We start from the raw sequence: 681,377 nt of genomic DNA on the forward strand, positions 1-681,377 counted from the left end.
CGTTGGCGTTGGCCCCCGGAGAGCTCGCGGGGCCGGCGGTCGAGCAGCGCCTCGATGCCCAGCATGGCCGCCGCGGTCGCCACCCGTTCGGCAATCTGTGGCTTGGGGGTGCGGCGCATCTTCAGGCCAAACGCCATGTTCTGGCGGACCGTCATGTGCGGGTAGAGCGCATAATTTTGGAACACCATGGCGATGTCTCGATCGCCCGGCTCGACTTCGTTAACCAGACGATCGCCGATGCGGATTTCGCCGGCAGAGACCTCCTCAAGACCCGCGATCATTCGCAGCGTGGTGCTCTTGCCGCACCCGCTGGGGCCGACCAGCACAACGAGCTCGCCATCGGCGATCTCGAGATCGACACCCCGAACGGCGTGGAAACCGTCGGGGTACTTCTTGTGAACACCCGTGAGAGTAACGCTGGCCACGGCAACCGCTTTGCGATGGGGGCGAAGGGAAAAGGGAAGACGACTAGGTAATTATCGTAACAAGCGGCGGGGGCAGAAGGCGACCACCGTTTGCCACAAGGGCGGGGAAGAACGTGGTGTAGACGCGGCCCGCTTTTTTTGTTGTTTGGTTTGTTGAGGAGCCGCGGGGCGGCTCGTGGTGTTCCCCATCATCGAGTTTTTCTGCTACTTCCCCCAGTTTTTGCCTCCCTCGTATTTTCGTTTCCCCCATGACGAAACGCGCTGAAACCACGGCTCCGGAGCTGGACCTGACCGACGCCATGCCGTTGCCCCGGCTGATGCTGCGGGCCTGCCGACGTGCGTCGCGACGCCGCAAGCTGATCGACTCAACGGGTGACAAGCTCACCGGCGGAGAGCTCTTGACCAAGTCGCTAGTGCTGCGGCGGCTGTTGCTGCGTCACGTGATCGGGCCCGATGAGCAACGCGTTGGGGTGCTGCTGCCGCCCGCCAATGGAGCCGTGGTGGTCAACGCGGCACTTTCGCTCGCCAAGCGCGTGGCGGTCAACCTGAACTACTCTGCCTCGGCCGAGGTGATCAACGCCTGTGTCCGAGCGGCGGGCATCCGGCACGTTCTGACCACGCAGAAAGTACTAGACAAGTTGGGCATCACGATCGACGCCGGAGTGGTGTTGCTCGAGTCCCTGCGTGACAAGGTCACGACGATGGACAAGCTTGCATCGGCTGCCGCGGCCTACGTCGCGCCGATCGGTTTGCTGGAGCAGCAACTTGGCCTGACCACGCTCCAGCTTGACGACCTAGTCACCATTATCTTCACGAGCGGCTCGACCGGCATCCCCAAGGGGGTCATGCTCAGCCATCGCAATCTCGTGGCGAATATCCGTTCGTTCGACTCGGCCGTGAACCTGCGTGCCGACGACGTGATCCTCGGCATCCTGCCCTTCTTTCACGCCTTCGGATACACGGTAACGCTGTGGGCACCGTTAGTGCTGGATCTCGGCGGGGCCTATCACTTCAATCCGCTGGATGCGCGCCAGGTTGGCAAGCTGTGCCAGGCGTCGGGGGCGACGATCTTGCTCAGCACGCCCACGTTCTTGCGATCGTATATCAAGCGCGTGCCGCCCGAGGACTTCGCTTCGCTCGAGATGGCTATTGTCGGTGCCGAGAAGCTCCCGATCGCGCTGAGCGATGCGTTCGAAGCGCGGTTCGGTGTGCGGCCCTCAGAAGGTTACGGCGCCACCGAACTGGCCCCCGTGGCGGCGGTCAACATCCCCCCCAACCGTTCCTCAGGAAAGCGACCCGATGCGTGCGAAGGCAGTATCGGCCTTCCGCTGCCGGGGGTATCGGCCCGGGTGGTACACCCGGAGACCCGCGAACTGCTCGGCGTAGATGAAGACGGCATGCTCGAGGTCGCGGGTCCCAACCGCATGGTCGGCTACCTTGATCAGCCCGAGAAGACCGCCGAAGTTGTGCGCGACGGATGGTACGTCACGGGCGATATCGCCCGCATCGACGAGCAAGGCTTTATCCACATCACGGGCCGGCAGAGTCGGTTCTCGAAGATCGGCGGCGAGATGGTGCCCCACGTGCGAATCGAGGAGGCGATCCAAGACTTTGTCGCGGGAGACGACGCCGAGCATCAAGTGGCGGTGGTGACCGCAGTTCCTGATGAGAAGAAGGGCGAGCGGCTGATCGTGGTCCACCTGCCGATGACGAAAACCCCCGCAGAGATTGCCGATCACCTGCGCGCGATCGACCTTCCAAACTTATGGATCCCCTCACAAGACAGTTTCTTGGAGGTCGAAGCGTTGCCGCTGCTGGGTTCGGGCAAGCTCGACCTGAAGGGCCTGGCTCAGCTCGCCGCGGAGCGCTTCGCGTCGGGGTGAAGAGGGCGGAGTGCTACTGACCCGTTGACGCCAAACGGAGCCGCTCGTCGCGCCGTGCGAGCGAGCGCTGGGCGGTGCGGTGGCAGACCGCGATGAACCGCGCACGCGTGGCGTCGTCCACCTCCGTGAGCTGCTCGGCCAAGCGCTGCATTCCCTCGGGGTTCTGTTCCGCGGTGCGCGAGAACAGCGACACGAAGCGCATGGTTTCCACAAAGTTGTGATCCGCGGTGCGCGTCACGAGTGGTTTGAGCGTACGCATGACCAGCTCAGCCGCGGGGCGATCCAGGCGAATAAAGGCGTCCATCTCGGTGGTGATGTGGGTGCGGCCGTTGGCTTCGCGGTGAGGGTGTGAGCGCATGACCATGACGGTCGTGGCGGTCAAAGAGGCCGGCATCGGCGGGGCCCGATAGATTCCGCGGGCGTAGGCGAGCACGTGGGTCACGCCGTTGGCTTCCTGGCGTCGATCCAGAATCTGGATGCTGCCTTGCCCGCCCGCGGCGTCGGTCGCGGAGTAGTTGTTGGGGCCGGTGCGGCGGAGGCCCACTTGGCTCACGCCCATCAGATTCCAGGTCTCGACGACCAGTTCGGGATGCTCGGCCAGATGGTCAAAGAGCTCGGCATCGCAGTCGATGACACGCGTTGGCAACCGACGAAAGAGCGTCGAGTCGTTGACGACTTCGGCGACGGCTTGCTGCTGAGCCGCGGAGAGTGCTTGCCAGGGGATCGTTTGCTGAGCGGCTTGCAACGCCGACGAACTGCTATCGCCCGTGGGGCGATCGTCGGCAGCCGTCACGCTCGCGCAGAGCATGACACAGGCCATTGCGGCATAAGGAGCAGCGCACTCTCTGCGAGCGCGCAGCGCTTTAGCAATACGGAACGCCACGATCCCCCCCGGCCGGCGCCGCTGTCGTAGGCCTCGCTTTTCAGCGGCCCCCCTCCGACAACTCGAAAACGACTTCCGTGTTGCCATCGGCTCGCGCAAGAGAGCAGCGTGAGGCAATCGGCGAATCGTTCTTTCCGACGCTGGCGTTGCTGGTACCCTGCGCTTTGACCTTGCCGTGAACCCCGCTTCCGCTTGACACTCTCCTTCATGATCGCCCGCGCCCGCACGCTGTTCGCTCTCAGTTGGATGCCGGTGTTAGGGGGCGTGCTAGCGTTGGGGTTCTACCTGGGCGTAAGGTCCCTGATCGCGGATCGGGTTGGTGTTGCCGCTCGCGAAGCCGGCACGCCTGCTTACGATGCGTTGCTAGCGTTCGATAGCGAAAGCGTCGAACGCCTGTTGGAGAACGCGATCGACCGCGATCCTCGAATCGCTGAGCCGGCTCGCAGGGCGATCGAATCCTTAGTGGATCGCTGGCGCGTGCTGGGGCGAGCGGCGGACAATTCCCGCTTGAGCGGCCGATTGGTAGCGCTCTGCGGCGCGCTTGGCAATCGGGCACAGCGTCTTAGTCGGAGCGGGGTGGTTTGGGCCGAGAGGCTCGGAAAAGAGTTGCTCCGCCAGGCGGCAACGTTGCCGCAAGAAGATCGAATGATCGTGATGGGGGCCGCGAGTGAATTGCTCAGCCAGCTGGCTGAAGTGCCGCCGATGGCAGACTTGCCCCTCGCACCCCAGCAAGACGCTTCCGTGGTGGGGCCAACTCATGGGGGTGAGCCCGTCGAGTCGCTCGTTAGTGACACAGCCCGCCGCCAAGAGGCTAACTCCGATGCCCGCCCAGCGGCCCCCGAGCCGCTTGAGACGAGCACCTTAGCCCTGGTGCCGCGCGAGCCCTTGCCACTCAACGAAGAACCTCGCTCCGGGCCGCTCGAATCGCGGGATGACTTAGCGAAAGAACCCGCAGCGTGGCGTCCCGCATGGCGCGAAGCACAGACCTTGGACTCCGGGGGTCCCGAATCTGTAGCGAAAAACCCCTCGGACGACCCCGCAAGCTTGAAGACCGAGACGCTTGATCCGGTGGTGGAAGACCTCGCGCTGCTGCGTCCGCGGACGATGACCGATCAGCAACTGATCGCCGAGCTGCTACGAGTCAGCCCGATGACATCAGAAGCGGCGACCCCGCAAGCGCGTGGTCCTGCCCCTCGCCCGGTGGCAGAAAATCCGCGCCTCGCTGAGGTCGTATCAGAACTACAGCGACGCGGCTACGAAGCGCTCCAGCGTGAGCAAGCGGTGAAGATGGTGTCCGCGAGCGTTGCGGTGCGACGGTCGTTGGTGGACGAGCTGCTGAGCTTTGGCGGGGCCGACGCGACACGCCTGATGTTGCTGCTGGCCCGTGATGAGAATGCGGGAGTTCGGGCGGAGGCGCTGCAGGCGCTCGGTGCGTCGCCGCATGCGTCGCTGGTTCGCGAGGCGCTGACGATCGCCCTGCGGGATCCGGATCCGAAGGTGGCACGGCTGGCCGACGAGCTGCGCGAGCGACTGCGCTAGCGACGCAATTCGCCCACCGGCGTGACGCGCTGCGCGGTCAGGTGATCTTTGCCATACTGCGGCATGAAGCCTCGCGATCCGCTCACGCCGACGCGCTTGCCCAGAAGGGGTGCCAGATCGACGCCGCGCGAAGCGGTGACCAGCGTAACGATTTGTCCCTCTGCTCCAACCAGGGCATGCGTAGGAGCGCCGGGCGTTGAAGAGACGACTGGTCGGAGTTTGCCGATGGCGTCGTAACCCAGCCGAGCTGCTTCGTTCTCAGAATCATCGCTGGCGGGGTTTGAGGGACTGGTCTTGGTACGGCGGACGGGAGGGGCCAGCCGCGTGGTTCCGGCTACTGCTGAGCGATTCGCGATATCGGCAAACCGATCGATCCGCGTTGCCAGATCGCGTGCGAGCGCACGCTCACGCTCGTCGGCAGCGGCCAGCGAGAGCAGATCGGCTTCCGCCCGGAGCGGTCCTAGTCGCCACGACGAAGTCGCGTTTGCGACAACCGTCGAGAGCGCAAACTCGGCTGCCGACAAGCGAGCAGCGAAGGGGGCTTCGTCCGCTTTAGATGGCGTGACTTCCGCAAGGGGGGCTCGGGGCAACGCACGGGAAGGAGTCAGCGGGGTGGCAGAAGGCGCTAGCGACGAGACTTCGGCGCTAGCGTCCGGCGCAGCAGTTACAGAACGTGCGGTGCTCGGGTAGCGCGAGGGCGAACTGCTCGGCGGGGAAGTTGCTGCGGTGGCGTGGGGCAGAGCCGGGAGCTGAAACAGCGGCGGCGGTTCGTCGGCCTCGGCCTCATGGGCGACGGTTGCTACAGAAGCGCCGGAGCGGCCCGTCTCGGTGATGCTGGCTTCACGGACCGGTGTCTCTGCGAATCGTAGGTCGGTCGTGCGGACCCAGCGGTAGTCACCTTCTGGTGGTTCGATGCGCCACCAGACCTTGCCGCTGGCTTGCTTCACACGGCTGATGAGCCGAACTCTTTCTCCCGCAGCGAGCCGGAGGGTACGTTCAGCACGGAGCCCTGCGTTGTTGCAGGCCAGGGCGTCGGCGGGCCGGAGAAGGGTTCCCCAACCGTCGGGCTCGCGCTGGACAACCTGCGCATCGATTCCACTTGTGGCGTCGGCCGGCGGGCGGATCGCGGTGAAACCGTCACGCTCAAGGTAAACAACCACCCTGGAACCCGCTTTGAGCCGACAAGCCGGCGAACGCGTTTCGGCGGAGGTCCAGCAGGTGGTGTCGTTCAAAACAATCGCTTGCGCAAGGGGCTCCGTCGCGGCCACATCGCTACCGGCGAAGAGCCCCCCGCAAAGAACAACGGCAAGCAGAGTGCCCGTCGGACACCGTGCAGCGTGAGAATTGAAAGGAAGCATGGCAGGGGCCGGGGACCGAAGGGGGGGCCGGTTGTCTTGCAAGGACGGACACGTCAGGGACGGCTCGCACGAAGTGGGTGCGAGGCGCACTAGCGAGCGTCTGTTAACAGAACCGCCACGCCGCTCCCAGGCCGGTCGGGGCCGCCGCTGCTAGCTGCGCAAGCAGTCGTCAACTACGTTGCTGTTTAGAGGACCGTAGCGATACTTATTGGCCGATAGCGGTGCGGTCTGGCGCAGGACCCCGTTCCCCCCACCCCGACTACTTCTCCTGGTTAGTGCGTCCATGAACCCCGAGCGGCTCGGCCCCTACTTTATTGATAGCCAGATCGGCAAAGGGGGCATGGGGTGCGTCTATCGGGCGACTCACCGCGACACGGGGGAGATCGCGGCGATCAAATCTTTGGCTTCCAATTTGGCGGCGAGCGAGGGCTTTCGCGATCGCTTTCAGAGCGAGATCGATTCGCTCCGCAAGCTGCGTCACGCGAGCATCGTTCGCTTGCTGGGCCATGGCGAAGAGGCGGGCCAGCTGTTCTATGCCATGGAGTTGGTGGACGGTCCGAGCCTTGAACAAGAGCTACGGCGCGGCCGTCGGTTCACCTGGCGCGAAGTGACCCAGATCGCCATCCAGATCAGCCGTGCCCTGAAGCACGCCCACGATCACGGCGTCGTCCACCGCGATATCAAACCGGCCAACCTGCTGCTGACCCCGCGTGGCGATATCAAGATTGCCGATTTCGGGATCGCTCGGCTGTTTGGCTCCACGGGCTCGACGATCGCGGGGGGCGTCTTGGGGACCGCCGACTATATGTCGCCCGAACAGGCGGCGGGCAAACCCGTCACTGCCCGGTGCGATCAATACGCCTTGGGGTGTGTCATGTACACGCTCTTGACCGGTCGGACACCGTTCCGGGCTGACGACGTCGCGGCGATGCTGCAGATGCAACGCTGGGCGATGCCCGAGTCGGTCCGGCGCTACGCTCCCGAGACGCCGGTCCAGCTGGAGCAAGCGATGCAACAACTGCTGGAGAAAGACCCAGCAGATCGGTACCCCAATACGGACGTGCTGGCGCGTCATCTGGAGGCGATGCTCAAAGCGTTTGCGCGGCCCAAAGAGGATGGCTTTGAGCTCGCCGAGGCAGAGACCCCCGCCGCGGCATCGAGCGTTCTGGATGCGGCACTGGATGAAACACGCGACGCCCACGCTGGCGATTCGCTCCTAGAAGACCAGGAGGAAGAGGAAGACGCCCTGTCGCTCGTCGAGGTCCACGAAGACTCTGGCGTTATCGAGCCCTTCACGCGCGCACCGTCGCGCTACACCGTCGTGCCCGCGAACGAGCATCAGGAAGATTCGGGCCCGATGCGCGGCTCGCTGGTGGCGATGCTGCTCTGGTTAGGGACATTGGCGGCCGCGCTGACGCTCTTTGTTTGGTGGTGGAGCCGGCCTCCTGCGGCGGATGATCTTTACGAAAGCATCCAGGCCAGTCGCGAAAGTGTGCAGGCACCGGGAACGGCCGCACGCTCCATCGAGCGTTTCCTCGACCTCTACCCGAACGATCCCCGCGCGGACGAGGTCCGCGAGTTTGGCCGTACGGTCGAGCTGCAGCAGATGCGGAACCGACGGGCTCTGTCGCTGTGGATCGGCGAGCGGTTGGGTCGCGCGGCCCAGCCCGAAGACCTGCTGTATCGCAGCACGATGCTGCAACGTGAACGTGATCCGGACGGTGCCGCTGCGGCGCTGGAGTCTTTGGCTCTGCTGGCTGAAAGTCAGGCGGTGGATGAAGGCTTGGAGGGCCAAGAGGAAGAATCTCAGCGGTTGACCGCGCTGGCCGAACTCGTTCGTTCCGAGGCGGAAGCCCTCCGCAAGAATCGCCTCGCCGAATTGGCACAGATGTTCGAGTACACGCGTGATCGGCTCGCAGCGGCCCGCAAACGGCTCCACGCGGGTGATGCCGCCGGGGCCGCCGAACTGGCCGCTGCCGTTTCCCGGGTGCTCCCCGAGAGCGACGCCACGGCTCCGCTGATCGAGCAGGCTCAACAGTTAGTCCGCGAAGCAGAATCGCTTCGAGCGAAGCCTCCTGCGAGCAGTTCCGTGCCGAACGAGGTCCAGAAACCGGCGGCAATCCCGGGCCCAATCAAGCCCTAGCGCGTGAAACTGCGTGCCTCAACCGGCGGTATGCCACGGCTTGCGAATCGCCTGTGAGTGCGCCACGCTGCTAGAGAATTTCTTCTGCCCGGATTACTCCCGTTGTTTCTGAGAACGTTGCGTTATGCCTTCGACAGACCCTCGCTACGCCAACAGTCGCGTCGCTTTTGCAACAGCCAAGCGGCTGATGCCAGGGGGCGTCAACAGTCCTGCGCGGGCGTTTGGCGCGGTGGGAGGCGAGCCCCTGTTTATCGATCACGCTGAAGGGGCTTATCTCTACGACGTCGATGGAAACCGCTACATCGACTACATCGGCTCGTGGGGACCGATGATTCTCGGCCATGCCTATCCGGCGGTGGTTCAAGGTGTTCAGCAAGCGGTTGCTCGGGGAGCAAGCTTCGGGGCCCCGACCGAAGCAGAGAGCGAGCTCGCGCAGCTGATCATCGAGATGGTGCCGAGCATTGAGCGTGTGCGGCTGGTCAGTTCGGGCACCGAGGCCGCGATGAGCGCGATTCGCTTGGCGCGGGGCTACACCGGACGCGATCGGATCATCAAATTCGCGGGCAACTATCACGGCCACGTCGATAGCCTGCTGGTGGCCGCCGGCAGCAGCGCGGCGACGCTGGGCCAGCCTAACTCTCCCGGCGTGACCGCCGGCACAGCGGCCGACACCCTGGTGCTGCCCTACAACGATCCTGCAGCTCTCGCACAGGCGTTTGCCAAGTATGGCAACGAGATTGCCGCGGTGGCGTTTGAACCAGTGTGCGGCAACATGGGCGTGATTGTGCCGAGTGCCGAATTTCTCGCTGCTCTGCAAACCATCCCCAGGACCCACGGGGCTCTGTTGCTTTGCGACGAGGTGATGACCGGCTTCCGGCTCGCGCCCGGTGGTGCCCAAGAACGATTGGGGATCGAGCCCGATCTAACGACCTTGGGAAAGATCGTGGGCGGAGGCTTGCCGGTCGGGGCCTACGGCGGCAAGTCGGAAGTGATGGCGCACGTGCTGCCCGAGGGGCCCGTGTTTCAGGCCGGCACGCTCAGCGGCAACCCCTTGGCGACCGCCGCTGGCGCGGCAACGCTGCGGGCGCTGCGCGAGACGAATCCTTACCCGCGGCTCGAAGCGATCGGTCAGCGCTTTGCCGAAGGCCTTGCCGCTGCGGCCCAAGCCGCCGGCGTGCCGCATGTTGTGCAGAGCATCGGCAGCATGGTGACGCTGTTCTTCCATAAGGGACCGGTTCGCTCTTGGGATGACGCGGCGCAGTGCGACACGGCTCTTTTCGGGCGCTTCTTTTGGGCCATGCTGGATCGCGGCGTGTATCTGCCCTGCAGCCAGTACGAGGCCTGCTTCCTCTCCGCTGCGCACAGCGACGCGGATCTCGATCACACGATCAGCGCCGCCCACGAGGCCCTTGCCGAGGCGGTTGCCGCGGGCTGAGCCTTCGGGCCAACCGCCCGGGCCGTCAGGTTGAATCCGACTGTGCCGCTTTTTCCTCGGCAGCGCTGGGCCGGCAGTAGTCGATCGTGAGCTCAAACGGCGAGATCGACCGTCCGGCAGCGACTTCGACGGCCGCCAGATGGGCCACCGCGACAGCGCTCGGTTTGGCGAGAATCGCTCGACTGGTGGAGGGCCAGTCGTCCCGCTCCGCCAGATTCGCCGCCAGCGGGCTGACAACGAGGTCGCCTTTCACGAGCTTGGACACGAAGGAGGGCAGGGTGAGGCGTTGGGTCGCAACGCCGGCTGCAGGGGATTCTCCGGCAGCGAAGTGCACCGCGAAGACTTCGCCCCGCTGGGCGTCGAGCACCCCCCAAACCGCCCCCGTGGTTTCCGCTGAGTGGGCCAGAGCGGCCAGTGTGTTGACGCCGACCACGGTGGCTCCGGCGGCATAGGCGAGCGTTTTGGCCGTGGTGACCCCCACGCGGAGACCCGTGAACGAGCCCGGGCCCGAGGCAACGGCAACCACATCGAGCGAGTGGGGCGACCAACCGTGCTCGGCCAGCAAGGCCCCGATCGCCGGTGCTAAACTTTGGGCAGACCGCTGATCCGTGCGTAATTCCGCGGAGCCAATCAGCTGGAGGGCCCCCTGAGCGGTGATCTGCGCAAGGGCGACCGAGCCGTACCGATCGGCGGTTTCCACGGCCAGCAGCCGAGTGGGCGGCTCGATCTGGTGGGGGCGAGTTTTCAGGGACATCAAATCGCCTTGCGGGCAGGCAAGCCAACAAACCCCGGCCAGGGGGCTCTGGGAACGGGCCCTCGGCTTGACCGAAGTTTTTGCCGGTTCTAGTGTTATGAGTTCGGCGGAATCTGCGATGGGGGATCGCGGCGAGCATTATTATCGATTTAGCGGCGGTCAGCCGGAAGGGCGTGTGCGTTGAAACGGGCGATCATCAGCGACATCCACGGCAATCTCGAGGCGGTAAAGACCGTCCTGAAGCACATCGCCGAGCAACGGGTCGAAGAGGTTTTCTGCCTCGGCGACGTCATCGGCTACGGGCCCAACCCGTGCGAGTGCCTCGATGCGGTGATCGACAACTGCAAGGTCGCGCTGCTTGGCAACCATGACCAAGGCGCGCTCTTTGACCCGGAAGGGTTTAACAGTGGTGCCGAGCGGGCCATTTTCTGGACCCGCGACCAGCTCGAGAATCCGCGTGCCAGCCGCGAACGCACCGACGAGCGCTGGGATTTTCTCGGCGGCCTGCCACGGATCCATCGCGATGGCTCGTGGCTGTACGTGCACGGCTCGGCCCGCAATCCGGTGAACGAGTACGTTTTTCCGGAAGACATCTACAACCAGAAGAAGATGGAGAAGCTTTTTAGCCTTGTGACGCACGCCTGCTTCCAGGGACACACGCACGTTCCCGGCGTGTTCACCGAGAGCCGCAACTTCATCACCCCCGAAGAGACCGACTACGTTTATCCGGTTACCGACCAAAAATTCATGGTGAATGTCGGATCGGTTGGTCAGCCCCGAGATGGCGATCCCCGAGCGTGCTACATCGTTCAGGAAGATCACCAGATTACGTTTCACCGCGTGGAATACGACATCAACGCGACGGCCGACCAGATCTACGCCACTCCCGAACTCGACAATTTTCTGGGTGATCGTCTGAAGCAAGGACGCTAGCGCTTCGTCTGCAAGGCCTCCGCAGCCCTCTTGGCGGCGTTTGGCTTTTTGCGGCGGTGCTTTAGCCCCACACGACACCAACCCTTCGCCCCACCCCCGTTTTTGCTGCGGTGCGTTCCGACCGCTAAGCAGCGCGGCGTTTTACCGGGCGGGCACGGCTCGGCCCGCATCCCTTTCTGGTAGCCGCCTCTCTCCCCTTTCGACCTTCGGCCCAAGTCTATGACGCCACGCGGTCCACGCGGCGACCAATCGCAGCCCTTTGATCAGCGGTTCTTGCTGTTCATGTTGTTGTCGGTCTCGATCTTGATGATGTTCGGCGGACTAGGGGCTCCGCCGCCGGTTGAACCGGCCGCCCAAGGCGCTGCCGGAAATGTCGCTAACGAGAATTCCGACGAGTTCGCTGACGAACTCGCGGAAGATGCCGACATCGCCAAGCCCTCTGCCGGGAAGACCGAGCTAAGCGCCACCGCGAGCGACCCGGACAACGCCATCGCCGCGGAAGAGGGCCCTGCCGCTGAGCCACAGAAGGTGGGCCTCGGTTCGGTCGATCCGGAGGCCCCCTACCGGATGTTGATCACGCTGGACAACGTGGGTGCCGGGGTCGAGCGGGTCGAGCTCTCCAGCCCCGACTATCGCGATCTGGACGACCGCAGCGGATATCTGGGACGGCTCGGTGCGATCGACGCTCCCACCAAGGGGGCCCAGATAACGCTGGTCGGCCGCGGCACCCCCGCTGAGCAGGCCGGTCTGCAAGTGGGTGACATCATCACCTCGATTCAGGTGACCAAAAAAGCCGAAGAAGGGCAGGCGACCGAGAAAAATTCGCTCACCTCAGCCGCAGAACTCGAAGCCGCTCTCGCGACCACCAAGCCGGGCCAGACGGTTCGGTTGGGCGTCAGCCGAACCGGCGCTAAGCAGCGTTCTGTCGAGATCAAGCTGATCCGCCAAACGCTCGATCTGATCCGCCCCGAGGCGGAGAATGTGCGGCTGCACTCTCCCGCGCTCGCGGAAACCTATCGGTCGGTCGGATCGCTGTTGGTGGGGCTCACGCGCGTTGGTTCGCTCAACACGGACGACGAAGAGATCGTGGAAGCGAATCGTCGGCTCGCCACCGAAACCTGGAACGTGGTCGAGGCGGACGAGCAGAGCGTCACGTTCAGCAAGCAACTGGCCGATCTGGGAGTGACGATCGAGAAACGCTACGTGCTGGCGCAGCTGCCCGCCGAAGGAGTCCAGAAGGCGACCCCTGCGTATCACTTCGATCTGCAGGTCTCGGTGCGCAACACCGGCACACGGGCGCAAGCGATCGGCTATGAGCTAACCGGGCCGAATGGCTTACCGATCGAAGGCCATTGGTATGCGTATAAGGTCGGCCGCGGCTTCAGCAGCTACGGCTTGCGTGACGTGGTGGTGCGCTATGCCAACGATAAATTTACCCAGATTTCTTGTGCGTCGGTGGTGAAGGGCGATGTTGATCCGATGGGGCAGGGGGCCCCGTTGGCGTACGTTGGCGTTGATGCTCAGTACTTTGCTTCGATCATCATGCCGCAAAAGCCCACGCTGACGGATGTTCGGTTCTCTGAGGTGCGCGCGGTGCTGCCCACCGCGGACCCGGGCGGCGATGTCCGCGATAGCTGGAAGAACGCCTCGTTTGTGCTCAGCCGAAAGCCCGAGAAGCTTGAACCGGGCGCAGCGGCGCTTGTCGATGACTACCGCATCTTCGCCGGACCAAAACTCCCCGAACTGCTCGCCGAGTATCGCGTTAATGACGATCCGAATCACGCGATCGATGGCGTGCTGTACTACGGTTGGTTCGGCTGGGCGGCGCGTCCGATGCTGGGTCTGCTGCATATCTTTCACTCGATTTTCGGCAACTACGGGATCGCGATCATCTTGCTGACGGTGGTGGTCCGCGGCGCCATGTTCCCGCTGAGCAAGCACCAGCAACAGAGCATGCAGAAAATGCAGCTCCTCAAACCGGAGCTGGACCGTATCACGGAACGCTACAAGTCCGACGCTCAGAAGCGGGCCGCCGCGCAGCAAGAGCTCTTCCGCAAGAACAACTACAATCCGGCAGCGGGGTGCCTGCCGATGTTCATTCAGCTGCCCATCTTTATCGGTCTGTACCGGGCCTTGGCGGTTGATGTTGAGCTGCGGCAGGCACCGCTCTTTAGCGATGCGATTCGCTTCTGTAGCAACCTGGCGGCCCCCGACATGTTCTACGACTGGTCGGCGCTGACGCCACGGTGGTGGGATAACGGGGAGGGGATGATCGCCCTGGGGCCGTACCTGAATCTGCTCCCGATTCTGTCGGTCGTGTTGTTCTTGGTGCAGTCCAAGATGACCATGCCTGAACCCACTAACGATCAGATGCGGCTGCAGCAGCAGATGATGAAGTACATGATGGGTTTCATGGGGCTGCTGCTGTTCAAAGTGGCGAGCGGACTGGCGTTGTACTTCATCGCGTCCAGCTTGTGGGGACTGGCCGAGCGCAAGCTGCTGCCCCGTCCCGCGTTGCCGGCAGGAGCGCTCGCCGCACCCGCCTCCGCGCCACTCGATAAGCCGGTGCGAACCGGTGGCAATAAGTCGCCACGAGGCGGACGCCGGGGCAAGCCGGGCGACAAGAAACGCCGCTAAGTCGGGGGAGCCTTTTCGTTTGAGTTACGTCGCCGACGAGAACGATACGATCGTCGCCGCGGCAACGCCTAACGGGCCGGCGGAGCGGGCGATTGTCCGCCTCGCCGGACCGCAGGCGGTGCAGCTTGTCGCTGGACTCGCTGATCGTTCGCTTACCACACCGGTCGCGCGACGCTTTGGGACGGTGGCGATCCGCGTGCCGATCGGCGGCGCGGCACGCGCGATCCCGTGCGACGTGTTCATCTGGCCCGACGCCCGGAGCTACACGCGACAACCGGCCGCCGAACTGCACACGGTCGGATCACCGCCGGTGGTCGAGGCCTTGATCGCGGCGTGCCTCGCCGCCGGTGCCCGACTTGCTCAGCCGGGCGAGTTTACGCTGCGGGCGTGCCTTGCCGGTCGGCTCGATCTGTTGCAGGCCGAGGCCGTGCTGGCGGTTATCGATGCCCGCCACACGACGATGCTTAGCGTCGCGCTGGAGCAGATGGCCGGCGGCCTTTCTCGGCCACTCGCCGCGTTGCGTGGCAGCCTGCTCGACCTGTTGGCCGATCTCGAAGCGGGGCTCGACTTTGTGGATGAGGAAGACGTGCGGTTTGTCGAGGCAGACGACCTAGCGCGGCGTCTCACCGAGTCGGCTGAACTCATCGAGCGGATTGCTGCTCAAACCCAGCAGCGCGGTGCAACAGCGGCGACCCCTCGGGTGGCGCTAGTGGGCCGGCCCAACGTGGGAAAAAGCCGACTGTTTAACGCCTTGGTCGAGCGCTATGGCGTTGGCGAACGCTGCCGACCGGCCCTTGTCGCGGATCAGCCCGGTGTGACCCGTGACGAGATCGTCGCCGTTTTGAGCTGTGCCGGCATGCGTTTTAGTCTGATCGATACGCCCGGCGACGACGAGGATACAGGCGACGACAAGGGCACCGGTGACGACGAGGGCACCGGCGATAACAAGGGCAGCAATCGGGCAAAGCAGCCGATCGACGTGGTGGATGAGCAGGCCCGTCAGCAAAGCCGTGCGAAGCGGGGCTCGCTCGATCTTGAGGTGTTCTGCACGCCCGCTGCGACGAGAACGGTCATCCCCGGAGGCGCTGCCGAAGCGCTTACGGTGCTCACGATGGTCGATCGCGGAGGAGCACAAGCGGCCCAGGAGGGGACGATCAACACCTCGGCGGTTACGGGGGCAGGCTTGGCTGAACTCGCCGCGGCCATCGCACAGCGTTTGGCGGATCGGACGATCGAAACCGCTTCTGCCAGCGTTGTCAGCACAACCGCTGGCCGCTGTGCCGAGAGCCTCTCCGCTGCGCGTGAGGCGTTGAAGACGGCCGCCGAGGCGGCACGCTGCGGCTACGGAGATGAGCTCGTGGCCTTCGACCTGCGTCGTGCCCTGGACGCCATTGGCCTTGTGACGGGCGAGATCGTGACAGACGAGGTGCTCGATCAGATTTTCAGCAAGTTTTGCATCGGTAAGTGAATCGCTGCCGCGCTCGGATCGCTCTGCTAAAGAAGAGATGCCCCGCTAAGCAACCAAAGAGTCGGCGGGATCCGCTGCCTCTTGCAGGTAAGCAGACCCGCGGTAAGTGGCCGCCCAGACCAGATAGATCAAAGCGGTCACGCTCATGGCGTAAGCGAAGAAACGAAAGTAGTCGGCTCCTTCGAGAACGACGGATCCGGCTGCTTGTTGCTCCTTGATGTAGGAGTTTACCAGCACGATCATTTCGTTACCCAGCGCAACGCTGAGCCAGTAGATGCCGGTGACGAACGACTTCATCTTGGGCGGTGCCTGTGTGTAGGCGAATTCTAACGCCGTCACCGAGAGCAGCACTTCAGAAGCGGTGATGACCACGTAGGCGAGGGTTTGCCAGCTTAAGTGGGGTGTCGCGCCGGCGTCGATCTGCGACTGGATCCCGGCGATGATGAAGTACGAGAAGGGGGCGATGGCCAGCCCGACACCGATCCGGCGGAGCGGCGTTAGCGTGAGGCGGCGCTCCACTAGCGGGTACACAACTTGCGTAAAGAGCGGGATCAGCAGCATGACTAGAATCGGGTTCGCGGCCTGATGGGCAGACGCTTCGATCTCATAACCGAAAACGTTGCGATCCATGTTTTTGGCTTGCTCTACCCAGGTGGAAGTGGTTTGGTCGAAGAGACACCAGAATACGGCCAGCAGAAGGAACAAGGGGATCAGCTTCGCGACGGCCCCAATCCCCTCACGGCTCAAAGCCTCACGGAAGAAGCCGATCCCCGCGGGGGGCACGTGAACGTACTCGTTGCGGCCGAGCCAAAAGACGAGCGTCGCGATCGCCATCAGCACGCCCGGCACGCCGAAGGCCACGCCGGGCCCAAAGTTGCGTAGCAATTCGGGAGTCAACAGCGTGGAAGCGGTCGCCCCCAGGTTGATCGAGAAATAGAACCACAGGTACACCCGCGACATCAGTCGTTGGTTGCCGGCCCCAAACTGATCGCCCACATGGGCCGAAACGCACGGTTTGATGCCGCCAGTTGAGAACGCGATCAGCGCTAGCGCCCACCACAATGCCGCTTGGGGCGCAACGCCCGTCAGATGTGGCAGATCCACCAACGCCATGACCGCGTGCCCGACGCAGTAGAGAATCGAGAGCCACAGAATCGTGCGATACTTTCCCAGCAGCGTGTCGCACAAGAAGGCTCCCAGAAGCGGGAAGAAGTAAGCCGCCGTCATGAAGTTATGCTGCCAGATGGTCGCGTCCCGGATGTCCATCACCGCAGATTCTCCACCGATACTGGTTAAGTGCTCGGTCATGAACACATAGAGAATCGTTCGCATCCCGTAGAAGCTGAACCGTTCGGCGGCTTCGTTGCCAACGATATAGGGCACGCCGCGGGGCATGCGAGTTTCTTGGGGGTCGGGCGTTGTGCGGTAACGAGCGGACAACTTGGCGAACTCACGGCGGTCAGTGGGGGTAGACATCGCAACGCAAGCGGGCAGTCTAGCCGATCGGCGGGAGCCCGCCTGCCCGGGCCTGACGCTTCGCGCAAAGGGCTGATCGCATGACACTCAAGTGGAGTGTGCACGCTACCTCGAACCCCCTGCCGAAACCGTGACGGACGATTCGCCCGGCTTGCCGACCGAGTTTGTGGAGCGTTTGCGCGCAATTTTTGGCAACGAAGCCGACGCCGTGCTCGCCACGTTTGGCAGCGACCGCCGACCGGGCGTTTGGGCCAACCCGCTCCGCACGCAGCAGCCGATCGGCACCCTGCTCGCGGGACTCGGCGTCGTGTCCGAAGCGTGCCCGTGGCTGACCACCGCGGCAACCATTGCGCCCGAAGCAAAGCCCCTCGTTACGAACTCGGCAGAGGTCGCGGCGGGGGCGCTGTACGTGCAGAACCTTTCCAGCATGCTGGCTCCCTGGGTGCTCGCTCCGCAGCCCGGCGAGTCGGTGCTCGATCTGGCGGCAGCACCGGGAGGCAAGACGCTTCATCTGGCGGCCCGGATGCTTTGCGAGGGAGAACTCGCGGCGGTCGAGCCCGTAAGACCACGGCGTTTCAAGCTGAGTGCGAATCTCGAACGCTGTGGGGCGGACGGCTTTGTGCGTGTCTATCCGCACGATGGCCGCGAGGTGGGCCGTAAAACGCCGGCCCGCTTCGATGCGGTGCTGCTCGACGCGCCGTGCAGCAGCGAGGCGCGGTTCGATCCGCGCAACCCCGCGACGTTCGCGTACTGGGGACCGCGCAAGCTTGCCGAGAGTGCGCGTAAGCAGAAGTCGCTGCTACGCTCGGCACTCGACGCGACGAAGCCAGGGGGCCGGGTTCTGTATTGCACCTGCTCCTTTGCGCCCGAAGAAAACGAGCTGGTGGTAGCACACACGCTGCGCCGGATGGGGGCGGCGATCGAGCTGACCCCGCTTGAGCTGCCCGTTGCCACAGCGCGTCCGGGACTCCATAACTGGCGCGGTAAGTCCTTGCCCTCGGACCTAACAAGAACACTCCGGGTGCTGCCCGATCGGCAACTCGCCGGTTTCTATTTGGCTCTATTTGCGAAGCGCTGAACGGGTAGCCAATGCGCGACCTGCGTGCTATGCGGCTCGTAGGTGCGGCGATTGCGTTAGAGCCAGCCGAGCGCCAGATAAACCCACAGGCACACGATCACCGGGCCGAGCAGGCCCACCAGCAGCCCGCCACCAATCAGATCGCGTGTTGTAACATGACCGGATCCGTAGACGATTGCGTTGGGCGGCGTGCTGATTGGCAGGCACATGGCGGTTGAGGCGGAGAGCGCGACCGCCGCCGCCAGCCGCACATCGGAACCCGCGGTGGCCGTGAGCACGGCGATCGAGATCGGCACAACCAGGTTGGCGGTGGCGGTGTTGCTCATCAGATTCGACATGACGACCGCCACGTAGCCGAAGCCGATCGCCAGCGCTAGCGGCACTAGGCCTTCGAGCGGCAATTGACTAACGGCCCAGGTCGCGAGGCCCGTTTTTTCCATGGCCACGCCGAGTGATAGCCCTCCGGTGATGAGCAACAGGATGTCCCAGGGAAGCTTGCGAATATCGTTGCCCGACAAGATGCCACACCCGGTGAGTGAGGTGATCGGCACCAACGAGATCAGTGTGGTTGGCAATCCGTGGAGCGGGCTCGTGACCCACAATCCAACGGTAACGACAAACGTGCCCACCACGATCAACTGCCGAAGTGCCGGGATCGGCTTTCCGCCCGAGACCGACTCGAAAACGATCGGATGCTTTTCCGAAAAGGCCGAGTCGCCCAGGTAGAAGATCACCAAGTAACCCCAAGCGATGGCCAGCAGAGCAGCCGCGGGCGGCAACCCGATCATCATCCACTCTAAAAAATTGATCGGTGCGGCAGTACTGCTGAGCAGACCAGCGGCGATGGCGTTGGGAGGCGTTCCGATGACGGTCCCCATGCCGCCGATGTTGGCCGCAAACCCGACGCCCAGAGCGATCGCCTTGCTCACCCGGTCACTCGCCATGCGGGCGGCAAAGATGGGTGTCATCATCGCGAGCACTAGCGTGGCGGTCGCGGTGTTCGAGACAAACATCGACAGGACCGCTGTCACCAGCATCACCCCCAAGAGGACCCATGCGGGCTTCACACCGAAGAAGCTTAGGGCCCGCGTAGCCAACCAGCGATCGAGTCCGGTTTTTGCCGCCGACTCAGCCAGGCAGAAGCCGCCGAAGAACAGCCAGATGAGCGGGCTACCCCAGGGTGCCAGGAACATTTCCCAGTCTTTGGGGCCCGTTGCGAAGACGCCATCGGGCCGACCCAGTAGGGCGATCAGCAAGCCGATGCCGAGCAGGCTGGTGGCGAACGCGGGGATCGCCTCGGTGACCCACATGCCTGCGCAGAAAATAAGTACAAACAGCGCTCGATGTCCCGCTTCGCTAAGCCCTTCGTACACGGGCACCAGCGCGATCACGGCTGCCAGGGCAAGGCAGCCGGCGGTCGCTACAAGGGTCTTTGCCTGTGAGAACTCAAACAGACCGAGCAGACGGCGTGCTTCGTTGCGGCTGCCGTGGAACATCATGGATCGCTGGTGGGCCAGAGCGGTGGGGCAGGGCGGTGGGGCAGGGCGTGAATTCTCGGATAGCAGAGCGGGTGCGCTACCGAGGTGTCACGGGCGGGGGGCAATCCTTCGCCGTTACGGGAAGCAACGGAGGAGCAAACGATCGCCGCGAGCTCACCGTGGCTAACAAACGCAACAAAGTATGGCCGCAGTTAACTCATAGAGTTAATACATGACCGATCGGTGCGTCGAACGCAAGTTGTGTCGAATTGACGCATTCTGCGTGCTGCAATCTGCCCACTCAGATTCGTGGTCGAATCACTCGGCAGCACCGTTCAGCCGTAAAAAAACGGCCCCATCACGCAAGTTGACCAGGAGGCGTCCCCCCTCTTCCGACGGAACAATGAACACCCCGGTGCCGTCGTTTCCACTTAGCCAGCGCCGCGTTAGCAACTCGCCCGAAAGATCGCGTACCGACAACACGTGCAGATAGTCCTCGGCGCCGGTGAGGTTGAAAGCCCCATAGTGTTCTTCCTGCAAGGCAATCTCCGGTGTGCTGTCGCCGGTTAGATCGCCCACGGCAAGCGTGATCTTTGAGTAGTCGCCTTCCGCCGGGAGCTTCTCGACCCAGACCGACTCGCCATCGGCGTCAAAGAGTCCCACGAGGAAGCCGACGGTTTCCCACTCTTCGTCATAAACCTCTTGGGCGGCGACCCATTTAAGGCCCTCGGCGTCCACCAGCGGAGCGAATCCGCAGAGCGGCATCGGATCGCCATCGGGATCAAGCGAGTCAGCACCCCACTCGAGCGTTGTCTCAACGGTTGCGGAGCCGTCAAACGGGATGATCGCCAAGCGGTTCTGACCGATGGGCATCGCCAGCGCTTCATTGCCGCTCGGCAGCCGGAACCGCTGGGGACCCTCGATGCCATCGAAGTACGCATCGTCCGCGAAGGCGGCGAAACCGACCTCTTGAAGCCGGTGCTCATTAACGGGGCCAAAGCGTGCGCGGATCGCGTCGAGCCGGGCGACGCGCGCTGCGGTGACCGCCGCGATCGCCTCGGCATCGAACAGCGTTTCACCGCGACGAACCCGTTCAATCTGAGAGCGAAGTTTCGCGCCGACCTGCGATGAGTAGCCCGAGTGGACAGCTTGGATTGTTCCTTCGCGATCGATCAGCACCGTCAGAGGGATGCTGTTGGCTCCAAACGTATCGCCGACCTCTCCGCCGTTGTCCAACAACTGGGCGAAGGAGAGCTTCTTCTCCGCCACGAACGAGCGAACCGCATCAAGGTCTTCGCCCTGGTTGAGGCCGATCACTCGCACGTCGTCCCCAACGGATTCGTGGAGTTCCTGCAGCTGGGGCAAGGTCGCCACGCAGGGGCCACACCAGGTTGCCCAGAAGTCGAGCACCACGATCTTGCCGCGTAGCTCGGAGAGCCTCACGGAATCGCCCTGCAGGTTGACTAGGTCAAAGTCGGGCGCTTGCTGACCGAGCACGGGCGAGGGTTCTTCCTCTTCGGCCAGGTCTGCGTCACCCAAGAGGGTGCCCAGGAGCCGACCCACTGACTCGGCCCAGTCGTAACTTGGCGAGGCCGGATCAGCGCTGGCTTCCGCGGCGAGCTGCGATCCGGAATCCGCTTCGGCCCGCGCCGAAAGTGGCGTCATCCAAAAACCGAGGCCGGCGCAGGCCACAAATAACAGGCGGGCAAAGCAATCGAGGCTTGTCATCGGAGATCGATCGAATGAGGCTAGGAAGTCTGTCTCGTCAGCCACAGGCGTAAACCGGGGGCCCCACCACGTGCCAGACAGCTTAATCGCTTGGCACCGAGCAGAGGGGGGGACCCCTGCAAACTCCGCCCGCCGGCGTGTTGGATATTGCTTTCGCGACACCCTAATTGTGCGATTATTAACATGCGAATCCGCGTAGCGGTTGCTTGCCTGATGTTCGCTTTGGTTGGCGAATCGCGGGCGGACACCCCCCCGTTTGATCTCCCCGAAACGATTGGCTGGCGGGACGTCTTTGAGGGGATCGCCGTGGCTGAGCTCACGCTCACACAGCCGCGGCCGCTGCGGGTTCATCTGGCGAAGGTCGATCTGTTGGCCGACGGCGTATCGGTCGTTGCGAATTCAGACAACGGCGAACGACCCGACGAGGTCGATGGCTGCTACACCACGACCTTCCTCGAGCAGCAGGCTTGTCAGATCGCGATCAACGGCGCGCCTTTCGGACCGGGCCGCGCGAAGGAAGGCGAGACACAAGATGTTTCGGGACTTGTCGTTTCCCACGGCGTAGTCGTTTCGCCGATAGAAGTCCCGGGCGAGCCCGACCGAGCAGCGCTGGTCTTCCGCGGACCAACCGCCGCCATCGAGTCGCCGCCGATCGACCTCAGCGGGGTTAGCACCGCTGTGGGCGGTTTTGGAGTGGTGCTCGCACAGGGCAAAGTGGTGCGTGACGAGACGACGCCCGAAAAAGTTTTGGACGGTGTACACCCGCGTTCCGCTTTTGCCCTACGTCGCGGTGGTGCAGAACTCTTGCTGCTGGTCGTCGATGGCCGCCAACCCGGTTACAGCGAGGGCGTTACACTGGAGGAGCTGGGTAAAATGATTGGCTTGTTGGGTTACGAAGAGGGCCTGAATCTCGATGGCGGGGGAACCACCTCCCTGGCGATTGCCAACGAAACGGGCAAAGCCGTTCTCTTGAATCGTCCGATCAACGACAAGCAGCCGGGGCAGCAGCGTGTCGCGGCTAGCCATTTGGGGGTGTTCGCCAGATCACTTCCTGTGGAGAGTAAACCTACGAGCCCGTAGCCACCCGGCCGGCGTCTCGATACGCTTATTGTGCCGTAGACAGCCGCTTCTCTCGCCGAGTTCGGTACCGTCCCGCAAGCTTCGCCTCGGCTTTGTCGAGGTCGCCGAGCATCGCCCGCAAGGATTGTCCCTCAGCAACGCTTTATGTTGGTCGAGCGACTCGCAGACACCGTGAACAAGGGCTGGCGCTGGGTCCTGCTGGCCTGGTTGCTGCTTGCGGTGGGGCTCAAGATGGTGGCCCCCTCATGGCAAGCGATTGCGCTCGACGGCGATCTCGATTATCTGCCCGCCAAGGTGGATAGCTTGCAGGGAGAGGCGTTGCTCAAGGCCGCGTTCCCCGACGAGAAGTCGAAGAGCCAAGCCGTGGTGGTTCTCTCACGTGGCGGCGAGCCGATCGTGAGCGAAGATCGCCGTTTCGGTTTGCGTGTGGCAGAAGCCCTGCGCACCGCGGAGGGACTGCCGATCCTCGACGTCTGGGACGAACGCACCCAGGTTGTTGGCGACATGATGCTTGCGCGCAACGGTGCCGCAGCGATGGTGGTTGCCAACACCACCACCGGTTTAATGGATGTTGAGAACGCGCGGGTCCTTGAACGGATCGAGTCGTTGCTGGACGAGTTGCAGGTCGAGGCCCCCGAGGGGCTCGACGTCGGTCTGACCGGATCGGCGATGATCGGCGGCGACTTGCGACTCTCGATCGAAGAGAGTCTCGCCAGCACCGAGGTCGCGACGATCGTGCTCGTGCTGTTGTGCCTGATCATTATCTATCGAGCCCCGCTACTGGTGCTGATCCCACTCGCGACGATCGCGGTCTCGATGTCGGTTTCGTACGATCTGGTCGCGTTGCTCGCTGACAATTTCGGTCCGGGTGACTATCCCTGGTCCGACTTCAAGATCTTCACCACCTCCAAGATCTTCGTTGTTGTGATCCTCTTTGGGGCGGGGACCGACTACTGCTTGTTCTTGATTGCGCGCTATCGAGAAGAGCTTGCCGAAGGGGTCGATTGGTCCGTCGCACCGGGACGAGCGCTCGCGCGGGTGGGCGATGCCCTGGCGGGCAGCGCGTTCACCACCATCGTCGGCTTGGCGATGATGATCGTTGCCGAGTATGGCAAATTCTCGAACAGCGGCCCGACCATCGGTGTTTGTATTCTCGTCGCGCTCGCGGCGTGCGTGACGTTCGCTCCGGCTTTGTTGCGGGCCATGGGTCCGGTCGTCTTCTGGCCGGTGCGCCCTCCCGCGCCCGAGGAGCGTGGCAGCGGCCGTGACGCAACCGAGCCCAGCGACGCCCGGCTATGGGGAGCCGTGGCCGACATGGTGATGCGGCGTCCGGTGACGATCATGGCGCTGTCGGCATGGCTTGCTGCACCGCTGATCTACCTGGGTGCCGGTGTCGGGGTAACGCACGATTTTGTCGCGGACTTGGCGCCCGAACGGACCTCGGTGCGGGGGGCCGAGCAAGTGCGGACCTTCTTCGGCGAGGGGACGATCGCGCCGATGAAGGTGATCGCTCGTCTGGCCGACGGGACCAAGACCAAAGAGGGCGCTCCTCTGGATCTCTCCTCCAACGAGGGACGCTACGCCATTGCTCCGTTGCATTCCTTGCTGTTTGAGCAAGAAAGCGTTGCCGATGTACGCAGCTTGTATCTGCCGACGGGCGGAGACCCCAAGAAGCGGCGTTTCTTAGGCGGCGGCGCTCTGCATGACTTGGCGGTGGCCGGCAGCCCGCTCACGGCCGAGACCTTTGTCTCGCACGGGGGGGCGTACGCCGGCAAGGTGACCCAAGTGTCGCTGCTTTTATCGCAAGATCCGTTTTCGAGCGTAGCCCGCGAGCAGATGCCGAGCCTCTCAGAAGCGCTACACACCTTCGCGGAACAGGCCACCATCGAGGGGGAGCCCAACCCCTGGTTCGGGGCCGAGTTCCACTTAGTCGGGGTCACGCCGGGCATGCGCGACCTGGAGCAGGTCACCAACCGCGATCGCTGGCGGATCCAGATCGCGACCGTATCGGCCGTGTTTCTGGTGCTGCTTGTGATCCTCCGCCGACCGCTGGTCTGCGTGTACTTGATCGTAACGGTGCTACTCAGCTACTGGGTGACGCTCGGGGCGACGAGCCTCTTCTTTCAGGCGCTCTACGGCGAGGCTTTTCAGGGGCTTGATTGGAAGACGCCCATCTTCCTGTTCGTGATCCTGATCGCCGTTGGCCAAGACTACAACATCTATCTGGCAACGCGGGTCATCGAAGAACAGAACCGCTTGGGACTCAAAGCCGGTCTGCGACGCGCGATCGTCCAGACTGGTGGCATTATCACTAGCTGCGGCGTGATCATGGCCGGCACCTTTATTTCGATGGCCACGGGAACACTGCGGGGCATGGTGGAATTAGGGTTCGCCCTCGCACTCGGCGTGCTGCTGGATACGTTCTTTGTGCGGACGGTAGTCGTCCCCTGTTTCTTTGCGTTGTACGCCCGTCGCGAAGCGGATCCCGCCGAGAAGCTGACGTCTTACGACGCCTCGTCAACGCCCGCGCCGCGTTCCGCGAAGCTCTCTGCCCCCACAACCTCCTCGGTTGCCAGCTAAATTGGCGGGCTAGGCGATACGGCTCGATGCAACCCTTGGCCTGGGCAATCCGCTTCGAGGCATCGGGTAAGCGACTTTTCGATCTGCCGCTAGCCGCCTGAGGCTTAGCTGACCTCGAGGGCTGGCATCGTGCGGGGCTGTGTCAGCAGAGAAACCGCAACGAGGGTCGCAAAACCTAGCGGAATCGTGACCAAGCCGGGCTGGCTGAAGGGGGCCCAGGCGTCCGAAGCGGGCAGACCGTAGATCTTGGCGTAGGTGTCGGCCGAGAGCAGAATCCACGCCAGGGAACTAACCATGCCGATCGTGACGGCCGCGATAATGCCCTGCTTGGTGACCTTCGGCCAGAAGAGCAGCATGATCAGCGAGGGAAGATTGGCCGACGCCGCGACGCTGAACGCCCAGCCGACCAGATAGCTTACGTTCATTCCCTTGAACAAGATGCCCAACACAATCGCCAGCACCCCGACGACTACCGAGGCGCACTTGGCGACGAACACCTTGCGTTCATCCGGGAGCGGTTCGGTGAGAACGCTGTCGAGCAGGTCGTGGGTGACCGCACCGGCCGAGGCCAGGATCAGTCCGCTGACCGTTCCCAAGACGGTCGTAAAAGCGATCGCCGAGATCACCGCGAAGAGTGTGTTGCTCATGCTCTTGGCGAGCAGCGGAGCGGCCATGTTGGAATCGGTCGGGTCGAGGGCTCCGCTGGTCATGGCCCCCAGTCCCATATAGAGCGTCAAGACGTAAAAGAAGCCGATGCACGCGATACCGACGATTGTGCTCTTACGCGCTGCTGCCTCGTCCTTGACGGTGTAGTAGCGGATGAGGATGTGGGGCAAAGAGGCCGTGCCGCCGAACAGCGCGAGCATCAGCGAGATAAAGTTCAGCTTATCGAGCAGATTACCCGAGCGGATGCCGCTGAACGCCGGGTGTTCGCCCGGACGCAGCACACGTGAGCCTGCGGTCGGTTGCTGGTAGTAAACGGTGGTCACGCCGCCGTCCGGCTCCGCGATGACCGTGCTGCGCCACAAGACGATTTCGCTTTGCTGGAGCGTCGAAAAAAATCCGAGGGCCCCAAGTTTCCCCGAGGCCGTTTCGTTGTTGGGGAGCCGCTTAACACGCCCGACGGGGTGAAGGGTTGCTTCGCCCGGGCCGCGCCCCAGGGGCAAGCCGCCGATGAGGGTTCGCCCCTCAGCCGTCTTGGTGACCGATTGCCCTTCGTCGAGGACGCGGCTGCCATCCGCTTCTTCACGCAGGTTCCAGACCGTGATGGCACCGGTGGTTGCGTTGCGGGTGCGGACGAACGGGCTGCCCGACCAGCCCCCTGCGGGCGGCAAGACGGTTTCTCCCGGCAGGCCCGGGAATTCGATCAGGGCGGGACCAACGGTGTCTTCTCCGCCGCTTATCGCTGGCTGTAGAGGAAGTGTGCGGAAGGCGTACCCGTCGGCTCCGCCGTCCTCGACCGTGAAGCCTCGCCCCAGCACCATTAGGGTCAGCACCGCGCTAAAGACGACCAGCAACGCGCCCTTGAGGAACTGTACCCACGTGGTCGATACCATGCCGGCCGTCACCACGATCAGGATCACAACCGCGCCGACCATCACCACCCCGACCCAATGGGGCAGATTGAGCAGCGGCTGGACCAGCACCCCGGCACCAACCATCTGGGGGATCAGATAAAAGAGGCTCACGGCCAGCGTGCTAACGCCCGCAATGATCTTGATGCCACGTGATTGGAACCGGGCATTGAGGGCGTCGGCAAAGGTAAACTTCCCCAACCGCTTCATCGGTTCGGCAACCACCAACAGCGCGACGATCCAGCCCGCCAAGTAGCCAATCGAGTAGAGAAACCCGTCGTAGCCGTAGAAGGCAATCATGCCGCAGATGCCCAAGAACGATGCCGCCGAGAGGTAGTCGCCGGCGAAGGCGATGCCGTTCACAAACCAGGGGATCTGGCCGTGGGCCGCAAAGTATCCGGCAGCGGATTTAGCGCGCGAGCCGAAGTAAAAGCTGATCGCCAGCGTCAGCCCGACAAACGCCAAGAAGATGGCCAGGGCGGTTACAGAAACGTCGTAGATCACGGCTGGGCCTCGCTGTCTTTCGGATTCTTGGCCAGCACGCCGTAGATCGCGGCGAGTACCATCGCCAGGGCGATCAGCGCTGCGCCGGAGGTGATCGCTAGGCTCACACCGCCAAAGGGTGTGGCCTCCATCGTTTGCGGCGCGAAAGCGCTGACCATCACAAACACGGTGTAGAAAACGACATACACCGCGAACAGAACCAGCCCGAGTCGGGCGTTGGGAGAGACCATAGCGGGCCGTTTGCCGAGCGAAGCGAGAGAAGACGGACGAGGGGCCCTGGCGAAAGCCGCTGAGCCCTGGGCGACACCATAGCCAGCCGCTGGACGTCCTGGAACCCGCAAGGCTTTGCCGAGGTACCGTCAGTAGTGCGGCGGCCGTTCGTCGGTGGTTTCCTCGGCGCTGCGTTGCGTGTCGATGAGCTGCCGGGCTGCCTCTTCAAGCCGATAGAGACGCAGGGCCGTCTTGTCCGTTTCATTGCGGAGCGACGTGACCACCTCGTCCAGGTCCTGCCAAAGCTGCTGCTGATGGGTGAGCAGCTCTTCGAGCCGCACCAGATCAGCGCTGACCGGATCACCAGGCGGGGCCTGCTTACGGCAGCCAACCCACGCCAGGAGCGACCAGCCCCCAATCATTGCCAGCCCCCCCAGGGGCACGACGGCACCCAGCCAGCGAACCGAGACGGGACCCAAGGCCAGAGCATAGAGCAGCCCGCTGAACAGCACGCCGCCTGCGGTCAGCAGCCCCGCAGCGTTTTTCACTTGCTTGCCGAGCGGCGCTGCGGCGACGCTTAGCGCCAGCAGCGCCAGGGCGGTTGCCAGTTGATAACGGGCCCCGGTCTGAAAGTTGTCGACTCGGCGTGCGAGGGCCTCGCCCTCGAAGCCCCCCGCGACCAGGGTTCCTGCCAACCCGTGTTCGGCCCAGGCCCCCAGAGCTACGGCGGTGGCTCCGAGCACGCCGGCGGCGAGCAATCCTCGGTTCATCTCAGACTCGCGGGGGTGGGGGGGCGGAAACGATCGCGCGACTACTACCCCTTTAGAAACAAAAAGAGCCGCCGGCAGGCAACCCACCGGCGGCTCAAGAACGATTTTTGTCTGGCAGGGCTCGAACACCCCACAGACCCGCGCTACGGGGTCGCAAGACCCAGTCGCTGCTCCTCTTCTTCTTGGATGATGATCCGGGGCGTGACCATCATCATCAGGCTATCGGTCTCGCGGCCGATACCCACGTTGCGGAACAGTCGGTTGATGTAAGGCACCTTCGATAGCAGCGGGATGCCAAACTCTTCACGACCCTCATTGAGACGTTTGATTCCGCCGAGGAGCACCGTACCCCCGTCTGGCACGCTGACCGTGGTGACCACGGACACGAACTGGAAGGTCGGCAGCTGAACCGTTGTGCCGGCGATGATCGTGCCCTGGTCCGACGAATTGCCCTCGCTCTCGTTGGTGCCGTCGTCGTCGGTGTCGGTCGAGGAGCTCGTCGACGAGCGGTTGGTTGTGGTTTGACCATCGAACGTGAAGGTATCCACGTCGCCGATCTCGCTGAAGAACGGCACCACGGTCAACCGGACGTAGCGACGGTCGTCAGACACCACGGCCTGGATCGACATGAGCGTTCCCTCTGACAGGACGACGATCACCGGCTGCTGAGCAGCGGCAAACTCGCCGACCACCGGGATCACGCTGATGACGAAGGGCACCTGCGAGGTGTCCGAGACGAATGCCTGCTGGCCGTTGAACAAGGTCACCTTCGGAGCGTTCAGCACGTTGGTGCGTGAATCTCCCTGGGCGGCGTTGATCAAGAAGTAGGCCTCGATGTCGCTGAGAATCGCGAAACCGAACGTGGCCGCTTGCGTTGGATTGAACCCGCCGAACGTTGGCAACGCCACGTCGAAGCTGCCTTGCCGGAAGGGGACGTCCAGGTCTGCGGTAACGGTCGCCAGGTCGCCGGCGAGCGGGGCCTGGGCACCAACCACCGAGCCACGGCGCGGTGTCTCAAACGCAGCACCAACCGCCAGGTCGTCCGTGCCGACCGTGTTGTCGTTAATGTTCATATCGAAATCGATGCCGATCCGCTCGAAGAAGTCATCGCTCAAGCGGATAAAGCGAACCTCGATCGTCACCTGGAGATCTTGCAGACGACGGAGCTGCTCGAGCAGATCCGCGATCTGCTCGTGGACGGCTTGTGTCTGGCTGACAACAAGGCTGAGGTTGGTGGGGAACGGCCGGATTTCCGCCGTGCCGCCGCCGTTTTCGGCCCAAGTGTCGCTCGCAACCGTCGAGACGATCAAATCGATGAGCGAGTCAAAGTCAGCGGCCGCAGCACCGCCCAGGCCGCCAGGGCCCGTGCTGAGCGGGGTGCTGGCCGAGGGGCCGCCTGCGCCGGGGCTGAAGGCCTGCGCCATCACGTCCGGATTGTTCGAGCCGCCCGCCATGGGCATGCCCGCTTGTCGCTGGTTGGCAAGGGCAATCGGGCCGCCCCCCATCACGCCGCCCGACCCATAAGGTGCCGCGGCGAGGGCGTCGTTGATGAGCCCCTGCAGGCCAATGTTGTTGCTCGGCACGAAGTTGGGAATGGGGATCACCAAGTCGGCCACATAGTAAGTTTCCGTCTTTAGGTCGCCATCGCGGAGCGTTTGGCTGGTGACCTTGAGCACCTCATCACGGATCGTGAATCCGAGGTTGAGCGGCTCGAGGATCAGGTTCAGCGCGCTGCGAAGCGAGACCTCGCTCGACAGGTTCACGCTCACCGGCGTATCGCTCGAGACACCCTCTTGAGCCAGACCGCGCGGGTCCAGGTGGATGTTGACCCCGGCCAGCGTTGAAAGCCGATCCAGCACTTCTGCCAGCGGGCGGTCTTCATAGCGCAGCTGAACGTCGGTGTCGCGCAGCTTCTTGTAGATCTCTACCTCGCGTGGCGAGAGCGTCTTCGACTCGGAGAGGCTGCTTCGCTTCTGCATTTCTACCCAATTGTCGCCGTAGACCATTTCTTTGCCATCGAACACATTCGGGTTAGCCGAGCGCTCGATGTCGTGGCCCATGGCCCAGTTCCCCTCGTCACGTAGAGCGAGCATCTCCTCGTTCATCATCGTGCGACGCAAGAACTTGGCGTTGGTCATGATCTGCTTGGCGATCGCCCGCTCGGGGGCCAACTCAAACAGTCGTTTGGCGACCGCTTCGGCCTCGGCATAGCGATGCTCATCGACCAGCGTGTTGTAGTCTTCCACGTGTGTGGCGATGCGGTCTTCAAGCTCTTGCTCAAGCTTGTTGTCGCGCTCGATGTCGGCCATGACCGCGGCGTTCTGCTCGTCCAGCTCGATCTCGGCCCGATTCTCGTCGATGTACTTTTGGGTTTCGGCGATCGAGCGATCGATCCGCCGATTTAGTTGATCACGGGTCGTCTGCGGCAGACCGGACGAGCCGATCTGCTGCTTGGCCTGTTCGAGGATCTCGAGCGATCGGCGCGGCTCGGTCTCGCGAACACGGCGGGACTCGACCTGAGCCTGCCCCAGGGCGGTTGCCAGTTGGCTGGCAACAACCCGTTGATCGGCATTGGTGGCATCGAGCATTGATGACTCGGCGAGCGGCTCGGCTGCCGCAGGCGGCGTCCCCCCCTCGGCCGAGAGCATGCGTAGGTGAGCATCCAAACGCGAGGCAGCGCTGACCGGCAGCTCAGCGCGGCGCGTGTTGGCGGCACGGAACTTTTCAGCCGCGGCCGCCAGATCGCGGTCGCGGAGGGCCTGTTCGCCCTCGGCAAGCAGCTTCAGTGCCGAGGGGGCACCGATCGGCAGCACCTCAGAGGGAGCTGGTAATTGCGCCAAACGTGGCCCGCCGTATCCCGTGTCGGCGTAAGCAACCACCGGCTGGTTGGAGGTGTCGTCGTTCTCAGGAACGTGCAAAGCATTGGAGACCCCCGACGCGGCCCCGATCGCCGTTTGAGCCGCCGCCGTTGTCACGCCCGAGTTGGGGGTGGGCATCGGCTTGGGCATCGGCTTGCCGGCAGCCGCAGGCTGCGGCGTCGGCAGCGGGCCCTGTGCGGCCTTGAGTCGATCCAGGTCGCGGCGCGCTTTGGCGGGCGTGTCGCCCATGTGGATCATCGGATAGCGGATGCCCGCCTGCTCGCAGCGCGTCAGCAGACGCTCTGCGGCCGCCAAATCCCCGCCCGCCATGGCACGACGCGCTGCGTTAAGCGTCGCGTCTACCGCCTGGCGGTTGAGCTGGGATTGTTCGGTCGTAAGTTCTTGAGGTGGTGCGGCCTGTGACTGGGCCTCAGCGGTGACGAGCCCGATTTCGAGCGTCGCCGCGAGGGCCATAAGGACGAGCGCGTTCTTCCGTGTCGCGTTCAACTCAACTCTCCTTGTTGCGTTGGATCGCGGCAGCCGGTGGTTACCGGCTCCGTGGTCGTATTCGTTGCTATCGCTGGACGCACGGCGCGAGCCGTTGTCGGCGGTGTCCCGCCGAGCACGACAGACGCGTTGGCGCTGCCGGGATCGGTGTTCGGGCGGCGGGTAATTAACCGCGGACGAGAGAAGCGTCAACCCCGGTTTGGGGGCACCGAAAAAACAAAAGAGCTGCTAGCAGAACTTGCCCGCTAGGAGAGAGCGATCGATCACGCGGCGGAAGCAAGCGGGGAGACAATAAACGGCATGCTTCGAGCCAACGGGTGTATGGCTTAGAAATCGCCTCGTCCGCGGCCGCCCCCTTCGTTGTAGATGGCTCGGCCGCCCGCTCCAGCGCCCTGCTCATCGGCCTCGAAGACCGCTTTGTGATTGTTGATCGCTTCGGCATCGTCCAGCTGATGACGAACAAACAAGCGGCCCGAAGCGTCCATCAGCAGCGTGCGGATCGGCTTCTTGTAGTCGCGTGTGATGTCATCACCCCCGGTGAAGTCGCACAGCGTGATGCCCGTGTGAAACACGAAATCGTCCGCCTTGATGATGAACCGTTGATCGGGCGACACCACCTCGGCGTCTTGTGTCGAGTTCATCACGTTGCCGATCGGCACCGACTGTTCGATGCCCGATCGGGTCGCTCGGCCATCCTCGTCCACGTCGTAGGCTTGTACCAAGAAGGTGACGCGCCCTTCGCTGTTGGCCTGATTCTTGGCCGGCAGCTTGGCCTCGGTGATGTGGACATCGCCCGCCATGGGGATCGAGATTAGCCGACTCGGCTCGCTCCACTCCGTGAAGCGGTAGCTGCGGTACTTCTTGTCAGAAACACGAGCCGCGGCTTCGGCGTCGAGGTAGCTGCGTGAAACGAGCTGCGGGTTGTTCACGTCGGCGAGCACCAGGCGCACGCGGTAGCGATACTGGCGGCCGGGCTGAGCCGTGAAGTCAAAAAAGCGGACCATCAAAGAAGGTGTCGTGGGCTCGTCGCCGGTGCCCGGTTGTCCGGGGCTACGCGACATCGAGCGGGGCCCCATTTCTTCGCCGCGCATCGAGCGGCCACCACGCATCGAACTACCGCCACGCATCGAACTACCGCCACGCATCGAGCGGCCTCCCTCGCGGGGCATGCTTCGGCTGCCACCCAGGCGTGAAGTGCGGGGATTGAGCGACGTATTGCCGCCGAAGCCCAGCTCATCGACTCCGTCGGGCTGTTCCTCTTCCAGGGGCTCTCCCTCCAACGCTTCTAACGCGGCCTCGGTCTCAATGGCGAGCGGCACGTCGCGATGGACCACTCCCGACGGCCAGGACTCGCCCACGAGCGGTGGTAGGGGCATCGTCAAGGCGGGGTCTTCGTAAGCCGGATCCATCTGCTCTTCCGCCCCCGCCACCCATTCTTGCGTCAGCCGCTCAAGCGAGTTCTCGTTGAAGGCGGGGCCGATGGTGCGCCCCTGACCATCGGTGACCGGCACACGCGACCATTGACCGGTTTTGCCCTCACGGACCTCAGCTCGTTCGACGAAGTACCCTCGGTACATGGGGTAATCATTGGCCGGGTTGTATCCGCGCGCGTTCTCTAGCTGTTCGTTGTAGATCTTGTACTGATCAAGTAGCGGGGCCTTGGCGACCACCACGGCGCACGAGACGGTACGGATCAGCTCGTCGCCGTCCATCGAGATGCTCGAGTCTCCCCGCAGCGAGCCAGCGGGACGGAGCCCTTGGGACTCTTCCTCGGGTTGGTTGCCCGGGCGGCGACTGCCTGGCTCATCGGTGGCGTTTTCTTGTTCCTCGCGGCGGCGGCGTGCCTCTTCCGCTTCGCGCCGCTGCTCTTCCAGCTGTCTTTGGCGAATGATGTCTTCGTTGATAAACGCCATCAGTCCCGTCACCCCCACCCCCTCCACGTCTTGTGCAGCGAGCAACGGCGGATCGACGCGATCGATCGTGGGTGGCACCACCGGGCGGCTCCAGTCACGGGGCTTGGCCGGGACATAGGCGGTGCGATCGACCTCCGATGAGCTCGAGTTTGACGGATCGAACGACTTCTTGACGTTCTCTTCCGGGGCTTCCGACCAGCTGAACTGGTCCCACCGGCTGCTGGTCTGCGTTGCCTCGGTGGACAGATCGGCCGTCTTTTTCGAGTACCTCTCAATACCTGTTGAGGCGTAGAGCAGATACCCCGCTACGCCCAGCACGCCGAGCACGATGACCTTCTCGCAATGGGCGAGCAGCAGATGCTTCAAGCCGCCGGTTCGGTTGTTGTTCATCGAACGAGATTCCTGCAGTCGGTTGTTCGTAAAGGCGGAAGCGGAGAGGTGATTTGCCCCTCACACCAAGGCAACGGGGCAGGGGAAACGCCAATCAGAGCGATTCTTCGCCCCCGGCCGCTACTTCCATACGTCCCGTGTCGGGGGGATTGAAAATGTAGACCGATCCTTGCAGCACCACGTTGCTAATGTTGGGCGTGCGATCGAAGGTGATTACGTCAGCTCCGCTTCCCGTGTTGTTGCTGCCTGTGCGGAAGTTGTCAGTCCCTTCGGCGTTGATGCGCACCTGATCGACTTCAACTTGCAGCGGGGCGTTGGCCAGCTGAATGATCAGCTCGTTGAGCCAGCGGCGGTCCATTTCGAGCGACATGCGAATCGGCAGCCGCTTGTACTCAACACCAAAGCTGTAGCTGTCGGGTTCGACTGCCATCGGTAGACCCTGCGTATCGAGGTAGCGGTTGGTGAGCAGCTCAGCAGCACCTCCCCCTTCTCCCGGGAGCCCGCCACCGCCCTCACCGGGATAGCCGCGGCCGCCTTCCGAGAAACCGGCACCCCCATCGCTGAATCCGCCGCCCTCACTGAATCCGCCCCCCTCGCTGAATCCTCGGCCACCAGCTCCGTCACCAGCCTCAGGAACGTAGAGCCTTCCGGCGGTTGGCGTATCGCGGATCGCTGCGGCCCCCACCGAGAGCTCCTCAATCACTCTGACGGCCGCCTTCGACTGACGTTTCGAGCCGGTCGCCTCGTTGGTCTTGGCGATCGCAGTGAGCAGGGTTTCGTAAACCCAGAGGTCTTCTTGAGTCACCCAGATCTGAACCGACGAGGGGGTTTCTGCGAAATCCATCTGGGAACGCAGCGTGTCTTGATCGAGCCAGTCGACCATGTGCTGCGGCTCTTCGACGTCGACACCCGGGCTGCCTCCGCGCCCTCCTTCTCCCCCTTCGTCGAGGTTGCCGATACGCGAGCGTGATCGGCCCAAGCTGCTTCGACCGCCGCCAGAACCGCTGGATTCGAGCTCTTCGGCGTCGATGATTGCCAGCAGATCGGGGAACCGTTTCTTGATGTAATTCAAGTAGCGGTTGCGATAGTCCAGGCCGATCGGGTCGCCAAAGGACTTGCCCGAGAGGTGCCGAACGAAGGCGGCTCCGAGCTGATCGGGCCACTTCAAAACCGATTCCTTCTGCGAGTTGTAGAGCTCATCCCAGATGGCTTTGACCCGCGCCGCGAACTCACGATTCTCGTTGGCCTGCTTGGCGTTCACGTCTTCGTTGGGCATGAACGACTTGCCGGAAACGCTGCGCAGCTTGGAGAACTCTCCCTCGATCTTGCCCTTGGCGGCGGTGTACTGCTGTTGCAGCGCAGCGGCTGCGCTGAACCACGCCCCTACGGACAGGCCCACCACAAGCAGCGCGAGCACCCAGAAGTGGTACCGCTTGAGCCAGGTGAATGCGACGCGAAGTTGATCCATATCGAGCGACGGGCGTTAACTGTCGTGAGATTGATGAGGGCGGTTAGAGACGTTCTGCCAAAGAGCGATCCGCAGGGGGACGGCTACTCGAAGCTTTCTTCAGTGCTGGCGGTACTCTCTCCATCGCGGACGGCTTGGCGTTCGGTGCGGGGCGTTGGTTTCCAGACGAACTGGACAATGAAATCGTAGCGGCGAAGCTTCCAAAGCTCCGGCTCGTCGGGCAGACCCGCGGCACCGCGGAGCGCACCGCCTTCTTCCGAGCCCAGCCCGATCGAACGTCGGGAGCTTGATCGGCCTATCGAGGAGCGTCCGGCTCGCCCGCCCGCCGGTGAATCACTTTCTTCCGCGTCGGGGTCGGCTTCGACTTCCACGATTCGGCTGCGTGTAACCACAACCGGGAAGTCGATACCCAGCTCTTTGAAGCTGACCTCGATCATCTGGCCGCCGGGGCCGTCCGGCAGCTCGATCGTTCCGTTTTCGAGATTCTCGATGAGCGTCTCGCGGACGAAGCGCTCGCCTTCAAGAACGCCGTCGTTATGGAAATGATAGCCGGTCAGTTGGATGACCCAACCCGGGCCCGCCGGACCGCCGGCCCCTTCGCCTTCGGCCCCTGGTTCCACGCCAACATCGAACCCGCCCACGGACGGCTCGGCGTCGGCTTCTGGCGGGGCTTCTACTTCAGTCTCTTCGGCGGGTTCGGCTGGCTTGTCCGCTTCGTTCTCGCTGTCTTGCTCGGCGCGTGCGCGGAGCATGTCTTCGTACTGCGTCTGGACGCCCGTGAACCACAGAGAAAGGTCTTCAAACTGCTGGCAGTCCATCGAGCTGATGTGCAGCTCGGTCCTTTGGGTGACGTCTTCGGCCGTGCGCAGCCGTTCATCAACGGGGCGTTCGTCGCGCGGCATGGCGGCGTCGATTGCCTTGAGCAGCTCGATCCACAGCAGCTTTCCGTCGCGGTTGCTCTGAAGGTTGGTGGCGATCGTCCCCAGTTCTTCAAACTGCGTGACGAGCGTTGAGTTCTCGCTCTCGCCGCTCGACGCCTTCGAGGCAACCGCGTTCGACTGACCGAATGCCGGCTCCCAGCCATCCTTAGGATCGACCGTGCTCCAGGCACCGACGTAGCCGGCGTAGTTAGCGGCCATTGCCGCCAGCAGCACCGCTGCCGCTGCCGCGGCCCAGGGCTTCTTGGCCCGGATCAGGCGCTGAGTGACGATCTCGGCCGGCAGCAGGTTGGTCGAGATCTCGCTCTTGCCCAGACCTTGCAGGCACAGTCCGTAGGCCGGCGCAAAGCTCAGCCGATTTTCTTCAAACGCCGGCTTGGCGGTCACGCTGCCGCCCACCAGAGTCGAGAACTCGAAGTCCTCGATACCGGTGATCGAGAGGTCAAGGTTTTGTGCCAGATAACGCTGCAAACCGGGGAGTTTTGCGGCGTTGCCCAGCAGCACGACCTCGGTCGGATCGGGCGTTTTGTGATTGCTGGCGTAGAAGCCCAGCGAACGCTGGATCTCTCCCGACAGATCGCTAAAAACGGGCCGCATCGCTTGGAAGACGGCCTTGGGGTCTTCCGCCTTGGTGGCGTTGCGCTTGAGGTGTTCCGCCTTGCTGAACGTGAGCTTCAGCTCTTTGGTCAGCGCCTTGGTGAAGTGGCTTCCGCCCAGCGGGATGTTTCGCTGCCACACCCGATACCCGTTCGTGACGACCAGGTCGGTCGTGTCCACGCCGATCGAGAGCAACACGATCGGGGCCGGGGGAGCGTCGGGCCGATAGTCTTCGGCAACAAGCGGACCGATGCGGTCGAAACACGCGTAGTTGTAAACAGCCAGCGGGGTTAGCTGGATATAGTCGATCTCGATGCCGGCGTTCTGGAGCGGTTCGAGTGATCGGGCCAACTGATCGCGCTTCATCGCGAACAGCCCGATCTCGGTCTCGAGGGCAAAGCCCTCATCGACACTGCCACCGGCTAGGGTCTCGTAGTCCCAGACCACGTCTTCCAGCGCGAACGGAATCTGCTGACGGGCCTCGTACTTGACGATGTCCGGGATCTTCTTGGTTTCTACTGGCGGCAGCTTGATGAACCGCGCCAGGCCGCTCTGGCCAGGCACCGCCAGCGCTACCCGATCCCCTTTGACGTCATTGCGCGAGAGGAAGGTCGTGAGCGCCTCGCGGATCAGCTCCTCGCGATCCGAGTCGGGCTGGCTGAGAAGCTGCGGGTACTCGACATAGTCGAACGCCTCGACAACGACTTTGCGGTCGTCGGTTTCGTGCGGGCGGCAGCGCAACGCCTTGAGCGCGCAATTGCCGATGTCGATGCCCCAGATGGTGGCGGTCTTCGCCATAGATCGGTTCCGCTTTGTCGCAAGCCACGCGGTAATCAACGACCCAGTCTCGACGGGCGCAACACGCCCCCCGGCTCGGCCGATCGCCTCTACTAATAGGCATTCTAATCGCTTCCGGCAGATTGTGTAGCAAACCGGCCCCACCCGTTTGCCGGGGCGGAGGGGGGGCGGATTCGTCATAACCGGCCAATCCTCCTCCCAACAATCCGTGGGAGGGGCTATTTGAGCGTTTGGTAGCGGGCTGCCTGCGGCCGGCGGGCTCCGAGAAGCCGGACAGGTCCTGCGGGGCGGGTGGTCGGGAAGCGTCCCAGCGTGTTAGGCTGATCGCTTCCTGGCATTTGCCAAACCGCCGCCGTCCGAGTCGCTGCCCGTCGTTCTGGAATGATCGTGACCATCGACGGCCCCGCCGGGGCTGGAAAGAGCAGCGCTTCCCGTGCGCTCGCCGCACGGCTTGGCTTCCGCTTCCTAGACACCGGGGCGATGTATCGGGCGGTGACGCTCGCGGCGGTTCGTCGTGGGGTTGATCTGGAAGATGAAGAGGCTCTCGCCGCGGTCGCAGCGGACGTTGAAATCACGCTGGACGGTGCTCGGGTGCTCCTCAATGGCGAGGATGTGACCCGGGCGGTTCGCACGTTCGAAATCACCACCGCTACCCGCTACGCGGCCGATAACGCCGCGGTGCGAGCCCGCTTGGTCGAGTGGCAGCGCGAATGGGCCAACGAGACCGACGTGGTCGCTGAAGGCCGTGACCAATCGACCGTGGTCTTCCCCCATGCCGAGTGCAAGATTTTCTTGACGGCGAGCGAGGGGGTTCGAGCCGAACGCCGCTTCTTGGACCTCGTCGCTCGCGGCGAGCATGTGACCCGGCACGAAGTGCTCGAAAAGCAGCAGCAACGCGACTCACGCGATTGCACGCGGACACACGGTCCCCTGGTCAAAGCGCCCGACGCGATTGAGGTCTCGACCGACGGGCTTTCTCCAGCTGCGGTGGTGGATCGGCTGCTGGAGATCGTCGAGCGCTGCCGACCGCAGGATTCCGCCCACGCCAGCGGAATGCCTCAGCAGGGTGATCCGTCATGAGCCCTTCGGTAGACAAGCCCCTGGAGCCGCTACCTACCTACCGTCGCGGCTTGGCGAAGGCGGTTTGGTACGGCATGACGAGCACGGCCATCTGGTGCGTGGCGAAACTGGTTTATCGGCTCAGGATCGAGGGCCAGCGGCGCGTGCCGATGGAGGGCCCGGTGGTACTGGTGGCCAACCATCAGAGCCACCTCGACCCGCCGCTGGTCGGCGGGGCGACACGGCGCCAGCTGAGCTACCTGGCGCGTGATACGCTCTTCAAGGGCCCGCTAGGCTGGCTGATCCGCTCCTACGATGCCGTGCCTGTCGATCGCGACGGGAGCGGTTTGGCGGGCCTCCGCGCGACCCTCAAGCGTTTGAAACTGGGGGGGGCTGTCCTCGTTTTCCCCGAAGGAACCCGCACCCCCGACGGCGAACTGCAGCCGCTCAAGCCCGGTTTTCTGACCCTGGTACGCCGCAGCAAAGCGACCCTGGCACCGATCGGTTTCGATGGCCCGTACCATGTTTGGCCGCGCGGAGCGAAGGCCCCGCGTCTGACTGGCAGGATCGCCATGCACTATGGCGAGCCGATCGGCCCTGCCGAGGTCGCCGAGCTCGGCGACGACGATCTGCTAACGCTGGTTCGCGAACGGATAGCGACGGCGATGGTGGGTGCCCAAGCCCTTAACCGCCGCTAAGAAGGCCCCTTTTTGTTGCGCGGGTCCAAAGAATCGGGCCGGGGCCACTCTCCTTGCCGCACCAGCTGCCGCCGCCAAGAGCCCTGACAGCGATTTGCCCCACCCCTTCTGCCCCATCTCTTCTGCGGTGCCGCTGTTGTGCGCCATCGCGATAGCTGATATCGTTCGGAGCTTGGCGATCGCCGCCGATGGTGTCCATCGGACTCAGCGCGATCGCATCGATTCCTTTAGCCTTTGCGGATCGCCCCGCGCCGGCTGCCTCGGCAGCCCTGCCGCGGCACTCTCGGGCCGACTCTCGGTACGCGATCCCTACCCCCCCTGTAACACATAGCTTCATGGTCAATCGCAACCTGCTTCGCGAATTCGACGTCAACGAAGACGAACTACTCGCCGTCATGGGCGAAGAGGCCCCGGACGAGGCCTCATGGCTTGCCGGCGAAGATGTCTCGATCAACCAGATTGTTGAGGGCAAGATCGTCCGTGTGGACGGTGAGTTCGTTGTTGTCGATGTCGGCTACAAGTGCGAAGGCTTGGTTCCGCTGTCTGAGTGGCAGCCGGAGATCATCGAAGACGAATACGGATACGGATACGGCGACGACGACTACGACAGCAGCGATAGCGAAGACGACGACACACCGGTTGCCGAAGAGCCGCCGCCGGAAGTCGGACAGACCGTCCGCGTGCTGGTTGAAAACGTTGAGGACGTCGCGGGTCGTCACGATGACCGCGGGATGCTGGTCCTCAGCAAGCGCAAGGCGGAGAAGATCGAGCAGTGGATGTCCGTCATGGAGAAGGTCCATGAAGGAGACGTCGTCACCGGCACGGTCAAGCGGAAGATCAAGGGTGGTTTGCTGGTCGATATCGGCGTCAATGTCTTCCTGCCCGCGAGCCAGGTCGATATCCGTCGCCCGCACGACATCGGCGAGTACCTCGACAAAGAGATCGACTGCAAGGTTCTCAAGATCGACGAAGAGCGGCGTAACATCGTTGTGAGCCGTCGCGCGTTGATCGAAGAAGAACGCGCCGCCAAGAAATCGGACCTGCTCAAGGTTCTGCAGGTGGGAGACCTCCGCAAGGGCGTTGTCAAGAACATCGCCGACTTCGGTGCCTTCGTCGATCTGGGCGGCATCGATGGCCTGTTGCACATCACCGACATGAGCTGGGGCCGCATCAGCCACCCCAGCGAGATGGTCAAGATCGAAGACGAGCTGGAGGTCATGGTCCTCCACATCGACTACGAGCGTGAGAAGATCGCGCTGGGCCTGAAGCAGAAGAGCGCGAGCCCCTGGGAGAAGGTCCCCGCGACCTATCCCGTTGGCACCCGCATCAAGGGCCAGGTGGTCAACGTCATGTCCTACGGTGCCTTCGTCAAGCTGGAAGACGGCATCGAGGGCCTGGTGCACATCTCCGAGATGAGCTGGACCAAGCGCATCAGCCATCCGAGCGAGCTCGTGCAGGTCGACGACACCGTCGAAGTGGTGGTGCTCGGCATCAACCAAGAGAAGCAAGAAATCTCGCTCGGCATGAAGCAGACCCAGTCCAACCCGTGGGACAAGGTCGCCGAGCGTTACCCGCCCGGCCAAGAGGTCGAGGGCCGCGTGCGCAATCTCACTAACTACGGTGCCTTTATCGAGATCGAAGAGGGCATCGACGGCCTGCTGCACGTCTCAGACATGAGCTGGACCCGCAAGGTCAGCCACCCGAGCGAGGCGGTCGAGAAGGGCGACATGCTCAAGTGCAAGGTGCTTTCGGTTGATACCGAGCGTCGCCGGATCGCCCTGGGGCTCAAGCAGCTCGACGAGGACCCGTGGGTCAACGACATCCCCAACCGCTACCAACCCGGTGAGCTGGTTAAGGGCAAGGTCACCAAGATCACCAACTTCGGCGTCTTCGTCGGCTTGGAAGACGGTCTGGAAGGCCTGCTGCACATCTCCGAGCTTTCGGAAGACAAGATCGAGAACCCCGAAGAAATCTGCGCCGTTGGCGACGAGATGGAAGTCAAGGTTCTGCGGGTCGATATCAACGATCGCAAGATCGGTCTGAGCCGCAAGCGGGTCGATTGGGCCGAGGAAGCCGCTGAGGCCGAAGAGGTCGCTGTCGCGGCCGAGCCTTCCGCTGCCTCGATCGCCGCGGCCGGCAACCTCAAGGGAGGCGTCGGCTCGGGAGACGGCCCGCTGTTCAAGTCGGCCTCCACGGAAGACGATGCTGCCGACGATGCCGCAGAGTCAGCCGCAGCGGCAGCCGAAGACACGGAGAAAGAGTCCGCCGACTGATCGTCGACGGCTTTTTAGCCCGCCCAGGCGGGACCATCGCTACAACCTTCACGACGCCGCGGGACCTATCCCGCGGCGTCGTTTTCTTTGGTGCGGCCGGTGCAGCACGCACAAGCGTCGCACGGCGCCCGGTTTGCCTCGTCGTGCAGATTTCCCTCAGCAGGCGTCGATATGCCTTGCTAGCACCCCGCACCGCGGGACACCGGGAAGGCTCTGCACGAATCGTAGCGAGCTGCCTCGGTTGGAACCGCACCCGCCCCCGCGACTCCTCCACGACTATGCCCGTCGCCAAGAAACGTCCGTCCGCCAGCGCGAGTGTCCAGTCACCACTGGAGACCTACCTGCGCGAGATCAACGAGACCGCACTGCTCACCGCCGCCGACGAGCGCGAGCTGGCCGTCCGCATCGGCGCGGGCGACCTCGCCGCCCGCGACCGCATGGTCCGCGCCAACCTACGGCTGGTGGTCAACATCGCCCGCGGGTACACCGGCAAGGGCCTCGGGCTGCAGGACCTGATCGAAGAGGGCAATCTGGGGCTGCTGCGTGCCGTGGAGGGTTTCGACCCGGCGGTCGGCACCCGCTTCAGCACCTACGCCAGCTACTGGATCAAGCAATCGATCAAGCGGGCCCTGATCAACACGGGCAAAACGATCCGCATACCGGCCTACATGGTCGAACTGCTGAGCAAGTGGCGGCGTGCCTCGGCACGGCTGACCGAAGAGCTGGACCGCACGCCGACTCCGGAAGAGATCGCCCGGGTGCTGGGTCTGCCGAAGAAGAAGCTGCCGATCATCAAGAAGGCGATCAAGATCTACAACGCCACGCCCCAAACCGATCAGGCCGATGCCGGATGGACGCTGGGCGACATGGTCATGGACGAGGGGCAGCTTGCGCCGGACGAGCGCCTCCTGGAGAGCGATTCGCTCCGTCACGTGCTCGCGATGCTCAAGGAGATGGACGAGCGCGAGGCGACGATTCTCAAGCTCCGCTTCGGCCTGGGCGGCGGCGAGCCGAAGACGCTCAAGGAGATCGGCGAGCGGCTGGGCCTCACCCGCGAGCGCGTGCGTCAGATCGAGACCGAAGCCCTCGCCAAAATGGCCGCCAGCCTCGACGACCCTGCCGCGTTCGCCAGCATGATGCGGTAAAGCCTCGTCGGCAACTCCGCAGCCCATTTCAACTCTCGCGCTACCGGTAGGCTGATAACGAGCCGCCGGGGTGCTTAGCTTGGGGTCATACCGTAAGCGAAGCGCGTGAGACCGCGACGGCGGTAGTGATTCGCAAGATCACCTCCTTCCGGGGTGAGCCTGGCACCCTGCACGCCAGGAATGAGGCTTACGGCGAGCATGATCGCCCGCGGACATGTGTCGTTGCTACCCCGCTAAGCCAGCTCCAGCCCTGCGATCGTTATCGTGCGCGCCTCGCCCGCGCCCAATTCAATCCGCATAGTAATCCTTTGTGGGGGGAGCAGATGCGTGACGCGGTCGCCCCACTCGACGAGGCACAGGCCCGGCCCCGCGGCCCCGCCCACGGTAAAGTACTCGTCCGCACCCAGTTCCAAGAACTCATCGTCGTCTTTCAGACGGTAGGCGTCGAAGTGATACACCGGCACGCGGCCCGTGGTGTACTCGTTGACGAGCACAAACGTGGGGCTCGTGACTTCGTCGTGGGCACCCAGGGCGCGGACGATCGCCTGCACCAGCCGGGTTTTGCCCGCCCCCAGCGGCCCGACGAGCGAGACGACCCTGCCGACCGGCAACGTGGCCGCCAGGCGTTGGCCGAGTGCTTCGGTATCGGCTTCGCAGGCGATCGCGATAGTCTGCGTGTTCATTGGTGTTCGTACCCCATTGGCTGCAGGGGCTGTTTCACGCCGTCAGCATCCTCCAGCCACAGGCCCGGCTCTGCCGTTATCACGCCCACAGGGTAGGCCTGCGGAAAGACGCCGGGCTGCAAGCGCGCGGCCTCTTCCGGCGGCAGCGCAAAAAGCAGCTCGAAGTCCTCGCCATCGGCGAGGGCGTGGTCGAGCGCTGTTCGGCCGCTGGCTGCGGCGCTTTGATGCGCGGCGGGAGTGAGGGGGATCGCCGTGGCGTAAAGCAGAGCACCGACCCCGCTGGCAACCGCCATCCGATGCAGATCGAGCGCCAGCCCATCGCTGATGTCGAGCATCGCATGGAGCGAGAACGCCGCGTGCAGCGCGAGGGCTTCCGACACGCGGGGCGTAAAGTCGAGATGCTTGCCTGCGAGGCTGCCGCCCAGCGGGCCCGTCACGCAGAGCACATCGCCCGGCTGAGCGCCGCTGCGGAGCACCACTCCGCGGGAAGAGGGCTCGCCGAGGGCCGTGACCGCCACCACCAGCGGGCCGGGTCCCGTGTTGGTGTCGCCCCCCACGAGGGGGCAGTCCCAGCGTTCAGTGAGCGGCAGCATGCCCTCGATAATCTGCTGACCCAAGCGGGGATCGGCTCCGCGTGGCAGCGCGAGGCTCACCAGCGCGCCCCGCGGCTGCGCTGCCATCGCCGCTAGATCGCTCAGATTGACGGCTAAGGCTTTGTAGCCGATCTGAGAGGGCGTGTGCTTAGCGCTGAGGAAGTGGACCCCCTCGATCAGCAGGTCGGCCGTGGCGACAACCTGCGGGGTATCCAAAGCCACCAGCGCGGCGTCGTCACCGATGCCCGGCCGCAGCCGCCGCGAGCTGGGCAGGTGGCTCGATAGCCAGCGGACGAAGTCGTGTTCCATGCCCGGCAGCGTAAACCCACACCGCCGCTCCGCCCAGCCGCCACCGTCCTATCGAGCGGCCGGCGTCGTACTTGCGGTCAGCGTCTGCTTTAGCGACGGACCGCCGCTGAGCGGACGCTTGCCACGGGCATCTCGCCGAACAGCGTCTCACCGTCACGCAGCACGTAGAATTTCACGGCCGGCATGGTAGCCAGCGTGCGGTTGGTGACGATGTAGCGGATATCATCTTCAGAGGCGGTTTCCCAGCGGTGCATGCCCACCAGGATGTCGCCCGCGACGATCCCCTTTTGGGCGGCCGGGCTGCCGGCACGGACATCGAGCACCCGCATGCCGCCGCGATACTTCGTGTTCAGAGAAGCAAAGGTTGAACGCGGCTCGACGTCGAGCGCCAGGCCGAGAACTTCCCAGGCGGCATCGTCTTCGTCAGCAGCAACGGCAATGGGCTCGGTGTCGAGAACAGGGCTGTCGGCCCCCCGCTGGGCGAGTGCCATCCGCAGTTCCAGACGACGCTCTCCGCGACGAACAGCCACCGGCAGGGCCTCGCCCACGCGCTGGCCCAGCAGAGCACGCTCCACGTCGAGCGAACGCTGAACCTGTGCCCCGGCAACCTGTTCAATCCGGTCGCCCACACGGATGCCCGAGCGGGCCGCGGGGCTGCCCTTGGCAACGCCGCTGACCGTTACCGCGCCGTCGCGGGCGACACCGGTCGTTACACCGTGCCACTTGCTTTCAAGCCGCTCGACACTCATCAGATTGGCGGTCACTTTCAGCGCGTCGTCCACGGGGATCGCGAACCCGATCCCCTGAGCGCCGGCCCGCACCGCGACGTTGACCCCAACCATGCGGCCTTCAATATTCAGCAGCGGGCCACCTGAGTTGCCCGGATTGATGCTCGCGTCCGTCTGGATCAGGTCGTCGTACGACTGGGTGTCGCTCACCTGCACGTCGCGTCCCAGCGCGGAGATGATCCCGCGGGTGACGGTGTGCTCGTAGCCGTAAGCGTTGCCGACCGCGATGACGGTTTCGCCGGTCATCAGGTCGGCCGAGGAACCGATCTCGATCGTCGGCAGCGACCGACCCGCATCGATCTTGATGACCGCCAGGTCGGTTTTGCGATCGTTGGCAACCAGCCTGGCAATGCGCACCGAGCCGTCGTCGAGCGTGACACGAATCTGGCGAACGCCGTCCACAACGTGAAAATTGGTGAGGACATAGCCACGGCCATCAACCACCACGCCCGTACCCATGCCGTTCACCTGCCGCGTGGCCCCGGCAACGCCCTTGTCGGTGTCGGCAACGGTTTTGCGGCCCTGGATGTTCACGACCGAAGGACGGACGTTTTGGACCGCCCGAACGATGGGCGACATCCGCAGTTCCGACACCTCGGCCTGGGCCGGCGGCGAAACAAGCAGTGCCAGCATCGAGAGCAGGCAGGTTCCGGCGGCGCCGATCGGGTGCAGGCGTCGGGTTGTCGAATTTCGCATCGGCGGCGGCGGGGGTATCGGCGGGAGCGATCTGTTAGCCAGCCGCGCCACGGTGCGATGGCGCGGCTTGTTACGGCCGGACCGGTCGGGTCGGCACGTTGTCAGATCGGTCCCCCTCACATCCGGCTCCAGCGGCAGAACCCGAAGCCCTCACAGTCGGCCTAAGTTCACACTCAGTTCTCGCGCTGTTCAACAGAACGTCTCACGCCGTGATCAGTAGTTGGCCGGAACCATCCCGCGCGGCGCAGAAAAGGGCGGCTTTGTGGGAGCCGGAAAGAACCGGCCGGGGGGCCCCGGAAACTCGCTGACCGCTGCCGGGCGGCGCAGCAGCGGGGCCTGGTCCGGGGCACCAAGGGTTAGAGCCGGTGGTCCGTACCCTGTGGCGTCGCTGACTGCGTTGCCGGCCGTGTCGCCGTAGGGGTCGCTGTCGGGGCCACAAGCGGCCCCCTCGGCCAGCGGCCACTCACGCTGGAAATAGCCCAGCACGTCTTCCGTGACCGACCCGCCGCCACAAGTGCCGCTCGCCGCACCGCACGGAGCCAAGGCGCACCCAGAGGGGGCTCCCAGCAGGGCCGCTAGCAAGAGGGTTGCGGAGGACTTTTGCATTTCTGCCGTTGATCGCCTGAACCGAGGCGCGCACCCCGTGGCGCGTCTACAAATAGGCGAATCGGCTCCGCCGACCCCGCGTCTTCGGCAAAATCTGCGCAACCGGCAAGGCTTGCCTATTTCTGGCCGCTCCCCGCAAGCGGTAGCTCAGCTAGCGGACGCGTGTTCGCGACGTCAGCGGCCGTAAGTCCGGCCCGACGGGCCTGCTGAACCCCGTGCCGCAACACGCCGAATCCGCTTACGCTGTGGGCGTCGGAGCTGATCACAATCCCCACGCCGCGGGCCTTGGCCGCCGCACAGTGTTGGTCATCCAGATCCAAACGCAGGGGGTTGGCGTTCAGCTCGAGCAGCTTGCCGTGTTCCGCGGCAGCAGCGATCAGCTCATCGACATCCAGATCGTAGGGCGGGCGTTTGTTGATCAGCCGACCGGTGGGGTGGGCGATGATCGCAACGGCCGGGTGCGCGATCGCGCCGAGCAGACGCGCCATGATCTTCGCGCGGGTCTGGCTCTGGCCGTAGTGCAGGCTGGCGATGACCCAGTCCGCCTCGGCGAGCACATCGTCGGGCAGATCCATGCCCCCCGCTTCGAGAATATCGCATTCGATGCCGCGGAGCACGCGAAAGGCATTCCCCTCGTCAGCCAACCGCTGATTAACTCGATCGATCTCTCGCCACTGGGCTCGCAATCGCTCAGGATCTAAACCGTGCGCCATGGTAACGCGTTGCGAGTGGTCGGTGATCGCGATGTACTCGAGTCCCCGTTCTTGAGCGGCCGCGACCATCTCGTCCAAGGTGGCCGCGCCGTCGGTGGCGCTGGTGTGCATGTGCAAATCGCCACGCAGGTCGGACAACTCGACCAGCGGCGCGAGCTCGCCCGCTTCTGCTTCGGCAAACTCTCCGCGTGCTTCGCGCCGTTCGGGCGGAAACAGGGGCAGCTTGATCGCGGCGTAGACGCTCGCTTCATCGCGGCCTGCGACCGCGTGAGCCGGATCGTTGTCGGGGTGATCCGCCGGAAAGACGCCCCACTCGTTGAGGCGCAGTCCGAGCGCCTTGGCCCTGCCACGCACTTCGACATTGTGTTCCTTTGAACCGGTGAAATACTGCAGGGCCGCGCCGAAAGCATCGCTCGGAACGATCCGCAGATCAATCTGGAGCCCCGACTCCAGCCGGACCGACATTTTGGTTTCGCCGCGGGCGATGGTCTCGGTGACCCCCTCGAAATCACCGAAGCGATCCATCACGCGGGCAACCCGATCGGGCAGCATCGCCGGGCCGATATCGACAAGCAAATCAAGATCGCCAATCGTTTCTTTGCCGCGTCGGTAGCTGCCTGCCGGTTCGCGGCGCTGGATCGCTGGTTCTGCATCGAGATGCTCCAGCAAGCGCGCCACCACCAGATCGGCATCGGCCCATCGCAAACGCTCGCCGGCCGCGGCGGCGTGGGCGATGCCCGCCAGCAGGGCTTCTTCGGTCTTCTTGCCGAAGCCCTTCACGGCGCGGACCTGTTCGGCCTCGCACGCGGCTTTGAGTTGTTCCAACGAGGCGATGCCCAGTTCTTTGTGCAAGGCCGCCGCTTTCTTGGGTCCGAGCCCCGGCACCCGCAGCAGCTCCAGCACGCCCGGTGCCACTTGCTCGCGGAGTTCGTCCAGCAGTGACAGGCGTCCCGACTCGGCTAGTTCGAGAATCTTCTCGGCCAGGTCCTTGCCGATGCCGTCGAGCTCGGTGAGGGCCGATGCCCCTTGATCGGTCGCGATCGCAGCCAGGCTCTGTGTCGCGTCTTTGACTTTGCGGGCCCCGTTGCGATAGGCACGCACCCGGAAGGGGTTGGCCCCCTGAAATTCGAGCAGGTCCGCGATCGTGTCAAACGCGGCCGCAATCTCGCGATTGGTCATTTCTGTTTTGCCGAGCAACAGGAAATCGTGCGGGAGAACGGATGGAAGGCGGGGGGCTCGGTTGTGTCGAGCCGACTGCCTCGGTAGAGAAAGGCCCCCCCGAGAAAAACGTAGACGCGCGGGCCGCCCCTTCGCTAGGCTGTAATCACGGAGAGGATCGTCGCTGGTAGGGTAGGACGTTCGTTCGCGTCCGAGCCCGTTGCAGCAACCCCGTAAGGAACTTTTCGTGGCGACTCGCCAAATAAAGCTACGGATCGTTCTAACGCTTGGCGGACTGCTCGCCTTGGCTGAGGTACAAGCCACAGGGCCGACTACCCAACTGGCTCCCCAATCGGCTCCCCAACCCGTTCTTGGCGCGACCGTTCAGACTGTCTCGGCCACGATCGGCATTGATGACGGCAGCCCCGCTTCAGTAGCGCGCACGATCGATCAACTGGTGGAAGCGATCGCTCGTGAGCAGGGGGTTACTCCCGGCCCGCTCGCCAACGACGCCCGCTTCTTGCGACGGGCTTCGCTCGATCTGTGCGGCGTGATCCCGCGTGTCTCCGACACGCTCGACTATGCCGCGGATCAGGACTTGGAAAAACGCGCGCGGGCCGTGCGCAAGTTTGTTCGCTCGCCCCGCTACGCGACGCATCTGGCAACCACCTGGGCTGACCTGCTGATCCCGGCCGACCGAGGCGACTTCGCGCAGCGGCTCAACGCGGTCGGTCTAGAGAACTGGTTGCGCGATCGGTTTGCCCGCAACGTGCGTTACGACAACGTGGTCTACGATCTGCTGGTGGCGACCGATGCGGGGCAGCTTGGTCCCGCCTCTTACTTTAGCGCCCACGAACTGATGCCCGAGCGGCTCGCCGCGAATTCATCACGCCTGTTGTTGGGAGTCAGCCTCGACTGTGCCCAATGCCACGACCACCCGTTCACCGACTGGAAGCAGACCGACTTTTGGGGCTATGCGGCGTTCTTTGCCCGTGTCCGCGCCGACAACGCGATGATGCGGCCCGGTGGAGCAACGCGCATTATCGATTCCGATCGTGGCGAGGTGCGGCTACCAGGCGATGACGCGGGCGAACCCATCCCCCCGCGTCCGCTCGGGGGGGAGGTGGTCGAAGACTCAAGTTATGAGTCGCGTCGCGAGCAACTCGCACTGTGGATGGCCGAGCGAGACAACCCGTACCTTGCCCGCGCGGCGGTCAATGCGGTGTGGCGGAAGATGCTCGGTCGCGGGCTCGTCGAGGAGATCCGGGCCGACGGCGCGCACCATCCCGCCACGCACGCGAGACTGCTCGATGAAATCGCCGATGCGTTTGTTGCAGCGGGTTTTGATCTACGCTGGCTGCACGAAACGATCGCGCTCACCGACGCTTACGCGCGACAGAGCACGAGTGAGTCCGATTCGGCCCCGGCGAAAGCCTTCGTGGCCATGCCCCCCCGAAGACTCTCGGCCGAGCAGCTTTACGACTCGTTAAGCCGATTGGCACGCCCCGCAATCACCGAGGATCCGTTTAGCCCCAACCCCGCCCGCGAGGCCTTCGTTCAGCGGATGCGGTCGGGAGGCGAAGACCCCCTTGCCTACACCGGCAGCACGCTCCAAGCGCTGGTCATGCTCAACGGCAGCACCGTGCAAGCAACCGCTGAACCAGCCGAGAGCGGGCTGACTGCCGCGCTCGAGGCACCCTACCTGTCAGACCGCGAGCGTATCGAGCTGGTCTTCATGGCGACGCTGGGCAGGCCGCCGCTGGAAAAAGAGGACCACATCTTTAGCGAGCATCTCCGCGCGGTCGGTGACGATCCCGCACATCGTGCGGCAGCGCTAAGCGATTTTTTGTGGGCTTTGGCAAACTCGACCGAGATGGCGTTCAACCACTAAGTGGCAGAAGATCCTCCGTTAGCTCCCCCACTCTTTCAGGGGTTTCCCCATGCAGCGTCCTCACAGCATCAGCCGACGCGATTGGCTAAGGCACAGCGGCCTAGGGCTGGTTGGGGCGAGTCTCAGCGGCTGGTTCCCGCGACTTGCACAAGCTGCCGCCGCGACCGGACTCGCCCCGCGTCGGCAAGCGATCCTGCTGTGGATGGCCGGGGGACCCAGCCAGCTCGATACATTCGACATGAAGCCCGACCACGCCAACGGCGGCCTCCTCAAGGAAGCCGCGACGAACGTTCCCGGGCTGCGTTTTAGCGAACATCTGCCCAAGCTTGCTCAGCAGGCCGATCGTCTGGGCGTCATCCGTTCGATCGTTTCCAAAGAGGGAGACCACGCCCGCGCAACCCAGCTTGCGCGCACCGGGCACGCGCCCGGCGGGGAGATCGACTACCCCTCGATCGCTTGCTCACTTGCGGGGGAGCTGCCCGCACCGCGTGACGGGCTACCGCCGCATATCGCGATTGCTTCCCCCGCTTTTGCTGCTGGCGGTTTTGGACCGGGCTTCTTGGGCCCGCGCAGGACCCCCGCCGCAGTAGAAGCTCGGCAGGCAGCATCGGAGGGTTATGCGTCGCTCCAGGTCGAGAATCTCGATCTGCCCGGCGGCGTCGATGCCCAGCGCTTCGCGCACCGCGAACGGCTCTGGCAAACGCTCCAGTCCGAGTTCTTGCACGATCAGACTACCGGCGCTCTCGCCTCGCATGACGGCCTTCATCGCGAAGCCATCAAGCTGATGCAGGGCTCGGCGCGGGAGGCGTTTAACCTAGACGCCGAGTCGGCGGTGGTTCGCGACGCCTATGGCCGGGGGCGTTTCGGGCAAGGTTGTCTGTTAGCGCGCCGGCTCATTGAACGGGGCGTCCCTTTTGTCGAAGTAACGCTGGGCGGGCAAGACCTGGGGTGGGACACTCATGCCGACGGCTTCCGCCAGGTTCAGCGGCTCTCGGAAGAGCTCGACAACGGTTGGGGGACTTTGATGCAAGAACTTGCCAGCCGTGGGTTGCTAGAAACGACCACCATTTTGTGCATAGGTGAATTCGGTCGCACCCCGCGGATCAACGATGCGGGCGGTCGCGATCACTTCCCTGATGCTTGGAGTTGTGTGCTGGGCGGCGGCGGCGTGGCGGGGGGCCAGGCCTACGGCAGCACCAGCGAAGACGGCATGACGGTGGTGGACGGCAAGGTTAGTGTGGCCGAAGTGCTCGCCACGTTTGCCGCGGCTTTGGGAATTGATCCGGCAACCGAGAACGTTGCGGGCGGCGATCGGCCGATCAAGATCTCTGAGGCCGAGCCGATTGCGGAGCTGCTCGCGTGAGCGATCGCATGAGCGGCTCATCGGGCGTGTGGGTAGGCCGCCGCAGCGGCCTACTCGGCGTGCTTGCTAGTGGGGTGTTGTTCTCGCTGGTCGGTTGCGGCTCGTCGCCCCCGCCGGCTCCTGCGGTGACGCCCCAGCAGAGCGAACGGCCTCAGTCGTCTTCAAAATCCGCAGCGGTACCGGATGCCACGGCAGAGGCGAATTCGCAACTGCCTGCGAGATCGGTCGCTCAAGAAGACCCGCCTGCCAGCGCGCAGGCGACGACGATCAAGCCCGAGCGTATTGTTCTGTTTACGCCCGATGGTCCGCTCCTCGTCGATCTTGTGCTTGCGATCGACGGACTTCCACAGCAGCAGGCTGTTCGTGAATTTGCGGCAGCGCTAATCGAGGCGGTCGATGCCAACCACGATGGCAAAGCCGAGTGGGGTGAGCTGCAAAACACGGAAGTTCGCAGTCGTCTGGCCGTGCTTGGAGAACAAACTTTTGACGACACGGCGTTGAAAGATGCCCGCCGCAACTTCGACTCCGACGGCGATGGCATGCTCGATCCGGAGGAAGCGCTTGCTTGGCTCGAGCGCAGCGCAGATAGCGTAGCGCCACGCATGCTGCCTCGACTGACCGGCGACCGGGCCTTTGAGCCCGATCCACGTGGTGCCACGACTTGGGGGGTGCTGGATGCTGATGCCGACGGGCTGCTTTCGACGGATGAGATACAGAACGCCCCGCAGCGGCTGTTTGGTCGCGACGCCAATGATGACCTGATTGTCGCCCAGCAAGAGATGCTGGGACTCAACGACTTGCAGCGGCAAAGAGAGCAGCAGCTGGGTCAGGAACGCACTGCGCCCGTGGGGGCGGCTTATCGCGCGGGCCTGTTTCTGCGGACCGACAGCGATCCGCTTGATGTGCGTTCGGCTCTGACCTTACTTGTCCCGACCGGCATTGTGGCCCGGAGCACTTTTGCCGCTGCCGCACCCTTATTCGACCGTCTTGATCGCGATGCGGATCAGGCACTGCGCGATGAAGAGTGGCGTACACTAGCAACGCTTCCGCCAGCGATCCGCTGGGAGGTTTTCTATCGCCAATCGGTCTACGATCAGCCCGATCAAGCTTCGCGTTCCGAGGTAAATCGAGCCCCGAGACAAGCAGCGTCGCTCGAAAGCCGCTGCGAGCTTGTGACACCCCACGATGTTGATCCGGCGATCGAGCTGCAAGCGGTCACCGCGAACGGTTTTGGCGCGCAGTTGCCACGCGGCAAGGTGGCTTTTGTGGCGATCGATAACGCCCGCGATCTCGGGGCAGAGTATCAGCCGCTGTTGGCGGCTCTTGCCAACGACACCGATGGCAAACTAACCCGCGCCGAGTATCAGGCGCTGCAGAGCGGTCGGGGAGCGGCTGACTTCGAGCAATTCGGAGCCGGCGCCGACAACGCCCTCGACGCCGAAGAATTGGACGCTTACCTGCGGTTTGCCTCGGCGCGGTCGCGACTACCAATCGGGGTGACCGTTACCGCCGGAGATGATCCGCTCTTTGGGGTCCTCGATACCAATGGTGACAAGCGACTGGCCGAACCTGAGTTGGCGGTAGCCGTCGAAAAGTTATTCGGCCTTGCCGGGCAAGATGGCGTGCTTCAGCCTCGTGAGGTGCCTTGGCAGATGAATGTTACCGTGCTCCGCGGTGCCGCGGGTCTCAACCGCTACATGGAAGGGCCCGTTGCGGGCAGCGCACGCCCCACGTCAGCAGTAGCGCCACGCTGGTTTCGCGGTGCCGACTACAACGGCGACGGTGTCGTGAGCCGCCGTGAGCATGTCGGTCCAGCGAGCGCCTTTTTAGTGCTCGATCACGACAACGACGGTTTCGTGACCCTGGATGAGGCCCTCGCGAGCACCGCCGCCACGGCCCCAGAGATTTACAGCAAAGCCGCGGCGAGCGATAAGTAGGTCGCCAGCGTCGCTAGATCGGTCAGCGTTAAAGTGATCGGTCCAGCGGCGATGCGTGGGTCGGTTCGCAGCATGTGCAAAGTCAACGGCACGAGCACGCCTAAACCGGTTGCAAGCGTGACGGTCGTAGCAATCGTTGCCAGCAAGCAGACCGCCAAGGCGCTGTCCCCCTTCCAGAGCACCGCCACTCCGGCAATGGCGGCCGCACAGGCAACGCCCAGCAAAGCTCCGACCGGCAACTCGTGGGCGATCGCCCCGAGAAGCCGCCGGAAACGCATGCGCCCCCGGCTGTGGTGCGCTTGCAGCGTCAGCGTCAGTGATTGGATGCTGACACTTTCCGCGAGGGCGAGAACCACCGGGATAAAAGCGGCGACCGCAACAGCGCGGGCCAGCACTCCTTCAAAGGCGTCCGCCACCACTGCCGCGGCAAGTCCTCCGCCGACGTTGCACATCAGCCAGGGCAACCGGCGGCGGAAAGCCGCTGCCGGCGTCGCCCGGCGGACCTCCTCCAGACGAACACCGATGATCTGAAAAAAATCGTTCGCTTCTTCCTCTTCCGCGTCGTGCAGTGCGACTGTGCTCATCTCCTCGGCGTAAACATGCACGTCAACCACACCGACCATGCGTCCCGCTTGGTCAATCACCGGCAACGCTAGCAGGCGGTGCAAGAGGAAGAACTCACAGGCGTCGGCCAAAGTGGCAGAAGAGGGCAGGCTGACAACCCGCTGCACCATGATCTCACGCACCCGCTGATGCGGTTCGCTGAGCAGCAGGGTGCGAGTCGGTAGCACGCCTACAAGTCGCTCTTCATCATCGACCACGTAGAAGTAGAGCACGCGTTGGTCGATGTTCGATCGCCGCGCCTCGACAAGCGCATCGGCCACCGTCAGCCCTGCCCCGACCCGGATAAACTCGGATCGCGTGTGGAGCAGTACATTGTCTTCTAAGTGAGCGACGGCCACAGCGCCCTCCTCGGCGCACCCGGCGGAGGCGCGAATCGCTCACGCCGCCAATCCGAGCAAGGGTTATTCGTCTTCCGTCGGCGGCGGGCGGTAGCCCCGCTGGGTGGCGACAGTAATACGATTGCCTCGCTCGTTAAACGAAACCTCTTCCATGTAGGCGCGAATCAGAAGCATGCCGCGCCCGCCGAGCGCCTCAAGATTTTCATCAGCAGTGCAGTCCGCAACCTCGGTCGGGATGAACCCGTGTCCCTCATCTTCGACCGACATCCAAAAACGCTCAGCGCTGACTCGGCACAAGACCTGAACCTTTTTTTCAGGGTCGCTGCCGTTGCCGTGGCGGATGGCATTGGTGAGCGTTTCTTCCAGCGTCATCTGCACGCCGAAGTAGTCTCTCCCGTCCCACCCGAGCTGCGCTAGGTGAGCGAGTACCTCGTTCAGCAGGGGCAAGTGCGCGCCGAGTCGGCTCTCGAAACGGGCCTCGGTGGTCCACGCCCATTCCCCGGTCACGCTCAGTTACCTCGCACCCGGTTAATGGCGTTAGGGGGTTCGAATGGGGGGGCGTGAACGCCCCAGATGGCCTGGGAGGGTGGCTACAGCACCGCGAGAGCGTCCGCCTCGTCATCCTTAATCGTAAAGAGCTTCGTGAGCTTGGTGATCATGAAGACCTCGTAGATCTCGGGCCGAATGTTGGTCAGCACGAGCTTGGCCTTCTTGCCACGCGACTTCTTCTCAAAGCTGATCAGTTTGCCGAGCGCCGCGCTCGACAGGAACTCAACCTCGCCGAAGTTCAGAACGATCTTTGCGCGATTGTCACGCTCGACCAGGTCGTAGAGCTCTTGGCCCAACTCCTGGATCTCTTGTTCGTCGATGATCTTGGAGTCGTTGAACGTGACGACCGAGATGTCGCCCGATTCGTTGATGCTGATTCGACGCGGCGTGCTCATCGGCGGTACGGCTTTCGAGGCGGGGACCTGGGCGGCGGCCCAGCGGTCGCGGGGACCACAGGCCTGGAACCGACCGATCCTATCGCTCTGCTCACCGGTGTCAACGCGCCCCGCTGCCGGAGCGGGATTTGGCCCCGCCTAACCGGGTCGTCTCATCACTAGGCTGTGAAAAAAGAGAACCGCACCGATCGATACCAGCGACCAGCCCAGCCAGTCGGGCGGGCGGACAACCTTGGGCGGCAGGTTGGCCGGCAAGGCGGGAGTAGCACCGGCCATCGCCGCCAGGGGGTCGGCGCTGGCCATGGCGCGTTGCGCTAAAAAGCGCGTCGCCTCGGGAGTCAGCTCATAGGCCTGCACCATCCGCAGCTGCATTCCCAGCAGCACCAGGATGATGGCGAGAAATAGAAACTGGTTGCGATTCATTTCCATGAGAATGCCCTCCTGCCAGAACCGGCGGAGCCGCGATGCGGAGAACGCACGCGGTGGCTCTGGGGCTGCCTATAAGATCGGCTCCGCAGGCGGGTCGCGCCCCGCCCGAGCGGGGCGCGACAACCTGTGCGGATCATTCTCATCGTAGGGCCCCCATCAGGCCCCCCGCGGGGGCATCCGCAGGGGGGCGGGGTTAGCGACGCCCGGCGCGGGCGACTTGCAGCCTCGCCACCCGTCCCGCAAGCACTCCGTCGCTCCATAGCCCGGCGTCGGCCAGAGCCTCTTCGACGGCACCCTCTTCGTCGGGCTGGTCAGCGATAACGGTGAGAAGAGCGTCTTCTATCTCAGCCAGACCACTCGCAGAGAGCAGGAGCAGGGCCGAGTCGGTCGCGTCTTCCGGGGCGACGGTCTCCGTGATCGCGGAGCCGGTCGAAGTCGAGAGCGAGAAGCCCAACGGATCCACCCCGAGCAGTGCCGACGACAGCAGGGGCCCGCTCGACGAGCCCGCCAACGCCAGCGCGGAGGTCGTGGAACGGGGCAGGAGATAGTCTTCCACCTCGCCAGCGATCGCTTCGCCCGTGTAGCCGATGTTGAAGGGTCCCCAGCGGAACCGAGCCGCCAGCGTGGTGGCGGTCGTGTCCACCGCGGCCGTCACGATGGCCGCGATTCTGGTTGTCGTCCCGGAGCTGAGGCCGCGGTTGACGAAGAGGTGTTCGCCAGCGTCGTCCCAGTCGCCGTCGTCGTTGAAATCGACCCAGGCGTTGAGCGAGGCACCCTGTCCGAAGGCGAGAATATCGAATTCGATCAGCCCGCCGGAAACGATCTCGGTGGTCACTAGCGTGACGCCATCATCAAACGCGTCGGGGATCTGGGCGTCGATTTCCTTTGTGACGCCAGCTCCCAAACGGATCGGATTGGGGGCCCCGATGTTCGCGCGGTGGCGGGCACCATCCTGGGCAAAGAAGACCGGGAAACGCGGATCGTTCAGGCTGCCGTAGTCGAACACCACGTTGTCGATCAGCGCGAAGTTCAGGTTGTTGAGCACCTGTCCGCTACCCGCGACACCGTTGTACTCGCCCGAGAGAGGATTCTCAAAGTTAACAATCGCGGGCACGCCGGCATCGACACGCACGCTGTAGGAACCGTTGACGGTTTGGATGAGCGTGTAAGCCCCGGCGGCGTCGGTAATGGCCAGGGTCTCGGTACCGGAGTCGAACAGATTGTCGCCGTCGGCGTCGAGGAAGATCGGGATGCCGGCGAAGCGCGCCTCGCCCGCGTCGGGCACGCCGTTGTCGTTGACGTCGTCGTAGGCGACTCCGCTAAAGATGGCACCCGCCCCGGGGGCAGCACCGGCGATCTTCAAGCGGAAGTCGGCGTTGACCGTGCCATCGGCAATGAGCGTGACGGTCTGCATGCCGGTTGCCGGATCGAACGCCTCGAAGGCGGCGGGGATATCCCCCAGGTCGATCGAAACGATCTGCATCTCGCCCCCGCCCACTTCGGTCCGGCGGAGCGAGTAGACGCCGTTGGCGTCGGTCGTGGCGGTCGCGATCTGCACGCCCGTGCCGTTATCAAACTCGATCGCAACATCGACGCCGGCCACGGCGAAGTCCGAGCCATCGAACACGTTGTTGTTGTTCGCATCCACGTAGACGCGACCAACGATATCCGCGCTGGACGGTTCAGGCGTGAGCAGGAAGTTGACGTCCTTGATGATCGTGCGACCATCGCCCGCTCGGAACCCTTCGTCAATAATGTTGACGCGATAAGAAGCCGATGTCCCCGCCGGCGTGGCGGTAATCTCGCCATCGATTCCGTTCACCAATCCTGAGTAGTCGGAGCGGTAGAGCCGATCGTTAAGCGCCGACGTCTGCGAGGCACCGCGGTAATCGGTCAGCGAGATGTCGTAGCTGAAGACGGGCACGACCTCGACACCGTTGACGATCCGTTTGTTGGCGTCGAACCACAGGAAGTAATCCTCAAATTGTAGATCGACCGTTCCCCAGCCGCCGAGCAGATCTCCTAGTTCACCGTTGTTGACGCCACCGTCCGAGCCATCGTATCCGTTCACCCAACCCGAGGGGCGTGAGGTGGCTCCCCAGTTGTTCAACAGCAGATTCAGGTCACCGTTGTTAACGCGGCCATCGGCATTAAAATCACCGCGGAGCGGTCCGGCGGGCAGCGCGGGGGCTTCGGGCGTGGCCTCCACATCGAAGTAATAGTTGCCGTCGCTACCGGTGGTGAAGAACTGCTCTTTGCCGGTCTGGGCGTCGGCGGTGCCGACGATATTGCCGGCGAAGTCGTAATAGGTGGCGTACTGCTCCGCCACGACCGTCACGCCCGAGGCGAAGCTCTCTTGGCTGTAGTCGAAGTTGCGGTAGCGGACGTTCTCCTCAATCGCGGTGGTGGGGTTGTCCGTTACGAAGCTCGTATCGGCGGTGAAGAACGCGTTGGTAAAGAGCGGGTCCAGCAGCGCTTTGACGCGGGCGATGGCAGCGGTTTGCTCTGGAAGCAGCGGGTCGAGCGCGCTGAGCTCTCCCAGATCGATCAGCTCGTAGTCTTGCATCGAGATCACCAGATACTCGAAGCGGGTTCCCGTGTCGGGGTCCTCGGTCACATAACGATTATCGCTGTAGGTGACCGAGTCCGTTTCGTCATCCAAAACGAACGTGAGTCGCGCTGAGTAGTCGTTGTCCGTGGTGCCGTCCATGTCGGCGTCGTCATTGCGATCGAGATCGATATCGAGCGTCGCGAACTCAACGTAGCGGTTGAAGTTGAAGTTTGAGTCGAGATCCAGGCCGGCGATGTCCTGCTTGTTGTCATCGATGCCGATCTTGCCCTGGATCCGGTTGCCTGTCGCTTTGGTGCCGTGGATGCTGACCTCGATCTGACCGCCGAAGAGAACCTCGCCAAAGCCGTAGTTCTCGACAACGAGGCTCCAACCGCCACCGTCGGCGCTGAAGAGCTCGCCCCAGTGCCGGTTCGAGGTCCAGGTCCAAGCCTGTCCGCCAACAAATGCCGACTCGGAATCAACAGCGCCGACGTTCTGTATGTCTGAACCGGGGATGCTGTTGGGAATGAGGTGCGGTCCAACGAAATTGTCGATGACCTCAATCGAGGGGCTCAGGGCGCCCTGCACTCCCTGCGGGTTGCGATTGATTTGTAAACGATTGTCAACGGGCTTGCGCGCGGCGTTGAGTTCCGATTGCGTGCCGTCGGGGGCGACGAGCGTTAGACGCAGGTGATCAATATCGCCCGACTGGATCGTCGTCCGAACTTCGATCCACTCGATCGAAAGATCGCCGTTTTCGATGCTCGGATCGAACGGCAACGTAATCGTGTTACCACCGCGATTCGAGTTGAATTCTCCCGCCGCGGCACGCGACCCATCGGGATCGTAGAACGGAGCGTTGGTGATGACCTCGCCGATGGGGGCATCGTTTATATCATTGATGACCTCGACTTCAATGCCCTTGGTGTATTCGTTGTAATACCCCGTGTTGAGGTCTTCGAGGGAAAGACCGCCTGGGATGTAGAGGTCGGGCGTACGCGTATCGAGCGGCGCGAGAACCGACGGTTGCAATCGAAACGAAGCCGTGCCCCCGAAGATACCGGTCGTTACGGTGGTCTCCGAGCCGAGCCGTTCGGCGTTGCCGTTGGCCTTCCAGGCAGCCGCCATCGAGACGGCGAGGCCCGCGTCGAGCACGCCGTGGGCGTAGCCGGTTTCTTCCAGCGCGGCACCATACCCCCAGCTAACGGTTGAACCGGCCCCATTTTCGAACACAAGCGGCGTGCGGTCGGTGATGGCCGGCGTCAGTAGCCCGAAGGTTCCCTGTAAACCGCCCGCTTGGAGATTACGAATCGAGAAGGGTGCAAAAACGTACAGCGGGACAGGAGGGGCACCCATCATATTGGGATTGGGCACCAGATTGGGATTCAGCGGCACCATCATGTCGTCTTCCGCGACCGCTTCCATGCTGATATCAACCGGATCGATCTGATTCGCGCTCAGCAGACGGAAGTCGATGCTGTTGGGGTTACGGAAGAGCAGCGCCGGATCGTTCGTGCCGTTCTGGTCAGGCAGGATCGCGTTCTCGATCTCGGCGGTGTTCGGATCGTCGTCCGTGTTGATGTCGTAGTAGAAATACTGCGGAACGGTGCGGGTGTCTTGGAACACCTTCAGGCCGTTTACCACCCACGACTCGTCGAACTGGTCGTTCTGTCGCGAGGACAGCACGAGAATCTGCTGCACGTCGCGGTAGCTGAGGTTCGGGTTGACCTCCAGCATCTGCGCGATCACGCCCGCCACGAGCGCCGCCGAGGCCTCGGAACCGCCGAAGGTCGAGGTGTAGTTGGTGTCGGTGAAGAAGTCGCCGTCCGGGTCAAACGAACCGATCGCGGGGCCGTTATTGCCGTTGGCGCCGGTCAGGTCGGTCGTCAGCAGGCCCGAGTTCAGTTCTTGGCCCGAGGTGATATCGACCTGCCGTGTTCCCGAGGGGGCGACCAGCAGCACGTTCGTGCCCATCTCTTTGTAGTCGCGTAGCGCACCAGAGTTGGGGTCCTCGATGCGGCCGTCGAAGTCGATCGATCCGACCGCAATCGTGAAGCGCGAGTTGGCCAGTTCGTCGTACTGACTCGAAGCGAGACTGCCAACGGGATCGAACGCGAGGTTCGCGTTAGCCCGACCGCCATCGTTGCCCGCGGGGACAACGTGGATCGTGCCCAACGCGATAACTTCCTCGGGGTCGATCACGTTATCGCCATCAAGGTCGTTCCACACGGCGCGGCCGCCGGTGGCCGTCTCTTGCAGCGCTTGGCGAATCGCTGGATCGAGCGGCACGATCTGACGCGGATTGATGCCGTCGGGGCCGTTGGGAAGCTGCCACGCGCCGGTGTGGAGAATCACATCCGAAACATTCTGCGGATCGATGCCTTTGCCATCGATCACCCCGTCGCCGTCGATATCGATCGGTACCAGCCGCGGATCGTTCGGGTCGAGCAGGATGTTGCCCGTGTTGAAGCGGATCGACTGCACGATTGCCGCCACATCGGCCGGCAGATCGAAGTCGCCCGTTCCGGGCACGAGGCGTACCGGAACGATCTCTGCGCCATAGGCAACACCGACTACACCACCGCCATTGTTCTCGGCACCGATCAGACCGGCGAGCGCTGTGCCGTAATAGTCGGAAAGGTCAAAGCCGATCCCCGGGCTGGTGTCGGAAGGATCGAGAGAGACGAGGTCCAGGTCGCCGAAGCCCGCGGTGCGGAACTGGTTGATGAGGTCGGGGTGGTCGAGCTGGAAAGCCCCGCTAACGATCACCACTTGCGTGCCCGCCCCGGTGGCGAGCTGCCAGGCCGGCTGCACATTGATGTCTTCACCCGGGACGGCGAGCGTCTGTGCGGCGGTGGGGGAGTTCGGGTTGAACTCGGTCGGCTGGCCGTTAGCGAACAGCCACCACTGGTTATCGAAGTAGAGGTTGCCGATCGGGTCGGTCGCCATCATCTGGCGCGGTTCGAGCGTCTCGATCGACCGACGGCGCGGTGCCTTGCGCAGCGGCGTGGCCGGCTTGCTCGCGAAGTAACGGAAGGGGGACTTGCTGTGTGAGCGACGGGATTGACGCACGGCGAGGTCCTAAGCGATGGCTGCTGTGGGGGATGTTGTTCCGAAAGAAAAGGGACCCGAGCCGTCCGAACCGCCGGCTCCCCAAAGGGGCCAGACCGGCGCGGGTTCTCAAAGTCCACGTCGCAGGGGCTGCTTCTTCTCCCCTGCGGCTCCCGTCCACGCGGAAGGGCCCGAGGAAGGGCAGGCTCGGCGACGCGCCTCAATTCTCAGCGATTCAGTCTAATGGCTTCGTTTCAGGTTGGCGCGTTATTGCCATCTGGGATAGCGGCGCTAGTTCTAGGCCCGGAGCGAACCGGCTCTGTCACGCGGAATTTCGCCGCAAAATGCGCAGAAGCCCCAAACCTACAAGCACTTGCAGGCTAATCAGCCCGCCCGTTGCGGTCAATTTCTAGAAGCCTCGGCCCCCCAATCGGGGGCTAATCGGCGCAAAACTTTGACGGCTGTGACGAAACGACTGGCTGTAGCGGTCGCAACGCTCCGATAAACATTCCCGGACGACCGGTCTGGCGCGATTTTGGCGTGTCGATCGTTCGGAGCCCACAGAAGACCATGCCGGAAGCCTTGGCCGCGAATCTCGCGTAGGCCGGGCTCAGTTCGGGGGAAGCGATAACGATGCGTAGAGCAACGACCGGTGCCGCCCTAGCGGCCCTTGCCTGCCTAGGACTCGGCCAGGCCGACGCCCAACCGCAAGGGCTCCCGCCGCAAGGTGTGATGAGCCCCTATGTGACCGAAGGCCCGATGGTCGACGCGCACGGCGACCCGGCTGTGATGCCGGCATCGTACGGAGCGCCGTGCGGACCGGGCTGTTATGGCCACGGGGGCGGAATGGGCGGCGGCATGCCATCCGGAATGGGTGGCGGCATGGGCATGCCCTGCGGACCCATGGACGGCGGTATGGGTGGCGGAATGGGCGGCGGCCCGGCGAGCCTCGGTGCCTTCGGGCCCGGTGCGGCGATGAACACTGAACAGTGCGGGCCGCACTACTTCGACTTCGCCGCCGAGTACGTCCAGTACACGCTCAACGACGATGTGTTGGGCGGATCGACCGTCTTCTCCACGTTTGGTTTCGCCAACACACCGGGTGACGTCGCGAATCAGCGCGCCATCACCGGCGGCGATCTCGATGCCGGCACCTCCAACGGATATCGGCTGATCGGCCGCTTCGATGTGGGGGCTCTCTCGGTGTTTGAGGCTTCTTACACCGGTCTCTACGGAGCCAATGCGGAAGCCGTGGCGCTGGGTGGCTCGGCTAATCCGAATCCCGCGACGCAGACCTTGTTCTCCGTCTTCAGCGGTTTTGGAACCGCCATTACCGGGCCGGACGCTCCTAACCCTTCGCTGGGCGGTGACTTTGAAGAAACCGATAACGCTCTGGAGCACCGCCTGCGGTACGAGTCAGAGCTGCACACCGGCGAACTGAACTTCCGCCGCTACTGGGTGGGCTTCAATCCGCGGGTGAGCGGCACCTGGCTGGTTGGTTTCCGGTACACGAGCCTGGAGGAGTCGTTGGGCTTCTACTCGCGGGCCGCGGTGGGCGCCAATCCGCCGAACGTTGCGGGCACGCCCAAATCAATCAACGCCGTGTTCGAGGCCGACAACCGCTTGGCGGGTGTGCAGGCGGGTGGCGATGGCTGGATCACGGTGCTGCAAGGCTTCCGCGTTGGCGGCGAGTTCAAGCTGGGCCTAATGAGCAACGACTTTCAGGTCAGCGCCGCGACGGCCGCTTCAGACGGTACGCCATCGTCCGTGCTAGGCTTCGAGGGATCGGAAGTCGCGTTCCTGACCGAAGCCAAGCTCATGGGCGTGGTGAACCTCACCCCGAGCCTGTCGCTTAAGGGGGGGTACGAGCTGCTATACATCAGCGATGTCGTGCGGGCTGGTGAGGGCTTCTTGACCGGTGCCGGGCCCTACAGCACAGCCCCCCCGGTCCTGACGAATGACGATGAAGTCTTCTATCACGGCTGGCACGTGGGTGGCGAGTACATCTTTTAGATGAACCTTCTGCCGGCTGCGAACGTCACAACAACACCCGTCGGGAAGGTTTTTCCGACGGGTGTTTGCGTTGGCGGACCCCCCAGCAACCGCCGAGGGAAGGGGGGAGCGACGCTTCTGGATAGCCAGCCGTCAACGCCGACCTATACTGTTAACAGTGATACTAGAGGTTGCAGGCCGGGTGGTGTTCGCTGGTAGACCCGTTCTGCTGAGCAGGCGACGCCTCGCCTGCCACGTTATTGAGGAACCCCTTAGGAACCGAATCAGCGCCTATGGAGATTGATCGTAAGCAGGGTGTCGCGAGCGAGACGGCGGTCGTGGTGGGGGTTCACCTGCCCGAGCATCCGACCCTGGCCGAAGAGCCCCTGGATGAATTGGCCGGGCTCGTGGAGTCGGCCGGTGCGGAGGTGGTTGGCCGACTGTATCAGCGGCGCGAAACCCCGGACATGACCACCTACATCGGCAAGGGCAAGCTCGGCGAGCTGAAGCAGCTGGTCGAGGCCAGCGAAGCCGACATTGTGGTCTTCGACAACGATCTGTCCCCCGCCCAGATCCGCAATCTGGAGGAAGGGGTTGGCGTGAAGGTGCTGGATCGTACGGAGCTGATCCTCGACATCTTCAGCACCCGCGCTCAAACGCATGAGGCGCGTCTGGCGGTCGAACTCGCCCAGCTCGAGTACTCTCTGCCGCGGCTCAAGCGGATGTGGACGCACCTGTCGCGGCTCAAGATGGGCGTGGGCATGCGTGGCCCGGGTGAGAAGCAGCTGGAGACCGACCGCCGGCTCGTCGAGAAGCGCATCTCCGATCTCAAGCGAGAACTGGACAAGGTCCTCCACCGCAAAGAACGTGAGGTGGCAGCGCGCAGCGACCGGATGACCGTTTCGCTCGTGGGCTACACCAACGCCGGCAAGAGCACGCTGCTCAATCGGCTGACGGCCTCCGATGTGTACGCCAAGGACCAGCTCTTTGCGACGCTCGACACCCGCACGCGTCGCTGGCAGCTCCCCGACTGGGGGCCCGTGCTCATCAGCGACACCGTCGGCTTTATCCGCGACCTGCCGCACCGCTTGATCGCCAGCTTCAAAGCGACGCTCGAAGAGGCCCGGCAGGCCGACCTGCTGCTGCATGTTGCCGACGCCAGCAGCACGGCCGCGATCGATCAGATCCGGGCGGTCTACGATGTGCTTGCGGAAATCGGTATTGAACAGAAAGACACCCTACTGATTCTCAACAAGGCAGACACCGCGGACGACGCTCAGCTCACGGTGCTCGAACGCCGGTATCCGGGTTCGGTGCGTGTTAGCGCTCGTACCGGGGCGGGGCTGGATCGGCTCTGTTTGGCGGTCAGCGATGCCCTCTCCGCGGGCTTTATCGAAGCCGACGTCGAGACCTCGATCGGCAACGGGCGTTTGCTGGCCTACTTGGCCAAGCACGGGGAGATCCTCAGCCGGACGTTCACCGAGGATCGTGTGGTGGTGCACTGCCGCGCACCTCAGAAGTACCTGGGGCGGATCGCGCCGGAAGAGGCGGAGGTCCGGCCGCGTGTGCGCGACCACGGGCATCACCCCGCTCCCGCCCCCAGCCCCGCCCCGCTCAGCGAGGGGCCAATCGATCGTGATCCCTCGTTGGAGGATGTCGCGTGACGCGACGACTCCGCGGCGACTTGGCCGGCAAACGGGCGCTGGTCACGGGCGCTTCGAGCGGGATTGGTCGAGCTTTGGCGGTGGAGCTAGCACGTCGCGGCGCGAGTGTGGTCTGCCTGGCCCGCCGAGCCGAGGAACTCGCCCAAACCGCCGCCCTGGTTGAGAACGAGGGAGCCTTGGCGGTTCCCGTCGTTGGCGACGTGACCGACGCCACCTATCGAGCCGCGACGCTGGCCGCCGCCGTTTCTCGGTTGGGGGGCCTCGACCTGCTCATCAACAACGCTGGTGTGAGCGCTCACGGGCGCTTTCACGAGTCCTCGGTGGACCGGCTCCGCCAGATCGTGGAAGTTAATCTGTTTGCCGCCGCGGAGCTGATCCACGCCGCGACCCCGCTGCTCAAGCAAGGCCGCGATCCGGCCGTTGTGAATATCGGTTCGATCCTCGGCTGGCGGGGCGTGCCCCATAACGCCGAGTACTGCGCGAGCAAGTTCGCTCTGCGAGGTTTCAGCGAAGCGATCCGCCCCGAGCTCAGCCGGATTGGTGTTCATGTGCTGCATGTTTCACCAGGAACGGTTGCGACGCCGTTCTTCGACCATCTGATCGAAAAGCAAGCGGAACTCCCCTGGGCGGCCCGTCGTGGCGAGTCGCCCGGCCGCGTGGCGCGGCTGACGCTCGACGCGGTCGCCCGCCGCCGCAAGGAGCTAACAATCGGCGTCGGCGGATGGTGGCTGGTCCAAACCGCCCGGCATGCGCCTTGGCTGCTCGACCTGGTGATGCGACGCTATGGATAGTCTTGCACGGGTCCTCTCGCTCCGCTCCAACCCCCGCCCGCTCCGTTGCCGCTCGATATCCTTTACGAAGATGGCCCGGTGCTGGTCGTTAACAAGCCGTTTGGTCTTTTAACGCAGGCCCCCCGTGGTATCGACAGCCTTGAGCTGTGGGTGCGCGAGCACTTCCGCCAGCGCGATCAGTTAGAGGGCGAATTCTATTGTGGCATCATCCATCGGATTGATCGGCCGGTCACCGGAGCGATAGTCTTCGGACGCCATCTACGGGCTACGCAGCGCCTCGCTAAGCAATTCGAGGAACGCTCGGTCGGCAAGACGTACTGGGCGCTCGTTGAAGGGCGCGTGACGCCCGACGAGGGGACCTGGATCGATTGGCTACACAAGCGGCACGGCATGGCGCAGGCGATCGTGGTCCCCGAGGACGATCCACGCGGGAAAAAGGCGATCTTGCACTACCGCGTGCGGGCCGCAACTGACCAGCAGAGCTGGCTGGAGATCACGCTCGAAACCGGCCGCACGCACCAGATTCGCGTTCAATCGGCCAGCCGCGGCCACGCGATTCTTGGCGACACTCAGTACGGGGCGACCAGCGGTTTTGGCCCCGACTGTGCGGACGAGCGCGACAAGCAGATCGCTCTGCACGCGCGCTCCTTGTCGTTTCGTCACCCGATGCGTGACGAAGCGGTTGAGGTCCTCGCACCGCTGGGCCCGGCTTGGTCAGCAGCGGGGATGGATCTTTCTGCCGGCTGAAATCGTGAAGGGTCGGTCACCAGCTTGCGGGAGGGCTAAGCTGCGGACGTAAGGGCTAAGCGGCGGCCCGCAGCCTTGGCAGCGGCGGTGCCGCGGCCTCTTGCTGATCGCTCAACTCGCCCAGCAGGCAACGGATCTGGTCACGGTAGTCATCACGCTCCGCGGCCCAGTGGAGCTCGCTTCGCTCGAACTGACGCTGCTGGCGGTCGAGCTCTTGTTCGCGGTCCTGGAGCCGCTGCGCAACGCCGCCCAGTTCCTCGTAGCGGCGATTCGCCCATTCTTCCAGAGAGATGCGACGGCGGTCGAGCTCCGCAAACTCGCTTGCAAGCTTGTCGGCCGCGTCACGCAGGTCGCCGCGGCTTTGTGAAATCTCATCCAGCGTGCGGCCGTAATGGTCGGCAAGCTCGCCGCGCACTTTCGCGATCGAGCGGGTCAACGCCGCCGGGGCGAGCAGTCCGGTGAGCTGGGCCCAAGTTTCTTCGGTCGCGAGTCGCATCTCGAGCACGTCGCGCTGTGTCTGCTGCATCTCGGTCTGCATCTGACGGAGCGCTTCCTCGCGGCGGTCAAGTTCGGCGTCGCGCCGTTCCGCGGTTTCGTTGATCGTCCGTGCGTCGGCTTGCCAGCCGGTACGCTCCGTCTCGAAGGCCTTTCGGTCGGCTTCGAGGGCCGCCTGCGCTTCGTGTTGCCGGGCCTCTAGCTCCGTTCGTCGGCGCGCGAGCTCGTTGCGCTGTTCGAGCAGCACCCGCTCGGATTCGGCGAGCCGTCGCTGGCGATCCGCCACCGCGGCCGTGCGTTGTTCTAGCTCGTTGAGGCGGCTTTCGGTGACCCCCAAACGCTCGAAACGCTCGAGCGCCGTGGCGATCTCACGAGCGCGGACCGCGAGGCGCTGTTCGCGATCGTGTAGCGTCGCCTCTTGGTTCTTGCGTCGCTCTTCCAGTTGAACGAGTTCGGCGTGCCGCAGGTCTTGTTCCGTGCGCAGCCGCTTGATCTCGCGGACCTGCTCGGCTGCCGTTTCACGCTGCTTCTGCTCGGCTTCGTCGCGTTGGTTGAGCGCTGTCTGCCTGGCGTCGAGCTGGGCGACACGCTCGCCGAGCGTGGCCCGCTCGGTAGCAATCCGTTCGGCTTCTTGGTCGAGTGTCGCCTGACGAGCGTCGAGCGACTTATGTCGTTCGGCGATCTGCTGGAGGGCCTGCGAGCCATCGAAAGCAGGAGCACTCGCTTCGCGCTGCTCGATTGCTGCCTCGCGCCGCTCCAGGTCGGCTTGTTGCTCCGCGAGCCATTGCCGGGCAGAGTTAAGCTTGGCCGCCACTTCGGCCTCTTGGCTGGTGATCGCTTCGACGCGAGCCGAGAGCGAAGCCTCCTGCTGCTTGAGCCATTCGGCGAGTTGCTGGGCCTGGCCTGCGATCGGCTCCGCTTCGTACAGCGAAAGCGGCTCAACCTCGGCGGCTTGGCCGGATAAGACGGGGGCGGGTTTGAGAGCCGAAGCGCTAGTGGGACGCACCGTGTGCGGTGGGTCGATCCGTTGTTCGCGACCGGCGGGCTTGCCAGCGGTTTCTTCAGGCGGCGTCATCCGAAGCGACTCCAACGCGAGGAGGTTGCTAGCTTGCTCGGAAGCGCGCAACCCGACTAATCGATAGGTTCCCCCCTATCGGAACTCTTCGGCCGGGTTGGGCACCGAGCTTGAGGCCAATAAGCAAGCGGGCAGCGGCACCATGACGGCACCGCTGCCCGCGCGGGGTCAAATGCTGATCGAGATAGCTGTCGCGCTAGCTAGCAAGATGACTAGGCCGCTGGTCAGACCTTGGCGGCGTCGATCGCCTCTTGCAAGCGAGCCTTCGGCTGCGGGCCGACAAAGCGATCAACGACTTCGCCGTTTTTGAAGACCATCAGCGTCGGGATGCTGCTCACACCGTAGCTGGTGGCCGTTTCCAGCGCGTCGTCGGTGTTGATCTTGGCGATCTTGGCGGAGCCGACGTTGTCGCCGGCGAGTTCTTCGACAAGCGGCGCGATCTGGCGGCAGGGGCCGCACCAGGGAGCCCAAAAGTCGACCAGAACGGGCTGATCGCTTTGCAGCACTTCTTCGGCAAATGTGGCGTCGGTGACTTCGAGCACGCCCATGACGCACCTCCTAAACTGTATTGAACGGGGACGAATCGAGGCGGTTCCGGGCCCAGCGGCCCGAACGTCTCGTGGGGAGTAAGCAAAACCAGAGAGACACGCCACGGCTGTTGGGCCCTGCGAGGGGACCTAAAGCTTGACTGAGCGTGATTTTAGGGGGGCATTCGCAAACGTCAACGAGCCGACGGGGCGGCACTCGGGCGACGGATTGGCTGCGGGGGCGTCCCGTTGCGAGACCAGCCCCCGCCCGCCATATTCGAGATTTGACGCTTTCCGATGGCCGGCGAGCCGACGCCAGCACCCTTAAGACGCAAGCGAGGCCCTAATGGTTCGTACGCCCAGCACGATGTTACCCCTCGGCACGCCGGCCCCCGATTTCTCGCTCGTGAATGTCGATGGGACGACCGTCTCGCGCGACGATTTCGCCGGGGCACCCGGATTGTTGGTGGTCTTTATGTGCAACCACTGCCCCTTCGTGATCCATCTGGCCGACGCACTCTCCGCCTTTGCCGCCGAATACCAGCCCAAGGGCCTCGCGATTGTCGGCATCAGCTCGAACGATGTCGGCGGCTATCCGGCCGACTCGCCCGAGCAGATGGTGGCTGAGGCCGAAGCGCGGGGCTACGTCTTTCCGTACCTCTACGACGAGACGCAACAGGTGGCCAAGGCGTACCGGGCCGCGTGCACGCCCGACTTCTTTCTCTATGACGCAGATCAACGACTGGTCTATCGCGGGCAGTTCGATTCGACCCGCCCCGACAGCGGGCAGCAGCCGACCGGCGCTGATCTGCGCGCCGCGTGCGACGCCGTGCTGGCCGGCCAGCCCGCCCCGGAAAAGCAATTGCCCAGCATCGGCTGCAACATCAAATGGCGCCCCGGCAACGAGCCCGACTACTTCGGTTGAGAGTCCGACAAGGTTTTCTCTTTGTTCTGAGCCGTTGTCTGATTTGTCGTCCCTACCTACAGCAGGCTGAGGCTGTCATTAGTTCGGGCTGAAGTCTTGTCTCGCTGAGATCGACGCTCGAATCGTTTCGAGCTGATCGAATACGAGCGGAAAATTCTACAGACAGCAACCTCGCAAACCCTCTCGCTTCGCACTCCGCTCATCGCATCCCGCTTCGGGCATGCTAGCACTTCTCGCCAGCAGCCTTTGGGTTCGGTGTTGGTTGCCCGCCGGGGGGCTGCTACCGTTCGGAAGCTAACTCAGGACTTCCGCCATCGCACAAGGACGGCCGGCGACGCCATGCGCACCCTTTTTACGCTCCTCTTGATGCTTTCTGCGGCCGCGTTATCGAGCGCCGCCGACTTCCGGATCGAAACCCGCGTCTACGCCGCCGGCGAGAGCGAGCCGGTCAGCCAGAGCGTGACGCTCTTTGCCGACGGGATCGCCTACGACTTCCGCGACCGCGATCATCGCGTCACGATCTTCCGCCGGGGCATGGGCTCCAAGCCGGGCCGGTTTGTGTTGCTAGACACCAACGGCGAGCGGCGCACCGAGATCGGTGGCGAGCGTGTCGCGGTTGTGATGACCAAGCTTCAGCGGTGGGCTGCGCTGCAGGACGATTCTTTCCTGCGGTTCGTCGGCGATCCAAAGTTTGAGGAGTCGTTCGACGCCAGCACCGGCGAGCTTCGTCTAGTGAGCGATCAGCTCTCATACCGGCTTGTGACCATGCCCGTGGCCAACGAAGAAGCGATGAAGGAGTTGCGATCGTTCCTCGACGCCTTTTCGCAATTGCACACGCTGCTCGAAGCGGGCCTCCCGCCCGGCCCGCGGATGGAAGTCAACCGCGTGCTGGCACGCCGGAGCGTTGTACCGGTCGAGGTTGAACTCTATTCGGGAGAGATCGATGGCGAGCCCAGCCTGCGAGCCGATCACCTGGTGACGTGGATTCTTTCGCAACAGGACCGAGCAAAGATCGATCTGGCGAACGCCCAGCTGGCCGAGTTCGAGGAGGTCGATAACGCCCAGTTCCGCGGCAAGCCGGGGCACGTGCTGGCCTTGGACCACAAGTGATCGCCGGGGCCTGACGCCCACGGGGTTCTGGGAATTAAGCGCGGACAACCTCGGTGAAGCGGGCTTCGAGCCGCTTGGTGATGGGGCCCGGAACGCCCGTGCCGATCACGCGGCTATCGACCTTCACAACGGGGATCACCTCTGCGGCGCTGCCGGTCAGGAAGCATTCGTCCGCGATGTACACGTCGTGCTTGGTGAGCGCATCCTCGCGAGTCGGCACGCCGACTTCGGCGGCGATCTCGAGCACCACTTGGCGGGTCACACCCCCCAGGATGCCGGCGTCCAGCGGCGGGGTAAGCAGCACTCCCTCTTTGACCAGGAAGATGTTATCGCCCGTACACTCGGCGACCTCGCCCTTATGGTTGAGCATGAGCGCCTCGACACAGCCGGCGTGCAGCCCTTCGATCTTGGCCAGAATGTTGTTGAGATAATTCAGCGACTTGATCCGCGGGCTGAGCGCCGCCGGATGATTGCGAATGACACTCGAGGTGATAATCTCGAGGCCGTTCTCGTAGTACTCGGCCGGATAGAGCGCGATCGTGTCGGCGATGATAATCACCTGAGGATTCGAGCACCGGTTGGGATCGAGCCCCAGCGTGCCCGCACCGCGGGTGACGACCAACCGCACGTAGCCCTCAGTCAGCTTATTGGCGGCGACCGCGGCGTTGGTTTGTCGGGCCATTTCTGGCGGGTCGATCGGAATCGCAAGGCAGATGGCCCGCGCGGACTCATAAAGCCGCTTCAAGTGCTCTTCGAGTCGGAAGACCTTCCCGCTGTAGATCCGCATGCCCTCGAATACGCCGTCGCCGTAAAGCAGGCCGTGGTCAAAGACACTGACGGTTGCTTCAGCTTTGGGGACAAGCTTGCCGTTGATCGAGACGAGACTCATAGCAGACGAGCAGGGGCGTTGGCGGAGAGAGGGGGCGCGAGGGGGGCAAACGTTTAGAGGGCAGTTTACTTGCCGTCCGCGGGGCCGGGCAGGCCCTGTAAACCCCGTGTCTGTGCGGCAAGCTGCTAGGCCTGACGGCGTCGGTCCGGGGTGCCGGTCGTTTCGACACGTCCCTCGACGAGGGTTACTTGGCGATCGGCGGCTGCGGCGATCGCGGCATCGTGGGTGACCATCACGACCGTCAAGCCGTCATCCAGGTTCAGGCCCCGCAGCAGTTCGATGACCCCTTCGCCGGTTGAACGATCAAGGTTGCCGGTGGGTTCATCCGCGAGGAGCAGCCGGGGCTCGTTCATCAGGGCCCGGGCGATCGCCGTGCGCTGCATCTCCCCCCCCGACAGCTCACGCGGTTTGTGGAGCATCCGCGATCCCAGACCGACCCGCTCGAGCAGTTCCGTCGCGCGGGCACGCAGCGCTTGGCGGCGCGACCAGTAGGCGAACACCCCGTGGCGGACCATCGCCGGGGCCAGGACGTTTTCCAGCGCGGTCAGCTCGGGCAGCAGGTGGTAAGCCTGGAAGATCATGCCGAGTTCGGCGTTGCGGAGCCGATCGCGAGCAGACCGGGGCGCGTTATCGACCCGCTGGCCTCGGTAAAGAATCTGGCCTTCGTCGGGCGCATCGAGCGTGCCGAGCAGATGCAGCAGCGTGCTCTTTCCGCTTCCCGATTGCCCCACGATCGAGATCATCTCTCCCTCGTAGACGCACAGATCGACGCCACGGAGCACGTTCAGCGCAACGCTTGCTTTACGGTAGGTCTTGCGGACGTCACGCGCTTCGATCAGCGGAGCGGTGGCAAGTGAGCTCATCGGCAAGACTTCGGTAAGAGGCATCTCACTCGCTCCGTAGCGCAACGACCGGATGCAGCCGCCCGGCGCGAATCGCGGGGGCCACACTGGCCAATACGGCGATCATCAGGGCTCCTAGCGCCACCAGCGCCGGAGTCCAGGGATCGACGATCGTCGGGATCCGCTGGAAGAAATAAACGTCGGGCGGAAAGACCTCTTGCCCCTGCAACCAACTGATGAAATCGGCGATCTGATTGATGTTGCGGACAAAGAGCAGCCCGCCCGCGACGCCGGCACCGGCGCCAACGATTCCGAGCGTCAACCCATAACCGAGAAACACCCCCGCCACGCCCAAGCCGCTCGCTCCCAGGCTCTTCAAGATGCCGATGTCGCGGGTTTTTTCGACAACGATCATGTAGAAGATCGCGAGGATGCCGAAGCCCGCCACGGCGATGATCATGAACAGCAGCACGTTGAGCACGGCGGTTTCCATCTGGACGGCTGCCAGCAGCGGTCCTTGTTTGTCGCGCCAGGTGCTCACCGCATAGAGCCGCGGGTCGAACGCCGCCCGCAAGCGCTCACGTACCTCGTCGATGTCAACACCCGGCTTGCAACGGATCTGGATTGAGTTGAAGCGGCCCACGCCGGTCAGCGGGTCGTACATGCCCCGCAGCTTTTGCAGTTTGACGAGCGGTACAAAGGCGAACGACGAGTCGTAGTCGCTCATCTTGCTCTCGTAGAGATCCACGACGGTAAAGTACGACGAGCCCGGCTTGGGGGGCCGCGCGGCCGTCGGGTAGGTGATCTCGACATCGTCTCCCGGCATGACCCAAAAGTGGTCTTGTCCCTCGGCGTCGCGGAACGCGGCCAGAGACATGCCCAGCACCAGCCCATCGTGCTGCTCAACGGCGGCGTCGAAGGTTTGCCCTTCGGGCTCACCGGCCGCGGCGGCGAAGGGGTTCTTCGCAGTCTCGGTCGCCGGCTGGGGACCGATCGATTGCTCTCGTAAGATCGCCATCCGCTCGGCTTGTCGCCTGGCAACCTCGGCGACGCGGCGGCGATGCTCCCATCCCGCCAGCGCCATCCGCGTGCGGGGCTTCGCCTTACTTGGATCTTCTGCCTGGTGATCGATCGTATCGTAGCCGGATTCGCGCAACGCAAAATCCAGCGACTCGCGGTTGTTGGGGTGCTGCAGGTAGCGACCCACATCGCTGACCTCGCTATAGCTCTTGGCGTCGATGCCGATGAGCATGATCTGCCGCGTGATATGGTGCGAGCCGTTTTTGAAGCTCAGCATCGCGGGGACCTGAGCGGTGGGGCTCATGCTGGCGATCAGGCCGCCGGCGGCCTCGCTGATCTTGGCCATGTGCGCGTCCGGGTCTGCGGCCCCGTCCAGCGATTGGCTCTCAAAGACCAAGTCGCTGAGCACGCCGTGGATGCGGTCTTGCATCTCGTGACGGAAGCCCGCCATGACGGCATTGACGACCACCAGCGTCGCCACGCCCAGCGTGACGCTGATGATCGAAGCGAGTGCGATCCACCTGGTCCGCAGGTAGCGCAAGCACAAGACAAGTTGGTACATGCGGCGTCGGGCTGCGCGAGTAGTCGGGGGGGACGGTCGGTGAGGCGTTCGCCAGGGGGGCGATCGCGCGAGCGGGACCGTACCCCACAATGCCAGCGCGCAACCAGATCAGCCTTCGCTAGCAACGCTATCGCGGGGCTTGGCGAGGACGGCGTCGATCGACCAACGGCCAGGCCCCAGCAGCGCAATCGCCGCGGCACCAAAAAGGTACAGCGCTTGCAGTTCGAGCGCCCAACCGCCGTGCTCGGTGACGCTCAGCAAATCGCCACGGTGCGCGAGCAGCACCGCGACCAGCATGTTGAAGGCCATGATCGCCCCGGCCGAGCGGGTCAGAAAACCGACCACCAGCAGCGCGGGGGCGATCACTTCGCCAACGTAAACGCCGTAGGCCATTGCCGCGGGCAATCCCTGCGAGGCCAGCAGTCCCTCGATGCCGCCGGCCCCGTGGTGCAGTTTATCCGCGCCGTGGAAGAGCATCAGACCGCCCACGGTCAAACGGAGCAGCAGTTTTCCGGCGTCGGCCGAGCGGCAGCATTCGGTGATCATCGTGTTACTTAAGGAGAACGCGGCAGGGAATGCAGGAACAAAGCGTGAGTCCCCCTCGTACGCCGTGCCGCTCCCCAAGGTTCATTCCCGCCGTCGCGGGCCCGCCAAGAGCAGCCCGATCCCCACGGCGAGCCCCAGCCCGGTTGGCTCGGGAACGCTCCGCGGGGAAGCGGGGGCGTAGGCATCGCGCCAGACGGTGTAGTCCGCCAGATCGATGAGCCGATCGCCGTTGCCATCGAAACTCAAGCGGGTCGCGTTGAAGGTATAGGGCTGAGCGATGCCGGGCGCGGCCGACCAAGCGCCGTCGATCCAGCGATCGAGATCGTCGAGATCCACGTCGCCATCGCGATCATAGTCACCTGTCTTGGGTGGCGGCTCGACGCTGATCGAGTCGAGCATGAAGCCCGCTTCGCCACGGAATCGGCCGGCCGAGATCGTGACGCTCGTGACCGACTCCCAAGCGACATCCCCGCCGAAGGCGCTGTAAGGCAATTCCAGGATTTCGTCGACGGGGTTTAGGGCAGAACTTCGCTGCAACGATTGTGCGTAGCGCCGCTCGCCCGCTTCGGTCATGGTGTACACCAGCACGGAGAAGGCCGGCGCATTCTCGGCACCGAGGAAGCGGAAACGAAACCGATCGTTCGGTTCATCGAGACCGCTTTGCAGCAGATTGAAGACCTCGCCTTCGGCGGCACTCCACTCGAGGTTGAAATACCCCCAGCCCTGTGGTTCGACTTGGAAATCGAGCACTTTGGTATCGAAAGTGATCCCCAGGTGTGCGGCGGGACCTTCTTGGTTGTTGCTCAAGAAGCCCCGCACGCCCATGTCTCGGCGGAAACCGAGCGGGCTCGTATCGCCGCTTGAGTAGGCGTAGAGGTAATCCTGCGAAAGATTGAGCCAGCTCCCGTACGAGGTGGCGCTGAACGGGCCGATCGAAAAATCATCGATCACCAGCGCGGGGCAAGCGGTCGGTGCCAACGAAACCGCAATCGCGAACAAGCAGATAGCGCGAAGGTAGAGATTCCGCAAAGAAGATAAGGACATGTGCCTGTCCTCCGAGGTCAGAGTGCCCCTGACAGTCAACAGTCTAAGCCGCCAGCCAACCGCCTGCAACGCGAAGCCTCAAGCTAAAGCCCAGCCTTGCTTATCCCCCGGGGCCAGCATCCCCTCATCCCCTGAAGCATTTGAGTCGGATGTTGCTCTTCGCCCGCCTACTTCTCCGGCCGCAGCAGCGGGAAGAGGATCACGTCGCGGATCGTCTGCGAGTTGGTCAGCAGCATCACCAGCCGATCGATGCCGATACCCAGCCCCCCCGTTGGCGGCATGCCGTGCCGCAAAGCGCGGACGAAGTCCTCGTCCATCTTGGCCATCGACTCCTCGTCGCTCATGCCGGTGAGCTGGCTGCGGAAGAGTTCTTCTTGCAGGTCCGGATCGTTTAGCTCGGTGTAGGCGTTGGCCAGTTCCATGCCGTTGATGAACAGCTCAAACCGCTCGGCGACGGCGGGGTTGTCGCGTTTGCGCTTGGTGAGCGGGCACAGGCTCGCGGGATAGTCGATCACAAAGATCGGCCCCCGCAGCGCCTCCTCCACCGTCTCCTCAAAGACCTCGCTCTTGAGCACGTCGGGGTGCCGCGGCGCGCCGGTCTCGTCCACCAGGGGGAAGCCCATCGCCTTGGCCTTCTCGGCGATCGCGGCCGGATCGGTCGGGTCGACGCCCGCGTGCTCGCGGAACAGGTCGTCGTACGTGCGGCGTTGGAACGGCGGCGTAAAATCGATCGTGTCGTCGCCCCACGGCAGCACGTACGGCTTGTCGCCCCCGGGGGTGTATCCCGCCTCGCGCAGCCGATCGATCGCCTCGATAATGAGCGCCTCGGTCAGGTCCATCATGGAGCGATAATCGCCGTACGCTTGGTACAGCTCGATCATCGTGAACTCGGGATTGTGCCGGGGCGAGATCCCTTCGTTGCGATACACGCGGCCCATCTCGTACACGCGTTCGATGCCGCCGACCAGCAGCCGCTTGAGGTGTAGCTCTAGCGCGATCCGCAGGAACAGGTCGATGTCCAGCGCGTTGTGGTGTGTGGTGAACGGCCGCGCCGCGGCACCGCCGGCGATGCTGTGCAGCGTCGGTCCTTCGACCTCAACGAAACGCCGCTCGGCGAGCGATTGGCGGATGCTCCGCACGATCAGGCTCCGCGACAGAAAGCGGGGCATGACTCCCTCGTTGTACGCCAGGTCGACGTACCGCATGCGCTGCCGCATCTCAGGATCGACCAGGCCGTGGTGCTTTTCCGGCGGCGGTTCGAGGCTCTTTGCCAAGAAGTGAACCGTCTGGGCTGCCAGGGTCAGCTCGCCCGTGTTGGTGCGTACCAGCGTGCCGTCGCAGGCGATCAGGTCGCCCAGATCGATCTGCTCGACAATCGCCCACGCGTCGCCCACCTGCTGTTTGCCGATCATCAGCTGCAGGTCGCCCGTCATGTCGCGAAGGCTGATAAAGACCAGCTTGCCGGCCGACCGATTGAGCACCACCCGCCCGCATACGCGTAGGGAGGGCCCGGTCACTTCGCCCTTCTGATCGCCATTAGCCGCGTTCTGTTCGGCTTTCCAGGCGCGAAAGTCGAAGCCCTCCGGAGCGGGGCCTTTATCGGGAAAGCTGGGCAACGCCACTTCGGCACCGTCCGGAAAGCGATACACCACCGCGCCCGAATGGGCGCGGGCGGCGGCGATCGGCGTGTGGTCGTCGATCCGCTGGCCCCACGGGTCGATCCCCAGTGCGGCGATGGCCGCTAGCTTCTCGCGCCGCGCGACCAACGGATTAGTCAGATCGGGCGCGCCAGCGGCAGGCGTCTTGTTGGTGGATGGAGCGTTGTCGGCGGGCATGTCTTCGCGGCGGCGTAGAGAGAGGGCGGGCGATCCCGATCGGGCGGGAGCCGCGTATTCTCTGGCGAGCGCCCGCCGGTGGTCAACGGCAGGGGCCGTCGGTGTTGGACCCTGGGCCACCCCACGCCTATGATTCGCCCCCCCGGCGGACTCCCCGGCTTGCGCCTCGGGAGCCCTCGCCCGCCTCGCCTTTGTCCGCAATCTGGCCCGTGAAACGCTTTACCAAGATCCTCGCCGCCGCGGCCTTGGTCGTGCTCCTCGTCGCCGCGGTGACCGTGTACGTCATGCGTCAGACGGCCAAGGCCTGGCCGCCCGCCTACCGGCAGGCGCTCGCCGCGGCCGATAACGCTGCGCTCGAAGCGGGTAAACAGCTGTTTGAGAGCCGCGTGGCGGCGTTCTACAGCGAATCGCAGTCGGCCGAGACATGGGGCATCGAGCTGCCCCTCAGCGCGATCAACGCCTGGCTTGCTACGCGGCTGGACGAGGAGCTGCCCCGCTTAGAGAGCGAGGCCGCGGTCAAGCTGCGGGCCCCGCGGGTGTGGATCGAAGGGGATCGGTTCGTGATGGCGGCACAGACAACGGTCGGCCCGATCGATAGCGTCCTCTCGATTGGGCTGCGACCCACGGTAACGGACCGGGGTGAGTTGGCGCTCGAGTTTACGGACACGCGGGTCGGCAATCTGCCGGTGCCGGCATCTGGTGTCGCTGAGCACCTGCGGCGTTCGTTTGTCGAAGAGTCGATCCCGCTCCGCTGGGCGGGGAGCGAATCGCGGACGCTGGCGATGCTCGACCCGGGGCGAACGCCGCTAGGAGAAGACCGCCCGTGGCGCTTCACGCACCTGGAGCTGACCGAAGGTAAGCTCCGCGTGGCATGCGCGGCGGAGCAGGAAACAGATCCGAAGGAGAACGCGAGCACCGAGCCTAATGACGAGTGAAGCGTTACGAGGTTGAATCAGTTTGCGTCGGCAGGCTCGCTATAAAAGACGAGACCGCCGTTTCGGATCAATCTCGCCGACAGTTACGCCAGAAAGCGGAGAGCGCGACAAGCCATAAGATGCCAGCCGCCGGTTCGGGGATGGTGCCAGATGCCGGCCCGCTTGTGATGCCATAGTTATCTGCCCAAAGCGTATAGTCACTCGGTGTGAACTTCGTGCCGAGTCCATCACGCCATACCGTGTAGTCGGCTGCGTTGACGACCCCATCAAGGTTAAAGTCCCCCTGAAGGACATCGGTTGCGGAGGTCGGATTGACTGCCCCGAAGGTAGGCACAAGAGGATTGCCGAAGACGAAATCGTCGTCGCTCGCAACCGCGCCTTCAGCATTGATCAATTGACCAAAAGGTGGATCGTTGACGGCCCACACGATGGAAGGGTCGAGCGCGTCGCGAAAGACGAGTTTAGGCTCGTCGCCGGTGAAGACAAAGTCGGTTCCGCCCAGGGCGGCACCGACGAGGTTGGCTTCATCTAAAGCGCTGTCGGGTATGCCAATTGCGTCCAGGGTTGTGGGCAGATAGGTGGCGACGTCGAACATTTCCCCGAGCGTTGGCGGGACATCGTTCTCAAGCAGCACAAGCGTAAAGCTGGGATTCTCTAAATCAGAAATCGTGACGACCAGCAGGCCGTTCGTGTCAAAAATTCCAGAGATAGCGTTCGACCTGTTGACGGTTGGCGTTGCGAGGTTGGCTTCAACTGCAATGAGACTGCCGGTAAATGATCCACCCGGGGGACCACGCAGTTCGATGCTCACGCTAGCAGGGTCGGAACCAGACGGATTTGGCTCAAACTCATTGATTAAGATTGGATTAGCAGGAGCAGAAAGCGTTGTCGGGTTGACCGCACCGAAGGTGGACGCAAAGGGATTTCCAAAGACAAAATCTCCTGAGGTGGCAGTGGTACCCTCTGCGCTGTGAACGACTCCCAGCGGAGGGTCGTTTACGGCCCACAGCAGAGTGGGATCGAAGCGGTCACGGAAGACGAGTTTAGGCTCGTCGCCGGTGAAGACAAAGTCGGTTCCGCCCAGGGCGGCACCGACGAGGTTGGCTTCATCTAAAGCGCTGTCGGGTATGCCAATTGCGTCCAGTACCGTCCCGAGTGAGTTATCGTCGAATCTTGTGGACGGCGTAGGTTGAAGAGGGCGGCGGGTTCGTGGAGAAGGGAGGCATCTGACCTCCACCCCTTCACCGGAACCCACCGCCATGAGCGAAGCTACCGCGACGACGATCTCGTTTCCAGAGCCGCATGACTTGTTGACCGAAGTCCTCCGGTCGGGCGCCCGGGAGTTGCTTGCCCAGGCGGTCGAGGCGGAGGTCGCCGAGTGGATCGACTCGCACGCCGACGTGACCGACGTTGCGGGCCGCCGGCAGGTGGTCCGCAACGGCTACGCGCCCGAGCGGTCGATCACAACGCCGCCGAAGCCGTTCCCACCGAAAGAATTGTCGCCGGCGTCGCTGCAAGTACGACAAGAGTCAAACGGTCTAGCATGGACTCACTCTCGTTCAGAGCTGAAGCATTTGTGTGAACTTGTCAGGCTAAGTTAGGTAGCCCGTGCGGAACCAATAAAGATCGGCGCTAATCGCAAGCCGAAGACTTCGCAAAGGGGAAAACTGAAGTTCCCGCAAGTCGCGTATAGACGAGGATTGTAATCGCAACAAACTACTGATTTGCGAACAACCCAAGAATTAGCCGGTTAATCGACAATACCTCTCACAACTCCAAGTCAGTAGCTTGGATAGTAGTGTCACAAAGGGTGATGATCGAGGCGAGATGATCATTGGATCGCTGTAGGCTCGCTATTCGCAACCCGCTCACGCCTCGCACGCGGCTAAGAGGGCGTCTTTGCCCACGCGATCGCAGAAGTCGCCGAACGGTTCGTTCGGCTGACGCTCGGCCTTAAAGTGCGCGAACACCCGGCCGAGGGTAGCGGCCACTTCGTCGGCCAGCACCATGTCTTTGTAGATCCAGTTCAGGCGATGCCCTAACCGGCTACCGCCTAGGAACAGGGTGTATTTTTCTTTCGCACGGCCCACGAGTCCGATATCGGAGTTGTAGGGCCGAGCGCAGCCGTTGGGGCAGCCCGTCATGCGTGTAGTGAACGGTTCATCTTGCAGGCCGAGTTCGGCCAGCACGGTGTCGAGTTGGTCCAGGATGCCCGGCAGAGCGCGTTCGCTCTCGGTGATGGCCAGGCCGCAGGTCGGCATAGCGGGGCACGCCATCGACCAGCGGCGCGCGATCGAGACCTCTTCGGTCAGCGGCACGCCGTGCGCTTTGAGAATCGCTTCGAGCTTTGTGCGGTCCTGCGGCTCGATGTCGCAGAAGATCACGCCCTGGTGCGGCGTGATGCGCAGCTCGGGGGCGAGGGTCGTGCCGATCTCGCGCAACGCTGACTTCAGACGGAAGGTCCCCTCGTCTTTGACGCGGCCGTTCTCGACATTGAGGCCGTAGTACCAGCGGCCGTCCCCCTGCTCATGCCAGCCCATGCCGTCGTTGTGCTCGTTAACCAAGACGGGGAGCGGTGCGGCGAGATCGCGTCCGGCGTACTCCTCGACCTTGGCCTTGAATTTCTCAAGGCCCCAGTTGTGAACGAGGTACTTCAGGCGGGCGGTCTTGCGGTCGGTCCGATCGCCAAAGTCGCGCTGCACTTTCATGACCGCCTCGGCCGCGGCGATCTCTTCGCCGGCGGGGCAGTAGCACAGCGGCTGGGCGACCGCTGCGAAGGTCTTGGCGGCGCTGGGCGTGCGGCCAAACCCGCCGCCGACGAGCAGGTTGTAGCCCACCACGCGTTCTTCCTGCCCCGATCCCTCCGTGATCGCAAGGAAGCCGATGTCTTGCGAGTACAGGTCCGCGGCGTTGTCGCCCGGCAGGCCGACGCCCATCTTGAACTTGCGGGGCAGGTAGGTGGCACCGTAGATCGGCTCGATGGCGTCGCCGTCTTTGATGCCGCTGGTGCGGAGCGTGGGTCCGCCGCCGGCACGGGTCTTCTCGCCGGTTGCCGAGTCGGTGATCCACAGCTCGTGATAGGCACCGGTCTGTGGCTTGAAGTGTTCCTTGAGGTCGGCCGCCAGCTGCTGCATGGCGTCGTAGACGGCGTCCTTTTTGGGGATCGGCGAGCACATCATGTTGCGCGCCACGTCGCCACAGGCGGCCAGCGTCGTCAGTTGCACGGCGTTGACGGCGGCGATGTAGCGCTTCAGATCGCCTTTGAGGATGCCGTGGAGCTGGATTCCTTGGCGGGTGGTGAAGCGCAGCGTGGTGTTGCCCACGTCGTCGCACAGGTCCAGTTCCGCCAGGAGCTGGGCGCTAGTGAGTTTGCCGCCCGGGATGACGGTGCGGACCATCATCGAGTAGTACTTGCCGCCGGGAACGCCGGCCTCTTTGGCCTCTTTGCGGCGGTCGCGATCGTCTTGCTCGTAGGTGCCGTGATGCTTGAGCAGCTGGATGCTCTCGCCCGAGAAGTTCGGCTCGTCGTTGGCCAGTTCCGCGGGGATGGGGCCCCGCAGATACGTGCTAGCGGCCTTGAAGCCCTCGACGGGGGTCAGTTCGGGAGCGTCCGTATCGGTGCGGTCGTTCATGGACTCAGGGCGAGCGAGGAAGGGCTTAGCGAGACCGGAGATTGTAATGGGCACCGCTTAAGCGGACCATACAGCCCTGGCCCCGCGAGACAGCCCTGGCCCCGCGAGCAGGCCACCGGATCCGCCGACCCCCCTTTTTTTAACTCGTTGCGACACATCCTCAAGCGCAATCCCTCAGCGAGCCGTCATGAAAGGACTCAAACTTTTCCTGGGCGATACCTGGTGGGTCTTCGGATTGGCTTGCGTCATGGCCTGTGCTTTGGGCTACGCGAGCGATATGTGGATCATGTACCTATTCCCAGTGGTCTGCGTGCCGGTGGCGGTCTACATGGCGGCGGTCCGTTACAACAGTCAGGGTGACCCGCGCAGCGAGCGGGACCAGCGCCCCTCCGATCGCTAGCGGAGCGAAATCCAATGGTGCCAGCTTCTCCGCTCGATGCTCAGGGTTCTGCCCCGACCGGTCCTGAGCCGGTGCGCTGGACGCTGGCCATTTGGTTGGCGACCGGCTTGGGGGTGAGCCGTGACACGCCCGCTCCCGGCACGGTGGGGGCGCTGTGGGGGTTGCCTTTGTCGCTGGCGATCGCCGCCTTGCCGGGGCAGGCGTGGCAGCTAACGGCAATCGGAATACTGATCCTGATGGGCGGCCCGCTCTGCGGCCGAGCCGCGGCTGACCTGGCCCGCCTCGACAAGACAGTCGACGCCAAGGACCCGCAAGCGATCACTTGGGACGAGTTTACGACCGTTCCGCTGGTTTTTGCCTTGGCTCCCGACGCTTGCCGGTGCGCAATCTGGCTCGCCTTAGGATTTGGCTTGCATCGGCTCTTTGACATCACCAAGCCGTGGCCCTGTCGCCGTCTGGAGCGTTTACCCGGGGGATGGGGCATCATGGCCGACGATGTGATGGCCGCGTGCTACGCGGCGATGACACTGGCGGTGCTGTGGCGTGTGTGGCCCGGCTAGTTCTTCGGTCGCTGCGGGCGGTAAGGCGCGATACGATGCCCGCACACCCGACCGATACGGAGGCCACGAATGGCGAAGATTCTCGATGGAAAACAGCTCTCGCTAACCATTCGCGGCGAGATCGCCGACGCGGTTGCCCGCCTCGTCTCTGCGGGAGGTAAGCAACCCTGCCTGGCGGCGGTGCTGGTGGGAGAAAATCCGGCCAGCCAGGTTTATGTGCGTAACAAACAAAAAGCCTGCGAACAGGCTGGCATCGCGAGCCGGCTTGCTCGGCTTCCGGCCGATATCTCTCAAGCCAGATTGCTTGAGCTGATTACTAAGCTAAACGCCGACCCGGCGGTGCATGGCATCCTGGTCCAGCTCCCGCTGCCCGACCAAATCGCCGCCGACACCGTGTTGCGGGCGATCGATCCGGCTAAAGATGTGGACGCTTTTCATCCGGAAAACGTTGGTCTGATGGTGCAGGGGCAGCCGCGGTTCTTGCCCTGTACACCGCACGGCGTGTTGCAGATGCTCCGCCGCAACGCGATTGAAACGGCCGGCAAGCACGCCGTGGTGATCGGCCGCAGCGACATTGTCGGCAAGCCGATGGCATTGTTGCTCGCCCAACGGGGTTGGGACGCCACGGTAACGCTGGCCCACAGTCGTACGCCCGACCTACCAGCGGTTTGCCGCTCGGCGGATCTGTTGATCGCCGCGGTTGGTAAACCAGAGATGGTCCGGGGTGACTGGATCAAGCCGGGGGCGGCGGTGATCGATGTCGGCATCAATCGGACCGATTCCGGGCTAGTGGGAGACGTGGACTACGCGGCCGCGGAAGCGGTCGCCGGCTGGATCACGCCGGTCCCCGGGGGGGTGGGGCCGATGACGATCGCGATGCTGCTCGCCAACACCCTAAAGGCTGCGGGCGGCGAATCGCCTTAGCCGATTGCCCCGCAGGCCGAAGATTTCTCCGCGTGACTCGGGCCGGATAGCGTGCCGGTTGCCCGGCCGAACGTTGCAACCGCATTCCATGCTGGTATGTTACCAATCCCGCGCGAGGCACGGCTTTTACGTTTTTCCGTTCCGGAAGAAAGCGGTTGTGTCGCCCCCCTTCTAGCTCTGAGGACAGCTCCGCGATGAGCGATTCACCCGCCAGCGCCATCTCTCTTGGCCGACTTTTAAAGGTGCTGCTGCCCGTTGCCCTGGTGGCGTTGGTGGTCAACGCGATGCTGCCGTCTTACGAGAAAGCGGCTCAGCAACAGCTCGAAGCGGACATGCTTGACCGGTTGCTTGGGCCGCAGATCACGACGCTCACCGAGAAATTCGAGATGATCGACAAAGACGGCGACCTGGTTTGTGACCCGCCGGCGGACGATCAATGCCAGGATCCTGAGCGGCTCGTTTTCTCCTACATCGCGGGAGCGAATCCGGACGCCGAAGGGGGCCCCGGCGCGTGGGTCGATCTCATCGCTGCGCTCTCGGAAACTACCGGCAAGCCGGTCGAGTACAAGACCTTCGAGAAGCTGGGCGATCAACTGGATGCGGTCGTGCGGGGCGAGGTGCATATTGTTGGCTTGAGCACCGGAGCGGCATCGCTGGCCGTTGCCGAGGCGGGCGTCACACCGGTCTGCTGCCCCGGAAATAGCGATGGCTCATGGGGATATACCATGAAGCTCCTCACGCCTGCGAAGAGTCCCATCACCCAGTTTGCCCAGCTCACGGGCAAGAAACTGGGGTTTGTTGATCCCAACTCCAATTCCGGCTTCAAAGCGGCATTGGTTCTGCTCTTGAAAGAAGGTTTGCAGCCCGAGCGTGACTACCAGTGGGGATTCACGGGGGGGCACGATACCTCGATCAAGGACATCGTCGCGGGAGAGCACGACGCCGCCCCGGTCGCCAGCGACCTGTTGGCCCGCCTCGTTGCTGAGGGCCAGGTCAGCGAATCAGACTTCAATGTCCTCTACGAGTCAGAGCGATTTCCGCCGGCCCTGATCGGCTACGCCCACAATCTGACGCCGGCTCTTCGCGAAGCGATTCGGGAAACGCTGCTCGGTTTCGTCTGGGAGGGTACCACCGTCGGTGAGCAGTTCGCCGGAACCGGTGCGGTCAAGTTCGTGCCGATCACCTACAAAGACGATTGGGCCAACATCCGCCGTATCGACTATGCCGTGACCGAGGCCAAGACGACGGTCTCCGCTTCGCCTGCGGCCAAAACCCCCTAGATTGCTAGTCGGCGCATGCCCTTTTGATTCCTTGAGCGAGCATTCAGGAGATCAGGGCGTGTCTCGTTGCCGTCGCGCCTCGTAGGCTAGCACGGCGGCCGTGGTAGAAACGTTTAAGCTGTCGGCGATCCCGTGCATCGGCAGCGATACGGCTGTGGCACCCAGACGGTCCCAAGCCGCCGAGAGCCCGTCCGCCTCGTTGCCCAGCACGATCGCTGTCGGTTCGCGGTAGTCGATGGTGGTGTAGGCTGCCGACGCATCGGGCCGGGTGACTACCAATTGCACGCCAAGCTCTGCCAGCCACGCGAGCGTTTCGTCTAGCGGAGCCGCGGCGATTCCCTCGCGGAACGCGGCACCAACACTGGCTCGAATGACATTGGGATTGTCGAAGTCCGCCAGAGGATCAACCGCCACCACGGCATCGATGCCCGCGCCGTCGGCGGTCCGCAAGATCGCGCCCAGGTTGCCCGGCTTTTCGATCCGTTCGACAATCAGCAGCAGCGGATTGGGGGGCAGTCTGAGCCGCTGCAGCGGCCGCTCGCAACGTTGGGCAACCAGCACCACGCCATCGGCCCGATCCCCGAAAGCCAGCTTGCTGAAGGGGTCAGCGGCGACCTGCACCAGTGGCACCCCACGCACCTCGAGCGCCTGGCAGGCCTCGGTGATCCGCGGACCGGTAGCCCCCTCCAGCACAAACGCCTCGACGGGCGTGACGCCCGCTTGCAGGGCGCGGAGTGTTTCCCGTGCGCCATCCACCAACAACAGGCCCGTCTTACGACGCTGACGGCTGTCCCGCAGCCGCGCTGCCTGCTTCAATCGGGCATTATGACGACTGCTGATCGGGGGTGGTGGCGGAGCGTCCAAGCGATGGCGCGACCCAGTGGCCGCGGACTGTAAGGCAAACAAAAATGACAGTTTCTGCCAGCAACGATTCAGCTCAACCGATCTTAACCCCAACGGGCCTGCTGTTCACCTACGGCACGCTGATGTTCGAGCCGGTCTGGCTGCGTGTGGTCGGCCGAAATCGACCGAGTCTGCCGGCGGTTGCCGCGGGATGGTCGGTGCGGTGCGTGGCGGGGCGGCCCTATCCAGCCATCGTCTCAGACCCCGACGCGATCGCGACCGGCAGGCTCTACCAGGGCCTCAGCGAACGGGACTTTGCCCGCCTGGATCGCTACGAAGGAGCGGAGTACGAGCGGCGAGCGATCGACGTTCGTCTGGCCGACAATTCGATCCGCCAAGTCTTTGCCTACGTCGCGCGACCCGCGCCGTACTGCCGGGTGAGCACCGAGTTATGGGACCCCACAGCCTTCGCGGCTGAGCACCTTGTGGAGTGATCTTCAAATGAAAACAAGCGAACCCACCGCCGCAGAAGTGATCCGCCTACTGGATCTCGAACCGTTGCCCGAAGAAGGGGGCTTCTATCGCGAGACTTTCCGTTCAAGACGGAAGCTCGTGCCGGGGTGTTTCGGACCCGAGTACGAGGGCGAACGCGACGCGCTCACCGTGATTTACTTTCTCGTAACTCCCGAATCGCCATCCGCATGGCATGTGCTGCCGAGCGACGAGGTTTTTCTGTGGCACGCCGGTGCCCCGGTTGCGATGCTGCTTCTGCCGAACGGAGGACCCGCTCAAGAGTTGCGTTTGGGGGCTGATCTGCTGTCGGGGGAGCGGCCCCAGGCGGTGGTTCCTGGCGACGTCTGGCAGGGCTGTCGGCTAGCCGATCGCAACGCGGCCCCCGGCTGGGCGCTACTGAGTTGCTTAGTGGCCCCGGGCTTTGATTTCCGCGACTTCCACGTCGCAACGCCTGAGGAAGTCGCCGGGCTAGCCGAACGCTTCCCCTTACAGGTAGAAGAGATCGGGCGGCTCGCCCCACGATAAAATTGGCACTTCGGCGTGAGCGATCTACGGACTACCAACCTCCGCCTGGCCTTCGCCCCGTGCGAACGCGATCAGTGCGGGTCCGTAGTCTTGCCATAGTGCCTCGGCTCCGCGGTCTTGTTCGCTCGCGAAAAGTTCCAGCGTGATGATCGGCTTGCCCAGTGTTTCGCCCACATACGATCCGAGCGAACCGGGCCGTCCCCCGAGTTTTTCAACCGGCAGTCGTCCACCGATCGCCCGACTCATGGCGGTTGCGATCGCTTGCCCCGGACCGTCGTAGTCGATGCACTCCAGTGGTTGATGGATGCTGAGCACCCGCGTCGGCGGATAACGCCGCAGGGCACGCAATAGCGCTGCCGACTCGGGCTCCGACAGCGGACGCTCGCCGTGCCGGGTCGCTTCGGTGCGATTGCCGGCGGGGAAGTTACGGTTCAGATCCACACCGTTGCGATTGAAGCGTTCCCCTGCCGCATAACCGTCGGGATTCGCGATGGGGGTCATCACGATCTGACGCGGCAGCCGCGGATCGTCTTGCTCCACAAGCCACTCCTCGAAGCGCTGCATCAAGGGGGTTCCCGCGGGCTCGCTGCCGTGAATGCTTGCCAGCATGAAGATCGTTTCGGGCCGAGCGCCGGTCGGCTCGGGATGGCTCCAGACGCGGGCCAGGATCGGCTGGTCATCGAGGCTGCGCCCCAGCTCAACTTCTTCGATGCCCGTGGGAAGGGCAGGGAAACGCTTCTCGGGGGAGAGCCGAACGGTGATGCTTGCCCGGCCGTCCTCGCGGGCCGATGTTGTCCAGCGGAGCAGGGTCACCCCTTCGAATGGTGGTCCGTACTGCCCGGGCCGCGGGCGATGCGGCTCAGCAGTCCAGGACCCGGCTGCGAGACTTTCTGCCGTTATAGTCAGCGTTTCTTTGCCAGCCGTTAGCGTTGCCACGGTGCTGCCCTCGATCACTGCCGCGTGGGTACGGGTGACGAGTGTCCACACCACGGGAGCGCCCGGAAGAATCCCCGTCAGTTCATCGTGGATCGTGACAACGCTGGCGGAAGCATCGAAGTCGAAACGCCGCTCGGCTGACTCCGCGACAGCGGATAGCGGGCCGCTTAGGTCGATCGTTGCGCTGCCCCGATCGGGCGTTTGGTCAGTGTCCAGCGGATCGAAGGACGTGATGGCCGCATTCTCTTGAATCTCAAAAGGCTTGTCGGAAATGGTCAGCGTGTTGTGCGATTCGTTCCGATACGGAGAAATCTTCCAGCGATCTCCGTCCGGCTTGCGATCAAAGAGCTTGACCCCTTGCGCTTCGAGCCGATGGTACGCGATCATGCCTAGATCGCTTGCCCAGCGGACCCCGTTGGCTTCGAAGATAAACGAGCCCGCATCCATATGGCCGTGGTTGATCCCTGCCTTGCCGCCTTTTGCCGCAAGATACATGGCACGCGGGTTGTTCCAAGCGGTCCGGAACATCACCACCGGCTGTACGCCGCGCCCCCGCCAGCTACGCGGCAGGGTTTGGCGCGTTGAAGTCTTTGGCTGGGGCGAGGCAGAAACACACCAGAAAGGCGTGAAGGCGTCGAAGTCAGAATCGTGGCTGAGCGCTCGATCCAGTGGTGTGTCGAGCGATCCTTGTTGCCGACTCATCCACACGCGTAAGGCAGGTTGCCCGGTCTTTTCTAGGCAATCCGAGAAATTGAAAAGCAAGCCTGTTGGGCCTTGCGCTTGGTCAAAGAACCGGTCGCTCGCTAAGAACCCGGGCGATTCTGCCAACCCAAAGTCATCGCCCCAACCGGTTCTCAGCGCGTCGATCGCCAGCACTTGATACGAAGTTCCGTAGACCCAGTAAGAGGGCCCTTCGGGATACACCCCATCCGGTCCGTACTGAGCGAGGGCCCTCGGCATGTGATCGCGTGCGCGGGTCAGCACCTCCGCCGCCAGCGCTGGCTCGTCCTCGGCGATCGCGAGAGCGGCCATGGTGAGCCCTCCCAGGCAAACCTGGCACCAGTTGTGCTCCGTTGAGACCCACCAGGGATCGCTCAGCACGTGGCGGAGCGCTTTGTCTACCAGGGCCTGCTGTAGCTCGTTTCGAGTAGTTTCCGATAACTCTTCGTACAACCAGTCGTAACCAATCGCGACGGCCGCTGCCATCTCGGCCGTATCAAGGAAGTGGTTCGGATGCCAATCGGTGAACGCCGCGATCGCCAGCAACTCTTCTTCCGCGCGTTGTGCGAAGCGTTTGTCATCGGTCAGCTGAAAAGCGAGCGACCATAGCGACACCCGCCGCAGCGCTTCGCGTGAAACCGACAGCAAACGCTTCCCGGCCAGTTTGCGTTCGGACAGAGGGGCGGCAAGTTTTTCCTCGGCCCGTTCGATGAGCGTTTGCAACTCGGCTGCAAACGCTGGGTCGTTATTACGCCGCTGTCGCACTGCTGCCAGACGTTCGGGAGTTGCGATCACCCGCGGGTGCGCGGGACGTAACTTGGTGAGGATCTCGGACGCCGTCAGAGCTTTGTCGGGGGCCGCTTTGACTGCCGATGGGGGGGCCGACAGAGCCAGCTCTCCCCTCGCTGCGAAGGCTGCGGCAAAGACCGCAATCACCACCAAGCCGCTGAACCGCTTCGCAGCCAACGCGCTGTTAGATCGGGATAACGAGAGCCGTGCGGAGTGTGAACGCATTACAGAAGACCTCTCAATGAGTCGTAGCGGTCTGAGCCGCAACGCAGTCAGCCGGCAGGTGACAGCCACGCGGCGAAATCTTGCTTGGCTGACAAAACAAAAAAAGGGCGTCTACCCCGCGGGGAGACGCCCTTGATTCTACTTGCGAGCGGAGGGCACGGGAGTCGAACCCGCAACCGGTAAACCGGCGCCTGAATTCCAATCAGGGTGCTAGCCAATTCGCTTACCCTCCGGGGTCCGGGGCAACGGGCGTGGCTCCGCCTAGTTGTTGTCCCCGTCGCCTGGCAAGTTGCCTCGCCAGAGGTCGTTATTGAAACCGATCCGAGCGGTGCCGTCGAGCCGATGTGAGACGTGCAGTTTCAGCGCGGCCGGCCTCGGCAAAGAGGCCGTCAGTTCATGGCTCCAGCGCCTTGGATCAGGTTGATAAACTCGCTGTTGCTCTTGAACTTGCCCAGTTTGGTGGTGAGTTGCTCCATCGCGTCGATGTGGTGCATGCTTGCCAGGGTGCGGCGGAGCATGGTGGCGGCATGCAGAGTGTCGGGCGGCAAGAGCTTTTCTTCCCGCCGGGTGCCCGACTGCTCCAGGTCGATCGCCGGCCAGATCCGGCGGTCGGACAGCTTGCGATCCAGCACCAATTCCATGTTGCCCGTGCCTTTGAACTCCTGGAAGATCAGGTCGTCCATCCGGCTGCCCGTTTCGATCAGGGCCGTGCCGACAATCGTCAGCGAACCGCCCTCCTCGAAGGCCCGCGCGGTGGCGAAAAGCTTCTTGGGGATGTCCATCGCTTTGATGTCGACACCGCCCGACATGGTGCGGCCCGTGTTGCCAACCCACTTGTTGAACGCCCGCGCTAAACGCGTGATCGAGTCCATCAGCAGAAACACGTCTTTGCCCATCTCGGTCAGGCGCTTGCAGCGCTCGATCGTGAGCTGCGCGAGCCGCACGTGCGACTCGACGTCGCAGTCGAGGCTGCTGGCGAGCACCTCGCCCTTGACGCTGCGGCGCATGTCGGTGACCTCTTCGGGGCGCTCGTCGATGAGCAGCACCATGAGATTCACGTAGGGGTAGTTCTCGCTGATCGCGTGGCTGATCTGCTGCGTCAGCACCGTTTTGCCCGTCCGCGGCGGAGCGACCAGCAGCGCGCGCTGACCCTTGCCCAGCGGTGTCAGCAGGTCCATCACCCGGGTGCTCAGAGGCTCGGGGCCGGTCTCGAGCCGGTACCATTCCTCGGGAGTGATCGGCGTGAGATCGTCGAAGGACTTGGTGCCAAGGTAATCCTCTGGCTTGCGCCCTTCGACATCGAGCAGCTCGCGCAGACGAGGGCCCTGATCGCGGCGTTGTTGCTGCACCATACCGCTGATGAGCAGGCCTTCGCGCAACCCGTACTTCTCGATCATCGTGCCGGGGACGAACGGATCGGTTCGCTCGCGGACGAAGTTTGTGTTGGGGTCGCGGAGAAAGCCGTACCCATTGGGGTGCATCTCCAGCACCCCAGCCGCCGGGGAGAGTTCGCCCATCGGGGCGTTGTCCAGCTCGGCCTCGCGTCGCGGGTCATAGCCGCCGTAGCCACCCTGGCCACCGCCACCGCCGCCGCCGCCGCCGCTACGGCGACGTCCGCCGCGGTAACCACCGCCGCCGCCACCGCCGCCGCCACCGCCACCGCCGCCGCCTTGTCCGCCGCCGCCGCCGTTGTTGTTGTTATTACGTCCGCGGTAACGACCGCCGGACCGGTTCTTCTTCGCCATATCGATTTAGTTATCGGATGCTTGCGACGCCGGGCCCCGCTTCGGCGGAGGTTGCGTCGGCGAGCGATCTCTCGGCAGCTGCCGTTGAGCGCTCAGTTGTGGTAGTGAAAAATTAAATTGCAGGGGGGGAGGGGCGGCCGAACGGCGACGCGCACCAAGCGCTAGAATCGAGAATGACTCGCGTTAGAGAGGTGGGGCAGTAAACCGAACCGAACCTTGATAGGCGGGTTTCGGTTGGGCTGGCCTCGGGGGAAAGGGTTTCGACCTCATGTCGGGCCACCGCCGTGAGCGGCCGTTGCTTCCGCGGCGACGTTGCTTTCACCAACGAGCCACAGAGGGATTTAATCCACCGCTTGGCTGCCGTTTCATTGGCAGCGGTGCGGCGACGCGAAGGAATCGCAGTATCTTTTTATAACGGCTGGGCTGGAGGAGCGTCGAGCTGGCGGAGCGTCGAAGCCCTGCTTTGCGGTCGACGAGCCCAAAACTCGTCGCGCCAGTAGCCTTGTCGCGCCAGTAGCCTTGTCGAGCCAGTCGCCTTGTCGAGCTGATAGTCTCGGGGTTGTATTGCCGGCTTGCCGTAGGCTTCGATCAGCCTGTGGCAGACCTTTAACGACAGCCCTTTATCGAGAGCTAAAAGCTCTCAGCGGGTTTTGTCGAAGCGGAAGACAGCGTCCGCGGGTTTATCTAAATTTCGGCAATGGGTTAGCAGCCACCCGTGCGTCACCCGGGACGCACCCTGGTGAGAATCCGGTGTGGCTTCCGTCGAACACGCCAGCCGCTCATGCGGGGTGAGACGCGTAGCGAAGGAAAACAGCTTTCTCAGGATGCCGTCAGGCCCGGAACGTCTCGCAACAAGAGCGGCTCCGGTCCCCCCTCACTGCCAAATCACTTCGGCAAGCGGGACGTAGCTTTCAGACCGCAAAAATCTTGCTCAAGCACCAACTCGTTGGCTTGGGCTGATTGTCGCTGCTGATACCCGAGAGGCCCCAGCCTGGCACACGCTAGCAAGCGTGGTCCCCTGCTGAGGGTTTAACGCAGATGGCATAAGAACGAGCGGTAGCTCGCTTGCCGGCAGCAGGCCAGCACTCTCTGCCTCTGGCGCGAAGTATTGCTCCCCCCACCGGGCATGTCAAGTTAGACAAGGCGGATTCACACCGAATTTATCTGGCAAAGCCAGCTTCTTCCCGGGCGGAGAAACAGCCCCTGCTGCTCCTCTTACGATACGAATGCCCGCAAGGTTCGAGGGCTTGCCGCGACTCGCACCGACCCGACCCGGACCGGACAATCTGAAAAATCGAGCCAGGCGGCATATTTTACCCAAAGCGACCCCCGTCGGTTCTCCGATATCACGACTAACGGGCTGCTCATTGGCGTAGCGCCCGCCTGGCTTTCCGTAATTCTATCGCCTGCCGAGGTCTGTCGTGATGCGTTCTCCGATCCGATCGCTAGCTGTTGTGGTGCTGCTCACCGCGACAACCGCCACTCACGCAGAGAATGCCATCCCCTGGCGGACCGACCTGCGCGCCGCCATGGCCGAAGCGCAGCAATCGAACAAGTTGGTTCTGCTTCACTTCTGGACCGAAAGCTGCGGACCGTGCCGTCTGCTGGACCAGCGCGTCTTTACGCAGCCTGGCATGGCAGGTGCCATTACCGCCAATTATGTGCCTGTCAAAGTCAACGCCGGCGAGCACCCTGAACTGGCCCAATCGTACGGCGTCACGCGGGTGCCGACCGATGTGGTGGCCGACAGCCAGGGGCAGGTGATCCGCTCGTACGTTAGCCCGGCGACGCCGATGGCTTACTTGGGTGTCTTGACGGAGATGGCTGTCGCCCAGCGCGGCAAAAGCTCTCCCTACGACAACCTGATGGCGGCGGCACCCTATCGTACGAACCAAACGACATCGGACCTGCCCCCGGCAAACCGTCTCGGTAATCAGTCGAATCCTGCCGTCCCTTCGGCCCCGATGGCTTCCGCACAGCAGGTGATGCCCGCCGCGACGCCCGCCGGCTCGAATGCCAACCCGTACTACAGCGAACCTGCCGCTGCCGCCCCGCCTGCGGCTACGGTCGCAGCGCAGCGTTCTACGACGGTGCCGCCGACAGTGCCGCAGGATAAGCTCCCGTCGCTTGCCGCAACCAACGTTGCACCGACGACGGTTGCGAGCAGCACGCCCCGCCAGGCTACCCCGGCCTCACAAACAGCCGCACCACAGCTGCCGGCCGGCAGCCCGCCGCTGGCGTTTGATGGTTACTGCCCGGTTTCGATGAAGCGCGATTGGGCCTGGAAGCAGGGCGATGTCCGCTACGGTGCGATCCACCGGGGCCGCACATACCTGTTCACCTCTGCTGAGCACCGCGATACGTTCCTCGCGACGCCCGATGATTTTGCCCCGGCCTTGTCGGGAGCTGACCCGGTCCTGGCGGTCGATCAACGACAGAATGTCGCCGGCTCGCGGCAGTACGCCGTCGAGTACCGCGGCAAGTTCTTCTTCTTTGCCAGCGAAGAAACCCTTAGCCGGTTCTGGACGAACGCCGACGGTTACGCCAACGGTGCCGAACGCGTCGCCGCGGCCACGAGCGATACGGTTGTTCGCTAAGAGCGATTAGGCCGATGAAGAAAAGGCCCTCAAGAAACTTGCCGGCATGCGGGATCAATCGGATTCGGTACCGAACGCCCGAGGGCATTCGGAAGCCTTCCGCTCAGACGCGCGCAGTTCATTCGTCGCGGATGGTTCGCTGCAGCTGGATCACGTGAGCGCGAACCTCTTCTAGACCGGGGTTGAGTCGCAGCGCGCGGCGGAACGATTCGAGCGCGGCCATCGGATTGTCTTGCATGAGGTAGCACTGCCCCATGCCGACCGCCGCGGTGAAGTGGTACGGATTGATCTCGAGTGCTTGGTGGCAGTTGCGCACCGCCGCTTCGTACTGAGAGAGGTGGTAATGTGCCGTGCCGCGCTGGCACCACGCTTCGGCGATCCACGGAGAGTCGTGGATAAGTTCGGTTGATAGGCTGATGGCGTCCTCATAGCGCCGCGCCTGATTCAGCCGGACAACGTTGCGCAAGGTGAGGCGTTGCTCGCGGCTGCCAACGCGGGTCCACAGCTCGCGGATGCCGTTCTCTGCCAGGGTGCGAACCGCCCGGTCGCGGTCCGTCAGAGCCCGTCCTAGCGTGCTGTTGGCCGCATAGTCGCCCATGAATCCGATTGCCAGCACGGCACCTCGCCGCGCGGCCCGATCGCCCATCAGCGCCAGTCGTTCGAGCGTTGCGCAGGTGTAGCGCTTCGCAACAATCTGGACAAAGGCGGCTGAATCCTGATTGGTCAGATAGCCTTCATAGGCAGCGACGATCAACGGGCTGCGTAGCGAATGATCTTCCACGGCGGCGGTCTCGTTCCAGAGGACGCCGACGCTTTCCCTGGCGCCGTTGTCGCGGTTAACGGGCGGCGTCGCTTCGTGCGACGTTTCCCTCGGGTTGTTCTGGGCTTCTCGACAGACTCGCGTCACAATCAAGGCAAGCCACGCGGCCGCGTCGTCGTGTCGCAGCTTCGAGTTTAATCGCGGTTGAATCCCCGACAATCAAAAAAGACGATCCCCTCGTAACCGTGTGGAATAAGGTAATTCACGGCGTGATTGACTTGACAAAGCCTTGCCGCGAGGTCTCGCTTGCCGCTGTTATGACGGTGGGCGCGCTGGTCTTGGCGAGCAACGCCCCGGCGCTTGCAGGGTCTCAGCAGAGTGATGATCCCCTGGCGCGCCGTATCGATGTCGTGTGGCGTGATGTGCCCCTGTCACAGGCAGCGCACCGCTTAGCCCAGGTGGTGGAGGTCACGGCCTTTATCGATCGGCGGCTTGACCCGCACGCGCGCGTAACGCTCCGCGCCAACGGGGTCTCTGCACGCGATGCGTTTCTGCAGCTAGCGCAGCAAGTCGAGGCGGTGATCGTTGATCGGGCCGAGCTGGTTTATCTGGGCCCCTCCGAAGGGGCCGCGACGCTGGTCGCAGCACCGCCGCTCGGATCGGCACCGCGCGCTACCCAGCGATTGCTCAAGCGCAAGAAAAAGATCGTTTGGAATCGTCTTGCCATGCCCCGCGAGATCATCGAGCAAGCGCTCGCCGAAGAACGGATCACGATCGAAAATGCCAACCTTGTGCCACACGACTTGTGGGACGCCGGCACGTTGCCAACCGCTCCGGTCGCCGACCAGCTTTCGGTTCTGTTGACGGGTTTCGGCCTAACTTGGCACGCCGACCCCCAGCGCACGGGGGTGGTCGTTCTCGAGCTGAGTAACGCCACCGCGCAGCCGATCGCCCCGCGCTTGACACCGCGGGAAACGCCGCCGGCCGGCGTGCCGTCCGCTGTTGCCGTCGAGCAGCAGCGTTACACGCTCCGCGTGCAAGAACAGCCGCTCGAGGCGGTGCTCGGCCAGATCGCCGAGCGATCGGGCATGGAGCTGCGGATCACACCGGGAGCGGCACCGATTGCAGCCCAGCGGACCAGTTTCTCGGTGCGTGAAGCGTCGCTCGACGAGCTGCTCGAAGCAGCTGCCGCGTCGGCGGGACTCGTCGTGCGCCGCATCGAGAGCATCATCGAAGTAACGACGGTTCGGTGAGCGGGCTGAGCCCTAAAAATGAACAGCGTAGTAAAGAACACCATTAAAAAACGAACACCGTCGCGGCAGATGCCGGACGGTGTTCGGAAAGTTGATTGGTGAGTTTCTGGGTGGGGTCTGGTGTCCGCCCCAAGCTGAGGGGAATCAGCAGCCGTGCTTCTCGAGCTTCTCGCGAAGCGTATCAGCCGTGAAGGGCTTCACCAGGTAATCGGAGACGCCTGCCTGAATGGCTTCCAGCACGCGTGCCTTCTCCGCCTCGGTCGTCACCATGATGATCGTGACGTCTTTGTCCTTGGCACGGACCTCTTTGATGACGTCCAGGCCGGTCTTGCGCGGCATGTTCCAGTCGGTCAGAACCAGATCGAACTTGCCCGGCTCAAAGAGGTTGATCGCTTCCTCGCCGTCAGCAGCTTCGACCGCGCTAGGAACGCCAACGGCATTCAACGAGCGGAGGATGATCTTCCGCATGGTGCTGGAATCGTCGGCAACTAAAACTCGGGCGCTCATCGGGGGGGCTCCTGTCGCGTCGGTCGCGGACCGGTTTCGAATGAAAGGGCCGCGATCGCGTATTGATCGGGCGGACGCCGAAACTTAGGTCACGACAGGGGGCAGTCAAACGAGCAGCACGGTGTTTCGGTTCTCCACCTTTTAGGGGCCGCGCATGACCGGCCGGTTATTTCAGCAGCCGGTTGAGCTGCTCTTCGATGGCACCGGTGATCTTGCCTTTGAACATGGCGGCGGCGAACGGAAGGTCGCCCGAAACGCGGATTGCCGCATCCTCTACGGCGAGATTGCCCTGAATCTTGAAACCGAAGGTCGTAAACCCGAACGACAGAGTGTCCCCCTCCCAGGTTTGCTCGAGGCCGGAAAGCTGGTCTGAGTACTTTGCGCGGAGCATGTCGGAGAATCCGTGCAACCGATCACGCGCCTGCTCACGGCCCAGATTGTGGGGGATCGAGACTTCGAATTTGGGCATCGATTCGCTTGGATTGAGGGGGGTAGAAATCGCAGCGGCAACGGAGCGCGGCAGCGGGGGCCGGGCGACCACGAGATGTCGCCACAGGCCGCTAAGAGTCTGTCAGGACGCCCCTAAGAGGGAAGGGGGGCCGTGCTGCGTGGGAGCGGATGGTTTTGGCGAGTTGTCTGACGGCGGCCTCGTCGATCGTTCCTGTGCGACCGCCGTGGCAAGCCGCCCCGCGAACGCCGACCAGCCCGCCGCCACCAACTTTGACCAGCAGTTCGGCTACGCGGGCAACCGCCGACGCATCGAGCCGACCGGCCACTACCACATGCACGCCAGCGCATTGGGCGGTTCGGAGTAAGCGCTCCAGCTCGTCCCTTTCTAGGCATTCTAATAGGGCCTTGGCCCCAGGAGACTTGTCCCAGGTGTCTAACACCAGCCATGACGAACCGGCCTGGGCCGTAGCACTAAGCGCTTCGGCGGGCGGCGGCGCGTTGGCCGCCTGATGATCGGCATAGGCTGCCAGAACGGGCAGCGGCCGATGCGCAGACGCGACTGCCATGAGTCGAGCGTATTGGGACCGCCAATCGGTCTTGGCCGCCCGGGCAAGCCCGAACTTGACGATCGCCACGCCCCTGGCAGCAGCAAGATCGGGCTCGCGGAATTCTGGTGGGCTGACCGCATCGACCAACTCACCCCCGGCAGCGGTCAAGGGTAAGCGGTTGCCGATCCTCTTGGAGATGGCACAGACGGTCTGCGCCGAGGGCGCTCCTAGCGGTCCGGCGCTGGGCTCTTTGACATCAATCACGTCCGACCCCCCCGCGAGGGCCGCGGCGGCTTCGGCGGCCGAGCGGACGCTGACGAGCAGTCCGCATGAGCCCGGAGCGATGGCAGGCAGGAGTGTGTCTGACAAACCGATCAACGAGGGGCCAAACCGTTACGAAAGGGAAAATGAGTTCCTGCAACCCACCGATTTGCCGTAATTTACGAGCGCGATAGACGTGCCGCAGGTGCGGGGCTACCTTTTCAGCTCTCGGGCGGTTCGACAAGTCAGTTGTTCCCCAAGCCGCTTGGCCCACGATCCCCCCCCCGGGATGGTGGCGAGCTGCCCGTTGCCGACCTTCTTCGCCGCATTGGCGATTCTCACACCTTAGCTGTTCATGTCCGATACCGCCTCGCACGACGCTGACACCTCGCACCACCATGCTGTCCCGACCGCGCGCCCGGTAGTTACGGCAATTCTGGTCGTCGCGTTGATCTACGCCGGAGCGCTTGCGCTTGGCTTGCCCCAGAAGGGGACTCAGATCGTTGTGGCTGCCGCCGCTGCGCACCACAACGAGGATCACGGCCAGGATCACGGCGATGCGGATCACGCCCCGCAGGAGGGTGCCGAGAGCAGTGCCGCTGAATCGGCTGATACCGATGGGGGGAGCGAGTCCAGCCACGAAGACGCCGGCCACAGCCACGGCCACGCTCCGCTGGCGGCCCCGCCGATCGGGACCGTCACCCCGTTCGTACTGCTGCTGCTGTCGATCGCGGTGCTGCCGTTGATCCCCGCTACCGCGCACTGGTGGGAGTCCAACACCAGTCGCTTTATGGTTGCCGCAGGCCTGGGAGTGGTGACGCTGCTGTACTACGGGTTCTTGCACGAAACTCCGATCGATGGCCACTGGCCAGCCCATTACGTGTCGGCTCCCGACGCCTCGGGGTTCAATCTGGGGTTGGTCCGTACGATCTTCGAGAACGCGGTGCTCCAAGAGTTCATCCCGTTTATCGTGCTGCTGTTCAGCCTGTACACGATCTCGGGAGGCATCCGTATCGAGGGCGACCTCCAAGCCAATCCGATGACCAACGCCCTGTTTATGGCGGTGGGAGGAGTGCTGGCCAGTTTTATCGGGACGACCGGCGCGGCGATGCTGCTGATCAGGCCGCTCCTTGAGACCAACCAAGAGCGTAAGCACGTCGTTCACACGGTCGTGTTCTTTATTTTTATCGTTTGCAACTGCGGCGGTTGTCTGCTTCCTATTGGCGATCCGCCCCTGTTCTTGGGCTACTTGCGCGGGGTCGATTTTTTCTGGACGCTCAATCTGTGGCAGGATTGGTTGATGTGCAACGGCCTGCTGCTGCTGGTTTATTTGCTGCTGGATGAGCTCGCTTACTATCCACGCGAGACCGAGGCCGATATCACGCGCGACCTGCGTCAGATCCGCGCTCTCAAGTTCAGCGGCTTGGCGGTCAACGGCCCGCTTCTGCTGGGGGTTGTGGCGGCGGTGGCCCTGCTGGACCCCTCGAAGCCCTTGCCGGGCCTCGGTTGGCACCCCTGGATGTATCTCCGCGAACTCGTGCAACTGGGGCTCGTTGGGCTCTCGTTGAGCCTGGGCAGCTATGCGGTGCGGGTGGCAAACGGCTTCAATTATCACGCGATTGTCGAGGTGGCCGCGTTGTTCAGCGGCATCTTTATCTGCATGCAGCCCGCGCTGCAGATCCTTGGCGTACAGGGTGCGCAGCTGGGAATCGACACGCCGATGCAGTTTTTCTGGATCACCGGAGGCCTCTCGAGCGTGCTCGATAACGCGCCGACTTACGTGGTCTTCTTTGAGACCGCCAAGACTCTCGTCACGGGCGAGGGTGCCAGCCTGGTTGCCGGCGTTGAGGAAAAGCGGCTCATGGCGATCAGCTTAGGAGCGGTTTTCATGGGCGCGATGACCTATATCGGTAACGGCCCCAACTTCATGGTCAAAGCGATCGCCGAGAAGTCGGGCGTGCGGATGCCCAGTTTCTTTGGCTATATGCTGTACAGCTTCGCCTTCCTGCTGCCGGTTCTGGCGTTTGTGGCTTGGCAGATGTTTGGCTAAGAGGCGGAGAATCGCCGAGCAAGTCGGTCTGTCGGCAATCGGTCGGCGCGACTAAGCTATCGCTTTCTCGCTCAGATTCTTGCCTCTCGCCCCCCCGCCACCTTAAGTGTCTTACGAAGCCGTTCTGACCGATTCCGACCTAGCGAGCCTGTGTGCGCGGCTCGCCGGATCGAAGCGGATTGGTTTCGATACCGAATTTGTCTCGGAGGATACGTTTCGCCCCGAGCTGTGCTTGGTGCAGGTGATCGGCGATGACGGGTTGCCCGCGGTCATCGATCCGCAGGGCATTGATGACATGACCCCCTTCTGGCGTCTGCTAGCCGAGGGAGATCACATCACAATTGTCCACGCGGCCCGTGAAGAGCTCAATTTTTGCCACACCGCGATCGGTCGGGCCCCGGCCAACGTGTTCGACACGCAGCTGGCTGCGGGCCTGTGCAGCGCCGAGTATCCGGCCGCTTACAGCTCCGTGGTGCAACGCTTCCTTGGCAAACGTCCGTCGAAGGGCGAGCAACGCACCGACTGGCGCCGCCGCCCGCTGACCGATGCCCAGATCGACTATGCCTTGGAAGACGTGCGGTATCTGTTTGCGCTGCACGACAAGATCATCGCGCGGCTTGAGCAGCACGGCCGGATCGATTGGCTGGCCACCGAGATGGACGGTTTCTTGACCGAGGTTGATGACTCACGCACCCGCCAGCGGTGGCGTAAGGTGTCGGGTATCGGTGCCTTGCCGCTCCGCAGTCTGGCAGTGGTTCGCGAGGTTTGGCAGTGGCGTCAGCTCGAAGCGGAACGCCGCGACCTCCCACCACGCCGCGTCTTGCGTGATGATCTGATCGTGGAATTGGCGAAGAAAAAGTCGGATCGCGAAGACAAGATCCGATCGATCCGCGGGATGCTGCACGGACAGCTCAAGAAGTCGATCCCGGATATCGCTTTGGCGGTCCGTCGCGGGCTTGAGGCATCGACTGACGACCTGCAGGGCCCGCGCCGCAAGCCGCCGCCGCCGCAGCTCAATCTGCTCGGTCAGGTTATTGCTCCGGCTATCACGAGCCTGTGCAACCGTGCCGAGATTGCCGCCAGCCTAGCTTGCACCGCAACCGACATCCGCGAGTTGATCAGCTATCGCCTCGGTTTTTCTGGCGAGGGCGAAGATCCGCCGGCGCTCGCTTCGGGTTGGCGTGCCGAGCTGATCGGTAACCTGATCGACGATCTGCTGGCCGGCAAGCGCGCTATCCGGATCAGCGATCCCAACTGCGAGCAGCCGCTCGAATTCACTTCGCTGTGATCGGTCTTGGACCGGAGACGCTAGCGATAGCGAGCCAGCCGCTCAAGGGCGGCAGCGATCCAAGCCGGATTCTCCAATCGCCAGCGGACGACGCTCGCCAGTCCCTGCTCGAACCCAATCCGCGGAGACCAGTTCAGCTCGCGACAGATTTTGTCGGTATTGAGGGCGTAGCGGCGGTCGTGTCCCGGGCGATCCGCCACGCGGGTCACGAGTTGTCGCGTCGAGATCGCCTCCGCACCGTTGGCGGCTAGGGCCGCATCGATCTGTTCGCAAAGCAACTCGATTGTTTCGGCGTTGGTGTGCCGATCAGCGGCCCCGATGTGGTAGGTCTCACCTGCCACTCCGCGTTCGGTTACGGCTAGCAATGCCTCGCAGTGGTCGTCCACATGCAGCCAGTCACGCACCTGTTGGCCGTCTCCGTAGAGCGGGATCGGCTGCCGGGCCAGTGCCCGTTCGATTGCCAGCGGGATCAGCTTCTCGGGGCACTGCCGGGGCCCGTAGTTGTTGGTGGCGTGCGTAACGATCGCCTGGAGTCCGTAAGTCGTCTGGTAGGCACGCACCAGATGGTCGGCGGCCGCCTTGGTGGCGGAGTAGGGAGAACTGGGGGCGTAGGGGTCGCCCTCGTGCGATTCCTTGGGGGCCGCGATCGGCCCATACACCTCGTCGGTCGAGACATGCACCATCAACAGCCGGTCTGATTCGTCGGCTGCCAGGCGATCACGGTAGTCTCGCCAGGCGGCGAGCACCGCAGCGGTCCCCAGGACGTTGGTGTGCACAAACGCCTGCGGAGCCATGATCGAGCGATCGACGTGGGACTCTGCCGCTAAGTGGAGCAAGGTGTCGGGGCGGAAGCGGGCGATGGCGTTGCTAACCGCGACGAGATCGGCCACATCGGCACGGAGGAACTGGTAGCGTTCTTGCCCGTCGATCGGGGTGACCGACTCGATCAGGCCGGCGTAGGTCAGCAGGTCGAGGTTCAGCACCTGGCGCGCCGCCCCCTCGCCGGGCCTGAGGAGCCTACGGATCAGCGCACTGCCAATAAATCCGCAGCCTCCGGTAACCAGAATTCGCTCAGATTGGCGGCGACAGAGGGCGGTCACGGCAAGAAAACAGGGGCGGGGGGCACAGGGGCCAGGGAGCTTAGTCAGCGGAGCGGCCGTCGGGGCTCAAGCCAGAGGCCCTTGAATGCCGAACGAGCACAGATATACTCCACCATAGTCGCTTACCAGCGACGGCACGCGGCTGTAGCTCAGTTGGTAGAGCATCACGTTGCCAACGTGATTGTCGTCGGTTCGAATCCGATCAGCCGCTCTTATTCGAGCGTTTCAAAGATAGCGTCGAGTTTTTTGGGCGGGGTACCCGATTCTGGTGCTCCGTTTTTTCTTTGGTGCCTTTGTTTCTCCGCCTTTTCACGAACGGAAGGGTCGCCGGAGTAGAAGCAAGGCAGGCTGTCGGTCTTGTGCAATTTGGGCCTTGGTCGCAGCGAATTTGCTTGCCGGCCCGCCCGCGGGGCCGGCGGGGACGACGAAATCCGCTGGACCCCCTGCCGACGGATCGTCGATGAGCCTTCCAAGGCCCTCCTACATCGCGACCCGCCTCACAAGACGTTTGGTGGAAGTTTACAACTGCTCTGCGGCTTGCCGAGCGGTTTTTGGGCCGAGTTTGTCCCGGCATGCCCCTTCTCGGTGCGGGGTTAGTGAAGGTAAGCTCTGCGGTTTCCGGTCGAGTTAAGCTTCCCGGTCGATCTGATCCGCCGCCAGGGTGGCGCGACAGGAACCGCAAATCACGCGATAGAGACAGACGATGGCAGACGATGAAGACCTGGGCGCCGAAGTCGCCGTGGAAGAAGAGCCGCAACCGCTAAGCCTGCAGGTTGAGGTCGAAAAACCGAGCCCTTGCGAGCGTCGCATCGCCGTGACGGTTTCTCGCGAAGATATCGATCGGTATCTGGACAACGCCTACAGCGATCTGATGTCGAGTGCTTCGGTACCGGGATTCCGGATCGGTCGGGCCCCGCGAAAGATCGTCGAGCAGCGTTTTCGCGACGATATCATCGAGCGGGTCAAGGGCTCGCTCCTGATGGACAGCCTCTCGCAAGTGAGCGAAGAGCAAGACTTTGCCGCGATCAGCGAACCGGATCTCGATCTGGAAGCCGTCGAGATTCCCGACGAAGGTCCGTTGACCTTCGAGTTCAGCATCGAGGTCCGCCCCGAGTTTGCCCTACCCAAGTGGAAGGGTCTCAAGCTCAAGCGTCCGACCCACGAATTTACGGATGCCGAAGTCGATCAGCAGATCGAGCAGATGCTGGCGCGTTACGGTCAGCTAGCTCCGCACGAAGGCCCGACCGAGGCCGGCGGCTACATGGTCGTCAACCTTGTCGCGACGGCTGACGGGGCTGAGGTTGCTCGTGATGAGGACCGCCTGGTGCGGATCCGCGAAACGCTGAGCTTTGTGGATACGCGGCTCGAAGGGTTCGAGAAGTTGGCCGCTGGCAAGAAGGCGGGCGATCGCTTCCAGGCCAAGGTCAAGCTCACCCAGGATGCGCCCAACGAGGAACTTCGTGGCAAAGAAGTCGCGATCGATTTTGAAGTGCTTGAGGTCAAACGGCTCCAGCTGCCCGAGCTGACCGAGGAGTTCCTTGACGAGCTTGGCGAGTTCGAGTCCGCCGAGGCTTATCGGACGGCCGTCAAGCAGAATCTCGAGCGTCAGCTCGAGTACGCCCAGCAGCAGCAGACCCGCAAGCAGATCAGCGCCCTGTTGACCGAGGCGGCCAACTGGGACCTGCCGCCGAGCCTGCTGAAGCGCCAAAGCGTGCGCGAGCTGGAGCGAGCCGTGATGGAGCTGCGTCGCAGCGGTTTCAGCGAAGCCGAGATCCGCGCCCGCGAGAACGAGTTGCGTCAGAACAGCGCCGCTTCAACCGCCGGTTCGCTCAAGGAGCACTTCATCCTCGAGCGCATCGCGGAGGAGGAGAACCTGGACGTGGAAGACGGCGATTACGATCGCGAGATCTTCCTGATGTCGCTCCAGAGTGGCGAGTCGCCGCGCCGCGTTCGGGCCCAGATCGAGAAGCGGGGCCTGATGGACGTGTTGCGTAACCAAATCATCGAACGGAAGGTGATGGATCTGGTTCAGGGAGCAGCCGATTTCGACGACCAACCTTACGAACCGCCGAAGCAAACCGTCGAGGCAATCCCGTTTGCTGTGGGGGGAGCCGAGGGAGATATCCCCCAGGCGACCGAAGACGCCCCGGCCGACGATAAGAAGTAAGAGCCCGGTGCCGCAACGCGGCCCGATCCCCCCGGACTTGTAAGAGAACGGGAAGCCGACGGACGCGCCCGCTACCGGGTCGTTCGCGATCCCCCAGGCAGAAGGAGCTGACATGAGCGATCGCAGCGCTCGGGAAAACGGACCGTTCCTGGCTACGGCCTCCACCGTGTGGGACGCCCACAGCGGACCGATTGAGCCGCGTGCCGCACGCGAGTACCAGCGCCAGCGTCAGATGACGCTGGGCGACTTGCTGCTCGAGAACCGCGTGATCTTTCTCCAAGGAGAGATCTACGACGGCAACGCGAACGAATTGGTGATGAAGCTGCTCTACTTGCAGAGCGAAAACCGCCGCAAGGACATCCACTTCTACATCAATTCGCCGGGCGGAAGCGTCTCGGCAACGCTCGCTATTTACGACACCATGCAGATGATCACCTGCCCCGTGTCGACCTACTGCGTTGGCCTCGCGGCGAGCGGGGGGTCGGTGCTGCTGGCCGGCGGTGAAAAGGGCAAGCGGTTCGCTCTGAAGCACTCAAAGGTCATGATCCATCAGCCACACGGTGGCGTTGGTGGTCAGGTCTCGGACATCGAGATCCAGGCCCAAGAGATCATCAAGACGCGTGAGACCCTCAACGGGATCCTCGCCGGTGATACCGGCAAGACGACCGACGAGATTCTGAAGGCTTGTGACCGCGACTATTACTTGACGGCGGAAGAGGCCAAGGCATTCGGCTTAGTCGATGACATCCTCACCAAACCGCCTGGTTCCGAGGAAGACGGTGCCGACAAGGACTGAGCCTGACTCGCCCTCACCAACCCCTCGCGAGACCGCCGGCCCGCCCGGCCGTTTTCTCTCCCCCACGCCACCCGGCCTGAACGCCGACCACGGACGGAGCCCCTGCCATGCCACTCATCCCCTACGTTATCGAGAAGAGCGGCCGCGAAGAGCGGGCGATGGACATCTACAGCCGCTTGCTGGTAGATCGCATCGTGATGCTCGGATCGGGCATCAACGACGAGGTCGCCAACAATGTGGTGGCGCAGATGCTGTTCTTGCAATCCGACGATTCCAAGAGCGACATCCATCTGTACATCAATTCGCCCGGGGGCAGTGTCACGGCCGGCATGGCGATCTACGACACTATGCAATTTGTCACGTGCGACGTGGCCACGTACTGCATGGGCCAGTGTGCCAGCATGGGGGCCGTGCTGCTCGCTGCCGGTACCGCCGGCAAGCGGCACGCGCTGCCCAACAGCCGCGTCATGATCCACCAACCGCTGGCGGGCATGCAGGGCACCGCCGAAGACATCCTCATCCACGCCACCGAGTATCGGAAGACCAAGGACAAGCTCAACGCAATCCTGGGCAAGCATACAGGCAAGAGCCTTGAGCAGCTCCAGCAAGACACGGATCGCGATAACTTCATGTCCGCGGAAGAGGCCCTTGAGTACAAGCTCGTCGATAAGATCATCGAGAGCATGCACGGCTAAAGGCGCGTCGGGCATCAAGGGCTCGTGCCCTTGCGCTGCTAGCATCGGAGCGTGTTCTGGGCTGGCTCTGTCTTGACGCGGAGCGGGACGCTCTTGTATTTCCTGCCCGATGCGAATCTCGCGGGCGATCTCGGTACGCACCAGTGGCAGCACGTCCTGTTTCGGACGGCTCGTCATTCTCGCTTGCCTTGCGCCGCTGGGCTGCACGAGCAGCGGCAAGCAGATGCAGGCCGACCTGTATCAGCGAGAGCTGCGGCTCCAAGAAGACGAGATCTATCGGCTGGAAGACTGTCTGTGCGAGTACCAAGACTTGGTGCGCGGGTATCGGGCCGAAGTAGCCGAACTGAAGCGGGACCTTGAAACCGCTGGCGCAGGGTCATCAGCACCAACAAGAAAAAAATCTTCCTCTTCGAGCTTGCTGTCGCGTGATCCCGAGCCGCTCGAGTTTTCTCGGCCACAGCTGCCTGGCGACGAGCCACGCGGCGGGTCCGATCGCTCCGGCGCGAGCGAGCGCGTCGAGTCGTTTGAACTGCCGGAGGAGGCACCTCCTTTTCAACCAACGCTTCCCGACAGCGCGGCACCTGGTAGCGCGGCTGAGCCGCTCGATGCGGCCCCGCTTTTCCAGCCGGGACCGACCGACTCCAGCCAAATAGAACCCCAGCGGGCCGAACGGATCGATCGGCTTGCTGTGGCTCCCCTTGAGCTTACCGCGGTTGCTGTCCCCCAACCGAAACGGGACGCGGTGCCAGAGTTGATTGCTCCGGCAGGCGTTGCGATTGCGGGCCCGAAGGAGCCTGCTCCGTTTGCCGGCATGGCTCCGCCCCTGCCTTTCGCCCCGCCGGCGCGGACGATGCGGAGGCTTCCCGAGGCCGGAGCCGTTGAGCGCGTCGTGCTTTCGGCGCTGCCGAGCACCGACCCACAAGACGGATCGCCACTCTTGTTGGCAACGCTGAGGCCGCTAGTTGAGGATGAGCCGAGTCGCTTTGCCGGCACGGTCTCGCTGATGCTGATCGATCCCCACGCCGTAGAAGCCGAACGTTACTTAGCACGCTGGGACTTCAACCAAGAAGAAGTCGCTCTGGGAGTCGATTCGCAGGGGGTGATCAGGCTGTCGCTGGCACTGCCCGATTCGTATGCGACCGCCCCGCCAGAGTCGCTGCAACTCTGGACAAGAATGATCGACGATCAGGGGCGCAAGACGCTCGCGACCATTGACTGGCCGGCAAAGAGTACCGATGTAGGTTTCGCGAGCGCTGAACAATCGAGAGCGGAAGAGGTTGCTCAGAACCAACAACCCGAACTGATGCCGGAAGTTCAAAAGAGCACGCCGCAAGAGTGGCAACCTTCTCAGCAAGACACAACGATAAGGGTCGCCAGCTTTGACGAAGATCAAGAATAGTTGTGCGACGAACATAGACGCAACGGCCTAGTCCCACGAGAAAAAAACCGTTGAGAGCGCGCCCCAATGGCTAACGCCCTCAACGGTGTGCGAAGTGGTGTGGGAGGACTCGCGGGGCGCTTATGATCGGCGTCGGGCACCAGCGGCAGCCATGACGATCGTGCCGATCAAGCCGAGCGAAGCGGGCTCGGGGACCTGCGAGATCGTGATCCGTGCGATCAGATCGCCGGCACCCGGTGCGGCACCGACCGCCACGTTGAAGCCCGCGGGGGTGCCGGTCCCCTCAAAGTTGGCAAGCCCGGTGTGCAGGGCTACGACCCCGCCTTCGTCAGTCGCTGTGCCACCGACGGTCGAGAAAGCCGCGCCAAAGGTATCATTCACTTCCGTGCCGGAGTCCCAGATGTTCGACCCAAAGATCTCGATCACCCGCGTTCCGTTGAACTCGCCCGCCGCATTAAAGATCTCGTAGGCGGTCGGGTTGCCGTTGCCGATGAAGGCGTCGTTAGAGGGAATCACCATCGAGGCGTAGCTGAAGTAGCGATATCCGGCCGGGTTGATCGGTGTCACCTGGGTGGTCGCGGTCTCGCCGGCGTCGATGATCGGTGCCCCCGGGAAACCCGCCGGGTTGGCGATCACGCCCTGCAGACGACCGGGAGCGGCGAACTCACCTTGGAGCACGCTGACGATGCCGTCTTCCGCCAGCGCTTCAAGACCGGGTGAGGCCGGCGAACCCGGGCTGAACAGGTCGAACGAGCCATTGTGAAATCCGTACCAAACCGGGGTCAGAAAGAACCCATCAGTTCCGGAAAGATTCTCGACGGTGATCGTTAACGGTTGCGCCACCGCTGCTGAGGAGACGAGCAGGGCAGCCATTGTTAGTGCCAATCGTTGCATCTTCTTGTAGTCCTTGAGGGTTTGTGATCGCCGCCCACGCCGAGCAAGTGTCGGCTACGTTCGAGAGTTTGCGGGGCAAACCTTTCGAACAATCTGGCCCAACACAACACGGCTTGTTTGGCGATCGTGATGTCAAACTTAAGGACCCTTGCGACGCGTCAGCATTGGTCGCAGGGTTAGTCGGAAGAGATCGCGATCGATTACAAAGCGATCAGCAATTTTTCAAGAAAGCGATCTCGGTGGGTAACTCTCTTGCCCCGCCGGAGCGAGACGCACCGGTTCAATGCCTCGGTCAACATCGCTTGTTGGGCACGCCCAATTTTCGGCCCGCTATTGTGCGATGGACCACAGTCGGCGGACCGGCGGTGGAGCATGATATTGGGAAAGGCAGAGCCGTTGGCTTCAGCCGCGCTGGACGATCTCTCTGAATGTTGTACTACCCTTGGTCGTTCCTCCTCCTGCGCCGATCGCCTTGGACCCCGAGCGCTGGCTCGATGAGTACGGCGACAGCCTGATGGCCTACGCGGTGGTTCGTGTCCGCGACACCGCCACAGCGGAGGACTTGGTCCAAGAAACGCTGCTAGCAGCGTGGCGCGGCCGCGCAGCCTACGCCGGTCAGGCTGCCGAGCGGAGCTGGCTCGTGGGGATCTTGAAGCGCAAGATCGCCGACTATTGGCGTGCGACACGGGGCCGTCGGCACAATAAAGTGGCTGGCAACGTGCCGCACGAGAACGATCCGCCCCTCTTCAACAGCCGCTCAGAGTGGGCCGTACGGCCCCAGGCTTGGAGTCTAGAGAACGCAATCGACCGATCGCTAGCGGCCGCGGGCGCAGCCGCTGAGGCGGAGGAATTTTGGCAGGTGTTAGCCCGCTGCCAAGCCGACTTACCCCAGCATCTGGTGCGCGTCTTCCACGGCCGGACCATCACCGAGGCCTCCCCCGAGCAGCTTTGCGAGGAAGAGGGGATCTCGCGACAGAACCTGTCGGTCCGGCTACACCGAGCCCGGCTGTTGGTGCGTCGTTGCCTTGAACGCCGCTGGTTCTGTGAAGAAGACTAAACGGATGGGGGATTGGCTCCGCCAACCGTTGCGACGGCTGTGGAGGCTGCTCGCCATGCGGTGCGCGCACGCCACACAGGTGATGTCCGACGAACTGGACGGAGCCTCCACAGCAGAAGATCGGCTAGCAGCGCGGCTGCACGAGGCCGTGTGCCCTGGCTGCCGGCGCGTACGCGTGCAACTGCAAGGAATCGACCGCTGGCTACGCAACGCGACGGTTAAACCTCCCGAACCCGGCGGGCTTTCCGAAGATGCCCGCCGGCGGATTCGCAGGCTGCTACGCGACCAACAAGCGACCAGCGATAAGCCTGAGGGATAACAAGCCTGAGGGATAACCCTGTCGAGCCCGCAAGCCTTGCCGATCAAACCTGCGTGGTAGCAGGAGCGTCTGCGGCGTGAGCGGGCGAATCGTCGGATGCTTCTGCGTCGTCCGACTCGTCCGCATCGGACTTTCGGGTCGAGCCCTTACCGAACTCATAGGCCAGCAGAACGCTCGCCCCGAGCCAGACGGCATCGAGCGGATTGAAGTTCTTGCTGCGCGACAAGCCGATCGAACCGGTGTTGGCTGAGGGCAGGCTTTCCATCACCGTCGGCGTTTCTTCGGCCACGATGGCATCGCCGCCGGCAGCATCCTCGGAGGCCTCATCGCTTGCTTTCTCAGCGGGCTTGGCCGCGGTGATGGTGGGGCCCTTGTTCTGAACGATCTTCGCAGCAGCTTGTGGTCCGAGGAACGCCGCGGCACCGGTCAGCAGCGCTGCCAGAGCGCCGCGCAAGTAACTCTCGCGACCCGTCGAGGCAAGCACACGCATGCTGTAGCCAATGGCCAAGCCAACGGGGATGAACGTCCACCAAGCATCTTGCTTCAGTTGGACAATAAAGATCATCAGCAGTGCGATGCCGAGCGCAAGCCCGACAAGGGCGCCAATAAGGGTGCGAGTGGCTTGCATGGCGGAAGTACTCCAGAAGGGCGTGAGAAGCGGAGGTTCTCTTGTGACCACAAGCAGACGGCCACCCGGGGGTGCCGTGCTCAGTATCGCAGAAAACGGTGGGCTCGCTCGATGGTGGGAAGAGAAGATGCCGCTAAGCTTGATCCGCAGCCTACGGCGGCGGGACCCGACGGCTCATCGCGTGGCGAGGCAGGAAAGTATTTCCTCAGCGCGCCACCAACGATTCACGGCAGGGCCATCTTGCGACGGCCACGTGGTGGGGGATCGCCGCAGCTACCATCGTAAGCTTGCGGCAAGGCCTCCTGCAACTGCCAACAGCGGCAAGAACGAAGGTTCTGGCACAGCGTATCCTGGGGCAGTGGCCTGATAGGCTACCCGCCAGGCCTCATAATCGGCTTGATCCACAACATGGGGCGATGCGGTCTCGTTCGCTAGCGGGCCGCCGTCTCGCCAAACGGTATAATCGGCAGAATCGACTTGTCCGTCGTTGTTGTAATCGCCAGCAAGGGGGGCGATCGCCGGACCGTAGTGGCCGGGGCTGCCAACGTCCGCACCGCTATTGTCGATCACTCCCAGGGGATCGAAAACCGCTGCGGCTCGGTAGGCTTTGGCGTCGGGGTAGGGCGACCCGCTCGAGCGCGCCCAGGCGGCCCCCACGTTGGTCGGATAGGTAAGGTCGCGGAGATAGATCGAGTCGGCGTCGTTATCGTTCGGCCAGGGCGAGATGTTGTCATAGGTCACTGACATCAACGCCCCTGAAACAGTTCCTTGGATCTTGTCGATCGCATAGCCAATCGGATCGGTCCACAAGCCAATCGTGTCGCCACTGTTGGCGAGCGTTGGCCAAGCGATGACGGGGATCAGGTTCAGACCGACGCTCTGATTCCAGGCGCTCTGCATCTGTGCCAGTGTGGCAGCGTTGGCGTCGAACAGCACCGCTGTGCCGCCGGCAGGGATCGAACCGAAGAACACGTTCGCCCCGTTCAATGCTGAACCATCGTCATCGTCGAGCCACAGCGGGGTCGTTGCAAAATCGATGGCTTGCGTGCCGTAGTTAACGATCTCGACCCACTCCCACTCACGCGACCCGGTGATCGAGGCGGGGTTGGCCATGATTTCTGAGATCATCAACGACGGTCCACTCGGCCGCGGAGCCGGCCTGTTGCCGGCGGGCAAACGTCCGGGACTGCCACGATCGGCACCGTTGACGGGCGCTCCGGGCAGGTGGGTTTGCGTGCTCTGAAAAGCGTTATCGGCACCGATCGCCGCAGGACCCCAGTTGGCTCCGACCGTGGTGGAGCCGACACCGTTGTGCTGAATCGAAGAACCGTTGCCGCTGTTGAGGGGCCATCCCGCGCCGCTGGCGTACGCGAAAGAAAAGTTGGCGCTGCTTACCCTAACTACCCGCCGGTCGGGATCGATCGCGGTGCCGAGGTTGGCGGTGTCAGCCCGATAAGACGATTCATTAGGCCAGAAGCCGAAGGTCAGTCCGGGAAGGTCTGGTGCCACGTCAGGGGGCGACGGATTGTTGGTAAGGTTGTTCCCTCCCCAGCCCGACACGCCAATCAGCGGCACCCCGGCGGGGACGCTGGGCCAGGCCGATCGAAACCGCTGCGGCTCGTAGCCGAGAGCCTCGCCGTTGTAGAGCACCGCCACGCCGTGCGCGGGGACAACGGTGGCGTTCAGCACGGCCGTGCCGTTAACGCCCACCACGGGCCGGATGCTCGCCGCGGGGTTGGTGCCCAGCGCAGGGTCTCCCACGCGATCAACAAAGAAACCGGCGAGGTCAATCGGGGCCGCGCCCGGATTATAGACCTCGAGCCATTCCCAAGCGGGTTCATCCGAGGCCGGGTCGTACATGATCTCGGTGACGACAAGCTGCGCTGAGCCGGAGCTTGAGAGCAGCGGAAGTGCCTGCATTGTCAGGCAAACCATCACGATCGCGTATCGCATCGACTCGGCTCCTGGGGCCAGAACAGTTCGTTAAGTCGTGCCGCTCATGGCAGCAGTTGGCGTTAACGGATCCGTCCTGCCACAGCGGGTGCCGAGCGTAGTTCGCGCGTTTCGCGGATCAAGCAAGCGGGCTGCCGACCTGGTGACAAGGGGTTGTCACCGGTCATTGAACCGTGTTCGGTTCGGGCAGCTGACCGGAAGGCCGTATCGGTCAAAAAAGCGGCGGCACAAAAAAACGGACCGCGCTGAGCTAGCTCAGCGCGGTCCGTTGGGTAGGGGTCGTTGTTCGCTGGTCCCGGGACGGGGCTTAGCGATCAATGAGGAATGATTGTTACAGCGCGGCGATCTTGGCGATCAGGTCCACGGTGCGGCAGCTGTAGCCCCATTCGTTGTCGTACCAGCTCAGAATCTTCAGCATTCCGTCGCCGATGGCGCAGGTCCAGTCGGCGGCGAAGATCGAGCTGTGCGGATCGCCGATGATGTCGGTCGAGACGATCGGGTCTTCCGTGTAAGCAAGGATCCCCTTCAGCGGGCCTTCGGCAGCGGCCTTGATGGCCGCATTGACTTCGGCGGGGCTGGCCTTCTTGGCGAGGTTGACCGTCAGGTCGACGGCCGAGCCGGTAACGACTGGCACGCGGAGGGCGTAGCCGGTGAGCTTGCCTTGCAGCTCGGGGATCACGAGCCCAACCGCCTTCGCGGCACCCGTGCTCGTCGGGATGATGTTCATCGCCGCAGCCCGAGCCCTATACGGATCGGCGTGCGGCAGGTCCTGCACGTTCTGGTCGTTCGTGTAAGCGTGAACGGTCGTCATCAGGCCGTTGACGATCCCGAACTGCTCGTGCAGCACCTTGGCAACCGGGGCCAGGCAGTTGGTCGTGCAGCTCGCGTTGGAGATGCACTTGAGGCTGGCGTCGAGCTTATCGTCGTTGACACCGAGCACGCAGGTCAGATCGGCACCGTCTTTGGCGGGAGCCGAGAGCACAACACGCTTTGCGCCCGCGATCAGGTGGCTGTCGTAGCCCGGCTTGGCGTCGGTCGCGCGAGCCGAGAACACGCCGGTCGACTCAACAACCACATCGACGCCGAGCTCGCCCCAGGGGCACTCGGCGGGGTTGCGGATGGCGGTCGCCTTGATCTTCTTGCCGTTGACGATCAGATGCTCGTCGTCGTAGTCGACCGTGCCGGGAAAACGCCGGTGCGTGCTGTCGTACTTCAGCAGCGTCGCCAACATTTTATTGTCGGTCAGGTCGTTGATGGCGACCACTTCAAACTCATCCGAGCGCTCGACGAGGCCGCGGAAGGTGAGGCGGCCGATGCGGCCGAAACCGTTGATCGCAACTTTAATGGCCACGGCGTCTACTTCTCCTGAAAGAATCGCGGAAGGCGGGGATCGGGGCGCAGGATTGCCCAACCGGGCAAGGCTTGAAACCCTGGATAGCCTGTCAGTTATAGTGCCCGCCACGGGGCCTCACAACCGGTGCCCCGTAGGCCGTTAAAACGCTCATCGCCAGCTGCTTTACCAATCGAAACCGCTGCCTCTTCCTGCAGGACTTATCTCCCATGCAAAACGCTCCTCAGATTTCATGCTGGTTCTTGGTGGTGGGGCTTGCCGCGGCTGTCGCGGTGGCTCATGAGGGGCACGATCACGAGCCCACGACGAGTGTGCAAACCGCCTTCTCAGCGGATCCCAAGCCGGGGGCCGTCACGGGATCGGGCGATTTTGTGTTCCGTTACAACGCCGAACTCAGCGCGCTACCGGCAGAAATCGCGGCGGGGATCAAAGATGCCCACGGCGGTTTTGCGAAGGGCCCCGACGGTGCGGTGTACTTCGGGCTCGTGCGGACGGGAGTGATCCGCATCGCGCCCGACCTGAAGCACAAGACGCTCCTCAGCAAGACCAAGGCGGTTGTGACCGGTGCGCTGCACAACACAACCTACGTGGCCGACGCCGAAGGGGACTATCTGGTTCTTTCCGACCCCGAACTAGGCGATGTCGATTTCATCCGCACGGATGGTTCCGACATCGGCACGCTCGGCAAGCCCGCGAGCGTCGACGGGGCTTACCGCCCGACTGACGCAGACGTGGCTTCCAACGGTCTGCTTTACGTTTGCGATGGCTACGGCAGCACCAAACAGATTCTGACGGCCGACCCGAAAGCGCTCGCCTATGGCCCGCTGGCTTTCGGCGGTCCGGCGGGTAAGGGCCGCACTCCTGGTAAGTTTTCTACCAACCACGGCGTCACTTTCGACCCCACCGACGACACGCTGTTGATCGCCGACCGCGAGCGGCAGTGGGTGCAACGGCTTAGTCTTTCGGGCGAGTTCATCGAGGCCTACGACCTGGAGGGAGGCAACCCGTGCGATGTGGACTTTGTCGAAGTCGGTGGCGAGCGGTTGATGATCGTCGGTTGCTTGGTCGGAGACAACGAGCCGGGGCTGGTGCAGATTCTGCGGGACGGGAGGGTTGTCGCGACACTCCGCCCGGCGGTTGATCTGGGGCTCGACGTGTTTCGCCACATCCATAACGCCGCGGGCATCGTGGTCGAGGGCAAGCTGTACGTGCTGTGCTACGGCTGGAATCCCGGGTGTTTTGCGGTGCTGGAGGCGGTTTCCCGGTGATAACCCGTAGACTGCTGCTAGCCCGAAAAGTTGACGGTTTGCTGCCGGCTTCGTAGATTGAAGGCGTAGTTTGCTTGCCAAAGAGGAGAGAGAAGCAAACCAGCGTAGCCCCTCAGGAGTCCGGTCATGTACGGCGAGCTCATCCCCCTTGGCGGCGGCGATCCGATCCCGCTGCTCAAGACCAAGCTGATGATCGGACGGCGCGAGAAGTGCGACATCGTGCTGCGCTTTGCCAATGTCTCGGCCCACCACTGTGAGATGTGGCTCGAAGGGGGCTATCTTTTCGTCCGCGATCTGCAGAGCAGCAACGGCATCAAGATCAACAACGTCCGCACGCCCGAGGGGCGCCTCGATCCGGGCGATACGCTGACCGTCGCCAAGCACTCCTATCGGGTTGATTACTCACCGGCCGACCTCGGTGCCGACGGGCCTCCGCCCGCTCCGGATCGCACACGCGAGATCATGAGCGAGTCGCTGCTGGCACGCGCCGGGCTCGATAGCGGCCCTGGCTCCGGCCCCGGGCGTGGTCGTTCCGATTCGCGTCGGTACGACCCGACCAACATGAACGCGGGACAGTTGAAGTCACGCAAGTGACTCACTGATGGCGAAGAAACGCAGCAAGTTCCGCGCATCGTTCCGCAAGAATCACGACTCGTCGGCACGCGGACGCGCCGACTCGCGATCGCTGGAAGGCTTGAGCGAAGACTCCGCCGAACGCCTGACCGGACAAGAGCGGCTCAGCGGCAAGGGGCACCTCTCGCGCCGCAGGACCGTTGCCGATGCCGCGATCGTGGAAGACGCCGCGGGCGAAATGATCCTCCCGGAGGTCGATCGCACGGTGTGCCGGCAGGGAGTTGTCCTTCGCACCCAGGGCCTCATCAGCGTCGTGCTGGATGACGCGGGGGCCGAGTTTGCCTGTGCCACCCGACAGCTACTCAAGCAGCTCGCTACCGATTTGCGCCACGTGGTCGCCGCGGGCGATCGGGTTTGGTTCCGCCCGTCGGAGGTTTCGGGCGGCGGGGCACAAGAGGGCATGATCGAGCGGATCGAGCCCCGGCACGGCGTGCTCAGCCGCACCAGCCGCGGCCGTCAGCAGCTGATCGCCAGCAACGTTGATCAGATCGTTATCGTCGCCAGCGCCGCCGAACCGCGGCTCAAGCCGAACCTGATCGACCGCTACCTGATCACCGCCGAGAAGGCGGGGCTCCGACCGATCGTGTGTGTGAACAAGATCGACCTGATCGATCCGACCGATCTGGTTCCCCTCGTGGGCGTTTACGCGCAGCTCGGTTATCGGGTGCTGCCGGTCTCTGCCGAACGGGGCCGAGGGCTCGAGCAGCTTCGGGCGGTGCTCGCCGGCAAACAGACGGCTTTCACCGGTCAGAGCGGTGTCGGCAAGTCGTCGCTCTTGAACGCGGTCGACCCGGGGCTGCGGCTTCGCGTGCAGACGGTCAGCGCCGAGAGCGAAAAGGGGCGCCACACCACCACCACCGCCGAGCTCTATCCGATGCGCTGGCATGCGGACGACAGCGACGCCTCGGTGGATGGTTTTTTGGTCGACACGCCCGGCATCCGCAGCTTCGAGCTATGGGATGTCATCCCCCAAGAGGTGGCGGGCTACATGCCCGAGCTGCGGCCGTATGTGAGCGCGTGCCGCTTCCCCGATTGCACGCACACGCACGAAACATTCTGCGCGGTAAAAGACGCGGTGGCCGACGGCTGGATCGACACAAGGCGGTACGAGAGCTACACGCAGATCCAATCGGGCGAGTGAAGCGGCGTCGCCAACTGTTAGAGGCACTAAGTTGGCGCCATGCCCACGCGCAAAGCGAATGGGCATACGCCTATGCTCAGGGGCGTTAAGTCATCGTCTCTCGTTACCGCCCCATTATCTCGGTTGAAACGCGGCATGAAATGTGACGAATGTGGAGCTCGGATGAATAAGCATCTTAGGCCGACGCTCCACTATTGGTGCAGCGCATGTGGGAACGCGGTATATGAAGGTTGGCTACCGAAGTCACGACCCCTTACCATCCTCAGCGATGACAAGTCGAACTACTTTTCTTCCAGGAAGAGCGTCGCAGCTCATTCGATGGAGGCGATACTCGCTATGTCGCTGTGGGATAAGGTCTTAGTATGGGAGGCTCGACTAGAAGAGAATGAGTGCATCGTGCGTGCACGCCGAATTGGAGATTTGCAATGGACTTTGCTTGACGCTCCACCAAAGCAATTGCTGTTGCGCTGGTGCAAACTAGTGCGAGATTTGTTTCAAGGTAGTGATCAGACTCTGCATATCGAGAATGATGGCGACAGGGCATTTGTTTCGGCAACAGTAGATGAAAATCCCGCGCTTCATATCGTCTTGAATTTTCAGTATCCAGATCGGGACTGATAAACCAGCCATCGGTGTAGACGGCCGAATGTCTAACGACGAAAAACGACAATTCAGATCGAAGACGCAATTCTTGCGAGAGTCTCACGACAAAGAAATATCGCTTAAGGGCGCCACAGTCCGGTGTGTCACGAGCTCGTCGAATGGCTGACCGACCAGCTCTGGTCGAGTGCGACGGCGTTGGTTACCGGCACAGATGTCGCACTCAGGGTTGATTGTGAGAGCGTTTCAACCCAGACCATGTCCGGTGAGATAGTCCAAGAGGCATTACTGCGACGCGATAGTAAAAGCCTCTCAGGCCCATCCGCTTCGCGTGGGGACATGGCATCTGGCGTGTTGGCGTGCGTACCCTGCTAGCTCGTGATCCCCTGCGTTAGCGTCATGAACGCGGTTTCGAGGTTGATCTCGTCCTCTTTGATCATCGCCAGGGCGTAGCCGGCTTCCACCAGGGTGCGGGCGATCGCGGCGGGGCCCTGTTCCGTGCCGCGGACGAGCGTCACCAACAGCTCTTCGTGCTGCGACGGGGCGGTGACCGGTTCGACCGACTCGACGATCGGCATGCCCCGCAGCAAGGTGGCGGCCGCGGCGGTGCGTTCGCTGACCGCTAACCGCAGCACCGTTTGTTCACGAACCTGGCGCATGACGTCGGCTACGTTGGCGTTCACGATCAGCTCGCCTCGCTCGATGATGCCGATCTTGTTGCACACATCGGCCAGTTCCGGCAGGATGTGGCTGCTGACCATGATCGTCTTGCCCATGTCGCGTAGCCGCTTGAGCAGCGCGCGGATCTCGATGCGGGCACGCGGGTCGAGGCCGCTCGCGGGTTCGTCAAGGAGCAGCACCTGCGGATCGTGCAGCAGCACGCGCGCCAGGCCCAAACGCTGCGTCATGCCGCGGCTGAGGCTCGTGGCGAGCGCGTCGCGCTTGTAGCCCAGATCGACTAGTTCGAGCACCTCGTCGCACACCTTGCGGCGGGCCTCGCCCCGGATGCGATACGCGGCGGCAAAGAACTCGAGGTACTCGATGACCCGCATGTCTTCGTAGACGTTGAAGAAGTCGGGCATGTAGCCGATCGCGCGGCGGATCTCCTTGGGATGGGTGTAGATCGACTTGCCACCGACATACGCCTCGCCCCAAGTGGGCTGAAGCAGCGTCGCGAGGATGCGCATGGTGGTTGTCTTGCCGGCACCGTTGGGGCCGATAAAGCCGAACACGTCGCCCGCCGAGAGCGACAGGTCGATCTCGCGAATGGCGAACAGCTCGCCGTATTTTTTTGTCAGCCCGCGGAGTTCGATCATTGCCATAGTCTTTGTCCGTTAGAGCCGCGGCAGCCGGCGAGATCTTGGCCATGCCAAGTCGAGACGCTCAAAAACCAGCCCGCAGAGTTCGATCATTGCCATAGTCTTTGTCCGTTAGAGCCGCGGCAGCCGGCGAGATCTTGGCCATGCCAAGTCGAGACGCTCAAAAACCAGCCCGCGGAGTTCGATCATGCTCATGAGTTGGTTGTGATGGTTGCGGCCGATGGCGCGGGGACTTTCGCAAGTACGGGGTCTCTTAGTCTACCTCGACCAGGCAGCGGACGAATGTTGTTCGCCAGCGGCAATCGGCCGGGATGCTTTCTCCCGCGATTTCGAGCGCAACGCTTGTCGCGGGATCGTCGAGCACGCCGATAACGATCGCCCGACCGGCTTCAAGGTGATGGCTCAGGTCGTTGGCAGCGAAGAGCCGATTGGTGGCGATCGTGGTCCGCTGGCTGAGCAATTCGCCAAAGGACAGAATCGCCGCGGTAGCTTTGGCGGCAGAGCGTGGATCGGCTGGCGCGGCTTCAAGCTGCCTGCTCAGCAGGGTGGTAATGCGGAGCAGGTTGCCCGAGTCGCTGATCGGCTTGCTCTGTCCGCGCGCGAGCGTTCCGAGCCGCCACGCCCATCCGCCCGCCAGCAGATGGCAGTCGCTCAGGTCGTGGTTGCCCGGGTTGGTGATCTGCCCCTCGACGAGCCCGCCCTCGGCCCGCGTCAGGTCGGCTGTGATGAGGGGCTGGGCAGGACCGTGCCAGCGTGTGACGAGGGTCTTGGTCGATCCGGAGACCAACGGCAGGCCGCGCACCGAACTCCCCTCAAGGGCATAGGTGTCTTGCGACAAGGCTGCCCGGCTGGCGAGTCCGCCCAGCCGCCCGCCGGTGGTGGCCAGCCACCAGGTTTTGGTGCGTGTGGCGGCAGTCTCTGCAACTTCGATGTCGTACCGGCGAGACTTGGGAGAGTAGATCTGCGAAAGCAGCAGTCCGCGTGTGGTGTCGGCCGACCGATCGCTATCGCAGATCTCGAACGCCGCGATCTTCAACGCCTCGCCGCGCAGGGCTTGGCCCCCCGCATAAACCGCCAAACCAACCGCCGCCGCGATAAGCGGAAACGTGAGCCATGTGGCCTGCGGGCGTTGCAGTGCGCGATTGACAAACCACCAGTCAAGCGGCCCGATCAGCACCAGGTAAACGCCCGCTGCGGCGAGGACCGCCAGCACCGAGACGCTGCTGACTTGCGGCAAAGCGGCACCCAACACGCGGATCGCCTCATCGACGAGGTCACTCTCCCCGCGCGGCTTGGATCCGAGCGGACTCACCGCTGCACGAGAGCGCTCCGCCGCAGGCGGATCGATAAGCTTGCGGAGCAAAGCGGCCCGGCCGTCCCAGCGTGTCAGCGCGGGGTCGTCCAGATCGACCGCGAGAAATACGACCTCGCCAAACCCGTGGGGGGCGCGGATCACCAAGGGCAGCGCCTCGCGCGTGGGTCCTTCATAGGCGGACACCACGCCCCGGCTGTTCGTTAGCCGCGCCGCAACGAGCTGGTCGGCGTCGCTGAGGCGTGTGCCATCGCCCGCATAGCTTTCGAGCGCGGCGGTTGAGCGGAGCGGCACAACACGATCCAGCTCGCCGGGAGCCAACACGCTCCAAGGCCCTGCTGCCGAGAGCAAGGTGGCGGCGTCGCGACCGCATGAAATGACCAGCCGGCCGCCGTCGCGGACCCATTGATCCAGCGCCGCGATTTGCTCGGATTCGGCAGACTGATCAGCGCTGCGCCACGCCTCATCGAGACCGGCGGTCAGCAGCACGGTCTCAAAGGCGTCGTAGACCAGTGGATCGCTGGGAAGCTCCGCCATGTTAATAAGCCGGGCGACCTTAGAAGCGGTGCCCTGCAGGTTGTCGAGCCCCACATCGGGGCCGATCGAAAGCAGCAGCCGAGTCGCCGCGGGGAGCGGGTTGCTAATCAACTCGCCGCGAAACAATCCGCCGGTCGAAAACTCCGCCCGATCGAGGGGGGGGGCGTCGGGCTGCTCCGTAGCGAGCAAGCGGATTTCGAAGGCGGGGGCCGGCTTGCCGACCCACACGGGCAGCCGCACGGTCTGGGGCTCAGCCCCAGTGAGCGTCAACGGCGGCGTGACGGTGACGACCCGCAGCCCGTCGTTATCGGGCGCAAGAGCGACCACGCGCACCGAGGTGCCCGCTGCCCCTCCGGCGACACGCACTTCGAGGGGCGTGACGGCTCCCAGCTTGTACTTGCCGCCGAGTCCAACCCGGACTGACTCGAGACGCGGTCCGGCGAGGTCAGCGGCTCCGCCCGGCAGCGCCGTGCTCGCAGCAATCGCCACCACAGCGCCTATGCGCATCACGAACGCCAAGCAGACTTCCGCCAGCGACCCGATCACGGCTTCTCCGCATTGTCGCACAGGCAGGCGAGTTGGCCGCAGCCGGGGCAACCCGCCCCGTACTTCTCGCGGAGCGCTTGCGTAAGATCGACACCAGCGACGTTGGCGATCGTTGTCAGCCAAGCGATCACGTCCGCGAACTCGCCCCGCAGCTCCTCGGGCGTCCCCTCGCGTAGCGCTGATGCGAGCTCTCCCACCTCCTCCATGAGCCACATAAAGGTGCCGTCCACCCCGCGGGCGACGTCCTTTTCGTGATACATGTTGCGGATCAGCGTTTGGAAATCGGCAAAGCTGAGGGGTTCCATAGGTGGCATTTCGGCGGGGGACAAGTCGACGCGGTTTGGGGAGCCCGATCAGAAGGCGGGGACAACGGTGCAATGGTTTTGGCAGCGGCCGGGCCCGGCCGGATCGGTCAGCCGCTCTTGAAAGCTAAGCCCCTTGCCAGGGACCCGTTGCCGCGGATACTTAAGAGTCTTCGGCCACGCCCCGTTCGTCTAGTGGCCCAGGACACCGCCCTCTCACGGCGGAGACAGGGGTTCGACTCCCCTACGGGGTACTGCTTGTTTTCTCGGCAAATTTCTGGGGTTTGCCGGCGGTCGTTTCTTGGCTTGGATCGCGCGGGAAGGGCTCGCCGTTGGAAGCTGTTGAACCGGATACGCTAGGTTTTGCGCAGGCGTTAGACGTGAGCGACGTCAAAAACAGGCCAAATAGCGGCTGATTAGTGAAGCCTTTTTCAGGTGCCTTGTTCTTAGGGAGCCTCGACTGAGAGCTCCGGCGCGAACGGAGACGCCAAACGGAAGCGGTCGGCCAAGTCGACCAGCAATCGGGCGACCGGTGTCATCTGCGCCCGTGCTTCGAGCACCGCCCGCGCCGTGCCTGGCACGTCGGTGATCAGGCCGTCAACGCCGCGGCTGATGAGCGACGACATCGTGCGGGGATCATTAACGGTCCAGACATACAGATCACGCCCTTCACGATGGGCCTCACGGATCCGTCCGCGCGTGGCATAAGCGGCGTTGACCGCCAGGAAGTCGGCCTCCAGCTTGCCGCGTGATCCCACCGCTACCGAGAGCAGTTGCCCCGTGCGCCAGCGCGGACGAAGCGACTTGAGCTTGGCAACGCCCTCGTGGTTGAGCGACATAAACATGGTCTGCTCGGTCATCGAAGCGGACTCGACTAGCAACGCCACACGACGTTCCAGATCGATATCGTGTCCGTAGTACTTGAGTTCGATGACGACTCCGACCCGATCACGACAGACCTCGAGCACTTCCTCCAGCGTGGGCACGCGTTGCGGACCACGTGAAGAGCCGCGTGCCAGATCGATCGCGTCGAGGTCGGTACGGGTGGCCTCCCACACTTTTAGGGCGCTCCCCGCCGCTTTCATGAAATCGCTATCGTGAAACACGATCACCTGATTGTCGGCCGACTCTTGCACGTCGATCTCGACCCAGTCGGCCCCCTCTGCGATGGCGGTTTCGATCGACACAAGCGTGTTGCCCGGTGCCGATCGTGGTGAGCCACGATGACCGATGACAAGGACTGCGTCGTCCAGCGGTATCCTCCCCAGCGCGACAAAGCCGACCGTCGTTGCCACTAGCGGTGTCAACGCTAGGCAAGCCACGAGGCGTGTCCTGGTCACAAGCCAAGAAGTGCGAGCGCTGCTCGGCGGGCTGGTTGGTAGCGGGGTATCGGCCCCGCTGAGTTGCCGATAGGCACGGTAGATCAAAGCTGCGAGGGCGTGGGTCGCGAGGAGATTGAGCAGCACCCCGATGACGATCATAGCGATCAACCCTGCGCCGACGCCGATCGCCACTGCTACGAGCGACGTGGGCCACGCCGGTGCGAACAGCCAGCCGACCAAAGCCGATAGCAAGCCCGCAATTGTCCCGAGGAGTGTCGATCCGCCGGCCCAGAGCAGGATTCCCGCGACGAGCTTCGCGCGCGAACCGGCGGTGCGTTGCCGGCTTTCGGAGAGAGCGGCGCGCGGTCCCTGTTGCTCGAATAACGCGATCGGCAACGCGATCGCCGCTTCGGTCGCCAGCCGCAGCAAGGCGTAGAGACCAAAGGCTCCCAAGACTATCGCGATTGCTACCGATCCGATGAAGGCAGGGGGCCGCTCGGTCAGGTAGTAGTTGATGTCGTAACGGGTGAGCAAACCATAATAAGTTGCCGCGGCGAGCGCGACAGCGGGTGCCAGCCACAAGAGTGCAACAAGCACCCAGCGGAGCGTGAGGCGAAAAATCCTGCCGGCGTGCCTTCCCGTGAAGGCAAGACTCGCGCTGAGACCTTCGGCCCCTTCCGGCTGAGCGAGAACCGTTAACATCGCCCCGAGTTCGAGGGCCGCGATGCCGAGGGCTCCGCTCACCACGATCAGCAGGCCGACGAGTCCGAGGGGTGAACTGACGAAGTACAGCAGGTCTTGGTCGGTCAGCACCGACTTACCCGAACCCGCGATCGCTACGCGGACAATTAGTGCATAGAGAGGCCCCAGCACCAGAAAGGCTACGGTGCGACAGGCGAGACCGATTACCAGCAGCGGTCGCCAGCGCTGCCGATAATCGCGCCAGGCCTCGGCGACGGTCAACCAGCCCAGAGTCGGTTTCATCCGGCGGGGCTTAAGCGAAGGAGCGTGTGCGGCGATGTGTTTGGCTCGATCTCACGAGTTGTCATAGGGGCGTAAAGTCATCACCCGGCGACACGCTCACCAAGAACGCGGCGATCAGGTCGGCGGCTGCGTCAATATCGTCCAGTGAGATGACTTCCACGGCGCTGTGCATGTAGCGGTTAGGGATACTGATGAGCCCGGTCGCCACGCCCGCGCGATTGAGCTGCAGGGCGTTGCTATCGTTCGACGCACCGCGGCCCAGCGCCGCCCATTGCATCGGCAGCTTTGACTGTTCCCCTGCGGCGATCAGCCGATCGAAGACCAGCGGATTGATGTTGGGTCCCCGATACACGACCGGGCCTGCACCCAGCTTGATATCGCACTGCTGGGTTTTATCGATGGTGGGGCAGTCCGTGGCGTGGGTCACATCGACCGCGATCCCCACTTGGGGATCGACCCCGAAGGCGCTGGTCCGGGCACCGCGCAGGCCGATCTCTTCCTGGACCGTGGCGACCGCGTAGCAACCGACATTGAGCCCGCGTTGCGAGGCCCGCCGGGCGGCCTCCATGCAGACCCATAAACCCGTCTTGTTGTCCATGCCGGGCGAATTCGCCAGGTTGTTGCGCATCTCTTGGTAGCCCAGCTCAAGCGTCACGGGATCTCCGATCCGGACGACCGAGGAGGCTTCCTTGAAGCTCTTGGCGCCAATGTCGAGCCACATCTCGTTTTGTTTGACAACCTGCTTGCGCTCTTCGGCATCGAGCAGATGGATCGGCTTGCGCGAGATCACTGCCGGAACGGCACCGGCCATCGTATGGATGGTCATGCGTTGGCCGATCAGCTGTTGCGGATCCCAACCACCGATCGGATTGCTGTAGAGGAAGCCGTTCTCATCGATATGCGTGACGATCAGACCGATCTGGTCGGCGTGCCCGGCCAGCATCACGCGGAACTCCGCGTCCGGGTTGCAAACGGCAATGACGTTGCCGTGCAAGTCGGTCCGCACTTCATCGGCAAAGCCCGTGGCATAGTCGCGAACCAGCCGTTGTACCGGCTGCTCGTAGCCGGAGGGGCTCGGCGTTTCGAGAATCGATCGGAAGAACTTCTTGGCGGCGGTTTCCATGCGGTCGGCGGCTGGTGGAGCGGTTGAGCGGTTGAGCGGTGGGGCAAAAACAGGGCTAGGCTACGATCTTAACGCGATGCTCTGACGACCGGCAGGGCAGCGAAACGTAGGGCAGCGGGGCCCTCTGGCTCGGGTTGGTTGGCGGCCTCTGGCATAGGGTTGTGCCGGTTGTGCCGATTTTTCTGATTCTTTGCCCGGGGGCGGTCGATAGTTATGAGCGTGTCCCGGCGCGACCCGATGTGGGGTATCGCGTGGAGAACCGCAAGGAGCGACGATGCAACGCCTTACACCGCTGATAATTTCGCTGTCCGTTTTGCTAGCACTGTCCTCCGGGTGTGCGGTTGTAGGCCGTGGCGGCTGCGGTTGTGGCATGGAAGCCGGTTGTGGGATGGAACCCGGCTGTGGCGTCGAGCCCGGTTGCGGGGTCGGCTCGTGCGGCTGTGGTGTTGCCGGCTGGTCGATGGCAGGCCAGCGGTGGTGTGGTGGCCGGAGCCATTGGCCGACTGAATTCTGCACGGATGATTGCGGAGCGTGCGGCTGCGGCGAAGCCACGTGCGCCATGGAGCCCGGTTGTGCTTGTGAGCCCGGTTGCGGCTGCGAACCCGGCTGTGGCATGGCAGCGCCTTGCGGTTGCGGTATCAGACGGTGTCGCGGCTGCGGTGTGCTGCGTGGCGTGGCGTTCGGTGTCGGCTGTGTTGTGAGCGAGGTGGGTCGTTTGTTCAGCCCCCTGTGCGGCCCGTGCTGGAATGGTTGCGGCGGCGGAGGCGACTGTTGCGGTGGCGGCTGCGGTGGCGGCTGCGGCGGTGGCTGTGGTGGTGGCTGTGGCGGCTGCGATGGGGAAACCTATTGGAGTGAATGGCACAACGATCCGCCGCGTTGCCAAGACCCGTGCGATTGCGGTAGCAACTGGATCGGCCCAACCGCCAGTCATCGCTCTTCGCGGGGGCAGTTTGAGCCCCGGCGGATCGCCAGCGGCCAAGACAACTTTGTTCGCTGAACCGGTCGACCACTTCAGGCCGTGCCGGTGACCCGCGCTTTAGTTCTTCCAGGCGAATAACCGGGCCGCGTTGGCCGTGGTAGCCGCGGCGAGAGCCGCCAGCGATTCTCCGCGTAGCGCTGCCAGACAAGCGGCGGTGTGCGCAACGTGGGCGGGCTCGTTCCGACGAATCTTGCGGACCGGTTCGGGCGAGAGGTAGGGGCTGTCGGTTTCGATCAGCAAACGATCGAGGGGGACGCTCAGCGCGACCTCGCGGAGAGCCTCCGACTTTTTGTACGTCACCATGCCGGCAAAGCTGATGTACATGCCGAGCGCAACCGCTTCGGCAGCTCCCTCTAGTGAGCCCGTGTAGCTGTGCATGACCCCGTTGAGCGGACCACGCTGGTGCGCTTCGCGGAGCATCTCGAGGACGTCCTGTTCGCAATCCCGCATGTGGACCACGAAGGGCAGTCCCGTGGACTGCGAGAGACGCAAGTGGCGGTCGAAATAGTCCCGTTGCTGCGCGATCGGAGTGTGGTCCCAGTAGCGGTCCAAGCCCGTCTCACCCAACGCGACTACGCCCGGCACCGTTGTTAGAGCCACAATTCGGTCCCAGTCGCCGGGCAGGGCTTGCCCAACATCGTTGGGTTGGATACCCACGGCACCGAAGACGGTCGCCTCATCGGCAGCGCGGGGTGCGGCGGCCAAGCGCGCGACGGCTTCGCTCGAGTCGGCGTCCACACCGATCGAAACGACCCGTGTTACACCTGCCGCGCGGGCTCGGCGGAGCACCGGCGTGATCTCTTCCAGCAGCGTCGGCTGGTCGAGGTGGGCGTGGGTGTCAACGATAACGTGAGACACGCAGCAGCTGTCCGGTGGTGTCAGCTCGCGGTGCCGGTAGGCAACGCGGTGGGCTTGGGCGGGGCGACAGCGAGAATGAGCCGATTAGCACGCGCCTCGCAATCACGGGCAACCTCGCTCAGCAGCGTGTCGGCTTCGCGGGCGAAAACCAGTTCTTCGCGGAGCAGTTCGATCCGGGCGGCAACCGCCTTTTGGTCGGTGGCCGCGCGACGCAGGGCGTACTCGACCGAGACGTCGTGACAAGCCGTATGACGCATCGGGAATTCGATCGCGTCGGGCGCTCCGCCGAGTTGCTCAATAAGAATCGTGAGATCGGCGAGCGAAGCGCGCTCTTCGGTGGATTCTCGCTCCAAAACGGCCATCAGCCGATCCTCGCGGAGCGTGCCTGCGGTGTAAGGTTTCGCGAAGCCGAAGTACTGCAGCAGCGACTGCCCCAGAACGCCATGCGCCGAGCGTAACGCGTGGAGTGTGATACGGTTTGGCACGTTGGTACTAACGACTTGAGGAAAGAATAGCCTCTACCCGGCAACAACGGGGTGTAACCTAGTTGCACGGCCAGAGGCCCACGGTAGGGGGCACCGATGACTATAACCAGAGCAGCCTCGGGAGAACCGGTTCGGCTGCCCCTTTTATTACCGCAAGGCGATTTCGTTGGTAACGGGGTGCAGCGAGGGGCGGCTTGGGGGATCAGTGCTGCCTATCTTGCCTGTCAGTTAGTCGCTCACCCGGCTGTCTGGTTGGTGGCAGGCTAGCCGAAAAGCCCGCGCGAGGCCTCTGCAGCGAGGCGAGCGAGCGTTTCGGGGAATAGCCCAAGCAGCAGCAGTGGCATGGTCGCGAGGACGAGCCACCCGCGCGCTACAAGCGATAGCGATTCGGCGGGCGGGTCTCCTTCCAGCGGATCGATGCAAGTGAGCTTCACGATCCGCAGATAGTAGAAGACCGATGCGGCCGTATTGAGCACCGCCGCCACCAACAGCAGCATCATCAGCCCGCCCGACGCTTCGGCGAGGCTGCGCAGCACGCCCAGCTTGCCGAAAAAACCCACCAGCGGGGGCAGGCCCAGCAGGCTTAGCGCCGCGAAGATGAGCGCAGTTGTAACAAAGGGCAGAACGCTAGCCAGGCCCGCGTAGTCGGCCAGATTCTCGGTGGCGTGGGCGTTTCGTATAAAGGCCACAACCGCGAACGCAGTCAGATTCATGAAGACGTAACCGACCGCATAGAAGAGCATGGCACCGATCGCGGCGTTCGCCGCGGTGGGGTCGGTCCCCGCCAACTGCGTGGCCGCTGCCAACGGCATCAACAAGTAACCCGCGTGGGCAATCGTCGAATAAGCCAAGAGTCGCTTTGCGTTGGTCTGTCCGAACGCGGCGAGATTTCCCAGCGTGCAAGTTAACAGGGCCACGCCTGCGATCGCGACGGTCAAGAACCTGCGGACGGGCTCGTCAGACACGGCTGCCGAGGGCGGAACGCTCGCGAAAGAAACCGTGTACTCATTCGTTGCGTGTTCTTTGTGGGTGCTGGCGAGCAGGGCGTTGTGCGGGACGGCTACCACAAGCAGACGCACCAGCAAAACCAAGGCGGCCGCTTTCGAAGCGGTCGAAAGGAATCCGCCGACCTCCGCGGGAGCGCCCGCAAACACATCGGGTGCCCAGAAATGAAACGGTGCCGCGGACAGCTTAAAGGCGATTCCCACAAGCGTGAGAACCCCGCCGAGGGCGAGCACCATCAGCACGCCTAGTTGCTCGTCCGATGAAGGCAGCGATGCGGCCGCAACCAGCCGCTGCCCTAGCGTCGGCAGATGCGCCGTGCCGAGGACCCCCGCGACCAAACTGATGCCATAGAGCATAACGCCCGCGGCAGCGGCACCATAAACGGAGTACTTCAGCGCTGCTTCGCCCGCGCGGCGGCGTCCCTTGACGATCCCCACCAGCACGTACGAGGGCACGCTCGCCATCTCGACCGCGAGGAAGACCATCATCAAGTGATTCGCGCGCGTCATCAGGCACATGCCGAGTAGCGCACCCAGCACTAGCGTGAAGAGGTCCTGCGCCTCGTGGCGATTCGCCAAACCGGTGATCTTCACAAGCGGAACAAAAAACAGGGCGACCAACAGCAGCAGCCCACGGGCGAAAACTCCCAGCGGGTCATGCACCAGCATGCCGGTGAACAGCTCATGCGAGCCGATCGTTCCCAGCCCTCCCGCGGCCTCGCGCAGCAAGAGACCCGCAGCGATTGCCGTTCCTGCCAGCGCGAACCAGAACGAATCGAGCTGGCGCAAGCCCGGCAGCAATTTGGCCAAGAGCATGCCAACGATCGTCGCGCACAGCGCGATCTCGGGCAGCATCGCCGGCAGGCTGACTCGGAACGAGTCAGCGGCGAGTTGTTCGACCAGCGTCGGGAGCATCGTGGCGCGTGAGGGGCAAGAAAGTGGGAAGCTTAGCGGTAGCGGAGGTGTGCGACGGTGCTTGCAACGCGTGCGCCCTCGCGGCGATCGCGGGCTCGATGCGTTCCAGAAGCGGTTGGGGGCGTACGCCCAAAACGATGGCGGCCAACGCCAAGGGTGCCAGCACCAGGATCTCGGTTGCGCGAAGCGGTTTGGCTTCCAGCGCGCGCGGATCGTCGGGCGGAGCGTCGGCTCCGAAGTAGGCCAAGCGAATCGCGCGCAGTGTGTACAGCGCCGTTAATACGGTTGCGGCCGCCGCAGCGGCCACTGCCAGCGGGTGGGCTTGCCAAGCGGCGAGCAGCGGCAGCAACTCGCCCACAAAACCGCACAGCCCGGGAACGCCGAGGCTTGCCATGAACAGCACGATTGCCAAGCCGCTGCCGAGGGGCATCGGGTTGATGAGGCCCCCCAGTCGGCGCAAGTCGCGATGGCCGAAGCGTTCATAGACCACTCCCACGGCAAAGAACAGACCGGCAGAAGTGACGCCGTGGGCCACCATCTGAAACACGGCTCCTGTGGCACCGAGCGTCCACCGCTCGGCAAGCCAGGCTCCGCCCGATGAGGTGGCCACCGAGCCCGCGGCGAGCCCCAGCAAGACGTAGCCCATATGGCTAACGGAGCTGTAGGCAACGAGGCGCTTGAAGTCATCTTGTGCGAGAGCCGCTAGTGCTCCCCAGACGATGCTGATTGCCCCTACGCCGGCGACAAGCCACGCCAGTTCCGCCGCAGCGGCGGGACACAGGGGCCAAGCGATCCTCACCAGTCCGTAGCCGCCGAGTTTTAGCAACACCCCGGCCAACAGCATCGACACGCCCGTTGGGGCCTCGACGTGCGCAGCGGGGAGCCACGTATGCAGGGGAACCGCGGGCAGTTTGATCGCCATGCCGGCCAGCAACAGCACGAAAGCCCACCACGCCGCATTGTGGCCGCCGAACAGCGGCACCGCGAACTGATCGGTGCTGCTACCGATCTGCGCGAGCGCTAGCAGGTTGAAGGAACGCAGTGCGTGTCCCTCAGCCTGGGCCCGGTCAAAGTTGGTTGCGCTGGGGCTGCCCGTGGCAAGCCAAGCCTCTTGCATCGCCGTGGCCTCGGCCCCGCTGCTGGCGACAGCATGGGGTCCGAAGACCCCCGCGGCTGCGAGCTGAGTGGCGCTTAACGGGGTGAGATCGCTGTGGCCGTAGGCGATCAGTCCGCCCGCCAGCATCAGCAAGCTGCCGATCAGGGTAAAGACAAAGAACTTGAGCGCCGCCGCTTGCCGGTTCGCTCCTCCCCAGAGCCCGATGAGAAAATACATCGGGATCAGGATCAGTTCCCAACAGACGTAGAACAGCACAAAGTCCAGCGACAAGAAGACGCCCAGCATGCCGGTCTCGAGCAGCAGCATGAGCACGCAGAATGTTTTGACTCGCTGGTTGATGGCTTCACTCGCGAGCAGCGCTAGCGGACAGAGGGCTGCGGTGAGCAGCACCAGCGGCAGGCTCAGCCCGTCGATTCCCAACAGCGCTTGGGTGCCGATCGAAGGTGCCCAGTCGGCGAGCCAGAGTCGCGGACCCGGGGCGGTATCGACGCCCAAGAGCGTTGCCGCCAAAGCGGCCACCAACAGCATCAGGCCGAGGGTCAGTCGGCGCGAAACCGCTGCGCTTACCGGCGCGATCAGCAACCCTAACGCCCCGATGGCTGGCAGGGTAACCAGCATCGGCAGCAGTGTGAGCGGGGGCGTGGTGGTCATCGCGGAGCTAGCGAAGAAGAAACGGTGGCGGTGCTTCGGTAAGGCGGCCGGCGTTCGGCAAGCGGTGTTCTCAGCAAGTGGCGGTGGCGGGGCGGATTCACACTACGGCGAGGATCGCGAGCGAACCGAGGAACACTACCCCTAACACGAGGAAGACGATGTAGTGACGGAGGCTGCCGGTTTCGATCCGGTGCAGCGCGACACCGCCACGCCACAGACCCCGGGTGAAACCGATCAGCGAGTTGTCGATCGTCCAGCGATCGATTGCCTCGGCAAGGAACGTCCCGCAGGAACGCACCGAAGTGGCGAAGCCGCGGTTGATAGCGGGCAGCGTACGCAGGTCGAGCGCCTGCACTACGCCGGCCCCCAGCGGGTTGGCAAGCCGCCCGCGCAGGCGAGAAATCCCCACCAGCGCGAGTCCCGCAGCCGTTGCTCCAAGGGCGAGCAACCCCGCGCGGAGCTTGATCCCCGGGGCGTGGTGGTCGTGCGCGCCGGGGATGACCGCTTCTGGCCAGAGCGTGCCGACCGTGAGTTGGTGAGGCGCTGGTGAACCAGCATCGAGCAGCGCCGCGAGCGAGGCATTCAGGCCCGGCAGTGTCCAACCGGCGCTGATCGCCAGTGCGGCGAGCACGAGCATCGGAAGCAGCAACGTCGGCGCGGCTTCGTGTGCCTCGGCGGCAGCGACGGAGCGGGGCTTGCCGGCAAAGGTGAGCAACCACAACCGACCCATGTAGAACGCGGTTAATGCCGCGCCGATCGTCGGTGCCACGAGGAGCCAGCCGGCCCAGGAATTGGCCCGATAGAAGCCAATAGCTTGTTCAAAGATCAGGTCTTTGGAGTAGAAGCCGCTGAGGCCGAGGCCCAAGCCGGGGATGCCTGCCCCCATGATGGCGAGCACGCCGATCCCCGTGAGCCAAGCCGTGCGGGGCATCCGCTGGCGCAGCCCGCCCAGTTGCGCCAGGTCACCCGAATGGGTCGCATGGATCACGGCACCGGCTGCCAAGAACAGCAACGACTTGAACATCGCGTGGGTCATGAGGTGGAAGATCCCGGCGACCCATCCGCCGAGCCCCATAGCGAGCATCATGTAACCGAGCTGGCTGATCGTCGAGAAAGCGAGCACCCGCTTAAAGTCGGCCGCCGCACAGGCAAGCACCGCCCCGATCAGAAGCGTTAGCGCTCCTACCGAGGCGACGATTACCAGCACCTCGGGAGTCAACAGCGGATACACACGGCCGATGAGGAAGACGCCCGCGGCGACCATGGTTGCGGAGTGAACCAGCGCCGAGACGGGGGTGGGGCCCTGCATGGCGTCGGGCAGCCAGGTCCACAGCGGGAATTGAGCGCTCTTACCGAGGCAGCCGCAGAACAAACCGAGCCCGGCCCAGCAGAGCATTCGATAATTCGCCCCCCCGGATTCGCGTAGGGCTTGGCCAGCGGACAGCAGACCGCCCCCTTCGCCATCGATGAACACTAACCCGCCCGTCGCGTTCCACAGGGCGATCATGCCCAGCAGCAGCCCGACATCTGCCAAACGATTGACCAGCATCGCTTTACTGGCGGCGTTGGCAGCGGCTTCGCGTTCGTAATAGAAGCCGATCAATAAGTAAGAGCTGAGTCCAACGAGTTCCCAGAACACGAAGGTCATCGCCAGGTTGCCCGACAGCACGAGGCCCAGCATGCTGAACAGAAACAGGCTCAGGTGCTGATAGAATCGGTGCAGTCGGCCTTCGCGCTGCAGCGGCAGCGTGCCGCTAAGCACCTCCGAATCGACAACCCCTTCGGGAGCCATTTCTTCGGTGAAGTAGCCCCGGGCGTAAACGTGTACGCATGTGGCAACGAGGGTCACGACCGTCGTCATGACGACCGAGAGCGTGTCCAAGCAATAGCCGGCCGATAGATCGAGCGGACCAACACGAACAAACCGGAACCAATCGCCCACGATTGGCGGTTGATCGCTACCGCGCCACACCCAAGCGGCAAGCGCCACGAGCGCAAGGCCGAGGCTCAGCACGCTGCAAGCCGTTGCTACTTGAGCAACGGCCCGGGCGGTTGCGATGCTCACGCGGCCGCGGCGGCGGTGCTCGATCGTCGGGACGATCGCTGCCGCGACAAACGCTGCCAGCGGAGCGAGCCACGCGACGAGCATCAGGGTGGGTAAGAGGGGTAAACCGTTCACGGCGCGTAGTTTGGATCGCTTTGTAAGTCAGGCAGCAGAAAGAGTGATTGAGCCGTCTCAGCCGCGTAGCTGGCTAGCGCGGTCCACATCGATCGTCCCGACGGTGTTGTAAAAGTTGAGCGCAATGGCGAGCGCTACGGCGGCTTCGGCGGCGGCCAGGACGATTACAAACAACGCCATGAGTTGGCCATCTAGGCCGAGCGTGGCGGCATCGCCCCGGAGATAGGGGCTGCCGATCGCCACGAAGTTGATGTTGGCTCCGTTGAGGACGAGTTCGACCCCCATCAGCACGCCGAGCAGGTTGCGTTTGGTAGCCATGCAGACGATTCCCGCGGTGAACAGAACGGCTCCGACAACCAAGTAGTGCGCGACGCCGATCGGTGATGTCAGCAGGCTGGCCATCGGCAGCAAAGGCAGCAGTGTGTCACTAGGCAGAGCAAGCATGGTTAGGCCCCCGTTTCAGCAGGTGAATCGAGCGTTTGCGAGGCTTCCAGCAATTCGCTGCCCGAAGGGTCAGCGTCGGCAAGGTCGTCCAGATCGCTGGCCGGCTGACTCGGATCTTGCCGAACCAGTGAGTTGGCCCCGATCCTTCCCCGCGCCAGATACGCGGCACCGACAAGCACCACCAGCAGGTGGACCGAGATAATTTCGAAGATCAAAACGTAGCCGGGGCGATCGTTAGGGGGAGAGTCTGCGGTTGGGGGGGCTTGATCAACACGCAGACCGAGCAGGGCCATCGCAATCGGCCCGACAGTTTGCGGCGTGAGCGCGAGCGATCGTTCGGCAGGTGTGTCGCCCCGCCATGCGGGGACGCGAAAGGCCGCGGACGATAGCAGGATCAAGAGGGCGAGCCCGACCATCGCGGCCAGCGCAACTTCGGCGGGTCGGGTTGAGATGCGGATAAATTCTTCTTGGGCGGTAAGCATCACACCAAAGATCAGCAGCACGAGGGTGCCGCCCACATAGATCATTAGCTGCATCGATCCCACAAAGTCGGCACCGGCAAGAAAGTACAGCCCAGCCGTCGCGGAGAGCGACAGCACCAGATAGAAAGCCATCCGCACCACGTTGGACGTGAGCACCACCGCCAGGGCAAAGCCGCACGCCAGCGCCGCGAACAGAGCGAAGAAGAACGAGTGCCAGATCACGGCCGTCCCCCCGCGGTATCGACGATCAGCACGTCAGCCGGCGGCGTTGCGACGGGCCCCGCCGCTTGGGCACGGAGAAGTTCAGCGTTGTAGGGGCGGAGCAACAAACCATTGGGAAGGCTGGCCTGCCAGAGGGTGGCCCCCAAGAAACAAACCGCCGCGATCGGCGTGCAGTACTTCAGGCAGGTGGTCATCACTTGATCGATGCGCAGGCGGGGGAGCGACCAGCGGGCCCACATCATGAAGATCACCAATAAGAGCCCCTTGGTCAGCAGCAAAACCAGCCCGAGCAGGGCGCCCAGGTAGCCACCGATACCGGTCCCCAACAGGGCTTCAAGCCAGCCCCCCGAGCCGAGCCCCAGCGGAAGCACGCCGTGCCAACCGCCCAGAAACAGGATTGCCGCCAGCAGGCTGACCAGCATCATCGAGCCGTACTCGGCCAGAAAGAAGAGGCTCCAACGCAGCCCGCTGTATTCGGTGTGAAAACCGCCGACGAGTTCGCTCTCGGCTTCGGCGAGGTCAAACGGGGCTCGATTGACGCTGGCTGTTGCGCAAGTGAAGTACACGCCGAACGTGATGAAAGCAAAGGGGCTGTGCAGCAGGTACCAGTTCCAAAAGCCGCCCTGCTGGGCGTCGCCGATCGTGACCAGGTCCATGCTGCCGGCGAGCATCACCGGCGTTACCGCGCACAGCCCCAGCGGGACTTCGTAGCTAACCACCTGAGCCGCCTCGCGCATCGCGCCAAACAGCGACCACTTCGAGGCCGACGAGTACCCCGCGAGGATCACGCTGAAAACTTCCAGCCCGAGCACCGCGAGCACAAAAAAGACCGCCACATCCAGCCGTTGTGCAACAAACGGGTGGGGCATGCCAGAAAAGGGGAGCGCCAAAAAAGCCGACAGCGACGCCGCCAAGCCGATGTACGGTGCCAACCGAAAGAGCAGCCAATCGGCCTTGCCTGGCATGAGGTCTTCTTTGCACAGCAGCTTCAGACCGTCGGCGATGGTCTGCAACCAGCCGAAGCGGCCGCCGGTGCGCGTTGGCCCGAGTCGGTCTTGGATCCGGCCGGCGATCTTGCGCTCGAGCCAAATGAAGACCAAGCCGCTGATCGCGACGAGGTTCAACAGCATGCCGGCCTGCAGAATGGCGGCCAGAGCGTAGCCGCACGCGGCGTCGTCGCCGATGGACCCGACGAGCCACCCCGTTAGGGCGTCCAGCGCCCGATTGAGAGTGACAGCCATTGTGCGTGAGGGGGCCGAGAGCTGACGAAGACCAAACCGGTCTACTACTAACTATTACGCCGCCAGCGCCGCGCTACAAGGTGACGCAGGCTCAACGGTAATCCGCTCGGGGGTGCGTCTCGCGATAACATGCGTGCTCATCACGCCTCCGCGAGAACTGTCGCGCAGCGCCGCCGATCTCCCAGGCAATGACACGAAGGCATTTTGCGATGAGCAGATTTCGTGCGGGCGCTGCTGAGCCGAATCGGTCGAGTCGTCGCAAACCACCCTGTCCGCGTATCTCCGCGCCGGTTTAGCGATCGATTTCGCCCATCACGATGTCGAGCGAGCCAACGATTGCGGGGATGTCGGCAATCAGGCACCCCCGGCCGATCTCGCCGATCACCGACAGGTTGCAGAACGAACTGCTGCGAGCGCGGGCGCGCCACGGGTTGGGCTGGCCGAGGCTCACCAGATAGAAGCCCATCTGCCCGCGGGGCGCTTCGGTTTCGAGGTACGTTTCGCCCACGGGGAGCTTGGCTCCCAGTTTGAAGGGTTGCCCGTGATCGAGACCCTCTTCGGCCTCGTAGAGAGCGATCGCTTGGCGCACCAGCGAGATCGACTGCACGACTTCCAGCATCCGCACGTAAAAACGGTGCCACGAATCGCCTAGGACCGCTTCGGGCGGGGGGGGCGGTGCGCCGGTCGTGGCGGGGTACGAGCCGGCCCGCTCAACGATGACCTGGAAGTCGTAGCCGGCGTACATCTGGGTGTAGCAGGGCTCGCCGTCGCGCCGGAGGTCGAAATCGACTCCGCTGCCACGCAGCACCGGGCCGCTCACTCCGTACGAGATCGCACGGTCGGCGGTCAGCACCCCGACCTTGCAGGTCCGCTTCACGAAGATCGCGTTCGAGGTGAGCAGCGTGTGGTATTCGGGCAGGATCGGCTCGAACTCATCGAGCATTTTCAGGCACCGCGTGGTCCAGCCGGCCGGAAGATCGGCCGTGGCTCCGCCGGGAGTCAGGTAGCTGTAAGTCAGCCGGGCACCGCATGCTTGCTCGAACAGATCGAGAATCTTCTCCCGCTCGCGGAAGGCGTACAGGAAGGGACTAAACGATCCGAGATCCAAGCCATAAGCCCCCATACCCACCAGGTGGCTCGCGATGCGGCCCAGCTCGGCGATGATCACCCGCAAGTGGCGGCCCCGTTCGGGCGGAGCGTAGCCATGCAGCTTCTCGACGGCCAATGACCAACCGAGATTCATGTTCATCGCCGCCAGATAGTCCATCCGGTCGGTGTAGGGGATCCACTGCCGAACCGCGAGGTTCTCGCCGATCTTCTCCGCGCACCGGTGCAGGTAGCCGATGTGGGGGGTCACTTCCGAGACGACCTCGCCGTCGGTCCGCAGAACGAGACGCAGCACGCCGTGGGTGCTGGGGTGCTGGGGCCCCATGTTGACGAGCATCTCGTCCGTGCGGACGTCGAACTCCAGGACCCGCGGGTCTTCCACTGAGGTTTGCATGAGGTTCACCTGCCGCGGATCCCGTGGTACTCAAGTGGCATTTGGTAATCCTTGCGAAGCGGGTGGCCAACCCAGTCTTCGGGGCACAGGATTCGCCGCAGATGGGGGTGATTGGTGAACTCGACCCCCGAAAGATCGTAGGCTTCGCACTCATGCCACTCGGCGGTGGCCCAGAGAGCGGCAAGCGAAGGCAGCGTGGGGGGCGTTTCGCTTGCAGCGTTGGCCCATCGCGGGAGCGTGACCTTTAGCGTGAGCTGCCGTTTGCGCGACAAGTTGCTCAGGTGGTAAACAACCACCAGCCGCGCCGCGCCGACCGCCTCGGCGAGCTTCTTGTCGGCCGTGAAGTAGTCAATCACGCACAGGCCGTTGAGATAGTCGTAGTCTTGCGCCGGATCGTTCTTCAACCAAGCGGCCACCTCGGCCAATCGCTCCGGTGCGATCTCGATCCACGGATCGATCGGGCCTGGGGAAGCGGAAACGACCGCCTCCGGAAAACGCTCGCGGAGCTGTTCGGAGATCGCGGGGTCGTGTTGCAAGACGCGCTCGGTTTTTTTTACGGCAGGGGCGGGGCGTTCCGCTGGCGAAACGGCTTGTTGTCTCAAGCTTGGAGTAGTTGCGTCAAGCTTGGAAAGGCCCCGCGGTTCAGCGTGTCAATTAGCTTACGCGGCTTCGGCCTTGTTGGGCACATCGGGAGAATCGTTTCGCAGCGGCTGGTTGATGGTCGTCCGGACCCAGTCGAGGTCTCCTCGGCTCCAGACGTAGGCAAAGCCGACCATCAGCACCATGAAGAACAGGACAATGTCCAAGACGCCGCCCCACACGAGGCCCGACGCGGCTTTTCCGATGCCGGGCAGCTCGGCGGCTGACACCGCGAGCGGCGTTGCCGTCAGCTCGGAGAGTCGGGCAGCAATCACCTGGGCAGAGGCCTCGGCCATTGCGGGCGACGCGGCAGCGGTGTCAGCCGCCGCGACGATCTGGCTGGCCTTGCCAAACACCACTGCCCACGGAAAGAAGAACGCGACTTCCACATCGAAGATGATGAACAGCAACGCGACCACATAAAAACGGATATCGAACCGTACGAAGCTCGACCCGATGACCGGTTCGCCGCACTCGTAAATCTCTTTCTTCTCGGGGCTGGGCTGATTGGGTCGCAGCAGTCTCCCCACCGCCAAGTTCACCGCCACAAACGCGCACGCCACCGCCGCGAACAGCACGAGGTAGGCGGCGATTGTGGTGGGAGTGACCATAGAGGCGGCAGGACTTACCGTTTCAAAGAGCTTTAGGCGACGCGGCTGATGTAACGCGAACCCCAACAGGAATTTCGCGGCGCGTTTCAACCCTCGCTGTTCGGACCTTGGTGGGCGACCTGGGTAATCGTTTTAGAAGCGGCGATCGCGGTGGGGTTGAGTGTCGCCTTCCCCCAGGCAACCTCAAGGGGCAAACGCGCGAAATCGACGATCGCGCCGTCGCGGCTGTAGCTCGAAAGGTCGTGCGTGCCTCCCATGAAGATGCAGTCCACGGGGCACGGCTCGACGCAGAGCGCGCAGAACATGCACTTCGTGTAGTCGATCGTGTAGCCCGTGACTTTGAAGCCCTTGCCGTTGGTGACCCGTTCCTTGCCGATGTAGATGCAATCTACCGGGCAAGCTTTCGCGCACTGATCGCACGCGATGCAGGTCGTGAGGTCAAAGCGGTGATAGCCCCGGTAGCGCGGGGCGACCGTTACCGGCAACTCGGGATACTCGTAAGCCTCGGTAAAAGTGCGTCGGTCGGTGCGATACGTGCTGAGCCACGTGCGCAGTGTCAGTGACATGCCTTTGCCAACGGTCCACAGCGTTCGCACAACGTTGTCGAGCCAGGGCCACAGGGGAGCTTGGCGGGCGGACATAAACCAACAGCCGTCGTGGGAGTGCCGAATCGAGGCGGCGGGATGGCGATGTAGGGGGGACGGGGAGCACCACCGCAGGGGGAAGCTCCTTAGCAGGGGGGAACCGAGCCTGAAGAACCCTATTCGCCAGCTTGGGGTTGGCAACAGGGCCGACCGATCCCGGACGCCGCGACTAAGCGTATTGTGGTCGGGGGTGGGGGGGCAGGGGCCCGAATGGGGGTGACAGGGAAGCGGTTTTCCGCAAAATGGTGGCTCAGCGGCAGTAAATCGGTCTCAATTCACCCGGATTCTTGACTGTCAACCCCTCGATGCAAAGAATAAGTGGTACGCTGTTAGCAGAGCGGACCGGGTGCTAGCACGTGAAGGCTGATGCCGGCGCTAGAAAACGCGACAGTGTCAGCAAGCGTTCGTGTCACCCGTTGTTCGCACGGTCAATCAGCTTACCGACTCAACCAGCACCACAGTAGATCTAACGGCGGCTCTCGGTTCCCCCACCCCCGAGAGTCGGCTGTCACCTCACTACAGGGCGTGGAACGCCGAATCGAGCGAAGGAATCGTCATGTTGGTATTGTCGCGTAAAAAAAACGAAAGCATCGTCATCAACGACGATATCACGATCGTCGTGGTTGAGATCCGCGGCGACAAGGTCCGCTTGGGGATCGAAGCCCCCAAGGAAGTGCCGGTGCACCGCAACGAGGTGTACGAGGCAATCCGTCGGGCCGGGGTTGAATCCCCCGATTCTCCCGCTCCTGCGCCCGCTGAAGGGGCGGAAAGCTGATCGCGGCCTGCACTTGGCCAAACCAGCGGTTTGCACCTGGCCAAGCCAGATGACCGAGGCGAGCCATAAGCTGGATGAGGCGATTGCCTCCGCTTGACTAATCGATCGGGGCTCGTCGCTCCGCTGCTTGGAGTGTTGCTGCCGGACAGCCCGGATCAGTTGCCGGCTTGTTGAGGCTGTGCGCAACGCTTTTTTCTGATTCTCGCGGTCTGGGTCAAGCTCTTCGCACCCCGCCTCCTTGGGCTGCAGAATCGAGCGGTAAAAGACCCCTGGCGAGCCCCTTAAAACGCTAACCTACAGGGGAATGCGACGGGTGCTGTTCCCTGTTGGGTTGACGCGCGTCGCGGCCTTGCCTAGCTTCGCTGCCTGAAACGGCAATCGGGCCACTCGTGTGCTTGCCACGCGGCTTCCCCGATACCCCGTTTCGCCCCTCCCTATCGAGGCCCCATCGTCTAGTGGTCTAGGACTCCGCCCTTTCACGGCGGCAACACGGGTTCGAACCCCGTTGGGGTCACTATCAAAGTGAGCAGAGTCCGCGGCGGTTTGATTGCCCCGCGGGCTCTTTTGCTATTCAGGGACTTGGTTTGAGCCCCGCCGGTGTCGCTCCACAGCAACAGCAGATCGCAACGCCGCGATGCGGGGCCCCTCTCGATTCGATCGGTGCGGTTCTCGCCCCCTCCAATGCCGCCGCGGGGGGCCGTTTTGTTCGCGGAGTGGCAAACAAGCGGGGGCGGTGGTGGCCGGCAAGCCTTGGTTGCGCTAAAGTCGCGGTACGGTCCCCCCCTCGTGATTGCTTCGCCGAGGGCCTCTCGCTCTGCCAGCTCAGTTTGTCGTTCCGTCTGCTTGAGATTCCCCGATGGCTGAATCACTGCCCTACGATTCGTTGCTGCTGGTCTCGTTCGGAGGCCCCGAAGGCCCCGACGATGTGATGCCTTTCTTGGAGAATGTGCTGAGGGGCAAGAACGTGCCCCGCGAACGGATGCTGGAGGTTGCCGATCACTATCAGCACTTTGGGGGGGTGAGCCCCATCAACGAACAGTGTCGCCAACTTCTGGCCGCGATCAACGCGGAGTTGGCCACCCACGGGCCGCCGCTGCCCGTGTACTGGGGGAATCGCAACTGGCAACCGATGCTCGAGGACACGCTCAGGCAGATGGCGGCCGATGGGCGGCGACGCTCCCTCGCGTTCTTCACGAGCGTTTTTAGTTGCTACTCGGGCTGTCGGCAGTATCGCGAAGACATCCACCGCGCACGCGAGGCCGTGGGGGCGGGGGCCCCGCAGATTGATAAGCTGCGGATGCCCTATAATCATCCTGAGTTTATCGCGGTCGAGGCTGAGGCGCTCGAGCGTGAGCTGGCCACCATGGATCCGCAGCGCCGCGCTGAGGCCAAGGTGCTCTTCACGGCCCACAGCATCCCGAACTCGATGGCGGACAACTGCCGCTACGCCGTACAGTTGCACGAGGCGAGTCGGCTTACCGCCGAGGCGGTCGGCGTGAAGGATTGGGAGCTGGTTTACCAAAGCCGCAGCGGCCCTCCCCAGCAACCGTGGCTTGAGCCCGACGTGTGCGATCGGATCGAAGAGCTGCATCGGCAGGGGGGGCTCCACGACTTGGTGCTTATGCCAATCGGCTTCGTCTCGGATCACATGGAAGTTCTCTTCGATCTGGACACCGAAGCGCGCGACCTGTGCGAAAAGCTGGGCGTGAATCTCCGCCGAGCCGCCACCGCCGGCATCCATCCACGCTTTGTCGGCATGATGCGCGAACTGATCGAAGAACGCATCGCCACCGAGCGGGGCGAATCGCCCGAGCGCCGCGCGATCGGGCAGTTTCCCGCCAACCACGATGTCTGTCCCGATAACTGCTGTCTCTACACACCGCAGCGCCCCTCGGGTGCAGGACGTCCGGCCGTTGCGGGCCCTTCGCGCGAGCCGGCATCATGATTCCGAGTGCCGCTGCCAAAGACCGCCGCTTGGCGGGAATCCCCGAGCCGTTTGCGCCGGTCGCGTTGGGCTGCTGGCCTATGGCAGGCGTGACGACGTTGGGGGCTACCCACGCTGACGGCGTTGCCACCGTGCACGCTGCACTCGACGCGGGAGTCACACATCTCGACACGGCTTACGTGTACGGGCCAAACGGCGAGAGCGATCGGATTCTCGCCGAAGCGCTGCGGGGTCGACGCAACGAAGTCGTGCTCGCCTCGAAAGTTGGAATTCACTACGAAGCCGATGCCGCAGGCGTTCCGCAGATGACACATGACGGTCGCCCCGCGACCCTCCGGACCGAGTGCGAGACACTGCTCCAGCGGCTGGGCGTCGATTCGGTCGATCTGCTGTATCTGCACTCTCCCGACCCCTCGGTGCCGATCGGCGAGTCGGCCGTGGCCCTGGCGGAGCTTATGGCGGAGGGCAAAACCCGGGCGGTGGGTGCTTCCAATTGCACGCTGCCCCAGATCAAGGAGTTCGCCGCGGCTTGCCCGCTGGCGGCGGTGCAGTTGCCTTACAACCTGTTGCAACGCGACATCGAGCAAGAGACGCTCCCCTGGTGTCGTACGAACGGTGTTGCGGTGATGGTTTATTGGGCCCTGATGAAGGGGTTGCTGGCTGGTCGGCTGCCACGCGACGAAGAACTTGATCAGCACGACAACCGCCGCAGTTACCCGATGTTTCAGGGCGAAGAGTGGCAGCGCAACCAAGATTTTGTTGAGGCGCTGCGGGCGATCGCCCAACAGGCAGGTGTGACTGTCGCGCAGCTGGTGGTGAACTGGACGATGACACAGCCCGGCGTGACCGCTGTGCTGTGCGGAGCGAAGCGGCCCGAACAGATCCGCGAATCGGCCGGCGCGCTGGGGTGGTCTTTGTCCCCCGCTCAACGCGTGGCGATCGATCAGGCGATCGCGGCCCGTGGGGTAGCGGCAGCGAAGCGAACCTTCCGCTAAGCTGGGCGGTTGCTAGCCGATTGTTCGATCTATTGCCGAAGCAAAACAACGAGATCCCCGCGTGAGCCGCTTTGCCGTCCTGATTCTCGCCGCCGGGCAGAGCTCGCGCTTTGGCGATCCCCATTACAAGAAGCCGTTCGCCCCGCTCGAGGGTCGGCCCGTTTGGATGCACGCGGTCGATCGCTTTAAGGATCGCGAAGACGTTGCCGAGGTGGTGGTTGTCGTTGCCCCGGAAGATCGCGAGGCCTTTCAGACGAAGTTCGGTGCGAACCTGCTCTTTCTAGGCGTGGCGCTCTGCGAAGGGGGCGCTCTGCGTTCCGATTCCGTTCGCAAGGGCTTGGATGCTCTCTCCAGCCAAGCCACCCATGTCGCGATCCACGACGCGGCCCGCCCCTGCGTTACCACCGAGGACATCGACCGCGTCTTTGCCGCGGCCCGCCAAAGCGGTGCCGCGATCCTCGCCTCGCCTGTGGTTGCAACGCTCAAACGGGCGAGCAGCACCGATCCTCCCGAGGTGGAGGAAACGGTCCCCCGCGAAGGGCTCTGGGCCGCGCAAACGCCACAGGTCTTCGAGCGTGACTTGCTGAACGGCGCGTACGAAGCAGGCGGGAGCCCCGTGACGGACGACGCCCAGCTGATCGAGCGACACGGTCATCGTGTCGTGATCGTTGAAGGCTCGTCCGAGAATCTGAAGATCACGACCCAGGAGGACCTCCGCCTGGCCGCTGCGATCCTTGCGACACGGTCGGTCGCAAAGCCGCAGAAGCCGTCGCATCCGTTCGAGGATGACGACTTGTGGCGTTAACCGCAGGGTGATCGGGGGGGCTCGCGGGGCGTGTCGCAGCCACGCCCCTGGCAATCCGAGCGGCGATCCCCAATCATCGGCGAACGATCATCAACAGCAAGTACCGGCGGAATCCCCACGATGGACTTCTTTAAAGAACTACAAGCCCGCGGGCTCGTTCATCAGTCTACGGATGAAAAACTGGGGGCTTGGCTTGCCGCGAAGCCTCGCACGGTTTATGCGGGGTTTGATCCGACCGCCGACAGCCTGCATGTGGGCAGCCTGCTGGGTTTGATCGTGCTGCGCCGCTTTCAGCAGGCGGGGCATCGCCCGATCGCGGTGGTGGGCGGCGCGACGGGCATGATCGGTGATCCGAGCGGCAAAAGCGCCGAACGCAATTTGCTGACCCGCGAGCAATTGGAAGCCAACGTCGCAGGAATCGCGAGCCAAATGCGGCGATTCCTCGACTTCGAGCCGGGCCCTGCTTCGGCAGCGCTGCTGAACAACTTCGACTGGACCGGCGGATGGTCTTACCTGGAGTTCCTTCGCGACATCGGCAAGAACTTTCCCGTTAACGTTATGCTCCAGAAGGACTCGGTTAAGAGCCGGCTGGGGCGTGGCGACGCCGACAACAGCGCCGGTATGAGCTACACCGAGTTCAGCTACATGCTGCTGCAGGCCTATGACTTTGTGCACTTGGCACAAACCGAGTCTTGCGAGCTGCAGGCGGGCGGCAGCGACCAGTGGGGCAACATCACGGCCGGAATCGATCTGGCCCGCCGCATGCACGCTCAGCAGCTGTACGGCATGACGTGGCCGCTGTTGACCAAGAGCGACGGCACGAAGATGGGCAAGACCGAGTCGGGGGCCATCTGGCTCGACCCTCAGCGCACCAGCCCGTACGAGTTTTACCAGTACTGGGTGAATGTTGACGACGCCGACGTGGGGGGCTGCTTGCGGATGCTGACCGAGTTGCCGCTGGAAGAGATCGTCTCGCTCGACGCCCAGCGGGCCGAGAACGCGGCTGAGCGGCTTAGCCAAAAGCGTCTCGCTGAGTCGCTGACCCGACTGGTGCATGGCGAAGAGGGAGTCGCGGTCGCCCAGCGCGCCACAGCGGTATTCTTCGGCGGAGCCGAGGTCGAGGGGCTGGACGATCGGGTGCTGGGCCAGCTTTTTGCCGATGTGCCGGCCGGCGAGTGCCCGCTTTCGACCCTGTCGGGAGAAGGTTTGCCGATCGTCGAAGCCCTGATCGCGGCCGGGCTCGCCAAGAGCAAAGCCGAGGCTCGGCGAACGGTCGAGCAGGGGGGAGCCTACATCAATAATCGCCGCGTGGAGGGGCTCGAACGGACGCTCACCCCCGCCGATCTAGCCAGCGAGTCCGTCACGGTCCTCAGAAGCGGGCGCAAACGTTACGCCCTGCTGCGTTTCTGCTGAGTTAGGCGCTGCCCGAATCCTTGCGGCAGGAGAGGCCCCGCACCTATGATGGGGGGCTTATCGTTAGCTCGCGGGAGGGAGTGAGACTCCCTGCTGCCGAATCGCCCCCCCGACCGGATACGACCGAGGAACCCGATGCCAGCCGAAGCGGTCATCGAGACGCGTGCCCTGTCCAAGATTTACCGTGACTTCTGGGGTCGCCAGAAGGTTCGCGCCCTCAAGGCACTCGATCTGGAGGTTTACAAGGGGGAGATTTTCGGCCTATTGGGCCCCAACGGCTCGGGCAAGACGACCACGATCAAGCTCTTGCTGGGGCTGTTGTTCCCCACCGAGGGGCGTGCTCTGGTGCTCGGCAAGGACGCGACCGACGTCTCGAAGAACGAGCGGATCGGTTACTTGCCCGAGGAGTCGTACCTCTACAAATTCCTGAATGCCGAGGAAACCCTCGATTTTTACGGCCGGCTGTTCGACATCACGCCCGAGGTGCGGAAAGAACGCATCGAGAAGCTGATCAAGCTCGTCAAGATCGAGCGGGCCCGCAAACGCCAGCTCCGCGAGTACTCCAAGGGCATGACCCGCCGGATCGGTCTGGCCCAAGCGTTAATCAATGATCCGGACCTGATTCTGCTCGACGAGCCGACCAGTGGTCTGGACCCGATCGGCACGCGCGAGATGAAGGACATGATCCTTGAGCTACGCGACCAGGGAAAAACGATCGTCATGTGCAGCCACTTGCTGGCCGATGTGCAGGACGTCTGTGACCGGATCGCCATCCTCCACCAGGGAGAGCTCAAGGAGCTGGGCCGCGTGGATTCTCTGTTGACCGTTGAAGACGTCACGCAGATCCGCGCTCGCAACCTCACCGACGCTTGCCAAAACGAGCTACGCGACGTGATCGCTCGCCACGAGGGCGAGCTGCTCGAGATGGCCAACCCGACAACCACGCTCGAGGACCTGTTCTTGTCGATCGTTAGCGATAGCGAAGCGCGACCGGGTCGCCGGGTGGTGGGCACCGCGGCCAAAGCGGACGGAGGCTGACGCCTGTTCCCTCCGTCGCCCGCGGTAGCGATTTTGGGCGACACCCCCCAACTCATCTCCACGCCGCTTCGCGTTTTCGCTTGATCCCTGCTTTGCCAAGCTGCACTCCCCCTGGACCGCTCGCTGAACGATGGTCTTAGAGAAGGAAGTCCTACCGTTTTTCACGTGGCTGCTCCGCGGTGAGGGCGCGACATTCGCCGATGGCGAAGGCGCTCTGGTGCTGTTCGCCATCGTCGTGGCGACCGTCTTTGTGCTGGCGCTCGTTGGCGGGTTTCTGGTGTCGCTCGTGCGGCACGGGCCGATTCGCGCGGGCGAAATTGCCTACAACACCATCGTGGGCGGTGTCGGAGAGCTGCTGCGCACGTCGTTCCGCCGCGTTGCCGCGCTGGCAGCGGTGGCCGCCAAAGAGTCGGTTCGCCGCCGAGTCTGGGTGGCGCTGGTGGTGTTCGGCCTGATCTTGCTGTTTGCCAGTTGGTATCTGAAGGCCAACAACACCCAACCGGCACGCCTGTACCTGAGCTTTGTGCTCACCGCGACCACCTATCTGATCTTGTTGCTGTCGCTGTTGCTGGCGGCGTTTAGCTTGCCGGCCGACTTCCGCACGAAGACCCTCTACACGATCGTTACCAAGCCGGTCCGTGCCGGCGATATCGTGCTGGGCCGGATGCTGGGCTTCACCCTCGTGGGGACCGTGCTGCTGGCGATCATGGGCCTGGGCAGCTGGGTCTTTGTGAACGGCTCGCTGGCACATACCCACCGGGTCGATATCGAATCGCTCGAAGCCCTGCGCAGCCCCGATGGCGAGTCCCTCGGCCAACGCGGCCTGACGTCCTACGACGTCTATCACAAGCACGATCTGACCATCGATACCGACGGGTCGGGCGTCGCCGAAGGGGCTCATTCGCATACCCATCAGGTGACACAGAACGGAGACCGGCTCGAGATCGGCCCGGCTGAAGGGTTCCTTCGAGCCCGGGTGCCGCAGCGGGGCAAGCTGCGCTTTTACGACCGCAAAGGGGTCGAAACGGCCCGCGGCATCAGCGTTGGTAACGAGTGGGCCTACCGGAGTTTCATCCAGGGTGCCACACAAGCCGCCGCCGTGTGGACCTTTGAAGGGGTCAGCAAATCGAGTCTTGTCGAGTACGCCGATGGCGGGGGCGAGTACCTGCCCGTTGAGTTGATCGTTCGCGTCTACCGTTCGTACAAGGGGGAGATCGAGCGCGGGATTCAAGGCAGCATCCAGCTCCGCAACCCGGACACGCAGGTGAAAACCAACCTGCGGACGTTCTACGCGAAAGATGCCACGATCGACTCGTTCGATTTTGCCAACGAGCAAACCAGCACCGATCAGTTGCCGATCACGATCCTCGAGGACCTCGTCACGCCAGACGGCCGATTGGAAGTGATCGTTCAAGCGCTGGATCGCAACCAGTATTTCGGCTTTGCCCAGGCCGACTGCTATCTGCGGCGTCCTGAGGGGTCACCCCTGTGGAACTTCATCAAGGGCTACCTCAGCATCTGGATGCAGATGGTGATCGTCATTGCCGTGGCGGTGACCGCGAGCACGTTCCTCAAGGGACCGATTGCCATGCTGTTTACGGTGGCGTTCTTGGTGCTCGGGCTGAACCGCGAGTTCTTTGTGAAGATCGCCCAGCTTGAGTCCTACGGTGGCGGGCCGGTCGAGTCCGCGGTGCGGATGGTGACCGGGATGAACCAGATGAGCCCGTTCGATCCGTCGAGCGCGGTCAGTGTGATGAAGGGCATCGACTTTGTTTTGGCCAAGATGATGCTGGGCTTGTCGTACGTGTTGCCGGACTTCTCGACATTCTTGGGCCGCGTCAACTTTGTGGCCGAGGGCTTCTCGATCCCGGCCGACGCGCTGACGCGCGACCTGATTGTCTGCCTGGCGTATGTCGTTGGGGCGTTCGTGATCGGATACTTCTGCCTGCGGGCGCGTGAGGTCGCCAAGTGAATCAACGCGGAAGCTTCTATCGTAAGGTCACCTACGGTGCCATTATCGCCGCGCTGTTGGTGCCGCTCTCGCTGCTCAGCTCACCGGCGACTCGTAACTCCAAGGGGGGCGTGCTCTCGCAGCTCCGCGCTGAGCACCGTCTTGGGCAGGCCGACTTGGGAGAGATCGATCCGGCCAGTGAAACAATCAAGCTCGCGACACTCGGCCTGCGGGGCCTCGCGGTTCAATTGCTGTGGAACAACGCCAACGAGTACAAGAAGAAAGAAGACTGGACCAACCTTACCGCCACGCTCGAACAGCTTGCCAAGCTCCAGCCGAACTTCATCACGTTCTGGAAATACCAAGCGTGGAACCTGAGCTACAACGTCTCGGTAGAATTCGACGACTACAAAGACCGATACTACTGGGTCCGCCGAGGCATTCAGTTCTTGCAACAGGGCGCGCGCTACAACCGCGACAACCCCAAGCTGCTATGGGAGCTAGGCTGGGTGCTCGGTCAGAAGATCGGCCGCAGTGACGAGAAGGTTCAGTACCGACGTCTGTTTAAGGCGGACACGGAGTATCATCCTGAGGACCGTCCGCCGACGCAGCGCGACAACTGGCTGCGGAGCAAGGCTTGGTACGAAGAAGCGGTTGCCGCGGTCGATGAGCGTGGCCAGTCGATCGGCAAACAGAGCCCGATCGTCTTCTACTCCAGCCCCGCTAAAAGCCAGATGAACTACTCCGAGGCCATCGGAGAGGATGGCCTGTTCCAGCGGAGCGTCGCCGGCTGGCGGCTCTCCGAGCAGGAATGGAAGGAGTTCGCAACACGCCCCATTGAGCACTCCACCGGAGTCGTGCTGCGCTATGCTGAGCAAGACGAGGTCGAACAGAGGGTCACGGAGCTAACGGAACAGCTCAGCGGAATGGTCGCAGGCGTGAGCGAGCGGATCGTTGCTCAGGCGCGCAAGACGCTGACCCCTGAGCAACTCGCCGCGCTCGAGATCCCGCCCGCCGATCGCGACGAGGACCAGTACCAGCTCTCAAGCGAGGCCGAACGGATCCTGGAAGTGACGCCGCAGAAGATCGCCGACCAGATCGCAACCGAGGCCCCGGAGAAGAATCGCCAAGCGCAGCGTCTCGCGGCCGAGCTCCGTGATACCGAACGCAAGCTGGCGTTTATAAAGGCCTATAAGGACACCGCCAACTTTGACTACTGGATGCTCCGTTCGCAGTTCGAGCAGTCCAAAGCGGCCGTCAACGCGCGTGAGCTGATCTTCAGGGCCCGCCAAGCGTTTGATCAGCGGGCCGATGTTGAACAAGCCAAGCAGCTTTACGAGCAGGCCTTCGCACGCTGGGCCGACGTATTCGCCGAGTTCCCGCAGCTATCCGATCCGGACGGCACGACCGGCGACGACGTCATGTACATGATTTACGACTACAACCGCGTGCTCGAACAGCTTGACGAAGAGGTGCCCGAGGACTTCCCGCTCTGGAACATCATCGAGAACTTTGACACCGAGCGAGAATTCCGCGCACAGATCGAAGAGCGGCGGCGTGCCCGCGGCGAGCTCGACGAATCGGCTGCGCAAGCGGCTCCTGCGGAATCCGCCTCGTCAGCGCCAGCCCCCTCGCAAGCTACGCCGACGATCGACACGGCAAGCTCGGCTGAGAGTGCTAGCGGAGAGACCGCCGCACCGGCCGCCGAGACTCCTGCGCCGGCAAACGAGTAGCTCAGGCCGCCAGCACCGTTGATCGTGCCGGTTGGCGCGATTGGTTTGGGCATGACGGCCCGACCGGACGATACAGAGGAAGAGCGATCCTCTGTCCGCGTTCGGGAGTGTGTCTGTGTTGCCCAAAGCCCTCATTTTGTTGTCACGGCAGTCCGTTGCGCTAGCGGTTTGTCTGCTAGCAGTGGGCAACGAAGCGACGGCGGAGCGAACCTGCTCTGCGCGGCTGACACTTCAGCTACCAACTGTCGACGGCGCTCATCACGCCGTGCCGACGGGTCTGTCGATTTCTCCGCGTGGCGGTCTCATCGCCGCTGGCTGCGACGATCATCTTGTTCGGCTTTGGGATGCCCAAACGGGCCAGCAGGTTGGTCAGATTGCCGCGCACCGCGATTGGGTGCGAGCCACCCGTTTTTCCTCCGACGGTCAGATGCTGGCTTCGGTCGGTGCCGATCACGCGCTGCGTTTGTGGACGGTGTCGGGCGCTGGCGAGCCCCTGCTTGTTCGTCACGGCGGCGGGCCGCTGCAGGCCGTTGCCTTCTATCCCAACAAGAATCGCTTAGCAACCGTTGGCTTCGGCGACAAGCTGCGGCTGATCGATCTGGACTCGGGCGATGAACTGGCGAGCTACGGCTGCGCGTGCGAAGACACACGCACAGTAGCGATCTCGCCCGACGGACGGTGGATCGCCGCGGCCGGACGCAACGGCACGGTGCGGCTGTGGGACCTGGAAGATAGCGGCGGGCCGCGTGACTTGCCGAGCGATGGCCGCCGGATCCGTTCCGTGGCGTTTGCGCCCAACGCGCCGGTGCTAGCCACGGGCGGCGATGGCCCCGCCGTGCGGCTCTGGCGACTAGACGCTGTCGCGCTCTCGCAGCCCGGTGGTCCCACGCCGGAAGAATTGCTCATCCGCCCCGGTAAAGCGCACGCTGTGGCATTCGTTACCGACGACCTCTTGGCCGTCGGCGGAACCGGCAACACGATCACCGTGTGGGATGTCGGCCGAGTGTCGCCACTTGCTGTGCTGACGGGGCATACAGGAACCATCGCCTCGCTGGCGGTTTCGGCAGACGGTCGAACGCTTGTTTCCGCAGCGTTCGACACGACCGTACGCGTATGGAACACGGATCCGTTGACCGGTGCCGCCGCCACTGCCGCGAAGCCAACCGCCGAAGTACGCCGATAACGCTACAAGCCAACCGACACGCTCCGACACACGTCGAATTTACGATCCGCTGACCGAGGTTTCAGGGAGGAAACCTGTGGGATTCTTTAGCTCGTTGCTCCGTCGCCGCTCTTCGGGGGCCGCGATTCGCGCCAAACGCCTAGCGGTAGGTCCGCGCCGTTCACGCATTGAGATGTGCGAGGAGCGGCGGCTGCTGGCGGCCGACGTGCTGCTGGGGTCGGTCTACTTTGAAGAGGCCACCGGCGACGATAGCGAGGCCGACATTCTCCAGGTATCGTTCGTCGGCGGTGCCGCTGGCACGACGCTCGATCGCCTCGTGATTGATGGCGACAAGCTGGGCGACGGTCTCACCTCGGGTGACTTGTTCTTCGACATCAGCTCGTCGGATCCCGGTTCATTTGGTGCGGTGGGGCTGACGATCGTTGCGACGGAGGGTTTCCAGGTAACCGGCGTCGAGGTGCTCGATGGCGGATCGCAGATCGCGTTCACTTTTAGCGGCTTCGAGGCGGGCGAAGAGCTGGTCTTTTCGATCGATGTCGATGAGGCTCAGTTCGTGGATGGAGCAACCGTCGATACCAACGCCCTGGTCGAAGGTGGCGAGTTCCAACGCAGCAAACTCGTCGGCAACTTCTCGGCACCGGGGCACGTTGATCTGCAACTGACAGGCACCTATTGGGACGCCTTTGACGATAACTTTGCCCGCGAAGAGTCGGCCGCTGGAGCGGAACTGACCAAGCTTCCCAGCGACGCCTACGAGTTGACCGACGACAAGAGCGACCGCACCGCGGGGGCGGTCGCCCGCGCGAAACAGCTCGAGCTGGCGCGCCTCTCAGGTTACGTTTATCACGACCGCTCGGACGACGGCGTGTATGACACGGCCGAGCAGCCGATCGCTGGCGTGACCCTTGAGTTGCTCGACGCCGCGGGAAATCCAACGGGCCGGACAACGGTCACCAACGCGGCAGGCTTTTACGAGTTTGCCGATCTTGAAGCCGGTGTGTGGGGCGTGCGGGAAACGCAGCCCGAGAACTACCTTGACGGCAAAGATACGGCCGGTTCGCGGGGGGGAACGGTCTCGAACGACCGCATCCAAGGCATCTCGCTCGCCTATGGCGACCGTTCGATCAACAATAACTTTGGTGAGTTGTTGCCCGGCAGCATCGCCGGTTTGGTGCACGCATCGCCGGATGGCGACTGCAGCACCCCCGAAGACGATACGCCGTTGCAAGGCGTCGTGATCGAGCTGCTCAACGCTCAAGGCGTTGTGATCGCGGTGACCTCAACCGACATCAACGGTCGATACCGCTTCGACTCACTCGCGCCCGGCGAGTACCAGGTGCGCGAACAACAGCCCGCTGGCTACTACGACGGCGACGAGCACGTTGGCACCGCCGGCGGAGTGGCCACCGATGACCTCATAAGTCAGATCCGCTTGGGATCCGACCAGCAAGCCACGGATTACGATTTCTGCGAGCACATCGGCGCTAATCTCTCGGGGTACGTCTACCACGACCGAAGCAACGAGGGCTCACGCGATCCCGGCGAGGAGCCGATCGCCGGCGTGACGCTCAAATTGTTGCGCGGCGACGGGACCGATACGGGGCAACGTGCCGTAACTGACGAGACAGGCCGGTACCAGTTCAGCAACCTGGCACCCGGTACTTACTGCGTGATGGAAGTCCAGCCGGCGGAATGGCTCGACGGCTTGGATACGCCGGGCAGTCTGGGCGGAGCGGCAGACAATCCGGGCGACATGATCTGCGAGATCACACTCGACTACGGTGATAACGCCACGGAGTACAACTTCGGCGAACTCCTGCCCGGCAGCATCGCGGGCCGGGTGCATGCTGACACCGACGACGATTGCGATTTCGACAACCCGGATCAGTTGCTCTCGGGTGTCGTGATCCAGTTGCTCTCGAAAGACGGGCAGCTCCTACAAACCACCACGACCGACGCTCAGGGCGAGTATCGCTTCGAGAATCTGGCACCCGGTGAGTACCAGGTTCGCGAGCTCCAGCCCGCAGGCTATTACGACGGTGGCGAGCGAGCTGGCACCGCCGGGGGCACGGTCTCGAACGATCTTGTGGCGGGGATCGCTCTGGGGTCGGGGCAAGACGCCGTTAACTACGACTTCTGCGAGCACGTCGGTGCCGGGCTGTCGGGCTATGTCTATCACGACGCCGACGACGACGGCGTTTTCGATCCCGCAGAGAATCCGATCGCCGGAGTGACGCTCGAGTTGCTCAACGCGGCAGGGATCGCCACGGGCGTGACGACCGTCACCAACGCCGAGGGCTACTACGAATTCCTCAATCTCGATGCCGGCAAGTGGGGCGTCCGCGAAACGCAACCAACCTCGTACCTCGACGGCAAAGACACGATCGGTTCCAACGGCGGCGAGGTAGCCAACGATCTTCTGACCGGTGCGATGCTCGCCTACGGTCAATTTGCGACCCAGTACAACTTCGGCGAGCTACTGCCCGGCAGCCTGTCCGGCCACGTTTGGAGCGTGACGGACGGCGACTGCGATGGCCTGGGAACCGACGTCGCTTTGGCGAATGTCACGATCGAACTAGTAAACGCCACCGGGGTGGTGATCGCGACCACTCTCACCGACGCCAACGGCTTCTATCGCTTCGATAACCTGCGCCCTGGGCAGTACGGCGTGCAGCAGATCCAGCCGGAAGGCTACTTCAACGGCGACGTGAGCTTCCCGATCGGGGGCGGATCACGCTTTGGCTCAAATAGCGTGGGTGATATCGAGATCGGGTCAGGGCAGGTCTTGGTGGATTACAACTTCTGCGAGACGCCGCCCGCGGGGCTCTCCGGCTATGTATTCATCGATGGCCCGCCGATTTTCTCGCTAACGCCCTTGCCGCGCGACGTCTCGGGATTGCGTGACGGCTTGCGCACCGCCGACGATACCCCGCTGGCGGGCGTCACGATGATGCTGGTCAACGGCGTCTCGGGCGAGCCGGTCAGTCCCGAGGATACCCTGCCGGGCTACTACGAAGGGCCGTATGTGACCGCCGTCACCAACGCCGCGGGCTACTACGAGTTCCGCGGCCTGGGGAGCGGTTCGTTCGGCGTAGTGCAGGTTTCGGCAACCGGCCTGCACGACGGCATCGATACGCCCGGCACGTTGGGCGGGTTGCCGGTGAACGCCGACACCGAAGCCCTCACGCCGCCGTTCGATCGGCCGATCTTCCGGATGACTGCCGACGGAACCGAAGTACGTTACTCGGATGACGAACTCGCTCAGATCAACGACTTCCGCGACCAGTTTGGTAACGACGCGCTGTTCTCAATCCGGCTGCAACCGGGTGACTTCTCCTACGAGAACAACTTCAGCGAGGTCAGCCGGCGTGGGCAGTACATTCCGCCGGAAGACCCGGTTCCGCCGACGCCGCCGAACCCGTTGCTTACGCCACCGGTGGGGCCAACGCGGCTCCGCCCCCGTGCGTTGACCCTGCCCGCGGTCGAGCCGGAGGACATCTTCGGCGGTTCGAGTCAAGCGATCGGCTACACGTGGCACCTAAGCGTCATCAACGGGGGGCAGCCGCGCGAGTACACCGACGGAGACGCCCGTGTGCTGCGTTTTGCATCGATGTCGGCCGCCGATTCGGCTTGGTCGGGAGCCGACCGCTCGGAGCAAGAGCTGCAACGTGCCAAATGGCGTCTGCTTGCCGGCGATGCTGAGGATGCGGACCTGCGAGACCTCGTGTTCGGTCATCCGAAGGCGGTTCCGGTTTCAGGCGACTGGGACGGTGACGGGGTGACGGACATCGGGGTGTTCCTTGAAGGTGATTGGTACCTCGACCTCGATGGCGATGGACGCTGGGACCGCAACGATCTTTGGGCCCAGCTCGGATCGCGCGACGACCAACCCGTCACCGGCGACTGGGATGGTGACGGAAAAACCGATATCGGCATCTTCGGACCGGCTTGGCCGCTCGACCCGCACGCCATTCCGCGTGATCCCGGTTTGCCCGACGCGGCGAACTGGCCCGGACCGTTGGCTAACAAGCTAAAGAACGTGCCGCCCACGGCGGAGGACGCCACCAGCGGCGCGCGGCTGCTCCGTCAGCCAACCGGCGAGGGCCAACGCGCAGACCGCATCGATCACGTCTTCCATTACGGAACGGTGGGAGACGTTGCGATCGCCGGCGACTGGAACGGTGACGGGATCCGCACCATCGGCGTCTTCCGCGACGGCAAGTGGACTCTCGACTCGAACGGCGACGGGCGGATCGATGAAACCGATCGCCAAGTTGCTTTTGGTGCCGCGGGAGACCATCCGGTGGTCGGCGACTGGAACGGTGACGGGATCGATCAGCTCGGTGTCTACCGAGCGGGCCAATGGTTGATCGACAGCAACAGCGATCAGCTGCTCGACGAGCGCGACACCGCCTTTGGCGAGGCCCTGGCAGACGACTCCGGGCGGATGCTGACACTGCCCGTGGCGGGTGACTGGGACGGCGACGGTGCCGACGAACCCGCGGTCTACTCCCCGGGCACAGCCACGCCTCAGATCGCCCAGACGCCCACCGAAGCAACCCGCTAAAGAAAGCCGGCGCTGCCGACAATTATTCCAAACGCCCCGAGCGTGGGAGCCTGCTCCCACGCTCGGCGACGCGGAGATCTAGCTGTTTTTGATCTCGGACAGTTCTTCCTTGGCTGCCGAAATCTCGTCTTCGAGGTCCGTGACCTCATCCGGATCGTCCATCTGTTCGCGGGCGCCGTTCAAGCGGTGCTGCAGGCTGTCGATCTTCTTGCGGAGCACCTCGGCGCGTTTCTTGGCTTTCTTGTCCATGGCTCGGAGAGGGAAGGGAGAGAAGACTTCAGGGGGCAACGCGGGTAGCTGATAGCCTGATCGCTACTTTTAAGGAGCGGTTAGCTTTGGCAGCAAGCAGTTGGCTAATCGCGAATCGGTTCAACCAATTCGATCGTGCTATCTTCGGAAAAAGCGGGGGCGACGTCTATGGAAACGGCGGCTTGCCGAGCGTCGGGCAGATCGCGAAAGGAACGCAGCATGGCGCTGATGACGAACACCGCTACTGCTAGCTTGAGCGCCACGCCGCTCCAAAACTTCAGCGATCCCTGCAGCCGGACTGCCAGCTTCGTCTTGCCGGCTAATAGCGCTGCGATCGCCATGACCGCCAGCGCCAACAAAAATTTCACTCCGAAGAGCGGGTGATACAGCTTCGGCAGATTCTCGTAAGCACGCGTGAACTGCAGCAGGTTGTAGATTCCACTGGTCAGCAGCAGCGCCGTGCAAATGGCGACGCAGCCGGCCCAGGCACGTCGCCGTCCCGCGAACGCGACCCCGGCCGGATCGCTCGACTCGGCCGCAGCCGGAGCGAGCACAAACCGCAAGTAGATTAGCCCTCCGAAGAGCGTAGCCGCGCAGGTCGTGTGAGCCACACGTGATAAGAGCGCAATGAAGTACTCGCTATCAAATACCGGCAGGGCGGCGGCAAAGAGAAACGGGGTTTCCATAGGGGTCTCGAGGTAAGTCGTTGACGGCCTTCCAGCGGACGGCCAGCTTTACGCAGCGGATCCTAGACCCCGTTGCCGCTAGCGGCAACAGATGAGGGCGTGCCCGCTTGTCGTCAATCCAGCCCCAACAGGGCGAGCGCAGCCTGTTTCGTGGCGGCCACGCCGTCCAGCTGCGCCGCACGGGCCTCGCGAAGATACTCCGAGAAGCGGGGTCCCGGCTTGAGCCCCGCCGCGATCAGGTCAGCTCCCACCACGAGCGGCACCGGGTCCAGCCGATCGGCCGGCCAGGCCAAACGCTCTTGGCAGTGTTCGATCACATCGACAAGGGCCCGATCGGTAGCCGCATAGAGCCGCACCAGGTCGGGCCCCTTGGGGCCGGCAAGCAGGGGTTGCAACGCGGACCACGCGGCTGCACACGCGGGAGCCAACCGATCGGTGTTCTCTAGCAGCCAGCCGGTGGCTTCCGCTTCCTTGGCGGTCCATTTGAGCCGTCGGGCCGCTGCGGTGCCTGCGCCGGGCGATGCTTTGCCCAGCAGCACCGCGGCCAATCCCAACGAGGCCGATGTCTCGTCCGGTGAGGCGCGCTGGGCGATCCTTGCCAGCCGCTCTGACCCGGCCGACGGGTCGGCTTCGGGCAGCACTTCTGGTAAGAGCTCGGTTGTGGCGAGCAGGCGCAGGGCGTCGGCAGCGCGCGGGTTGGTTAGCATCCGCTTGAGTTCGGCACCGATCCGTTCGGCGCTAACCACCGAGATCTGGTCGGCGCTCTTGCGAACCGCCGCCAGCGTCGCCTCGTCTAGCGCAAAGCCCAGCGTCGCGGCAAAGCGCACCGCGCGCAGCATCCGTAACCTATCCTCGGCGATGCGTTCCTCGGCGTTGCCGATCGCACGCACAATCCGCAGTTCCAGGTCCGCCTGTCCACCGACATAGTCGATCACCCGATTGTCGAGCGGATCGTAGAACAGCCCGTTGATGGTAAAGTCGCGACGGCTGGCGTCCTCTTCGGCATTGCTGAACCGCACGGCATCGGGCCGACGGCCATCCGAGTACGACCCGTCGGTCCGAAAAGTGGCCACCTCGATCGGGCTGACCCCGCGCGGCCCCAGCACCGTCATGACGCCGAAGGCCGCCCCGACCGGCACCGTCTGTCGCTTGCCGAAAAGCGCGCGGACACGATCCGGCTGAGCGTCGGTGGCGACGTCGTAGTCTTTAGGGGTTTTGCCGAGCAGCGCGTCGCGGACGCAACCGCCAGCCCACAGCGCCTCGTGCCCCGCCTTGCGCAAGCGTCGCACAACGTCAACGGCAAACGAACGTTGGGGGTCCATCGATACGCAACCGGGTTCAGACCAAGGCAATCAGATTCAGCGGCCGACTATCCTCACCAGACGAGGCGGCGATGGCTAGGTTCACCGCCTCAACAGCCCGAGCGCGCGCGGCTTCGTCCCAGGTGATCCGTACTTCCACGCCCGGGCGTAAAAAACACAGCACCAGTTCGACGGGGCTGATTCCGAGCGAGCGCTCCATCGCCAGCGCATAGAGCGAGAGCTGAAAGCGATAAAGCTCCGCAGCCTGGGCGAGGGATGCGGGTCCGTCCTCAAGGTGATTCGTCTTGTAGTCAACGATCCGCCAATTGCCGCTTTCGTCGCAATAGGCGGCGTCGAGGTAGCCCTGCAGCAGGCAGCGGGGCCCGGCTTTGGGGGTCTTCCAGCGGAGCAAAAACTCGGCTTCGCGCTCCAATCGCACTGAGCGGCGCATCGCCTCCCAACGCGGCGAGAGCAAGAATTGTTGGGTGAGCTTGGTTGCTTCGTCAGCCGCCGCTTCGGCGTTTTTAAGCAAGTAACGCGGTGCCAGTTCAGCGGCGAGCAGGGCGGCCTGTTGGGCCGATTGCGTGTGGTACGCCCCTGTTTTGTCTTGCGGATCGATGTGCTCGAGAATGGCGTGGACGAGCGTTCCGAAGCCCAGCGGATCGATAGCGTTAGCGCGCATCACGGTGGGCTTCGTCGCCGGTTCCGCCAGCGCGGTCTCGTCCGCATCAGCAAACGCTTGGAGACTGCCGTTTAAGCGTGACACGGAGTACAGCGTCTCCGCTTGCTTGAGCGAGATCGGGGCAAGGCTAGCGGGGGCCGGGCCCCCTTTGCCGAGCGAGTCGAGCGCACGGTCCAAGCCCCGCCGCGCGGCCTCACGGCGCCCGCTAGTCTCCACCGCAACGGGGGTCACGCTCACCAGCGGCTCCGCTTCGGCCGTTTCCGAAGCGGCAGCGGGGTTAGCCGGGTCGTTCGTGGCCCGCAGCGCTCCGCTTGCCAGATCAAAGCGACTCGCGATTTGCTTGAGAAACACTCCCTGTGGCGCGTCAAAGTCTTCAAGGCACGCCGAGAGGAGCAGCCGATCAGCGGCTCGGGTGCATGCCACATAGAGCAAGCGGAGGTCTTCTTGTTCTTCTTCTCGCTTCTCACGAAGACGATAAAGGCCGTCGCCCGTGAGCCCCTTGCCGTCCTCGTCGGGGAGCTTCAGCACGGGCCCCAGATCTGGCGTATAGGCAGCGTTTTGTCCGCGGGCGTTCCCCTTGCGATCGAGATCGGCTAGCACCACGATCGGAAACTCCAACCCCTTCGACGCGTGAAAGGTCATCAGCCGCACGACATCTTGTGCGTCGGTAGTTGTCGAGGCGGGGGCCTCTTTGGGGGGCTGCGTCGCATTGGTGAACCGCGTCAGACGCCGACAGAATCCCGCCAAATCTCCGCCCGTCGCGTCGTGCTGGCGCGCTTGTTCGATGAGCTTCTCGAGGTTGGCCAGCTTGCGCTGCCCCAGAAAGTCGGCCAGCAAAGCCGCATCGTAGCCCGTGGCTTCGATCGCGGTTGTGATCAGCTCAGCCACAGGGACCCGATCCTTGATTGCTTTGAGCCGAGTAAGCGTCGCGGCGGCCCGTTCGACCGCGGCGGCTTGGGTCGGGTCGATACCCGCCGGCGCTTTGAAGCCCGGGGTCTGACCGGCAAGCGAACCCTGCTGCCCCAGCCGGAGTAGGGTTTCGTCTTCTAAGGCAAACAGCGGGCTCCTCAAGACCGCCAGGGTCGCAATCTCGTCCACGCGGCTGTCTACCGTGCGGAGCAGGTTGACGATGTCGTAAACCTCTTGCTGCGAATAGAAGGCCTGACCGCCGACCACGTAATAGTCGATTCCCTGCTCGCGCAGCGCGTCTTCATACAAACCCATGTCGCTGTGGCTGCGGAAGAGTAGGGCAATATCGCCCGGACGAGCTGCTCGCGGCTGTCCGCTTCGGTCATCCACCACCGCCGGCGTCTCGGCGCTGAGCAGCTCTTGCAGCCGGGCGGCAATGCTGCGTGCCTCGGCCCGCCGGCACTGATCGGCAGAGGGTTTTTGTCGGTCCCCGGGGGGATCGGGCCGGGGAGTCCACAGGAACTCGACACAGGGCCGCTCGGTCAATTGAAGCCGTCGCGCGCGTAGCGGCTGGTAGGCCGTACCGAACGCCGGAGCGAACAACGTATTGACGAAGTCAATCACCCCGGGCTGGCTGCGGAAGTTCATCGACAGGGGCAAACGCCCCGCCGCGGGCAGTTTCTCGCGAATCTCACGGAACACGCGTGGCTGCGCGCCGCGGAACCGATAGATCGATTGCTTGAAGTCGCCCACCAAGAACAACCCGCCCGTGTCGTGCGTCGCGCCGGCGATCGCCCGCACGATCTTGGTCTGCACGGGATCCGTATCCTGAAACTCATCCACCATCAGCATCTGAACACTCTGGCTGATGTCGTCGGCAAGCGGTTGATGCGGCGGATCGGTAAGTAGCCGTTGCGCCTCGGTCAGCAGATCATCGTTGTCCAGCACGCCGCGTCGGCGCTTGGCGGCACGAAACCTCCGCGCCGCCTCGGCTCCGATCTTCTGCAACCGGTGCGCGGCTTCTGCGGCGATCAACAGGGTTTGCTCATCTGCCAGGGGCGGGGTGTCTTCGACGAGCTTTCTGACCGCTTTCACTTCTTCTGCGATTTTCGCCCGGTCGGCGGTGTCGGCAAAGTGCCGATCGAGAAACAGCCGCTTCTTGCCTCCCCTGTCGGTCTTGCGTTCAAGCTGCACTGTGGGCCTCAGGCCATCGAACGCTTCCACACCGGCCCCCTTTTTTTCCGCCGCGGCAATCGCCGACCGCATTTCATGGATGAAATCGGCCCGTTCGTCGTCGGGGGTCATCAACGGCAGCAGTTCTTTCAGGTTCTGCCAGCACGCTGACTCACGCACCGTCCGCAATGCGTCGGGCACAATCTCAGTGGCGTACACACGACACCAAGCCTCGACACTCTGTTGGGGAGAACGCTTGAGCCACGCCGCGAAACCGGTTTCGTGCGCCGCCTCGGCAAGGCATTCGATCGCGTCTCTTAGCCGCGTCACGTCGAGGTCCGCGGCCAATCGCAGCAGCAACACCTCGTTCTCGTCCATCGCGTTGGCGAGCGCCTCGCGCAGCGTCTCGTCGATCGCTTGTCCCAGCAGCACGGTCGCGTCAGCCGGATCGAGCACCCGAAAGGCCGGATCGATTCCCAACTCGACCGCATATTCCCTGACCAGCCCCGCGCAGAACGAGTGGATTGTCGAGACCCGTGCCGCATCGAGCGCGCGGATTAAATGTCGCCATCCGTCACGGTCGGCAGGCTCCGCTGCTGCGAGTCGCTGCTGACAGCGCAGGCGGATGCGGGCCCGCAGTTCGCTTGCGGCCGCTTCCGTGAAGGTGATCGCCACGATCTGCTTGAGCCGCTGTTCGGCGGGCTCCGCGGAAGCCCCCGGGTCGAGATAGGCCAAGAATCGTTCGGTCAAGACGAAGGTCTTGCCGCAGCCGGCTCCGGCGTCCAGCGCGACGCTCACCGCGCGCGCCGCCAGCGCCGCGGATTGCTCGTCGGTGTAGGGCTGGAGGCTCATGACGCACTTCCGTGAGAACGAGGATCGGTTTCTTCCACGTCGGGCAGCTTGCCGACGGCCCGGGCCTGCGCGACCCGGCAGGCCGTGCGGTAGTCGCAGTACTCGCACGTTTTCTTGTCGGCCGGCCGGACACCAAAGTCGCCGCTCCGGACGTTCTGGACGATCGCCGCGATCCGCTCGTGCACCATCTGGACGGCCTGCTCCCAGGCCTCCGACGGTTTTGGTTTCCACGCCTGGTTTGCCTTCAGCGGTTGGTTCAGATCAGCAAGTCCCGCGATCGGCTCCCAGATGACCTGCTGTTTCTTTTCCTTGCGGATCACCCAGTAACCTGCCGCGATGGCGATCGGTTCCGTGTGGCTATCGCTCAGCAGCACTTGCTGCGCGGCCAAGGCGTAGAGAATTGGCTGAAGCTGTGTTCCCCGCCGAACGTGTTCTTCTTTGACACTCATCTCGCGCGACGACTTGTAATCGATCACGCTAAAGACCGTGGTGCCGCCCGTTTTTCCCCGATCGATCCGGTCGATCGAGCCCCGTACCAACACCGTGCCGACTCCCGGCAGTTCGAGCTCCAGAGGCGTGTCTTTGGAGTGCGGGTCGTGGTCTTGCGGTTCATCGGTCTGGTTGCGTGGCGGACCAAACCGCGCCTCGAACATCGCCGGCATCAGCGGTTCGTCGAGATCTCGCCAACGGTCCAGGTACTTGGCCGATTGGTCGGGATAGGCTTCTAGCCATTTGGCGAGCTGTAGCCGTTCGATCGCTGCGAGGGCACGCTGATGCTCGGGCAATCCGCCGCTGTGGGCGACTTCGGCAATCAGCCGATCGAGTTCGGCGCGAAAGATTTCCGGTGTGGCTGCGCCGTCCTCGATGGCGGCGTGCAGCTTGGCAAGCAACTCGTGCAGGCGCGAGCCCCGCCGACGAGGATCGGTTGCCAGACGCAGTTCGTCGGCAGGCTCCGCTTCGAGCACATCGTGCGCGAAGAACTGAAAGGGGCATGCCGCGTACCGTTCGAGCTGTGTGGCACTCCACAGGTGGTCGGGGCCGAAGCGGGTGCTGAGCAGCGGCTCGGCCGTGAGCAGTCGCCCCTCGACGGGGCCCAACGTGTCTCCCTGTGCGCGAGCGCGCACAATTTTCAGGCCGGCAATCGCGGCCTCCGCGGCCGTGCCGCCATGCCGCGCTAGGCTGGCCAGCATTCGGCGATCGCTGCGACCCGCGGGGCCCTCGGCCAGAGCGTCTTGTGTCGCTAAGAGCCGCCAACCACGCGCCGTAACCGGACCCGCGTCGGCATCGACGACTCCCAGCAGGTTGTGGTCGCGGCGGAGAACACCGGGCGGGAACAGCTGCTCAAGATCGTCCACCCAAGGGCTAGGCCGAAGGGTCTGCCCCTTGTCGTCTAGAGCCGCGTAGGACAGCAGCACGGCTTCGGTGGGGCGGGCCAGCAGCTCTTTCAGCCCGAGCCCAGCCGGGTCGATTCCCAACGGGTTGTCGCCGGTTGCGTTGCCCGCCAAGGCCTGTTCGCTCAGTCCGACGACCACCAACCGGCGAACGCAGAGCGTGGCGGCCTCGGCGTACGAAACGACTCGCACGCACGCTTGCCGCTCGGGCGCGGGCGGCAAGCGCTGCGTTTCGGCGGTCACTTCCAGCCAAGCGAGGAAGTCGCTGCGTCGCCAGCTCGGTGGCGGGGTGCCGCCCCAGCGCGCCAGCGTTTCGATCTCGGCGGCTCCGCGCAACAGCGCGTCGCGGACACTTTGCTCGAAGCGCGCGGTTTCTCCTTGGTGATGAGCCGCCTTTGCGCCCAGACGCTGAGTTGCCTTCTCGAGCGCTGCGAGCCAGGCGCACGGCGTCGCGGTTGTGGGTAGCCCGTCGAGCACTTCCGTCAGCAGGGCCAGCGGCGCAAGGCCGGGCTTGGCGGCCTGATCGTCAGCCTCCACCGCCAAGTGAACCCGCCCGGTTGGGGCGGCACGCCGCCGGATCAGTTTTTCGGCATCGCGCAGTGCGCTGACAGGCCCCAGTTGGTGAAGGTCTCCGCGGCGGAGCAGCTGGAGCACGTCGTCATAGGCCCAATCATTCGCGTCGAGTCGCAGCAGCTCCAGCGCTAGCCGGGTCCAAGCAGAGCGTCTCAGCGGCGGGCCGGTGCTGAGCCAAGCGGGAACTCCCGCGGCTAGCAGCTCGCCGCGGAGCCGTTCGGCGTAAGCGGCCGTGGGGATCGCGATGACAACCTCCGACAGATCGCCAAGCAGATCGGGAGTGCTCTGCAACCAGCCCTTCACGCGGCCGACAACGCGCCGCGTTTCCTCTTGCTCATTGCGTGCTGCGAGCACCTCCAGCGCGTCTTTCGCCCGGAGCAATTCGGCGGGCTCCGCTGCGTGGGGGGGGATCGTGTCGGCGCGGCCTTCTTCCGCATGAAAGCGATGAACCACGGGGGCGAGCGCCGGCACCGCCGCCTTGTCGGGCGAGCCAGTACCGAGGTCCTTGCTCGTGACCGGCTGTCCGAAAAGCTTTGTGAGTCTTGCCAAGCTCAGCTCGAGGGCGTCTGGTGTCGGCCGTATCCCTGTTTGCGGGATGATCACGAGCACCTCCGCGGCCGCCCGTGCGATCACTTGCAGCAGCGGAGCCGCGGTTTCGGTCACGGTGTCGGCCCCAAGATGCACCACGACTAACCGGGCGTGCTGCTCGCGGGGGAGATCTTGCAGCGTTGCGGTGGCGGCGGCCGCGATCGCCGCTTCGTCCATCAGTTCCAAACGATCGAGTTCCGCCGCGTAGGCCCGATAGACCCACGCCAGCGCAACTCCCGCTTCGCCTTCTTCGGGTTCCAGGTAGCTCGCGGCAGCCTGAGGCCGAACCCCTTTGGCGCGCAGCTCGCGGCAACGCCGCACAACCCAGCCCGCCAGTGCCGGGGTGTCGGCAAGTGGCCGGAGCGGTTCGATGCGGCCTGCCTGCAGCCCACGCTGGATGAGCGACCCCGCGAGCGCCCGCGCCACCGACGACGAGAGCCGCCGGGGCGGGCCTTGCCGGAGCACCCCCGCCGCCAGCGAATCCAGCGTCTGCACACCCGGCTGCCAGACCGCCCCCCCCGCCGCGGCAACCACCCGGCGCCGCGCGTCGCGAGCCGCATGACGGTTCGGAGCGATCCACGCCGCTCTGCCGAGCGGACCGAAGGGGGGGCCCGGCAGAGCCAATTGGGCGGCGTAGCGCTCGGTCGCGTAGGACGCCACAACGTGCGGCCAAGCGGCGTGTAATAGCTCAACCGGCATAGGCGCTCGCCTCTCCGTGACGGGGTCCGAAAGCTCGCGGGGGCGCTGCGCGGCTCCCCCCAAGTTTTAACGGGGCCCGCACCGAGCAATAGCGGGTGAGAGATTACTGGCAGCTTCTTGAGGGATTTTCCTGCCAGATGGCGGTAAGGCGCACCCTTGTGGTACGGGGGGCACTTTTTCAGCACACTTCGGGTGAGGGGGCCAAGACTGCGGTGATGATCGCCATGCCTCTGGCCGACTACCACTAAAGCAGGACCCCGTTGGGGGCCTTAGAGGGCGAAAACTATTTTGCGGTGGCATAACACGCTTAGCTGTCAGTTGATTGACAGCGGTACAGCGACCTGTCACCATCAGGGGAACCGTTTACTGTGCCCTATTTAGGGGGCCACAGGGCGGAGCGGTCTGTCCGCTGGTTCGTCTGACGGACCCGCAGGCAGAGATCTAATCGAGGCTTTATTCCCATGAACACGGGGCCCCTGTCGATTGGCGGGGGCGTGGCCGATTGGCTGCGATCCTGGGTTCGCCGTTTTTATCCGTTCTTTTTTTCACACGAGGAGTCGAGTTATGAGAGCGCATGAGCGTTCGGGACGAGGGTTCGTCCCGGTCCAGCGTGGTTTCACGCTGGTGGAGCTGTTGGTGGTGATCGCCATCATCGGCATTTTGGTGGCCCTGCTTCTGCCGGCGGTTCAGGCGGCACGCGAAGCAGCACGACGCAATTCTTGCTTGAACCAGACGAAGCAGCTGGCCCTGGCCCTGCACAACCACCACGACGTGCGGGACGCCTTCCCGCTGGCCTCGACCCGGCCGCTGAACGCCCCAGGCAATGGGGCCATCGTGACGCAGTACTACAACGGCAGCAACGAGAACAACCCCGTGCCGACCACCCGTGTCGCCAACATCGACGGCTACAGCTGGCTGGTCCAGGTGCTGCCTTACATCGAAGAGAACGTCCTCTACGACCGGATCCAGGACACCTCGAATCGTCTGCAGGCGGACGCGTTCTTCAATCGCAACAACCAGCAGGGGATCGCTCAGGCCACAGCGAACGCCACGAACCCGTTCCACTGGGAGAACAAGATCGACGTGTTCTTGTGCCCCAGTTTCGACGGTGACGATGAAGGCCGCACCGCCGGCAATAGCAACGCCGCTCCGGCTGCGGGCAACTACGTCGCGATCCCCTCGATCGGATACGGCGGCACGCCGACAGCGCCCTCATCGCTGATCACCTCCGCCGCTTCGGGCGGAGCGGGTGCTCTCGCTCAGACCGCTGACGATTGCAACACGGGTGCCTACTGCGGCAACGGTATCCTGGCCTTCCCGGGTTGGGGCACGACGGCTCCGACCAAGAAGGGCTATGGGTTCCGCAGCATGACCGACGGCACGGCGAAGACGGTCGTCTTCACCGAATCGCGTGAGCAGCGCTGGAACTCGTGGTACAGCGGTGCCGCCTCGTATGTGGTGGCGGTTTGGCCCAGCCGTACCGGTACGCTGACCAGCCTGCCGCAAGGTTTCGTCGCGCCAGCAGGTGGTAATTCGGCGCTTGCCGGCACTTGGACCTTCAACGGCAACGCCGGTGGACTGGCGATCAACCAGGGCAGCAACAAGAGTGGCACACGGCCTGGCACCGGTGCCGGTACCTGGGAAGAGGAGTACTACCAGCAGACGAACCCCCACCAGACCGCTGCCGCGGGTGCTCGTCGCTGGGGTCCCAGCTCGCTGCACCCGGGCGTGGCGCTGCACGGCTTCGGCGACGGCCACTCGAAGGCTGTCAAGGAAGACGTCTCGCCGGACGTCTACATGCACCTTGTGACCCGCAACGGTCGCGAGCCGATCGACGATACGCAGCTCTGATCGCTTCCCGGTGATCAAAAGCTGCTAACGACAACGACCGCCGCCGCGGCAGAGCCCTCTCTGCCGCGGCGGTTTTGTTTGTGACGCTCCCTAACCAACCAGCGGTCACCGACAGACCTTGCGCGCCTTGCCCACGATTTTTTCCTGGCGGTCCTCCCGCGAAAACCGACCGACTGAAATGGCCCTTCCGATCGAAATCTCCTGTAGCGACGTCAAAGCGATGCTCGACGCCGGCGAGCCGCTCTTGCTGATCGACTGCCGCGAGCCCGAAGAGCACGCCCTCGTGCATCTGCCCGCCGCCAAGCTGATCCCACTGGCACAGATCCCGGGCCAGATTGAGCAGATCGCCGCGGCGCTGCCGGCCGCGGTCGTAATCCATTGCCACCACGGCATGCGGAGCCTGCAGGCGGCCAGTTGGCTACGGAATCATGGCGTAGCGAACGCGCAGAGCATGGCGGGGGGAATCGACGACTGGTCGATCGAGATCGACCCCTCGGCACCGCGCTACTGAGCCGTTGTTGTCTTAGCGCTCAGCGGGCGGGACAAGGGGAAGGCAGGCGTCGGGCTCGCCTCACCTGGCCCCAATGCGGGGGGAGCGTGGGTCGATCAAAAAAGGCACCTTGCGTTCGCGGCCCCGGGCTGGCAAGCTACTTAACTTCCCGCTGCCGCCGTGGCGGAACTGGCAGACGCGCATGGTTCAGGTCCATGTGCCCGCAAGGGCGTGGAGGTTCGACTCCTCTCGGCGGTACTGATTCTCTTTCGAGAGAAGCACGCATTAATTTTTGAAGCACGGAGCCGCCTTGGGCGGCTCTTCGCTTTTAAGGACCGCTTTCTAGGAGCGGCTTTCTAAGGGCCGTCTAGGCCGGATTGCTTCTTGGGTTGCTCACTGAGTCAGCCCTGATCGTGTCGCGGGCCCCTGCTTCGGGGCGGGGCTCTGCTTCCGGAGAGCCTGTTAGGCGGTTGCCACGGACTGCTCAGTGCGGAGTGTGATCAGGCTCAGCTCGGGGGGGCAGCCATAACGCAGCGGAAAGAGCGAGCCCGTGCCGCGACCGACGTGCATGACCGTACGGCCCCTGCGAAACGTTCCGGCGGCGTACCGCACGCCGTGTCGACTGGGGCACAGCAGCGGTCCCACCAGCGGGAAGCAAACCTGTCCGCCGTGGCAATGACCCGCCAGGACCAGATCGATCCCCGCCGCGACCGCCGAGCCAAACCGATCGGGAGTGTGGGCGAGGCAGACGGTCAGCGTCGCGATTCCGCGGGGCGGGGAGGCGACCGTCGGAAACCAGGGCCGCTCGTCGCCGCAGATGACCAGCCCTTCGTAGGGCGGACCGTAGCGCACCGGCGTTGTTCCGGCATCGACCAGGCCCGCGGCAACAAGCTGCCGACGCAGCGCAGGGCAATCCACCTTCTCGTCATGATTGCCGAGGATAAAGTGTCCGGCCACGCGCGGCCGCAGGGCACCGAAGACCGGTGCGACCCATTCCAGCTGCGGCGTGTGCTCGACCAAGTCGCCCGTGAGAAACACGAAGTCGGGCTCCCACGCGTTGACCCGCTTCACCAGCGCATGGAAATAATCGATGCCCAGCCGACCGGACATGTGCAGGTCGGTGAGGTGCGCGATCCGCAGGTCTTGCCAAGCCGCGGGCAGCCGTTCCAGGCCAATCACACGGTGCTCGACCGCGACCCGCAGCAACTGATTTCCCGGCAGTCGCGACGCCGCCCGCACTAGCGGGGGGCCCGTGGCCGCTTCCCCCAGTGCGGCGGCCAGATCGAGCGTCTCGACGGAGGTGGGCCGATTCGCAGACGAATCGCGGTGCGGATCCCAGCGGAGCAAGCCGCGGCTCACCGCGATCAGCACTAACGCCGCGATCGCCACCCATCCGTACGTCTCGAGCGCTGCTCCCAATGAACCAGCGCTCAGCAGCTGCCAAGCTGCCACGACGGGCAGCCCGATCATCGCCGCGCCGCACGCCGCGGTGAGGGCATCGACCCAGCTGCGGCGAATCCCCAGGCCGTGCAGCCGATTGACAGCCTCGACCCCTAACGCGCCGTGGCCGAGGAGGGCGGCAACGAGCCAAACAGTCGACGGCATAGCGGGGCGGAGATCGGGACAGGCGTATCGGGCCGAGATGGTCTTCGGGTTGTGGGCCTGCTCAGGCAGACCAACCCCGCAGCGGCAACCGGCGCATCGCTCAGGAAGACGAAGTCGGTGTCGCCGCATCGGGCGGGGCACTGCCCACGACCTGCTCAACCGTCTCGAGCAACTGATCCAGGCGGAATGGCTTGTAGAGGACCGCCTTCAGGCCGGCCTGGCGAGCCTTGACGATCGAGTGGCCCGGATCGTAGCCAAAGCCGGTCATCAAGATCAGCGGCGGCTGGGGCATGAGCTCTTGTAGCTTTATTAGCAGGTCGTAGCCCGAGATGTCGGGCAGGCGGATGTCGGCCAGGATCGCGTCATAGGTCTGCATGGCCCCGAGGTTGCGCACCATGTAGATGGCTTCTTTGCCGTCGTGAACGGTCTCGACGATGCAGCCAAAACGCTCGAGCAGATCGTGCCCCGCCGAGCGGACCGTTTCGTCGGCATCGGCCACCAGCACGCGGCGTCCGATCAGCAGCGGCCGCTCTTCCGTCCTTACGCACAGCGGGCGGGCTTCGATCGGTGCCATCGATTGGCCGACGCGCTGAATGACCTGCTTGATATCGCGGGCGTTGGTCAAGATCCGCTGGAGCCGTTCGACCACGGCGGGCTCGTGCCCGATGTAGCCCTCCATGACGTTGACGGCGTCGTTGAGGATGTCATCGACGGGCAGGGCGACGGCCGAGTGGATCGCCTCGACGCTCGCGGCAGCAGCGGTCGCCTTCTCGACGGCGAGCAAATCCATCGTGTTCAGGGCGGCGGCAATGTCGCGCGTGAAGATCTCCAGGAACTGCCGATCGCTTTGGCTAAAGGCTCCCGGCTCGGGGCTCTCGACGTTAAAGGTGCCGATAACCCGATCGTGCAGCAGCAGGGGTACCGTGAGCGAGCTGCGGGCCCCCTCGGCCCCCTCAATATAAAGCGGGTCTTTGCCGGTGTCCTCGCACAGGTAGCTCTGGCCCGTGGCGGCCACATAGCCGGTGACACCGTTGTCCTTGGGTTCAGCGCGGAGCACACGCCGCTGGGCTTCGGGCAGGATCCCCGAGGCGAGAAGCGGACGCAGCTCGCGGGTTTCTTCGTCGAGCGTGCGGACCTCGACCACGTCAAAGGCCAGCACCTCTTGCACGCCCTGAATGATGTTCTCTTTGAGCAGTTCGATCCGCTCTTCGACCGCCATGTTGGCAACCTCGTCTGGCGTAAGGTCGGCCAGCTCGATGCCCGCTTGGTGGATTGCCGCGAGTTTCTGCTGCTGGAGCTGCTCGGACGTGACTTCGCGGACCGTCACTACCAGGTGCTCGGTGGGTTCGCCCTCGAAGTGGGCTGCCGGGGCGGCGTGGACGCGGAAGTAGCGGTTGCCGCGGCAGAGGAGGGTCGCGGCAACGGGGACCGCACTGCTGAAGGCCGCCTCGATGGGCGCGGCTTCGCTGAGGGGAGAGGTCTGTGGTTTGGATGAAGCTTCGCTCGCTGCGTTACCATCGACAATCTCTCGACCGCCGAGCACCTCGTAGAAGTCCTTCCCGACCACCTCGTCGACACCGGTCCACTCGCGGAGCCGTCCGTTGCCCCACACGATCGTGTTGCGACGATCGAGCAGGACCACCGCGTCGGGCATCCCGCGGAGCATCTGAATGTTGTGCAGCAGCTGGGTTGCGTCGGCGGTTGAGGCAAACCGGGCAGCGTCGGCGTAGACGCCCTGGAAGCCACCTGTGGCGAGCATCGCGACCGCCTTGGCAGGCGAACGCACCGCGACCACCTCTGCCTCAGGGCCGAGGCGATCGGCCAGCAGAGCGGATGTCCGGCGGTCTTCGCACAGACAGAGGAACCTTCCGCGCCAAACGCCTTCCTCGGCGAGCGAAACGCTCGGCGAGTTGGGCGCCGTTTGTGCAGCCGTACTGGTGTCGGACTCCGCCACCGCGAGTCTTCCGGGGCCATACGGGAGGGGCTTTGAAACCCCCGCCAACCGTCATTGCGGGTACTCCTAAAGGGAGTATACGCCCCGATGCTTGGCGAACAAGCGACCGAGACAGCAGGAAAGGGGGGTTCTGCTTGCATCGGCAGCGTTGCCCCTCACGATCAAGCAGAGTCTGGTGCCAGGGCAAAGTCGAGGGCCTTAAGCAACGGAGCGAGGCCTGCTCGCAGGGACTGTAACGGCTGCTCCATCGCGCAGACGTCGGGGCCTCGGACGGATACACTGAGGGGCCCGCCCCGACTTGCGGGGCTCGCCATGTAGCCCCGTCCCGCCGCGGTTTTCCCTCCAGACGCCCCGCCGCTTTTTCCTGCCCCCCCTTCTAACCTCCCCGCGCGCCTAACAGGCCCGAACGCGATGAGCTCGTCGCAGCACCTCCGCAATGTGGCGATTATCGCCCACGTCGACCACGGCAAGACCACGCTCGTGGACCAATTGCTTTACCAATCGGGGCGTTACCGCGAGGAACAGCTCGACAAGCTTGCGGGGGGTCAGCACGGACTGGTGTTCGACTCGAACGACCTGGAACGCGAGCGGGGCATAACGATCTTTAGCAAAAACTGTGCGATTGAGTACGAGTCGCTCGCGGGCGAGCGTTTGCGGATCAACCTGATCGATACGCCCGGTCACGCGGACTTTGGGGGCGAGGTTGAACGCGTGCTCAAAATGGCCGACGGGGCGTTGCTGCTCGTCGATGCTCACGAGGGGCCGATGCCGCAAACGCGGTTTGTGCTCCAAAAGGCGCTCGCGGCGGGGCTCAAGCCGATTGTGGTGGTCAACAAGATCGACCGCATCGACGCCCGTCCCGACGAGGTCGTGAACGAGGTGTTTGACCTCCTCGTCGACCTGGGTGCCGACGACGACACGCTCGACTTCTCGGTGGTGTTTGCTTCCGGCAAGGCGGGCTTCGCGATCGATCACCCGGGCGATGAGCCCGATGGCATGCGTCCGCTGCTGGAAAAGATCGTCGAGTTTGTCCCCCCGCCGACCGGCGACCCGGACGGTCCCACGCAGATGCTGGTCACCACGATCGATTTTTCGGATTACGTTGGTCGGATCGCCATCGGTCGGGTTTCGTCTGGCACGTTACGTGACCGCCAGCGGATCGCGGTCATCGATCGCGACGGAAAGCAAACCCTTCAGCAGATCGCCCAGCTATTTACGTTCGTTGGGCTGGATCGTCAGCAAGCCGCCGAAGTGCCCTGCGGCGACCTGTGCGCGGTGGTGGGGCTCGATCCGGTCGGGATCGGCAACACGCTTGCTTCGGCGGATGACCCCCGCGCCCTGCCGACGATCACAGTGGACGAGCCGACCCTGAGCATGACGTTTCGGGTCAACGACAGCCCTCTGGCCGGCCGCGAAGGGTCCCGGCTCACCAGCCGGCAGATCGGCGAGCGGCTGGAGAAAGAGTTGCGGAGCGACGTCGCGTTGCGTGTTGGCCCTGGTGAAACCAAGGAGCAGTACATCGTCTCCGGGCGCGGGCTGATGCATCTGGGCATCTTGATCGAGAACCTCCGCCGCGAAGACTTTGAGCTTTCCGTTGGCAAGCCGCAGGTTGTGCAACGGGTGATCGACGGCAAGTTGCACGAGCCGATCGAGTTGCTCTCGATCGATGTGCCCGAAGACTTCCAGAGCTCGGTCATGGCGCTCGTTGGCGATCGGCGTGCTCAGCTCGAGAAGATGAGCCAAAAAGGGGGCGGCGGCTTCGTTCACTTGGAGTTTTCGATCCCCGCCCGGTCGCTTATCGGCTTGCGGAGCCGACTGATGACCGCCACCCAGGGCAACGCGATCGTTCATCACTCGTTGTTGGGTTTCGAGCCGGTGCGGGGTGCCATCACGCACCGCGCGGCCGGCGTGCTGATCGCCAGCGAACCGGGTTCCGTAACGGCGTACTCCTTGGATGCGCTCTACGATCGGGGCACGTTCTTCGTCCGCCCGGGCGATGAGGTGTACGAGGGCCAAGTGGTGGGCGAAAACTGCAAGGCGGGCGATCTGGTGGTCAACGTCGTGCGGGGCAAGAAACTCACCAACGTCCGTGCCGCGGGCAAAGACGATACGACCCAGGTCCGACCGCCCCGCGATATGTCACTCGAATCTTGCCTGGAATACATCGACGACGACGAGCTGGTGGAGGTGACCCCGGGCAAGGTGCGGCTTCGTAAGATCATGCTCAAAGAAGCCGATCGGCGTCGTGAGGCACGCCGTGCGATGGCCACGGTCTGAGCCTGCTTGGATTGCGGGCAGTCAGGTAGCCGGGTGAGCGGACAGAGCGGCTGGGCATGCGAACTCCTTGGCAGAGAGCCTCTTCTCATTCGGCGCGGGGGGCACAGGCCCGCATAAGCCTCACATTCCGTCTATCCGCGAGCGCAAGCTTGCCGGCGCGTCGCCAACAAGGGTCTCTTGCTACCTTGACCCTGGGGTGAGCTAGCCTTGAGCGATCCGAATTCCCCGAACGGGTTTCGGTGGTTTCCTCACTCTCGGCCGCCCCGAGTCACGCGATTATGTCTCGATCAACAAAAACGTTCCCCGCCCGCGCTGGTTTGGGATTGCTCGAAATCGTTGGATGCCTGGTCGCGATGGCGATCGGCATCTGGTTGGGGGCACAGTATCTGGGCGTGGATCTCAATGGGGCCGCTTATAAAGCGCTCGATGAGACCGAGTTGCTGACTAAGCTCCCCGAGGAATGGCGCCCCGTGAATCCGGAGTGTCCCGATGGGGATTGCCCCGACCCGCAAGAAGTGCGTTTGGTCGAGGCCGCGATGCTCCAGCAAGAGCTAGACGACTTGCGGTTTGAAGTCGCACGGCTCCGCGCTCCTCACACCGGCAAGCAAAGCACGCCGGCTCCCAGCGAGGCCCTGCTCAGTGCCGAGGAACAACGCGTTCGCACGCTCTCGACGGCCTACTGGCAGCGTTTGGCCGAGATCGTCGCGGAACTTGATCATATCGAGCAGCACACCCAAGGGCTGCTCGGTAGCGACGAGCACGCCCGCGTGCTGGCGGTGCGTCGCCGGAGCTACGACTACGGGGCCCGGGCGATCCGCCACCTCGATCCCGCAGGGGTTGATGAACGGGCGCTGGAGGTCGGGGTGCGCGTCTCCGAATGGTGCGAGCACGGGGCTCAGATGCTGGTAGATTCCGCTGATTTGGCGGGTCGTCAGGCGGTCGATGGACGCTCGGTGCGTGCGGAGCAGGTCTGGGCCCAATCGAAACAAGAGCACGAAATGCTGACCGATTTGGTGCGTCGCAAGTCGCTCGATACGCTGGTCTATCTGAATGGGAAATATTTTGTCGAGTTGCTGGAACTTCCGCTCTAAGTCTGCTGCGAGCCCTTTTTAGCCAGGATCTCCGCCCCCCTCGGGCCAGCGAACCGACGACGGCTTCGTTGCTCCGGTCAGGCTGCCGGGATAAACTTGGTGATTCGGGCAAGATGAGGCCAATCGCGGTCCTGAGCCTCGCTGCTGTGCCCCGGCACGGCCGGCCGGGATCGCGAACCCCCACCCTATCTAACGATCACGCTTCCGATGAAGAAACTCGAACTGCTGCGTCGCACGCTTGCTTGCGTTCTTTCCTTGCTGCTGGCGATCGATGTCGCCACGGCATGTCGCTGGTGCGCCCAGGAAATCGTGAGCTCCGCGGTGAGCTCTAACTGCTCCAATCAGGATCTGGGTTTTGGCCCCGCAGCGGTTCTTTGTCCGTCTGAGATAAGCGCATGTTGTCTGCCGGTTGTTTCCAATTGCTGCAGTGCGTGCGGCTCGGTGTTCACAACGCACTCCTCCCTCGCGCCTTGTGAGTCGTGTGGTTGTGGTGCCTCAACACCAACCTCGATACCAGTCGAACAGCACGCTCCGTTAGCGCCGACCCCCGTGCCGAGCGATGCGGGTCGTGCTCCGCAACCAACGCCGGTTGCTCCCGCTCCGTTCAGCGATCGGGGATTTTCGAGCACCCCTTTGATCGACGAGACGCCGCAGCCGAATCAGCCGCGGGTAGCTCCGCCCGAAGGAGACGAAGCGGTGGTGGGCAATGAGCCCGACATCTTCGACATGAAGCGGCCAATCGATAATGATGATGCGTTCGCGCAAGAGCCGGCGACAGAAAGCTTGACGCCCCCGCCGGCGAGTGACGGCGATATCGCCGAAGATCTGGCTCCGCCCGTCGACGATGCATTTGACGCCGCCGCGGGAGATAACAATCTGTTCGATGCGCCGAGCGATGTGGAGTCAGCATTCGACGAAGCCCCCACCGCTGAAGATCCGACCCCCTTCGACGCTCCCGCTGAGCCTCAGCCGGAGGAAGCACTCACACCCGTTGACGAGGCGGAACAAGATCTTTTTGACGTTGGTAACACCAACGACTCAGTCCCTGCTCAAGACGGTTTCGATGGGGCCGATGCCTTCGAGCAACCGCCCACGCCAGCTGAGGAAGTGCCCGCAAACGAAGCAGACGCGTTCTCGTTCGAAGGATCGGATTCAGCCGAGACGGTTCCGGCCGATGACACAGCGCTTCCTGACGCCGAGGAAGATCTTTTTGGTGTGCCGGAGGAGGGGGCCGATGCCCCTGCCAATGAGGAGCAGGACGTCTTCGGAGACGAGTCGTTCAGCGAAGATCTTCCGCCCGCCGAAGCTCCCGAGACAACGCCAGGCGAAGAAGCCTTTGGCGACGGCGACGCTTTCGGTACTGATGACGCCTTTGGCAGCGACCAAGGGTTTGAGCAGGGCGAGTTTGGCGAAGCGACCGAGGAACCCGCCGGTGAGGAGGCTCCTTTCGATGAAGCCCCCGAAGAGGCCCCGTTTGAGGAAGCCGTCCCCGCCGAACCCTCGAATGAAGAGGCGGCTGAGGACTTATTCGGCGATTTCGGCATGATCCTCCGCGAACCGGGCGGCTACGACAGCGATCGCCCACGGACCTGGATTGACAACAGCGGCCAGTTCTCTTGCCAGGGGCGACTGATCGCCGTGGACGGTCAGACCGTGCGTCTTGAGAAGCCCAGCGGCGGTGTCTCGCGGGTGCCGATCGGGCGACTGAGCAATTCCGACCTGGAGTTTGTCACCCGACAGGTTGCTGCTGAGTACGACTTGCGAGCGCTGCTTGGTGGATCAGAGGTACGCACCGCCGCACGGTAAAACGCCTGCTGCGGTAAAGACCTTCGGCCCCGATCCTGGTTAGCACAGATCCTGGCTAGCGCAGATTCTGGTTAGTCCCGATGCCTTGGGCAGTTCCCGGTTCAACGCTGCGGGGAGCATGACTCAAGCGCCGGTTGCCGGCGCTTGCTGAGCGAGCTCGGCCGAGGCTTGCTCAGCAGCAAGCTGGCCCGCATGCACACACTGTGGCACGCCAACGCCTCGATAGGCCGCACCGGCCAAGTGGAGTCCGCCGTATTCGCGGGCAAGCTGCTCGATGCGATCGACCCGCTGGAGGTGTCCGACGTGGTACTGCGGCATGCGTCGCGGCCAGCGGACAATGCGTGTCAGGATCGGCACACCACGCAGTCCGATCAATTCACCAAGTTCTTCTTGCACGAGTTGCAAGAGAGCTGGTTCCTCAAGTTCGGCGAGTTCCGGCTGGAGTGCCCCCCCCACAAACACGCGGATTAGCGTGTGCCCTGCGGGTGCACGCCCCGGGAATTTGTAGCTGCTGAAACTTGCCGCGATGAGTCGTCGGCCTTCGCGGGCCGGCGTCACGAAGCCGAAGCCGTTCATCGGTCGCGTGATTTGCTCGTCCCTGACACCGAGGCAGACAACCGACGAGCTGGCGTACTCGATGCGGCGGAGCTCGTCGGCTAAGGTACCGGCGGGCAGCGTGGCGGCCGCGGCGTAGGCCGGCAAGGTGATAATCACGGCCGCGAAGTCGCCGCGAACCTGTCCCATGGCGTCGATCAGTCGCCAGCCGTTTTGTTGTCGCTCGCACCGAGCGATTTCTACGCCCGTGTAAAGCCGTTCGGCGGGGAGTCGTCCTACGACGGCATCCACCAGTTGCTGCATGCCGGCTGCGGGGGCTTGGAACAGGGCGTAGTTCGCGCCCGCCTCCTTCCGGCCGGTGCCCACAGGCGTAACCGCTGTACGGGCGCGTCGCAGAGCGGCACGCCACAGGCTGCCGTGCTGGGCCTCTTGTTCCAAGAACTGCGGCAGCGTGGCAGCCATGCTGAGCCGTTCAGGATCGGCCGTGTAGATTCCCCCTACGAGCGGTTGTACGAGCCGCTCGAGCGCTTGGGGGCCAAGGCGCCGCCGCGCGAAATCGGCCACGCTTTCGTCGGGTTCTCCTTGTTGCCGGCCGCGGGGCATGAGGGGCTCGGCCAGCAGGCGGAGCTTGCCGAGCGGGCTCAGCAGGGGAGACGCGATTGTCGGCCACAGGGGGCTTGCGCTCATCAGTACAAACCCGGGCGGTACCGGCACCAGTCGGCCCCGATGCACCAGATACGCCCCTCGTCGATCGGTATTCGTATCGAGCAAGGCCTCAGCCAGGCCGACGCGGTGGCACAGGTCCCTCGCCCAGGGCTCGCGCGTGAGAAAGTTGTCAGCGCTCAGCTCGATCCGCCAATCTCCCTCTTGCACCGTTTGGAGAACGCCGCCCAGACGGGCGGTTGATTCAAACAAGCACCATTCGAGACTGCCTGCCGCCAGTTCCGTCAAGCGCTGGGCGGCGGCGAGACCGGTGATCCCGCCCCCAAGAATCGCGATGCGAGGTGAGCGATGCAACACGGGCGATCAAAAGCGGGGGGCGGGCGAGAGGGCGATCCGTGCGGTGTTGCGGTGACGAACCGCCGCCGCAGCCCCTCCGAGCCTACCAGCCGTTGCTTCCGTTCGCCCAGCCCTGCGACTCGGAGCGACCGCCGAAACGCCACTCCAGACCGGTAGTGAGCGTAAGGTTGTGCAGATCGCCCGTGCCGTTCTGACCCGCGGCGAAATTTTCTGCCAGCTCGAGACGCCAACTCAGCCATCGTCTGACTTGGTGCTTCACGCCAATCGCCAGCGGGACGGTCATCAGCGTGTCTTGTCGGCGGGTGCCATCGTCTTGGGTGTACTCGACGTCCGTTAGCCCCAAACCCAGCCGGTAGTACGGCCGGGTGCGAGAATCTCCCCACGGGTAGTACAGCACCGAGAGGTCCGCAATGAACAGATTGTCGCTCGCCGAGACGGTTGGCTGGGTAGTGTTCTCGAGGTGGGGCGTTGACCAAACCAGTCGGGCTTGCGATCCCCAGTAGTGATCCCAGTCCCATCCCAGCGTTCCTGCCAGCAGCACATCGTTGTTGGTGCGCACGTTCGGGCTCGGGCTCGAAGTGACAAACAGACCGCCCACATCTAGTCCGAACGATAGCGGACGGTTCAGCCAACTCGTGCCGCGGAGCGGCTGTCCGGGCCCCATGGCCCGGCCGTGGGTGCTGGAGTGACGCAACATGAGCTGATCGATCAGCCAGTGCTTATAGAGCGCGTCATCCGATCCGGCCGGATTGATTCCCTCAGCGCAAGAGCAGGCACCGGGCGATCCCGCGCAGCGGGGGCAGATACCGCCCGAGGGGCCGGGGCCCAGCAAGGGGCCTTGCTCGCTCGCGATCGGCGCGAGGGGTACCAACGCCACCGGTGACCGTACGGACGCCGACGGCGCTGCGGCAGCACCGCTACGCACGGTTTGCGACCATCCAGCGGAAGCCATCACCAGCATCACCACGGCTAAGCAGCCGGTGTGCTTGATCCGTTCGATCAGCGGATGACAACTGGGCACGTCGAAAACGCCGCGGCTTGCGCGCAGCCCGATCCGGGGGAAGGGGGGAGCGAGGAACGGCGGCGACGTTACCGATCGCGACCGGCGTCAGCAAGACCGCTGTGCCGACTGCTAGCACCGGAGCGCCAGTTTAAAACGCCAGCTGCTCTCAGGGAGTCTTGGCGGTGCGGGTTGTTTCCGCTTGGGGCACGACGCTGCTCGATTCTTCGGCCACTCCCGAGCCAACGACCGTCGCATACGCGCGGCACTCGGCCGTGTACGTGTCGCCGAGATCCGTTTTGATCCGAATCGGGGCGTAGACACGGCCCGCCTCGCGATCCGCCTTAAATCGCAGGGTGATGATCTGTTTGTCGGCGGCGTCAGACTTCTTATCGAACGAGAATCGCTGGTCTTCGCAGCGGATCTCGGTGATGACGAACGGCTTTTTGCCGCGCACCAAGAGCCGTTTGGTAACCGTCTCGCCAAAGGGCACATCGCCCAACGCAAGATCGTTCGGAGAGATGCTCAGCTCCGCGCGAACCTGCCCGGCAACCTCGATCGGTACCTGGGTGTTCACACTGTCGTTCGTAACGAGCACGAGCTGCTCTTTGAGATAACCGGGCGGGGCGGTTTCCAGCAGCCGAACCAAGAGGTTGTAAGTGACCCTGCCACCGTAACGCTCGCGTTCGATCAGTTCGGCACGCAGGTGATCGCTGCCGCTACGAACGTCGTCGATGCGCCAGCCCGAGCGTCCCGCGTAGGCGACGCTAACCGTCTTCTCGGCCGAGGCACCCTGATCGAGTGCGCCGAAGTCGACCGCCCCCGGCTCGAACACCACGTCGCCCCGGATGTTGCCGTGGACCCGCAATTGCACCTGTGCCGGATAGGGCTTGCTGATCTGGACCGTGAGCGTTGCGCTGTGGACGCCGGTAAAGGTGCGCGTGTTGAACTTCGCAACGACGTACGCTTTGTCGTACGTTTTGATAATGCCGTTCTCGATCGAGGGGGTCGTACAGCCACAGCTCGAACGAACGCTCGAGACCTCAACATCTTCCTTGTAGATGTTCTTGACCTCGAACTTGTAGACCGTGTCCGAACCCCGCGCAACCACGCCAAAATCGTGGTCCGTCTTGTCGAACATTTTGGTTGCCCATGTCTGGGCAACGGTCGCCGAAGCGGGTGCCAGCACGGCTAGAACCGCTAACAGGGCTGATGGTCTGACCCGCCTGATCGCGGAACCCAGAAACTGTCGGTCGTGGCAATCGTGCTTGGGTGCCGGCATATCGCAGCGATCGGGGGTGGGGCTGAAGCTGAGCGAGCGTGAACCCTAGCGTAACGCTTTCGAATTCCCGCAGCGATCGGGTTAGGGCCTGTGCCACAGAGATTTACCCGAAAGCGGCCTGACAAGGAAAGATCAGTGACGGATAGGGGGTTTGCGCAGGATTGGTGTTCCGGCGATTTCGGGTGCCCCCCGCTGCCAAGCGGGCGGCAAGCGCTTAGACTCGCGCCCCAGCACGTTGTTGCTCGCCCCCCTCCGCCACTACGGCATTACCCTTCATGCAACTCCCTCGTTTCGAACGCGTCGTCGTCGTTGGAGTCGGCCTGATTGGCGGCTCGGTGGCGCTGGCTGTGCGAGAGCGAGGCCTCGCCCGGACCGTTATCGGAATCAGCCGCTCCCCACAGAGCGTCGATCGGCTGCTTGAGCTGGGCGTGGTCGATGAAGCGACCACCAACGCCCGAGAGGCGCTGGCCAAGGCCGATCTCGTGGTGGTGTGCTCTCCCGTCGGTGCCGCGGTGGAAGCGGTTCTCGCCGGCTTGCGTGACGCCCCTGAACACGCCCTGGTAACCGATGCCGCGAGCACCAAGTCGGGCCTAATCAATCAGATTTATGCCGAACATCCGCGTGGCGGCGATCGCTATCTGGGGGCTCACCCGCTAGCGGGCGATCATCGGAGCGGCCCCGAATGGGCTCGGGCCGACCTGTTCGTTGGTGCGACGACGGTCGTTACGCCCGTTCCGCAGACCGCCCCGATGACAAGCGACGCAATTAGCGGGTTTTGGGGGGCTTTGGGGAGCCGGGTCCTCTCGCTCACGCCCGCCGAGCACGACACGCGGTTGGCGCGAACCAGCCACCTGCCTCATGTCGTGGCGGCGGCGCTAGCCGCGGCCACTTCAGAAGAGGATCTTCTCCTGGCCGCGACCGGCTGGGCCGACACGACGCGTGTCGCGGCGGGGTCCGCCGCGTTGTGGCGCGACATTCTGATGGCGAACGCTCCCGCGACGGCCCAAGCGATTGCCAACCTGCAGATGCAGCTCACCGAATGGTCTCAGGCCATTCAGAACGCCGACGCACAGCGGATCGAACAGCTCCTTGAAGATGGCAAAAGGCGACGCGATGCTCTGGGAAGTTGATATCCATCCGGCTGAGGGCTGCCCGGACCGGGTCGGCCAGCGACTCCAAAGTGAGGCCGCCGCGCTCGGTTTCTCCCAGGTCGCCGCCGCGACCGCGCGTGGCTTTCTGATCGAGGGAGACAGTCTTTCCCGCGCGGAGGTGCAGCACATCGCCCAGCGTCTGCTGATCGACGGCGTCGTGGAACGCGCAGTGATCGGCACCGTGACCGATACCGCTTTGAGCCAAGCGCCCCTCGTGCTTGGGGACCGCGAGTCGCAGCTGATCTCGGTCTTGTTCAAGACGGGCGTGATGGATCCGGTTGCGCAAAGCACCGAGGGCGCGCTCAGCGAGCTGGGCTTTGCCGGGGTGCGCGTTGGCACGCTCCGCAAGCATTGGCTCACCGGGATCTCCGCCGCGGAAGCCGCGCCGCTCGGCAAACGCCTGCTCGCGAACGATGCGATCGAACAACTGGTTGTCGGTCCGCTGAGCATGACCAGCCTGGCAGCGGGGTCCCCGTATCGGTTTGAACTCCGCAGGATCGCGATTCTCGACCTCGATGACGCGGGTCTTGAGAGACTCAGTCGCGAGGGTCAGCTCTACTTGCAACTCGAAGAGATGCGGACGATCCAGCGCTACTTTCAAGAGCAGCGCCGCGAACCCACCGATATCGAGCTCGAGAGCCTCGCGCAAACCTGGAGTGAGCACTGCAGCCACAAGACCCTGGCGGGCCGGATTGCTTACCGCGACGAACAGGGAGAACGTCACTTCGACAACATGCTCAAGGAGACGATCTTTGCCGCCACGCTGCGGCTGCGCGAGCAGTGGGGCGAGAACGACTGGTGCGAGAGTGTCTTTAAAGACAATGCCGGTGTTGTCCGGTTCGACGAGGTCGATAACGTTTGCTTCAAGGTCGAGACGCACAACCATCCGTCTGCGCTCGAGCCGTACGGCGGTGCCAATACGGGCTTGGGGGGCGTGCTGCGCGACACGCTGGGGACAGGCCTTGGCGCCAAGCCCGTTTGCAGCACCGATGTCTTCTGTTTCGCTCCCCCCGATACGCCCGATGACCAGCTCCCGGCCGGCGTTCTCGCTCCGCGACGTGTTATGCGCGGCGTTGTGGAAGGCGTTCGTGACTATGGCAACCGCATGGGCGTACCAACGGTCAACGGGGCGGTCTGCTACGACGAGCGTTATCTGGGTAACCCGCTGGTTTACTGTGGCAATGTCGGCTTGCTGCCGCGTGAAAAAACTCACAAACAGCCGCGTGCCGGCGATTTGATCGTCGCGGCGGGCGGTCGCACGGGCCGCGACGGCATTCATGGGGCGACCTTCTCCAGCGCTGAGCTCACCAGCGAGAGCGAGTCGCTCTCCGGGGGGGCGGTCCAGATCGGCAACGCCATCGAAGAAAAGAAGCTAACCGACGTCTTGCTCCAGGCACGCGATCGGGGGCTTTATACGGCCGTGACCGATTGCGGAGCCGGGGGGTTCAGCAGCGCCGTCGGCGAGATGGGCGAAGGCATCGGTGCCGAGGTCGAACTCGCGTGGGCACCGCTCAAGTACGCCGGGCTCTCGTACACCGAGATCTGGATCTCGGAAGCGCAAGAACGCATGGTCTTCTCCGTGCCTGAGGAAAAGTGCGATGAACTCATCACGCTTTTCAAGAGCGAAGGGGTCGAGGCGACGGTCATCGGGCGTTTTGTTGACACAGGCAATCTGACGCTCAAGTACGACGGTCAGGACGTTGGCGAGTTGCCGATGGAATTCCTTCACAACGGCCGCCCGCCGGTGGTTCGCCAGGCGCGCTACTCACCGGTGCGAGAGACGCCATTTGCCCCCCACCACGCTTCGGCCGACCGTACGGAAGATCTGTTGCAGATCTTGTCCGCGCCGAATGTCGCCAGCAAAGCCTCGATCATTCGTCAGTACGATCACGAGGTGCAGGGGGGAAGCGTGGTGAAGCCGCTCGTGGGAGTGGGCGAGGGCGGGCCTAGCGACGCCGCGGTGGTGCGGCCCAAGCTCAACAGCCGACGTGGCCTTGCCATTGCCTGTGGCATTAATCCGCGCTACGGCGATCACGACACCTACCGCATGGCGGCCAGCGCGATCGACGAGGCGATCCGCAACTGTGTGGCGGTCGGAGCCGATCCGGCGCGGATTGCGCTGCTCGACAACTTCTGCTGGGGAGATTGCGAAAAGCCCGACACGCTCGGTTCGCTGGTTCGTGCGGCACTTGCCTGCCACGATCTCTCGCTGGCGTTCGACGCCCCCTTTGTCAGCGGCAAAGACAGCCTCAACAACGAGTTCCGTTACGAATCCGCGCGGGGCGAGCGAGTCTCGATCGCCATTCCGCCGACGCTGCTCATCAGCGCGATGGGGCAGGTGGCAGACGTCTCACGGTGCGTGACGATGGACCTCAAGCGAGCGGGCAACAAGCTCTACCTGCTGGGAGCAACCCGTTGCGAGTTCGGCGGATCGCACCTGGGACTGGTCACGGGGGTCACGGGGGGCGTCGCACCGGCCGTTTATCCCGCCGAAGCGCGGGCCACCTTCACCGCGGTGCACCGCGCCATCGGTGCCGGCATGGTCGCGGCCTGTCACGACTGTAGCGAGGGTGGCGTCGCGGTGGCACTGGCCGAGATGGCGCTCGCCGGCGGCCTCGGCGTTACCGCGGACCTTTCCGCGCTGCCGCTCGAGGGCGATTTTGAATCGGCCGATCAGCGTGCCCTTGCCGCTTTGTTCAGCGAATCGAACAGTCGGTTTGTTTGCGAGGTCGCGCCGGAACACAGCGCGGCATGGGAAGCCCTGCTCGAGGGAGTTTTCTTTGCAGCCATTGGCCACGTGACCGAGGCCGACGGCTTTACCATCGCAACCGCTTCGGCGCATGCGATCGGCACCCGGGTTCCGAAGCTGGACGAGGCCTGGCGCGGAGGCCCCACGCTGTGATGGTTGTTTCTCAGAGATGTCAGTTTTTTCCGACGCTAGCCGCTTACCCGCCTGCCTAAGATGCCGACACCGCGTGTTCTTGTGCTCCGCTCTCCGGGAGCCAACTGCGACGAAGAAACCGAGCATGCCTTTCACCTCGCCGGTGCCGAGGTGCAGCGGGTGCATGTCAACCAGGTAATCGAGCAGCCCGCGTTGCTCGACGGCTACCAGGTGCTGTGCGTGCCCGGCGGATTTAGCTACGGCGATGACATCGCCGCGGGGCGTGTTCTTGCCAATCTTTGCCTAGCGAGGCTGCCCGACGCGCTGCGCGCCTTCCGCGATGCCGGCAAGCTCATGCTGGGGATCTGTAACGGCTTTCAGGTGCTGCTCAAAACCGGCCTGCTTGGGTCCGAAGATGACGGGGGACCGCTCGCGACGCTCACCTGGAACGATCACGGACGCTTCGAAGCGCGGTGGACGCAGCTGGCCGCGGACAACCAGCGCTGCGTCTTTCTGCGCGGCATCGATCGCATTGAGTTGCCGATTGCTCACGCCGAGGGCAAGATCGCGGTCCGCGATTCGGCGGCACTGGCGACGCTGGTTGACGGAGGGCGAATTGCGATGCGCTACGCTCCGACCGATGCCCCGGTGACCGATACTCCGCTTTCGTTCCCTACCAATCCGAATGGCTCGGCGGCGAACGCGGCGGGGCTGTGTGATACGACAGGCCGCGTCTTCGGCCTGATGCCCCATCCCGAACGCTTTGTCGATCGGACGCAGCACCCACGGTGGACTCGCGAAGCCATCGCCGAGCCGGCCGCCGGTTTGCGGCTGTTTCAGAACGCGGTTGATTTCTTCAGCTGAGCCAAGTTCGGAGCGAAGTCGCGCGGCGATTCTTGCTTTATCGCCGGCGCTCACCCGGAGAAGCGGCGAGGCCCGTGGGCAGGGTCACGGGCCGGACCATCACGCCATCAATATCGACCCGTGCCACGCCGATGACCTCGAACTCGATCGTGAGTTCGGTCGAGTCCGTTGCGCCGCGGATCAATCGAAAGGGTTCGTAGTTGGCCGTGGGACCGATGAGGAGCGAAAGCTCGGGGCCGCCCAGCGAATCGGTGAGCAGCAGCCCCGCGGCGGAACGAGATTGCTCGCGTTCGACCTGCACCCAGCCGGTGATCTCGAGCAGTTCGCCCGCAGCAATCGGAATCGGTGGCGAAACGATGCGTGCGGAGCGGCCTTGGTAGCTGTCTTGCCCGACGAGTCGCAGCCGGTGCGCGCCGTGAATCGGCGACGAGGCGGCGATCTCAACCGCCGGGGCCTCTTCCGCGTTGTTGTTGGCGTTCTCGTTGCGCCAGCCGAAGCGGCGCAGCTCGTCGATGTCCTCGAAGCTGCCACCGTGCAGCCGATTCAGCCCCCGGGGTGCAGCCGCGAGCAACTGCATCAGGCGAAAGTGTTCGTTGAGCGTTGTCGGCAGAAGCGCTAGCGGGCAGCTTTGCCGCGCGTCGTAGGGCTTGGCGAAGGTTAGCCGGCGTCGCTCGTCGCCCGCCTGCTGAACCCTCCGCAAGACGTCGGTCGCGGTTTCGTAGCAAACGAAGTGATCACCCCGCGCGCGGGCGAGATCGGCGGCTTCGAGCTGGCGGCGCAGGGCGAGGCGCTGGGCCGTGTCGAGGCTGTCGGTGTTTTCTTGAGCGAGTCGCGCTTGGCGCAGCAAACGCTCCGACGCTGCCGGGGCACGGGGGGTCAAATAGCGGGCCAGCGATTGCACGACACGTGGATCCCCCGTGAAGAGCAGGTCGTCGGTCGCCGAAGCTGCGGGAATCGCTGCGGAAGTAACCGGGCGGATCCCCGCGGGACTGAGGCGGTAGCCCGAGGTCCTGTCTGTAGGCGAGGAATCATCCAAAGCCGGTGCACGGTTGTGCGTAGGCTGTCGCAGCCGGAGTTCGGCCCCGTCGCGTTGGTAGACCGTGCGTGCCGGATCAAAACCGCCGTCGCGCCTGCCGAGCAACCAGGGTTCGATCAGCCTGAGCCGCTCATTGGCTGAAGCCAGGCTTTCCGTTGCCAAAGAGGCGGCGGCTTCGGGGCTGTCGAGCCCTTCGGTGCTGCTGAACGCGATCCCGCACACGCCGACCGATAGGGCTCCGTCGATATCCGCGTCGATGTCCGACGGTGGCAGCCACGCCGGCGCAACGCCGTCACCCAGCAATGCGTCGAGCTGTCGCTGGACGGCAAGATCCACATCCAGCGCTACGACCGCCAGCAACGGGGTCCCCGGTGCCGTTTCGGCTTGGATTTTTCGGAGTCGTTCGGCGAACCAGGGGGGGCCGGGCACACGGCTCCCCTGCCCCTCGATCAGCAGCCCGTCTGCCACACGGCTCCACGCGGCGTAGTCGCCCACGGGATGCGCTAGGATCGGCCGCTGTAGCGGTTCGGGAAGCGAACGCAGGCGCTGGGTTTCAACCAACCGCGAGTCAAGCTCGGCGGCGGCGACCTCTCCGGGCAGGATCCAGGCGAGCACCGCCGACGCGGTGTCCCCCAGTCCCGCGGGATCGGCGGGAGTCGGGCAGATGACGCGCAGCCCGCGGCTACCGAATTCGGCGAGGCGATCCGCTGTCGGAGCCTTTTCGAGCCACACTGTGTTGAAGCCCAACGCGATCAAGCGTTCGGGGCTCTCGTTGCGCCAGCGGCGGATTCGCGCGAAATAGTCGCGGTCGTCAACCCGAAAGGCTTGGGCCGTCAGCTCAACGCGAGTGCCGATCAGGCGTCCGCCTAGCGGCTTCGTGGGGGGAGCGTCCGCGATGGAGGCTTGGGCAGGCACTGCGGCGTCTTGGTCAGTCAGATACTGCTGCGGGGCGATGCGTCCTTCAAGCCGTACCTCGCGGATCTCAAACGCCCGAGGCACCGGGGCACCGGCTGCCGCCAATCCTACTGCCACCACATAGGCTCCCCTGCCGTCCAGCATCTCGCGTTGTGCGGTGGACAGGGCTTGCATACGGAGCGCACGCTGCAAGCCCCGCGGCAGATCTGCTTGCTTAAGCTCTAGCGCGTGGGCGGGATAAGACTGCCGCCAAGCCTGAGATTCTAGAGGGCGTACCACCAACCGGCGCGGTCGGCCGGTATCGGGATCGATCGCGCGCGGCAGCTCGATCTCGACCGCCAGCTGAACGGGCGCTTCGGCCAAGTGGATTTCGACGGCGATCTGCAACTCTTCGATGACCGCCGCGGGGGGGACCGGGCGCCAGAACCAGGCAGATGCTCCGGGCGGGCAAACGTACTCGATCCGCTCCACATCGGGGGCCGTGTCACCCACGCCGTGACGCCGCTGCTGGCTGACGACCCGCAGATGAGGCTGTTGGTCGCCCTGCCGCCAAGCGTTCTCGGTTTCGGTGTTGCGATCGATCCACGTATCGGCGTCGGCCAGTTTGGCGAACTGGCAGCTCAGACTGACCGTAACGATTGCAACGGCTAGTGCAGCACGGCAGAAGCTGACCGGGGGTGCCATGCGGTCGATTGGGCCGGTGTTGGAGACGTTTTGGGGGGGAATCCACATGCTGGGGCGGCTCTCGGAACACACCGAGTAGCGCACTCGTCACGCGGTTAGCCGATTTCTCGAAACATGACCACAGCAGCTTGAGGCGGAATCGCATCACGCCAGGCATTGTCGAAGTTTGCGTGCCATCCGCTTGAAACGACGCAAGTGCTTACCTTAGAATCGGTTGCGTAAGACGACGAGGAGCTTGGCTCGGACTGCTGGCATGTCCGATGCATAGGGGGATCCGTCGCCCTGCTCCTCTTTCTCGGAGATCGCCCGGATGCCCGAAACCAACCCCCTCTCGTCGTCTGTTTCGTCGTCGGCCACGCCGTTCGCTGCTGAGGTTCCTTCGGATCTGGCGCGTCTGTCCGAAGCGATTGGTGCGTTGCCGCCCGAACATGCCGCCAACCTGATCCCGCTGCTGGAACGGGTGGTGGAGAGCACCGGACGCCGTCGGCGGATCCTGTCGCTCGTACAAGATGCGCTCGGCCAGCTCCGGCTCGACATGAAGTACCTGATGTTCGATCTCGAAGCGACGCGGCGTGAACGCGACGCCTTCCAGCAAAAGCTCAATGAGTGCAGCGATTCGGCCGAAGGCGACGACGCCTGATCGGTAGCCACTTTTTTCGGCTCGCCACTCGTTAGCCCGCGATCGGGCACGCCGACTGGCTTACCGCTTCCTTTCCTGGTTGCCCTTGCCTGTTCGCGATGTCGGGTCCCTCTACCGCCGATGAGCTCGCGCAGAGCGCCCTCGATATGGGGGTGCTCAACGAACGCGAGCTTCGCGCGGCGTGGGATGAAGTCGCCAACACCGGTGGCTCGATGGAAGACTTTTCGCAGGCGCTCGTCCGTAAAGGTCTGCTGACCAACTACCAGATCGAGCGGCTCCAGCGCGGGTTGCGCGACGGCTATTTCTACGGCGACTACAAGGTGCTGTACCTCGTCGGGTCGGGGACCTTCGCCCGTGTGTTTCGCGCGATCAACTGCAAGACGGGGGAGATCCACGCCGTCAAGGTGCTTCGCAATCGCTTCAACCAAGACCCCAAGCGCGCCGACTTCTTTCGTCGCGAGGGGGAGCTGGGCAAGAAGCTCGTGCAAGAGAACATTGTTCCCGTGCACGCGGTCGTGACGTCGCCTGGGCTCAACTATTTGGTGATGGACTTTGTCGAGGGCCGCAACCTTCGCGAAACTTACCGGGTGAAGGGACGTTTCTCGTGGCGTGAAGCGGCCCACACGCTCTGCGGTATCTTGGCCGGCCTGCAGTACGCGTTCCAGCAGGGCGTTACGCATCGCGACCTGAAGATGTCCAACGTTCTGGTATCGAGCGATGGCGTGGCAAAGCTGGTCGATTTCGGACTGGCGGCTTTAGATGGCGTCGGCGGAGACGCGGCCGGTGTCGATCGCACGGTCGAATACGCGGCCCTCGAAAAAGCCACCGGCGTTCGTAAAGACGATACCCGTAGCGACGTCTTCTTTGCCGGCTGCATCTTGCACCAATTGCTGTCCGGCGTAGCGACGCTGCCCGAGGGCCGCGATCGTGCTCAGCGATTCAGCCGCGACACCTTCACCCAATTTAAGCCGATCCTAGAGCTAGCCCCCAAAACGCCGATGGCGATCGCCATGGTGCTGGGCAAATCGCTCGAGCTCGATCCCGAGCGGCGTTATCAGACCCCGGGCGACATGCTCACCGACCTGAAGCTAGCGGTCCGCCGCGCGGAAGCCGGTGGAACGGGAGATCAGCGCCGTGAACTTGCCAGCCAGGAAGGGATCGGTCCCGACGGGAATCCCCGCCGGATGATGATCATCGAGTCCGACACCAAGCGGCAGGACGTGCTCCGCGAGCTGTTCAAACGCAACGGCTATCGGGTGCTCGTCTCGACCGATCCCGAGCGCGCGATGGATCGTTTTGCCACGGATCCGAAAACCGCCGAGGTGGTGCTCTTCTGTGCCGCGACAATCGGTTCGGCAGCGCTCCACGCTTTCAACCAGTTTGGCGAAGCCCTCAGCACGCGCGATGTGCCGGCCGTGTTGCTCCTTGAGGAGGCGCAGGGCGAGTGGCTATCTGCCGCCAAGGCCGACTCCGAGCATCGGGCAATTGTGGTCATGCCGGTTAAACTCCGCGAGTTGCGGACCCGGCTTGCCGGAGTGTTGGCTTCCCGCGCCGGGGCGACCTAGGGCCCCCGAATCGCAAAGGATTGTGTTGATGTCATCAGCCCGGCCCGAACAAGGTGCTTATCCGGCGATCGAGGCGATCGTAGGCCACGACGAGCCCGCCGAGCGGTTTCGTCAGACGCTGCGTGCCGACCGCCTCGCGAGCACCTATCTGTTCGTCGGTCCCGAGGGAATCGGTAAGCGTTCGTTTGCGCTTGCGCTGGCTCGCTCGTTGCTGTGCCAATCACGCTCGTTGGACGATTCAGGCCCGAGCGACCCGTTGGCGGCTTGCGGGGCGTGCGATTCTTGTCGATTGATCGACGCGGCAGGGCACCCCGACCTGATCGAGATCGCCAAGCCCGCCGGCAAGTCGACCCTTCCGCTTGAGCTGTTCATCGGCCCGCCCGATCGGCGCCACCGCGAAGGGCTCTGCCATGACATCGCTTTGCGGCCCAGCGTAGCGTCCCGACGCGTCGCGATTATCGACGACGTCGACGCGCTCAGCGTCGAAAGCGCCAACGCGCTGCTCAAGACGCTCGAGGAGCCGCCGCCGCGATCGTTGCTGATCCTGGTGGGGACGAGCCTCTCTCGGCAGCTGCCGACAATCCGGTCGCGTGCCCAGGTGGTTAGGTTTCGCCCGTTATCGAGCGCAGGGGTGCAACAGGTGCTCGAAACGCTATCGTCCGACGAAGCGGGCGAACCGATCGCCGATGTCGCCACGGTCGCCGAGCTTTCGCGAGGGAGTGTGGGGATGGCGCTCGCCGCGGCCGCGGCCGGATCGGACGGTTATCTGGCCCCGGTGGTGGCGTGCCTGGAGAGCGACCGCTTCACGGCAAGCCGTTACACGTCTGCCTTGGACGAAGCCAGCAAGTCGGCCGGCACGGAGCCCTCAGCCCGGCGGGGACGGCTTCGCGAGGCCTTGCGGATCACTCTGGAGCACTGGCACGGCCGGCTGCGGCAGGGGGATACCCCGGCGGCGTTAGCGGCTCTCGACGCCTTGCTCGACGCGGAAGGGGCCATCGATCGCAACGCCAATCAGCCGCTGGTGGCCGATGTCTTGGCCAAAAGGCTGGCTGCCGCTCACGCCAAAGGTCACAGAGCGTGAGCCTTGTGCGCACGGGTGTGTTGACCCGCGCCGAAGGGGGGGTTTAGACTCCGCCACTTGCTACATCGTCGGGAGCCACGCTAGTGGCGTTCCCACGAGTCGCGCAGCAGCCGACGAAGCTCGGTCCGCTGTACTGACTCTCTCTCTCTCGCCAGGAGATACTCGTTGACTTCGCGCTGTTCTCGTCGCCCGCAGTGGCTTTGCTTTTCTTGGTGGTTGGTGGCGGCTTCGCTCGCCCTAGTGGCACTCGGTGGGTTGGGGTCTGCCGCCTGGGCCCAAGAGGTTGGAGCAGAAGCCGCGGCACCGCCAGCGGCGGCGGCGACCGATACGGTGACACTTGTCTGCTGGCTGATCGCTTTTGGCGGGGCCTTCGCGGCGCTAGTGCAGGCCAAGCGCTTTTACGATGCGATGATCCAGTCCGATCCGGGGACGGAGCGCATGCAAGAGATCGCCGGTTTTGTCACCAGCGGCGCTAATGCGTATCTGCAGCAGCAGTTCCGGGTTGTGGCCGCGTTCTTTCTGGTGGTTGCCGCGCTGCTGGCTTACGCCGCTTTCGGGCTGAAGGTTCAGAGCGAATTTGTTCCCTTCGCGTTTCTGTCGGGAGGCCTCTTCAGTGGCTTAGCGGGCTGGTTTGGGATGAAGACCGCCACGGCTGCCAGCAGCCGGACCGCCGCGGCCGCACAGAAGTCGCTCAACCAGGGGTTACAGGTCGCTTTCCGTTCGGGGGCCGTCATGGGCCTCACGGTGGTCGGTCTGGGGCTCATGGATATCACGCTGTGGTTCGCGTTTTTGCACTGGATCTGGCCGCTTTCGGGCGCTACGCCGCTCTCGCCGGTTGAGATCAGCGTGACGATGGTGTGCTTCGGCATGGGGGCGAGCGCGCAAGCGCTCTTTGCGCGTGTCGGCGGCGGCATCTTTACCAAAGCCGCCGACGTTGGTGCCGACCTCGTGGGCAAGGTCGAGCAGGGCATCCCCGAAGACGACCCCCGCAACCCAGCCACGATCGCCGACAACGTGGGCGACAATGTGGGCGATGTGGCCGGCATGGGGGCCGACCTGTACGAGTCCTACGCGGGCTCGATTCTGGCGGCCGCCGCGCTGGGTGCCGCGGCCTTTGCCAATCCCGCCCTGCTGCCCGCGGGTGTCACACAAGAGTCCGCCCAGCTCAGCGCAATTATGCTGCCGCTAGTGATCGCCGGACTGGGGATCGTGCTCTCCATTTTTGGCGTTTATCTGGTCAAGACCGACGACAACGCGAGCCAAAAGAATCTGCTCGCCGCTCTCGCTCGGGGGATCAATTTCTCGACACTGCTCGTGATCCTGGCCGCGGTCGCCGCGACTTGGCTGCTGATGCCGTCGGCCGAATCGACGCGCTGGTTGGGCGTGCCTGGCGTCGCCTTCAGCGTGATCGTCGGGGCCGTTGCGGGCCTGCTGATCGGTAAATGGACCGAGTACGTCACGAGCGACGAGTTCGCCCCCACCCGCAAGTTGGCCGATCAGGCCGTGACCGGCCCGGCCACGATCATCATCGGCGGTGTCGCAGACGGCATGCTCAGCGTGTGGGCTCCCGTGCTAACCGTCAGTGCGGCAACGATTCTGGCGTTCGGTGCCGCAACGGGCGGTCAGTTTACCGACGCCAATCTGTTCTCGCTGGGGTTGTATGGCGTGGGTATCGCGGCGGTTGGCATGCTCAGCACGCTGGGCATCACCCTCGCGACGGACGCCTACGGACCGATCGCCGACAACGCGGGCGGCAATGCCGAGATGTCGTCGCTGCCGGCGATCGTGCGCCAACGGACCGACGCTCTCGATAGCCTGGGCAACACAACCGCCGCCACGGGCAAGGGTTTTGCCATTGGCTCAGCGGCGTTGACGGCTCTCGCGCTGCTGGCGGCCTACATCGAGGGCGTTCGCGTGGGCTTCGACCGCTGGGCGGAAGACTTTGCGAGCACCACGGTTGCCGCCGAGGCGGGGCCCGATTCGAGCGTGTACGGCTGGTACAAGCTGTCCAATCAGTTCCTCGTACAGATCAATCCGAACGAGGCGGCGGAGGGGGCAGCTCCAATCGTTGATCGCTATCTGGTGATGCCCTCGCAGCTGGTCGGTGGCGAACTCGTCAGCAAGTGGCGCGATCTGGACGCGGGCACTCGGTTGCCAACCGAGGGCGAAGACGCCTGGGGGGCTTCGCTGGTTGGGTTCGGCCCACAGGGGGCCATCTGGACCCCCGACAGCACGCCGCTGAAAACCGTTGCGGGGATGACCCTGCCGGATTTCAATATTTACTTCGATGCCACGCTGATGAACCCGAAGGTGCTCATCGGGTTGTTCCTCGGCGCGATGGCGACCTTCGTCTTCTGCGCGATGACCATGAAGGCGGTCGGCCGCGCCGCCCAGGGCATGGTGGAGGAGGTCCGTCGGCAGTTCCTCGAGAAACCCGGCATCATGGAGGGCAAGGATCAGCCCGACTACGCCCGTCCGGTCGAGATCAGCACGATCGCCGCCCAGGCGGAGATGATCGGCCCCTCGTTGCTCGGGCTGGTGCTGCCGGTGGTGGTCGGTCTTGCGCTGGGCGTTGCGGGGGTGCTGGGCCTGTTAATGGGCACCTTGACCTGTGGCTTCTGCCTCGCGGTCTTCATGGCTAACTCCGGCGGATCGTGGGACAACGCCAAGAAGTACATCGAGGCGGGTGCCCACGGCGGCAAGGGGACCACCGCTCACAAAGCGGCCGTTGTCGGCGACACAGTTGGTGACCCGTTCAAAGACACCAGCGGCCCGAGTTTGAACATTTTGATCAAACTGATGAGCATGGTCAGCGTGGTCGTGGCCGGCCTTGTGGTGCGGTACAGTTTATCTTCGCTCGGTATTTTCTGAGCGAAACTCACTTACCCGGGGCTCGATCGACCGTCGGCGTGCGATTCTGCCCGGCGGACCGACGGATCGACCTCAAGCCTTGCGGGCGGGGGGCCGACAAAAGTACATTGTGCAATCTGCTGATGCCCCACGGGGAGTCAGCGGCAAAAAACGGAGACGTGGCTGAGTGGTCGAAAGCACCGGTTTGCTAAATCGGCGTAGGGTAACCTACCGCAGGTTCGAATCCTGTCGTCTCCGCTTTCTTGCTTGCTGAGGGCTTGCTTGCTGAGGGCTTTCTTGCTTGCTGAGGGGTCGAGCCTTTGTGAGAAGGCTCGAAACCCCCTGCCTACGGTGCCCTCGACCGGCCCGCTGCCCTCGACCGGCCCGCTGCCCTCGGCCGGTGTGGCGCTCTCGGCCGGCTCGGTGCCCTCGGCCGGCATCGTCATTTCCTATGGCGGCCTTCTGCCGCGGGTGTCGCCTTCCGTGCCGAGCGTGATTCGGTTGCAATAGAGTTCTGCTTCGATGGTTCTAACCACCCTCCCTACAGTCCCCTGCGTATCTGATGGCGTCCGATCAGCGTCTGCGTCGCGAGATCGATGAGCTCGGCCGTTCGTTCGGCGACACCGTTCGCCAGCATGCTGGCGAAGAGGTGTTTCAGCTCGTCGAGCGGATCCGCTCGCTCGCCAAGCGCTTCTGCGAGGGGGAGGGGGGGGCCGCCGATGAGATCGATGCGCTGCTGAGAAACCTCTCGGCTGATCGGCTGAGGTTGGTGACCCGTTCGTTCGGAGCGTTCCTCGAACTGGCGAACTTGGCCGAAGATCGTCAGCGTGTTCGCGCGCTGCGCGATCGAGAGCGGCAGCAGCATCCGCGGCCCCGGCGCGAGTCGGTTCTCGACGCGATTGCTTCGCTCCGCGAAGAGGGCTGGTCTGCCGAGAAGATCGCAGCCGCCCTGGAGCGAGTGAATGTGGAACTTGTGTTCACCGCCCATCCGACCGAAGCCAAACGCAAAAGCCTGCGTGCCAAGCTGCGCGAGCTGCGTCGGTTGCTGAGCGAGCTAGATCGCGCTGACCTAACCCCTCGCGAGTCCGCGACCCTCAGCCGACAGATGCGTTGCGAGATTACCAAGCTCTGGCAGACCGACGTGATCCGCCCGAGCCGACCGACGGTGCTGGAAGAGGTGCAGCGGGGGCTGTCGTTTAAGTCCGTGCTCTGGAGGACCGTGCCCCGCGTGATGGGTGAGCTTCGCGAAGCGCTTGCCGATGCGTTTCCCGAGACGCCGATCGATCCGCCGACGATGCTCCGGTTCGGTTCCTGGATGGGAGGCGATCGCGACGGCCATCCGTACGTCACTCCCGCGATCACCGAGCAGACCTTGGTTTGGCTCCGCGAGGCGGCAATCGAGCGGCACCAGGTTGTCTGCGAGCGGTTGATGGAATCGCTCAGCGTTTCGGTCCGTCAGGCCCCCGCCTGTTCGATCCTCTTCGAGCCGATCGCAACGGCCTGCGCCGCCGATCCCACGCTGATTGAGAAGGTTGACGCGATCCCCCCGCTCGAATCGCCCCGTCGCTGGCTGCGTGTCATCGGATGCCGACTCGAGGCAACTGCCGCCGCGGCCCGCGGCGATCTGCCGGACGAAGCGGGCTATCGTTCGGCCGAAGACCTTGCGGTCGACGTCCGGTTGCTCCGCAAAGCGTTGACCCCTACCGAGCCGGGGGGATCCGATGTGGGGGCCGAGGTGCAGAGCTGGCTCGACCAGATCGCGACGTTCGGGTTGCACACAGCGCGGCTCGACATCCGTCAGCACGCTGATGTCTACCGGGGGGTGATGGAAGAGCTTTGGGCGGCGATCGGACTCCTCAAAGCCGACGAACCTCTCGACGAGTCGCGTCGTCAGCAGCTCTTGCTCGAAACGCTGCCGATCGCGGCGAACATTGCGCCGATCGACCTATCGGAAACGGCGCAGCGCACGCTCCAGCTCTTCCGCGTGCTGCGCCGTTCCGCCCGCCGCTTCGGAGGCGACTGCTTGGGCGGCCACGTTATCAGCATGACCCGCTACCCGAGCGATCTGCTTACGGTGCTGTGGCTGTGGACCTGGAGCAAGCGTGTCGATGGCGGACGACCCGAAGACGACGAGTTACACCTGCCCGTGGTGCCGCTCTTCGAGACCATCTCTGACCTGCGCGAAGCGACGCAGATCCTGGGCGACGCGCTGGCGGCAAAGCCCTATCGCGACCACGTGGCGGCTTGTGCGGATCGCCAGATTGTCATGATCGGCTATTCGGACAGCACCAAAGACGGCGGCTATCTGGCCGCGGCATGGGCGTTGCAGAGTGTGCAGATCGAGTTGCACGAACTCGCTGCCAAGGCAGGCGTCCGGCTGACGTTCTTCCATGGTCGCGGCGGATCGCTTGGTCGGGGGGGAGGCCCTGCGGCCCGGAGTATTCTCTCGCTGCCGGCTGAAACCTTTGATGGCTCGCTCCGCTTGACCGAGCAGGGCGAAGTCCTAGCCGAGCGCTACGACGACGAGGCGATCGCGCACCGCCACTTGGAGCAGGTTTTGTGGGCGGTGCTGCGGGCTTCGACCCGGCCGATGCCCGAACCAGCCGACGAGTGGCGTGAGCATATGGAGGCGATGGCCGACGCCTCGTTGGCGGCCTATCGCTGCTTGGTGGATCACCCTCAGTTCACACGATTCTTTCGCCTCGCGACACCGATCGCACAGATCGAGGCCTTGCCGATCGGTTCGCGCCCTTCCAAGCGTAAGAAGGGCGACCGTATTGAAGACCTCCGCGCTATCCCCTGGGTTTTTTCCTGGACGCAAAGCCGCTGTCTGCTGCCCGGGTGGTACGGATTGGGCGCGGGGCTCGAGCGCCGGCTGGCCGAGCAGGGCGGCCCACAAGAGCTACGCACCATGTACCGCGACTGGCCGTTCTTTCGCGCGACGATCGACAACGCGGCGATGGCGCTCGCCAAATCCAATCAGCCGGTGTTTGATCGCTACGCGGCGCTTGCCGGAGACGAGCCGGGCATGCTGGAGATCGTCCGGCTGCTCGACGAAGAGTACGAGCGCTCCTGCGCGGCGGTGCTGGCAGTAACCGAATCGGCGGAGCTGATGGACACCACGCCGTGGCTGAAGGATTCGATCAAGGTGCGCAATCGCTACGTCGATCCGCTCAACCTTGTGCAGATCGAAACCACGCGGCGGCTGCGTGAGTTGCCCGAGGGGCAAATCCCTCCTGACGAGCTACAGCATCTTTCGCAGCTGACGATCAAGGCGGTGGCGGCCGGCATGCGGACCACCGGGTGAAGCCCCGCCGCCGCTCCACGGTTCGAAACTTATGAATCCCCCCCCCGCCGCCCAAACGACCGACAATCAGCAGGCTCCGATCACGGGGCTCGATATCGCGGTGCGCCGCTGGGCGACACCGGTGGCGCTTGGCCTGGGGATCGGGCTGACGGCCTATACCTTCTGGCGTGCCACCCTGGGGGAAAAAGCGGGCGGGGTTGGCAGCGTGCTGGTGCTCCTGCTCGTCGCGACGATGGGGCTCAAACTTGCCGCTGAGACGGTGCTCTTTTCCTCGCTGGGAGGGGACGCAACGCCGCGACAGGCAGCGGCCCGAGCTTTGATCGGACCGCTCTCCCGGTGGACCACGCTCCGCTATGTGCTCGGGTGCTTCGGTGGGGTAATCCTGCCGCTGGGGGCCCAGATTCTGATGGCGGGGGCGAAGAACATCCCGCCCGTGCTAGATCCCACCGCTCCGGCGGTGCTGGTGGGCGTTTCGCTGGCGTGCCTGGTGCCGGCGGAATTGCTCGAACGCTGGCTCTGGCGACGGAGCCAAGCACTGGCTGCTGCCGAGGATTCTGCCCCGGTTGCACCAGTTGCTTAAGCGGGGGCGGTCTATACGGCGGCTTTCAAAGTGCAGCGGTCTTAGGCGGCGCGGCCCGGGGCGGCTTATTTGGCCGTTTTTTCTTACGAATATCCCGCCTCGCGCGCCTCTTGTTAGTAGCACGTTATTCGCGTGTCCGCTGCCCCGTACCCGGGACGCTTATCTGCTGAGTGACGCTTGCGTGGTGTTGCCGAGCGGCCCCGCTTATATTGTCTGCTCGCTCCCCTCATCTCTCTTGCTGTTTTCTCACGCTCACGCTCGCTCAGCGAATCGACGGCTCAGCGACTTATCGACGATCTCTGACCTCTTCACGAACTGATGCGTTTGCCCACGAAGAATGTTTCCCTGCTGACGCTGGCCGGTTTGGCGAGCGTTGCGCTTGCTGGTGCCCAGCAGCCGATCAACGTCGGTTTCCTGTGGCACATGCACCAACCGATCTATACGCCCGGCCAGAACGTGCTTCAGACCGACGCCTCGGGTCGGTTTTCATTCAGCTTACAAGAGGTTCACAACACGCGTTCCGGGCCGTACACCAGTTGGCCGAACGATGCGATCCAGATCGGTCAGAGCCTGCCTCACTTGGGTGCCCAGGTGTCGTTTTCGGGGTCGCTGATCGAGAACCTCAATACGCTGGGGTGGAACAACTGGCAGTCGTCCTACCGCCAAGGGTTGCTGAACGACACGTCGCTGGGTAATCCTCGGCTCGACGTCGTGGGCTTTGGTTACCATCATCCTCTCATGCCGCTGCTCGACGAGCGCGATATGCGGATGCAGATCAAGCTGCACAAGCAGGTGTTCGCTCAGACATTTGGACCGGGGGTTCCCTACTCGCAGGGTTTCTTTCCGGCAGAGACCGCGTTCAGCACGCGGATGATCCCGGCGTTGAAAGCCGAGGGGATCGAGTGGACGCTGTTCGACAGCATCCATCTGGAGCGTGCCGTTGAAAACTACCCGCACACCAACGCCTCGAACTTGGCGGCTCCCAATCGAGCGGACCAGATCAATCCCGCGTTGCCCGCTGATCAATGGGTTCAGCTTAATAATCTGTGGGCCCCCAGCCGTGTCGCGGCACCCTTTGCGTACCGCCCGCACTATGCGCAGCACATCGACCCCGCCACGGGCGAAGTCGAGAAGTTGGTAGCGGTTCCTGCCGCTCGCTACGAAGGCAACGAGGACGGTCGCGGGGGCTTCGGCGCACTCCAGTACGAGTCGGTCATGAGCCAGTATCGGAATCTGAATACCGATCCGAATCATCCGATGTTCGTTGTGCTGCACCACGACGGCGATAACTTTGGCGGCGGCAGCGAGGCGTACTACCACGGCAACTTCCAGAACATGGTGAACTGGGCATCAAGCACTCCCAACTACGACGTCACGACGGTTCAAGACTATCTGGACCGCTTCCCGCCCAATCCGAACGACGTGGTGCATATCGAGCCCGGTTCGTGGGCAGGTGCCGACAACGGCGATCCCGAGTTCAAGAAGTGGCTGGGCGATCCGAATCCCGCCACGGGCTGGAGCCCCGACCGTAACTCGTGGGCGGTGCTGACCGCCGCGAAGAATCATGTTTACACGGCCCACGACGCGGTGCTCGGCGGCCCCGACGTGTTTCCCAGCATGCAGAACGTGATGACGGGCAGCGGCTCGTCGGTCGAACGCGCGTGGCACTATCTGCTCCAGGCGCAGGCTTCGGACCACTGGTACTGGGACGGAACCGAGACCTGGGACTCGAACGTGACGATCGGCAGCAACCTGGCGATCGCCCAGGCGAATCAGGTCCTCGGGGGTCTCACGAGCGAGTCAACGGCCCCCACCGTCTTCCTGCCGCAGCGCGACGCCTACAACCCGGGCGGGGTTGAGTTCGGCCCTGGCGCTGAGGCCAGCGACTTCGAGATCTGGACCTACGCCTACGACGTGAGTGGCTTGCAGAGCGTGCGCTTGAAGTACCGTCTCGACGCCGATGGGCACAATCCGCTCGACTCGAGCCAGAACGAAACGTACGCCGGGGGTCCCGAGGTCGGAGCGTGGGTTTCGATCGACATGACCCCGTCGGACATCGCTCCGCCCAGTGGCATCGAAACCCCCACGGCTCGCGCGCTGCGTTACGGGAGCATGATTCAAGGCGTCACCGACGCGCTTGTGGACTATTACGTCGAAGCGATCGACAGCTTCGGCAATCTTCAGCAGACCGACATCCAGCACGTCTATGTGGGGCAAGGTGCCGTCGTCGGGGCCGATCGCGTCACGCTAACGCCCGAGACACCCGTAGCGGGCGAGAGTGTGGGGCTGGCGTTCGATCCGGCCGGCGGCTCGCTGGCGGGGGCGTCGCAGATTTTTGCGCATGTCGGCTACAACGACTGGGGATCGGTGCTTGCCAGCGATATCCCGCTGAGCTGGGACGCCGGGCAAGCACGCTGGACGGCACCGATCCCTGTGGCCAGTGATGCCGCGCAGCTTGATCTTGTGTTCAACAACGGGGCCGGCGTGTGGGATAACAACGGGGGTGCCGACTGGCACTTTGCGGTTACCGGCGGGACCGGGCCGACGGGCTTTGTGATGGACGGCGTGCTGGACGCCGGCACCCAGGTGCTGCTCTCCGAGGCGGGTGTGACGCTCTACTGGCGTCGGGAGGGGGACAAACTGTACCTCGCAACCGAGGACGCCGGTGAAGGATCCGACGTCTTCATCTACTTGGCAGATACGCCCGGCGGGCTGGTCCCCGCCAACTGGGGTAAGAGCGGCCAGATCGCCGGCTGGGACGCCTTTTTGGCCGACGAAAACGACAACGACTACGAGGCTTGGTTCAATGCCACGGGACCAACCGAGGCAGCGACCGGCACCAACGGCGGCGTGCTTGAAGGCGTCATCGACCTGGGCGATGAGTTCGGGCTAATCCCCGACGAGATCTACCTGGCGGTTGCGCACTACGCTTCGCCCGATGGCGGCGGCCTGCAGAAGCTTCTCGGTGTCACCAGCCCGGGGACATCGATCGAAGCGTCGGAGTATCTGCGGCTCGTGCTCGTGGCAGGCTTACCCGGCGACTACAACAACGACCAGGTTGTTGATCTGGCGGACTACACCGTGTGGCGTGACACGTTCGACTCAGAATCGTTGCTCGCCGCGGATGGCGACGGCGACGGCCGTGTCGACGCCGACGACTATGAGATCTGGCGCGCCAACTTCGGTCGCTCGTCCGGATCCTCGACGACCATTCCCGAACCAAGCGGTCTGGCGGTCGTCGCGTTCCTACTAGCGCGCTGGCCTTGGCGACGTCGCGACGCCTAGCGCTCGATCACCGGCGGCAGCAGCCGCGGGAAGTCGGCCGTTGCCGGCGCGACCGCATTCGCCACGCGGGCGGAGGATGCCGGCGGCGTGGCAGGCTCGTACTCGGACTGCGGCCGCATGAATTCGGGCACGCCCGCGTAAGTGGATTCGCTCTGTTGGGTCACCAGCTCGGTGTAGCTGGGCTCTGACTCAGCCAACTGCGGAGCGAAAGACGTCGGCAGCTTTGCAAGGGCCTGCCGAGCCGGAATCAGCGTGGCGTCTTCCGCCAGGGCTCGCTGGAACTGTTCAGCCGCTTCGGCAGGGCGTTCGGCTTTCACCAACAGCTGACCCAGGTTGTAGCTCGCGATGGCCGGGTCGTAGGACGCCTGAAGATTCGCCAGCGCCTCATCGGTCTTGCCGATTTGCACAAGGACCGTGGCGATGTTGTTGCGGTACAAAGCCTTGTCGGGGCGCAACATGATCGCTTGACGAAACGCGTCGGCCGACGCTTCAAAGCGTCCCTGGCGTGCCAGACACAAGCCCAGGTCGTTCATCGCGGCACCGCTGCTCGGATCGCAGCCGATCGCCTGGCGATAGTGCCGTTCGGCATCGGCCAAACGCCCAGCCCGATCCTCCAGGTGGCCAAGCCGACGATGCGGCTGAGCCGAACCAGGATGGGCCGCGGCGCACTGCGTGAGTATCTGTCGAGCCGCATCGAGCTGGCCACGGCCTTCGGCCGCTTCCGCGGCAGAGAGCATGCCTTGCAGGTCGTTCGCGCTGAGCGAACTACTGGGCGATTGCGGCACGTAAGGTAACTGAGTGGTTGCCACCGGCGTCGAGGCCGAGAAGCCGCCCGGGTACCCCTGCGACGCAAAGCTCGGTTGCGGTGCCACGACCGCTCCCGGCACAGCCGCAGTGTCTGATCCGCCAAACCACTTCGTGAGCCATCCGAACCGACCCGGTGCCGAGGAGGCTGTTCCGGCGGCGTTTTGATTATCGCTCGACGATTGCAGCAGCGACGCTGGAGCCGCTGTGACCGGGCCGGTCAGCGACGCGAGCAAGCCGATCGTAAGAATGATCCGCACGGTTCCCTCCCCTGAATGCGATAGGTCAGTCCCTGACCGTCGCTCGACAGTTACTTAGGCAGCGCCGCCGCCCGTTCCCCCCCGGGAACCTTCATTCCGCTTGAATCTCAGCTGATAATCGTGTGTCTCACTTCTCTCACAGCGTTCACTCGGTAGCGGGTGCGCCAGTGTTTTGCGGCAGCACGGGCGTCATCATGTTCTCGCGGTACTGCGTGTTGACGTAGTCGATCACTACCGCCGGGCGTCCGTCCGACTGGATGTGGGTATCGACGATCGTCGCAGGCTCTCCACGGAGCACCTGTTGTGCAAATTGCTCGGTGGCGGCGATCCGCGCCTCGGTCACACCGTCGCCTATTGCGCGCTCGACAAACACTTGGCGATAGGGTGCCGGCGGTTGCGTCAGGATCCACTGCACCCGGAGCCGTCCTGCCTGGGTCAGCTCCGTGGCATCTTCATTGAAGTGGTGGCTGCCGAGCAGGTTCTGCTTCCGCCAGCCGTTGCGGACCATGATATCGAACGGTGCCATCGCGTTGACGCGATCGGTGTTCAGATACTGCTGCGGCCAGAGATTGTTCTCTTTGCGGCCGGTCTCGAGGTAGTCGTAGCACGACTCGCACGGTGTGGCGTGAGGCTGCTGAGGGCAGTCGCAACAACGCGAACCGTCGTTCCAGAACGCCGTAGCGGGGCTGGCGACGAGGCAGGCCCCGGCAAAGATCAGTGTTGATGCTAGCAGTCGCATTCCGTGCTCCGTCCTTGGAGACTCTCACACGACGGCGAACCGGCGCGTGTATGAACGAATTCCCTCCTAGCCGATATCGACGCGGGCCGATCGCATCTGCGTTGCATCTGGTCTGCGCGGATCGATCTTCCCAGCCTGCCCAGCTTTCGCGGTGCCAGCACCACGCTGGCGCGAGCTAGCAGGTGCCGTGGGCTTTATTGGCCGCCGCTCATCGCGGGGAACATCTCGTTGATCATCGTGATCGCGGCGGGGCCGACGAGCACCACGAAGATCGCGGGGAAGATGAAGATCACGAGCGGGAAGATCAGTTTCACCGCGGTTTTGGCGGCCTTCTCTTCGGCGAGCTGGCTGCGGCGTGTACGCATCGAATCGCTTTGCACCCGGAGCGCCTGCGCGACGCTCGAACCGAACTTATCCGCTTGGATCAAAATTGCCGCGAGCGCGCGGAGGTCGTCCACGCCGGTGCGGTTGCCGAGTTCCTGGAGCACGGTTCCGCGGGCCGATCCCATTTGGAGCTGCAGGTTGCACAGAGCAAACTCCTCGGCGATGACGCCGTAGGTGTTCTTCATCTCTTCGCTAACTTTGCGCATCGCTTGGTCGAGGCCCAGGCCGGCTTCGACGCACACGACCATCAGGTCCAGAGCGTCGGGCAGGCCGTAGAAAATATTGTCTTTGCGGGACTTCTGCATGAACCAGACCACCACGTCTGGCAAGAAAAACATCACACCCGCGATGGCGACCGTCATGATCGCCGCGTCTTGGGTGAGCCCTTTGCTCCAATAGGCTCCGCCGCCACCCGCGATAAAGCCGAAGCCCAGGCACAGCAGCTTGGCACCCAGGAAGATGCTCACCGCCGACTCGCTGCGGAGACCAGCATGCTGGAGACGTTGCTTGAGCTTGCCGGCCTCTTCTTTGGTTTTAGGCTGAAGCGGGGCCGCCAGCTTAGGAGTTGCCTGCTCGATGAGCTTCGACATCGCGTCCGACTTGCCGCCGCGTTCGCGGCGGGCGGTGGGGTCGCGGAGTTCTTCCAGCCGCTCGCTAGCGCGGTCGGAGCCCCGGCTGCCCAGCGTTTCTAGCGCAACCCACATGGCCGCCGCCACGCCCGCGAAAACCGCAAGCTTGACGAGCAGGGCGTTACTGATCAGTTCGGCCAGAAGCGGAGTCATGACAGAGTATCGCTAGAACGCAGTAGGGGAGGGGCGACGCGCCGCACCGGGCGGCAGGGCCGTCTCAGATACGGATGTTGATAATCTTCTGGATAACAATGGCACCGAGCAGCTGCATCACGATGCCACCGATCAGCATTTTCTTGCCGAGGTCGTCGGTAAACAGCAGCATCAGGTAGTCGGGGTTCATCCGGTAAACAGCAGCGAAGAGCGCCGGAGGCAGCGCCAGCAGCACGATTCCTGAAAGACGCCCCTCGCCGGTCAACGCTTGGACCTGTCCCCAGATCTTGAAGCGTTCGCGGATCAACCGGCCGATCTTGTCCAGGATTTCGGCCAAGTCACCACCCGTTTGGCGCTGCAGGATGACGGCCGTGACGAAGAACTTGAGGTCGAGGTTGGGGACGCGCTCGGTCATGTTGTTGAGCGCCTCTTCCATCGGCGTGCCTAGGTTTTGTTCCTCGAACGTGCGATTGAATTCTTTACTGATCGGCGGCGACATCTCGTGACCGACCAGGTTCATGCCGGCCCCCAGGCTGTGACCCGCACGCAACGCGCGGGCAACCAGCTCAAGCGCCTCAGGCAGCTGTGCCGCAAACTTCTTCATGCGTCGCTTGCGCTTCATGATCAGCCACGCGAAAGGGAGGCAGATGAAGGCGACCGACGCGATCGGCGCAAACTTGATCGGCATGCCGCAAGCGGTTGGAGCCACGAAGCCAATGACCGCGGACGCCACGCAGGCCATCATGAACTGGCTAACCGAGAAAGTGACGTCCGCCTGAGCGAACATCTTCTTCAGGTTCAGGTGGTTGGCGATCGCCTGTTCAAGAGCACTCGAGCCGCGGTCCCAAGACTGCGTGACCAAGTCCGCCTGCTTCTTCTCACCATCGCGTCCCTTGTTGGCCTTGCCAGACGTGAGGGCTGACAGGCGCTGTTGGACTTCGGCTTCCTTGTCGTCACCGAAGTAGGTCAGCAACGCCACCGCTGCGGCAGTGACGCCACCGAAGACGATCAGCGAGATGAGCAGGGGAGACATATGTCACGCAGCGGGTCGAAAGGCGGGTGTCGTAAGCGTGGCCCGAGGCCGATTGGTCGTGTCTTTGGCGTTGGGCGTGGTGGGGCGGAACGGCAAGGAGCCGCGATAGTTCGCCCCTTCTCCCAATTCAGTCCTCGAGCATGATGCGCTCGCGGAACGTACTAGCCGGTAAGCGGACACCTGCCTGTTCCATGCGGTCCATGAACGTGGGGCGGATGCCGGTTGAAATGAACTTGCCGATGGCGCGACCGTTTTCGTCGACGCCGGTTTGGTCCCAGCGGAAGATGTCTTGCATGACGATCGTGTCCTGCTCCATACCGAGCACTTCGGTAATGTGGGTCGTTTTACGGGGACCGCCTTGCAAGCGGTTGGCCTGCACGACAAGGTCCACGGCGCTGGCGATCTGAGTTCGCATCGCCTTGATGGGCATCTCGAAGCCGGCCATCATGATCATCGTCTCCAGACGCGAGATCGCGTCGCGCGGCGTGTTGGCGTGACACGTCGTGAGCGATCCCTCGTGGCCCGTGTTCATCGCTTGCAGCATGTCCAGCGTTTCGCCGCCACGACACTCGCCGATGATGATTCGGTCAGGACGCATACGCAGGCAGTTCTTGACCAGATCGGTCGCGCTGATCTTGCCCTTGCCCTCAATATTCGGCGGCCGTGTCTCGAGCCGAACCACGTGATCCTGCTGCAGCTGGAGTTCGGCCGCATCCTCGATCGTGACAATACGGTCGTCGTTGCTGATGAATCCCGACAGCGTGTTGAGCAATGTCGTCTTACCCGAGCCCGTACCGCCCGAGATGACGATGTTGAGCTTGGCCTTCATTGCTCCTTCCAGGAGCATGACCATCTCGGGCGTGAGGCTCTTGTAGTTAAGCAAGTCTTCGAGCTTCAGCGGGTTCGATCCGAAACGCCGGATCGTCACGCTCGGCCCGTCCAAAGCCAGCGGCGGGATGATCGCGTTCACACGCGAGCCGTCCGGCAGACGGGCGTCCACCATCGGGCAAACCTCGTCCACCCGCCGACCGATCCGCGAAACGATGCGGTCGATGATCTGCATGAGGTGCTTGTTATCGCGGAAGACGACACTCGACTTGACGAGCTTGCCGCTCTTCTCCACGTAGACGTTCTTCGGTCCGTTGACCATGATTTCGCTGATCGACGGGTCTTTGAGCAAGAGCTCCATCGGACCCAGGCCGAAGGTCTCGTCGAGAACTTCTTCGACGAGCCGATCACGCTCGTTGCGGTTGAGGAACGTGTCCTCGGTATCGCACAGGTGCTCGACGACCAACCGGATCTCGCGCCGCAGCACGTCGCCCTCGAGCTCGCCCACGCGGGAGAGGTCAAGCTTATCGACGAGCTTCGTGTGGATCCGCCGCTTGATGGTCTCGAATTCGGCTTCCTTGTCCTGCTGCGAGAGCGAAGTGGTCGGCTGAGTTAGTTTCGTCATGGGCGCATGAGGGGTTTGTCGTTGAGCTTCGTGCGAGCGACGCGGCAGGCGTCGGCGCAGGGGTCACGATACGACCCGAGAAAACTTAGCTCAGCCCCGGTGCGCGCAGGTGGCAAAGTCGCCACGGTAGCTGTCCACGGCAAGCGTCATAACTCGCGCAAGCCGCAGTGGCAGGCTAGCTCTCGCCGCGGAGGTGATTAACCAACGAGCGCTATTATCGAGCTGAGCTCGCTTGCGGGCTCGTTCCTTGGGCCGCAATTGGCGGCATCAGGCCATCGGCCGTGCCCCAGGGGCAGCGCACCAGAGGCTGGGGAGTGCCGCAGTAGCTTGGCTGAGATATCAGCCTTCGGTGGCGGCGGGCTCTTCGGTGGCACCGGCCTTCTTGCCGAACATGCCGAGCCAGCCACGCGACTTGCCGGCGACCTCGCCAACCGGGGCCTCACCGAGCAGGTCGGCGGCCAACTGCGAGATCGATTGCGTTAGCGGTGCCTTAGGGGCATGCTCCAGCAGCGGCACACCATTGTTGCGGACCTCGATCATCGTGCGGAAGTCATTCGGTAACTGCCAGTAGACTTCTTTGCCGAGCGTGGCTTCAGCCTTCTTCACGCTGATCGCCGAACCCCCCTGGCCAACGCGATTCACGACGATCCGCATCTTGTTCTTGAGCTTATCGTTTCGCTCGAACGACATCATCAGCCGCACAACGTTTCGCAAGCAGGGCAGGTCAAGCTGGGTGACCATCAGCACATGATCGGCCACGTCCATAGCGAGCATGTCGAGCTTGTTGAACGACTTCGAGGTGTCGATCACCAAGTGGGTGAAAGTCGCCTTGAGCAGGCTGATGACACGCTGCAAGTCGTCGGTCGAGACCAGCTTGCTGTCTTCGAGCTGCACCGGCCGGGGAAGTAAGTACAGACCCGACTCGTGTTTGGTGAGCGAACGCTTCAGCAGTGTCAGGTCGAGGCGCGTGATATTCTGCGCGACATCGGTGAGCGTGTACTCGGGGATCGTGTCGAGATAAACGTCGGCGTCGCCCAGGGCGAGGTCGAGGTCCAGCACAACGACGGTGTTCTTGGGATTGGCTGCCAGCTCGCAACCGAGATTCACGGCAAGGCTGGTCGAACCGACACCGCCCGTCGAGCCGGTGATGGTGATCACCTTCGAGGCCGTCGACGAACTACCCTCGGCACCAAACCGCAAACGCGAGATCCGCTGCAAAGCGGTCGCCAGATCGTCGGGCCTGACCGGTTGGGTCAGAAACTCCTTGGCACCCGCACGCATGGTCCGCAGAATGAGCGAGCCATCGGTCGAGCTGCTGGAAACAAGAATCGTGATCTTGGGATACTGCTGAACGACGCGCTCGATGAGCGCCATCGCCTCGTCCGGATTGCTGTCCATCGCAACGAAGCCCACATCGGGGTTCGTCTGGCCGAGGACATCGGCGAAGAAGGCGTACCGCGAGCACTCAGCTTCCAGCCAGACCGTATCGAGCCCCATGAGCGTCGATTTGAGCCCTTCTCGGGAGGCGTCGTTAGGATCGACGATCGCGAGTCTTAGGACGTTCGACATAGTGGTCAGCTTGTCAGCGAAACGAAGGGGCTAGTCGTCGAGAGCACGTCGGCGCGATGGCGGCGCAACGCGTCTACCAGACAGTAGCTCACGCAATGAGCGCCGCGATCAAAACCTCTCGGTTGACGGTCTAGTCTTCGTCGTAACCGACCGGACCGATCAAGGCGTCACCACCGGCCCAAGCGGGCATAGCGCCCTCGTACGGTCGTGTCGCCTGACGGACAAAGCCTGGCTGAGTTTGAGAGCGGAACGGCGTGGATCCCTTTGCCGACGTATCGCCCGCCGCGGCTATCCGCGTTTTGCTGGTCGGTTGAGATCGGCTGGCACCCTGGTCGAACTGCGGTCCGCTGGGAAGTGGAACCTGCTCAGCCTCGGGCGGAGCCATCATGGGGCTCATCTGCTCGTAGCCCTGCATTGACGGCATACCTGCCTGACCACCGCTATTGATTAGCGACGGGGGCGCGGTCGAAAAGCCGCCGGCCACGCACTGCGGGCCGCAGCCCCGCTCGCCGCACGGGCTGCACGGATCTGGCGACTCGATCTTGCCGCCGATGAACAGCTCGCAGTCGGTCGGGGCCACGGTGCTCATGCCTGGGCCACAGGGCGGCACCTCGTGCGGATCCATGGCATCGACAAACTCGGGCGTGACGAGCACGAGCAACTCGACCTCTTCCACGTTGTCTTCCACGCGACGGAAGGGGATGCCCAGCAGCGGGATATCTGCCAGCAGCGGAATCCCGCGGTTTACCGAGCGGATCCGTTGCTGAATCAGGCCCGCGATCGCGAAGGTTTGGCCGGCGTTCATTTCCACCGCCGTATCGACCTGACGGACCGAGAGGGCGGGCACCTGCAAGTCGTTGATCGTGACCGCGTTTGCGAAGTCGAGGTCGCTGATCCGCGGGCGGACCTCTAGACGGATCTTGCCGTTGCCCAGCACGATCGGCAGGAAGTCGACCTGGGTGCCGAAAGGTTTGTACTCGATCGCGATCTGCCCGAGACTCTGTGGCACGAGGATCGGGATCTCACCGCCCTCGTTGAAGAGGGCAGGGCGGCCGCTGACCGCCACAATGTTCGGCTCGGCCAGGATCTTGGCGAGGTTCCGTTCGGTGAGCCAGTCAAGGAAGCCAAACAAAGAGTCCGTGCCATTGGTCACGGCGAACTCGACGGTCTGTCCGCCGCTATCGATCACCGAGGTGATGCCACCGCCAGTTGATACGTTATCGATCAATCCCGAGACGCCCGAGGCAAAAAACCCGCCGCCCTGCGAGATCGCGGCAAAGTCGGTGCCCATCTGGCGGGCTTTGGTCCGCGAGATCTCGTAGACCTTCACCTTGAGCAGCACCTGCTGAACACCGCCTACGGCGATGTTGTTGATCACCTTGGGAGCGTAGTCCTCGGCGAGCTGACGGATCGGGTCCACGTAGTCGGGTCGGTCAATAAAGCCGGTGAGCACCAGGCTCTGGCTGTAGCGATAAACCCGCACCGACGAGTTGGGGAACTGCGTCTTGAGGGCGTGTTCGAGCTCGCGAACGTCGCCGTAGATAAAGACGTCCACCGTGTGGATCTGCCCCTCGTCGTCCCACAGGTTGACCTGCGTGACGCCCGCCTTTTTGGCCGAGACCTGGATCTGTGTGGCAGAGAGCGGCGTCACGGCCAGCAGGTCCGGGTTGTTGACCTGCACGCGGGGGATCTTCTTCCCCAACGTCAGGATGCGACTCGTGTTGGTCGTGATCTCGAGCTTGTCGCTCGTGCCACTGATCTCGCGTACTAGCGAGTCATTGAGCGGCAACGCTTGGGCACCGGCCACGCTTGTAGCCAGCGCGACCAAGGTCGCGATAACGGCGGTGGCAGCTTGGCGAAGCGTCGGCTGAAGACGCGCGATCGCATGGTTGCTGAGGTCGTACATCCTTGTACTCTCCGTTGCGGGCACCGATCCCTGGCGCCCCGACGCCCCGGCTTGTGCCGCGGCGTGTCCCCCCGTTTTAGTAACAGCCAGACCGCCAACGGCGGTCCGCCCCCCTCGGTCTCTTACTTGGTCCCGCCCAGATCGATCGGAAAGTCGTTCTCCGAGCCCGCTTTGGGCGTGAAGTCGATGCGACCGTCGCCGGAATACTTCACCTTTGAGGCTTGTACACCTCGCGTTCCGTTGAGCGAGTCGTGCTGGCCGGAGAGCGGTGCGAGCGATGTCGGATTGAACAGCATCTCACGCACCTCTTCGGCTTCGACGATTTCCATTTTGAACGGCGGCCGCTCTTCGGCGGCCCGTTTCATCATCCCCATGACCGTATCGAAGAAGCCGGGTTGCGGCTCTTGGATGGCGTCGCGGTTCTGTTCCTCTTCGCGCGAGTTGCGTGACACCCCCGAGCCGAGCAGGTCGGCGGCGGTCACCTCAACCATGGCGGTCGATTCTTCGTCGTTCGGGTTACGCGGGATGAGGCTCAGCTCGCCCAGGTTCTGCGCGAGGTCGACCTTCGAGGCCTGCTCGGGGGTGACCAAGAGCGAAACCGTCTTGGGGATCGCTTTGGCTTCGTCCCCTTCCGCGGACCGTTGAACGACCTGCTCTACCGCAAACACGCGGATGTTTTGGAGGATGACGCGGGTCTTGGCTTCGGGGATGCCGGCCCGAGCGTTCGCGGCGACGTACAGCTGCACATCGACACGGTCACCAGGGCTCAGAAGCCCCGCCGCGCTTTTCTCGGCGTTCACGGCGATTGTCGAGAGCCGGTAGCCGTCCGGGATGTTGACGATCGGGTCAGCGAACTCGCCCGCTGCTAGCAGCTGGGCTTCAAGGATCGGCGTTCCCTGCACGAGCGTTGTGCGCGGACGGCGTCCTTCGAGGTCGTCTAGCGAGAGGATCGCACCGGGCGGAACGCGGTCAGCGGGCCACTCTTCGAGCGACACCATGCTGGCATTGATCGGGTCACCCAGGTTGATGTTGTGCAACGCAACGTAGATCGGCGTCGTATCGAGTTGCGCCGCCGGGCGATTCGCGTTGGCGTCCATCACCTGACGGATCCCAATGGATGCAGCGAGGCCGCAGCCCAGAGCGATTGCCAGCAGAATGAATGATTTTGGTCGCATTAATTACCCCCCTCGGCTTGCTGGCACTCCCCGACAAGGGGGTCAGCACCATCGCACGCCGATTTACGAGCCTCGTCGGATACTTCGGCACGACCGGCGCATCCGGTCCAGGAAAGTTCTTCGCGGCGTCCAAGGCTCCCTGATTAAGGGGCACGTCTTGGTCCGGTCGCCGCGTCCCGGTGAGCGATTGTCGCGGGCTCAGACCAGCATGCCGGCCCAAGCAAAGTAGGCGATCGACCCGATTGCGATGGGGATGCCGTAGGGCAGCAGCATCATGCGGGGCTTACGCTCCGCAGCGATCTCAGCGAGTTGTTCGGGGTTCTTGATCGCGGTGATCTCGTTCAGGATCATCCAGAACTGATTGTGGTGCTTGTCCCAACGCTTGTTGGTGAGCACCATGCCGATGGCGATGATGCCACCAACCACGGCCGAGACGGCAAAGGCGTAAGCCGTTACCGTGCCCCAGACCCAGGCACCGATACCGGCCATGAGTTTCACGTCGCCGGCTCCCATGCCGCCAATCGCGTAGGCGGGTAGCAGCAACGCGAGGCCGACGGCCGTGCCGATCAGGCTGTACACTAATCCTTCCCAGCCCGCGTAGGGGCTGAGCGTGGCGCTCCAGACCCAGCCGCTGGCGATCATCGGGAAGGTGATCCAGTTGGGCACGCGAAGCTGCATGCCATCGATCACCGCCGCGACGATCAGGGTGACGGTAACGAACCAAACGGGCCAGTTTGCCACAAAGGCGTCGGCGAGTTGTGCGGTGTCGAACATCGGCGTGAGCTCTGCAAACTTGGGGCGGAGGGGAAGAACGCTCACCGGCGGCTTTAAGTGCCAGCCGACAAGCGCGATGGTTTTTGTAGGCATCGAACCCTAGCTCGTGGTCTGTGGCACCCAACCGCTTCTGCACGGCCCGGTTCAAAAACCCATCCCTACGAGGCCGCAGACTCGGCCCAGCCCGCACAAGCCGAAGATTGGCCAACCACAAGCTGCGAGGGCGAACTGATTGCGCAGCAAAGGTCGCCACCTAAAACAACGACCGGCGTCCGCGGAGCGAACGCCGGTCGGTCGGGTTAAGTATCGCCAGCCCCCGATCGCACGAGGATCAGGCGAGGCCCCTTCGTATCAGCTGCCGCCGAGTTGGCCGGCAACCGTGGTGAACGTAGCGGTGGCGTTGGTCCCGATCGAGCGGATCGCTGTCAAGCAGACGATCACGATCAGGGCCAGCATGACGGCGTACTCGACAGCCGTGGGGCCATCTTCCGACGCGAGGAATCGTTGCACCTTCTGAGCGAAATTCTTCATGGTTTCACGGGGCTTGCTGCGGCAGCCCTTGATTGAGTGACGGGGCGATACCGCCCTTTTTTGGGGAAAACCTTCGATTTGTTTCTTGAAGACCGTTGAGGCAGCCCGGCGGAAACTAACGTTGAAGGCCAACAAACAACCTTGTTGGAAAGTCGTTTTGCCAATCGTTCGTGAGACGGCAATCGATCTGAAGGTCGACTGTGGCACACGCTCAGTTGATCAGCACGCAACCGTAGCATCGGGCTTGTGGCGGAGGCTTGAGACATTGCTAGCGATTCACAGCAAGCCATGGAGGGGGCCGTGCTGCAGGTCGGATAATCGTCAGCACCAATCGGTGGTTTGTGGCGCACTAGCAGGCAGTTTTCGCCCTACACAAAGACCCGACCGGCGTCCGCAATGCGGGCGCCGGTCGGGCGGGCAAGAGGCGGTAATCACTAGCAAAGCGTGGTCACCGCGGCTAAGTCGAGTGGATCAGCTACCACCGCCACCGCCGGACAACTGACCGGCAACCGTGGTGAACGTAGCGGTGGCGTTGGTCCCGATCGAGCGGATCGCTGTCAAGCAGACGATCACGATCAGGGCCAGCATGACGGCGTACTCGACAGCCGTGGGGCCATCTTCCGACGCGAGGAATCGTTGCACCTTCTGAGCGAAATTCTTCATGGCTTCCTCCGTAGTGGGCATTACCGGATACACCGGGGTTAGCCCTGCTAGTGACGGGGGCTTCGGCGCCCCTCGATGATTGGCTTTCTCGCGACCCCCGAGATTGCTCCCGGGGCGAGCCCGCTGATTGTCGCGATCGGGCCTGTAAGTAACGGGAACTGCGTATCACCAGGTGAGGCGATTCCCTTCGTCCGGACGGCGCTGAAGTCTCGCTTGTAGGCGGGGTTCAGCTTGGTTCGGCGAGTCCTGTGGCAGCCGGTCTTCCCACCAAACAAAGGTGGGCTTTGGCTTTGCGCCCCAGTCTTGCGACTGGTTTGCCTTTCTCGTGGACGATTACGCAGCGGGCTCTTAGTTTGATGAACCGCGGGGGCGAAACTCGCCGGCGGATCGGAGCAAGTGGTGGGAGATGAGGAAGGAGATGAGGTGGGAGGCTGGCGAGGCGATTCGTTCGCCGCCGCTGCCGTCACTGGAAACCTATGTCACATTTGGCCGGGGTCAAATAAACTTTAGAAAATATTCTTAAGCCGCTCTGACCGACTTCTCCCGCGGCGACGGCACCCGGACGGCACACTTTTTTAGCTGTCGAAGAAACGCTCTTCGCCGCGCAGCCCCGGTCGGTAAGACTAGTGCGCAACCTTCTTCCCTGTGGGCTTTCGCTGTGGCCTCGTCGATTTCTTCTTCGCCGCTCTCAATGTTGTCGGCAACGCTCAGCGCCGTCGCTGATCGGCTCGAAGCTCAACCGGTAGGCGGCTACGGGATTTCCGACGTTATTGCGGCGGAGCCCGTTGCTTGGGCGGCGATGGCGCTCGCGGGCACCGGGAGAGACGCCGCTGCCCGCACCGCTGCCGAGTGGCTTGCCAAGGCGCAACAGTCCGATGGTTCGGTGGGCGTTACCGCCGAAGAGCAACGCCCTGCCTGGACCACCGCCCCGGCCGTGCTCGCCTGGTTGGCCGTCGATCCGAGCGGTTATGCCGATCGTATCGATCGGGCCTTTGCATGGGCCTTAGAGCAAAAGCCGTGGACGGCACCTCGCACGCGCATCTTTGGCCACGACACGGAATTGGCCGGCTGGTCATGGGCGGCTGACACGCACTCGTGGCTTGAGCCAACCGCGTTCTTTGTAAAGGCATTTGTGGCGGCGGGCCGCACCGAGCCGCCGCGCGTTCAAGAGGCCATCCGCTTGCTGGTCGATCGTTTACTGCCCCGCGGCGGTGCCAATTACGGCAACACGGTCGTCTTGGGGCAAGAACTGCTACAGCATGTGCAGTCGAGCGGAATCGTTGCCTGGGTTCTGGCGGATACGCCGTCAGCCAACCATCTGACAGCCACTCTTGACTACCTCGAAGCCGCGATCGAGGAGCCGACCGGTGTCGCTTCGCTGGCTTACGCCGCGTTGGGGCTTAGTGCGGCGGGACGCTTCAGCGAGCGGCTCGCTGAAGCGCTGATCGCCGCCGCGCCGCGTGTGGAAACCTGTGCAGGCAGCTACAAGCCAGCGTTGTACGCCAGCGCTTGTCAGGCCGTGCTCCGTGCCGAGGCAAATCATTCATGAGCCACACGCCAAGAATCAGCCGACGAACCGCTCTGGCGGTAGGCGGCCTTGCCGCTGCGGGACTGTTGGCACCGGCGGCCACCGGACTATTCCGGCGTCGCCAGGCCAGCGTCTTTATCGCCAAAAACCAGCGGTACGATGGCGACCTCGTCACCACAATCCGCGCGGGGCTTGTCGCCGCGGGCATCGACAACCGCAACCTTGTTGGCAAACGCGTGTTGCTCAAGCCCAACCTGGTTGAGCCGACGCGTATAATACCGCACATGACGACGCATCCGGCGGTTGTCATCGCCGCGGCAGAGGTGTTTCGCGGCTGGGGCGCGTTGGTGACGGTTGGCGAGGGGCCCGGCCACGTGCGTGACACCGAAGTGGCGCTGATCGAGTCGGGCGTTGGCGAGGCACTTGCCGAGGCGGGACTCGATTTTGCCGACCTTAACTACCAGCGAACCGCGTTCCGGCGCAATCGCGGCCGATTCAGCAAACTCAAAGGACTCCACCTGCCCGAGAGTGTGGTCGAAGCCGATTTGGTGGTGTCGTTGCCGAAGATGAAAACCCACCACTGGGTGGGAGCGACCCTCAGCATGAAGAACCTCTACGGTGTGATCCCGGGCATCAAGTACGGGTGGCCGAAGAACGTGCTGCACCACAACGGGATCCCTCAGACCGTGGCCGATATCAACGCCACCCTGCCGCGTCTGGTGGGGATCGTCGATGGCATCGAGTGCATGGAGGGAGACGGCCCGATTCTTGGTAGCCCAAAGCCGATGGGGCTGATCGCCGTAGGAACGAGCCTGCCTGCTCTCGATGCGACGTTGGCCCGTGTGATGGGACTCGATCCTCAGCGGATGGAGTACCTGGCTTTGGCGTCGCAGCGAATTGGTCCGATCGCCGATGAGCGGATCGCCCAGCACGGCGAAAACTGGCGCGAGCTGGTGAATCCCTTTGCCGTGCTCGATGAGCCGCACTTGCAGCGGTTGCGGGCGTTGGGGGGCGAGCGGGTAACCTGATCGTCGGGCTACGGGGCAAGACTAAGCTAACGCTGCGGCTCGCGTGCGGGGCTTTCGACGAGCGTCGGCAGGTGTTTGACCAGCCACGGCGTTGCCGCAACCGCTTCACGCGTTGCCCATGTGGCACCCGCGGTCCACAGATCGGCCGAGCAACCGGGGCAGGGCATCGTTTCTTGGCCGTACGAACCCGGCCTGGTCGGGTCATCGGTGCGCCAAGCCACGTCGCACTCGTCGCATAATACCACCACGCGCCGACAGACGCCGCACTGGCGTAGTCCGAGCGGGCCGGCTGCACAGACGGGGCAGATTCCGATCGAGAGCATCACGGGCCGGAACTCGTTAGGGTCGGAGGGGAAACGCCGTGATGACACGATCGCCGTCGATCACCAGCTTAAGATATTGCGCCGAAGGATGGCCCTTCCGCGCTCCGGACTCGCCACCGATGTAGCCGATCCGGCGGCGCAGATTAACCGTGTAAATGGTGCGGCCTTCTTCTCGCTGGGTTGTTGTCTGTTTACCTGCCAGAGCTAGCCCATAGGCTTCGTCGATCAGACGCACGACTTCGGCCGGGTCGTTTGTATCGAACACCCCGTGTTGGCCGACGCGGTCGGGCTCATCCAGCGTGTGAGCCATGACGTGCGCTAGGCGATGGCCCTGCTGGCTGCCGCGCGTGTACCGCAATCCGCCGGAGGACTCGTAGACTCCCCGGCCCCGATCGGTAAGAACGGTTGGCAGGTCGGCCGGATCGACGGCGGCAGGAACTCCGGTCGGGGAACCGGCTCCCGACCGCGGGGTCCGTTCGGGAGCGGGGCGCGATTGCGGCGCGGGCTTATCGGCAGGTTGATCGATCGCGGGCAGCGAGGGCAGCGATATGCCCAGGGTCTGCTTCGCGAGCGGCTGCAGCACCAGCACATAGAGCACTGCCGCCAAGCACAGCCCGATCGTAGCTCGTAGCGAAAGCCGCCCACGCGTGAGCGTGAGGATGCCCACGGCAAGCCGTGCTAGCTGTTGTTGTGGGTTTGCCATGGGATGAAAAACGTGTGCCAATTAGGCGTAAAACGAGTCGCCAAGCGCTCTCTCGGCGGGGGGGAATGTTTGACAGCGGGCTCCACGGCACTCTAGCTTGAACGACTGAAGCGGCTGTGTCGACGCCTAGTCGGCAGCGGAACCGTCCCCGCTAGCGAACTCCAGCACCGATGCACAAGGCCCCCCACTGATGATGGCAAACACGCGTGTTCCCCAGATTCTAGGCGCGCTGGCCTCCGGCCTTGTGGTGCTCATAACCGCCGCTGTCTCGCAGGCAGAAATCACCGGGGTGACACGGATCGCCTCTCTACCCGGAACGGGTGCGCGGGCGGTCTACGCAACACACGCCCCCGGGCGGCCCAACGATCTGTTCGTTGTCGATCAACGCGGCTTGGTCCAGTTGCTGGACCTCACCACAGGCACCTATGCACCCCAACCGTTCCTCAACATCAGCGGCTTAGTTGACGACGCCGCTAACGAGCAAGGGCTGCTCGGGCTTGCCTTCGATCCTGACTACGAGACCAATGGTTACTTCTACGTGAACTACACACGCGATCCGGGGCCGGGACTCGATCGCACGCGGATCGATCGCTACCAAGCCGCCAGCCCGCTCACGGACTCGGTGGTCAGCGCGGTGACAAGAAACTCGGTGCTCGAGTTCGACCAAGATTTCGACAACCACAACGGCGGCTGGATCGGCTTCAGCCCGATCGACAACTACCTGTACATCGCGACGGGCGATGGCGGCTCGGGCAACGATCCTAACAACCGCGCTCAATCGCTCAACACGCGTTTGGGCAAGATGCTGCGGGTGGATGTTAGCGGCGATGACTTCCCCACCGATACCATCGAGAACTACGCCGTTCCTTCCGACAATCCGTTTGTGGGAGACGGCCTGCCGGGAACGCTCGACGAGATCTGGTCCTACGGCTTGCGCAACCCCTGGCGAGCCAGCTTTGACCGTCAGACAGGCGACCTCTGGATCGGCGACGTCGGCCAGGGTGCCCGCGAAGAGATTAACCGGCTGCCCGTGGGGGCCGGTGTTGCCAATTTCGGCTGGAGACTTCGCGAGGGAGATGTCCAAACGCCCGGCTCGGCCGGCGGGCCCATCCCGCCCAACTACGTTGCGCCGGTTTACGACTACTTGTCGAACGGTTCGGGTTTGTTCGGCGGAAACTCCACCGTTGGCGGCTACGTGTATCGTGGGCCCGATCCTGAGGTGCAGGGGCGCTACTTCTTTGGCGATTCGTTTCCTGCCCAGCTCTGGACGTTCGACCCGGCCAACCCCGACTCAACCGTGCAGAATGTCGAGGCGACGCTCGGCGGAGGCGTCATTAGCACGCCCGTTTCGTTTGCCGAAGACGCCATCGGCAATCTCTACATCCTCGATCTCGGTGGGTCCATCTACCGGATCGATACCGACGCCTTGCGGACCGGCGACTACAACGGCGATGGGGCGATCGACGAACAGGACTACGCGTTTTGGGCGGCCAGCTTCGGCAGCACCACCGACCTGGGAGCGGACGGCAACGGCGATCTTGTGATCGATCTGGCGGACTATACCGTCTGGCGTGATGCGGCCGGCGTCGCGATCGGTTCGGCGGTTCCTGAACCCTCAACAGCGGTGGTCTTGTTGTCTTCGCTGATCGCGCTGGCGGCGCGGTCGCGGGTTCCGCTGGCTAGATAATAGACGACCGCCACCGCACCCACGCCGAGCATCAGCAGACGGTGGGCAAACGCCACCAACGATCCGTGGCCGGCCGGTACGGCTTTGCCCAGGGACTGATAGAGCAGATCTACGGTCGCTTCAACGGTTCCAAGTCCACTCGGCGAGATCGGCAAGGCTCCCGCGATCAATCCCAGGGGCACGATTACGAAGTGCTCAGCCAAGCCGGGGGAGTCCAGCGGCAGCGACTTGGCGATCGTATAGAACGACAACACAAAGGCGGCGTCGGTCATCAGCCCGACACCCAGCGCCGCCATCAGCCGAAGTCGGCCATGCCGATACGCGTCGATCAGCAAGGCGGCTTGGCCGAGCAGACGACCGATACGTGGAATCCGGCGTACCCATGACGCCAACCGCCACAACGGCCGCCCCGGAGCAATCGCGAGAGCAAAGCACAGGATCGCCACAACCGTGATGGCAAGGGAAGCGTGTGCCATAGCGCGAAGAGCGAGCGGTCGATCGCCCGTGAACACGCCCCCTGCCAGAATGCCTGCGGAAGCAAACAGCAGCAGTGCGAGTAGCCCCATCGCGCGATCCACCACCACCGTGCTGACAGCCAGCGCCCGCTGGCCGCGTCGCCGATGGGCCAGCAACGCGGCTTTGACCACATCGCCGCCGATGTTGCCCAAGGCGACAAAGTTCGTTGCAAAGCCCGCGGCACCCAATCGAAAAGCTTCGGAAACCGACATTTCCAGGCCCGCGGCACCGGCGATCAGACGCCATCGCAAAAAACTCAGTCCGACCGATCCGATCAGCAGACCTGCGGCACCGGCGATCCCTGCCCCGCTTTTTTGGCCGCGAGTGAGATCCGCCAGCGCTTCGTGGCTCGCGGCTTGCCACAGCAGCAGTAAAAGAATCGTCAGGCCGATCAGCAGCTGAACGGCGGGAATCCAGAGACGCCCTCGGCCGGCGATTTCGGGCGACGGCTTCACAAAAATGGGGCGGAGCGGGGGCGGCAGGGCGGGGGCGGCGTTGACAGGCCGTCGGAGGGCTGGTAACTCTAGCATGCTCAGCTACACAGCACGACGCAATCGTCGCTGCCGTTAGCGCGCTCGATTCCGCCCAAATCGACAGGGTCGGAGCCGGCACACGGGGGATTAGCTCAGTTGGGAGAGCGTCTGGCTGGCAGCCAGAAGGTCAGCGGTTCGAGCCCGCTATCCTCCACTTGCTTCCGCGGCCGTGCGGCCTGCGGATCCGTGTCGTCTTGATCCGTGTCGTCTTGATCCGTGCCGTCTTGAGGCACCTGTTCCGCTGCTCATGCACCGAGGTAACCACCGTTCGCATTCGGTGCTTACGGCTGAGAGTTCTCCGGCGGCTAGAACGCAAAGGGGATCGGCTCAGCAGGGCTGCTGACTGACGCTGGCGTTAGTCCTTGAGCCGATCGCATGCGGTCGGGCTGTTCCCCGACGCGCACGGTGTAGACGTCTTGTGCGAAGACCGGCGGACGGAATGCTTGCCCCTTCATGCGGCGCGTGTAAACGATCTCGCCGGTTCGCTCTGAGACAACCTGCACAACCGCGTCGGTCATCCCCGTAACGCGCAACTCGGGAAGCCACGCGATGGGTTTGCGCGCGTCATTGTCGTACTGGCCGATCGTGATCGGCCAACCGTCGTGCTGGCGTGCTTGAGGATCGGTAACATCTGCCAGTCGCGGCCAGCATTCCATGGTGATTTGGCGCGTCGTTTTATCGAAGCGCACGACACCAAAACCGTCAGCTCCACGCAGCGGCGCGTTGGCATCAACAACGTACTTGTAGTTAGGAATGCCGAACTCGGGGTTTGCATAGGCATGGACCGTCATGCGATTGCCAAAGCCGTCGTAGTAGCTGCCGGCGAAGGGCAGGCCGCCCGCGAGCTTGATCTGAGGATCAACGTTGGGTCGCCAGACACGCGGGAAGTAGTTGACGATCGCGGGTGTCGCAAACGAGTAGGCGGCATCTCCCCAGTCGGTGATGCCATGGTGGATGACGTTGGCAAGGTGGAGGTCGCCGCACACGTGGAAGGCGGCCCCCTTGCGCATGGCCGCCAGCGCACGATCCCGGCCGGTACGTGGCCAGCCGTTGGTGTCCGTATCGGTTGACGGAGCGGTTCGTCCGTCGATCGTGCCGTTGGTGTGGGGGCATGCAAAAACAGTTTGCGAGAGCACACACTTCATGGCGGCATCACGCCAGTCGGCCGACCAGTTATCGAGGAAATCGAGCTGGCGTTGGCCGAGAAGCTCCGCTGAAGGAGGGTCCCACAGCTCAGCCTGCTCGAGACGCATGCGGTTGCGAATCCCGCGCGGCAAGACTTCGTCCGGCCCGGACTTGAACTTGCGGTCCTCAAGGATCGCGAAGTCGATCCCGCCAACGTTCAGCCGGGTGTAGTACACGCCAATCCCCTGCTTAATGGGGGTCGCGTCGTACGGGTCAGGCAGATGGCTGGTCTGAGCCCACTCGACTTCTTTGACGTGCGCGGCTGGCATGACATAGCCGCCGCTTCGTTCGTGCTTAGTGGGTCGGCCACCGGCACCCCACAGGTTCCCTTGGCCCACGTCGTGGTCATCGGTGATCACAACCGTCGGACGGTCGCGGGTGACATCGCCAAACTGTTCACCGAAGCGGAGCCAGTCGCTCAGGTGATCGCGGTGCGTATAGACTTGGTCGCCGGCGAAGAACAATAGGTCGGCGTCGATCGCTTTGACGTTGCGGATAAGGTCCGGCTTCAGACGCGTGTCGGCGTTTGAGTTGCACGAGAAGGCGGCGACCACGATCTCGTTCTTGTCATGCCGATTACCTCGGATCTTACCGGCGTAAACCTCGGCCCCGTCGAGGCACACCACGCGAAAGGGGATGTCGATTTCTTCGTTCCACCCGGGAACGCGAAAGTGTGCGGTCCAACTCTTCGCCCCTTGAGGAAAGCTATAAGCCTTTTCCCTTACCTGTGCGGTGGCCAATCGCGTCCAGTTGCTCGCTTGTTGGGTTTCCAGGGCGACAACCCGGCTGTCGCTATCCCCAAGCGGGTACAGTTGCGCTGTGAGCTTCAGAACGCTGTCTTGAACGGTGTAGAGGACGAAGCACACGCCTTGCTTGCGATCGGGCGGTTGCGCGGCGGCATCCTGCAGGCAGCAGCACGCGAGCACGAACAAGGGGGTAGCAAGCAGAGCGCGGTGATTCATGCGGTGATACCGATTGCAAGAGAAACGCTTCGGTGCGTTGGCTTCTTGGAGAAGGGCCACGACATTTTGCCGATCTGCTCGTGAGGGCCGACGATGGTTAGACAGAGTCAGTCTAACGCTGAAGCTCTCGCCGCGACCGGACTTTATGACAGCCTCAGGGCGATTGAATCGTGTCTTCGCTCAGGAAGGTTTTTTCCAGATATTTTGCGTGTGAATCGCGAAGCATCTCAAATCCAAAGAAGAGAAGCGGCTTTGCGTCGTTAATGGAGTCGTGCTGTGGTTTTTTCGGTGTACTTCTGCCGTTAGTGCCGCTATCAAAGCATCAGCTGACAAGCCGCGCTAGCGCGGCTTAGCCCAGCCAGCGGATCCCCCCGTTGCCTTATCACTGCTTGGGTAATCTCCCGGCAAGCTTGTCTTTTACGGTCTTCCAGCCCATGGCGGCATCAGCATGAAAGCTGCGGACTCATTCGACCAACCTGCGAAGCGTTACCGCGAACAGGGATTCACTCTGGTCGAACTCTTGGTCGTTATCGCGATCATCGGCGTCTTAGTCGCCCTTCTGCTGCCCGCCGTCCAAGCGGCCCGCGAAGCATCGCGACGGACATCGTGTACGAACAAGCTGAGACAAGTCACCCTGGCTACGATCAACTACGAGTCGGCCCGCGGTGGGCTCCCACCGGGCGCAATCTTCGACTCGAAAGAAGGCATTCAATTCCGCACAGGCGTGCTCGCCTGGATCCTGCCTTACGCGGAAGACACCAGCCTGCACGACCTGATTGACTTCAACCAGCCGACGGACAATCAACGGCTGGCCGGCGGAGAGTACCTCGCATCGTATCCGGTCAGCATGTATGTCTGCCCGAGCGACGCCGACGAACCGGTTGTCGAAATCGGTGGTATCCCGCGCGCCATGACCAGCTACGCCGCCTCCAACGGCTCGGGTCGGCGCGGGGACAGCTCGGGGTGTAGTTGCGCGTCGCAGCAGGTCATATGGAACAAGTACGCCCTGGGTCCCATCCCCTACTTGGCAGACCCCCGAGATTTCTCGGGCGTCTTCACGCGCTTCGCGGTGCAGACCGAGCTTCGTGAGATCACCGATGGGCTCTCGAACACGATATTCTTCGGCGAAGTCCGTCCGGGGTGCTCAAGCCACGTGCGTAAAGGGTGGCTGAACTCCAACAATGCCAATGGCTTGGTGAGCACCGTGATCCCGATCAACTACGATACTTGCCGAGAAGCGGGAACCGGCGGGGGCAGCAGCTGTGATAAATCGTGCACGTGGAACACAGCGCTCGGCTTTAAATCGCCTCACCCCGGCGGAGCCAACTTCTCGTTCGGAGACGGCAGCGTTCACTTCCTGCTCGACAGCATCGACCACTGGACCTATCAGTACCTGGGTGACAAGTCCGACGGTTATTCGGTCAGTTTGTAGCCAACGGATTTAGCGAATGCCTAATCGTCCCGTGCCCGGCCGCAACCATGGCGCGACGCTTATCGCCGGCTGCGCCTTGCTAGTCGGTTGCGCTGATCGAAACACCGCTTATGTTTCGGGCCTGATCACGGTTTCCGGTAAGCCGGTGAGCGACGCTGCCGTGATGTTCTTCGCTGAGTCCGGCGGACGTCCGTTCGTCGCGAACTCTGATGCCGACGGTCGTTACCACATGGTGATCAATCGTCCTGCTATGAAGGACCGCGAAACCTATCGGGTTGCTATCGCGGCGGTTGAGCGAGAATCGGCCGGGTCCTCCGAAACGGATTCACCAGTCGCCGAACTCCTTGCCGAGGCCGCGCCACAGACGCGTCCCCCCTCCTGGCGTACGCCGCCACGCTACGCCGACATCCAAACATCGGATTTAACGCTCACGGTCGAGAGAGCTTCGCAAAACACCGGAGATTTTGATCTCTGCGAGTAGCCCTCCGCGGCCAGGCTGACGCCTATTGGACGGTTTGCCGTCCCGGTCCAGACCCCACATAAGCTGCTCAAGCGAAGAAACGGGTTTTTTTGGGATATTTTGCGTGCGAATCGCAGAGCACCGAAAATTCTAGTGCAGGACATCGCCCGTCGCCCGAATTATTCGTCTCTCGGTTTGTGGTGCGGCCTCGTCACTTATCCCTTACCGCGGCTGCTTCGCATGGGCTGAGCTGCGCGCCCAGCACGCCACGAAGTTTTCGGCCTGCAACTTATCAACAACCGCACCACTCGCGTCCCTCACCAATCGAACGCTTGGATTTTGGCCAGCGTTCGGATGACGACTCCTCTTAGGAACTTCCTGATGACAACTTCCCGCTCTACCTTTCTGCTAGCAACGGCCCTTGCCGTGGTGCTGTCCCTTGCGAGCGACGCCCGTGCGCAGATGACAACGACCATCGTCGGAGGATCACTACGCAACGGCGACTTCAACGCCGATACCTCAACGATCGATCAGCGAAGTCACGACGAAACGCCCGAGTGGATCAACATCGGCACGTCGGGTGTGCAAACAGGCGTCGCCACGCGCACCAATCTGGGCTTTGACGGTAGCCGGAACGGGCAGATCACCGACTCTCCTAGCAGCATTTTCGGTCTGGATACCGGCTACAATATCGTCAGCGGAGACGTCTACAACATCAGCTACCAGTGGCGGGATGCTTTCAACTGGAGCGACGTTTTTGACAACGTCAGCGTTTCTCTCTTTACAACAGCCGACAACCTGATCGGCGGTGCCAAGAACACATTGGCTACCTCGCTCTCGGGGGCTTCCTCGATCAACAACGCGTACGAGTCGTTCGTGCAGAACAGCTTGTACTCGGCGGTGCCAAGCGATATTGGCAAGCGACTGTTTGTAGAGCTTGGCGGCTTGGACGGTAACGGTTCGACAGGTGGTTTCGCACGCGTCGACAACTTTATGCTGACCGAGGGCTTTATCCCGCCGCCGACGCCGGGCACGCCCGCGGCCCCCAGCCCCTTAACGGGCATCAACCTGTTCAGCGACACGTTCAATCGCCCCGATGCGGTGGATAGCGCCGACAGCGTGACAACGGGCATGTCTTCGGCCGTGTTTTCGCCCACCGTGGGGACGACCTACGCCGAATTCCGCGGCTCTTTCGGTACCGCAACCTCCGATATCAGTGGCAACAAGCTGCTGCTTGGCGTCGGATCGGGCGAGTCGATGGTTGGTATCGATCGCAACTTCATCGATCAAGCCATTATCGATGCGGGCGGGTTTGCGATCGAAGCGATCATCGACCCCTCGACGGGCGTAAACGGCCTAGCCGACAACCGCTTCTTAGCGATCGCGGTTGGGATGTCGCAGCAAAACGCCACAACCCAAACGATGCGCATCGGGAGCGAAGGTTCCAACGCTGACCGTCAGTACTTGGAGCAGGGAGCCTTCACCTTCACGATCGAGGATGACGGCCAGTACAACGCCTTCGACAGCTATGCCAAGGACAAGCAGGCGGCCTTCCCCGGGATATTTGTTGAGGTGAACAACGTTGGCGAGTTCGAGAACAACGGGCAAACGAATCATGACAAAGCGTCGGTGATCGACGACGGCCAGGGGCTCGGCCAGAACGACTTCTTGGCTCAGATCGGTGCCCAGATCGAGCAGGATGAGTACAAGGTTCGCCTCGAATTCGAGTTCGCGGACTTCAACGACGGCACGGATGTTGTCGTTACCGCGTTCATCCAAGACATCCAGATCGACCTCGACCCTTCGAATGGGATCGAGGCAAATCCGGGCGACCGCGATACCTACACCTTTAAGTGGGACGGCAACAACCAGAACTACATTGGGTTCGAAGGCCGTGCGGCACCGGCCTCGCTAGACTTCCTCATGATCGAGACTTTAGCAGCCCCGGTGTCGGGCGACTTTAACGGCGACGGCAAGGTGGACAATGGCGACCTCAACCTGCTGCTGGGCAGCTGGGGTGCGAACACCGTTCCCGCCGCATGGGTGAACGGCTTCTCGGCCCCGGTCGATAACGCGGAACTCAATGCTCTGCTGGGCAACTGGGGCTTCGGCACCGCGGTCGCCGTCCCTGAGCCGACCAGCGTATTGATTCTGCTGGGCACCTTGATGGCGACTAGCTTCCGTCGACGAGGTTGATTCGAACCGACCCCGACCCCCGCTCGCACGGCTCAGGCGAGCGGGGGAGTCGGGGCGGATTGTCAGTTCTCCTACGCCCTAACTTGCGAGGATTCGTGTCTCTCTGACGACAGTGAAATCAAGTAACCTAGATTTTTAGACGGTCGGTGATCGCAAGGTCGCCTTCTTATTGGCCGGTCTCTTTGAGGCGAACAGAGCGATCCGCAGCCGACTTTTAAGGGAGCAGCTGCGTCGCGAGCTTCCCCCTTTATTGTCACCGGAGTCGATTGCGTTCCGAGGGGGCTTTCCGTACATTGAGCTCCAGCACGACATCTTTAGCTGCTGAGCTTGTTTAGCTGTCGAGCTTAGTTGTCGCCGATCGCGTCTTGTGTTAGCTGCTAAGCGCTGCGGCACAAGCAAGGCCGCTGTCGCACGCCTGATTCTCGAGTCATCCTCCGCCTTCGTGGCGGATTTTTTTTTGGTCCGCCCCCGGACTCGCTGAGCTTGTAGGTCGATGTCGCCGAAGTCGGAGCCTATCGCGAGCACGCCTCCCGCCATGGTCGCGCGTCTAGCGGTCATGATGTTTCTCGAAACATGGCCCTTGGGAGTGTGGATTGTCACGATCGGCACCTACATTGGTGCCCATACGGGATCCGCGGGTGATCGTCTGTTCGACGCCGGATTTATCGGCTACTGCGGCGCAGCAGCCGCGATCGGTGGAGCAATGTCACCCGCGTTGGCGGGCATGCTCTCGGATCGACTGTTCGCGGCGCAGCGCGTGCTGGTCGTGCTGCACCTGCTGGCCGGTATCGCTTTGGCGACAGTGGGCTATTCGGGCAGTCGCAGCCAAATCGGTCTTTTCTTTGCGACGCTGGTCTATTTCCAGCTCTACGCCCCGACGGTCACGATGACCACGACCATCGCCATGCGAAATGTGCGGGACGTGGATCGTGACTATCCCCCTGTGCGTGTCGCGGGGACGCTTGCCTGGGTCGCCGCGGGGTGGTTCGTGGGTTTGGGGTGGCCAGCGCTTTTCGGAAGCTCAATCGAAGCGACGCTCGTGCCGGTCTGGATCGGTGTGGTCGGTCACGGAGTGATGGCCGCCTACAGCCTGACGCTGCCCGATACGCCGCCAGCTCGGACGGTGGGGCTGTTGAGGACGCTCACCGGAGGCAGTGAACTCTGGAGCAATCGGGCCTTTGTCACTTTCCTCGCAATCTCTGTGCTCGCCTGTGTTCCCCCCCAGGCCTACGATCGCTACGCGAATCTGTTCCTCAACAACCTGGGATACGAACACGCCGCTGCCAAGCTCACGATCGGGCAGGTGACCGAGGTCTTCTGCCTGTTCGCGATGCCGATGCTACTCAGACGCTTTGGTCTGCGCGTGGTATTCATGGCGGGTGTGCTGACCTGGACGCTGCGGTTCTTTCTGTTGGCGGCGGGGGCCGCGTGGGGTACCACCGCCGCGATCTATCTGGCGATCTTCGTACACGGTCCCTGCTACGCGTTCGTTTACGTTACCGGGCAGCTCTATATCGATCGGCTCGCGACACGCGATAACCGGGGTGCCGCTCAAGGCCTGCATGCCGTTGCGACGACGGGCATGGGGCACCTCATCGGCTCGGCGGTTGTCGGCGGCTTGCAGCACGTTTATCTGACGCCTCCCGGTGTTGATCCGGCTCCGTATCGCTGGGAGTACTTCTGGCTTGCGCCGGGGTTGATCAGCCTGGTTGCTGCGGGGTTGTTCTGGGCCTTGTTCCGTGAAGATCGGCCAGCCGCAACCGTCCAGGTGCATGCCGAAGACCTACCCCCTTCGCCCGCTGAGCAACTAATTGAACCGATGGAGTAAGGGGGCCGATAAACGCTCTGGGAATAAAGAATCCAACCATCGGCCCCTGGCCTTCGCGGATCTATCGAGACCTATCAACACGGCCTATCAGCGCCAAAGCTTGCGGTCGAGCAGCCGATAGTTCACCGCCTCGCTGACATGCTCGACTTGAATCTGATCCGCTTCGTCGAGGTCGGCAATTGTTCGCGCGACGCGGAGCACTTTGTCGTGAGCTCTGGCGGACAGCCCCAATTGTTCGACACTCGCCTTGAGCAGCCGTGCGCTCGGGTCGTCCAGCTCGCAGTACTCCCGTACCGCTCGTGAGGAGAGCTGCGAGTTGAGCAGCGGGCGGCCGCGTGGCGCGGTTCGTGCGGCTTGTCGGCGGCGGGCCCGTTCGACCTGTTCACGCATGGTGCGGCTGTCGGTTCCGACTTTCGTCGAACGAAGTTCGTCGTAATCGACCGCGGGAGCTTCGATATGCAGATCGATCCGATCCAGCAGCGGTCCGCTGATTTTTGCCATGTAGCGTTCGATCTGCACGGTGCCGCAGTGGCACTCGCGGCGCGGGTCGTTTCGGTAGCCACAGGGGCAAGGGTTGAGCGAAGCGATCAGCATGAAGTCGGCGGGAAACGTGGTCGTGGCGATCGCGCGACTGATGGTCACCTGGCCGTCTTCCAAGGGTTGCCGCAGGACTTCCAGGGTTTGGCGATTGAACTCGGGCAGTTCGTCGAGAAAGAGCACCCCGTGATGCGCGAGGCTGATCTCGCCGGGGGTGGGCGTCGAGCCGCCACCGACCAGGCCGGCATTGCTAATGGTGTGATGGGGAGCACGAAACGGGCGCGTGGCTAGCAGAGGCTGGTCGCCGCCGAGCCGACCCACAACGCTATAGATCCGCGTTGTCTGCACCGATTCGTCGGGTGATAGGGCCGGCAAGATCGTGGGTGCGCGTTTTGCCAGCATCGTTTTGCCACTGCCGGGGGGGCCGACCATGAGCAAATTGTGGGCTCCCGCCGCCGCGATCGTCATGGCCCGTTTGGCCATCTCTTGTCCCCGCACGTCGGCAAAGTCTACGTCGTAGGCACCGTGCTCGGCCACCAGGTCGGACACGACACACGGTTGGGGATCGATGTCCAGATCGCCGGCGAAGAAGGCTGCGGCCTCGGCAAGGCTATCGACCGCGATCACGTCCAGTCCCTCGACAACCGCCGCCTCGCGGGCGTTCTGCCGCGGCAAGACCAGGCCGCTCACCCCGGGTTGCTCGGCGGCGGCGATCGCCATGGACAAAGCCCCACGGATGGGCCTCGTTGCACCGTCGAGCGAGAGTTCTCCCACAACCGCATAGCGGTGCAGACGATCGCCACCGATCTGCCCACTGCCGGCGAGAACGCCGAGCCCGATTGGCAGGTCAAACGAGGCCGCCTGCTTGGGCAGCTCAGCAGGGGCCAGATTGATCACGATTCGATCGTGGGGACGGACAAAGCCGCTGTTGACGATCGCGCGTTCGACACGGTGAGTGGCTTCGCGGACCGCGGCCTCGGGCAGGCCAACGAGCACCGTTTTGGGGATCGCGCCCGGTGAGACATCGACCTCGGCAACGACCGGTGCGGCGTCGATTCCGAGCAGCGAGTAGGTGCTGATTCTGGCGAGCATGGGCATCTTCTCCGGATTGCGGGCTCTGCGGAGAAGTGGTTTAACGTACACGTGTACGTTAGTGCAACTACCTTTTGGGGGTTTTGATGATTGCCTTGCGGGTTGGCGTGTTTATTAGCGTGGCTGAGGACTCCGCAGACCGCGCTTGATTCGACCTAAAGCTTTGTATTGCCGTGGTTTGCGTCGAATTCGTTATGATTCACGGCATTTCGCGTCGCATTAGTTCGCCAAATTTCTTGAGTTCTTGTGGCCAATCTTCGAAGTGCCGCGCCTTTTTTAGATTGAGATGCGTTGGTACGACGCTTTTACTGCGTTCTTTTCTCAGCATGTCGGATCCCGTGGGAGGCAGTTGGCCTCCTGCAATACCCCCTGATTGGGTGGTGTGGATCCTTTTGAGGGAAGCAAGGCAAGAGGGCGTTGCCCAGCCCCTTGCTTCGAGACTCTCCCGACGGACAACTTTGCTGACGGATATCGTCAAGGTTTTTGCCGAGCGTGATCGCTACGAACCGCCTGCCCCTCGATACGACGGACGACGACGAAAGCGGCCGCGCTGCTTTCGCGCGGGTGTTTGCGCAGCATGACCGTTGGCTGTACGCCTATCTGATGACCCTGCTGGGCAAACCGGCCCATGCGGAAGAGGTTTTTCAAGAGGTCTGCGTGGTGCTCTGGCGTGAGTACCGCAAGTTTGATCTGGAGACGAACTTCATGAAGTGGGCCAGCGTGGTGGCGCTCAACCAGGTGCGCAAGTTTCGCCGCAACCTGCGTCGCAACGAAGCTTGGCTCTCGGAGGGGTTGCTCGAGGTCTTGGCGGAAGAGGCGATCGACAACGCCGGGGTGCTTGAGACGCGTCGCCACGCGCTGCACGACTGCGTTAGCCGGCTTGCGGCCGACGATCGCGAGGTGGTCCGCGCCTGCTATGGCGACTCACGCACAACGATCAAAGAGGCGGCAGAGCGTTTAGGGCGCCCGGCCAACTCGCTCTACAAGGCCATGGCGCGGATTCGCCGAGCCCTGCACGACTGCATTACGCGCCGCTTACGCGCTGAAGGATACTGATGGCCGAAGCCCCGCTGAACAACGAGCTGCAGGGCCTGCTGGCCGATTGGTGTAACGCCACGATCGACGCCTGCGGTGCTGCACGTCTGGAACAGCTCTTGGCCTCGGATCCACAAGCCCGGCAATACTATCTCGAGTACGCTGCTGCTGAAGCCGAGCTATACGCTTTGCATACCAGCGCTCCGCTCGCGCGTCCGGTTGTTGCCGAGCAACGCGAAGACGCCTCCGCGGACAAGCGGTCTCAGCCCGCGATCGCCACGGTGGGCGGCGCTTTGGATCCGGCAGCCCGCTCAGCAGCAGTAGACCGCTCGGCGGCGCGTCGTGCGCTTTCGGTCGCGGAATTGTCCAGCGCCGGCCGGCCAACGCCGTCACGGGCTTGGTCAGCAAATATCCGTTCGGCCTTGGCCCTGGCCGCTTCGCTCGCGGTGGTGGCTGCTGGATCGAGCTGGTTGACGTGGCGTGCCATCTCCAGCGCGGATCAGTCGGCGGGCACCGTTTTGCCCGACTCGATGGCGGCGGACTCGATCACGGCGGATCGGTTGGCGGTGGCGGCTAAAGCCGTTACCGGAACGATCACCGGCACACGCAACTGCCGTTGGGGTTCTGAGCTGCTGGGCCGCGACGAGGCGGGCCTCGGTTACGGATCGGAGCTGCGCGTCGGCGATCGGCTCGACCTCGTGGCCGGCATCGCCGAGATCACTTTCAACGATGGCGCTCGCGCGGTGCTGGAAGGCCCCGCCGAGCTGATCATGCCGGCCGAGAACGATGCGGTGCTGCTCAGCGGGCGGCTTGCGGCGTTCCTCCCGCCGGGTAATCCGTCGCCCGGCATCCGCACCGGTCGGATGGGCGTGAGCCTGGCGTCGCTCGACGCCAAAGGCACGGGTCCCGAGTTCTGCTTGGCCGCCGACGCGGAGCGTGGCGACGAGGTACACGTCTTCCGGGGCGATCTGCAAGCCTTCTTGCTCGGCGGTGCCGGCGTGGCGTCGCGCAGCGTCCGCCTCGCTAAGCACGAAGCCGCTCGGGTTCGTCCGGCCTCGACGACCGTTGCCAAGTTCTTTGCCGACGAGGACAAGTTCGTGCGCTCGATCTCGTCCACCGGCGGCCCCCACGACGGGCTCTACGCCTACGACGGTTTTGATTACCCGCAAGGTCCGCTCGGTCAGCAGAACGGCGGCTTCGGTTGGGCGGGCCCCTGGGCCGACATCGAGGCGGCTTGCCCCCCCGGACAGATCGCGACGAACGTCGCCGAGATCGGCAGCCTCCGCATGCCGGGCCTGCCGATGATCGGCGGCCGAGCCGCCCAGGTTGCCCAGCAGAACCGGGTGCGCCGCGCGCTGAGCACCTCGCTCGGCGGCGTGTTCGACGCGGCCGGAATGGTTGAGAACCAAGACGGCCTACGCCTGGTGGGTGCCAACGGCAAAACGGTTTATCTGAGCTTCTTGCAGCGCGTCGATCTGCCGGGCGACGGCTTCTACGGTTTCGAGCTGCACCGGGGCGACGGCAACGGCAATCGGGTACTCTGCATCGGCTCGGGGGCCGATGGTGCCGGTTATGGCGTTACCAGCAACTACAACGCTTACGGAGCGGCCAACTACCCTCGCATGGGGGCTGAACGCGACGAGCCCAGCCTGTACGTGATTAAGATCGAGTTCGGGCCTCAGCACCGCGATGTGGTGACGGTCTTGCGCAACCCGGTATCGCTGCTCGACGAGCGCGGAGCCGAGGCGACGGCCCAACTGCGGGGCAACTTTGCCTTTGACCGCATCAGCTTCGGCAACTTCGATGGCAAGAAGTGTCACGAAGTGGACGAGGTCCGGGTGGGCACCACCTATCGGGCCGTTACGGGCCGCCGCGACCGGGGTGCCGATTGGCTGGTTCCTGAGATCGCCGGACCGATAAATCGCTCACAGCCGCTCGCCGAAAGCGACGGCAGAGACCATAATAACCTTGCGAGTGTTAGCGCCGTCCGGCCAGGATACGCAGACACTCGGCTGGCTGGGGTGCTCCCAAGCCGCCACCCCCTTTTCGCCACCGAGTTCTGATTCTCATCGACCACGCCGCGCGGCAGGATCGCCGCCGGCATTATGAAAATGCTTCGCTGTTGGCCCCGGGCGGAACCTCGGCCGAGGCGGCTTAACCGAACCCAAGCGATTGGTCCGCGCTGGCACAGGCCACCGCGGTTGATGCGGCAACCTGTTGATTTTTCTCCCCCTCCCTTTTGTCACTCCTTGGAGTACACGACTCATGAGAAGCCTTCTCACCCTAACCCTGACCCTGGCTGTGGCCGGTGTTGCTCAAGCGAGCATCACGGTCGATGGCACCGTGGACGCCTCGTACGGCGCTCCGCTGGCGGTGCAGACCGTCCAAACCCAGTTCGGTGACTCTTCCGGTAACGGCGCCGGCGGCGGCGAGCTCGACGCGGCTTACGCCAAAGTCTGGAACGATCGCCTGTACGTGATGATCACCGGCAACGTCGAAGCCAACTTCAACAAGCTGCACCTGTTTATCGACTCCAAGGCGGGTGGCGAGAACACCCTGTCGAGCGGCCCCGCTTACGACTTCGGCAACGTCAGCAGCAACTTCGGTGGCCTGACGTTCGACCAGGGCTTCGAGGCCGATTACCACGTTTTCGGTCGTTGGGGTGGCGGCAACTTTGAGGTCGACGTCGTCGATCGCGCCGGCGGCACGTGCGGTGCCGCTTGCGGTGGCGACTTCGGTGCCGGCGCTGTCGGTGGCGGTGCTTTCAGCGTGCTGGGCAACGGCACGGGCACCACGTCGTTCCTTAACGGTGCTGCTGAGGCGGCTCACGATGACAGCAACAGCGCTGGCGTTATGGGCGGCACCGGTGCCGCTGACCAGGTTGCGGCCGCCGCGGTCACCACGGGCTTCGAGTTCTCGATCGCCCTGGCCGACATCGGCAGCCCCTCGGTCGGTTCGCAGATCCTCATCCATGCCGCCTACGGCAACGGTGACAATAACTACCACTCCAACCAGGTCCTGGGCGGCCTCCCGGCCGGCACGGGCAACCTGGGTGGCGACGGTGCCGGTGTCTTCACCGGCAACCTGGGCGGTGTGGACTTCAACAACTTCGCCGGCTTGCAGTACTTCAGCGTGCCGGTGACCGCCGAGATCCCCGAGCCCGCTTCGCTGGTGCTCGTTGGTTTGGCGGCCGTTGCCGCGACCGCTCGTCGTCGCAGCTAAGGGCGGTTGTGAAGCGTTGAAACGATAGATTGATTAACGACGACCCAACAGCCTTGCCGCCGCTCCCTTGCTCACGGGGCGGCGGCCGGGCGGGTCGGATCCGCGGAGCGCGTGAGCAATCGACAAAGATTATTGGAGCACTGAGATCATCGGAGCAATTGGCCCTGAGCGCTGCGGACGAAGCGTAAGTCTTCCCCCCACCAGCGCCCGCAGCCAACGGCTTCGGCCCCCCGGCTGACCCCCTCACAACTTTTCCAAGCGACTCGTCAAGGAGCGATCATTCCCATGTCCCAGGTGCCTTTCTCTCGTCGGCCGCGCGGCTTCACGTTGGTGGAGTTGCTGGTGGTGATCGCCATTATTGGCATCTTGGTGGCGCTACTGTTGCCGGCGGTACAAGCCGCCCGCGAAGCGGCCAGGCGTTCACAGTGTGTGAACAATATGAAGAACGTGGGGCTGGCGTGCATTAACTACCACGACACGTACGGGAACTTCCCGATCAGTGTGTACCGCGCCAACGAAGAGCGGGATATCGCCAACAATTACATTGGACCCCCCGGTGGTTCGTTAGATCGCGCTTCAGGAGGCACGGGATACACCGGCGCCGGGTGGATTTCGCAAGTGCTGCCCTACTTAGAAGAGCAGGCGCTGTATGAACAGCTCAAGCCAGGCTTTGACGCCGGAAACTTTACTGCTGCCGGGCAGGGTAGAGGCATGGGGCTGCGCACTATACGTGAAGCGATGGGTCGCCAACTTAATGTTTTGACCTGTCCTTCGGATGAGTCGTCGCGTCCTAGCGAAGAGCAATGGTATTTCGTCGGCTCCCTAGTGGCGACGACTAGCTACAAAGGAAATATTGGTGATTCCATACTAGCTGAAGTCCCAGGCGACTTGATGGGGTACGACGGTTCTACAGCAGCTGCGTTTATTGACCCCAACTTTCACACGTACACTTCTGTAGGCTCTCCCAACTCGCACAATACCGTAGATTGCAACGGTGTACTCTTCCGTAACAGCTACTTCAGACCTGTATCTTACCGTAATGTCACGGACGGCAGTTCCAACACATTCCTAATAGGCGAGAACGTCGTCTCACAAGATTTTCACTCCGCAGCTTATTTCGCCGACGGTGATTGGGCGACATGCGGGATTCCTCTAAATAGATTCGACTACATATCTACGCCTGAAGAGTTGCAGGACGATCCAAATCCACACCGTGGGTTTAAGAGTTTACACCCGGGCGGCGCCAACTTCGCTAGATGCGATGGTTCAGTTAGCTTTGTTATTGAATCTGTTAGCACACCAATCTATCGCTCGCTCTCGACGCGGGCCGGCGAAGAAAATTTCGGCTCCGAGTGAAGAACGATTAGAATCCATAGCAAATAACCGATTGACAAGACATTAGTAACTATAGGGTGTCAATAGGAATGAGTTTTATTGCCACAAGACCTCGCACTATTGCAATTCTCTTGGTAGCGGCGCCTTTACTGCTAACAGGTTGCGGAGGGCCTTTCGACGCCACGTTGTCCGGAAAGGTGATGTTGGATGGTCAGCAGATAGCGGGGGGCAACATGATGTTCGAGCCACAGTCCGCCGAAGGGACTACTGCTTACGCAAAGATTACCTCAGCAGGTGAATATGTAGTTCAGACAGGCCGTGAGTTTGGGCTAAAGCCCGGTTCTTACAAAGTATCTGTAGTTTCCAGGGAGAAGCCTACCGAGCGCACAGGTCCCGATGGTGGTCCACCGCCCCCTGGGAAGCTGATAACACCGAAGTGGTATCAGACAACTAACACTTCTGATTTAGTAGTCGAAGTTGAGCCAGGACGAAATAAGAAAGATATCGAACTCACCTCCACCCCCCCCGACGGTTGGCAAGAGAAGCAGGCCGCTGGGGCTAATCGACGGCGGCGTTAACACCAGTCCCGCGCCCGGCGTCAGGAAGGCGACCGCTCGTGAAGCGAACCCACAACCAGAGTTTTCAAACGTTTCGATTCGCCTCAGGGCGTATCGCTGCCCGTGGTACCGACTCTGCCGCAGGCGACCAGCGACGCTCCTGCAGCGACAACAGCCCCCCTCGAACACTCAGAACTGAGCAGCCAGGCAACCGTGCGTATCCCGTCATCGCCTCTCTTCGCCAACCACGCCGAGACCCTTAAGCGGGCTCTGCTACACGGTTGCGCGCTGATCGCCGCCCTGGCCGGGCAGGCCGCCACCGCCCAGGACGTCTCGGCCGAGCCGATCCTGCAGATCTTTGAGAGCAAGTGGGAGACGATCGACTCGCGCATGGCGGACATCTTCATGGCCGGCTACGGCCGGCTGTGGCTGCCGCCGCCGCAACGCGCCGACTCGGGCGGGCTCTCGGTCGGTTACGACGTGTTTGACCGTTTCGACCTGGGCAAGCCCCGCAACGAAACGCTGTACGGCACCGAGGCCAAGCTGAAGGCCCTGGTGAACGAGTCGCATCAAGCCGGCCTGCGGGTCAACACCGACTTCATCATCAATCACAACGGCTTCAGCGACAACAACACGTTCGACAATCAGGGGACCGTCACCACGGCCGACGATGTGACGTTCGTCCAGTCGGGCGGCTACCCGGGCTTTGTGTCGCAGCTGCCGGGCTTGCCTAACGGCGAGTACCACGCGCAGCAGTCGGTCGATAGCAATCGGTTCGATGGCCGGCTGGCGGGGCTGATCGACATCGATCAGGACATCCAGCTCCAGTACGTCCGCCATCCGATCGATCCGAGCAACCCGCAGAACATCCCGGCGGGAACGGCGGGCATCTTCGGTCGCGGCCCGGCTAACGTCGCTACGCCGAGCAACGCGCGGTTCTATCCGGATCAGGCGCTGGGCGGGGCGACCTACTTCGACCCGACGATCGGCCAGAACGTCACGCTCTATGACTACAACACGGCCGACCCGCTCGCCGGGGATCCGGTGCTGGAAGACTCGGTCGACCTGATCATGCGCAACGCGCGGTGGATGATCCAAGAGATTGGCGTCGACGGTTTCCGGTTAGACGCGGTGCGCCATTTCGATCAAGCCGTGCTCAACGAGTTCGATCGCGCAGTGTTCCGGGCGAAGCAGACAACGCTGCTCGACGGCTCGCCCGACCATGCGTTCTCGTTCCTTGAGACCGGCGGCGATAACGACCTGAATTATCTGCAGGGGTTCATCCGCAAGGACATCAACAACGCCACGAACAACGTCGGCGGCAACCGCGACGCGCTCGATTTTAATCTGTTCTTTGCGATCAAAGATAACCTCTCGGCGAACGGTTTTGCCAACGACTGGCGGAACATAAAGAACCGCAGCATCGACGGCCACGACGAGGGCTTCGCCAACAACGGCAGCCAGGGCGTGTCGTTCGCTCGCAGCCATGACGACGGCCCTTCGTACCTGGACAACGTCGCGCACGCCTATCTGCTGATGCGACCGGGCAACGCGATCGTGTACATGAACGGCAAGGAGTTCGGCGAGGGGCGTGACTTCCCCCAAGATGGCCGGGGCGACGCGCTGGGCGGGTTGTATGGCGATCAGATCACCACGCTCGTGAATCTGCGCAACACGCACGGCCGCGGCAACTACGCCGATCGCACACCGACCGCCGACCAGAAAGAGCTGCTCTTCTACGAACGCGAGAACTCGGCCCTGGTGCTGCTCAACAACCGGGGCGACGCCGGATATGACGAGCGCCTGGTGCAGACCGCGTTTGCCCCCGGCACGCGGCTCAAGGAGCTGACCGGCAACGCCGAGAACGCCTCGATCGACCCGAACGACGAGCTCGCCTCGTTTGTCGTGGTGGACGCCAACGGTCGGGTGACGGTCCGCGCGCCGCGGAACAAGTCGCTCGACAACGCGACGATGACCGAAACGGAGCACAAGTCGGGGTACCTGATCTACGGCCTCGCGGGGCCCGAGGGGCAGATGCGGCTGACCGACGTTGCCGGAGCCGACCTGACGCAGGTGCTGCCGGGCTCGACCCCCGTCGCGGGTCAGGGGGGACCGATGGGCCCCTCGGATAACTTCTTCAACGGCCGCACGCGGCTGACGGACATCACCGTGGTGACCGACGACGCGTTCAAGCTGCGGCTCCAGACCACGCCCGTTTCGGTTGGTGGCGTGCGCGACGTGCACGCCGACGGCGACTTCGCCCAGTTCCGCATCAACGGCGGCATCGACGCCAACGGCAACGGTGTGGTCGATAGCGTCACGCCCGGCGCGGTGTCTTACGGCTTTGAGAATTTCACCGGCGTTAACAGCCCCGGCTTCTTCAACAGCGGCACGGGCGTTTATGAGCAGACGATCGACACGACGGCGCTCGCCGAGGGCGAGCACTACCTGACCGGCCGAGTCTATCGTCATCGCAACCCCGCGACCAACAACGGCACGCCCGGCACCGAAGGCGACGGCGGCCCGGCCCTCTACACCGACTTCCGCGAGGTGATCTATGTCGATCGACTCAAGCCGGAGGCAGAGGTGCTGAGCTTCCAGCCGTTCACCAGCTCGCCGAACAATCTGGACGACCGCGATCTGATTGTGGGCTCGACCGATGGCACGGCCGACAACATGCACGTGTTCCTCGACCTGCCGGCGGGCATGTCCGATGCGCAGGTGTTGCAGATGGCCCTCAACGGCGTGAACGACGCCGGCGAGTACGACGCGGACCAGTGGATCTACGGTTTCTTTGACGTGACCACCGGCAACCACGCCGTGACGATCGTCACGTTTGAGCAGACGGGTAATTCAAACGTGCAGCGCTTTGGCGGCGTATGGACCACCACCAGCCAAGGCCTGGGCCTGGGCGACCTGGACGCGGACGGCCTGCTGGAAGTGAGCGACATCTCGGGCCCCGGCGGCTTCGAACAGGTGCTCGCCAGCAACAACGCGCTGTTCGACGCGGCGGCTGACGTGACGGCCGACGGCCGCATCGACACCCGCGACCTGCTCGAGCTCGGTCCCGAGCTGGTGGCGCTGGGCGGCTCGGCGGCGGTGCTGGCTGAATACAGCAGCGCGCTGCTGCGGAGAATCGATCTGAACGGCAGCGGGCAGACCAACGCCGATGACTTGGCCGCGCTGTACACCAACCTTGGATCGACCGATCCGCTTTACGACCTGAACGTAGACGGGGTCGTGGACGTGACCGACGCCCAGCTGCTTGTCGGTGACTTTGCCCGCACCGTGCCGGGTGACTTCAACCTAGACGGCAGCGTTGACGTAGCGGATTACACCCTGTGGCGAGACAACCGCGACACCGGCGGACGGCTGGCTGACGGCGACTTCGATGGCGACGTGGACACCGACGACTACACGGTTTGGGCCACGGCGTTCGGCTTCCAGCGGGGTGCTTACAGCGCCCCGGCGCTGGCCGTGCCCGAACCCGCCACGGCTTTCTTGGCGGCCCTGGCTGCGGTGCTGAGCACCCCGCGTCAACGGCGCTCACGCACCTTAGTTCCACACTGATTTACACCGCTTTCCTTTCGACTCTGGCAAACGCACCCCCAACGACCCACCCCCCACCCCAAGCAACGGCAACGACGGAGGAATTCTATGAAGACGTTTTCATTACTGAGTGCCCTAGCGGCACTCCTGGCGACAACCGCCGCGATGGCACAACCGAGCATCGATGGCTCGATCCTCGGCGATCAGGCGTTTTACGGTGCCGCGCTCTCGACCCAGACGACCCAGACCCAGTTCGGCGACAACTCGAGCGACGACCCGATCGTCACCGCCTCGGGCGGCTCGGAGATCAACCAAGTCTTTGGCCGAGTGTTCAATAACCGCCTTTATGTGATGATCACTGGCAACCTGGAGACCAACTTCAATAAACTCGAAGTGTTTATCGACTCGGTCGCGGGGGGCGTGAACACCATCAATGGTGCCAGCTTGCCGGCCAGCGTGGATGGTTTCTGCTGCGGTCAGTCGAACCCGAACGTTCCCTCCACCGACGGTGCGCTGCAGCGGATGGACGGCTTGACCTTCGACGCCGGCTTCAACGCCGACCGTTACTTCACGTTCAGCAACGGCAGCGAGCGCGTTCGGCCCACCGGTCCGACGGCGCGCAACTTCTGGGCGATCAACGCCAGCTACGCCGACTTGACGGCGGGCACCGCCGGTACGAAGCAAGCGTTGGGCATCCAGACCGCTCCGCGCGGACTGCCCCAGGTGCTCCGCAACCCGATGGACTACAACGGCGACGGCGAAGTCAACCTGCCGGACTACACGGTGTGGCGTGACAACCTTGCCGCCACGGGCGTTGGTTTGTCGGGCGATGGCAACGGTGACGATGTCGTCAACCAGACCGACTACGACAACTGGGTTTCGAACTTCGGTGCCGACGCCTCGCTGACCGGTGCCAACTTCGTACCGACCTTCGACTTCCAGGTGACTGAGCAGCAGCTTGCCGCCGGTAATGTGCTGCCCGGCTTGGCGCAAGGCCAGTTGATCGATCGCACCTACGCTCTGGGTGCCGGTGGTTGCACCGATGACAGTGGCGCTGGCTGCGCGGCCCCTGAGCTGGAGTTTGTGCTCGACGTCGCCCCCGGCGATGCGACGAATGCGAACAACCATCGCAAGTTCAACAACACCATCGGGCTACAGCTCGGTTTCGACAACAGCAACATCGCGGGCGTCACGGGCGGCACCGCCGACCCGGCTGCTGGCGAGGCGGAGTCGGCCACGACCGGCATTGAATTCAGTGTGCCGCTCTCGGCCCTAGGCAACCCGACCGGCGCTATCAAGCTGCTGGCTTTCGTTAACGGCACAGGCCACGATTTCATCTCGAACCAGTTCTCGGGTGCCGGCAATCTGGGCGATCCGATGCTGTTCCTGGACCGCAGCAACCTGGGCAGCGCACTGTTCAACGACGGGATCGACCCGCCGCTGTTCACGATGGCCGACATGCCCGGCGACCAGTTCGTGACGATTGCGCAAGGGCCGGTATCGGCGGTTGCTGTGCCCGAGCCGGCCACGGCGCTGCTGGTGATGGTCGGCGTGGCGGGACTTGCCACGCGCCGCCGTTGATCGCGGCCACCCGGCCTGATCGAGAGATGCTTTTGACTGTGAGTTCACTGGAGTCATGAAACCGATGGGGCGACCCGACAAGATGTCCGAGTACGCGAAGATCGCCGGGGCTACGCCTTGTGCGCGGCGGTTGGAGCGTGAGTACGGCCTCGTGGACTCTGGCGGCAAGGAGCGCTGGGGGAAGCCCTTCGGGGCAGCCCGCAGCCAGCCGGCCTCATCGGTTCTGACTCTTGCGAAGTGTCTCGTTGTGCGTGGTGCGGGGAGCGTCGCACCACGCATGACGCCTGTCCTTTTCTTGTTGTTGGTGGGAATATTTGTCGGATTGATCTCCGTCGGCGGCGAGGCGCGGGGTGAGCGGACCCCCGCCGCCGCCAGCGAAGGCACCACGGACAAGCTCACCCCCGAGCAGACGGTTCCCTCGTGGGCGGCCGACGCGATCTTTTATCAGCTCTTTCCCGAGCGCTTTCGTAACGGCGACACCTCGAACGATCCGACGCGCGAGTCGCTCGAATTTCCGGGGAACGTTGGCGAAGACTGGGCCATCACCCCCTGGACCAGCGATTGGTATGCCCGGGCCGATTGGGAGCGCGCGCGCGGCGATCACTTCTATGACGACGGCGTGTTCGACCGCCGCTACGGCGGTGACCTGCAAGGGGTGCTCGACAAGCTCGATTACCTGCGCGATCTGGGGATCAACGCCATCTACTTCAATCCGGTGTTCTACGCCCGGTCATTGCACAAGTATGACGGCAATTCGTTTCATCACGTCGATCCGCACTTTGGGCCCGATCCGGCCGGCGATTTCGCGATGATGGCCAACGAGTCGCGTGATCCCCGCACCTGGTGTTGGACCGCGGCCGACAAGCTCTTCTTTAAGGTGGTGGCCGAAGCACACGCGCGGGGTATCCGTGTCATTATCGACGGAGTGTTCAATCATACGGGTCGCGGCTTCTTTGCCTTTGAGGACCTGCTGAAGAAGCAGAGCGCGTCGGAGTACCGCGATTGGTACGTCGTTCAGGCGTTCGATAACCCGGCAACCCACGACGACGAGTTTCAGTACAAGGGCTGGTGGGGCGTGATGACCCTGCCTGAGTTCGCCAATAACGCGGCGGGCGACAACCTGCACGATGGTCCCAAGCAATACATTTTCGACGCCACACGGCGGTGGATGGACCCCAACGGCGACGGCGATCCGCGCGACGGTATCGACGGTTGGCGGCTCGACGTGGCGGTGGAAGTCCCGATCAAATTCTGGCAAGAGTGGAATCAACTGGTCCGCGCGTCGAATCCCGAGGCCTACACCGTCGCCGAGCACTGGGAAGACGCGGCCGGCTTTCTCGAAGACGGTGGCTTCTCTTCCACCATGAACTACTACGGCCTGGCTTGGCCCGTGAAGGGTTACCTCATTGACGGGGCCCTTTCTCCGAGCGACTTCGGCCGGATGCTGACCGAAAGGCTCCGCGATTATCCGCGCGCTCGGCAGTACGGGCTGCTGAATCTGGTGGATTCACACGACACGGATCGGGTCGCGTCGATGATCGTCAATGCCTCGACCACGCGTCCTTACTTGCGACCTGATCGCTACGACTACGACGTGTCGGAGCGGGTTTCGCCACGCAGCTGGGAGGGCTATCAGATCCGCAAACCGACCGTTTACGAGCGGCGGCTGCAGCGGATGATTGGCGTGCTCCAGGCAACGATGGTCGGCTCGCCGATGATCTACTACGGGACCGAAGCGGGCATGTGGGGCGGCGATGACCCCGACGATCGTAAGCCCATGGTCTGGCCCGATCTGCGCTACGACGGTCATGCGGCCGATCCGATGGATCGTGAAACTGATGCCGCACGGGTCGCGTTCGATCACCAGCTGATGCGGTTCTATCAGGCGGCCTTCGCCATGCGGAAAGCGCATCCCGCGCTGCGGAGGGGCGAGTTCGAGATCGTTTCAACCGATGACGCGGCCAGCGGGCTTGTCTATCGCCGCTGGGATGATGAAGAAACACTGCTGATAGTGATGAACCGGGGCGACGAGTCCTGGACGGTCGAGATCGCAGGCGATGCACACAGCGGGCACGGTGCCTGGAGCGAGGTCTTTACCGCTTCGGGCAGACCCGATCGTGTGAAACTTGAGCAAGCAGAGGGGGCCTTACGGGTAACACTTCCGGGTCGTGAGGCGGTGGTATTGCAGCGTGCCTCGGAGGCTCCCGATGTGGCGGCAAGCGGGCGTCCGGCGGTTCGCTAATAGCTGACCCCCGATGGCAGAGGCCAGGAGTCACTCTGGCGTGCCGTGTGATCCTGGAAAGGCGATGGCCTGATGAAGCGTGCGGTTAACGATGCGTCGAGTCCCGCTGGGGCCCGCCCGACTTTGCCGCTCACTTGCTTGTATCATCGCCTTGCGTATCTGGCGTTGCTGCTGCTTGCCACCGGTTGTGCCCTGGAGGGGCCCCCGCAAACAACGGTAGTGCTCTGGCATCAGATGCGTCCCGGCGATCGGGCGGTTCTGGCCGAACGCCTCAGGCTCTTCGAGAAAGACAATCCGGGCGTCACGGTCCGCGAGGTCTACAAGGAAACCGAAGAGCTGCGGAGCGGACTCGAGTCGGCCGTGCTCGTGGGCCGCGGCCCCGATATCGTTTATGGCCCCGCCGATACCGTGGGGGTTTACGCCGAGATCGGTGCGCTGCGAGACCTGCGTCCCTGGATCGATGAATCGGAGCGGGCTGACTTTGATCCGCGGGCCCTCATCTACGGTTCGTTTGCTCCCCCGGGCGATGCCCCTCCCGATGAGCGTGCTGGCCCTCCCGCAGAAGACAACGGCTCCGGCGAAACCAAAGCGGAAGCGCAGAATGCGGACACGCGTCCGCTGCTGCTGGTGGGGGATCGATTCGGCAATCACTTAGCGTTGGTTTATGACCGACGCCTGATCCCTACCCCCCCGCGCACCACCGACGAGTTGCTCGCACTAGCGAAGCAAAACACCGTCGATGAGAACGGCGACGGGCGTCCCGAGCGCTACGGTTTGGTGTGGAACTACACCGAACCGTTTTTTGTGGTGCCCTTTCTAACCGGCTACGGAGCTTGGGTTTTCGACGAGCAGCGCGCCGCACGAGGTGAGTTTGTCCCCACGCTTGATACGCCTGAGGCGCGCGAGGCGTACGCCTTTGTGGCTTCGCTCCGTAACGAGCACGGCGTGCTGCCGCTTTCCGCCGACTACAACACCGCGAGCGAGTTGTTCCGCTCGGGTAAGGCGGCCATGCTGATCGATGGCGATTGGAGCTGGGCGGGGCATCTTGCCGCCGATGAGATCGAGGCCGCGGTGGCCCCGTTGCCCGATGTATCGTCAACGGGGCTGCCAATGTCACCGATGGTGGCGGCCAAGGGCTATAGCATGAGTGTCGCGGCGACCGGCGACCGTGAAGAGGCGGCGGGGCGGGTGATCCGTTTCCTCACGAGCGAGGCGACGCAGCGCGCGTTCTTGGAACGGCAGAAGGTGCTTCCCTCGCGGCTGACGATCCGCGAAGAGGCCGCCCGCCAGAGCGATCCGATCCTCGCCGCTTCGCTTGCTCAATTGGAGCGGGGGCGCGCGATGCCAACCTCGCTTGAGATCCGTGCGGTCTGGGACGCGATGCGACCGCCCTACCAGCGGATCATGGGGGGCGACGCCACGCCGGCCGAGGCGACCGCGCAGATGCAGGCCTCGGCGATCGCCAAGATCGCGACTCTCAAGAGCGACGTGCGGCCCGACGCCTCGGTGTGGGTGGTGCGGATCGGCGGCGTCGGACTGCTCGCGGCCTTGGTGTGGGGGCTTGCGGGTTGGTACCGCCGGCTTCGCCAGGATTTTCCCACCAACCGATTGGCGTACGCGTTGGCGGCCCCCGCGATGCTGCTGATTTTTGTCACGGTGGTCTTTCCGCTGGCGTACAACGTCGTGCTCTCGTTCTCGAACATGTCGTTGCAGAATTTCCGAGAGTGGCAGGTCGTGGGGCTGCAAAATTATTGGAACGCCTTCAGCGGTGCCGACGCGAAGAACTTTTGGCCCGTGTTTCTTAAGACCGTCTTTTGGACGGTGATCAACGTGAGCTTTCACGTTGCGATCGGCGTATTTCTGGCCGTGATGCTGCACGGGCCCGTCATCGGCAAGAGCCTCTACCGCATCTTGCTGGTGATCCCCTGGGCCGTGCCGGCGTACATTACCGCGCTCACTTGGCGGGGGATGTTCGACGCCGAGTTTGGAGTCGTCAATCAGTTGGTGCGCTCCATGAATGCTTGGCTGCCGAGCTGGCTCGACCTGCCGACGATCAACTGGCTGACCGAAGCAGGGCCAGCGTTCGCGGCGTGTATCGTTGCTAACGTGTGGCTCGGCTTCCCCTTCATGATGGTCATCACGCTCGGCGGCTTGCAGGGCATCCCGCAAGATATGTACGAGGCCGCGCGTATCGACCGGGCCACGCGCTGGCAACAGTTCTGGAACATCACCGTGCCGATGCTCAAGCCGGTGTTGCTACCCGCGATCGTGCTGGGCAGCGTCTGGACCTTCAACAATCTCAATGTGGTGTGGCTGGTCTCCAACGGCGGTGAGCCGGCCGATCAGACCCATATCCTGGTGAGCTACGTCTACAAGGCGGTCTTTAATCTGTACCAGTACGGGTACGGAGCCGCGTTATCAATGATCATTTTTGCCATGCTGCTCGCTTTCTCAGCCGCGTTTTTGAGGCAGACCAAAGCAGCGGAAGGCGTCTAGGCGCGAGCCCCCCATGCAATCCGGAGTACGCGAACCCTGGCTTCTCACCACAGCGCGGCACGCGGTGCTGCTGCTGTTTGTCGCGGTCAGCTTGTGGCCGGTGATGGACGTGATCTCGATCTCGCTCCGACCAGGCGATCGGCTCCGCTCGACCGAGTGGCAGCTGATTCCCGAGAACGCCACGCTCGATTCCTACCGCCAGCTGTTCACCGAGCAGCCTTTCTTGCGGTGGATGGGCAATTCATTGCTGGTTTCTTTGGCGGTGACAGCGACCGGCGTGGCAGTCGCGGCGATCGGTGGCTACGCGTTCAGCCGTTTTCGGTTTGCCGGGCGGCAGGCGATGATGATCTCGATCCTGACCACGCAGATGTTCCCCGCAACTATGCTGTTGCTGCCCCTGTATCTGATGATCGCGAAGCTGGGGCTGGTCAATACGTTCCTGGGGTTGGGCGTGTTTTATGTGTCGACCGCATTGCCGTTCTGCGTCTGGCAGATGAAGGGCTTCTACGATACGATTCCGCCCGCGCTGGAAGAGGCGGCCCGGATTGATGGCTGCACGCGGTGGCAGTCTTTCACCAAGGTGATCCTGCCTCTCGCGACCCCCGGTCTGGTTATCACGGCGCTGTTCAGCTTTATGAGCGCTTGGAGCGAGTACTTGGTCGCTGCACAGGTGCTACAGGATTCGGACATGTTCACCTTGCCGTTGGGTTTGAAGAGCTTTCAAGCCAGCATGAGCACACAGTGGGGGCTTTACGCCGCGGCATCGCTCCTTGTAAGCCTGCCTGTCGTGATGGTCTTCTTGGTATTGAGTAAGCACCTTGTGAGCGGGCTGACGGTTGGCGGAGTCAAGGAATGAAACGCATCCCGTACGGACACCCGCTCATAGGCATCAGAAAAAGTTGCACGGATGGCAGGACTCTTTGACGGCACGCCGCTCGAGCGGCCGGTTCGTTGCGAAGAGTGTGGGCAGCTGGTCCAGTCCTGCGTTTGCCCGCCGAAGGTGGCACCGCAGCCCCCAGCGGAGCAGCAGCACCCGCGTGTGCGCAGGGAGCGACGCCGCGGCAAGTGGACGACAGTGATTGCCGGGCTCACCTTGCCGAAGGAAGAGCAGAAGGCGCTCCTCAAACAGCTTCAGGCTGAACTGGGCGTCGGTGGCGGTGTCTCGGAGGGCGAGCTCCTGCTGCAAGGGGACCATCGTGACAAGGTCGTCGAACGCTTGCGCGGGCGAGGCTACCAAGCCAAGTCATCGGGCGGATAAGAGAGCGCCTCGGTAAGATTTTTCAGTTTTCGACGGCACCCTCTCGCAGAACGTGGGTTGTAAGAGAACGCCTCGGAGGTCTTCGGGGCGGTTCTCGCGAAGCTGAGGGTTTCTCGTGCTCAAGTGTCCGCCTCGCAAAATTGTGTGTGCCGTTCTTGCCCTCGTCGGGATCGCTGCGGTCGTGGTGGCCCAACGCCCGTGGGCGCGTCGCCACACGGCCACGATGGCGCAGCCGCTTGAGCTGATCGTGGCCGATCAAGCCCCGCCGGTCGACGGAAGGGTCGAAACTAGCCAATCAAACGAGGTCCGAGAGGTCCAGTCCAACGGTATTCCCGAACACCGGGTGGGACGGTTTCCCAACCCTGGTAATCCCAACACGATCCGTGCGCAACGGCACCGCTTCAACGTGCCCCTGAATCCGCGGATAGCTCCTCGAACCACTCGCATCGGCGAACGGGGGCGACGGGTGTTCGGGGTGGCAGTGAACGGCGTGACCTTCGATCCGGGAACGGCGGAGGTTTGGCAGGGCAACCATCGCTCCGGATGGAACTACGAGGCTTTGGGAGGGGCGATCCCACTGGGCATCGACGAGAACCACGCCCACGTTCAGCCGACGGGCAAATACCACTACCACGGTTTGCCAACCAAACTGCTCGAGGAAATTGGCGTGTCAGCCGAGGCGCACTCGCCCTTGGTTGGCTGGGCGGCGGACGGCTTCCCAATCTATGCGCTGTACGGTTACGCCCATGCCGCGGATGCGGGCTCGGCGATCCAAGAGGTTGCTTCGAGCTACCGCCTGCGATCGGGCGAACGACCGGGAGGGGACGAGCCCACCGGGCCCTACGATGGTGCCTTCGTACAGGATTACGAATATGTCCCCGGGCTCGGCGATTTAGATGAGTGCAACGGTCGGCACGGGGTGACGCCCGACTTCCCCGCCGGGACTTACGCGTACTTTCTGACCCGTGGTTGGCCCGTGGTGCCCCGCGTCTTTCGGGGCGATCCGGCGCTGCTGCATTAGCGGCACCGACCGGTTCACACCTTCTGCTGCCCTGTACTTGGGGTCGTCTGGTGGGGCAGGCCAGCGTCATCAGTCGCAGGCGTCGGAGCGGGTGCTGCAGGAGCAGTTGCTGCTGGCGAGGGGGCTGTCGGCCTTGCCCGAGACGCCGCTTTTTCTAACAGGCGGAGGAGCGCCTTAGGGGTTCCCCCAGTTTCTTCCTGCTCAACGGCGATGCGGATCGCCCGCAGGTACTCGCTCATCAGGTGATCGCTGAAGTGATCGATGCGCCAGCGACGCAGGGTGCGGACAAAGCCCCACCAGCGATCGCGGGCTTTAAACAGCCCGGAGACACTCGAGATCCGCCCGCGCCGGTTCAGGTAGATCTCAGCGCCAGAGTGCCGATAACCCATCCAACGGGGCGGCACGCGTGGCACGATGTCGTTGTTGTTCACCCACCGATAGTACGGGAGGTCCACGTGGTTGACGTAGCGCTTGTCTCCAACACGCGGCGCGCCGAAGGTGAAGACCGCCTCCGGGTTCGAGCGGATGTGCGACAGATAGCAGCGCCCCGCACAGATGGCGGTCATCGCGCCCCCGAGCGAATGCCCCGTGAACCACAGGGTGCGCTCATTGCTCACTAGCGCCTGCTCCAGCCGGGGCCAGAGGTCGTCCACTTCGCGTTTGAAGCCGCGATGCACTCGGCCGATCGTTTCGGCGGCGTCGGTCAAGGCGTTTATGTCAGCGCGAATGTCGTTCCATTCGTGCGGCTCCGTCCCCCGGCAACAGACGACGGCGTCCTCGTCGCCGCCAAAGATGTACGCCTGCGCGCCATCACGATCGTAGAACCGCACCTCGGGCAGACCAACCTCTTCTGCCAGTTGACCGGCGATATCGCGGTTAAAATAAGCGGCGCGCGACAGCTCAGCAAAGAGCAACGACTTTTCTAGAAAACTCAGATCCGAGATCCCCCGACCGGCAAGCCGAGTGATCGAGGGGAGCTTCTTGTGATCGGGGAGCGGCTCAAACTGCTTGGGCTGGGGCAAAGCCACGCGGTTGGCTCCTGCGGTGTGGGGAGAGGGCCAGCGGTAGTTTCCACACACCGAATCTAGTGGGCCGGACAGCTGTGCTCAAGCGAACCGGCTGTCAGACGATCGCTGTTCAGTCGTTGGCCTGCGCACCCGCTGCGGAATCAGTCAAGGCTTCGGGCCAGCGAACTTGTGCGGCGCGAAACGCCGCGGGGTCGTTGCCAGAGGCGCGACGGGCTGCTTCTTGCAGCTGTTCACGCAGTGGTTCCGAGAGCTGGCCCCGGCCGGGGGCGGCTCTCTCGACGTACCATGGACCCGAATGCGCCAACTGCAACCGATCTTCGGCGGTCGTGATCGCGCGGATCGCGAACCAGCGGTGCTTGCTGATCTCGAGCGGCGGAAGCTTACCTCCCGCCGCCGACCATTCGGCCAACCGCACCGTCATCACCATCTCGCCGTCGGCGACCACCTCCAGATAGTCCACGGTCTCTCTGGTAGCCAGATTTAGCCCGATGAGCACTTCTAGCGGCCTATCGGGCGCGGTCTCAAACGAACCGCCAGGCTGAAGCCCCTCGGCAGTTGGGCGCAACAACGGGCCGTTGCTCACGACAACCTGCCCCAGCTCGACCGCCGTCCAGAAATCCGCCAGGTCATCGGCAGGGGCACCGCGTGTCCAAGTGCGCTGGTCGCCGAGCGGGCGTTCGATGCGGGCGGCCTTTTTCTTGTTTGTAAGCGGTGCGATTCCCGAGCCGCTGCCGGCCAGCGGAGGCAACGGCACACCAGCGTTCAGCAGATCGTAGTAGGTCCGCAACCGATCCTGGCCGGCTTGATTGTCGGCCGATGCTGTACCGTCCAGTAGCCAAACGGCGTCGAGCGCTTCAACAGCGGCCCACAGAAGCAGATCGGAACTATCGAGCGTCGCGACGATGCGCCAACCGCTTTGGCGGGCGGCGGCAAGCCGCGTGGCAACTTGCTGGGAGAGATTGGGCAAATCGTCGGCGGTGAGCGCTTGATCGACCGCGTAAAGCCAGCATGTGCCCTCCGGTCCGTGCCACCAAGCTACGATCGGCGCGGTGTCGTTGCTGCGAGACTTATCCCCAAGGCGGTCGTCTACCGCTTGCCAGCCCTCAGGTCCGCCCCAGTGTGTCAAGCAAGAAGCGTCGCTGAGGCGTTCGGCCCGCAGGGCGATCGCACGGTCTGCCGGGGCCCGCTGACACTGCGGGTCGAACGCTACCCACCCTTCTTCGGCCAGATTGGCGAAGCGGCGGGCCTCGATTCGTTCGCTGTCATCGGCGTAGCGATCGATCTCGAAGTGGCCCGCTTGGGTGCGGTACTCGGGCCCTGGATCGACCAAAAATCGGTAGGCTCCGCGGCGGAGGCCCAGTTCGGTCCGCCCCTCGAGATAGGCGTGATCGCCCAAACCGGCTTGGCCCCAATCGCGGGAGCGGACGGTCCGCCCGCGGGCGTCCCGCAGCTCAATCCGGACCGGCAGGGGCTCGCTTGTTACGGAATCGACCACTTCCAGGGTCAGCACCCCGTCCGGCCGTCGCGCCGCGGCTGGACCGGGGCCGAGTGTCACGGCAAGAACCAGGACCGCTAAATTTCGTAGTGATAGGGGCCTCTTCATATGTGTAGAGCCTAGCATGCGCAGCGGGGTGCCCGTTCCCCTGGTGCGATCACTCGATAGACTAAGACTGTTCGTTAGAAACCGTGCGATCCAACCCGAACTCGCCCCCGATGGCCCGCGACCACTACGAAGTCCTTGGAGTCGCCAAAGGGGCCAACCAAGAAGAGGTCCGTCGCGCCTATCGCGAGCTCGCCCGCAAGTACCACCCCGACCTCAACCGGGACAATGCGGACGCGAAGAAGAAGTTTCAAGAGGTTCAGGTCGCGTTCGAGGTGTTGAACGATCCCAAGAAGCGTGAGCAGTACGACCGCTTCGGACCGGCTTTTGAGCAGCACGGGGCAGGCGGCCCGGGAGGGTCTCCGTTTGGCGGGGGGCAGTCCTTTGATTTTGATCTGAACGATCTGTTCGGCGGTGTCGGTCGTGGACAAGCCGGCCGGGGCGCTCCGGGTGGCCAGGGGGGTTTTGCCGATCTCTTCAAGCATTTTGGCGGCGGCGATCCGCGCGGCCGTTCGGCCGCCGGGCGCGCACCGCAACGCGGCAGCGATATCCAGCATGCGATCACCGTCCCGTTTGCGACGGCCGTGTTGGGCGGTTCTGCTTCGCTCGCCTTGCAGCGTGAAGGTACCGGGACCGAAACGCTGAGCGTGAAGATCCCGGCGGGCGTCACGGACGGAAAAAAAATCCGCTTGCGGGGCCAGGGCGATCCCTCGCCCAACAATGGCGCGAGCGGCGACCTGCTGCTGACGGTCCATGTGGCACCGCACCCTTTCTATCGCCGTACCGGTAACCGGCTCGACGTGGTGGCACCGATCACCCTGGCCGAAGCGGCGCGCGGGGCTAAGATCGACGTCCCGACGCCCAAAGGAACCATCACGCTTACCGTGCCCCCGGGGGTCTCCAGCGGCAAGAAGCTCCGCGTTCGCGGACACGGCGTGCAGACGAGCGACAACCCCGGTGACTTGTTCGTCGAACTTCAGATCTTGCTGCCCGAAGCTCTTAGCCCGGCCGACGCCAACACGCTCGCAGAAATCGCCGATCGGTATACCGGGGAGCCCCGTAAGGAGCTCAGGTGGTAGCCGACCCTTCCGGCCGAGAGACGCATCGCGGCAAGTTCCCGCGCGCTAGCCGCTTGCTCCGCACCGCGGAGTTCGATGCAACGTTTGCACAGCGGCTGAGCGCCGGAGACGGCGTGCTGGTGATTCATGCCAAGCCCAGCGGCCTCGAACACCCTCGGCTGGGGCTCGTCGTGTCTCGCAAGGTAGGTAACGCCGTACGGCGAAATCGCTGGAAGCGGCTCTTGCGTGCCGCCTTTCGCCTGAACCAGCACAAGCTGCCCGCGATGGATCTGGTCTGCGTTCCCCGCCAGCGCGACGAACCGACGCTTTTGGAAGTGGCGAACTCGCTGACCCGTCTGGCCGACAAACTGCGGCAAAAATCAGAACGCCGGGCAGTCCCTCCTGCTTCTGGATCCGGCGAGGCGGTTCCACCACCGCAAACCGGATGCTAGCGAGCTTTCGGTTTCTGATCGCTGCGACAAACGCCTTGCTGCAGCTTGCGCTCCTCGGCGCGGTCCGCTGCTATCAGTGGTGGCTGAGCCCCGTCTTCGGCCAGGCTTGCCGCTACTCGCCCACATGCAGCAACTATGCCCTGCAGGCGCTACGGCGTTACGGGCCGTGGCGGGGCGGCTGGAAGAGCCTAACGCGGCTCTTGAGGTGCCATCCGTGGGGGGGAGGGGGCTCGGACCCGCCATGAGACCCACCATGAGGTCTGCTTGCACATTATTCCAGCGTAAGCGGGGCCCGGATGTTCTTGCTCCGGCAGCCAAGAATCTCTAACGTCCCGCGTCGCTGCGGCCGCACGGATGCGGATCGCACCCCCCGTTCTTGCCGCCAACTCGGAGCGTTCGTAGGCATGAAGCCGTTCGACGCCGTCCGCTGGATTTGCTTGCTGACTCTCCTGCCATCGGTGGGCTGCGCGATGCTCTCGCTGCGCGGCGGAAAAGAAACCGCCGAGCAGCTCGAAAAGCTGGGCGAAGAAGAAGGCACCCCGCTGATTTCCCGATACGCCCATCCGTATGGCATGGATTGGGTGAAGGTCGAGTCGGTGGGACTCGTAACGGGCCTGGACGGAACGGGTTCTGACCCCGTGCAATCGACGCAGCGTGCCACGCTGCTCGACGAGATGAACCGGCGTAAAGTGGATAAACCCAACGCGGTGCTCGCGTCGCCCACGACGTCGCTGGTGCTGGTGCGGGGCTTCTTGCCCCCCGGCGTGCAGAAAGGCGATCGGTTCGACGTTGAAGTCCGCACCACATCGCGTAGCGAGACTACCAGTCTGCGCGGCGGCCGCTTGCTGGAAGCCGACATGACCCAGCTCGCGGTGCTGGGCCAGCAGATCCGCGAAGGACACCTGTGGGCCCGCGCCGAGGGAGCCGTTCTGGTCGATCCATCGGCGGACGCCAGCGGCGACGCCCTAGCGACACGGGGCCGCGTGCTCAGCGGCGGTGTCTCTCTCCGCACACGCGATCTGGGTTTAATTGTGGGCAACAACCACGTCTCGGTGCGGATGACCCAATCGATCGCCAAAGCCGTAAACGAACGCTTTCAGGCCTACGAACGCGGACGCCAGATCGGTGTCGCCGAGGCCAAGAACGACGAGTTCATCAAGCTGCGTGTCCACCCACGCTACAAAGACAACGTTGGGCGTTACGTCCGTGTGGTGCGCAGCATCGCCCTGCAAGAGACCGCCACCGCGCGGATCGAGCGTGCCCAGCTGCTCAGCAAGCAGTTGCTAGACCCGCTTACCACTTCGCGTGCGGCATTGCGGCTCGAGGCAATCGGCGGCGAACTGGCCATCGCACCGCTGCTGAAGGGACTCGAATCAAAAGATCTTGAGGTGCGGTTCTACTCGGCCGAAGCCCTCGCTTACTTGGATCAAACCGCGGGCGTGAAAGCGCTCGCTGAGGCGGCCCGAGACGAACCCGCTCTACGTGTCCACGCTCTTGCCGCGCTAAGCGCTATGGATGACGTGAACGCCTACGACTCGCTCCGTTTACTGTTGTCGAGCAAGAGTGCCGAAACACGCTACGGTGCGTTCCGCGCCCTGCGGGCGATGAATGCCGGCGATCCGCTCATCCGCGGCGAAGAACTGGGCGGACAATTCGGATTCCACGTGCTGGATATCGAAGGACCGAAGATGGTCCACGTTACCCGCAGCCGCAGGCCCGAGATTGTGCTCTTCGGAGCGGGGCAGCAGTTTGAGCTGCCCATGGTGCTCGACGCGGGGACCGAGATACTCATTAACGGCATGACCCATAACGAAGTGGTTGTGACACGCATCACCGCTGGCGAAGCCGAGACCAAACGCCGCGTGGTGAGTGCGGACGTCGAAGAAGTGATCCGGGCGATTGTCGAGCTCGGAGGCGTCTATCCCGACGTGGTCCAAGCTCTGCAGCAAGCGAAGAACAGCGGTGCCCTGCCGAGCCGTTTCCGCGTGGATGCGATCCCCCGCGCGGGGCGCGAGATGGAGGCCGACGAGGAGTTGGCACAAGCCGCTTCTGACGGCTCGGCCGGAGAAGGTTCCGATATGACTGAACTCGACGACACGACCGCTCCCGGCAGTTATCGCGTCGCGACGCCTGTTCCCGACCTGTTTTCCAATCAGCGTTAGCCTGCCCGTTGGTGAGGCGTCGGTCGAGAGCCCGATATCAACGCCGCGTCTTGATGAGCGGTTGTCGAACGAGCCGCCCCGAACTCTGCCCCCCGTCCCAAGATGCTCAAGTCGCTGGAACTCGCCGGCTTCAAGAGCTTTGCGGACAAAACGCGCTTCGAGTTTCCCGCGGGCGTGACGGTGGTCGTCGGGCCCAATGGCTCGGGCAAGTCGAACGTCGTCGATGCGGTTAAATGGGTGCTCGGTTCTCAGAGCCCCAAGAGTCTGCGCGGGTCGGAGATGACGGATGTCATCTTCGGTGGTGCCGGGGAGCGCCGTCCCCTCAACGCGGCTGAGGTGACGCTCACCTTTGACAACCCCGAGCCGGGCGAGGGCGAGCGCCGCTGGTTTGATCTGGATGCGACCGAGGTCCGCCTCACGCGGCGCGTCTACCGCAGCGGCGAGGGCGAGTACCTGATCAACGGTAGGGCTTGCCGCTTGCGCGATTTTCGCGAGCTGCTCGCCGGTACCGGAGTCGGTGCCGGTTCGTACAGCATCATCGAGCAGGGACGGGTGGATGCGGCTTTGCAGGCTTCTCCGCAGGAGCGACGCAGCCTGTTTGAAGAGGCCGCAGGCATCAGCCGCTATCGCCTGAAAAAGCGTGAAGCCGAGCGACGGCTTGAACGGGTTGAGCAGAATCTAAAGCGGCTCTCCGACTTGGTGGACGAAGTTGAAGGCCGGCTGCGGCGAGTCCGCTCCCAAGCGGGCAAAGCCCAGAAGCATCGCGAGCAGACCCGCCGGCTACGTGAGGCGCGGACCGAGCTTGCGACCGCTGACTACGCGCGGCTGGTGGAGGAGGATCGTCGCCTCGAAGGGCAGCAAAGTCAGCTTCAGAGCCATGTCGCGCAGGCAGACAACGAGGTCCGCCGACTGAGCGAATCGCTCGCCTCGTTGCGCGATCCTCAAGAGGCCGAGTTGCAGCGTCGGAGGGCTGCCGACCAGGTCGCGTCTTGTCGTGAACGTGTCGGAAAAGCGACGGCTCGGATCGAAGACGCCACGCGCCGCCGCGGTGAAACGCTGCCCGCGGTTCTCCGTGCCCAGGCAGAGTTGTGCCGGCAACGAGCACAGCTTCAAGCGACCGTGGTTGACCAGCGTCGCGATGAAGCGGCTGCGGCGCAACGTGCTGCGGTCCAGGAGCAAGACCGATTACGGCAGAAACTTGCGCAACTAGCGAGCCGTTCACGCCGCGTTGGAGAGCTGCGTGAGCGGGTCGTAGCGCGACACGAAGCGGCGGTCAGCAGGCTGACCGAAGGGCAAACCCTTCATGCCACAAGGACGGAGGAACTGCGAAGGCTGGGCGATCGCCTCGCCGCGGTTGAGCAGCAGCGGGGACGGCTCGAAGCAGAGCACGCAAAAATCGGACCCGATGAGCATGCCGCGGCGTTGAAGTCGGCAATCGAGCAACGCGACGCCGCTACGGATCGTCTGGCACGGATCGAAGCCGCTGGCCGAGAAGCCCGTCGGCAACGCACCGCGGACGCGGAAAAACTCGCCACGCTGCGCAGCGAGCAGGCGCTCGCGGCAGCCAATCTCTTGACCGATCAGCGGCGTCTCGATGCGCTGGCCGAGGAACACGAACGGCTGCAACGGCTTAATCGGGAGGTTGCCAACCTGTGCGGCGATGACGGCAACGCGGTGGGGCTGGTGGCCGATCTGCTCCATGTGGATCTTGACTTCGCCCCCTTGGTGGAAGCAGCTCTGGGAGCCGCTACGCACCACGTAGCGGTCGAGTCGCTGGACGAGCTGATGGCACGCCACGCGGATCGGCCCGATTCCTTGAGTTTCCGGATCTGCTTCGAACCGGTAGCCGAGTCGATGACGCTGGGGGCCATCGATCATCTGGATCTACGGCGTGAGCAAGAGGTGATCGGTCGTGCGCTCGACTTTGTCGAGGTCGAGCCGCGGTTCGAGGCTCTCGTGCAAAAGCTGTTAGGCCGTTGTTGGTTTGTGCAATCACTTCCTGCCGCACTCCGGTTGTCGCGTACCGTGGGTCGGGGGCTGACCTTCGTGACGACCGATTGCGAGGTGGTTCACGCCCGCGGAGAGGTGTCGCTCGGGCCGACGGGCGATCACCATCTGGCAGAGCTGCGTCGTCGTGAAGCCGAGCAATTGCAGGGCCGCATCGATTTAGAGCATAGCAAAAACGGGGAACGCGAAACCCAGATCAGGGCACTGGAAGAAAGTCTTTCTCAAGCCGACACGGCGCTTCACGATCGCGATGAGTTGCTCGCCACGGAGCGCGATCGGCTTTCAGCCGCGCTACAGCAGGCTGCCAAGCTCGAAGAGCGCACCAAACAGTCGGCGGTCCGGATCGCCGAACTGACCACTGCGATCGCAGCCACCGAACAAGAGCGGGCAGAGTTAGCGGATCGTCAAAGCCGGCTCGCAACCGATCCAACGGGAGCGGGGCAGCTCACGCTCGAACGGCGTCGGACCGATCGGCTGGTTCGCTGGCGGAGTTGGGCCGACGCGACGCACGCCGCCACCTTGGCTCGTGAGCACGAAACCGCCGAGGCGGTCACGCGGCACGAAACGCTGGTGCGTTCCTTACGCGTCAGCCCCGCTGTGCTTGTGGAACCGAGCGATGGGGGGCCTCGGGAAAAGGCCGAGCGAGCCGTGCGCGAAGCCCGTGACGCGGCGAGTGTTGCCGAACTCGATTGGTTGAATCGCTCGGCTGAAAGATCGCTGGCGGTGCTTCGGCTCGAGATCGCCCAAAGCGATCAGCGGATGGCGGAGCAGACGGAATCGGCAGCCCGCGCTGCCCGCACGCAAGTTGTCGAAGCGATTGAGGAGATCCGCCGCGCGAACGCGGCATCGTCGGAGCGGCTCAAGCCGATCGACCTGCGCCGGCAGCAGCTTCGCCTGGAGAGAAGCTCGCTCAGCGAGCGGCTCCGCGATGATTACGGGATCGACCTACAGGCGGTCGTTCAGCACGCGCTCGCTGATCCTGAATGGTCAGCCGAGGCGGTTGATCGCACCGCGCTTCGCACGGAGGTCGAGTCGCTCAGAGCGGCCCTGCAGAATGCGGGCCCGGTCAACGCCGAGGCGCTTGACGAACTCGAAGGGCTAGAGAACCGTTACGAGCAACTGGCGGGGCAACTCCGCGACCTGAGCCAAGCCAAAACCTCGCTCGTGCGGCTAACGACACGCATCAACAACGACACCCGGCGGGTGTATGTTGCGTGCTTTGAGGAGGTGCGTACGCAGTTCCGCGAATTGTTTGTGCAGCTCTTCGGCGGCGGGCAGGCAGACCTGGTGATGACCCAGGACAGCGAAGATCCGCTTGAGAGCGGCGTGGAGATCGTCGCTTCGCCGCCGGGCAAGACGCTCCGCAGCCTGTCGCTGTTGTCGGGCGGCGAGAAGACCATGACCTGCGTTGCGCTGTTGCTGGCGATGTTCCGCAGCAAACCGGGGCCCTTCTGCATTCTGGACGAAGTGGATGCCGCCTTGGACGAAGCGAACGTGGGTCGCTTTGCGGCCGTCATCCGCGAGTTCATGAGATCGACCCAGTTTGTGGTTGTGACCCATAGCAAACGCACCATGTCCGCCGCGGACACGCTGTACGGCGTAACCATGCAGGAGTCGGGTGTCTCGAAGCAGGTCTCGGTGCGATTTGAGGATGTCGGAGAAGACGGCCACATCCGCCTGCCGCACAACGCCCCGGCCGAACAGGCGCCAGCGTCGCGGGCAGCGTGAAGCCTTTGGCAAGGATTGCCGGCAAATAGTTTGGGGATTCGCCGGGGCCCGGGTGCCAGAAACCGCGATTTCTTAACACTTGGCACGCCGATGCCAACCCGCCCTAAAGTCCGTGGGGGGGTTGTAACGAAGATAAGTTTCGGACGGGTTGCCCCCTGTCCGAGTCGGATACACCGGCCCGGACAAGCGGATGGGGGCACCGCAGGGGGGAGCCTGCTTCAATCTGTCCGATTGATGCCGTATCGGAGCCACACCGGCGGTCTGGTCACAGACCGTTTCGGACGCGGCCCCGAATGCGCCAGCCCCCCTCTGCCGCCCCGTCCGCCCGTTTGAAGCGCGTGCGGCTCGCGTGTGTCGGCCAAGAGCGTTCTACCGGGGGAAGTGGTGCGGGTTGTGCCGGTTGTCCGAGGGCTTTCCCTCCAAGACCGCCGAACACGACAGCATTCTCCGAACCCGGAAGACTTTCGCAGCCGATGCGAGTTGTACGAAGGAGCGGATCAGAAGGACCTGACCCAAACCGTACGAAGCACACCCCACACTTAACGGACCCCGACCCAGACGCGTGCCCGGTTTGCCGAAACCTGGCAGCAGGGAATCGTTCGCCAAACCGGACGGCACCAGCACGCGAGGGGCTAACAGCACGTAGCACCGGTGATCCAACCGATGTTGTGTGTTCCCGCTGTAAACAGCCAAGAGAGAATGGAGAGCGCGATGAAGGTCTTCACGACGGGTCAGGTCGCCAAGATCTGTAAGGTCGCCCCGCGCACCGTGAGCAAGTGGTTCGACTCTGGTCGCCTTAAGGGCTACCGGATTCCCGGATCGCAAGACCGGCGCATTCCGCGGGAGTATTTGATTCGGTTCCTCAAAGAGCACGGCATGCCGCTGGGCGATCTTGAGGACGAGGCGATGGCCAAGGTGCTCATCGTCGCGCAGGATCAGGTGCTCATCGAGAACCTCAAGCGAGAGCTGCCGGCCGAGCGTGCGTTCCGCACTTCGACGGCTGCTAGCGGTTTTGAGGCGGGCATCCAAGCAGAAAGCTTCCACCCCGACTGCATTATTGTTGACTTCTCAGTGGGTCACGTCGAAGCGTTGCAGATCTGCCAGAATCTGCGTCGCAATGCCGATTTCGCGGATACGATCCTGATTGCTCTCCTGCCGGACGACGGCTCGAGCACCAGCTTCGACCGCTCGACCATCAACGAGACGTTCAAGAAGCCATTCGATGCGGCACTGCTCGCCGAGCGTCTGCGGACGCTGATCGGTGCCAAGAAAGAGCTGGTCTGAAATCGACCGGCTGGGGCAGCGGTTGCTTAAACCTTGACCCCTTACGATCGAGAATCAGGCGGCGGCCGGAGAAATCCTCTCCCCGCTCAAATCCGACAAGTCTCAGAGGCCCGTTCGCCCCGTGCGAACGGGCCTCTGGTCATTGTGGGGGTGGAGTTAACGGCAGGGGGGCATCGCGGGTACTCTTTTAGACAAGCGTTTCCCCGCTTTTACCGATCCCGGGTGGTCAGACAGGCAGGGGGCCCGTTAGTAAACTGGGTCTCCGCACGCCCTAACATCCGGCGGCGGCAAGTCTTACAATCCCGCAGGTCCTCCGCTCCGGACCCGAGTTAGGCAATGCGGCTTCCTTTACCTACCAAGACCGGCTCCGATGCCACGCCCGCCCCGACCGGGCCCGCGGTGCGTCTGCTCTTCAATACCGTCGGCGATGCCTTGGCACGCGTCGAGGAGCGGCTGCAAGCCGAGCTCCGCAGCGACGACCCCCGCGTCGATGCGGTGGTGCGGCACGGCTACCGGCTGGGTGGCAAGCGGCTGCGTCCGGCGCTCGTGCTGCTGGCGGGCGACGCGATCGGCTCGCTGACCCCCGATCACGATCTGCTGGCGGTCGTCGTGGAAATGATCCACACGGCCACCCTGGTACACGACGACGTGCTAGACGAGGCCTCGCTGCGCCGCCACGTCGATACGGTCAACGCTCGGTGGGGAAATGAAACCAGCGTGCTGTTGGGAGATTTCCTGTTCTCCCACGCCTTCTATTTGGCGAGCACGATCGAAGACAGCGCCCGTGCGGCCGAGGCGTGCCGACTGATCGGTCGCTCGACCAATCGCGTCTGCCACGGCGAGCTGCGGCAGACCCTGTCCGAAGGCGAGCTGAACCTGTCCGAAGCCGACTATCTGGCGATCATCGACGGCAAGACGGCCGAACTCTGTGCCTGCTGCTGCCGCCTGGGTGCGTTGTTCGCTGGTGCCGACCAGCAAGTTACGGCAGGGCTGGAAGCGTACGGCCGCAATCTTGGCATGGCGTTCCAGATTGCCGACGATCTGTTGGACCTAGTTGGAGAGGAAGAAGAGACCGGCAAAACCGCCGGTGCCGACCTCGCCAAGCAAAAGATCACCCTTCCGCTGATCTACACGCGTGACAGCTTGGTGAACGGCCCGCGAAATTCGCTCGAAACTTGGCTGAGGGCACCTTCAACGACTTCTCGCGCTGAAGTCCGCAAGCTCGTCGAGGCCGTTGGCGGGGTGGCCTACGCCCAGCGCCGGGCCCAAGAGTACGCCGAACTCGCCGTTAGCGAACTAGCGGTCCTGCCAGCCGGTTCGGCACGCGACACCTTGGCCCAGCTGGCGTACTTCGCTAGCCGGCGTGACGCCTGAGGTTGGCTAGCAGCCCTGCCCGTTCAGGCTCTCAGTACCCGTGATGGGCTGCGGCGTGCAGTTTTTCTTGGTCCGCTGCGAGCAGTCCCGCGACCCGCTCGGCGTCGAAGCCGTGGTCACGCGTCAGGTGTTCGAGGAAGGTCATCCCCGAGACGCCCGCCTCGGGCGGATCGATCGTGGTGAGCCACAGGCTCAGTTCAGCGGCGTTGAGGGTCCGCAGCCAACGGCTGGGCGGCCGGCCGTGGCGGGCCCGTCGCTCGGGAAGCGCGTCGGGGCCGGGCTGATCGGTCGAGGTTGATACGCCTTCGTCAGGCATCGCGATTTCGTACTCGGCAGCGAGCGGGTCGGGCTCAAAAAACTCCGCGGGAGCCGCACTGGGATCCAGATACCCCGTGGCATCCTCGAGCGGCTTGCCGGTTTTGCGATGAACCGGGATCGTGATGCCCGATAGCCGCCACTGCCCGTCGAGGAAGATCTCGCGCTGCAACCAGCTCCACGAGCCGTTGTAGGTCCGTTGCCAATGCACTGGCATGGCTAGAGGGGCGGGACCCGGGCTAAGGGGGAACACAGACTGCGGTGACGGGGGGCCCTGCAGCTCCGCCAGAATTTCTACGAGTCCGAGCCGAACCCGCGACCCTGTCGCAGAAGCGGCTGCCAGACCGAACAATCCGAAGCCCGCACAGCGCGTGAAATGACGACGGTTCATCGAGCGCTTGGCAGCAAGGGGGGGCAATCTTGATCCATGCCGATTTACTTGCCCAACTCTACCACGCTCTGCCGTGCGCGGTCGGCACCCGGCCCGGCAAAGCGCTAACGCCCCTCGGCGGCCAGCCGTTCGATGCGTTCGGCAATCGCTGCGGGCGACTCGTCGACGCCGATATCGACAAACGTGCACTCGCTCAAGCTACGGAACCACGTTCCCTGACGTTTCGCGAAGCGCCGCGTGCGTGCTTGGATCCGTTCGATTGTGGTTGCCAGATCGGTTGTCCCGTTGAGATGCTCGATCATCTCGCGATAGCCGACGGCTTGGCTTGCGCTGCGGCCGAGAGTTTTGCCGTTCGCGATCAGTCCCTCGACCTCCTGCTGAAAGCCTTCCGCGATCATCTGGTCAACCCTTTTTTCGATACGATCGTGCTGATCGATGCGGTCGCGTCGCAAGACAAATACGCGGCATGACTCCGCCGGACGCGCGTCGTCAAACTCCATTTGCTGGTGGCTGATCGGTTGCCCGGTGCCGCGATACACCTCTAGGGCGCGGACGATCCGGCGGGCGTCGTTCGGATGGATCGTCGAGGCGGCAAGCGGGTCTACCATCTGCAGGCGTTCGTGGAGTGCAGCCGGCCCCACGCGGTCGAGTTCGGTCTCGATCTCGCGGCGGAGGTCCCAGTTGGCTCCAGGGCCTTCGAACAGACCGCGTAACAGACACTTTAGATACAGCGGCGTTCCGCCGACAAAGAGCGGCGTGGCGTTGCGCTGAACGAGGCGGCGGCAAACGTCTTGCGCGGCTTGGCGGTACTCGGCGACGCTGAATTCTTGGTTCGGGTCGCGCAGGTCGATCAGATGGTGCGGAACCAGCGCTTGCTCCGACGCAGAGGGCTTGGCGGTGCCGATGTCCATGCCCCGGTAGATGGCCATCGAGTCCAGTGAGAGGATCTCGACCGGCGGCCCGGAGCGGCCCAGCCGCTCGGCCAGGGCGATTCCGACGGAAGTTTTCCCCGCCGCGGTGGCCCCGGTTAGAAACCAGCAATTGCCGGCGAAATCGAATTCCATAGAAGCGGTCGAGGGAATCAAGGAAGAATGCTGCCCGGGGGGGGTTCATTGTCCCCGCGAGGCATACTGTTTAAGCTATAGGGCTCGCCATTGCGCGGTGCCATGGCGGGTTGCTCGAAGACAGGGCCAACGGGTCCCGCTTAGTTTTGTCCGCAGCCCCGCTGACGGGAACCGGCCGCTTCGCGATCGGCCGCCCCGACAGGTCGCCGCAGCCTTTATTTCAATCATCTGAGCGTTTGGCTTTGCACGACAACCCGTCGCCTGCCGCACCGCGTCCGCTCGATCAGCTTGAGCGGACCATCGGTGATCGCGCGGCCCAAGCAGAGCAGAGTTCGTCCTACACAGCGAAGCTCTTGGCTGCCGGCGTTGCGAAGATCGGTGCCAAGGTGACCGAGGAAGCCGCCGAGTTGGTCGAGGCCGCTGCTGAGCCCGGCACCGAGGGACGCACACACTTTATCTACGAGGCGGGGGACCTGCTGTACCACACGCTGGTGCTGCTCCGCTGGCGAGGCGTGGAACTTGCGGAGGTCGAGGCCGAACTGGCACGCCGCTTCGGCGTGTCGGGCATCACCGAGAAAGAAAGCAGAGCGAAGCATGGGAGTTGAAGACATCATTGCGCTGTTAGCGCGTCACGGCCAAACCGCCACCTACGGTGCCCTGGCGGCGCTGTTTGAGATGGCCACGCAGTCGGTCATGAAGGACCGCGAGCAGACCCACCAAAACTCGTGGATCGTTGCTTCTAAGACCGGCATGCCCAGCGGCTACAGCCCTGAGCAGATCGACCCCCGCTTGCTCGAGTTTGTCGAGAAGGGGGGCAAGCCGCTCAAGAGTGTTGATGAGCTGCGGACCTGGGTGCTTGCAAACACGACCGACGAGGATTTTAACGAAGGTGAGTGAACCGCTACGAATCGGCGTGCCCAGCAAGGGCCGCCTCGCCGAACTCGCGACCGAGCTGCTCGTCGATGCCGGTCTCAAGTTCCGTCGTCAGAATCGCGACCTCTTCGCTCGGGTTAAGCCGTCCTTCGGCCTTGAACAGCCGATTGATGTCACGTTTCTTCGTACGGACGATATCCCCGTTCTGTGTGCCGAAGGAGCGATCGATCTGGGCATCACCGGGAGCGATCTCGTGGCCGAAGCGGGAGTGGATGAGCCTGCGCCCGATCGCCCGGCGATTGTGACCCAGTTGAAACTGGGGCTAGGCGGATGCCGCCTGGCGGTCTGCGTTCCTGAATCGAGCCCGGTGGTGTCCGCCACGGATCTTAAGGGAGATCGCATCGCCACGAGTTTTCCCAACGTCACGCGGCGGTACCTGAATCAGAGTGGGGTGACCGGCCACATTGTCGAGCTGACCGGCTCAGTCGAAGTGATGATCGCGCTGGGGATTGCCGATGCGATCGTCGATCTGGTCGAGACTGGCAGCACGCTGGCCGCGAACAAGCTACGGATTCTCGACACGATCGGGACTTACGAAACCGTGCTCGTTCAGAACCCCGCCACCAAGCACGAAGCGTTATGCGCCCAAATCGTGCGACGCTGCGAAGGGGTTGTGATTGCCAGGGGCTATTCCCTACTGGAATACAACGTGCCTGAGGAGCAGCTCGCCGCGGCCGAGAAGATCACCCCCGGGTTTAGCTCGCCGACGGTGAATCGGCTCGAACAGCCCGGCTGGTATGCCGTCCGCGCAATGGTCAAGCGCGGCGATGTGATCGGGGCGATGGAGCGGCTCGAAGAACTCGGCGCGCAGGCAATCCTCGAGATCGAGATCAAGAACTGCCGGCTGTAGTGCGTATTAAGAGCGGACGGCCAAACGGCTCGATCGCGATGATACGAGAGCTAGCATGGTCAATAGCAGCGTGCTGGGTTCGGGAACCGCAGCCGCTGCACTGGACGAGCTTAGCGCCGCTTCCCAGACGGTGTAGTCCGCGGCGTTCACCTCGCCATCGCGGTTGCCGTCGGCGGCCAGATTGATCGTCGAACCTAGCGCATCACGCCACACGGTGTAGTCGGCCAGATCGACTTGGCCATCGTAGTTGTAATCGCCGGCGATGCCGTCTACGGAAACAACGGAGAGAGAATCCAGGAGCAAGGCACCTCCGCTCGTGGTGCCCTCATTCAGCAAGATAGAGATACGGGCTTCGACCGCGGCAGAGGGGACGTCAACCAAATATTCGTGCCGACGCCACGCCGCGGTCAGTGATCCTGGGTCGGCCAAGATAAACTGGTCTTCGCCCAGGAAGGCGGCGGACTGATACCCGGCTCCGAACTGGTTGTAGTACTCGACCTTGATGCTTGCGACACCGCCCGCTGCCAGGGCTTCGCCGGTGGGAATCAACGAATCGAGTCGCACGCGGAGCGACTCGCCCCCATCGACCGCTACGCCCTGATAGAGCCCCGCGAAAGAGACCCCGTCTTGCTGCGATGCCAACCGCACGGCGCTGGAGCCGGTCGTTGCCCCGGCCGTGGCGATCGTGATGTTGCTGCCGGTGCTGTTGAACGTCTCCCAATCGTTGAAAGACCCCTGCGACTCGTCAAAACCACCGTTAACCAGGCCGAAGAAACCATTCTCGCGCTGCCACACTCGGGCGTACTCGATATCGAAGTGCTGCGGGAAGACGGTTGATCCGTTGGGGTCGCCGCCAAAGTCGCCGCCAACCGCTAGGTTGAGGATCAGGCTCTTGGCGGTGTCAAAGATGGGGCGCTGCGTGGCACCGACCAGCGTAAAGTGCCGATTGCCATCAACGTAGAATCGGAGCTCGTTCGGCTCCCATTCGACGGCGTAGTCGTGGAACCCCTCGTGAAAATTCACCGGCGCTCCGAGGGCGTCGGTGGCGGTGTACTCGCTGTAGCTGTAACGGTGTTGGTCGCAGCAGGGCACATTGGGGTCAGTCTGCCAGTGGTAAGCGCTGCTGGTGAGAAAGGGCTGACTGCCTCGATTCTCCATGATGTCGATCTCGCCGCCGGTCGGCCAGTTGACCGTCCGCGGCAACAGCCAGATGGCAGGCCACATGCCCTGGGTGGTCGGCAGATCGGCGCGGATCTCAAAACGCCCGTAGCTCCATTCCTCGTGCGTTCGTACTAGTCCGGAGCGGTACGCCTTGCCATCTAGCGGCACGTTGGTCGCGGTGAGGCGTAGCTTGCCGTCAAAGAGCGAGACCTGATCGTCCAGGTAGTACTGCTTTTCGTTGTTGAAGCTGTCACGGCGATTGAGCACGTCCCATTCGCCGGTGTTAACGGTGCTCTGATCGAACTCATCTTGCCAAACGCGGGTCCAGCCGAGGCGTTCGAAATCGTCGCCGTGGGCTATCGTGACCGGGCAGGTGGTGATTACCAGGCACAGCAGCGAGCAGAAACAAACGGTGTAACGAAGCATCCGGGCACAGCTCGAAAAGGGATTGGATAAGACGTGCCCTCGCAGACGAACACGACAGTCCACTTTAGAGCAACAAACGCTCGGCGGCCACTTGTGCGCCAATTTCAGTGGAACAGTTACACGCTGCCGTCACAGCGAATCACTGGCATAGCGTTAGGGGCTGGAGGAAGACGCCTACTAGCCATCGTACGGTTGGAGTAAAAATCAGCGACCCTAGGTCCAGCGTCCAGTCGGCTGCTGCCATGTGGACGCCCTGTTACTACCCTGCGGGAACTTCTCCCTTGGAACCAATCACGCTCGCTGACGTCCGGACCGCAGCGACACGCATCGCGCCCCACGTGTGGCGCACTCCGCTCGTGGCGTGCGAGCCGTTGTCGGCAGCGCTCAGATGTGACCTGCGGTTTAAGGCCGAATCGCTTCAGCATGGCGGAGCGTTCAAGGCGCGGGGTGCTTGCAACGCGGTGTTCGCGCTCTCGGACGACGAGGCGCTGCGCGGTGTGGTGACACACTCTTCCGGCAACCATGCGGCGGCTTTAGCGCGTGCCGCAACGCGACGCGGTATTCCCGTCTATGTGGTGATGCCTCACAACGCGAGCCCGATCAAGCTTGCCGCGGTGCGTGCCTACGGCGTCGAGCCGATCCTTTGTGAACCGACCAGCGAAGCACGCGAGCGCGCGGCGCTCGAGGCCCAAGAGCGCTACGGGGCAAGACTCGTGCACCCTTATGATGACCCGCTGGTGATGGCGGGGCAGGGGACGCTGGCCCTGGAAGTGATCGACGACTGGCCAGAGATCGATACGGTAGTTGTGCCCGTCAGTGGCGGGGGCCTGCTGGCCGGGGTGCTGACCGCGATCAAAGCGATACGTCCCGAGGTGCAAGTCATCGCCGCCGAGCCGGCGTGGGCCGATGATACGGCACGGAGCCTGGCTTCGGGCAAGAACGAAGTGCCGACCCGTTACGACACCCTAGCCGATGGCCTGCGCGCGGCGGTTGGGAAGCTCACCCTGCCGGTGCTAACGCGGTGGCTGGATGACCTGATCCTTGTCGAGGAAGAAACGATTCGCGCCGCGACTCGCACGATCAGCGCCGAGGCACGGCTCGTTGCCGAGTACTCGGGAGCGGTCCCGCTCGCAGCGGTGATGACCACCCCCGAACGCTTTGCAGGACGACGCGTGGGGCTGGTTGTCTCGGGGGGCAACCTCGATATGGGGGGCTGCCGATTGGGCGAGTCGCCGCGGTCGGCGTAGTGCTTTATCCCGTGGCGAGCCAAGCCCTACGCCCGCTCCGCCCGCAGCAGCACGAACGCCAACAGACTTGCCGTTTGCATCGGCAGCAGCAGCCACACGCTGATCCCCAACGCCAGGGGCAGCGTGCCTAACAGCACGCAGACCGCTGCCGTCAGCAGGGCGTATGGGAGTTGCGTACGGACGTGTGCCATGTGGTCGCAGCCGCTGGCTTGGGACGAAAGGATCGTCGTGTCCGAGATCGGCGAACAGTGATCCCCAAAGATGGCACCGGCCAGCACGGCACCGATCGAGGCCAGCACCAGGGGTGCGGTAGCGGGATCCGCCATATCGCCCGCCGCTCCGAAGGCGATCGGGGTCACCATGGGCACGATCAACCCCATCGTGCCGAAGCTGGTGCCCGTGCAGAACGCGACCACTGCCGAGAGCAGGAACACACCGGTGGGCAGCAACGCCCGCAGCAGCGGGGGCATGTCGGTCCCGCCTTCGCCGAGCAGCTTGGCCGAGAGGAACTCACCCGTGTAGAGCCTTTCTGCTTGGTGCTCGTAGGCCACGACGGTAGGGGCTCCCGAGACATCGCGGTTGCCGGTCATCCGCGACATGGCACCTGCTAGCCACAAGATGGCGATCGCCGGCAGCACCGCCGAAACGCCTCGGACCAAAGCGCGTTGGGTTTGCGTGGGCGTCAGCAGCTGGCGGATCTTGACCACACCGATCGCGACCATCAGACCCACCATCCCGCCGTACTGCAGCGCAAGTCCCGAGTCGGCGGCACCGAACACATCGCGCAGCACCAGCAGCGGCGAGGCGTCGGGGTCGTAGCGCTGGCCGAGGTTCGCGACCCCCGACATCCACAGCAGCACAGTCACCGTCAGCAGCGTAGCAGCCAGTGGCAAGACCGCGTTCGACCAGTGGGTGGGGGTCGGAGCGGGCTCGGGATCTTCGGCATCGGTTTCGGGAAGCGCCTCGCCGCGCCGGGCCAGACGCTCGGCCTGCAGCATCGGACCGAAGTCTCGCCCCGTGAGCGCGATGATCGGCACCAACAGCAGGGCCTGAATCACATAGAAACGGTAGGGCAAGCAAGACACGAACAGGCCAAACGCGCTAACCTCTTCCGGCACGCCGCCCGGCAGGTTGTCGAGACCTTCTTGGATGTAGCTGATCTCGACCGCGATCCAGGTCGAGACCAGCGCCAGCCCGGCCACGGGCGCGGCGGTCGAGTCCACGACGTAAGCGAGCTTCTCGCGCGAGAGCTTAAGGCGGTCGAAGACCGGCTTGAGCGCTCCGCCCAGCAGCAGCGTATTGGCGTAGTCGTCAAAGAAGACAATCAGGCCCAGAACCCACCCTGTTAGCTGCCCGCTGCGGGGCCCGCGCGCGAGCGGGGCCATCAGCTTAACAAGCCCCAGCATGCCGCCGGACGCATGGATCAATCCCACGGTCGCCCCCATCGCCACCGTAAAGGCGAACAGCCGCAACTTGCCCGGATCAACAAACGTGGGCCACAGATGGGTTTCGCACAGCGCGACCAGGGCAGCCACCGGATCGCCACCCGTGAGAATCAACGCGCCGATCGCAAGACCCGCGAGCACCGAGAGCAAGATCCGTCTCGTCAGGATCGCGAGAACGACAGCGACCACTGGCGGAGCCAGGCTTAACCAACCGTAGGGATGCATGGGGGGCTGTCGGTGGGGCGAAGCGAAAGGAGGCGAGGCGTGAGCCGGGCGGCACAGGCTAGTGCGATCAGTTATCCGAGCGCGAGCCCGCGCTCAGGTGCAAGCTCCCCATCAGATCGGTGACCCCGATCGCCCGGGGGCTGGCCAGACGTTCGCCCGCCCGAAATCCCGCGGCGGAGCCGAACCAACGGTTCATGGCCTCGACCCGGGCGAAGAGTTCTTGCTTCTCGGGGGGGAATTGCGTCGCGTACGCGCGGACCGCGGCGAGTTTTGCGGCGAGCGTCGAGCTGATATCGACGACAAAATCGCCGCCAATCGTCGGCGGATCCAGTGAATAGAACGACAGCGAGTAATACAGTTGCGCCTCGATCCGATGCGGCGGCAGGTGGTCGAAGTGCTCGTCCCACTTGGTGAGCCGCGAATAAAAGACCGCGGCATCCGTGATTTGCATGGCTTGCCAATGGTCGGGCGAGGCGAGCGGGGTCTTTTCCCCGAGACCCAGCACCAACTGGGGCCGCCAGCGGCGGAAAACCTTCGCCAAGGCCACACGCTCGTCGAAGCCGTCCATCAGCCGACGGTTGGGCAGATCGAGCGTGATTCGCTCCGAAACCCCGAGGATTTGGGCGGCCTGCGCGGCTTCGGCGAGCCGAACTTCGGGCCCCGGCGAGGCGGGTGTCGGCTCGCCGTCGGTCAGATCGACGATCCCCACCCGGTAGCCCTGCTCGGCCAGCTTGGCGAGCGTTCCGCCGCAACCGATCTCGACATCGTCCGGATGGGCACCGACGGCGATCACGTCCAGCCGCGGGGGGAGCGAAGCCGGAGCGGCGGGGGAGGGGGGCATGGGGGCGGTGGTCCGGCGCGGGCGCAGCGGGGCTGCTTGACAGCAGAGGTGGCGGTCCCTAAGAAAACCCGCCCGGAGAGGCCCGTCAACCACCAATTGCGTGGCGATTGGTTATGCTACTAACCTCAACCGCGATGCGGTGGGGGAAGACGCCTGTTGTCTGCCCGCCCGAGACCAAGTTAACGACCCCGATCCGATCGATGACCATGCTCGCCTCCACGACGATCTCGTCGCCCACGTTTTCGCCGTCACCACTCCCCGCCGCGCCGGGAGAAACGCTTCCGCACAGCGCCCCGCTGAGCGGGTTGGCCCCCGAGGAGGGAGATCAGCTGCCCCGCAGCCCCGGCGAAACCACGCCACCGGCCAGCAGGCCCACGCCACGGGCCAGCAGGCCCACGCCGCCGGCCAGCAGCCCCAGCTCGCAAGACGGGGTTGGCACGCACGAAGCGACTGCCGGCGAAGAAGAATCGCCCCACTTCAGCGGAGAGGCGGACCGCCCGCTGGCAGTGGTCGAGGCCTCGAGCGATCCGTTCGATGAGTTCGATGACGACGACTTTGACGACGAGTTCGACGACGACTTCGAAGAAGACTGGGACGACGAAGAAGAAGAGGACGGTTTTGGTCCCGAGTTCCAGGACTCAGAGGGCGAGGAGTTCGACGTCAATGCCGACGTAAAAGAGGGGGATCTCGACGACGATGAGGATGAGGCGGACGACTCCAAATCCTCCGGCAGCCGCTTCTCGGGTGACGATGACTTCGACGAGTAACGGTTCTTCCCCCGTCAGTAGTCGATTCTTGTCGCGACAAGCGTAACGGGCTCCCGGTAGAAACGCCGCGCGCTCGCCGCGTTTGCCAAGCTGGCAGAGGCGTCTGGCGGAGGGCAGCGCGGGGCCTCAGCTCGCACAGGAACGCTTCCTGAGAGGATTCAGCCGGGGCGAGGCCTTTGCACGCGGTCGCTGGCGGGGACAATAGCGGACTTACTTGTCCCGTCTCCCCCTCCCTTCGATGCGATCGCTGGCAGCCTCCCCGCTGGTCAGGCGACCCTTCCGCGTATGTTCCAGCCTGTCGACGGCCAAGTCAGCTTTCCGCGTCTAGAAGAAGAGGTGCTCCGGTTCTGGAAAGAGCAGGGCATCTACCAGCAGTCGCTCGACCGGCGCGACGGGGCCCCGCCGTTTGTCTTCTACGAAGGCCCGCCGACGGCCAACGGCATGCCCCACCCGGGCCACTGCCTGACGCGCGCCATCAAAGACGTCTTCCCGCGCTACAAAACGATGCGCGGCTACCGGTGCGAGCGCAAGGCGGGGTGGGACACGCACGGCCTGCCGGTCGAGGTGGAGGTCTGCAAAGAGCTGGGCATCCACAGCAAAGAGGAGATCGAAGCCTACGGCGTTGAGCCCTTCATCCAAAAGTGCCAGAAGAGTGTCTGGCGCTACATGCAAGAGTGGGAACGGCTCACCGAGCGGCTCGGCTTCTGGGTCAACCTGGACGAGGCCTATGTCACGTACCACCAGTCATACGTCGAGAGCGTGTGGTGGAGCCTCAAGCAACTGTTCGACCGCGGCCTCTTGTATCAGGGGCACAAGATCGTCTGGTGGTGGGCGCAGGGGGGCACGGCGCTGTCGGCGGGCGAAGTGGGGCAGGGCTATCGGCAAGTCGCCGACCCCAGCGTGTACGTGAAGTTCCCGCTGCTTGATGATGACGGTAACGAGACCGATACGTCACTTCTGGTATGGACGACGACTCCGTGGACGCTGCCGAGTAATCAGTTCGCAGCGGTGCATCCTGATATTGAGTACGCCAAGGTTGAAGACGAGGGGGAAACACTCCTTCTCGCTAAGGACTTGATCGAAGCGATCGCGACCAAGACCAAGAAGACGCTTAAGGTCGTGGATACCTTCCTCGGTGCGAAGCTTGTTGGACGGCGGTACAAGCCGCCGTTTAATTGCTACCACGCGAGGAATCGAACGCATGAGTGGCAAGTAGTCGGGGCCAAATTTGTCACCACCGAGAGTGGTTCGGGGGTCGTGCACCAAGCGCCCGCTTTTGGCGAAGTCGATTACGAAGTGCTCGTCGATCAACGTCAAGCAACCGGCCAAGACTTGCCGCTTATCAACTGCGTAGGCCCCGACGGCAAGTTCACCGACGAGGCCCCCGAGTTCGTGCGCGGCCGTTGGGTCAAGGACTGCGACAAGGACATCAACCGTAATCTGAAAGAGCGCGGGCTGCTGTTCCATCAAGAACAGTACCTGCACGATTACCCCTTCTGCTGGCGAGCCGAAGAGGACCCGCTTATTCAGTACCCACGCGAGAGCTGGTTCATCCGCACCACGCAGTTCAAGGACCAGATGCTCGCCAATAATGAGGCGATCAACTGGCTCCCCGGGCATATCAAAGAGGGCCGGTTCGGCAAGTTCCTCGAGTCGAACGTCGACTGGGCCCTCAGCCGCGAACGCTACTGGGGTACGCCGCTCCCCATCTGGCAGTGCGAAGCCACCGGCCAGCAAGAAGCGATCGGCGGTTACGACGAGCTGCTCGCCAAGCCGGGCGTCGCGGGGCTCGACGTTTGGCAGGCCGCCAAGGCGGCCGACCCCACGCTGCCCGACGATCTGTGCGTTCACAAGCCGTACATCGACGCGGTGACGTACGACTCGCCCCACAAGCCGGGGGCCCGCATGCGGCGGATCCCCGAGGTGATTGACTGCTGGTACGACTCGGGCGCGATGCCGTTCGCGCAGTGGGGCTACCGCGGCGAGCCACTCGGCAAACCGGACGATGGCAGCACCAAGAGTTCCCCTCCCCGACAGGGGGAGGGGGCCACCCGGGCAACCGCTAAGTCTTCCTCCGCCAATCCCTCGGCCCTTGGAGGAGGCGAGAACGACGCGGCGGCGCGCTTCGCGAGCCAGTTTCCCGCCGATTTCATCAGCGAAGCGCTCGACCAAACCCGCGGCTGGTTCTACAGCCAGCTCGCTATCAGCACGATGCTATGGGGCGAAGCGGCCGAAGCGAACACGCATCCGGCCGGCCCAAAGGTGCCCGCCTTACCCCACCCGTTCCGCAACTGCATCGTTCTTGGGCTCATGCTGGGCGAGGACGGGCAGAAGATGTCCAAGAGCAAGCGCAACTATCGCGAGCCGCGCGAGATCTTCGACAAGTACGGAGCCGATGCGCTCCGCTGGTACCTGTTCGCCAACCAGCCCCCGTGGACTTCGATTCGCTACAGCGAGCAGGCGATCAAGGATTCGATCCCCGAGTTCTTGCTGCGGTTGTGGAATTGCTACAGCTTTTTCGTCATCTACGCCAACATCGACGGCTTCGACCCCGCGGTAGAAACGGGCGCAGAGGCGGGCGCTACAGAGACAGCAAGCAATAAAAATCCCCCTCCCCCGCAGGGGGAGGGGCTAGGGGAGGGGGCCACCCGGGTACCCGCTACAGACCCCTCCGCCAATCCGGCCCCCCCGGGGGCAGGAGAGGCCACGCCGCTCACCGCGGCGCAGTTCGCCGCGGCCAAGAGCTATCGGCCCGTCGCTGAGCGCGACGAGCTCGATCGCTGGATTCTGGCCGAGCTGAACCGCACCGTCGCGGCCGTCACCGAGCGGATGGACGCTTACGACAACTTCGGTGCCTGCGCGGCGATCACCGAGTTTGTCGATGGTTTGTCCAACTGGTGGGTTCGCCGCAGCCGCGAACGGTTCTGGGCAAAAGAAAAACGTGCGACCGAGAAGCTCGACGCTTACTGGACGCTGTACGAGTGCCTGATCGAGACCAGCAAGCTGATCGCCCCGTTCACGCCCTTTTTGGCGGAGACGTTCTGGCGGAATCTGGCGAGCGTGTTTGGCGCGCGTGCTCCGCAGAGTGTTCACCTGTGCGACTATCCCCACGCCGAGGTCGATCTGGCTGCCGCGGAGCTCTCCGAGCGGATGGCGCTCGTGCGGCTGATCGCCTCGCTCGGTTTGCGGGCCCGTAACGAGGCGTCGCTCAAGGTGCGTCAGCCGCTCGCGAAGGTCGAGGTCGTGCTGGCCAGCACCGAGCACCAAGCGTGGCTGGAAGAGCATCGGGCGGTCATCGAAGGCGAGCTCAACGTCAAGGCGGTTGAGTTTTCCGACGAACCCGACAAGTACGTCGAGCACGAGGTGCTCCCCAACTTCAAACTGCTCGGCAAGAAGCTCGGCAAGCTGATGCCCAAGGTCAAGCAGGCACTCGATCAGCAGAGCGGCGCCGAGCTACTGGCCAACCTGCGTGACAACGGCCGAATCAATCTGAGCGTCGAGGGGCAAGCGGTGGAATTGCTCCCCGAAGAGGTCGAGGTGCGGATCAAGGCGAAGCCCGGCTGGGCCGCCGCGAACGATCGGGGCGTGGTCGTCGTGCTCTCGACCGAGCTGACCCCCGTGCTGGTGCGCGAGGGACTCGCCCGCGACTTGGTGCGTGCCATCCAAGACCGCCGCAAAGAGATCGGCTGCGACTTTACCGATCGCATCGCGATCGGCCTCGTGACCGATTCGGAAATCTTGCGCAAGACGGTCGCGGAGCACGGCACCTACGTTGCGAACGAAACCCTTGCCAACGAGGTATCGCTCGAACCGTTGCCCGGTGCCGAGGCGCTCGCGATCCAGATCGGCGACGCCACAGCGCAGCTTACGATTCGTGCCGTCCCGATTTCCGCCGCCCCGATTCCCTCGGTAAAGCCTTGAAAATCGCGGTGCTTATCTCCGGCGGCGGTCGGACACTGAAAAACTTGATCGAGCTGATCGCTGAAGATCAGTTGCCCGTCGAGATCGCGCTGGTGATCGCCAGCAGCGACAAGGCGGGCGGCTTGGCGCACGCCGCCGCGGCCGGGATTCCGCATTCGGTCGTCCAGCGCCCAGACTACGCTTCTGACGAGCTGTTCGGTGCGGCCGTCTTCTCACGCTGCCGCACCGCGGGGGTCGATCTGGTGGTGATGGCGGGCTGGCTGAAGCTCACGCCCGTGCCGGACGACTTTATCGGCCGAGTGGTGAACATTCATCCGTCGCTCTTGCCCGCGTTCGGCGGGCAAGGCATGTACGGCGACCGCGTTCACAAGGCGGTCCTCGCGCGCGGCTGCAAAGTGACCGGCCTAACGGTTCACTACGTCGATAACGAGTACGACGCGGGACCGATCATTTGGCAGATGCCCGTGCCGGTGTTCGACGACGACACGTCGCACACGCTCGCGGACCGCGTGTTCGAGGCCGAAAAGGAAGCCTATCCGCACGTACTCCGCCTGCTGCAAGCGGGACGGGTCAAGCTGGCCGAGGGCCGGGTGCGAATCGGCCGCGGGCATCGGGCTGCGGGCAGCGAGATGCCCGCGGAATAGATCTCTCCCCCGCAGACGGGGGAGAGATCGAGTGCGTCTTTAGCTCTTCTTGAGCGCGTCACGGATCTCGCGCAGCAGGAGCACGTCTTCCGGCGGTGCGGCGGGAGGGGCCGCTTCTTCCGCCTTCTTTAGTGAGTTCATCACCTTGATGACCATAAACAAGGCGAACGCCACAATAATAAAGTTGATCGAGGCTTGCACAAAAGCACCCCAGCCAATCTCGGGAGCAGGAAGATTAAGCTCCTCGAGACCAGGAACCGTTAACTTTGATGATCTCTGCGAGAAATCGACGCCACCCGTTAATGCGCCCGTAAGCGGCATTAGGATCTTATCGACAAGTGCTGAGATGATCTGACCAAAGGCACCGCCGATGACAATGCCGACCGCCATGTCAACGACGTTGCCGCGCATGGCGAAGGCTTTAAATTCGCTAAGCAATCCCACGATGAATCCTCCTGAGAAGGGGTAGGGAAGGATCGCTGGCTGTGGTGCGTGCGGTCCCCCCAGAACGGGCTATTGCGCGGCATGCTATCGCCCGCACCGCTGCCTGCAAACACCGGTTTGGCTGCTAGCCGCGCAACGAGCGGAGGACCGCTTCAAAGTCGGCCGGCAGAGGGGCCTCGAACGCCATCGGCTCCCCGGTCGTGGGGTGGGCCAGGCTCAGCCGGTGCGCGTGCAAAGCTTGCCGGGTCAGGATCGGCGTTTCTTCGCCAACGTCGGTCCGGCCGTGGAGTTCGCCGGGCGTGATACGGCTCCGGCTGCCGTAGTGCCGGTCACACAGCACCGGATAGCCCGCAAACGCCAGATGGACGCGTATCTGGTGGGTTCGGCCCGTCTTGGGCGTGGCTCGCACGAGGGCGAAGCCACGGAACCGTTCGAGCACTTCGTACGTGGTGGTGGCGGCACGAGCGTCCGGATGGTCGCGCCGGACCGCCATCTTTTCGCGGAGTGACGGATGGGGACCGATCGGTTCCTCGATCACGTCGGCGTCGCGGTCGGGCACGCCCGCCACCAAAGCCAAGTACTTTTTTGTAACAGTCCGTTCAGCAAACTGGGCCGCGAGGCGGTCGTGCGCCCGATCGTGCTTGGCGACAACAATCACGCCCGTTGTGTCGCGGTCGAGGCGGTGGACGATGCCCGGCCGAGTGGGACCGCCCCGCTGGCTCAAGCCCTCGCCAAAATGGTACGCCAGCGCGCTAGCCAGCGTGCCCGACCAGTGCCCCTTTGCCGGATGGACCACCATGCCGGGCGGTTTGTTTACCACCGCGAGATCGTCATCTTCGTACAGCAGATCGATGGCGATCGGTTCGGGGGCCGGGCCCGCAGCGCCGGGCTCAAGCCGCTCGACGCGGACCGCCTCTCCCGCAGCCAGCCGATAGGCGGGCTTCTGTCGGACGCCCGCCACGAGCACATGACCGGCGTCGATCGAGCGCTTGATGGCGACCCGGCTGAACTCGTTCAAGCGCTGCGTGAGAAACGTGTCGAGCCGCTGGTCGATCGCGGTTTCGTCAGCGATAAACTCGCGTGGCCAGTCCGTACTCGCATCGGTAGCAGCCACCGGGGCGAGCAGTTCGTCGCTGTCATCGTCGCTCGGCGATGCTGCCCCGTCGATCAGGTTGGCGTGGTCAGCCGGCTGGGGATCGCTCACTTGGTCGAGAGATCGGCAGCCGCGTCTTGCGCTGCTTCTTGATCGGTTTCATCGGGAGCGGCTTCTTCGGAAGCGTCTTGCTCCGCGTCGGGGGCGGCAAACTGCTCGAGCAGCGTGTCGAGATCGGCCTCTGCGGCTTCTTCGGCCGGTTTCTCGCTGGGCATGGCGATGTCGTCCGGTTCCGCGTCGGGGCGAACCTCGTCGGTGGCCAGCTGCTCGGTATCTTCACCGGCGGCGGCGATCCAGCGGTAGTCTGCCACCACCCGGTCGGATCTCAGCTCTTTAGCCCGCTGTTCGGCGAGCGGAGCGAAGGGACCGCTAACCCGGCCGTACTGCTCGCGGGCGGCATCAAGGTTGCCCTCCATTTCCAGAACCCGCGCTAGGCCGTAGGTCGCCCGATCGGCGACCTCGGGCTCTTTGGCGGACTGCAGCTTCTCGAAGGCGGTTTTAGCTTCGGCCAGCGCCTCGACGGCCTGGGTGCGTTGCCGCAGGTACATGTTCGCGGCGAACCACAGCCGGCCGTCGGCCCACGTGACCTCGGCCCATTCTTCAACGCCCGTGCCCGGGTGATCCAGAGCGGCTTGTTTGAGCCCCTCAAGGCTCGGGCTGGGACCTTCCATGGCGACCGTGAACGAGCGCCAGCGGGCTCCGCGGGCGTCTTGATTGGACGCCTTGTAGGCCGACCAGCCCAGCAGAGCGGCCGCACCGGCGATCAGCACCGTCGCGATCAGCGGGAGCTGGGGCTTGATCGCTTCGATCTTGCGCTCCAGCCAGCTAGCCAGGACGTTTTCTTCCAGTTCGTGGCGGTGTTCCGAATCCATCGCTTGCTTCGTGTCGAAGGGAATAGGTTTTCTCGCAAAGGGCCTATGGTACGGCGACGGGCGATGCCGCGGAAGACGGACCGCTGCGGCTTGGGCGGCGAAAGCGTAAGCTCTCAGCCCCCCGGCAGCGGCCCGGGCCGCTCTCCGCCCCCCGTAGCTTGCCCCTCACACACGGGCCCACCCCTGCCCGCTTGCCCCCGCCGCTGTGTCTTCACCCCCTCTCAATCCCGCCCAGCACGACGCCGTTCAAACGCTGCGCGGGCCACTGCTGGTGCTGGCCGGTGCGGGGACGGGTAAAACCCGCGTGGTTACGTTCCGCATTGCCGAGTTGATCCGCACCGGGGTGCCGGCGTCACGGATCCTGGCGGTCACGTTCACCCGGAAGGCCGCGGGCGAGATGCAGGAGCGTGCCGGGCAGTTGCTCAAGGGCCGCCGCAAAAAACTGCCGAAAGACGCACCACGGCCGGAGATCAGCACGTTTCACTCGTTGTGCGTGCGCATCCTGCGCCGGCACGCCAAGGTGCTGGGCTATCCCGAGCGGTTTACGATCTCCGACCGCGGCGACCAAGAGTCGCACGCCCGTTCGGCGTTGCGCGAGATCCGTGCCCCGGCCGACTCGCTGCGGCCGGGCGACCTGCTGGCCGCCATCAGCCGCTGGAAGATGCGCTCCATTTTGCCCTCCGAGGCAGCCTCGACTGCCGAGACCGATCGCGAGCATCTGGCCGCGGTGGCGTACCGGCGTTACCAGGCGAACCTCAAGAAGACCGGTGCCATCGATTTCGATGACTTGCTGCTTCTCACCGCCAGGCTGTTTACCGAGCACCCGTTGATCCGTCGCGCGGAGGCGGGTCGGTTCGATCACGTTCTGGTCGATGAGTATCAGGACACCAATCAGAGTCAGTATGAAGTGGTGCGCGGGCTGGCGATGGGCCATCGTAATCTGTGCGTGGTGGGCGACGACGATCAATCGATCTACGCCTGGCGCGGAGCGGAAGTCGCTCACATTTTGCGTTTCAAGCAAGACTGGCCCGACGCCAAGGTCGTACGCTTAGAAGACAACTATCGCAGCCGCCAGCCGATCATCGAGTACGCCAACACGCTGATCGCCTTCAACACGGAGCGGCACGAGAAACGGTTGCGGCCCTTCCGCACCGGCGGCTCGCGACCGCGCATCTTGCAATTTAAGAACGAAGAAGACGAAGCCAAGGCGATCGTAAACGACCTCCGGCAGCGGCTGATGCAGGGAGGTTGGCGCCTAGCGGGCGAAGAACGGGAGCGGTTTGTACGGACCGGTGCGGCTCCGCTGAAAGCGTCGGACTTCGCAATCCTGTTCCGCACGAACGAACAGCCCCGCGCCTTCGAGGCCGAGCTGCGCTCGGCCGGGGTCCCCTACGTGCTGATCGGCGGCATGAGCTATTACGATCGCCGCGAGGTGCGCGACCTGATGGCCTATCTCAAGCTGGCCGTCAATCCGGACGATGAGCCCTCGCTGCTGCGAGTGCTCAATACCCCGCCACGAGGCATCAGCGATGGTGCCCGCAAACGCCTCGTCGAGGCGGCTGTCGAGCGCGCCGAGCCCCTGTGGCGCGTGCTGGCGGGGGGCCGCGCGTTGCCGCAGCTCTCCGAGGCGGCTGAGCGCGGCGTGATTGAGTTGCGCGACATGGTAGAACGCTGGCGCAAACAGGCCCAGCAGGCCGGGCAAGTGGAAGAGCTTGTCTACCGCGTGGTGAAAGAATCTCGCTACCGCGATGAGCTAACAAGGTTGTATCCCGATGCTCAGGAGCGTGAAGCACGCCTCAACGCGGTGGAAGAGCTTGTGAACGCGGCGGCCGCGTTCGATAGCAAGCAAGACAACCGAGCGACACTCGGCGACTTCTTGGATGACATCGCCACGGGCGATCGCGACGACTCGAAGGACAAAGAGAACCAGCTCAAGTCAGACGCCGTGGCGCTGATGACGCTCCACGCGGCTAAGGGCCTCGAGTTTCCTCACGTGTACCTGGTTGGCATGGAGGAGACGATTCTCCCTCACAAGCGGTCGATTGATGACGGAGAAAAAGCGATCGCCGAGGAGCGACGCCTCGCCTACGTCGGCGTGACGCGGGCACGCGATGAACTGACCCTGTCGCTAGCGCTAACACGACGCAAATGGGGCAAGTCGCGCGACACGTTGCCCAGTCGATTTCTGTACGAGATGACCGGCCAGTCGGATAACCCGCGCTACCTGGAAGCCAAGACCGGCCGCAAGATGAAGGCCCCCCCCGGTGGCCCCCACGCCGGCCGCGCAAAAAAAACGGGCCGCAAACCGTAGCGGCTTGCGGCCCGTTGTTAACAAATTGGGGGCCGGCGGGGCGGCATGTCGCTGCCAGCTGCCAGCTGCCCGCTGTTAGCGGAAGATGTTCGGATTCTCGGGATTGAAGTCCGCGTCCGTGAAGCCGTTGTTGATCTTCAGGTTCGTGTACACGTACTGCTCTTCGAGCAGGGGCTCGCCACCGGGCTGGGTTGGCCAAGTGTAGGCACGATACGCGATCGGCATCCGAAATTCATTATCGATGAAGATCTGGGCTTTGTGGAAGCGAAAGTTCTTGCGCGGCACGGGGTGGATCGCCTCGATCATGGTCGCGTCGCGACCCGCGATGCGGGCCGACGCGTGGGTAACGGTGCACTCTGCATACTTCGTGTCCGCCTCGGCGATCTCGACCAATTCTTCGGTCAGGTTCAAGATGCCCGCCTTGGTGATCGGATAGCGCTGGCCATCCATCGCCATCGAGCCGTCCGGGTCGAGCTTGACCTTGCCGAAGTTACGTTTCCAACCCGCTCCCAGCGCGACCAGCTTGCCGTTGTTTTCGTTCGCGACGTAGAGCGCTTCTTGTCCCTGGTTGGGGCTGATAAAGCGGGTGTAAACACTGAATGGCTGGTGGCGGATGCGGATCTCCAGTTGCTGGGGATCACCAAGCTTGCCGTTCAGACGCTCAACCTTGGTGAGCGTGGCGGAGTAATCGCTGACGCTGGTGCGGATGTCGTTCGCGGCTTGCTGTGCTAAACGCAAGCAGGGCATCAGCGGGTGCTCTCCCGGACGCTGCTCCAGATCAAACGGACAGGCGGGGGCGTTGGCCGACGCGGGCAGCACCTGGGCATCGATGCCGTTGCTCCCATAAAACGGCTCGATCGCCACCGCAGGGGTGAGCGGAGAACGGTTAACGGCGGCCTGAGGGCTCGCCTGCTGGGCAGTGCCCGCCACACGATAAACCGGTTGCGTAATCTGTTGGGCAACACAAGTAGCTGCCATGAAACAGACAACCAGTGGCAGAGTGCCGGTGCGGGCCAAGGTGGTAAGGGAGTAAACAGACATCCGTAGATTTCCGGCCTGAGGGTCGTTCAGGGTTAAACTTAAAAAGAGCCTGTGCCGCTTAAGTGATCGGGTCGGGCGGGGCGGCTGCCCCTTGGCGACTTAGTCCGTTAGAGTCGTAGTTTGATCGAGTCCTTATTAGCGGATGCCATCCGTTGGGCTCCAAGCCGAGATTGGTGCCGAGCTGGCTCGGTGCCCTCGCGGCTTAGCGACCAGAGCGCATTCGCTAAAAACGCAGCTGCCGGCGGGTTGGTTCGCGATTGCCCCGTTGGCAGGGGGGGTCGCCGGAGGCCTTCCCGTCGTGGGGCGTATGGTACGCAAGTTTTCCGCATGAGGTGAAGAGAGATCCCAAGCGGGCGGTTTCCTTCCTCGCCCTAGTTTCGCAGACGACCCTCTTTTCGGATTATTTTGTCCCTATGGCATCATCCCCCGTCGAATCGATCTACGCCGCCGATGGCCTACGGGTCTGGCGGGTCATTTCCGTGCCTTTCGACGAAAACACCTACGTCTTTGCCCTCAGCGGCAGCTCTCAGGCGGTGGTTGTGGATCCGGGCCTTCAGCCGGGGACGATCGTCCAGCTCCTGGAAACCGAGCAGCTGGTCCCCGCCGCGATTCTTTGCACGCACGGCCACACCGACCATATCGCCGGCAACGGCGCTCTGAAACAACGGTGGCCCGAGGCACCGCTGGTGATCGGCCGCTTCGATGCTAGCAAGCTGACGGACCCGGTCGGCAATCTGTCGGCCAACTACGGTTTTGAGGTGCTCAGCCCCCCGGCCGATGTGACCGTTGTTGGCGGTGAAGACTACGAGGCCGCGGGCATGACCTGGCAAGTGCGGGATACCCCCGGCCACTCGGCGGGGCACGTGACTTTCTTGTTAGAAAACGCCGGCCTGCTTCACGTGCTGGCGGGGGACGTGCTGTTCCGACGCGGCGTTGGCAGAACCGACTTTCCCGATGGCGATACCGACACGCTCATCGCCTCGATCCACAACGAGCTTTTTCCCTTGCCCGATGATTCTCCGGTTTATCCGGGACACGGACCACTCACGACCATCGGAGAGGAGCGGCGCGAGAATCCGTTTGTCGGTGTCGTGGCGGGTTATCCTGAGCTAGCGGACCGCTAGCACCGTTCCTGCCAGATGCTCGCGGATGGTTTCGCCCTCGCTCAGCCGCAGGGCACCGTTGTGGGCGAACCCCTCACAGACCCCTGTGTGGCGGGCGTCGTGAGAGCCGAGGGTCACCTCGCGGCCGCCTAAGGCGTTGCGTCCGTTCCACTCTCTCCACAGCAGAGCGTCGTTGCGTGCCAGGCGGGCCAAGGCTTCTTTGAAGGCGTCCAGCAACGTGCACAAAGTGATGGTTGGGTCCAGTGCAGTGCCCGTCGCTAGCTCGGCGAGCGATACCGCCTGCCGCCCCGGCAAAGCCGCCGCCGCTTGCCCCGCGGTGCTCCTTGTTTGTACCGCCTCAGCGCGATCCGCGAGGGGCAACGGCGTAGCGCTGAGCAGAGGAGCCGAATGCAGATTGATCCCCACGCCGATCACCAGGCGATCGCTCCGCGGAGCTTCGAGCAGGATGCCGGCGACTTTCCGCCCGTGTTGATCGACCACGTCGTTGGGCCACTTAATCTTCAGCTCAACGCCCGCCAAGGTTTCTGCCAGGTCGCAAACTGCCGAGGCGGTTGTTATTGAGACGGCGGGCAGCCGATCCGCGCTGATACCGTGCCGTTGGGGGTCAAGTAGGAGGCTAAAAGTTAGCGCACCGGGGGCGGATTGCCAGCGATTCTCGCCGCGCCCTCGCCCCGCCGTTTGTGTGTCGGCGAGGATCAGCATCGGCAACTCCGTGGCAGAAGGCGCTGCCGCCAGCTGCTTCGCCCGGTCGTTGGTCGAGCCGATCTGCGCGTGATGCTCCAGGGAAGCAAGCAGCGCGCATTCGCTGATTCGCTTGAGATCGAACAAGGAGCAGAACGTCCTGGGCGGGGGGTTAGGTCCCCGGCTGAATGAAGGTTGCGCTAGGCGAGGGACCGTTCTCAGGATCGACCGCACGGCTCATCGGCAGCTCAATGGTAAAGGTGCTGCCGTTGCCGACTTCGCTTGTCACCGTAACCGAACCGCCATGCTCTTCGACCGTCTTGCGGGTCACGGCCAGGCCCAGCCCCGTGCCACGCGAACCCTTGTTCGAGACAAACGCGGAGAAGATGGCTTCGAGTTGATCGGGCTCGATTCCGTGGCCGGTGTCGCGCACGGTAATACGCAGCGCCTCTTCCTCGGGGCAGAGCTCGACCGAGACGCACACAACGCCATCGGTTGTGTCCTCGCACGCATCGATGGCGTTGCTGACCAAGTTCAGCAACGCGCGGTGCAGGGCTTCAGGATCGATCATCATCGTGGGCGTGGGCGGTCCCGGATCACGCCGCAGCGTGACTCCCACCTCGCCCGCCCGGGCCTGCATCATCTGCACGACGTCTTCAATGAGGTCGCCCAGCTCGGTGGGCTCGGGGTCGGGCTCACGCTCTTTGCTGTAGGTGAGCATGTCCAGCACCAAGGCAGAGATGCGGTCCTGGTTCTTCTCGACGATCCCCCAGCCTTGGCGGAGCATCTCGACGGCCTTGGTAGCAGCTTCGAGGTCGGGGGTTTCTGCCCCTAAGGCTTTGCCGTGGCGGCTTATGCCTTGTTCGATCAGGTACGTACCGCCCTGGACTCCCTGCAAGATGTTCTTGATGTGGTGCGACAACGTGGCGATGGTCTGCCCCACTGCGGCCAATCGCTCGGCCTGGACCATCGCTTGATAGTGCGACGTGTCTTCCACCGCGAGCGCCGCTTGGTGCGCGATCGCGATCATCAGCTTCAGGTGCTCCTCGCCGAATTTGTTGACGCTCCGGCGTTCGAGCATCTCTTTGGGCGTGATGAGCGTGTCGATGTAGATGACGCCCACCAGGTCGTAGCGTCCTTGCATGGGGACACAGATCGCCTCGCGGACGCCCATCCGCATAATGCTCTTCGCGGGGTCCCAGCGGCTGTCGTCGCCCGCGTTGCTGGTTAGCACGCCCTCGCGACGATTGACCACGTACTCGAGGATCGTTTGGCTGATCGCAATCGGTGAGACCGGCTTATCGCCTTGTGAGCCTTCGCCTAAGGCACCGTCCCGCCCACGCCGTACCCGCGGGCGCAGCTCGCCGGTGTGCTCATCCTTGAGCAGGATGCAGCCCCGGTCGGCCTCCACCCACTCGAAGATCATGTCCATGATGCGAGCGAGCAGCTGATCAATATCGAGCGTGTGGCTGACCGCCAACGCGGTGCGGTACATGAGCTGCAGATTGCTCCGCGCCCGCGCCAGCCAGGGGCTCTGGGTTTGGTTGGCGGGGGTCGCGAGCAGGTCGCTCCCCTCGGCCTGGCTCATCGACTGCAAGATCCGAGCGCCGTCGTCGCGGTCGGCCGTGGCCACGATATCTAGCTCGTCGCGGCTCATGATGACCGAGTCACCATCGCCGGTGTACAGCATCAGCGTGCGGCCCAATTGCACCTGGTCGCCGCTAATCAGAGTGCGCTGACGCACCGCCTTGCCGTTAACAAACGTGCCGTTGGAGCTGTTGAGGTCGCGGATCATGTAGCTGTCACCGACGGCCGCCAGCACCGCGTGCTCACGCGATACCTCGGTGTCGTGCAGGCGAATGCGGTTCTCGCCGACGCGACCGATCGACAACTCGGGCTCGTCAAGAACGTAGCGTTGCCCTTGGTCTCGACCGCGAATAACAAACAGGGAAGCCACGACAACATTTCGCCGGAAAACCCGGCGCGGGTCAGGGTACAGGGGGCGGAAAGCGGGCGACGAGTTCAGGTGCAGCGGTGAAGCTGTCTTGCTGAGGGACTGATAGCAGCGAAATAAAAGTTTTTGCCGAAGTACCTTGGCAAGCCAGCGGCTCGGCCGGAGAGGCCTCGGACGGTGAGGGGGGCCGCCATCCTCACCGGCACCATCCGACTGCGACGCGGCCTTTCCCTGGCCGTTAAAAGCAGGCTGAGAGGCACTCGCAGCGATTCTAAGGCGTCCACGGCAGGGCCGGTAGGGTTTCTTGCAACTGACGATCCTGAAGTAACTGCTTGCCGATGGCTCAGGGTGATCGGGTAAAGGATGCGGGCTGTCCCCACGAATGCTCTTTACGGCTATGCCGGTTGTCGGCAGAATGCCCGCCACGACGACGGGTCCGCGCCGCGAGGCTCCCCCGCTTTCGCCCGCGGCTTGCCACGAGCGATGTGAGCCGGAAACCGCGTCGGATTGGTCACGGATGACCAAGTCGAGACACCTAAACCGGTCTCGAAAGGATTTTCCCCCGCAGCAACGGAGTGCTGACGTGAAGACTCAGGTGCTGGCCACGCTCGTGGCCCTATTGGTGACGGTGTCGGCAGGCCAGCGGGCCGCCGCTCAGGCCTCGACCAGCGTGAACGCCTCAAAGCTGGGCGTCGCGGTGATCGACATTAACTACATCTTCAACGAGTACCAGAAGCACAAAGGCGAGATGGACGCCATGAAGGCGGACTTCCGCGCGATCGATACGCAGCTCAAGACCGAGCAGCAAAAGATCATGCAGGCCGAACAGCAGAAGGCCGAGTCGTTCAAGCCCGGATCTCCCGAGTTTAATCAGCTCGACGACCAGATCGTCAAGATGAAGGCTGACCTGCAGGTGCAGGTCACGCGTCAGCGTAAGGACTTGGTTGAGCGCGAGGCCAGCATCTACTACACGACCTACCGCGAAGTCGATCAGGCCATCAAGTACTACGCCAAGAACAAGGGCATCACGCTCGTCTTGCGTTTCAACGGCGATGAGGCTGACCCCAACAATCGTGAGAGCATCCTGCGTTCGATCAACAAGGCGGTCCACTATCAGGATCAGATCGATATCACTCCGGACGTGCTCGCGCTGTTGAATCGTGCTGCTTCGCAGCAGGCCAATCGCGGCACGGCACCTCGCTGACCCCGATGTGCGGTGTGCCTCAGCCCCCTTGCGAGGGTCCGAGCAGCGTTTAGCTCGGCACTCGCTGGGGCTTGAGTTGGCGATGGTTGAATCGAGGTAGTCGTCTCGCTCTTGATCGAGTCGGCTCCTCTCCGTCTTCGGCGTTCTTGATAGACGCCACCCCCGACAGGGAGTTGTTTTTCATGATCCCGCCGCGCTTGCAGCGGACACTCGCCGGAGTCGCCACGGTAGAAGGCCGTGGCTATTGGACCGGCGAGCGTTCGCGTGTCGAGTTTCGCCCCGCCGCACCGGGGAGCGGTCGGTACTTCGTGCGCGACGACTTCCCTGTTGAGAGTCGGGCGATCACACCAGCAACGGTTGCTTATCGGCTACCCGCGACACGTCGCACGGTGCTGGCCGATGCCGGCGTCAAAGGTCCCGTGGCTGAAGTCGCGATGGTTGAGCATGTGCTCGCCGCCTTGGCAGGCTTGGGCGTTGATAACTGTGAGATCGGCGTCACGGCCACCGAGATGCCCGGCTGCGATGGATCCGCTGCTCCCTTTATCGAAGCAATCGACGAAGTCGGTTTTATCGATCAGGCCGCGGTGGCGACGCCGTTAGTGGTTACTAAGCCTGTTCGTTGTGGCGATGAGCGAAGCTGGATCGAGGCTCGCCCGCCGATGGGTCGGGGACTCACGATCGAGTACCGTCTGGACTATGGAGCCGCGACTTCGGTAGGACGCCAGTGGCTAGTGGTTGAGGTCGATGAGCCAACGTTCCGCTACGAAATCGCTCCTGCACGGACCTTTGTGCTTGAATCCGAGGCCCAAGCACTGGTAGCGCAGGGGCTCGGCAGCCATGTCACCCCGCAAGACTTGCTGATCTTCCGCGACACTCCGGGGCAGGATTCGGCGGCGGGTCCGATCGACAATCCGCTGCGTTACCCGGACGAATGCGTTCGCCACAAGATCCTCGACGTGATTGGCGATTTGGCCCTGGCGGGTCGGCCGATTATCGGGCACATCGTTGCCTGCTGCAGCGGCCATCGACTCAACGGCGATCTTGTCGAGGCGTTGCTAGCGACTCACCCCCAAACGGCCCCCGGATCCGGTCCGCAACAGGACCATCCGTCCGTGCGACGTTCAGCTTAAGAGACCCCCACGAATGCGTTGTGGATCGGCCCGCCGCGGGCCAACGCACCGCACCAGCGAAGGAGTGGCAAGGATGCCCACTAAAATCGCAGCGAACGCCTGGATCGATCCGCGTGCCCAGATTGACGAAGGGGTCGAGATCGGACCGCTCTGTGTGATTGGTGCCGGTGCGCGGATTGCCGCGGGCACGCGGCTCATCAATTCCGTGACGATCATGGGCCGGGTCGATATCGGCCGTGATAACGTCATCTATCCGGGCAGCGTCATCGGCGGCGAGCCACAAGATATCAGCTACTCCGGCGCAGAAACGCTCGTCGAAATCGGCGACGGCAACCTGATCCGCGAAGGCGTAACGATCAACCGGGCAAGCGAAAAAGAAGACGGTATCACGCGCGTTGGTAACCACAACTTTCTGATGGCTTCCGCGCACGTTGCGCACGACTGCAAGCTGGGTGATCACATCATCATCGCCAACGGAACGCTGCTGGGCGGGCACGTTCATGTGGCAGACCGGGCGTCGATCTCCGGCGGCGTGGCGGTGCATCACTACACCACCATTGGCAGCTTCAGTTTTATCGGTGGCTTGAGCCGCGTTCTGCACGATGTGCCCCCCTACATGCTGTGCGAGGGCAGTCCGGCCCGCCCGCGGTGTATCAACATCGTCGCGCTTAAGCGGAACAACTTCACTTCGGAAGACATCAACTGTCTTGCTGAGGCGCATCGCTTGATCTATCGCTCGAAAGTTGGCGTCCAAGCGGCACAGGACGTGCTCTCGTCGAGCGGTAAGATTTCTCCCGCGGTCGCGAACCTCTTCGACTTTATCGAAGGCCAGACCGAGGGACGCCACGGCCGCGGACGCGACGGCAAGAAGCGCGCTGCCGCGGCATAAATCGCAGCATTTACCCTACTAGCGTTCTTCTCTCCCGCGTCGGGGGCTCGTGCGAGAACGGTCGAAGTTTTGAGGCAAGCAGATGGCCAGGACACGTATCGCGGTAGTTGGTTGCGGCAAACTGGGCGGCTACCACGCCAACCTCGCTGCCAAGCTGGACGCCTTTGACCTGGTCGCGGTTATCGACCCGATCGCCGCCTCGCGCGCCGCGTTAGCAGAAAAAACAGGTGCCCCCGCGGTCGAAAGCGTCGCGGCGGTTCTCGATCAGATCGATGCGGCAGTTGTTGCCACGCCAACCGCCACCCACGCGGAAACCGCCCGACTTCTGCTGGAAGCGGGCAAACATGTGCTGGTCGAGAAGCCGATCGCACCGTCCGTCGAGGAGGCGGACCGCATGGTCCGCGCGGCCGAAGCCGCTGGGTGCGTGCTCCAAGTGGGGCACGTCGAGCGTTTTAATCCGGCGTTGTCCGCCGTCCCCGGCGGGATTCAGCCTCCGCGCTTCATCCAGGCCACGCGGTCGAGCGGCTTCACGTTCCGCTCGATCGATATCGGTGTGGTGATGGATCTGATGATCCACGACATCGATCTGGTGCTGTCGTTGACACGCTCGCGTGTGGTGAGCGTGGCGGCGCAGGGCCTTTCGGTGCTGGGAGACAACGAAGACGTAGCCGCAGCCCAGCTGACGCTGGCCAACGGGTGTGTGGCTCAGCTCAACGCCGCGCGCGTCAGCCCCGAGCCGATCCGTCAGATGCAGTGCTGGAGCGACGACGGTTACACCGCGTTTGACTTTGCCACCGGCTCGGCAAAAACGGTTCGTCCTTCGTCACAAGTATTGCAGCGCCAGTTTTCGGTGGCGACGGTAACGGCCTCGCAGCGCGAGCGGCTCGTCGCGGGGGGCCTGTTTACGGATGTCTTGGTCACGACCGAGCACAAGGCACCGGCGATCAACGCCATCGAGCACGAGCTGCTCGATTTTGATCGCGCCATTCGCACCCACACCGAGGCCCGGGTTTCGGGGCAGCAAGGCCGCAACGCGGTCGCCGTGGCAACCTGCATCATCGAAGCGATTGCCCACCATCGCTGGGACGGTGTTGGATCGAGCCGCGTCGGGCCCTTTGCCGTGCCATTTGGTGACACGGCCCCCACGCTCCGCCACGCCGCTTAGTGCGTGACTCGCAGAACGAGGTCCGGCAGGCATCAGGCGCGGGAATCAGACGCAGGCATCAGGCCAAGTCCCGGTCCTCGAAGAGCAGCAGCGCTAGCAGCAACGCGATCACGCAGTAGAGCGCCGAGTAGAGCGTCGCGACGAGCAGATAGCTTGCCGGCACGGCTTGGCCCGCGGCGATTGCCGGCTGGATGTTCAGGTGATCGAGCATCGGCAGCACGAGCGCGATCAACTGGCCGAAGAACGCCACAAACTCGTTCTCGCCGATCGACGATTGCACGAGCAGCGGTGTCAGGTGACCCACGGCGTAGATCGAGCCCACAATCAACAGGTTGGGCAGCATCGGCAGGCGTGTGCTGACGGCCACACTGATCGCGGTAAGCACGGCGACTTCGAGCCCCGCGAGCACCAAGCCGGGAGCTAGGCCGACCATTTCGGCATGGCATAGCTGCCACTCGGGCGTGGGGTTCGAGCTTTCGCGCGAGTCGTAAACCACTTTGTACGAAACGCAGGCCATCAGTAGGCCACCGAGCAGCACGAACATCAGCACCACCGGCCATAGGATGCCCAGGTACTTGCCGATAATGAACTGCCGGCGGCTGATCGGCTTGGAGAGCAGCGTCAGCGCGGTTTTCCCTTCGATCTCGTCGGCGATCGATACGCTAGCGGTCCACACCGCGAACAGAATGGCGAGGACCATGATCGTGCTCAGACCGGAGTCTTTGAGCATCTTCACGTCTTCGCCGAACGTGTTGTAGGGGATGTAGATGTAGCAGAAGAGCGCGACCGCTCCGCCCGCCATAAGCAGCAAGTAAATCGGCTGATTTGCCGCTTCTTTGGCGGTTGCCGCGGCGATGTTCGAGATGCCCGGGGTCAGCCAGCGGAGCAGAACGTACACGACGAACAGGCCTGCCAGGCTGAGGGCCACGACCGGAATCTGCCGGGTCTCGGGCACCAGAACTTCGCTCGTAAAGCTGAGCGAGACGTTCGCGGGCGCATCACCTTCATTGGTTAAGTAGAGTTTCGAGACGCGATCTTCTAAGCCGCGTTTGAGCTTGCTCTTGGTGTTCCAGGCGTAGGGCTCATCTCCCGCGACAATCGCCGTGGGGGCCAGATAAGCCTCGCCGGTGACGTCCGCCACGCGGATGTCTTGATCGGACTCGATCCGATAAGCAATGACCTCGTCTGCGACCAAATCGAAAGAAACCTCTTGGTCGATGCTTTGGGGTTCGACCACCACTAGCGCTGTGCGTTCCCCCGATGAGGGCAACCGCCGCAGGGAGTCCATCACTTTTGCGAGCGGCATCTGCGGCGCGGCTACGACGCCAAAGAGTGCGATCGCCGCCGCCGCGTAAAGGATCCAGACGAGCACGCTTTCGGCGACCGCCGAGGCGGCTTGCTTAGCGGCTCCCCGGTTGACCAGCCAAAAGATCCCCCACAAAGCCGCTAGCAGCACCAACCCGAGGGTCACGCCGATCGACAGGATCCAGAGCGGGGTGGTCCAGAGCTGGACATTCGCCAGCGGAACGGACAGCGGCAGAACAGGAAAAACCATGGTCAAGATCGGGGAGTCAACGGTTAAGCAATTTTCAACATCCGTTCGCGGAGAGGCACGCTCACCGCTGGCGAACAATTTTCATCGAGTCGGGGTGGATGAGGGGAACCTCGTCCGCGGTCTCCGTGGTGATGCTGGCACCAAATCGCGCGCGGATTGCTACTTGTAGTTCCGCCAGGGCTGTTGCGGCACCCTCGGCGTCCAACAAAACCGAGCCGTCGGCTTCGTTGCGCACCGTGCCGCAAACCCCCAGCTTTTCTGCCAGCTCACTAACGGTGTAGCGAAATCCGACCCCTTGAACCCGTCCCTCGTAGCGTACGCGGCGGGCGATTTTGGAAAAGTCCGTCATCGGTCGAACCGGTCGCCAGCACTGTAGCTGAATCGGAGGAACAGCCCCGAGGGGGACCCGCCGCGAACCCTGAGGTTCAGGCGAGCCCTTCAGATTACTAGCCAGAGGGGTCTGCGGCCAGGACTCCGTAGGCAGCGGCGTTGACACCGTAGTGGCATGATCGCTACGGTCCGCGCCCTATGCGCAGCTTGCCCCCCATCACCGCCCTTCTCTGCTTCTTCGGTACACCTCCGAAGGGGGCCGCTTTGTGGCTGGCGGCGGGAATCGGCCTGCTGATCTCCCCCCCCACGGCGGCCGAGGTCTTGCTTATGCGGCATGGCGACCTCCTGCAGGGGCAGATTGAACCAAACGCCGGCGGCTGGATTGTCCGCACCGAGGGGGAAGAACTTCGCGTGCCCGGTTCGTCGGTTGTGGGACGCTTTCGCGACGCACGCGATGCCTATCGCTGGCTGGCCGCCGACCTGCTTAAAGCGGGCGGGGCGGTAGACCGTCACGCAACGCTATCTGAGTGGTGCCTGCGTCAGCAGCTGTTTGTTGAAGCCAACGAACAATTGCAGCTTGCCGAAAAGTACGCCCAAGATTATCCGCGGCTGGAACCGCTGCGACGACGGATTGCCATGGGCCTGGCCACGCCCCGGCTGTTGCCCCCCGTTGACGGGGCCGAGTCGCTCGGAGCGGGCGAGAGGGTGCCCAGCACAAAGCGTTCACGCGTTGAGCAGGCAACCTTCGAGGCTCCGATCACCGACGCCCCCGCCAACGGCGACCCTTCGGCAGCGCTCGAAACATCCGAAGCAAGCCTTCAACAATTCACGCGCCGGATTCAACCGCTGCTCGTGAATAACTGCACGGCCGGCGGCTGCCATCGCGTTGCGCCCGATCGGGCTGCTCCCAACCATCAGACCTTTGCGCTCGATCGCCGGCTGCTTTTCGGCTACTCCGATTCGCGCTCAACCTCGCTGAATCTGCGTTCGGTCCTGGCGGCAATCGATCCGAACGAGCCGCATCGTAGCCCGTTGCTGGCGGCAGCACGCGGACCGCACGCCGGCGGCCAACCCTTCCGCGGGCCGCGCCGCGATGACTGGATCGCCACGCTCGAACAGTGGGTTAAACAGGTCGCCCGCGACAACCAAACGGAAGCAGCCGAGCCGGCGGGAACAGACGCAACAACCGACCCGATGACCGAGGGATCGCCGGTGCGTTACGACTCGGCCGTCATGCCAGCGGCGCTCGAAGAGCCGATCACCAGCAATCGCTTGGAGTCGGATCCGCTCGAAGAGACCTACGCGCCACGACAAAAAAGCGCGCTAAAGATCGGTAGAGCGCTCGAACGGGTCGAACCACGCGACGAGTTCGATCCGGAGATCTTCAACCGCACTTACCGTCAGCCCGCCGACGGAACGATCGAGTAGATCCGGGGCGACGCTAGCGGACGGTTTTCGGCCGCTCCGCAACTTCCACACCTGGGCGGGTCAGCGGCTCGCCGGCCATGGGATAGCTGCCGGCCCGCGCGTGATTGCAGGCTCCGCAGGTGGCACCCGACACGGGAGATCCGTAGTCGTGGCATGACTGACAGGCGTTGCAGCCGAGCTGCGTTACCGCCAGAAACAGTCCAAATGCGGTTGCTATGAGCTGCTTGCCGGTCATCGCATGTGCCTCGCTATCGATTGCCTTGCCGCCGTCGCACGTGGGCCACGGCGCTCTTGCTGTCGGTAGGTATCGGCAGGAGGGGTCGCAACGATGAAGCAAGATTGGCGGCCCGGTGTGCTAGCTCGGCGGAGCGATAGCGGCATCTGCTTCCGCGAATCAGACCCCCAACACCTCGGCGATCCGCGGGTCGGCAAGCGTTTGCGCGACAAACGCCACGCCCGTGAAGTCGTGTTCGGTGGTGTGCGGGCTGGGCACCGCGATCGTGTAAGCCCCCGCTGCCACTCCCGCTCGGCTGCCGATGCTGCTGTCCTCGAGCACCAGCATCTGAGACGAATCGACCCCGTGCTGCTCAGCCGCCATCAGGTAGGGCTCGGGATCTGGCTTACCTATTTTTACATCGTCGGCTGTGATGACGAACGACAAACGATCACGCACACCGATGACCCGCAGGATCTGTTCGGCGTAGCGCCGAGCGCCGCTGGTGACCACGCCGCGGGGCACGCTTGCCGCGTCGAGCCGGTCGAATAGCTCGTGAACGTAGGGCATGGGGGCGAGCCGATCGCCGGCCAGCTCCCAGAAAGTCTTCTCGGATTCGACCGCGAGCTCTTCGACCGTCAGGTCGAGTTCGTGCCAGTCGATCATGAGCTGCAACGCCTTGAGGGTCGGCAGCCCCATCATGCGATGCCGCAACGCATCTTCAAACGGCTTGCCGCGCCGACGCAGCGTCTCGATACCGGTCAGCTCGTAGACGTCCTCGCTGCTAGCAAGGACACCGTCCATATCAAAGGCCACCGCAATCAGCGGGGCGGGGGGGAGGGGGTAGCTCACGGAGGGGGCGGTGTCTGAGAGGGGGCGGGCGAGCGTGGCTCGGGGGAAGGCAGGGCATAAAGCGTATACGGCCCCCAGCGGCCGACAACCGGCAGGCTAGCCCGATCGGCTCCGATCGGCAGGTACGCGGGGGTTTCGTTGAGCACGTGCGTCGCTCCGTAGCGCGCTCCCAGCGTGCGCAACCGCAAGGCCCCTAAACTGGCAAGCGAGGGCGTCCAGCGCGGTCGCCCCGACTCCCAGAAGCCGATCTGGAATATCTCTTGGCCGCGTTCGCGCCATTCCACCATGCTCCGTGCGTCTTGCGGGATATCTTTGTAGGTCATCACTTCCGAGCGTTGCGCCCACCACTTTGCGGTTTGCGTGCGACGCGGCGTGAGCAGCATGGCATCGGCAGGCAGATGGGTGTCGATCCAGCGGCAGGCTGCCTGCCAAGCAGCGGGATCGCGCAGCTTGGCGTCGGCGGGGGCCACGGCCCCCGCGCTGCGGTTCCATGCGTGGCCGCCCACTCCCCAGGCCGATAGGGCTCCTAACCCCACGGCAACCGTTACTGCGAGCGCCCGACGAGCCGGACGTTTATCGCGCAGGCCAAGCCCTAGGGAAGCAACAATCAGCAGGGCACCAGCGAGCGGTGCCGCAATGTCCGACAACCGGAACCAGTAGTACTTCAGCAGCGCGGCCGCCAGAGCCGGCGATCCGGCGAGCACGGTCTCGATCACCAGGCCGGTGATGCTGATCGCGGCGGCTCCCGCGGCGAAGCGCACGATCCAGCGGAGCGAACTGCGCCGGACAACTTGGCGCGGCAACTTGCGTGAGAGCAAGGTCCCGGCCAACAGGCCCAGCAGCACGAGCATTCCCGCGTGGCGCTCCAGACGGTCCTTCAGCCATGGCCCCCCCTTGCTCAGCGGGGCGAGATGATGCGGCAGACGCTCGAAAACATAGATCTGATTCGCCTGCGAAACGATGTCCGGCTCGACCGAGGCGTTCATCATGAGCGGCGGCAGCACGCCGGCCATCGCAAGGATCCCGCCGATGACGATCCCCGGAGCCATCGATCGTAAGCGGGGCCGCCCGCGACGGGTTAACAGCCAAGCGATCGACAGCGCTACGCCCGACCAAAGTCCGACGAGCGCATGCATCGCGGTGGCGAGACCCAGCAACCCCCACGTCAGCGAAGAGGCCCGGTCAAGCCACGCGCGCAGCGCCAGCAGCACCACGCCGTAGGCTAGTGTCTTCGACTCGAATCCGCCGATGAGCCATTCGCCGCCGAAGTGCGTTTGCTCGGTGCCGACCACCAGCAGCGCTGCGCCCAGGACCGAGACGCCGGGGTAGGGAGCCACGCGGTGAGACAGCCGAGTCCACCCCCATGCCAGGAGTCCCCAGCTCAGCCCGCGACCGATCCATGCCAGAACCGGTAGCGAAACCACCAAGCTCAGCCAGCCCAAGAGCCACACGATCGTGAAGTGGGCCTCGGGCGATTCCAGAAACAGATCGCCCGGGCAATAAGAGGGGTCCCAGTAGTGCTTGAGTCGGCACAGGTAATGCGCCTCGTTACGGTGCGGTGCGGGGTCGCCCCCCGCAACGAGGAACACCAGCACCGTCAGCAGGGTCTCGGCGACCACAACACCGACGCTCGGACGCCAGCGGGGCTGGCGTCCGCTCAGGGGCGGTCCGGCGGCGGCGTCTAGAGGCGGGGCGATGGTTCGTAAGCTGTTGATGGAAAATGGCTTACGGGGAAATCTGGAGGGGGGCTCCTACGATCCGACAAGCCTGCCGAAGCCTACCTAAGTCCCGTCTCCCTCACCAGTTGACGAAAGTCGTGGAGGCAAGCAGACGTTTTGTATGAGCTAAGCTTGCTATATCGGTCGAAATACGCCTACAGTGAGGTTGGCTCAGTCTTCCAGGCGAGACTTGACCCTCCCACCTTGCGACGCCCCCCAAGAGCGGTTTCCACCGCTCTCCCCGCCCGGGGCGTTAAAAAACTCCCTCGGAGTGATCGCCATGAATCCGTTTACCGAAGCTGATGCTGCGCGGCTCAACAACCTGATCGATATCGAGATGGGCATGGACGAGTCCGTCGACCGTCTCGATGACCTGATCGCCCAGTGCTTGGATGACGTCCTCGATGATGCGTCCGCTGCCGAGCTGGAGCAGATGCTTCAGCAGGAAGAGGCCCGCCAACGGTACGTGCAGTACGCTCGTCTTCATGCCGAGCTGTTTGCCTACTTCAAGCCGGCTCGCGAGGGGTCATCAGCCGGAACCGCTAGCAGCAGCCACACCACCCTGCCACTCGCAGCGATGATTGGCATGCCGATCGATTCGGCGGGGCCCGCTGCTTCCTGAGTGGCTGGGGTGGTTCACGACGGCGCGGATGTTTGTTCGCGACCGGCCGCGACTTAGCCCTTTGCTGTGGCCTTGGCCGCGATCGCGTTGAAAGTAGGCGAAAGCTGTCGGTACAGCTCGCGGTACGTCGCCACCCCAGCGTCGTAGATGAGCTTGGTTTGGCGGACCGGCTTGGTTGGTTCGGTGGTGGAGACCGCCGCCGAGCACGCCTGCTCGATCGAGCGATACTCGCCGCAGCCGACCGCCGCCAGCAGAGCAACGCCCATGGCGGGCCCCTGGTCTTGCTGCATCGCTGCGACCTTGACCCCTAGCACATCGGCCTGAAGCTGCCGCCAGAAGGGGCTCTTCGCACCGCCGCCGGTGGTGCGGATCTCCTTCATCGGCACGCCGAGCTCGCGCAAGATATCGAGGCTATCACGCAGGGCGTAGGTCACCCCTTCAACAAGCGCGCGGATCATCGCCCCGCGGTTGTGCTTGAGTGTCAGTCCGACGAAGGCCCCGCGGGCATTGGGATCGGCGTGGGGGGTGCGCTCGCCCGCTAGATACGGCAAGAAGTAAAGCCCTTCGGCACCCGCCGGTGCGGTGCTCGCCTCGACCAGCAGCTTCTCGAAGAGATTCTCGCTGGGTCGCAGAGCCGCTTGATCGGCTTGGCATAACGTATCGGCAAACCACTGCAGCGCGCCGGCCGCGGTCAGTGTGACGCCCATCTGATGCCATTTGCCCCGGACGGCGTGGCAGAAAGTATGGACACGGCCGAGCGGATCAACCTCGGGCGTATCGCTGTGGGCAAACACCACGCCGCTCGTTCCGAGCGACGTGGCGATCACACCGCGTTTGACAACTCCGTTGCCGACCGCGCCTGCGGCACAGTCGCCCGCCCCGCCAACCACCACGCAATCGGTGCTGAGTCCCAGTTCAGCGGCGGCTTGCGGGGTCAGCGTGCCGGTGGGCTCTTCCGATTCCACGCAGCGCGGCAGCAGGCTCGCGTCGAGCCCCAGCTTGCTGAGCAGGGGCTTGGACCACTGGCGTTTGGCGACATCCAGCAGCAGCGTGCCACTCGCGTCGCTGACTTCCGTGGCGAGTTCGCCGGTCAGTCGCCGCCGCACATCGTCCTTGGGAAGCAGCACCTGCGTGAGGCGCTCGTAGTGCCGGGGCTCGTTGTTTCGCAGCCACAGGATCTTCGGCGCTTGGAAACCTGTGAGCGCCGGATTGGCGACCATCTTGATCAGCCGCTTGCGCCCTCCCGCGAGGCGTTCGATCTCAGCGCACTCGGCGACCGTCCGCTGGTCGTTCCACAGCAGCGCGGGCCGGAGCACATTACCTGACTTGTCGAGAAAGACCGAGCCGTGCATCTGCCCGCTCAGCCCGATGCCTTTGACGGCACCTGGCTTGAGCTTGGCGGTCTTCATGACCTGGCGAACCGTCTGGACAACGCCCCCCCACCACAGGTCGGGGTCTTGCTCACTCCAGAGTGGTCGCGGATGGTGACAACCGTAGGCGGCACTCGCCGAGGCGAGAACTTTCCCCGTGGGATCGATCGCCAGGGTCTTGGCTCCCGAGGTGCCGATATCGATACCCAGATAGATACTCATCTCGCAGGTCTTGCTGGTGGTACTTCGAAGTAAAAATCACGTCACCCTGCTGACGCTAGCCGTTTGCCTGTGGTCCACGGCAGGGGGGCTTGGCTGTCGGCAAGCCGCCACTTCTCCGGCTAAACCGAAACCGGCCGCGGCGAGTGTAACGTTACGGATAGCGGTCGTGAACGATCGGCCCCTCGCCGGTGCCCTGGATCGCTTGCGGGGCGAGTGGCGGCAACGCTCGGCGGGAGCTTTCAGCACCACGCTTTGCGAAACGTGTGACGAGGCCTCGATCGCCGCGTCAGACCTGATCGTATTTCCGTCAGCGCAGCTCGGAAAGCTTTGCGAAAACAATCAGTTGCGGGCAGTGCGACGCTCGGTGCTGGCCAGCGAAGAGCTCAATTTCAACGATCTGTTTTCGCTGGTTCGCGACGTCGAGATCGTCTACGGCGGCTGCGTTATGGCGCTGCCGCTGGGGTGCCCCTGTCCGCTGCTGATTGCCGAAGATTCCTCCGTGTCCGCTGCAGGGGTGAGCCTGATTGACCAACCCGACAACCGCTCGATCGCGCTGGCATTTTTGGCTTGTGTGGCTCCGCAAGCGGTGCATCGCAGCGAGGCGACGACATTGTGGGATGCCGAAAGCCTCCGGCCGCGGCTGACTTCGCCCCCCTTTGTTCGCGTCTTACGGAAGCTGACGGCTGGCTCCGATCGACAACCTGTCGCGCGGCTGGTCTGGCCCCAACGTGCCGGTGCGGTGGCTCCCCCAAGCCAATTTGTGGCGACAGCGCCCGGATCGGACGAGGTCTTCAACCCGCTGGCCGAGGCTTGGGAACCAACGAACGACCGCAAGGCGACGCTGCTCGCGAGCAGCGGGCGTTTGGTGGCGGTCACCACCAGCAGCCGCAACGCGGCTTCAGCCTTTCGGTTGGCGGCGTGGTTAGCGAGCAGCGACGTGACAGGCCAACTCGCGCGATCGACCGACGGGATCGCGAATTGCCGCGTTTCGCGTTCTGGCGTTGCCGATCACTGGCTCGCGTCGGACCCCGCTGTGCGAGGGGGCGAAGCCTTTTCGGCGGCCCTCGCCGAGTCCTTAACGGCTCGTCGGGCGTTGCTCACCCCCCGTTTGCCGGGAGCGGAACGCTATCTGGACGAACTCGGGTCGGCGATTCGCTTGGCGGTTGAGGGGCAGGCAAGTCCCGAATTGGCTCTCGCGGGTGCCTCGGCGGCCTGGGAAGACCTTTCTGATGAAATCGGCCGCGAGGCGCAGCTCGCTGCCTATTTACGGAGCGTCAACGCCCGCGACTATTCGCCGCCTACCAAGTAGGACTCGCCGCCTACCAAGTAGGACTCGCCGCCTACCAAGTAGAACTCGCCGCCTACCAAGTAGAACTCGCCGGCCGCGGGTTTCCGGCACGAGGGGCCTGGGTTAGCCCGATCGTGGCCGAGAATCGCCCGCACCGCTTGCTAAACCGAGGCCTCAGCGGTAGTTTCGGATGGTTCGGCACCCAGCGTCGACCGCCGCCCAGGGGGTGGGCTGGTTGGCTCGCACATGACGGATCGGCCAACCCTAACCGATGATCAGCTCTGGCAGCCCCACCGATCGCATTGTCATCACTGGCGTAGGCTTGACCTCGCCCAATGGCGATACGCTCGTGGACTTTCGCGAGGCCCTCTTAAATGGCCGCAGCGGCGTCTCGGATTACGAGATCCGGTACGTGGGCAAAACGTTCGCCGGGGTCTGCCGCTTCGATGAGCTAAAGTACCAAAAGCGGCGTGACGTGCGCCGGGGCACGCGGGCTGGCAGCATCGCCATTTACTGTGCCAATGAAGCGCTCGCCGACTCGGGGCTCGACTGGCCGAATATCGATCGCCAACGGGTTGGCGTCTATATCGGCGTGACCGAGCACGGCAACGTCGAGACCGAGAACGAGATCCACGAGATCAAGGGTTACGACTACGACACGTCGGTTTGGTCGCACCATCACAACCCGCGCACCGTGGCGAACAACCCGGCCGGTGAGATCACGCTCAACCTGGGGATTACGGGCCCGCATTACACGATCGGGGCGGCCTGTGCGGCGGGCAACGCCGGCATGATCCAGGGGGCCCAGATGCTGCGCCTCGGCGAGTGCGACCTCGCGCTGTGCGGCGGTGTTTCCGAGAGCATCCACACGTTTGGCATCTTCGCCGGTTTTGCCAGCCAGGGCGCGCTGGCGGCGCATACCAACGCTGCCTTGGCCTCGCGTCCGTTTGACAAAGCACGCAACGGGATTGTCGTTTCTGAAGGGGGCTGCCTCTACACCCTTGAGCGTTACGAAGACGCCCGCCGTCGCGGTGCGAAAATCTACGGCGAGATCGCGGGCTACGCGATGAACTCGGACGCCAGCGACTTTGTCCTGCCCAATCCCGATGAGCAGTCACGCTGCATGCGCATGGCGCTGGACCGCGCGGGTCTGGCGGCGGACAACATCGGCATCGTCAGCACCCATGCCACCGCCACCGCCAGCGGTGATGTGCAAGAGTGCGAGGCGGTTCGCCGTGTCTTCGGCAAGAGCCGCACCACCTGCATCAACAACACGAAAAGCTTCATCGGCCACGCGATGGGGGCGGCAGGCTCCTTGGAACTTGCCGGCAACCTCCTATCGTTTGAGGACGGCGTCTGCCACGCAACGATCAACGTGGATGATCTCGACCCCGACTGCGATCTGCCCGGACTGGTGCTCAACCAACCCCGCGAGGGGCTCCAGATCGATACGATCCTCAACAACTCGTTCGGCATGCTCGGCATTAACAGCGCACTGATCGTTAAGCGTGTGTGATCCCGATCGGTGTGCCGCGCGCCGGCCTGTCAGGCACCCCCGTCATAAAAAGCAACTTTACAAGACCAACGGAACACAGCCGCCATCGCCGACGACGAACGTATCGGAACGGTTCCGATCTTCGCTACGGACTTTGACTGCTGACAGCTGATAGCTATCCTCCATGACCCGCGACGAAATCCGCGATGAGATCCTCGACATCCTCGGCGATATCGCCCCGGATGAAGACCTGAGCCAACTGGACGACTCGCAGAGTTTTCGCGAGCAGATGGAACTCGACTCGATGGACTTTTTGGACATCGTCATGGAGCTGCGCAAACGCCACCGCGTGCAGATCCCCGAGGACGACTACGTGAATCTGGCGAGCATGGACTCGACCTGCACGTACCTCGAGCCGCTGATGAAAGACACGGCAAAGGCCTAGGCCGCTTGCCCGGGGCGGGGCAATTCATAAGTCGGAGGACGCCAGACAGCACGAGCCGCCGCCACGGCTTCTGACCCCCTGACGAGATTCGGGATTCTGCCCCTTCGAGTAACGGCCTTGGTTTACGACACGATCATCATCGGTGCCGGCATGAGCGGCCTCGCCGCGGGCATCCGTTTGGCGATGTACGACCAGCGGGTGTGCGTGCTCGAAAAGCACACCACCATTGGCGGCCTGAATTCGTTCTATCGGCTCCGCCGCCGCGATTACGACGTCGGGCTGCACGCGCTGACCAATATCACCCCCAAAGGGACCAGGAAGGGCCCGCTGGCGCGGCTGTTGCGGCAGCTCCGCTTCAGTTGGGATGACTTCCAGATCTCGCCCCAGATTGGTTCGCAGGTGGTGTTTCCCGGCCGGACGCTGGGCTTTGATAACAACCCCGCGCTGCTCGAAGCAGAAGTTGTGCGCGAGTTCCCCGCGCAGGCAGACAACTATCGGCGATTTGTTGCGGCGATCGCCGACTACGATGACCTGACCGACGAGCACCAGCAGCTTTCTGCCCGCCAGGTGGTCAGCAGCTATCTGACCGAGCCGGTGCTGGTCGAGATGCTGTTCTGCCCGCTCATGTTCTACGGCTCGGCCCGCGAGCACGACATGGACTGGGGCCAGTTCTGCATCATGTTCCGCAGCATCTTCCTGGAGGGTCTCGGCCGCCCGCACGCCGGCGTCCGGCTGATCCTCAAGAACCTCGTGAAGAAGTTCCGCGGCATGGGGGGCGAGCTGAGGCTCCGCGCCGGCGTCGATCGCCTGCACGTCGAGAACGGCCGCGTCACGGGCGTCGTCCTCGATAGTGGCGACGTGCTCGAGGCGAAGCGTGTCCTCTCGTCGGCCGGTTGGGTCGAGACCATGCGCCTGTGCGACGACGGCACACCGGTCGAGGTCGCCGGCTCCGCGCAACGCTCGGCTGGACGGCTTAGTTTCTGCGAAACGATCAGCACGCTGGACGTTGATCCCAAGCAAATGGGCTACGACCGCACGATCACGTTCTTCAACGACCACGAGCGCTTCGACTGGACCGTACCTGCCGAGCCGTGCGATCTGCGCAGCGGTGTCATCTGCAGCCCGAACAATTTTGATTATGCCACCGCGCTGGACGATGGCCGCGGCGGGCGGGGCACGATGCGGATCACGGTGCTCGCCAACCACGACTACTGGCACGGATTGGACGAGGCGGCTTACCCGATCGAGAAGCTCCGCTGGTTCGATCGCATCAATGCCGCAGGCGTGCGGTTCACGCCGGACTATCGTTCGCGGATTATCGACACCGACATGTTCACGCCCACCACAATCACCCGCTTTACGGGTCACGATAACGGTGCCGTTTACGGCGCGCCCGAGAAGCAGCTCGACGGCGCCACGCACCTGGAAAACCTGTTCGTGTGCGGCACGGATCAGGGCTTTGTGGGTATCGTCGGCAGCATCGTGAGCGGCATCGGCATGGCGAACCTGCACTGTCTGAAAGAGTAGGCAGGCAGCGATTAGCGTTACGGTTTGATACCGCCTGTGCTGCAGGGTCTTCACGATGGATTCAGAAGGTCGCCAACCACGCCGCTTCCGCTTCTCGCTATTGAATCTGCTGCTGTTGATCGCGCTCGTGGCATGCGCTGCGCTGATTTATCGACAGCAGCAGAACGTTGCCGCGATGCATCGTGAGGTTCAGCCGCTCCGTGATGAAGTTGCGAAGTATCGCAACGAATCGGGGGGGCTCGACATCGCTGACCCCGAGAAGATTTATGCAATCGCCATGCCCGGCAACACAACCGACGAATGGCGCTACCGCGTTTACCTGCCAGAGGGACGCCGCTACCTGGTCGCCTACCGAGTTAACGACCTGCCGATCGGCGGTGCTGCGCCGCAGGAGATACCAATGCCTAGCGGTAATACGATCGGATCGACTGAGAATGGCGGGTACTGCACGATCGAACCGGGCGAGCGCATCGTACGCGTCGCGCTGTTAAAACGAAACGATGGGGAGTGGGCTGTACAATTCACCACCCAGCAGGCAGGGTCGCCCACCCCCGGATCCTCCACGGGAGGAAACCTGGGGGAAGGCGTTTCTGATCGCTGGCCTGAGGTTCGGAGCAGGGCGCAAGCCACAGGAGGGGTTTTCGGCCAGCAGGCGTTTGCACCGCAGCTTGGCACGATCGTGCTACTTGATCATCGGTCGTGGGACTCTGCGCCTGGTCAATCCAGCGCGGACGCCCCCGAAGGGATCATGGTCTGGCTGCAAACGGCACCTTAGCGCTTCGACGCCCCCTCGCAACTCTGTGGGCATTCTCCCCCGTTGGAACGTTGCGGCTCGCCGGGAGTCGTCTCTACCGCTAGACTATGTGGCCATTTGCTGCCGTCAGCCTGCTGCCTTCTGCCGCTACTTCCCGCCATGCCCAAAGACTTTCTCGCCGGTGCCCAGGACCACTATGACGTCGTCGTTATCGGCGCCGGCCTCGCTGGGCTGACTTCGGCCAATATCCTCGCCCGGCAGGGACGCAGCGTTCTGCTGCTCGAGCAGCACTACAAGCTGGGCGGGCTGGCGACCTGGTTCAAACGGCCCGGCCACCACATCTTCGATATCTCGCTGCACGGGTTTCCGTACGGCATGGTCAAGAGCTGCCGCCGCTACTGGTCCAAGGAGATCGCCGACTCGATCGTTCAGCTGACGGGTATCCGGTTCGATAACCCGATGTTCTCGATCCAGACCGACTTCACGCGCGCCGACTTCACCCGCAAGCTGGTCGAGGATTTCCGCGTGCCGCAGGAGACGGTTGACGCGTTTTTCGATACGGCCCGCGGCATGAACTTTTACGACGACCAGCAGACCACGGCACGCGAGCTGTTCGACAAGTTCTTCCCCGGCCGCGAGGACGTGATCCGGCTCTTGATGGAGCCCATCACCTACGCCAACGGCAGCACGCTCGAAGACCCGGCGATCAGCTACGGCATCGTGTTCAGCAACTTCATGTCGAAAGGCGTGTTCACGTTCGAGGGGGGGACCGACGCGCTCATCACCAAGATGGGCGAAGAGCTGGTCAAGTCGGGCGTCGATGTGCGGATCCGATCCGACTGCGAGCGGATCCATGTTGGATCCGATGGCGACGGCGGCAGCAAGGTGACCGGCGTGACAGTCAACGGTCGGCACATCAAGTGCGACGCCGTCGTGAGCAACTCAAACCTTCGCAGCACGATCTTCAGGCTGTGTGGCGAAGAGGTCTTCGACAAGGATTTTGTTGAAGAGGCCCGCGCGGTGCGGATCAACAACAGCAGCACCCAGGTCTACATGGCGCTGCGGCCCGACGACCCGCTGGAAGAATCAACCGGCGACCTGTTGTTTACCAGCACGGCCCCCACGTTTAACACCGAGGCGTTGCTGTCGCGTGACATCACCAGCCGTACCTACTCGATGTACTACCCGCGGACGCGCCCCGAGGGCCGGCCGCAGAAGCTGATCGTGAGCAGCACCAACGCTCGCTGGGAGGATTGGGCCCAGATGCCCGAAGAAGAGTACCAGACGAGCAAGGCCGATCTGTGCGAGACCACGCTCGACGCGCTCGATCACTATGTGCCCGATATCCGCAACAGGGTGGTGCACGTCGAGGCTTCCACACCGCGGACCTTCAATCATTACACGCACCACGTGGCGGGAGCGAGCTTCGGCACCAAGTTCGAGGGGCTTGCCGTCAGCCGTGCGTTGCCGCAGCAGGTGCGCGGCCTGTTCCATGCGGGGAGCGTGGGGATCATCATGTCGGGGTGGTTGGGGGCGATGAACTACGGTGTGATCGTCGCCAACGAAGTGGACAGCACCCTGATGACCGGCGGCAGCGAATCGACAAGCGGTTTCGAGCGCGAAGTAGCGGCGGACGTCGCCGCGGGGTGAGCTGGCCGATGCGCATTGATTGTGGCGGGGAACGACGAACCGATGATCAGAACTCTGCGGATCGAAGATCTCCCCGCGGTTAAAGCGGTGATCGATGCGAGCGAATTGTTTCCGTCCGAAATGCTCGATGAGATGGTGGCTCCCTTTCTCGGCACCGAGCCCTGCCAAGAGTTTTGGCTTGTTGATGTCGATCCCGAGCCGATCGCCGTCGCCTATTGCGCGCAAGAACGGATGACCGAGGGCACATGGAACCAGCTCTTGATTGCCGTGCACCCCGAGCATCGAGGCAGGGGTATCGGCACGCAAATTATGAATCTGACCGAGCAGATTCTCCGCGAGCAGGGCGAACGGCTCTTGCTCGTTGAGACTTCGGGTACCAATGCATTCGAACGTGCGCGCGGTTTTTATCGAGGCAAAGGTTACGAAGAGGTAGCTTGCCTGCGTGATTACTATGCTGCCGGAGACGATAAGATCATCTTTCGTAAATCACTGTCTTGAACAGGCGACTTGACGATCTGCGGGGGGCAAAGCAAGAGAGGAAACTCCGCCCGAATCACCGCTTGTCGCCTTGTGAGCCCGACATTAGATCGGGCGGACGTCGCCACGTCTGGCGACCGATCGGCTCATGAATGTCGGGGCTACCCGACTCGTATCGGAGCGATCTAGACTGACTGCGATAGCCCTTTGAGCTTCGTTAGCCATTCGAGCGACGCATGCATTATCGACTTAGCCTACGCACGCATGGGCGTTGATCCGAATTTATCCCTGGCTCCTTAGATGTCTCGCGAACAGATCCAAGCCGCCATCCCGCACCGTGACCCGTTCTTGCTGATCGACGAAGTTGTCGAGCAGTCGGACGTGAGGATTGTTTGTGCCAAACAATTCTCGGGTGAAGAATTCTGGTACCGCGGGCATTACCCCGACTATCCGCTGACGCCCGGTGTGCTGCTGTGCGAGGCGTGTTTGCAGGCGGGCGCCGTGCTGCTGTCGAAGATCACCGAGACAGCGCAGGGGGGGCAGGGCAATGCCGGTGGTGTGCCGGTCGCCACGCGGCTCAACAATGTGCAGTTCCGCGAGATGGTCCGCCCCGGCGATGCGATCACGGTCGAAGTCGACCTCGTCGAGCAGGTCTCTAACGCCTTCTTCATGAAGGGCCGGGTCACCAACCAATCCAGCGGCAAACTCGCCGCGCGGTGCGAGTTCGCCTGTACGGTAGCCACTCCCGCCTGATTCCCTCACCCATTGAGGCAGGGCTAGGGTCGCCGCGATCCAAGCGCTCCGACCACCCTCACCCCGATCACCCTGATCCCGAACCTCTCGCATCGATGGGGGGGAAACGAGAGACTCCGATGCCGCATGACTTTCTGCAACTCGCCGGTAAAGCGGTTCTCATTGCTGGTGTCGCAAACAAGAAGAGCGTCGCCTGGCACGTGGCAAAGCTGCTGAAAGAGGCGGATTGCACGGTGCTCTATTCTGTGCGGAGCGAGGCCCGCCGCGCACAAGTGCAGAAACTCGCCGGGCCCGATGCCCCGGTGTTCGTCTGCGATGTGGAGTTCGACGAACAGATCGAGCGCCTCGCCGGTGAGGTTGCTGATTGGTGCCGAGCGAGCGATCAGCCGTTGGCGGGGCTGGTTCATTCCATCGCGTTTGCGGACTATGATCCCGCCGACCTGGAGCACGGCCCGCGGCCCTTCCACGAGACCACCCGCCAGCAGTTTGCCCGCACGTTCGGCATCTCGTGCTACTCGCTGGTGGCGCTGGCCAATGCTCTGAAGGGGGTGCTCGCCACCGACGCCTCGGTCGTGGCGATCTCGATCAGCACCACCGAGATGGCGAGCGAAAACTACGGCTACATGGCTCCGATCAAGGCGGCGCTCGATTCGTCGCTGGCGTTTCTCGCCAAATCGTTCAGCCGGTTCAGCCGCGTGCGGTTCAACGCCGTGGCCCCGGGGCTGCTCAAGACGTCCGCCTCTGCCGGCATTCCGGGTTATGTGGATTCCTACCTGTACGCTGAAAAGGCCACGCTCCGCGGCGAAGCCGTGAAGACGGAAGAGGCCGCCGCCGCCGTGGCCTTCCTGCTGAGCCCCCGTTCGAGCGGCATGAACGCCCAGCGGCTGGTGATCGACGCCGGCATGCGGGTCAACTACTTCGACGCCCAGATCGTGACGGCGGTGGTGGAGAAAGCGGATTGATCGGCATTGAGGGGCTGCCCGGGGCCGAATTTCTTCTCTGCTGCGGAGCGAACCAGGGAAAACGGTGGCGGGTTCTGCGCTCTCGTGATACTCTTAAGTGGCGAAGCTAGCAGCGGTTGCGCCCACGGGGGAAGCTCCCCGGCAAGCCCAATCACTGCTCGGCCCGCAGACTTATCCAGGCGGAGATTCCCGAGCCGCGGCTGACTCGGGGGTTCAAGAAAATGAGTTAGGACGACGCGTTCAAGGAAGACCAAGCTTGGTCGTCGCGTGCGGGGGTTGGCCTCCTCGCGAGCGAGGGCCCGCAACCCCTTCACCGCAGTTCCCTTTTTTCCCTTACGCTTGCGCTCCTGCACACCCTTTCGGTGGTGCTCGGGCGTGAGGTTATTGCTCCGCGACGGATGTCCGAGCTCGACGCCAACAACCTGATCGAACTGGTTCGCCGGAGTGAACTGATCGAGCCCAAACGGCTCGATCCGTTCCTCGATAAATGGGCGTCACAGCCTGAGGCAGCGCAGCAAGCCCCGCAGAGCATCGCCAAGGCGCTGATCGACGCCGATCTGCTCACCCAGTGGCAGGCAGACAAGCTGCTGGCTGGCAAGCACAAGGGTTTCAAGCTTGGCAAGTACAAGCTGCTGGGCGCGATCGGCAAGGGGGGCATGAGCCACGTTTATCTGGCCGAGCACGAGCTGATGAAGCGGCGCGTGGCGGTCAAGGTCTTGCCACGCCAGCGCGTGAAAGACAAGTCTTATCTCTCGCGTTTCCAGCTCGAAGCCCGCGCCGCGGCTCGGCTAGACGACCCCAACATCGTGCGGGTCTACGACATCGACAACGAGGGAGATAACCACTACATCGTCATGGAGTACGTCAACGGGCGTGACCTCCATCAGACGGTGAGCCAAGACGGACCGCTCCGCTTCGAGACCGCCGCTGACTACATCGCCCAGGTGGCCCGCGGTCTGGAGCACGCCCACAAGATGGGTCTGGTACATCGCGACATCAAGCCAGCGAACTGCCTCGTTGACCCCAACGAGACCGTCAAGCTGCTCGACATGGGGCTCGCCAAGCTCACCGACGACGAAACGTCGCTAACGCTCGCAAACGACGAGAACGTGCTGGGCACGGCCGATTACTTGGCCCCCGAGCAAGCGCTCAACAGCCACGAAGCCGACTCGCGGGCCGACATCTACAGCCTCGGCTGCACGCTCTACTACTTGCTGGCCGGTCGGCCCCCGTTTCCCGAAGGGACGATCTCCGAGCGTTTGCTCAAGCACCAGGTGGAAGAGCCGGAGAGTCTGCTCAGCATTCGCCCCGACACTCCGTTGACGCTGGTAACCATCTGCACTCGCATGATGGCCAAGCGTGCCGCCGATCGTCCGCAGACCGCGGACGCGGTCGCCGAACTGCTGACCGACTGGCTCAACGATCAGGGCTACACGCCGACCCGCTCGGGGGCCAAGCCCCGCGATGGCGTCAACACGGATTCGGGCCTGGGCAGCGGCGTCGGCAGCGGCATCCTGAGCCGCTACACGCAAGGTTCCTCCAGCCACGGTATGCCCGCCGCGGGCGGTATCGGCAGCGCCTCGGGTGATACGGCCAAGCTGTATGCTTCAAGCGGCATCGACACCGACGAAGACATTGGCTTAGCGCCGCTTGACGACGACGACGACGGTCCGAGCCGCAAGAAGGCCCGGCAAGATTCTTCCTCGTCAGGGGTGCTGTCGGACGTCGGCGAGAGCAAAGAGACACCCGCGAACACCGCCAGCAAGTCGTCGCTAAGTTCCGCGACGCGCAGGAAGCGGTCAATCTTCGAAGAAGAGTACGCCGAGCAAGAAGACGATCCGATCGCGAAGCGGGCCGCCTCGAAGATCGAAGATGCCTACGATCCGCTGCATCCCCCCGGCTACACCAACCCGTATGACAAGACGCCGATCGGTTTGTGGATCGGCTTGGGCGTGTTCCTGCTGCTGGCCGCGTTTATCGCCTTTAACCTGTTGGGTTAATGGTGGGCTAGGCGATCGATCGCGGGCCTGTGGATCGTTCTTAAGCGAAGCCCTGAATCGTCCCCCTTGGTGGAGCGCATGAAGCACCCACCCTTCTTGGTTCTGGGTAGTGTTTTTCCGATGCGCGTCGATTCTGATCAAGATCCAGCACATAAGAGCGAACAACCTCTAAATGATCTTCACCCCTCGAACAGCGTAAGCGTATGTATGAGCTAATTCGGACCGCCCTTGAGGTCCAGTTCCCCTTCAACATGATCATCGTGCTGGGTACGCTGGGTATCGCTCTTGCGGCGATTGGCATCGTGGGGGCGGAGGTGCGAAAATTCGCGACGCACCGTATCGACTTCGAGCTGAAGCGCGAGATGGTCGCGCAAGGGCTGTCAGCCGAGGAGATCGATCGGCTGCTCCAAGCCGGAAGCGATTCTCGTCACAAACAATAAAGCCCACCTAGATCGGCAGAGAGGCGGGCGTCTCTGTCACTGCCACGCGCTAGATTGTCCGCCGCGTTCACGACCGGGGGCGCTTTAGTGAACACCCCACCGCACGGCCATCATCAGGCAATTGACGCCCGAGCCGATGCCCAGCAGCGCGATCTGATCGCCATCGCTGAGCAGACCCTGTTCGATGCCGATCGAGAGCGTGGCGGGGAGCGCCGCCGAGCCGGTGTTGCCCAGCCATTCGAGTGTCGCGTAGTCGCGCTCCAGGGGCAGCCCCAGTTCAGACAGCATCAGCTTGCGATGGGCCGAGCCTACCTGGTGACAGAACGTGCGGTTGATGTCGTCGCGGCTCCATCCGGTCACTTCCAGCAGCCGCTGGAAGTTTTGACAGCCTGCGTTGACGCCCGCCCGCATCAGCCGCTCGCTGTCGGTGTGCATCACCTGAGAGAGGCCCTCGCTGCGGCACAGCTCATGATGCGTGGTGTCGGCGTAAGCCGTTGCGGCAACGAGGCGGCCTCCCCGGTCGGTCATGTCTGCACGACAGAGCACTATGGCGGCGCTGGCCGAGCCGATCGTGAGTGAGGCGAGCGAGTTCTTGATCGAATCCCTGGTGAGCGTTTTGTCGGCATTCAGGCGCACGATGGTGTTCTCGACCAGCGCCCGACCCGTCTCGGTGCCCACGACGATCCCCGCTTCGATCTGACCGGCTTCGATCAGCGTGGCGATCTGAGCGGCCCCTGAGAGGATCCCGAGGCAAGCGTTCGAGACGTCTTGCACCACGCAGTGGTGGGGCAGTTGCAGAGCGTGATGCACACGACACGCGGTGGCGGGTTCCAGGCAGTCGCGGCACACCGAGCCATGCAGGCACGCCCCGATACGATCGGGGGCCAGTCCGCTGCTGCTGAGCGCCGCCGCCGCCGTCCGCAGGCTAACATCGCCCGGCAGGGTGCCGACCGGATAGAACCGGCGCTCGCGGATGCCCGACATTAGTTCGAGCCGTCCCTCGGGCAGCTTGAGGCGGGCATAAAGCGGGCTCAGTCGCTGCTCGATCTTGCTCGAGGAAACGATTTCCTCGGGCAGGACATGGGCGATCGAGGCGATGCGGACATTCTTGTAGAGCAAGCGTTAAACCGTTGTCATTGCGGGGCTTACGATACAGTGGGTGGCTAGCGAAAGCTTACCCGCGGCGGGCCGACGCGGATACGGTCAGCCGTCCGCGAGGCCACGCTCAAACGGGGTCCTACCCCGCTACGTGAGGGCCTTCTCGGGAGGGAAATCTGGCCCGGGGCACAGCATGTTGTGCTATCGCGGGCGGATTTATCGAAAATCTTCCTATTCGGTTGTATTCTCGCCGGTCGGCGATACTCTCTGACTCACTTGCACTCCGCGCCACCAGACCGCCTGACAACGGTCGTTGCCTTACAAGGGGTAGCCGAGGGATCGACTGCATTGAAGCGAGGGGATGAGCGCTGGCACCACGTCTTGCTAAGGAGAAAATGTTTCTCTTGGGTAACACGCAGGGCGAGCGAGCAACCAGACCTCTTTAGCGTGTCAGGGAAAAGAAAAGAGGCGCGATACCGGCCCGGCCGGTTCGGCGAGACACGCACAAAGAGAATACGGTAATACTCAGCAAGAATCGGACGGCCACAACGCTTGATCCTCCCCGGCACCGCGAGGTGTCAGGGGCGGAATACTCAAACGTTTCCTACAGGCTTCCGTTTTTCCCAGCCGCCAGCGTTAGGCGGAATATCGACTCGATTGCGGCCGCGTGCCCAAAGGCTGCTCCTTGCCACTAGCCAGGCGCCCTCGACGGCGTCGCCAGCAGGGAGTGCGAAGCGAAAATGTCGAAGCCGATTATTGCGTTAAACGCGGACTATCGCGAAGCCACGGGCGACAAGCCCGCTTTCTCGGTCCTCACGGCCGGGTACTACAATGCCCTACTCGAGGTCGGCGCGTTGCCGATCATTGTGCCGCCGCTTGCGGAAGAGCAGGACATCGAGCAACTGCTCGACTCGGTCGATGGCGTTCTGCTCGTCGGCGGTGCGGATCTCGACCCTCGCCGAGACGGTTGGATGCTGCACCCCAGCGTCCGCCCGCTCGCTAGCCGTCGCGAGACCTTTGACCGCACGTTCGCTCGCATCGTGTGCGAACGCCGTGTGCCGGTGTTCGGGATCGGCGTGGGGATGCAGCTGCTGAATCTGGTGATGGGCGGCAATCTGCACCTGCACATCCCCGAAGATATTCCCGGTGCCTTGCCGCACAAGGATCTCCTCGATCCCTCGCATCGTCATACCCTGGAGATCGCCTCCGGCTCGATCATGGATCGGGTCTTTGGCGATGGCGAGCTGCGTGTGAACAGCTGGCACCACATGGCGATTGACGAGGTCGCCGAGGGCTTCGAGGTGACCGCCCGCTGCCCGGACGGCGTGATCGAAGCGATCGAGAGTCGCGTGCCGGATTGGTTCGCGATGGGAACGCAATTCCATCCCGAGGCGGCGACCGCTTCGGCGCTCGACCTCCGGATTTTTGAGGAATTCTTAATGGGCGCAAAGGATTGCGCCCCTGCGGTGCGGCTGGTTGCGTAAGCGATCGTCCTGTACGCACCGCGCTGGGTGGACGGAGCCACCGAAGCAAGCGCGACCCGGCATCAGCCGCCGGGTCGCGCTGCTTTTATAGACCGGAGCACGTCAGCTTCTGGCTGCCGATAAGCTTTAGGGGCGTAGCTCGCCCCCAAGCACGCCGACGAATGCCCGCAACCAGGCGGGGTGGGCCGGCCAAGCGGGGGCCGTGACCAGATTGCCATCGACACACACACTGTCGAGTCCGGCTGAAGGGGATTCCCAGATGCCGCCGGCAAGCAGCACCTCGGGCTTGCACGCCGGATAGGCCTGGACCCGCTTGCCCCGCACCACGTCGGCCGCCGCCAGCAGCTGCGCGGCGTGACAGACCGCGGCGATCGGTTTCGGGGCCGTGGCGAAGGCGCGAACAAGTTCGAGCACTCCCTCGTCGAGCCGCAGGTACTCGGGAGCGCGGCCTCCGGGGATCACCAGACCGACGAAATCATCGACCGACACCGAGGCCAGATCTCCGGTGATGATCAGTCGGTGTCCGGGCTTCTCGCTGTAGGTTTGAGCTCCCTCGAAGTCGTGGATCGCGGTGATGATGGTGTCGCCGGGCTTCTTCCCCGGACACACCGCGACGCACTCGTAGCCCACCATCTCGAGCGCTTGCAGGGGAACCTTCGCTTCGTAGTCTTCTACGTAGTCGCCCACCAAAAACAGCAATCGCTTGGTCATCGGTTCGGATTCGCAACAAACAGAGGGGGGAAGGGCAGGGGAGTGACGGCGGGGCGGTCGAGCGGCAGGCTGCTTTATTCCGCTTCGGGCAGTTCCAAGTAGGCGGGCAGGCGACAGATTTTGCCGGTGCGATCGACACACGCGATGGTGGTTGCGCCCTCGGCGATCAGCTCGTCGTTGCGGCGCAGTTCATAAACGTGGTCGATGCGGGCTCCGCGGGCACGCTCGGTACGGATCAGCACCCGGAGGGTGTCGCCGTAGCGGGCCGGTCGGTGGTAACGGCACGTGGCTCGGCTGACAACGAGCAGCACGCCGTCAGCTTCGAGGTCGGCATATTCGTGCCCCCGTGCCTTTAGCATCTCGACCCGCGCGAGCTCAAAATAGCGGAGAAAATTCGAGTGATGGACGTGCCCTTGGGCGTCGGTCTCGTAGTAGCGAACTGCGAGATCGAACTCGTAAGCGTCGGGCATCGGGTCACACAGCGTTGCGGAGCGGCGGGGTCCTGACCGCCAAAGGTGGCGGCCGGTCGATTTCTGATCATCCGTTGTTTGTACCGCTCTCGCGGGGAAGCAGCGAGCGTTTGCTTGGCCTTGGTTGCAACAAGCCTAGGCGGGGCCTACACTTGCGACCACTCAGACGAGCCGTTGAGGCTCGCTTCGGTCATCCCCCCGTTCCGCTTCTCGGAGACCTCATGAGCATCGGCGAAGGTGCCGGCACGCAAAACCTGACCGCCCGCGGCCGCGACTACCCCACCATCCGCCAGTTTACCGTGTTCTTAGAGAACCGGGTCGGAGCCCTGATGGGCGTCGTGCGACGCTTCGAGGGAAGTCGGGTGCGAATCGTGGCGCTGACGATTTCCGACTCGACCGAGTGCGCACTCGTGCGATTTCTGCTCAGCGATCCCGAAGCGGGACGCGAGATCTTGGAGCGGGCTGGTCTAGCGATCGTCGAATCGGACCTGATCGGCGTGGAACTTCCTCCAACGCCCCAGCCCCTGCTGCAGGTCTGTACCGCTTTGTTGAGCGCTGAGGTGAACATCACCCAGGTCTATCCGCTGCTGATTCGCCCTAACAGCCGCCCGGCGGTCGCGTTGATGGTGGACAACATCGAGCACGGCCTGGACACCCTCGCGCAGAAGGGTTTCCATACAATCTCCGAAGAAGAGTTGAAGGATTTTGATCCGATGAACTGAGGCCCAGGCCCCGGGTGGCTTTGCGACCAGATGCCGGTCGAGAAGCGCCCGTTGGTTTTCAGGATCGAGGCTCTCCCTGCGTTTTCCGCTGACCGTCCTTTGCTGCGCTCCGCTATGGCGATTCAAGTTACCTGCCCCGGTTGCATGGCCCGGTTCACCGTGGCTGACGAGCATGGGGGCAAGCAGGGGCCGTGCCCCAAGTGCAAGAAGCCGATCACGATCCCGAAGGCCGAGGATCAGATCGTCATTCATGCCCCGAAAGGGGAAGGGCCGACGAACAAAGAGGGCAAGCGGGTCCTCAAGACCGTCAAACGCAAGGACACCGCTTTCAGCCCGCTGATCGCCACCGGCGTAGGCGTCACGGTGCTGCTGACCCTGCTCGCGGCATTCTTGCTGCGCGGCTACCCCGATACCGCGGGTAGCTATCCGATCTTGGGCGGCGGGGCCCTGCTGTTGGGACCGCTGCTCGCATGGGCCGGTTATCTGTTCCTCCGCGATCAAGAACTGGAGCCCTACCAGGGCGGCCCGCTGTGGATCAGGGCGCTCGTGTGCGGCCTCGTCTACGCGCTGGCCTGGGGGATCTACTTGCTGATTGCCTCGCAGATCGGCGAGACCGGCTGGCAGCAGAACGGGCTCGAGATCTGGCAGATGGGGTTCGCCGCGGCGGTGGCAGTCGGCATCGGCACCTTTGCCGCTTTTGTCTCGCTCGATCTTGAGCCATTAATGGGCTTCCTGCATTGTGCGCTGTACTTTGCCGTGACCGTTGGGCTGCGGTTTGTGATGGCGTTGCCTCCCCTGCCCGGCCTGAAGGGCGATTAACTTGCCCGCGTCGCTGCTCGATGTGCCGGAGATCGCTGCGCTCGCGGGTGGCAGTGCGCAGATGCGCTTGCCACCGGGGATCGATGTGCCCATCACGCCCCGTGTGCGGCAGCTTATCGATACGCCCGAGTACCGTCGGTTGGCGCGGATCAGCCAACTGGGGCTGGTGAGCCTGGTCTATCCGGCGGCGCATCACTCGCGTTACGAACACTCGTTGGGCGTTTATCGCACGGCGCTCGAGTACTTGGCGGCGCTGTCTCGCGATGATCGCTTTGCGGCGATTGTTGGCCCCGAACAGGCCAAGCTGTTTATCGTCGCGGCGTTGCTGCACGATGTGGGGCACTGGCCCTTCTGCCATCCGATCGAAGATATCCGTCTGCCAGGGGTGCCTGAGCACGAGCTGTTTGCGAACAGCTTTCTGCTCGAAGGTGAGATCGCCGATACGCTTCGCGATGACTGGGGCATCGCCCCGCGCGACGTGGTCGCCATGCTGTCGGGCAAGCCAACCGATCGGGCCGGAAGGCTGCTGCGCTCCTTGCTGTCGGGGCCGATCGACGTCGACAAGGCGGATTACTTGATGCGTGACAGTCTTCACGCCGGGGTGCCCTATGGCCAGCACTTTGACCGCTCGCGTCTTATCCGCAGCCTGTGTGTCAATGCCGCGGGAGACGGCGTCGCGATCACCTCTAAAGGCAAGACCGCCGCAGAGATGATGGTCTTTGCCCGCTATGTCATGTTCAGCGAGGTGTACTGGCACCATGCGGTCCGCTCGGCGACCGCGATGCTCCAGCGAGCGTTCTATATGGCGCACCGCAGTGTCGATATCGACACGCTTTTCCGGCAGAGCGAACAGCGGTTTATCGATACCCTCACCGAGGCGGCGGGCGATGGCCCCGCTGCCGACCTGCTGGGCGGTTTGTTCGGACCGACACGCCGCCTCTACAAACGGCTGGCACAGTACAGCCTGTTCGAGTCGCCCGAGCTTTACGGCCAGCTGGCCCGTCGGCCTTACCCGTGGCTGGTGCGGTGCGCTGAAGAACTAGCGGGCAGGCTCTCGCACGCCTGCTCGCGCGTGGTGGCCCCGCACGAAGTGCTCATCGATGCCCCCCCCACCGAGTTGGAAGTCGAATTCGAGATCGACGTGCTCGACACACCTTCCGGCGTTTATCGCCGGTTGGGGGATATCTCGCCGATGGTTCGCACGCTGGCACGCGAGCAATTCGACGACTACGTCAAACGGGTTCGGGTCTTTGTCCCGCCGCGAGTCGCTGCCCAGGCTGCCCGCATCGGCGGTCTGCCGTCGCTCATCAACGAGGCGATCGATCGGGCGGGTTAGTGCCGGCACTCACACCCCGACCCCAACCAGCGCACGCGGGCGTGCTTCGATCGGCTCCGCCGCATAGGCTTGCTCGGGTAGGCCCTCGATCTCGAAGGGCTGGTTGGAGAGGACAACGCCCATCTCCACCAGAAGATCGATCATCGAGCGACGCTGCTCCAGTTGACGCAGCAACAGCATCGCAACCTGGCTACGCTCAAGATAGCCGAGGCGTACGGCGATGTCGCCAAATCGCTGGTGCGACTCTTGACGCTGCGTGTGCAAGATCTCGAACACCTCACGGGCGGACAAATGGCCCTCTTCGATCGCGAGTTGCCCCAGCGGGATCGTCTCTTGCTCCTGGCGGCGTGCCGCGGCGATGTACTGCTCGGGCGTGATGGCTCCCGACTGTAGCAGTTCAATCTCTGGTTTCATTGGTTACCCAACCTTAAGTGGGGGGGCGTCATGGGAGGCAGGTCGCGCAAGGACGCCACCTGACCAAACCGCTTCGCGTTCACTTTTGGCTGGGGCTCTAGCCATAGTTAACACCCTCAACCGTACTCCACGCTGTGAGCGGCAGTAGGCGATGTGTCTCATGAACCCTCCGCGGATTTCACGTTTCCCAGCCTCGCGAGGATTCAAATCCCGCAAGCTCGGCAAAATCGGTTGCGGTTTTTCCCGGATGCGTAGCTCCTACGGCGGTTGGAAACATGTTTCTCGCACGGGGCGGCGGGCATAAATAGGCTCTCAGCCAAATAGTTCAGCTCAGTCGCAGGTTGGAGAGCCGCGTTCTTTAGCGGGCTCTAGCCCAGGGAAGGCGTAAGGCAAATAAGTTGGTAGGGGAAATCTGGAGAGGATGGGCACTTCGGGCCGATATCATAAGCACGCCGGATCGTTGGAGGTTTACCCCCACCCCCGTCACCAATCGCACGACGCACGCTCATGTTGGCTCCTCGCCCTCGATTCCTGTTGATTGCAGAAGCCGAGTCGCTCCGCGGGAGCTGGCGCTTTGCGCTGCACGGCATCGACTCGAACGCCTCGGTGACCGCCTGCGATTTCGAGTCGGATGCCAGCGATGAGCGGCTGGAGTTGCTCGCGGTAGTGCGTGGGCTAGAAGCGCTCGATCAGCCTTCGGAAGTGACTCTCGTGACACGTTCGTTAGCGGTCCGGCGCGGCGTCAAACACGGCCTGGAAGCGTGGCGAAACAATCACTGGCGGTGGGAGCGTTTTGGTCGGCTCGAACCGGTTCGTGACGCCGATTTATGGCGGCGGATCGATCGTGCCTTGGCCTTCCACCGGGTGCGTTGTCGTTCGTGGCGTGCTGATTCGGCGGTGAGTAACCCCGAGCCCACACGGCATGCGAGCAATTGTGCCGAGACCCCCCCGGCGTTCAGGTCCGCGATCCTGCGGCCACACTTTCCTGTCGGCACGATCGGAGCGATCGGCGATTCACCGGCGATGGTCGTCGTTCCTGGCCGACGGACACGTCGGACAGTGTGCCTTGCCCCGCGCCGTCAACCGGTGGCGGCAGCCGGCTAATCGAACGGCCTTGCAGCCCCCCAGTAACCAAGCCCCCCCTGTTGGCCCGTCCTGGCCGCCAGGGCGAGAACTTACCTCCCCCGCCGCCGCTTTCGACCCTCCCCCGCGAAGATGCGTACGCAGCTCTCACTGGACGCCGTTGGCGCTCTGATTCAAGGCCGATCCGAGAACCCCGCCGAAATCCTCGGGCCCCACGAGGTGGTCGAGGGGGGCCGGCGGGCGATCGCCGTCCGGGCTTTTTTGCCCGATTCGGACCGCGTTTGGCTGGTCGATAGCGCCCAGGGAAGTTCCCGGCCGATGCGTCGAATTCATCCGGCCGGTCTGTACGAAGCCCTGTGGGATGGGCAAGATGGCGAATTCGGGGGGGCGGCAAAAAAGCCCAACTACTATCTGCGGTATAGCGATCCCAACGGCGGGCAACAAACCATGCGCGATCCCTACGCTTTCGACCCGCTCTTGACCGAGTACGACCTGCACCTGCTCCACGAGGGCACCCACTGGGACGCCTACGAGCGCCTCGGTGCGCACCTGCGTGAGATTGATGGTGTGCGGGGGGTAAACTTTGCTGTCTGGGCCCCCAATGCCGAGGCGGTGAGTGTCGTTGGCGATTTCAATCGCTGGAACGGCAAGGCGCACGCCATGCGCAAGCGTATCCCCAGCGGTGTGTGGGAGTTGTTCGTTCCGGACATGGAACTCGGCACGCTCTATAAGTTTGCGGTCAAGCAACTGGGCGGCCGCGTGGTCGAGAAGTGCGACCCCTATGGTTTTGCCGCCGAGGTACCACCCAAGACCGCGAACATCGTGACTGATCTTTCGACCCATCAGTGGGCCGATGGTCAGTGGATGGCCGAGCGCGAAAAGCACAATGCGCTCGACGCCCCGATGAGCATCTACGAGCTTCACCTGGGAAGTTGGCGTCGCGACCCGGGCCAGCCCGAGCGCTGGATGTCGTACAACGAGATCGCGCCGCAGCTGATCGAGTACTGTCATCGGATGGGGTACACCCATATCGAACTCATGCCGGTCAGCGAGCACCCCTTCACGGGCAGCTGGGGATACCAAACCGTCGGCTACTTCGCCGCGACAAGCCGCTATGGCTCCCCGGCCGACCTGATGAGTTTTGTCGATCAACTCCACCAGGCGGGGATCGGCGTGATCATCGACTGGGTGCCGGCACACTTCCCCAAAGACGACCACGGCCTGCGCCGCTTCGACGGCTCAGCGCTGTACGAGCACGCCGACCCGCGTCAGGGTGAGCACCCCGACTGGGGGACGATGATCTTCAACTACGGCCGCAACGAGGTCAGCAACTTCTTGCTGGCGAACGCTCTCTTCTGGCTGGATAAGTACCACATCGACGGCCTGCGCGTGGACGCGGTCGCTTCAATGCTGTACCTCGACTACAGCCGCGAAGGGGGCGAGTGGGTGCCCAACAAGTACGGCGGCCGCGAGAACCTCGAGTCGATCGATTTCCTCAAGCGGTTCAACGAAGTGGTTCACGAGCGTCATCCGGGCGCGATGACGATCGCCGAAGAATCGACCGCCTGGGGCGGGGTTTCACGGCCCACTTATGTCGGCGGACTCGGCTTCACTCTCAAGTGGAACATGGGCTGGATGAACGACACGTTGCGCTACATCCGCCACGATCCGATTCACCGTGGTTACCACCACGACGAGTTGACGTTCTCGCTCATCTACGCCTTCACCGAGAACTTCTGCCTGCCGTTCAGTCACGACGAAGTCGTACACGGCAAGGGATCAATGCTCGATCAGATGCCGGGCGACATGTGGCAAAAGTTTGCCAACCTGCGGCTGCTCTACGGCTACATGTGGAGCCACCCCGGCAAGAAGCTGCTGTTCATGGGCGGCGATTTTGGCCAATGGAGCGAATGGAACTGCAACGAGTCGTTGCAGTGGCACCTGCTGCAATACCCGTCCCACCAGGGGTTGCAGAACTACGTGGCGCACCTGAACCATCTGTATCGCAGCGAGCCCGCGCTGTACGAAGTCGATTTTGACGCGGCGGGCTTTGAGTGGGTCGATTGCCACAACCACGCCGACAGCGTGCTGGCCTATCTGCGACGGGCCAAAGACTCCGAAGACTACGTCGTTGCGGTCAGCAACTTCACGCCCGTGCCACGCCACGGCTACAAGCTTGGTGTGCCCGAGGTGTGCTGGTTCGAGGAGATTAGCAACAGCGATTCGGAGCTGTTCGGCGGCGGCAACGTGGGCAACTCCGGCGGAGTGATGGCGACCACAACCGGGGCACAGGGACGCCCCGCTTCGATCGAGATCACCCTGCCGCCGCTGGCCACGATGATCTTCAAGCCCCGCCGCGGTTGAGCCGCCCGGGCGTTGAAGCCGCCCGGGCAAAGCCGGGGCAGAGCGACAGCCTCGGCTTGCTTGGCAACTAGACCGATGAACCTAACCCCGTTAATGCCAACAGCTGAGCGGTATTCCGCTCAGCTGTTGGCACTGTTTACCGAATAACGTCTGCTTGGACCGGCTGCTGGCTGCGGCTGAAGAACCAGCAGCGGTCGCCCACGCTACTGCCGATCGGTATCGCGGAACCACTCGAGGTCGGCGTCTGAGAGCAGGTTTTCAAACAGCGTAAGCTCCGCGCGAACGCGACGGGCGGTGCGGGTCGAAGGGGCTCCGTACCAAGCCACTCCATCGCGCAGGAACTCGCTCCGCAACTCTTCGGGCGAGCCGATATTCGCCGCCACGCGCAGGACGTAGGCGATCGTACGATCGTGATTGAGGGCCGCTCCCACTTTGCCCGCTGGCAAGTCAAACGCGGCCTGTAGTAGTTCCGGACCTGCTGCAACGAGCGACTCCGGCTGGCTCAGCTGGAGCCGCACCTCGCCCGTTTCGCGTGAAACCGAGCCGATCGTCAAAAAGCTGATCGGTTCGGTACGGAAGGGGGTCACGGTATCGTCGTCAGCAAAGTACTCGGTGAGCGTTTGGCCCGCCTTTTCGGCCTTCGCGGCGACTTCTTCCGCCCGCTTGAGCGCGAGGTCGGCCGCTTGCTGACGCTTCCAAGCTGCAACCACCTCGTCACGTACTTCGTCCAGCGTGGGCGTTTTCCGCGGCAGACGTTCGGTGATTAGGAACAAGATCCGGTTACGTTCGGCCGGGTCGAACGCAATCGCGGGCTCGTAGCGATCCATAATCCCTTCGCGGAAGGCCATCGCCCACAGCGGGATGCCTTGGCCGGCGGCTTGGCTAACGTTGATCGCTTTGCCGAGTGTTGTCTCGCGCAGTTCGAGCAGGCTTGCCGGGGCGAGTGATCCCCGTTCCAGCCCGAGTCGCTCAGCGACCCCGTCGAGATTCGTCAGAGACTCGGGCGCGGTGGGGGGCTTTTGCTTGGCGTCTTCGGCGTCGAGCACGGCATCGAAGTACTTGTTGTACTCGTCGTTGAGTTCGATCCGCAGCTCCTCCATCAGCTTGCCGATCGCTTCGCTCGCCTGAGCTTGGGCGATGACCGTACGGATCTCGTCGCGAACCTCGTCGAGCGATTGATAGACGTTGGTGTCCTTGGCGGCGTCCGTGTCGTCGGACGGCTCTTCTTCCTCTTCCTCCTCCTCTTCTTCAGTCGACGCTGCTTCCTTGTCAGCCGCGGTTTCATCAGAATCCGTCTGATCCGTGCTGGCCGCGTCCGACGCTTCTACGTCGTCGGTCTCGTCTTCAAACACCGAGTCGTCGCCGAACAGGGTGGCATCGGCAGAGATGAACCGTTCCTTGTTCTGCTCGTAGAATTCGGCAATCTCTTCTTCGGTTACTTCGGGCTCGGCCTTCGCGACGTAGTCAGAGAACTTGGCAACCACGTACTCGATCCGCACCCGTTCGGGCGTGCTAAAGCCAGGAGCGGGCGAGGGGAGTTCAATGCCACCGTAATCACGCAAGAAGTCGGGCGAGGGCTCGCGATCTTGATAGAGCGCGAAGAACTCGGTGAGCTGCTCCTCGGTGGGATCAGCAACTTCTGAGACGAAGTCCGCGGCCTCGATCGGTGCCGCCTCGAGCTCGATTCGGCCGTTGACCTTCAACCAGTCATCCCACTGCTCGGCCGGCAACACCGTGTTGAAAAGATACCGGTGGCTATCGACGTAGCTACGCTCGAGCAATGCCTCGCGCACCAGATCGAACAGAAAGGCGGTTGTCGCCCGCCGCCCTTTTTGCATCTGCATGCCGCCGATCAGGGTCCGCATCTGCTCGATGCTGACGCGGTCGCGGCCGAGGGCCTGGAGGAACTCCGAGACGGTTTCATCGCTCACCATCATGCCGGCCTCGCGTGCCCGCTGGGCGAAGATCTTGGTGCGGACAACGTCGCGTTCAACCCCCCCCTCACGGGTGGTGGGAAGGCTCAGCGGCAGTACACGGAGCGGCAGGTCCTCGACCCCCGCGCTCTGGGCGCTCTGAAAGCCCAGGCCGATCAAGCGGTTTTGGAAGGTTTCCAGCACGCCGCGGTGCACGAGGGCGTCGGTAAGCTGGAGCTCGGTGATCGAGCCGCCCCGCCACTTGGCCACGACCTTACCGCCGCCGCTGGCCCCTCCGCCGCCCCCCTGGGTCCAACTGGGAAGGGCGTCGGCGACGATGAACGAGATCATCAGGAGCACACAGAGGAACGCCATCAAGACGCCGGTGTACTTGCGGAATACCGTAAAGGGGGTGGCCATGGCTGTCTGGGGCGGGCGTTGCTCGGGGGCAACGCGGTGAGAATTGGCCGACGCGAGTCGCGCCGCTAAATGTTGGATTGGAAGGCACCCGCCACGAGGGCGAGCTTTAAATTTAGGGTCTTTTCGGCGGTCCCGGTGGTTCGCTCGTTGCTTGCTAGCGGTCTGCCGGCTCCGTCGTTCGGGCGGGTCGGAGAGCGCAAAGCAGCGTGTCCGTGCTCACGAAAAGCCGCTCCTTTGAGCACCGGATTCTGCGGCGCCATCGACGTAAAGGCAATCCCATCTTGGAGTGTCGGCGATGCTGGCGGCCACGTTTCGTGTGGCAAGGGTCGCTGCGAACTTGCCAACCGACGGTTGGCGCCGTTGCATTGGGCCCCGTTGGCGCCGCATAACCGTTAGGTTGCGTGGCGTCAGCGCCGCCGTAGCAATCGACGCTACCCGTCGTTTTTCAAGCCGCTTGCGGCGACGGTAGGGTCGAGGCAGATACTGACCGACATCGTCCGCCAAACCGATCGCTTTTACCGCCACCTTCGCGGGACACCCCCCCCGCACCGCAGCCGACCGACCCCCAAAGAGCCCGATGGCAAAAACGCAGGCAACCACCGGCTCCGGTACCAAGGGGACTGGCAACGCGCTGGTGATCGTCGAATCGCCCGCCAAAGCGAAAACGATCGGCAAGTACCTGGGCAAGGGCTTCACAGTCGAGGCATCGGTCGGCCACGTGCGCGATCTGCCGCAGGGGGCCGCGCAGATCCCCGCCAAGTACAAGAAGGAGAAGTGGTCGAGCCTGGGGGTCAACGTCGAAGACAACTTCCAGCCGATCTACGTTGTCTCGCCCGGCAAAACAAAACAGGTCAAGCTGCTCAAAGATCAGCTGAAGAAGGCCGACACGCTCTATCTGGCGACTGACGAGGACCGCGAGGGCGAAGCGATCAGCTGGCACCTCTTGGAGCTGCTCAAGCCCAAGGTGCCCGTGTACCGGCTCGTTTTTAACGAGATCACCCAAGAGGCGATCCGCGGTTCGCTCGACTCGCCACGCCAAGTCGATGACGGCTTGGTTCGCGCGCAAGAAACACGCCGCATCCTCGACCGCCTGTACGGTTACGAGGTCTCGCCGTTGCTGTGGCGCAAGGTGCGTCCCAAGCTGTCTGCCGGTCGTGTGCAAAGCGTTGCCGTGCGGATGATTGTGGATCGCGAGCGCGAGCGGATGGCTTTCGTTTCGGCCACTTGGTGGGACCTGATCGGCACGTTTGCCAAGCAGAGTGACGCCAAGCAGCGGCTGGAAACCACGCTCGTTTCAGTCGATGGCCGCAAGCTTCCCAGCGGTAAAGACTTCGATCAGCAGACCGGCAAGCTCAAGAACGCCGATCTGTTACTGATGGACGGTCCGGCAGCCGAGGCGCTCGCAGCGCGGCTCCGCAGCGGCGAATTCCGCGTGAAGAGCGTCGAAGAAAAACCGTACACCAGTCGGCCCTACCCGCCGTTCACCACCAGCACACTGCAACAGGAAACCAACCGCAAGTTGGGCTTCACGGCGCGGCGGACCATGCAGGTGGCGCAGTCGCTGTACGAGAACGGCCACATCACCTACATGCGAACCGACTCGACCAACCTCTCGACGCTCGCGGTGGGCGAGGCGCGCAAGCTGGTTCAGAGCGAATACGGCTCCGAGTATCTGCCCGAGGGGCCGCGCTCCTACACCGGCAAGGTCAAGAACGCGCAAGAGGCCCACGAAGCGATCCGCCCCGCGGGTACCCCGTTCGCGGTGCCGGCGGTCATGAAAGCGCAGCTGGGAACGGACGAATTCAAGATCTTTGATCTGATCTGGAAGCGGACCATCGCGAGCCAGATGCAAGACGCTCGTGGCCGGCGGATCGTGGTAACGATCGAGGGCGAGGGCTGCGTCTTTACCGTGAGCGGCAAGACGATCGACTTTCCCGGTTATCTGCGGGCGTATGTTGAAGGGTCGGACGATCCGGGGGCCGAGCTAGCTGACCAAGAGAAAACGTTGCCGTCGGTAGTCGTGGGCGAAGCGCTCGACGCGGTGGAGCTGATCGCCAAAGACCACACCACCCAGGCCCCCAGTCGGTTTAGCGAAGCCGCTTTGACCAAGGCGCTCGAAGAACGCGGCATCGGCCGCCCGAGCACCTACGCCTCGATTATCGACACGATCCTCGCGCGGAACTACGTGTTCAAGAAGGGCGGTGCGCTCGTTCCCACTTGGGTGGCGTTCTCGGTTGTGAAATTGCTGGAAGACCATCTCACGGCGCTGGTGGATTACCAATTCACCGCTCAGATGGAAGACGATCTGGACTCGATCAGCCGTGGCGAGCGCGACAGCATCGACTATCTGCGGTCGTTCTACTTTGGCAACGGCAAGCCGGGTCTGAAGAAACAGCTTGAGAATAAAGTCGACGAGATCGACGCGCGCTCGATCAGCCGTATCTCGCTCGGCAAAGCGGACGATGGCGATGAGGTCTTCGTCCGCGTGGGGCGGTACTCGCCGTTCGTGGAGAAGGGTGAAAAGACGGCATCGCTGCCCGAAGAGCTCCCGCCGGACGAGGTCAAGCTTTCCTATGCCCTCGACCTGCTTGCGCAAGCCGCTAAGGCAGAAGAGCCGCTGGGCTACTGTCCAGAGACCAGCAAGCCTGTCTATCTGAAGGTTGGCAGGTTCGGCCCCTACATCATGCGTGGCACGCCTGAGGATGAAGAGAAGCCGAAGAACGCTTCGCTGCTAAAGGGGATGAGCCCCGATCACATCACCCTCGAGGTTGCGCTGCGGCTGCTCTCCTTGCCGCGTGAGCTGGGGGCTCACCCCAAGCTCGAAGACACGATGACCGTGTTCAACGGTCGTTACGGACCGTACGTGAAGTGTGGGTCCGAGACCCGTTCTTTGCCGGCCGATGTCTCGCCGCTGGACGTGACCGCCGAACAGGCGATCGAGTTGCTCAACCAGCCCAAGCAGGCTGGGCGCGGCCGTGGGGCCGCCAAGCCGCCGCTCAAGGTATTCGAAGAAAAGTCGCCGGTCACCGAGGGGGTCGTTCAGGTTATGGACGGCCGCTACGGGCCCTATGTCAGCGACGGCGAATCGAACGCCTCGCTTCCGAAGGGGACGAGTCCCGAGGAGCTGACCTTTAACGAGGCGCTCAACCTGCTTGCGGCCCGCGCTGCGGCTGGAGGCTCGAAGAAGAAGCCCGCGAAGAAGAAGGCGGCAAAAAAGAAGGCGGCCAAAAAAGCGACGCCCAAGAAAACCGCTACGAAGAAAGCCCCCGCAAAAAAAGCGACCACTAAGGGGGTCAAGAAGCGGACCACCAAGAAGGCGGACGACTGAGCCCGAACCTTCTCTGCGTACGCTTCGCTGGTCGCGCGGTGCCACTTGCTTTTGCTTTCCGCAGCGTGAGTCAACTTGCGCCCGGTGGGCCACGAGAGGCTCGTTCTGGAGGGAACGCTGCGGTAGTCTGGCTGTGAGCCGCAGGCGCGGGCCTCGGCACGACGCGACCAAGCCACGGAGCTTTCCGATGAACGCAGCACAAGCGATCCAGCAGACGGCGGCCACCAGCGACATGGTTGTGGCTGCGTACCTCGCGGATCTCGAAGACTCCGACCTGTTGCGTCGTCCGCATCCCGGCTGCAATCACTTGGCATGGCAACTTGGGCACCTGATCGCGGCGGAGTGCAATCTGCTCAATCTGCTGAGTCCTGGAGCGGCACCCAGCCTGCCGGCGGGCTTCGTTGAGAACCATAGCAAAGAAGCCACCTCCAGCGACGATCCGAGCCACTTCGGCACCAAGCAAGAGTATCTTGACCTGTACAAGCAGGTGCGCGCCGCCTCGCACGCGGCGATTGCCGCGGTTAGAGATAGCGACCTCGATGCGCCGAATCCCAAGGAAGACTTCCGAGCGATGTTTCCTACCGTCGGTTCGATGTACGTGCTGAACGCGACGCACCCGATGATGCACGTTGGTCAGTGGGCTCCGCTGCGCCGCGAGCTTGGCAAGCCGATCGCCATCTAAGCGGAGCGCCGGTCGCAGCGCTTGGTCAGCCGAGACAAATCGTCGCACGGGCGGTTTCAGGAGTGTTATTTCTGTCGGCTAGGCGTCAGAATGAAAGTGAAGTTGATCACTTATCAGCGGACCCCCCGTCGCCGAGGGGGCGACGAGAGCGCCGCCCGCATGTCTCTCAGGGTAGGAGTTGGCGCCGATGCCTAATCGGATGAGTCTTGAGTCGTACGGAATCCATGTTCCGAACGTCCATCGCAACATGCCCCCCGCGTCGCTCTATGAGCACGCGATCCGCTACGACGGGGCCGAGATCACCGCGAGCGGTGCCCTGGCCGTTCGTTCGGGTGAAAAGTGCGGACGAAGCCCCAAAGACAAGCGGGTTGTCGATGAGACCTCCAGCCGCGATGACGTGTGGTGGGGGGACGTCAACGTGCGGCTGACCCCAACGTCGTTCCAAAAGAATCGTTCTCAGGCGATCGATTATCTCAACCGCTGCGAGCGGATCTACATTGTCGATGCCTTCGCGGGTTGGGACGCAAAGGACCGGATCAAGGTGCGCGTCATCTGCTCGCGGCCGTATCACGCGTTGTTCATGACGAACATGTTGATCCGGCCCACCGCGCAAGAGATGAACACGTTCGGCGAGCCGGACTACGTGATTTACAACGCCGGGCAGGCTGCCGCGGACACGTCGGTCGAGGGCGTCGATTCGACGACCAGTGTGGCGTTGAATTTTGCCCTCGGAGAGTTTGTGATCCTCGGCACGGAATACGCCGGCGAGATGAAGAAGGGCGTCTTCACGATCATGAATTACTTGCTTCCCAAGAAGGGCGTGCTCTCGATGCATTGCTCGGCCAACGAGGGAGACAAGGGCGACGTGTCGCTGTTCTTCGGCCTGTCGGGCACCGGCAAGACAACGCTCTCGGCCGACCCGCACCGGGATCTGATCGGTGACGACGAACACGGTTGGGGGAACGACGGGGTCTTCAACATCGAAGGCGGGTGCTACGCCAAGTGCATCGACCTGTCGAGCAAGAGCGAGCCCGAGATCTACAGCGCGATCCGCTTCGGTGCCGTCCTTGAAAACACGGTGCAAGATAAGGCGAGCCGCGTGGTGGACTATCACGACAGTTCGATCACCGAGAACACCCGGGCCAGCTATCCGATCGAGTTTATCCCGCACGCGAAGATCCCGTGCCGGGGTCGTCACCCGCGGAACATCGTGTTCCTAACGTGCGACGCGTTTGGTGTGCTACCGCCGGTGAGTTTGCTCACCCCCGAGCAGGCGATGTACCACTTCATCAGCGGCTACACGGCCAAGGTTGCCGGGACGGAAGTGGGCGTTACCGAACCCAAGGCGACGTTCAGCGCGTGCTTCGGAGCACCGTTCTTGGTGTGGCACCCCACGAAGTACGCTGAATTGCTTGCGGAAAAGATGCGCAAGCATGGCGTGCCCGCTTACCTCGTCAATACGGGCTGGAGCGGCGGTGCCTACGGCAAGGGGGCCCGGATGAGCCTGGGCTACACGCGCTCGATTATCGACTCGATCCACGACGGCTCGCTTGCAAACGCCCCGACCCAGGCTGACCCGGTCTTCGGATTCCAGGTGCCTACCGAGTGCGGGTGTGTGCCGAGCGAGATCCTCACCCCCCGGCTGTCGTGGAAGGATCCGGCGTCGTACGACGCCACGGCGACGAAACTAGCGAATCTGTTTGCGGAAAATTTCAGAAAGTACGAGGATGTGGCATCGCCCGAGATTGTGGCGGCGGGACCACTAGCCGGCGTTACGGTCTAAGTAAGAGATCCGATCCATGCCGTTCGGCGGGGTCGGGAGCGGCGCGGAGTACGTTGCGGAACAAATTAATCATGGCCGATTCAGCTCAGCGACGGGCTCAACGCCCGCTTGGTGCTTTCGGAGACGCCACTCAAAGTCCCGCTCACTCCGCGTCGCTCCCGGCCCCGCCAACGGGCCCCACATCGGAAGCGCCCTAGTCTGCTTGGCTCAGCGGGGGCTGCCAATCAGGCAGCGGCTAGAGCGGGGTCGGGGTGAGCTCGTCGTTGAGGGCGAGAGGCCGGCCGGCATAAGTGGGGCCTAGGTCCGCGTTCCGCTGAAGCCGGTTCCGGCGTACGCTGTGCCCCATGGCGAAGATCCTTATCACCTCGGGCCCGACACGTCAGTACATCGACGCCGTGCGATATCTGACCAACGCTTCGAGCGGGCGCATGGGGCGCGGGCTAGCGGCGGCAGCGCTCGCCGCAGGCAATGAGGTGGTGATTGTTTCGGGCCCCGTTGAGGTGGAGTATCCCGCCGGTGCCCGCGTGGTGTGGGTCGTCTCGACTGAGGAGATGCTGGCGGTCGCCACGGCCGAGTTTGAAGCGTGCGATGGTCTGATCGGGGCCGCGGCCCCGTGCGACTACCGCCCGGTGCATGTCGAGCCGGGCAAGATCGCGAAGACCGGCGAACCTTTGCAGCTCAACCTGGTCGAAACCGACGATGTGGTCGCAACGCTCGGTGCCAAGAAGCAAGGGCGGTGGGTGGTGGGTTTCGCTCTAGAAACGGAAGACCATCGGCTGCGCGCCCTGGCCAAGCTTGAACGCAAGCACTGCGACCTGATGGTCAGCAACGGGGTCGAGGCGATGAACGCCGAGACCAACACGGTCGAGGTGCTGACCGGTGCCGGCCAGGTTGTCGGTCGCTTCACCGGCCCGAAGGATGAGGTGGCCCAGGGTATCCTGGGAGTGATTCACGACCGGCTAATCGGTTAACGTTCATATCGTTCACGCCCGCTTTGGGCGCGGCTGTGGCGTTTTTTTAGCGGTTGGTTAAACTCACGGGTCACGGATTAATAAGGCGTTTTCGAGCGGTAGGGATTTTATGCTTCGAGTCGCGGTATACGGAGCCTCAGGCTACACGGGCCTGGAGTTGCTTAAGCTCTTGGCTCGGCACCCGCACGCCCAGGTGACAGCCGTCACGACCCGTCAAGAAGACACGCCGACTTTGGAGCAGGTCCATCCTCAGCTGACCGGGCTCTTTGACCTTTGGCTGGAGCAGCTCACGGCCGATGAGGTTGCGCAGCGGGCCGACGTCGCGTTCACCTGCCTGCCGCACGCCGCGAGCGCCGAGGTAGTGAAAGAGTTGGTCGATCGGGGCCTGCGGGTCATCGATCTGAGTGCCGACTACCGGCTCACCGACCGAGCGATCTATGAGCACTGGTACGGCGTCACGCACCCCGATCCCGAACGCTTGACGACGACGCCTTACGGTTTGCCCGAGCTGTTTCGTGAAGAGATTCGCGGCGCGAAGCTGGTGGCGAATCCCGGCTGTTATCCGACCGCGGCGATCTTGGGACTGGCCCCATTGCTGCGAGCCGGCCTGATCGAAACAAGCGGCATCGTGATCGATGCCAAGAGCGGAGTCAGCGGGGCCGGCCGCAATCCAAAGCAGCACCTGCACTTTCCTGAGTGCAACGAAAACCTTAGCCCCTATGGGGTTGGCACGCATCGGCATATGCCTGAGATCGATCAAGTGCTCTCACGCGTTGCCGGGGGCCGGTCAGGGGCGGTGGAAGTGGTCTTCACGCCGCATCTTGTGCCGATGGATCGGGGCGAGATGTGCACGAGCTACGCATTACCGGCGGCTGACGTCACGACCGAGTCGCTCAACGCCGCACTGCACGCGGCGTATGACAACGAGCCTTTCATTTCCGTGGTGCAGACACCACCCGGCACGAAGGATGTGGCTCACAGCAACCGCTGCCATGTTTACACGCGGCTGGTACGCGGTCGAGTGATTGTGGTGAGCGTGATTGACAACCTGATCAAGGGTGCCTCGGGTGCCGCTATCCAGAACTTCAACCTGATGCACGGCCTCGACGAGACGATCGCGCTCCGCTGAGACGCCCTCGAGAGCCCCGCGACACCGCCACAAGACAGAGATCCGCATGGCCAACTCCACCTCCGCAACCGCCACGACTGAAGCGGATACCCCGCCCGCCAAGCCCATTGGCTTCCCGCCAGGATTCCGGGGCGCGGCGGTTTATAGCGGCGTCAAAGAAGATAAGACGAAGCTGGACCTGTCGCTGATTGTTAGCGATCGGCCGGTGGTGGCCGTAGGCGTCTATACGCAGAATCTGGTGCAGGCCGCGCCCGTCTTGCTGGACCGACAGCGGACGCCGACCACACAGGCCCGTGGCGTTGTGATCAACTCGGGTGTCGCTAATGCTTGTACCGGTGCTGCGGGGCTGGCCGACGCAAAGCAGATGACCGCCCTGGCAGCCGAGGCGACCGGAGCGGGCCCCGAAGAGTTCTTGGTGCTCTCGACCGGCGTTATCGGTCATCCGTTGCCCATGCAAAAGATCGCGGCGGGGGTGAGCGCTGCAGCGCAGAAAATGGCCGCGGGGCCCGAGGCCCTCGAGGCCGTCGCCCGCGGCATGATGACCACGGATACCGTCACCAAGATCCGCAGCCGCACGATCCGCCTCGGCGATCGCGAGATCTCGCTTGTTGGTGTCGCCAAAGGCGCGGCGATGATCGGGCCCAACATGGCAACCATGCTGGCCGTGGTGATGACCGACGCCGTGCTCGAGGCGAGCGACGCTCAGGCCGCGCTTTCAGAGGCGGTGGTCGAGTCGTTCAACTGCATTAGCGTTGACGGCCACACCAGCACCAACGATACGGTTTTGCTGCTAGCCAACGGGGCGGCCGACGGCCCGCCGCTGGCGGATCGTGATCTGGCCGCGTTCCGCGCGACACTGGTCGAGGTCTGCGAGGATCTGGCCGTCGCGATCCCCGCCGACGGCGAGGGGGCCACGCACCTGATCACGGTCGAGGTTCATGGGGCCCGCAGTCGTGACGACGCGGTGCGTATCGGCAAGACGATCGCGGATAGTCCGCTGGTGAAGACCGCCATCGCCGGTGCCGATCCCAACTGGGGCCGTATCGTCTCCGCCGCCGGCTACGCCGGGGTGCCGTTTGATCCCGACCGCGTGACGCTGCTGATCAACGGCCTGCTGGTTTACGACAAAGGGGCACCGGTCCCTTTCGACGAGGCAACGGTCTCCGACAGCATCGCGAACCAGCGCGATACGCTGCTGCTGTTGATACTCGATGAAGGTTCCGCTTCGGCCCGATTCTGGACCACCGACCTCACCGCCGAGTATGTTCGGTTGAACGCCGACTATCGCACCTAACAAACCAATTGTTGTCGTTGCGAAGAAGCCCGAGCTGTTTTCAAGAAGGGTCGTTAAAAGTTTGCCAGCTTACGACCAAAACCTGTCGGTTCCGCTACTGTTACGGATCCGTCGCAGTCTGACGTTTCTCGGAGTGTTCTTTGCGATCGCGGTTGCGGCGCACAAAACGCTAACCGGTTGCACGTGGCTGGATGCGGTCTACTTCTTCGTGATCACGGTGACAACCGTCGGATACGGCGAGGTCAGCACGATCTCGGCGGAACAGAAGCTGCTGACCATCGCCATCATTCTGATCGGCGTGTTTGGTGTGGGATATACGGTTGCCCTGATTGTCCAATCCATGGTCGAGGGGCAGATCAACCAAGCGTTGGGGGCGCGACGGATGGAACAAGAAATCGATCAAATGAAAGGCCACGCCATCATCTGTGGCTTTGGACGTATCGGCCGGACGATCGCTGCGGAGCTCGCTCGTCGCAAGAAGCGGTACGTGGTGATCGACTCCAATCAAGAGGTTGCCGACCTCGCGCGGACCGAGTTGGGAGAGCTGGTGGTCGTCGGCGACGCCACCGACGAGGAGACGCTGCTGCACGCCGGTATCGAGCGGGCCACGACGATCGTGATCGGGCTGCGAAGCGATTCGGACAACGTCTTCCTCACGCTCACGGCCAGGAATCTCAACCCCACGTTGCGGATCATTGCCCGGGGCGAGCAGGCCGCCACCGAGAAAAAACTTCGCCAAGCGGGGGCTGATCAGGTGGTGTTGCCCGCCGTGATCGGCGGGCGTCGGATGGCGGCCCTGGTTACCAGGCCCAACGCCGCTGAGATGCTTGAGAATTTCACCAACCACGAAAAGATCGATGTTGAGCTGGAGGAACTGCTGATCCCTCCCAGCAGTCCTCTGGTAGGGGCTACGGTGCGCGACACCGCGGCGCGGCAGCGGCACAATCTGATGATCGTGGGCATCCGCCGCGCGGGGGGATCTATGGTTTTCAATCCTGATCCCGATGATCGCTTCGAGGCGGATGACACGCTCGTGGTGATGGGCCGAAGCGGCGATGTCGAGTCGTTCCAGCTTGCCCAGCGGCTGGCCTGCGAGGGGCGGGGCCAAAGCTAGCGCGGGGCAGGGCCCGCGTTCTCAGCCGCGCTGATCGGTGCTAGGCTGAGGAGGCCCATCGCGGCCCTTACTCGGCTACAACCTTCCCAACGCGCGCGCTTACTTCATGTCCAAGCACTACGACGTTCTCGTGATCGGCACCGGCCCTGCCGGCCAAAAAGGGGCCATCCAGGCTGCCAAGCTCGGCCGTAAGGTCGGCATCATCGAGAAGAGCCCCGTCGTGGGGGGCGTGCAGGTCAATACGGGCACGATCCCCAGCAAGGCGCTCCGCGAAGCCGTCGTCACGCTCACGGGGGCCGACAAACGCAATTTGCTGGGGGCTTCGTATCGCGCGAAGAAGGACGTAACGATCGCGGACCTCGCGAGCTTCTCGCAGCAGATTATTCGGCACGAGTGGGAGCTGATCGGCAGCCAGTTCGAGCGCAACCATGTCGAGCTGATCTGGGGGCACGCCCGCTTTGTCGGACCAAACGAGATCGAAGTGCTCACCAAAGACGGGCCCGAACGCGTGACGGCTGACAGCTTTTTGGTGGCGGTCGGAACTCGACCGGCCCGGCCAGACCATATCCCCTTCAATCCGCACAACATTCTCACGAGCGATGAGCTGCTGCACCTGGACCGCATCCCGCGCACGATGATCGTTGTCGGCGGCGGCGTGATCGGGAGCGAGTACGCGTGCATCATGGCGACACTCGGCGTGCGCGTCACGCTGGTCGAGGGACGCCATCAGGTTCTTGGTTTTCTAGACCAAGAGATCGCGGGGACGTTCCAGTACTTCATGAGACAGAAGGGCATCACTTTGCGGCTCGGAGAGAAAGTCGAGAGCATCGCCGAGATCGATGCCGAGACGGACATTTCGGGACGCCCGAACTCGGGGCCGGCGAAGCTGGTCCAGGCGCAGCTTGAATCGGGCAAGACCCTCCGCGCTGAAGTGCTGCTCTATGCCGTGGGGCGCCAGGGTGTTTGTGGCGAGCTTGGGCTCGACAAGGTGGGGATCGAGTTCGACGATCGCGAACGGCTGCATGTCAATGAGCACTATCAGACCAACGTGCCGCACGTTTACGCCGCCGGCGACGTTATCGGATTTCCTGCGCTGGCATCGACCAGCATGGAGCAGGGACGTCGTGCGGTGTGCCACGCCTGCGGCGTGTGCGACACGCGTGACTACAACACGAAGTTGTTTCCCTTCGGCATCTACGCGGTGCCGGAGATCAGCATGCTCGGCAAGACCGAAGAGCAGCTCACCGATGAGGGCATCCCTTACGAGGCGGGCATCGCCCATTATCGCGAGATCGCCCGTGCGAAGCTGCTGGGCGATGAGCTCGGCATGATGAAATTGCTGATCCACCAAGAGACCCACGAGCTGTTGGGCATCCATATCATTGGTGCCGAAGCGACCGAGTTGATCCACGTTGGCCAGGCTGTGATGGCGCTGGGCGGGAAGGTCGAGTTCTTTATCGACAACGTGTTCAATTTTCCGACGCTCGCCGAGTGCTACAAGGTGGCCGCGTACAATGGGCTCAACAAATTGAACCACGTGTAGGCTGAGCCCCGCGGTAAGCGCCTTGCTTCTTAGGCTGAGCCCAATCTTCTGCTCGGAGCAGGCAGTGCTGCACCGCAGGAGTGCCGTACTGCAAGGGAGTCGATTTCCCGCCCCGGGGGTCTTGAGATTTCGTCGGTCGCAACAGGCTCATGAGCCTCAAGATCTCAATTTCTCCGGGGAATTAGCGTCACGGGGCACTGTGTGACGGCCTTTTTGAGGCGTTACGTCACAAACTCCAGGGAGCCCGCTTTTTTCCCGACCTCGGGCCGAATCGTGACCTAGGGTTTGAGTGGAAGCTTCTCTGCCAGCGATGGTCGAGAAGGATTCCTCCCTCTTCACCCTGTGTCTTTTCATTAAGCCGCATCACTGCGGCACCTCGGCCCCGGAGGCTACGGCTATGTCTGCGCTAAGATCCGTACGGTTTGTTTTTGGCGTGTTTGCGCTAGCCTCGATCACCGGGGCGTCTGCCGCGGAGGTCAAGGAAGTGCAGTCGACCTTTACGGTCTTTGGCATGCCCCACGTGGCCCCGGTGATGGTGAGCGGTTCCGACGATCGAGCCGCTGCCTTCAACAACGAGATCCTTCCGGGGGCCTCGGAGTTGGTTGATGTGCACCTGCGTGAAGGGGTTGAGTTCCTCGCCGCAGGCGTGACCCGCCTGGATGAAGACGCGCTCTTTATCCTGAACCCGACAGACCGCCCGGTGCGGGTGTACTTCATCCATGAGGGAGCCGGCTACCGAAACACGCTTGGCTATTCAACGACCATCGCCGGTTCCACTGGTGCCGGCGTTCGCAAGATCATCTTCCCGGACGTCTCGGACGGTACCCATGGTGGTCCGGTGATGTTGAACGACGGAGACTTTGTCGAGCTGGGCGACTTCCCCGCCGGCACGCAGTTCGAATTCTTCATCGTTCGCGACGCGGTGCGGGGTGGTCGGCACATCTTTACCAATCAGGATCATCTGAACCCGGACGGCATTCAGCACTTGGCAGCATGGCTGCTGGGGGATCGCTATGTGCTGCTGGGCTTCGAGGACCTCTTGAACGGCGGTGACCTTGACTACAACGACGTGGTCGCGGTTGTCGATCTGAACGACGACCTCGGCCAGGGCCCGCTGACACTCCTGCCTCGCTGAGCCACGGATCGCTGCCGATTCGTCCCAAGCAAGGGTTCCTCTCATGTTCACTCCGCTCAAAATCGCCGCCGCCCGCCGCCGCTCAATGCGGCGCGGGCGGATGGGGCAGCGACGCGGTGCCGAGATCGTCGAGTTGGCGTTCGCGTTGCCGATCATGTCGATCATCATCTTCGGCACGCTCGAACTGTGCGAGGTGATCTTCGTCAAGCAGTCGCTGGCGGTGGCAACGTACGAGGCGGGGCGGATGGCGGGCCGACCGGGAACGAACTCGACGATGGTTCGCGATCGCTTCGAGAACATCATGAATGACCGCCGCGTGAGTGGTGCAACGCTGACGATCGATCCCCCCGAGGTGGCGGGGGCTACCGTTGGCCAGGTCATTCGGATCACCGGAGCCGCACCCGTAAGCGGTAACTCAAGTTCCAATATGGTGCTCACCGGAGTGCCAGATATTGTTGAAGAAGTTGTCTTTGTTCGTGAGTGATGGGTTTAGCGACCCCCATTTCGATCGCCATTGGTTGCGTCAGGAGTCTTCCTTATGAACAAGTCAACGAATCGTCCACTGGGGAGGCGTCGACTCCGTGGCGGCGGCGCTGCAAGCCGCCGCCGCGGGGCCACGCTCGTGCTGATCGCCGTCATGTCGACGGCGCTCGTGAGCTTCGGTGCCCTGATTATCAACTGGTCCTACATCGAGCTGACGAACACTCAGCTCCGATCGGCTAGCGACGCTACCGCCAAGGCGGCAGTCGTCGCGCTGAGTCAGACTCAGAATCAGAGTCAGGCACGCACGATAGCGCGGCAGATCGCTCGCGAGTACCAGGTCGGCGGTCGTGATCTGATTTTGCGCGGGTCGGACATCGAGTTTGGCAACGCCCAGCGTCAGCCAAACGGCACGATTGTCTTTAACGCCGGTGTCCAGCCGCTCAACTCAGCGCGGGTTGTAGCAGCGTGCGGAGGGAGTGCCGCCACCGCGGCGGTGTCCACCATGCTCGGCAACATCTTGAATCCCGACGAGTTCACGCTCTCCAAGACCGCCACAGCTGCACGCTACGATCACGATATTGTGATGGTGGTCGATCGATCCGCCTCCATGGCATGGGACCTCTCGGGCGTCGACTTTAGTTATCCGGCCGAATACAACAACGACTCGACGCTGCAGAACTACTTCAAAGCACCTCACCCGACCGAGAGCCGGTGGGCCAAGCTTGAAGATGCCTTGGGCGTGTTCCGCGACGTGATCGTGGATCGGCGCTTGAACGCGCAGGTGGGGCTCGTTTCGTACGCCAGCGACTATACGTTCGGCCTGTTCAACTCGACTCGGGTTACGCGTGACCAACTGCTCAGCTCGAACACCTCGGATTACCTCACCGCCGCTGCGGCAATTGGGACCCGTCCCATCATTGGCGACACCAACATCGGTGCCGGAATCGATGAGGGCCGCTTGGTGCTCTTGAATGCGTCCGAACGGCGAATGACGGCCAACCGCACGATGATCTTGCTGAGTGACGGGCGTCGCACCCAAGGTGCCGATCCCGTCGCCCGTGCTGCTCGAGCGGCCAACAGTCGGATCACCGTACACACGATATCGTTTGGTGATGGGGCCGATCTGCAGGTGATGGCCGATGTTGCTCTTGCTGGCGGTGGGCAGCATTACCATGCCAGCACCGCGCAGCAGCTCACCGAGGCCTTCCGGACGATCGCCGAACAGTTGCCTGCGATCCTCGTTCAATAAAAAAGACGCTCCGCGCTGGCGGGCTTTTGTGCCCGACGGCTTGCAGGAAATCAGCATGTTTCATCATCGCCAACCCGTCGCACGACGTCGCTCGAACGCCTGTGGTCCGAAAGATCGCCGCGGAACCGCGACGGTTGAGTTCGCCTTTAGCGCGTCGATCACCTTCTTCCTCTTTTTGGCGATGATCGAGGTGGGCCGCTTCCATGTGGTGCGTCACTCGATGGACCAAGCGGTCTACATGGGGGCCCGCACGGGGATCGTCCCCGGGGCGACCACCGCCCAAGTGGAGCAGATCGTGGCCGATCGGCTCCGTGCGGCTGGCGTGCTGGGAGCCACCATCGCCGTCTCGCCGGGAGTGATCGATACCACAACGCGTTCCGTGACGGTCGCCGCGACAACGCCCTACGACCAAAACAGTTGGGCGCTGCCAAAGTTCTTCGGGGGGCTCGATGTTGCGGCATCGATCACGCTGGACCACGAAAACGTGGCGTTCGACTGAGCGGCGTCTATCCCCCTTCGGCGATCGCATAGGCCGTCGCGTGGCTACGGCAGTGGCTGATCGAGAGATGGATCCGCTCGATGCCGGCGTTAACCATCACGTCGCGCGCGCCGCCTTGGAGGTGCGCCAGCGGTGCGCCGCCAGGGGCGTGGCGAACCTCGACATCGCGCCACCCGATGCCGCGCACCCAGCCTGTGCCCAACGCCTTGAGAACCGCTTCTTTAGCGGCCCAGCGGCCGGCGTAGTGCTGCATCGCCGCTTTGCGGGCCGAGCAGTAGGCGATCTCGTGCTCGGTGTAGACCCGCGCGATGAACAGCTCACCATGACGCTCGATGAGCTGCGCGATGCGCAGGCACTCGATGATATCGGTCCCGATGCCGAGGATAGCCATCTGTAGCGCGGGGGGCTCGAAGGGCCGGAGGCGTCAGGCGCGCAGCGCCTGCTCTAGGTCGGCAATCAGATCCGCTGCGTCTTCGATACCGCAAGACAGGCGGATCATGTTGTCGGGGATGCCGAAGCTTTCGCGCTCTTCGGGAGTACACTCGTAGTAGCTCATCACCAGCGGCTGCTCGATCAGGGTCTCGACACCACCGAGGCTTGGCGCGATGCGGCCCAGTTGGGCCGCATCGACAACGTCGGCGGTGCCACGCCAATCGGCGTCCTTGACCAAGAAGGTGACCAGTCCGCCGAAACCCCGCATATAGCGTGTCGCGTGCTCGTGATCGCGGTGCGATTCGAGGCCGGGGTAGTAAACCTTTTCGATCCGCGGGTGCGCCTCCAGGTAGCGTGCCACAGCCAGACCGTTTTCGTTGTGACGCTGCATCCGCAGCTCGAACGTTTTCAGGCCGCGCAACAGCAAGTATACGGTTTGAGGCTGGTTGATGGCTCCCATAATGCCGCGGAGGTTGCGCACCGATTCGAGGGCCTCGAAAGACCCTGCTACCGATCCGGCCAGCAGGTCGTTGTGCCCGCCCAGGTACTTTGTGCAGCTATGCAGCACGTAGTCGATTCCCGCATCGATCGGCCTCAGGTTGTAGGGCGTGGCGAGCGTCGCGTCGATCATTGTCTCAACGCCGTTACGGCGGCCGATCTCGGCGTAGCGATCCAGATCGATGCAGCTCTGGTGCGGGTTGGTGGGCGACTCGCTGATGAGCATCCGCGTGCGGGGCGTGATGGCGGCCTCCATGGCGTCATAATCGCCGGTGCGGACCGTCTTGGTTTCGACGCCGAAGCGGGCGAGGTGCTTGATGCAGAACTCGCGGCTGCGCCGATAGCACTCGTCAAAGAAGACAACCTCGTCTCCCTGATTGAGCTTGGCCATCAGCACGCCGACAAACGCCGCCATGCCGCTGGCGAACAGCACAGACGATTCGGCCCCCTCGAGTGCGGCGAGCTTCTGCTCCGCGACGCGCTCGCCCGGATTGCTGTAGCGACCGTACTCTTCGCGTGGCTGACGCTGCTCGATGAAGTCGATGATCGATTGCGTGTCAGTAAATGTGTAGGTCGAGGCACAGAAGATCGGATCGGTGATCGAATCGCCGACCTTCTGCCGAGCTTCGCCGGCGTGCACCGCGAGGGTGCCGGTGCCTTGCGGTGCCGCAGAGCTGGTGGTCGCGGTAGGCTTCGGCTGAGCCATGGGGAGTCGTGTTGTCGGGTGAGGGGCCGCGGCACCGGTTTTGGTGTCGGGCGAGGTGCTGGTGGGCATCGGTTTGGTGTTCTCGGTTTAGAACAATAATCCCGCGTTGCGACGAGCCTGAAACGGCAGGCAACAGCGTGGGCTGGGCAAGACGAAAGCTACGTCTCGAAACCGATTTGCAGAGCCAGAACGGCGAGAGTGATCGCTCCGCGGCGGCGGACCGCTAAGCAGCCTCAGAGCGATCAACGCCAAGAAGACGTCGGCGAGCTACGAAGCAGGCTAGGGCGGATGCGATGGCTCTTTAGCAGTCAAGGCTGCAAGCGGCCACAAATCCCATCTGTCACACCGTAGCAGCGGCCCGGACCGTTAGCAAGCGGCTCGACCACGAACTTCTCGCGACTTAAGTTCATGGCCCCGCGGAATGCCCATGCTCACGCCCTGCGGGACAGCCCCTGGGCGTTTATCAGCGGTGTGCCGACAATCCCTCTGCACACAATAATATTCCGTTGGACAGGCGATCTCACTTGTCCGCAATCTTTAGCCGACCGCTAATTTCGCGCAGGAACCTGAGCATGCGTGGCGAAGTGATCGCGATTGGCGACGAATTAACGACCGGCCAGCGGCTGGATACCAACACCCAGTGGCTCAGTCAGCGGCTCACCGAACTCGGCGTCGAAATCGTCGCCCACACGACCGTGGCCGACGATCTGGCCCTCAACCGCGACGCCTTCCTCGTGGCGAGCCGACGTGCCGATCTGGTTGTCTCGACCGGTGGCCTGGGGCCCACTGCCGACGACCTGACACGCGACGCCCTGGCCCTTGCCGCGGGGGTGGAACTGGTCACCGATCCTGAAACCGTGGAGCGACTTGAAGCCCTCTTCCGGAGCCGCGGGCGCGAGATGCCGCCGCAGAATCGCCGCCAGGCGCAGTCGCCTGCCGGCGCGCGGGCGATCCCCAACCCCGGCGGCACGGCTCCCGGCGTCGACTTCACTTTCGCCGAAACGCGTTTCTTCGCGCTGCCCGGCGTGCCGGAAGAGATGCGCGAGATGTGGGCCGCTACGGTCGCTCCCGCCATCGCGCGCCTTACCGGTGGTGGGCGGGTCATGCGTCACCACCTGGTTAAGTGCTTCGGTGTCGGCGAGAGCCAGCTCGAAGCGATGCTCCCCGACCTGATCCGCCGGGGCCGCGAGCCGCTGGTGGGCATCACCGCCAGCAAGGCGACGATCACGCTCCGCATTACCGCCACCGGTAGCTCTGCGGAGGCATGCTTCGCGGCGATGACGCCCACGCTCGAGCAGGTCCGCCAAGTGCTGGGAGACCTGATCTTTGCCGAATGCGATCCGGAGCACGAAATCGATTTGCCCGAAGCGCTTCTCAACAATCTAGCGAAGAGTAAAAAGACGGTTGCCACGAGCGAGTCAATGACGACCGGCTGGCTTGGCCACTGGCTGTCACGGCTTGATGAAGGACGAGGTATCTATCGCGGTGGGCGTTTGTATTCGATCCTCGACACAACAGCCCCGTGCGATGTCCCCTCGGTCGAGCGCGAGGCCCTTGCGATTCGCACAGCCACTAACGCGGACTATGGCGTCGCGGTGGGGAGGCCGACACCAGAATCGCACGCGGACGCGACACGCACGGGCGAGGGGGTTCCGATCGCGGTGGCGGGGCCGCAGGGCGTCGAATCCAAGCGGATCGTGCTGGTGGGCCACCGCTCGATTCACCAATCGCTGGTCGCCAAACACGCCCTGAATGTTTTACGGCTCGGTCTGAGCCCCGTCGCTGCCGAGGTCTCCGCGTGAAGTCGCTCCGAATAGCCGCTGTGGCGCTCAACCAAACACCGCTCGACTGGCGTGGCAATCTGGCACGCGCCAGCGAGGCCATTGAAGCGGCCCGCCGGGCGGGGGCGACCCTCGTTTGCTTGCCGGAGCTATGCCTCAGTGGTTACGGCTGCGAAGACGCGTTCTACGCGCCGCACGTGCGGCGCAGAACTCTCGATTCTCTCGCGGCGCTGCTTCCCACAACGCAGGGGGTTGGTGCCGTGGTCGGCTTGCCGCTTGAGGTTGAAGGTCGTCTCTACAACGCCGCGGCGTGTATCGCCGACGGCGTGCTGCTGGGCTTCACGCTCAAGCAGTTTCTGGCTGACGACGGCATCCACTACGAGCCGCGCTGGTTCAAGCCCTGGCCTCGCGGCAAGGTCGCAACGATCTCAGCCTGTGGCCTGAGCGTGCTGGCCGGCGACCTGCTCTACGACTTGGCGGGCGTCCGACTGGGCATCGAGATCTGCCGAGACGCCTGGGTCGCGGATCGGCCGGCCAACGGCTACGCCGCTCGGGGCGTCACGCTGGCGATGAACCCCTCGGCGAGCCATTTTGCGTTTGGCAAGCAAGCCATCCGCCGGCGCTTAGTGACCGAGGGCTCGCGGCTGATCGACGGTCCTTACCTCTACACGAATCTGTTGGGCAACGAGTCGGGCCGTGCACTGTACGAGGGGGGGACCCTGATCGCTCAGCGCGACACGCTGACGCATCAGGGGCCGCGCTTTGTGTTCGGCGATCGCACCCTGACGGTTGTTGATGTTGACGTCGCGGATAGCCCCACAAAGACTAAGCCGGGAGACACGATCATTTCGGCCGCATGGCAGCGCTCGCCGGCGGACGCGGAGAAGCTGAACCCCCACTCACCCCCGCAGGCGGCGTGGGAGACCGGCGACGCGGTGGTCTACGAAGAGTTTTCGCGGGCCGTGTCGCTCGCCCTCCATGACTATCGTCGCAAGTGCCGTGCGGAGGGGTTTGTGCTCTCGCTGAGTGGCGGGGCCGACTCGGCGGCGGTGGCGTCGTTGGTGTGGCTGATCGGCAGACTAAGCGGCGACCCGGCTACGCTCGAAACCGTCTATCAGGCGACGAGCAACTCCGGCACGGTCACCCGCGACGCCGCCCGCGCGGTCGCCACCGCGGTCGGTGCCACGCACCACGAGTGGGACGTACAGGACCTTGTCGAGCGGTACACCGGGCTTGCCGCCGCAGCGGTGGGTCACCCCCTCACGTGGGAGACCGACGATTTAGCGCTGCAAAATATCCAGTCGCGCGTCCGCTCGCCGGGCGTGTGGATGCTGGCGAACCTGCGCCGCGCGCTGTTGCTGACGACCGGCAACCGGAGCGAGGCGGCCGTGGGCTACGCCACCATGGACGGCGACACCTCCGGCGGTTACGCCCCCATCGCCGGTGTATCCAAACGCTTCGTGCTGGATTGGCTCCAGTGGATGGAGACGGTCGGCCCGGCGGGCGTGGGGCCGCTGCCCGCTCTGGCGGCGATCAACGCCCAACAGCCGACCGCCGAGCTGCGTCCTCCCGGCGCCGGCCAGACCGACGAAGCGGACCTCATGCCGTACGCGGTGCTCGACGAGATCGAGCGTTCGGCCATCGGCGATCTCGACGCCACCGAGCGCACGCTCGAGCGTTTGCAGGCGCGCTTCCCCGAGCACGCACCGGAGCAGCTCGCGGCGTGGCTGGAGCGTTTCGACCGCCTGTGGCGTGCGAGCCAGTGGAAGCGCGAACGCCTGGCTCCTTCGCTGCATCTGGACGTGCTGAGCGTCGATCCCAAAACCTGGCGCCGCTGGCCGATCTTGAGCGGCGAGTAGCTAAGGCACTTGTCTAAATCGGAACCGAGATAGCTTGACCACGGGGCAGCACATTCTTCGTCTGTGAATTGGCAAGCCGCCTAAGTCTCGCGCATGAGTCGCCAGCAGCGGTGGATGCGCTGGTTGCGAAAATCTTCCGGCACGGTCTGTTTGCTGATCTCGCGGACCGAGTAACCCGCCAGTGCCCCTTCGTCGAAGTGGAACCGGCGGAAGTTGGTCGAAAAGTACACCACGCCCCCCGGTGCCATGCGCGGCGCGAGCGCGCCCAGCAGTGGCACGGCGTCGCGTTGCGTCTCCCAGTCGTCGTCCAGGCGTTTGCTGTTGGAGAACGTCGGCGGATCTACCACCGCCAAATCAAACAGCGGTTCATTCGGCAGCGCAGCGACAAACTCGCGGCAGTCGGCCCGCACAATCTCGTGCGTCGCGGAAGGTTGGAAGCCGTTGAGCCGCAGATTCGCTTCGGCCCAGTCGAGGTAGTTTGCCGAGAGATCGACCGTGGTCGTTTCCAGCGCGCCCCCTGCCGCTGCGTAGACGGTGAACGAGCCGGTGTAGGCGAAGAGGTTCAAGAACCGTTTGCCGGCGGCCTCCTGGCGAACCTTGTCGCGTGTGATGCGGTGATCGAGGAACAGCCCCGTATCGACGTAATCGGAGAGGTTCACACGGAAGCGGAGCCCCCCTTCGTTGACGATGCGGTAGCAGCGTTCGTCGGCGACGCGGGTGTGCTGCGTATCGCCCCGTTGTCGTTCGCGGCGTTTGAGAAATACGAGCGAGCGGTCCACTTCGAGCGTCTTGGCGGCGGTGCGTGCCATCAGGTCCAGCCAGTCGGCGTGCTCGGCGGGGGTGCGTTCGTGCGGGCGTTCGTACTCGGTGAGGTGCAGCGCGTCTTCATAGCGATCGACCACCAGCGGCACTTCGGGAATGTCGCGCTCGTAGAGCCGATAGCAGGTGATTCCGCGCTTGGTGGGCCAGCGGCGGAGGTGCCGCGCCCGCGCTGCAAGCCGATTGGCAAACTCACGTGCCTGCCGTTCCGCTTCGGGACGCAACCCGCCGAAGGCCTGCGCGGGCTTCTCCGGAGGAGGTGCCTCAGCACGTGGGAGGGGTGCCGCTGTTGCTGCTGGTTCCTCGGCAACGGGGCCGATGGCGGGTGTCGCCTCGGCAGAGGCAGCGATCGCACCCGGTCGGGGCGGACGGGGGCCGTGGAACTGATACAGCGTGCATTCGAGCCGGCCGTTGTACAGCTTCCGGCGCTTGTCGGCCCGTTGACCCACGAGCCGCTCGAAGTCGTCACGTGCCGACAGCAAGTAATGCGACCAGCTGCGTAGCCGGCGCAGCACGCCGGGCATCGTGCGATAGAGGCTTTCGATCGCTTCGCGTTCGCCCAGCCGCTCGCCGTAGGGCGGATTGGTCACGAGGCAGCCGTAGTCGCGTTTGCTGGAAAGGTCCTCAAACGCGCGGCGCTGGAAGTGGATATCGTCCGCGACGCCCGCCGCCTGGGCGTGGTAACGGGCGAGGCTGAGCGCCTCTTCGCTGATGTCGGTTGCCAGGATCCGTTCGGGCAAGGTCGGTTGCGCCCGGGCTCGGGCGGTGTCGCGCAGCTGCCGCCACGCGTCGCCCGCCAGCCGCGGCCATGCTTCGCACGCGAACCAGCGGTTCAAGCCCGGTGCCAGATTGCGACCACGCAGGGCGGCTTCGATCGCGATGGTACCCGAGCCACAGAAAGGGTCCCAGAACGGCCGATCGGGGGTCCACCGGCTGAGGTCAACCATCGCGGCGGCGAGCGTTTCGCGCAGCGGTGCCTCGCCCACCAAGCGACGGTAGCCGCGTTTGTGCAAACCGATCCCCGTTGTGTCCAGCAGCAGCAGGGCGTGGTCGTCGAGCAGAGCGATTTCGAACGTGAACTCGGGCCCGGTTTCTGGCAGTTCTTGCACGCCGTGCGCCTCGCGGAGCGCTTCGACGAGCGCTTTCTTGACGATCCGTTGACAGGCCGGCACGCTGGAAAGCTGCGACTTATGCGAACGTCCGCGCACGGGGAAAGCTCCGTCCGCAGGAACCCAGTCGCCCACCGGTGCGGCGCGTGCCAGATCAAAGAGCTGGCCGAAGTCGGTCGCGGGCCCTTCGGCAACAACGATCAGCACGCGCTCCGCGTAGCGGAGCCACACGTTAGTTTCGCGCACCGCCTCGTCACCGCCGCGGAAACGGACCCGCCCCGGCTGGGCGACACGCGCCTCATAGCCGAGGGCTTGCACCTCGTGGCGGACAAGCGTTTCCAGGCCGAACGTGGCGGTGGCGATAAGTTCGTGCTGGGCCACGCGTTGACATGCCTCGCTGCGATTGCGGCAAGGGCCTTAAGGAGTGAGGGCGGGCGCGGGGGCTTCGACCGGCACACTGAGCGCCTCGGTCAGCGCCGCTTCAAGCCGACGCCAGCGTCGATCGACCTCGGTCTTGTCGCCGTAGCGGAAGCGGGCCACGTTGAGGTCTTCGCGATGGTAGTGAATCGCCGAGATCTCAATTCCACGCCGCTCGAGTGCATCGTAGATACGGTGGACGTGCCGTCCGTGGTCATCGACAAACACGACGGCCTGGGGCAGCTGCTTGGCGTGTTGCAGGATCGTCAGCAGCATGGCACCCTTGTGCTGTCCGGACGACATCATGATGCCGTCTTCGAAACTCACCTCGCGGGGCTCGCCCAGCTCAAACAGATCCGCCTCTTCGGCGGTAAGACCCGCCGTGGTGACGTCTTTCGGATCGTAAGGCAGGTAGCGTCCTGCGGGGATGCCTTCGGTCGGCAACACGCTGCTCGCGAAGTCGTAGCCGTTGTTTTTTAGCTCACGCTCGGTAGCGGGGCGGAAATCTTCGCCGCGTGAGGTGAGCACCAGCGTCGGCACGCCGAGCGACTGGACACGCTCCACGAGCGCGGGCAGGTCCGTTTGCGGCGGGCGCATGCGGCCGATCGTAAAGAGCAGCCCCTGCGCTTCGAGCAGTTGGGGAAACTCTTTAGCCACCAACAGGGGCGACTCGGGCTCGTTCTTGCGCAAGTATTCCTGCCACTCGAACCATTGGTCGCTGCCCAGCGGGTTGCGCATTGCTAGCAGCGTGTTGTCGATATCGACCACCAGCAGCGTATTAGCGGCACCGTACTCCTCGGCGTACGCCTCGACCCGCTCAACCGCCACGGCAAAGTCGTCTGCCTCACGATACTCCGAGGCCCCGCTCCCGCAGGCCACGAGCAGTGGAGCGAGATAGACAAACTTGCGGAGGCGTTCCATGGCGGAGGGGCAGGTTGCGGCTTGGCGAGAGGGGGGGAACTGAGGATGATACTCGCGACGCCGCTGGGTCGCCACCAAGCGCTGCGGTGTTCCACCTCCCCCCCTTTGTGATGTACCAGCTCCCCGGAAGCTCGCCATGGGCATGCTCTCTGACGCCGACGAAAAGTTCTTGCAGGAGGCGATCAGCGAGGCTGAAGCGGGCCTGGCCGAGGGCGGAATCCCCATCGGCTCGGTGCTCGTGGTGGAAGGGCAGATCGTCGGCCGGGGTCACAACCGCCGTGTGCAGCAGGGCAGCGCCATCCTGCACGCGGAGATGGACGCCCTGGAGCGGGCCGGCCGCCTGAAAGCGGAAGACTACCGCCGCGCGACTCTCTACTCGACGCTTTCCCCCTGCGATATGTGCAGCGGGACCGCGCTGCTGTACGGCATCCCTCGCGTTGTGATCGGCGAGAACCGCACTTTTCAGGGGCCCGAGGCGTATGTCCGCTCGCGGGGGGTGGAGCTCGTGATGGCCGACGATCCCCGCTGCCGGCGGCTGATGGAAGATTTCATCGCCCAACGGCCGGAGCTTTGGAACGAAGACATCGGCGTGTGACACTTGTGCGGGTTTTTCGGCCCCAGTTTTCGCCGCTCGGGGGCTGTCAGAGCCGCGCCGCCTGCGCCGCGGCTGACTAGTATGGAGGTTCAGCCATGGCCGGCGGCGTGAGTCGGCCCGGTTGGTACGCAGTACCCGCAAACCTCATCGAACAGAGATACCCACCCATGCAGCGGCACCTTCTCGCAGTTGCGATGCTTCTTTCGGCCGGCGCGCTGGTCGAAGCTCAGACGATCCGTTTCCAGACCAGTGTCGGCGACTTCGACATGGTCTTGAACCCCACCGGCAACGCGAACTTGCAGTCGCTCGTGGACAATATGATCGCCAACGTCACCGCGGGCGTTTACCACGAGAGCGTCATCAACCGAGCTGTTGAAGGCTTCGTTTTGCAGATGGGCGGTTTCCGCACGGACACGGTCGTGGTGGATCGGATCCCCTTCGAAGGGTTTGATCCGGTGGATTCTTTCAGCCCGGTTATTTTGGACCGCAACAACGACCGGCGTGTTGATTTCAGTACGACGGGGCTAACCAACGTGCGGGGCACGGTGTCGCTCGCTCTGTCGAGCGGTCCGAATACCGGATCGAGCAGCTTCTTTATCAACCAAGACGACAACTCGTTCCTCGATTCGCAGGGCTTTGTGCCGTTTGCGGAGATCTCCGACATGACAGTGATCGAGCGCATTCAGAACGGCCCCAAGGTCGATATCAGCGATCGCATCTTCACCCAGAACAGCGCGGGCGATTTTGTTGCGCAGTCGGGCAATCTCACGTTTATCGACGTGCCACTCGATGACCACGGCAATCTGATCATTATCGAGTCGGCCGCAGTGATCGATGCGCAAGCGGCGTTCACCGGTCCGCTGCTGACCGCGTTCGGCGTGGATTCCCTTGCGACCGCTTCGGCCTCGGGGAGCTCGACCAGCAGCTCGCTGAGCCCGGGCGACATCGCCTCGATGTTCCCGCCGCTATCGGTTTCGTCGACCGGCTTGAGCGTACCCGAGCCAGCATCGGCCCTGCTGCTGAGCCTGGCGCTAGCCGGCGTTGCCCGGCGTCGCTGAGCAAGGAATCGTTAAATCGATCACGTGCTACGGCAAGCGGGCACGCCGGTGCAGAAGAGCCGATAACGGGTTAGTCCGCTACCACGGCTGACCCGCAGCTCCATGAGCGCGCCACACCGTGGACAGAAGTCGGGCTCGTCGTCGGTGTGGCCCGCTTCGGCGCGCTTTTGGCAAGTCGCGCAGCGCTTGACGCTCGGCAAGGCTTCGAGGCGTTCGGTCGGGATCGGTTTGCGGCAGGCCTCGCAGAGGATCGCCGCTTGCCAGTCGTCGAGCTCCTCGTCTTCCGCGGCAGCCGATTTGGCGGTGAGCCCGATCGACTTACAACTCGGGCAGGTCATCCGCGGTGCCGCTTCGCGGAGCAGCTCGCCAACGATCGCGGGATCGGGATCCCCCGCGCGGCGGAGCAAGCCTACTAGGCGTAGCCGGGCGGCCCCTTCCGCCGGATTGCAGAGGGTGCGCCACCCGCACGCGGCGCACGTTAAGCAGCTGCACTCCACAAGGCATTTCCTCGCGAGGGGATCCAAGCTAATAGCAAGAGGGAGGAAGCCGCTTCGACTTCCTCCCTCAATGGTCTAGCCCGCGCCTCGTCTTGTCGAGAAGTTACGGAGTGGGAACCACCAGTGTCGGATCGAACGTGGTGTCCGTATCGAACGTCACGTTCGCATCGTTCGCGGCATCAACTCCGACCGCGTTCACGCCGCGGACCTGGAAGTTGCTTGCCCCATTGTCGTTATTGAAGATCATCGCGGCGCTCGTATCACCGTTGCCGCTCAAGGCCAGTCGGGTTGTAGAAACCCCGCTGTTGTCAAGCAAGAACTCGGGGCCGCCCACATTGATGTTGGTGAACAGGTTGTTCGAGATGGTGGCGTTGAGTGTGGTGTTGCTACCGACGTCGATCAGAGCGGTTTGGTCGGTAACGTTGTCGTTGGTGAACGTGTTACCGCTCAACTGGAAGTCAACCGAGCTGCCCGCATTAATATCGAGCGAGAAAGCGTTGCCGTCCAATCCCTGCGAGATGGTGTTGTTTGACACCGTGACATCGGCGGTGGTGACACTGCCGCCAAGAACCAGATCCAACGCGGGTAAGGTGGACGCCGCCGCGTTCGTGTAAGTCAGGCCCGTGACTTCGTAATCGACGGATCCCGCGTTGATCCCATTGAAGCGGATACGGCCATTGGTGATCTGGGTACCGTTGGTAACACTCGCGTTGAAGTTCCCCGTGCCGATCGCATCCGCGGTAATGTTGCCGGTGTAGGCACCATCGTTGACCGCCAGGGTGGCGGCACCGGTTTGAGCGGAATCGAAGTCGATACTTGACGCCGAGCTGTTATTAAAGGTCGCGCTGACGGAGCCCGTCCCCAGGTCGTTGACCGTGATGGCACCAAAGGCGGTCGTATTGCCCGAGTTGTTCATATTGACGGTAAGATCGCTGTTCTGCCCGGCTGCGGAAGAGACAGAGACCGTTCCTCCGGTGTTGAGCTGCGTGGCAGTCAGCGTACCGTTGCCCTCGCCCGTTGTCGCGACCAAGACATTGCCAGTGCCGGTGACCCGAGTGTAGGACGCCGTCACGTTGCCATCGCCCGTGGAGTTATAAACTCCGCCCGTGATTCCCGTCACATCGGTCAGGGTAACCGAGCCATTCCCCGCGCCCGCGATGTCGGCGGTTGCCGCTCCCGCCATGGTCAGGTTATTGCCCACGACGGAAACGTTGCCACTCGCCGCAGCGGTCGTATCGAGGCTGATCGCGCCGATGCCGCCGCCCGTGTTGAGCGTGTCCAGCGTGACGATGCCGCCCGCCGTGCTGGCGGAGTCGATATCAATGTCGCCACCGTTGAGGTCGCCGTTGGCGATCCGCACGGTACGTGCCGTTGTATTTGTGGAAAAGTCAATGTCCGCCACAGTCCCGGCAGCGGTGTTTTCCAGGTCCACACCGTCCAGGTCGATGCTTGTGTCACGCGCCCGAACGCTCACGCCGTTGGTGGTGACCGAGCCGCCGTCGATGTTTACCTGGCCCGCGAACGCGTCCACGTTGATCGTGTTCGCGCTGCCGTTGGTAGAGGTCACGGTGTTGAAATTGACGCCGCCGGTTGACGTGCCGCCGATGATCTCTAGTGTTCTTCCGTCGGCCGTCGTGATCTCGTTCGTTACACCGGTGCCGGCAACGGTGACGCTGCCCGGATCCATGCCGATTGCGCCAGCAATGAAGCCGTTCGTTGTGCCAGCCGCGGTGATCGAGAGCCCGCCCGTGAAGGCCACCTGCGAACTCGCATTGTTGTTGTTGATGAGGACCGCTTGGGTGGCACCCGCCTGGGTATCGATATCCGTGGCCGCGGTGAAGCGGACCTGACCGGCGTCGCGATCGGTGATCGAGATACCGGTACCCGCGTCGGTGACGTCGTCGTTGAAGGTGATCGCATCGTCGCCGCCGTTGATCACAACCACACTTCCGCCGGCGTCGTTAGAGACGGTGCCGTTGATGCTGATCGCGGCCGAGGTGGCGACCCCGTCACCCGCGTCGGTGATCGAGACCGTATCGCCCGTGCCGGTGCTGGAGATGGCACCGCTGGTGGTGATCTGAGCATCGGAGCTGGTCACAAGCAGTGCGCTGGCATTGTTCGACTGGATATCGCCAGAGACCTGGACGGTGTCCTTGTTGTTGTTGATCGAGACCGTGCCGCCGCTTACGCCGGTGGTCGTGATGTCGGAACCGATGACAACCGTGCCGTCGTTATTGTCGATCTCGACCGCGTTGCCGGCGACATCGGTGATGCTCGTCGTTGCACCCATCTGGATCGAGCCGCCGATCGTATCGACCACACGCACCGCCGGGCCCGTTCCGCCCGTGATGGTCGTGTTCTGGATGTCGTAGACACCGTCCGTGGTGTCAAAGTCCAGCGCCGCGACGGTCGAACCTGCGATCGTGAGCTGATTCAGGATCGCACCGACCGAGCCGTTCGTAGCGTCCGAACCGACCGCGGTAGCGTTGTTGATGAAGTTGAAGTTGCTGACCGTGTTACCGTCCGCAAGCAGCACCGCTTGGGCGGCGGCGTCGCGGATGATGGGCGCAGCGCCAGCGCTAGCACCGGTCGAGGTTTCGGGCAGGTCGATCGTGCCGAACTGCGTGGTGCCGATGCTGAAGGCATTGCCACCCCCTTCGCCGATGAAGCGCTGTCCGTCTTGGAGCATCGCCATTTGGCCGGAGAAGTCGCTGCCAGAGGTCACGAGAACGATATCGTTTTCCAGGCTGTTCGCCTTGATCGTGTCGAGCGCGTTGAGAGGGTTCTCGAACGTGCCGTCGCCGCCCGCTGCGGCACTGCTGTTGACGTGCACCATCCGGATCAAATCACCGTTGGTGTCAGTCAGAGCGTCGCCGCTGCCGGAGACCTGACCGGTATGCATCGCGACGTAGTCGTTACGCAGAACGGGTTCGCGGAAGCGATCTTCCAAGACACCGCTCGGGCAGTTATTGCTGCGCGTGCGTCCGATGAACCAAGTGGCGCTAAAGATGGCGTTGGTATCGAACAGGTCGTCGTTGGTGATCGCGATCGAGAGCAGCAGGTCGTGCGTCGCGTAGCCGCGCAGGCCGATCTTGCCGCCGACTTCGCTGTAGGGTCCGCCATCGAAGGCGTAGACACCGCCAAACAGCCACGCATCGAGATCCGCGATGCGGCCTGCCGCTTCCACCTCGCCCACCGTGAGAGGCGTGTCGCGGATGCCGAGCGTGCTCAGAGCGATAAAGTTTTGCGTGTACTCCAAGCTCCCCGTGACGGGGACGAAGTCGCGATCCCGGTGGCTGGGGCCAACGGGGATGTAGCCGTTAGCACGCAGGTCGATCCGATCGCCGAGCAACTCGAGCGACACACCGACCTGCGGGAAGAAGTTTTGGGCATCGACGCCTTGGCCATCGGCCCAGATGCTCACGCCCGCGATTTTCTGGCTATCAACACTGTTGGGGAACACCGGCAACGTCAGCCAGCGGTAGCCGAGTCCCAGGTTGTAGCCAACGTTCTGCTCATCGTTGAGGGTCACTTGACCGTCAAAGAAGCCGAACCCGTCCGCCATTTCCCACAGCCCCATTGTGCCCAGGTCGAGGTTGCCATCTTCCTGGCCGTAGCTGCGTGTGTTGTAGCGGGCGCGGATGTGCGATCCGAGTGTCGGATTGAAATAGGATCCGCCCGAAGAAACGCTCATTGGTCCGCCGCCCATGACAACGCCTTCCGCACCGAGCGGTTGGGCGTTGGGCGTCGCGAGGAGTCGGCCGTCATCGACGTACCCCTCAGTAGCGTAGGCTTGAGTGATATCGCCCCCGCCGGACAGGCCCGGTGGCAGGTCGAGCTCAGCGGCACTAGCCACGGAGATGGATAGTAGGCTGGCGAACAGGCTCATCAACGCGAGCGAACGATCGAGGGCCGAGGGGCCGGTAGCGACCATGGGCGAGCTTTCCCCGTTTAGCAGCGAATCTGCCGGCGTGCCGAGACAGAGTGCGCGGCGGCGAGAGCTCCGCTTCGATCGCTAGCATCTAAGCCAGCGAGCAAAGTAGAACACCGCGGCCGTGACCCGCTCAATGCGTACCGGTGGCGCCGTGATGGATTGGCATCTGCGATCACTCTACGCAGCGCGAGAGTGACCCCGGCTCGGAGCCGAGGCGGCGGGAAAGTACGAGCCTGGGCGTGATCGAGCAACCCCAGTTTTCCCGGGGATCCACGCGATCGCGGTGCATTTCTGGCAAAAACTTTGCCCGCCCCTAGCGGGCTTGCACCGGATTCTCCAGCACGCGGACCGTGCCACGCTCAGCGTCAATCCTCACCGGCACGCCGAGCGGCAGCGTGGCGTTCAGAGTGACGTGCCCGGCGGGGAAGTTGCACACCACCGGATAGGGGGCGTCAGCAAAGTAGTCAAGAAATACTTCCGTGAGCGAGAGGCTCGATTCGCTGCCGTCAGCCTCACACTTGCGGAATTGTCCGAGCAGGATTCCCGCCGGGGCGTCAAGCTGACCGCTGAGCTTGAGCTGACGCAGCATGCGGTCGATCCGATAGGGGGCCTCGTTGACGTCTTCCAGAAAGATGACCTTGCCGGTCGTGTCTAGCTGGTACTCGCTGCCCGAGAGGCTGGCGATGAGCGAAAGGTTTCCTCCGCAGAGCGGGCCCTCGGCAACCCCCCCGGCAAACGAACCAAGGGGTGACCAGCGCGGTGCTTCGTAGGCAAATCCCTCGGTGCCCTTATTTTGCTCGGCCAACAGGCAGCGCCAAAAGTACTGGGCCGAGAACTCGGGCAGGTTGTCATCGCTCCCGAGGCCCCATTGGGGGTTCGGCGAGTGGAAAGTAACCAGGTTGCACTTGGTGGCGAGCGCTTCGTGCAGCCCGGTGACGTCGCTAAATCCGATAAACACCTTGGGGTTGGCGCGGATCGCGTCGAAGTCCAGCAGATCAAGGATCCGCATCGTGCCGTATCCCCCCGTGCCCGGGAACACGGCATCGACCTCGGGGTCGGTAAAGGCGCGCATCAGTTCGGCGGCGCGGCGTTCGTCAGGACCCGCCAGGTAGCCGCGAACCTCGAACAGGTCGTCGGGGACGATCACCTTGTAGCCCATCTCCTCTAGGCGGCTGACCGCCTTCTGGACACGCCTGGGAATGAGCTCGCCAGCGGGAGCGACCATCATGATCGTGTCGCCCGGGGTCAGGCCGCGGGGCTTGGTGGCCGGAGCGCGATCCGCCGCCGGCGGTGCCGCTTGGGTCCCGCTGACAATCCCCGCCGCCATCAGCGCGAGAGCCAAGTTAATCGTACGAAGCTTCGGCCAGCGGAATGACATAGCGGCGAGATGGCAAGCAGGAGGGAAAAGCCCGGGGCGTAACCGGCCACGGGCTGAGTCATCTCGACACAGCATAGTTGCCGGCCCTCGCCAGGTCACACCCGGGAGCGGATTGCCACAACCTTGTTGAAGTGGAGCTGCACTTCGCCCGAGACCGCTCTCCGCACGCCTTCCACCAAGCAGGCGGGTTCGTTCTCGGTTTGTCCCCGTTCGATCACCTCTTCAAGCGGCGTTCCGGGCGAGACCGAGAAGGTGCGCTGGTTGATGATCTGATTGCCGGCATCCAGTTCCGGGACAATAAAGTGGCAGGTGGCACCAAAGGTGAGCATGCGGCTCGCGTAAGCATCGTGGTAGGGTCGCATGCCGGGAAAACCAGGTAGCAGCCCGTGGTGCAGATTAATGATGCGCCCGCCCGCGTACTGCCAGCAGCTCGCCGCGGGCAGCACGCGCATGTACCGGGCCAGAACCACGTAATCGACCTTGAACTCGTCGCAGAGGGCGATCAGCTCTTGATCGTCGGGGCTGCCGTCGGCACTACCGACTTCGCGCCAGGGGACGTTGTACTCTTCGGCAATCGTCCGGCAGGCCTTGCGGTTGCTGATGATGACGCTCGCTTCGGCAGGGATCAGCCCTTCGCGGATCCCGTTGAGCACTGCCAAGGGGGTCTCTTTGCGATAGGTGACGCAGATCGCAATGCGGGGTTTACGGTCACGTATATCGGGCGACCAGGTGCGGATCGCTAGGCCCGTTTGCTGGGCGACCAACTCCATCGCTTCGCACAGCTCTTGGTAGCGCGACTCGGGCACCTCGACGCGCGTCAGCATCGAGAAGACCCGCTCCTCGTCGTGGTCGTACATCTGGATCTCGGCGATGTTCGCGCCCAGATCGGTGACCGTGTGGACAATGGGGTCGGCTAGTCCGCGGTTGTCGGCACCAACGGCGGTGATCACAGCTTGCATGGCAGTTTTCAGCGAACAGAACGCGGCAGGAGCAATCGTTATTAGTTGGGAGCAAGGCTGCGCGATACTTTAGCGAGACAGCCATCGTGACTTTAGGCACAAGGTAACACGGCAGCCGAAACATCGCCGCGTGTTGTGCTGACCAGGGGTCAGATCCCGGTGAGGGCGGCCACTTCCGCGACCGTGTCAGGCAGATCGTCCCACAGGTCGCGCAGTTGAGGCAGCGTGAAGCCCAGCGTGCGCAGCATGCCTTCGCCGGGGGCTGGCAGGCGTCGCCCCTCGATGGCACCCCGGCCGTAACGGGTGGCCAGGTAGTTCGCGACCGCGACCGTTTGCGTCAGCGGCTGAGCGGCGGGGGAAGCTTCGTAGGTGGTGTGGTGGTAGTCGATCGCTGCCACCTGGTGGTCGGGGAAGCCGGCTCTCCAGGCGACATAGGCTCCGAGTTGGGCGTGGTCGAAGGCCATCACTTCGCGTTCCGCATCGCACAGCGAAGAGCCGGTCGCCAGACGCGCCAACACACGTGGAACGAGGGGTGCCAGTTGCTGCGTGATGAATAGCAGACCCAGATCGTGCAGCAAGCCAGCCAGATAGGCCTCATCGGGGTTGCAGGCGTTGCTTCGCGAGGCGGCGATGCGGGCGATCGTTGCCACACATACCGAGTGGTCCCACAGCCGTGCGGGATCCAGTTGGCCCAGCGGCGTCGCACGCTGAAACTGCCCGCCGATCGAAACCGTCAGCGCCAGATTCCGCACCCGATCTTGGCCGAGCATCGTGACGGCGGTTTTGAGGTCGCCCACCGGGTTGCGGAGCCCGCAGTACGAGGAGTTGACGACTTGCATGAGCCGCGTCGCGACCGCGGCATCTTGCTCGATCACCGTCAGCAGGTCGGTCGCATCCGAAAGCTCGTCCTCAGCTACCTGGATTACCTTCTCGGCGATCGCGGGCAGTGAGCACAGTCCGCCGAGTCGCTCGAACATCGGTTCGATCGACGGATGTACCCGACGCACGCTGTTAGCGTAGGCGTGCCGTTCGGCGGTAGCGGCCGGTGAATTCAAAGCGAAAGACACGCTGCGTGCTGGCGAACGGTTGAGACAAACAGACGAAGCATCGAGAGACCACTGCGGCTCTCGATTCAAGGGCTCAGTTAAACCTACGGCGCGGCAGCCGACCAAACGAAACTCGTCACACGCTCCGCGAACCTTCCCCGGGCCGGGCAAGCTCCCGGGCGTCACGACCCGCATAACCCGCATCGTGAGTGTTGCGGTGTCGAACTTAAGCTGCGGTCCCCAGCAGACTCGGCATGCCGAGCCGGCCTTGGTCCTGGGGCGACCTAGGCTGTCGTGGGCGCTTGCGGCGGCTATTGCTCGGGTATTAGTCCGCCGTCGATCCCCGCCACCCCCCTTAATGTTGGCCTAAGCAGCGCTGACTCTGAGCACCGATGTCGGTCAAGTTACCTAGCGATTCTGTCGCCACGCCAACTCCCGCGATCATAGCGGACGAGCGTGAACGCCTCGACGAATTGCTCAACCGCATCCATCGGCTTACCGCCGAAGGGGAGGGCTCTAGCGGTATTGTTGTGACACCCTCGGCGCGGCCTGCACCGCCCGCCCGCACCGCGTCGAAACCGGCTGATGAAGGGTGGCATCCTGCCGAGCCCACTTCTTTCCGCGATGCGGGCCTCAGCAACTCCGAGGTCGAGAACCTGATTCTCAAGTTTCTCGGCGCCCGCGCCGAGTCATCGGGCCGAGAGATCTCGGACCAGATCAAGCTGCCCTTCCGTCTGATCGATCCGTTGATGCAGCAGCTGAAGGACGATCAACTCGTCGCGCACAAGGGTGCGGCGATGATGAACGACTACATCTATCAGTTGGCCGGTCGCGGCCGCGAGCTAGCGAAAAAGCTGACGGACCATTGCACCTACTACGGCGCGGCACCGGTCCTGCTAAGCGATTATGTCGAGAGCGTCAAAGCCCAGACAATCGCGGACCAGCATCCTACCGAGGCGGACCTTGCCCGGGCGTTCAGTGATCTGCTGATCGACAAGCGGATGCTGCTGCGCCTCGGACCGGCGATCAACTCGGGGAAGGGCCTGTTCCTGTACGGGGCCCCGGGTAACGGCAAGACGAGCATCGCCGAGCGTGTTACGGCCGCCTTCGGCTTGCACGTTTGGATCCCCCGCGCGCTGAGCGTCGATGGCGAGATCATCCGGCTGTTCGATCCCAGCATGCACGAAGAGGCTCCGCTCGGTGCCAGCAGCGGCCTGATCGATGACTGCAAGATCGATCATCGCTGGATCCGCATCAAGCGGCCGACCATCGTCGTCGGCGGTGAACTAACGATGGACTCGCTGGAGGTGACGCTCAACACGGTCACCAACATCAGCGAGGCTCCCGTCCAGCTCAAGAGCAACTGCGGAACCCTGGTCATCGACGACTTCGGTCGCCAGCGGATGACCACCGACGAGTTGCTGAACCGGTGGATCGTGCCGCTCGAAAAGCGCTACGACTATCTGAACCTTGCTAGCGGCAAGAAGATTCAGGTGCCGTTCGATCAGCTGGTCATCTTCTCGACGAACCTGGAACCACGGGACCTGGTGGACGACGCCTTCTTGCGGCGGATCCCCTACAAGATCGAGGTCACGGACCCCGACGAGACGGCGTTCCGCAAGCTGCTCGAGATCATGGGCCGGAGCTTGAAAGTCACGTACGACGCGGCGGCGGTCGATCATCTTATCCAGAAGCACTATCGGGCCACTGGCCGACCCTTCCGGTGCTGTCAACCTCGCGACTTGCTCTTGCAGATCGTCAACTACTGCCACTACACGAAACAAGCTCCGGTGATGTCACCGGAGACCTTTGACTTTGCGACCGAAAATTACTTTGCGGTGATGTAAGCCCCCCACTTCGGGGGGTGAACGGTTCTCCTCCCGATATCGCTGGGGGCCGATTCTCACACCGCTTCCTGCTGGAGCCCGACCACGGGCCACTCCGATGACTCCCCATCAAATCAAGCTCGTTCAGACGTCTTGGAAGCAGCTCGAACCGATCGCGGACACCGCGGTCCGCCTGTTTTATCGCCGGGTGTTCGAGATCGCCCCGGTCATGAGGTCCTTGTTCAAGACCTCGGTCTCCGAGCAGGGGGACAAACTGGTTCAGACGCTCGACGCGGCGGTCTCGGGACTCAATCACCCCGAGACCTTCGCGCCGATCGTCGAGGCCTTCTCGAGCCATCAAGACCTGTACGGTGTCGAGGCCGATCGCTACGAGCTGGTCAGCGAGGCCTTGCTGTGGACGTTCCAGCAGTGCCTTGGTACCGCGTTTACCGTGGAAACTGAGGCCGCTTGGGCCGAAGCCTATGACTCACTCGCAGGAGAAATGATCAGCGACGGAGCCCTGCCTTGCGGCAGGCGAGAGCTGGTCGGTTAATACGGTCCGTGAAACCCACTGCTATTCGCTGGCCGGGTGACCAGCTGGGACCAGCCACGATCGGTGCCCCTCTGGGGTACTGGGTTGACCTTGCCTTGCGGGTTAACTGCGCGGGCTGGTGGGGCTGCCGGGCCTCTCCATGCCAAAATTGAGCGGCAGCTGGGGGTCGGCCCTGCTCGGGTCGCGCAGCTCCTCGAACAGCAGACTCGGCTGGATGTCGCGGTTGTGCTGGTACTTGCTGGCGTACTCGGTCACCTCGCCGGTTAGCTCGTGATAAAAGATCTGGCAGATCGGCACACCGGCGTAGATCCGCACGGGCTGTACGGCGAACATCTCCAGCGTCCAGTAGCCGCTGAAGCCCACGTCGCCAAAGCCGGCGGTCACGTGGACGAACAGCCCCAGCCGACCAATCGAGCTGCGCCCCTCGATCTGCGGCACCAGATTGTGTGTTGTGGTCCGTTCGACGGTGCGGCCCAGGTAGAGCTGATTGGTGCTCAAGACCAAACCCTCCGGCGGGATGCTGATCCGCCGCACACGGTTGGGTTTGGCCATGTCGAGGACCACTTCCTCGTAAACCATCAGCTCATCGTGCAGCGTAAGGTTGTAGCTGTTCGGGTTCAGTCGATCGGGGCGAAATCCGTCGATGATGATGTCGCCGCCCAGGCGACTTTCGATCTCATTGCCCGAAAGAATCATCGGCGGAAGGCCTTCTTGGGGGATAATTGGTCGCTAGTCAGCAACGCCCACGCGCGGGCAGAAGCGGCGGAAAGAGCAGGTGTCGCACTTCGGTCGTCGCGCGTCGCACACCTGACGGCCGTGATAGATCATTTGGTGTGAGAAGTCGATCCACCGCGATCGCGGCAACAGCTCCATCAGGTCGCGCTCGACGCGGACCGGATCCTCTTGAGTGGTTAACCCGGTGCGGCGGCTGAGCCTGCCGACGTGCGTATCCACGACCACGCCCGCGGCGATGCCGTAGGCGACCCCCAGCACGACATTAGCCGTTTTACGCCCGACTCCGGCGAGCGGGACCAGTTCTTCGAGCGTGCGGGGCGGCTGGCCGTCGTATTCTTCCACGAGCGTGGTGCAGCAGGCTTTGATGTTTTTTGCCTTGTTCCGGAAGAACCCGGTGCTCTGCACGTAACGCTCGAGCCGTTCGAGGGGCAATCCGGCCAGATCTTCTGCCGTCGGGCAATCAGCAAAGAGCCGCGCGGTAACAAGGTTGACCCGCTCGTCGGTACACTGGGCCGAGAGAATGGTCGCCACAAGAAGCTGGACCGGGCTGTTGTAGCGCAGCGCGCATTCGGCGTCAGGATAGTCGGCACGCAAACGACGCAAAACGCGACGGGCCTGTGCCTTTCGCTCTTCGTTGTCCGATGGCGCGGCAGGATTGTCCGATGGCGCGGCAGGGTTGTCCGATGGCGGGGCAGGGCGGAGCGGTGACAGGAGACCAAGCCCTCGGCGGGGGGGAGAGCCATGAATCGCGGTTAGGCACCGAGTAAGGATGCCCTGCGGCCCTTAGCATCGTATTCTTCCTTTGTGGCCGCAGCTGTCAACGCGGTGCCGCCAGAGCTGTCGCAGGCCGCTCGTTTCCCGTCGATTTACCGAAAGGCTCCGCTGCTTAGAGGGTATTCCTAGGAGAAAACCTTGACTGCGCCGACCGCCGGCCCGTAGTCTCGTGCTCGCGAGTTGTCGTTCCCGGGGAAACTTATCTCTCCGGTGCGATGCCGGTGTTGGTGCCGTCCGGCAGTGACACGGGCAGTGGCACAGACATTGGCACAGACAGTGGCACAGACAGTGGCATCCGCTGGTCCGTCCCCTGAAGCGAACGCTTTTTTCTAACCAAGGCGAGATTTGATTATGGCTTACGCTGACCAGCTTGCTGACAATCGCTACGCCCAGTTTGGATACTCGGCCGCTGAGGCGCAACCGGCAGAGCGAGCCGTCTTTATCCGTCGGACGTATACCCACTTGGCGATGGCCATTTACGGCCTCGTGGCGATCGAGTGGGCCTTGTTCAGCACCTCGCTGGCCGAACAGTTGGTCAACACGATTGCCGGCTTGCCCTACGGCATGCTGATCGTTTTCGGCGGCTTCTTAGCGGTTAGCTGGTTGGCGGACTACTGGGCCCGGACCAGCGCGACACCGGCCATGCAATACGCGGGGCTCGTTCTCTATGTGCTCGCTCAAGCCATTTTGCTGGCTCCGATGCTGTGGTTTGTTCAGTCGCAGAGTGTCGAGCTGCTGCCCGGTCAGGATGTGAATGTGATCGCTGCTGCCGGCGTTTCGACGCTGCTGATGTTTGCGGGCTTGTCCGCGATCGCGTGGTTCAGCGGTGCCGATTTTTCATTCCTGCGAACCGGGCTCATGATTGCCGGCATCGGCATCTTCGCTCTGATCGCGGCCAGTTTTCTCTTCGGCTTTAACCTGGGCAATTTGTTTACGGTCGGCATGATTGTGTTCGCCTCTGCGTACATCCTGTACGACACGTCCAACGTGATGCACCACTACCGCACCGATCAGCACGTGGCGGCCTCGCTCGCGCTATTCGCCTCGGTCGCGTTACTGTTCTGGTACCTGCTGCGGTTGTTTTCGGCCCTCTCGAGCCGTGACTGAACACAAGCAGCCCGGCCAGCCTACTCCTGGATTCCGCTACCAACACCATGTCGAGCGAGTCATTTGCGGGGGATCGGAGCGCCGGCGACTTCGACGAGTCACAATTTGGTGGGGTCGCGCGCCTGTTTCCCTTGCCGGGTGTCTCGCTGTTTCCGCGTCTGGTGCAGCCGCTACATGTTTTTGAGGAACGCTACCGGGCCCTGATGGAAGACGCTCTAGCGGACGATGGCCTGATCGCCATGGCGGTTCTCAAGCCGGGCTGGGAACCCGACTATCCGAGCCGACCGGCGCTGGAGCCGGTGGCGTGTCTTGGCAAGATTGTTGCCCACCATCGCCTGGAAGACGGTCGCTTCAACTTGTTGTTGGCGGGTGTGAGGCGGGTACGGATCGAGCAAGAGATCGAGCCGCCGCAAGCCTTTCGCCGAGCAAACGTGACCCTGTTGCACGAGCGCGAGCCGCACGACGATAAAGCGCAGATCGAGGCGGTTCGGCAACGCATTGCGACCGCTTTCCGCCGAGCGTTGCCAAGCGAGCCACCGGTACAGCTGCAAGAGATACTCACCAGCGAAGCCCCGCTGAGTCTGTTGACCGACCTGGCGGCCTTCACGCTGCCGCTTCCCGACAAGATCAAACGCCGCTTGCTCGCTGAGATCGATGTGACCGCCCGCGCGGAGATTCTGCTAGAGACCCTCGATTCGTCAGCCGACGAGGCTACGGAAGCGGACGGTCTAAGCGGCACGGGATGGGGTTACCCCCCTTCGTTCAGCGACAACTAGGGCGGACACGAAAACAGCCGTCGCCCGCGAAGCCAGGGAACCGTTTTAGGCGGGGCCCTCCGGCTTATCCGCCCCTTCTGGCGGAGCCTGCCCCCTTCAGTATGCCCTATCGAGACCGTCAGTGAGGGTCCGCGGGTAATCGTCTGGTGACTTCTCCGATCTTGCCGCGCGAGGCCCACCGGACGTTAGGGCTCTGCCAGAGTAAGATAAAGATCCACCCTGCGTCGCACTGCTCGCTGAGTCGTCTCGGCGCACGCTGGGGTAATTGATCATGTTGTCCCTCTCAGAACCGCGTTGGCTGACCCGAACCGTATTGCCGAAGACCTGCGCGGCGTGACGTCGGGCGACGTACTGAGCGACGTCGCCACGCGTCGTTTGTACGCCTCAGACGGCAGCCTCTATCAGATCATGCCCGCCGCGGTAGTCCGGCCGCGTGTTACAGCCGATGTTGCGGCAACGGTCCGCTACGCTTCGGAAAATGGCATTCCGGTCCACGCCCGTGGAGCGGGCTCCGGCCTGGCCGGTGGCGTGCTGGGCACGGGGATCGTTATCGATTTTTCGCGCTACATGCGACGGCTTATCGCCGACGAGGGCGAAACTGTGGTGGCGCAGGCGGGTTTGCCCCTCGCCGAGTTGAATCGCCGACTCGCTCCCGACCGCACTTTTGGTCCCGACCCCGCCAATCGCGCCGTCTCAACGGTCGGCGGAGCGGTCGCTACCGACGCTAGCGGCAGCCGCCGGAATTGGTTTGGTTCTGTCGGTGATGCCGTCCGCGAGATGACCGTTGTCCTTGCCAGCGGCGAAACGGTGCGGCTCGACGCCACCGGCGTCAGCGATGCGACCGCAGCCGCTTCGTCGATCGAGCGCTCGGTCGACGCGGCCTTGCGGACCAACACTTCGTCGATCTCCGAGTACACGCCCGGCGGTTGTGTGAGCACCAGCGGCTATGCTCTGGCCGCGGCTGCCGGTTTGCCCGAAGACCGATCGCGGCTTGCACGGCTGATGATCGGCAGCGAAGGCACACTGGGCGTCCTTACCGAGGTCCGGCTTGCCGTGCACCGTCCATCGCAGGGGGTGGCGGCGGGGCTGTTTACGTTCGCCAGCATTGAACTGGCTGCGCAAGCCGCCGCGAATCTGGTGGGGCAATCCGCTGCCGCGTGCGATCTATTGGATCGACGCCATCTGGGGCTTTGTCGCCAGCGCGACCCTCGCTACAGCGTGATGATTCCCGGCGAAGCCGAGGCCCTGTTGTTTGTTGAGGCACGTGGCGAGAACGAATCCGAAGCGATTGCCCGCCTTGCAGGCCTTGCCGAGCGGTTACGGGCCGAAGCCGCGTGGGGGGGCGACACCCTCCTTGCCGAGACCGAAGAAGACCGTCGGCTGTTCGCTTCGCTGCCGGCAAGTTTTCTGCCAACGCTGCAGGGGATCGAGGGGCGGCGTCACGCGACGCCCGGCTTCGAGGCGATCTCGCTCCCGCCCAGCGCCCTGGGGCAGTTCTTTCGTCGCGTACAAGAGGTGCTCAAGCGCCGCCAAGTAACCGCCTCGGTATTCGCCCATACGCTACACGGCCACGTGCAAGTATGGCCCCTGCTAGACCTCTCTGCCCCCGGCGAGCTCCGCCGCTTAGAGACGCTGGCGAGTGATCTCTACGATATCGTTTGGCTGCTCGGCGGCTCGATCACCGGCGTGGGGGGCGACGGACTGAGCCGCACCCCGTTCACTTCGCGTCAGCATGGCCCGCTGGTCAACGTGTTCCGCGAGATCAAACGGATCGTGGATCCCCGGGGAGTTCTCAATCCGGGCAAGATTGTACCGATGCCGGGCGCGCGGATGACGCATGCCACGCGCTACGCCGTCGCGGCCGATTCCACCTCCGTGAGCGCGCCATCGAACGCGGTGCACAAGTCGACGGTCGCGTTGCAGCTCAACTGGACCGCCGATGCGGCACGGCTTGCGGCCGATGCTTGCAACGGCTGCGGTGACTGCCGGCGGTCTGACGAAACGACACGCATGTGCCCCATTTTTCGTTACACACCGCGCGAAGAGGCCTCGCCACGCGCGAAGGCCAACTTGTTGCGGGGCGTGCTCTCCGGCGAACTTCCGACTGAGACCCTCGCGACGGACGAGGCCCGTCAGATCGCCGACCTGTGCGTCAATTGTCACCAGTGTCGGCTCGACTGTGCGGCGGGAGTTGATATCCCCCGCATGATGCTCGAGGCAAAGGCCTCGCATGTGGCCGCAAACGGCATGCGGCTCGACGGATGGTGGTGTTCGCGGATCGATTCGCTCGCTGCGGCAATCGGTCGGGCCCCCCGGCTTGGGAACGCTCTGATCCAGCGTGCTTGGTTTCGGTGGTGTCTAGAGCGGGTTACCGGGCTCTCTGCCGCCCGACGGCTGCCGGCGTTGGCCGGGCGACCTTTTCTGGCGTCGAGCCTAGCCCGCAAACTTGCGAAACCCGTGAGCCACTCGGGCGATCGGGTTGCCTACTTTGTGGACACGTTCGCGAACCGATTTGATACCGAATTGGCGGAGGCGTTTGTCGCGGTGCTGCGGCGGCACGGTGTCGCAGTGTACGCACCGCCGACCCAGGCCCAAAGCGGTATGGCGATGATCAGTCAGGGAGGCCTGGAGCCTGCACGGCGGTTGGCGGAGCGCAATGTCGCGGTCTTGGCCGAGGCGATTCGCCAGGGGCATACCGTTGTCGCGACCGAGCCGTCTGCCGTTCTGGCGCTGACACACGAGTACCGCGTTCTGCTGCCGGACGACGAAGACGCCGCTCTCGTGGCCGAGAATACGGAAGAGGCGTGCCTGTTCCTGTGGAGGCGCCACCTTAACGCCCGGCTCTCGCTCGAACTCGATCCGTTGCCAATACGCGTGGCGTACCATCAGCCGTGCCATTCGCGTGCCTTGGGCGTTGGCGTCCCCGCCGAAAAACTGATGCGGCTCATCCCCGATCTGATGGTCGAGCGCATCGATCAGGGATGCAGCGGCATGGCCGGAACCTACGGCCTGTTGAAGCGCAACTACCGCAGCAGCTTGCGCGCTGGGCTGCCGATGCTCAACGCCTTACGGCGGGGGGATTCACAAGCGGGGGCCACCGAGTGCAGCACCTGCCGCCTGCAGATGCAGCAAGCCGCAACGGTGCCGACGTTTCATCCCATCAAGCTGCTCGCCGCGAGCTATGGCGACCTTCCGGGGCTAAGGAAGGTGATTGATCGGATGGCCTTGGAGTCGCACGCCCCCGCTAGGCGAGGGAGCAGGTGAGCCGCCGCATCTACCTGGATCACGCCGCCACAAGCTGGCCCAAGCCAGAATCGGTCTACACCGCGCTGGACGACTACCAGCGCCGTATCGGAGCCTCGGCCGGCCGCGGCGCTTACGCCTCGGCACGCGAGGCCGATTCGGTGGTTGCCACGGCCCGCAACGCGGTCGCCCAACTGATCGGCGAGCCCGATCCGCGGCGCGTTGCGTTTGCCTTTAGCGGTACCGACGCGCTCTCGACCGCGTTGTTCGGTGTCCTCCGCGGTGGAGATCACGTGGTTAGCACCGTCTGCGAACACAACGCGGTTATCCGGCCGCTAGCCGAGCTTGCGCGACAACCGGGCGACTCAGCGATTCGTTATGAGCTGGTCGGTTGCGATGACCGTGGCTTGGTGGATCCCCAGGCCGTGGCGTCGGCGATTACCGACAAAACGCGCTTGGTCGTGGTAACGCATGCGTCCAATGTGACGGGTGCAGTGCAAGACCTTCGCGCAATCGCGGCGGCGGCGCACGAACGGCACGTCTTGGTGCTGGTGGATGCGGCTCAGACTCTGGGCCGTTATCCGCTCGATGTCGCGACGCTCGGTGCCGACTTGATTGCGGCACCCGGCCACAAAGGCTTGCTGGGACCGCTCGGCACGGGTTTGTTGTGGGTTCGACCGGGAATCGAAGACCGTGTCCGACCGCTGCGGCACGGGGGTGCCGCAAGCGATAGCGAATCGCTGTATCAGCCCGCCCGCATGCCCGCCCGGTTCGAGGCTGGCAGCCTGAACGTGCCAGCGCTAGCGGGGTTGGCGGCGGGGGTGCAGCACGTCTTGGACCAAGGGGTGGAGGCGATCGCTGCTTCGCTGGCCGAGGAAACGGCCAAGCTGATCGCCGGCCTCGAGGCGACGCCTGGAGTGCGGGTGCTGGCGACCCCGCCGGTTGATCGCCAGGCGGGCGTTGTGACCTTCAACGTCGAGGGCTACGATCCGCACGAGGCGGCGTCCGTGTTGGAGCAGTTGGCCGGGATCGAGTGTCGGGCCGGACTACACTGTGCGCCCGCCTTGCATCGTGCGTTGGCCGACCGAGAACGCCATACCACCCAAACGGCAGTCCCGGCACCGCTGCGGGGCGGGGTCCGCTTTAGCGTCGGCACCACAACAACGCTCGACGAGATTGAAACGGCTCTCCGCGCAGTGAGGACCCTTGTCGCCGCCGACATAAAATAAGCGCAGCCGCGATTTGGCAGCGCACTGACACTTCGCTTACCCGAGTTACATGCGACATGGCACAACCGAGCCCCGACGAATGGATGGCCGACGGCCTGCGTTTTACCTGCACTGGTTGCGGTGATTGCTGCGCTGGTGCCGAGGGCTATGTATGGGTCAACAAGCAAGAGATCGCAGCGCTGGCCGAGCAGCGGGGAATGACGGTCGAGGCGTTTGAAGCGGAGCACGTCCGTAAGGTGGGGGTCCGCAAGAGCCTCACCGAGCGGGCCGATGGGGACTGCGTGCTGCTCGATCCCAAGACGCGTAAATGCACTGCCTACAATGCTCGGCCCCGGCAGTGCCGCACGTGGCCCTTCTGGGAGTCGACCGTTAAATCGCCCGCCGCCTGGGCCGAAACCTGCGAGGCCTGTCCGGGCGCAGGGGTGGGCAAGCTGTACACGCTCGAAGAGATTCGTCGCGAGCGTGCGGTTATCCGTGTTTAGGCGTATCGGGCCGAACTTTGGCAAACCTTGCGGGTTGGCTGGAGAAGACCGCCTGTAGGGCCGATAACGGATCTAGCGGCTATTAGGAGTCCGTGCAGCGAGGCTGCTCGGACCGCTAAGATTAGCTGTAAGTTGTTTGCATAGCGTCTTTTGCGTGCGAAGTTCGCCGCCATAAGCCCGCTGCAAACGTGACCTATCCACGTAAACCATTGGCAAAATTAGAGTTACCGCACCTAGTGAGGCGTTTCTAGCGGAGGGCGACAAGCCGCTGAGAGAACGCAAATTAGGCCCGTTGGGATCGCGATAGTTGACTCTAACCGTTGTCAGATATACACTTGGGACGACAGAGCCAGCCGTAGAAAGGCCGCCCGCGGGGTCCGCTTCGGACCATATCCGCGAACGAGCCGCCTTTCGCACCGGAGAGTCGGTCGTGACCAAAAAAGAAATTGTCCGGACCATCTCGGAAGAGATTGGGCTGACTCAACTCAAGACTAAGGAGATCGTCCAAAAGACGTTCGATGCGATCGTCGAGACTTTGGTCGAAGACCGCCGGATCGAACTTCGCAATTTTGGCGTCTTCGAGGTCAAGAAGCGGGCGGCCCGCAAGGCCCGCAACCCGCGCACCGGTGAAAAGGTGGAAGTGGCGGAAAAATTCGTCGTCACTTTCAAGCCGGGCAAGGAGATGGAAGAGCGGGTGCGTGAGCTTGAGCGCCGGGCGGCCGAAGAAGCCGCCGCGCTGCGAGCCCAGCAAGCCGCCGCTAGCAACAACCTAAGCAGCAACGAGCAAGCAAGTTACGTCGATGCGGACGCGGCTCAACCCGCCCCGCGAACCACCCCGCCCGATTATCCGGGCTACGACCGACCCGCTAGCGACGCTGCGATGAACGATTCGGCTTCCGAGCATCCGCCCGGGACCGGCCTGTAGCCTCGCGAAAGCGGGATTAGCTGATCCGTCTCGACGGCGGACCCGGCGACCAGTAAGACGGGTTCACAACGCTAAGCAAGGAACGCAAAGCGAAATGAGCCAAGCGGTTAGATACCGATAGCGGGTTCCCCCGCCCCCCCCAAGCCGACAGAAGAACCAACGCTACCCCGCGATCGATGCTGCTCTTTTGCGGCTCGATCCTGCTGGGGGTGCTCAAGGAGGAGTGCCGTCCGATGCGTAAGTGGCTCACCGCTCTACTTTTTGCCGTCTGCCTGAGCTCAAGCACAGGGTGCTTGATCCCCATGTACTCGGGCGACCCCGCGCGACGTGCCCAGCAGTTGCTCTACACCTCGGAAGACCTGCGGGCCTTCTTGGACGAGTGGGAGCGCATCTGGTTCCTCGACTCGCCCAGCCATCTGAAGCCGTATCGCACCAGTGGTTTGGTTCTCTAGCGGAGCCCACCCCGGCACAACGTGTGACTAGGCCGTGCTGCCCGAGGCCGTTAGGCTCTGGCTTGCCGCCTGCTAGCCCGTCTGCGCCGTCACGTCTCTGCATGCCATGTCCGATCCCGCAATCGCGCCCCCGGCCGTTGCGAAGCCGCCCGCATCGACTCCTTGCGACCTGTCGGTCCGACTCGGTCGGCTCACGCTGCTGAACCCCGTGCTCGTGGCCTCGGGTACGTTTGGCTATGCGCGTGAGATGGCACCGTTTGTCGATCTGGCGCGCTTGGGTGGCATCTTGCCCAAGACCGTCACCGCCGAGCCCCGTCAGGGCAACGCCCCGTGGCGGACGGTCGAAACCGCTGCCGGCATGCTCAACGCCATCGGCTTAGATAATGACGGCGTCGAAGCGTTTCTGGCGTGTCACCTGCCGTACCTGGCGACAGTCGGCGCGCCGATCATCGTGAGCGTAGCGGGGCGCACTGTCGACGAGTTTGAGGTGCTCTGTCGTAAGTTCAACGACAGCCCGCTCCGCCCGGCGGCGATCGAGTTAAATCTTTCCTGCCCCAACGTGTCCGGGGGAGTCGACTTTGGCAGCGACCCCCAGCGATGCGAGGCGGTTGTGAGCCGCTGTGTCGCCGCGACCGATCTGCCCTTGTTGGCGAAGCTGACGCCGAACGTGACCAGCATCCCCGTCATGGCCCGGGCCGCCGAGGCCGGCGGCTGCGACGCCATCACGCTCATCAACACGGTGCTCGGCATGGCTGTCGATTGGCGCAAACGGCGGCCGCTGCTGGCCAATGGCCTGGGCGGCCTAAGCGGACCGGCGATCAAACCAATCGCACTGCGGTGCGTGTGGCAAGCGCGGCAGGCGGTTCAGACGCCGATCGTCGGCGTGGGCGGCATCCAGACGCTGGACGACGCCATGGAGTTTTTCGTCGCCGGCGCGAGCGCAATCCAGTTGGGAACGATCAACTTCTATCGTCCCACCGTGGCGATTGAGATCCTCGACGCATTGCCGGCGGCGCTGGCCGAGTTGGGCACGACGAGACTGGCGGATAGCGTCGGCACGCTCACAGAGAATCGACCGGCCGCCGCCACGACAGCTTCCGACCAAAAATTCCCCTCTCCTGCAGGGGGAGGGGGTAGGGGAGGGGGTAGCCCGCCAGGGGACTCTCCCGTCACGAAAGCCGTCCGCACACGTGCTACGCCGAACGCTCGCAAGAACGCCGCAGTGCTGCGTCGCGACGCCACCCATCCGGAATCGCTACTGTGGGACGCACTGCGAGCGCGTCAGCTCAACCATTTCAAGTTTCGGCGACAGCATCCGATTGAGTCGTTCGTTGTTGATTTCTTTTGTGCGTCTGCCCATCTCGTGATCGAGCTCGATGGCGAGAGTCACACGGATCGCGAACGCCAAGACCAAAGTCGGCAACAGCGGCTCGAGGTGCTCGGGATGCGTGTGCTTCGTTTTACTAATGAAGAAGTTCTTAGCAACTTGGAGGGGGTTCTTGCGGCGATTCAAAGGGCGATCCTGGCAAGCGGGGCAGACCCCTCCCCTAGCCCCTCCCCTTGAAAGGGGAGGGGAATACAACGCACCGCCTTCTCTTGCTGCGAAGTCGGTTGACAATATTTAATCTAGCGACCAATCAAGACACCCATGCGCGCTCTTTCTGGTATCCAGCCGACCGGCCCCTTTCATTGGGGCAATTATTTTGGTGCCATCCAGCAGTACATCGCGCTGCAGGATGAGTGCGACGACGGTTCGTTCTACTTCATCGCGAACCTGCACGCCCTCACGACCGTCCGCGAGAAGGAGCGGCTCCAGCAGTACACGCTCGATGGTGCCATCGACCTGCTCGCATTGGGCCTTGATCCCAACAAAGCCACGCTTTTCGTCCAATCCGATGTACCCGAAGTAAGCGAGCTTTGTTGGCTGCTGCTCACGGGCACGCCGATGGGGTTGCTCGAACGCTGCGTCAGCTACAAAGACAAGCTCGCCAAGGGGATCAAAGCCGACGCCGGCTTGTTCACCTACCCGGTGCTGCAGGCAGCCGACATCCTCGCGTACGACGCCACGGTGGTCCCGGTCGGCGAGGATCAGCTTCAGCACATCGAGGTTTGCCGCGACTTGGCGCAGAGTTTCAACCATCACTTTGGTGAGACCTTCGTTCTGCCAAAGGGCAAAGTGCTAGACCAGTCGGCCCGCGTGCCCGGCACCGACGGCGAGAAGATGAGCAAGAGCTATAACAACACGCTCGCCGTGTTTGACGATGTCAAAGCGCAGCGCAAGCAGATCATGCGCATCCAGACCGACAGTCGCCCGATGGAAGAGCCGAAGGACCCGGCAGGCGACGTGCTGTTCGACCTGTTGAAACTCGTGGCGAGCGAGGCGACGCTAGCCGAGTGGGAGGCCACCTACCGCGGTGGCGGTTTTGGTTATGGCGACGTGAAGAAGGCCCTGGCCGAAGCGGCTGAGACCTACTGGGGCCCAGCCCGAGAGCGTCGCGCCGAGTGGGCCGCGAAGCCCGGCGAGGTGCGTGAGATCCTCGCCGCCGGTGCCGTCAAGGCACGCCAGCGCGCCGGCGAAACCCTCTGCCGAGCGCAAGCAGCTTGCGGGCTCAAAGGTTGGTAGAATGCGACAATGGAAACAGACATACGACACTAAAACAAAGTTGCGGGAAGGGCTGCCTAGCTTTAGGTGAAATCGGCACGAACCATCGATCGGCGATTCCTCGCCACCGCTATATCGACGATCGCCTAACGAAGAAGATCTGCCGTGACTTAGATACCGCTGAACCTTGATCATTTATGCAATTCCGAACTCGCGCGATTCACGTTGGCCATCACGCCGATCCCCACACCGGGGCGGTCGTGCCACCGATTCATTTGGCGAGCACCTTCGTCCAGCCCGGTGCCGGCGAGTGGGGGCCCTACAACTACGCGCGGAGCGGCAACCCCACTCGCAATGCGGTCGAAGAGGTAGTTGCCTCGCTCGAAGGGTGCGGGCCCGGCACGGACCATCCCGAAGGCGGAGCGCTGGCCTTCGCTAGCGGCATGGCCGCCATCCACGGTGTGACCTCGTCGCTCAAGGCGGGCGATCACGTGCTGGCCGGCAGCGACCTGTACGGCGGCGCTTATCGGCTGTTTCATAAGGTGATGAACCGCGCGGGGGTCGAGGTGTCGCTGGCCGACGCCACCGACCTGACGGCCTTCGAAAAAGGGTTTCGACCCAACACGCGGCTCGTGTGGGTCGAGTCGCCGGGCAATCCGCGGATGTCGATCGTTGATCTGGCCGCGGTCGCTGAGTTGGCGCACAAGCACGGTGCCCTGGCGGCGTGCGACAACACGTTTGCGACCCCCGTGCTGACACGGCCCTTGGAGCTGGGCCTCGACATCGTCATGCACTCCGCCACCAAGTACTATGGCGGCCATAGCGACCTGATGGGGGGGCTGCTCGCCGCCCGCGACAAGGCGGTCTACGAGGACCTCAAGTTCATCCAGAACGCGACGGGGGGCATCATGGACCCGCTGTCGTGCTTTTTGTGCTCGCGGGGCGTGAAGACGCTTGAGCTGCGCGTCCGCGAGCAGTGTCGTTCGGCGCAGCGGCTGGCGGAGTGGCTCGATCAGCACCCGGCGATCGGCCGCGTGCTGTACGCCGGTCTGCCCGCTCATCCGGGCCACGCGATCGCCAAACGGCAGATGCAAGGCGGCTTCGGGGCGATGATCACGTTCGAGCTGAGCGCGGGCTTCGAGGCCGGCAAACGGTTGTGCAAAGCAACCCGGTTGTTCCAGTTGGCGGTTAGCCTCGGTGCCGTCGAGTCGCTCATCGAGCAGCCGGCGAGCATGTCGCACGCCTCCTACGACGCCGCCGACCGCGCCAAGCACGGCATAACTGACGGCATGATCCGGCTGTCGGTTGGCTTAGAGGCCTACGACGACTTGCAGGCCGATCTCGAGCAAGCGATCGCCGCGGCGACACGCTGAGCCCACGCTTACCGCAAAGAACCTCTGCAGGCCCGCTACGATGCAACTTGGTTTTGTTTCCGCGATCTTCGCCGACCTGTCACTTGACGAGGTCCTCACCTTCGCGGCGGGAGAGGGATTCGACTGTGTCGAGGTGCTGTGCTGGCCCCCCGGCGGGCCAGACCGCAAGTACGGCGGCGTGACGCACCTAGACGTTAGCGACTTCACCCCGGCCATGGCCGACGACGCGCGGGCGCTCTTCGACAAGCACGGCGTGGGGCCCAGCGCGTTGGGTTATTATTCCGTTCCCCTCTCAGCAGCCGCCGAGCAGGCCGCGGCCGCGGTGGCGCATCTGTACCGCGTGATCGACGCCGCGGCGTTGTTGGGGCTGAAGACGATCAACTCGTTCATCGGCGCGAATCAGCATCTGTCGCTGGAAGAGAACCTGCAACGCTATGCCGAGGTGTGGCCGCCGATTGTTCGCCATGCGGAAGAGCGGGGCGTACGCATCGGCATCGAGAATTGCCCGATGCTGTACGCGAACACCTGGCCGTTTGGGCTCAATTTGGCCCGCACGCCCGCCATCTGGCGGAGGATGTTTGAGATCATCCCCAGCCCGGCGCTGGGCCTCAACTACGATCCTTCGCACCTGCGGATGCAGTTGATCGATCCGATCGCTCCGATCCGCGAGTTTGGCTCGCGCATTTTTCACACGCACGCCAAAGACATGCGGATCGATCCGCATTGTCTGAACGAGGTGGGCTCGCTGGCGTTGCCGATGGACCGTGCGACGGCGAAGCTTCCGGGGCTGGGCGATATCAACTGGGGGGCCTGGATCGGCGCGCTGGGCGACGCCGGTTACGACGGGCCAGTTTGTATCGAAGTGGAAGACGAAGCCTACACCGAGAGCCTGGCAGCTCGTGAGCGTTCGCTGCGCATCAGCCGTAACGTGTTGCGTCCGTTGATCGCGCAGTAGTGCGTATCGCACGGACGTCGCGCGCCGACGACGATCAGAATTGCGAACCCGGCTGGGAAAAGACGCAGCGGCAAACGGGGAGCGTGCTCTAGCGCGTTAGGTCTACCTGTTCCGCGTGCTGGGCGACCGTCACCACACGCCGACCCCGCGCCAGATGGTCGAGTACCTCGGAAAGCAACTTGAGCTTTGCCGCTCTCGCGAGCTTCATACCTGGAAAATAAGCCAGTTGAGGCTCGTCTTCTTCGCCCAGGAAATCGAGCGGGTGGAGGAGCAGCGACGGCCCCACCCCCCGCAGCCGGCAGAGCCGCAGCGCGGTCCGCCAGTAGGCAAGCGCTGCCGCGGGCGACTTCTGAGCGAGAAACGACACATAAGTGAAGTGAATGGGTGCCCTGCTGAGTGGCATGGTGGTTACCGGCAACTCGATAAGCGAGCCAGCCGTGGTGGCAACGCGATGCGGTCGAAGCGTCCGCAGGGCGTCTCCGAATGAGCTGAAACGTTGCTCGGCAGGAGCGGGGTCTTCGGCTGTAGCCTGGGACTGCTGAGATCGAAAGCCGCTCAACTTGACGTACCAACGCGCGGCAGGGCCGATGAACGTCGGGAAAACGCTGGCGTCGTAGCGATAGCCGCGGCGGACGAGCGTTGCCAACAAGGGGGGCGACCAGCTAAAGCCCGGCGCGCGAAAGCCGAGCGGCTTCTCGCCCGTGACCTGTGCGATCAGCGTTTCCGCCTGCTCCACCTCGCGTTCCATCTCGTCAACGTTGAGCGCGTCCATCCAGGGCAAGTGAGACTGGCTGTGGTTGCCGATCTCGTGCCCTGCGTGGCGCAGCGAGGCGATGGCGTGGGCGTCCGCCTCGCGAGTGAGGTCTTCGCCGACAACGAACGTTGTGCAGGCGAGGCTACGCTCGCCCAGGAAGTCGATAATCCGGGGGACGACCGCCGGGAGATAGCTGGGCCGCTTTTGCCAGACGCTCTCTCCACGTGAGCGGAGATACGCCCACTTGTTGTCCAGGTCGAGCGAGAGACTCGCGAGCGGCGCTGAGGTGTGGCGTATCACGTGCCGATCGATTGCAACTGGCGGTCTTCGGCCGTGATGTGGGTCTGCTGCTGACGCAACGCCGCGGCGAGCGGACCGGCGATCGCCTCGTCGGCCACCTGGATCGTTTCGTTGACGTTCAGATTGCCCTTGAGGATCTGGGCCGAATTGACCGCGAAGATCCCGGACACACTGGTTGCCATAGGCGGCAGACGCTGCGAGTAGTTCAGCGTCGGCAGCGCCATGACACTCCGTACGCGTGAGAAGCGCATAGCGACAACGTCTTCACGCGAGAAGTGCGGGTGCATCTTCTCCAACGCCGCGAGCCACTCCGCGCGCAGCTCGTCGTCGGAGCGCTCGAACAGCGGGTCATTTGCCGGCACGTACTTCGGCAGATAGACCAAGCTCCGGCCGCCGAGTTCGGCGGGATCGACGATTGTCGTCATCTCGATCACGGCAGTGAGCGGAACCCAGCCGTCCGTGATGTTGGTAACGTAGTACTCGGTGATCGGCTTTTTGAGCAGCAGCGACGCACACACAATCCCCAAGTAAGACACGCCGTTGTGCCGTTCTTGTTCGTCCGCTGAAAGGTCGCCGACGGCGCGAGCAATTATCGGTGAGGGGGTGGTGAATGCCACGTTGTCGAATGTCAGCGTCTGGGTGTCGGTCTCGACGACAACCCCGCCGCCGGGCCGTGCATAAGCGGAAGTGACGGGGGCCGCCGTGCGGATCTCAACCCCGTTGTCGCGGAGCACCTCGGCCATACGATCCAACAGGCGGGGGTATCCGCCGCGGACGTAGCCGAACATCTCCTTCTTCATACCGCTCCGTCGGGCGGCGTACATGCGGTTGATGTGTGCCCAGATGAACGCTGCGGAGGTGGTCTCGTAGGTTTCGCCGAGCTTGGCCTTGAGCAGCGGTAGCCAGATCTTTTCGAATGCGCCGCGGCCCGACCACTTGCGCAGCCAATCGGCGACGGGGATTTTCTCCAATCGGCTCCAGTTCTTGATCTTCGACGCCCCGAAGATGGTCATTCCCAGGCGGAACTTCTCGATCAAGGTCAGCGGCGGGAAGTTTAAGAACTCGAGTGTCGAAGACATCGAGTGCATCTTGCCGCCCGAGTAGAAACCGGTCTTGGTTTCGACCCAGCGCATGTCCTCGGCGAGTCCGATCTCTTCCAGCAGGGCACGCAAGCGTGTATCGGACAGCAGCGTCACGTGATAGTGACGGTCCCAGGTGACGGTGCGGCCCGTTTCTTCATCTTGCAGGGTCCAAGCCGCGGCGAGTCCGCCGAGTTCGGGTGCGGCCTCCAGCAGTGTGACCCGGACTCCTTGCTTGCAAAGCTCGTGCGCCAGGGTCATGCCGAGCATGCCGCCGCCGACCACCGCCCAGTGGGGAGCGTCGCGCTTCAGCGGAGTCGGCGTTTTCGACATCGTGAGGTTGCCAAGTCTTGGTGAATGAGAGCGGTGGATGCGGTGCTGCGGAGCACGCTCGTCGGCGTCGCGCGATCACGCTCCGCCCACGCGGCGGCGAAGAATCAGCGAGAGCGTTTGGCCGATTGTGCGCAGCACACGCATCTTGCTAACGCCCCCCTTGAGGTCGTAGCGGAGGATCATGGGGGCCTCGCCCATCACGATCGGTCCGCCATCAATCCGCAGACGACGCAGCTTCAGCAGCACGTCGACCATGCACGAGAAGCCTTTCTCGCTGACGAAGCGGTCGCCGTAATGGTTGATCGCCGCGGCGAGCATGCCGGCCCGATACGCGCGATAGCCACAGGTGTAGTCACGCACGCCACGGATCGGGAACGCCACCTTGAATAAGATCCGCGCCGCGATGCTCAGCAGCACCCGATCGAACGGCACGCCGATGACCCGTGCTCCGGACTGAAACCGCGACGCGATCACCACATCGTGCCCCTCGCCAATCATTTGGATCATCCGCGGCATGAGCCCGGCCGGATGCGTGTTGTCGGAGTCCATGGTGATGATGATGTCTTCTGGCGCAGAGTGTTCGACCGCGTCGATGAAGCCGGTCCGCAACGCGGCGGCGAGGCCCTGATTCTTCTCGTGACGCACTAAGCGAACGGGCAACCGGAACGATGCGGCGCTAGCGATCTGGGCCGTCTCATCGCTGCTACCGTCGTCGACAACAACGATCTCATGCGGGATCTCAGCTGCCGCCAGCGTGCGGTGAAGCGACTCGAGCAGCATCTCCAGCGATTCGGCCTCGTTGTAGGCTGGCAATGCTAGCCGGACGGTCGGCTTGACCTCGTGAGAAGAAGCTTCGAACTGAGGACGCGGTTGATCGAGAAGGCCGACCGATTCATCGAGAGGGTGCGACATAGTTGTGAGTAAGGACGGTTGAAGGGGACGAGCGCGAGAGGATCAGCAGTCGGCGGGAGTCGGGAGGGAGGGATCTGATCTATGTCGAAGTAGCGCCCCGGACCAGCTTTTCCCTTCCTTCGCGGAAGCTCAGCGTCTTGTCGTGGGTGGTGTCGTCGGTATCGCCGCGGCGGAGTAGCTCAAAGGCCCGCGCCAGATAGGCTTGCGAGCGCCAGAGCAGCGCGCGGGCCCCCAGGGCCTTCTCACGCTGGCCTGTTAGCTTAGCTACTAGAAAACGGGGCAGATAGTTTGCACAGGCTTGTCCTGTTCGCAAAATCATCATTGCGGCCAGCTTTGTGGGCCCCCAATCGAGGTACTCCCGCAGAGCCAGATGCATGCCGTGGCGGGTGGCGGTCCATTTCATGTACTCATCCCCGAGGCGTTTCTCGGGGATCATGTGGTAGACGATGGAATCGGGCGTGTACCACGCCGCGTGGCCGGCGTTGCGGATGCGGCGGTACAGGTCGGCGTCGGTGCCCCCCACTTTGAGGGCCGTATTAAAGTTGCCTACCTCGTCCAGAATCGACTGGTGGATGAGAATGTTGTTCGTGCCGGGGATGCGCTTGCGGGTGTAGGGGGCCTCAGCGTCCCAGCCGACGCGCTCGCCCAGCAGCACGCGACACTGCGGAGCCAACTGGCGAGTATTCCCTTCAGGAAGCAGCAATTTCACGGCCCCGCCGACGACCTTCACTTGCTTGCGATGGGCGAGTTCAAGCAGCTTGGCAAGCCATTGCGGATGGGCTTTCTGATCGTCGTCATGGAAGGCAATCCACTCGGAATTTGCTTCGGAAAGACCCCTGTTGCGGGCGGGTGCGACGCCGGGCTCTTGTTCATAGAAGCTGCGGATCCGGAGGGCTGATCCCCGATTCGTGTCCGAGGCGTAGCCGTCGATCACTTCTTGGGTATTATCCGTCGAGGCGTTATTCACCACGATCACCTCGTAGGTGAACGACTCACCGCTTGGCAAGGTTGTTTCGAGTTCAACGAGGCTTGCCAGCGTTTGGGCGAGCATCGGAGCCCGATTGAACGTGATAACGATCACCGAGATATCGGCGCGACGCGAGTTGGCGGGGCGAGTTGTTTCGGACATCGTTACGAGATACTTGGTAAAAGGCTAAGCGGCAGCCGCATCGGCAGAGGCTTCGTTCAGGGGATCGTTTGCATCAGAGGCCTTGTCGGTCAGACGAAGCGGCCGGCGCGGACTCCGATGCTTTGAATCCACCGGATAGAAGCACAAGATGCTCAGCATCGCGATCCAGGCGATAACCGTGGGATACTTGAGCTTCACAAAGTTTGATTCGAGCAAACTGTTAGTGAGCGCGAACACGAAAATCCCGTAGGCGAAGGCGTAGCCTTCAAGGCGGGTTCTCGTGTAGGCCGATTGCAAGTGTCCCATCGTCAAGAGCACCGTTGCGACCGTTAACAACAGTCCGACGATGCCTAGCTGAAGCGTGATTTCTAGGAAAGAGTTGTGCGACGATTGGATCGCCCACTGCTGCTGCTTCATGACCGCGTCGATTCGGTCGGGTGTCCAGAACGACTCGTAGCCGTAGCCGGTCAGCGGGCGAGCCGAAACATAGCCCAGGAGTTGTTCCCACAGGGGCACACGGCCCGTTAGGGAGCTAGCCTGCTCAGTGCGACCGAGCAGAATCACCTCGGTCAGCCGGCCTTTTTGTCCGTGGCTGAGGCTGCCCAGCAAGAACGTCCCTCCAGCCGCTAACGAAACGATCATCGCAAGGGCGAAGATTCGCACGCGCGATGGCAATCGCATCATGAAGACCAGCACGAGCGCGGCGAGTAAGGCGAGTAGGGCACCACGCGACTGCGTCTGCAGCAGCAGCACGAAACCAACCGCAAAAAGAATTCGTGGCAGCCAGCGTTTGCCAAAGCCGGCTGGGAAGCAGTAGGCGGCTAAGCACAGCACGCCGCAGTAGGCCGCCTGGATATTTGGGTGGAGCGTTCCGGAGAAGCGGTAGTCGCTTCGCCAGGGGCGTCCTCCTGCCGCAAGGTCGATTAAAAAACTATTGGTGCAAAGGATCGTCAGCGTCGCCAGCGTAACCGCCAGTAATTCATTGGGCCGCAGCAGGCGAGCAAAGCCAAGACTGCCCGCAAACACCAGGCCCGAAGCCGCGAGGCGGCGCACCGTGAGCGAGGGCTCTTCCGAGAAGAGAACGGTCATTGCCGCCCAGGCAAGTGTCGCCAACAGGGCGGCCACAGCACCACGCCGCAGATTCCACGGCCTCGACCGGCACTGAGCCGCAGCAATCAGCCCGGCGGTAGCATAGGAGACCAGCAGTAGCTTGCGTTGCGTGTTGCCCGATTCGATCGCGTCGATGTACTCGTCTTTGACACGATCCTCACGGGCTCCGGCAGCGGCTCCGCCAGCGAACTCAACGGCGCTGTGTTCAAACGTATAAAACAGCACCGTAAAGGCCGCGGCGACCAGCGCCACACGCGTCGTTCGGATCGTTGCGGATACTTCCGCGGTGTGAGCCAGCTGTGGCGATGACATGCAATTGATAGCGAAGCCTTCAGACATGTACGCCTCCCGACCCAACGCGTACAAGCACATTGGCGAACCGGCCGTACGCTGACATGCTTGAAGAAGGCGGGGCGAACCAATCGCTCGGCACGGTCATGCCAGAGATGATGCTCGCACAAGACACCGATCGAATGGGTGACTGCCGCAGACTGCGGCTCGCTGCTTTGTCAAGAAGGATCGCGCTGAACTGATTCACGATGAGCCGCACCAACCACCAGCGCGTGGTGTGATTGAGGTTATCCGTTGTGAGGGTGCCATTTGTGGAAGTCGGCGCTACGCTGCCGCGCATTGTCGCGAGCAGCGGAGAAGCTGCGTCGCCGATCGCCAAAGACTGAGTATCAGGCACGGCGCACCTCACCCGTAAACTCGATCCATTGCCAGGCCAAGGCGATCGCGCTGCCGATCACCATGCCGACACCGATCGCTTCGGCCCCGTAGATCCCGACGAGTCCGAAGCCGAGTGTCAGATTGATCGCGAGGCGTGCTAGAGCCGTATAAAAGATCGTGTGCGAGTGCCCCCGATTAACCGTGGCGGCTTGGACCGGGATCAAGAGCGCTTCGGAAAGGGCTCCGGCGGTGAGGGTCACGAGCAGCGTGGTCGTGACACCGCGTGCCGCATCGGCCAGCAGCAGCTCAACCAGCGGCACACCCACCAGTCCGACCAGCAGCAAAAACAAGACGATCCCCACTAGCATCGAGAGCGTCACCCGCAGCGTGGTGCGATAGAGCGCGACCAGCCCCTCTTCAGCCAACACCTTGGCGGTAACGGGTGCCAGGTAATTCGACAGACCGATCACCACCGGATTCGTTAACTGCGCCATAACCTGGGCGGCACCCAGGCGGCCAAGTTCCGCGATCCCTGCCAGGGCGGGCAACACCCAGCGGTAACCTTGGTTGCCGAGCGTCACAAGGCATGCGGCGGCGGCCAACCACTTGGAAAGTGACCAGTTCTTTCGCCAGTCGGGAGTCCAATTCTCGCGCTTGAAGCAGAACTCGCGGTGGTTCAGGGCGATCCAACCAAAGGACGCGAGCGAGGTGACCGCGAGCGCTAGAAAAGCGCGATCGGCCGACATCATCCCCGACGCCGCAAGGCTGAGCATCGCCGAGAGCTGGAGGGCCGCCACGACCAAGTCAAAGACCAGGACGCCCACAAAGTCCAGCTTGGCCATTCCCAATCGCCGCACATGCTCACGGAGCAGCATGGCTGCCGAGACGGGAGCCACAACCGCCAAGACCGCTGCCAATTGAGTCTGCCCTGCTGCCAGGGCGATGCCTGCGGCACCCAAAATGGCGGCCGCACTAACGGCTCCGTACGCGGCCAAGTGAAAGCTAACACTCCCCGTGTACGAGGGAAGGTCATTGGCATCGATCGCGGGGGCGTGCTTTGTGTAGGGGGTCCATACGAGTGAGCGTGCCATCGCGTACACGAACAGATAGACCGACAGGCCCAGCGTGTAGAGTCCTAGCTCTTCTTGTCCACCATAGCGGCCGATCAGTACGGGGGTAGCAAAGTTGGCAAGACTCACCACGCCCTGGTCGGCAACGCCCCACAAGCCGCGCGGCACAGCTTTGACTCGCCTTTGCCAAGCCGTCGCGACAGGAGTCGCTGCTACGGATGGCGTTGACATTGGCAAACCCAAGTAGATCTTGAAAATCGAAAAGGAATGGACAGAAGCCGATTGGCAATCAGCGTGTTTCTTACAGCCAGCGGCGTAGCCACCCGGGCGTGTACTGCCGCTGGCGATTGAGCACCGCGCCGACTAACTCAACGCCGTCCGCACGGAGTTGCTCAGTGGCTTCGTTGAGCCGAGACGCGGGCGTCGATTCGTTGCGGACCGTCATGACGACGCCGTCCAGGCGCCGCGCCACCAGCAGGTTGTGTCGCAAGCGATCGACGGCGGGCAGGTCAAAGATGACCAATTCGTACGACTCACGCAGACTCTCGATCACGGTATCGACGACCCGCTGATCCAGACCGCCCCGCTCGATGATCCCGCGCGAACCGAGCGGCATGATATCTAGCCCCTCGACGGAACTGGCATGAATCGCGTCTTCCAGGCCGCAGCCACCGGTCAATAGGTCGCCCAACCCGAGCGTTTTGCGGAGGCGGAAGTTTTTGGCGATCCGCGGCGCGGCCGTATTGGCGTCGATCAACAGAACGGGACGCACCTGATTGTCGGCCGCCCGGATGGCGAGGTTCGAGGCAATCGTTGAAACCCCGGCGCGGCTCTCGCAACCCGTGATTCCAAGCAAGTACGCCCCGCTCAGCCGACCCTCCATCCGCGGCTGTAAACGCCACAGCAGCGTGTCATAGGGGTCGGCTCCCCGTCGGCGTGGGGCACGCTTAGTTTCAGCCGGTTGCGTGTCCGACAGGGGATCGGTGTCTTCAGCGACTGGCGTTGAGACTTTCATCGAGATCTCTAAACGGAGCGGGATGAGGTTGAGAGGGCGTTTGTGACCGCAGCCACGTCGCAGCGTTTACGAGGTCAGCACGCGGCCATGAACGGCCGATTGCGGAATGGTTGTCAGCACAGGCAGGCCGGTTTCTTCCGAGACAACGCGAGCCTGTCGCACCCGATCATCGAGCTGCTCAAGCCCCAAGATCGAGGCGGCGGTTAGGCCGAACGCCATAGCGAGCGAGCCGAGCGCGACGAGCAGCTTGGACGGGCTGGCCGGCTTCTCCGTAAAGGTGGGCTTCTGGGCGATACTCACGCTAGATACACGGTTGTCTTCCAGCGCCTCATCGATCCGTGCCTGCTCGAGATTCTCTGCGTACTGGAAGTACTTGTTGCTCATGAGCGTCTTGTCTCGCTCGAGCTGGGCGAGCAGCACCTCGTCTGCGTTGAGCTTTTCGAGATCTTTGACGATCGCTGCCTCTTGGTCGCGGAGCGCTTCTAGCCGCGCGTTTAAACCGGCGAGTGCGTTCTCACGCTGCTTGGCGGAGAGGTTGAGTTCGCGGTGGATCGGGTTTATGTCGCTGACGGTCTCTTCGCGAACATCCGACTCGGCCGAAGCGACCTTCTCGGCGGAAGCGACTTGTTCGGCGATCGCCAGCACGAGCGGATGCGATTCGTTGTAGCGAGCCTTGAGGTCGGCCTGTCGCACCTGGAGGCCGTACAGCTGATCACGCAGCAGGTCGGCACCTTGGTTGGGGATTTCTTTCGTTGACGAGACCAGTCTCTCGGGAACGACACCCAGCTGACGCTGCGCGTCGGCAAGGCTCGCCGCGGCCTGGGCCCGTTCGGCCTGGGCCTGGTAGGTCGACATCTGGATCGACTGCAACTGGTTTTCAAGATTCGTGCGACGCGTGTCGATCGAAGCGACGCCCAGGTCGGTCTTGGCACGCCGCAGCCGTTCGAGCGACTCATCGAGCTGCGCCCGGAGCAGCTGCTCCTGCTCCTGGAAGAATGCCCGCGACCCGCTGTTGCGGTGCACCCGCAGGTGCTCGTCTTGGTAGCAGTCCAGCAGGGTTTGCAAGATGTGCTTGGCGGCGGCCGGCGACTTGCTGCTATAGGAGACCGTGATGATGGAAGAATCACGCTCAGAGTCCAGCACCAAGTTTTCACCCAGCTCGATCAGGGCCTCTTCTTCGTCGCTGATCGGGTCGATGCTCTTGAGCGTCGACATGACGTTTCCCAGCACGCCCGAAACAGCGGCTACGATCGGATTCGGAGCGGGCTTCTCGACTTCTTCCTCGCTCGGCATCAGTCCATCGAGAATCAGATCTGCGCCGAGTCGCTCGACCACTTCTGAACGCACCCCCCGGCTGGTGATCAGATCGATTGCCGATACCACTTCGGCGTCGCGTCCCTGCTGCTGCAGGCTGATCATCTGTTGGCCGGTTTGAGCTGTCGGATCGATGCCCACACTCTCACGACCGACCTGCAGGAAGAGCTTCGCTTCGGACCGATAGGAGCGTGCCGCGAACAACGCAACCGCGATCCCCATGCCGATGATGACGGTCGGCAGGATCAGCACGAGCCACTTGTGGCGGAACAGCGCCTCGACGATCGAAGCGATACTGAAAGGCTTGGCGTTCATGTCGGCAAGAGATTTAAGGCAGCGGACGCGGAACGAGGCGAAGGCGATTCACGTTTAAAAGCGGGGCGGCAGCTAAGCACCGCCGCAGGGAAAGACTAAACGGTCGATTGGATCTGAACCGTGCGCGGGCTAGCTGGCGGTTGCGTCGTGCCCCTACCGGCAGGGTTGCTGCGTGTTGTTGGAGAGCCAGACGCTTTAGGCAGCTTAATGGCCGTGGCGGGGGCGGTTTGGGCATGCAGGGCACGCTCGTACCAGCCGAGCAACGCGTCGGCCTGATCTTCCCAAGTGTGTCGCTCCGCCTGGGCCAGCGCACCATCGCTGAGGCGTTTCCAAAGCGGCTTATCGTTGTACAGCCGTAGCAGATGCTCAGCGAAGGCGTTGATGCACGCCTCGGGGCCGGTCACCGGAACAAGCAGCCCGCACGAAGCGTTGACGATGTCCGCCGCCCCCTGGTGGTTCACCGCGACGATCGGCGTGCCGCTGGCGAGCGACTCCAGCAGACCCGTGCCGGAGGTGTCGCGCATGCTGGTGAAAGCAAAAGCATCTGCCCACCGATACTGCTCATACGTCTCCGCGTACGCGGGCCAACCGATCCACTGGATATGCTGGGCGATACCTAACCGCTCCGCGAGTTCGCGCCACTTCGGCTCGCACGCTCCAACCCCCATCACCCGTAGCTCGTACCGAAACTCGGCGGGCATGCGGGCCAGAGCACGGAGCAGCAACGGCAAGGTCTTCCAGGCCCGCAGGCGTCCGGCCCAGAGGATGCGGACCGGCTCGCCCGCCGGGCGGGCATCTCGCGGTTCGGCGATGGGGCCGTCGATCGCAGTTTCCAGGCAGACGGTCGAATCGACTCCCAGTGCTTGACGCAGGTCGGCTTGCGCTGCGCGGGTCGCGGACAGCAACACGGCCGATTGCTTTGCAGCGTGGCGTACATGACGGCTGAACCGCAGCTGCCAGGCGTTGATCGCGTTGCGGCACAGCTCGATCCACAGGGTTCGCGGGCAGCTGAGCTGACCCAGAAAGCGTGCCGGAAAGGCGTGCGTGCCACCCACAGGTCCCCACACGAAGGGGACTCCCAGCTTCCAGCAGTAGCCCGGTTCGCGGTAACCGCAGAAGGTGGTTTGATGCACGAGATCGAACGGCTCAGCGGCGTGCAGCTGCTTGGCCACGGCGTACGCTGACCGATGCCAGAGTCTTAAGCCTGCGTAATAAGTGGTCGCGCTGCGTAGCCAACGCTTGCCGATCACGCCGGCCTGGACCGGGACCAGCTCAAGGCGGTCGCCCACTCCTTCTTCTTCTGCGCGACGCTGGAGCAGTTCAACGGGTGTGCTGTCGCCGTAGATCAGTGTCACCCGATGCCTTCTTGCCGCGTGGGTTGCCCGCCGCCAACCGTTGCGGGACTCCATCGAATGGTCCGGATGGCACGCGAAGGCCACTTGCAATACGCGAGCCCCGCCGGCCATTTCGGGCGACGCATCATGGATTGCGAAGGGTGAGGAGGTGGAGGCGATCATGGTCTCGCCTTCCTTACGGCTCGGGAGCGCTGCCAGGGGGCAGCGGAGCCGGGGGGGAGGCGGGCAGGGCTTCGAAGAGCGGTGGCCGAGCTGGCGGGCAACGCACGGCGTCGCGAGGGGTTCGGCCGGGGGGGGATTTATGGGAGGGGGCAGGCTGAGGCTTATTCTGTTAGTGCCCGAGCCGTGAAGGAGTTGGTTTGGAGGATCGATTCACTACGGGTAACGGACGTTCTTGTCGGTCCTTCGTCGCTTACTGCCCCTTGGGCAGAACCAGCGCCGGGCCGGTCTTTAGTACGAGCTGAACATCAAGCAGCGGAGACTGCCGGGCGGCGTAGTCCAGATCCATCCTAATCCACTCATCAAAAGCCACCATATTTCGCCCATAGATTTGCCAGGTGCACGTAATCCCGGGGTTTACGTGCAACCGTCGCCGCTGCCAGGGCTGGCAAGCCAGCGATTCGTCGATCGGCAGCGGGCGGGGCCCGACCATCGACATCTCGCCACGCAGCACGTTCCAGAGTTGCGGCAGCTCGTCGATGCTCGTTTTTCGCAGAAAACGGCCGATTCGCGTGATGCGCGGGTCGTTCCGCATCTTGAAGGCGGGGCCGTCTTGCTCGCTGCTGGCCCGTAAATCGGCCTTCAGAGCCTCGGCGTCGGTCCGCATGGTGCGGAGCTTCCAGATCCGGAAACGCCGTCCCGCCAGCCCCTCACGTTCTTGAAAGAAGAACGCCGGTCCGCGCGATGTCAGCTTGATCAGAACCGCCGCACTCGCAATGACCGGCACGGCGAGCAGCAACCCGATCGTGGACCCGACAATGTCGATTGTCCGTTTCCAGGTGGGGCACGGATCGATAAACAGCTTTTCGAACTCGGAAGCCCCCGCATTGCCGATGGCTCGCATCAACCCGTCTGATGCGGGGGCAGGACCGCCCACAGCCGAGGGGGAAGTTCCCGTTGCTTCGCGCTTGCCAGCGGGCGGATGCTCCGGATAGACAACGACCTCGCAGTCCGGGCGATCGCCACCCACGGGGAACGTATCGCACAGATCGGCCGCCACTTTCCAGGCCCCTGAGGCGGGCGTGTCGGGCAGCAAGATGCCGAGCCGGCCGTCACGCATCAGGCCGGCCGTATCGGTCAGCCGCAGCCGAGCGGCCATCGTACGTTCAAATCGCTGGATCTCAGTTTCGAGACGCCGATGCGCAGGCAGATCGATCATCAGCAGCGAGACCATCGAATGATTGCGATCGACTCGCATTCGTTCGGCGGCGGCGGCCGTGTCAAATTCTTCGGTTCCGAGCAGATAGGGGCTGCTGAGTTCCGACGATTTGCGCCGGAACAAAGAACGGGCTAGGTCGAGCATGATCAGAGAGATCGGGGGGGCAGGCAACACCACGGTCTCTGCCGCAGCAGCGCGGGATAACGGTCATCTGCAAGAACTCCTCCAGGCGGGGCGTTCTGGCAAAGGCTAACGACCATTATTTGCGAAGCGTTCGGCGGGAAGACAAGCCGGAAGCTCAGGCAGGTGAGCGGCCGGCAAGGCGTTGTGAACAGTAGGGGAGGGCAGGATATCGAGCGCAGGACGGGTGTCGAGCGCGGTTGCAATTCTTAGCGGTGTTGTTGGTGTCGGTTTGTCGTGCAAACCGAGCGGGGTTTTTATCGCCAGCTAGTTTGCTCTCGCAGCGATGGTGTCGTGCTTGGCTTTCGTTTTTACCACGGAGTGAGCGGGCTTATGCGGTGGGCGGGTGTGTCCCAGCGGGCTGGAGCGTGCCAGGAAACTTGCCGCTTCCGTACGTTTGCCGTGTAAGCAGCTTTGGTGCCGAGTTGGATCTCAAATCTGGCGGGTTGGAATCGTTAGTGCGGTTTGGTCGGCTTCTAGAGACCGCTCAGCGGGATTGATGCACAGGGGGTAGTTGCCAAGAAAACGACGATAGCCAGATGGGTTTCGTCGGATTACTCCGGCAATGGCGTGTGCTTGGCTTGACGCCGAGTATAGTGACTGGCAGGGGTTTGTCGATTTTTCTCGCTCAATATTTTGTCACGAAGGCAGCGATTTTTTGTGGCGGTGAACCGCCGTTCCGATCCGCATCCTGCCCGTTGCTTGAGCGATGCTGCCGCGTCGTTAAGCACTAAAAGGGCGTTTTCACGGCCCCCGTTAGCCGGTGATTTCCCGCTTTTCGCTCCTCGCGATTGACCTCGAAGATCCGCCCCGGGCATAGGTTTTGTTGATGGATCCGCTTTCGCTCGCTGCTCATCCCCCTCGGCCGATTCCGCTCGCGTTGCTGCTGCCCACCGGTGCCATTGCCTGGGCAAATGAGGTCTTCACGCAGCTGCCGACGGCATCCCAGGTAAGGCTCTGCCAAGCCATCCCCCTCACACGGGTCCTGGAGCCGTTCGCCTTACCCCCAGAAAATGGCTGGAGTTTTCGCGCCGAGCCGATCCACACGCCGGGAGTGAGAGCACCGGATCTGCGGTTAACCGAGTGCGGCACGCTGTGGCTTCTGTGCGGCTTGCCGGTTGTGTCCCGTGCCACACTCGCCGAGTCGAACGATCCGGTCACCGGCTTGGCCCCCCGAGCCGTCATGGACGAATGCCTGGCGGAGTGGACCGGGCCCAACGGCCCGGCATGTTTCGCCTTGGTCTTCATCGATGTGGATGATTTTAAGGGAGTCAACGACCGCTTTGGCCACCAGCAAGGCGATGCGACTCTCCGCGAGATCGCTCAACGTCTGCAGGCGACCGTGCGTTCGGACGATGTCGTTGCGCGCTTTGGCGGCGACGAATTCGTGTTGTTGCTCCGCGGCATCGAGCCCGGTGGAGGGTGGCGAAAGCTAAAGAAGCGCTTGATTGCGAGGCTGAACGAGCCTTTCGAGACCGAGGGCAACGCCTATCATTCCCCCGGCAGTTTGGGGGTCGCCTTCTTCAACCGATCGGACCCGCGGACCGCCACGGAACTGATCGCCGTCGCCGACCGGGCCATGTATGCCGATAAGCCGGCTCGTTGACGAGCCAAGGAAAAGGGTGGCCAGCTCACCCGGCACCCTCGGTACCGCTGCCAAACTTGGGACGCTAAGCCCCCGGCTGACGTTGCCTGTCTCCCCTGACTGGTCTAGTTTGTTGCCATCATCGAGATGTCTCGATGGTGGTTTGCCTTCGTGTCTGCTGTTGTTTCGGGGGCCAACACGCCGGTGATTGATCAGCCAGTTAGGCACCAGAGCCAATTTGGCATCTGGGGCACCAGGGAAGGTGGAGAGAACAGCGATGACCGTAATCGGACTCGAAGCCTACGAGGGTCCTACCCAGCGCGCATGGCGGCTGGACCGACTCTCGCCGGGGTTGAACGTCGTGGCTGGCGACGCGCTCGAGCGCGCTTCTGCCGCGGGATTGCTCGCGCATCTGGTGCTCGGCTGGCGCGATGCTCAGGACGACACCGGCGGCTGGCGCGAGGGACAAGCTGTTGTTCGTCAGGGGCGATCCGAAGCAACCCTGCGACGGAGGGGTGAGCCGCAAACGGCTCGTCTCACGATCGCATCGGGCACAGCGCCGAGCGGCACAGGTTTAACAGCGGTTGATCCGTGGCGAGCCGGGGCACCGGTCGAGGTGATCGCCGAGATTTTTTGCCCGCGCTTGCGTCCCGTGGATCATGCGTTGGCTCGGTTGCTTTCGCCACGCGTAGCAACAGCGATCCGTAATCTGCTGGGCAGCCCCGTCATTACGGCGGTGCCCGGACGCGAAGCCGACGATCGTTCCCGATTGGCCGCGGAACGCGACGCGATCGCTGCCCGCATCGAGACGCTGCTTTCAGAGCGACGCCGCGAGAGCGCAACGCTGGAAGGCACCCTCCGCGAGATCGACGATACGCTCGATCGACTCGAGAGCGAGCTGGACGATCTGCGTGGTCGGCTAGCGTTGTTGGATCAGCAACTCCACGCCAGCGAATCGCGTGCGCGGTACGCGGAATTAGCCCGTGCTGCGGAGCAGACCCAGGATCGTCGGGCGGCGGACGATTTTATGCCGCGTCGGGATGATCTGGATCAGCAGATTGAGCGCTGGCGCCGGACTCTCGCCGAATTAGATCGCCGTCAAACGACCGTCCGAAGCGAACTCGCTCAAGCCCATCCGACCGATGCTCGGCCCGAGATCGCCCTTGCCGACCAGCGGGCCTGCGTTGCGGTCGCCGAACGGCTCGTTGCCGACCTCGAGAGTGAGGTCGCACGCTTTGCGCACGTGTCGGGCGCACCGCACTGCGTTTGTGCCGACGCCCATCCGCGTCTCAACCCGCTGGTCGAGACGCTCGGAGAGCACGTCGCACGGTTGCGGAGACTTGTTGGCGAACAAGGAGCCGCCCTCCGGTGGCAAGAGCTGAGCGACGAAGCCGAACGACTAGATCGCTCGCGGAGCGAGCTCCGCACGCAGCTCGATAAGCTGCTCGAACGACGCGAGACGCTGCTCCGCACCACCCGGCCCCGTGCCGAGGAGCCGCTCCGCGCAGAATTCGACCAAGGTTTCGACCGCCGCCAGGGCGAGGTAGCCCGCGCCGAACTTGCGACGCGGTTGGCGGACACCCAGGCTGAGCGCGACGCTCTGCTCAGTCGCAGGACGGATCTCAACGAGCGTCGGACAAGGCTGCTCGCGCCGGCTGAGTTGGCAGACCTGCAGCAACAGCTCGCAGCAGCGCAGTCGGCGCTAGCTGACGGCGGTTCGTGGGACCGCCAGCCCCATAGGTCGAATCGCCGCACGACCCTGCGGGCCTCGTCGGCGCTGGCCAAACTTTCCGACGGCGATTTCCGTGAGCTGCACCTCGCCGTCGGTGGTCGTTCGGTTGAAGTGGTCACCTCGCGAGGCCAGCGCTGTGGTTTGGAAACACTGAACCCCGAGCAGCGTCACTTGGTCTTGTGGGCGTTACGGCTGGCGCTGGCCGATGCCTGCTTGGCGGCCGGCGTTTCGCTGCCGCTGATTATCAACGAACCGTTTGGGCCTGAGTCGGCCTCGGCAAGCCATCGCGATACTCACACCAGTGAGCACGGTGGTGTTTCCCTCTCCGACCGCTCGGCCGCCAATCTTGCCATGCTGCTCGATGACCTGCGCCGTGGCGGTGCCCAGGTCTTTCTGTTCACGAAGCGACGGGCCGCGCTGGATCGCTTCCGCTCGTTGGGGCACGAGGTGCGGCAGATCGAGATGGCAGTTTCGGTGCCTGCGAAGCATGCGGCCCCCGTGCCGAAGGTTGTCACACCGCTTGCCGAAGCGCCCCCGATCCGCGAAACGGCTCAGCAGGTGGTGGTCGCTAAACGCGACACGCTGTTGTCGGTGGAGGATTCGGTGGAGCGTTTTCCCGTGCCGCTCGGTGACCGTTCAGAGGTGTTTTCCCGCTCACGGATCCGCACCATCGGGGACCTGATGTTCGCGGATCCGAGTGCGGTGGCTGAAGAGATCGACCGCGACGACGTCACCCCCGAACTCGTCTCGTTGTGGCAGGCCCATCTTTCGTTGGTTTGCACCGTGCCCGGTCTGAGCCTGCAAGACGCAACGCAACTAACCGACGCCGAGATCTACTCGCCCGAAGAGCTGGCCGAGGCAGACGCGGAGGTGCTGCGGCAGCGTCTGGCGGTGTGGTCGAACGATGGCTCGTCGTCGGAACGGATCGCTGGTTGGATCGAGCGTGCGCTCGATCGCTTATCCGGCTGGCAAGCACGCGGCTACGCCGAGCGCTGGGCCCGGTGTCACACGGAACGCCGCGAACGGATCCGTGAGAATGCCAATCGCCGACTGAATCGGCGGCGTGGTGAGACGGGCAGCGGTTCGACCCTGCGGATCCGCCGCGAAGAACGCCTTGTATCGCAGCAGGGTGGATCGGAACGAGCGGACCGCATTGAGCGACGCCGTCGCCGGGACGACCGCGATCGCAGCGAGCGGCGTTCTGAACGGTCGTCACGCTCGTCGAAAGGCCGGCTGAAGGCCGCTGATGAAAAGCCCAAGGGGCCGCGCTTCTACCTCGAACTATCGGACGAGATTGAAAAAGCCCCCTCGATCGGCCCGAAGCGGGCCGCAACCCTGACCGAGATCGGTATCGCGACGGTGCGGCAGCTGCTGGACGCCGATCCCGCCCAGCTCGCGGAACAGCTGGACGATCGTCGGGTCGATGCCACGGTGATCGTTGCTTGGCAGCATCAGGCGAGCCTCGTGTGCCGGGTTCCCGAGCTACGAGGGCACGATGCGCAAGTGCTGGTCGGTTCGGGCTTCACGACACCAGAAGAGATCGCCACCATGAAGCCCGCCGATCTGTTCGAGTTTGTGGACGCGTTTTGCGATACGAACGACGGCCAGCGTGCGTTACGAGGATCAAGCCGGCCCGATCTTGAGGAAGTCGGTCAATGGATCGCCGCGGCCCGCCAACGGCGGGTGCTGGGGGCCGCCTGATCGGCCACCGCTTTGACTCGCGCGCGATACCGTCCGTATACTAGCGGCAGAAACACTGCTCGCCCGGAAGGATGCTCGCCCCGATGAATCGCTACGCGTCGCTGTCGGATGATTTCTATCTCAATATGAATCTGAACACCGAGATGGAGTTGTCCCGCAGCCGCGAGACAATCCTCCACTTCGCGGAGCAGATGCAGAAACGCTACCCGGAGATGAAGAACTTCTACGCCCGGGACAAGAACGACTTTGTGCTGGAAGAGGACAAAGATCGGGGGGCCTATCGCTGGTGCTCGATCGAGCCGCGGCGTGTTGCGTCGGGATTCGTCAACCCGGATAGCATCGAGTCGGCCCTGGAGCAGCACCGGCGGGCGCTTGAGCTCGCTCCGTACGAGCTATCGGTTAGCCCTCTGGATTGCGAAGCGCTCGACCTGCTTGTGGGGTTCGATTTTAGCTGTCGGGCCAATCACAACGAAGTGGTCGCGGGGGCGCTTGGCGTGCCTCCCGCCTTCGAGAAGTTCGCCTCAATGCCCGGGGCCACCTTCATCAATAACGAGCCGACACTAACGATCTCGCTCGACGAGGATTGCCGTACGCAGGTGCGACTCGCCATCGAGACGCGCACCTCTCCGTATCACATCCGCACCGGCGAGTACCAAGAGGAGCAGCTCAGCGCTTATGTCACGGCCCGCCGCTATGGCAGCCTTGAAGCGGGAATGACTTACGTCGAAGCAATTGACGAACTTGCCAAGCTCTGCTTCGAAGCGCTCGATAACTACGTGATCGAGGCGGTGCTGGAACCGTTAGCGCGCACGATCGCCCTGGACGGTTGAGAAACGCAAGCCAAGACCAGCTCAATCCTCACCGAACTCAATCCTCTTGGTCGCCCAACACGCGACGCACCGCGTCGATCATCCGATCCATCGGAAACGGCTTGTGCAGGTAATCGACCACGCCGAGCGTTTGGGCGTAGGCTTTGTGGCGATTGCCTTCGTTGGCCGTCATCATGATGATCGGCGGATGGGCTTCTTCGCTACGGCTGAGCTTTTCCAACACGAGGATGCCGCTCCGCTTGGGCATCATCATGTCGAGCAGCAGCAGGTCGGGCTGCTCGCGGACGGTGAGCGCCAAGCCCTGATTACCGTCGCGGGCTACCAGCACCTCGTAGCCGTTTGACTCCAGCGCTATACGCAGCGCTTGGATGATCTCCCCGTCGTCATCGACGATCAGGATACGCTTAGGGGAATCAGCCATGAATCGCGGTAGGGTGGGGCGTTAAGGAGGGGGAGGCGTTGTGCCCGAAAGGGGGGGCAGGCGTAGTGCCCGGCGTTACCGCCGTTCCGCCGGGCAGGACCCGCTGAGCAGGTCCGCTTGCTCAAGGGTCGATCGGGCTGCCAATCAGGGGGCGGCACCACCGCCCGCTAGATCGGTGTATATCGCACCTTTGCCCTCGCACGCAAGCGACGGCCGCCCGGGGGGCCTTTCGCCCTAGGCCGCGGCCGCCCGCCGGGATGCTGCGCCCTTCGGTGCGGTTGCCAGTCCGAGGGTCTCCATGCAGGCTTCAGCGACGGATCGGGCGGCGTCGTGTCGAACCAGCGTGGCGGCTGCCTCGGCCATGCGTGCGAGCGTCGCCGGTTGGGTTGTCAAAGGCCCAAGCTCCGCGGCGATCGTATCCGAGAGCGTGCCCCGCGTCTCATCGATGATGCGACACGCCTGAAGACGCTCATAAACCTTGGCGTTAGCAATCTGCGATCCGTGCCGCGATAGGGTGTCGGGAATCACGAGCATGGCGGTGCCTGAGAGGGCTATCTCGGCCATCGTGCAACCACCCGCAGGGCAGACAACCAGGTCGGTTTCTCGTAGCAGGTCGGCCAATTCGTCGATGTAGGTGACCACCAGCGCATCGATCCCCGCCTCTTGGTAGCGACGCTCGGTTTCGACCAACTGACCTTCGCCGGTCTGGTGAATGATTCGCCAGTTGCCCAGCTCACCCGCGAGGCGGGCCGCAGCGATCGGCATCGCTTCGTTCAGGGTGCGAGCTCCACCAGAGCCACCAAGCACTACGAGGCGGCGCTGACGCAACGGATCGGCATCGGCCACGCAGCGCGAAGGACGCTCGCCAAAGGCCTGAAACGAGGGCCGCACGGGGACGCCCGTCACCCGCACAGGGGCTTGTACGGGCAGGTGTGCTCGGGCCTCTTCGAATCCGAGGCACACGGCGTCGGAAACGCCCGCGAGCCAGCGGGCCGCAAGCGACGGAATGGCGTTCTGTTCCAGCATGACCATCGGCAGGCCCCAGCCATGGGCCGCCCGCATGACGGGGGCCGAGGCGTGCCCGCCGAGTCCCACGACCAGCGTGACGCCTTGCTCTTTGAGCATCCACCTCGACGCGAAGAAGCCCAACGCATTGTCCGTGACAAAGCGGAGCGATTCCCAGGCCGAGCGGGGCTTGGGGCAGCAGGGGATCGCCGAGTAGGCGTATCCGGCTGAGCGGATCGTGTGCCGCTCGATGGGGCGACCATCGCCGGCAAACGAGATGTGCACGCCCGGCAAGCGCGCCTCGATCTCCGCGGCGATAGACAGCCCCGGATATAGGTAGCCCAGCGACCCGCCGCCGGCGAAAAGGATGTGGTGCCCGCAGTGCATGACTTGTGCGGCCCGTCGAAGAGCCCCTCTCGGTGTGTCTGCTGAACGCCGGCGTGAGCGGTTGCTCGCCGCCGGCGTTCAGCTTGTGAAGCTTCATCGAGAACCGCCCACGATTGCCGATTGACCCAGTAACCGGCGCGCGTGGACTCAAAGGCTCCTACCCAGGGGAGGGTGATCGAGCGAGACCCCGCAATCTCGCAACGACCGTCGATGAAGCTTCCATCAATGGCTTGGTGATTTGAAAAAAAGGGAAACGTGAGACCTCGCGGCCTCGATTAAGCGGCCCGACGCTGTTGATCGCTCTGCCGACGGCGGCTCATCAGGGCGTCGATCCAGGCGGTCTCGGCCGCGGCGGATTCGTGGGTGGCCCCCGCAAGGACCACCACATCGCCTTCATCGGCGAGGCCCAATGCGATCGCGATCGCGCTCTCGCGGTCAGCGACCGCGGTAACCCGTGGATCGGCCAGCGTGAGCCCTTCGGCGCGACCGACCGTGAACGACCGGTCTGCCAACGCCTCAAGAACCGTCAGTTGTTGCTCGGCGCGGTTGATACGCTCGGACAACTCGGCCACGACAATGACGCGGCCGGTGGTGAGCTGATCGGCGCTAACCAGTGTCTCGCGCAGGTGCGTCGGGTGACGCGCACAGTCGGTTAGCACAATGACCCCGTCCGCGGGAGCCTGCCGTTGCAGGTGCTGCATCGGGTCGGGAGCAATCGAGAGCGACCGGGCTGTCGGAGCAAGCTCAAGTCCCAGCGCCACGGCAACTGCCAACGCTGCGCCGCCTTCGCGGCGTCGTTGTGAACCGGGGCGATCCAGGTCGAGGGCCGCGGTGTGGCCCGAAGCGGTTGCCAGCACGCGCTGTCCCGCCGTGTGTTCCGTGTTAACAACGATGCGGACATCAGCGTGGGCCGCGGAGCCAAACGTGAGCAGCGGGCCGGTGTGCTGTGCGGCTATCCGCATGCATTCGGCGTCGTCGGCGTTCGCGACAAGAATCGTGTCACGCGATAACGCGCCGAGTGCCGCCGCCGTGCGGGCGCGGCGTTCCTGGGTTGTGGGGCCGTTCAGCTGGATGCCTGTCAGGCAGGCGATTCGCGGAGGTACACGCAGACCATCGGAACGCGTGGTGGCGAGCACCGTCATCGCCGCGTTGTTGTTCGTTGCCCGCCCGAACCAGTCACCGATCGAAGGGCGATTGTTGTCGCTCAGTGGCGAGCACGTTTGGCCGTCGTCGTCGACTTGGTCGGTTCGGAGGGCCGTGGTTTGCCCCGCCATGGTCAAGATCGTGGCGATCAGCGTAGCCGTTTGGTCATTGGGATAGGACGCTGCCACGGTGATGACATGCGGTCCGGTACGCTGTTGACTGGTTTGGCTGGCTTCCTCACGAGCTGCGGCGGCAAGCACACGCCTCGCTTCCCAGCAATCCGCCACGATCAGTTGCGGGGCCGGAACCTCGGGCAGCAGCCTTTCGGTGATAACGGCAGCCGCGCCCCGCTCGGCCGCTTGGACCGCTCCGATGCAGTCAAAGCCGTCGAGGTGGACATAGACGTCACCCGGACGGATTGCGGTGGCCTGGTCGCAGATCGTCGATGCGACGGGATCCGCCGACGCCGGGAAAACCTGGGCGTCAGGCAGCAACAGTCGCAGACGAAGGGGGGGGGAACCGTTGGACGTCACGGCAGGCCGGCCTCCTTGCCGGAATCGGTACGCCGCGATCCGCGGCGGGTCGTCCTGTCCATCCTTGGGCAGGGCGGGCGGAGCGTCTTGGAATTGCCCTCAAGCGTCAAGGCGATTTTCAAGCCGGCGATAGCGGCTTGCAGCGTCGGCATGGGTTGGTGTGGCGGTGAAACCGATGTCGCAGGTACGCTCCCGCCTATGCCGTCACCGTCCTCACCGCCGACACCGCCGAATGGCCTCAAAACGCTCTCTGGCCTCTTTGCCACCCCTTTAACAGGCCACACAGAGAGCCCCCCTACGCGACCGACAAGTGATCCTACGGCAAGCCACCCAGGCGTGGTTGTCACGGTTGTTCTGGACGATGGGCTCCACGGTCAAACTACGGTGCTGGCACCGACCCGGTCGCTTGCCCCCAGGACAGCCATTGGCGGACCAGCGCGACCGATGTACGCGAACAAGGTGCCCGACCGCTGGGAGTTCGCCCACCAGATTGAGCGCCGGCAACCCGCGTTGGCGATCCTCGCGCGCGCGCTGCCGCTCGCCGATGCTAGCGACTTGGCGACGTTGCCTGAGAGTTTTCCGGCAACCCGATTTGTCCAATTGCTGGGGCCGTGGTGCGAGGGCGAACAACGCACGGGGCGTGTGCTCGACGGATACGAGCGGGTCTTTTGGCATCGTTGGTCGTCATGGTGGACGACCGCCTATCCGAGCGTGTCGCCAAATTCTTTTTTGTCGCCCAGCACAGAGAAGCCGCGCGAACGCACGCTGCTGGTTGATTCAGTCCATACCGAGACAATCCGCACACTGTCGGACAGCTTGGCCGCCGAAGGCTGGCGGGTTATTTGCCGACGCCGCTGGCAGGGCGAGTCCGTTGACGCCGCGTTGTGGGAGGGCCGACAGCTATGCGGGGCGGAAGCAGCAGCACTTGCCCGCTTTAAGCGTCTCGTCGCATGCGACGTGCCACTCATCACGCTGCTCGACTTTCCACGTCCCGAGACCGTTGCGGCTGCCACGATGCTGGGAGCGACCTCCGTTTTTGGCAAACCCTATGAACGGGACGAGCTACTCGCAACGCTCGACGCAGCCGCTTTGGTACCGTCGGCGCGGGATGAGATTCTGTTCCACGCAGCTTAAGGCGGACCGCCAAAAACCGTTCACGCGGCCCAGCTCTCGTGATCGGGCTGAAACGGTTCGTGGTAGGTGTCGTCGGGCAGGTCGAGGTCGAGCCCGTCACCCAACTCGGTAAACAGGATCTCGCGCTTCCAGCCGGGTTCGTGGATCGGCCAGCACCGCACGATCGCGCTACGTAAGAGCGGGCTGTCGGTGGCCGCTGCATCCAGCAAAACGGGTTGCCCCAACAGGTGTGCGCGACGTTGGCCGAGCCGCTCGCTGCGTAGCAGAGGCAGTTTGGTGCCCACGGCTGTGCTCCGCCGCCACACGAGTTGGTCGTGATCAAAAAGCGACACAACCAGCGGCTCGTCGAGCGCTTCGATCAGCCGGCGGGCGATCAGCTCATGGCTGGCGGTTGCGAAAACCTGCTTTGTGTGGAACAGATTGTGATTGGTGTCCAGGTAAACGCGGGCCAACCAGCGGCGGGGCACCAGCAGCCGCCCCGCCAGGGCGTTGGCAGCCTCCTCACGCAGGACCCCGGCTTCGAGCGGATCCGCGCCGACCAGCTCGAACAGCCGATGGCAAAAAGCCTCGCCCACTTCATGCGCGACCGCCCAGTGGCGGCGTTCGGGGCGAGCCTCGGCACCGAGCACCACGGCTCCGTGGGCCGTACCGACCCCCCGCACAAACCGGCCACGCTCGGCGATTCGCTCGTCGCGGATCACTCTGAGGCCCAGCTCGTGAGCAACCCGGAAGGCATCAACCGGCGGGCGATCCACCGCCGCCTCCCAGAGTAAATCCTCGGCGACACGATCCAGGGCACGGCGCATTTCTTCGGGCGAGACATCGGCGAGCATAGCGCAAAGTTCCGGAGATCCGCGGGTTTAGTGTACAGGCGAACAGTTTATCAGGACCTCGTCATGATGCAAGCAACTCCCCGATTAATCGTCGCGATTGGGCAACACGATGGTTTCTGCCTGTGTCACGGGAACCCTCCGCCCGGATTCTTCTGAGAACCCCGCCGTAACAAGGCTTGTTCAGCGACGCGAGCAGCGTGAAGATAGGGGGCTCACGATTTCTCTTAGTAATCACGCGAGGCGCCCGCGTTGGCCGCGACTTTTACCGACAATCTGCAACTTGCTCAGGCTGCAAAAGGACGCTACGCGTTCATCAGCCTTGGGTGCCCCAAGAACACGGTCGATAGCGAGCGGATGCTCGGTCTGCTTCAGCTCGATGGTTATGAGTTGATCGATGATCCGACGAAGGCTGACTTCGCGATCGTCAACACCTGCGGGTTCATCGAGGCCGCGCGTAACGAATCGTTTGCCGCGATCGATGAGATGCTTGCGCTGAAACGCGCGGGCGACCTGCGCGGGGTGATCGTTAGCGGTTGCCTTGCCGAGCGTCAGCAGCAGGCGTTGCTCGAAGAACGGCCCGATATCGACCACCTTGTCGGGGTTTTCGGTCGTGACGAGGTGACCCGCGTCGCGGATCGGTTGCTGGGGGGCCTTGAAGAGCAGCGGTTGGTTTTCCATCCGGCTCCGGCGCGGCCGTTACCTGACACAGGCCGCATGCGGATCACGCCGCGTCACTTCGCGTATCTAAAGATTAGCGAAGGTTGCGATCGGCTGTGCACGTTCTGCGCGATCCCCAAGATGCGTGGCAAGCACGCCACCAAGCCGATCGAAGAAGTGATCGCCGAGGCAAAGCAGCTGGCGTCCGACGGCGTACGCGAGCTGGTGGTGGTTGCTCAAGACACGACCTACTACGGCATGGACCTCTACGGCGAGCCACGGTTGGTGGAACTGCTGGCCGAGCTTGAAAAGATCGAAGGTTTTGACTGGATACGGCTGATGTACCTGTATCCGATGTACTTTAGCGATGAGTTGATCAACGCGATCGCGGCGAGCGAGCGGATCGTGCCCTATCTGGACATGCCACTCCAGCACGCCAGCGACCGCATGCTCAAGCGGATGCAGCGGCGCGTTTCCTCGGGGCCGACGCGCGAGCTGATCCACAAGCTGCGTGAGCGGATCCCCGGGCTGACGCTGCGGACAACCTTCATCACGGGCTTCCCTGGCGAGACCGATGCCGACTTTGCCGAGCTGTGCGACTTTGTTGAGGAGTCACGCTTCGAGCGGCTGGGGGTCTTCACTTACTCGCTCGAGCCCGATACCCCGGCGGCCCGGTTGCCCAACCATCTGCCCGAAGAGGTCAAGGCCGAGCGGCGTGACGTGCTGATGGAGCTTCAGCAGCAGCTTGCGTTCGCCGACGCCGACTCGAAGGTGGGCCGCACGATCGATGTCTTGATCGATAGCCGCGTGCCAGGAGAAGACTCGGCGTGGATCGGTCGGACCGAGGCCGACGCGCCGGACGTCGACTGCGTGGCTTACGTGACGGGCGAGGGCCTCAAACCGGGCGATTTGGTCGCTTGCGAAGTGGTTGCCCGTAACGATTACGACTTGGTCACCGTCGCCGTCGGTGAACCCCGCTAGCCCTGCCGCGCACGAGTGGTCGGTTCCCTTGGCTAGCGGGGCCGATCGGTGCCGCCATTCGCAAGCCCCGATCTCGCATGCCCTCTGATCCTGTGCCGCGGACCGCCAACTTGCCGGCGGAGAACACGGAGCCCCCGGTCGGTTCGCTCGCCGACGTGCCCAACCAGATCACCGTCGCGCGGCTGGTGGCTACCATCGCGTGCTTTGCCTGTTTGTCGTTTGGCGCGATCGCGGCGGGGCTAGTCCTGTTTATCCTTGCCGCGGCAACCGATTGGGCTGACGGCTACTGGGCCCGTCGCTGGGGCCCGATAACCAAGCTGGGCCGGGTGCTCGATCCGCTGGCGGATAAGCTGCTCATTTGCGGTGTCTTCGTCTATCTCGCGACGATGCCTGATTCCGACGTGCCGCCATGGGTTGCGGTGCTGGTCTTGGCACGCGAGTTGGTGGTGACGGGGCTCCGTAGCTTTGTTGAAGGGGCCGGGGGCGACTTCTCGGCGGTCTGGCTTGGTAAAGCCAAGATGGCAGTGCAATGCATCACCGCGGGGCTTTGTCTCTTGCAGAGCGCGGGGCTGGCGGGGATGCGATGGCCGGGACCGTGGCTCACCTGGAGCCCGCAAGCGTGGACCGTGGTGGACTCGTTTGTCGTGGCCACGGTGGTGCTCACCGTCTGGTCAGGCGTTACGTACGGGATTGCCGCTTGGCGGTTTGCCACGCGTGCAGAGGGGCAGCACTAGCCGATGGACCCGCCCGCCGCCGAGTCGCCTGCTCTGGCGGCGATCGTGCTTTTGCTCTTTTCGATGAGCCTGCTGCTCTGGGCGGGCGTGTTGGTTCGCGGGGCCCGCGGCGGTTCGGCAATCGACTGGCGTCGCCGTCGTCGTGTGCCGTGGGGGCCGGCAGCGGTTGGCCTGCCGCTGCTGCTCACGGCGATGCCGCTCCTCACGCTGGCATCGCGCGGCGAGGTTGCTCCCGACCCACGGCCCGTTGATATCGCGGATGCGGCAACGGTTACGGGAGCCTACTTAGGATTTATTTTTCTCGCGGTGCTCGTGGTGAGTTCTCACCAGACGACAAGCCGCAGTGACTTTGGAATGCCCGCGGTCGGCGAGCGCTCGTTGCTGCGCGACGCTCTGCTGGGAATGGCAGCCTGCCTGGCGGCGCTGCCGTTGGTGTATGGGGTGCAGGGACTCGTGGTGAACGGTTTGGAACTCGACGCCTCGCATCCGATGCTCGAAGCGCTCGCTGCTGCTTCGCTCACTCAGAAACTCTCCGCCGCGTGGCTGGCTGTTGTCGTGGCCCCCCTGATGGAGGAATTTGCTTACCGGGTACTGCTGCAAGGGTGGCTCGAACGATTCGCTCGCCGGACGGCCTGGTGGCCCCTGATAACCAGCGCGGCGCTCTTCGCCTTGGCCCACCAAGGGCAGGGCTATGCTCCGATCGCTCTGGGCGTGTTCGGCCTCGTGATCGGCTACGTCTATCGCCAGACGCATCGCCTGATGCCCTGCGTGGCGATGCACGCTCTGTTTAACGGATTGTCGTTCGGATTAGCGCTCTGGATGGCGGGCTGAACGTGACAAAAACCGCCAGTTCCGGCCAGTGAGAAGCTATCAGCACAATGAGAAACACTCGGGACGCCGATGGGCGACCGATTGCCGCAGAGTGCCTCGCGTTGCTGAGGAGATGGGAGCCGCCTACCATACGACAGGAAATGATTACGCAGATAACGAGCTGCTCGGGGGGTTATTTAGCATTTCTCTGCTGGCAATATTCGGCGGGACGATGAAATCAGAGGTAGCCCCGCCGCTTGTATGCAAAGACCGATAACGATCTCTACGGACCTCCACGAGGCTAGCGGAACAAACGATGACACGATGGGCGTTGCGGCTCGGCCGCTACGGGTTTCTGACGGCGCTGACGGCGGTCGCTGCTTTCGTGATGTGGTGGGTCAGCCGGCCCAACACGGATCCAACGGCCCTCGACGCCGCTGCGGGCGTGCGGCAGCCTGCCGGAGTGGCTACGGCCCGGATGGCCGTTTACGTTGCGCCCATCCGGGCCGAGCTGTGCGACATCACGGTAAAGTACAGCGGCAAGATCCGTCCTTGGGAAACCTATTCGCTCGGGTTCGAGATTGGCGGACGTGTCGCACAGTTGGGCGAGAACGCCGAGGGCAAGCCGCTGGACGACGGTGACCCGGTCGAAGCGGGGCAGCTGCTCGCGCAGCTCGATGACCGGATCTTCCGCGCACGGTTGAGCGAAGCTGCTGCGAACCTCGAGTTGGCGGCTTCGGATCTGAAACGCAGCGAGCGGTTGCGTCAACTCAGCCCTGGCGCGTTAGCCGAGTCGGACTACCAGAACGATCTGACCCAGGCGACCCTCACCCGCGCCGCCCGCGAGATCGCGCTAAAGAACCTGGAAGACGCCACCCTCTATTCACCGGTTACCGGATCGATCTCGCGACGGATGGTCGAGTCGGGCGAGTCGGTCAACGCCCATGCGACCATCTTCGAAGTGGTTGAGAATGACCGTTTGCGGCTCGTGCTGAACGTCCCCGAGGCTCGGGTCCGCGAGCTCGAAGTGCGCCGCCGGAAAGTGCGTGACGCGATCGCTAGCGGTGCCACGGGCGAAGACGCCATCTTCCGTGCGCGCGTGCAGCTAGAAAGTCTGGATGTTTACGGCAGGCCCTGGCCGTCTATCGACGCGGAGGTCTACCGCATCGCCCAGCTCGCCGAGCCCGCGACCGGTCTGTTCGAGGTCGAGGTGTTTATTCCCAACGATGATGGCCTGCTCAGGCCCGGCATGGTTGCGACCGCGAATGTTGTCACCGATCGCGTTCTCGCGTATCGCGCTCCCGAGGCTGCGGTGATCTTCCGCGAGAGTAAGACTTATCTGTATTCAACCGATACAGTCGATGAGAGCCTCGACGTGATGTTCTGGGATATTGGTCAGGCAAGTGCCTATCGGGCCCGCCGTATTGAGCTGAGCGACTATATCGACCAGGGAGACACGATCGTGATCCCTGCCTCTACCGCCCACTTTGACAACGTGGTGCTCCGTGGCCAGCATCGCCTACGAGACGGACAACCCGTGCGGGTGGTTGCTCTGAATGGTGAAGAAGCCGCGCCGGATTCCCCGGCCGAAGTCGCCGAAACCAGCGCGTCGCGGTTGAACTGACGTGCGGTACAGTATTCGGTTTCGCGGTCCGCTGATTGTTGCCCTCCGTCTTAGCTCCCAGCATCTACTGCTATGAAGATCAGCAACGCCGCCATTGATCGCCCGCGGCTGGTCACCGTGATGACGCTGCTGGTGATGCTCTGCGCGCTTTACGCGGCGGTTTTCACGCCGGTGCAGCTGGGCCCGGCGATCACCAAGGCCGTGGTGCTTGTCGCGATTCCGTATCCGGACGCTCAGCCCTCCGAGGCTGAGAGCGAGATCGTTCGCAAAGTCGAAGACGCCCTGACCGAACTTCAGAGCGTGGACTTTATTGCCTCGACAAGCATGCGCGGGTCATCGGTCACGCAGATCGTGTTCCTCGACGGCGTCACGCCGGACGAAGGACGTCGCGAGGTAAAGGACCTGATCGACAGGATCCGCAACGAGCTGCCCGCGGGGCGCGAGGTTCAGCCGTACATCACGGATGTCGATTTCGAGAACATGCCGCTGATGCTCGTGACAATCACGCCTCCGGAGGGGTTCGACGAGCGGACACTCAAAACGATCGCGGAGGACGTTCAAGATCGGATCGAGACGGTCGATGGTGTGGCAAACACCCAGCTTTTCGGCGGCAAAGAGCGCGAGATTCAGGTTAACGTCAATCCCGACCTCGCCGAAGAGTACGGTGTTACGCTCGCGGCTTTGCGTCAATCGCTGGCTGCCTTTCACGCCGAGTTGCCAGCCGGTGCGTTCCGCACGGCTGAGTTCGACCGCCAGGTGCGTAACGAAACGAAGCTACGCGGCGTTGACGACATCGCCGAGGCGGTGGTTCGTAGCGACGACGGGCGTGTGGTGCGGGTCAAGGACGTGGCGGACGTGATCGACGGCTATCGGCGTGTGCTGAATATGGCCGAGTTCGATGGCCGTGCGGGGGCAACGCTGATCGTCAACAAAGAGGCCGGCGTGAATACGCTCGGTGCCGCACGGGCGGTCAAGGCGATGGTCGCCTCGCTCGATCAGCAGTATCCCGAGCTGCAATTCAACACCACCCGCGATTCGTCGGCCGAGATTTGGGTGATGTTTCGTGTGCTGGGATCGAGCGCCATCTTTGGCGCGATGCTGGTGCTCGTGATTCTTGCCTGGAGCATGGGGCTACGCATCTCGGTGCTCGTGTTGCTCGCGATCCCCTTCAGCATGGCGGTTGCGTTGGTGTTCCTGTTCTTCACGGGCGTGCCGGTCTCGAACATGGTGGTGTTCAGCTTCATCTTGGTTCTAGGCATGGTGGTCGATGGCGCCATCATTGTCGCCGAGAACATTCACCGCCACATCGAGCGTGGCGAAGAACCGATCGAAGCCGCCAAGGTTGGTATCGCGGAGGTGGGCATCCCGGTGATTGCGGCCGACCTCACCACCGTGGCCGCGTTCCTGCCGATGTTGCTCGTGCCGGGCATCATGGGCGACTTCATGAGCGTCATGCCGAAGGTCGTCAGCGTGGCGCTCATCGGCTCAATCGTTGTGGACCACTTCATCATTCCGACGCTCGCTGCGCGGTGGTATCGCAAGCGGCCCGTTCCGCCCGAGCTGGCTGCCAAGCCGGGCGGCGCTGCGCTGACACGGACCCGGCCCAAGCTCGACTTTTTCACACGTAGCTACGCCAAAGCCTTGCGGTTTTCGTTGGACAACCGCGGCTTTGTTCTGATTTGGGTGCTGCTGGCCTGCTGGGGCGCGAAGGCCTTAGTGGCGTATCTCGGATTCAATTTCTTTCCGGCGAGCGACCGCGGGCAGTTTATCGTCAAGTACGAGCTGCCGCTGGGTTACAGCGTGGACCAGACCCTCGCCGCTTCGCGCGTGATTGTCGAGCCCCTTGAACGCTGGCGCGACACCGGTGTGTTGCGCCACTATGTGACCTCGGTCGGTTCATCCGGCGCGTTGGCGATGCGGGTTGATGAAGATGCTGCTGCGGGGCCTGAGTTCGGCCAGGTGCAGGTTGAGCTTGGTCCGCCAATGGACCGGGCGGTAACGCAGTCGGAGGTGATCAACTACCTGCGCGAGAATATCCGCCCATTGCCCGGCATGAAGTTTACCGTTGAGGAAGTGGAGGATGGCCCTCCCGGTGGTGCCGAAGTCGCCGTCAGGTTGACCGGTAAAGACCTTGATCAGCTTGGTCAGATCGCCACCCGCATCACGGCGCGCCTCAGCGGCTTAAACGGGACGGTCGACGTGTCGACCGACTATCGTCCCGATAGCCCCGAGCTAGTGATCGAGCCCCGGTCGGACATTATCGGCCTGTTCGGCATGACCGATGTCCAGGTGGCGGAGGCGGTGCAGATTGCGATCGCCGGCGACAACCGAATCCAAATTACACTAGACGATGAAGACGTTGATCTGCGTATCCAGTTAGCGGAACAGTACCAGCGTAACCCGGCCGACCTGGGACGGCTGATGCTGACCAGCACGTCGGGCCAGAAAACAACGATCGGCTCGCTCGCTGAGTTGCGGCGTGAGACGGGCTTGTTCTCGATCAACCGCTACGATCGCAGCCGGGCCGTTGTCGCCAAGTGCAACGTTGATGATCCGGTCACGCCTTCCGACGTTTTTGAGGTGCTCGCGAAAGAAGTGCTGCCCGAGCTAGGGTTTGTCGGCGTACTGGGCGCTGAGAAAACCATCGAAGGTTTTAGCAAGAACTTTGTCGGCGAGACGGCGAGCCTTGCCGAAGGACTCCAGGCCGAGTTCACCGGCGAGAACGACGAGCGTGATAAGAACTTCGGCTACCTGCTGTGGAGCATGGTGATTGCCGTTGTGCTGATTGCCGCGATCTTAGTGGTGCAGTTCAATAGTTTTCGCCAGAGCATGATCGTCATGGGGGCTGTCCCGCTGTCGTTTATCGGAGTCGTACTCGGCATGTGGGCGACCGGTTTCCCGTTTAGCCTCGCCACCTTTATCGGCTTGGTAAGCCTTACCGGCATCGTGGTGAACGACGCGATCGTGCTGGTCGATTTTGCCAATCAGGCCCGCACCCGTGGCCTTTCGGTGAAAGAGGCGCTGATCGAGTCGGGCATCAATCGACTCCGGCCGGTGCTGCTGACGACGATCACCACCTGTGGCGGCCTGCTGCCGCTGCTGTTGAACGTTTCGGGGGGGGCCGAGTTCTGGCAGCCACTCACGGGGGCCGTGGTGTTTGGCCTCGCGTTCGCTACGTTGCTTACCTTGGTGGTCATCCCCTGCTGTTTCTTGGTGGCGTACAACGTTCCCAAGTGGATCTGGCTGGCCGGTGCTACGCTGATCGCCGTGCCCCTCGGTGTTGCGATCGGCGGGGCAAGCGGATACGGCCTGGCGGCGACGGTTCCGCTTGTGGCGACCTGTCTGCTGATCGGTGGGGCGATGGCCGCTCAAGAGCTGAACCGCGCTTGGAAGGCACAAGAGCCCGTGCTGTGGGATGCCGATCCGGCCTAAGCGTGCGGCTTAGCAGACATCCCCTTAGAACCGCGCTAATCGGCGTGACCGTGTCGACGGGTTGCGCTTGGTCAGGGGTTTGCCGTTAACACTTAGATGATTGCCGGCATGAGCGAGTGGGACGGCCTACCCTTGCTTGACCGTTTTGGACGGTTCCATCGTGTTGGAACGTCGCGACGGCAGGCCGCATGCCCCGGACCGATCTCCCGATTACAGCCAGCTAGCCCTCGTCCCCAACGCAACGCGATGACACTCACCACAACGCTTTCGACGCTCTACCGCAAACCCACTGCCAAGCAGTCCACCGCTGAGATTCAGTGCGAATCCCAAGCCGCTGAGATCGCCCTGCTGCGCGGTCGTCTCAACGCGATCAGCCGCTCCCAGGCGGTGATCGAGTTTGAGCTCGATGGCACGATCATCACCGCCAACGACAACTTTCTGAACGCTGTGGGCTACACGCTCGATGAGATTCAGGGCCGTCATCATCGGATCTTTGTTGATCCCGCCGAAGCGGCTCTGCCTTCTTACGCCAACTTCTGGCGTGATCTGGGTGCCGGGCAGTTCGATTCGGGAGAGTACCGCCGCATCACCAAGAACGGTGACGAGATCTGGATCCTGGCCTCTTACAATCCCGTTTATGACGACAACGGCAAGCCCGTGCGGGTGGTGAAGTTTGCAGCCGACATCACGGCTCGCAAGAATCAGTCGGCTGACTGGCAGCGGCAAGTTGTTGAAGCGATCAGCAAGTCGCAGGCGGTGATCGAGTTCCTGCCGGACGGCACGATCTTGACCGCCAACCCCAACTTCTTGTCGGCGGTTGGCTACGGAATTGAAGAGATCCGCGGCAAGCATCACCGCCTGTTCTGCGACAGCGCCTATACCGACTCGGATGAGTACCGCGACTTCTGGAAACGGTTGGCCTCTGGCCTGTATCAATCCGGTCAGTATCAACGCTTTGGCAAGGGAGGGCGTTCGATCTGGATCCAGGCCTCTTACAATCCGATCGTCGGACCCAACGGCAACGTGATCAAGGTTATCAAGTACGCCTCCGATATCACGGCCCAGATCGAGACCAACCAACAGGCAGCCGCAGTGGGCCAAACGGTTGCTTCGAGCGTGACCGAAATGGTTAGCACGATCGAGGAAATCGCCAAGAATGTCAGCCGTACCGCGACGCTTGCCCACGAGGCAAAGAGCATGGCGGAGTCGACCGGCAAAGAGGTACAGGGGCTCGACCAGGCCAGCCGCCGCATCGGCGAGGTCGTGTCGGTCATCCAAGAGCTAGCCGATCAGACCAATCTGCTTGCCCTGAATGCCACGATCGAGGCGGCACGGGCGGGTGAGTCGGGCCGCAGCTTTGCTGTGGTCGCGAGCGAGGTGAAAGAACTGGCGAATGCCACCGCCAAGGCGACCGAGAATATCGAGATCAGCGTTCGCGAAATCCAGCAGAGCATCGCCATTGTTGTGACCTCAACCGAGCAGATCACCGGCAGTGTTTCTGAAGTGAGCTCCAACACCAACACCGTGGCCGCGGCAATCGAAGAGCAGTCGGCCACGATGGCCGGACTCGGCAGAACGGCCGAAGAGCTTCAGGCGTTGACCATCTCGGCATAGGACCGCACGCGGGCTATTCATTGCGGATCGCGGCGAGCAGTCTGACGCGAAAGCGATAAGGGGGGCGACGGAACCGTTGGCTTGCCAACGGTTCCGTTTTTTATTTTCGTCCTCTCTGGGGCTTTGCTCCTGGTGGCAGCTCGGCGGAGGGGACCTCGGTCAATCGCGTTGGATTGGCTAAGCTGGTAGGGCCGTGCATCGCACGGATCGATCGGCAACCAGCTGCCCTCCTTAACAACGCTCGATGATCGCACTTCCCCCAGGCACACGTGGGCTCGTCTTTGATTGCGACGGCACGCTGATCGATTCGATGCCTCTGCACAAGCGGCTCTGGGCCGAGTGCCTGGCGCGGCACGGCGTGATCCTGCCCGAGGGGTTTGTCGATACCCATGCCGGAAAACCGACACGCGTAATTATCGACATTATTAACCGTGATCTTGTGCCGCTTGCGGCCGGTGCCGTTGCGATCGAATCCGCCGCATTTCAGCACGAGAAAGAGAGCCTCTACCTCGAGCGGATCGCCGAGGCATTGCCGATCGAGCCCGTGGTTGCCACCGCGCGTGAGCAACTCGGTCGGTTGCCCATGGCGGTCGTGTCCGGCGGATGCCGCATGAGCGTCGGCGGCTCGCTCCGGGCGTTGGGCATCGAGAGCTGGTTCTCGGTTGTGCTAACGTCGGATGACGCGATCGCTCCGAAGCCTGCGCCCGATCTTTTCTTGCAGGCGGCGGAGCAGCTGGGGATCGAACCCACAGCGTGCCATGCCTTTGAAGACGCCGATGCCGGAATCGCGGCCGCGCTAGCGGCCGGCATGACGGTGACCGATGTTCGGCTGCTTTACGAATAGCACGCCCGCTTGCTCACGTGCGCTTTGGTGAGATGAGTTGCTTCGCAGCGATCCGGTTAGGTTGGGCTGTGTCGATCATGGGGATTGTTGGCGGTCTACCGCATGGCCGCTTTGCTCGTTTTTGCGAGCGCGTTCCCGTAAGGCAGCGTATTTTTACGTATCAACACGCGCCCGTGACTCGTTTGCGTTCGGTTGATCAAGATTTTCTCCCGAATGCGTTGCAACTCGATATCGACCATGCCTGCAGCTTTTGGCTTTCCTGAAGCGATCCTGTTCGGCGCTTCGCTGCTCGTTTTTGTGATGCAGGCAGGCTTCTGCGCCTTAGAAGCGGGCGTGGTGCGTTCCAAGAACGCGATCCACGTCGCCGTTAAGAACCTGCTCGACCTGTTTGTCTCGGTAGGTATCTTCTGGGGCTTTGGGCTGGGAATCGCTTACGGAGCGACGTGCGGAGGGCTCTTTGGCGAGCCCGTGCTGATGCCCAACGATTGGGACGGCCCCGGAGGCCTGTCGTTTGTTTTCTACCAGCTCGCTTTTTGTGGCGCGGCCGCGACAATCGTTTCGGGGGCCGTTACCGAACGCATCCAGACCCGGGCTTACCTGGTTCTTACCATGGTGCTGGCCGCGGTGATCTACCCCGTAGCTGCCCATTGGGCCTGGGCGGGCGACGCCAGCGGCCCTGCCGGCTGGCTCGGGCGGATCGGCTTCATTGACTACTCCGGATCGACCATTATTCACGGCCTGGGCGCTTGGTGCGCGCTGGCCGTTCTGCTGCAACTGGGACCGCGTCGCGGTCGGTACGAAGCGGGCGGAGTCGAAAGCACCACGGGCGGCAATCTGATCTTTTCGGCCCTGGGTGTACTCGTGCTCTGGTTCGGATGGTTCGGCTTCAACGCGGGCAACGCCTTCTTAACCCCTGAGCTGATCCCCAAGATCGTGATCAACACGCTGCTGGCACCGGTTGCGGGTGGCGGAGTCGTGGTTCTTTGGCAGACGCTTTCGGGACGCGTCTTCCGTGTTCGTGAGATTATGACCGCCACGGTCGGTTCACTGGTTGCGGTAACCGCAAGCTGCCACTTGCTCGAACCGCGTGCCGCGTGTGTTATCGGAATCGTGGGGGCCGCGCTTGCGATCATCGCCGCCTACGCACTGGAACGCATGCGGATCGACGATCCGCTGGATGCGGTCGCAGCGCACGGCGTAGCGGGCGTGTGGGGAACCCTCGGCCTGTGCCTGCTGGTTCCGGCCGATGCGCTCACGATGACCCGTTGGGAGCAACTCGGCGTGCAATCGCTGGGGGTTCTTTCGGTGTTTGCTTTCAGCTTCTGTACGATGTCCGCGGCGACCGCGGCCTGGCGTGCTTGGCGCCCGCTGCGCGTGCCGGCGCACGCCGAGATCCAGGGTCTCAATATTGCTGAGCACGGTGCTCGCTCAGAGTTCTGGGACCTGGTTACCCGGGCCCGCGGTGCTGCCACGTGCCGCATCGGTGGTGGCACCCGCAACGGTTCCGACACCGACGACTTCAGCGAATTCGGCGTCCTTCGCGAAACCATCGAGGAACTGATCGAAGTCTCGGAAGCGAAAGCCGGTGCCCTCGAAACAAGAATCGAGCGTGCTCACGAGGAATCAGTAAAGATGCTGGTGGACTTGGCTGAGTGCCGCGACACCGAAACAGCCGCTCATATCCGCCGCATCCAGCTTTACTGCGACGTGCTCGCCGACGAGTTGCAAATCGCGACCCCGCACCATGCCTTGATTGTCGATACGGTGTTTCGCGATTCGTTGCGTCGTGCGAGCGTGTTGCACGATGTCGGCAAGGTTGGTATCCCCGATAGCGTTCTGCTGAAGCCGGGAAGATTCAATCCTGAAGAGCGGGCGGTCATGGAGACCCATACGGTGATTGGCGCGCAGATGCTGGCCCGCGCTATCAACCGTTTTGAGGAACCACCTCAGTACTTGACCATGGCCGAAGAGGTCGCCCGTAGCCATCACGAGCGCTTCGATGGTAAGGGCTACCCCGACCGGTTGGAGGGAGAACGGATCCCGCTTTCGGCACGGATCGTTGCCGTGGCGGACGTCTTCGATGCCCTGATCAGCAAGCGTGTCTACAAAGAGGCCTTCGCACCGATCGAGGCACGAGCGAGCGTTGTGGCGGGATCGGGGACACAGTTCGATCCCGAGGTGGTTGCTTGCTTCCTAGCCCGCTTCGATGAACTCGTCGCGATTCACGATCATCATCGTGAGCGGTTTGTCGATGAGCGGTCGGCGGGCGAGAAAAAACTAGCGCCGGTGATCGCCGGAGCTTGATCCGCCGGCCCTAGCGGCTACTCGTCGAAAACGATCTCGAGGATCTCGAACCGATTGACCCCCGCGGGAACCTGGATCTCTGCCTTGTCGCCAACCTTCTTGCCGACCAGGCCTTGAGCGAGGGGGCTCGTGACGTTGATCTTGCCCTCGTCAAAGTCTTCTTCTCCGGCTCCGACCAGGATGAATTCTTCGGTGTCACCGAAGTCGAGGTCCTTCACTTTGACGCGGCAGCCGAACACGACTTCGTCCTTTGGCAGCTTGGACATGTCCACGATGCTGGCCCGGCCAAGCTTGTCTTTGAGCAGGTTGATCTTGGCCTGAAGCATGCCCTGGCTTTCACGCGCCCCGTGATACTCGGCGTTCTCTTTCAGGTCTCCTTCGGCGCGGGCCTCCGCTAGCCGTGCGGTGACTTCCGGCATCTTGACGTTCTCGAGTTCGTCAAGCTCGGCACGCAGCTTGTCATAGCCAGTGCGCGTCATGGGGAGAATGTCGGACATAGCGAAAGCCGGTGTAGAAGACCGCAGGAGAGGGCGTGGAGGGTCGTAAGCGCTGCCTGAGCGGACAACGATCTTGCCAGGGAGCAAAAGCAAAAGCAGCAGGGCCCCGCGGGGGACCCTGCTTATGCACACTATTTTGCACTTTGCGCGGGTTGCGTAAAGAGAGGACCTGAACCGCCCGGACTACGGCAGGCCACTGCAAGACCGTGGATCAGGCCCCTGGCCACCAGTGTCCCTTTCCACACAGCCAATCGGCTCACCGTGGAGGGGCAAAAGCCTGGGGCTTAGCTTAGCCCACGGTGCGGGAATTCTGCCGCGGCATTCTGGCAGGTCACTCTGGCACGTACAGCAGCACGCCACACGACTTACAGAAAGTCGGTTTGCTCATGAGGAGCTCGCTGTGCATGTTGGCCGTGATCGAATGGCCGCAGCCCTGGCAGACGCCGTCTTCGCAGGGTGCGAGCGCCTCGGCCCCTTTGCCCTGCACAAGCCGACGGTAGTCGGACACAAAGTCGCCCGACAAGTCTTTTTCGGTTGCCACAAGATCGGCTTCGAGACGCGTAGCGTCCGCACGAGCGGACGCTACGCGTTCTTCTAGCTGCTTCTGAAAAGCTAAAAAGTCGTTCCGGCCTTTTTCCAGATGCGATTTTGCCCGGGTGGCCTCGCCGATCAGACCATCGATCCGTTCCAGCAGGTCGAGGGTTTCGTCTTCTAAGACGCTCGCCGCCATCTGGACGGCTGCGATTTGCTCTTTGAGCGTGTCGTACTCTTTGTTGCTGCTCGCCGAGTTGAGCTGGGTTCGCCAGTTCGAGAGCTTAGCCTCGTGCGACTTCACATCGAGCTGCTTGTTGTCGGCGGCTCGCCGGGCATCGGTAACCGCTTGCGTGGCGGCAGCTAGGTCAGCTTCTAGAGCGGTCACAGCAGCCTGACGCGCCGTAAGCTGACGCGGAGCCCGATCGATCTGCTCACGCAGGTCTGAGAGCTGGCTGTGCAGCCGGTGCAGCGCACGGAGCGTGGCGGCGGAAACAGTCGACATCAGGGGCCGGGCGGACAGACAAGCGATTTAGGGGGAATGTCTAAGGGTTATCGTTGTCCCCGCCCCCGCTGCCAACCCCCGGGCCTGCCGCGATGATCGGCCTATCACTGCCCAGCCGCCGAGAATATCCACCGGCATAGCAACGCAAAGGCCGCACGAAACAACCTTGTTTCGCGCGGCCCTGCGATAGGAAATTGATTTGACAACCCTCGGCGACAAACCGCATTAAGCGGCCCGCAGGCGATACTCTTCCACCTCGTTCTCACCGAGGTCCGCAAGGGGCAGCGTCAGCGGCTCTTCGCCTTTCGTCGCCGCTTCGGGGGGCAGCATGCCGCATTCCGCCATCTCTTCCAGCGTGGGCACAAAGCTGGACAGCATCTGGCTGCGGACCGGGTGCTGCAGCTTGGCGACCGCTTTGGCCTCGATCTGGCGAACCCGCTCGCGGGTCACCTTGAAGATCCGCCCCACTTCTTCGAGCGTGTAGCTGTAGCCGTCGGCTAAGCCGTAGCGAAGCCGAATGATCTCGCGCTCGCGGAAAGTAAGCGTGTTAAGCAGCTCCTCGATGCGCTCGCGGAGCAGGCCGTTGTTAGCCAGCTTGTGCGGGCTGTCGGTCGATTGGTCTTCGACAAACTCGCCAAACGAGCAATCGTCGCTATCGCCGACCGGACGATCCAGGCTCACCGGATGGCGACCGATATCGAGCACGCGCTCGGTTTCGTCTAGCGGCACGTCCGCTGCTAGCGAGATCTCTTCCGTCGTCGGCTCACGTCCAAGCTCTTGCTGGAGCGCCTTGGAGGTGTTCCGCAGCTTGGTGAGCACATCGATCATGTGCACCGGGATGCGGATCGTGCGGGCCTGATCGGCGATCGCACGGGTGATCGCCTGCCGGATCCACCACGTTGCGTAAGTGCTGAACTTAAACCCTCGGCGATACTCGTACTTGTCCACCGCTCGCATCAAGCCCGTGTTGCCCTCTTGGATCAGGTCCAAGAACGACAATCCCCGGTTGCGATACTTCTTCGCGATCGAGACCACGAGCCGCAGATTGCCGCTCGAGAGCTCGCGCTTGACATTCTCGAACTCGCGGTACTGCCGCTGCACTTCATCCGCCCGCCGACGCAGACTCGAGGGACTCTCCAGAACGCGTCGTGTGAGCTGCTTGAGCTCTTCGCGGACCGAGTGAATCTTGTCCGTCGGAGCGTCGCTCTGCTTCAGGTCGGTCAGCTCGGCACGGACCTCGTCGATCCGGTCGGCGTACTCGCCGAGTTCCTTGGCGAGCGGGCTCACACGCCGCATCCGCAGACTCAGCTCTTCGACCAGGGTCAGCATCTTTTCACGCCGCCGCAGGTAACGCGTGCGGGCATCGGCTTTTTCTTCGCTCGCTTCGCGACGATCCACCAGCTTCGCGTAGTCAGAGCGTTGCTGCTCCATCAGGTGACGCAGCGTTTTCAGATTGTGCGGCATCCGGGCCGACACGTGTGCCTTGGTCAGGCGTTCGGTCAGCGAAACCTTGATCGTGCGATCAAAGGGGAGCTCGCCCGAGTGGACCCGCTCCAATGTTTTGACGGTCGCCTCAAGCGCGTAGAACGAGCGGAGCAGGTTGCGGCGGAACCGCTTGCGTGTCAGTTCGATCTTCTTAGCCAGGTTGATCTCTTCCTCACGCGTCAGCAGCGGGATCTCTGCCATCTGCGAGAGATACATCCGGATCGGATCGCTGGATGAGGTCGGCATGCCGTCCCGCAGCAGCGGCGACATGTCGGCATCGGCCGAGATCGGTTCGACGGGCGAACGCTTGTTCGGGTCGTTGATCAACGGCACGCCGAGCCCTTCAACCGCGCGCATCAGGGCGTCGATCCGCTCCGTGCCGAACGTTTCGTCGGGCAGGTAGTCGTAGACCTGATCGTAGGTCAAAAATCCCTGTTGGCGTGCCAGCGCGGCGATGCGGCGGAGAGCAGTGTCCACGCCGCCGGGGATGCCACGCGGAGGATCGTCGTCGTGGGCCGTTGGGTTCGCAACGGTCATCCGCTCGGGTGCCGCGGCGGAGCTGTTCGTGGTGTCCGGCTGGGCCGGGGCTTCGGGGCTAAACAGCTTGAGGCTGGAATTCTCTTCGGCGATAGCAAGCGAAGGCATGGGTCGTCTCCAAGCACGCGTCATGCGTGCGGGTGGGGGGACGTTGGGCGGGACCGGCGGTGCGTCGCGACGTGCGGGCGTCGTGACGCGGCGTGGCCCCTTCGACAGCGAGACTTCCTATCCGTCCGTGGATAAGGGACCGGTCTCGCGCCGTTTACGGTCGGCGAACAAAGCGATCACCGCTTCGTCCGCCGCCGTCTCAGCGAGGTTTCCTTGTTCGAGGGCGGCGAGTTGTTCCCCGTGGCGGGCGTCCTCGTGACGCCGGCGACGGGCCGATAGCAGATCGTTGATTCGGCGACGGACGTCGCTCGTTGCGCGGTCGCGGCCGCGCTCGTCTAGCTCGACGAGCAGCCCCTTCATCCGCTCGCTCGCCGCCGCCAGCATCAGCCGCTCGAACGAGGCATCGCCCTGCTCGGCCTGCTCGCGGCACAGAACGAAGACCGCTCGTCCCGCGGCGGATAAAAAGTCGGCTTCGTCCAGCGTGGCAGTGAGTTCCAACGCGATCTCGGAGCTGACAAGCAGCAGCTCGATCGCTTCGCGTTCCCAGGCGGAGAGCGTCTTGGCGGGGGGAAGCGCCGGCATATCGCCAGCGGGCGAGGCCTTCGGCGCAACGGCGGGCGAACCTTTGCGGAGGTCGTTGAGCCGCTGCCGAAGGCCCTCTTCGGGCAGCCGAAACCGACGCGACAGCCGCCCCAGAACGCTCTGTTCACGCAGCACCATGGACGAGTTCGCCTCGCCCACCGCGACACGCGTCTTGGCAAGCGTGCCGAGGACTTCCTCGACCGCGCTGGCGGCGTCATGCGTGTTTTCAACGGCGGTCGGCATCCGTTCCGAAACGCTCATCAGTTTGTGTTCAAGGGCGTCGGGCGCCGTATCAACCAGCGCCACGAACTCGTCACTTCCATGCGACGATATAAAATCACACGGATCGAGTCCGTTAGGCAAGGTCAGAATCTTCAGATCGATGGGACTCGCAATAAATAGCTCTAAAAGCTCGCTAGCACGCCGCCGACCGGCCTCGTCGCCGTCGAGAACCAGCACCACGCGGTCCGTGTAGCGGCGGATCAGCTTCAGATGGCCCTCTCCCACCGCGGTCCCGCATGCGGCCACCACGTTCGTGACGCCGGCCTGATGGGCCGCGATCACGTCGGTATAGCCCTCGACAACGATTAGCTGATCGCGTTGCTGGGCCCGATCGCGCGCCAGGTCGAGCGCGTAGAGCTCGTGACTCTTCGAGTAGATCGGCGTCTCGGCAGAGTTGACGTACTTGGCGGGTTTGTAATCGGGCCGCTGTTCGGCAGCCACTAACTCGGGCAGCACCCGTCCGCCGATCGCCACCGGCCGCGACCGAACATCGCGGATCGGAAACAGCAGCCGACCGCGAAATTGGTCGTAGTGGCCCGGACCGCTCTTGCGGGGCGCGATCAGGTTAACGCGTTCGAGCACCGCCGGAGAAAAACCGGCCCCCTCCGCTTGACGCAGCAGCCAATCCCAATCGGTCGGCGCGAATCCGATGCCGAACCGCTCGACGCTCTCGTCCGTGATCGAGCGATCGGCTAGGTACCGTCGTGCCGGCGCGGCGGCCGGGCTCACTTGCAAACACCGGTGGTACGCGGCGACCGCCCATGCCATCGCCGCGTAAAGCGTTTTCTTGTCACCGGGCGAGCCGGGTTCGATGCGGGGGGCGTTGGGATTAGGAGCCAGACTAATTCCCGCCCGATCAGCGAGCATCTCCATCGCCTCGCGGAACTCTAACCCATCCATCTTCATGACAAAACTGAAGACATCTCCGCCGATGTCGCAGACCCAGCACTTGAACGATTGGCGTTCGGGGTTGATCTGCAGGCTAGGCCGCGAATCGTCGTGCCAAGGGCACAGCGCGACGTAGCCACGTCCCTGACGACGCAACGACAGATACGAGCCGGCGAGATCGACGATATCGGTCGCTTGGCGAACGATGTCTTTGTTGTCGTCCACGTGGCGTTCCGTCGCGAATCAGGATCTTGAGAGGGGGGAAGTGTCGGCCCGCTTAGCGCGGCGCGCGGGGCTCGGCGATCGCCTTGCGGCCCACCCGCACATCGATCGTCTTGTCAATCGGTTTGCCGTTCTCAAGGCGGCGGATCACAACTTTGGCAGTAGAACCGATGGGCGTGGCAGCGATCGTGCGGCTCAGCAGGGTCGGGTCCGTGGCTTGTTGGTCGTTCCACTTGAGGATCACGTCGCCGCTTTGCATGCCGGCGTAAGTCGCGGGCGAGTCGTCCGTGCAGGCAAAGACCCAGACCCCTTCACCCACCTCCAAGCCGTAACGCCTCCGCAAGGCTTCTTCGGGCAGCCGCGGCTCGATGCCGAGGAATCCGCGCTCGATGAATCGCCGCTCACGGAGCACCTCGTACTTTTCCTTGGCGAGATCGCTGGGGATCGCGAAGCTTACCCCCCGATAGCTGTCGCCCATGATGGCGGTGTTCACGCCCACAACTTGGCCGGAGAGGTTCACGAGCGGTCCGCCGCTGTTGCCCGGGTTCACGGCGGCGTCGGTTTGGAGAAACTCTTGGTAGAGGCTGTCGGTGGCACCGCTCCCCGCGCGGCGCGACTTGGCGCTCACCACGCCAAAGGTCGCGCTGCTCTGCAGGCCGAAGGGGCTGCCAACCGCCCAGACCACGTCTCCCTGCTCAAGCTCTTCGCTCTTGCCCCAGCTGATCGCGGGTAGATCGACGCTGTCCACTTGCAGCAGGGCGAGGTCGGTCTCGGGATCGGCCCCGATGATCGCGGCGTCGGAGGTCTCGCCATTGGCGAACTGCACCGTTAGCTGCGTCGCGTTCTGTACCACGTGGAAGTTGGTGATCACGTATCCTGCCGAGTCAACAATGAATCCGCTCCCCTGGCCTTGTAAGCCGCGTCTGCCGGCCCGCGCGTTGCGAGGATAGACGCTGACCACGCTCGGGCCGACTTTCATGCAAACCAGTTGGGAGACCTGCTGAAACGACTCCATCGCCTGGACGGCGGGTGCCGCATCGACAAAGCGTTGGTCCGCGACATCGAACTTGGCGAGCAACTGGCCACGGGCAATTTGGTACGACAGGGTTTGCGACAAGAACGGGGCGATGGCGAGGCACGCCATTACGCACGCGATGATCGTCAGCCTGCGGATACGATTGGCGAAGGCATAAGGATCGGGGTCACGCAGCTGGAGATTGGGCTTGTCGAAAGTCCGGACCGCCGGGCCGCCTGTCGCCGGATTGCCTGTCGCCGGATTGCCTGTCGCCGGATTGCCTATTGAGGGAGCCGCCCCCGTGGGGCTCGAGCTCGAGAGATCCAGGTCCCCTTCAGGGCTGCCGATCTCGGACGATCCATCACTCTTGAGGGTCATCTGCTGGGTGCCTCTTGCCGATCGCTTGGCTAAAAACCGACAGGGCGGCGGCGTCCCGCACCCGAACCGGGGTGATCTCAGTATACCGATACGCTTGGTGACAGGGCACAAGTTCGCGCCGCAGATACCGGAGCAATTCTGATCCGGTTTATCCGCAAAGGCCGCAGAACCGGAATCTAGCGTGCCGGCACCGCCTTGGGGGTGAGCTAGGTTTGTCTGCGCTAGGTCCGCCTAGCAGCCCCCTCCCGCACCGAATTGCCACTACCGCGAGCCGCTGCCGTGTCGATTTCTACACTGCCCGAGACCGAATTGGTCGCCGATTGCCCCGAAACCGTCGCGGAAGACAAGCGCCCGCGTTGCGAAAAATGCGATGCGGTTTGCACCGCCGCGGCGTGCCAATCGTGCGGTTGGTACCCGGTGCTGAAGATCTTTGTGGAAATCGACAAAGAGTTCGAACGCCTCCAGGGCTCGGAGGAGAGCAGCGCGACGGACCCTGCATCGGGATCCGCGAAGAGCGAGCTTCACAAGCACCTGGAAGTCTGGCGAACGGTGATCCCCGCTTGGGGATGGGCGTTGATCGCCACAATCGGCGGCGTGCTCGTGGCAAGCGTCGTTGCCCGCTTGGTGCTCGATGCGGCCGCCCCCGCCTGGCGCACAACTTATTCCGTCGCGCAGCTCGGGCTGGGTTACTGCCTAGCGGTGATCGGCCATTTGACGGCGTTTTTGCTCTGCTCTTCCGAAGACGCCGACATGGGGGTCAAGGACCTGATCGTCAAGCCGTTGCGCGCTTGGAAGAAGGTGCTGAGCGGATTACCTTACCGGATCAGCGTGGTGCACCTGACGGGCTGCGGATTGGCGGCAGTGCTCGGTGCGATGCTCATCATCGGCGGCATCCCCTACGAGCGGTTGCTCGATTGGGGATTCAAGGAACGCCCCAAGCAAAACCTCGTGGGCGCGATCGCCGACCAGGCCTCGAAGATGCGCGGCGAAGAGAAGTCGATGGAGGAGGCGGTCAACGACTTTGCCTCGCAAGGTGCCGGCGACGTACTCGACACCGACCAGGCCGCGGACGAAAAGCCCCGCACACAGTTTGATTGCCTCATTATTGGCTACCGGCTGACCAAGTCCGGCCGGATCGATTCCGTTTTACTCGCGAGCGAGTCGAACGGCAGGCTGCGCTACGTAGGCGACGTGCGGCCCAAGCTCGAAACCGATCAGATCGACGAGATCCTCGCGCGTTTCAAGGGGGCCGAAACAACCCGACCGTTCGTGCGGACGAGCGCAAGCGCTCAGTGGCTGAAGCCCCGCTTTATGTGCCGAGCATCGTTCACTGACTGGCCCGAATCCCGGCGTCCGAAGGATCTGCGTTGGGAAGAGCTGCTCGAAGAAATAAAAATGCCGTGGTGACCCGTCGGGCTCGGCGCGCTAGGCTAACCGCATGGCCAGCCGAGCCCGCAGACCGCAGGAATCACGCTACTTTCCCGACCCGCGCGAGGCGGGCGAGGACGGATTTGTTGGCGTCGGGGGCGAGCTCGATCCCGACTGGCTGCTCGACGCCTACGCGCACGGCATCTTTCCTTGGCCCTCGTCCGATGAAGAACCCCTGCTGTGGTGGTCGCTCGATCCGCGGGCGATCTTGCCGTTAGACGGGCTCTACATCTCACGGAGACTCGGGCGATCGCTTCGTAGCGGCCGGTATCGGGTTACGGCGAACCAAGACTTTGCGGGCGTCATGCGGGGCTGTGCCGAGGGGCCGGGCCGGGCCGGAGGCACCTGGATCACTCCCGCGATGCGGGCCGCGTATCAGGAGCTGCACCGTCTGGGCAGCGCACACAGCGTCGAAACATGGGACGACGATCGGCTGGTCGGTGGGATCTATGGCGTGGCGATCGGAGGTCTGTTTGCGGGCGAGTCGATGTTCCATCGATCGAACGACGCCTCGAAGGTCGCGCTCGCAACGCTGGTTGCGCACCTTGGACAGCGGGGCTATCGGCTGCTCGATGTTCAGCAATCGACACCGCACACCGCGCGGATGGGGGCGGTCGAAATTCGCCGATCCGAGTACCTCGACCGCCTGGCCGAGGCGGTCCAGCTCCCCGTTAGCTTCGGCACGCTCGAAATCACGCCTGAGCACTGGCGCTAGTGGCCGCCAGCCGCTGCGAGGCTTAATTCACCCCGGGGGCCACTTCAGCGGCTTGCCGCCGAGCAGATGAAAGTGCAGGTGGTCGACGGTCTGCCCGCCTTCTTCGCCGCAGTTGACGACGACCCGATAACCGTTGCCCAGCCCCAGCTGGCGGGCCAGATCGCGCACCACCACGAACAGCTCGCCGACGAGCTTGGCATCGGCATCGTCGAGGGTTTCGAGCGACTCGATCGGCTTCTTCGGAATCACGAGCACGTGGGTCGGTGCTTGGGGGGCGATGTCGCGAAACGCCAGGAATCGGTCGTCTTCGTAGACGATGTCGGCCGGAATTTCACGCGCGGCGATCTTGGTGAACAGCGTCTGACGATCCACAGCAGCCCCCTGATTTCGTACGAAAAATAAGGCACGTGGCCAAAAAAAACGCCGTGGCCGACTCCCGGCAACGGCGTTCTTTAAGCTAGTGCAAGCGGCTGAAGCTCCACCAGTACCCCCCCAAGCCACAGCCCGGGAGCTTGCTCAGTGGTAGGCTTCGGCCGTGTCCGTATCGGTCACAAACGGGTTGATGATCATGAGGGGCTTGGGTGCCGGCTTAGCGATTTTGGTCGAGATGGTCTGATCCCGGGCAACCGGTGCCGATTGTTTTACGTTTGCGGAGTCGGTGCTACGCGCGGCGCTAGGCACGAAAGGATTGACGATCTCGACCGGCTGCGGCACGGCGTAATCGGGCGTCCGCACGTCGGGCCCGTAAGCGAACGGGCTATAACCGTAGGTCCGCGGTACCGGGTGGCTGTAATACACGGGCGGATGAGCCGCGAAGTAGGGCACGCGGCGATCCGTGGGATAATCGAGCGAGCGATACAGCCCACCGATGCCCCAGTAATCGCAGCCGCCGGGGAAAGCGCTCGCGGGAGCGGTCACGGCCAGCGTCATCGCTGCGGCGAGGCCGACCTTTGCCATGTTGATCGTCTTCATCGTTGCGGTTCTCGTAGGCGTAGCGGGGAAGCCTCGGGGGCGCGGTTTTCTCCGCGCGAGCTCTGGCGCTGTGGATCACACTATCTTTTCCACGCTAATCCGACCCGACCCGAACACAAGCAGATTTGCCCGGCCCGCCCGCAGCACCGCTTCAGTCCACGGAAAACTTGTTGAGCCAACAGGTTAGAGAAAAACTGGCAGGGTTCGCCGGCACGCTCGGATTCAGCCGAATGGGCGTGGCTCCGGCGGTTGCGCCTCCCGGTTTGGGCGCTTTTGACGATTGGCTGGCCGCGGGCTACGCCGGTCAGATGGACTACCTCGCCAAACGTCGCGCGGCCTATTCGCACCCGGACCGTCTCCTAGACGGCGCCCGCAGCCTCCTGGTGCTGACGCTCGACTACCTAACCGACGAGCCCCAAAACGGCGGCGAGGCACCCGGACGGATTTCTCGCTACGCCTGGGGCGAAGCGGACTACCACGACCTGCTCAGGCCGCGGCTGCATGCCTTGGCCGACCGGCTGAAAGAGCTGTGCCCCGGCGCGACAACTCGCTGTGTGGTCGATACGGCACCGCTGATGGAGCGCGACTTTGCTCAGTTGGGCGGGCTCGGTTGGATCGGCAAGAACACGCTGCTGTTGTCACGCGCTGCCGGCAGTTATTTCTTTCTGGCGGCGATTGTTACGTCGGCCGAGCTGCCGACGGATGCCCCGTTGCAGGTCGATCATTGCGGTACGTGCACCGCGTGCCTGGACGCCTGCCCCACGCAGGCATTCGTCGGGCCACGGGTGCTCGACGCTACGCGCTGCATCAGCTACCTGACGATCGAGGCTCCGGACTTGGCCCCCCGATCGTTGCGGGCCGGGATCGGCGATTGGCTGTTCGGCTGCGACGTGTGCCAGGAGGTTTGCCCCTGGAACCGACGCGCACAACCCAGCAAAGAGTCGGGCTTCACGCCGCGTGAGGGAGCCAATCCGACCGACTTGGTGGCTCTGTTCGCACTGGATGAAGCCGCTTTTCGCCAGCGTTATCGGCAAACACCGCTGTGGCGCGCAAAGCGCCGCGGGCTGCTCCGCAACGCGGCGATTGTGCTGGGTAACACCCTCCCCGACGCGGGCTTCGCCGCCCTGCAACGCGGCGTTGCCGATCACGAGCCGCTCGTTCGGGCCGCCTGCGCTTGGGCTTTGGGCAGATACGCGGCTGGGGCGGCGGCATTCGCCAAACCCGCGCGAGCCGTTCTAATAGAGCGGGCGGCAGACGAATCCGATCCGCTGGTACACGACGAAATCGTTGTCGCCCTTGAATTCCCCGCCGCTTAGCCTGCGCCGCCCGCTTTCTGCCGAAACGAAACGTGAACCAAGCTTCCAGCAGCACGCTGTCGATCGGATCCGCTCGAGCCGCTGCGCGCGAGTTGTGGATCGGGCCGTTGCGGATCGGTGCGCCCTTTGTCCAGGCGGCTTTGTCGGGCTACAGCGACTCACCGATGCGGACTCTCGCCCGCCGGTTCGGGGCGTCGTACACGCTGTGCGAGGTCATGCTCGACCAGTTCTTGGTGGCCTACAAACCGCGCCAACGCACGCGTCATCTCCTGCACATCGGTCCCGAAGAGGCTCCGGTCGGCGGGCAGCTGATGGGCGCTGAGCCCGAGCAGTTTGGCCCGGCAGCGCAAGTGCTTTCGGACGCGGGATTCGACGTCATCGACATCAACTTTGGTTGTCCCGTGAAGAAGGTGCTCGGCCGCTGCCGGGGCGGGTATCACCTGAGCCAACCCGATGTGGCGATCGAGATCGTCCAGCGCGTCCGCGATGCCGTGCCGGCCGAAAAGCCCGTGACGGTGAAGATGCGCCGCGGGATCGATGACACTCCCGCCAGTCGCGATAACTTTTACCGCATCTTTGACCACGCGTTTGAGATCGGCGTGGCGGCCGTCACGGTGCACGGCCGTACCGTCCACCAGCGGTATGATGGCCCTTCGCGGTGGGACTTTTTACGCGAGCTGAAAGCCCATGCGGGCGATCGTGTCGTGCTGGGCAGCGGCGACCTGTTCAGCGCACAAGCATGCCTTGATATGATGGACTACACCGGGGTCGATGGCGTGACGATCGCGCGCGGGGCGATCGGCAATCCGTGGATCTTTGAGCAAGCCAACGCGCTCGCGGCAGGGCGGCCGTTGCCACTGCCCCCCTCGCTACACGAGCAGCGCACGGTGATCGCCGAGCATTATCGGCTGGCGGAGCTTCTTTATGGTGAGCACCGCTGCCTGCCCGATATGAGAAAATTTGCGATCAAGTACTCGAAGCTCCACCCCGAGCAGCAGCAGGTGCGGGCCGACTTTTGCGCGGTGAAAGCCCCGGGGGCTTGGCGACAGGTGCTCGAGCGCTGGTACGCCGACGATCTGCCGGGCGTACTCCCGCCGATCGATGAGCCCAACCCGCTTTCCACCGAGGCCGCGGTGGGCTGATCACGGCCAAACTGCCGTGCGTCCGCACGCGGCGGGACGGATCGCCTCTTCTCCCGTTAAAGTCGTCGAGGCCCGTCCTCCCGTGAGTCGGTTCGCCGGCCCTTCGGCAACCACCCGCAGGCGTTCGCTCAGGGCAAAGCGTTGGCCGATGGCGATCGCCAGCGCTGCGTCGTGCCGATTTTGAGGGGGCAGGGGGGCCTCGGTATCGCTCAGCACCCAGTCGGACAGTCGCAACCGCTGCCAAGGCTCGTCGTTGTTATCGACGTACTGCCGCAACGTCTGCGGCAAGCGCTCAACGGCGTCGCGTTGCACGAATACCGTCGCCCGTTCGCCGCGCGGAGCGTAGAACGCGGCGTTGAGCCATGCGTCTCCGTATCCCGCGGCGTAGGCCAACGGGGTGATGAGCACCAATCCGCACAAAGCGGTTGCCACCCCGTCTGGTGTAAAACGCCTGGTGGTAGTCGAGAGACTAGCAGAGTGATTAGCGGGTCGGTCGATCGTCAAAAACGCGACCGCTGTCTGGGTGGCAAAGCCTACGTTCCAGATCAGCACGCCCCAGCCGTGGTCGAGGGCCCAGGGACCCAGCAAGCCGATCGTCAGCGCGTGTTGGAGCACGGTAAACGCTATGCCGTAAGGCCGCAGTCGGGGCCAGCGGATCGCTGCGCCCAGCGCTCCCGCGATGGCGAGTTCTGCCACCGGCAGCGCTAGCGCGGCGGCCCGCCGCGCGGTAACGCTCAGCGATTCAATGGGGATCCCGACGGGATCGCCCAGCGCGATGAGCATCTGTTGGCCGAGGGTGTCGGCAAACACGACATCAAGCTTGGCGATGGCCGAGTAGCCATAGATTCCAACCGCCAGCCAGCGCGTCAGTTGCAGGGCGGTACTTGGCGTTGCGAGCCAGAGGAACGTGCCGACAACCAGCGCGTGATAGGCCCACGCCTGCCAGCGGAGTTCATCCACCGCGGCGAAGAGGCAAAGCCCCGTGAGCACGGCGGCGATCTTCCCACGGCTGCGTCGGCTGGAGAGCAGCGACCCGATCCCCCCCCAGGCGATCAGCAACAGCCCGGCAAAACTGGCCGCTGCGGTGGCTCCCACCAGCGCGACATGCGGGACCACCGTGGGCACTTCACGACCGGGGACCCACAGGGGATAAGTCACCGCGATCAGCGCGGCCAGCGTTGCTGCCCATGCCAAAACGAGCTGCCGCGGCGGTGGGTCGAGGTCCGTAGCAGATGAGATGACCGAGCCGAGCGTCAAAGGGAAAGCTCACAGCCGGGGAGACGATCAAGGGAATTGCGAGCTAAATCGCGCACCGTAAACACTTGCCGCGCGCTCTCAACGCCACCACCGGGGCAAGTATTCGCGCACCCGTTCGGCGACGGACGGGGCTGCCTCGGCGGCCTCTTTTTCAACGGGATCAGCGGGAGTCTTTGGTGCAGCGAGAGACTCGGCCGGCTTGGCCGACGCCGGGAAGTTCTGCAGCACAAAACGCGGCCAATAACCGTCCAGCAACCGTCGGCAGTCGTCCAGCCGTCCTTCGGCGAGAGCCGCTTCCGCGGCGTGGGTCATGCGCACCAGCGCAAACTTTTGACCACGCGTTTCCTCAGCATAGTAATCCAGCGGCAGCATGAGGTCTTCCGCTTCGAGCGAATCGATCTCGACCATGCCCTGTTCGGCAAGCAGCGAGAAGCGAACGCGCATCGGCCGCTCATCCAGCGGCAGATCATCTACCGCAAACACCACCTCGCGCCACTGATCATACAGATCGGTGCCCTGGAGGGTGCGGGTGGTGGTGGCACCGTCGCGCAGTTGGAAATCAATCCGCATGGTTGCCGATTCCTCGAGCCCTTCGCCGCGAGCCTGCAAAACCAGGGCAAACTGGCCCGTCGCGGGAGCCGGGTACCAGTCGCTCGCTGCTGAAGAATCGTTAGAATTCGCGGTCAGTCGCAACACGGACGAGCCGTCGTAGGCCGCCGAAGGCCGCGTCGATGGCCAGACGAGGCTCCCGCTCTCGTTCGCCCAGCCGATCAAATTGCCGTTAGCGTCCAGCGTTTCAAATGAGGCATTCGCGAGTCGCGGGTAGGGGCGTCTTGCCGAGCGATCGCGGTTGTTGAGTTGATCGAGTGTCTGACGCAGCGCGGCGGCTGCTTCGGGAGCGGTTTCAAGGCGGAGCCCCGTCAGCGAAACGTTTTTCGATGAGAAGCTCCAGGCGGCGCTGCTGTGCGGGTCGAGTTGGATGTCGAGAACATGCCCGCCGGGTCGGCACCATTCATCACCGGCTCGATCCGCGGCGATAGCACTTCCCGCCGACCAGGGGCTCACCCGGCACCTTGTTGCCGCATTGATCGAGAGCCGCGCCCTTTGCGGCCAGGGACCCCGATTGATTGCGACAACCATCGCTCCGGCGGGCTCAGGGCAAACAATTACCGCGACGCTGTCTTCGACTACGGTCGCGGGGGGGGAATCAGCGGTCGAGAGCGGCATGGATGCCACGAGTCGCCGGGTCCTCGTAGCGGCCTCGTCCGCCCAGCCGTTGGCGGCGGGCCCCGCCTCAATCAAGATGCGTGGCAGTCCGCCTGCGAGCGTTGACGACAGCCCAACCGCATTGCTGCCGGCCGTCTCAACCGGTGCGGACACGGTCAGTTCAACGCCTGCGGCACCGACCGCGTTCGAGGATCCAACCCCCGCGATTCGGTAGCTGAGCGTTGGGCTGACTAGCGAAGCTGCTGAACTATTGGAGGCCAGCCCGTCGCTGAACTGTCGCAGGGCGATTGTCTCCGCTAGCAGGCGCAGCGGGCGAGGCGGCGCGATGCCAATCAGCCGCGCGATGTTGGGAATGGCAGCGCTCGCGTCGAGGCCCAGGCCGGTAAGCGACGGGAGCGAGCTGACGGATTCTCCTGTCGGCTCGACGAGGGGACTGACCGAGGCTGCCGCCAGCGCTACCCGATCGACGAGCCGAATCAGCGGTACGGATCGATCGGTATCCGCCTGACCGGCGGCAATCGCGTCGAGCCGAGCGTGCAGTGTGGCAAGCTGTTGGTGCTGCCAGAGGTTCCAGCGTTGGCCCTCTTTTTCGCGGAGGATAGCGGCATGCGATTCGCGTGAACGCGGCTCGTTCGCGGGCCAGCGGGCACCGATCGAAGCTAAGAACCGGTCCACGCAAGCTCGATCGATGCCGGTGCGGTCCCCGTCGTTCAGCAAAAGCGGCGAACGCTCGTCGAGCGTCAGCGCTACGCCGCCCAGCGCTGCCGAATCGCGATGACGATCCAGCAATTCTTGCAGTGCCGCTGCGGCTTCGTCTGCCACAATCGGTGAAAGCGGGTGGTACAGCGTGGGGTCGGTACCTGTGGGCTGGACGAGCACACTCTCAGGATCGTGCAACGCCATGCGCTCCAGGCGCGGCAGCGGACCCGCCAGGTTCAGGGCCGGAGTCAGCAGCAGACCACGTCGCTCAAATTCGCCGAGCAAGAGCGGCAGAAAGGGCTGGCGCGGTAGGTCCGCAGCCCCGTCGAACCATACTTCCCGGTCATGGGTTGGTGTCAGCCCGAGAACGTCGCTCGTGTAGATCGGTGCCCCGCGCGGGTTGATCGCTACGACGGCACCCGTGGCCCCCTGGAACTCGACGAGATCCGCGATCCGCCGAGCCGCGGTCCATGCCGAACGCAGGTCAGCGTAGGTCACGCCGCTGGGTTCATCGCGTGCCAATGGCACACCGAAGTCAGCCAGCAAGTCGTTCGATCGGAGGTCGAGTAGCACCTGACGGTGCTTATCATTGCTGTTGGCAAGGTCTTGTGCCGTGGAGCGCTTGTCGGGCTCGGGGGGCTGGCGCACCCGGATCGCGAGAATCCGAGCGCCCTGCTCAACGCTGGGGTTGCTCACAACGAGCAACGGCTCGCGCGTGCGGGGCCATGAGAGCCAGCGGGCGATGCACACGCCGGCCTCGCCGGTGGTCCAGCTTGTGGGAGCCGCCACAACCGGCCTGCCCGATAGCGTGTTGGTACCGCCGGAATCGGGTTCGACAAAGCACAGGCCCACAAGTTGCTCGGACCCTGCGGGAAGCGTTACCTCGACCAGGCAGGGCAGGTTATTGGTGGGAAGCGCTAGGGGGACGCCCCGCCAAGTGGCGACGCCCGGTTCCGTGGCGGCTGGCAGCTCGAATCCAGCCTCGGCAGGCGGTAAAGCATCGGTCGGCGCGGCCTCTTGCCCGGTCCAGCCCGATCGACGCCAAGCGGCCCAGTCGGGAAGCCGGTCGCGCAAGCGTCCCTCGGCGAAATCGACGTCTTGCACCACCCGCCAGGCGGTCAGGTCGGAGGGCGGTGCGGTAGGCGGGTGATCTCGGTCGAAGACCAAGACCTGGAATCGCCGCTCGACGAGCGGAGGCGGATCGCCGTGTGGAAAGAATCGCCGGCTGAAACCCGCGGGTTTTTGCACCTGCAGATGAAACTCGTAAATGCCTTCCTCACGCGGGAGGACCGCTTTGATCGCGTGCGTTGTGGGTTGATTGATGCGGGGCTCGAAGCGGATTGGATCGCTGCGCCAAACGGGCTCTTCTTCGTCCAGTCGGCGGAGCACCGCCGTGAGCTCAAGAGGAGTTGGTTTCGTCTGCGAGGGGGGATCAACGCTGACGCGGTACTCGCAAGTCTCGAGCGGCGCGAAAAAGCGCGTCGCAGAGGGCCATTCGATCCGCAGCCGATCGCTTGGTGCTCGCTGGATCGTTACCGAGGTACCGTCTATCTGCCTTTGCAGCGGTTTGCCACGGGCGAGTTCGGCCAGGGAGAACTCGGTTTCGCGGACCGTGGGTCCGGTATTGAGCGACAGCCTAACGACGCCATCGCGTGGGGCAGCGGCGTCAAAATCGACCACACCACGCCGTGCCGGGTGGCGATAGGCCATCTGAAGCACGCCTTTCTCGATCCACAGCGAACCCACGTGCAGCGGATCGGTGGAGAGCGGTTGCTCGTTCGCGATCTGGCCGGGGCTGGTGCTGATCGCTCCGCTCCATAGCTGGGGCTCGGCCGAGGCGAACGACATCCGCAAACGGAGCGGGGGCGTGGCGCTCTCAGCGCTGGCGGAGCAGGCAAACGCGATCAGCAGCAGCCCAATCGGGAGCTGTTGTGCGCAAAAACGTGTCGTGGCAGTAGCCAGACGCATCGGACTTCCGTGTCCGGTCAGGCGAGCGGGAAAGAAATCACGAGCGTTGCCGCGCATCCTGGCGGCAGACGCTGCCCGGCACAGTAGCTATCTGGCGATCCGATGCCTACGCCGGTCTAACAGAACGCGGTGCCTTAAGACGGCAGCCGTGCTAGCAGCTCGGCGGTTTCGTCGGGGCGGAGCTTGGCGATGTTGTTGTGCTCCCAGCGATCGTCTGGCTTAAGGTACAGCTCGGCAAGGGGTTGCTCTTCGACATCCGATAATTCGGTTGGCTCGGCCTCCGTTGCTAGCGTGGCCTCGGTGCGAAGGTACCAATCCCTCGTGCGCATGCCCCGTGCGACACCGGGCGATTCTAAGACCAAGCCCTCGTCGGGCGGGGAGGGTAGGGGTCGCGTCACTGCTAGCAGTGACGCGATCGTGTCCGTGACTCCGACGGGCTGCGCAGAGCGTGTGTAGCTGGCAGCGTGGTCGTCAGCGCGGACCACGATCAGCGGCGTCTGTTGCTGTTCCGAGTAAAGTCGTGGATCGACACCGCCGACCGAGCCGTGCTCACCGAGCGGAAATCCGCGCAGGCCGGCCACAATCAGGTCCAGCGCGTCGTTGTACAGTGGCGTGATCGCTTCCAGAAAAGCGTCGAGACAAGCATCCAAACTCTGCACTTCAGCCGCGTAGCGGCAACTTGCGGCGAAGCGGGCTTCACACGCCGCGGGAGATTGCCAGTCGGCAAAGCTCGTCGCCGGTGGTATCGGCTCGCACGCGAATTCGGGATCGTCGCCGTCAATCATCCCTGCGAAGAGCGCCGGCGGGGCGTCCCACGGACCGTAGCCGCCGAGCAGGTGGAGCCAGATCAGCGAAGCAGAAAGGTTCGTTGAACGGACCTCGCCCAAAAAATCGGCGGTGTCGGCAAGGGTTGCCGCTAGAGCCGTTTGGCCGATTTCGTTGGCAACCCGGGAGGGGCGCATCGTGGCGCAGTGGTGGCGATTCTCGAACGCTTGCCAATCGGTACTGCCTGCCAGCGCCGGATCGTCCGTCACGGCGACCACACTGGCGCTACCGCGGCGGAGCGTTGCGGCGGCAACCCGGTTCAGCAGCGTTTGGGAATGCGGCGTTTCGGCGTAGCACCAGTCGTAGGTTCGCCCGCAGGTGGCGAGGCGGTCAAAGAACGGCGTTTCGTAACTAGTTTGCCCGTAGGCTCCTAGCGCCGCGGCTCGCAGCCCGTCGATCGTCACTAGCAGTGTCGTCCTCTCATGCATGAGGCCGACGATAAGCGGCCGGGGTCATGGTCGCGAGGGGGCCTCGTGCGGGGTGCGACGCAGCTCGCGCCATACCAGTTGCGGGAAAATCCAGGCGTCGCGGGAGTAGCGGCCGGCGAGGCGGCGCGGCTCGCTCAGCAACCGGTGGGCCCACTCGAGGCCCATCCGCTGCATCCATCGGGGTGAACGCTTCTTCTCTCCCGCCAGAAAATCGATCGTTGCGCCGGCGCAGAGCGCCACGCGGGCCGCGATCTGCTCGTGAAAGCGGCTCACCCACAGCTCTTGCTTGGGGGCCCCCAAGCCGATCACGAGCACGTCGGGCCGGGCGGCGGCGATGGCGGCCAGGATCCGCTGATTCTCGGCCTCGTCATGCTCGAAACCCAGCGGAGGGCAGTAGGTCCCCACGCACTTCACCAGCGGCCAGCGCTCATGAACGTTTGCCGCGGCGCGTTCGGCGACTCCCGGCCCAGCACCAAGCAGGAACAACCTTAACGGTTGCCCCCCGCGTTGTTGCGCTGCGCTAAACAGATGGGGCACCAGATCGCTGCCCGCGACCCGTTCTGGCAACGGCTTGCCCAGCAGACGCGAGGCCGCGATCAGCGGCGCACCATCGGCAACCACCAGCGCTGCCTTTTCGTAGGCCCCTCTTAAATCGGCTCGATGGTGGTGCATCACCACGTGATCGACATTGGGCGTTACGACGTAGCGGCACGACGTTTGGTCGGTTCGGCACCAATCGAGTAGCTGCTCTGCCGCGGCACCCAGCGTCAGCTGATGGATCGCCATGCCGAACAGGCGAACGCGCTCGGCGGGAGCCTCGGCGGCCGATGAGATCAATTCTGCCGAGTCAATCGGTTGCGGCGCGATCGCGACCGCTGGCTCTAGAGCGAGCGGATCCATCTCCGAGGGCAGAGTGAGCAGTGAGAGCGGCATGCCTGATCGTGTTTAAGGGTGAGGACGGATTATCAAACTAGGCACTAGCGGTGCCGGCGCAACTTGAGAGGGAGGGCTGCAAGCGGGCGGGGCTTGAATCGGTCAGGCGGCGCGGAGCCGTGTGATTCACGAGGCAGCCCACTCCCGCCCCGCCGACGAGCATCAAGAGCCACTGGTCGCTATGGACCAAGGTCAAGTCGTGGAACAAGGCCGAGGGAAGGTAGACCGCCAGCACGCCCAGCAGCAGCAGGCCCAACCGGCGGCAGTCCGGATCGACGGTCGGGCAGTTTGCCAGCCGCCAAGCGGCGCGGCCCAGGCCCATCAACACCGCACAGTAGGCGGCAAGGCCGAGCATGCCGGTTTCGGTCAGCAGGCCAAGAAAGGTGTTGTGGTGGTGCAGGGGGCGAAGCGATTCGAGCTCGAACGATTGGCGCCGATCTGTCAGGTAGGGCAGCTTCTGATCATAGAAACGGCCGAAGCCCACGCCGAACAACGGATAGTCGGCAAACATGCGGGCTGACACGTACGCAAACGCGGCGCGTTGTTGTACGGAGTGAGCCGAGACGTTGCCCGAGTCCTCGCGCTCCAGCCCGACGATCGCGTCCTTGCCGATGGCAAGCAGCGCGATACCGGCGATGGCGACGCCGATCATCGTCGGCTTGCGGATCCGTTGGGGCAGCTGCAAACCAACCACCAGGTAGATGGCAGCCGCGAGTCCGATCCAGGTCGAACGCGTGTAGGTGAGCAGCACGCCGAGGCACATCGCCGCTACCGCGGCGAACCAGAACAGCTTCATCCCCCGACTTGCTTGCGGGATCAGCAGCCATGCGGCGCATGCGCACACGCCCAGATAGACTCCGAGGCTTACGGAGTTGAGACCGGGTCCACGGGCTCGGCCGAAGTGCAACCCGAGTTCGGGGTTGGCGATGTACTTGGGGAAAACCAGCGACCACACCCCGGCGGTTTCGCACAAGGCGGTGAACGCCAAGTAGATCCCGAGCGAAGCCAGGGCGGTCATCATCCAGCGGGCAGCGGGACCGTCGATCGAGGCGTGACGCGCCACACCGTATAAAAACGCAGGAAACCAGAAGCTCACCAGCAGTCGGAACAGCGAAGAGGTTTCCGGCGGCACGATCGGCTCGCCGCTCGTGAGCCAGCTCAGCGTGAGCCAGCCGAGCGTGAGCCCCAGCGCCCAATCGACCGCGGTCGGCTGGGTGAGTGGTGTCTGGCGGGTAACGAGCCGCCAGGTGAAAAGGATGCCTACGCCGATCAGCATCAAGCGATCGAGGGTCAAGGGCATCGGGCCGAAGTCAGCGTGCCAGAGATCGTAGCCCAGCACATAACCAACCAGCACGACCGAGACGACCAGCTTCACGAGCGAAGCCCGGCTCGCAACCGCCAGGGCGAGCAGCGCGAACGCAATCGCGGCGATGCCGAGCGGCACGATCATGACAGGGCAGCGGGGGGGCTAAGGCGAGTGCCGTCGGCAGTCTTGCGAGTAAGAACCACGTTATTAGCAGGAGACGTTGCCGCGGGTCGTCCGTGGTGTGGGCTCGTGCCTCCCACCGTAAGAAGCACCGAGGGAGTGCGTGGGAAGAACCTATCGACGAGTCCCCGAGATCGATGCGAGCCAGTTTTCGGCATCGCTTCGGAGTGTGCTGCCAACGGTGGCCGCAGGGGGGGCGACATCAGTGCGGGCAGGTGGCACAGGGGAGCCGAAGTCGCCCGCCGCAGGCTTCGAGGCTTGTGTTGTGATGGGGCGGCGGGGCGTGCTGCCGGGGGCCACCGGCGCTTCCAGCAGGAACACGATCGCGGCACCCAGCAGCAAGCCAGCGAGGCCTCCCGTAGCGGCGATGGTGGTGCGTCCGGGGCCTGCCGGATTGACACCGGTTTCAACCGTATCGATCGCCGAGAGCAAGCTGGCCGATTCGGCACCGGCGCGATGCGCTTTGGCGTCGGCAAGCTGCTTGAGGGCCCCTTCAAGCACGCGGGTCTGGCTGTCAACGTTGGCGCTGATTTCAGCGTATCGGGAACGCTTGCTTGCCAATTCGCTGGAACGCAGCCGAAGATTCTGTAGCTGGCTGCGGAGTTCTGCTTCACGCTGAGTCGCGACGTCCAGCTCGAGCTTCACGCCGGCGATTGCCGTAGGCAGTTCGCGGCTCAACTCGTTACGAACCTGAACCTCTGCCTGGCGAGCCGCCAGCACGAAGGGGTGATCGGGGGTGCGGGCACCAGCGATTCGTGCGACATTGAGTTGTGCCTCGACAAGGCCGCTCTTCAGCCGGCGGACGCCGGGCTGGCCTGCCAGCAGGGAGTCGGGCGTGGCGGAAAGACGTGCCGGATCGGTCGCCGCCAACTCGAGTTCGTTCAGCAAGGCTTCGTTTTCACGCGAACGTTGCACGAGTGTTCGCAAATCAGCCTCGATCGCGAGGGTTCGGGCACTGAACTCGCTCTGTCCGCCGGTCGGCGAGATCAGATGACGCAGTTCAATCAGATCAGCACCCACCGAGAGCTCAAACTTGGCGAGCGATTCCAGGTGTTGTGTTAGCTGCGCCCGCGCGACCTCGACGCTCCGTCCGACTTCGGCCACCATGCTGCCGGCCCGCTGATCGCGGAGCGCTTGGAGGCGTAGGTCGAGTTCGCGGGCCGTCGATTCGACCAGCGCAATCGCCCGATCACGATTGGTGTCGAGGACACCTAGGTAGAAGATTTCGGTCTTGCCGAATTCAGCACCGCCCGGCGGAGAGAATCGCAAGCGGTCGCGGAAGTCGGCAATCGCCCGCGGAGTCGGCGTTTTGCCACGGACCTCGGTCAGGACGGCTTCTACGACGCTGCGACTGCGTGCTAGTTCCAGAAGCGTCTCTTGGACGGTCTTCATCTCGGCCAAGTCGGTGAACTTGCCCAGTCGCTGGTCGGCGTAGCCGGCGGCATCGCTGCGGATTAGCAAGCCTTGTTGGGCATGCCAGTACCGCGGCAGGATTAGCGAGGCGATTGCCGCGAGCACAAAGCCAGCGATCGCCGGCCCCACCAGCAGATTGCGGCGGCGCTGGACGAGGTCAATCAGGTCTAGGGCGGAGAGCGTCACAGGAGCGTTCGGCATCGGGCTGATAATTCCGTAGGCGAAGTGGCGGCAGCAGCGCTACGCCTCTTTCCCAGGCAACCCTAGTGCCAGATCTCCTGCACGGCAGCCGAGGGCCTTGCAAACCGCACAAATGACCGTTTTGTGGTCCGGTCGTGCCGCGCCGTCCATCTCGTCCAATGTTGCGGCCGGTCAACAACGTGGCGTATTGGCAACGTCGCTTGCATTGATCACCCCGTGACTAAGAGTTGGGGAATCCGGTGCCTTGTGTGCCTCTCATTAATGACCCCCTTATGCTCGTCCGGCGGCAACATGCCGCCGCGCCTGAGCGTTAGGCTCCGCTGCGTATGAATCCTGCTGCCCAACTTCTGATGCGCGCTTATGCCTGCATGACGGGCACGCTGCGCGGCCGGTTGGTGAATCGGCTTGCACGCAGCGGTGACGCCCCGATCTGCGGTCTGTTCTACCACCGCGTTGCTGACACCACGCCAAACGACTGGACGATCGGTGTCGAGGCCTTTCGTCGGCAGATTGATTGGCTCGCCGAGCGGTTCGATGTGGTGTCGCTCGCCGAGGCGCACCGCCGTCTTATCCAGCAAGACAGCAAGCGGCCCGCGGTTGTGATCACGTTTGATGATGGCTATGCGGATAACTGCGCCCATGCGGTCCCGATGCTGATCGACCGCGGCTTGCCATTTACGTACTTCGTGACGACCGAGAATATCCGCAACCAGTCGCCCTTTCCGCACGACAAGGCGGCAGGAGCCCCGCTCAAACCGAACACGTTGACCGAACTGCGTACGATGGCGGATCAAGGGGTCGAGATCGGCGCGCACACGCTGACGCACCCCAATCTGGGCGAGTGTCCACCACGCCAGATTCGCGAAGAAATCGTGGGCTCGATCGACCAGGTGCGGCAGTGGATTGGCCGCGATGTGCGTTCGTTTGCCTTCCCCTATGGCTTTCCGATCAACATGACCCCGCTGGGGATGCAGATCGCGCGCGAAGCCGGGATCCGCACGATCTGTTCCGCCTACGGCGCGTACAACATCCCTTCGTCCACTCGTGAGTATGAGGGTGCGCTGCATTTCCGCCGGATGCACGCCGATCCGGAGTGGTCGCGGTTTATCAACTGGATGACCTTCGATCCACGCAAGCTTCACGCCCCGGAACCGATTAACGACACGATCTGGCTCGGCGGCGAGAAACCCTACCAGCGGCTGCATGAAGCCGTAGGAGCGGGATCGTGACCAACGTCAACACAAAACGCGTCTCAAAAAGACGCGAGGGCGGATTGCGCCCCGAGACGCTCGCTTCGAGCCTGATGGTGGTGCTCGTTGTCAACGCTTTGCAACGCAGCGTCGGGCTGGGTCGATCGCTGCTCTTTGGGCGATGGCTGGAACCGGCGGAACTGGGCCATTGGGAAATGGCGCTCGGTTTTTTGATGCTGGCGGCTCCGCTGGCGGTGCTCGGGCTTCCGGGCTCGTTCGGCCGATACCTTGAGCGGTACCGTCAGCAGGGCCGGTTAGGGCTCTTTCTGCGTCGCACCGCTAGTTGGACCTTTGTCTTGGCGGCGAGTGTGCTGGCCCTCATGTCCTGGCGAAGCGACGCGATCGCCACGCTCGTCTTTGGCGACCCGCGGCAGGCGGCATTGGCGGAAGTGGTTGTGGCTTGCTTAGCGATTGTCATCACGCATCACTTTCTCGAAGCGGTCTTTGCCGGACTGAGAATGTTTCGCGTGGTTTCGGCCATGCACTTTACGCAGAGCATGATGTTTGCGCTGGTGAGCCTTGCGCTGCTGGCTTGGTGGCGCGATGCGGCGGTCAGCGTGGTGATTGGCTACGGCTTAGCCTGCCTGATATCGATACTGGGAGTTTCCCTGTGGACTTTTGCGCGGATCGAACGCCAACCCGATTCGGGCGAATGGCTAGCACACCATGAGTTTTGGCCGCCGCTGATGCGGTTTGCCATTTGGGTATGGGTTACGAATCTGCTGACGAATGTCTTTTCGATCGTTGATCGCTACATGATCCTGCACTGTGGAGGCTTTGGAGCCGAGCAAGCGCTCACGCAAGTCGGTAACTACCACTCGAGCCATATGGTTCCTGTGCTACTGGTGTCGGTCGCCAACCTGATGGTGGGAGCGATGACTCCGCATCTTAGCCACGACTGGGAGTCTGGCCGTCGCGAGGCGGTCTCTGAGCGGCTCAACTTGGGACTCAAACTGCTCTCGGTGGTGATGCTCGTTGCGGGGGTCGGAGTGTTGCTGCTTTGTCCGCTGCTATTCCATTACGTCTTCCAAGATAAATATGCCGCGGGACTGGAAGTGCTTCCTTGGACGCTGGCGGGGTGCGTATGGTTCTCGTTGCTGCTGGTTGCCCAGACCTACGTGTGGTGTGCCGAACGCTCGCGGCGGGCCGCGTTGCCCCTGCTGCTGGGCATCGCGGTCAATGTGGGGCTTAACTTAGCGCTGCTGCCGGTGTTAGGGCTGCTCGGAGCGCTCGTCGCCACCGCGCTTGCCACGCTGATGGCGCTGCTTGCCCAGCTCGAAGTCAATCGCCGCATCGGCATGCGTGTGCAACGCAACGCGGTGCTGATTTCGCTCACACCGGGGTTGCTCGTGCTGGGGGCCGCCCCCGCGGCGATCGGCGCGATTGCTCTCGTGACGCTGACGACGTCGCGCGGTTGGGTGCTGAACGCTCACGAACGCGAAGTGCTGTTGAGAACCTTGCGTGATCGGCTACCGCACCGCCGCTTGGCGGAACCGACCCCTACCTGACAACGCTGCTGCCCGCGGTGCCCAAATACTTGCCCCCTCTGATCAAGATCATGAACAGCTTCGCACCCAAGCCAGTACTGTTCGTTCAGACCAGCATGCCGGTTGGCGGGGCCGAGACCCTGCTTGTGAACCTTGTCGAGCGGCTCGACCCGCTGCGGTTTGCTCCGGAGGTGGTCTGCCTGAAGGAACGGGGCCCGCTGGGCGATTACCTGGCGCAGGCCGGGTATACCGTTCACAGCGAGCTGCTCGCCAACAAGTTTGACCTTCGCGTGCTGCCACGCCTGGTACGACTGATGCGGCACCGCCGTATTGCGGCGGTCGTCACGGTAGGGGCTGGCGACAAGATGTTCTGGGGACGCTTGGCTGCGCGTTTGGCGGGCGTGCCGGTGATCGGTGCCGCGCTGCACAGCACGGGCTGGCCCGATGGCGTCGGCCGATTGAACCGTTGGCTCACGCCGATCACAGATGCGTTCATCGCGGTGGCTGAGCCGCATGGCCAGTTCTTGGTGGAGCACGAACGCTTTCCTGCCGACCGGGTACGGGTCATTCCTAACGGGGTCGATACCGAGCGCTTTCAGCCGCTAGCCGACGGTGGTCCGCTTCGCGCTGAGTTAGGGCTTGCGCCCACTACGCCGCTGGTTGGCATCCTGGCGGCGTTGCGGCCCGAGAAGAACCACGAGCTGTTCCTGGCGGCGGCAGAAAAGATTCGCCGGCGGGTAAGCGATGCCCACTTCGTCGTGATCGGCGACGGGCCCCGCCGCGAGCCGTTGGAAAAGTTTGCCGCGGACCGCGGGCTGTTCGTTCCCGAGGCCCCGGACCGCTCAGTGGTTCACTTCCTGGGCAATCGTTCGGATGTGCCCGAAGTCCTCGCGGCTTTGAATGTCTTGGCATTGACGTCGCACAACGAGGCAAGCCCGGTCTCGATTCTGGAAGCCATGAGCTGCGCGGTGCCGGTGGTTTCAACCGATGTCGGGTCGGTTAGTGCCTCGGTGATCGAAGGCGAAACCGGCTCGGTGGTCCCCCCTGGAGACGAACAGCAACTTGTAGAACGGATTGCGAGCCTCCTCGAACAGCCGCTGATCGCCAAAGAGCGGGGCAGGGCGGGTCGGCAGCGGGTCATCCGGACCGCATCGCTGGACGTGATGGTGTGTGGCTACGAAGAGCTGCTCGCCGATTGCTACGCCCGTAGAACCGGGCAGCCCTGGTCGATCGAGCAGCCCCGAGCGGCGTCTGAGCCGAGCGAGACCCCGCTGGCGGTGGTCTGAGCCGCGATCCCCGCCGGAGGCAACGTGGCGGGATCAATGCCAATGATCGCGAAACGGCGACTCGTTTCGCAGCGGTTCCCCTGGCATAATAGCGAGGTTGTGAACCTTCCTTCCTCGCTCGCCGGTCAGCTTTCCAACGCTGCCACACTCACCCTAGAGTTGGTCGTGACGGGGCTCGCGCGCTTTATGAGCGGGGCTAGTGTTCGTTGGGTCGATTGCCAGCCCGATACCTGCCAGCGGGTTTACTTTGCCAATCATACCAGCCACATCGACGTGGTCATCGTTTGGTCTGCCTTGCCGCGCGAGGTGCGCCGGCTGACGCGGCCCGTTGCGGCGAAAGACTACTGGAGCCGGGGCTGGTTCCGGCCGCGGATTGCCAAGGCGTACAACGCCATGCTGATCGACCGTCGCAGTATCAAGGTCCATCAGAGCCCGGTCGATCTCATGCTGCGCGAAATGGGCGATCGCCACTCGGTGGTGATGTTCCCCGAGGGGGGCCGGACCGATGGCCAGCGAGTCGGCGAATTCAAGAGCGGCCTCTACTATCTGTGCAAGAAGCGTCCCGAGCTGGAAGCGGTGCCCGTGTATCTGCACAATATGGGCCGCGTCTTGCCCCGTGATGAGTATCTGCCCGTGCCACTGCTTTCGAGCGTGACGTTCGGGCCCCCAATCTGGCTGGAAGCCGATGAGTCGAAAGCCGACTTTCTCAACCGGGCTCGCGAGGCGGTCTTGCGTTTGGCACCGCGCGAAGAAGACTGACCAGGGTTGAGCTTCGCGGCCGCGGGCGTGAGGATAGCCCGTCTTCCGCTGAGGACGGGCCGCCGGAGACCCGCCGACTCCCGAGAATGGGGCCCGGCTGGCAGTTGCCCCGCACTTATGATTATCTCTGCTGATTATCTCTGCATCCTGAACGCCTTCGATCCCGCTCCGCGGGTCACTAGCCTCAAGCCTGCTCACTATGGCTCAAGAGAATTGGGCGTTTGCCGCAATCATCGTTTGCCTGCTGGGCCTGGCGACGCTTGTCGGCCGCGTGCTCCGCGACCAAACCCAACTCGGTCTCAACCCCGCCGCGATCGACGCCTTCAAGAGCCGCGTCCGCAGCTGGTGGGTTATCTGCGCGTTGCTGACCGTCTCGTTTCTCAGTCCGACGATCACCGTAACGCTGTTCGGCCTGCTCAGCTTTTGGGCGCTGCGTGAGTTCATCACCCTCACCCCCACAAGGCTATCGGACCATCGGGCGCTGTTTTGGGTGTTCTTCTTCTTTACACCCCTGCAGTATGTGCTCGTGGGATGGGACGCCTATGAGCTCTACAGCGTTTTGATCCCGGTCTTCGGGTTCCTCTTCATTCCGATGCGGATCGCGATTGCGGGCGATCCTAAGCGGTTTCTGGAGCGTGCCTCGAAGATTCAGGCGGGGCTGCTCGTGTGCGTTTACTGTTTGAGCTATGCCCCGGCGCTGCTGTACTTGGAAGGACCGCGGACCACTTACAGCGGCAACGCCCGGTTGCTTTTCTTTCTGGTCACGCTCTCGATGCTGTCCGAGGCCGTCCAGCTTGCCTGGAGTCGGCTCTACGGCAAGCACGTGATCGCCCCGCTGATTAACCAAAGCCGCACCTGGGAAGGCTTTCTAGGATCCTCCGCAACGATCGCGTTGATTGGTGCTGCTCTACACCAGCTTGGGGCCACCCCGTTTGCCGAACTCTGGCAAGCCGCTTTTGTCTCTCTGCTGATCGCGGTCATGGGCTTTGCCGGTGCCATGACGCTCTCGGCCGTCAAGCGGGACCGCCGTGTTCAGGATTACGGCACCCTGGTGGAAGGGCACGGTGGCGTCCTCGATCGGATCGACGCCCTCTGCTTCGCGGCACCGGTCTTCTACCACGTCGCCCGACATTTCTTGTCGGCTTGACCAACGCGTTGCGGATTTCGGGGTAGGGGTTGTCTCGCGAAGGGGCAGGCCTGCTGCGCTTACCCGTCCCGGCCGTGGCTCTCAATATCGTTACAACCCGAAAATCGCCTTGTTTTCGACGATTTTGTTGAGGGCGTCGGGGACTCAGAGCAGACTCGATTAACTCTGCTTGTCTAAACACCTCGGGATCTCAACCAACACCTCCGATGACAATTCGCTATCTAGCCGCTGTACTAACAACCCTGGCATCCAGCTTTTTGGTGAGCGCCTCGGCAGGAACTATCGCCTATCCGGGGCCCGCTGTGGGACCCGGCGGGGCCTCGGGCTGGCAAGGGGCCACGGCGTGGTACCTGAGCGTTGAAGAGACCAACACCCTCGGGGGCGGGGGTGCCGCGGTCCCACTGCACAATACACCGGATGTTGCGCTCGATTCGATTGACTTCAATCCGACCGGCTTTCAAGCACGCTCCGAAACCCCCGGCACGACGAACACCACGACCCAGTTGAATTTCAACGTGGCTGCCCAGCCGGGTCGCGTTATCGAGAGCTTTCGCTTTGCGCAGGCGGGCGACACCACGATCGTCGGCGGTCCTTCGACCGATGACAACCGTACCAGCGTGGTCGCGACCCTGATGATCGAAGTGTTGGAGATCAACGGCGTTGCGCCGCCGGTCGCCATCAGTTTTCAGAAAGCGCTCACCTACAATCCTTCGGCCGGCGACTTTTTGCTCAATACCGATTCGGGTGGAGGCGTATTCTATCAGGCAAGCTGGAGCGGAATGGCTTCGATCGATGTGGCCACCGAACTGGTTCTTGCCGGTTACTCGGCTCAAGCGACTCTGGTTGCCGTTACGGTAGACACCACGCTCAGCGCCTCGACCGTGGGCGGCAACAGCGCTTTCATCAAGCTGAAGGATGCGGACGGGCTTGTCACGACCGACCTGCTCATCACGACGAACAATGTCCCCGAGCCCTCAGCGCTGGGGCTGTTGACGTTAGGTCTGCTGACGGCTGCGCGTCGGCGGGGCTGAACAGGCCCGGTGCCCGCTGTCCACTACGCAGCTTAGCGCAGCAGCGTGGGCTGGTCGGAGCGAACCGCGGCGTCGCGGACCCCCCCCTCGGCGGCTCGCGCTTCGGGAGTAACCTCGTACACCGACGGGCGGCTTGCGGAGCGGGGCCCCTGCGCCTCGGGCGTGACCTCGGTCATTGCCAGCGGTCTCGCGCCGTGCGGTCCCGGATCGGGACGGGTCGGCAGCGCAGCACTTGCGGGCACAACATTCGGATCCACTCGGGGCAGAGAGGGCGGCGCGGCGGCGATCGCTTGGGCGACGTCGGCGTCGAGCGGCAGTCGCGGACGATCCGCTTTGACCCACGCTAACCACTGCTCCTGCAGCTCGTAGAGGCTCGCGTGTCCGTACCGCCCGGCGATCGCCCGGCGCCAGTCGCCGTCGCGCAGCCCGTCGGAAAGGAACGCTAGAAACTCTTGTCTTCCGCGGCGCTCGATCAAGAACTGCGTGAGCGAGAGCCCTTGGGCGTAGAGCGGTAAAACATCTTCGGGGTACTCACGCATCGCGAACATCTCGCTGAAGCGGATCCCTTTGCCGGTCTTGAGGAAGTTCACCAGCAGCGCTTCTTGTTTGCCGATTTCTGAACGGTGTTCGACCGTTGTGCACGCTCCTTCGTCCGCCCAGCGGGGGAGCGGCTGGCGGAAATAGCTCGCGAACACCGTGTGCGTTATCTCGTGCGGCAGGACCGAGTCAATGACCCGTTCGTGGCTGCCCTGGACATGCATGTCCCAACCAAAGACCTCACCCTGGTCAAAGACGAACGTCGTCCAGCCGCCGGCTCCCAGCCGCGGATGAACGTCGGCGTTGACCTTGCACGGTTCGGTCCAAGCCGGGAGCGGCTTGCCCAACCACTCGATCGCGAGCTTTTCTCGCCAGTCCTCAGCGGCCTCGGCCAGCTCGCGGGCCAGGGCCGGCGTAGCGGCCCGGACCTCGAAGTTGGCCGTGCGATAGACGCCGCGGGCGATTGCCCCCGAGGGGGGCAAAACGAGGGCAAAGACCATCAGCGCGGCCATCCGAGCCGCACGCTTCGGGCGAGCTTCCATGCTCTGCTCCGTGTGGTTGGGGGGTCTGGTTTGACGAGCTGTCGTGCGGGGAACGCGACAACGCCGCCCGATCCTTCGGGCGTTCAGTCGCCGAGCTTAACCCCCGGGTGCCGAGCGGACCCACCCCAGTTTCGCCTCCGCTGGCAAGCAGCTCGGCCCGAAATAGTCAGCAAACCCTTCCCTCGTAGGAACGCCGCAATTACTGTCGGCACTGTTTGTGCTAGCACCCGCACGCTCCTCGCAAGTTGCTCCGTCATGTCCCGTCGCCCGTTGCACTCCCGTCGTCAGCCTCAAATCGGCCGCCATCGTTCACTTGTCAACCGATTGGAGGCGCTCGAAGACCGCCGCGTCCTTGCGGCTACCGCCATCCAGGTTTTGGCAGCCGGTCTATCGGGGACCGAAGACGTCGCCCTCGAGATCAACGGCCAAGAGGTGCGCCGTTGGGACAATGTGGGGGGCAACTTTGCCGCACGGCAGTTCCAGACGCTCAGTTACACCCATCCGACGACCGTCACGGCGAATGATGTTGCGGTCCGGTTTGTCGGTGCCGGCGCGGGAGCAACCGACCTGCGTGTTGATGGCGTGACCGTGGGTGGTGTGAAGTACGAGTCGGAATCGACCCGCACCTGGAGCACCGGCGGCTGGAACAGCAGCCTGGGTGCCATCGCGCCCGAGTACGGATCGGGCGGACTAACCGACGAGGTGCTTTTCTCCCGTCCCGGTGCGTTCTACTACTCCGCTTCGGCGGGATCGACCGTTCAGGTGCGTGCCGCCGGCAAGACGAACACCGAACGCTTCGAGCTCTACATCAAAGACCAGTTGGTCTACAGCGCGTCGAACATCGGCGGCGACTACGACGCCCGAGAGTTCTGGACCTACACCTACCAGCATGCCAGCAAGGTGGATCCCCAGGACGTTCGCGTTGCCTTTACCAATGACGGATCCGCAGCGGGGCAAGATCGTAATCTGCGCATCGATTCGATCGTGATCGATAACCGGCGCTACGAATCTGAGTCGGCGGCCACCTTCAGCACCGGCACGTGGGTCGCGGGCGTCGTTGAGCCCAGCTTTCCTCAGCGAGAGTTCTTGCACAGCAACGGCTACTTCGCGTACTCGGCCATCGGCGAAGACAACACCTCTTCAGTCGGATCACAGCTGATCGTGTGGGCTGCCGGCGACACGGGGGAAGAGACGATCAATCTGGAACTGGCCGGCCGCACGGCCCGCAGCTTGCCGAACCTGGGAGGCGACTACGACGCTCGTCAGTTTATCCCCTACGGCGTCGCCCATCCGCAATCGCTCAATCTCGCCGATGTCCGTATTCGTTTTGTGAACGATGGCGTCTCGGCCGCCGGGGATCGCAACGTCCGGATCGATGCCATCAAGCTGAACGGTGTCCGTACTGAAGCGGAAGACATCACGACCTATTCGACCGGCACTTGGCGTCCGGGCTTCAGCGTCCAGCCGGGCTACACGCAGGAAGAACGCCTCCACGCGAACGGCTACTTCCAGTTCGGCGATGACCCGTCACGCGCCGGATTGTTGGGGCTTGGTTCGGCACAGTACTCGGTGAGCGAGACGGCCGGTTTTGTGGACGTCGATTTTGTCCGAACGGGGGGATCGCGCGGTGCGGTCTCGATCGACTACACCACGGTCAACGGCGTGGCCATCGGCGGACAAGACTTTGTCGCGACGAGCGGCACGCTGATCTTCGCCGAAGGCCAGACAAGCCGGACCGTTCGCATCAGCATTATCAACGATACCTCGGCCGAAGGGACGCACGCGTTCAACGTGGCGGCCGACCGCGTGCTGGGCGGCGCGTTTCTGGCCGAGCCCCGCACCGCGACGGTCTCGATCTTTGACGACGAAGCCCCCGGTGCTGGCACCGGCAACGGCCTGAAGGGCGAGTACTTTGCTGGCGTGGATCTGGTGAACCTCGTCAATACCCGCACCGACGCCACGGTTAACTACAACTGGGGTAATGGATCACCCGGCGGGGGCGTTGGCGCCGACAACTTCTCGGTCCGCTGGACCGGGCAGGTGCAACCGCTCTATTCCGAGACCTACACGTTCCGCGCGACCACCGACGATGGCGTGCGCCTCTGGGTCAATGGAACGCTGATCATTAACGACTGGATCGATCGGTCCTCCAATCCCAGCTTCGGCACGATTGCGCTCCAGGCCGGGCAGCGCTACGACATCCGCATGGAGTACTACGAGCGCGGCGGTCAGGCGTCGGCGCAGCTGGGGTGGTCGAGCACAAGCCAACCCTTCCAGGTGGTTCCCACCACGCAGCTCTACAGCGAACCGGTTGTTTCCGATAACGGGCAGTTTGTCGCGCAGACCGTGATCAGTGGGCTCAACCAGCCGACGGCGATCGAGTTTGTCCGCGTCGGCACGCAGCAGTACATGTTTATTCTGCAGAAGGATGGCCAGATTCGCTTGGCGATCGACGGTGTGCTCCAGGCGAGCGCTTTTCTGGACTACCGCACTCAGGTGAACAACGTCCGCGACCGCGGCGCGTTGGGCTTGGAAGTGCATCCCAACTTCCCCGCGACGCCCTACGTTTATCTGCTGTACACCTACGACCCCCCCGAGACACAAGGTGCCGGCGGCTTGGCGGCACCCGATCAGGCGGGCAACCGCGGCTCGCGGCTGACACGCGTCACCGCGGACGTCAACAACGGTTACCGCACTGCCGTTCCCGGCAGCGATGTTGTGTTGCTGGGTAAGAACAGCACCTGGCAGTACATCAGTTCCCCCGATCGGGACAGCACGAGCGACATCAATTTGCCCCCTTCCGGCCTGCTGCCCAACGGTCAGTTTGTCGAGGACATCCTCATCACCGATAGCCAGTCGCACTCCATCGGTGCCCTGGCGTTTGCACCCGACGGCTCGCTCTATGTGTCAAACGGCGACGGCACGAGCTACGGTCGGGTCGATCCCCGGACGGTGCGGGTGCAGAGTCTCGATAGCCTGTCGGGCAAGATCCTGCGTATCGATCCGATCACGGGTAACGGCTACACGGACAACCCTTTTTACTCGGGCGACGTGACCGATGACCGCTCGAAGGTGTTCAATGTTGGCCTGCGCAATCCATTCCGCATCGCGGTGAACCCCGCCAACGGGCTGCCCTACATAGGTGACGTAGGTTGGACCGCTTGGGAAGAGATCAACGCCGGCCGGGGACTCAATTTCGGGTGGCCCTTCTACGAAGGGGGAGTCGCTACGGGCGGCGAGGGGGTCAATAACGTCAATCTCCAAACCGGCGGCTATCGCGATCTGCCCGACGCCCAGACCTTCTACAGCGTTGGGGGCGACACGATCTCGACTCCTCCCGTGTGGAGCCGTTCGCACTCGGCCGGTGGCGTGGCAATCGTCATGGGCGATTTCTATGCGGGAACGGTCTACCCGGCCGAGTACCAGGGAACCGCCTTCTTCACGGACTACGGAGCGCCGGATATTCGCGCGCTGAAGCTCAACGCCAGCGGGCAAGGGCAGCAGACGCTGTTCGTCATGGGATCGGTCGGCACGGTGATCGAGATGACCATGGGGCCCGATGGGCGGATGTACTACGTTGATATCGGCGGACAGATCGGACGGATCGACTACGTGCCTGCGCCGGCGTTCGCGACCTACGAGCCAGAGCTGGAGACATCTCCGGCAGAGTTCTCAGAGTTTAACGCCTCTTACGCCGCTGCGGGTCCCATCGTAACCGAACCGATTTCCCAGACGCCCACGGCACGCGAGCCGCTTTTCGCAGCGTGGGATACACCTACACCAACGCTCGGAGCCTCGTTCTTCGGGGCACCGTTGTTTGCCACTTCGGTCTTGCTAAGCGAGAACGAAACGGCGGTTGCCGAGGCGAGCAGCGTCTCGCATCCCGCGGTTGTGCCGAGCTTGGCGTTGATGACGACCGCCGCGGCGAGCACCAGCTTGATCGCCGCCGATGAGACCGCTCTGGTCTCGCCGCCGCTAAACCCCAGCGCAGCCGATGCCGCCTTGGAAATGCTGCTGATCGAAGCGAAGAATCACGAAGCGAAAAACGAACTCACGCCGCACGAACCAAAGAGTGAATCCTCTCCTGTTGAGGTCGCCTCTGCCGCAGCGGAGGGGTCGCAGACCGAACGGTCGGCGCGACAGAATCGGTTCCGAAAGCAACTTGTCAGTCGGCTTCAATCGCGGTCGTAGCGGAAGCCGCCCAGCGTTTCCAGCACGCTCGCCACGGCCTGAGTCCCCTGGGAGCCGTGTCCTTGGGATGCCGCGGCGCGAAACAGCGCTTCGATAAGCCCGGTAATCGGCATCGGTAGCTTCAGATCGGCGGCGGCACCGGACACCAGCCGAAGGTCTTTGAGCAGCAGATCGATCATGAATCCTGGCGCGTGATCGCCCCGAGCGACCTTGGGGCCAAGCTGCTCGAGCTGCCAAGACTGTGCGGCTCCGCCGGCGAGCACGCCGACGACCTGCTGCAAGTCGAGCCCGCTCCGTTTGGCCAATGCCAGGGCTTCGCAGACACCGACGAGCGTCGCGACGACGGCCGCTTGGTTGCATGCTTTGCAGGCCTGGCCGCTGCCAGCGGGACCCAGGTGCGCGATCTTCTTACCGACCATTTCCAGTAGCGGACGCACCCTTTCCAGCGCTGCCGCGTCGCCGCCGCACATGATCGAGAGTGTCCCCTCACGGGCACCCACGTCGCCGCCCGACACGGGGGCGTCGCACAGCGTTACGCCCCGTTCGGCAAGCTGCGCCGCGAGCGCTCGGGTGCCGACCGGACAGATGGTCGAGTGATCTACGACAACGAGGCCTGCCAGCTGTTCGGCCGGGGCAGACAGCACGCCCGCTTCGCCACAGAGCACACGCTCCACGTCGGGTGTGTCGGGCAGGTTAAGGAACACGACCTCACAACCAGCGGCGATAAGCTGGGCCGGCGTATCGACGACGGTTGCCCCGTCTGGCACCAAGGCTTCTGCCTTGCTCCGGGTGCGGTTGCATGCGGTCACGCGGACCCCACCGCGCAGCAGATTGCGTGCCATCGCGGCACCCATGATCCCCACGCCCACGTAGCCGACGTGGGTTCCCGGGCCGGCAAGTGCGATCGAGTGAGTGCTTTTCATGCGCCGCAGACTAGGCGACGCCTTGGAGACGCTCAAGGTACTCGGTGAGATGGTGCAGCGAGGGGAGCTGCTGATCGACCACGTTGGCAATGCACAATCCGGCAGACTCGATGGCACCCCCACCGATGACAACCAGCGTCTCCGGGGAGCGTTCACGCAGGGGCTTGATCAGCTCGGCCGTGAGTTGCTCAGCAAAGTCGCCGGGCGACTCAAGGTGCGTCACGCTAACACAGAGAAGGCCGGGTCGATGCGCCACCGCGGCGGCGAGGATCTCCTCGAGCGGCAAACCACTTCCGGCAGGCATTACCCGCCAGCCGCTGGAAATCAGCGTGAGCTCGACCAATCGGAGGGGTACCTCCGCAAAGTCTTGCAGCGGTGTCGCGACGATGGCCAGCGGCCGTTCGTCGTCCGTGTCGTCCAGCCAGCGGCGTATCTCGTGCAAGATCGCCATCATCACTTGGCAGGCTCGTCGTTCCTGGTAGACAGCCACGGTGCCCGCCTCCCAGCCATCGCCGATGCGGCGGAGCACGGGGCCGATCAACTGATCGCCGAGCCGCGCAATCGACTCGCCGGCTTGATAAAAGCCGAGCACGAGGTTGCGACACTCCTCTTCGCGGCCCGCCACGAGCTCCTCGTGCAGCAGATCACGCGCCGCCGAGAGGGGTTTGGCAAAGCCCGACGCCACCAGGCCGATTACCTCGGGGTGGGCGACCGGGTGGCCGGTCTCGCGCACGAACTGCGCGACGCTGGGCAGCAACACCTTGCGGTGGCCGCCCGCTGTCTTCGAGGCCTCCAGCCGGCCCGAATCAACCCATCTTTTGACCGACGACTCGCTCACGCCCAAAGCGAACGCGATCTGCTTCGGAGAGAATGTCGCGATGGGCATATCAGAGCTGCAGTTCGCAAGGGTTCCGTGCCTGAGACATCCCTTTCGCGTGACACGAAGAAACACAATAAGGATAATCGGCTTTCCCCACGGGAACGGATCAAGCCGCCGCGACCCTTGCCGGATGCGCCGATTATAGCGAACCTCATGGTCTGCCAGGGGATCAACCGCTAGAGGAATCGCGAGAAATCGGGCTGATGGCCAATTGTGACGAGGGCTACTTGTGCGAAGTATGCGGTGACGATGTCGGAGCCATTACCGACTCCGACCTCTATCTTCGTTATGTGATTGGTCTGCTCGACCCGGAGGTGTTGCACACCACCCGCGAGCGACACCTGCGCTGCAACCCGGCCCTTGCGCAGTACGTGGTGGACGAGCGGTTTGCAGCAGTCGTCTGCGAGGGCGCGTTCGACAAGCGCACGCTCGACCCGGCGTTTGTACGCGAGCGCGAAGCGCTCGTGACACGCGGCTGGTGCCGGTTGCGGGAGCTTGCCAAGGCGCAGGAGCTGCCGATTACGGAGTATCCGCTGCCCGAGGTGGTCGAGCGAATGCGGCGCGAAGCCGGGCGATAACGCGCTGGCGTAAGTGGTGCAAATCAGACACGCCAGTAGATTCCACGCCGGTCAAGTCGCCAGGCGATCGCGGCCCATCCCACGATCCACAATAGCGCCCAGCCAAGGCTCGCCGCTGCTGGCGAACCGGTCAGCGTGCCTAGCCACGCCTGAACGCCGGCGGCGATCGAGTCGCTTCCTCCGTCCGGTAGCGGTACAAGCCACTTGGCGAAGATCAGCTTGAAAGACAGTTCGGCACCCACATACACCGCGAGTGCGTTCCTGCCCATCGCTTGAAGCCACGCCGTGCCGGGCAGGCCCCCGATGTCGATCGACGCGTGGCAGCCGGCGAGCAGCAGGGTCGCGCTTCCCGCCGCGAGCAAACAGTAGGCTGGAGTGAAGAACCATTTGCTGTAGGGCGCGGTGGCCGTGCCCCATAAGCCACCCCCTTCAGGCTGGTAGCCCCACTGCAATAGGACCGCAATCAGCAGCAGCGACAAGCCCAGCGCTGCCAGCCGAGCAGCCGGCAGGTAGCGTGCTTCGCGACCCAGGCTTGCGGGCAACGGAACGGGGGGGACTAAACACTCGGTTGCCAGACCTCCCAGCACCGCGATGGTCGCCAGTGGCAAAAATTGATCGGCCATGCCGATCCAGCCGATGAGCAGGCTGCTGAGGGTTGCGACGGGGACGTAGTCACCGTGAAGCAGTTGGCCGATTGCGTCGAAGTGGGCCCAAGTGCCGGGGCCTGTCGGCGCGCCCGCGGGCGGACGGGGCGTGACGATCTGACTGACCCACTCCCAGGGCAACAGCAAGGTGGCCCATTTTGCCAAGAGTGTCGCCACGACGAAGGCGATTTTTCCGGCGCGCGGCAGCAGCCACACCGCCACCGTCACCACATACGCGACACCGATCAGTTGGAGGATGTTCCATTCGAACAGACTCCGCCATGTGATCGGCCGCGTTGTCGCGTAGGAAGCGATTGTCAGCAGCACGCCCCACAGGTAGATCTTCGCGCCGCGAAGCGTTGCCCCCCTCAGCATTGCCGCCGCCGAGCAACCTCGCCCGCGACCGCTCCGCACCGAAAGCGGCACGGCGGCACCCATCATGAATACGAACCAGGGAAACACCAGGTCGGTCAGCGTGGCACCTTGCTCGGGAGCATTCCACGGCACGTGAAACAACTGGGCCGGAAGCGCCGCCGCGTTCCAGGTCATGTTCACGAGCAGCATCAGCGCGATCACAAGCCCACGCATCGTGTCGAGCGAAGCAAGCCGGGGGGGACGCGCGGCGGCGGCGACGGAATCGACCATGCTTCGCATCGTGACCTTTTGGCTTGAAAGCCGCAATCGGGCCTCCGGCATCCGATCCAAGTTCTCTCAAGACGCGAGGGGTGTGGTGAGACTCGTCTATCGGCGAGCCCCATTCTGCTCAACAATTGTCCGCATGACCGACCACCACGAGCCCTCTCCGACCATCTTGTTATCCACACCGCCACGCGGGCCGCTGCCCTTACCCGAGACAGAACCCCGCCGCGCAGCCGAGCCATTGCCGCCGCTGCTGCAAGACTCTTCTTTTTGGGGCATGTCGGTCACCCAGTTTCTTGGTGCCTTTAACGACAATCTTTTCAAGCAGCTGTTGCTGCTCTTAGCCACGCCTTCGGCAGTGATGATCGCCGCCGCGCAGGCCCGGGGTGAGCAGGTCCCCGATCGCCAAGCCGAGGCGATGATTGTTTTTGCCGCGGCTTTCCTGCTGTTCTCTGGCATCGCGGGTTGGTTGGCTGACCGAATGAGCAAACGCACGCTCATCGGCTACGCCAAGGTTGCCGAGATCGGTGTCATGCTGCTCGGAATGGTGGGCTTTTATTATTACGACGTGATCGGTTTGCCTGGCATGTTCGCGGTGCTGTTTCTGATGGGGCTTCAGAGCACGTTCTTCGGCCCGCCCAAGTACGGCATCCTGCCGGAGATGATCCACGAGCGTGATCTCCCGCAGGCGAACGGTATCTTCTTGATGTTCACCTTTGTGGCCATCATCTTCGGAACCGTCCTGGCGGGCATGGCAAAGGAGCTGAGCGACGCGGGCGGTGCCGTTTGGATGGTGTCGGGCGTGTGTGTGCTGATCGCGGTTGTCGGCACGTTGACGAGTTTGCTTGTCAGGCCTGTGTCGGCAGCGAATCCGGGCTGCCCGCTCCGCTGGACCGATTTCTTCGTGCCGCCCGAGTCGATACGGCTGGTGCGAGCCGACCGCGAGTTGCTGCTGGCCCTCGTCGTGACCAGCAGCTTCTGGCTGCTGGGTAGCATCGTTCAGCAAGCGGTGAACGCGCTGGGGAAGTCACAGCTAGGGCTTGATGATGGCAACACGAGCATCCTCGCGGCGATGCTCGGCGTGGGGATCCCCGTTGGCTGCCTGATCGGCGGCAAGCTTTCTGCCGGACGCATCAATCCGCGTGTCGTCACCGCGGGAGCCGTCGGGATCGTCGTTTGCCTCTCTCTCTTGAGTCTGCGTGGCGGGCCCAATGATCACCTGCTGGGTTTCTACGGCAGTATTCCTGTCCTGATCGGTGCCGGGATAAGCACAGGAATCTTTATCGTGCCAATCCAGGTGGCGGTTCAAGCGCTGCCCCCGGCCAACGAAAAGGGCCGCATGATCGCCCTGATGAACCAGTGCAACTGGGTTGGCATCATCTTTGGAGCGTTGCTCTACAAAGCGACACTGTGGGGCGTCGAAGCGCTCGATCAGCCGCGCAACACCGCTTTCGCTGTGGGGGCGCTGGTCATGTTGCCCATCGCGATCTTCTATCAGCCCAAAGAAAGAGCGCTGGGCGATTAGAACGCGCTCCAGATAGCCGGAGCGTCATTCTCGCCGTAACGATCGCGATGCTTGATCGCTGCTAACGCGATAGGGCCGTATGACCGCACTACGCTTCCAAGAACGAACAGACGTAGTCGGTAAGCTCGCGTGCGTTGATCTTAAAGCGGGATCCGCCGGGCACGTTGAACGAGTCGCCCTCGCCATATTCCTGCCAGTCGGTTTCGCCCGCGAGTTGAACGGTCACCCGACCCGCGGTGATCTCCATCAGTTCGGGCTTATCGGTGCCAAACTCATACTCGCCTGGCTGGAGCATACCCAGGGTTTTCGTCGATCCGTCAGCAAACTTGAGCGTGCGGCTGGTGACCTTACCGTCGAAGTAGACATTCGCGCGAGCAACCACCGTGACGTTGCTGAATTCAGTTGACATGATGCCGCAACAGGAGAGTGGAAAACGCTGATTCAAGAACGATCCGATCCCGCACGGGACCGAAGTAGGCAGCTTGCCCGCTACCCTTCTGCTCGGGGTACGACGATCAGCCTTTGCTGGCAGATTCGCCCGACTCGTCGGTGGGCTCGGGGTTCTGAGCGTCGTCGCCTTTGACGGTTGCCTCGCCGTACTCCTCTTCTAGGGCGGCTAGCGCGGCGTCGGCATCGAAGGTCGCCTCGTCGACGGCGATCGTTGCGATCTTCGCGTCGGCGTCGGCCTTGGCGTCTAGCACTCCGGTGGTTCCCTTCAGTACGCGGCAGACTCCCGCTGCGCACGCGCTGCAGTGCATCCCCGGAACCTCAAACTCAACGGTCGGGGCTCCGGCCACGTTGAAGACAGCCGGTGTCACGTCGATGTTGGTTGAGACTCGGTCGGCGGGCGGTGTTTTAGCAACGGGTGCCTCACTGCACCCAACAACGAGAGAGACCAACAGCAGCGACGCTGCCAGCAGCGTCGCGGGGGGTACGGTGCGCATGGGACTTGTTCTCTAAAGGATAGGCGTTGGTTTAGACGGGGAACTCCTGCGATCAGTCCGCGCTCGGTGCCGAGAGTTCCACGAGCTTGCCCTGTGGCAGTTCATCGGCCATCTTGCGGATGTCCTGCGTGATCTTCATCGAGCAGTACTTGGGCCCGCACATGCTGCAGAAGTGAGCGCTCTTGAATGTATCTTGGGGCAGCGTTTCGTCGTGGTAGCGACGCGCGGTCTCGGGATCGAGTGCCAGCCGGAACTGTTCGTTCCAATCGAATTCAAAACGGGCTTTTGATAGCGCGTCGTCCCGATCTTGGGCACCGGGCCGTTTGCGCGCCACGTCGGCAGAGTGGGCGGCGATCTTGTACGCGATCATGCCCTGCTTGACGTCCTCGGGCTCGGGGAGGCCGAGATGCTCTTTCGGCGTGACGTAGCAGAGCATGGCCGCACCATGCCAACCGGCCAGGGCCGCGCCAATGCCGCTGGTGATGTGGTCGTAGCCCGGCGCGATGTCGGTCACGAGGGGGCCCAGCACATAAAAGGGGGCTCCGTCGCAGACCTCTGCTTGGCGCTCCATGTTCATCTGTATCTGGTCCATTGGAACGTGGCCCGGACCTTCCACCATCACCTGCGTGCCCCGCTCGCGCCCGCGCTTGGTGAGCTCGCCCAGCACATCAAGTTCCGCGAACTGCGCCGTATCGCTCGCGTCGGCAATCGAGCCCGGCCGCAAACCATCGCCCAGGCTCCAGGTGACATCGTACTGACGCATGATATCGCACAGGTCATCGAACGCTTCGTAGAGCGGGTTCTGCTTGCGGTGTGTCATCATCCACTTGGCGATGAGCGATCCGCCACGGCTGACGATGCCCGTCACCCGGTTCATGGTGTAGGTCAGGTGCTCCAGCAGCACACCGCAGTGGATCGTCATGTAATCGACCCCTTGCTTGGCTTGATGCTCGACCATGTCCAAGAAGTGCTGCGCGGTCATGTCCTCGATATCGCCGCCCAGTTCTTCCAGCATCTGATAGATCGGCACCGTACCTATCGGCACGGGCGACGCACCGATGATCGCCTTGCGGATGCCGTCGATGTTCTTGCCGGTTGAAAGGTCCATCACCGTGTCGGCACCGAAGTGCACCGCGGTATGGAGCTTTTCAAGCTCACCGTTGATGTCGCTCGTTACGGCTGAGTTACCGATGTTGGCGTTGACTTTGCAACGCGACGCGACGCCAATGCACATCGGCTCCAGCACACCAGCCAGGTGTACCGTGTTCGCGGGAATCACCATCTGGCCGCGGGCGACCTCGTCGCGAATTGTTTCGGCGGGCAGGTTCTCGCGCTTCGCGACGTACTCCATCGCGTCGGTGATCTCACCGGCACGGGCAAACTCGAGCTGGGTAACTGGCGTCATTGTGGGCAATAGCTCCTTCAGTGCCGCGGGCGGCAGAGGTCTCAGTGATTTAGAAAGCGGGGAGACTGGCAAGCCTCCTAAACTATGGCACCAGCCGTACTTTCAGCTACCGATCCTAGCGGTCGGGGGCGTCTGGTCAAAGTGGCTTAAGCACCAACAACCGATCCCGAAACGGAGTTTTCACTCTCTCAGCCTCGACAAAGCCAGCGGGGCCGCCGAACTCGCCGGGCCGGATAATCCGTTCCACCCGCGGCTTCCGCAGCCCGACTAGGGGAGCAACCCGCCACGGCGTGGCCCGAGCCGCCTTAGGCGACAACGGATTCATTGCTGCCCGAGGTTCGACCACCTACAATAGAAAGCAAGTGGTTTGGCCCTTTTCGCCGTATTTAAGCCACTCAGCTGCCTCGACCAGGAACACGAGAAGGCCCTTGCAAACTACCTGGCGATCGACCGTTATCGCGACGCTCGGGATGCTGATTTTGTCCGTAGCGACAAGCAGCGCGGCGCTGATCGCGATTGTCGATGATGATTCGGGCGAGTTCTATTTTAAGAACACCGGCCCGGGGTCCTTCGTGCTCGACGCTTACGCAATCAACTCTCCTTTTCTGAGCCTGACGCCCGGTCCCTGGGTTTCGATTACGGGCAACTACGATTCGGCGGGCGATCAGTCGGTGTCTTCCTCGCCGTGGTTCGTTTTGTCGGCAACTTCGCAAGAGCTGGCCGAAGCGGGGAGCGTCTCGAGCGGCCTGCTCACTGCGGGAGAGGTGGTTTCTTTGGGCGATATTTACAACCCGCTCGGCACCCCCGCCCTTACCGTCCGTGCTTTTCAGGGCATTGTGGAGACGCCCGTGGCGGTGAGCTTTCGCTCGCTTCTGGGGGATTACGACGACGACTTAGACGTTGATGTCGATGACTACTTTGTGTTTACCGCCACGTTTGGGTCAACGATCGACCTGCGGGCCGACGGCAATAACGACGGCATTGTCTCCGCCGCGGACTACACCATTTGGCGCGATCGCTTCGAGCCGATGTTGGGCAGTGCGCAAGCGCGCTTGGCCCTTGCGCTAGGTATCCCCGAGCCCGCTACCGCAGCCTTGCTGCTGGTCGCGATGGCAACCGGTAAGCTCCGTTGTTGCCGTTGCCGTTGAAGCGGAAGCTTGACACCGACCAGCAGAGGCGGCATCCCCCTTCGTTAGCTGCTGGATCGCAAGCATCACAAGCCGTTTAGCCCCGGCCCTTGTGCGGGGCTTGGCAGCGGCTTGGTGAATTTCAGGCGGGCGGTTTTGGGAGCGGCGTTGACGGCTTGGTAGAACTCGTCGGGGGTGCTGACCCGATTCCCATCGACATGGCTGATGTACACATAGGGTCGGACTCCTAAGCTCCACGAAACGCTGCCCGGCTCCACCTCCGAAACCACCACGCAGCCCTCGGGATCGAGGTGTCCGTTGAGAACGCGATCCGACAGCGTTGCTGCCGGCACGGCTGTCGGATAATCCACCCGCAATCCCTGCCACTGCGGCCGCTGACTGGTGACGATCTTCGGCCCTTCGACATAGGCCTTGCCCAATCGCACCGTGGTTTGCGACTGCTGAGGCCCGCGGAGATACTTAACAACCACATCTTCGCCCGGCCCGAACGCGGCGACCGCCAGCTGCAAGCTATAAGCATCGGTGACTGGCTTGCCGCCGACGCTCGTCACAATGTCGCCATTGAGCAACCCCGAGCGGCCTGCCGGCCCCGGGCCGTAGACTTCGCTCACCGTAACTCCCCGGTCTTTGGTGAGCGCCCGCGGATCGATCCCAAACCGGATTCCCAACAGGCCGTACTCAGGTTCTTTCCCCTCGCTGAGCAGCTGGACGGTGCGGCGGAGAGGCTTGTTCAGCGGGATCGCGTAGCCCGCAGGTTGCTCGTGCCCAGCAATCATCGAGGTGGTGGTGAGTATCCCGACGAGCTCTCCTTCAAAGGTCACGAGGGCTCCACCGGCCGCGTTCCAGCCCAGCTGAGCATCGGTCTGAATCAAGGCACCGAAGTGGCTGAGAGTTGTTCGGGGGGTGTCCAGCTCTTCGGTGTCGTCGGCCAGCAGATCTTCCCCCGCCGGGGCACGGCGGGCGGTGTTGGCGATAATGCCCCAACTCGCGGTCGGTTGGCCATCGCTCGCGATCGAAAAGGGATTGCCGATAGCGATCACGAAGCGCCCTTTGCGCAGCTTCTCGGCCTGCCCCAACGGCAAGGCGGGCAGTTCAAAACGCTGGCCGCGTTCCGGCTCAACCCGCAGAACCGCCAGACTGCTTCGGGGGTCGGCACCAATGACCATCGCCGGCAAAACCTGCCCCTCGACCGTCGTGATGGTGTGGGCGTCGGAGACGCCGATCGCTTGGTACTGAGTCAGCACGAGGTCTGGCCCGATAACCACGCCCGCTCCATGGCCGATCGCGGCGATACTCCCGATTAAACGCAAGTCGGCGAACGGATCTTGCCGATCGGCCAGCGCCGGGCCGATCGCGTTGAGTTGAGCGGCGAGCCCTGGCCGCGGACGTTGCTGCGGGTAACGGGTGATCGCCACGACCGAGCGCTCGGTGGCGGCGATCGTCTGGATTAGCTCGTCTTGTAAGGCAGCCAGTACGGCGGCTTTGGCGGAAGGCGCGTCGGCCGCTTGGGCGACCGCTTGCGACATCCAAGCCAGAGACAGCGCTCCGACAAGCGCGACTTGGACCGCCGCGGCCGCTGCGCCATGCGATCGCACGGCGCTCTGGCACCGCTTAGCAGCAACACGGCCTCGCACGGCAGCAGCGCCGTCGTGCGAGGCAGCAACGCTAACTTGGTGGTTCGAGGCACTCGGAACCAAACCAAGCTGATTCAAGGCAAGTTTTGCCGCGGCGTCTTCCATCGGGCAGTCGTGTAAGGGGTTCAGATCTCGTCCTCGAGCGGCTCGTCGTCTTCTTCGGTCGGCTTCGTCGTCGCAAGCAGGTCATCGAAGCCGCCGATGGCGAGGAGCTTATCTTTGATCTCGTCGGCCACGTCTTTGGATTCTTTGAGGAACACCCGGGCCTTTTCTTTGCCCTGACCGAGCTGCATCTCTCCGTAGCGGAACCACGCCCCGGTGCGCGAGACGATTTTCTTCTCGATGCCGAGGTCTAAGAGGTCGCCCTCGTAGCTGATGCCGTCTTTGTGCATCATATCGAACTCGGCGACACGGAAGGGGGGGGCCACCTTGTTCTTGACGACTTTCGCGCGAACGCGTTGGCCCACTACTTCTTCTCCGTCCTTCAACTGGCCGATGCGACGGACGTCGATCCGGCACGAGCAGTAGAACTTCAGGGCCCGGCCGCCGGGGGTGGTCTCCGGGCTGCCGAACATCACGCCGATCTTCTCACGGATCTGGTTGATGAAGATCACCGAGGTCTTGCTCTTGGCGATCGCGCCGGTGAGCTTGCGCATCGATTGGCTCATGAGGCGCGCCTGCAAGCCCACGTGGGAGTCGCCGATGTCGCCGTCTAGCTCCTTCTTCGGCACGAGCGCCGCGACCGAGTCCACAACGATAATGTCCACCGCGTTGCTCTTCACGAGCATCTCGGTGATGTGCATGGCCTCTTCGCCGTGGCTGGGCTGGCTCACCAGGAGCGTTTCGAGATCGACCCCCAGCTTCTTGGCCCAGCTCGGGTCGAGGGCGTGCTCGGCGTCGATGAACGCGGCGATGCCGCCGTTGCGCTGCGCTTCGGCCACCACGTGCAGGGCGAGGGTGGTCTTGCCGCTCGATTCGGGGCCAAAGATCTCGATGATCCGTCCCTTGGGAATCCCCTGCCCGCCGAGGGCCAGATCCAGCGACAGGCTGGTGGTCGAGATCCCCTCGATCCGCCGATCCGCCTCGCTCCCCAGGGGCATGATCGCCCCTTCGCCAAACTGCTTTTCGATGGCCGCCACGGTGTGCCGAAGGTCGTCGCTGCCTTCAAGCATCGTTTCGATCGCGGAGCTGGGCTTGCTGGCTTTGCTCTTCTTTGCAGAACTCTTCTTGGCCATTTGGGTAGCGGGGGCGGTGCGCCCATTGGGGGAAGCGGTGGAGACCATCTCGCGGTTCCTCGGTTATCGGAGCGGGGGCCGGCCAGTGCAAGCGGCGGCGATGGGTACTGTACGCAAGAACACTCTATCGGTGTTCGGGTGTTCACGCAACAGTTTTTCCCCAAATTCTCCGCCGCCACCGCACAAACGCCGGCTGATCGGCAGCCGATCACGCCAAACGACACTGCGCCAGCGGATAGTACTCGGGCCCTGCCGAGCTGAGTTCGCTCGCAAACACCGTCAGACGGCGCACTCGGGTGACTCCCGCGTCGTAGTCGGCCAGCCCCGTCAATGTGGCGGGCAAGTGCGGAGAGATGCCGCCCCCCCGACTCAGCCGCGCTAGCGTCAGATGGGGCACAAATTGCGACCGCTCGCGGCTGGTTTGCAGGTGGCCGACGTCCGCCAGCAGGTCGTCGTGCAAGCGGTGCAAGATGTCGGCTCCCTCGGTCACGCCAAGCCACAGTGCCTTGGGAGAATGGACGTCCGGAAAGGCCCCCACGCCCGACAGCCGTAGCGTGAAGCGGGGCGTTGCCGCCGCCGTCCACTCAGTGTGCTTGCAGGCATCTACCACTTCGCGATCGTCGAGGTCGCCGAGAAAGAGCAGTGTCAGGTGCAGCTGTTCTTCTTCAACCCACCGCGCTCGTGGTGCCAGCGGTCGCAGCCGATCGATGAGCGCCAGCGCGCGCGAAGTCTGATCTTGCTCCGTTTCGATGGCGATAAAGGTGCGCGTCTTGCTCATTCGTATTCCCTCTCGGCGAGCGGCTGGCGCGGGGTTAGGTGCCGATTCTTGCTTCGCGGCGGCAACGTTCGCAGTTAGTCTACTTGCTGGGCAAGCGGAGACGAAACGTGGAGGGAAAGATGCGTCAAGCCTGCTGTGCGTTAGTGGTTCTGCTGCCCGGTGCCTATTCGCAGGCTTTGACGTTCGGCACCGGCGCGAACGCCTTCGACCGGCATCGATGAAGCGAGAGGTGCTAGCCCGTTTGGCTTAGTCGGGATGGCGGGCAGTGTGAGTGTGAATGAGTGGGAGTAGACGAGTCTAGACTTAACCATCACTAACCCTCTAGCATTTCGAGGTGCTCGTGGCGGCAGTCGGAACGACGCATCGCCAGCGGGGCTGTCATCTCGATTCAGCATCTCCGGCGGCTGAAATTTATCTTTATCTCAAGACTTTGTTGGCATACGACTGGTGGCGTTACCAGAGCCATCTGCGAGCCTCATGCTCTTATTCAGCTCTGTCCCTGCTTGGCTCTCGAGGCCGCCATTAACTGAATGGGGCCTGATACCGGTGCGCGAGAACTTTCCGCAGTAGTAGCACCGTCGTGTGTCAACGACTACCGCTTAGAAGGCGAGCATCTTGCGATACTGCGCTAGCCGCTCGTCGATCGCTGCGCGGGTGACGCTCGTCATGCGCTCCAGGCCAAACCCTTCCACGTTGTAGCTGGCCACCACCGTGCCGTAGGCCATCGCCGTGCGGAGCGTGGCCCCGTCGATCTTGCCCTGCTCGGTCAGGTAGCCCATGAAGCCGCCAGCAAAGCTGTCTCCCGCGCCGGTCGGATCGACCACGTCGCGCGTCGGAAAGGCGGGCAGCACGCTCGAATCGAGGCGGCCCGCTTCGTCGCGCCCGAAGTACATCGAGCCGTGCTCGCCCTTCTTGACGATCACAAACCGTGGGCCGAGGTCGAGCACCGCTTCGGCCGCAGCGACCAGGTTCTGCTGGCCGGTGAGCAGCTTGGCTTCGCCATCGTTCAGCACCAGGCCATCGAGCTGCTGCAGCAGCGCGTCGAGGTCGGGCCGGTGCTCGTTGATCCACAGGTCCATTGTGTCGGCCACAACAATGTCGCGGTGCGGTGCCTGGGCGAGCACCTTCGCCTGCACGGCCGGCACTCCGTTGGCCAAGAACACAAACCGTGCGTCTTGGAAAGCGGCGGGCACAATCGGATCGAAGTCGCCAAAAACGTTTAGCTGCACGTCGAGCGTCTCGCGATCGTTCATGTTGGGCAGATAGCGCCCGGTCCAGCGGAACGTCTTGCCCCCCGCGCGCTGCTGCAACCCGGCCGTATCGACGCCGCGCGATTGCAGCAGCTCGGTGTGCTGCGCGGGCCAGTCTTCGCCGACAACGCCCACCAGCCTTACCGGCGTGAAGAAGCTGGCCGCATACGAAAAGTGGGTTGCGGATCCGCCGAGCAGGTCGTCGCGGCGTTCTTGCGGGGTTTCAACATTGTCGATCGCAACCGAGCCGACGACGAGCAGTGACATAGCAGAGATTCTTAATTACGAGGGGGAAGAAGATCGCGTGGGGAGCCAATTCTAGCGAACGATTCGCCGCACGCTCATTGGCAGCGCCCATCGGCCCTGCCGTGCAGCAAGGCCCTGCCGTGCAGCAAAGGGGCGAGCAATCGCGAGGCGTACGCACGCTCACCCACCAACCTGTGCAGATCGTCATCGGCTGAGAGCCGATCGACAAGGGCGGGCCCGCCCAGCACGGCCGGCAAGCGAGCCCAGGCCCACTTTTCGGGGGGCACGATTCGAGGGCCAGCATGTCGCTCCGCAACGAAGCCGTCTCTTTAGCTGCTGCGGAGCTGGCTGATCACCTGACGGAGCTCTCGCAGGCTCTGGCAGGGGTGCAAACGCGGCGAAGCGGGCAACTCACGGGGAAGCTGCTGCCCCCCGATAACGACCTGCATCGAGGCGGGCGTGGCGGCCAAGAATTCCGCCAGCTCAGTGGTCTGCTGGGCGGCGTCATCAACGTTTGAGTAACTCAACCAGAACAGCTCGGGCTGGTGCTTGTTCGCCGCCGAGATCAGCGTTTCAAAGGGCAACGAGCTGCCGAGCGATGTCGCGTTCCAGCCGGCATCAACCAGCACCAGCTCCACCATGAGGGTTGCCAAACGGTAGTTATCGCCCACAGGCGTGCCGCCCATCGCCCGCAGCGATCCGGGCTCGGGGGGGGGCAAGATCGCCCGTAAGTCGTAGAGCACGCGGTTAAGGATCTCGCAGGCGCGATGCTCTTGATAGATCTCGAGGCGACCGCACTGCCAGTTGTCGCCCACCTCATACAGGACCGGTGTGATCAGCTCTTCGCAGATCCTCACCAACGTATTTCCCGCAAGAAATAGGTCAATCAGAACCCGGCGGGCCTGCTCCGGCTTTCCTTCGCTAAGAAACGAGAGGAGTGGTTCGCGCGCCTTTTCGATCGAGCGTGGGCCCGTTCCGGTCCCGACGGGGAGGCCGAGCACCTCCGGCTGAGTCAGAGGATGCTGCTGTTCCCGTAAAAATCGGAGAACCTCTCCCAGGCGGATCCGCCGATGGCCGCCGGGAGTGCGTTCGGTGCTGATCACACCCTGATCGCACCAGCGTTTGAGCGAGGATTCGCTGACGCCGATCGACGTCGCAACCTGTTTAGGGCTAAGGAGTTCCTTCATGCGTGGACTCGCAGGGCCGGCACAGTAAAGCCTTCGGACGTAAGCAGTCTCAGATCCATTTTAGGACTATAGCGCAGCGGCAACTTTTGGCGAGCTGACAGGTCGCCAAAACTATAGGGCGCTCGATTTGAACGATTTGGACGAATTTCGGTTGCCTCGGATAGCCGACACCGGTAGAAAGAGAGTGAACGATTTGAACGATTTTGAACCTCGCTCGTTCGTCCCTCGGAACACCGAGCCCTACAGGCTGGAAACAGCTGGCTCGTCATTGAAACCGGAGTTGTGAAGATGAGAACGACTTCTGCAAGCGCTTCCAGCCGTCTCGGTAGCTCCGCTAATCATTCGGATTGCCGGCGGGACGGTAGCGCGGTGAAAGCTGAGACTCTCAGCCGCAAGGTTCGCGAGATCCTCGGCACCGAGATCGCTTTTATCGCAAACGACAGCTTTGTTGGCCGTCGAGATACCCAAGAGCTGTCCGAGTTTGCCCAAGCAGTCGAGTCGGGAACCGATCCGATGAAGCGGCTCGCGGCCGGCTTGCCCGCCCATCTCGGCCGGATGTGCGCCACGCCACTGCTGACCAGCGAGCAAGAGAGCGAGCTTTTCCAGCGGATGAATTTCTGCCGCTATCGGGCGAACGCCCTCCGCTCGCGGTTGCGGATCAACGCGCCAAACGCCGAGCGGATCGTCGAGGTGGAAGACTACCTGGCGCGTGCCGAACGGATCCGCAATTACCTGGTGCAAGCCAACACGCGTCTGGTGATGTCGATCGCGCGACGCTTCGCGGACCCGCGGAACAACTTTGATGATCTGCTCAGCCAGGGTATCGCATCGCTGATGCACTCGGTGGACAAGTTTGACTATGGCCGTGGCTATCGCTTCAGCACCTACGCCACCTGCGCGGTGCGGCGTGACCTGTACCGCATGGTGATGAGTGCCAAGAAAGACCGCCAACGGTTTTCAACCGGATCCGGCGAGTACCTCGACGGCTGCGAGAGGGCGGCCGACCCGAACACCGAGCTGTCCGAGGCCGCATGGAAGCAGCTCCGTGGAGCAATCGCGCAAATGATGCAGCATCTGGACGAACGAGAGCAGTTGATCGTTGCGGCCCGGTTCGGTCTTGATGACTCGGCAAAGAAGGCTTCCTATAGCCGTCTGGGAGAGCGGCTGGGGATCTCCAAGGAACGTGTCCGGCAGCTTGCCAACCGTGCGATGGAAAAGTTGCGTGAACTGGCCCCCGAGCATCGGCTGGAAGGCCTGCTAAGCTGATCCGTCCCGATACGGGCAACCTCCCCGAGGAATTCGATGGAAGCTTCATCCCCGCCCGATCGCAAGTATGAGCGGGCGTGGATGAAACCCGTGCTGCTGGCGGCCGGGGCGTACAATTTGCTGTGGGGCTTGCTGGCAATCACCGCGCCCCTGGCGCTCTTTCGCTGGGCTCAGATGGAGCCGCCCCGCTATCCCGAGCTGTGGCAGTGCATCGGTATGATCGTCGGCGTGTATGGCGTAGGGTACGCCGTCGCCGCTTTTCATCCGCTGCGTCACTGGCCGATCGTGCTGGTGGGCCTGTTGGGAAAGGTTTTGGGGCCGCTCGGCTTTGCCGGTGCGCTGGTCGAGGGGCGTCTACCGCTCGCCTTTGGTGCGACGATCCTCACGAACGATCTTGTCTGGTGGGTCCCGTTCGCACTCATCTTGTGGGCCGCTTTCAAGCAAGCGACCACCTTGCCCGACCTGGCTTCGCCGGGAGATGCTTTAGCGGAACTGACAAGCGACGGCGGCCAGACGCTCGCCGAGCTCTCGCGAGCCAAGCCGATTTTCGTTGTCCTGTTGCGACACGCCGGCTGCACGTTCCATCGCGAGGCGCTGACGGACTTGCAGCAAGCTGAGTCCGCGATTGAAGCCGCCGGCGCGCAACTGGCGATTGTCCACATGGGGGACGGGCCGAACGCGATTGAGGCTGCCTCGTCGCGCTACACGCTCGACGCCATCCATGTGAGCGATCCCGAGCGTCGTCTGTATCAGCAGCTCGGCCTGCCGCGCGGCGGCTTTCGGCAGCTGCTCGGCCCGGCGGTCTTTCGCCGCGGCTTTAGCGCCTGCGTGCTGCAGGGGCACGGCGTAGGAACCCTTGCGGGCGACGGCTTCCAACTCGGCGGGCTAGCGCTGGTGCGCGACGGAGCGGTGGTCTGGAAGCGTGCGCTAACGAGCGCCGCCGAACGGCCGGACTATGCCGCCGAAGCGCAGCGAGCGTGCCAGGCCTAACAAGGTTGTGGCAGAGTGGTGAACGATTCTGCGAGGCGATCTCGTTCCGACGAGAGCAACAAACGGATGTTGCGGCTACGCCGCGTCGCTTCCTACCGATCAATCCCGATCATCCGGCGCTGCGCCATGCACAAACAGGATGCCACCACAATCATCAGAGCGCTCGCGGGCTCAGGGACGGCTGCGAGGATTTGGTAGGTGGTTCCCGAGGCGCTCGTGAAGTCGGTCGTTGACAGAAGCATTCCCGCCGCATCGCGGGCCTCAATGCCGATTAACTCCACCGTATTGCCGAATTGGGCCGCTGCGCTTGCGAAGCCGCCATCACCGAGGAACTCGGTATCGGCATTAAAGCCCGTGAGCAGCTCAAGCACAAAAGGTTGATTGGCCGCACCGACGAAGGAGTTCGAGACCAGCGTGATATCGATGGGACCCGGCTCGCCGAAGAACCACCGTTGGGGTGGTGCCATGCCGTGTGTCAATTCGATCGAGGCGAAGGCGTTGTAATCGGTGATGGTGCCTGTCACCCGGATGATGTATTTCGAGTTGTAGCCGACTGCCGTCCCGCCGTACTGAAGCGTGTCTTCAAAGCGGGCGATCGACTGCACCGCATAGGCTGTCGGAACGTCCCCCGTGCCGTTGTCGTAGTTGTAGTCGGGGTCGAAATACGTGTTATCCACCATCCCTTGCACGCTGGTGCGGAGGAACAGATAGTTCGCCTGAGCGGTTCCCGAGCCGGAGAAAGTCAGGTCGCCCGACCCGCCGAGTACGGACACATCGTGGGAGCTGGAAGCGCTCGCAGAAACTGCCGAGCCTGAATTTGAACTGGCCGAATCAAGCGCTGTCCCCGTGGACTGATCCCCCTCAATGACCACAGCCTCTGAGTACAGCGCTGTTGCGTTAGCTTGCGAAACGACTGTGATCAACAAGAGAACAAGCAGGGCAATCAACCGAGGCTTATCAGTCATAAGGTTTCCTGTGAGTGTCGTTTTTGGGTGCGGGGTGGATAGCATTGCCGAGAACGACGGCCAGGTCGATCTCAGTAAGCCTTAAGAGTCCCCAACCGAAATAATTACCCAGCTTATCGGGATAAGCAGACCGTATCACCCGCAGTTAGCGAAAAGCAATCTAATTCTGGAGCATTCAGTGCGACATCTTGGGATAGCTCCCGAGAAATTCGGATTGCCAAGTTGGCTTTCCAAGCGAATGCCACCTTCCGGACTTCGACGCAACCTTATGCCGTTTAGCTACTTATGGCAGCGGATTTTTCTTGCGCGGGTGTTATCAACGCGTCACCTGAGCGCGCGCTCTTCTGCGAAGTGAAGAAGACACCGAGGCGCTCGCGGGCTAGTAAACAATCCGCGGCGACTCCGGCGGGGCGTTGCCCGGCACCTGGCGGGTCTGGCCGTCTCGGTGGCGACGGGCGGCGGAGAGCGCGGCCAGGGCGTCGATCTTGTCGTCGTTGGCGACCTGCTTGATCCCTTTCGTCGAAGCCATTGCGCGGCGGATCGCTGCTTGGCCGAATTCCGCTGAGAGCAGGCGGAGCCGCGTCGCACGCCCCTCGGGTGTCTTCTTCGAGGCTTCGATCCCTTTACCTCCGTTCATCTGAGCGAAGCACAGCTCGGGGTGGGTCTCGAACAAGCGCCCGACAAGCTCCGGACGTTCGACAAGCAGGGCCTGCACCTCGCGGACCTTGGGGACCAGATTCCAGGCCTGTACCGAGAGCTTCTGCCCGCTGAGGGCAACAGAAAGCTCGCAAGCTTCTTCATAGGATTGCGCAGCGAGCACCGGTTTCGGCGGGGCCGAGAACACGCTCGACGAACGAGGCCATCCTAAGCGCGTGCGGGCGGCAGCGTCGCAGTCCCGCAGGCCTTCGTCCTGTGGCTTGCCCGCGGGCAGATCGACAGGCATATCGATAGCCCAAAGCGTCACTTCCGGATGCTGCTCGACGAGCGAAGCCAGGCTGGTCCCGACAACCAGGCGGATCGTGCTCATGCCGGCGTCGCCGACCGCTGCAATCCAGCCGGCTCGACAGCCATCGACACCGGCCAGCGTTGCGCTGAAAGAGCTCACAGAGCGGGCAGGGTCGGTCACTCGCGTACCGCCGAAGGTTTTTCACCGCTCAGGCGCGAGCGATCGCGGTTGTCGGCGATCCAATCCTCGCGCGTGTAGGTGATGACCGACGAGTCGGTTTCGCGTACCTCGATGTGCGACAGGCGGAACCCCATCTCGATGATCTCGCTGAACAGCGTGAACGCGAGGTTCTCGACCGTGGTGGGGGCGTCGAACTCCTTGAAGCGGAACCGCTCGCCCGTGCGGCGCTCGTGCTCCTTGAGCGTTTCGTAAAGGGGATCGCTCTTGTTGATGAGCATCCCGTGATCGTAGTGCTCTTTCAGATGGGGTTCGATCTGTGCGTCGAAGTCACCGAACAAGGTCGTTAGAGCCCCGGTCCGCTCGACCTCGAAATGGCAAATCAGCCCGTACCGATGACCGTGCAGGTTGCGGCACTTGTCGGTCAGTTCCTCGTTGCGGTGGGCCGCGTAGAACTTGTACTGCTTCTGGATAATCATCGGGCTCAACCGTTGTTGATCAGCGACATGACCTCAGCCCGGCTGGCCTGATTGGTCTTGAACACTCCCCGCAGCCCGCTGGTGATGGTTGTGCTGCCGGGCTTCTTGATGCCGCGGATGCACATGCACGAGTGCGAGGCCTTGATCACGACCACCACGCCTGCCGAACCGAGCTTGTCTTCAATCATATCAGCGATGGTCTGTGTCATGCGCTCCTGCACCTGGGGGCGGCGGGCGACTTCGTCCACCACGCGGGCCAGCTTGCTGAGTCCCGTAACGCGGCCGTTGGGCAAGTAGCCCACGTGAGCTACCCCGCTGAACGGCAGCAGGTGGTGTTCGCACATGCTGGTGAAAGGGATGTCGCGAACCAGCACGAGCTCGTCGTACGACTCGGGGAAGGTTACTTCGAGATGGCGGGCCGGATCTTTGTGTAGGCCCTCGAACATCTCGGCATACATCTTCGCCACGCGGCGCGGGGTTTCGAGCAAACCGTCTCGCTCGGGGTCTTCGCCAACTGCCCGTAGAATGGTCCGCACGGCATCCTTGATCGCTTCGAGATCGACGGGCGAATCGGTCGCTTTAGGGACTTTATCAACACGCTGCATGGGAGCTCCATTCGCTTGGCTGCACGAGCCATTTCGTGGGGCGCGAAAACCGTTTGAGGACAGTTCGCTTTCTAAGGCCACCGACATGGCGGGTCTCCGTGTGTTTGGGGGCGTCGCCCGCCACCTTTTGGCGGCGATTAGAACGATGACCCGTCAATGAGGCAGATCCGTCGAAAGCGAGCGGCTTCGCACGAGAAAAGGCGAGCGGTGCAACCTGCTTGCGAACGCACAACTGTAGGCGCTCGGCGGACACAGACAACCCGCCCCCCGAAACCCAACCATAAGCCGTGAGCCCCGGGGGGTCGTGCCCCGAGGCTCACAGCGGCTAGCGGTGGGAGGGCACCGATCAGGCATGCTGGGCCGACGCTTCCATCGAGCCCGCCGAGCGGCTGATCAGGCTTTGCTCGCGTACTCGTTCTCAAAGAACGATTTGCTGGCGTCTACCGTGGGCTTGATGGTTGCCGAGCCTTGCTTCCAGTTGGCCGGGCAGACCTCGCCGTTCTTCTCGAAGAATTGCAGGGCTTGGACCATCCGCAGGGCTTCGTCGACGCTGCGGCCTAGAGGCAGGTCGTTAACCACCTGGTGGCGAACGATCCCCTCTTTGTCGATCAAGAACAGACCCCGCAGCGCGATCCCGCCCGGCAGCAGCACGTCGTAAGACTCGGAGATCTTCTTGCTCAGGTCGGCCACGAGCGGGTAAGCCGTCTTGCCGATGCCCCCCTGTTCGCGGCTGGTGTTGGTCCACGCCAGGTGAGTGAAGTGGCTGTCGATCGAAACCCCCAGAATCTGGACACCCAGGGCCTCAAATTCGGCCGCACGATCCGAAAAAGCGATGATCTCGGTCGGGCAAACAAACGTGAAGTCGAGCGGCCAGAAGAACAGCAAGACATGCTTGCCGCGATAGTCGGAGAGCTTCACTTCCTTAAACTGACTGTCCGGCAAGACGGCTTGGGCGGTGAAGTCGGGGGCTTCCTTCTGAACGAGCACGCTCATGGTCAAATCTCCAAGCGGGCGAGGGGCTCATGGCCCTGGCAAAATGACGCGCCGCGGATGACGCGTTGGTGGGTTATTTCAGGCTTAAATGTACTGCCCGCCCCGGCGTCCAGCCACCCGCTATCCGGCCGATCCCTCGGCCAGCTGCTGGCGGAGCTTCTCGGCTTGGCGGCGGATAGCGGCCACCTCATCGGCCGCCTTGCGCTCTAAGTTCTTCACTTGGAGCGACATCCGCGGGTTGGCCGCGAGCCGATCGCGGTGGCGGGCCAAAAAATCCCAGTACAGCGTGGTGAACGGACAGGCCGTGTCGCCGATCGCCTGGGCGGGATCGTAGCGACAGCTCCCGCAGTAGTTGCTCATCCGCTGGACATACTTGCCCGTGGCGGCATAGGGCTTGCTGGCCATCAGACCGCCGTCGCCGTGCTGTGACATGCCCAGCGTGTTGGGCAACTCGACCCATTCGACCGCATCGACGTAAACGGCCAAGTACCACTCATGGACCCGCCGCGGGGCAACCCCCAGCATCATGGCGAAGAGCCCCGTCACCATCAGCCGCTGGATGTGATGGGCGTATCCGTAGCGTAGCGTCTGTCCGATCGAATGCCGCAGGCACTGCATCTCGGTCTCACCGGTCCAGTAGAAGTCGGGCAGCGGCTGGTCGGCCCCCAACTCGTTCCGATCGAGATAGCCTGGCATGTAGTTCCAATAGATGCCGCGCACGTACTCGCGCCAGCCGAGGATCTGTCGCACAAAGCCCTCCACCGCGTTGAGCGGCGCTCGGCCGCGGTGCCAAGCCTCCACGGCGGCTTCTACCACCTCACGCGGCGAGAGGAGCTTCAGGTTGAGCGACGTTGAGAGGTGCGAGTGATACAGCCACGGCTCGTCCGTCCACATGGCGTCTTGATAGTCGCCAAAGCGTGCGAGCCGATGTTCGATGAAATCGTCCAGCGCGTGGCGGGCGTCTGCGACCGTGACCGGCCAGTCGAAGTGATCCAACTCGCCCGGATGATCGGCAAAGCGTTCGGCGACCAGATCGAGCACCGCGCGGGTGATCTTGTCGGGCGGAAAGCCACACCGTTCGGGAATCGCCTGGGGGCCTCGCTTCTTGTCAAAAGCGCCGCGGTTGTCCTGATCGTAGTTCCAATCGCCCCCCGCGGGGCTGCCCTCCTCCATGAGCACGTCAAAGCGTTTGCGTAGCTCGCGATAGAAGTACTCCAGTCGCAATTGCTTGCGCCCTTTGGCGTGGCGGGCGAAGTCAGCGGGGGTTGTGTAGAAGTGGGGATCATCGAGCACCTCCAGCTCATGCCCTGCGGTTTCGGTCGTCGCCCGGAGCGCTTCGAGCACCCGCCAGTCGCCCGGCAAGACAACCCGAACGTGTTCGGGCCTGAGCCGTTCGAGCGCGTCGCCGAGCGCGGCAGAGAGCGTCTCTTCACTGCCGACGCGTGTCCTGCGATCGCTCTTGGTGGGCAGCTCGCGATAGTCCACACGGCGGCCCGCGGTGCGCTGGCTGTCGCGGAAGTGTCGCATGGCCGACAGAAAGAGGGCGATCCGTGCTTGATGGCTCCAGACGTGGGTCGACTCTTCCGCGACCTCAGCCATCCAAACGACATCCCGTTGCGGGTCCCAGTCGTCAAACAGCGGCGAGGCTTGGTCGAGCTGATCGCCCAGCACAATCGCGAGGGTTCTTGTTTTGGCCATGACGCCCGGGGATCATCGTTAACGGCGGGGGAAGCAGCCCCCAACTCGGCGGTTCGGGGCACTACTGCCCGTTGGCCTAGAACAGCGTTTTAGTGCTCTCCGCGGCGTAACGCTTCAGGTAGTCTTTGACCCGTACTTTGCGGGCCGTGTTATCGCTCGTCATGTAGCGGATCTTGCCGAAGATGGGCCGCTCGGGCCCCCAGGCACGATCGAATCGGCCCAGCACCCAGAAGATTCCTGAGTAGCTGTTGGGATCGCGGCCATCGATGGCGTACTTGTTGTTTAGCTCGAGCATGACCGCCAGGGCGTCGCGCGGGGTGGCGCTCCAGTGCAGGATCTTTTTCCCCCACAGCATCCGCAAATAGTTGTGGATGCGACCTTCGCGGAGCAGTTGGCGTTGTGCGGCGTTCCAGAGCTCGTCGTGGGTGCGTGCGTTCTCGAACGCTTCGAGGCTATAGACGTGTTCGCGCGGATCATGCTCGTGCTCAGAGAGGGTCCGCTGGGCCCAATCGGGGAGCGATTCGTAGCGGTCGTAATCGCGCCGCTTGCTGGTGAATTGATAGCCGACCTCGCGCCACGTGATCAGCTCGTCAAGAAAGCCTTCGGCGTTGGGGCTCATGCCCCACCAGCCCTCGCTCGAGCCGTTCGCTTTGGCGGCCAATCGCTGCGGTGTCCAGCGTTCGCGCCGCGTTAACTCGGCAAACACCTCATGGGCAGAAAGGTGGCCCCAGTGGAGCGGAAACGACAGTCCGCTGGCGACCTCCTGCTCTGGCTGGTTGCGGTCGGTTGCGTAAGCCTCGAGGCGATCGTCAAGAAAACGATCCAACGCCGCCCGCGCCGCGACACTGCCGCCCCGCTCGGTGACCGCTTGCACCTGATGATCGATTGGCAGTGAAGCGATCAGCTTATCAGGCGCGGCAAGGTCTTTGACTTTGACCGCCGGCCAACGTGCGGTCACCTTGCTCACGATTCCTTTGGCCGAGGGGAGCTTCGCATTTTTTAGGGGATCGGCCGCGGGGGTTTCGCTCAGGTGGGGGAGCAACTCCTTCTGCAAGTGCCGCCGAAAATCGAACGCCCGTGAGAAACTCTTGGGCGTCGCCCTTAGAGGGTACAACCCGTTCGAGTCTACTAGCTCGTAGCGGCAAGGGATTGATCGCCGCGCAGCGCGCGCCTGCGCTGGCAAAAAGAAGCAGGGGTACTCGTCCGACACGACGACCGCGGCCTCGGCGGCCAGGGTCCGCAGCAGACCTGCGGCGGCACCCCGCTCGGGCTCGAGATAAGGGTAGTAAGCCACCCCCTCCACGCCCTGCAGTGCAGCGTGGTTGTCGTGCATTCCCTGAACGACATAGGTGTGGAAACGATCGCACGCCCAGGGGTAATCAATCCGCAGGGCCTCAAGCACCACCATCGGCTTGCCCAACTCGCGCGCCCAATCGACCACCCGCTGCAAGGCAAAGTTCCACCCGACTCGGCGAAACGCCGTCATCCAGTACAGGACATAACGTCCCCCCTGGTTCACGCCGGGCCCGGCTTCACCGTGCATCGCACGCAGCCGGATTGCGGGGACTTCGCTCTGCATCGTGTACCGACGGTTTGTTGGCTTCAGGATCAAAAAATAACCCTCACCACACCACAAGCGGGGGTGCGGTGAGGGCCATGCTATCCGAAAAAACCTGGTGCGTGCCCTTACGGCAGCATCACCGAGTCGATCACGTGAATGACGCCATTGGTGCATTCGATATCGGTGGCCGTGACCGTAGCACCGCCGATGGTAACCGTGCCGTTGCTGACCGCAATCGGTGCTGCTTTGCCATTGACCGTCGGTGCTTCGCTGAGGCTGACCGCATCGGCGGCCATGACTTTGCCGGGAACGACGTGGTACGTCAAAATCGCGACGAGTTGGTCCTTGGACTCAGGCTTCAGCAGATTATCGATCGTCCCGGCGGGCAACTTGGCAAATGCTTCGTTGGTCGGGGCGAAGACCGTAAACGGACCGTCGCCTTGAAGGGTCTCGACAAGCCCGGCTGCTTGGACCGCAGCCACCAGCGTGCTGAAGCTGCCGTTCTCGATCGCCGTATCGACGATGTCGTGTTGATGAGCCTCACCCGCGGTGTGGGCATCGTCGTGCTTGGCGTCCTTGCATCCGCAAGTGTCGCAAGCGGAACCGACCGTGACGCAAAGCAAGCAAGCCATCGAAAAGAGCAAAGCGGGTAGTACACAGAAAGTGCGCATCGGTAATCCCTGTAATTCTTAGAGAACGTTGAAACGGAGTTAAAAAATTGACGGATCGCTGCGGCTCGTGGGGAACGCTTGGCTACCGTGTTGGCTACTCAGGCTCGGGGCTCTCACCGGAGTTCGCCGGTAAGGCTGTCAATCAGCATGGCGAGATTTTTCAATTCAGTATTCCATGCGATGGAAGTGTCTGTTCTGTAGGAAATCCCCCTCGAGGTGACCAGTTCCAACAAGACGCGACGACACGCCGCGGGTTGTCGAGGGGCCCCTGTCGGCTGACAATCAAGCGGTGCCGTTGCTGCGGGAATCCCGCCGCGACCGGCCATGGCTGATTTCTTAACCCACACACATCGCTGAAACTCAGCGTTTTTCCTCACCAAATTACTTGCCTTAACGGAGTGCCTCCCCCGATGGCTGCTACCCGCGAAGAAACGATCGAGCTCCTGACGACCGCCTACTGCATGGAGCTCGAGACGGTCATGAACTATCTGGCAAACAGCACGAATCTGGACGGTGTTCGTGCTGAAGAGATCAAAAAGTCGCTCGCGGCCGACATTGTCGAAGAGGTGGGCCATGCTCAGTTCCTCGCCAAACGGATCAAGCAGTTGGGCGGGGTTGCTCCGGGATCGAAGCACGTGAAGCTCGGCAACCAGATCCAACCCCCCGCCGATACCACCGACGTGGTGGGCGTGATCAAGGCAGTGATCGCGGCCGAGACGGCTGCGGTTAAGCACTACAAGTCGATCATTCAAGCGACTGACGGTGAGGACTACATCACGCAAGATCTCTGCATCCGTTTGATGGCGGATGAAGAGGAGCATCTGGTCCTGTTCCGCGGTTTCCTTAAAGAGTACGAGAAAAACTGATCGGCCTGGGCCCGGGCGTATGACCGCGGGCGCTAGCGCGACGGATCAGCAAGGGTAGCCGCTGCGCCTTACGCCCTGTCATGAGAGGTCGTGCGCGGCGCAGCAACAGGAGCGATCCATGGCGCTAAGCGGGGCGAGCTATTTGGTACTGGGGGCGGCGGGCGGAATCGGCGCGGCGACATGTCGCCGCCTGCGCGAAGCAGGGGCTAACATGCTGTTGGCTGGCCGCAGCGAAGCGAATCTGTCACCGTTGGCGACCGAGTTGGGGTGTGAGGCCCTCGTGGTCGATGCCACCCAGACCGAGGCCGTCGAGGCTGCCGCTCAGCAGGTGCTCGAGTCGTTTGGACGAATCGACGGCGTGGTGAACGCCGTCGGTTCGTTGCTGCTCAAGCCCGCGCATCTGACCACCGACCAGGAATGGGCCGACACGCTGGCCGCCAATCTCACGACCGCCTTCGCCGCCGTGCGGGCCGCTGCTAAGACGATGCGTCGACCCGGGCCAGCCGGCGTTTCCGGTGGCTCGGTGGTACTGATCTCGTCGGCGGCGGGTCGGGCGGGTTTTGCGAGCCATGAAGCAATCGCCGCCGCCAAAGCAGGCGTAATCGGCTTGGCCCGTTCCGCAGCGGCGAGCTACGCCTCGGTCGGGATCCGGGTCAACGCCGTGGCACCCGGACTGGTCCGCACACCGCTCACCGAGCGGATCTGGGGGACCCCGACCGCCGCCGCTGCTTCCGAAGAGCTCCACGCCGCCGGGCGACTTGGCGAACCCGATGACGTGGCAGCGATGATTGTCTGGCTGCTGGATCCCGCGAATTCGTGGGTCACAGGCCAGGTGATCGGAGTCGATGGCGGGCTCGCCAACGTCCGCCCGCCGACACGCCGTCGCTAGCTGAGAGGCTTGCTAGCGGGGCGGCGTTTTCGGCCAACCTTGCCCCGATTTTCGGTGATGACAAACAAGTCTCGCGCGGGAATGCTTGCCCCAGCGATCTTTAGGGCCCATAGTTAAGATAAGCCAAGCCGTTGCGGACGAACCTTTACTCGTCCACCGCAGCGGGCTTAATTGCCGCCGCTTATTGCAACCGCAAAGAGGTTCTAGCCGTGTTGATCCTGAAATCGTTTGCCGCCGCGCTCTTAGTCTCAGCGGTTGCCGCGCCGGCTGCCGCACGCGGATACGTGGTGTACGCGCCGATCGTGGCTCCTCCGGTGGTCGTGGCTCCGGTGGCACCGACGATCGTCTATCGTCCGGTCACGCCCTACTTTGCCGCCCAGCCCGTCGTGGCTACCGTCCCCGCGCCGGTGGTGGCGGTGCCCGCACCGACCTTGCAGCCCGTGGTGACGACTCGGTACCGACCGATCCTGGGCGGTGCCGTTTCGCGGGTCCGTTATCGCTACGCCCCCGGCGTTGTGGTGGCACCGCTCTACTGAGCGGCTTTGCTGCTTCGGAACAGACGCCCTAACCGGGATCAGCCAGATCGCCCCACTCGGCAACGAAACGCGTCGGGCATTTGGGACAGCTGAGGGTCGACCCCAGCTGCGTAAACGGAATCCATGCGGCATGCCCACAGCCGGGGCAGCCGACGTGGAGCCGCACGACAGGGTTGGCGTCGCTCAGAGCCGGTGTAACCGCGTCGGTGTCCCCTTCGTCGGTTTCCTGGTGGCCGGTGTGCCCGTCGCCGTCGCCCGGGCCGATATCATCTGCTTCAAAGGTGATCAGCTGCTGCTCGTCGAGGGTCGCCAGCTGCGCGAGCCGATCCGCCATGCGCATCACGGCCCGCTCGAATAGGTTGCGCACTTCGCGACCATTGCCGAAATGCTCGTCGCGCTCGGCATAACGCTTGGTCAGCGTGTGGATCACACGCAGTCGTGCCACCGGGGTGATCTCGTAGTGATGCACCGTGAGTAGCCGACCAAAGATCGCGCACAGCTGCGGTGGCGTATAGTCGGCAAAAGCAAACCTGCGTGAGAATCTCGATTCCAAGCCCGGATTGCTCGCCAGCAAGCGGTCCATCGGTTGGGGATAACCGGCCAGCACAATCGCCAGCTTGTCGCGATCATCCTCGGCCCGTTTGAGAAGAGTCTGGATCGCTTCGGCTCCGTACACGTCGCTGCCGTCGTGAGAGACGATACCGTAAGCCTCATCGATAAACAGCACGCCGCCGAGCGCTTCATCGACGCGTTGGTTCACTTTGCTGGCGGTTTGGCCGGCGTACTCGGCGATCAAACCGCCCCTGTCGGTTTCCACGAGTTGCCCCGTCGGCAGCACCTCGAGCGCGGCGAGCGCTTCGCCGACGAGCCGCGCGACCGTTGTCTTGCCCGTGCCGGGGTTGCCAACAAACACCATGTGCAGCGTGATGCTGGTCGCGGGGAGCCCCGCATGCTGCCTCCGCTTTTGCAGCGACAGATAGTTGGCCAAGGAACGCACCTCGGCTTTGACCCCTTCCAGCCCGACGAGCGAATCGATCTGGGCGAGCACCTCATCCAAGGTGCGCCGGGCGGGGGCCGTGTCAGGGGCAGAGTTGGTGGCTGTGGAGAGGGACCGGGCAGGCGTCGGGGCCGTTGAACGGAGCATCGGCTCGGCTTCTTCTTCCAGCGGGATGCGATCGGCCGACGGATCGATCGCGACCCGTACCCGGTGGGCGAGGTCGCGGATCGCGGCCAGTTCGATTTCCGCTGGCGGGCCATCGCACCGGGCGAGCAGGTTCGACTGGCGGATGACGAGCGTCTCCAGCATGGGGATGTCGTCCGCTAGCGGTGGCAAGCGTCGAAACGGTCCCAACAGGCTTTCCCATTGAAGCAGCTGGCTGCGCTGGGCGGCCTCGCGCATCACCTCGACCAACCGCTTCGTCGGGAGACGCTGCGCCCACAGGTGCTCGGCAAGGTCCGTGGCCAGTTCACGCTCAGCCGACGACCACTTCCGGTCCGCCTCGCAGATTGTGAAGTACACCTTCAGCAGCACGCCGCTGTGCAGATCTTCCATCAGGCGAACGAATCGGGCGGGGTTCTCAACCAGCCCGGCGTGGTGCTTCTCAATACGCTGTGCCGCTGCGCAGAACAGCTGCCGTGTCGCCGTCAGAAGGTCCGCATAGCGGGGCGTGCTGGCTGGCGAGTGGTGGTTGGCCAGCGCAGAGAAGGTTTCGTTCACGCGCGACACGGCAACCAACCCAACGAACCAAGGGTCCGGAAAAACAACTGGTGTGGAGGTATTGATGGCTGAAGGCTAGCCGAGCCCCTCAGACGGGGGCAAGCACTAGCGCGCGACAAGCTGCTGAGGTTCTTCAGGCCAGATCGTGCCTCACGGCCCACACCGCCGCCTGCGTGCGATCCGAAACCCCCAGCTTGCGCAGCACATGCTGGACGTGCTCCTTGACCGTCTCGTAACTGATGCCCAGTGCTTGGGCAATTTCTTTATTGCTCAGGCCGAATGCTAGCTGCTTAAGCACCTGGCGCTCGCGGGTGGTCAGAGCCACATCACCGATCGGTGACGCCGACTCGGGGCCAACCGCGGTGAGTCGGCGGATCTCGTCCGGGGTCCAACAGGATTTTCCCGCTGCGGCCGTCATGACCGCATCGAGCAACTCGGTTCGGGAGGCAGATTTCGCTAGCATGCCGGCGGCGCTCAGCGCCGAAGCGCGCGCCGCGTAGGTAGGATTGGTGCGCTCGGTGAAGAACAGCGCCGCGGTGTCATGCCCGTTGGCTTTCAACCAAGTGAGGCAGGCCAATCCGTCCTGGGGCGGTAGATCGATCTCCAGCAGCAGCAGGTTGGGGGCCAGTCTCGCAACGGCTTCTTGCGCAGCGAGCCCGTCAGCGACTTCGGCAACGATCTCAATCGGCCGACCTTCGAACCAAGTGCGGAGTCCGGCACGAACCACCTCGCGCGGATCGGCCACAACGATGCGAGCAAGCATGTGCGGCAGATGCCTCGGGCGGGGGGGGGAGTAAGTAGCAGGCAGGCACAGTTCGGCTGGCACAGCACGGGGGCACAGCACGGGGGCAAGTCAGGGAACGCGGCCCCCCCGAACGGCGTCCGCAATTATGCCCTGGTTCGCTTCCACATAAAAGCAAGTTCTTGGCAACGAACCTAAAGCAACGGCGCTATCGAGGTTTACTCCGACTGGCCGATTGATCGATAATTCGCCGCTGGGGAGCAAGCTCCAGCGAATTGTGGACGTAATGACGGGCCTGCTTGACGGCGGCCGCCCCGCGTTCTCCTCGCTTTTCATACGGTCTTCGACGAGGCAATCAGGGATGATGCAGCTGGCCATCAATCAGATCACGACCTATCGGTGGACCTTTGAAGAAGACCTGCATCACTATCTTCGAGCTGGCTACCAGGGAGTTGGCCTGTGGCTGCGAAAGCTCGAAGATTTTGGCTTCGAACGCGGTCTGGAACTGATTCACGACAGCGGTATCAAGGTTTCCAGCGTTTCTTGGGTGGGCGGATTTACGGGCGGCGATGCCCTCTCGGGCGGCGAGAATCTGGCCGAGGCCCGCCGAACCCTTGATCTGGCCCAGGCCTGCAATGCCGGATCCGTGGTGCTGCATCCGGGCTCACGAAATCGGCACACCCACCGCCACGTCTATCGGCTGCTGAATGGTGCGCTGGAAAGCCTCCTGCCGCATGCCGAAGCCGCTGGCACACCGCTGGTGCTTGAGCCAATGCACCCGGCGTGTGCCGGCGAATGGACTTTTCTGACCGACTTGGCGGCTACGGCGCAGCTCGTGGCTTCGTACGATTCACCTTGGTTGCGGCTGGCCTACGACGCCTATCATGCGCCGCTCTGCCGCCAAACCGAGATGCTGCTCGCGGAGATCGCTCCGTTGATTGGGCTTGTCCAGGTAGCAGACTATAAGTCGCCGCACACCATTGACGGCGAGCGTTGCTTGCTGGGAGAGGGTGCCGCACCGCTCGACCGGCTGATCGCAACGCTCGATCGAGTTGGTTACGATGGCTTTATCGAAGTGGAATTACGCGGTGCCGCGATCGAGCCCTCGATCTATCATCGAGCGGTCGATGGCTCGGCGATGACGCTGCGAGGCCTGCTCCAGGGCACGGCGCCGCGTGGCACCCGTCGCCGTTCGACCATGCCGGTCACTCTCGCGGGGAGCAGCGAAAGGCTCGCCTGAAGCGCGGGAAAAAGAGCCTCCCTACAGCTGACGAGCAACGCGTGGCGGACACCTTAGTGGTCAACGATCGGATCGTGATTCCGAAGTCTGAGCTGCTCTTTAGCTTTGCGCGCAGCTCAGGGCCGGGCGGGCAGAACGTCAACAAGCTCAATACCAAGGCGGTGTTGCGCTGGAAGCCCGCTGACTCACTCGGTCTGCCCGAGGCGGTCTTGCTGCGTTTGACCGTTCAGTGTCGCACGCGAATCAACGAGGCGGGCGAGCTGATGATCACGTCAGATCGCTATCGCGAGCAGGGCCGCAATATCGCGGATTGTTTAGAGCGGTTGCGGGCGCTGCTGCTCGCCGCGGCCGATCCTCCGAAGCGGCGTCGTCCGACCCGTAAGCCGCGCAGAGCGAATGAAGCCCGCCTTAAAACCAAGCGTCAGCGCTCCGAGGTAAAATCGCAGCGTCGCAAGCCGCTTGGCGGAGAGTAGTTTTCAACCGCTGCCTTCTGCAGCCAGTGATTTGCCTCCGAAGAAGCTGCGTGCGGCAGGCTGAGCGGGGCTTAGGGGGGGTCAGCGGGGTCGGTGGTGTAATCGCCCGGAGCCCCAGGGTTGCCCAAACTGTTTTTTCTTGGCTGTCCGGCAAACTGCGGTTAGACTCTCCGTGCTGGCAACACCTGGGCGGACCTTGCCGGCGCTTTTCTATTCTCGATCGCGATAAGCTGCACCGGCAAGGAAAGTGATAGGCGTAGCGGTTGATCCGTGCGCCGGCCTCGTTTCTGCCGGACAGCTTTCGCTCCCCTCCCGATGTATAAGGAGCTCACCGATGATCGCCGATCTGAATTCGTCGAGCATGGGAGTCGCTGGCGAACAACGTTTGTTGGCTCGGGTCAAGGAAGCGTTGCGGGTGATGGTCGAATGGCAGGCCCCGACGATTAGTCAGGAACGCCAAGGGTCGAGCTTGCGCTTCGCGCTGCGTTCGTTCTGCCGGCATCTGGAGCGGGTCATGGCGTTTGAAGAGTCGGACGACTACTTCGACAAGATTGCCCAAGAGCGGCCCGATTGTCAGTCACGCGTCGGACGGCTGCGCGTCGAGCACAGCCGAATCCGCCAGCAGATCGCGGAGCTCGAGCCCAAGCTCGACGAACCCGCAGCCTGGCAAGCTGAGTCGCTCAAATTATCGCGAGTCGCGGTCAAGCAGCTGTTGGACGAGGTCGATCGCCACGATCGGCACGAGGTCCGCCTGCTGCAAGAAACGCTGCTGCGAGAGGATGGCGGCGAGGGCTAATTCCTCCTCTGCCAAGAAATCGGGCCGACCCGCTGATAAGTTGGTGCCGAGATTCGCCCTCCGAACGATCCACGGGGTAGAATAAGGGAAGAGCGGGGCTTGTTGTCGGTGCGTGCCGACCGTGCGGCTAGCCCTTTTTTTACTTCTTGCCCTTGGGATACGACGAGCGGATTGCTCCCGCTCGCCGGGTTTGGCGGGGATTTTTCGTCATGACGCAGCGACCAACTTCGCTCGACCAGCTGCTGCGCGAGTGGCCCTACGAATTTGGCGAAGTCGTGGCTCGCTGGGCCCACGGGGCCGATGGTCGGCCCGTGCTGCAGATGCGTATCGACCTGGGCGTGTTGCAGATGGAAGTGGAGGGGCGTCCCGACGGGAATCGCCCCGAGGGCGCTGAGAGCTACTGCGCGCTGATCGCGCGCTACGAACAGAAACGCGGTAAACAGCCCTGGATCCTTGACGCCCAGCAATGCGCCGAAGTGGATCGGGAGTTTGTTCAGTTTTATCATCGCCGTGTGGCGTGGCTCGCACTGCACGAGTTTCGTCGTGCTCAGGCAGACGCCGATCACACGCTGCTGTTGATGGATCGTTCGGCCGCCCATTCACCAACCGAGGAGTGGGTCGAGGCGCACGAGCAATACCGGCCGTTTGTGCTCTTTCATCGGACCCAGGCGGCAGCGCTTGCCGAACTTGAGGAGTCGGCACCCGATTTGGCGTTACGAGAGATCGACGCCGGTCGACGTCTCATCGCGAGCCTTGAGTCGCAAGAAGAGGGGCTCAGCGAGAGCGACCCGGCTTCCCCCAGCGGCGGACGTCGCTTTCAGGCCGGCGAGGACCTGACCGAAGAGGCCGAGGGACCGAGCGAGTTTCTGCAGAAGCTCGCCGCGCTGCGCGATTCGATCCTCAGCGAGTACGGGCTCGATCCTTCGCTCGAGGAGCAACTTTCTGAGGCGATCGCCAAAGAACAGTACGAGCGTGCTGCGGTGTTGCGTGACCAGATCAGCGCTCAGCAGCGTTCTTGAGGCTCTCCCCCTCCCAGAAGCTTTCCCGCCAATCGGCACGATCTGCTCACCGTGGGGATTGTCAAAATGGTTTCTGGTGCAAGTGTAAGATATGCAATGTAAGCCGCTACGCTGCGGCTGCTAGCACTCCTTGCTTGGGGCGATCAAGCCTTGTTTCATAGGCTTTTTCAAGAAGCGTTCCCGGCTGGGCGAACTACGGCACGCGCCGTGCGTACAGGTATCCATCAGGAAGAGAGAATCGGCCAACCCCTTCGCCTGACCCGCTGATACTGGCTGGTCTTGCGAAGGAAAAGGCCGCTGCTCGTCAGAGGATTAACCCCCTCGGAGATAACCGAGATCCACCTGGCGAGTTCGGGTAAGTAAGGAACACCAACCCACACACGGAGGCTCAGATGTTGGTTCTCACTCGCAAAGCGCAGGAAACGATCCAGATCGGCAACGACATCACGATCACCGTGATCAAGACCAAGGGCAAGGCGGTCCGGTTGGGCATCCAGGCACCCGCTGAGGTTGCGGTGCTACGCGGTGAACTGGCCGCTGCGATCAATGCCGCTCAGGAGTTTGGTACCCCGGAGCATAGCCCCCAGGACTCAAGCACCGCGGCGGTTCCGTCCGCAGGCAAGGGTGCGGAGCGGGTCAGCAGCCCCAAGCCTGCCAAGCCCAAGTCTGACACGGCCCAGGCGGTCCGCTTTGAGCGGGTAACCCGCTCAAAGGTTGGCACGGTTCTACCCAATCTGCTGGGAGAAGCCGGCCCCCTCCGCGAGATGCTGCAGCAGCGTTCAACGTTTGTGAGCTAATGGTTCGCTTGCAGAAGATGCTCAGCTGCTGCTCGGCGTGTCAGCGCACCGACGCTGGTAACGGCGTGTCGAGCGGTTCTGAGCCACTTACCAAACGAACCGTCGGCATCGCTGGGCTCGACCGGGGAATCGTCAAGCTGGCTTGCAAGGGATCGTAGCCTTCGAGCTCTGCCGCCTGGGCGAGCAGAATGCGCTGCACTTCGGCAACGGTTTGGGGATGGCGGTGCAGGGTCACATGCGAGTCCGGCACGATCACTTGCGATTCCAATCCTGGCAAGTCGTCCAGCCGCGCACTGGCGAGCGAGACGACGCCATCACCGCGAGTGGTGAACCACGATGCGGGTCCGCTGCGGGGAGCGTCGCCCACCACGTTGTGGTACGACACCCAAGGTGCCGACCGGGCGGTAAGCAGCGCTGAGAGCATCGGCGAGTCGGGTGCCAGCGAGTCGAGGCTGGTCATCATGCTCGTTGCCGCGGGCAGAAACAGGCCCGGGTTGTCGCGGAATAGCTCTTGTCGGCGTGCGATCGTCTTCACCGGCAGTTCGATCAGTTTGTTGCCTACCCAACGCGTGACGCCGTTGGCGAAGCGGCTGCCACGGTGGGGCGATCCAATCGTCACCACGCGGCGAACCGAGCTGTCTGGTTGGAAATAGAACAACCGCGACACATGGGTGCGCGATTCCTCGTCGGCTTTAAGTTTCGAGAAGTCGTCGGTAGCAACCACTCGCCAAAAATCGTCGCCGCTGTTGACCGCCTGCAGCCGCGACATGAGCCCCCCCATGCTGTGGCCGACAAGCACCATCTGATCCATGGCGAGCGTCGAATCGTTTGGGTCGAAGGTCTGTTTGACTTGCTGCAGATCCTCACGCATCTGCGCGGCGCTGACAAAGAACGGTGACGCGGTCGGGTACAGATAGAACCAAAACTGATAGCGGCTGCGGATGCGCGGATCGCTGCGCAGGTCGTTGAACATCTCCATCCACGTCGCCGGGCTCGACCACAGTCCGTGGACCATCACCACCGGGATGCGGTTGGGATCGTACGGCTCAAGCAGGTACAGGCCCTGGTAGGCTTCGAGCTGCTCGGGCTGAAAGAGTCCGCTGTTAGAGATCTTGGACTCTTGAAACTGGGGTTGGTTGAGGAAGTACGCGAGCGGGGTTGTTAGGTCACTGGCGAGTGGCGTACGCCGACCAGCGAGATTCAGTTGCTCGTGCTCCATCGTGTCGTGCAGCTCAAGCACCAGCCGCAGCCCCTGATGCGGATCGGCTGCGGGCGTTGCCGGCTGGTGATGATCGGCTGATTCGACCCGCACAAACGCCGTGAGCGGGTAGCAGAGCGTCGTCGGATAGAAGCGATCCTCAGGATGATTCCGATCGGGATGGTCTCGCTTCGCGACGAGCGGAACGCCAACGCCGGTGGTGTGGTAGTGATTCCGCAACGCGAGAACCTGGAAGTCTTCGGCGAACTCAAAGCCGTCAAAGTCTTCTTGCCGCCAGTGGCTGCTGTGCAGCTCGACCGCGATCGAGCAACCGTGCTCGCTGTGGGGCAGCGGAATGCGGGCCCCCGGATGTACCTGGTCACGACTCTGCAGCAGGCGGAGCAGCGACTGCAACGAGGTGTTGTAGCGACTGGTCGCGCCGCCGATACGCCGCAACGGATCGCCCGCTAGCGCGTGATAGCCATGCACCAGCGACTCGGCATAGAAGCCAATGGCAGCGTCATCGTCGCCATCTTCACGCAAAGAATCGGCTTGGACGGCCGCTAGCTCAGCCAGGGCAAACTCCACTTCGGGGGCCCCGGTCTCTCCGTGTGCATCCGCCAGCAGGGTGAGCAGCCGCTGACGCTGATCGTCGATCTCCGGATTGAGCCCCGCCTTGGTCGCTACCTGGCGCGTTGTCTCGGAGAATCGTGGCTTGTCGTTGCCCACTCCCAGCAGCCGCGCGGCGTAAGGGCTGTCAGCGGGACGGCGCTGAATCCACTGCTCGCTGCTAGCACAGCCGCTGCCGAGAGACGCCAACAGTACAACGGTGAGCAGCGCTGCGTTCGCGCTTTGAAAGGGACGAGTCCTGAGATTTGCCCGAACGATCGATTCGTAGCGCACGATCATCGCGGGGCGGTCGCTGCTTGCCGGCGGAGAGGGGGAGCCAATGGCTGCGCTAGCCGTCTACTACAATAGTGACGAGGCTGCTGCCATGTGGACCCTACGGGTCACTCCCGCGCCGGTCAATGCCGGACAAACTGCTTAGGCGATTGCTAGCGTGGCGAGAAACTCGATCGTGGGTTTCAGCTCCGCCGAGGGAGCCGGCTCCGCATTGGCGGCACCGTCGAAAGACTCGACGATTTCTTTGAGTTCGCCACGCAGGATACGCTTCTCTGCGGGTGCTTGCAGGGCGAGCGTGACACGGTTGCCCGCCACCCGGCGGACTTCGATCGTGATGTCATCACCAATGGTGATGGCCTGGCCGGCTTTTCTACTGAGAACGAGCATGACTAATCCTGCTTGACTAAGAGTACGGCTCCGCCGTGGTCGACGAAAAGAACGTTGCCTACAGACGGCTAATGCAACTAATGCAACCCGTGTGCCGATGGCTCCCCTAGTTACGCGCCGAGCGGTCTCAGAAGCGGCACAGGAGCGAAATTCTCCGCGATCTGGCGACTATTGCTAAAGTCTTGTGGCTCCGGATGCCGGCCTGCTACCGCAATCAGAGCTGCCAGGAAGTCTCATCTTGAGATGGCCGTCTCGACTTGAGACACCCACGCACCTCGCGGCGAGACGGCCGACCAGTTTTTGACCACGGCCATGATCGCCGACCACTCAGTGAAATTCCCCCCGCCCACAGCCGCACGACGCCCCATGATGCTCGACACTTCCCTAATCGTGGCGCGCCAGCAGCGTTTGCTCAAAGAGATGGATCGGGTGGGCGCTGCCTGGACGATTCTGACGCGGAGTGAGTCGGTGCAGTGGCTCACGGGGGCCTATGTGGGGCCTCTCTTTTCGCCTTGTGTGGCGATCGAGGCAGGCGGAAAGGTGACCCTGGTTTTGCCGGCTCGCAAGGTGTCGTCGCCTGCCGTCGCCGCCGAGGTGTTGCCCTATGAGGAGAAGCGACTTTCGACCATGCGCGACGCTTGTCATCAGCAGCATGCCAGCCTGGAGCAGCTTTTTAAGGCGTGTCCGATGTCCGGAAAGTGCATCGGCTACGAAGCTTCTGCCGTAGGGGGAGGACTCGTTGCGGCGGTAGCCGGGCCGGGCGCTTTGGACTTTGACGACACGCTCTTTAGCCTTAGGCGTCGCAAAGACCCCGACGAACTCGCGCTCATGGCCCGGGCAAATGAGGCCAATCGGGCGATGTACGAACACGCCCGCCGCCGCATCCAGCCAGGGCTCAACGAGATCGATCTCTACAGCGAGTTGCAAACGATCGCGGTCAAGACGCTCGGTCAGCCGCTGACCTACTTCGGACAAGACTTTTGCTGTGCGGCTCGAGGCGGTGCGCCCCGCGACCGGGTCGCGGCCGAGGGCGAGCTGTGGATCCTTGACCTGGGTGTCGGCTACGGCGGGTATTTTACGGACAACGCCCGGACGTTTGCCGTCGGTGAGCCATCGGCGTTGCAAGTCGCGGCCTGGGAGCGGGTCACGCAGGTGTTCCCGATCGTACAGGACTACGTCCGGCCAGGGGCAAGCTGTCGAGAGCTGTTCGAACGCATCAATAAGGAACTCGCAACCTTCACGGGAGGGGTTTTCAACCACCACCTGGGTCACGGTGTCGGACTTGCTCCGCATGAAGCTCCGCGCTTGAATCCGAATTGGGACGACCATTTTGAGGTTGGCGATTACTTCACCGCCGAGCCCGGTCTGTACGGCGAGGATCTTCGCTTGGGGCTGCGTCTCGAGCAGAACTACGTTGTGACAGAGACCGGAGTCACGTTGCTAACGGACTGGCCGCTAGCCCTTTAAGCCGGCTGTACTGTTCTGTGCTGTGCTGTTCTGTGATTGCCAGCAGCCGCGGCAGGGCGATCTTGACCCACGCGGGGATCGCCCTAGACTCACGCCCCGTGAAGCCCTCGGCTCGGCGGCTCGTGCAAGCCGTAAGCCTGTTAGGTTCAGGGTCTGGTCCGCAGCAACCTTTGCTTGAGATGACAATGGCGACCGAGCGATCAGCAGCGATGATCGCGCGCCGCCGTTTCCTTTGGCTTGCCGGGGCAGCGTTGGCGGGGAGCACACACGGCGTGGCTCAGGCCGCTGCTAGCGCGGCCGTACGAGCGGGTGCTGAGGGGCTCTTCCGGGTCGAAGCGGCCAAGGTGCCGCCTGAGGAACTTCGCCGGGTCTTTGCCAAAGCCAACCTGGGCGAACTTCAGCAAGAATTGCTCCGCGTACTTAACGTGCCTCCGCCGGGCGCGCCGATCCGCCTGGTGATCGGTGCTGACGCGACGGCCCATCGCAAGACGGTCAGCCAGCTGCGGGTAGCGACTCCGTATCGTCGAGCGTTGTACGTTCGTGATCGGGGCCAGGCGGTGGTGCTGTCGTACCTGCACGACGAGTTGGCGCTCGACCTGCGCCACGAGGGGACGCATGCCCTGTTGCACGCCGATCAACCGGCGTTGCCGCTATGGCTCGATGAGGGAATCGCCAGTTACTTTCAGGAACCCGCCCCGCTGCGACCCGCCGGAGGCATTCATCACGATCCGTTGCTGCGCGACCTGCGTGGTGGTCGGATGACGACCCTCGCTGAGCTCGAACAACGTTCAGGGTTGAGTGACTTAACAGCGCGTGACTACCGGTTTGCGTGGGCCTGGACCCACTACTTGCTGCACGGTCCGCATGCTGCGACGCGAACCTTGTGGTGCCGATTGGAAGCCGGCCGTCGGCGTCAGGCGATCGAGCCACTAGCCCTTACGCTGCCACGCGAGATCCCTCAGCCCGAGGCCGCGTTGAGACGCCACTTCCTACAGGAATGGCCGCAGCGGCTTGAGCAGGCTGCCCGCTTCAGCAGTGTGCGAGCCGGCTAACGTCTGGCGAGCCGTGCCTGCTGCTAGCGTGTCCGTCGGCCGCTGCGCAAGGTCTACAAGCTTGACGGGGCAGTGCCGCTGGGTTTGCGCTACCGCTGTGCAGAACGGATCTCTAGACTCCGCGCGCATCGCCCCGGTGGGAGCTTTCGGCCGCAGGTTGTGGCGGCTCACAGTCGGGCAAACTCCTTGGAAGGGCCGTGATGGCATCAGGTTGGCTACTGACGCTAGCGCTCACGCTGGCGATCCCGGTGGACGGCGGTGGCGAGAGGCTGGCATCGACCACGGTCACGATGCCCCTGGTCGACGTGACCCTCAGCCCCGAAGGCCGATTGCTTGGCCAGGCGGTCACTGCCGACGGGTTTCCCCTGGCGGGGGCTCAGATTCGCTTGCTGTCGGAGGACGGACGCAGTATCGAGACCGAGTCCGATGAAATGGGTGCCTTTACGCTGCGGGGCGAGGTCGGCTTTGCTGAGTTGCACGGGCCGGGATGCTCGTTGGCGGTCAATCTCTGGACGGCCAAAACCGCCCCGCCGGCAGCGACCACCGTTGTTCTGCTGATTGAAGATGTCACGCTCGCGCAGCGCAACCAGCCCTCAGAACGCCGCGGCTCGGTAGGCGGGGGAGCGCGGTTGGTCTTCGCAGGACGTTAACCGGCGGCAAGCCTCGTAAGCTGCGCCGAGTCTGCCGATTGCGGCGAGTCTGTCGCTGCGTTTGGTGGGGTGTGAAAGGTGAACGGGGCAGGGTCCCGCTTGGCACGGCCCTCCGCCGGTAATAGGACCGGAAAACGGGCAGGCCGCACGCCTTAACACAGCGCGTCACGGGTTCCGTCAGTCGCATGAACTCGGGCTGAACGACCTACCTCCTAACCACCGATCTGAATAAGGAGGCCGCAGGGAAGCGGCCGGACTCACCAGGGATCGGGGCACAGACAGCGATGGGCGTCGGGGCTTTTCTGCGCTATGCGCGTGACGCGTTCTTCGCCAAACCTACGCCAGAGCGTCAGCTGATCAAGCTGGCCCGACAGCATTCGGTTCGCCGCGTGGTGGAGCTGGGCATCGGTTCGCTCGAACAGACTCAGACGCTACTTAAGGCGATCGTTGATTCGGCTGGCGGAGCGGGAGTCAGCTATACGGCGGTGGATCCGTTCGAGCAGCGTGAGCCGGGGCAGGCTCCGCTCTCGCTGATTGCCGCTCATCGCACGCTGTCAGTGTGTGGCGTCAAAGCGCGGCTCACGCCGGGCGACCCGGAGCACTCCCTGGCGACAGTGGCTAACAGCCTTAGTGACACCGACTTGGTAGTGCTGCCCCTGGGGATTGGCGAACGCAGCGGGTCTCCGGCCTGGTTCTATCTGCCCCGGATGTGCCACCCGGGAACCCTCGTCGTCGAGCCCACGCCCCGTGCCGAGGAGCCCGACACCTGGACGGTCTGGCCGCTAGCGGACGTGCAACGCCAGGCACGCCAAGCCGCCAGCGGCTGGCGCGCCGCAGCGTGAGCCATCTCGCACTCGGCAGAAAGCCTGCCCGAAGCCGTATGAACCGCCTATACTGGTGTGGCGTAGGAGGGCAGTCGGGTAAGCTGCGTAACGCTCGCCTGCCGATGCTTGGGCACCCCTAGTTCAGATCGTCCTGCCGCACCGTCTGGATTGCGGCGGACGACTTCGTTCCGCTGTTGGAATGATAGGGTGTGTGCCTCAGGCGGAAGGGACAGTCCGCGCGGGAGCCCCGACGTGACACAGCTTGACTTCGATAACGCCGAGACCATGGCGTCTCCGCTGCCTGCGGCTGCGGCACCAACCGTGCGCGGAAATAACGCTGCCGACGCGACGCGCACGCAGAGCGGCAGCAACTCGGGCAGTCGCGGTTCAGCGGCGATCGGTGCCGCGGCCCGTGGGCTGGTCCGGCTGGTCGAGGGGGGCACGCCCCACCTGAGCGCTGAAACCCGCGACGTGCTTCACCGCCGACTGTTGTTGGTATCGACGCTGCTGCTGGCCGGTTTTTCTGTCTTTTTCCTGCGCGCCCTGTTTTTCCGTGGCAGCGAGACAGAGGGTACCTCGTCACTGCTAATCTCGCACGGGGCGGTCATTGTCGTGCTTGCTGCGGTGTCGTTGTGCCTGCGCAGAGCCGCGGCGCTCGACCTGACGATGCTGCGGATCGCCGAGTGGGCAACCTTTGGCGTGCCAGCCGTCTTCTTTGCGATGATCACCACGCACAGTCTCTCGGTCGCTGCAGCACGCGGCTGGCAGCAGGAAGGGGGGGGGGCCCTGCCGATCGTCGTCGCACCGTGGATGCTCATCATTTTCACCTACGCTTTGTTCATCCCAAATACCTGGCGCCGATCGCTCCGCTTTATCGTTCCGGCGGCGATTGTGCCCGTGGGGATCATCTATTGGCGGATGTTCACCTGCCAGGAGACCGCGGCGTGCATGGGCCAAGCCATCAATGCCGACTACGCTTCGATGCAGGGGCTCGAGATGCTGCTGACCGCTGTGACCGCGGCGCTCGGGGTACATACGATCAACAGCCTCCGTCGCGAGGTGTTTGAGGCCAAGCAACTCGGGCAGTATCGCCTTAAGCAGCGGATCGGTGCCGGCGGCATGGGCGAGGTCTATCTGGCCGAGCACCGCATGATGAAGCGGCCCTGCGCGATCAAGGTGATCCGCCCGGAGAAGGCCGGCGACCCGCGTATCCTCGCCCGTTTTGAGCGCGAGGTTCGTTCGACCGCCAAGCTCTCGCACTGGAACTCGATCGACATTTACGACTACGGCCGGACGGAAGACGGAACGTTCTACTACGTCATGGAATACCTGCCCGGCCACAACGTGGGCGAATTGGTCGAGTCTGAAGGCGCGCTCCCGCCCAGCCGCGTTGTGTACCTGATGGATCAGGTTTGCCGAGCATTGGCCGAAGCGCACGCCCACGGGCTCGTGCATCGCGATATCAAGCCGGCGAATATCTTCTGTGCCTATCGGGGCGGGATTTTCGACGTCGCGAAGCTGCTCGACTTTGGCCTCGCCAAGCCGATCCTGCACGCTAGCGAAGAAACGACCGATGTTGCGCTGACGCAAGAAGGAGCGATCACCGGCTCGCCCCTGTTCATGTCCCCCGAACAGGCCACCGGTGAACGAGAGGCCGACATCCGCAGCGATATCTACTCGCTAGGCTGCGTGCTCTACTATCTGCTCACGGGGGCACCGCCGTTTGAGTACAAGCAGGCGGTCAAGGTGATCATCGCCCACGTATCAGAAGACGTGGTTCCCCCGCGGCACCACAACCCGAGCCTGCCGATCGAGCTGGAAGAAGTTATTCTGCGGTGCCTGGAAAAAGACCCCGAGGACCGTTACCAGACCGTCGATCAGCTCCGGATTGCTCTGAGCGAAGCCCCCCTGGAAGACTATTGGTCGGCGGATCGGGCCGCCGAATGGTGGACCGAGAAGGGCTGCCCGCAGCGCAAGGCGATGGCCGCGGCGGCCATCGAGGCGGCCGCCGTCTAAAAGGACGTTTGGCCGACTTATCGGAAGGTTTTGGGCCACATTGGGGGGCTCAATGCTTTGGCTTCTGGCCGCGTGCTACCAAGCGGCGAACCCCCGGCGTACACTGCGGGTCTGGCTTTTATTGACTGAGGTCCCGTAGAGAACCCCCGCCGATCGCGATGACCGCTCCCGCCGCTCCCCGTACGCTGTTCGAGAAGATCTGGGATGACCACGTCGTCCATGCCGAAGAGGGTCGCTCGACGATCCTCTACATTGATCTGCAGCTCGTTCACGAGGTTACCAGCGCTCAGGCCTTTGAGGGGCTCCGCCTTGCCGGGCGCCCTGTGCGGCGGCCCGAGCGGACGATCGCCACGGCCGACCACAACGTGCCAACGACGGATCGCTCGCTGCCGATTCTCGATCCGATCAGCAAGACCCAGATCGATACGCTCCGCTCCAATTGCAAGGAGTTCGGCGTTAAGCACTACGACTTGGGTGATATCAACCAGGGGATCGTCCACGTCATTGGGCCCGAGCTGGGCTATACACAGCCCGGCATGACGATCGTCTGCGGCGACAGCCACACAAGCACTCACGGTGCGTTCGGCGCGTTGGCTTTTGGTATCGGAACCAGCGAGGTTGAACACGTTCTGGCAACGCAGACACTCTTGCAGAACAAGCCGAAGACGCTTGAGCTGCGCGTCGACGGCGAGTTGGGCCCCGGCGTGACCGCGAAGGACATGATCCTGTACCTGATCGGTCAGATCACCACGGCGGGCGGTACGGGCCACTGTATCGAGTTCACGGGCGATGTGGTCCGCGGTCTGTCGATGGAAGGTCGGATGACCGTGTGCAACATGTCGATCGAGGCCGGCGCTCGCGCCGGTATGATCGCTCCCGACGAAACGACTTTCGCTTACCTCGAAGGAAAGAAGTACGCTCCCCAGGGCAAAGACTGGGACGCAGCAGTTGCGCGCTGGCGCGTCCTGCCGACCGATACGGGAGCCAAGTACGACAAATCGCTGGTGTTTGCCGGGGCCGACATCGCGCCGCAGGTCAGCTGGGGAACCAATCCGGGCCAGGTCACGAGCGTCACGGGCGTGGTTCCCAACCCCGCCGACTTTGCGGACCCCACCGACCAGAAGACGACCGCCGCGGCGCTCGATTACATGGGACTCTCGGCCGGGCAGCCCATTACCGATCTGAAGCTCGATCGCGTGTTTATCGGCAGCTGTACCAACGCCCGGATCGAAGACCTCCGCGCTGCCGCGGCTGTGGCAAAGGGCAAACAGGTTGCCGGGCACGTTTCGGCGATGGTCGTGCCGGGCAGCGGCGTGGTGAAGCGGCAGGCGGAAGCCGAAGGGCTCGACCGCGTCTTCAAAGAGGCCGGCTTCGACTGGCGTGAGGCGGGGTGCAGCATGTGCCTGGCGATGAACCCCGATAAGCTCTCGCCCGGCGAGCGCTGCGCCTCGACCAGCAACCGCAACTTTGAGGGCCGTCAGGGCCGCGGCGGGCGCACCCATCTGGTGAGCCCCGCCATGGCTGCCGCCGCAGCGGTCGCCGGTCACTTTGTCGATATCCGCGATTGGGACTGACCCTGCGGCACCCTTGCCCGCCTCGTGCCGCTTCCCCCTTCTAGCTTTTTCCTTTCCAGCTCTACGCTTGCGATGAATCCCTTCACCACTCACACCGGTTTGGTCGTTGCCATGGACCGGGCCAATGTCGATACCGACCAGATCATCCCCAAGCAGTTCCTCAAGCGGATCGAGCGGACCGGCTTCGGCGAGTTCCTCTTCTGGGACTGGCGGAAAGACGAAAACGGTGTTGAGAATCCCGACTTCGAGCTCAATCGTCCCGAGGCGAAGGGGGCCAGCGTGCTGCTGGCCCGTCGCAATTTCGGCAGCGGCTCCAGCCGCGAGCACGCCCCCTGGGCGCTGGAGGATTACGGCTTCCGGGTGATCGTCGCGCCGAGCTATGCCGACATCTTTTACAACAACTGCTTCAAGAATGGCATGCTGCCGATCGTGCTGACCGAAGCGCAGGTGGAAGAACTCTTCCAGCGTGCCGCGCAGCACGCCGGCTATCGCCTGACCGCCGACCTCGCGGCACAGACCCTCAGCGACGAGCACGGTTTATCGATCGCCTTTGAGGTCGATCCCTTCCGCAAGCACTGCCTGATGAACGGCCTGGACGACATCGGTCTGACGCTCGAGCACGAGACCAAGATTTCGGCCTTCGAGAAGCACCACACGCACCTCGCACCAACCGCCGATTAATCGAGATAGGAAGCGATGAGCCGACGAGAGAAGATCGAGGCGATGCTTGCCGATGATCCGCAAGATGCGTTCTTGCGGTACAGCTTGGCGATGGAGCTCGACAAAGAGGGGGATCACGACGCGAGCCTCGCCCGGTTTGCGGAGCTAACGCACGACTCCACGCCTTATGTGCCCGCGTACTTTATGGCCGCCCAGCAGTTGGCTCGGCTAGACCGAGTGATCGAGGCACGGGCCTACTTGCGAGACGGCATCGAAACGGCCCGACAACAAGGCAACGCCCACGCCGCCGGCGAGATGAGCGAGTTCCTGCAGTCGCTGGGGTCGGCAGGAGAGTAAGGCTCGTGGTGCCTCTAGAAGTTGTGGCACGCCAGATGCGGAGTGCAGTGGCTTGGGCTGGAATCTGAAAGCCAGAGCCCGAGACATGTAACAAGATAGCACTACCGGATCGGTGCTCTACGCTACTCCTCGTCACGACCGAAGCAGCACAGGCACATGTCGTCGCTCTGGGCGAAGCCGTCGACAAACTTGCGGACGTCTTCCAGCACGTGCTGACCCAGATCGGCGACGGTCTTCGCGGGGATTTTTACCTGCTCGGCAAGCCGTTCGGCCCCGTAGAGATCGCGATTGGCGTTCATCGCCTCGCTAAAGCCGTCCGTGAAGACCGTGATTGACTCGCCCGGGGCGAGCGTGAAGGTCATCGATTCGTACTCGTACTCGTCGAAGACGCCGATCGGCAGGCCGGCGATCTCCTCGGCGATGACGCTCACGTCGCCCGCTCCGTTGCGCTGGATCGGCCCCATATGGCCGGCGTTGACCATCGTGACCTCGTGCGTATGCGGATCGACCACAGCGAAGATCATTGTGACAAAGCGGTCTTCGAGGTTTTGGGCTGCGAAGGCTCGATTGACGTAATGCACGGCGCTGGTCAGGTCCGGCTCGGTCGCGAGCGCGAAGCGGACGTCGCTCGAGAGCTTGGCCATGATGATCGCCGCGGCCACCCCTTTGCCCGCGACGTCGCCCAAGATGACAGCAAAACGGCCACCGGGCAGATTGACGTAATCATAGTAGTCGCCGCCAACTTGCCGTGCGGACTCGTAATGATCAAAGAAACCGTACCCGGCGGCGGTGGGGGGGGCTGAGGGAGCAGGGCCCGTTGCATCCGTGCGGCGAGCTCCAGATCTCGCTGCAGGGCGCGCTGCGCGATCATCTGGTCGTACATCTGGGCGTTATCAACCGCGATAGCCGCTTGGCTCGCTACCGCGGCCAGCACCTCCAGGTCGTCGTCGGTGAAGCGGCTGCCCTGATTCAGCGTATCGACTTGGATCACACCGAGCGCTTCGTCCTCCGCGCTGATCAGCGGCACGCACATCATCGAGCGGATCTGGAAGTCGGCAATCGATTCGGCCATGCCGAAGCGTTCGTCGCTGGTGGCGTCTGCCGAGAGGATTGCCTTCTTGCCGGTCATCGCCTCCTCGACAATCGTGCGGCTGAGGCGGATCGTTTCATCTCCTTCACCGCGACGAGTTTTTGAGGCGACCGGCACGAGCGGCGCATCGGGCTCGGGCCGCATCACGATGAAGGCGCGGTCGGCCTGCGTGAAGATCTTGAACAGGCTGTCAAGGATCTTGGGCAGCACATCATCGATCGACAGCGCCCGGCCGAGCCCCTTGCTGATCTCGACCAGTGCGGCGAGCTTCACCTCGGGTCGGGCCGAGAGAGACCACGTGGCACCCGACCCCGTGGCGGCTCCGCTCAGGTCGATGGTCGCCATGACGTTAGTGGTCGAGGCCGGGCCGTCGTCCTCTGCGATCATCTGCACCAGTGTCGACTTGGCGGGGGGGCCCGATCCACCCAGCAGCGAGGGGGCTGGCCCAAAGAACTCGAACTCTTGATCGCAGACGACAATCCGATCGCCGGAGCGCAGCTGCTTTTTGCCAACGATCCGCTCGCCGTTGACGTAGGTCCCGTTCCGGCTGCCGAGGTCTTCGGCATAGTGCCCTTCGGGCTCGGCGTGGAGCGCGGCGTGGCGGCGGCTGACCGCGGCGACATCGAGCGAGACCTCGCAGTCGCTGTTACGGCCGATGACCGAAACCTTGGCGGTCAGCGGAAAGTCTTTGCCGGGCTGGACGCCCTTGATCAAGCGGAGAGACGCCATCAATGCGTGGGGGGACGGTGGTAAGCGAAAATCGCCAGATCGGGGTGCTCAACGGGCACCAACCAGAGTCGCCAGGCTTTTCCCTTCCCGCTTCAGGGGGAGGGGCTAGGGGAGGGGGCAGAACCCTGGTACCAGCAGCACCACCTCTCCTAGCCCTTCCTCCAAAAAGAGGCGGGGGCAATGCGACAGAAACTGCCGTTTCAGATTGGAAACCCTCAGCCGCAGAGTGTAAGCCTGCGGGGCTTCGATCGGAAGCCGCTGGGCAAGTCTCCGCAGCCGCTGTGAGCCCTCTCGCTCATCGGACCGTTCTGGCCCTTCTTTTCGGGAGCGCTCGACCGGCTAGTCTTTCATGCTGATGAGGAACTCAGCGTTCGATTCGGTCTTGGCGAGGCGGGTGGTGAGCAGGTCCATGGCGTCGGGCGGGTTCATTTCGCTCAGCACACGCCGTAGCACGCACACGCGGCGATGCTCGTCGGGGTCCATCAGCATCTCCTCGCGGCGGGTGCCGCTGCGGTCGATATCGATGGCCGGCCAGATCCGCTTATCCACCAAGCGACGATCGAGGACGATCTCTTGGTTGCCAGTGCCCTTGAACTCTTCAAAGATGACCTCGTCCATCCGGCTGCCGGTGTCGACCAGAGCGGTGGCGATGATGGTCAGCGATCCGCCCTCTTCCACCTTGCGAGCCGAGCCAAAGAACCGCTTGGGGCGTTGCATGGCGTTGGCGTCGAGACCACCCGAAAGGATCTTGCCGCTGGGCGGGCACTCTGAGTTCCAGGCGCGCGCCAGGCGTGTGATCGAGTCGAGGAAGATCACCACGTCGCGGCCGTACTCGACCATCCGCTTGGCCTTCTCGATGACCATCTCGCTGACCTGCACGTGGCGGGCCGGCGGTTCGTCGAAGGTGCTGCTGATGACTTCGCAGTTGGGGCCGCGGACTTCACGCTCCATGTCGGTGACTTCTTCCGGACGCTCGTCGATCAACAGCATCATGACGTACGCGGCCGGGTAGTTCGCCAGCACGCTGCGGGCCATCTTCTGCATGAGGATCGTCTTGCCCGCACGCGGTGGGCTAACGATCAAGCCCCGCTGACCAAAACCGATCGGCACGATCAGATCGACGACCCGCATGGCGATCTCGTCGGGCGTGGTTTCCATCCGGATCCGTTCACCCGGGTGAACGGCGGTCAGGTCGTCGTAAGAGACTTTCTTGGTGAGCTTGTTTGGGTCGTCGTCGTTGATGGACTCAACGCGCAAGAGCGCAAAGTAGCGCTCGTTCTCTTTTGGCGGGCGGATCGTGCCCGATACGGTGTTGCCGTTGCGCAGGTTGAATCGGCGGATCTGGCTGGGCGAAACGTAGATATCGTCCGGGCACGAGAGGTAGTGGTACTCGGGGCTGCGGAGGAAGCCGAAGCCGTCTGGCAGGATCTCCAGGGTGCCCTGGCCGACCATCATGCCGTTGAGCTTCACCCGCTGCTTGAGGATTCGGAAGATCAGATCCTGCTTCTTGAGCCCCGCAGCGTTCTCGACCCCCTCGTTCTCGGCGATGTCCAGCAGGTCGGCCGACGACAACGCCTGCAACGCGGCGATGTGAATGTTGCTGTCGAGCTCTTTGGCCTTTGAGATCTGCGACCCGCTACGTCGCATCCGCTCGGCGGCCTTGTCCAGCTCCTCGGCGATCGAGAGCGGCTCCTCGCGGTCCAGCCGGCGGAGCAGCTCGTCATCGACCGGGGTGGGCGAGATGTTGCTCAGCGATCGGCGCGGCAAGTGCGGACCACCGGTGTGCCCGCCACCGACGTTAGCCCCGCCGGGGCCGCTGGTGCGGGGACGGTCGGAGCGAGAATCGCGGTTGCTGGTATCGGCCATGACAGGAGTGTTCCGAAGAGCGGCCCGCGGCGCGTCAATGCTCTGCCGAACGGCAAGCCGGATAATCGCCGGCCGCTGGTGCGGGACGTGAGGGAGGGGAAGGGGAGAAAGGGGGGGAGAGCTTCGGCGGACGCCGAAAAAAAGGTGGGACGTAAGGGTCGAGATTCGGTCCGGTGTTCCAAGCTTGGAACACCGCCCAGGAGAAAGGAGTGTCGCGGGGGGAGGGAAGTCGCTGAGGAGCCTGATCGGAAGGTTCATCCGAGTATGACAAAAGGTTTGCCAAGGTGGTAGCGGATTTTATCGATAGAGCGGTGTAGCCCCTCCTTTTGGGGGAGAAACGCGCTTCCTAGGGGGCCCCATCAGTCCGCCCGCAGAAGATCTTGCCAGAATTGGTCGATCGCTTGCTGGGCTTCCTCGGGGGTGTCTCCCGGGATGATCGTATGGGCCAGAGCACGCTTCTCGGCTAACGACAGTTGCGTTGCCTCGCGGCGGGCCAGCTCGGCCGGGTCCCAGCCGCGCAGGGCGGCGCGGGCTTGGCGGACCGCGTCCGAGGTTTCGACAAACAGGATCCGGTCACAAGCCGCGGCCCAGCCGGCTTCGTGCAGCAGGGGGATATCGAGAACAGCGGCCTTGAGCCCTGCGGCCTGAGCCTCGTTCAATTCCTCCGTCAGACGCGCACGCACCCGCGGGTGGATCAGGCCTTCGAGAAAACTTCGCTCGGCCTTGGCTTGCGCCGAATCCCCAAAGACCTGCTGGGCGACCCACCGGTGATTGATCCGCCCGTCGGCTTCCCGAGCGGATTGTCCCCAGCGCTGCTGGAGGGCCTCGATGACCGCTTCATCGGAGAGCGCGGCGTGAGCGTGGCGGTCGGCGTCGAGCACCGAGGCACCGAGTTCGGCCAGCCGGCTGGCGACAAACGATTTGCCGCTGGCGATCCCGCCCGTGAGTCCGATCACAATCATGCGTTAGCACTCCGCCCAATTGTCGCCCACGCCGATATCAACCGAGAGCGGCACCCGCAGATCGGCGACGTTCTGCATCTCCTCGCGGACGAGGGTTTCCAGAGCCGGCAGCTCATCGATGGGGGTATCGAAGACAAGCTCATCGTGGATTTGCAGGATTAGCTTGGCACGCAAACCCTCGCGCTGCATCCGCCGATGCACGGCGAGCATCGCCAGCTTGATCAAATCGGCAGCGGTGCCCTGAATCACGGTGTTGACCGCCGTGCGTTCGGGCAGGTTCATCTGCAGGGGTTGGGGGCGATCGTCGAAGAGCGAGCCGGCCGGTGGAGCGGGCTTGCGTACGCCGCTGATCGCCCTCCGACGCCCCATCAGCGTCTCGACATAGCCGAGCTGCTGGCAGCTTTCGAGCGTGTCGAGCATAAAGTCGGCGACGCCCGGGTAACGGGCGAAGTACTCGGCGATGAACGATGCGGCGACATCTTGTGGGATGCCCAACGACTTTGCCAATCCGAAGGCGCTCTGGCCATAGATGATGCCGAAGTTGACCGCCTTAGCACCACGCCGCTGCTCGCTGGTAACGTCACCAAGCGGTACCCCGTTAACCTGGCTGGCCACAAGTGTGTGGATGTCTTGGTCCGCGGCGAAGGCTTGGCAGAGAGTCTCGTCACGCGAGAAATGGGCCAGAACACGCAGCTCGATCTGCGAGTAGTCGGCGGATAGCAGCTTCCAGTCGGCACTCTCCGCCGCGTTGGGGCCGGCAACAAAAGCCGAGCGGATCTGGCGGCCTTCTTCGGTCCGAATCGGAATGTTCTGTAGATTGGGATCGCTGCAACTCAGCCGACCCGTTGCCGCCACGACTTGGTTGAACGAGCAGTGGACCCTTGCGGTGCTAGGCAGCACGAGTGCCGGCAACGCATCGACGTAGGTCCCACGCAGCTTGGCGTACTGGCGGTGTTCGACAATCAGGCGGGGCAGGGGATGCTGCAGGGCAAGCTGCTCCAAGACACTGGCGTCGGTGCTGGGGCCCGTTTTCGTCCGTTTGATGATCGGCAGACGCAGTTCTTGAAACAGCACCTCCGCCAACTGTTTGGGCGACGCCAGGTTGAACGGGTGGCCGACCAGTTCTTCAATCTCTTCGGCAAGTTCTTGGAGGCGTTTGCCAAACTGCTCGCTCAATTTGGCCAGCCGATCGATATCGACACGCACCCCGTTCCATTCCATCTGGGCGAGGACGTCCACTAAGGGCGTCTCGATCTCGTCCATCAGCGGCAGGAGCCCGACCGCGTCCAAACGATCGGCCAGCAGCGGCCAGAGCCTGAGTGGCACGTCGGCGTCCTCAGCGGCGTAGTGGCCAACCTTCGCAACGGGGACCTCGTCCATTCTTTTCTGCGTTTTGCCCGTACCGATCAGCTCTTTGATTTTGACGGTCTGGTGGCCCAGATAGCGCTCAGCGAGCACGTCGAGGTTGTGGGTCCGTTCGCCCGCGTCGAGCAGGTAGCTGGCGATCATGGTGTCGAACCGTAGTCCGCGGAGTATGACCCCCGCGCCGCGGAGCACGACGGCGTCGTACTTGAGGTTTTGGCCCAGTTTTTCAATCGCCGGGTTTTCCAGCACAGGACCCAGCGCACTCAGCACCTGATCAACAGGCAGCACCCGCTCGCCTGAGGGGCCACGAACCGGCACATAGCAGGCCTTGCCTTCAGCCCAGGCAAGTGAAAGCCCGACCAGCTCGGCTTCGCGGGGCGAGACCGAGGTGGTCTCCGTATCGACCGAAATGATCTCGCACCCCGAGAGCTGCTGCACCAGCTCTGCCAATCGCTCGGGCGTATCCACGATGTGGTAGTCACTGACCCAATCGGTTTGCGGTGAATCGACGGCACCGCCGGCGAGCTTTGCGGCCCGCTCGGCGAGGCTGCGGAAACCGAAATCGGCCATCAGCTCAGCAAGCCGCGGGGCGTCGGGCTCGGCAACACGCCAAGCTTGCCAGTCCACGTCAAACGGCGTGTGGTTATCCAGGCGCACTAGTCGCTGGGAAACCAGCGCCAGATCGCGGCCTTCGAGTAGGTTTTGCTTGCGCTTGGCACCTTTGACGCGTTCCGCATTGTTGAGCACGCCGAGCAAGGTGTCGTACTCTTCGAGCAGTTCCTTGGCGATCTTCGGGCCGATCAGCGGCACGCCCGGCACGTTGTCGATCTTGTCGCCGATCAGGGCCTGGAAGTCGACCACTTGGTCCGGCCGGACGCCCCAATCCGCCTGTAGGGCGACCTGATCGTAGACCTGATCTTTACGCAGGTTATAGATCGCGACCCGATCGGTGATGAGCTGCCGGCAGTCTTTGTCACCGGTAACGAGTCGGCAGGTGGCACCGGCTTCGTCGCACAACCGGGCGAGCGTGGCGAGCACATCGTCCGCTTCGTACTTGGGCACCGAGATGATCGGTAGCCCCAGGGCGCGGACCACCGCCTCGATCTTTGGGAATTGAGAGCGTAGGGCCTCGGGCATCTCGCCCCGCTCGCCCTTGTAAGCCGGATAAAAATCGTGGCGAAAGGTGTCTCCGGGCGGATCGAAAGCGCAGATCAAGGCATCGGGCCGCTTCTCTTCGAGCAGCTTTAGCAGGTCCTTGGTGAAGCCAAAGACGGCGTTCACCGGTTCGCCACGGGGGCTCGTCATTTCAGGGATCGCGTGGAATACCTGAAAAATGAGCGAATGCGAATCGACGACGTAAACCGTCCAGTCGGCGGGCGGGTCAGCGGCCATGCGGATCCGTGCGGGGGAGGGGGGGAGGGGCAGCCGAGGCCGGTCACGGCCGACGAGGGAGCGCTCAAGGTAGCCGGATCAGCCCGTGCCGGGCGGCGATCGGAATCACTACCGAATGAATTGCGACCGGCAGAGCCGCGCCAAACCGAACCCCGGAGCCCTTCCAGGCGGTACAATCCGCCCCTGGGAGCCGGGTTCGCTCTCGTTCGTTGACACGTGCTAATGCCCTAACTAGTTTCGACTTAGGCCTATCCCGCGGCTAGCCCCCGGGGGACTCGCCGGGCGGCTCGGCAACGGCGCTGCGACCGAGCAACCCCGCGGGAGAGGTCTCACGCCACTTGCAAAGCCGATCGCGTCATCGCGGACGCGCTCGGCCAAGGTGGTCGCTAAAATAAGAAGACTGCGTAAGATATAACTTTCGGCGCGCCCCGCAGGGTTCGCCTATCGATCGGATTGATCGCTCGTAGCTCAAGGAACTCTCGATGGCGGCTCGCCAAGACCAAACCCAGCAGATCGCTCTGATCGCCTGCGGCGTGCTGATCTTTGTGCTCGGTATCGGGCTCTACTTTGCCTACAGCAGCTACCAGAAAGAGGCGGCGGCTGTTGCCGACCTGACGCAGCGTCGCGATACCAGCGACAAGGCGGCCCGCGAGGCCACGCTCCAGGCCGTTGATCTCAAGCAGATGCTCGGCTTTGCTGGCGAGGCAAACTTCTCTGACGTGACCGAGCAGTTCGAGGCCGACAAGAAGCGGCTGATGGGCACCTTTGCTGAGACGAACCGCAACTATCGCGCGGTGATCGACACCCTCGCGGAAGAGAACCGAAAGATCGCGCTGCAAGAGACTGAGGCCAAGACCCGGGCGAAGGATCTCAAGGATCGCCTGGTCGCCATGGAAAAAGAAAAGGACGCCGAGATCCTCAAGCACAAGCAAGAGCTCGACAAGGCTAAAGCCGACCTTGCTGCGGAACAGAGCAACTACGAAATCGAGCGTGCCCGGATCAACGCCGAGACCAAGCGTCTGGCGACGCGTGTCAAAGAACTGCAGTCGGAGACCGAAAAAGCCATCGCTGCAGCGCAGACCGCCAAGGGCGTTGCCGAAGATGAACTCGATAAGACCAAGCGTGCCAACGAGGTATTGCTCAGCGAACGTGCCGTCGATAACCCGAGCTTCGAGGTTGCTGATGGCCGCGTGACCTTCGTTAATCAAGCAACCGGCGCAGCGTGGATCAATCTCGGTTCGGCTGACTCGCTCCAGCGCCAAGTGACCTTCAGCGTGTTCGAGTCCGACCTGACCGACGCCGGCAAAGCGGATAAGAAGGGGAGTGTGGAAGTCGTTCGGATTCTCGGCGACCACTTGGCCGAGGCACGGATCACTAGCGACGACCCCACCAATCCCGTCCTGCCCGGTGACCAGGTTTACAGCCAGGTCTGGCAGCGTGGCAAGCAGCGTCGCTTTGCCCTCACCGGCCTGATCGATCTGGACGGTGACGGACGCAGCGACTTGCAACAGGCCAAGGACCTGATCGCGCTCAACGGCGGCGTGCTGGACGCGTCGCTCGAGGATGACGGTACCGTCGATGGCGAGATCACCATCAATACCCGCTATCTTGTCCTGGGCGACTATCCTGAGCAGGCTAGCAAGGGCTCGATTCGCAGCGGCTTTGACACGATGAGCAAAGAAGCGGCCCTCCGCGGTGTCGAGACGATGTCGCTGATCGACTTCATGAGCCAGATGGGCTACGAGCCGACCGAGGGCACCTTCCGGTTCGGCGGCGGCTCGGGAGCGAAGACCGGTGGCGAAACCGGTTCATCGGGCGGCTACTACCGGTTCCGTATGCCGTGATTCGTTGGCCCTGTGACCGGCTTGGCGGCGGATCACCCTTTGCTGAACAGACGCTTGGCTAACCGTCGGGCCTCGGCCTCTTGATCGCCCAAAGCGCTGGAGCCCGCTGTAAACAGTTCGGGCCTTACGAAGACCTCCGCCGGCGAAGCGAGTGCCGCTTGGCTGGCAATCTTCCGCAGCAGTCGTTGCTCGCTGCGAGTGAGGCGGTGCGTTGCAGCAAGCTTCTGAAGCAAGCCGGTGTGACTCTGCCGGGACTCATTCCGCTTGGCAGCCTGAAGGGCAAAGTGCAGGCCCACCACTAAGCCCACAAAACCCAGCAGCAGAGCGAGCAAGCCGACAAGATCGGTGAACTGGAATCGTAAATTGGGCCCGCTGAATTGGTCGCCCAAGCGGCTCCAGTTTGCGCGTTGGGCCAGCAGCAACAGATCGTCTGCCAGGGCGCTTAAGCTGGGCGGGCTCATCGGGGCCTCCCCGCGGGCAGAAGGGCTCTCTCGTGCCGCCCAGTGATCATCGCGTAGCTCTGCTCGGCAGCGCGACGCACGCCGACCGCAGGGTCTCGGTGCAGCTCGGCAAGAGCCTGTTGTACCCGAGGTTCGCCCGCACTCGTGCCCAAGCAACGCGCCGCCTCGGCACGCACCGCGGCGTCGGGGTCGTTCAAACGAGCCATCAGGTCATCCACGACCTCGTCAACCAGGCCAAGAATCTCAGCCATCTCGATGGCCTTGAGCCTGCGTTTGGAGCCCGGGGCCCCGAGTTCGCTACGCAGTTGTTCCTGAGCCAGCGGGTCGGCCTTCGCGACGAGGGACCCCGTGCGGCGTTGCTCCTCGAAATCCATCTCCGCGGCCTCGTCACGCAGCCAGCTGTAAGTGATTCCCTTCATCGAACGCTGCGCGGCCCGTCGAACTTCTACCGCAGGGTGGCTGAGCATCTCGACGAGGATCGGGTTGTCATTCGGCAGTTGCTTCTTGCCGATGAGATTCGCGGCGGCGGTAACCACGGCCGGAGAGGGATCTCGTGCCGCAAGCGCAAGCGGAGTGTTGGCCAGATGGGGCGGCAGCGCCCCGATCACTTCGGCCGCGGCGAGGCGAGCCGCATCGCCAAGGATAAAACCGGCCGCGACGCGGGGATCATGCACCGAGAGCAGCACCTGTTCCAACAGTGTAACCAGCCGCCGTCGGCTCACCTCCGAGGCTCCCATGAGGCGTATCGCACCGGCGACCGCCTGATCGCTAAGCGTGAGCAGTTCAGGGCGCCGCTCATTGGCAAGCCACTCGAAATCTTTTAAGCGTTTAACGTTGGTCGAGACGCGCATCCCCAATCGCTTGCTGAAACGGGCGAGCAAAGGGTCCAGCGTTGCCAAGTCAGCGCGTGAAGCGATCGCTTCGAGGGCCACCGTGGGCGTTGCGGTGTTGTCGAGCAGCGCGGCATAAAGCGCGACGACCCCGGTGCCCGTTGCCGCCCGCAACCGCTCGATCAAGGCGGCATGCCCCCCCCGTTCCGGGTCGGTAAGCGTCTGTAAAAAAAGGGGATCGTCGGCTGGGGTTATCTCTAGCAGGGCGTCGATCAAGTCGGCTTGACCGTGCTGATGAAATTGCGTCAGTGCCAGGGCCAACTCGTTGAGTGCGGCGCGGCGAGCAAACGCAGGATCGGCGAGCCCCTCTTTACGCGTCGGGGGGTTGTCCAGGCGTCGGCGGAGCTCGCGAGACAACGCGAGCACGGCCAGCGGCTCGTTTTTAGCGCTGCGGCCAGTCAGCACGCGCGTGATCAAAGCCGGCAACGCCTCGACAACTAGCGCCTGGGCGGCCAGCTTCGCCGACGCTTCGGCAAGCTGACCCTCCGATCCTCCGAGGAATCTTTGCAAGGAGGAGGCGAAGCTCGCACGGGGCGCTTCGGCGAGCAACACGGCAAGCGCGTCTTCGGCAAGACGATTCCAGCCCCGCACGAGATTGGCATGAGCCGCTAAACTGTGGCGACGAAGAATCGTGCGAACCGCCCCTATTCGGAGGGCCGGATCGGACGAAGCTGCAGCGACCGCTAACACGGCGTCGCTCGACTCGTCTTGGCAATGCAACAGCACCCGGAGCGTGGCCTCAATCCCCACGGGCGCTTGCCGAGCAGCGGTGCGGGATCGGAAGGCGGTTGGCATGGGCTGGCGTTCCTTCGCCGCGTGGGGGGCTGCCTGCGATACCGGCTAGCGAGACCTCAAGGAACACATCGGCGCACGAGGGTCACTCGAGAGGGCCCCTTACGGGACTTCTTGATTTGAGCGCTTCGGGTCAGCGCTCGTCTGCTCTTAAAGAGATCGACATCGGCCGACCAATTCCGTCGCCGATGTGCGACACAGAATGTAGGAAACAAGGGTATGCGTCGGATTAGGACGCTTGTGCCGCTTGCACGTCCCGCGGTCGGAAAACCTTGCCAAGCGCTAGTGGCCTGTTCCTCGGGCTACGGCGAGTGGTCGCCGTTGGTGTGACCCACCACATGCTTCGTTGCCCCCGACGGATCGATCCGGTACGCCTGGCTGGAGACCGGGCATGTCGGCAAACCATCGGGGAAGTAGGTTCCCCCGGAGACGCCCAACTCGCTGAGATTCGCGCTCGGCCAAACGCCGTTATCGAGATAGTAACGCTCAATAGCGCTGTTAAGTTGGCCGGTGTTGTGAGCGCAGACGCTCTGCTTGGCTTTATCATTGCCTTGCGTGACACGCGGCAAGACGATGGCGGCAATCACGCCCAGGATCGTCACCACGGCCAACAGCTCCAAGAGCGAGAAGGCGCGTCGCGGGACGATGGGTTGTCGGTGAAGAAACGTTGCGTCGTTCATGGGTATCGTATGTCGAGCGCTGGTCCGACCAGGGATCGCGATCGGTGCCGGGACGAACAAGCCTAGCTTGCTCAAAGGCGGGGGGCAGACCTGGAGCGGTCTACGTGGAGTTCCGAATCGGCTGACATTGCCGTTAGGATCCGCAGAATCGTACCCGCTAGAGGTACGCCTGGTGGCGAGAGCGGCTCCGCTAAGCCGCTGATCTCGCCTGTCATGCCACACCGCAAGGAGATGCCGGATCGGACGATCCATGGAGCGACCCCGGGCAACGCGGGGCAACGGTGGTCGGGGTAAGACGTCGCTCCGCTGGGTGCATGCCACGCTAACGCGGCCCAAGCGCGGCTTGTAGCCGTGTCGTGGGACCGTTGAGTGGTTGCAAATGTCTTGCAAACGGCTCCTCCGGCCAGGAGCCGGAATCGACGTAAGTCAAGCGGAGGGCAAGGGATTCGAACCCTCAACCGGTTACCCGGCAACTGATTTCGAGTCAGCCTGCTAACCATTCGCATACCCTCCTCGAACGGCTTCACAAGAAGGTATCTCGTTCGGCCGCGGCCGACAAGCTGGCTCCTCGGCTTGGACCAGCGTTGGACAGCCTGGAGCCAATACGATCGGCTTATCCCGCGCAATGAGCGGCTAGGTCGTGCGAAACGCCTGAACGCGGTTCTGCGGGCCGTAGGCCCTACGCGGCGCAACGACATGGGCCTCAGGCAGCTGGGGTGCCGCGGCCGATTCAATCACGTGAGTCACGCGACAGGCCCATGGAGGGCCGTGACTCGTCAAGCTCCGGGCCAACCGCCCGGGGACGACGCTTGGGGATGCGCCAGGAAGGGGCTCTACCGCGCGAAAAAACCTTCCGCCCGCCAGGCTCTCCTGCCCTGCGGTCATTCCCCAACCCGGGCCCTCCATGGAAAAGACAATCCGCATCGTCACGCGTGGTGCCAACGGCGAGATCCGTAGCAAAGATTATCCGCATGTCGATTCGCTGCTGCGGATGCATTCGCAGATCGGGATCGACGACTGCTCAACCGATTTGTCGCTCCGCGGTTTTCCCGTGTTTCGCGGCCTGATCGGGCCGATGCCAGACGGTAAGGGCATTGTCCGTTACGAATCCCCCGAGGTGTTCGAGACGCTCACCAAGGAGTGGGGAGCCCCTCCGCCGAAGCGTTCGCGTCGTCGCAAGCCAGTCGAAACGACGCCTTCGTAACGGACGGTTGCGCGGACGGTGGCGACAATCGCGTGCCTCGATCAGACCGCTACTTGAGGGTCGGCTTCTTCCAGCCGCACGTCGAGGATGCGGTCGGCACGGCCGAGCAGATCGAGGCACTCGTCTGAGAGCCCCGTCAGCGTGACTTCTTTGCCGAGGGCGCGGTACTTAGCACAGATGCCGTTGATGGCTTCCAGGGCCGAGTGGTCGTGGACCCGCGAGCCCGTGAAGCGGATGCGGACCGTGTTGGGGTCCGTTTGGGGACTGAAGAGCTCTTTGAACGCGGTGACCGCGCCAAAGAAGAGCGGCCCTTCGATCTCGTAGCACTTGATGCCGTCGTTTTCTGAAACGCTGGCCTGCATGGTGTGAGACTTCTGCCAGGCGAAGACTAGCGCTGAGATGATCACGCCCGAGGCGACGGCGATCGCCAGATCAAAGAAGACCGTGATCGCGCTCACCGCAACGATCACGAACATGTCGGAGCGGGGGATCTTGTTCCACAACCGCAAACTGGTCCATTCGAACGTGGCGATCACGACAATAAACATCACGCCGACCAAGGCGGGGACGGGGATCAGCCCGATACAGTTCCACAGTGGCGGGAACACAATAAACGCCAGCAAGCTGAGGGCTGCCACCACGCCCGACAGCCGGCCCCGCCCGCCCGAGCGGATGTTGATCATCGACTGACCGATCATCGCGCACCCGCCCATGCTGCCGAACAGGCCGGCAACCATGTTCGCCAACCCCTGGGCGACGCATTCACGATTGCTTGAACCGCGGGTGTCGGTCAGCTCGTCGATCAGGGTGAGCGTCATGAGCGACTCGATCAGGCCAATCGAGGCGAGCGTCATGGCCAGGCCGCCGACGATGACGAGCGTCTCGAACGTCAGCGGGATTGTGGGGATCGCGAAGCGTCCGGCGCTACGCGCGGTGGCCGGTTCCGCAGAGAGCGTCGGCAACGACGCCAGGTCGGCGGCTGCGATCTGCTGTCCGCGGTCATCGATTTGACGGAAGCGCAAGTCGGGCTTCTCGGCTTCAAACAGACGGGTTTTGACCCCTTTCTCGGTGGTCAAGACATTCATCTGCGCCACGGTATCGCTGACCGTTACGGCTTGCAGCGGTGTAAATTGCACAACGATCGTCACCGCGATGATCGCCGCCAGGGTGCCGGGCACGAGCTTGGTGAATTTAGGCAGCCAGTTGATGATCGCCATGGTCGCGAGAATCAAACCCACGGTTGTTGCCAGTTCGGTGCCGCTGACCCACTGTCCAACGACTTCTAGCGCTTGGCTGTGGGAGTTGAAGCTCAAATGGTGGTTGGTTTTTAGCTGTTCGAGCTGGGCAAGACCGATCACGATCGCCAGCCCATTTACAAATCCGAGCATCACCGGGTGTGGTAGAAGCCGGATGAATTTGCCGACGCCCAGCAGCCCGCAAGCGATCTGGATGACGCCACACAGGATGACGGCGGCGAAGAGATACTCCAGGCCGTAGAGGACTACGAAAGCGGTCATCACCACCGCCATCGCTCCGGTCGCACCCGAGATCATGCCCGGTCTGCCTCCCAAAGCTGACGTGATGAGGCCCACAAAAAAAGCGGCCCACAGACCCACCGAGGGATCGACCCCCGCGACAAAAGCGAACCCGACCGCTTCGGGCACGAGCGCCAAGGCCACGGTAAGCCCCGAGAGGATCTCGGCACGTAGGTTCGAATCGCGTTGGATAAGCAGATCGGTCATGCGCTAAGGGGTCGGTCGTGAGGCAGCGGTCGGTCTGAAAGCAGACAGGCAAGCCGGATCAAACCGGTGCAGGCGGGGCGACGCTCCGCTCGGCTGCAGCAGCGCAGACGAGTCAACGAAGCGAAGTGCTTGCCGGTGAACGGCGGCGGGGCGGGACCTTCCCCGTGAGGGGACGGCTGAAGGGCAGGGGGGGGGAAGCTTCAAGCCTAGTCGGCAGCGGGCAACTCGTGTGTTGCAAATCGCCGAGCTTAGGCCGTCGAGCTTAAGCTATCAGTCGGCAGTAATCGTAACTGCTTTGCTTTAATGATGATAGGTCAATTACGCCGCGCCTCTTTCCGATGCCGAAGCACTAGTTTGAGACGGCCTCGGCGAGCAGCTCCATCGGATGGACCACCCTCACGCCCGCCAGCTCTGCGTCTTCGCGGCAGGCGAGCCGCAGTTGGTGCATGCACCCCGGGTTTGCGGTGGCGATCACATCGGGCTTTGCGATCCGGAGGTTCGCGAGCTTGCGATCAAGGAGCTTCTGGGCTTGCTCGGGCTGGGTCATGGTATAGACACCGGCCGCCCCGCAGCACCAATCGCTCTCACCGAGCGGAACGAACTGATAGCCGGGCAGCCGCTTGAGCAGCTCAACCGGCTGGTTGACCACCTTTTGGCCGTGGCACAGGTGGCACGAAGCGTCGTAGGTAAGCCGGGGCTTGGCGGCGGGGGAAGCAGCGGGGGAAGGCGGTGCGCTGCTCGCGAGGCACGCGGCTGGCTGCCAGCCGCCGGCTTCATAAACGTACTCCTGCGCGTCGCGCAGTTTTTTGTCCCATTCTGCGGCCCGCTCCGCGTAGGCGGGGTCTCCCTTGAGCAGCTCGCCATAATGACGCAGGTGGCTGCCACAGCCCCCCGCGTTGCTGATGACCGCGTCCAGCTGAGCGAACGATAGCGGCCCCGCTTGCTCACTCTGCCAATCGAACTGATCGATGGTGCGGCGGGCCATTTCGCGGGCGGTATCGAGATCGCCGTTGTGTGCGTGGAGCGAGCCGCAGCAGCTTTGCATGCGGGGCGTCACCACCTCGCAGCCCGACGCCAGCAACACATCGACGGTTGCGCGATTGACGCGGGCATAGGCAATGTCCTGAACACAACCGGTCAGCAACGCGACCCTGGCGACGGGCTTGCTGCGGGGCGACTCGAATGGCTTGATGCGCGCATCGCTGAACGGCGGGTCGATGAGCGGAGCTAGCGGCTCCAGATCGCGGAGCGTTTTTGGTGCCAGCCACATCGCACCGATCCGATAGAGCGTCTTGCGGATAGCGGGCTGCTGTTGAATCGCAACCAGCCGCGCAACCAGCCGAAGCAACCAGGGCCGCGTCATCAGCAGCCGCAGCCCCAGCCAGCGATAAACACTGCGCGAGGGACTGGCGAGCAGGCCCGCTTGTTCCCCCGCGGCACGCGACGTTTCTAACAATTGAGCGTACTCCACGCCCGCCGGGCACGCCGTCTGACAGGCCAAGCAGCCGACGCAGTAGTCCATCTCCTCGGCAAACCCTCGCGAGAGGGGCAGATCGCCATCGGCGACGGCGCGCATCAGCGCGATCCGCCCCCGAGGGCTGTTTCGTTCGCGTCCCGTTTCGTTGTAGGTGGGGCATGTCGGCAGACAGAGACCGCAATGCATGCACTGCTGGACGATGGAGTAGTCCATCGTCTGCAAGAGGTTCGGTGTGGGATCGCCGGGAGTTGCCGGCTGCGGGGAGGACATGCGGGGTCGTTACGCGGGCGAAGGGCGGAGCAAGACAAGCTGCGCAGGAGGAATCAGTCGAAGATCTTGCCAGGATTCAAAAGCCCCTGCGGGTCGAGCGATCGTTTGACCGTGCGGAGCAACTCGTAGCTGGCGTCTCCCAGCTGCTGCCGCAAGAACGGCTTCTTCGCCAGCCCGACGCCGTGTTCACCGGTGATGGTCCCCCCCCGGCGGAGGGTCTCGGTGACGATTTCCGCCAGCGCGAGCTCGACACGGTGCATCTCGTCGGCGTCTCGTTCGTCGGTAAGAAACGTCGGGTGGAGGTTGCCATCTCCCATGTGGCCGAACGTGCCGATCCGCAGCCGATGCTTCTGGGCACAGTCCGCGCAGAAGCGGACCATGCCGGCGAGCTCGCTGCGGGGGACCGTGACATCTTCGAGGATGGTCGTCGGGCTAACCCGCGCCAGGGCAGAGAAGGCGGCCCGTCGGGCGGTCCGCAGCCGGTCGGCCTCTTCTTCGGTCTCGGCGGTCTCGATACCGGTGGCTCCGTTGTCGGAGAGGGCTTGGCGCATGGCGGCCGACTCCTCTTCCACCACCGCCGGATGGCCATCCGATTCCAGCAGCAAGAGCGCTGCCGCATCGGTCGGCAAGCCAAGCGACGCGTAGTCCTCGACACAGCGGATGGTCATCTGATCCAAGAACTCGACCGTGCAGGGAACGATCTTGCGTGCGATGATGTCCGAAACCGCTTGGGCCGCCGATTCGATCTGGGCGAAGGTGGCAATCATGGTCCGCCGCGCTGCGGGGCGCGGCAGCAGCTTCAACAGCACCTCGGTCACCACGCCGAGCGTTCCTTCGGAGCCGATAAACAGGTCTTTGAGGTTATACCCTGCAACATCTTTGACGCACTGATTGCCGAGCCACACCTCCTGCCCGTCGGCAAGCACAACCCGCAGCCCCATGACGTAGTCACGGGTCACGCCGTACTTGAGACCCCGCAACCCGCCGGAGTTTTCCGCGACGTTGCCGCCGATGGTGCTGATCTTCTGCGAACCCGGATCGGGCGGATAAAACAGACCGTGCTTGGCCGCCTCTTGATCGACCCGCTGGGTAATGACGCCCGGCTCGACACGGATGGTCAGATTCGCCGTATCGACTGCAAGGATCTGATCGAGCGCGGTCATGACTAACGCCACTCCGCCGTCGATCGGCAGACTGCCTCCTGACAGCCCGGTGCCCGATCCGCGGGTTACGAGCGGAACACCGGCCTGAGTGATCGCTGCGACACACGGTGCCACCTGTTCACGCTGCTGAGGAAAGATGACACACGCGGGGGTCTGCTTCAGCGCGGCGGTGCCGTCAAAGGCGTACGGGGCCAGATCGATCGGTTCGGTCAGGACGTTATCGCCACCGACGATCGCGCGCAGCCGCTCGATCAGAACGTGATCGGCCCGGCGATGCGTCGGGGCGGGAGAAGGGGAAGCTTGGTTCATGCAGACGCCGGGGCGAGGGCAGTGGCGCACTAACGCAGGGGGCAGGACGCGCGGGGCTGGGCGCTGGTTATTCGGCGGTTATTCGGCGGCGTTCTCGACACCGTGCATCACGCGCAGCAGATTGCCACCCAGAATGCCGCGGATCTGTTCGGCGGTGTAACCACGATCGAGCAGACCTTGCGTAATGCGCGGGTACGAGGTGACGTCTTCGAGCCCTGCGGGCAGGACGCTCACGCCGTCGTAGTCCGAGCCCAGGCCGACGTGCTCAGGCCCCGCCACCTTGGCAATATGATCGATGTGATCCAGCAGGTCGTGGATCGTTCCTCTCGGCATACGGTTGGCGCTCCGCCAGACGGCGATCTGCCGTTCGATTTCGGCCCGTTCGGTTTTCTTGGCGGTTAGTTCGCGGCGGAGGTTGAACTGGGTGGCGTAGTTCTCGGCAGCGGCGGGGACCACAAATGCACTGAAGAAGTTCACCATGACAACACCATCAGACTCCTTCAGCCGGACGAGGACTTCGTCTGGCACGTTGCGCGGATGGTCCGCCACGCCGCGTGCCGAGCTGTGGCTAAACAGTACCGGGGCGGTGGTGATGTCGAGCGTCTGGTGCATCACGTCGATCGAAACGTGAGAGAGATCGACCATCATGCCCAGGCGGTTCATCTCGCGGACCACTTCTTGGCCGAACGCGGTCAGGCCGCCATTGCGGGGTTCGTCGGTCCCCGAGTCGGCCCACGAGATCGTGTCACCATGGGTGAGTGTCATGTAGCGGGCACCCAGCTGATGCAGCCGGCGCAGCACGCTGAGCGATTCTTCGATACAGTGCCCGCCCTCGACGCCAATCAGCGAGGCGAGCTTGCCCGAGGCCGCGATCCGCTTGATATCTTCCGCCGTGAGGGCGAGTTCCATCTGGTCGGGGTAGCGGTCGAGCATGAGCCGCACCAGCTCGATCTGTTCGAGCGTGGTCGAGAGCGCCTTGCCGGTGCCGTCTAGCTCTGCCGGAACCCAGACGCTCCAGAACTGAGCGTCGAGCCCGCCTTGCTTTGCCCGCGGCAGGTCGGTTTGCAGCGAGGGCTGCGGCTGAGAGATGTCGAGCTTGGAGAAGTCCGACGCCCCTTGGGTGCGGATCTCCCACGGCATGTCGTTGTGGCCGTCGATCACCAGACAGTCGCGGTGCAGCGCGGCGGCTTCTTCTGAGACGACGATCGGTGCCCGTGCTGGGTCGGGATCAGCGGGCGCGTGCGTTGATATCATCAGCAGCAGGAGCGTTGCGGCGAGCCGAGGGTAAGCCGGCGTCTTGCCGAGAAACCGTGGTCCCGGCGAAAGTTTGGGGCAGAGCGTGATCATTTGGCATTGAGCTCCTTCCAGGCCCAGCGGAACAGGTTGCGGGAATCGACGTAGCGAGCGTCGCCCGACGTGGAGCCCAACACGACAACGATCAACGGCTTGTCGTCGCGCTGGCCGGCGGCCACGAGACAGGCACCCGCCGGCCCGGTGGTGCCGGTCTTCACGCCGTAGAAACCTTCGAGGCGGAGCAGCTGGTTGGAATTATTCCAAACCGTGTTGCGCTGGTAGCCATCGACCGAGCCGAGGGTTGCCCCCCGCCGCGGGGTGCCCACGACGCGGCGAAACGTTTCGTACTTCATCGCGGCGTGCGCCAGCTTGACGAGGTCCGCCGCGGTGGTGACGTGCCCCTCGTCGGTCAGGCCGTGGGTGTTGCGGTAGCCGGTACCCGACATGCCCAGTTCGTTCGCGGCGGCGTTCATCGCTTGCACAAAGCGTTCGTAGGGCGAGCCGCCGTTGGGCTTGCCTTCGACCGCGGGAAAACGATTGCCAAAGTGCTCGGCAAACGCGACCGAGGCGTCGTTGCCCGAGGGCAACATCAGGCCATAGAGCAGTTCCCCGGTCGACACGCGTTCTCCCACACGCACGTCGGCTGTTGAGCCGGTTGTGTTGTCGGCACGCTCGCTGAAGGTGATTACTTCGGAGAGAACGTCGGCGTTTTCTTCCGCTAGCTTGGTGACCAGATAGGCGGTCATGATCTTTGTGGTGCTTGCCGGGTCACGGGTGAGACCCTCGTTGTAGCCCCACAGCACCTTGCCCGACTCAGCGTCGGCGATCGCCCACGCCTTGCAGGTGGTCGTTGGCGGCCCGCTGAGCGGGTCGGCGGGCTGCCGCTGCTGAGGACCCGCGTTGACCTCTTCGGGTGGCGGTGCGGGGTCGTCCTTCAGTACCAACGGTCCGAGTGCCTTCCAGAACTCGCTGTCCACAACGCCCGACGGTTCGAGCCCCACGTTGGTTTGGAAGCGCTGAACCGCCCGCACGGTGTTGGGGCCAAAATCGCCATCGACCCCCAGTTCGGGAGAAGGCTTCATTCGCCGGTTGAGCGTCCGCTGGAGGTTTTCGACCATCTCGCCGTCGGAGCCCATCCGCAAGACTCTTGCGACCCGCGGGGCTTCAACCTCGCCATCGGGCTTGAGAAATCGGTCGTAAGCGGCTTTGGTCACCTCCGCGATCAGCTTGGCGGCCTCGTTTTCGTCGGACCAGGATTGATCGACATTGTCGGCGGTCATCACGCAGTACGCGATCGGCCCAACCGGGGATTCAATGATGCCGGCGTCGCAGCGGGCGTCGGCCACCGAACCGGTCTTATGCGCGATCACCACGCCATCGGGAAGCAGGCGTGGTGCCATGCTGGTCGATTGACACGCACGCAGGTGCTCCCGCATTTCTTCGCTCATCTCTTTGACCGCGGCCGCGTCCGCCTTGCCGTAGCCTTTGCCGATACCCGCCGCAAAGGGGTCATCTTCCGCCAGCCGCTTCAGCAGCAGCACGGTTTCCTTGGGGCACATAACTCCCAAGCCGTACTTCGCGCTAAGTTCCGGAGCAATGCTTGTTTCGCGTTTGAACACAAGCGAGTTGAGCCGGGTGTGTGGGCAACCGAGGCGATCCATCAGATCGTTCACCGCCTTGATGCCGACCCGCTCGATGACGACATTGGTCGCAGCGTTATCGCTCCAACCGATCATCAAGCGGATCATATCGCGCAGGGAGAGTTGGGCTCCGGGTGAAAGGTGCGTTGACAGCAGCCCCGACCCCGGAGTCTTGTCAGCCTCTTCGAACACGCAGCGCTCGTCGAGCGACAGCGCGCCTCGGGCGGCGGCCTCGTAGGCGGCCATCATCACGGGCAACTTGATCAGACTCGCCGAGGGCATTTGCTGATCGGCTTGGTAGGCGTAGGCATCGCCCGTGACGAGATGCTCGAATCGCACCGCAACCGTGCCGCGGTGGGCATCGATCATCGGCGCGAGAGCCGCCTGGAGCACCGTTTGGGTTGCGGTGGGGTCCGCCGAGTTTTTGGGTTGGGGGTTCTTAGCTTCGGCCGAGACGGCCACCAAGAGCCACACGGCGACGGCAACCCAGCAGAGCGAGAACTTGTGAGGCATCGTTGCGGAGAGGTCTGAGTGAGGGGGGGCGATCGGATCGACCTCCATCATAGGCACCCGCGGCGGCCCACGCCGAGGGTTGGTCCCTAGGCGGCTAGCGCGGGGCTCACCCCGCCAGGGGTTCAAGGAGTTCCACACCGTTGCCGGGACGGTCGGGGTAGATAGCCCGACCGCGTTCAAGATGAACCCCGGTCGCGATATCGCTGGCGAGCAGGGCGGCACCGTCCATATCAACGTAGTCCAGCAGGGGTGCCAGCTGGCCCAGGGCGGAGATGCCCACGGTCGATTCGGTCATGCAGCCCGCCATGACTTTCATGCCGAGCTCACGAGCCGCTGCCACCATCCGCCGGCCCGGTGCGAGGCCGCCACACTTGACCAGCTTGATATTGACCCCGTGGAACCTGCCCGCACAACGTGCCACGTCGCTTTCCACCACGCAGCTCTCGTCAGCGATCACCGGCAGTCGCGACTCGGCGAAGACCCGCTCGGCCCCTTCCACGTCGTCGGCAGGGAGTGCCTGTTCGATAAACTCGACGCCCAGATCGGCCAATTCGCCGGAGTAGTCGATCGTCTGCTGGGCGGTCCAGCCGCAGTTGGCATCGACGCGGAAGATGGCCTGCGAATGGCGTCGCAGCTCGCGAACGATTTCCAGGTCGTTGTCCGTGCCGAGCTTGATCTTCAGCAGCGGCCAGTCGGCCACTTCCTGCATCTTCTCGACCATCTTGGGGACCGTGTCGATGCCGATCGTATAGTTCGAGAGCGGTGCCTTGTTCGAGTCGAGGCCCCACAAACGGTGGGTTGCTTCACCGCGGAGCTTGCCCCACAGATCGTGGATCGCCAGATCGAGCGCGCACAGAGCGAACGCTTGTTCGCCCAGCAAGGTGGCGAGCTGCGGCAGTAGTGTGTCGATCAGCCGATCGGGCTGTGTCACGTCAAAGCTGGCGAGCGTTTGGCGTGCTGATTCGACCGCGGTGGTCAGCTCGGGGATGGTGGCCCGGTAATAGGCATTGGCGGTTGCTTCGCCGTAGCCGGTCTTACCGCCGGCGGTGACGGCCACGATCAGCGTGTCGCGCAGGCTCGTCGAGCCACGCGCGATCGTAAACACGTGCTTGAGCGGGAGCTGGTAAGCTCGGGTAGCGAGTTCGATCAAAACGGGCTCGGTTCTGTCAGCGGGTGTTTCGCGAGGGGGTGGCGGGTTTCTCGCGAGGAGAAGGGTGGGGGTCCCGAGTCCGATGCCGCCTTAGCCCCGGTGGGAGGCCAGCAAAGCGCGGACGGCATCGACGAGTTCCCCCGGGCCGTGCCGGATCGGGTCGGCCACCGGCACCTGAAATTCGGCCCGCATCCGTGCGCGCTCGGCTTCAGCCTCGTCGGCCGTAAGCCGGCGGCTGTTCATCGCGACGCCGATGATCTTGGCCGGGTGGCCGAACGCCGCGAGGTGCTCGTACGCCTCCGCGACGCTCTTGAGCGTCGGCAGCGCTAGGTGATCCATCCCGCGGATCGTGGTGCGTCCGGCCTCGTAGCACAGAATCATGCCGTGCGGGTTGCAGCCGTGCAGCAACCCGGCCGAGACCCCTGAGAACCGTGGGTGCGTGATGGTCGCTTGTCCCTCGAAGAGCATCACTTCGTGGTGCTGATTCGCGCGGACCAGATTTTCTACGGCACCGTTGACGAAGTCCGACACAACGCAGTCGATCGGCAGTCCGTCCCCTTCGACCATAATGCCGGTTTGGCCGGTCGCGACGAACTTGGCATCGACCCCGGCGGCTTGCAGGCCACGGGCAACCTCAAGCGCCGCGACCATCTTGCCGACCGAACAGTCTTGCCCGACGGTGAGCACACGCAGGCAGCGTTCATCGATGCCCTGTCGCGTGGCGACCTCGTGCTCGGAGTTTTTGCGGACGTCGTGAATCGCGACCCCAGCCGCTGCCGCAGCGGCCGAAAGTTGTGGGTCGGAAGATAGAAATTGGTGCATGCCCGAAACGAGACACATGCCGCGCTTGACGGCGTCGTGGCACACTTCGAGCCACTCAGCGGGGATCTTGCCGCCGGCCGTCGCAACACCAATCAGCAACGTGTCGGGCGCATCGACTTCGTCGAGCGAGCCGACAATCGGCGTGTCGCCACCGACACCCAGCAGTTCTTCGGCCCGCTTGCCCGCCTGTGTCGAGTCGAGAATCGCGACGATGTCCTCCGCACGGTAACGGAGCAGCACGTTGGCAGTTTTCGCGGTGAGCGGATCCGTCTTTCCCTCGGTGAGAATGACAATCCGGCTGCCGCCGATCTTAGTGGGCGAAACTGAAGACGAAGCCATAGCGAAGCGATTGCAGAGGCAGTGGTAGGTTGGGGTGGTTGCCGGATTCCTTGCCGCGGCAGGTGCGTTCTACGCCATGCCCTGCCGCGCGACAACGGGCGCTCGTCTGCGCCGATAGCTTCTCAAGCGGCTTGGTCTTCGATCAGATCCTGGGCCAGCAAGAACCGCCGGTTCGACGCGTCGATCTCGACCAAGCCGCCCAGTGGCAGCGGCAGGTTGGGGTGCTCATGGCCGATCGGCAACCCGGCCAGAACGGGCACGCCCAGGGGCGTAAGGAACTCGTCCAGCAGGGCCTCAACGGCTCCCGCGGAGGTCTCGGCACCGGTGTCGCTGAACGCTCCGACCAGCACGCCTGCCAATTGTGCAAGCAGGCCGGCGGTGCGGAGCTGCGTGAGCAGCCGATCGATCCGATAGGGGGTCTCGCCCGTGTCTTCTAAGAGCAGGATGGCCGCTTCAAAGTCTGGCTGAAACGGCGTCCCGATCAGGGCGTTTAGCACTGCCAGGTTGCCGCCGATCAGCCGTCCCTGGGCGACACCGGGGGTCACGGTGCGGAGGTTGGCGGCAGCAGACGACGGGCACAGATCGGCCCCGGTGGCAAGTTTACCCGAGACCAAGGCCAGCCATTGATCGCGCTCTGGTAGGGAAGCGGCCGAATCATCGCCCAGGCCGCCAACAAGGTTCGGCCCATGCAGCGACACGAGCCCCGTCTGCCGCTGGATCGCGGCGTGCAGCGCGGTGATGTCGCTGTAGCCGACGACGAACTTGGGGCGCCTCACAAGCCGCTTGAATTCGATCCGATCGAGGAGTCTTCCGACCCCGTAGCCGCCGCGGACGGCGAGCACCAGCTTGGTGTCCGGATCATCGAAAGCGGCATGCAGCTCCGCGATCCGCGACGCATCGTCCCCGGCCAGATAGCCCGCGGAGGCGCAAACATCGCGATAGCATTTGCTCGGGTAGCCAAGCCGCTCGAGCGCAGCGACTGCGTTTGTGAAGGCGGCGGGTTGCGGCGGGCTAGCCGGCGCGACGAGCGACACGGTGTCGCCCGGTCGCAATGCGGGCAGTCGCGCGGGGTTGGGCAGGCGGTTGTTCATGGCCCGGCTGGTGGAGTAACCGTGTGCTGGTTAGGTAAAGAGCAGCCAACCGAAGAACAGCGCTGAGCACATTCCCGCTGCATCGGCGATCAGGCAGGCGGGCAGGGTGTGGCGGAAGCGTTTAATGCCGATCGCCCCAAAGTAAACACTGAGCACGTAGAACGTGGTTTCCGTGCTGCCCATCATCAGCGAAGCCGTGTTGCCGATGTAACTGTCGGGGCCGAAGCGGCCCGCCGGCGGCTTCTGAATCAGGTCCACAAAAACGCCCTGCGCGGCTCCGCCCGAGAGGGGTCGAGTGAGCGCCAGCGGAAGCAGCTCAAGCGACTCCGCCGCTTGCTCCAGGCCGATCGTCCCGAGCCCCTTTGCCGCGACCCAGCGGACGTCTTCAAACAAGCCGCTCGCTAGAAACACCTTGATGACGAAGAGGATCGCCACCAGGTAGGGGATGATCATGATCACCACATTGAAGCCTTCCTTCGCGCCGGTGATGAAGGACTCGTACATCAGCACACCGCGCCAGCGCGCTGCCAGCACGATCCCCAGAATTACCAGGGGGATCATCCACTGGCTGAGCGCTTGCGTGAAGCCAATAAAGCCGTCGAGCATCACGCTAGCTCCTTAACCGACACGGAAAGTGGCTCGGGCGCGGTGGCGGCAAAGGCCGGCAGTTTGGCGAGCGTCCGCACCGCAAAGATCGCGACACACGTGCTGCAGAGCGTTGCCAGGAAGATGCCAAACAGCGGCGCGGCCGGGTCTTCGCTGCCGGCGGCCGACCGCAGCCCAACAATCGTGAACGGAATGATCGTCACACTGCTGGTGTTGATCGCCAGGAAAGTCGCCATCGAGTTGGTGGCGGTTTCTTCGGTCGTGTTAAGGGTTTGCAGTTCCTTCATGGCCTTCAGGCCGAATGGCGTGGCCGCGTTGGCCAGATTCAACATGTTGGCCGAAAGATTCATCAGGATCGCCCCCTGCGCCGGATGGCCGTCGGGCACTTCGGGAAAGAGCCACCGCATCAGCGGCCGCATCAACCACGCCAAGCCATCGACCAGCCCGGCATCCTTGGCGATCTGCATCACCCCCAGCCACAACACCATCGGCCCGATCAAATTCAAACAGAGCGAAACGGCCGACTCGGCACCTTCGATCGCGGCGGTTGTGACCTCTTGGCCCATGTCGGCGATCGTCGGGGGCGGGATCGCTTGACCGGTGTCGCGATCGAAAGCGGTGATCTCGACTCCCATGAGCGGTGCCACCACTGACTTGACGGGCGCGTAGCACACGCCGATCACCAGAAGCCAGAACCAGATCCGATTGAGCATGTCGGCCTCGGTCTCGTTAGCGGGAAGGCGCGGTTGCTAGGGGGAGTGTCACGCCATCAGGCGGTGTTCGCGCGAGAAGCGGGGGGCCACCGAGGCTTCGCCACGAGTAATCCAGCGCCCTGGGGCGTGGGGCGTTGGCCCCTGCTCGTCGCGGACCACCGTACCGCCGACGTAGACGGCCCGCAAGCAATCACCAAGTGGGCCTCGCGGCGGGGTCGCTGCCAAGACAAAGTCGGCAGGGGTTCCCAGGCCGATGCGTCCGCGCGACGTCCAGCCGAGTTCGCGCGCGACTTCCGTGGTCTGACTTATCCAGGCAGCGATGCTGGCGGGGGGCGGGTCGGTTGCCAGAGGAACAAGCTGGGGATTGAGAACCGGCAATCCGAGGCGGCGGCAGTCGCTGGCGAGCTCCTCGTTGGGCAGTGGCCCGACCACTGCGGCGATGCCCACGGCGACCGCCGTGTGAAGCTGTTCGAGAAACGCTCCTTTGCCGACCGGCGGGATCGCCCAGTGCCCGACCAGCGAGGCGTTCAGCGGCGGTGACTGGCTCAGCAGATCCAGCAATCGCTGTTCGAAGCCGTTTGCCGACAGATCAACCTGCACCAGAAAGCTTGTTACACCGGTTGCGGTCAGTTGGTCCCAGGTCGGTTTTGCGCTGCCTTGGGTGTCGGCGACCAGCGCAATCCGTCCGGGCAGCAGAACGCAGTCCTTCGCGTTGACTTCCGACAATCCGCCGTTGACGTGCAGATCGCCCAACGCGCGGATCACGCCGTCTCGAAACTCATACCACCCCGCGCGACGATGGGGGTAGTCGATTCCGACGTCGCACGTGGTGAGCACGTCCGAAGCCTGTTGCGCAACACCCGCCACGCTCAGCTGTAGATCGAAAAGATGGTGCTCCGACGACCGCGCGAGCCCGTGGTAGGCCTGCGGGTCGACGGTGTCGATAGCCCCCGTGCCGATCGTGTGCAGCGTCTGCACCAGCGCGGCAAAGTGGATCTGTTCGAGACCGAGGAAATCGCCGCCGGGCCATCCACCCGCTTCCACGAGGATCGTCGCGACACCTTGTCGCTGAACCCATTCACCGAACGCACGAGCCATGTACTCTACGTCGTAGCGCGAAACGCGCCCTTCGCAGCGTTCGTAAGTGGCGTTGCAGAAGCAGGCCGCAACCCGGGCGGCCTCTTCGACGGAAGGAGTTTGGGTGTTCTGTGGATCGAGGGGGGGGGCGAGCAGCGATACGGCCGCCGGAGCGGGCGGTGTGCCGATCGCGGTTCGGTGATGCTGGTTGTGGAGGTTAAAGCCGTAGCGCGGTGCGAACGTCTCGACCGCATGGCGTAGCGCACGCCCCTCGGGCGTTGAGAAGGTTAAAGCGTCGCGATTGACGTCGATCCCCTGACCGTTGTGACGCGTGTTGCGCTCGGCACCATCGGGATTGAGCGGCAAGATCAGCCCCAGCGTCAGACCCGCGAGCAGCTCGTTTGCCGGTTGATCCCCACGGGCGACCAACGCCAGCAAGTTCAATAGCACCGAGGTGTGCGTCGGTTCGTCGCCGTGCATCTGCGACCACATCAGCACCCGGCGGGGCCCCGTGCCGACGCTTAGCAGCTCGATCGGCCGTCCCTCGAACGAGGTGCCCAGTGACACGCGTTGGATCGGCACAAGCGAATCAGCGATCAGCCGATCCACTTCCTGGCGGATCGCAGCGGGCTTCCAACCGCCCGGGGGGCAGGTGATGGCCGAGAAGGCTTCCAGCTCGTCGGCTTGCAGCATCACGGAAAGTGTGTGTCGAAAAGTGGGGGCGGGGTGGTCAGGCGAAGCGTCGCGAGTCGATAACAGTAAGCTGAGGAAACGGCGGTTGGAAGGTCACGCGGCCGAAGCACCGCTCCCCGCGCTATTGCAACGAGTTCAACCCTGCCATGACGACACCCCCACCTGCTGAGCTGATCTCTAGGCTTGCCGCTCTTGCTACAGGCCACGCCACACGCTTCGGCTTCGCCCTGCAAAGCCTTGCTGATAAGTCGCAGGGGGAGATGGGTGGCGATCGATTTGACGAGGTCTTCACGCAGGCCAGCGCGATCAAGATCCCCATCCTGTGGGAGCTGTACTCCCAAGCCGAAGAGGGCCTCCTCGCACTGCATGAAACGCTTCCCGTCTCGCTGGCCAGCGGTGTCGGCGGGTGTGGCGTGCTGCAGCAGTTTACGCCTGGTGCGTCCCGGATCGCTCTGGGCGATCTTGCCGTCCTGATGATTGTGCTGAGCGACAACGTCGCCACGAATCTGTTGATCGATCGGCTGGGCATGCAGCGCATCAACGATCGGCTCGCGTCGGTGGGGCTTGAGCAGACACGCCTACGGCGGGTGATGATCGACTTCGCCGCCCGTGCCGCAGGGCGCGAGAACACCGCGACCCCCGCTGAGGCGGTTCGGCTAATGACCCTACTCGACCAGCGTTGCCGTGCGGGCGATGCCGCCGCACAGGCGGTCATCGGCATGCTGACCCTCAAGAAAGAAAGTCCGGTCACCAAAGCGCTGCACGGTCGCGAGCCGAGCCTGGTGCTCGCCAGCAAGCCGGGCATGCTCGACGGGCTACGCACCGAGTGGGCGCTCGTGCGGTGCAATGGCTGCGCCTACGTTTTCGCGTTGATGGCCGAAGGCACCGACGACACGCTGCTTCAGAAACTTTTCAGCGAAGCCACGGTCATGATTCACAGCGCGCTGGCTGGTCGAGCGGCCGACTGAGTTCGCGCATCAGACATTGAGGGTGCTCGAGGGCTGTCCGGAGAGCAGCTCTTTGCGAAAGGCGTAGGGGGTTTTGCCGGTGTCTTTCTTGAACGCCACACCGAAGCGCGTGGCGTTGGCGAACCCACACGCCAACGCGACTTCAGTGATCGAGAGCTCGCGGCGTCCGAGCAGGTCGCGGCTACGTTCCAATTGCACACGGCGGATCTCGCGAGCGGGAGACCGGCCCAGATACTTGCGAAACTGGATCTCCAAGCTCCGCCGCGAGATGGGTACCTGCCGCAAAATGTCTTCAACCACGATGCCCCGGTGGGCGTTGTTGCGAATATAGCGGAGCGCATCGACGATCTCTTCGTCATCGATCGCCAGCAGATCGGTCGATTGCCGGCTGTTCACTCCGCGGGGAGGCACCAGCAGCGTCGCTGTAGGCGGTGCTGCGCCGTTCATCAACTGATCCAACAGCTGCGCGGCATCGTGTCCGATCCGTTCGCTCGCGACGTTGATGCTGGAGAGCGGCGGCGTGGAGACGTCGCACATCAGCTCGTCGAGGCTGCCGGCGAGGATCGCGACATCGTCCGGTACGCGGACTCCGGCCAAGTGGCAGATCTCTGCCAGTTGTCGGGCTCGCGGCGCATCGACCGCCAAGACCGCAATCGGCGTCGGCAGCCCCCGGATCCACCGTTCGACACGCCGCTGTTGTTCGGCCCAGCCGATGCGGCGCCCGGCGCGGTAACCCGGCTTGTACTCATGGCAGGGTCGATCGTCTTGGGCTAGCCGGGTGACAAAAGCGTCGCGCCGGCGCTTGGAGTACTCGAGGCTGGGCGGGGCGAAGTAGGCAAATGTACGGAAACCACGGTCCAACAAATGGCCCAGGGCCATGTCGGCCAGTTCTTCTTCGTCGGTCAGCACGGATGCCACTTTCGGCTCTTCGGCGACCAAGTCATCGACATTCACCAGCGGCAAGCCACTGGCTTGCAGGGCGGCAAGCTCCTGGGGACTTGTTGGTCGGGCGATGATTCCGTGTCCCTGCCACCCGTCCGGAAGGACCGGACGATGGTTGTGGTCACGCGGATCGATCAGCAGATGCCAGTCAGCGTAGCGGTCTGCGTAGTTCGCGATCCCACGGATCACGCGGCATCCAGCGCTGCTGTCGGTCTCGACAAGCACCGCGACCTGTTTCAGGCTCGCCGAGCGTGTTACTCGCGCTTGAAACGGGTCGGTTGATTGGGGGTCGGGATCGAACACGGTTATTCGATGGGGAAACTAAGGAATACGCATAACAATGAGCTCCGGCTCCCAACGAACCGGGGAAATCCTCGGATTCATCGGGTCCGACGCTTGACGCCTAGCTCGCACGCGCCATGATTCGATCGTAGCCAACCGGCGCGGTTTTGCGCATTTTTTTGCATAAAGTTCTCGCCTTTGCGTTGGGTGCAAGAATCCGCTTGAATCGGTTGGGACTCCTTTTCGGGCAGGCGACACCCGGTAGCTGCCCCACCAACCTTTCGGCCGAGACTCCCAACGACTTCTTCCGCTGTTTGAAAGCTCACCCGCCGTGTTTGACGTAATTCAAGACCGCAGCGCCATCGCTGTTGACGGCCCGATCACCGCAATTGGCCTGATGAGTGGCACCTCAGCCGACGGTGCTGACGCGGCTCTGCTACGTACCGATGGGGCCGGCAGCATCGAGTTCGTGGGCGGATTGACGCTCTCGTACGATGAAGACCTGCGTTCGCGACTGCTCGAGGCCTCGCAGCACGATGTTCCGCTGACCGCACTCTTGGTGCTCGAACGCGACGTTACCGATCATCACGCCAAGGCGATTGAGAAACTGCTCAAGAAGTATCCCCAGCAGGGGGCCGATGCGAAGGTGGTCGGATTCCACGGTCACACGATTCGGCACATTCCGGACGAACGATTGACCATGCAGATTGGTAATCCCTGGCAGCTCTCCGAATCGGTGGGATTGCCCGTAGTGGCCGATTTCCGGCGGGGCGACATCGCCGCTGGAGGGCAGGGGGCTCCGCTGGCCGCGATGTTCCACCGTGCTCTCTTTGCGAGCGAGAAACTCCCCGTTGCGGTGCTCAACCTGGGCGGGGTTGCGAATGTCACTTGGCTGGGACCGGACGATGCGTTGATCTCGGGCGATACGGGCCCAGGCTGCGGGCTGCTTGACGAGTGGGCCCAGGAAATGGCCGGCCTGCCGCACGACCAAGATGGCAAGCTTGCGCTTCGCGGCTCGGTGGACGATGCGGTGGTTGCGGCGGCGTTGTCCGCGCCGTTTTTCGCACGGGCTCTTCCGAAGGCGGCCGATCGCTACGATTTCGATCACGTTGATGTGTCGATGCTCAGTGTCGAAGACGGTGCCGCGACGTTGTGCGCTGTAACAGCCAGGGCGGTGGTCGAGGCGATCGATCGCCTTCCGGCCAAACCCGGCACGCTATGGGTTACCGGCGGAGGCGTGCATCACCCTGTGATCATGCAAATGCTCGGCGAGCATTTTGACTCGGTTCATAGTGTCGATGAGCGAAATCTGAATAGCGAAACGCTCGAAGCCGAGTGTTTCGCTTGGCTCGCAGTCCGGCGACTGCGAGGCCTCCCGATCACCGCGCCCGAAACCACCGGTTGCCGTGAGCCACGTTGCGGCGGTGCCGTAACTTGCTGAGCGCGGGGCCCGATTAGATTCCAATGGCTGCCGCGTTTCTCGAGGCGGCCAGCTGGCGTCCGATCAACAAGCAGCCACATGCCGCGTCGGGGGCCAAATGAGTTACGGCACCGGGGCGGAGCCGTTCAATCTGGTCTCGAACCCGCGCCCGATAAGAGGGTGATCCGGTGAGTAGTCCGCCCGCCAAGTAAAACTCGGGCGCTGCCCGATCGGGTTGGTCGCCTAACGACCGATCGACCTTTGCCGCGCACTCTGCCGCCAGATGTGCCAGTGCCGCGGCCCCTGCGGCCGCGATCTCAGCGGCTAGCGGCGAGCCTGCCGCCGCACAGCGTAAGACGGGTTGGGCAAGGGTTGCGATCTGAGCGCGTGGGTCAGCGGCTTCGTACACAACACGCTTGACCTCGCGCAGTGATCCGATCGCCCAGGTGTGGAGCACCGCTTCGAGCAGCACGGGGTCGAGCGGCAGCTCCGCATCGTGCTGACGGCACAGCTCGTGGAGCGCGGCCCGGCCGAGACTGAAACCGCTGCCGGCATCGTCGATCAGATAGCCCCACCCGCCGACCGCAAACGATTCGCCCGCCTCGGTGCGGCCCACGGCGATCGAGCCCGTGCCAGCGATCAGGCCAACCGCCGAGCAGCCCGGGCGGGCATCGGCCAGCAGCGGAGCGGTGTCCGGCGCTACCACCACGTGCTTAGCCAAGCCGAGCGTTTCGGCTTCTTGTTGGACGCGCCGGCGCGCCGAGTCGGTGGCGCAGCCGGCGATGGCTAGCACCGCGGTGTCAATCGTTTGGACGACGCCCGCGTTCGCGCGGGCCGCGACAACCGCTTGGCCGATCGCCTCTAGTGCGGGCTGCCAGCCGACGCTGTAGGGGTTGCTGCCCCCGGCGAAACCCGACCCCAGCACGCACAGCGGCTTGCCGTCTTGGACCGCGGCGATTCGCGCGGCGGTCTTGGTGCCTCCGCCATCAATGCCCAGTAGCAGCCGACTCATCGGGCAACCGCGACGCCCACGCGACCGCCCGTTTCGACGAGGCGAGATTTGGCCTCGGCGGGAGTCGAGCCGGTGAGTTGGGCGACAATCGCCACTTTCACATCGCCATCGCAGCGGGCGAGCAGTTCGGCCGCTACTTCGGGCTCGACGCCGGTTGCTAGGCGGACGATTCGCTTGGCACGCGCTTCAAGCTTTGAGTTGGTCGGCCTGAGATCAACCATCAGATTGCCGTAGGTCTTGCCTAGCAGCACCATCGCGGCGGTCGTGATCGTGTTGAGCACGAGCTTCGTGGCGGTTCCGGCCTTCAAGCGGGTCGAGCCGCTCAGCACTTCGGGGCCGACTATGGGGGTGATCGACAGATCGGCAAGCGGGATAATTTCAGCCGCGGCGTTGCACGAGAGCGCGACCGAGAAGGCCCCCACCTGCCTGGCGTACTTAAGGCCTCCGACGACATACGGTGTGCGGCCGCTGGTGGCGATGCCAACCAACACGTCGTCGGGACCCAGATTGATCGCCTTGAGGTCTTCGGCACCGAGCTCGGGGCTGTCTTCGGCACCCTCGACCGCGTTGGTTAGCGCAGTGCGCCCTCCGGCGATGATGCCGACTACCTGGCGAGGGTCGGTGTTGAACGTCGGGGGGCACTCTGCGGCGTCGAGCACGCCCAGCCGGCCCGAGGTGCCGGCACCGGTGTAGACGAGCCGACCTCCGCGCCGGAGCCGATCGGCGACCACTTCAACCGCTTGCGCGATGGCTTCGGATTCGCTGCCGACGGCTTCTGCCACATGATGGTCTTCGGCGTTGATCAGACGCACCATCTCAAGTGGCGAAACGCCATCGAGCCCCATGGTTGCGGGGTTACGGGCTTCGGTTGTGAGGTGATCGAGAGCGATGTTGCTCATGGAACCCACCGGCGGGAGCGGTCATGCGACGTCGCGACAACCGCGGCGTAGCCTCATTAGTTTAGTCGAACAACGGGGGCTCGCTCGCCCCCTGCTGCGCAATGCGGCGGATCGTATGCGCAACGCCCCCCCACGCCCAGATGGCTAACCTGTTAGGCTAATTCGTGTTAGGGACCCCGTAAGGGCCCCAAATTGGCCACACCGCGGCTAGAGATCCCTCTTTTTTAGCGACCGATCTGCCTTGCTCAGCCCGTTCGTTTGCCCGCTAGCTCCGCCGCTGCTCGCTCGGACGGGGCTCTCGAGCTGGGATCTTGCGATTGTCGCCGTTTATCTCCTGGCGACCGTGGTCTGGGGTGCTTGGCCCCGTAAGGGGGCTGGTACCGATGAGGCTTATCTCGTCGGCGGACGCGACACAGCGTGGTACGCCCTGCTGCTCTCGATCATCGCGACCGAGACCAGCACGGTCACCTTTCTGAGTCTTCCCGGGCAGACGTATGCCGAAGGAGGCGATATGCGCTTCCTGCAGATCACACTGGGCTACATCGTCGGGCGACTGGGAGTGATCGTTCTGCTGATGCCGCTGTACTTCCGTGGCAAGCCTTTCACGGCTTACCAGGTGCTTAGCGAGCGCTATGGAGAGGGGGTGAGGGCGGCCGCTTCGCTCACTTTTCTGGTCTGCCGCACCCTGGCAGACGGTTTGCGTTTGTTTCTCACGACACTGGCGTTGCAGCAGGCAATCGCGCTGGACTTTACGCTGTGTGTGGTTATCGTCGCGGCGGCGACAACGATTTATGCAACGCTGGGCGGCGTTTCGTCGGTCGTGAAGAACGATTGCGTTCAGTTGATCGTCTACACGTCGGGGGCCTTGATCGCCCTGTTGTTGCTCTCACGCGCCATACCGGGCGGAATCGGCGAAGTCTGGCGCTTTGCCGACGAGACGGGCCGACTGCGGGTGTTCGATCCGGGGCTGGGGCTTTTCGGGGGGCACATCACGTTCTGGTCGGGGCTCGTGGGGGGCGGATTCTTGTCGCTTGCCACGCACGGCGTGGACCAGCTGATGGTGCAGCGCTATCTGTGCGCAAGGTCCAAAGCGTCGGCCAGCCTGGCTTTGGCGTTGAGCGGACCACTCGTCGCGGCGCAGTTCTTTCTGTTTCTGTTGATCGGTGCCGCCTTGGCCTGCTTCTATTCGAGCGGACAGTTTGGTTACTCCATCGCGAGCGGCGATCAGGCTTTTGCCGCTTACCTGGCCCACGAGGTGCCAATCGGCGTGGCCGGATTGCTGTTTGCGGCGGTGCTGGCGGCCGCGATGTCGACCCTTTCCAGCTCGTTGAACGCATCGGCCGGCGTGCTGGTTAAAGACCTCTTGGCCCCGAGTGGCATCGCGACCGACAGTGGCGCGGCGGTCTGGTGGGCGAAAGTCGGCACGGTCCTATTTGCTGTCTTGCAGGTTGGCGTAGCGCTGGGAGCGAATGCGGTTGGCTTGGCTCAGAGTACGTCGGTTATCAGCGCCGTACTGGCCGTGGCGGCGCTCACGACAGGGGTTTTGGTTGGCCTTTTTGCGTTGGGATTCGGCTGGCCCCGATCATCGACCCGCGCGGCCTATGGAGCCCTGGTCACCGGGTTTGCCTTCAGCTTTTTCCTGGCGGGGCTCAATTTTGGTATCGATCAGCAATGGCCCGCCCTAGCGGGCTGGCGTCAATTAAGCTGGCCTTGGAATTCGCTTGTCGCGTGCAGCACGACGCTGCTCGGCGGGCTTGTTGTACACGCCTTCGCCGGCCCCAACGCCCCCGCGAAGATCGCGTCGGCTCACGCTTCTGCTCCGCTTGAATCCTAGGCTCGTATGTTCCCTCGACTTGCTTGGTCGGTCTGTCTGCTCAGCTGTATCAGCGCTGCGCGAGCTGCCGAGCCCGTAGCGCTGGGCTTGGATACGGCACGGCTGGGGGCGATTAATGCGCCAATCGAGGAGGCTCGCGCGGCGGGGCAATTTTCTGGCTGCGTTGTCGCAATCGGTCGTCGGGGCGGCGTGGCGCTGCTCAAAGCGTACGGCGATCGACAGATCGAACCAACACGCATCGCGATGACGACCGATACGGTGTTTGATCTGGCATCGCTCACAAAGCCGGTTGCGACCGCGACGAGCGTCATGCTCCTGGTTGAGGCCGGGCAGCTACGGCTGCGAGACAAGATGGTCGATCGGCTTGCGGGGGTTACCGCTGCGGGGGGGCAAGCAATCACAATCGAGCAACTCCTGACCCACAGCGCGGGATATATCCCTGATAACGCGCTGGCGGACTACGAGCACGGCCCCGATGAGGCGTGGCACCGATTACTAGCGCTCGAGCCGCGTTGGTCCCCCGGCACCACGTTCAAATACTCGGACGTCGGATTCGAGCTTTTGGGAAAGATCGTTGAAGAAGTGAGCGGTCGCCCACTTAACGAGTTTGCGAAGGACCGAGTCTTTACGCCGCTGGGCATGGTCGATACCGGTTATCTGCCGGCGGCCGAACGCCGCGCGCGGGCCGCAACGACCGAGCAGCGCGACGGTGCGTGGCTTACTGGCGAGGTTCACGACCCCCGTGCTGCGCTGCTCGGGGGCGTTGCGGGGCACGCCGGGCTCTTTAGCACGGCCGCTGATCTCGCGCGCTATGCCCGCTGTCTGCTCAACGGCGGCACGCTAGACGGGGTGCGACTGCTCAGCCCGCAAGGACTCAACGAGATGATCCGAGCGCGTGACGTCGCGGGACAAAAACGCGCGCTGGGCTGGGACGTTCAGAGCGATTACTCGAGCAATCGCGGAGAGCTGTTCTCAGCGGCGGCCTTCGGCCACGGCGGATTTACGGGAACCGCCCTGTGGGTCGACCCCGAACTGGATCTCTTCGTCATCTTCCTCTCGAGCCGGCTTCATCCGGACGGCGAGGGCAACGTGAATGACTTGGCCGGGCGGATCGGTACGATCGCCGCGGCCGCCATCCTTCCTGTGGAAAAATGATTCGAGCGATGGCGATATTCCTTATTCGGCGCGGTTGGTTGGCGGCCCTGACGGTGACGCTCATCGTGAGCCAGCTGGCGGCGAAGCCGCATACTGGCAGCACCCACTCGGCAGTCGGGTCGCGTTACGCGGTGGCGACCGTTCAGCCGCTCGCAACCGATGCGGCAATGGCGGTATTCGAAGAGGGGGGCAATGCGGTCGACGCTGCGATCGCCGCGGCGCTAACGCTCAGCGTTGTGGACAATCACAACTCGGGCATCGGGGGCGGTTGCTTGTGTCTGGTCCGCACCCCCGCGGGCGAACTGCTCGCGATCGACGGTCGCGAGACCGCCCCGGCACTTGCCACACCGGAGATGTTTGTCGTCGGCGGAGAGGCCGACCCGCGGCTCAGTCAGACCGGTCCGCTTGCGGTTGGCACGCCCGGTGCCTTGGCGGCGTACGCCCTGCTCGCCAAAACGGCTGGCAGCAAACCCCTTTCGCGCCTGCTGGAACCCGGTCGGCGGGCCGCCGCGGAGGGCTTTGCGATCGACAAGAATTATGCCGATCGGCTCAAGTCCAACGCGAAAGAGTTGGGCAAATTTCCGGCCACGAGGGCCGTGTTCCTCGACGCCGAGGGTCAGCCGCACCGAGAGGGGCACCCTCTTGTGCAAGCCGATCTCGCGAAGACCTATGGTGCGCTAATTGAAAACGGCCCCGATTGGTTCTATCGCGGGCCGTTCGCTCAGCGTGTGGGGGCGTGGATGCAAGCGGAGGGCGGTCGGCTCCGCGCGTCCGACTTTGCGACCTACAAAGCACTTCGCCGCGAGCCGATCGTTTCAACCTATCGGGGTCGCCAGATCATCGGGTTCCCGCCTCCCAGTTCGGGCGGCGTTCATGTGGCTCAGGTGCTGAATCTGATCGAGCGCTACGAGCTGAGCACCCTGTTCGAGGACGATCCGCTGACCGCGACCCATGTGGTCGCCGAGGCCATGAAGATTGCCTTTGCCGATCGGGCTCATTGGCTGGGCGATTCTGATTTTGTCGAGGTGCCGCGCGGGCTTAGTGCCAAGTCGTACGCCGACCAACTGGCCGGAAAGATTCGTTTGAAGCGCGTCACACAGGTTAAGAGCCACGGCGAACCACCCGAGTGGCGGCAAGATGTTTTCGGACGTCACACGACCCACATCGCCGCCGCCGACGCCGAGGGCTATTGGGTCGCGATCACGGCCACGGTCAACACCGGCTTCGGCTCGAAGGTGATCGTGCCCGGTACGGGGGTGATCCTCAACAACGAGATGGATGACTTCTCGATCCAACCGGGCACGCCCAACGCCTTTGGACTGGTGGGAGCCGCGAATAACGCGGTGGCAGCGGGCAAGCGGCCCCTTTCCAGCATGAGCCCAACGCTGGTGCTCGATGCGGAGGGCCGTCCGTTGATGGCCCTTGGCGCGGCGGGGGGCCCGAAGATCATCAGCCAGGTCATTTTGATGCTCATCAATACAGTGGACCGTCAGATGTCGCTCGCTGAGGCGGTCGCGGCCCCGCGGTGGCACCATCAGTGGCGGCCCGATGTTCTGAGTGTCGAGAAGGGCTTCGATCCGGGCTTGCTTTTGGGCCTGCTGGATCGCGGGCACACGCTCACGCAATTGCCCACAGCGGGCGTTGGTCAAGCGATTGGGCGCGATGCCGAGGATCGCCTGATCGCCGTCAATGATCCGCGGGTTGCGGGAAAATCAGCAGCTCGATAGCGAAAAAGCGCAGCGTTCGACTAAGCTAAAGGCACGGGTTGGGGAGGCTCTTCCGGGGCTCCGCGGAGGTGCTCTTAGCGATCCAACTCTCACGGAACCATGATCTTGAGGCTCTTGATGTTCTTTACGCTATTGGCTGCGCAAGCCGCTACACCCTCTCGCGGACGCGATCGCGCGCTGGTGATCGAATCGCTCGAAAAGAGAGAGCTCCTCGCGGCGGCCGGATTGGTCGAGATCGGACAGCAACCCTCGGGGGCCCTCGACGACAAGATCGTGTATGTCCACGGCGGGCACGGCTACACCGCTACGGGCAGCAGCTGGGGTTATCAGCGCCCGCTTCTGCTGGACATGGTCGAGGATCTCGGCAACCAAGATCAGATGACCTATCTGGTCGATTACTTGTGGAACGCCGGGGCAACGGTGGTCCCCCTCCGTCCGGTGGGTCATCAGCCCAATGAAGTGGTTCTCGACAACGACGATGTCGAGGTGACTTTCACCGGCGCGTGGAGCAACAGCTCATCGAGCATTTACTTTGGCTCAGCGGGCGATGTCCCCTATCGCTTCGCCACCACTTCCACCACCGAGACCGCGACCGCTCAGTACCGTCCGAACATTTCCGAAGAAGGCTTCTACCCGGTTTATGCCTGGACTCGTTCCGGCAGCGACCGAGCGGAGGATCATCTGTACCGAGTGCATCACTCGGGCGGAGCCACTGAGGTGACGATCAATCATCGGCGGGTGGGCAACGGGTTGGTGTACCTGGGCACGTTCCACTTCGAAGCGGGCAACGCCGGCTACGTCGAAATCTCCAACCAATCCGCCACCGCCGGCAACGTGGTGATCGCGGACATGATCCGCTTCGGCAACGGCATGGGAGACATCAACCGGGGCGGCGGCGTCTCGGGAGAGACCCGCGAGAACGAGGCGGGCCTTTACTGGGTCGAGTGGCATGTGAGCCGCTCGCAGGGGATCCCCACCAGCGAGTACCGCACCAGCAGCAGCGACAGTTCGGCCACGGTCTCGCTCTCGCCGCGTTATGCCGAGTACATGAACCGTGAACAGGATGGTTCGCTTTCCGATCGCGTTTTTGTGAGTTTTCACTCAAACGCTTCGACCGGCAATCCGGCCACGGCCACCTCGCGGGGAGTGGTAGGGCTCCACAACACGGCCAACGGCGGAGCCACCCCCAACCAGTTGTTTCTTGCCCAGACACTCGCTCAGCAGGTCAATAACGATCTGGTCGCCCAGAACGGGCAGTTTGAACACAACTGGCAGAACCGTACGTCGCTCACTTTCCAGACAACGTTCAACTACGGTGAGATCAACAACTCGGTCATCAACAACGAGTTCGATGCGACGATCGTTGAGACCGGCTTCCACGACAACACGCTCGATGCGCAGATGCTGCGTGATCCCCGCGTGCGCGATGCGATCGCCCGCGCAACCTATCAGGGCATTGTCGATTACTTTGTCCAGGTGGACGGCGGGGCGACTGCGAATATCGATGCGCCACCGAAGGTTGCCAGCCTGAACGCCGAGTCAACGGCTCCCGGAGAGGTGACGCTCAAGTGGGTCGCGACCCCCGCGAACGCCTACTCTGGCGGAACTCCCACCGGGTACACGATCTACGCCTCGACCAACGGCTACGGGTTCGACGGCGGCACGTTCGTCGCGGGCGGAGCCCTGAACACGCACACCCTTACCGGTCTCGACCCGGCCCAGACCTACTACTTCAAGATCGTGGCCAATAACGCCGGTGGCCAATCGGTGGGCTCCGAGGTTGTTGCCGCCAAGCCTTCGGCCGACACGGCGAAGATCCTCATCGTCAACGGTTTCGACCGGCTCGAACGCTCGCTCGTGCCGAAGGAATCGTTCACCGGCAGCGCGACGCTGACCGCGGATCGCGTGCGACCCCGGTTTGCAAACTCGATGGACTACGCCGTCCAAATCGGCGATGCGCTCGCGGCGGCTGGTGCCCGCGCAGCCGTTTCGACCGCCTCGAACGAGGGGCTCCAATCCGGTGCCGTCGCACTGGCCGAATACGACGCGGTGTTCTGGATCGCAGGCGAGGAGTCAACCGCTGACGAAACGTTCAACGCGCTCGAACAGAATCTGATGACCGCTTATCTGGCCCAAGGGGGCAAGCTGTTTGTCTCGGGGTCCGAGATTGGCTGGGATCTAGAAGCGCAGAACGGCGGAGCCGCGTTCTTCAACAACACGCTTCGCGCGGACTACGTGGCCGATGACGCCAACACTTACTCGGCGAGCGGCACCCCCGGATCGATCTTCGAGGGCCTCGCCCTACAGTTCGACAATGGGGAACGCTTCTACGACGTGACCTTTCCGGACGTGATTGTCCCTACGGCGGGCAGCGGCGCGATCACCGCGATGAACTACGGTGGCGGGGCCGGAGCCGCGATCCAGTACGACGGCGGCGCTGCGGGCGAGCGAGTCGTGCTGCTCGGTTTTCCCTTCGAGACAATCACCGACGACTCGATCCGTACCCAGGCGATCGCCCGCGTGCTGGACTTCTTCGACATCGATAGCACACCCCCGATCATCGTGACGCGGCGCACCGAGATCCTGCTGAACAACGACGACGGTGCCCCCACCTTCACCACCAACGGCGTTTGGCTGAACACCGGCGCGTTCAGCCTCGACCTGCTTACCGAGGTTTACGAGCTAGCCGGTTCCGACAACGCGCGGGCCAATTGGCAGACGACCCTGCCCGAGGCCGGACGCGTCGAGGTGTTTGTGATCTACACCGCTAACGCCCAAAACGCCACCAGTGTGAACTACGACATCACGACCCCCAGCGGCACCTTCACGGCGAACGTGAACCAGCAGACGCAAAGTCGTACCTGGGTGTCGCTCGGGTCAGAAAACACCTCAGCAGGGCCGATCACGATCTCACTCGATGCGGATCAGAGTTCGCCCAACATTGATCGGGTGGTGGCCGATGCGGTGCGGATCTTCTTGGACGTGGATGTTGTCGCTACGGGTGACTTCAACAACGACGGCTCCGTTGATATCGCCGACTACACGGTCTGGCGTGACTCGCTTGGGGCAAACGTTGTTGCCGGTGAGGCCGGAGACGCCGACTTCGATGGCGTTGTGACCCAGGCCGATTACGACATCTGGGTTGCTACTTTCGGCCAATCGGTGCCGGTTGCGTCGTCGGCCGCCCGTTCGTTCCTTGCCGCCTCGGCTGGCCTGACAATCGTCGAGGGCTTCGAGGCCGATGAGTTGCAGCCGGTGGTTAAGTCGGTAGACGCGGCGTTCGCTCTCTCGGTCGCGTCGAGCGACTCCGCGGCAAGCGGCGATGTACCGCGGGCACGAAGCCTCGGCTCGCCGGCCGAACGCGGCGCTGCACGACGCCTCGATCTGCTGCTGGCGGCTCGCTCGGCACAACGTGGCGAAACGGACCGCTTGGTCTCCTTCGAGCGTGACAGTGACCGCCAGGACGCCGGTGAACAAACGCAGCGCGAAGAGGCGTTCGCCGGCTGGCAGCGTTTCGGGCGGCGCGTCGGATCGTCGTAAGAGCGGCGTTCGCGTTGTTGGCCCGTTACTGACGCAGCCCGAGCAGCGGGAAGCACAGCACCGGGATCGCGAGCGACGCAACGCCGATCGCCCAGCGGAATCGGTCGAGCTCTTTCGTGTCGTCAGAAGTCGGCGGGTGATCGACGCCCATGAGGATCACAAGCACCAGCATGGGGGTCCATACCGAGGCTTGGTCGAGGTTGATCACCACGTAGGTGATCGCCACAACCAAGAAACCGCGGGCCACATTCTGCGCATCGCGCCCGAAGAGCCCGTAGATGGTGTGGCCGCCGTCGAGCTGGCTGATGGGCAGCATGTTGAGCCCCGTGACGAGCATGCCAACCCAGCCGGCCATAAAGAAGGCATTGACCTGTGAGATGCCGATCCATTCGGCGCGGTTCGTCCCTACCTTGCGGAGCGTTTCGGGCTGCTGGGCCTGGATCATCCACTTCACCAGCAGCGGGCTGTTGAGCTGGATTTCTCCGGGTCGGGGGGGCGTTGTCAGGTCGAGCTTGCCGACCCCGATCCACAGGATCGGCGCAGCGATCACCAGCCCGGCCAGAGGCCCCGCGATGCCGATATCAAAAATCTCGCGGCGATTGGCCCGGACCCCCTCCATGCCGATGACGGCTCCCATCGTGCCGATGGCGTTGAAAGGCACCGGGATACAGAGCGGATAGCTCGCCGGGATCCGGCGGCGGAGCGTCATGATGAAGTGGCCCATCTCGTGCGTCAGCAAGATGGCGAGCACGGCCCCCATGTAGGTAAGCCCTTGCCGCCAGTTGCTTGCGATGGTCGTCGCCACGTGCGACCAGGTCGCCATTTTAGCGGGGTTCATCGGCTCCCACTCTGCGGCTCCCACCCAAAAGGTGCTTGCACAAGTCGCGAGGAACAACACCAGCGGCAGTCGCACGCGGCGCCGGCGGGGCGTGCCCTGTCGGTCGGCGGAGATCCGGGAATCAAAATCCGAGGCACGGAGCTCGCGTGAACTCTTCTCGGTTAGCTCGCCGCCGACCTCAACCGAGAGGCGCGGGGCCGACTCGCTTGCGGGCTTAGCCGCGGCGGGATTTTGACGGGCGGGGGGCGTTGGATCGGCGTCGTGTTCAGTCATTCGTCGGATCGTAGCACAACGGCGGTGCCGCGATGATGGGGCCCTTACCTCTTGGCCTTGAGGGCCACTGCGGACTTGTTGAGGTCGCCCCTGTAGTTAGTAGACCTCAAGGCTCTTTACGCTACCGACACCAGCGTTGAGAGCCGCGTCAAGGCACCGCCGGGCCGCACCGATCAGCGACCACGTATCAAATCCTTTCGAGAGCACCGAGGCCCCGGCAACGCCGGCGTCGGCGCGAAACTGCGTTTCGGAAAAGCGTTTGATCGCGGCGGTCCACAGTCGCACCGCGTCGAGTCGGTCGTGACCGGGAGTGAGCACGGCCACGAGGTTGCCGCTCAGCGGTTCCCAGACCAGGTCATCCAAGAGCCCCGCGGGAAGAGTGCGGACGCAATCCTGTCGGAATTGATCAATAGGTTCCGCACCAGCGTCATTAACCGAGACGATCGCGATCGAGAGCGGGCGACGCTCAGCCCGGCACGAATCGACCTGTTCTTGCGTGATTTCCATCAAGCGATGCATCGCCGGGTCGATCACTTGCGTATGCGGCCGGCGCACCGTTGCCCGCGCACCGTGCCCGCTTATCTGTGGAGAGACCCCCATCAGGCCTGGCTTGCCGGCCGACAGGTAGTCTTGAACCGTACGCGTGAGGTCCTGGACGTTGGCCAGCAGATCGTTGTAGAGCCGCTCGTCGCCCAGGTCTTCATAGGTGGCTGGGGCACCAAGCAGGCGTCCCGCCGCGCCCTCGGAAGCGATCGCCAGTTGGCGATGGGCCAGCACGAGCGTTTCGTGGAAGTCGGCTGCCGGACTGAGATCGACCCCCAGCGCATTGGCGAGCTGAACGGCACGGGGCTGAAGGACCTCGACCAGCGTGTTGATTTGCCGCCGGGTTAGGTCGCACTGCCTCTCGCCCCGCTCGATCAAGAGGGGCAAAGCAGCCAGCTCGCGGTCCACGACGAGGCGGGTGACAAGGTTGGCGAGCTCGAGCACACTGCTAAGCTCTCCTTTTCGCTCGGGAGCGCAAGCCGCTGAGTCTAACAACTCGATAGCGCTTGCCAGGCGTTCAGGGAGTTTCCAGCTGCGGAGCAACGCGACCGAGAGCTCGCGGTGCTCGAAACCGAGCGCCTCGCGTTCGGCTGCGGCGATTGCCGGCTCACGCGCCGCAATTCCCTTTGCTTTGTTCAAGACGGCCGCGTAGGTGTCTCCGATTTCGGTCAGCAAGACGAGCTGCCCGATCCCTTGCAGCAGGCTGGCAACGAGCGCTTCGTCGGCCAGAGCGGCCCAGCCGCGAGCGGCACCCTGCGTTTGAGCAATCTGTTTGGCCGCTACGGACCGAACGATGGTGCGGGTCCAGTAGTCGGCGAGCGATTCGGTGTCGATCTTGTCGATCAGCGTGGTAGGCACGGAGAAGCCCAACACGAGCAGCTTCAGCGGGCGGACCCCCATCAGCGCGATCGCTTGCGTCAGGTCTGAAACCTCGCCGCTCAGGCCATAGACCGAGCTATTGACCACCCGCAGCAGCTTGGCGGTGAGGGCCGGGTCTCCTTCCAAGCAGTCGCGGATGGCGGCGGCATCTACCTGTGGCTCGGCTGTGAGCCGAACGATCTCGAGCGCGACCGCCGGCGGCGAGTGAAGCTGGCCGGCTTGACGCAAGAGTGAGTCGAGCGTGTGGTTCGTGGGAACGGGCATCGGCTCAGCGGGGGCGGCAATTACGGCGGAAGAGAGCTACTTGAAAAGCTAGCTTGCCACGGCTCGGGAGGGGTTCACCCGGTAGGTATGCCGAGGATCAGCACTCCGCTAGATCCGTGCTAACCGTTGCAGTCCAATCTCGTGTGGGGGCTAGCCGGGCTAGCGGGTAGACTAGGAGCAGCTCTCCCGAGGGGAGTCATCGCCCAGCGAGGGGCCCCCCTCGCCACCAGCCGCCGCAGCAAGGAAGCCGCAGTGACGCCCCATCTACGATTGACCGCAATTCTTGCTGGCTGTGCCGTCGCGTTGTTGGCGGCAAGTCGCTTGGCGATCGCCGCCCCCACGCCGACCCTCGACGAGGTTCTCGCCGAAGACGCCACGCTCAACGCGATCGAGATGATCGATGCGCTGCAGGGCTGGGCTGTGGGGGATCGCGGCGTGATCCTCGCTACCGACAACGGGGGCCGCACCTGGAGCCGCCAGGGGGCTCCGATCGAAGGCGCTTTGCAGAGCGTTTCGTTTATCGATGCGCGAAGAGGCTGGGCCGTTGGCGGATTGGTGCAGCCGCACACACGTGTCTCGATCGGTGTCGTGCTCCGTACCAAGGACGGTGGCCGCACTTGGTCGCTGCTTCCACAGCCGACGCTGCCGGCCTTGAGCGAGGTGCGATTCTTCGACCATCAGCATGGCATCGCCGCGGGGGCGGGCTCGTCGTTCTCGCCGTCAGGCGTGTTCATCACCAACGATGGCGGACGCAGCTGGAACGCCACGACGACGGACCGTACGTGGCGCTGGAACGCTGCCGATTTTGTTGGCACGGGGGCCGAGCAAGCGGCGTTATTGGTGGGCGCACGCGGAGCCGTTGGCCGTCTGGTCGCCAGCCGTGTCGAGGCCGCCGCAACCGCTACCGATCGGCGTGGCTATCACGGCGTACGCTGGTCGTCACAGACCGAAGCTTGGCTCGTAGGAGATGGCGCACTGGTTCGGCAGTCGCGCGACGCGGGCCGAACCTGGCGGGCCCCGTTGTCCGAACCGCCCGAGACGCTCGCGGATTGGTTTGACTGGCGGGCCGTAGAGGCCGACGGTCCCCATGCGTGGATCGCCGGTGCGCCGGGGTCGATCGTGCTACAAACACACGACGCGGGCGCTAGCTGGTCGCACAGCAACACCGGAGTGACGACTCCGCTGTGCGCGATCTGCTTTGTCGATCAGCATAATGGCTGGGCGGTCGGTGAGTTTGGCGTGGTCTTGGCAACCACCGACGGGGGTGCCACGTGGATCTCGCAGCGGGGCGAAAGACGCCACGCGGCGGTCTTATCGGTGGTTGGTGCCGAGGAGCAAATCCCCGCCGAACTGATCGCCGCGACAGCGATTGCTGGTGCCCGTCGGACCGTGATCGCGTCGCCGCTTGCGCCGACCGAGAGCAAGCTGGCGGCAGATCGATCGGCGCGCATGGCCGAGGCTGCCCGGCGCCTTGGTGTCAACGCGCTGAGTTTGGGGTGGCGCTTGCCGCTCGATCAGGAGGAGTCACGCTTGAACGAGCGGACCCTTGCCGAGCTGCTCGCCAGCCGTATCGACGGCGAGGCAGGGGAGCTTGCGCGCCGTGAAATGTTCCGTTTGTTGGCGATCTATCGGCCGTCAGTTTTGACGCTGCCGGCGGCAACCCCGCAAGAATTTGCCGGGCTGGCGGACTGGCTAACCGAGACGATCGGTCCGATGAACAGCGTGCCAGAAGCGCGCCTGGCGGTGCTCGACGAATGGGGGCTCACGATCACCCCCCCGCTGCATGTCTTGCGGGTGGGCCCGTCGTACGGCGGAATCGGCCCACCGCCTGCGGGAGGTGGACGCTTCTCAACCGGCGACTTTGTGGCGGCCCTCGGTCAGACCAGCGCCCAATGGTGTGAGGACACGCGAGGTGTGCTGGGCGAGCAACGCCTGGAGGCCCCCGCAGCGCTCGAATGGTCCGTCCTTTCCGGCCGGCCGGTAACGGGCCGACGGGGTGACCTGGGCGATGCGACCGGCGTGCCCCACGGGGGGCCCGATCGTAGGCCTTTGGCAGCCCCCCCGACGGGCCAGCTCGACGATCTGCGCCGGTTAGCGCAGCGGCGCCGTAACCTGGAGCGTCTGTTGGCGACGTCACAGGGGGATCTCTCCTGGTCGGGCCAAGTGGTCGATCTTACCGCGGGGCTCGATCCCCCCGCTGGTGCAGCCCTGCTCGATCAGTTGGCGCGCGGTTATCAGGCGACCGGCCGAACCGATACCGCGGCCGAAACGCGCTTCTTGTTGGCGCGCCGGTATCCGGGGGAACCCCTGGCCGATGCGGCACTGGTGTGGCTGGTGCGCTACTACGCGAGCACCGAATGTGGTTGGACCGCGATCGCGCAGCAGGCCGCTTCGTCGCAAGGCCCGGCTGCGCTGTTGAATGTCGAATCCGCCACGGCCCTATCACTGCCCGCTCCATCGTCGGGGGGGAATCTCTCGCTCGAAGATCGCCGCGAGCGGGCGCGTGCCTTGGAACGGTTCCTTCGCTCGGACCGTCCGGCGTTGCACGCCGACCCGAGCGTTCGAATGGCGGGTGCCGCCGCGCAGCGTGCGCGAGGATTCGGTGCCGAAGCTCAGAAGACCGCACTGCTGCTGGCGAATCAGTCGGTCGACTGGGGGTGGCTCCGGGCTGCAACCGCTGAGCAATGGCTGGTGGACGCCAAACGCCTGCCCCCCGAGAAACCGATTGTTTCGTGCGGTAGAACCGCTAGGCGGCCGTTGCTTGACGGGGTTTTGAGCGAGAACTGTTGGAAGGATGCCGACAAGATCCCGCTGGGGGATCCGCAACGGGGCGGAGCGACGCTCCGTCTGGTGCGCGACGACGCGTTTCTTTACCTAGCCATCGATGCCGCGATTGATGCCGCGATCGACTCCCCGCCTGTCTCGGATGAATCGCCGCGACCCCGCGATGCGGATCTACGCGGCTTCGATCGGGTCCATATCCGGCTTGATCTGGATCGTGACTACACCACGGCCTACGAACTAACCGTGGACTGCCGCGGCTTTACCCACGATGCGCTCTGGGGCGATCGACACTGGCGGCCCGATTGGTTCGTTGCCCGTCAGGCCGACGGTGCGGCTTGGCGGATCGAGGCCGCGGTCGCGCTCGCATCGCTCACCGATCCGAAGGAACTTGAGCGAGCCGCGTGGGCGGTGGCCGTCGAGCGCATCGATCCGACCGGGGCGAGCACACCCTGGTCCACGAGCACGAGCCCCGACTCGCCAGATGCGTTCGGCCTGCTCGTTTTCCCGTAGAAACGAGAGGGCGCGGGCGTTAGCTGAGGTTGCGCCGCGTCGCTTGCGCGAACCGGACACCTCTTCGGCATCTCAGCGCCATTGCTGGTAGTAACGCCCGGTGTTGTTGAAGCTTCCGCTAGCGCCGCTGACTGCGGGCGAGGTGTACTGCGTCTGACGCACCTGACGGCGGAGCTGCTGCAATTGAAGTGACTGCTGACGGTTCAACTCGTTCTGCTGCTGTTGAGGCAGAACGAAGGTGTGGTAGTTGGGGGCCGCCTGGCCACCATCTTCGCGATAGAGGTTCAGGTAGGGGCTGAGCGTGGGCGTGGACGACGCGTCAACGAACGGCTTGTTGCCCATGGCACCACCAACGGCAGAGTTGCCCGTTGTGGAGCGCGTTACCCGACTCGATGGCACGCCGGCCGGTCCCTGCGCAGCGGCCTGCACCACGCCGTAGTACTCCATGGCGTTTCGAGGTGGCGTGCCGCGTCTGTAGGCTTGCATCGCTGCGGTGCCCTGCGACAACCCGATTGCGGGGGCGGGACCCAGCGCGGTTGGCGAAGCGGCTCCTGCCAGTGAGGTAAGCACGGTCAGCGCTGTCAGCAGGCAAAAAATACGCATAGCAACAACCAGACTTCAGACGTGAGGGAGAAAGCGAACCCGGCGCGCAGCTTGCGACCTATCAGTCATAGATCGACAGCGGTACCCCCCAACTCTTGCCTAATCGTTAAAACCGTTAGGCGGATAGCAGTGCTAGCAGCCCCTTGGCCGCGGATTGCAGGTCACCCGTCGCGATCGCGCGTTCGATTCGTGTTAGCGACTCGAACCGCCACGCCCCCAACGGAACGGCTTCGCCAGGTTGCGGTGCCGCCGCGCCCCTGGCGTCAGCCAACGCTTCGCCAATCGCGTGGAGCAGCGCTTCGACTCCGAAGGACTGCACGGCGGCGGTCGAGATTTCTTCCGGGGCAAGTTTTGCCGCAGGAGCCAAATCACATTTGTTGGCGACCCGAATCACGGGCACCCCCTTGGCGACTTGGCCGAGGATCTCTTTGTCGATTGCTTCCCGCGCGTCGCGTACCAGCACCACCACATCGGCCGCGGCGATCTCTTCTTCGGCGAGCGTCACGCCAGCCTGTTCGAGAGGATCGTCGCTAGCGCGCAGTCCGGCCGTGTCGGCAAGCATGACCGGCCAGCCATCGATCGCCGTGGTGGCGGTTACCACGTCGCGGGTTGTGCCAGGACGATCGAAGACGATGGCGCGCTGATAGCCCACTAGCAGGTTAATCAGACTGCTCTTGCCCACGTTCGGCGGCCCGGCGAGTGTCACACGCCAAGGGGTGAGAAGCCGCTCGGCAAGCCGGCGGTGCGAGAGCAGTTGTTGTACCCGGCGTTGCGCTCCCCCAACGTCTTCGAGGGCAAGCTGTTCATTGATCGTGCGGATCGCATCGCGGAAGGCTCCCGATGCTTGATCGAGAAGCACGCCCGCCACGCGTTGGGTGGGAGCCTCGCGGAGAGCACGCAGGGCGTCGGCTTCAGCGGAGCGCGAAGGTGCCGGGGTATCTTCTACCATGCGGTCCGCGACCCCCAGCTCAGCCAGCGCGTGGAGGACCGCTGCCGGTGCCGCAACGCCACCGTGGCAGTGAATCTCAGCGGCGGCATGGCCCACACGCACGGCGACGACCTCTTCGCCCGTGGAACGCCAAACCCCGAAGCGGATGCGATCGAGCGTATCGCTAGCCAAGTTGCCGTTACCGGCCGGGCAGAAGCAGCGGTCAATCGTCGCGATCGCTTCCGGACCTTCAACCCGCACGACGGCAACGGCGCTGCGTCCCGCGGCAGTGACGAGGCGTGCGGTCGTGAGCGGATCGGTCATGTTGGCGGATCGCTGACGGGAGCCGTATCAACCATGGTGGCGGAAAGGGCGATTCCGGCCAGCGTTAGGTGCGGCACATGGCGGACCGTGTAGTCAGGCCCCCCGATCAATCTTGCGAACCCCGGTGCCGCGCCGCCGGTGAGCAACACCTGCGGAGGCCGTGGCAACCGATCGCGCTGTCGGGCGATCAGCTCGCGGAGCGCTCCGACCGCTCCCCAGTATAGGCCCGCGTGCAACGCGGCTTCTGTGTTGCGTCCGACGGGGTCAGGGGATCGATCCAGTTCGCCGGGCAACACCTTCGGCAGCAGGGCCGTTCGTTCTGCCAAAGCGGCACCGGCCAGCGTCGGGCCAGGCAGGATCGCCCCGCCCTGGAACACGCCTTTGCTATCGATCAAGTCCACCGTGATGGCGGTGCCGATGTCGATCACAATCACCGGAGTGTCGGCAAGGCGGAGGCAGTTGGCGGCGACCGCGGCAGCGATCCGGTCGGCTCCAACCAGCGCGGGAGCTTCGACGTCGATGGTGAGCGGAGCCGCGCTATTGGTCAGACGTAAGACAGTGAAACCGATTCCGGCGTTCGCTAGTGCGGTGCTAACCGCCGTTTCAAACGGTTCGCTGATGGCAGGGCAAACGCTTGCGATTGCGATTTGTAGCGACTCGGCCGGCAGGCTCGCGAGCCATTCCGCTAGCGGTCCGGCGAGCAATTCGGCAGCGGAGCCGCTGAGTGTCTCGCCCGGTTCGGGCAAAGGGCTGGATGCGATCGGCAGAGCCGTTGTCTGCGGCGGGCTTACGCAAGCACTCGGGTTCGCGAACCACCCGAGCTTCACGCGCGAGTTGCCGATATCGATCGCTAGCAGGCCGTCGGAGGGTGACGCGGGGGTGCTCATGCCACCGACCATACCACGCCAGGGCTTGCCCCTCACGAGGGGCTCGCCGGGGTTAGGGCGTTGAGCAGCCGTTGGTTGCGGGGTAGGCTCGACGGTTTGTACCCGCCCCGCTGGGGTCGCCAGGGAAGCCTGCCGTGTCTACCGCTGCGAGCTCGTCGATCGGTCCAGACGCGATCCGCATCCGTGGAGCACGCGTACACAACCTGCGCAACGTTGATATCGATCTGCCACGCAACCGGCTGGTGGTCATCACGGGCGTGAGCGGCAGCGGCAAGAGCTCGCTCGCTTTCGATACGCTGCTGGCCGAAGGCCAACGCCAGTACATCGACTCCTTGAGCGTGTACGCTCGGCAGTTTTTTACCGGTCGCGATCGGCCCGATGTGGATCGCATTGAGGGATTGCAACCCGCCGTTGCGATCGACCAATCGCAGGGAACGCACAGCCCGCGTAGCACTGTCGGCACGGTGACCGAAGTACACGACTACCTGCGTTTGCTCTATGCCCGCGCGGGCGAGCTGACCTGCCCCGACTGCAATGAACCAATCGCCCAACAGGCCCCCGAAGAGATCGAGCGCGCGATTACTACGTTGCCCGCTGAGTCGCGTGTCATGCTGCTGGCACCGCTTGTCCGGGGTCGCAAGGGAAAGCATGCCGAAGTGCTCGACGAGGCCCGCAAAGCCGGCTTTGTCCGCGTCCGGGTCGATGGCGTGACTTATCCGATTGAAGACGTTCCCGAACTGACCGCTCAGAAGCTCCACGACATCGAGGCGGTGGTGGACCGCATTGTCGTGCGTGAAGGGATTGAGTCGCGACTAGCCGAGTCGGTGCGGCTTGCCATCAAGCACGGACAGGGAGTCGTGCGTGTTGTGTACCAGACGCCCGAAGATCGGCAGCATGCGCAGGGAGCGGAAAGCACGGTGCCCGCAGCGTCCCCTGAGGGCTGGCGAGAACGTCTCTTCAACACGCGCTACGCTTGCCCCGGTTGTGGGGCCGGCATGGCTGAGGTTGAGCCCCGTACGTTCAGCTTCAACAGTCCGTACGGTGCTTGCCTGGCTTGTGAGGGCTTGGGCGAGGTGGAATCTTTTGACGCCGAGCTAGTGCTCCCCGATGCTGCGCGTTCGCTCGCTGGCGGGGCGATCGCACCGTGGCGAACCCTGAGCGCTATCGGCAAACAGAAGCGACTGAAGCAGCTCATGCCGTTGCTGGAAAAGATCGGGATCGATCCCGAGCAGCCCCTCGCCGAGGCCCCTGCCAATGCGGTGGCCAAACTCCTGAGGGGCACCGGAGGCAAGCTGAGTTGTGTGTTCGAGTTGCTCGAACAAGAACTCTCAGCAACCAAGCGAGAAGCAACGCGCGATCGGCTGGTCGCGTTCCGCGGGCCGACGCCCTGTTCCGCTTGTGGGGGCACGCGATTGGGACCGGTCGGCCGAGCAACGAGGTTTGCGGGCAAGCCGATTCATGAATTCAATGCCATGAGCATCGAAGATGCCATCGCATGGTTGGCGAGCGCGGAGCCCGATGCCATGCCTCAGTCAGACCGGGGATCGGAGGATCAAGACCAGGAGCGGAGGGCAATCGCCAGCCCCCTGGTTCGAGAGATTCTCCGGCGTCTGGATTTTTTATCACGGTCAGGGGTTGGCTATCTGACGCTCGACCGGGGGGCCAGCACGCTCTCGGGCGGAGAGTTGCAGCGCGTTCGGTTGGCAACGGGCGTGGGCAGCGGTTTGGTCGGCGTGATGTATCTGCTCGATGAGCCCTCGATCGGCCTGCATCCGCGTGATAACCACCGTCTGATTCAGTCGCTGCGCGAGCTGCAGCAGCAGGGCAACACCGTGATCGTTGTCGAGCACGATGAGGAATTGATCCGCGCGGCCGATTGGATTGTCGATGTCGGCCCGGGGGCCGGAACACGTGGCGGGCAGATTGTCTCGCAGGGGAGCTTGTCAGCGGTTTCTGCCGACGCGGCTTCGGTAACCGGACGTTATCTGAGCGGCACCGAGCGTATCCCGACGCCAGCCAGCCGGCGCATCGCCATATCGGCCAAATCCGCCCAGGGCAAAGCAATAGCCGAGGCCCCAGCGCCGGTGCTTTCTCTGAGCGGTGCCACTCGCAACAACCTACAAGGAGACCCGCTCTGCGTGCCGCTCGGCAAGTTTGTCTGTGTCACGGGGGTAAGCGGCAGCGGAAAAACCTCATTGGTAATGGGCACACTCGCGCGGGCGCTCGCGCGCGAGTTGAACGGAGCCACCGCCAAACCAGGCCCGTACGAGTCGCTGACCGGGCTCGAAGCCATCGAGCGCTTCGTCATGGTGGATCAATCGCCTATCGGCCGATCGCCGCGGAGCAACGCGGCGACCTACACGGGCGTTTTCGAAGAAATTCGGAAGCTGTTCGCCCGTAACAAGCTATCCCGACAACGCGGGTATAAGGCGAGTCGGTTCAGCTTTAACGTGAAGGGGGGGCGGTGCGAAGAGTGCCAGGGCCAAGGCCAGCAGCGCATCGAGATGAATTTCTTGCCCGACCTGTATGTGGTTTGTTCTGCTTGCCGTGGAGCAAGATTCAACCGACCGACGCTCACGATTAAGCATCGAGGGCATTCGATCGCAGAGGTGCTGGGGATGCCGATCGACGACGCCTGCGAATTGTTCGCGGATGTGCCGATGATCCATGGCACGCTCGAGGCCCTTTCAGCAGTGGGGCTGGGCTACCTGTCGCTCGGACAGCCGGCCAACACGCTCTCGGGGGGCGAAGCACAGCGGATCAAGCTCGCGGGGGAACTCGCTGCCAACGGCCGCGAGGGGGCGCTACGCCAAGGACACTCGCTCTATTTGCTGGATGAGCCGACCACGGGGCTCCACGTGGCCGATATCCATCGGCTGCTTGGTGTGCTGGATCGCTTGGTCGAAGCGGGCAACACGGTCGTCGTGATCGAGCATCAGCTCGACGTGATGCGCGTCGCCGACTGGATTATCGACCTCGGCCCCGACGGCGGCGATCCGGCCCCCGGGCGTGTGGGCGGTGGACGCATCGTGGCCGCGGGAACGCCCGAGCAGATTGCCGAGGCAGGCGTGGGCCACACCGCCAAGTGGCTCGCTGAGGCGCTGCAGCGCGTTGGCTGAGCCGTTCAGCTGCTGTGGCCGGAGAGTCTTGAGGAAGGTGACGGGGCTGACCACGCTGGCCTAAAGGCTGCGCTTAACCTGTCGAAAGCGGCGTCCGCCAAAGAGCAGCACCACCACGGCTCCGATCAACAGCCCGGCTGCCAGTGTGCGGTCGGTTGGCGTCGAGCCCGGCAGTTTGATCAGCGTGACGCCCGAGGCTGCCAGCATGATGCCCGTGCGAACGTATGCCAGCAAGGTTCGCTCGTTGGCCAGCGACGTGCGCCGCAGCGCCAAGTCGTCGCGGCGCGATGCCGAGGGCTCGTTGGTCGGCGTTGGCCCCATTTTCTGGCTCGCGTGGTATCGTGGGAGGATCGTCAGCTATCGAGATCAGTGTTCAACACCTTAGTGTAAATCACTAGAGCGCTCTGCTGGCCCGCCAAGACGCAACGAGTAAACGTGATGACGAACCCGTACGCCCAGCTGGCTGAAGACGCGGCCCGCGATGCTTCGAAGGTAACGGCATCCAGCGAGGTGCCTGCGCAGAGTGATCCGCCACCATCTCGTAAGGCAGGTTGGGGCTGTGTGGTCTATGGGTGTCTGGGCGTTTTGCTGGTGGGCTTGTTAGGGACCGTGATCGCGGCGGGGACGCTGTTTTACGTCGCGCGAGGGCAGCTTCAGGAGTACACGGCCGAAGAGCCGATGCCCTTGCCCGTTGAGAAAACGGATCCGGCCGAGGTGGTGCGGATCCAAAAGCGGATCGAGATCTTTAGCGGGGCGGTCGAAAAAAGCACCAAGCTGCCCGCTGACATACCGCCTCCAGACGCGGAAGTTGATCCCGCCCCGGCTCCCAAAGAAGTACCCCGGGACCCGGATTCAGCCGTCGATCAGCCTAAACAGTTGGAGCGTGAGCTCTCGCTCAGCGCGCAGGAGCTCAACACGTTGATCGCCAGCAATCCCACGCTGCGCGGTCGGTTGTATGTGTCGATTGCCGAGGGGCAGATCGAGGGGCAGGTCAGCATCCCTACCGATGGTATCCCGATGGCGGGCGGGCGGTTCCTTAACGCCGTCGCCAAGCTCACCGTGCGACTTGAGAACGGTGTGCTCAAAGTGCACCTTGTCGATGCCGCGGTCAAAGGCAAACGCCTGCCCCAATTTGTGCTCGACGCCCTTGCGGAGAAGAACCTCGCCGAGGACCTGCAAGAAGACCCCCAAACAGCTCGGCTGATCAGCACGCTGGAAAGTGTTGAGGTCCGGGGCGACCGAATCGTGTTCCGCATGCGTGAGAGCGCCTTGCCCCGCACTGAGCCAACCGCCGACGCACCCGCCGGCAAACAGGTTTCTCGAACGGAGTCGGAAAACGGAGTGCCCGCCGGTAGCGAGGCACAATGAACCGGTTTACGGCTATCTAAAACGCGCTCTAGCGTGCGGCGCTACGCGTCAGCGTTTCGAGCGGCACCAGCGTGTTGAGATTACCCGAGCGAAAGCCGGAGAGGTCAAGCGTTACGGCCTTGAATCCTAGCCGCGTAAGCTCGGCCACAAGTGGCTCGCGGACCGCGGGCTCTGCGAGCCGAGCGATCCACTCGAGCGGCACCTCAATCCGTCCGAGATCATCGGCGTGATGTCTGACTCGTACCTCGCGGAGGCCGAGCTGCCGCAGGTAGCGCTCCGCGGCATCGACGCGAGCCAACCGCTCGGGGGTGACTTGCACGCCATAGGCGAGGCGGCTGGCAAGGCAGGGGGCCGCGGGTTTTTCAGCCACGGGAAGTTCCCAGTACGCTGCGAGTCGTCGCACGTCCGCTTTGTCGATACCGCATTCCACGAGCGGGCTGCGTACGCGGCGTTCGTCGGCAGCCCGCAGACCGGGGCGATAATCCCCCAGGTCGTCGGTGTTTGAGCCGTTGGCGATTTCACGCAGGCCGCGCTGCTGGGCGACCCGTTCAAGATGCGTGTAGAGCTCCGTCTTGCAGTGATAGCAGCGGTCGGTCGCGTTGGCGATGTAGCCCGCATCCGAGATCTCATCGGTAGCAACCGCGAGGTGCTCGACCCCGAGGAGTGCGGCGAGCTCTTGCGCAGCGGCGAGCTCTCCTTCGGCCAGCGCGGGGCCCACGCCGGTGACCGCAAGCGCTTGATCGCCCAAGGCGAGGTGTGCCGCTTTGAGCACCACGGCGCTATCAACCCCGGCCGAGAACGCTACCGCGCACGATCCGTAAGTCCGGATCGTCTCGACGAGCCGAGCAGCGAGGATCTCAGCGGCGGGGGCGGCAGACATCAGGGGGGCCAGAAAGAGAGAGACTTTTTATTTTTAGAGCACGCCTGCCGTTAGCGAACCTAGCGAACGCTTTGCCAAGTCGCCTCTCAGCTTGGGGGCGGCTGCGGCTCGTCGAACGCACGCAAGGCATCGCGTAAACGGGCGGCCTCTTCGTAGTCTTCCTGCTCGATCGCGATGGTAAGCGCTGAGCGAAGCTTTGCCGCCGGATCGGTCGGCCGATCCGCTCCCGAGGGACGATAACCCGGCTGATGCCCGAGGTCGTCCGCAACCTCTTCACGCCAGCGTAGCAAAAAACGGAGTTCGTTGACCTGGTCGGCGTCAGCCTCGCGACCGTACTGAGCAAGGAACTCTCGAATGCGCTCGATGCCAGCGTCGATAACGCGAACGGCAGCTTCGTGTTGCTTGAGGTCCAGCAGGGGAGTCGCGACGGCTCGCGCGTGCATCATGATCACGTAGGGACGCCACTGCTCGACCTGTAGCTTGTCGCGATCGTGCCGGGCGTGCTCCCGCACGAACAGGATCAGCCGCAGGTTGCGATCCGTATCACGCGCACATAATTCGTAACGCTTGAGTTTCCAGAAGCTGACATACCGGTGGTAGTATTGAACGGCTTCGCGAACCAGCTCGGCACAGTCCTCGGTCTCGAGTTGGTAGGGAGCCTCGTCCGAGTGCTCGGATTCATGTTCCAGGAGCCGCGCTTCGTGAAGCTCTAGCCAAGACTCGTAGCCCTCCACTAGCAGACCGTCCGGTCGGCCGTCGCGGTGCATCTGCAGCAATCCCAGGTCAACACGCAGTTGGATACGTTCCTCTCCGTTCGGACCCGTAATGACGCGGGCGTTGGCCGCGTCCGGATCGAAGGGCCACTCCTGCAGGATCGGGGCGATATCGCGATTCACGGCTCTCAGCGCAGCGGGGATCGGGGGGCTCGGTGGAAGTCCCCGAGCTTACACGAAGGGGCCTACGTTCATCAGACCGATCCCCGCGGCAATCCTTCTGCAGAAGGCCACCGGAGGGGATGCGGTTCCTCCCCCCCCCATCCATTAAAGGTCGCCGTCGACAAGCCACTCGATCGGGTCTTTAAGGCCGTTTAGAGCACGCCGTTCTCACGGCGTGGAGGAGAGAGCGTTTTGGTGTTCTTTTCGATACCGAGGATGACCGTTTTTTGATTCACCCCATCCGCCGAACTCGCGACGACCGGGATGACTTGGCGACGGTCCGGCATAGCAACCCGCACGGCAAATTGTCCCTCGGGGCTGACCTCAACCGGTTCGCCCTGGACGGTCAGATGCGTGTGGGGCGCGACGTGGCCGTGGACGACCATCTCGGCGGTGAGCTCTAGCAGCGTGTTGTCGGCGGTGATCGGACCGGAGGGGCCTAAGCGCGTCTCGGTCGGTCGGCCCAGCCGGCGCCTCAACCGCCCTTCGAGCGCCTCTTGCAGTTCGGGGCTGACTCCGTCGGCTGAGTAGCCGCCGCTCATGGCGTAGATCCGATCGGCGTTACGGGCCACATCGGTCCAGTTGTCGTCCATCGACTGGGCCGCAAGTGAACGTGCCGCTTCGTGTGTCGGGGTCGTCGCTTCGTTGCTCTTAGCAATGCCGTAGAAGTTGCCACCGGGAGTCGCGTAACCGATTTCAGCCCGATACCTGCCCGGCGGGTCCTGGACATTGATGTACCAATGGTTCACCCCGCCATGGATCGTAACTTGTTGATATCCGGCCGATGCCCCGCTGGGGTGGAGCCGATGCAGCCGGATGACCGGCTCGGCCGAGTGCCAAAACTGACCGAGGGCGGTTTGTGCGCGGCGGACGGTTGCCGGCTGGATCTCCCACGAGAGGTGAATCCAGTAAGCGTCCCGCACCAGCAGCAGCAGGCGATCTGCCTCGGGACTGCTGCCGGTCGTGGGCGAAGTAATCGTGCTGATATCGTGCAGCCGATGACGGTTGCGGTGCAACTCTGCCAACCGCTTTTTGATGCGTTGGGAAGCGGCAGAAGGGGGGGGTGCTAGCTTGGCAGCGGACGCTTTCGAGTCGGATTGTCCGGCACTCCGCATGTTTGCTGCGCTCGCGCCCCGCGTTGTTTGGCCTGCCCTAGGGGAATTAGTCGCCGAGGTCTTGCGACCGTTGCTCACCAAGCTGCCACGCTTGCTGCTCACCAGCGCCGAGATCAGCTCTTCTTTACGCATCGCATGCCATCCGAGCACGCCGGCGGACTGCGCAAGTTTTGCGAGTTGCTTGCGCGTTCGAGCACGCAATTCGTTCGATTCGGAAGGAACTGACATGCGTTGGCGGGAGAGGCTAGACCGAGTCGCGACCAGCTTGGGAAGCCAAACGCAGACGAAGGCGCGGGAAGGAAGATAGAAAGGTCAGGTTAAAACACTTATATTGCCTATTCTAACAAGACCTCTTCGCAGCTCCAAGAAAACCTCGGGGAGGCGCCTAGCTGTGGGGGGTGAAGTCTTTTAAGTCGTTTAATATAATGACTTTATGGTAAATGGAGACCCAGCCCTCAGCCTCGTGAGGAACCCCCGTTCCCGCAGAGGCCTCCGCTTGCTGGCGAGGGATACCATGCCCCCTTGCCGACCCCCCTTCAAGACTTTGTGAAAAAAAGCACGAATTCCCATCTTGGGGCGTTGACGGGAGTTAGATCGACGACCACCATACTTCGCACGGCAGCAATTCGGGTGGCACCCGCCGCTACGGCTCGCTTGGAGGACTCGTGGCAGGCTCCCGCCGATCGACAATCGCCCGTGCCCATCGGCTAGCGTCGCGGTGCGTTTCGATCGCCATCGGGATGCTTGTGCCCGGTTTTTTGGGCTACTGGCTGGATGGGCGGCTGGGGTCAGGTCCCGTGTTGCTGCTGTTAGGGTTCGCGTTTGGCTTTACGTATGGGCTCTGGCAGCTCATCAACCTTGCCAAGCAACGCGAGCCGTCGCAACCAAACAACGAACAGGACGCGGAGTAATCGGCAGCGGCAAGCGGGTTTTCAGCTTCATTGTGATCGCCCTCCGGCGGTGGCGGAATGTGAGCAAACGGGCCTGCTGACCCTCAAGACGGGACGCATAATCCCCCCCCTCGCTTCCGCCTTCGCCCGCAACCTTCCCGACCGCAACCCTCCCACCCTCGACCTTTCCTCCCCCCTTCAGATTCGATTGTGATGGCGAGCCTGCTCGATCGCCGCTATGCCTTACCGCTAATCCCACTGGTGGGGATCGGCGCTGTCGTGATCGTGGTCGCAGCTTGGCTCGGCGGAGTCGAGGCTACCCGTATGGCAGTCGCAGGTGTGCTGATCGCTGTCGGGCTGCATGGCGCGGCCGAGGCCTTGGCCGCGGCACTTGCCTGGCTAACCGGGGGACTCGGTTCGCTCGAACGAATGCTGTTTACGATGTTGGTGCGGGCCACCGGCGCAATGATGGTAGTGCTGATCGCGATTGCCGGTCTGGGATTGGAACCCAAGCTGGTAGCGCTGATCGCGTTGCCGATTTACTTAAGCTTGATCGCAGGTGAAGCGATCGGAGCGATGCAACTGCATCCGTCGCAAAGGCTTGCCCTTCAAGTCGTCAGCAGGGAAGAGGCAGCATAAGCATGGCAGCTGGCAAGAATCCGCTCGATCCGCACGTGCTGTTCGAGCACGTCCAAGACGCCCCCTACTTTCACCTGCCGCGGAGCTTCGCCGCCGAAGGGGCCGACGGGCACGTCTACCTGCCCCAACCCTTAGCCAAGCCGGTAGCAGGAAGTGACCATGGTCACGGCCCGGCTTACGAGCCGGTTGCTCAGCTCAAGACGGGCGTGGCGGTACTGGATAAGTCGCTGCTTCCGCTCGACTTGGTCCTGTCGAAATTCATGGTCATCGAGACCCTGGTGCTCATCATCAGCGTGGTGCTCTTTGGCTGGCTCGCGAGCCAGATTCGCCGCGGTGGTGCGGCCCGGGGCAAGCTCGCCAACCTGCTCGAAACCTTCTGCGTGTTTATCCGCGACGAGGTGGCCCGCCCCGCAATTGGCGGCAAGGACGCCGATGATTATCTGCCGTTCCTGTGGACGCTGTTCTTCTTCGTGCTGGGTTGCAATCTGTTCGGCATGATCCCTTGGATGGGTTCGCCGACCGGTTCGCTTGCCGTCACCGCTGTGCTCGCCCTGATGACGTTCGTCACGGTCGTTGGCGTCGGCATCGTCAAATACGGCTTCGCGGGCTTCTTGAAAGTTCAAGTGCCTCATATGGATCTACCCGCCCCGGTGGCGGTGCTGCTGGTGCCGATGATCTTCGTGATCGAGTTGCTGGGCCTCCTCATCAAGCACTTGGTGCTTGCCGTACGTTTGCTCGCCAACATGATGGCCGGCCATATTGTGCTGGCGGTGTTGCTCGGCTTTATCGCGTACGCTGCCGGATCGGTGGCTTGGTGGGGCGTGGCCCCGGCGAGTGTTCTGGGCGCGACGGCTTTGAGCCTGCTCGAGCTGTTCGTTGCTTTCCTACAAGCTTACATCTTTGTGTTCTTGTCCGCGCTGTTCATCGGGGCTGTGGTGCATCCGCACTGATTTCCCGCTGGCCGGCCGGTCGCTCCCCCTCAACGTGTTCTTTCGAAACGACGGAGATCCACCCGTGGCTAACCTGTTCCGCATCGCCAGCGCTTGCCTGGCCCTGCTGCTGATCAATTCGACCGCTTCGGCTCAGGAAGCCGCTGGCATGTCGCTCGACGCTGTTGGCAAGGGCATCGGTGCCGGCCTCGTGATCCTCGGTGCCGGTCTCGGCATCGGCAAGATCGGCGGCATGGCCGTTGAAGCCATGAGCCGTCAGCCCGAGGCCGCCGGTGGCATCCAGACCGGCATGATTATCGCCGCGGCCCTGATCGAGGGTGCGACCTTCTTCGCGCTGATCCTCATCGGCTTCTTGATGTAAGCCCGGAGATTCTGGCTGAGCGTTGCCCCGTTGTTGACGGTGGTCGTCGCTCGGTTTCTCGTGCCTGTTTGCGTTCCTTCGTACGCATGAATCGCATCATGATCGATCGCTGTTTCCTAACGCTGGTGTTTGCTCTGGCCTTAAGCTTGGGCAGCATTGGCAACGCTGTTCGGGCTGAAGAGTCCGAAACCGTTAAGCCGGCTGCCGCCGATTCCGCAGAAGCTGACGCGGAAGCTGCCGGGGCCGACGATACGCACGACGCAGCAGCGCACGATCACGCTGATGCCGATGCCCATGCAGCCAAAGGCGGCCCCGATCCGCTGGCCACCGATCCCGACCTCGCGATCTGGACGTTCGTCGTCTTCCTCGCGATGCTCGCGATCCTAAGCCAAGTGGCCTGGAAGCCGATCATGGACGGTCTGCAGGCGCGTGAGGACGGGATCGCCGGCAACTTGGCTGCCGCCGACCAGAAGCACGAAGAAGCAAAGGCTTTGCTTGTCGAGCATCAAGCCAAACTGGCTGGGGCTGCCGATGAAGTCCGAGCCCTGTTGGAAGAGGCCCGTCGTGACGCCGACGCCACCATCGCTCAGGCCAAAGCTGACGCCAAGGCGGTTGCCGAGTCGGAGCGGTTGCGAGCCGTGCGTGAGATCGAGCAGGCCCGTGACGTGGCGGTTCGGCAACTAGCCGAACGCAGTGCGGGACTGGCCATCGACTTGGCCGCCAAAGTGGTGCGTCAGGACATCAGCGCCGAACGTCAGGCGGAACTCGTCCGTGACGCGCTGGGCCGATTCTCCGAGGCCGGGCCCAGCTCAAACTAGCTCCGCCGGATCGCTTCGATAAGCGTCGATCGATCCGGTCCACGAAGATGCTGCCGATCGTTTTGCTTTCGTTACCTTTGCTCTAGCCACGGACGCTTTCGCCTTGTCTGACTTCGCCGCCGACAACCCGGTGTTCGACGTCACCGCCGAGCAGATCGCCCGCACGTACGCCGAGGCGTTTCTCGGTGCCGTCGCGCAAAATGCTACGGCCGTTGCGGATTTAGAGGCGATCGATCGTGAGGTGCTGGCGGTACATCCGCAGTTTCTGCACGCGATCTCCTCGGCATTCGTTGATAAGGCAGAGCGTTTGGCGATGATCGATCGGGTTTTCGGCGGACGGGTCACCCCGTCGGTTGTCAACCTGATGAAAACCCTCACGGCCCACGACCGCTTACCGATCGTGCGGCTGGTGGTTCGGCAAGTCCGCCTGCTGTTTGACGAGGCTAGCGGCCGTAAAGCCGTGCGTATCCGCGTCGCTTCGCCGATCAACGATGCCCTGGTTACCGAGATCGCCTCGGCCATTCGGGCTAAGCTCAGCTTCGAGCCGGTGATCTCGGTCGAGGTGGTACCCGAGCTGGTGGGGGGCCTCGAGATTCGTGTTGACGACACGGTCTTCGATGGCACCGTGCAAACCGCTTTTGCCAAAGCGCACCGGGCGATCGTTGCGCAGACGGTTGAAGCAATCGAGACCCAACCCTTGCGGTTTACCACCGCAGGGTAGCGCTAAGCGTGGTTCGCCGAATCGATTGGCAAGAGACGGTCCTCGCCAATCCCGTCGAACCCGTAGATCCTGTCAAAAAACAATAAAGAGCTTGTGATGAAGTTCAACAGCGACGAGATCGCCTCGGTCATCCAGCAAGAAATTGCTAACTACGACGCAAAGATCGATGTCCGCGAGGTCGGTCGGGTGCTGGAAGTGGGCGACGGTATCGCTCGTGTCTATGGCCTGAGCGGCGTCATGGCTGGCGAGATGGTTCAGTTCGCCACAGGCGTGACTGGCCTGGCGTTCAACCTGGAAGAGAACTCGGTCGGCGTCATTATTCTTGGCGACTACCTGAAGATCTCCGAGGGCGAAGAAGTTCGCAGCACCGGTGAACTGCTCAGTGTGCCGGTTGGTGACGAACTGCTTGGCCGGGTGGTCGATCCGCTCGGCAACCCGCTGGACGGCAAGGGTCCGATCAACACGACCAAGCGTCGTCCGGTTGAGGTGATCGCCACCGGCGTGTCCGAGCGGCAGCCGGTCGGCGAGCCGATGCAGACCGGCATCAAGGCGATCGACGCGATGACCCCGATCGGTCGCGGCCAGCGTCAGCTGATCATCGGCGACCGCAAGACCGGCAAGACAGCGATCGCGATTGACGCGATCATCAACCAGAAGACTTCGGGCGTGAAGTGCTTCTATGTTGCAGTGGGTCAGAAGGAATCGACCATCGCCGGTGTGATCGAGAAGCTCCGCGATAGCGGCGCGATGGATTACACCACGGTGATTGTGGCCGGAGCCAGCGATCCGGCACCGCTCCAGTACATCGGTCCCTACTCCGGAACGGCGATGGCCGAGGAGTACATGTTCAACGGCGGCCACGCCCTGGTGGTCTATGACGACCTCAGCAAGCAGGCGGTCGCTTATCGCGAGTTGTCGCTGCTGATGCGTCGCCCACCGGGACGCGAAGCGTTCCCCGGTGACGTGTTCTATTGCCACAGCCGGCTGCTGGAACGTTCCGCGAAGTTGTCCGACGCGCTCGGCGGCGGATCGATTACCTCGCTCCCGATTATCGAGACCCTCGAAGGCGAAGTCTCGGCTTACATCCCGACCAACGTGATTTCGATTACGGACGGTCAGATTTACTTGCAGCCGGACCTGTTCTTCGCGGGCGTGAAGCCGGCGATGAATGCCGGTATCTCGGTGAGCCGCGTGGGCGGTGCCGCCCAGATCAAGGCGATGAAGAAGGTCTCGGGCGGACTTCGGCTCGACCTTGCCGCGTTCCGCGAGCTGGAAGCCTTTGCCCAGCTGGGCACCGAGCTCGATCCGGACACGCAGGCTAAGCTGGACCGCGGTTACCGCATGGTCGAGCTGCTCAAGCAGGGGCAGTACGCCCCGCTTGCGACCGAAGACGAGGTGCTGCTGATCCTGGCGGGCACCCAAGGTCACCTGGACGACGTGTCCGTGACCGACATCGGCGCTTTTGGTGACCAGTTCGTCACTTTCCTGCACGATCAGAAGCCCGAGATTCGCAACGAGATCCGCGAGTCGGGTGCCATCAGCGACGATCTGTCGGCAACGATCACCGCTGCCATTGCCGAATTCAAAACCCAGTTCGTTGCACCGTCTGCCTTGGATAAGGCGGAGGGCGTGGCACTCGCTGGCGCATGACGCCGAGACCCATGAGTTAATCATCCGCCCGTCTGTTTTGATCTTCGCGTCCTGCGCCGCCAACCCGCTTCCCCGTCATGGCCAACCCACGCCTCCTCGATAAGCGCCGCAAGTCGGTCAAGAACATCCGCAAGATCACGCGGACGATGGAATTGATCGCCACCGCGCGGTTCAAGAAGGCGATGGATCGTGCGTCGGCCGCAACGGCCTACACGAACCGCATCACGCAGCTGGTTGCCGACCTGATGCAAACGGGGCTCGAAGTTAGCCACCCGCTGCTCGCCAAGCGAGACAATGAGCAAAACGCCACGCTCCTGGTCTTAACAGCCAATCGAGGCCTGTGCGGTGGTTTCAACGGCAACGTGATCAGGGCCGGGGCTCGTCAGTGGGACGCGCTCGAGGCCAGCGTGCCCAACTGCCGACTCGAGGTGAGCGGCAAACGCGGTATTTCGGGCATGAGCTACCGTGGTATTGCCGTCGCTGAGGGCTTCACGCAATTCGAGGACAAGCCCCGCTTCGACGAGGTAGAAGCGATCGCCACGCGCTACCTGAACGAGTTTGCCGCGGGCAAACTCGATCGGCTGGATGTCGTGTACACTCGGTTTTTGAATGCCGCACGCCAGCAAGTGGTCGTCGAAACACTTCTGCCGTTGGGCTCTTTGGGCGACGTTGAGAAGGCTGACTCCGCGTCGGCTAACACTCCCTACGAGTTCTTGCCCTCTCCCGAGAGCATTCTCGAAGAAGTCGTACCGACCAGCTTCAAGGTGAAGCTCTTCAAGTGCTTCCTCGATACGGCGGTGAGCGAGCAGATCGCCCGCCGCGTGGCGATGAAGGGAGCGACCGAAAATGCGGACGACCTCATCAAGTCGCTCAGCATGCAATACAACCGCGCCCGCCAGGGTCGCATCACCAACGAGCTGATGGACCTCATCGGCGGTGTTAACGCACTCAGTTAAGCAACTTACACCGGCTACTCAATACGTACTGTGACTTCGAGAAGGGAGCAAAGGGGAAAAGAGAGAGCAAGCGATGAGGTGCCTCTTAACGCGGCGTTTCAGCGCCCCTAAGCCAGCGGCTTATCTCTTGCCATCCTCGGTGCCGGCGCGATCGCCTCGTCCGGCCCCGCGGCCTGCCTCCCCGCAGCGTCCCAACCACTCCCTTCATCAAGCAACGCAACCAACCCCGCAGCATGTCAACTACCACCACACAAACTAACGGTCGCATCACGCAGGTCATCGGCTCGACGTTCGACGTCGTCTTCCCCGAGAACGCGCTGCCGCCGATCTACAACGCCGTCCGTATCGACGCCACGAACAAGGGGGTTGAAATTCACCTGGTGGGTGAAGTTCAGCAGCAGCTCGGCGGCGGTCGTGTGCGTTGCGTCGCGCTGGGCTCGACCGACGGTTTGGTGCGTGGTGCAGAGGTCATCGACACCGGCGGCCCCGTCTCGGTGCCGGTTGGACAGGCCACGCTCGGTCGCGTGTTCAACGTGCTCGGTGAGCCGATCGACGGCCGCGGCCCGGTTCATACGGAGGAACGCTGGCCCATCCACCGCGACGCGCCTGCCCTGAAAGACCTCGCCACCGATACCCAGATTTTCGAGACCGGCATCAAGGTGATTGACCTGCTCACGCCGTTTGTGCGTGGCGGTAAGGCCGGCTTGTTCGGCGGTGCGGGTCTTGGAAAGACGGTTATTCTCACCGAATTGATCGCGCGAATCGCGACTCAGCACGGCGGCTACTCGGTCTTCGCAGGAGTTGGCGAGCGTACGCGTGAGGGGACTGACCTGTGGCTTGAGATGCAGGAAGCCAAGATCGGCGACACCGGCAAGAGCGTGATCGATCAAACCTGCATGGTGTTCGGCCAGATGAACGAGCCGCCGGGCTCGCGTCTGCGGGTTGCGCTGTCAGCGCTGACCATGGCGGAGTACTTCCGCGATACGACGGGTGCCGACACGCTGCTGTTTGTGGATAACATTTTCCGCTTCTCGCAAGCCGGTTCCGAGGTGTCGGCGCTGCTCGGGCGTATGCCTTCGGCGGTGGGTTACCAGCCCACGCTTGCCAGCGAAATGGGCGCGCTGCAAGAGCGGATCACTTCGACTCAGAACGGGGCGATTACGTCGGTTCAGGCCGTGTACGTCCCCGCCGACGACCCGACCGACCCGGCCCCCGCCACCGCGTTCGGCCAGCTCGACGCGTTCCTGTACCTTGAGCGCTCGATCTCCGAGAAGGGCATCTACCCGGCGGTTGACCCGTTGGCGTCTTCCTCGCGGATCCTTGATCCGCAGTACGTGGGCAAAGAGCACTACGAGTGTGCCCGCCGCGTGCAGACAACGCTGCAGCGGTACCGCGAGCTGCAAGACATTATCGCCATTCTCGGCGTCGATGAGCTTTCAGAAGACGATCGACAAGTCGTTAACCGCGCCCGCCGGATGGAGCGTTTCCTCTCGCAGCCGTTCTACGTTGCCGAGGTGTTCACCGGCAAACCGGGCGAGTTCACCTCGATTGCCGACACCATCCGCAGCTTCAACGAGATCTACGAGGGCAAGTGGGATCACCTGCCTGAGAGCGCGTTCATGTACGTCGGTCCGATCGAGCAGGCCGAAGAGCAGTGGAAGAAGAAGCAAAAGTAGTGAAGCCCAAGCAGCTCTCACCGGGGGCCGTCTTGGGTGACGGTTCTCACGATCGGCCGTAGCCGCAGAGAACATTAACCATGGCCGAAGCTATCGGAACCTTGAGCGTCAGCGTTGTTACTCCCGAGGAGACCGTCGTTCAGACGACAGTCGATTCGCTGGTCGTGCCCCTTTTTGATGGCGAGATCGGCATCCTTCGTGGTCACGCACCGATGATCGGTCGGCTGGGTTTTGGCGAGATGCGCTTAACGGCTCAGGGCGTCACAACGCGCTACTACGTCGATGGCGGATTTGTCCAAGTCGCCGATAACGTTGTGAGTGTGCTCACGGGCCGAGCCGCACCGCTCGATAAGCTCGATGCCGAGGCGGCTCGCACGCAGCTCGAAGGCAGCCTCAAGCAGTTGGCCACAGGAGACGACGCGATCGCGCTACGCGATCGGTTGGTTTCCCAGGCGCGGGCTCAGCTCAGCCTCGTGCGTAAGCTTTAATCGCTCATGGCGCGGGGGGGGCGGCCAAGACGCAAGGTCGCGGTGTCTCTTTCGTGCCGACACGGAGCCTCTCTATGCCGTCGTTTGCCGATCGGCTTACCTCCGCTGTTCGTGAGAAGCGTAGCCCGCTGATGGTGGGCCTTGATCCGCGGCTGGATCAGTTGCCGGTTTCGCTTCGCCCGCCGTTAGAGGCTTCCGCAGCAGAGCGTGCCGACGCCTTCTGCGAGTTCTGCCGGGGCGTCATCGATGCCGTGGCCGACTTCACGCCGATCGTTAAGCCGCAGGTGGCGTTCTTTGAAGAGCTCGGCCCCGCGGGGATGGTCGCCCTGGGAGCCGTGATCGAGGAGGCGCACCGCGCCGGTCTGCTGGTGTGTGTCGATGGCAAGCGAAACGATATCGGCACCACGGCACAAGCTTACGCCAATGGTTGGCTCGGGGAACAGAGCCCGTGGCGAGGCGATGCGTTGACGGTCAGTCCCTACCTGGGCGACGACAGCCTTGAACCCTTCACGAAGCTTGCCGCCGAACGCGATGCGGGCGTTTTTGTGCTGGTGAAGACCTCTAATCCGGGAGGGGCCCTGTGGCAGGATTTGGAGGCTGAGGGCAAAACGCTCTATCGGCGTGTCGGTGAATACGTTGAGACGATCGCAGCGTCTACCGTCGGCGCGAGCGGCTATGGCGTTGCGGGTGCCGTTGTCGGAGCGACTTATCCTCAGCAACTGGCCGAGCTGCGCGCGGCCATGCCGCATACCTGGTTCTTGATACCCGGTTTTGGTGCCCAAGGGGGAGCCGCAGCGGACGTCGCCGCGGGGTTCGACGCCCAGGGACTTGGAGCCGTGGTCAACAGCTCTCGTGGCGTCATCTTCGCGTATGAGAAGAACCCGCAGCCCGACTGGCGCGACGCGGTTCGCGAGGCTGCCCGTAGCGCGTGCGAACAGCTCCGCGCTGCGACCTCCGCGGGACAGCTCTGACGCGCCTGCCGACGCTGAACTCGGCAGGTTGCGCACAGGGGTTACATGCACCAGACTGCCTCTGACCGCTCGGTTGGTAGGCTCCCAGCCAGCAATCGGCTTTTCAATCCCCGAGCACCAGGTGCTTGGCGTCGGGCAATCGTCCGTGTTCTTCAGCGAAGCGGGCCAAGCTTCGCAGGTGAGCGACCAGCAGCCCGTACCGCCGAGGTGAGGAGATCGGGGCGAGCAGCTCGATCGCACGCCTGGCATGCCTGCGGACACCGATTGGGTTGCCGGCCTGCTCTTTGACCCCCGCCGCGGCCAGCTTGATAAGGGCTTTCAAGAAGTCAGCGCTGGGCCCGCGCCGTCCCGCGGCGATCCAGAGCTCCTCCCACGCCTCGTGGGCATTCCAATAGGCTTTCTCGTTGAAAAGGGTGACCGCCTGTTGGTGAAGAGGGCAGCTCAGCCAGCTCCTTTCCGACAGGGGGTCAGGCAGATTTTCGGATTCAGAAAGCGGCATCATCGGGTAGAGTCGTGGCCTGAGGTTGTTGCTGTGGCCGCCGGATTCGTCACAATCAAAGTATGCAATTTTTACCACGCTTCTCGCTGCGCACCGGATTGATTGCGCTGACCGTCGGGGCACTCCTGGCGGTGTCGTTGCGGGCCGCAGCGATCGGCGAGCCGTGGGCGATCGGCGCGGGCATCGGTGTGCTGAGTCTTCCGGTGCTGCTCTGCTTTCACGCGTTGCTCTACGCCCTGGCGAGAATGCTCGCACGTTCACCGGTGCGACGCACGCAAGAAACCGAGCAAAGCAGCGCGGAGTCGCCCGCGTGAGAACCATCCCGACATCAGCTCCGCACCAGGCAGCGACCGCTCTCGGAAAGCTATCTCGCGTTTCGCTATCGTGTGAACGATCTCAGCGGTTATCGTCTAACGCCGTGATGCTGTTGGCTCTGCTTACGGTGATCTCGATCGCTGCCAGCGCAGCGGCCTTTAACGGCTTCACGATGCGGATGCCCAGCGTAGGCTTTGCATCGCCCAAGAGCGGGCTCGCGCTCGAGCTGGACGCCAACTGGTTCAATTCCGGTGGCTATCGCCCGATCCAGGTGCGCTTCACCGCAACCGTCGCAAAGTCGTTCGACCGCGAAGTCGCTCTCAAGCTCTATTGGTCTTCGCGTAATGGCGTGAAGGACGCGGTCAACCTGACCGTCTCGAAGGGCTTCACGATTCCCGCCGGCCAGACAACCGCCGAGGGAGTTATCCGAATGCCTGGCTATAACGAGTCGGGATTCTTGTGGTGCGATGTCGTCGTTGATGGCAAAGCCGATGCGTCGCTGTCGATTGATCGGAAAGCTGCGCAGTTCTTTGCTTCACCCGCAGGAGAGGAGATCGGCCTGAAGCAACTCAAGCTGCGTGACGCGGGCAGCGGTACCGTGTCGTGGCTTGGCCGGCGCTCGATGCCACGGCAGTATCAGGATCTCGACCAGCTAATGGTTGAGGATGCGGTGTCGGAGCCTTGTGATCAATGGCTCGATTATTCGTCCGCAGACATCGTCCGCACGCAGCTGTCGATGCTGCGTATCATGGCCGAACGTGATCCCGCAGCGATTGCTGCACTGCGTCGGTTTGCGCTGGCGGGCGGCTTTGTCTGGATCGAGAACGTTGAGGATGAAGCCGAGGCGCTGAATGAGATCACGCGACTGCTAGCGATCGGCGGCTGGTCGTTCGATCTCGACACCCCCTTCGACGCCACGTTGACGCCGGTATCCGAAGCAGAGGGCTGGAATCGCGAATCATTAATGAGCCGGCCCGTCAGCCCGCCTGGTTCCGAGGGGCAAACGCTGGGGCAGGATATCCGCGGGCTGCTTTCTGCGGCGCTCGAATCGAGCAGTGGCGGTCTTACCAGCCGGGGCTGGTACGCCGTTCATGGGGCCGGATTGGGCCGTGTGATGGCCTTTCCTGCCGAAGGATTCGACATTCCCCGTCGCATCAGTCCTGGAGTCGCCGCGAACGCTTCAAAGCGGTGGGTTAACCGCGGCTGGGAGCGGCGTCACGGCGTGCGCCCCGAAGTTGGCAGCCCCGACTTTGCGAACCTGTTGATCCCCGGCGTGGGATTCGCCCCCGTGGGTGAGTTCCAGGTGCTCATAACGCTCTTCGTGTTGGCGATCGGCCCGCTGAACTACTGGCTGCTGTGGCGTAAGCAGCGGCTCGACCTGCTCGTGATCACCACCCCGCTTGGTGCGCTGTTGGTAACGGCATGCCTGTTTGTGTACGCCACATTTTCCGATGGCTTTGGGGTGCGTGTCAGGGCTCGAGGCCTGACCGTCATCAATCAACCCGCCGGAGAGGCGGTTACCTGGGCACGCCTTTGTCACTACGCGGGGCTTGGCGTACGAGGCGAATTCTCCATGCCGCCCGATACCATGCTTTATCCGATCAAGCCTGGCTGGGAGGTGGCGGTTGGTCCGCAACAGAGCGAATCGCGTGGGTTGGCGTGGGAACCGGATCGGCAGCATCTGGTCAGCGGCTGGTTGCCGGCCCGAACCTCGGCCCAGCATCTATTGGTGCGAGCGGGTCCCTTCGCCAAGGAGTTGTTGGTGACGACCACGGCTGATCAGCAGGTTGAAGTGCGTAACCGCCTCGGTGCCGATCTGCAGCTACTCATGGTCTACGACGAGGGCGGTCAGTGGTGGCGTGGCGAGTCGATCAATGTTGACGGAGTCGCCCGGCTGGAAGCGATCGACAAGGTCGAAGCCGTCGCTCAGATACGCCAGATCACGCTTGATAACGAACCGCAAATCCCGCTTGGTGCGGGCCGGCAGATTGAAGATTCGCTCGAACGTATCGGGGCATCACGCAGCGCAAGGCGGCTGCAACGGGAGGTTGCCGATGTATCTCCTGGCGGAAACCTGATGAACCAAGCCATCGACCGACTCGTCGGCCTCGAAGGGGGAGCCCCATTGAATCTGCCGCCCCGTAGCTACGTGGCGCTCAGCACAAAAACGGTGGGGGTTCCGCTGGGATTCGAGAGCGTGACCGAGGCGGGGAGTTTTCATCTAACCGTTGGGAACTGGTGAACCATGAACCTGAGCCCTTCTTCCAACGGCGGCCCCGTTGCAAGTGATCCGGCCGCTTGGACCATGTCGAGCCGTCCGGCCGCGACCTCAGCACCGCCGATCGAGCTTCGCAACCTCAACCGCTGGTTTGGCACGACGCACGCGGTTGACGACGTCACGTTCACGGTCGGTGTCGGCGAAGTATTCGGCTACATCGGCCCGAACGGTGCCGGCAAGACCACTAGCATGCGGATCCTGGCAACCCTCGACGAGCCCTCCTCGGGCGACGCCTTCGTCGATGGTTTTTCGGTGGTCGAAGATCCTGACCGAGTGCGGTCACGGCTGGGCTTCATGCCCGATTACTACGGCACGTACCAGAATGTCAATGTCTGGGAGTATCTGGATTTCTTCGCGCGGGCGTACGGATTGCGGGGCACGGTACGCAAGCGCGCACTCGACTTTGTGATGGACTTTACGGGGCTTGACGACTTAGCACGCAAGCCGATCGACGGCTTGTCCAAAGGAATGAAGCAGCGATTGTGCCTAGGGCGCACCATGATCCACGACCCTTCGGTTATGGTTCTCGACGAGCCCGCTGCAGGCCTTGATCCGCGCGCCCGTATCGAGCTGCGTGAGATGATCACACGCCTCGCGGAACTCGGCAAAGCCGTTCTTATTAGCTCACATATCCTGACCGAGTTGGCCGAGGTCTGCGATCGGGTGGGCATCATCGAGCTGGGCCGGCTCGTTGCCGTTGGCACGGTGGAAGAGATCAGCAGCCGTGTCGAGCAACGGATCGCGGTGCAGGTGCGGCTGCTGGGCGAGGTGGGCCCGCTCGTTGCTTGGTTGCAGCAGCAGCCTGAAATCGAAGAGGTCTCAGCGGCCGAGGCCCATGTGCGTTTCGTGCAAAGCTCGGAGCGCGAGCGTAGCGCAGAGCATCTGGCAGACACGCTGGCGGGAATGATCGGCGCTGGTTTTCGTGTGACCGAGTTCTCCACCAAAAGCAAATCGCTCGAAGACGTTTTTCTGCACGTCACTCAGGGACGCGTGCAATAGCTGCCGTTGCTGCCTGGCAAGACCTGTGCTTGTGCCCGTCCCCTCAGACGAAATCCCCATGGCGATCGCCTCCGACCCCGCTGCGATGACCGAGCCGACGCCCGCGCGGGCGGAGGGGGGCTTTTGGACACGGCTCGACGCCCTGATCAGCTGGCTCGGTGAGGGGCTCAACCCGATCCTTGTCAAAGAGACACGCCAAGCGCTCAAGAGCCGGCAGTTCACGCTCTGGTTCGTTTTGTTGCTGGTTGCCTGCTGGATCACGACGGTCGGTGGCGTTGCGCTGGTGGGGCCCAGCATCTACTACGTGTCCGCAGGCGGCTATCTGCTGCGCGTTTACTACGCGGTGCTGCTGCTCCCCTTGACGGTCGTGATCCCGTTCAATGCGTTCCGATCGCTAACCGCCGAGCAAGAAGAGAACACCCGCGATCTGCTCGAGGTTTCGACCCTCACGCCCTGGCAAGTCGTGAACGGCAAGCTGGGCAGCGCGGTCCTGCAGATGCTGATGTACCTTTCAGCCTTAGCCCCGTGTATCGCGTTCACTTACCTGCTGCGGGGGGTCGATCTGCTGACGATCGGTCTGTTGCTGCTGTACGCGGTGCTGGCATCGATCGGGCTGTCGATGATCGGTCTGCTGCTGGCGGCGACCAACAAGCAGCGTCGTGGGCAGAACTTTCTGGCGGTGGTCTTCGCGGGAGGTCTCTTTTTTGCTTTTTCGACGATTTTCGCGATGTCGATGGCGGCAATGGAGTTGGACCCCGGCGAACGCTCGAGCCCGGCGTTCTTCTGGATCCATCTGGGCCTGCTCAGCCTCTACGCTACTACGTTTGGGATCGTCTACGTCGCAACAGCCGGGCTGTGCACGTTCTCTAGCGCGAACCGCTCGACCCCATTGCGGGTTGCTCTCGTGATTCAGCAAGCCGTGTTTATCGCTTGGTGCGCCGGCATGATCGCGACTTCCCCAGCGGTGGGGGACGGACTGCTCGCGATCGTGTTTACGGCATCCATCTATTGGTTTGTCGCGGGAGCGGTGCTGACCAGCGAACCTGCCGAACTCTCACAGCGTGTGCGCCGCCGCTTACCCCAGAGCCTCGTGGGCCGTGCCCTGTTTAGCTGGTTCTGCCCCGGCCCTGCTTCGGGATACATCTTTGCGATCACCAATCTGGGATTGGTGCTGTTGCTCTGGGCCGGGTCGATCATTTGGTGCCGAGTTACAGGCAGCATGCCACTTGCGTCAGCGCTTTTCATCGCGGCGGTATGCTGGGCTTATATAGTCACGTTCTTGGGTCTTGGTTTGCTCGCGATAACGGCGCTCCGTAAGGTCGCGACACTCACACTGTTGGGCGGATTCTTGGTTCAGGTGCTGCTCGTGCTGGCGGCCAGTGGCGTCCCGTTGCTGGTACAGGTCCTTAGCAATCGTGTCCGGCTGGGCGACGCTACCTTGTATGAGACTACCAGCCCGGTGCTCACTGTGATGCGTCTGACCGATGGTCAACTGGATGCGACGGAAGAGTACCTCGTCGCGGGGGTTGTCTTTTCTGCGGCCGCTAGCGTGCTGCTTGTGTGCCTCAGGCTGGCCGGGCGCGAAGCGGGGCTGCGTCGCGTCGCGAAGCCCCAACGCGTGATCGAAGATGACCTGTCAATGGCCCCCGCTGCGCAGCCTGTGCCAACGAATCCCTGGGGAGACTTGGCGGTTCGAACGGCTCGAACCGAAGAGCGCGAAGGATGACCGATGCCGCAGCGCGAAGATAATTCTGCTGACCAAGAGATCGATCGACTACTGAATCGACTCGGTCCAGCGATTGCGGCCCCTTTGGAGGACCACCTTCGGTGGCGACACCGAGATGACTTTCACCCCAGCGTGCTCCCCCCCGCTTTCGAGCGGAGCGATAACGCCATCGATCGACAGCACGGCCCTTTGTGATCCCAGATTGGCAAAGCCCAGCAGTTGCACACTGCCTGATTGCTGAGTCTGCCCCGGTCCCGCGGCGACTGCCGCCTGCTTCGGGGGATCGAACAGTGTCTCGCGTAGCGGAAAGGGCGGCTCGTAAGCCTCGGCAGGCGGCTGCGTCGCTACCAGTTCGGCAACAGCCAGATCGGGGCTCGAAGCGTTGGGACTCAGTTCCGCTGGTTCCGCTTCGGCAGGAGTCGCATCAGTGTTCGTGTCCGTTAGAACCGTAGCGGCTTCAACGGCTACGGGCCCGCGCGAACACCCAGCCAAGCTCGCCGCAAGCAGCGTCGGGCCGAGCACGGCGGTTAGCAGGCGAAAGGAATTCCGGGCCATCGGGGCTGGCGGGGGCGACGGGGACGACGTGCGGCAACGCGGATTGCTTTGCCGATCGTTCAATCCTACGTCGTGGTAGCCGCCTCGCTGTGCCGCTCCCGTTGGCACCTGCTCGCAGCGGGCCGCGTAATCCGCCTGATCGTTACCGCCAGAACCGCTCGGTAATGGAGGAGAATCGTCCGGGCTTCTCCGGTTCGCTCGGGGTGGTTGTTGTGTCTGCTTCCGATTGCAGTTTCGCGGCTACGCGGGGCTGGGTGAGCGATCCCGATGCACGGAACCGTTCGTCGTAGCTCTTGCGGAGAGGGAACGCCGTTTTATCAGCAACCGCTTCAACCGGAGCAATCGGGGGTGTGGCAAGTGGCGGGCTGCTCGTCGGGGCGGCAGAGCCTATCGGAGGCAGACGTCGGGGAGGGTTGGAAGTCAGCAACGGCATCCGCAGATCGAGATCCGCGGGGTTGTGTCTTGCAGGGGAGAGTGCGGCTGATGGAGATGATGGCTCGCCGCGCTCGATCGCTTCGAGTGGCTCTAGGACGGGAGTCTCGTCCGGTTGTGAGACTTCCGGTCCGAGGATAATCGGTGCCATTTCAGGGGAAGTCTGGTCGAGGCTGGCCGGCCCCTCATGGAACCCGATGGTCGTGCTTGTTCCCGGGCCGCAGGTCTCGCAGCCCGTGCCCTGACACGCATCGCACGTGGGGCAGCCTTCAGGGGCAGGAATGCGGTCGAGCCGACAACGCACCGTATCGGCGGCTAGCTGATCACGCGTCGCGAGGCCATCGGCGTAGCCGACAATCTCGGGCGTGATGAACACCACCAACTCGCTCTCTTCGATCTGTGTTTCACGGGCTCGGAACAGATGCCCCAGATAGCGAATGTCTTTGAGCAGCGGCACGCCGTCGAAGTTGCCCACATCGTTGCGTTGTCGCAGACCGCCGATCATCAGCGTTTGACCGTTGGCGACCCGCACGCGTGTGCTCGCGGTACGTCGGTCGATAATTGGCTGGTTATCGCCGGGCGTGAAGCCGGTCAGTCGGCTGAACTCCGGTGCAATCTTCAAGTTGATCGTGCGGTCGCTGGCCACTTTTGGCGTCACCTTGAGCGAGATGCCGGCATCGCGAAAGCTGGTTGTGCCGATCTGTCCGCCGGCACCGGTTTGCGTGAGTTGCTGGAACGGGATCTCCGAGACGCTTTGGAAGATCGCTTCTTCGTTGTCGATCACCGTCACATTAGGCGAAGCTAGCAGCCGTGAGTCGTCAGCCTGCTGCAACGCGAGCACAACCGCCTGCAGGTTCAGGTCCGCGTTCAGACTGAAGAAGGTGAACGATCCGCCCGTTCCGGCAGCGTCGAACGGGGTCTTAGTAACGGTATTGAACAGCGCCCCATCCCCCGCTGTGGGGTTGCCGGTGCCGTCGGTGGTGCCGCTTACCAGCGCGTTCCAGTTAACACCGATCTCTTCAATATCGGTAAGGTTGATATCGTAGATGAGTGCCTGGATCTTCACCTGGGGCCGCGGACGATCGATACGGGCGAGGACGACCTCGACCATCGCCAGATTCTCAGCGTAGTCGACCACTAGCAAGCGATCCTCTTGATCGATCGCGGCGATGCGACCCTGCGGGCTGAGCACCACATTCAGCGCCAATTGGGCATCGGCGGCGGGCACAAAGTGGGTACGGAAGTAAGCCACTTCCAGCCGCTGCGGTCCCATCGCCGAGCCGCCCGGCTGACCCATGCCGCGCGTGGCCCGATCAATCTGCCCGATCAGCTCGCGTATCTTCTCAACACGATCGGGGAAATCGACCACCAGCACAGCGCCGGCCGACGGCATCGCCCGGACCTGACCCTGAGGGGTCGACATGAGCCGCGCGGCCTCGACGACTTCGCCCACTTCGGCCGCACCAACGGCGATCGTTTCCGAGACGAAGAACGGGTTGATCTGCCCCAGTTCGGCAAGGCGGCTAACCACCAGGCTCTCTCCCACTGGGCGGTAAGCGTATCCGTTGCTCAGCAGGATCGAATCCAGGATCTCGCGAAGCGGCGCATCCTTGAAAACACCGTTGACCGAGCCGGGCACTTCGCCAGCAACGATGTTGATCCCCCACAGTTCACTGATCGTGAAGAGTGCGGCTTCGAGCGAGGAGTTGCGCAAGGTCAGATCGCCGCGCCGCGCGAGCTGCTTCATCACGCGACCCGAAGACGATACCCCGACCCCGGTGGGCGGGTTCAGCTGCGGGGCCGCTAACGCGGTTGCAGCGACGCCTGTCAGCCCTAAGCTGATCGCCACGGAAAGAAACACTCGACGGACCACGGGTCCGATAGGCGTCGCTACCGCGAGCGTTCTTGCTGGGAGTACTGTTAGGGTCATCCTTGACCACTTCGCTTAGGGCAGGGGCTCGGTTGTCAGACGGCGGGCTTCACTAGAGCGAAGTATCGCAGGCTGAGGTCGAGCTGGAGTTCCGCGTTGCTGCGACTTCCGGGGCGCAGGTCGAGGAGTTGGACTTGCTTGAGTCGGGAGTCGGTGTCAATCGTTTTTAGCAGCGTTCGTACCTCTTCCGGCGCGCCGGTCACCGAGAGCGTAATGCTGCGTGTTTGGAGGTTGAACGGGGTTAGTTTCTCTTTCGGCGGGGCGGTCGCCGCTTCGTTCAGCGGTGAATCATCGGTTGACCAGGGTCGGTTGCTCGCGGACCCCAAGTCGATCCGACGAACCGTGCAGCCCGCTTCGCGCGACACGTTAACCAGCCAGGTTCTTAGCTCAGCCACTTGCGACTCATCGATCTCTCGATCGCGGAGGGCGGTGAGCTGGGCTTCTTTTTCAGCCGCTTTGCTCTCGTAGTCGGGTACCAGTCGCGGCGCTTCGGACGCATCCAGAACATGTTGCTCTAGAGACGTCCGCTCACTGCGGATCGCAATGTATTCATCGACCTGAGGCAGGATGGTCGCGAGGGCAATCCCGAGGGTGACGGCTGTAACGATTAGCCAACGATGCCGGTTGGTACAGAACTGCTCTGCTAGCATGCGGATCATGGTTTCTCTCCGGTCGGCAAAACTGTCGGAATTCGCTCAGGCGGGGGGATAAGATCGACCTCGATGTCGAAGCTGGTGGCCGGACCCTGCCGTGTCTGCTCGACCCCGGTGCCACGGAGTGCTACCTCTTTCGTGACGGGTGCTTTTTCAAGGTAGCCCACAAAGTCGTACACGCCCCCCTCGGTGTAGCTGGCACCTGCGACGCTTGCTTGAGAGTCATTTTGGATCCTTAACTGCTTCAGCCAGACATCGTCTGGCAAGCAGTGCGCCACTCCGGTCATTAGCGGCTCGAGCCGCGTCGCGGGCGTGGCAGCTGTCAATTGATTGAGATGCTCGATCTCAACATCGCTTGAGCGGATTCGCTCAGAAAGTTGTTTGAGCCGCAGTTCAGCCGGACGTAGTTCATCCGATTTGGCCCTGAGAGCGACAAGCTCGCCGCTTTGCTCAAGGTTCAAGGCCCACAAACCCGCCGCGATCAGCAAAGTCGCCGCGATGGGGGCAAAGGCCTTAGTCAGGAACGGCCGGAGCGGAGTCTTGGCCCGGCCGAGGATCTTTTCCATCAGATTGGGTGTCTGCGCGGGGTCATCCTTCCTTGCAAGCAGCGCCAAACCAATCGCAGCGCTCATCTCCGCGGGCGGGATGCGATTATCTTGCAGTTGCCACGTGTCGCTGATCTTGGCCAGGTTAAGCACTTTCGTGTCGAGGGCCGCTTTCGTCTTCGCACGCGTGCCCTCGATCTCGGTGCTGTCTCCCACTAGCCACAGGCGGCTGATTTGCATGGCACCCAGGCCATACTGCCGTCGGCAGAAACGTTCGAGTCGTCCGTGGTGATCGTCGATCACGGTGCCCAGATTGGCGGTCGTAGCGTCGGATGACGGACGATACTCGACCAGCAGCTGATCGTTACGGGTGACGCCTACTTCGAACCTATCTTCGTCGAGCTGGGCTAGGATAACGGGCTCTTCGGTGTTGTCGGTGAGCAACCCGTAAAGCCGCGACAAGGCGACCAGCGATGACTCGACGACTTTGACGACGAGTCCCGCGGCCTCGGCCGCTTGGACCAAGAGCTCGAGTGTTGACTCGTTGGCAACGGTCATCAGCGCATGCTCGTGGCGCGCGTCGATCGGACGACGACCGATGGCCGTTGTCTTAGGACCTGGACCAAGTGTCAGGTAGAGTTGGCTGCGCTGCTCGAGTTCGTCGAGTTCTTCTTCGACACGCGCTTTAGGGCCCGAGGTTGCACGGTTAACGCAGAGTGTGCTGCTGATTGCGATCGAGACGCGGCATCCCGCCAGTCGGTGCTCCGCTACGATGCCACGCAGGGCGGCGGTTAGCTCAACCAATCCGCGGCCTTCATCGAGGCCCGCAGCGTCAACGCGCCAGCGGACGGTCTTAGCGACCAGCGTAGGAAGCTCTTCACGCCCATCATCGATTACTAAAACGACGCGCAGCACCGAATGGCAGAGCTCGACATAGAGCGTCCGTGAGTCCGCGTGTCGGCGGCGCGTCGTGGGCTGACGACGGTCAGATAGCTGGCGACGGTTCGGTGGAGAATCAAGGCTCATCGGTCGTTTGTATTCAGAGTTCTACGGTTGCCTGAAGCGTGCGGTGTCCTCGGCCCGAGTAGCCACTCGAGACAATGACGATCCCCAAGGCACCCTCAGCGACGGTGACGGAGTAACCCGCTGGATCCGCGGCGGGGGGGAGCGTTCCTTCGATCAAAACACCGCGCCATGAAGGGTCCAGCATCAGATCCACACAAGCGCGATGAATGCCGCCGTTGGCCCAGTACAGGGATTGCTCGTATTCGATCGTGTTGCGAGTGGCAGCTAGCTGCAACGTCTCGGTATCGATGACGTTGATCACCAGCGACGTTACCGTCAGCACGATGAACAGGCACATCAAGAGCGCCGCGCCACGGCGTGGTTGTCGGGTGTTCGTCACCATGCCCTCACCCAGGTGAAAGACGAGGCCGTGCGATTGGCCCCGCTTGGTAAGGTGGTTGTCACGGCACACCGAAGAGCGTGGATATCGGAGGGGTTGTCGGTTGTCGTGACGCCGTCTGCTTCGTAACCCGTGAAGGACAGCCCCGTGATATTATCGCTGAGTGTTTGTGGCGAGCCGCCTGTCATCTGGTACAAAACCGTGCCGCTGCTGTAGGTCCAAGTTGCGACCAAGCCATCGTTAAGTTGCACGGACAAAGCTCCGTTCGGAGCTGCGGTCGCGGTAACGGCGGTAACGGCATTGGCCTGACGAACACCTCGCACCAAGTGGCGGAGCACGGCGTTGGCAGCGCCCGCACGGTCTAGCTCTTCCTCGTGGAGTCGCCAGGTGGCATAGCTCGAGCGCAGCACGACCATTGATGATGTCATCAGCGTCGCGGAAAGGGCGAGCGTGGTCATCACCTCCAGCAAGGTCACCCCGCAGCGATCGGGGGTAGCGGCACGACGGGTCATGGGTTTAGCGCCTCGTAAGTCGAGAAGCGGCCCAGTTGAGTACGGAAGTCGCACCGCGGCTCGTCGCTGGTTAGAGCGTCATCGCCGTTGGCGTCGTAGTAGGTCGTCACGCGCAGGTCCATCAACAGTCCCGTCACGCCCCCGTTCAGGGGATCATCAGAACAGACCGCTGCGTAACGGATATCGGCATTGTTATCTGCCGCGTAGTCGCCGGTGTACGAACCAACCGCCCAGGTGGCGGCGGTAGCGGCGAGTTGTTTTTCCATCTGCGAAACCGCATAGCTTGCCATCTGCAGACGGCGATCGGTCTCGATGCTCTGTTGCAGTCCATGTCTCATCAGTTCCAGGGCAGGAACCAGCGTTCCCGCAACGAGCGCAAGCGCCGCGACGAGTTCGAGCAGCGAATAGCCCCGAGGGCTGCACGCAGAGTGACGGCGGATAGGAACAATGCTACGCATGAAATAACGTAGCTCGCGGCCTGTGCCGGTCAATTTGCCGCAACAAGAGGAGGTGTCTCTGGAAGAATCGACACCCGGTTTTTTGTTAAGAAGCAACCCGGCTCAGCCGCGGTTGTCCGGTCAGAGCGTTCATGGTGATCGTCCACGTCCAACCGGGAGAGGTGATCGTAACGGTTCCTCCGCTCGGCGTAGCGAGGGCTCCCGTGTAGTCGAATTCCCACCTTGCCGCTGTCGCGACCATCGTGACACCGGAAGCCACAGGCATCACGGCTTCAACGGGTTCGTCGCCACTCGCGGCGGCGCGAACAACCGTGAAGGAACTGACCGCCGTTCCATCGGGTGAGAGAATGACCGCGGCGTTCACGCCTTCGCTGATCGCTTGGCGGCGAGCGAGCCGCATCGCCAGGGTCACTCGACGTGCGACTCCCTCGGCATCAACGGTTGCCAGCGTATCATGCCCGAAGCGGGTGATCGCCATCCCGGCTACGATGCCCAGGATCACCACGACCGTGACCATCTCCAACAGCGAGAACGCACGCGCCCGTTGCCGAGCGCGTGCGTTGTGCGGTGCTGTGCGGGGGGTGCTTTCGTCGGAAAGAGCCGACAACAACACGTCAGTTCACCCGGTTCGAAGTGGTGTTCATCGTGTAAGCCGCACCGGTTCCCGGGACGGTGGGAAGACCATCGGGGAAGTAGCTCACGACGTTCAGCTCAGCCAGGTTGGCCGAGGGCCACGAACCGGTGTTGATGTAGTAGCGCTCGATCGCTGAGTTGAGCGTGGCGCGGTTGTGCGCATCGACCTTCTGCTTAGCGACATCGCTCGATGTGGTGACGCGTGGGACAACGATCGCAGCAATAATGCCGAGGATCGTCACAACAGCCAGCAACTCCATCAGGGAGAAGCCGCGACGTGAGAGGGGGGCGTGTCGTTTCATGGGACTACCTAGTTCTTCTGGAGACGGATCGATGGGCGTGATGGTTGGTTCAGAGGCCTCGCATCATCCGCGTGCCTCGCCCGTTTCAATAACTTAGGTCACCATTTCGTCGTGATTAAGAAACCGGCTAAATAGTGACAAAAAGCGCTTTGTTTCAGTGCGTGTGCCCGACAACCAGTCCGGTTGTAGCGTCTATTTCATAGGCGCTAGCATCGACCGGGCAGCTTGGAACGCCTTCGGGGAAGTAGAACGCGTCAATGCCCACGTCGGTGAGATTGGTAGCCGGCCAAGACCCCGTTGCACGACGCCATCGGAGGGCTTGCAGCTCAATCTCGGCGCGCTGCAAGTGGCAAGAGCCGACACGTCCCTCGTCTAGTGCCGAACGTACCCGTGGTAGCGCCATCGCGGCCAACAGCCCAAGGATGGCGATCGAGGCCGTAAGCTCGACGAGGCTCAGGCCCCTCGATTGGTAACGATAGCGGATCATCAGCTCACCGTGCTGATCATGTCGAACATGGGTAAGTAGATCGCCATCAGGATGACAGCGACGGCACCCGCCATCGACATGGTCAGGGTCGGCTCGATGACGCCGATGGCGATATCGCTCTTGCGTTGGATTTCTTCTTGCAAGTGTGCGCGGATGTGCTGCGTTGAACGAGTCAGCTCCCCGGTTTGCTCGCCGATGATGATCAACTGGCTAACCATCGGAGGGAACAGATCGGCGTGACGTTCAACCTCGCGGCTGAAGCGTTCGCCGCGCTGAACGGCCTTATGCAGGTCCGTAACACCGCGCTTCATCGCCCGATTGCTGACCGAGTCGGCTGCCTCTTGCAGGGCTTCGGCTAGGGTAAAGCCGGCCTCCATGAGACTCCCGATAACCTCCATCAGCTGCAGCAGGGCGATATCGCGAAGCCAAGGTCCCAGCAACGGTGTCTGCAGGATCTTACGGTCTAACGCTAAGGCGAATTGGTCGCGTTTGCGGAGTTGTTTGATCACCAGCGGGATACCTAAGGCCAACAGCAGCCCGGCCCACCAGTACGACTGTGCAATGGCACCCACGCCGATCATCACTTTCGTGATCGCGGGCAGGGGGACATTCGCTGATCGATAAGTGTCCTCGAAGACCGGCACGACATACGCCAGCAAGAACATAACGACACAGCAGCCCACCAGGGCGAGCACGACCGGGTAAGCGAGTTTCTTGACGATATCCTCTTTAACCTTGCCGGCTTTCTCGCGATTTTCGGCGATCTTCATGAGCGAATCGCACAGCGATCCCGAACGCTCGCCCACACGGATCTGGCTGAGAGTTACTTTGTCAAACGTCGCGCCGTAGCAGGAAAGGGCGTGGCTGAAGGTATCGCCGCTCTCGAGCCGTTTCTTGATGGCTAGCAACATCTTCCGACGCCGCTCGAGCGTGCGCTCTTCGGCGATCGCCCCGACGGCTTTGGTGAGCGGGACGCCGTTGCCGGTGAGCGTTGCCAGGTTGCGGAAGAAGAAGGTCACCTCGGTCTTCTTCAGCCGGTCGGCAGGGGTAGCCCGCCGCCAGCTCAAGCCAAGGCTGTTTTTTGTTGTGCCAGCTTTGCTCTTCTTGCCGGTTAGAGCCTTGGTAATCGGCGCTAGCGTTTTCTTGGCGGCGGTCCGCATGACGAGATCTCCTTAGCTAGAGAGCTTGTAGTAGACCTCTTCCAGCGATGTTCGACCGGCGAACACCTGCGACAGACCGGCTTGGCGCAGATCGACAAGCCCTTCTTTGATCGCGATCCGCGAAATTTCCGAAGCGGGAGCGCCCCGCTCGACCGCCTCGGCGAGCTTGGGCGTCATCACCAGCACCTCAAAGATCGGCAGCCGTCCTGAATAGCCTGTGCCGAGGCACTTTTTGCAGCCGCGCCCCTGGAAGAAGAAAGCGTCATCGGGGATCGGCTTGTCACCCATCATTTGTGTCCACAGCTGCTCGTTAGGAGAGCAGGGCTCGCGGCACTCGTCGCAGATGGTACGCAGCAGGCGCTGAGCGATCACGCCGTTCAGCGAACCGGCAATCTTGAAATTGTCCACACCCAAGTCGTTCAGGCGAGCAACCGCTCCCACCGAATCGTTGGTATGCAGCGTGCTAATCAGCAAGTGGCCCGTGAGAGCGGCTTGGACCGCGGTGCCCGCGGTTTCTTGGTCGCGTATTTCGCCGACCATGATCACGTCGGGGTCCTGACGCATCATGTACTTGAGAGCATTCGCAAAGCCCAGGCCGTGCTCGTTGTCGCTCGCAACTTGGTTGATGCCGGTGAGCCGGTACTCAACGGGATCTTCGACAGTCACGATGTTGCGATTGACCGCGTTCAATCGCGACAGCACCGAGTACATCGTGGTGCTCTTCCCCGAGCCGGTGGGGCCCGTCACGACGATCATGCCGTGCGGCTTGTCGATGAGTGATTGAATTTTCTTGAGGTCGGCGTCGCTAAGGCCGAGCGTGCGTAGCTCGAACGACTTACCACCTTCATCGAGCAGACGCATCACCACTTTCTCACCGCCGACGGTGGGAATGGTGCTAACGCGGAAGTTGACCCGCGCGCCCGCCTCGGTGATCGTCAGGCGACCGTCTTGCGGGCGCCGGTTCTCGGTCGTGTCCATATCGGCCATGACTTTGATGCGCGCGACGACGGATTCTTCCGTGTGATTGGGAATCGTCATCACCGATTGCAGTTCGCCGTCAACGCGATAACGGACACGCATCTCGGGCACGTGAGGCTCGAGGTGGATATCGCTGCATCCGGCGTTAATAGCGCCCATCAGGATCGAACGAACGAGCCGCACCACAGGTGCCTGCTCTTCTTCGACCGCATCGGTAGGTTCGAGGTCGATCTCTTCGAGATGCTCGGCCGATTCCAGGTCGGCCATTTTCATGTCAACGATCGTCTGACGAGCGGTCATGCGATCGTCGAACCCACGATCGAGCGCAGCCTGTACCGCGTTGTCGAGCGCCACTAAGGGTTTGACGTGATAGCCCGTGATGAGTTCGGTCTCAGAGATCGTGTCGATGTCGTCGGGCGTGACCATCGCCAATTGCAGCTCGCGGCCGTGAATCGCCACGGGAACGCAGTTGCGTTCCCGTGCGAGGTTCTCGGGAAGCAAGCGGGCAATCTGGACATTGATCGCCTGGGGGACGATGTCGAAGTAATCGACACCGTACTGCTCGGCCAGAGCGTCACCGAGCTGGTCGAGCGAGATCAGATTCCGTCGCAGCAGGATCTGGCCGAGCATACCCCGTTCCGAACCCTGAGCGGCCAGCGCCGCTTCGAGCTGGTTCTGCGTGACCATGCCACGCGAAACAAGGATATCACCGAGCCGAGCCATTAGCAGTGGGTGCGACGATCAAACGGGAAGGGAGCAGGGGCGTATTTACTTTCTAGACGCTGGCCGCAGCGGGATCGCTGAGCAATCGTGTCAACTTCTGCTCGAGCGTTTGGGGGTCGAAGGGGGTTACCAGGAACTCATCCGCTCCTGAGTTGAATGCCCGCTGTACGTCTTCGAGCTCGGCATTGGGCGAAAGCAGCATGACGGGCACTTCACTCGTGCGAACCTCGTTGCTGAGGCGGTCCACTAGCTCAAGGCCATCCATATCTGGCAAGAAGTGTCCGATGATGACGGCATCGGGCAGCTCCTGCAAAAGCTGCGTAATGGCCTGCTCGCCTGTCGAGAATGAGTCGACCGTATGCCCGAGAAGCTCCAGACGGAACGCCGTGATCTCGCGGAGCGTGGCGTCCTCTTCGATCAGCAAGATACGCTTGTGAGAGTAGCTCATCGTGGGGCTTGTTAACTATTGATGGGGGGATCAGCGCAGGCTGACGCGGGTACGGCACCCGATGCGCCAGCATTACCTACGTCGCCCCGGCACAAAGTCAAAGCCAACCGACCGGGTTCAGCCCACAAAAGCCGGCGTGCTGGTGTGGATCGTGGCCAAGACGTCGCGCCGCGAGACCAAACCGACTAGGCGACCCTCTTCCAAAACAGGAAGACGACGGACGCGATGCACGATGCACAGGTCCGCCACCTTGCTCACCGAATCGGTTGCATCGACGGTGAGGACGGTCCGGGTCATATGCTCTTCGACTGACTGACGCGTTAGGTTCTGATCGTAAGCCAAGCCCAACAGAGCGAATTCGGTGATGATGCCAACAAGACGGCCATCGTCATCGACAACCGGCAGACCGCTAACTCGGCGCGCGAGCAGCAGCTCGATCGCGTCTCCGATCGACGCCTCGGGGCTGATCGTGACGATGTTGCGGGTCATAATGTCTTGAACGAGCGGCATGACGAGTCTCGCGTGGAAGGAGCGTTTTAGAGGGCTGTTAGCGGGCGGGCCCCAGCAGTCCTAGGTTTGAAGGCTTAGGAAGCCTAGGTCGCCTTATTGGCGAAGGCGTAACCTTGCCATCAGCGGTATCCCGAACCAAGCGATTTCCAAAACCTTAGAATCGGTGCAACCGAGCGTTTGTGCCGATCCCGCTCGTGGTACGCTTGTGTAACCCTTACGCTTAGGCGAACCGGGGTGGCACGGTCCGCGTAAAGAGGGCACGGTTCCGAGTCCTTCTCTTGTAAGTAGAGGGAGATGCGGCCATGACGGCGTTATCTGCCAGTGCGCCTCAATTCGACGAGCGTACGCCAACCGTTCTGGCGTACAGGGGGTATAACCAGACCAATCTGGGCCGCACCCGCGAACTGCTGCAGGTGCCCGCCTATACGGAAACCGTCAGCCGTTGGCTTCGCTGGGCGGAGCGGCTTGTGGCCGAGCAGACCGATCGGCCGATCGATTTGATCGCTCGGGTGGAGCGGTCCGAGGAGCCTGCTGCAGGCGACTATGCTGAGGCGATTGCGCTGGTCTTTGCCGTGGAGATGGCGCAGGTCGAGCTGGCACGCACCCACTTCAAGCTCCAAGCGGTGCCGATCCGTTTTGCCTTCGGTTATAGCTTGGGCGAACTGGCGGCGTTGGCGGCAGGCGGGCTCTGTGCTCCCGAAGAGGTGCTCCGCATCCCGTTAAAGCTGGCTGCCGACTGCGAGGCGCTTGCCCAGGAAACGACGATGGCCGTCTTGTTCTCGCGCACCGCGGCACTCCCGCTTACGGAACTGAATCAGGCGTGCGAGGAGCTGAGCTGTGACGGCCGCGGTACGATTGCCGTTTCAGCGATTCTCTCACCCAACACGGCGCTGGTGATCGGGCAGGGAGACTTGCTCGAACGCCTTCAGACCGGCTTCCCCGTGCTACGCGAACGGGGCGTGCGGCTGCGCAAGCACGACGGGGTTTGGCCGCCGCTGCATACGCCCATCGTACGCCAACGGGCGGTGCCCGATCGGGCCTCGTGCATGATCGAAAAGATCCGTTGTTCAGCGAGCGCGCCCTCTCCAGATGTCTTCTCGCTTGTGACGGGCACGTTTGCGTACGGTGAAGGGGTCACTCGCGAGGTGCTGCGTCGGTGGACCGATCAGCCTCAGCGGCTGTGGAGCGCGGTTGTGGCGACGCTTGCCAGCGATGCGCGTCGTGTTATCCATGTGGGGCCAGCGCCGAACGTCATCCCCGCAACCTTCCAGCGACTCGCCGAGAATGTTCGTCAACAGACGGGGGCCGCAACCGCCCGTGGCCTAGGCCTCAGAGCGGTTCAATCGCTTGTCGAGCGGCCGTGGCTTGCCGCCCGTTTGCCAACCAACACACGACTGCTGCGGGCTCCACAGCTGCAGCAGATTGTCCTGGAAGACTGGCTGCTCGATCACGCGCCGGATTCGGCAGAGACCCCCGCCGCCGCGACATCCTTGCCGGTTGGTTCGCTCATGGCCGACTCTTCCTCCTCGGTGGCTAATGGCAGCCGATAGGCCGCCGCCTCGACCGAGTTGCGCACCAGCAGCAGGTCGCCAATCAATACGGGGTTGTTCCAGCAAACATCGTCCGCAGACAACGCTGCGAAAGCGGCAATCTCGCGATATTGATCCGGGCTTGCGTCGGCGACGATCACCTCGCCCGCTTCGCTCATGATCAGGAGATGCTGTCGCGTGAGAAGTATCTGCCCGAACCCAAACGAGGGTTTGCGGCGCTTACGCCAGACCCGTTTGCCCGACTCGATCTCGACACATTGCAGATGGTCTCCGTTGAGACCATAAGCATAACCGTCGCGGACCACCAAGTTGCTGTACTTGGTCTGTAGCACGGGGAGCACGGCCGGCGACCACAGCGGCTTGGCCGTCCATGCGTCTGCATCGCGCTGAACCTCGATCAGCGAAGCTCCGTGGCCGTAGCCTTTTGACAGCAACAGTCGGTTGTTGCCAACGGAAATCGGCTGGCTGCAGCTGGGCATGTTGTCGCTCATGCCGGGCCAGGGATACGTGAAGAGCACGGTTCCATCGGCAACCGCATGGGCCATGAGAAGATCGTCGCACAGGTGCAGGACCACGGATTCTCCGTGGAGCATGACTAACTGCGGAGAGGCGTAGGAAGTTTGCTTCGTGCCGCTCCGCCAGACTTCGGTGCCGCTGCCTGCTTCGAGCGCAACGAGTGAGGCGTCGTAGGTGGGGTTCTCTTGCTTTTCGGGGGCTCCCACATTGATGATCACCAGCTCGGGGATCGCGCCAGCGGCGGGCACGTGCAGCGGCGATCCACTCTTACCCCAGACCGCGACATCGGCACCAAAGTGGGACGCCGTATCAAGTGACCAGAGTCGCTGGCCCGTTCTTCCGTCGAGGCAGTTTACGAGCCCCGCGGCACCCTGGGTGTAGACCCGCTGGCCGACGATCGTCGGCGTCGCCCGAGGCCCAACCTGGCCCATCTCGCCTTGGCCCGCTTCGGGCTCGTAGCGCAGGTCGTCGGCGTGCGACCACACCGGTTCGCCCGTTAGCGAGTCGTAGCAAACGACCAATTCTTGCGAGCCCCGCTGCTCCTGAGTCACGGCGTAGCGACCCTGGACCGCAAAGGAAGACCAGCCGGCACCAATCGGTTGACGCCAAACGAGGTCGGCGGGCCGTTCTTTCCAATCCGCCGCCAGCGCTGGCCCCACCGCTTCGGCCCACGGGCCGTTTCCCAAGAAGCGCGGGTAGTCGTAGGTGCCGGGGCTCCAGTCGCTGAGTCCCGCCTCAGTCGATTGCACGCTAACCGCTGCGAGCAGCTGGTCGGGCAGGGGGGTGCCGCGACGGTGCAGCCCGGCAATGGTGCCGTCTCCCCGTAGCTGAACCTGATACATCGAGAGCAGCGAAAACGCCGCAATAAATGGGGCCATGCCGACCGCCGCGCGCACGACCCACGGTGCCCGGCCGCGGACCGTGTACCAGAAAGCCACGCCAACGACGGAAAGCACGATCGACGCTAGCTTGGCGAGGGTCTTGATATCGGAGGTTGCTTCGGACCGCTCAAACGCGAGGTAGAGCGCGACGAGCAAGGCGACCCAGACAAAAGGAAAAACAACACGTCGGGGAGCGGCCGCGCCGTTCTCGGAGCTGCGGGGATCGCTTTCGGCAGCCGAAGAAAGATCGCGGGCGCTGTTTGAGGAGTTGGGGGCCATGTCTTTCTTGTCCGGCGGGGCCTAGGCTGCATTAACTCGCGGCGTGGTTTTGGTCGATCCTAGGGCCCGTCGCACACCCGGACAACAGCCCCTGCGACCGCTCTGCCCCCTGCCTGGAATGATCCGCTCGAACCTTCCCGAGCCGGTCGTCATCGAACTCACGCCAGCCCCCGAGGCGGCGGCGGTGTTCGAGCGCTGCGCCGGGCTACCTCGGCTGGTGTATTTCGACAGTTCTCTGCGGGACGGCATGCGCGGGCGCTACTCGTATCTTGCTGCGGATCCGTTCTGCTGGCTTGAGCGAACCCCGCGCGACGCACCGCTCGAGTCTTGGCGTAAGAAGGGGGCCGGATGGCACGCCATGCGGAAGGAGGAGCTGCCGCCGTGGCAGGGAGGGGTCGCCGGCCTGTTGGGTTACGAGCTGGGCCGCACGATCGAGCGCCTTCCCGCAACGCAATGGGATGAGTTTGGTTTGCCGGTGCTCGCGCTGGGCTGGTACGACTGGGTTGTCGCGTTCGACCATCAGGCCGATCGAGCCTGGATCGTCTCACAAGGATTGCCCGAGACGGGAGACGCACGGCTCCGTCGCGCAGCTGAGCGTGCCGCCTGGGTCCACCAACTCATCTGCGGCGGTCTGTCGCCTGACTGCAAGGTCGCTCGTGAGATCACGCCCCTAGCACGCGATCGCCTGGCACCGTGCTTTGAACGGCCTAACGCGGAGGGCCTCTGGAGCAACTTTTCTCGTGAGGGATATCTGGCCGCCGTTGAGCGCGTCATCGAGCATCTACGCGCCGGCGACGCCTTTCAGGTGAATCTCTCTCAGCGGCTGCTGACTCAGGATCAGGGCGATCCGGTGGGCTCTTATCTGCGGCTCCGCAAGCGTAATCCGGCTCCGTTCGCCGGATACTTGGACGGCGGGAGTTGGCAAATCGCCAGCGCGTCGCCCGAACGCTTCTTGCACGTCACGGATCGGGTGGTCGAAACACGCCCGATCAAGGGCACTCGCCCGCGCGGCGCGACGCCCGCCGAAGACGAACGGCTCGGGATCGAACTGGTAACGAGTGAAAAAGAGCGGGCCGAGAATGTTATGATTGTTGATCTGCTACGGAATGATTTGGCACGCGTGGCGGAAGATGCCAGTGTCGAGGTTCCACTGCTTTTCAGCCTGGAACGCTACGAGCATGTGCAGCACCTTGTATCAGCAGTAACCGCACGCTTACGCCCGGAGGCGGATCTCATCGATCTGGTGACCGCAGCCTTTCCCGGTGGATCGATCACCGGTGCGCCAAAGGTGCGTGCCCAGGAGATCATTACGAGCCTCGAGCCTACCGCCCGCGGTGCCTACTGCGGAACCCTCTTATGGACAGGCTATCCCGACGAGCGGGGCAACGAGCCCATGGATAGCAACATCTTGATCCGGACGCTTACCCATGCGCGCGGCTGGGTTCAGGCTCCCGTGGGGGGTGGCGTGACGGTCCGTTCCGAACCCGAGGCGGAGTATCAAGAGACTTGGCACAAGGCCGCGGGGCTGCTCGATGCAGGACGCCGATGATTCTGGTGCTCGACAACTACGACAGCTTCGTGCACAACCTGGCACGCCTTGTTCGGCTGTGCGGCAGCGAAACGCACGTTGTCCGCAGCGACGCGATTGATGTCGCGGGAGTCCGCGCCCTGGGCCCCGCTGCGATCGTCATCTCACCGGGTCCCGGCTCTCCCGCTGAGGTTGGTTGTTCGGTCGAGGTTGTCCGGCAGCTGGCGGAAACCACCCCCATTCTCGGCGTCTGCCTCGGCCATCAAGCGATCGTCGAGGCGTTCGGCGGTAAAATCGTCCGAGCCCCCGAGCCGATGCACGGTCGGACCTCGATTCTCACGCACAGCGGCGAGGGGCTCTTCGCGGGGATCCCGCCGGGGATCACGGTTTGCCGGTATCACTCGCTCGCAGCCGATCGCCCTACGCTTCCGGCAGTGCTCGCCATCACCGCTGAATCGGACGATGGCGTCCCCATGGCGATTGCCCACCGACGGCTGCCGGTTCACGGCGTTCAATTTCATCCCGAGGCGATTCTCACCGAGTATGGCCAACCGATGATTGAAAACTTTATCAGGATAGCGCAGCGCAATCCGAGCCCCCCACCTCAGCCGGGACCGACGGTGCCGAGCAACTTGAACCACCCTTCGATATAAGCGTGGAGGGGCCACATGAGTGACGCCGTCGCGGGGTTTCGGCCAAGCATCAGCAGAGGCCAGTAGGCATAAAAGCTCGCATAGAACCGATCATCGCCGGTCGCCTCCCGCAGCCAACACGAGGTTGCGAGAACGGGGCCGCTGCTCAGCACGTACAACGCGAGCAACCACAATGCCCAGCGCAGCGAGTGGCCAAGCCGGGCCCTCAACCGTTAGCCCCAACGATCAGCCGCTTCATTTCGCGTACCGCGGCGTCCATGCCGACAAACACGGCCCGCGAAATAATGCTGTGCCCGATGTTGAGTTCGCTCATGCTGGGCAACGCGGCGACCGGCGAAACGTTGCGGTAGTTCAGACCATGGCCGGCGTGCAGCCGAAGCCCCGCGGCTAGAGCGTGGCTGCCGCACCGGGCGAGTCGGTCAAAGGCTTCCTGCGCGTCGCCGTTGGCAAACGCGTGGGCATAGGGGCCCGTGTGCAACTCGACCCCATCGACCTGAAGCTTCGCCGAAGCATCGATCTGTGCCTGATCGGCGTCAATAAACAGGCTCACGCGGATACCGGCCTCGTGAAGCCGATCGATGGTTGCGGCTACGGCTTGGTGGTTTCCGACCACGTCGAGCCCCCCTTCGGTGGTGACTTCTTCGCGGCGTTCGGGGACGAGCGTTACCTGATGGGGGCGCTCACGACACGCGATCGCGACCACCTCGGCAGCACATGCGACTTCGAGATTCACCGGCACCGCGGCGGACTGCATCAGCAGCGCCAGATCACGATCTTGGATGTGACGACGGTCCTCTCGTAAGTGGATCGTCAGCCCGTCGGCTCCGGCTAGCTCGGCGAGGGCAGCTGCCCACACCGGATCGGGCTCGATACCCTGTCGGGCCTGACGGATCGTCGCGACATGGTCAATGTTGACTCCGAGCGTAGCCACGGGGTGAAGCGCCTGTTGACAGAGGGAGAAGTGGGAGGGGGGAGCCTTAAATCGACGAGGGATCACTTTGAGCCACCCAGCAGGATTCTAGTCGGCATTGTCGAGACCGGCGACGGGGGCCGTACTCAGGGCACGTTGCGATAACGCTCCCTGCGGTCATAGACTCCGTCACCGTTGGCGTCGGTCTCCCAAAGCCACTGTTTATCCTTCTCGTCGTAGGACAGTCGGTGACGCGCCGCACCGTTCGGGGCGAGCGTGATCAGGGGACTTGGAAGGCGGGCCACACGCGTGCCAAGTTCGGCGATGGAGTGCACGCCGGGCCGCGGGGCGTTGAGGTCTTGGTTCGGCTCAGCGGCGGGTCGCGACAGCGACAAGCCGAGCCACGCCGCTGTTGCGAGGACCGCAACCCCGATCCAAAAATTCGTCGGCCAGATCGTTGCAGGCGGAGAAGCAGTGGCACCCAATTCCCTCGGTGCCGGGTCCTCGGCGAGCACCTGTTGCAGGTGCTCGGCAGCGGCGATCGCTTGGTCGGCTGTGACGAGCACCATCGCACGATGCTGCCAAGCGCCTCGGATAGCGTCGAAGGAGTCTTCGGAATGAACCCGTGCCGCAAAACCGGCTGATTGCAATCGATCCGCGAGGAAACCGGCCTCGGCAAGGCTCGTCGTTGTGGTCAGAGGCCGTACGAGTGCCGATTCTTCGTCCTTAGCCGCACGGCTGGGGGGGCGTGGCTGGCCGCAATCGGGGCAAGGATCCATCGTCAAGCGTCCAAGCAGTTGGTCAGGTGACATGAGGCGTTCGGGGAGCGCCCTAGTTGCATTATCGCACCGATGACGGCGAGACGCCTCACGGAGGATTCTATCCAGCCGTTCCAGGCGGACCTACCAACCCCTTTGCTGCGGCAAGACGTGGGGGATTCATGCCTGCCACGGCGTCAAAGCCGGGCTAGGTTTGGGGATCGCCGAGGCCTCGGGGCACACGCCCCGCTCGCCCGTACGACCTCCCCGCAGCCGTGTGATTGCTCCGATGAACTGTCAAATGCTGGCCGAACAGATCCAGAAGCTACAGCCCAATGCCACGACGCAAGACGTGGCGCGGCTCTGTCTGCTGCTCGCAAATGCCCATGATGAGCTCGCTCCGCTGACCGATGAGCGAAAGCTGCAGACGGCTTGGAGGCAGATCGGGCTCAAGCTGCAGTTCGCCACCGACCAGCATGCCGCGATGACCAGCGAGCTGGAAGAGCTGGCAAGCTCCGATCCGAAGGCCTTCAGCCAAGAGCAGATCTGGGTGCTGATCCGTGCCATCAAGGTGCAGAGTCAGATCCTTCAGATGTACGTCGGACATCCGGTCCTCGACGTTTGATCGTCTTCTCACACGCAGGCAGTCGGGAAGCGATCGCGGTAGATTGGCCGCTTCTCAGCCGAGCCCGACGATCATCGCCATCGCGACCGTCATGTAGATGACGATCCCTGCGATATCGATGATGCCCGCGACGAACGGGTTGCTCATCAGTGCTGGGTCGACCCCCAGGCGTTGAAACAGCAACGGCAAAGCCCCACCGCACACGGTCCCACATACGACGACCAGCAGCAGGGTGATCGGCACGACGGCCACTTCCAGGGCAGTGGGTGCCGGCTCGGCTTCACTCGTAGTGCGTGTCAGCGCGTAGGCGCTGAAGTAACCGACCGTCGCGAGCGCGGCACCGAGCGTTAGGCCCATCAGAAGTTCGCGCCGCAGGACACGCCCCCAATCGCGCAGGGCGACTTGGCCATCGGTCAGGCCGCGGATGACGAGCGTTGCCGACTGGCTGCCCGAGTTGCCCCCGCTTGAGATTACTAGCGGAATAAAGAGCACGAGCCAGCTTGCTTTCTGAAACTCCTCTTCGTAGCCCCGCAGGGCGAGCGCCGTTAACAGTGCCGCTACAAACAGCACGCTGAGCCACATCCCGCGATTGCAGGCCAACGTAAACCAATGGCTGCGCAAGTAGCCATGATCCAGCGGTGCCATACCCGCCGCGAGCAAGGCGTCTTCGGTTGCTTCCGCACGGAGCACGTCGAGGATGTCGTCGTGCGTGATGATACCGAGCAGTCGGCGGTCGTCGTCCACCACGGGAATCGCCAGCAAGTCGTAGGCGGCCACCTTGTCGGCGACCGATTCTTGATCGTCCATCGCGCGAGCCGTCACCACGTCGCGCTGCATCAGCTCGGCGATCGGTTGGTTTGGCTGGTTGTAGTGGGCGATCAGCTGACGGGTCGCCACCATGCCCAAGAGCCGATTTTCCTCGTCCACGACGTAGCTCGTGTAGATCGTTTCGAGCTCTTCGGCGTGATCGCTCATGAAGCTCAGCGCCTCCGAGACGCTCATGCCGATGCTCAATCGGCCGACTTCGGTCGTCATGACCGACCCGGCGGTGCCCTCGGGAAAGCCGCGCAACCGTAGGGTCTCGCGGCGGTCTTCTTGCGCCATGCGCGGCAGCAGTTCCTCAACGAGCTCGTCGTCCAGCTGGTTGAGCAGGTCGACCCGGTCGTCCGCTGGCAGATCCGCCACGAGTTGGCTGATGGCGTCCACGTCTTCCGAGCGTGCCACTTGCGTGACCAGATCGGCCTGTTTGTGCTCGTCGAAATAAGCGAACACCTCAACACGGCGTTCGGGATCGGCGTGCAGCAGCACTTTCCAGGAATCTTCGGCCGTGAGCCCTTCCATGAACTCGGCGGCCCGCGTGGCGTTGATCGCTTCGGTGAACTCGCGCAGCCCCGGCGCGTCGCCTGCGGCGATCATCTCGCGCAGCTCGGGAAGATAGAGGGTGTTCATCGGTCCAAAAGCCGGGGGCGAGGGCCGGCCGAAGCCTGGCGGAGGGCGGCAGAGTAAGGGCTTCTCGAGCCATTAGGGGGCCAGTGTACCGGTCGGCTTTGGCTAGCGGTATTCGCCACGCGATTGACCGACGTACCCGCCGGAGCTAACGTCCGTGAAGTCAATGAACGATTCCCTTTCCACAAACGCCCCCCCCGCACCCGCCTCGGAGTTTACCGAGTGCGAGGCCGTGCTGTCCTATCGTTTCCAGCGGCAAGAGCTCCTGCTAGCCGCTCTGACCCATGCTTCGGGGGCCGACCATCGTCTGGCGTCGAACGAGCGGATGGAGTTTCTCGGCGATGCAATCCTCGGTGCCGTGGTTTGCGAGCGTCTGTACCACAGCTTCCCCGACCTTTTAGAAGGGGACCTGACCAAGCTCAAGTCGGTCGTGGTGAGCCGTAAGACTTGCGCAGCCGTTAGCCATGAACTCGGGCTCGAGCGATTTCTGATTCTCGGCAAGGGGATGACAACCGCCCCGAACGTTCCGATGGGGGTTTTGGCAGACGTCTTTGAGTCGCTCGTTGCAGCGATCTATCTGGACGGGGGACGCGAGGCCGTTGAGCCGTTCATCGATCGCACCCTGGGCCCGCACATCGAGGCCGCCGCCGCGGACGAATCGGGTCAGAACTACAAATCCTTGCTGCAACAGGCCGCACAACGAGACAACCAAACGACCCCCGCCTATCGGATCGTCGAGGAGCAGGGCCCCGATCATGAGAAGTCGTTCTTGATCGAGGCTCATGTTGCGGGGCGGCGGTTTGCTCCCGCGTGGGGAAAAAGCAAAAAATCGGCCGAGCAGCGCGCGGCACACAACGCGCTGTCCGAGTTGCGCGACGAGCCTCCCCCGCACAGCGCTGAAACCGTGAGTATCGCCGCACAGCCCGAGTCCGACGCGCCCGAGACCGACTAACGGTGGGGTTGCGTTATCCATCGATAACGATGGCTCGCTGAACGGAAGTTAGCGCCGCTGGAGCATCTCTTGGCGATAGCGGCGGATGACGTCCGAGCGCAGCAGCAGGCCCACCAGCCGCCGGTTTTCTCCGGCACCAACCTCAACTGGCAGCGTCTCGACGTCGCGGGCACCAAAGTCTCGCATCGCTTCGAGCAGATTCTGCGCCGGATGCACCGAGAGGGGCGTCCGCAGGGCGATGTCCTCGGCGTTCACCAGTCGGGGCGAGATATCGCTATCCAGCACCCGGTGCAGGTCCTCCGCACGAATGATGCCGATCAGCTTGCCATCGTCGCTCATGACGGGAAGGCTTTCGAGCTCGGGATGCTCGCGGGCGATGCGAACGATCTCCAAGGCGTTGTCAGCCGGAGCCAGCTTCGGGAAACGCCGGATCATCACGTCGCGCACCATCACGTGGTCCAGATTGTGCAGATCGTGTCCCCGCGAGATGTGCTCACCCCGCAGGGTGAGTTTTTTATAGTAGATGCTGTCCTGATCGATCATCCGGGCGATCACACTCGACACGCAGGCGGCGGCCATGATCGGCAGGATAATCGCGTACTGATCGGTCATTTCGTAGACGATCAAAATGGCCGATAGCACGCCCTGGGTCGTTCCGGCGACAACGGCGCTCATGCCCACAATCGCGTAAACACCAGGCGAATTGCTCAGCTCGGGTAGCGCAAGATTCGCTACCAGTCCGAACGCGGCGCCCAGCGTCGCGCCGAGGTATAGGGACGGTGCGAACACTCCGCCGGACCCGCCCCCCGCCAGCGTCAGGCTCGTGAGCAAGGGTTTCAGCAGTATCAGGGGAGCCAGCCACGCCAGTTCGGCAAGCATCCGTTCGGGGGCCAGCTTAACTTCGCGCTCGGGAGCCGTGCGGAAGAGTGTCTCGAAGGGATTGAGCGAAAACGGGGCGGGCTCACCATTTTGTTTCGGAACAGCTTGGCTTTCGGTTCGCTTGAGGTGCAGCGCATGCTCGACCACCTCGTAGCCAACCCCCATCACCGGCGGAAGAGGCGGCCGCAGGGCCGCGTCGCGCTCAGCCGAACGCGAGACCACGGGTGGCGATGCCGGGTATAAAACCCCCACGCCACCTACGATCAGCCCCAACACCAGCGCCTTGATCCACCAGCGAGGCAGCAAACGCTCAGCGATGCGATCGGTCGCGTACAGCACCTTGATAAACGCCGCCGCCGCGAGCCCGGCAACAAGCCCTAAGAGCAGATAGCTGGGGAGCTGCACCCATGCCCCGGCGAACTCGTACTGCAAGTCCTTAAAGGCGGGGTCGAGGCGGTGCTCGCCGAACCGCTGCTGAACCACATCGGCCACAACGCTCGCCAGCACGATCGGGGTGAGCGACTCGACGGCAAACGAGCCCAGGATGATCTCGCTGGCAAAGATGACCCCCGCCAGGGGGGCGTTGAAGGTGGCGCTGATGCCCGCCGCCGCACCAGCGGCGACAAGCACCTTGATGTTCTTGGCCGAGAGCTTGAACAACTGGCCGGCCGTGCTCCCCAAGGCCGAACCGATCTGCACGATCGGGCCCTCTCGGCCGACCGATCCCCCCGCGCCGATCGTGATACCACTAGCGACGATCTTGACCGCTGCGATCCGCGGGCGGATGACGCCGTCGTGGCGGGCGACGGCGGTGATCACTTCGGGGATGCCGGCCCCTTGGGCCTCGGGGGCGAACCGTCGGGTCAGCCACGCCACAAAGAGCATCGCCAGGGCAGGGCACGCCATGACCGCCAGCGTCCAGACGAACGACTCGCCCCGACGGGAGTTGGCCGCTCCGTAGGTGGCTTCCGTGATCTCGTGGATAAAGTGCCCAAAAAAGGCGGCGGCAAACCCTGCCGCCAAACCCACCAATCCGGCGAGCAGGATGGTCAACGAGGACCCTGGCACCACGCCCCGCTCAAAGCGTTTGCTTACCGCGGCGATCAATCGGGCGAGCAAGGCGGGAACAGCAGTTGCTGAGGGGTGGATCGGCGGGTGGCTGCCGGCGCTGAGGGCAACAAGCCTGTAACGTACGGGCTTGGCGCGGGAACCACCACCCTTGCGCACGGGCCTCGCGCCAAGGCGTTTTGCTGTGTAACGCCCCATCGTCAAGATTTGGTGGCCTCGATACACTACGCAGTTCCAGGCCTTCCAGGCGGATGCCCTCCCTGAGCGTCTTCGTCGCTACGGCCCTGGAATGCCCCTGTATTGGCCGAATTGTTCGGTCTAGACGGCCCCTGCATCGCGATGCGTGCGACGGGTCCGCGACGCGGGGCGTTTGCTCCCCCCCACAGTCGCCTACGCCTCAGCTCAAAACGAACGATGCCAGCCACGACCCCTCAGCAACGCGTCTACAACTTCTCGGCAGGCCCCGCGGTTTTGCCTGTGCCCGTTTTGGAGCAGGTGCGCGATGAGATGCTCTGCCTGCCGGGCGTCGGGGCCAGCATCCTGGAGATCAGCCACCGCGGAGCCGCGTTCACCCAGATTATCGAGTCGGCCGAGGCGAATCTTCGGAAGTTGCTCGACATCTCGGACGACTACGCCGTGCTGTTCATCCAGGGTGGCAGTCGGTTGCAGTTTTCGATGGTTCCCATGAATTTTATTGGTGAGCACGGAGCCAACCCAGGCAAGTCGGGCGACTACCTGATTACGGGCTCGTGGGGCAAGCAAGCGCTTGAAGAGGCGGTCAAGGTGGGCCCCTGCCGAGCGGTTTACAACTCTAAGGCCACGAACTTTGATCGCCTGCCCGCTCCGTTTTGCGCTGGCGAAGCCACTCCGCAGTACTCGGACGACGCGGCCTTTGTGCATTACACCTGTAACGAGACGATCCAGGGGGTGCAGTTCCCCGGCGAGCCTGAGACGGGCGGCATCCCGCTCGTGTGCGACGCCTCGAGCGACTTCCTGCATCGCAAGCTGGATGTTTCCAAATATGGCCTGATCTATGCGTGTGCCCAAAAGAATGCGGGCCCGGCGGGGGTGACCATCGTGATTGTTAAGAAAGATCTCGTTGCGTCAGCCAGTGATTCGCTGCCGGTCTACTGCAACTACAACACGCATATCGAAGCCAACTCGCTCAACAACACGCCACCGACCTTCGCGATCTACGTCGTTCAACTGGTAACCCAGTGGTTGCTGGACACCTACGGAAGCCTCGACGCCGTCCACAAGAACAACGCGCAGAAGGCAAAGCTGCTGTACGACCTGCTCGACGAGAGTCCTGATTTCTACCAAGGACACGCCCAGCCGGAGTGCCGGAGCCTGATGAACGTGGCGTTCCGTCTGCCCAGCGAAGACCTGACCGCCGCGTTCCTGTCAGGGGGTAAGCAGCATGGCCTGACCGACCTCAAGGGACACCGGTCGGTTGGCGGGATCCGCGCTTCGATCTACAACGCGATGCCGATCGCCGGGGTGGAAACCCTGCGAGACTACATGGTCGATTTTCGTAACCAACACGCCGGGTGATCTCGCAAGCCGCCTCTCGATACCAAGCGGTTTAGCCCTCTAGCTTTCCCCGCACTCCGCCGCACTCCGCCGCTCCCGCCTCTCCAAGACCCCCCCGCCACGTCATGCCCAGCGTTCTTGTTCTCGACCCGCTTTCTGACGAAGGCCTCGCACTGCTCGAAGCCGCCGAAGGCGTTACTTACGAAGTACGAACGGGCCTCAGCGGAGACGCCCTTAAGAAGTCGCTTAACGAGTTTGACGGTGCCATCTGCCGCAGCGGGGTGAAGATCACGCCCGAATCGCTGGAGGGCAACACCCGCCTCAAGGCGATCGTGCGCGCCGGTGTCGGCACCGACAACATCGATAAGAAAGCCGCCACTCGCGCCGGCATCGTGGTGATGAACACGCCTGCGGGCAACACGGTCAGCACGGCCGAGCAGACGATCGCGCTGCTGCTCGCCATGAGCCGCAATGTCGCACCGGCTTACCAATCACTCATCGAGGGTCGCTGGGATCGCAAAAAATTCATGGGCACCCAGGTCTCCGGCAAGACGCTCGGCATCGTCGGCCTCGGCCGTATCGGCATGGCCGTCGCAACCCGCGCTAAAGCGCTCGAGATGAATCTCATCGGCTACGATCCCTTCATGTCGGCCGAGCACGCCGACAAGTTCGGCATCGAGCTGGTCGAGAACGTCGCAGACATGCTGCCAAGATTGGACTACCTGACCGTTCATACCCCGTTGACCGACGAAACCCGCGGCCTGATCGGCCCGGAGCAAGTCGCGGCCCTCAAGCCCGGTGCCCGGCTGGTCAACTGCGCACGCGGCGGCATCTACGATGAGGCCGCCCTGGTTGAGGGGCTCAAGTCGGGCAAGCTCGGTGGCGTCGCCCTCGATGTGTTTCCCGAGGAGCCCTGCACCGAGAACCCCCTCTTTGGCATGGACGGCGTGGTCTGCACACCCCACCTGGGTGCCAGCACCGAAGAGGCGCAGAACCAGGTCGCCGTGGAAGCGGTTGAACTGCTCACCGCCTACCTGATGACCGGGGCCATCCGCTGCGCCGTCAACGTCGCGGCCCTCGACCCGAAGACGCTTGCAGCGCTCAAGGGTTACATCGACGTTGCCCACCGATTGGGTCGGCTGTGCGAGGGGTTGCTGCCCAGCGGGATCGAGTCGTGCCGATTGACCTACCGCGGCGAGCTCGCCGACAAAGAGACCAAAATCCTCGCCTCGGCTTTCGCGGCGGGCCTGCTGGAGCGGGCCATGGGGGAGGAAGTCAATCTCATTAATGCCGAATCCCTGCTCACCGAGCGCGGCATTCAGCTGGTCACCGAGAGCTGCAGCACCCAGGGTGCCTTTCGGGCCTCGATGTCGGTCGAAGTGGCGGGGGGCGGTAAGTCCCACACCCTCATCGGTACGCTCCTGGGCCAAGATATGCCCCGCCTGGTTTCGATCGATGGCTATCGTCTCGAAGCGTTCCTGGACGGCACGATGCTTGTGTTCACCCATAAAGACGTCCCCGGCATCATCGGTGCCATCGGCATCGCGCTGGGCGAGGGCGGGGTCAATATCGCGCAGATGGCGGTCGGCCGCGACAAACCGGGTGGCGACGCGATTGGCGTTCTCAATGTGGACGGCGACATCTCCGATTCGGCCTTGTCGGCGGTCCGTGCCCACAAAGCGATCAGCAGCGCCACGGTCGTTCAACTCCCCGCTGCCGGGACCTTGCCGCACTGGCTGGGCTGAACGGGAATAAGCGGCGGTCCGACACGGGGTGTGAGGCCCTGAAAGTCAGGGCCTCGGTCTCCCCGTGGGAGGGTTGCACGGCTTTTTTCTCAGGGCGTCGAAGGGGCCTTGGCAGCGTCCCGCTAGCTTGCCGGCTGCTGACTTGTCGGTTGATTTCTTGGGAGGGGTGCGTGTTTCTCCCGGTATAACCCCACTTACGAGCCTCCTCTGGTCCGGTCATTGGGCCAGCAGGGGGGTGGCTTGCGGCCTCATCTCATGGACTCGTGGTAGTAGGGTTCTCCCCCGCTAGAACACGGCAGGATGAGCGCTTCTGGCAGCTTGCGCGGCCGCGCAACCCGCAGGGGCCGCTCGACTGTCGCCCCCAGCCGCAGATTTTTGGCAATCGCTGTCAGGCAGACTCGAACGGCTACGCAGACGCGTCCGATATTGGTGAGTGTCCCGCCTGTCGGCGCGCGTTCCCCGCGGCCGGCGCCCGCTCTCCCCCTCGTGATTCCCGCCGACTATGCCCGCACTATCTACGCCGGCTCTCGCCGTGCCGGCCCTGGCTGACCTCGCGCCCCTCGAATCGCGCGTGCAGGAAGCCCTCACCGGCAGCCCCTACCTCGTTGCCAGCAATCGGCTGCGGGTTGAGGCCGGTGAAGGACGCGTTAGCCTTCATGGCCACGTCGGGTCATTCTTCGAGAAGCAGATGGCTCAGGAAGTCGCGCGTCGCATTGATGGCGTCCAGCAGGTCGAAAACCTGTTGACCGTCGCCTGGGCCTAATTGCCGGCTGCTGCGCTTGATTTGGCGGGCGATCGCCCCCAACCCCAAGCCCCCCCGTTAATGCTCGCACTGCCAGCCGGTTAGCTGGTCGGTGAGTCGGCGGCGTGGGGGCCTGTAAAGCTCGCGTTCGCCGGCTCGCCAAGCGGCTCAAAGTCGCTCTCCCCGGCGAAACTGCTCGGCAGAAATCATCGGCCAGCCTCCGGCTTCGCCCAACCGTTGCCATCGGGCAGGGCTTGCCAACAATGGCAAGGCACCACAAGCCCTGGCTGGCCGCGGTGCCCACGGGCTGCCGATCTCTGTGGCGAAGGTCCGCCTAAGCAGTTGTAGCGGGACCTACCATTCGCTCAGGGAACAAATCCAATGTGGTGCTCAGGCCTTCGTGCGACGAGCCGTTCCCTCGGCGTTAGCCTCACGCTGCTTGGCGTTCTGTCCGTTGCTGAGACACAGGCCGCAGGGCGTTTCAATCTGCCCACCTCATTGCCTCAATGCCTGGGCATCGGCTACGGAGCCGGCTACCACGCGCCGCTGACGCTCAGTCACGTTTGGCGGGGGGGCACGGAGTGGCAACGCATCCAGCGGCTGCCGCAGCCACCCGCTCCGCGTTCGGTGCCGGCCTATGGCGGGGCCTTCCTCCCAGCTGCCGGTGACGACGGATCTTGCTTTGGCACCCATGGCGAAGCCGCTTACGGTCCTCAGCCCGCGGATGCCTACGGTTACGGTCCGGCCCCCTACGGTCCAACCGAATACGGCCCGCAAACCTATGGACCGGCGGTTAGCTTCCCCGCGGGCAATGCACCCGTAGGCCGGACTAGCGATAGCGAGCCCTTTCTGGCTTGGTAGGTTCTGGCTGGGTAGATTCACGCTGGGTAGCCGCTTCTCGCGGGCGTGAGCGCTGCCTGCGCGAGCCGAGCCCCGTCTCCATCCGCGCGGCGGCTTTCGCCTCGCCACACGGGCTGGGGCATCGTCAGCGCTTGCCGCTATGCTGGTGGCACACGTTCTTTTGATCCCGCGCGGGCCACACGGCGCTGGGGAAGTGGCTTTGATGTTTGCCTCGATTTTCGGTTGGTTGCTAACGATCGGTCTCGCCGCGGGTGCCGCTTGGTGGTGGCTGCGGCGCGGAGCGGCACTCCGCCGTCGCGCCGCACGCGAGGCGGCGCAGGCCGCCGCACGCTTCTTGGCCGACGCCGCGTTGCTCGCGGACCGTTTTCTTGCCGTTGCGTCCCGCGGCGGCAAACCTCGGGGCCTGATTTGGAAGGCTTGTCGGTTTCAGGCCCCGCGACCCCTGCTAGCCCGCGATACCGCCACGGGAGAGCTCTACGCCCTGGCCGCGGTCGATATCACGTTCGATGCGATCGCCGGTGGCGATATGGAAGAAGTCGCGGCGGTGAGTGACATCCGCGGTGCGACCGCCGTGTTTGTCTGGCGTGCCGACCGATGGGACACCGACGGGCGGGTGGTATTCAACCTTGAGCCCGAAGAAACGCTCCTCCGCTTCGGCAACGCTTTGGTCCGGTGCGAAACCGCGCACGACTGATACGCAGCCGTGGATGGTCTTGTCGGCGGCTGGCCGATGAGCGGGCGCTGCCGCTGGGAGTGGCCGCTGGCGATGCCAAGGCGTCGCGCTACGAAAAAACCCCCGCCGAGCATTGCTCGGCGGGGGCCTGGGTCTTATCCGCCAAACGATTCAGAATCGCGGGCGACAGGAGCGAAGGGCTCAGCGACGGCGAGCGGCGACGCCGACCATGCCGAGCGCCACGAGCAGCGCCGAAGCGGGCTCGGGGACCGCGTCGAAGAACACGGCCGAGGCCCGCATCGACACGAAGCCGTTGTTGTAGGCATCGGGGTTGAAACCGCCACCCGACACGAACGCCGGCGTGTTGGTCTGGGTCAGCGTGTAGGTCTTGCTGGCGTCCAGGTTGACGGCACCAAGGAGGATCCACTCGTTGCCCTTGCCGTTCTGGTCGAGCGACACCGACAGCACGTCGCTCGTGCCGTCATTGAGTACGAAGTTGGTCGGGATGTTCGAGATGTTGCTCGACAGCGGCCATGTGGCGTAGACCTTGTAGAGGCCCGAGCCGCCCGACTGGATGTTCGAGCCAACGTCGCCACCGGCGTTCAGCACGGTGTTCGAGGCAATCTTGCCGTCGTCGTTGTCGCCATCAACACCCGGGGCGTAGGTGTAGATGTAGGTGTCGGGGTTGGGGGTCGACAGACCCGAGAGGGCCGTTCCGCCGAAGATGCTGTCGCCGCCGGTCAGGCCGACAGTCGTCGCGGCAATACTCTGGCTGGCGATCATCGGCCCGAAGGTGTCGGGGGCCGCAGTCAGCTGCACCACGCCGTAGGAGAAGTTCGGGCTGAACGCGAAGGCACCGTTATCGAGGCCGTCGGTGTCGATCTCGACAATGAAGCCGGCCGATGCCGGGGCGGCCACCGCAGCGGCGGCCAAGAGGGCGAATAGGTTGGTGAGTCTCATGAGTCTGCCGTACCTTTCTAGAACTCGAAGTGAAAAACAGAGGGGGAGAAGCAACGGGAGACCGGCGGGAGAGGCTCCCAGGGGGCCGGTCAAAACAGGTTATAGCTATTCATTAAGGGTAATCACCCCTGCGGCTTTCGCAACCGCTGGAGACGGGTCACGCGGGGGTCAGCTGCCGCCGGCATAGGTCACTGGGGTTACGTATTGCTCTTCGCCGGTGTCAGCGAGATTGCGCGATCCCCGGGCCAGATAGACCGCATCATCGATGTCATCGTTCTCAAAGTGAACGCTGCCATCGGCGTAGGCGAAATTAGCCCCGCCCGGGTGGAAGCTACCGAAGGGCAGTTGGTGCTGGTTGACGGTTCTTTTTCCTCCCGGTGGCACAGGTCCGGGCCGGCTGAACTCATCGCTATGTCCGGCAGGAGCGCCGTAGTAACCGACTTTGTTGAGGTCCGCATTGATCGGTGTCTGCGGAGTCAGGTTTTTGCAAACGTAGACAACGGTACCAGCAACGGGAATCTCAGGGATCGGCTGGTTAGCCCCTACGCCACCGTAGCGAACGCCCTGTGACCAGACCCGCATTTCATACCAGCGCTCGCCGAACAGATAAGTTTGGCTAGTACCGTCCGTAACCTGCCCGATCTTGACGGCACTCTGCGGATAAAGCATGCCGTCAACATTGATGTAACTCCCGTTGATGTCAGCGGAACCGCCTGTGCACTGTGTTGTCTTGCCCGTCGGCGAGAACCAGTCGCAGATACCAGCTCCGCCAAACGCTCCTCCTTTGCCTTGAACATAAACCGCGTTGGCAGCGGCAGATCCCATCACGCCCGCATAGCTAACACTCGGGTACGTCCCGCTGTTGCCGGGGGCAAAATCGGCACGTGCGTAGACCTCTGAGTCAGAGGGACATTGATAGATGCCCACGTTGACATTGCCGAAGCCAGCGATATTGCCGTAGTCGAGACCCCCATTGGGGTTGGTCCGCAACTCTTGTTCGATTGCTGCTTGGGCGGCGTCGAATAGCGCTTGGTCTTCCAGGTAAGGAAGCAGGTTGTAGTGAAATCCAGGGCTGTTTTCAGCGGTTCTCTGATAAGTCGCCCCCGCGGGGAACGCTTTAAGTGCCGACTCATAGTTCAGCATGGCAAGCGCGACGTTCTTTTCCTTGTTCTGGCAACCCATCCGGCGTGCCGCTTCGCGGGCCGCCTGCACGGCCGGCAACAACAGCGCCACCAAGATGCCGATGATCGCGATCACCACCAGCAGCTCCACCAGGGTGAAGCCGATGCGGTGTCGTGGGCTGTTCTTAACGGCGTTCATGCGGACGCGATCCTTCGTGCTCGTCTGAAAGAGAGGGGCCATCGATTCCTGTTCCTTTGTGTCCGCTGCGCTCGAGCCATAGGGCTCAGCGGCACCGGGGATTTGGTTGCTGCCAGTCAGACGGATGCGGCAGGCGGTTGCGAGCACGTGGTCGTGGGCTGGTTGCTAGGTGCCTCTAAAAAAAGCCCTCATCCGCCGCCCGCCTCTGCTTTCCGTGACCTCTCTAGTATCCACAGCCGCTACAAATCACGCAACGCAAACAGCGCATTTTCATAGCGCAAGAGCGCAGGTCGGCCGAAGCGATGTCGCGCTTTTGCGCAAGGTTTTACGGCTCGTTACGCACCGCGCTGCGTGTCAGAAGCGGAGGTAAATCGGTTCACCTCAGGCATCCGTCGCTCGCCAAGTCTTGGACCGAACCAGCCACACCGGACGCTTCACTTGTGAGAACGGCCGGGGCGGCAACTCGCCGCCCCGGCCGGGGGTCTCTTTGTCCTGGCTCTTTGAAACGCCTCACGACGCTTCAGCGGCCGGGCTTTTCGCTCGTTAAGACTCAGCGACGACGACGCGCCACCAGGCCGCAGGCCAGGGCGGCCAGCAGGGCCGAGGCGGGCTCGGGCACCGCGACACCCACGCCAAAGCCCCAGTTGCCCAAGAGGGCGTTGAGCTCGCCGTTGTCGACTGGAGTCTCGAAGCCGTTGATCCACTCGACCGGCACCGTGGGAGAACCCCAGTTGCCCAGCAGCAGGTTCAGGTCGCCGTTGTCGACCTTGCCGTCGCCGTTGAAGTCACCGGGCACGGCGGGGGCCGTCGTGGCGTCTTCCAGGGCCAAGTAGATATTGTCAAACAGGGCCGTGCCGCTCAAGCTGCTCACGCCCGAGGGGGCACCAATCCGCAGGCTGTTCATCGGAGCGGGATCGAGGTCGAAGGGCGCTTGCGTGAACGAGGCTGCCATGGCGATCTCGACCTCGACGGTCGCATCGACGCCGCCCAGACCGGTGACGTTATCAAGCTCGTCGCCGAAAAGGTCGAGCGTTAGCACGATCTTGGTGTCGAAGATTTCGGCCTGGAAGGTGTGCCAGCCGTCGCCGATGTCGATCAGATTGACCCGCCCGTCGCCGTTACCAACCGAACCGTTCGGCAGGGTGGTGGTCACCAGGTCGAGGTCCGGGTTCAGCGGAAACTGCTGCCAGTTGGGCGATTGCAGCACGGGCGAGCCGATGCTCACGCCGTTCTCTTTGTAATCGCCCAACGACGCGAAATCGAACAGCACCATGCGGAACATGAAGTCGGCGTTGTCGCGGAACTCCGGGTCACCTTCGGTCGGCGGGATGCCGTTGTCCGGATCACCGGCAGTGGGGCCGACGCAGCTGGGATTGGTCGGCAGGCAGCTGCTTTCGTTGTAGTAACCCAGCTCGAGGAAGTTGACGCCCGCCTCGGTGATGCCCGGATCCGGGTTGCGGTCGAAGATGTCGCTCCGCAGGCCGAGCGTTTGGCGGAAGCTCTGATCGGTGCCGGCCAGCGAGTTCGACTGATCGCCACGAGCGAAGATGTCGCCGCGGACGACGATCTTCTCGGTCTCGGAGGGTGCCAACTGGTAGCCGGTTAGGTTAACGACACCGGTGGGGCTGAAGCCGCCGGTTTGCTCGTTGATCTGACCGCTCACGCCGGTGGCGGCGTTGCCCTGCTGGCCCGCGACCGCTTCGGGGGCGCCGGAGAGCACCAGCTGGGCCGATGAGCCGGCACCGCCGCTGAATCCGTCGCCCGCCTCGGGACGCCAACCGGTCAGGAAGGCCGATTGATCGGCGTACGATTCGAACGTGTCATTGACGAAGACCGTCTGCGCCGAGGCCCCTGGCGCGATGGCCAAGCCGAGGGCGACGACGGACAAACCTAGGAGTCGTTTCATGGGGGGATCCTTCTGTCGGGGGGAGTGGTTCGCGGCGGGTTTGAGGCCGGGCGGGTTTGAAGGCCGAGCGGTGTTCAAGTGCCGGGGAGAACGTCGGGGGCTGTGGTAAGCGTGGCGGGCGCGTGGCTAATCGTCGGGGGGTGACGGGCTTCGGGGGGTGACGGGCTTCGGGGGGTGACGGGCGAGGGCCCCAGCGTCTGCCGATTCCTCCCGCTGTCGCGATCCCCGAGGCCGATTCAACGAAGTTCTGCTGCCAGACTGATCGAGAAAAGCGGTAGCAGAGCGCCCGGCTACGGCCCCAGCCGCAGCCTTCACGCAATCCGCAGCTTACATGCTAATAAGCGTTTGCCGCGGCGTCGCTGTTTCTAGCGCACAAATCTGATGAAAAAGCGCATTCGCGCAGGGGGAGGAACGCCACGCCGCCAGACGGCGGCCAGATGATTGGCACGAACGCCCCCTGCCGCGAGCCACTTAACTCTCTCAACGAGACGGTAACAGACCGCCTCCTACGAGCGGGGAGACACTCCGGCCCGCTGGCAATTGAGCAACGTGGCCCTTGGCATTAGTTGCCCTTGGCAACACGTTCGGTAGCTAGTTACGGAAGCCCTGCTTGATGTACCAGGTGACATCGCCGCCATCGTTGCGGACCGCCTGCTGACGGTGTGTGTCTTGATCGATGTCGTACGACACCGACTGCACCGAGCCATCGCAGAAAGCCATGTTCATCGAGCCGGCATGCGCGCTGCCGAAAGCAACGAGGTTGCTCTGCAAGATACGGTTGTTGTCTTGCTGCGGCTGCCACGCTTCGTCAGGTGCTCCAAAGAAGCGCTGGCCAGCCTGTGGGCGCCACGCGACCCGATGGTTGTCCCACTCGTAGCCCGCATACATCGATTGATTGTCGCCGTAGCGATCAACGTCCTGATAGACCGTATTGTCGTCGTACGCCTTGGGGGCGACGAACTTCTCACCGACGAGATAAGTCTTGCTCGTGCCGTCCGAGATTTTTGCGCCATCAATCTCGCTCGCGAGGAAGACCACGCCGTTTTGATAGTTTAGATTCTCAGCTCCGGTCTCAGTGAAAGGGTCTGACATGGCGGGCCAATTATAGTTGTCGCCTTGCGCAAGCGTTGCGGGGAAAGGCATGTTCTCGCCGGAAGTCAGGCCCGTAGAAGCATGCCGACGGGCGTCGCCGCTGTTGGCAGCGTAATCGCCTTTTGCAACAGCAAGCCCCCCGCCGGCATTCACGAACGCAAAATCCGGCGCAAGCGATCCCGAATCGTGCTGCTGCAAAGCGATATTGCGTCGGCTGGGGCAGTTGAAAGTTTTGACCGGGGTGGCGATCAACTGGGTGATGGCATTGCGCCACTGTTGTGAGCCGACCGTTTCCCCCTTACCCAGATCGCGCAGCGTGTTTTCTTCCAGGTAGCTGAACACGCTGTAGTACCAGCTGCCTGGCTGCTTCTTGCCGTAGCCACGTGTGGGGTCGGCCATGAACAGCGTTCCCCAGCCGCCCGAGGGGTAGAAGCCAAACGTGTCGACGTGCAGCATCGACGCCAGCCCGACCTGCTTGAGCTGGTTCTTGCACTGGCTGCGACGCGCGGCCTCGCGGGCAGCCTGCACCGCCGGCAGCAAGAGCGCTACCAGGATGCCGATGATCGCAATCACCACTAGCAGCTCAACCAGCGTAAAGCCGCGGAGCGGGCGGACTGAGGGGGCGCTGGCGGCCTGACGGTTGGCGTGTCGGGACGGCATGGGGAGGAATCCTTGTTACGTAGGGAGCAGGCTGGTCGTGGTCGGTCGCGGCGGGCGGGGCAAGCCGGTCAAGGCCCGTCAGAGGCCCCGCAGAAACACAGAGCCGCCAACACCGTACGACTAAAGTTTTTCTAATTCAAACAACAGGTCGGTGCGATCTTCGGTAACTTCGACGCTGAAAGGGGTCTGCTGCGGTGCCAAGTACTTCTCCGGCACGAGCAGGCCGCCCATGTTGGGGTCCTTCAGCACCGTGAACAAAACGTGGTACTTGCCCTTGTAGACGCCATCGCCCCGTTTGCGGGTGAAGAGGGTGAAGGCACCGCTCTCGCGATCGATCTCCCCCTGAGCCGCTTTGCGAATCTCGGCCGGCGAGTCGTCGGTGGGCTTAAAAGTAATAGTCCGCACGGCCCCGGTGATTGGTGAGCCATCTTGAAAAACAGCCCGGCCGCTGATCTGAGCCGTTGGACTGCCACCGCAGCCAACCAAGCCAAGGACCAGCGTTGCCACGCTTGCCGTGACTCCGGCGCGGAAATTAGTTTGTAAGCAGAGAGAGAACAAGCGTGACCCAAGGGGGATGGAAGCGGTGGTGGGCGGATTTTCTGTTGTCGCTGGCAAGGCAATCACCCTGCTTGTTGCAAATCAGCGGGTCGAGAACGTGACGAAGGTAAAGTCGCCATCGGCACCCATCAGCAGATGGTCCCAAGCCGCACAGCAGGGGGCTCCGCCGGTGGTCTCGATGTCGTCCAGGATGAACGTCACGCTGCCGTCGGCGCGGGCGATGAAGATGCCGCCGGCGTGCAAGCTGCGGGCCGTCGCCTGAGCGAAATCATTATCGTTGTTGCAAGTCATGCAGTCGGCTTCGAACGCGAGACCGTCGGTTCCGCATGAGAAGTTGGGTCCCACGAGCGAACCTGCCGCGTCGTCCGATTTGGCGCTACACAGGTTGGGGCCGTTGGCGTCGCCGCCTGCGCCAAAGCGGGCGACCACGCTGGCTCCGGGCATCGGCAGGGCCCATGCCCCCCGCCAGTCCAGTTCACTAACCCCCGCCCGAAGCTCAGCGAGCATCATCGTCTTGCTCGTGCCATCGGTGAGCTGGGCGAACCGCACCGCCTCGTTGGGGCCGAAGACACCACGGATGGAGGTGGGCCAGTTGCGTGATGTGCCGTTACCCTTCCAGGCGTCGGTCGCCAGACCGGTGGTGTTTTGGATCAACGCAGGGGCCTGGGGGCCCGCGTCGCTGACGCCGTGCAGCCAGTTACCCGGTCCGGCGTTAGCCGCGTAATTGCCGCGTGCCCAGTTGTCGCCGAGCGCGGTCGACTGGAACTTGACTTCATTGTTGCCGTCCGAGGGGCACTTCAGCACCGCGATCTCGGTTCCGCGAGCCTGAATGTTGCGATAGTTGACGGCACCCGTGTTGGTGATCAATCCGCCCGTGTGTCGCTGGGTGAAATCGAAGGTGTCGTAAACCGTTTGCGATTCGAGGTACGGGAGCGATTCGATCAACCACGAACTGCGATACAGCGTCGTACGCCCGATGGGCTGCGCCTGTTGGCCGCGAAAGGGGCCCGAGGCGATCGAACCAATAAAGGGGCCGTCGTGCACAATCGCAGGGGGAAACTCCCCCTTAGCCGATTCGTAATTCAAGACCGCCAACGCGACGTTCTTCAGCTGCGACTGGCACTGCGAGCGACGCGCGGCCTCGCGAGCGGCCTGAACGGCGGGCAGCAGCAGAGCGACCAGGATCCCGATAATCGCGATCACCACCAGCAACTCGACAAGTGTGAACGCCCGGCGAGAGTGTCGATTTGCAAAGGGAGTCAACATGCTTTTGGATTCCTGAGCTTTCCGTGCGGAAGGGTGCAACGCGGGGAAGGCGTCGCTGGAACAAGCCTGGCAGTGGGGGCAGCGTGTGATGCGGGGTAGGGCAGCGGGGTGGGGGCAAGCCGATTGTTGCCGGGGGGGCAGGTCGAGAAAACGCCAATTCTTTTAAGCAAGGAATCGGCTCAACGAAGTCTCTCGATAGCGCATTTTTAGGGATTGGTAATCGAATAGCGGGGCGGACGACCCAAAGATCGTCCACCCCGCCAAGGTCTCAGTTGTCAAAAAAAGCTGATCAGCGACGACGACGCGAAGCGACGGCGGCCAGACCCACGAGGCCCAGCAGAGCCGAGGCGGGCTCGGGAACGAGCGTCACGCGCAGGTTGTCGAAGATCACGGCGTGCGGGCCGACCGAGTCAAACGCGTCGGTGTAGCCGATGCTCACCAGGCCGTTGGTGGCGACCTTCGGTGTGCGGATGATCGGCGTATCGTTGATCAGGTAGGTCACGTTAGCGGCGTCGACAACGATCGACAGCGTGGCCCAACTGTTTCCGGGTGAACCGGGGAATTCGGTGCTCGGGAAGATCGACTGATAGGTGTCGCCGGTGGCGTTGGTGGTGTTGGCGCTGTTGAGGTAGCTCGCATCGCCCGAGGGGACGACAAGGCCTCCATCGACATAGTGGCGGTAGTCGCTGGCGCTGCCGCCTTCGCCCGTGATGGCGACGAAGTGGCCCGAGCCGGCGATCGGTGTGAAGATCGAGTTGAAGGTCGCGCCGGTGCCGCCGACGCCGAAGTGGCCGAACTCGGTCGTGCCCGAGGCACCCGTGTTGACCAGCATGTACATGTCAACGTCAACGCGGTACTGAGCCGCCGTGACGGGCACGTTCAGGAACGCTGTGACGTGATCTTCCTCGGTCGTTGTCGGGCCTTCGGGGCCTTCTTCGGTGTCGTTGACCGTGAAGCGGATGCCCTTGCCAGCGCCGGGAGCCGAGTTAGGGGCCAGCGGGAGGCCGGCGGCGACGTAGTCGTAGGCAAAGGCGACCGTGCCGTCAAAGAGGCCGTCGCCGGGGGCACCGTCGCTATCGGTGCGAACGATGTAGCTGCCGGACGAATCGACCTCGAAGGTGTCTTCAATGTCAACGGCGTTGGCGCCCGAGCTGATCATGAGTGCCGCGGCGAATGCCACGAGCCAAGTCTTACAGAACATTAGCGGTTACCTCTGGTTGAGAATCTAAGGGAGTCAAAAGCAGGAACAGGAAACAAAAATCTTATCGACCGGTCTCTCGGTGGCGGGGAGTTGCCCCGCCACCGAGAGAGACGGATCGAATTATCTCAGCGACGGCGACGAGCGACCAGACCACAGACCAAGGCCGCCAGCAGAGCCGAAGCGGGCTCGGGCACGGCCACGCCGACACCGAAGCCCCAGTTGCCCAACAGGGCGTTGAGCTCGCCGTTATCGACGGGGGTCACGAAGCCGTTAACCCACGTCGGGGGAACGGTCGCCGAGCCCCAGTTGCCCAGGAGCAGGTTCAGGTCGCCGTTGTCGACCTTGCCGTCGCCATTGAAGTCACCGTTGACGGGCGTTGCGACGAGATCTTCCAGAGCGAAAGCACCGGCCGTCAGAGCGGCGTTGTTCGAGGTGATCGCCTTGGTGGCACCGCCGAGCGAGTAGTACTCAAGCTGCTCGGACAGGTTGCTGGTGTAGTAGAGGTTGCCGGCGATGTCGGTCTTCACCTGAGAGAACGAACCCTGCGAGCCCTGCGCGTCTTGCGTGAAGATCGGGGTGATGTTCGTGATGAAGTCGTCACTCGTGTCGCCGGGGGTGCCATTGTCATCGATTTGGAGGTCGGGCAAGCCGTTGGCGTCCAGAGGAACCGCGAGGATCTTGGCCCCCAAGGCACTGTCCGGACCCAAAACCGGGTTCTCACCAGCCACGCTACGACGCTGGACGTACATGATGGTGTTGTCCGGCGAGAAGCTCACGTTGTGAGTCTGACGGAAGATGTCGTTCGCCGCATCGAGGCTGAGGGCCTCGACCGGATCGGTCGTGTCAACGTAACCGTCCAGACCGTTGTCGATCGTGAACTGCTTGGACGCCCAATCAACCGTGATATCGCGGCCATCGCCACCGGCACCTTCGGGAGTCAGGATCACGAGGCTCGACGAGTCATCGCCGTTGGAGCGTGCCCCCGACAAGTACCACTTATCAAAGTGGGCGTTGTACTGGGCGTTGGCGGTCACGCCGATGTTGAAGTCGAGGAAAACCTGGCTGCCATCGGAGTGCGTACCGACGCTCTCGCCCGACAGCGCGCTGGTCACGCCAGACGTGTTGCGGTCGGAGCCGGTCGAGGTGTGCAGGTCGCCAACAGCGATTTCCAGACTGGGGGCACCGGCGAAGTTGGTGGTCGTCGCGCCGATGTTCCAGCGCCAAACATTGTTGCCGTCGCTGGCGGTGGTGACCTGCAGGTCGGCGTCGAGGTCTTCGTCCATCGCCGCGACCGACAGGTTCACGCCCCACACGCCGGTGGCTTGGGGTTCGCCGTTGATCGAGCCGTGCAGCGGCAGCAGACCGAACTCGTCCGAGTCATCGCTGGCGACACCGCCGGTCGGGCCGCTCTCTTCCCGCAGCAGAACGCCACCGGTGGTGAGGTCGGCCGAGGCGACCTTCAGGCCACCGACGTCGTTGGTCCAGTCAGACATCAGCAGGTTGCCTGCCTCGTCCATGCCAATGCGGTAGAACGAGCTGGAACTGGTCTGGCTGACCGTAACTCCCGGCGGAACTTTCGCCAGCGTGGGATCGTTAGCATTGGCAGGCACACTGCGGGTGGGCAGATCGACGCCGATGCGGTCAGCGGTGAAGGCGTAGATGCCGTTGCCCATGGTGCGGCCGGCCGCGGTAACGACCGGGTTGGCACCATTGAGGCCGCGGTTCTGGTTGACGTAAACCGTGCCGAAGAACGGGCTGGAGGGAATGTTGTTGATCGCCAGACCACCCGGACGATCGAACGAGGTCCACAAGGTCGCCGTGTCATCGACGTAATTAAAACCGGGAGACGCGGTGTGCGAGACCTCGATGCCAAAGCCTGTCGCGGTGCCCAGGTCAAAGGTGTGCCGACCGGCACCCAGAGCACCCAGGTTGAGGGCCGATGCGCCCGTACGAGCGATCGTCACATTGTCGGCGGCTTCGTTGAGAACAAACTCATACGTGCTACCGGTGGTGTTACGCAGGCCGGACGCGTACGGCACGGCGATCGCCGTGGCGGTGAAGCCGGTCGCTGCGAGCACAGCGGCAAGAGGACGGAACAGCGGGGAGAGTGACATGGGGAGGGGCTCTCGGGGTCTAACGAGGTGTAACGGCGAATGAGGCACGTCGCTACGCAAAGCGTACCGAGTGACTCGGGAGGGGAGCGGAGGGAAAAGTACCGGCCAAGGGCGATATCGCCTTGGAGTAGTCGCTGCTGTTGAGGCAGCGGGCAGAGGGTTGGCCGATGAACCTTCATCAGTACTTAACGTAACAAGGTGATGTCGTTAGGGTGGCACTTTCATGCGCACCTATTTAGTCAAATTGCGCAGGGGGACTTGTCGAGCGTTTTCTCGACAATTTTCGGCGGAAAGCCGTACGGGTCGTCGGGGAGGCCCGTTGATTCGGTTCAAGCCCGTCGATTCGCCTCTATTTGGCACCCGCCTAGAGTCTCCGCTGAGCCGGCTATAGTACTTCAACTGCCGGCCGGCCTTGTAAGAGGCTGCGTGACCGCCTCGGAGTCGCAGCAAAAGCCGCTCGGCAAAACCCAGTATTTACCGTCCCCAAGCGCTGCTTAGGTGCTCTACCACGTTGGCTAACCGATGCCCGGTCCTGGTGACGCAAGTAGCGGACCCCTCACCCAAGGACCCCCTCACCAAAAAAACGGGATCGGGACGGGCATCAAACGACAGACTCGGAGCGGCACGATCACCGCTGAGAGGGACTAGCCCAGAGCGAGCGTCTCAAAAGCTGGGGATCAGGGACTTGAACCCCGACTAACGGAATCAGAATCCGTCGTGCTACCGATTACACCAATCCCCACCGTTGGTCGATCTTCACTCGCACACGATGATCAGAAAAAGGTAGGGCGACCGTAGCCCCGAATCAAGACCGCCCCTGGCAACATTCGGCGGCGCGGCGTTGGCCAGGCTTCTGTCTGTGGGGTAGCCGGGGATAGGCCCCAACCGGGCGGCGCCTTAGCGTAATGGCTTATCCCCTCCCTGGGTCGAGAATGCTCGGCCCGCGTGACGCCACAACGCCAGCCAGCCCCCCCCGATGCCGAACGTTTACGATGCCGAACCCACCGCGGCCGCCAATGACCGCTACGCCATCGTGGTTGCGCGGTGGAATGAGGCGGTGACGGGGAACCTGGTCGAGGGGGCGATCGCCTCGCTGACCGCCGCCGGAGTCTCGCCCGATGCGATCGATGTCGCTTGGACACCGGGTGCCTGGGAGATTCCCGTCGTAACCCAGCGGCTGGCCGATACGTGTCGCTACGCAGCGATTCTTACGCTGGGGGCGGTTATCAAGGGCGAGACAGCCCACGACCATTGGATCAACCACGGTGTGACCGAGGCCCTCATGCGGATCGCGACCGAGCACAGCCTGCCGGTGCTGTTCGGGGTTTTAATGTGCGACTCGATGGAGCAGGCGATCAACCGTGCCGGCGGATCAGTTGGCAACAAAGGGGCGGAGTGTGCCGAGGCGGCGTTGAAGATGGTCGGTTTGCTGAGGTCGTTGCCCAAATCCTAAGCCCTGCGGAAAATCGCTCCGGTGCCGGCGGCACTCCCCGCGGGGATCCGCCTTGAGCCCTTCTGCCCGGGCATCCTCCTCACGCTATCGGCCGACTCTTGGGATCATCGTGGAAGACGGTGTTCTTCGAGTATCCTGTGAGCTTCCTTTCTTCGCCCCCCTGTGGTCTCCCCGTAGCGCATGTCCCAACGCCGCCGAGCACGCGAAGTCGCCTTGCAGGTCCTCTTTGAGGACGATGTGAACACCCGCGCAACCTCGGCCGAGATGGAGTCGTTTCTGCGGGGCCGGCTGCGCAATCGGGGTATGGAGCAGTTCTCGCTTGACCTGATTCTGGGAACGCGCCGCAATCTGTCCGCGATCGATCTGCGGCTCGGCGAAGTCGCCGCCAACTGGAGTCTGAAACGTATGGCTGGCGTTGATCGCAACGTTCTGCGTCTCGCGGCTTACGAGATCCTCTTCGCCGGAACCCCGTTCCGCGTGGCAGTCAACGAAGCGATTGAGCTTGCCAAACGTTTTGGCAGCGCCCAGTCGGGGGCATTTGTGAATGGCATTCTCGATCGCCTTAAGCCCGAGGTAGAAGGGCAACCCGCACCGGGCATGAAAAAGGCCGAGGCTTAGCGCGGGCAGCATCTTCAGCGTTGGTGCCCGAGGCTTGAGCGTTGGTGCCCGAGGCTTGAGAATCATGCCCTCACGCCTCGCCAGAGGCCGTGGGCCTTTCCGGATAAGATTTTCGCGCCTTGCGGCCGCTATCCTCTCACTCACTTACGACTGCGCATGGGTTTCTTCGATCGCATCAAACAGGGCCTGAAGAAAACGGGCTCGTTGCTGAAGACCGATATCCGCGACCTCTTCAAGAGCGAAGGTCGGCTGATCGACGAAGCGTTTCTCGAAGAGATCCGCGGCATTCTCTTTCGTACTGATATGGGCTTCGACGCAGTAGACGCCCTGGTCGATGAGATCGCCACCAAGCTCCGTGGCCGGGTTGTTGAACTGGCCGAAGTCGTCGACGTGCTCAAAGTAAAGCTCAAAGAGCTGATGGCGCAACCCGAGTCGCCGATCGATTTCGCCCCAACGGGGCCCACGATCGTCATGGTTTGTGGCGTGAACGGGGCGGGCAAAACGACTTCGATCGCGAAACTGGCTAGCCAATTCACCCGTTCGGGCAAGCGCGTTGTCCTCGGCGCGGGCGACACGTTTCGGGCCGCTGCGGTTGAGCAGCTCACGATCTGGGCCGATCGCCTGGGGGCCTCGATCGTCAAAGCGGCTCAAGGAACCCATCCGGCCACGGTCGCTTATCAAACCGTGGAGCGCGCGATTGCCGAACCGTTTGACGTGGCCGTTATCGACACCGCCGGCAGGCTACAGACGCAAACCACACTGATGGCCGAACTAACCAAGATTCGTCAAGCGATCTCAAAACAGCTGCCCGACGCACCGCACGAGGTGTTGCTGGTGCTTGACGCCACGACCGGTCAGAACGGTGTCAGCCAGGCGCAAAAGTTTGCCGACGCGGCCGGCTGCACGGGCATCGTGCTGGCGAAGCTGGACGGCACCGCCAAGGGAGGCGTCGTGGTGGCGATCCGCCAACAGCTCGGCCTGCCGGTGAAGTACGTAGGCGTGGGCGAAGGGCATGAGGACCTCACGCCCTTCGTTCCTGACGAGTTTGTCGATGCCCTGTTTGCCGACGTGCTTCAGCCGACGAAGGCTTAGGCCCGCTACGGTTTATCCTTTCGGCAAACTCTGCCTGAGCGGCATCGCTTCTTGTTGCGGTGGCAGCTGAGCTTGCGGTGTTGTGGGGGCGGCTGAAGCGAAGTGCTAGCATCGGCCGATCTTGGTGAGGTGCAAGGGACTCGGTTGTCCCCGTCGCTCTCCCTCCCCACGTCATCGAGCCTCGCTATGTTCTCTCGGATTGCCGCCAGCTGGGCGGTGGTACTTATCGCCGGTCCTGCGCTCGCCGAGATGACGCAGCCCGCCGCGATAGATACGCCGCCGCTTCCGTACGACAGCTACTACTCCCAACCGATTCAAGGGCTCGCCGAACCGGCCCCGGTTGCGCCGCATTCATCGAGAGCGCCGGTGGCCTCGGCCACTTACTCGGGGGAAGCCTGTGGCGCTGGCTGCGACGAACCGTCATGCGGTTGCGACGGCGGTTGTGGTGACGACGCGTGCTGCGGCGACGCGTGCTGTGGATGTGGCGACACGTGCTGCTTGAGCTCGCTGTTGGGCCCCTGCTGCTTGGGCGACGCGTGGACGCTCAAGGGTGCGGTCGACCCGTGCAACTGCTACGGGATCGACTTCGGTGGTTGGACCCAAGTGGGCTACCACAACAACAACTACCGTCTCTCGCAGGCCACGAACGACAACCTGTCGTTCAACGACCGCCCCGACTCTCTGAACCTGCACCAGCAGTGGTTCTGGGCCGAGAAGGTCGCTGAAGCCCCCTGCTGCGGTTGGGACTGGGGTTTCCGTGCCGACGTCATGTACGGCATCGACGCCCAGAAGACCCAGGCCTTCGGCAACCCGCCCGGGTCGTGGGACTTCCAGAACGGCTGGGACAACGGCNACGGTGCCGCGGGCTTCAACTACGGCTGGGCCATGCCGCAGCTGTACGGTGAGATCGCCTTCGGTGACTGGAGCATCATCGCCGGCCACTTCTACACGCTGGTGGGCTACGAAGTCGTGACCGCTCCGGACAACTTCTTCTACAGCCACGCCCTCACGNTGTTCAACAGCGAGCCGTTCACCCACACCGGTGTGGTCGGTACGTACAGCGGCTTCGATAACCTCGAAGTGTACGCCGGCTGGACCGCGGGCTGGGACACCGGCTTCGATCAGTTCGACAACGGTAGCAACTTCCTCGGTGGTTTNAGCACCAACCTGACCGACGACATCGCCTTCACCTACATCACGACGATCGGCGACTTCGGTGCCCGTTCGCGTGGGTTCGTGCAGGGGGCACCGGACGGCGACACCGACTACAGCCACTCGCTGGTGTTCGACGTCACGCTGAGCGACAAGCTGAACTACGTGTTCCAGAGCGACCTGGTGGGTATCGATTCGCAGGGCGGCGCCGTCACGGCGAACGACCAGGTGGCGATCAACCAGTACCTGTTCTACACGCTCAACGACTGCCTGGCCGCCGGTATCCGTGCGGAGTGGTGGAAGTCGGACGGGTTCAGCTACGGTGAAGTGACCTACGGTCTGAACTACCGGCCGCACGCCAACCTGGTGATTCGTCCGGAAATTCGTCACGACTTCACCCCGTCCGATGCGGCGGCTGCCAACCTCGGCTTCGCCAACCAGGACGACTACGACCAGACCTCCTTCGGCATCGACGCGATCCTCACCTACTGAGCGATCGCCGAGAAGAAACCCGCCGCGAGGCTCACTCGGTTGAGCGATCGCGGGGGGGAAGCCGAGCCAATCCCGCCCCCACGGCGGCACCAGCTCGGCTAAGAAGGCCAACAGGAAAGCTCGCGACCCTTCGCCGCGGGCCCGCCAATCGGGCGGGCCCGCGGTTTTTTTATTGGCGGGTGCGGTAATGGCTCAGCGATCAAGCCGAAAGCCGCCCGGCAGCAACACGCCAAGCGTTGTGTGGGTGACAAGTTCTTTGGTGGTTGCGTTGACCAGGAAGATGGCCATGTCGGGGCCAAACTCGTACAAGAATTGTCGGCAAGCCCCACAGGGGTTCGCGACCGGGTCGGTCGCCACGGCTGTGGCCACGATCGACTTCGATCCGCTGCTGATCGCGGTGACGGCCGCCGAGCGCTCGGCGCAGATCGTCAGCCCGTAGGAGCTGTTTTCCACGTTCACGCCAGCGAACACTCTTCCTTGCTCGTCGAGCACCGCGGCCCCGACTAAGAAATCAGAAAAGGGGGCGTAAGCGTTGTTGCGGACGTCGAGCGCGGCTCGGATCAGCGTTTCAATCTGCTCGGGCGTGGGAGAGTTCATCGCTCAAGCGTAGTCACCCCTCCCGTTTCAGTCGATCCGAGCCAGCACAAGTTCTGATGCGGGGGCTCCCGCACCGATAGCAATCGCCTCTCGTGAGAGCTGCGCTGCTGAGGCTTCTGATCGCTCGCCCACGAAGAGCGTCACGAGCGGCTGGCTGACCTCGATGGCATCTCCCAGCCGAACGTGGATCTCGAGCCCCACCGTGGGATCGATCACGTCAGACTTCTGACGGCGACCGCCGCCCAGTTCAATGACGGCATAGCCTAGTTTCTCGGTGTCGATCGATGTGACGGCCCCCGCGCGATCCGCCTCTATCACCACCTGACGGCCGCGCGGCCGGGGTTTGCTGAGATCGCCCTGCTGAGCATGGACCATCTGCTCAAACCGTTGCATGGCCGAGCCATCGTCGAGCGTGGCGGCGATGCGTTTACTGCCCTCGTGGGCGTTGGGCGAGACGCCTGCCAGCACGAGTGCTTCCGCACCCAGGGCGATGACCAGCTCACGCAGATCCGTGGGGCCACCCCCCTTAAGGCAGTCGATCGACTCGTCGATCTCAACCGCGTTGCCACATAGATTCCCGAGCGGCTCGTTCATCTGCGTGATCAGCGCGGCCGTTTGCACCCCCATCCGCTTACCAGTGTCAACCAGCGAACGGGCAAGCTCCTTAGCCTGGTCGAGCGTCTTCATGAAGGCACCGCTGCCGCATTTGACATCCAGCACAAGCGCGTCGAGCCCCTCGGCCAGCTTCTTGCTCATGATGCTGGCGGTGATGAGCGGGATCGAGGGGACCGTGCCGGTCACGTCACGCAGCGCGTAGAGCTTGCGATCAGCAGGGACGAGCTTCGGCGAGGCGCTGCAGATGACGCACCCAACTTCGTCGGCGATACGCTGGGCTGCGGCTGAGTCGTAATCGATCCGGAAACCGGGAATCGCTTCGAGCTTGTCGAGCGTGCCACCCGTGGCCCCGAGTCCGCGACCCGAGATCATCGGCACCCGCACGCCGCAGCAGGCCAATGCCGGCGCGAGCGGGATCGAGACCTTGTCGCCAACCCCGCCGCTGGAGTGCTTGTCGACGTTTTTCCGATCGGCTGCGGCTGAAGAGGCAAACGTCTCGCCTGAGCGGAGCATCGCCTCGGTCAGCGCGGCGGTTTCGGCGGTGCTCATACCGCGTAGAAAGACGGCCATGGCCCACGCCGCCATTTGATAATCGGGCACTTCGTCGGCGGCGTAAGCGGTGATCAGCCCGCCGATCTCGTCCGCGGAGAGTTCGGCTCCGTCCCGCTTCTTGGCGATCAGTTGGGCAACATTCATACGATCAATCTTGCGTTAGGAACTCGCGAGAACCACCGCCTCGACGATAGCTTGCAGCTTCTTTCCGGCCGAAGCGGCTGCGGCGATCACTTCCTCGTGGGTCGTCTCGCCAAGCTGGTCGGGCGAGCAGGCGTTGGTGATGGTCGACAGGCCGAGCACACGCATGCCGCAGTGCGCGGCGGCGACAACTTCCGGCACGGTCGACATGCCGGCGGCGTCGCCGCCCAAACGCCGGGCCATGCGGTACTCGGCGCGGGTTTCGTACGTCGGGCCGAGCATGCCGACGTAGACGCCGCGCGGGCAAAAAAAACCTTCACGACGGGCAACCGCCTCGGCTAGTTCCATCAGAGGCTGGTCGTAAGGTGCCGACATGTCGGGGAAGCGTGGGCCGAGACGGTCGTCGTTCACTCCCCGCAGCGGGTTCTGGAACATAAAGTTGATGTGATCGTCGATGAGCATGACGTCGCCCACCTGGTAGCGCGGATTCAAACCACCGGCGGCGTTCGAGACGAGCAGCGTGTTAACCCCCAGCTGATTGAGCACCCACACCGGGAACGCCGCTTGCTGCGCGTTCCAGCCTTCGTACAAATGAAAGCGTCCTTGCAGAGCGACGACAGATTGGCCCGTGTCGCCCAGCTTGCCCACCATCAATCGGCCCGCATGTCCCGCGGCCGTTGAACGTGGAAAATGGGGCAGGTCAGCGTAGGGCAGGGCGATCGGCTGGTGGATCTCGTGGGCCAGATCGCCCAGTCCTGAGCCGAGAATGATCCCCACCCGCGGCGTCACCGAGTTGATGGCCGTGCGGATTGCAGCGGCGGCTTCTTCGACGGCCCCGAAGAGATGCTTCACCGGGGTGCCACCGTCTCAAGCTTCGCCGCTTCGTGATCCAGGATGCCTTCGACCAGCGCGCGCAGCTTAGGCTCGGCCGAATTCGCCACGCGGATGATCTCTTCGACGATCGCCGGCTCGAGCGCATCGGGCAGGCACATGTCGGTCACCACCGCCATGCCAAATACCCGCAAGCCACAATGCACGGCGACGATCACCTCCGGGGCGGTTGACATGCCGACCACATCGGCACCAATGCCGCGCAAGAAGCGATACTCGGCGCGGGTTTCCAGGCAGGGACCCAGCACCGCGACGCTCACGCCCCGATGAACGACAAAGTCATTGCGCCGTGCGATGGCTTGCCCTTCTGCCAACAGCTCAAAATCGTAGGGCTGTGACATATCGGGGAAGCGTGGGCCGAGCCGATCATCGTTCACCCCCACCAGCGGATTGTCGCCGATCAGGTTGATGTGATCGTCGATCAACATGACGTCGCCCGGCTTGTAGTAGGGGTTCATGCCACCAACCGCCTGCGAAACGACGAGCATCTCAGCACCGAGCGCCCGCATCACCCGCACGGGCAGGGTGATCTGGCTGAGCGGATAGCCCTCGTAGGCGTGGAAGCGGCCTTCCATGACCATCACCGGCAAGCCGCGGAGCACGCCGAATACCAAACGGCCGCGATGGCTCGTCGCGGTCGAAACGGGGAAATGAGGGATGTCGGCGTAGTCGAGGGTCGCTTCGACTTCGATCCGCTCGGCGAAGTTGCCCAGGCCGGTGCCCAGGATGATGCCGGCGTGGGGCGTTTTGTCCCAAACGGTGCGGATTTTCGCGACCGCTTCGTTAATCTGATCAAACAGGTGCAGCATGACGTTGAGAAAATAAGAGGCGGTTATCAGGTGGGCAAGAATTGGGCCTCACCGGTTTATCAATACGAAGCGCCCGACTTGCCCGCTGCGATCGCCGCGGTGGCGCTGGTGCCGAGACGCGTCGCCCCGGCTTCGACCATGGCAAGTGCGTCCTCCAGAGAGCGGATACCGCCCGAGGCTTTAACCTGCACCGCCGGGCTGCATGCGCCGCGCATCAAACGGATGTCTGCTACGGTCGCGCCCGTGGAGGTGAGCGCTCCGCTGTCGCCTTTAACGAAGCCGAAGCCTGTCGAGGTCTTTACGAAAGCGGCACCCGCCGCTTCGCTCAGTTCACACAGTTTGATCTTCGTCGCGTCGTCCGGCAGGAGGCCGGTTTCGAAGATGACTTTGGTGATGGCACGATGCTCACGGGCGGCGGCGACCACCGCGGCGATATCGTCTGCCACCAGCGACCATTCGCCCGCCAGCGCCGCGCCGAGGTTGACGACCATGTCGACCTCACGGGCGCCGTCCTGGCACGCCGCGTGCGTTTCGGCGACCTTCGCGGCGGTGCTTGTGCCGCCGTGGGGGAAACCGATCACGGTGCTGGGCAAGACGCTAGAACCGGCGAGCAGCCGGGTCGCTAGCGCGACGTGTGACGGCTTAACGCAGATGCTGGCCACGCCCACCTCGCGGCACAGCGCGCAAGCCGACTCGACATCGGCCGAGGTCTGCGTGGGGTGCAGCACGGCGTGATCGATCAGCTTGACTACGTTGGTCATCGGTTGGGGGCCTTCGGCTAGAGATGCGTACGAGCCGAGAGACTAAGCCAGTCGAAGCCGCGAGGCAACTGCCTGAGTAGCGGACTTGGGCAGCGCTACGGCGGCAGGGTCGGCTGCCACACCGCTTGCTTCAGCGAAAGCGCGTCACCGCGTGGCGGTGGCGGGCGGCAGAGCCAGATCGACGACCACGGGGAAATGGTCTGAGGTTTCGAGGCCCACCACATGGGCAATAAACGCGCGGCGGATATAGGGCTCGAACGCCTTGGGGAGCAAGATGTGATCGATCATCGTGTAGACATCGTCTCCGTCGCCCGCCCCGTTCTCGTTGCGGTCCCAGTGCGACGTGTAGCGGTCTTCCTTGTTGACAATCTTCTTGGCGACGTTCACCAGTTCCTCCCCCGGCCGCTCGGGATCGAAGTCCTTGAGCTTGGCGAGCGCTTCGGTCTTGGTGTCGCGTGTGTCGTCGCGGTCGGGGACGGCCGGGTCATAGTCGTTCAGGTCGCCCAGCACGACGGGCAGGTAGCCCTTGCCGACAATCTGGCTGCGGACGATCCGTCGAGCGACCTCAACTTCGGCCATCCGCTTGGCGTTCGAGTAGGCTTCGTCAGGATTGCTCTTCAGGTGCAACCCCAAGAAGCCCAGCTTGTGGCCCGCGATCGTTAGGTAGTACAGCGAATTGCGACCGAGCGAGGTGACGTCGGTGTCGGGGTCGCCGTCCCAGTTGGTGAACGAATAAGATGCGTTCCAGGTGGGGTCGTCGTCCTCGCTCCAGATGGTGCGGATCGGCTGGCCCTCGACCTCGTCGATCGGCAGACGCGTGATCAACGCCACGTCCATGCCGGAGAAGTTGTCGTGGCTCTCGATGTGATAGCCGCGGTAGTCTTTCAGGCCTTTGTCGTGCAAACGGCTGATGAGTGCATCGACGGCCTCGACACTGGTCACTTCGACAAGGTTCAGCACATCGGGCGTGAGCACCTCAATGAGGTCCGCCACACGATCGAGCTGCGCGTCGCGAGCCTGATTGAACCGATACTTTTGCAGCTGGCCGGCCCGGACCCCGGGCGCTGTCAGGATCTCGGCATTGAAGGTAACGATCCGTACGGCTGTGGTTTCGGCTGCCTTGGCCGGAGCAAGCCCCGCCAGGATCGTCAGAGTCAGCAGGGCAGCAGAGAGGGGGAATCGACCGGTGCGGTTCATGGCAGCTCGCTGGCCACGTCGTCCGCAGCACGGGTGAAGAAGGTCACGAACGTCTCAACGTCGATGTCTTCGGTGGTGAAGTGAACCGATCCGTCGCCGTACAGGATCTGGCTGCCGCCCGGATGGAAGGCGTAGATCTCGCCGAAGTTGTCGCAGTTCATAACGGTCGTTAGGCCGCAGACCGGCGAGGCACCGAAGATGCCGTACGAGCTTGGAGCTGCCCACGGACCCCCGTCGGTCAAACGATCCATGAAGGGATCATTGCCGTTTGGTTTACCCGCGACATAGTTGAGGGGTCGTCCGGCTTGCTCGAAGAGCATAAAGGTTTTCGACAAGCCGTCGGTGACCTTACGCAGCGACGAAGAAGTGTCTTGCATCATGCCGACCAGCGTCTCCACGCCGCGATCCTGCGCGAGTCCCGCGGCGACAAGCGTATCGCAGAATTCAACGGCTTGGATATCGACCAGAGCGACGTAGTCGCACGCGGCGGCACCCACATCAAAGGTCTGGCTGCCTACAGTCTGTACCTGAATGCCGCGACGCTCATCGATCGAGGGTGCCGAGGGGCAGTAGAACTCGGGGACGATGCTGGATGACGCCTGCAGGTTCGTCGTGCCCGCCGCATTCACCCGATCGCTATCCCAGCTGAACCCCAAGTCCATTTGGTCGGCGATCGCCTGTTGCTCCATATAAGGCAGGATAAAAGTGAACAGGTAGTGGCTGGTCTTGCCGTTGGGGCAGACCCGCTCGCCAGATTGCCGGCTCTCGCAGGGACCCGATCCCCCGTTCTCTTTGACGCAATCCAATTGAATCGTTGCCCCGCTGGGCAGTTTGACGGGGACTTTCCCGTCTTTGGTGCCGTTCGGCACAAAATTGGGCGTGTAAGCGAGCGGCAGTTCGCCGAAGGCCGACTCGTAGTTGAGAACCGCCAAGCCGAGCTGCTTGAACTGGTTGGTGCACTGGATACGGCGGGCCGCTTCACGCGCCGCCTGCACCGCGGGCAACAGGAGGGCTACGAGAATGCCGATGATCGCGATGACCACGAGCAGCTCAACGAGCGTGAAACCAGGGGCAGGGCGTCGCTTCATAGGAATGATCGGGGGATCATAGGAAGGGGGGCCTGGCATGACCCGGGAAGCAATCGGCGTGTGCCGCTCGTCCGGGTGGTAGTCGATGACCGGTCGGTCGTGTTCTCGCGACCCCGCACCGTTAGCGGCGCTGGCGTGTCGCGGGTTCGAGTTGGAAGGGGGGAAGGGTTGTCGCTTCGGCAGGCACGGTGGCGGTTAGACCGCTCTCGGCGGGCTTGGCGTACTTGCGATCGATCCTGGGGGGACTGGTGGCATCGTCATCGTTGCCCCGTTTGCCGCGGCTTCCGCCGCCGACGACCATCACTTGGTAGTCACCGGCGGGGGCACCGTCGTCTTTCAGGAACGTTGTTAGGATAAACGAACCGTCCGGACCCGTCACGCCAGAAGGACGTTCTTTTTGGAAAGCTTCGCTGCCCCCGACCGGGCAGAAGATCACCCGCGCACCCGCTGCGGGCTTACCGCCCACCTGTACCGAGCCGCTTACCGGGTAACGGCGAATCTTGCCATCGCCACAGCCCAGGAGCATCGTCACAGCAAAGCTGAGCATCGCCAGCCTCGCCAGGCGTAATCGCTTGCGGGCTGCGTCTGACGACGTGCTCAAGACTGCGTCTGTCGGCGTGCTCAAGGCGGCAATTACCGGCGTGATCAAGCCTGGGGGCGATTGCGCTATCGGTACCGGTGCTTGTGCAGCCTGTGAGGCAGAGGGATTGGTCCGGCGGGGCGTCATCATGATCGCGGGCACGGAGCGACTCGTTCGAGGCGGGCGGGCGGATGGGGTGCAATCGGCCAGGCGTGCTGGCACGCCATCCGGGGGGACCGGCAGCCTACCCGAAAATTACAAGCCGTCAAACGACTTGACGCGGTAGTCCGCCGATTCTTAACGGTTCGGGGGAGTGGCATTTCCGGATAACCGTGCCCTACACAGGCCGGCGCGAACGACCGTTGGGGCTGGGAAACAGTCGGTAACCCCTCTTGTTTTACCGCCACGCGTTGAGCGGCGAAGACTCGGCGGCTAGGAGGAGGACTCCGTGGCTAGTAAGTGAAGTGCTTGATTGGCTCGCCTTTATCTTCCAGGTCGGTCAGCGCATCGATACCCAGCTCCAGATGGATGTGCGACCAGTCACGGGTCACCGCGGCATCGCTCGCCGAAGTCTTGATCCCGTCGGGCGACGTTGGCACGTCCGAAACCAAAAGCAACGCCCCCCGCGCGATCTGATTGCTGTGCCCCACAATGAATAGCGTGGCGGTCTCCATATCGATGCCAATCGGCGTGTAGCTCTTGAGCCTTTCACGGAACGCGGGGTCGTGCTCCCAGACGCGTCGGTTGGTTGTATAGATCACACCGGTGCGGTAGTCGAGCTTACGCTCGAGGAGCTTGTCCGAAACAAACTTGTGCAGCTTGAAAGAGGGCAGGGCGGGCACGGCTGGAGGTAGGTAGTCGTCACTCGTGCCCTCGCCGCGGATGGCTCCGATGGGGAGGATGAAGTGCCCGATCTCGGTCGAGTGCTTCAGGCCCCCACATTTGCCAAGAAACAACACCGCATTGGGGCGACGAGCGGTCAGCAGGTCCATGATCGTCGCGGCATTGGGCGAACCGATGCCGAAGTTGATCAGCGTGAGCCCTTCGCTGTTTGTGGCGGCCTGCATCGGGCGGTCGATGCCGCGGATCGGACAGTCAAACCGTTCCGCAAAGCGGTTCACGTAGTCGCGAAAGTTGGTTAGCAGCACGTAGTCACCAAACTCGCTGAGCGACATCCCCGTGTAACGAGGCAGCCAATCACGCGCGAGCGCCTCCTTGGTGGGAAGGTCAGCCTGCGGATCGAGGGGCGTATCCATGCGCTAAGGTCTCACTTGGGGGGCTCTCAGCGGCTGAAGCTAAGTTGCACTTTCAGGGGAGCGGGCGAATCTACCCGCAGTTGGTGGCTGGCACGCGACCCCTCGACGGGCTGGGAGGCAAATCCGGCAACGAGGCAGCATCACCAACCAAGTTGCCGCTCCGCGAAGGCTAGGGCGGGTTTCGCTAGCTGGCAAGCTCGGTCGCCTGCCGGCACGCCCGATTTCTTTCCCCGTTTTAGCGGCACCCCACCCGCGCGACGGGGTTAGTGGTCTTGATAACTCGGCTTATGCCGAGCCGCTCCAACACGGGCCACAGGCCTGACCCGCTGCCCGCTTGCCGTGCAGCGGCGGGGCCGTTGGAGCCGCTACCGCACTACAGAAACATTAGGGAGACAGGCGTCATGGGATCGATAGCGAGTGCCTCGCGGGCATGGCCCGCGGTGCTGGGCGTGAGCAGTGTGCTGTTGGTGGCGGTCGTCGCGACCGCCCAGCCAGGGCCGGGCGGGCCTGGTCATGGCGGACCAGGCGGGCCTCCCGGAGCGGGGCCCGATATGCCCCCGCCGCCCCCCCCCGCGGCTCACATGGGCATGCTGCTACGGATGGAAGAGGTCCGAGCGGAACTCGGCATTAGCGAGGAACAGCAGACCCAGCTCCGCGAGCTGGCCCGTGACATGCGCGAGCAAGCCGGCACGCGACGAGGAGAGCGTGGAGAGCGTGGTGCCCGACGCCCCCAGGGACCTCGCGATGGGGCACGTCCGCCTCGTCCCGAAGGCGGGCCCGGTGGTCCTGAAGGACGGCCTGAGGGTCGCCCCGGTGGTGAGCGTGGCCAACGCGGCGGACGCGAGGGCGGACCTCAACGGGGTACCGAGATGCGTGAACGCCTCGACGCGATGCGTGGTGAGATCGAGCAACGCCTAGGCGAGGTGCTTACCACCGAGCAAATGACACGTCTGGAGCAGATCGAACTGCAGCTCCGCGTGCGACGAATGGGGCCGATGGTCTTATCTCATGGACCACTGGCCGAGGAACTCGGCGTAACTCTTGAGCAAGGCGAACAGATCCGCGCGAAGGCGGACGAGCTACGCGGTGCTCTTGCCCAGCAGATTCGTGATGTAACCGATGCCTCGCGCGAGAAGCTCTATGAGGAGCTGACCACCGAGCAGCAGGCCCAGCTCAAAGAAATGCTTGGCGAGCCGTTTGATATGCCCCCGCCGCCACCACGGGGTGAGCGGATGGGCGAGCGGCGCGGTCGGTCGGGGCCTCCGGGACCGCGGGGCGACCGCGGCTTCGGTCCTCCAAGAGGGGGACCGCGCGAAGGGCGTGGACCGGACGGACCTCCGCCCCCGCCCCCGGGTGAGTGATCAGCCGAGCGATCGCATTGCCGTGCCTCGATCCCTCCTCTTCGTACGCGAAGGGGAGGGATTTTTTGTTGGTAACGATACGCGCTTATTTACCGTCGATCGTCACACCTTCGCGATAGAGCGGCAGATGGCGGTAGTAGACCTCCAGCACGTAGATCGACAGACAAGTCTGATACAAGCGGCCCCCAGTTGATCCCCAGCGGTCACCCACGGGGCTCCAACTTCCTTCTTCGGAGCCTGACTTCACTTGGTGATCGGGCAGCACCTCGCGGATTACGCCGTTCCATTCGTTCCAGGTGTCGCCCCCAATGTGTCGACAGACCTGCGTGGCGTAGTACCAGTAGTAGATGTCGCGCCGCCGATCGATCCACTCCGGCGGATGGTTCAGCAGCAGATCGACTCCCTGCCGCAGCGGCACGAAGTCTTTTGGCCAACCTAAATACTGACGGCACAACAGCCCCACCGCGGTCATCGCGGGGGGCTGCTCGGGGTTGAAGACGATGGAGCGCTCATAGACGTATTGGCTGCCCTCGGCACGCGAGACATCGTTGTCGAGAAACTCGGTGACCTGTTCAAAGACCTCCGACGGCACTTCTAAGCCGGCCATGCGTCCGCTCTTGAGCGCCATCAGCACCCAGCCCGTCACGGACAGGTCATTTCCTTCACGCGGCCGATACTTCCAGCCGCCGACGGTGGTCTGACCATCGATCAGATGATCGATGGCCGACTGGGCCGACAGCAAATAATCGTTGTTGCGCGTCATGCCGAACAGCTCGCACAGAGCGATTGTCGCCAGCGCATCGGTATAGTAGCGGTGGTTGTTTCTGCCTTCGGAGAAAAACGATCCGTCGGGTTGTTGCCGCTTAAGCAGCCATTCCCACCCCTCGCGTACCGTTTTAGAGAACTCGCCTTTTCCCTCGGGCAGGTGTCCGGCACCCTGAAACGCGAGCAGCGCCATGGCGGTCGCCGCCTCGCGGTTCTCTGTATTCGCGGGATTGGCGTAGCGCCCTTCAAGGCTCCATCCCCCATCACGCTGCTGCTTACGACGCAACCAGCGCAACCCCGCAAGTACGGCGGCCTCAGTTCGCTCGGTCCCGCCGTAGGCTTTTAGCAAGGCGATGCGGGTTCCTTCCTCGCGTCCTGCAAAAGCGGCCCCCGGAGTCTTGATGTCCAGCAGGCTCGTCAGCGCCCGGGCATTCGGGCTGATCTGCGTTGGAGTCGGCGCAGCGAGCGGAAGCGGTACCGGTTCTAAGAATTCGGGCGTTAGCGATTGCTGGAGTTCATCCACCTCGATCTCTGCCGACAGGTCGAGCTGTGGCTCGATGAGTTGCTCACCCAGATCCTCGGCAAAAACCCCGGTCAATGTCAGGTTACGATCCTCATCGATCGCGATGGCTAGCAGCGCTAAGAGGATCAGCACCGTAAGATGCAGTGCGGCGCTGGCGAGCCAGGCCGGCGCATCGGTCAGCCACCACCCCACGCCGATCAGCTTGGGCTCGTGATCGAGGCCGCTAGTCTTCTGCGTGCTGCGATGCTTGCCGGGCAACCTTGCACCGGCTTCGGCTGGCGGCGGGAGAGTCGGTGGGGGCATGAATTGCGACAATTGCCCGGGCTACCGATGGGGGAGAGCAACTGCGTCTGCGGATCCGCACGACGCTTCACTCTTATCTTCGCCGATGACTTCAAAAACTATCGACCCCAGGCAAGACAGGCCATCAGCGGAACGCTTTCATACCGGCAGCTCCGGTGGCCAAGGTTGCGGATTAGGCGAACTCTGCGGCACAGCTCGAGGGGGCGAGAGCCGACCCCTTGTCGGGCCGATATTATGGCGATACTGTTATAAGTCTGACGCGGGGTGGAGCAGCCAGGTAGCTCGCGAGGCTCATAACCTCGAGGTCGTCGGTTCGAATCCGGCCCCCGCCACTTTTTGTAAGTCTAGCTGATACCTACGCTTAGGTTACCTGCCAGCGGTTGGCAGAGCGGCTCGTTAGTAGCGAAAACCCGTAGTCAAAACCCGTAGAGGGTGGCGGACTACGGGTTTGGCTCCCAAAACGAGGTTCCGCCCATGCCCCGCCTTCTGAAAAGACCGCCCAAATACGGTCGGCACAAAGCTTCTAATCAGGCCTGCGTCTACGTCAACGGCCGCGAGGTCTATCTCGGCAAGTACGGCTCCCCCAAGAGCCACGATCGGTACCGAGAATACTTGGCCGAATGGCGGTCCAAGCAGGCCGTCATCGAGAGGGATGAGGCCGTCCAGTCGGTCGAAGACTCGCTCGCCAAGACGCTCAACCCGGCAGCCCTCCGCCGCAAGCGTCGCGAAGGGGGCGTTGTCACGCTCGATGAGCTGATCTTCGTCTACCGCCGGCACGCCAGCTCGTACTACGTGAAGTACGGCAAGGTGACCCGGGAAGCGGAGCTGATTGTCGAGCTGACCGGCTTGCTCGGCAAGAAGCACGGGGACGAGCCGGTCGATGATTTCGGCCCGGTGCAGCTCGACAACTTCCGCGACGACCTGATCACCGAGCGGGATTGGTCGCGGAAGGTGATCAACAAGCAGATCAGCCGGCTGATCCGGATGTTCAAGTGGGCGGTAGGAAAAGAGATGTGTGCGGCGGAGGTGCCGCTGCAGCTGGCGGCGCTCGGCGGGCTTAAGAAGGGGCGGACCGATGCGCGAGAGCTGGCCGACGTGCAGCCTGTCGAGGACGCTCGGATCCAGCAGACGCTGCCCTGCCTGCCGGAGATTGTGGCGGACATGGTGCGGTTCCAGCGGCTGACCAGTGCCAGGCCGGGTGAGGTCTGTGCACTGCGGCCTTGCGACATCGATCGTAGCGGTGAGGTCTGGGTCTATACGCCTGACGCTCATAAGACCGAGCACCACGAGAAGTCCAGGTCGGTCTACATCGGGCCGCAGGCACAGCGGCTTCTTGCTCCTTACCTCCAGCGTGATGAAGGGAAGTTCTGCTTCTCGCCCGAGGAGTCTGTCGCCAGGGCTCGCCAGCGTCAGCAGAAGCTAAAGGACAAGCCTTGGAAGCGATCGGCCGCGCGTCCACCGGCTGAGCGTTACCAGGTCGCCAGCTACCGGGTGTCGATCCGCCGCGGCTGCAAGAAGGCAGGTGTCGAGGTATGGACTCCCAACCAGCTGCGTCACACCGGGGCGACCGAGATCCGCAAGAAGTACGGCCTGGAAGCGGCTCAGGTGATCTGCGGGCACGAGCGGGCAGACGTTACGCAGGTGTATGCCGAGCGGGATCGGCAGCTGGCTGAAAAGGTAGCCAGGGAGGTTGGCTGAGGGTGATTCGCCGGCGTTCTACTTGCGGTCGGTGAATGCCACTGCCTGCAGTTCGACGAAGCCCGAAACATCCAACCGCGGCGGCAATTGATGACCCGTATCTTGCTGAGGTGACGGACAAACAGGCGCGAGACTTAAGCGCCACTGTCCGGCTTGTCCGGCACTGAACGCCGGATAAGGGAAGGGAAGCCACCGATTCAACAATCAAGTACGCTTGACTCACAACGTGCCTTCATAGAGGGGCTATGGCAGGATAGCTGGATCAGCCAGCCATGCCCTTAGGTAAACTCCCGACGCTAAAATAGCCCGTCATGGCAGCATCCGACAAAGACCTCGCCCTGCACGAAGCTGGTCACGCAGCCGTTCTCTGGCTCGTCGGCTGGGAACATCAGCTTAAACTCATTCGTCTGAAAGGCTCTGGCCAAAAGCCGCCTGCTGAGATGGTACCCGCCATTCAGGCGGATATGACAAGCCTGTCCGACTTGCGGAAGTATCTTTTAGTTATGTGGGCTGGCACCGCTGCTACTGGAAAGAACGACTTCGACAAAGACCTCCAGGACATATGCCACGCAGTTCGCAGGCATCTGGGTATATCCAAAGTTCGCACGCTCTTTCCCTTAGGGTTTGAGCCCCCGGAAGCCTCTGCTCTTATATTCGAGGCAGAGAAGACTTCGCTACGCATTCTTGGCCTCAATGGCTTTCGCTCTTTGATTGAGGAAATAGCAGATCAGCTACTGGCCATGCCGAAGGACTCCAGCGGCTACCGTACACTCCCTGCGGCAGACATCATCCAGCTCTGCACTGCGAAGGTCGATCGAGAGGCGATTCTGGCTGACCTGGCCAGCTGGCTCGACGGCAAGTAGTCGTTACCGCGTTACTGCAAATTGGGAGGGCACAGTTGCCAACTTGCTGATCGCACAAGCTCCTGTTGAAAGACTTACTTGGTCACGCGAGAGGCTGAGCCCATGGGGTACGACGGGTCGCAGTTCGCGGGTAGCTGTGTGGCTCATGACGGTGCGGACACGCGCTGTGCAGTCACCTTCATATCGATGTAGTGGAGCATCGTTCTCGCGAGATCAACTACGAGACCAGCCTCAGGAGCAGCGATCAGTTCCTTGTTGGGATGGGCCATGCTCTTGTCGTTGCGGATCGGATTAAGTGCATCCATGATGCTCGACATCGCGCGAAAAATCTTGACGAGTTCGCCCTGCCTCTGGTCCGCGCTCTGAAAGGCTGGATGCTGCTTGCGAATCAATGAGAACAGTCCGCTCATCAAGTCTTTCTGACCAAACTCGATACCAGCTTCATCGCAGAGGTTGCGAAGGTAGCCGTGCAGCATGGTATGGACTCGATCAACCGCGCTAGCGAAGCCGCGCTTCCCAATGAGGTCTTCGGCCTGGTCGATCGCTTGTTCAACTATGTCGCACGTTACTGCCGGCCGACGAATCGTGACCGCCGCACACCCTTCTAGCCGCGCCGACACGGCTAGCAACTCGTCGTGCAGTTCTTGGGATCGACCCTCGAAGCGAGAGGCGTCTGGAGGGTGCATCTTAAGCGAGCCACGGATAATTGCCGCTTGCTCATTCGGCGGGCACTCCTTCAGAATCCGCTCAAACCTCTCGCGGTTCGTCCCCGAGCCAGCGCGTGGGTCAGCATCAACGCCGATCCGGATATAAAATCGCTCAAGCACCCCTATGTCACTGAACTCTCCCAAGTAGCCGCCACTTACGCCGAGGTAAAGGCGTACCAGCTTGCGGTGTTCGTTGTTTGACATTCGGGCCATGCGTTGCCTCCAATCTTGCGAGAATGTACCGAAGGACGCGATCGCACACAAAAGGTTCTCTTCCGATCGCTCGTTCGGGAATTATCGTCGAATTTTGATGCATTGGCAAAAAAGCCGCCGTCCGGTCTTGCTCGGTCATGGCGTGGCGCTAATCTGTCGGGATGAGAACCGTCCGCGACCAGACGAGTAAGCCCCTCCTCGACCGATGGGATTACCCGGCCTAAGCTGCTGGAGTCGAGCGGGTCGGGGCTGTTGAACGATTACTTGCTGGGGCACCTGTCGGTGAAGGAACTAGCCGTGGCGTTCTGAGAAGGCTTCGGCAGGCAAAGCAAGGACCTGCACGTGGTCGCTCGGCTCCCTGACCCTGCAGCAGCTGCACCACCTGACCGAACAGCAAGCGGCCGAGGCGGTGGTGTTGAACATCGCCTAGCACTAAGCGCTGGGTGCCACTGCTATCTTGCCCAGCGGTGCAGAAGTGGGTAGACGGCGTCTACTGTCGGACAAGCCGGGCAGTGCCGTTCAAGCTCGCGTCAGTGCAGACCGCCTTGCTCAATCTACCTGCTGCGACTGAGCGACGTTGCATCGACTTCGCGGGCTTTTGCCCCTGGACAACTCTCCGAGGTTACCTCACCCGACCTGCCGAAGGCCCTCCGCAAAGTTGCTGAGGTGATCCTCACCGCAGCGCCAAACCAGGCTCGCGAGGGAAGTCTCCTAAGCCGGTCAACTGGCGAGCAGTTGACCGGGGCCGATTTTGTGCTGCTATCGCGGCATTCTCTTGAGAGAAAGAGGGAAGAAGCCTGTCAGGTTCAGCCGAACAATAGGTGGATTTCTCGGGCGGCCCGCAAGCAGTCGTGCATGGCGGCGACGACGCAGAGGCTCCCTCGCTCTTCCTCTCTCAAGGACGCGAGAGCGTATCACAAAATCGGCCACTGCGAGCCGGACGCCAGCGTCCTGCGGGGCTCCGATAACAAGCCCTACTCGACCTGCGTGGTGCCGTGTTCGGAGTGCTCGCGCTGTGCTCCTTCGATTGTCGGCAGCGCCCACTCCAGCATGGGCCGACCGTCACCGATGGATCAACTGGGTCTGCGGAGCTAAGCTTCTACCTGGCTCACTCATTCATCATCGTCTCTCGTCACGCCCCGTGGTTGGCTGCCGAGAACCGTCGCCGCCTGCATCGGCGGTACGCCATCGTGAATGGTGGTCGTGGTTGGGATCATCCTTGCGCCTCGTGGCCGAGAACGGTGAGAAATAGAACGCCCGCTCGTTATCGTCCGGGCGGCTGTCGGCTGGCAAGCAATGACCTTTGATGTGAGCACAGGAATCGTTGTGGTATAGATCGGCTCGTCGCTTTTTCCTTTCCAGCCAGATTGAGTAGCGCTATCCTGTCCCCCGCATCGGCCGAGTCAAACGCCAAAAACAATTTCACGAGGCGCTAGCGCTTGAAATTCTTTTGTGGTCCCTCCGGGCAGACGTTGGACACGCCCGCTTTTCGGTGGACAAACCGGATGCGTACGTCAACTAACTAGAAAAGGAGAAAGACCATGACAAACCAAACTCTAACGACCAACGAACCCGTCGCCCGCTTCAAGGACGGCCTTGTCGAGATCGCCATCTGGCAGAACGACACCGAGAACGGACGCCCGTTCTACTCGACCTCGGCCATCCAGCGGAGCTACAAGGACAAATCCGGAGATTACCAAGTGACCTCCAGTCTGAGTGGCACCCAGCTCTTGCAGGCGGCAAGGCTCTACCAGCAGGCCTACGACACGATCCGCGAGCTGGAAGAAGCCGACTACCAGGCGAGCAAGGCAGAAGCCTAACTCACCACCCCTTGGGAGCCGCCCGGAGACGGGCGGTTCCATCTTTTCTGGGTGGGCTCCTTCAGGAACGCCGTAGCTACTTGTCGCCGTAGAGCGCGCGCTTGATCGCCGTCCGCCGATCGTCTTCTTCACGGCCCCGGGTAGGGTCGAAGAAGCGGTTCAGCGCGGAGACCGTGGTGAAGCGGACGTTGCCCACCTTGTGGCTATCCAGCACGCGGCCCCGCACCCCCTTGGTCGCCCAACGGTAGACGGTCGAGTGGTGCACCTTCTTGCCGTGTCGCTTGGGCAGTATCGCCGGCACATCGGTGAGGGCGACGGGGTCGTTCGGTCTTGGGTCAGGGAGGAAGCTCATTGGAGACGCTCCGTTTCATTGGTAAGGGGGGCTGGGAAGGCGCTCGCCGTGACGCTAGTAGTCGTGCCCGGTCAGGGTTTCGACGGTCACCTTGTCGATTGAGGGGCTCGTCTCGGGGCGGTCGAAGGTGCGCGGGCCGAGCTCGGTGAACGACTTCAGCTTGCCCGCGGCGATCAGTTCGGCGAGTTCGGTCAGGTTCCGGCCGGCGATCGAGATCACGAGCTTCTCCATGCCCAGTAGCCCGAGCTGCAGGAAGCCGGCGTCGCGGAGGCGGATCTCACGCAAGTCGCAGTAGGCATAGCTGGTAGCGCACCCGTCGCAGAAGCAGACCTGGAACATCAGCGGTGCGGGCTCGGTCGGCGACACCCGTTTCCAAGGCACTTGGCTGGTGCCGGCGATCGCGGCGGCCGCGTGCTGACGGTTCTCGTTGGAGGGGAATGGGAGGTTCTGGGCCATTGGTTAGCTCCTTCCTGGCTGTGGCTTGTGCTGCTGGCGAGTGTGTGGCGAGGCGAAGCCGGTTTGCTTGGCGACCTTCGGCCCGCGTCCCGACCCGCGCTTCGCCCACCACGCGTGGGCCCGCTCGATGACCGATTGCCGGCGGCGGGCGTGTGGCGTTTGGGGGGCAGCGTTCGGCTGGGGTCGCTTGGTCGGTTTGGCTGCCCGTTGCTGGGCTCTTGATGCGGCCTGTTGGTGTTGGGCCGGGCGCTTCGTCTGCTGCTGGACAAGCTCTTGGTCCTTGACCATTTCCGTAGCGGAGAGCTGTTGCCCTGCCCCCTGGATCGCTCGCCGCACCGCCTGCTTGTCATCGACGTAGAGGGTGACGTCCTGCTTGCCGCGGGAGGCGGTGACGTAGAGCTGCTTGGCGTTGATGGCGGGGAGCGACTGCGAGCCCATCGCGGCGATCGCTTTCTTGGCGTCCTTGCCCTGGGCGGTCTGGCTGGTGATGACGAAGCCGTGGTCGAGGTGGCCGTACTCTTTGGAGACGACCAGGCCACTCTTCAATTTGAGGTTGCCCCGCTTGTCAAAGCCGGCGACCTCGTCGATGCGGCCGTTGCTGATCTTCCGCTTGTTGTCGATCCCCGTGCCGCCGAGGCTGAAGCGGACCTTGTCGCCGACCGCCAGGCCGAGCTTCTCTTCGCGGTAGACCTCAAAGCGGTTGGGCGAGTCGATCGGGACCGGCTTCTTGGCGCCGCCACCCATCGGGGCGAGCGCCACCTGCCCCTGCTTGTCGACTTCAACGCGGTAACGCTCGCCGCGGACGTAGCCCCCCTTCACGTTCTGATGGAACTGCACCACCAGGCCGGGCTGGCGGTAGCTCTCGGGCGTCTTCCGCTCGGCATCGGTCAGGTTCAGCGGCTTGAGCTGCACCAATTCGCGCTCTTCTTTCCCGATCGCCCCCCGCTCCCGGAGGCCGTCGCGGATCTGGCGGGTCACGGCGCGGCCCTCGGCGTGGGTGGGAGACACCACCAGCGGCGTCTCCTTCCCCTTCGCCTTCAGGTACTCTTCTGCCAGGAGGGCGTGCCGATCGTCGGTCGAGACTTCTTTGATCTTGCCGAGCTTGTCCAGCAGATCGAAGCCGGCGACGAGGCCCGTGGTGCCCCGCTTCTTGTCGACGATCTCATTGCCGCGGCTGATCAGCTCGATCGCCTCCTTGTAGCGGCCCTGCTGGCGTTGGATCTTTTCGACCCGCGCGACCGACAGGCCCGCTTCTTGCTCGAGAAGCCGAGCCGCTTCCCCGCGGCGGGGGCTGGAGTGCTGGCGCGTGTCGCCCGAGAGGACGACGCGGGCGTTCTGTTGTTTGGCGATGTCGAAGACGCCGAGCATCGAACGGGTGTCCAAGAGGCCCGCTTCGTCGATCCAGAGGACCTGGTCTTTCAGTTCGGGATGAAGTCTTTCATTGCGTAACAGATGCTCGACGGTCTGGGCTTTCTCGAAGCCCTTCTCTTCGAGGACTTCCTTGGCGCCGGTGCTGGGAGCGAAGACGAACAGGTCCTTGCCGCTCTGGTGGATCGCTTCGGCCGCTTCTTGCATGAGGGAGCTCTTGCCGGTGCCCGCGCCCCCCATCACGCCGGTGACCGCGTCACGGCTTTTCAATACGTGACGGACCGCTTCTTTCTGCTGGTCGTTGAGCCACTCCCGCTTGAAGGCGTGTTCTTCTTTGGCGATGGGTAGCCGGGTGCCCCGTCCTTCGCGGGCGTAAGCGATCATCCTCCGCTCGGCGTCGAGGACTTGGGGCGTGGTGACGTACTGCCGCTTGGCGCCGCGGATGTCGCGTTCGCCTTGGATGACTTCTTTGCGGTCAAGCTCGGCGGCGACCTCTTCGGGAGTGAGGGTTAACCCGCGTTCTAAGGCGGTCGCGATAACCGCTTGTTTTTCCACGGTCGATTGGCGGTAGAGGTGATGGTCGAGCGCATGCTGCAAGGCCTCCCGCGACCTTTCGATCCGCTCCGCCGCGCCCTCTTCTCCTATCGCCCCCTTCCCGAGGGCCTCGATCCGCTCGCGTTCTTCTCGGGTCAATCGGGTCTGCCATTCTTCACGGAGCGTCTCGACCGTGGCCCCTTGGTCTTTCTTCTCGCGGGTCTTCAGGCCGAGCTTCGCCTTCGCCGCCTCCTCGGTGATGCCGTGCTCCAGGGCATACGCTTCGACCTGCTGGGTCCGCTGCGAGAATTTTTCGATGGTCGCTCTTTCGATGCCGGCGATCTCCCAGCCTCGCTTCTGCTTGCCCCCTTGGGTGTACTGGGTGGCGGTGACGCCGTAGCCGAGGCGGCCGAGCTTCTTCGCGAGGCGAGCCTCGAAGGCGGCTTGCAGGTAAGGGCGGCTGCGGATGATCTCTTCCATCTCGGCCGCGTAGTGCTTCCCCTCGTCGTGGGTCCAGTTGAGACAGAAGGCGTGGATGTGCAGGTGGGGGTCGGTCTTCCCTTCAACGGGGCGGGAAGTCTTATGTAGAAAATCGGCGTAGATGAGTTTGCCGGTTGGCTTGCGGTCCTTAGTGCCTGCTTTGTCTCCCGCTCTCACGCGGCGGCACATCCTTGGCTCCACGTCGCGGGCCATCGTTTCGTGCACCGCTTCTCGGAGCGCTTCGAGGATCCGATCGTCCTTCTTCACCGCCCAGGCGATCGAGACGCTCTTCGGGACCGAGTAGGTAAAATCGACGCCGGGGCGGCGGTCCTTGCGTAGTCGCTGCACCAGCTTCTTGCCGGTCATTGGGTGGAGACCCGCGAGCAGGTGGCTGAATTGGTCGCGGGTGACGGTCTCTCCCTCGACTAGGCCGAGCAGTTCCGCGCCGAGTCCACGCCAGGCGCCGTTCACTTCTTGACCGAGGTAGTAGTCGCCTTGCGTCAGCACCTTGTCGAAGTACTTCTGCGTTCCGGCGATGCTCTTGGCTTGGGTGGCGATCAACATGAGGGGCTACTGAGTGGTTGGCGGGTTGGCTGCTTCGGCTGGGGTTGGTGGGGGCGTTTGTTGGTGGCTTCTTCGGGGTGGGTTTCTTGGTAGCTCTTTGCTTTGGGTCTTGTTTGTTGGGTTGGTGGTTCGTTTGGGTGGTTGGTTTAAGGGGTTCTGTTTTTAGGAATAGGCATGTCTCCTAGGCGGGGCCCTAGGTGGCATCAGCCTGCCGTGATTCGCCCGTTGCGATCAACGCCCGAGAACGCCCGAGGCGAAGTTGTCCACAGCCGTTTTCGGTTCACGGTGGTGCAACGCCGCTTCACGAGCCGCCGGAAGTTCTTCCGCGGCATCGATCAGCCGGACGCGTCCGGCTTCATCGACGTGGAACGGTTCCTCGGAGAGGACTTCGCGGCAGCGGTTCGAGAAGCCTTTGAGGTCCAAGCCTTGCTCGACCTTGAGCGACTTCTTTGCCGCGGCTAGTAACGACTCTTTGGAAGCCGCCGGTTTGACGTCGAGTAGCCTCAGCAGCGTCTTCCGCACGTCTTCTTGCGTGACCGTCCGCGCGGTGGCACCCGGATTCGGCTTCTTCTTGCCGCGTGCCTTGCCCTCGAGCGGGCTTATTGCGGCTTCGAGCGGCTTCAGGGTGATGTCGATCTCGGCGATTCGTTCGGTGAGCGCACGCTTCTCTTCTTGCAGCGGGAGGACGATCGCTTCGAGGGCTTCTTTGCCCGCTTCGATGGGGTTCATGGCTTGGGTTCCTTGGTTCATGGGCGATAGGAAGAGGGAGTGGTGCGGCTACGCTTGGCGGCGGGAGGCCTGCCCGTGGCGGGGGAGCCTGCCGAGGGGTAGCGGGAGCGTTCCGGTGTCGGCTTCGTGCAACTGCTCGTCTTCATGGCGACAGCCGGCGTAGGCGTGCTCGACGACGATCTCGAAGGCGAGACTCGGGTCGCTGTCGCCCGCTTCGCATTGCTCGACCAGCAGCGTGAGGATCTCGTCCTCGCTCCAGCCGTAGAACGCTTGCAACTCTTCGTAGGCGAGCCACGTGTGCCAGGTCGTGGTGACCACGGCGGTCTTGCCGCCCGGTAGGCGGAGCGATTGGGTATCGACTTCTTGGAGGGCCGCGGTTTCTTGGTGGTTGAGAGAGGACATTGGTTGAACCTTTTATGGTGAGATGAAAGTCTTGTGTGTTGATGAAGTCGCTCAGCGGCCGCGGCCACGACGCATCGCTCGTTTGGCTTGCAGCATCTGTTGGAATTGGCGTTTCTTCTCGGCCTTCAGGTGGACATCGGGCGTCTGCTTCTTCAGCTCGTGCTTCGGGCGGGCGCCATGCGACGGTTCGATGCGACGTTCACGCCACTTCTTCATCTGCTGGTCTCGCCGGCGGTTTCGGGCCTGCTTCTCACGCTCGACCTGCGTGTGTACCTCTTCGACCTCGTTGCCCTTGGGCGTCGGGACGAGCTGCTTCTTCGGCTTGGCGAGCTTCTCGCGGGGGCCTTCGTGGGCCTTACCGAATTGCTTCTTCACGCCGGTGGCCATGGCCTGTGTCGGCTTCTTCGCTTGCACGACATTCGCGGCTTGCTGGAAGCGGGGACGCGGGCTTTTGACGTGGGAGAACGCTTTGGGGCGGCCGCTGAGGGAAGCAGCACTGTGGTTGGGTTGTTTGGCCATTGCTTGGGACTCCATTTCGGGGGGCTAGAATTTAAAAGTAAGAGTGGCAACTACGAGCGATCAGCAGGGACGGGTGCCGCGTTCCGGCGTTCCTCGAAGACATCACCAAGCGGCAGCGGCTGGAAACACCGTTTGCCGTCGATACGGAAGTCCTTGTAGGCGCGGCGGTGGAGCCACATCGGCGGCCCGCCGTCGGCCGGGAAGACGAATTGATTCGCCGCGTGCTGGCGGAGTGTGTCTTCGACCTCGCGGTAGGTCATCAGCGGGACCGTCTTCTCGCCGACCTCTTTGGCGAGGGGGCCCCAGCCCTCCCGCTTCTTGACGACCCGCTTGCCCAGCTCACCGGAAACCCAGGCCGCCACGTCCTCGCCGTCGTTGTTCACGCCGAACACCTGGACGGTAGAGCTCTGCAACAGAAGACTGCAGGGCTCTTGGCCGATCGCGTTCTTGATCTGCGAAATCTTTTGGGCGCCGACCCAGAGCATGCAGCCCGCTTCGCGGAGGTTGCCGAAGCCATCGCTGATCGAGTCGAGGCCCTCGGCGTAGAGCGGGTACTCGTCGAGGCCAACCAGCACGCTCGGGGAGGGCTTCTGGAGAGTGCGGCGGAAGTCGCGTCGCAGGTAGTAGACCCCCATCGCCGCCATCAGACGGATGTAACGGGTGTAATTCTTCTCATTGCCGACCCCCACGACGACGTAGATCGTCGGCTTCTCGGCCCCTAGAGTCGGCAGCTCCAAGAGCGGGTTCTCAACGCCGGAGAGAAACGACTGCATCCCCTTCCCGGCCATCCACTTCAGGCTCTTCGAGAGGGTCGTCTTGAACGAGCCCCCTTCCTCCTCGGCGGCGTCTACCATGAGCTTGGCGGCCGGCACGCATTGGCCGACCGGGCAGTTGGACATCTCGTAAATCGCGTTCGACCACACCTGCTCGTCGTAGACGCCGGTCTCGGGGTCACGGGACTCGATGATCCGGTAGACGGTCGCCAGGTTCCGCAGCTCGGGGGGCTGGGTATGACAGACCCAGGTGATCACCCCTTCGAGCAGCGTGCCGGCGTTGTCCGCGAAGTGCGGGCCGGAAGCGGCGTTCTTCTCCGGTAGGATCAACGCTTGACGGATCTCGGCGATCTGGATCAGCCCGTCATCGGTGGTCTCGTCGATGCCCGCCAGCACGTTGCAGGTCGCCGAGGGGAGCCCGGTCACCTGCAGCGGGTCGAACACACTGACCGGCCCCAGCTCGCTCCGCCGCCGGCCGGTGACTTGGGCGTGCTCCCCCTTCATGTCGATGATCAGCCCGGCGCCGCCGTACATGGCGTAGTTGGGCCACTGGGCGGTCGCCGATTTGCCCGAGTTGGTCATGCCGACCGTGCAGAGATGCACCCCGGTCTTGATGCCCACCAGTCGGGGCATGAAATCGTGCCGGAAGGTGGTGGCGCCAAGCAGGATGCGGTCGGTCCAGCCGAGCTTGCCCTCCTTGGTGCGGGGTAACTGCATCTCGCGAGCGTGGTACTCGCCCCGGTTCGCCCAGGTCGCGCTGTCGCCGTCGCCGGAGCAGAAGTTCTCGCGGAACCAGGGTTGGCGCTGGAGCTGTGAGGCGAGGCTGCTGATCGCCAGGGGACCCGCCAGCAGCGAAACCGGCACAAGCACACAGCTCGAGAGCCAGAAGGCTTCGGATCGCCCCTGCTCGGTGCCAACGGAGAAGTACCCGAGGGCGACCGCCGCCGCGACGATCGGCAGGGTCACCGGCAGTCGCATCCAACGACGGAGGCCAGGGAAGCGGTAGGAGAGCAAGTAGACGATCGCCGCCGACCAACTCAAAGCAGCGAGCAGTTGCGCGGTTCCAGAGACTTCCTGCTCCCCCGTCAACGAAGGCACCAGCAGTAGCCAGAGCGTGGCGAGCGTGGCCCCGGCAAGAATATTCAGGAGGGTTCGTGGTCCGTAGTAGTCCATGATGGGGTTCCTTATGTGTAGGCGTGGGAGAGGGCGAAACGGCAACGGTTCAGCGTTCAAAGCCCCAGGGTGTCGGCGCTTCGTAGCCGGCAGCCGTGTGGCCAACCGTCGTGGCGAAGGTCGATTGGCTGCTACGTGGCTCACGACGTCCGCCACTGAAGACCGCCGGAAGGAGCAGCAGCACCACGATCAGCGGGGCGAGAATGAGCGTCTGCAGGTTGCAGTTGCGGTAGGAGATGGCGCCGGCGTGCTTCGCGATCCAGAAGGCGGCGGCGGGGACGTAGCGGAGGAACAGGAGGAACATGGCGCTGCTGCCTGAGGCAGTCCTTGATGTGAGATATGAGTTGTTTGGCGTTGGCCTCGAGCCGGCGTTTCCGGTTGGGTCACCTGAACGCTGGACTCGGCCCGATGAAACCAAGCCCGAAAGGCCCCCGATCAGCCTCTGGGTCGAGGTCAAGGTGCGGCTGCAACAGGTTGCGTTTAGCGTCAAAGCAGGCCCCTCCTCCCTCGGGCGTCCAAGGCGTTCCGTCCTCCCGGAAGTAACCCTCTTTTGGGAAATCACCCGGTTCATAGACCGTGGTGGCGTAGAAATTGATCGCCCACCAACGCCGCCCGCTCGCTTCTTCAAGCGTTTGCTGGCGTTCCCACATTGAACGCCGCTCCGCGGCTTTGGAGAGATCGGAACGAAGCGCCAAACCCAACAGCAATGACACCACGGCGGCGACGCTTGTCAGCAGGATCACCGACGTTTTAGTGAGGCCGTGTCGATGGCCAGGGCGCCGCTCGTTCTGGCAGGCGTTGCGCGTAGGACGGGTCGTCGATTTGGATTTACAAGCAGACATGGAGGAGCCTTTAGGAGTTGCTGGCTGGCTTTGGCCAGTCAAAGGGGGAAGCGAAGGGTTGCTTGCTTGCGTCGCGTTGATCCAACGGACGAGGCGTTGGTGGGTGAAGAAGTGAGAGGCACCCCAACGCCGACCCGATGTAGAACCCAAGATCCGCCCACCATTCGCTGGCGGCGACGGGCTCAACCGGTCGTCCATCCCACCAATGCATAAAAATGAAAAAGGCGGAGGCGTAGCCAAGCAGGGCGTACGGGTAGAGCATCAAGTCGCGACTCTTACGCGTCTTCGAGGGGGCGCTCGCTCGGCCTACGTGGTAGCCTACGACCGGTTGCACCAAACCGCTGAGCGTTCCGGCAGCGAAGACCAGCAACACAACGCCCTCACAGAACGGCGCTAAGCAGGACCAAGTTAGAGCGGAGGCTAGCAGTCCGCTGAGGACACCGGCTGGCAGGCAGGCGATCCATCGCAAGGCTTTCTGCGGGTGCTCATAGGAACCTCCCAAGCTCGGGTTGCCACGTCTTAAGCGGTGTTTTCGCGGCATCCTTGAGTTTCTGGTGGAGCTCGAGGAAGGCTGTCCCGTAGTGGTCGCCGTAGGAATCGAACCAACGAGAAACGCTCTGCGTCTCGGTGGGTTTCAGCGTCCAAGATTTAACGCTCCCGCGTTCGCTCTTGCTGACGACCATGGCGTCGACTGGCGCGATCAAGAGGGTCTTTCGGTACGTCGCGTTTTGCGGCTTCTCAAGCCATACGATTGGCGTGCTCCTCTCCGCGAAGGCGGGATCCAAATGGGCGATCTTCAGCTCGCCAGAGAGCCACTGGAAACGTTCTTCCCAGGTCGTGCAGAACCAGACGTCGAGCGTCGAAAAGCCGACGGAGAACTCGAATCGTTCGGCTAGGGAATCAATTAAGTCACTCGGGTGTCGCTGTGCCTGTGGGGCGGGGTCCCACGGTTTGGCGAGCTGCTTATCGTCAGCCTGCCATTCGTCGTGGACGCCGCAGTGGGATGCGTCGCGGGGACCTGGGGGAGCTTCTGTTTTCATGACATGCCCTTTGCTGTTGCTGGGGTGCCGGCCGCCGCTGCTTGGCGACAAACCGAGCCGACACTTGCTACAGGGAGGGCAGGCACTCGGGATGCGCGCAGAATCTCGAAACAATCCCGTTAAGGTCTTTTGGTGCCGGTTCGTGACCCGGCGGGTCGGGGTGGCTAAACTGCGTTTTGACCCGTGAAAGGAGCGATCCGCTTGAAGAACGACGCTGACCCCCAACCCCAGCCCGATGAAACCCCGGCGATCTCGTCCGCCGAGTGGTCGGCGTTGATGCACAAGCTGGCCCGCCAGGCGGAGCGGTCGCTCTGGTGGATGCGCAAAGGGACGGTCAGCGCCGACGACACCGCGATGAGCACGCTGCGGACCTACCTGCGGCAGACGGACAGCGGCGAGCTCCCACCTCCCAGTGATCCCGACAGCCTGTGGCCCGTGCTGGAGCAGCAGCTCACGCGGAAGATCGATAAGGCGGCGGCGACACAGCGCTACCTCAAGAACAAGAAGGCGGTGCGGTACAGCGAGATGACGCCGCAGCTCGATGGGCGTCCAGCCGAAACGGGTTTCTCCCAACAAGGGAAGAGCCCCGAGGATGTCGAGGCGTATGTCGCGCAAGCGCTGAGCCTGCTGTCGGAAGAGATTGCCGACGAGCACCTCTTGCAGATTGCGAGGCTCAAGCTGGAATGCCACACGACGGCCGAGATCGCCCAGACGATGGAACTCTCAGAGCACCAGGTCCGCCGACGGCTCGCGCAGATCCGTGGCCTGCTCGAACCAACCTGTGAGGACGATCCGTCAGGGGGGGGCGCTTGAGCGATCACCCCCATACCTACTCCGCCCTTTCTGCTGAAGAGCAGGCGGCGGTGAGTGTTTGGATCGACACGTTCGATCAGAGCTACGAGTACGAGGGCGCCGCTGCGCTGAAGAAGGCGGTCAAGGCGGCGCCCGAAGGATTGCGGTCGGTTCTCATTTCTCAGTTGCTTCCTCAGCTGATCGATCACGACCGCAAACGGCAAGGCCGCACGCCAACACTCCACGAGCTGCGTTCACGTTTTCCCGATCTGGCCGAGGTCTTAAGCGACGCCTATCCGTTGCTTGCCGCGGGCTACCGGTTGCCGGTCGAGCTGCGGGGCTATCGCGTCTTGCGGGTCGTGGGCGAAGGGGGCCAGGCCATCGTGCTGCGGGCCCAAGACGACATGCACAGCGCCGTGGCGATCAAGCTCAGCGCGTCGCCCGAGCACAACGAACTGCTGCTCCGCGAGCGGGAGCTGCTCGGTCAGTGCCAGCACCCGGGCATCCCCGACGTCATCGCCTCGGGCGTTGATGAGGACCGGGCCTACTTCGTGATGCCCTTCCTGCGGGGCATGACGCTTGCCGACAAGTACGCCACGCATCGGCCCACGGCTGAGGAAGCGGTGCGCGTCGCCACCGAGCTGTGCGGCGTGGTCGATCACTTGCACGGCCGCAGTATCCTGCACCGGGACATCAAGCCGCAGAACGTCTGGCTCGATGACTCGGGAGCGGTGAAGCTGATCGATCTGGGGATGGCGATCGACCGGTCGAGTTGGGGCTCGTCGCGAGCCCAGGTTGGCGAGTTTCATGGAACGCCTGCTTTTATGTCTCCCGAACAGGCGGCGGCTGACGGTGAGAACGACGGCGAGCTCAGTGACGTCTTCTCGATCGGGGCGGTGCTCTACTGGATGGGGACTGGGGCCACGCTGTACGAGAGTGTCGATAGGCAGAGCTTACTCTCGCACGCCGCGCAGGGCCGCTTCGACAGAGACCAGCTTTCCGCAGTTACGGCATGGCCCAAGCCGCTTACGCGGGCTTGCCTGAAGGCGATGTCGATCAAGCCCGCGGAGCGATACCGCTCTGCCGTTGAGTTGGGGGACAGGCTGGTTGCGGTGGGCGTCGTTCGCAAACCACCTGCCAGGCTGCGCGCGGCTGCGCTGCTACTCGTCTTGCTAGGCGTCGTCGCCGCTGTTGTGGTATTCGGTCCGCCTGGGCATGTCTGGCGACCGCCATCGTCCGCCTCTGCAGGTCCAGAGCTCGCCCCAACGCCATCCGGTCAAGAAGAACCTGCGGTCAAGCCGCCAGGTGAGCATCACGCAGACGGTGGCGAGCGGGCACTAGGTGGAGGCCTTCCCCCGGGGCACGATGGCATGGCCTTCAAGGCAGACCTTCCCCGGCCCCCGGAGGGAATGGAGTACGCCCCGGTAGCAGTCGGACCGTACAACCCTGACGGTCCCCCAACGATTGATCGGGCGCTGCGGAAGAAGTCGCTACTGCCCCAACCGGCCTCGCCACCAGTACTCGGGCCCAACCTCAGCCAGGAGGAGCGGGTGGGCCGTGCCAAGGCGTGGCTGGGCTCATTGTCACCCAGCAGCCCGATGGGCGATTTCGTCGGGCTCTACTTCAAGCCCACTGGATTTCAGCCGATCTGCAGCGTCGTGAAAGAGATCAACATACGGGCCGGTCATGGGGGCGAGATAAGGACCTTTTCATTCGGTGACGCGTCGGAGATGACGGTTGATCCGCTCTGGGACCCCAAGGTGAATACCCTTCGGCATGCGCTACTCAAGCCGCCGCCATACAAGTACGACTTTGCTTTTCATACAGCCTACGGACCCGCGGTTCGTAAACGGAAAGGGTATCTGCTGATCCCACCAGGTTGGCAAGGTCTGTTTGTTTCGGTGCGGCTCTTGGACGGTTGGTCTTCCAAGAGCTTCTTCGTCCCCAATGTCGATCCTTGCCTGATAAACCACCTCACTCCCTTTCCCGGTCAGAAGCAGAATGTCCCGGCCGGTTGGCTGTACCTCTACCAAGACCCCAGCCGGCCCGGGAGAGCGTCCAACCTGTTCAGCTTCGTTGACGAACCCGAGAGAGCAAGCGAAGAGCTACGCAACGTGCTGATTCGCACCTACGCCGGCTTCTACGCCGAACCGCCACCGCAGGCACAGTGGACGTTGTTGTCTACCCAGCCTGACAGTCTTGTCTTGCCAGACTCGGTAGAGCCCGGGCCTCTCTTTGTGCACTTTGTTTCCGCCGAGAAGCGGACGATCAGGCGGGTCGCTTACCAGGTGCCACGCGAGAAGTTCGAGGGGTTGGCCGCGGACGTAGTGGCAGGGTTCGAGGGGCGTCAGGAGTAGCACCAGACGATGGGCCCCTCTTGGCTAGGACAAGTCCCTGCACCAACGATTGAAGCAGCAGAGACCGCTGTAGCTCTAGCTCCCCTCGCCGGGCTTTCCTGGCAAGACCACTGAAGTACGCGGCAGGGCGACGAACCGGGTTCTGTTGGTGCCCCATCGCGCGGTCCGTGAGAATGACGCAAGCAGCCGCCCCAGCTCTCCCCATCGACGCGCAAGCCTCGGCCCAACTCTGCTGGCTGATCCGCAGCTCCGATCTTCGGCGGTTGGCCGCTTCGACCAGGTTGCTCCAGGTGAGCAGGCCCTTGGTCGCAGGCAAATGAGCCCGAAAGGCCTCGGTCGCGTAAGCGGCTACCTCGCGTGGCGTTCTCATCCCTATCGCCTGATACGCAAGCCGTGGCTGGAGTGGGGTCTGCTCGGTTTTCGAGTCGCTTTCCGTTTGAGTTTCTCGATCTAATTTATTTATTGGAGTGGTGTGTTCTTCGTGCGCGAACTTTTGGACGTGGCTGCGCGAACGTTTTCGTGGGGTAAGGGCGATAGGAGAAGAAGTCGTGGGCTGGGGAGAAAAAACATCTGTCTCGGGGGTGATTGCCTGGTAAAGTGTGTCGTGGAGTTTGGTGTGACGCTTGGCTAGCTCACGTAAACACGACAGATCAATGTGGCTCCTCAGCTCGAACGCGATCTCGCGGTATCGCTCTTCCCAATTAGTGAGCGTTTGGGAATCGATACCCTCCTCCCCCAGCTGCTCGAGCCGCTCGCGGATCTGACGCCGCGTCTCGGAGATCTCGCGTTTGGTCGCCCGCCACGTTTCGGCGTAAAGCTGCTTCTCGTGCAGCTTTGCTACAAGCTCGTCATGGAGGTAGGCTAGCGGCGTCAAGTCGATTCCGTAGGCAAAGATCAGGCGGCCCGACTTGGGATCGCGACGCCCGAACCGCTTGTGGTTGCCACTGTCGTTCCAGCAGATGGCGCCGATATCGAAAAGACGTTTCTCCAGCTTCTGGATCTGCCGTTCGCCGACGCCCAGGTCCATCGCGGTGCGGGCGAGTGACTGGAAGACGATCGGGCGGCTCCCCTCCTCCCAGTCCTTGGCCGTGGTGTACGCCAAGTAGTACTCCAGCAGCTGCAGCATCCGCGGCGTGAAGCCGGCTTGTTTGCCGACCCGCTTGGCCAGTAGTAGGAGCTGGTAACGATCGACGGTCCGGTCGAGACGACTGAAGTCGAGGTCGCGTTCGGTTAGGGGTTCCGTGAGGACGCTCGCGAGGCCCCCACTCCCTTGGTTGGTTGTGTTTGCAGTTGTTTGCATTGATGTGTTGACGTTCCCTCATCGGCCTGACGCTCGGTCGCAAACGGTCGGACGCAGCGAAACGCTGCCGAACGAAGAAATCGTTTGCATCTCGATCGAAAGAGCGCTAGGGTGAGTTATCGAAGCTCAACAAAGACGCTCTTTGTTCTCAAACCGCCGCGCCAACGGCGGTTTTTTCTTGTCATTCTGCTTCTTTCGGGTGACGCCCTCCCTTCTGAGGTTGGTTTGAGTGGCCCGCCAGAACGGCGTGGGCCGGTGAGAAAAGCGTGGCCGAGATTCGGCCTTCGCTCCAAGCACCGTAGCACGATTCTTCGTCAGTTATCCACCACTTTCTGCACGGCGGGTGCTCGCGATGCGTCACGAACGTCAAAGACGTGCGCCCACATTGGGTCGGCCTGGTTGCTTGCCCTTATCGACCGTGGAGTCCGGGGCAGTCGCTACAAGCCGCCCGCCTCGCTCGTGTTTCGCTCGGCTGCCGCTCGTGCCATCAAAGAAAACCTCTCGCACTTTTGCGTGCTCGCCGCGTGTTCGTGGTGCGGCATGAGGCATGCGACGGGCGGTGTTCGTTTCTGTGTCTACTGGTGAGAAACCCCTCCTCCGCTGCCTATCCGGTCGTGCTCTCAACCGCTCACGCCGCGTCATGACGCAGCGAGATGTCAGCGCTCCGTACGAACGCTTTGCGGCCAAGACATCGAGCTGGTGCCTACGGTGCGAGCGCCCCGCCCGTGCATTGCTTCAGCGTGCGGCATGGGCACCGAACGGACGCTGCCACCGGTCGCGCTCTCTCCGTCCGAGGCGTTGGCTTCGCTTGGTTTGTGGCCGTGCTGCACGGCGCACGATCAGGAGTGGGCGAGCGCCGCCCGGGTGTTCGTCGGGTGATTCCTCTCTGCTCGCCCGAGCCGCCCAGCGACCGCACGCCCCTGTGGATAACCTATCGCTCGGGCAAGTCATTCGTTGCTTCGCCCGCGGAGAGCGTGGTAGGGTGGTTGGTGCAGCAAGGAGGCGGCATGACCAAAACGACTTTCAATCTCACCCAGGCTGGGCGGATCATCGGCAAGAGCCGAGCGACGGTCCAGCGGGCGCTCGCGAGCGGCAAACTCTCGTACGAACTCGACGAGAACCAGAACCGGATCGTCCGGGCTGATGAGTTGATTCGCGTCTACGGCGACCAGGCGAAGTTTGACCGGGCGGAGGGTAGGGGACCCGCCACCGAGGCTCCGCCGCCCGAGGCGACCCGCTCTGAACTATCGCCGCAGTTTCTGAAGCTGCAGGATCAGCTGATCTCACAGTACCGGGGGGAGGTCGAACGGCTGGAATCGGCCCTCAAGCGGGCCCAAGAGGGACAGAACCTGATCACCAGCCTGATCGAAGACCAACGCTCGAGCGAGGCCAAGTGGCAAGCGACCTTCGAAGCCCAGGCCGAGACGATCGCCAACCGTCTCGCTTCGCAGAACAACGAGCAGCTCAAGCGTCTAGAAACCCGCCACGAAAAAGAGACCGCCCAACTCAAGAAGCTCGTGCAGGCCGAGCGGAGCAAGTCGCTTTGGCGGAAGCTGTTCGGTTGAGGAGTGGGGATGCGTGAACTGGACCGCCAATCGGAACTGGAAGCCTTCAAACGGATCAACCTGAGCCTGATCGCCGCCGAGTACGGCTACGAACTCGACCGCCGCAAATCAACCAAGCACTCCGCCCTGATGCAGAGTGGGGCCGACAAGATCATCATCGCCCAGAATGCTCAGCACTACGTTTACTGCAGCGTTTACGACCCCGCGTCGAGCGGCACCGCGATCGACTTTGCGCAACGGGTGATCGAGCCGGGTTGCTCGCTTGGCCGCGTACGGCAGCTGCTGCGGCCTTTCCTCAGTGGCGGCTACGCAGCAGAGATCCGCCAGAAGCGGGCAGGGAGCTTCGCCCCGCAGATCAAGCCGAGTGAGACCGATCTGATCGGAGTTGCCGCCCGGTACGCTTCTTTCGTTCCTATCGCCCAATCGCATCCGTACTTGTGTCAACAGCGAGGTGTACCTGCCGAGCTGCTCAGTGACGTACGCCTCCGTGGCCGCATCGCCTGTTGCCCTCGCCGGGGCAGCGCGGTGTTCCCGCACTGGGGGCAGGCCGGCGGAGGAGGGGACCGCTGTCTGGTCGGCTACGAGATTAAGGGCCCCGGCGTGAACCTGTTCAGCAAAGGGGGCCGCAAGGGGCTTTGGATGTCGGCCGGGTTGCCCGGTGACCGGGTGCTTGCCTTTGCCGAGAGCGGACTCGATGCGGTTTCTTACCTCGCCGTACGTGGGAAGGACTCTGTACGTGTTGCTTCGCTCAGTGGGCGGATGAACCCGCAGCAGCCCGAGTTGGTGCTTTCTGCGATCCGGCGGATGGAGGAGGGGGCTCGTGTCGTCGCGGCGTTCGACAACGACGAGGCGGGCGACGCTCTGACGGACGAACTGGCTCAACTGGTCGAACGATCGGGCCGAGCCGATCTAGAGTTTCTTGACGACCGCCCCGCCGAACGTGGCGCCGATTGGAACCAAGTGTTGATGCGATCTCGGGGCTGCGTGTCCACCGTCTTCAAGTTGCCAAGTCTTGGGCAGTAGGAGGAGGGGAGACCGATGACCAAGCCCTCCTCGCCCAGCCTAGAGAAGACCCTTGTGATCAAGCGATTGCTGGCCGCGAAGTTTGGGATAGCCGCCAGCGAGTTCACCAGACCGAAGAAGAAACGTCGGGCCACTCCTACGCCCAAGCGGAGGCGGCGACGACGTCCGAAGCCTCAGCAGAGACGACGGCAGCTCCGAAGGCCGCGACGCTAAGAAAACGCTTGGCAACCTCGGCTGGCTGTGGCAGTGTGCTCTGCAGATGAAAGAGAGCCAGTACGACCAACTCCAAGCCAAGAAGCACGACGCACACCCGATCGTCCGCCAGATCATCGACCGCGATTGCCACGTCGCCGAATCAGAACGTGCCGTAGTCCGGCACGTGATCGGCAAGCTCGCCGATGGGTACCAGACCTTCCGCGAGCTGCCCAAAGCCGAGCGACGCCGCTTCATCCAGGGGTGCCTGGACGTCCACCACGCGAATCGTGCCGAGTACGAGGCGGTGATGTGGCCGCGGTACGACCGACCCGACATGCCTGGGCCGTAGCCGACCCCCGGCGTCATTTTCCCTAATCTTTATTATCACTCCAAGTTCAATCAGCAGGATTATTCTTTCGGTTGAAAGAATTCCTTACTCAGATGAGGGTCGATGACTACTCTTGAATCGCCTTCAAGACCGCGTCGCGGGCGTCGGAGTAGAACTGGATGTCCACCTTCGTTGCCATGTCGTCGGACAAGTCAAACAAGTCTTTTCGGCAGGAGACCGGCATAAGCAAGGCAGACGCACCCTTCTCGACAGCGATCTCTGCTATTGAAACGGCATTGTGGACTGGCTCGATCGATCCACCCAGGTTGATCTCCCCGCAGACGATCAATCCGCCACGTACACTTCTCTTCAGCAAAGCTGTCGACATTGCGAGCAGTGCGGCGACTCCTAACTTCGAGCCAGTCTTCGCGGCGTCGAAGGCCCTCAACTGAACAGAGAACTCATGCTGCCTGGGGTCCTTGTCGCCTACAAGTTGACTCGCCCTAGCGTAGAGATTTTGCTGGGCAAACCCTATCGACTCTCTAAACGGGCCAGGGACCGGCTTGTTGAGTATCTTGACTGTTGAGCCGGGACCTTCCGTAACCTCGATACGAAAGAGCCCAGGGTTCTCGTCCATCCCACCTGGGCTGATCGACCAAACCTGCCCTGGCTCAAGAGGATCTTCCCCAATGCCTCCCTCGCTCTGCAATTCGGGCGTGGTGACGAACTTCTCGACGCCGTCTTCACCGATTACGTAACTGAAATGCGTATTCCGGAACTCGGCGGCCCCGATCCGTTTCTGCTGCTCCTTGACCCGTCGGCGGGCCTCCAGCGCCAGGCGGACGGCCCACTCGAGGTCCTCTTCGGGAACCTCCGTCTCGCCCGGGTAGAGCAGCTTCAGCAAGCCGCTGACGGTCTTGTTGACGGCGTTGGTGTCGCGACCGCTGAGGGCGCCACCGAAGTAAACGCGGCCCTGAAGAGCAGACACTCGGCTCTGCGTGCGGAGTCGACTCCAGCACTCCGACAGGAAGTCGCTAACCAAGCCGAAGTGGTCCGTCAGGACCTCCTTGCTCACCTTCGGCACGTCCCACCCGGGCAGGTAGGCGTGGAGGCGGTCCATGAACGCCGTGTCGTCTCGCATCTCCGGAGGCAGCGGGCCGAACAGATGCCCCACCCGCTGCTGGTGCTCGACGTCCACATCGAAGTTGCCGACCAGGACGATGCCGCCGTCGGCTCGGATCGTCTCCTTGCCCCGGCTGAACTCGCCGGACTCCATGTAGCCCTTCATGATGTTGACGCCGTCCTTCTGGTCGAAGGAGATGCCCGACACCTCGTCGAAGCACACGACGTCGTACTGGCACACCAATCCCCGTTGTCCCGTTCCGAGGTTGACGAACATCTGAGCGACGGTCGCTTTGCCGCCGGAGATCAAGCGGGCGTAGGGCGAAACCTGCTGGAAGAGGTGACTCTTGCCCGTCCCCCGCGGTCCCAGTTCGACCAGGTTGTAGTTCCGCTCGACAAACGGAACCATGCGGAGCAGGAACGCGTCGACCGACCGCGGCTCCATCCCAACCGACTCGATCCCGATGCTCCGCAGCAGGAACGTCTTCCACTGCTCGGTGGTGAACTGCTTCCTCGCTTCGGCGAGCGTGTCGAGCACGTCCCGCTTGGACAGCTGGATCTCCCGCAGCCCCTCGATGCCGAAAGGAGTGCCCTTGTTCTGCTTCCCTTCTTCGAAGTTGTAGTCGAGGAAGACTTCCGCGTAGAAGCCGCCCGTGAGCATCCGCTCATTGGCCTGCACCAACTCCGTGGCGATCGGGATGCCATTGAGCTGTAGGCTTGGAAGTGAAGCCACGTAACTGTCGGTCTTCGTGTCCAGTCGGGCACTGATCACATCGATGATCTTGACCGTGCCCTCTTCGCGCGCCTTCGCCTTGAATAGCTCTTCCTCTCCTGCCTTCACGGTGCGTGCAGCGAGCTGCTTCTGCACGATGGCGAGTCCTTCGTTGATCTCTTCTTCATCCGTACTCGCACAGAACCGTCCGAGCATGAACTCGACGACGTAGGTCGGCACTGGGAACTGGCGACTAAAGGTGCGAACCAAGTCTTTGCGGACGAGGTACCCCTGCAACGCCTTCGCGGCCACCTGGTCAATGCTGTCCAGTTGCATCTAGTTGTCCTCCGCCACGATCGTGGACTGCTGAGCCAAGAGGGCGCCGTCGTCGTCGAGCAGAACAACCCAAACCTCGTGCCCCTCTAAATCCTCATCTTGCATCACTACCGAACAAGCCGCTTTGCTGGTGAACTGCTTCTTTGCCGCCACCTGGGAGGTCGCCGGATTGGCGGCGTGGGTGCGGATGTCGACGGTCACCCCATCGACGGGCTCGGCGAGTTCGACTTTGCAGCGGAGCTGCTTCCACTCGACGCTGACGATCCTAACGCTCCGAAACGCGGCGCCACCCGCCACCACAAGGCTCATGGTAACGCACTCTTGCAGGCTGAGCCCGCCGTGGGCGTACTGCACCCCTTCCCGGTAGCAAGAAACGCCCTCGGCCAACGCGAAGCACTGGCTCGGGTTCCAAAACCATGGAAACAGCTGCTCGTCGGTTGACGCCCCCGGCTTCAGAGCGGCGCAGCGACCCCACTTGTTCTCTGATAGAGAGGCCGCCAGCGGAGTCTTCGGCAGACCACCCGGCATGAGCAGCCAGCCATGGTCCGTCACGATGCGGATCTGCTTCCACCCGGCTGCAAGCAGCTGCTGTGCTCGCTCGACCGCTTCGTTGAGCAGCAGGTCGATATGGCGGGCCAGCTTCCACCCTCGCTCGTGGCCTTCGTGGTCGATGTCTCCCATCTCGCACCACCCGCGACCGGAGGAATCTCCGTTCTCGGTCTTGCTGAGCTTCTGCCAGCCTTGCTCTTCGAGCAGCTTCTGCAACTGGTAGCCGCCTTGGAGCGATTTACCAGAAGCAGCGACCTCCGGCGTGAAGTCCTTGTTGGCGTCGGCGCCTTGGATGAGGCGCCTCACCGGGGTGACGGCGGGCTTCGCGGTTGAGGTGACGCTCGGCAAAGCACTCCACCCAACCGAGGCGCTCACGGTAAGGCTCTTCTCTTCGAGCTTCTCGGCCAGCCGCTTCGCTAGGTCGAGGCGAAGCCCGTCGATAAAGAGGTAGCAAACGCCCGCCTCAGAATCATCGGCGACCAAGTCGGTCGCCGACTTGCCGGGATAACCATCGGCGGACACGACCTTCTGCAGGTGATGAGCGGCCTCGGTCGCCCAAGGCAGGTACAAGGCCCTCAGCGCCGTCTCGACCGCGTTGAGGTCCGAGTCGGTCTGCACGGCCTCCAGCGAACGCAGCAGGCGGTCATCGGCACGCCAGGCGCTCGCCTGGTAGGCGGCCAGCATGTCTTCGGCGGTCCCAGCGGCGATCGAGTCACTCGTCACCTGGGCTAGCCCCGCAAGATGCTCGGTGGCGACCGCGAGGGGGGACATCCCCAAGGACGCCCAGACTTGGCTCCGCCGTTCGCCGTGGGACTTGTTGAGGGCCAGGACTTTGCTGCGGGCCTGCTCCGGAGTTAGTTCGGAGAGGCTCGTCAGCTCACCGCGCAGCGCCTCTTCCTGCCCGTCGTTCCACTGAGGCCAACCGCTCAGGTCGTCGAACAGCCCCTTCGGCTTCGGGGGCGCTGTCTTGCGGATCTGCTGCGGGATGTTGGGGTACCGACTCGGCGCTTCGGCGAAGCGTTCCCACACGCTGTCCCACGGCGGAGCTTTCTCGGCCAGTCGGCCCGCCGCCTCGAGTTCCCCGTCCCGCTCGGGCGAGAGTTTCAGCTGCGACTTGCAGATCTCGCCAAACGCCCGCCAGGCGTTCTCGTCGCACTTGTCACGGAACCCGGCTGGGTCGTCGATCCACTGCAGAACCTCGCGGATCGGGTCGCCGCTGGTGAGGAGCTTGTTGAAATAGTCCTTGTCGAGGTGCTTGCCGTCGAGCAGCTCCAGCCGCTCGTCGAGCAACCGGAACAGGGCGAGCCGCATCGCCCGTTTCGCTTCGTTGTCGGCGGCGACGTCCAGGCCGAGGCCGCCTTGCCTTGACTGCAGGAACGCGAGGATCGTCCAGTCCTTCGCGTTCATCTGCGACCAGATCACGCCCCGGTACTGCAGCTCGGCGAGCGGCTTCAGGTGGTCGGGGCAATTCTCCACGGCCCGCAGGTCCTGCCGCCGGACGCCTGGCAGGTAGAGGATGGGCTTTCGGTCGCTCGGCAGCTTGGTGTCCTCTGCCTTGTCGGCGATCACCACCCGCAGCCAGATCGCCGGGCCGGTCCGCTGCGCGGGATCGTAGTCCCCGAGCACGCACAGCTCGGGCAGCTCCTGAAGCAGCCGGGGCACAACCGGTTCCCACTGCCGGTCGCCGTCGGGCCAGAGGATGCACGCGGGCGCAACCTGCACGTTGGCGTTGTACGCCGCGGAGCTGCGGACCGACTCCATCAGTTTGTCGCTAATCGAAGCCATGCGTGTTCGTTCACTTTTTCGTTGCGACTTTCAAGGAGCGGCGGCGGGTCCGTTCTTCGTTGATTCGGTCTTTCTGCACGGTAACAAGGCCCGTGTTACCGTGCATTTCAAGCGTTACCTTTGGTTCTGGCGGCCGTTTTCTCGGCCAGGGTTAGGTGGTGGTCGTTGATGCGGTCCCCCTCTTTGCCGCCGTACTGGGGGCCGAGGTGGTGCCAGGGGGCGGACTCGACGTCTTTGCCGCGGTCCTTCTTCCAGTGGAGGTTGGGCTTGTCGCGGAGGATGCCCGCCCCCTTCTTGCCGCCCCCCTTCTTGCCGCCCCCCTTCTTGCCAACGTCGCCGACGGTCAACCAGGGGCGGATGTTGAGGCGGACCCCGTCGTTGAGGTCGGGGTCCCAGCCGAGGGGCTGCTCTTCGAGCGGCTTCCAGCGGACGAAGATGTCGTGGGGGGACTCCCCCTTGAGGATCAGTTCCAGCTTCGCCTTGAGGGCACTGGCGGCGTCGAGGCGCTCCTGGCTGCCGTCGACCTTGCCGAGCTGGTTCTGCTGCTGCGTGATCCAGTCGTTGAGGTAGGTGTAGATCAGCGTTTCGAGCAGCTTCTTGTCGAGCTTGTGGTAGTTCACCAGCGCCGAGAAGCCGTCCTTGAGGCCGTCCCAGACGTGCCAGACGAAGGGGCGGTGGTGGAACAACTTGCAGTGCTGCGTGAAGAACTTGTCGCGGAGCCACGACTGGAGCGGCTTCTCGGCGTGGTCGACCGCGGCGAGCAGCTGCCGCAGCTTCTCGCCGGACCAGGCCGCGCCGAAGGCGGCCGCGAGCATCCCCAGGAGCCGGTCGGCCGCGGGGGCTTCACCGCGGACCGCCGGGAGGCAGACGATGCCGTCTTTGTCGGCGAGCTTCGCCAGTTCCCCGCACGTGGCGACCAGCGTCCGGGCCCGCTCGCTCAGCCGCATCTCGGCGTCGAGTTCCGCCGGCCAGCGGTAGCCCAGCAGTCGCGCCACTGCCACCTGCAGGGGTTGCTCACTTGCCTCTGGCCGACCGTGGAAGAGCCACTGCGTCGGGTCGTCGCTCTCCGGCTCCGGCAGCCCTTCCGGATACTTTTCCGCCGCAACTGCCTGCCAGTGGGCAAGGTCGAAGGGGACCTTAACCATTGAGCCAGTCGCTGCGTCCAGGCGTTGAGTGATCTTTCGTAGGTTCTCGTGAAAGGTGAATGACGAGCAGCAGGACCAAACCGCCGGCAGGACATCTTCGGTTCGCGGTACAAGCGCAACGGCCATCTTATCGTGCTTACAACCCAGCCCGAATCCTGCGATTTGCGTGGTGATACGTCCAACTAAGACCGAGCGTTTTCCCCACGCAGCATTGCCCTGCACGCGAGCCCCGTCGGAGCGAACAAGTTCGCCACTTCCCTCTTCCCAGCGAATCACCATATGACAGTCGCTGAAAGGTTGATTGTCGAGCGGCGCACTTTGGAAGAGCTCCCATATCTTCCTTTCCCGCTCGTCGATCTCCCAAAATGAAAGCAGATAGCGATCTTTGTCACCCGTCGAAAGCCCTTCGGCACAGCGTGCGTATTCCTCTAGGTGGGTGCTGGAGCCAAGGGAATCTAAGGACACCACAGCATCCGGATTCTTCCGCTGCCCCGCCTGCGGCAGTTGTCGCAGCTCGGCGGCTTGGTCCGCTTGGCCCAGCTCGCCCCGCAGCAGGGCGGCCTTCTCGTCGGCGTCACGGCCGGGTGAAGCGTCGAGGCCAAGCATGGCGTGGGTGTCGGCGGGACCGGATTGCGTGAGCGTCAGCAACGCGACGTTCACGACGTGCCCACCGATCGTCTCGAAGGCGCCCGGCCCAAGCCGAGCGACGAGGTCCCACTGCTCGTCGCGTAGCAACCGCTCGCGGAGCTTCTTGTAGGTGGTGAGGAAGAGCCAGTTCTGCGGGCTGACGACCGCGACGCTACCGCCCCGGGCGAGCCAGCCGAAGCTGCGGCTGACGAGCATCGTGGCGAGGTCGGCCTTGGCGTCGGCCTCGTGCTTCTCGGCCCAGCTCTTGAGGAGGTCCGACTGCTTCCCCCGGCCCAGGTAGGGGACGTTGGTGACCACCAGCGTGTAGTCCCCGGCCAATAGCTCGACCGCCTTGACCATGCCGGCCGCCGCCACGGCCCGCTCGCGGACCTCGACGTCGGCCTGCTCCGCAGAGAGCGTCGCGGTCAGGTAGGGGCGGAGCGTCTCGTAGTCGGCGGCAATCAGGTCCTTGGGGAGCGACGTGGGGTCGATCAGCGAACCGAGCGTCGGCGCCTGCGAGAAGAGCTGGTGCAGGTTCAACAGGCCGTTCTCGATCGGCTCGCGGCCCCCCCGCGGCATCGGGACGCCCGACGCCTCGGCCAGGTGGAGCCACTCTTCTTCCGAGCACTGCGGGCCGATCCCCGAGCAGGCGATGTGCAGCTCCGGCAGTTCGCGGTAGCCGGCCAGCTTCCACGCCTCCATCGCGACGTTGAACGCGGCGATCTGGCAGCAGCGTTCGTCGATCTCTAGCCCGTGCAGGTTGTCGCGCAGCACGGCGTCGACCGCCTCGGTCGCCGACAACTCTTCCAGCTCCATCCGCATCGGAGTCAGCATCAACAACGCGGCCACCAGAAAATGCCCGCTACCACAACACGGGTCGAGCGTTTTGAGTTCGGAGAGCGATTCGGGCCAAGCGTCGAAGGTTCCGGCTGCTGGTGTCCACGGGCCAGTGTTCTCTTCGCCTTCACCTTCGTCACCCGATGACGTGCGGACAAACCGCAGGTATTCGAACGGAACGTCTGGCAACGAGGCTTTATCGCGAAGCTCTTGTTCACTCTCGGCGTTCTGCAGGTCGTCTTCAGAAAGTCGTCTCGCTGCCCACCAAGCGCCCAACGAGTTATCGAGCAGAAAGCTGACCATGTACGGTTCGGTGAACAACTGCGTCACCGCGGGTAGTTCTCTAGCCCCGATCTTCACCTCGGACTCGTTGATCGCCTTCTTTCGCTTCGTTTGCCAAAACTGGTAGACCCAGCCGAGGGAATCGGACGCCGTAAACACCTCCGGTGGTAGCTCGGAGAGCAGTTGTTCGAGCCGCTGCTGTTTCTCCGGCGGCAGATCGAGGGCAAAGGCCGGCGATTCGATCCGGAAGATCTGAGGGAGCATCTTGGTGGCGAAGCGCGCCGCCAACTCCCAGCCATTCGCCGCCCCTTCATCGGCTGCCAAGTCCTCGCAGTCTTCGAGACTGACCGCGACCGGTTCGTCTGGGTCGGGGTACATCAGCAGCTGGTTCTCGGCAAGAAACCTCGCGAAGAGCATCCGGTGCCAGTGCTCGTAGGCGATCTCCTCGACTAGCCGGTAAAGTTCCTGTTCCTCGGATTTGGAGTCCCGCTTATCTCCGAGCTGCCGGCCGTGGATGCGAAGCTTGCGGCGGAGATCGCGTTCGTCCTCCGTAAGGTGCAAATCGGGCTTGGCCCGACCAACGCCGAGCTGATTGCACGACGCCCGAGCAGCATCCTCCGCCACGTCACGGGCCTCCTTAACCGTCGCTTCGAGTATGCTGCGAAGCTGCTTGTCGAGCGGTTTTAGATGCGATTCTGTGACAGTCATGCTCCCACCTCTACTGTTGATTCCAAGCGGGCAGCCTTCTTCTCTTCCAAGGTGAGATGGTGGTCGTTGATACGGTCCCCCTCTTTGCCGTCATACTCGAGGCCCAGGTGGTACCAGGGGGCTGATTCGACGTCTTTGCCCCGGTCTTTGGTCCACTTGCAGTTCGGCTTGTCGCGAAGGACGCCTGCTCCCCTCTTGCCCACATCGCCGACGGTCAACCACGGGCGGATGTTGAGGCGGACCCCGTCGTTGATGTCCGGGTTCCAGCCGATCGGCTGCTGTTCGAGCGGTTTCCAGCGGACGAAGATGTCGTGTGGTGACTCTCCCTGGAGGATCAGTTCTAGCTTCGCCTTGAGGGCGTTGGCCGCGTCGAGCCGCTCTTGGCTACCGTCCACGTTGCCGACTTGGTTCTTCTGTGTCTTGATCCAGTCGTTCAGGTACGTGTAGATCAGCGTTTCTAATAGCTTGTTGTCGAGCTTGTGATAGTTGACCAGTACCGAGAAGCCGTCTTTCAGCCCGTCCCAGATCTGCCAGATGAAAGGGCGGTGGTGAAACAGCTTGAAGTGCTGTGCGAAGAACTTGTCGCGGAGCCACGACTCGAGCGTCTTGCCGGTGTGGTCGGCCCCCTCTAGTAAGCTGTCTCGCCAGGCGGGAAAGCTGTCGGGCAGTGACGGTTGCCAACCGCGACGCCACAAGTCCACGGTGACCCCATCATTTGAATCGGCGGCGTCTAACTTATCGCGGAAGACTTGCTCCTGGGCTCTGGCATCTTCGTACGCACGGTGGAGCAAGTTCAGCAGTCGATCTTCGGCGGGCTGCTCGGTGCCGACGGCGGGAATACAGACGATGCCGTCGTCGTCGGCGGTGTCATTTTGGGAAGAGTCGGTGAGCTGACTGCTCCGCTCGACCCAGGCGCGGGCGTCGGTGGCCAGTTCCATCTCCGCATCCAGTTCCGCGGGCCACCGATAGCCGAGCAGCCGAGCCACGGCTACTTGCAAGGCGTCGGTGCTGCTGGCCGGGTGGCCGTGGAAGAGCCATTGCGTCGGATCGTCCGAGTAGGGCTCAGGAAGTCCGTGGGGGTACTTTTCGGAAGCGACTTGCTGCCAGTGCGCAAGGTCGAACGGGATCTTACCAACGTATCCGTTGTCAACGCTCAGCTTCTGGTTGACCTTTCGCAACTCGATAGTGAAGTCAGAGGAGCTGACGTACAACCAAACTGGCAACAAAAGACCATCGGATCTCACAATAATCACTGGCGTTGAGTTTGCGAATTTCTCGCCTGTATAGATACTGGCGGGGAGACTACTCATCTGGCCAATTATTACCCCCCGACCTTTATGGGCATCTTCCCCTCTTATCGCAGCGCCATCGAATGCCACAACGTTTTCCCAATCTACGACGTTTTCTTTTCCTGCATAACATTGTGTGGATCTAGGTACGGTTTCCAATAACCTCCAACGCGAAGAAGTACTCTCGAGCTCCCAAAACTCGAACGCGAATCGTGGATTGTCACCCGTGGATGTGCCCTGGTAGCAGTACGCAGACTGTGATAGCAAAGGTAAGCCCGACTTTGGACTGAGTTGCACGATTGAGTCTTCATTCTCGAGCTGGTCAATTTGTTGTGTTAGCACGGCATTGGACTCAATGAGTGCGATGGCCTTATCGTCGACGGATGTCTGGTCTGCAACGTCGAAGTTGCAGATCGTCGAGCTTGGCCTTGCCTCCGACAAGAGCTGGCCCTCGCGGAAAACGCGATGTGATGTAACTAATAGAATTGCTTTGACGACTTCTCCACCGATCTCGCGAAATGCTCCAGGGCCAAGACGGGCAAGCAGGTTCCAAGTTTCCTCTTCCAAAACCCGTTCGCGAAAGCATGCATATGTTCGAAGGAAAAGCCAATTCTGCGGAAGAACAAGAGCAGTTGCGCCGTCGTCCTCGGTGAATTCAAGGCAACGCCGCATTGCAGTTGTAGCCAAGTCTCCTTTCGCGAGATCGTAGTTTGACGACGAGAAGTCTTGAAGTTGCGGACTCTGTTTCGCCCTCGCAAGGTATGGAACATTCGTAATCACAAAACCAAATCGCTTAGAGAGTAGAACTATCGCTTTTGCCATGCCATGCGCCACCACGGCAGACTCGTGGATTTGGGAGTTTGGCTCGGCAGCCAGTACCTCTTCCAGAACGCCTGCAAATTCTTGCCAGTTAACTCCGAGCGGAAGTCCAGATTTCTTCGGATTAAACAAACTTCCCAACAATGGCGCATCTTTGAACTCATCGTACATCCAATCGAGTGCGATCCTGAGCTGGTTGTCTCCCCCGGCGAGCTTCTTCCATTCGTCCTTGGCCACGCTGACACTTAAGCCGCAGCAAGCCACATTCAAATCGGGCAGCACACGGTAACCACTGGCATTGGGAAATCGCCAAGCTGCCAAGGCCAACGCGAAGGCCGCTAGCTCGACACAACGCTGGTCAATCTCCAGGCCGTGCAGGTTCTCACTCAGCACGCGATCCACTGCTTCGGTCGCCGACAACTCTTCCAGCTCCATCCGCATCGGAGTCAGCATCAACAACGCGGCCACCAGAAAATGCCCGCTACCACAACACGGGTCGAGCGTTTTGAGTTCGGAGAGCGATTCGGGCCAAGCGTCGAAGGTTCCGGCTGCTGGTGTCCACGGGCCAGTGTTCTCTTCGCCTTCACCTTCGTCACCCGATGACGTGCGGACAAACCGCAGGTATTCGAACGGAACGTCTGGCAACGAGGCTTTATCGCGAAGCTCTTGTTCACTCTCGGCGTTCTGCAGGTCGTCTTCAGAAAGTCGTCTCGCTGCCCACCAAGCGCCCAACGAGTTATCGAGCAGAAAGCTGACCATGTACGGTTCGGTGAACAACTGCGTCACCGCGGGTAGTTCTCTAGCCCCGATCTTCACCTCGGACTCGTTGATCGCCTTCTTTCGCTTCGTTTGCCAAAACTGGTAGACCCAGCCGAGGGAATCGGACGCCGTAAACACCTCCGGTGGTAGCTCGGAGAGCAGTTGTTCGAGCCGCTGCTGTTTCTCCGGCGGCAGATCGAGGGCAAAGGCCGGCGATTCGATCCGGAAGATCTGAGGGAGCATCTTGGTAGCAAAGCGCGCCGCCAACTCCCAACCATTCGCCGCCCCTTCATCGGCTGCCAAGTCTTCGCAGTCTTCGAGGCTGACCGCGACCGGTTCGTCCGGGTCGGGGTACATCAGCAGCTGATTCTCGGCAAGAAACCGCGCGAAGAGCATCCGGTGCCAGTGCTCGTAGGCAATCTCCTCGACTAGCCGAACAACCTCTTGAACTTCCGTCTTCGGGTCACGCTCGTCGCCAAGCTGCCGGCCGTGGATGCGGAGGCGTCGACGCAAGTCACGCTGCTCTTCACTCAAGTGAGCGTCCGGCTTGGCGCGGCCTATGCCGAGCTGCATGCAGGCGGCTGCCGCCGCCTCTTCCGCAACGTCACGCGCTGCTTCAACGGCCTTCTCAAGCTTGCTGCGAAGCTGTTTGTCCAATGGCTCTAGTTCCTGGGCGGATGGCATGCTCATTTGATAACCACCGGGCCTTTCTCAACGGCGGCGATCATCTGGGCCATCACTTCCTCGACCCACTGCTTCACATCGTCTCGCGTCTTGAGCGTCCGACGAGGCAACTCAACCGTGACGGCGTCCGGCTCAACCAACTTGGCCGTCTTCTCCCGGGCACGGGCGAAGCGGCCGGGAAGCGCTTCGATACGGTCGTCCCAACTAGCGACGGGGTAATCACGAAGGGCCCCGATGAGTTCTTCCTGCGTAGCAACCGATATCTCGGCAATGGCTTCGATGCCACAATCATGCTTGACAGCTGTCTGCTGCTCACTACTGAGCTGTTGCCACAACGCATCCGCCTCTAGCGTCTTCATTCCTTCGGAAAGTCGCTCGTTGTAGAGGGTGTGCTTGGTAGTCAATTCGCTCCTGAGCGTGCCCTCCACCGATTTGACGAGCGGCGTAATTGGGTCTGGCTCCGCTAGTAGCAGACGCTCACGCAGAATCGCGTCGGCCTGTTCGCGCGCTTCATCAGCGGCCTTTACGTGTCCCGCGTGTAGCAAGACGCTTTGCAGCTCACTCCAGATCGGCCACCGTGCGGCGATCTTCTTTCCGGTTGCCTGCCACTCGTCAATGTGGCTCTTCAGCTCCTCGCGGCTGTTGTAGACAACGAGTAATTGCTCGTTACCACTGGCCAGTCGTATCTCTTCCGCAAGCGTCTGGTCGGGGACTAAGGGCCTCGGCGCTTCACCACCGGCTAAGGCCCCCAACTCCTTGAGCTTGGTGACAAACTGCGGCATTGCCCCCAGTTCCTCGCCGGGCTTCACCGAGATGTCGACCTGCGGAAGCAGCTTGCGGATCTGAATCCGCTGCGGTGTGGTGACGGTAGTCGACTCGATCTTGAAGGTGACTTTGCCGATGGAGTTGCGTTCGAGATCACGCGGATCAACGACGGCGCCTTTCTCGTCGTGGGCTCGGATCGCCCCCGAGATCAACAGCACCTGCAGTGCCCCATCGATCGTGTCGCGATCCCAACCGTAGTCCGGTCCGCCGAAGTGCGTTCTCAGGTCCACACCTTTCTTACCGGCCGCGATGTACCCGATAACCGCTTTGCAAACCGGGTGCTTATCGGTCTCGCCCTCATAACCAACAGCTTTCAAAGCATCGGGAGCGCCGTCTTTCGCCTTCTTGTAGACTTTATCCCAGCCAACCTTGTCGCCGATGGAGAACTGCGGGTAAAGGCGAGCAAGTGAATTCTCGGCCCCCTCGTGGATCATCTCCTGCAGGTCGTTACCCGTGATCTCATTGCCCCCGCCCTGGAGCACGCGCGCTCCCTGAAAGCACTCGTCCAAAAGCTGCTTGATCTTTCCCTCGGCTACGTTCTTCGTCGTTTCCATTGCAGAGCGGGCTTCCTTGCCCTCTGGCGAGTCGGGAAAGCCACGCTTTCCGAGCGTCGCCGCGGCCGCCTTGTAGTCGATGATGTGATGACGCAGATCATCGGCCGATCGTTTCGGGATAAAGACGAAGACCGTCGTCGCATTCGTGCCCGCTTGTCGTGCGTCCACCTGGACCGAGTTCAGATCGGTTGACCACTCGTCGCGAACCCAGATGGTGACTTGCTGATTGGCCTCGGCGGGCAGCTTGGAATCGAAACAAGGGTAGAGCGTCCGGCTAACTTTCGAATCGCCGTGCTGCAGGGTCTTCTTTGGCACCAATTCGCCGAACCGCGAGCGGATCCGGTCGTCGCGTTCTGATTCGATGCGATGAGCGGCGTTGGCGAGCTGGCTGCGTTGACTCAGGAACTCGTCCGTCCAGGCCGCACTCTCCTCGGTTTGTATGCGGTACTCCTCGCCGACCTTCATCAGCAGCTCGCAGCTGTCGAGCAGGCCTGGCAGTCGTGTGCGAAGGGCGCCGCTCCCCGCTTGAATATCCTCGACCAGGAGGTCGGCAATCGTATCGGCGGTGGCCTTGATGCCTAATTCGTCGTTACCCGACGCCAGCTTGTTCACTAAGAAAACAAGACCACAGGCGCGCGCCTTGAGCTTGTCGTCTTCACTGCCAGTAATCCAGCGGGTTGTTTCTTCGTAGACCTTTCGGGGAAGGATGCGCCCTTGCAGTAGTTTGTCTGCCGAATCGAAGTAGAGGTAGTCTGCCGGGATCGCGTGCGGGACTGCCTGTTCAAGATTTGTCTGGATGACTTTGTGGGCCATGCTCAGTTGGTTGCGCAGCTGGCTGTCGGTTCCTGTCTGATCGAGCACGCGCAACGCCTGCTCCCAGAATCGTCGTCGAATCGGGAGGATGGGGTAGTCGGCGGCGAACGTCGCCTTGTCGCTTTGGCGATGGGCAAGTCCCGTGTGCTGAAGATGCCTCGAAATTTCTCCCAAGTTTTCCTCCAGCTTGCCCTCCAAAGACGGGATCTTGTCGGGCTTCTTAGCCAGAATGACTTGACGGATCACGCTCTCGACATCGGCGTCGGATAACTCAATTCGGGTCGTAAACCGACCTTCGAGTTTCTTGAGGTTGGCCGTCCCGGTGACCGCCGTCTGCCCCGTACCCACAATCATCAACTTCCCTCCGATGCGCTTGCAGCACGCCTCGATCATCTCCTGAACCTCAATCGAGCGGTCGGAGTTGCTGCCGATGAACTGCTGGACTTCGTCGAGCACAACCAAAGTTAGCGGGAACTTGCTATCGACGTTCAGCGCGTCCTTGATCGCGTCGATCATCTCGTCGTTGCTGACGTCGATCACGTGCGGATACTTGTTGTTCAGCGTCTCAACGCACATTTGTGTCGAGCTAAAAAGGTTGGGCTTCAGCTGCACCAAGGCTTCGTGAAGCCCTTCAGCGACGTAGAAGTTGTCCAGCTCTTCTTGCCATTCGTCCCCTCGCTTCTCTACGAGCGCCCGCACCTCATCGAGGATCCCCTCTGAGCGAAGCCACCTCACGAAACGGGCGACCGAATACTGCTGTGGCAAACCTACCGATTTAAAGATGATCTGGAGCAAAGCTAGTCGAACACTTCCCGACGCACTCGCCCCGAGCGTACCGGAAGCCGCGTGAAGCCCACCTTCTCGCTTGGCCGCGTTTGTCAGCTCCTTAAGGTGGTCTCGGATCGATTCCGGCAGTTTGGCAACTTCTCTCGCCGTAGCGCCGTCAGAAAACTTGGTGTCGAGCCACAGAGCACGCAGCATCTTGACCAGGTGCGACTTGCCTGAGCCAAAGAACCCACTGACCCATACGCCTGGTTGTTCGGGCTTCGTAATGTTTCTGAGGTAAGTGTCGAGGATGTCGTTCATCCCCTTTTCGTACTGCCCATCGCAAACGAAAGTCTGCAGCTCGTACCGAAGCACCTGAAGTGCACCGGCGTCTTTTGCGTCGTCGTTGACGTTGGCGACTCCTTGATTCTCGAGCTTCCGGTCGAGCGGATCAACGAGGTAGATATCGCGATTCAGCATGGATCTGCCGCTGGTTGGTGTTGATTACTGATCGGCTGTGATGGGGATGGCGAGGTACCCCCACCCGTCGTAGGCGTCTAGCAACCGGTAATTGTTATCCTCATAGCTTCCTGGAAAGAAGACAACGAGGCGGCCGGGAACCATCGGCGCGAGGCGGTCGACGACTCCTTTTACGCGAAGGAACCCAAAAAGTGAGCCAACGCCCGAGACGGCCACCACATCTCCTTCCCCGACACCTTTATCAGTACAGAAGGACTCGAACCGGCTTGCGATGTCGTCCTCGTACTTCCCGAGTAGGGTGGCAAGGGTAGCTGGGTCTCGAAAGTAGCTCTTCGCGTACTTTTGGCTAGCCATCCAAGCTGCGAACGAGTCGGTCAAGTCGAACTTGGCCCAATCGTGCCCAGAACGGCGTGTGGCGATCTCGAACTCGTCGAGACATGCCCGCAAGCGAAGCTCGTCGTACTCGGGGTATACGCAGAAGATCACACGCTGCGCCGGCGCGACATCATCGCGCCAAGGCACATCAATGAAGCTCCCGTAGGAGTCGAGAAGCCGCTTAACTTTGCTCACGGAGAAGCTCCATTTCTTCTGCATTCAGGAGTCGAGGGAAAGTGACCTCGATGACCGACCCCACCCGCTTGAGCGTAATCAAGCCGCTCCTTGCTGCTGCTTCGGCTAGACGGGTCGCTTCGCCCGCCGAGCAATCAAGCAGCTTGACGTATTCCGATTCGAAGAGCAGTTCTCCACGCCCCCCACGAAGAAACGCCAGAAGAAGGGCGAAGCTCACTGCGGCTGGCGTCGCAATGACTGGGGAACGAATCTTCTTGACCCGTCCAACGAGATGGCCCGACTGGGTCCAGGTTCCAGCTAGATTTTGTGCCGTCGACTTGAGAGTCGCCTCGCTGAACCGCCCCGGATAGAGACCTTCGATGTAGGCTTCTAGCGTTCCGCGGTTGAATGGCTCGCCTTCCTTCATGTCTAGAATAAAAGGAGCGCTCAATCGTAACACCGCATCTCGCGCGTACGCAATTAGTAGGCACAACAGCTGCGGACTCTGATCCTCTCTCGCATAGAAGAAGGAGAACGACCGAAACAGCATCAGCGACGGGTCCAGACCGTAGAGCTTACGCAAATGCCTGAATGCAAGTTTTCGAGACTGAGCCGAAGGCTTGCCTAAAATGTTCTCTTCCTCGATAGCGAAGGCGTAGTCTTCTGCTGAGCGTTTCTCGCTGGCCAAAAGAGTTAGCTTTAGGTCATCCACCATCATGGTTCGCGCAAGATGCACCCCCCCGACTTCGAAACCGAAGCCGAGCCGCTTCATCGCGCGTTCCGAGCCAGTCAACTGGGGCATGGACCTGCCTGACTATCTTGATGAATTATCCGTCCCCGTCACTCGAGGAGAGTGTGTTTGGTTGCTATCGGGGTTTGCGTTTTGGCTTTGCCGACCTCTCCGTCGCGGTTAATAAGTTTTGAAGATCTACCCGCTTGTAGAGCCGATAGTTGTTGACCGGATGGCGATGCTCCACGAGTTGGCCGGTTTGCCCCCAGTTCCGTACGGTATTGGGCGACACACCGAGACATTCGGCTGCCTCTTTCACCGTTAGGTACTCGCTAAGCTTTGGCACGGCAGTACTCTCTGGCTGGACTGACCTGCTGGTTCGACGAGTCCAAAGGTTACCAAACGCTGCTCGTGATGCGAAGTGACCGATTCAGCGAGTCACGCTAAAAGAGATGACTGACTTACCACTAGGGCGCGTCAGGACAAGTGGGCGCTTTTGGCTTTCGATGCATCGATTCGCTTTGACGCACAGCTTTCATCTCGCTAGGTAGTCAACTGCTAGAGGGATCCGGGGAATTTACGCCAGCCATCACGCCGCGAATGAGATCCGCCGCGCGCTGCCCCTGCCCGGCCGCTTGGACGACAAGCTTCTTGTCATCCTTGAGCTTCTTCCGCCAGCCATCAATGTAGGCCGCCGACTGCTCGATCGTCGGCGGGCTGATCCCCGCTGCGGCACAAAGGAACGCTGAGCCCATCTCGGCGACCAATTCTTCCTTCGAGTAGTCGGGCGAGCCGAACGGGCTGACCTTCTCGCCAAGGTCACGGTTGAGGCGTGACTTGTGGCCCGTCGAATGAGCCAGCTCGTGGAAGAGCGTGGCGTAGTAAGATTCGCGAGTCTCGAAACGATCTGGGGCAGCGATGCGAACCGTATCGATCGACGGCAGGTACATTGCCGCCGAGCCCGTGTGCTGGACGACCGGGCCGGCCGGGTAGCTGGTGACGATCCGGTCCGCTTCTTCGATCGGCACGAACAGTTCTGTGGGTTCTTCGACTGGTTGCTGATCGGGAGCGACGACCCCTTCGCATTGCTCGGCGTTGAAGACGTTGTAGTGTCGCAGCACGGGGATCGTGATCTCCTCGCCGCTCTCTCGGTCTTTGGTGGCCGCTTGCTTCCAGAAGACGACGAGCGTGGACTTCTCGCCCTTCTTCACGTTGCCTTTCTGCCTGCTGATCTGATTAAAGGTCGCCCAGTAGTCGGACTCGTATCCATGAGCCCAGCTAGTCATCGCCAGCAAGAAGACGTTAATCCCTCGATAGTTCTTGCCAGTGGAAAAGCTCTTGGGCATGCCGTCAGCTTGGCCGGCTCGCTTGATCGGCTGCCGCCACGGAGCGACTCCCCAGTCCAGCAGTTCCAAGATGCGATCGGTCACCTCTTGATAGATGTCTCGCCTTGGCTTCTGTGTGCTCTTCTTCCTATCGCCTCGGGTCACGTCTACCTACCCGAAGGGCGGCGTCATGTTCGGTAGTGCTTGTGATGGCTCGCACAATATCGCTCCTTGCTACTCAGTTGTCTTCCTTTCTTGGTTGCCACATCTTTGTCGGTCGAGTCAAGCCGTTTCTGCGGTCGTATTGTTTCGCGATGAGCGAGGTCGTTGGTGTTGGTCCGTCGATAATTTCTCCTGATAGGGTCGTGTGGAAACGAAAGCCAACGATAAACGAGCGGCGCGGACGAGCGTCAAGGGACGCCTGCAGACGCGAAGACGCATCTTCGGCGTGCCTTCGGCAAACCCTGGACGCCGCCGCTGGGCCGCTCGCTTTTTTGGCTGGCATCGTTCAACAACCCTCGAAAGGAGGAACCTACGATGTCTCAAGACCAACAAACTACCGCGACGCAATTGCAGAGCGAACTCAATCAGTTCACCGGTGACCTAGAGCGTTACCGGCATAACCTGAACCGTCGCGTGATCTACACGCCGGGCGTGCAACACCTGGCCGAGCGAGCCGGCGCCTACTGGCTCATCGACGCGGTCGCGAGCTGGATCGGAAGCGACTCGTTCAACGAAGCTCTTCGGCTAGACGAGCGGCTCCAGTCGTTGCAATTCTGGGAGCTGGCGGTTGATGCCGAAAATCGCTCGGCGGTGCTCACCGCGGTATCCGACAAGGGCGAACCCCCCTTCATCACGCAGCGGATTCCGTTCACAGACTTCCCGCTAGATAGGGTCGAGATCTGGGCGGGCTTTGACGGCCGGAACTGGACGCTCTACCTGCCGAGCGAGCACTGATCGCCAATCTCAGGCCGAGCCGCTTTGCGAGAGGTGGTTCGGCCTCCGAGGGAGCCGGTCGCGAAGATTGATATCACCAACACGTAAGCACCTCCGAGAGGCGTTATGCTGCCATGTGAAGAGACGGGCCGGTCTCGACTCCCGCTCGCACCCTGGCACCGGGAGATGAAGAACTTGCCGTTGGCTACCCGCTCCATGACCTCCGATAAGGAACTTCTGCAATGACCTGGCACGCTCAGTCGGGAAGGCTCGTGCTCGCAGGCGGCGAGGCCAAGCTCTTCCGGGAAGCCGTTCTCTGCATGTGCGACATCATCGTCGGAGCCGTTGACGACGAGGAGTCTTTTTTTGACGGGGCCGCGGTGTTCGACCGGATGAGCCGGTCTCAGCAGTTGGCGTCGTTGGAAGTGGTCGTTCGGCAGCTCTTCCACCCGACGGCCGAGTGCCTGCCGCTGACGGCTTGGTCGGAGGCGACTCTGGCAAGCGTGCTCCGCGAGGTGAGGAGCCTGGTCCTTATGGAGGTCGAGGAGGGAGAACGCAACGAATTCCAGCAAACGGTCGTGGATGTGCTCGACGCCCACGAAGATATCGCGGGCTTTGAATCTGATAAGGACTGGAGCTACTTATTGGAGGCTTACGAGGACCGGTTCCTGTGGGACCTCGATTTCGAAGACGACGAAATCACCGACCTGTCGCCGGAGCAGTCATCGCAAGCACGCCTCTTGCTGGGCATTGGCGACGACTACTACTCATCGGCCCCGCCGGACCTGCTTGCGCAGGAGAGCTTGCAACAAGCGGCCAAACGGATTTGGGTGGTCATCGACGGCTAGAAGACGTTCCGGCTGACGACGCCCCTCACTTGCTCTACCACGGCACGGCCACCCGTGCTCTACCACGGCACGGCCACCCGCCATCTTGAATCGATCCTACAGCAGGGACTCGTCAAGGGCCGCCGCCACCACGTGCACATGTCGACCGATAAGGTGACAATGATCCAGGTCGGTATGCGACACGGCAAGCCCGTGCTGCTGTCGATCGACGCAAAGCGGATACTGGCGGACGGTTATGAGTTCTTTGCGACGGGCAACCGGGTTTGGTTGACCGATCACGTTCCTATTGAGTACCTGACCGCGTCACCTGTGTAACGCGGTCCCGGCCAACGCTGCGGACTCCGCACTGATGAAGCTGAACGAGTCGAACACGACACTCCTGTTGATTGCCGCCGTAGGCCTTCTCGCTACGGCGATGGCCATCTCTGGTCTCGCCAGTAGGTTGGAGTCCGCCTCTTTTATCACGGGCGCCCTGTGCGTTTGGCTCACGGTCAAACAGAATATCTGGAACTTCCCGATTGGCCTAATCAACGTCTCCACGTTCTGTGTCGTGTTCTATCAGTCACAGTTGTATGCCGATGCCGGTCTTCAAGTCGTCTACTTCGGGCTGGGCCTGATTGGTTGGTATCTCTGGTTGCACGGAGGAGCGAATCGCACGGCCCTGAAAGTGTCTCGGGCTACTGCCTGGGAACTCTCGCTGATTTGCGTCTTCATTGCTGCCTCAACGCTTGGGTTGTGGAAGGCGTTGGCCCAGGTCGGCGGTTCCGCCTCCTTCTGGGACGCCCTCACGACCTCTATTAGTTTGGCGTCGCAGTGGCTCCTCAACCGCAAACGGTTGGAGAGCTGGATCGGATGGATCATTGTGGACATTATCTACGTCCCGCTTTACATCTATAAGGACCTCTATTTGACAGCGATTCTCTACGGGCTCTTTCTTCTGATGGCCGTGATGGGCCTGCGAGCTTGGAGAGCCACGTGGCGACAAGACTCAGAAATCAACGGGGCTGAAGTGCTGGTAGAAGGGGCCATCTTATGACGCTCGGCTTCATTGTCGGGAAGTTTTATCCTCCCCACCGCGGCCACAAACACCTCATCGACACCGCCAGGCGACAAGTCGATCGCTTGATTGTGATGATTGCGCACCACCCGTCGCAGACCATTCCTGGAGAGTTGCGGCGAGCGTGGCTGGAAGAAATTCATCCCGACTGCGAGATTCATCTTGTGCCGGATGAGTTGGAGGACGACAGCCGCCAGTGGGCTGAATTCACCGTCGGCTATCTCGGCCGGCCGCCGGATGTGGTGTTCACGAGCGAGGACTACGGCCATGAGTATGCCCGGCTCATGGGTGCCCGACATGTGATGGTCGACCACGCGAGGGCAGCAGTGCCCGTATCGGGAACGCTCGTCCGTAGCGAGCCGCTGAAGCACCTTGGTTTCCTAGAGCCCTGCGTCCGTGCCTACTTCGTTCGTCGTGTTGTTCTGCTTGGGGCTGAATCGACGGGCAAGACGACTCTAGCTCAGCAGTTGGCGGAGCGGTTCAGCACGACCTGGGTCGCCGAGTACGGCCGTGAACACTGGGAGAGAAAGGTCGCCGGGCACTCAATGAGCGACCCCTTGCCCAGCTGGAGCCACGAGGAGTTCGTTGAGATTGCCGCGGAGCAGCAGGCCCGAGAGAACCTCTTGGCTCGCGAGGCCAATCGCGTGCTCATCTGCGATACGAATGCCTTCGCAACCGGCACGTGGCACGAGCGATACTATCAATCTCGCGACGCACGCGTGGACACCATCGGTGCCGCTGACAAGGTGGACTTGTACCTTCTCACGGCGCCAGACGTGGCGTTCGTTCAGGATGGCTTTCGCGACGGCGAGAAGTTTCGCTACTGGATGCACGAAGCGTTTAGGGCTCAGCTTGCAAGCTGCGCCACGCCGTGGCAATTGATCGCGGGGCCCTATGAAGAGCGCTTTGAGGCCGCCGAGTCTGCAGTGGCGGCCTTGCTTAAGGAGTCCGGCTAACTAGGCGTAAGTCGACAGCTAGCAGCTTCGATCGGGTTCAACTGGTTTCTCTCACGCCGCGACGCGTTCGTAGTGTTTAAGGACGCCGCCGAGTCGGCTGTGGCAGACGATCTGCACGTCGCCTTCGGGCGGATCGTGCTCGTCCTTCCAGATCCCGATCAGCGGTTTGTCCTCCTTCCTAGAATGCGGGCGTAGCTCGTTGTAGTAGCGGACGTACTCCTCAACCAAATAGTCGAGGTGCTTCAGGCCGAAGCCGATGAACCGGTTCAGACATTCGCCCTTGATCGAGCCGATCCATCGCTCGACGAAGGCGTTCTGGTTGGGAGAGCGAGGAGAAGTGGGCTCCACCGTGACATCCGCTTCTTCAAAGACCGCATCGAAGCGCCGGCTGTACTTGAAGTCCTTGTCGCGGACCAAGAAACGAACCGATAGATCGGCTTCTTCCGCTTGCTGCAGGAAGCTCTGCGCTTTAGCTACGACCCACTCGTCGTTCGGATGGAAGGTAGCGGGCGAGCAGATCACTCGTCTTGAGTTGACGTGCAAGAAAGCGAGCACGAAGGCCTGCTTGATCCCGGTCTTGGTCACCACTGGCTTTGAGAAGAAATCGACCTGCCAGAGTGTCTCGGCGTGCGTCGTGACGAACTCGTGCCAGGTCCCGGGGCCTCGCTGCGGTCCCGGGTGGATGCCCTCCTCCTTGAGGATCGTTCTTACCGTCGTTCTACCGACGCACTGGATGCGCAGCTTCTTCAGCTCTCCGACAATTCTTCCGTAGCCCCAGCCCGTTTCTTTGGCCAAGCGGACAACGATTTCTCGGATTGACTCCGGCGTTCCTTTACGCCCCATCTTCTTGGTTGGCTTCTTGCCGTTTCTTACTTCTCGCTGCCACCTCTGGTAGGTTCGGGGGCTAACGATGGTGATGACTTCGAGAACTCCTCTTCCTATGGCCCCGCCCAGCTTCAGTAGCCGCTCACGCTCATCGTTGTCGAGGAAGATGCGGTTCTTCGGGATCCGCTTGCGGAGCATCTCGTTCTCCGCTTTGAGAAACTCGACCTGTTTGCGGAGCTGGTCTTCGGTAGAACCGGCCAGCAAGAACAGTAGCGGAGAGAACCAGCTCGACATCGAGAGCGCCTTCCAGAGCGAGAAAAGCAGGGTGACAACCTTCGCGCACCCCTGCGGTTGCTCTGATTCTCTGCACTCAGAAGTGGGCCGCAAGCGACTACGGGTTTTGAATGCAAGAGTTGCAATAGTTGCTATTCGATGACAACCGTTGCTACGACTTGCAAGCGAATTCGCTCCGTAGTAGATTCGCTTTCAGCCTACTAACGAAGGGTCTTCAGCGCGCGGGGTTCGGTCTCTCATAACCTCGAGGTCGTCGCGGGAGACCGACCGATTGTCGATCCGCTCAGCATCGAGCAGGCCGCTGAGGCAAGCCTGGGTCCATACCCGCTCGCAAGCGAATTCCGTCGTGGCGATCTCGCCGACCGATCGCTCGTCGGTCCACAGCACTGCGTCCCGCTCCGCCGCCACGCAGATACTGTCCAGCGCGGGGATCCCGAGGACCGATTCGAAGAGCGATCTTCGCTCAGGCGCTAGCGCCGCTGTGGCGGTGGCGGTCACTTGGGTGCAGTGCCTCTTAACCCGGTTGAGGAGTTGCTCAAGCTGGGACGCCTCTCGTTGCCGAAGCTCCGGGTCGGCATCGCTCATCAGGAGCTGCCCATCATCGTCCACACCAATCCGGCCCCCGTCGCGTCCAACGGTGTCCTGGGCCTTGTCCAGCCAGCCTGAGACCGTGAGCAGCGTTGACTCCGCAACCACCAACTTGACTACGCCACCCAGCACGTCCCACAACGCCGCTCGGTCGATCGTCAGCAGCGTCGAAAGATCGACCACCAGCTCTCGTTCGGTCGGCAGAAGCTCTCGCGCAGCGAGGAACGTCCCGTCGTCGGGTGAGGCGCAGTGCAACTGGGCCTGGTCCCACTCGCAGATCGACAGGAAGGTGTCGTAATAGGAAAGACCGAGGCGATCGGCGAGCAGATGCACGGGGCACACCGGGATCGAGCGGTACAGCGAGAAGAGTTCTTCGCGGTGCGCCCGTTGCTGCTTGAGCACACGGATCAGCTCACCCAGGTCGAGCTGGTCCCCCTCACCCACGTGCAGCGGCTCGAGCAGGGCCGAACCGGGGAACCGATCAGCGAAGCGCGAGATCGAATCGCGAAACCGGAAGACATACTTGCTCACGATCTCTTCAACGACCTGCTTTCGTTCCGGGGGAGCGGCCGCCCCCGAGCGGGGCGCTTCGTCACCCACGGTGAGCCCGAGCAACGGCCGCACCGATTCATCGGTGGGCAGGAACTCGCCCAGCGCGGTGCGGGCGTCTTGCTCCTCGTACACGATCCACCGCTGACGCCCCGTCCGCTCCTCCTTCACCCGAATCGCGCAGTCGGCTTCGACCGATTCCCTGTCCCGCAGCTTGTCGGCGGCTTCGCACCGCAGGAAAGCCTCAAAGTAGAGCGAGTGGGCCGACGGCTGATCGAAGTTATGCCTCAGGAGCTGGTAGGCGAAGTCGAGCGCCGCGAGCTCGTCACCGATCGCCGTGAGGGGGCTTAGGACAAAGCGTGCGTCCTCGAGGCTCAGGTGATTCGGGTCAGGTCGAACCCAGGTGTCGGGGTCGATCTCATCACTACGGTCCTCTAGCACGAGGATGTAGGCGCGGATCGAACCGAAGAACCCCGGGTCCTCCTCTAATTGCTCCGTGGCCCGAACCAGGGCTAGCGCCCGGTCGTACCGGAGCAGCAGCCGGCACTCCAGCCGTTTGACGCGATCATCTTGTGATTGGGTCTCACGCAACTCGTTGCAGACCCGCATCAGCGTGTCGTGCCGCTCGATGCTGCCCGCGCAGTTGATCAGCCGTTTGCAGTCCGCGTCGAGCTGCCCCGGGCGATAGACACGCTCGAAGAGCGGCAACGCCTCCTCGTCGAACCCTAGGTTATTGAGCAATCGGGCGAGCAAACGCACCTCTTCTTCGTGGACGCCTTTCAAAGGGCTTCCGAGGGCCCCACGAGCATGACGCATCGCGCTATCCGGGTCTCCACGCTCCAAGGCGATCCAGCCCAAAGCGGCCTTGCCCGCCAGCGGGTGCGCTTCGATCAGCGCTGGAGACAAACAGGAAGCCGCTAGCGCGTAGTCCTCCAGGCGGATCGCCCAATCCACCGCGTGCAGCGCCGCTTCCATGGCGCGGATCTCTGCGGTGAGCGCCCAGCTCGCCAAGCGATGCACCGCCGCGCGCTTCTTGGCGGGGTCGTCACCGTGAAACTCCAGAAATGCGGAGGCAATCGCCTCGTCGGCAGAGCCCTCGGTCAACAGACCGATCAGCGACTCGGCGTCCGCAAACCGCTCGTGCCTCAGGAAGAACTGCACCGCATCGGGCGCGTAGAGTTCCGGTCGATTGGTTGCGTCGAGCGCTGCTCGGTAGTCCGCGGTCGCGTTGGCGACGTCGCCGGCGAAGGCGTTGACGCGCGCCCGGTTGGTCAACGCTTCGGGTACGAGCGCGAAATACTTCTCAGCTCTAGCGGCCTCTGCCGTTTCACGGTAGAGGTCCAGCGCTTGGAGGATCGAATCCTCTCGCTGTCGCCAGGGCCCCTCGGTAGCGCGACGATGGGCCAAGCGCCCTAGCAGGAACTTTACGTGCGCCGAGTCGGGCTCTAGCGAGGCGGCCTGGTCAGCGAGGTCTTGGGCTGCTTCGTCGCGGCCCGCCGACAGATGCCGCTCGGCGAGCGCGAGACCGACCTCGATTGACTCCGCGCACTTCGCGTCGATCCGCTCTTTGTACGGTGCCAGCGCGTCGTCGTCCGGCGCGGTTCGCACCAAGAGAGACCACGCACCGTCGTTGATCCCTTCTTCTTCCAGCAGCGCCCTGGTTTCTTCGAAGGCGGTGGCCCGGTCGCCGCTGAGGTCCAGCGCCAACGCCCGGTTTTGCCGGGCCTGCGGCAGCGTGCTGTTGGCTTCGTAGGCCAACAAGAACAGCCGACACGCCTCGTCGAAGTCGTTCTTTGTCAAGGCGACTTTCGCGCGGAGCCGAAGGATCGGGTACCGCTCGTCCCCCGGCAGCGATCCCCCCTCGCCTGAAGGCAGCTTGCCGAGTTCGTGAGCGGCCTCGTCGGGCTTGCGAGCCTCCAGCAGCTCTTCGATCAGGCGGTATGTCTTATCGCTGGAGGGCGCGCCCGCGGCGGCCAAGCTCTGATCCCTCAGGACGGGCCGAGAGAAACGCTGCCCGCTTTGCTCGGGGCTGATGCCCTCGAGCATCGAGATCGCTACGACGAGGTCGAGTTCTCCCAGCCGCTCAATGAAATCGTCCCAAGCGACAAACCGAACCTCGAACAGCTTCTCCTTGGGATCACGGGAGTTGAGATCCAGAACGGCCTTCTGGCACTCGGTGGAGCGGGCGGACGTCGTGGCGAAGATCAACTGGCCGACACCGATCCCACTGGTCTCGACCGCGGCCACCTCGTCGCGAATCTCTTTCGCTCGGAGCGGATTCTGATCCTCACGCTTCTTGCACTGCACGGCGAGCACCGGCTGCTGGCCCAAAAGATCGAGCAGGTCGATGCCCGATTGGGACTGGCCGGTCTTGCCGTAGCGTTCGAGTCCACCGCGCCGCTCGAAGTACCGGAAGAAATGCAGGCAGAACAGCTCGAACTGACCCGACTCGCTCGGCTTGACGTATTGATAAGGCAAAGCGCTCCTCCATCCACGATCGTCCTAGCCGTCATTCTCGCTTTTCTGCGGCGTCGAGCAACCGAGCCCACCTCGCAGGGTAAGTTCTCACGGCGGCGACTAGCCGCGGGCGTCGTAGCGCCTCCGGCGCCTCGTCCCCGCCGTCGGGCGGGCGGAGTGCGGCGACCGCGAGCGGCCGGAGCCGGTGGCCAAGGGCGTCACCACAAACCCCCGCGGGGCACTCCCACCGATCCACGGAACACGCCACCGGCGGAGGCAGCGAGGCCGGCAGTTGCCCGCGTAGTGACGAGGGTCCGAGTCCCGCGAGTGGAAGTGCCGGCCTCGCGGCCGCTGAGGCCGTGAGCGATGTCGCCCTCTTAGTGTCGTTCTTGGCTCCGCCAAGCCGGGCGATCCGACTTCCAGTCGGTCCCCGGGGGGGTCCCGCCCCCGGTCCCCCGCGGGACCAGGCTCGGCCCGACCGATCGCCCACGTAGAGAACCCCTCAAAAAAGAAAAAACCACACCCCACCGGGTGCGGTAAGCATCCAAAGAGATCAAGAAACATCCGGTCGTGCGCTAGCGCCGCACAAGCCGCTTCAACAAGCCAACCACCCACCAGCTCCCTTCTTTCGAGGAGCCCACCCGCTTGTTTCCACGAGCCCACCGCCTTGTGACGGGGAGCCCACGGGCTTGTTTCGAGGAGCCCACCCGAGGGCGGCTCCCTTGTTTCCAGGCGCCCACGCGCCGCTAAGCCGCTCCGCGGCGATCGATCTCTAGCAGCACCTCGCGGGGAGGCCGCCGCAGGTCCCGTCGGCGAGAGAGCCGCGTCCGCTGGAACTCGCTGTTGGCGTGCTCAATCGCAAGCCGGTAGAGCCGCTCTTGCTCGTTCCGGTCGAGCCCCGCCCACAAGGCGCGGAGCTTCGCCTCCTCAACGCGCCGCGCCCGCTTGGCGGCTTCGGCCGCTTCATCGTGTTGCTCGTTCGCTTGAGCCGCTTCGGCTTCCACCTGGCGGCGGCTCTCAGACCGCTGCGCGGCGCTAAGGACCTCCTCGAAGTAGGGCCGGGCGGCCCCCAGCAGCCTGCCGTCGGGGAACCGCTCCCGCATCGCGTCGGCCACGCGGGGCAGCACCCGGTGCAGCAGCTTGTCGTTGTAGGTCGCGAGCAGCTCGCGGGCGTAACCGAGCTCGGCGGCCGCCGGCCGGTGCGCCGAGCGGTCGAACCGCAGCGCGTGGTACCGGCGGACCAGCTCCGACTCGCCCGACTCGTCGTTCGCCCCCTCGAACACCGTCAGCCGGTCGAAGTCCTCGGCCTGCGTCTCGCGACCGGCACTCGCGCGCTCGGTCACCGCCCGTCCCGGCCAGAGCTTCAGCTGCAGCTGGCCATCGACACTCTTGCCCCACGCCACATCGGCCAGCACGTCGTGCTCGCGGGCGACGCGGAACGGCTCTTCGAGCTGCCGCATCGCCTGAGCCCGGTACGGGTGCGCGGTCGCCGGCAAGAACGAGACGAAGTAGGGGTAGTTGATCTGCAGGAAGGGGATGTCGCGGCGGAACTTCACCAACAGAAACTCGTACAAACGGCTCGCCAGCGGGCTGGCGTGGTTCATCCGCAGCCAGCGGTGGTAGTCGATCGGCGCGGTCATCAGGGCGTTGAGGTTCGCCAGGTACCAGTCGGCGAGCCAGACGGCGTTCTTGTCGCTCACGCCGCCCGTAGCAAGCGGGTCGTTGATGAAGACGCAGCGGTCGTAGAGGTGGTAGCCGGTCTCGCGCGTCGGCATCGCCGCGCGGCTGTCCCCACTCCGCTGCATGAACGCCGAGTCGGTGAAGACGGTGGCGCCCACGGTGTCGAACAGCGCGTCCTTGGCCCGCTGGATCGACGTCGCCCCGTGGTAGGCGACCTCCATCCGCTCGTGCAGGTTCCGCCACGAGAAGGCGACCGGGCTGGTGAGCAGGTCCCCGGCCCCGGCCGCGCGGTCCTGCAAGATATCCGTAAGCGCGTAGTGGATCTTGCGCGCCAGCGGCCCCGGGTAGTACCGGGTCGCCGACCGGCTCACCGTCAGCGAAAAATCCCGCCGCTCCCCACCGGGCAGGTACTTCGTGCCGGTCACCTGCAGGTACTTGCGCCGCGCGAGCCCCTTGGTCGATAGCGCGAAGAAGGGGAATCCGAGCAGGTTCGACTCGACCCGCAGGATGTGGCGGCCGTGCTCGCCGGCAGACAGGGTGGCGGGCGCCGATGAGGGAGACGACGCGGGGGCGTTCATAACAGAGGCGTTTCACCAGCAGGGTGCCACACCCGGCCCCCAGCGCCAAGCAATTCCTCGACAACCTGAATGACAACCAAACTTAACTTTCTTCCGGAAAATCGTCCCCCGGCAGCCTCGACACGGCTCCACCAAGCCAAGAACGCCGCGGCGAATTGTTTCATTTAATCGCTACTCATTGTCGCCGCCGACCAGCTGCCGCTTCGCTTGCAGCAGCGCCTTGAGCTGCCGCTCCTTAAAATCGCCCGGCTGCTCCTTGAGCGAGATCACCACCTCGCCGTAATCGGTCGGGTAGCGGAACCGCTTGCGGGGCCGGCCCCGCGGCGAGGGCGACGAGCTTCCTTCACCGGTCAGCTCCTTGCGGCGGATCAGCATCTCGGTCTCGCTCGCGGTGAGGTGCTGATCGACGACCAGCGACGCGAGCCCCGGCTGCTTGACCGGGGGGAGCTTCGAGATGCTGTAGAGGTGGTTCATCGTCAGCTCGCCCGGCGGCAGGTCGCGGACCATCGCCTGCACCTGGGGGTCGACCTTCTCCACCAGCGCGATGAGTTTGCTGATCTTGGGGGCCGAGAAGCCGGTCTCCTTGGCGATCCGATCCAGGGGCATCTCGAAGTAATCGCGCAGCCGCACCACAGCGTGAGCGACCTCGTACGGCTGGAAGTTCACGCGCTGCTCGTTGGCGACGATCTGGTCGAGGAAGATGTCCCGCGGGTCGGTCTCGTCCTCAAAAACCCAGCAGGGAACCTCTTGCTGGCCCAGCTGCAACGCGCTGCGGTACCGCATCTCGCCGTCGATGATGTAGTAGCCCCCGCCGTCGGGCGCAGGCCGGACCTTCAGCGGCTGCTGAAACCCTCGCGCCTCGATCGAAGCGGCCATCGCATCGATCGCCTCGGCCGGGAACCGTTGCCGTGGCTGATCGGGGTCGGCCTTCAGCTCTCGTACGTCGATCACAAAGGCGCCCCGAAGCCGGGCGCGGGCTCCGTTAGACGGCGCGATCGCGTCGCTATCGGCGTCAAACGGCAGCGGCGCGGCGCTCTGGAACGACCTCTGGGCGGCGGTTTTGGCGCTGGCGCGCGAGCCGCTCGACGCGGGAGTCGAGTTCAGCGAGGAAGGTGTTGGCGGTGTGGGCGGCATCGGAGTCGGGGTAGGAAGTAGAAACGAGCCGGCGGTCGGTGACCGCCTTCTCGAACTCGGCCAGGTCGGGGATCACGGTCCAGAAGGCGTCCCGGCCGAAAGCGCCGCGGAGGGCGGCGAGGTACTCTTGTTGGTAGCTGCGGGTCCGCTTGAAGCGGCTGACGACGTACCCCAGCAGCTGCAGCTCTGGGTTGTGACGCCGGGTGACGAGCCGCTGCGTGGCGACCACCGCCTGGGTGCCGCGGGCGCCCCAGTCGGCCGCCTCCAGCGGAACGAGCAGGTGGGAGCCGGCGCAGAGCGCCGCGTAGCTGGTGAGCGAGAGCCGGGGCGGGCAGTCGAGCACGACGTAGTCGTACCGGCTGCGCAGCTCCCCAAAAACGCCTCGCAGCGAGAGGTGCAGGTCGTGCGCCTGCCAGGCGGATTGGTCGGACAGGTCGAGCGGAGCGAGGAGCGGCGTCGCGGGGATCAGATCGATCCCGTCGTACGGCGTCGCGTGGACCAATCCCTCCGCCGACGGCTCCTGCGACGGGTCGAACAAACGCTCGACACCGGTCGGGCTGGTGTGGCCCGGCAGGAAGCTGCTGGTGAGGTTCGCCTGCTGGTCGAGATCGACCAAGAGGCAACGCTGGCCGCGCGCGTGGGCGACCGACGCCACCAGGTAAGCGACGTGGGTCTTGCCGGTGCCCCCCTTGTGATTCAGGGAGACCAGGACGGGCGCGGCGTCGGCCATCGCGACCACGATGCCACCAAGCACGCCGGTTGGCAAGTTTTTGCGAGACAATTTGGGCGGGCAACCCAACCGAGCCCCCGCAAAACAACCGCAGCCCTCGCTTCTCCCGAGGTGTTCTCGAAGCCCGCGAGGTTTTCGCTTGCGCTGGGTTCAGTCACGTGGCATGCTCCTACGCTGACCACTTGGCCAGGCGCACCGCGCGGCGCGACAGCCGCACCAACCGCTCTCTCCAAGAGGAGGCCCCCGATGGCCAAGAACTCCCCCGAAGCGACGTTCCGCCTGGGCAGCGTCTCGGCGACCGTGTTCGTTCAAGAAACGGGCAGCGGCGACGACAAGCGCTCGTTCCGCACCGTCAACCTGCAGCGGAGCTACCGCGACGGCGACCAGACCAAGTACTCCGGCAGCTTCACCGCCGCCGACCTGCCCGCCGCGATCCGGACGATGCAGCTCGCCCAGCAGCACGTCGAACGCCAGGACGTCCTGGCGGCGGAGTAGCCAACGACCGAGGCCCACGAGCGAACCGCGGCGATCCTTATCGAGGATCGCCGCTTTTTGTGATCGGCAGTCGAAAAGTGCAGCGCCCGGCGCCGGAAAAGTGCAGCGCTGGGTTGGTTGGGGGAGTTTGGATTGGGCCTCCCCGCGTGAGCCCGTAGGGTTGCTAGTCCTTGGATCGGCGCCGCCGCTGGGCGTCCTTGAGGCGGTGGCTCTCGCCGGTGAACTCGAGGATCTGACAGCGGTGGGTGAGCCGATCGAGGGCGGCGAAGCCAAGCTCTTCGGTAGCGCTCTGGTCGCCATGAGCGACGCCATCCTCCAGGCGGCCGAGGATGAGGAGTCCTGCTTCAACGGGGCGAGGGTCTTCGACCGCATGAGCCGGTCCCAGCAGCTCGCGTCGCTGGAAGTCGTCGCGAGGCATCTTTTCCACGAGACGCCCGCCTGCCTGCCGCTCACCGCCTGGTCCGAAGCGACCCTAGCGAGCGTGCTCCACGAGGCGAAACGCCTCGTGGAAGAAGAAGTCGAAGAGGGAGAGAAGAGCGAGTACCGCCAGATGGTCCTCGACACGCTCGACCACGACGAGGAGGTCGACAATTGGGACGACCCCGAGGAGTGGGAAGGTTTGCTGGGCTGCTACGAAGACCGCTTCCTCTGGGACCTCGACTACGAGGACGAAGAGGCGACCGACCTCTCGCCAGAACTCTCCCGCCAGAACCGAGCGGTGATGGGCATCGGCGAAGACTACTACGCGGCGATCCCGCCCGACCTCAGGGCGGATGAATCGCTTCAACGCAGCGCTGAGCGTCTGTTGGCAACGGTCTCCGGCCGGCGCTCGTAGCAGCGACAACGGCGGGCCTTGCTCCCGCCAACCTGCAAGCGAGTCAGCAGCTAGTCAGGCTTCGGCTGGGACGACCGAACCATCGTCGCGGCCTCGCCCATATAGTTCACGGCCTCGCCGTCGAGGAAGAAGTAGCGGGCGGTGTACTCGGTGTCCGACCGAATCGTGAGTTCGATGCCGCCGCGACCCGACGTGCCGTCGGCAAACGTCTTCGTTCCGAGCCAGCGTATCGAACCGCTGTTCTTCACGAGGTCGGAAACCGCAATGCCCCCCTTCTGGTCAAAGGTGTAGGCGACCAGCGTCTCGCCACCCGGCTTCTGCATCACGACCGACAGCATGGCGGTCGGCGTGTCGGCTTCGGGCGCATTGGCGTACTCGGCGACCAATGCCTTGCCGCCGAGATTACGCCGCCAGGTGAGCCCCGAACTTTCTGCCGCCCCCAACTTCTGCCAGTCACCGAGCATCCAACTTAGCTCGTCGAGCGATTGGATGGGCTTGTACCCCTCCGCGGCGTTTCCGGTCGCGGCCATCCAGGGCAGGCAGAGGCAAGCAACGGCAAGTTGTCGGTAGGTTTGCATCGGTAGTTTCTGGGCAAAAGGGGTAAGAGTAGGGCAAAGCAGGAATGCGGAACGCTGGCGCCCTCGAGCCGCGTCATCCCTTCGTTAGGGGCCCGCAAGCGCGACACGCGGGACGTTCCTAGCGAGCCGCCTTCTCAGACAGCGCCGGTGAAATCCGTTTCCAACGGACATTGTTGGGCGGCAGCGGGTCGTCTTTGTGAAGCCCACGGGCTTCGATGAAATCACCCTCGTTCAGGCTGTAGACATAAGAGATGGTCTCGTTGGGACCGGCCGCCATCACCGCGGGATGCGTTAGCACCCGCACCCCGTTCTGGCGGGAGACCGAGATCGAGACGGTGTGGCGGTCGAGCTCCTGGCCTGCCTGGTCGTAGAAGACAATGGTCTCGGTCGAGCCCTCGATCCGCTTCACCTGACGCCGCTGGGGCTCGGGGCCCCAGTAACGCTCGTACTCACCGGCTAGAGCCGCCAGCTCGTCACGCTCGCTGGCGAGGACCACCTCGGGATTCGTCTCGGCGATCTCGGCGGCCGGCATGTCAGACGGCTCCGACTCGCTGCCCCCTTCTCGAACCATCCGCACCAAGGGGCCGATCGGAGAGTACTCGCCCTGTTTGTCGGCGATCAGCAACTGGGCCGTGTAGACGTCTTCTGACTCTCGTTGCTGTTGCAGGCGGCCACGCCACACCTGACCGCCTCGCATCCGCCGAACCCCGTCCCAGCGGAACTCATTACCCCGCTGTAGAACCAGCGATCCGGTCATCGAGAGGTCGTTGTGGAACATGTAGTGGGTCACGGTGTTCTCCCCAGGCGTCGGCATGACGATCGCCGTTGCTACGTGAAGGGTGGCGGCGCCCCGCTGCTCGCGGAACTCTCCAACGAGCACTGTCCCCTGGAGGCCGCGTCGCCATGTAACCAGGTCTCGACCCTTGCCGTCTGGAAGGGGCGCGCTCCACTCGCCCAGCATCCATTCCAGCGATTCGAGCGACACGACGTTCTGGTATTCGGCCGGTTCGTCCGCGAAGGCACCGCCGGCGGCGAGGGCAGCAGCGATTGCCAAGAGCAGAGAGTGACGCACGGAACGCCTCCTTAGGGTTGAGTGAGCGTCGGCAAGAGCGAACTGACGGACGTCGGATAGCGGATTCGCGTCGGCTTTCTTCGGGCCGACCGACACATCGTCCGCCGGATCAGTACGCGAATCGTCGATCGTATCAGGGAGGCTAACCTGTCGGCCAATGCCTCGCCGAGGTCTTGGCCAGTCAACGACGTGCCCGGTCACTCAGGCGAACGTCCCCGACAGGAACTGCAGCAGGTGGGTGAAGAAGTCGTGGAGCCGCCAGACGAAATCGTAAGGAAGGGGCATGTTGGGTCTCCTCGAGCGGGTGTTGCGGATGTTTTCTGCCGTTGGCGGCCCGATGTGGCCTCCTACAAGTGACATCGAAGCCGCAGCCAGTAGCGGTGACATGGCGCCGAAAATAAATCCTGTCATCCGCCGGCACTTGTTTACCGCCCCGTCAACGCTCCAGGGATAACGGTTCGACGCTCTGGCGGGCGCCCGCGAGCCATTCGACGGGGTCGATGGCCTGCTTAGCGAGGGTGACCAGCACGGGCGGCGCCGACGGCGTCGGACGTCTGCAGCTCGTGCCGGCCGTGCACCCGCTTGCCGCACGCGCCGCAGCGGCCCACCTGGATGTCGAACCGCCGGACGACCGGCTTCTGCGGCAGCTCGACCTGCGTCTGCGTGACGACTTTCGTGGTCTGCAGCATCTTGCTTTCGCAGTGCGGGCAGCATTCGGGCAAAGCGGCCCGGTGCACCTCGTCCGGCTCGGAGGGCGGTTCTTCGCGGCGGCGGTGCTCGCCGTGCTCTTCGCCCGACCTGCGGCCCGGCTTCTTCTTCTCGCGGCGTTTCGCCTTGCCGAGCGGCGCGGCCGGCTCTTCCTTGCGGAACGGCGCCGCTTGGCGCTCGGCGCTTGCCCGCCCGCGTCAGCTCCTCGACCCGCTTCTCGAGTTGCTCGATCCGACGCGCGTGCTCCGCGACGATCCGTTCCTGTTCTTCTTAACTCGGCCGGTCAGGCGTCGGCTCGCGCGCGTCCATGCACCAAGGCTAGACTCCCCCTCGACAGGGCGCAATAGCGCTGGGCGGTAAACAAGTACTCATCCGACCCCAACTCGCGTCGTGGCCTGCCGGCGTGGTCGTTGGTACACTACGCCCGGACAAGAATCCTTGGGCTCACCCTGCTGATGCAAGACGGCTCGCCATCCCCGACCTGGCTCGACGCGCTCCGCAGCGGAGACGAGGCGGCTGCCGAAGCGCTCTGGAGCCGGTACTTCGAGCGGCTAGCCGCGGTGGCGCGGGTGCGCTTGCAGCGGGTTTCTCCAGAGGTCTCGGGGGACGACATCGCCCTGAGCGCCTTGAAGAGCGTCATGCTGGGGTGCGAACAGGGCCGTTTCCCAAAGCTCACGGACGAGGATTCGCTCTGGCCCCTCTTGGTGACGATCACCGCTCGCAAGGCGGTCGATGCCCGCCGCCGGCACCGGGCGACCAAACGCGACGCGGCCCTCACCGAGCGGCCGGCAGACCTCAGCGCGATGATCGGCCAAGAGCCGACCGTCGAGTTCTCGGCCCAGGTCGCCGATGAACTTGAACGGCTGGTGACGCTGTTCGACGACCCGTCACTCCGGGTAATCGCTCAGCGGAAGCTGGAAGGTTATTCGCACCAGGAGATCGCGGAGGAACTCGGTTGCGCCAAGCGGACCGTGATCCGCAAGCTAGAGCGGATCCGACGGGAGTGGAGTGACCCCGAAGTGAACAAGGCGTAAAGGAGAGACGCGCGCTATGGACCTGCCGGGTGAGCCACCGTCGCCAGACGCCGTCCCGTTGTCGGTCATCCGGCGCGTCGATGAGATTGCTGACGTGTTCGAGCAGGCCCTCCGCGGCGGAAGCCCGCCCCTCATCGACGAGTATCTCAGTCGGTCGCCGCAGGCCGGTCGCGAGCGGCTTCTCCGCGAGCTACTGACGTTGATCGCTGAGTTGGCGGACGAGTCCCCCGTTGATCCCATCCTCGCCGTGAACCCCCAACACGCCGACGCGATCCGCAAGCTGCTGCAAGACTCTAAGGCGACCATCGCCCTCCCCACCGCCCCCCCCGACGGGCCTCGAACCGCCGGCCGCGGCCTGCACGTGAGGTGCCCTCACTGCCACAACCCGATGGAACTGGTCCCCGACGCGGAGCTTGGGAGCATCCGCTGCGAGGGGTGCGGCAGCGACTTCAGCCTGGCCGGGGATTCGACGGCGACCCGGACCTCTTCCTCGGTGACGGACCTGGCGAATTTTCGGCTCGTCGAGCGGGTCGGGATTGGAGCGTTCGGTTCGGTCTGGAAAGCCCACGACAAGACGCTCGACCGCACGGTGGCGGTCAAGGTCCCGCGCAAAGGTCAGTTCGACGACGCGCACGAGAAGGCGTTTGTCCGCGAGGCCCAGAACGCGGCGCAGCTCAGCCACCCGGGCATCGTGCCGGTTTATGAGGTGGGCCGCGAGGGAGACACGCTCTACATCGTGAGTGAGTTTGTGCGTGGTTTGACGCTGGCCGATTGGCTGACGGGGCAGCGACCCACGCCGATTGAATCGGCCCGGCTCTGCGAGAAGGTGGCTCGTGCGCTGGACCACGCGCACCAGCAGGGCATCATCCACCGCGACCTCAAGCCGGGAAACATCATGATCGACGAGCGGGGCGAGCCCCGCTTGATGGATTTTGGGCTCGCCCGGCGAGACGCGGCGGAGGTGACGATGACGGTCGACGGGCAGGTGCTCGGCACTCCCGCCTACATGTCGCCCGAGCAGGCCCAAGGCCACGCCCACACGGCCGACCAGCGGAGCGACGTCTACTCTCTGGGGGTTGTCCTCTTTCAGCTGCTGACCGGCGAGCTGCCGTTCCGCGGCAACACGCGGATGCTGCTGCACCAGGTGGTCCACGAGGAGCCGCCGGCGCTGCGAAAGCTCGACTCCAGCACGCCACGCGATTTGGAAACGGTCACGCTTAAGTGCCTGGAGAAGGAGCCACGCCGCCGATACGAATCGGCCGGCGCGGTGGCGGACGATTTGCGCCGCTGGCTAGAGAACGTTCCGATCACCGCGCGCCCCGCGTCGGCGGCGACCAAGGCGTGGAAGTGGGCGCAGCGAAACGCCATCCCGGCCGTCTCGATCGCGGCGGTCGTTCTCAGTCTCGCAGTCGGGGCCACCGTCGCGACCCTCGCCGCTGTGTCGCAGCACCGCGAAGCGTTGCGGGCGCGAGCGGCGGAAGCTCAGGCCGAGGAACAACGCGATAAGACCCAGCGGCTCATCAATCTCCAAGCGGCCGAGTACGCCCTCGAGAAAGACGACTTGGCCGAAGCGATGACGCGGCTCGGCGGCGCGACGAACGACGACTCGGGTTGGGAAAACGGCGCCATCTACTCGCGGATCGTCGGCCGCGCACGGGCGTACTACCAGCCCGTGCTCAACATCCCGGCCGAGCAGCGGCCGCTCCAAGCCGTACTTTGTCTGCCGCAAGACCCGGGGGAGCTGAGCCGCAAGACGGGGTCGGTCGTGCTGGTCTACCCGGATCGCATCGACTCGCATCGAATCAGCGATGGACGGCGTGAATCAACGACCACGCTTGACGAGCCGGTCGTTGAGGCGGTGGCGTGTGCGCCGGCCAAACCCGGCCCCTTGGTGACCTTCGCGATCTTGTCCAAGAGCGGCAAGGTCACGGTGTACGACGCGGCCGAACTCAAGCCGCGGTGCGCCTCGCGCCGCGGCTGGAACGCTCGCAGCATCACTCCGGCCCGGTCGGCGCCACGGCTCTTGTTGGTCTGCCGCGACAACACGGCCGCCGTGATGGACACCGCCAGCGGCGAGGTGGTTGCGCATCACACCTTTGACGGCATTGACCGCATCGCTTCGCAAGCCCTCTCGCCGAGCGGCGCGGTGGCGATTGTCGGCTCGCTCGACGTCGCCACGCCGCCGCAGATCTGGCGGACGGGCGAAACGGACGCGCTCGCGGCCTCGGTACGCGGCCAGAAGTTCGCCTTCGTTACGGAGGAGAAGATCCTCTGCAAAGAGAGCTACGAATCAACCGGGTCTTCCGGCGCCTGGAGGACGATCTCCGCCGCGGAAGGCTGGCCTCTTGAGGAATTCGCCTTTTCAGGTGCGGCGGTCTCGCCCGAGGCGGGCCTCGAGGTCTGGCGTCTACCAGGTGTGGGAGACGGGGTTGCCGAGGCTTCGGAAGATGACGTGCTGGTCCGGGTGCTACACCGAGAAGGCGATTTGCTTCGCGGCATCGCGCCCGGACCGCTTTCTTACCGCGTCAGCAGGCAGTCTCTCTTCCCCTACTCGGCGGGCGGGGGTCCGCAGGAAGCACGCACGGCGATTCTTGGGCTCGACGCCGCGACGGGAGGACTCCTTGCTTATTCAGAGAAAAACGTTGTTCTGATGGCGCCAACGCCTCGTAGTCTCGAGGTCTCGGGCGACCGAGCCGCCACGACCCAGGCCGCGCCGACGACTGGCGTCGCCGCGGCGCCGTGCGAGTACTGGACAGCCTGCCGGGTGGGCGACTCGTTCTGGACTTATAGAAGTCAAGAGGTCCAGCGATGGGACTGGTCGGATCAGACCGCTTCGCTTCGCTTCAAGGCGTCCTACCCCGTTGGGCCGCCGAGCGACCTTGTTGGCGCCGAGAAGAGAATCGTCAGGCTGGCGGTGGACGCCGACGGAGAGAAGACGTGGTGCCTCTGGGAGGGCGCCGAGACCTTCTCTCAGAACGAGCGGAACAGCTCCCGCGACTTGATCGTCGCCGTTCACGAGGACCCGGCGGACGCGGCGGGTTGCGGCCCCGACCCGGCCGCCTGGCTGCACCAGCTCCAACCCAAGCCGTCACTGGCCGCCTCGACCTTCCGGCTCTCGCAGCATCCGCGTGGTGGATTGCGGTACGTGACCGAGTTCTTCGTCGATCCTTCCGGAAGCACGCTGCTCGTCGCGAGCGGCGGCGCGACCGCCGGCTACGACGCCAGCACCGGCGAGCTGCGGTACCAGCTCGACACGATGAACTCGTTTGGCCGCACCAACGACGGCCGGCGGGCGGCGGGCGGGAACTGGCGGGACCCCGCGCCGGTCCGCGTGTGGGATGTCGCAACAGGTGAATCGCTGCTCGTGACCGAGACGAAGCAGCGACTCCGGAAGACGGCGTTCTCTCCCGACGGACAGACCCTCTACGTCGGTTGGGAAAGCGGGCGGGTGGAAGTCTACGACCTGGGGCTAGGGACGCTCGTACGGACATTTACGTCCAAGAGCGTCCCAGCGTGCGTTCTTCCGGACGAAAACAGGTACGTCGGCTTCTCGGCCACCAGTGGCGTCATCGGCGACTTGGTGTTAGCCGACTTGTCGGACGGGGGGGGCGTCGCCACGCTGGTCGAGAAGACTCATATCCTCAACGACTGCCGCCTCAACGGTCCGGGCGACCTGCTGTCGGTCACGACGAAGAATTGGGTTCGCGTGCTCCCACGTCTCTCCAGAGAAGCAGCGATTGTGAGCCTCAAGCGGACCAATCCGAAGCTGCTTGACACCTGGCTTAAGAGCCTAGGTGCTGTCTACGAGCCGGAAACCGAGCTCTGAAGCGACGCCGCTACCGATCCCAACTTCGCAGGAGCTGGGATCGATTTGCGAGCAGGAGGTTGGCTGCTCAGCTCGGAGCTGTCGGGCAAGGCTTGGGTCGATCAGGACCAAGAACTCTGCCGGAAGAGATTTTTTCGAGAATCTGATGCCGGAGTGTCACCGCCGCCGCTGCTCGCTTCGATGACCCTAGTGCGACACGAGTTCGGTGCCCCCTTAGACGTCGGGGTCGCCTGTAGACCGAGCCTAATACAGCGGCTTCCCTATTTCTGCTTCAATAGTAGCCAACTCTCAAAGACACGATCTCCCAGGTGACGCTAATGAGCACTACCGTGAAGATGGTCTTCTTGTCGGCTGCGATACCATTAGCCCTTTTTCAAGCAGAAGCGAGAGCGGTAATTATCCATAGCTCTGATGTGACACCGCTTCAGGACTACTTAGACTACGCCCAGCTGTTTCCATCGGTAGGTTATTTGACTGGAGAACGGAGTGAGGGCGATTTCTTCGCGGGTTCTGGCGTGCTCATCGATCCGAATTGGGTGCTCACCGCAGCGCACGTGATTCTCGATGCCGACCTTACTCCACGGTTTGAATCTTACGGATTCGGATTGTCTGACGATTACTGGCTATCTCGTGGCGAGTTCAAGGCTCAAGGTGATGTATTTGTCCACCCAGATTATCGCAGGCTGTCCGGCGGATTCGATTTAGCTTTAATCCGTTTTGATACGCCATACCGCTCTGCAGAGCCTGCTGTTCGTACAGGTGCCAACCCTTCCACCGGGGACGACCTAACGTTGGTCGGCTATGGCCTTCCTGGGACTCATGCAGACGGATACATTGAAGAACTTAGAGGGAAGCGCCTTGCCGGCATTAACACTGTACGCGCGCGAAGCTTCGGGAGAGATACTCTGTGGTCTCAGTTCTACTTTCCTGGAAGCGATCTCTTCAACCCGCTTGGCGGCCAAGGTACTTACGGTGATTCAGGGGGGGGCAGCTTCATCGAACGCAACGGCAGGTTTGAGCTAGCTGCTATATCTAACTCTGTCTCTCTGACACCGGGGTCGAGCTTCCCCTCAGACGATACATTTTCGACGAAGGTATACAACCATCGGGTTTGGATCGACGCTACTCTTGCCGCCTACAGAATTCCCGAACCGGCGGGTCTTATGACCGTCTTGATAGCGATCACTTGTGCCCGTGTAGCAATACGGTATAAGGGTTTTGCTGAATAACCGCTACGAATCCCGCGTAGATTACCGTCGGACTGTCCCTGGTCTTCCCCCGATCTATGTGCCAGTCGCTCTGAGAGAATCGGGATGATTAGATGGTAGTCCGTTGGGCAGCTGGAGCGGAGGGGCCTGCGAAGCCGTAGGCTGAGCAGGGCCCGGAGC

The 681,377-nt window shown here is 63.2% G+C and carries 533 protein-coding genes, 10 tRNA genes, 3 pseudogenes and 1 riboswitch (1 of these 547 running past the window's edge); of the genes and pseudogenes, 266 read left to right on the forward strand and 280 right to left on the reverse strand.

Going from position 1 to position 681,377, the window contains the following annotated elements:
• Positions 1-425 carry the 5' portion of an ABC transporter ATP-binding protein gene (locus Pla111_RS00905; protein WP_146570475.1) on the reverse strand. Its footprint begins 646 nt before the window's first position, so the window shows 425 of its 1,071 coding nt (coding positions 1-425); the start codon lies at positions 423-425; the stop codon falls past the left edge of the window.
• A gap of 248 nt (positions 426-673) precedes the next feature.
• On the opposite strand from Pla111_RS00905, the gene Pla111_RS00910 reads away from it, so the two are divergent.
• A complete protein-coding gene (locus tag Pla111_RS00910; RefSeq protein WP_146570477.1) occupies positions 674-2,308 on the forward strand; it encodes an AMP-binding protein in 1,635 nt (544 codons plus the stop codon).
• A gap of 13 nt (positions 2,309-2,321) precedes the next feature.
• Here Pla111_RS00910 and Pla111_RS00915 read toward each other — a convergent pair whose 3' ends face one another.
• Positions 2,322-3,128 (reverse strand): hypothetical protein, encoded by an 807-nt coding sequence (locus Pla111_RS00915; RefSeq protein ID WP_146570479.1) that lies wholly within the window; start codon positions 3,126-3,128, stop codon positions 2,322-2,324.
• 255 nt (positions 3,129-3,383) lie between these two features.
• Between Pla111_RS00915 and Pla111_RS00920 the strand changes: the two genes are divergently transcribed.
• On the forward strand, positions 3,384-4,730 hold the full coding sequence (locus Pla111_RS00920; RefSeq protein ID WP_146570481.1) for a HEAT repeat domain-containing protein: 1,347 nt from the start codon (positions 3,384-3,386) through the stop codon (positions 4,728-4,730).
• Here Pla111_RS00920 and Pla111_RS00925 read toward each other — a convergent pair.
• A complete protein-coding gene (locus tag Pla111_RS00925) occupies positions 4,727-5,962 on the reverse strand; it encodes a hypothetical protein (RefSeq protein ID WP_146570483.1) in 1,236 nt (411 codons plus the stop codon). The genes Pla111_RS00920 and Pla111_RS00925 overlap by 4 nt on opposite strands.
• A gap of 409 nt (positions 5,963-6,371) precedes the next feature.
• Here Pla111_RS00925 and Pla111_RS00930 point away from each other — a divergent pair, with 409 nt between their 5' ends.
• Complete coding sequence (locus Pla111_RS00930; protein ID WP_146570485.1) at positions 6,372-8,231, forward strand: serine/threonine-protein kinase; 1,860 nt, start codon at positions 6,372-6,374, stop codon at positions 8,229-8,231.
• A 124-nt stretch (positions 8,232-8,355) separates the two neighbouring features.
• Positions 8,356-9,666 (forward strand): glutamate-1-semialdehyde 2,1-aminomutase, encoded by a 1,311-nt coding sequence (gene hemL / locus Pla111_RS00935; protein WP_146570487.1) that lies wholly within the window; start codon positions 8,356-8,358, stop codon positions 9,664-9,666.
• Between the two features lie 25 nt (positions 9,667-9,691).
• Here hemL and tsaB read toward each other — a convergent pair whose 3' ends face one another.
• Positions 9,692-10,420 (reverse strand): tRNA (adenosine(37)-N6)-threonylcarbamoyltransferase complex dimerization subunit type 1 TsaB, encoded by a 729-nt coding sequence (tsaB, locus tag Pla111_RS00940; protein WP_146570489.1) that lies wholly within the window; start codon positions 10,418-10,420, stop codon positions 9,692-9,694.
• A gap of 180 nt (positions 10,421-10,600) precedes the next feature.
• On the opposite strand from tsaB, the gene Pla111_RS00945 reads away from it, so the two are divergent.
• The 3 genes from Pla111_RS00945 (at position 10,601) to Pla111_RS00955 (ending at position 15,458) form a co-directional block, all read left to right on the forward strand.
• Positions 10,601-11,353: a metallophosphoesterase family protein gene (locus Pla111_RS00945; protein ID WP_146570491.1), complete on the forward strand. Its 753-nt coding sequence runs from the start codon at positions 10,601-10,603 to the stop codon at positions 11,351-11,353.
• Positions 11,354-11,572: 219 nt separating this feature from the next.
• Complete coding sequence (locus Pla111_RS00950) at positions 11,573-13,990, forward strand: YidC/Oxa1 family insertase periplasmic-domain containing protein (RefSeq protein WP_146570493.1); 2,418 nt, start codon at positions 11,573-11,575, stop codon at positions 13,988-13,990.
• Between the two features lie 19 nt (positions 13,991-14,009).
• On the forward strand, positions 14,010-15,458 hold the full coding sequence (locus tag Pla111_RS00955; protein WP_146570495.1) for a tRNA modification GTPase: 1,449 nt from the start codon (positions 14,010-14,012) through the stop codon (positions 15,456-15,458).
• A 45-nt stretch (positions 15,459-15,503) separates the two neighbouring features.
• Here the strand turns inward: Pla111_RS00955 and Pla111_RS00960 are convergent, their stop codons facing one another.
• Positions 15,504-16,934, reverse strand: a complete 1,431-nt coding sequence (locus Pla111_RS00960; protein ID WP_146570497.1) for a POT family MFS transporter — start codon at positions 16,932-16,934, stop codon at positions 15,504-15,506.
• Positions 16,935-17,064: 130 nt separating this feature from the next.
• Between Pla111_RS00960 and Pla111_RS00965 the strand changes: the two genes are divergently transcribed.
• On the forward strand, positions 17,065-18,012 hold the full coding sequence (locus Pla111_RS00965; RefSeq protein WP_197524646.1) for an RsmB/NOP family class I SAM-dependent RNA methyltransferase: 948 nt from the start codon (positions 17,065-17,067) through the stop codon (positions 18,010-18,012).
• A 56-nt stretch (positions 18,013-18,068) separates the two neighbouring features.
• Here the strand turns inward: Pla111_RS00965 and Pla111_RS00970 are convergent, their stop codons facing one another.
• Both Pla111_RS00970 and Pla111_RS00975 read right to left on the reverse strand, forming a co-directional pair.
• Entirely contained in the window at positions 18,069-19,511 is a 1,443-nt protein-coding gene (locus tag Pla111_RS00970; RefSeq protein WP_146570501.1) for an SLC13 family permease, read from the reverse strand.
• 297 nt (positions 19,512-19,808) lie between these two features.
• A complete protein-coding gene (locus Pla111_RS00975; RefSeq protein WP_197524647.1) occupies positions 19,809-21,218 on the reverse strand; it encodes a TlpA family protein disulfide reductase in 1,410 nt (469 codons plus the stop codon).
• Between the two features lie 183 nt (positions 21,219-21,401).
• Between Pla111_RS00975 and Pla111_RS00980 the strand changes: the two genes are divergently transcribed.
• Both Pla111_RS00980 and Pla111_RS00985 read left to right on the forward strand, forming a co-directional pair.
• Positions 21,402-22,298 (forward strand): phosphodiester glycosidase family protein, encoded by an 897-nt coding sequence (locus tag Pla111_RS00980; RefSeq protein WP_146570505.1) that lies wholly within the window; start codon positions 21,402-21,404, stop codon positions 22,296-22,298.
• A gap of 144 nt (positions 22,299-22,442) precedes the next feature.
• Positions 22,443-24,878, forward strand: coding sequence for an MMPL family transporter (locus Pla111_RS00985; RefSeq protein ID WP_146570506.1), 2,436 nt, complete (start codon positions 22,443-22,445; stop codon positions 24,876-24,878).
• Between the two features lie 104 nt (positions 24,879-24,982).
• Here the strand turns inward: Pla111_RS00985 and Pla111_RS00990 are convergent, their stop codons facing one another.
• The 7 genes from Pla111_RS00990 to pilM all read right to left on the reverse strand — a co-directional run bounded on the left by Pla111_RS00990 (position 24,983) and on the right by pilM (position 37,405).
• Positions 24,983-26,956: a sodium/solute symporter gene (locus tag Pla111_RS00990; RefSeq protein ID WP_146570508.1), complete on the reverse strand. Its 1,974-nt coding sequence runs from the start codon at positions 26,954-26,956 to the stop codon at positions 24,983-24,985.
• The gene (locus Pla111_RS00995) at positions 26,953-27,186 is read right to left on the reverse strand and encodes a DUF485 domain-containing protein (protein WP_146570510.1); all 234 of its coding nucleotides are present in this window, start codon (positions 27,184-27,186) and stop codon (positions 26,953-26,955) included. Before Pla111_RS00995 ends, Pla111_RS00990 begins: the two co-directional genes overlap by 4 nt.
• A gap of 129 nt (positions 27,187-27,315) precedes the next feature.
• The gene (locus tag Pla111_RS01000) at positions 27,316-27,936 is read right to left on the reverse strand and encodes a SlyX family protein (RefSeq protein ID WP_146570512.1); all 621 of its coding nucleotides are present in this window, start codon (positions 27,934-27,936) and stop codon (positions 27,316-27,318) included.
• 143 nt (positions 27,937-28,079) lie between these two features.
• Positions 28,080-31,301 carry a type II secretion system protein GspD gene (locus Pla111_RS01005; protein WP_146570514.1) on the reverse strand — a complete coding sequence of 1,074 codons (3,222 nt, stop codon included), beginning with the start codon at positions 31,299-31,301 and terminating at the stop codon, positions 28,080-28,082.
• 326 nt (positions 31,302-31,627) lie between these two features.
• Positions 31,628-33,604, reverse strand: a complete 1,977-nt coding sequence (locus Pla111_RS01010; protein ID WP_146570516.1) for a hypothetical protein — start codon at positions 33,602-33,604, stop codon at positions 31,628-31,630.
• Positions 33,605-33,698: 94 nt separating this feature from the next.
• The gene (locus Pla111_RS01015) at positions 33,699-35,072 is read right to left on the reverse strand and encodes a hypothetical protein (protein WP_146570518.1); all 1,374 of its coding nucleotides are present in this window, start codon (positions 35,070-35,072) and stop codon (positions 33,699-33,701) included.
• Between the two features lie 83 nt (positions 35,073-35,155).
• Complete coding sequence (gene pilM, locus Pla111_RS01020) at positions 35,156-37,405, reverse strand: type IV pilus assembly protein PilM (protein WP_197524648.1); 2,250 nt, start codon at positions 37,403-37,405, stop codon at positions 35,156-35,158.
• A gap of 381 nt (positions 37,406-37,786) precedes the next feature.
• On the opposite strand from pilM, the gene cmk reads away from it, so the two are divergent.
• The 4 genes from cmk (at position 37,787) to Pla111_RS01040 (ending at position 42,580) form a co-directional block, all read left to right on the forward strand.
• On the forward strand, positions 37,787-38,485 hold the full coding sequence (cmk, locus tag Pla111_RS01025) for a (d)CMP kinase (RefSeq protein ID WP_146570522.1): 699 nt from the start codon (positions 37,787-37,789) through the stop codon (positions 38,483-38,485).
• The gene (locus Pla111_RS01030) at positions 38,482-39,162 is read left to right on the forward strand and encodes a lysophospholipid acyltransferase family protein (protein WP_146570524.1); all 681 of its coding nucleotides are present in this window, start codon (positions 38,482-38,484) and stop codon (positions 39,160-39,162) included. The genes cmk and Pla111_RS01030 overlap by 4 nt, the downstream gene beginning before the upstream one ends.
• A gap of 335 nt (positions 39,163-39,497) precedes the next feature.
• Positions 39,498-41,435 carry a 30S ribosomal protein S1 gene (locus tag Pla111_RS01035; RefSeq protein ID WP_146570526.1) on the forward strand — a complete coding sequence of 646 codons (1,938 nt, stop codon included), beginning with the start codon at positions 39,498-39,500 and terminating at the stop codon, positions 41,433-41,435.
• Between the two features lie 278 nt (positions 41,436-41,713).
• Entirely contained in the window at positions 41,714-42,580 is an 867-nt protein-coding gene (locus Pla111_RS01040) for a sigma-70 family RNA polymerase sigma factor (protein ID WP_146570528.1), read from the forward strand.
• Positions 42,581-42,813: 233 nt separating this feature from the next.
• Here Pla111_RS01040 and tsaE read toward each other — a convergent pair whose 3' ends face one another.
• From tsaE to polX, 5 genes are all read right to left on the reverse strand, one after another.
• Positions 42,814-43,263, reverse strand: a complete 450-nt coding sequence (tsaE, locus tag Pla111_RS01045) for a tRNA (adenosine(37)-N6)-threonylcarbamoyltransferase complex ATPase subunit type 1 TsaE (protein WP_146570530.1) — start codon at positions 43,261-43,263, stop codon at positions 42,814-42,816.
• Positions 43,260-44,165 carry a thiamine-phosphate kinase gene (gene thiL / locus Pla111_RS01050; protein ID WP_146570532.1) on the reverse strand — a complete coding sequence of 302 codons (906 nt, stop codon included), beginning with the start codon at positions 44,163-44,165 and terminating at the stop codon, positions 43,260-43,262. The genes tsaE and thiL overlap by 4 nt, the downstream gene beginning before the upstream one ends.
• Positions 44,166-44,254: 89 nt before the next feature.
• A complete protein-coding gene (locus tag Pla111_RS01055; protein WP_231930537.1) occupies positions 44,255-45,649 on the reverse strand; it encodes a trypsin-like peptidase domain-containing protein in 1,395 nt (464 codons plus the stop codon).
• A gap of 213 nt (positions 45,650-45,862) precedes the next feature.
• Positions 45,863-46,255 (reverse strand): hypothetical protein, encoded by a 393-nt coding sequence (locus tag Pla111_RS01060; RefSeq protein ID WP_146570534.1) that lies wholly within the window; start codon positions 46,253-46,255, stop codon positions 45,863-45,865.
• 116 nt (positions 46,256-46,371) lie between these two features.
• Entirely contained in the window at positions 46,372-48,147 is a 1,776-nt protein-coding gene (gene polX / locus Pla111_RS01065) for a DNA polymerase/3'-5' exonuclease PolX (protein ID WP_146570536.1), read from the reverse strand.
• A 226-nt stretch (positions 48,148-48,373) separates the two neighbouring features.
• On the opposite strand from polX, the gene Pla111_RS01070 reads away from it, so the two are divergent.
• The 3 genes from Pla111_RS01070 to Pla111_RS01080 are packed head-to-tail and all read left to right on the forward strand — an operon-like array spanning position 48,374 to position 53,317.
• Positions 48,374-50,017 carry a DUF1549 domain-containing protein gene (locus tag Pla111_RS01070; protein ID WP_197524649.1) on the forward strand — a complete coding sequence of 548 codons (1,644 nt, stop codon included), beginning with the start codon at positions 48,374-48,376 and terminating at the stop codon, positions 50,015-50,017.
• 49 nt (positions 50,018-50,066) lie between these two features.
• Positions 50,067-51,380, forward strand: a complete 1,314-nt coding sequence (locus Pla111_RS01075) for a DUF1501 domain-containing protein (protein ID WP_146570540.1) — start codon at positions 50,067-50,069, stop codon at positions 51,378-51,380.
• Positions 51,377-53,317, forward strand: a complete 1,941-nt coding sequence (locus Pla111_RS01080) for a hypothetical protein (RefSeq protein ID WP_197524650.1) — start codon at positions 51,377-51,379, stop codon at positions 53,315-53,317. Before Pla111_RS01075 ends, Pla111_RS01080 begins: the two co-directional genes overlap by 4 nt.
• Here Pla111_RS01080 and Pla111_RS01085 read toward each other — a convergent pair.
• The 5 genes from Pla111_RS01085 to Pla111_RS01105 all read right to left on the reverse strand — a co-directional run bounded on the left by Pla111_RS01085 (position 53,287) and on the right by Pla111_RS01105 (position 61,275).
• A complete protein-coding gene (locus Pla111_RS01085; RefSeq protein WP_146570544.1) occupies positions 53,287-54,279 on the reverse strand; it encodes a magnesium transporter in 993 nt (330 codons plus the stop codon). The genes Pla111_RS01080 and Pla111_RS01085 overlap by 31 nt on opposite strands.
• A 63-nt stretch (positions 54,280-54,342) precedes the next feature.
• Complete coding sequence (locus Pla111_RS01090) at positions 54,343-54,786, reverse strand: ATP-binding protein (RefSeq protein WP_197524651.1); 444 nt, start codon at positions 54,784-54,786, stop codon at positions 54,343-54,345.
• Between the two features lie 83 nt (positions 54,787-54,869).
• Positions 54,870-55,223, reverse strand: a complete 354-nt coding sequence (locus Pla111_RS01095) for an STAS domain-containing protein (RefSeq protein ID WP_146570548.1) — start codon at positions 55,221-55,223, stop codon at positions 54,870-54,872.
• A 138-nt stretch (positions 55,224-55,361) separates the two neighbouring features.
• Entirely contained in the window at positions 55,362-55,652 is a 291-nt protein-coding gene (locus Pla111_RS01100; RefSeq protein ID WP_146570550.1) for a hypothetical protein, read from the reverse strand.
• Between the two features lie 193 nt (positions 55,653-55,845).
• Complete coding sequence (locus tag Pla111_RS01105; protein WP_146570552.1) at positions 55,846-61,275, reverse strand: S8 family serine peptidase; 5,430 nt, start codon at positions 61,273-61,275, stop codon at positions 55,846-55,848.
• Between the two features lie 612 nt (positions 61,276-61,887).
• Here Pla111_RS01105 and Pla111_RS17075 point away from each other — a divergent pair.
• The 4 genes from Pla111_RS17075 (at position 61,888) to Pla111_RS01125 (ending at position 66,448) form a co-directional block, all read left to right on the forward strand.
• On the forward strand, positions 61,888-63,267 hold the full coding sequence (locus Pla111_RS17075) for a BBP7 family outer membrane beta-barrel protein (RefSeq protein WP_197524652.1): 1,380 nt from the start codon (positions 61,888-61,890) through the stop codon (positions 63,265-63,267).
• A gap of 272 nt (positions 63,268-63,539) precedes the next feature.
• Entirely contained in the window at positions 63,540-64,910 is a 1,371-nt protein-coding gene (gene hflX / locus Pla111_RS01115; RefSeq protein WP_146570554.1) for a GTPase HflX, read from the forward strand.
• On the forward strand, positions 64,907-65,701 hold the full coding sequence (locus tag Pla111_RS01120; protein ID WP_146570556.1) for an SDR family NAD(P)-dependent oxidoreductase: 795 nt from the start codon (positions 64,907-64,909) through the stop codon (positions 65,699-65,701). Before hflX ends, Pla111_RS01120 begins: the two co-directional genes overlap by 4 nt.
• 45 nt (positions 65,702-65,746) lie before the next feature.
• On the forward strand, positions 65,747-66,448 hold the full coding sequence (locus Pla111_RS01125; RefSeq protein WP_146570558.1) for an RluA family pseudouridine synthase: 702 nt from the start codon (positions 65,747-65,749) through the stop codon (positions 66,446-66,448).
• A gap of 55 nt (positions 66,449-66,503) precedes the next feature.
• Here Pla111_RS01125 and Pla111_RS01130 read toward each other — a convergent pair whose 3' ends face one another.
• Together Pla111_RS01130 and trxA are read right to left on the reverse strand one after the other, a co-directional pair.
• Positions 66,504-68,018: a hypothetical protein gene (locus Pla111_RS01130; RefSeq protein WP_146570560.1), complete on the reverse strand. Its 1,515-nt coding sequence runs from the start codon at positions 68,016-68,018 to the stop codon at positions 66,504-66,506.
• A 224-nt stretch (positions 68,019-68,242) separates the two neighbouring features.
• Positions 68,243-68,566 (reverse strand): thioredoxin, encoded by a 324-nt coding sequence (gene trxA / locus Pla111_RS01135; protein ID WP_146570562.1) that lies wholly within the window; start codon positions 68,564-68,566, stop codon positions 68,243-68,245.
• Between the two features lie 346 nt (positions 68,567-68,912).
• On the opposite strand from trxA, the gene Pla111_RS01140 reads away from it, so the two are divergent.
• Both Pla111_RS01140 and Pla111_RS01145 read left to right on the forward strand, forming a co-directional pair.
• Positions 68,913-69,470, forward strand: coding sequence for a thioredoxin family protein (locus tag Pla111_RS01140; protein ID WP_231930540.1), 558 nt, complete (start codon positions 68,913-68,915; stop codon positions 69,468-69,470).
• 339 nt (positions 69,471-69,809) lie between these two features.
• Positions 69,810-70,580, forward strand: a complete 771-nt coding sequence (locus Pla111_RS01145; protein ID WP_197524653.1) for a hypothetical protein — start codon at positions 69,810-69,812, stop codon at positions 70,578-70,580.
• Positions 70,581-70,614: 34 nt separating this feature from the next.
• Here the strand turns inward: Pla111_RS01145 and ilvE are convergent, their stop codons facing one another.
• From ilvE to lysS, 6 genes are all read right to left on the reverse strand, one after another.
• Entirely contained in the window at positions 70,615-71,469 is an 855-nt protein-coding gene (gene ilvE / locus Pla111_RS01150; protein WP_146570567.1) for a branched-chain-amino-acid transaminase, read from the reverse strand.
• Between the two features lie 125 nt (positions 71,470-71,594).
• Positions 71,595-72,356 (reverse strand): ABC transporter ATP-binding protein, encoded by a 762-nt coding sequence (locus Pla111_RS01155; RefSeq protein WP_231930542.1) that lies wholly within the window; start codon positions 72,354-72,356, stop codon positions 71,595-71,597.
• A 1-nt stretch (position 72,357) separates the two neighbouring features.
• Positions 72,358-73,893 carry an ABC transporter permease gene (locus tag Pla111_RS01160; RefSeq protein WP_146570570.1) on the reverse strand — a complete coding sequence of 512 codons (1,536 nt, stop codon included), beginning with the start codon at positions 73,891-73,893 and terminating at the stop codon, positions 72,358-72,360.
• Positions 73,894-74,001: 108 nt separating this feature from the next.
• Positions 74,002-74,439: a DoxX family protein gene (locus Pla111_RS01165; RefSeq protein WP_146570572.1), complete on the reverse strand. Its 438-nt coding sequence runs from the start codon at positions 74,437-74,439 to the stop codon at positions 74,002-74,004.
• Positions 74,440-74,520: 81 nt separating this feature from the next.
• Positions 74,521-75,483: a hypothetical protein gene (locus Pla111_RS01170; protein WP_146570574.1), complete on the reverse strand. Its 963-nt coding sequence runs from the start codon at positions 75,481-75,483 to the stop codon at positions 74,521-74,523.
• A 167-nt stretch (positions 75,484-75,650) separates the two neighbouring features.
• On the reverse strand, positions 75,651-77,318 hold the full coding sequence (gene lysS, locus Pla111_RS01175; RefSeq protein ID WP_146570576.1) for a lysine--tRNA ligase: 1,668 nt from the start codon (positions 77,316-77,318) through the stop codon (positions 75,651-75,653).
• A gap of 209 nt (positions 77,319-77,527) precedes the next feature.
• Between lysS and Pla111_RS01180 the strand changes: the two genes are divergently transcribed.
• Positions 77,528-78,253, forward strand: a complete 726-nt coding sequence (locus tag Pla111_RS01180; RefSeq protein ID WP_146570579.1) for a hypothetical protein — start codon at positions 77,528-77,530, stop codon at positions 78,251-78,253.
• Between the two features lie 67 nt (positions 78,254-78,320).
• Here Pla111_RS01180 and Pla111_RS01185 read toward each other — a convergent pair whose 3' ends face one another.
• Positions 78,321-79,514 carry a hypothetical protein gene (locus Pla111_RS01185; protein WP_146570581.1) on the reverse strand — a complete coding sequence of 398 codons (1,194 nt, stop codon included), beginning with the start codon at positions 79,512-79,514 and terminating at the stop codon, positions 78,321-78,323.
• Between Pla111_RS01185 and Pla111_RS01190 the strand changes: the two genes are divergently transcribed.
• On the forward strand, positions 79,513-79,854 hold the full coding sequence (locus Pla111_RS01190) for a hypothetical protein (RefSeq protein ID WP_146570582.1): 342 nt from the start codon (positions 79,513-79,515) through the stop codon (positions 79,852-79,854). The two genes, Pla111_RS01185 and Pla111_RS01190, sit on opposite strands and share 2 nt — an antisense overlap.
• Before the next feature lie 267 nt (positions 79,855-80,121).
• Here Pla111_RS01190 and Pla111_RS01195 read toward each other — a convergent pair whose 3' ends face one another.
• Entirely contained in the window at positions 80,122-81,885 is a 1,764-nt protein-coding gene (locus tag Pla111_RS01195; protein ID WP_146570584.1) for an NADPH-dependent assimilatory sulfite reductase hemoprotein subunit, read from the reverse strand.
• Positions 81,886-82,072: 187 nt separating this feature from the next.
• Between Pla111_RS01195 and Pla111_RS01200 the strand changes: the two genes are divergently transcribed.
• The 4 genes from Pla111_RS01200 to phnD all read left to right on the forward strand — a co-directional run bounded on the left by Pla111_RS01200 (position 82,073) and on the right by phnD (position 85,049).
• A complete protein-coding gene (locus Pla111_RS01200) occupies positions 82,073-82,285 on the forward strand; it encodes a hypothetical protein (protein WP_146570585.1) in 213 nt (70 codons plus the stop codon).
• Between the two features lie 14 nt (positions 82,286-82,299).
• Positions 82,300-82,845 carry a phosphatidylglycerophosphatase A family protein gene (locus Pla111_RS01205; RefSeq protein ID WP_146570587.1) on the forward strand — a complete coding sequence of 182 codons (546 nt, stop codon included), beginning with the start codon at positions 82,300-82,302 and terminating at the stop codon, positions 82,843-82,845.
• A 69-nt stretch (positions 82,846-82,914) separates the two neighbouring features.
• Positions 82,915-83,769 carry a bifunctional methylenetetrahydrofolate dehydrogenase/methenyltetrahydrofolate cyclohydrolase FolD gene (gene folD, locus Pla111_RS01210; RefSeq protein ID WP_146570589.1) on the forward strand — a complete coding sequence of 285 codons (855 nt, stop codon included), beginning with the start codon at positions 82,915-82,917 and terminating at the stop codon, positions 83,767-83,769.
• A 194-nt stretch (positions 83,770-83,963) separates the two neighbouring features.
• On the forward strand, positions 83,964-85,049 hold the full coding sequence (gene phnD, locus Pla111_RS01215) for a phosphate/phosphite/phosphonate ABC transporter substrate-binding protein (protein WP_146570591.1): 1,086 nt from the start codon (positions 83,964-83,966) through the stop codon (positions 85,047-85,049).
• A 51-nt stretch (positions 85,050-85,100) separates the two neighbouring features.
• On the opposite strand, the gene Pla111_RS01220 is transcribed toward phnD, so the two are convergent.
• Positions 85,101-85,913 (reverse strand): TrmH family RNA methyltransferase, encoded by an 813-nt coding sequence (locus Pla111_RS01220; RefSeq protein ID WP_197524654.1) that lies wholly within the window; start codon positions 85,911-85,913, stop codon positions 85,101-85,103.
• A 44-nt stretch (positions 85,914-85,957) separates the two neighbouring features.
• Here Pla111_RS01220 and Pla111_RS01225 point away from each other — a divergent pair, with 44 nt between their 5' ends.
• Positions 85,958-86,386, forward strand: coding sequence for a gamma-glutamylcyclotransferase family protein (locus tag Pla111_RS01225; protein WP_146570595.1), 429 nt, complete (start codon positions 85,958-85,960; stop codon positions 86,384-86,386).
• A gap of 7 nt (positions 86,387-86,393) precedes the next feature.
• On the forward strand, positions 86,394-86,930 hold the full coding sequence (locus tag Pla111_RS01230; RefSeq protein ID WP_146570597.1) for a cupin domain-containing protein: 537 nt from the start codon (positions 86,394-86,396) through the stop codon (positions 86,928-86,930).
• A 24-nt stretch (positions 86,931-86,954) separates the two neighbouring features.
• On the opposite strand, the gene Pla111_RS01235 is transcribed toward Pla111_RS01230, so the two are convergent.
• The 3 genes from Pla111_RS01235 to rho (Pla111_RS01245) form a co-directional block, all read right to left on the reverse strand.
• On the reverse strand, positions 86,955-89,600 hold the full coding sequence (locus Pla111_RS01235; protein ID WP_146570599.1) for a M14 family zinc carboxypeptidase: 2,646 nt from the start codon (positions 89,598-89,600) through the stop codon (positions 86,955-86,957).
• Between the two features lie 149 nt (positions 89,601-89,749).
• A tRNA-Ser gene (locus tag Pla111_RS01240) sits at positions 89,750-89,832 on the reverse strand.
• 157 nt (positions 89,833-89,989) lie between these two features.
• The gene (rho, locus tag Pla111_RS01245; RefSeq protein WP_146570601.1) at positions 89,990-91,345 is read right to left on the reverse strand and encodes a transcription termination factor Rho; all 1,356 of its coding nucleotides are present in this window, start codon (positions 91,343-91,345) and stop codon (positions 89,990-89,992) included.
• A gap of 1,424 nt (positions 91,346-92,769) precedes the next feature.
• Between rho (Pla111_RS01245) and Pla111_RS01250 the strand changes: the two genes are divergently transcribed.
• The gene (locus Pla111_RS01250) at positions 92,770-93,942 is read left to right on the forward strand and encodes a DUF255 domain-containing protein (protein ID WP_146570603.1); all 1,173 of its coding nucleotides are present in this window, start codon (positions 92,770-92,772) and stop codon (positions 93,940-93,942) included.
• Between the two features lie 118 nt (positions 93,943-94,060).
• Here Pla111_RS01250 and Pla111_RS01255 read toward each other — a convergent pair whose 3' ends face one another.
• Positions 94,061-94,723, reverse strand: coding sequence for a tetratricopeptide repeat protein (locus Pla111_RS01255; RefSeq protein ID WP_146570605.1), 663 nt, complete (start codon positions 94,721-94,723; stop codon positions 94,061-94,063).
• Positions 94,724-94,971: 248 nt separating this feature from the next.
• Here Pla111_RS01255 and Pla111_RS01260 point away from each other — a divergent pair, with 248 nt between their 5' ends.
• Positions 94,972-95,955, forward strand: coding sequence for a hypothetical protein (locus Pla111_RS01260; RefSeq protein ID WP_146570607.1), 984 nt, complete (start codon positions 94,972-94,974; stop codon positions 95,953-95,955).
• 144 nt (positions 95,956-96,099) lie between these two features.
• Here the strand turns inward: Pla111_RS01260 and Pla111_RS01265 are convergent, their stop codons facing one another.
• From Pla111_RS01265 to Pla111_RS01275, 3 genes are all read right to left on the reverse strand, one after another.
• Complete coding sequence (locus Pla111_RS01265) at positions 96,100-96,462, reverse strand: response regulator (RefSeq protein ID WP_146570609.1); 363 nt, start codon at positions 96,460-96,462, stop codon at positions 96,100-96,102.
• Between the two features lie 166 nt (positions 96,463-96,628).
• Positions 96,629-96,931 carry a polyhydroxyalkanoic acid system family protein gene (locus Pla111_RS01270; protein WP_146570610.1) on the reverse strand — a complete coding sequence of 101 codons (303 nt, stop codon included), beginning with the start codon at positions 96,929-96,931 and terminating at the stop codon, positions 96,629-96,631.
• 91 nt (positions 96,932-97,022) lie between these two features.
• A complete protein-coding gene (locus Pla111_RS01275) occupies positions 97,023-97,838 on the reverse strand; it encodes a (5-formylfuran-3-yl)methyl phosphate synthase (RefSeq protein ID WP_146570612.1) in 816 nt (271 codons plus the stop codon).
• A gap of 238 nt (positions 97,839-98,076) precedes the next feature.
• Here Pla111_RS01275 and Pla111_RS01280 point away from each other — a divergent pair, with 238 nt between their 5' ends.
• Both Pla111_RS01280 and Pla111_RS01285 read left to right on the forward strand, forming a co-directional pair.
• Positions 98,077-99,771 carry a sodium:proton antiporter gene (locus Pla111_RS01280; RefSeq protein ID WP_146570614.1) on the forward strand — a complete coding sequence of 565 codons (1,695 nt, stop codon included), beginning with the start codon at positions 98,077-98,079 and terminating at the stop codon, positions 99,769-99,771.
• A 106-nt stretch (positions 99,772-99,877) separates the two neighbouring features.
• Positions 99,878-101,059, forward strand: coding sequence for a ribonuclease D (locus Pla111_RS01285; RefSeq protein ID WP_146570616.1), 1,182 nt, complete (start codon positions 99,878-99,880; stop codon positions 101,057-101,059).
• 20 nt (positions 101,060-101,079) lie between these two features.
• On the opposite strand, the gene rfbB is transcribed toward Pla111_RS01285, so the two are convergent.
• A complete protein-coding gene (gene rfbB, locus Pla111_RS01290; RefSeq protein WP_197524656.1) occupies positions 101,080-102,159 on the reverse strand; it encodes a dTDP-glucose 4,6-dehydratase in 1,080 nt (359 codons plus the stop codon).
• 138 nt (positions 102,160-102,297) lie between these two features.
• On the opposite strand from rfbB, the gene Pla111_RS01295 reads away from it, so the two are divergent.
• The 5 genes from Pla111_RS01295 (at position 102,298) to Pla111_RS01315 (ending at position 107,216) form a co-directional block, all read left to right on the forward strand.
• A tRNA-Gly gene (locus Pla111_RS01295) sits at positions 102,298-102,370 on the forward strand.
• A gap of 492 nt (positions 102,371-102,862) precedes the next feature.
• Positions 102,863-104,326, forward strand: a complete 1,464-nt coding sequence (tig, locus tag Pla111_RS01300) for a trigger factor (RefSeq protein ID WP_146570620.1) — start codon at positions 102,863-102,865, stop codon at positions 104,324-104,326.
• A gap of 232 nt (positions 104,327-104,558) precedes the next feature.
• Positions 104,559-105,122: a ClpP family protease gene (locus Pla111_RS01305; RefSeq protein ID WP_231930677.1), complete on the forward strand. Its 564-nt coding sequence runs from the start codon at positions 104,559-104,561 to the stop codon at positions 105,120-105,122.
• Between the two features lie 107 nt (positions 105,123-105,229).
• A complete protein-coding gene (locus tag Pla111_RS01310) occupies positions 105,230-105,817 on the forward strand; it encodes an ATP-dependent Clp protease proteolytic subunit (RefSeq protein WP_146570623.1) in 588 nt (195 codons plus the stop codon).
• A gap of 109 nt (positions 105,818-105,926) precedes the next feature.
• Positions 105,927-107,216: a hypothetical protein gene (locus Pla111_RS01315; RefSeq protein ID WP_146570625.1), complete on the forward strand. Its 1,290-nt coding sequence runs from the start codon at positions 105,927-105,929 to the stop codon at positions 107,214-107,216.
• 120 nt (positions 107,217-107,336) lie between these two features.
• Here Pla111_RS01315 and Pla111_RS01320 read toward each other — a convergent pair whose 3' ends face one another.
• Positions 107,337-108,089, reverse strand: coding sequence for a spondin domain-containing protein (locus tag Pla111_RS01320; protein WP_197524657.1), 753 nt, complete (start codon positions 108,087-108,089; stop codon positions 107,337-107,339).
• Between the two features lie 463 nt (positions 108,090-108,552).
• Between Pla111_RS01320 and Pla111_RS01325 the strand changes: the two genes are divergently transcribed.
• Together Pla111_RS01325 and Pla111_RS01330 are read left to right on the forward strand one after the other, a co-directional pair.
• Complete coding sequence (locus Pla111_RS01325) at positions 108,553-109,167, forward strand: sigma-70 family RNA polymerase sigma factor (RefSeq protein WP_146570627.1); 615 nt, start codon at positions 108,553-108,555, stop codon at positions 109,165-109,167.
• Positions 109,154-109,486: a hypothetical protein gene (locus Pla111_RS01330; RefSeq protein ID WP_146570629.1), complete on the forward strand. Its 333-nt coding sequence runs from the start codon at positions 109,154-109,156 to the stop codon at positions 109,484-109,486. The genes Pla111_RS01325 and Pla111_RS01330 overlap by 14 nt, the downstream gene beginning before the upstream one ends.
• 43 nt (positions 109,487-109,529) lie before the next feature.
• On the opposite strand, the gene Pla111_RS01335 is transcribed toward Pla111_RS01330, so the two are convergent.
• From Pla111_RS01335 to gap, 3 genes are all read right to left on the reverse strand, one after another.
• Complete coding sequence (locus Pla111_RS01335) at positions 109,530-110,114, reverse strand: hypothetical protein (protein ID WP_146570631.1); 585 nt, start codon at positions 110,112-110,114, stop codon at positions 109,530-109,532.
• A 273-nt stretch (positions 110,115-110,387) separates the two neighbouring features.
• A complete protein-coding gene (locus Pla111_RS01340) occupies positions 110,388-112,067 on the reverse strand; it encodes a lamin tail domain-containing protein (RefSeq protein ID WP_146570633.1) in 1,680 nt (559 codons plus the stop codon).
• A 331-nt stretch (positions 112,068-112,398) separates the two neighbouring features.
• Positions 112,399-113,418 carry a type I glyceraldehyde-3-phosphate dehydrogenase gene (gap, locus tag Pla111_RS01345; RefSeq protein WP_146570635.1) on the reverse strand — a complete coding sequence of 340 codons (1,020 nt, stop codon included), beginning with the start codon at positions 113,416-113,418 and terminating at the stop codon, positions 112,399-112,401.
• A gap of 209 nt (positions 113,419-113,627) precedes the next feature.
• On the opposite strand from gap, the gene Pla111_RS01350 reads away from it, so the two are divergent.
• The 3 genes from Pla111_RS01350 (at position 113,628) to rsgA (ending at position 116,460) form a co-directional block, all read left to right on the forward strand.
• Positions 113,628-114,686: a hypothetical protein gene (locus tag Pla111_RS01350; RefSeq protein ID WP_146570637.1), complete on the forward strand. Its 1,059-nt coding sequence runs from the start codon at positions 113,628-113,630 to the stop codon at positions 114,684-114,686.
• 126 nt (positions 114,687-114,812) lie between these two features.
• On the forward strand, positions 114,813-115,280 hold the full coding sequence (locus tag Pla111_RS01355; RefSeq protein ID WP_146570639.1) for an FHA domain-containing protein: 468 nt from the start codon (positions 114,813-114,815) through the stop codon (positions 115,278-115,280).
• A 7-nt stretch (positions 115,281-115,287) separates the two neighbouring features.
• Entirely contained in the window at positions 115,288-116,460 is a 1,173-nt protein-coding gene (rsgA, locus tag Pla111_RS01360; protein WP_146570641.1) for a ribosome small subunit-dependent GTPase A, read from the forward strand.
• Between the two features lie 971 nt (positions 116,461-117,431).
• Here rsgA and Pla111_RS01365 read toward each other — a convergent pair.
• From Pla111_RS01365 to Pla111_RS01375, 3 genes are all read right to left on the reverse strand, one after another.
• Entirely contained in the window at positions 117,432-118,376 is a 945-nt protein-coding gene (locus Pla111_RS01365; protein WP_146571532.1) for an ABC transporter ATP-binding protein, read from the reverse strand.
• Between the two features lie 256 nt (positions 118,377-118,632).
• Positions 118,633-120,774 (reverse strand): hypothetical protein, encoded by a 2,142-nt coding sequence (locus Pla111_RS01370; RefSeq protein WP_146570643.1) that lies wholly within the window; start codon positions 120,772-120,774, stop codon positions 118,633-118,635.
• Positions 120,771-121,088 carry a MazG nucleotide pyrophosphohydrolase domain-containing protein gene (locus Pla111_RS01375; protein ID WP_146570645.1) on the reverse strand — a complete coding sequence of 106 codons (318 nt, stop codon included), beginning with the start codon at positions 121,086-121,088 and terminating at the stop codon, positions 120,771-120,773. Before Pla111_RS01375 ends, Pla111_RS01370 begins: the two co-directional genes overlap by 4 nt.
• Positions 121,089-121,257: 169 nt before the next feature.
• Between Pla111_RS01375 and Pla111_RS01380 the strand changes: the two genes are divergently transcribed.
• Positions 121,258-121,330 (forward strand) — tRNA-Glu (locus Pla111_RS01380).
• Between the two features lie 192 nt (positions 121,331-121,522).
• Here the strand turns inward: Pla111_RS01380 and Pla111_RS01385 are convergent.
• The 15 genes from Pla111_RS01385 to Pla111_RS01460 all read right to left on the reverse strand — a co-directional run bounded on the left by Pla111_RS01385 (position 121,523) and on the right by Pla111_RS01460 (position 138,474).
• On the reverse strand, positions 121,523-123,382 hold the full coding sequence (locus tag Pla111_RS01385) for a glycerophosphodiester phosphodiesterase family protein (RefSeq protein ID WP_146570647.1): 1,860 nt from the start codon (positions 123,380-123,382) through the stop codon (positions 121,523-121,525).
• Positions 123,383-123,443: 61 nt separating this feature from the next.
• Complete coding sequence (locus Pla111_RS01390; RefSeq protein WP_146570648.1) at positions 123,444-124,505, reverse strand: M42 family metallopeptidase; 1,062 nt, start codon at positions 124,503-124,505, stop codon at positions 123,444-123,446.
• A gap of 316 nt (positions 124,506-124,821) precedes the next feature.
• Positions 124,822-125,436 (reverse strand): hypothetical protein, encoded by a 615-nt coding sequence (locus Pla111_RS17080; RefSeq protein ID WP_197524658.1) that lies wholly within the window; start codon positions 125,434-125,436, stop codon positions 124,822-124,824.
• 105 nt (positions 125,437-125,541) lie between these two features.
• Positions 125,542-126,342: a TatD family hydrolase gene (locus tag Pla111_RS01405; protein ID WP_146570652.1), complete on the reverse strand. Its 801-nt coding sequence runs from the start codon at positions 126,340-126,342 to the stop codon at positions 125,542-125,544.
• A 20-nt stretch (positions 126,343-126,362) separates the two neighbouring features.
• Positions 126,363-126,827, reverse strand: a complete 465-nt coding sequence (locus Pla111_RS01410; RefSeq protein WP_146570654.1) for a hypothetical protein — start codon at positions 126,825-126,827, stop codon at positions 126,363-126,365.
• Between the two features lie 263 nt (positions 126,828-127,090).
• The gene (locus Pla111_RS01415) at positions 127,091-128,746 is read right to left on the reverse strand and encodes an NADH-quinone oxidoreductase subunit N (protein ID WP_146570656.1); all 1,656 of its coding nucleotides are present in this window, start codon (positions 128,744-128,746) and stop codon (positions 127,091-127,093) included.
• The gene (locus tag Pla111_RS01420) at positions 128,712-130,514 is read right to left on the reverse strand and encodes a complex I subunit 4 family protein (protein WP_146570658.1); all 1,803 of its coding nucleotides are present in this window, start codon (positions 130,512-130,514) and stop codon (positions 128,712-128,714) included. Before Pla111_RS01420 ends, Pla111_RS01415 begins: the two co-directional genes overlap by 35 nt.
• A 97-nt stretch (positions 130,515-130,611) precedes the next feature.
• Complete coding sequence (locus Pla111_RS01425; protein ID WP_146570659.1) at positions 130,612-132,693, reverse strand: NADH-quinone oxidoreductase subunit 5 family protein; 2,082 nt, start codon at positions 132,691-132,693, stop codon at positions 130,612-130,614.
• A gap of 57 nt (positions 132,694-132,750) precedes the next feature.
• Complete coding sequence (gene nuoK, locus Pla111_RS01430; protein WP_231930546.1) at positions 132,751-133,137, reverse strand: NADH-quinone oxidoreductase subunit NuoK; 387 nt, start codon at positions 133,135-133,137, stop codon at positions 132,751-132,753.
• A gap of 2 nt (positions 133,138-133,139) precedes the next feature.
• Entirely contained in the window at positions 133,140-133,841 is a 702-nt protein-coding gene (locus Pla111_RS01435) for an NADH-quinone oxidoreductase subunit J family protein (RefSeq protein ID WP_146570661.1), read from the reverse strand.
• The gene (locus Pla111_RS01440; RefSeq protein ID WP_146570663.1) at positions 133,838-135,082 is read right to left on the reverse strand and encodes a complex I subunit 1/NuoH family protein; all 1,245 of its coding nucleotides are present in this window, start codon (positions 135,080-135,082) and stop codon (positions 133,838-133,840) included. Before Pla111_RS01440 ends, Pla111_RS01435 begins: the two co-directional genes overlap by 4 nt.
• A gap of 292 nt (positions 135,083-135,374) precedes the next feature.
• The gene (locus Pla111_RS01445) at positions 135,375-136,583 is read right to left on the reverse strand and encodes an NADH-quinone oxidoreductase subunit D (protein ID WP_146570665.1); all 1,209 of its coding nucleotides are present in this window, start codon (positions 136,581-136,583) and stop codon (positions 135,375-135,377) included.
• Between the two features lie 5 nt (positions 136,584-136,588).
• Positions 136,589-137,119, reverse strand: a complete 531-nt coding sequence (locus tag Pla111_RS01450; protein WP_197524659.1) for an NADH-quinone oxidoreductase subunit C — start codon at positions 137,117-137,119, stop codon at positions 136,589-136,591.
• A gap of 123 nt (positions 137,120-137,242) precedes the next feature.
• Positions 137,243-137,833, reverse strand: a complete 591-nt coding sequence (locus Pla111_RS01455) for an NADH-quinone oxidoreductase subunit A (RefSeq protein ID WP_146570669.1) — start codon at positions 137,831-137,833, stop codon at positions 137,243-137,245.
• A gap of 86 nt (positions 137,834-137,919) precedes the next feature.
• The gene (locus tag Pla111_RS01460; protein ID WP_231930548.1) at positions 137,920-138,474 is read right to left on the reverse strand and encodes a NuoI/complex I 23 kDa subunit family protein; all 555 of its coding nucleotides are present in this window, start codon (positions 138,472-138,474) and stop codon (positions 137,920-137,922) included.
• A 559-nt stretch (positions 138,475-139,033) separates the two neighbouring features.
• Here Pla111_RS01460 and csrA point away from each other — a divergent pair.
• From csrA to Pla111_RS01515, 11 genes are all read left to right on the forward strand, one after another.
• The gene (csrA, locus tag Pla111_RS01465) at positions 139,034-139,252 is read left to right on the forward strand and encodes a carbon storage regulator CsrA (protein ID WP_146571538.1); all 219 of its coding nucleotides are present in this window, start codon (positions 139,034-139,036) and stop codon (positions 139,250-139,252) included.
• A 441-nt stretch (positions 139,253-139,693) separates the two neighbouring features.
• Positions 139,694-139,766 (forward strand) — tRNA-Glu (locus tag Pla111_RS01470).
• Between the two features lie 342 nt (positions 139,767-140,108).
• Complete coding sequence (locus Pla111_RS01475; protein WP_146570671.1) at positions 140,109-141,197, forward strand: ferrochelatase; 1,089 nt, start codon at positions 140,109-140,111, stop codon at positions 141,195-141,197.
• Positions 141,194-142,192, forward strand: a complete 999-nt coding sequence (locus Pla111_RS01480) for an aldo/keto reductase (protein WP_146570673.1) — start codon at positions 141,194-141,196, stop codon at positions 142,190-142,192. Before Pla111_RS01475 ends, Pla111_RS01480 begins: the two co-directional genes overlap by 4 nt.
• 61 nt (positions 142,193-142,253) lie before the next feature.
• On the forward strand, positions 142,254-142,997 hold the full coding sequence (gene ispD, locus Pla111_RS01485; RefSeq protein WP_146570675.1) for a 2-C-methyl-D-erythritol 4-phosphate cytidylyltransferase: 744 nt from the start codon (positions 142,254-142,256) through the stop codon (positions 142,995-142,997).
• A 120-nt stretch (positions 142,998-143,117) separates the two neighbouring features.
• The gene (gene tyrS / locus Pla111_RS01490) at positions 143,118-144,410 is read left to right on the forward strand and encodes a tyrosine--tRNA ligase (protein ID WP_146570676.1); all 1,293 of its coding nucleotides are present in this window, start codon (positions 143,118-143,120) and stop codon (positions 144,408-144,410) included.
• Between the two features lie 135 nt (positions 144,411-144,545).
• On the forward strand, positions 144,546-145,448 hold the full coding sequence (locus tag Pla111_RS01495; RefSeq protein ID WP_146570678.1) for an ABC transporter ATP-binding protein: 903 nt from the start codon (positions 144,546-144,548) through the stop codon (positions 145,446-145,448).
• A 130-nt stretch (positions 145,449-145,578) separates the two neighbouring features.
• Positions 145,579-147,420, forward strand: coding sequence for a hypothetical protein (locus tag Pla111_RS01500; protein ID WP_146570681.1), 1,842 nt, complete (start codon positions 145,579-145,581; stop codon positions 147,418-147,420).
• Positions 147,417-149,132 carry a hypothetical protein gene (locus tag Pla111_RS01505; RefSeq protein WP_146570682.1) on the forward strand — a complete coding sequence of 572 codons (1,716 nt, stop codon included), beginning with the start codon at positions 147,417-147,419 and terminating at the stop codon, positions 149,130-149,132. Before Pla111_RS01500 ends, Pla111_RS01505 begins: the two co-directional genes overlap by 4 nt.
• Before the next feature lie 118 nt (positions 149,133-149,250).
• A complete protein-coding gene (locus Pla111_RS01510; protein WP_146570684.1) occupies positions 149,251-150,315 on the forward strand; it encodes a WD40 repeat domain-containing protein in 1,065 nt (354 codons plus the stop codon).
• Between the two features lie 76 nt (positions 150,316-150,391).
• On the forward strand, positions 150,392-154,882 hold the full coding sequence (locus tag Pla111_RS01515; RefSeq protein WP_146570686.1) for an SdrD B-like domain-containing protein: 4,491 nt from the start codon (positions 150,392-150,394) through the stop codon (positions 154,880-154,882).
• 78 nt (positions 154,883-154,960) lie between these two features.
• Here the strand turns inward: Pla111_RS01515 and Pla111_RS17085 are convergent, their stop codons facing one another.
• The 5 genes from Pla111_RS17085 to Pla111_RS01535 all read right to left on the reverse strand — a co-directional run bounded on the left by Pla111_RS17085 (position 154,961) and on the right by Pla111_RS01535 (position 163,985).
• On the reverse strand, positions 154,961-155,131 hold the full coding sequence (locus Pla111_RS17085; protein WP_197524660.1) for a hypothetical protein: 171 nt from the start codon (positions 155,129-155,131) through the stop codon (positions 154,961-154,963).
• A 104-nt stretch (positions 155,132-155,235) separates the two neighbouring features.
• A complete protein-coding gene (locus Pla111_RS01520; RefSeq protein WP_146570689.1) occupies positions 155,236-155,817 on the reverse strand; it encodes a hypothetical protein in 582 nt (193 codons plus the stop codon).
• 113 nt (positions 155,818-155,930) lie between these two features.
• Positions 155,931-157,139: a CCA tRNA nucleotidyltransferase gene (locus tag Pla111_RS01525; RefSeq protein WP_146570691.1), complete on the reverse strand. Its 1,209-nt coding sequence runs from the start codon at positions 157,137-157,139 to the stop codon at positions 155,931-155,933.
• A 16-nt stretch (positions 157,140-157,155) separates the two neighbouring features.
• Positions 157,156-160,734, reverse strand: a complete 3,579-nt coding sequence (locus Pla111_RS01530) for a UvrD-helicase domain-containing protein (RefSeq protein WP_146570693.1) — start codon at positions 160,732-160,734, stop codon at positions 157,156-157,158.
• Positions 160,731-163,985 carry a PD-(D/E)XK nuclease family protein gene (locus tag Pla111_RS01535; protein WP_146570695.1) on the reverse strand — a complete coding sequence of 1,085 codons (3,255 nt, stop codon included), beginning with the start codon at positions 163,983-163,985 and terminating at the stop codon, positions 160,731-160,733. The genes Pla111_RS01530 and Pla111_RS01535 overlap by 4 nt, the downstream gene beginning before the upstream one ends.
• Before the next feature lie 564 nt (positions 163,986-164,549).
• Between Pla111_RS01535 and Pla111_RS01540 the strand changes: the two genes are divergently transcribed.
• From Pla111_RS01540 to Pla111_RS01550, 3 genes are all read left to right on the forward strand, one after another.
• Positions 164,550-165,836, forward strand: coding sequence for a DUF1559 family PulG-like putative transporter (locus Pla111_RS01540; RefSeq protein WP_146570697.1), 1,287 nt, complete (start codon positions 164,550-164,552; stop codon positions 165,834-165,836).
• Between the two features lie 178 nt (positions 165,837-166,014).
• Positions 166,015-166,347 (forward strand): rhodanese-like domain-containing protein, encoded by a 333-nt coding sequence (locus tag Pla111_RS01545; RefSeq protein ID WP_146570699.1) that lies wholly within the window; start codon positions 166,015-166,017, stop codon positions 166,345-166,347.
• 153 nt (positions 166,348-166,500) lie between these two features.
• Positions 166,501-166,584, forward strand: a tRNA-Leu gene (locus Pla111_RS01550).
• Positions 166,585-166,788: 204 nt separating this feature from the next.
• Here Pla111_RS01550 and Pla111_RS01555 read toward each other — a convergent pair.
• On the reverse strand, positions 166,789-167,931 hold the full coding sequence (locus Pla111_RS01555; protein WP_197524661.1) for a metallophosphoesterase: 1,143 nt from the start codon (positions 167,929-167,931) through the stop codon (positions 166,789-166,791).
• Positions 167,932-168,031: 100 nt separating this feature from the next.
• Positions 168,032-169,885 (reverse strand): response regulator, encoded by a 1,854-nt coding sequence (locus tag Pla111_RS01560; protein ID WP_146570703.1) that lies wholly within the window; start codon positions 169,883-169,885, stop codon positions 168,032-168,034.
• A 411-nt stretch (positions 169,886-170,296) separates the two neighbouring features.
• Here Pla111_RS01560 and typA point away from each other — a divergent pair, with 411 nt between their 5' ends.
• From typA to Pla111_RS01575, 3 genes are all read left to right on the forward strand, one after another.
• Positions 170,297-172,162, forward strand: a complete 1,866-nt coding sequence (gene typA / locus Pla111_RS01565) for a translational GTPase TypA (RefSeq protein WP_146570704.1) — start codon at positions 170,297-170,299, stop codon at positions 172,160-172,162.
• A 278-nt stretch (positions 172,163-172,440) separates the two neighbouring features.
• On the forward strand, positions 172,441-173,253 hold the full coding sequence (locus Pla111_RS01570) for a hypothetical protein (protein WP_146570706.1): 813 nt from the start codon (positions 172,441-172,443) through the stop codon (positions 173,251-173,253).
• Positions 173,254-173,460: 207 nt separating this feature from the next.
• Positions 173,461-175,059: an SHD1 domain-containing protein gene (locus Pla111_RS01575; protein ID WP_146570708.1), complete on the forward strand. Its 1,599-nt coding sequence runs from the start codon at positions 173,461-173,463 to the stop codon at positions 175,057-175,059.
• 123 nt (positions 175,060-175,182) lie between these two features.
• Here the strand turns inward: Pla111_RS01575 and hemG are convergent, their stop codons facing one another.
• From hemG to Pla111_RS01590, 3 genes are all read right to left on the reverse strand, one after another.
• Positions 175,183-176,631, reverse strand: a complete 1,449-nt coding sequence (gene hemG / locus Pla111_RS01580) for a protoporphyrinogen oxidase (RefSeq protein ID WP_197524662.1) — start codon at positions 176,629-176,631, stop codon at positions 175,183-175,185.
• Positions 176,632-176,716: 85 nt separating this feature from the next.
• Positions 176,717-177,655 carry an outer membrane beta-barrel protein gene (locus tag Pla111_RS01585; RefSeq protein ID WP_146570712.1) on the reverse strand — a complete coding sequence of 313 codons (939 nt, stop codon included), beginning with the start codon at positions 177,653-177,655 and terminating at the stop codon, positions 176,717-176,719.
• A 148-nt stretch (positions 177,656-177,803) separates the two neighbouring features.
• Positions 177,804-178,916, reverse strand: coding sequence for a DUF1573 domain-containing protein (locus Pla111_RS01590; protein WP_146570714.1), 1,113 nt, complete (start codon positions 178,914-178,916; stop codon positions 177,804-177,806).
• A gap of 275 nt (positions 178,917-179,191) precedes the next feature.
• Between Pla111_RS01590 and Pla111_RS01595 the strand changes: the two genes are divergently transcribed.
• From Pla111_RS01595 to Pla111_RS01605, 3 genes are all read left to right on the forward strand, one after another.
• Positions 179,192-180,046: a prephenate dehydrogenase gene (locus Pla111_RS01595; RefSeq protein ID WP_146570716.1), complete on the forward strand. Its 855-nt coding sequence runs from the start codon at positions 179,192-179,194 to the stop codon at positions 180,044-180,046.
• Positions 180,012-182,969 carry a phosphoribosylformylglycinamidine synthase subunit PurL gene (gene purL, locus Pla111_RS01600; protein ID WP_231930550.1) on the forward strand — a complete coding sequence of 986 codons (2,958 nt, stop codon included), beginning with the start codon at positions 180,012-180,014 and terminating at the stop codon, positions 182,967-182,969. The genes Pla111_RS01595 and purL overlap by 35 nt, the downstream gene beginning before the upstream one ends.
• Positions 182,970-183,050: 81 nt before the next feature.
• The gene (locus Pla111_RS01605; protein WP_231930553.1) at positions 183,051-183,812 is read left to right on the forward strand and encodes a phosphoribosylformylglycinamidine synthase subunit PurQ; all 762 of its coding nucleotides are present in this window, start codon (positions 183,051-183,053) and stop codon (positions 183,810-183,812) included.
• Between the two features lie 37 nt (positions 183,813-183,849).
• Here Pla111_RS01605 and Pla111_RS01610 read toward each other — a convergent pair whose 3' ends face one another.
• Positions 183,850-186,495 (reverse strand): hypothetical protein, encoded by a 2,646-nt coding sequence (locus Pla111_RS01610; protein ID WP_146570720.1) that lies wholly within the window; start codon positions 186,493-186,495, stop codon positions 183,850-183,852.
• 262 nt (positions 186,496-186,757) lie between these two features.
• On the opposite strand from Pla111_RS01610, the gene Pla111_RS01615 reads away from it, so the two are divergent.
• The 8 genes from Pla111_RS01615 (at position 186,758) to Pla111_RS01650 (ending at position 199,755) form a co-directional block, all read left to right on the forward strand.
• The gene (locus Pla111_RS01615) at positions 186,758-187,087 is read left to right on the forward strand and encodes a transcriptional regulator (RefSeq protein ID WP_146570722.1); all 330 of its coding nucleotides are present in this window, start codon (positions 186,758-186,760) and stop codon (positions 187,085-187,087) included.
• A 98-nt stretch (positions 187,088-187,185) separates the two neighbouring features.
• Complete coding sequence (locus tag Pla111_RS01620; RefSeq protein ID WP_146570724.1) at positions 187,186-188,652, forward strand: serine/threonine-protein kinase; 1,467 nt, start codon at positions 187,186-187,188, stop codon at positions 188,650-188,652.
• Between the two features lie 28 nt (positions 188,653-188,680).
• The gene (locus tag Pla111_RS01625; RefSeq protein ID WP_197524664.1) at positions 188,681-189,733 is read left to right on the forward strand and encodes a DNA polymerase III subunit; all 1,053 of its coding nucleotides are present in this window, start codon (positions 188,681-188,683) and stop codon (positions 189,731-189,733) included.
• A gap of 165 nt (positions 189,734-189,898) precedes the next feature.
• On the forward strand, positions 189,899-192,604 hold the full coding sequence (locus Pla111_RS01630; RefSeq protein WP_231930554.1) for a sodium-translocating pyrophosphatase: 2,706 nt from the start codon (positions 189,899-189,901) through the stop codon (positions 192,602-192,604).
• 152 nt (positions 192,605-192,756) lie between these two features.
• Positions 192,757-192,841, forward strand: a tRNA-Ser gene (locus tag Pla111_RS01635).
• Positions 192,842-193,145: 304 nt separating this feature from the next.
• Positions 193,146-195,890 (forward strand): phosphoenolpyruvate carboxylase, encoded by a 2,745-nt coding sequence (gene ppc / locus Pla111_RS01640; protein ID WP_146570728.1) that lies wholly within the window; start codon positions 193,146-193,148, stop codon positions 195,888-195,890.
• Between the two features lie 31 nt (positions 195,891-195,921).
• Positions 195,922-196,470 (forward strand): hypothetical protein, encoded by a 549-nt coding sequence (locus Pla111_RS01645; protein WP_146570730.1) that lies wholly within the window; start codon positions 195,922-195,924, stop codon positions 196,468-196,470.
• Positions 196,471-196,788: 318 nt separating this feature from the next.
• A complete protein-coding gene (locus Pla111_RS01650; protein WP_146570732.1) occupies positions 196,789-199,755 on the forward strand; it encodes a carbohydrate-binding protein in 2,967 nt (988 codons plus the stop codon).
• On the opposite strand, the gene Pla111_RS01655 is transcribed toward Pla111_RS01650, so the two are convergent.
• From Pla111_RS01655 to Pla111_RS01705, 11 genes are all read right to left on the reverse strand, one after another.
• Positions 199,752-200,819 carry a tetratricopeptide repeat protein gene (locus tag Pla111_RS01655; RefSeq protein ID WP_146570734.1) on the reverse strand — a complete coding sequence of 356 codons (1,068 nt, stop codon included), beginning with the start codon at positions 200,817-200,819 and terminating at the stop codon, positions 199,752-199,754. The genes Pla111_RS01650 and Pla111_RS01655 overlap by 4 nt on opposite strands.
• A gap of 145 nt (positions 200,820-200,964) precedes the next feature.
• Complete coding sequence (locus tag Pla111_RS01660) at positions 200,965-201,558, reverse strand: hypothetical protein (RefSeq protein ID WP_146570736.1); 594 nt, start codon at positions 201,556-201,558, stop codon at positions 200,965-200,967.
• A gap of 194 nt (positions 201,559-201,752) precedes the next feature.
• A complete protein-coding gene (locus Pla111_RS01665) occupies positions 201,753-202,724 on the reverse strand; it encodes a type II secretion system F family protein (protein WP_146570738.1) in 972 nt (323 codons plus the stop codon).
• A 64-nt stretch (positions 202,725-202,788) separates the two neighbouring features.
• Positions 202,789-203,757 (reverse strand): type II secretion system F family protein, encoded by a 969-nt coding sequence (locus Pla111_RS01670; protein WP_146570740.1) that lies wholly within the window; start codon positions 203,755-203,757, stop codon positions 202,789-202,791.
• 127 nt (positions 203,758-203,884) lie between these two features.
• Entirely contained in the window at positions 203,885-205,210 is a 1,326-nt protein-coding gene (locus tag Pla111_RS01675) for a CpaF family protein (RefSeq protein ID WP_146570742.1), read from the reverse strand.
• 339 nt (positions 205,211-205,549) lie between these two features.
• Positions 205,550-206,779: an AAA family ATPase gene (locus tag Pla111_RS01680; RefSeq protein WP_146570744.1), complete on the reverse strand. Its 1,230-nt coding sequence runs from the start codon at positions 206,777-206,779 to the stop codon at positions 205,550-205,552.
• 130 nt (positions 206,780-206,909) lie between these two features.
• Complete coding sequence (locus tag Pla111_RS01685; protein ID WP_146570746.1) at positions 206,910-208,685, reverse strand: type II and III secretion system protein family protein; 1,776 nt, start codon at positions 208,683-208,685, stop codon at positions 206,910-206,912.
• A 122-nt stretch (positions 208,686-208,807) separates the two neighbouring features.
• A complete protein-coding gene (gene cpaB / locus Pla111_RS01690) occupies positions 208,808-209,860 on the reverse strand; it encodes a Flp pilus assembly protein CpaB (RefSeq protein WP_146570748.1) in 1,053 nt (350 codons plus the stop codon).
• A 198-nt stretch (positions 209,861-210,058) separates the two neighbouring features.
• Positions 210,059-210,679 carry an A24 family peptidase gene (locus tag Pla111_RS01695; RefSeq protein WP_231930557.1) on the reverse strand — a complete coding sequence of 207 codons (621 nt, stop codon included), beginning with the start codon at positions 210,677-210,679 and terminating at the stop codon, positions 210,059-210,061.
• A 306-nt stretch (positions 210,680-210,985) separates the two neighbouring features.
• Positions 210,986-211,165 carry a Flp family type IVb pilin gene (locus Pla111_RS01700; RefSeq protein ID WP_146570750.1) on the reverse strand — a complete coding sequence of 60 codons (180 nt, stop codon included), beginning with the start codon at positions 211,163-211,165 and terminating at the stop codon, positions 210,986-210,988.
• A 471-nt stretch (positions 211,166-211,636) separates the two neighbouring features.
• Entirely contained in the window at positions 211,637-211,828 is a 192-nt protein-coding gene (locus tag Pla111_RS01705) for a Flp family type IVb pilin (protein WP_146570752.1), read from the reverse strand.
• Between the two features lie 247 nt (positions 211,829-212,075).
• Positions 212,076-212,157, reverse strand: a riboswitch (cyclic di-GMP riboswitch).
• Positions 212,158-212,486: 329 nt separating this feature from the next.
• Between Pla111_RS01705 and Pla111_RS01710 the strand changes: the two genes are divergently transcribed.
• Complete coding sequence (locus tag Pla111_RS01710) at positions 212,487-213,377, forward strand: hypothetical protein (RefSeq protein ID WP_146570754.1); 891 nt, start codon at positions 212,487-212,489, stop codon at positions 213,375-213,377.
• On the forward strand, positions 213,374-214,384 hold the full coding sequence (locus tag Pla111_RS01715; protein WP_146570757.1) for a DUF362 domain-containing protein: 1,011 nt from the start codon (positions 213,374-213,376) through the stop codon (positions 214,382-214,384). Before Pla111_RS01710 ends, Pla111_RS01715 begins: the two co-directional genes overlap by 4 nt.
• A 26-nt stretch (positions 214,385-214,410) precedes the next feature.
• Here the strand turns inward: Pla111_RS01715 and Pla111_RS01720 are convergent, their stop codons facing one another.
• Both Pla111_RS01720 and Pla111_RS01725 read right to left on the reverse strand, forming a co-directional pair.
• Positions 214,411-214,710, reverse strand: a complete 300-nt coding sequence (locus Pla111_RS01720) for a hypothetical protein (RefSeq protein ID WP_146570758.1) — start codon at positions 214,708-214,710, stop codon at positions 214,411-214,413.
• Positions 214,711-214,723: 13 nt separating this feature from the next.
• Entirely contained in the window at positions 214,724-215,410 is a 687-nt protein-coding gene (locus tag Pla111_RS01725) for a hypothetical protein (protein WP_146570760.1), read from the reverse strand.
• A gap of 190 nt (positions 215,411-215,600) precedes the next feature.
• Between Pla111_RS01725 and Pla111_RS01730 the strand changes: the two genes are divergently transcribed.
• Entirely contained in the window at positions 215,601-217,097 is a 1,497-nt protein-coding gene (locus Pla111_RS01730) for a PQQ-dependent sugar dehydrogenase (RefSeq protein WP_146570762.1), read from the forward strand.
• Positions 217,098-217,129: 32 nt separating this feature from the next.
• Here Pla111_RS01730 and Pla111_RS17360 read toward each other — a convergent pair.
• Positions 217,130-218,143 (reverse strand): annotated as a pseudogene (locus tag Pla111_RS17360) (lysylphosphatidylglycerol synthase transmembrane domain-containing protein); the annotation flags it as partial.
• Positions 218,144-218,227: 84 nt separating this feature from the next.
• Here Pla111_RS17360 and Pla111_RS01740 point away from each other — a divergent pair.
• Positions 218,228-218,300, forward strand: a tRNA-Ala gene (locus Pla111_RS01740).
• A gap of 151 nt (positions 218,301-218,451) precedes the next feature.
• On the opposite strand, the gene Pla111_RS01745 is transcribed toward Pla111_RS01740, so the two are convergent.
• Entirely contained in the window at positions 218,452-220,293 is a 1,842-nt protein-coding gene (locus Pla111_RS01745) for an alkaline phosphatase D family protein (RefSeq protein ID WP_146570765.1), read from the reverse strand.
• A gap of 448 nt (positions 220,294-220,741) precedes the next feature.
• Between Pla111_RS01745 and Pla111_RS01750 the strand changes: the two genes are divergently transcribed.
• The 4 genes from Pla111_RS01750 to Pla111_RS01765 all read left to right on the forward strand — a co-directional run bounded on the left by Pla111_RS01750 (position 220,742) and on the right by Pla111_RS01765 (position 226,209).
• Positions 220,742-221,725, forward strand: a complete 984-nt coding sequence (locus tag Pla111_RS01750; RefSeq protein ID WP_146570767.1) for a DUF1559 domain-containing protein — start codon at positions 220,742-220,744, stop codon at positions 221,723-221,725.
• A 16-nt stretch (positions 221,726-221,741) separates the two neighbouring features.
• A complete protein-coding gene (locus Pla111_RS01755; protein ID WP_146570769.1) occupies positions 221,742-222,206 on the forward strand; it encodes a carboxypeptidase-like regulatory domain-containing protein in 465 nt (154 codons plus the stop codon).
• A 360-nt stretch (positions 222,207-222,566) separates the two neighbouring features.
• Positions 222,567-224,381, forward strand: a complete 1,815-nt coding sequence (locus Pla111_RS01760) for a PEP-CTERM sorting domain-containing protein (protein ID WP_197524665.1) — start codon at positions 222,567-222,569, stop codon at positions 224,379-224,381.
• A 535-nt stretch (positions 224,382-224,916) separates the two neighbouring features.
• Positions 224,917-226,209, forward strand: coding sequence for an MFS transporter (locus tag Pla111_RS01765; protein ID WP_231930560.1), 1,293 nt, complete (start codon positions 224,917-224,919; stop codon positions 226,207-226,209).
• Positions 226,210-226,296: 87 nt separating this feature from the next.
• Here Pla111_RS01765 and Pla111_RS01770 read toward each other — a convergent pair whose 3' ends face one another.
• Positions 226,297-227,838 (reverse strand): YifB family Mg chelatase-like AAA ATPase, encoded by a 1,542-nt coding sequence (locus Pla111_RS01770; RefSeq protein WP_146570775.1) that lies wholly within the window; start codon positions 227,836-227,838, stop codon positions 226,297-226,299.
• A gap of 492 nt (positions 227,839-228,330) precedes the next feature.
• On the opposite strand from Pla111_RS01770, the gene Pla111_RS01775 reads away from it, so the two are divergent.
• The 11 genes from Pla111_RS01775 (at position 228,331) to Pla111_RS01825 (ending at position 246,134) form a co-directional block, all read left to right on the forward strand.
• Positions 228,331-228,894, forward strand: a complete 564-nt coding sequence (locus tag Pla111_RS01775) for a sigma-70 family RNA polymerase sigma factor (RefSeq protein ID WP_197524666.1) — start codon at positions 228,331-228,333, stop codon at positions 228,892-228,894.
• Complete coding sequence (locus tag Pla111_RS01780; RefSeq protein WP_146570779.1) at positions 228,894-230,936, forward strand: hypothetical protein; 2,043 nt, start codon at positions 228,894-228,896, stop codon at positions 230,934-230,936. The genes Pla111_RS01775 and Pla111_RS01780 overlap by 1 nt, the downstream gene beginning before the upstream one ends.
• Before the next feature lie 202 nt (positions 230,937-231,138).
• A complete protein-coding gene (locus Pla111_RS01785; protein WP_146570781.1) occupies positions 231,139-232,095 on the forward strand; it encodes a PEP-CTERM sorting domain-containing protein in 957 nt (318 codons plus the stop codon).
• A 285-nt stretch (positions 232,096-232,380) separates the two neighbouring features.
• A complete protein-coding gene (locus Pla111_RS01790; protein ID WP_146570783.1) occupies positions 232,381-233,451 on the forward strand; it encodes a DUF1559 domain-containing protein in 1,071 nt (356 codons plus the stop codon).
• A 659-nt stretch (positions 233,452-234,110) separates the two neighbouring features.
• Complete coding sequence (locus Pla111_RS01795) at positions 234,111-237,557, forward strand: alpha-amylase family glycosyl hydrolase (RefSeq protein ID WP_146570785.1); 3,447 nt, start codon at positions 234,111-234,113, stop codon at positions 237,555-237,557.
• An 87-nt stretch (positions 237,558-237,644) separates the two neighbouring features.
• A complete protein-coding gene (locus Pla111_RS01800) occupies positions 237,645-239,117 on the forward strand; it encodes a PEP-CTERM sorting domain-containing protein (protein WP_146570787.1) in 1,473 nt (490 codons plus the stop codon).
• Between the two features lie 64 nt (positions 239,118-239,181).
• On the forward strand, positions 239,182-241,359 hold the full coding sequence (locus tag Pla111_RS01805; RefSeq protein WP_197524667.1) for a glycoside hydrolase family 13 protein: 2,178 nt from the start codon (positions 239,182-239,184) through the stop codon (positions 241,357-241,359).
• A gap of 72 nt (positions 241,360-241,431) precedes the next feature.
• Positions 241,432-243,855, forward strand: coding sequence for an extracellular solute-binding protein (locus Pla111_RS01810; protein ID WP_146570788.1), 2,424 nt, complete (start codon positions 241,432-241,434; stop codon positions 243,853-243,855).
• 13 nt (positions 243,856-243,868) lie between these two features.
• Complete coding sequence (locus tag Pla111_RS01815; protein WP_146570790.1) at positions 243,869-244,711, forward strand: sugar ABC transporter permease; 843 nt, start codon at positions 243,869-243,871, stop codon at positions 244,709-244,711.
• 51 nt (positions 244,712-244,762) lie between these two features.
• Positions 244,763-245,113: a translation initiation factor gene (locus Pla111_RS01820; protein WP_146570792.1), complete on the forward strand. Its 351-nt coding sequence runs from the start codon at positions 244,763-244,765 to the stop codon at positions 245,111-245,113.
• 115 nt (positions 245,114-245,228) lie between these two features.
• Positions 245,229-246,134, forward strand: coding sequence for a YHYH protein (locus Pla111_RS01825; RefSeq protein WP_197524668.1), 906 nt, complete (start codon positions 245,229-245,231; stop codon positions 246,132-246,134).
• 14 nt (positions 246,135-246,148) lie between these two features.
• On the opposite strand, the gene Pla111_RS01830 is transcribed toward Pla111_RS01825, so the two are convergent.
• Together Pla111_RS01830 and Pla111_RS01835 are read right to left on the reverse strand one after the other, a co-directional pair.
• Positions 246,149-247,162, reverse strand: coding sequence for a lipase family protein (locus tag Pla111_RS01830; protein WP_231930563.1), 1,014 nt, complete (start codon positions 247,160-247,162; stop codon positions 246,149-246,151).
• A gap of 109 nt (positions 247,163-247,271) precedes the next feature.
• On the reverse strand, positions 247,272-248,717 hold the full coding sequence (locus tag Pla111_RS01835) for a hypothetical protein (protein ID WP_146570796.1): 1,446 nt from the start codon (positions 248,715-248,717) through the stop codon (positions 247,272-247,274).
• 158 nt (positions 248,718-248,875) lie between these two features.
• Here Pla111_RS01835 and Pla111_RS01840 point away from each other — a divergent pair, with 158 nt between their 5' ends.
• The 7 genes from Pla111_RS01840 (at position 248,876) to Pla111_RS01870 (ending at position 258,827) form a co-directional block, all read left to right on the forward strand.
• Positions 248,876-249,841, forward strand: a complete 966-nt coding sequence (locus tag Pla111_RS01840) for a DnaJ C-terminal domain-containing protein (protein WP_146570798.1) — start codon at positions 248,876-248,878, stop codon at positions 249,839-249,841.
• Positions 249,835-250,272: a ribonuclease P protein component gene (gene rnpA / locus Pla111_RS01845; RefSeq protein WP_146570800.1), complete on the forward strand. Its 438-nt coding sequence runs from the start codon at positions 249,835-249,837 to the stop codon at positions 250,270-250,272. The genes Pla111_RS01840 and rnpA overlap by 7 nt, the downstream gene beginning before the upstream one ends.
• Positions 250,266-250,517: a membrane protein insertion efficiency factor YidD gene (gene yidD / locus Pla111_RS01850; protein ID WP_146570802.1), complete on the forward strand. Its 252-nt coding sequence runs from the start codon at positions 250,266-250,268 to the stop codon at positions 250,515-250,517. The genes rnpA and yidD overlap by 7 nt, the downstream gene beginning before the upstream one ends.
• A 159-nt stretch (positions 250,518-250,676) precedes the next feature.
• Positions 250,677-252,434 (forward strand): flagellar basal body P-ring protein FlgI, encoded by a 1,758-nt coding sequence (locus Pla111_RS01855; protein WP_197524669.1) that lies wholly within the window; start codon positions 250,677-250,679, stop codon positions 252,432-252,434.
• Positions 252,435-252,536: 102 nt separating this feature from the next.
• A complete protein-coding gene (smc, locus tag Pla111_RS01860; RefSeq protein WP_146570805.1) occupies positions 252,537-256,169 on the forward strand; it encodes a chromosome segregation protein SMC in 3,633 nt (1,210 codons plus the stop codon).
• A 711-nt stretch (positions 256,170-256,880) separates the two neighbouring features.
• A complete protein-coding gene (locus Pla111_RS01865; protein ID WP_146570807.1) occupies positions 256,881-257,453 on the forward strand; it encodes a helix-turn-helix domain-containing protein in 573 nt (190 codons plus the stop codon).
• Between the two features lie 336 nt (positions 257,454-257,789).
• Positions 257,790-258,827, forward strand: a complete 1,038-nt coding sequence (locus tag Pla111_RS01870; protein ID WP_146570809.1) for a polyprenyl synthetase family protein — start codon at positions 257,790-257,792, stop codon at positions 258,825-258,827.
• A gap of 31 nt (positions 258,828-258,858) precedes the next feature.
• Here Pla111_RS01870 and Pla111_RS01875 read toward each other — a convergent pair whose 3' ends face one another.
• Positions 258,859-259,359 (reverse strand): hypothetical protein, encoded by a 501-nt coding sequence (locus Pla111_RS01875; protein ID WP_146570811.1) that lies wholly within the window; start codon positions 259,357-259,359, stop codon positions 258,859-258,861.
• 278 nt (positions 259,360-259,637) lie between these two features.
• On the reverse strand, positions 259,638-260,597 hold the full coding sequence (gene miaA / locus Pla111_RS01880; RefSeq protein ID WP_146570813.1) for a tRNA (adenosine(37)-N6)-dimethylallyltransferase MiaA: 960 nt from the start codon (positions 260,595-260,597) through the stop codon (positions 259,638-259,640).
• 242 nt (positions 260,598-260,839) lie between these two features.
• Between miaA and hisE the strand changes: the two genes are divergently transcribed.
• From hisE to hisG, 3 genes are read left to right on the forward strand one after another with little or no spacing between them, the layout of a single operon-like run.
• Entirely contained in the window at positions 260,840-261,202 is a 363-nt protein-coding gene (gene hisE, locus Pla111_RS01885) for a phosphoribosyl-ATP diphosphatase (protein ID WP_146570815.1), read from the forward strand.
• Complete coding sequence (locus Pla111_RS01890) at positions 261,192-261,494, forward strand: hypothetical protein (protein WP_146570817.1); 303 nt, start codon at positions 261,192-261,194, stop codon at positions 261,492-261,494. Before hisE ends, Pla111_RS01890 begins: the two co-directional genes overlap by 11 nt.
• Entirely contained in the window at positions 261,487-262,380 is an 894-nt protein-coding gene (hisG, locus tag Pla111_RS01895) for an ATP phosphoribosyltransferase (protein ID WP_391581003.1), read from the forward strand. Before Pla111_RS01890 ends, hisG begins: the two co-directional genes overlap by 8 nt.
• Before the next feature lie 6 nt (positions 262,381-262,386).
• Here hisG and Pla111_RS01900 read toward each other — a convergent pair whose 3' ends face one another.
• Complete coding sequence (locus Pla111_RS01900; protein WP_146570821.1) at positions 262,387-263,967, reverse strand: family 16 glycosylhydrolase; 1,581 nt, start codon at positions 263,965-263,967, stop codon at positions 262,387-262,389.
• A 281-nt stretch (positions 263,968-264,248) separates the two neighbouring features.
• Here Pla111_RS01900 and Pla111_RS01905 point away from each other — a divergent pair, with 281 nt between their 5' ends.
• The gene (locus Pla111_RS01905) at positions 264,249-265,214 is read left to right on the forward strand and encodes a threonine ammonia-lyase (RefSeq protein ID WP_197524670.1); all 966 of its coding nucleotides are present in this window, start codon (positions 264,249-264,251) and stop codon (positions 265,212-265,214) included.
• 26 nt (positions 265,215-265,240) lie between these two features.
• Here the strand turns inward: Pla111_RS01905 and Pla111_RS01910 are convergent, their stop codons facing one another.
• The gene (locus tag Pla111_RS01910) at positions 265,241-266,884 is read right to left on the reverse strand and encodes a Na+/H+ antiporter NhaC family protein (RefSeq protein ID WP_146570825.1); all 1,644 of its coding nucleotides are present in this window, start codon (positions 266,882-266,884) and stop codon (positions 265,241-265,243) included.
• A 67-nt stretch (positions 266,885-266,951) separates the two neighbouring features.
• Entirely contained in the window at positions 266,952-267,725 is a 774-nt protein-coding gene (locus tag Pla111_RS01915; RefSeq protein ID WP_146570827.1) for a PIG-L family deacetylase, read from the reverse strand.
• Between the two features lie 113 nt (positions 267,726-267,838).
• On the opposite strand from Pla111_RS01915, the gene Pla111_RS01920 reads away from it, so the two are divergent.
• The 3 genes from Pla111_RS01920 to purN all read left to right on the forward strand — a co-directional run bounded on the left by Pla111_RS01920 (position 267,839) and on the right by purN (position 273,057).
• Entirely contained in the window at positions 267,839-268,492 is a 654-nt protein-coding gene (locus Pla111_RS01920) for a hypothetical protein (RefSeq protein WP_231930566.1), read from the forward strand.
• Positions 268,493-268,777: 285 nt separating this feature from the next.
• The gene (locus Pla111_RS17090; protein ID WP_197524671.1) at positions 268,778-272,413 is read left to right on the forward strand and encodes a class I tRNA ligase family protein; all 3,636 of its coding nucleotides are present in this window, start codon (positions 268,778-268,780) and stop codon (positions 272,411-272,413) included.
• 8 nt (positions 272,414-272,421) lie between these two features.
• Positions 272,422-273,057, forward strand: a complete 636-nt coding sequence (gene purN / locus Pla111_RS01930; RefSeq protein WP_231930569.1) for a phosphoribosylglycinamide formyltransferase — start codon at positions 272,422-272,424, stop codon at positions 273,055-273,057.
• A 39-nt stretch (positions 273,058-273,096) separates the two neighbouring features.
• Here purN and mscL read toward each other — a convergent pair whose 3' ends face one another.
• From mscL to Pla111_RS01945, 3 genes are all read right to left on the reverse strand, one after another.
• Positions 273,097-273,501: a large-conductance mechanosensitive channel protein MscL gene (mscL, locus tag Pla111_RS01935; RefSeq protein WP_146570833.1), complete on the reverse strand. Its 405-nt coding sequence runs from the start codon at positions 273,499-273,501 to the stop codon at positions 273,097-273,099.
• A 124-nt stretch (positions 273,502-273,625) separates the two neighbouring features.
• The gene (locus tag Pla111_RS01940; protein WP_231930572.1) at positions 273,626-274,705 is read right to left on the reverse strand and encodes an RluA family pseudouridine synthase; all 1,080 of its coding nucleotides are present in this window, start codon (positions 274,703-274,705) and stop codon (positions 273,626-273,628) included.
• The gene (locus tag Pla111_RS01945; protein WP_146570835.1) at positions 274,702-275,526 is read right to left on the reverse strand and encodes a tetratricopeptide repeat protein; all 825 of its coding nucleotides are present in this window, start codon (positions 275,524-275,526) and stop codon (positions 274,702-274,704) included. Before Pla111_RS01945 ends, Pla111_RS01940 begins: the two co-directional genes overlap by 4 nt.
• A gap of 205 nt (positions 275,527-275,731) precedes the next feature.
• Between Pla111_RS01945 and Pla111_RS01950 the strand changes: the two genes are divergently transcribed.
• Positions 275,732-277,837, forward strand: a complete 2,106-nt coding sequence (locus Pla111_RS01950) for an ATP-dependent helicase (RefSeq protein WP_146570837.1) — start codon at positions 275,732-275,734, stop codon at positions 277,835-277,837.
• Between the two features lie 75 nt (positions 277,838-277,912).
• On the opposite strand, the gene Pla111_RS01955 is transcribed toward Pla111_RS01950, so the two are convergent.
• A complete protein-coding gene (locus tag Pla111_RS01955; protein WP_146570839.1) occupies positions 277,913-278,878 on the reverse strand; it encodes a DUF1571 domain-containing protein in 966 nt (321 codons plus the stop codon).
• A gap of 413 nt (positions 278,879-279,291) precedes the next feature.
• Here Pla111_RS01955 and Pla111_RS01960 point away from each other — a divergent pair, with 413 nt between their 5' ends.
• Complete coding sequence (locus tag Pla111_RS01960; protein WP_146570841.1) at positions 279,292-280,002, forward strand: MBL fold metallo-hydrolase; 711 nt, start codon at positions 279,292-279,294, stop codon at positions 280,000-280,002.
• Here Pla111_RS01960 and Pla111_RS01965 read toward each other — a convergent pair.
• Together Pla111_RS01965 and Pla111_RS01970 are read right to left on the reverse strand one after the other, a co-directional pair.
• Positions 279,988-280,830 (reverse strand): biotin--[acetyl-CoA-carboxylase] ligase, encoded by an 843-nt coding sequence (locus Pla111_RS01965; protein ID WP_197524672.1) that lies wholly within the window; start codon positions 280,828-280,830, stop codon positions 279,988-279,990. The two genes, Pla111_RS01960 and Pla111_RS01965, sit on opposite strands and share 15 nt — an antisense overlap.
• Before the next feature lie 25 nt (positions 280,831-280,855).
• On the reverse strand, positions 280,856-282,640 hold the full coding sequence (locus Pla111_RS01970) for an ATP-binding protein (protein WP_146570845.1): 1,785 nt from the start codon (positions 282,638-282,640) through the stop codon (positions 280,856-280,858).
• 580 nt (positions 282,641-283,220) lie between these two features.
• Here Pla111_RS01970 and Pla111_RS01975 point away from each other — a divergent pair.
• The 4 genes from Pla111_RS01975 to Pla111_RS01990 all read left to right on the forward strand — a co-directional run bounded on the left by Pla111_RS01975 (position 283,221) and on the right by Pla111_RS01990 (position 287,025).
• Positions 283,221-283,841, forward strand: coding sequence for an OmpH family outer membrane protein (locus Pla111_RS01975; protein ID WP_197524673.1), 621 nt, complete (start codon positions 283,221-283,223; stop codon positions 283,839-283,841).
• A 182-nt stretch (positions 283,842-284,023) separates the two neighbouring features.
• Positions 284,024-284,971, forward strand: a complete 948-nt coding sequence (locus Pla111_RS01980; protein ID WP_146570849.1) for a UDP-3-O-acyl-N-acetylglucosamine deacetylase — start codon at positions 284,024-284,026, stop codon at positions 284,969-284,971.
• Positions 284,972-285,044: 73 nt separating this feature from the next.
• The gene (lpxA, locus tag Pla111_RS01985; RefSeq protein WP_146570851.1) at positions 285,045-285,860 is read left to right on the forward strand and encodes an acyl-ACP--UDP-N-acetylglucosamine O-acyltransferase; all 816 of its coding nucleotides are present in this window, start codon (positions 285,045-285,047) and stop codon (positions 285,858-285,860) included.
• A gap of 82 nt (positions 285,861-285,942) precedes the next feature.
• Positions 285,943-287,025, forward strand: coding sequence for a Gfo/Idh/MocA family oxidoreductase (locus Pla111_RS01990; protein WP_146570853.1), 1,083 nt, complete (start codon positions 285,943-285,945; stop codon positions 287,023-287,025).
• A 58-nt stretch (positions 287,026-287,083) separates the two neighbouring features.
• Here Pla111_RS01990 and Pla111_RS01995 read toward each other — a convergent pair whose 3' ends face one another.
• Together Pla111_RS01995 and Pla111_RS02000 are read right to left on the reverse strand one after the other, a co-directional pair.
• Entirely contained in the window at positions 287,084-288,580 is a 1,497-nt protein-coding gene (locus Pla111_RS01995; protein WP_197524674.1) for an ABC transporter permease, read from the reverse strand.
• 61 nt (positions 288,581-288,641) lie between these two features.
• Positions 288,642-288,929: an acylphosphatase gene (locus Pla111_RS02000; RefSeq protein ID WP_146570855.1), complete on the reverse strand. Its 288-nt coding sequence runs from the start codon at positions 288,927-288,929 to the stop codon at positions 288,642-288,644.
• Positions 288,930-289,108: 179 nt separating this feature from the next.
• On the opposite strand from Pla111_RS02000, the gene Pla111_RS02005 reads away from it, so the two are divergent.
• Positions 289,109-290,338 carry a hypothetical protein gene (locus Pla111_RS02005; RefSeq protein WP_197524675.1) on the forward strand — a complete coding sequence of 410 codons (1,230 nt, stop codon included), beginning with the start codon at positions 289,109-289,111 and terminating at the stop codon, positions 290,336-290,338.
• A gap of 13 nt (positions 290,339-290,351) precedes the next feature.
• On the opposite strand, the gene Pla111_RS02010 is transcribed toward Pla111_RS02005, so the two are convergent.
• The 3 genes from Pla111_RS02010 to Pla111_RS02020 form a co-directional block, all read right to left on the reverse strand.
• Positions 290,352-290,573, reverse strand: a complete 222-nt coding sequence (locus Pla111_RS02010; RefSeq protein ID WP_146570859.1) for a hypothetical protein — start codon at positions 290,571-290,573, stop codon at positions 290,352-290,354.
• Between the two features lie 159 nt (positions 290,574-290,732).
• Positions 290,733-291,404 carry an HAD family hydrolase gene (locus tag Pla111_RS02015; protein WP_146570861.1) on the reverse strand — a complete coding sequence of 224 codons (672 nt, stop codon included), beginning with the start codon at positions 291,402-291,404 and terminating at the stop codon, positions 290,733-290,735.
• On the reverse strand, positions 291,401-293,023 hold the full coding sequence (locus tag Pla111_RS02020; RefSeq protein ID WP_146570863.1) for a DUF6798 domain-containing protein: 1,623 nt from the start codon (positions 293,021-293,023) through the stop codon (positions 291,401-291,403). The genes Pla111_RS02015 and Pla111_RS02020 overlap by 4 nt, the downstream gene beginning before the upstream one ends.
• 379 nt (positions 293,024-293,402) lie before the next feature.
• Between Pla111_RS02020 and Pla111_RS02025 the strand changes: the two genes are divergently transcribed.
• On the forward strand, positions 293,403-293,744 hold the full coding sequence (locus Pla111_RS02025) for a hypothetical protein (protein ID WP_146570865.1): 342 nt from the start codon (positions 293,403-293,405) through the stop codon (positions 293,742-293,744).
• Positions 293,745-293,797: 53 nt separating this feature from the next.
• Here the strand turns inward: Pla111_RS02025 and xylB are convergent, their stop codons facing one another.
• Complete coding sequence (xylB, locus tag Pla111_RS02030; RefSeq protein ID WP_146570867.1) at positions 293,798-295,336, reverse strand: xylulokinase; 1,539 nt, start codon at positions 295,334-295,336, stop codon at positions 293,798-293,800.
• A gap of 166 nt (positions 295,337-295,502) precedes the next feature.
• On the opposite strand from xylB, the gene Pla111_RS02035 reads away from it, so the two are divergent.
• From Pla111_RS02035 to Pla111_RS02085, 11 genes are all read left to right on the forward strand, one after another.
• Entirely contained in the window at positions 295,503-296,645 is a 1,143-nt protein-coding gene (locus Pla111_RS02035; RefSeq protein WP_146570869.1) for a hypothetical protein, read from the forward strand.
• 250 nt (positions 296,646-296,895) lie between these two features.
• Positions 296,896-298,140, forward strand: a complete 1,245-nt coding sequence (locus Pla111_RS02040; RefSeq protein WP_146570871.1) for a beta-ketoacyl-[acyl-carrier-protein] synthase family protein — start codon at positions 296,896-296,898, stop codon at positions 298,138-298,140.
• Between the two features lie 163 nt (positions 298,141-298,303).
• Positions 298,304-298,564: an acyl carrier protein gene (locus Pla111_RS02045; RefSeq protein WP_146570873.1), complete on the forward strand. Its 261-nt coding sequence runs from the start codon at positions 298,304-298,306 to the stop codon at positions 298,562-298,564.
• A 117-nt stretch (positions 298,565-298,681) separates the two neighbouring features.
• Positions 298,682-300,091, forward strand: coding sequence for a phytoene desaturase family protein (locus Pla111_RS02050; RefSeq protein ID WP_146570875.1), 1,410 nt, complete (start codon positions 298,682-298,684; stop codon positions 300,089-300,091).
• Between the two features lie 55 nt (positions 300,092-300,146).
• Positions 300,147-300,866 carry a hypothetical protein gene (locus tag Pla111_RS02055; RefSeq protein ID WP_146570877.1) on the forward strand — a complete coding sequence of 240 codons (720 nt, stop codon included), beginning with the start codon at positions 300,147-300,149 and terminating at the stop codon, positions 300,864-300,866.
• A gap of 138 nt (positions 300,867-301,004) precedes the next feature.
• A complete protein-coding gene (locus Pla111_RS02060; protein ID WP_146570879.1) occupies positions 301,005-302,495 on the forward strand; it encodes a phytoene desaturase family protein in 1,491 nt (496 codons plus the stop codon).
• Positions 302,496-302,537: 42 nt separating this feature from the next.
• Positions 302,538-302,993 (forward strand): GNAT family N-acetyltransferase, encoded by a 456-nt coding sequence (locus Pla111_RS02065; RefSeq protein ID WP_146570881.1) that lies wholly within the window; start codon positions 302,538-302,540, stop codon positions 302,991-302,993.
• Positions 302,994-303,272: 279 nt separating this feature from the next.
• Complete coding sequence (locus Pla111_RS02070; RefSeq protein WP_146570883.1) at positions 303,273-303,725, forward strand: 3-hydroxyacyl-ACP dehydratase FabZ family protein; 453 nt, start codon at positions 303,273-303,275, stop codon at positions 303,723-303,725.
• A gap of 119 nt (positions 303,726-303,844) precedes the next feature.
• The gene (locus Pla111_RS02075) at positions 303,845-304,687 is read left to right on the forward strand and encodes an enoyl-ACP reductase FabI (protein WP_146570885.1); all 843 of its coding nucleotides are present in this window, start codon (positions 303,845-303,847) and stop codon (positions 304,685-304,687) included.
• Positions 304,688-305,085: 398 nt separating this feature from the next.
• Positions 305,086-306,687: a serine/threonine-protein kinase gene (locus tag Pla111_RS02080; protein WP_146570887.1), complete on the forward strand. Its 1,602-nt coding sequence runs from the start codon at positions 305,086-305,088 to the stop codon at positions 306,685-306,687.
• A gap of 203 nt (positions 306,688-306,890) precedes the next feature.
• The gene (locus tag Pla111_RS02085) at positions 306,891-307,127 is read left to right on the forward strand and encodes a hypothetical protein (protein ID WP_146570889.1); all 237 of its coding nucleotides are present in this window, start codon (positions 306,891-306,893) and stop codon (positions 307,125-307,127) included.
• Between the two features lie 84 nt (positions 307,128-307,211).
• On the opposite strand, the gene Pla111_RS02090 is transcribed toward Pla111_RS02085, so the two are convergent.
• The gene (locus Pla111_RS02090; RefSeq protein WP_146570891.1) at positions 307,212-308,246 is read right to left on the reverse strand and encodes a 3-oxoacyl-ACP synthase III; all 1,035 of its coding nucleotides are present in this window, start codon (positions 308,244-308,246) and stop codon (positions 307,212-307,214) included.
• Between the two features lie 719 nt (positions 308,247-308,965).
• On the opposite strand from Pla111_RS02090, the gene Pla111_RS02095 reads away from it, so the two are divergent.
• Positions 308,966-309,709 (forward strand): gamma-glutamyl-gamma-aminobutyrate hydrolase family protein, encoded by a 744-nt coding sequence (locus Pla111_RS02095; RefSeq protein ID WP_146570893.1) that lies wholly within the window; start codon positions 308,966-308,968, stop codon positions 309,707-309,709.
• Positions 309,710-309,835: 126 nt separating this feature from the next.
• Here Pla111_RS02095 and Pla111_RS02100 read toward each other — a convergent pair whose 3' ends face one another.
• A complete protein-coding gene (locus Pla111_RS02100; RefSeq protein ID WP_146570895.1) occupies positions 309,836-310,420 on the reverse strand; it encodes a DJ-1/PfpI family protein in 585 nt (194 codons plus the stop codon).
• Positions 310,421-310,494: 74 nt separating this feature from the next.
• Positions 310,495-310,890, reverse strand: coding sequence for an acyl-CoA thioesterase (locus Pla111_RS02105; RefSeq protein WP_146570898.1), 396 nt, complete (start codon positions 310,888-310,890; stop codon positions 310,495-310,497).
• A gap of 221 nt (positions 310,891-311,111) precedes the next feature.
• Here Pla111_RS02105 and Pla111_RS02110 point away from each other — a divergent pair, with 221 nt between their 5' ends.
• The 3 genes from Pla111_RS02110 to Pla111_RS02120 all read left to right on the forward strand — a co-directional run bounded on the left by Pla111_RS02110 (position 311,112) and on the right by Pla111_RS02120 (position 313,767).
• The gene (locus Pla111_RS02110) at positions 311,112-311,612 is read left to right on the forward strand and encodes an acetolactate synthase (RefSeq protein WP_146570900.1); all 501 of its coding nucleotides are present in this window, start codon (positions 311,112-311,114) and stop codon (positions 311,610-311,612) included.
• A gap of 114 nt (positions 311,613-311,726) precedes the next feature.
• Positions 311,727-312,431: a hypothetical protein gene (locus Pla111_RS02115; protein WP_146570902.1), complete on the forward strand. Its 705-nt coding sequence runs from the start codon at positions 311,727-311,729 to the stop codon at positions 312,429-312,431.
• Position 312,432: 1 nt separating this feature from the next.
• Positions 312,433-313,767, forward strand: coding sequence for an HD domain-containing protein (locus tag Pla111_RS02120; RefSeq protein WP_231930575.1), 1,335 nt, complete (start codon positions 312,433-312,435; stop codon positions 313,765-313,767).
• Positions 313,768-313,776: 9 nt separating this feature from the next.
• Here the strand turns inward: Pla111_RS02120 and Pla111_RS02125 are convergent, their stop codons facing one another.
• On the reverse strand, positions 313,777-314,181 hold the full coding sequence (locus Pla111_RS02125; RefSeq protein WP_146570904.1) for a hypothetical protein: 405 nt from the start codon (positions 314,179-314,181) through the stop codon (positions 313,777-313,779).
• A 507-nt stretch (positions 314,182-314,688) separates the two neighbouring features.
• Here Pla111_RS02125 and Pla111_RS02130 point away from each other — a divergent pair.
• A complete protein-coding gene (locus Pla111_RS02130; protein WP_146570906.1) occupies positions 314,689-315,285 on the forward strand; it encodes an RNase H family protein in 597 nt (198 codons plus the stop codon).
• Positions 315,286-315,396: 111 nt separating this feature from the next.
• Positions 315,397-317,628, forward strand: coding sequence for a 1,4-alpha-glucan branching protein GlgB (gene glgB, locus Pla111_RS02135; RefSeq protein WP_146570908.1), 2,232 nt, complete (start codon positions 315,397-315,399; stop codon positions 317,626-317,628).
• A 203-nt stretch (positions 317,629-317,831) separates the two neighbouring features.
• Here glgB and Pla111_RS02140 read toward each other — a convergent pair whose 3' ends face one another.
• Complete coding sequence (locus Pla111_RS02140; RefSeq protein ID WP_146570909.1) at positions 317,832-319,961, reverse strand: hypothetical protein; 2,130 nt, start codon at positions 319,959-319,961, stop codon at positions 317,832-317,834.
• 577 nt (positions 319,962-320,538) lie between these two features.
• On the opposite strand from Pla111_RS02140, the gene topA reads away from it, so the two are divergent.
• From topA to Pla111_RS02200, 12 genes are all read left to right on the forward strand, one after another.
• Positions 320,539-323,289 carry a type I DNA topoisomerase gene (gene topA / locus Pla111_RS02145; protein ID WP_146570911.1) on the forward strand — a complete coding sequence of 917 codons (2,751 nt, stop codon included), beginning with the start codon at positions 320,539-320,541 and terminating at the stop codon, positions 323,287-323,289.
• A gap of 187 nt (positions 323,290-323,476) precedes the next feature.
• On the forward strand, positions 323,477-323,971 hold the full coding sequence (locus Pla111_RS02150) for a DinB family protein (protein WP_146570913.1): 495 nt from the start codon (positions 323,477-323,479) through the stop codon (positions 323,969-323,971).
• 187 nt (positions 323,972-324,158) lie between these two features.
• On the forward strand, positions 324,159-325,754 hold the full coding sequence (gene pckA, locus Pla111_RS02155) for a phosphoenolpyruvate carboxykinase (ATP) (RefSeq protein WP_146570915.1): 1,596 nt from the start codon (positions 324,159-324,161) through the stop codon (positions 325,752-325,754).
• 344 nt (positions 325,755-326,098) lie between these two features.
• Positions 326,099-326,725, forward strand: a complete 627-nt coding sequence (locus tag Pla111_RS02160; protein WP_146570917.1) for a phosphopantothenoylcysteine decarboxylase domain-containing protein — start codon at positions 326,099-326,101, stop codon at positions 326,723-326,725.
• Between the two features lie 109 nt (positions 326,726-326,834).
• Positions 326,835-327,854 (forward strand): N-acetyl-gamma-glutamyl-phosphate reductase, encoded by a 1,020-nt coding sequence (gene argC / locus Pla111_RS02165; RefSeq protein ID WP_146570919.1) that lies wholly within the window; start codon positions 326,835-326,837, stop codon positions 327,852-327,854.
• A gap of 46 nt (positions 327,855-327,900) precedes the next feature.
• Positions 327,901-329,148: a bifunctional glutamate N-acetyltransferase/amino-acid acetyltransferase ArgJ gene (gene argJ / locus Pla111_RS02170; RefSeq protein WP_146570921.1), complete on the forward strand. Its 1,248-nt coding sequence runs from the start codon at positions 327,901-327,903 to the stop codon at positions 329,146-329,148.
• Positions 329,149-329,209: 61 nt separating this feature from the next.
• Positions 329,210-330,262, forward strand: coding sequence for a potassium channel family protein (locus Pla111_RS02175; protein WP_146570924.1), 1,053 nt, complete (start codon positions 329,210-329,212; stop codon positions 330,260-330,262).
• Positions 330,263-330,368: 106 nt separating this feature from the next.
• Positions 330,369-331,805 (forward strand): Si-specific NAD(P)(+) transhydrogenase, encoded by a 1,437-nt coding sequence (gene sthA, locus Pla111_RS02180; protein WP_146570926.1) that lies wholly within the window; start codon positions 330,369-330,371, stop codon positions 331,803-331,805.
• Between the two features lie 397 nt (positions 331,806-332,202).
• Positions 332,203-332,940: a DUF4114 domain-containing protein gene (locus Pla111_RS02185; RefSeq protein WP_197524676.1), complete on the forward strand. Its 738-nt coding sequence runs from the start codon at positions 332,203-332,205 to the stop codon at positions 332,938-332,940.
• 43 nt (positions 332,941-332,983) lie between these two features.
• Positions 332,984-333,424, forward strand: a complete 441-nt coding sequence (locus tag Pla111_RS02190; RefSeq protein ID WP_146570930.1) for a TadE family protein — start codon at positions 332,984-332,986, stop codon at positions 333,422-333,424.
• Positions 333,425-333,478: 54 nt separating this feature from the next.
• Positions 333,479-334,672 (forward strand): vWA domain-containing protein, encoded by a 1,194-nt coding sequence (locus Pla111_RS02195; protein WP_146570932.1) that lies wholly within the window; start codon positions 333,479-333,481, stop codon positions 334,670-334,672.
• A gap of 55 nt (positions 334,673-334,727) precedes the next feature.
• On the forward strand, positions 334,728-335,171 hold the full coding sequence (locus Pla111_RS02200; RefSeq protein ID WP_197524677.1) for a TadE/TadG family type IV pilus assembly protein: 444 nt from the start codon (positions 334,728-334,730) through the stop codon (positions 335,169-335,171).
• 7 nt (positions 335,172-335,178) lie between these two features.
• On the opposite strand, the gene acpS is transcribed toward Pla111_RS02200, so the two are convergent.
• Positions 335,179-335,562 carry a holo-ACP synthase gene (acpS, locus tag Pla111_RS02205; protein ID WP_146570936.1) on the reverse strand — a complete coding sequence of 128 codons (384 nt, stop codon included), beginning with the start codon at positions 335,560-335,562 and terminating at the stop codon, positions 335,179-335,181.
• A 33-nt stretch (positions 335,563-335,595) separates the two neighbouring features.
• Positions 335,596-336,807 (reverse strand): trans-sulfuration enzyme family protein, encoded by a 1,212-nt coding sequence (locus Pla111_RS02210; protein WP_146571556.1) that lies wholly within the window; start codon positions 336,805-336,807, stop codon positions 335,596-335,598.
• Positions 336,808-337,379: 572 nt separating this feature from the next.
• On the opposite strand from Pla111_RS02210, the gene Pla111_RS02215 reads away from it, so the two are divergent.
• Together Pla111_RS02215 and nadE are read left to right on the forward strand one after the other, a co-directional pair.
• Positions 337,380-338,609 carry a molybdopterin-binding protein gene (locus tag Pla111_RS02215; protein WP_146570938.1) on the forward strand — a complete coding sequence of 410 codons (1,230 nt, stop codon included), beginning with the start codon at positions 337,380-337,382 and terminating at the stop codon, positions 338,607-338,609.
• The gene (gene nadE / locus Pla111_RS02220) at positions 338,606-340,447 is read left to right on the forward strand and encodes an NAD(+) synthase (protein WP_146570941.1); all 1,842 of its coding nucleotides are present in this window, start codon (positions 338,606-338,608) and stop codon (positions 340,445-340,447) included. The genes Pla111_RS02215 and nadE overlap by 4 nt, the downstream gene beginning before the upstream one ends.
• A gap of 80 nt (positions 340,448-340,527) precedes the next feature.
• On the opposite strand, the gene rlmKL is transcribed toward nadE, so the two are convergent.
• A complete protein-coding gene (rlmKL, locus tag Pla111_RS02225) occupies positions 340,528-342,756 on the reverse strand; it encodes a bifunctional 23S rRNA (guanine(2069)-N(7))-methyltransferase RlmK/23S rRNA (guanine(2445)-N(2))-methyltransferase RlmL (protein WP_146570943.1) in 2,229 nt (742 codons plus the stop codon).
• 36 nt (positions 342,757-342,792) lie between these two features.
• On the reverse strand, positions 342,793-343,713 hold the full coding sequence (locus Pla111_RS02230; protein ID WP_197524678.1) for a DUF2608 domain-containing protein: 921 nt from the start codon (positions 343,711-343,713) through the stop codon (positions 342,793-342,795).
• A gap of 136 nt (positions 343,714-343,849) precedes the next feature.
• Between Pla111_RS02230 and Pla111_RS02235 the strand changes: the two genes are divergently transcribed.
• Both Pla111_RS02235 and Pla111_RS02240 read left to right on the forward strand, forming a co-directional pair.
• Positions 343,850-344,308, forward strand: a complete 459-nt coding sequence (locus Pla111_RS02235) for a nucleoside deaminase (RefSeq protein WP_231930578.1) — start codon at positions 343,850-343,852, stop codon at positions 344,306-344,308.
• A 194-nt stretch (positions 344,309-344,502) separates the two neighbouring features.
• The gene (locus tag Pla111_RS02240; protein ID WP_197524679.1) at positions 344,503-345,366 is read left to right on the forward strand and encodes a peptidylprolyl isomerase; all 864 of its coding nucleotides are present in this window, start codon (positions 344,503-344,505) and stop codon (positions 345,364-345,366) included.
• Between the two features lie 20 nt (positions 345,367-345,386).
• On the opposite strand, the gene Pla111_RS02245 is transcribed toward Pla111_RS02240, so the two are convergent.
• From Pla111_RS02245 to Pla111_RS02265, 5 genes are all read right to left on the reverse strand, one after another.
• The gene (locus Pla111_RS02245) at positions 345,387-345,773 is read right to left on the reverse strand and encodes a TraR/DksA C4-type zinc finger protein (protein WP_146570950.1); all 387 of its coding nucleotides are present in this window, start codon (positions 345,771-345,773) and stop codon (positions 345,387-345,389) included.
• A gap of 193 nt (positions 345,774-345,966) precedes the next feature.
• Positions 345,967-349,797, reverse strand: coding sequence for a beta strand repeat-containing protein (locus Pla111_RS02250; RefSeq protein ID WP_146570952.1), 3,831 nt, complete (start codon positions 349,795-349,797; stop codon positions 345,967-345,969).
• Positions 349,798-350,110: 313 nt separating this feature from the next.
• On the reverse strand, positions 350,111-351,175 hold the full coding sequence (locus Pla111_RS02255) for a S66 peptidase family protein (RefSeq protein ID WP_197524680.1): 1,065 nt from the start codon (positions 351,173-351,175) through the stop codon (positions 350,111-350,113).
• Between the two features lie 95 nt (positions 351,176-351,270).
• Entirely contained in the window at positions 351,271-352,134 is an 864-nt protein-coding gene (locus Pla111_RS02260) for a formyltetrahydrofolate deformylase (protein ID WP_146570956.1), read from the reverse strand.
• Between the two features lie 149 nt (positions 352,135-352,283).
• The gene (locus Pla111_RS02265) at positions 352,284-353,189 is read right to left on the reverse strand and encodes an HDOD domain-containing protein (protein WP_197524681.1); all 906 of its coding nucleotides are present in this window, start codon (positions 353,187-353,189) and stop codon (positions 352,284-352,286) included.
• Positions 353,190-353,572: 383 nt separating this feature from the next.
• Here Pla111_RS02265 and Pla111_RS02270 point away from each other — a divergent pair, with 383 nt between their 5' ends.
• Positions 353,573-355,027, forward strand: a complete 1,455-nt coding sequence (locus Pla111_RS02270) for an AAA family ATPase (protein WP_231930581.1) — start codon at positions 353,573-353,575, stop codon at positions 355,025-355,027.
• Positions 355,028-355,124: 97 nt separating this feature from the next.
• The gene (locus Pla111_RS02275; protein ID WP_146570960.1) at positions 355,125-355,559 is read left to right on the forward strand and encodes a globin domain-containing protein; all 435 of its coding nucleotides are present in this window, start codon (positions 355,125-355,127) and stop codon (positions 355,557-355,559) included.
• 102 nt (positions 355,560-355,661) lie between these two features.
• Here Pla111_RS02275 and dcd read toward each other — a convergent pair whose 3' ends face one another.
• Together dcd and nth are read right to left on the reverse strand one after the other, a co-directional pair.
• The gene (gene dcd / locus Pla111_RS02280) at positions 355,662-356,255 is read right to left on the reverse strand and encodes a dCTP deaminase (protein ID WP_146570962.1); all 594 of its coding nucleotides are present in this window, start codon (positions 356,253-356,255) and stop codon (positions 355,662-355,664) included.
• A 33-nt stretch (positions 356,256-356,288) separates the two neighbouring features.
• Positions 356,289-357,065 (reverse strand): endonuclease III, encoded by a 777-nt coding sequence (gene nth / locus Pla111_RS02285; RefSeq protein ID WP_315851481.1) that lies wholly within the window; start codon positions 357,063-357,065, stop codon positions 356,289-356,291.
• Positions 357,066-357,419: 354 nt separating this feature from the next.
• On the opposite strand from nth, the gene Pla111_RS02290 reads away from it, so the two are divergent.
• From Pla111_RS02290 to Pla111_RS02340, 12 genes and pseudogenes are all read left to right on the forward strand, one after another.
• Positions 357,420-358,175: a Bax inhibitor-1/YccA family protein gene (locus Pla111_RS02290; RefSeq protein ID WP_146570966.1), complete on the forward strand. Its 756-nt coding sequence runs from the start codon at positions 357,420-357,422 to the stop codon at positions 358,173-358,175.
• Positions 358,176-358,222: 47 nt separating this feature from the next.
• Complete coding sequence (locus Pla111_RS02295; protein WP_146570968.1) at positions 358,223-358,951, forward strand: LON peptidase substrate-binding domain-containing protein; 729 nt, start codon at positions 358,223-358,225, stop codon at positions 358,949-358,951.
• A 294-nt stretch (positions 358,952-359,245) separates the two neighbouring features.
• Complete coding sequence (locus Pla111_RS02300; RefSeq protein WP_146570970.1) at positions 359,246-362,215, forward strand: FAD-binding and (Fe-S)-binding domain-containing protein; 2,970 nt, start codon at positions 359,246-359,248, stop codon at positions 362,213-362,215.
• Positions 362,212-363,423 carry an aminotransferase class V-fold PLP-dependent enzyme gene (locus Pla111_RS02305; RefSeq protein ID WP_146570972.1) on the forward strand — a complete coding sequence of 404 codons (1,212 nt, stop codon included), beginning with the start codon at positions 362,212-362,214 and terminating at the stop codon, positions 363,421-363,423. Before Pla111_RS02300 ends, Pla111_RS02305 begins: the two co-directional genes overlap by 4 nt.
• Positions 363,424-363,479: 56 nt before the next feature.
• A complete protein-coding gene (locus tag Pla111_RS02310) occupies positions 363,480-363,905 on the forward strand; it encodes a YkgJ family cysteine cluster protein (RefSeq protein ID WP_146570974.1) in 426 nt (141 codons plus the stop codon).
• Positions 363,906-364,335: 430 nt separating this feature from the next.
• On the forward strand, positions 364,336-364,830 hold the full coding sequence (locus Pla111_RS17365) for an HU family DNA-binding protein (protein WP_146570975.1): 495 nt from the start codon (positions 364,336-364,338) through the stop codon (positions 364,828-364,830).
• A gap of 176 nt (positions 364,831-365,006) precedes the next feature.
• Positions 365,007-365,282, forward strand: a complete 276-nt coding sequence (locus tag Pla111_RS02320) for a hypothetical protein (RefSeq protein ID WP_231930587.1) — start codon at positions 365,007-365,009, stop codon at positions 365,280-365,282.
• A gap of 106 nt (positions 365,283-365,388) precedes the next feature.
• A pseudogene (locus Pla111_RS02325) lies at positions 365,389-366,345 on the forward strand (dihydroorotate dehydrogenase); the annotation flags it as partial.
• Positions 366,322-366,846, forward strand: coding sequence for an endonuclease domain-containing protein (locus tag Pla111_RS17100; RefSeq protein ID WP_197524730.1), 525 nt, complete (start codon positions 366,322-366,324; stop codon positions 366,844-366,846). The pseudogene Pla111_RS02325 and the gene Pla111_RS17100, both read left to right, overlap by 24 nt.
• Before the next feature lie 84 nt (positions 366,847-366,930).
• Complete coding sequence (gene trpS, locus Pla111_RS02330; protein ID WP_146570976.1) at positions 366,931-367,905, forward strand: tryptophan--tRNA ligase; 975 nt, start codon at positions 366,931-366,933, stop codon at positions 367,903-367,905.
• A 176-nt stretch (positions 367,906-368,081) separates the two neighbouring features.
• Positions 368,082-369,257: a trans-sulfuration enzyme family protein gene (locus tag Pla111_RS02335; protein WP_146570977.1), complete on the forward strand. Its 1,176-nt coding sequence runs from the start codon at positions 368,082-368,084 to the stop codon at positions 369,255-369,257.
• A 40-nt stretch (positions 369,258-369,297) separates the two neighbouring features.
• Positions 369,298-370,212: a sugar phosphate isomerase/epimerase family protein gene (locus Pla111_RS02340; protein ID WP_146570978.1), complete on the forward strand. Its 915-nt coding sequence runs from the start codon at positions 369,298-369,300 to the stop codon at positions 370,210-370,212.
• Between the two features lie 88 nt (positions 370,213-370,300).
• Here the strand turns inward: Pla111_RS02340 and Pla111_RS02345 are convergent, their stop codons facing one another.
• From Pla111_RS02345 to Pla111_RS02395, 11 genes are all read right to left on the reverse strand, one after another.
• Positions 370,301-371,266 carry a polysaccharide deacetylase family protein gene (locus Pla111_RS02345; RefSeq protein ID WP_197524682.1) on the reverse strand — a complete coding sequence of 322 codons (966 nt, stop codon included), beginning with the start codon at positions 371,264-371,266 and terminating at the stop codon, positions 370,301-370,303.
• Positions 371,263-372,678, reverse strand: coding sequence for an NAD(P)/FAD-dependent oxidoreductase (locus tag Pla111_RS02350; protein ID WP_146570980.1), 1,416 nt, complete (start codon positions 372,676-372,678; stop codon positions 371,263-371,265). The genes Pla111_RS02345 and Pla111_RS02350 overlap by 4 nt, the downstream gene beginning before the upstream one ends.
• A 75-nt stretch (positions 372,679-372,753) precedes the next feature.
• Positions 372,754-373,590: a glycosyltransferase family 2 protein gene (locus tag Pla111_RS02355; protein ID WP_146570981.1), complete on the reverse strand. Its 837-nt coding sequence runs from the start codon at positions 373,588-373,590 to the stop codon at positions 372,754-372,756.
• Between the two features lie 79 nt (positions 373,591-373,669).
• Entirely contained in the window at positions 373,670-374,719 is a 1,050-nt protein-coding gene (locus Pla111_RS02360; protein ID WP_146570982.1) for a glycosyltransferase family 2 protein, read from the reverse strand.
• 24 nt (positions 374,720-374,743) lie between these two features.
• Entirely contained in the window at positions 374,744-376,168 is a 1,425-nt protein-coding gene (locus Pla111_RS02365) for an O-antigen ligase family protein (protein WP_197524683.1), read from the reverse strand.
• Complete coding sequence (locus Pla111_RS02370; protein ID WP_146570984.1) at positions 376,161-376,517, reverse strand: hypothetical protein; 357 nt, start codon at positions 376,515-376,517, stop codon at positions 376,161-376,163. Before Pla111_RS02370 ends, Pla111_RS02365 begins: the two co-directional genes overlap by 8 nt.
• The gene (locus Pla111_RS02375) at positions 376,510-377,799 is read right to left on the reverse strand and encodes a lipopolysaccharide biosynthesis protein (protein ID WP_146570985.1); all 1,290 of its coding nucleotides are present in this window, start codon (positions 377,797-377,799) and stop codon (positions 376,510-376,512) included. Before Pla111_RS02375 ends, Pla111_RS02370 begins: the two co-directional genes overlap by 8 nt.
• A gap of 70 nt (positions 377,800-377,869) precedes the next feature.
• Positions 377,870-378,583, reverse strand: a complete 714-nt coding sequence (locus Pla111_RS02380) for a CpsD/CapB family tyrosine-protein kinase (RefSeq protein WP_146570986.1) — start codon at positions 378,581-378,583, stop codon at positions 377,870-377,872.
• Positions 378,584-378,649: 66 nt separating this feature from the next.
• Complete coding sequence (locus Pla111_RS02385; protein ID WP_146570987.1) at positions 378,650-380,212, reverse strand: GumC family protein; 1,563 nt, start codon at positions 380,210-380,212, stop codon at positions 378,650-378,652.
• A gap of 95 nt (positions 380,213-380,307) precedes the next feature.
• Positions 380,308-381,729, reverse strand: a complete 1,422-nt coding sequence (locus Pla111_RS02390; protein ID WP_146570988.1) for a glycosyltransferase family 4 protein — start codon at positions 381,727-381,729, stop codon at positions 380,308-380,310.
• Between the two features lie 250 nt (positions 381,730-381,979).
• Positions 381,980-383,089 (reverse strand): sugar transferase, encoded by a 1,110-nt coding sequence (locus Pla111_RS02395; RefSeq protein ID WP_146570990.1) that lies wholly within the window; start codon positions 383,087-383,089, stop codon positions 381,980-381,982.
• A gap of 865 nt (positions 383,090-383,954) precedes the next feature.
• Between Pla111_RS02395 and Pla111_RS02400 the strand changes: the two genes are divergently transcribed.
• From Pla111_RS02400 to Pla111_RS02410, 3 genes are all read left to right on the forward strand, one after another.
• The gene (locus Pla111_RS02400; RefSeq protein ID WP_146570992.1) at positions 383,955-384,731 is read left to right on the forward strand and encodes a GGDEF domain-containing protein; all 777 of its coding nucleotides are present in this window, start codon (positions 383,955-383,957) and stop codon (positions 384,729-384,731) included.
• Positions 384,732-384,987: 256 nt separating this feature from the next.
• A complete protein-coding gene (locus Pla111_RS02405; RefSeq protein ID WP_146570994.1) occupies positions 384,988-388,143 on the forward strand; it encodes a DUF4332 domain-containing protein in 3,156 nt (1,051 codons plus the stop codon).
• An 83-nt stretch (positions 388,144-388,226) separates the two neighbouring features.
• The gene (locus Pla111_RS02410) at positions 388,227-388,973 is read left to right on the forward strand and encodes a hypothetical protein (RefSeq protein WP_146570996.1); all 747 of its coding nucleotides are present in this window, start codon (positions 388,227-388,229) and stop codon (positions 388,971-388,973) included.
• Positions 388,974-389,010: 37 nt separating this feature from the next.
• Here Pla111_RS02410 and Pla111_RS02415 read toward each other — a convergent pair whose 3' ends face one another.
• The 3 genes from Pla111_RS02415 to Pla111_RS02425 all read right to left on the reverse strand — a co-directional run bounded on the left by Pla111_RS02415 (position 389,011) and on the right by Pla111_RS02425 (position 392,462).
• A complete protein-coding gene (locus tag Pla111_RS02415; RefSeq protein ID WP_146570998.1) occupies positions 389,011-389,394 on the reverse strand; it encodes a response regulator transcription factor in 384 nt (127 codons plus the stop codon).
• 234 nt (positions 389,395-389,628) lie between these two features.
• Positions 389,629-390,786, reverse strand: coding sequence for a UDP-N-acetylglucosamine--N-acetylmuramyl-(pentapeptide) pyrophosphoryl-undecaprenol N-acetylglucosamine transferase (locus tag Pla111_RS02420; RefSeq protein ID WP_146571000.1), 1,158 nt, complete (start codon positions 390,784-390,786; stop codon positions 389,629-389,631).
• Positions 390,787-391,061: 275 nt separating this feature from the next.
• Positions 391,062-392,462: a glutamate ligase domain-containing protein gene (locus tag Pla111_RS02425; RefSeq protein ID WP_146571002.1), complete on the reverse strand. Its 1,401-nt coding sequence runs from the start codon at positions 392,460-392,462 to the stop codon at positions 391,062-391,064.
• 444 nt (positions 392,463-392,906) lie between these two features.
• On the opposite strand from Pla111_RS02425, the gene Pla111_RS02430 reads away from it, so the two are divergent.
• Entirely contained in the window at positions 392,907-393,596 is a 690-nt protein-coding gene (locus tag Pla111_RS02430) for a hypothetical protein (protein ID WP_146571004.1), read from the forward strand.
• 20 nt (positions 393,597-393,616) lie between these two features.
• On the opposite strand, the gene Pla111_RS02435 is transcribed toward Pla111_RS02430, so the two are convergent.
• Entirely contained in the window at positions 393,617-394,429 is an 813-nt protein-coding gene (locus Pla111_RS02435) for an ImmA/IrrE family metallo-endopeptidase (RefSeq protein WP_146571006.1), read from the reverse strand.
• Positions 394,430-394,678: 249 nt separating this feature from the next.
• On the opposite strand from Pla111_RS02435, the gene rimO reads away from it, so the two are divergent.
• From rimO to Pla111_RS02475, 8 genes are all read left to right on the forward strand, one after another.
• Positions 394,679-396,067: a 30S ribosomal protein S12 methylthiotransferase RimO gene (gene rimO, locus Pla111_RS02440; RefSeq protein WP_146571007.1), complete on the forward strand. Its 1,389-nt coding sequence runs from the start codon at positions 394,679-394,681 to the stop codon at positions 396,065-396,067.
• A 77-nt stretch (positions 396,068-396,144) separates the two neighbouring features.
• Positions 396,145-396,801, forward strand: coding sequence for a CDP-diacylglycerol--glycerol-3-phosphate 3-phosphatidyltransferase (gene pgsA / locus Pla111_RS02445; RefSeq protein ID WP_146571009.1), 657 nt, complete (start codon positions 396,145-396,147; stop codon positions 396,799-396,801).
• Positions 396,802-396,804: 3 nt separating this feature from the next.
• Complete coding sequence (locus tag Pla111_RS02450) at positions 396,805-397,632, forward strand: CPBP family intramembrane glutamic endopeptidase (RefSeq protein WP_146571011.1); 828 nt, start codon at positions 396,805-396,807, stop codon at positions 397,630-397,632.
• 295 nt (positions 397,633-397,927) lie between these two features.
• Positions 397,928-399,235: an efflux RND transporter periplasmic adaptor subunit gene (locus tag Pla111_RS02455; protein ID WP_146571013.1), complete on the forward strand. Its 1,308-nt coding sequence runs from the start codon at positions 397,928-397,930 to the stop codon at positions 399,233-399,235.
• Positions 399,236-399,307: 72 nt separating this feature from the next.
• On the forward strand, positions 399,308-402,667 hold the full coding sequence (locus Pla111_RS02460) for an efflux RND transporter permease subunit (RefSeq protein WP_146571015.1): 3,360 nt from the start codon (positions 399,308-399,310) through the stop codon (positions 402,665-402,667).
• Positions 402,668-402,913: 246 nt separating this feature from the next.
• Entirely contained in the window at positions 402,914-404,281 is a 1,368-nt protein-coding gene (locus Pla111_RS02465; RefSeq protein ID WP_197524684.1) for a methyl-accepting chemotaxis protein, read from the forward strand.
• Positions 404,282-404,525: 244 nt separating this feature from the next.
• Positions 404,526-405,125: an HAD family hydrolase gene (locus tag Pla111_RS02470; RefSeq protein ID WP_146571019.1), complete on the forward strand. Its 600-nt coding sequence runs from the start codon at positions 404,526-404,528 to the stop codon at positions 405,123-405,125.
• 237 nt (positions 405,126-405,362) lie between these two features.
• Positions 405,363-407,429: an HD domain-containing phosphohydrolase gene (locus Pla111_RS02475; protein WP_197524685.1), complete on the forward strand. Its 2,067-nt coding sequence runs from the start codon at positions 405,363-405,365 to the stop codon at positions 407,427-407,429.
• Positions 407,430-407,446: 17 nt separating this feature from the next.
• Here Pla111_RS02475 and greA read toward each other — a convergent pair whose 3' ends face one another.
• The 5 genes from greA to Pla111_RS02500 form a co-directional block, all read right to left on the reverse strand.
• A complete protein-coding gene (gene greA / locus Pla111_RS02480; RefSeq protein WP_146571023.1) occupies positions 407,447-407,926 on the reverse strand; it encodes a transcription elongation factor GreA in 480 nt (159 codons plus the stop codon).
• 331 nt (positions 407,927-408,257) lie between these two features.
• On the reverse strand, positions 408,258-408,962 hold the full coding sequence (locus Pla111_RS02485; protein WP_146571025.1) for a zinc ribbon domain-containing protein: 705 nt from the start codon (positions 408,960-408,962) through the stop codon (positions 408,258-408,260).
• A 225-nt stretch (positions 408,963-409,187) separates the two neighbouring features.
• Positions 409,188-410,984: a sigma-70 family RNA polymerase sigma factor gene (locus Pla111_RS02490; protein ID WP_146571562.1), complete on the reverse strand. Its 1,797-nt coding sequence runs from the start codon at positions 410,982-410,984 to the stop codon at positions 409,188-409,190.
• A 225-nt stretch (positions 410,985-411,209) separates the two neighbouring features.
• Complete coding sequence (gene dnaG / locus Pla111_RS02495; RefSeq protein ID WP_146571027.1) at positions 411,210-413,069, reverse strand: DNA primase; 1,860 nt, start codon at positions 413,067-413,069, stop codon at positions 411,210-411,212.
• A gap of 52 nt (positions 413,070-413,121) precedes the next feature.
• Positions 413,122-414,459, reverse strand: a complete 1,338-nt coding sequence (locus Pla111_RS02500) for a S1C family serine protease (protein ID WP_146571029.1) — start codon at positions 414,457-414,459, stop codon at positions 413,122-413,124.
• Positions 414,460-414,738: 279 nt separating this feature from the next.
• On the opposite strand from Pla111_RS02500, the gene Pla111_RS02505 reads away from it, so the two are divergent.
• Complete coding sequence (locus Pla111_RS02505) at positions 414,739-415,866, forward strand: ATP dependent DNA ligase (protein WP_146571031.1); 1,128 nt, start codon at positions 414,739-414,741, stop codon at positions 415,864-415,866.
• A gap of 31 nt (positions 415,867-415,897) precedes the next feature.
• A complete protein-coding gene (gene aat, locus Pla111_RS02510) occupies positions 415,898-416,602 on the forward strand; it encodes a leucyl/phenylalanyl-tRNA--protein transferase (protein WP_146571033.1) in 705 nt (234 codons plus the stop codon).
• Between the two features lie 27 nt (positions 416,603-416,629).
• Here aat and Pla111_RS02515 read toward each other — a convergent pair whose 3' ends face one another.
• Together Pla111_RS02515 and Pla111_RS02520 are read right to left on the reverse strand one after the other, a co-directional pair.
• Positions 416,630-416,974 carry a histidine triad nucleotide-binding protein gene (locus tag Pla111_RS02515; RefSeq protein ID WP_146571035.1) on the reverse strand — a complete coding sequence of 115 codons (345 nt, stop codon included), beginning with the start codon at positions 416,972-416,974 and terminating at the stop codon, positions 416,630-416,632.
• A 144-nt stretch (positions 416,975-417,118) separates the two neighbouring features.
• Positions 417,119-417,574, reverse strand: coding sequence for a hypothetical protein (locus Pla111_RS02520; protein WP_146571037.1), 456 nt, complete (start codon positions 417,572-417,574; stop codon positions 417,119-417,121).
• 170 nt (positions 417,575-417,744) lie between these two features.
• Between Pla111_RS02520 and queG the strand changes: the two genes are divergently transcribed.
• Together queG and Pla111_RS02530 are read left to right on the forward strand one after the other, a co-directional pair.
• The gene (gene queG / locus Pla111_RS02525; RefSeq protein WP_231930591.1) at positions 417,745-418,890 is read left to right on the forward strand and encodes a tRNA epoxyqueuosine(34) reductase QueG; all 1,146 of its coding nucleotides are present in this window, start codon (positions 417,745-417,747) and stop codon (positions 418,888-418,890) included.
• 32 nt (positions 418,891-418,922) lie between these two features.
• Positions 418,923-420,032: a tRNA dihydrouridine synthase gene (locus Pla111_RS02530; protein WP_231930593.1), complete on the forward strand. Its 1,110-nt coding sequence runs from the start codon at positions 418,923-418,925 to the stop codon at positions 420,030-420,032.
• Here Pla111_RS02530 and Pla111_RS02535 read toward each other — a convergent pair whose 3' ends face one another.
• From Pla111_RS02535 to Pla111_RS02560, 6 genes are all read right to left on the reverse strand, one after another.
• Complete coding sequence (locus tag Pla111_RS02535; RefSeq protein WP_146571039.1) at positions 420,033-421,289, reverse strand: hypothetical protein; 1,257 nt, start codon at positions 421,287-421,289, stop codon at positions 420,033-420,035.
• 78 nt (positions 421,290-421,367) lie between these two features.
• A complete protein-coding gene (locus Pla111_RS02540; protein ID WP_146571041.1) occupies positions 421,368-425,183 on the reverse strand; it encodes a hypothetical protein in 3,816 nt (1,271 codons plus the stop codon).
• Between the two features lie 134 nt (positions 425,184-425,317).
• Positions 425,318-426,436, reverse strand: coding sequence for a hypothetical protein (locus Pla111_RS02545; protein ID WP_146571043.1), 1,119 nt, complete (start codon positions 426,434-426,436; stop codon positions 425,318-425,320).
• A gap of 24 nt (positions 426,437-426,460) precedes the next feature.
• Positions 426,461-427,369 carry a WecB/TagA/CpsF family glycosyltransferase gene (locus Pla111_RS02550; RefSeq protein ID WP_231930595.1) on the reverse strand — a complete coding sequence of 303 codons (909 nt, stop codon included), beginning with the start codon at positions 427,367-427,369 and terminating at the stop codon, positions 426,461-426,463.
• 37 nt (positions 427,370-427,406) lie between these two features.
• Entirely contained in the window at positions 427,407-428,819 is a 1,413-nt protein-coding gene (locus Pla111_RS02555) for an O-antigen ligase family protein (protein ID WP_146571045.1), read from the reverse strand.
• Positions 428,820-428,969: 150 nt separating this feature from the next.
• Entirely contained in the window at positions 428,970-430,469 is a 1,500-nt protein-coding gene (locus tag Pla111_RS02560) for a hypothetical protein (RefSeq protein ID WP_146571046.1), read from the reverse strand.
• Positions 430,470-430,795: 326 nt separating this feature from the next.
• Between Pla111_RS02560 and Pla111_RS02565 the strand changes: the two genes are divergently transcribed.
• The 6 genes from Pla111_RS02565 to Pla111_RS02590 all read left to right on the forward strand — a co-directional run bounded on the left by Pla111_RS02565 (position 430,796) and on the right by Pla111_RS02590 (position 437,429).
• Positions 430,796-431,698: a polysaccharide deacetylase family protein gene (locus Pla111_RS02565; RefSeq protein WP_146571049.1), complete on the forward strand. Its 903-nt coding sequence runs from the start codon at positions 430,796-430,798 to the stop codon at positions 431,696-431,698.
• A complete protein-coding gene (locus Pla111_RS02570) occupies positions 431,695-433,227 on the forward strand; it encodes a lipopolysaccharide biosynthesis protein (protein WP_146571050.1) in 1,533 nt (510 codons plus the stop codon). Before Pla111_RS02565 ends, Pla111_RS02570 begins: the two co-directional genes overlap by 4 nt.
• Before the next feature lie 50 nt (positions 433,228-433,277).
• Positions 433,278-434,492 carry a glycosyltransferase gene (locus tag Pla111_RS02575; protein ID WP_146571052.1) on the forward strand — a complete coding sequence of 405 codons (1,215 nt, stop codon included), beginning with the start codon at positions 433,278-433,280 and terminating at the stop codon, positions 434,490-434,492.
• A gap of 42 nt (positions 434,493-434,534) precedes the next feature.
• On the forward strand, positions 434,535-435,251 hold the full coding sequence (locus Pla111_RS02580; RefSeq protein WP_231930597.1) for a lysophospholipid acyltransferase family protein: 717 nt from the start codon (positions 434,535-434,537) through the stop codon (positions 435,249-435,251).
• Between the two features lie 199 nt (positions 435,252-435,450).
• A complete protein-coding gene (locus Pla111_RS02585; protein ID WP_146571054.1) occupies positions 435,451-436,398 on the forward strand; it encodes a phosphatidate cytidylyltransferase in 948 nt (315 codons plus the stop codon).
• Positions 436,399-436,604: 206 nt separating this feature from the next.
• The gene (locus tag Pla111_RS02590; protein ID WP_146571056.1) at positions 436,605-437,429 is read left to right on the forward strand and encodes a PEP-CTERM sorting domain-containing protein; all 825 of its coding nucleotides are present in this window, start codon (positions 436,605-436,607) and stop codon (positions 437,427-437,429) included.
• Positions 437,430-437,461: 32 nt separating this feature from the next.
• Here the strand turns inward: Pla111_RS02590 and Pla111_RS02595 are convergent, their stop codons facing one another.
• Positions 437,462-438,508, reverse strand: a complete 1,047-nt coding sequence (locus tag Pla111_RS02595; RefSeq protein ID WP_197524686.1) for a hypothetical protein — start codon at positions 438,506-438,508, stop codon at positions 437,462-437,464.
• 255 nt (positions 438,509-438,763) lie between these two features.
• Here Pla111_RS02595 and Pla111_RS02600 point away from each other — a divergent pair, with 255 nt between their 5' ends.
• Positions 438,764-442,699, forward strand: coding sequence for a carbohydrate-binding domain-containing protein (locus Pla111_RS02600; protein ID WP_197524687.1), 3,936 nt, complete (start codon positions 438,764-438,766; stop codon positions 442,697-442,699).
• On the opposite strand, the gene Pla111_RS02605 is transcribed toward Pla111_RS02600, so the two are convergent.
• Both Pla111_RS02605 and Pla111_RS02610 read right to left on the reverse strand, forming a co-directional pair.
• Entirely contained in the window at positions 442,684-443,622 is a 939-nt protein-coding gene (locus tag Pla111_RS02605) for an NAD(P)-dependent oxidoreductase (RefSeq protein WP_146571062.1), read from the reverse strand. The two genes, Pla111_RS02600 and Pla111_RS02605, sit on opposite strands and share 16 nt — an antisense overlap.
• Positions 443,623-443,632: 10 nt before the next feature.
• A complete protein-coding gene (locus Pla111_RS02610; RefSeq protein ID WP_146571064.1) occupies positions 443,633-444,508 on the reverse strand; it encodes a MerR family transcriptional regulator in 876 nt (291 codons plus the stop codon).
• A 197-nt stretch (positions 444,509-444,705) separates the two neighbouring features.
• Here Pla111_RS02610 and Pla111_RS02615 point away from each other — a divergent pair, with 197 nt between their 5' ends.
• The gene (locus Pla111_RS02615) at positions 444,706-445,080 is read left to right on the forward strand and encodes a hypothetical protein (RefSeq protein ID WP_146571066.1); all 375 of its coding nucleotides are present in this window, start codon (positions 444,706-444,708) and stop codon (positions 445,078-445,080) included.
• 23 nt (positions 445,081-445,103) lie between these two features.
• Here the strand turns inward: Pla111_RS02615 and Pla111_RS02620 are convergent, their stop codons facing one another.
• Positions 445,104-446,369, reverse strand: a complete 1,266-nt coding sequence (locus Pla111_RS02620) for a heparan-alpha-glucosaminide N-acetyltransferase domain-containing protein (RefSeq protein ID WP_197524688.1) — start codon at positions 446,367-446,369, stop codon at positions 445,104-445,106.
• Positions 446,370-446,502: 133 nt separating this feature from the next.
• Between Pla111_RS02620 and Pla111_RS02625 the strand changes: the two genes are divergently transcribed.
• Positions 446,503-447,888 (forward strand): MFS transporter, encoded by a 1,386-nt coding sequence (locus tag Pla111_RS02625; protein WP_197524689.1) that lies wholly within the window; start codon positions 446,503-446,505, stop codon positions 447,886-447,888.
• A gap of 88 nt (positions 447,889-447,976) precedes the next feature.
• Here Pla111_RS02625 and ppnP read toward each other — a convergent pair whose 3' ends face one another.
• The 3 genes from ppnP to thiC form a co-directional block, all read right to left on the reverse strand.
• Complete coding sequence (gene ppnP, locus Pla111_RS02630; RefSeq protein ID WP_146571072.1) at positions 447,977-448,297, reverse strand: pyrimidine/purine nucleoside phosphorylase; 321 nt, start codon at positions 448,295-448,297, stop codon at positions 447,977-447,979.
• Positions 448,298-448,403: 106 nt separating this feature from the next.
• Positions 448,404-448,832, reverse strand: coding sequence for a heavy-metal-associated domain-containing protein (locus tag Pla111_RS02635; RefSeq protein ID WP_146571074.1), 429 nt, complete (start codon positions 448,830-448,832; stop codon positions 448,404-448,406).
• 52 nt (positions 448,833-448,884) lie between these two features.
• Positions 448,885-450,237 (reverse strand): phosphomethylpyrimidine synthase ThiC, encoded by a 1,353-nt coding sequence (gene thiC, locus Pla111_RS02640; RefSeq protein ID WP_146571076.1) that lies wholly within the window; start codon positions 450,235-450,237, stop codon positions 448,885-448,887.
• 428 nt (positions 450,238-450,665) lie between these two features.
• Here thiC and Pla111_RS02645 point away from each other — a divergent pair, with 428 nt between their 5' ends.
• On the forward strand, positions 450,666-451,385 hold the full coding sequence (locus tag Pla111_RS02645) for a PEP-CTERM sorting domain-containing protein (RefSeq protein WP_146571078.1): 720 nt from the start codon (positions 450,666-450,668) through the stop codon (positions 451,383-451,385).
• 65 nt (positions 451,386-451,450) lie between these two features.
• Here Pla111_RS02645 and Pla111_RS02650 read toward each other — a convergent pair whose 3' ends face one another.
• The 5 genes from Pla111_RS02650 to Pla111_RS02670 all read right to left on the reverse strand — a co-directional run bounded on the left by Pla111_RS02650 (position 451,451) and on the right by Pla111_RS02670 (position 457,715).
• Positions 451,451-453,124, reverse strand: coding sequence for a trypsin-like peptidase domain-containing protein (locus tag Pla111_RS02650; protein WP_146571079.1), 1,674 nt, complete (start codon positions 453,122-453,124; stop codon positions 451,451-451,453).
• A 20-nt stretch (positions 453,125-453,144) separates the two neighbouring features.
• Positions 453,145-454,254, reverse strand: a complete 1,110-nt coding sequence (gene recA / locus Pla111_RS02655) for a recombinase RecA (protein WP_146571571.1) — start codon at positions 454,252-454,254, stop codon at positions 453,145-453,147.
• 208 nt (positions 454,255-454,462) lie between these two features.
• Entirely contained in the window at positions 454,463-455,032 is a 570-nt protein-coding gene (gene thpR / locus Pla111_RS02660) for an RNA 2',3'-cyclic phosphodiesterase (protein ID WP_146571081.1), read from the reverse strand.
• A gap of 599 nt (positions 455,033-455,631) precedes the next feature.
• Positions 455,632-456,549, reverse strand: coding sequence for a PfkB family carbohydrate kinase (locus Pla111_RS02665; RefSeq protein WP_146571083.1), 918 nt, complete (start codon positions 456,547-456,549; stop codon positions 455,632-455,634).
• Between the two features lie 308 nt (positions 456,550-456,857).
• A complete protein-coding gene (locus Pla111_RS02670; protein ID WP_146571085.1) occupies positions 456,858-457,715 on the reverse strand; it encodes a B12-binding domain-containing protein in 858 nt (285 codons plus the stop codon).
• 369 nt (positions 457,716-458,084) lie between these two features.
• Here Pla111_RS02670 and Pla111_RS02675 point away from each other — a divergent pair, with 369 nt between their 5' ends.
• Both Pla111_RS02675 and Pla111_RS17105 read left to right on the forward strand, forming a co-directional pair.
• Positions 458,085-458,981: a sigma-70 family RNA polymerase sigma factor gene (locus Pla111_RS02675; protein ID WP_197524690.1), complete on the forward strand. Its 897-nt coding sequence runs from the start codon at positions 458,085-458,087 to the stop codon at positions 458,979-458,981.
• 36 nt (positions 458,982-459,017) lie between these two features.
• Positions 459,018-459,971, forward strand: coding sequence for an AhpC/TSA family protein (locus tag Pla111_RS17105; RefSeq protein ID WP_197524691.1), 954 nt, complete (start codon positions 459,018-459,020; stop codon positions 459,969-459,971).
• Between the two features lie 92 nt (positions 459,972-460,063).
• On the opposite strand, the gene Pla111_RS02685 is transcribed toward Pla111_RS17105, so the two are convergent.
• From Pla111_RS02685 to Pla111_RS02720, 8 genes are all read right to left on the reverse strand, one after another.
• Entirely contained in the window at positions 460,064-460,936 is an 873-nt protein-coding gene (locus tag Pla111_RS02685) for a hypothetical protein (protein ID WP_146571089.1), read from the reverse strand.
• A 379-nt stretch (positions 460,937-461,315) separates the two neighbouring features.
• Positions 461,316-462,041, reverse strand: coding sequence for a DUF429 domain-containing protein (locus Pla111_RS02690; protein ID WP_197524692.1), 726 nt, complete (start codon positions 462,039-462,041; stop codon positions 461,316-461,318).
• A 17-nt stretch (positions 462,042-462,058) separates the two neighbouring features.
• Positions 462,059-462,538, reverse strand: coding sequence for a 6-pyruvoyl trahydropterin synthase family protein (locus Pla111_RS02695; RefSeq protein ID WP_146571093.1), 480 nt, complete (start codon positions 462,536-462,538; stop codon positions 462,059-462,061).
• Positions 462,539-462,543: 5 nt separating this feature from the next.
• Complete coding sequence (gene folE / locus Pla111_RS02700) at positions 462,544-463,143, reverse strand: GTP cyclohydrolase I FolE (protein ID WP_146571095.1); 600 nt, start codon at positions 463,141-463,143, stop codon at positions 462,544-462,546.
• Between the two features lie 393 nt (positions 463,144-463,536).
• Positions 463,537-464,136 (reverse strand): peroxiredoxin, encoded by a 600-nt coding sequence (locus Pla111_RS02705; RefSeq protein ID WP_146571097.1) that lies wholly within the window; start codon positions 464,134-464,136, stop codon positions 463,537-463,539.
• A gap of 120 nt (positions 464,137-464,256) precedes the next feature.
• Positions 464,257-465,834, reverse strand: a complete 1,578-nt coding sequence (locus Pla111_RS02710) for a cryptochrome/photolyase family protein (protein WP_146571099.1) — start codon at positions 465,832-465,834, stop codon at positions 464,257-464,259.
• A gap of 76 nt (positions 465,835-465,910) precedes the next feature.
• On the reverse strand, positions 465,911-467,413 hold the full coding sequence (locus Pla111_RS02715) for a deoxyribodipyrimidine photolyase (RefSeq protein ID WP_231930599.1): 1,503 nt from the start codon (positions 467,411-467,413) through the stop codon (positions 465,911-465,913).
• 107 nt (positions 467,414-467,520) lie between these two features.
• Positions 467,521-468,027 carry a fasciclin domain-containing protein gene (locus Pla111_RS02720; RefSeq protein WP_146571101.1) on the reverse strand — a complete coding sequence of 169 codons (507 nt, stop codon included), beginning with the start codon at positions 468,025-468,027 and terminating at the stop codon, positions 467,521-467,523.
• Between the two features lie 449 nt (positions 468,028-468,476).
• On the opposite strand from Pla111_RS02720, the gene Pla111_RS02725 reads away from it, so the two are divergent.
• The 3 genes from Pla111_RS02725 (at position 468,477) to Pla111_RS02735 (ending at position 470,357) form a co-directional block, all read left to right on the forward strand.
• Positions 468,477-468,932 (forward strand): ferritin-like domain-containing protein, encoded by a 456-nt coding sequence (locus Pla111_RS02725; protein ID WP_146571103.1) that lies wholly within the window; start codon positions 468,477-468,479, stop codon positions 468,930-468,932.
• 118 nt (positions 468,933-469,050) lie between these two features.
• Positions 469,051-469,821 (forward strand): SDR family NAD(P)-dependent oxidoreductase, encoded by a 771-nt coding sequence (locus Pla111_RS02730; RefSeq protein ID WP_146571105.1) that lies wholly within the window; start codon positions 469,051-469,053, stop codon positions 469,819-469,821.
• 209 nt (positions 469,822-470,030) lie between these two features.
• Positions 470,031-470,357 (forward strand): hypothetical protein, encoded by a 327-nt coding sequence (locus Pla111_RS02735; RefSeq protein ID WP_146571107.1) that lies wholly within the window; start codon positions 470,031-470,033, stop codon positions 470,355-470,357.
• A 28-nt stretch (positions 470,358-470,385) separates the two neighbouring features.
• Here the strand turns inward: Pla111_RS02735 and Pla111_RS02740 are convergent, their stop codons facing one another.
• Both Pla111_RS02740 and Pla111_RS02745 read right to left on the reverse strand, forming a co-directional pair.
• Complete coding sequence (locus tag Pla111_RS02740; RefSeq protein WP_146571109.1) at positions 470,386-472,083, reverse strand: AAA family ATPase; 1,698 nt, start codon at positions 472,081-472,083, stop codon at positions 470,386-470,388.
• Positions 472,084-472,207: 124 nt separating this feature from the next.
• Positions 472,208-472,837, reverse strand: a complete 630-nt coding sequence (locus Pla111_RS02745; protein ID WP_146571111.1) for a LuxR C-terminal-related transcriptional regulator — start codon at positions 472,835-472,837, stop codon at positions 472,208-472,210.
• Between the two features lie 340 nt (positions 472,838-473,177).
• Between Pla111_RS02745 and Pla111_RS02750 the strand changes: the two genes are divergently transcribed.
• The 5 genes from Pla111_RS02750 (at position 473,178) to Pla111_RS17640 (ending at position 477,141) form a co-directional block, all read left to right on the forward strand.
• Complete coding sequence (locus Pla111_RS02750) at positions 473,178-474,056, forward strand: sugar phosphate isomerase/epimerase family protein (protein WP_197524694.1); 879 nt, start codon at positions 473,178-473,180, stop codon at positions 474,054-474,056.
• Positions 474,053-474,529 (forward strand): alternative ribosome rescue aminoacyl-tRNA hydrolase ArfB, encoded by a 477-nt coding sequence (gene arfB / locus Pla111_RS02755; protein ID WP_391581008.1) that lies wholly within the window; start codon positions 474,053-474,055, stop codon positions 474,527-474,529. Before Pla111_RS02750 ends, arfB begins: the two co-directional genes overlap by 4 nt.
• 334 nt (positions 474,530-474,863) lie before the next feature.
• On the forward strand, positions 474,864-475,325 hold the full coding sequence (locus Pla111_RS02760) for a hemerythrin domain-containing protein (RefSeq protein ID WP_146571116.1): 462 nt from the start codon (positions 474,864-474,866) through the stop codon (positions 475,323-475,325).
• A 209-nt stretch (positions 475,326-475,534) separates the two neighbouring features.
• Positions 475,535-476,344: a UvrB/UvrC motif-containing protein gene (locus Pla111_RS02765; protein ID WP_146571118.1), complete on the forward strand. Its 810-nt coding sequence runs from the start codon at positions 475,535-475,537 to the stop codon at positions 476,342-476,344.
• 392 nt (positions 476,345-476,736) lie between these two features.
• The gene (locus tag Pla111_RS17640; RefSeq protein ID WP_146571120.1) at positions 476,737-477,141 is read left to right on the forward strand and encodes a carbon storage regulator; all 405 of its coding nucleotides are present in this window, start codon (positions 476,737-476,739) and stop codon (positions 477,139-477,141) included.
• Between the two features lie 40 nt (positions 477,142-477,181).
• Here Pla111_RS17640 and Pla111_RS02775 read toward each other — a convergent pair whose 3' ends face one another.
• Both Pla111_RS02775 and Pla111_RS02780 read right to left on the reverse strand, forming a co-directional pair.
• Positions 477,182-479,248 carry an esterase/lipase family protein gene (locus tag Pla111_RS02775; RefSeq protein WP_231930602.1) on the reverse strand — a complete coding sequence of 689 codons (2,067 nt, stop codon included), beginning with the start codon at positions 479,246-479,248 and terminating at the stop codon, positions 477,182-477,184.
• Between the two features lie 135 nt (positions 479,249-479,383).
• Positions 479,384-479,629 (reverse strand): carbon storage regulator, encoded by a 246-nt coding sequence (locus Pla111_RS02780; RefSeq protein ID WP_146571123.1) that lies wholly within the window; start codon positions 479,627-479,629, stop codon positions 479,384-479,386.
• Positions 479,630-479,998: 369 nt separating this feature from the next.
• Between Pla111_RS02780 and Pla111_RS02785 the strand changes: the two genes are divergently transcribed.
• The 8 genes from Pla111_RS02785 (at position 479,999) to Pla111_RS02820 (ending at position 488,229) form a co-directional block, all read left to right on the forward strand.
• A complete protein-coding gene (locus Pla111_RS02785; protein ID WP_231930605.1) occupies positions 479,999-481,096 on the forward strand; it encodes a M24 family metallopeptidase in 1,098 nt (365 codons plus the stop codon).
• 185 nt (positions 481,097-481,281) lie between these two features.
• Positions 481,282-482,148 (forward strand): hypothetical protein, encoded by an 867-nt coding sequence (locus tag Pla111_RS02790; RefSeq protein WP_146571127.1) that lies wholly within the window; start codon positions 481,282-481,284, stop codon positions 482,146-482,148.
• A 200-nt stretch (positions 482,149-482,348) separates the two neighbouring features.
• Positions 482,349-482,798 carry a hypothetical protein gene (locus Pla111_RS02795; RefSeq protein ID WP_146571129.1) on the forward strand — a complete coding sequence of 150 codons (450 nt, stop codon included), beginning with the start codon at positions 482,349-482,351 and terminating at the stop codon, positions 482,796-482,798.
• A 284-nt stretch (positions 482,799-483,082) separates the two neighbouring features.
• Positions 483,083-483,640: a hypothetical protein gene (locus Pla111_RS02800; protein WP_146571131.1), complete on the forward strand. Its 558-nt coding sequence runs from the start codon at positions 483,083-483,085 to the stop codon at positions 483,638-483,640.
• 234 nt (positions 483,641-483,874) lie between these two features.
• Positions 483,875-485,638 carry a serine/threonine-protein kinase gene (locus tag Pla111_RS17600; RefSeq protein ID WP_146571133.1) on the forward strand — a complete coding sequence of 588 codons (1,764 nt, stop codon included), beginning with the start codon at positions 483,875-483,877 and terminating at the stop codon, positions 485,636-485,638.
• Positions 485,639-485,796: 158 nt separating this feature from the next.
• Positions 485,797-487,212: a 3-isopropylmalate dehydratase large subunit gene (leuC, locus tag Pla111_RS02810; RefSeq protein ID WP_146571135.1), complete on the forward strand. Its 1,416-nt coding sequence runs from the start codon at positions 485,797-485,799 to the stop codon at positions 487,210-487,212.
• 72 nt (positions 487,213-487,284) lie between these two features.
• Entirely contained in the window at positions 487,285-487,893 is a 609-nt protein-coding gene (gene leuD, locus Pla111_RS02815) for a 3-isopropylmalate dehydratase small subunit (protein ID WP_146571137.1), read from the forward strand.
• A 15-nt stretch (positions 487,894-487,908) separates the two neighbouring features.
• Positions 487,909-488,229 carry a hypothetical protein gene (locus Pla111_RS02820; protein ID WP_146571139.1) on the forward strand — a complete coding sequence of 107 codons (321 nt, stop codon included), beginning with the start codon at positions 487,909-487,911 and terminating at the stop codon, positions 488,227-488,229.
• 122 nt (positions 488,230-488,351) lie between these two features.
• Here the strand turns inward: Pla111_RS02820 and Pla111_RS02825 are convergent, their stop codons facing one another.
• The 5 genes from Pla111_RS02825 to polA all read right to left on the reverse strand — a co-directional run bounded on the left by Pla111_RS02825 (position 488,352) and on the right by polA (position 495,633).
• Positions 488,352-488,891, reverse strand: coding sequence for a PP2C family protein-serine/threonine phosphatase (locus tag Pla111_RS02825; protein ID WP_231930686.1), 540 nt, complete (start codon positions 488,889-488,891; stop codon positions 488,352-488,354).
• Positions 488,819-490,048: a GAF domain-containing protein gene (locus Pla111_RS02830; RefSeq protein ID WP_146571142.1), complete on the reverse strand. Its 1,230-nt coding sequence runs from the start codon at positions 490,046-490,048 to the stop codon at positions 488,819-488,821. Before Pla111_RS02830 ends, Pla111_RS02825 begins: the two co-directional genes overlap by 73 nt.
• 339 nt (positions 490,049-490,387) lie before the next feature.
• Complete coding sequence (gene rho, locus Pla111_RS02835; RefSeq protein WP_231930608.1) at positions 490,388-491,914, reverse strand: transcription termination factor Rho; 1,527 nt, start codon at positions 491,912-491,914, stop codon at positions 490,388-490,390.
• A 359-nt stretch (positions 491,915-492,273) separates the two neighbouring features.
• Positions 492,274-492,876: a dephospho-CoA kinase gene (gene coaE, locus Pla111_RS02840; RefSeq protein WP_146571146.1), complete on the reverse strand. Its 603-nt coding sequence runs from the start codon at positions 492,874-492,876 to the stop codon at positions 492,274-492,276.
• 3 nt (positions 492,877-492,879) lie between these two features.
• Positions 492,880-495,633: a DNA polymerase I gene (gene polA, locus Pla111_RS02845; RefSeq protein ID WP_146571148.1), complete on the reverse strand. Its 2,754-nt coding sequence runs from the start codon at positions 495,631-495,633 to the stop codon at positions 492,880-492,882.
• A gap of 482 nt (positions 495,634-496,115) precedes the next feature.
• Here polA and Pla111_RS02850 point away from each other — a divergent pair, with 482 nt between their 5' ends.
• The gene (locus Pla111_RS02850) at positions 496,116-497,477 is read left to right on the forward strand and encodes a hypothetical protein (RefSeq protein WP_146571150.1); all 1,362 of its coding nucleotides are present in this window, start codon (positions 496,116-496,118) and stop codon (positions 497,475-497,477) included.
• A gap of 32 nt (positions 497,478-497,509) precedes the next feature.
• Here Pla111_RS02850 and Pla111_RS02855 read toward each other — a convergent pair whose 3' ends face one another.
• From Pla111_RS02855 to Pla111_RS02870, 4 genes are all read right to left on the reverse strand, one after another.
• Positions 497,510-497,938 (reverse strand): hypothetical protein, encoded by a 429-nt coding sequence (locus tag Pla111_RS02855; RefSeq protein WP_146571152.1) that lies wholly within the window; start codon positions 497,936-497,938, stop codon positions 497,510-497,512.
• Complete coding sequence (locus tag Pla111_RS02860; RefSeq protein WP_146571154.1) at positions 497,935-499,623, reverse strand: HEAT repeat domain-containing protein; 1,689 nt, start codon at positions 499,621-499,623, stop codon at positions 497,935-497,937. The genes Pla111_RS02855 and Pla111_RS02860 overlap by 4 nt, the downstream gene beginning before the upstream one ends.
• A 299-nt stretch (positions 499,624-499,922) precedes the next feature.
• A complete protein-coding gene (locus tag Pla111_RS17110) occupies positions 499,923-500,300 on the reverse strand; it encodes a type II secretion system protein (RefSeq protein WP_197524696.1) in 378 nt (125 codons plus the stop codon).
• Between the two features lie 431 nt (positions 500,301-500,731).
• A tRNA-Ser gene (locus Pla111_RS02870) sits at positions 500,732-500,813 on the reverse strand.
• Positions 500,814-501,204: 391 nt separating this feature from the next.
• Between Pla111_RS02870 and Pla111_RS02875 the strand changes: the two genes are divergently transcribed.
• The gene (locus Pla111_RS02875) at positions 501,205-501,504 is read left to right on the forward strand and encodes a hypothetical protein (RefSeq protein ID WP_146571158.1); all 300 of its coding nucleotides are present in this window, start codon (positions 501,205-501,207) and stop codon (positions 501,502-501,504) included.
• A gap of 41 nt (positions 501,505-501,545) precedes the next feature.
• Here Pla111_RS02875 and Pla111_RS02880 read toward each other — a convergent pair whose 3' ends face one another.
• From Pla111_RS02880 to Pla111_RS02930, 11 genes are all read right to left on the reverse strand, one after another.
• Positions 501,546-503,246, reverse strand: coding sequence for a SulP family inorganic anion transporter (locus tag Pla111_RS02880; RefSeq protein WP_146571160.1), 1,701 nt, complete (start codon positions 503,244-503,246; stop codon positions 501,546-501,548).
• A 349-nt stretch (positions 503,247-503,595) separates the two neighbouring features.
• Positions 503,596-504,993 carry a (Fe-S)-binding protein gene (locus tag Pla111_RS02885; RefSeq protein ID WP_146571161.1) on the reverse strand — a complete coding sequence of 466 codons (1,398 nt, stop codon included), beginning with the start codon at positions 504,991-504,993 and terminating at the stop codon, positions 503,596-503,598.
• Positions 504,994-505,046: 53 nt separating this feature from the next.
• Positions 505,047-506,465, reverse strand: coding sequence for an FAD-binding oxidoreductase (locus tag Pla111_RS02890; protein ID WP_146571163.1), 1,419 nt, complete (start codon positions 506,463-506,465; stop codon positions 505,047-505,049).
• A 78-nt stretch (positions 506,466-506,543) separates the two neighbouring features.
• Complete coding sequence (locus tag Pla111_RS02895) at positions 506,544-507,812, reverse strand: dipeptidase (protein ID WP_197524697.1); 1,269 nt, start codon at positions 507,810-507,812, stop codon at positions 506,544-506,546.
• Positions 507,809-509,911, reverse strand: a complete 2,103-nt coding sequence (locus Pla111_RS02900; protein WP_197524698.1) for a serine hydrolase — start codon at positions 509,909-509,911, stop codon at positions 507,809-507,811. The genes Pla111_RS02895 and Pla111_RS02900 overlap by 4 nt, the downstream gene beginning before the upstream one ends.
• Positions 509,912-510,017: 106 nt before the next feature.
• Complete coding sequence (locus tag Pla111_RS02905; RefSeq protein ID WP_197524699.1) at positions 510,018-511,061, reverse strand: dipeptide epimerase; 1,044 nt, start codon at positions 511,059-511,061, stop codon at positions 510,018-510,020.
• Positions 511,062-511,151: 90 nt separating this feature from the next.
• Positions 511,152-512,222 carry a DUF1611 domain-containing protein gene (locus Pla111_RS02910; RefSeq protein WP_146571167.1) on the reverse strand — a complete coding sequence of 357 codons (1,071 nt, stop codon included), beginning with the start codon at positions 512,220-512,222 and terminating at the stop codon, positions 511,152-511,154.
• Between the two features lie 122 nt (positions 512,223-512,344).
• Positions 512,345-513,313, reverse strand: coding sequence for a S66 peptidase family protein (locus Pla111_RS02915; RefSeq protein ID WP_146571169.1), 969 nt, complete (start codon positions 513,311-513,313; stop codon positions 512,345-512,347).
• Positions 513,314-513,343: 30 nt separating this feature from the next.
• Complete coding sequence (locus Pla111_RS02920) at positions 513,344-513,919, reverse strand: spore maturation protein (protein ID WP_146571171.1); 576 nt, start codon at positions 513,917-513,919, stop codon at positions 513,344-513,346.
• Entirely contained in the window at positions 513,919-514,632 is a 714-nt protein-coding gene (locus Pla111_RS02925) for a nucleoside recognition domain-containing protein (RefSeq protein ID WP_146571173.1), read from the reverse strand. Before Pla111_RS02925 ends, Pla111_RS02920 begins: the two co-directional genes overlap by 1 nt.
• Positions 514,633-514,680: 48 nt before the next feature.
• Positions 514,681-516,402: a M14 family zinc carboxypeptidase gene (locus tag Pla111_RS02930; protein ID WP_146571175.1), complete on the reverse strand. Its 1,722-nt coding sequence runs from the start codon at positions 516,400-516,402 to the stop codon at positions 514,681-514,683.
• Positions 516,403-516,548: 146 nt separating this feature from the next.
• On the opposite strand from Pla111_RS02930, the gene Pla111_RS02935 reads away from it, so the two are divergent.
• Complete coding sequence (locus tag Pla111_RS02935; RefSeq protein ID WP_146571177.1) at positions 516,549-517,370, forward strand: serine hydrolase; 822 nt, start codon at positions 516,549-516,551, stop codon at positions 517,368-517,370.
• A 9-nt stretch (positions 517,371-517,379) separates the two neighbouring features.
• Here Pla111_RS02935 and Pla111_RS02940 read toward each other — a convergent pair whose 3' ends face one another.
• A complete protein-coding gene (locus Pla111_RS02940) occupies positions 517,380-518,615 on the reverse strand; it encodes an AraC family transcriptional regulator (protein WP_146571180.1) in 1,236 nt (411 codons plus the stop codon).
• A gap of 310 nt (positions 518,616-518,925) precedes the next feature.
• On the opposite strand from Pla111_RS02940, the gene Pla111_RS02945 reads away from it, so the two are divergent.
• Complete coding sequence (locus Pla111_RS02945; RefSeq protein ID WP_146571182.1) at positions 518,926-520,035, forward strand: anhydro-N-acetylmuramic acid kinase; 1,110 nt, start codon at positions 518,926-518,928, stop codon at positions 520,033-520,035.
• 13 nt (positions 520,036-520,048) lie between these two features.
• Here Pla111_RS02945 and Pla111_RS02950 read toward each other — a convergent pair whose 3' ends face one another.
• Together Pla111_RS02950 and murQ are read right to left on the reverse strand one after the other, a co-directional pair.
• Positions 520,049-521,026, reverse strand: a complete 978-nt coding sequence (locus tag Pla111_RS02950) for an N-acetylglucosamine kinase (RefSeq protein ID WP_146571184.1) — start codon at positions 521,024-521,026, stop codon at positions 520,049-520,051.
• A complete protein-coding gene (murQ, locus tag Pla111_RS02955) occupies positions 521,023-521,925 on the reverse strand; it encodes an N-acetylmuramic acid 6-phosphate etherase (RefSeq protein ID WP_146571186.1) in 903 nt (300 codons plus the stop codon). Before murQ ends, Pla111_RS02950 begins: the two co-directional genes overlap by 4 nt.
• Before the next feature lie 241 nt (positions 521,926-522,166).
• Between murQ and Pla111_RS02960 the strand changes: the two genes are divergently transcribed.
• From Pla111_RS02960 to Pla111_RS02975, 4 genes are all read left to right on the forward strand, one after another.
• Positions 522,167-523,759, forward strand: a complete 1,593-nt coding sequence (locus Pla111_RS02960; RefSeq protein WP_146571188.1) for a sodium:solute symporter family transporter — start codon at positions 522,167-522,169, stop codon at positions 523,757-523,759.
• A gap of 6 nt (positions 523,760-523,765) precedes the next feature.
• Positions 523,766-524,914, forward strand: a complete 1,149-nt coding sequence (locus tag Pla111_RS02965; RefSeq protein WP_146571190.1) for a serine hydrolase domain-containing protein — start codon at positions 523,766-523,768, stop codon at positions 524,912-524,914.
• 8 nt (positions 524,915-524,922) lie between these two features.
• Positions 524,923-526,641 (forward strand): gamma-glutamyltransferase, encoded by a 1,719-nt coding sequence (gene ggt / locus Pla111_RS02970; protein ID WP_197524700.1) that lies wholly within the window; start codon positions 524,923-524,925, stop codon positions 526,639-526,641.
• A gap of 99 nt (positions 526,642-526,740) precedes the next feature.
• Positions 526,741-530,181: a golvesin C-terminal-like domain-containing protein gene (locus Pla111_RS02975; protein ID WP_146571194.1), complete on the forward strand. Its 3,441-nt coding sequence runs from the start codon at positions 526,741-526,743 to the stop codon at positions 530,179-530,181.
• Positions 530,182-530,206: 25 nt separating this feature from the next.
• Here the strand turns inward: Pla111_RS02975 and Pla111_RS02980 are convergent, their stop codons facing one another.
• Both Pla111_RS02980 and Pla111_RS02985 read right to left on the reverse strand, forming a co-directional pair.
• Positions 530,207-531,292 carry a site-2 protease family protein gene (locus Pla111_RS02980; RefSeq protein WP_146571195.1) on the reverse strand — a complete coding sequence of 362 codons (1,086 nt, stop codon included), beginning with the start codon at positions 531,290-531,292 and terminating at the stop codon, positions 530,207-530,209.
• A gap of 96 nt (positions 531,293-531,388) precedes the next feature.
• Positions 531,389-532,978, reverse strand: coding sequence for an HDOD domain-containing protein (locus Pla111_RS02985; RefSeq protein ID WP_146571197.1), 1,590 nt, complete (start codon positions 532,976-532,978; stop codon positions 531,389-531,391).
• Positions 532,979-533,230: 252 nt separating this feature from the next.
• Here Pla111_RS02985 and Pla111_RS02990 point away from each other — a divergent pair, with 252 nt between their 5' ends.
• Positions 533,231-536,272, forward strand: coding sequence for a YCF48-related protein (locus tag Pla111_RS02990; protein ID WP_146571199.1), 3,042 nt, complete (start codon positions 533,231-533,233; stop codon positions 536,270-536,272).
• Between the two features lie 72 nt (positions 536,273-536,344).
• On the opposite strand, the gene Pla111_RS02995 is transcribed toward Pla111_RS02990, so the two are convergent.
• From Pla111_RS02995 to Pla111_RS03005, 3 genes are all read right to left on the reverse strand, one after another.
• Complete coding sequence (locus tag Pla111_RS02995; protein WP_146571201.1) at positions 536,345-536,875, reverse strand: hypothetical protein; 531 nt, start codon at positions 536,873-536,875, stop codon at positions 536,345-536,347.
• Between the two features lie 115 nt (positions 536,876-536,990).
• Complete coding sequence (locus tag Pla111_RS03000; protein ID WP_146571203.1) at positions 536,991-538,127, reverse strand: GTPase; 1,137 nt, start codon at positions 538,125-538,127, stop codon at positions 536,991-536,993.
• The gene (locus tag Pla111_RS03005) at positions 538,124-539,014 is read right to left on the reverse strand and encodes a type III pantothenate kinase (RefSeq protein ID WP_197524701.1); all 891 of its coding nucleotides are present in this window, start codon (positions 539,012-539,014) and stop codon (positions 538,124-538,126) included. Before Pla111_RS03005 ends, Pla111_RS03000 begins: the two co-directional genes overlap by 4 nt.
• 134 nt (positions 539,015-539,148) lie before the next feature.
• On the opposite strand from Pla111_RS03005, the gene uvrA reads away from it, so the two are divergent.
• On the forward strand, positions 539,149-542,133 hold the full coding sequence (gene uvrA / locus Pla111_RS03010; RefSeq protein ID WP_231930611.1) for an excinuclease ABC subunit UvrA: 2,985 nt from the start codon (positions 539,149-539,151) through the stop codon (positions 542,131-542,133).
• 60 nt (positions 542,134-542,193) lie between these two features.
• On the opposite strand, the gene Pla111_RS03015 is transcribed toward uvrA, so the two are convergent.
• The gene (locus Pla111_RS03015) at positions 542,194-542,454 is read right to left on the reverse strand and encodes a YidH family protein (protein ID WP_146571207.1); all 261 of its coding nucleotides are present in this window, start codon (positions 542,452-542,454) and stop codon (positions 542,194-542,196) included.
• 117 nt (positions 542,455-542,571) lie between these two features.
• On the opposite strand from Pla111_RS03015, the gene Pla111_RS03020 reads away from it, so the two are divergent.
• Positions 542,572-543,501, forward strand: a complete 930-nt coding sequence (locus tag Pla111_RS03020) for a hypothetical protein (RefSeq protein ID WP_146571209.1) — start codon at positions 542,572-542,574, stop codon at positions 543,499-543,501.
• A 28-nt stretch (positions 543,502-543,529) separates the two neighbouring features.
• On the opposite strand, the gene larE is transcribed toward Pla111_RS03020, so the two are convergent.
• From larE to Pla111_RS03035, 3 genes are all read right to left on the reverse strand, one after another.
• Positions 543,530-544,381: an ATP-dependent sacrificial sulfur transferase LarE gene (gene larE, locus Pla111_RS03025; protein ID WP_146571210.1), complete on the reverse strand. Its 852-nt coding sequence runs from the start codon at positions 544,379-544,381 to the stop codon at positions 543,530-543,532.
• Positions 544,382-544,467: 86 nt separating this feature from the next.
• A complete protein-coding gene (locus Pla111_RS03030; RefSeq protein ID WP_146571212.1) occupies positions 544,468-545,277 on the reverse strand; it encodes a UvrB/UvrC motif-containing protein in 810 nt (269 codons plus the stop codon).
• 191 nt (positions 545,278-545,468) lie between these two features.
• The gene (locus Pla111_RS03035) at positions 545,469-546,659 is read right to left on the reverse strand and encodes a DUF4912 domain-containing protein (RefSeq protein WP_146571214.1); all 1,191 of its coding nucleotides are present in this window, start codon (positions 546,657-546,659) and stop codon (positions 545,469-545,471) included.
• Between the two features lie 437 nt (positions 546,660-547,096).
• On the opposite strand from Pla111_RS03035, the gene Pla111_RS03040 reads away from it, so the two are divergent.
• From Pla111_RS03040 to pyrF, 11 genes are all read left to right on the forward strand, one after another.
• Positions 547,097-547,342: an AtpZ/AtpI family protein gene (locus Pla111_RS03040; RefSeq protein ID WP_146571216.1), complete on the forward strand. Its 246-nt coding sequence runs from the start codon at positions 547,097-547,099 to the stop codon at positions 547,340-547,342.
• A 192-nt stretch (positions 547,343-547,534) separates the two neighbouring features.
• On the forward strand, positions 547,535-547,960 hold the full coding sequence (locus Pla111_RS03045; RefSeq protein ID WP_146571218.1) for a hypothetical protein: 426 nt from the start codon (positions 547,535-547,537) through the stop codon (positions 547,958-547,960).
• Positions 547,961-547,962: 2 nt separating this feature from the next.
• The gene (gene atpB, locus Pla111_RS03050; RefSeq protein WP_146571220.1) at positions 547,963-548,910 is read left to right on the forward strand and encodes a F0F1 ATP synthase subunit A; all 948 of its coding nucleotides are present in this window, start codon (positions 547,963-547,965) and stop codon (positions 548,908-548,910) included.
• A 148-nt stretch (positions 548,911-549,058) separates the two neighbouring features.
• Positions 549,059-549,271: an ATP synthase F0 subunit C gene (locus tag Pla111_RS03055; protein ID WP_146571580.1), complete on the forward strand. Its 213-nt coding sequence runs from the start codon at positions 549,059-549,061 to the stop codon at positions 549,269-549,271.
• An 86-nt stretch (positions 549,272-549,357) separates the two neighbouring features.
• The gene (locus Pla111_RS03060) at positions 549,358-550,089 is read left to right on the forward strand and encodes an ATP synthase F0 subunit B (RefSeq protein WP_146571222.1); all 732 of its coding nucleotides are present in this window, start codon (positions 549,358-549,360) and stop codon (positions 550,087-550,089) included.
• 103 nt (positions 550,090-550,192) lie between these two features.
• Entirely contained in the window at positions 550,193-550,810 is a 618-nt protein-coding gene (gene atpH, locus Pla111_RS03065) for an ATP synthase F1 subunit delta (protein WP_197524702.1), read from the forward strand.
• 96 nt (positions 550,811-550,906) lie between these two features.
• Positions 550,907-552,460, forward strand: coding sequence for a F0F1 ATP synthase subunit alpha (gene atpA / locus Pla111_RS03070; protein ID WP_146571226.1), 1,554 nt, complete (start codon positions 550,907-550,909; stop codon positions 552,458-552,460).
• Between the two features lie 77 nt (positions 552,461-552,537).
• The gene (atpG, locus tag Pla111_RS03075) at positions 552,538-553,416 is read left to right on the forward strand and encodes an ATP synthase F1 subunit gamma (protein WP_146571228.1); all 879 of its coding nucleotides are present in this window, start codon (positions 552,538-552,540) and stop codon (positions 553,414-553,416) included.
• 233 nt (positions 553,417-553,649) lie between these two features.
• On the forward strand, positions 553,650-555,092 hold the full coding sequence (atpD, locus tag Pla111_RS03080) for a F0F1 ATP synthase subunit beta (RefSeq protein ID WP_146571230.1): 1,443 nt from the start codon (positions 553,650-553,652) through the stop codon (positions 555,090-555,092).
• Between the two features lie 80 nt (positions 555,093-555,172).
• Complete coding sequence (gene atpC / locus Pla111_RS03085) at positions 555,173-555,580, forward strand: ATP synthase F1 subunit epsilon (RefSeq protein WP_146571232.1); 408 nt, start codon at positions 555,173-555,175, stop codon at positions 555,578-555,580.
• A gap of 74 nt (positions 555,581-555,654) precedes the next feature.
• Positions 555,655-556,551: an orotidine-5'-phosphate decarboxylase gene (gene pyrF / locus Pla111_RS03090; protein ID WP_146571234.1), complete on the forward strand. Its 897-nt coding sequence runs from the start codon at positions 555,655-555,657 to the stop codon at positions 556,549-556,551.
• Positions 556,552-556,654: 103 nt separating this feature from the next.
• Here pyrF and Pla111_RS03095 read toward each other — a convergent pair whose 3' ends face one another.
• Complete coding sequence (locus Pla111_RS03095) at positions 556,655-557,053, reverse strand: DUF309 domain-containing protein (protein ID WP_146571236.1); 399 nt, start codon at positions 557,051-557,053, stop codon at positions 556,655-556,657.
• Positions 557,054-557,112: 59 nt separating this feature from the next.
• On the opposite strand from Pla111_RS03095, the gene Pla111_RS03100 reads away from it, so the two are divergent.
• The 4 genes from Pla111_RS03100 (at position 557,113) to Pla111_RS03115 (ending at position 562,368) form a co-directional block, all read left to right on the forward strand.
• Positions 557,113-557,364, forward strand: a complete 252-nt coding sequence (locus tag Pla111_RS03100) for a hypothetical protein (protein ID WP_146571238.1) — start codon at positions 557,113-557,115, stop codon at positions 557,362-557,364.
• A 107-nt stretch (positions 557,365-557,471) separates the two neighbouring features.
• Entirely contained in the window at positions 557,472-559,607 is a 2,136-nt protein-coding gene (locus Pla111_RS03105; RefSeq protein WP_146571240.1) for a hypothetical protein, read from the forward strand.
• Positions 559,608-559,670: 63 nt separating this feature from the next.
• Positions 559,671-560,642 carry an ABC transporter ATP-binding protein gene (locus Pla111_RS03110; protein ID WP_231930688.1) on the forward strand — a complete coding sequence of 324 codons (972 nt, stop codon included), beginning with the start codon at positions 559,671-559,673 and terminating at the stop codon, positions 560,640-560,642.
• Positions 560,643-560,700: 58 nt separating this feature from the next.
• Complete coding sequence (locus Pla111_RS03115) at positions 560,701-562,368, forward strand: hypothetical protein (protein ID WP_146571244.1); 1,668 nt, start codon at positions 560,701-560,703, stop codon at positions 562,366-562,368.
• Between the two features lie 48 nt (positions 562,369-562,416).
• Here the strand turns inward: Pla111_RS03115 and Pla111_RS03120 are convergent, their stop codons facing one another.
• The 14 genes from Pla111_RS03120 to Pla111_RS03185 all read right to left on the reverse strand — a co-directional run bounded on the left by Pla111_RS03120 (position 562,417) and on the right by Pla111_RS03185 (position 574,099).
• Positions 562,417-562,923, reverse strand: a complete 507-nt coding sequence (locus Pla111_RS03120) for a hypothetical protein (protein WP_146571246.1) — start codon at positions 562,921-562,923, stop codon at positions 562,417-562,419.
• Positions 562,924-563,065: 142 nt separating this feature from the next.
• Complete coding sequence (locus Pla111_RS03125) at positions 563,066-565,285, reverse strand: secretin N-terminal domain-containing protein (RefSeq protein ID WP_146571248.1); 2,220 nt, start codon at positions 565,283-565,285, stop codon at positions 563,066-563,068.
• A gap of 35 nt (positions 565,286-565,320) precedes the next feature.
• The gene (locus Pla111_RS03130; RefSeq protein WP_146571250.1) at positions 565,321-565,944 is read right to left on the reverse strand and encodes a hypothetical protein; all 624 of its coding nucleotides are present in this window, start codon (positions 565,942-565,944) and stop codon (positions 565,321-565,323) included.
• Positions 565,941-567,509, reverse strand: a complete 1,569-nt coding sequence (locus Pla111_RS03135) for a PilN domain-containing protein (RefSeq protein ID WP_146571252.1) — start codon at positions 567,507-567,509, stop codon at positions 565,941-565,943. The genes Pla111_RS03130 and Pla111_RS03135 overlap by 4 nt, the downstream gene beginning before the upstream one ends.
• Before the next feature lie 13 nt (positions 567,510-567,522).
• Positions 567,523-567,891, reverse strand: coding sequence for a hypothetical protein (locus tag Pla111_RS03140; RefSeq protein ID WP_146571253.1), 369 nt, complete (start codon positions 567,889-567,891; stop codon positions 567,523-567,525).
• Positions 567,885-568,400: a prepilin-type N-terminal cleavage/methylation domain-containing protein gene (locus tag Pla111_RS03145; protein WP_146571255.1), complete on the reverse strand. Its 516-nt coding sequence runs from the start codon at positions 568,398-568,400 to the stop codon at positions 567,885-567,887. Before Pla111_RS03145 ends, Pla111_RS03140 begins: the two co-directional genes overlap by 7 nt.
• Positions 568,397-568,858, reverse strand: a complete 462-nt coding sequence (locus Pla111_RS03150) for a hypothetical protein (RefSeq protein ID WP_146571257.1) — start codon at positions 568,856-568,858, stop codon at positions 568,397-568,399. The genes Pla111_RS03145 and Pla111_RS03150 overlap by 4 nt, the downstream gene beginning before the upstream one ends.
• Positions 568,859-568,943: 85 nt before the next feature.
• A complete protein-coding gene (locus Pla111_RS03155) occupies positions 568,944-569,471 on the reverse strand; it encodes a pilus assembly FimT family protein (protein ID WP_146571259.1) in 528 nt (175 codons plus the stop codon).
• A gap of 1 nt (position 569,472) precedes the next feature.
• On the reverse strand, positions 569,473-569,793 hold the full coding sequence (locus Pla111_RS03160) for a competence type IV pilus major pilin ComGC (protein WP_146571261.1): 321 nt from the start codon (positions 569,791-569,793) through the stop codon (positions 569,473-569,475).
• Positions 569,794-569,947: 154 nt separating this feature from the next.
• Positions 569,948-570,280 carry a type II secretion system protein gene (locus Pla111_RS03165; protein ID WP_146571263.1) on the reverse strand — a complete coding sequence of 111 codons (333 nt, stop codon included), beginning with the start codon at positions 570,278-570,280 and terminating at the stop codon, positions 569,948-569,950.
• Positions 570,280-571,440, reverse strand: a complete 1,161-nt coding sequence (locus Pla111_RS03170; protein ID WP_146571265.1) for a type II secretion system F family protein — start codon at positions 571,438-571,440, stop codon at positions 570,280-570,282. Before Pla111_RS03170 ends, Pla111_RS03165 begins: the two co-directional genes overlap by 1 nt.
• Before the next feature lie 12 nt (positions 571,441-571,452).
• The gene (locus Pla111_RS03175) at positions 571,453-573,141 is read right to left on the reverse strand and encodes a GspE/PulE family protein (RefSeq protein WP_146571267.1); all 1,689 of its coding nucleotides are present in this window, start codon (positions 573,139-573,141) and stop codon (positions 571,453-571,455) included.
• A gap of 52 nt (positions 573,142-573,193) precedes the next feature.
• Positions 573,194-573,589, reverse strand: coding sequence for a response regulator (locus Pla111_RS03180; protein ID WP_146571269.1), 396 nt, complete (start codon positions 573,587-573,589; stop codon positions 573,194-573,196).
• Between the two features lie 117 nt (positions 573,590-573,706).
• Complete coding sequence (locus Pla111_RS03185) at positions 573,707-574,099, reverse strand: CBS domain-containing protein (RefSeq protein ID WP_146571270.1); 393 nt, start codon at positions 574,097-574,099, stop codon at positions 573,707-573,709.
• 302 nt (positions 574,100-574,401) lie between these two features.
• Here Pla111_RS03185 and Pla111_RS03190 point away from each other — a divergent pair, with 302 nt between their 5' ends.
• Complete coding sequence (locus Pla111_RS03190; protein WP_146571272.1) at positions 574,402-575,649, forward strand: hypothetical protein; 1,248 nt, start codon at positions 574,402-574,404, stop codon at positions 575,647-575,649.
• Here the strand turns inward: Pla111_RS03190 and Pla111_RS03195 are convergent.
• Positions 575,547-577,325, reverse strand: coding sequence for an outer membrane protein assembly factor BamB family protein (locus tag Pla111_RS03195; RefSeq protein ID WP_146571274.1), 1,779 nt, complete (start codon positions 577,323-577,325; stop codon positions 575,547-575,549). The two genes, Pla111_RS03190 and Pla111_RS03195, sit on opposite strands and share 103 nt — an antisense overlap.
• A 118-nt stretch (positions 577,326-577,443) precedes the next feature.
• Here Pla111_RS03195 and Pla111_RS03200 point away from each other — a divergent pair, with 118 nt between their 5' ends.
• Both Pla111_RS03200 and Pla111_RS03205 read left to right on the forward strand, forming a co-directional pair.
• Entirely contained in the window at positions 577,444-578,874 is a 1,431-nt protein-coding gene (locus tag Pla111_RS03200) for an anthranilate synthase component I family protein (RefSeq protein ID WP_146571276.1), read from the forward strand.
• Positions 578,871-579,506 (forward strand): anthranilate synthase component II, encoded by a 636-nt coding sequence (locus tag Pla111_RS03205; protein WP_146571278.1) that lies wholly within the window; start codon positions 578,871-578,873, stop codon positions 579,504-579,506. Before Pla111_RS03200 ends, Pla111_RS03205 begins: the two co-directional genes overlap by 4 nt.
• A 205-nt stretch (positions 579,507-579,711) precedes the next feature.
• On the opposite strand, the gene Pla111_RS03210 is transcribed toward Pla111_RS03205, so the two are convergent.
• Together Pla111_RS03210 and Pla111_RS03215 are read right to left on the reverse strand one after the other, a co-directional pair.
• The gene (locus tag Pla111_RS03210) at positions 579,712-580,437 is read right to left on the reverse strand and encodes a pyridoxine 5'-phosphate synthase (RefSeq protein WP_146571280.1); all 726 of its coding nucleotides are present in this window, start codon (positions 580,435-580,437) and stop codon (positions 579,712-579,714) included.
• A 125-nt stretch (positions 580,438-580,562) separates the two neighbouring features.
• Positions 580,563-581,228 carry a hypothetical protein gene (locus Pla111_RS03215; protein WP_146571282.1) on the reverse strand — a complete coding sequence of 222 codons (666 nt, stop codon included), beginning with the start codon at positions 581,226-581,228 and terminating at the stop codon, positions 580,563-580,565.
• Between the two features lie 235 nt (positions 581,229-581,463).
• On the opposite strand from Pla111_RS03215, the gene Pla111_RS03220 reads away from it, so the two are divergent.
• Positions 581,464-581,799, forward strand: a complete 336-nt coding sequence (locus tag Pla111_RS03220) for a hypothetical protein (RefSeq protein WP_146571284.1) — start codon at positions 581,464-581,466, stop codon at positions 581,797-581,799.
• A 54-nt stretch (positions 581,800-581,853) separates the two neighbouring features.
• On the opposite strand, the gene mgtE is transcribed toward Pla111_RS03220, so the two are convergent.
• The gene (gene mgtE / locus Pla111_RS03225; RefSeq protein WP_146571286.1) at positions 581,854-583,248 is read right to left on the reverse strand and encodes a magnesium transporter; all 1,395 of its coding nucleotides are present in this window, start codon (positions 583,246-583,248) and stop codon (positions 581,854-581,856) included.
• 163 nt (positions 583,249-583,411) lie between these two features.
• Between mgtE and rnc the strand changes: the two genes are divergently transcribed.
• Positions 583,412-584,197, forward strand: coding sequence for a ribonuclease III (rnc, locus tag Pla111_RS03230; RefSeq protein WP_146571288.1), 786 nt, complete (start codon positions 583,412-583,414; stop codon positions 584,195-584,197).
• 48 nt (positions 584,198-584,245) lie between these two features.
• Here rnc and Pla111_RS03235 read toward each other — a convergent pair whose 3' ends face one another.
• Complete coding sequence (locus tag Pla111_RS03235; RefSeq protein WP_197524704.1) at positions 584,246-586,195, reverse strand: chloride channel protein; 1,950 nt, start codon at positions 586,193-586,195, stop codon at positions 584,246-584,248.
• 363 nt (positions 586,196-586,558) lie between these two features.
• Here Pla111_RS03235 and serC point away from each other — a divergent pair, with 363 nt between their 5' ends.
• The 5 genes from serC (at position 586,559) to Pla111_RS03260 (ending at position 591,719) form a co-directional block, all read left to right on the forward strand.
• On the forward strand, positions 586,559-587,698 hold the full coding sequence (gene serC / locus Pla111_RS03240; protein WP_146571291.1) for a 3-phosphoserine/phosphohydroxythreonine transaminase: 1,140 nt from the start codon (positions 586,559-586,561) through the stop codon (positions 587,696-587,698).
• 104 nt (positions 587,699-587,802) lie between these two features.
• Positions 587,803-589,422, forward strand: a complete 1,620-nt coding sequence (gene serA / locus Pla111_RS03245; protein WP_146571292.1) for a phosphoglycerate dehydrogenase — start codon at positions 587,803-587,805, stop codon at positions 589,420-589,422.
• Positions 589,423-589,924: 502 nt separating this feature from the next.
• Positions 589,925-590,185 (forward strand): BON domain-containing protein, encoded by a 261-nt coding sequence (locus Pla111_RS03250; RefSeq protein ID WP_146571294.1) that lies wholly within the window; start codon positions 589,925-589,927, stop codon positions 590,183-590,185.
• Positions 590,186-590,545: 360 nt separating this feature from the next.
• On the forward strand, positions 590,546-591,025 hold the full coding sequence (locus Pla111_RS03255; RefSeq protein ID WP_146571295.1) for a hypothetical protein: 480 nt from the start codon (positions 590,546-590,548) through the stop codon (positions 591,023-591,025).
• A 202-nt stretch (positions 591,026-591,227) separates the two neighbouring features.
• Complete coding sequence (locus Pla111_RS03260) at positions 591,228-591,719, forward strand: hypothetical protein (protein ID WP_146571297.1); 492 nt, start codon at positions 591,228-591,230, stop codon at positions 591,717-591,719.
• Between the two features lie 180 nt (positions 591,720-591,899).
• Here the strand turns inward: Pla111_RS03260 and Pla111_RS03265 are convergent, their stop codons facing one another.
• From Pla111_RS03265 to Pla111_RS03305, 9 genes are all read right to left on the reverse strand, one after another.
• Positions 591,900-592,658 (reverse strand): PEP-CTERM sorting domain-containing protein, encoded by a 759-nt coding sequence (locus Pla111_RS03265; protein ID WP_146571299.1) that lies wholly within the window; start codon positions 592,656-592,658, stop codon positions 591,900-591,902.
• Between the two features lie 168 nt (positions 592,659-592,826).
• Positions 592,827-594,020: a DUF1559 family PulG-like putative transporter gene (locus Pla111_RS03270; protein ID WP_146571301.1), complete on the reverse strand. Its 1,194-nt coding sequence runs from the start codon at positions 594,018-594,020 to the stop codon at positions 592,827-592,829.
• Between the two features lie 508 nt (positions 594,021-594,528).
• Positions 594,529-595,884 carry a hypothetical protein gene (locus tag Pla111_RS03275; RefSeq protein WP_146571303.1) on the reverse strand — a complete coding sequence of 452 codons (1,356 nt, stop codon included), beginning with the start codon at positions 595,882-595,884 and terminating at the stop codon, positions 594,529-594,531.
• A 591-nt stretch (positions 595,885-596,475) separates the two neighbouring features.
• A complete protein-coding gene (locus Pla111_RS03280; RefSeq protein WP_146571305.1) occupies positions 596,476-597,636 on the reverse strand; it encodes a DUF1559 family PulG-like putative transporter in 1,161 nt (386 codons plus the stop codon).
• 120 nt (positions 597,637-597,756) lie between these two features.
• Positions 597,757-598,251: a hypothetical protein gene (locus Pla111_RS03285; protein WP_146571307.1), complete on the reverse strand. Its 495-nt coding sequence runs from the start codon at positions 598,249-598,251 to the stop codon at positions 597,757-597,759.
• Positions 598,252-598,275: 24 nt separating this feature from the next.
• Positions 598,276-599,460, reverse strand: a complete 1,185-nt coding sequence (locus Pla111_RS03290; protein ID WP_146571309.1) for a DUF1559 domain-containing protein — start codon at positions 599,458-599,460, stop codon at positions 598,276-598,278.
• A 289-nt stretch (positions 599,461-599,749) separates the two neighbouring features.
• Positions 599,750-600,661: a PEP-CTERM sorting domain-containing protein gene (locus Pla111_RS03295; RefSeq protein ID WP_146571311.1), complete on the reverse strand. Its 912-nt coding sequence runs from the start codon at positions 600,659-600,661 to the stop codon at positions 599,750-599,752.
• Between the two features lie 125 nt (positions 600,662-600,786).
• Positions 600,787-602,775 carry a hypothetical protein gene (locus Pla111_RS03300; RefSeq protein WP_146571313.1) on the reverse strand — a complete coding sequence of 663 codons (1,989 nt, stop codon included), beginning with the start codon at positions 602,773-602,775 and terminating at the stop codon, positions 600,787-600,789.
• A 670-nt stretch (positions 602,776-603,445) separates the two neighbouring features.
• Positions 603,446-603,517, reverse strand: a tRNA-Gln gene (locus Pla111_RS03305).
• A 234-nt stretch (positions 603,518-603,751) separates the two neighbouring features.
• On the opposite strand from Pla111_RS03305, the gene ribH reads away from it, so the two are divergent.
• The 4 genes from ribH (at position 603,752) to Pla111_RS03325 (ending at position 607,582) form a co-directional block, all read left to right on the forward strand.
• Entirely contained in the window at positions 603,752-604,228 is a 477-nt protein-coding gene (gene ribH / locus Pla111_RS03310; protein WP_146571315.1) for a 6,7-dimethyl-8-ribityllumazine synthase, read from the forward strand.
• Positions 604,229-604,408: 180 nt separating this feature from the next.
• On the forward strand, positions 604,409-604,846 hold the full coding sequence (nusB, locus tag Pla111_RS03315) for a transcription antitermination factor NusB (RefSeq protein ID WP_146571317.1): 438 nt from the start codon (positions 604,409-604,411) through the stop codon (positions 604,844-604,846).
• 156 nt (positions 604,847-605,002) lie between these two features.
• Positions 605,003-605,938: a signal recognition particle-docking protein FtsY gene (gene ftsY / locus Pla111_RS03320; RefSeq protein ID WP_146571319.1), complete on the forward strand. Its 936-nt coding sequence runs from the start codon at positions 605,003-605,005 to the stop codon at positions 605,936-605,938.
• 249 nt (positions 605,939-606,187) lie between these two features.
• Complete coding sequence (locus tag Pla111_RS03325; RefSeq protein WP_146571582.1) at positions 606,188-607,582, forward strand: outer membrane beta-barrel protein; 1,395 nt, start codon at positions 606,188-606,190, stop codon at positions 607,580-607,582.
• A gap of 192 nt (positions 607,583-607,774) precedes the next feature.
• Here Pla111_RS03325 and cdd read toward each other — a convergent pair whose 3' ends face one another.
• From cdd to Pla111_RS03370, 9 genes are all read right to left on the reverse strand, one after another.
• Complete coding sequence (gene cdd, locus Pla111_RS03330; RefSeq protein WP_146571321.1) at positions 607,775-608,179, reverse strand: cytidine deaminase; 405 nt, start codon at positions 608,177-608,179, stop codon at positions 607,775-607,777.
• Between the two features lie 27 nt (positions 608,180-608,206).
• Positions 608,207-609,490 carry a thymidine phosphorylase gene (locus tag Pla111_RS03335; RefSeq protein ID WP_146571323.1) on the reverse strand — a complete coding sequence of 428 codons (1,284 nt, stop codon included), beginning with the start codon at positions 609,488-609,490 and terminating at the stop codon, positions 608,207-608,209.
• A 15-nt stretch (positions 609,491-609,505) separates the two neighbouring features.
• On the reverse strand, positions 609,506-610,339 hold the full coding sequence (locus Pla111_RS03340; protein WP_146571324.1) for a purine-nucleoside phosphorylase: 834 nt from the start codon (positions 610,337-610,339) through the stop codon (positions 609,506-609,508).
• Complete coding sequence (locus Pla111_RS03345) at positions 610,336-611,187, reverse strand: purine-nucleoside phosphorylase (protein WP_146571326.1); 852 nt, start codon at positions 611,185-611,187, stop codon at positions 610,336-610,338. The genes Pla111_RS03340 and Pla111_RS03345 overlap by 4 nt, the downstream gene beginning before the upstream one ends.
• A gap of 59 nt (positions 611,188-611,246) precedes the next feature.
• Positions 611,247-611,948 (reverse strand): deoxyribose-phosphate aldolase, encoded by a 702-nt coding sequence (deoC, locus tag Pla111_RS03350; protein WP_146571328.1) that lies wholly within the window; start codon positions 611,946-611,948, stop codon positions 611,247-611,249.
• A 144-nt stretch (positions 611,949-612,092) separates the two neighbouring features.
• On the reverse strand, positions 612,093-613,145 hold the full coding sequence (locus tag Pla111_RS03355) for an endonuclease/exonuclease/phosphatase family protein (protein ID WP_146571330.1): 1,053 nt from the start codon (positions 613,143-613,145) through the stop codon (positions 612,093-612,095).
• A complete protein-coding gene (locus tag Pla111_RS03360; RefSeq protein ID WP_146571332.1) occupies positions 613,142-614,233 on the reverse strand; it encodes a DUF1559 domain-containing protein in 1,092 nt (363 codons plus the stop codon). The genes Pla111_RS03355 and Pla111_RS03360 overlap by 4 nt, the downstream gene beginning before the upstream one ends.
• Positions 614,234-614,354: 121 nt before the next feature.
• Positions 614,355-614,858, reverse strand: a complete 504-nt coding sequence (locus Pla111_RS03365; protein WP_146571335.1) for a hypothetical protein — start codon at positions 614,856-614,858, stop codon at positions 614,355-614,357.
• 407 nt (positions 614,859-615,265) lie between these two features.
• Positions 615,266-616,069, reverse strand: coding sequence for an AMP nucleosidase (locus Pla111_RS03370; protein WP_146571337.1), 804 nt, complete (start codon positions 616,067-616,069; stop codon positions 615,266-615,268).
• A gap of 401 nt (positions 616,070-616,470) precedes the next feature.
• Between Pla111_RS03370 and Pla111_RS03375 the strand changes: the two genes are divergently transcribed.
• Positions 616,471-617,430: a hypothetical protein gene (locus tag Pla111_RS03375; protein ID WP_146571339.1), complete on the forward strand. Its 960-nt coding sequence runs from the start codon at positions 616,471-616,473 to the stop codon at positions 617,428-617,430.
• Positions 617,431-617,515: 85 nt separating this feature from the next.
• Here Pla111_RS03375 and Pla111_RS03380 read toward each other — a convergent pair whose 3' ends face one another.
• Complete coding sequence (locus Pla111_RS03380) at positions 617,516-619,021, reverse strand: prenyltransferase/squalene oxidase repeat-containing protein (RefSeq protein ID WP_146571341.1); 1,506 nt, start codon at positions 619,019-619,021, stop codon at positions 617,516-617,518.
• Positions 619,022-619,279: 258 nt separating this feature from the next.
• Here Pla111_RS03380 and Pla111_RS03385 point away from each other — a divergent pair.
• The 3 genes from Pla111_RS03385 (at position 619,280) to Pla111_RS03395 (ending at position 621,582) form a co-directional block, all read left to right on the forward strand.
• Positions 619,280-619,353 (forward strand) — tRNA-Met (locus Pla111_RS03385).
• Between the two features lie 142 nt (positions 619,354-619,495).
• A complete protein-coding gene (locus Pla111_RS03390) occupies positions 619,496-620,719 on the forward strand; it encodes a tyrosine-type recombinase/integrase (RefSeq protein WP_146571342.1) in 1,224 nt (407 codons plus the stop codon).
• Between the two features lie 311 nt (positions 620,720-621,030).
• A complete protein-coding gene (locus Pla111_RS03395; protein WP_146571344.1) occupies positions 621,031-621,582 on the forward strand; it encodes a hypothetical protein in 552 nt (183 codons plus the stop codon).
• Between the two features lie 143 nt (positions 621,583-621,725).
• Here Pla111_RS03395 and Pla111_RS03400 read toward each other — a convergent pair whose 3' ends face one another.
• Positions 621,726-622,493 carry an abortive infection family protein gene (locus Pla111_RS03400; RefSeq protein WP_231930619.1) on the reverse strand — a complete coding sequence of 256 codons (768 nt, stop codon included), beginning with the start codon at positions 622,491-622,493 and terminating at the stop codon, positions 621,726-621,728.
• A 1,550-nt stretch (positions 622,494-624,043) separates the two neighbouring features.
• On the opposite strand from Pla111_RS03400, the gene Pla111_RS03405 reads away from it, so the two are divergent.
• The gene (locus Pla111_RS03405; protein WP_146571348.1) at positions 624,044-624,322 is read left to right on the forward strand and encodes a hypothetical protein; all 279 of its coding nucleotides are present in this window, start codon (positions 624,044-624,046) and stop codon (positions 624,320-624,322) included.
• Positions 624,323-624,398: 76 nt separating this feature from the next.
• Here Pla111_RS03405 and Pla111_RS03410 read toward each other — a convergent pair whose 3' ends face one another.
• The 10 genes from Pla111_RS03410 to Pla111_RS03455 all read right to left on the reverse strand — a co-directional run bounded on the left by Pla111_RS03410 (position 624,399) and on the right by Pla111_RS03455 (position 633,554).
• Entirely contained in the window at positions 624,399-624,674 is a 276-nt protein-coding gene (locus tag Pla111_RS03410; RefSeq protein WP_146571350.1) for a DUF1580 domain-containing protein, read from the reverse strand.
• A gap of 54 nt (positions 624,675-624,728) precedes the next feature.
• Positions 624,729-625,130 (reverse strand): hypothetical protein, encoded by a 402-nt coding sequence (locus tag Pla111_RS03415; RefSeq protein ID WP_146571352.1) that lies wholly within the window; start codon positions 625,128-625,130, stop codon positions 624,729-624,731.
• Positions 625,131-625,133: 3 nt separating this feature from the next.
• Positions 625,134-628,076: a MobF family relaxase gene (gene mobF / locus Pla111_RS03420; RefSeq protein WP_146571354.1), complete on the reverse strand. Its 2,943-nt coding sequence runs from the start codon at positions 628,074-628,076 to the stop codon at positions 625,134-625,136.
• 231 nt (positions 628,077-628,307) lie between these two features.
• Complete coding sequence (locus tag Pla111_RS03425; RefSeq protein ID WP_146571356.1) at positions 628,308-628,805, reverse strand: hypothetical protein; 498 nt, start codon at positions 628,803-628,805, stop codon at positions 628,308-628,310.
• A 48-nt stretch (positions 628,806-628,853) separates the two neighbouring features.
• The gene (locus Pla111_RS03430; protein ID WP_146571358.1) at positions 628,854-629,207 is read right to left on the reverse strand and encodes a hypothetical protein; all 354 of its coding nucleotides are present in this window, start codon (positions 629,205-629,207) and stop codon (positions 628,854-628,856) included.
• Between the two features lie 51 nt (positions 629,208-629,258).
• Positions 629,259-629,726, reverse strand: a complete 468-nt coding sequence (locus Pla111_RS03435) for a hypothetical protein (protein WP_146571360.1) — start codon at positions 629,724-629,726, stop codon at positions 629,259-629,261.
• Between the two features lie 50 nt (positions 629,727-629,776).
• On the reverse strand, positions 629,777-631,672 hold the full coding sequence (locus Pla111_RS03440; RefSeq protein ID WP_146571361.1) for a type IV secretory system conjugative DNA transfer family protein: 1,896 nt from the start codon (positions 631,670-631,672) through the stop codon (positions 629,777-629,779).
• A 49-nt stretch (positions 631,673-631,721) separates the two neighbouring features.
• Positions 631,722-631,976: a hypothetical protein gene (locus Pla111_RS03445; RefSeq protein ID WP_146571363.1), complete on the reverse strand. Its 255-nt coding sequence runs from the start codon at positions 631,974-631,976 to the stop codon at positions 631,722-631,724.
• A gap of 79 nt (positions 631,977-632,055) precedes the next feature.
• On the reverse strand, positions 632,056-632,556 hold the full coding sequence (locus Pla111_RS03450; RefSeq protein ID WP_231930627.1) for a hypothetical protein: 501 nt from the start codon (positions 632,554-632,556) through the stop codon (positions 632,056-632,058).
• Between the two features lie 443 nt (positions 632,557-632,999).
• Positions 633,000-633,554 carry a hypothetical protein gene (locus tag Pla111_RS03455; protein ID WP_146571367.1) on the reverse strand — a complete coding sequence of 185 codons (555 nt, stop codon included), beginning with the start codon at positions 633,552-633,554 and terminating at the stop codon, positions 633,000-633,002.
• Between the two features lie 201 nt (positions 633,555-633,755).
• Between Pla111_RS03455 and Pla111_RS03460 the strand changes: the two genes are divergently transcribed.
• Complete coding sequence (locus Pla111_RS03460; protein WP_146571369.1) at positions 633,756-634,367, forward strand: ECF-type sigma factor; 612 nt, start codon at positions 633,756-633,758, stop codon at positions 634,365-634,367.
• On the forward strand, positions 634,364-636,703 hold the full coding sequence (locus tag Pla111_RS03465) for a serine/threonine protein kinase (protein WP_146571371.1): 2,340 nt from the start codon (positions 634,364-634,366) through the stop codon (positions 636,701-636,703). Before Pla111_RS03460 ends, Pla111_RS03465 begins: the two co-directional genes overlap by 4 nt.
• On the opposite strand, the gene repC is transcribed toward Pla111_RS03465, so the two are convergent.
• A complete protein-coding gene (gene repC / locus Pla111_RS03470; protein ID WP_146571372.1) occupies positions 636,615-638,003 on the reverse strand; it encodes a plasmid replication protein RepC in 1,389 nt (462 codons plus the stop codon). The two genes, Pla111_RS03465 and repC, sit on opposite strands and share 89 nt — an antisense overlap.
• Before the next feature lie 875 nt (positions 638,004-638,878).
• Between repC and Pla111_RS03475 the strand changes: the two genes are divergently transcribed.
• The 3 genes from Pla111_RS03475 (at position 638,879) to Pla111_RS03485 (ending at position 641,135) form a co-directional block, all read left to right on the forward strand.
• Positions 638,879-639,568: a hypothetical protein gene (locus tag Pla111_RS03475; protein ID WP_146571374.1), complete on the forward strand. Its 690-nt coding sequence runs from the start codon at positions 638,879-638,881 to the stop codon at positions 639,566-639,568.
• A gap of 9 nt (positions 639,569-639,577) precedes the next feature.
• On the forward strand, positions 639,578-640,591 hold the full coding sequence (locus Pla111_RS03480) for a toprim domain-containing protein (RefSeq protein ID WP_146571376.1): 1,014 nt from the start codon (positions 639,578-639,580) through the stop codon (positions 640,589-640,591).
• 259 nt (positions 640,592-640,850) lie between these two features.
• Positions 640,851-641,135 carry a hypothetical protein gene (locus Pla111_RS03485; RefSeq protein WP_146571378.1) on the forward strand — a complete coding sequence of 95 codons (285 nt, stop codon included), beginning with the start codon at positions 640,851-640,853 and terminating at the stop codon, positions 641,133-641,135.
• A gap of 106 nt (positions 641,136-641,241) precedes the next feature.
• On the opposite strand, the gene brxL is transcribed toward Pla111_RS03485, so the two are convergent.
• The 9 genes and pseudogenes from brxL to Pla111_RS03530 all read right to left on the reverse strand — a co-directional run bounded on the left by brxL (position 641,242) and on the right by Pla111_RS03530 (position 658,974).
• Complete coding sequence (gene brxL, locus Pla111_RS03490; protein ID WP_197524705.1) at positions 641,242-643,260, reverse strand: BREX system Lon protease-like protein BrxL; 2,019 nt, start codon at positions 643,258-643,260, stop codon at positions 641,242-641,244.
• A 24-nt stretch (positions 643,261-643,284) separates the two neighbouring features.
• On the reverse strand, positions 643,285-645,618 hold the full coding sequence (gene pglZ / locus Pla111_RS03495; RefSeq protein ID WP_146571382.1) for a BREX-1 system phosphatase PglZ type B: 2,334 nt from the start codon (positions 645,616-645,618) through the stop codon (positions 643,285-643,287).
• Positions 645,619-645,725: 107 nt separating this feature from the next.
• Positions 645,726-649,217 (reverse strand): Eco57I restriction-modification methylase domain-containing protein, encoded by a 3,492-nt coding sequence (locus Pla111_RS03500; RefSeq protein ID WP_146571383.1) that lies wholly within the window; start codon positions 649,215-649,217, stop codon positions 645,726-645,728.
• Positions 649,214-652,768 carry an Eco57I restriction-modification methylase domain-containing protein gene (locus tag Pla111_RS03505; RefSeq protein ID WP_146571385.1) on the reverse strand — a complete coding sequence of 1,185 codons (3,555 nt, stop codon included), beginning with the start codon at positions 652,766-652,768 and terminating at the stop codon, positions 649,214-649,216. The genes Pla111_RS03500 and Pla111_RS03505 overlap by 4 nt, the downstream gene beginning before the upstream one ends.
• Before the next feature lie 2 nt (positions 652,769-652,770).
• Positions 652,771-656,205 carry a BREX system P-loop protein BrxC gene (gene brxC / locus Pla111_RS03510; RefSeq protein ID WP_146571387.1) on the reverse strand — a complete coding sequence of 1,145 codons (3,435 nt, stop codon included), beginning with the start codon at positions 656,203-656,205 and terminating at the stop codon, positions 652,771-652,773.
• A 24-nt stretch (positions 656,206-656,229) separates the two neighbouring features.
• Positions 656,230-656,775 (reverse strand): BREX protein BrxB domain-containing protein, encoded by a 546-nt coding sequence (locus Pla111_RS03515; RefSeq protein WP_146571389.1) that lies wholly within the window; start codon positions 656,773-656,775, stop codon positions 656,230-656,232.
• Positions 656,762-657,556 (reverse strand): hypothetical protein, encoded by a 795-nt coding sequence (locus Pla111_RS03520; protein WP_146571391.1) that lies wholly within the window; start codon positions 657,554-657,556, stop codon positions 656,762-656,764. The genes Pla111_RS03515 and Pla111_RS03520 overlap by 14 nt, the downstream gene beginning before the upstream one ends.
• 148 nt (positions 657,557-657,704) lie before the next feature.
• Positions 657,705-657,830: pseudogene (locus Pla111_RS17555) on the reverse strand (helix-turn-helix domain-containing protein); the annotation flags it as partial.
• Positions 657,831-658,035: 205 nt separating this feature from the next.
• Positions 658,036-658,974 (reverse strand): ArdC family protein, encoded by a 939-nt coding sequence (locus Pla111_RS03530; RefSeq protein WP_197524707.1) that lies wholly within the window; start codon positions 658,972-658,974, stop codon positions 658,036-658,038.
• Positions 658,975-659,346: 372 nt separating this feature from the next.
• Between Pla111_RS03530 and Pla111_RS03535 the strand changes: the two genes are divergently transcribed.
• The 5 genes from Pla111_RS03535 to Pla111_RS03555 all read left to right on the forward strand — a co-directional run bounded on the left by Pla111_RS03535 (position 659,347) and on the right by Pla111_RS03555 (position 662,606).
• Positions 659,347-659,766, forward strand: a complete 420-nt coding sequence (locus tag Pla111_RS03535) for a DUF6876 family protein (protein WP_146571395.1) — start codon at positions 659,347-659,349, stop codon at positions 659,764-659,766.
• A gap of 221 nt (positions 659,767-659,987) precedes the next feature.
• Positions 659,988-660,593, forward strand: coding sequence for a hypothetical protein (locus Pla111_RS03540; protein ID WP_146571397.1), 606 nt, complete (start codon positions 659,988-659,990; stop codon positions 660,591-660,593).
• A gap of 12 nt (positions 660,594-660,605) precedes the next feature.
• On the forward strand, positions 660,606-660,908 hold the full coding sequence (locus Pla111_RS03545) for an RNA 2'-phosphotransferase (protein ID WP_146571399.1): 303 nt from the start codon (positions 660,606-660,608) through the stop codon (positions 660,906-660,908).
• Between the two features lie 100 nt (positions 660,909-661,008).
• Positions 661,009-661,629, forward strand: a complete 621-nt coding sequence (pnuC, locus tag Pla111_RS03550) for a nicotinamide riboside transporter PnuC (protein ID WP_231930631.1) — start codon at positions 661,009-661,011, stop codon at positions 661,627-661,629.
• Entirely contained in the window at positions 661,626-662,606 is a 981-nt protein-coding gene (locus Pla111_RS03555) for an AAA family ATPase (RefSeq protein WP_146571402.1), read from the forward strand. The genes pnuC and Pla111_RS03555 overlap by 4 nt, the downstream gene beginning before the upstream one ends.
• Positions 662,607-662,657: 51 nt before the next feature.
• Here Pla111_RS03555 and Pla111_RS03560 read toward each other — a convergent pair whose 3' ends face one another.
• The 5 genes from Pla111_RS03560 to Pla111_RS03580 form a co-directional block, all read right to left on the reverse strand.
• Positions 662,658-663,725, reverse strand: a complete 1,068-nt coding sequence (locus tag Pla111_RS03560; RefSeq protein ID WP_146571404.1) for an integrase core domain-containing protein — start codon at positions 663,723-663,725, stop codon at positions 662,658-662,660.
• A 192-nt stretch (positions 663,726-663,917) separates the two neighbouring features.
• Complete coding sequence (locus tag Pla111_RS03565; protein WP_146571406.1) at positions 663,918-667,340, reverse strand: PIN domain-containing protein; 3,423 nt, start codon at positions 667,338-667,340, stop codon at positions 663,918-663,920.
• 725 nt (positions 667,341-668,065) lie between these two features.
• Complete coding sequence (locus Pla111_RS03570) at positions 668,066-669,577, reverse strand: hypothetical protein (RefSeq protein ID WP_146571408.1); 1,512 nt, start codon at positions 669,575-669,577, stop codon at positions 668,066-668,068.
• A 171-nt stretch (positions 669,578-669,748) separates the two neighbouring features.
• The gene (locus Pla111_RS03575; protein ID WP_197524709.1) at positions 669,749-670,528 is read right to left on the reverse strand and encodes a ParB/RepB/Spo0J family partition protein; all 780 of its coding nucleotides are present in this window, start codon (positions 670,526-670,528) and stop codon (positions 669,749-669,751) included.
• A gap of 61 nt (positions 670,529-670,589) precedes the next feature.
• Entirely contained in the window at positions 670,590-671,492 is a 903-nt protein-coding gene (locus Pla111_RS03580) for a ParA family protein (protein ID WP_146571412.1), read from the reverse strand.
• A 195-nt stretch (positions 671,493-671,687) separates the two neighbouring features.
• Here Pla111_RS03580 and Pla111_RS03585 point away from each other — a divergent pair, with 195 nt between their 5' ends.
• The gene (locus Pla111_RS03585) at positions 671,688-671,936 is read left to right on the forward strand and encodes a hypothetical protein (RefSeq protein ID WP_146571414.1); all 249 of its coding nucleotides are present in this window, start codon (positions 671,688-671,690) and stop codon (positions 671,934-671,936) included.
• A 160-nt stretch (positions 671,937-672,096) separates the two neighbouring features.
• The gene (locus tag Pla111_RS03590) at positions 672,097-672,771 is read left to right on the forward strand and encodes a hypothetical protein (protein WP_146571417.1); all 675 of its coding nucleotides are present in this window, start codon (positions 672,097-672,099) and stop codon (positions 672,769-672,771) included.
• 50 nt (positions 672,772-672,821) lie between these two features.
• Here Pla111_RS03590 and Pla111_RS03595 read toward each other — a convergent pair whose 3' ends face one another.
• The 4 genes from Pla111_RS03595 to Pla111_RS03610 form a co-directional block, all read right to left on the reverse strand.
• Positions 672,822-673,349: a hypothetical protein gene (locus Pla111_RS03595; protein ID WP_146571419.1), complete on the reverse strand. Its 528-nt coding sequence runs from the start codon at positions 673,347-673,349 to the stop codon at positions 672,822-672,824.
• Positions 673,350-673,467: 118 nt separating this feature from the next.
• Positions 673,468-674,421 carry a hypothetical protein gene (locus tag Pla111_RS03600; RefSeq protein WP_146571420.1) on the reverse strand — a complete coding sequence of 318 codons (954 nt, stop codon included), beginning with the start codon at positions 674,419-674,421 and terminating at the stop codon, positions 673,468-673,470.
• 201 nt (positions 674,422-674,622) lie between these two features.
• The gene (locus tag Pla111_RS03605; RefSeq protein WP_146571422.1) at positions 674,623-674,808 is read right to left on the reverse strand and encodes a hypothetical protein; all 186 of its coding nucleotides are present in this window, start codon (positions 674,806-674,808) and stop codon (positions 674,623-674,625) included.
• 122 nt (positions 674,809-674,930) lie between these two features.
• Positions 674,931-675,110, reverse strand: a complete 180-nt coding sequence (locus Pla111_RS03610) for a hypothetical protein (RefSeq protein ID WP_146571425.1) — start codon at positions 675,108-675,110, stop codon at positions 674,931-674,933.
• A 429-nt stretch (positions 675,111-675,539) separates the two neighbouring features.
• On the opposite strand from Pla111_RS03610, the gene Pla111_RS03615 reads away from it, so the two are divergent.
• The 3 genes from Pla111_RS03615 to Pla111_RS03625 all read left to right on the forward strand — a co-directional run bounded on the left by Pla111_RS03615 (position 675,540) and on the right by Pla111_RS03625 (position 681,218).
• Entirely contained in the window at positions 675,540-676,163 is a 624-nt protein-coding gene (locus tag Pla111_RS03615; protein WP_197524712.1) for an ECF-type sigma factor, read from the forward strand.
• Positions 676,164-676,179: 16 nt separating this feature from the next.
• Positions 676,180-679,989: a WD40 repeat domain-containing serine/threonine protein kinase gene (locus Pla111_RS03620; protein ID WP_146571427.1), complete on the forward strand. Its 3,810-nt coding sequence runs from the start codon at positions 676,180-676,182 to the stop codon at positions 679,987-679,989.
• A 317-nt stretch (positions 679,990-680,306) separates the two neighbouring features.
• Positions 680,307-681,218, forward strand: coding sequence for a S1 family peptidase (locus tag Pla111_RS03625; RefSeq protein WP_146571429.1), 912 nt, complete (start codon positions 680,307-680,309; stop codon positions 681,216-681,218).
• Positions 681,219-681,377: the final 159 nt, after the last annotated feature.

It is taken from the genome of Botrimarina hoheduenensis, assembly GCF_007859815.1.
Lineage (GTDB): Bacteria > Planctomycetota > Planctomycetia > Pirellulales > Lacipirellulaceae > Botrimarina > Botrimarina hoheduenensis.

Bases quoted from the DNA above. Each gene is read 5' to 3' on its own strand.
- Pla111_RS02705 (WP_146571097.1), bottom strand. From the start codon at position 464,136: ATGAGCGTGCTCGTTCAGAAGGAAGCCCCCGACTTCACCGCCCAAGCC.
- cdd (WP_146571321.1), bottom strand. From the start codon at position 608,179: ATGAACTCTCCCACGCCCGAGCAGATTGAAACGCTGATCCGAGCCGCG.
- ggt (WP_197524700.1), top strand. From the start codon at position 524,923: ATGGCGATATTCCTTATTCGGCGCGGTTGGTTGGCGGCCCTGACGGTG.
- Pla111_RS03355 (WP_146571330.1), bottom strand. From the start codon at position 613,145: ATGAACCGCACCGGTCGATTCCCCCTCTCTGCTGCCCTGCTGACTCTG.
- Pla111_RS02600 (WP_197524687.1), top strand. From the start codon at position 438,764: ATGTCCCGTCGCCCGTTGCACTCCCGTCGTCAGCCTCAAATCGGCCGC.
- trxA (WP_146570562.1), bottom strand. From the start codon at position 68,566: ATGGGCGTGCTCGAAGTCACCGACGCCACATTTGCCGAAGAAGTGCTG.
- Pla111_RS02410 (WP_146570996.1), top strand. From the start codon at position 388,227: ATGAATCGCTACGCGTCGCTGTCGGATGATTTCTATCTCAATATGAAT.
- Pla111_RS02730 (WP_146571105.1), top strand. From the start codon at position 469,051: ATGGCGCTAAGCGGGGCGAGCTATTTGGTACTGGGGGCGGCGGGCGGA.
- Pla111_RS01190 (WP_146570582.1), top strand. From the start codon at position 79,513: ATGAGCGAAGCTACCGCGACGACGATCTCGTTTCCAGAGCCGCATGAC.
- Pla111_RS02500 (WP_146571029.1), bottom strand. From the start codon at position 414,459: ATGACCCTCAAGAGTGATGGATCGTCCGAGATCGGCAGCCCTGAAGGG.
- leuC (WP_146571135.1), top strand. From the start codon at position 485,797: ATGACCGCTCCCGCCGCTCCCCGTACGCTGTTCGAGAAGATCTGGGAT.
- Pla111_RS01955 (WP_146570839.1), bottom strand. From the start codon at position 278,878: ATGTCTGTTTACTCCCTTACCACCTTGGCCCGCACCGGCACTCTGCCA.
- Pla111_RS01440 (WP_146570663.1), bottom strand. From the start codon at position 135,082: ATGGCTGTCACTCTCAATCGGGCGCTGGACGCCCTAACGGGGTGGCTC.
- Pla111_RS02685 (WP_146571089.1), bottom strand. From the start codon at position 460,936: ATGACTGATAAGCCTCGGTTGATTGCCCTGCTTGTTCTCTTGTTGATC.
- Pla111_RS03015 (WP_146571207.1), bottom strand. From the start codon at position 542,454: ATGGGGCCAACGCCGACCAACGAGCCCTCGGCATCGCGCCGCGACGAC.
- Pla111_RS02200 (WP_197524677.1), top strand. From the start codon at position 334,728: ATGTTTCATCATCGCCAACCCGTCGCACGACGTCGCTCGAACGCCTGT.
- purL (WP_231930550.1), top strand. From the start codon at position 180,012: ATGGCAAAAGGCGACGCGATGCTCTGGGAAGTTGATATCCATCCGGCT.
- Pla111_RS03395 (WP_146571344.1), top strand. From the start codon at position 621,031: ATGGCAGCATCCGACAAAGACCTCGCCCTGCACGAAGCTGGTCACGCA.
- tsaE (WP_146570530.1), bottom strand. From the start codon at position 43,263: ATGAACACGCAGACTATCGCGATCGCCTGCGAAGCCGATACCGAAGCA.
- Pla111_RS03540 (WP_146571397.1), top strand. From the start codon at position 659,988: ATGACCTGGCACGCTCAGTCGGGAAGGCTCGTGCTCGCAGGCGGCGAG.
- Pla111_RS17080 (WP_197524658.1), bottom strand. From the start codon at position 125,436: ATGACTGGCGGTTGGGCCGATCCAGTTGCTACCGCAATCGCACGGGTC.
- Pla111_RS03150 (WP_146571257.1), bottom strand. From the start codon at position 568,858: ATGCGTAGCATTGTTCCTATCCGCCGTCACTCTGCGTGCAGCCCTCGG.
- Pla111_RS01355 (WP_146570639.1), top strand. From the start codon at position 114,813: ATGTACGGCGAGCTCATCCCCCTTGGCGGCGGCGATCCGATCCCGCTG.
- atpG (WP_146571228.1), top strand. From the start codon at position 552,538: ATGGCCAACCCACGCCTCCTCGATAAGCGCCGCAAGTCGGTCAAGAAC.
- Pla111_RS03605 (WP_146571422.1), bottom strand. From the start codon at position 674,808: ATGTCACCGCTACTGGCTGCGGCTTCGATGTCACTTGTAGGAGGCCAC.
- Pla111_RS02520 (WP_146571037.1), bottom strand. From the start codon at position 417,574: ATGAAGACGATCAACATGGCAAAGGTCGGCCTCGCCGCAGCGATGACG.
- Pla111_RS03220 (WP_146571284.1), top strand. From the start codon at position 581,464: ATGAACTGTCAAATGCTGGCCGAACAGATCCAGAAGCTACAGCCCAAT.
- Pla111_RS01555 (WP_197524661.1), bottom strand. From the start codon at position 167,931: ATGCCGTCGACTGTTTGGCTCGTTGCCGCCCTCCTCGGCCACGGCGCG.
- Pla111_RS02095 (WP_146570893.1), top strand. From the start codon at position 308,966: ATGTCGAAGCCGATTATTGCGTTAAACGCGGACTATCGCGAAGCCACG.
- Pla111_RS03100 (WP_146571238.1), top strand. From the start codon at position 557,113: ATGCAATTTTTACCACGCTTCTCGCTGCGCACCGGATTGATTGCGCTG.
- Pla111_RS01385 (WP_146570647.1), bottom strand. From the start codon at position 123,382: ATGAAACCGACTCTGGGCTGGTTGACCGTCGCCGAGGCCTGGCGCGAT.
- Pla111_RS01865 (WP_146570807.1), top strand. From the start codon at position 256,881: ATGAAGGTCTTCACGACGGGTCAGGTCGCCAAGATCTGTAAGGTCGCC.
- argC (WP_146570919.1), top strand. From the start codon at position 326,835: ATGCTTCGAGTCGCGGTATACGGAGCCTCAGGCTACACGGGCCTGGAG.
- greA (WP_146571023.1), bottom strand. From the start codon at position 407,926: ATGTCCGACATTCTCCCCATGACGCGCACTGGCTATGACAAGCTGCGT.
- Pla111_RS01650 (WP_146570732.1), top strand. From the start codon at position 196,789: ATGCGTTTGCCCACGAAGAATGTTTCCCTGCTGACGCTGGCCGGTTTG.
- Pla111_RS03485 (WP_146571378.1), top strand. From the start codon at position 640,851: ATGAAAGAGAGCCAGTACGACCAACTCCAAGCCAAGAAGCACGACGCA.
- Pla111_RS03200 (WP_146571276.1), top strand. From the start codon at position 577,444: ATGATCCGCTCGAACCTTCCCGAGCCGGTCGTCATCGAACTCACGCCA.
- Pla111_RS17105 (WP_197524691.1), top strand. From the start codon at position 459,018: ATGGAAGCTTCATCCCCGCCCGATCGCAAGTATGAGCGGGCGTGGATG.
- Pla111_RS01745 (WP_146570765.1), bottom strand. From the start codon at position 220,293: ATGAATCACCGCGCTCTGCTTGCTACCCCCTTGTTCGTGCTCGCGTGC.
- Pla111_RS02695 (WP_146571093.1), bottom strand. From the start codon at position 462,538: ATGATTATCCAGAAGCAGTACAAGTTCTACGCGGCCCACCGCAACGAG.
- nuoK (WP_231930546.1), bottom strand. From the start codon at position 133,137: ATGCTTGCTCTGCCTAGTGACACACTGCTGCCTTTGCTGCCGATGGCC.
- Pla111_RS03380 (WP_146571341.1), bottom strand. From the start codon at position 619,021: ATGCCCCCACCGACTCTCCCGCCGCCAGCCGAAGCCGGTGCAAGGTTG.
- Pla111_RS01305 (WP_231930677.1), top strand. From the start codon at position 104,559: ATGACGCTGGGCGACTTGCTGCTCGAGAACCGCGTGATCTTTCTCCAA.
- Pla111_RS01460 (WP_231930548.1), bottom strand. From the start codon at position 138,474: ATGTCCGCCCGCCAAGCTCCCCTGTGGCCCTGGCTCGACAACGTTGTG.
- Pla111_RS01610 (WP_146570720.1), bottom strand. From the start codon at position 186,495: ATGTGGATTCCCCCCCAAAACGTCTCCAACACCGGCCCAATCGACCGC.
- Pla111_RS01990 (WP_146570853.1), top strand. From the start codon at position 285,943: ATGGCCAGGACACGTATCGCGGTAGTTGGTTGCGGCAAACTGGGCGGC.
- Pla111_RS01055 (WP_231930537.1), bottom strand. From the start codon at position 45,649: ATGCGAAATTCGACAACCCGACGCCTGCACCCGATCGGCGCCGCCGGA.
- Pla111_RS02320 (WP_231930587.1), top strand. From the start codon at position 365,007: ATGCTGCTCTTTTGCGGCTCGATCCTGCTGGGGGTGCTCAAGGAGGAG.
- atpC (WP_146571232.1), top strand. From the start codon at position 555,173: ATGGCCGAAGCTATCGGAACCTTGAGCGTCAGCGTTGTTACTCCCGAG.
- Pla111_RS01920 (WP_231930566.1), top strand. From the start codon at position 267,839: ATGCTACTAACCTCAACCGCGATGCGGTGGGGGAAGACGCCTGTTGTC.
- thiC (WP_146571076.1), bottom strand. From the start codon at position 450,237: ATGACGCCAGTTACCCAGCTCGAGTTTGCCCGTGCCGGTGAGATCACC.
- pgsA (WP_146571009.1), top strand. From the start codon at position 396,145: ATGCCCTCTGATCCTGTGCCGCGGACCGCCAACTTGCCGGCGGAGAAC.
- acpS (WP_146570936.1), bottom strand. From the start codon at position 335,562: ATGGCTATCCTCGGCATCGGGACCGATATCATCGAGTGCCTGCGCATC.
- Pla111_RS01875 (WP_146570811.1), bottom strand. From the start codon at position 259,359: ATGCCAGTGCATTGGCAACGGACCTACAACGGCTCGTGGAGCTGGTTG.
- Pla111_RS02040 (WP_146570871.1), top strand. From the start codon at position 296,896: ATGATCAGCTCTGGCAGCCCCACCGATCGCATTGTCATCACTGGCGTA.
- Pla111_RS02350 (WP_146570980.1), bottom strand. From the start codon at position 372,678: ATGTCGAAAACGCCGACTCCGCTGAAGCGCGACGCTCCCCACTGGGCG.
- Pla111_RS02295 (WP_146570968.1), top strand. From the start codon at position 358,223: ATGTCGAGCGAGTCATTTGCGGGGGATCGGAGCGCCGGCGACTTCGAC.
- Pla111_RS01155 (WP_231930542.1), bottom strand. From the start codon at position 72,356: ATGCCTCTTACCGAAGTCTTGCCGATGAGCTCACTTGCCACCGCTCCG.
- Pla111_RS01570 (WP_146570706.1), top strand. From the start codon at position 172,441: ATGTCTCGATCAACAAAAACGTTCCCCGCCCGCGCTGGTTTGGGATTG.
- Pla111_RS03345 (WP_146571326.1), bottom strand. From the start codon at position 611,187: ATGCTGCACCTGTTTGATCAGATTAACGAAGCGGTCGCGAAAATCCGC.
- Pla111_RS03250 (WP_146571294.1), top strand. From the start codon at position 589,925: ATGCCCGCACTATCTACGCCGGCTCTCGCCGTGCCGGCCCTGGCTGAC.
- Pla111_RS02210 (WP_146571556.1), bottom strand. From the start codon at position 336,807: ATGGCTCAGCCGAAGCCTACCGCGACCACCAGCTCTGCGGCACCGCAA.
- Pla111_RS01225 (WP_146570595.1), top strand. From the start codon at position 85,958: ATGACAGTTTCTGCCAGCAACGATTCAGCTCAACCGATCTTAACCCCA.
- Pla111_RS02935 (WP_146571177.1), top strand. From the start codon at position 516,549: ATGACGACACCCCCACCTGCTGAGCTGATCTCTAGGCTTGCCGCTCTT.
- Pla111_RS01250 (WP_146570603.1), top strand. From the start codon at position 92,770: ATGCGTTCTCCGATCCGATCGCTAGCTGTTGTGGTGCTGCTCACCGCG.
- Pla111_RS01455 (WP_146570669.1), bottom strand. From the start codon at position 137,833: ATGGTCACTCCCACCACAATCGCCGCCTACCTCGTGCTGTTCGCGGCG.
- Pla111_RS01040 (WP_146570528.1), top strand. From the start codon at position 41,714: ATGCCCGTCGCCAAGAAACGTCCGTCCGCCAGCGCGAGTGTCCAGTCA.
- Pla111_RS01785 (WP_146570781.1), top strand. From the start codon at position 231,139: ATGAGAAGCCTTCTCACCCTAACCCTGACCCTGGCTGTGGCCGGTGTT.
- Pla111_RS00915 (WP_146570479.1), bottom strand. From the start codon at position 3,128: ATGGCCTGTGTCATGCTCTGCGCGAGCGTGACGGCTGCCGACGATCGC.
- Pla111_RS03415 (WP_146571352.1), bottom strand. From the start codon at position 625,130: ATGGCCCAGAACCTCCCATTCCCCTCCAACGAGAACCGTCAGCACGCG.
- Pla111_RS02765 (WP_146571118.1), top strand. From the start codon at position 475,535: ATGACGCAGCGACCAACTTCGCTCGACCAGCTGCTGCGCGAGTGGCCC.
- Pla111_RS01590 (WP_146570714.1), bottom strand. From the start codon at position 178,916: ATGCCGGCACCCAAGCACGATTGCCACGACCGACAGTTTCTGGGTTCC.
- atpD (WP_146571230.1), top strand. From the start codon at position 553,650: ATGTCAACTACCACCACACAAACTAACGGTCGCATCACGCAGGTCATC.
- Pla111_RS01010 (WP_146570516.1), bottom strand. From the start codon at position 33,604: ATGAACAACAACCGAACCGGCGGCTTGAAGCATCTGCTGCTCGCCCAT.
- Pla111_RS03290 (WP_146571309.1), bottom strand. From the start codon at position 599,460: ATGTTGACTCCCTTTGCAAATCGACACTCTCGCCGGGCGTTCACACTT.
- Pla111_RS03215 (WP_146571282.1), bottom strand. From the start codon at position 581,228: ATGTCACCTGACCAACTGCTTGGACGCTTGACGATGGATCCTTGCCCC.
- sthA (WP_146570926.1), top strand. From the start codon at position 330,369: ATGTCCAAGCACTACGACGTTCTCGTGATCGGCACCGGCCCTGCCGGC.
- Pla111_RS03020 (WP_146571209.1), top strand. From the start codon at position 542,572: ATGACGAACCCGTACGCCCAGCTGGCTGAAGACGCGGCCCGCGATGCT.
- Pla111_RS01390 (WP_146570648.1), bottom strand. From the start codon at position 124,505: ATGGAAACCGCCGCCAAGAAGTTCTTCCGATCGATTCTCGAAACGCCG.
- Pla111_RS02235 (WP_231930578.1), top strand. From the start codon at position 343,850: ATGGGCATGCTCTCTGACGCCGACGAAAAGTTCTTGCAGGAGGCGATC.
- Pla111_RS02140 (WP_146570909.1), bottom strand. From the start codon at position 319,961: ATGGCCACCCCCTTTACGGTATTCCGCAAGTACACCGGCGTCTTGATG.
- Pla111_RS01625 (WP_197524664.1), top strand. From the start codon at position 188,681: ATGTCATCAGCCCGGCCCGAACAAGGTGCTTATCCGGCGATCGAGGCG.
- Pla111_RS02415 (WP_146570998.1), bottom strand. From the start codon at position 389,394: ATGGCTGATTCCCCTAAGCGTATCCTGATCGTCGATGACGACGGGGAG.
- Pla111_RS02470 (WP_146571019.1), top strand. From the start codon at position 404,526: ATGATCGCACTTCCCCCAGGCACACGTGGGCTCGTCTTTGATTGCGAC.
- Pla111_RS03505 (WP_146571385.1), bottom strand. From the start codon at position 652,768: ATGCCATCCGCCCAGGAACTAGAGCCATTGGACAAACAGCTTCGCAGC.
- Pla111_RS03295 (WP_146571311.1), bottom strand. From the start codon at position 600,661: ATGTTCTGTAAGACTTGGCTCGTGGCATTCGCCGCGGCACTCATGATC.
- Pla111_RS03620 (WP_146571427.1), top strand. From the start codon at position 676,180: ATGGACCTGCCGGGTGAGCCACCGTCGCCAGACGCCGTCCCGTTGTCG.
- Pla111_RS01335 (WP_146570631.1), bottom strand. From the start codon at position 110,114: ATGCAAGCCACTCGCACCCTTATTGGCGCCCTTGTCGGGCTTGCGCTC.
- Pla111_RS17640 (WP_146571120.1), top strand. From the start codon at position 476,737: ATGTTGGTTCTCACTCGCAAAGCGCAGGAAACGATCCAGATCGGCAAC.
- aat (WP_146571033.1), top strand. From the start codon at position 415,898: ATGGCCAGCCGAGCCCGCAGACCGCAGGAATCACGCTACTTTCCCGAC.
- Pla111_RS03500 (WP_146571383.1), bottom strand. From the start codon at position 649,217: ATGACTGTCACAGAATCGCATCTAAAACCGCTCGACAAGCAGCTTCGC.
- Pla111_RS03560 (WP_146571404.1), bottom strand. From the start codon at position 663,725: ATGTCGAGCTGGTTCTCTCCGCTACTGTTCTTGCTGGCCGGTTCTACC.
- Pla111_RS01730 (WP_146570762.1), top strand. From the start codon at position 215,601: ATGATGGCAAACACGCGTGTTCCCCAGATTCTAGGCGCGCTGGCCTCC.
- Pla111_RS00970 (WP_146570501.1), bottom strand. From the start codon at position 19,511: ATGATGTTCCACGGCAGCCGCAACGAAGCACGCCGTCTGCTCGGTCTG.
- mgtE (WP_146571286.1), bottom strand. From the start codon at position 583,248: ATGAACACCCTCTATCTTCCCGAGCTGCGCGAGATGATCGCCGCAGGC.
- Pla111_RS01660 (WP_146570736.1), bottom strand. From the start codon at position 201,558: ATGCGACTGCTAGCATCAACACTGATCTTTGCCGGGGCCTGCCTCGTC.
- Pla111_RS01100 (WP_146570550.1), bottom strand. From the start codon at position 55,652: ATGGAAATGAATCGCAACCAGTTTCTATTTCTCGCCATCATCCTGGTG.
- Pla111_RS02795 (WP_146571129.1), top strand. From the start codon at position 482,349: ATGGCATCAGGTTGGCTACTGACGCTAGCGCTCACGCTGGCGATCCCG.
- Pla111_RS01645 (WP_146570730.1), top strand. From the start codon at position 195,922: ATGAATCCCCCCCCCGCCGCCCAAACGACCGACAATCAGCAGGCTCCG.
- Pla111_RS02930 (WP_146571175.1), bottom strand. From the start codon at position 516,402: ATGCTGCAAGCCGACGAGCTGGAAGCCTTCTCGGCCATCACCTGCCCC.
- Pla111_RS03115 (WP_146571244.1), top strand. From the start codon at position 560,701: ATGGCGATCGCCTCCGACCCCGCTGCGATGACCGAGCCGACGCCCGCG.
- Pla111_RS02255 (WP_197524680.1), bottom strand. From the start codon at position 351,175: ATGTCATTCCGCTGGCCGAAGCTTCGTACGATTAACTTGGCTCTCGCG.
- Pla111_RS02860 (WP_146571154.1), bottom strand. From the start codon at position 499,623: ATGCCAACCGCCTTCCGATCCCGCACCGCTGCTCGGCAAGCGCCCGTG.
- Pla111_RS02310 (WP_146570974.1), top strand. From the start codon at position 363,480: ATGGCACAACCGAGCCCCGACGAATGGATGGCCGACGGCCTGCGTTTT.
- Pla111_RS01445 (WP_146570665.1), bottom strand. From the start codon at position 136,583: ATGCAAACCTCAGTGGAAGACCCGCGGGTCCTGGAGTTCGACGTCCGC.
- Pla111_RS01915 (WP_146570827.1), bottom strand. From the start codon at position 267,725: ATGCCCCCCTCCCCCGCCGCTCCGGCTTCGCTCCCCCCGCGGCTGGAC.
- Pla111_RS02435 (WP_146571006.1), bottom strand. From the start codon at position 394,429: ATGCTCGCCGATGTCTCGCCCGAAGAAATGCGCCGTGCCCTGGATCGT.
- Pla111_RS01675 (WP_146570742.1), bottom strand. From the start codon at position 205,210: ATGACGAAACTAACTCAGCCGACCACTTCGCTCTCGCAGCAGGACAAG.
- Pla111_RS01015 (WP_146570518.1), bottom strand. From the start codon at position 35,072: ATGGATCAACTTCGCGTCGCATTCACCTGGCTCAAGCGGTACCACTTC.
- Pla111_RS03140 (WP_146571253.1), bottom strand. From the start codon at position 567,891: ATGGTGACGAACACCCGACAACCACGCCGTGGCGCGGCGCTCTTGATG.
- Pla111_RS03130 (WP_146571250.1), bottom strand. From the start codon at position 565,944: ATGATCCGCATGCTAGCAGAGCAGTTCTGTACCAACCGGCATCGTTGG.
- Pla111_RS03275 (WP_146571303.1), bottom strand. From the start codon at position 595,884: ATGAAACGACTCCTAGGTTTGTCCGTCGTCGCCCTCGGCTTGGCCATC.
- Pla111_RS02045 (WP_146570873.1), top strand. From the start codon at position 298,304: ATGACCCGCGACGAAATCCGCGATGAGATCCTCGACATCCTCGGCGAT.
- Pla111_RS01670 (WP_146570740.1), bottom strand. From the start codon at position 203,757: ATGTCTCCCCTGCTCATCTCGCTGATCGTCTTCGGTGGCGTCACTGCC.
- Pla111_RS02745 (WP_146571111.1), bottom strand. From the start codon at position 472,837: ATGCTTGCTCGCATCGTTGTGGCCGATCCGCGCGAGGTGGTTCGTGCC.
- Pla111_RS02580 (WP_231930597.1), top strand. From the start codon at position 434,535: ATGATCGCGAAACGGCGACTCGTTTCGCAGCGGTTCCCCTGGCATAAT.
- ppnP (WP_146571072.1), bottom strand. From the start codon at position 448,297: ATGTCAACTGAATTCAGCAACGTCACGGTGGTTGCTCGCGCGAATGTC.
- Pla111_RS01230 (WP_146570597.1), top strand. From the start codon at position 86,394: ATGAAAACAAGCGAACCCACCGCCGCAGAAGTGATCCGCCTACTGGAT.
- Pla111_RS02980 (WP_146571195.1), bottom strand. From the start codon at position 531,292: ATGACTGAACACGACGCCGATCCAACGCCCCCCGCCCGTCAAAATCCC.
- Pla111_RS03195 (WP_146571274.1), bottom strand. From the start codon at position 577,325: ATGGCCCCCAACTCCTCAAACAGCGCCCGCGATCTTTCTTCGGCTGCC.
- Pla111_RS03260 (WP_146571297.1), top strand. From the start codon at position 591,228: ATGTTTGCCTCGATTTTCGGTTGGTTGCTAACGATCGGTCTCGCCGCG.
- Pla111_RS02335 (WP_146570977.1), top strand. From the start codon at position 368,082: ATGCAATTCCGAACTCGCGCGATTCACGTTGGCCATCACGCCGATCCC.
- Pla111_RS01750 (WP_146570767.1), top strand. From the start codon at position 220,742: ATGAAAGCTGCGGACTCATTCGACCAACCTGCGAAGCGTTACCGCGAA.
- xylB (WP_146570867.1), bottom strand. From the start codon at position 295,336: ATGAGTATCTATCTGGGTATCGATATCGGCACCTCGGGAGCCAAGACC.
- Pla111_RS03005 (WP_197524701.1), bottom strand. From the start codon at position 539,014: ATGAGCACCCCCGCGTCACCCTCCGACGGCCTGCTAGCGATCGATATC.
- Pla111_RS01475 (WP_146570671.1), top strand. From the start codon at position 140,109: ATGGCTGAATCACTGCCCTACGATTCGTTGCTGCTGGTCTCGTTCGGA.
- Pla111_RS01620 (WP_146570724.1), top strand. From the start codon at position 187,186: ATGTCGGGTCCCTCTACCGCCGATGAGCTCGCGCAGAGCGCCCTCGAT.
- Pla111_RS02150 (WP_146570913.1), top strand. From the start codon at position 323,477: ATGAACGCAGCACAAGCGATCCAGCAGACGGCGGCCACCAGCGACATG.
- Pla111_RS01265 (WP_146570609.1), bottom strand. From the start codon at position 96,462: ATGAGCGCCCGAGTTTTAGTTGCCGACGATTCCAGCACCATGCGGAAG.
- polA (WP_146571148.1), bottom strand. From the start codon at position 495,633: ATGGCCGCTGACCCGCCCGCCGACTGGACGGTTTACGTCGTCGATTCG.
- Pla111_RS01980 (WP_146570849.1), top strand. From the start codon at position 284,024: ATGATCCCGCCGCGCTTGCAGCGGACACTCGCCGGAGTCGCCACGGTA.
- Pla111_RS02880 (WP_146571160.1), bottom strand. From the start codon at position 503,246: ATGACCGATCTGCTTATCCAACGCGATTCGAACCTACGTGCCGAGATC.
- Pla111_RS03410 (WP_146571350.1), bottom strand. From the start codon at position 624,674: ATGAGCTTCCTCCCTGACCCAAGACCGAACGACCCCGTCGCCCTCACC.
- Pla111_RS01160 (WP_146570570.1), bottom strand. From the start codon at position 73,893: ATGTACCAACTTGTCTTGTGCTTGCGCTACCTGCGGACCAGGTGGATC.
- Pla111_RS03445 (WP_146571363.1), bottom strand. From the start codon at position 631,976: ATGTTCCTCCTGTTCCTCCGCTACGTCCCCGCCGCCGCCTTCTGGATC.
- Pla111_RS01725 (WP_146570760.1), bottom strand. From the start codon at position 215,410: ATGGCAAACCCACAACAACAGCTAGCACGGCTTGCCGTGGGCATCCTC.
- Pla111_RS01060 (WP_146570534.1), bottom strand. From the start codon at position 46,255: ATGCAAAAGTCCTCCGCAACCCTCTTGCTAGCGGCCCTGCTGGGAGCC.
- Pla111_RS03595 (WP_146571419.1), bottom strand. From the start codon at position 673,349: ATGCAAACCTACCGACAACTTGCCGTTGCTTGCCTCTGCCTGCCCTGG.
- Pla111_RS02565 (WP_146571049.1), top strand. From the start codon at position 430,796: ATGAATCCTGCTGCCCAACTTCTGATGCGCGCTTATGCCTGCATGACG.
- Pla111_RS03160 (WP_146571261.1), bottom strand. From the start codon at position 569,793: ATGAAACGACACGCCCCCCTCTCACGTCGCGGCTTCTCCCTGATGGAG.
- Pla111_RS01420 (WP_146570658.1), bottom strand. From the start codon at position 130,514: ATGACCACCACGCCCCCGCTCACACTGCTGCCGATGCTGGTTACCCTG.
- phnD (WP_146570591.1), top strand. From the start codon at position 83,964: ATGAGCGATTCACCCGCCAGCGCCATCTCTCTTGGCCGACTTTTAAAG.
- Pla111_RS02615 (WP_146571066.1), top strand. From the start codon at position 444,706: ATGGCCAATTGTGACGAGGGCTACTTGTGCGAAGTATGCGGTGACGAT.
- Pla111_RS03145 (WP_146571255.1), bottom strand. From the start codon at position 568,400: ATGACCCGTCGTGCCGCTACCCCCGATCGCTGCGGGGTGACCTTGCTG.
- Pla111_RS03335 (WP_146571323.1), bottom strand. From the start codon at position 609,490: ATGAATGTTGCCCAACTGATCGCCAAGAAGCGGGACGGAGCCGAACTC.
- Pla111_RS02340 (WP_146570978.1), top strand. From the start codon at position 369,298: ATGCAACTTGGTTTTGTTTCCGCGATCTTCGCCGACCTGTCACTTGAC.
- Pla111_RS00960 (WP_146570497.1), bottom strand. From the start codon at position 16,934: ATGTCTACCCCCACTGACCGCCGTGAGTTCGCCAAGTTGTCCGCTCGT.
- Pla111_RS03105 (WP_146571240.1), top strand. From the start codon at position 557,472: ATGCTGTTGGCTCTGCTTACGGTGATCTCGATCGCTGCCAGCGCAGCG.
- Pla111_RS03060 (WP_146571222.1), top strand. From the start codon at position 549,358: ATGAATCGCATCATGATCGATCGCTGTTTCCTAACGCTGGTGTTTGCT.
- Pla111_RS01705 (WP_146570752.1), bottom strand. From the start codon at position 211,828: ATGAAGAATTTCGCTCAGAAGGTGCAACGATTCCTCGCGTCGGAAGAT.
- typA (WP_146570704.1), top strand. From the start codon at position 170,297: ATGAGCTCGTCGCAGCACCTCCGCAATGTGGCGATTATCGCCCACGTC.
- Pla111_RS01665 (WP_146570738.1), bottom strand. From the start codon at position 202,724: ATGACTCCGCTTCTGGCCGAACTGATCAGTAACGCCCTGCTCGTCAAG.
- Pla111_RS02725 (WP_146571103.1), top strand. From the start codon at position 468,477: ATGGCTGCTACCCGCGAAGAAACGATCGAGCTCCTGACGACCGCCTAC.
- serC (WP_146571291.1), top strand. From the start codon at position 586,559: ATGCCAGCCACGACCCCTCAGCAACGCGTCTACAACTTCTCGGCAGGC.
- Pla111_RS02365 (WP_197524683.1), bottom strand. From the start codon at position 376,168: ATGTCTGAAGGCTTCGCTATCAATTGCATGTCATCGCCACAGCTGGCT.
- Pla111_RS02720 (WP_146571101.1), bottom strand. From the start codon at position 468,027: ATGGCTTGCTTGCTTTGCGTCACGGTCGGTTCCGCTTGCGACACTTGC.
- Pla111_RS00950 (WP_146570493.1), top strand. From the start codon at position 11,573: ATGACGCCACGCGGTCCACGCGGCGACCAATCGCAGCCCTTTGATCAG.
- Pla111_RS01185 (WP_146570581.1), bottom strand. From the start codon at position 79,514: ATGGCGGTGGGTTCCGGTGAAGGGGTGGAGGTCAGATGCCTCCCTTCT.
- Pla111_RS03435 (WP_146571360.1), bottom strand. From the start codon at position 629,726: ATGGCCAAACAACCCAACCACAGTGCTGCTTCCCTCAGCGGCCGCCCC.
- Pla111_RS01365 (WP_146571532.1), bottom strand. From the start codon at position 118,376: ATGATCGAACTCCGCGGGCTGACAAAAAAATACGGCGAGCTGTTCGCC.
- pyrF (WP_146571234.1), top strand. From the start codon at position 555,655: ATGCCGTCGTTTGCCGATCGGCTTACCTCCGCTGTTCGTGAGAAGCGT.
- Pla111_RS02130 (WP_146570906.1), top strand. From the start codon at position 314,689: ATGTTGGCTCCTCGCCCTCGATTCCTGTTGATTGCAGAAGCCGAGTCG.
- dcd (WP_146570962.1), bottom strand. From the start codon at position 356,255: ATGATTCTTTCGGGCAATGAGATCGAAAGTCGCCTGGGCGGCGACATC.
- Pla111_RS01780 (WP_146570779.1), top strand. From the start codon at position 228,894: ATGGCCGAAGCCCCGCTGAACAACGAGCTGCAGGGCCTGCTGGCCGAT.
- hflX (WP_146570554.1), top strand. From the start codon at position 63,540: ATGGAGATTGATCGTAAGCAGGGTGTCGCGAGCGAGACGGCGGTCGTG.
- repC (WP_146571372.1), bottom strand. From the start codon at position 638,003: ATGCAAACAACTGCAAACACAACCAACCAAGGGAGTGGGGGCCTCGCG.
- Pla111_RS01200 (WP_146570585.1), top strand. From the start codon at position 82,073: ATGAAAGGACTCAAACTTTTCCTGGGCGATACCTGGTGGGTCTTCGGA.
- Pla111_RS02100 (WP_146570895.1), bottom strand. From the start codon at position 310,420: ATGACCAAGCGATTGCTGTTTTTGGTGGGCGACTACGTAGAAGACTAC.
- Pla111_RS02450 (WP_146571011.1), top strand. From the start codon at position 396,805: ATGGACCCGCCCGCCGCCGAGTCGCCTGCTCTGGCGGCGATCGTGCTT.
- Pla111_RS02900 (WP_197524698.1), bottom strand. From the start codon at position 509,911: ATGCCTCACAAGTTCTCGCTCTGCTGGGTTGCCGTCGCCGTGTGGCTC.
- Pla111_RS03175 (WP_146571267.1), bottom strand. From the start codon at position 573,141: ATGGCTCGGCTCGGTGATATCCTTGTTTCGCGTGGCATGGTCACGCAG.
- Pla111_RS01030 (WP_146570524.1), top strand. From the start codon at position 38,482: ATGAGCCCTTCGGTAGACAAGCCCCTGGAGCCGCTACCTACCTACCGT.
- Pla111_RS03270 (WP_146571301.1), bottom strand. From the start codon at position 594,020: ATGGCCCCTCTCTTTCAGACGAGCACGAAGGATCGCGTCCGCATGAAC.
- Pla111_RS03375 (WP_146571339.1), top strand. From the start codon at position 616,471: ATGGGATCGATAGCGAGTGCCTCGCGGGCATGGCCCGCGGTGCTGGGC.
- Pla111_RS01615 (WP_146570722.1), top strand. From the start codon at position 186,758: ATGCCCGAAACCAACCCCCTCTCGTCGTCTGTTTCGTCGTCGGCCACG.
- Pla111_RS02925 (WP_146571173.1), bottom strand. From the start codon at position 514,632: ATGCTCAATCGGATCTGGTTCTGGCTTCTGGTGATCGGCGTGTGCTAC.
- mobF (WP_146571354.1), bottom strand. From the start codon at position 628,076: ATGTTGATCGCCACCCAAGCCAAGAGCATCGCCGGAACGCAGAAGTAC.
- Pla111_RS02390 (WP_146570988.1), bottom strand. From the start codon at position 381,729: ATGATCGCCTCCACCTCCTCACCCTTCGCAATCCATGATGCGTCGCCC.
- Pla111_RS01755 (WP_146570769.1), top strand. From the start codon at position 221,742: ATGCCTAATCGTCCCGTGCCCGGCCGCAACCATGGCGCGACGCTTATC.
- Pla111_RS00980 (WP_146570505.1), top strand. From the start codon at position 21,402: ATGCGAATCCGCGTAGCGGTTGCTTGCCTGATGTTCGCTTTGGTTGGC.
- Pla111_RS02790 (WP_146571127.1), top strand. From the start codon at position 481,282: ATGGCGACCGAGCGATCAGCAGCGATGATCGCGCGCCGCCGTTTCCTT.
- Pla111_RS02665 (WP_146571083.1), bottom strand. From the start codon at position 456,549: ATGTCACTGCTCGTCGTCGGCTCGGTTGCGATCGACAATGTTGAAACC.
- Pla111_RS02820 (WP_146571139.1), top strand. From the start codon at position 487,909: ATGAGCCGACGAGAGAAGATCGAGGCGATGCTTGCCGATGATCCGCAA.
- Pla111_RS02605 (WP_146571062.1), bottom strand. From the start codon at position 443,622: ATGAAAAGCACTCACTCGATCGCACTTGCCGGCCCGGGAACCCACGTC.
- Pla111_RS02355 (WP_146570981.1), bottom strand. From the start codon at position 373,590: ATGTCGCACCCTCTCGATGAATCGGTCGGCCTTCTCGATCAACCGCGT.
- Pla111_RS03455 (WP_146571367.1), bottom strand. From the start codon at position 633,554: ATGAAAACAGAAGCTCCCCCAGGTCCCCGCGACGCATCCCACTGCGGC.
- rho (WP_146570601.1), bottom strand. From the start codon at position 91,345: ATGGCGAAGAAGAACCGGTCCGGCGGTCGTTACCGCGGACGTAATAAC.
- tyrS (WP_146570676.1), top strand. From the start codon at position 143,118: ATGGACTTCTTTAAAGAACTACAAGCCCGCGGGCTCGTTCATCAGTCT.
- Pla111_RS01165 (WP_146570572.1), bottom strand. From the start codon at position 74,439: ATGATCACCGAATGCTGCCGCTCGGCCGACGCCGGAAAACTGCTGCTC.
- Pla111_RS03610 (WP_146571425.1), bottom strand. From the start codon at position 675,110: ATGCTGCAGACCACGAAAGTCGTCACGCAGACGCAGGTCGAGCTGCCG.
- Pla111_RS01205 (WP_146570587.1), top strand. From the start codon at position 82,300: ATGGTGCCAGCTTCTCCGCTCGATGCTCAGGGTTCTGCCCCGACCGGT.
- Pla111_RS02780 (WP_146571123.1), bottom strand. From the start codon at position 479,629: ATGCTCGTTCTCAGTAGAAAAGCCGGCCAGGCCATCACCATTGGTGAT.
- Pla111_RS02635 (WP_146571074.1), bottom strand. From the start codon at position 448,832: ATGCGCACCGTACCCCCCGCGACGCTGCTGGCAGCGTCGCTGCTGTTG.
- Pla111_RS02065 (WP_146570881.1), top strand. From the start codon at position 302,538: ATGATCAGAACTCTGCGGATCGAAGATCTCCCCGCGGTTAAAGCGGTG.
- Pla111_RS02585 (WP_146571054.1), top strand. From the start codon at position 435,451: ATGGCTCAAGAGAATTGGGCGTTTGCCGCAATCATCGTTTGCCTGCTG.
- Pla111_RS03045 (WP_146571218.1), top strand. From the start codon at position 547,535: ATGGCGAGCCTGCTCGATCGCCGCTATGCCTTACCGCTAATCCCACTG.
- Pla111_RS03205 (WP_146571278.1), top strand. From the start codon at position 578,871: ATGATTCTGGTGCTCGACAACTACGACAGCTTCGTGCACAACCTGGCA.
- Pla111_RS02395 (WP_146570990.1), bottom strand. From the start codon at position 383,089: ATGCTCGACCTAGCCCGTTCTTTGTTCCGGCGCAAATCGTCGGAACTC.
- Pla111_RS01130 (WP_146570560.1), bottom strand. From the start codon at position 68,018: ATGACGCCGCCTGAAGAAACCGCTGGCAAGCCCGCCGGTCGCGAACAA.
- Pla111_RS02290 (WP_146570966.1), top strand. From the start codon at position 357,420: ATGGCTTACGCTGACCAGCTTGCTGACAATCGCTACGCCCAGTTTGGA.
- Pla111_RS03480 (WP_146571376.1), top strand. From the start codon at position 639,578: ATGCGTGAACTGGACCGCCAATCGGAACTGGAAGCCTTCAAACGGATC.
- Pla111_RS00930 (WP_146570485.1), top strand. From the start codon at position 6,372: ATGAACCCCGAGCGGCTCGGCCCCTACTTTATTGATAGCCAGATCGGC.
- smc (WP_146570805.1), top strand. From the start codon at position 252,537: ATGCTCAAGTCGCTGGAACTCGCCGGCTTCAAGAGCTTTGCGGACAAA.
- ppc (WP_146570728.1), top strand. From the start codon at position 193,146: ATGGCGTCCGATCAGCGTCTGCGTCGCGAGATCGATGAGCTCGGCCGT.
- cpaB (WP_146570748.1), bottom strand. From the start codon at position 209,860: ATGCGACCAAAATCATTCATTCTGCTGGCAATCGCTCTGGGCTGCGGC.
- Pla111_RS01535 (WP_146570695.1), bottom strand. From the start codon at position 163,985: ATGCCGGTTGAGCTATTACACGCCGCTTGGCCGCACGTTGTGGCGTCC.
- Pla111_RS02785 (WP_231930605.1), top strand. From the start codon at position 479,999: ATGCTCGACACTTCCCTAATCGTGGCGCGCCAGCAGCGTTTGCTCAAA.
- Pla111_RS03400 (WP_231930619.1), bottom strand. From the start codon at position 622,493: ATGTCAAACAACGAACACCGCAAGCTGGTACGCCTTTACCTCGGCGTA.
- Pla111_RS02060 (WP_146570879.1), top strand. From the start codon at position 301,005: ATGCCCAAAGACTTTCTCGCCGGTGCCCAGGACCACTATGACGTCGTC.
- Pla111_RS02995 (WP_146571201.1), bottom strand. From the start codon at position 536,875: ATGCGTATTTTTTGCCTGCTGACAGCGCTGACCGTGCTTACCTCACTG.
- leuD (WP_146571137.1), top strand. From the start codon at position 487,285: ATGAATCCCTTCACCACTCACACCGGTTTGGTCGTTGCCATGGACCGG.
- Pla111_RS02760 (WP_146571116.1), top strand. From the start codon at position 474,864: ATGATCGCCGATCTGAATTCGTCGAGCATGGGAGTCGCTGGCGAACAA.
- Pla111_RS02560 (WP_146571046.1), bottom strand. From the start codon at position 430,469: ATGCCGAACGCTCCTGTGACGCTCTCCGCCCTAGACCTGATTGACCTC.
- Pla111_RS02710 (WP_146571099.1), bottom strand. From the start codon at position 465,834: ATGGCCAAAACAAGAACCCTCGCGATTGTGCTGGGCGATCAGCTCGAC.
- Pla111_RS03535 (WP_146571395.1), top strand. From the start codon at position 659,347: ATGTCTCAAGACCAACAAACTACCGCGACGCAATTGCAGAGCGAACTC.
- pilM (WP_197524648.1), bottom strand. From the start codon at position 37,405: ATGGCGAAGACCGCCACCATCTGGGGCATCGACATCGGCAATTGCGCG.
- rnc (WP_146571288.1), top strand. From the start codon at position 583,412: ATGAACGATTCCCTTTCCACAAACGCCCCCCCCGCACCCGCCTCGGAG.
- Pla111_RS02455 (WP_146571013.1), top strand. From the start codon at position 397,928: ATGACACGATGGGCGTTGCGGCTCGGCCGCTACGGGTTTCTGACGGCG.
- Pla111_RS02750 (WP_197524694.1), top strand. From the start codon at position 473,178: ATGATGCAGCTGGCCATCAATCAGATCACGACCTATCGGTGGACCTTT.
- larE (WP_146571210.1), bottom strand. From the start codon at position 544,381: ATGTCTGCCGCCCCCGCCGCTGAGATCCTCGCTGCTCGGCTCGTCGAG.
- trpS (WP_146570976.1), top strand. From the start codon at position 366,931: ATGCGCGCTCTTTCTGGTATCCAGCCGACCGGCCCCTTTCATTGGGGC.
- Pla111_RS03585 (WP_146571414.1), top strand. From the start codon at position 671,688: ATGGCCAAGAACTCCCCCGAAGCGACGTTCCGCCTGGGCAGCGTCTCG.
- nusB (WP_146571317.1), top strand. From the start codon at position 604,409: ATGTCCCAACGCCGCCGAGCACGCGAAGTCGCCTTGCAGGTCCTCTTT.
- Pla111_RS02400 (WP_146570992.1), top strand. From the start codon at position 383,955: ATGGATCCGCTTTCGCTCGCTGCTCATCCCCCTCGGCCGATTCCGCTC.
- Pla111_RS01520 (WP_146570689.1), bottom strand. From the start codon at position 155,817: ATGGAAACCCCGTTTCTCTTTGCCGCCGCCCTGCCGGTATTTGATAGC.
- coaE (WP_146571146.1), bottom strand. From the start codon at position 492,876: ATGATTGTGATCGGACTCACGGGCGGGATCGCCAGCGGCAAATCGTTT.
- Pla111_RS02010 (WP_146570859.1), bottom strand. From the start codon at position 290,573: ATGACCGGCAAGCAGCTCATAGCAACCGCATTTGGACTGTTTCTGGCG.
- glgB (WP_146570908.1), top strand. From the start codon at position 315,397: ATGCGTACGCAGCTCTCACTGGACGCCGTTGGCGCTCTGATTCAAGGC.
- Pla111_RS03555 (WP_146571402.1), top strand. From the start codon at position 661,626: ATGACGCTCGGCTTCATTGTCGGGAAGTTTTATCCTCCCCACCGCGGC.
- Pla111_RS02070 (WP_146570883.1), top strand. From the start codon at position 303,273: ATGTCTCGCGAACAGATCCAAGCCGCCATCCCGCACCGTGACCCGTTC.
- Pla111_RS02855 (WP_146571152.1), bottom strand. From the start codon at position 497,938: ATGAGCCCGCCCAGCTTAAGCGCCCTGGCAGACGATCTGTTGCTGCTG.
- Pla111_RS01075 (WP_146570540.1), top strand. From the start codon at position 50,067: ATGCAGCGTCCTCACAGCATCAGCCGACGCGATTGGCTAAGGCACAGC.
- Pla111_RS03430 (WP_146571358.1), bottom strand. From the start codon at position 629,207: ATGTCCTCTCTCAACCACCAAGAAACCGCGGCCCTCCAAGAAGTCGAT.
- Pla111_RS03170 (WP_146571265.1), bottom strand. From the start codon at position 571,440: ATGCGGACCGCCGCCAAGAAAACGCTAGCGCCGATTACCAAGGCTCTA.
- atpB (WP_146571220.1), top strand. From the start codon at position 547,963: ATGGCAGCTGGCAAGAATCCGCTCGATCCGCACGTGCTGTTCGAGCAC.
- Pla111_RS03125 (WP_146571248.1), bottom strand. From the start codon at position 565,285: ATGACCCTAACAGTACTCCCAGCAAGAACGCTCGCGGTAGCGACGCCT.
- Pla111_RS02620 (WP_197524688.1), bottom strand. From the start codon at position 446,369: ATGGTCGATTCCGTCGCCGCCGCCGCGCGTCCCCCCCGGCTTGCTTCG.
- Pla111_RS01340 (WP_146570633.1), bottom strand. From the start codon at position 112,067: ATGCGATACGCGATCGTGATGGTTTGCCTGACAATGCAGGCACTTCCG.
- pckA (WP_146570915.1), top strand. From the start codon at position 324,159: ATGCCTAATCGGATGAGTCTTGAGTCGTACGGAATCCATGTTCCGAAC.
- Pla111_RS01195 (WP_146570584.1), bottom strand. From the start codon at position 81,885: ATGAACGACCGCACCGATACGGACGCTCCCGAACTGACCCCCGTCGAG.
- cmk (WP_146570522.1), top strand. From the start codon at position 37,787: ATGATCGTGACCATCGACGGCCCCGCCGGGGCTGGAAAGAGCAGCGCT.
- Pla111_RS01760 (WP_197524665.1), top strand. From the start codon at position 222,567: ATGACAACTTCCCGCTCTACCTTTCTGCTAGCAACGGCCCTTGCCGTG.
- Pla111_RS00910 (WP_146570477.1), top strand. From the start codon at position 674: ATGACGAAACGCGCTGAAACCACGGCTCCGGAGCTGGACCTGACCGAC.
- Pla111_RS01500 (WP_146570681.1), top strand. From the start codon at position 145,579: ATGGTCTTAGAGAAGGAAGTCCTACCGTTTTTCACGTGGCTGCTCCGC.
- Pla111_RS01235 (WP_146570599.1), bottom strand. From the start codon at position 89,600: ATGCGTTCACACTCCGCACGGCTCTCGTTATCCCGATCTAACAGCGCG.
- Pla111_RS00975 (WP_197524647.1), bottom strand. From the start codon at position 21,218: ATGACAAGCCTCGATTGCTTTGCCCGCCTGTTATTTGTGGCCTGCGCC.
- Pla111_RS17075 (WP_197524652.1), top strand. From the start codon at position 61,888: ATGCGTAGAGCAACGACCGGTGCCGCCCTAGCGGCCCTTGCCTGCCTA.
- serA (WP_146571292.1), top strand. From the start codon at position 587,803: ATGCCCAGCGTTCTTGTTCTCGACCCGCTTTCTGACGAAGGCCTCGCA.
- Pla111_RS03425 (WP_146571356.1), bottom strand. From the start codon at position 628,805: ATGAACCCCATCGAAGCGGGCAAAGAAGCCCTCGAAGCGATCGTCCTC.
- Pla111_RS02595 (WP_197524686.1), bottom strand. From the start codon at position 438,508: ATGGAAGCTCGCCCGAAGCGTGCGGCTCGGATGGCCGCGCTGATGGTC.
- Pla111_RS02260 (WP_146570956.1), bottom strand. From the start codon at position 352,134: ATGCAAGCTGTGATCACCGCCGTTGGTGCCGACAACCGCGGACTAGCC.
- Pla111_RS01680 (WP_146570744.1), bottom strand. From the start codon at position 206,779: ATGTCGAACGTCCTAAGACTCGCGATCGTCGATCCTAACGACGCCTCC.
- Pla111_RS02230 (WP_197524678.1), bottom strand. From the start codon at position 343,713: ATGGAACGCCTCCGCAAGTTTGTCTATCTCGCTCCACTGCTCGTGGCC.
- Pla111_RS01715 (WP_146570757.1), top strand. From the start codon at position 213,374: ATGAGCCACACGCCAAGAATCAGCCGACGAACCGCTCTGGCGGTAGGC.
- Pla111_RS02830 (WP_146571142.1), bottom strand. From the start codon at position 490,048: ATGGCGTCTCTCCGCTTGATCAAGGGCGTCCAGCCCGGCAAAGACTTT.
- Pla111_RS02575 (WP_146571052.1), top strand. From the start codon at position 433,278: ATGAACAGCTTCGCACCCAAGCCAGTACTGTTCGTTCAGACCAGCATG.
- Pla111_RS01530 (WP_146570693.1), bottom strand. From the start codon at position 160,734: ATGAGCCTCCAGCCCTACACCGACGAGCAATCCGCGGCGCTGGCGGCG.
- tsaB (WP_146570489.1), bottom strand. From the start codon at position 10,420: ATGTCCCTGAAAACTCGCCCCCACCAGATCGAGCCGCCCACTCGGCTG.
- Pla111_RS03405 (WP_146571348.1), top strand. From the start codon at position 624,044: ATGACAAACCAAACTCTAACGACCAACGAACCCGTCGCCCGCTTCAAG.
- Pla111_RS03165 (WP_146571263.1), bottom strand. From the start codon at position 570,280: ATGATCCGCTATCGTTACCAATCGAGGGGCCTGAGCCTCGTCGAGCTT.
- Pla111_RS03180 (WP_146571269.1), bottom strand. From the start codon at position 573,589: ATGAGCTACTCTCACAAGCGTATCTTGCTGATCGAAGAGGACGCCACG.
- Pla111_RS01545 (WP_146570699.1), top strand. From the start codon at position 166,015: ATGGCCCTTCCGATCGAAATCTCCTGTAGCGACGTCAAAGCGATGCTC.
- miaA (WP_146570813.1), bottom strand. From the start codon at position 260,597: ATGGAATTCGATTTCGCCGGCAATTGCTGGTTTCTAACCGGGGCCACC.
- Pla111_RS02250 (WP_146570952.1), bottom strand. From the start codon at position 349,797: ATGGTCGCTACCGGCCCCTCGGCCCTCGATCGTTCGCTCGCGTTGATG.
- Pla111_RS03000 (WP_146571203.1), bottom strand. From the start codon at position 538,127: ATGACCGATCCGCTCACGACCGCACGCCTCGTCACTGCCGCGGGACGC.
- csrA (WP_146571538.1), top strand. From the start codon at position 139,034: ATGTTGGTATTGTCGCGTAAAAAAAACGAAAGCATCGTCATCAACGAC.
- Pla111_RS01855 (WP_197524669.1), top strand. From the start codon at position 250,677: ATGAAGCCGTTCGACGCCGTCCGCTGGATTTGCTTGCTGACTCTCCTG.
- thpR (WP_146571081.1), bottom strand. From the start codon at position 455,032: ATGAGCAAGACGCGCACCTTTATCGCCATCGAAACGGAGCAAGATCAG.
- Pla111_RS00995 (WP_146570510.1), bottom strand. From the start codon at position 27,186: ATGGTCTCTCCCAACGCCCGACTCGGGCTGGTTCTGTTCGCGGTGTAT.
- Pla111_RS03135 (WP_146571252.1), bottom strand. From the start codon at position 567,509: ATGAGCCTTGATTCTCCACCGAACCGTCGCCAGCTATCTGACCGTCGT.
- Pla111_RS03055 (WP_146571580.1), top strand. From the start codon at position 549,059: ATGTCGCTCGACGCTGTTGGCAAGGGCATCGGTGCCGGCCTCGTGATC.
- Pla111_RS03280 (WP_146571305.1), bottom strand. From the start codon at position 597,636: ATGCCGTCCCGACACGCCAACCGTCAGGCCGCCAGCGCCCCCTCAGTC.
- Pla111_RS01700 (WP_146570750.1), bottom strand. From the start codon at position 211,165: ATGAAGAATTTCGCTCAGAAGGTGCAACGATTCCTCGCGTCGGAAGAT.
- Pla111_RS02915 (WP_146571169.1), bottom strand. From the start codon at position 513,313: ATGAACAACCGCCTGCCCAACCCCGCGCGACTGCCCGCATTGCGACCG.
- Pla111_RS03300 (WP_146571313.1), bottom strand. From the start codon at position 602,775: ATGTCACTCTCCCCGCTGTTCCGTCCTCTTGCCGCTGTGCTCGCAGCG.
- Pla111_RS02270 (WP_231930581.1), top strand. From the start codon at position 353,573: ATGTCGGTCAAGTTACCTAGCGATTCTGTCGCCACGCCAACTCCCGCG.
- Pla111_RS01870 (WP_146570809.1), top strand. From the start codon at position 257,790: ATGCGGCTTCCTTTACCTACCAAGACCGGCTCCGATGCCACGCCCGCC.
- Pla111_RS02985 (WP_146571197.1), bottom strand. From the start codon at position 532,978: ATGCCCGTTCCCACGAACCACACGCTCGACTCACTCTTGCGTCAAGCC.
- Pla111_RS01810 (WP_146570788.1), top strand. From the start codon at position 241,432: ATGAAGCGTGCGGTTAACGATGCGTCGAGTCCCGCTGGGGCCCGCCCG.
- Pla111_RS02850 (WP_146571150.1), top strand. From the start codon at position 496,116: ATGGCGGCTCGCCAAGACCAAACCCAGCAGATCGCTCTGATCGCCTGC.
- Pla111_RS01595 (WP_146570716.1), top strand. From the start codon at position 179,192: ATGCAACTCCCTCGTTTCGAACGCGTCGTCGTCGTTGGAGTCGGCCTG.
- Pla111_RS01525 (WP_146570691.1), bottom strand. From the start codon at position 157,139: ATGGACCCCCAACGTTCGTTTGCCGTTGACGTTGTGCGACGCTTGCGC.
- Pla111_RS02430 (WP_146571004.1), top strand. From the start codon at position 392,907: ATGTACGCGAACAAGGTGCCCGACCGCTGGGAGTTCGCCCACCAGATT.
- thiL (WP_146570532.1), bottom strand. From the start codon at position 44,165: ATGGAACACGACTTCGTCCGCTGGCTATCGAGCCACCTGCCCAGCTCG.
- Pla111_RS01000 (WP_146570512.1), bottom strand. From the start codon at position 27,936: ATGAACCGAGGATTGCTCGCCGCCGGCGTGCTCGGAGCCACCGCCGTA.
- lysS (WP_146570576.1), bottom strand. From the start codon at position 77,318: ATGCCCGCCGACAACGCTCCATCCACCAACAAGACGCCTGCCGCTGGC.
- deoC (WP_146571328.1), bottom strand. From the start codon at position 611,948: ATGACCAACGTAGTCAAGCTGATCGATCACGCCGTGCTGCACCCCACG.
- Pla111_RS03265 (WP_146571299.1), bottom strand. From the start codon at position 592,658: ATGAGACTCACCAACCTATTCGCCCTCTTGGCCGCCGCTGCGGTGGCC.
- Pla111_RS02775 (WP_231930602.1), bottom strand. From the start codon at position 479,248: ATGATCGTGCGCTACGAATCGATCGTTCGGGCAAATCTCAGGACTCGT.
- Pla111_RS02890 (WP_146571163.1), bottom strand. From the start codon at position 506,465: ATGAACCAAGCTTCCCCTTCTCCCGCCCCGACGCATCGCCGGGCCGAT.
- Pla111_RS03390 (WP_146571342.1), top strand. From the start codon at position 619,496: ATGCCCCGCCTTCTGAAAAGACCGCCCAAATACGGTCGGCACAAAGCT.
- Pla111_RS01280 (WP_146570614.1), top strand. From the start codon at position 98,077: ATGTCCGATACCGCCTCGCACGACGCTGACACCTCGCACCACCATGCT.
- Pla111_RS01900 (WP_146570821.1), bottom strand. From the start codon at position 263,967: ATGCTTCGTTACACCGTTTGTTTCTGCTCGCTGCTGTGCCTGGTAATC.
- Pla111_RS02215 (WP_146570938.1), top strand. From the start codon at position 337,380: ATGCGTGGCGAAGTGATCGCGATTGGCGACGAATTAACGACCGGCCAG.
- polX (WP_146570536.1), bottom strand. From the start codon at position 48,147: ATGACCAATCGCGAGATTGCGGCCGCGTTTGACACGATCGCGGACCTG.
- Pla111_RS01145 (WP_197524653.1), top strand. From the start codon at position 69,810: ATGCGCACCCTTTTTACGCTCCTCTTGATGCTTTCTGCGGCCGCGTTA.
- pnuC (WP_231930631.1), top strand. From the start codon at position 661,009: ATGGCCATCTCTGGTCTCGCCAGTAGGTTGGAGTCCGCCTCTTTTATC.
- Pla111_RS03360 (WP_146571332.1), bottom strand. From the start codon at position 614,233: ATGAAGCGACGCCCTGCCCCTGGTTTCACGCTCGTTGAGCTGCTCGTG.
- Pla111_RS01945 (WP_146570835.1), bottom strand. From the start codon at position 275,526: ATGGATTCGGAACACCGCCACGAACTGGAAGAAAACGTCCTGGCTAGC.
- Pla111_RS03035 (WP_146571214.1), bottom strand. From the start codon at position 546,659: ATGTCAGTTCCTTCCGAATCGAACGAATTGCGTGCTCGAACGCGCAAG.
- Pla111_RS01415 (WP_146570656.1), bottom strand. From the start codon at position 128,746: ATGCTCCCGACGCTGGTCGAACAACTCGCCGCTGACTCGTTCCGAGTC.
- Pla111_RS02160 (WP_146570917.1), top strand. From the start codon at position 326,099: ATGGCGAAGATCCTTATCACCTCGGGCCCGACACGTCAGTACATCGAC.
- Pla111_RS03570 (WP_146571408.1), bottom strand. From the start codon at position 669,577: ATGAACGCCCCCGCGTCGTCTCCCTCATCGGCGCCCGCCACCCTGTCT.
- Pla111_RS02475 (WP_197524685.1), top strand. From the start codon at position 405,363: ATGCCTGCAGCTTTTGGCTTTCCTGAAGCGATCCTGTTCGGCGCTTCG.
- Pla111_RS02275 (WP_146570960.1), top strand. From the start codon at position 355,125: ATGACTCCCCATCAAATCAAGCTCGTTCAGACGTCTTGGAAGCAGCTC.
- Pla111_RS01815 (WP_146570790.1), top strand. From the start codon at position 243,869: ATGCAATCCGGAGTACGCGAACCCTGGCTTCTCACCACAGCGCGGCAC.
- Pla111_RS03095 (WP_146571236.1), bottom strand. From the start codon at position 557,053: ATGATGCCGCTTTCTGAATCCGAAAATCTGCCTGACCCCCTGTCGGAA.
- Pla111_RS03190 (WP_146571272.1), top strand. From the start codon at position 574,402: ATGACGGCGTTATCTGCCAGTGCGCCTCAATTCGACGAGCGTACGCCA.
- Pla111_RS01995 (WP_197524674.1), bottom strand. From the start codon at position 288,580: ATGGTTTTTCCTGTTCTGCCGCTGTCCGTTCCGCTGGCGAATGTCCAG.
- Pla111_RS01910 (WP_146570825.1), bottom strand. From the start codon at position 266,884: ATGCATCCCTACGGTTGGTTAAGCCTGGCTCCGCCAGTGGTCGCTGTC.
- Pla111_RS01480 (WP_146570673.1), top strand. From the start codon at position 141,194: ATGATTCCGAGTGCCGCTGCCAAAGACCGCCGCTTGGCGGGAATCCCC.
- Pla111_RS02190 (WP_146570930.1), top strand. From the start codon at position 332,984: ATGTTCACTCCGCTCAAAATCGCCGCCGCCCGCCGCCGCTCAATGCGG.
- Pla111_RS02240 (WP_197524679.1), top strand. From the start codon at position 344,503: ATGCTTCTTTCGGCCGGCGCGCTGGTCGAAGCTCAGACGATCCGTTTC.
- Pla111_RS01575 (WP_146570708.1), top strand. From the start codon at position 173,461: ATGAAGAAACTCGAACTGCTGCGTCGCACGCTTGCTTGCGTTCTTTCC.
- Pla111_RS02545 (WP_146571043.1), bottom strand. From the start codon at position 426,436: ATGCATGAGAGGACGACACTGCTAGTGACGATCGACGGGCTGCGAGCC.
- Pla111_RS01310 (WP_146570623.1), top strand. From the start codon at position 105,230: ATGCCACTCATCCCCTACGTTATCGAGAAGAGCGGCCGCGAAGAGCGG.
- Pla111_RS02375 (WP_146570985.1), bottom strand. From the start codon at position 377,799: ATGTCAACGCCATCCGTAGCAGCGACTCCTGTCGCGACGGCTTGGCAA.
- Pla111_RS01495 (WP_146570678.1), top strand. From the start codon at position 144,546: ATGCCAGCCGAAGCGGTCATCGAGACGCGTGCCCTGTCCAAGATTTAC.
- Pla111_RS00985 (WP_146570506.1), top strand. From the start codon at position 22,443: ATGTTGGTCGAGCGACTCGCAGACACCGTGAACAAGGGCTGGCGCTGG.
- Pla111_RS02075 (WP_146570885.1), top strand. From the start codon at position 303,845: ATGCCGCATGACTTTCTGCAACTCGCCGGTAAAGCGGTTCTCATTGCT.
- pglZ (WP_146571382.1), bottom strand. From the start codon at position 645,618: ATGGCTTCGATTAGCGACAAACTGATGGAGTCGGTCCGCAGCTCCGCG.
- Pla111_RS17110 (WP_197524696.1), bottom strand. From the start codon at position 500,300: ATGAACGACGCAACGTTTCTTCACCGACAACCCATCGTCCCGCGACGC.
- Pla111_RS02105 (WP_146570898.1), bottom strand. From the start codon at position 310,890: ATGCCCGACGCTTACGAGTTCGATCTCGCAGTTCGCTACTACGAGACC.
- Pla111_RS02195 (WP_146570932.1), top strand. From the start codon at position 333,479: ATGAACAAGTCAACGAATCGTCCACTGGGGAGGCGTCGACTCCGTGGC.
- Pla111_RS02965 (WP_146571190.1), top strand. From the start codon at position 523,766: ATGTTCCCTCGACTTGCTTGGTCGGTCTGTCTGCTCAGCTGTATCAGC.
- rho (WP_231930608.1), bottom strand. From the start codon at position 491,914: ATGGCCGATACCAGCAACCGCGATTCTCGCTCCGACCGTCCCCGCACC.
- Pla111_RS02800 (WP_146571131.1), top strand. From the start codon at position 483,083: ATGGGCGTCGGGGCTTTTCTGCGCTATGCGCGTGACGCGTTCTTCGCC.
- hemL (WP_146570487.1), top strand. From the start codon at position 8,356: ATGCCTTCGACAGACCCTCGCTACGCCAACAGTCGCGTCGCTTTTGCA.
- ftsY (WP_146571319.1), top strand. From the start codon at position 605,003: ATGGGTTTCTTCGATCGCATCAAACAGGGCCTGAAGAAAACGGGCTCG.
- argJ (WP_146570921.1), top strand. From the start codon at position 327,901: ATGGCCAACTCCACCTCCGCAACCGCCACGACTGAAGCGGATACCCCG.
- ilvE (WP_146570567.1), bottom strand. From the start codon at position 71,469: ATGAGTCTCGTCTCGATCAACGGCAAGCTTGTCCCCAAAGCTGAAGCA.
- Pla111_RS01350 (WP_146570637.1), top strand. From the start codon at position 113,628: ATGCAAAACGCTCCTCAGATTTCATGCTGGTTCTTGGTGGTGGGGCTT.
- Pla111_RS02895 (WP_197524697.1), bottom strand. From the start codon at position 507,812: ATGATCACGCTCTGCCCCAAACTTTCGCCGGGACCACGGTTTCTCGGC.
- yidD (WP_146570802.1), top strand. From the start codon at position 250,266: ATGCTAGCGAGCTTTCGGTTTCTGATCGCTGCGACAAACGCCTTGCTG.
- Pla111_RS02950 (WP_146571184.1), bottom strand. From the start codon at position 521,026: ATGAGTCGGCTGCTACTGGGCATTGATGGCGGAGGCACCAAGACCGCC.
- Pla111_RS01315 (WP_146570625.1), top strand. From the start codon at position 105,927: ATGCGAATCTCGCGGGCGATCTCGGTACGCACCAGTGGCAGCACGTCC.
- Pla111_RS02185 (WP_197524676.1), top strand. From the start codon at position 332,203: ATGTCTGCGCTAAGATCCGTACGGTTTGTTTTTGGCGTGTTTGCGCTA.
- Pla111_RS02085 (WP_146570889.1), top strand. From the start codon at position 306,891: ATGTATGAGCTAATTCGGACCGCCCTTGAGGTCCAGTTCCCCTTCAAC.
- ribH (WP_146571315.1), top strand. From the start codon at position 603,752: ATGCCGAACGTTTACGATGCCGAACCCACCGCGGCCGCCAATGACCGC.
- recA (WP_146571571.1), bottom strand. From the start codon at position 454,254: ATGGCCAAGAAGAGTTCTGCAAAGAAGAGCAAAGCCAGCAAGCCCAGC.
- Pla111_RS02650 (WP_146571079.1), bottom strand. From the start codon at position 453,124: ATGGAAGACGCCGCGGCAAAACTTGCCTTGAATCAGCTTGGTTTGGTT.
- Pla111_RS03370 (WP_146571337.1), bottom strand. From the start codon at position 616,069: ATGGATACGCCCCTCGATCCGCAGGCTGACCTTCCCACCAAGGAGGCG.
- Pla111_RS01960 (WP_146570841.1), top strand. From the start codon at position 279,292: ATGGCATCATCCCCCGTCGAATCGATCTACGCCGCCGATGGCCTACGG.
- Pla111_RS17085 (WP_197524660.1), bottom strand. From the start codon at position 155,131: ATGGACAAGAAAGCCAAGAAACGCGCCGAGGTGCTCCGCAAGAAGATC.
- Pla111_RS01800 (WP_146570787.1), top strand. From the start codon at position 237,645: ATGAAGACGTTTTCATTACTGAGTGCCCTAGCGGCACTCCTGGCGACA.
- Pla111_RS02110 (WP_146570900.1), top strand. From the start codon at position 311,112: ATGAGCATCGGCGAAGGTGCCGGCACGCAAAACCTGACCGCCCGCGGC.
- topA (WP_146570911.1), top strand. From the start codon at position 320,539: ATGGCAAAAACGCAGGCAACCACCGGCTCCGGTACCAAGGGGACTGGC.
- Pla111_RS02080 (WP_146570887.1), top strand. From the start codon at position 305,086: ATGTCCGAGCTCGACGCCAACAACCTGATCGAACTGGTTCGCCGGAGT.
- Pla111_RS01540 (WP_146570697.1), top strand. From the start codon at position 164,550: ATGAGAGCGCATGAGCGTTCGGGACGAGGGTTCGTCCCGGTCCAGCGT.
- Pla111_RS17090 (WP_197524671.1), top strand. From the start codon at position 268,778: ATGTTCCAGCCTGTCGACGGCCAAGTCAGCTTTCCGCGTCTAGAAGAA.
- Pla111_RS03625 (WP_146571429.1), top strand. From the start codon at position 680,307: ATGAGCACTACCGTGAAGATGGTCTTCTTGTCGGCTGCGATACCATTA.
- Pla111_RS02385 (WP_146570987.1), bottom strand. From the start codon at position 380,212: ATGAACGCCAAGCCTTTCAGTATCGCTTCGATCGTCGAGGCGCTGTTC.
- Pla111_RS01890 (WP_146570817.1), top strand. From the start codon at position 261,192: ATGGGAGTTGAAGACATCATTGCGCTGTTAGCGCGTCACGGCCAAACC.
- Pla111_RS02025 (WP_146570865.1), top strand. From the start codon at position 293,403: ATGAATCCGTTTACCGAAGCTGATGCTGCGCGGCTCAACAACCTGATC.
- Pla111_RS01095 (WP_146570548.1), bottom strand. From the start codon at position 55,223: ATGAGCACGCCGCGTCGAATCAGCATCAACGAATCGGGCGACATCTCG.
- Pla111_RS02125 (WP_146570904.1), bottom strand. From the start codon at position 314,181: ATGAAACCAGAGATTGAACTGCTACAGTCGGGAGCCATCACGCCCGAG.
- Pla111_RS01270 (WP_146570610.1), bottom strand. From the start codon at position 96,931: ATGCCCAAATTCGAAGTCTCGATCCCCCACAATCTGGGCCGTGAGCAG.
- Pla111_RS03120 (WP_146571246.1), bottom strand. From the start codon at position 562,923: ATGGCCCGGAATTCCTTTCGCCTGCTAACCGCCGTGCTCGGCCCGACG.
- Pla111_RS01765 (WP_231930560.1), top strand. From the start codon at position 224,917: ATGGTCGCGCGTCTAGCGGTCATGATGTTTCTCGAAACATGGCCCTTG.
- Pla111_RS03185 (WP_146571270.1), bottom strand. From the start codon at position 574,099: ATGCCGCTCGTTCAAGACATTATGACCCGCAACATCGTCACGATCAGC.
- Pla111_RS02670 (WP_146571085.1), bottom strand. From the start codon at position 457,715: ATGAAGGAACTCCTTAGCCCTAAACAGGTTGCGACGTCGATCGGCGTC.
- Pla111_RS01820 (WP_146570792.1), top strand. From the start codon at position 244,763: ATGGCAGGACTCTTTGACGGCACGCCGCTCGAGCGGCCGGTTCGTTGC.
- Pla111_RS02005 (WP_197524675.1), top strand. From the start codon at position 289,109: ATGCGCAGCTTGCCCCCCATCACCGCCCTTCTCTGCTTCTTCGGTACA.
- murQ (WP_146571186.1), bottom strand. From the start codon at position 521,925: ATGAGCAACATCGCTCTCGATCACCTCACAACCGAAGCCCGTAACCCC.
- Pla111_RS02555 (WP_146571045.1), bottom strand. From the start codon at position 428,819: ATGATCGTGCCGCTCGGCATCGCCGCGATTGCGTTCGCGCTGCTCGCC.
- Pla111_RS02625 (WP_197524689.1), top strand. From the start codon at position 446,503: ATGACCGACCACCACGAGCCCTCTCCGACCATCTTGTTATCCACACCG.
- folE (WP_146571095.1), bottom strand. From the start codon at position 463,143: ATGCAGCGTGTTGATAAAGTCCCTAAAGCGACCGATTCGCCCGTCGAT.
- Pla111_RS02910 (WP_146571167.1), bottom strand. From the start codon at position 512,222: ATGGCTTCGTCTTCAGTTTCGCCCACTAAGATCGGCGGCAGCCGGATT.
- Pla111_RS01375 (WP_146570645.1), bottom strand. From the start codon at position 121,088: ATGCCACCTATGGAACCCCTCAGCTTTGCCGATTTCCAAACGCTGATC.
- Pla111_RS02115 (WP_146570902.1), top strand. From the start codon at position 311,727: ATGGCGATTCAAGTTACCTGCCCCGGTTGCATGGCCCGGTTCACCGTG.
- Pla111_RS03255 (WP_146571295.1), top strand. From the start codon at position 590,546: ATGTGGTGCTCAGGCCTTCGTGCGACGAGCCGTTCCCTCGGCGTTAGC.
- folD (WP_146570589.1), top strand. From the start codon at position 82,915: ATGGCGAAGATTCTCGATGGAAAACAGCTCTCGCTAACCATTCGCGGC.
- Pla111_RS03520 (WP_146571391.1), bottom strand. From the start codon at position 657,556: ATGCCCCAGTTGACTGGCTCGGAACGCGCGATGAAGCGGCTCGGCTTC.
- Pla111_RS01320 (WP_197524657.1), bottom strand. From the start codon at position 108,089: ATGGCTGCCCTGCTCGTCTCCTCAGCAGCGGTGGCGCAACCGTTAACG.
- Pla111_RS01035 (WP_146570526.1), top strand. From the start codon at position 39,498: ATGGTCAATCGCAACCTGCTTCGCGAATTCGACGTCAACGAAGACGAA.
- Pla111_RS02490 (WP_146571562.1), bottom strand. From the start codon at position 410,984: ATGACCGTTGCGAACCCAACGGCCCACGACGACGATCCTCCGCGTGGC.
- Pla111_RS03440 (WP_146571361.1), bottom strand. From the start codon at position 631,672: ATGGACTACTACGGACCACGAACCCTCCTGAATATTCTTGCCGGGGCC.
- rsgA (WP_146570641.1), top strand. From the start codon at position 115,288: ATGGCGAAGAAACGCAGCAAGTTCCGCGCATCGTTCCGCAAGAATCAC.
- Pla111_RS02920 (WP_146571171.1), bottom strand. From the start codon at position 513,919: ATGCTCGACGGCTTTATTGGCTTCACGCAAGCGCTCAGCCAGTGGATG.
- Pla111_RS02610 (WP_146571064.1), bottom strand. From the start codon at position 444,508: ATGCCCATCGCGACATTCTCTCCGAAGCAGATCGCGTTCGCTTTGGGC.
- Pla111_RS02540 (WP_146571041.1), bottom strand. From the start codon at position 425,183: ATGCGTCTGGCTACTGCCACGACACGTTTTTGCGCACAACAGCTCCCG.
- Pla111_RS01805 (WP_197524667.1), top strand. From the start codon at position 239,182: ATGGGGCGACCCGACAAGATGTCCGAGTACGCGAAGATCGCCGGGGCT.
- Pla111_RS01840 (WP_146570798.1), top strand. From the start codon at position 248,876: ATGGCCCGCGACCACTACGAAGTCCTTGGAGTCGCCAAAGGGGCCAAC.
- Pla111_RS02460 (WP_146571015.1), top strand. From the start codon at position 399,308: ATGAAGATCAGCAACGCCGCCATTGATCGCCCGCGGCTGGTCACCGTG.
- Pla111_RS02485 (WP_146571025.1), bottom strand. From the start codon at position 408,962: ATGTCGACTGTTTCCGCCGCCACGCTCCGTGCGCTGCACCGGCTGCAC.
- Pla111_RS02055 (WP_146570877.1), top strand. From the start codon at position 300,147: ATGGATTCAGAAGGTCGCCAACCACGCCGCTTCCGCTTCTCGCTATTG.
- Pla111_RS02975 (WP_146571194.1), top strand. From the start codon at position 526,741: ATGATCTTGAGGCTCTTGATGTTCTTTACGCTATTGGCTGCGCAAGCC.
- Pla111_RS02465 (WP_197524684.1), top strand. From the start codon at position 402,914: ATGACACTCACCACAACGCTTTCGACGCTCTACCGCAAACCCACTGCC.
- Pla111_RS01140 (WP_231930540.1), top strand. From the start codon at position 68,913: ATGTTACCCCTCGGCACGCCGGCCCCCGATTTCTCGCTCGTGAATGTC.
- brxC (WP_146571387.1), bottom strand. From the start codon at position 656,205: ATGCTGAATCGCGATATCTACCTCGTTGATCCGCTCGACCGGAAGCTC.
- tig (WP_146570620.1), top strand. From the start codon at position 102,863: ATGGCAGACGATGAAGACCTGGGCGCCGAAGTCGCCGTGGAAGAAGAG.
- Pla111_RS01685 (WP_146570746.1), bottom strand. From the start codon at position 208,685: ATGTACGACCTCAGCAACCATGCGATCGCGCGTCTTCAGCCGACGCTT.
- Pla111_RS02875 (WP_146571158.1), top strand. From the start codon at position 501,205: ATGGAAAAGACAATCCGCATCGTCACGCGTGGTGCCAACGGCGAGATC.
- Pla111_RS02360 (WP_146570982.1), bottom strand. From the start codon at position 374,719: ATGTCCGAAACAACTCGCCCCGCCAACTCGCGTCGCGCCGATATCTCG.
- Pla111_RS01790 (WP_146570783.1), top strand. From the start codon at position 232,381: ATGTCCCAGGTGCCTTTCTCTCGTCGGCCGCGCGGCTTCACGTTGGTG.
- Pla111_RS02380 (WP_146570986.1), bottom strand. From the start codon at position 378,583: ATGAAAGTCTCAACGCCAGTCGCTGAAGACACCGATCCCCTGTCGGAC.
- Pla111_RS03110 (WP_231930688.1), top strand. From the start codon at position 559,671: ATGTCGAGCCGTCCGGCCGCGACCTCAGCACCGCCGATCGAGCTTCGC.
- Pla111_RS02590 (WP_146571056.1), top strand. From the start codon at position 436,605: ATGACAATTCGCTATCTAGCCGCTGTACTAACAACCCTGGCATCCAGC.
- atpA (WP_146571226.1), top strand. From the start codon at position 550,907: ATGAAGTTCAACAGCGACGAGATCGCCTCGGTCATCCAGCAAGAAATT.
- Pla111_RS02885 (WP_146571161.1), bottom strand. From the start codon at position 504,993: ATGTCCTCCCCGCAGCCGGCAACTCCCGGCGATCCCACACCGAACCTC.
- Pla111_RS01770 (WP_146570775.1), bottom strand. From the start codon at position 227,838: ATGCTCGCCAGAATCAGCACCTACTCGCTGCTCGGAATCGACGCCGCA.
- Pla111_RS02715 (WP_231930599.1), bottom strand. From the start codon at position 467,413: ATGCAGAGCGAAGTCCCCGCAATCCGGCTGCGTGCGATGCACGGTGAA.
- lpxA (WP_146570851.1), top strand. From the start codon at position 285,045: ATGCCCACTAAAATCGCAGCGAACGCCTGGATCGATCCGCGTGCCCAG.
- Pla111_RS02405 (WP_146570994.1), top strand. From the start codon at position 384,988: ATGACCGTAATCGGACTCGAAGCCTACGAGGGTCCTACCCAGCGCGCA.
- Pla111_RS02000 (WP_146570855.1), bottom strand. From the start codon at position 288,929: ATGACGGACTTTTCCAAAATCGCCCGCCGCGTACGCTACGAGGGACGG.
- Pla111_RS01170 (WP_146570574.1), bottom strand. From the start codon at position 75,483: ATGTCCTTATCTTCTTTGCGGAATCTCTACCTTCGCGCTATCTGCTTG.
- Pla111_RS02420 (WP_146571000.1), bottom strand. From the start codon at position 390,786: ATGCACTGCGGGCACCACATCCTTTTCGCCGGCGGCGGGTCGCTGGGC.
- Pla111_RS02550 (WP_231930595.1), bottom strand. From the start codon at position 427,369: ATGCCGCTCTCACTGCTCACTCTGCCCTCGGAGATGGATCCGCTCGCT.